A 922,746-nucleotide genomic window follows, 5' to 3' on the forward strand; every position below is an offset into this window, starting at 1 on the left:
AGGTAGGGTCAGGAAGCGTCCAGCTCCCCTTGGAGGAGGTGAGGACCGTGGCAGCCCACGACGACGACATCAACCGCGGCATCCGGCCCGGGCGGGGGTCTGAAGACCCAGCCGGCCAGGTCGCCTATCTCGAGCAGGAAATCGCCGTCCTGCGACGTAAGCTCGCCGACTCTCCGCGCCATACGAGGATTCTCGAAGAGCGGATCGTCGAGTTGCAGACCAACCTCGCAGGCGTCTCAGCACAGAACGAGCGGCTCGCCAACACCCTGCGCGAGGCCCGCGACCAGATCGTCGCCCTCAAGGAGGAGGTCGACCGGCTCGCACAGCCACCGGCCGGCTTCGGAGTCTTCCTGCAGGGCAACGAGGACGGTACCTGCGACATCTTCACCGGGGGCCGCAAGCTCCGGGTGAACGTCAGCCCCAGCGTCGAGCTCGACGACCTCCGGCGTGGCCAGGAAGTCATGCTCAACGAAGCGCTCAACGTGGTCGAGGCCATGGAATTCGAGCGTGCAGGGGACATCGTCACCCTCAAGGAGATCCTCGAGGACGGCGAGCGGGCCCTGGTTCTCGGGCACACCGACGAGGAGCGGGTGGTACGGCTCGCCGAACCGCTTCTCGACATCAACATCCGGCCCGGCGACGCGCTGCTGCTCGAACCCAGGTCCGGGTACGTCTACGAAGTGGTGCCGAAGAGCGAGGTCGAGGAGCTCGTCCTCGAAGAGGTTCCGGACATCGACTACGACAAGATCGGCGGCCTGGGCGACCAGATCGAGCTGATCCGGGACGCGGTCGAGCTCCCCTACCTCCACCCCGACCTCTTCAAGGAGCACGAACTGCGGCCGCCGAAGGGCATCCTGCTCTACGGGCCGCCCGGCTGCGGCAAGACTCTCATTGCCAAGGCCGTCGCCAACTCCCTGGCCAAGAAGGTCGCCGAGGTGACCGGACAGCCTGCCGGCAAGAGCTACTTCCTCAACATCAAGGGTCCTGAGCTTCTCAACAAGTACGTCGGTGAGACCGAGCGGCACATCCGCCTGGTCTTCCAGCGGGCCCGTGAGAAGGCGAGCGAGGGCACCCCCGTCATCGTCTTCTTCGACGAGATGGAATCGCTCTTCCGCACCCGCGGATCCGGCGTCAGCTCGGACGTGGAGAACACCATCGTCCCGCAGCTGCTCGCCGAGATCGACGGCGTGGAGGGGTTGGAGAACGTCATCGTGATCGGCGCCTCCAACCGCGAGGACATGATCGACCCGGCCATCCTGCGCCCCGGCCGCCTCGATGTGAAGATCAAGATCGAGCGTCCGGACGCGGAGGCGGCGAAGGACATCTTCGCGAAGTACCTCACGCCTTCCCTGCCCCTGCACGCGGACGACCTCGCCGAGCACACCGGCTCCAAGGAAGCCGCGGCGCACGCCATGATCCAGTCCGTCGTCGAGCGGATGTACACCGAGTCCGAGGAGAACCGCTTCCTCGAGGTCACGTACGCCAACGGCGACAAGGAAGTCCTGTACTTCAAGGACTTCAACTCCGGCGCGATGATCCAGAACATCGTCGACCGGGCCAAGAAGATGGCCATCAAGGCCTTCCTCGACCAGGGCCAGAAGGGCCTTCGCGTCTCCCATCTCCTCCAGGCATGCGTGGACGAGTTCAAGGAGAACGAGGACCTTCCCAACACCACCAACCCCGACGACTGGGCCAGGATCTCCGGCAAGAAGGGCGAGCGGATCGTCTTCATCCGTACGCTCGTCACCGGAAAACAGGGCGCAGACACGGGTCGCTCCATCGACACAGTGGCAAACACCGGGCAGTACCTGTAGAACGCAGACCGGCTGCGGATGCCCGGCCGGGCATCCGCAGCCGGTTGCTTTCCGGACAGCTCCCACGACACCGGAGCAATGACGTAATTGATCTCCCCACCAGCGCAGAGGCGCTCTAGGCTCTTCCGTACCGCCCAGTCGCGCAGTGCGGGGACGGGCACCGCACACGCACCGGACAAGCAGCGGTACTTGAGCGCCGATCCCGGAAGGGAACGCCGCCGGGCAAGGAGGGCCGCATGACCGTACGGCGAGTAATGGGCATCGAGACGGAGTACGGCATCTCCGTGCCCGGCCACCCCAACGCCAATGCCATGCTCACCTCGTCCCAGATCGTCAACGCCTACGCGGCGGCGATGCACCGGGCGCGACGCGCCCGCTGGGACTTCGAGGAGGAGAACCCGCTGCGAGACGCGCGAGGCTTCGACCTCGCCCGCGAGACCGCCGACTCCAGTCAGCTGACCGACGAGGACATCGGCCTCGCCAACGTCATCCTCACCAACGGGGCACGGCTCTACGTCGACCATGCGCACCCCGAGTACAGCTCGCCGGAGATCACCAACCCGCGGGATGCCGTCCTCTGGGACAAGGCCGGCGAACGCATCATGGCGGAAGCCGCCGAACGCGCGGCCCAGCTGCCCGGCGCCCAGCCGATCCACCTCTACAAGAACAACACCGACAACAAGGGCGCCTCGTACGGCACGCACGAGAACTACCTGATGAAGCGGGAGACCCCGTTCTCCGACATCGTGCGCCACCTGACCCCGTTCTTCGTCTCCCGCCAGGTCGTCACCGGCGCCGGTCGCGTCGGCATCGGCCAGGACGGCCACGAGCACGGCTTCCAGATCAGCCAGCGGGCGGACTACTTCGAGGTCGAGGTCGGCCTGGAGACCACGCTCAAGCGCCCCATCATCAACACCCGCGACGAGCCCCACTCCGACGCCGAGAAGTACCGCCGCCTCCATGTGATCATCGGCGACGCGAACCTGTCGGAGATCTCGACGTATCTCAAGCTCGGCACCACGGCGCTCGTCCTGTCCATGATCGAGGACGGTTTCATCAATGTCGACCTCGCCGTCGACCAGCCGGTGCGCACCCTGCACCACGTCTCCCACGACCCCTCGCTGCAACATCTGATCACGCTCCGTAGCGGTCGGACGCTCACCGCGGTGCAGCTGCAGATGGAGTACTTCGAGCTCGGCCGCAAGTACGTCGAGGAGCGGTACGGGGTGGACGCCGACGAGCAGACCAAGGACGTCCTGATCCGCTGGGAGGACACCCTCAACCGGCTGGAGAACGATCCGATGAGCCTCTCCGGGGAGCTCGACTGGATCGCCAAGCGGGAGCTCATGGAGGGCTACCGCCGGCGCGACAGCCTGGACTGGGACGCGCCCCGGCTGCACCTGGTGGACCTCCAGTACGCCGACGTGAGGGCCGAGAAGGGCCTCTACAACCGCCTGGTGGCCCGCGGCAAGATGAAGCGCCTGCTGGACGAGAGCGAGGTCGAGCAGGCCCGTACGAAGCCCCCGGAGGACACCAGGGCGTACTTCCGTGGCCGCTGCCTGGAACAGTACGCGGACGACGTCGCCGCTGCCTCCTGGGACTCGGTCATCTTCGATCTGCCGGGTCATGACTCGCTGCAGCGGGTGCCCACCCTGGAGCCCCTCCGCGGGACCCGTAATCACGTCAAGGAGCTCCTGGACCGCTGCCGCACGGCGGAAGAGCTGGTCCGGGTGCTGTCCGGCGGCTGAAATGGCCGCGATCAGGGAATCATCGAGATGGCCCCCGTGCGTTGAGACAAGTACCGGGCCAATGTCGGACCCCGTAGGTAGGGTCTGATCAAGTGCTTCGAACCGAGCGGGGTGAGCTACATGGCGACCAAGGACACCGGCGGCGGACAGCAGAAGGCGACACGCTCCACCGAGGAGGTCGAGGAGCAGGCGCAGGACGCGCAGGCTTCGGAGGACCTCAAGGAGCGGCAGGAGAAGCTGAGCGACGATGTCGACTCGGTTCTGGACGAAATCGACGACGTCTTGGAGGAGAACGCCGAGGACTTCGTCCGTTCGTTCGTTCAGAAGGGTGGACAGTAGTCCACTCATGTGAACAAGGGGGAGTGGAGTGGTGCGCGCGGTACGGGCGAAAGGAGCCCGTACCGCGCGGCCGCAACCGGCACTTCGGAGTCCGCAAGCTTCCCCCGCAGTCCATGTGGATCACCGCCACGGGACGGGTAGGGTCCGTGGCGTACTGTGCTTCAACTGCAATTCGGCCATCGGCACGTTGGGAGATGATCCTGACACCTTCCGCAGGGCCATCGCTTACCTGGAGGGAAACGCGTGGAAGCCAACACTCGTAGCACCGGGCGTCTACCAGCTGCCTTCCTGACGCCGGGATCCTCTTCGTTCATGGACTTCCTGTCCGACCAGTCGCCCGAGATGCTCCCGGGCAACCGGCACCTGCCGCCCATGCAGGGGGCCATCGAGGCGCCGCACGGGACGACCATCGTCGCCGCGACGTTCCCGGGTGGCGTGGTGCTCGCCGGTGACCGGCGGGCGACCATGGGCAACATGATCGCGCAGCGCGACATCGAGAAGGTCTTCCCGGCCGACGAGTACTCGGCGGTGGGCATCGCCGGCACGGCCGGTCTCGCGGTGGAGATGGTCAAGCTCTTCCAGCTGGAGCTGGAGCACTTCGAGAAGGTCGAGGGCGCCCAGCTCTCCCTGGAGGGCAAGGCGAACCGGCTCTCCACGATGATCCGCAGCAATCTGGCCATGGCCATGCAGGGCCTCGCCGTGGTCCCGCTCTTCGCCGGCTTCGACATCGACCGCGAGAAGGGCCGGATCTTCTCGTACGACGTCACCGGCGGGCGGTCCGAGGAGCTCGGCTACGCGGCCACCGGCTCCGGGTCGATCTTCGCCCGCGGGTCGATGAAGAAGCTCTACCGCGAGGACCTGACGGAGCAGCAGACGCTCACCCTGGTCGTACAGGCGCTGTACGACGCCGCGGACGACGACTCGGCGACCGGCGGTCCGGACGTGGCCCGGCGGATCTATCCGATCGTCACCGTCATCACCGACGAGGGCTTCAGGAGGCTCACCGAGGCGGAATCCGCCGAGATCGCCCGGGCGATCCTGGAGCGCCGGCTGGAACAGCCCGACGGCCCGCGCGCCGCGCTGCTCTGACCCCGGTTCCGGGGCCTCTTCGATGGACTCGTCACTGACAGAAAGGGACGGATAGCCGGTGTCGACGCCGTTCTATGTCTCACCTCAGCAGGCCATGGCCGACCGGGCGGAATACGCCCGGAAGGGCATCGCCCGTGGTCGCAGCCTGGTTGTGCTGCAGTACGCCGACGGCATTGTGTTCGTCGGCGAGAACCCGTCCCGTGCGCTGCACAAGTTCAGCGAGATCTATGACCGGATCGGTTTCGCCGCCGCCGGTAAGTACAACGAGTACGAGAATCTGCGCATCGGCGGTGTCCGGTACGCAGATCTGCGCGGATACACGTACGACCGTGATGATGTGACGGCCCGCGGACTGGCCAACGTCTATGCGCAGACGCTGGGCACCATTTTCTCCAGTGCGGCCGAGAAGCCGTACGAGGTGGAGCTGGTGGTCGCCGAAGTGGGCGCCAGGCCCGAGGGCGACCAGATCTACCGGCTGCCGCACGACGGCTCGATCGTGGACGAGCACGGCTCCGTCGCGGTCGGCGGCAACGCGGAGCAGATCAGTACGTTTTTGGACCAGCGCCACCGTGACGGGATGACGCTGGCGGAGGCGCTCAAACTGGCCGTGCAGGCGCTGTCCCGTGATCCGAACGGGAGTGAGCGGGAGATCCCCGCCGAGCGTCTCGAGGTGGCGGTCCTGGACCGTACAAGGCCTCAGCAGCGGAAGTTCAAGCGGATCGTCGGGCGGCAGCTGGCGCGGCTGCTGGAGGCGGACGGTGGCTCCGCACCGACGGATGCCCCCTCCGACATCGAGGACGGTGAGGAGTCCGAGTCTTCCGCGACCACGACGGATGTCACCAAGTCCAGCGACTCCGGTGGCGACGTGGAGTCATCCGAGAAGTAGTCCAGCGCTGTGCCTGTGCCCCGGTCCGCCGTTCCCGGTGGGCCGGGGCACAGTCATGACCGGGGCGGCGGGGGCGCGGAGGAGCCGCGCACGACCAGGTGCACGGGCAGGCTCCCGGGTTCGGCCGGGCGGCCGTCCAGGACGGCCAGCAGGGCGGTCATGCCGCGCTCGCCGACCTGTTCCGCGGGGAGCCGCACGGTGGTGAGTTCGGGTTCGACGGCGGTCGCCAGGGCCAGATCGTCGAAGCCGGTGACGGAGACGTCGTCGGGGACCCGGAGCCCGAGCCGGCGGGCCGCCTTGCAGGCGCCCGCGGCGAGGATGTCGTCGTCGCAGATGATCGCGGTCGGCCGGGGGCCGGGGGCGGCCAGCGCTTGCTCCGCGGCCTCCCGGCCGGCCCGCACGTCGAGCGCTGCCGGCACGGTCCGTACGACTGCGCCCGGCACCCCCTGTACGGCGTCGTGGACGGCCCGGGCCCGGACGGCGAAGGTCCAGGAGTCGATGGCCGACGCGAGGTGGATGAAGCGGCGGTGACCGAGGGCGAGCAGATGGTCCGTCACCTGCCGCATGCCGTCGGCGATGTCGAGGTTGACGCGGGCCGCCACGCCCGTGTCCGCGGGATCGCTGTCCAGCATGACCAGCGGCAGGTCGGCGCCGTGCAGGGCGCCGAGTGCGTCGGCGGCCATCGAGGAGGCGATGACTCCGTCGAGTGCGGCGCGGGCGGAGGCGAAGGGGTCCCGGGCCGGCCCCGTGCCGTCGGGGGAGGGGTACAGGACGACCCCGAAGCCGTGCTCGGCTGCGACCGCGGCGGCGCCGGTGTAGACGCGGGCGAAGAACTCGTTCGTGAGGGCGGGGACGACCAGCAGCGCGGTCCTGGTGCGGCCGAGGCGGAGGCTGCGGGCGGCGAGATTCGGCCGGTAGCCGAGGTCCTGGGTGGCGCTGCGAACGCGTTCGGCGGTGGCCTCGGAGACCCTGCCCCGCCATTTGTCGCCCAGCACGAGGGAGACGGTGGCCTGCGAGACGCCTGCGGCCCGCGCGACGTCGCGGCTGGTGGGCCGGGCCGGGGCGGGCTGTGATGCGCTGGTCACTGGGACCTCCGGACGGGTGCGGTGCTGATGCGTGCGGCGAGGTGGACCTGTGGACTGGGCACATGGTACGTATGAACCTCGACGTTATACGTAAAACGTCGGGCGTCGGAAGAGCGTCCGAGAGAGAAGAGGGCGAGACATGGCCGCGGGATATCTGGACATCCTCCGGGCGCGGCATGCCACCCGGCTGCTGGTCGGCACACTGGTGGGCCGGCTGCCCAGCGGCACCGCGCACATCGCGATCGTCCTGTTCACCCGCGCCGAGGGCGGCAGCTACACCCTCGCGGGGGCGCTCGCGGCGGTGTACGGCCTCTCCACGGCGGTCGGGCAGCCGCTGCTGGGCCGGGCCGTGGACATGTACGGTCAGCCGCGCGTCCAGCTCCCCGCGTCCGTGCTGTCCGCGCTGGGCATGGCCCTGCTCGCCCTGGCAGGCCTCGGATCGCTGCCGCTGGCCTATGCGGCCGTGATCGTGGCCGGCGTCTGCACACCGCCGCTGGAGGGCGGTCTGCGGGCCCTGTGGCCGACGGTCCTGGGGCGCGAGGACCGGGTGCACCGCGCGTACGCCATGGACGCGGTGGCCCAGGAGGTCATGTTCACGGTGGGGCCGCTGCTGGTGACGGTGCTCGTCTCGCTCTGGTCGCCTGCTGCCGCGCTGCTCGTCATCAACGTGATCGGGGTGCTCGGGGCGCTCTCCGTGGTGATCTCGGAGCCCTCCCGCACCTGGCGTTCGGCGCCCCGCGAGGCGCACTGGCTGGGCGCTCTGCGGTCACCGGGCCTGCTGGCGCTGCTCGGTTCCTTCTTCTTCGTCGGGCTCGCCCTGGGGTCGATCACGGTGGCGGGGGTCGCGTACGCCGACGACCACGGCCGGGAGTCCGTGTACGGCTGGCTGATGGCCGCGCTCGGACTGGGCGCACTCTTCGGCGGCGTGGCGTACGGGGCGTGGCAGTGGGCCGGGGCGCCGGAGCGCAGGCTGCGGGTCATCGTCGCGCTGCTGGCACTCGGCTATCTGCCGCTGATGCTCACACCCGGGGTGGTGGCGATGACTGTACTGGCCGCGCTCGCCGGGGTGTTCCTGGCGCCCGCGATCGCGTGCTCGTTCATCGTGGTGGACCGGCATGCTCCGCGGGGCACGGTGACGGAGGCGTTCTCCTGGCTCGTGACGACGTTCGGGGTCGGCGCGGCGGCGGGAACGGCCTTGGCAGGCCCGGCCGTAGAGCTGGGCGGGACGGCGCAGGGCTTCGCCGTCGCGGGGGCCGGTGGGGTGGTTGCGCTGTTGGTTCTGCTGGCCACGGGAAGGGTCCTCGCAGTTCCCGGGCGTACGCCGGTTGCTGTACGGGTATCGGAAAATGATCGAAACGGTGCTGTCGAACCCGGTTTCAGCTCGGGCCATCAGGCGTAATGTTCAGTCATGGACCGCCGCATTTTCGGGCTGGAGAACGAGTACGGCGTCACGTGCACGTTCAGGGGACAGCGCCGACTGTCTCCTGACGAAGTGGCGCGCTACCTCTTCCGCCGTGTTGTGTCATGGGGCCGCAGCAGCAATGTCTTTCTGCGGAACGGCGCCCGCCTCTACCTCGACGTGGGATCGCATCCGGAATATGCAACCCCCGAATGCGACAATCTGACCGAGCTGGTCACCCACGACAAGGCAGGCGAGCGCATTCTCGAAGGCCTGCTCGTCGACGCCGAACGCCGCCTGCACGAGGAGGGAATCGCGGGCGACGTCTATCTCTTCAAGAACAACACCGATTCGGCGGGAAACTCCTACGGGTGTCACGAGAACTACCTCGTGGCGCGACACGGAGAATTCTCCCGGCTCGCGGACATCCTCATTCCCTTCCTCGTCACGAGGCAGCTGCTCTGCGGAGCGGGCAAGGTGCTGCAGACCCCGCGCGGCGCGGTCTACTGCGTCAGCCAGCGTGCCGAGCACATCTGGGAGGGCGTCAGTTCCGCGACGACGCGCTCCCGTCCGATCATCAACACGCGCGACGAACCGCACGCCGACGCGGAGCGGTACCGCCGCCTCCATGTCATCGTCGGCGACTCGAACATGTCCGAGACGACGATGCTGCTCAAGGTCGGCGCGACGGACCTGGTGCTCCGGATGATCGAAGCGGGCACGGTGATGCGCGATCTGACACTGGAGAACCCGATCCGGGCGATCCGCGAGGTCAGCCACGACATCACGGGCCAGCGCAAGGTCCGCCTCGCCAGCGGCCGTGAGGCGTCGGCCATCGAGGTGCAGCGCGAGTACTACGAGAAGGCCGCGGACTTCGTCGATCGCCGCGGCATCCGCACCGGCACCGTCGCCCAGGTCCTGGAACTGTGGGGCCGCACGCTCGACGCGATCGAGGCCGAGGACCTCGACCGGATCGACACCGAGATCGACTGGGTGATGAAGTACAGGCTCATCGAGCGGTACCGGGCCAAGCACAACATGACCATGTCGCATCCGCGGGTCGCCCAGATAGATCTCGCGTACCACGACATCCACCGTCGGCGCGGGCTGTACTACCTGCTGGAGCGGAAGGGGCAGGCCGCCCGTATCTGCAACGACCTGAAGATCTTCGAGGGCAAGTCGGTGCCCCCGCAGACCACCCGGGCGCGGCTGCGCGGCGACTTCATCCGAAGGGCGCAGGAGCAGCGGCGGGACTTCACAGTCGACTGGGTCCATCTCAAGCTCAACGACCAGGCGCAGCGCACGGTGTTGTGCAAGGATCCGTTCCGTTCGGTGGACGACCGAGTGGAGAAGCTGATCGCGGGTATGTGAGCCGGCGCAGGACGCGCCTCGGCACTTGTGCGACTCGGGCCCCGTACGTCCTCGTACGGGGCCCTGTGCACGCCCTAGAGTGTCGGGGACTCAACCATCTGTGTCGTCTGAGATCTGAGGAACCAGTGCGCCGACTTGCCGCCCTTCTCGTTGTCCCCCTGCTGCTGTTGACGGCGGCGTGCGGTGGCGACGGCAAGGGCTCCGACTCCGCCTCGAAGAACGGATTCCCCGCGATCACCGCGGGTGCGAAGTTCGGCGAGAAGCCAACCTTGTCCAAGGGACAGGGCGATCCGCCCAAGGAGCTGAAGACGCAGGTCGTCAGTGAGGGCGATGGCGCGAAGCTCAAGAACGGCGACGCGATCCAGGTCAACTACCTCGGACAGGCGTGGGACTCCACCAAGCCGTTCGACAACAGTTTCGACCGCAAGCAGCCCTTCGATCTGACGCTCGGTGCGGGCATGGTCATCAAGGGCTGGGACCAGGGCCTCCTCGGCCAGAAGGTCGGCAGCCGCGTCGAGCTGGTCATTCCGCCGGACCTCGGTTACGGCCCGCAGGGCCAGGGCGACATCAAGCCGAACGCCACCCTCGTCTTCGTCGTGGACATCCTGAAGGCGACGCAGATCCCGACGTCCGCCAAGGGCACCGAGGTCGCCCAGGACAACGTCGACCTGCCGAAGGTGGGCACCAACACCGACGGCAAGGCGCCGTCCGTCAAGATCCCCGAGAAGACCGACCCGCCGAAGAAGCTGGTCTCCAACTACATCCTGGAGTCCAACGGGGACGTCATCAAGGAGACCGACAGCGTCGTCGTGAACTACGTGGGCCTGCTGTGGAAGGACGGGAAGACGTTCGACAGCACCTACGCCCAGGGCAAGACCCAGACCTTCCCGCTGGCCCAGGTCACCCTCAAGGGCCTGAAGAACGGTCTGATCGGCAAGAAGATCGGCAGCCGTGTCCTGCTGGTCATCCCGCCGGACCAGGCGTTCGGCGACAAGGCGCAGCAGTCCATCCCCGCCAATTCCACCCTGGTGTTCGCCGTGGACCTGCTGGCAAAGATGTAAGACTGTCCCGGTTGTCCAGTTCATCATTTGGAGGAGCAGTTCAGTGAGCATCGAGAAGCCCGAGATCGACTTCCCGGGTGGCGAGCCGCCGGCCGGCCTGGAGATCAAGGACATCTGGGAGGGCGACGGCGCGGTCGCCAAGGCCGGCGACATGGTCAAGGTCCACTACGTGGGCGTGGCCTTCTCCACCGGCGAGGAGTTCGACGCTTCCTGGAACCGCGGCACCCCGCTGCAGTTCCAGCTCGGTGTCGGTCAGGTCATCTCCGGCTGGGACCAGGGCGTGCAGGGCATGAAGGTCGGCGGCCGTCGCCAGCTGACCATCCCGGCGCACCTCGCCTACGGTGACCGCGGCGCCGGCGGCCGTATCGCCCCGGGCGAGACGCTGATCTTCGTCTGCGACCTGGTCGCCGTCTGATCCGTCCCCGGACGCATCACGAGGGCCCGTGCTGGACTGCACGGGCCCTCGTTCCGTACGGCGTGGGCCCTCGCTTTTGTCCGGACACCCGGGAGCGGTACGGTCGATCGTCGTAGAGCAAGTAGAAAAGGGGCGTCGATGGCCATTGCCAAGGCCGAGCGGCTGATGAACCTGGCGCTGTGCCTGCTGGGGACCCGGCGCCCGCTCAGCAAGCGCGAGCTGCGCGGGTCCATCGAGGCGTACCTGGAAGCGGGCTCCGACGACGCCTTCAACCGGATGTTCGAGCGCGACAAGGACGATCTGCGCGAGCTCGGTCTGGTCATCGAGACCGTGGAGAACCTGGACGGCGACACCGGCTATCTGGCCCGCCGGGACAGCAACCGGCTGCCGCCGATCACGCTGGACGCCGAGGAGGCCGCGGCGCTCGGTCTGGCCGCGAAGGTCTGGCAGCAGGCCCGGCTCGCCGGCGCGGCCAGTGGTGCGCTGCAGAAGCTGCGGGCCGCGGGGATGCCGGAGGCCGAGGACGCGTACGAGGTGCACAGCGCGCTCGAACCCCGCATTCCGGTGCATGAGACCGCGTTCGAGCCGCTGATGCTGGCGTGCCGCGACCGCCGTACGGTCACCTTCGACTACCGCAAGGCCAACGCCGCCCAGCCCGAGCAGCGCCAGGTCGAGCCCTGGACGCTGGAGTGCTGGCGCGGCCACTGGTATCTGGCGGGCTGGGACCGGGACCGTGGCGCCGAGCGGGTGTTCCGGCTGTCCCGGATCACCGGCCGGGTCCGCTCGCGGGCCGGGGCCTTCACCGCCGAGGTGCCCGACGTGGTGACCGTCCGGGAGACCGTGGAGAGCTGGGCCGGGGAGACGGCGACCCGGACCGCGCTGATCAGGCTGCGGTCGGGTTCGGGCTACCCGCTGCGGTCGCGCGCGATATCCGTGCGGGAACTCGGAGACGGCTGGGACGAGTTGGAGATCCCGTACGGACACGGTCTGGACGCCTGGCTCGTCGAGTTCGGCCCGGACGTCGTCGTGCGGGAACCCGCGGATCTGCGGGCCGATGTGGTGGACCGGCTGCGCGCCGTGGCCAAGGACTGAGGGGGACCGTATTCATGGCGACGAACGCGATCGACCAGACACGCCGGATGCTGTCCCTGGTGACGTATCTGCGGGAGCGCCCCGGCGCCCATGTGCAGGATGTCGCCCGTGCGTTCGGGATCACCGAGGACGAGTTGATCTCGGACCTCGACGTGCTCCCCATGTGCGGGACGAGTTTCCGCGGCGGCGACCTGCTGGACATCGACACCGACGGTGACCGGATCTGGTGGCACAACCCGGACGACGTGGCCGAGCCGCTGCGGCTCGCGGCCGACGAGGCGACGGCTCTTCTGGTCGCCGCGCGCGCCGTGGCCACGCTGCCGGGGCTGCGGGAGAGCGACCGGCAGGCGCTGCTGCGGGCCACCGCCAAGCTGGAGACGGCGGCAGGTGAGACGGCGGCGGCGAGCTCCCGGCTCTCGGTCACCTTCGAGGCGGAGGGCGGCGTCTTCGCCGATGTCGACCGGGCGATCTCCGAGCGGCGCAGGCTGTGGCTGCGGTACTACTCGCCCGCGCGCGACGAGCTCACCGAGCGTGAGGTGGACCCGATCCGGCTGTTCGCCGTGGGGCACACGTACATGGAGGCCTGGTGCCGGCTCTCCGAGGACCGGCGTACGTTCCGGCTCGACCGGGTCGCCGAGATCCGACTGCTGGACGAGCCGTCCGCACCCCCGGAGCTGGAGCTGCGGGATCTCTCCGAGGGGCTGGTGCAGCCGGCGGCCGAGGATCCCGAGGTCGTGATCGAGGTGGGACCCGGTGGCCGCTGGGTCGCCGAGTACTACCCGCACGACAGCGCGGAGGAGCTGGCCGACGGCGGACTGCGGATCACGTTGCGCACCCCCGATCCGGCCTCGCTGCGCAGGCTTGCGCTACGGCTCGGAGGGGAAGGGCGCATCGTCGCCCCGCAGGAGCTGGCGCAGAGCGCGCGGCAGGCGGCACGGGCGGCGCTGGCCGCCTATGACGGCCCGGCCTGAACGGATACCTGAGGAGATATGAGCAATATGTCTGTGGTGTCAGGTGTCCCGACCGTGGTGGTACCCGAGTCCGTACGGTTCAAGGCCGCCTGCCCCGACTGCCGCGGGCGCTTCGAGCTCGCGGCGGGCGCCCTGCGCCTCGCCATCGGCGCCAGCCGCCGTACGACGTTCTACTCCTTCACCTGCCCCGAGTGCGGAGCAGCCGTCCGCAAGCCGGCCGGGGAGCGGATCATTGAGCTCCTGACCGGCGGCGGCGTACGGACGCTCCGCCTCCACGCCGGGCTGTAGTACTCCGGACACCCGGCCCACCTAGATATATCGAGGCTCTGCGCATGTTCTGGCCCATGCTCGCCATCGCCCTGGGGTTCCTCGGCATCGCCGTCCTCGGCGTGCTGGCCGTCAAGGTCTTCGTCGAGGCGCAGCGCCTGGGGCGCCAGGTGACCCACACCACTCAGCGCATCAACCGGGCGGCCGAGGATCTCGAACGGGCCGCCACCGATCTTGCAGCCACCGGTGAATCCCTGCGGTAGGCCAGGTCCTTCGGATCGGGCCGGTCGATCGGCGAGGGGCGCGGCCTCCAGTTTCTCAGGTTCGGAGGGTACGCTGCACTGGCGGCCCTGAGAGCGAGGCGTGGGCCGTAATCGCAAGGATGCATGGGTATTGCCCTGCGTTTACTCCTGCGGGATACGATCGCTGACAGTACGAAGATCGGACGTCTGTCCGACGTTCGATCAGCCCCACCCCTGCTGCCTCGGTGAGAAGGTACACGCATATGTTCGGAAGGCTCGGCGCTCCCGAGATCATCCTGATCCTCGTCGTCATTGTTCTGCTGTTCGGCGCGAAGAAGCTTCCTGACATGGCTCGCTCGCTCGGCAAGTCGGCCCGCATCCTCAAGAGCGAGGCCAAAGCCATGAAGTCGGAGGGCAACCCGTCGGCCACCCCCGCCGACCCGCCGCACGACCCCGCCCAGGACCAGACAGCCCCGCGCACGATCAAGGCCGCGCCCGGCGATGTGACGAGTTCGCGACCGGTCGCCGAGCCGACCGACTCGACCAACCGCTGACAACTGGGCCGACGCAGGCGCCGTGACCGGTGACGGCCTGCTGCACGAGATGAGGACGTGGGTTGCTCAAGTCTGCCCGCAAACAGGAGACGGACCCCGAGGGCCGCATGCCCTTGGTGGAGCACCTGCGTGAGCTGCGCAACCGGCTGGCGAAGGCTCTCCTGGCGATCGTCGTCGTCACGATCGTCGCCGCGTTCTTCTACAAGGGGATCATCGAGTTCTTCACCGACCCGGTGCTGAAGGCGGTCGGTTGCCATTCGAGCTTCGCCGAACTCGCCAAGAAGGAGGACGGCACCTGTGCGCGCATCGTCCTGAACGGTCTGCTGACGCCGTTCACCCTCGCGCTCAAGGTCTCCCTGATGGCAGGCGTCGTCCTTTCGTCGCCGATCTGGCTCTACCAGCTCTGGGCGTTCATCGCCCCGGGACTGCACAGGCACGAGAAGAAGTACTCGCTGGCCTTCGTCGGCGCGGGCTTCCCGCTCTTCCTCGCCGGTGGCTTCTTCGCGTACAAGACGCTGCCCACGATGGCCAAGGTCCTGCTGGAGTTCTCGCCGGCCGGTCTGGACAACCAGCTGCCGCTCGACGACCTGCTGGACCTGATCACGCGCATGGTGGTGGTCTTCGGGCTCTCCTTCGAGCTGCCTCTGCTGCTCGTCATGCTGAACCTCGGCGGCGTCATCACGGGCAAGCGGATGCTCGGCTGGTGGCGCGGCATGATCATGGGCATCACGGTCTTCGCCGCACTGGCCACGCCCAGTACCGACCCGCTGACCATGCTGGCGCTCGCCGGGCCGATCTGGGTCCTGTACTTCTGCGCGACGGCGCTCTCGCTCCTCAACGACCGTCGCAAGGCCCAGCGCGAGGCGGAGGGTCCCGCCGATGACGAGGCGTCGGAGCTGGACCTCACCCCCGAGGACGTCGGTGAGATCGAACCGGTCTCGTCCGTCAGGTCGCTGCCGGCCCAGTCGGGGCCGGACCGTGACCGGGTGAACGGTTACGACGACATCACCTGACCTTGTAAGGTCCCCCGGGTGACCAGCGAGATCACCCTTTTCGTCAATCCCACCGCAGGACGCGGCCGGGGCGCGCACGCCGCGCAGCCGGCCGCTTCCGCATTGCGGGACGCCGGATTCTCCGTACGTACGGTCCTGGGCGAGGACGCCGACGACGCGCTGCGGCGGGCCCGTGAGGCAGTCGACGGCGGGACCGGTGCACTGATAGCCGTGGGCGGGGACGGCATGATGTCCCTCGCCCTCCAGGCCGTGGCGGGGACGATGACGCCGCTCGGCGTGATCGCCGTCGGTACCGGCAACGACTTCGCCCGCGCCCTCGGTCTGCCGATACGGGACCCGGCCGCCGCGGGCCGGCTCGTCGCCGAGGCGCTCAAGGGCGGGGCGATCAGGGACATCGACCTCGGCCGGGTCGGCGACCGGTGGTTCGGGTCCGTGCTGGCCTCCGGCTTCGACTCCCGGGTCAACGACCGGGGCAACCGGATGCGCTGGGTCGGGGGGCGGTTCAAGTACGACCTCGCGATGCTCGCCGAGCTCGCCGCGTTCCGGACGATCCCGTACCGCATCAGGCTCGACGGCGGGCCGGTCCAGGAGATCGAGGCGACGCTCATCGCGGTCGGCAATGGCTCCACCTACGGCGGGGGCATGCGGATCTGTGCGGACGCCGTCATGGACGACGGGCTCTTCGACGTGACCGTCGTCGGCGACTGCAGCCGTACGACGCTGCTCAAGGTGTTCCCCCGGGTCTACAGGGGCACGCACCTCGACCACCCCGCGGTCACCGTGCACCGGGTCTCGTCGATCGAGCTGGCCGCCGCCTCCGTCACCGCCTACGCGGACGGCGAACCGCTCGGTGCGCTGCCGCTCACCGCCACGTGCGTGCCGGGTGCGGTCAGGGTTCTTGCACAGTGAAATAAAGATCGCGCTGACTGTCAGAGGTGACGGGTACGCTCGTAAGCAAGATGACAGAGGACCTCTCACCAGCTGAGCGATACCAGGCATTCCGGATCCGCGCCGCCGAGCAGGCCACGGCTCTTGCGCCCTTTCGCGAGATGTACGAGTTCGATCTGGACCCGTTCCAGATAGAGGCATGCAAGGCCCTGGAAGCGGGTAAGGGGGTGCTGGTCGCCGCCCCGACCGGGTCGGGCAAGACGATCGTCGGCGAATTCGCCGTGCATCTCGCGCTCCGCCAGGGCCGCAAGTGCTTCTACACCACGCCCATCAAGGCCCTGTCGAACCAGAAGTACGCCGATCTGGTCAAGCGCTACGGCGCGGACAAGGTCGGCCTGCTGACCGGCGACAACAGCGTCAACGCCGATGCCCCGGTGGTCGTCATGACCACCGAAGTGCTGCGGAACATGCTGTACGCGGGCTCGCAGGCGCTCCGCGGCCTCGGTCATGTCGTGATGGACGAGGTGCACTACCTCTCCGACCGCTTTCGTGGTGCGGTGTGGGAGGAAGTGATCATTCATCTGCCGGATTCGGTGACGCTGGTGTCGCTGTCGGCGACCGTGTCCAACGCCGAGGAGTTCGGCGACTGGCTGGACACCGTCCGCGGCGACACCGAAGTGATCGTCGCCGAGAGCCGACCCGTGCCGCTCTGGCAGCACGTGCTGGCCGGCCGCCGGATGTACGACCTCTTCGAGGAGGAGACCGACCACGGCGGCCGTGGCGCCGGCCGCCGCGAGGTCAACCCCGACCTCGTCCGGCTCGCCCGCATGGAGAACCAGCGCGGGTACAACCCGCGCGAGCGCCGCCGCGGAAAGATGGTGCGCGAGGCGGACCGCGAGCGCGAGCGGCGCCAGCGCAGCCGGATCTGGACCCCGTCCCGGCCCGAGGTCATCGACCGGCTGGACGCGGAAGGGCTGCTGCCCGCGATCACGTTCATCTTCAGCCGGGCCGGCTGCGAGGCCGCCGTACAGCAGTGTCTGCAGGCCGGTCTGCGGCTCAACGACGAGGACAGGCGCCGGCTGGTGCGGGAGATCGTCGAGGAGCGGACCGCGTCCATCCCCGGGGAGGACCTCCATGTCCTCGGCTACTACGAATGGCTCGAAGGGCTGGAGCGGGGCATCGCCGCGCACCACGCGGGCATGCTGCCGACCTTCAAGGAGGTCGTCGAGGAGCTGTTCGTACGCGGGCTGGTCAAGGCGGTCTTCGCGACGGAAACCCTCGCCCTCGGCATCAACATGCCCGCGCGCTCCGTGGTGTTGGAGAAGCTCGTCAAGTGGAACGGTGAGCAGCACGCGGACATCACCCCCGGCGAGTACACCCAGCTGACCGGTCGTGCCGGGCGGCGCGGGATCGATGTCGAGGGCCATGCGGTGGTGCTGTGGCAGCGCGGCATGGACCCGGGGGCGCTGGCCGGACTCGCGGGTACCCGCACCTATCCGCTGCGGTCCAGCTTCCGGCCCTCGTACAACATGGCCGTCAACCTGGTGCACCAGTTCGGGCGGCACCGGTCGCGCGAGCTGCTGGAGACCTCGTTCGCACAGTTCCAGGCCGACCAGTCGGTCGTCGGGATCTCCCGGCAGGTGCAGAAGAACGAGGAGGGCCTGGCGGGTTACCGCGAGGGCATGACCTGCCACCTCGGTGACTTCGAGGAGTACGCGCGGCTGCGCCGCGACCTCAAGGAGCGGGAGACGGAGCTCGCCAAGCACGGTGCGTCGCAGCGTCGGGCGGCGGCTGCGGCGTCCCTGGAGAAGCTGAAGCCGGGCGACGTCATCCACGTGCCGACCGGGAAGTTCGCCGGACTGGCGCTCGTGCTGGACCCGGGACTGCCTGCCGGGCGGGTCAACGGGTACCGGGGGCTCGAATACTACGACGGGCCGCGGCCGTTGGTGCTGACCTCCGAGCGACAGGTCAAGCGGCTCGCCGCGATCGACTTCCCCGTGCCGGTCGAGGCCGTGGAGCGGATGCGGGTGCCCAAGTCGTTCAACCCGCGGTCGCCGCAGTCGAGGCGCGATCTGGCGTCGGCGCTGCGGACGAAGGCGGGGCACATCGTGCCGGAGCGGCACCGCAGGGGCCGGGCCGAGGCCGCCGACGACCAGCAGATCGCCCGCTACCGGGCCGAGTTGCGGGCCCATCCCTGCCATGGGTGCGCCGAGCGCGAGGACCATGCGCGGTGGGCGGAGCGGTACCACCGGCTGCAGCGGGACACGAAGCAGCTGGAGCGGCGGATCGAGGGGCGGACGAACACGATTGCCCGCACCTTCGACCGGATCGTCGCGCTCCTCACCGAGCTGGACTATCTGCGGGGCAACGAGGTCACCGAGCACGGGCGGCGGCTGGCCCGGCTGTACGGCGAGCTGGACCTGCTGGCCAGCGAGTGCCTGCGGGCCGGGGTCTGGGAAGGGCTGAACCCGGCGGAGCTCGCCGCGTGTGTGTCGGCGCTGGTGTACGAGGCGCGGCAGGCGGACGACGCGGTGGCACCGAAGCTGCCGTCCGGACCGGCGAAGACGGCGATGGCCGAGATGGTCCATATCTGGGGGCGGCTCGATGCCCTGGAGGAGGACTTCAAGATCAACCAGACGGAGGGTGTCGGGCAGCGGGAGCCCGATCTCGGGTTCGCCTGGGCGGTCTACATGTGGGCGTCGGGACGGACGCTGGACGAGGTGCTGCGCGAGGCGGAGATGCCGGCAGGGGACTTCGTGCGGTGGTGCAAGCAGGTGATCGATGTGCTGGGGCAGATCGCTGCTGCGGCGCCGGGAGGCGGGGAGAGCTCAGTGGCTCGCAATGCGCGTAAGGCGATGGATGCGGTGCTGCGAGGGGTTGTGGCCTACAGCTCGGTGGGGTGACGGGCCCTCTGCCCCGGACCCCGGTCCTCAGGCGCCGGACGGGCTGGATCGCGGCCCGGACGGGTTGGGGCCGGGTGGATCGGGTCCGTCCGGGGTCGAGGACCGGGGGGTCAGGGGACGGAGCCCCGGTTACGCAGCGGTCTTACGTGCGGCGTCCCGTTTGGCGACTTCGTCCCGGACGATCGGGATGACATGGCGCCCGAAGTCGATCGCATCGTCGAGCAGGTCGTACCCCCGGGCGGACAGCACTTCGACCCCCAGGTCGTAGTAGTCCAGCAGTGCCTGCGCGACCGTCTCCGGTGTGCCCACCAGCGCCGTCGAGTTGCCGGCGCCACCGGTTTCGGCCGCGGTCGGTGTCCACAGTGCGCGGTCGTGGCGCTCTCCCCGGTCGGCGACGGCGAGCAGCCGTCGGGAGCCCGCGTTCTCCGGGTTCCGGAGCGGGTGGCGGCGGCTGAGCGGAGTGCCCGCCTTGCGGGCCTTGATCCGGTCGAGCGTCCGGTGGGCCTTCTCCCAGGCGAGTTCTTCGGTCGGTGCGATGATCGGGCGGAAGGCGACCTGGATCTTCGGGACGTCGACGCGGCCCGCCGCCTTCGCCGCCGCCCTGACCGCGGCGATCTGCTCCGCAGTCTCGGCGAGGGGCTCGCCCCACAGGCAGTAGATGTCGGCCTCGGCGCCCCCTGCCGCGTAGGCCGCCGGCGAGGAACCGCCGAACGAGACCCGCGGGTGGGGCTGTTGGACGGGGAAGGTATCGCTCACGAAGTCGTTGAAGCGGTAGTGGGTGCCTTCGTGATCGAAGGGCTCGTGCGAGGTCCAGGCCTTCTTGATGATCTGGATGGCCTCGCGGGTACGGGCGTACCGCTCGTCCTTGGTGAGGAAGTCTCCCTCGCGCTGCTGTTCGTGATCGTTGCCGCCGGTGATGAAGTGCACGGCGAGGCGGCCGTCACTGATCCGGTCCAGGGTGGCGAAGGTCTTCGCGGCGAACGTCGGGTACGAGACGTTGGGCCGGTGTGCGACCAGGATCTGCAGGGTGTCGGTGCGCGCTGCGACATAGGCGGCCGCGGGGGACGGGTCGGGAGAGCCCGAGCCGTAGGCGAAGAGCACCCGGTCCCAGCCGTAGTCCTCGTGCGCGCGTGCCAGCTCGAGCGTGTACTCCTTGTCGAAGGATGCTCCGGAGCGGGGCGTCACTTCGGATCCGTCATTGGTTGCTGCGATGCCGAGAAACTCGACGGGCATGGCAAAGCCTCATCTCGTGCTGCGGTGAACCGGTCGGGTCGTGCACAGTGCTGACGCGCTGACGTATGAGCAGTCAGGGACGACACGAGGCCGACCACACTCGACCGAAGTCGATGTGGTCGCGGGTGACCAGCCGCAGCTGAGGACGCATCTGCTCAGTGGAACAGGCGGATCGGTACTGCGTCAACCATGCTCCCGGTCAGCGGTCGAGGTAGCCGCGCCAGCCGCCGTACGCCGTGATGTCCGTTGCGCTGCGCAGGGCGTAGGGCTCGCACAGGAAGCCGGGGGCGGTTGTGCCGTCCGAGAGTTCCACCCGGCCCAGCGTCATGGGGGACGGGAGCTCCGCCGTGAGGCGGCCGAGGCCCTCAGGGGGCAGTTGCCATACCTCCACCTCGATCGCGGCGCCGCCTTCGCCCACCCGTTCCAGGCCGGGCTTGGCCGGGTCGGTGCGCAGGGCGTGCAGGCGGTAGACAGGGGCCGTGGTGGTCGTATGGAGCAAGTGGGCGCCCAGGGAAAGGAGTTGAGGATTCAGGGGCTGGCCCGTCAGATGGGCGCCCGCGACGACGAGCCTGGTGGGCGGGGTCAGCAGCGCGGTGATGAGGGCCAGGCGTTCGTCCGTGTGGGCCGGTCCGATCAGCATCACGCCGAAGGGGTGTCCGGCCACGTCGCCGGCGGGGGCGGCCACCGCGCACAGGTCGAACAGGTTGGTGGAATTGGTGAACCGGCCCAGCCGTGCGTTGACGCCCAGCGGGTCCGCGGCCACCTCCGCGAGTGTGGGGTGACCCGGAGCGGTGGGCAGGAGAAGGGCGTCGGCGTCGGAGAGGGCCGTCATGGCGCCATCGCGCAGAACCGCCAGCCGGTCCCGGTCGGCGAACAGACGGTGTGCCGGGATGTCCCGGGCCGCCGTGATGATGTGGGCGACGGTGGGGTCGAGATCGGCGGCGGGGGCGGTGTCGATGAATGCGCCGACCGCCGTGTAGCGCTCGGCCACGAATGCTCCCTCGTACAGCATGGCGGCGGCTTCCAGGAAGGGGACCAGGTCCACCGGTTGCAGGTGCGCGCCCGCCGCGCGGAGGCGGTCGGCCGCTGCCTCGTACGCCTCCGCCCAGCCGGGGTCCAGCTCGCCCAGCTGTTCGGTCGCCGGGACCGCGATCCGCCAGGGACCCGATGTCCGGGCGGGCGCGGACTGCGGCGCGGTCGTGGCCATCAGGGCGAGCGCCTGCTCGGCCTCGGGGAGCGTACGGGCGAAGACGGTGACACAGTCCAGGCTTGCGCAGGCCGGGACCACACCGTCGGTCGGGACCAGGCCGCGGGTCGGCTTCAGGCCCACGATCCCGTTGAACGCGGCCGGGATCCGGCCGGAGCCCGCGGTGTCGGTGCCGAGCGACAGGTCGGCGATGCCGAGCGCGACGGCGACCGCAGAACCGGAGCTGGAGCCTCCGCTGATCAGGGACGGGTCATGGGCCTGGCGGACCGCTCCGTAGGGGGAGCGGGTGCCGACCAGACCTGTGGCGAACTGGTCGAGGTTGGTCGTGCCGATCACCAGGGCTCCGGCCGCGCGGAGGCGGGCCACGGCCGGCGCGTCGGCCGTCGGTTTGTACGCGTACGACGGACAGCCCGCGGTGGTGGGGAGGCCGGCGACATCGATGTTGCCCTTGACGGCCAGCAAGCGGCCGGCGAGGGGGAGATGTTCCCCCGCGGACACGCGGGCGTCGAGGGTTCGGGCCTCGGCCTCCACCTCGGGCAGCGGGCGCAGGTCGATCCAGATCTCCGGACGGTCGACGGCCTCGATCCGGGCATGGGCGGCGCGGACCCGGGCCAGGACGGGTGTGGGCGTGGTCATGTGTGCTCCTCAGTTCGTGGGGGGCGGGGCCAGGACCAGCAGTGCGGTGCCCGGTTCCACCTGGGCACCCGGCCGGGTGAGGATCTCCACGACGATGCCGTCCGCCGGGGCGTGGATCCGGGACTCCATCTTCATCGCCTCCAGTGCGAGAAGAGGCTGACCCGCCGTCACCGTGTCTCCCGCGGCGACGTTCAGCTGCCAGACCGACGCCGCGAACTCGGCCTCCACCAGCCGGCCGCCCGACGGCACCGTCACCTCGGCGGCCGGTGGCGCCGGTTCCGTGGCGGCCTCCGCCCGCGCGAACTCGCCGGCCGCCTCCCAGGCGTCCCGTTCCGCCGAGAAGGCGGCGCCCTGCCGGGTGCGGAACCCGGCGATCGAGTCGGCGTTGTCGGCCAGGAACTTCTCGTACCGCGCAAGGGAGAACTCGCCCTCCTCGATCCGCGGTACGAACCGGCCGGACGCAATGTCCGCGCGGAGCTCCAGGAGTTCGTCCGCCTCCACCGGGTACCACTTGATCCGGTCGAAGAACCTCAGCAGCCACGGTGAGCCGGGCTCGAAAGCGCCGCGCTGCTGCCACCCCGACCACACCTGGGTGGTGCGCCCGACGAACTGGTACCCGCCCGGCCCCTCCATCCCGTAGATGCAGAGATAGGCGCCACCGATGCCGACCGAGTTCTCCGCCGTCCAGGTGCGGGCCGGGTTGTACTTGGTGGTGACCAGGCGGTGCCGGGGGTCGAGCGGGGTGGCGACCGGTGCGCCCAGATAGACATCGCCGAGGCCCAGCACCAGATACTCGGCGTCGAAGACCGTGCGGTACACGTCGTCGACCGAGCCCAGGCCGTTGACCCGGCGGATGAACTCGATGTTCCACGGGCACCAGGGGGCGTCGTCGCGTACCCCCGCCATATATCGGGCGATGGCCTCGCGGGTCGCCGGATCGTCCCAGGACAGCGGCAGATGCACGGTCCGCGACGGCACGGTCAGAGCGTCCGTGGGCGGGAGCGCCGCCTCGGTGGTGCGGAGGAGTTCCAGGAGCCGGTGCTGGGGGAGGAGCTCCGGATCCGTCTGGATCTGGAGCGAGCGGATGCCGGGCGTGAGGCCGGTGATGCCGGGTACGGCCGCCGCGGTCAGCGCCTCCATCAGGGCGTGCACCCGCATCCGCAGGGCCAGATCCAGCTGCATCGGGCCGTACTCGACCAGCACGTTGTCGTCACCGCTGCGGCGGTACGTGACGTCGTCGCTCCGGTACAGGATGCCGCCGTCGACGATGTCCGGGCGCCGCTCGCCGGTGATCGTGACCGGTGTGAAGCGGACCGTGTCGCCGGGGCGCAGCTGGCCCAGCTTCCACCGCTCGCCCGTCACCACGGTCGCCGGGCAGACGAAGCCGCCCAGCGAAGGCCCGTCGGGGCCGAGCAGCACCGGCATGTCTCCCGTGTAGTCGACGGCGCCCACGGAGTACGGCGTGTCATGGATGTTCGAGGGGTGGAGTCCGGCCTCGCCGCCGTCGGTGCGTGCCCAGCGCGGTTTGGGGCCGACCAGCCGGACACCGGTGCGGGCCGAGTTGAAGTGGACCTTCCAGTCGGCGGCGTAGAAGTCGTGGATGTCCTCCTCGGTGAAGAACTCCGGTGCGGCGTGCGGGCCTTCGGCCGCGCCGATGTGCCAGCTGCCACCGATGTGCGGACGGTCGGCGTCCGGTACGGGGGTGCTCGAGGCACGTACCGCGCCGCCGTGCAGGACGTCGCCCGTGCGCAGGGCCCGGCCGCCGTGTCCGCCGAAGCCGCCGAGGGTGAAGGTCGCCGCGCTGCCCAGGAAGCCGGGTACGTCCAGGCCGCCGCCGGCGAAGAGGACGTACGTACGCAGACCGTGTCCGTCCGGTGCGCCGACCGCGAGGGTGGAGCCCGCCGGGACGGTGAAGGGTTCCCACAGGGCGACCGGTTCGCCGTCGACCGAGACGGGGGCGGGTGCGCCTGTGACACAGACGGTGGTCGGGTGGGTGAACCGCAGGGTCGGTCCCTGGAGCGTGCATTCGAGGCCGGGTGCGCCCGCGTCATTGCCGAGCGCGGTGTTGCCGAGCCGGAACGACAGGTCGTCCATCGGGCCCGACGGTGGGACGCCGACCTGCCAGTAGCCCGTGCGGCCGGGCCAGTCCTGCACCGTGGTGAGGGTGCCGCCGGAGACCACCTCGATGCGCGAGGTCGGGTCGGTGACGGTGGCGAGCGTGGCCGTGGAGTGCGCGGCGGTGCGGACCCGGTCGTCGGCCAGAGCGGCCCGCACCAGCCCGAGGTTGGTCTCGATGCCGTCGATCCGGGTGGCGGCGAGTGCCGTGTCCAGCCGTGCGAGGGCCTCGGCGCGGTCGGTGCCGTACGCGACGACCTTCGCCAGCATCGGGTCGTACGACGTCGTGACCTCCGTCCCCGTCTCGACCCAGGTGTCGACACGGACTCCCTCGGGGAACGCGACCCGGGTCAGCAGGCCCGCCCCGGGGCGGTGGTCGCGGGTCGGGTCCTCGGCGTAGACCCGGGCCTCGACGGCATGGCCGCGCGGCGCGTCCGGTTCGCGTACGACATCCGTGTCGCCCTGGGCGAGGCGCAGCATCCACTCGACGAGGTCGACGCCGTAGATCTCCTCGGTGACCGGGTGTTCGACCTGGAGGCGGGTGTTGACCTCCAGGAAGTACGCCTCCGCGCGCGCCGCGTCGTACACGAACTCCACCGTGCCCGCCGAGCGGTAGCCGACCGCCCCGCACAGATCCTGGGCGGACGCGGTCAGTTGCTTGCGGACGTGCGGCGGGAGCCCCGGGGCGGGGGCCTCCTCCAGGACCTTCTGGTTGCGGCGCTGGAGGGAGCAGTCGCGGTCGCCGAAGGTCACCACCCGGCCCCGGCCGTCGCCGAAGACCTGCACCTCGACATGGCGGGCGTCCTCCACGAGGCGTTCGAGGAAGACACCGGCGGAGGAGAAGGACGCGGCGGCGACCCGCTGCACCCGCTCCCAGGCGTCGGTGAGTTCGTCGACGGATCGACAGGCCGACATGCCGATACCGCCGCCACCGCCGGTCGCCTTGAGCATCACGGGATAGCCGATACGGTCGGCCGCCGCCAGCGCCGACGGCAGATCGGGGAGCAGCCCGGTGCCGGGGGCGAGCGGTACGCCCGCGGCCTCGGCGGCCGCGCGAGCGGTGTGCTTCGCGCCGAACAGCTCCAGCTGCTCGGCGGTCGGGCCGACGAAGACGATCCCCGCGTCCTCGCAGCGCCGGGCGAACCCGGCGTCCTCGGAGAGGAAGCCGTAGCCGGGGTGGATGGCTCCGGCCCCGGTGTCCTTGGCGGCCTTCAGGACCAGGTCGGCGTCGAGGTACGACTCCTTGGCGGGCGCGGGTCCGAGCCGTACCGCCGTGTCGGCGAGGCGGACATGGGGCGCTGAGCGGTCGGGGTCCGAGAAGACCGCGACCGTACGGAGACCGAGCCGGCGGGCGGTGCGGATGATCCGTACCGCGATCTCGCCCCGGTTGGCCACCAGCAGTGTGTCGAAATTCGTCATGCGGTGGCCTCGCCGATGGTGGCTTCGACGGCCGTCGGGTCGAAGCCGTTGCAGGGGTTGTTGATCTGGGGGCAGTTGGAGACCAGGACCAGGACGTCCCGTTCGGCGCGCAGGGTGACCCGCAGACCGGGGGCGGAGATGCCGTCGACGATGCCGAGCGTGCCGTCCTTCTCCACGGGGACGTTCATGTACCAGTTGATGTTGGAGACCAGATCGCGCTTGCCGAGCCCGTGCCGGGCGCCCTCCGCGAGGAAGTTGTCCACACAGGCGTGCTGCGACCAGGTGTGGTGCCCGTAGCGCAGGGTGTTGGACTCTTTGGAGCAGGCGCCGCCGACCGTGTCGTGGCGGCCGCAGGTGTCCTCGGTGACCGTCATCAGCGGGGTGTGCTCGTTGGACAGCAGCACGCTGCCGGTGGTGAGGAAGATGCTGCCCTGTGCGTGGACGGTGTCCGGGGCGCTGTAGCGGACAGTGGTGTCCTGGGCGTCGTACACCAGGAAGTCCACGGCCTGGTTGCCGTGCAGATCGGTCAGCGTGAGCTGTTCGCCGGCGCGGACAACGGCGGACCAGGCGGCCCGCGCGGGGATCACGTCGGAGCTGCGGACGGTGCTGGTGACACTGGTGGCGACGGTCATGCGAGCCCCCTGGCGGTGAGGAAGTCTTGCGTGTTGAGGAAGGCCCGGCGGCCCTCCGGTGCGGCGTCCCAGAGCGGGTCCCCGGGCGCAGTCGGCCGGGCGCGCCAGGCCAGCACCTCCAGCGGGGTGCAGACGTAGTCGGGGCGTGGGTCCAGCGGATGCGGGACGTTGGCGATGAGCACGGTCAGGTCCTGCTCGGCGCGGAGCGTCACCGACGCGCCGGGTCCGGCGGAGCCGGTGAAGTCCAGGGCGCCGTCCTCACGTACCTCGACACCCTGGAAGAAGGAGAGCGACGGCGGCAGATCGCGCGGCCCGAGCCCGTTCTTCGCGGCAGCGAGCTTCAGCAGCTCCCGGCCGGCCGGGGACGGCGACTGCGGGGTGCCGTCCCCGTACCGCGCGGTGTTGCGTACGAGGGTCGACGTGCCGCACAGGGCATCGTGTCGGCCCGAGCTGTCGGCGACCACCGAGGCGAGGACCCGCCCCTGGTCGGAGAGGAGCAGCCGGTCGGCGCCCAGGTAGGCGTTCCACTGGACCTTGACGGTGTCCGCGGAGTTGAGCCGCTCCCAGGGGCGCCCGTCCACGTACAGCAGCAGATGGGCGCAGGCGTCGCCCGCGAGATCGGTGAGCCGGAGCTCGGTGCCGCGGGCGAGTACCCGGTGGGTGTAGTTGCCCCCTGCCACGGTCTCGGCCCAGACCGGTGTGCCGGGGACGGCCGCGGGCCAGTCGCTCGCGGGCACCACCGGCATGGTTCCGGTACGGGTGCCGTGCTGGGCGCGGGCATGGTCCCGGGCTCCGTGTGTCGTCGCTGTCGCCATGGCTGGCCCCTCCGGCTCGACGTGCCTGTGTCGATCGCGCACTGCGGTCGCGCGCCTCTGTGGTGCAATTCCGTCGTGCATTTCTGTCGCGTGACAGAAATTAGGACGCGGGCGAGTCGGGGCCATTGCCCGTCCGTTGCACGGGAGTTACCGAGTGCTCACCAAGATCCGGCCGGGCACGGATGTGCGACGATCGGCCCATGTCCACCACCGGGAGACGGGTCGGCCGGCCGCGCGCCCAGCAGCGCGCGGACAGCGGACTGTCCGCGCGCGAAGAACTGCTGACTGCCGCCGCCGAGCTGTTCACCACCCGCGGATACGCGGCGACCACCACCCGGGCCGTCGCGGAACGGGCCGGCATGCGGCAGGCGACGATGTACCACTACGTCGCGGGCAAGGAGGACCTCCTGGCAGAGCTCCTGGGATCCACGGTCACTCCGTCGTTGGCGCTGGCCGGGAAGCTGCTCGCCGACGATGCGACGGCCGCCGAGGACCGGCTGTGGGAGCTCTGTCGCTCCGACGTGGCGCTGCTGTGCGGCGGGCCGTACAACCTGGGCGCCCTGTACGTACTGCCCGAGGTGCGGGCCGAGCGATTCGACGGCTTCAACAGGGTGCGGGACGAGCTCAAGGAGGCGTACGGGACGCTGCTGGCGGCGACCCGTGCGGGGGCCGCGCTGGACGAGGGGGAACTGGCGCTCCGTACCGATCTGGTCTTCGGGCTCATCGAGGGCGTGATCCTGGTCCGGCGCTCGGGGCCGGAACGACCGGTGGCCGCGTTCGCGGCGGCGACGGCGGATGCGGCGTTGAGAATTGTGGGGACGCGGCCCGACTGACGGGCCCGCCCGCCCGGCCAGGGGGCGTGTGCCTTCGGGGCCGGACCGTGCCTCGGCCGGCATGCGCGGTGCGGACGGGGCGCGCCTGGGCCGGCCCGCTCGGTGCGGACCGGCCCGGGGCTTTCCGTCCTCCGTTCCTCCCGGCGGCGATCCGCCGGGCAGGTGCTAGGTCCGACTGCTCTTCATCGAGGCACCGACGCATACCAGCCCGAGCAGCAGCGCCAGACCGCCGATGACGACGTTGTTGATGATGACGCCCATGTCGGGGCTGCTGCCGACGATCCACGGCGACAGGATCATCCAGATGCCCATGGCGCAGATGGCCCAGCTCAGGCCGTACATCCGGGCCGGCATCACGGTGAACCCGAGTCCCAGCACCGCGATCGCGATCCCCATGATCAGGTTGTGCTGCACGAGTGTGGGCTGGCTCGCGGTGAAGTGGAGCACCCAGGGCGAGATGGCGCAGTAGAGGCCGACGAGGAACACCGGCCCGTCCACGAGTGCCACATCGCGACCGCCGAGCATGCGGGCATAGCGTTCCCGCATTTCGGAAACATCCGGGTGACTGGTTATGTCAGCGCGGGTGTGTGAGACGTTGGACATGAGAGTCGTCTCCTTCGATCCTGCAGGCCCGACCGCGGAGGGTGAAGTGCGGTAGGCGCCTCCTCCGACCATTCTGCGCTTACATGGGCCTTATGTGCATGTTTCGGCCCCTAGGAACTGTGCGAATCCAGGCCACGGGCCAGGGCCGTCAGCTCTGCCGTTCGCAGGACCCGGCCCTCGTACCCCGGCAGCGGGACATGCAGCGGCTCCGTCCAGCGCGACGGGATCGCATCCCTCCCGTGCACCGCCCCGGCCAGGCCGCCGGTGACAGCCGCGACCGTGTCGGTGTCCCCGCCCACGTCGATGGCGGCCGCCAACGCGGCCTGGAAGGTACGTGTCGTACGCAGCGCCCAGACAGCGGTGCCCAGACACGGCCACACCGCCCCGTTGAACTCCGTCGCCAGGCCGGGGTGCCAGTCGGGCGCGAGGACCGTCGCCCAGCGTTCGCGCTGGTCGTCGTGTACGGCGGCGAGGGCGCCCGGGAGGGCGGTGAGCGGGTCGTCGCCGTTCAGTGCCACCCGGATCAGGTCATGGAGGACGGCGGTGCCCTCCCAGGCGGCCCGGTCGCCGTGCGTCAGTGCCGCGATCCGGCGGGCGGCGTCCATTGTCGCCGCCCGCGCCGCCGGCTCCGGGCCGTCGGCGCGGGCGAAGTACACGGCAGAGGTCGCCGCCCGCATGAGCGAACCGTTGCCCGCCGCACGCCCGTCGACCTGGAAGTGGAGTGCGGCGGCCAGGTCCCAGGGATCGCCGCTCGTCAGGACGTACTCGGTCTGCAGGCCGATGTCCTTCGGCTCACCCGCCGCCCACCGCCGGAACCTGCCGAACATGTCGGCGAGGTCGAGCCCGTCCCGCTCCAGCAGGGACTCGCCGACCAGGACAGCCATCTGGGTGTCGTCCGTCGCCTCGCCCGGATCCCAGCCGCCGCCCCCGCACATCGCGCCGACGCCCTCCGGGAACCGGGCCGTGTACACGCCGGCGGGACCGAACTCGAACGGCGCCCCGAGCGCGTCCCCGACCGCCGATCCGACGACGGCGCCCACCGCCCGGCCCTGCCTGCTCCCCTGATCCATGGGGTCAGCGTAGGGAGACCGAGCTGCTCCGGTACACCCGATATGCCGCGCCCACCAGGACCGTCGCGGTCAGGAACAGGACCGTGAACCACTGGAAGTACCAGTGCCCGCCCGCAGGGTCGTACACCGCGGCCCGCGGCCAGGCCAGATTGACGGTCATCACCAGCCCGTACAGCAGCGCGAGCGCGTTGACGGCAATGCCCCACCGGCCCAGCGAGAACAGCGGCCGGCCCGTCTCGTCCACGGCGTCCGTCCGCGCGGCGTACGTACCGCGCAGCCGGCGGACCAGCAGCGGACCCGTCACCAGCGAGTACGCGAGGTACAGCATCACTATGCAGGTGGTGCCGATCGCCAGGAACGCGTCGGGCGAGGCGAAGTTGAGCAGCAGCAGGACCGCCGAGAGCACGCCCACGACGACCGCCGGGGCTGTCGGCATACCGGTACGCGCGTTGACCTTCGCCAGCGGACCGGAGCACGGCAGCCGGCCGTCGCGAGCCATCGAGAACAGCATCCGGCAGGCCGCCGTCTGCACGGCGAGGGTCGCCACGGCGATGGCGATCACCACGTCCACCAGGAGCACCCGGCCGACTCCGTCGCCGAGACTGCTGGTCAGCACGTAACTCATGCCGTCGACCGCGAGATGACCGTCGGTCAGGCTGGGCGCCGCCAACAACCCGCCCAGCACCAGCAGCCCGCCGAGCAGACCGGCCGCGCCCAGGGCGGAGAGGATGGTGCGCGGTGCGGTACGGCGCGGGTCGCGGGTCTCCTCGCTCATCTCGCCCGCGCTGTCGAAGCCGATCATGACGTACGCGGCCGTGAACGAACCCACCAGCAGCGCGCCGAACACGCCCGTCCCGGCGCCACCGGTATGGAAGGTGACGGACGGGGTGCGTTCCGAGTGGGTGAGGAGCAGCACCACGATCAGCACGGCGCCGATGATCTCGGCGGTGACACCGACCCGGTTGATGAGCGACATGACGCGGTTGTCGACGATGTTCACCAGCGTGGTGAGGACCAGCAGGATGGTGCCGAGCAGCGCCGCGTTCATGGCACCCGTCGGGGACAGCGGTGCGGGGTCGCCGCCGATCAGCTGGAACCCCGACCAGATGGGCGGCATCACCATCTGCAGGGCCAGCGCGGCTGCGGCGACCACCACGATCTGGCCGATGACCATGATCCAGCCCGCGAACCAGCCGAAGGTCGGGTTGGACAGCCGCGACGACCACTGATAGATCGCGCCGGATATCGGGTAGCGAGCGGCGAGTTCGGCGAAGCAGGCGGCGACCAGCAGTTGGCCGATCAGCACCGCGGGCCACGCCCAGAAGAAGACCGGGCCGCCGAAGGAGTAGCCGACGGCGAAGAACTGGAACACCGTCGTCAGCACCGAGATGAACGAGAAGCCCGCGGCGAACGAGGCGTAGCGGCCGAGGCTGCGGTGGAGCTCCTGGCGGTAGCCGAACTCCTGCAGGGGAGAGCCGGATTCGGCGGGGACGGGTGGATCGGGAAGTACGTCGGTGGGGGCGGTGACGGACATGGCAGCACCTGCTCTCAGGGCGGGGAGGTGAAGGGAGGGTGTTCAGGAACGAGGGGCGTGGCGTGCTTCCTGGCCGAACGAGGAGAGGGGCAGGGCGCCCGCGGGCAGCGTCGTCTCGCCGTCGGCCAGTCGTCGCCCGAGGTAGCCGAAGGTCTGGACGGTCTGCGCGTAGAGGTGCTCGCCGGCGACGACACCGGGGCGCGCGGGCCTGCCGGGACCGGTGAAGGCGGGCAGCGGGGCGATGGGGGTGTCGTAGTCGACTGTGCAGAACAGCGGGAAGGAGTAGCGCTCCTCGGTGACCTTGCGAACCCGATGGGAGGTGGCGGCGAACTCGCCGTTGGTCCAGAGCTCCAGCAGGTCACCGGTGTTGACGACGAAGCAGTCGTCCAGCGGCGGTGCGTCGATCCACTCGCCGGCGCCGTTCATCACCTCCAGGCCGGGGGCGGTGGGGCGCAGCAGGGTGAAGCATTCGTAGTCGGTGTGGGCGCCGATGCCGGGGCGGTCCTCCGCCGTCGGGTCGTACGGGTAGTGGATCAGCCGGAGCTGGCTGGTGGGTCGGGTGAGATACGGGGCGAACGCGTCCCGGGGCAGACCGAGCGCCTCGGCGAAACCGCCGAACAGGGTGTGGCCCAGGGCGAGGACGGCGTCGTACCAGGCGGTGACCGGCTCACGGAACCCGGACAGTGCCGGCCACTGATTGGGGCCGAGCAACGGACCGGTGGCGTCGGGGAGTTCGAGGGAGAGGTCGAAGGCCTCCTTGCGGTCGGCGGTGGCGCCGGCGAAGACTTCCTCGCCCTCGGGGACGTAACCGCGATGGTTGGACGACTTCCCGATCCAGCAGGCCATCTTCTCCTCGACGGGCCTGGCGAAGAACGCCTTCGCGGCGTCGAGCAGCCGGTCGAAGAGCGCGGGGTCGATGCCGTGCCCCGAGAGGTAGAGGAAGCCGGTGTCACGGGCGGCGCGTCCCAACTCGGCCACGGCGTAGGCGCGTTCTTCGAGGCGACCGGTGCGCAGGGCCGTGATGTCCACGACCGGGAGCTCGGTGAAGGAGGTCGGGGACATCAGCGGAGGCCTTCCGGTGCGGGCGCGGACGCGGCGAGGGCAGTGGTTCCGGTGGAGTGGAGCGCGGCAAGGAGTCCCTCGGCGGCGGTGATCTCGAAGGCCCGGGTGTACGGGGTGCCGTCGGGCCGTGCGTCGTTCACCAGCAGTCCCGCGCAGCCGTCGAGCGCCGGGTCCGGTGCGGCGCCCACACGGTGGGGCAGCGTCGAACGCTCGACGGTCCACCGGCCGTGCTCGATCCGCCCGAGGGAGAGCTCGAAGTCGAGGAGGGCACGCGCCCGGCCGATGTCGGCGGCGCCGCGTACCAGTTCGGGCAGCGAGGCATCGGCGGGCAGCGGTTCGGCGCGATCGCGCACCTGGGCGAACCGGTCGCCGGCCCGGACCAGCAGGCCCGTGCAGCCGGTCTCCGGATCGAACAGCTCGACGGCGGCGGACGGCCCGGCGGTGCGCACCGGGCGCCAGTGTTCGAGGTACGCGACGTGCACGCCCGTCTCGACGAGCACGGCGCCCTCGCGGCGCAGCCGCCCGGCGTCCGGGAGTCCGACGGGGCCGAAGTCGAGGGTGCGGGCCCAGTGGAACACGTCGGAGCGCTGCCGCAGCCGCCCCGCGAAGGCCTCCTGGCGGGTGAGTGCGAGAAGCTCCTCGAAGCGGAGCCCGGACAGGGAGGTGACGCCGGGGTGGCGGGGGTGGTTCGCGGGCTGCCGCAGATCCGCGTACCGGGCAGGGCCCTGCACCCAGGTCACTGCCGTGGTGGTGTCCCGGCGCCCGTCCGCGTCGACGAGCAGCGAACGGTGCCAGACACCGGTCAGTTCGGGGACGGACGGCGGGAGGGGGTGCGGCTTCGCGGACATGGCGGCCCCTTGCGGCGCAGCGGCCGGAGCCGCATTCCTGTCGGATGACAGAAATTAGGGAGAGCCTGTTTCCGCTGAATGACACGGCCGTGTCCGTGCGGCGCCGAAGTGCTCACTGCGGTCGGGCACGGCAGAGACCGGCCGGGGCGGTGACGCAGCCCCGGCCGGTCGGTGGTGACCCTGTGACGCTACTGCGGGGGCATCAGGACGGTGTCGACGATGTACACCGTGGCGTTGGCGGTCGGGACATTGCCGCAGACGACCTTCGAGGTGTCGTTCACCGTGTAGGCCATGTCCGAGCCGGAGGTCGTCAGCTCGCTCTTGGCCAGCGTGGCGAAGGAGCCCTTGTCCAGCTGTCGCGGCGCCAGCTTCTGACCCACCACGTGATACGTCAGGACCTTGGTGAGCTGCTCCTTGTCCGCCAGCAGCTTGTCCAGGTCGGCCTGCGGGATCTTGGCGAACGCGTCATTGGTCGGGGCGAACACGGTGACGTTCTGCGCGTTGTTCAGGGTGTCGACCAGACCGGCCTTCTTGACCGCGGTGACCAGGGTCGAGAGCGCCGGGTTGTGCGAGGCTGCCGTGGCGACCGGGTCCTTCGCCATACCCGCGAAGCTGCCCGCACCGTCCTTGGGCACGGACGAACAGGCCGGTCCGAACGGCTCGTTCATATCCATCGACTCGCTCACAGCGGCCGACGGCGATGTCTTGGCCGCGCTCGCGGTGGAGCCGGACGAGGCGTCCTTGGAGTCGCTGGAGCAGGCTGTCAGGGCCAGCGGCAGAAGCGCGGCGGCGGAGACGGCAACGGCGGCACGGCGAAGGTGCAGAGGGGTCATGTGATTCTCCTGAAGCGAGATGCGCGAGGCGCGCGAGACGGTTGAGAACGAAGGAGCGAATGAAGGTGCGTGTGGGGGGTGTTCGGGTCAGGACACGTCGACCACCACCGAGTGCCAGCCGGTCGCACCGTCCGGGACGGTGCCGACGCGTTCGCCGGTCTGGGTGGCCCCGGTCCCGTCGGTCGCACGGACCTCCAGCGTGTGATGGCCGGAGGTGGCCGGCCACTCCCACACCCACTGGCGCCAGGTGTCCCGGTTGTCCTGTGCCGCGAGCCGGGCCGGATGCCACGCACCGCCGTCGACTCGGACCTCCACCCGGGAGATCCCTCGGTGCTGGGCCCAGGCCACCCCGGCGACGGGCACGATGCCGGGCTTCGGTGAGGCGAACGGACGCGGTGTGTCGATCCGGGACTCCGTCTTGACGGGCGCCTGCCGGGACCAGCCGCGCCTGACCCAGTAGGCGTCGTACGAGGCGAACGTCGTCAGCTCGATGTCTTTGATCCACTTGCAGGCCGAGACGTACCCGTACAGTCCCGGCACCACCATGCGGACCGGGAAGCCGTGCGCGAACGGCAGGGGTTCGCCGTTCATGCCGAGGGCGAGGATCGCGTCGCGTCCGTCCATGACCGTCTCGACCGGTGTGCCGATCGTCATGCCGTCGACGGAACGCGCCACGATCTGGTCGGCGGGACCGCCCCGCGAAGGCGGTTTCACCCCGGCCTCACGCAGCAGATCGGCCAGCCGCACACCGATCCACCGGGCATTGCCCACGTACGGGCCGCCGACCTCGTTGGAGACGCATGCCAGGGTGATGTCGCGCTCGATGATCTCCCGCCCCAGCAGGTCCTGGAAGCTGACCGTGAGAGGGCGGGCGACTCCCTTGCCGTGGATCCGCAGCCGCCACGAACCGGCGTCGACGCGCGGCACGACCAGGGCGGTGTCCACCCGGTAGAAGCTCTTGTTCGGAGTGATGAACGAGCTCAGCCCGCGAATCCGCAGGTCCGCCCCGGGCGGCACGGCGGGGGCCGGGGACTCGGGTACCGGGAGGACGAGGTCATGCCGTGAGGCGGCGGCGCCCGCCTGGACGGAGGACGTCAGCCGCCGCCCCAGGAACCCCGCACCGGCCGAGGCCGCCGCCACAGCGGTCGCCGCGATCACGAAACCGCGCCGGTCGAAGGCGCCGTCCCCCTGCCCGTCCCTCGCTCCAGCCGCGGGAGAGGGACGGAGCACCGGGCCGAGCCGTCCGGCCAGGAGATACAGCACTCCCGCGGCCACCACGGCACCCACCACCGAGGGCAGGGCATCGGCAGGGCTGCCTTCCGGCCGCCCCACCGCCGCCACCGCCCCGACCACACCGAAGACCAGAACGGCCGCCGAGCCGAGCAACCGGTGCCGCGACGCCAGGATCCCGACGGCCACGGCGAATACCGCCAGCAGCGCCAGGATGCCCAGTTGGAGCACCAGTTTGTCGGCGGTGCCGAAGTGCCGTACGGCGAAGTCCTTCACGGCCGGGGGAGTGCGGTCGATGACCGCCCCGCCCACCGCCGCGACCGGACCCGCCTCCGGACGTACGACAGCCGAGGCCAGTTCGGCCACGGCCAGGGCGCAGAACCCGGCGATCAGACCGCTGAGCCCGGCGAAACCGGCACGTGTCCAGCGGGACCGCCGGGAGCCGGTGGCCCCGTGCTCCTGCACATCGTTCTGTTCTTCGCTCACATCTGGGGTTCGTCACCGGACGGCCCGCGGATTGGTCCGTCACCCGATCGGAGGAGAAGCGGTCCTCGACCAATCCCTCACGGCGCCGGCCACGAATCACCTTCGAGGGGCCCTGCGAGAGGGCCCGTTCGGCGCACACCGGGCTCCGCCCGGCAGGGGCCGGCACCCGCCGACCCTGATCAGCGGAGTCTTCCGCCGGCCGCCGTGGGGGCGCTGAGCAGCCGGCCGTCAGCCGAGGCCGCGCGCCCGTTCGAAGCGGGCGCGGGCCTCGGCCAGGTCCACCACCGGATCCGGATATCCGAGCCGCGCCCGGTCCGGACCGGTGAGCTTCCACGGCTCGTGGACCGCAGCGTCCTCCAGGCCTGCCAGCTCCGGCACCCAGCGCCGTACGTACGTGCCCCGCGGATCGAACCGCTTGCCCTGGACCACCGGGTTGAGCACCCGGTTGGGTCGGGTGTCCGTACCGGTGCCCGCCACCCACTGCCAGTTGAGCTGATTGTTCGCCAGATCCCCGTCGACCAGGAGATCCAGGAAGTGACGGGCGCCGACGCGCCAGTCCACGTACAGCGTCTTCGTGAGAAAGCTCGCGACCAGCATCCGGCCCCGATTGTGCATCCAGCCCTCGTGCGCCAGCTGTCGCATCGCCGCGTCGACCAGCGGATAGCCGGTGAGACCGGCACGCCACGCCTCGATCTCGTCGGGATCGGACCGCCACCGGTCGCCCCGCGGACGGTAGTCGGCCCATGCCGCGTCCGGCCGGGCTGCGAGGACCTGGTGGTGGAAGTCCCGCCAGGCCAGCTGCCGTACGAACGCGTCGGCGCCCGGTCCGCCCTTCTCCCGGGCCCGGTTCACCAGTTCGGCCGCGGAGAGGCAGCCGAAGTGCAGATACGGCGACAGCCGGGACGTCGCGTCCCCGCCGAGGTCGTCGTGGCCGGTCGCGTAGTCGGCCACCGGGCCGTGCAGCCAGGAGGCCAGCAGTCTGCGTCCCGCGGTCTCGCCGCCCTCGGCGAGACCCGGTGAGACGCCCGTGACCTCCGCTCGCGCCGGCAGCGGTGCGGACGTCGCGGTGTCCGGCACCCGTACCGTCCGGGGACCGGTCAGTGTGCCCCGTACCCCGGCCGCCTCCCAGCGGCGGAAGTACGGGGTGAACACCGCGAAATGGTCACGTCCCGCGGGGACGACCCGGCCCGGGGCGAGCGCGGTGACCACGGCGTCATGGACGTGCAGGGTGCAGCCGACAGTCCCGAGGGCCGTACGCAGACGGTCCTCGCGTTTCCGCGCGTACCCGCTCACCCCGGCGGCGATGTGCAGACTCCGCGCACCCGTCTCCGCGACCACGGCGCATGCCGCGAGGACCACGTCGCCGCGGCGGACGACGAGCCGGCCGCCGCGGCGGCGCAGCTCCGCGTCGAGACCGACGAGGCAGTCGGCGAGGAACGCCCGCCGGTTCGGCGCGTCGAAACCGGCCCGGCGGATGCCGTCGTCCTCGACGAAGAGGGGGACGACCGCATCCGCCCCGCGCACCGCCGCGGACAGGACGGGGTTGTCGTGCAGCCGTAGATCGGAGGTGAACAGCGCCACCGAGACGGTCATGGCAGGGAGCCCCTCATGCGGTCGGGAAGGTCAGGAGCGCCAGTGGCGCGGACGTCGGCCGCGCGGAGCCGCCGGTCGGCTCGACGGTGACCCCTATCCCCGACGCCCCGTCGACCGGACCGTCCAGCAGCACGGTGTTGCTCGTCGCCGCCCGGTTCATCAGCCCCGCGGACCGCATGGTCCCGCCGTCGTCGAACCACAACTGGTACACCTTGCCGCTGGGGGGCGGCGCCATCCCCGAGGTCACGAACACGGCCCGGTTCTCGCTCTGCGAGACCACGACCGTGCCCTTCGCCCCGCCCTTCAGCGTGCCGGACCTCGTCCTCGCGTCCGGGGCCGCGAGGACCTGCGCCACCTGCTCGTTCTGCTGCTGTGCCCGGTGCGCCTCCTGCTGTGCGTCCTGGGCGACCTGGTTCTGCCACACCGCGATCCCGCCGAACCCGGCAGCGGCGGCCACAGCCGCGGCGAGCGCGAACTTCGGCCAGCGGCGGGCCCGTTGGACGGAGGGGGCCGAGCGGGAGCGCCGGCCGTGCGACGGGGATTCCTGCCGCACGGTCGTGATCTCCCGCAGCACCCGGTCGCGCAGCTCGCGCGATGGGGCCGCGGACGCCGCGAGCCCGAGCCGGGTGGCGGTCTCGGACAGCTCCCGCACCTCCACGGCGCAGGCCTCGCAGTCGCCGAGATGGCGTTCGAACTCTCCGCGCTCCGCGTGCGGCAGCGCGTGCAGGGCGTACGCCCCGGTCAGCGTGTGCAGTTCGGCCCCGCTCCTGCGATCCACCTTGTTCATGCGCTCACCCCGAGGCAGTCGCGCAGCCGGATCAGCCCGTCGCGCAGTCGTGTCTTGATCGTCCCGAGCGGCACGGCGAGGAGTTCCGCCACTTCGCGGTAGGTCAGACCGCGGTAGTAGGCCAGTGTGACGGACTGACGTTGCAGCTCGGTCAGGGTCCGCAGGCAGCGGCGTACCTGCTCGCGCTCCAGTCGGCTCTCGACCTGCTCGGTGACCTCGTCGAACTCCGGCGTACGGTCCAGCAGTGCCGCCCGGTGCTCCCGGGCCGTCGTCGCCTCGACGGAGCGCACCCGGTCCACCGCCCGGTGATGGGCCAGTGTCAGCACCCAGTTCATGGCGCTGCCGCGGGAGGCCTGGAACCGCGGGGCGGTCCGCCACACCTCGACCAGCACTTCCTGCGCCACCTCCTCCGACTGCGCGGGGTCGCGCAGCACACTCCGTACAAGACCGAGGACCGGGCCGCAGACCGCGTCGTACACCCTGGCGAACGCATCCTGGTCGCCTCGGGCCACCAGCTCCAGGAGCTCCTGGAGATCGGGCCCCGCCGATGGTGCTCCGCTGATCTGCACGGCTACTTTCACGCGGGCTTCCTCCCAGGATGCGCATCGGTTCCGTGAGGTGATTCGGAGCCGACGGCAGCGCGGATTGGTCAGTGCGCGGAATCTTTCCACGCCGCCCTCAATTCGCGATACATCGTGGTTGACGTGTCGAGGCACTCGCGATATGTTCGTCTACGAGTATTCGATGGCGGAGTGAAGGGCGGTGGGGGTAGTGGCCAGGCGGCGCAAGCTCAGCAACCCACTGGCGCTGACGGTGATGGTGCTGCTGGCGGAGCGGTCCATGCATCCGTACGAGATCGCCCAGACGCTTCGTCGGCGCGGCAAGGAACACAGCGTCAAGATCAATTTCGGCTCGCTGTACACCGTCGTCCAGAACCTGGAGAAGCACGGTTACGTCGAGGTGGCCGGTGTGCAGCGCCAGGGCAACCGCCCCGAGCGCACGCTCTACGGACTCACCGAGGCGGGGCGCGTCGAAATGGTCGACTGGCTCTCCGATCTGCTGGCTGCGCCGGCCGCCGAGTACCCGGTCTTCGAGACCGCGCTCTCGCTGCTGCCGGTGCTGCCGCCGGAGGACGTGGCGGAGCTGCTGGAGACCCGGGAGGCGGCGCTGGGGCTCCAGTCCGCGGCGCTCCGGGGTGTCCTCGGCCGGCTGACGGGGAAGCTGCCCCGGGTGTTCGTCGTGGAGACCGAGTACCAGCTCCACATGATCGACGCACAGCTGGAGTGGATCAAGAAATTCCGCACGGAGCTCGCCGGCGCCACGATCAGCGGTATCGAGGAGTGGAAGTCCTTCCACGAGACCGGTGAAGTGCCGCAGGACTGGCAGGACCTGGACGAACAGGAGATCGTCCTCGAACCGGAGCGGAAGACGTAGCGCCGACGAGGACCGCAGAAGCAGCAGGAGCACTACCGGAGAAGAAGTACCGGAGACGAAGAAAGACCCTGGCAGGGGCTGTTGGAGCAGCGCCCGCCAGGGTCTCGAACCCCGGACCGGCCACGCCGTGAGGGCGAGCCAGGCGATCGAGGTGCGGCAAGCCCAGGATAGCCCGGCTCCTTTCACGCGGATCGGCTCGGCATGCCCGAACACCCCGCTGACCACAGGAGAGCTCTGTCATGAGCACCCGTGCGCCCGCAGTAGAGGCGCGACAACTGATCAAGACCTATCCCGGCGATGTCACCGCGCTGAACGGCATGGACCTCACCGTCGGCGCCGGCACGGTCTTCGGACTCCTCGGCCCCAACGGCGCCGGGAAGTCCACCACCGTGAAGATCCTCACCACCCTCGCCCGCCCGGACTCCGGAGCCGCGACGGTCGCCGGACACGACGTCCTGCGCCACCCCGACCGGGTCCGGCGCGCGATAGGTGTCGTCGCTCAGAAGTCGGGCGCCGACCCCGTCGCCACCGGCCGGGAGAACCTGGTGCTGCAGGGCAGGCTCTACGGGATGCGGGGCGCCGCGATCCAGCGCCGCGCCGATGAGCTCCTGGACCGCTTCGATCTCGCCGACGCCGCCAAGCGCCAGGTCAAGGGGTACTCCGGCGGCATGCAGCGCCGCCTCGACGTGGCGCTCGGCCTGGTCCACCGGCCCGAGGTTCTCTTCCTCGACGAGCCCACCACCGGACTCGACCCCGAGGCCCGGACGGCCATGTGGGACGAGATCTCCCGGCTGGCCGGCGACGAGGGCCTCACGATCGTGCTCACCACGCACTACCTGGAGGAGGCCGACCGGCTCGCCGAACGCATCGCGATCGTCGACCGCGGCCGGATCGTCGTCGAGGGCACCCCCGACGAGCTCAAGGGCGAACTCCGGGGCGACGCCGTCCACATGGAGCTGCGCGCCGACGGCGACCGTACGGTGATCACCGCCGCCCTCGCCGGAGTGCCCGGGGTGTACGAGGTGCTGGCCGACGGCCGCCGGGTGAGCGTCCGCGCCGAGGACGGCGCCGCCGCCGTCCCCGTACTGCTCACCGCACTGGAGCAGGCCGGTGCGTCGGTCGCCGCCGCCACCGTCGCCCGCCCCTCCCTCGACGACGTCTATCTGCGCTACGCCGGACGCCGCTTCTCCGAGGCCGAGGCCGCAGATGACGGGCAGGCCCCCGCTCCCATCGCCGCAGGAGGCGCCCGATGAGCAGCCAGACCCTCGCCCAGACCTGGTACATGACCCAGCGGCAGCTGATGGCGATCATCAGACAGCCGGTCTTCCTGGCGATCTCCCTGATCCAGCCGGTGATCTGGCTGTTCCTGTTCGGCAATCTCTTCAAGAAGGTCGTCGAGCTCGGCGGCTTCGGGACCACGTCCTATCTGGACTACCTGATCCCGGGCATCGTGGTGATGAGCGCTCTCGGATCGAGCATGTGGGCCGGGATGGGAACCCTGGAGGAGATCGAGCGGGGCACGCTCAACCGTTTCCTGACCACCCCGGTCAGCCGGAACGCGCTGATGAACGCCAACGTCGTGCAGAACGGCATCAGCACCGCTGTGCAGTCGGTGATCATCGTGCTGCTCGGCTGGGCCGCCGGTGCCACCTACCCCGGCGGGGCGGGCGGACTGCTGATCCTCCTCGTCGCGTCGATCCTGCTCGGTACGGTGTTCGGCGCGCTCTCCAACGCCTTGGGGATGCTGGTCCGCCAGCGCGAGTCGATCATCGGCATCAACACGTTTCTCCTGCTGCCGCTGACCTTCCTCTCGTCCTCGTTCATGGCGCCGAGTCAGATGCCGTCGTGGATGCGGCAGATCGCGGACTTCAACCCGGTCAACTGGGCGATGGTGGCGGGCCGTTCGGCGCTGACCGCCGACCCCGACCGGGGCTTGGTGCTCAGCCGCGGGGGAGCGCTGCTGGTGCTCGCGGTGGTGGCGGTCTGGCTGTCGACCCGCACCTTCCGCTCGTACCAGAAGTCCGTCTGACGGTCAGGGGTGCGGCGGGGGTGACGACAGCGCCGTGTCAGGGAGCCGGTCCGGGTGCGTCTGCCCGGGCCGGCTCCGCGGCCTGCGGGCCGCGCGCACAACCAGGAAGACGAGCAGGCCGAACGGCGACAGCAGAATCGTCAGCACCAGCAGGGGACTCATCACCAGGGCGGGGATGCCCAGCCGTCGCCCCTCCAGGAACATCCACTGGCCCAGCAGCAGATCCCAGGCGATGACCTGGGCCCAGAGCGCCCCCGCACCGTTCGCCAGCACGGTCAGGTCGCGGAACGTGTCGATGTCGGGACTGCGTACCGAGGCCCAGAGTTCGGGGAAGACCGGCACGGCCATGACGAGATAGACGACCAGTACGGGCAGCACCGTGAGCGGTGACGCGGTCAGGCGCGCGGTGGGCCGCCAGTGCGGGGCCAGGATCATCAGCAGCCAGAAGGGCGCGGCCAGCCAGAACGAGACTTCGAAGAGCGTGCCGGTCATGCCACGAGCTCCTTCTTGTCGGCATCAGCCTTACGGGACAGGGGAATCGGCCGCAGCGCCGCGTACGCACCGGCGGCGGTGGCGGCCAGGACCGCGGCCGCGGCGCCGAGCGTGGCGCCGTCCGGATGGATCAGTGGCTGCCCCCGCAGTGCCTGCCAGGCGACGAGGGCGACGACCGCCGCGTACGCCCCGGAGGCGACGCGCACCAGACGCAGCCGGACCCGCGGATCACCCAGTCGGGGAAGGCGCGGGGCCAGCGCGGCCAGCGCAAGCAGGAAGAGCGGGAGCAGCTGGAGCGAGTGCATCCCGACGAAGTGCGGAATACGCAGATCGCCGCCGGTCGTCGACCAGCCGGTGAGCGGCATCGAGGGGCCGCCGTCCGGTACACCGACGGAGTGCGCGCCGACCACATCGGCGGTGTCGAGGTTGCCCGCGGCTCGCTGCCCGGGCGTCGGCTGCGTCATCAGGAAGCCGAACCCGGCTCCCACCAGGGCTATGAGCACGCCCGAGCGGATCGCCAGGGCGGCGGCGCGGTCCGGGATACGGGCACGCAGCAACAGGATCGCGATGACCAGGGTTGCGGTCCAGAGGATGACGACGGTGGCGCCCATCACGGTGAACAGCCGCTCGTCGAAGGGGGTGGCGTGGTTGAAGTGGCTGCGCCTGCCCCGGATCACCTGCCCGGTGATGATCGCCATCTCGACCAGGCTGGACAGGGCGACCACGGTCCCGGCCACCCAGCCGGTGCGCCGGCCGCGGGTGAGCAGCGTCAGCATCCAGGCGAGCGCCAGGGCGTACACCACGAACGAGACCGCGAACTTGAAGGGCTTGAACCAGATTGCCGAGCCCGCGAGGACCCGGTTGTCGACCAGCAGTCCCACCCCGGAGACGACGGCCATGAGGGCCATTGCCGCGGCGAAGAGGACTAATACTGCAACCGCATCTTCCGTGACAGGTGCTGGATTGGCTCGTTGTTCCGACTGTGCGATGAATCGTTGACGGTTGAGCAGGTCGAGTCGTGGTCCGAGGGGATAGCCGGGTTCCATGCCCGGTTCGCCCACCGTTTCGGCAGGTCGGAGCCCCGCGAGCGGGCGTCGGACTACCTGAACGGGTTGCTCGCGCCGCTTGAGAAGAAGAACGGGTGGACGCTGTCGGAGCAGGTCGGGCAGTTGCGCCCCGACGGCGTCCAGCGCCTGCTCAACCACTCCGACTGGGACGAGAACGCGGTCCGCGACGATGTCCGGGACTTCGTCGTGGAGACCATCGGCGCCAAGGACGCGGTGCTGATCGGCGACGACACCGGCTTCCTGAAGAAGGGCACCAAGTCCGCCGGCGTCCAGCGGCAGTACACCGGCACAGCTGGCCGCACGGAGAACAGCCAGATCGGAACATTCCTGGCCTACGCCTCCGCCAGGGGGCGGGCGTTGATCGACCGCGAGCTCTACATCCCCGTCTCCTGGACGGATGACCGTGACCGCTGCCGCGCGGCCGGGATCGACGACGAGGTCCCCTTTGCGACCAAGAACGAGCACTTCAAGTGGATGCTGCAGCGCGCCATCGACGCGGGTGTCCCGTTCGCGTGGGTCACCGCTGACGAGGCATACGGGCAGGTCAAGCACCTGCGAGTGTGGCTGGAGGAACGTCGGGTCGCGCACGTGCTGGCCACGAAGGTCAACGACACTGTGATCACCGCGCACGGGGCGGACACGCGGGTGGACCAGTTGGTCGCCGCGCTGTCCCGCCAGCGGTGGAAACGGATCTCCGGCGGGGCCGGCGCGCACGGTGAGCGGATCTACGACTGGGCGCGTGTCGCGATCCGCCCGTCCTGGGAGAACGGCTTCGGGCACTGGGTGCTGGCCCGACGCAGCGTCAGCGACCCGAGCGAGATCGCCTACTACGTCTGCTACGGCCCGGTCGCCTCCCGACTGAAAGACCTGGTCAAAGTGGCTGCCGCGAGGTGGGCGGTGGAGGAGTGCTTCCAGACCGCGAAGGGAGAGTGCGGTCTGGACCACTACCAGGTGCGGCTCTACCGGGCCTGGTACCGCCACATCACCCTGGCCATGGCCGCCCTTGCCTACCTGACCGCCGTCCGCGCCGCAGAAGCCGCAAAAGGGGCACTCTCGACGACGAACGGGACCTCATATCCCTCAGCGTCCCGGAGATCCGCCGGTTGATGGGCCACGTCGTCGTCACGCGCCACTGTCACAGCAACGAGCACCATCTGCACTGGTCACGCTTCCGACGACGCAGCCAGGCCCGAGCCCGCCGCTCCCACTACAAACGCCGAGGCCACATTCTCCAGATGCGGTTGCAGTACTAAGGGACGGTGCCAGGAACGCCATGACGACATGGATGTACCCCCAGTGACGGTGAAAGACCATTATGGATAGCGACACTCTCCGCTATCCGATAGTGGAACTATCTATGATGGAATGCGGAGTTGGCAAGGGCGGAAGGAGTAACGCGCGGTGCGCATCGGCGAGTTGAGTCGCAGGTCCGGGGTTCCGGTTCCGACGATCAAGTTCTATGTACGTGAAGGTCTGCTGCCCGCAGGGCAGTTGACCAGCCCGAATCAGGCGTCGTACGACTCCGGGCACGAGCGCAGGCTGAAGTTGATCCGCGCCCTGCTGGACGTCGGCGGCCTCTCGCTCGCCGCGATCGGGGACGTCCTGCACACGATCGACGACCCCGCGCAGCCGGTGCACAACGTGCTGGGCGTGGCGGCGAAGCGGATCACGGCGCTGGAGGGCAGCGAACCCGGGCCCGAACTGGAGGACGCCCGCGCGGAGGTGGCCGAGCTGCTGCTCCGGCGTGGCTGGCGGGCCGAGGCGCACAGTCCGGCCGGCGAGGCGCTGGCCGGGGTGCTGGTCGCGCTACGGCGGGCGGGTCACGGGGGGTTCGTCGAGCTGCTCGACGACTACGCGGCCGCTGCGGAACCGGTCGCCCGGGCCGACCTGGACTATGTGGGGCGGCGGGTGGCGCGCGAGGACCTGGTCGAGAGTGTGGTCGTCGGCACGGTGCTGGGCGAGGCGATGTTCAGTGCACTGCGCCGGCTCGCACACGTGGACGCGTCGGCAAGGGTGTACGGCGACGACAGACCGAGGGAGCCGCGCGGCGCCGGCTGACCGGGACATACGCGTACCCCGGTCACCGTCCGGGAGCCCGTGACACGCATACGCCCCGGTCGCCGTCCGTCCTGGACGGTGACCGGGGCCTACACGTACCCACAAATGTCGCCCGGGCGCGGTGGCCTACGCCGCGCGCTCCTGCTCGCGCTCCACCTGCTCGTTCCACTCGCGCTTCACCGAGCGCCAGGCGTCGTCGTTCTGGCCGAGGCGCCAGTAGCCGGAGATCGACAGCTGCGACAGCGGGATCTTCCGGTCCAGACGCAGGTGCCGGCGGATCTCCTTCACGAACCCCGCCTCGCCGTGCACGAACGCCTGGACCTCGCCCGCGGGGAAGTCCAGCGACTTCACCGCCGCGGTCACGGCCTCGCCGACCGGGCGCTCGCCGCGGTGCAGCCAGGTGAGCTCCACCCCGTCGGCCGTCTCGATCTTCTGCTCCTCGGACGCGTCCGCCACCTCGATGTACGCGTGCGCCACCGCGCCCGTGGGCATCTGCTCCAGCGCCGCCGCGATCGCCGGCAGAGCGCTCTCGTCACCGGCCAGAAGGTGCCAGTCCGCAGACGCGTTCGGACCGTACCCGCCGCCGGGGCCCAGGAACGTCACCTGATCGCCCGGAGCCGCCCGCAGCGCCCACGGGCCGGCCAGGCCCTCGTCGCCGTGCACCACGAAGTCGATCGCCAGCTCCCGGGTGACCGGGTCCCAGGAGCGGACCGTGTAGGTGCGGGTGGTGGGCCACAGCTCGCGCGGGTACTCCTCGCGGATGCGAGCCATGTCGAACGGGTGCGCATAGTCCGCGCCCTCGGGTGCGAAGCACAGCTTGACGTAGTGGTCGGTGAACCCGGACAGCGCGAAACCGGCCAGGCCGTCACCACCGAGTACCACGCGCACCATGTGCGGGGTGATCCGCTCGGTGCGCAGGACCTGGGCCCCCTGCGCCGTGGGTGCCTGCCGCGCCGGTCGTTCTGCCACGAGGTTCTCCCTGCTCCGAATGCTTAGGCTTGCCTAAGTTAGCACCTCATGCCCGGAGGACGGATAGCAGGCGCTGCAGGGCGCCGCCCAGGCCCCACTGGTCGGCCAGTGCCTCGAGGGCGGCGGGGTCGCGCGGCTCGGTGGGCAGCGCGGGATCGAACTCGGGCAGCGGTACGTCACCGGCGACCCGGACCACCGTCGGCGCGACGGCCACATAGTCCCGCGCCTCGTCGAGCCGCTTGCGCTGCGAAGGTGTCAGCCTGGACGCCGGATCGTCCACCGCGGCCATGATCCCGGCCAGGTCGCCGAAGGTGTCCAGCAGTTTCGCCGCTGTCTTCTCGCCGATACCGGGGACCCCCGGCAGCCCGTCGCTCGGGTCGCCGCGCAGCAGTGCCAGATCGACATAGCCGGAGCCGTCCACCCCGTACTTCTCGCGCAGCCACGCCTCGTCCGTGAGCTGGAGCGACCCGACACCCTTAAGCGGGTAGAGCACCCGCACCCCGCGGGCGTCGTCGACGAGCTGGTAGAGGTCCCGGTCGCCGGTGACGATGTCCACCGGGCCCGTGGCGAGGCCGGTGAGCGTACCGATCACGTCGTCCGCCTCGTATCCCGCGACACCGACCCGGGCGATGCCGAGCGCGTCGAGCACGTCCTCGATGATCGGGACCTGCGGGGCCAGCGTGTCGGGGGTCTCCTCCTCGTCGGGGAGTCCCTCGGCGGTCTCCACGGCGACGCGGTGCGCCTTGTACGACGGGATCAGCTCCACCCGCCAGTGCGGCCGCCAGTCCGCGTCCATGCAGGCCACCAGCTCGTCCGGCCGGTGATCCTGGACGAGCCGCCCGATGAAGTCGAGCAGTCCGCGCACGGCGTTGACCGGCGTGCCGTCCGGCGCGCGCACCGAGTCGGGGACGCCGAAGTAGGCGCGGTAATAGAGGGATGAGGTGTCTAGCAAAAGGCACTTCTTGGGCCTAGTCGTCATGGCATCAGCATGCCCGTAGGACGGCCGAGAACGGGAAACGCCGGCGCATGCAGGGCGGTGGCTTCGGACTCCCGGACGCCGTCCTGGGCGTGCGCGAGCTGGGCATCGAGGATGCGCTCGTCGGGGACCTTGGAGGTTTTGCCCTCGGTGACGGCAGCGCGCATGTCGACTTCGGCCTTGGTGATGGCCTGTTGCCCTTCGAAGGCTTTGCCCTCGGCGGCAGCGATCGCTTCATTCGCGGCGTCCAGGTCGGCGAGGGCCTCGCAGACGTCCGCCGGGAAAACGACGAGGATGACGCCCCCGGGGCATCGCCCCGGAACGCCGCCCCGCTGCCGTCAGTCGGCCGTCAGTTGCGCCAGTGGATATCGACGCGTTCGGGGTCGATGCCACGCCGCCCCCGAACGCCCGGCTTGACCACGATGTGCTGAAGCGCGGACGACAGCAGGTCGCGTCGTCCGTCGGTGTCGCGCTGCTCCCACGCTTCTGCGAAGGTCATACCGAGGCTCACGTAGTCGACCTCAGGTTCGTCAGGCATGGCCAGCAGCTCACGGCGCTTGGCCTTGAGCTTGCGAAGGTCTGACATGAGCTCAGCCTCGCGCTCGTCGTCGTCCACGTCCGCGAGTTCCGCCGTGGTCGACTTGATGGCCGCTTCGATCGCGGCGAGTTCGGCGACCTCGCGCACCGTCTCGTGGGCCTCGACGACTTCGAGTTTGCCCACCGTCGCCAGGAATGTGCGCTCCACGTGCTCCTCGATCCGCTCGGCGACGATGGAGGTTGCCCGTACGCAGCCGGTACCGTCCGAACGGCCGTGGCAGGCGTACCGGGTCACCGGGTTGTGGCCGCCGGTCTTGTTGACGCGCATGGAGCCACCGCACGAAGAGCACCGCAGTAGGCCCGACAGTAGCCGGGCGCGCCGCTTGCGTTGCCCGCCCGGTGTTTTCGTCGGCGCGAGCAGTGCGCGGAGGCGCAGCACGTCCTCTTCGGGGAGTATCGGCTCCCACACCTGGATCGGCTGGCCGTCGGCGTCGGTGACGACCTTCCCCTTGTGCGTCATGTGGCCGAGCGTCGCCGCCTGCGTGAGGACGATGCGCAGCGACGTCATCGACCACGCCTTGGCCTTGCGCGGGACCGAGCCGACTGCGTTGAGCACATTGGTCGCGTAGTAGACAGACTTGCCGTTCAGCACCAGGTCGGCGGCCTTGCGGACGTACGCGGCTTCGACCGGGGCGACTTCAAGGGCCTTTCCGGCGCCGTCGGGGTTGTCGACGATGCGGTATCCGTACGGTGCCGAGCCTCCCGGCCATCGCTGGGCTTTCACCAGTGCGGCGCGGGCGGCAGTGACGCGGTCGCGGATGGTGGCCGCTTCGAACTCGGCGAACACGCCGAGCAACTGGAGCAGCATACGACCGGCTGACGTCGTCATGTCGAACGGTTCCGTAGCGGAAACCAACGACACACCGGCCTTCGCCCACTGCTCGGTGAGTGACGCAAGGTCGGACACGGAGCGCGCCACGCGGTCAATGCGCCAGACCATGACCGTGTCGACGAGATCAGCGGCGACGGCTTCGCGGACCCGGGCAAGGCCGGGGCGGTCGAGGCGGGTCTTGGTGGCCGATACGTCGACGTCCTCGATGATGTCGGCGAGGGCCCATCCTCGCGCGTGACACATAGCCTGGATGACTTCTCGTTGGCGCTCGATGGACGTGCTCTCGTCCGTGGCCTTGGAGATCCGGGCGTACCCGATGACTCGCCTTGGCGCATGTGTTGTCATGCGGGTGATGGTAGTCCGCGGTGAGATGGTATCGAGGAGCATTAGCCCCACACCCCGATCATGCCGCACCCCACTGACACCGGCCCGGAAGTGAACTGGATCACTCTTCTGTTTGGTCCAGGTAAGTGTGGGCAGGCGCGGCACCGGAGCGGATCACGTCGCAATTGCAACTTCAGCGCGTGCCGAGCGGACCGAATCCGCGCCGCTCCACGGTCTGCCGGAGGGGGTGGCAGACCGTTTTCGGTTCAACGCGTGAGGTGTATGTGTCAAGGCTGCAAGCCGAACACTTGTACAAGGTATTCGGCAGACGACCCGATCAAGCCGTGCAGAAGCTCGAGAGCGGCACGGACCGCGACGAGCTGCGCGCCGACGGAACGACCGCAGCGGTGATCGACGCCTCGTTCACCGTCGAACCGGGACAGATCTTCGTCGTGATGGGTCTGTCCGGATCCGGCAAGTCCACGTTGCTGCGGATGCTCAACGGGCTGCTGGATCCCACAGCCGGACGCGTGCTGTTCGACGGCCAGGACCTGACCGCCCTGAGCCCGCGCGAACTGCGCACCGTCCGCTCCTCCAAGATCAGCATGGTCTTCCAGCACTTCGCTCTCTTCCCGCACCGGAGCGTCCTGGAGAACGCCGGGTACGGCCTCGAAGTGCAGGGTGTGCCGCGCGCCGAGCGTGAGAAGCGCGCTGCCGAGGCGCTGGAGCTGACCGGCCTGGCCGGCTGGGAGAAGTCCTGGCCCGACGAGTTGTCCGGCGGCATGCAGCAGCGCGTCGGCCTGGCCCGCGCCCTCGCCACCGACGCCGATCTGCTGCTGATGGACGAGTCCTTCAGCGCGCTCGACCCGCTGATCCGCCGCGACATGCAGGACCAGCTGCTCGAACTCCAGAAGAGGCTCAAGAAGACCATCGTCTTCATCACCCACGACCTCAACGAGGCCATGCGGCTCGGCGACCGGATCGCTGTGATGCGGGACGGAAAGATCGTCCAGCTCGGCACGGCCGAGGACATCCTCGTCACCCCGGCCAACGACTACGTCGCCTCCTTCACCCAGGACGTCGACCGCTCCCGGGTGCTGACCGCGGGCGCCATCATGGCCGAGCCGCACACCGTGCTGGGCACCGAGGCGGACGACGGCACGGAGCTCCGCACACCCGCCGACATCCTCCGGTCGGCGCCGGCCACGGTCTCCGAGTCCACACCGATCATCGAGCTGTTCACGCCCTGCTCGCGCAGCGGAGTCGCGGTTGCCGTGACCGGTGCCGACGGCCGGCTCGTCGGGGTCGTGCCCCGGTCACGGCTGCTCGCCGTCCTCGGCGAGCCGATGAGTCCCATCGAGGTCCCGCAGGACGCCGCCACCACCGCGAAGAAGGTGGCCGCCGATGTTTAGGATCCCGCTCGGTGAATGGGTGGACACTGCGGTCGACTGGCTGCAGACCCACCTGGCCTGGTTGTTCGACGCGATCAGCTCGATCGTCAGCGGCATGTTCGACGGCATAGCCGCCGTACTCTCCGCCCCCGCCCCGCTGCTCTTCGCGGGCATCCTCGCCGTCATCGCCTGGTGGCTGCGCGGACTGCTCCCGGGTGTGCTCGCCTTCGTGGGCTTCGCGCTCATCGACTCCGTCGAGCTGTGGGACGAAGCGATGGACACCCTCACCCTGGTGCTCGTCGCCACCATCGTCACGCTTCTGCTGGCCGTGCCGCTCGGTATCTGGGCGGCCCGCTCGAAGGCCGTGTCCGCGGTGACCCGGCCGGTCCTCGACTTCATGCAGACCATGCCCGCCATGGTTTATCTGATCCCCGGCGTCATCTTCTTCGGCGTCGGCGTGGTGCCCGGCATCATCGCCACGATCATCTTCGCGCTGCCCCCGGGCGTCCGGATGACCGAACTCGGCATCCGTCAGGTCGACGGCGACCTCGTGGAGGCGGCCGAGGCCTTCGGCACCACCTCGCGCAACACCCTGATGCGGGTCCAGTTGCCGCTCGCCCTGCCCACGATCATGGCGGGCATCAACCAGGTCATCATGCTGGGCCTGTCCATGGTGGTCATCGCCGGCATGGTCGGCGGCGGCGGCCTCGGCGGCTCCGTCTACCGCGCCATCGGCAACGTCGACGTCGGCCTCGGCTTCGAGGCGGGTGTCTCCATCGTCATCCTTGCGATGTACCTGGACCGGATGACCGGCGCGCTCGGCCGCGAGGTGTCCCCGCTGGCCCGTCGCGCGCTCGCCAGGGCCCAGTCGGTGGCCGGCGGACTGAAGATCTGGAACCACCGGCCGCAGCCCGCCGTCGCGGTCGTCGGCGTCGTCGTCCTGGCCCTCGTCGCAGGCGGCATGGGCATGTTCGGTACGTCGAAGCCGGAGGGCGGTACCGTCACCGATGCCGCGAACATCGGCAACGGCAAGAAGATCAGCATGGGATACATCCCGTGGGACGAGGGCATCGCCTCCACCTTCCTGTGGAAGGAGCTGCTGGAGCAGCGCGGCTTCGAGGTCGACGTCAAGCAGTACGAGGCCGGCGCGCTCTACACCGGTATGGCGGGCGGCCAGATCGACTTCGAGACCGACTCCTGGCTCCCGGTCACCCACGCCACGTACTGGAAGAAGTACCAGGACCGCCTGGATGACATGGGCTCCTGGTTCGGCCCCACCTCCCTGGAGCTGGCCGTCCCCTCGTACGTGAAGGGCGTCGACTCGCTCGACGACCTCAAGGGCAAGGCGTCCGATTTCAAGGGACGGGTCGTCGGCATCGAGCCGAGCGCCGGTGAGACTGGCCTGCTCAAGGACAAGATCCTGCCGGGCTACGGCCTCGACAAGGAGTACAAGGTCGTCGACGGCTCGACGCCGTCGATGCTCGCCGAGCTGAAGCGCGCGTACGCCAAGAAGGAACCGATCGTCGTCCCGCTGTGGTCGCCGCACTGGGCGTACAACCAGTACGACCTCACCAAGCTCAAGGACCCCAAGAACCTCTGGGGCAAGGGCGACGGCATCCACACCCTGACCCGCAAGGGCTTCGCCGACGACAACCCCGAGGTCGGCAAGTGGCTCAAGAACTTCAAGATGAGCGAGGACCAGCTCACGAGTCTTGAGGCGAAGATCCAGACGACCGGCAAGGGCAAGGAGCAGGACGCCGTCCGCGCCTGGCTGAAGGACAACCCGGACGTCGCCGACAAGTGGACGCCCGTGGCCAAGGCGGCGAAGGGCGCGAACGGCAAGGACGAGCGCGACCGTACCGTCGAGATGGCCTGGTTCCCCTGGGAGGAGGACATCGCCGCCACGTACCTGTGGAAGGCCGTCCTGGAGGACCGCGGCTACAAGATCAACCTGAAGCAGTTCGAGGTCGGTCCGATGTATGCCGCGATGTCCCGCGGCCAGCTCGACGTGCAGTTCGACGGCTGGCTGCCGTACACCCAGAAGAACTACTGGAACAAGTACGGCTCCCGGCTCACCGACCTCGGATCGTGGTACGGGCCGACCTCGCTGGAGATCGCCGTCCCCTCGTACGTCAAGGGCATCGAGTCGTACAAGGACCTCAAGGGCCGCGGTGACGAGTTCAAGAACCGCATCATCGGCATCGAGCCCGGCACCGCCACCATGGCCAACCTGAAGAACAACGTGCTGCCCGCCTACGGCCTGGACAAGGAGTACAAGGTCGTCGACAGCTCGACGCCCTCGATGCTCGCCGAGCTGAAGCGCGCGTACGCCAAGAAGGAGCCGATCGCGGTTCTGCTCTGGACGCCGCACTGGGCGTACAACCAGTACGACCTCACCAAGCTGAAGGACCCCAAGAAGGCCTTCGGCAACGGCGACACCATCCGGACGATCGCGAGCAAGGACTTCCCGAAGAACTACCCGCAGCTGACCAAGTGGTTCAAGGACTTCAAGCTCAGCGAGCAGCAGCTGGCCGGCCTGGAGAACCAGATCCAGAAGCGCGGGACGGGACACGAGGAAGAAGCCGTGAAGGCCTGGATGGACAAGAATCCGGGCATCGCGGACAAGATGGCTCCCCAGTAGGGGGCTGATACAGCCGGAAGGGGTGGGTGCCGCCGATGGGCGGGACCCACCCCTTCCGGCTGTGTGACGTTCCTTTACCGGCCGTCCTTGCGTAACCGTGTGCGTAAGGTGCTGGCAGCCGGAAGGATGACGAGTCGGGAGGGAGCCGGACATGGACGACAAGGAAGCACTCCGCGTGGGCGCGGCGGTCCGCCGACGGCGCAGATCCCTGGGGCTCACACTGGCCGCGGTCGCCACTCGCAGCGGCCTGTCCGTGCCGTTCCTCAGTCAGATCGAGAACGAGCGGGCCAGGCCCAGCGCCCGGTCGCTGGACCGGGTGGCCGACGCACTGGAGACCACGACGGCACGGCTGCGTGCCGCCGCCGACTCGGCGCGAGCCGTCGAGGTGGTCCGGGCGGGCGAGGGCGACGGGGCGCGCAGAGTGGTGCGCGGGCGGCATCAGCTCAGCGCGCTGGAGTTCACCGGAGAAATGGATCTCGGGCGGGAGTTCCAGCACCGCAACGACGAGGTGATGTACGTCGTGGAGGGCGCCGCCGAGGTGGAGGCGGAGGGGCAGGCGTACCGGCTGGAGCGCGGCGACACACTGTTCCTGTCGGGCGGGGTGCGGCACCGCTGGCGGGCCACGATGCCGGAGACCCGGCTGCTGGTCGTCGCGGTCGCGGAACACGTCGACGCCACCAACGACCCGAGGCGCTGAGATCCGGTGCCCGAATCGGTGTCTGTCCCGATGCCTGTCCCGGCGTCGGCGCTCCGTGTCGTCTCGCTCGTCCCCTCGCTCACCGAAGCCGTCGCCGTCACCGCTCCCGGCCTCCTCGTCGGCGTCACCGACTGGTGCACCCATCCGGCCGGTCTGACCGCCGCACGCATCGGCGGAACCAAGAACCCCGATGTGGCCGCGATCGTCACGCTCCGCCCCGATCTCGTCGTCGCCAACGAGGAGGAGAACCGCGCACCCGACCTCGCCGCGCTCCGTGCCGCGGGCATCGAGGTCCTCACCACCGAGGTCCGCAGCCTCGACCAGGCCTTCGCCGAACTGCACCGTGTCCTGGTGACCGGCTGCGGGCTGGCCAGGCCACGCTGGCTCGACGAGGCCGAGGCCGCCTGGGCGGCGCTCCCGCCACCGGACGAGCCGCGCCGCGCGATCGTGCCGATCTGGCGCAGGCCCTGGATGGTGATCGGCCGCGACACGTTCGCGGGCGATCTGCTGGCCCGGCTCGGCGTGCGGAACGTGTACGCCGGTCACGCCGAGCGCTACCCCCGGATCCCGCTCGACGAACTGAACGCGGCGGGCGCCGACCTGGTCGTCCTGCCCGACGAGCCGTACCGCTTCACCGCAAGCGATGGACCCGAGGCCTTCCCCGCACTGCCCGCCGCACTCGTCGACGGGCGGTATCTCACGTGGTACGGGCCGTCGCTGGCCGGGGCGCCTGCGGCGCTGCGAGCAGCGCTCCGCTGAACAGCCCGCGCAGCGTCCGCACCCCGGCCACCGCCCAGGCCGACACCAGCAGCACGTACAGCGCGACGGCCAGCCAGGTGAACGCCGTCAGCCCGGTGTGCCGGGCCAGCCCCGCCGCGCCGGTGACACACGTGCCGACCGGGAAGGTGAAGCCCCACCAGGTCATGCTGAACGTCATGCCGCCCCGTACCGCCCGCACCACCATCGACCCGGCCAGCGCCAGCCACAGCAGCGCGAACCCCATCACCGGCACCCCGTACAGCACGGCGAACGCCCCGAGCGCGGAGGCGTACGGCGCCCCGATCGCACCCGGCGCCACGTCGGCGAGCTGACCGACCGCGGTCGTCGACTGGCCCAGCGGACCGAGGACCAGGAACAACGTGGGGGTCAGGGCGAGCGGCAGCGGACCATGGTGGACCAGTCGCGCGAAGATCAGCGGCAGCATCGTCAACGTCGCCAGCAGGCTCAGCCCGAACATCGCGTAGCAGGCGAGCAGCATCGCCTCCTGCCACTGACCGGCGGGCAGCTCCGGAACCAGCAGCGGGCCGAGCGCCGCGGAGACCATCGGCGCCACCACCGGCAGCAGCCAGACCGGCGACGCGGTCCCGGGTGCCGGACGGTGGCGTACGACCATCAGATACGGGATCGCGACCGCGACGGCCAGGCCGATCGCCGTGCCCGCGCTGTAGAGCACCACGTCCACGGCGAGGGCCGCCCGATGCCCGACGACATCCCGGCCGACCGTCATCGTGGAGCCGCCGACGGCCAGCAGTGCCATCGAGAGGCAGCCGTAGAACGGGGCGACGGCCGGGTCGAGGAGATGGGCGCGGGCTTGGTCGCGGTGGGCGGACCAGTGCCCGGCGCGGGCGGCGAGAACCGCGGCGAGAAGCAGCGCCGCGAGCGCCCACACCACCGTGCAGGCGGCGCGCAGCCCGGGCACGTGCACGGGAAGCGCAGCGCCCGCGCCGGCCACGATGGCGGTGCCCATGACCGACGCGTACCAGTTGGGGCCGATGTACCGCAGAGAAGGAAGCCGCGCGGCGGCGGAGTGCGGGGCGCTCGTCCGGGCGCGGGTCTGCGGAAAGATGGCCATGCCACGATCTTTGTTCCGGGGGCCGTCCCCCACCAGGGAGCTTGTCTCTATGAGGTCATAAGCTGGCTTTATGCCCAGCGACGCGCCTCCACCCGTCCTCCTGTCCCACCGGGTCCCCGACCTCGGAGCGCTGGAGCTGCTGCTCGCCGTCGCCCGGCACGGCAGCCTGGGACGGGCGGCACGGGACGTCGGCATCACCCAGCCCGCCGCCAGCAGCCGCATCCGGTCGATGGAGCGACAGCTCGGCGTGGCCCTCCTCGACCGATCGCCGCGCGGCTCCCGGCTCACCGACGCGGGTGCGCTCGTCACCGACTGGGCGCGCCGGATCGTCGAGGCCGCCGAGGCATTCGATGTGGGCGCGCAGGCGCTGCGCGACCGGCGAGACTCCCGGCTGCGGGTAGCCGCCTCCATGACCATCGCCGAGTATCTGCTGCCCGGCTGGCTGATCGCCCTGCGCGCCGAACGGCCGGACACCGCGGTCTCACTGCTGGCGGGCAACTCGGCGGCGGTCGCGGGGCGCCTGCTCGCCGGGGAGGCCGACCTCGGATTCGTGGAGGGACTGTTCATACCGGAGGGCCTCGACGGCACGGTCATCGCACACGACCGTCTCGTCGTCGTGGTCGCCCCGTCCCATGCGTGGGCCGGCCGCCGCACCCCTCTGACCCCGCAGGAACTGGCTGCGACCCCACTGATCCTGCGCGAGCGCGGCTCCGGCACCCGGCAGGTCCTGGACTCGGCCCTCGCCGTCCACGGCGGACTTGCGCAGCCACTGCTCGAACTGTCGTCCACGACGGCGGTGAAGGGGGCGGCGGAGAGCGGCGCGGGGCCGTGCGTGCTGAGCGAACTCGCGCTGGGGGAGGAGCTGTCCTCGCGGCGGCTGGTGAAGATCCCGGTGGCGGGGGTGCGGCTGAGACGACAGCTGCGGGCGGTCTGGCCCTCGGGACACCGGCCGGCGGGCCCGGCCCGCGACCTGCTGTCCCTGACGGGCCGGTCGAGCCCGCCCGGCGCTTGAGGACACCGGGCCGGCGCCGTGGAGGACATGAACGCGGTAGCCGCCGGTCGGCGAACGGTCAGCCGCGCGCCGCCTCGGCCACCAGCGCCTGCATCACCCGCAGGTCGTCACCCATCTCCGGATGCCACTGCACCCCGAGCGCCCACCGCGCCCCCGGCAGTTCGACCGCCTCCACCGTGCCGTCCGCCGCGTGGGCCGACGCCACCAGGTCCGGTGCGAGGCGGTCCACGGCCTGGTGGTGGTAGGTCGGTACGGGGGACTCCTCGGGCACGATCGATGCGTAGCGGGTCCCCGGCACCGGTGTCACCGGGTGCTCGCCGAGGACCCCGGCCGTACCGTGCGGGCCGGCATGCCCGTCCAAGTGCTGGATGAGGGTGCCGCCGAACGCCACATTCATGAGCTGCATGCCACGGCAGATACCGAGCACCGGTGTGCCGGACTCCAGGGCGGCATCGAGCAGGGCCAGCTCCCAGGCGTCGCGCTCCCGGTTCGGCGGTCCGGTCCTCGGGCCGGGCTCCGCGCCGTACCGCGCGGGCTCGACATCGGCGCCGCCCGCGATGACGAGACCGTCCAGCCGGGCCACGGCGTCCGCCGCCCGGGCCGGGGCGTCCGGCGACAGGAGAGCGGCGAGGCCCCCGGACCGCTGGACCAGCCGCGGGTAGGCGGACGGGAGCAGAGCGGCGGGCAGTTCCCAGACACCCCAGCGGGCGACGGGCTCCAGATAGGTGGTGACGCCGATGAGCGGTACGGACATGGCGGGACCCTCCGGTCGGCCGCCTGCGGGCGGACCCGGTTCAATGGTGCTAGGGAATACCTTTGCGTTTCGATGGGGCGCCGCGCAAGCGGTCAGGCCAGGAATCCGCGCAGCAGCGCCGCCGTGCCCGCGCAGTGTTCGCGCATCACGGCGCGCGCCGCCTCCGCGTCCCCGTCGAGCACCGCCTCGACGAGCGCGGTGTGCTGATGCTGCGAGTGCTCCAGGTTCCGCACGAGCAGCGGTATGCAGTCCAGCAGGTCGTTCACGGTGGCCCGGACGGCCGCGTACTGCGCGGTCAGGGAAGCGGAGCCGGACAGCTCGGCCAGTGTCAGATGCAGAAGGGTGTCGCGCCTGCGGTAGTCGGGCAGAGGTGCATCGTGTGTCGCCGCCAGAGCCGTACGCAGCCGTTCCGCGCCCTCGTCCGTCAGCCCGTGCGTGGCGCACAGTTCGGCCGCGCCGGTCTCCAGCACCTCACGGAAGCGCAGGACGTCCTCGACGTCGACGGCCGCCACCCGGCGGCGCAGCTCGTCCTCGCCGGGGCTGTCGGTGCGGGGGAGTACGAAGGTGCCGCCGTACCTCCCTCGCCTGCTCTCCACCAGCCGCTGGTCCTGAAGCACCTTCAGCACCTCGCGCAGCGTGACCCGGCTGATCCCGAGCAGCTCGGCCAGTTCGCGCTCGGCGGGCAGCCGCTCGCCGCCGGGCACCAGCCCGAGCCTGACCACCTGGAGGATCTGTTCGAGTGCCTCCTCGAAGCCGTTGCCCGCGCGCACGGGCCGCAGCAGGGGTCGCAGTTGCCGCGCGGACCCGTGCCGGCCGGACTCGCTTTCCTGCGCCACGTCCCGTCCTCCCTTCCCAACAATGGTTCTTGCCCATACCTTATGACTTCCGGCTGACCGAAGGAGGATCTTCCCGTGGCAGACCGCACACCCCCGCTCGAGGTCGAGGAACTACGGCTCCTCGTCGAGAGCGGTGAGATCGACACCGTCGTCCTGGCCTTCCCCGACATGCAGGGACGGCTGCAGGGCAAGCGGTTCGCCGCCCGCTTCTTCCTCGACGAGGTGCTGGAACACGGCACGGAGGGCTGCAATTATCTGCTCGCCGTCGACACCGACATGAACACCGTCGACGGCTACGCCATGTCCTCCTGGGCGCGTGGGTACGGCGACTTCGCCATGCACCCCGACCTCACCACCCTGCGCCGTGTCCCATGGAACGACGGCACGGCCATGGTCATCGCCGACCTCGCCTGGGAGGACAGCTCACCCGTCGTCGCCGCGCCCCGCCAGATCCTCCGCCGCCAGCTGGAGCGTCTCGCCGAGCACGGTTTCACCGCGCATGTCGGCACCGAGCTCGAATTCATCGTCTTCAAGGACACGTACGAACAGGCGTGGGACCGCAACTACCGCGACCTGACTCCGGCCAACCAGTACAACATCGACTACTCGGTCCTCGGCACCGGCCGCATCGAACCCTTGCTCCGTCGCATCCGCAACGAGATGGCGGTCGCGGGCCTGACGGTCGAGTCCGCGAAGGGTGAGTGCAACCCCGGACAGCACGAGATCGTCTTCCGGTACGACGAGGCCCTGGTCACCTGCGACCAGCACGCCGTCTACAAGACCGGTGCCAAGGAGATCGCCGCCCAGGAGGGCGTCGCGCTCACCTTCATGGCCAAGTTCAACGAGCGCGAGGGCAACTCCTGCCACATCCATCTCTCCCTCCAGGACGCGGACGGGCGCAACGTCATGGCGGGCGAAGCGGGCGGCATGTCCCCGGTGATGCGCCACTTCCTCGCCGGACAACTCGTCGCACTGCGCGATTTCTCCCTGCTCTACGCGCCGAACATCAACTCGTACAAGCGCTTCCAGCCCGGCTCGTTCGCCCCGACCGCGGTCGCCTGGGGCCACGACAACCGCACCTGTTCGCTCCGCGTCGTCGGCCACGGCCGCTCGACCCGGTTCGAGAACCGGCTGCCCGGCGGTGACGTCAACCCGCACCTCGCCGTCGCCGGTCTGATCGCCGCCGGCCTGCACGGCATCGAGCAGAAGCTCGAACTCCCCGAACCCTGCGAGGGCAACGCCTACACCACCGCGTACGACCACGTCCCCACCACACTCCGCGAAGCCGCCGAACTCTGGGAGCAGAGCGACCTGGCGAAGGCGGCCTTCGGCGACGACGTCGTCGCGCACTACCGCAACATGGCGCGCGTCGAACTCGAGGCATTCGACGCAGCGGTGACCGACTGGGAGCTCCGCCGCTCCTTCGAACGTCTGTGAGGCACTCCGTGACCACCGAGCACCAGGTACTCAACCCGGCGACCGAAGAAGTCGTCGCGATCGTCCCGGCCACCACCGCGGCCGAGGTCGACACCGCTGTGCGCCGGGCAGCGGCCGCCCAGCGGATCTGGGCGGCGATGGCCCCCGCGGACCGCGCGCGCCTGCTGCGCCGTTTCGCCGCGGCCGTCGACGAACACCGCGAGGAGCTGGCCCGGCTGGAGGTCCGTGAGGCCGGCCACACCCTCGCCAACGCCCGGTGGGAAGCGGGCAACGTCCGCGATCTGCTCGAATTCGCCGCCGGGGGAGTCGAGCGGCTCAGCGGCCGGCAGATCCCGGTCCCCGGCGGCATCGACCTCACCCTGCTCGAACCCCTCGGCGTCGTCGGCGTGATCGCGCCGTGGAACTTCCCCATGCCGATCGCCGCCTGGGGCGTCGCCCCCGCCCTCGCCGCAGGCAACGCCGTCCTGCTCAAACCCGCCGAGACCACGCCGCTCACCGCTCTGCGGCTCGCCCGCCTCGCCCTGGACGAGGGCCTTCCCGAGCATCTCTTCCAGGTGCTGCCCGGAGCCGGTGCCGAAACGGGCAACGCCCTCGTCGAGCACCCAGGCGTCGCCAAGATCGTCTTCACCGGCTCCACCCGGGTCGGCAAGCAGATCATGGCCAGGTGCGCCGAGCGTGTGAAGCGGCTGACCCTCGAACTCGGCGGCAAGAGCCCCAACATCGTCTTCGCCGACGCCGACATCGAGGCCGCCGCGGCCGCCGCACCCATGGCCTTCCTCGACAACGCGGGCCAGGACTGCTGCGCCCGCACCCGCATCCTCGTGCAGCGTTCCGTCTACGACCGCTTCCTCGAACTCCTCGCCCCGGCCGTCGCCTCGGTCGTCGTCGGCGACCCGTCCGACGAGAAGACCCGGATGGGGCCGCTGATCTCCCGGGCCCAACTGGAACGCGTACGGTCGTACGTCCCCGAGGGTGCGACCGCGATCCGGGGCGGCGCACCCGAGGGCCCCGGGTTCTGGTTCCCGCCGACGGTGCTGACCGACGCCCGCCCCGACTCGCCCGTGGCCACCGAAGAGGTCTTCGGACCGGTCGCCGTCGTCCTGCCCTTCGAGGACGAAGCCGACGCCGTCCGGCTCGCCAACGCGACCGAGTACGGCCTCGCCGGCTCCATCTGGACCCGAGACGTGGGCCGCGCGCTGCGGGTCTCCCAGGCGGTCCAGGCCGGCAACCTGTCCGTCAACTCCCACTCCAGCGTCCGCTACTGGACCCCGTTCGGCGGCTACAAGCAGTCCGGTCTCGGCCGGGAACTGGGCCCCGACGCCCTCGCCGCCTTCACCGAAACCAAGAACGTCTTCATCAGTACGGAGGCCTGAACCAGCATGACCACCGACACCGAGAACATCTGCCGCCGCCTGGTCGGCCGCACCGCCGTCATCACCGGCGCCGGCAGCGGCATCGGCCTCGCCACCGCCCGCCGCCTGGCATCCGAGGGCGCCCACGTCGTCTGCGCGGACATCGACGAGACCGCGGGCAAGGCCGCGGCCGACGAGGCCGGCGGCCTCTTCGTACGCACCGATGTCACCGACCCCGAACAGGTCGAGGCGCTCTTCAAGGCCGCGTACGACACCTACGGCTCCGTCGACATCGCCTTCAACAACGCGGGCATCTCGCCGCCCGACGACGACTCCATCCTCACCACCGGACTGGAGGCCTGGAAGCGCGTCCAGGACGTCAACCTCACCTCCGTCTACCTCTGCTGCAAGGCCGCCCTCCCCTACATGCGGCGCCAGGGCCGCGGCTCGATCATCAACACCGCGTCGTTCGTGGCCGTCATGGGTGCGGCCACCAGCCAGATCTCGTACACCGCGTCCAAGGGCGGCGTGCTCGCCATGTCCCGCGAGCTCGGTGTCCAGTTCGCCCGCGAGGGCATCCGGGTCAACGCGCTCTGCCCCGGGCCGGTCAACACCCCGCTGCTCCAGGAGCTGTTCGCCAAGGACCCGGAGCGCGCGGCTCGTCGGCTGGTGCACATCCCGGTCGGCCGGTTCGCGGAGGCCACCGAGATCGCGGCGGCGGTCGCGTTCCTCGCGAGCGACGACTCCTCGTTCGTGAACGCCACGGACTTCCTTGTCGACGGTGGAATCTCCGGCGCGTACGTCACGCCCGTCTGACCGGCCCGTCGTCGCGCGCGTGCTCATGGCTGCACGGCCGCCCACGTCAAACCGCCCGCCCCGGGCTCCCGTTGAAGGCGGAACCCTAGAGTGGAGGCATGAGCAACGCGACACCGCCCGGCTGGTACCCGGACTCCGCAGCCCCGGGCACCGACCGGTGGTGGGACGGCACGGCATGGACCGCTCACACCCGGCCGAGCACGCCCGCACCGCAGCAGCCGGTCCCACCCCCGTACGCAAGCGGAGGCAGCGGCGGCGGGGGCGGCATCCGGATCGTGACGACAGCGACGGCGGCCCTGGTCGTCCTCGGCGCGGCCGTCACCGGGGCCGTCCTGCTGGGCCGGGACGACGGCGGTACGGAACCCAAGTCGTCCGGGCCGACCCGCTCCGCACCGCTCCCCACCGCCACCACCACGTCCGGCGGGAACGGTCCGGCGACGGACCCGACACTGCTCGTCGACCAGCTCAACGGCATCACCCTGCCGATCCCCGACGGCTGGGAGAAGCCGGAGAGCACGGTCGACAAGGCGCTCACCATGCGCACGGTCGACTCCTACACCTGCCCCGGCGACTCCTCCGCCTTCTGCTACCACGGCACGGTGACCACCCGTACGGCGAGCGAGACGGACCTCACTTCCGCCGAGGCCCTGGCCGAGCAGGACATCGCCACCGCTGCCGACAAGGCGTACGAGGAGAACGTCGTCGGCGACCGGATCCACGGAGGCATCACCTCCCACGAGCAGCTGAGATCCGCATCGGTCAGCGTGGCGGGCCGCACGGGCTACGAAGTGCGCTGGCGGGTCCACACGGCCGAGGGACCCGGCGGCTATGTGCAGTCGCTCGTCTTCCCGTCGACGGTCGGCAGCGAATCGCCGGTGATCGTGCGCTACGCCTTCGACGCAGGACCCGACGGACCGCCGCTCTCCCTCATGGACACCCTCACCCGGGCCATCCGGCCGATCGACGACAGCGACACCAGCGGAGGCGTCGGCAGCTCCGTGGCTCCCTGACACCCGGTCAGGAAGTCAGGGAGTCAGGAGGTCAGAGGAACGTCTGCCCCTCGCCGCGGTACGTCGGCACGGTCGCCGTCACCCGGTCGCCCTCGATCAGCTGCAGCTCGTCGAAGCGCTCGCACAGCTCACCGGCCTTCGCGTGCCGGAACCACACCTTGTCGCCGATCAGCAGATCGTCGGCCGGGGCGCCGAGCAGCGGTGTCTGCACCTCGCCGGGCCCCTCCTGCGGGTCGTAGCGCAGCCCCTCCGGCAGATACGGAACGGGCAGCCGGTCCGCCCCCGCGGCCCCCGACGCCGGGTAGCCGCCGCCGAGCACCGTCACCACCCCCACGCCGGGCCGCCGCACCACGGGCTGCGCGAACAGCGCCGCCGGGCGGGCCGAGAACGACGTGTAGTTGTCGAACAGCCGCGGTGCGTAGAGCCCCGACCCGGCCGCGATCTCGGTCACCGCCGGCTCCGCCGCCGTGTGCTGCACACTGCCGGTGCCGCCACCGTTCACGAACTCCAGATCCGGCGCCACCGCCCGCACGGCCCGCACCACCTCCGCCCGCCGGGCCGCCAGCTCCTTGCGGGCCGTCGCCTGCATCAGCCGGATCGCCCTGGAACGCAGCGGCCGGCCCGTGAGCGAGTCCCCGACCCCGGCGATATGCCCCTCGTACGCCATCAGACCGACCAGCCGGAAACCGGGCCTGCGCGCCACCGAGCGGGCCAGCTCCGCGAGCTGGGCGGGGGAGCGCAGCGGCGAACGCAGCGCCCCGATCCTGACCCGGCCGCCGAGCAGCCGCAGCGACGTGTCCAGCTCCAGACAGACCCGGATCTCCTCCTGGCCACCGGCCCGCGCCGCGTCGATCAGCTCCAGCTGCGCATGGTCGTCCACCATCACCGTGACCGCGGCGGCCAGCTTCGGGTCCCCGGCCAGCTCGGCGAAGGCGGACCGGTCGGCCGACGGGTAGGCCAGCAGTACGTCGTCGAAACCGGCCCGGGCCAGCCACAGCGACTCGGCGAGCGTGAACGACATCACCCCGGCGAACCCCGGCCGCGCGAGCACCCGCTCCAGCAGCGTCCGGCAGCGCACCGACTTGCTCGCGACCCGGATCGGCTTCCCCGCCGCCCGGCGGACCAGGTCTTCGGCGTTGGCATCGAAGGCATCCAGATCGACCACGGCGATCGGGGCGTCGAGATGTGCGGTGGCCCGCTCGTAGCGGGTCCGGTCAGCGGCACGCGCAGTCATGGCCGCAGCTTGCCAGACGCCTCTACCGCTGGGTAGGGGGACGATCGGGGCAGATCCCCCAGGGGCACGACGCCCGACTCCCGCCGGGCCCGCCGCAGCCCGTAGAGTAACGACACGCGGCGACCAACGGGCCTGCCCGTGAAGGTGATCCGCGAGCGGTACGGAACGTGGACCAGGGGGGCGGATGAGTACCGAGGCGCAGCGCGCTCCCGTGCCGCCCCGCCCGACGGCGCCACCACGCCCGGCCGCACCGCCGGACGCCCACGGGAACCCGGGGCGTACGACCGGGGCGACGCCCCCGCCCGCGACCCAGGGCCCGCAGCCGACGGCCCCGGCCGACCAGGCTCCGGATGCGTCGGCGTCCGGCGCGCCCGCGCCCGCGCCCGGGCCCACCGCACCTGCCGTTCCCACGCAGGACGCGCCGACGCACGCACCGCATGCTCCTCCCGCGGCCCCGACTTCCCCGCACCCGCCGGAGCTGGAGCCGGTGGAGACGACCACTCGGCTCCGCGTCGTGCCCGCGGCCGCTGCCGCCCCCGCCCCCACGGCTCCGCCCCGTCCCGGAACGACGCCGCGCCCGCCGACCCGGCGGCGGCCGGTAGGGGCTGTGGATCTCACCCCGCATCCCGGCGCGACCCCGCCGCATCCCGGCGGCTACTTCCCGCCCGCGCATACGCACTCCCACGCCCTGCCGTACCCCAGGCCCGAGACGCCCGCCGAGACCACCACCCGGCTGCGGCCCGTCCGTACCCGTCGCCCCGCACGGACAGCCGCTGCGGCGGCCTGTGTCGTGCTCGGGCTCGGGCTGATCGGCGGAGCGGTCACCGGCAGCTGGCTCACCAGTGACTCCTCGGCCGACGCCGGTGCGCGCAACCCCTACGCCATTGGACGCACCGTCTGGCACAACGTCCCCGTGGACACCCTGTTCCCCCGCACCCTCAAGGGGGACGGCGCGGGGCCCGGCGGTGCGGACCGGGTCTGGACCCGGATCGCCGTCGCCCCGGACAGTGGCTGCACGACCGGCCTGGACCCGCTGCTGCTCAAGACGATCCGCCCGGTCGGCTGCGAGCGGCTGCTGCGCGCCACCTACGCGGACGCCACCTCCAGCAGCGTCACCACGGTCGGCATGATCTTCACCGAGGGCTCCACCGACGCGATGAGAGCGCTGAGCACCAGGTTCTCCGATCAGCACCTCGACGCGCGCACCGACCTGATGCCCCGTACGTACGCGGTCGAGGACACGGTCGCCGCCGGCTTCGGCGCCCGGCAGCGCGCCAGCTGGACCGTCCATGTGCTGACCGAGGTGCCGGTCGTCGTCTTCGCCGTATCCGGGTTCGCGGACGGACGTACGGTCAGCGATCCGCAGCCGGTCGCGAAGGCGATCGCCGCGGACGCGACCACGGCCGCCGCGCAGGCCGGACTCGGCCATGAGGCCAAGGGCATCGCCGACCGGATCGAGCGCGGGCTGCGCCGGACCGTCACCGACCTCTCGGAGAAGCCGCGATGAACAGCCGCCGCCACCGCCGCGCCCTCGGCGCGCTCTGCGCCGCCACCGCGTTCACGCTGCTCCCCGCCGTCCCCGCCCACGCGGACACCATCCGGCCGCAGCAGTGGGGGCTGCAGGCGCTGCACACGGACCGGGCCTGGCAGACCACCAAGGGCAAGGGCATCACCGTCGCCGTCGTCGACACCGGGGTCGACGACAGCCTCCCCGACCTGGCGGGTCAGGTACTGCCCGGCAAGGACCTGATCGGCTTCGGCGCCGGGCGCGGCGACCGTTCCTGGGCACGGCACGGCACCGCGATGGCCGGGATCATCGCGGGCCGCGGCCACGGCGTCGGCCGCGCCGACGGAGTGCTCGGCATCGCCCCCGAGGCGAAGATCCTCCCGGTCCGGGTGATCCTCGAAGCCTCCGACCCGTCCCGCGACAAGGCCCGCGAGTCCCGCGGTACGGCCCTGGCCGACGGCATCCGCTGGGCCGCCGACCACGGTGCCGACGTCATCAACCTCTCCCTGGGCGACGACAGCGCGTCCGCGCACCCCGAGGGCGGCGAGGACGCCGCGATCCAGTACGCGCTGAAGAAGGGCGCCGTCGTCGTCGCGTCGGCGGGCAACGGGGGCGAGAAGGGTGACCACATCTCGTACCCCGCCGCCTACCCCGGCGTGATCGCGGTCGCCGCCGTCGACCGGTACGGCACCCACGCCGCCTTCTCCACCCGCCGCTGGTACGCCACCGTCAGCGCTCCCGGCGTCGACATAGTGGTCCCGGCCCCCGACCGTCACTACTACATCGAGTGGGGCACATCGGCCGCCTCCGCGTTCGTCTCCGGCGCGGTCGCGCTGGTCCGGGCCGCCCATCCGGGACTCACGCCCGCCCAGGTGAAGGAGCTCCTGACGGACACCGCCCGCAGCTCCCCGGCGGGCGGCCGCGACGACTCCCGGGGCTACGGCATCGTCGACCCGGCCGCCGCGATCAAGGCGGGCGGCAAGCTGCGCAAGGCCGGTCTGCGGGCAGAGGCGGAGTCGGCCGGCTCCGCCGGGTCCACGAAGGCCGGCTACCGCAAGCGGTACTTCGGCCCCGGTCCTACCGCGCAGCACCGGGACGCAGGACCCGCAGGCTGGCTCGCCCCGGCCGCGGGCGGCCTGGGAGCCGTACTGCTGGCGCTGGCCGTGCTGCTGTGGCGCGACAGGAGAACCTCCGCACGCCGCTGAAGCCGTGGCGATCCGATCGTCCGGCCGAGAGGACGCTTACGCCTCACCGCGCCCCGTCGAGCACCCCGACCGCGGCCTTCGCGACCGACTCCACCCGCTCGATCCCCGTCGCCATCGTCTGCTGCCCGGCGGAGAGCACCGCCACCAGGTACGTGTGCCCGTTGCTCTTCACCTGCCCGATGCTGTTGATGTCCCAGAGGCCGGTGGCGCTCCGCGGCATCCAGCCGTTCTTCAGCGCCCAGTCGCTGCCCGCCGCGGACACCCCCCAATGCTGATCGGCCGCCACGTTCCGCATCAGCCCCTGCAGATAGGCACGGGAGTCCTCGGTCAGCTTCGAGTCCGTACCGAACACCGTCCTCAGCAGCACCAGCTGATCTGCCGCCGTGGTCCGGGTCAGCCCCCACGCGGCCGCGGCGGTCGTGCCGGCCAGGCCGAACCGGGTGTTGGCCGCGTCGAGCCCGCCCACCCCGCCGATCGTCCGCATCAGCGCGGTCGCAGCGGCGTTGTCACTGTTCTCGATCATGGTGACGGAACGGCTGCGTTCGTAGCCGGTGAGCTCCCGCCCCTGGTCCTGGGCCCGGAGCAGCAGCGCCGCGAGGATGTCGACCTTGACGATGCTCGCGGTGGCGTACGTCCCGTTCCCGTACACGGCACCGGCCCCGACCGCGGCGTCCAGCACCGCGACCGACACCCTGGAGTCGCCGGCCAGCGGCGCCACCGCCGCGGCCAGCTCCGCGTCCAGATCCACCTCGGGCTCCTCGCTCGTCACCACCGGAGCCGGTGGACCCGGAGCCGGTGAGTCCGCGGCCGACGATACGGAGGCGACGGGGCCGGGTCCCGGATCCGACCACCGGCCCACCAGATACATGCCGCCCGCAACGGAACCGGCCAGCAGGAACACGGTGGTCACGGACGCGGACAGTACGGACGTACGCATCTTCGTACTTGTCTTCGATGTCGGCAGGGTCATGGAACCGGACGCTAGGAAGAGCACCTGGCAACGGGCTGTGGTCCACCTGAGGGCTTCGTGAGAAACCGCACCGACTACGCTCACCCTGTGGCGCAGAAGAACATTCCGGACTCCGGTTACTCCGACGACGATGGCACGGCCGACCCCGCACTGACCGCGGCACTCGCCGCCTGGGCCGAGGACCGTACGGCCATCGGCCCAGTCCTCGAAGCGCTCACGGGCGCCCGCCTCCTGGTCCCCGTCGTCGCCGTCCTCGGGGAAGTGGAGGAGGACGAAACCGGGCTGCGCCGGGAGAAGACCAGTGACATGGCGGTGCCCACCCTCCAGGCCGGGGACCGTCGCGCCCTGCCCGCCTTCACCTCGACCGCCTCGCTGGCGCGCTGGGACCCGCAGGCCCGCCCCGTCGCCGTACCCCTGCACCAGGCGCTGCAGGCCGCCGCACACGAGAAGGCGGACACGGTGGTGCTCGATCTCGCCGGTCCCGTCGCTTTCGAGCTGACCGGCTCCGCGCTGCTCGCGCTCGCCGAGGGCCGCACCAGCGCCGACCCGCTGGACGACCCGGCGGTCACCTCCGCGGTACGCGAGGCGGTCGCCGCCGAGCCCGCGGTGATCCGCGCCCATCTCGTTCCGGGCCGGGCCGGCGGCACCCTCGCCCTGGTCCTGGCGCCCGACGCGGCCCCTGCCGACGCGGCCCACCGGGTCGCGGAGTCCCTGGCCGCCGACGAGGTGCTGCGCGCCCGGCTGGTGCGGGGCCTGGACCTGGCGCTGCTTCCGGCCGACGCGATCACGCCCGGTGAGCCTCTCTTCGCACGCTGATCGCCCGACCGGCCCGCGAACGACGTGAGCCCCCTGCTGCCCGGACGGGCAGGGGGCTCACGGTCGTCGAAGGAAGGAGAGGTGGCGGGGTGGGCTCAGCCGAAGACGGGGCCGGTGTACTTCTCGCCGGGGCCCTGGCCGGGCTCGTCCGGAACGAGCGACGCCTCGCGGAACGCCAGCTGCAGCGACTTCAGACCGTCCCGCAGCGGCGCCGCGTGGAACGAGCTGATCTCGGTGGTGCTCGCGTCCAGCAGGCCGGCCAGCGCGTGGACCAGCTTGCGGGCCTCGTCGAGGTCCTTGTGCTTGTCGCCGTCCTCGGTCAGACCGAGCTTCACGGCGGCGGCGCTCATCAGATTGACGGCGACCGTCACGATCACCTCGACCGCGGGAACCTCCGCGATGTCGCGGGCCATGTCGTCGAAGCCGGGGGTTTCACTGCTGGGGGTCGCGTCACTCATGAGCCATACGATAGGCCCACTCCTGCCCGCACCCGTCCGCGGGAGCTGCGTGAGCGGTTGTCCCCGCACGGTTCGCGCCACCCCCGGGGAGCTGCTAACCTTGTGTAACGACCGGCTGGGTATCTATGTGCCCGGCCCACAAGTGGAGGCTCCGATCTCCCACCTGACCATCCTTCGGGACGGCAGGTCACCGGTCAGGTGGCGCCCATCGTTCCGTACGGACGATGGAGCCGCCCGATGCGCCCCGCGGTTGACCGCGGCGGTGTTCCGGTTTTCCAGGAGCCCCGCCTGTGTCCCGTCCGGGGCATTTTTGATGTGCTGGTGCGGTTGGTCTCAGGAAAACAGACGTTACGTGGCTGTCCGCCAGGCGGCCGCGTGGTGCTACCGAGGAGGATCCATCAGCGCCGAGCCCCGCATCAACGACCGGATTCGCGTTCCCGAGGTGCGACTTGTCGGTCCCAGCGGCGAGCAGGTCGGGATTGTTCCGCTTGCCAAGGCCCTGGAACTCGCACAGGAGTACGACCTCGACCTGGTCGAGGTGGCGGCGACCGCCCGTCCGCCCGTGTGCAAGCTCATGGACTACGGGAAGTTCAAGTACGAGTCGGCCATGAAGGCACGTGAGGCGCGCAAGAACCAGGCGCACACGGTCATCAAGGAGATGAAGCTCCGGCCGAAGATCGACCCGCACGACTATGACACCAAGAAGGGTCACGTCGTTCGGTTCCTCAAGCAGGGCGACAAGGTCAAGATCACGATCATGTTCCGTGGTCGTGAGCAGTCCCGCCCTGAGCTGGGCTTCCGACTGCTTCAGCGTCTCGCTTCGGACGTCGAGGAACTCGGCTTCATCGAGTCGAACCCGAAGCAGGACGGCCGGAACATGATCATGGTTCTGGGCCCGCACAAGAAGAAGACCGAAGCCATGGCCGAGGCCCGTGAGGCCCAGGCCGCCCGCAAGGCGGAGCGTCAGGGCTACACGCCCGACGCCGAGGCTGCGGAAGAGGCTGCCGAGGCTCCGGCCGAGGCGCAGCCCGAGGCTTCGGCCGAGGCGCAGCCCGAGGCTTCGACCGATACACCTTCCGAGGCGTGACCTCAGGGGGCGCCATCCAGGCGGCCCCGGGTCCCCCCGGAATTCCCACCAAGATCTGACGCCCCTGCTGTCCGGTGCCCGCACCGCGAGGGGCGCCACTGACGAGGAGAGAACGGCGCGATGCCGAAGAACAAGACGCACAGCGGTGCCAGCAAGCGCTTCAAGATCACCGGCTCCGGCAAGGTGCTCCGCGAGAAGGCCGGCAAGCGCCACCTGCTCGAGCACAAGTCGTCCAAGAAGACCCGCTCGCTGACCGGCACGGTCGTCGTGGCTCCGGCCGACGCCAAGAAGATCAAGAAGCTTCTCGGCAAGTGAGGCCAGGCCCCCGGTGAATCCGGGGGCACGACCTCTGTCACACCGGGACCAATTCGTTTCCGGGCTGGGTGAGTCGATACCGTGAACACCAGCCCCGCTACAAGGAGTTAACAAGTGGCACGCGTCAAGCGGGCAGTCAACGCCCACAAGAAGCGCCGGGCAATCCTCGAGGCCGCCAGCGGTTACCGCGGTCAGCGCTCGCGCCTGTACCGCAAGGCCAAGGAGCAGGTCACCCACTCCCTGGTCTACAACTACAACGACCGCAAGAAGCGCAAGGGCGACTTCCGTCAGCTGTGGATCCAGCGCATCAACGCCGCTGCCCGCCAGAACGGCATGACGTACAACCGCCTCATCCAGGGTCTGAAGGCCGCCAACATCGAGGTGGACCGCAAGATCCTGGCCGAGCTCGCGGTCAACGACGCCAACGCGTTCGCCGCCCTCGTCGAGGTTGCCCAGAAGGCCCTCCCGAGCGATGTCAACGCCCCGAAGGCCGCCTGATCCAGGGCACACTTCTTGGCTTTGAGCCGGACCCGCAGGCGCTCGTCGCCTGCGGGTCCGGTGCGTTGCACGACGTGTTCCGTACCTTCGCCCGATCCGTACCTCCGCACGCAGAGAGGCCCGCCGCCGACCATGGGCACCCCCGAACTGATCTCCCCGCGATCGCCGCGTGTCGCCGCCGCCCGGCGCCTTGCCAGGCGCAACTTCCGCGGCAAGGAGCGACGGTTCATCGCCGAGGGGCCGCAGGCCGTGCGCGAGGCCGCCGGGCACCGCGCCGGCGACGGTGAGCCGACGCTGCTGGAGCTATTCGCCACCGTCGAGGCGGCCGAGCGGTACACCGACATCGTCGACGCCGCCCACGCGGCCGGCGCCCGGGTGCACCTCGCCGACGGCGACACACTCGCCGAGATGTCGCAGACCGTCACGCCGCAGGGCCTGATCGGTGTCTGCCGCTTCCTCGATTCGCCGTTCGAGTCCATCCTCGCCGCGAAGCCCACCCTGGTCGCCGTCCTCGCCCATGTACGCGACCCCGGGAACGCCGGTACGGTGCTGCGCTGTGCCGACGCCGCGGGCGCCGACGCGGTCGTGCTCACGGACGCCTCCGTGGACCTGTACAACCCCAAGTCCGTGCGGGCGTCGGTCGGTTCGCTCTTCCATCTGCCGGTCGCCGTCGGTGTACCGGTCGAGCAGGCGGTGCAGGGGCTGCGGGACGCGGGCGTACGGATCCTCGCCGCCGACGGCGCGGGCGACGACGACCTCGACGACGAGCTCGACGCGGGCACCATGGGCGGGCCGACCGCCTGGGTCTTCGGCAACGAGGCCTGGGGCCTGCCGGAGGAGACCCGGGCGCTCGCCGACGCCGTCGTGCGGGTGCCGATCCACGGCAAGGCGGAGAGTCTCAATCTCGCCACTGCCGCGGCCGTCTGCCTGTACGCCTCGGCGCGCGCCCAGCGCCCCCGCCGCACCACCGGCTGACCGCCCCGCACCCCCGGCCCGTACCCGGCCGCCCGGCGCAGCGCAGCGGTGCGCTTCCACGGGGTGTCGCTCCGTCACCGACGACTAGTAGGGTGACGGACTCGGGGCCCACTGCACCGGTTCGAGAGGTGGGGTACGGGAATATGGCAGTCGGCATGAGCAGGCCGCGCGAGTCGCGCATCGACCGCGCGGACAGCATCGCGACCGTCACCACTGTCGCGGACGCGGACGGAGCCATCGACCCCGACGACCTCCCCGACGGCCTCGTCGTCGCCGACGAGACGGGCCGGGTCATCTGCTTCAACTCCGCCGCCGCCCGGATCACCGCGGTCCCCCGGGCCGCCGCTCTCGGCCGCCCGCTGGAACACGCACTGCCGCTGGAGGACCTGAAGGGCCGCCGCTGGTGGGCGCTGACCGACCCGTACGGCGGCCTCGCCACCCGGGTCGGACAGCCCGAGCGGAACCTGCTGCTTCCCGGCGGCCGTGAGGTGCTGGTCTCCGCCCGGTACGTACGCGAGTGCCCCACCGGGCCCGTACGCAGGCTGGTGATCAGCCTGCGCGGCACCGAGGCCCGCCGCCGCACCGAGCGCAGCCACGCGGAACTGATCGCGACCGTCGCCCATGAGCTGCGCTCCCCGCTGACCTCGGTCAAGGGCTTCACGGCGACCCTGCTCGCCAAATGGGAGCGGTTCACCGACGACCAGAAGCGGCTGATGCTGGAGACCGTCGACGCCGATGCCAACCGCGTCACCCGGCTCATCGCCGAACTGCTCGACATCTCCCGGATCGACTCGGGGCGCCTGGAGCTGCGCCGCCAGCCGGTCGACCTCTCCGCCGCCGTCGAACGGCACATCCAGGCGCTCACCGCGACCGGTCTGGCGCCCGACCGGTTCCTCGTCCGCACCCGGCAGCCGCTGCCCGCCGTATGGGCCGACCCGGACAAGGTCGACCAGGTGCTGGGGAACCTGCTGGAAAACGCGGTGCGTCACGGCGAGGGAACCGTCACCATTGAGGTCGCACCCGCACCCGCGACCAGAGACGAGAAGGGAACGGCCGTCACCGTGAGCGACGAAGGCCCCGGCATCCCCGAGGAGTCGATGGGCCGTGTCTTCACCCGCTTCTGGCGCGGGAGCAAGCGTGGCGGGACGGGCCTGGGCCTCTACATCGTCAAGGGCATCGTGGAGGCGCACGGCGGCACGATCACGGTCGGCCGAGGGCCCGGCGGCGGTGCCGAGTTCCGATTTATTCTGCCCGTGGGGGCGCCGGCCTACCTGAAATAGGCGAGCTTGCGCAGCAATCAGGCAGGGTGGCGGTGGGCGACGGGAGGGCCTGAGCAGCCTGCGGGCTTCTTCGACCCCTCGTGGCCTTTAGACTCGACCTTTGGCACCTTTGTGTCCTCCAGTCGTCGAGCGAGGCCACGGGGGTCCGGGGGTATCCCCCGGTAAGAGCAGTATCAGCCAATCGGAAGCACGGGAAGAGATGTCGGCACCGAACAAGTCGTACGACCCAGTCGAGGTCGAGGCACTGAAACCGGAAGAGATCGAGCGCATGCGGGACGAGGCGTTCGCCGCCTTCGCCGCCGCGGGTGACCTCGACGCGCTCGCCCAGGCGAAGACCGCGCACACCGGTGGAACCTCGCCCCTGTCGCTCGCCAACCGGGAGATCGGCGCCCTGCCGCCGCAGGCCAAGGCCGAGGCGGGCAAGCGCGTGGGCCAGGCCCGCGGCGCCGTGAGCAAGGCCCTCGCCGGCCGTCAGGCGGAGCTGGAGGCCGAGCGGGACGCCCGTGTGCTGGTCGAGGAGGCGGTGGACGTCACGCTGCCGTACGACCGCACCCCGGCCGGCGCTCGCCACCCGCTGACGACCATCATGGAGCGTGTCGCGGACGTCTTCGTGGCCATGGGCTACGAGGTCGCCGAAGGCCCCGAGGTCGAGGCGGAGTGGTTCAACTTCGACGCGCTGAACTTCGTGCCCGACCACCCGGCCCGGCAGATGCAGGACACCTTCTTCGTCCAGGGCACCACGCCCGACGGGAAGCCGACCACGGGCGACGAGTCCGGCATCGTGCTGCGTACGCACACCTCGCCGGTCCAGGCCCGCACCCTGCTCGACCGTGAGCCGCCCGTCTACGTCGTCTGCCCCGGGCGGGTCTACCGCACCGACGAGCTCGACGCGACGCACACCCCGGTCTTCCACCAGATCGAGCTGCTGGCCGTCGACGAGGGCCTCACCATGGCGGACCTCAAGGGCACCCTCGACCACATGGTCCAGGCGCTCTTCGGCCCGGAGATGAAGACCCGGCTGCGGCCGAACTTCTTCCCGTTCACCGAGCCGTCGGCCGAGATGGACATGGTCTGCTACGTCTGCCGCGGCACGTCCGTCGGCAACCCGGACCGCCCCTGCCGCACCTGCGGCAGCGAGGGCTGGATCGAGCTCGGCGGCTGCGGCATGGTCAACCCCAAGGTGCTCATCGCCTGCGGCGTCGACCCCCAGAAGTACAGCGGATTCGCCTTCGGGTTCGGCATCGAACGGATGCTGATGTTCCGCCACAACGTCGAAGACATGCGAGACATGGTCGAGGGTGACGTCCGGTTCACCCGGCCGTTCGGGATGGAGATCTGATGCGCGTCCCGCTTTCCTGGCTGCGGGAGTACGTCGACCTGCCGGCGACCGAGACCGGCCGTGACGTACAGGCCAAGCTCGTCGCCGTCGGTCTGGAAGTCGAAACCGTCGAGCACATCGGCGCCGGCCTCAAGGGCCCCCTGGTCGTCGGACAGGTACTGACCATCGAGGAGCTGGAGGGCTTCAAGAAGCCCATCCGCTTCTGCACCGTCGACGTCGGCAACGCCAACGGCACCGGCGAGCCGCAGGAGATCGTCTGCGGAGCCCGTAACTTCGCCGTCGGCGACAAGGTCGTCGTGGTCCTCCCGGGCGCCGTGCTGCCCGGCGACTTCGCGATCGCCGCACGCAAGACGTACGGCCGGACCTCGCACGGCATGATCTGTTCCACCGACGAGCTCGGTATGGGCGACGACGGCACGCACGGCATCATCGTGCTGGCGCCGGAGCACGAGGTCGGCACCGACGCGATCGAGCTGCTCCAGCTCGTCGACGAGGTCCTCGACATCGCCGTCACCCCCGACCGCGGCTACTGCCTCTCCATGCGTGGTGTGGCCCGCGAGACCGCCACCGCGTACGGGCTGCCGCTGCGCGACCCGGCGCTCCTCGACGTGCCCGCGCCGAACGCGTTCGGCTACCCGGTGAAGGTGGCCGACCCGATCGGCTGCGACCGGTTCACCGCGCGCACCGTCGTCGGCCTGGATCCCGAGGCGCGTTCCCCGATCTGGATGCAGCGCCGGCTGCAGAAGGCCGGGATGCGCCCGATCTCGCTCACCGTCGACATCACCAACTACGTGATGCTGGAGCTCGGCCAGCCGCTGCACGCCTACGACCGCACCCGTATCGACGGGCCGATCGGGGTGCGCCGCGCCCAGCAGGGCGAGAAGCTCACCACGCTCGACGGGACGGTCCGCGTCCTGGACGCCGAGGACCTGGTCATCACCGACAACCGTGGGCCGATCGGTCTCGCGGGTGTCATGGGCGGCGCCAACACGGAGATCGCCGACGCCCAGAACGGTGAGAACAGCAGCACCGAGGTCGTCATCGAGGCCGCGCACTTCGACGCGATCTCGATCGCCCGGACCGCGCGCCGTCACAAGCTGTCCTCCGAGGCGTCCAAGCGCTTCGAGCGCGGCGCGGACCCGGAGGCCGCGGCCGCCGCCGCGCAGCGCACCGTCGACCTCCTGGTGCTCCTCGCGGGCGGTACCGCCGAGGCCGGTGTCACCGAGGTCACCGCCCCGTCCGCGCCCCGCACCATCGCGATGCCCGCGGACCACCCCGACCGGGTGGCCGGTGTCGGGTACGGCCGCGAGACCGTCGTACGCCGCCTCCAGCAGGTCGGCTGCGACGTCTACGGGCAGGACGAGCTCCTCGTCACGGTGCCGTCCTGGCGGCCCGACCTGAGCGAGCCGAACGACCTCGCCGAAGAGGTCATCCGGCTGGAGGGGTACGAGAACCTTCCGTCGACGCTGCCGAAGCCGCCGTCCGGGCGCGGGCTCACCGACCGCCAGCGGCTGCACCGCAGGGTCGGCCGGGCGCTCGCCGGAGCCGGCTACGTCGAGGCGCTGAACTACCCGTTCATCGGGGACGACGTCCTCGACCAGCTCGGGTTCGACGCCGACGACGCCCGCCGCCGTACGGTCAAGCTGGTCAACCCGCTCTCCGACGAGGAGCCGGCGCTGCGCACCACGCTGCTGCCGGGCCTCCTCGGCGCACTGCGGCGCAACGACGGCCGCGGCAGCCACGACCTGGCACTCTTCGAGACCGGTCTCGTCTTCAGGCCGACGGGCGACGAGACCCGGGCCGTACGCCTGCCCGTCGAACACCGGCCCGGCGACGAGCAGATCGCCGAACTGAACGCCGCGCTGCCGCGGCAGCCGCGCCGTGCCGCGGTCGTCCTCGCGGGCGCCCGCGAGCAGGCCGGCTGGTGGGGCAAGGGCCGCCCGGTGGACTGGGCGGACTCCATCGAGGCCGCTCGTGCCATCGCCCGCGAGGCGGGTGTCGAGCTCATCGTCCGGAACGACCAGCATGCGCCGTGGCACCCCGGCCGCTGCGCAGCACTGTTCGTCACGGCGAACGACGCGGAGGCCCTCGTCGGGCACGCCGGTGAGCTGCACCCGCGCGTCATCAAGGAGCTCCATCTGCCGGAGCGGACCTGCGCCATGGAGATCGACCTCGACCTCCTGGAACAGGCCGTCGACGGTGCGCTCCAGGCGCCGCGGATCTCCACCTTCCCGGTGGCGACCCAGGACGTCGCGCTGATCGTCGCGCAGGACGTGCCCGCCACCACGGTGGAGCAGGCGCTGCGTGCCGGCGCCGGTCAACTCCTCGAATCGCTGCGGCTGTTCGACGTCTTCACCGGTGAGCAGATCGGTGAGGGCAAGAAGTCGCTGGCGTACGCGCTGCGGTTCCGGGCGCCGGACCGCACGCTGACCGTCGACGAGGCCACGGCCGCCCGCGACGCGGCGGTCGCTCTGGCTGCCGAGCGGACCGGTGCGGTGCTGCGCGGAGCGTAGTAAGCGCACGGCCGCCGTCCAGCGGGTGCGCGCGCCCTCCGGGCGCGATCTCTCCATGGCCTTGACGGCATGGGAGCGAACCCTCGGCGGGCTTGAAGGCAGATGGTGAGGAGGGGGCGTATCCGGTGGCCGGATACGCCCCCTCCTCCTGTGCTCGCCGAACGGCGGGGGACCGCACGCGGGCCCCGTCCCGGCCCGGGGGAACCCGGTTCCGGTACGGCCCCGCAGCCACCCTCCGATCAGTGGGCAGTGGGTCGTGCGATCCGGCGCCGCCCGCGCTGCCACGGAGTGTCGGGCAGGTCGGCAGGGCGAACGGCGCGGGTGCGGGTCGTCGACTGTACGAGGGGGAGCAGACGACCCGGCCGCCTCTTGCGAGGCGACTGATTCAACCGATCAGCGCCCAGGCGCAACAGAGTGCGCAGCGGGACGGTTCGGGCATTCCGTTCACACCCCGTGTGAAACGTGCTCCACTGGGGCGACACGCCTCAAGGCGTGTCCGGCGGAGGAGGGGCAATGGAGCCCAACATTCTGCTCGAGGCCCTGATCGACGAGGCGGGCGTCTCCCGGGCGGGCCTCGCCGCGCACGTGAATCGGGCCGGGCGCGCCCGAGGGCTGTCCCTGCGGTACGAACACACCGCCGTGGCACGCTGGTTGAAGGGCCAGCGCCCGCGCGGTCAGGTGCCCGATCTGATCTGTGAGGTGCTCGGCGACCGGCTGCACCGGCCGGTTTCGCTCGACGACATCGGCATGGCGTGCCCCGGCGGCAGTGCACCCGGGCCGGCCTCCACGCTCACCGGGTTCGTCGAGCGGGCCACCGCGCTGTGGCGCTCCGACGAACAGCAGCGCCCGCACATCCTCGCCTCGGCGGCCGTCACCGGCACGACGGCGGTGATGCCGGTCTGGGAGTGGGAGAACCCGCCGGAGGACACCGATGTCTCCCGTGCCGGTACGACCCGGGTCTCCCCGGCCGACATAGCGATGCTGCGTGCGGCCCGTTCCCACTACGAACTGATGTACCGCAGGGCCGGTGGCATCGCGACCCGTTCCCGCATCGTCGGCTTCCTCAACGCCGAGACCGCCCCGCTGCTGCGCGGCGGCTACAGCGATGCGCTGGGCCGTCGGCTGCACCGGGCGACCGGCGGGCTGGTGGCCGTCGCGGGCATCTGCGCCTACGACTCCGACGCGCACGGTCTTGCCCAGCGCTACTTCCACCAGGCGTTGCGGCTGGCCAAGGCGAGCGGGGACCGGGGGCTCGGCGGATATGTGATCGCCCTGCTCGTCAACCAGTCGCTGTTCCTGACGGAGTACCGGCAGTCCGTCGCGTTCGCGGAGGCGGCGCTGCGGGCCGCGGGCCGGGACATCACACCCGCGCTGGCCGCCGATCTGTACGCGATGCAGGCCAAGGCGTACGCCCATCTCGGCGACGGTCACAATGCCCTGGAGTGCATCCGGCGCGCCGAGTCTGAGGCCGGACACATCCGTCCCGGGCACGAGCCCGACGAGACGGGGTACGTCGAGCCGGGCCTGGTCAATGTCCAGGTGGCCGAGGCGCTGCTCCGCCTCGGCGATCTGCCGGGGGCGCGGGAGCATGCGGCCGCGGCGGTACGGACCCCGGCGCACGACCGGGGCCGCGTGCACCGGCTCGCCATACTGACGCATATCGAGCTGCGGCAGGGGGAGGCGGACCGAGCGGCCGGCACGGCGGCCGAAATGGCGGAACGGGTCCGGGGGATGGAGTCGCAGCGGCTGCGGGACCGGCTGCGGGCGGTGCGAGAGGACCTGATCGCGAGCGGGTGCGCCGACGCGGAGCGGGCCGCCGAACTCATCGAAGGAGCGCTGCGCGTACCGCTCTGAACGTTCCCCTCCGGAGCTGTTCCTGCTGCGATGTTGCCACCAACATGTCGGAAGGTGGCAGAACTGTGCAGTGGACGAATCTGAACGAAGAAACGGTGTACGAAAACCGCTGGTTCCGCGTCAACCTGGCGGACGTCGCGCTCCCCGACGGCCGACACCTCGACCACTACCTTGTGCGGCTGCGCCCGGTCGCCGCGGCAACCGTCGTCAACGAGGCCAACGAGGTACTCCTGCTGTGGCGGCACCGGTTCATCACCGACAGCTGGGGGTGGGAACTGGCCGCGGGCGTCGTCGAGGACGGCGAGGACATCGCCGCCGCGGCCGCCCGGGAGATGGAGGAGGAGACCGGCTGGCGCCCCGGCCCGCTGCGGCCGCTGCTGACCGTGGAGGCGTCGAACGGCCTCACCGACGCCCGGCACCACCTCTACTGGGCCCAGGAAGCCAGCTGGACCGGACATCCGCAGGACGACTTCGAGTCGTCGCGGCGCGAGTGGATACCGCTCAAGCTGGTGCCCGACATGATCGCCCGGGGCGAGGTCCCGGCCGCCAACATGGTGGCCGGGCTGATGATGCTCCATCACTTACGGCTGGGGTGAGCCCGGACCACCGCCCGGTCGGGACCCGGGCTCCGTGACAGTCACGCACGCGGGGCCGGCCGGGGCATCCCCGGCCGGCCCCGCGCGGCCCCGATCAGCGGTCAGGAGTACGGGTAGAAGCCCGAGCCCGTCTTGCGGCCGAGCCGGCCCGCGTCCACCATCCGCAGGAGCAGCGGGGGAGCGGCGTACAGCGGCTCCTTGAACTCGGCGTACATCGAGTCGGCGACCGAGGCCACGGTGTCCAGACCGATCAGGTCGGAGAGCTTCAGCGGGCCCATCGGGTGGGCGCAGCCGAGCTCCATGCCGTTGTCGATGTCCTCGCGGCTGGCGATGCCCGACTCGAACATCCGGATCGCGGAGAGCAGATACGGGATCAGCAGCGCGTTGACGACGAAGCCGGAGCGGTCCTGGGCGCGGATCGGGTGCTTGTCGAGCACGTCCTGCACCAGGGCTTCGGCGCGCGTGACCGTCTCGTCGGACGTGGTCAGCGCGGGGATCAGCTCGACGAGCTTCTGCACCGGGGCCGGGTTGAAGAAGTGGATGCCGATGACCTGGTCCGGGCGCGAGGTCGCGACGGCCAGCTTCACCAGCGGGATGGACGAGGTGTTGGAGGCCAAGATCGCGTCCCGCCGGGTCACCACCTGGTCGAGCACCTGGAAGATCTCGGTCTTGACCTGCTCGTTCTCCACGACGGCCTCGATGACGAGATCGCGGTCCGCGAACTCGCCGAGGTCGGTGGTGAAGCTGAGGCGACCGAGTGTCTCGTCGCGCTCCGCCTCCGTGATCTTGCCGCGTTCGGCGGCCTTGGAGAGGGAGTTGTGGAGCCGGGTGCGACCGATCTCCAGCGCCTCGCCGGTGGTCTCGGCCACCTTGACCTCGAGGCCGCTGCGGGCGCACACCTCCGCGATGCCTGCGCCCATCTGGCCACAGCCCACCACTCCGACGCGTGCAATGTCGGCCATAGAGTCCGTCACCTCGTGCCTTTCGCTGATCTCCGTTCGGCGGACACCCGTCTGATTCCGGGCCCTGCCTCGACCCCCCGACGTTACTCCGCGACCTATGGACCATGACGGGCCGGGGCGGGCATGCTCAGCGTTGCGCCCGGATACCAGGGTGATGGATGAGGACACAGAGACGGCAGGTGGCAACGGAATGCGGCAAATCGCCCGAAGGGGCTTTGTGGCGGGTGCGGCCGGAGTGGTCGCGGGGGTAGTTGCAGGGACCGCGGGGGCGGGTGAGGCCGTCGCCGTACCGCAGACCGTTCCGAAGGCCCGGACAGGTGGGTCGTCCGGGCAGGAGCCCCGCTCCCGCTCCGTCGCCCGGCGTGAGCTGCGCGGCATGTGGGTCGCCACCGTCGCGAACATCGACTGGCCGTCGGCGCCCGGACTCACGGCGGCGGAGCAGCAGGCCGAGCTGATCGCCTACCTCGACGAGGCCGTTGACCGGCGGCTGAACGCCGTGATCCTCCAGGTCCGGCCGACCGCCGACGCGTTCTGGCCGTCACCCTACGAGCCGTGGGCCCAGTACCTCACCGGGGTACAGGGCCAGGACCCCGGCTGGGACCCGCTGGGCACGGCCGTGCGCGAGGCGCACCGGCGTGGCCTCGAACTGCACGCCTGGTTCAACCCGTACCGGGTCGCCAATCACACCGACCCCTCCCGGCTGATCCCCACCCACCCCGCACGGCTGCACCCCGACTGGGTCCTGCCGTACGGCGGGAAGCTCTACTACAACCCCGGACTGCCCGAGGTCCGCCGCTTCGTCCAGGACGCAATGCTCGACGCGGTCCGCCGCTACGACATCGACGCCGTCCACTGGGACGACTACTTCTACCCGTACCCGGTCGCCGGACAGGTCTTCGACGACGATGCCACGTATGCGAAATACGGTGCGAATTTCCCGGACAAGGCCGCCTGGCGCCGCGACAACACCGACAAGCTGGTGCGCGAGACGGCCGAGCGGATCAAGAAGATCAAGAAGAACGTCCAGTTCGGGATCAGCCCGTTCGGAGTCTGGCGCAACGCCGCGACCGACCCGCTCGGCTCGGACACCAAGGCGGGTGTGCAGACCTACGACGATCTGCACGCGGACACCCGCGGCTGGGTAAAGAAGGGCTGGATCGACTACATCTGCCCGCAGATCTACTGGAACATCGGCTTCGCCGCCGCCGACTACGCCAAGCTGCTGCCCTGGTGGGACGAGGTCGTACGGGGCACGGGCGTCGATCTCTTCGTCGGCGAGGCGCTCTACAAGGCCGGCGACCCGGCCCAGCCCGCGGCTTGGCAGGACCCGGCCGAACTCTCCCGCCATCTCGACTTCGCCGCCGACTACGACCAGGTCCGCGGCCATGTCTACTTCTCGGGGAAGGACGTCGTGACCGACCGGATCGGCACGATGGCGCAGGTCGTCGCCGACCACTATCGCCGCAGGGTGCGCCCTCCTCGCTGACCCGAGGGGAGCGCACCTTGCTGTGGTGCGGTCGGGGATGGTCCGCCCGGGGGCCCCTAGAGGGTCTCCGGGCCCCGGCGCCGGACCACGGTGTGCTGGACGACGGTGTCAGGACCTGGCGAAACCAGGTGTTCGTGTCCGTCGTCGGCGCGGACGCGGTACGGGGGAGCGCCCCCGTCACCGAGCACTTCGACGATCTCTGCGACCTTGTCAGGCTGGCCCACGGTCCTGCCGTGCGTCAGCAGCCGGTCGCCCGGGTGTGCCTCCATCGGGAGTGACCTCCTCACGGGTGGCGGTCCTTGTCGACAAGTCTATGACCGGACGCCCGTGCGCACCGGACGGACTACCGCCTGGCCCCCGACCGCTGGGTGGCCGCGATGCAGACGAGCACGGCCACCGCCGCCACCGGCGCGGCCGCCGAGACCTCCTCGCCGAGCAGCAGGAACGACCACACCAGGGTCAGCAGCGGCTGCGCGAGCTGAAGCTGACTGGCCCGCGGAACACCGATCGCCGCCATGCCGCGGTACCAGACGTACAGGCCGACGAAGGTCGAACCCACCGCCACCCACACCAGGCCGATGACCCCGTGTGCGGTCAGCCGCACAGGCTCGAAGGAGAGCGCGACCGCCGCGCCCGCCACCATCAGCGGCGCCGCGAGGACCAGCGCCCAGCCGATCACCTGCCACCCCGGCATCACCCCCGCCAGCCTGCCGCCCTCCGTGTACCCCGCCGCGCAGACCAGCAGCGCGCCGAACAGATACAGATCGCCCGCGGACAGTGCGCCGCCGCTCTGCTGCACGGTGAAGACAATGACCACGGCCGCCCCGGCCAGCGCTGCGATCCAGAACGTACGCGGCGGGCGTGTCCCGGTCCGCAGCGACGAGAGCACCGCCGTGGTCAGCGGCAGCAGCCCCACGACGACCGCCGCGTGCGACGAGGTGGAGGTCTGCAGGGCCAGCGTCGTCAGCAGCGGGAAGCCGATCACCACACCGCCCGCGACGACCGCGAGCCCGCTCCAGTGGCGCCGGTCCGGTACCGGGACCCGCCCCGCGAGCAGCACCCCGCCCGCGATCAGCGCGGCGAGCAGGCTGCGCAGGGTCACCAGCGACCAGGGGCCGAAGCTCTCCAGCCCCCAGACGGTGGACGGAAACGTCAGCGAGAAGGCGACCACGCCGAGTCCGGCGAGAAGAGTGCCGCTCCTGCCCGCCTGAGGGGCAACCGCTATCGAGGTGGATCGGGTAGCGCTATCCTGTGCTGTCATGCAAGAGCGTAGCAGTGTCGCCGCATTGGCCACTTCCCTCCGGGATGAACTGAACCGCTACTCACCAGGCGGGAAGCTGCCGTCGAGTCGGGTCCTCGTGGAGCGCTTCCGGGTCAGCCCCGTGACCGTCTCCCGGGCCATCGCGCAGCTCGCCGCCGAGGGGCTCGTCGTCACCCGCCCCGGCTCCGGCGCCTTCCGGGCGCAGCCCCGTACCGACGCGTCCCCGCCCGGCGACACCTCCTGGCAGGAGATCTCCCTCAGCGGCGACGGCGGCCCCGAGGTCGTGCCGCGAACCGTCGACGCGTCCGGTGTCCTGGTCACACTCGTCGCACCGCCGCCCGGCGTCATCGAACTGAACGGCGGCTACCTCCACGCCTCGCTCCAGCCCGAGCGGGCACTCGCCGCCGCCCTCGCCCGGGCCGGCCGCCGCCCCGGCGCCTGGGGCCGTCCGCCCACCGACGGTCTCACCGAACTGCGCGCCTGGTTCGCCCGCGAGATCGGGCCCTCGCTCACCGCCGCCGACGTACTGATCACCGCGGGCGGCCAGAGCGCCCTGGCCACCGCGCTGCGCGCGCTCGCCCCGCCCGGCGCCCCCGTCCTGGTCGAATCGCCCACCTACCCGGGCATGCTGGCGGCCGCCCGCGCCACCGGACTGCGGCCGGTCCCGGTACCGGTCGACGCCGACGGGGTGCGACCCGAACTGCTCGCCGCAGCCTTCCGGGCCACCGGCGCGCGCGTCTTCGTCTGCCAGCCGCTCTTCCAGAACCCGACCGGTGCGGTCCTCGCCCCGGACCGGCGCGGCGAGGTCGTCCGGATCGCCCGCGAGGCGGGGGCCTTCGTCATCGAGGACGACTTCGCCCGCCGGCTCGTCCACGACGACGCGGGTCCCTTGCCGGCGCCGCTGGCCGCCGACGACCCCGACGGCGTCGTCGTGCACGTCTGCTCCCTCACCAAGATCACCTCACCCAGCCTGCGGGTGGGTGCGCTGGCCGCCCGCGGACCGGTACTGGAACGGCTGCGTGCCCTCCAGGTCGTCGACAACTTCTTCGTCCCCCGCCCGCTCCAGGAAGCCGCCCTGGAACTGGTCGGCTCCCCGGCCTGGGGTCACCATCTGCGGTCCGTATCGACGGAGTTGAAGAACCGGCGGACCGCCATGACGGTCGCGCTGCGACTGGAACTGCCCGACTTCTCGCTCCCGTACATCCCCTCGGGCGGCGGCAGTCTCTGGCTGCGGCTGCCGGACGCCGCAACCAGCGCGGACGAAGCGGCGCTCGTCTCGGCCGCGCTGCGCACGGGTGTCGCGATCGCGCCGGGCCGCCCCTACTACTGCGCCGAACCTCCGTCCGCCCAGGTGCGGTTGAGCTTCGCCACGGTCGCCGGAGCGGGCGAGATCGCCGAGGGCGTGCGGCGGCTGCGCGCCGCCTGCGACAAACTCTTCGCCGCCCCCGGCGCGCACCACCTATCCTCCGGACATGACTGACAGCCCCCAGCAGCGTTACGAGATCTCGTCCGATCCGGCCCGGCTGGACCCGGCCCGGATCCACCACTGGCTCTCCACCGACGCCTACTGGGCCCTCGGTCGTACCCGCGAGAAGCAGGACCTGGCCATCGCCGGATCGCTCAACTTCGTTGCGTACGACACCACTTCGGGGGAGCAGGTCGGCTACGCCCGGGTGGTGACGGACCATGCCACCTTCGCCTGGCTCTGTGATGTGTACGTCGAGCGGTCGGCCCGCGGTCACGGTCTCGGCACCCGGCTCGCCGCCGCCGTGCGCGACCACCTCGCCCCGACCGGCATCCGCAGGCTCACGCTCGCCACCGACGACGCCCACGGGGTCTACGAGAAGGTCGGCTTCAAGCCGCTGAGGAACCCCGAGAAGTGGATGTACCTCCGGCTCGACGTCGTCGGATCCGTCTGACAAGGCGCCCCCTTGACCTGGGCGGCGTTCCGCTCCACGATCTCCGCCATGAGTGTTCGAGTCTCGCTCGTCGCCGCGGCGCGCAGCTCCTCACTGCTCGCCGAGCGCTTCGACGACGACCGGCCGCTCGACCAGGCCGGCTGGCACGAGGTGCAGCTCGCCGCGCAGGCCCTGGTGCCTCTGGGCGCCGCCGAACTGCGCTACTGCTCACCGACGGCACGCAGCCGCGCCACCGGCGAGGCGCTCGGCTACGCCCCGATGGCCCAACCGGCCCTGCGCGACTGCGACATGGGCCGCTGGCGCGGCTTGACCCTCTCCGATGTGGCAGCCCGCGAACCGGCCGCGGTCGACGCCTGGCTCGCCGACCCGCGCTCGGCACCGCACGGCGGCGAACCTCTGCTCGCGTTCATCACACGGATAGGGGGCTGGCTGGACACCCGCCCCGCCTGCGAGGGTTCGATCGTCGCCGTCGCGGAGCCGGCCGTCGTCCGGGCCGCCCTCGTCTACGCGCTGGGGGCGCCGCCCTCGACGTACTGGAACGTCGACGTCCGCCCGCTCTCCACCATCACGCTCACCGGACTGCCGGGCCGCTGGAGCCTGCGCCTCGAAGCAGGCCCCCACTGACCCGATGAACCGTCCCCCGGCGGGTGCGCGGCATCTTCCCGCCGGTCCGACCAGTCGGTATGTTGCCCATCGACCCTGCACCACCAGGCATGCCCAGGCGAGGGAGACCACCGTGCCGCAGATTCATGGCCACTGCGACGACCGATTCTCAGGCGTGCGCGCCGCATTCGAAGCGAATTTCCGGGAGCGCGACGAACTCGGCGCGGCCGTCACGGTCCTGGTCGGCGGGGAACCCGTGGCCGACCTCTGGGGCGGCTGGGCCGACGAGGCCCGTACCCGTCCCTGGGAACGGGAGACCCTGGTCAACGTCTGGTCCACCAGCAAGGGCCCGACCGCGCTCTGCGCCCACATCCTCGCCGACCGGGGGCTGCTCGACTTCGACGCCCCCGTCGCCACGTACTGGCCGGAATTCGCCGCGGCCGGCAAGGAAGCCGTGCTCGTACGCCATCTGCTCTCGCACCGCTCGGGTGTGGCCGGGCTGCGCGAACCGCACAGTCTGGCCGAGCTGTACGACTGGGAGGTGACCACCACCCGGCTGGCGGCGACCGAGCCCTGGTGGGAGCCCGGAACCCGATCGGGATACCACGCGCTCTCGTACGGCTTCCTGGTCGGTGAGGTCATCCGCCGGATCACCGGACTGCTGCCGGGCGAGTTTCTCCGGCAGGAGGTCACCGGACCGCTCGGCATCGACTTCACCATCGGCCTTCCCGAGAAGGAGGCGGACCGCGTCGCGGAGCTCGTCGTGCCGAAGTCCGCCGCGGGCGAGCAGGCGGCGCTGTTCGCCCGGATGGCACCGGTGGCCGTCGCTTCGCTGCTCAACCCGCCCACCGGCGCGCCCGCGGCCAACACACCCGAGTGGCGGGCTGCCGAGATCCCCGCGGCCAACGGCCACGGCACCGCCCGCGCCGTCGCCGCGCTGTACGGGATCTTCGCCGGCCGGGGCCGGCTCGGCGACCGGCGGATCCTCTCCGAGGAGGCCGTCGAGCGCGCCCGTGAGGGTCAGGGCAGCTGTCGGGACCTGGTGCTCGGCATCGGCTTCGACCACGACACGGAGATCGCCCTCGGCCTGTGGCTGAGCGGCCCACAGGGTTCGTACGGCCCCAACCCGCGCGCCTTCGGCCACGACGGTGCGGGCGGCTCCTGCGGTCTCGCCGACCCGGAGGCGGGCGTCGCTCTGGGGTACGTCATGAACCGGATGGGCCCGCGCATCGCCGACGACCCGCGCAAGATGGCGCTGATCGAGGCGGTGTACGAGGCGCTGTGACGCGTCGGCCGGGCCGGTTCCCCGGCCCGGCCGCGAGGTCGGTTCACAGGTGTCGGGCACCCGCCCCTCGGCGTCGGCCACAGGGAGACGTGTGCCGCGGCTCCGGTGCGTGTGTCCGTATGTGGTGCGGGGTGCGGTTCAGGCGAGCTGGGTGGGCTCGTCCCGCAGTCCGGCCCCGGTCTGCTCCCGGATCTCCTGGTCGTCCGCGTGACCGTGCACCGACACGGCCAGATCACTGGTGGCGCGGACCACTTCCTCCGGCTCACCGGAGAGGGCAAGGGTGCATTTCGTCTCGCTGGGGTACTCCCGGCAGTCGGTGACCTTCTGCATGAGGCACCTCCTTGCTCCCTTCCACTCTATTGCGACCATTCGTGCCGGGTCAGTCCTCCTGGCGTGCGCGGGCGACGGCGAGCGTGACGGCCTCGGCGATGCCGGTCTCCGCGGTCGCCTTGTCGATGCCCAGTCCGCTCAGCGCGCCCGAGCCGTCCTCGTGCTCCAGCAGGGCGAGGAGGATGTGCTCCGTGCCCACGTAGTTGTGGCCCATCCGCAGGGCCTCCCGGAACGTCAGCTCCAGCACCTTGCGGGCCCCCGCGTCGTACGGGATGAGCTCCGGGAGCTCGTCGGCCGCAGGCGGCAGCGCCTCGGTCGCGGCCTGGCGGACGGAGTCCGGCGCGATGCCCTGTGCCTTGATGAATGCCGCGGCGAGCCCGTCCGGCTCGCTGAGCAGCCCGAGTGCCAGATGCTCGGGCAGGATCTCGTCGTTGCCCGCGGCGCGGGCCTCGTTCTGTGCGGCCATCACGACGTTCCGCGCCCGCGGGGTGAACCGGCTGAACCCCTGACCGGGGTCGAGGTCCGACGGTTCGCCGGGGGCCTTGGCGACGAAGCGCTTCTGGGCCGCCTGCCGGGTCACCCCCATGCTCTTGCCGATCTCCGTCCAGGAGGCTCCGGAGCGCCGGGCCTGGTCGACGAAGTGGCCGATCAGATGGTCGGCCACGTCACCGAGGTGGTCGGCGGCGATGACCGCGTCCGAGAGCTGCTCGAGAGCGTCGGAGTGGACATTCTTGATGGCCTCGATGAGGTCGTCGAGCCGGACCGGGTTCGTCATGCGTACGGGATTCGTCATGCGTCAACCGTAGGTTGACAGCCATGCATTGTCAACCTTCGGTTGACAATGCATGGAAGGGGGCGTGCGCAGACGCGCAGAGCGCGCCGGTCCGGCAGGTGGCCGGTCCGACGCGCTCGGGTGCGGTTCGCGCTAGGGGGCGGTGTCGCGTCCTGAGGGGGCCAGGGGGAGTGGTCCGTCCCGGCCAGGCGCCTCAGGTGCGCCCGCGAGTCCCTCGTACGGTCAGAGAACGCCGCAGTCGGCGATGGTGACCTTCGCCCGGGTCTTGCCGCTCTGCGAGCCGTAGCTCTCGATCTTCTTGACCAGGTCCATGCTCTCCTGGCCGTCGACCTCGCCGAACACGACGTGCTTGCCGTCCAGCCACGACGTCACGATCGTGGTGATGAAGAACTGCGAGCCGTTGCTGTTCGGGCCCGCGTTCGCCATCGAGAGCAGGCCGGGCTTGCTGTGCGTGAGCTTGAAGTTCTCGTCGGCGAACTTCTCGCCGTAGATGCTCTTGCCGCCGCGGCCGTCGCCGCTGGTGAAGTCGCCGCCCTGGAGCATGAAGTCGGGGATGACCCGGTGGAAGGAGGAGCCCTTGTAGCCGAAGCCCTTCTCGCCGGTCGCCAGCGCGCGGAAGTTCTCCGCAGTCTTCGGGACCACGTCGTCGAACAGGTTGAACGTGATCCGCCCGGCGGGCTCGTCATTGATGGTGATGTCGAAAAAAACCTTGGTCGTCATGGTTCCATCCTGACATCCGGGCTGTCGGTCACCACCGCACGGGGTGGTTCGAGGGCCCGATCGCCCGGGGGCGACCAGGTGGACCGGGAGTGGGACCCATGTGGGCGCAGGCGACAGAATGAGCTGACGCTGGATCAGAAAAGGTTGAGCGGCGCCCCTTTGCCCTCGCTCCGGATCACAGTCCACACTGATGTGTCGCGCACGGCCACCGCTCCCCCTCGCGCATCCCACCGCGGACGCGGCCGGCATGTGCACACCCAGCCCCGCGAGACGGTGCCCCACCCCGGCTCCACGTCACCGGTCAAGGACGCCCATGCGACGTTCCACCCTCATCACCCGGGCCCTCGGCAGCACCGCTCTGGTCTGCGCCGGCGTAGCCCTGTCCCTGGTCTTCGTGCGCTACGACGCCCCCGCCCCGCGCTGGGACATGGTCGGCGCACTCGGAGCGGCCGCCGTCACCGCCGGAGCCTGGGCGCTCGCCTGCCGTACGGCGCCGCCGCTCGGCGCCGCGCCGTCCGTCGCGGGAGAGCGGCCGCCGCTGCCGCACCGGCTCCCGCTGCCCGCCCGTGACGTGGGCCGGGCGACCGGAACCGTCCTTCTTGTCCTGACCCCGCTCGTCCTGACCCGGCTGGCCGCCGGTTCGGGTGGGGTGCTCTCAGGTTTGCTGATCATCCTGGTCTTCGTCGTGACGGTGAAAGTCCTCCTCTTCGCTCGCGGCAGGGCCGGCCAGGGCGTGGCGCGCAGCAAGTTCCGCGTACTGGCGGACGACGCCACGCGGGGCGAGCTCCACGCCGTACGTGTCCGGGTCGGCGAACCCGTCCGGATGCGCTACCTCCAGCGTGGCGGCAAGCCGGGCGAACTCGACGTCACCCAGTTCCACTGGCTCGTCCTCCAGGACGGCGAACGTGTGATCAGGCTCGGCGGTGACCCCGAGGAGGTGGGCCGGGCGGCCCTGCGCCTCGGCGGTCAGGAAGGCTGGCTCTGCTGGCCGCAGCGGTGGAAGCTGATCGAGGCGGAGCTGCCCGCGGCATTCGTCTCCGACGGCGGTGAGGTGCTCATGGGGCTCACGGATCCGGACGAGGCGCGCCCGTACCTGACCGGAACCCGCCCCCCGTCGTCCGACCGCGCGGTCCGGCGCCTGCCCCGCACCGCCAAGTTCGCCGCACCTGTGCACACCCGGATACTCGGCGGCGCCCTGCTCGCCGCCCTGCTCATCGCCCCCGTCCTCTACATCGGCCCCGACCGGCTGCCGGCCCTGCTCGACTGGCTCCTGTGCGTCTCGGCGGCGGCGACCCTGGTCGTCCTCGCGCTGCGCGGTATGGGAGAGGCGACCCGGTCGCTGCCCGAAGGTCCGGCCTGGACGGTGGAGGAGGAGTCGGACCCGTCGATCGCGTGACGCCGGTGGGGTGCGACCGAGCGCCGCACCCGACCTGCGCGGCCGAGTGCGGTGCTCGGTTTCCGCAACGCCACACCCCGCAGGTCTTCGGTTCGTCCTCGGCCGGCCGGCGCAGGTGCGGCGGCCTGTGCCTCGGGCCGGCTGACGGCGCCGGGCGGCCCGGCGGGACCGCAGTGCGCCGTCCGCGCCGGAAGGGCCGACTGGCACGCTCGGATTCAGCGGCGCGGCCTGTTCTTCGTTGGAGTCTTTGCATAAAACTGCAGCGATGCGTATAGTCATGCCATCGACGAGGAGGATTTCGATGCCGGTACGTGCAGCGGTAGCAGGAGCAAGCGGATACGCCGGCGGGGAGCTGCTCCGTCTGCTGCTGGTACATCCCGACGTCGAGATCGGTGTCCTCACCGCCAACACCAACGCGGGGCAGAAGCTCGCCGCCCTGCAGCCCCATCTGCGGCCGCTCGCCGACCGGGTGCTGCAGCCGACCACCGCCGAGGTCCTCGCCGGACACGACGTCGTCTTTCTCGCCCTGCCGCACGGGCAGTCCGCCGCCGTCGCGCAGCAGCTCGGTGACGAGGTGCTCGTCGTCGACATGGGCGCCGACTTCCGGCTGACGGACGCCGCCGACTGGGAGAAGTTCTACGGGTCGCCGCACGCGGGGACCTGGCCCTATGGTCTGCCCGAACTGCCCGGTGCCCGCGCCGCGCTGGCCGGGTCCAAGCGGATCGCGGTGCCCGGCTGCTACCCGACGGCCGTCTCCCTCGCGCTCTTCCCGGCGTACGCGGCCCAGCTCGCCGAGCCCGAGGCCGTGATCGTCGCCGCGTCCGGTACCTCCGGAGCGGGCAAGGCGGCCAAGCCGCATCTGCTCGGTTCCGAGGTGATGGGCAACATGTCCCCGTACGGCGTCGGCGGCGTCCACCGGCACACCCCGGAGATGGTCCAGAACCTCAGCACCGCAGCCGGTGAGCCGGTCACGGTCTCCTTCACGCCGACCCTCGCGCCGATGCCCCGCGGCATCCTCGCCACGTGCAGCGCAAAGGCGAAGCCGGGGGTGAGTGCCGAGTCGGTTCGTACCGCGTACGAGAAGGCGTTCGCCGAGGAACCGTTCGTCGATCTGCTCCCCGAGGGGGAGTGGCCCGCCACAGCGTCCGTCTACGGTTCCAACGCTGTACAGATCCAGGTCGCCCACGACGAGGCGGCAGGCCGGATCATCGTCATCAGCGCCATCGACAACCTTGCCAAGGGAACTGCCGGCGGCGCTCTGCAGAGCATGAACATCGCCCTCGGACTTCCCGAGGACACTGGTCTTTCCACGATCGGAGTGGCACCGTGAGCGTCACGGCAGCACAGGGGTTCTCGGCGGCGGGTATCGCCGCGGGGATCAAGGAGAGCGGCAACCCGGATCTGGCCCTCGTGGTCAACAACGGGCCGCGCCGCGCCGCCGCGGGAGTCTTCACCTCCAACCGCGTGAAGGCCGCCCCCGTTCTCTGGTCGGAGCAGGTCCTCAAGGGCGGCGAAGTCACTGCCGTCGTTCTCAACTCCGGTGGCGCCAACGCCTGTACAGGCCCGCAGGGCTTCCAGGACACCCACGCCACCGCCGAGAAGGCGGCCGAGGTCCTGGTCGGCCACAGCGCCGGTGAGATCGCCGTCGCCTCGACCGGGCTGATCGGCACGCTGCTCCCGATGGACAAGCTGCTGCCCGGCATCGAGACCGCCGCCGCGGCGCTGAGCGAGCACGGCGGCGAGAAGGCCGCCATCGCGATCAAGACCACGGACACCGTCCACAAGACCGCCGTCGCGGGCGGCAAGGGCTGGACCGTCGGCGGGATGGCCAAGGGCGCGGGCATGCTCGCGCCGGGACTTGCCACCATGCTGGTCGTCCTCACCACCGACGCCGATGTGGACGCGGCCGGTCTCGACTCCGCGCTCCGCGCCGCCACCCGCACCACCTTCGACCGGGTCGACTCCGACGGCTGCATGTCGACCAACGACACCGTGCTGCTGCTGGCCTCCGGTGCGAGCGGTATCACCCCGGAACAGGGCGAGTTCGCGGAGGCCGTACGGACCGTCTGCGCCGACCTGGCCCGGCAGCTGATCGGTGACGCCGAGGGTGCCTCGAAGGACATCCGGATCGAGGTCATCAACGCCGCGACCGAGGACGACGCCGTCGAGGTGGGCCGCTCCATCGCGCGTAACAACCTCCTCAAGTGCGCCATCCACGGCGAGGACCCCAACTGGGGCCGGGTCCTCTCCGCGATCGGCACGACGAAGGCGGCCTTCGAGCCCGACCAGTTGAATGTCGCCATCAACGGCGTCTGGGTGTGCAAGAACGGCGGCGTCGGCGAGGACCGCGACCTCGTCGACATGCGCTACCGGGAGGTCGAGATCACCGCCGACCTGGCCGCCGGAACCGAGTCCGCAGTCATCTGGGCCAACGACCTCACCGCGGACTACGTCCACGAGAACAGCGCGTACAGCTCATGAGTGCGGCGCGGAAACACACCGCACTCCCGAAGGCGGAGATCCTCATCGAGGCCCTGCCCTGGCTGACCCGGCACAACGGCAAGACCGTCGTCATCAAGTTCGGCGGCAACGCCATGATCGACGAGGAGCTGAAGGCGGCCTTCGCCCAGGACGTCGTCTTCCTGCGGCAGGCCGGCCTCAAGCCCGTTGTCGTGCACGGCGGTGGCCCGCAGATCAGTGCCCAGCTCGACAAGCAGGGCCTGGTCAGCGAGTTCAAGGCCGGGCTGCGCGTCACCACGCCCGAGGCCATGGACGTCGTACGGATGGTGCTGGCCGGACAGGTCCAGCGCGAGCTCGTCGGCCTGCTCAACCAGCACGGCCCGCTCGCCGTCGGCATGACCGGCGAGGACGCCCACACCATCACCGCCACCCGGCACCGCCCCACCATCGACGGTGAACTCGTCGACATCGGCCGGGTCGGCGAGATCACCGCGATCGACACCGGGGCCATCCAGGCGCTGCTCGACGACGGCCGGATCCCGGTCGTCTCCTCCATCGCGCGCTCCGCCGACGACAACCACGTCTACAACGTCAACGCCGACACCGCGGCCGCCGCACTCGCCGCCGCGCTGAACGCCGAGACGCTGATGGTCCTCACCGACGTCGAGGGCCTCTACGAGGACTGGCCCAACAGCGACGACGTGATCAGCAGGCTCACCGCGACCGAGCTGGAGAAGCTGCTGCCGGAGCTGTCCAGCGGCATGGTCCCGAAGATGCAGGGCTGCCTGCACGCCGTACGCAACGGTGTCGAGACCGCCCGTGTCATCGACGGCCGGGTCCAGCACTCGATCCTGCTGGAAATCTTCACCGACGAAGGCATCGGCACGATGGTCGTGCCCGACGCAGCCGACGTACCCGACGCACAGGGGGAAGCATGACCAATGCCGAGCTTTCGCAGCGCTGGCAGGGCTCGCTCATGGACAACTACGGCACCCCGCAGCTCTCCCTGGTCCGCGGCGACGGTGCCCGTGTGTGGGACGCCGACGGCACCGAGTACCTCGACTTCGTCGGCGGCATCGCGGTGAACGCGCTGGGCCACGCCCACCCCGCGGTCGTCGAGGCCGTCTCCACTCAGATCGCCTCGCTGGGCCATGTCTCCAACCTCTTCATCGCCGAACCGCCCGTCGCGCTCGCCGAACGGCTCCTCCAGCTCTTCGGCCGCACCGGCCGCGTCTACTTCTCCAACTCGGGCGCCGAGGCCAACGAGGCGGCCTTCAAGATCGGCCGGCTCACCGGGCGGACCCACATGGTCGCCACCGACGGCGGCTTCCACGGCCGGACGATGGGCGCGCTCGCCCTCACCGGCCAGCCGAAGAAGCGGGACCCCTTCCTTCCGGTGCCCGGTGACGTCACACATGTGCCGTACGGCGATGCCGACGCCCTGCGGGCCGCGGTGACCACCGACACCGCGCTGGTGATCATCGAGCCCATCCAGGGCGAGAACGGTGTGGTCGTCCCGCCCATGGGCTATCTGGAGGCCGCCCGGGAGATCACCCGGGCCACCGGCACCCTGCTCGTCCTCGACGAGGTGCAGACCGGTATCGGCCGGTGCGGCCAGTGGTTCGAGCACCAGGCCCACCAGGGCGTCGAGCCCGACATCGTCACCCTCGCCAAGGGGCTCGGCGGCGGGCTGCCGATCGGCGCCACCGTCGCCTTCGGCGCGACGGCCGACCTGCTCAAGCCCGGCCAGCACGGCACGACGTTCGGCGGCAATCCGATCGCCTGCGCCGCCGGTCTCGCCGTTCTGGACACGCTCGCCGCCGACGGCGCCCTGGACCGGGTGAAGCGGCTCGGCGAGAGGATCCGGGACGGTGTCGAAGCCCTGGGGCACCCATTGGTCTCCCACGTCCGTGGCTCCGGTCTGTTGCTGGGTATCGTGCTCACCGAGCCCCTTGCGCCGCAGGTGCAACAGGCGGCTCAGGGAGCCGGACTCCTGGTGAACGTGCCCGCCCCCGATGTCGTACGGCTCATGCCGCCGCTGATCATCGGGGACGCAGAGGTGGATGCGTTCCTGGCGGCACTGCCCGGCGCTCTCGACGCGGCACACGGGGACGGACAATTCGGAGAGAAGCGCTCCGGAGAATGAGGCGACGACGATGACCGAGGCGCAGGAATCCGAGTTCGGCGGGCCGTCCGTGCCGCAGACCCGCACGGCACGCCACCGCCGGATCGTGGACATCCTGAACCGGCTGCCGGTGCGCTCGCAGAGCCAGCTGGCGAAGCTCCTGGCCGACGACGGACTGAGCGTCACCCAGGCGACGCTCTCCCGCGATCTGGACGAACTGGGCGCGGTGAAGATCCGCAACACCGGCGGCGAGCTGATCTACGCCGTGCCGAGCGAGGGCGGCTTCCGCACCCCGCAGGCACCCCTCGGCGAGTCCGCCAAGGAGGAGCGGATGCGGCGCCTCTCCTCCGAACTGCTCATCTCGGCGGAGGCCTCGGCCAACCTCGTGGTGCTGCGTACGCCTCCGGGCGCGGCCCAGTTCCTGGCCTCGGCCATCGACCAGGCGGAGCTGCACGACGTCCTCGGTACCATCGCGGGCGACGACACGCTGATGCTGATCAGCCGCGACCCGGCGGGCGGTCAGGCGCTCGCCGACCACATGCTGCGGCTGGCGCAGAACGGTCGCTGAGCGACCCGGAGCGACGGGTCAGTAGCGGGTGATCGCGGTCGTACCCGAGTGGGTCCCGATCGCGATGTGCGGACGGCGGTCCGGGTCCGCCCAGGCCAGGATCCGGTCCATCGAGGGCGCCGGTACGGAGACACAGCCGGCGGTCGCGCCGCTCCCGTTCACATGCAGGAAGATCCCCGCACCCCGCCCGCGCACCGGCCGGTCGTAGTTGAACCCGATGACCAGTGCGCGGGCGTACTGCTCCGGGTACGCGACCAGATGCTCGGCCTCGTCGGCCCCGCAGTCCGCGGGCAGCGGCTCCACCCAGCGGTTGTAGGCGCGCGCCGCGTTGTCCTGGCACCACCACGACCGGTCGCCCGCCCTGCGGTACGGATAGTGGGTCCCGGCCGGGGCCGCTTCGACGCCGAAGGCGTACGGCAGGTCGTACAGACCGGTGGGCGTGGTGTTCGTGCCCTGGACCCGCTTGTCCCCCTCGGCCAGCCCCTTCGCCCCGAACCGGGCCGGCGCGGACCCGGCCCGTACCCACTTCCCCGACTGCAGGTCCCACCAGCTGACGGTACCCATGGTGGATCCCGTGCCGGGTGCCTCGGCCGTGATCAGCTGCGAGCCGCCGCCCGTGTCGGCCAGCCGCTCCGGGAGCGGCGCCGTATCGGCGGGGCCGGCTGCCGAAGAACCCACGAGGGCGAGCAGAACCGACCCGGTCACCAGAGATGTGCGCATGGACCGGACGGTAGACCCGACGGCGCCGGCCCACCGCCGCACGTACTCCGTGCGGCCCAGCGGCTCAGTCCGCCGTGGGCATCACGGGCAGCGGGAGCGGCAGTCCGGGCAGCCCGTCGATGCTCGTCGCGATGTGCTCCTTCTTGCCGAAGTACTCGCTGAGCGAGGTGTCGTCCTCGCGCGCGAAGCGCTGGGCGTGCAGCGGCCGGTCCTCCTCGTAGGACATGTACGGCACCGCGAATCCGCAGGTGTCCCGGATCAGCTCGGCCGTCACCACGATGATCGCGCGCAGCCCGTGCGGCTCCGGGTCGACGGGAAAACGGCCGAGCAGCCCCGGGAACCGCGGATCGTCACGGAAGACCGGCTCGCCTCGGCCGTGCACCCGCACGATGTTCGGCGGCCCCTGGAAGGCACACCACATCAGGGTGATGCGACCGTTCTCACGGAGATGAGCCACGGTCTCCGCGTTGCTCCCGGCGAAGTCCAGATAGGCGACGGTCCGCTCGTCGAGGACCACGAAGGAGCCGCTGACACCTTTCGGGGAGAGGTTGACCGTGCCGTCACCGCCCAGTGGGGCGGTCGCGGTGAAGAAGATGTGCTGCTCCTCGATGAAGGTCCTGAGCCGTCCGTCGATACGTGCGTACGTCTTTCCCATGAGGCGATTATCGGCGCCGATGCGGCGTCCGGCAGGGGCATTTCAGCCGGCGGGACGCCGCTGCCGGACCGTCGCGCGGACGTGGGCTCGCAGCAGCCGCTCCGCCGCCACACGCAGCGCACGCGGCCGGTTCGCCCCGGTCCTGACGAGCAGCCACTCGTGCGGTATCCGGTCGGCGTCCGGCAGCAGAGCCTGCGTCACCGCCCGGACGACGGCGGGTGACGGATCGTCGAGGAGGGGCAGCAGCTGTTCGTGCCGCACGGCGTCGAGCGCGCGCAGGCCGGTGACGGCGTGGACGCGGACTGCTGGCACAGGCACAGGGTGCGTCACCAGGGACCACAACGCCGGGGCGTCCTCCCTGGTGCCGCACTCGCCGAGCCCGGCCGGGGCCGCGGGGCAGGCGGCCGGGTCGGCGCACATCGACCGGTAGAGGGGGAGCGGATCGATGCCACCCTGCCGCAGTACGTAGCGGGCACAGGCCCGTACGACCCCGGACCGGTCGGCGAGGAACGCCGCGGCCTCGCCCTGCCGCCCGGCCCGCCGCAGCGCGGTGACACCGGCGGCCCGTACCTGGGACGACCGCGCGGACAGCAGCGAGCCCAGCACCTCGTCGTACGCCCCGTCCCGCACCCCCGCGATCGCAGCCTCCGCACACAGCGTCTGGATGCGCACATCGTCCGAGGCGGCGGCTGCGGTGCGGGCCAGCGTCGCGGGGGCCAGGAGACCGCGATCGACCGCGATGCGGTACACGAACCGGCGTGTGGCCCGGTCCTCGCTGGTGAGCAGCGCCACGACGTCCTCGGCGGGCCCTTCGCGCAACGCACGGTCCAGCCGTTCGCGGGCGAAGTCACCCTGCTCGCGCCTGGACAGCCGCAGCGCCAGCGCGGTCAGCGGCGGCAGCTCCCGGCCGGGAATCTCCGAGAACAGTGCCCGAGCCCGGTCGCGCACCGGGCCGGCCCAGTCCGCGCAGCGCACGACCAGCAGCGGACGCAGAGCCGGCGAGCGGGGGACCCACTCGAGTGCCGCCTTCCGGATCCGGCCGTCCGGATGGCACAGCGCGACGGCGAGCAACGGCTCGTCCGGAGGTGTCCTGGACCAATTCACCGAGGGCAGCGGAGCGTCCCAGCTCCAGCTCAGTCTCCGGCCGCCGGCCCAGTCGTGCGACGGGAGCAGCCCGGGCGCCTCGTACGAGAGGATCCGTACCCCGAGATCGAGGGCCGTCCAGGCTTCGGCCGACGAGGTGTCCAGTGCTTCCCGGAGCGGTATGCCCCGGGCCAGCCGTTCAGCGGACTCGTAGTCGCTGCTCATCATGCGCCCCCACCAGGTATGCAGAGGCCGATCGTAGGGGGCCGCACGGTGTCCGGGCCCGGCATTTATGGTCCGGGCTCGCACGTTCGGGTGAGCCGGTGATCAGTAGCTTTGACAAACCATACGGAGGACTGCATAGTTATACCCAACAGTGATTGCACCGTAAGGAGAAACCCGTGACCGAGCGCGTCGTACTCGCCTACTCGGGCGGCCTGGACACCTCCGTCGCCATCGGCTGGATCGCCGAGGAGACGGGCGCCGAGGTCATCGCCGTTGCCGTGGATGTCGGCCAGGGCGGCGAGGACCTGGACGTCATTCGTAAGCGCGCGCTCGCCTGCGGTGCCGTCGAGGCCGAGGTCGCGGACGCCAAGGACGAGTTCGCCGAGGAGTACTGTCTCCCGGCGATCAAGGCCAACGCCCTCTACATGGACCGCTACCCGCTGGTGTCGGCCCTCTCCCGGCCGACCATCGTCAAGCACCTCGTCGCCGCCGCCAACAAGCACAATGCCGGCATCGTCGCCCACGGCTGCACCGGCAAGGGCAACGACCAGGTCCGCTTCGAGGCCGGCATCTCCGCGCTCGGCCCCGACCTGAAGTGCATCGCCCCGGTCCGTGACTACGCGATGACCCGGGACAAGGCGATCGCCTTCTGCGAGGAGAAGAACCTCCCGATCGCGACCACCAAGAAGTCCCCGTACTCGATCGACCAGAACGTCTTCGGGCGCGCCGTCGAGACGGGCTTCCTGGAGGACATCTGGAACGCCCCGATCGAGGACATCTACGAGTACACCGAGAACCCGGCCACCCCGCGCGAGGCCGACGAGGTCGTCATCTCCTTCAAGGAGGGCGTCCCGGTCGCCATCGACGGCAAGTCCGTCACCGTCCTCCAGGCGATCCAGCAGCTCAACGAGCGGGCCGGCGCCCAGGGCATCGGCCGGATCGACATGGTCGAGGACCGGCTCGTCGGCATCAAGTCCCGCGAGGTGTACGAGGCCCCCGGCGCGATCGCACTGATCACCGCCCACCAGGAGCTGGAGAACGTCACCGTCGAGCGCGAGCTGGCCCGCTACAAGCGGCAGGTCGAGCAGCGCTGGGGCGAGATGGTCTACGACGGCCTGTGGTTCTCCCCGCTCAAGCGCGCCCTGGACGGCTTCATCAACGAGGCCAACCAGCACGTCACCGGTGACATCCGGATGACGCTGCACGCCGGGCGCGCCGTCGTCACCGGCCGGAAGTCCAGCGAGTCGCTGTACGACTTCAACCTCGCCACCTACGACTCGGGCGACACGTTCGACCAGTCCAAGGCGCAGGGCTTCATCGAGATCTTCGGCCTTTCGTCGAAGATCGCCGCCAAGCGTGACCTGGTCTGACGCCACCCCGTTTACGTCACCGCCTCCCCGTTCCTCCGCGGCGGGGAGGCGGTCGCACATCCACCCTCTTGTCTCCTGAGGAGCACGCAGTGAGCATTGGCAACGGCAACAGCGACGTACGCCTCTGGGGCGCCCGCTTCGCCGACGGTCCGGCCGAGGCGCTGGCGAAGCTGTCCGCCTCCGTCCACTTCGACTGGCGGCTCGCGCCGTACGACATCGCCGGCTCCCGCGCCCACGCTCGTGTCCTCAACAAGGCGGGCCTGCTCACCGAGGACGAGCTGACCCGCATGATCGCCGGCCTCGACCAGCTCGAAGCCGATGTCGCCGACGGGTCGTTCACCGGCACCATCGCCGACGAGGACGTCCACACCGCGCTGGAGCGTGGACTGCTGGAGCGCCTGGGCCCGGACCTCGGCGGCAAGCTGCGCGCCGGCCGGTCCCGCAACGACCAGATCGCCACGCTCTTCCGGATGTACCTGCGCGACCACGCTCGGATCATCGGCGGTCTGATCGCCGAGCTCCAGGACGCGCTGGTCGGTCTCGCCGAGGCCCACCCGGACGTCGCCATGCCGGGCCGGACGCACCTGCAGCACGCTCAGCCCGTCCTCTTCGCCCACCACGTCCTGGCCCACGTGCAGTCCCTGTCCCGGGACGCCGAGCGGCTGCGGCAGTGGGACGAGCGGACGGCCGTGTCCCCGTACGGCTCCGGCGCGCTGGCCGGCTCCTCGCTCGGACTCGACCCGGAGGCGGTCGCCGCGGACCTCGGCTTCGAGCACGGTTCCGTCGCCAACTCCATCGACGGCACGGCCTCCCGCGACTTCGTCGCCGAGTTCGCGTTCATCACCGCGATGATCGGCGTCAACCTCTCCCGGATCGCGGAGGAGGTCATCATCTGGAACACGAAGGAGTTCTCCTTCGTCACCCTGCACGACGCCTTCTCCACCGGCTCCTCGATCATGCCGCAGAAGAAGAACCCGGACATCGCCGAGCTGGCCCGCGGCAAGTCCGGGCGTCTGATCGGCAACCTGACGGGGCTGATGGCCACGCTGAAGGCCCTCCCGCTCGCGTACAACCGCGACCTCCAGGAGGACAAGGAGCCGGTCTTCGACTCCTGTGACCAGCTCGAGGTCCTGCTGCCTGCCTTCACCGGCATGATGGCCACGCTGACCGTCAACCGCGAGCGGATGGAGGAGCTGGCCCCGGCGGGCTTCTCGCTCGCCACGGACATCGCCGAGTGGCTGGTCAAGAAGGGCGTCCCGTTCCGCGTCGCGCACGAGGTCGCGGGCGAGTGCGTCAAGGAGTGCGAGCAGCACGGCATCGAGCTCGACGAGCTCACCGACGAGCAGTTCGCGAAGATCTCCGAGCACCTCACCCCCGAGGTCCGCACGGTCCTCGACGTGCCGGGCGCGCTCGCCTCCCGTGACGGACGCGGCGGTACGGCCCCGTCGGCCGTCGCCGTACAGCTCGCCGAGGTCAAGAACGACCTGGCGGCACAGCACGCATGGGCCACCGCCCGTCAGTAGGTCACGGGAACGGCATCGCGGGCTACGTTGGTCGGGACGGAGTTACGGACCCGACCCACGAGGAGCCCGCGATGCCCTTCGCCCGCCTGGCCTCAGCGACGACCCCGACCGCCCATATCGGGCTCGGCCTGGCCGCGGTCGGCAGGCCCGCCTACATCAATCTCCACCGCGACCGGGACCTGCCCGGGACCCGCAGCGTCGAGGCATTGCGCGAGCACACCCATGAGCTTCTCGACGCCGCCTATGCGCAGGGCGTCCGCTACTTCGACGCCGCCCGCTCCTACGGCCGCGCCGAGGAGTTCCTCGGCGACTGGCTGACCACCCGCCCGGATGTGCGCGACGTCGTCATCGGCAGCAAATGGGGCTACACCTACACCGCCGACTGGAGCGTCGACGCCGAGGCGCACGAGGTCAAGGACCACAGCCTCACCACCTTCGAACGCCAGCGTGCCGAGACCGAGGCGCTGTTGGGCGACCGGCTCGACCTCTACCAGATCCACTCCGTGACAGCCGACAGTCCGGCCCTCACCGACAAGGAACTGCACGAGCGGCTCGCCGCCCTCGCCGCAGACGGGGTCACCGTCGGCCTGTCCACCAGCGGTCCCGGCCAGGCGGACGCCATCCGCGCCGCCCTCGCCGTCACCGTCGACGGCGAGCCCCTCTTCCGTACCGTCCAGGCCACCTACAACGCCCTGGAGACGTCGGCCGGACAGGCGCTCGCCGAGGCGCACGACGCCGGGCTGACCGTGATCGTCAAGGAAGCGATGGCCAACGGCCGGCTCGCCGGCACGGACGCTCCCGCCGTTGTCCAGGAGATCGCTGCCGAGGCGGGCCTCGGCAGCGACGCGGTCGCGCTCGCGCTCATCCTGCACCAGCCGTGGGCGGGCGTCGTCCTCTCCGGCGCGGCGACCGTCACCCAGCTCGTCAGCAACCTCCACGCCCCCGTCCTCGACCTCGACGAGCAGCGGCGGGACCGGCTGGACGCGCTGGTGGAGGAGCCCGAGGCGTACTGGCGCCACCGCGCCGGCCTGCCCTGGAGCTGACCGGCGAAGCGTCCCGATCGGGGTCAGCTCCCGCTCGGTCCGCGCCCACTGCGTCGGTGCGTCGAAGTCCGCCCGCTCCAGGCCGATCCACGGGTGGATCCGGCGCAGCGGCGCCTCGCCCTGTCCGCGCCCGGCGACGTCCTCCCGGTCCCGCTCGGTGATCTCGACCCGGGCGAACGGCCGCGTCGTCAGGAGCTCGTGAGGATGACGAGTTGCTGGGTGGCCCGGGTCATGGCGACATAGCGGTCGACCGCTCCTTCGATGCCCTTGCCGAACTCCTCCGGGTCGATGAGGACGACCAGGTCGAACTCGAGCCCCTTCGACAGCTCCGGAGTCAGCGACCGGACGCGGGACGTCGTCCGGAACGTGGGATCGCCGATGACGCAGGCGATCCCGTCGGCGTGTGCGGCGAGCCAGGTGTCGAGGACCGAGCTCAGATCCGAAACAGATCCGTGTACGACGGGGACGCCGCTGCTGCGGATGGAGGCCGGCACGTTGGCGTCCGGGAGTACGGCCCGGATGACCGGCTCGGCTTCCGCCATGACTTCTTCCGGCGTCCGGTAGTTGATGCTCAGGGAGGCCAGGTCGATCCGGTCGAGCCCGATCCGCTCAAGCCGTTCCTGCCACGACTCCGTGAACCCGTGCCTGGCCTGGGCACGGTCCCCGACGATGGTGAAGCTCCGGGACGGGCACCGGACCAGCAGCATCTGCCACTCGGCGTCGGTCAGTTCCTGAGCCTCGTCCACGACGATGTGCGCGAACGGGCCGGCGAGCAGGTCCGGTTCGACGTTGGGCAGTGCGGTCTCGTTGACCAGGGCGTCCTGCAGGTCCTGTCCGCGCAGCATCCCCACCGCGCCTTCGCTCTCGTCGATCAGGATGTTCTGCAGCAGGCCGTCGATGGCGTCGGCCCTGCGCGCGCGTTCGGCGGCGACAGAGGCGTCATGCCGACGCTTGCGTCGCGAGGCCTCCGGGTCGCCGAGCCGCTGCCGTGCGGCGTCCAGGAGCGGCAGGTCGGAGACCGTCCAGGCCTGGGCGTCGTCTCGCTGCAGCTTCTGAACGTCGTCGGGGCCGAGCCAGGGAGCGCACATCCGCAGATAGGCGGGTACCGACCACAGGTCTCCCACGAGGTCAGCCGCTTCCAGCAGCGGCCACGCGCGGTCGAAGGTCGTGAGCAGTTCCCTGTTCTGCCGCAGCGACTTGCGGAGCAGGTCGGCCGAGACGTCGCCGTCGTGCTTGTCCACCAGGATCGTGAGCAGCTCCTCCCAGACCTGGTCGCGGGCCTCGTTGTGCGGAGTACCGGGTTCTGCCGCTTCGAACGCCACGGCCCAGTCGTCGGCGCTCAGCCGGATGTCGGACCAGTGGGTCGTGACCGTCATCCCCTTGGTCGGCGGTTCCTCGTAGAACCTGACGGTCGTCTCGATCGCCTTCACCAGGTTCGCGGACGACTTCAGGGCCGCCACGTCCGGGTCGGCCTCGACCGCTGCTGCGGCTCCCTCGGCGACGAGGTCCCGCAGGGTGCAGGTCTGCACGCCCTCCTCTCCGAGGCTGGGGAGGACGTCGGCGACGTAGGCCAGGTAGGGCCGGTGCGGACCGACGAACAGCACACCGCCCCGACGGTGACCGAGGCGAGGGTCGGAGTGGAGGAGGTAGGCGGAGCGGTGCAGAGCGACGACGGTCTTCCCCGTACCCGGGCCGCCGTCGACCACGAGAGCGCCGCGGGATCCCGCGCGGATGATGGCGTCCTGGTCGGCCTGGATGGTGCCGAGCACATCTCGCATCCGTGCCGACCTGTTGCTGCCCAGACTGGCGATGAAGGCGGACTGGTCGTCGAGCGCGGCGTGCCCGACGAACCCGTCCGAGGCGAAGACCTCGTCCCAGTAGTCGCTGATCCGGCCCCGGGTCCAGCGATACCTGCGGCGGCTCGCCAGACCCATCGGGTTGGCGTGGGTGGCTCCGAAGAACGGCTCAGCCGCCGGGGAGCGCCAGTCGAGCAGCAGCCGGCGACCCGCGCTGTCCGTAAGGCCGAGTCGTCCGACGTACACCGGCTCGGTGTTGTCCGCGCTGACCATGTGTCCGAGGCACAGGTCCAGACCGAAGCGACGCAGTGCGCGCAGGCGAGTGGTCAGCCGGTGGATCTCCATGTCCCGGTCCATCGCCTGCCGGCCCACGCCGCCGGGCGCTCTGCGCTCGGCGTCGAGGCGGTCGGACAGTTCGGTGATCGCCTGCTCAAGGCTCTTTGCGAGGGCCCCGAAGTGCTGCTCGTCACCGGCGATCAGCGTCGGGTCGGCCTTGGGGGAAAGGTGGTCGGGAAGGTCGAACACGCTGGTGGTCAGCGGGTGCACGTCATCGGCTCCGATCTGAGGTCGCTCGCGACCGTTCTTTTGCGCGCAGCAAGGCATCTGGACTTTGGCGTGACGAACCTGGTGGCCATGACGAGCAACGCTCCGCCCGGCGTGGACCCGTGGCCGTTGCCGGTCCAGGTCGCCGGGGTCGGCGGGTTCTCGTGTTCCGGGTCCCGGCTCGGTGATCCCGCGTGGTTCACGCGGACATCGGCGGCCTTTCCCGGCCGATCGCTGCGAGCAGCAGCTTCGCGGCCACCGTCGCCCCGTCGGTGCGGATCGTGCCGGCCACGGCGGTTGCTCGGGCGCGGGACTCAGGTGTCAGGGCCGTCCTGAGCGCGGCGGACAGGGACTCGGTGGTCGGGGTCGGACCGTCGTGTGCCGCGCCGATGCCCAGGTCGGCCACCCGGCCGGCCCAGTACGGCTGGTCCGCCGACTGGGGTACCACCACCTGCGGCGCGCCGGCCCGGGCGGCCGTCGTCGTCGTGCCCGCGCCGCCGTGGTGCACGACGGCGGCCACCCGGCCGAACAGTGCCTGCTGGTTGACCTCGCCGACGACGAAGCAGTCGTCCTGGTCGTCGATCAGGGCCAGGTCGGCCCAGCCGCGGGAGGCGAGTACGCGGCAACCCTGCGCGCGGACGGCCTCGATGGCCACCTGGGCGACGTCCTTCGAGGCGCGCATGGGCATGCTGCCGAAGCCCACGTACACCGGTGGTTCGCCGGCCTGCAGGAACGCTTCCAGGTCGTCCGGGAGCGGGCGTTCGTCCGGCAGGATCCACGCGCCAGTCTGTACGACGTCGAGGTCCGGCGTCTTCTGCCACGGGTCCAGGGTCGGGTCCGTCGCCAGCCACGGCCGGTCGCCGATGACGTAGTCGCGGACGTTGCCCACCGGGGGCAGGCCGATCGACGCCCGGTTGACGTTGAGCGCCTCACCGAACAGTGCATCGATGCTCTCGGCGTCCAGGTCCCACAGCACCCGGTTGTCGGTCACGTCCGGCGGGAACCGCCGGCCCGGGTAGGCCAGCGGCGGGTGGTGCGGCGACGGCAGGGTGAGCTGCTGGAAGGTCACGGACACGGAGCGGATGCCCAGTTTCTCGGCCACCGACCGCGCGCCGGCCGCGGCCGGCATCATGCCGGTCGCCACCAGCGCATCACATTCCTCGGCCGCCGCGGTGACCGCGGCGAACTGACTGGCGATCAACTCGGCCGCGCGCCGGGGCAGGTCCGCCGACGACGGCGCCGCCGTCGTCAGTGCGCGCGCCGACTGGCCGACGGGCACCATCGGCACGCCGACACCGGCCAGCCGCTGCGCGAAGTCCTCGTCCGGCGGCGCGCACACCCGCACCTCCGCGCCGAGTGCCCGCAACTGCACCGCGAGTCCCACCAGCGGCTCGACATCCCCACGCGAGCCATACGTAGACAACAACACACGCACTCCGTGACTCTCCCATTTCCGTCGGGTCCGGCTTCGGCCGCCGATTCTGCGGCATGACCCGGGTCTTGCCGCAAGGCCCCCCATGCGCTATACGTTGAGAGTGGAAAGGAGTGGGTACCCCCCTTTCCCCCCTTCGTCTTTCCCCTTGTCCGTCCGCTGCGGACGGACAACCTCCTCGAGAGGCGACGCCTCGCCGCACAGGGCGCTGTCGGCCCAGGAAGATCTCCCGTCGGCCCACGGATGCAGTCGCGGAACGAGAAGTTCTTCACCCTCCTGACGAGGCACCGGCGACCGGCTGTTCACGAGCCACCGGCGGCCGGCGATCAGTCCGACGCTGTCCGCCCGTCCGGTGGATACCCACGACCCGGGCCATGAAGCGGTCGGCGGTACGCCCCAAGGGCGGTCCCGTAATCCCCGGCGGGCGCTTACGGCACCGCCCTCGGTCGCGCAGACGCGCGACGGTGCGCGAACCGGTGAATCGCGGACTCGCCCGTCACGACGCGCCGGAGACAGCCCTGCGGGAGCCTAGGGTCGCTCGCATGACGACCCTCGACCTGGCAGCCCGCGGCCGACGCATCGAGCTGAAGTCGGCCGTGCCCGTGGTACCTCGGCCGACCCGCAGCACGCCCTTTCCGGCGCCCGGAAGCCGCCCCGACGCCCGATAGGTGCCGGCGAACCAGCGCTTCGCACCGGAGAGCCCGGATAAAGAATGAGACGATGATGTCTCATTTGGGTTATGGTCGTCTCATGACTGTCGACCGTGAGCAGGTGCTGCGCAGCGCCGCCGCTCTGCTGACCCGCAAATCGACCGCCACCATGGACGAGGTCGCCAAGGCCGCGGGCATCGGACGCGCCACCCTGCACAGGCACTTCGCCGGACGGGACGCCCTGGTCAGAGCATTGGAGAACCTGGGGATCCAGGAGTTCGAAGCGGCTCTCGACGCCGCCGCGCTCGACGAGGGCTCCTCGGAGCAGGCGCTGCGCCGGCTGATCGCGGCTGTCGAACCGAGCGCCGGACTGCTGTCCTTCCTCGTCACCGAGAACCAGCTCTTCGAGGGCGACGAGATGAATGAGGGCTGGAACCGGCTGGACGCGCGAGTCTCCGCCTTCTTCCGGCGGGGTCAGGAGCGCGGCGAGTTCCGGATCGACCTGACCCCCGCCTGGCTGACCGAGGCCCTGTACGGGCTCGTCTCCACCGGCGCCTGGGCCGTCCAGGCGGGCCGGGTCGCCGGACAGGACTTCCAGTACATGATCGTCGAGTTGTTGCTCGGCGGAGCACGCCGGAGCGTGGAGCAATGACCAGCATCGAACAGCACGCGGAGACCTCGGACGAGCTGCGCCGCCCCGGACGGTGGATCGCGCTCGCCGTGCTCGTCCTCGCCGTGCTGCTGGTGGCCATCGACGCCACGGTCCTGGGCCTTGCGACGCCGTTCCTCACCGAGGATCTCGAGCCGACCGGCACCCAGCTGCTGTGGATCGGCGACGTCTACTCGTTCGTCATCGCCGGGCTCCTGGTCTCCATGGGCAGCCTCGGTGACCGCATCGGCCGCAAGAAGCTGTTGCTGAGCGGCGCCATCGCGTTCGGCGCGGTCTCCGTGCTCAACGCGTACGCGAACAGCCCCGAGATGATGATCCTGGCGCGGGCGCTGCTCGGCGTCGCGGGCGCCACCTTGATGCCGTCCACCCTCGCCCTGATCCGCAACCTCTTCAACGACCCGCGCGAGCGCTCACTCGCCATCGGCATCTGGGGCGCCATGGCCTCCGCGGGCGCGGCCGTCGGCCCGGTCGTCGGCGGGTTCCTGCTGGAGCACTTCTGGTGGGGGTCGGTCTTCCTGATCAATCTGCCGGTGATGGCGGTCCTCGTGGTCGTCGGCGTCCGGATGATCCCCGAGTCGAAGAACCCGGCCCCGGGCCCCTGGGATCTGATGAGTGTCGCGCTCTCCCTGGTCGGCATGATCGGTGTCGTGTACGCCATCAAGGATCTGGCCGCGCACGGGGCGAGCTGGGAGGTCGCCGTCGCCGGCATCGGCGGTGCGGCCGCGCTCTGCTGGTTCGTACGCAGGCAGCTCAAGCTGCCGGATCCGCTGCTGGACATGCGGCTGTTCCACCACCGGGGTTTCTCGGGCGCGGTCCTCGCCGATCTGCTGACCATCCTCGGCCTGTCCGGGCTGGTCTTCTTCCTCTCCCAGTTCCTGCAACTGGTCCAGGGGCGCGGCCCGCTGGAGGCCGGACTCGCAGAGTTGCCGGCCGCCGTCGGCGCGGTGACCTGCGGTCTGATCGCCGGTCAGGCCGCCCGCCGGTTCACGGTCCGGTTCGTGGTGTCCGCCGGACTCGCGGCAGTCGGCGTCGCGCTCGCCGCCGTCACCTTCGTCCACCAGGAGACCGGCTATCCACTGATCGGCCTTCTGCTGCTGGTCGTCGGCATCGGCGCGGGCTTCGCCTTCACCGTGACCTCCGACGTGATCCTCTCCAGCGTCCCGAAGGAGCACGCGGGCTCCGCGTCCGCGGTCTCCGAGACGGCGTACGAACTCGGCGCGGCCCTCGGCATCGCCCTGCTCGGCTCCATCGTCACCGGCGTCTATCAGGACTTCGTCACCCCGCACGGTGTCCCGGCCGATGCTGCCGCGGCGGCCCATGAATCCCTGGGCGGCGCCGTCGAAGCGGCGCAGGGCATTCCGGCGGATCAGGCGCACGCACTGGTCTCGGCGGCACAGGACTCGTTCGTCGACGGGTTGCACATCGCCGCGGGCATCGGCGCGGCGGTTCTGATCGCGACGGCGGCCGCCGCCTGGTTCCTGCTGCGCGGCCAGGCGCTGGAGGAGGAGATCGAGCATCCGTAGAGCCGTCCGCGCACTGTCGCGCCTTCGGCCGTACGAGTGGTTGTGAGATATGGAAGGGCCCGTACCGCCAAGCGGGGTACGGGCCCTTCGGATGTCCTGCGGATCGGCCGGATCAGGCGGCCTTGGCCTTCGTCGCATACATGTCGACGTACTCCTGGCCGGAGAGCCGCATCACCTCGGCCATCACGGAGTCCGTCACCGCCCGCAGCACGTAGCGGTCGCGGTCCATGCCCTCGTAGCGGGAGAACTCCATCGGCTCACCGAACCGGACCGTCACCTTGCCGGGCCTGGGGAGTCCCGCACCGCCCGGCTGCAGCTTGTCCGTGCCGATCATCGCGAACGGCACCACCGGCGCGCCCGTCATCAGCGTCAGCCGTGCGATGCCCGTACGGCCCCGGTAGAGCCGCCCGTCGGGGGAGCGGGTGCCCTCCGGGTAGATGGCGAACGCCTTGCCCTGCTCCAGCACCCGATGGCCCGTCATCAGCGCAGCGACACCGCCGCGTCCGCCGTCCCGGTCCACCGGGATCATGCCGCAGCCGGTGAAGAACCAGGCCATCATCCGGCCCTTGAGCCCCTTGCCCGTCACGTATTCGTCCTTGCCGATGTAGAACACCGGCCGGTCGCAGCAGATCGGCATGATCATCGAGTCGATGAACGTCAGATGGTTGCCCGCGAGGATCACCGGACCGTCTCCGGGGATGTTCTCCACGCCTTCCACCTGGGGGCGGAACATCAGGCGCAAGAGCGGTCCGAGCACTGCCTTGATGAGTGCGTGTCGGGACAACGGTTCCTCCGGTGTAGTGGCCAGGGCCGGCCGAGGCGCGGGATCGTGACGGTATATGCAGGTGAGGACGATACTCGCGGGTACTCGCTGATCGCACATCGGGTTCATCGAGTGGATACGCAGTGTTGACGTGTGTTTCCGCCATGTTCGTCCACGGGCTGCCGTGCGGATGGTGCAGTTCCCTACGATCGGGCCTCGCTCGACGGTGCCACACATCACATGCGAGGGAGCAGTCATGACAGAGCGTGCGCAGGCGAACCCCGGTCGGCGGACCGTACTGGGAGCGGGAGCGGCCGTACTGGGCTCGGCCGCCCTCGGACTGCCGGGCACGGCGAACGCCGCCGAGAACACGCCCGGGTCCGCCGACGGACGGTCCGGCGGCCACGGTCACCGGCTGGACCTGCCGGTACCGACCGTCATCGGGCACCGCGGTACCAGCGGCTACCGCCCCGAGCACACCCTCGGCTCGTACCAGCTGGCACTCGACATGGGTGCGCACATCATCGAGCAGGACCTGGTGCCCACCAAGGACGGCCACCTTGTCTGCCGTCACGAGAACGACATCACCGCCACCACCGATGTCTCCGCCCACCCCGAGTTCGCGAGCCGCAGAACGACGAAGACTGTCGACGGGGTCTCCCTCACCGGCTGGTTCACCGAGGACTTCACCCTCGCCGAGCTGAAGACGCTCCGCGCCAAGGAGCGCATCCCCGGCAACCGCCAGAAGAACACGCTCTACGACGGCCGCTGGGAGGTCCCCACCTTCGAAGAAGTGCTCCAGTGGGCCGACCGTGAGGGCCGCAGGCGCGGGAAGCAGGTCTGGCTGTACGTCGAGACCAAGCACCCCACATACTTCCGCGGCCTCGGCCTCGGCCTGGAGGAGCCGCTTGCCAAGCTGCTGCGCCGCTACGACCGCCACCGCAAGCAGTCGCCGCTCATACTCCAGTCCTTCGAGCCCACCAGCATCCAGCGGCTGTCGAAGCTCGTCGCCACCCCGCGTGTCGTCCTGCTCTCCGGCGCGGGATCGAAGCCCTGGGACTTCGTGGCGACCGGTGACCCGCGCACCGTCGACGATCTCGTGAAGCCCTCCGGGCTGACGTGGCTGGCGTCGTTCGCGCAGGGCATCGGCCCCACCCTGGACCTGATCATCCCCAAGGACGCGTCGGGCCGGCTCACCACGCCCACCACCCTGGTGAAGGACGCGCACGCGCAGGGCCTGATCCTGCACCCGTACACCATGCGCAACGAGAACACCTTCCTGCCCGCCGACTTCCGGCGCGGTACGGACCCCAACGCGTACGGCGACGCATTCGGAGCGTTCCGGACGTACTTCGCGACAGGCATTGACGGGATCTTCTCCGACAACCCGGACACGGCTCTGCTTGCCGCGGCCGACTTCGCCGCGAACTGACACCGCCGCCCACGTCAGCACCCGGCCGGGCATGCCCCGGTCGGGTGGTGCGTCCCGCGGACGGCAACCGCCCTGCGCCGGTCCACGTCGGGTGGGGTATGACGCTTCTCGCAGACGCCGCCGCCCAGGCACCCGCGGCCGTGGTCCACGCCCTGTACCCCCTCGTCAGCGCCGAGGCGACGGCCGAGGCGAGCGACGCGGCGGCAGGCGCGGCCGTCGAACCCGCCGATCTCGAACAGGCTGTCTGGCTGCGGCTGCTGGAGCTGCTCGCGGATCAGCGGCCGCCGGCGGACCCGGCGCGCTGGGTCCGCGACACCGTACGGGCGGAGGTGCGCCGCGCCCGCCGTACCGCCCGGCGCGAACGTCCGTACGCCGATGAGACCACCGCGGATCCAGCCCGCTGCCCCGAGCGGTCGGCGGTCGGCGCCGACGAACGCAGGGCGCTGCACGCCGCGGTGGGCCGGTTGCCGGGCCGGTGCGCCGGGCTGCTCGCCGCGATGCTCGCTCCGGGCGACCCCACCTACCGGGAGATCGCAGGGAAGTTGGGTATGTCACAAGGCAGTTTGGGTCCGATCCGTTCCCGATGCCTTGGATGTCTGCGCAGAATGCTCGCGACGGAGGTTGTCGTCCCTGAACTGCGGGGATAGGAGCTGTTAGGCAACCGGCGGATCAGGTGAGCGGGAGGCATGCACACATGGGCATGAGTGTGATCATCTCGGCGGCGACGACAGAGGACGCCGAACAGATCTTGAAGCTTCAGTACCTCTGCTTTCAGAGCGAGGCGGAGCTGTACGGGAACTACCGGATCGACCCGCTCGTGCAGACCCTCGAATCGGTCCGCGACGAACTGACCGCGAACCTGGTGTTCGTGGCACGGCTCGGGGACGAAGTCGTCGGCGCGGTACGCGGATCCACCGATCCGGACGGCACCGGACAGATAGCCAAGCTCTGCGTCCACCCCCGGCTCCAGGGGCACGGGCTCGGTGCTCGGCTGCTGCGGGCCGTGGAGTCCGCACTTGCGGACGAGCAGTCGGCCACCCGCTTCCGGTTGCAGACCGGGCACCGCAGCGAGACCAATCTCCGGCTCTACCGGCGGGCGGGTTACGCACCCGTGGGCAACACCACCGGTCAGGACGGCGTCCGGCTCATCCAGCTGGAGAAGGACGTCGCCGCACCGGCCTACGTCGCCAGCGCCTGAGCGGCGACGAAGCGGACGTCACACGTTCTTGGCGCGACGCAGCCAGATCATCCCGGTGACCGGCAGGATCACCGGGATGAACAGGTAGTCCCTGCCCAGATACGACCAGACGGTGGCGTCCGCGAAGGCCGACGGCTCGACCAGAGTCCACGTACCGACGAGCAGCACGCCCGCGAGCTCGGCGGCGCAGCACACCAGCGCCGTCCTGCGCGCCTTCTCGCCGCCGCGGACCAGCGAGTACGTGATGAAGCCGTACACCAGGGCGGCGACGGCCGACAGCACGTAGGCGAGCGGCGCCCTGCCGAAGTCCAGGATCATCTGGACGATCGAGCGGGAGGCGGCCGCGACGGTGAACACCCCGTAGAACCAGACGAGTACGCGGCCGGGGCCCGTCCCCAGCTGGAACCGGGCCTTCTGCCCGGGTGCGGAATCGGGGGTGGTGTCGGTCTCGGTCACGGTCAGCTTCCCCAGATGTCGTAGAGCCGTACTTGCAGGACGGCCAGCACGACCGCGCCCGCCGACACCGTGACCGAACCCCATCGGGTCCGCTCGGTCAGCGACAGGAAACCTGCTGCCGGCACGGCGGCAAACGCCCCGATCAGATAGCAGATGAAGATCGTCATGCCCTGGTCCGGCCGTTCGCCCCGGGCGAGTTGCACGATCCCCACCACCAGCTGAGCCAGCGCCAGCAGCGACACCACGGCCATTCCGATGAAGTGCCAGTCCTTGGTCGGCTGGTCCCGGTAGGCGGCGAAACCGCACCAGGCGGCGAGGGCGAGCGCGGTCACGGAGACCGCGACCGTCAGGGCGTCAAGCATGAGCCGAGGGTATTACGGACCAAAAGGCCCCCTGCGTGCGCCCCCGTACCCGGGCGCTAGGGTCGGCGAACATGAAGATCCACGCCGAGGCCCTGCTGTTCGACAACGACGGAACGCTGCTCTCCTCCATCGAGTCCGTCCAGCGCTGCTGGACCAGGTGGGCACAGGAGTACGGCGTCACGGCGGAGGACTTCTCCGGCGTCGAACTACACGGCCGCACGGCCGTCGAGATCATCGCCGAGCTGCTGCCCGCGGACCGGGTCGACGGGGCCCTCGCCCGTATCGAACAGCTGGAGGTCGAGGACGTGCCCGGTGGCGTCGTGGTGCTCCCCGGCACCAAGGAGCTGCTCGGTTCGCTGCCCGCGCACCGCTGGGCCGTCGTCACCTCCGCCACCCGCCCGCTGGGCGAGGCGCGGCTGCGCGAGGCAGGCATCGACTTCCCGGTGATGATCGCCGCCGAGGACATCACCCGTGGCAAGCCGGACCCCGAGCCGTACCTCCTCGCGGCCCGTCGCCTCGGCGTCGACCCGGCCCGCTGCGTGGTCTTCGAGGACGCCCCCGCCGGGCTGCGGGCCGGACGGGCGGCCGGGATGACGACCGTGGCCTTGGCCACAACCCACGATCGTGCCGAGCTGGTCGCCGACGTTGTCGTTACTGATCTCTCCGCCATATCGGTGCAGGTCACAGCCGCGGGAGTGGAAATCTCCACCGCGGACTGAACCGTGCGGCACGACGGTCCACGGCTGTCCGCTATACGGACAGGCGGGCGGGCCGGAACTGCACGTCTGTTTTACTTGGCCCATGACCACGACGAGCAACCGCACCCTTGCGACCGAGGCGATCACGACGCCCGGTGCTCGTTGTATGTGTCGAATGCGCGCCTTCTGAGGGCCCCCGCCTGAGCCTCGCGCCCCGAAGCGAGACCGAGCCCACGCCGTCCGCACCCAGCGGAACGAGCTGCTCCAGCACGTACCTGCCCCGGCCGAACGCCGCCGCAGCCGTGCCGAGACCCACCGGCCGAACACCCGAGTCCGAACAGTCTCTTCAGACGAATGCCCCGTGCCCGGCGGACACCGCGCCGTGCACTCGACAGTGACGGAAACCCCTGTGATCACCACTACGGGCCTCACGAAGGTCTATCAGTCGCGCGGCCGTGAGGTCACCGCCCTGGACGGCGTCGACCTGTATGTCCGCGAGGGCGAGGTGTACGGCGTCGTCGGACAGAGCGGCGCCGGCAAGTCCTCCCTGATCCGCTGCGTCAACCTGCTGGAACGCCCCACTTCGGGCACCGTGACCGTGGCCGGCCAGGACCTCACCGCCCTCGCGGGCCGGGGCCGCCGGGCCGGCAAGGAGCTCCGCGAGGCGCGCAGCCGTATCGGCATGGTCTTCCAGCACTTCAACCTGCTGGCCTCGCGCAACGTCCAGGACAACATCGAGCTCCCGCTGGAGATCCTCGGCGTCGCCGGTCGCGACCGCACCCGTAAGGCCCTCGAACTCCTCGACCTGGTCGGCCTGGCCGACAAGGCGAAGGCCTACCCCGGCCAGCTCTCCGGCGGCCAGAAGCAGCGCGTCGGCATCGCCCGGGCGCTGGCCGGAGACCCCAAGGTGCTGCTCTCCGACGAGGCGACGTCCGCCCTCGACCCCGAGACCACCCGGTCCATCCTCCAACTGCTGCGCGACCTCAACCGGCAGCTCGGCCTGACCGTCCTGCTCATCACGCACGAGATGGACGTCGTCAAGACGATCTGCGACTCGGCCGCCCTCATGCAGAAGGGCCGCATCGTCGAGTCCGGCACCGTCGGCGAACTGCTCGCCACCCCCGGCTCCGAACTGGCCCACGAGTTGTTCCCGGTCGGCGGTACGGCCTCCGGCCCCGATCGCACGGTCGTCGACGTCACCTTCCACGGCGAGGCCGCGACCCAGCCGGTGATCTCCCAGCTCTCCCGTACGTACAACATCGACATCTCGATCCTGGGCGCCGCGATGGACACCGTCGGCGGCAACCAGGTCGGCCGGATGCGCATCGAGCTGCCCGGCCGCTTCGAGGAGAACGTCGTCCCGATCGGCTTCCTGCGCGAGCAGGGACTGCAGGCCGAGGTCGTGGACACGGCGGGCGCCGACGGCATCCCCGCGCAGACCCCCGCCGCACTCACCCGGACCCCGCTCACCAAGGAGGTGGCGAAGTGACCTGGTCCGAAATGCAGCCGCTGCTGTCCCAGGGAACCGTCGACACCCTCTACATGGTGCTGTGGTCCGCGGCCGTCACCGTCCTCGTCGGACTGCCGCTCGGCGTACTGCTGGTCCTCACCGACAAGGGTGGACTGCTCCAGAACACCGTGGTGAACAAGGTCGTCGGCGTGATCGTGAACATCGGCCGCTCGCTGCCGTTCATCATCCTGCTGATCGCCCTCATCCCCTTCACCACCTGGGTCGTGGGCACCTTCATCGGCCCGACCGCGATGATCGTGCCGCTCGCCGTCGGCGCCATCCCGTTCTTCGCCCGGCTCGTCGAGACGGCGGTCCGCGAGGTCGACCACGGGCTCGTCGAAGCCGTTCAGTCGATGGGCGGATCCATCCCGACGATCGTGCGCAAGGTCCTGCTGCCGCAGGCCCTGCCGTCGCTCGTCTCCGCGGTCACCACCACCGTCATCGTGCTCATCGGATACTCCGCGATGGCCGGCGCGGTCGGCGGCGAAGGGCTCGGGTCCAAGGCCGTCACCTACGGATTCCAGCGCTTCGACAACCAGTTCATGCTCATCACCGTCGCGCTGCTGATCGTCATCGTGACCGTGGTCCAGCTGTTCGGCGACGTGGCCGTACGCCTGCTGGCCCGCCGGGGCCGCACCGCCTCCTGAGACTTTCTCTCCGCTCACAAGCCCGAACTCCTTGTCCGGGCGCACCACCCTCACCATCAGAAAGAGGCACTTTTCGTGCGCAAGAACATCAAGATCACCGCAGCTGCCGCCGCCACCGCCGCCCTCGCCTTCGGCCTCACCGCCTGCGGCACGTCGTCCGACCCGGCCTCCAAGAGCGAGACCGGCGCCAAGGCCGACGCCTCCAAGGCGCTCGTCGTCGCCGCGTCCCCGACGCCGCACGCCGACATCCTGAACTTCGTCAAGAAGAACCTGGCGGCCAAGGCGGGCCTCAAGCTGGAGGTCAAGGAGTTCACGGACTACGTCCTGCCGAACACCGCCACCGAGAACGGCCAGGTCGACGCCAACTTCTTCCAGCACGTGCCGTACCTCGACGACTTCAACAAGAAGAACGACACCCACATCGTCGCGGTCGCCAATGTGCACCTGGAGCCGCTCGGCCTCTACTCCAAGAAGGTCAAGGACCTGAAGGACATCAAGGCCGGCCAGACCATCGCCGTACCGAACGACACCACCAACGAGGGCCGTGCGCTCCAGCTCCTCGCCGCGAACGGTCTGATCACCGTCAAGGACGGCGTCGGCACCAACGCCAAGCTCAGCGACATCACGGACAAGAAGGGTCTGGAGTTCAAGGAGCTGGAGGCCGCAACCGTGCCCCGCGCCCTGAACGATGTGGACGCTGCCGTCATCAACGGCAACTACGCCATCGAGGCCAAGCTCCAGCCCGCCAAGGACGCCCTCGTGCTGGAGAAGGCGGAGGACAACCCGTACGCCAACATCCTCGCCGTGAAGGCGGGCAACGAGAAGGACGCCCGCGTCCAGAAGCTCGTCAAGCTGCTCCACTCCGACGAGGTCAAGAAGTTCATCGAGGACACCTACCAGGGTTCCGTCGTCCCGGCCTTCGGCCCCGTCGCCAAGTCCTGACACCCGTACCGCATCCGCGTGGCCGAGCCCCGCGCACCCCACCGGGGTGTGCGGGGCTCCGCCGTGCCCACCCGGCCATGCACAACGTCCGCCCGATGCTGCATGCTGTGCCTTTACACGGTCTTCGGCATGGAGCTGCGCATGACTTCCACCTTTCCGTCCATCTCCATCAGCACGGATCGGTTGGTGCTGCGCCCGTTCGACATGACGGACGTCCCCGCGTACATCGAGATGATGAACGACGAACTCGTCACCGCCTGGACGGAGGCGCCCCACCCCTACACCCAGGTCGACGCGGAACGCTGGGTCCGGCGGATCGCCCCCGCGCAGCGCACCAGCGGTGACGGAATCGTCTTCGCCGTCACCGAGTTCCTCACCCAGCGCCTCGTCGGCTCGGTGCGGCTCCGGAACACCGACTGGCGCACCCTCGCCACCGAGGCCGCGTACATCACCGCGCCCTGGGCCCGAGGTGAGGGTTACGCCACCGAGTCCCTGCTCGCCGTCGCCCAGTGGCTCTTCCGCGACCAGGGCTTCGAACGCATCGAACTGCGCACCGCCGCCGACAACACCGCCTCACAGCAGGTCGCCCAGAAGCTCGGCTGCATCAGCGAGGGGGTCCTGCGCAACGCCCGGATAGCGAGGACCCAGACCGAGGACGGCGGCTGGACCGACATCAGGACCGATCTGATCGTCTGGGGGCTGCTCCCCGAGGACCTCGAAGGAGTCGCCGAGCAGCTGGCCGACGCAGGCGGCTACGGCACCTACAGCGACTGGAACTGACGCCGGAACCGACGCCGGGGACCGCACCGGTCCGGACCGGTCGGGGACCAGGTACTCTCACCCTGCCCGCCGCTCGTGGGCAGCCCCACCTGCGACAACTCCAGGAGACTGACGAAAGATGGCCGACCGGGTCACGGTGATCGGCTGGGACGGCTCGCCACTGACCGCAGCAGCCGGGGCCGCGCTCTCGGCCGCCACCCTCGTCGCGGGCGCCGCCCACCACCTCGCACTCCCCGAAGTCCCGGCAACCGCCGAACGGATCCGCCTCGGCTCCATCGACCTCGCCGCCCGCAGGATCGCCGGCCACCGCGGCAGCGCCGTGGTCCTCGCCGACGGCGACCCCGGCTTCTTCGGAGTCGTACGCAATCTCCGCGCACCCGAACACGGCCTGGAAGTCGAAGTCGTGCCCGCCGTGTCCGCCGTCGCCACCGCGTTCGCCCGCGCCGGAATGCCCTGGGAGGACGCCCAGATCGTCGTCGCCCACCCCCGCACCCTGCGCCGCGCCGTCAACGTCTGCCGGGCCCACCACAAGGTCGCCGTCCTCACCTCGCCCGGCGCGGGCCCCGCCGAACTCGCCCTGCTCCTCGAAGGCGTGCACCGCACCTTCGTCATCTGCGAGGAACTCGGCACCGTACGCGAACAGGTCACCGTCGTCACCTCCGACAAGGCCGCCGACCACGTCTGGCGCGACCCGAACGTCGTGATCGTCATCGGTGGCGGCCCCGAGCAGCAGTCCACCGGCTCCTGGATCGCCGGCCGCCACCCCCAGGGCGTACGCGGCTGGGCACTGCCCTCGGACGCCTACCCCGGCAGCGCGACGGACCCCGAAGGGGAGTCGGGCGAGGGTGAGTCCCCGGGGCTGCGGGCCGCCCAACTCGCCCGCCTCGGTCCGCGTACCGGCGACCTCGTCTGGGACATCGGCTCCGGCAGCGGAGCTCTTGCCGTGGAGGCTGCAGGGTTCGGTGCGGCGGTGCTGGCCGTCGACAGCGACCCGGACGCCTGCGCCCGGACGGCGGCCGCGGCCCGGGCCTTCGGCGTACAGCTCCAGGTCGTCCAGGGCCGCGCCCCGCACGTGCTGGAGCGGCTGCCGGAGCCCGATGTCGTACGGATCGGTGGCGGCGGAGTCCCCGTCGTCACCGCTGTCGCCGACCGCAGGCCGGAGCGGATCGTCACCCATGCGTCGACCAGGGACGAGGCCGAGGCGCTCGGTGCGGCACTCGCCGAGAACGGCTACACCGTCGAGTGCGCCCTCCTGCAGTCCGTCGAACTCGACACGGCCGCATGGTCGGAGCGCGAACGCTCGGTCGTGTTTCTGCTCTCAGCGCTGCGCTCGGACCTCGCCCCCTGACCCGGTCGGCGTACGGCGCGGGGTAGGCTGGCCGATCGTTGTACCGCACCCGGCCGTTCGTCGCTTCGTTCGTCAATGTCCGGAAAAGGGGACCGTTTTGGACCCCGTTGTGGTACGGCGGACCCGGGGGATGCGCAACGTGGCGCAGTCCACAACAAACCGTGGCGGAACTACCTGCCGCGGCGGCGAACGGCCGCGAGAATGATGTGTGTCCGCGACCGATTCGTGCCGCACGGCGAGCCCGCTCGTTCTTCATGACGAGCGCCGGCGTGCCGTGTTCGGGCGTCCCGGGCGAAGGGCCGAAGGAGCACTGACGATGGGCGAGGGGTACGCATGAGTGACACCGGCCAGATCCCGGGCGAGGGACTGCCGGAGAACGCAGGCATGGTGGAGCAGCCGGGCAACCCCGCCCCGGGTGCGTACACCTTCCTCGCTCCCTCCGAGCATGCGTCCGAGGACGACGATCTTCTGCTGATGCCGAGCCCGCAGGGCGCCTGGAGCGAACCGCAGGTCGCACCGGCTTCCGGTGAGCCGGTGGGCGGCGGCGTCGTACAGGCACCGGCCCCGCCGGAGGGGCAGGCTGCGTACCAGGCGCAGCCGCAGGGCTACGTCGGCGGTGCGCAGGCCATGCAGGCCCAGGGACCCGTGCAGGTCCAGGAGGCACCGGACCCTGCCGTGTACGCCGTGCAGCAGGCCGTGGCCGGAGCGATGACCGAGACCGGGCAGGGCACGCACGAGTCCGGCGGCCGTGACTCGGGCGCCGTCGATCTCAATGGCGTACGCATGCCGGCACCGGTCTCCGTCGCCGCACCGGTTGCGGCCGCCCCCGTGCGCCGGCCGCTGCACCGCGGCCCGGCCTCGGGCGAGTCGACCCCGTCGTACGGCGGGACGCCGACCGGCGGTGTGGTCCGTTCGCTCGCCGACCGCGGACCCGCGGAGGCGCCGCAGACCCCGTTGACCGCACGGCACGCGGGACCGCCCACCACCGGTCCCGAGTACCTCGATCTGCCGGGCCCGCAACTCGGCGAGATCCCGCCGCAGGCCGGCAGCCCGTGGGCGGCCCACGTACCGGAGCAGGTCCCTGCGCCCGTGGCAGTGGAGACGGAAGCCGTGGCCGCAGAAACGGTCGTCCCGGAGCCGGTTGCCGAGCCGATGCAGGTGGCACAGCCGGCCGAGGTCGCCCCGGAGGCCGTACCCGCCGCTGCCGAGGCTTTTGTGGACGGCGCGTCCATGGGCCGGTTCGTGCCCGTGGAGGGATCCGTGCCGACGACTCCGCACCTGGCCCCGACGCCGGTCGTGGAGCAGGTCGTCGTGGAACACGCCGTCGTGGAGCAGGTCGCGCAGCCGGAAGCCGTCGTCGCGCCGGCGCCGGCGCCCGCGCCCGGACCCGTAGCCGTTCCGGAGCCCCAGACCCGGCCGGAGCAGGTCGCGATCGCCATCGAGCCGGTACAGGCCCCGGTTGTCGAGACCCCCGAGCCCGTCGCGGCCGCGCCTGCTGTGGCCGAAGCTCCCGCGCCCGAACCGGTCCCCGCGCCGGAGCCGGTGGTCGCCCCCGAGCCCGTCGTCGTGCCCGAGGCCGTCGTCGTGGCCGAGCCCGACGTCGTACCCGTAGCCGCGCCGGAGCCGGTCGCCGCTCCGGAGGAACCCGTCCTCGCGCCCGCCACCGGGACCGCCCCCGAACCGGTCCTCGTGCCCGAGCCCGAGACCGGCCCCGAGGTCATCGAGACCCCGGACCTCACGCCCACCGACGCCGGCCCGGACGTCGAGGCGCCCGCGCCGGACCAGGAGCCCACGGAGCCGGTCCGGATCCCTGCCGAGGAGGCCCCGGTGGCCGAGGCGCCGCAGCCCGCCGCGGAGACTCCCGACCGCGCCGCCGCCTCCGGGTACGACGACGCCGAGCGCGAAGCCGTGCTCCGCGTCATGCGCGAACGTCGCGACATCCGTAACGGCTTCCGCAGCGACCCCATCCCGCACGAGGTGCTGCTCCGCGTCCTCGAGGCCGCGCACACGGCGCCCAGCGTCGGCCACTCGCAGCCCTGGGACTTCGTCGTCATCCGCTCCGCGGAGACCCGCCGTTCCATGCACGAACTGGCGCAGCGTCAACGCGACGCGTACGCCAAATCGCTGCCCAAGGGCCGGGCCAAGCAGTTCAAGGAACTGAAGATCGAGGCCATCCTCGACACCCCGGTGAACATCGTCGTCACCGCCGACCCCACCCGCGGCGGCCGCCACACCCTCGGCCGGCACACCCAGCCGCAGATGGCCCCGTACTCCTCGGCGCTCGCCGTCGAGAACCTGTGGCTCGCCGCCCGCGCCGAGGGTCTCGGCGTCGGCTGGGTCAGCTTCTTCGACGAGCGGGAGATGGTCCGCGCCCTCGGCCTGCCCGAGCACCTCGAAGTCGTCGCGTACCTCTGTGTCGGTTATGTCGACGAGTTCCCCGAGGAGCCCGAGCTGATGCAGGCGGGCTGGTCCAAGCGGCGCCCGCTGTCCTGGGTCGTCCACGAGGAGACGTACGGTCGCCGCGCGCTGCCCGGCGAGGAGCCGCACGACCTGCTGCAGGAGACCATCTCCAACATCCGTCCGCTGGACGCCAAGGCGCTCGGCGAGGCCTGGGAACGCCAGAAGCGGATGACCAAGCCGGCGGGTGCGCTCGGCATGCTGGAGATCATCTCCGCGCAGCTGTCGGGTCTCTCCCGGATGTGCCCGCCGCCGATCCCGGAGCCTGCGGCTGTCGCCATCTTCGCCGGGGACCACGGGGTGCACGCCCAGGGCGTCACCGCGTGGCCGCAGGAGGTCACCGGCCAGATGGTCGCCAACTTCCTCGGCGGCGGCGCGGTCTGCAACGCATTCGCGGCCCAGGTCGGCGCCGAGGTGTGCGTCGTCGACGTCGGCGTGGCGACGGAGCTGCCCGCGACCCCCGGCCTGCTGCCGCGCAAGGTGCGTGCGGGAACGGCCGACTTCACGACCGGGCCGGCCCTCACCCGTGAAGAGGTCCTCGCGGCCATCGAGGTCGGCATCGAGACCGCCCGGGATCTGGTGGCAGCGGGCAACAAGGGCCTGCTCACCGGTGAGATGGGCATTGCCAACACCACCGCGTCCGCCGCGCTGATCTGCGTGTACACGGGCATGGACCCGGCCGAGGTGACCGGTCGTGGCACCGGGATCAACGACGAGATGCACGCCCGCAAGGTGGACGTGGTCCGCCGTGGCCTCGAACTGCACCAGCCCGCCCCGTCCGATCCGATCGGCGTACTTGCCGCGGTCGGCGGCCTGGAGCACGCCGCAATGGCGGGATTCCTGCTGGGCGGTGCGTCGCTGCGTACGCCCGTCATCCTGGACGGGGTGAGCGCGGGCGCTGCGGCCCTGGTCGCCCGGGCGATCGCCCCCGAGGCCCTCGCCGCATGCATCGCCGGTCACCGCAGCGCGGAGCCCGGCCATGTCGCCGCGCTCAACAAGCTGGGCCTGCGCCCGCTGGTCGACCTCGACCTCCGTCTCGGCGAGGGCACGGGTGCGCTGCTGGCGCTGCCGATCGTGCAGAGTGCGGCGCGGGCGATGCACGAGGTGGCGACGTTCGACTCGGCGGGCGTCACGGAGAAGTAGCGCCCGGCCATGGTGAGCCTCACCGGCGCTTGAGGCGCGGGGGCCGGGGCGGAGCCCCGGTTCCCCGAAAGGGGTGGGTAGGGAAGAGCTCCGCACAGCGGCCCCCACCCGCCCCGGCGGCCCGCCCCGCCGCACCCCGTATCGTGGACCCACACCCCACAAAACCGCACGTCACAGCCGCTCCACCGCCGTAGCGGCCCGCACGCACCCCGTATCGCCCGAGGAGCCCGCACCGCCATGGCCGAGCACGCCGATCACCCCGCGTACCCCGTCGGACTGCGCCTGAGCGGGCGCCACGTCGTCGTTGTCGGCGGCGGTCAGGTCGCGCAGCGCCGCCTCCCCGCACTCATCGCGGCGGGCGCCGACATCACCCTCGTATCGCCGTCCGCGACGCCGTCCGTCGAGGCGATGGCCGACGCCGGTGAGATCCACTGGGAGCGCCGCCGGTACGAGGACGGGGACCTCACCGACACCTGGTACGCGCTGATCGCCTCCGACGACGCCGCCGCGAACGAGGCCGCGTCCGCCGAGGCCGAGCGCACCCGCACCTGGTGCGTGCGCAGCGACAACGCCGATGCAGCCACCGCCTGGACCCCGGCCACCGGCCGCAGCGAGGGTGTGACCGTCGCCGTCCTTTCCACCGACGCGCAGGGCCGCGACCCGCGCCACTCCGCTGCCGTGCGCGACGCCATCGTCGAGGGTCTGCGCGACGGCACGCTCGCCGCCCCGCACCACCGCACCCGCCCCATCCCCGGTGTCTCCCTGGTCGGCGGCGGCCCCGGCGACCCCGACCTGATCACCGTGCGCGGGCGGCGCCTCCTCGCCGAGGCCGATGTCGTCATCGCGGACCGGCTCGGCCCGCGCGACCTGCTCGACGAACTGCCGCCGCACGTCCAGGTGATCGACGCCGCGAAGATCCCGTACGGCCGCTTCATGGCGCAGGAGGCGATCAACCAGGCGCTCATCGAGCACGCCAAGGCCGGCAAGGCCGTCGTCCGGCTCAAGGGCGGCGACCCGTTCGTCTTCGGCCGGGGCATGGAGGAGGCACAGGCGCTCGCCGCCGAAGGCATCCCGTGCACCGTCGTCCCCGGCATCTCCAGCTCGATCTCCGTACCCGGCGCGGCCGGTATCCCCGTCACCCACCGCGGGGTCGCCCACGAGTTCACCGTCGTGAGCGGCCATGTCGCCCCCGACGACGAGCGCTCGCTGGTCGACTGGGCGGCCCTCGCGCAGCTGCGCGGCACCCTCGTGCTGCTGATGGCCGTGGACAAGATCGGCGCCATCGCCAAGGCCCTCATCGCTCACGGCAAGTCGCCCGGGACACCGGTCGCCCTGATCCAGGAGGGCACCACGGCGGCGCAGCGCAGGGTCGACGCGACCCTCGCGACCGTCGGCGAACGGGCCGCGGCCGAAGAGGTCCGCCCCCCGGCCGTGATCGTCATCGGTGACGTCGTCGCGGTCGGTGCGGCCACCCTTCCGAACCCCGCCGAGTAACCAGCGGTAACGGATCTTCTTCCAAGCCGTTGGCACCACACACCGGACAAGGCAGTATCAACCTGTGGCAGATCTCATCACCGTCGACGACCCCGACGACCCGCGCCTGCGCGACTACACGGGCCTGACCGACGTCGAACTCCGGCGCAGGCGAGAGCCCGCCGAGGGCCTCTTCATCGCCGAGGGCGAGAAGGTGATCAGACGCGCCAGGCACGCCGGGTACGAGATGCGGTCCATGCTGCTCTCGGCGAAATGGGTCGACCTGATGCGCGACGTCATCGACGAGGTCCCGGCCCCGGTCTACGCGGTCACCCCGGAGCTCGCCGAGCGCGTCACCGGCTACCACGTGCACCGTGGCGCGCTCGCCTCCATGCAGCGCAAACCACTGCCGGCGGCCGACGAACTGCTGACGACGACCCGCCGGGTCGTCGTCATGGAGTCGGTCAACGACCACACCAACATCGGCGCCATCTTCCGCAGCGCCGCCGCCCTCGGCATGGACGCGGTGCTGCTCTCCCCGGACTGCGCGGACCCGCTGTACCGGCGCTCCGTCAAGGTCTCCATGGGCGCGGTCTTCTCCGTCCCGTACGCGCGTCTCGAGAGCTGGCCCAAGGCCCTGGAGACCGTACGGGAGGCGGGCTTCAAGCTCCTGGCACTCACCCCGGACGACAAGGCCAGCAGTATCGACGAGGCGGCGCCGCACCGGATGGACAAGGTGGCGCTGATGCTCGGGGCCGAGGGCGACGGACTGTCCACACAGGCCCTGGTCGCTGCCGACGAGTGGGTACGCATCCCGATGGCACACGGCGTCGACTCGCTGAACGTGGGCGCGGCCGCCGCCGTCGCGTTCTACGCGGTGGCCACGGGCCGCCCGCAGGACTGACCGGCTGCTTGCCGGCGCCTACTGCCGGGGCAGCAGGTGCTGCCCCTGATGCTGTTCCTGCACTGCTTGCTGTTCCTGCTGTTCCGGGGCCTGTGTGGCGCCCAGCCCACGGGCCGGTCCCTGGCAACCCTGCGCCGCCGCGATCCCCAGCGCCACCAGCAGCGTCACCACGACGAAGACGACAAGACGCTGCCGCAGCAGCCGCGGGTTGGCCGGACGCCGGCCCGTCGAAGTCGTACGCGTCCCGGGCCGGGTCCCCGGACGCCCCTTCGTGCCGTTCGTCCCGTTGGTGGCCTGGGGGCGCTTGCCGGAGCGCGTGGTGTTGCGAGGCGGCTGCGGCCGCGAGCCGCCGGTACGGGGCGACGCGGTGCGCGAGGGCGCCGTCTGCTGTCCTTGCGGACGCGGCGCCGGAGCGCTCGCCGCACGCCGGGTCTGCTGTTCGGTGTACGGGCCGTCGAGCCGCCCGGTCGGCCGGTCCAGCTCCTGCGCCGAGCGCTGCACGGGCGGCCGGCTCTCGTGCAGCCCCTGCGCCTCGCGGGCCGCGATCTCCTTGAGCCGCATGGAGAGTTGAAGCGTGCTCGGCCGCTCCTCCGGATCCTTCGCCAGACAGGCGCTCACCAGCGGGGCCAGCGCGTCGTGCACGTCGTACAACTGCGGTTCCTCGTGCACCACGCGGTACAGCATCACCTCGGAACTGCCGTGCCCGAAAGGCGAGTCGGCCATCGCCGCGTACGCCAGCGTGGCACCGAGCGAGAACACGTCCGTCGCGGGCGTGACCGCCGCGCCCCGCACCTGCTCGGGCGCCAGGAACCCGGGCGAGCCGACGGCCGTACCGACGTGCGTGAGCGTGCTCGCCCCGGTCGCCCAGGCGATCCCGAAATCGATGATCCGGGGGCCCTTGGGGGAGAGGAGGATGTTCGACGGCTTCAGATCACGGTGGACGACACCGGCCTCGTGCACCGCCACCAGCCCCTCGGAGAGCGCCGCCCCGATCGACGCCACCTCGGCCGCCGACAGCGGACCCTCCTCGGCCACCTTGTCGTGCAGTGAGGGGCCGGGGACGTACTGCGTGGCGAACCACGGTCGGTCCGCCTCCAGATCGGCCGCCACCAGACGTGCCGTACAGCCCCCGCGGATCCGCCGCGCCGCCGACACCTCGCGCGCGAAACGCGAACGGAACTCCTGGTCCTCGGCGAGATCCGGGCGGATCACCTTGAGCGCCACCCGCTGGCCGCGCCGGTCCGAACCCAGATAGACGACACCCATGCCGCCCGCTCCGAGTCGTCTGTGCAGCCTGAACGAGCCGACGACACGCGGGTCCTCGCGCCGGAGCCGCATCATCGCCATGTCTGCCCATCCCCGCTGCCTGGTCCGCCTGACGTGGCACAGCTTACGGACCCGTGGCCCGGCGCGCTCAGAGGCCGCGCCCTCGCCCGCACATCGATTGTCAGTGCCGGGTGGGAAACTTGAAGGGTGGTCAGGGGGCCGCGGATCCACGCTCCCCGGCCCGTGCGAGATCTCAAAGGTCCGTCGCAGAAGGGGGATTGGATCAGTGAAGGGCGATCGAGTCGAGATAGTCGTGGACGCCGGGGACACGACGCGTACCTACGAAGTGGTGGCCGGCAGAGCCGGTCGCCGGGTGGAGACGGCCGTCCGCCGAGGGGTGGTCGAAGTGAGTGAAGTCACTCGCAACGGCTCCGTGGTCCGCACCGCCCGCTTCATGGCGGCCAGGGTGCTCGCCCTGGTCGAACAACCGGTCCCCCGGGAGGACGCATCCGAGCGCCCCCTCCGGGAAGACCCCAAGGTCTAGTGCCCGATCTCCACCCAGGGGAGTACGCCGAGCACCGACGGCTCATCCTCCGGGAGGCCCGGCATTCGATACGCGGGCATGACGACCTGCGCCTCGGCCGTCCCTAATGTTGAAGTCGAGCGGCGGGCGTTGCACTCGTCCCCCGAGGTCAGATGCCCGCCGCTCCCACAACAGGTCAGGAGAGGAACCATGGCGGACACGGCAGTACGGACGATGATCCGTACGCAGGGGCGCAGGGCACATGCCGCGTTCGGCAGCCGCCCGTCGTCCGGTACGCGCCACCCGCTGGTGGCGACGGCCATGGTTCTTCCTCTGGCGGCCCTGCTCGTAGTCGTCTTCGGCGGCTGGGACGCAGTGGTCACACAGGCGTCGTCCGTGGGTGTGATGCTGGGGCGCTGAGCGGCGCCCCGGGTCCGGAAGAGCGGTCCGGACCGGGACATCGGGCCAACAGCCCCGTGGGGACGGGGGTGCGGCGGACGGCAGCGTTTGTCCGGTCAGCTGGGGAGCTGACCGGACATCGCGCTTTCCGGGGTCCCTCGCGCCCGGCCGCCGCGCCCCCGGCCGCGGCACTGCCCGGAGGCACTCGGCGCCGCATCACGGCGTGCGCGGCGGCGCGTACGCTCATCGGCGGGCCCGGGCGGAACCGGGCCGCACCTGCTGCCACCGGGGGAGACCGTGACCACCGCAGTCGTCCGTGCGCTGGGCGCCCTCGCTCATGACGCGGCCCACCCGCCCACGGGTGCCGAGGCGCCGTGCACCTGCCCGGCACCGACCGTGCTCGCGGACCGCGCCGACGGCACAGTCGTCCGCAGCGGTCCGGTGGTCGCGAAGGCCCACGCCCCGGACACCGACACCACGGCCCTGGCCGCCCGCCTCGCCCTCGCCGCGTCCCCCGCGCTGACCGGCATCCTCCTGCCACCCGTGCCCCGGCCCACCGGGCCCGCCGGGCCCGACGCCCCCAACGCCACGGTGCACGGCCGCTCCGTGACCCTGTGGCCGCACGGCGAACCCGTCGACCCCGCAGACCCCGACGCCGCCCCCTGGGAAGAGGCAGCCGTCCTCCTGGCCCGGCTCCACCGCACCGCACCACCGACCCCGCCCCGGGCCGTGCGGCGGGCGTTCCCCGCGATGCGCGGCCCCGCGAAGGCCGCCCTCGCCGTGGCCCGGATGTGCCGGGCCAGGCCCGGCGACCCGGCCACCGCCCCCGTACGCGAAGCATGGCGGCGGCTGCCCGCCTGGGCCCGCGACGAGGACGTCGCACCCCCGAACCGCTCGCGCTTCCTCTGCCATGGCGATCTGCATCTCGGCCAGCTCGTCCGCCACCCCGCCCCGCACGGCCCCTGGCTGCTGATCGACGTCGACGACCTGGGCCTCGGTGACCCCGCCTGGGACCTCGCGCGCCCCGCTGCCTGGTACGCGGCCGGGCTGCTGTCTCCCGACGTCTGGCTGCGCTTCCTGGACGCCTACCGGGCGGCCGGCGGGCCGGCCGTACGCGCCGACGGCGACCCCTGGCCCGACCTGGACGTCCCGGCCCGCGCCCTGACGGTGCAGACCGCCGCGCTGGCGTTCGCCAAGTCCGCCGCGGAGGGGAGAACTCCGGATGAAGTGGAACAGATGATGATCGACGCCTGTGCCCGAATTGCGTCCCTCCCGCACGAGTTGGCCGCCGAACACTCGTCGTAGGGTGAACCGATCGTCTCCGGGCATGAATTCCGGGACGGCGAACCGACGGCGAGGAGCTGAGCCGACCATGCAGTGTCCCAAGTGCCACGCGCAGATGCAGACATACAACCGCAATGGCATCCAGATCGAGCAGTGCAGCGGCTGCCGGGGGATATTCCTCGACTACGGCGAGCTGGAGTCCCTGACCCGCATCGAGGCGCAGTGGACGCAGCAGGCGCCGCCCGTGCCGCCGGCCCCTCAGGCCTACCCGGCCGCACCCGCCCCCGCCTGGGGCGCTCCGCAGCACCACGGCGGCCACCACGGCGGTCACCACCGGCACAAGAGCTTCGGCCACATGCTCTTCTCGTCCTGATCGGGCCGACGCCATGCTGCGGGCCCGGACGCACGGTGTCCGGGCCCGCAGCGCGCACGGTCCGGCCCGGCCGTAGTGCATACCGTCGACAAAGTTGTGTCGGACATCTAGGCACCGACATGGTTGATCCTTAAAGTTCCGGCCCATGACCTTCCTCGACAGGTCCCGGACCGTCGCGCCACCCGGCTGGAGCCGCTGGCTAGTCCCGCCCGCCGCTCTCGCGGTGCATCTCTCGATCGGGCAGGCCTATGCCTGGAGCGTGTTCAAGCCCCCGCTCGAGTCGGCTCTCGGCCTTTCCGGTACCGCCAGCGCCCTTCCCTTCCAACTCGCCATCGTCATGCTCGGCCTCTCCGCGGCCTTCGGCGGCACCCTCGTCGAACGCAACGGGCCGCGCTGGGCGATGTTCGTCTCCCTCGTCTGCTTCTCCTCGGGCTTCCTCGTCGCCGCCCTCGGCGTTGCCACCGATCAGTTCTGGCTGGTCGTCCTCGGTTACGGCTTCATCGGCGGTATTGGACTCGGCATCGGCTACATCTCGCCGGTCTCCACGCTCATCAAGTGGTTCCCCGATCGCCCCGGCATGGCCACCGGCATCGCCATCATGGGCTTCGGCGGCGGAGCGCTGATCGCCTCGCCCTGGTCGACCGGGATGCTCGAAGCCTTCGGTACCGACAGCGCGGGAATCGCCACTGCTTTCCTGGTCCACGGTCTCGCCTACGCCGGTTTCATGGCGCTCGGCGTCCTCCTTGTCCGGGTGCCGCCGGACGGCTGGCTCCCGGCCGGCCACCGGTCGGAGGCGGCGCCCCGCCGCCTCGTCACCACGGCTCAGGTGTCCGCCCGCAACGCGCTGCGGACACCGCAGTTCTGGTGTCTGTGGGTGGTGCTCTGCATGAACGTCACCGCGGGCATCGGCATTCTGGAGAAGGCCGCTCCGATGATCTCGGACTTCTTCACGGGCACCTCGGCCCCGGTCACGGTCTCCGCCGCGGCAGGCTTCGTCGCCCTGCTCTCCCTGGCCAACATGACCGGCCGGCTCCTGTGGTCCTCGACCTCGGACCTCATCGGCCGCAAGAACATGTACCGCATCTACCTGGGTGTCGGCGCGCTGATGTACCTCACGATCGTCCAGTTCGGCAGCTCCAAGCCGCTCTTCATCTGCTGCGCGCTGGTGATTCTCTCGTTCTACGGAGGCGGATTCGCCACGATCCCCGCCTATCTGCAGGACCTCTTCGGCACGTATCAGGTCGGCGCCATCCACGGCCGGCTGCTGACTGCCTGGTCCACCGCCGGCGTCCTCGGCCCGCTGATCGTCAACTGGGTGGCGGACGCGGGTGAGCGGGCGGGCCGCAGCGGGTCCGACCTGTACACGACATCACTGACGATCATGATCGGACTGCTGATCGTCGGCTTCGCCGCCAACGAGCTCGTACGCCCCGTCCACCCACGCTTCCACGAGGCAGCGGAGAGGAAGACCCGTGCACACCAGCAGTCGTAGAACACTCACTGCCGTGGTCTGGCTCTGGGTCGCCCTGCCGTTCGCCTACGGGCTGTACGAACTGATCCGTAAGGCCACCCAACTCTTCACCGGCTGACCCCGGTCGGTCGAGCCCACCGCGGAAACGACGAAGCCCCGGTCGTCGAGACGACCGGGGCTTCGGCTGGTGCGCGATACTGGGATTGAACCAGTGACCTCTTCCGTGTCAGGGAAGCGCTCTCCCGCTGAGCTAATCGCGCAGGGTGAACCTGCGTGTACAGCGTGCGCGATACTGGGATTGAACCAGTGACCTCTTCCGTGTCAGGGAAGCGCTCTCCCGCTGAGCTAATCGCGCGGGGATCCTTGCGGACCAGTGGACGATACTGGGATTGAACCAGTGACCTCTTCCGTGTCAGGGAAGCGCTCTCCCGCTGAGCTAATCGTCCTTGGAGGTGGAGACGGGATTTGAACCCGTGTAGACGGCTTTGCAGGCCGTTGCCTCGCCTCTCGGCCACTCCACCAGGAGTGCAGGGGTTCGGGAAAAGATCCCCCACTTCGAGCGGACGACGAGATTCGAACTCGCGACCCTCACCTTGGCAAGGTGATGCTCTACCAACTGAGCCACGTCCGCTTGTCGTTTCCGTTCCACTTGCGTGTCCCGGCGACGTGTTGAACTCTAGCGGATTCCCGGGCCAGTACAAAAACGCGTTTGTGCAGCGTGCTGCGGTGCGTTCGCCCCGGCGCAGGTCACCGCGGGCCGTCCTAGACTCAGCAACGTGCACGACCTCGCCCCAATGGCCCGCTTCGACGGCCTCATCGCGTCCGATCTGCAGGATGTGACCAGTGATCCCGCCGCCCTCGACTCGTCCGGCTTCTGGGCCGTATGCGCCGATTTCGAGGGCGGCCTCGTCTGCGCCCGCTTCGGCACCGTACGGTCCGCGCCGGTGCCCGCGCCCGCGCCCGGAGCCTGGCGCGGCCCCGGAGCCGGCGACTGGGTCTCGTCCCTGGACCGGGCCGCGTACACCGCCGGAGTACGTCGCATCCGGGAGTACATAGCGGCGGGCGAGGTCTACCAGGCCAACCTGTGCCGGGTGATGACCGCGGTGCTGCCGGACCCGGCTGCCGCGGACGTCGACGCCCTCACCGCGCTGCTCGCACTCGGCAACCCCGCCCCCTATGCAGGAACGATCCGGCTGCCCGCGCACGGCGTGGAGGTCGCCACCGCGTCCCCCGAACTCTTCCTGAAGCGGGACGGCCGGACCGTCGAGTCCGGACCGATCAAGGGCACCGGCCGCACCGAAGCCGATCTGCTGGAGAAGGACCACGCCGAGAACGTGATGATCGTCGACCTGGTCCGCAACGACCTGGGCCGGGTCTGCGCCACCGGATCGGTCACCGTCCCCGACCTCTGCGTGGTGGAGAAGCACCCGGGGCTCGTCCATCTCGTCTCCACCGTGCGCGGCCACCTCGCCGACGGCGTCGGCTGGCCCGAACTGCTCGCCGCCGCGTTCCCGCCCGGCTCGGTCACCGGGGCACCCAAGTCCAGCGCCCTCCGGATCATCGAGTCACTGGAGACCGCGCCCCGCGGCCCCTACTGCGGGGGTATCGGCTGGGTCGACGCCGACCGCTCCACCGCCGGCCTCGCCGTCGGTATCCGGACCTTCTGGGTCGACCGCACCGAAGCTGTCCCGGTCCTCCGGTTCGGCACCGGCGCCGGCATCACCTGGGGCTCCGACCCGGAACGTGAATGGGACGAGACCGAGCTGAAGGCGGCCCGGCTGCTCGCTGTAGCGTCGGGCGCTCACCGAGCGACTGAAAGGACCGCGTGATGAAGATCTGGGTCAACGGCGCACTGCGCGACGAGGCCGACGCCAGGGTGTCCGTGTTCGACCACGGACTGACCGTGGGCGACGGCATCTTCGAGACCGTCAAGACCTCCGCCGGCCGGCCCTTCGCCCTCACCCGGCACCTCGACCGGCTGACCCGCTCGGCCCGCGGCCTCGGCCTGCCGGACCCCGACCTCGACGAAGTGCGCCGGGCCTGCGCCGCGGTCATCGACGCCAACCCCATGGAGCTCGGACGGCTGCGCATCACGTACACCGGCGGGCTCTCCCCGCTCGGCTCCGACCGTGGCAACGACGGGGCGGGCCTCGTCGTCGCCCTCGGGGAATCCACCCGACGCCACGACACCACCGCCGTGATCACCGTCCCCTGGACACGCAACGAGCGAGGCGCGCTCGCCGGGCTCAAGACCACCTCGTACGCGGAGAATGTCGTCGCACTCGCCCGCGCCCATGAACGGGGCGCCTCGGAGGCGCTCTTCGCCAACACTGTCGGGCAGCTCTGCGAAGGCACCGGAACCAACGTCTTCGTCGTCCTCGGCGGGCAGCTGCACACCCCGCCGGTCTCCTCCGGCTGCCTCGCCGGGATCACCCGCGCGCTGGTCGTCGAGTGGGCGGGGGCGCACGAGACCGAACTGTCCATGGATGTGCTGGAGCACGCCGAGGAGGTGTTCGTGACCTCGAGCCTGCGGGATGTCCAGGCCGTCCGCCGGATCGACGGCCGGGAACTGCCCGGCACGCCAGGACCCGTGACGGCGAAGGCCATGAGGGTCTTCGACGAGCGCGCCGGGCACGACCTCGATCCGTGAGTGCGACCCGTCCCCCGGCCGGATCCGCGAAATCAGGTGACGGGCCGCGCCTCAGCGGATAGAACACCGGTGATGACCACGACCCTCCGGCCGACCGGGCCGATCCAGCAAGGCGCCGACGGCGCGAGGACCCGCGCGTACGACGTGTGCGACAACGGACGCCCGGTCGGCGTCGTCGAGATCGGCACCGACCCGGGATTCGGAGCGACGGCGGGGGTGCTCCACTCCCTGCGGATCGACGAACCGAATCGAAGGCGCGGCCGCGGCACCATTGCCGCACTCGCCGCCGAGGAAGTGCTGCGCGGCTGGGGTTGCTCCCGGCTGGAGCTCTCGGTGGGAGCGGACAGCACAGCCGGACAGCGGCTCGCTGCTGCGCTCGGCTACACCGAGCGCAGCAAGAACATGATCAAGGATCTGCCGCAGAACCCTCCCGTACTGCCGGACGGCGTCACCGGGCGACCGATGACGCCGGAGGAGTTCGCGCAGTGGGAGAGCACCGCGATCACCGGTTACGCGGAGACCTGGATCGCCCGCGGCGTCCCGGAGGTCGAGGCCATGCGGAAGGCCGAGATCTCCCATCGGACGTATCTGCCGCACGGACTCGCCACGGAGGGCGCGCATCTGCACACCCTGGTCCATGAGGACGACGGGACCGTGGGACATGTCTGGGTGTCACGGTTCGAGATGCACCCGGGGACGGTGGTCGGGTACGTCTTCGACGTCGAGGTGCGGGAGGCTTTCCGCGGCCGGGGGTTCGGCCGGGCGTTGATGCTCGAGGCGGAACGCATCGCGCTGGACGCCGGGCACGAGCGGATCGGTCTGCACGTCCTCTCGTCCAACACGCCGGCGGTCCGGCTGTACGAGTCGCTCGGTTACGAAGTGACCCGGTACAACCTCGTCAAGGCCCTGTAGCCGCGTCGGCAGGACCGCGCCGGCTGGCGGAGAGTGCCGTCAGGCCTGCTCGGCCAGCAGCCGGTCGGCGATCTCCTCGATCCGCTCGCGCAGCCCGTCCTGATTCCTGCTGCCGTCCAGCGTCTCGCCGCCGATCACATACGTGGGGGTGCCGGTCACGCCGATGGCCTTCCCCTCGGCCTGGTCGGCGTCGACCATCAGCATGTGCCGCCCGTCGATCAGGGCGGTGTCGAACTCCTCGGCGTCCAGGCCGAGTTCACGCGCCACCTCGATCAGCAGCGGCTCGCCCGTGCGGCCGAGCTCGTCGGTCCTGGCGAGCACGGCCTCGATGTACGGCCAGTCCTTGCCCTGCTCCGCGGCCTCCTCGGCGGCCTGTGCCGCGGCGTAGGCGTGCTTGTGCTTCTCCAGCGGGAAGTGTCGCAGGCGCACGTCGAGCCGGTCGCCGTACCGGGCGCGAAGGGCGTGCACATCGGTGAGGGCGCGGTGGCAGTCGGGGCACTGGAGCTCGCACCAGACGTCGAGGACGACCGGGGCTGCGGGGGTGGAATCGCTCATGGGGCCAGTCTCCCAGGGCCCGAGTGCGCATCCCAATCGGCATCAGCCCCGGACCCGGTTGACATTCGCCCCGGCCCCGTCAGGTGCCGACCGGGCTCCGGTCGGCACCTGGGGAGGATCCCGGCCCTGAAATGTCCCTGATGTGGTCCTGGATCATGGCCACCCACCGGGTGGGCGGTGCAGGATGGAAGGGACGTTTCCCCGCGCGCCTGGAGGCCCCGATGCTTGCCGAGACCATTTGCTCCGCGGTGTCCGCGGCGGGCTTGGGCATCGCCGCCGTGACCGCGTACCGGAAGCGCTTCCTGGCCGCGACCCGGATCGCCGCCTACTCCCTGGTCCCGATCGCTCTGGTGCTGACGGGGGTCGTCCAGTGGGTCTCCGACATCGCCTTCAAACCCAGCGTCTGGCTCGGCTTCGGACTGCTCGGGCTGGCCTGGCTGCTCTTCATGACCACGCGCGCGATCGAACGCCGCGGTGTCGGCACCCGCAAGGAGCGCAAGGCCGCCGCACAGGCGGCGCAGCGTGACGCCGTCGCGCCCGCCGCGTCGGCGCCCTCCCTCGGGGGCGGCGTACCGGCGCTCCGGCCGCAGGCGAAGGAGAAGCCGAAGCAGCAGGCCACCGCCGCGGGCGAGGACTTCAGCGACATCGAGGCCATTCTGAAGAAGCACGGCATCTGAGATCCGGCCCGCAGGCAGGCCATCTGGGGCGGGGTGACGTATGAATCGGTGGTGAATCGATTCATATGCGATCCTTGGCGCCCTCCCGTGATCCTTGACGCTCTACGGGGATGGGGCTAGCGTCCCGGTCGGATTGAAACAATTCAGGTAGGGCAGGGCAAGTGGCGCGTGTGGCAGGGATCAAGGATGTGGCCCGGCAGGCCGGGGTCTCCGTGGGCACCGTGTCCAATGTGATCAATCGGCCCGAAGCGGTGCTGCCGGAGACCCGGGCCAGGGTGCTGGCCGCGATCGAGGAGCTCGGGTACGTACGCAGCGAGTCCGCGCGCCAGCTCAGGGCCGGCCGCAGCCGGATCATGGCGCTGCTGGTGCTCGACATGGGCAACCCGTTCTTCGTCGACGTGGCCCGGGGCGCCGAACGCGCCGCGCGGCAGGCCGGCCTCGGGGTGATGGTCTGCAACAGCGGCCAGAGCCCGGCGGAGGAGGCCGAGTACCTGGGGCTCTTCGCCGAGCAGCGGGTGTGCGGTGTGCTGGTCACGCCTGCCGATGCGACCGGCCGCAATCTGGAGGCGTTCAGGCGCCACCGCATCCCCTTCGTGCTGGTGGACCGGGTCGCATCCTCCACCGGGACCTGTGCGGTCTCCGTCGACGACGTGCGGGGCGGCGCCCTGGCCGTCGGCCACCTCGTCTCGGCCGGGCACCGCGCGGTGGCGTACGTCAGCGGCCCCGGCGACCTTCACCAGATCAGGGACCGCCGCGAGGGTGCCCTGTCGGCCCTCGCCGGGGCCGGGCTGGGGCCCGAGGCGCTCGTCGAGATCCCCTCCGAGCGCCTGGACGTGGCAGCGGGCCGCGACGCCGGGGCCCGGCTGCTGGGGCTCGTGCCCCGGCCCACCGCCGTGTTCTGCGCCAACGACCTGCTGGCTCTCGGCGTACTGCAGTCGCTGTACGCGGCCGGCGTGCGGGTGCCGCAGGACATCGCCATCGTCGGCTACGACGACATCGAATTCGCCGCCGCTGCTGCCGTACCGCTCACCTCGGTCCGTCAGCCCGCCGTCATGATGGGCCGGCTGGCCGCGGAACTCCTGCTGGAGGAGGCGGACGACGAGGACGGCACGCACGAGCACCGCAGCGTGGTGCTCCAGCCGGAGCTGGTCGTGCGCGCCTCCAGCACAGCGGCGCACTGACCGGGCCGGCGCCCGGTTCCCCGGTCCGCGCCCGGGACCCGCTTTCTCCCGTGTTCCTGTCCGTCCGTCCCTCCTAGCCGTATGTCCGAAACGGAGACGCCGTGCCCCTGTTCGATCTTCCTCTGGATCAACTCCGCGACTACCGCCCGGAGTCCGGTGAACCCGCCGATTTCGACGCCTTCTGGAAGCGCACCCTCGACGAGTCGTCCGCGTTCCCGCTCGACCCCGAATTCGAGCCTTACGACGGGGCGTTGAGCACGGTCGACATACACGACGTGACCTTCTCCGGCTGGGGCGGTCACCGCATACGTGCCTGGCTGAATGTTCCCGCGGGCGCCGAGGGTCCCCTCCCGTGCGTCGTCCATTACCTCGGCTACGGCGGCGGTCGCGGACTGCCGCACGACCACTTGGTCTGGCCCGCGGCCGGCTGGGCCACCCTGCTCGTCGACACCCGCGGCCAGGGCGCCGTCAACAGCCACTCGGCGGGCTCCACGCCCGACCCGCACGGCGGCGCCAACCCGCAGTCGCCCGGCTTCATGACCCGCGGCATCCTCGACCCCGACGCGTACTACTACCGGCGCGTGTTCACCGACGCGGTACGCGCCGTCGAGGTGGCCCGTGCCCACCCCTCCGTCGACCCCGACCGCATCGTCGTGCACGGCGGCAGCCAGGGCGGCGGCATCGCCCAGGCGGTGGCCGGGCTCAGCCCGCACGTGAAGGCGGCGCTGATCGACGTACCGTTCCTGTCCCACTTCCGGCGGGCCGTCGAGATCACCGACAAGGACCCGTACCAGGAGATCGTGCGTTTCCTCGCCACCCAACACGGCCTCGCCGAGCAGGTGTTCCGTACGCTTTCCTACTTCGACGGCATCAGCTTCGCCGCCCGGGCCACCGCCCCGGCGCTCTACTCGGTGGCGCTGATGGACACCATCTGCCCGCCGTCGACGGTCTTCGCCGCCTACAACCACTGGGCGGGCCCGAAGGAGATCGAGGTCTACCCCTGGAACAACCACGAGGGCGGCTCATCGGCCCACCGGGCCGTCCAGCTGCGCATGTTGCGCGATCTCGGCTGAGCGGTACGGGGCGGGGGAGCGGGCCGCGGTCCCGAATATGTGACGGCGAATCGGACGCCGGAGCGAATCCTCCCGATCATGGGGAGAGTGAACTCCCGTCACAAAAAGGCGTGTTGATCGCCAACGGGGTCCGGCCTGCGTCATGATCGTCCCGAGATGGTGGACACCTCCCGGGGCGATGCCCCCGCACCCCCCGACGAAGAGCCGCGTGGCTGCCTCTTCGCGCTGTCCCAGCCCCCTTTGATGATCTTCCTCGCGGTGGTCGGCAGCCTGCTGCTGATGGCCGCGTTGCACGATCTCTTCCTGCTGTGAGCGCGCGGTGAGCGGTCAGCCGGCCGCTTCCCTGCGGCGCGCCCGGTACGCGGCGACATGGAGCCGATTACCGCAGGTGCGGCTGGAGCAGTACCGGCGGGAGCGGTTGCGGGACAGATCCACGAACGCGTCCCGGCAGTCCGGTGCCTCGCAGCGCCGCAGCCGCTCCAGTTCGCCCGCCACGACGATGAAGGCCAGCGCCATGCCGCAGTCGGCCGCGAGATGGTCGGCGATCGATGCGTCCGGTGCGAAGTAATGCACATGCCAGTCGTAGCCGTCGTGGTTGCTGAGTTGCGGCGTGGTGCCCGCGGCGGCCACGAGGTTGTTGACGAGACCGGCGGCGATCCGGGTGTCCTGCGTCGCGAAGATCTCGGCGAAGCGGGTCCGTACGTCCTGTACGGCCCGCAGGTCCTTCTCGCCGAGGTCGCCCACGCCGCTGATGCGGTGCCGCCGGGCGAATTCGTAAAGCGCTTCGACGCCGGCGAGACCGTCGTTCCGCTCGTCCTCGGGCCGGTCGGTCTCCGGTGCGGTGTTCACCAGATCGACCACCGTGTCGAGGGCGATCCGGGTGTCGTGGGGGATCAGCACGCTTTCGCTCCCTGGCCTCCGGCGAGCGGGCGCCCACCGATGCCGGCTGACTCTACTGGCTCGGCGAAGACGCACAGGGGCCCGGAGAGGGCCCGTGGAGCCGCCGAGGAGCGCTTATCGGCTACGGGTGGGCAACCAGGTGCCGGAGGAGGCGTACGGGGGCACTGGGGGCGCGCTGGGCCTGCCAGGCACGGATCGGTGGGCCGGATGTGCGCCGGTGCGCACCGGCGCACATCGCACCGACGCCGTGACCACGGTGGTTTCCGTGGTCACGGCGCCGGTGTCTGCCCTATGTGGTTGTCTGCGCGGCACCGTCGCCCCGAGTCGGACGGCGCCGTGCAGCTCTCGGTCTGGCTCAGCTCTCGGCCAGGATGTGTGAGAGCTCCGTATCGAGGTCGAAGTGACGATGCTCGGTGCCGGGCGGTACCGCGGCGTCGGTCCTCTTCAGGAACGACTCCAGGGCCCTCGCCGGGGCCTCGAGCAGGGCTTCGCCCTCTGGGGAGCTCAGCGCGATGCAGACGACGCCCTGGCCGTGACTTCGAGATGGCCAGACGCGAACGTCTCCGGTGCCGGTGGGCCTGTGCAGCCCCTCGGCTAGGAGGTCGCGGGCGAATACCCATTCGACCGTCTCCTCCGCTCCGGTGTGGAAGGTGGCGTGCACGGCATACGGATCGGCCGTGTCATACCGCAGGCCCGCGGGTACAGGCAGTGAGGACTCGCTCGACACAACGAGGCGCAGGTGCAGCTCGCAGCTGACCGTGGTGTTCATAAGCGCCAGGGCCTTTCGCTCAGTGTGCGCTCGGGGATTCGCACGTCGGCGAAATCGACATGCCACCTACGGTGGCGTTGTAAACCCCTCTGACCTTTTTGTGGCCCTTCAGGTAGCTCGTGCAGCGGTGTGTAACTTTGGGTTATGCGGCCATTCCGGTGACAAAGACCGTTCCGGTAGGTTGGGGCCTATGAATGCGGAGAGTGACGCGCGGGACGAGGCGGCCGCACCGGCGGCCCGGGTGCCCGCTACGGGGGACGTGACGCCGGACGTCACGGAGGGTGTGACGAAGGGTGAACGGGAGCTCGGATCGCGGGCGCCCGGCTTCATCAAGGCGTCCAGGGCGCTCCATGTGAGCTGGCAGGTCGGCGTCTTCGTGGTCGGCCTCGCCGTGGTCGTGGCGGGCGTGATCATGCTGCCGCTGCCAGGGCCCGGCTGGCTGGTGATCTTCGGCGGCATGGCGATCTGGGCGACCGAGTTCGTCTGGGCGCAGCTGGTGCTGCGCTGGACCCGTCGCAAGGTCACCGAGGCGGCGCAGAAGGCACTCGATCCCAAGGTCCGGCGACGGAACATCATCCTCACCGTGGTCGGTTTGGTGATCGTCGCCGTGCTGGTCGGGATCTATGTCTGGAAGTTCGGCATCATGATGCCGTGGAAGATCCACGAGTGACCCGACGGTGGTCGGAGGGCACCGCTGACATGGGGTAATGTTTGCGGTGCGCCCGGGCGATTAGCTCAGTGGGAGAGCGCTTCGTTCACACCGAAGAGGTCACTGGTTCGAAACCAGTATCGCCCACCCGGACAGAGGGCCCGTGAGACTGCAGAGTCTCAGGGGCCTTTTGCGTTTCCCGGACCGAATCCGGTGTCGCCGGCCCCCGTCGCCCCGGACGGGTCGAAGCGCTTCGATCGATTTCGTCTCAGCCGTTGACGTTGCCCCTCGGATCTCCAGCTTCCCCCAGCAAGGCCGTCCGAAACGATTCAATCGACCGTGGTGGCGGGGCCGGCTGCGGCGGTGACGGCGGGGGAGCGGGGGCCGACGGGAAGGTCGAGATCCGCTGCTCCCGGTGGGGCGGCCAGGAGCGGGCCACGCTGATCAGCAAGACCATCGCGTTGTTCGAGAAGAAGCACCCGAACATCAAGGTCAAGACGGACTTCCGGGACTACGAGAATTTCTGGAAGAAGTTCAACACGCAGGCCTCCGCGGGCAATGCCCCCGATGTCTTCCAGAACTCCGTCGCATTTCTGCGCAAGTACGACGACAAGAGTGTGCTGCTCGACCTCAATTCCCAGGTCGAGGCCGGAAATCTCAGCATGGAGAACTTCCGCGCCCAGGCAGCGAGGCCAACTGGGTCCACACCGACGACACCGCGCTGTACGGACTCGCCGCCATCGAGAACCTTGCACTCCTCGGTGACCGGATGCCGGCCTGAGGCAGCCGAAGCACGCCCCGGGCCGGGCCGCCGACCACGACCTACGTCAGCGCATCCGGCCCAGGACGTCCTTCAGCCGCCGCGCATCGCGCAGCCGCTGCTCGTACGTCGCCCCGACCACCAGCAGCAGCAGACCGGCCAGCGCGGGCGGCAGCCAGCGCGGCAGTGCACCCACGACCTGGATCACATACGGCGCCAGTTCGTGCAGCGCATCCATGGCCAGCACCGCGCCACCGAGCAGCAGCAGCGCCTGCAGCCGCAGCCGCGCCCCGGCGAGCGTGATCACCAACGCCGCCACGCCGAGCAGCAGCGGCCGCACCCACGACGGGTCGACCCAGGCCGCGAAGAGACTCGGCAGCAGCGTCGCCGCCAGGCCCGCCCCGTACGCGGTCCACGAGGACGCCGCCGGATCGCGGCGCCGCCGCAGCACACCGACCGCCAGCGCGGGCACCGTCACCGGCAGGGTGTACGCCTCCGGGGCCGACACATCCGACGCCGACAGCCGCACCCAGGTCGCCAGGACGAACAGGACCACCGCCAGATACCCGGCCGCCGGCCGCCGCTCCGCACGCACGGCCGTGCCCGCCGCCAGCACACCGCACAGCGCGAGGACCAGAGCCAGGAACGGCGCATCCGGTACGGCCATCGCGACCGCCACCGCACCGGCGACGGCGCCGGTCAGCTCGACCGGCAACGCCGACGGTGCGCCCCGCAGCCGCGCCCCGAGCAGGACCGTCACGGTGGGGACGATCAGCATGAGCGGCGCGGCCCGGTACGTCGCGAGCTCCAGCGAGGCCCCCAGCGCACCGGCGAGCACCATCGCGCACACCACGGCCGCACACGCCGGCACCGCCCGCATGAGCCGGGTCGCCCGCGCCGCCGTCGCCGCACCGGCACGCATTCCGACCGCCGCCGCCCCGAACAGCACCAGCAGCGCCCCGAACACTCCATAGGTGGCGGGCTCCACGGCCAGCGAAAGCGCCCCCGCACTCACCGCCCCGACCACGGCGCACACCAGCGCGGCCGTCGCCACAGGGCCCGCGCCGCGGCGCACCCCCCGTACCGTCACGGCGAGGAGCGCCGAGACCAGCACCGACTGCACCGCCACCGCCACCGCGTACGGAGCGTCCAGCGCAACCGGCAGCACCAGCAGCCCCGCCCAGCCGAGCACCAGCGCACTCGCACCCGCCGCACCCCGCCGTGCCGCGCCGGGGGAGGCCACCGCCCCGGCCGTTCGCACACACCACGTCCACCAGTGGTACGCCGCCCCCGTCAGACCGGCCACCACCAACAGCATCACCGGGGCCGTGGAGAGCTGTGACCACTCCATCCCCTCCAGCCCCAGTGCACCGCGAGCACGGCCCTCCGGCGCACCCGACCACACCGCCGTCAGCCGCGAAACCGGACCCACCAGCGTCATCGCGACCACAGGCACCGCGGACAGCACCGACCCCGCGGCCACCACCCCCGACGCCCACAGCACGCCCTGCCCTGCCGGTCGCGGCAGCGGAGCCCGTACCGCCGCCGGCAGTACCAGACCGCACAGCAGATACACCGGAACCGACCAGTCCTCGGCCGCCCCCGCACGCAGCACACCGCCCACCCCGGCCACCACGGCGAGCCCGGCCAGCAGCCCACCGGCCACCGCGAACTCCTTCGGCGCCCGCCACACCCCGAACAGCGCGACCGCCGCCCCCGCCAGCAGCAGCGCCCCGGGCGCCACCGCCGCCGCCGGCGCACCGGCCGTCACCGACAGCACCAGAGCCACCAGCAGCCCGGCCGTCCCCGTAAGGCAACCACCGACGGTCGCGGTCACCCGCATCACAACACCCTTGCCCCACAGGGCGATCGCACAGTCCAGCGCCGCCGTCAGCAGCAGCGCCCCACCGAGGACCGACGCCTGCGCACCCACCGCCCAGGCCCACAGCACCAGCGTGAACTGCACGCTCACCACGCCCATCGGCAGCGGCAGACGCAGCTTGCCGAGCGCCAGACCGTAGGCTGTCCACAGAACGGCCAGCACCGCCGAAGCGGCCGAGGCGAAACCGAGACCGCCGGTGTCCGGCGCCGCCACCCGGTGCAGCGCATAGGCATCCAGCACCATCAGCACCAGCGCGAGCGCGCCCAGCGACTCGGCTGTCGACGACAGCCCACGGCGCAGCAGCACAGCGGGCGCGGCCAGCGCCGCGACCGTCACCAGGGCGAGCACCGCCGAGCGGCCGCCGATCCCCATCTGGCCCCAGCTGACCAGGGTGAATGCGATCGCCGCGATCATCAGCAGCAGACCGCCCAGGGTCAGCAGCACATTCTGTGCACTGCGCGGCGGCACGGGGGCCGCCGAGGGGAACGAGGGCGCGAACGGGGCCGGGGCCGGTCGTCCGGGCGGTGCTGCGGGAGGCGTGGCCGGCGGCTGCAGAACACTCAGCAGCCAGGCACGACGGGTCAGCAGTTGCATCCGGCGGGCATCCAGCCGGGCCAGTTCACGGTCGAGGAGCGCCAATTCCTCGGCGGGCGGCGGCACATGTTCCATGAGCGGAGTGTGGCGCGGCCCACAGGTTCGGACATGCGCTCGGATACTCAGCTGTGGGACTGAGTACGCGCAGACTGGGATCCATGGACTGGAGCCGCTACCGTTTTGTGAGCATCTGGGACGTATCCGCCCCGCCCGCTGTCGTGTACGGAGTCCTCGAACGCGCCGAGGAGTACCCCCGATGGTGGCCGCAGATCCGCGAGGTCGCCACCGTCGACGACGCCACCGGAACCATGCGGATCCGCTCCTTCCTCCCGTACGACCTCGTCATGACCGTCCGCGAGAGCCGCCGCGACCCGGCGGCCGGAGTGCTCGAAGTGACACTCGACGGCGACCTCGACGGCTGGGCCCGCTGGACCGTCACCGCACACGGCACCGGCACCCGCGCCACGTACGAGCAGGAGGTCGAGGTGCGCCGGACGATGATGCGGCTGCTCGCGGTGCCGGGACGTGCGGTGTTCCGGGCGAACCACGCCCTGATGATGCGGGCCGGACGCCGAGGACTGGTGGCCCGTCTTGAAGGAGTTTGAACCACACCCGCCGAGCCCTGTATGGTTCAGTGCGTTCCCGGGCGATTAGCTCAGTGGGAGAGCGCTTCGTTCACACCGAAGAGGTCACTGGTTCGAAACCAGTATCGCCCACCCCGGGAGAGGCCGGTCCGTCAGCGTCATCGACGGACCGGCCTCTGCATGTCCGGACCACGGTCACGAGACCGGCTTCCGCAGGCCCGCGATCATGCCGCCGCCGGCAGTTCCGGACGCAGCGGCCAGGCCGGGTCCACCGCCTCCGGCGTACCGCTCTTCGCGAACCACGCCTGCAGCCCGCGGGCCTGCGCCGCGTGCCACACCGCTTGCAGCGCATGCAGCTCCGAGGGGGACAACCGCTCCAGACGCGACGAGAAGCGCCGCCCCACCGCCCGCACAAGCTCCAGCGACGCCGCCGCATCGGCCGCCGCATCGTGGGCGCCGTCCAGCACCACCTCGTACTGCGCACAGAGATCGGTGAGCGTGCGCCGGCCCTTGCGGTACCGGTCCAGATGCTTGTCGAGGACCCGCGGATCCAGCACGCACAGCGGCGTGTTCTCCAGGTACCCGGCCAGCGACGACGCCCGGTGCCGCTTCAGCTCCCGGTCCAGCAGCGTCAGATCGAACGGCGCGTTCATCACGACGAGAGGGCGTCCGGCCGCGCACTGCTCGGCGAGCGCCCGGGCTATCTCCTCCACCACCGGCGCCGGCCACCGGCCGTTGCGCTGAAGGTGATCGTCGGTCAGACCGTGGATCTCGGTGGCCCCCACGGGTACCGGCACCCCCGGATTCACCAGCCAGCGGGTCACGCGCATGCGCCCGCCCGCCGTGTCCTGGACGACCAGGGCCGCCGAAACGATGCGGTCCTCCTCGACGTCCACTCCTGTTGTCTCGGTGTCAAAAGCGGCCAGTGGCCCTTCATACCAGTGAGTCATCCCCGAACTCCTCGTGCCCGACCGGCAGATGGTGTGATTCCCCTGCCCGATTCGGTGATACCCGGGCCCTTTGCCTGATACGCCGTTTGCGGACCGCTCCGTGCGGTGACAACACAGGTGACGGGCGAGGAAGTTGCCCCGAGGACTCACCAACCGAACAAACCGAACGGCACAGCCCGGAAGGCATACGGAGCCATGGCGCTCGCGCAGCCCGAATCAGGGGGCCCCTCCCGTGCCGAAGGCTACGGGGGAGGGCTGTTGCCCCAGCAGATCGCTCCGCTGCGCGGCACACTCGCCACCACCGCCTGCATGGAGACCCTCCAGGTGGGCTACTTGCACGCGGTCGCGGCCGCGGCGGGGTGCTCCCTGTCGCAGCCCTTTCCCGACAACGGCATCGACTGGCATGTCAGCCACGGCGCCCCCGGTCACCTCGTCGACGACGAGGTGACCATAAAGGTGCAGCTGAAATGCACCTACCAGATACCACCGCACCCGTCCGGACCGACGTTCGCCTTCACGCTGGACAACGCCCACCTGGTGAAGCTGGCCCGTACGCCCGTGTCGGTGCACAAGATCCTGGTCGTGATGGTTGTGCCCCGCAGCCAGGACGACTGGCTGCGGGCCGGACACGACCGGCTCGACCTGCGGCACTGCTGCTACTGGACCAACCTGGCCGGCCATGCGGTGACAGGCCGGCACAGGACCACTGTGCGGATCCCGACCACGCGCATATTCGACGACCGCGCGCTCTGCGAGATCATGACGCGGGTCGGGGCGGGAGGGAGACCCTGATGCACCGGCCGATGGACGAGCCCGTCGACGCAGTGATGCCGTCGGGCACACGACCACACCCCAGCGAGACGGTGAGCCACTGGCCCACCGTGCTGCCGCCCGTCGGGGACATCCCCGATCCCGCCCGCGTCGACCCCGCGGTCCTCGGTGCCCTGCTGGACCGGCACGGCTGGCGTCGCCGCGGCGGCTCGGCCGGCCGGTACAGCCGATGGACCCCGCCGGGAACCGTGGCACCCTCCGGCGGCGGTACGAGCCTGCTCGTACCCGAGACCACGGCCTTCCCCGACAGCGAGGACCTCCTCGCCGAGGCACTCACCGCGCTCGCCCGGAGCGCCGCGCCCTCAGCCCGTGACGTCCTGGTCTCCCTGGCCGTGCCCAGCGACGAGATCCGCTGGTGGCGCGATGTCCCCGACGGTGCGGTCGGCGCCGCGGGCGCCGCCGGAGCGGCCAGCTGGAGCGGCGCCGAACAGCTGCGCGCCGCGGCCCGGCAGATCCTCCTCGCCGGGGCGCTCGCCGTGCGGGGACGCACCGGCTTCCACGGCGCACGCCACCGCCGCCGGGCCCTCGCCGCGCTCGAAGGCATCCTCGTCGGACCCGCGCCGGGTGGCCGCGACCTCACCGCGTATCTCCCCGTCGAACCGGGCCGCGCCGTCTCCGTACGGCTCTACCACGCCCTGCACGCCACCCGCGAGGCCATCGACTTCCAGCGCGCCACCGGGGGCATGGAAGCCTTCGACGGCGCTGTCGAGGCCGGTGTCAGCCGGGAACTGACCCAGGCCGTCATCGCCCTGGTCCGCGGCTCGGAAGGGACGAGGATCTCCCTCGCCTGGGCACCCGCCGCGGGAACCCCCGAAGGCTGCCCGGCCCGCCCCGAACCGGTCGAGTTCTCACCCGGCGACCTGCCCGCCCTGCGGCTGGCCGGCGCGCGATACGTCGAGGACGAACCCGCCGTCAACGTACGGATCACCGGAGCCGTCGTCCGGATGCGCCGCTCGGGGCCGCGCGGCGCCGGAGTCGTACGGCTGCGGGTCCTGGCGGGCGCCGAGGTTCCGCACGTACGGCTCGAGCTCGACGAGGAGGCGTACCGGATCGCCGGCCACGCCCATCTCGTCGGGCTGCCGATCCGGGTGGAGGGGAGGCTGGAGAGCCGGGACGGCTTCCGGCGGCTGACCCGGGCCTCGCAGGTGGTACCCGTACAGGTCGACGAGGCGGAACGGGACCGGCTGATGAAGTCGCTCCAGGAGAACCTCGACTTCTTCGAGGAGGCCTGCACGGGCGAGTAGGCGCGCCGAACCGGGCAGGCGGGCGGCCTGAGCCGACCCTTTCGCTAAGGGGGCCATCGGCTCGGTACGATTCGTCTTGCGTGCGCAGTGGAACAGGGCGCGCACCCCCCTTCAGTCAGGAGAGACCGGTGTCAGACGTCCGTGTGATCATCCAACGCGATTCCGAGCGGGAAGAGCGCGTGGTGACGACGGGCACTACGGCTGCCGAGCTCTTCCCCGGCGAGCGCACCGTCGTTGCCGCCCGGGTCGCCGGTGAGCTGAAGGACCTCGCGTACGTCGTCGCCGACGGCGAGGTTGTCGAGCCCGTCGAGATCTCCTCCGAGGACGGCCTGAACATCCTCCGGCACTCCACCGCGCACGTCATGGCGCAGGCCGTGCAGGAGCTCTTCCCCGAGGCCAAGCTCGGCATCGGCCCGCCGGTCAAGGACGGCTTCTACTACGACTTCGACGTCGAGAAGCCGTTCACGCCCGAGGACCTCAAGGCCATCGAGAAGAAGATGCAGGAGATCCAGAAGCGGGGACAGCGGTTCTCCCGCCGGGTCGTCACCGACGAGGCCGCCCGTGAGGAGCTGGCCGACGAGCCGTACAAGCTGGAGCTCATCGGTATCAAGGGTGCCGCCTCCACGGACGACGGCGCGGATGTCGAGGTGGGCGGCGGCGAGCTGACCATCTACGACAACCTGGACGCCAAGACCGGTGACCTGTGCTGGAAGGACCTCTGCCGCGGTCCGCACCTGCCGACCACCCGGAACATCCCGGCGTTCAAGCTGATGCGGAACGCCGCGGCGTACTGGCGGGGCAGCGAGAAGAACCCGATGCTCCAGCGCATCTACGGCACCGCCTGGCCCACCAAGGACGAGCTCAAGGCACACCTGGAGTTCCTGGAGGAGGCCGCCAAGCGCGACCACCGCAAGCTCGGCAACGAGCTGGACCTCTTCTCCTTCCCCGACGAGATCGGCCCCGGCCTCGCCGTCTTCCACCCCAAGGGCGGCATCGTCCGCCGGGCCATGGAGGACTACTCGCGCAAGCGGCACGAGGAGGAGGGCTACGAGTTCGTCTACTCGCCGCACGCCACCAAGGGCAAGCTCTTCGAGAAGTCCGGCCACCTGGACTGGTACGCCGAAGGCATGTACCCGCCCATGCAGCTCGACGACGGGGTGGACTACTACCTCAAGCCGATGAACTGCCCCATGCACAACCTGATCTTCGACGCGCGCGGCCGTTCCTACCGCGAACTGCCGCTGCGTCTCTTCGAGTTCGGCACGGTGTACCGCTACGAGAAGTCGGGTGTGGTGCACGGCCTGACCCGTTCGCGCGGCTTCACGCAGGACGACGCGCACATCTACTGCACCAAGGAGCAGATGGCGGAGGAGCTCGACAAGACGCTCACCTTCGTCCTGAACCTGCTGCGCGACTACGGTCTGACCGACTTCTACCTGGAGCTCTCCACCAAGGACCCGGAGAAGTTCGTCGGCTCGGACGAGATCTGGGACGAGGCCACCGAGACGCTGCGCCAGGTGGCCGAGAAGCAGGGCCTTCCCCTGGTCCCCGACCCGGGCGGCGCCGCTTTCTACGGCCCGAAGATCTCGGTCCAGTGCAAGGACGCCATCGGCCGCACCTGGCAGATGTCGACCGTGCAGCTCGACTTCAACCTGCCGGAGCGCTTCGACCTGGAGTACACCGGCCCCGACGGGACCAAGCAGCGCCCGGTCATGATCCACCGCGCCCTGTTCGGTTCCATCGAGCGGTTCTTCGCCGTGCTGCTGGAGCACTACGCGGGCGCGTTCCCGGTGTGGCTGGCCCCGGTCCAGGCGGTCGGCATCCCGATCGGCGACGCGCACATCCCGTACCTCCAGGAGTTCGCGGCGGCGGCCAGGAAGAAGGGGCTGCGGGTCGAGGTGGACGCCTCGTCCGACCGCATGCAGAAGAAGATCCGCAACCAGCAGAAGGCCAAGGTGCCCTTCATGATCATCGCGGGTGACGAGGACATGGCCAACGGCGCCGTCTCCTTCCGCTACCGCGACGGATCGCAGGAGAACGGCATCCCGGTCGACGAGGCCATCGCCAAGATCCAGAAGGCCGCCGAGGACCGCGTCCAGGTCTGACCGGCAGACAGGGGCTCCAGGGGTCCACGCAGCGCTAGCCGCTCTGCGTGGGCCCCTTCTCGTCCTCCCGGGTGAACACCTGCACCAGCCACGACGAGAACGAACCAGTCACTGCCCCCAGTAGCGCCAGACCGCAGACCATCAGTCCCGCCGCGATGGTCCGGCCGCCCGCGGTGACCGGGACCGCGTCGCCGTACCCCACTGTGGTGAGCGTCTCGCACGCCCACCACACCGAGTCGCCGAAGGTACGGATCGTGGTGCCCGGAGCATCGCGCTCCTGGTGGTACACGGCCAGCGCGGCCGAGAATCCGAGCAGCAGGGCGGTCATTCCGGCGTAGGCGATCACCCGGGCGTACAGACTCAGCCGTGGCTGCTCCCTTCGCCGCTGGAGGGCCGTGTAGAGCCGGATCAGGCGCAGCGGGCGCAGCAGTGGAAGCACCAGCACCACCGTGTCCAGCCAGTGGGTCCGCAGGAACCGCAGGCCCTGGCCGCTGAGCCGGATCCGTACGACGTAGTCCACGGCGAACAACAGCCAGGTGCAACAGACCAGGATCAGGGCGATGCCGCGCCAGGGCTGGGCGTCGTGCGGGGCGAGGACCCGGCCCGCGTACCCGATGAGGAAGACCAGCGACGCGACGAAGAGCGGTACTTCCGTTCGCTGCTCCCAGCGACTGAACCGCAGAGGGGTGGAGTCCGTGGGCTGGTCGCTCATCGCCTCAGCATCGCCGTCCGCCGACCGGTGCGGCCCCGGCGACACGCGCGGCGGGAGTGAAGCAATATGCTGATCGGCATGACGACTGAGCCGGAGCAGCAGATCGGAGTGGGAACGCCCGACGCGTTCCAGCGCCTGTGGACGCCTCACCGGATGGCGTACATCCAGGGTGAGAACAAGCCGACCGGCCCTGAGGCCGGCGACGGCTGTCCGTTCTGTGCGATCCCGGCGAAGTCGGATGAGGACGGACTCGTCGTGGCGCGCGGCGAGAAGGTCTATGCCGTGCTCAACCTGTATCCGTACAACGGCGGCCACCTCATGGTGGTGCCGTACCGGCATGTCGCCGACTACACGGAGCTGGACGGTCCGGAGACGCTTGAGCTGGCCGACTTCACCAAGCGCGCGATGTCGGCGCTGCGGACGGCCTCGGGAGCGCACGGCTTCAACATCGGGATGAACCAGGGAGCGGTGGCGGGCGCGGGAATCGCCGCCCATCTGCATCAGCACCTGGTGCCGCGCTGGGGTGGCGACACGAACTTCATGCCGGTGGTGGGTCATACGAAGGTGCTGCCGCAGCTGCTGGCCGACACCCGGAAGATGCTGGCCGACGCCTGGCCCGCGGCCTGAGTCGAGCGGTACCCGTGTGGGGTGCCCCGGAGTGGTCCGGGGCACCCCACACGTACCCACTGCGTCTCTATGCGTCGTACACGTCTGCCTTTTTCGGCGTCGGATCCTGCACGAATCCGCTGAGAATCATGGAGCGGTTGTCGAAGCGCTCCGTGTTGACGCCGTTCTCGTCGAGGACTCGGAGCGCCGCGGCGTGCACGGCCCGCAGGACGGGGGTGGCGGCGCGGATCGCGTCGTCGGCCATGAAGCGGTGGCGCCAAGGCTTCTCGGCCCAGGCGTGGCGCAGGCCGAACGGCTCCGGGAGGGTGATCTTGCCGCCCAGGTAGTCGAGCAGCGGCGGGTACCAGGTGAAGGGAGCACGCAGGGCCAGGCGGACGACCTCCTTGGGCTCCACCAGCGGGAGCATGACCTTGCGGGTCTCCCAGAACCTGACCGTCTTGTTGACCGTCTTCTCCTTGGCCTTCGGCTTGCTCGTGAAGAGCGAATGGACGGGACCCAGGGCGTGCCCGGTGACCTCGATCCGCAGCGTTTCGTGGAGCACCGTGACAGTGATCATCATGGTGATCACCAGCTGGCCGTCCCAGAGGGTGAACTGGACGCCGAGGTAGTGCCGGTCGCCGCTGCCGAACTGCTGGTGGTTGCAGATCCGCTGTATCTCGTGCGGCTTGATCTGGAAGGTGGCGACGTCCTCGCCCTCCGGGCGGGCGACCTCGTCGGCGTTCTCGCCGACGGGCGAGACGACCCAGTGAGTGACCGACGGCGTGGGGAAGCCGCCGGTGTGCAGCGGGCCGCGTTCCAGCATCTTGAGCTGGTCGTGGATGACGCGAATGAGGTCCCAGCTGCGGAACCGGTGGAATTCCTTGCCGGGATCCTTGGAGACGAGCTCCTCGGCGAGCTGCCAGCTGCCCCAGCGGGTTCCCATGCCGAGGATGCCCTTGGGGCCGGCGTAGAAGACGGAGTTGGACTGCTGTTCGGCCGCCAGCTTCTCCAGGCCCTGGCGGAGCGCCTCGCGGGCGGTCTCGTTCGGGTTCTTCGGTACGGCCTCGGGGATCTTGGCGATGACACCGCCGCCGGAGAGCAGCCCTTCCCAGCGGGCGCGCATGTCCTTGGCGGACGTCTCGGCGATCCGCTTGGCGATCAGCCAGCCGATGACAGGGGCGACGATCATGGCGCGCAGGTACAGCGCGAGGAGTCCGGTGGCCGGCAGTTTGATCAGGAAGAACAGGGCCGCGATGCCGATGACGGGGAGCAGGGCGATGCCGAGGGCGCTGAGGGCCTTGTCCTTGGTGGCGCCCAGGCCGTCGCGGAGGCGGAACGCAAGCACCCACAGGAGCAGTCCGGGCAGGAAGAGGAAGCCGAAGACCACGGTGACCAGGGTCAGTTTGGTGTCCCTGGCCTTGCGGAGCCGGGTCGCGGACAGGCAGTGCTCGACGACGGTCTGCGGGTCGGTGCCGAAGGACTGGATGAGGGCCTTGCGGGCGCCGCCCAGCATGCGTTCCTGCACGGCGCGGGAGAAGGCCTCGCCGAGGTTGGGGGCGAAGTATTTGCTCTTGAAGAGCTTGGAGCGGCCCTCTTCGATCTTGGACTTGTGCCACTCGCTGTTGGCCTTGAGGATGTCGTCCACCGGGCTGTCGCGGTATGCGGCGGAGGCCAGGGCGTTCGTCGCCACCGCCTGTCCGGCCGCCCCCTGGAGCGGAATCTGCGCTCCAGGAGAGAAATCGAATCCGTCGTTGGCCACTGTCGCCCCCACTTGCCGCCAAGGATCTGCTCCTGCGGCTGTTTTCCCAACTGCCGTGCCCGGCACACCTTCTGAGCTGGGACCACAGCGTATCGTCCGGATCAACGCGCTGCCCGCCCTTGTGGACAAGGGCGGGCAGCGGTGCCAACTACGTACCGTTTGAGGTGTTTTCCCGCTCTTCGCGGATGTGGTCCGCGAGCTGCGGGGGCATCGGTTCGTGCCGGGCGTACGACCGGTCGAAGCGGCCGGTGCCGTGTGACAGCGAGCGCAGGTCGATTGCGTACCGGCCGATCTCCAGCTCCGGCACTTCGGCCCGCACGAGGGTGCGTCCCGGCCCCGACTGCTCGGTGCCGACCACCCGCCCGCGCCGCCCCGACAGATCGCTCATCACCGGCCCCACATAGTTGTCGGGGATCAGGACCTGGACCTCGGAGACGGGTTCGAGGAGCTGGATACGGGTGTCCGCGGCGGCCTCCCGCAGCGCCAGTGCGCCCGCCGCCTGGAACGCGGCGTCGGACGAGTCCACCGAGTGCGCCTTCCCGTCCCGCAGGGTGATCCGGACGTCGACCAGGGGATGGCCGGCCGCCACTCCGCGGGCTGCCTGGGCGCGTACCCCCTTCTCCACGGACGGGATGAACTGGCGCGGTACCGCCCCGCCGACCACCTTGTCGACGAATTCGATGCCCGAACCGGGGGGCAGCGGCTCCACGTCGATCTCGCAGATGGCGTACTGGCCGTGGCCGCCGGACTGCTTGACGTGCCGGCCGCGGCCGGTCGACGGTCCGGCGAACGTCTCGCGCAGGGGCACCCGGTGCGGTACGGAGTCGACCTGGACCCCGTACCGGGTGCGCAGCCGGTCCAGGGCCACGTCCTGATGGGCTTCGCCGAGGCACCACAGGACCACCTGATGCGTGTCCTGGTTCTGTTCGAGGCGCATGGTCGGGTCCTCGGCGACCAGCCGTGCGAGCCCCTGGGAGAGCTTGTCCTCGTCCGCCTTGCTGTGTGCCTCGATGGCGAGCGGCAGCAGCGGATCGGGCATGGTCCAGGGCTCCATCAGCAGCGGATCGTCCGGGGCCGAGAGGGTGTCCCCGGTCTCGGCGCTGCCCAGTTTGGCGACGCAGGCCAGATCCCCGGCGATGCAGCTGGTCAGGGCGCGCTGCTGCTTGCCGAACGGGGCGGAGAGCGCGCCGACCCGGACCTCCGCGTCGTGGAAGGGACGGGGTTCGTGGCCGGGGTCGGTGAGGCCGTGGCCGAGGACATGGACGGTTTCGTCGGGGCGCAGGGTGCCGGAGAAGACGCGGACGAGCGAGACGCGTCCGACATACGGGTCGGAGGCCGTCTTGACCACCTCGGCGACCAGCGGCCCTTCGGGGTCGCAGGCCGGGGCGGGGCGCAGGGCGCCCTGCGGTGTGGTGACGGCGGGCAGCGGGCGCTCCAGCGGGGTCGGGAAGCCGCCCGTGATCAGGTCGAGGAGTTCGATGGTGCCGATGCCCTGGCGGGCGCCGTCGGTGGCGGGTGCCGCGGTGAGGACGGGGTGGAAGGTGCCGCGGGCGACGGCGCGCTCCAGGTCGTCGATGAGGGTCTTGATGTCGATGTCCTCGCCGCCGAGGTAGCGGTCCATCAGGGTCTCGTCCTCGCTCTCGGCGATGATCCCTTCGATCAGCCGGCTGCGGGCGTCCTGGAGCGGTGTTTGCTGGTCGTCGGCAGGCGGGGTCGCCTTCCGCTCGCCGCTGGAGTAGTCGAAGATCCGCTGCGAGAGGAGTCCGGTGAGTCCGGTCAGCGGGGCGTGCCCGTCCGGGCCCTCGGCGCCGAGCACCGGGAGATAGAGCGGAAGTACGGCGTCGGGGTCGTCGCCGCCGAAGATCTCTCCGCAGACCCGGGTCATCCCGTCGAAGGAGGTGCGCGCGGTGTCGAGGTGGGTGACGACGATCGCGCGCGGCATGCCGACGGCGGCGCACTCCTCCCACACGGCGCGGGTGGTGCCCACCACGGCGTCGGCCTCCTGGGCCGCCGAGACAACGAAGAGGGCCGCGTCCGCTGCCCGCAGACCGGCCCTGAGTTCCCCGACGAAGTCGGCGTATCCGGGGGTGTCCAACAAATTGATCTTGTACCCGCCCCATTCGACGGGGACCACGGAGAGCTGTACGGAGCGTTGCTGGCGGTGTTCGATCTCGTCGTAGTCGGAGACCGTCCCGCCGTCTTCGACCCGGCCGGCCCGGTTGACCGCTCCGGCGGTCTGTGCGAGGGCCTCGACGAGGGTGGTCTTGCCTGAACCGCTGTGGCCGACCAGCACCACATTCCGTATGGAGGAGGGCCGGTCGGCCGTTGCTGCTCTGCCGGCGGCCCCGGTGTGTGCGTGTGACTTGTCGCCCATGATGTGCCTCCCGGTGGAGTGCGCTGTGCGGGGAGCTTGCCTGGCGCGTTGAGGGGAGATGAGGGGCGCGGGCACGGGGAGCCGCCGCGGCGGCTGCGGCGACGCCCGCGGTAATTCGAGCTTTCCACTCACGTCGGCCTGCGTCCATACGTCGTACGCCGACGCACCTGGACGGGTGCCCGGAGGTTGGACCCCTGCACGGGTGACTACGATGGGCCAGCCGGTGGCCGAAGGGGCCGCACGGCCCACCGACCCCTCGGGAAGGCCATGCTGAACAAGTACGCGCGTGCATTTTTTACGCGTGTCCTCACACCGTTCGCCGCCCTGCTGCTCCGTCTCGGTGTGAGCCCTGACGCGGTCACGCTCATCGGTACGGCCGGAGTGATGGCAGGTGCGCTGGTCTTCTTCCCCATGGGGGAGTTCTTCTGGGGCACGATCGTCATCACGATCTTCGTCTTCTCCGACCTCGTCGACGGGAACATGGCCCGGCAGGCCGGTATCTCCAGCCGCTGGGGCGCGTTCCTGGACTCGACCCTGGACCGGGTCGCCGACGGGGCGATCTTCGGCGGGTTCGCGCTCTGGTACGCGGGCAACGGCGACGACAATGTGCTGTGCGCCGTGGCGATCTTCTGCCTGGCGAGCGGCCAGGTGGTCTCGTACACGAAGGCCCGCGGCGAATCGATCGGCCTGCCGGTCGCGGTCAACGGTCTGGTCGAGCGTGCCGAGCGGCTGGTGATCTCGCTGGTGGCGGCTGGGCTGGCCGGGCTCCACAAGTTCGGTGTGCCGGGGATCGACATCCTGCTGCCGATCGCGCTGTGGATCGTCGCCGTCGGCAGTCTGGTGACGCTCGTGCAGCGGGTGGTGACCGTGCGCCGCGAGTCCGCGGAGGCCGACGCGGCTGCTGCGGCGGCGGACCGGGGGAGCGAGGCCGCACAGTGAGCGGCGCCCGGGGGGAGTCGAAGCCAGGGCTGAAGGACCGGCTGACCGACGGCCTGTACGGGCTCGGCTGGGGCGCGGTCAAGAAGCTTCCCGAACCGGTCGCACAGGCCCTCTTCCGCGCCCTCGCCGACCAGGTGTGGAAGCGGCGCGGCAAGAGTGTGCTGCGGCTGGAGTCGAACCTGGCGAGGGTGGTACCGGACGCGAGCCCGGCCCGCCTCGCCGAGCTCTCCAGGGCCGGGATGCGTTCGTACATGCGCTACTGGATGGAGTCGTTCCGTCTGCCGACGTGGAGCCCGGAGCGGATCAAGGCCGGCATAGACGTGACGGACGCCCACCGGCTGACCGACGGGCTCGATGCCGGACGCGGTGTGATCCTCGCCCTGCCCCACCTGGCCAACTGGGACCTGGCCGGGGCCTGGGTCACCACCGATATGAAGGTGCCGTTCACCACGGTCGCCGAGCGGCTGAAGCCCGAATCGCTGTACGACCGGTTCGTCGCCTACCGCGAGGGGCTCGGCATGGAGGTCCTGCCGCACACCGGCGGGTCCGCCTTCGGCACCCTGGCGCGGCGGCTGCGCGACGGCGGCCTGGTCTGCCTGGTCTCCGACCGCGATCTGTCCGCATCCGGTGTCGAGGTGACGTTCTTCGGCGACACGGCACGGATGCCCGCCGGTCCCGCGCTGCTGGCCCAGCAGACCGGTGCGCTGCTGCTGCCCGTGACCCTCCGGTACGACGGGACTCCGGTGATGAAGGCGCGGATCCATCCGGCCGTCGAGGTGCCCGAGTCAGGTACGCGTACCGAGAAGACGTCTGTGATGACACAGGCGCTGGCCGATGCCTTCGCCACCGGAATCGCGGAGCACCCGGAGGACTGGCACATGCTGCAACGGCTCTGGCTCGCCGACCTCGAACCCAGGGAGGAGCAGCCGTGAAGATCGGCATCGTCTGCCCGTACTCCTGGGACGTACCGGGCGGTGTGCAGTTCCACATCCGCGACCTGGCCGAGCACCTGATCCGCCTCGGCCACCAGGTGTCGGTGCTGGCCCCCGCCGACGACGAGACGCCGCTGCCGCCGTACGTGGTGTCGGCGGGCCGGGCCGTGCCCGTCCCGTACAACGGCTCCGTCGCCCGGCTGAACTTCGGATTCCTCTCCGCTGCGCGGGTGCGCCGCTGGCTGCACGACGGCACCTTCGACGTGATCCACATCCATGAGCCGACCTCGCCGTCGCTGGGGCTGCTCGCCTGCTGGGCCGCGCAGGGGCCGATCGTCGCCACGTTCCACACCTCCAATCCGCGCTCCCGGGCGATGATCGCCGCGTACCCGATCCTGCAGCCCGCGTTGGAGAAGATCAGCGCGCGCATCGCGGTGAGCGAGTATGCGCGCCGGACCCTGGTCGAGCACCTCGGCGGCGACGCGGTGGTCATTCCGAACGGGGTCGATATCGGCTTCTTCGACAAGGCCGAGCCAAAACCCGAGTGGCAGGGCGGGACGATCGGCTTCATCGGGCGCATCGACGAGCCGCGCAAGGGCCTGCCCGTCCTGATGAGGGCACTGCCCGCGATCCTCGCCGCCCGCCCGGACACCAGGCTGCTGGTGGCGGGCCGGGGCGACGAGGAGGAGGCCGTCGCCTCGCTGCCGGAGGAGATGCGCGAGCGCGTCGAATTCCTCGGCATGGTGAGCGACGAGGACAAGGCACGGCTGCTGCGCAGTGTCGATGTGTACGTGGCCCCCAACACGGGCGGCGAGAGCTTCGGGATCATTCTGGTCGAGGCGATGTCGGCGGGCGCACCGGTCCTCGCCAGCGATCTGGATGCGTTCGCCCAGGTGCTGGACCTGGGCGCGGCGGGCGAGCTGTTCGCCAACGAGGACGCGGACGCGCTGGCGGCGGCGGCGATCCGGCTGCTCGGCGATCCCGCGCGGCGCGCGGAGCTGAGTGAACGGGGCAGCGCGCATGTGCGGCGGTTCGACTGGTCGACGGTGGCGGCGGACATCCTCGCGGTGTACGAGACGGTGACGGACGGGGCCGCATCGGTGGCGACGGACGAACGCACCGGGCTGCGGGCCCGGTTCGGCCTGGCCCGCCCCTGAGGCCGGATGCTCCGGCTCCGTGCCGGCCGCACCGGGGCGGTCCGGGCTCCGTGCGGTCCGGCTCGGGGCCGTGCAGCTCAGGGTCCGCCATCTCGGGTCCGTCCGTCCCGGGCCCGACCGGCGCGTTCGATGACCTGGGGCCGGAGCTGCTTCCCGGGCAGGGGCGCGGGCCGGAGGGCCGGGCCGCGCGCGCCCGACGGTAGCCTTGCGGCCCGTGACCGAAACCCTCATCTGGATCGCCGTCGCGCTCGTCGCGATCGGCCTGTACCTCAGCTGGACCGCCGGACGGCTGGACCGGCTGCACACGCGGATCGACGCCGCCCGCGCCGCCCTCGACGCACAACTGCTGCGCCGTGCCTCGGTCACCCAGGAACTGGCCACGTCCGGCGTCCTCGACCCGGCCGCGTCCATCGTGCTGTACGAGGCCGCGCACGCGGCCCGGCAGTCGGAGGAGGAGCACCGCGAGGTCGCGGAGAGCGAGCTCAGCACCGCGCTGCGGGCGGTGTTCGGCGAGCCGGCCCAGGTGGAGGCCGTGAAGGAGATCCCCGGCGGCGAGGAGGCCGCGTCCGAGCTGGCCGCAGCCGTGCGACGGGTCCCGATGGCGCGGCGGTTCCACAACGACGCGGTGCGTGCGGCGCGTGCGCTGCGCAGGCACCGCACGGTGCGCTGGTTCCGGCTGGCCGGACACGCGCCGTTCCCCTTGGCCTTCGAGATGGACGACGAGCCCCCGGTCGCGCTGGCGGACCGGCCGGGCAGCTGACATGTGAACGGCCGTCACCGGGCCCCGTACGCGGCCGCCCAGCCCCCCGTACGGCAGGCCTGTACGTCCCGCACAGGCCTGCCACTCGCGCTGAGCGGGGCCCACGCTCTGCTCCGCCGCAGGGCGCGCCGTTCGTCCCGTACGCGGCCGTACGCCGCCAAAACGATCCACCGGCCTGCCATTGGCCCTTGCTGTGGACTGGTTCCGAGGAGTTTGCTCAGCAGAGCACCATCAGCATCTTTTTCTCCGAGTGAGGTCGATCCGTGTCCACGCTTCCCACCACCCCGCAGTCCACCGACTCCCCGGCGACCGGCACCGCGCGCGTCAAGCGCGGCATGGCCGAGCAGCTCAAGGGCGGCGTGATCATGGACGTCGTCAACGCCGAGCAGGCGAAGATCGCCGAGGACGCGGGCGCCGTGGCCGTCATGGCCCTCGAGCGGGTGCCCGCCGACATCCGCAAGGACGGCGGCGTGGCCCGGATGTCCGACCCGAACATGATCGAAGAGATCATCGAGGCCGTCTCCATCCCGGTGATGGCGAAGTCCCGTATCGGCCACTTCGTCGAGGCCCAGGTCCTCCAGTCCCTCGGCGTCGACTACATCGACGAGTCCGAGGTCCTCACCCCGGCCGACGAGGTCAACCACAGCGACAAGTTCGCCTTCACCACGCCGTTCGTCTGTGGCGCCACCAACCTGGGCGAGGCGCTGCGCCGCATCGCCGAGGGTGCGGCCATGATCCGCTCGAAGGGCGAGGCCGGCACCGGCAACGTCGTCGAGGCGGTCCGCCACCTGCGCCAGATCAAGAACGAGATCGCCCGGCTGCGCGGCTACGACAACAACGAGCTGTACGCCGCAGCCAAGGAGCTCCGCGCCCCGTACGAGCTGGTCAAGGAGGTCGCCGAGCTCGGCAAGCTGCCCGTCGTCCTGTTCTCCGCGGGTGGCGTCGCCACCCCGGCCGACGCCGCGCTGATGCGCCAGCTCGGCGCCGAGGGCGTCTTCGTCGGCTCCGGCATCTTCAAGTCCGGCGACCCGGCCAAGCGCGCCGCCGCCATCGTGAAGGCCACCACCTTCTACGACGACCCGAAGATCATCGCGGATGCCTCCCGCAACCTGGGCGAGGCCATGGTCGGCATCAACTGCGACACGCTGCCCGAGACCGAGCGCTACGCCAACCGCGGCTGGTAGTCACTGATGAGCGACACCCCTGTGATCGGAGTCCTGGCTCTTCAGGGCGACGTACGGGAGCACCTGATCGCCCTGGCCTCGGCTGATGCCCTGGCCAGGCCGATCCGGCGCCCCGAGGAGCTCGCCGAGGTCGACGGTCTCGTCATCCCCGGCGGCGAGTCCACCACCATGTCCAAGCTGGCCGTCCTGTTCGGCATGCTGGAACCGCTGCGCGAGCGGGTACGCGCCGGAATGCCGGTCTACGGCACCTGCGCGGGAATGATCCTGCTGGCGGACAAGATCCTCGACCCGCGTTCGGGCCAGGAGACCGTCGGCGGCATCGACATGATCGTGCGACGTAACGCGTTCGGGCGGCAGAACGAGTCCTTCGAGGCGGCCGTCGAGGTCACCGGAATCGACGGCGGTCCGGTCGAGGGCGTCTTCATACGGGCCCCCTGGGTGGAATCGGTCGGCGCACAGGCCCAGGTCGTGGCCGAGCACGGCGGTCACATCGTCGCCGTACGGCAGGGAAACGCCCTGGCGACGTCATTTCACCCGGAACTGACCGGGGACCACCGAGTTCACGCGCTCTTCGTCGACATGGTGCGCGCAGTCCGATGACTCGATCCCGGTAGGATCTCTCGGGTTCGTTAAGAAATTGGTGACGCGAAGGAGACAGGCAGATGTCCGGCCACTCTAAATGGGCTACGACGAAGCACAAGAAGGCCGTGATTGACGCCAAGCGCGGCAAGCTCTTCGCGAAGCTGATCAAGAACATCGAGGTCGCGGCCCGCACCGGTGGTGTGGACCCCGAGGGCAACCCGACCCTCGTCGACGCGATCCAGAAGGCCAAGAAGAGCTCCGTCCCGAACAAGAACATCGACTCCGCGGTCAAGCGCGGTGGCGGTCTCGAAGCGGGCGGCGTCGACTACCAGACGATCATGTACGAGGGTTACGGCCCGAACGGTGTCGCGGTGCTCATCGAGTGCCTCACCGACAACCGCAACCGTGCCGCCTCCGACGTGCGGGTCGCGATGACCCGCAACGGCGGTTCGATGGCCGACCCGGGTTCGGTCTCGTACCTCTTCAACCGCAAGGGCGTCGTCATCGTCCCCAAGGGCGAGCTGACCGAGGACGAGGTCCTCGGTGCGGTGCTCGACGCGGGCGCCGAGGAGGTCAACGACCTCGGTGAGTCCTACGAGGTCGTCAGCGAGGCCACCGACATGGTCGCGGTCCGTACCGCGCTCCAGCAGGCCGGCATCGACTACGACTCCGCCGAGGCCAACTTCCTGCCCACCATGCAGGTCGAGCTGGACGAAGAAGGCGCACGCAAGATCTTCAAGCTGATCGACGCGCTGGAGGACAGCGACGACGTGCAGAACGTCTTCGCCAACTTCGACGTCTCGGACGAGGTCATGGAGAAGGTCGACGCCTGAGGCGCACTCAGCACAGCCTTCAGCACGGGCCGGCGGGGACACACCCCGTCGGCCCGTCGCATTGTCAGTGCGAGCCGATAGCCTGCGGGAACAGTTGACCGATCGGCAGAGGGGGCGCTTCATGCGGGTACTGGGCGTGGACCCGGGGCTGACCCGGTGCGGCGTCGGCGTCGTCGAAGGCGTCGCGGGCCGCCCCCTGACGATGCTCGGGGTCGGCGTCGTGCGCACCCCGGCCGACGCGGAGCTCGGCCACCGGCTGGTCGCCATCGAGCGAGGCATCGAGGAGTGGCTGGACGAGCACCGTCCCGAATTCGTAGCCGTGGAGCGGGTGTTCAGCCAGCACAACGTCCGTACGGTGATGGGCACCGCCCAGGTCAGTGCGGTCGCCATGCTCTGCGCCTCCCGTCGCGGCATCCCCGTCGCCCTGCACACCCCCAGCGAGGTCAAGGCCGCCGTCACCGGCAGCGGCCGCGCCGACAAGGCACAGGTCGGCGCGATGGTCACCCGGCTGCTGAGGCTCGACGCCCCGCCGAAGCCGGCCGACGCCGCCGACGCGCTGGCCCTCGCCATCTGCCACATATGGCGGGCCCCGGCCGTCAACCGCCTCCAGCAGGCACATGCGGCCGCCGCCGCGGCCCGCACCCCGCGCGTTCCCCGTACCCCCGCAGTTCCCGTCCGGAAGGTCCCCCGATGATCGCCTTCGTCAGCGGCCCCGTCGCCGCACTCGCCCCGACCACGGCCGTGATCGAGGTCGGTGGCATCGGCATGGCCGTCCAGTGCAGCCCGCACACCCTTGCCGACCTGCGGATCGGTCAGGAGGCCAGGCTGGCCACCTCGCTCGTCGTGCGGGAGGACTCGCTGACGCTCTACGGCTTCGCCGACGACGACCAGCGGCAGGTCTTCGAGCTCCTGCAGACCGCCAGCGGCGTCGGCCCGAGGCTCGCCCAGGCGATGCTGGCCGTGCACAGCCCGGACGCCCTGCGCCTCGCCGTCTCCGCCGGCGACGAGAAGGCGCTCACCGCTGTCCCCGGCATCGGCAAGAAGGGCGCGCAGAAACTCCTGCTCGAACTGAAGGACAGGCTCGGCGAGCCCGTCGGCGCCCACATCGGCCGGCAGGGCGTCGGCACCGCCGTCTCCTCCTCCTGGCGCGACCAGCTGCAGGCCGCCCTGATCGGCCTCGGCTACGCGAGCCGTGAGGCCGACGAGGCGGTCTCCGCCGTTGCCCCGCAGGCCGAGGCCGCCCTCGCGGAGGGCGCCCAGCCGCCCGTACCGCAACTGCTGCGCGCCGCACTGCAGACGCTCAACCGCGCACGCTGACCGGACGCGACACCCCGACGCACGGGCATCGCACGGCCCGGCACCGAAACACCCGAGGCGGGACTGACCGAATGAACTGGGACGACACCGGACCCGACACCGACGAGCGCCTCGTCGACGCAGGCGCGGACGGCGAGGACACCGCGGTCGAAGCCGCGCTGCGGCCGAAGGACCTCGACGAGTTCGTCGGCCAGGAGAAGGTGCGCGAACAGCTCGACCTGGTCCTGAAGGCGGCCCTTGCCCGCGGCGCCACCGCCGACCACGTCCTGCTCTCCGGTGCCCCCGGCCTCGGCAAGACCACCCTCTCCATGATCATCGCCGCCGAGATGGGCGCCCCGATCCGGATCACCTCCGGTCCCGCCATCCAGCACGCGGGCGATCTCGCCGCGATCCTCTCCTCCCTCCAGGAAGGCGAGGTCCTCTTCCTCGACGAGATCCACCGCATGTCACGGCCCGCCGAAGAGATGCTCTACATGGCGATGGAGGACTTCCGGGTCGACGTCATCGTCGGCAAGGGCCCCGGCGCCACGGCCATCCCGCTGGAGCTGCCGCCCTTCACCCTGGTCGGCGCCACCACCCGGGCCGGACTCCTGCCGCCCCCGCTGCGCGACCGCTTCGGCTTCACCGGCCACATGGAGTTCTACGCCCCCGCCGAACTGGAACGCGTCATCCACCGCTCGGCCCGCCTCCTCGACGTTGCGATAGACGCCGACGGCGCCGCCGAGATCGCCGGCCGCTCCCGCGGTACGCCCCGTATCGCCAACCGGCTGCTACGCCGCGTCCGCGACTATGCCCAGGTCAAGGGGGACGGCCGGATCGACCGCACCGTCGCCGCCGCGGCACTCAGGGTGTACGAGGTCGACGCCAGGGGCCTGGACCGGCTGGACCGGGCGGTGCTCGGCGCGCTGCTGAAGCTCTTCGGCGGCGGCCCGGTGGGCCTGTCCACCCTCGCAGTGGCCGTGGGGGAGGAGCGCGAGACGGTCGAGGAGGTCGCGGAGCCCTTCCTGGTACGGGAAGGTCTGCTGGCCAGGACGCCGAGGGGCCGGGTCGCCACCCCGGCGGCCTGGGCCCATCTGGGTCTCGTCCCCCCGTCCCACGGTGGAAAAGGACAACAGGGTCTTTTTGGGGCGTGATGCGTCACAGGTTGGCCCAGATCAGGAACCGCGGTGCCATGCTGGGCGTTGTTCCATCGATGCGGACTCGCTTAGACTCCGCCGATGCCGTCCGTACAGGGCGGCGTGCCCACCCCCGTAGATCAGGCCGCATTTCAGCGCGGTCGTGCGAAGGAAACTCGTCCCGTGAATCCCGTGACTCTCCTCCCCTTCATCGTGCTCATCGGGGCCATGTTCCTGATGACCCGGTCCGCCAAGAAGAAGCAGGCTGCCGCCGCGCAGATGCGCAACGACATGCAGCCCGGCACCGGCGTCCGGACGATCGGGGGCATGTACGCCACCGTCAAGGAGCTGCACGACGACACGGTTGTCCTTGAGGTCGCCCCCGGCGTCCACGCCATCTACGCCAAGAACGCCATCGGCGCCGTCCTCGACGACGCGGAGTACAACCGGATCGTCCACGGTGACGGCGACGACATCGACGGCGCGATCGTGCCGGACGACGCCTCCTCGCTGACCGAGGCGACCGGCTCCGACGAGCACGTCGAGGCCGACGCGGACGACGACTCCTCGGACAACGCCAAGATCGACCTGGGCAAGAAGGCCGAGGCCGACGACGTCGAGCCGAAGGCCGAGCCGAAGGACGTGAAGGCCGATGAGAAGGCCGACGGCGAGGCCGACGCGAAGTAGGGCATGACCCGGGGGATGCTGTGAGCCTACCGGCGTCCGGCATCCCCCGGAACGTGCGGTCTTCTGCGGGGGCAGGTCCCCACAACACTTCGTGGCCGCTCGGGCGCGTACCCGGCGCGGGGCGGTTGGACAGGGAGAAACGAGAAGGTGGCAGCACCGAAGAAGGGCCGAGGGCCGTCCGGCGGCCAGGGCAGGCCGGGGCGTGCCCTGGCTCTGATCCTGATCGCCATGGTCGCGCTCACCGGCGGGATGTTCTTGTCCGGTCACACCACGCCTCGGCTGGGTATTGACCTGGCGGGCGGCACGTCGATCACGCTCAAGGCGAAGAGCCAGCCCGGCAAGCCTGACGCGATCAACCCGACCAACATGGACACCGCGGTCAGCATCATCGAACGCCGTGTCAATGGTCTGGGTGTCTCGGAGGCCGAGGTCCAGACCCAGGGCCGGGACAACATCATCGTCAACATCCCCAAGGGGACGAACTCGAAGCAGGCCCGGGAACAGGTCGGTACGACCGCCCAGCTCTACTTCCGGCCCGTGCTCACGGTTACCGCAGGCCAGGCCACGCCCACCGACACGGCCAGCCCCTCGGCATCCGGTTCGGCTAAGCCGAGCGCCTCGCCCAGCGACAAGGAGACGGCGTCCGGTTCGAAGGCCACCCCCTCGGCCGGCGCCACCACCCAGGGCCGCGCGGTCACCGGCGCCCTGACGAAGGACACGTCGCCCAGCCCCAGCGCCAGTGCCTCCGGCACGCCGAAGGCGTCCGCGAGCCCCTCGGCCTCGGTCGACCCGGCCACCGCCGAGCTCCAGAAGCGGTTCGCCGCTCTGGACTGCTCCACCAAGGCCGGCCGTGCGAAGGCCGGTGCCAACGCGAAGCCCACCGACACCACGATCGCGTGCAGCTCCGAGGGTGACGCCAAGTACGTCCTCGGCCCGGCCGAGGTCTCCGGTACGGACGTGGACAGCGCCAAGGCCACGATCGACCAGCAGCGCGGCATGTGGATCGTGCAGATGGACTTCACCGACAAGGGTTCGAAGAAGTTCCAGCAGATCACCTCCAAGCTGTCCCAGCAGCAGTCGCCGATGAACCAGTTCGCCATCGCGCTCGACGGCGAGGTCGTCTCCGCGCCCCAGGTGAACGAGACGCTCAGCGGCAGCGCCGAGATCTCCGGCAGCTTCACCCAGCAGTCCGCCCAGGACCTGGCGAACGTGCTGTCGTACGGTGCGCTCCCGCTGTCCTTCGACGAGGACACGGTCACCACCGTCACCGCCGCGCTCGGCGGTGAGCAGCTCCAGGCGGGCCTGATCGCCGGTGCGATCGGTCTGGCCCTGGTCGTCATCTACCTGGTGGCCTACTACCGCGGCCTTGCGCTCATCGCGCTCCTGAGCCTCCTGGTGTCCGGCGTCCTGACCTACACGCTCATGTCGCTGCTCGGCCCGGCCATCGGCTTCGCGCTGAACCTCCCCGCGGTCTGTGGTGCCATCGTGGCGATCGGTATCACCGCGGACTCGTTCATCGTGTACTTCGAACGCATCCGGGACGAGATCCGCGACGGCCGCACACTGCGTCCGGCCGTCGAGCGCGCCTGGCCGCGCGCCCGGCGCACCATCCTGGTCTCCGACTTCGTGTCGTTCCTCGCCGCCGCGGTGCTCTTCATCGTCACCGTCGGCAAGGTCCAGGGCTTCGCCTTCACGCTGGGTCTCACCACCCTGCTCGACGTGGTCGTGGTGTTCCTCTTCACCAAGCCCGTCATGACGCTGATGGCCCGTACGAAGTTCTTCTCCGGCGGTCATCCGTGGTCCGGCCTGGACCCGAAGCGGCTCGGCGCCAAGCCGCCGCTGCGCCGCACGCGTCGTGTCAACGCCCCCACCGACCCGAAGGAGGCGTGAGATGTCGCGACTCGGCAGTCTCGGCTCCCGGCTCTACCGCGGCGAGGTCGGTTACGACTTCATCGGCAAGCGCAAGATCTGGTACGGCATCTCGATCCTGATCACCATCACGGCTGTCGTGGCCCTGGCGGTCAGCGGCCTCAACATGGGGATCGAGTTCAAGGGCGGCGCGGTCTTCACCACTCCGTCGACCAGTGCCTCGGTCGCCCAGGCGGAGGAGTCCGCGGTCTCCGCCTCCGGCCACCAGGCGATCGTCCAGAAGCTCGGCAACGGCGGTCTGCGTATTCAGATCACCGAAGTCGACCTGGCGAAGTCCGACGCGATCAAGGCGGAGCTCTCCAAGGACCTCAAGGTTCCCGAGGAGAAGATCAACGCCGACCTGGTCGGCCCCAGCTGGGGTGAGCAGATCGCCAACAAGGCCTGGACCGGCCTCGGCATCTTCATGATCCTCGTGGTGATCTACCTCGCCATCGCGTTCGAGTGGCGGATGGCGATCGCGGCCCTGGTCGCGCTGATCCACGACATCACGATCACGGTGGGTATCTACGCCCTGGTCGGCTTCGAGGTCACTCCGGGCACCGTGATCGGTCTGCTGACCATCCTCGGTTACTCCTTGTACGACACGGTCGTCGTCTTCGACAGCCTCAAGGAGGGCACGAAGGGGATCACCAAGCAGACCCGGTGGACGTACAGCGAGATCGCCAACCGCTCGATCAACGGCACGCTGGTCCGTTCCATCAACACCACCGTCGTGGCGCTGCTGCCGGTCGCCGGTCTGCTGTTCATCGGTGGCGGTGTCCTCGGCGCCGGCATGCTGAACGACATCTCGCTGTCGCTCTTCGTCGGCCTCGCCGCCGGTGCGTACTCCTCGATCTTCATCGCCACCCCGCTGGTCGCCGACCTCAAGGAACGCGAGCCGCAGATGAAGGCCCTGAAGAAGCGGATCCTCGCCAAGCGCGCGGCAGCCGCCGCCAAGGGCGAGTCGGCCGAGGACGAGCAGTCGTACGACGACGACGTCCCCGTGGACGCGGCACCCACCGCTGCGGTGGTCGGTCAGCGCCAGCAGCCCAGGGGCCACGGCCGGACCCCGGGGAAGCGCTGATGACCAGCACCACCGAGAGCATCAGGGAACTGCTGCTCAGCCGGATCCGTGATGTGGCGGACTACCCGAAGCCGGGGGTGATGTTCAAGGACATCACCCCGCTGCTCGCGGACCCGGTGGCGTTCACGGCTCTCACCGACTCCCTCGCGGAGCTGTGCGTCCGGCACGGCGCCACGAAGATCGTGGGTCTGGAGGCGCGCGGCTTCATCCTGGCCGCGCCGGTCGCGGTCCGGGCCGGGCTCGGGTTCGTACCCGTCCGCAAGGCCGGGAAGCTGCCCGGAGCCACGCTCAGCCAGGCGTACGAGCTGGAGTACGGCACCGCGGAGATCGAGATCCACGCCGAGGACCTCGCCCCCGACGACCGGATCATGGTGATCGACGACGTCCTCGCCACCGGCGGCACCGCCGAGGCCTCGCTGGAGCTGATCCGTCGGGCCGGTGCCCAGGTCGCGGGCGTCGCGGTCCTCATGGAGCTCGGCTTTCTCGCCGGCCGGGCCCGGCTGGAGCCGGGGCTCGCGGGTGCCCCGCTGGAGGCTCTGATCACGATCTGAGCGTCGCCCGCGGTAGCGGACCGTACGCGGACGGCACAATCGCACACACAGGACGGGCGCCCGGGAACAGCCGGGTGCCCGTCCCGCGTTGTGAAAGGTCTCACCGTCCCCGGGGGAGCTCCGGCCGCAGGGTCGATACGATGGCCTTTCCGGGAGTCCGGATCCGCACGAGGAGCGCTCTTGCCAGACGAGGCCCAGCCAGTCGCCGCCCCGCAGCCCGACAAGCCCGCGGCGGTCCCAGCCACGCCCGAGAAGAAGCAGCCCGTGGCGAAGGAGAAGCCGAAGCCCCCGGCCCCCGAACCCGTGCGCAGCGCGGCGCAGGCGCCCGTCAAGGCGAACGGGTCCGCCGCCGACCGGCCGGCCCCGGCCTCGCCGGCGCCGACAGCGCCGAAGCCCCCGGCCAAGCCCGCCGTCAAGCCCGTGGCTCCGGCCGGCGCCGTGGCTCGTTCCGGCGGTTCCTCCAACCGGGTACGGGCCAGGCTCGCCCGGCTCGGGGTGCAGCGCTCCAGCCCGTACAACCCGGTCCTCGAACCGCTGCTGCGTGCCGTCCGCAGCAACGACCCCAAGATCGAGACGTCCACGCTGCGTCAGATCGAGCGCGCCTACCAGGTCGCCGAGCGCTGGCACCGCGGCCAGAAGCGCAAGAGCGGCGACCCGTACATCACGCACCCGCTCGCCGTCACGACGATCCTCGCCGAACTCGGCATGGACCCGGCGACGCTGATGGCGGGCCTGCTGCACGACACGGTCGAGGACACCGAGTACGGCCTCGACACGCTGCGCCGCGACTTCGGCGACCAGGTGGCGCTGCTCGTCGACGGCGTGACCAAGCTCGACAAGGTCAAGTTCGGCGAGGCGGCGCAGGCCGAGACCGTACGCAAGATGGTCGTCGCCATGGCGAAGGACCCCCGGGTCCTCGTCATCAAGCTCGCCGACCGGCTGCACAACATGCGCACCATGCGCTATCTCAAGCGGGAGAAGCAGGAGAAGAAGGCCCGCGAGACGCTGGAGATCTACGCGCCCCTGGCACACCGGCTGGGCATGAACACCATCAAGTGGGAACTGGAGGACCTCGCCTTCGCGATCCTCTACCCCAAGATGTACGACGAGATCGTCCGTCTCGTCGCCGAGCGGGCGCCCAAGCGCGACGAGTACCTCGCCATAGTGACCGACGAGGTCCAGGCCGACCTGCGCGCAGCCCGGATCAAGGCCACCGTCACCGGACGCCCGAAGCACTACTACAGCGTCTACCAGAAGATGATCGTGCGGGGCCGGGACTTCGCCGAGATCTACGACCTGGTGGGCATCCGCGTCCTCGTCGACACCGTCCGCGACTGTTATGCCGCACTCGGCACCGTGCACGCGCGATGGAATCCGGTCCCCGGCCGGTTCAAGGACTACATCGCGATGCCCAAGTTCAACATGTACCAGTCGCTGCACACCACGGTGATCGGTCCCAGCGGCAAGCCGGTCGAGCTGCAGATCCGCACCTTCGACATGCACCGCCGCGCCGAGTACGGCATCGCCGCCCACTGGAAGTACAAGCAGGAGGCCGTCGCGGGCGCCTCCAAGGTCCGTACCGACGTGCCGAAGAACACCGGCCGCGGCCAGGACACCGTCAACGACATGGCGTGGCTGCGCCAGCTCCTGGACTGGCAGAAGGAGACCGAGGACCCCAGCGAGTTCCTGGACTCGCTGCGCTTCGACCTCTCCCGCAACGAGGTCTTCGTCTTCACGCCCAAGGGCGACGTCATAGCGCTCCCCGCGGGTGCGACACCGGTCGACTTCGCGTACGCCGTGCACACGGAGGTCGGCCACCGGACCATAGGAGCACGGGTCAACGGGCGGCTCGTACCGCTCGAATCGACCCTCGACAACGGCGACCTGGTGGAGGTCTTCACCTCCAAGGCGGCCGGCGCGGGACCGTCCCGGGACTGGCTCGGCTTCGTCAAGTCGCCGCGTGCCCGGAACAAGATCCGCGCATGGTTCTCCAAGGAGCGCCGCGACGAGGCGATCGAGCAGGGCAAGGACGCCATCGCGCGTGCCATGCGCAAGCAGAACCTGCCGATCCAGCGGATCCTGACCGGGGACTCGCTGGTCACGCTCGCCCACGAGATGCGCTACCCCGACATCTCGTCGCTCTATGCGGCGATCGGCGAGGGCCATGTCGCGGCCGCGGGCGTCGTGCAGAAGCTGGTGCAGGCGCTCGGCGGGGAGGACGCCGCCAACGAGGATCTCGCGGAGAGCACGCCGCCGTCCCGCAGCCGCCACAAGCGCCGCTCCAACACCGATCCGGGTGTGGTCGTCAAGGGCGTCGAGGACGTCTGGGTCAAACTGGCCCGCTGCTGTACGCCCGTACCCGGCGACCCGATCATCGGCTTCGTCACCCGCGGCAGCGGCGTCTCCGTGCACCGCGCCGACTGCGTCAACGTCGACTCGCTGTCGCAGCAGCCGGAGCGGATCCTCGAGGTCGAATGGGCACCCACCCAGTCCTCGGTCTTCCTGGTCGCCATCCAGGTCGAGGCACTCGACCGGTCGCGGCTGCTCTCGGACGTCACACGCATCCTGTCCGACCAGCACGTCAACATCCTGTCCGCAGCCGTGCAGACCTCGCGGGACCGGGTGGCCACCTCGCGCTTCACCTTCGAGATGGGCGACCCGAAGCACCTCGGACACGTCCTGAAGGCCGTACGGGGCGTGGAGGGCGTCTACGACGTCTACCGGGTGACCTCGGCCCGCAGGCCGTAAGCGCACCCCGCACACACAAGGAAGGGGCTCCCGTACGTCACGTACGGGAGCCCCTTCCTTGTGTGCGGTGTCCTGCTCAGCCGCCGAACTCCTCCAGGCCCTTCAGCGCCTGGTCCAGCAGTGCCTGGCGGCCCTCCAGCTCACGGGCCAGCTTGTCGGCCCGGGCGTTGTTGCCCGCGGCGCGCGCCGTGTCGATCTGCGTACGCAGCTTGTCCACGGCAGCCTGCAGCTGACCGGTCAGACCCTCGGCGCGCGCACGCGCCTCCGGGTTCGTCCGGCGCCACTCGGACTCCTCGGCCTCCTGGAGCGCCCGCTCCACCGCCTGCATCCGCCCCTCGATCTTCGGGCGGGCGTCACGCGGCACATGGCCGATGGCCTCCCAGCGCTCGTTGATGGCACGGAACGCGGCCCTCGCCGCCTTCAGGTCCTTCACCGGCACCAGCTTCTCGGCCTCGACCGCGAGCTCCTCCTTCAGCTTGAGGTTCTCGCCCTGCTCGGCGTCCCGCTCGGCGAAGACCTCGCTGCGGGCGGCGAAGAAGACGTCCTGCGCACCGCGGAAGCGGTTCCACAGATCGTCCTCCGCCTCGCGCTGGGCGCGGCCCGCCGCCTTCCACTCCGTCATGAGATCGCGGTAGCGCGCGGCCGTGGTCCCCCAGTCGGTGGAACCGGACAGCGCCTCGGCCTCGACGACCAGCTTCTCCTTGGCCTTGCGGGCCTCCTCGCGCTGGGCGTCCAGCGAGGCGAAGTGCGCCTTGCGGCGCTTGGAGAACGCCGAGCGCGCGTGTGAGAAGCGGTGCCACAGCTCGTCGTCCGACTTGCGGTCGAGCCGCGGCAGGCCCTTCCACGTGTCGACGAGCGCCCGCAGCCGCTCGCCCGCGGAGCGCCACTGCTCGCTCTGCGCCAGCTCCTCGGCCTCGACGACCAGCGCCTCCTTGGCGTGCTTCGCCTCGTCGGTCTGCTTCGCCTTCTGGACCTTGCGCTCCTCGCGGCGGGACTCGACCGTCGCGACCAGCGCGTCAAGGCGCTTCCGCAATGCGTCGAGATCACCGACCGCGTGATGCTCGTCGACCTGCTGACGCAGATGCTCGATGGCGGTCGTTGCGTCCTTCGCCGACAGGTCGGTGGTCTTCACCCGCCGTTCGAGGAGGCCGATCTCGACCACGATGCCCTCGTACTTGCGCTCGAAGTAGGCCAGAGCCTCCTCGGGTGAGCCAGCCTGCCACGATCCGACGACCTGCTCGCCATCGGCTGTACGCACGTACACGGTGCCCGTCTCGTCGACGCGGCCCCACGGGTCGCTGCTCACAGCGCCTCCTCCACCTGATGCCTGTGAGAGGGTTCGCCCCCCTGGCATCGTCCACAGTTTCCTGGGGCGGGCTGCGCGCCCGCCCTGCACAACGCCAATCTAGGCGACCGGCCGCCCGGCTGTCCGCACTCAGCGCGGCCGAATTCTTCGGCCCGCACCCCGGCGGCCGGACCGGACTCGCCGGGCCGGCCGCCCCGGTCGGCTCAGGCCTTGTCGACGGCCGCCTTCGAGATGGTGACGGCCTTCTTCGGGGCACCGTCGGCCGCGCCACCGGTGACACCGGCGGTCCCGACCGCCTTCACGGCCTTCAGCGAGGCGGCGTCCATCGTGCCGAACGGCGTGTAGCTCGGCGGCAGTTTGCTGTCCTTGTACACCAGGAAGAACTGGCTGCCGCCGGTGTGCGCCTGACCGGTGTTGGCCATCGCCACCGTGCCCGCCGGGTACGTCACCGTGCCGTCCTTGCCCGCCTTGCCCAGCGCGGTCAGGTTCTCGTCCGGGATCGTGTAGCCCGGGCCGCCCGTGCCGTCGCCCTTGGGGTCACCGCACTGCAGGACGAAAATGCCCTGCGTGGTGAGGCGGTGACACTTCGTACCGTCGAAGAAGCCCTTGTCCGCGAGCGACTTGAACGAGTTCGTCGTGTGCGGGGTCTTCGCCGCATCCATCGTGAACGCGATGTCGCCCTGGCTCGTCTTGAGCGACATCGTGTACTTCGACTTTTTGTCGATCTTCATCGCGGGCTCGGGCGCACTGCTCTGGCTCGCCGAGGGCGAGGGCGAGGGGGACGGGCTGGTGCTCGACGCCGCGTCGTTCTTGTCCTTGTCGTCGCCGCCGAGGGAGACGAACGCGGTGACTCCCACGACCGCCACCACGGCCAGCGCGGACGCGATGACGACGGTGAGTCGCCTGGTCCTGCGGCGGGCCTCCTCCCGGCGCTGCTGCTGCCGCTCGAACTTCTCCCTGGCGAGCTGCCGCCGCCGCTGATCGCTGCTGACCACCGGGTGATCTCCTTGTACGTCGTGTGATCGGGCCTGGGTTGCCCCGTACCGTATATGGGTTAGCTGTGGAATGAGGAGCGCCGGTAGGCTCTGAACTGCCGCGACCTTCTCAGCCGCAGTCGGCCGCACCCCTCCGTCGGACGACCATTAAGGACGATCGTGCTCATTGCCGGGTTCCCCGCCGGGGCCTGGGGGACCAATTGCTATGTGGTCGCCCCCGCCGCCGGTGAGGAGTGCGTGATCATCGACCCGGGCCACCAGGCCACCCAGGGAGTCGAGGACGCGCTGAAGAAGCATCGGCTGAAGCCCGTCGCCGTAGTGCTCACCCACGGGCACATCGACCATGTCGCCTCGGTCGTCCCGGTGTGCGGCGCGCACGATGTCCCCGCCTGGATCCACCCCGAGGACCGGTACATGATGAGCGACCCGGAGAAGGCCCTCGGCCGCTCCATCGGGATGCCGCTCATGGGCGAGCTGACGGTGGGGGAGCCGGACGACGTCAAGGAGCTGACCGACGGTGCCCAGCTGCTGCTGGCCGGTCTGGAGTTCGGTGTCGCGCATGCGCCCGGCCATACCAAGGGGTCGGTGACGTTCAGGATGCCTGAGGCCGCGGATGTTCCGCAGGTCCTCTTCTCGGGCGACCTGCTCTTCGCCGGCTCCGTCGGACGTACCGACCTGCCCGGCGGCGACCACGCCGAGCTGCTCGAGTCGCTGGCCCGTGTGTGCCTGCCGCTCGACGACTCGACCGTGGTGCTGTCCGGCCACGGCCCCCAGACGACCATCGGCCGCGAGCGCGCCTCGAACCCGTATCTGCACGGGCTGGCCGCGCCCCGACGAGGAATGTGACGAGAGTTAGAACCGTGAGCACCTTCAAGGCCCCCAAGGGCACGTACGACCTGACCCCGCCCGACTCCGCGAAGTACCTCGCGGTGCGCGAGGCGCTCTCCGCACCGCTGAAGAACTCCGGCTACGGCTACATCGAGACGCCCGGCTTCGAGGACGTCGCGCTCTTCTCGCGCGGAGTCGGTGAGTCCACCGACATCGTGAGCAAGGAGATGTACACCCTCACCACCAAGGGCGGCTCCGAGCTGGCGCTGCGTCCCGAGGGCACCGCGTCGGTGCTGCGTGCCGCACTGGAGGCCAACCTCCACAAGCTCGGCAACCTGCCGGTCAAGCTCTGGTACTCCGGCTCGTACTACCGCTACGAGCGTCCGCAGAAGGGCCGCTACCGGCACTTCTCGCAGGTCGGTGCCGAGGCGATCGGCGCCGAGGACCCGGCACTGGACGCCGAGCTGATCATCCTGGCCGACCAGGCGTACCGCACGCTGGGGCTGCAGAATTTCCGGATCCTGCTGAACTCGCTGGGCGACAAGGAGTGCCGTCCCGTCTACCGGGACGCGCTCCAGGAGTTCCTGCGCGAGCTCGACCTGGACGACGACACCCGCCGCCGCATCGACCTCAACCCGCTGCGGGTCCTCGACGACAAGCGCCCCGAGGTGCAGAAGCAGCTCGTCGGCGCACCGGTCCTGCGTGACTACCTGTGCGACGCGTGCAAGGCGTACCACGAGGAGGTCCGCGATCTGCTGACCGCGGCGGGTGTGGTGTACGAGGACGACGAGAAGCTCGTCCGCGGCCTCGACTACTACACCCGCACCACCTTCGAGTTCGTCCACGACGGGCTCGGCTCGCAGTCCGCGGTCGGCGGCGGCGGCCGCTACGACGGCCTGTCCGAGATGATCGGCGGCCCGGCGCTCCCGTCGGTCGGCTGGGCGCTCGGCGTGGACCGTACGGTGCTCGCACTGGAGGCCGAGGGCATCGAGCTCGAACTGCCCTCGTCCACCAGCGTCTTCGCGGTGCCGCTCGGCGAGGAGGCCCGCCGGGTGCTGTTCGCCAAGGTGACGGAGTTGCGCCGAGTGGGCGTAGCCGCCGACTTCGCGTTCGGCGGGCGCGGTCTCAAGGGCGCGATGAAGAGCGCCAACCGGTCCGGCGCCCGCTTCACCGTCGTCGCGGGCGAACGTGATCTCGCCGAGGGCGTGGTCCAGCTGAAGGACATGGAGTCGGGCGAGCAGCAGGCGGTCGCGCTCGACGCGCTGGTCGCCGAGATCCAGCAGAAGCTGGCCTGATCCACCGCCTTCGACTGTGCCCGCCCGGTCCGCCGGGCGGGCACAGTGCGTCACCGCCCCTGTGCCGTCAACTCCGCGGGAGCCGGTTCATCCTGGCGGACGAGACCGAACCGGGAAGACGGCGGTCTGCGGGGGGAAGCCGGGGCGGGGCGTCGTCGTGGCTGTCAGCCGTCCGTAATGCCTGGGCAGCCCCCGTACAGCCCCCTGCCGGTTCGGTCGCGGTGAGGAGTGGCTCGCGAAAGCCGCGCGTTCCCTGCCGCCGTGTGTGCGTCTCTCCGCACATCTTTATGTCCATCGAACGGATGGCAGATGAGGTGATGCGGCACAATGACCATGCCCAGCAGGCCACTCACTGATGGAACGGCGATATGACGACTGCAGCGGTTGACCATCCCTCCTCGGACCAGGACGAGGACGGCCGGAAGAGGACCATCGGCGGCAGCCGTGCGTTCGCACTGCTGCTGGTGATCACCGGTGCCGCCGCCCTCCTCGCCGCCTGGGTCATCACGATCGACAAGTTCAAGCTGCTCGAGGACCCCAGCTTCACACCGGGCTGCAGCCTCAACCCCGTGGTCTCGTGCGGCAACATCATGAAGAGCGAGCAGGCGTCCGCCTTCGGGTTCCCGAACCCGATGCTCGGACTCGTCACCTACTCCGTCGTCATCGGCATCGGCCTGGCCCTGCTCGCCGGCGCCCGCTTCCGCAGCTGGTACTGGCTCGGCCTCAACGCGGGCACACTGTTCGGCGTCGGTTTCTGCACCTGGCTGCAGTACCAGTCGCTGTACAACATCAACTCGCTCTGCCTGTGGTGCTGCCTGGCCTGGGTCGCCACGATCTTCATGTTCTGCTACGTCACCACGCACAACATCAAGCACCGGATCCTGCCCGCGCCGAACTGGCTGCGCAACGCACTCACGGAGTTCCACTGGGTGCCGCCGGTCCTCTGGGTCGGCATCATCGGCATGCTGATCCTGACCCGCTGGTGGGACTTCTGGACCAGCTGACCGTCCGAGCCGGGAGCGGGCACCGGCCCGGCCGGGCTGTCAGTGCCGTGACATAGGCTTCAAAACGTGGAGCCCGACCTCTTTACCGCAGCCGCCGAAGACCGCCAGGAGAAGGACCCGTCCAGCAGCCCCCTCGCTGTCCGGATGCGCCCTCGTACCCTCGACGAGGTCGTCGGCCAGCAGCATCTGCTGAAGCCGGGCTCGCCGCTGCGCCGCCTCGTCGGCGAAGGGAGCGGCGGACCTGCCGGCCCGTCGTCGGTGATCCTCTGGGGCCCGCCCGGCATCGGCAAGACGACTCTGGCGTACGTGGTCAGCAAGGCCACCAACAAGCGCTTCGTCGAGCTCTCCGCGATCACCGCGGGGGTCAAGGAAGTACGGGCCGTCATCGAGGGCGCCCGCCGCGCCACCGGTGGCTACGGCAAGGAGACCGTCCTCTTCCTCGACGAGATCCACCGCTTCTCCAAGGCCCAGCAGGACTCACTGCTGCCGGCCGTGGAGAACCGCTGGGTGACGCTCATCGCCGCGACGACCGAGAACCCGTACTTCTCGATCATCTCGCCGCTCCTGTCGCGCTCGCTGCTCCTGACCCTCGAATCACTCACCGACGACGATCTGCGCGCCCTGATGCGCCGCGCCCTGACCGCCGAGCGCGGCCTCGGCGGCGCGGTCACACTGCCCGAGGATGCCGAGGCCCATCTGCTGCGCATCGCGGGCGGTGACGCGCGCCGCGCGCTGACGGCGCTGGAGGCGGCGGCCGGTGCGGCCCTCGCCATGCAGGAGAAGGAGGTCACCCTCCAGACGGTCGAGGCGACCGTCGACCGGGCAGCCGTGAAGTACGACCGGGACGGCGACCAGCACTACGACGTGGCGAGCGCGCTGATCAAGTCGATCCGCGGCTCCGACGTGGACGCGGCGCTGCACTATCTGGCCCGGATGATAGAGGCGGGGGAGGACCCGCGGTTCATCGCCCGGCGGCTGATGATCTCCGCCAGCGAGGACATCGGCCTCGCCGACGCCACGGCGCTGCCCATAGCGGTCGCCGCCGCCCAGGCCGTCGCCATGATCGGATTCCCGGAGGCGGCGCTCACCCTCAGCCATGCCACGATCGCGCTGGCGCTCGCCCCCAAGTCCAATGCGGCGACGCTGGCGATCTCCGCCGCCCAGGCGGATGTGCGCAACGGCCTGGCAGGCCCGGTCCCGGCCCATCTGCGCGACGGCCACTACAAGGGGGCCGCCAAGCTGGGCCATGCACAGGGCTACGTCTATCCGCACGATGTCCCCGGCGGGATCGCAGCCCAGCAGTACGCCCCGGACGCGGTCGCCGACAAACGCTACTACCGGCCCACGCGGTACGGCGCCGAGGCGCGGTACGCGGATGTGGTGGACCGGGTCCGCGACCGGCTGGGCCGCGGCGGCTCCGACGACGTCACAGACGCGTAGAGCTCCTCCTCCGGACGGTGGGGCATCCGTTCAGCGTGCGGCCGCTTCGAACAGTGTGTGCATCGCGTGGCGCAGTTCGGTGACGTCGCGCACCGGCTGGGGGAAATCGAAGCGTGCGTCGAAGCACCGCCCGTCGGCCTCGCAGAAGCGCACCCGCAGCCCGTGCCGGTCGAGCGCGACCGGCACGACCGAGGGCCGGTGGGCCGCGCAGCTGTCGTCCGCCCGCTCGCCCAGCAGCCCGCACAGCAGCGCCACCTGTTCGCCGTGCGCCGCATGCAGATGCTGCAGCAGCTCCGCCTCGTGGGCGACGAGCGGGTCGGCGGCGGCATCCCGGAATTCCTCCGGCTCGACGTCCTGGGCGCCCCACAGATCGTCGACGTACGCCTCGCCGGTCTCCAGCCGCAGCATCATCCGTCCGGGCCCGGCCATCCCCGGTACGGAGGTGAGCCATCCGGAGATCCAGCCGCGGCCACGGATGCGGTGCGGTACGGAGACCGGTGCGACGTCCGTGATCTCCAGCACTGCGGTCAGCTCGTCGTCCTGGGCGCGCGTGGCAGCCCGTACGGCCGGGGAATCTGCGGGGAATTCGAGGAACAGATCGCCCTCGGGGCCTACGCTGCGATCCAGCGGCACCAGCTGGTCGAAACCGGCTGTGGTCAGCCCGGGGATGAGCAGTACCGCCGAACAGGTACTCTGTACGAGAGTTCGTGTGCGCTCGGCTGCTGACGGCATCCGAGTGTTTTCAAGCCCGCTGGGACGCGGCTGACCACGATCTGATCGGTCCTCCGTCGTATCGGCGCCCTCGATGGCGTCGACGCTGTCAGTGCTGTCCGTGACGTGTGTGGTGTTCCCAGGGCGAGACATGCGATCTCCTTGAGTAAGGTGAGCCTAACCTAACCCACAACGGAGGTCTGGAGAACGTGCCTAATCAGTCGCGTCCCAAGGTCAAGAAGTCTCGTGCGCTCGGCATCGCCCTGACGCCGAAGGCCGTCAAGTACTTCGAGGCCCGCCCCTACCCGCCGGGCGAGCACGGCCGTGGCCGCAAGCAGAACTCGGACTACAAGGTCCGTCTGCTCGAGAAGCAGCGTCTGCGCGCCCAGTACGACATCAGCGAGCGCCAGATGGCGCGCGCCTACGACCGGGCCAAGAAGGCCGAGGGCAAGACGGGCGAGGCGCTCGTCGTCGAGCTCGAGCGCCGTCTCGACGCGCTGGTCCTGCGTTCGGGCATCGCCCGCACGATCTACCAGGCCCGCCAGATGGTCGTCCACGGCCACATCGAGGTCGACGGCCGCAAGGTCGACAAGCCGTCCTTCCGCGTCCGTCCCGACAACATCGTGATGGTCCGCGAGCGCAGCCGCGACAAGCACCCCTTCCAGGTGGCCCGCGAGGGTGGTTACGCCCCCGACGGCGAGACCCCGCGCTACCTGCAGGTGAACCTGAAGGCCCTGGCCTTCCGCCTGGACCGGGACCCGAACCGCAAGGAGATCCCGGTGATCTGCGACGAGCAGCTCGTCGTCGAGTACTACGCCCGCTGATCCAGGCGTAGCCGCTCTCACCAGCGCTCAGGCCCGCCCCTCCCCGATGTCGGGGAGGTGGCGGGCTTCCGCGTTCTGCCGTCCGGGGCCGGTACGGGACCACGCCGCTGTCCCTTCACGCCCGGACGGTCCACGGGCAGGCACGCCAGCGCCCGTGCCACCGCCGCGTCCGGATCCAGCTGCGCACCCGCCCGACGACCCGATTCGTACCGTGCGTCGCCCAGCTCACGCCGCGCCAGCCGCTCGCACTCCGCCCGCGGCCTGCCGTAGTACACCGAACCGAACAGCGGCAGCCCCACCGACGGCCAGAACCGCTCGGCGGCCCCCTGCAGCACCGCCGCCTCCGCCGCATCCCCCTCGACCGCCGTGACCAGTGCCAGCAGCTCCATGGCGAGGACGGACCCGAGCAGGTCGTGGAAGGCGTGGCCGATCGCCAGCGACTCCCGGAGCAGCTCCCGGGCGCGCTCCGGCCGCCCCTGCTGCAGCTGTGCGTAGGCCAGCACATAGAGCGCGTACGAGAGTGCCCACCGCTCCCCGTGGTCCTCGCAGACCTCCTTGACCTCCTGGCAGATCTCGGCCGCGGCCTCCAGGTCCCCGCGGAACCCGACCGCCATCGCCAGTTCGATCTGGGCCATCAGCACGTTGCTGTTCATCTCGCCGAGGTCCCGGTAGCGCACCAGCGCGTCCTGCAGCAGCTCCTCGGCGCGGACCATGTCGTCCGTGACGAGGGCCAGACAGCCCGTGCGGTGCACCGCGTAGGCCTGGGCCGTGGCGTCACCGGCCCGGTCCGCCTCCTCCCGGCACTCGTGCAGCGCGGAGACCGCCCCGACCGCGTCCCCCTGCAGCACGGCCACGTACCCCAGCACCCACAGCGCCTTGAGCCGGGAGGGTTCGTACGGCGTCTCCTCCTCCAGTACATGGTTCAGCCAGTGCCGCCCCTCCGAGAGGCGCCCGCAGCCGACCCAGAGGAACCAGAGCGTGCCCGCCAGGTACTGCGCGAGATGGGCCTCGTCCGGGCACTCCAGCGAACACTCCATGGCCCGGCGCAGATTGGGCAACTCGCTCTCGGCCCGGGCCGCGACCTCGCCCTGCCGTGGGCTGAACCAGTCGAGCTCGCACCAGGTGGCGAGCCCCAGGAACCAGTCCCGATGGCGCCGTCGTAACCGGTCCGTGTCGCCGGTGGCGGCCAGCCACTCGGCGCCGTACTCGCGCACGGTGTCCAGCATCCGGTAGCGGGTGCCCACCGCCGAGTCCTCGCGCAGCACCAGGGACTGCGCCAGCAGCCCCGTCAGCACATCGAGCACCGACTCGGCCGGCAGCTCGGGGCTGCTGCAGATGTACTCGACGGCCTCCAGATCGAACTGCCCGGCGAATACCGACAGCCGCGCCCACAGCAGCCGCTGCTCCGGGGCGCACAGCTCATGACTCCAGCCGATGGCCGTACGGAGCGTCTGGTGGCGCGCCTGCGCGCTGCGGCTGGTGCCGGTCAGCAGGCGGAAGCGGTCGTCCAGACGTTGCAGCACCTGTTCCGTGGACAGGGCGCGCAGCCGTCCGGCGGCCAGTTCCAGCGCGAGTGGGATGCCGTCCAGCCGACGGCACAGCTCCCGCGCCGATCCGCGGTTGTCCTCCGTCAGCCGGAACTCCGGGCGCACCGCCGCGGCCCGTTCCGCGAACAGCGTCATGGCGTCCTCGTCGGCCATCGGCGCGAGCGGATAGGTGACCTCGCCGTCCAGCTCCAGGGGCTGCCGTCCGGCGGCCAGCACCCGCAGCTGCGGGGCCCTGCGCAGCAGCGCGCACACCAACTCGGCGCAGGCATCGACAAGATGCTCGAAGCCGTCGATCACCAGGAGGAGCCGGCGTTCGGTGAGATGTTCGAGGAGTGTCGTGCGGGGCGGGCGGCTGGTGTGATCGGTGAGTCCCAGCGCGTCGATCACGGCATGTTCCAGCAGTCCCGGGTCGTGGACGGTGGACAGTTCCACCAGCCGGACCCCGTCGCAGTACCGTTTCTCCAGGAGAGCTGCGGCCCGGGTGGCACAGCGGGTCTTCCCCACGCCACCCACCCCGACCACGGTGACCAGTCTCGATTCCGTCAGCAGACGGCTCAGGTCGGCCAGCTCCTCGTCACGTCCCACGAATCGGTTCAGTTCCGCCGGGAGATTGCCGCGGGCCGTGGTGCCGGGGCTCGGAGCGTCGGGGGAATCGTCGGGGGAGGGGCGCTGGGAGCGTCGCATGAAACACGCAGAGTACTGGCGTGGCAGCTCTCCGTACAATCTCCTTTGTGCAACTCCCGTTCCCCCCATCCGTAATGCGGTAGGGGGCGCACCCCCCGGCGCGATAGGGTCGGGAGACGACGATTCGACAAGCCAGAGAGCGGTGCAACGTGTCCGGTGGAGAGGTGGCCGGGATCCTGGTGGCCGTCTTCTGGGCGATCCTGGTCTCGTTCCTCGCCGTCGTCCTGGTGAGGCTGGCCCAGACGCTCAGGGCAACCACCAAGCTCGTGGCGGAAGTGACCGAGCAGGCCGTTCCGCTGCTTGCCGACGCCTCCGCGACGGTGCGCTCCGCGCAGACCCAGCTCGACAAGGTCGATGCGATCGCGACGGACGTCCAGGAAGTCACCTCCAACGCCTCGGCGCTCTCCACCACCGTCGCATCGACCTTCGGCGGACCACTGGTCAAGGTGGCCGCGTTCGGTTACGGAGTGCGGCAGGCCATCGGCCGCCGGACCTCCCCGGAAGCCGAGCCGGCCCGCCGGGCGGCGTCGCGTCGCACGGTGATCGTCGGCCGTACGGTGCCGTCCGCGAGGGCCAAGAAGCGCGGCGGCAGAAGCTCCCGCGGATCGAAGGACTGACGCAGCGATGTTCCGCCGTACGTTCTGGTTCACCGCCGGCGCAGCCGCCGGCGTCTGGGCCACCACCAAGGTCAACCGGAAGCTCAAGCAGCTGACCCCCGAGAGCCTCGCGGCGCGCGCCGCCGACAAGGCGATCGAGGGAGGTCACAAGCTCAAGGACTTCGCTCTCGACGTCCGCGACGGCATGGTCCGGCGCGAGGCCGAGCTGGGGGAGGCGCTGGGCCTGCAGGCACCGGTCGACCCCGAGCTCCCGGTGCAGCGTCATTTCGCGGTCGAAGCGGCCGAGCCCGCCCCGGCCGCAGACGCCACCGCCCACCGCAAGCTCCCCTACAACTCGTACAACGACAACTCGTACAACCGGAATGAGGACCACTGATGGAGTCGGCTGAAATTCGTCGCCGCTGGCTGAGCTTCTTCGAGGAGCGCGGGCACACCGTCGTGCCTTCGGCGTCGCTCATCGCGGACGACCCGACTCTGCTGCTGGTCCCCGCGGGCATGGTTCCCTTCAAGCCGTACTTCCTCGGCGAGGTCAAGCCGCCCGCCCCGCGCGTCACCAGCGTGCAGAAGTGTGTGCGTACGCCCGACATCGAAGAGGTCGGCAAGACCACCCGGCACGGCACCTTCTTCCAGATGTGCGGGAACTTCTCGTTCGGCGACTACTTCAAGGAAGGCGCCATCAGCTACGCCTGGGAGGCTCTCACCACCTCCGTGGCGGACGGCGGCTTCGGTCTCGACCCCGAGCGACTGTGGATCACGGTCTACCTCGACGACGACGAGGCCGAGCAGATCTGGCGCGACAAGATCGGCGTCCCGGCCGAACGCATCCAGCGTCTGGGCAAGAAGGACAACTTCTGGTCCATGGGTGTCCCCGGCCCGTGCGGACCCTGCTCCGAGATCAACTACGACCGCGGCCCCGAGTTCGGCGTCGAGGGTGGCCCGGCCGTCAACGACGAGCGGTACGTGGAGATCTGGAACCTGGTCTTCATGCAGTACGAGCGGGGCGCCGGCGACGGCAAGGAGGACTTCCCGATCCTCGGTGACCTGCCGTCCAAGAACATCGACACCGGCCTCGGCCTCGAGCGCCTCGCGATGATCCTGCAGGACGTGCAGAACCTGTACGAGATCGACACCTCGATGGCCGTCATCGAGAAGGCCACCGAGCTGACCGGGGTGCGCTACGGCGAGAACCACACCTCCGACGTCTCGCTCCGCGTCGTCACCGACCACATGCGTACGTCCGTCATGCTCATCGGCGACGGTGTCACCCCCGGCAACGAGGGCCGCGGCTACGTCCTGCGCCGCATCATGCGCCGCGCCGTCCGCAACATGCGCCTCCTCGGCGCCACCGGCCCCGTCGTCGCCGAGCTCGTCGACACGGTCATCAAGTCGATGGGCCGGCAGTACCCGGAGCTGATTACCGACCGCAAGCGCATCGAGACCGTCGCCCTGGCCGAAGAGGCCGCCTTCCTGAAGGCCCTCAAGGGCGGCACCAACATCCTCGACACCGCGGTCACCGAGACCAAGGCCGCCGGCGGCAAGGTCCTCGCCGGCGACAAGGCGTTCCTGCTCCACGACACCTGGGGCTTTCCGATCGACCTCACCCTGGAGATGGCCGCCGAACAGGGCCTCGCCGTGGACGAGGACGGCTTCCGCCGCCTGATGAAGGAGCAGCGGGACCGCGCCAAGGCCGACGCCAAGGCCAAGAAGACCGGCCATGCCGACTTGTCCGCCTACCGCGAGGTTGCCGACAAGTCGGGCTCCACCGAGTTCACCGGCTACACCTCCACCGAGGGCGAGTCGACGATCGTCGGCCTCCTCGTCGACGGGATCTCCTCGCCCGCCGCCACCGAGGGCGACGAGGTCGAGGTCGTCCTCGACCGCACGCCGTTCTACGCCGAGGGTGGTGGCCAGCTCGCCGACCAGGGCCGGATCCGGCTCGACACCGGCGCCGTCATCCAGGTGCGCGACGTCCAGCAGCCGGTCCCGGGCGTCTCCGTCCACAAGGGCACGGTCCAGGTCGGCGAGGTGACGGTCGGCGCCATCGCCTACGCCGCCATCGACACCACCCGCCGCCGCGCCATCGCCCGCGCCCACAGCGCCACGCACCTCACCCACCAGGCGCTGCGTGACGCCCTCGGCCCGACGGCCGCCCAGGCCGGTTCGGAGAACTCGCCGGGCCGCTTCCGCTTCGACTTCGGTTCGCCCGCCGCCGTCCCCGGCACGGTCCTCACCGACGTCGAGCAGAAGATCAACGAGGTTCTCTCCCGGGAGCTCGACGTCCAGGCCGAGGTCATGTCGATCGACGAGGCCAAGAAGCAGGGCGCCATCGCCGAATTCGGCGAGAAGTACGGCGAGCGGGTCCGGGTCGTCACCATCGGCGACTTCTCCAAGGAGCTGTGCGGCGGTACGCACGTCCACAACACCGCCCAGCTGGGTCTGGTGAAGCTGCTCGGCGAGTCGTCCATCGGCTCCGGCGTGCGCCGTATCGAGGCCCTCGTCGGCGTCGACGCGTACAACTTCCTGGCCAAGGAGCACACGGTCGTCGCCCAGCTCCAGGAGCTGGTCAAAGGCCGCCCCGAGGAGCTTCCGGAGAAGGTCTCCGCCATGCTCGGCAAGCTGAAGGACGCCGAGAAGGAGATCGAGAAGTTCCGCGCGGAGAAGGTCCTCCAGGCCGCCGGCGGACTCGCCGAGTCCGCCAAGGACGTACGCGGTGTCGCCCTGGTCACCGGACAGGTGCCGGACGGGACGTCCGCCGACGACCTGCGCAGGCTGGTCCTCGACGTCCGGGGCCGTATCCAGGGCGGCCGTCCGGCCGTCGTGGCGCTGTTCACCACGGCCAACGGCCGTCCGCTGACCGTCATTGCCACCAACGAGGCCGCCCGCGAACGCGGCCTCAAGGCCGGCGACCTGGTCCGTACGGCTGCCAAGACCCTCGGCGGCGGTGGCGGCGGCAAGCCGGACGTCGCCCAGGGCGGCGGCCAGAACCCCGGCGCGATCGGCGAGGCCATCGCCGCTGTCGAGCGCCTCGTCACCGAGACGGCGTGACGGCGGGAGTGACGCAGATGCGCCGCGGACGTCGCCTCGCGATCGACGTCGGGGATGCCCGGATCGGGGTCGCCTCGTGCGACCCCGACGGGATCCTCGCCACGCCGGTGGAGACCGTGCCGGGACGCGACGTCCCGGCCGCCCACCGGCGGCTGGGGCAGATCGTCGAGGAGTACGAGCCCATCGAGATCATCATCGGTCTGCCCAGATCCCTGGGTGGCGGTGAAGGGCCCGCCGCGGCCAAGGTCCGGCTCTTCGCCCAGGAGGTCGCCCGCTCGGCCGCACCCATTCCGGTGCGATTGGTGGACGAGAGGATGACCACAGTGACAGCGAGTCAGGGACTGCGAGCCTCGGGTGTGAAGTCCAAGAAGGGCCGGTCTGTCATCGACCAAGCTGCCGCTGTGGTGATCCTCCAGAACGCTCTGGAGTCGGAGCGGGCGTCAGGTAAAGCTCCGGGCGAGGCCGTCGAAGTGGTTGTCTGATCGCGATACGGTAACGTTCCGCGCGATGCGGCGGTGTTCGAACAAATACCGCACAGCAAGAGGCGGAAGTTCGTCTCGCGGCTCTAGGGGATCGATGACTGAGTATGGCCGGGGCCCCGGCTCCGAACCGTGGCATCCCGAGGATCCCCTCTATGGGGACCAGGGATGGGATGGCCAGCAGGCTGCCCACGGCCAGAGCCAGTACGGCGGCCCGCAGCAGTCCTATCCGCAGGACCCCTATGCCCAGCAGCAGCCGCAGCAGACGTACCCCCAGCATCAGCAGTACCAGCAGTACGGAGCGCCGCAGGACCCGTACGGGCAGCACCAGCCGCAGCACCCGCATGACCCGTACGCCCAGGACCCGTATGCGCAGCAGCAGCACCCGCATGACCCGTACGCCCAGCAGGCTCCGCAGCACCAGCAGTACAACGGTGGCTGGGACACCGGTCAGCAGCCTGCGGCGATGCCGCCGTACGACGGCAATCCGCAGGACGCGTACAGGAACCGGCCGGGTGACTACGGCGCTTCGCACGACCCCTACGGCACTCCGGAGGCGTACCCGCCGCCGCAGCCCCCGGGCCGGCGCGAGGCCGAGCCCGAACAGGGCCCACCGCGTAACCCCGACTGGGACCCGGACGAGCCCGAGGAGGAGACGCACCCCTTCTTCACGGGCGTCGACGACGACCGCGATGTCCGGCGCCCCCGTGACGACGATGACGAGTACGACGACGACCCGCGTGAGTCGCGCAGGGGCGGCGGCAGCGAACGCCGCGGCAAGGGCAAGAAGAAGAGCCGCAACGGCTGCGCCTGCCTCGTCGTCTCCCTGGTCCTCGCCGGCGGTCTCGGCGGGGCGGGCTACTTCGGCTACACGTACTGGCAGGAACAATTCGGCGCGGCACCGGACTACACCGGCAAGGGCTCCGGCACGGTCGAGGTCGAGGTCCCGAAGGGCGCCCTCGGCAACGAGATCGGCAACATCCTGAAGGAGAAGGGCGTCGTCAAGAGCGTCGACGCCTTCATCGCGGCGCAGACCGAGAACCCCAAGGGGAAATCGATCCAGGCGGGCGTCTACGTCCTCAACGAGCACATGTCCGCGGCCGAGGCCGTGAAGATGATGATCGACCCGAAGAGCCAGAATCTGCTGATCATTCCTGAGGGCAGGACCACCAGGGATGTCTACAAGATGGTCGACGCGAAGCTCGGTCTCAAGGCCGGCACCACCAAGGACGTCGCCAAGAAGAACGTCGGCGGTCTCGGGCTGCCGGACTGGGCCGACGACGACCCGGCCGTCGACGACCGGCTGGAGGGTTTCCTCTATCCCGCGGCCTACCCGGTCACCAAGGAGATGAAGCCCGAGGCCGTCCTCAAGAAGATGGTCTCCCGGGCCAATCAGGAGTATGGCAAGGTCGACCTCGAGTCGAACGCCAAGAAGCTGGGTCTCAAGAGCCCCTGGCAGCTGATCACGGTCGCCAGCCTCGTTCAGGCCGAGGGCAAGTACAAGCACGACTTCGACAAGGTCGCCCGGGTCGTCTACAACCGGCTCAAGCCCAACAACACCGAGACCTACGGACTGCTCGACTTCGACTCCACCGTGAACTACGCCAAGGCCCAGAGCACCCTGGACACGGGCGCGGTCTCGAACCTGCGGAAGTTCAAGGACCCGTACAACACGTACTACGTCCACGGACTGCCGCCGGGTCCCATCAACAACCCCGGCGAAGCGGCGCTTCACTCGGCGATCAAGCCCACTCCCGGGCCTTGGTACTACTTCGTGTCCGTGACCGCGGACAAGACCGTGTTCGCGGTCACCAACGAAGAGCACGAGCGCAATCGCAAGAAGTACGAACAGGAGAAGTCGGGTCAGTGAGCACCATCCGACGGGCGGCCGTCCTCGGCTCGCCCATCGCCCACTCGCTCTCCCCGGTGCTGCACCGTGCTGCGTACACCGAACTCGGTCTCGCCCACTGGTCGTACGACCGTTTCGACGTGGACGAGGCGGGGCTCCCCGGCTTCATCGAGGGACTCGATGCCTCCTGGGCCGGGCTGTCGCTGACGATGCCGCTGAAGCGCGCGATCATCCCGCTGCTGGACTCGGTCAGCGGGACCGCGTCCTCCGTCGAGGCCGTCAACACCGTGGTCTTCACCGAGGACGGTCGTCGTGTCGGTGACAACACCGACATCCCCGGCATGATCGCCGCGCTGCGTGAGCGCGGCGTCGAGAAGACCGACTCGGCCGCCGTCCTCGGCGCCGGAGCCACCGCGTCCTCCGCGCTCGCCGCACTGTCGGAGATCTGCACAGGTCCGGTCACGGCATACGTACGCAGTCGCGAGCGCGGCGACGAGATGCGCGGCTGGGGCGAGCGGCTCGGGGTCGACGTACGGATCGCCGACTGGGCGGACGCGGAGCAGGCGCTGCGCGCACCCCTGGTGATCGCCACCACGCCGGCCGGCACCACGGACGCGCTCACCGGTGCGGTGCCGACGGCTCCCGGCACGCTGTTCGATGTGCTGTACGAGCCCTGGCCGACCGGACTCGCATCAGCCTGGTCGGCCAGGGGCGGCGCAGTCGTCGGAGGTCTGGATCTTCTGGTGCACCAGGCTGTCCTCCAGGTCGAGCAGATGACGGGTTGCTCACCTGCCCCTCTCGCGGCCATGCGGCAGGCCGGTGTAGCGGCACTCGCCGCCCGCTGACACCCGGCACCGAGGAGCACCGATCCGTCCGTCAGCTGGACCGGCGGACGGGTCGGGGGCCCGAACGTGGGAGGATCGAGGCGGCGGGCCAGGGCCGCGCACCCGGTCGCGCCGTTGCAGTTTCAGGCGCGAGCATGAGGAGCACCGTTGAGCAGGTTGCGCTGGCTGACCGCAGGGGAGTCGCACGGCCCCGCACTGGTGGCGACGCTGGAGGGTCTTCCCGCCGGTGTCCCGATCACCACGGAGATGGTGGCGGACGCACTGGCCCGGCGGCGGCTCGGCTATGGCCGCGGCGCTCGCATGAAGTTCGAGAAGGACGAGGTCACCTTCCTCGGCGGGGTGCGCCACGGGCTCACCATGGGCTCCCCGGTCGCCGTCATGGTGGGCAACACCGAATGGCCCAAGTGGGAGCAGGTCATGTCGGCCGACCCGGTCGACCCCGACGAACTGGCCAAGCTGGCCCGTAACGCCCCGCTGACCCGCCCCCGCCCCGGCCACGCCGACCTCGCGGGCATGCAGAAGTACGGCTTCGACGAGGCCCGGCCGATCCTGGAGCGCGCCAGCGCCCGGGAGACCGCGGCCCGGGTGGCGCTCGGCGCCGTGGCGCGGTCGTACCTCAAGGAGACCGCGGGCATCGAGATCGTCAGCCACGTCGTCGAACTGGCCGCGGCCAAGGCTCCCTACGGTGTCTACCCCACGCCCGCCGACGTCGAGAAGCTCGACGCCGACCCGGTGCGCTGCCTCGACGCCGCCGCGAGCAAGGAAATGGTCGCCGAGATCGACCAGGCCCACAAGGACGGCGACACCCTCGGCGGTGTGGTCGAGGTGCTCGCGTACGGCGTGCCGGTCGGTCTCGGCTCGCACGTGCACTGGGACCGGCGTCTCGACGCCCGCCTCGCCGCCGCCCTCATGGGCATTCAGGCCATCAAGGGTGTCGAGGTCGGCGACGGCTTCGACCTGGCCCGGGTCCCCGGTTCGAAGGCGCACGACGAGATCCTGGTCACCGAGGACGGCATCAAGCGCGCCTCCGGCCGTTCCGGCGGCACCGAGGGCGGTCTGACCACCGGGGAGCTGCTGCGGGTCCGCGCCGCGATGAAGCCCATCGCGACCGTGCCCCGCGCGCTGGCCACCGTCGATGTCGTCACCGGGGAGCCCGCCAAGGCGCACCACCAGCGCTCCGATGTCTGTGCCGTGCCGGCCGCCGGGATCGTCGCCGAGGCGATGGTCGCGCTGGTCCTGGCCGACGCCGTCGCGGAGAAGTTCGGCGGCGACAGCGTCCCCGAGACCCACCGCAACGTCCAGTCGTACCTCGACCACCTCCAGATCCGATGAGCGGCCCGCTGATCGTCCTCGTCGGCCCGATGGGTGTCGGCAAGTCCACGGTCGGTGAGCTCCTCGCCGACCGGCTCGGCACCACCTACCGGGACACCGACGCGGACGTCGTGGCCACGGCGGGCAAGCCGATCTCCGAGATCTTCTACGACGAGGGCGAGGAACACTTCCGCGAGCTGGAGCGAGAGGCGGTGCGCGCCGCGGTTGCCGAGCACACGGGCGTCCTCTCGCTCGGCGGCGGAGCCGTGCTCGACGAGGCGACCCGCACCCTGCTCGTCGACCACGCGGTCGTCTACCTCTCGATGGACGTCGAAGAGGCCGTCAAGCGGGTCGGGCTGAACACTGCGCGCCCGCTGCTCGCCGTCAACCCGCGCCGGCAGTGGCGCGAGCTGATGGACGCCCGCCGCCATCTCTACACCGAGGTGGCCAGGGCGACCGTCGCCACCGACGGGCGCACCCCCGAAGAGGTCGCCCAAGCGGTCCTCGACGCACTGGAACTGCCGGAGCGCGCGGGCGACCCCGCGGCGCCCGGCCGGGAGAACACACACATGACGGACCAGGGACCCACACGCATCCAGATCGCCGGCAGTGCGGGCACCGACCCGTACGAGGTGCTGATCGGCCGGCAGCTGCTCGGCGAGCTGCCGTCGCTCATCGGAGACCGGGCCCAGCGGGTCGCGGTCCTGCACCCCGAGGCGCTCGCCGAGACCGGCGAGGCGGTCCGTCAGGACCTCGCCGACCAGGGGTACGAGGCCATCGCGATCCAGCTGCCGAACGCCGAGGAGGCCAAGACCGTCGAGGTCGCGGCGTACTGCTGGAAGGCGCTCGGCCAGACCGGTTTCACCCGCACCGATGTGATCGTCGGCGTCGGTGGCGGCGCCACCACGGATGTGGCCGGGTTCGTCGCGGCGACCTGGCTGCGCGGGGTGCGCTGGATCGCCGTACCGACGACGGTGCTCGCCATGGTCGACGCGGCCGTCGGCGGCAAGACCGGCATCAACACCGCCGAGGGCAAGAACCTCGTCGGCGCCTTCCACCCGCCGGCCGGGGTGCTCTGCGACCTCGCCTCCCTCGACTCGCTGCCCGTGCACGACTACGTCAGCGGCATGGCCGAGATCATCAAGGCCGGTTTCATCGCCGACCCCGCGATCCTCGACCTGATCGAGTCGGACCCGGAAGGTGCCCGTACGCCCGCCGGACCGCACACCGCCGAGCTGATCGAGCGCTCCATCCGGGTGAAGGCCGAGGTCGTCTCCAGCGACCTCAAGGAGGCCGGTCTGCGCGAGATCCTCAACTACGGCCACACCCTCGGCCACGCCATCGAGAAGAACGAGCGCTACAAGTGGCGCCACGGCGCGGCCGTCTCCATCGGGATGGTCTTCGCCGCCGAGCTCGGCCGGCTGGCCGGACGCCTCGACGACGCCACCGCGGAGCGGCACCGGGCGATCCTGGAGTCCGTCGGACTGCCGCTCACCTACCGCGGTGACCAGTGGCCCAAGCTGCTGGAGAACATGAAGGTCGACAAGAAGTCCCGCGGCGACCTGCTCCGCTTCATCGTCCTCGACGGCCTGGGCAAGCCCACCGTCCTGGAGGGCCCCGACCCGGCCGTGCTGCTCGCCGCGTACGGGGAGGTGTCGGCGTGACCCGCAGGGTCTTCGTGCTCAACGGGCCGAACCTCGGCCGGCTCGGATCCCGCGAGCCCGATGTGTACGGAGCGACGTCGTACGGCGGACTCGTCGAGACCTGCCAGGCACTCGGCAAGGAGCTCGGCTTCGACGTCGACGTCCGGGAGACCAACGACGAGGGCGAGCTGATCCGCTGGCTGCACGAGGCAGCGGACGGTTCAATTCCGGTCGTTCTCAACCCGGGAGCATTCACCCATTACTCGTACGGAATGCGGGACGCGGCCGCGCAGCGCACCGCCCCGCTGATCGAGGTGCACATCTCGAACCCGTACGCACGGGAGGAATTCCGCCACACCTCCGTGGTCGCCCCGGTGGCCACGGGGACCGTGGCCGGATTCGGCATCGGCTCCTACCGGCTCGCGCTCCGCGCCCTCGCGGACGAACTGACGGACTGACAGGTCGCGTACCGGACGGCCGACCGGCCGACGGGCACTCCGTACCGTCCCCGACCGTTGCCTCTGTGGCGGCCGGGGACGGTACGGTTGCCGTTCCACCAGCGCCAGTTGCCTGTACGAGACGGAGTGGCACCGGATGCAGCACGCAGTGGGGGCCCCGCTGCCGCCGCCCCAAGGACCGGGAAACGGACCTGCCGGCTGGACGCACCAGGCCCAGCACCCCGGACACTCCGGTCCGCCGGGGCCGCCGCCACCGCCCGCCCCCCAGGGCCAGGGCTGGACCGGGCCCGCCCCGCACCACGCCCCCGCGCCCGTCTCCCGGGAGACCACCGGGCACATCCAGCTGCCGCCCGGCGGCCCTGTCCCGCTGCCCGCACCACCCGCCGAGCCCGGCACGGGCACGGCGACGCTCGCCGTCCTCCTGATCGGTCCGGCGGGCGCGGGCAAGACCACCGTGGCCAAGCTGTGGGCCAGCCGCCGCCGGGTCCCCACGGCGCACGTCAGCCTCGACGACGTCCGCGAATGGGTCTGCTCCGGCTTCGCCGACCCGCAGGCCGGGTGGAACGACCACTCGGAGGCCCAGTACCGGCTGGCCCGCCGCACCTGCGGCTTCGCCGCCCGCAATTTCCTGGCCAACGGCATCTCCTGCATCCTCGACGACGCGGTCTTCCCCGACCGCCCGGTCGTGGGCCTCGGCGGCTGGAAGCGCCATGTGGGCCCGGGGCTGCTGCCCGTGGTGCTCCTCCCCGGCCTGGAGATCGTGCTGGAGCGCAATGCCGCCCGCAGCGGCAACCGCCGGCTGTCGGACGAGGAGGTCGCCCGGATCCACGGCAGGATGGCGGGCTGGTACGGCTCGGGGCTGCCGATCATCGACAACTCGACCTACGACGTGGAGACCACGGCCCGCGTCCTCGACGACATACTGGCCCGCTCCATAGCCAGCCCGCCCGCATGGTGACGGCCCGGCGGGTCCCGGTTCCGCACACCTGAGCGCGGGCCCCGGCCTGCTGCGGTCCCCGGTCGGATGCGCTGACCGGGCAGCCCGGCGCTCCCGCTCGTAGGCTCGTGGCATGTCAGAGGTGTACACCGTCCGCCGCGCGCTGCTGCGGGACCGGTGCGCCGCCGTCGGATCCGCGGCCGCTCTGGTCTCCCGCCCCGCCAACGTCCGCTACCTCGCGGGCGGGGCGCCCCCGGGTGCCGTGCTGCTGCTCGGCCCCGACGAGGACGTCCTGGTCTGCCCCCGAGCGCCGACCGGCGATCCCGTCCAGGGGCGCACCGACGACGAGCTGCGGCTGGCCCTGCTGCCCGCCACCGACGGCGATCCGGTGGTCGCAGCCGCCGACCTGGCCACCTCCTCCGGCGCGGAATCGCTCGCCGTGGAGGAACACGATCTGACGGTCGCCCGCCACCGGGCCATGCACGCGGTCGCCCCGCGGCTCCGGCTGGCCGACCTCGGCGCCACGGTGGAGCAGTTGCGCGTCGTCAAGGACGAGGAGGAGATCGCCTGCCTGCGGATCGCCGCCGAGATCACCGACCAGGCGCTCGGTGAACTCCTCGAATCGATCCTCGTCGGCCGCACCGAACGGCATCTCGCACTGGAACTGGAGCGGCGGCTGGTGGACCACGGCGCCGACGGGCCCGCCTTCTCGACCTCCGTCGCCACCGGACCCAACTCGGGCCAGGGCCGTCACCGGCCCTCCGACCGGCGGGTCGAGGAGGGAGATTTCCTCTCCGTCTGCCTCGGCGCCAACTATCGCGGCTACCGGTGCGAGATCGGACGTACATTTGTTATCGGGACGGCTCCGGCCGCCTGGCAGATCGACCTCTACGACCTGGTTTTCGCCGCTCAGCGGGCCGGACGCGAGGCCTTGGTGCCCGGCGCCGCGTACCGCGATGTGGACCGCGCGGCCCGTCATCTCCTGGACTCCGCGGGTCACGGTGACGGCCTCGCACCCTCGACCGGGCACGGGGTGGGGCTCGAAATCGACGAGGACCCGCAGCTGGCACCGGCAGCCATGGGTAAACTGGACGCTTGTGTGCCGGTCACCGTCGAACCGGGGGTTCACCTCCCTGGCCGGGGCGGGGTCCGGATCGATGACACGCTCGTCGTACGCCCCGAGGCGGACGGCGGACCCGAGCTACTCACCATTACGACCAAGGAGCTGCTCGCGCTCTAGCGCGCATCCTTGGTTGTCCACCAGCTTCAGTCCAGGAGATTCCGCAACCGTGGCTTCCACGAACGACCTCAAGAACGGCCTGGTGCTCAAGCTCGACGGAGGCCAGCTCTGGTCCGTCGTCGAGTTCCAGCACGTCAAGCCCGGCAAGGGCCCGGCTTTCGTGCGCACCAAGCTCAAGAACGTGCTGTCCGGCAAGGTCGTCGACAAGACGTTCAACGCCGGCGTGAAGGTCGAGACGGCCACCATTGACCGCCGCGACATGCAGTTCTCGTACATGGACGGCGAGTACTTCGTCTTCATGGACATGGACACGTACGACCAGCTCATGGTCGACCGCAAGGCTGTCGGCAACGCCGCCAACTTCCTGATCGAGGGCTTCACCGCCTCCGTCGCCCAGCACGAGGGCGAGGTGCTCTACGTCGAGCTGCCGGCCGCCGTCGAGCTGACCATCCAGCACACCGACCCGGGCGTCCAGGGCGACCGCTCCACCGGCGGCACCAAGCCCGCCACGCTGGAGACCGGTTACGAGATCGGCGTCCCGCTCTTCATCACCACGGGTGAGAAGATCAAGGTCGACACCCGCACGGGCGACTACCTCGGCCGGGTGAACAGCTAACCGTGGCTGCTCGGAACACGGCCCGCAAGCGAGCCTTCCAGATCCTCTTCGAGGCCGACCAGCGCGGTGAGTCCGTGCAGACGGTCCTCGCGGACTGGGTGCGGCACTCGCGGTCCGATACCCGTCAGCCGCCGGTCACCGAGTACACGATGGAGCTCGTCGAGGGGTACGCGCAGTACGCCGACCGGATCGACGACCTCATCATCACCTATGCCGTGGACTGGGAGATCGACCGCATGCCGGTCGTCGACCGGAACATCCTGCGGCTGGGTGCGTACGAGCTGATCTGGGTGGACGGGACGCCGGACGCGGTGGTGATCGATGAGGCGGTCCAGCTCGCCAAGGAGTTCTCCACCGATGACTCCCCGTCCTTCGTGAACGGGCTGCTGGCCCGCTTCAAGGACCTCAAGCCGAACCTTCGCCGGGAGTCGTAGCCTCCGGCGGCGTTCAGCCCACGAAGGGCCCACGGTCGTGCGACCGTGGGCCCTTCGGCGTGCGCTTCCTGGGCGGAGTGCGGTGCCCCGGTCCGGGGTGGGTGTCCTTGTCCTCGATCGCCGGACGGGCTTGATAGGTGCGCTGGTCCCGATACGGGGCGCCTCCGGGGCCGGACCGGCCGCCGCGCGTCTGCCGCGATTCGATCGTCCGGGGGTGAGGCACAAGTGAGGCAGGGGTGGGGCCGTTCAGGGGAGTGGAGTCCCCGCAGGGGGCGGCGAACGTGCCGGCTACGCACTCGAGCCCGTCCGGCGATCGAGGACGGAACCCTCACCCCGGACCCGGGCAGCAAAAAACGCCGGGATGCCGGGGCCCGAATGGGGACCCGGTCAACCCGGCGTTACGTTTCTTCGCGGCTCCAGACCGTTAGTCAGCCCTCGTCGTGGGCGACCGCGCGACGCGCGTCCGCGTCCAGGACACCCCAGCTGATCAGCTGCTCGGTGAGCACGGACGGCGACTGGTCGTAGATCACGGCCAGCGTGCGCAGGTCGTCCTGGCGGATCGAGAGCACCTTGCCGTTGTAGTCACCGCGCTGGCTCTGGATCGTCGCCGCATAGCGCTGCAGCGGTCCGGCCTTCTCCGGCGGGACGTGGGCGAGGCGCTCCAGGTCCAGGACAAGCTTGGGCGGCGGCTCGGCGGCCCCGCCGGGCGTCGTGCCGGGCAGAAGCTCCTGCACCGGGACCCCGTAGAAGTCCGCCAGCTCGGCGAGACGCTGTACGGTCACGGCACGGTCGCCGCGCTCGTACGAACCGACCACGACGGCCTTCCAGCGGCCCTGGGACTTCTCCTCCACGCCATGGAGGGAGAGGCCCTGCTGGGTGCGGATGGCGCGGAGCTTGGCCCCGAGCTGTTTTGCGTATTCGCTGGACATAAGGCTCCCCGGACGAAGTCTGGTAACTCACTGTGAGGTTACGCAGCGTTACTTGGATGCGTCAAGCCGAATGGTCCGCACCGGCACCTCCCGGGGTTGTGACCAAGGCTCCGTGCAAGGCCTGGTAACGTTGATGAAGCAAATTTCGACGTCCTTTAAGGTCCGTCCAGTGAGGCGGAGAAGGAGGTCCGTTTCTTATGGACGCACAGCACGAAGCCACCGGCAATGCGGCACGCCCCGTTCTCGAGGCTCCCGACATCGCCCGAGTTCTGACTCGAATCGCCCACGAAATCGTCGAACGCGCCAAGGGCGCCGACGATGTGGTGCTCCTCGGCATCCCGACACGAGGCGTCTTCCTCGCCCGTCGGCTGGCCGACAAGCTCGAAGAGATCACCGGCCGGAAGGTGCCGGTCGGCTCCCTCGACATCACCATGTACCGCGACGACCTGCGGCTGCGCCCGGCGCGCGCCCTGGCCCGCACCGAGATCCCCGGCGAGGGTATCGAGGGCCGACTGGTCGTCCTGGTCGACGATGTGCTCTTCTCCGGCCGTACGATCCGCGCCGCGCTCGACGCGCTCGGCGACATCGGCCGCCCCCGCGCGGTGCAACTCGCGGTCCTTGTCGACCGTGGCCACCGCGAGCTCCCGATCCGCGCCGATTACGTCGGCAAGAACCTCCCCACGTCGCTGCGGGAGACGGTCAAGGTCCAGCTCGCCGAGGAGGACGGCCGCGACGCCGTGCTGCTCGGTGTCCAGCAGACCGCCCCGGCGGGCGCGCAGTAGCTGCACTCACCCGTACGGCCGACATCCGGTCGTACGACTGCTTCCGCACGCCCGCATGCCTGAACCCTCCAGCCACCCGGAGAACACCCAGATGAAGCGTCACCTCATCTCGGCCGCCGACCTCACCCGCGACGACGCCGTCCTGATCCTCGACACCGCCGAGGAGATGGCCCGCGTCGCCGACCGGCCGATCAAGAAGCTCCCGACCCTGCGCGGCCGCACCGTCGTCAACCTCTTCTTCGAGGACTCGACGCGTACCCGCATCTCCTTCGAGGCCGCCGCCAAGCGCCTCTCCGCCGATGTCATCAACTTCTCCGCGAAGGGCTCGTCCGTCTCCAAGGGCGAGTCGCTCAAGGACACCGCGCTGACCCTGGAGGCGATGGGCGCGGACGCTGTCGTCATCCGGCACGGTGCCTCCGGCGCCCCGTACCGCCTCGCCACCTCCGGCTGGATCGACGGTGCCGTCGTCAACGCCGGTGACGGCACGCACGAGCACCCCACCCAGGCCCTCCTGGACGCCTTCACCATGCGCCGCAGGCTGGTCGGGGCCGATGCCGGGCTCGGCCGGGACCTGGAAGGACGACGGATCACGATCGTCGGCGACATCCTGCACAGCCGGGTCGCCCGCTCCAACGTGCACCTGCTGCACACCCTCGGCGCCCACATCACGCTGGTGGCCCCGCCGACCCTCGTCCCGGTCGGTGTCGAGCAGTGGCCGTGCGATGTCAGCTACAGCCTCGACGACGTGCTGCCGAAGTCCGACGCGGTGATGATGCTGCGGGTGCAGCGTGAACGGATGAACGCCGCGTACTTCCCGACCGAGCGCGAGTACTCACGCCGCTACGGCCTGGACGGCGAGCGCATGGCGAAGATGCCCGGGCACGCCATCGTCATGCACCCCGGCCCGATGGTCCGCGGCATGGAGATCACCGCCGAGGTCGCCGACTCCGACCGGTGCACGGTCGTCGAGCAGGTCGCCAACGGCGTCTCGATCCGCATGGCGGTCCTGTACCTGCTGCTGGGCGGCTCCGAGCCCGCCGCACCCTCCCACCCGTCGCCCGCCGCCACCCTTGATCGAAGCGCTGCGCGCCCTGCCGATTCCGAGGAGAACAAGTAACCATGAGCAAGATCCTTATTCGCGGCGCGAAGGTCCTCGGTGGCGAGCCGCAGGACGTCCTGATCGACGGCGAGACCATCGCGCAGGTCGGTACCGGTATCGATGCCGGTGACGCCGTGGTGGTCGAGGCCGAGGGACAGATTCTGCTCCCCGGTCTGGTCGACCTCCACACCCACCTGCGCGAGCCCGGCCGTGAGGACTCCGAGACCGTCCTCACCGGCACCAAGGCCGCGGCAGTCGGCGGCTTCACCGCCGTGCACGCCATGGCCAACACCTTCCCGGTCGCCGACACCGCCGGCGTCGTCGAGCAGGTCTGGCGACTCGGCAAGGAGTCCGGCTACTGCGACGTGCAGCCGATCGGCGCCGTCACCGTCGGCCTGGACGGCAAGCACCTCGCCGAACTCGGCGCGATGCACGATTCGGCCGCCGGAGTGAAAGTCTTCTCCGACGACGGCAAGTGCGTCGACGACGCCGTGATCATGCGGCGCGCGCTGGAGTACGTGAAGGCGTTCGACGGTGTCGTCGCCCAGCACGCCCAGGAGCCCCGCCTCACCGAGGGCGCCCAGATGAACGAGGGCATCGTCTCGGCCGAGCTCGGCCTCGGTGGCTGGCCTGCCGTCGCCGAGGAGTCGATCATCGCCCGCGATGTCCTCCTCGCCGCCCACGTCGACTCCCGGGTGCACATCTGCCACCTGTCGACCGCCGGCTCCGTCGAGATCGTCCGCTGGGCCAAGTCCAAGGGCTGGAACGTCACCGCCGAGGTCACCCCGCACCACCTGCTCCTCACCGACGAACTCGTACGGTCGTACAACCCCGTCTACAAGGTGAACCCGCCGCTGCGTACCGAGGCCGATGTGATGGCCCTACGCGAGGCGCTCGCCGACGGCACGATCGACTGCGTCGCCACCGACCACGCCCCGCACCCGCACGAGGACAAGGACTGCGAGTGGGCCGCGGCCGCCATGGGCATGGTGGGCCTGGAGACGGCGCTCTCGGTCGTCCAGCAGACGATGGTCGAGACCGGTCTGCTCGACTGGGCGGGTGTCGCGGACCGGATGTCCGTCCGCCCCGCGGCCATCGGCCGCCTGGAAGGACACGGCCGTCCCGTCTCGGCCGGTGAGCCTGCCAACCTCACGCTGGTCGATCCGGCATACCGTGGAGTCGTGGACCCCGCGGGCTTCGCCTCCCGCAGCCGAAACACCCCGTACGAGGGGCGCGAGCTGCCGGGTCGCGTCACCCACACGTTCCTGCGGGGCCGTGCCACGGTCGTCGACGGGAAGCTCGCGTGACATCACTCACCCCCCTGTACCAGCTGGCCGCCGAGCAGAAGTCGGCGGACGTGACCGACCTGTCCGCCCGCATCAGCTGGGTGATCGGACTCGTCGTCTTCATCGCCTTCGTCTACTGGCTGATGCGCCAGGGATGGAAGTGGCGCGGAAGCCTGCAGTCCGACCTGCCGGAGCTGCCCGCCACGCCGGACGGGTACGCGGCACAGCCACCCCTGCTGACGATGACCGGCCGCTACCACGCCTCGACGACCGCCGGGCAGTGGCTCGACCGGATCGTCGCCCACGGCCTCGGCACCCGCAGCCGCGTCGAGCTCACGCTGACCGAACAGGGTCTCGACGTCGTACGCCCCGGGGCGGCCGACTTCTTCGTCCCGGCAGCGCACCTGCGTGACGCCCGGCTCGACAAGGGCATCGCGGGCAAGGTCCTCCCCGAGGGCGGCCTGCTGATCATCACCTGGGCGCTCGGCGACAAGCTGATCGACTCCGGCTTCCGCTCCGACCACTCGGCCGAACACCCGGCCTGGGTCGACGCCATCCACCACCTCACCGACAGCACTACGGAAGGCATCGCGCGATGACGACCTCCACCCGGGGAGCCTCCAGGGTTCCCGCCGTACTCGTCCTGGAGGACGGCCGCGCCTTCCGCGGCCGCGCCTATGGGGCCGTGGGGGAGACCTTCGGCGAGGCGGTGTTCTCCACCGGCATGACGGGCTACCAGGAGACGCTGACCGACCCGTCGTACCACCGCCAGGTCGTCGTGATGACCGCCCCGCACGTCGGCAACACCGGTGTGAACGACGAGGACCCCGAGTCGCAGCGGATCTGGGTCGCCGGATACGTGGTGCGCGACCCCGCGCGGCTGCCCTCCAACTGGCGCTCGCAGCGCTCGCTCGACGAGGAGCTGGAGCGCCAGGGCGTCGTCGGCATCAGCGGCATCGACACCCGCGCCCTCACCCGCCACCTGCGCGAGCGCGGCGCCATGCGCGTCGGCATCTTCTCCGGTGACGCCGTCGCCGACGAGGCCACGCTGCTGGCCCGCGTCAAGGAAGCCCCCGAGATGGTGGGCGCCGACCTCTCCGCCGAGGTCGCGACCAAGGAGACGTACGTCGTCCCCGCGATCGGCACGAAGAAGTTCACCGTGGCCGCGATCGACCTCGGCATCAAGGGCATGACCCCGCACCGGATGGCCGAGCGCGGCATCGAGGTGCACGTCCTGCCCGCCACCGCCACCCTCGACGAGGTGTACGCGGTCGAGCCCGACGGAGTCTTCTTCTCCAACGGCCCCGGCGACCCGGCCACCGCCGACCACCCGGTCTCCGTCATGCAGGGCGTCCTGGAGCGGAAGACGCCGCTCTTCGGCATCTGCTTCGGCAACCAGATCCTGGGCCGCGCCCTCGGCTTCGGCACCTACAAGCTGAAGTACGGCCACCGCGGCATCAACCAGCCGGTGCAGGACCGCACGACCGGCAAGGTCGAGGTCACCGCGCACAACCACGGCTTCGCCGTCGACGCCCCGCTGGACAAGGCGTCCGACACGAAGTTCGGCCGCGCCGAGGTCTCCCACGTCTGCCTGAACGACCAGGTCGTCGAGGGACTGCAACTCCTCGACCAGCCGGCCTTCAGCGTCCAGTACCACCCCGAGGCAGCCGCCGGCCCGCACGACGCCGCGTACCTCTTCGACCGTTTCGTATCCCTGATGGAGGGCCAGCGTGCCTAAGCGCTCCGATATCCAGTCCGTCCTGGTCATCGGCTCCGGCCCGATCGTCATCGGACAGGCCGCCGAGTTCGACTACTCCGGCACCCAGGCCTGCCGCGTCCTCAAGGCCGAGGGCCTGCGCGTCATCCTGGTGAACTCCAACCCGGCAACGATCATGACCGACCCGGAGATCGCCGACGCCACGTACGTCGAGCCGATCACCCCCGAGTTCGTCGAGAAGATCATCGCCAAGGAACGCCCCGACGCGCTGCTCCCGACGCTGGGCGGCCAGACCGCGCTCAACACCGCGATCTCCATGCACGAGAAGGGTGTCCTGGAGAAGTACGGCGTCGAGCTCATCGGCGCCAATGTCGAGGCCATCAACAAGGGCGAGGACCGCGACCTCTTCAAGGGCGTCGTCGAAGCCGTCAACGCCAAGATCGGCCACGGCGAGTCCGCCCGCTCCGTCATCTGCCACTCGATGGACGACGTCCTGGGGGGCGTCGAGACGCTCGGCGGCTACCCCGTCGTCGTCCGCCCCTCCTTCACCATGGGCGGCGCCGGCTCCGGCTTCGCGCACGACGAGGAGGAGCTGCGCCGGATCGCCGGTCAGGGCCTCACGCTCTCCCCGACCACCGAGGTGCTCCTGGAGGAGTCCATCCTCGGCTGGAAGGAGTACGAGCTGGAGCTGATGCGCGACAAGCACGACAACGTCGTGGTCGTCTGCTCCATCGAGAACTTCGACCCGATGGGCGTCCACACGGGTGACTCGATCACCGTGGCCCCGGCCATGACGCTCACGGACCGCGAGTACCAGCGGCTGCGCGACATCGGCATCGCGATCATCCGCGAGGTCGGCGTCGACACCGGCGGCTGCAACATCCAGTTCGCCATCGACCCGGCCGACGGCCGCGTCATCGTGATCGAGATGAACCCGCGCGTCTCCCGCTCCTCGGCGCTGGCGTCGAAGGCCACCGGCTTCCCGATCGCCAAGATCGCCGCCAAGCTGGCCGTCGGCTACACGCTCGACGAGATCCCCAACGACATCACCGAGAAGACCCCGGCCTCCTTCGAGCCGACGCTCGACTACGTCGTGGTCAAGGCCCCGCGGTTCGCCTTCGAGAAGTTCCCGTCCGCCGACTCCACCCTCACCACCACCATGAAGTCGGTGGGCGAGGCCATGGCGATCGGCCGCAACTTCACCGAGGCGCTGCAGAAGGCACTGCGCTCCCTGGAGAAGAAGGGCTCGCAGTTCACCTTCATCGGCGAGACCGGCGACAAGGCCGAGCTGCTCGCCGAGGCGGTCCGGCCGACCGACGGCCGTATCAACACCGTCATGCAGGCGATCCGGGCCGGCGCCACCCAGGAAGAGGTCTTCGACGCCACGAAGATCGACCCCTGGTTCGTCGACCAGCTGTTCCTGATCAAGGAGATCGCCGACGAGCTGGCCGCCGCCGACAAGCTCGACCCCGAGCTGCTCGCCGAGGCCAAGCGGCACGGCTTCTCCGACGCTCAGATCGCCGAGATCCGCGATCTGCGCGAGGACGTCGTCCGCGAGGTGCGGCACGCGCTCGGCATCCGCCCGGTCTACAAGACGGTCGACACCTGCGCCGCCGAGTTCGCCGCGAAGACGCCGTACTTCTACTCCTCGTACGACGAGGAGAGCGAGGTCGCGACCCGCACCAAGCCCGCGGTGATCATCCTCGGCTCGGGCCCCAACCGCATCGGCCAGGGCATCGAGTTCGACTACTCCTGCGTCCACGCCTCCTTCGCGCTGAGCGACGCCGGCTACGAGACCGTGATGGTCAACTGCAACCCGGAGACGGTCTCCACCGACTACGACACCTCCGACCGCCTGTACTTCGAGCCGCTGACGCTCGAGGACGTGCTGGAGATCGTGCACGCCGAGTCCCTCGCGGGCCCGATCGCCGGTGTCATCGTCCAGCTCGGCGGCCAGACCCCGCTGGGCCTGTCGCAGGCGCTCAAGGACAACGGTGTGCCGGTCGTCGGCACCTCGCCGGAGGCGATCCACGCCGCCGAGGACCGCGGCGCCTTCGGCCGCGTCCTGGCCGAGGCCGGACTCCCGGCCCCCAAGCACGGCACCGCCACCACCTTCTCCGAGGCCAAGGCCATCGCCGACGAGATCGGCTACCCGGTCCTCGTACGCCCGTCGTACGTGCTCGGCGGCCGCGGCATGGAGATCGTGTACGACGAGACGCGGCTGTCCTCGTACATCGCCGAGTCCACCGAGATCAGCCCCACCCGGCCGGTCCTGGTGGACCGCTTCCTCGACGACGCCATCGAGATCGACGTCGACGCGCTCTACGACGGCACCGAGCTCTACCTCGGCGGCGTCATGGAGCACATCGAGGAGGCCGGCATCCACTCCGGCGACTCCGCCTGCGCGCTGCCGCCGATCACCCTCGGCGGCTACGACATCAAGCGGCTTCGGGCCTCCACCGAGGGCATTGCCAAGGGCGTCGGGGTCCGCGGACTGATCAACATCCAGTTCGCGCTCTCCGGCGACATCCTGTACGTCCTGGAGGCCAACCCGCGCGCCTCGCGCACCGTCCCCTTCACCTCGAAGGCGACCGCGGTCCCGCTCGCCAAGGCCGCCGCCCGCATCTCGCTGGGCGCGACCATCGCCGAGCTGCGCGAGGAGGGTCTGCTGCCGAAGAACGGCGACGGCGGCACCCTGCCGCTCGACGCGCCGATCTCCGTCAAGGAGGCGGTCATGCCGTGGTCGCGGTTCCGCGACATCCACGGCCGCGGCGTCGACACCGTCCTCGGCCCGGAGATGCGCTCCACCGGCGAGGTCATGGGCATCGACTCGGTCTTCGGCACGGCGTACGCCAAGTCGCAGGCCGGTGCGTACGGCCCGCTGCCCACCAAGGGCCGCGCGTTCATCTCCGTCGCCAACCGCGACAAGCGCTCGATGATCTTCCCGGCGCGCGAGCTGGTCGCCCACGGCTTCGAGCTGCTGGCCACCTCCGGCACCGCCGAGGTGCTCAAGCGCAACGGCATCCACGCCACGGTCGTGCGCAAGCAGTCCGAGGGCGTCGGACCGCAGGGCGAGAGGACCATCGTCCAGCTCATCCACGACGGCGAGGTCGACCTGATCGTCAACACGCCGTACGGAACGGGCGGCCGGCTCGACGGCTACGAGATCCGTACCGCGGCCGTCGCCCGGTCCGTGCCGTGCCTCACGACGGTCCAGGCGCTCGCTGCCGCCGTCCAGGGCATCGACGCACTCAACCACGGAGACGTCGGCGTACGTTCCCTGCAGGAACACGCGGAACATCTGACCGCGGCGCGCGACTAGCAGGCCCAGCAGGGGGACACCGGAAACGGTGTCCCCCTCTCTGTGAGGACACCGAGGACACCCCGATGTACAAGTTCTTCTTCCAGCTGGTCTTCAAGCGGATGGACCCGGAGCAGGCCCACCACCTGGCCTTCCGGTGGATCCGCCTCGCGGCCCGCATCCCCGTGCTGCGTACGTTCGTCGCAGCGGCGCTCGCCCCCCGCTACAAGGAGCTGCGCACCGAGGCCCTCGGCCTGCGCATGCACGGCCCGTTCGGCCTCGCCGCGGGCTTCGACAAGAACGCCGTCGCGATCGACGGCATGTCGATGCTCGGCTTCGACCACATCGAGATCGGTACGGTCACTGGCGAGCCGCAGCCCGGCAACCCCAAGAAGCGGCTCTTCCGCCTCGTGGCGGACCGCGCGCTGATCAACCGTATGGGATTCAACAACGAGGGCTCCGCGGCCGTGGCCGAGCGCCTGGCGACCCGCAGCCCGGTCTTCCGGACCACGGTCGGCGTCAACATCGGCAAGACCAAGGTCGTGCCGGAGGCCGAAGCCGTCGGCGACTACGTGAAGTCGACCGAACGGCTCGCCCGTCACGCCGACTACCTCGTCGTCAACGTCTCCTCGCCCAACACGCCCGGCCTGCGCAACCTCCAGGCCACCGAGGCCCTGCGCCCGCTGCTCACCGCCGTGCGCGAGGCGGCCGACCGGACCGTCACCGACCGCCGGGTCCCGCTCCTCGTCAAGATCGCCCCTGATCTCGCGGACGAGGACGTCGACGCGGTCGCCGACCTCGCGGTCGAGCTGGGCCTGGACGGCATCATCGCCACCAACACCACCATCGCCCGCGACGGCCTCGGGCTGAAGTCCTCGCCGTCGCTGGTCGAGGAGACCGGCGGACTCTCCGGCGCGCCCCTCAAGGCGCGCTCCCTGGAGGTCCTGCAGCGGCTCTACGCTCGCGTGGGCGACGAGATCACCCTCGTGGGCGTCGGCGGCATCGAGACCGCCGAGGACGCCTGGCAGCGCATCCTCGCCGGCGCCACCCTCGTCCAGGGCTACAGCGCCTTCATCTACGAGGGTCCGTTCTACGCCCGCGCGATCCACAAGGGCCTCGCCGCGCGCCTCGCCGCCTCCCCGTACGCCACCCTCGCCGAGGCCGTCGGCGCCGAGACCCGGAAGGTCATGAAGTGACCCCTGAACCCTTCGGCGCGCGACTGCGCCGCGCCATGGACACCCGCGGGCCGCTCTGCGTCGGCATCGACCCGCACGCCTCGCTGCTCACCGCCTGGGGCCTGAACGACGACATCGCGGGCCTGGAGAGGTTCACCCGTACGGTCGTCGAGGCGCTGGCCGACCGGGTCGCCGTCCTCAAGCCGCAGTCCGCGTTCTTCGAGCGGTTCGGATCGCGCGGCATCGCCGTCCTGGAGAAGGCCGTCGAGGAGTCACGGGCGGCCGGGGCGCTCGTCCTGATGGACGCCAAGCGCGGCGACATCGGCTCCACCATGGGCGCCTACGCGGCGACCTACCTGGACGAGGGATCGCCGCTCTTCTCCGACGCGCTCACGGTCTCGCCCTACCTGGGCTTCGGTTCGCTGCGACCGGCGCTCGACGCGGCCGTCCTCTCCGGTTCGGGCGTCTTCGTCCTCGGCCTCACCTCCAACCCGGAGGGCGCCGAGGTGCAGCGCGCCACCGCCCCCGACGGCCGGTCGCTGGCCCAGCTGATGCTCGACCACGTGGCCGCCGAGAACGAGGGCGCCACGCCGCTCGGCTCGGTCGGCGCGGTGATCGGCGCCACACTCGGCGACGCGGGGGTGAACCTGGCGGTCAACGGACCGCTGCTGGCCCCCGGCATCGGTGCGCAGGGCGCCACCCCCGCCGATCTCCCGGGTGTCTTCGGCGCCGCGGTGGGCAATGTGCTGCCGAGCGTGAGCCGGGGCGTGCTGCGCCACGGACCCGACGCGTCCGGGCTGCGCGAAGCCGCCGATCGGCTCACGGACGAGGTCCGCGCGGCCGTCCCGGCAAGCTGACGATGCCACGTAACGGCGTGTTGGCGGAATCCTGACCAAAAATCTCGGTAGTTATGCCTGAAATGTCCTGGTCGGCCAAGGCTGACCAGGACTTTTCGTCTGTTCTCGCTGACTCGGGCGGCCTTGGCCGCTAGTCTCCGTCGAGAGCCAACGTGCACAGGTTGTTCGTTGCTCACCAGGTGTGGGGCGATTAAGTTCCTCACCGGTCCGTATCCGACAGATCGACATCCGAGGTGACGTAGGCGTGGCTCTTCCGCCCCTTACCCCTGAACAGCGCGCAGCCGCGCTCGAAAAGGCCGCCGCGGCTCGCCGGGAGCGGGCCGAGGTCAAGAATCGACTCAAGCACTCCGGCGCTTCCCTCCACGAGGTCATCAAGCAGGGCCAGGAGAATGATGTCATCGGCAAGATGAAGGTCTCCGCCCTTCTCGAGTCCCTGCCCGGCGTGGGCAAGGTCCGCGCCAAGCAGATCATGGAGCGGCTCGGGATCTCCGAGAGCCGCCGGGTCCGGGGTCTCGGCTCCAACCAGATTGCTTCCCTGGAGCGAGAGTTCGGCGGCTCTCCCGTCTGACGTTCTCAGGCACCCCTGAGAACGGGGATAATCGCTCCATGGCTGCAACATCCCGGGGGACGTCCCCCGTACCCCCGGACGTACGTCCGCGGCTGACCGTGCTCTCCGGCCCCTCCGGGGTCGGCAAGAGCACGGTCGTCGCTCATATGCGCAAGGTCCACCCAGAGGTCTGGCTCTCGGTGTCGGCGACGACCCGTCGGCCGCGCCCCGGCGAGCGCAACGGCGTCCACTACTTTTTCGTGGACAACGACGAGTTCGACAAGCTGATCGCCAACGGCGAGCTGCTCGAATGGGCCGAGTTCGCCGGCAACCGCTACGGCACACCGCGCCGGGCCGTGCTCGAACGCCTGGAGGCGGGCGAACCGGTCCTCCTGGAGATCGATCTCCAGGGGGCGCGACTGGTCCGTCAGTCGATGCCCGACGCGCGGCTGGTCTTCCTCGCCCCGCCCGGCTGGGACGAGCTGGTGCGCCGGCTCACCGGCCGCGGGACCGAGGCGCCGGACGTCATCGAGCGACGGCTCGCCGCCGCGAAGGTCGAACTCGCTGCCGAATCCGAGTTCGATACGACGCTGGTCAACACCTCCGTCGAGGACGTGGCACGCGAGCTGCTAGCCTTGATGTTGCAGACTTCCGCCCGCCGTGAGAGCAGCGACTGACGCAGCCGACCCGGATCGCCACCCCGGCGGAACCCGCACTGTCAAAGATCTCTTTGATTTTTACCCCCTTCGGAAGGCAGAGAGTGTCCTCTTCCATCACCACGCCCGAGGGCATCATCAACCCGCCGATTGATGAGCTCCTCGAGGCCACCGACTCGAAGTACAGCCTTGTGATCTACGCCGCCAAGCGCGCGCGCCAGATCAACGCGTACTACTCGCAGCTCGGCGAGGGCCTCCTCGAGTACGTCGGTCCGCTCGTCGACACCCACGTGCATGAGAAGCCGCTGTCGATCGCGCTCCGCGAGATCAACGCGGGCCTGCTGACCTCCGAGGCCATCGAGGGCCCCGCGCAGTAAGCAGGAATTGCACTCACCACAGGCCCGGCGGTCACCACTGCCGGGCCTGTGGTGCGTCCGGGGCTGTGGGAGCCGCTCGGACGCCGTGAGGCAGCATGGGGGTGTACGTGTCCGAGTACGTACCCGAGTGCGGGGAGACGCAGTGGAGAAGCCGAAGGTCGTTCTGGGGGTCAGCGGGGGCATCGCCGCCTACAAGGCGTGTGAGCTGCTGCGACGGCTGACCGAGTCCGGTCATGACGTACGAGTCGTCCCGACCGGGTCGGCGCTGAACTTCGTGGGCGCCGCGACCTGGTCGGCGCTCTCCGGCCACCCCGTGTCGACCGAGGTGTGGAACGACGTCCACGAGGTGCCGCACGTGCGCATCGGCCAGGGCGCCGACCTCGTCGTGGTCGCCCCCGCCACCGCCGACATGCTGGCCAAGGCCGCCCACGGCCTCGCCGACGACCTCCTCACCAACACGCTGCTCACCGCCCGCTGTCCGGTGGTCTTCGCGCCCGCCATGCATACCGAGATGTGGGAGCACCCCGCCACTCAGGAGAACGTCGCCACGCTCCGCCGACGCGGCGCCGTCGTCATCGAGCCCGCCGTCGGCCGACTCACCGGCGTCGACACCGGCAAGGGCCGGCTGCCCGACCCCGGCGAGATCTTCGAGGTCTGCCGCCGGGTGCTGGCCCGCGGGCCCGTCGAACCCGATCTGACGGGCCGCCACGTGGTGATCAGCGCGGGCGGTACCCGGGAGCCGCTCGACCCGGTCCGCTACCTCGGCAACCGCTCCTCCGGCAAGCAGGGGTACGCGCTCGCCCGCACCGCGGTCGCCCGCGGCGCCCGCGTCACCCTCATCGAGGCCAACACCGGGATGCCCGACCCGTCCGGCGCCGATGTCGTGCGGGTCGGCACCGCGGTACAACTGCGCGAAGCCGTGCTGAAGGCCGCGTCCGACGCCGATGTCGTGGTGATGGCGGCCGCGGTCGCCGACTTCCGCCCGGCCGAGTACGCCCAGGGGAAGATCAAGAAGAAGGACGGCCAGGAGCCCGCCCCGATCACGCTCGTACGTAATCCCGACATCCTCGCGGAGGTCTCCGCCGAGCGGGCCGCACCGGGCCAGATCGTCGTCGGTTTCGCCGCCGAGACCGACAACGTCCTCGCCAACGGCCGGGAGAAGCTCCGCCGCAAGGGCTGCGATCTCCTGGTCGTCAATGAGGTGGGGGAACGCAAGACCTTCGGCTCCGAGGAGAACGAAGCGGTGGTGCTCGCGGCCGACGGCGGTGAGACGCCCGTGCCGTACGGTCCCAAGGAAGGGCTCGCCGACACGATCTGGGATCTCGTGTCGGCGCGTTTCGTGTGAATTCCTCGTTTCGCCACCCGGAGAGCCCAAAACCCCCTAAAAATGGGCATAAAGGGCTTCTTTGGGGAGTGATTGTCGTACCGCAGCAAGCAGTGCCGCACGTCACAGAACTTCCAAAAGGCGAGACACGTTGTCCGACAAGCGATAGCGACCGATAAACTGGGTCCCGGACCGTGTCGGGCGCAGCTCCCGGACGTCCGCCAATGATCAGCCAGCAGCCGCTGCAACCCCAGGGAGCGATGTGTCCCGCCGTCTCTTCACCTCGGAATCTGTCACCGAGGGTCACCCCGACAAGATCGCTGACCAGATCAGCGACACCATTCTCGACGCCCTCCTGCGTGAGGACCCGACTTCGCGCGTCGCCGTCGAGACCTTGATCACCACCGGTCTGGTGCATGTCGCGGGTGAGGTCACGACCAAGGCCTACGCCGACATCCCGACGCTGGTGCGCAACAAGATCCTGGAGATCGGTTACGACTCCTCCAAGAAGGGCTTCGACGGCGCCTCCTGTGGCGTCTCGGTGTCCATCGGCGCACAGTCCCCGGACATCGCGCAGGGCGTCGACACGGCGTACGAGAAGCGTGTCGAGGGCGACGAGGACGAGCTCGACAAGCAGGGCGCGGGCGACCAGGGCCTGATGTTCGGCTACGCCTGCGACGAGACCCCGGAGCTCATGCCGCTCCCGATCTACGTGGCGCACCGCCTCTCGCGCCGGCTGTCCGACGTCCGCAAGAACGGGACCATCCCCTACCTGCGCCCCGACGGCAAGACGCAGGTCACCATCGAGTACGACGGCGACAAGGCCGTCCGTCTCGACACGGTCGTCGTCTCCTCGCAGCACGCCAGCGACATCGACCTCGACTCGCTGCTCGCCCCCGACATCCGCGAATTCGTCGTCGAGCACGTCCTCGCGCAGCTGATCGAGGACGGCATCAAGCTGGACACCGACGGTTACCGGCTGCTGGTGAACCCGACCGGCCGCTTCGAGATCGGCGGCCCGATGGGCGACGCCGGTCTGACCGGCCGCAAGATCATCATCGACACGTACGGCGGCATGGCCCGTCACGGCGGCGGTGCCTTCTCGGGCAAGGACCCGTCGAAGGTGGACCGCTCTGCGGCGTACGCGATGCGCTGGGTCGCCAAGAACGTCGTCGCGGCGGGCCTCGCGGCGCGCTGCGAGGTGCAGGTGGCGTACGCGATCGGCAAGGCCGAGCCGGTCGGCCTGTTCGTCGAGACGTTCGGCACCGCCGCGATCGAGACCGAGAAGATCGAGCACGCCATCGGTGAGGTCTTCGACCTCCGCCCGGCCGCGATCATCCGCGACCTCGACCTGCTGCGTCCGATCTACGCCCAGACCGCGGCGTACGGCCACTTCGGCCGCGAGCTTCCCGACTTCACCTGGGAGCGCACCGACCGCGTGGAAGCACTGCGCAAGGCGGCCGGGCTGTAAGCCTGCCGCTCTCGCCCGTACGCCGGGGCCCGGACGCCGCACGCGGTGTCCGGGCCCCGGCGCGTGCGGCCCCGGCCGGCCGGATAGAACGGTCCTGGGCAGGGGCCGCTGTCAGTGGTGTCTGGTAGGAATTTGGCTGTGAGCAGCGACAACGAGCAGTCCGTGGACCCCGAGGGTGGGGCGCCGGAGCAGCTTGCGCTCATTCGGGAGACCGTACGGAAGGCGAACGTGCCGCGGGCCAAGCCGCGGACCTGGCGGGGGGCCGCACTCGCCAAGGAGCTGCCCGTCGCCCGGGTGCTGGTCAACAAGGGCGTGCTCCACCTCGACCAGTACTTCGACTACGCCGTGCCGGAGGAGCTCGACGCCGAGGCGCAGCCCGGTGTGCGGGTGCGGGTGAGGTTCGGGGCCGGGGGGCGCAATGTCCGCGGCGGGCGCCGTGAGGGCGGCGGGCTGATCGACGGGTTCCTCATCGAACGGCGTGCCGAGTCGGACTACCCGGGGGCGCTCGCCGCGCTCGCCTATGTCGTATCGCCCGAGCCGGTGCTCGGACCCGAGCTCCTCGCCCTGTCCCGTGCCGTGGCCGACCGGTACGCAGGCAGTCTCGCCGATGTGCTGCAGCTCGCCGTGCCGCCCAGGAACGGACGGGCCGAGTCCAAGTCGTCGCCGGAACCGCTGCCGCGGCCTCCGGCGCCGTCGGCCGGGAGCTGGGAGCGGTACGAGCAGGGGCCTGCGTTCCTGCGGGCGCTGGCCGAGGGCGGGGCGCCCCGGGCCGTGTGGACCGCGCTGCCGGGCCCGCATTGGCCGCAGGAGATCGCCAGGGCGGTCGCCGCGACCCTCGCCTCCGGGCGGGGTGCGCTCGTCGTCGTACCGGACGGGCGTAGTGCCGGGCGGGTGGACGCCGCGCTCACGGAGGTGCTGGGGGCGGGCCGTCATGCGCTGCTGACCGCCGACTCCGGGCCCGAGAAGCGGTACCGGGAGTGGCTCGCCGTGCGGCGCGGATCCGTGCGCGCGGTGGTCGGGACGCGGGCCGCCATGTTCGCACCGGTCGCGGATCTGGGTCTGGTCGCCGTGTGGGACGACGGCGACTCCAGCCACAGCGACGACAACGCCCCGTTCCCGCATGTCCGGGAGGTCCTGGAGCTGCGGGCGGCGCACGGCCGGTGCGCGTTCCTGCTCGGCGGGACGAACTGCACGGTGGAGGCCGCCCAACTGGTGGAGAGCGGTTGGGCGCTGCCGCTGCGTGCGGACCGGGAACAGCTGCGGATCGCGGCGCCGCTGATCCGTACCGTCGGCGACGGCGAGCTGGCGCGGGACGGGGCGGCCCGGGCGGCGCGGCTGCCCAGCCTCGCCTGGCAGACCGTGCGGGACGGGCTGCGCAGCGGACCGGTGCTGGTGCAGGTGCCGCGTCGTGGGTACGCACCCCGAATGGCCTGCGAGCGCTGCCGCGAGCCGGCCCGGTGCCGTCACTGCGCGGGACCGCTGGAGGCACCGGACCAGCAGGATCTCAACTGCGCCTGGTGCGGCCGGGCCGAAACCGCCTGGCACTGTGTCGCCTGCGGCGCCAACCGGCTGCGGGCCCGGATCGTCGGCGCCCGGCGGACCGCAGAGGAGCTCGGCCGGGCGTTTCCCGCCGTGCCGGTGCGCACATCCGGGCGCGACCACATCCTCGACTCCGTCCCCGATGTGCCCGCGCTGGTGGTCAGCACCCCCGGAGCCGAGCCTGTCGCCGAGGGTGGCTACGCGGCCGCGCTGCTGCTCGACGGCTGGGCGATGGTCGGCCGCCCCGACCTGAGGGCCGGCGAGGAGGCGCTCCGCCGCTGGACCGCCGCGGCCTCACTGGTACGGGGTCAGCAGGAAGGCGGCACGGTGGTGATCGTCGCCGAACCGACGCTGCGGCCGGTCCAGGCACTGGTGCGCTGGGACCCGGTCGGCCACGCCCGCCGCGAGCTGGCGGAACGCGCCGAGCTGGGCTTCCCGCCGGTGTCCCGGATGGCCTCGGTGACCGGCCCGCCGGAGGCTCTCGCCACCTTCCTCGCCGCCGCGGAACTGCCGCCGGAGGCGGAGGTACTCGGCCCGGTCCCGGTGCCGCGCACCGAACCCGGCAGACCGCGCAGACCGTGGGACGCGCCGGTGGGGGAGAGCTGGGAGCGGGCTCTGCTCCGGGTGCCGCCGGGCAGCGGCGCCGCACTCGCCGCCGCTCTGAAGACGGCACAGGCGGCGCGGATGGCCCGGGGGAACGGCGATCCGGTACGGATCAGGGTCGATCCCCCGGACATCGGCTGACCCGACGTGCGCCAAGCCACATACGACTGCCCCTCCGCGCCTCGGGCACGGCGGGGCAAGGGGGTTCGGTCAGCCGTTGCGCGGGCCGGGGAAGGCGCCGGGGCGCAGGTCCTCGCGCAGGGACGGGCGGTCCGCCGAGGGCTGGGGAGGCATCGAGCGGGCCGCGGGTACGACGGGCAGTACCGACGACGTGCCGGACCCGGGCGTCACGGGCAGCGGACGTGTCCCCGCGGTCTCCGCGGCCACCTCCACCGCCCCCGGCTGCGGGTTCCGGCGGGCGCCGTAGCGGCGGTGGACCGCCTGCTTGGTGACTCCGAGTGCGGAGCCCACCGCGTCCCAGGAGAAGCCCAGCGAGCGGTCGAAGTCCACTGCCGCCGTCACCAGGGTTTCGACGCTGTCCCGCAGTTCCTGGGCCAGCCTGACGGTGGGGGCCGGGGCCCTGCCGTAGACGACGAAGCCCGTGGACGGGCCGGAGCGGCGCGGACGGTAGACGTTGCCCAGTTGGGCCGTGAGCGTGCGCAGTGCGTCCACCTGCCGCCGGACCCGCTCGATGTCCCGCACCAACAGATGCAGGCTGGCCCGCGCTTGGGCGTCGTGGGTTGCGTGGTCGGCCATGAAGAAGCCTCTCGAACCGGCGTTGAAAGGGGTCGGACCGCACCTGGCGGCCCGCTTCGGTCAATCTCTCTTGACCAACGCGTCACCCGGGGCTGTGGTCACGCTTCAGGGGCGTACGCGCATATGCGAGGGGCGCACGGTCGTGCGTACGCCCCCGGTCGGTTGCCGCCTAGACTGGTGCGTTGCTCGTCACCGTACGTTTCGGCCTGAGAGGCAGTCAGCCACCCATGAAGCTCGTCTTCGCAGGCACCCCCGAGGTAGCCGTACCCGCCCTGGACGCCCTGATCTCCTCCGGCCGGCACGAAGTGGCCGCCGTCGTCACCCGCCCCGACGCTCCCGCCGGACGCGGCCGTCGACTGGTCGCCAGCCCCGTCGCGGAGCGCGCCGAGGAAGCCGGAATCGAGGTGCTGAAGCCCGCCCGGCCTCGCGACGAGGACTTCCTCGCGCGGCTGCGGGAGATCGCCCCGGACTGCTGCCCGGTCGTCGCCTACGGGGCGCTGCTGCCCAAGACCGCGCTCGACATTCCCGCCCGCGGCTGGGTCAATCTGCACTTCTCGCTGCTCCCGGCCTGGCGCGGCGCGGCCCCCGTGCAGCACGCGGTGATGGCCGGGGACGAGGTCACCGGTGCCTCGACCTTCCTGATCGAGGAGGGACTCGACTCCGGACCGGTGTACGGCGTGCTCACCGAGGAGGTACGGCCCACCGACACCAGTGGCGATCTGCTCACCCGGCTCGCCTTTGCCGGCGCCGGGCTGCTCGCCGCGACGATGGACGGTATCGAGGACGGCACCCTGCACGCCGTGCCGCAGCCGGAGGAGGGCATCACTCTCGCACCGAAGATCACCGTCGAGGACGCCCAGGTGCAGTGGTCGGCGCCCGCGCTGCGGGTCGACCGGGTGGTGCGCGGCTGCACCCCCGCCCCCGGGGCATGGACGCTCTTCCGAGGGGAACGCCTCAAGCTGATCCAGGCCGTTCCCGTCCTGGACCGCGCCGACCTGGCGCCCGGCGAGCTGTCCGCGTCCAAGAACAATGTGTACGTCGGCACCGGATCGCACGCCGTCGAGCTGCTCTGGGTCCAGCCGCAGGGCAAGAAGCCGATGCGGGCCGCGGACTGGGCGCGCGGGGTGCGGATCGCTCCGGGGGAGCTGATCGGGGTCTGAGCCCTGTCCGGCGGGCATGTTCGGCGGGGACGCGGGACAGGACCGTCCGGTGGCCTGTCCTGTCCTCGATCGCCGGACGGGCTTGATCCGACGGCGACGTAGGCTGGGAGGGTTCGCCCCCTCACCATCAGCGGAGCACCTTTCACGTGAACGACCAGCAGCGTCGCCGTCCCGCCAAGCCGCATCGCCGGCCTCAGAAGGACCCGGTCCGGTTCCTCGCCTTCGAAGCGCTCAGGGCTGTCGACGAACGCGATGCGTACGCCAACCTCGTCCTGCCCCCGCTGCTGAAGAAGGCACGCGCCAAGGGTGACTTCGACGCCAGGGACGCGGCGCTGGCGACCGAGCTGGTCTACGGGACGCTGCGGCGCCAGGGCACGTACGACGCGATCGTCGCGTCCTGCATCGACCGGCCGCTGCGCGAGGTCGACCCGCCGGTCCTCGACGTGCTGAACATGGGCGTCCACCAGCTGCTCGGCACGCGTATTCCCACCCACGCCGCGGTCTCCGCCAGTGTGGAGCTGGCCCGGGTGGTGCTCGGCGAGGGACGGGCGAAGTTCGTCAACGCCGTGCTGCGGAAGGTCGCCGCGGACGACCTCGACGGCTGGGTGGCGCGCGTCGCCCCGTCGTACGACGAGGATGCCGAGGACCACCTCGCCGTCGTGCACTCGCACCCGCGGTGGATCGTCTCGGCCCTCTGGGACGCGCTGGGCGGCGGCCGCGCCGGGATCGAGGATCTCCTCGAAGCCGACAACGAACGGCCCGAGGTCACCCTCGTCGCCCGCCCCGGCCGTTCCACCACCGATGAGCTGTTCACGGCCCTCGGTGACGAGAACGGGCTGCCCGGCCGCTGGTCGCCCTATGCCGTACGGATGGCCGAGGGCGGCGAGCCAGGCGCCCTGGCCGCGGTGCAGGAAGGCCGTGCCGGGGTCCAGGACGAGGGCAGCCAGCTGGTGGCCACGGCCCTCGCCAACGCACCGGTGGACGGCAGCGACACCCGGTGGCTCGACGGCTGCGCCGGGCCGGGCGGCAAGGCCGCGCTGCTCGCCGCCCTCGCCGCCGAACGCGGCGCTGCCCTCCTCGCCGCCGAGAAGCAGCCGCACCGGGCCCGGCTCGTCGAGCGCGCGCTGGCCGGCAACCCCGGCCCGTACCAGGTCATCACCGCCGACGGCACCCGCCCGCCGTGGCAGCCCGACAGCTTCGACCGGGTCCTGATGGACGTCCCGTGCTCCGGCCTCGGCGCGCTGCGCCGTCGCCCGGAGTCCCGCTGGCGCCGCCGCCCGGAGGACCTGGAGAGCTTCGCGCCGCTGCAACGGGGCCTGCTGCGGGAGGCATTGAAGGCCGTGCGGGTCGGTGGCGTCGTCGGTTACGCGACCTGCTCGCCGCATCTCGCGGAGACCCGAGTGGTCGTCGAGGACGTGCTGAAGGGGCGCGGCGGCCAGCCGGTCGAGGCGGAGTGGGTGGACGCGCGCCCGCTGATGCCCGGTGTGCCCGCGCTGGGCGACGGACCCGACGTCCAGCTGTGGCCGCACCTGCACGGCACGGACGCGATGTATCTGGCTCTGCTGCGGCGTACCGCGTAGGGGCCGGTACCGCCGGCCTCACGCGGTGCGGTGACCTGTTCCGCGTGCGGCCGGTGGCGGAATGTGCATCCCGAGCGTCCGCAGCCGGTGTCCGGACCCACGCGCAACGAAATTGCGTAACGAAACCCTCGCCCCCGCGGTGTGCGGTGCCGGGAGAAGGCCGCCGCCGCAAGGCCTGTACCGCTGCCGATCGGCCCGACGCGGGCCGAATCGCCCGGATCGGGCAGCCGAAACCCCTGGATTTCGCGAACTGTAATGATCCCGTGAGGCTTTGGCCCGCACTCGGGCGGGGAAGTGCCGCGGAACATGGCAGGCTTGGCACATGGCCCAGATCAACCCGAGCATCCTGTCCGCCGACTTCGCTCGCCTCGCCGAGGAGGCGAAGGCCGTCGAAGGCGCCGACTGGCTGCATGTCGATGTCATGGACAACCACTTTGTGCCCAACCTGACCCTCGGCGTGCCCATCGTGGAATCGCTCAGCCGGGCCACGGACACTCCGCTGGACTGCCATCTGATGATCGACGACCCGGACCGCTGGGCGCCGCAGTACGTCGAGGCGGGCGCCGGCTCGGTCACCTTCCATGCGGAGGCCGCGGCAGCGCCGGTGCGGCTGGCGCGGGAGATCCGGGCCAAGGGCGCCCGCGCCTCCATGGCGCTGAAGCCCGCGACGCCCATCGAGCCGTACGAGGACCTGCTCCCCGAGCTCGACATGCTGTTGATCATGACGGTGGAGCCGGGCTTCGGCGGCCAGGCCTTCCTGGACATCATGCTGCCGAAGATCCGCCGTACCCGTGAGCTGATCTCCAAGCACGGTCTGGAGCTGTGGCTCCAGGTCGACGGCGGGGTCTCGGAGTCCACCATCGAGCGGTGCGCCGAGGCCGGTGCGGACGTCTTTGTCGCCGGTTCCGCGGTGTACGGGGCCCAGGACCCGGCCGAGGCGGTACGCGCCCTGCGTGCCAAGGCGGACGGGACGATCGCTTCGGCGGCCTGGGCGTGCAACCACTGAAGCCGGCGGCGACGTCGGCAGTGACGACGCAGCCCGGTCGGGCCCCGGTTGCCGGTCGGCCCGGCCAAGGGCAGATGAACGCGGTCCGACGGGACCGATCAAGGATCGCCGGATCTGACAGGATGAACGGCGTATCGAGCGTGTGAACAGCAGTGAGGAGATCGCGGTGTCTGCTATGTCGGCGGGACGGTCCGCCCTGCGGATGGGGCCCGCGGAGCTGGTGCAGGCGGCGGCCATGGCCCGCCGCTTCTACCTCGAGGGAAAGTCGAAGATCCAGATCGCCGAGGAGTTCGGCGTCAGCCGCTTCAAGGTGGCCCGGGTCCTGGAGACGGCGCTCGAGCGTGACCTCGTACGGATCGAGATCCGGGTCCCCGCAGAGCTGGACGCGGAGCGTTCCGACGCGCTGCGGGCCCGCTACGGGCTGCGGCACGCGGTCGTCGTCGAGTCTCCCGCGGAGGAGCAGGACGACGCCCCGGACCCGGAGAACCTGGGCGAGGTCGCGGCCGATCTTCTCGGCGAACTGGTGAACGAAGGCGATGTCCTGGGCCTGGCCTGGGGCCGGTCCACCATCCACATGGCGGCGGCCCTCGACCGGCTGCCGCCGTGCACGGTCGTGCAGCTCACCGGGGTGTACGACGCCGGGACCGCCGAGCGCGGTTCGGTCGAGGCGGTCCGGCGGGCCGCCCAGGTGTCCGGTGGCGAGGCCCACCCGATCTATGCGCCGATGCTGCTGCCCGACCCGGCCACGGCCGCCGCGCTGCGCCACCAGACCGGCATCGCCCGCGCCTTCGAGTACTTCGACAAGGTGACGGTCGCCGCGGTCTCCATCGGCTCCTGGGAGCCGGGTATCTCCACCGTCCACGACATGCTGACCGACGAGGAGCGGGAGCACTACGCGTCGCTCGGCGTCGCCGCCGAGATGTCCGCGCACCTGTTCGACACGGAGGGGCGCCGGGTCGGCCGCGACCTGGGCGAGCGGTGCATCACCGTCGAGGCGGACCGGCTGCGGCGGATCCCCGAGGTGGTGGCGATCGCGGGCGGTCAGCGCAAGGCGGCGGCGATCGGGGCGGTCCTGCGGTCCGGTCTGGTCACCAGCCTGGTGACGGACACATCAGCCGCCGAATATCTGCTGACGGAGTCCGCGGCGCCGCGGCGGCCCGCACTGGAGCGGGCCGACCCGGACGGGGTCTGAGCGGGACCGGGCGGCGTTCCGGACGGGCCGCCCGGCGGCCACTGCGCGCCCTGGCCGCCGGACGGGCTCCACGCCCCGTCCGGCGGCCGATGTGATGCGCTACGGGGTCAGTCCTGCCGTAGGCCCAGGACCGTTGGCTCCAGGTACTGCTGCGGCTCCTTGTACTGGCTGACGTCCGCCGGGTTGTAGCGCGGCGTCTGCCGTGACCAGTCCAGATTGCCGCGCATCCAGCTCCGCATGCCGTTCAGGTACGGGACGAGCATCCCGGAAAGCAGCGGGTAGGCCGTCACCAGCTCGGCCTCGGCAGCCAGGAAGCGCTCCGTCTCCCTGGCGGTCTCCGCGCAGACGTGCTCCAGAGCCTGCTGCTTGCCGTATCCGCGATGGTGCCGGACCAGGTGGACGAGGTTGTGGATCTCGCCGAGGACCTGTTCCTTCTCGTACGAGTACACGTCATTGGCCCAGCACACGACATTGCACGAGGCTTCGAGCGCGACGATGAACCGTGGGTCGTTGTGGATCGACTCGGGTGCCTCGATACTGGCCACGATCTCTATCAGGTCCATGCAGACATGTATGGCGCCGGTGTGCCGCCGCTTGGCGATGTACGTCTCCTCGGACGGCACGACACCCTTCGCCCGGTTCCCCGCCTCCCAGGTGGTGGCCGTGGTGAGGTACGTGATCAGGTGCCAGGCGAACCGTCGCAGCCAGTGCGAGGCCGCGTTCGGCGTCGTCCGCTTCCACAGGTCGGCCAGGGCGACCACCGCGGCCGGGAGCTCCTCGTCCGGCAGCGGGCCGGCGCCGGTCCCCTGGACCACTGCGCGCATCAGCGCCACCACGTCGCGAACCCGGTCCGGGCTGCGGCCGAGATGGCCGTCGTCGAGCTGGTCGTCGACGAGAAACAGCCAGACGAACCAGTCGGCGACGAGATCGAGATTCTCGGCGTTCGCGGTCGGATACACCATGCCGACGAACGCGCCGAAGTCGGCTTGCTCGAAGCGTTCCCTGGCTGAATCCCGGTGTACCAGACCGGTGCTGCGCGTCCAGCTGTCGAGGTGCGCACGCGTGTGCGCGACGTGCGGGTTCGTCTGCTGGGGGAACGGGCAGTAAATGTCCGGCAGTTCGTTCTCCACGGGCGGGTCTGGATCCTCTCCGGTCGTACGTATGACGGAAGTTGGGGCCTTTCCGCCTGTTCCTCGGGACTTGGTTGCGACCCGCGGGACCTGCGCGTTTGAAGCTACCTGACCCCTTGTCACCAGGTCCAGGGAAGATGATCGTGAATGGTTGAAAGCTGTTCGGGTAGTGTCTGTGGGTAAGGCAGGTTCCACTTGCCCGGGACTCCCGCACGCGGCCCTTGTAGGAACGTACGAACGCGGGAGCCGTTTGCTGTGTCTTCACGGCAGCGACCTGCGCGGTTTCGTATGAAAAAATGAGCCTTATGCGTTTTCTTGAGCCCGGCACCGGTCGCTACACAGAGTCCCCCTCGGTCCCGTACGACCTCACGTACGACGATGTCTTCATGGTTCCGGGCCGCTCAGCGGTCGGTTCCCGCCAGGGGGTCGACCTCTCCTCGCCGGACGGCACCGGCACCACCATCCCGCTCGTCGTCGCCAACATGACGGCGATCGCGGGCCGCCGGATGGCCGAAACAATGGCCCGCCGCGGCGGGCTGGTCGTCATCCCCCAGGACATCCCGATCGACGTCGTCACCGACGTCATCTCCTGGGTCAAGACGCGCCATCTCGTGCTCGACACGCCGATCGTGCTGACTCCGGGCCAGACCGTCGCCGACGCCCTGTCCCTGCTGCCGAAGCGCGCGCACGGCGCCGGCGTCGTCGTCGACGACGAGCAGCGGCCCGTCGGCGTCGTCACCGACCACGACCTGACCGGTGTCGACCGCTTCACCCAGCTCTCCGAGGTCATGTCCAAGGACCTGGTGCTGCTCGACGCGGACATCGATCCGCGCGACGCGTTCAACAAGCTCGACGGCGCCCACCGCAAGCTCGCCCCCGCGGTCGACGCGGACGGCCGGCTCGTCGGCATCCTCACCCGCAAGGCCGCGCTCCGCGCCACCCTCTACACCCCGGCCACCGACGCCGACGGCAAGCTGCGGATCGCCGCTGCCGTCGGGATCAACGGCGATGTGGCGGGCAAGGCCAAGCAGCTCCTCGACGCGGGCGTCGACACCCTCGTCGTGGACACCGCGCACGGTCACCAGGAGTCCATGATCAGTGCGGTCCGCGCGGTCCGTGCGCTCGACCCGCAGGTGCCGATCGTGGCCGGCAACATCGTCGCCGCCGAGGGCGTGCGCGACCTCGTCGAGGCCGGCGCGGACATCATCAAGGTCGGTGTCGGCCCCGGCGCCATGTGCACCACCCGGATGATGACCGGCGTCGGGCGGCCCCAGTTCTCCGCGGTGCTGGAGTGCGCCGCCGAGGCGAAGAAGTACGGCAAGCACGTCTGGGCGGACGGCGGCGTCCGCCACCCGCGCGATGTCGCCATGGCGCTCGCCGCGGGCGCGTCCAACGTGATGATCGGCTCCTGGTTCGCCGGTACGTACGAGTCGCCCGGCGACCTCCAGCAGTCGGCCGACGGGCGCTACTACAAGGAGTCCTTCGGCATGGCGTCCGCGCGCGCCGTGAAGAACCGCACGTCGGACGAGTCGGCGTACGACCGGGCCCGCAAGGCGCTCTTCGAGGAGGGCATCTCCACCTCGCGGATGTTCCTGGACCCGGCCCGCCCCGGCGTCGAGGACCTGATCGACTCGATCATCGCGGGCGTCCGCTCCTCGTGCACGTACGCAGGTGCGGCGTCCCTGGAGGAGTTCGCCGAGAAGGCGGTCGTCGGTGTGCAGAGCGCCGCCGGTTACGCCGAGGGCCAGGCGCTGCACGCCAGCTGGAGCTAGTCACGCGCTCCCGGCAGCGCCGGGAGGCAACGAGGAGCAAGTCCGGGCCGCCGACGCGGCCCGGACTTATTCCGTCGGTGGGGGAGAACGCCGCTCAGCAGGCCGGCGCGGATACGTACGGCGCGAGCGCCCCCGTGACGGCCGCCGCCAGACGGGCGTGGCCGGCGTCGTGAGGGTGCAGGCCGTCCGCCAGATGTTCCGGCCCGAGGACATCGCGTCCCGGCAGCACGGACAGCCGGGAGTCGCCCGCGCGGACGAGGTCGGCACCGGCCTCCTCCATCGCCGTCCGCAGCTCGCGCAGAGTGGCCCCCAGGGCATTCGGGGTGTCCTCGGCGTCCGGGCACAGGAGCGGTGAGACGAGCAGCAACGGCGTCCCGGGGTGGCCCGCGCGCACCAGTGTGATGAACGCGCGCACCGTCTCGTACAGCAGCGGTGCCGAGAACGGCACTCGTGACCAGCAGTTCGTACCGAACGCCAGCGTCAGTACGTCGGCCGGGAGCGCCGCGATCTGCTCGGCGACGCACAGCTCCCCGCGCGCCGCCCCCGCGTACCCCAGATTGACCGGGTCCAGCCCGAGCGCGCGGCCGGCCACCGCGGGCCATGCGTGGGCGGGGCGCGTGGACCACCAGCCCTCGGTGATCGAGTCACCGTGCACCACCCACCGCGGCTGCTCCGGCGCGGGCAGCAGCGTGCCGCCCACCGCCCGCACGCCGAGGATCAGGGGGGACTGTCCCTGCGGCGGATGGACGGTGAACGGGCCTTCCCCGGGTGGGAGTTCGAGCACGGCGACCGCCTCCTCGGCGGGCTCCGTGAAGATCTCCGCCACACACCGGTCGCCCTGCCAGAGCGCGAACACGTGGGCGAGGTCGTGCAGCGCGTCCGCCGGGTCGGGCACCGCGGCGCGGTAGCGGATCTCCACCGCACGCGCACCCGGTGCCAGGAACTCCAGCCGTACCCCGATGGGCAGCAGCGCCCGCGCCCCGGTGTCCCACGGCAGTCGCGCCAGATCGGCCGGGTCGGCCCGCACCGTACGCACACCGTCCCGCCAGGCCACACCGCGCAGAAAGAGGTCGGGGTCGAGCCAGGTCATCGGGTCTCCGTTCGGTAGGGGTGCACTGCACCCTTACCCCGCTGCGTCGCCCCGACGTCCGTACGGCCCCGTCCGTCACCGCGTGTTCTACTTCGGGTGCGGCACGGTGTGCCGCCGTCCCCGAACACCCATCGCAGAGAAGTGATCCACCTGAAGTGCGACTGAACGATCTCGACGAACGCATCGTCCACGCCCTTGCCGAGGACGCCCGCCGCTCCTACGCCGACATCGGCGCGATCATCGGCCTCTCCGCGCCCGCGGTGAAGCGCCGCGTCGACCGGTTGCGCGCGGAGGGGGCCATCACCGGCTTCACCGTGCGGGTGGACCCGGCGGCGCTCGGCTGGGAGACCGAGGGATTCATCGAGATCTACTGCAGCCGCAACACCTCCCCGGAGGCGATCAAGACCGGTCTGGCGCGCTATCCGGAGATCGCGTCGGCCTCCACGGTCACCGGGGAGGCGGATGCGATCGTCCAGGTCTTCGCCGCAGACATGCGCCACTTCGAGCAGGTGCTGGAGCGGATCGCGGGCGAGCCCTATGTGGAGCGCACCAAGTCGGTGCTGGTGTTGTCGCCGCTGCTGCGGCGGTACTCCTCGGGGACTCCGGGCTGATCACACAGGCGGGCGACGGCTCTCCGGCCCGTCCTGTCGGGGCCGCGGACACGCACCTGGGCAGGTGGTCCTCGACGAGACCGATATCACCCCTCTGACCTGCAACGACACTCCACGCAACGAATCACCGCCGCAGCGGTGGATTGCGCAATGGATCGACGGTCGGCGCGCAACGCTCGCGCCTTGTCCGGCCGGAATCCCGGCCCGTACCGTCTATACGTCCCCGCCAAGCCCGCACCGCCCGAGGTCTGCCATGCCGCCGTTGCGCACCGCCCTGCTCCAGAGCTCCGGACGTCCGGGCTCGGTGGCCGAGAACATCCAGGTGATCGACGAGGCCGCCGGCCGCGCGGCAGCGGCCGGGGCCCGGCTGCTGGTCTGCCCCGAACTGTTCCTCACCGGATACGCCATCGGCGACGACGTGCCCCGGCTGGCCGAGCCCGCCGACGGCACCTCCGCACGGGCCGTCGCCGACATCGCCGTGCGGCACGGGCTCGCGGTCCTGTACGGCTACCCGGAGCGCGCGGACGAGCTGATCTTCAACGCGGCGCAGCTGATCGGTCCGGACGGCACCCGGCTCGCCAACTACCGCAAGACCCACCTGTTCGGCTGCTTCGAGCAGCAGTGGTTCACCCCCGGCGACCAGCCCGTCGTCCAGGCCGAGGTGGACGGCGTACGCATCGGGATCATGATCTGTTACGACGTCGAGTTCCCGGAGAACGTACGGGCGCACGCGCTCGCCGCCACCGACCTGCTGCTGGTGCCGACCGCGCAGATGCACCCCTTCCAGTTCGTCGCGGAGTCCGTCGTACCGGTCCGTGCCTTCGAGAGCCAGATGTATGTCGCGTACGTCAACAGGACAGGTCCGGAAGGCGAGTTCGAGTTCGTCGGGCTGAGCTGCCTGGCCGGACCCGACGGCACCGTCCGCACCCGGGCCGGACGCGGCGAGGAGCTTGTCGTCGGCGATGTGGACCCGGAGTTCCTGAGCGCGTCCCGCGCCGCCAACCCGTATCTGCACGACCGCCGCCCCGGTCTGTACGGCTCCCTCGTCTGAGCCCACGCCCTCCCGCTTCCTCTTTCCCGTGCAAGGAGTCCGTACCCCATGACGTCCACGGTGCCCAACGCCGTCCAGCACACCGACGCGCAGCCGCCGATCACCATGTTCGGGCCGGACTTCCCGTACGCGTACGACGACTTCCTGGCCCACCCCGCGGGGCTCGGCCAGATACCGGCGACCGAGCACGGCACCGAGGTCGCCGTCATCGGCGGCGGGCTCTCCGGCATCGTGGCCGCGTACGAACTCATGAAGATGGGCCTCAAGCCCGTCGTCTACGAGGCGGACCAGATCGGCGGGCGGCTGCGTACCGTCGGTTTCGACGGCTGTGACCCCTCGCTGGCCGCCGAGATGGGCGCGATGCGCTTTCCGCCGTCGTCCACGGCGCTGCAGCACTACATCGACCTGGTGAACCTGCGGACCGAGCCGTTCCCCAACCCGCTGTCCCCCGCCACCCCGTCGACCGTCGTCGACCTCAAGGGCGAGTCGCACTACGCGGAGACCATCGCCGACCTGCCGCAGGTCTACCGCGATGTGATGGACGCCTGGAACGCCTGTCTGGAGGAGGGCGCCGACTTCTCCGACATGAACCGGGCGATGCGCGAGCGCGACGTCCCGCGCATCCGGGAGATCTGGGCGAAGCTCGTCGAGAAGCTCGACAACCAGACCTTCTACGGCTTCCTCTGCGCCTCCGACGCCTTCAAGTCGTTCCGGCACCGCGAGATCTTCGGTCAGGTCGGCTTCGGTACCGGCGGCTGGGACACCGACTTCCCCAACTCCATCCTGGAGATCCTGCGGGTCGTCTACACCGAGGCCGACGACCATCACCGCGGCATCGTCGGCGGCAGCCAGCAGCTCCCGCTGCGGCTCTGGGAGCGCGAGCCGCAGAAGATCGTGCACTGGCCGCTCGGCACGTCGCTGTCCTCGCTGCACGACGGCGAGCCCCGCCCCGCCGTGACCCGGCTGCACCGCACCGCCGGGAACCGGATCACCGTCACCGACGCGACCGGCGACATCCGCACCTTCCGGGCGGCGATCTTCACCGGGCAGTCCTGGCTGCTGCTCTCCAAGATCGACTGCGACGACGCGCTGTTCCCCATCGACCACTGGACGGCGATGGAGCGCACCCACTACATGGAGTCGTCGAAGCTGTTCGTTCCGGTCGACCGGCCGTTCTGGCTGGACAAGGCTGTCGACGACAGGGGGGTTCCCACGGGCCGGGACGTCATGTCGATGACGCTCACCGACCGGATGACCCGGGGTACCTACCTCCTCGACGACGGGCCCGACAAGCCGGCCGTCATCTGCCTCTCGTACACGTGGTGCGACGACAGCCTGAAGTGGCTGCCGCTCTCCCCGAACGAGCGCATGGAGGTCATGCTGAAGTCGCTCGGCGAGATCTACCCGGACGTCGACATCAGGAAGCACATCATCGGCAACCCGGTGACGGTCTCCTGGGAGAACGAGCCCTACTTCATGGGCGCGTTCAAGGCCAATCTGCCGGGCCACTACCGCTATCAGCGGCGGCTGTTCACCCACTTCATGCAGGACCGGCTGCCCGCCGACAAGCGCGGACTCTTCCTCGCGGGCGACGACATCTCCTGGACGGCCGGATGGGCCGAGGGCGCCGTGCAGACCGCGCTCAACGCCGTCTGGGGTGTGATGAACCAGTTCGGCGGCGCCACGGATGCGACGAACCCCGGCCCCGGTGACGTCTTCGACGACATCGCTCCGGTCGAACTCCCGGAGGACTGACCGGCGTTACGCGGGCCGGCAGACGCTGCGCTGCCGGCCCGGGCTCCGGCCCCGGCCCGGGCTCCGGCCCCGGCCCGGGCTCCGGCACCGGGCGACAGATGGCGTACCGGATGCGCCGCCGTCGCGGTGCGGGCGCCTTCGCAGAGGTGTGCGGTCAGCGGCACGGGGTGAGCAGACAGCGCCCCACCAGACCCGCACCCGCGTCCATCCGCTGCCGGAACTCCTCGGCGAGCACCGGGAGATCACGCAGCCGCCACAGCACCCGGGCCGCCGACCACGCCGCCTCGCGGGCCCGGTCCAGACTCCATGTCCCCAGCAGGTGGGTCAGCGGATCCGCGACCTCCAGCAGATCGGGACCCGGCATCAGATCCTCCCGGATCTGCTCCTCCAGCATCGCGAGGAGGTCGCCCACCTGGTCGAACTCCTCCTGCAGGTCCGGCGGTGCGCAGTGGAGCGTGCGGCAGGTGTCCACGACGGCGAGCGCCAGATCGTGGCCGATGTGTGCGTTGATCCCCGCCATCGCGAACTGCAGCGGCCGTACACCGGGATGGTGCCGGTACTGGAACAGCGGGCGCCAGCAGTCGGGCGGCCGGTGCCCTGCCGACGCTGCGTCGACGGCCGCGAGATAGCGCTCCGCGAACTGCACGTCCAGGGCGGCCGCGGCCACCCGGTCGGGGAACGCGCCTTCGGTGATCTGCCGGTCGACGGTCTCGGTGACCGTCAGATAGACCCGGTTGAAGACCGCCACCCCGTCCACCGGCGGCCAGGAGGACTGAAGGTCACGCATCCGCCCGAGCACCGAGGTGACATCGGGCGGCGTGGCGACGGGACCGGCCCGGCCCGCGCACTGCTCCATCTGCTTGAACTGCGACATGGGGGCAGCGTCCCAGCCGCGGGTCCGCCGTGGCGCCGACGGGCCGTGGGTTCATCGGAACGGGGGAACGAGGGCAGAGCCATCGGTGCCCCGGAGGCCCGCCCCGGGTCGTTTCGGACGGGTGAGCGCGGCGGTGCGCGGTCAGGCCGAAGGCGTCGGGTCACCGATTCCCCGGGCCACGAGTTCGGGCACGGTGTGTTCACTTCCTCCCGGAGGGGGCTACTGCGTAGGCGGCTTCGTGTCGTCGTACGTGGACGTGCCCGCGTCCAGCAGCGGCTCCTGCGGCTTCAGATGGGCCGGGGCGAAGGCCCGCAGCACGTGGTAGCCGGTGATCACGACGATGGTGCCGAGCGCGATCCCGCTCAGCTCGAAGTCGTCGGTGATCTTCAGGCTGACCCCGCCGACACCGATGATGATGCCCGCGGCGGCCGGCACCAGATTCAGCGGGTTGCGGAGGTCGACGTTGCCGCTCATCCAGATCTGGGCGCCCAGCAGGCCGATCATCCCGTACAGGATGACGGTGATGCCGCCGAGGACCCCGCCCGGGATCGCGGCGACGACCGCGCCGAACTTGGGACAGAGCCCGAACAGCAGGGCGAAGCAGGCGGCGGCCCAGTACGCGGCGGTGGAGTAGACGCGGGTCGCGGCCATGACGCCGATGTTCTCGGAGTACGTGGTGTTGGGCGGGCCACCCACGGCGGTGGAGAGCATGGAGGCTGCGCCGTCCGCCGCGATGGCGGTGCCGAGCTTGTCGTCGAGCGAGTCACCGGTCATCTCGCCCACGGCCTTGACGTGCCCCGCGTTCTCCGCGATCAGCGCGATCACCACCGGCAGTGCGACCAGGATCGCCGACCATTCGAAGCTCGGGGCGTGGAAGGACGGCAGTCCGATCCAGTCGGCCTTGGAGACGCCCGACAGGTCGAGCCGCCAGTGGTCGACCGCCTCGGCGCCGCCCGTCGGTGAATGGATCTTTCCGAAGACCCGGTCCAGCACCCAGGACAGCGCATAGCCGAAGACCAGACCGAGGAAGATCGCGATGCGCGAGAAGAATCCGCGCAGGCACACCACGGCCATACCGGTGAAGAGCATGACCAGCAGCGCGGTCCACTGGTCCTGCGGCCAGTACGTCGACGCGGTGACCGGCGCCAGGTTGAAGCCGATGAGCATGACGACGGCGCCGGTGACCACGGGCGGCATCGCCGCGTGGATGATCCGGGCCCCGAAGCGCTGCACCGCGAGACCCGCGAGGAAGAGCGCCACGCCGACGACGAAGACCGCCCCGGTGACGACGGCACTGTCCCCGCCGCTCGCCCGGATCGTCGCGGCCACGCCCACGAAGGAGAGCGAACAGCCGAGATAGCTGGGCACCCGGCCGCGCGTGGCGAGCAGGAAGATGGCCGTCGCGACGCCGGACATCATGATCGCGAGGTTCGGGTCCAGCCCCATGAGCACCGGGGCGACGAACGAAGCGCCGAACATCGCAACCACGTGCTGGGCGCCGAGCCCGAACGTACGGGGCCAGGAGAGCCGCTCATCGGGCCGGACCACGGCCCCCGGTGCGGGGGTCTTTCCGTCGCCGTGCAAGGTCCAGCGCACGCCGAGGCCGCCCATGGTCGCTCCCTGTGTGTCCGTGTGTGGGTCCGTGCGGTGCCCGGTGCCGTCTTGGTACGGCCCGGCGCCACCGCGGAGAAGATCAGCGCCATGCTAATGCCGGAGCGGCGGCGACCCGTGTCCGGGTTCCGCTGCGCGAGCCCCGCCCGAGGGTCCCATCCATGAATCGTGCGCGAAGCATTGTCACCCCGAACAGGCGGCTCTACGCTCACACGGTCGTGCTCGTGAACATCATTCATATATCTGATTCATGAGGGGAGTGCTCGATGAGCGAAAGACCTCGTCGGCGTCTCGGAGCCCTGCTCACCACCGTCGTTGCCCTGACCGCCGTCCTGGTGCCGGCCGCCTCCTCCGCAGCCGCCACCGCCCACCGCCCGCCGCCCCGGGTGCCGAGGACCGTGGTCATCGACGGCCACCGCATTCAGCAGACCAAGCTACGGCTCGACCACGGCGACCGGGCTCTGCGCACGGCCGTCGACGCGCTGACCGTGAAGGCGGACAGCTGGCTGGACCAGGGCCCCTGGACGGTCGTCGACAAGCCGAAACCCGCACCGAGCGGGGACCCGCACGACTACCTGAGCCAGGCCCCGTACTGGTGGCCCTCCCAGCCGAAGACCGCGGAGAACCCGTGGGGCTGTCCGTACGTCCAGCGCGACGGCGAACGCAACCCCGAGGTCGACACCGGCACCGACCGCCCCGACATCGGCAAGGTCTTCAACTCGGTCACCACGCTCAGCCTCGCCTGGTACTACACGGGCCGGAAGCAGTACGCCGAGCACGCCTCGGACATCCTGCGCACCTGGTTCCTCGACCCCGCGACCCGGATGAACCCCAACCTGAACCACGGGCAGTTCATCCCCTGCAAGTACGACGGCCGGGCCATCGGCATCATCGACTTCTCCCAGCAGTACACCTCGGTCCTGGACGCCATCGCCCTCCTCGACACGGGTGCGCCCGGCTGGTCGAAGAGCGACCGGACCGGCATGCAGGCCTGGAACGCCTCCTTCCTGGACTGGCTGGTCGACTCGGACTTCGGCAAGCAGGAATCGGCCGCCCAGAACAACCACGGCACCTTCCAGGACATGCAGATCGCCGGACTCGCCCTCGCCACCGGTGACAAGGACCTCGCCCGCAAAGTAGTCCTCGACGCGCGTGCGCTGCGGATCGACCCGCAGATCGCCGCCGACGGCACCCAGCCGCAGGAGCTGGCGCGCACCCGCAGCTGGCACTACTCGACCTTCGACCTGGTCGCCTACACGCGGCTCGCCGCGATCGGCAAGCAGGTCGGTGTGGACCTCTGGGCCTACCAAGGGCCGCAGGGGCAGAGCCTGTTCAAGGCGGTCGACTATCTGCTGCCTGCCGCGTCCGGGGCGGCCCCCTGGCCGCACCCCGAGCTCGAGTTCTACCGGTACGCGGCCAGTGACATCGTGCACGCTGCCGCCGACGCCGGTGACCGGCAGGCGCAGGCCGCCGTACCGCAACTGGAGACGCCGCCCGGCGGCGACCTCTGGGCGCTGCGGCCCGCAGCGGAGCAGCTCGACTCGATCGCCGGCTGAACGTCCGCGGGCGGGGCTCCACCAGGAGCCCCGCCCGCGGAACGAGCCCTCAGGCCCGGGGCTCGGCCGCCGTCTCGGGTGCGCCGACCGCCTTCGCCGCGACCTGGCGGTCACCCGCCCGCAGCACGCCGGCCCCCAGCACCAGACCGAACGCCAACACCGTCACCAGGCCGAACGACACGACCAGCGAGGTCGCCTCGGCCAGCGAACCGATCGCCGACGGGGCGATCAGCCCCGAGGTGTACGTGATCGTGGCGACGCCCGCGATCGCCTGGCTCGGGTTCGGCCCGCTGCGTCCCGCCGCCGCGAACGCGAGCGGGACGACCACGGCGACACCGAGGCCCAGCAGTCCGAAACCGCACATGGCCGGAACCGCGCCCGGCGCGACGACCACCAGCACACCCCCGACGGTTGCCAGCACTCCGCCCACCCGCACGGTCCTGACCGCACCGAACCGGTCGACGACCTTGTCCCCGGCGATCCGGGCCACCGCCATCGTCAGTGCGAACGCCGTCGTGGACGCGGCCGCGAGCCCGGCGGAGCTGTCCATGATGTCCCGGAGGTAGACCGCCGACCAGTCCAGGCTGGCTCCCTCGGCGAACACTGCGCAGAACCCCACCGCGCCGATGACCAGCGCCGACCTGGGTGGCAGGGTGAACCGCGGTGGCGGCTCCTCGTCCGGCTCGCTGCGCAGATCCAGTACGCGCCGGCAGGCGATCAGGCCGAGCACGGTGAGCACGAGAGCGGCGAGGACGTGGTGCAGCCGGGCGTCGGCGCCGATGTGGGCGGCCACGGTGCCCGCCGCCGAACCGATCAGCGCGCCCACGCTCCACATGCCGTGCAGCCCGGACATGATCGACTTGTCGAGACGGTTCTCCACCTCGACGCCGAGGGCGTTCATGGCCACGTCCGACATGCCGGCCGACGCCCCGAACACGAAGAGGGCCGCGCACAGCGTCAGCAGGTTCGGTGCCAGCGAGGGCAGCGTCAGCGCAAGCGTCCACAGCGCCAGCAGTCCGCGCAGTGCGGTTCTGGCGCCGAGGCGATGGCTGATCGCACCGGCCAGCGGCATGGCGAGCGAGGCGCCGATCGCCGGGAAGGCCAGGGCGATGCCCAACTGCCCCGCACTGACCCCGGCGTGGTCCTGGATCCAGGGCACGCGCGTGGCGAAGCTGCCGGTCACCGCGCCGTGCACGGTGAAGACCGCGGCGATCGCGAACCTGGCCCGCCTCACCTGCTCCGTGCCGAAGACCGTCCCTGTGGATTCCGTCGTCATGCCGCCGTGCCCTCCCCTGGGAATTCTCTGTCGCGGTCGACCCCCGCGCCTGTCCTCACGGTGTGGGGAGTAAACTATCAGGAACCCTGCCTGATAAATAGGCCGTCATGGTCCCTCCCCGTGCGGCAGTGATCTGGAAGGATCCCGGCATGCCCGCATCACCGAGCACCGCCCGGGTCATCAACGACCGGCTCGCCCTTCGGCTGCTCCAGGAGGACGGCCCGCTGACGGCCACCCAGCTCAAGACCCTGACCGGACTCTCCCGCCCCACCGTGGCCGATCTGGTGGAGCGGTTGCAGGGGGCCGGTCTGATCCAGGTCGTCGGCGAGAGCGGCGCCGAGCGACGCGGCCCCAACGCCCGGCTGTACGGGATCGTCGCGGACCGCGCCCACCTCGCCGCCCTCGACGTGCGTACCGACAGCGTCGCCGTCGTCGTCGCCGATCTCCTCGGCGTCACGCTCGCCGAGGCCACCCTGCCGATCGGCAGCGACACCGGCACCGAAACCGCCGCGGAACAGGCCGCCGCGCTGCTGGAGGACACCGCGCGCGAGGCAGGCGCCGCACCGCTGCACAGCGTCGGCATCGGCGCCCCCGGCCTGATCGACCCGGTCACCGGCGAGCTCCGCGACACCTCCGGCCTGCCCGCCTGGCACCGTCGCCTCGTCCGGGTGCTCCAGCAGCGGCTGCCCGCGACCGTGCTCGTCGAGAACGAGACCAACCTGGCCGCCGTCGCCGAACACCGTCTTGGCGCGGCCCAGGACCGCGACACCTTCGTCCTGCTCTGGCTCGGCCACGGCATCGGCGCCGCCGTCATGCTGGACGGCAAGCTGCGCCGCGGAGCCTCCGGCGGTGCGGGTGAGATCGGTTTCCTGCCCGTGCCGGGCACGGTGCGGATCCCCTCCGCGGTCAACTGCGACGGCGGGTTCCACTCCCTGGTGGGCGCGGCGCCGGTGTACGAACTGGCCCTGAGGCACGGCATCGACGTGCGTACGCGGATGGGTTCCGGGGAGCAGGAGCCGGCTGCCGCGTTCGCCGTACGGGCCGCCCTGGCCGGAGAAGGGGAGGGCGAGGCGTTCCTCTCGGCCCTCGCCGACCGCCTCGCGGTGGGCGCCGCCGCCGTCGCCTCGGTCATCGACCCCGGCTGTGTGGTCCTCGCCGGCGAGGTCGGTCACGCGGGCGGTGATGCGCTGGCGTCCCGGGTCGAGGAGCGGCTGGCCATGATGTCCCCGCTGCGGACGGAGGTCAGAGCGGGCCTGCTGGGCGGCTCCGCGGTGCTCCGCGGTGCGCTGCTCGCCGCCCGCGATGCGGCTCAGGACGAGCTGTTCACCCCTGGCGGCGTCGGCGGCGCTCCGTGAGGGACTCCTCGAACGTGGCCTTCCCGACGGCCCGTCGGGGAGTCGGATGCCCGCCCCGCCGGTAGCCGGCATACGCCTTTCCGGCCAGCGGTAGGGGCACCAGCGGCCGCCGTTTCCCGGTCACCCGGAGATAGGCCCGGGCCGGCTCCGGCAGCTCCCGGACTTCGGGCCCGCCCATCTCCGGCACCCGCCCCGCCGGACCGGCCACCGCCAACTCGGCCGGCCGGTCCGCGACTTCACCGGTATCGATGGACTGCAGCCGCACCCCGGCCGGCAACGGCATCACGGGCAGCCGGGCCGCTGCGGCGAGGACGCGCAGGACCAGGTCGTGGAACCGGGTGGACCGCAGGATCGTCCAGCCGAGCCCCGAATCCTCGACCATCTGCTCGACCTGCCGCTCGACCCGGTAGTGGCCGAGTGGCACCCGGTCCACGCCGACGATCGAGACATGGACCAGATGGGGGACACCGGCCTGCTTCGCGGCCTCGATGAGATGTCCGGCCGCCGTGTCGTCGCCACCGCGCGGCAGCGTGGCGCAGTGCACGATCGTGTCCACGCCGTCGACCGCCGCGCCCAGACCCGTACCGTCGCGCAGATCGACGGCATACGGCTGTGATCGTCGGCTCAGCACCCGGACTTCGTGCCCGTCGGTGCGCAGCCAGGCGGCCCCCGAACCCGCTCGTGCGCCTGTCGGTGCGTCCGTCCGTGAGCTCGCCGCGAGCCCGCCAGGGGCCCGGCTGTGAGCCACTCCACACCTCTCATCCGTATGGCCCATGAGCAGGCGTGGCACACTGATCCTGTAACAGCAGCAGCGCACTCCGGGGTCGGTGCAATTCCGAACCGGCGGTTATAGTCCGCGACCCGTCCGCATCCAGCGGCCGGTTGACCAGGTGAGATTCCTGGACCGACGGTTAAAGTCCGGATGGGAGGCAGTGCGCGGCGGGCCGTCACAGGTATGCCGCCGTCGGCGGATGCGTTTTCCGGGTTTCCGGAAGCCCGCGTCCGTGTCTTCGGTTTCGGCGTTCCCTGTTGCGTTCCGCTTCATCTGTCGTCATCGACAGGCCCCGGAGTCCGTGCCCGAAGAGGCAGGAGGACCCGGTGGACACCGCAGCCGACAGCACCGCCATGGGCCGAGCGATCACGCTCGCCGCCCGCGGACTCGGCTCCACCAGCCCCAACCCGGTCGTCGGATGCGTGATTCTCGACGCCGAGGGACGTCCGGCCGGTGAAGGCTTCCACCAGCGTGCCGGGGGGCCACACGCCGAGATCCACGCCCTGCGTGCAGCAGGTGAGAAGGCCCGCGGCGGCACCGCGTACGTCACTCTCGAGCCCTGTAACCACACCGGTCGCACCGGCCCCTGCGCCCAGGCGCTGATCGAGGCCGGTGTCAGCCGTGTCGTGTACGCGGTGGCCGACCCGACCCCGCAGGCCACCGGAGGTGCGGACACCCTCCGCGCAGCCGGGATCAAGGCCGAACAGGGGCTTCTCGCCGATGAGGCCGAGGCGGGCAACGCCGCGTGGCTGACCTCGGTGCGGCTCGGCCGTCCGTACGTCCTGTGGAAGTACGCCGCGACGCTCGACGGCCGGATCGCCGCCGCCGACGCCACCAGCCGCTGGATCACCTCTCCCGAGTCGCGCGCCGACGTCCACCGGCTGCGTGCCGAGGCCGACGCCGTCGTGGTCGGCTCCGGCACCGCCCGTACCGACGACCCCCAGCTCGGTGTCCGGGGCATCGACGGCGCCGTGCAGCCGCTGCGCGTCGTCGTCGACACCGGCGCCACGGCGGTGCGCCCCGGCGCCCGTGTCCTCGACGACACGGCACCCACCCTGGTCGCGGTCGCCGAGGACGCCGACACCGGCCATCTCCCCGAGGAGACCGTGCTGCGGCTGCCGCGTGCCGCCACCGGCCCCGGCCTGGACCTGCACGCCCTGCTCGCCGCCCTGCACTCGCGCGGCGTCCGCTCCGTACTTCTCGAAGGCGGCCCGACCCTGGCCGGGGCCTTCGTCGCGGCGGGAACGGTCGACAAGGTCGTCGGCTATCTCGCCCCCGTGCTCCTCGGCGCCGGCCCCGCGGCCCTCGCCGACGCCGGAATCTCCACCATCGCCCAGGCGTTGCGCCTCGACGTGACCGAGACCGTACGCATCGGCCCCGATCTGCGCATCACCGCCGTCCCCGGCCCTGCCCGGAAGGGAAACTGAGTGTTCACCGGAATTGTCGAAGAACTGGGTGAGGTCACCGCCGTCGAGAAGCTCGGCGACGCCTCCCGATTCCGCCTGCGCGGTCCCGTAGTCACCGAAGGCGCCAAGCACGGCGACTCCATCGCCGTCAACGGTGTCTGCCTCACCGTCGTCGACCTCGGCGACGGCGAGTTCACCGCCGATGTGATGGCCGAGACCCTGAACCGGTCCAGTCTCGGCGCACTGGAGACCGGCTCCCGGGTCAACCTGGAGCGCCCGATGGCGGTCGGCGGCAGGCTCGGTGGGCACATCGTCCAGGGCCATGTCGACGGCACGGGCCGCATCGTCGAGCGCAAGATCTCCGAGAACTGGGAGATCGTGAAGATCTCCCTCCCGGCGGAGCTGACCCGGTACGTGGTGGAGAAGGGCTCGATCACCGTCGACGGCGTGAGCCTGACCGTCGTCGACGCGGGACCCGACTACTTCACCATCAGCCTCATCCCCACCACCCTCGCCCTGACCACGCTCGGCATCAAGGAGCCCGGCGACCCGGTCAACCTCGAGGTGGACGTCATCGCGAAGTACGTCGAGCGGCTGCTCGGCGACCGGGACCGGGAGGACACGAAGTGAGCGCCGTCGGCTGGCTCAACTCGGAGGCCTTCGCCCTGTTCGGCCAGCACATCAAGTGGTCCGACATGATCGGCAACACGGTCGGGCTGGTCGCCCTCGCGCTCGGCTGGCGTCGCTCGATATGGACCTGGCCCGCCCAGCTGGTCTCCGGCCTGATCCTGCTGGCCGCCTTCGCCTCCGCCCACCTCTCGGGCAGTGCGGGCAAGCAGCTGGTGGTGATCGTCGTGGCCGCGTGGGGCTGGTGGTCGTGGAACCGCGGCAAGCAGCAGGCCCAGGACGGCTCCATCGCCGTACGGTTCGCCAGCTGGCGCGAGCGGGCCTTCCTGGTCGGCGGCGCCGCCCTCGGCACCCTCGCCGTCGGCGGGCTGTTCACCGCGTTCCCGACGCTGTCGTGGGACCCGTGGCCCGACGCCTACATCTTCGTCGGCACGATCGTCGCGATGTACGCCCAGGCGCGCGGCATGGTCGAGTTCTGGTTCGCCTGGCTGCTGGTCGACCTGGTCGGTGTGCCGCTGAACTTCGCCAACGGCTTCGCCTTCTCCGGCTTCGTCTACGTCATTTACGGCGCCCTCGTCCTGTGGGGCATGCGCGACTGGTGGCTGCGTACGCGGACACCTGCTCTGGAAGGAGCCACGGCATGACTGCCCAGCCCACCTGGTTGCACCCGGAACACGACAGCGTCGTCGAGGACCTCTCCCTCGACCCCGTCGAGCAGGCGATCCGCGACATCGCGGCCGGACGCCCCGTCGTCGTCGTCGACGACGAGGACCGGGAGAACGAGGGCGACCTCGTCATCGCGGCCGAGATGGCCACGCCCGAGATCGTCGCCTTCATGATGAGCGAATGCCGCGGCCTGATCTGCGCGCCGATGGAGAACGACGAACTGGAGCGGCTCGAACTGCCGCAGATGGTCACCCACAACACCGAGTCGATGCGCACGGCGTTCACCGTCTCGGTCGACGCCTCCGCGGCGCACGGCGTGACCACCGGCATCTCCGCCGCCGACCGGGCCACCACGCTCCGGATGCTGGCGGGCGGTCAGACGGGCCCCGCCGACTTCGTGCGCCCGGGTCACATCTTCCCGCTCCGCGCCCGGTCCGGCGGTGTGCTCGTCCGCAACGGCCACACCGAGGCCGCCGTCGACCTGGCCCGGCTCGCCGGGCTGCGGCCCGCCGGTGCGATCGTCGAGATCGCCGGCGAGGACGGGGTGATGCTGCGTCTGCCCGAGCTGGTGCCGTTCGCCCGCAAGCACGGCCTCACGATCATCTCGATCGAGGACCTGATCGCCTACCGCCGCTCCTCCGAGCCGACCGTCCGCCGCGAGGCGGAGGTCCGGCTGCCGACATCGTTCGGCGAGTTCACCGCGTACGGCTACCGCTCCACCGTCGACGGTGTCGAGCATGTCGCGCTCGTCCACGGCGACCTCGGTGACGGCGACGACGTTCTCGTCCGGGTCCACTCCGAGTGCCTGACCGGTGACATCTTCCAGTCCCAGCGCTGCGACTGCGGCCCCCAGCTGCACGCGTCCATGGCGCGCATCACCGACGAGGGCCGAGGTGTCGTCGTCTACCTGCGCGGCCACGAGGGCCGCGGCATCGGCCTGCTCTCCAAGCTGCGGGCGTACGAACTCCAGGAGCACGGTGTCGACACCCTCGACGCCAACCTGGAGCTCGGCCTGCCCGCCGACGCCCGGGACTACGGGGCAGGCGCCCAGATCCTCAAGGACCTCGGCGTCCGCGGCGTCCGGCTGATGACCAACAACCCCGACAAGACCGCCGCGCTCCTGCGGCACGGCCTCGCGATCACCGGCCGCGAGCCGATGCCCGTCCAGGCCGGCGAGCACAACCTGCGGTACCTGCGCACCAAGCGGGACCGCATGGGACACGACCTGCCCTGGCTCGACGCCGCCCCGGTGTCGACCTGCGGCAACCAGTAACGACCACGAAAACAGGCGGTAGGAGAAACATGAGCGGCAAGGGCGCACCCGAACTGTCCGTACGCAACTGCGGTGACCTGCGAGTGGCGGTGATCGCCGCCCAGTGGCACGAGAAGGTCATGGACGGCCTCGTCGACGGCGCACTGCGTGCCCTGCACGACCTCGGCATCGACGAGCCGACGCTGCTCCGGGTCCCCGGCAGCTTCGAGCTCCCGGTCGTCGCCAAGGTGCTGGCCGGCCGCGGCTACGACGCGATCGTCGCCCTCGGCGTAATCATCCGCGGCGGCACGCCCCACTTCGAGTACGTGTCCCACGGCGTCACCAACGGCCTCACCCAGGTCGCCGTCGACACCGGGGTCCCGGTCGGCTTCGGCGTACTGACCTGTGACACCGAGGAGCAGGCGCTCGACCGGGCCGGCCTCGAAGGGTCCAACGAGGACAAGGGGCACGAAGCGGTCACCGCGGCCGTCGCCACCGCTGCCACGCTGCGCACCGTCAGCGAGCCCTGGCGCTGAGCGAGGGTGCGGCACCCCGTAGTCTAAGAACCATCATGGCGAACAAAACCTTCGAAGAGCTCTTCGCCGAGCTGCAGCTCAAGGCCGCCAACGGCGACCCCTCGACCTCCCGCACCGCCGAGCTGGTGGACAAGGGAGTCCATGCCATCGGCAAGAAGGTCGTCGAGGAGGCCGCCGAAGTCTGGATGGCCGCCGAGCACGAGAGCAAGGACGCCGCCGCCGAGGAGATCTCGCAGCTGCTGTACCACGTCCAGGTGATGATGGTCGCCCGCGGAATCTCCCTCGACGACGTCTACGCACACCTCTGAGCACGACCGCCGCACACCCTTACATCCGCACGACCGCACAAGACTCCTCCTCGCAAAGGAAACCTGACCTCATGCTGCGCATCGCCGTCCCCAACAAGGGTTCACTCTCCGGGCCTGCGATGGCGATGCTCCATGAGGCCGGCTACCAGCAGCGCAAGGAGTCGAAGGAACTCGTCCTCGTCGACCCCGAGAACGAGGTCGAGTTCTTCTACCTGCGGCCGCGCGACATCGCGATCTACGTCAGCTCCGGCCGCCTCGACATCGGCATCACCGGCCGCGACCTGCTGCTGGACTCCGGGGCCGATTCCGAGGAGATCCTCCAGCTCGGCTTCGCACGCTCCACCTTCCGTTACGCCACCAAGCCCGGCACGGCCCACGGCCCGCAGGATTTCGACGGCATGACCATCGCCACCTCCTACGAGGGCATCGTCGCCAAGCACCTCGCCGACGTGGGCGTCACCGCCTCCGTCGTCCACCTCGACGGCGCGGTCGAGACCGCCGTCGAGCTCGGGGTCGCCCAGGTCATCGCCGATGTGGTGGAGACCGGCACCAGCCTGCGCAACGCCGGACTCGAAGTGATCGGCGAGCCGATCATGAAGTCGGAGGCCGTCGTCATCCGCCGTACGGGTGCTCCCCAGGACGACCCCAAGGTGCAGCAGTTCCTCCGCCGCCTGCAGGGCGTGCTGGTCGCCCGCAGCTACGTGATGATGGACTACGACTGCCGCGTCGAGCACCTGGAGCGCGCGGTCGCCCTCACCCCGGGCCTGGAGTCGCCGACCATCTCCCCGCTGCACCACGAGGGGTGGGTCGCCGTCCGCTCCATGGTCGCCGCCAAGGAGGCCCAGCGGATCATGGACGACCTGTACGAGCTCGGCGCCCGCGCCATTCTCACGACAGCCATCCACGCCTGCCGCCTCTGACGGCCGGACAGCCAGCGACCACCGGCAGCCAGACCCACCGGAAGACAGAAGAAAACCATGTCCGCCCCCGCGCCCCGGCCCGAACTCCCCACTCTCCCGGTCACCTTCCGGCCGACCCGTACCCGGGTGGTCCTGCTGACCGTGGGAGCGGCGATGTTCGTCGTCATCACCGTCATCGCGATGAGCCTGGAGCAGCTGAGTCCGGGGGAGCGGGTCAGCTTCATCTTCACCGCGCTGCTCTTCTTCGCCGTCCTGGCGCTGCTCAGCCGCCCCAAGGTCGTCGCCGACGACCACGGGGTGACCGTGGTCAATCTCACCCGCACCCGACGGCTGTCCTGGGCGGAGATCCTCCGCGTCAACCTGCGCGCCGGCGACCCGTGGGTCTTCCTCGATCTCAGCGACGGGACCAGCATGCCCGCCCTCGGCATCCAGCCCGGAATCGCCAAGGAACAGGCCATTCGCGACGCCGGTACGCTCCGCGCCCTCGCCGAGAATCACGGCTCGGGTACGGACAACGGCTGAGCCCCCTGCCCCGTTCGGCCACTTCTTGATTACTCTGGAGGGCGGTGGCGCTTTGTGCGCCCCGCCCCGCACAGAGGGCCCCTGAGGCCGGCGGGGCTTTCCTTCGACCCAAGGAGTGACTCCCTCCAGCAATGGACGGATCGTCCGGTAGTACCTGCGCCGCCCCATCCCAGGAGGCGGCGGCATGACCACCCCCTTGCTGCTTCTCAGTGCGGCATTCCTTCTCATCCTCGCCAACGGATTCTTCGTGGCAGCCGAGTTCGGGCTTGTCACGGTGGACCGGCCGGACGCCGAGCGCGCCGCCGCCGCGGGCGACCGGCGGGCCCGTACCGTCGTCGACGCCCTGCGCGAGCTCTCCTTCCAGCTCTCCGGCACCCAGCTCGGCATCACCATCACCTCACTGGTCGTCGGCATGCTGGCCGAGCCGGCCCTCGCCCAGCTGCTGGCCGGACCGCTCACCGCGACCGGACTCCCCGACGGGGCCGTACCCGGCGTCAGTGTGGTGATCGGGATGCTGGTCGCCTCCGCCGTCCAGATGGTGATCGGCGAGCTCGTACCGAAGAACTGGGCAGTCTCCCGGCCGCTCCAGGTCGCCCGGTTCGTCGCCGGCCCCCAGCACCGCTTCGCCAGTGCGCTGCGGCCGGTGATCACCCTGCTGAACACCGTCGCCAACCGGCTGGTGCGGCTGCTCGGCGTCGAACCCACCGACGAGCTGGCCTCCGCCCGCACCCCCGGTGAACTGGTCTCCCTGGCCCGGCACTCCGCCGAGGCCGGCACCCTCGAACAGGACACCGCGGATCTCTTCGTACGGACCCTGTCGCTCGCCGGACTCACCGCACAGCACGTCATGACCCCGCGCGTCAGGGTCAGCGCCCTGCAGTCGACCGCGACCGCGGCGGACGTCCTCAACCTCACCCGCGCCACCGGTCTCTCCCGTTTCCCGGTCTACCGGGACCGGATCGACGAGGTCGTCGGCATGATCCACCTCAAGGACGCGCTCGCCGTACCCGCCCAGGAGCGGCTGCGTACCACGGCAGGGCGGATCGCCGTACCGCCTCTCCTCGTCCCCGAGACGCTCCCCGTCGAACAGCTGCTCCAGCGCCTGCGCAAGGAGCAGCCCATCGCCGTCGTGGTCGACGAGTACGGCGGCACCGCCGGTGTCGTCACGCTCGAGGACATCATCGAGGAACTGGTCGGCGAGGTCAGGGACGAGCACGACGCGGAAGGCGCCGACCGGCCCGAACTGGCCGTCGCCGCCCCGGAGGACGGCCGTCCCGCCTGGGACGCCGAAGGCAGCTGCCGGGTCCTCACCCTGCGCCGGATAGGCCTTGACGTGCCGGAAGGACCGTACGAGACGGTGGCCGGACTGGTTGCCGATCTCCTCGGACGGATCCCCGCCCCCGGCGACCGGGCCGAACTGCCGGGCTGGCGGATCTCCGTCCGTCAGGTCGGTCACTACCGCGCCGAACAGGTCCGCTTCGTACGCATCGCCGATGTGCCGGAAACTGTCGACGCACCGTCGGCGGAACGCGGTGTCCTGGAGGCCGCACGATGAGCGTCGTCCAGTTGCTCTTCGCCGGGCTCCTCGTGCTGGCGAACGGTTTCTTCGTGGGTGCCGAGTTCGCACTCGTCTCCGTACGCCGCAGCCAGATCGAACCCCTCGCGGCGGCCGGATCGAGCAGAGCCCGTCAGGTGCTGTACGGCCTGGAGAACCTGCCGCAGATGATGGCCGCCGCGCAGTTCGGCATCACCCTCTGCTCACTGACCCTCGGCGCCGTCGCCGAACCGACCGTCGCCCACCTGCTGGAGCCGGTCTTCCACGCGGCGCACCTGCCCGAGGGCCTCGTCCACCCGCTCGGCTACGTCCTGGCGCTCGTCTTCGTGGTCTTCCTCCACCTCGTCATCGGCGAGATGGTCCCGAAGAACCTGGCCATGGCCGCCCCGGAGAAGACCTCGATGTGGCTCAGCCCCGGCCTGGTCGGCTTCGCCCGGCTCTGCCGCCCGGTCACCTCGGCACTGGGCGCCTGCGCCCGGCTCGTGCTCCGGCTGTTCCGCGTCGAACCCAAGGACGAGGTCGAGGCCGTCTTCACCAGCGAGCAGCTCAACCGGCTCGTCGAGGACTCCGGACAGGCCGGACTGCTCGAGCCGGAGGCGCAGGAGCGGCTGGAGGACGCGCTGGAGCTGGGCAGCAGGCCGGTCACCGATGTACTGCTCGACCGGGCCTCCCTGGTGACCGTGGACCCCTCGGTCACCCCGCACCGGATCGAGGAACTGACCGTACGGACCGGCTACTCGCGTTTCCCGGTCTGCGCGGAGGGCGGCGGCCCGTTCATGGGCTACCTGCACGTCAAGGACGTCCTCGATCTGGAGGACGGCGAACGGGCCGTTCCGCAACACGTTTGGCGCCCGATGGCGACGCTCCGGGCGGAACTCCCCCTGGACGACGCGCTGACGGTGATGCAGCGCGCGGCCACCCACCTTGCCCAGGTGGCCGACGCGTCGGGCCGGGTGCTGGGGCTCGTCGCGATGGAGGACGTCCTGGAAATGCTGGTGGGCGAGGTGCGCGACCCGGCGCATCGCGTCTCGGTACCCCGCCGGACGGTGGAGGCCGCACCGGCGGGTCCCGGCGTCGACGAACTCCACCCACTGGCGGCACGAACCTGACAACCGGGCCGGCCTCATCGCCGGACGGGAGCCACATCCGAGCCCGTCCGGCGTTCGAGGTCACACCGGTGGCCGGGCGGGCCCGGTGCTTGCAACCTGCCCCGCCGCACCGTCACAGCCCCGGAGGTTCCTGCGGCCCCCGGTCCACCGGCCCCCGGCCGGACAGGACCTCGCCGTACGCCTGCATCAGATCCGGCAGCCGCAGCGTCGCCAGATCGTCGCGCGTGGGTACCGCCGCGTATCCGGACAGCCGCAGATCCCGGTACGCGCAGCTCTTCTCGTACAACGTGCGCAGAAACCGCCCGTTGCCCAGCTCGTCGATCCAGCCCTGGTCGACGACATGGCCGCTGATCGAGCGCAGCTCCTCCAGGGACTCCTCGTCCCACACGTCGTCGTTGTCGGCGGCCAGCACCTCGCCGATCGAGGTGAGTTCCAGCGGCCGGTAGCTGGGGAAGTCCACCCGGGTGGTGAAGCGGGACGAGAGCCCGGGGTTGGTGGCCAGCAGCCGGTCCATGCCCTCGGGGTAGCCCGCGAGGATGACGACGAGATGGTCCCGGTTGTCCTCGGCCCGCTTGAGGAGCACCTGCAGAGCCTCGTCCCCGTACGCGTCACCCTTGCTGTAGCCGGAGTTGGAGAGGCTGTACGCCTCGTCGACGAACAGCACTCCGCCGAGCGCCGAGTCGATCAGCTCGTTGGCCTTGACCGCGGTCTGGCCGAGGAACTCGCCGACCAGATCGGAACGCTGGGCCTCGACGAGGTGGTCCCCGCCGAGCAGCCCCAATGCGTAGAAGACCCGGCCCAGGATCCGGGCCACCGTGGTCTTCCCGGTCCCGGAAGGCCCCGAGAAGATGAAGTGACGCTTGGGGGGCTGGACCAAAAGCCCCTCGCCGGCCCGCAGCCGCGCCATGTTCAGCTGCGCGGACAACGCCTTGACCTGGCGCTTGACGGGTTCGAGGCCGACCATCCGCTCCAGTTCCGCCAGCGCCTCGGCGAGCAGTACCGGATCGCTGGGCCCCGCCGGGAACGGCTGCGGCGACGACTGACCGGGCACCGCCGTCTTCTCCCGTGCCCCCGCCCCGTCGGCGGGAGGCAGTCCGCCGACACCCGGCAGGTTCTGCGGTTCGCCGCCGGGCCGCAGCTCCCGGCCGTCCACCAGATCGGTGCCGAGCAGCGAGTCACCGTCCTGCTGCGCCTCCGCGACCGTGCCGTCCATGCCGATCCCGGTCAGCGAAACGGAGGCGAGCCCCGACGCCTCGTCGGTGCCTTCGAGCCCGTCATAGTCCGCGATGGCGGCGAGCCGCGCCGAGGTGTCCATGAACGCCGGGTCGATCCGGTGCACCGCCCGGTAGAGCGGCAGTGCGGCCGCGCTGCGGCCGGTGCCCTCGTGCGCGCGGGCCAGCCAGTAGCGCAGCTCCTTGCGCTGAGGCTGTTCGCTGCGGCAGCGCATCAGTGCGGTGGAGAGCAGCGGCTCGGCCTGCCCGTACATTTCCAGCCGCACCCGCGCCATCCCGCCGAAGAGCCCTGCCTCGATGCCGAGCAGCGGATCGTCGACCAGCTGCTCGGTGTTGCGTACGAGCTGTTCCCAGTCCTTGACCAGATAGGACCGGCAGGCGTGCAGGAACCGCACCTGCGGGTCCGTGTCCACCGGCGGCAGTCCGGCCAACGCCCGGTCCAGCTCGGCGACATGACGCCCGTCCAGCCAGTGCGACGCGTGCGCGAGCAGCAGGTCGCGTGGGCTCTCCAGCACCGGTTGCACCCACCAGCCGAGCCAGTACCAGGAGTTGAGCGTGCGCCGATGGTGGGTGCGCTGCTCGCCGAACCGGTCGCGATGCCGGTACATCCGCAGCAGCGCGGTCGTTGTGTCGATGCGCAGGGCATGGAGGCCGAGCCAGGCATCCGCCATGCCGGGATCCAGACGCACCGCTGTTCTGAACTCCTCCTCGGCCTGCGGGTATGCGCCCATCGTGTAGGCGTCCACGCCGCGCAGCCAGGCGAGGTCGGCCGGGGCCTGTGCGCCCTGCGTGCCGATGTCCATCAGGTCCCCCACAAGCCGTACCCCAGGATGTCCCGCCGCACGACCGCCCGTCGAGGCGCGCTGAACCACTGTGCCACGGACGGGAATTGACCGCGCCGAAAGGCATCGTACCTGCGCAGGGAGTGCGCGACTAAGAGCGCCGCAGGCGGAACGGAGACCGTGACCGAGGGTAAGCGGAAGGTTGTGCACAGCAGCGCGAAAAGGGGTGCGGGGACAGAACGAAGCCCCCGATCACGGGGGAACAACCGGGGGCTTCGTGTCTGTGGGGGCTCCGAAAAGCCGCACATTGAGAACGTAAGACCTGTACCGCCCCCGGGTCAAGCACAGTTGGGGCACTTCCGGGCCGATTCCCGACTGCTCAGTACGTCGCCGCGGGAGGATCACGGTGGGTGACGGAATGGTTCGCTCCTGCTGTCGCGCGGGGTCCCTCCAGCCACTCGTACCCCACAGGCAACTGGCGTACCAGAGCATCCGCGTAGGGACGCGAGGGATCGGCGGCGAAATGTTCTTCCTCGGCCGCGGTCCACCCGTCCCAGAACGCCGAAAGTGCGGGCCCGTCCCGGCGCCGGCCCCGCTCCCACGACGCCGCGGGGCCGAGCTCCATCCACCACAGTCGTGCGAGATACGGGCGCAGCGCACGGCGACCCGCCCCCACCCCTTCGATCAGCACCACCGGCGCGGGTTCCAGAGTGCGCGGCGGGCCGAGGTGCCGAGCGGTCCAGTCGTACGGCGCATAGCGCGCGCTCTCGCCGCGTGACAGCGGCCCGATCACCTGCTCGCGCAGCCGGTCCACCCAGGAGAACAGCTCCTCGTGCGTGGCCAGATCGTCCAGCCGCAGTACGGGCGCGTCACCGAGCGCGGCCGAGAGGCGGGACGCGAGGGTGCTCTTGCCCGATCCTGCATGGCCGTCGACGCCGATCAGCCGGACCGGTCCGCAGGACGGCGCCAGGGTGCGCAGCCGGGAGGCACGGCGCGAGAGGTCGTTCATGAGGCCCAGCCTACGAGCCGGTCGGGAGCAACCGCAGGTCACGCCAGTGGACCAGACCAATATTGGTTCGGCGGCACACTGCGATTCGCTGGCCCAATCCGGCTGCGACCCGCAATAGTTGGCGCACTGTCGTGCACCCGCAGCCCCATTCCGCTTACGACCGGGGGTTTCGCCCATGAACCGACCGACCTCACGCAGAACTGTGCTGACCGCCGCGCTCGCGGTGGCGTCCGCCGCCGGTACGGCGTCGTCCGCCGGCTCCGCAGCCGCCGCGATCCCGGCCGCTGCCCCGCCCGACGCGGCTGCGGCAGCCGCTTCCCTCGTGGACAACCACTCCTGGAGTACGTACACCGACTGGCGCAGCGGCTGCGGAGCCGGGACCCGTGCCGTCGCGGGACGCAGGCCGGGTCTGGTGATCGACAAGCCCCGGGGGCGTACCGACTACACCGACCCGCACACCGGGAACACCGCCACCTGGGAGTACGCGACCTGGACCTCGCCCAGGCACCGGTCCGCGGTCCCGGCGACCGAGGTCATCGCGTCCTGGAACGCGGACACCCCGGCAGGCACCTGGATCCAGATCGAGCTGAGCGGCCGCTACTCGGACGGCACCGACACTCCCTGGTACGTGATGGGCCGCTGGGCGGCGGGTGACGGCGACATCCGCCGCACCTCCGTCGACGACCAGACCGACGGCAGGAGCTCCATCTGGACCGACACCTTCTCGGTGGACGACGCGGCGAGCGGGCTGCGGCTGGTCTCGTACGAGCTGCGACTCACCCTGTACCGCACCCCGGGCAGCAGCCTCACCCCGACCGTGTGGCGGCTCGGCGCGATGGCCTCGGACATCCCCGACCGCTTCACCGTGGAGCCCAGCGCCCCCGGCCTCGCGCGGGAGCTGCCGGTGCCGCGCTATTCGCAGAGCGTGCACGCGGGCCAGTACCCCGAGTACGACAACGGTGGCGAGGCGTGGTGCAGCCCCACCTCCTCGCAGATGATCATCGAGTACTGGGGTCGCAGGCCCACTGCCGAGGACCTGGCCTGGGTGAAGCCGGGCCTCGCCGACCCGCAGGTCTGCCATGCGGCCCGCTTCACGTACGACTACCAGTACGAGGGCTGCGGCAACTGGCCTTTCAACGCCGCCTATGCCGCCACGTACGACGACATGAGCGCCGTCGTGACGCGGCTGGGTTCGCTGACCGACCTGGAGACGCTGATCCGGGCCGGTATCCCGGCCATAACGTCGCAGTCCTTCCTCAAGGAGGAGCTGACCGGGGCCGGGTACGGGACCTCCGGTCATCTCATGACCGTGATCGGGTTCACGGCGGACGGTGATGTGATCGCCAACGACCCGGCCTCGCCGAGCGACGAGGCCGTCCGCCGGATCTACAAGCGGCACGAGTGGGAGACGATCTGGCTCCGCACCAAGCGCTACAACGCGAGCGGCAAAGTGGTGTCCGGCACAGGCGGCGTCTGCTACCTCTACTTCCCGGCACACCCGACGCCCGCCCAGCAGCGGGCTCTGGCGGCCGTCGGCATCCGCTGACGCGGTCCGGCGCTCCCGGGGCAGTGACCGATGTCATCTACCCCGGGGGCCTGACCGGCTGGCACTCTGGACGGGTCACGGGGGGACGTTCCCTGCCGGACGACCGAGCGAGATGCCATGACCGCGACCACCGCAACCACCGTCACTGCCCGCCGCCGCGCACGGACCGGAGGTCCCGAGGACCGGTCCAAGCTGCTGGAGAACGTCCTGGGCTGGACGCTCGTCGTCCTCATCGCCATGTTCGTCACCCAGGCCGGCCTCATGTGAGAAGCCGGCCGTCCGCGGAACGGGGCGGGAAGCCTCTCGGGCCCCCGCCCCTCGGGATCGCACGGTTGCGGCTAGTCGATCGCCTTGATCAGCTCGCCGTCGGCGGTGTCACCGCTCAACTCCCAGAAGAACGTGCCCCCGAGGCCCTGCTGGTTCTTGTAGTCCATCTTCGTGGCGATGGTGGCCGGGGTGTCGTAGCTCCACCAGTTGGTCCCGCAGTGCGCGTACGCCGTCCCGGCCACGGTGCCGGTCGCCGGGCAGCCGGCCTTGAGAACCTTGTAGTCCTCGATGCCCGCCTCGTACGTACCCGTGGCCGGCCCGGTCGCCGTACCACCCGGCGCGTCCTGCGTCACACCCGTCCAGCCGCGGCCGTAGAAACCGATCCCGAGCAGCAGCTTCGAGGCGGGGACGCCGAGGGCCTTGAGCTTGGTGACGGCGGCGTCGCTGGTGTAGCCCTCCTTGGGAATACCGGTGTACGAGGTCAGCGGGGAGTGCGGAGCCGTCGGGCCCTGCGCGTCCCAGGCGCCGAAGAAGTCGTACGTCATCGGGTTGTACCAGTCGACGTACTGCGCGGCGCCTCCGTAGTCGACGGCGTCGAGCTTGCCGCCGTCCGAGCCGTCGGCGGTGATGGCGGAGGTGACCAGGTTGCCCGTGCCGAACTTGGCGCGCAGCGCCGCCAGCACGTTGCCGTAGGCGTCACGGCCGCTGGTGTCGCAGGTCAGACCGCAGGCGTTGGGGTACTCCCAGTCGATGTCGATGCCGTCGAAGACATCGGCCCAGCGGGGGTCCTCCACCAGGTCGTAGCAGGACTGGGCGAATGCGGCCGGGTTCTTCGCCGCCTCACCGAAGCCGCCGGACCAGGTCCAGCCGCCGAACGACCAGATGACCTTCAGATTCGGGTGCAGCTTCTTCAGCTTGCGGAGCTGGTTGAAGCTGCCGCGCAGCGGCTGGTCCCAGGTGTCGGCGACGCCGTCGACCGACTGGTCGGCGGTGTACGCCTTCTCGTAGTCCGCGTAGCTGTCGCCGACCGCGCACTTGCCGCCGGTGACGTTGCCGAAGGCGTAGTTGATGTGTGTCAGCTCGTCGGCCGAGCCCGAGGTCTCGATGTTCTTGACGTGGTAATTGCGCTGGTAGACACCCCAGTCGGTGAAGTATCCGACCACCTTGCTGCCGGCCGCTGCGGTGGCGGCTTCGGTGGCCGCGCCGGCCGACGCCGGGCCTGCGGCACCGAGGAGGGTGGCGCCGAGGGCGGCGGTACAGACGGCAGCGGCGAGCGCCCGGAACCGGGCGCGGGGACGGTGAAGTCCGATCATCGTGGCTCCTCGTGGGGGAGGGGGCTTGCGAGTGGGGGGACGTACGGCCGACCCCGCGCAGAATTGGCATGAACGCGATAAGGTCGGCCGGGTTGGAACCGTAGATGGACTAGACCAGTTGGGTCAATGGTTCGGACCATTGCGATGGCAACCCGGCCCCGCACGGGCCGCCCGGCCGCCCGCTCCGGCACCCGGTGACGGATACCGTCCGATCGGGCATACTCGACCCGCCACAGCCGCTGGCCAGCAACTCTCGTAATCCGGGAGGGCAGCATCGGCTGGGCAGTAGTGCTTGTCCGGGCCCCGGCCCGGAATTCCCCGGCGGCGCCGCTCACACCCCGCGCGCGCGACCGCCGCAACGCCCGACAGGGAGGAGAGCGCCGTCATGTCCGACCGTGCCCCGCAGTTGGTGGAGCGTCGTCTGCCCACCGAGGAGTCCAGGCAGCTCGTCGCGCTGGTCCGCGACATCGTCCAGCGGGAGATCGCGCCACGGGCGGCGGAGGAGGAGGACGCCGGCCGGTTCCCGCGCGAAGTCTTCACCCTGCTCTCCGAGTCCGGACTCCTCGGTCTGCCGTACGACTCCGCCTACGGCGGCGGAGACCAGCCGTACGAGGTCTACCTCCAGGTCCTCGAAGAACTCGCGGCCGCCCGGCTCACCGTCGGTCTCGGCGTCAGTGTCCACTCGCTCGCCTGTCACGCCCTCGCCGGATACGGCACCAAGGAGCAGCAGGCGGAACATCTGCCGGCGATGCTGGGAGGCGGCCTGCTGGGCGCCTACTGCCTCTCGGAGCCCGCCTCGGGCTCCGATGCCGCCTCACTCCGTACGAAGGCCGTACGGGACGGCGACGACTGGGTCATCACCGGTACCAAGGCGTGGATCACCCATGGCGGGATCGCCGACTTCTACACGGTCCTGGCGCGTAGCGGCGTCGAGGGTGCCCGCGGCATCACCGCCTTCCTGGTCCCCGGCGACGCCGAGGGGCTGAACGCGGCCCTCCCCGAGAAGAAGATGGGCATGAAGGGCTCGCCCACCGCCCAACTGCATTTCGACGGCGTACGGGTGTCCGACGCGCGCCGGATCGGTGAGGAGGGGCAGGGTTTCGCCATCGCCCTGTCGGCGCTCGACTCCGGGCGCCTCGGTATCGCCGCCTGCGCCATCGGTGTTGCGCAGGCGGCCCTGAACGAGGCCGTCGGATACGCCACCGGGCGGCAGCAGTTCGGCCGTCCCATCGCGGACTTCCAGGGACTGCGGTTCATGCTCGCCGACATGGCCACCCAGATCGAGGCGGGCCGTGCGCTCTACCTGGAGGCGGCCAGGCTGCGTGACGCAGGCAGGCCGTTCTCCCGTCAGGCCGCCATGGCCAAGCTGTTCTGCACCGACGCGGCCATGCGGGTCACCGTCGACGCCGTCCAGGTCCTCGGCGGCTACGGCTACACCCTCGACTTCCCCGTCGAGCGGCTGATGCGCGAGGCGAAGGTGCTGCAGATCGTCGAGGGCACCAACCAGATTCAGCGCATGGTCATCGCGCGCCACCTCGCAGGTCCCGAGACGCGCTGAGCCGCAGCGGCCGGTCCGACCACACCGGCGTCGTCATGATCCGGTTCCACTCCTGGTCATGGCGGCCCGGCAGGGTCCGCCCGGTGGACTCCCAATGGCTCAGCATGGCCCGGTAGATGGGCGGATCGGTCGAATGCGGCACGGTGTGCGGCGGAGGGGGTGCGGGCGCAGACTTCGGTGCCGGCTGGGAGCCGGGCCGGGGAACCGATTCTTCGGAGGCCGGAGCGGCGAGACGGCGGCGACCGGGGCCGGCCGTTGAATGCAGCAGCGTCATGTCAGGCCAACGCCGTGGGGCGGGGCCGGGTCACTGCCGGGTGGATTCGAGCGCCCGTTCGCCAGGTTCCCCTGTCTCGCGGGCGTGGCTCGATGCTGCCCGCACCACGCCGGTCCGGCCGTCGTGGTGCAGTGCAGGTGTCTGTCAGGTGCCGCCGGAGGTCTCCGGCGGCAAGGACGGCCTTGTCGGCCGGCGTCGGGCCGTGTCAGGCCGCGTTACGACGCATCTGCGGGATCCGCAGCGGGCGCGAACCGGCACCACCGGCGTGCGAGAAGGGCTGCATCCGCCAGTCGAGCCCCTGAGGGAGCGTCAACAGCAGTGCCGTCTCCTGCTCGTGGAGTTCGAGCGACTCGTCGGCGGGACGCGTCTGCGCGACGCCGCGGCCGGTTCCGGCGCACACCGTGAGCACGAACGGGTTCCACGGGGTCGGGCACAGCGCGTGTTCCGGCAGCACATCCTCGTCGGCCAGCAGCGCGATCGGCTGCGCACAGTCCGGGCAGATCACCCGGTACATCTCAAAGGTGTCGTACGCGTCGGGAGCGGAGTCCTCGACGGGTTCAACAGGCTCCGGTTCGGTACGTCCGGTGAGCTTCAGGCTCTGCATGGAGAATCTCCCCCTCAGGTGGGCCGACAAGGCGCCGCGGCCTCGACCACAGCAAGCACTTCCCGTTGCGCATCGGCCGTAACCACGAGGTCGCCGGCTACCCACCCGTAAACCTGTGGCATTCGTCACATGCCCGGTGCAGGTGCCCTGTTCGGAGCCCCTACGACTGTGCCTGGAGGGACCCGGGGCCATAGGTTGACCGCATGGAGGAGCTGGACCGTCAGATTGTGGAGTTGCTCGTCAAGGACGGGCGGATGAGCTACACCGACCTGGGCAAGGCCACCGGCCTGTCCACCTCGGCCGTTCATCAGCGTGTCCGAAGGCTGGAGCAGCGCGGGGTGATCCGGGGCTATGCCGCGGTCGTCGACCCCGAGGCCGTCGGGCTGCCCCTCACCGCGTTCATCTCGGTGAAACCCTTCGACCCGAGTGCGCCGGACGACATCGCCGAGCGGCTCGCCGGCGTGCCCGAACTGGAGGCGTGCCACAGCGTCGCGGGCGACGAGAACTACATCCTCAAGGTGCGGGTCGCGACCCCGCTGGAGCTGGAGCACCTGCTCACCCGGATCCGTTCGCTCGCCGGAGTCTCCACCCGCACCACCGTGGTCCTCTCCACCCCGTACGAGGCACGGCCCCCGCAGATCTGAGACACGCCCGCCGCGGCACCCGAGGGGGGTGCGGACCGCGCCGCTCCGCGCAGGCGCGAGACTGGTGTCATGACCGAGAGCACCGCCCCCCAGAGCGAACACCGCACCGTGCTGCTGCGCGGTGGAGACGTCCACAGCCCCGCCGACCCCTTCGCCACCGCCATGGTCGTCGAACGCGGCCATGTCGCCTGGGTGGGCTCCGAAGGGGCCGCCGACGCCTTCGCGAGCGGCGTCGACGAAGTGATCGACCTCGAAGGGGCGCTGGTCACTCCGGCGTTCACCGACGCGCACGTCCACACCACATCGACCGGCCTGGCCCTCACCGGTCTGGATCTCTCCGGCGCCCGCACCCTTGCCGAGGCCCTCGACCTCGTTCGTACGCACACGGCCGCGCACCCCGCCGACCGGGTCGTCCTCGGCCACGGCTGGGACGCCACGCGCTGGCCGGAGCAGCGGCCCCCGTCGCGCGGCGAACTCGACGCGGCGGCCGGCGGCCGGCCCGTCTATCTGCCCCGGATCGATGTGCACTCCGCGGTCGTCACCACGGCCCTCCTCGATCTGGTCCCCGGCGTGACCGCACTGGCCGGCTACCACCCCGACGCCCCGCTGACCGGCGCCGCCCACCACGCGGTGCGTTCCGCCGCGCACGACGCCGTCTCGCCGCAGCAGCGCGCCGACGCCCAGCGCGCCGCCCTGGACCGCGCCGCCTCGCTCGGCATCGGCACCGTCCATGAGTGCGGCGGACCCGACATCTCCGACGAGGAGGACTTCACCGGGCTGCTGAAACTCGCCGCCGGGCGGCCGGGTCCGCGGGTCTTCGGCTACTGGGCCGAGCAGGTGGGCGACGAGAAGGACGCCCGCCGGATCCGCGAACTCGGCGCGATCGGCGCCGCCGGGGATCTCTTCGTCGACGGCTCCCTCGGCTCGCACACCGCTTGCCTGCACGAGCCGTACGCCGACGGTCCGGCCGGACGGACCGGTACCGCCCACCTGGACGCGGCGCAGATCGCGGCCCATGTCACCGCCTGCACCGAGGCCGGTCTGCAGGCCGGCTTCCACGCCATCGGCGACGCCGCGGTCTCCGCCGTGGTGGCCGGAGTCAGGGCCGCCTCCGAAACGCTCGGGCTGGCCCGCATCCGGGCCGCCCGGCACCGTGTCGAGCACGCCGAGATGCTCACCCCCGAGACCATCGCCGCCTTCGCGGAGCTGGGTCTGACCGCCTCCGTCCAGCCCGCCTTCGACGCGGCCTGGGGAGGCGAGGACGGCATGTACGCGCAGCGGCTCGGCGCCGAACGGGCCCGCACCCTGAACCCGTACGCGGGCCTCCTGCGGGCCGGCGTCCCCCTCGCCTTCGGCTCGGACAGCCCGGTGACCCCGCTGGACCCGTGGGGGACCGTACGGGCCGCCGCATTCCACCGCTCGCCCGAGCACCGGATCTCCGTGCGGGCGGGATTCACCGCGCACACCAGGGGCGGCTGGCGGGCCGTCGGCCGCGACGACGCGGGCACGCTGGTGCCCGGTGCACCTGCCGACTACGCCGTCTGGCGCACCGAGGAGCTTGTGGTCCAGGCCCCGGACGACCGGGTCGCCCGCTGGTCGACGGACCCGCGGTCCGGGACGCCCGGACTGCCGGACCTCACCCCTGGCGGTGAACTTCCGGTCTGCCTGCGTACCGTGATCTTCGGACAAACTGTCTACGTAAGGCCGAACGGGTGACGTCCGGACATTTCGTACCGCCGATCGAAGGCGCCGTCGCTTCCCCGCGACCTGGGAATCTCCGGTACTGACCAGGCGAGTTCGGTAAACGTTGCAGGTCAGATGGGTATTGACAGAAGGCGCCCACGGGCCGGTAGGTTCGGCCGAGTCCACCACAGGACGTCCGACCGGTTGAACCTCCACGCAGTCGTCGAACGCCGCTGGGTCATGGGGTGGTGTGCCGCACCGGTGCACCACCACTGACAGCCAGGTTCAGCGCCCGCGCCTCGGGGGCGAGGGAAGGTTCGAACCGGACGGCAGGTGCGACCCGGGTGGGGCCCGGACGTTCAGTAGACAACGGCTTTCGGTCGACCCGCAGCCAGCGGGACCCAGGTCGGCCCGAAGGACGCCGGGCCCCGATCCGCAGTTCCGTCCGAGCTTCTGTCCGCACTTCCTTCCTTCTGTCCGGCCCGGCTCCCGATACCTCCCTACCGCGTCGGTCCTCGGTCCCGTATGCGGTCGATATGGTGTGCACCTGCGTACGGACGTGAGGGGCAGTAAGTGAACGACGGCGGTCAGAGGCGATACGGCCCGCTCGGCAGAGCGTTGGTGATCATCCCGACCTACAACGAGGCCGAGAACATCAAGCCGATCGTCACCCGGGTGCGCACCGCAGTACCGGACGCGGCCATCCTGGTCGCCGACGACAACAGCCCCGACGGCACCGGCAAGATCGCCGACGAGCTCGCCGCCGCCGACAGCCAGGTGCAGGTACTGCACCGGCAGGCCAAGGAAGGGCTCGGTGCCGCATACCTGGCGGGCTTCCGCTGGGGTATCGAGCACGGCTACGGCGTCCTTGTCGAGATGGACGCCGACGGCTCCCACCAGCCCGAGGAACTGCCCCGGCTGCTCACCGCGCTCAAGGGCGCCGACCTGGTGCTCGGCTCGCGCTGGGTGCCGGGCGGGCGCGTGGTCAACTGGCCCAAGTCCCGCGAAATGATCTCCCGGGGCGGCAGCACGTACTCCCGGCTGCTGCTCGGGCTGCGGACCCGGGACGTCACCGGCGGCTACCGGGCCTTCCGGGCGGAGACCCTGCAGGGCATCGGCCTCGACGAGGTCGCCTCCCAGGGCTACTGCTTCCAGGTCGACCTGGCCCGTCGCGCCGTCGACGCGGGATACCACGTGGTCGAGGTCCCGATCACCTTCGTGGACCGCGAGGTCGGCGACTCCAAGATGAGCCGCGACATCCTCGTCGAGGCGCTGTGGCGGGTCACGGCGTGGGGCGTCACCGCCCGCACGAACCGGGTTCTGGGCCGCAAGCCCTCCTGATCGCCCTCACACCCCGCTTATCCCGCTCGGACGTGCGTCCAGGCACACTGGGGACCATGACGACCGGCACACCGCCCCCGACCGCCCCGCGGCGCTCGCGCGCCCGTACCTTCATCCCCCTCGCCGTCGCCGCCTGGGCAGTGCTGGAGATCTGGCTGCTGACCGTGGTGGCGGACGTCGTGGGCGGGTTCACCGTGCTGCTGCTCCTGATCGGGGGCGTCGTGCTCGGGGCCGTCGTGATGAAGTCGGCCGGCCGCCGGGCCTTCCGCAACCTCAGCGAGACGCTCCAGCGGATGCCGGGGCAGCCGGGGGCCGCAGACGCGTCGCCCACCGCCCCGTCGGGCAGCAAGGGCAACGGCTTGCTGATGCTCGGCGGGCTGCTGATCATGATCCCGGGGTTGATCTCGGACGTGGCGGGACTGCTGCTGCTGGTGCCGCCGGTGCGGGCGACGCTCGGCAGGCGCGCGGAGAAGTCCCTGGAGCGCCGGATGCGCGCCGCGACACCGGGGAGTCTCTCCGACGCGTTCCAGCAGGCCCGGATCCACCGCCCGGACGGAAAGGTCGTCCAGGGCGAGGTCATCCGCGAGACCGACCGCCACCCGGACGAGAACCCCCGCCCGCCACTGACTCCCTGACCGAGCCGCGCCCCACGGTCTGCGTGGAACTGCTGTCCTCGAGCCCCGGGCGGACTGGTCCGCGCGGGCCTGGCGTTCACGTCCGGAAGTGCGTCGGACGTTCATGCCCGAGCCGGCGTCGGGCGAGAAATTCAAGCCGTCCGGCGCTTGAGGACATCTTCGGTGCCCGCGCGATGTCCGGCGCATCCGGGGGACCGTTCAACGTGCGGGTGCCCCTGGAATCTCGCCCTGCGCCGTGGAGCCCGCCCCAGCCCGTCCGGTGCGTGAGGGCAGGGACTCCCGGCGGCCCCCCGTGCACGACAGACAGAGCCGCGGGCCGTGGCACACACTCGGTGTACCACGGCCCGCGGCTCTGTCTAGGTGCGGTGTTGCGCGGTCAGGCAGACTTCCTGCTGTCCCGCGGATGCACGGCAATGTTCATGGCTCCGGAGCGCAGAACCGCCAGCCTCTCGGCCAGCACCTCCTCCAGCTCCTCGCGTGTGCGCCGCTCCATGAGCATGTCCCAGTGCGTACGCGCAGGCTTGCCCTTCTTCTCCTCGGGGCCATCCCCGTCCACCAGGAGTGCCATGGCGCCGCACGCCTTGCACTCCCACTCCGGCGGAATTTCCGCCTCTACCGAGAACGGCATCTCAAATCGATGTCCGTTCTGGCATGCGTACTCCACCGCCTGGCGCGGGGCCAGATCGATGCCGCGGTCCGTCTCGTAGCTGGTAACCACGAGTCGCGTGCCGCGGAGAGCTCGCTCACTCATGAATCGTGCCTCCCGGGCTTGTCGCCCACAGGACAGGTGTCGCTGTCGTCGTCATCCGGTCAACGTCCGGTCGGCGGTAAAGATTCCCGTTGCCGGTCATGCGTCGCCCGTCGTGCCGCTGCTTTTTCAGGGTTGGGGTACCCACCAATGCCCGGTTTGTCACATCTGGCAGAAGTTGTCACCCAACAGTTTGGCTTCTTCCACTCGCAGTAACGGTCCTCCGGGCAGGCCAAAGGCGTACACTACCGGCCTTTCACTTCAACGTCTAAATCCGTTCCGGAACGGGATTCCCTGCCGCCGCAACGGCCTGCCGTACAGGCACCCTCGCGAGCAGTACCGAACCGATCACGAAGAAGATCACCAACGAGATGATTGCATCCCTATAGCTGCCGGTCAGCTGATACGCGAGACCGAACACCAGTGGCCCCAGCCAGCTCAGTCCGCGGTCGCTCATCTCGTACGCGGAGAAGTACTCGGCCTCCTTGCCGCGCGGCACCAGATGGGAGAACAACGAGCGCGACAGCGCCTGGCTGCCCCCGAGCACCAGGCCGATCGCCGAGGCCAGTACGTAGAAGAAGACCGGGGCGTCCGAGGGCAGGAAGTAGCCGGAGACGAGGATCAGGGTCCAGACGACGAGCGAGGCCAGGATCGTGCGCTTCGCCCCGTACGCCCGTGCCAGCCTCCCCATCCCCAGCGCCCCCGCCACCGCGAGCACCTGCACCAGCAGCACGGCGGTGATCAACGTCGTCTGGTCGAGGCCGAGCTCCTCGGAGCCGAACACCGAAGCCTGCGAGATCACCGTCTGGATGCCGTCGTTGTAGACCAGATAGGCCAGGAGGAAGGAGAGCGTGAGCGGGTGCCGGCGCATGTCGCGCAGAGTGGCGCGCAGCTGTCGCCAGCCGGAGCCGACCGCACCCTCGCCGCCGGGTGCCACCCGCCGGTCGCGCAGCCGTCGCAGCGGCACGAGGGTGAACGCGCCCCACCAGACACCCGCCGAGGCGAGACAGATCCGCACCGCGTCGGACTCGGAGAGGCCGAACGAGTCGTGGCCCGTGTAGAGGACCAGATTGAGGACGAGGACGAGCGCCCCCGACGTGTAGCCGAAGGCCCAGCCGCGTGAGGAGACCGCGTCGCGTTCGTCCGGCCCGGCGATCTGCGGCAGATACGCGTTGTAGAGCACCATCGACACCGAGATCGACGCGTTCGCCACGATCAGCAGGAACGCACCCAGCAGATAGCGGTGGCCGTCCAGGAAGAACATCCCGGTCGTCGCGGCCGCGCCCACATACGCGGCGGCCGCGAGCAGCGGCTTCTTGCGGCCCGTACGGTCGGCGGCGGCGCCCACGATCGGCATCACCACCACCGCGACGACGACGGACACCGAGACCGCGTAGGCAAAGAGCGAACCGGCGCGCACCGGGACGCCGAGCGGGTGCACGAAACCGTCGGCGTCCGCGGCGGCCTTGGCTATCGACGTCAGATAGGGGCCGAGGAACACCGTGAGGACGCTGGTCGAGTAGACCGAACACGCGAAGTCGTAGAAGTACCAGCCGCGTTGTTCGCGTCTGCGGCCCTCGGCGTCGGCACCCTCGGTGGCGCGTTCCGGCGTCGGCTCAGCGGTGTCTGCGGACTCGGCGCTCAACCCGCACCCCCTCGTGTCTCCCCGTGGGACGCCGCCGGGCCGGCGTCAGGCCCAGGCCCCCCGCTCGCTCAGCACCGTACGCAGCGTCTCGATGTGATCGGTCATGATGCCATCCACGCCGAGATCGAGGAGCGCTGCCATCCGCTCCGGTTCGTTCACCGTCCAGACATGGACCTGGAGTCCGCGCGCATGGGCCTCCCGGACGAAGCGCCGGTCGACCACCCTGGCCCCGTTCTGGCTCTCCGGTACCTGCGCGCACACCGCTCCGGCGCGCAGTGCGGCCGGTATGCCGTACGAGCGCAGGCGCAGGCCGAGGACGCCGCGGACACCGTACGAGGTGGCGAGCCGGGGGCCCGCGAGGCGGTGCGCCCTGGCCACCCGGGTCTCCGAGAACGAGCCGACGCACACCCGGTTCCAGGCATCCGTCCGGCGGATCAGATCGATCAGCGGGACCAGGGCCGGCTCGGCCTTGATGTCCACGTTCCAGCGGGCGTCGGGGAACTCCTCCAGCAACTCCTCGAACAGCGGAAGCGGTTCGCGGCCCGCCACCCGGGCCTGCCGCACCTCGCTCCACGGCAGGTCGGCAATCCGGCCCCGGGCGTCCGTCACCCGGTCCAGGGTGGTGTCGTGGAAGGCGACCAGGCGGCCGTCCGACGTCGTGTGCACATCGGTCTCGAAGTACCGGTAGCCGGCGTCGGCGGCCCGGCGGAACGCGGCCGTCGTGTTCTCGATCCCGTCCGCCGCTCCACCGCGGTGGGCGAACGGGATCGTCACGGGATGGTCCAGATACGGGTGGCGTAGGGAGGTCACTGCGGAAGTATGGCCTCCTCCGGTGACGGTGCGGTGACGGCGGTGGTGCCGGACTCCGGCGCGGGAGCGACGGTCCGGTCGGCGGGATCGGCCCCGGGGATGGCGAACACGCGCAGGAAGAGCTGGGCGAGCGGGCCGATGCTGAGCGCGTAGAGGACCGTGCCCACTCCCAGGGAGCCGCCGAGCACGAAGCCGGTCGCCACCACCGCCACCTCGATCGCCGTGCGGACCGTCCGGATGGAGCGGCCGGTGCGCCGGTGCAGTCCGGTCATCAGCCCGTCGCGCGGACCGGGGCCGAACCGCGCCGCTATGTACAGCCCCGTCGCGACACCGTTGAGCACGATCCCCGCGACCATCAACGCGATCCGTCCGGCGAGGCCGTGCACCTCGGGAACGAGGGCGAGCGTGCCGTCCATGGCGAGGCCGATGGCGAAGACGTTGGAGACCGTCCCGAGGCCGGGACGCTGCCTCATCGGGATCCACAGCAGCAGGACCGCCGCGCCGACGATGATCGCGACGACTCCGATGGAGAGCCCGGTGCGCTCGGCGAGCCCCTGGTGCAGCACCCCCCAGGGTTCGAGGCCGAGCCCGGCGCGGACGAGGAGCGCCGAGCTCACTCCGTACAGGGCCAGACCGGCGTACAGCTGAACCAGCCGCCGGGTGAGATGCGCCCCGCGCGGGACGGCGGTGTTGGACAAGATGTGCTCCCTGGTGTGGTGGCAGTGGACCGACGCATGACACTCTGGGGCGAGGTATTGGCTACCAACTATGGCCAATCCGAGGAAGGTGGACTGATTTTCATGGCGCAGTGGACTTCGGCCGTCGGTGCCGCGCAGCTCGCCCGGCAGCTCCAGGCCCAGCAGCAGAAGCCCATGGGCCCCGGCGCGCGCAGGCCGCCCGCCTACCGCGCGCTCGCCGACGGCATCCGGCTGCTCGTCCTCGAGGGCCGGGTGCCGGTCGCCGCCCGGCTCCCCGCCGAGCGTGAACTGGCGCTCGGCCTGTCCGTCAGCCGCACCACCGTCGCCGCCGCCTACGAGGCGCTGCGGGCCGAGGGGTTCCTGGAGTCCCGCCGCGGCGCCGGGAGCTGGACCGCCGTGCCGGCGGGCAATCCGCTGCCCGCCCGCGGTCTCGAACCGCTGCCCCCGGAGTCGCTCGGTTCGATGATCGACCTGGGCTGTGCCTCGCTGCCCGCGCCCGAACCCTGGCTGACCCGCGCCGTCCAGGGCGCCCTGGAAGAACTGCCGCCGTATGCGCACACCCACGGCGACTACCCGGCGGGGCTGCCCGCGCTGCGGCAGATGATCGCCGACCGCTACACCGAGCGCGGCATCGCCACCATGCCGGAACAGATCATGGTCACCACCGGTGCGATGGGCGCGATCGATGCCATCTGCCATCTTTTCGCGGGGCGCGGCGAGCGGATCGCGGTGGAGTCCCCGTCGTACGCCAACATCCTGCAGCTGATGCGGGAGGCCGGCGCCCGGTTGGTGCCGGTGGCGATGGAGGAGGGGATCGGCGGCTGGGACATGAACCGCTGGCGGCACGTGCTGCGGGACGCGGCCCCCCGGCTCGCCTACGTCGTGGCGGACTTCCACAACCCCACCGGCGCGCTCGCGGACGAGAACCAGCGCCGGGCCCTGGTGGACGCGGCCCGCTCCGCCGGGACCGTCCTGGTCGTCGACGAGACCATGAACGAGCTCTACCTGGACGACGATGTGGAGATGCCGCGCCGGGTCTGCGCCTTCGATCCGGCGGGCAGCACCGTGGTCACCGTCGGCTCGGCCAGCAAGGCCTTCTGGGCCGGCATGCGGATCGGCTGGGTGCGGGCCGCGCCCGACGTGATCCGCAGTCTGGTGTCCGCCCGGGCCTACGCGGACATGGGCACTCCCGTACTGGAGCAGCTCGCGATCAACTGGCTGATGCGTACCGGGGGCTGGGAGGAAGCGGTGGAGATCCGCCGCGGCCAGGCACGGGAGAACCGGGACGCGCTGGTCGCAGCGGTGCGCCGGGAACTGCCGGAGTGGGAGTTCGAGGTGCCGCGCGGCGGGCTGACGCTCTGGGTGCGCACGGGCGGACTGTCGGGGTCGCGGCTGGCCGTGGCGGGCGAGCGCGTGGGGGTGCGGGTGCCGTCGGGCCCGCGGTTCGGTGTCGACGGCGCCTTCGAGGGGTACGTCCGGCTGCCGTTCACGGTCGGCGGGCCGGTGGCGGACGAGGCGGCGGCGCGGCTCGCGGCGGCGGCGCAGCTGGTCGGGTCGGGGGCGAGCGCGGGGGCGGAGGCGCCGAGGACATTCGTCGCCTGACCGAGGCGGCCGGATAACCGCCACGGCCCCATCGCTGGGGGCGGGCGGCGCGGACGGGGTGGCGGACCGCATGGTCCGCCACCCGTCCGCGCCGCCCGCCCCTTCGTACTCCTACTCGCTGAGCATCAGCTGCTCGGCTGTCAGGACGTGCCCCGCCGTCAGGGCGGTCTCCGCGGGCAACGGGTCCGGACTCGTGGGTTCCGGCACGGTCGCCTCGACCGCCGTCTGTGGCGCGGGCAGCAGATCGAGCACCGCCTGCCGGTGTGCCTCGCTCGTCGCGTCGTCGTACGGGTCCGGTGTGGCCGGCACCTGGAGCCGCAGCACCGGGCCGGTGCCGAGCCGCGCGTATCCACGGCCGGGTGGGACGTCCGGTGGCGGGGTGGTGTGCGGCTCCAGGCCCAGCACGGACTCGACCTGGTCGCGTGCGCAGGGGCCGAGGACGACCCGGGCCCGGGTGTGGGTCCGTACGGTCTCGCTGAGCGTGTCCAGACTGTCGAACTGGTCGGCCGTCACCACGGTGACGTTGGCCGCCCTGCCGTGCCGCAACGGCACCTGAAGGAGTTCCTGCGGGTCGGGCCGGCCGTCGACGGCCGCGAGATGGCCGAGGACACTGGGCCGGTCCAGCAGGATCCAGAGCGGGCGCTTGGTGTCCTCGGGCGGGGGGTGTCCCGCCTGCCGGGCCCGGTTGGCGGCGATCAGCCGCCGCTCCGTCTCATGGGCCGCCCACTCCAGGGTGGCCAGCGCACCGGCCAGTCCGCACTCGACGGCCAGCACCCCGGTGCGTCCGGTCAGGCAGGCGTACTCGCCGGTTCCGCTGCCTTCGATGATGAGGATGTCGCCGTGCTGGAGCGCCTGCAGGGCGATGGAGCGCATCAGCGTCGAGGTGCCGCTGCCCGGCTGTCCGACGATCAGCAGATGCGGTTCCGTGGAGCGGGCGCCGGTCCGCCAGACGACCGGGGGTGCGTCCCGGGTCTCCTCGCCGTCGGTGACCGGCACCTTCCGCTGCACCGCGTCGTCGTCGGTGAAGCCCAGCACCGTCTCCCCGGGCGTGGTGACGAAGCGCTGGGCGGCGATCGAGGTGGGCAGGGCGTCGAGGACGCTCATCACGAGCTGGTTGGCCTCCTCGTCCCAGGCGAAGTGGTACTCGCGACCGCGGCCCGACTTGGCGTGCAGCAGCTGTTCGATCCGGATGCGGGAGGCGGCCTCGCCGTCGGTGAAGTACGCGGGGTACGCGACCTTGAGCCGGGTGACGCGTCCGTCGCCGTCGAACTCGTAACCGCTGAACGCCTTCCCATAGTCACCGCCGTGAGCGAACAGCGGACTCGGGTCGTCGGCCACGGAGAAGTACGGCACGAGCGCCTCGTACAGGGCCTGCAGCCGCCCGGTCTCGGTCTTGCCGGGGCCGGTCCTCACCGGCGTACGCTCGCGCCCCTTCCATGCGGCGGCGCCCATCACCGCGGCCAGGGCGAGCAGGGGCCCGTACGGGATGAGCGCCACCACGAATACGCAGGCCGCGACGAGGAACAGCGTGGGACCACGCCGCTCCTTGGGTGTCGCGGCCCACTTCCGCCGTCCTGCGCCGGCCAGCAGCCGCAGACCACGAACGATCCTGATCAGCGGATGAAGGACGTCGGTGGCGTTGTCGGCGGCCGTGCGCGCGAGCTCGCGACCGCGAGTGATCGAAGCGCTGCCGCTGTTCAGAATGCGGGGGAGTGGTCGCCGGGCCACGTCGGTCTCCTGAAGGGTGGGAGCGGGTCGCGGGGGGTCAGAACTTGATCCCGCCCAGCAGGCCGGCCAGGCTCGCTCCGCCCGCGGTGATGCTCGGTGCGATGGCGGTGCCGGCCAGATAGAAGCCGAAGAGGGCTGTGACGAGGGCGTGCGAGGCCTTGAGGCCGTCCTTCCTGAAGAACAGGAAGACGATGACGCCGAGGATGACTACGCCTGACATGGAAAGGATCATGAGTGGTTCTCCTGTTTGGGGGGACAGTCACCATGAGTCCTTCCAGGATCACAAAAAGTATCTATAGGATAAAAGGGGCAAATGAGTGAAAGGTCATTATTTTCACTGGAACGGCCGATAGGTAGACGCCGTCGGGCGGAACATCCGGCACGGCGCACCGCCCTGCCCTCACTCGGCGTGATCCAGCCACGGCCGGTCCGGGGCATGTGTGCCGTGGAGCAGTACCCTGTCGATTCACTCGTACGGCCCCCGTGCCGTACGACCCACCCGGTCAGCAGCAACGAGTTCATGGAAGGCGGTCCGTCCGATGAGCGAAGTCCCAGATCCCGAGGTCGTGGAGCTGGCGACCAAGGTCTTCGACCTGGCGCGCCGCGGGGAGACCGAGACGCTCGCCGCGTATGTGGACGCCGGTGTGCCCGCGAACCTGACGAACGACCGGGGTGATTCGCTGCTGATGCTCGCCGCCTATCACGGGCACGCCGAGGCGGTCACCGCCCTCGTCGGTCGCGGTGCCGACCCGGACCGGGCCAACGACCGCGGGCAGACGCCGCTCGCCGGAGCCGTCTTCAAGGGGGAGGACGCGGTGATCGAGGCACTGCTCGCCGCGGGTGCCGACCCGGCGGCCGGAACACCGTCCGCGCTGGACACCGCGCGCATGTTCGGTAAGGCCGACCTGCTGGAACTCTTCGGCTCCCGATGAGCGGGTACGCGGTAAATGTGGTCGCGGTGACGAAATGGCTGGGTCATCATGACGTCGCGGGCCCGATTCGGGCCACCGACGAGAGGTAGAGGAAGATGGTCTACACCAAGCAGAAGACGGCGGTCGGCCGATCATGTTGCTGCGCGGCGTAGTGCCCACCCGGCACTTGGAACTGCACAGTCCCGGTTGCGTCGACAGCTTGATGTGAGGCTTTCCCCATGTTCGATCCGTTCATAGCGCCGAGCGGCACCCTGCTCGGCCTGTTGCAGAGGGGCCGCGGCGACGGCACGCTCCACGCGCTCGCCGCACCACGTGCCGAGGCCCTCGCGGCCCTCAACCACTGCGTCCTGAGCGATCCGCGCCACGACTGGCAGGTCGAGAACCGCTCCCTCTACTACGCACGTCTGTATCTCGACCTCGACGGCGGCATCGAGGAGATCGAGCAGCACCTGAGCGATCCGGACGACCACATCGACACCGACGACTCGCGGACCGGCCTGGCCCTCGCGGTCCTCGGCCACCTCGCCTCGTACGGTCGCTCCGACGCCCTGAACCTGCTGCGGCGGTACGCTGCGACCGGCGCCAACTGGGCGTGGGCCCTCGACGAGCTGGCCCTGCGCGACGACGACGCGGGACTCCGCACGCTCGCGGTACCTGTCCTGGCCCGGTTCCCGGACACCGAGGAGGGCGCCGCCGAGCTCGCGGCCGCCGTACGGGACGCCTTCGAGCCCCGGCCCTGGCGGCTGTGGGCGGACGATCCGCGCGAAGCGGTCGGAGCCAGGGTCAGGGCCGCATCGGAGCAGGGCTCGTTCGACCGCTGGCAGCGACAGATGCGCCCCGGCGGCCCACGCCCCGGCTGGAGCGTCCAGGCCGTCTTCGACTGGGCACAGCAGGGACTGGACCGCGGCACCCCTCTTCACGTCCCGGCCGCCCGCTGCCTCACCGCCGTCGCCGGCCCCGACGACCGGCCGATGATCGTCGAGGCTGCCCGCAGCGGCCCGGAAGGCGCCCGCTGCGCGGCTCTGCACTACCTGTCCGAAGCCAGGGACCCGGCCGTGCTCGACCTGATCGAAGCCGCGGCGGTCAGCCCTTCGCGCACGGTCGCCGACGCGGCAGTCGCCGCCTTCGAGCGGATGTGCGGCGACGCGGCGGTGGACCGGGCCCGGATCTGGGCCCGACGGCCCGACGCGCTCGGCGCCTCCGCCGCCGGTGTGCTCGCCTGCCGGGGCGGCGACCAGGACGCATCACTCGTCCTCGCCGCTCTGCGTGACGCCGTGCGTGGCGAAGGGCCGGACGCACAACGCCTGTGGACCCTCGTCGACGGCACGGGCCGGCTGGGCATCGCCTGCGCCGCACCCGTCCTGCGCCACGTCTACCGGGAGACGTCCTCCTCACATCTGCGCGGCCGGGCGGCGCGCGCACTCGCGGCCACCGACCCCTCCTTCGCCACCGGCTTCGCCGTCGAATGCCTGTGGGACTGCGAGGAGACGACTCGGGAGGTCGCCGCACTCCACGCGGAGACCGGGGACATCAGGGTCGCCGAACGGTTGCGCCGACTGGCCGCCGACCCGGCCGAGGAGGCCGAGGTACAGACCGCGGTACGCAGCAGGATCGGGCCCGACGCCCCGGCTGTCTGACCCGCGGCACGCACAGGAGGGCGCAGCGCTTCGGGGGAGCGCGGCGCACCCTGCCACCGGACGTCGAACGCTCACTGGACGTTCCCCGGGTGGAAAGATCCAAGTCGGCCCCGTCACGTCCGGTGCGACGACAACACGGGTATGCGTGTCGTCATCGTCACCGAATCCTTCCCGCCCGATGTCAACGGCGTGGCCCACTGCACCATGCAGACCGCCCGGCACCTTGCCGCGCGGGGCCATGAACCGCTCGTCATAGCCCCGGCCACGGCCGGTGCGACGGCCACATCCCGTTCCTCCGGCACTCCGTGGAGGCCACCCGCCGCCAGTGACCCTGCGCGGCCGTCGGCTGCCTCGGCCCCGTACCCGGGTGCCTCCGGCATCCCGTGGGAGCCGCCCACCGGCAGTGACCCCGCACGCCCCCCGGCCTCCTCGACCCCGTACCCGGGTGCCCCCGGCACCCCCGACGTCTTCGAATCGGCCGCGCCCTGCCCCGTGGTGCGCGTCCCTTCCCTGCCCCTGCCCGGCTACTCCCAGGTCCGGGTGGCACTTCCGAGCCGTCGGCTGATGGCCGCCCTCATTGCGCACCGGGCCGAACTCGTCCATCTCGCCGGACCGTTCGTGCTCGGCGCACGCGGCATGGCGGCAGCCGCCCGGCTCGGGCTGCCTGCCGTGGCTGTCTACCAGACCGACCTGGCCGGCTATGCCCGTACGTACCTCGGTGCTGGCGAGAACACCGCCTGGCGCCGGATGCGCGCGGTGCACAGCGCCGCCGACCGCACCCTCGCTCCCTCCACCGCCGCCGTCCGCGACCTCACCGAGCACGGAGTGGAGCGGGTGCGGCTGTGGCCGCGCGGCGTCGACACCGTACGGTTCCGGCCGGGACTGCGCGACGAGGCGTTGCGCCACCGCCTCGCGCCCGGCGGCGAGAAGATCATCGGATACGTCGGCCGGCTCGCCGCGGAGAAGCACGTCGAACTCCTTGCCGGTGCCTGCGGGCTGCCCGGGGTGCGGGTCGTGGTCGTCGGGGACGGCCCCAGCGGCGCATCGCTGCGAGCGGCCCTGCCCGGCGCCGTCTTCCTCGGCCGCAGGACCGGGGAGGATCTCGCCCGGCTGTTCGCCTCGCTGGACATGTTCGTGCACACCGGCCCGTACGAGACGTTCTGCCAGACGGTGCAGGAGGCCATGGCCTCCGGTGTGCCCGTCATCGCCCCGGCGGCCGGCGGGCCGCTCGACCTCGTCGACCACGGGAGGACCGGCCTGCTGGTCCCGCCGCACGACGCCGACGCGGTACGGGCAGCCGTCGGCGCACTCGTCGCCGACCCCGCGCGCGCGGCGGCCTACGGGCGGGCCGGGCGGACCATGGTCGAGGGCCGGACGTGGGAAGCCGTCGGCGATCAACTGCTGGACCACTACGACGAGGTGCTGCGGGGCCGGACGGCGGTGGCCGCATGACCGGGCGCGAGCGGGGAAAGACCATTGTCCGCCTGGCGAACTTCGTCACCCCGTCCTCCGGCGGACTGCGCACCGCCCTGGACGAACTCGGCCGCGGCTACCTCGCGGCCGGGCACGAGGCGGTACTCGTCGTGCCCGGCGACAGTGCGAGCGATGTACGCACCGCACAAGGCAGGGTGATCACCCTCCCGGGACCGGCGCTGCCGGGCAGCGGCGGCTATCGCGTACTGGCCGGCCGCCGCACCCTCCGGCACCTCCTCGAAACGCTGCGGCCCGACCGCCTGGAGGTCTCCGACCGCACCACCCTGCGCTGGACGGGCGAATGGGCCCGCCGCGCCCGGGTGCCCGCTGTGATGGTCTCCCACGAGACCGCGGACGGGGTGCTGCGCACCTGGGGCGTCCCGGCCGGCGCGGCAGCGCGGACCGCCGACCGCCTCAACACCCTCAGCGCACACGCCTACACCCGGATCGTGTGCACCACGGAGTGGGCGGAGCGCGAGTTCGTCCGGATCGGCGCACGCAATGTGGTCCGCGCCCCGCTCGGCGTGGACCTGCAGCGCTGCCGCCCGGGCCGGCGCAGCCTGGTCCTGCGTGCCCGGCACGTCCGCGGCCGGTCCGTGCTCCTCCTGATGTGCTCCCGCCTCTCGGTGGAGAAGCGGCCCGGTCGGGCCCTGGACGCGCTCGCCGTCCTCGACGGCCTGGGTGTGCGTGCGACGCTGGTGGTCGCGGGCGACGGGCCGCTGCGCGCGGGGCTGGAGAGCCGGGCGCGGGCGGAGCGGCTGCCGGTCGAGTTCCTGGGGCATGTGCGGGACCGCGAACGGGTGGCGGATCTGCAGGCCGCGGCCGACCTCTGCCTGGCCCCCGGCCCGGCCGAGACGTTCGGACTCTCGGCCCTGGAAGCACTGGCCTGCGGCACCCCGGTGGTGGCGAGCGCGAGCTCCGCGCTGCCGGAGGTGATCGGCGAAGCGGGAGTGGCCGCGGCGGACACGGGTGAAGCATTCGCCGCCGCCGTACGGGAGTTGCTGGCGCGCCCCGAAGCGGGGCGGCGCGCGGCGGCGAGGCAACGCGCCGAACTCTTCGGCTGGGACCGCTCGGTGGCGGCATTCCTGGCCGCCCACGACGTGCCGGACCGGGGCGGGATACCGGGGGTGCGGGCATGACGGGGTCGGGGGTGCGGGCGGCCGGGGCGACGGCCGTGCCGTTGCCAGGGGCGCGGGCGTCCGCGTCGAGCTCTGCGTCGGCTCCGGTGTCGGTGACGGGGGCCCTGCCGGTTTCGCCCGGGCCCGCGCCCGCTTCCGTGCCGGCTCGCGTATCCGTGACAGAGGCCCCGCCTGTACCGCCGGCGTCGCCCGCGCCCGCCTCGTCCTCCGTAGCGGCTTCCCTCCCCGTAACGGCCGCTCCGCCTGTTCCGCCCGAATCACGTGCGCAGACCGCGACCCCCGGTCGCCCGATCCGGTTCGCCGCGCTCGGGGACTCGTTCACCGAGGGTGTCGGTGATCCCGTCCCCGGTGGCCGGCGCGGCTGGGCCGCGTTGTTGGCGGACGGGATCGGGAACAGCCGGCGGGGCGTCGAGTTCCGTAACTTCGCCGTCAGCGGTGCGCTCTCCAGCGACGTCCGTGACCGGCAGGCCCAGGCCGCCGCCGCTTTCCGGCCCGACCTGGCCTCCGTCGTCGTCGGCGTCAACGACACCCTGCGCCGGTCCTTCGACATCCGGCTCCTCGCCCAGCGGCTGGACGAGGTCTGCGCGCTCCTGACCGACGGCGGGGCCGTACTCCTCACGGCCTGTCTGCCCGATCCCGGCGCCGTCCTCGGGCTGCCCGCGCCCCTCGGCCGGCCGCTGGCCCGGCGGCAGAGTGCGGTGAATGCCGTCGTGCATGCGTTGTCCGCCCGCTACGACGCCGTCCATCTGCATGCCTCGGACGGGGAGTGGGTCTCCGACCGTTCGCTGTGGAGCGTCGACCGGCTCCATCCGGCCGAGCGCGGTCATCGCACGGTAGCGGCGGACTTCCATGGGCTCCTCGCCGCCCGTGGTCTGGCCCTCGGCCCCCCGCCGGGGCGCGAGCCGGAGCAGCCGCCGCCGAGCCGCACCGACTCATTGCTCTGGCTGGCCACGGCGGGCACCGGATGGCTGGTCCGCCGGAGCACCGATCTGCTGCCCCAACTGCTGTGCCTGGCAGGAGCGGAGATACGGCACTGGGCGCGCGGCACGAGCGCGCAGCTGAACCGGCGGGCCGACCAGGCACTGCAGGGCGCGCTCGCCACGGTCCCGTCCAGAACTCCGCCCGCCGTGCCGTCCGCCCCGCTGCCGGTGCCGCACGTCAGTATGGAGGGGTGACTGGACGCTGGGAGTTCTGGATCGACCGTGGCGGCACGTTCACCGACGTGGTGGGCCGCGATCCAGAAGGGCGGCTGGTCACCCGCAAGCTCCTCTCGCACGATCCGGACCGCTACCGGGACGCCGCAGTGGCCGGGATCCGTCTGCTGCTGGGCCTCGGCCCCACCGACCCGGTCCCCGCCGACCGGGTCGGCAGCGTGAAGATGGGCACGACCGTCGCCACCAACGCCCTGCTGGAGCGGCGCGGCGAGCCGACCGTCCTGGTGATCACCGAAGGGTTCCGCGACGCCCTGCGCATCGCGTACCAGAACCGGCCGCGCCTCTTCGACCGCCGCATCCTCCTGCCGGAGGCCGTGTACGAGCGGGTGATCGAGGTGCCGGAGCGGATCGACGCGCACGGCCGGACCCTCACACCCCTCGACCCGGCAGCGACGGCCGAGCAGTTGAGAGCCGCGTGGGCCGACGGATTCCGCAGCGCGGCGGTCGTCCTGATGCACGGCTACCGGCACCCCGCCCACGAGACCGCTGTCGCCGCCGCGGCCCGCGAGGCCGGCTTCACCCAGGTCAGCTGCTCCCACGAGGTGAGTCCGCTGATCAAGCTCGTACCGCGCGGTGACACCACCGTCGTCGACGCCTATCTCTCGCCGATCCTGCGGCGGTACGTCGACGAGGTCGCCGGTGAACTGGACGCCGTCCGGCTGATGTTCATGCAGTCCAACGGCGGACTGCGGGAGGCCGCGCACTTCCGCGGCAAGGACGCCGTGCTCTCCGGTCCGGCAGGCGGAGTCGTCGGCATGGCCCGTACGTCCGAACAGGCCGGATTCGACCGGGTCATCGGCTTCGACATGGGCGGTACGTCCACGGATGTGTCGCACTACGCGGGCGAGTTCGAGCGCGAGCTCGGCACCCAGGTCGCCGGGGTACGGATGCGCGCCCCCATGATGAACATCCACACCGTTGCGGCCGGTGGCGGCTCCGTCCTGCACTTCGACGGTCGGCGCTACCGGGTGGGACCCGACTCCGCGGGCGCCGTCCCCGGCCCGGCCTGCTACCGCCGCGGCGGGCCCCTCACGGTCACCGACGCCAATGTCATGCTCGGCCGGGTCCAGCCCGCACACTTCCCCGCCGTCTTCGGACCGGACGGGGACCTTCCACTCGACGCCGATGTGGTGCGCGAGCGCTTCGGTGAGCTCGCGGACGAGGTGGCCCGGGCCACCGGAACGCGGCGTACCGCCGCCGAGGTCGCCGCCGGATTCCTGGAGATCGCCGTGCTCAACATGGCGAACGCGGTCAAGAAGATCTCCGTGGAGCGTGGCCACGACATCACCCGCTACGCCCTCACCTCATTCGGCGGCGCCGGCGGCCAGCACGCCTGCGCCGTCGCCGACGCGCTCGGCGTCGACACGGTCCTCGTACCGCCGCTGGCCGGGGTGCTGTCGGCGTACGGCATCGGTCTCGCGGACGCGACCGCCATACGCGAACAGTCGGTCGAGGCGGAACTGGACGACGAGGGGACCAGGACCCGGCTGGGGGAGCTCCACGACGACCTGGCCGCCCGCACCCGAGCCGAACTGCGCGCCGACGGCCTCCCGGACAGTGCGATCAGCACGCACGCCCGGGTGTTCCTGCGCTACGCGGGTACGGACGCGAGCCTGCCGGTCGGCCTGGACACCGTGCCCGCGATGACGGAGGCGTTCACGGCCGAGCACCGCGCCCGCTACGGCTTCACCATGGACCGGCCGCTGCTCGCCGAGGCGGTATCGGTCGAGGCGACCGGCGCGGCCGGCCGGCACGTACCGCACCCGGTGGACCGGAGGGCCCGTCAGGGCGCGCCGCAGCCACACGCCACGGTAAGGATGTTCGCCGACGGCCGATGGCAGGACACCCCGCTCCACCGGCGCGAGGCCCTGCACCCGTCGGACACCGTCACCGGTCCCGCCGTGATCGCCGAGGCCGACGCCACCACCGTCGTCGATCCCGGCTGGCAGGCGGCCATCGGCGACACCGGCCATCTGCTGCTCACCCGGGTCCGCCCGCGCCCCGGCCGGACCGCGATCGGTACGCGCGTGGACCCCGTCATGCTGGAGGTGTTCAACAATCTCTTCATGTCGATCGCCGAGCAGATGGGCGTACGCCTGGAGAACACCGCCCACTCCGTCAACATCAAGGAGCGGCTCGACTTCTCCTGCGCCCTGTTCGACGCGGACGGCAACCTGATCGCCAACGCCCCGCACATTCCGGTGCACCTCGGCTCGATGGGGGAGTCCATCAAGGAGGTGCTCCGGCGCAACGGCACCACGATCCGCCCCGGCGACGTGTACGCGATCAACGACCCGTACCACGGGGGTACGCATCTGCCCGATGTCACCGTCGTGACACCGGTGTTCGACGGACGCGCGCCATCCGGCGACGGTCGCGCCGGGCTGCGGTTCCTGGTGGCATCGCGCGGCCACCACGCCGAGATCGGCGGCATCACCCCCGGATCCATGCCCGCCTTCAGCCGCACCATCGACGAGGAAGGGGTGCTGTTCGACAACTGGCTGCTGGTGAGGGACGGCAACTTTCGTGAGGCCGAGACCCGCGAGCTGCTCACCGGCGCCGCGTACCCGTCCCGCGATCCCGACACCAACCTCGCCGACCTGCGCGCCCAGATCGCCGCCAACGAGAAGGGCATCGTCGAACTGCGGCGCATGGTGGACCAGTTCGGCGCCGAGGCCGTCGACGCGTACATGGGCCATGTGCAGGACAATGCCGAGGAGTCCGTACGCCGGATCATCACGGAGCTGCACGACGGTGCGTACCGCTACGAGACCGACAACGGCGCCGTGATCGAGGTCGCACTGACCGTGGACCGTAGCGCCCGCAGCGCCGTCGTCGATTTCACCGGCACCTCACCGCAGCAGCCCGGGAACTTCAACGCCCCGAAGTCCGTCGTCATGGCCGCGGTCCTGTACGTCTTCCGGACCCTGGTCGCCGACGACATCCCGCTCAACAGCGGCTGCCTCAAACCCCTGGAGGTCAGGGTCCCGGAGGGCTCGATGCTGGCACCCGTCCACCCGGCGGCCACCGTCGCGGGCAACGTGGAGACCTCCCAGGCCGTCACGGGTGCGCTGTACGCGGCGCTCTCCGTCCAGGCGGAGGGCTCGGGCACCATGAACAACCTGACCTTCGGCAACGACCGTGTCCAGTACTACGAGACGGTGGCCAGCGGCTCGGGCGCGGGCGACGGCTTCGACGGCACCGACGCCGTGCAGACCCACATGACCAACTCGCGCCTCACCGACCCCGAAGTCCTCGAATGGCGCTACCCGGTGCTTCTGGAGAGCTTCCGGGTACGCGACGGCAGCGGGGGAGCGGGCCGGTGGCACGGCGGCTGCGGGGTGGAGCGCAGACTCCGGTTCCTCGAACCCGTGACGGTGGCGCTGCTCTCCGGGCATCGCCGCGTCCCGCCGTACGGCATGGCGGGCGGCGAACCGGGCGCGCTGGGCAGCCAGCACATCGAACATGCCGACGGCGCGAGGACGGTCACCCCGCTGCAGGGCTGCGATACGGCCGATCTGGCGCGCGGGGACGTGCTGGTCCTGCGCACTCCGGGCGGCGGAGGGTACGGAGCCGGGGAGCGCGGGAACCCGTCGGTGCCGGAACCGGAACGACCGCCGCAGCGTGACTGACCGACCGTGTTGTGCGGTCCCGGCCGACGGTGGGGCAACCGGTAGCTTCTGCGCCGTTTCGACCGTTGTCAGTGTGAGGACCTAATCTGTGCAGCGTGACTTCGCCTGCCTACACGGACAACGCTGCGCCCCAGCTCAGCGCGGGGCCGCGGCCCGCCCCGGGCCCGGCCGCCGACGAGGGGCTCTCGCGGCGGCTGCGCGCGCTCGCCTGCACGGCGCCGCTGCACGACCTCGACGTGCGCAAGGCGAATCTGGCCGGTGAGTACACGGTCTACGCGATGGCGGAGGTCGCGCTCGCCGCGATCGACCAGGTCACGCTGCACATGGACTTCGACACGGGCGCCGACCACGAGCAGATAGTGGCCAAACTGCTCCCGCGCGTCGCCGCCCAGGCCCCGCGCCGTCCCGTCGCGGAGCACGAGCGTGTCGCCCGCTGGGTGCTGGAGAACCTGATCAATGTCGGAAGCGTGGACCGCGGCTTCCGCGCGGTGTACGGCACTTTCGGCCCCGACGGGGTGTATGTCCGCAGGGACTACGACTTCAAGCTGATCGAAGAGGTCCCCGGCTACGGCGGCAGCGTCTATCTGAGGGCCACCGACGAAGCGGTCAACGTCCTGGTCGGTGCCCTCGACACGGACGTCACCAGCGCCCAGATCGCCGCCGAGGTGAAACTGGAGGTCCTGATCAGCCGGGGCCGCCTCGCCGATGCGCAGCTCGCCGCCGAACAGGCCCGCTACCGCACCGTGCAGTACGCGGAGACGCTCCGCAGGACGCTGGAGGCGACCCGGCGCAACGTCAGGGCCGTCGACTGGCTCAACGCCGTGCCTGACATGATCGCCGAGGCACTGGACCACGTGGCCGACCGCTACCGCCACGAGAATGCGATCCTCACCAACATCCGCAAGGCCAGGGACGAGGCGGAGGACCCCGAGCACAAGCGCCGCGCCGCCGAACTCGTCGACATAGTCAAGGACTGCATCCGCCGCCACACCCAGCTGCAGTCCCGCCTGCTGGAGGCAGGACCGCTGTTCCGTGCCGAGCAGGACCGGCAGGCGTTCGCCACCCCGACGGCCAGGACCGGCCTCGACCTGTACGGCCAGCTGGTCGCCCCGCTGCTGCCGCTCCCCGTCGAACAGGCCATCCGCGTCACCGACGCGTTCTTCGCCCACGGCACGGGGCTGCGCACGCCCACCTCCGTACGGGTGGCTGACCTGGTCGACTTGCTGCTCACCCCGCCCCTGGAGCGTGAGCATCTGGGCGCCGAGATGCCCGAGCCGGATCTGATCGCCACCCCGGACGACAGCAGGTTCAGCGAGGAGCAGCTGGCGAGCGCCATGAACCTCCTCGATCTGGAGCACGACGCACCTCGCCGGCTCTCCGGCCTCCTCGCCGAGGCCCGGCGGAGCGATCCGGACCTGCCCTATCTGGTCGCCCTGCTTGCGGTCCACGCCGCGTCCCCGCCGGTCGGTACGGCCTACCGCCAGGGCGAGCGGCGGCTGCTGTTCGCCGTGGACGACGGGACCGAGCTCGACGACCCGGAGTTCGGCGGAGCGGATCTGATCGTGGGCATGGCCCTGCTGGACGCGGCCGGCATGGCCGCGGACCGCTCGGAGGCGTCATGAGCGGGTCGCGGCGCCGGGTCCGCCCCGGTCACCGCAGATCCGGTCCCGGTCGCCGCCACCCCTGCTCCGGTCACCGGCTGTCCGGACCTGTTCACCGCCGAGCCGGGGTCGGCGCCCCGTGCGCACGGTCCGGCCCGCACCGTTCCCGACGGACGCCGGCAGAGCCCGCGCCGTCCACCCCGTACCACCGATCTTCCGCACCGAGGAGCGACCGTCGTGAGCGACCACCGCGCAGAGCACACCGACGCGTGGAGCGAGCCGACCGCCGGGTACGCCACCGTCGGGTACGCGCCCGACGGCGAAGCCGCCCACGAGTCCACGGCGCCCGCCGCCGTCACCCCGGCCGACGCGGCCGACGCAGCCCGGCTCGTCGCCTTCGGGCTGCAGCCCAAGCTGCTGCCCGCCCGCGACGCCGAATACGCCGAGCTGCTCCGCCGCTACCGGGAAGAGACCCCCTTCGCCCGGCTCGCCGACGCCGTGGCCACCGGGCTCGGTCTCGTCGTCCTGGAGGTGTCCACCCGGGCGGGCATGGCCGTGACGGCGGGCGAGGACTCGGTCTTCGCCGTCCGCATGGGCGACTACGCCCGACGCGCCTCGTCCGACTCCGCCGACCGCTTCCTGCACGGACTGGCCCACCTCGCCGTCGCCGCCATGGCCTTCCCGCGCCCCGAGGACCTCGCCGACGACGCGTACATCGGCCGGATCACGGTCAACGGCATCGACGCGTTCGTACGCCAGGCCTGCCACCGCCTGGAGGAGCGGGCCGAGGAACACGGCGACAACACCGACCCGGCGACCGACGCCCCCGGACTCGAAGCGGCCTGGCGGATCTACGCCCGGCGCAGCGCCACCGGTGCGACGAAGGACGCCCGGCGGCTGGCCGGCTCCACCACCGGCATCGTCGGCAAGGCCGTCGCCTTCCTCACCGACTCCGGCTTCCTCCAGCGCACCGGCGACGACGCCGGGGGTGCCTTCCGCACCACGGCCCGCTACCAGCTGCAGGTCCGCGACATGGCGGGCACCGCCGCCATGGCCGAACTGCTGGAGCTCGGCGTCGTACCCGTCACCGACGGATCGGCGACGCTGCTGCCGCCGCCCGACGGCGACGACCTGGAGCTGGCGGCCGACGCCGGTCTGCCCTTCCACGCCTGAGCACCCGCACCGCCGCCCCACTCCTGCTTTCCGAACGACGAGAGTCCGCCGCCATGTACGAGCTGTCCCGGGTCCGCCTCTACTCCATCGGGCCTGCCGGTGCGCGCTACGCCGACACCGTGCTTGACCTGCGCGGAGTGGGCGAGCCCGTGCCCCACCCCGCGCCGGCCCAGGCGGAGTTCTTCGAGGAGGAGCCGGTCGGCCCACCGCGCCGCCCCGCCCCCGCCGGTGTGCTGTTCCTGGAGAACGGCGGCGGCAAGTCGGTCCTGCTGAAGCTGATCTTCTCGGTGATGCTGCCCGGCCACCGCAACACCCTGGGCGGTGCCAGCTCCGGCGTACTGCGCAAGTTCCTGCTCGCCGACGACTGCGGCCATGTCGCCCTGGAGTGGCAGCACACCCTCACCGGCGAGTGCGTGGTCGTCGGCAAGGTCAGCGAGTGGCGCGGACGCCAGGTCTCCAACGACCCCCGCAAGTTCGCCGAGGCCTGGTACTCCTTCCGCCCCGGGCCCGGGCTCAGCCTCGACTCGCTGCCGGTCGCCGAGGCCACCGCCGTCGGCCGTCCCGTCGAAGGCGCCTCCGGCGCCCATGGCCGGCGCCGCACCATGAAGGGCTTCCGGGACGCCCTCACGGACGCGGGCAAGTTCTACCAGCACCTCGATGTGCACTGGGAAGAGATCCACGACCGGTGGAACGAGCACCTCGGCGACCTCGGCCTCGACCCCGAACTCTTCCGCTACCAGCGCGAGATGAATGCCGACGAGGGCGAGGCCGCAGGCCTCTTCGCGGTCAAGAAGGACTCCGACTTCACCGACCTGCTGCTCCGCGCCGTCACCGACACCCGCGACACGGACGGCCTCGCCGACCTGGTCAGCGGCTTCGGCAACAAGCTGGGCCGCCGGGCCGAACTCACCGCGGAGCGTGACTTCACCGCAGGCTCGGTCGATCTGCTCGGCCGGATCGTCGAGGCCGCCGACACCCGCTCCCGCACCCGCGACATCCACGCGGGCGCCGAGCGCCGCACCCGCACCCTGGCCCGTCGGCTCTCCGCCCGGGCCGCCGAGGAGCGAGGCCGCGCCGCAGACCTCGCCGAGCAGGTGACGGGCGCCGCCCACACCGTCGGCGCCGCCGAGGAGGCCCGTAGCCGCAGCGGCCTCATCGCCGCCGAACTGGCCTACCGTCATGCGTCCCTGGCGCTGGCCGCAGCCGAGAAGGGCGCCGCCGCCCAGCGCCGAGAACTGGTCGAGGCCCGCACCCTGCACTCCGCCTGGCAGGCAGCCGAAGCCGTCCTCCGTCACCGTGCCGCCGCCGACCGGTCCGCGCGCGTCGCCGTCGCCATCCGCGAGGCCGAGCGCGACGCCGCACCCGCGCTCGCCGCCCGCGCCACGGCCGCCGCCGACCTCGTACGCGCCCTGCACACCGCCGCGGAGGCCGGCGAGCAGGTCGCCAACGAAGAGGAGGAGCGCTCCGACACCCTCCAGGCCGCAGGCGAGACCGCCCACCGGGACGCCACCACTGCCGCCACCGAGGCCCAGCGTGCCCGCAGCGAGGCCGGACATCTGCGCCAGCGTCTTGCCGAGGTCGAGCAGGAGACCGCCGAGGCCGTACGGGCGGGCTGGCTCGACAACACCGCGCCGGACGCCGACCCGGCGCGCGCCGCCCTCGCCGCGAGCGACGCCGAGCAGTCCACCGTCGCCGCCTGGAACAAGGCCAGGGAAGCCGCCGGCGCCGCGGCCGACCGGGCCAGGGAAGCGGCGGCCACCGAGAGCCGCGCCGAGCTCGCCGCGGCGCGCGCCGCCGACGCTGCGCAGGCAGCGGAACAGTCGTACGAGGCCGAGCTGAGGGCCGCCGAGTCGATCGCCGCCGACCACCGCCTCGCCGACCTGCTTAGCCTGCCCCCGGCACCCGGCACCGGAGTACCGCGACCCCGCCGGGGCACCGCCGGAGACGAACCGGGCGCAGCTGCGGACGCCACCGACTCCCATGCGTCCGGAGCCCACTCCGCATCACACGGCCGACCCGGTGACGGTACGGGCACCTCGGCCGCCGGATCCGACCGGCAGACAGCCGTCGCCGATCACGCACTCATCACCGACCACACCGTCAGCAGCGAGCAGCCGCTCACCGCCGAGGAGCTCGACCGCAACGCCGACGAGCTGCGGGACCTCCTCGACCAGGGCATCGCCGCCGCGGAACGGCGCCTCTTCGAACTGCGCACCGCGGCCGCCGACGACTCCCGCATCCTCGGCGCGCTCGGCGACGGCGGACTGCTGCCGCCCGGACCCGACGTCCTCGCCACCGTCGAATATCTCGGCGAGCACGGCATCCCGGCACTGCCCGGCTGGCGCTATCTCGCCCAGGCCGTCGACCCCGCCGACCACGCGGCGGTGCTCGCCGCCCGTCCCGAGCTGGTCGACGGCGTGGTCATCACCGACGCGGATTCGCACGCCCGCGCCCGTGAAGTCCTGGGCAGCGCCGCCCTGCTGCCGCGCTCCGCCGTGGCCGTCGGCACCGCCGCCGCGCTGCTCGCCCCCGTACCGGCCTCCGGTTCCGGCTCCGACGCCGACGGTGTGTTCCTCGTCCCGCCGAACCCGGCCATGCACGACGAGCACGCCGCCGACGAGGAACGTCAGGCGCTCAGGAGCCGGGCCGCCGCCCGGGACGAGGACATCCGCACGCTCGCGGCCCGCCTCACCGGGGACCGGTCGCTCGCCGCCCGCATCGGCTCCTGGCGTGCCGACTGCCCGCCCGGCATGCTTGCCGAGCTCGCCGAAGCCGCCCGCACCGCCCGCACGGCCGCCGAGACGGCCCAGGCCGCGCTCGCCGAGGCCCGCACGGCACGCGCCGAGGCCGACGAAGCCGCCGCCGACACCGCCCGCGTCCGCGACGAGCGACAGGAGGCCGCCCAGCGCGCCCGCCGCGTCGCCGACGTACTCGCAGGCCTGGCCCACCGGCTGCGCGAACGCGCCGGCTGGCAGGCAAAACTGCGTGAACTGGTCGAGGAGGCAGCCGAGTCCGAAGCCCGCGCCACCGTCTGCCTGGAGCGGGCCCGCGCCGCCGACGAGGACCGCAGGGACGCCCAGCGCGCCGCCGACGACGCCCGCCGCACCGCCCGCGCCCTGCGGGCCGAGCGCGCCGAGATCGCCGGCGCCCCCGAGAACATCCCGGAGCCCGAGGGCGACGCATCGCGCCCTGCCCTCCCCGCCCTGCGCGAGGCCTACCGGGCCGCGTCCCAGCTGTACGAGAAGGTCGGCGTCGGCGCCGACCTGCGCGCCGAACAGGCCCGCGCCGAGAGCGACGAGAGCGCCGCCCTCGCCGAGCTGGACCGGCTCACCAACAAGGTCCGCACCCGCGCCGCCCAGCTCCTCGAAGGCACCGACGGCGCCGACGGCCCGTCCCGCCAGGCGGCCGCCGCCCGAGCCGAGTCCCTGGTCCAGCTCCTGGAGACCCGCGCCTCCACGGCGAGCGAGCAGCTCGGCCGACTGCGCGGCGAGGCCGAGCGCCTGGCGCCGGCCGACGGCGAGGACCACCACACCGAGCTTCCCGACGAGCTGGTCCCCGCCGACGCCGAGCAGGCCCAGGCCCTGCTGCGTACCGCCACAGCCGAACTCGGCACCGCAACCGGTGCCCTGGACACCGCCCGCGCCGCCCACGCCGAGCTGCTGCACGCCCACCGCACCTCCGAGGCCTCGGCCGGTGGCTTCGACGAGACCGCGGCCCTCCTGCGCGACCTGCTCAGGGACCACGGCGCGGACGACGACTCCGAGTCCCCCGAGCCGTACCCGGGCAGCCTCGACGAGGCCCGGCAGTCCGCCGCCGAGGCCCGTCGCTCACTGCGCGGCTGCGCCGCCGACCTCTCCGCCGCCGAGAGTGGGGTGCGCGAGGCGAGCGATGTGCTCGTACGGCACGCCAACTCCACCCGCTACGAACAGGTCCGTACCCCGGCGCGCCAGCAGATCCGCGAACTCCCGGCCGCCGCCCTGCCCGAGCACGCCGAGAAGTGGGCCGCCGCCTTCGCGCCCCGCCTCCGTGTCCTCACCGATGAGCTGGCCCAGCTGGAGCGCAACCGCGACTCCATCGTCGACCGGCTCCGCGGACTCGTGGAGTCCGCGCTCACCACCTTGCGGTCCGCCCAGCGGCTCTCCCAGCTGCCGGAGGGGCTGGGGGAGTGGTCCGGCCAGGAGTTCCTCCGGATCCGCTTCGAGGAGCCCGACCAGGCGACGCTCACCGAACGGCTCGGCGAGGTCATCGACGATGCCACTCGCGCCGCGCTCAAGAAGAACTCCGATCTGCGCCGCGACGGCATGTCCCTTCTGCTGCGCGGCGTACAGGCGGCGCTGGAGCCCAAGGGCATCGCCGTGGAGATCCTCAAGCCGGACGCGGTGCTCCGCGCCGAACGCGTCCCGGTCGGTCAGATGGGCGACGTCTTCTCCGGCGGCCAGCTGCTCACCGCCGCCATCGCGCTCTACTGCACGATGGCCGCACTGCGCAGCAACGACCGGGGCCGTGACCGCCACCAGCATCGCCACGCGGGCACGCTCTTCCTGGACAATCCCATCGGCCGGGCCAACGCCACGTATCTGCTGGAGCTCCAGCGAGCGGTGTCGGACGCACTCGGCGTACAACTGCTCTACACCACGGGGCTGTTCGACACGACGGCGCTCGCCGAATTCCCGCTGGTCATTCGGTTGCGCAACGACGCGGACCTGCGGGCGGGCCTGAAGTACATCAGCGTGGAGGAGCATCTGCGCCCCGGTCTGCCGCAGCAGGATCCCAACGGCGAGACGGTGCACGGCGAGATCACCGCCACCCGCATGTTCAAGCGCACACCGACGGCTCCTGATGCGTCAGCCTCGCCTGAGACCCCCCAGGCCCCCTGGGCTCCGGACACCCCGACCGACGACTGACCTCAACTTCTCACCGGGGCGCGTGCTCCAGCTCCTGACAGGCTGCTCGCGCCCCGGCGGCGTATCCGTGCGGCTTCCCGCTCCGCCGCCCGCGCCGCCCGTCGCGCGGCGCGCCGCTCCCGGCGCAGCTGCCGCGCCGAACTGCTCGGCACGGACACCACACCGTGGCGCTGATTCCAGACCTGCCGGGTCACCCACACATCCAGCACCGCCCAGGTCGCGACCACCGTGCTGCCCACACTGCTCAGCATCATGGGGAACGCCAGCCAGGAACCCGTCATCGTGCTCAGCAGAGCCACCATGGCCTGAATGATCGTCAGTGATATGACGAGCACAGCACGCACGGCCGCCGTACGGACCGGATCCGGCATCCGCCGCCGCACCGCGGGCTCCTCCACCCACAACGGCTGCCGCGGGATCCGTGTCCCGCCCGCCGCCGACGCCGCACCTCGACGCTCTTCCGTGTCCAAGGACTCTCAACTCCCCACCGCTGTCCGCCTTAAGGGTTGCTGCCCGGCATGCGCCGTTTCTACGCAGGCGGGCGGAACCATCCTGTCCTACGCGCTCCCCGCAATCCCTCTCCCTCGTACAGACAGACGAGTGACCGGCAGCGAAGATTCCCTCGCCCCCTCGCGGAACGAAGAGTTCCAGCCAACTGCCGGGTGAGGGATTGAGGCGCTGTGCCGGGTCTCTTCTGCCGCTTTCGCGGATTTCATCTCCCGGAATGCCGCGAGAACTCATGATCGACACGCGGTTGTGCGGCCGAAAATAGTCCGGACGTGTCTTCGAGTTGCCTGTGCGGCAGTAGTAGGCTCGCGCCGTTTGTTGACGGAACACCCACCCCCGCCGTGCGGGGCCGAGCTGGGGGAGGCCATGCGCTTTCGCGGAAAGTCCATCCGCAGGAAGATCGTGGCGTTGCTGCTGGTGCCGCTCGTCTCCCTCACCGCACTCTGGGGCTTCGCCACCTTCCTGACCGGCCGTGAGGCCGGTGACCTGATGGGCGCGAGCACCATCGTGGAGAAGGTCGGCCACCCACTCGAGGACACCGTCCGGGTCATTCAGAACGAGCGCCGCCAGACACTGGTCTTCCTTGCGGACCCCCGCGCCTCCGATGCGCTTCCCCTGCTGCGCCGCCAACGGGCCGCCACCGACCGCGTCGTGGCGGACGTCAAGGAGAGCGCCCGGCAGAAGGAGATTCGCGACGCGCTGAGTCCCGATGCCGAAGAGCAGCTCAATTCGGTGCTCAGCGCCGTCGACGGCCTCGGCGCGCTCCGCGACTCCGTCGAGAAGCGCACCATCGACCGCAATCAGGCGCTGCAGTTCTACAACCGTCTCGTCGACCCGTGCTACCGCTTCCTGACCGGCCTCCACACGACGGAGAACGCGTCGATGGACAAGCAGGTACGCGCGCTGATCAACATCTCGCGGGCTCGCGAAATGCTGTCCCGGGAAGACGCTCTGGTGGCCTCGGCGCTCATCGCCGGACGGCTCGACGCCCCCGAACTCCGGCAGATCTCCGATCTCGCCGCCAACCGCAAGCTGCTTTACGAGATCAACAGCGAGGTCCTCCCGTCGGCGGAGCGCCGACGCGTGGAGCAGTACTGGGCGAGCCCGGACAGCGAGCCGCTGCGCACCGCGGAGAACAAGCTAATCGCCGCCGGCCCCACCCGCGCCCCCCGTACGGTCGACGCCGAACGCTGGCAGGAGGTGGCCCTGCCGGTCCTGGACCAACTGGCAGACGACTCGACCGAGATGAACAACCGCTTCCAGGATCGCGGCAGGCCCGTCGGCTACAGCGTCCTGGTCAAGGCCGGGGTCGCGGGAATCCTCGGTTTCCTCGCCCTGCTCGTCTCCGTCTTCGTATCCGTCCGCATCGGTCGCGAACTCGTCCGCGACCTCTCCCGGCTCCGCAAGGACGCCCACGAGGTCTCCGGCGTACGACTGCCGAGCGTGATGCGCCGCCTCGCCGCGGGCGAACACGTCGACGTCGAGACCGAGGCCCCGCATCTCAGTTACGAGCGGGACGAGATCGGCCAGGTCGGCCAGGCCCTCAACACCCTGCAACGCGCCGCCGTCGAAGCCGCGGTCAAGCAGGCCGACATGCGACGCGGCGTCTCCGAGGTCTTCGTCAACCTCGCACGCCGCAACCAGGTGCTCCTGCATCGCCAGTTGACGCTCCTGGACGCCATGGAGCGCCGCACCGAGAACACCGACGAGCTCGCGGACCTCTTCCGCCTCGACCACCTCACCACCCGCATGAGGCGGCACGCCGAAGGCCTCGTGATTCTTTCCGGCGCGGCGCCGTCCCGGCAGTGGCGCAAGCCCATCCAGCTGATGGACGTGGTGCGGGCAGCGGTCGCCGAGGTCGAGGACTACGAGCGGATCGAGGTGCGCCGCCTGCCGCGGATCGGCGTCGGAGGCCCCGCAGTCGCCGACCTCACCCACCTGATCGCCGAACTCCTGGAGAACGCCACGGTGTTCTCGCCCCCGCACACCGCGGTCCACGTGCACGGCGACCGCGTCGCCAACGGCTTCACCCTCGAAATCCACGACCGCGGCCTCGGCATGGCTCCCGAAGTGCTGCTGGACGCGAATCTGCGGCTCGCAGAGACCCCCGAGTTCGAACTCTCCGACACCGACCGCCTCGGCCTTTTCGTGGTGAGCCGGCTGGCCCAGCGGCAGAACGTCCGCGTCTCCTTGCAGACTTCTCCGTACGGAGGAACCACCGCCGTCGTCTTCATCCCGGCGGCCCTGCTCACCGACGCCGCGGAGGCGCACGGCACCGGATTCCGCCTCGACCGCCGCGCCGAGAAGGCGATCGGCAGCGGCAGGCCCAGCAATGAGGGACCGCGCAGCGACAAGAACCGCAGGGACGGCGTGGCGGACCCGTGGACATCCGACGGTACGGGCGAGCCGGGGTCCGCCGGCCTCGCCCCTGTTCCCACCGGCCTTGTGGGTCCGACCGGTCTGGACGGACCGGTCGAGCTCGAAGCCCCGGTCGGAGCGCTCGGCTTGGGGACCGACCCCGTGGTCGACCCTGTACTGGACGTCGTCCTCGACCCGGTACTCGACGGGGTGTCCGACATCGACGACACCGAGAGCGAGCGCGGCGGCATTTTCCGCGCCCGCGACCTGCGCCGTGCAGGGGACCACACCCGCCGGCGCGACGCCGACAACGGCTTCCGGCGCGACGACGACCGCGACCAGCATCAGCAGGCCGCCGACCAGGTCCCCGAGTCCACGGCCGACGTCCGGGCGATGCGCCCGGGCGGTCCGGTACCGCTGCCCCGCCGCAAGCCGCCCACGCTGGTCACCGACCGCGGCCGCCGGGTCGACGAGACCGGCCGCGCGCACCCCACGACCATCGACCCGGAGCCCTCGCGCACCGGGCCCGGCGCCGGGCAGTCCGCCACTGGTCCCTGGCACTCCACCGCCGACACCCGGCAGCCCACCGAACCCCGGCAGCCCACCGGCTTCCGGCCGCCCACCGAACCCCGGCAGCCCACCGGCTTCCGGCCGCCCACCGAGTCCGTCGCATCCGCGTCGGCACCGGCTGCGGCGACGCCATCGGCCGTACCCTCCTCCCGATCCACCGGGCCGTCCTCGAACCCGGGGACCGTGGACGGCCTGCCCCGCCGGATCCGGCAGGCCAGCCTCGTCCCGCAGCTCCGCGAAGGCTCCGGCGGCCGCGCCTCCGAGCCGGCCCGCACGGAACCGGCGGAGGACATCGAGCGGGACGCGGAGGAAGTACGCAACCGTATGGCTTCGATGCAGCGCGGCTGGCAGCGCGGCCGCCGGCAGAACGCCGAGGACGGGACCGGTCTCGGCGAGACAGCACAAGGAACCACTCCGGGAGGGGACGGTCGATGACCGCACCGAACGCCGCAGCACCCGACGTCACATGCCAGGGATCCGGCGAACTCAACTGGCTCCTCGACGAACTCGTCGAGCGCGTCGGCTCCATCCGCAAGGCGCTGGTGCTCTCCAGCGACGGCCTTCCCACCGGCACGTCCAAGGACCTGACCCGAGAGGACAGTGAGCATCTGGCGGCTGTCGCCTCCGGGTTCCACAGCCTCGCCAAGGGAGTCGGACGCCACTTCGACGCGGGTCGCGTCCGCCAGACCGTCGTCGAACTCGACGAGGCGTTCCTCTTCGTCACGGCCGCCGGCGACGGCAGCTGTCTCGCCGTGCTGGCCGACTCCGACTCCGACGTGGGTCAGGTGGCGTACGAGATGACGCTCATGGTCAAGCGCGTGGGGGTCCACCTGGCCAACGCCCCACGGTCGTCCGGTCTGCACGCCGGAGGGTGAGTGGATGGCATGAGCGCTGACTCCTCCCGGGGCGCACCCCCCGGATCCCCGGCCGCTTCCGGCGATCCGCAGTCGTCGCGCTGGTACGACGCCGAGGCGGGGCCGGTGGTCCGTCCGTACGCGATGACCCGGGGCCGTACCAGCAGCGCGTCCCGCCATCGTCTCGACCTGATCGCGATCGTCGTCCCGGAACCCGCGGCCGACGATCCGGGCCGGAATCAGACGCTCTCCCCGGAACACGTGGAGATCATCGAACTCTGCAATGGCATGCCCCAGTCGATCGCCGAGCTGGCGTCCGGTCTGGATCTCCCCGTCGGGGTGGTCCGGGTGCTGGTCGGCGATCTCGTCGAGGACGAACTGGTGCACGTAACCCGTCCCGTTCCGCCGGCCGAGCTGCCGGATGTGAACATTCTTCGCGAGGTGATCAATGGCCTTCGGGCGCTCTAGCCGCAGCACGCGGCCCGTGGAGCCGGTCACCTTGAAAATCCTGGTGGCGGGCGGCTTCGGTGTGGGCAAGACGACGCTGGTGGGCGCGGTCAGCGAGATCAGACCGCTGCGTACGGAGGAGCGGCTGACGGAGGCGGGCCGCCCCGTGGACGACACGGCCGGAGTCGAGGCCAAGACCACCACCACCGTGGCCATGGACTTCGGGCGGATCACGCTCCGCGAGGACCTGGTGCTGTACCTGTTCGGCACACCGGGACAGGACCGGTTCTGGTTCCTCTGGGACGAACTGGCCCAGGGCGCCCTGGGCGCGGTCGTTCTCGCGGACACCCGGCGTCTGGAGGACTGCTTCGCGGCCGTCGACTACTTCGAACGGCGCGAGATCCCGTTCACCGTCGCCGTCAACTGCTTCGAGGGAGCCGACCGGTTCCCGACCCGGACGGTGCAGGCTGCGCTGGACCTCGACCCCGAGGTACCGGTGCTGATGTGCGACGCGCGCGACCGGTCCTCCGTGCGCGATGTGCTGGTCACGGTCGTCGAACACGCGCTGGCCCGAGCGGACCGCCTCCGTGAGCCCGCCACCACCTGAGTACGCGGCGGAACGCGGCCCGCACCCCCACCGACCGGGGTACGGGCCGCGCATCCTGGGGCCGTCCGATGCACGACTGCGTACTGGACGGACGGTTACCGCTCGCCGCCGCCCTCCTCCTGCCAGCCCAGGCTCCGCTCCACCGCCTTGCGCCAGTTGTGGTACTCGCGCTCACGGATCTCCGGCTCCATACGCGGCTGCCACTCCACATCGCGCTGCCAGTGCGTCTTGAGCTCGTCGAGCCCCGACCAGACGCCGGTCGCCAGCCCCGCCGCGTACGCCGCGCCCAGACACGTCGTCTCGGAGATCCTCGGCCGGATCACCGGCACGCCCAGCACGTCCGCCTGGTGCTGCATGAGCAGCCGGTTGGCCGTCATGCCGCCGTCCACCTTCAGCGTCGTGATGGGCACTCCCGAGTCCTGATACATCGCGTCGACGACCTCACGCGTCTGCCAGCTGGTCGCCTCCAGAACGGCGCGTGCCAGATGTGCCTTGGTGACATAGCCGGTCAGTCCGGTGATGACACCCCGGGCGTCCGAGCGCCAGTACGGGGCGAAGAGCCCGGAGAAGGCGGGCACGATGTACGCCCCGCCGTTGTCGTCGACGCTCGCCGCCAGTGTTTCGATCTCCTCGGCGCTCCGGATGATCCCCAGCTGGTCGCGGAACCACTGGACCAGCGCCCCGGTGATGGCGATCGACCCCTCCAGGCAGTAGACGGGCGCCTGGTCGCCGATCTTGTAGCCGAGAGTGGTGATCAGCCCGCTCTTCGACGGCACGGGCCTGTTGCCGGTGTTGAGCAGCAGGAAACTCCCGGTGCCGTAGGTGTTCTTGGCGGTACCCGGGTCGTAGCACGCCTGCCCGAAGACCGCGGCCTGCTGATCGCCGAGTGCGGAGGCCACCGGCACCCCGGCGAGCGCGCCGACCGCGGTCCCGTACACCTCCGACGACGACCGGATCTCCGGAAGCACCGCCTCCGGGACATTCATGGCGGCCAGGATCGACGGATCCCACTCCAGGGTTTCCAGATTCATCAGCATGGTGCGCGAAGCGTTGGTCACATCGGTGACATGGACGCCGCCGTCCGTACCGCCGGTGAGATTCCAGATCAGCCAGGAGTCGATGGTGCCGAAGGCGATCTCGCCCCGCTCGGCCCGGCTCCGCAGCCCCGGTACGTTGTCCAGCAGCCAGGCGGCCTTGGGACCGGAGAAGTAACTGGCCAGCGGAAGCCCGGTGATGTCCCGGAAACGGTCCTGCCCGTCCGCGCCGCCGAGCTCGTGGCAGAGCGTGGACGTACGGGTGTCCTGCCAGACGATGGCGTTGTGCACGGGCTGTCCGGTCGCCCGGTCCCAGAGCACGGTCGTCTCGCGCTGGTTGGTGATGCCGAGTGCGCTGAGCTGTTCCGCCCGCAGTCCGGCGGTGGCGAGCGCACCCTCCACCACGGCCTGCACCTTGGACCAGATCTCGGTGGCGTCGTGTTCCACCCAGCCGGGTTTCGGGAAGATCTGGCGGTGCTCGCGCTGGTCGACGGCGACGATCGCACCGTCCTGATTGAAGATGATGCAGCGGCTGGATGTGGTGCCCTGGTCGATGGCGGCGACAAACCTGTCCGTCATGACGTCCCCTTGTCGCGAGGTCGAGAACTCGAATTGCCGGAGCTTGAATGAGAAGCGCCTGAACAGCCGGTGCCCGAACGGCTAGAAGGCGGCGTTGAAGAGGACCCCCGCGAGCAGTCCGCCCACGAGCGGTCCTACCACTGGGATCCAGGAGTAACTCCAGTCGGAGGTGCCCTTGTTCGGAATCGGCAGCAGTGCGTGCACCAGCCGTGGACCGAGGTCGCGGGCCGGATTGATGGCATATCCGGTGGGTCCGCCGAGTGAGAGTCCGATACCGACCACCAGCAGGGACACCAGCAGTACGGAGATCCCGGAGCCGTAGACGCCGGCTCCGGCGCCGGCCACCGGGCCGATCCCGATTCCGGCGTTCTTCCCGAAGGCCAGGATCGGCAGCACCAGGCCGGCCGTCGCGATGATCTCGGTGACCAGGTTGGCCACCGGACTGCGGATCTCCGGAGCGGTCGAGAAGATCCCCAGCGTCGGCACGGCGGTCTCCTTGTCCGCGTTGGCGCGGAACTGCGCGTAGTACGTGAGCCAGGCCAGCAGCGCGCCGATGACCGCGCCGACCAGCTGTCCCAGGATGTAGAGGGGGACCTTGTCCCACTTCCCGGTGTCGACGGCGATGCCGACCGTGACCGCCGGGTTGAGGTGGCCACCGGAGAGGGGAGCCGCGGTGTACGCGCCGGCCAGGACACCGAAGCCCCATCCGAAGGCGATCACCACCCAACCCGCGGCTCTGGCCTTCGAATGATGGAGGGTGACAGCGGCGCACACACCCGCGCCGAACAGGATGAGGATCGCCGTTCCGATGACTTCCCCGACGAATATGTCTCCATTGCTCATGGCGCTCCTAGGGGTTGTCCGGCGGATCGCGCCGGGCGCTTCCATGGCTTCCGTGACGAGCGTGGTGACCAAGTCGATCTGCCGCAGAGCGGGAGTGGCGGCAGTGACTGAGCAAGGAGTTTTCCTGGGTGCTGATCAGCCGTCAAGAACACTGACAACAAGCCCAGTTCACGGCACACGCATCGGACACTTCGATACGGGTCCAAAGCGCCCGGCCGGTGTCAGCGGACCGCGACGACTGCCGAACCGTGCCCGAAGAGCCCCTGATTCGCGGTGATTCCGGCGCGCGCCCCCGGAATCTGCCGCTCCGCCGCGGTGCCGCGGAGCTGCCAGGTCAGCTCGCAGACCTGCGCGATGGCTTGGGCCGGCACGGCCTCCCCGAAGGAAGCGAGTCCTCCGCTCGGGTTGACCGGGATGCGTCCACCGAGCGCCGTGGCCCCTTCGCGCACGAGCTCGGCACCCTCGCCCGCCGCGCACAGCCCGATGTCCTCGTACCACTCCAGTTCCAGGGCGGTGGAGAGGTCGTAGACCTCGGCGAGGGACAGCTCATCGGGCCCGATGGCCGCCTCCTCGTACGCCGCCCGGGCGATCGACGCGCGAAAGCTCTCCGGTGCGGGCTCCGCCGCGATTGCCGAATCGGTTGCGATGTCCGGAAGATCGAGTACGGCTTTCGGGTAGGTGGGCGTCACGGTGGAGACGGCGCGGATACGGACCGGATCGGCCGCCCCGTGGCGGCGCGCGAACTCCATGCTGGACATGACGACGGCCGCCGCCCCGTCGGACGTCGCGCAGATGTCGAGCAGCCTCAGCGGATCGGCGACCACGGCGGACGCGGCGACCTGCTCGGCGGTCACCGGCGCGCGGTAGCGGGCATTGCGGTTCAGTGCGCCGGCCGCCGCGTTCTTCACCTTGACCAGTGCGAAGTCCTCCGGAGTGTCCCCGTACAGGGCCATGCGGCGGCGGGCGTACAGGGCGAAGTAGGCGGGATTGGTCGCCCCGAGCACCCGGAAGCGCAGCCAGTCGGGATCGTCCGGCCGGTCGCCGCCCGCCGGGGCGAAGAACCCCTTGGGCGCCGCATCCGCACCCACCACGAGCACCACGTCGGCCATGCCCGCCAGGATCTGTGCCCTGGCCGTATTGATGGCCTGGGCGCCCGACGCGCAGGCGGCGTACACACTCGTGACCCGTGCGCCCTGCCAGCCCAGCGCCTGGGCGAATGTCGCACCGGCCACATAACCCGGATAGCCGCCGCGTACGGTGTCCGCGCCGACCACCGACTGCACGTCCTGCCAGCCGATCCCCGCGTCGCTGAGCGCGGCCCGCGCCGCGACCGTTCCGTACTCGACGAAACTGCGCCCCCACTTGCCCCACGGATGCATCCCGGCACCGAGGACGGCCACATCCCCGGTCATGCAGCACCGCCCGGGGCCGCGCCGGCGGCGGGGGGCACGGGCCGCCAGTGCCAGGTGGTCCATACGGTTCCGCCGCCCTGGGGCGCATCCTCCTTCAGGACCCCCGGAACCACCTCGACGGTCATCCCGACCGCCAGCTCCCCGATGCCGACCCCGGGCGCCGCCTGCCCGAGCACCACCATGCGCTCTGCCGCGAGTTCGACGGCGATCAGGACGTACGGCTCCCAGGGCGCGTCCGGGTCGGAGACGTACGGCGCGGGAGGGCGGTAGCGGCCGTCGGTGTACGACCAGATGGTGCCGCGCCGGGAGAGGGGCACCTCGACCAGCTTGCCGCCCGTGCAGCCGGGATTGCGGCAGAACGTGTCCTGACGCGGGAAGAAGACCGACGAGCAGGCGCAGCAGCGTGTGCCCAGCAGCCGGAAGTCCTTCTCGGCGGTGCCCTCGGTGAACCAACCGGCCACCACGGATGTGCGCGTGTGCGACAAAGCCCCTCCCCGGCACGGGATCTGACGGAACGTCAGAAGTGTGCCACGGTCAGCCGTTCTCGGCGAGCCACTTGGCGGCGGTCTCCGCCAGCTCCCTGTCGCGGCCGGCCAGCATCATCCGGATCATCTGCACGTCTCCGCGCAGTGACCATGCGGGATGACCGAAGGTGGCCGGATTGTTCTTCTCGATCAGGAAGTGTGCGGGCCAGGCCGTGCCGTAGCCGATCAGGGGGAGCGCCGCCGCGTACCGCTTGCGGCCCCGGGCCAGGCCGTAAGCGGTGACCGCGAGACCGGTCAGGGTCCCCGTCAGATGGACCCAGCGGGTGGCGGCCCTGGAGTGCATCGCCACGTAGTAGGGCCAGAACTCTTCGTACGAATCGAACGTCTGCTGTGACATATGGGCACCGTAACGGCTGGGAGGGCAACCGGATACGGCCGATCCGCGTCCGAGAGGAAGTGCGGGCGGCCGGAACCCACGGGGGTGGTCCCGGCCGCCCGTCCGCCCGCCCACACCCGCATCGACCGGGTGTGGGCCTCAGTGCCCGGCGACGGACCTCCTGGCCACCGGGAAGTCGAAGTAGGTGTCCGGAAACAGCTCGGGCTTGAAGGTGTAGTGCCACCATTCCTCGGCCAGATTCACGAACCCGGCGTCGGTGAGTGTCGTCTTCAGGAACTGCCGGTTGGCCCGCTGCACGCCCTGGATCCGCGGGTCGTCCGTGTGCGACAGCGTGTCGAAGCAGTCGAACCCGGTGCCCATGTCCACGGAGTTGTCGGGGAAGCGCTCGGTCTGCGGCGCGTAGCAGGGCACCAGCTTCTCGCCCGGGCGGTACGGCCTGGTCGGCACAGCCGGCAGCTTCACCAGCGTCAGGTCCACCGTGCTGCCCCGGCTGTGCCCGGACTTTTCCGCGATGTAACCGTCCGCGAACAGCCGCGTCTTGTCGACCTGGGGGTAGAACTCGCCCTTCATGGCCTCGTCGTCGAGATCCTTCGCCCACCGTACGAAATGATCGACGGCCCGCTGCGGCCGGTAGCAGTCGTACACCTTCAACGAGTACCCCTGGCGCAGCAGCCGCGTCTGCGCCGCGTGGAGCGCCTCAGCCGCGGGCCGGGTCAGGATGCAGACGGGCTGGCGGTACCCGTCGACCGGTTCACCCATGAAGTTGTGCCCGGTGGGGTAGCGCATTTCCTGAATGATCGTGGGGTCCACCGAACGCAGTGCGACGAACTCGTCGGGGGCTTTCGGCTCGGCCTGGGCCTGTGCCGGCGGGGAGGCGACGGTGGCGGCGAGCAGGATGGCGGCAGTGGCTGCCAGAGCGCGGAATGCGGAAGCAATACCTGTCATGAGCGCATCATCCATCAGTGGTGCGGGTGTCGGCACGACGATCGGATACAGTCCGCGCGTGTCCGCGCCCGGAGAGAAAGCCGAGCGAAGGAACGAGCGCAGCAGAACGTGGAGGAAAAGGTGCCGGAACCGATGAAGGACTCCCACTGCAGCAGCTGCGGCACGCCGTACCCCCGGCCCGCGCCGGGATCCACCGGCACCTGGCCCCGCACGTGCACCGCTTGCGGCGACACCGCCTACCGCAACCCGCTGCCGGTCGCCGTCGCCCTGCTCCCCGTCACCGACCGGGACGGCACCTCCCTCGTCGTCATCACCCGCACCATCGAGCCCCGACGCGGCGGCCTCGCCCTGCCCGGCGGCTTCATCGACCACGCAGAGGACTGGCGGCACGCGGTCGTGCGGGAACTGCGCGAGGAGACCGGCATCGAAGCCGACCAGCAGGACGTACGTCTTGCCGACGCCCTCAGCGCACCGGACGGCCACCTTCTCCTCTTCGGTCTGCTCCCGCCACGCCCGGTCGTCGACCTCCCCCCGTCCGTGCCCACCGACGAGACCGCCGGCCACAGTCTGCTCCGCGCCCCCGCCGAACTGGCCTTCCCGCTGCACACCCTGGCTGCCCGCGCATGGTTCGAAGGCCGCTACCACCACCGCTGACGGGCGTCACACCCCACGCACCCGCACCGGGCACGTCACCTCACCACCCTCCAGCTCCACCACGACCTGTCCACCCACCAGCCGCGAGGTATATCGCTCGACCTCCGGCTGCTCCCAGCCGTCGCCCGCGTCACGGACGACCAGACCACCACCGGTACGCCCGGCAGCCGGAGCCCACACCTCCAGTTCCAGCTCCCCGTCCATGCCCCGCACCGGAATCACCGACCCCGCCCGCACCAGCACCGGCACCCGCGACAGCGGCGCATCGACCAGCACCTGCCCCGGCCCCTCGTACGCCTCTCCGGTCGCCGTGTCGTACCACCGTCCCCGCGGCAGCCGCACCGCCCGGCGGTCCGTCCCCCGCTTCAGTACCGGCGCCACCAGCAACGCATCCCCCAGCAAGAACGCGTCCTCGCAATCCCGCAGCGCCCGGTCCCCGGGCGCCCCCCACCACAGCGGCCGCACATACGGCGCACCCGTCAGCCGGGCCAGCTGGGCGAGCGTCACAAAGTACGGATGCAGCCGCTCCCGCTCCACCAGCGCCGCCCTCGCGTGCTCAAGCACCTCGGGCCCGAACTCCCACGGCTCCCGACGCCCGGCGTCCATCGCCGCGTGCGTGCGGAACAACGGCAGCCAGGCACCCAGCTGGAACCAGCGCAGATACAGTTCGGGGGACGGCGACCCGTCGAACCCGCCCACATCGGGACCCGAATACGGCACCCCGCACAGGCCGAGCCCCAGCACCAGCGACAGCGAGGCACGCAACCCGGGCCAGCCCGTCGCCACATCGCCGGACCACGTGCCCCCGTACCGCTGCATCCCCGCCCAGCCGGCGCGCGAGAACAGGAAGGGCCGCTCGTCCGGCCGCAGCCGGCAGAGCCCCTCGTACCCGGCCTTCGCCATCGCCAGCCCGTACACATTGTGGGCCTCCCGGTGATCGCCCCCGCGGCCCTCCAGAGAGTGCCGGGCCGAGCGCGGCAGCGTCAGCTCGCCGAACGCCGAGAACGACACCGGTTCGTTCATGTCGTGCCACACACCGGAGAACCCCTGCGCCAGCCGTTCCTCGTACAGATCTCCCCACCACTCCCGCACTTGCGGATCGGTGAAGTCCGGATACACGCACTCACCGGGCCACACCTCCCCGCGTACCGTCCGCCCCCGTGCGTCCCGGACGAATGCCCCGGCTCCACCGACCGCCGTACCGGCGTCGAACACCGCATTCCCCGGCACCGCCTTCACCGCCGGATCGACGATCGACACAAGTCGCACCCCGTCCTCCCGCAACTCCTTGGCCAGCCGCGGCAGGTCCGGAAACCGGCCCCGGTCGACGGTGAACACCTGATGCCCGTCGTAGTGATCGATGTCCAGATGCAGAACGGACAGTGGCAGACCCCGCTCCCGGTACCCGGCGACGACCCGCCGCACCTCACGCTCGCTGCCGAACCCCCACCGGGCGTGCTGCGGACCCAGCGCCCAGGACGGCGGCAGCGCCGGCGCGCCCGTCAGTGCCGTCCAGCCCTGCAGCACCCGGGCCGGCGTACCCGCCACCACCCAGCAGCGCAGCGGCCCCCCGTCCATCCGCACCTCGCACAGCCCCGGACGGTCATGGCCGGACCCCGCCCCCTCCTCGCCCTCGCGCAGCGTCACCCGCCCCGCCCAGGAGTTGTCGTGGAACGCCAGATGCGTCCCCGCGTCCGAGACCACCAGCTGCACCGGCATCGTCAGATACAGCGGATCGTCACCGGGCACGAAGCGCCCGCCGGGATCGGTGTTCCACAGCTCGTACACGCCGTCGCGCAGCCGCGGCCCCGAGGCCCGCCCGCCGAGCCCGAAGAACCGGGCGTCCGCCGGCACCTCGGACCGCTGTACCCACCGGGCCGGACCACCCGCCACCGGCTCCCACCAGCGTGGCGGCAGCTCCCGCCGGAGCACCACGCCGCCCGGCGTACGCAGCTCCACCGCCCCGTGCCGCGACACCACCAGCGTCAGCCGCTCCGAGACAACCTGCCAGCCGCCGTCCTTGTCCGGCTCCAGCACAGCCCGCGGATCCGGCTCCGGCGCCGGACCCGGCAGCGCGTACGACGGCAGCGGCTCCGCCCCGTCCCACGCCCAGAACACGGCACCGCCCACCGCGACCCGGATGTACAGCTCCGAACGGGCGAATCTCACGACACCGCCACCGGGCCCGGGCTCCGCCCCCACCAGCAGACCCGGCACTCTCGCCCGCTCCGCACCACGGGGCGGCAGCGCCCGCGCATCCGCCCGCTGCCGACGCCAGGCCGAGCGCACCAAGCGCAGCCCCTGCACCGAACCCACCATCTTCACCGAACGCACCAGGTCGCGACCGTTCATGCAGCTCACCCTGCCACCTGACGGAGCGGCAGCGGGCTCCGTTCAACTTCCGTTCACCCGTGGCCGGGCCACATAACCGGACATGCAACCATGGGCGGGGAACCCTGGTGCGGAAGACGATCACATGGCATCGTCCGTGAAGCCGCCTCACGCGCACACCCCAGCACGTGTGCGCGCGAACCACGCCCACCCCGCGTACCCGTACAGCCAGGGAGCCGCCCCATGACCTCAGCAGCGAACGAAGCCCCCCTCTGGCAGCCCGACGCCGAGCGCATCGCCGCTGCGGCGGTCACCCGCTTCCAGAGCTGGGCCGCCGAGCGGTACGGAGCACCGGCCGACGGCGGCTACCCGGCGCTGCACCGCTGGTCCGTCGACGAGCTGGACACCTTCTGGCGGGCCGTCGCCGACTGGTTCGACGTACGGTTCTCCACTCCGTACGAGACCGTCATCGGCGATCGCACCATGCCCGGCGCCCAATGGTTCCCCGGCGCCACCCTCAACTACGCGGAACACGCTTTGCGTGCCGCGGAGGACCCGCTGCGCGCCGGTGCCCCGGCGCTCATCCACGTCGACGAGACCCACACCCAGGCCCTGGTCAGCTGGTCCGAACTCCGCCGCCAGGTCGGCTCCCTCGCCGCCGAACTCCGCGCACTCGGGGTCCGCCCCGGCGATCGCGTCAGCGGTTACCTCCCCAACATCCCGCAGTCGGTCGTCGCGCTCCTCGCCACCGCGGCCGTCGGCGCCGTCTGGACCTCCTGCGCCCCGGACTTCGGCGCCCGCAGCGTCCTCGACCGCTTCCAGCAGGTCGAACCGGTCGTCCTCTTCACCGTCGACGGCTACCGCTACGGCGGCAAGGAACACGACCGCACCGACACGGTCGCCGAACTGCGCCGCGAACTGCCCACCCTGCGCGCCGTCGTCCACATCCCGCTGTTGGGCACCCCCGCCCCCGAAGGCGCCCTCGAATGGTCCGCCCTCACCTCCGCGGACACCGAACCCGTCTTCGAACAGGTCCCCTTCGACCACCCGCTGTGGGTGCTGTACTCCTCAGGCACCACCGGACTCCCCAAGGCGATCGTCCAGTCCCAGGGCGGCATCCTCCTCGAACACTTCAAACAGCTCGGACTGCACTGCGACCTCGGGCCCGACGACCGCTTCTTCTGGTACACCTCCACCGGCTGGATGATGTGGAACTTCCTCGTCTCCGGCCTGCTCACCGGCACCACGGTCGTGCTGTACGACGGAAGCCCCGGCTACCCCGACGTCAGCGCCCAGTGGCGCGTCGCCGAACAGACCGGCGCCACCCTTTACGGCACCTCCGCCGCCTACGTCATGGCGTGCCGCAAGGCCGGCATCCACCCGGGCCGCGACTTCGACCTCTCGCGCATCCAGTGCGTGGCCACCACCGGCTCCCCGCTCCCGCCCGACGGATTCCGCTGGCTCCACGACGAAGTCGCCGACAACCTCTGGATCGCCTCCGTCAGCGGCGGCACGGACGTCTGCAGCTGCTTCGCCGGCGCCGTCCCCACCCTCCCCGTCCACATCGGCGAGCTCCAGGCCCCCTGCCTCGGTACGGACCTCCAGGCCTGGGACCCCGCAGGAAAGCCGCTCATCGGCGAGGTCGGTGAACTCGTCGTCACCAATCCGCTGCCCTCCATGCCGATCCACTTCTGGAACGACCCCGACGGCAGCCGCTACAGCGACAGCTACTTCGAGATGTACCCCGGCGTCTGGCGCCACGGCGACTGGATCACCCTCACCGACCACGGCTCCGTCATCATCCACGGCCGCTCCGACTCCACCCTCAACCGCCAGGGGGTACGGATGGGCTCCGCCGACATCTACGAAGCCGTCGAACGGCTCCCCGAGATCCGCGAATCCCTGGTCATCGGCCTCGAAGAGCCCGACGGCGGCTACTGGATGCCGCTCTTCGTCCACCTCGCCGACGGTGCCGCCCTCGACGACGGCCTGCGCGGCCGCATCAAAGAAACCATCCGCGAGAACCTCTCGCCGCGCCATGTGCCGGACGAGATCATCGAGGTTCCCGGCATCCCGCACACCCTCACCGGCAAGCGCATCGAGGTTCCGGTCAAGCGCCTCCTCCAGGGAACAGCCCTGGCCAAGGCGGTCAATCCCGGCTCGATCGACAACCTCGAACTGCTCCACTTCTACGAGGACCTGGCTCGTACGCGCCGCTGAAGAGGGCACTGTCAGTGCCCGTGATTACTCTGAGTGAGCAATGTTCGACAGCGCACTGGGGGAGTCGTGGCGCACACCAGGAACACCAAGCACACCGCCTATCGGCGGACCGGCACATCGATGCGACGCACGCTGCGCCGCGAAGCACCGAGCACCATCGGCCTCCTGGCCGACGAGCAGGACTTCGCGGCCATGCGGCGCTACCGCACTTTCACGTTCGACGACCACACCGTCTATCTGCAGCAGGTCGAGGGCCTGCTCAAAACGCTCGCGGCCCAGGGCATGCACACCACCGTGGCCCTCTTCGACCCGGAGGAGTACGCGGAGTTCTGTGCCGAATCCGGCCTCGCCGCCGACGCCCCGGCCAGCCGCAGTCGATTCACCGCCGAGATCGCCGCGACCGGAGCCACAGTCGCGTACACCGGACAACCCATCGACACCCTTGTCCCGCTCCTCGTCAGCCGAGCGGTCCGGCAGGCCACATGGGAGTACGCCACGACGCTCCTGGCCGACCTCGGCGAATGCGCCGACTGCGGGCAGGACATCGGCCGCGCCGCCTTCGACCGGGCGTCCCACCTCCTGATGCGCACGTTGGAGACGGCGGGCCCGGGCACGCACCATCTGGTCTGCAGCACGCCCACGGAGAACGAACAGCTCCTCGCCGTCCTCCACACCGAGCGGGGCACGACGGGCCCGGCCCACCTCGATTCGGGCGAAGGCGCAGAGTTCGTCACCGTCCTCGCCGTCGGCATCGCCCTCGAAAGTCACGGCGGACTCGTACTCCGTACAAGCAGCCCCGGGACCCCCGACCGGGTCCACGGCTGGCGACTGAACCGTGGCAGCCTCGTACCGCTCACCGCCGGTGAGGTCTTCAGCGCCTACTGCACCGACGCGGACACCGGTGATCCCGTCTCCCCGGAGTCCGGCGTCGAGTACTGCGCGGGCTTCGACATCGGCGCGGACGAACCGGAGGAACACCGCTGACACACCGAAGGGGCTTCCCGCCGTGTCCGGCGGGAAGCCCCTTCACAACGAACTGCGCGAACTACTCGCCCGACAGCACCGCCTGAGCCGCGAGCCGCGCCTCGTCGGCGGAGTCCGTCGCACGCGCGGCGGCAGCGGCGCGCTCGCACTGCGCGAGCGTGTGCTTCGCCAGCGTGGCGCGGACGTAAGGAATGGACGCGGCGCCCATCGACAGGGAGGTGACACCCAGACCGGTCAGCACACAGGCGAGCAGCGGATCGGCGGCAGCCTCACCACAGACACCGCAGCTCTTGCCCTCGGCCTTGGCAGCGTCAGCCGACAGCGCCACCAGGTCGAGCAGCGCGGGCTGCCACGGATCCTGCAGCCGCGACACCGCACCCACCTGACGGTCGGCGGCGAAGGTGTACTGCGCCAGGTCATTGGTGCCCAGCGACAGGAACTCCACCTCCTGCAGGATCGAGCGGGCCCGAAGAGCAGCGGACGGAATCTCCACCATCGCGCCGAACTTCGCCTGCAGCCCGGCCGCCCGGCACGCGTCGGCGAACGCCTTCGCATCCGTACGGTCCGCCACCATCGGCGCCATGACCTCGAGATGGACCGGCAGCCCCTCGGCCGCCTTCGCCAGCGCGGTCAGCTGGGTCCGCAGCACCTCGGGGTGGTCCAGCAGAGTACGAAGCCCACGCACACCCAGCGCCGGGTTCGGCTCGTCCGTGGGCGTCAGGAAGTCGAGCGGCTTGTCCGCACCGGCGTCCAGCACCCGCACCACGACGCGTCCCTCGGGGAACGCCTCCAGCACCGCACGGTAGGCCTCGACCTGCTTCTCCTCGGACGGCGCCTGCTTGCTGTCGTCCAGGAACAGGAACTCGGTGCGGAAAAGACCCACACCCTCGGCACCGGCCTCGACCGCCGCCGGCACATCGCCGGGCCCGCCCACATTGGCCAGGAGCGGCACCTTGTGACCGTCGGACGTCGCACCCGGACCGGTCGAGGCGGACAGCGCGGCCTTGCGGGCCACGGCGGCGCTCTCCATCTCCGCGCGCTTCGCCTCGCTCGGCTCGACGAAAATCTCGCCGGTGCTGCCGTCCACCGCGATGACCGTACCCTCGGCCAGCTCACCGGCACCGGGGAGAGCCACCACGGCCGGCACACCGAGCGCCCGCGCCAGAATCGCGCTGTGACTGGTCGGTCCGCCCTCCTCGGTGACAAATCCGAGCACCAGAGCGGGGTCGAGCAGCGCTGTATCGGCAGGCGCCAGGTCGCGCGCGATCAGCACGTACGGCTCATCACTGTCCGGCACACCCGGCATCGGCACACCGAGCAGCCGCGCCACGATCCGGTTGCGCACGTCGTCGAGGTCCGCGACCCGTCCCGCCAGATACTCCCCGGCTCCGGCCAGCAGGGCACGGTACGCGGCAAACGCGTCGTACACCGCACGCTCGGCGCTGCTTCCGACGGCGATGCGCCGGTCCACGTCGGCCATGAGCTCGGGGTCCTGGGCCATCAGGGCCTGCGCCTCGAGCACCGCCTGCGCCTCGCCGCCTGCCAGATGGCCCCGGGCATTGAGGTCGGCCGCAACAGCGTCCACGGCCTGGCGAGCACGCCCCTGCTCGCGCTCGGCCTCCTCCGCGGGAATCCGTTTGGCCGGCGGCTCGAGCACAGCCGTACCCATGTGCCGTACCTCGCCGATCGCCACACCGTGGCTCACGCCGACGCCTCGCAGCGTTGTCTCCATTTCACCCGTCTCAGATTGTGCGGCGATCCGTGCCACCGCGGTGGATGTCCAGTCGGCTGTTACTGCGCCGAACGTGTCACTGCCAGTCGAACAGTGTGTCGCCAACCTTGACATCGCCGTCCTCGCGGACGTCGGAGAGGGAGTCGGCCGTGGCCTCCAGCGCGACGATCGGGCAGATGGGCGACTTGCCGGCCTCCTCCACGGCGGCCGGGTTCCATCGCACGATGTTCTGGCCCCGCGTGACCGTGTCACCCTTGTTGACGAGGAGCTCGAAGCCCTCGCCATTGAGCTGAACGGTGTCGATGCCCAGGTGCACCAGCACCCCGCGCCCCTGTCCGTCCACAACGACGAAGGCGTGCGGGTGCAGGGAGACAACTACCCCGTCAACCGGCGAAACTGCCTCGGACGGCTCACGCACGGGATCGATGGCTGTTCCGGGACCGACCATCGCACCGGAGAAGACCGGGTCGGGTACCGCAGCGAGTCCGATGGCACGTCCTTCAAGAGGGGACGTCACAGTGGTCATAGGGAGCCTCCCAGGGTGGAGCTTCAATGGGGCCGCCGCGACCTGCAGGGGACGGCGTACTGTTCAGCAGCGTAAGTCATAAGAAGTCCCGGTTCCGCCCGAGTCCAATGGGTTCGCAGACCTAGGGGGGCACCGGAAACGATTTGCCTCGACTCCGAGCGGCCTGTACTGTCGTACTCCTGCCTGGCCCCAGCACGACATTGCGTCGGGGGCCGGCGGCGACTATTAAGCCCAAACCCTAACTCGGATTCAGCTTCTGCATGCCTGCAGGGCTGGTCAAGGGAGACGGAAAAGGCCTGATAGAGTCGGACTCGCCGGAAAGGGAAACGCGAAAGCGATAACCTGGAAAGCACAGTAGAAATTCTCCTGCTTCGCAGGGGCCCGCTTCGACCGGGAATCGGACACGAAAGAGTCTGATAGAGTCGGAAACGCAAGACCGAAGGGAAAGCCCGGAGGAAAGCCCGAGAGGGTGAGTACGAAGGAAGCGTCCGTTCCTTGAGAACTCAACAGCGTGCCAAAAGTCAACGCCAGATATGTTGATACCCCGGCCTGTTTCGGCAGGTTGGTGGTTCCTTTGAAAGTCCTGCCGGGCCCTTGTGGTTCCGGTAGGCAATTACACAGCGAGGACGCTGTGGACGGTCGGTCTTATTCCGGCTGATCGTCCCGCTCTCGTGATGTGTCTCCCGATTACGGGAAAACATTCACGGAGAGTTTGATCCTGGCTCAGGACGAACGCTGGCGGCGTGCTTAACACATGCAAGTCGAACGATGAAGCCTTTCGGGGTGGATTAGTGGCGAACGGGTGAGTAACACGTGGGCAATCTGCCCTTCACTCTGGGACAAGCCCTGGAAACGGGGTCTAATACCGGATAACACTCTGTCCCGCATGGGACGGGGTTGAAAGCTCCGGCGGTGAAGGATGAGCCCGCGGCCTATCAGCTTGTTGGTGGGGTGATGGCCTACCAAGGCGACGACGGGTAGCCGGCCTGAGAGGGCGACCGGCCACACTGGGACTGAGACACGGCCCAGACTCCTACGGGAGGCAGCAGTGGGGAATATTGCACAATGGGCGAAAGCCTGATGCAGCGACGCCGCGTGAGGGATGACGGCCTTCGGGTTGTAAACCTCTTTCAGCAGGGAAGAAGCGAGAGTGACGGTACCTGCAGAAGAAGCGCCGGCTAACTACGTGCCAGCAGCCGCGGTAATACGTAGGGCGCAAGCGTTGTCCGGAATTATTGGGCGTAAAGAGCTCGTAGGCGGCTTGTTGCGTCGGTTGTGAAAGCCCGGGGCTTAACCCCGGGTCTGCAGTCGATACGGGCAGGCTAGAGTGTGGTAGGGGAGATCGGAATTCCTGGTGTAGCGGTGAAATGCGCAGATATCAGGAGGAACACCGGTGGCGAAGGCGGATCTCTGGGCCATTACTGACGCTGAGGAGCGAAAGCGTGGGGAGCGAACAGGATTAGATACCCTGGTAGTCCACGCCGTAAACGTTGGGAACTAGGTGTTGGCGACATTCCACGTCGTCGGTGCCGCAGCTAACGCATTAAGTTCCCCGCCTGGGGAGTACGGCCGCAAGGCTAAAACTCAAAGGAATTGACGGGGGCCCGCACAAGCAGCGGAGCATGTGGCTTAATTCGACGCAACGCGAAGAACCTTACCAAGGCTTGACATATACCGGAAAGCATCAGAGATGGTGCCCCCCTTGTGGTCGGTATACAGGTGGTGCATGGCTGTCGTCAGCTCGTGTCGTGAGATGTTGGGTTAAGTCCCGCAACGAGCGCAACCCTTGTTCTGTGTTGCCAGCATGCCCTTCGGGGTGATGGGGACTCACAGGAGACTGCCGGGGTCAACTCGGAGGAAGGTGGGGACGACGTCAAGTCATCATGCCCCTTATGTCTTGGGCTGCACACGTGCTACAATGGCCGGTACAATGAGCTGCGATGCCGCGAGGCGGAGCGAATCTCAAAAAGCCGGTCTCAGTTCGGATTGGGGTCTGCAACTCGACCCCATGAAGTCGGAGTTGCTAGTAATCGCAGATCAGCATTGCTGCGGTGAATACGTTCCCGGGCCTTGTACACACCGCCCGTCACGTCACGAAAGTCGGTAACACCCGAAGCCGGTGGCCCAACCCCTTGTGGGAGGGAGCTGTCGAAGGTGGGACTGGCGATTGGGACGAAGTCGTAACAAGGTAGCCGTACCGGAAGGTGCGGCTGGATCACCTCCTTTCTAAGGAGCACTTCTTACCAAGCTTGCTTGGTCAGAGGCCACTACGTCGGCAAATGTTCGACGGTGGTTGCTCATGGGTGGAACGTTGACTATTCGGCACGACAGGTTGTTTTTCACTAGTACTGCTTCGGCGTGGAACGTGAGAGGTGGTCGGTCGTGTCGGGCACGTTGTTGGGTGTCTGAGGGTATGGCCGCAAGGTTGCCTTCAGTTGCCGGCCCCAGTGAACTCGCCCTTAGGGGTGGGGTGATGGGTGGCTGGTCGTTGTTTGAGAACTGCACAGTGGACGCGAGCATCTGTGGCCAAGTTTTTAAGGGCGCACGGTGGATGCCTTGGCACCAGGAACCGATGAAGGACGTGGGAGGCCACGATAGGCCCCGGGGAGCTGTCAACCGAGCTTTGATCCGGGGGTGTCCGAATGGGGAAACCCGGCAGTCGTCATGGGCTGTCACCCGCTGCTGAACACATAGGCAGTGTGGAGGGAACGAGGGGAAGTGAAACATCTCAGTACCCTCAGGAAGAGAAAACAACCGTGATTCCGGGAGTAGTGGCGAGCGAAACTGGATGAGGCCAAACCGTATGCGTGTGATACCCGGCAGGGGTTGCGCATGCGGGGTTGTGGGATCTCTTTTTCACAGTCTGCCGGCTGTGAGGCGAGTCAGAAACCGTTGATGTAGGCGAAGGACATGCGAAAGGTCCGGCGTAGAGGGTAAGACCCCCGTAGCTGAAACATTAACGGCTCGTTTAAGAGACACCCAAGTAGCACGGGGCCCGAGAAATCCCGTGTGAATCTGGCGGGACCACCCGCTAAGCCTAAATATTCCCTGGTGACCGATAGCGGATAGTACCGTGAGGGAATGGTGAAAAGTACCGCGGGAGCGGAGTGAAATAGTACCTGAAACCGTGTGCCTACAAGCCGTGGGAGCGTCGCATGCAAGCTTGCTTGCATGTCGTGACTGCGTGCCTTTTGAAGAATGAGCCTGCGAGTTTGCGGTGTGTTGCGAGGTTAACCCGTGTGGGGAAGCCGTAGCGAAAGCGAGTCCGAATAGGGCGTTTTAGTAGCATGCTCAAGACCCGAAGCGGAGTGATCTAGCCATGGGCAGGTTGAAGCGGAGGTAAGACTTCGTGGAGGACCGAACCCACCAGGGTTGAAAACCTGGGGGATGACCTGTGGTTAGGGGTGAAAGGCCAATCAAACTCCGTGATAGCTGGTTCTCCCCGAAATGCATTTAGGTGCAGCGTCGTGTGTTTCTTGCCGGAGGTAGAGCACTGGATAGGCGATGGGCCCTACCGGGTTACTGACCTTAGCCAAACTCCGAATGCCGGTAAGTGAGAGCACGGCAGTGAGACTGTGGGGGATAAGCTCCATGGTCGAGAGGGAAACAGCCCAGAGCATCGACTAAGGCCCCTAAGCGTACGCTAAGTGGGAAAGGATGTGGAGTCGCAGAGACAACCAGGAGGTTGGCTTAGAAGCAGCCACCCTTGAAAGAGTGCGTAATAGCTCACTGGTCAAGTGATTCCGCGCCGACAATGTAGCGGGGCTCAAGCGTACCGCCGAAGTCGTGTCATTCCAGCATATAGGGCCAACGCCTGCTGGGATGGGTAGGGGAGCGTCGTGTGCCGGGTGAAGCAGCCGCGGAAGCGAGTTGTGGACGGTTCACGAGTGAGAATGCAGGCATGAGTAGCGATACACACGTGAGAAACGTGTGCGCCGATTGACTAAGGGTTCCTGGGTCAAGCTGATCTGCCCAGGGTAAGTCGGGACCTAAGGCGAGGCCGACAGGCGTAGTCGATGGACAACCGGTTGATATTCCGGTACCCGCTTTGAAACGCCCAGTACTGAATCAGGCGATGCTAAGTCCGTGAAGCCGGCCCGATCTCTTCGGAGTTGAGGGTAGTGGTGGAGCCGACGAACCAGACTTGTAGTAGGTAAGCGATGGGGTGACGCAGGAAGGTAGTCCAGCCCGGGCGGTGGTAGTCCCGGGGTAAGGGTGTAGGGCGTGTGATAGGCAAATCCGTCACACATTAAGTCTGAGACCTGATGCCGAGCCGATTGTGGTGAAGTGGATGATCCTATGCTGTCGAGAAAAGCCTCTAGCGAGTTTCATGGCGGCCCGTACCCTAAACCGACTCAGGTGGTCAGGTAGAGAATACCGAGGCGTTCGGGTGAACTATGGTTAAGGAACTCGGCAAAATGCCCCCGTAACTTCGGGAGAAGGGGGCCATCACTGGTGATTGGATTTACTCCATGAGCTGGGGGTGGCCGCAGAGACCAGCGAGAAGCGACTGTTTACTAAAAACACAGGTCCGTGCGAAGCCGTAAGGCGATGTATACGGACTGACGCCTGCCCGGTGCTGGAACGTTAAGGGGACCGGTTAGCTGACTTTCGGGTCGGCGAAGCTGAGAACTTAAGCGCCAGTAAACGGCGGTGGTAACTATAACCATCCTAAGGTAGCGAAATTCCTTGTCGGGTAAGTTCCGACCTGCACGAATGGCGTAACGACTTCTCGACTGTCTCAACCATAGGCCCGGTGAAATTGCACTACGAGTAAAGATGCTCGTTTCGCGCAGCAGGACGGAAAGACCCCGGGACCTTTACTACAGTTTGATATTGGTGTTCGGTTCGGCTTGTGTAGGATAGGTGGGAGACTTTGAAGCAGCCACGCCAGTGGTTGTGGAGTCGCCGTTGAAATACCACTCTGGTCGTGCTGGATGTCTAACCTGGGTCCGTGATCCGGATCAGGGACAGTGTCTGATGGGTAGTTTAACTGGGGCGGTTGCCTCCTAAAGAGTAACGGAGGCGCCCAAAGGTTCCCTCAGCCTGGTTGGCAATCAGGTGTTGAGTGTAAGTGCACAAGGGAGCTTGACTGTGAGACCGACGGGTCGAGCAGGGACGAAAGTCGGGACTAGTGATCCGGCAGTGGCTTGTGGAAGCGCTGTCGCTCAACGGATAAAAGGTACCCCGGGGATAACAGGCTGATCTTCCCCAAGAGTCCATATCGACGGGATGGTTTGGCACCTCGATGTCGGCTCGTCGCATCCTGGGGCTGGAGTCGGTCCCAAGGGTTGGGCTGTTCGCCCATTAAAGCGGTACGCGAGCTGGGTTTAGAACGTCGTGAGACAGTTCGGTCCCTATCCGCTGCGCGCGTAGGAATATTGAGAAGGGCTGTCCCTAGTACGAGAGGACCGGGACGGACGAACCTCTGGTGTGCCAGTTGTCCTGCCAAGGGCATGGCTGGTTGGCTACGTTCGGAAAGGATAACCGCTGAAAGCATCTAAGCGGGAAGCCTGCTTCGAGATGAGTATTCCCACCCCCTTCGAGGGGTTAAGGCTCCCAGTAGACGACTGGGTTGATAGGCCAGATGTGGAAGCCCGGCAACGGGTGGAGCTGACTGGTACTAATAGGCCGAGGGCTTGTCCTCAGTTGCTCGCGTCCACTGTGTTAGTTCTGAAATAACGAACGGCCGTGTTGTTGCCCGGTGTTGGTTAATTTCATAGTGTTTCGGTGGTCATTGCGTTAGGGAAACGCCCGGTTACATTCCGAACCCGGAAGCTAAGCCTTTCAGCGCCGATGGTACTGCAGGGGGGACCCTGTGGGAGAGTAGGACGCCGCCGAACAATTATTCCGGGAAAGCCCCGCACCTCTGGTGCGGGGCTTTTCTGCGTTTACGGGCCGGCCGCTACCCCCGTGCATCTGCCGGCAGTGGCTGCGGGTAGGGTCAGGGGCATCATTGGCACGTTCTTTCACAGGAGGCCCCCGGGTGGAGGTCCAGGAGACTCGGGTTCAGACGGACCGGGTCCTCACCATCCCCAACATCCTCAGCATGGCTCGCCTTGTCGGGGTACCGCTCTTCCTGTGGCTGATTCTTCGCCCCGAGTTCGGCGGACCCAAGAGCGATGGCTGGGCGCTGCTGGTTCTGATGTTCAGCGGGATCAGTGACTACCTCGACGGTAAGCTCGCCCGCCGGTGGAACCAGATCAGTAGCCTCGGGCGCCTCCTGGATCCGGCTGCCGACCGGCTGTACATCCTTTCGACCCTTGTCGGACTGACTTGGCGTGAGATCCTTCCGCTCTGGCTCACCGCGGCGCTCCTGGCACGCGAGCTGATGCTTCTCGTCATGGTAGGAATCCTCCGGCGCCACGGCTATCCGCCGCCCCAGGTGAACTTCCTGGGGAAGGCGGCTACGTTCAACCTGATGTACGCCTTCCCCTTGTTGCTGCTCAGTGACGCAAGTGGTTGGCTTGGATCGCTGGCCGCCATTTTCGGATGGGCGTTCGCCGGATGGGGTACAACGCTCTATTGGTGGGCAGGAATCCTCTACGTGGTTCAGGTCCGCCGGCTCGTCAAGGCGGATGCAGAAGCCGATTGAGCTCGTTGATGCGGTGCCGCGCAGTGTGGCCGGTCCGCGGTGAAGTCTCAGGTGTTGCCCTGACGGGTGAAGTCGGCTAGACCGTCGTCTCTTCAAGGAGGACGTTTCCGACATGAAGGCCGTTGTGATGGCTGGTGGTGAAGGCACCCGCCTTCGCCCCATGACCTCGAGCATGCCCAAGCCTCTCCTGCCTGTCGCCAATCGGCCGATCATGGAGCATGTGCTGCGGCTGCTCAAGCGGCATGGGCTCAATGAGACCGTCGTGACCGTCCAGTTTCTCGCCTCTCTCGTCAAGAACTACTTCGGAGACGGCGAAGAGCTCGGGATGGAGCTCACTTATGCCAACGAGGAGAAACCTCTCGGTACCGCGGGGAGCGTGAAGAACGCCGAAGAGGCGTTGAAGGACGACACCTTCCTCGTCATTTCCGGTGATGCTCTCACCGACTTCGACCTCACCGATCTCATCGCCTTCCACAAGGAAAAGGGCGGGCTCGTCACGGTGTGTCTGACCCGGGTTCCGAATCCGCTGGAATTCGGAATCACGATTGTCGACGAGGGTGGCCAGGTCGAGCGTTTCCTGGAGAAGCCCACCTGGGGTCAGGTCTTCTCGGACACGGTCAACACGGGCATCTACGTGATGGAGCCCGAGGTATTCGACTATGTCGAGGCCGATGTCTCGGTGGACTGGTCCGGTGATGTCTTCCCTCAGCTCATGAAGGAAGGCAAGCCGATCTACGGCTATGTCGCCGAGGGCTACTGGGAGGACGTGGGCACGCACGAGAGCTATGTGAAGGCCCAGGCCGATGTCCTTGAGCGCAAGGTCGACGTCGAGATCGACGGCTTCGAGATCTCGCCCGGGGTATGGGTCGCGGAAGGCGCCGAGGTGCATCCCGACGCGGTGCTGCGGGGGCCCGTGTACATCGGGGACTACGCAAAGATCGAGGCCGGGGCCGAGCTTCGTGAGCACACGGTCGTCGGTTCGAACGTCGTCGTCAAGACGGGTGCGTTCCTGCACCGGGCAGTGATTCACGACAACGTATACATCGGTCAGCACTGCAATCTGCGCGGATGTGTGGTCGGCAAGAACACCGACATCATGCGGGCGGCCCGCATCGAGGACGGTGCGGTCATCGGGGACGAGTGCCTGGTCGGTGAGGAATCGATCATTCAGGGCAATGTCCGGGTCTACCCCTTCAAGACCATCGAGGCCGGCGCCTTTGTCAATACATCGGTGATCTGGGAGTCGCGCGGGCAGGCTCATCTCTTCGGTGCCCGCGGTGTCTCGGGAATCCTGAACGTGGAGATCACACCGGAACTCGCTGTGCGGCTGGCCGGTGCGTACGCCACCACCCTCAAGAAGGGTTCGACCGTCACCACCGCCCGCGACCACTCCCGTGGCGCCCGTGCGCTGAAGCGAGCGGTCATCTCGGCGTTGCAGGCCAGTGCCATCGACGTACGGGACCTGGAGAACGTGCCGCTGCCGGTCGCGCGTCAGCAGACCGCCCGGGGCAGCGCCGGTGGGATCATGATCCGTACCTCGCCCGGAGTGCCCGACTCGGTGGACATCATGTTCTTCGACGAGCGGGGAGCAGACCTGTCCCAGGCGCGCCAGCGGAAGCTGGACCGGGTCTACGCACGTCAGGAGTACCGGCGGGCCTTCCCGGGCGAGATCGGCGATCTGCACTTCCCGTCCAGCGTCTTCGACTCCTACACCGGATCGCTGCTGCGCAATGTGGACACCACCGGGATCGCCGCCGCAGGGCTCAAGGTTGTCGTGGACGCATCCAACGGCAGTGCCGGGCTCGTGCTGCCCAGTCTGCTCGGGCGGCTTGGCGTGGACGCGCTGACGATCAACCCCGGTCTCGACGAATCACGGCCCACCGAGTCCGCCGACACCCGGAGGTCCGGGCTGGTGCGGCTCGGGGAGATCGTCTCCTCGGCGCGGGCGGCGTTCGGCGTGCGTTTCGACCCGGTCGGCGAGCGGCTCTCCCTGGTCGACGAGCGCGGCCGGATCGTGGAGGACGACCGGGCACTGCTGGTGCTGCTCGACCTGGTGGCCGCCGAGCGGCGCAGCGGACGCGTGGCCCTGCCGGTGACGACGACACGAGTCGCCGAACAGGTGGCGGCGTACCACGGCACACAGGTGGAGTGGACGACGACGTCGCCCGACGATCTGACGCGCGTGGGGCGGCAGGAAGGCACCATCTTCGGTGGAGACGGGCGCGGTGGCTTCATCGTTCCCGAATTCAGCAGCGTCTTCGACGGCTCGGCCGCCTTCGTACGGCTCATCGGGCTCGTCGCGAGGACGCAGCTCACGCTCAGCCAGATCGACGCCCGCATCCCCCGTGCGCATGTCCTGCGCCGCGATCTGGCCACGCCGTGGGCCGTCAAGGGGCTGGTCATGCGTCGTGTGGTGGAGGCCGCCGGCAACCGGGACGTCGACACCACCGACGGTGTGCGGGTCGTGGAGGCGGACGGTCGTTGGGTGATGGTGCTTCCGGACCCGGCCGAGGCTGTCACCCATTTGTGGGCGGAGGGCCCCGACGACGCATCGGCGCAGGCGCTGCTCGACGAATGGTCAACGGTCGTGGACAGCGCAGGTCACTGACGTTTTCCTGAGTGCGTCGGGAGGTGCTGTGCCGCGCCTCCCGACGCATCGGTGGGGCCATTCGGCGGTAGCTGCTGCGGCGTGCGACGATGTGCGGCATGTCGCAGCAGCCCCCCGATCGGAGTACGGCCTCACCCTCCGCGCGCCCCGACGCGTCCATGTCGCTGCTGACCAATGTGATGGACCACAGCCTGGACGACGGTTACGCCGAGGCCACCGCGCGCCGCAAGGCCGACGGGAGCGCGGGCATGCCCCGCACGCTGAAGGCGAAGCTGGCCCTTGCGGCGGGTCTTGTGCTGGCTGCTCTGGTGGTCACGCTCGGCGCCGCGGAGGCACGCGTCTCGGCGCCCGTCCTTGCCAAGGAGCGCGAGGAGCTCATCGACCGTATCGATGCCGAGACATCGGCGGCCGACAGTCTCGAGTCCCAGGTGGACAAGTTGCGTGGCGACGTGAGCGAGCGTCAACGTAAAGCGTTGGAAAAGCATGGAGGGGACCAGGGCGAGTTGGTGGCGCTGCTCTCCGGGGCGACCGCGGTGCAGGGGCCCGGTGTGAAGCTCGTCGTCGACGACGCGAAGGACACCGATCAGGGCGGTGGCGGACCGCGCGAGACCAGCGGTTTCGCCGATACGGGGCGGGTGCGCGACCGGGACCTGCAGCGGGTCGTCAACGGCCTGTGGCAGTCCGGGGCGGAAGCGATCGCCATCAACGGCCAGCGGCTGACAGCCCTGTCGGCCATCCGTGCCGCGGGCGACGCCATACTGGTCGACAACAGACCGCTCGTGCCGCCGTACACGGTGCTTGCGGTGGGGGACGGGAAGCGGCTCAGTACCGCGTTCCAGGACAGTGCCGACGGCCAGTATCTGCAGGCGCTGAAGGACACGTTCTCCATCAGGACCAGCATCTCCGTCCAGGAGCAGGTGCGCCTCCCGGCCGCTCCGAGCCTGATCGTACGAACAGCAGAGCCGAAGGCCGCAGACACCGGCAGTGGTGCGGCAGACACAGGGAAGGGCACATCGTGATCGCCGTACTGGGCCTCGTCGTGGGAGTCGTGGTCGGACTGTTGGTCCGGCCCGAGGTGCCGGCGGTGGTCGAGCCCTATCTTCCGATCGCTGTCGTGGCTGCGCTGGACGCGGTCTTCGGCGGTCTGCGGGCCATGCTCGACGGCATCTTCGTCGACAAGGTCTTTGTGGTGTCGTTCCTCTCGAACGTCGTCGTGGCCGCCCTGATCGTGTTCCTGGGCGACAAGCTGGGTGTGGGGGCCCAGCTCTCCACCGGTGTGGTGGTCGTGCTCGGCATCCGGATCTTCTCCAACGCCGCGGCGATCCGTCGCCACGTCTTCCGGGCCTGAAGCCGATGAGCGACGAAGAATTTCCCCGAGACACCGAGCGCACCGGCGAGCCGCCGGCCGGCGGCCCCGAGGAGCTCACCGGGCGCCGACGGCTGATCGCCGCCGTGTGGCCGCCCCGGGTGACCCGGGCTCAACTCATCGTGGCGCTGCTGCTGTTCGTCCTCGGCCTGGGGCTGGCGATCCAGGTGCGGTCGAACAGCGACAACAGCGCACTGCGCGGCGCGCGCCAGGAGGACCTGGTTCGCATTCTCGATGAACTCGACGACCGTACGCAGCGTCTTGAAGACGAGAAGCAGCGTCTGGACGATCAGCGAACGGAGCTCGAGAACAGCTCGGACCAGGCCGAGGAAGCGCGTAAGCAGACAGTGGAAAAGGAGCGGCAACTCGGTATCCTCGCGGGCACCGTGGCGGCACACGGGCCCGGGATCACGCTGACGATCAACGATCCAGGCGGCGCGGTGGAGCCGGACATGCTGCTCGACGCACTCCAGGAGCTGCGTGCGGCCGGTGCCGAGGCGATCGAGGTCAACGGGGTGAGGGTGGTCGCCAATACGTACTTCTCCGGTGACGGCGGTGACATCAAGGTCGACGACCGGCGCATCTCCGCGCCGTACGTCTTCAAGGTCATCGGCAAGCCGCAGGACCTGGAGCCGGCGCTGAACATCCCCGGCGGCGTCGTGCAGACGCTGGAAAAGGAGCAGGCCACCGTGCATGTGGCACAGGCTGACGACATCGTCGTGGATGCCTTGCGACCGGCGAAGCGGCCTGACTACGCTCGGTCGTCCTCCCAGTGAGGCCGCCGGGTACGGGGGTCGAAGGACACAGGCGCGAGGTTGCGGGGGGTCGCCGCATCGTAATGGTGACGCGTGGTGGAAACTGTCGAGTGGCTACGGACGTTGTGAAGATGTCCGGGTCGGCAGGTGTGTTCATTCAGGGTTCGTCCTGCCCCACGGGCGGGTCTATTTCGGTCAAGGGGAATCGCCCGTGAAGTTGTTTGGGAAGTTGTTCGGCAAGAGCGCACGCGATGAAGCTGCCCGCCATCGCGCACCGCGCCATGGCCAGGCCGAGGAGCAGGGTACGGAGCGCCCGCTCTTCCGCGACGAGGTGGCGGGTGCGGGCGGTGACATTTCGGGTGGTTCCGGCGCGTCGTCTGTTGACCCTGCCGGTGCGGGCCGCATAGGTTTCGGGGATCCATCGACCTCAAGTACGGGTGGAGGGTCTGCGTCCATGCCGGTCTGTACGAGGTGCGGTCATCGCAACGCCGAGGCCAGTCGTTTCTGCTCCAACTGTGGTGCGCCGCTGCGGGGTGGTGCTCCGTCCGAGCGCCCCTCGGAGACGACCTCGACCATTTCCATCTCCGGTCTCGAGGCGTACGAGGCGGAGGCTACGGGCCAGACGTCCGTGCCGTCCCTCTCTCCCGAGGCACAGGCCGCCGTCGACGCCCTGCCGCTCGGCTCGGCGCTCCTGGTGGTGCGCCGCGGGCCGAACTCCGGCAGCCGCTTCCTGCTGGACAGCGAGCTGACCACGGCCGGCCGTCACCCGCAGAGCGACATCTTCCTCGACGACGTGACGGTCTCGCGCCGTCATGTGGAGTTCCGCCGGAGCCCCGACGGCAGCTTCACGGTCGAGGACGTCGGCAGTCTCAATGGCACGTACGTCAATCGTGAGCGCATCGACTCCGTCGCGCTGTCCAACGGCGACGAGGTGCAGATCGGGAAGTACCGGCTGGTCTTCTACGCAAGCCAGCGGGGCATCTGACCCGTCAGGGAAGGTCCATGCTGAGAACACCGACGGGCGGTGCCGGTCACGGCACCGCCACCGCCGACGACCGTGCGATGAGTATCGGCGCGGTGCTCCTGCAGCTGCGGGACGAATTTCCCGAAGTCACCATCTCCAAGATTCGCTTTCTGGAGGCCGAGGGGCTCGTCGAGCCGCAGCGGACGCCTTCCGGATACCGGAAGTTCCGGCCCGACGACGTCGAACGGCTGGCACAGGTGCTGCGGATGCAGCGGGACCACTACCTCCCGCTGAAGGTCATCCGGGAGCACCTGGACGCCCTGGCCCGCGGTGAGCAGGCCTCCCTGCCGTCTGCGGGCGGGCAGCGGGACCTGACCGACGGTTCCTGGGACGCCGAGTCCGGGCGGGCGACCGCGGCGCGGATCGGGCGCGCGGAGCTGCTGGCCGCCGCCGAGGTCACCGAGAGCGAGCTGGAGGAGTGGGAGTCGTACGGCCTTGTCGCTCCGACGGCGGAAGGCGGCTACGACGCCGAGACGGTGACCGTGGCCAAACTTGTGGCGGATCTGGGTCGATTCGGTCTCGAACCGCGTCATCTGCGGACCATGCGAGGGGCCGCGGAGCGTGAGGCCGGGCTGATCGAGCAGGTGGTCGCTCCCCTGCGCCGGCACCGGAATCCGCAGACCAGAGCGCATGCGGAGGCCACGGCGAAGGAGCTCGCGGAACTGTCCGTACGGCTCCATTCGGCCTTCGTGCAGACCGCTCTGGGGATCCGGCTCCACTGATCACGGGGGAGCCCGACTACCCAAACCTGCCGAGCACGTCCTAGGGTTGCTGTGTGAACGAGCTCGACGTTGTGGGTGTCCGGGTGGAAATGCCCTCCAACCAACCGATCGTGCTCCTGCGTGAAGTGGGAGGCGACCGGTACCTCCCCATTTGGATCGGTCCTGGTGAGGCGACCGCGATCGCCTTCGCCCAGCAGGGCATGGCTCCGGCCAGGCCGCTGACCCATGATCTCTTCAAGGATGTGCTCGAGGCCCTCGGCCAGGAGCTCACCGAGGTCCGCATCACGGACCTCCGGGAAGGGGTCTTCTACGCGGAGCTGGTCTTCGCCGGCGGGGTCGAGGTGAGCGCGCGTCCGTCCGACGCCATAGCGCTCGCGCTGCGCACCGGCACGCCGATCTACGGCAGTGACGGGGTGCTCGACGACGCGGGTATCGCCATCCCGGACGAGCAGGAGGACGAGGTCGAGAAGTTCCGGGAGTTCCTCGACCAGATCTCACCGGAGGACTTCGGTACCAACAGCCAGTGACCGTCCTGCGGAGGTGTCGTCAGCACATCCGGCAAGCCATTCCCGGGAATGGGACACGGGAAACCACCCTCAGGGTGATTATCACCCGGCGTGCCGAGTGTGGCGATCGTTGACGCACCCCGAGTGACTGCCTACCTTCGAGATGGCAGGTCAAGGACGGAGGTCGGCGTGAGAAACAGCGGCGACGGTACGGCAGCGGGTGGGCCGTATCTGCAGCACGGAAGTACAGCCGGCCACCCCATCAGGCAACCGGTTCAACCGGCGGCGATGGCAGGGGACGGCGCGGCTTCGACCGAGGACATCGGATATCGCGGGCCGACGGCGTGCGCGGCGGCAGGGATCACCTATCGGCAGCTCGACTACTGGGCTCGCACGGGGCTTGTAGAGCCGAGCGTGCGCCCCGCCTACGGATCGGGCACACAGCGCCTCTACAGCTTCAGGGACGTCGTCCTGCTGAAGATCGTGAAGCGCTTCCTGGACACCGGTGTGGCGCTGCAGAACATCCGCACCACGGTCCAGCATCTGCGCGCCCGGGGGTTCCAGGATTTGGAGCGGATGACACTCATGAGCGACGGCGCGACGGTCTACGAGTGCTCTTCGCCCGACGAGGTCGTGGATCTGCTCCAGGGGGGCCAGGGGGTCTTCGGTATCGCCGTCGGCGTGGTGTGGCGGGACGTCGACGCCGCACTGTCGCAGCTGCACGGCGAGCGGGTGGACACGGGTGAGACGTTGGTCGGCAACAACCCCACCGACGAGCTTGCCCGGCGGCGCAACCGCGCTGTCTGACCGCGTGCCGATCCGGGGTGCGGCGATTGTCAGTGCTGTAGGGCAGCATCGACTGATGTGAGAGCCGCGCCCACCATCCTCCATCTCGACATGGATGCCTTCTACGCCTCTGCGGAGCAGGCGGCGAAGCCCAGTCTGCGCGGCAAGCCGGTCGTGGTGGGCGGGCTGGGGCCGCGCGGGGTCGTCGCCACCGCGTCGTACGAGGCCCGGCGGTTCGGGGTGCACTCGGCGATGCCGACGGCCCAGGCCCGGCGCCTGGCACCCAACGCCGCCTACCTGGTGCCACGCTTCCTGCTGTACCGGACGGTGAGCGACCAGGTGATGGAGCTGCTCGGGCGGCTCTCACCCCTGGTGGAGCCGCTCAGCCTGGACGAGGCCTTTGTCGATCTGGAGGCCGGCGGCGTGGCCGACGACTCGGCCTCGGCGCGGGCCGTCGGTGAACAGTTGCGTGACGCCATCAGAGCCGTCACCGGCCTCACCGGCTCGGTGGGCCTGGCGGGCTCGAAGATGCTGGCCAAGATCGCCTCGGAGGAGGCCAAGCCGAACGGGCTGCTGCTCATCGAGCCGGGTACCGAGCGCGAGCTGCTCGCGCCCATGTCCGTGCGGATCCTGCCCGGCGTCGGACCGGCCACCGGGGACCACCTGCGACGCGCCGGGATGACCACGGTCGACGACCTGGCCGAGGCGGGTGAGGCGGAGCTCGTGCGGCTGCTCGGCAAGGCCCACGGCGTCTCACTGCACCGCATGGCCCTCGGGTACGACAACCGCCCCGTCGTCGCGGAGCGCGACGCGAAGTCGGTCTCGGTCGAGGACACCTTCGACATGGACCTGCACGACCGGATCCGGGTCAGGACGGAGGTCGACCGGCTGGCCGACCGATGTGTTCAACGGCTGCGGGCCGCGGAGCGGTCGGGACGGACCGTGGTGCTGAAGGTCCGCAGGTACGACTTCTCGACGCTCACGCGGTCCGAGACGCTACGGGGGCCCACGGACGACCCCGCGGTCGTCAGAGAGGCGGCTGCGCGGCTCCTGGAGGCCGTGGACACCACCGGAGGCGTACGGCTCCTCGGAGTGGGCGTCACGGGGCTCGCCGACTACACCCAGGAAGATCTTTTCGCGCAGGCGGCCGGTGAGCGGGCCGCACCCGACGACCCGGCCGCCGAGGACCTGGGCCCAGGCGAGCACGGGGACGAGTCGGCGGCCGGTGCACCGGAGCAGGAGACCCCCGAGCAGCTCGCGGCCCGGCGGTGGCCCGCCGGGCACGACGTACGCCATGACACCTATGGCCACGGGTGGGTGCAGGGCAGCGGGGTGGGCCGGGTGACGGTGCGGTTCGAGGAACCCGAGTCGCCGCCCGGCCGGGTGCGCACGTTCCGTATCGACGATCCGAATCTGCGGCCCGCGGACCCGCTGCCACTGGTGCGCGACCCCGTGGACTACTCGTCCTGGCCGGCCAGCCTGCCGAAGTCGCGGTCCGGTCCCGGCTCCTCGGGAGGCGAGTCCAGACCGTAGTGGCGGTAGAGCTGAAGCTCCTGTTCCGGCGAGAGATGGCGGCCCACGCCGAAGTCGGGTGCGTCCTTGATCAGCGCGCGGTCGAAGGGGATTCGGAGCGAATCGCCGACGAATTCGCTGGGCTCCAACGGGACGAAGGCGTCCCTGCTGAACAGTCCGGTACGTACGGCGGCCCACTCGGGGACACCGGTCGCGTCGTCGAGATACACCTCGTCGATGGTGCCTATCTTGGTGCCCTTGCGGTCGAACGCCTTGCGGCCGATCAGGCTCCGCGGATCGATGTCGGTCTGCACGGTCCCTCCCATTGGTCGCGGCTACTCCACAGGCACTACGAAAGTGCAGATCCGGGGCTTCGGCCACTCGAGACTTCCGAGGCGAACCCCGCTGGTACGCTGGCTATGGCTGCTGACCCCGTGCGGGAGAGTCCTCCGGAGCAAATCCGGCAGGCGCCGAAGGAGCAAATCCTCCCCGGAATCTCTCAGGCCCCCGTACCGCACGGACGAGGTCACTCTGGAAAGCAGGGCGGGTTTCGTGGCGGCTGACGCCGGGACGGATCCCTTCCTCACCGACGGTGAAAGTCGGTACGCCGCAGGGCGGACCGGTGAAGCTCTCAGGTTGAGATGACAGAGGGGGAGGCCGTCCGGGCACCCGCGCCGCGGTGCCCCTCGCAGGTCGTGACAGACCAGGAGGCCTCCACCATGACCCCCCGTCGCACTCCGCTCTCCCAGCTGGAGCAGGGCATCCCCTTCGAACAGCGCCACATCGGACCCGATGCCGAGGCGCAGGCGAAGATGCTCGCCCAGGTCGGTTACGGCTCGCTCGACGACCTGACCGCGGCCGCAGTGCCCGATGTGATCAAGAGCGCGGAGGCGCTGCAGCTGCCGACGGCCCGCACCGAGGCCGAGGTCCTGGCCGAGCTGCGCTCCCTGGCCGACCGCAACCAGGTCCTCGCCCCGATGATCGGGCTCGGCTACTACGGCACCTTCACCCCGCCGGTGATCCTTCGCAACGTCATGGAGAACCCCGCCTGGTACACGGCCTACACGCCGTACCAGCCGGAGATCTCGCAGGGCCGGCTCGAGGCCCTCCTCAACTTCCAGACGATGGTCGCCGAGCTGACCGGGCTGCCCACCTCGGGCGCCTCGCTGCTCGACGAGGGCACTGCGGCCGCCGAGGCCATGGCGCTCGCACGGCGCGTCGGCAAGGTCAAGAACGGCGTCTTCCTGGTCGACGCAGACACCCTGCCGCAGACCATCGCCGTGATAGAGACCCGCGCCGAGCCGACCGGTGTCGAGGTGGTCGTCGCCGACCTCAGCGAGGGCATCCCCGCCGACATCGCCGAGCGCGGTGTCTTCGGCGTGCTGCTGCAGTACCCGGGAGCCTCCGGCGCCGTCCGGGACATCAAGCCCGTCATCGAGCAGGCCCATGAGCTCGGCGCGGTCGTCACCGTCGCCGCCGACCTGCTGGCCCTGACCCTCCTCACCTCGCCCGGCGACCTCGGCGCGGACATCGCCGTCGGCACCACGCAGCGCTTCGGTGTGCCGATGGGCTTCGGCGGACCGCACGCGGGCTTCATGGCCGTGCGCGAGAAGTTCGCCCGCAGCCTGCCCGGCCGCCTCGTCGGCGTCTCCGTGGACGCGGACGGCAACAAGGCGTACCGCCTCGCCCTGCAGACCCGTGAGCAGCACATCCGCCGCGAGAAGGCCACCAGCAACATCTGTACCGCTCAGGTACTGCTCGCCGTCATGGCCGGGATGTACGCCGTCTACCACGGCCCCGACGGACTGCGGACGATCGCGCGGCGCACGCACCGCTACGCCGCGATCCTGGCCGAGGGCCTGCGGGCTGCCTCCATCGATGTCGAGACCGACTCCTACTTCGACACGCTCACCGTGCGCGTCCCGGGCAGGGCCGCCGAGGTCGTCGCCGACGCCCGTGCGCGCGGCGTCAACCTGCGGTTCGTCGACTCCGACCTGGTCTCCCTCGCCTGCGACGAGACCACCACCCGCAGCCAGATCGCCGCCGTGTGGGCCGCCTTCGGCACCGACGGCGACATCGAGGCGCTGGACGGCGTGGCCGTCGACGCGCTGCCCGAGTCCCTGCTGCGCACCGACGACTTCCTCACCCACCCGGTCTTCCACCAGCACCGCTCCGAGACCGCGATGCTCCGCTACCTGCGCAAGCTCGCCGACCGCGACTACGCGCTGGACCGCGGCATGATTCCGCTCGGCTCCTGCACCATGAAGCTGAACGCGACCGCCGAGATGGAGTCGATCACCTGGCCCGAGTTCGGTGCGCTCCATCCGTTCGCGCCGGCCGAGCAGGCGGAGGGCTTCCTCACGCTCATCCGCGAGCTGGAGGAGCGTCTCGCCGAGGTCACCGGATACGACGCGGTCTCCCTTCAGCCGAACGCCGGCTCGCAGGGCGAGTTCGCGGGTCTGCTGGCCGTGCGCGCATATCACCGGGCCAACGGCGACGACCAGCGGACCGTCTGCCTCATCCCGTCCTCCGCGCACGGCACCAACGCCGCGAGCGCCGTGATGGCGGGCATGAAGGTCGTCGTGGTGAAGACCGCCGACGACGGGGAGATCGACGTCGCGGACCTCCGCGCCAAGATCGATCAGTACCGTGACGAGCTGGCCGTGCTCATGATCACCTACCCGTCGACGCACGGTGTGTTCGAGGAGCACGTCGCCGACATCTGCGCCGAGGTGCACGACGCGGGCGGTCAGGTGTACGTCGACGGCGCCAACCTCAACGCGCTCGTCGGCCTCGCCAAGCCGGGCCGGTTCGGCGGCGACGTCTCGCACCTGAACCTGCACAAGACCTTCTGCATCCCGCACGGCGGCGGCGGCCCGGGTGTCGGCCCGGTCGGCGTCCGCGCGCACCTCGCGCCGTACCTGCCGAACCACCCGCTGCAGCCCGCCGCGGGTCCCGAGACCGGTGTCGGACCGATCTCGGCCGCTCCGTGGGGCTCGGCCGGCATTCTGCCGATCTCGTGGGCGTACGTACGCCTGATGGGCGGGGAGGGCCTCAAGCGTGCGACGCAGGTCGCCGTACTCGCCGCCAACTACATCGCCAAGCGCCTCGAACCGCACTACCCGATCCTGTACACCGGCCCGGCCGGACTGGTCGCGCACGAGTGCATCGTGGATCTGCGGCCGATCTCCAAGGAGACGGGTGTCAGCGTCGACGACATCGCCAAGCGCCTGGTCGACTACGGGTTCCACGCGCCGACCATGTCGTTCCCGGTGGCCGGGACGCTGATGATCGAGCCGACCGAGAGCGAGGACCTCGCCGAGCTCGACCGGTTCTGCGACACGATGATCGCCATTCGCCACGAGGTCGAGAAGGTCGCCTCCGGCGAGTGGAGCGCGGACGACAACCCGCTCACCAACGCCCCGCACACGGCCGCCATGGTCGGCGGGGAGTGGAAGCACGGCTACAGCCGCGAGGAGGCCGTCTTCCCGGCCGGAGTCTCGGCCGCCGACAAGTACTGGCCGCCGGTGCGCCGGATCGACGGTGCGTTCGGTGACCGTAACCTCGTCTGCTCCTGCCCGCCGCTGGACGAGTACGACAACTGACCCACCCGTCGGGTGTGACGCGGACATGCGTCGGGGCCGGTGCGGAGATCTTCTCCGGGCCGGCCCCCGTTCGTACGGGCCGCGGTCAGGCGGCCTTCATCACCTGGCCGGCTTCCAGCGGCCGGTGCGGGGCGATGATCTGCCCGTCCGGGAGCAGCTCACCGGTGTCCTCGAAGAGGAGGACGCCGTTGCACAGCAGGCTCCAACCCTGTTCCGGGTGGTGAGCCATCAGACGGGCGGCCTCCCGGTCGGCTGAGTCGGCGGTCGGGCAGGGTGGCTGGTGCTGGCACATGGGTTTCTTTCGCTGCGTTGTGGTGTGTGTCCTGCGGCTTGATGAGGTGTTCATGGCCGCCCCCCGTATCAATCGGTCCGGTCCCAGTGTTGCCCCACGGGCGTCAATCCGCAGGGATTTCGCGGCAGCACTTCTCCTACTCCCATGACGCATCACCCGGCCGGACGGTTCAACACAACTGCACTGTCCCTTCGGGTGGTTCGGGCTGGCCTGACCGGACTAGTCCGGATGGCCTCCGGGTGCGTCCGAGCAGTAGTGTGCCCCGCCACCGGAAACGGTGACGGGGCAATGTACTGCGGGCCGGAGGCGGGCTGTGGTCAGGCCGGTGAACCGAGCAGGGGACCGGGGCCAGGGGTGATACGCAGTGTCATCACGGGGAGCAGATCGGCGACCCGGTGCGGGCGGTGTGCCGCGATACCCGGTGGGGCGGGAGCCAGCGGTACCAGAAGGTCGGTAGGGGCGAGGGCCCCGCCGGAGGCGTCGGCCTCGATGTCCTCGTGCAGCCACAGTGTCAGCATGTAGAGCTCGGGGATGGAGAGCAGGCGCGGCTGATAGCGCGGTGTCAGCGTCTCAGCCTGGCGCAGGGCGAGTTCGGTCGAGGCGATGTACGGACCCTCGAAGAAGTGCGAGAAGGTCCAGCCGTCCGGGGTGAGCATGGTGTCCGCCGCGGCGACGGCGCGCTCCGAGCTGCGGATGAGGAAGCGCCACGCGGCCAGGCTGGTGCGTGGTGCGAGCCCGCTCGGGCCGATCCGGTCCAGCACATGGACGGGGAGCGGGAGTTCGGGGCTCAGCGGTCCCTGGACGGACCGGAGAGCCGGGGTACGGGCCTCGCGGACTGCGGTGGGTGAACCGAGTGCCGCGAGGACGCTGCGCAGGGCGGGCGCGGGAGCCGGGGGTACGTGCAGCGGCATAGTGGGTCGCCTCTCACTTCGGAGACACGGTGATGCGTGGGCGGGGGCAGACGGCGCTGTCGGCGTGCGGGGCCAGAGGAGGCCGGTGACTGGGCCGGTGCGTCAACTCTCTGCCTCGTCCGCGGAGTTTATACGACAGGTGTTCACACGGTGTTTCCGCTAGCCGCCTCAGGCATTGCCGGCAAGGCGGTATCCGGACTTTATTATGCGGAGAACCTGCTGATTCGGTGCGTGTGGCGCAGTTGCTGCCTGGTGTTTTTTCCCGGCCGCGGTCGGCCGAAACACGTCGACGATTTCACCACCGCCGCACGGTGGGAACTGCGCAGTGCTTCATGCCGTCGGAATGTGCCCCCGGCGGCCGCACTCAGATTAGTGGGTCCGCGCTGTCCGTGGGGGCGTTATCGATCACCTGCCCTGGGCATTATCGACCGTGACGCGAGCGGCCTGGGCCGCGGGCTGCCCACTCGAGGAGGGACGCTTCGATGGGGGAGAAGGTCGTGGCGGGCGCCTTTGACCTGTCCGATCGGCAGAGGTACCGGAGGAAGCTCCACCTGTGCCTGGAGGGGCTGGAGAGGCTCCTGGCGGAGCGGAGGTTCGATCGCCCGCGCAACCTCATGGGCATGGAGATCGAGCTGAATCTGGCAGGTGCGGACGGCCTGCCGAGGATGATGAATGCGCAGGTGCTGGAGCGGATCGCGAGCCGTGATTTCCAGACCGAACTCGGGATGTTCAATTTGGAAGTAAACATAGTCCCGCACCGCCTGGCCGGACGCGTATTCGATCAACTGGCCGAGGAGCTCAGGACCGGCCTCGGATATGCCCACCGGAAGGCGGGAGAGGTCGCCGCCGGCATCATGATGATCGGAATACTGCCGACCCTTGATCATCGGGACCTGGTCTCGGCGAACCTCTCGGACGGAGACCGCTACGCGCTGCTGAACGATCAAATGGTGGCGGCACGCGGCGAGGATTTCGCGCTCGATATCGAAGGCGTCGAACGATTGGTCTGTTCCTCCACCTCGATTACGCCCGAAGCGGCCTGTACCTCGGTCCAGCTGCATCTGCAGGTGACCCCGGCACGGTTCGCGGACGTGTGGAACGCGGCACAGGCCGTCGCCGCCGTTCAGATCGCCCTGGGCGCCAACTCGCCCTTCCTGTTCGGCAGGGAGCTGTGGCGGGAGTCCCGCCCGCCGCTCTTCCAGCAGGCCACCGACACCAGGCCGCCCGAACTGCAGAACCAGGGAGTGCGCCCGCGGACCTGGTTCGGCGAGCGGTGGATCAGTTCCGCGTACGAGCTCTTCGAGGAGAATCTGCGCTATTTCCCGCCGCTGCTGCCGATCTGTGACGAGGAGGACCCGCTGCAGATCCTCGACGAGGGCGGGGTGCCGGCGCTCCAGGAACTCGTGCTGCACAACGGTACGGTCTACCGCTGGAACCGGCCGGTGTACGGGCTGGCCGACGGCGTACCCCATCTCCGCGTCGAGAACCGCGTCCTGCCCGCCGGGCCCACCGTGACCGATGTGATAGCCAACGCCGCGCTGTACTACGGCCTGGTGCGGGCGCTCGCCGAGGAGTCCCGCCCGGTGTGGACCAGGCTGCCCTTCGCCGCCGCGGCCGAGAACTTCGAAACCGCCTGCCGTCGGGGCATCGACGCCGAGCTGATCTGGCCCCGGCCGGGCCGGTCGGGCGGGCTGACCCGGGTGCCGGCCGTCAAGCTCGTACGGGACGAACTGCTGCCGCTCGCCGCGGCGGGGCTCGATGCCTGGAACATCGAGCCCGCGGACCGCGACCACTACCTCGGGGTCATCGAGGAGCGGTGCAAGCGGCGTGTGAACGGGGCTTCCTGGCAGGCGGACACGTACCACCGGGGGCTGGACGCCGGGCTCGCACGGGACGCGGCGCTCAGGGCGACGACGCGCCGGTATGCCGAGCTGATGCACAGCGGCGAGCCGGTGCACACCTGGCCGGTCGGCTTCCCGGACAGCCCTTAGACCGGCGTGGCCCGCCTCTGTGCCCGGTGAGCCCCGGGCCCGGCGGTCGGTGCCGTTCCCGGCCGTGCGCCGGCTGTTCCTGGGCGGCGCGGCCGTTCTGTCCGGCTGTCAACACGGCCTTTCATGAACCGCGGCGCGGCCCGGGTCTCGTCGGTGCTCAGCTTCGTCTCGGGCCGACGCTGTGGGCGAACGCCGCCTGCTCGGAGAGCAGCACCGCCTGGTTGCGCTGCGGATTGCCGCCCTCGGCGCCCGAGTCGTCCTGCGCCGGCGTTTCGAGCACCCTCGGACATCCGCTGCGCGAGCAGATTGGCGGTGACCGCGACGCTGATGTCACCGTCTCCGCCCTGCTTGTCCGACGAAGCGGCGATGCTGGTGAGCGCGAGCAGGCCGGTGGTGCTGCGTGCGGATCGGCCGCGCCGAGGCGCACCTTGTCCGACTCCGTCGCCGAGGCCGTCAACTCGGCCCAGGAATACTTCTTCCTCGGCCGGCCGAGGGCCTTCGCCGCCGGCGGGATCATCATCGGGCAAGCTGTGGCGTCCCATGTCGGTGGTGCCCCTCCTTGAGGATGAACAAGGAAAAGAGGGACCGCTCCATGACCAGTGGTGGTCGCCCCCCCCGGCCGGTCGAGCATGATCTTCGTACCTGCATTCGAGACCCTGGTAGGACGGGGAGCGGGATGAGATGCGAATGCACAACTGAAGGCGGGTGTACAGGTGGAGGAGGGGCGCGTGGCTGATTCTTTCCCTCAAGTGGACGTGTCGCGGCGGATCCTGCGGTCCGAAGCGGTGCTGGTACTGGCTCTGTCGCTGGGTGCCAGCGGGGTGTCTGCCCTGATCAGTTTTGTCGGATCCCTGACGAAACCGGGGGCCTTGAAGGAGCAGGCCGCGACGCTCAACAGCTCGTACGCTCCAGGACGCCCCTGGCTGGATCTCGCCTGGCAACTCTTCGGTATCGCCACGGCGCTGGTCCCCGTCGCGCTGGTGGCGCATCTGCTGATCAGGGAGGGGACGAGCCTGCGCGTCATCGGCTTCGACCGGACCAGGCCCAGGTCGGACCTGGGGCGCGGCGTGTTGATCGCGGCGGCCATCGGTAGCGCCGGCCTCGCCTTCTATCTGCTGGCACGGGCCGCCGGGTTCAACCTCACGGTGGTTCCGGAGTCGCTTCCTGGCGTGTGGTGGAAGTATCCGGTCCTGATCCTCTCCGCGCTGCAGAACTCCGTGGTGGAGGAAGTGATCGTCGTCGGGTATCTGCTGCGCAGACTCGGGCAGTTGGGGTGGACTCCGATGGCCGCCCTGGTGGCGAGTTCGGTGCTGCGCGGCTCGTACCACCTCTACCAGGGGATCGGCGGCTTCGTCGGCAACATGGTGATGGGCATCGTCTTCGTGCTGCTGTACCGGCGATGGGGGCGCGTGGGCCCGCTGGTCGTGGCGCATGCGCTGCTCGACATCGGGGCGTTCGTCGGGTACGCGCTGCTGGCCGGGAAGGTGGGATGGCTGCCTACGCCGTGAGCGGGTGGCGCGGGAGGAGGGGGCGTACGGATCATTGGGTACGCCCCTCTCCCGTCGGTCAGAAGGTGGTCAGCAGTTCTCCGTCGACGACTGTCACCGCGCTGCCCGTCAGCAGTGTGCGGTCGCCGCGCAGCGACGTGCGGACCAGGCCGGAACGGGCGGACGCCTGCAGGCCGGTCAGCTCGTCACGGCCGAACCGGGCAGACCAGAAGGGGGCCAGGGCGGTGTGGGCGCTGCCGGTGACCGGGTCCTCGTCGATACCGACCCGGGGGAAGAAGCCGCGGGAGACGTAGTCGTAGCCACGGGACGGGTCCTCGGCGGCGGCCGTGGCGATGATGCCGCGCCGTGAGCAGGAGGCCAGCCCGGCGAAGTCCGGGGTCAGTCCGCGCACGGACTCCTCGTCGGCCAGTTCGACGAGCAGGTCGCCGATGTGGGCGCCGGTGTCATGGACGGTCAGTGGTTCCGCGCCCAGGGCGACGGCCAGTCCGGCCGGGGCGGAGGCCGGGGTGAGCGGGGCCGTGGGGAAGTCGAGTGTGAGTGAGCCGTCCGGGTGGGCGGTGGCGGTGAGGATGCCACAGCGGGCGGCGAAGCGCACCGTTCCGCCGGCCGTTCCGGTCGTGTGCAGGACGTGGGCTGTGGCGAGGGTGGCGTGCCCGCACATGTCCACCTCGGTGGCAGGGGTGAACCAGCGCAGCGCCCAGTCCGCCTCTCCGCCCGGAGGCAGGGGGTGCGCGAAGGCGGTCTCGGAGAGATTCATCTCCAGGGCGACCTGCTGGAGCCGGTCGGCTTCGGGGAAGGCGTCGGAGTCCAGGAGCAGGACGGCCGCGGGGTTGCCGGTGAAGGGGCGGTCGGTGAAGGCGTCGACGATTCGGATCCTCATGGGATGACCGTAGAGGTCCTGGACGGCGGCGGACCAAGGCCAATTCCAGGCCGGCGGCTCGGGATGCCGAGAGCCACCCAGGGGCGTTACGGCCGGCGTCCCCACGCGGAGACGAGCGGAGCGGTGGCCAGATCGAGGCGTCCGGTGGCGACGTTCTTCAGATGCCGGTCGATCTCCTCGTCGGTGGCGAGACCGGACGTCACGAGTCGGTCGCGGATCTGGCGCACGGTGGCGGCTTCAAGGACGGTGCACGCCGGGGAGGTGATCGGGAAGTACGCGTCGGCCTGCACATCGGCCAGACCCGCCTCGCGCAGCAGCCGGGGCAAGGTCCGGCCGTAGGCGAGGTCTGCACCGCGGGCCGCCATGAGTTCACGGAAGCCTGACCGGAGACGATTGGCGAGGCGCTGTTCGGGGCCCGACTCGTCGGGGCACAACAGCGGCTGCAACCCGGGGTCGGCGTCCTCCAGAAGGAGTACACCACCGGGGCGCAGCGCCTGAATCATGCGGCGCAGCGCCTCGGCACGGTCGGTGACGTGCACCAGGACCAGCCGGGCATGGACGAGGTCGAAGCCTCCGGGAGGCGGGGGATCGACGGCGACATCGTGGTGCAGCACCTCGACGACGTCGTCTGCGGCGCCCTGCGCCCACGACACATCGATGTCCGTCGCGACCACCGCGCCGGTCGGACCGACTCGCGCGGCCAGCCCTGCGGGAACGGAGGGGCCACCGGCTCCGACCTCCCAGCACCGCATGCCTGCGGTGATCCCGAGCCCGTCGACATGCCGGAAGGTCACCGGGTCGAAGAGTTCGGCGAGGGCGCCGAAGCGGATGCCCGCCTCGGACTGCCGGTTGTCGAGCAGGTAGCCGTGGTCCGGGCCGTGCCCGTGCTCCGGGTCAGGTGCAGTCATGTCGCATCGCCTTCGTCCTGTGCCGTCTCGGGGCAAGTATGCAAGGCCCTTTCCAAGCGATTGTCGTACGACCGGTTCCGATATATCGTTGACGCATCGCGACAGATCAACGATGGAAGGAGCGTAGCGATGCGTTCACATGGACACGAGCACGAACATGGGCACGGACATGGGCACTGCGGGCCCGGTCATCAAGGTCGGGGCGACTTCGAGGGGCGCCGCGCCTTCGGGCAGTTCGGTCCGCCCTTCGGTGGAGGTCCGTTCGGCGGCGGCCCCTTCGGTGGGGGGCGCGGACGTGGAGGCGGCCGGGGGAGGGCGCGTCGCGGCGACGTCCGCGCTTCGATCCTGGCGCTGCTGAAGGACCGGCCGATGCACGGTTACGAGATGATCCAGGAGATCGGCGAGCGCAGCGGCGGGGCCTGGCGTCCCAGCCCCGGCTCGGTCTACCCGACCCTTCAGCTGCTGGAGGACGAGGGCCTGATCGTCAGTGCGAGCGAGGGCGGCAAGAAGCTGTTCACGCTCACCGACAGCGGCCGCACCGAGGCGGAGTCCGGGCCCGAGGCGCCCTGGGAGGAGGCCGGGCGCGGGGTCGACTGGGAGAGCGTGAACGAGATCCGGCAGGCCGGCTTCGGTCTGATGGAGGCGTTCGGCCAGGTCTGGAAGACCGGCTCGGCCGACCAACGCCAGAAGGCGCTGTCGGTGATCAATGACGCCCGTAAGAAGCTCTATCTGATCCTTGCCGACGAGCACTGACCCGACGGGTGCGGTGCGAGGGGCCCCGCGGCTCGGCCGCGCGGGCCCCTCGTCCGTCCGGAGGCGGTCAGGCGGCGACGAGCCCGCTCAGCTTGCGGAGCGACTCGGCGAGCGCGGCGGTCGCCGAGTCCTTGAGCTTGCCTGCCATGAGGGAGACCGCGGCGCCGGTGAACTCTCCGTCGATGCGGACCGTGGTGACATCGCCGTCGGGTGTCAGCGAGTAGCGCATGGCCAGATTGACGCCCATGGGGCCCTTGCCCTTGGTGGTCAGCAGCCGGGCGGTCTCCAGCTCCTCCACCGTCCAGGTCACTTCGGCGGGGAAGCCCATGAGCTTCATGTTCTCCTCGTAGGTGGCCGCGAGTTCGAGCGTGGCCGGGCCGCCCTTGGGGAAGCTGGTGTGGGTGGCATTCCACTGGCCGTACGCGGTGAAGTCCGTCAGCTGGGCCCAGACCTTCTCGGCCGGCGCTTCGATCCGCGCTTCGGCACTGACTTCGGCCATGCGACCACCCCTTCTTGTCGGGTTACGGTGTCGCGGAACGTAGCTGCAGTAGCGAGAACATTCAATACTGATGAACCGTCAGATATGTTGGATCCGGCCTGCCCGCCAGATCGGCGCCGAGTCGAAGCGGTCGACCGCGCGCGGGTGCGGGCCGTCGTCATGGCAGTGGAACGCCGCCCAGAACAGGTCGGCGGGCAGGGCGTCGCAGGGTGCGTGGACCCGGTAGACGTACTCCCGGCCGTCGATCGCCGGCAGGGCGACCATCCATGACACTCCGGCACTCCCGTCCGGCCGTCGCAAAAGTGGTGTCGCGTGAGGGACGTGCACGGGGTGGCCCGCGGTTGCTCCGGGAGTGCAAGGCAAGGCGGCGCGCGCCGTCTCCCGGGATCGCATCCATCAATGGCGGGATCTCATCCGTAAGGAGGAGGAACCGCTCTGATGTGCCCAACTTCGGTGGGATACGAAAATGGGCCCCTCCGGGGATGCTCGCGCACCACTGGACTGATGGGGTGAGAGGTGTGCAAAACCGGACGCCGCGGATCCCTCAGCAGCCCGCATCGAACCGTGCTGAGCTCGACGCCATCCTCACTGCGGAGCTGGCCTCGGTGGTGACAGGCGCGCGCAGACGCGCACTGCGTGACGGCGACCGGGAGATCGACACGGCCCATCTGCTGCACTCCCTCATCGAGTCGGACCCGCAGGTCCGTGCGGCCTTCGACGGTGGGCCGCAGCTCGCCAAGGTGCTCGGCTACCTCGTGCAGCGCTCCATCGGTTACGGGCTCCGCTGGCAGGGCGCCGTGGAGGACTCCGGTGCGCTGCCCATGGTTCCGGAGACGGGGGTGGACGGCTGGTCGCCGGCGGCCGTCTCGGCGATGGAAGGTGCGCGCGGGCGGGCGGAACTGCGCGGTGACCCGCGGGCCGGGGGTCTTGATCTGCTCGCCGCGCTGGCGGCGGACCAGGAGTGCCGAGCCGTCGAGGTACTGGAACGCGCCGGTGTCGACGCGGCGCTGCTCGCGGACCGGATCGCGAAGGCCTCCCGGCAGAGCTGACGGCGGGGGCGTGATCCGTATGACGTGCATGACAGTGGTGACCATGGTGACGGTCCTGACGGCAGCTGTCATGATGTCCCGATGCACGCGTCTCAGGGGAGGAGCGCCGGCCTGGGACTAGCCCTGGCCTCGGCGTTCGCATTCGGTGGTTCAGGGGTGGCGGCCAAGCCGCTGATCGAGGCGGGGCTCGACCCGCTGCATGTGGTGTGGCTACGGGTGGCCGGCGCCGCTCTCGTCATGCTGCCCGTGGCCTGGCGCCACCGGGATCTCGTACGCAGTCGGCCGGTGCTGCTGCTGGGCTTCGGACTGCTCGCCGTCGCCGGCGTCCAGGCCTGCTACTTCGCCGCGATCTCCCGTATCCCCGTCGGCGTGGCGCTGCTGGTCGAGTACCTGGCGCCCGCGCTCGTCCTCGGCTGGGTCCGGTTCGTCCAGCGCCGTCCGGTCACCCGGGCCGCCGCGGTCGGCGTCGTCCTCGCGGTCGGGGGCCTCGCCTGTGTGGTCGAGGTGTGGTCCGGGCTGAGCTTCGACGCCGTCGGGCTGCTGCTCGCCCTCGGCGCCGCGTGCTGCCAGGTCGGCTACTTCGTCCTCTCCGACCAGGGGAGTCAGGACAGTGCGGCGGGCGCGGAGCCTCCGCATCCGGTGGGCGTCATCGCCTACGGACTGCTGATCGGCGCGGTCGTCCTCACCGTGATCGCACGGCCCTGGGGCATGGACTGGTCCCTGCTCGGCGGCAGCGCGGTCATGAACGGGACGGATGTGCCCGCGTGGCTGCTGCTCGTCTGGATCGTGCTGCTCGCCACCGTGATCGCCTACGTCACCGGTGTGATCTCGGTGCGGCTGCTCTCCCCGGCAGTGGCCGGTGTCGTCGCCTGTCTGGAGGCGGTCATCGCGACCGTGCTCGCCTGGGTCCTGCTCGGCGAACATCTTTCCGCGCCCCAGCTCATCGGCGGTTCCTTGGTGTTGATAGGGGCGTTCATCGCCCAGTCGTCGACGCCGAAGGCGCCTTCCGGGCCCGTGGCATCGGGGCCGGGTGAGGCGTGGGGCCAAGGGGAGTACGAGGACCGCGGTGTGGCGCGGAGTGGGGGCCGTGCGGCGGCGGCCGAGGAGGAGTTGTCCGCCGAGCGTGCCGCCACGTAATGTGCCGATCATGCACTCGACCGTACTTCCGCCGCCTGTCGCCTAGCGCGGGCGGACACTCCTGACGAAGACCGGGCTCGGGCAGTCCCCGAGCGGATCGTCGCTGCCCGCGTGCGGAGCTGAGCGACCATCGTCCTGTCTTTTTTGTGGAGAAGTCACGTGTCGAATCCTGCTGCCGACCTGCCCGTCGGGCGGAGCCTGTTCTATCTGATCGTTGCCGGAGTGGCCTGGGGTACCGCGGGGGCTGCCGCTTCGCTGATCTTCCGGGTAAGCGATCTCGGCCCTCTCGCCCTCTCGTTCTGGCGTTGCGTAGGCGGCCTGGTGCTGCTCCTTGCCGCGCTCGTCCTGCGGCCCCGGCGCTCCGCCGCCCCCGCCGAGCCACGGCGGCGCCGGCTGCTGCGCATCCTCGGGACCGGTGTCGGCCTCACCGTGTTCCAGAGCGCGTACTTCGCGGCCGTGGAGGCGACCGGCCTCGCGGTCGGGACCGTGGTCACGCTGGGCGCGGGGCCGGTGCTCATCGCGGTCGGTGCGCGGCTGACCATGGGGGAGCGGCTGGGCGGTGGCGGACTTGCCGCAGTGGTGGGCGCGCTCGCCGGGCTCGCCGTGCTGGTGCTCGGCGGTGACGGCGGTACGGTGCGGCCCGCCGGGGTCGCGCTGGCGCTGCTCTCCGCTGCCGGTTACGCCGCCATCACCCTGTTGACCCGGTGGCTCGGCCGCGACGGCGGTGGCTCCGACGCGCTCGCCACCAGTGCCTGGGCGTTCGGGATCGGGGCACTCGGGCTGCTGCCGATGGCGGCAGCCGAAGGGCTCGTGCCGCACACCGCGGACGCCGCCCAGGTGGTGTGGCTGCTGGTGTACGTGGCAGCTGTCCCGACCGCGCTCGCTTACGCGCTCTATTTCGCGGGCGCGGCGGTGGTGCGGGCCGCGACCGTGTCCGTGATCATGCTGCTGGAACCGGTGAGCGCCGCGGTGATCGCCGTTGCCGTGCTCCGTGAGCAGATCACCGCGGCCACGGTCGTCGGCACACTGCTGCTGCTCACAGCGGTGGCGGGGCTCGCCGTTGCCGAGACGCGCAGTGCGTCGAACGCCCGCCGCCGGGCGGCCGTTCCGGTCTGACGCCGACCGCCTGACCGCGGACCCGTCGTCCGGCCGTCCGGCCATCCGGGAGTGCAGGCCCACCCCCTCGTAGCGGGCCCGCACTCCCGGAAGGCGGTCAGAGAACAGTCAGATAGTCGGGCACGGCGATGGCCGGATCGAGATCGTCCGACGGCTGTGGCGCACGGTAGCCGCGGACCAGCGGCACGACGCCCGCCCAGTGCGGCAGTGCCAGATCGTCCGGATCGTCGTTCGGGCCGCCGGTCCGCACCTTCGCGGAGACCTCGTCGAGATCGAGCCTGATCACGGCCGTCGCGGCGAGCTCCTTCTCGTTGGCCGGACGGGAGTCGGCGGTCCTGCCCGGAACGACATGGTCGACGATCGCGTCGAGCGCGGTCCGCCGCTCCTGCGGGTCGGTGACCGTACGGGCGACGCCATGGACCACCACGGAGCGGTAGTTGATCGAGTGGTGGAAGGCGGAGCGGGCCAGCACAAGACCGTCGACATGCGTCACCGTGAGACAGACGGGCAGCCCGGGGTCCGCCTGGTCGGCCGCCCGGAGCGGTCGGGAGCCGGTCGAACCGTGTACGTACAGCCGCTCACCGATCCGGCCGAACAGCGTCGGCAGGACGACCGGTGCGCCGTCGCGGACGAAGCCGAGATGGCAGAGATATGCCTCGTCGAGTATCGAATGGACCAGCTCCCGGTCGTAGGAGGCGCGCTCCCGGGAACGGGTCGGGACGGTCCGCTCGGTCGGTTCGTACGGGGCTGCTGCCTCCGGGCCCGTGGTCTGCGGCGGTGCGGTGTCCGACATTGCGACTCCATTGCACTAGTGCATAATTCTGTTTGTGCTAGAAGAGTATCGGATCGTCGGGCGACGCGCATCGGAAATTGCGGCGAGTGTGGAGCGCGCGGTCGGGTCGGGTGAGCTCGTGACGGGGCAAGCGCTGCCGCCCATGAGGGAGTTGGCGGCCCGTCTGGAGGTCAATCCCAATACGGTGGCGGCCGCGTACCGCACCCTGCGCGAGCGCGGGGTGATCGAGACGGCCGGGCGCAGGGGGAGCCGGGCGCGCCTGCGCCCCGCCAGTACGGTGCGCGGCTCGCTCAGGGTCGAGGCGCCGCCCGGCGTGCGGGATCTGGGGGAGGGGAACCCGGACCCGGCGTTGCTGCCGCCGCTGGACGGGGCGTTCGCAGCGGCCGCGCGCGTGTACGCGAAACGGCCAGGAATGTACGGGGAGGCACCCGTGGATCCGGAATCCGAGGCTCTGGTGCGTGCCGCTTCCGACGCCGACGGTGTGAGGGGCTGCGGAGTGTCCTCGCCGGCCACCGCGGAGCGCTGCTGATCGAGGACGACCACGGGCACGCCATCGTCGATCTGCCGCTGCACCCGCCGGCAGGTGCCACGGACCGGTGGGCATACGTCCGGTCGGTCGCCAAGGCATACGGACCCGATCTGCGGGTTGCGACGCCGACCGGGGACGCGGTCGCGGTCGACCGGGTCCTGGGGCGGCAGCGGCTGGGACCCGGCTGGGTCAGCAGGCCTGATGCCGCGCACTGATGATCCACCAGGGATTACGGGGCAACCCTCAGGAGCGTGGTGCGGGCTTGGGTGTACGGGCCCTGCTCTGGGTGAGGGCGGCTCCTGCCAGGACGATCAGTGCGCCGACCGGGGTGTTCCAGCTCAGCTGCTCGCCGAGCACGGCGACCCCGGCCGCGGTGGCGATGACCGGAATGAAGTACGTGACCATCTGCGCGGTCGTCGGGCCGACCTCCTCGACCAGCCCGTACTGCATCAGCACCGCAAGTCCCGTACCGAGCGCCCCCAGGGCGAGGACGGCGAGCGTCGGCAGCAGTGGGAAGCCGTCGGGCGCCGACGTGAACAGCGGGGTGACCAGCGCGATCTGAACCGTGCCCAGGAAGAGCTGGCTGCCGGTCAGGGCAAGGGTGGACGAGCCGCTGCCCGCCAGTGTCCGGCGGACGTAGATCCAGCCGATCGGATAGCTGAGGGAAGCGAGGAGCGCCATCGCCGTTCCGCTGAAGTCCAGTCCGGAGAAGCCCTGCCAGGCGCCCAGCACGGTCAGCACGCCGAGGAAGCCGAGACCGAGGCCGGCCACGCGGCGACGGGTCGGCCGGTCCTCGGAGAGCGCGACGAGCGACAGCGCCATGCCCCACAGCGGCGAGGTGGCGTTGCAGATGCCGGCCAGCGTCGACGGGATGGTCAGTTCGGAGTAGGCGAACAGCGAGAACGGCAGCGCGTTGAGGAAGAACGCCGCCACGGCGAGATGACCCCAGGTGCGGGCGGTGCGCGGCAGCCGCTCGCGGCGCACCACCATGGCGACGGCGAGCACCGCCGTACCCGAGAGCAGTCGGCCGAGGGTGACCTGGAACGGGGCGTATCCCTCGGTGCCGACCTTGATCAGGAGAAAGCTGAAGCCCCAGATGAGCGAGAGCGCCCCGAAACGGATCCGCCAGTCCAGTGCGGGGCGGCGGGCGGAGCCGGCCGCAGGAGCGGAGACCGCCATGGAGGCCGCAGTGGTGGCTGTCAAGGTCGGGGCGGGTGGCACGGTGGCAGTGCTCGGCGCGGGATCGGGATCGGCGGTCACGGCAGCGGCGGTCATGACAGCAACAATGACGAATTCAACCGCGTAGGACAAGTGAGACTTTGTGCGAGCATTCGCGTAGCATTGCTTACATGTTGAACTTGGAGCGCTTGCGGACCCTGGACGCCCTCGCCCGGTTCGGTTCGGTCAGTGGCGCGGCCGATGACCTGCATGTCACCACGTCAGCGGTCTCCCAGCAGCTGGCGAAGCTGGAACGCGAGGTGGGGCAGCAGCTCCTCGCCAAGAACGGCCGTGGGGTCCGGCTCACCGACGCAGGAAGGCTGCTCGCCGACCATGCCGCGAAGATCCTGTCCCAGGTGGAACTGGCCCAGTCCGACATCGAGGCCCAGCGCGGCGAGGTGGTGGGTGAGGTCCGACTGGCGGCCTTTCCGACCGCGGCACGCGGACTGTTCCCCGCGACGCTTGCCTCACTGCACGCGGACCACCCCGAACTGAGGGTACGTACAGCGGAATTGGAACCCGAGGCCGGAATCCGTGCCGTGCTGCGGGGAGATTTCGACCTGGCGGTGGTGCTCGACTGGAGCAACAAGAGGCTGCCGGTTCCCGGCGGTCTCACCATGGCCGAACTGCTCGACGACGCGCCGGACATAGCGATGCCGGCCGACCACCCGCTCGCGGGCCGGGCGGAGGTCGATCTGGAGGACTTCGCCGACGACGACTGGATCTCCTGGCCGGAAGGCGAGTTCTGCCACGACTGGCTGATGTTCACTCTGCGTTCGAAGGGAATCGAACCGCGCATCGCCCATCTCGCGGGCGAGCACCACACCCAGCTCGCGCTGATCGCCGCCGGGGTGGGTGTCTGTGTGGCGCCCCGGCTGGGCCGGGGGGTGGTGCCGGACGGGGTACGGCTCGTGCCCGTGCGGCAGAAGATGCGGCGACATGTGCACGCCGTGTGGCGGACGGACGCGGACCGCCGCCCGTCGATCAGGGCAGCAGTCATGGCGCTGCGGGCGGCGGGCCGGGATCTGGACGCACCGGTGAACGGCGACGGCGGGGACTGATCCGGGTGGGACGCACCGCGCCCACGTCAGGGAGACGGGGGCGCAGTGACCGGCACCTCAGCTCAGGTCCGCCAGCTTCCGGAAGTCCCACGACGTAACCGTCTGCGGAGTGAGCCGCAGCCACGCGTGTCGTCCGTCGTGCGGCATGACGTCCATTCCGAAGTACTTCGCCGCGAACAACCTCTCCGGCCCCACCAATTCGGGGCAGTCCTCGCCCGTGCGTGGGGCCTCGCCGACGAAGACCGCCTCGCCGGACAGCTCGACGCCGCGCAGCTCGCCGTATTCGGCGCCGTCGTCGACGACCACAGCCATCCTCGGGTCGTGGCGCAGCTGGGAGGAGCGCAGGCTCCGGGTGATCGAGTACAGCCACAGCGACGCACCGTCCCAGACGAACCAGAGTGCGCCGATGTGCGGGCGGCCGTCCGCGGAGACGGTGGCGACCCGGCAGGTGCGCTGCTCCGCGAGATAGGTGTCGCGTTCTGCCTCCGTCATCATGATCCGACGGCCCCGTCGCTGGATGACGGTCATGGGACGCCTCCTTCGGCTGGCTGACCATGTGTCAGAAATCATGGAGCCTCTTCCCTCCTGGCGCAATGGCCGTTAGCCTCGCGCGCCCGGTCCGTCAGGAGAGGTCCGTCACCTCGAATTACCGAGAGGGGCAAAGCCGTGCCGCCCAGGGAACAGCTTGCCGAGCAGCTCGATCCTGCCACCACCGTCCTGCTGACGGTCGAGTGCCAGCAGGGTGTCGTGGGACCGGACAGCGCACTGCCCGAACTCGCCAAGGAAGCCCTGACCTCCGGCGTCCTGCACAACATCGCCCGATTGGTCGCCGCCGCCCACGAGGCCGGAGTCCAGGTGCTGCACGCGGTCGCCGAACGACGCCCCGACGGGCGCGGCGCCAACCGCAACGCCCGCCTCTTCCTGGCCGCCGGCCGACTGCCCGTACAACAGCACTCCGGAACCACGGCGGTCAGGATCGCCGCACCCATCGAGGTGGCGGACGAGGACATCGTCGTACGTCGACTCCACGGCCTGTCACCCATCGCCGGCACGGACGTGGACGCCCTGCTGCGCAATCTCGGCTGCCGCACGCTCGTCGTCGTCGGGGTCTCCGCCAACGTCGCCATCCCCAATGCTGTCTTCGACGCGGTGAATCTCGGCTACACAGCGGTCGTGCCGTCCGATGCCATCACGGGGGTGCCATCCGACTACACCCCCGCGATGATCCGCAACACGCTCGCGCTCGTTGCCACCGTCACCACCACGCGGGAGGTGCTGGGCTGCTGGCAGAGCCCCCGAAGGGCTACGACGCGAGCATGATCGAGTCGCCCTCGACCGTGATCGTCGCGGCGGGCAGTGGCTCGGTGGCGGGGCCGCCCGACACATCGCCCGTCGCCGCGTCGAACTTGCTGCCGTGGCAGGGGCAGTTGATGGTGCCGTCCGAGACGCTCGTCACCGCGCATCCCCTATGGGTGCACTTCGACGAGAACGCCTTGAACTCCCCGGACTTCGGCTGCGTCACCACAACACCCTCGTCGGCGAAGATCTTCCCGCCGCCCTCCGGGATGTCCGCGGTCTTCGCGAGAAGGTTCCCGCCCTTGCCGGTCGGGCCATCGCCGGGCGCACCCTTGGCCGGCTCGACGGTATTCGAGCCGCCCGAGTCCTTCGAGCTTCCGCACGCGGTGAGTACGGCAGCCACCCCGGCTGCACCGACGCCCGCGACAACGGTGCGACGCCCGAGATGGACCTCGTGCTCCTGCGATGCGTTCATGCTGGCTTTCCCTTCCGCGGTGTTCATGACTTCGACCAGGGGTACGCGCCGCCGAGCCCGCATGTTCAATGGCTCAGGGACTTCTTGAGGAAGTCCCGCTCCAGCAGCAACAGGTTGCTCGCCGTCTCCTCCTGCGTGACCAGGTGGCTCGTTCCGGAGAGCGGCAGCACGGTGTGCGGCCGCCCCGCGGCCAGCAGGGCTGCGGAGAACCGCAGCATGTGGGCGACGGCGACATTGTCATCGGCACATCCATGCACCAGCATGAGCGGCCGCGTCAGCCGATGCGCCTCGGAGAGCAGCGAATTGCGCTCGTACGTCTCCGGCTCCACATCCGGATGGCCGAGAAACCGTTCCTCCCAATGGGTGTCGTACAGCCGCCGGTCGGTCGGCGCCGCACCCGCGACGGCCGCGTGGAAGACGTCCGGGTGACGCAGCACGGCCGCGGCTGCGAGATAGCCGCCGAACGACCATCCACGCATCGCCACCCGTCCCAGGTCCAACTGCGGGTACCGTGCCGCCGCCGCGTGCAGCGCGTCGATCTGATCCTCCAGGACAGCCGTCAGCCGGTCGCCCCGCACCGACTTCTCCCAGGCCTCGCCCCGCCCCGGAGTGCCGCGACCGTCCGTCACCAGCACCGCGAACCCCTGCTCGGCGAACCACTGGGCGGCTGCGGTCCACCAGCTGCGCACCGGCAGGACCAGCTGCAGACCGTGGCCCGCGTAGGGGCTGAGCAAGACGGGCAGCGGGCTGTCACCCGGTTGGTGCCACGACGGCAGATACAGGCTGCTGCGGAGCTCCCGCATTCCGAGCTTCAGCGCGAGTGGCCGCGGCGTGACGACGGGAGTATCGGCGAGGACCGCGATCCGTCCCACGCGTGCGCCGTCGCGCAGCACGGTCACCGTCTGTCCCTCCGGGGTGCGGCTGTCCAGCACGACCGTGGGGCCGCCCACCGCGGCCGTGTGCACGCCGGGCACCTCGGTCAGGCGCAGGGGGGTGTTCCCGGGCGCTCCGGCCGCGTACGACCAGACATGGATCTCGGTCGGCTCCTCGCTCGCGGTGAAGAACACCCGTTCGCCGATGGCGCCGACGACCTCACGGACCTCCAGTCCCGGCGGTGTCGTACGGCCGCCGATTTCCAGCCCCTGGGTGTCGCCGCCCGGCTGCGCGGGAACGACGAGCGCCCCGGACGGAAGGCGCAGGGGCGTTCCCGTCCGGAGTGCGACCCATGCGCGGTCATGGGCGCGGTGCAGGGGCAGGGTCTCTCCCGTGGCCGGATCCACCGCCAGGACGTACACCGAACGCTGGTCGCGCGTCTGCACCGAGACCACGGGCCCGCGCATGTCCCAGTCGGCCGTCGCGACGTACTCGAACGCCGGGTCCGTCCACGTCCCCCCGGGGTGGTCCGGTCCGGCCGCCGCGGGCAGCCGGACCGCGACCCGTTCGCCCGACACCCGCACGAGGTGCAGCGACACCTCCGCGTTCGCCGTGCCCGCGGCCGGGTATGCGATCACGCGCGGCGGCCGCTCCGGATCGGCCGGATCACTGAGGTACCTGCGCTGGACCATGGACGTGTCGACGCGCGCCACCAGCAGCGCATCGCCGGACGGCGACCACCAATAGCCGCGCTGTCGTCCGAGCGACTCGGCCGACACGTGGTCGGAGAGCCCGTACGTGACATGCTCCGGCTCCTCCGGGGTGGCCGCCGGGCGGTCGTCCGTGCCGTCGCTCCGTACGAGCCGCAGCGCGCCCCCGCAGACGTACGCGATCAAGGCGCCGTCGGGCGAAGGCCGCGGATCGACCACCGGGCCGGCGGTGGCGATCCGGCGCGGGGCGGTGCCGTCCGTCCGCACCACCCACAACTCACCCTGGAGTGCGAAAGCAGCGATCCGGACGTCAGCGTCCGTCGCGTACGACACCACCCCCGACGACATCTCGCGGGCCCGCTCCCGGCGCGACAGCTCCGCCTGAGGCACCTCGCCGCCGTCCCCGTCCTCGCGCCGCACAGCCGCCGGGTCGGCGAGCATCCGCTCCACGCCGTCCTCGTACAGCCACAACCGGCTCACCGGGTCGGTGCCGCCCGTAGTCCTTATGAACAGCACCCGTTCGCCGTCGGGTGAGACAGTGAACTGCCGGGGCACTCCGAGCGAGAAACGCCTGGTACGGGCGGACTGGAGCGGCAGACCGTCGGAGTTGGTCCCGGCGGCTTCGTTCGTCGTCATTTCGGTTTTCCTCCTGGTGGTGATCGGCTGCTCTCGACAGCTGCTTCGATCGGCTGCGAAATCCATTCAGGCCTGTCCGGTGCACCCCAGTAACCTGGGGCGATGCTCACCGACGTCACAGCGACCCGCTGTGCCACGCCCCTGTCTGAGGGCGGCTCGTTCCCGGGCATCGTCGAAACCGACGAGCTGGTACGTACGTCAAGTGGGTCCCGAGCCCGGGCCGCTGATGGGCCATTCGGTGGCTCATGGGATCCTGACCTGCGGCAGGGCAGGTGTCAGTGCCTGTCAGGGGCCTGGTCGGCCTCAGGCTTCTGGGCGGCCACGCGGGGGCGTTCCGGCGTCGGATCGCTGTCAGGCGCGTGGCGTGTGTCCGGGTGCCGGCCGAGGTCGATGCCGTTTTGGACCGCTACGCCGACCATCTGCCCTTTTCGCTGAATCAGCCCGACACTTTTGCGACAGAGGCGATTTCGAGTTCATGAAATCCAGCGAAAGCAGCGTGATACGGGGAACGAATGTCCCGAAACCGCCGTGAACATCTCTCTGCCTGAGGCCGCTGTCCGCGACGACTCCAGCAGGGAGCCTCAAGTAAGGGGAAACCCCCTGGTGATTCACCCTTGGGGAAATCAATCTGCGGCAGGAAGCGAGCAACAGCGTACTCCGGCGCACAACAAGGGGAATTCGGAACCGATATGACAGTAGCATAAACCACCGATACCCTCAATGCGCTCTGTTGGTACCGGCATCCATCGTATTGAATCGAATTGGGCGAGACGGACCACCCGGATCATTCGACCCGTCAGGACCCCTCGATCCGCCAGTGCTTCCCATCGGATGTCCGACCCTTCGGTAAGGGCCGGCCGGACATCCTCCGTGAGACGCGGACCGTTCCGCCATGCCGTGTCTCACGGCTTCGTGAGGCCTCAATCGCTCGTCACAGCGGTCCCGCTGCGCGCTCGACCGCTGTGACGGCTCACCGGTTCCATCCCCGGCTTCACATCCCGCCGGAGACGCCCGGAACATTCCGTGAAGCCACGGAACCCGTACCACTCACGGTCCGCCGCACCACTCCTGCCACGGCAGTACAACGAGCGCAAGGAGACCCGTCATGCCAACTCTCACCTCGCTGACACCCACTCAGAGCCACAACGGGATCACCCTCACTCTGACCGGCACAAGCCTGTCGGGCACGACCAAGGTCAACTTCGGAACGAAGAAGATCAACCCCGCCTCCGTCAGCGCCACCACCGTCACCGTCGCCATCCCGGCGCAGTGCGGTGGCCAGGTCAACGTCAGCGTTACTGCGGGCACCACGACCAGCAACTCGCTCTCGTTCTTCTACATCGACCCCCCGGCGCCCACTGCTCTCAGTGCCAACACCGGGCCTGCCACCGCCACCTCCCTGAGCGTCCTCGGCAGTGGCTTGCTGACCGCGACCGCGGTGACGTTCGGCGCCGTGGGCGACGGCACCGGGCTGACCGTCGTGTCGGACAGCGAGTTAACCGTCACCTGCCCCGCGCACGACGCCTTCGGCGGTGCCAGCTTCGACACGGTGGACTGCACCGTCACCACTGCCGGCGGTACCAGCATCCCGCTCGGCGCCCCCACCCAGTACACCTACTACGACGTCCCGACCGTCACCGGCCTGGCTCCCACATCAGGACTGGTCGGTGACGACACCACCGTCACCGGCGCAAATCTGGTGGATGTCAGCATCGTGACCTTCACCCCCACGGCCGGCGGTGCCGCGGTTCAGGCCGACTTCTCGAGCTTCGCCGACACCACCCTCGTCGCCACCGTCCCCTCGGGACTCGCGGCAGGCACGTACAACGTTCGGGCAACCACTCCCGGCGGCCAGACCGCGATCGTCGCCGGCGACGTCTACACCGTCGACTAGTTCCCCGGCCCCACCCAGGGCCAACGGGTCGTCAGCACCCGCCGGTTCGCATCGGGGACGACCTGATGAGCGCCGAGGGTGAACCCGCTGCGCCCTGGCCGACTCACGTCAGTCAGGGCGCCGCATCCTGAGGAGACCAGGAAGGAACAGGTCATGGCCCCGCTAGTGACCAGTCTCGATCCCAACAAGGGACCGATCGCGGGAGGCACGGCGGTAACAATCAACGGCAGTGGTTTCACCGGGGTCACCGCCGTCAGGTTCGGAACCGCCCCGGCCTCGTTCACGGTGATCAGCACCACCCAGATCATCGCCACCTCACCGGCGGGCTTCGGGACGGTGAACGTCACGGTCGTCGCGGCAGCGGGCACGAGCAACGGCTTCGCCTACTCCTATGTCGCGATTCCGGCGCTCAGCTCTCTGACGCCCGGCCGGGGACCGACCTCGGGGGGAAACACGGTCACCCTCACCGGTACCAACCTGTCAGCGGCCACTTCGGTGCAGTTCGATACGAGCTCTGCCGTCATCACCGGCAACTCCGCCACCCAGATCATCGTCACCGCGCCGACGGCACCGGCCGCTCCCGCAGACGTCAGCGTCACAACGGCGGGCGGCGTCAGCAATCCATTGCCGTACTTCTACATCCCGGCCCCGACCGTCAGCCTGCTCGGCCCCGGCAAGGGCCCGCTCTCCGGTGGAAACACCGTCACCATCACCGGCACCAACCTGACTCTGACCAGCACGGTCCGCTTCGGGGCCGCTGCGGCCACCGGCGTCACTGTCGACTCCGACAGCCAGGTCTTCGCGAACGCGCCCAGCGGATCGGGCTCGGTGACCGTCACCGTCACCACGCCGGGCGGCACCAGCACGCCCGGGCTGGGCACCGCCTACTACACATACCTCGCGGTTCCGGCCGTCAGCAGCCTCAACCCCTCATCGGGCCCCGCCCTCGGCGGGACCACCGTCACTCTCACCGGCAGCGGGCTGACCTACGCCGACGAAGTGCGCTTCGGGAGTGTTCCGGTGCCGTTCACCGCCGTCTCCGACACGCAGATCATCGCTGTCGCCCCGGGAGGGGCGCCGGGCACAGTGACGGTGGTCGTGCGCACCCCGGCAGGCACGGCCTCGGGCATCCCGTACCAGTACGTCACCTGAAGCACAGCCCGCGGGAGGGGATCAATCCGTACGTCCTGCATGATCATCGAGGCACGGCTCGTGCCAGGTTCGGGTGGAAGGGCGGCTTCGGTCCGCACCCGTGGCTCGTGAAGACCGGATGTCGGGCCCGATAGCCTGGGAAAATGCTCACAGAAGTCACCGCGACCCGCTACGTCACACCCCTACGGGAGGGCGGATCCCTGCCCGGAATCGTCGAAGCCGACGATTTGGGCACCTACGTCATGAAGTTCACCGGCGCAGGGCAGGGCCGCAAGACCCTCGTCGCGGAGGTCATCTGCGGGGAGCTCGGCCGACGACTGGGACTGCGGGTCCCGGAACTCGTCACGATCCAGCTCGACCCGGTCATCGGGCTCGCGGAGCCGGACCAGGAGGTGCAGGAGCTGCTCAAGGCGAGCGGCGGGCTGAATCTCGGAATGGACTATCTGCCCGGTTCGATCGGGTTCGATCCGCTCGCCTACCAGGTGGACCCGGCAGAGGCCGGGAAGATCGTCTGGTTCGATGCGTTGATCAACAATGTCGACCGGTCGTGGCGGAACCCGAACATGCTGGTCTGGCACAGCGATGTCTGGCTCATCGACCATGGCGCCACGATGATCTGGCACCACAACTGGCCGGGTGCACAGGCATCGGCCGCCAAGCCGTACAACGCCTCCGACCATGTTCTCGCGCCCTTCGGCCCGGACATCGCGGCCGCGGCCGCGGAGCTCGCCCCACTCGTCACCGAACAGTTGCTGACCGAGGTGACCGCCGAGGTGCCCGACGAGTGGCTGGTCGACGAGCCCGGCTTCGACACGACCGACGCGCTGCGCCGCGCCTATGCGGAGCCGCTGCTGGCACGCGCCGCCACCATTCATGATCGGATCGCGATGGACGCGCCCACGAAGACCAAGCCGTCCCAGGCGCCGGGGTGGCTCACCGAGCACCTGGCACCGTGGCCGCACCCCACCAAGAAGGATCGGGCCGAGAAGGCCGGGGCCGAGCAGACCGGTTCGGACCTGACCGGTACCGCACAGAGCAGCAAGGACGGCGGCCGGTGAGCGAGCGCGAGGTCTTCGAGTACGCGCTGCTGCGCGTCGTGCCCCGGGTCGAGCGCGGTGAGTGCTTCAACGCGGGTGTGCTGGTGTACTGCCGCGCCAAGTCATTCGTCGCCGCCCGTACGTATCTCGACGAGAACAAGCTGAAGGCCCTGGACCCGCATGCCGACGTGGTCGGCGTGCGGGCGGCGCTGCGGGCCGTCGAGGGCGTCTGCGACGGTGGCGACGCGGCAGGACAGGCTGCCTGTGACGATGCGGGCCGGCGCTTTCGCTGGCTGATCGCCCCGCGCTCCACGGTCGTCCAGCCGAGTGCCGTGCACAGCGGTCTCACCGCGGATCCGGAGGCCGAGGTCGAGCGGCTGCTCGACCTGCTGGTGCGGTGATCCGGCACCTGTCGGCGCCGCCCTTGCCCACCTGGGGCCGCGGCGCCGACGGGTGTGACATGCGCTGCTGTCCTTGTGGGCCGTTGACACCGAGTGCCAGGGCTTCTAGCGTCTCGTCTGCTGAAGGTACTAAGCGGTTGCTCAGTTATCGGGAACTTCCTGACGTCCGCTGAGCCGCGATCCAAGGGCGAGGAGAACCAAGCATGTCCACCACCGAGCAGCGCGTCGCCATCGTGACGGGAGCGGCGCGGGGCATTGGCGCCGCCACCGCGGTACGCCTGGCGGCCGAGGGCCGCGCCGTCGCCGTACTCGACCTCGACGAGGCGGCCTGCAAGGACACCGTCGAGAAGATCACCGCCGCCGGGGGCACCGCCCTCGCCGTCGGCTGCGACGTGTCGGACAGCGCCCAGGTGGAGGCCGCCGTGGCGCGTGTCGCCGCCGAGCTCGGCGCCCCGACGATCCTCGTCAACAACGCGGGCGTGCTCCGCGACAACCTGCTCTTCAAGATGAGCGAGTCCGACTGGGACACCGTGATGAACGTGCACCTCAAGGGGGCGTTCCTGATGGCCAAGGCCGTCCAGAAGCACATGGTGGACGCCAAGTTCGGCCGTATCGTCTCGCTGTCCTCCTCCTCCGCGCTCGGCAACCGCGGCCAGGCCAACTACTCCGCGGTCAAGGCAGGTCTGCAGGGCTTCACCAAGACCCTCGCCAAGGAGCTCGGCAAGTTCGGCATCACGGCCAACGCTGTCGCGCCCGGCTTCATCGTCACCGAGATGACAGCCCAGACCGCGGCCCGGGTCGGCATGGGCTTCGAGGAGTTCCAGGCCGCCGCAGCCACTCAGATCCCCGTGCAGCGCGTCGGCCGCCCCGAGGACATCGCCAACGCCATCGCCTTCTTCACGGGCGAGGAGGCCGGCTTCGTCTCCGGTCAGGTCATGTACGTCGCCGGCGGACCGCTCAACTGACCCGAAGGGCAACGGAGATCATGACTGTGCAGGACAGTGGGAAGGTCGCGCTGATCACGGGCGCGAGCCGGGGGATCGGGTACGGGATAGCCGAGGCGCTCGTCGCCCGCGGCGACCGGGTGTGCATCACCGGGCGCGGCGAGGACGCGCTCAAGGAGGCCGTCGAGAAGCTGGGCTCCGACCGGGTCATCGGCGTCGCCGGCAAGGCGCACGACGAGGCGCACCAGGCGGCGGCTGTCGAGCGCACCATGGAGGCGTTCGGCCGCGTCGACTTCCTGGTCAACAACGCCGGTACGAACCCGGTCTTCGGCCCGATGGCGGAGCTCGACCTGGCTGTCGCCCGCAAGGTCTACGAGACCAATGTGATCTCGGCGCTCGGCTTCGCCCAGCAGACCTGGAAGGCCTGGCAGAAGGAGAACGGCGGGGCGATCGTCAATATCGCCTCGATAGCCGGTGTCTCCGCCTCGCCGTTCATCGGCGCGTACGGCATGAGCAAGGCCGCCATGGTCAATCTGACCCTTCAGCTGGCGCACGAGTTCGCACCGGTCGTGCGGGTCAACGCCATCGCCCCCGCGGTCGTGAAGACCAGGTTCGCCTCGGCGCTGTACGAGGGCCGTGAGGCGGAGGCCGCCGCGGCCTATCCGCTCGGCCGGCTCGGTGTCCCCGAGGACATCGGTGGCGCCGCCGCGTTCCTCACGTCGAACCAGTCCGACTGGATCACGGGACAGACGCTGGTGGTCGACGGAGGTATCTTCCTGAACGCGGGCGTGGGCTGAGCACAGCCTGAGCCGGTTTGGTCCTGATTGCCTCAAGTGCCCCGTCGGGCCTATGGATTGACCCGACGGGGCGCTGCGGTATGGTCTGCCGACCCATGGCTGATCGAGGAGCGTGCACGTGTTCTATCGGGCCAGGCTGCAGGCTGCTGCAGCCCTTGCTTCCCTTTCTCTGCTGGCCGGCTGCGGTCTGTTGTCCGACAGCGGGTCGGAAGCGGATCAGAAGATAGTCGTCGGTACCACGAGTGAGCCCTCCACTCTCGATCCGGCGGCGGCGTGGGACAACTCCTGGGAGCTGATGCGCAATGTCTTCCAGACCCTGGTGAGTTTCCCCACCGGCAGTACGAGCCCCGAGCCCGACGCCGCGGAGTCCTGCACATTCACCGACCGGACCAGCACGGCCTACCGCTGCACCGTCAAGAAGGGGCTGAAGTTCTCCAACGGGGACAAGCTCGACGCCGAGGCGGTGAAGTACTCCATCGACCGGATCCTGACCATCAAGGTCAAGGGCGGCCCGGTCGGCCTGCTCGGCTCGCTCGACCGGGTCGAGACCGTGGGTGACGACAAGGTTGTCTTCCACCTCAACAAGCCGGACGCCACCTTCCCGTTCGTCCTGGCCACCCCCGCGATGTCTCTGGTGGCGCCCAGCGACTATCCGAAGGACCGGGTCCGCACGGACGGCAAGGTCACCGGATCCGGCCCCTACCTCCTGGACACGTACGTGCCGGGGGACAGGGCCGAGCTGGTGAAGAACCAGAACTACAAGGGCTTCGCCAACCGCAAGAACAATGCCGTGACCATCCGGTATTTCAAGGGGTCCGCCCCCATGGTCGACGCGCTGCAGAAGGACGAGCTCGACGCCACGTACCGCGGCCTCACGGCCGAGGAGGTCGTCAAGCTCGAGGACAACAAGGACAAGAACAGCAAGCTGCAGCTCATCGAGACCGTCGGCGCCGATATCCGCTTCCTGGTCTTCAACCCCGAGGACCCGGCCGCCGGGAACCCTGCCGTCCGGCGGGCCATCGCCCAGCTCGTGGACCGGGACGCCTTGGTGGCCAAGGTGTACCAGGGCACTGCCGAGCCGCTGTACTCCATGGTGCCCAAGGGCATCGCGGGCCACACCACCAGCTTCTTCGACAGCTTCGGTGACCCGGACCAGGAGAAGGCCAAGCAGATCCTCGTCAAGGCGGGCATCACCGAGCCGGTCGCGATGACTTTCTGGTTCACCACCGACCGGTACGGCTCCTCGACGGCCCCTGAGTTCGATGAGCTGAAGCGGCAGCTGGAGGCCTCCGGGCTGTTCAGGATCACGCTGAAGAGCGCTCCGTGGAAGACCTTCCAGGCGGGTTTCACCAAGGGCGACTACCCGGTCTTCGGCCGCGGCTGGTTCCCGGACTTCCCGGACCCGGACAACTTCATCGCCCCCTTCGTGGGCAAGGACACCGTGACCGGTATGCCGTACGTGAAGAACGAGATCACCCAGCATCTGCTGCCGCAGAGCCGCCAGGAGAGCGACCGGGGTGCGGTCAGCAAGCAGTTCGAGCGGGCCCAGAAGATCCTGGTCGACGACGTCCGGCTGCTGCCGCTGTGGCAGGGCAAGCTGTACGTGGCGGCGGGCGAGGACATCGGCGGCGGCGAGCGCGCCCTGGACCCGCAGACGGTCATGCAGATGTGGGAGTTGTACCGCAAGGCCAGCTGGTAGGGCTTGCCCGGTCGACTGTCAGTGGCCCCCGGTAGGTTCTTGGTCAAGAACCGATTTGCGTACCGGAGGTTGTTGAAGTGACCGACACCGACCTGCTGCCCGAGTCCTGGCGCGGCGTCCTCGGCGAAGAGCTGCAGAAGCCGTACTTCAAGGAGCTCACCGAGTTCGTCGAGGAGGAGCGGGCGAAGGGGCCGGTCTATCCGCCGCGCGAACAGGTCTTCGCCGCGCTGGAAGCCACTCCGTACGACAAGGTGAAGGTCCTGGTACTCGGCCAGGACCCTTACCACGGCGAGGGGCAGGGGCACGGGCTGTGCTTCTCCGTGCGGCCCGGCGTCAGGACGCCGCCCTCCTTGCGGAACATCTACAAGGAGATGAAGGAGGAGCTCGGTCTGCCGGTCCCGGACAACGGGTATCTGATGCCGTGGGCCGAGCAGGGCGTCCTGCTGCTCAACGCCGTGCTGACGGTCCGCGCCGGCGAGGCCAACTCGCACAAGGGCAAGGGCTGGGAGAAGGTCACGGACGCGGTGATCCGCGCGGTGGCCTCGCGGCCCGATCCGGCGGTCTTCGTCCTCTGGGGCAACTACGCGCAGAAGAAGCTCCCGCTGATCGACGAGGAGCGCCATGTGGTGGTCAAGGGCGCGCACCCGTCGCCGCTGTCCGCGAAGAAGTTCTTCGGCTCCCGTCCGTTCACGCAGATCAACGACGCCGTTGCGGCACAGGGGCACCAGTCCATCGACTGGCGCATCCCCGACCTGGGCTGACCGCAGGCACCTGCCCGACAGCCTCGGGCGCTTTGCCCGAGCCTGAGCGGGTTTGCCCGCATCAGCGGCTAGCGTCGAGCCGACCGGATTCGAACGGACTCCATCGGGCGTGACGCAGCGACCGGACGCTATGCAGCGACCGGATTCGACGCGGCAGCCGGTGCGGTCGGATCCGACCGGGATCGGCTGGGCAGGCGCGAGGGAGACCGCGGTGACGGAGCAGCAGCAGGAGGCGTCGAGGGACGCCGTCATGACCAGGATCGGCCAGGCGATCATGCTGCTGCACGGTGGCGACCGGGAAGAGGCCCGGAATCGATTCGGCGCAATCTGGTCGGAGATCAGCGAGGACGGCGACGCCCTTCACCGCTGCACGCTCGCGCACTACATGGCAGACACCCAGGACGATCCCGGTGATGAACTGGCCTGGGACCTGAGGGCGTTGACCGCCGCAGAGGGGTTGACTGACGAGCGGGCGGCGGAGCACCGGGACGCGCTCGCGGTCCGGGCCTTCTATCCCGCGCTCCATCTCAGCCTTGCGGCGGACTATGTGAAGCTCCAGCGCCCGGAAGCTGCCTGGATCCATCTGAACCGGGCCCGGAAGGCCTCCGACGTGCTCGCGGACGACGGGATGGACGACGGGTACGGGGGTGGGGTCCGAGCAGCGATCGGGCGGCTGGAGCGGCGGCTGTGGGATCAGTGGCCGTAGGTGTCTTCGCAGATCCGGGACTGGGGGCTGCCCGCCGGCCAGCCGCCGTACCCCCGGCCGAGTGCGCAGACGTCCGACCCGGTGGCGGAGGAGGACTGCAGGGCAGGGACCGGTGCAGGCTCCGCGCGCGGCGCGTGACCCGACCAGTGCCCGGTCACGCCTGGATGCTTCCTTTGCTGCGGAGCGCGCGGCGCGCTGCGGCGGGTCTCCGAGGGGGCCCCGGCGACCGGGCCGGATACCGCCTTGGAGGGCTTCGGGTCCGGCAGAGCCTCCAGCGTGTCCCGGACCGGTGGCCGGATGATCTGGGGGGCCAGGTCCTGGACGGGCTTGCTGGTCGCGGGCCGGGGCGCAAGGCCCGGCTGGGGCTCCACGGACACGCAGCCGGACACGGCAGTGACTGCCACCCCGACCAGGAGCTTCACGGCGATTCTGGTTCGTTGCACCTGGGCAACTCTGCTGTGCGGGCAGCACATCGCGGGAGCGGGGGAGTCATGATTGGCCCGCACGAGTGACCCCCGGTCAGCGCAACGCCCGGCTGCCGTTGCTCTTCGCGGCGGGGCGTGGGTCAGGGCGCGGGCCGGGCACGAGTCGGCTCCGGGGCGGGTCCCGGGCCGGATCAGTCGCCGGTCGAGCCGTCGACCCGCTCCCGGACCAGATCGGCGTGGCGCGTCGTCATGCCGGGCATTCTTCACCAGTGATCATGTCCAGGCCAGGCGTTATTGCCCGCGGGTCCCGAGCATTCCGCGCAACAGCTCGCTGAATCCGGTGCGCAGCTCTGCCGCGGTCGGTACGGCGCGGTGGTACGAACCTGCGGCGCAGGAGAACATCAGCCCTTCGCACCAGGCCACCAGGGACAGGGCATGCCGCTCCGGTTCGGCCGAACCGGCCGCCTTCATCAGCGCCACCAGGGGTTCGCGGAACTGGCGGCCCGTCGCGTCGAAGAACTCCCGGAGCTCCGGCCGCCGGGTGGCTTCCAGGGCGAGTTCGTACCGGCAGATCAGCAGCTCGGGGTGGCGGGTCAGATACCGGTGCAGGGCCAGTGCGAGACCGGCGACCAGCGCGTCCGGGCCCTCGGTGGGTTCCCCCTGCACTCGGCCGTCCGGTTCGCCGCCCGGCATCGGGAGTTCGCCCGGGGCGAGCACCTGCGCCTCGCGCTCCGCCAGTCGCCGCACCGTCGCTTCCAGCAGGGCCTGCCGGGTGCGGGCGTAGTTGGACGTCGAGCCCTGTGGGAGCCCGGCGCGCTCGTCGACGGCGCGATGGGTGAGCCCCCGCATTCCACGCTCGGCGAGCAGCGCCAGGGCGGCATCGGTGATCAGGTCTGCCCGGGAGGTGCCGGGGGCGCGTGTGGTGCTTGTGGCCATGGGACCAACCTACCGCCGCGACTACACCTGTAGTACGGTGAGTTCGTCACTACACCTGTAGTTCCGAGGAGGAGTCATGGCCAAGCCCCATGCGGTCGTCATCGGCAGCGGGATCGCCGGTCTGACCGCCGCCGTGGCCCTGCACCGGCGCGGCTGGCAGGTCACCGTCATGGAGCGGGCCGCCTCCCTGGAGCCCGTCGGCGCCGGCATCGGCCTCGCGCCCAACTCCCAGCGCGCCCTGGACGTGATCGGCCTCGGTGACCGGATCAGGGCCCTGGCCGCCTGGCAGGGCGACGGCGGGATGCGCAGACCGGACGGCCGCTGGCTCGCCCGGACCGACAGCGCCGCCGCGACCGAGCGGTTCGGCGGCCCGATCGTCCTGGTGCACCGCGCCACCCTGATCGATGTCCTCGCCGCCGAACTGCCCGCATCCGCTGTCCGTACCGGGGCGGCGGCGGAACTCGTGGACCCGGGCACCGCGGGCGGTGCCCGGGCCGTCGTCGCAACGCCGGCCGGGAACATCGAGGCCGACCTCGTCGTCGGCGCCGACGGCATCAACTCGGCCGTACGCTCCCTGCTCTTCCCAGCGCACCCCGGACCGTCGTACGCCGGCTTCACCACCTGGCGCGTCGTCGTCCCCGCGCCCGGGAAGCCCTTCGCCCCGCACGAGACCTGGGGCCGCGGCGCCCTCTGGGGCACCCAGCCGCTCAAGGACGGCCGGATCTACGCGTACGCGGCCGCGGTCGCACCGGCCGGAGCGCGGGCCGACGACGAGAAGGCCGAGCTGCTGCGCCGGTTCGGCGGCTGGCACGACCCGATCCCCGGAATCATCGCCGCCGTCGAACCCGACCGGATTCTCCGCAACGACGTGCACCATCTGATCGACCCTCTGCCGGCGTTCCACCGGGGCCGCACCGTACTGGTCGGCGACTGCGCGCACGCCATGGCGCCCACGCTCGGCCAGGGCGGCAACCAGGCCATCGAGGACGGCATCGTGCTCGCCCACCACGCGGCGCCCGACGGCGACCTGGCGGCGGCCCTCGCCGCATACAGCGCGGACCGGGTCCCGCGTACCGGTGGCATCGTCCGCAAGGCCGCCCAGGTGACCCGGCTGATGCGCCTGACCAGCCCGCCTGCCGTCGCGCTGCGCGACACCTTGATGTCCGCCGTCTCCCGGTTCGGGCCCGGCCTCGTCCTGCGCACCTTCGACGGCATCGCCGACTGGCGGCCGCCGCAGCACACGTATGCTGCCGGGACGAAGAACACGCCCATGTCGCAGCGGTAGCCACGGGCGGGTCATGGGCGAGAGGGAGACCCCTGTGAAGGTCGGCTGCATCGGGCTCGGCGACATCGCGCAGAAGGCGTATCTGCCGGTGCTCACCACCCTGCCCGGGGTCGAACTGCATCTGCAGACCCGCACCCCCGCCACCCTGGCCGCCGTCGCCGAGACCCACCGGATCCCGCCGGAGCAGTGCCACACCGACCTTGACTCGCTGATCGCCGAGGGCCTGGACGCCGCGTTCGTCCACGCCCCGACCTCCGTACACCCGGAGATCGCCGGCCGGCTGCTCGATGCCGGTGTTCCCATGTACATCGACAAGCCGCTCGCCTACGAACTCGCCGATTCCGAGCGGCTGGTGCACCTCGCCGAGGAGCGCGGTGTCAGCCTGGCCGTCGGCTTCAACCGGCGGCTGGCGCCCGGCTATGCGCAGTGCATCGAGCACCCCCGCGAACTGATCCTGATGCAGAAGAACCGGGTGGGTCTGCCCGAGGAGCCGCGGGCCATGGTGCTCGACGACTTCATCCATGTCGTCGACACCCTGCGTTTCCTGGTGCCGGGCCCGGTCGAGCACACCGTCGTACGGGCCAGGATCCGCGACGGGCTGATGCACCATGTCGTGCTGCAGCTGTCCGGCGACGGGTTCACCGCCATCGGTGCGATGAACCGGCTCAGCGGCTCGACGGAGGAGCGGCTCGAGGTCTCCGGACAGGACTCCAAGCGCGAGGTGGTGAACCTCGCAGAGGTGATCGACCACAAGGGGCAGCCGAGCGTACGGCGACGCGGCGACTGGGTGCCGGTGGCCCGTCAGCGCGGTATCGAGCAGAGCGTGCTGACCTTCCTGGACGCCGTGCGGGCCGGAAAACTGCTGAGCGCCCGGGACGCTCTTGAGACCCACGAGTTGTGCGAGCGCATCCTGCGTGACCTGGACTGTGCCTAGGGGGCCGGCGGATCAGGTCGGAAAACCGTGGCGCACCGCGCCACAGCGGACTGCCCACAGTGGAATCCGCAGGTCAGAAGGGGTTTCGATCCGCTCCGGATGCGTCCCGCTCGGGCCCGGGGCAGGCTGAGGGCAATGGACCGCCGGCCCGTGGAGGTGACCTCGTGAAGCCTCACGACGAGCCACAGGGATGGGGTGCGCTCCAGCCACCGCCCGGCTACTACTCGGCGGACGGGCGGCCCCCCGATGCGACACAGCGCAGCCTGATCCTCGACTGGGCGGTCAATCAGCGGATCGCAACCGGCTGGCGGGTGGAGTCCCGGGCCGAAACACAGGTCGTGATGGTCAGGGGGCAGCCGCTCAACCACGTGCTGCACGCCCTCCTGATGGTGTTCAGCTGTTTCCTGTGGGGCGCCGTGTGGATGGTGCTCGCCGTGAAGAACAAGGTCGAGCGGGTCGCGCTCACCGTCGACGCGCAGGGGCAGATCGTCTCCGTGAACGGCCCATCATAGCGTGAGTGCCTGGTCAGCGACCGGGTACCCCGGCCTTCGGACGCACGGCACCGACCGGTTCCGCCGGGTTGTGCCGCCGCAGTGACCGGACGCCCTCGTAGGCGCAGAATGCCGCCAGCACGGCCAGCGCGCCGTGCACCGGCCAGTCGCCCAGCCGCACATAGAGGGTGCTGCCACTGGCCAGCGGTACGTCGAAGACGGCGGCCCCGCTCGTGTCCGTGCCCAGCGGCGTCCCGACGCGCCCGCCCTGCGGGCCGTACACCGTGCTGACGCCGGTGAGCGTGGCATGCACCATCGGGCGGCCGTTCTCGGCGGCCCGCAGCGCGCCGAGCGAGGCGTGCTGCTCAGGCGCCCAGGTGTGCTGGAACGTAGAGGTGGACGACTGGGCGATCAGCAGCTGTGCCCCGTCTCGGGTCAGCTGCCTGCTCATGTCGGGGAACGCCGACTCGAAGCAGACGAGCGGCCCGATCCGCAGAGTGTGCTCCGGGGCGCGGACCTCGTTGGGGGACCCGGTGGATCGGTCCGTGCGAGGCGGCTCGGGAACGGACATCACCACCTGCCGGGTGCCGCGCAGCCGGTCCTCGCCCGCCGCCTTGCCCACCGACGTCACCCAGCCGAGCACCGAACGGGCCGGGATGTACTCACCGAACGGCACCAGACGCATTTTGTCGTAGCGGTCCCCGGTGGGGCCGTCCGGCCCCACCAGCACCGCGCTCTTGAAGATCCCCGTCCGGCCCGACGTGTCGGTGTGCCGGGCGTCCTCGTTCACCAGCACATCCGCGCCGACCTCGCGCGAGAGTTTCGCGATCCGCGCGGCCAGGTCCGGCCGCCGGGACAGATCCTGGCCGACACTGCTCTCGCCCCACACCACCAGATCGACGTCGCGGCCCGCCAGCGTGCGGGTCAGCTGCTCGCTGCGCGCGAAGCGGAGCGCCACGCTGTTCGGCCCCGAAACGACCCCCGGTTGCACGACGGCGATCCGGGCCACGCCCGACTGCTCCGGCTGCGGCGCCCACGTCCATATCGCGCCCACGGCCAGCGCGCACACCACGATGCCGACCGCTGCGGCCGTCCGTGCGCCGGACGTCAGGAACAGCAGGGTGACCGCGGTGTTCACCGCCACCACCAGAAGACTCACCAGCCACACGGCGCCGACCGATGCCACCCGGAGCGCCGCGGGCACCTGCCACTGGCTCGCGCCGAGGAGCCCCCAAGGACCGCCGAGCGCCTCCCAGGAGCGGGCCAGCTCGATGATCAGCCAGCCGGAAGGCACCACGATCACGGCTGCCGCGGCCGTCGCGACGGACGGGGCGCCGCCGAGCATCCGGGACACCAGCAGGCCCCAGGGCGCCCACAGCAGACCGAGCAGCGCCGCGAGAACGACGATGAACACATGCAGACTGGGCATAAGCCATTGGTGCACGGCGAGCAGGTAGCCCGTCCCGCCGAGCCAGCCGTCGAGCGCCGCCCGGCGCGCGGTACCGGCCGAGCGGATCAGCAGCAGCCAGGGCACCAGCGCGACATAAGCGAACCACCACAGCGACGCGGCGGGGAAGGCGAGCGCGGGCAGTGCCCCGACGAGCAGGGCTCCACCGCCGCGCCACCAGGGTGACCGGAGGAACCGCTCCCGCTGCTCACGCCGACCGACCGGAATCCGCATACCGCGCCTCCTCGACCTGACCGGTGAGCAGTGCTGCCCTTCTCCTTACCCAGTGTGGGGCGAGCGGAACGGGTGCGGCCAGGCCTGGGTGCGGGCCGGGTGCGGACCTGCGCGGCTCAGCTCGGTGCGAGGGAGCCGGAGAGGCTGCGCCACTTCTCGTGGACGGTCACGGTACGGATCCGCCAGCCGACGTCCGTACGCAACATCCCGAAGGCGTACCGGCCGCCGGAGGCGAAGTTCGGCGCGGTGGTGTCGGAGGCTCCGGTGTCACCGCCGTCCAGCGCAGCCTCCAGCCGCATGGGGTTCAGGTAGTCGGCCCGCACATCGGCGCGGTCACCGGGGTAACCGCCCAGGTCCTGGAGGTCGAGCCGGCGGTTGACGATCAGGTGCTGGCGTACAGGGAAGATCCTCAGCGTCTCCGCGAGCCAGTGCGCGACCTCGGCGGCCGGCCCCTCGACACCGCCCGCGCTACGGTAGTCGGCGCGGCCGTCCGGGGTGAACAGGTCCCGGTAGTCCTGCCAGGAGCCGTCGTCCACCGCCACCGCATAGCCGGTGATCACTGCGTCGATGGAGAGCTGGTCCATCACGGTCGCGAGAGCCACGCGCTGCGTCATTCGGCCAGTGTGTGCCCGCCGACCGCAGACGCCAAGGGCTGTGCACGCGCGGCGCCATGTCCGAGCATGATTCGGTCGCCCGGAACCCCGGACCGGGAGCCCGGACAACGAGAACGTCCCGGCCGGAACCCGCACCACCCGTGTCCGTCTCAGCAGGGGACCACGGCCACCGGCCCGAGCGCATGAGTGAGTGTCGTCTGCGCCACCGGGGACAGACCGAATCCAAGCTCTTCGCCGCCCTTGCGCCGCCCGATCACCGTGAGGGCGGCGGTCGCCGACGCCGTGACCAGGGTGTGGGACGCGGACCCGTGGACCGGCTCCTGCACAACTTCGACCTGCGGATACCTCTCAGGCCGCCCGGCGGTGAGCTCCGCGAGGGTCCGCTCGGCCGCGCCTGCCGCCGCATCCCGGTCGAAGACGGGACCGCCGGAGAGCATCGACGAGAACATCGTCCAGCCGTGCACGATCCGCAGGCGCGCTCCGGGCCGGGTCATGGCGGCCTCGAACGCGAAGTCCAGCACCGCCTCACTGCTTTCGTCGGCGGCCACCCCCGCGACGATGTCCGTGAACATCTCCGCCGCCTCCGCCCCCTCCTCGTCCGCCCGGCCACTGCGAACGACGACGACGGGACATTTGGCCATCGAGGCGGTCGTCAGACTGTTCGAGCCGATCAGCAGTGACCGGAACCCGCCCAGCCCGCGCGAGCCCAGTACCAGCAACGACGCGTGCTCGCTCAGCGCGGTCAGCGCCGCCGCCGGGAAGTCCATCGGGGCGAGGGTCGACGTGTGCAGGGTCGGAGCGACCTGCGCCACCCGGCCCACGGACTCCGCGAGCAGTTCGTCGGCCTCGCGCCGCTGCGCCTCCTGGCTGATACGCCGATTGAGCGGCCTGACATGCACGATCGTCAGCGCAAGCCCTCGCCGGACTGCGTCGCACGCGGCCCACTCGAGCGCCTCGTAGCTGCGCCACGAACCGTCGACGGCGGCGATCACAGGAAGCTCGGCGGTGGTCATGGCGTCCTCCAGGGTCCAGCGGTACACGTCCCAGGTTGATACGTGTACGGGGCATTTGGCATGGACTCTTGGCCGTGTCCGCCCCGCGGTCGTGTTCCGTACGCTACGGCCGGTCGGCGTCCGGCGCAGGAGCAGCCGAAGAGCGAACAGCGAAGCGGTGCGAAGCACTGAAGCGCGTCGCGGAAGGGCGCGAGCGGACAGGTTTTCCGATCTCTCCGGACTGTCGACTGCGGGGACTTCTGCGACGCGCTTCAGGATGAGGGCGATCCGGCAACGGTCGCCGCCAGGGCGGAGCGGCGGGCGTATCAGCTGCCTGCGATGTACGCCGTGAGGGTGCCCAGATTCTTGATGAAGTCCGACGTGGTGATTCCCAGCGGACTGGCCTGCGGCGTATAGGGGGATTCCACGGGTGGCTTGAGCGGGTCGTAGGGCGAGGTGTCGTAGAGGTCGCCCACATTGCGGCTCATATAGGCCTTGCCGTCGTACGGTGTCGCGGGTGCCGGACCCCGGTAGGGGTTGGTGATCGAACCGATGGGCGTCAGCCAGTGATCGCGGCCGCCGAGACCCTCGACGACGGCGTCGGCCTGCGCCTGGGTCACGGTCGGCAGCGACAGATCGGCGTGCCGGAACAGGTCGTCGGGACTGAGGTCGCTCATCGAGAAGTAGTCCGGCAGTCCACGCCTGCCGTGGGCCGAGAGGGGCGAGCGGGCCTTGAGGTCGGCGACCTCGGACCGGCTCATCCCCATGAGCTCCTCGTACGTCGCGCGCAGCGCGGCGGTGTCGACCTTGCGGCCGCCGCCGTAGTGGCTCGGGGTGTCCCGGTGGTCGCAGTCGTTGTAATAGGCGCCGTTGCGGATGTTGGAGCCGAAGCGGTGTACGAAGCGGGCGCGGTTGGTGCCCAGTTCGACGAAGGTCGGGTGCGTGCTGGAGGCCAGCAGCGGGTTCTCCGCCTTCTGCTGGTCCGTGAGCCGGCAGCTCTCCAGCCAGGCTATGGCTTCCGGGACGCGGCGCAGGAACTCATGGTCACCGGTGAGCCGGAAGTAGGCGAAGAGCTGCGACACGTTGGTCTGAGTGGTGTGGGTGACCAGTGCCCGAGGCTCGTAGGACCGGGCGCCGGCGGGAGCGCCGGCCGGTCGGCCGTCTGCTGCGCGGGCGAGGTGCTGGAGCCCCCAGCCGGCCTGCGGCCCCGGCTGCTGCATGCGATGGAGACAGGCCATGGCCCGCCTGACGTTTGGGATCAGGTCCCGGCGCCCAAGGGCGGTGATGCACATGAGCAGGAACTTGATGTTCTCGCCGAGCACGTTGTCGTTGAAGGTCACATGTCCGGTGTAGTCGCCGTCCTCCATGCCGTGCCTGACGTCGGACGGCAGCCACGACGGCAGCTCGTCCGGCCAGGGCGTCTGCTTCACGGAGCCGGAGAAGGCCGGGAAACGCTGTGGCCAGCCGCCGTCGGCGACACCGCCGCGGTACTGCGCCGCGACGATGAAGCGGATCGCACGGTCCAGGGAGGCCTCGAACTTGGGATGAGGTCGCTCCAGTTGGAGCCGGAGGATCAGCTGAGCGGCGGTCGAGGTCGCCGCGTCGTCGAACGTGGCGTTGCCGTAGAAGTGCTGGAACTCCTCCAGGCGCCACCCGTTGGTGCCGATGGTCTCGTACCACTTCCGCAGCGAACCCTGGCCCGCCGTGTCATGGATGTAGTTCCAGCCGCCGCACGCCAGTTGGGCGTCGGCAAGGGCCAGCCCGGTGCGCTTGGCCGCCCGGTAGCAGGCCTCCGATCCGGTGGCGTGGTAGGCGTCGAGCAGGCTGTGGCCGACGGACGGTGTGCCGGGCGGCTGTATCCAGCACATGGTGCGCCGGGCTTCCATCTCGCCCCAGGTGGTCGAGAGGTCCGGCAGGTAGCTCCAGACGTAGCCGCCGCCGTAGGAGACGTGCTCGTCCATGAACGTGGTGACGCGGTCGACCGCCGCCGCGATCTCGCCGCGCGTCCGTGCGGAGGCGGAAGCGGGTGCGGTGAGGGGCGTACCACCGGTGGCCGAGGCGCGCCCGGCCGATCCGATCACAAGTGCCGCTGCCGGTGCGACAGCGAGGCGGGAGAAGGTGCGACGGCTCACTGGCAATTGCATCGAACGACTGCCTCCACTCTGGTGGCGAAATGCGAATGAGGGGCCGCGGGGAGGCGGTCCTGGGCATGACGCAGCGTGATCCGAGGATCTTGCTCTTCATGTGAAAGGAGTTCTAGCACCATGCGATGGCGGAGCCAAGAGGTCATACACAACAATGGAGTTCATGTATGTGGAGTCTTGGAGGAGCTAATCGGTCATATCCGACGCATGAGTTCGGGTATCTGGACTTCAGGAGTCGAGTTCAGCGTGCGAGCGGAACCCGCCGGTCGTCACGCAGAGATATGTGCAGCCCTCTTGAGCGACTCGGTGGCCACGGCCTGAGGTCATCCGGAGAGGGGTGATCGCGGTACTCCGGAGGGCGTACGGCGACTGCCTCCGGACGTACGACGACGGCCGCACACCCCCCGAGGGATGCTCCGGACATGGAGAACCAGCCCGCAGCATCCACCAGGACGGAACCGGCCCACAGCAGCACGCCCGACTCACCGCCGACCGCGCCCACAGGGCGGAAGCCGAGCCCGGTGGAGCGGCTCTGTTACGCGACCGGCGCGGCGCTCGTCGTCTCCGGGCTGCTGCACCTGATCGTCTTCGCCGTCGACGGCGGTCCCTGGGACGGCCCGGTCTCCTGGCGCAAGCCCGTCACTTTCGGGCTCTCCTTCGGCCTGACGCTCATCGCGATCTGCTGGGTGGCCTCGTACGTACGCCTACCCGCCCGCACCCGTACCGTGCTGCTTGCGGCGTTCGCCGCCGACTGCGTGCTGGAGGTCGCCGGCATCACACTCCAGGCCTGGCGCGGCGTACCGTCCCACTTCAACATGGAGACGCCCTTCAACACGGCGGTCTCGATGTCGCTGGCCGTCGGTGGGGGAGCGCTGGTCGTCATCCTCACCGCCCTGGCGGTGGCCTCGTTCGTCCGGCGCCCCGAAGGGCCGGCCGGGATGGCGCTCGCGCTGCGGGCCGGCTTCGCGATCCTTGTCGTCGGGCTGCTGGCGGGCGCTGCGATGATCGGCCGCGGCGTCTATCTGACGCGCACCGGACACCAGTTGGCCGGCTACGCCTCCACGGCATCACTCAAACCGCTGCACGGAGTGAGCCTGCACGCGATCCTTGTGCTGCCCGTGCTGGCCAGGGTGCTGGCCGGCACGCCATGGAGCGTCTCCACCCGACGCACCCTCGTCCGCGCCGCCGTGGGGTGCTACGCGGCGGCCGTCGTCGGGGCCCTGATATGGGCGGTCGTCGCGTACTGAGCCGACGCGTACGGAGAGCCGGCTCGATCTTTGATCTCTGCGGTAGCCGTCCGCCGGTCCGTGGTGGTGGACCGATGAGGCCGGCCACCGAAGCCGGACAGCCGCCCGTGGGCGGAATCCGCGTGCAGGCCGGCCGGTCAGCCGGGAGACTTCCGGCATGAACAAGATTCCCACCATGTTCGTCCGCGACTTCACCGCTCGCCCCGCGCGCGTGCTGCCAGAGGTGACGCCCGGCTGCGAGTGGGTGCTCGCCGGGGAAGGGCGCGCGACCCGCAAGTACGACGGCACGTGCGTGATGCTCGACGAAGCAGGCGACTGGTGGGCACGGCGCGAGGTGAAACCCGGCAAGGCATCGCCGCCGGACTACGTGGTCATTTCCACCGACGACACAACCGGCAGGACGGTCGGCTGGGAGCCGATCGGCCAGTCGTCATTCGCGAAGTTCCACGCAGAGGCGGTCCGGAACATCGGACCCTGCGAGGGAATCACCGGGACCTTCGAACTGGTCGGCCCGAAGATCAACGGAAACCCGGAGCGCAGCGACTCCCATCTCCTTGTCGAGCACGCCCTGGCGCGGGACGTCGCCGTGCCGGAGCTGACCTTCGAGGGCATCCGGAGCGCCGCGCTGGCCCTGGCCGCGGCCGACGGGTGCGAGGGCATCGTCTGGCACCACCCCGACGGGCGGATGGCGAAGATCAAGGCGCGCGACTTCACCCCGGACCGGTCATGAGACCGGTGCCGCCCCGGCCCACTCCAGGCGAATGGCCGGGCCCCTCTTCACGATGCGCCAACTTCCGACCGTCGGGCTGTGCTTCGACATCGACGGTCAACGGTGGGCAGGTCCAACGCACCACCCTGAAGATCGAGAACTCTGGAGACTCGAACTCCGTCATGTGCGATGCCGTCCAGGTCGTCCGCCGGCGCGACGGCGCACCTTGCCCGGTGACTGCGGAGCTGCCGAGAACGTGCGCCGAAGGGGGATACGGGCCTGGCCGGCCGCCCCCCCTGAGGGCAGGAACGGTACGGAAGGGCGGGGCGGCAGGCCCGGTGCTGACGGCACGACGTGTCCTGGTGGATACTCCCTGCAGGCCCCGCCGGATGATCCGGATGCCCTGGTGTGCCGCCGGAGTGGTGCAGAGGCGCCGTCGCCGGACACCAGCCGCAGCCTTCTCGGGCTCGGGGCCCTCACAACGACCGCTATGCACAGGAGACTTGATGGCTGACGCTTCACCGCGCCGCGCGGACGACAGCGCCGAGGACATAGGCACGACGGTTGCCCTCGACCGTGTCGAGCCGCCGCGGCCGCAGTACGCGGGCCTGTTCGTCGCGCCCCCCGACCTGCCGGCAGTCGACACTGACTGACGCAGCCCTCTCCCGCTTCGGCGTCACCCAGTAGGCCGGGTCGCTTCGTCTCGCACGAGGCGACCCGGCTCGAGGTGTTCTGGCTCGGGCAGGGGATTCATCCGTCGCAGCGGCAGCTCGCAGACCGGATCCCGTACTCCTGCAGCACGCGACATCAGCGTGGAGCGGGCTACTACGACCTGTCAGCGGTCGCCCTCGACCGCGTGGACTCGCCCGCACAGAGGGCGTCCGACCCGTGGCGGCGCGACCCGCCTCGAACGGGCGGTCGAACCACCGTTCCGGGTGGATCGCCCCGCCCTGATCGGACCCGAAGCCGTACTAGCCCGCCGACTCACCCGCGTGCGGGCTCAGCACACCGGCCCCCACCAGGGCGAACAGCAGCACGCCCAGCAGCACGCGGTAGATGACGAACGGCATGAAGCTCTTGGTCGTGATGAACTTCATGAACCATGCGATGACGGCGTACCCCACGCCGAAGGCGATGAACGTCGCGAAGATCGTCGGACCCCACGACACGTGCCCCTCGCTCGCGTCCTTCAGCTCGAAGACGCCCGAGGCGAGCACCGCCGGAATCGCGAGCAGGAACGAGTAGCGGGCCGCCGCCTCGCGGGTGTAGCCCATCAGCAGACCACCGCTGATCGTGGCGCCCGAGCGGGAGACACCCGGGATCAGGGCCATCGCCTGGCAGAAGCCGAAGATCAGACCGTCCTTGACGCCCAGCTCCTTGAGGGACTTCCGCTCCTTGATGGCCCGGTGCTTGCCGCCGGTCTCGTCCCGGGCTGCGAGTCGGTCGGCGATGCCGAGGACGATGCCCATGACGATCAGGGTGGTGGCGATGAGCCGCAGGTCGCGGAAGGGACCTTCGATCTGGTCCTTGAAGGTCACGCCGAGGACGCCGATCGGGATGGAGCCGACGATGACCAGCCAGCCCATCTGGGCGTCGTGGTTGCTGCGCATCGACCGGTTGGTCAGCGAGCGGAACCAGGCCGAGACGATCCGCGCGATGTCCTTGCGGAAGTAGATGAGGACGGCCGCCTCGGTACCGATCTGGGTGATGGCGGTGAACGCCGCACCCGGATCGTGCCAGCCGGCGAACGCAGCGGTCAGCCGCAGGTGCGCGCTGGAGGAGATCGGCAGGAACTCGGTCAGTCCCTGAACGAGGCCCAGGACGAACGATTCGAACCAGCTCATGGGGCTTTGGCCATCCCGGAAGTCATCGTGCATCGGCCGACGGACAGCAGGGCCGTCGGCAACGTGCGGAGTGCGGTCATGTGAGGGAAGGGCCACGGCGGGCCCGATGATCGTCTGTCGTGCGCGGGCAGCGTATCGCCCTTGGGTGAACGGGGTGACGGCTGCCCCCGGCCATCGACCGGAGCCGGCGCTGTGCCTGCTCCCGTTCAGCGGGCGCACGGTCGGCTCGCCGGCGCCGCCCGCCAGGTCGTTCGGCGTCGAGACGGTTGCGCCGGCGCCGCCCGCCGATCATTCCGTGGCGGAAAGGTGCCTCTTGCCCTGCACGCCGGTCATTTCGCGCCGAGGCGGTGCCGCTTGCGCCAGGCCACGGCGGCCGCGCCGATCCCTGTCAGCACGATGAAGCCCATCGCGGCCAGGAACGCGGGCGACGTCGGCGACGAGGCCTCGCTGCCCGCGACGACGTATGCGGCGGTGTTCGGGACGGAACCGATGCCGGTGGCCATCAGGAACGGCGGATACCCCATCCGCGACACCGCGGCGCAGTAGTTGGCGGCCGCGAACGGCACGCCCGGGAAGAGCCGCAGGGCCAGCATCGAACGGAAGCCGTGCCGGCTCAGCTGGCCGTCCGCCGCCTTCAGCCAGCGCCCGCGCAGCAGCGTACGGAGCGCGTCCTGCCCCAGCACCCTGCCCAGGCCGAACGAGATGCCCGCGCCCAGCACCGTGCCCGCCAGCGCGGCGGCCAGACCGGCCTGGGCACCGAAGAGCGCCCCCGCGGCCAGATTGAGGAGCGGCCGCGGTACGAACGCCACGGTGCACACCCCGTACACGACGCCGAACAGCGCAACCGCAGCGCCGCCGCTGCTCAGCCGGGCCGGCCAGCCGGTGGCCAGCAACCGCTGCGGTTCGAGGAGCAGCATGGTCGCCGCGGCGGCCAGCAGCAGCACCACGAGCAGCGAGAACCGGGGCCAGGGCGAGCGCAGCGCCCTCGAACAGCGCACGGCCAGGCCGGTGGCGGACCGGGTGTCGGGGGCGGGGTCGAGCATTCGGGGAGACTAACCGACACCCTTGTGTGATCGCCGTAATGTGCCCCGTACGGGCCGCCCCGTCGGCGGGACGGGACTTCGCCGACAGTGTCCGGGACCGGCCCTCGCCGCTGCAGGGGCGCGGACACGAAGCAGCTCCGAAGCCGGTCGGCCCGGGGACGAACTCCCGTACCGGGGCTGCCGGAACGCCCGGAGAGAAAACCATTCGACGGGTCCGCGGCCGTCGGCCATGATCGGACCCATGTTCCGGTACGCCTTCCTCGCAGCGCAGTCCGCAGTCGCGGACGCGCCGAAGGCTGCCGTCGTCCCCGCTTTCGATGCTGCCGCCGCGTTCGCCGCTGCCGCAGCAGCAGTTGACGCAGCAGCGTTCGTCGCTGCCGCAGCGCCCTCCGGCGGCGCCCGAAGCTGACCCTCCCCCGACAGTCCGGCGGACCCCGTAAGGGGAGGGTCGGCAGGGCCCTGGGGTCTTCTCTTCAGCTTCGTATCCAGAAGGAATCGAGCCATGCCCAAGACGGCATACGTGCGCACCAAGCCGCACCTCAACATCGGCACCATGGGCCACGTCGACCACGGCAAGACCACCCTGACCGCGGCCATCACCAAGGTCCTCAGCGACCGTGCCGGCAGCAGCACCTCGTACGTCTCGTTCGACCGGATCGACCGGGCGCCCGAGGAGGCGCAGCGCGGCATCACCATCAACATCGCGCACGTCGAGTACGAGACCGACACCCGCCACTACGCGCATGTCGACATGCCCGGCCATGCCGACTACGTCAAGAACATGGTCACCGGCGCCGCGCAGCTCGACGGGGCGATCCTCGTCGTGTCCGCGGTCGACGGGATCATGCCGCAGACCGCCGAGCACGTCCTGCTCGCCCGTCAGGTCGGCGTCGACCACATCGTCGTCGCCCTCAACAAGGCCGACGCGGGCGACCCCGAGCTGACCGACCTGGTCGAGCTGGAGGTCCGCGAGCTGCTCTCCGCGCACGGCTACGGCGGAGACGGTGTCCCCGTCGTCCGGGTGTCGGGTCTGAAGGCACTGGCCGGCGACCCGCGCTGGACCGGGTCCGTCGAGGCGCTGCTGGACGCCGTCGACACGTACGTACCGATGCCGGTGCGCTACACCGACGCGCCGTTCCTGCTGCCCGTGGAGAACGTCCTGACCATCACCGGCCGGGGCACGGTCGTCACCGGGGCCGTCGAGCGCGGCACCGTCCGTGTCGGCGACCGGGTGTCCGTGCTCGGGGCGGACATCGAGACGGTCGTCACCGGTCTGGAGACCTTCGGGAAGCCGATGGAGTCCGCGCAGGCCGGCGACAACGTGGCGCTGCTCGTGCGTGGGGTGGAGCGCGACCGGGTCCGCCGCGGCCATGTGGTGGCGGCGCCGGGCAGCGTGACGCCCAGCCGTCGCTTCACCGCGCAGGTGTACATCCTGTCGGCGCGGGAGGGCGGCCGGACCACACCGGTGGCCACCGGCTACCGGCCGCAGTTCTTCATCCGTACCGCGGACGTGGTCGGCGACATCGACCTCGGCGAAGCGGCAGTGGCGCGCCCCGGCGACACGGTCACCATGACCGTCGAACTGGGCCGTGACACCCCGCTGGAGTCCGGCCTCGGCTTCGCGATCCGGGAGGGCGGCCGCACGGTCGGCGCGGGCACCGTGACCACCCTGCTCTGATCCGTATCCGCTCACGCAACGGACCTGTCCCCCGCGCCCCACGGGCGGCGGGGGACAGGTCCGTTGCCATGCGCAAGACTGACGGCATGGCAGACATTGCACTGGTGCTCGGAGCCGGTGGCGTCACCGGAAGCGCCTGGGAGACCGGGATTCTGTACGGACTCGCCGAGGCGGGTGTGGACCTGTCCACCGCCGGTCTCATCATCGGCAGCTCCGCCGGGGCCGTCGTCGGCGCCCAGCTCGCCTCCGGACTGCTCGGCCTCCCGGAACTGTACGCCCGCCAGCTCGCCGATCCTCAGGGCGAGACCGGCGGCAGGCTCGGCACGGCCACGCTCATGCGTTACGCCCGTGCTGTGCTGACCGCGGGCAGCCCCGAGGCCTACGGGCAGAAGCTGGCCCGAATGGCGCGGGAGGCCCGGACCGGAATCACCGCGGCCGATCGGCGGGCTCTGATCGCGAGCCGGCTCCTGACGCCGGAGTGGCCCGAGCGGCAGCTGCGCATCACCGCCGTCCACGCGGCAACCGGGGAACTCCACACGTTCGACAGGGACAGCGGCGTCCCGCTCGCGGACGCCGTCACCGCCAGCTGCGCCGTTCCCGCGGTCTGGCCGGTTGCCACCATCGACGGTCAGGACTGGATCGACGGTGGGGTGTACTCCCCGGCCAACGCCCATCTCGCCGCCGGATGCGAGCGCGTCGTCGTCATCGCACCGACGGCCAGTGGCAACAAGGTGATCGTCTCGCCCCGGTCCCAGGCCACCGACCTCGAAGCGAGGGGAGCCCGGGTCGCCGTCATCACCCCGGATGCGGCCGCCAGGAAGGCATTCGGCCGCAACCCCCTCGACCCGAGCCGCCGGGCGGCCGCCGCACGAGTCGGACTCGCCCAGTCCGCGGCGCACACCGAGAAGGTCGCCGCGGTTCTGAACGGCTGAACCCGCACCCCACAATGGAAGGGTGAACGAGCCGATACCTGTGATCCGGGACGTGGATCAGGGCACCGCCAGACTGCTTCCCGATGTGGACCGGGACCGGGCCTGGCTGCTCACCGTCGACGGCGCACCCCAGTCGTACGTCGACCTCGACGATCCGGCCCATGTGGAGTTCGAGTACGCGCGACGGCTCGCCCATGTCCTGGACTGCGCCGGGGAGCCGGACACGCCCCTCGACGTACTCCACCTCGGCGGCGGCGCACTCACCCTGCCCCGCTATGTCGCCGCGACCCGGCCGGGCTCCCGGCAGGTCGTCGCCGAGGCCGACCGCGGCCTCCTCGCCCTGGTCACCGAGCAGCTGCCGGTGCCCGACGGCAGCGGGGTCACCGTGCACGCCACGGACGCCCGCGGTCTGCTGGAGGAGACACCGGCCGGGTCCGTGGACGTGCTGATCGCGGATGTCTTCGGCGGCTCCCGTGTGCCCGCGCACCTCACCTCGGTCGAGTACGCGAGGGCGGCCGGGCGGGCGCTGCGGGACGACGGCGTCTATGCCGCCAACCTCGCCGACAGCGCGCCCTTCGGCTTCCTCCGCTCGCAACTCGCCAACTTCGCGGCGGTCTTCGACGAGCTCGCTGTGATCGCCGAACCGGCGGTGCTGCGCGGCAGGCGCTTCGGGAACGTCGTCCTGGTCGCCTCCCGCAGCCCCTTCGACATCGCGACCCTGGCCCGCCGCTGCGCAGCCGACGCCTTTCCGGCCCGGGTCGAGCACGGTGCCGCGCTGGACCGGCTCATCGGCGCGGCCAGGCCGGTCGGGGACGCCGACGCAGTGCCGTCACCCGAGCCGCCCGACGGCGCCTTCAGCATCGGCTGACGACGCCTTCCCGGCTGCGGCGGACGGCCCTGCGGCCACCGGCGCCGTGGCGGCCGTCCGGCGGGTGAGGTTGCGTACGTCGGGTACGAACAGCACGGCCCCCGTGACCAGCACGACCAGCACCGCGCAGCCCCAGAGCGCCTGACCTCGCCCGACCAGGTCCTCCACCGGACCGGCGACCGCGGTGGCCAGGGGCAGCATCGCCACCGATCCGAACCAGTCGTACGCCGAGACACGCGACAGCTTCTCCTCCGGGATCTCCTGGTGCATGGCCGTCATCCAGGAGACCCCGAACACCTCGATGGCGACGCCGCTGACGAACATCACCGCGCTGAGCCCGGCCACCGGCAGCGGTACCGCCAGCGCCGCCGAGGGCAGGGCGAGCGGGAAGACGCAGAGCGTCCCGGCGAGCAGCAGCCGCCGGGGCCTCCAGCGCATCATCAGCAGCGCCCCGCACAGCGTGCCGACCCCGAATGTGGCGAGCGCGAAACCCCAGGGGCGGGCGCCGCCGAGCTCGTCCCTGGCGACCAGCGGCCCGTACACCGACTCTGCGGCCCCGACCACCGCCACCACCACCGAGAACTGCGCCACGATGGACCACAGCCAGGGGCGGCCGATGAACTCCTGCCAGCCTTCGCGCAGATCCGAGAGCAGCCCGCCGCCCGGTCCGCGCGACGGGATGTGAGCGACATCGAGGAAGGCGCGCAGCGCCCCGGCCACCGCGAACGCCGCGGCGTCGACGGCCAGCACCCAGCCCGGGTTCATCGCCGCGATCATGGCGCCGCCGAGCGCCGCACCACCGATGGCGGCGCCGTGCATCGACATCCGGAAGAGAGCGAAGGCGCGGCTGGCCTGTTCGCCGCTGACGCTGGACATCAGCATGCCCTCGGCCGCCGGGTTGAAGAAGGCCTGCCCGGTGCCGCACGCCGCGGTGAGCACCATCATCTGCCACAGCTTCGGATCGCCGGCCAGGACCAGCCAGGCGAAGGCGGCCTGTGAGACGCAGTTGAGGGCGTTCGCCGCGACCATCACGCGGTGGCGCGGCAGCCGGTCGGCGATAGCACCGCCGATGAGCAGGAAGACGACCAGAGGTGCGGTACGGGCAGCGGCGACCAGGCCGACGTCGCCGCCGTCACCGCCGGACTCCAGAACGGCGAACGCCGTCGCGATCAACGCGCCATGGGTCCCCAGGCCCGTGATGATCGCGGCGGCGGTCAGCAGACTGTAGTTGCGCCCGGCCCAGGCAGGGCGGCGCATGCGGGACGGGGGAACGGAAGCGGGAGTCACCAAGGGACTATCCCTGTCCGGACCCCGACCTGCCAAATGCACCGCCCGGGCGGTACGCGGAGCGGATGTGGATCAGGAGCCGATCAGACGTGCATCAGGACTTGGTGACGTCCGTGAGCCGCAAGGTGCTGAGGATCTTCTGGATCGTGGTGTCCGGCAGTTCGCCCTCCACGTCCGCCCCGGCGTAGAGGATCCATGAGGAGTACTCACCGTTCTTGTTCTTGAAGGAGAACGCGATCGACTTGCCGTCGCTGTCGCACTTCTTCTTCTTGGTGACGCCGGGCGCGGTGGCCGTGACGACACTGCCGGTGACACCTGACTTGGTGGTGTACGCCTTGGGCTTGCCGATCTTGATAGTGCCCTTCGGCATGTGCTGCGCGTAGGCGGCCCACACCCAGTTCGCGGCCTCGTTCGTTGCGGCCTCGTCGGTGCTCTTCGCACCCTGGGCGCCCTTGGTGCCGACCCCGGCCAGGCTCATGTCCTCCTTGGTGCCGTCCTTGTCGGCATCGTCGACGCACCACTTGCTCTTGTAGTACGCCGGCGCGGAGAAGCCGACCGCGGGCGACCCGTCCCCCTTCTTGTCGTCCTCGAAGAAGGAGAATATTCCGGGTGCGGCGACCTCCCAGTCACCGGGCACGTCGAACTGGGTGCCCCACTTGGGGTTGGTGACGACCTTCCAGCCGGCGATGAGGGGCTTGGCGTCCCCGTCGGTGCCGCGCGGGTTCGCCTCGGGCGAGGACGCGCCGTCGGACGGCTTCGGGGAGGACGACGACTTCCCGCCACCGGCGACGTCCGTGCCGCCCTTGTCGTCCTTCTTGTTCATCACCACGACACCGGTGACCACGGCGGCCACGACCACGGCGGTGGCCGCGACGATCGCGACGACGGTCGTCGACTTCTTCTTGTTGTCGCCCGGCTGCGGCGTACCGGGCGGACCGGGAACCGCGTACTGCGGCACGGTCGGCTGCTGGTACGGGTTCGGCTGCGGATATCCCGGCTGCCCCTGCTGCGGATAACCCGGCTGCTGCCCCTGCTGCGGGTAACCGGGCTGGCCCTGCTGCTGATATCCCGGCTGCTGATAGGGATTCGGCTGCTGGTACCCCGGCTGCTGGTACGGGTTCTGACTCTGGTCCTGCGGGTTCTGCTCGCCCCCGGGCGGCTGCTGTCCTGGCCACATGGCGAGTAACGATAGAGGGGCGGCGGCCGGTCGGCTACGGCCGCCCCCGTGAGGGAACGGTCAAGGTGGCCGCCACGTGGTCGCCCTGAGGCGGGCGAGGATGGTCAAATGTTCTACTCGTGAGTAACATTCGGCGCATGAGCGCTGAACAGATGACAGTCGGAGACATGCTCGTCGCCACCGTTCCGATGGCCAGGACCCTCAATCTGGAGTTCCTCGAGACGACCGCGGAGCGTGCGGTCGTCCGCATGCCCGACCAGGCGGACTACCACAACCACGTCGGCGGACCGCATGCCGGAGCGATGTTCACGCTCGCCGAGTCGGCGAGCGGCGCGATCGTCATCGCCGCCTTCGGCGACCAGATGTCCCGCGCCGTACCGCTCGCCGTGAAGGCGGAGATCGGCTACAAGAAGCTGGCGATGGGTGTCGTCACCGCGACCGCGACCCTGGGCCGGCCGGTGGCGGACGTCGTCGCCGAACTCGACGAGGGCAAGCGGCCCGAATTCCCCGTCACCATCGAGATCCAGCGCGCGGACGGCGCGGTGACCGGTGAGATGACCGTCGTCTGGACCCTCCGCCCGAACGCCTGAGGGCCGCACCGCCCGACCTGGGCCGTCCCACCCCTGACGAGGGCCCGGGGCGGCCCTTCGCGCTGTCCGGGCAGGTGGTGCGACGGGTAGGCTGCCCGGCGTGCGCCGAGGAGTTGCCCGGCGGGCGACAGCACATCAGTACGGGAGGAATCGGCGTTGCACATCCAGGAGTGGCTGGAGACGGTCCCCGCGGTCAGCGTGTACGTCCTGGTGGGCGTCGTCATCGGTCTGGAGAGCCTGGGCATTCCGCTGCCCGGTGAGATCGTCCTCGTCAGCGCGGCACTGCTGGCCGCCGGGCACAGCGGCATCAACCCGGTGATCCTCGGCGCCTGCGCCTCCGCCGGAGCGATCATCGGGGACTCCATCGGGTACGCGATCGGGCGCAGGGGCGGCCGGCCGCTACTCGCCTGGCTCGGCGGCAAGTTCCCCAAACACTTCGGTGCGGACCAGATCGCCATGGCGGAACGGTCGTTCCAGAAGTGGGGCATGTGGGCGGTGTTCTTCGGCCGCTTCGTCGCACTGCTGCGTATCTTCGCCGGACCGCTGGCCGGCGTCCTGCGGATGCCGTACTGGAAGTTCCTGATCGCCAATGTGCTCGGCGGCATCGTCTGGGCGGGCGGCACCACGGCCGTCATCTACTCGGTGGGGGTCGTCGCCGAGGCCTGGCTGAAGCGTTTCTCCTGGCTCGGACTGGTGGTCGCGCTGCTGATCGGGCTGACCTCGATGCTGGTCCTCAAGAGCCGCGCAAAGAAGGCGGCGGCGCAGTCCGGGGAGCGCACCGCAGCCGAGCCGGAAACGGTGTCGGCGGCGGACTGAGTCGCCGACCCGGCTGCCTCGGGCCGACGGCTCGTACGGCGCTCAGCCCTGGTGTGCCTGGCGGTGCGCCTTGGCCAGCTCGACGTAGCCCACCGCGTTGAACTTGATGCCCTCGAGCTCCTCCTCGGTCAGCTCGCGCTTGACCTTGGCCGGCACGCCCGCGACGAGCGAACCGGGCGGCACCTGCATCCCCTGCGGGACCAGCGCCTGAGCGGCGATCAGCGAACCGGCGCCGATGTGCGCCCCATTGAGAACCGTGGCTCCCATGCCGACCAGGACGTCGTCCTCGACGGTGCAGCCGTGCAGTACCGCGTTGTGGCCGACCGAGACGCGCTCGCCGACCATGACGGGGAACCCGGGGTCGGCATGGACGCTGCAGTTGTCCTGGATGTTGCTGTCGGCACCGATGGTGATGGGAGCGCAGTCGGCCCGCAGCACCGCCTGGTACCACGCGCTGGAGCCCGCGGCCATGGTGACCTCGCCGATCACGACGGACGTCGGTGCGGCGAAGGCCGCCACGTCGATGTCCGGTTCGTGGCCGCCCATGCCCGTGATCAACGCCTGCTCTGCCATCGCCCGTTCCTCCGTGCTCCGGTTCGTTCGGCCGCGTGGTCCGGCCGCCGTTGTTCGATCGCCTTTGCTCGATCGAGCCAGGGGAACGGTATGCGACGGCCGTTCCCGCGCCGCGGAGTGGGGTGAACATCACAGGACACCGCGGTGATCGTTCCGGCCGTGCCGACTACCGTGAGCGAGTGCCGAAGAACAGCAACACGTTCTCATCCCTCACCGCCTGGCGGCGCCGTGTCCTGTCCCGCGCCGTCCACCGCGGTTGGCGTGCGATCCAGGAAGCAGGCGCGATCACCGCGCAGCACCCGGGCGGGCTCCGCTTCGGCCGCATCGGCGAAGGGACTCGACTGGCCTTCCCGCAGGGCACCGTCTTCGGTGAGCCGTGGATCGAGCTCGGCGGCCACTGCATCATCGGCGAGCAGGTCACCCTGACTGCCGGACTGATGCCGGACCTGGACCTCGGCTCCGAGCCCATCCTGACTCTGGGGGACGGCGTGGTGCTCGGCCGCGGCAGCCATGTCGTCGCCGACACCACGGTGACCATCGGCTCGAACACGTACTGCGGGCCGTACGTGTACATCACGTCCACCAACCACAGCTACGACGATCCGCACGAGCCGGTCGGCAGACAGTGGCCACGCATGGAGCCGGTCGCCATCGGGCCGGGCTGCTGGATCGGCACGGGCGCGGTGATCCTGCCGGGGGCCCGGCTCGGCCGCAATGTGGTGGTCGCGGCAGGCGCGGTGGTACGCGGAGAGGTACCCGACCACGCGGTGGTGGCCGGGGCACCGGCACGTGTCGTGCGCAGTTGGGATCCGGTGAAGGGCTGGCAGCCGCCCCTGCGTACGCCCGCCCCGGTGCCGATCCCGGCCGACGTCACGCCCGAACAGCTGCTGGCCGTCGCGGAACTCGAGGAAAGGTAGGGCTGTCCCGTACTCCCCGGCCCGCCAGGGATTACGGGGCAAGCCCCTGCGGCCGGCTTCCTATCCGGTGGCGAGCAGTACGGTCCCCACCAGGGCCAGACCGGCCCCCGCCGCCTGCACCGCGCGCAGCCGTTCGCCCAGGACGCCGCGGGCGGCCAGGGCCGTGACCACCGGATAGAGCGAGGCCAGGACGGCGGCCACGGTGACCGGGCCGTGCTGCGCGGCGATCGAGTAGGTGCCGTTGGCCGCGACATCGGCGAGGCCGACGAAGGCCAGGGCGGGCAGCGTGGCCAGCAGTACGGTCGCCCCGCCCTCCTCGGGCAGCGCGCGCGCCCCGCGCCGTACCGATACGTACAGTGCCGCGCCGCCGACCGCGATGTTGGTGAGGCGCTGCACGAAGAGCGCCAGGAACAGCCCGGTGACCGTCGTGGACGCCTCCGCGATGAGCGACATCACCGCCCCGAAGCCGAATGCGGCCACCAGCGTCAATAGCACCGCCTGCCGCTGCACCGGCGCTCCGCGCAGCTCCGGTCCACCGGCCAGCACGATGCCCGCGATCGCGACGCCGACCCCGGCGAACTGCAGCAGCCCGGGCCGCTCGCCGATGACCAGTCCGACACTCACCGGCACCGCGACACCCAGCGAGCCGAGTGGCGAGACGACCCCCATGGGGCCGAGCGCCAGCGCCTTGTAGAAGCTCAGCATGGCCACCGGGCCGACGGCACCGGCGGCCACGGCGAACCAGAGCTGACCGCCGGCCTCGTTCCAGCCGCCGGTGGCGACCACGATGATGCCCAGTACCACCGCCGCGACGGTCTGCGAGGCGACGACCACGGTGAGCGCGGGCGTACGCCGGGTGAGCAGCCCGCCGCCGAAGTCGGCCAGCCCCCACAGCAGGCTGGTGGCCAGGGCGAACAGTGCTGTCATCGGCATGCCTCGCAGTACAGTGCGGTGAACGGTTGGGTGCACCACACCGTAGTGCAGTATTTTTGACTCTGTCATCCAGAATATTGGACGGAATGTGTCTGACCTCGACCAGCTCACCCAGTCGCTCGCGCGCAACCTCAAGCGCTGGCGCGGTGAACGTGGCTTCACCCTGGATGCCCTCGCCGCGCGCGCGGGGGTCAGCCGCGGCATGATCATCCAGATCGAGCAGGCGCGCACCAATCCGAGTGTCGGCACCACGGTCAAGCTCGCCGACGCCCTGGGCATCAGCATCACCACCCTGCTCGACTACGAACAGGGATCGCATGTCCGACTGGTTCCCGAGAGCCAGGCGGTGCGCATGTGGTCCACCGAATCGGGCAGTTCCACCACCCTCCTCGTCGGTACGGAGGCCAGAGGCCCGATCGAACTCTGGTCGTGGCGCCTGATGCCCGGCGACGGCAGCACCTCCGACCCGCACCCCGAAGGCACCGTCGAACTGCTCCACGTCACGGCGGGCGTGCTCACCCTGGAAGTCGACGGCGAGGCCCATTCCGTACCCGCGGGCACCTCCGCCACCTTCGAGGCGCACCACCCGCACGCCTACCGCAACGAAGGCTCCGAACCGGCCGAGTTCACGATGGCGGTGTCCATCCCGCCCGTACGCTGAGACGCCCGATCGACTGCCGTACGGTCGCTGTTAGCGTGGCGGGTATGCGCGCACCCATCGGCACCTTCGAGAATGCCGCCCCCGCCGTCGACCGCATCGACCTCCTCACCCCTCCGGTCGCCGAGGCCGTGCGCGAGGGGTGGGGCGGTGTTCCCGCGGACCGGATCCTGCATGTCGACACGGACCCGGAGATCGCGGACACGGCGCTCTTCGTCGCCCACCACGGCGCCGATCTGCTCGACCGGTCGGCCAACTGCGTCGTGGTGGCCGGCAAGCGCGGCGGCGAGGTCACCCTGGCAGCCTGCGTCGTCCTCTCCCGCACGCGCGTCGATGTGAACGGGGCGGCCCGCAAGCACCTCGGCGCCCGCAAGGCGTCGTTCGCCTCCATGGACACGGCGGTCGGCGAGACCGGCATGGAGTACGGGGGCATCACCCCGATCGGACTCCCGGCCGGCTGGCCGCTGCTGCTCGACCCCGCAGTGGTGGACGAGGAGTGGGTACTGATCGGCAGCGGCAGCCGCCGGGGCAAGCTGATCGTCCCGGGGAAGGCGCTCGCAGCGCTGCCGGACGCGGTGCTCGTCGAGGGGCTCGGCGTCACGGTGTGAGGCGCCGACGCTGCTGTTCGAAGTCGTCGCGGTGCCGGGGTCCGCGCAACTCGACGGAGGCAGCGGAAAGCACCGGGAACCGAGGGGGCGTTCGGCCCCGTTACGGCCGCGCCGCCCGGTAGGACGGAAGCCGGCGGGTCGCGAAGTCCACCGCGTCGGTGAAGCGGAAGAGCCGTGCGGTCGCCGAGCCCACCGTGCCGGTGCGTACCGCAGTGCCGTCGGCCGTGCGCTCGAACTCCGCCCCCAGCGCGGCGAAGTCGCTGTCGTCCAGCGCGACGTCCTCGTACTCCCACCAGTGGCGCCTGCCTCCGGTGGTCACCACACAGCGGTAGCTGCGGCGGGGCGGGGCGGGGACGCGGTACTCGCCGAGGTGGAACGCGGTGCAGGAGTCGAAGCCGGTGCCCAGCAGCAGCACTTGAGCCCGTACGTCATAGAGGCAGGCCAGCGGCGAGTCCTCGCCGAGATGGCAGTCCGGGCGGTGGTGCGCGACGAGCTTCTCGGCCAGGGGGCCCAGCGCGGTGAACGACGTCTGGGGGTGGCCGCTGCGCGCGGCCCCCGGCGTCTGTCGTACGGCCTCCGAGAGGCGGCCCATCGACGGTGCGGCCGACGTCGCCCGGTCGAAGGGCGGCATGCTCGCCCGCACAGCCTCCCGGGCCGGGGCGCTGAGGCCGCGCACCCGCTCGCGGTAGTGCGGGGACGTATCGGAGTTCTCCGGTGTGAACGACGGGACGACCAGGGTGCCGTCCGCGCCGATCGCGTCCCGAAGTGCGCCTGTCACCGCTCGTACCCCGCCGCTCACCGCTCCCGTCGCGCGCATCGACGCATGCACCATGAGGACACCGCCCCGCGCCACACCGAGTTCGGACAGCTCATCGGCCAGTCGGCTTCGGCGGTGGGGAACGGTCAGGACGGCGGACGCACCGGTAACACTCACAGCGGGACATTCTCCCAGCCGCTCGGCATGTGTGACACCCCGCACATTCGGCCGAGGCGTGGCACCCCGCTCATCCGTCCAGGCGGGGGATCTCGATCGCGGGGCAGTGGTCCATCACCATGTCGACCCCGGCCGCCCGCGTGCGTTCGTACGCAGCTTCGTCGATCACGCCGAGCTGGAACCAGACCGCCTTCGCGCCGAGCGTGACCGCCTCGTCCGCGACGGCGCCCGCCAGTTCGCTGTTTACGAAGACGTCCACCACATCGACCGGGAACGGGATGTCGGCCAGCGACGCATAGCCCTCCTCGCCGTGCACCCGTTCCGCCTTGGGGTGCACCGGGACCACGCGCTTACCGAAGCGCTGGAGGACCGCGGCGACGCGGTAGGCCGCGCGGGACTCGTTGTTGGACAGTCCCACCACGGCCCAGGTGTCGCCCGTGTCCCGGAGAATCCTGCGGATCGTCTCCGTCTCGGTCCCCGCTGCGTCTGCATACATGATTCGGTCAACGGACAGCGGTCGTGGGCCATTCCCGCCTTGCGCATAGGGTGGCCGGATGCAGGAGCAGTACCGGACGGTCGCCCGAGCGGGCGTGCACGAGACCGAGATCAACCGATCGCGCTTCATCTGCGCGCTCGCCCCCGCCGCCACCGAGCAGGAGGCGCAGGACTTCGTCGCACGCATCCGCAGGGAACACCCGACCGCCAGCCACAACTGCTTCGCGTACGTGATCGGCGCCGACGCCTCCGTGCAGAAGGCCAGTGACGACGGCGAGCCCGGCGGCACCGCGGGCGCCCCGATGCTGCAGATGCTGATGCGCCGCGAGATGCGGTACGTCGTCGCCGTCGTCACCCGCTACTACGGCGGTGTGAAACTCGGCGCCGGGGGACTGATCCGGGCTTACGGAGGGGTGGTGGGCGAGGCTCTGGACGAGCTCGGCACGATCACCCGACAGCGGTTCCGGCTCGCCACGATCACCGTCGGCCACCAGCGGGCCGGCAGGTTGGAGAACGATCTGCGCGCCACGGGACTGGCCGTGCGGGAGGTCCGGTACGCGGAGGCGGTGATCATCGAGATCGGACTGCCGGACTCCGACGTCGAGAGCTTCCGGAGCTGGCTGGCCGATGCGACCGCCGGTGAGGCGCTGCTGGAGCTGGGCGGTGAGGCGTACGGGGACGCCTGATCGCGCCTGGCGGGGTGGGCCGGCCGGGCTGCGGGACCTCTGGCAGGCGGAACGGCCGGGCATCGGAACCCAGCTCGATCTCATTCGCCGAACATGTCGGAGGTGGTGCGCGGCGATGGGAGACTGTGGGCTGTGAGGAAGCAGGTTCGTGAGGGATCAGGGGAACAGCGGCGTTAGCGTGGTCGGTGGCGTCCGTGCAGTCCCGCGCCGGTCCGGTGCGGCTCCCGGGCACGGCAGGCGCGGACGCTGGGTGCGAAGGAAGCGAAACATGCAGGTCGGAGCCAGGTCTTGAGGATTTTGCACACATCGGACTGGCACCTGGGGCGGTCGTTCCACCGGGCCTCCCTGCTCGAGGCGCAGGCCGACTGTCTCGATCATCTGGTGGCGACTGTGCGCGAACGCGAGGTCGACGCCGTCGTGGTGGCAGGTGATGTGTACGACAGGGCCGTGCCACCGTTGTCCGCCGTCGAGCTCTTCGACCGGGCGCTGCACCGGCTCGCCGCCGTCGGCGTACCCACGGTGATGATCTCCGGAAACCATGACTCGGCCCGCAGGCTCGGCGTGGGCGCCGGTCTGATGGGCCGGGCCGGCATCCATCTGCGGACCGACCCCGCGCAGTGCGCCACCCCGGTCGTCCTGCGGGACGACCACGGCGACGTCGCGTTCTACGGACTTCCCTACCTCGAACCGGCCCTCGTCAAGGACGTGTTCAAAGCGGAGCGGGCCGGACACGAGGCCGTGCTGACCGCCGCCATGGACCGGGTCCGCGCCGACCTCGCGACACGGCCGGACTCCACCCGGTCCGTGGTGCTCGCCCATGCCTTCGTCGCGGGCGGCGCACCCAGCGACAGCGAGCGCGACATCACCGTCGGCGGAGTGGCCGCCGTCCCCGCCGGAGTCTTCGACGGCGTCGACTACACGGCGCTCGGCCACCTGCACGGCAGTCAGGTCGTCACCGATCGTGTGCGCTACTCCGGCTCGCCCCTCGCCTACTCCTTCTCCGAGGTGGACCACCGCAAGACCATGTGGCTGATCGACCTCGACGCCACGGGAGCGATCGCCGCCGAACGGATCGACTTCCCGGTGCCCCGGCCGCTCGCCCGGCTCCGCGGCCGCCTCGACATGCTTCTCGACGACCCCGCGCTGGCTCGGCACGAGGAGGCGTGGGTGGAAGCCACCCTCACCGACCCCGTCCGTCCGGACGAGCCGATGGCCCGTCTCATGGCGCGGTTCCCGCACACCCTCAGCCTCGTCCTCGAACCCGAGCGGGCCCCCGGGGACCCGCTCGCCTCGTACGCACAGCGCCTCAAGGGGCGCGACGACCAGCAGATCGCGGAGGACTTCGTGGCGCATGTCCGGGGCGGGAACGGGGCGGACGACCGGGAGCGTACGGTGCTGCGCGGTGCCTTCGACCATGTACGCGTGGACGACGGCGTACGCGAGGTGAACCGTTGAGACTCCACGGACTCGCCCTCACCGCCTTCGGCCCGTTCGGCGCCACCCAGGAAGTCGACTTCGACGCGCTCTCGTCTGCCGGACTCTTTCTGCTGCACGGTCCCACCGGGGCCGGGAAGACCTCCGTCCTCGACGCCGTCTGCTACGGGCTGTACGGCGCGGTGCCCGGCGCCCGCCAGAGCCCCGGCACCTCGCTGCGCAGCGACCACGCCCCGGCCGGCCTCCCCACCGAAGTGCGGCTGGAACTGACCGTCGGCGGACGGCGCCTGGAGATCACCCGGCGCCCCGCCCAGCCCCGCCCCAAGAAGAAGGGCGACGGCTTCACCACCGAGAAGGCCCAGAGCTGGCTGCGCGAGTACGACCCCGAGAACGGCTGGCAGGCACTAAGCCGGTCGCATCAGGAGATCGGTGAGGAGATCACCCAGCTCATCGGGATGAGCCGGGACCAGTTCTGCCAGGTGGTCCTTCTGCCGCAGGGCGACTTCGCACGGTTTCTGCGCGCCGACGCCGAAGCACGCGGCAAGCTGCTCGGCAGACTCTTCGACACCCGCCGCTTCGCGGCCGTCGAGGAACGCCTCACCGAACTGCGGCGTACCGCGGAAACCCTGGTCAAGGCCGGCGACGAACAGATTCTCGCGATCGCCCAGCGGATCGCCCAGGCCGCGGGGCCGGCGGCCGGCGAGCTGCCCCTGCCGGACGCCCAGCCCGGCGAACCGGGACTGTCGGGCGGGGTACTGGAATGGTCCGCCGTCGCCCGCAGCGGCGCCCGGGAACGACTCGACATCGCTGAGTCCGTCCTGGCCGCGGCCGAGAGCCGACAGGCGGCAGCCCGCCGCGAACTCGACACCGCGCGCGAACTCGCCAGGCTTCAGCAGCGGTACGAGGAGACGCGGCGCCGTGCCACCGAACTCGAAGCCCGTCGCCCCGACCGCGACAGGCACCACGACCGACTCGAACGTGCCCGCAAAGCAGATCTCGTCGCCCCCGCACTGGAGGTGCGTGACGAAGCGGAGCGGGTCTACCGCGCGGCGAGCGCGGCCCGCGAGCGCGCCCGCGCCCAGCTGCCGGACACCCTTGTCGACGCCGGCGCGGAACAGCTGGCAGCTCTGGAGCGCAGGCTACGGCAGGAGCTCGGCGGCCTCGACGCCGCGCGTCGGGCCGAGCGGCGCAGCGCGGAGATCGACACCGAGCGGACCGAACTGGAGCGGCAGGCCCGGGCCGACGACGAACTGATCCTGGAAGCGGAAGGCTGGCTCACGGGCTGGGAATCCACCCGCCGTGGCGTTCAGGAACGCATCGAAGCGGCGCAGGAGTCCGCGACCCGCGCCGAACAGCTGGCGGGCCGCCTGGAACCGGCTCGCCGACAGCTGGAAGCGGCACGGCGCCGTGATGCGCTCGCGACGGAGACGGCGGCAGCCGCAGACCGGCTGGCCGCGGCCCGGGAGCGCGCGCTCGGCGCCCATGAGAAGTGGCTGGAGCTGCGCGAGCGGCGGCTGCGCGACATCGCCGCCGAGCTCGCGGCGCAGCTGGTCGACGGCGAGGCCTGCAAGGTGTGCGGGTCGGGCGACCACCCGAAGCCGGCCCGGGCCGGTGACGGGCACGTCGACAAGGCGACCGAAGAGGCCGCTCTCGATACATACCGGCGGGCCGAGCAGGTCCGTACGGAGGCGGACCGGGAGCTCGGAGTCGTACGCGAGAAGCACGCTGCGGCGCGGGCTGCGGCCCGGCCTGCGCGGGGCGCGGGTGCGGCAGATGGCAGCGAGGGCCGCATCAGTGGACCGGGCGCCGACGACCTGTCCGGTGACAGTGCCGCCGTTGCCGACGCGGCCCACGTCGTCACGACACCGGACCCTGACCCCACCGTCGCCGAACTCGACACCCTGGTCACCCGGTTGGCGACCGAGCACGCCCAGGCGCACCGCACCGCGGCCGGCACGCACGCCGCACGCGAGGCTCTCGCAGCTGCCGAACGGGAGCAGACCGAGCGGCTCGAAGGGCGCCAGTCGGCCGAGCGGCGCGCCGCTGCCCGGACCTCCCGGCGGGAAGGGCTCGACCGCGAACAGTCCTTCCTGGAAGCCGAGTTGGTGACCGCCCGCGGGGAGTCCGGCAGCGTCTCCGCGCACGCCGCCCTGCTGGAGCGCCGGGTCGCCCTGCTCGCCGACGCCACGGAGGCGGTGCGCGCCGAGGAAGCGGCGGCGCAGCGCAGCAAGGAGGCCGACGGCCGGCTCGCGGACGCCGCGTTCCGGGCCGGTTTCGACACGCCGCAGGCCGCCGCGGCGACCCTGCTCCCGGCCTTCGAGCAGCGCGAACTCCAGCACCTGATCGATGCCTGGCAGGCCGAGGCCGCCGCCGTCGCCGACCGTCTCGCCGAGGTGGAGACCCGCGCCGCCGCCGAACGCCCGCGGGCCGACCCGGACGCAGCGCAGGCCGCGTACGACGCGGCCGAGCGACAGGTGAGGGACGCCGCCGCCACGCTCGCCGCCACCCGGGAGCGCTGCACCGAACTCGACCGGCTGTCGCGCCGCGCGGCGGACGAGGTGCGCAGGCTGGGCCCGCTGCGCGAGGAGTACGAGCGGGTCGCACGGCTCGCCGGCCTCACCGCCGGAACCTCGGCCGACAACGAACGCAAGATGCGACTGGAGTCGTACGTGCTCGCCGCCCGGCTCGAACAGGTCGCGGCCGCAGCCACGGCGCGGCTGCAGCGCATGTCGTCGGGCCGCTACACACTGGTCCACTCCGACGCGCGCACCGGAGGCCGCCGGGCCGGCCTCGGGCTGCATGTCGTCGACGCCTGGACCGGCCGAGAGCGCGACACAGCTACGCTCTCCGGCGGCGAGACGTTCTTCGCCTCGCTCGCCCTGGCGCTCGGCCTCGCCGATGTCGTCACCGACGAGGCGGGCGGGGTCCGGCTGGACACCCTCTTCATCGACGAGGGGTTCGGCAGCCTGGACGACCAGACCCTGGACGAGGTGCTCGACGTACTCGACTCGCTGCGTGAGCGGGACCGCAGCGTCGGCATCGTCAGCCATGTCGCCGATCTGCGCCGCCGTATCCCCGCCCAGCTGGAAGTGGTCAAGGAGCGGCACGGATCGGCGGTGCGGCACCGGTCCGGCGGCGCGGTCAGCGACTGATGGCCCGCCGGGGGAGGGGCGAGGAGTAGACGACGCTGGTGGTGACGGAGCCGAGCGCGCCGATCTTCCCCGAGACCCCTTCCAGATGACTCATCGAGCGGGCGGTGACCTTGAGCACGAAGCAGTCGTCGCCGGTGACATGGTGGGCCTCCACGATCTCGGGCGTGGTGTCGAGGAGATCGTGGAACGGCTTGTAGTTGCCGTTCGGATAGCGCAGCCGTACGAGGGCGAGAATCGGCAACCCGAGCCGCTCCGGGTCCACCACGGCGGCGTAACCACGGATGATGCCCGCCTCCTCCAGCCGGCGCACCCGTTCCGTCACCGCGCTGGGGGACATGGCGACCTCGCGCGCCAGTTCGGCGAAAGTGGCCCGTCCGTCGCGTTGCAGGACGTCGAGGATGCGCCAGTCGGTTACATCCGTGGAATAGTCGGTCATGCCGGTGAGACAACAGGGAATTCCCCGGAGAATCAAGTCTTGTACCGGGGATCTCTTCTTCTCGCAAAGGATCACCGGTCGTAGATTTTTGGTCATGACTTCGCAGCTCACGGCCTCCGCCGGTAACCCCGTCCTCCGAGTCCCGCCGGCCTCCCCGGCGGCGGCCGCCGCCTACTTCGGCGCCTCGCTCGCCTTCCACGCCGATGTCTCCGACGTCGCCGCCGCGCTCGCGGCCGACGCGGACCCCGGCTTCGTCGTCCTCGACTCCCGGTCCACCGCCTCCTGGGACCAGGGGCACATCCCCGGCGCCGTCCACCTGCCCACCGCGCTCATCGCCGAGCAGGCCCGGGAGCTCCTCGACCCGGCCGTGCCCGTGGTCACGTACTGCTGGGGCCCCGGCTGCAACGGCGGCGCCCGCGCCGCGCTGGCCCTCGCCGAACTGGGCTACCAGGTCAAGGAGATGCTCGGCGGATTCGAGTACTGGGCGCGCGAGGGCTTCGAGTTCGAGACCTGGGAAGGGCGCCGGCGGCGCACCGCCGACCCGCTCACCGCACCGGTCGACTCCGACGAGTGCGGCTGCTGAACGGCGCAAGCCGTGCGTACCGAGGGGACCGACGACCATCGCGGCCGACCGCCCCGGCGGAAACTCACCTGGTCGCCGGGAGGAAGCGGGCGCAAGCGGGTGGCCGACGGCGTCCGGGCCCATGGCATTGGACCGGGCCCGGACGCCGTTTCACCGAGTGCGGTCCGGGGTCAGAGCTTCGACAGCTCGTCGACCAGATCGTCGAGACCCAGCGGCCCCTGCGACAGGGCAGCCATGTGCCAGGCCTTGGCGTCGAACGCGTCGCCGTGCGCCTTGCGGGCGTTCTCCCGCCCCAGCAGCCAGGCACGCTCGCCCAGCTTGTAGCCGATGGCCTGCCCCGGCATGGACAGGTAGCGAGTCAGTTCGCTCTCCACGAACTCCGCAGGCCGGCCACTGTGGTTGCCGAAGAACTCCTGGGCCAGCTCGGGCGTCCATCGCTCGCCGGGACGGAAGGGGGAGTCCGCCGGGATCTCCAGCTCCGCGTGCATGCCGATGTCCACGATCACCCGGCAGGCGCGCATCATCTGCGCGTCCAGGTAGCCGAGGCGGCGCTCGGCGTCGGGCAGGAAGCCCAGCTCGTCCATGAGCCGCTCCGCGTACAGGGCCCAGCCCTCGGCGTTGGCGCTGACCATGCCGATCGACGCCTGGTAGCGGGAGAGGCTGTCGGCGACGTGCGTCCACTGCGCGATCTGCAGGTGGTGACCGGGCACGCCCTCGTGGTACCAGGTGGAGACCAGGTCGTACACCGGGAAGCGGGTCTCGCCCATGGTGGGCAGCCAGGTGCGGCCGGGACGCGAGAAGTCCTCGGAGGGGCCCGTGTAGTAGGGAGCCGCGGCGCCGCCGGGCGGTGCGATCCGGGACTCCACCTTCCGTACCCGCTCGGCGAGTTCGAAGTGCGTACCGTCGAGTGCTTCTATGGCCTCGTCCATCAGGCCCTGCAGCCAGGCCTGGACCTCGTCGACACCCTCGATGTGCTTGCCGTGCACGTCGAGGTGGGCCAGCGCCTCCCAGGGACCCGCGCCCGGCAGTACCTTCTCGGCCTCGGTCTTCATCTCGGCGAGCAGCCGGTGGTACTCGGACCAGCCGTACGCGTACGCCTCGTCGAGATCCAGATCGGTGCCGTTGAAATAACGCGACCAGCGGGCGTACCGCTCGCGGCCCACCGTGTCGGGCGCACCCTCGATCTCGGGGGCGTACACATCGCGCATCCAGTCGCGCAGCGCCACCAACGACGTCGTGGCCTGCCGGGCGGCGTCGTCCAGATCGGCACGCAGCGCGTCCGGGCCCGGAGCGACGAAGCTCTGGAAGAACCCCGTCCCGTCGTCGCCGATCCACTCCGTCAGCTGGCCGACAAAGGTGGTGGTGGCCCGCGGGCCGCCGTACAGCTTCCGTTCCAGACCCAGCGCGAGGGAGGTGCGGTACCCCTCCAGGGCCGCGGGAACCGCGCGCAGCCGCTCCACGATCGCGGCCCAGTCCTCGTCGGTCTCGGTCGGCGTCACCGTCAGCACCTCGCGGACGCTGTGCGCCGGGGAGTGCAGATTGGAGACGGCGCGCAAGCTCTCATCGGCCTCATGGACGGCGAGTTCCGCCGTCAGCCGCTCGCGCAGCAGGCGGCCGCAGCGGCGCTCGGCATCGCTGTCCGCGCCCGGCAGCTGCTCGGCCGCGTCGAGCTTCACCAGGGTGGTGCGGGCCAGCTCGGCAAGAGCTTCCTGCCCGGCGGGGGAGAAGTCGGGCAGGCGGCTGGAGCTTGCCTCGACGCCGAGGTAGGTGCCTGCGATCGGGTCGAGTTCGATGAATGCGTCGACGTAGTCGTCGGCGACCTGGCGGGGCAGTGCGCTGTGCGTAGTGTCTGACATGCGAACATCCTCGTACGGCCAGGGGGCCCGCGTCACTAGCAATCAGCCTCGACGGGCTGTCGCACTTGTGACAGTCCCGGTGACCGCACCGGGTCATGCGGACGCGGTGGCCGGACTTGATCGTTCGGCCGCGATGGCCGGTCCCGGCCGTTCGACGAGGTGGCCGGGACCGGTCATTCGGTCTCCGCGGCCCGTCCGGGCGTTGCGGCCGACGGAGGCAGCAGCGGCCCGCACTCCCACTGCTGGAATATCAGCCGGGTCTCCACCCGGGCCACCTCGCGCCGCGAGGTGAACTCGTCCAGCACCAGCCGCTGCAGATCCGCGGTGTCCGCGACTGCCACATGGACCAGGTAGTCGTCGGGGCCGGTCAGATGGAAAAGTGCACGGGACTCCGGCAAGGCCCTGATCCGTTCGACGAAGGGGCCGATGAGCTCCCTGCGGTGCGGGCGGACCTGTACCGAGAGGAGCGCCTCCAGACCGCGGCCGAGCCGGGCCGGGTCGAGACGGAGCTGATGGCCGAGAATCACCCCTGAGCGTCGCAGCCGGGTCACCCGGTCCAGGCAGGTCGACGGAGCGACCCCGACCTCCGTGGCCAGCTCACGGTAGGTGGTCCGGGCATCGTTCTGCAGCAGCCGCAGAATGTGCAGGTCCACCGGGTCCAGAACGACAGATTCGGTCATTCGTCGAACGTAGCACGGCACTTCACCATGCAGGTCCGGCGACTGTTCAGAGTGGTGTCATGGACACCGAAGCCTCGATGCGGCCCTTGACGACACCCCGGTCCAGGGCCCTGGCCACCGAAGCAGTGCACGCTGGACGCGACGACCTCGCTGCACTCGGCCTGCACGCCCCGCCGATCGATCTGTCCACCACCTACCCCTCGTACGACTCCAGGGGAGAGGCGGAACGGATCGACACCTTCGCCACCACCGGCGCCAGGCTCGACGGGCCGCCCGTCTACGCCCGGCTCGACAACCCGACCACGGCCCGATTCGAGACGGCACTCGCCCGACTCGAAGGGACCGCGAGCGCCGTGTCGTTCGCGAGCGGAATGGCGGCGCTCACCGCCGTCCTGCTGGCCCGCGCGAGCATGGGGCTGCGCCATGTGGTCGCCGTCCGTCCGCTCTACGGCTGCAGCGACCATCTCCTCGGCGCCGGACTGCTGGGCACCGAAGTCACCTGGACCGATCCGGCGGGCATCGCGGGAGCCATCCGTCCGGACACAGGTCTGGTGATGGTCGAGACGCCGGCGAATCCGACGCTCGCCGAGGTCGACATCCGCGCGCTCGCGCACTCCTGCGGCTCGGTGCCGCTGCTCGTCGACAACACTTTCGCCACCCCTGTCCTGCAACGGCCCGTCGAGCACGGGGCCAGGATCGTCCTGCACAGTGCCACCAAATACCTGGGCGGGCACGGCGATGTGATGGGCGGGGTCGTCGCCTGCGACGAGGAGTTCGCGGCCCGGCTGCGTCAGGTCCGCTTCGCCACCGGCGGGGTGCTGCATCCCATGGCCGGGTATCTGCTGCTGCGCGGGCTCTCCACCCTGCCGGTACGGGTCCGTGCCGCTTCCGCGAGCGCCGCCGAACTGTCCCGTCGGCTGACCGCCGACCCACGTATTGCCCGGGTCCACTACCCGAAGGTGGGCGGAGCGATGGTCTCGTTCGAGGTGTACGGGGATCCGCACCGGGTGATCTCCGCGGTGCGGCTCATCACGCCGGCGGTCAGCCTCGGCAGTGTCGACAGCCTGATCCAGCATCCGGCCTCCATCAGCCACCGCATTGTGGATGAGGGAGACCGGCAGGCCGCGGGTGTCGGCGACCGGCTGCTGCGCATGTCGGTCGGTCTGGAGGACGTCGAGGACCTGTGGGCCGACCTGTGTCAGGCGCTCAGCGACCCGCCTGCTCGTACGGCGGCAGGGACCGTACCGGAGTCGCTTCCAGCCGGGCGGTGATCACGAGCGTGCCTTCCTCGATCTGGTAGTCGAGAGGCAGCGCGAGGGCCCGCATCGCGGCAACCATGCCGGTGTTGGACGCCTGGGTGACCGCGTAGACGCTCTCGCAGCCGGCCTCGATGGCGAGCGTCACCAGGCGGCCCAGCAGCTCGGAGCCGATGCCGCGGCGCTGCCAGTCGTCCTCGACGAGGAGGGCGACCTCGGTCTCGTCGCCGTCCCAGAGGAGGTGGCCGAGGGCGACGAGCCGGCCGGAGGCCGTCTGAACAGCCAGGGTGCGGCCGAACCGGGGGCTCAGCAGGTGGTCCAGATAGCGGTCGGCGTCATGGATCGGACCGTGGTACCGCAGCCGCAGTGTCTGATCGGAGCAGCGGTCGTGCATGGCGCGGGCGGCTGCCAGGTCGCTCTGGTCCGCGCGGCGCACGGTGATCTCGTTGCCCTCGGGGAGCGTGAGTACATGCTCGCTGCCCGGGACGCGGGGGCCGAGCCGCGCGTCGAGCTCGACCAGGGCACGGGCCCGGGCGAACTCGGTCGGCGTGAACGGCAGATAGGGCCGTTCGATCGTGATCGCACCGCCGGACGGGTCGCGCAGTCGCATCACGGTCTCTTCCAGCACCCCCTCGACCGGCGCGGTCTCGCCGGTGGCGCGGCCACTGAGTGACACGGCGGGGAGCGAGTGGATGGTGCAGCGGCCGAGCAGCTGACGCAGGGCGAGGGGGAGTTCGGCCGCATCCAGGGCCGTGCGTGTGGCGAGGCCCAGAATGCGCGTCGGGGCATCCACCAGATCGTGCGCGTCGGCACGCTCGATCCAGGTGGAGCTGCCGCCCGCGGCGGAAATGGCCCGGCTCAGCTGCTGCGCCTGGAGCGTGGCCGGGGCACGCAGCAGGAACTCGTCGACCGTGCCCTCGGCCAGTGGGTGCGTCTGCAGGGTGAGGATGTCGACCCGGTGCCGGGCGAGCGCGATGCACAGCGCGGCCAGGCTGCCGGGGGTGTCCCGGACAGTGGTACGCATTCGCCACAGCACCGTTTCCCCGGCGGAGAGGGCAGGGCCTGCGGCGGCGGGCGCAGTCACCGGAGCGACGGCGCCGGTACGTGCGGCGGCGGTGAGGCGGTCGGTGGAACGGTCCGGGCCCGAGCTGTCGTGGTCGGCACCCGGGCCGTCGGCGGTCGGCGGGGGCGCGTGACTGTGCCGCCGTGCCCACCATGTGTGGAACGTGGCCGTTGCAGTCAGCGCCACGGCCGAGGCGACCAGCAGGTACGGCCCGTCGGGCTGGTGCCCGATCAGGTTGGCGATCGCGTCGGCCACCGCGACCGCGGTGAACAGGGCGGCCAGTTCGATCAGGTCCCGCCGCCAGTGGTGGGGGCGGCGGGCACTCTTCGCAGATGTCACATCAGTCATGGCTCCACTGTGACGGAGCGGTGTTGCCTGATCACGAACGCCTTGTGACTGATGGGTTAAGTGTGGATCTAGTCCCCTATCGCCGGTTTTTGTCGGGTTAACGTCTTGAGTGATTGCGGCTGTGGCGGTGCGTGCGTGGGTTGCGGCAGCTTGTGAACGGTCCGCAGCGGGTGCGGGCAGCGAGTGGCGTGATGGGGCGGGCCGATCCGGGACCCGCCCGGTTACGGCGATGCGCGCCCGGTTACAGCGAGGCGAATCCTGTTACGGGACGATGTCCACGGCCGTCGCCCCCGCACCTTGCTCCCAGGCAGCCTGCAGCCGCACCGCGTCACCAACTGCGACGATCCGCCGCGCGCGGCCACCGCGGCGAGCCCGGTTGTCGGCCCGGCCCCGTCACCACCACAGCCAATCGGCCCCGGACAGCCGCCCGGGGCCTCGGCCCACGTCGGTCAGCGGCGCAGGCTCACTGTCCGACGCGTCCCGGCTGCAGAACCTTGCTGAACAGCACCGAACCGCCCTGAGCCCGCAGCCGCACCGTCAACTCGCCACTGTCGCCGTCGATGTCGACCTCGCCGAAGAACTGCGGCGACTCCATCGGCGACACATTCGCCCGGTCGGGCGCCCGCACGAAGACCCGGTCGGGACCGAACGTGCTGTCCAGCGCATTGGCGGGGAAACCACCGGCGGCCAGCGGCCCCGACACGAACTCCCAGAACGGTGCGAAGTCCTTGAACGCCGCGCGCTCGGGGGCGTAATGCTGCGCCGATGTGTAGTGCACATCGGCCGTCAGCCAGAGTGTGCCGGTGATCCGGCGGTGCTTGATGAACCGAAGCAGCTCCGCGATCTGCAGCTCACGGCCGAGCGGGGCGCCGGGATCGCCCTGGGCCACCGCCTCGAAGTCCGTCGCACCGTCCGTGACGACAAGTCCCAGCGGCATGTCCGCGGCGATCACCTTCCACACCGCGCGGGACCGCGACAGCTCGCGCTTGAGCCATTCGAGCTGCTCGGCGCCGAGGATGCCCGTGGTGTCGTCGGGCTGCCGGCCGGGGGAGTTCGCGTTGCGGAACGACCGCATGTCGAGGACGAACACGTCGAGCAGCGGGCCGTGCCGCACCACCCGGTGCACGCGGCCGTCGCCGGACGATTCGTGCAGCGTGGACACCGGGAAGTACTCGCGGAACGCCCGCATCGAACGCGCGGCCAGGACATCGACGTTCTTCTCGGTGTACCGGACGTCGTCCAGGATCTGCCCCGGATACCAGTTGTTGCGCACCTCGTGGTCGTCCCACTGGATGATCGACGGCACCTGTGCGTTGAACTTCCTCAGGTTGTCGTCAAGGAGGTTGTAGCGGAAGTTTCCGCGGTACTCGGCGAGCGTCTCGGCGACCTTCGCCTTCTCCTCGGTGGTGACGTTGCGCCAGACCCGGCCGTCGGGCAGCGTCACGCTCGGCTCGATCACCCCGTCCGCGTAGATGTTGTCACCGCTGCAGAGAAAGAAATCCGGGTCGAGACGGCGCATCTCGTCGTACACCCGGTAGCCGCCGATGTCCGGGTTGATGCCCCAGCCCTGTCCCGCGATGTCGCCGGACCACAGGAAGCGGACCCCGTCGCGGCGCCGGGCGGCCGCGGTACGGAACGTCCCGTACACCGGCTCACCGGTCCGGCGCGGATCGTCCGGGTCCGCGAGCGTCACCCGGTAGTGCACCTGCTCGCCGGCGGGCAGCCCGTACAGCGGCGTCGTGCCGGTGAAGTCGGTACCGGAGCCGACCAGAGGCCCGTGCCAGGTGCGCGCCCGCCGGAACGACTCGGTTGCCGACGTCTCCACGATCATCCGCGCCGGACGGTCCGAACGCACCCAGACCAGGGCGGACGATGCGGTGACATCACCCACCTGAACGCCCCAGGCCGCGCGCGGTCGGCCGGACAGGGCGAAGGCGGGGGCTGCCGTCGCTGCCAGTGGGAGCGTGAGCGCGGCCGAAGCGGCCAGTGAACCGCGCAGCACAGTGCGGCGGTCGGGCGAAGGGATGCGCGGACGGTACGACATGGAGGTGCCTCCGGGAGCAGCGGGACAGAGGTACGGGTGGCCGGTCGACGGGCCCCACTTTTGTGCCCGTCGGCGGCGAGCACACCAACCTCAGATGAACAGCGGGCCGCGCCAGACGTCGATGTCCCGTCCGTGGGCCTGGCGTTGGGCGTTCCGCGTCCCGCAGTGCCGCTCGGTGAAGCCGGTCCGGAGGCCTCTGCCCGGTCAGCGACTGGTGTCGAGGATGACGCGTGCCACGAGCGCCGGATCGTCGTTCATGGGCACGTGCCCGCAGCCGGGCAGCCGCACCAGCCGGGCACCGGGGATGGTGTGCTTGGCTCTGATCCCCTGCCGGCGCAGCAGCAGACGGTCGCGACTGCCCCAGGCGACAGTCACCGGCAGCCCCGGCACATCGTCGGTGAACGCGACACTCCGTCCGACGGCGAGCGTCTCGTGGAATCCGGACGCCTCGCGCAGGGCGACGGTCTCCGAGACGACCGCCTCGGGTGAACGGCGGCCGGGTCGCGCGTAGATGGTGCTCGTCAGCGCGGCACGCCCGGCCGCGCTCCGCGAGAGCCCTTCGATCAAGGGCATCGGCATGGCCCGTGCGCCCTGCCGCATGGCCCGCAGCGTTGCGAACGCGTAGCGCCGCTCGCTCTGCGTCCAGAAACCGGCGGGCGACAGCGCCGTCACCGACCGCACGAGCTTCTCGCGGCCCAGCTCCAGTGCCAGCAGTCCACCGAGCGAGTTCCCTGCGACATGCGGCCGGTCCACGCCGAGCGCCTCACAGAACGCGCCGAGCACCGGCACCACGCTCCCCACGTCGTACGGAACACCGTCCGGGAGCGCCGGGGAGACGCCGAAGCCGGGCAGATCCACGGCTATGACATCCCGCTCCGGTGCCAGCACGGGCAGCACCGGATCCCAGGCCTGGTGGTGGTGTCCGATGCCGTGGAGCAGCAACAGCGGCTCTCCGGAACCGGTCCGTTCGTACGCCACGGACACGGTCCGCGGACCTCGGGGTGAGTCGACGCTGAACGAGACCGTGCTGGCCATGCGGCTGCTCCCAGGGTTGGGCCGGGCGTGAGTGCTGGAGTGTCGAGTTCCGTGTGGGGCCGTGCAAGAGGCCGTGTCTGAAAGGATTTAGACGCCCCGTCAACAACAATTACCGTCCAGTAGCCCGCAGTTCAAGGGGGCCGGGTAATTCGTGCTGGACACGGCGCGGCGCGTCGGCTGGGATGGAGCGGTGACCACCGACACCGTGACCGACGTATTCGAAGAACACCGCCCCGTCCTCACCGGGGTCGCCTACCGCATGCTCGGCCGGATCGCCGACGCCGAGGACGTGGTGCAGGAGGCGTGGCTGCGCTGGTCGTCCGCGTCGCGCGAGGACGTACGGGAGCCGCGCGCGTTCCTCGTACGGATCACCACCCGCCTCGCTGTCGACCGGCTGCGGCAGTTGCAGTCGCGGCGCGAGGCGTACGTCGGACCCTGGCTGCCCGAACCGCTCGTCACCGACTTCGGTCCCGCTGTTCCCGACACCGCCGAGCAGGCTGTTCTCGCCGACTCCGTATCGGTCGCCGTGCTCGTCGTCCTCGAATCGCTCTCCCCGCTGGAGCGCGCCGTCTTCGTCCTGCGCGAGGCCTTCGGTTTCCCGTACGGGGAGATCGCCACGACCCTCGACCGGACGGAGGCTGCGGTACGTCAGCTCGCCGGGCGTGCCCGGCGGCATGTGGAGGAGCGCAAGCCGCGTTACGACGTCGACCCGGCCCAGCGCCGTGACCTCACGGAACGGTTTCTCGCCGCGGCGGCGGGCGGCGACATCGAGGAGCTGTTGGTGCTGCTCGCCCCCGATGTGCGGCTGGTCGGCGACAGTGGCGGAAAGTCGAAGGCGCCGCTGCGGATCATCGAGAGCCAGGACAAGGTCGGCCGCTTCCTCATGGCCGTCGCCCACGATCAGGCTCCGGACATGGAGATCCGATTCCTGGAGCTGAACGGCGGTCCGGCCCTGCTGGTGCTTTTCGGTGGAAAGCCCGATACCGTCTTCCAGGTCGACATCAGGGACGGCGTCATCCAGTGCGTATATATCGTCCGCAATCCTGACAAACTCATCGGTCTGGCTGCCGAATAGGCCGCCCGATCCGACGCCCTCCCCCGACACCTGCCTCGACCGAAGCCCCACGGACCCGCCGGCCGTGGGGCTTTGTGCTGCGCGGGCCTCACGGGACCGCGAACGTCCTGTGAACGCTCTGCGGCAGAGGCCCGTTTCGCTGCGTGACGGAATAAGGATTGGTCTTGACCAAGGGGGTGTGCCGTCCTATGGTCTCAACGTTAAGACAGGAACCTTTAATAAATAACGTCGCGGAAAAAGACGCTGGGTGATTGCGGAGGACAGGGTGGGGACCACGCAGCTGGAATCGGTACAGGAGCCGAAGTACTGGCACCTCAAGACCGTGCTCAGTGAGGCACTCGACTCGGACTTTGCGGTGGGAGAGATCCTGCCCAATGAGCGTGAGCTCGCTGCCCGGTTCGGCGTCGCACGGGCCACGCTCCGGCAGGCTCTGGAGCAGCTCGAACTCGAAGGCAGGCTGCAGCGCCGCCGTGGCGTGGGGACCACGGTCGCACCGCCGCGCCTGGGCGTAGCCGTCTCGACCGCGCAGCACGACTGGACGGACGGCGGTGCCGGCGAGGCCTGGCAGGCCGTCGACTGCACGACCGCCGTCGCACCGGCCCCGGTGCTCGCCATGCTCGACGTGGAGAGCGACGAGTCCGTGCACATCGTCCGCCGGATCCGGGTCACCCAGGGACAGGCCGTCGCGGCGGAGCTCCTGTACGTGCCGTCGTCGTCCGTGCCCGAACTGTCGGCGATCGAGAGCCTGTCCGGTCCCACCCGCGCCCGCAGCGTCGTGCGTGAACTGCACCGTCTCGGCCTTGACGGCCAGGACCGTTCGGTGGAGCTCGGTTCGGCCCGTGCGGACGACGCCAAGGAGCTCGACCGCCTCCCCGGCGCACCTGTCCTCGTCGTCACCACCCGCTACCTCGCCGCAGGAGGCACGGCCGCTGTCTCCGTCGCCACCTACCGGGCCGACACCTGCCGGCTCACCTTCGGCGCCTCGGGTGACCTGGAAATCAGTCACCCCGGCCAGGAGCGCAAGGCTTCCTGAGACCGGCCGGCCCCACCGGCTTCGTACATGAACGCGCGGCCCGTCGCACTCAGCGGCGGGCCGTCACCGTGCCCTCCACCGCGAACAGCTGCTCCTCGACATGGTCGAGTGCCAGCCGCAGCGCGCCGGTGGCCACGGCCGCCTCGCCGAGCAGCGACAGCGCGACCCGCGGCGGCCGGAGACAGTAGCGGGCGAGCTCGCCGCGGAGCGGATCAAGGACGCCGTCCAGTCCCGCGGCCCACCCGCCGACGACCACCAGCTCCGGGTCGAGCGCCAGCACCAGCGCCGCCACATCGTGCACCAGACGCTGGATGAACCGCTCGACCGCCGCCATCGCCCGCACGTCACCGTGGCGAGCCTGCGCGAACACCGCGGCGACAGCCTGCTCGTCCAACGGGTCCAGCGGCGTGTCCGTCGTCGACAGCAGCTTCTCCGGAGTGACTTCGCGGCCCAGCAGATGGAGCGCGCCGATCTCGCCCGCTGCCCCACCGAAACCGCGGTGCAGCCGACCGCCGATCAGCGAACCGGCTCCCGGACTCAGCCCCGCAAGGACGAACACGATGTCGTCGGACTCGGTGGCCGCGCCCTTCCAGTGCTCCGCCACGGCTGCTGCATTGGCGTCGTTCTCCACCAGGACCGGACATCGGAAGGAGCGCCGCAGCCGCTCACCGAGCGCGAGACCGGTCCAGTCCGGCAGCGCTGTGCCCAGCCGTACCGTCCCGTCGGCCTCCACGATGCCCGGGCTGCCCACCCCGACCGCACGCAGACTGCTCCGGGCCACTCCGGTACGCCGCAGGAGATCGGCGACCACGGCCCTGACCCGGTCGAGCCGGTCATCCGCGCCGGCGGTCTCCGACACCTCGCGCGAACCGGCACCGATGATCCGGCCGTCCAGCCCGGACAGCAGCGCGGAGACGCGGTGCGGACCGATCTCGATGCCGAGCAGATGCCCTGCCTCCGCGCGGAACCGGAACCGGCGGGCCGGCCTGCCCTGACGCCTGGCTTCACCCTCGTCGGGCGTCGCTTCGACGACCAGCCCGGCCTCGAAAAGCCCCTCGACGACGCCTTCCACGGTGGGCCGGGACAGACCTGTGATCCGAGTCAGGTCCGTGAGCGTGGGGGAGTGGGCACCCCTGAGAGCATGAAGCACCACCGCGGAATTGATCCGTCGCAGCAGCGACGGGTCCCCACCGGTCAGCCGGCCCACGGTGATTCCTTCCAGCTCGTGCGCATGTCAGGCGGATGGTACTCGCTGCCCGGAAGCAGGGCGACCGTGGGCCGCGACGGGTTCCAGTTGGGACCGGCGTCAGCTCGGAGCCACGAAGCCGGACTCGTACGCGGCGATCACTGCCTGGGTCCGATCCCTGGCCCCCAACTTTGCCAGCACGGCGCTGACATGGGTCTTCACCGTCTCGACGCCGACCACGAGCTTGGCGGCGATCTCCGCATTCGAGAGTCCCCGGGCCATCAACCGGAGCACCGCAGCCTCGCGCTCCGTGAGCGAGGCCCGCTTCATGACCGCCTTCGCCTTGCTCGTCCCGTACTCGGCGGCGAGCTGCCGGACCGCGGCCGGGAACAGCAGAGACTCACCCTCGGCGACCAGGCGCACCGCATGCACGATCTCCGCGGGCCGGGCACGCTTGAGCAGAAAGCCGTCCGCCCCGGCGCGCAGCGCCTCGTACACGTACTCGTCGTTCTCGAATGTCGTCACCACCAGGATCTTCGGCGGCTCAGGCACCGTGCGCAGCACCACCCGGGTCGCCTCGATGCCGTCCATCAAGGGCATCCGCACATCCATCGCCACCACATCGGGGCGCAACTTGTGCACCAGCGGGATCACTGCGGCGCCGTCGCCCGCCTCGCCCACCACCTCGATATCGGGCTGAGCCTCAAGGACCGCGCGCAGTCCCGCGCGTACGAGGGGCTCGTCGTCGACCAGAAGAACGGTAACCGGCATCCGGTCAGCCTAGGCGGTCCAGGGGAAGGCTTGCGTGCACCCGCCACTCACCGTCGTACGGACCGGTCTTGGCCTTTCCGCCCAGGAGCGCGGCCCGTTCACGTATGCCCCGCAGCCCGCTTCCGCCCCCGGGCGGGCCTGCCGATTCGGTGAGTGGATTCGTCACTTCCAGCTCGAGCCGGCCGTCCGTCACCGTGATGCGTACCCGTACGGGGACGGTCCCGGAGTGGCGCAACACATTGGTGAGAGCTTCCTGCAGGATCCGATAGCCCTCGCGCGACACCGGCCCCGGCACCAGCTCCACCGGACCGGACATCTCGGCATCGACCTTCGCTCCCGAACCGCGCGCCGACTCCAGCAGTCTGTCCGCCTCGGCAAGCGTCGGCCGCTGACTCACCGGTGCGTCCGATTCGCGCAGCACCCGCAGCACCCGCTCGAGATCGTCCAGCGCATCCCGGCCCGTCTCCTCGATCGCGGCCAGCGCCCGCTCGGTGAATTCAGGGTCCTTCGCCGCCCGCGCCGCGCCCGCCTGGACGACCGCGACGGTCAAGGCATGCCCGATCGAGTCGTGGAGCTCGCGCGCGATGCGATTGCGCTCCAGCAACTGCTCGGTGCGTTCCTCCAGTGCGGTCAGTCGCTCCACCGGCGACTGGCTGAGCAGCCACCGTGCAGCGGCAGTGACCAGCTTGCCGCACACCACAATGACGGCCAGCAGCACCAGCAGCGGCAACGGCACGAACAGGACGTACCACGAGTGCGGCTCCACCCAGCGGAGGAGCCAATCGCCGCTCGGGCCCTCATCGGTCACGGTGAGCCCGAGATCGACCGCCGTCGCGGGCAGCCACATCGTCGCGAACGTCGCCACACCGGAGAGCAACAACCGCACTTCCAGCCAGGCCACGGTCCGCCAGCGATCCGCCCAAGTCACCGCGGACGCGACAGAGATCGATGCGTCCGGACTGCCCCGCTCGTCAGGTGTGAGCAGCAACTGCGCCTGGACGCCCTCGGCGAGCCGCATCGCGGGCAGCAGTCCCATGGGTACGGCGAAGACCATCGGCGCCCAGGGTGTATCGGGGGAAATGAACAGCCACACGCTGACGATCGCGGTCGGAATGAGCAGATGCAGCCAGCGGGTGTAGGTGACGGAGTCGGTCAGCGGACGGAGGAAACGGCGCATGCTGCCATCGTGTCAGTGACCCCGAGCGCGGCGGCTCCCCCGAGCGAGGGAGATGATCCCCTCCGGCGGGGGAGGTCAGGAGCTGGGCGCAGTCGCCAGGCTGAGGACATGACCAGCATCGACGTTCATGAGCTCACCAAGGAATACGGGGCCACCCGCGCGGTGGACCGCCTCACGTTCAGCGTGCTACCCGGCCGGGTCACCGGCTTCCTCGGCCCCAACGGCGCGGGTAAGTCCACCACCATGAGACTTGTCCTCGGCCTGGACCGGCCGACGGGCGGCACGGCGACCATCGGTGGCCGGGCCTACACCACGCTCGACGATCCCCTGCGCCGGGTGGGCGCGCTGCTCGACGCGCAGGCCGCCCACGGCTCGCGGACCGCGCGGAACCATCTGCTGGCTCTCGCCACCAGTAACCGCATAGCTCCCACCAGGGTCGAAGAGGTACTGGAGGAGGCGGGGCTCGGCCGGGTCGGCGGTTATCGGATCAAAACGTTCTCGCTCGGCATGCGACAGCGTCTGGGTATCGCGGCCGCATTGCTCGGCGACCCGGAAGTCGTGATGCTGGACGAGCCGTCGAACGGGCTGGACCCGGAAGGCATCGTCTGGATCCGTGAACTGATGAAGCGGCTGGCCCGCGAGGGCCGCACGGTTCTGGTCTCCAGCCACCTGATGAACGAGACGTCGTCGTTCGCCGATCACCTCGTGGTCCTGGGCCGGGGCAGACTCCTCGTCGACCTGCCGATGCAGGAGTTCCTCGACTCCCGCAGCCGCCCGCGCGTGCGCGTACGCACGACCGAGTCCAGCCGACTCCGTGACGTGCTGACCGGCAAGGGGTACGCCTTGTCGCAGGGCGACGACGGGCGCTGGACCGTCGAAGGGGCCAAGGCGGTGGAGATCGGTCCCATAACCGCCTTCGAAGGCATCCCCATTCTTGAACTCGCCGACGAACAGGTGACCTTGGAGCAGGCGTATCTCGACCTCACCGCCGACGCGACGGAATTCGCGTCCGCGGCCACCTCACCCACCACTTGTCAGGAGGCCTGACCGTGTCGACCATCGCAGTGCTCCGATCCGAGTGGATCAAGATCAGATCGGTACGGTCCGTGGCCGGTTCGCTGGTAGCGGTCTTTCTGGCGACACTCGCTGTCACTGTGCTCGCGTTCGCCACTGTCGGCCAGGCCGAGGCGGACAACTCGGATGCAGATCTGGTCTTCGGCGCCTTCTACGCGCTGAACTTCGGCCAGATCGCGGCCATCAGCTTCGGCGCGACCGCGCTCTCCTCGGAGTACCTGAACGGTGCCCTGCGGATATCGCTCGCCGCAGTGCCGCATCGTGACCTCTTCTACGCAGCCAAAATGACCCTCGTCGGTACACTCGCCCTGGTCATCGGGCTCGTCACCAGCTTCACCGCGTTCCTGGTGGGGCAGTTGTTCATGGGGGAGTACGCGATCGGCCTGGGGGAACCCGGAGCCCTGCGAGCTGCTCTCGGCGGAGGTATATATCTGGCCCTGATGGCCCTGCTCGCGGCCGGCCTGACGGCTTTGCTGCGCAGCGCCGTCGCCGTCCTCAGTCTGCTCATCCCGTTCATCCTGATCGTCTCCTTCGTGGTCGGAGACATCGCGGGCGGCGTCGCGCAATATCTGCCCGACCGGGCAGGGCAGTTGGTGCTGCACCAGAATCCGGAGGGGAGCCTCGGGCCGTGGACCGGGCTTGCAGTCACAGCGGCCTGGGCGGGCGTCGCGCTGGTGACGGGCTGGTGGGCGATGCGGCGCAGGGACGCCTGAGGACCGGACTGCCCACTGCCAGAGTCCTGGTGAGGTGCCGTCCGGCGCGGCGAGGCGACTGAAAATCCCTCAAGGCCCAGGCCAGGTCAGTGATTGTCAGTGCCGGGCGGTTTACTGGCGGTATGACGACCGCACATCACCTCCGCCTCATCGACGGGATGCGCGCCCGGGACTTCCCCGCGGAGCGTATCCAGTCGGGCTCAGGAGTCAGCGGGCCCGGTTACCACATGGTGTCCTTGCACGTGGACGACGAGCATGGGGACGGCGACGAGGCAGGGCGTCTGGAGCACCGGGCACAGTGTCTTGCCGAGCACGACGCGCTGCTGACGCTGCTCACGGGGCGCTGGGGTGAGCCGCAGATGATCAGTCTGTGGAGTGCGCAGGAGCGGATGATGGCAGGCGAGGAGATACCGGAGCCCTGGACCGATCCGGTCGCCGGATGCGAATTCCTGCAACTCTGGCGCATCGAGGACCGGTGGATCGCGATGGGACTCCATCTGGAGGAGGAGGGCCCCGGCTGCGAACTGAGCGTCCTGGTCACGGAGATCGACCCGCCCTGACTGGCGACGGTGCCCATCCCGGTCCGAGCAGTCCGAGCGGTCCCAGAGGTCTGAAGGGTCGGAGCGGTCCGAGTCTCAGCCCGAATGACCGGGACTGGCCGAGTCGACGGTTGCACGGAGGCGCCCGTACTCCTCGGCCATGGTCTGAGCGGTCCAATGGGCGTTCAGGCCGCTGGGGTTGGGCAGGGCCCAGACCCGAGCACCCCCGATCGTCCTGTCCTGCGGGCCGATCTGAGCGCGTCGGGCACCGAAGGCGGTCCGGTAGGCCGTGACGCCCACGACGGCCAGCCACTGCGGTCGCAGCCGCTCGACCTTGGCCGCCAGGATGACACCGCCCTCACGGAACTCCTCGGCCGCCAGTTCGTCGGCGCGCGCCGTGGCGCGGGCCACCACATTGGTGATGCCCAGGCCGTGGTCGAGCAGCTCGTTCTGTTCCGATGGCTTCAACTGGCGGGGGGGTGAAGCCCGACAGGTGGAGCACCGGCCAGAAGCGGTTGCCGGGGCGGGCGAAATGATGTCCCGTGGCGCCGGTCATCAGGCTCGGGTTGATTCCGCAGAACAACACACGCAGGCCGCCCGCGGCCACATCGGGAACGGTGCGGTCGCGGGCGGCCTGGAGCTCTTCGGGTGTCATCCGGTCGTGGTCTCGGCCGTCAGAGGATGGAGCCCGGCGTGTATCCGGCGGCTTCCGGGTGCTGCTTGGTGATCTCCTCGATCCGGGCGACGAGCGTGGTGACCTGGTCGGCCGCCGCTCCCGTGAAGGAGAGCTTGTCGGCCATCAGGGCGTCGAGCTGGGCGCGGTCCAGCGGGATGCGGTCGTCGGCAGCCAGCTTGTCCAGGAGCTCGTTGCGCTCCGTGCCCTGCTCGCGCATGGCCAGGGCGGAGGCGACCGCGTTCTCCTTGATCGCCTCGTGCGCGACCTCGCGGCCGACACCGGCGCGGACGGCACCCATCAGCACCTTGGTGGTGGCGAGGAACGGCAGGTACCGGTCCAGTTCGCGGGCCACGACCGCGGGGAACGCCCCGAACTCGTCGAGCACCGTGAGGAAGGTTTCCAGCAGACCGTCGAACGCGAAGAAGGCGTCCGGGAGTGCCACCCGGCGGACCACGGAGCAGGACACATCGCCCTCGTTCCACTGGTCGCCCGCCAGCTCACCGGTCATCGAGGCGTAGCCGCGGAGGATCACCATCAGGCCGTTGACACGCTCGCAGGAGCGGGTGTTCATCTTGTGCGGCATCGCGGACGAGCCGACCTGACCCGGCTTGAAGCCCTCGGTGACCAGCTCGTGCCCGGCCATCAGCCGGATCGTCTTCGCGACGGACGAAGGCGCGGCGGCCAGCTGCACCAGCGCGGTCACCACGTCGTAGTCGAGCGAGCGGGGGTAGACCTGGCCGACGGAGGTGAAGGCCTGACCGAAACCGAGGTGGCCGGCGATGCGCTGTTCCAGCTCACCGAGCTTCGCGGCGTCGCCGCCCAGCAGGTCGAGCATGTCCTGCGCCGTGCCGACGGGGCCCTTGATACCGCGCAGCGGGTAGCGGCCCAGCAGGTCCTCGAGCCGTCCGTATGCCACGAGCAGCTCGTCCGCCGCGGTGGCGAAGCGCTTTCCGAGGGTGGTCGCCTGGGCGGCGACATTGTGGGAACGACCGGCGATGACCAGCTCGCTGTACTCGCCGGCCAGCCTGCCGAGCCGGGCCAGGACGGCCACGGTGCGGTCACGCATCAGCTCGAGCGACAGCCGGATCTGCAGCTGCTCGACGTTCTCGGTGAGGTCCCGGGACGTCATGCCCTTGTGGACGTGCTCGTGCCCGGCGAGAGCGTTGAACTCTTCGATCCGTGCCTTCACGTCGTGCCGGGTGACCTTCTCACGCTCGGCGATGGACGCCAGGTCGACCTGGTCGAGGACCCGCTCGTAGTCGGCGAGGGCGGCGTCGGGCACCTCGATCCCGAGGTCCTTCTGAGCGCGCAGCACCGCCAGCCACAGCTGGCGCTCCAGCTTCACCTTCTGCTCGGGGGACCAGAGGACAGCCAGCTCGGTGGAGGCATAGCGGCCGGCCAGGACATTGGGGATGCGAGGCTTCGCAGACACAGCAGTCACGTGTCCAGATTCTACTGGCGGTTTCTGCAGGCCAGCGCCGCGGCCCGGTTTGTGGCTTACTACGAACGCTGTCTCCCGTGCGAGGGAAGCCGCCCGGACCCCGGCGTCGGTCATTCGGTATGGCTCAGCATGCTCCGCAGCCCGCGTTCACCCGGGCTGCCGGCCCGTAGGCTTCAGGAACGCGCGGTACGGCCCCTGCGGAGGCCGTAGGCAGCCGCACCGAGCAGCGCCACCGCTGCGCCCGACAGCACCGACGGCACGGGAAGGGTGAGAGCGAGGACCAGGCAGCCGGCCAGACCGAGGACCGGAACCGCGCGCAAGGGGCGGCCCTCGGCCGGTGCGAGGGTGAGGGCGGCCGCGTTGGCGATGGCGTAGTACAGCAGCACGCCGAAGGAGGAGAACCCGATCGCGCCGCGGACATCGCCGGTGGCTGCGACCAGGGCGGCGACCGCGCCCACGGCGACTTCGGCGCGGTGGGGGACGGCGAAACGGGGATGGACGGCGGCCAGGACGTGTGGCAGGTGGCGATCGCGGGCCATCGCCAGCGTCGTGCGGGAGACCCCGAGCAGCAGTGCGAGCAGCGAACCGAGCGCGGCGACCGCCGCCCCCGCACGGACCACCGGCACCAGTCCGGGGGCACCGGCGGCACGGACCGCCTCCGCCAGTGGTGCTGTGGCATCGGCCAGCCGGGCGGGCCCGAGGACCGACAGCACCGCCACGCCGACGGCCGCGTACACGATCAGTGTGATCCCGAGAGCCACGGGGATGGCTCGTGGGATCGTGCGAGCCGGTTCCCGGACCTCCTCGCCCAGCGTCGCGATGCGGGCGTATCCGGCGAAGGCGAAGAACAGCAGCCCAGCGGCCTGCAGCACGCCGTTCACCGTGGCGTCGGAACCCGGCGCCAGTCGGGACGCCTGGACGACGCCGCCGGTGAGGCACGCGGTGACGACGGCGGCGAGGACGGCCAGGACCACGGCCACGATCGCCCTGGTCAGCCATGCGGACTTCTGGACCCCCAGACAGTTCACGGCAGTGAGCGCCACCACCGCGCCGACCGCCACCGCATGGGCCTGTCCCGGCCAGGCGTAGGCGCCGACGGTCAGGGCCATGGCCGCACAGGAAGCCGTCTTCCCGACGACGAAACTCCAGCCTGCCAGGTATCCCCAGAACTCGCCCAGTCGCTCACGCCCGTAGACGTACGTGCCGCCGGAGGCCGGATAGCGGGCCGCGAGCCGCGCTGACGACGTGGCATTGCAGTACGCCACGACCGCGGCCACCGCCAGACCGATCAGGAGCCCCGACCCTGCCGCGTGGGCGGCCGGAGCGAGCGCGGCGAAGACACCTGCTCCGATCATCGAGCCCAGGCCGATGACCACCGCGTCGAAGACCCCCAGGCGGCGCCTCAATCCATTGCCGCCCGTACCGCTGTTCGCACCACCGTCCGCCGCACCGGCCATCGCATCCACCTCGCGCTTGTCCTCCGCCTCACCTGCACCGCTGTACCGGCGTACCGTACAGACCGAAGGTGACGAGACGGTGCCGTCTGCCGCACCGCATGGCCGGAGCCCCTCGGGTCAGGCCGAGGGGCTCCGGTGTCTGTGTCCGGTGCGGGACCGGGGAGTTACGGGGCCAGAGTCAGTCCGATCCGGATCCCGGTGGATGAGCCGAGCGCCGACACCCCGTAGTAGAGGCCGGTGTCCGCCTTGATTCCCGAGGTGCTGGTGTTGTCGATCTGCAGGATCGTGCCGTTGTTGGCGTCCTCACCGTCTGCGCCGATCGCGATGTCCGCCCGGCTGTAGCCGGAGAGGTCGGTGAGGGACACGGACGAGCCGAGGCGGTCGTTGGGTTCGGTGGAGCCGGGGATGCCCGTGGTGTCCTGGCTGTATCCGACGGCCCCGGTGCCGGTGGGGCCGGTGGCGGAGCCGCGGATGAGAAAGACCTGGCCGGCGTTGCTCTCGTTCACGCCGCTGCGGGTGATGTCCTCGCCCGGCGCGCCGGTGAGAATGTCGCCGTACCCGTCGAGGTCGACGTCGCCGACGGAGACGGACGCTCCCATGTCGTCGCCGGTCTCGCCGCCTCCCGGTACACCGGTGGTGTCCTGGTGGATCGTCTTGCGGCCGGTCGAGGTCAGTCCGGTGGCCGAACCGAACACGGCCGTGACCGCGCCGCCCTTGGCGGTGTGTCCGGACTCGGTGGCGGACGGCTGGCCGACCGCCAGGTCGGTGGCGCCGTCGCCGTTGATGTCACCGGCGGCCAGCGAGCGTCCGCCACGGGCGTCGAGGATGCCGACGCGCTGGAGTCCGGTGGTGGATCCCTTCAGCCACAGCAGGCGTCCGATGCCACTCGGGTCGCGGTAGCTGACGGCGGCGTCCGCGTAGCCGTCCTTGTTGAAGTCGCCGCTGACCGCGGCCGCGTAGCCCACGGCAGCGGTGTACGCGGCGGTGTTCAGGTAACCGGACTTGACCGCACCGGTCTTGCCGTCCCAGGCCCACCAGCGGCCGGGCTTGCCCGGTGCGACGGAGAAGATGTCGGCCTTGCCGTCGGCATTGAAGTCGCCCGAGGTGACGGTCGTACCGAGCTTCTCGCCGCCGATCCGGCCCGAGGCGGTGACCGAATAGCTCTTGCCGGTAGTGAGGGCGGGGCCGTACATCACGACGACGGTGCCGTTGTCGGCCTGCGTGATGTCCTCGCCGGGCCCACCGATGACCAGGTCGGCGTACCCGTCGCCGTTCACGTCGCCCCAGGCGTCGGACGAGCCGAACAGGTCGCCCGCCTCGGAGCTGCCGGGCACCCCCGCACTGCTCTGGTTCAGCGTCCGCTTCGCAGTCGAGCTCGGGCCGTCCTCGGTGCCGGGCAGCACGGTGACGCTTCCGCTGCTGCTCGCCGCCTTCGGGAGGCCGACGACCAGGTCGGTGATGCCGTCCCGGTTGAAGTCGGTGGTCGGGATCGCGGCGTTGCGGGTGCCGTTGGTCGCGTACGTCCGGATGGCACCGAGTTTGGCGTACAGGTTCGCACCGGGGCATGCGGTGGCGAAGCCGTCGCGGTGTCCGGCGATGGTGTTGAACGTGACGTCACCGTCGGGCCGGGTGTTGCCGTCGGCGTCGGTGACGAGGCGGGTCAGCGTCACCTTGGCGGTGGGGCCCACGCCGTACTGGCCGAGCTTCCACGCGGCGATGCGCGCCGCGGACTGGAGCGCGGCCGGCGTCGGCTTGCCCGTCTCGAAGTTGCCGAGCAGGGAGATGCCCGTCGAGTACGAGTTGAAGCCGTATGTGTGCGCGCCCTTGACCGGGAGATCGGTGCCGCCGGCGCGGCCCTCGAAGATCTGGCCGCACTTGTCGACCAGGAAGTTGTAGCCGAGGTCGTTCCAGCCTTCGGTCTTCACGTGGTACGTCATGATCGCGCGGACCATCGCGGCCGAGTCGCCACAGCTGTAGTTGTTCGTGTCGACGGTGTGGTGGATGAAGACCGCCTGCACCTTGTCGATGTACTCGGGCGGATCCTCGACCAGCGACTCGTCGGCGCCCCACTGGGCGCGGCTGATGATCGGCGGCCGGTTGACGGTCGACGGCGGCGCGGTGGGTACGGGGGAGGGGGTGACCGTGTCCGTGGGGGTGGCCGTCGCGGTATCCGTCGGGGTGGCCGTGGCCGTCTCCGTCGGGGTGCCGGTGGCGGTCTCCGTGGGTGCGACGGTCTCCGTGGCCGATGGCGTTGCGGGATCGGTCGGCGAGGCGGTGTCCGTGGGAGCGCCGACGGTGTCCGACGCGGTGGGAGTCGGGGTCCCCTCCAGTGCGAACGCCGCGTTCTCCGGACCGCTTGGTGCGAGGGTCGCCTCCGCCGGGTTCCTGGACTCGGCCTTGCTGACACCGGGGTCGACCATGTGCAGCTTCAGGTTCTTCGGCAGCGCCTTGCCCGGCCGGCCCGAACCCACCTTCACCTGCACGGCGTCCGACGCCCCGACCCACATCGGCTCGGTGGCCCGGTTGGCGGCTGCCTGCTCCCGCCCGTCCGGTCCGTCGGCCGACACCTCCAGCTCGCGCCACGGCGACCACTTGCCGGTCCCGGCAGCCCGCGTACGCACTTCGGCGGTGCCGTCGACCTTTGCCGCGCCGTCCCAGCCGATACCGACCATCGAGAACGCTGCGGTGTTCGTGGCCGGCAACTGCCGCTCCGTGGCCGTGCCGCCGTCAATCGCCACCGACCGCAGCTTCGCCGGTCGAACCTCCGGCCCCTTGGGTCCGGCCGGCCCGTCGGACGGATTGGCTATCGCCACCGTCACCACTCCGGCCCCACCGAGAACGACAGCGCCGACAGTCAGCCAGGCGCGGCGTTTCAGGCTCATCGGTCTGTACGCATGCGACGTGCGCGGGCTCAAATGCCCCACCCCTCCGAGAAGTTTGCTCAAGACACACCCGTCACACGGGCGGCCTGGTGTACCCAGCGCACTCCGGGTTTGAAACGTCACACGGGTCGGCGAAGTGTGCTGTGAGTCACATGACTTGTCGGGCTCTTGAGGCTTCCGGACATCGGGTGCGCCCTCCTGGCTGCGGTTCACGTCTGCCCCGGCGGCGACAGGCCCGGTCAGTGCATCCGGCGTTGCGAAACCGCTTGCTGTGACACTTCTGTGCGCCGTCACGCAGAAGTAGTGAGAGGCTCGCGAGCCCGGGGGCATGGGCACCGTGAGCGGTGTCGGGGCGTTGTGCGTCTGACGCAGTCGGTACGAAGAGGAAAGTGTGACCAAGGGCGGGGAACAGCACCGCGGGCACGTGGACGACGCCGAACTCGGCGCTGCAGTGGAGCGGGCCCAGCAGGGGGACGAGGAAGCCTTCGCGGTGGCGTACCGGATGGTCCATCCCGGGCTGCTCGGCTACGTACGGGGTCTGGTCGGCGAGGACGGTGAGGACGTGGCCTCCGACGCCTGGCTGGAGATCTCCCGCGATCTCGGGCGGTTCCGCGGAGACGGGGCCGGGTTCCGCGGCTGGACCGCGACGATCGCCCGGCACCGGGCGCTGGACCATCTGCGCAGACAGAAGCGGCGGCCGCGCACCGCATTCCTGGAGCAGGACGTCCTCGAACTGCCCAGTGGTCACGACACGGCCGCGGCCGCCCTGGAAACGCTCTCCACCGAGCAGGCGCTCGCGCTCATCGGGCAGTTGCCGCGGGAGCAGGCGGAAGCCGTTCTGCTGCGCGTCGTCGTCGGCCTCGACGGCCCCGCGACGGCGCGTGTGCTCGGCAAGCGAGCCGGGGCCGTACGCACCTCCGCCTACCGTGGACTGAAGCGACTGGCCGAGCGCATGACCTCGGCGGGAACGGGCACTGTGACGTCTGCGGCGCGGCGCACGCTGAGAGATGAGACATGAGAGATGAAACGCAGCGGGCGACCGGAATGCCGGTAACCCCCGAAGTGGCCGCCCTGCTGGCAGCTGCGCAGCGCGCCGGGGAAGCCGGCCCCGTTGCCGAGAAGCGGGCGCTCGATGCGTTCCGGGCGGCGCGCGACGAGGGCGCACACGCACCGGTGTCGCCGCTGCGGCGCCGTCCGCGCGACGACTGGCGTCCGGTCGAGCGGTGGCGCGGAGTGCGCTCCGTCCGGGCCGTGCTCGCCGGCCTCACGGCGGCGGTGGCTCTGGGTGGGGTCGCGGTGGCCGCCGGTTCGGGGGCGATGCCGGGACCGTTCGGTGCGGGCGGCCACGACCGGCCGCACCCCGCACCCCCCGCGAACAGTGAGCCCGCCACGCCCGGCGGCAGTCATAGGGGCACGCCGACGCCTCGTGCGGACCGTACGCAGCAAGGGCCCACGGACACTCCGGCCACCGGGCCTGCTTCCAGCCACCCCGGCCAGGCACAGGACGATACGGCGCTCTGCCGTGCGTACCGGCGGGTGCAGGACAGCGGGAAGGCCGCGGACGCGACGGCCTTCGACCGGCTGGCGTCGGCGGCCGGTGGCGCGTCGGCCGTGCCGGCCTACTGCGACGGCCTCCTCGCTGCTCAGCCATCGAAGGGGAACGGGACCGGCAAGAGGGAGAAGGCGGAACCGACCCAGGCGGCCCCGGAAGCGGCTGAGGGAACGGGGAACAACAGCCGGGGCAACTCCGACGCGCGCTGAGCCCGGAACCGTCGGCGCGGACGCAGGACACCGCGGACTCCTGCGTGCCCCGGGCCCAACAGCGGGACACTGCACGCCCTGTGACACTCCGCCCCGACGGGTACGTACGCGGCAACTGATCCGGGACGCGGCACCGGCGAGCCGCCACCGCTCCCGGACGCCCCGTCAATAGGGTCGCCCGGACTCGTACGTCCGGGATTGGTGTTGCCGTGAAGCCGTCCATCTGCCTGTGCATGATCGTCAAGAACGAGGCCCACGTCATCGAGCGCTGCCTCGCCTCCGTTCGCGACCTGATCGACACCTGGGTGATCTCCGATACCGGTTCGAGCGACGGAACACAGCAGCGGATCCGTACCGCACTCGACGGTGTCCCGGGCGAGCTCCACGAGGAGCCGTGGGTGGACTTCGGCCACAACCGGACCCTGAACATCAGGCACGCCCACGCCAAGGCCGACTATCTGCTCCTCCTCGACGCGGATCTGGTGATCCACAGACAGGGGCCGCTGCCACCGCTGACCGCCGACTCGTACCTGCTGAGGCACGAAGGCGCGACCGAGTGCCGCATCAAGCGTCTGGTACGCGGCGACATCGCCTGGCGCTACGAGGGCGTCACCCATGAGTACCTCACCTCCGACCAGCGCGACGACCAGCAGACTCTCGACGCGCTCGTCATCGAGGACCACGCCGACGGGGGAACGCGACATGAAAAGTTCGAGCGGGATGTACGCCTGCTCGGTGCCGAACTCGAGCGCGACCCCGCCAACACCCGGACGGTCTTCTATCTGACGCAGACCATGCGGGATCTCGGCGAGAGGGACAAGGCGATCGCCCTGTACGAGCGCCGCGCGCGGATGGGCGGCTGGGGCGAAGAGGTGTACTACTCGCTGCTGCAGGCCGGGATCCTCAAGGCCGATGCCGACGACTGGCCGGCCGCCATGGACGCGCTCTCGCGTGCCTGGGAGTCGCGGCCGCAACGGCTCGAAGCCTGCTACGAACTCTCCTCGCGGCTGCGCGGCCTCGGCCGCCACCGCGCCGCGCACGCGTTCGTCTGCGCCGGGCTCGACCGGGAACCGCCGGACGACCTGCTGTTCATCCAGCCGTGGGTGTACCGATGGGGGCTGCTCTTCGAGTACTCGATCACCGCCTGCCGGGTCGGCGACATCGACGGTTCGCTCAGGGCCTGCGACCGGCTCCTGTCGATGCCGGACCTCCCTGATGCCCATCGCAGGCAGACGCTCACCAACCGCGAGTTCGCCGAACAGCGTCAGGCCACCCGCAACGCGTCATGGGCGTCACCCCCGGACTGGCGGCGGGGCCCACACCTCAGCGACAACAGCTGCAGCACCTGCCAGGCCCTGACACATCGGCAGTCCGGGGCGACGGATGTCGGGTCCGAGGCGGGTGACCGGTTCGAGAGCTACGGTGGCTGCGCCCAGCAGTCCCGACAGGCCATTCCCTAGCGGGTGCCGTCCACCCGGCGCCAGGTCGCCACCGGGCCCGGGTCCCGGTCGTCCTCGGGGGTGACCCAGAAGGCCTTCCCGAGCTCGGCGCTGAACTGGGCGCCCGTCCGTCCGTCGCCGGACGACCGGCCGGTCAGACGCCGACCGATCCATGGAGCCAGATGACGGCGTGCGAAGCGGAGGTCGTCGACGCGCCGTGTCGTCCACCGCGGAGGTACGGCGGCGGGGAGCGGCGTCTGCCAGTCGTTCTCGGCCGGAAGCCCCAGCGTCTGCCAGACCGCCTCGGCAACTCTGCGGTGTCCTTCGTCGGTCAGATGCAGCCGGTCGACGTCCCACAGCCGGGGATCTCCCAGCGCCGGAGTTCCGTACAGATCGACGACCAGCGCACCGTGGCGGTTCGCCAACTCGTCGACCAGGGTGAACAGCTCCTCCATCCGCGGACGGAACCGTTCCATCACCGGGCCGTTGCGACCGGGGCTGCGCATCAGCACCAGCTTCTTGCACGCCGGCGCGAGGCGCTCCACGGCCTCCTCCAGCTGCCCGCGCACCATGCCCATGTCGCACTTCGGCCGCAGTGTGTCGTTGAGACCGCCGACGAGCGTGACGACATCCGCCTGCATGGCGGCCGCCGCTTCGACCTGCTCGTCGACTATCTGGCGGATCAGCTTTCCGCGCACGGCGAGGTTCGCGTACCGGAACCCGGGGGAGCGGGTGGCGAGCCGGCCGGCGAGGACATCGGCCCAGCCGCGGTACGAACCGTCCGGCAGCAGGTCCGACATGCCCTCGGTGAACGAGTCGCCGACCGCGACAAGACTGGTGTAGGAGGCATTCATTTCCATGGCGATGCGATCGTATCGCGGTGGGGTCCGGCGCCTTTCACGGAGACCGGACCGAGCCCGCCGGGGGGTGCGGGCCGTGGGGGCCAGTGCGTACGCCTGCCTGCCACACGGCCCGCGCCGGCCCCGTCAGCGTCCTTGCGACCGTCCGACGAGCTCGCGCAGGACATCCTCCATCGTGACCAGTCCGGCCAGCTTGTCGTCCTCGTCGAGCACCGCCGCGAGGTGTGTGCGACTCCTTCGCAGCGCCGTCAGCACATCGTCGAGCGGTGTCGCGGCCCGTACCCGGGCGATCGGCCGCATAGCCGTCACCGGGAACGGCACATCGCGCGGTGTGGCGTCCAGGGCGTCCTTCACATGCAGGTAGCCCAGGATCCGCTGCTCGCTGTCCATCACCGGGAAACGCGAGAAACCCGACTCGTACGAGAGTCGTTCCAGCTCCTCGGGCGTCGTCCCGACCCGGGTGTACACCACCTGGTCGACCGGCAGCACCACATCCCGTACCGGGCGACGACCCAGCTCGAGGGCGTGCCGCAGACGCTCGGCCGCGCGGTCGTCGACGAGGCCGGCGTCCCCGGCGTCCTTGACGAGACGGGCAAGTTCGTCGTCGGAGAACGTGGCGGACACCTCGTCCTTCGTCTCCACCCGCAGAAGTTTCAGCAGGGCGTTGGCGAAGGCGTTGACTGTGAAGATCACCGGGCGCAGCGCCCTGGCGAGGGTGACCAGCGGCGGTCCGAGCAGCAGCGCGGTCCGTACCGGCTCCGCCAGCGCGATGTTCTTCGGCACCATCTCGCCGAGCAGCATGTGCAGGTACGTCGCCACGGCCAGCGCGATCACGAACGAGATCGGATGGACCAGTCCGTGCGGCACACCCACCACGTCGAAGACGGGCTCCAGCAGGTGCGCGATGGCCGGTTCGGCGACGATACCGAGGACCAGCGTGCACAGCGTGATGCCCAGCTGCGCCGCCGCGAGCAGCGCCGACACGTGCTCCAGACCCCAGATGACGCTCCGCGCCCGCCGGTTCCCGGCCTCGGCCTCCGGCTCGATCTGGCTCCGGCGTACGGAGATCAGCGCGAACTCGGCGCCGACGAAGAACGCGTTGGCGACCAGGGTCAGCAGACCGATGAAGAGCTGGACGGCAGTCATCGTCCGTCCTCCGCCCCGTCGTCGGAGCCGGGCAGCGGTGCGTGCAGCAGTACCCGCGCCGCGCGGCGCCCCGAAGCGTCCGCCACATCCAGCCGCCAGCCCGCCAGCTCGATAGAGTCGCCCACGGCCGGGATCCGGCCCACCTCCGTGGCGATCAGTCCGGCGAGCGTCTCGTACGGTCCTTCCGGCACCCGGAGTCCGATGGCCCGCAGCTGGTCGGTGCGGGCGGCACCGTCGGCCGACCAGAGGGTGCGCCCGTAGGCGTCCTCACCGGCCGGTGCGAGGTCCGGCGTCTCGTGCGGGTCGTGCTCGTCGCGTACCTCGCCGACCACCTCCTCGACGATGTCCTCCAGCGTGACGACTCCGGCCGTGCCGCCGTACTCGTCGATGACCACGGCCATTGCGAGCTTGCCGGAGAGCCGGTCGAGCAGCCGGTCCACGGTGAGGGTCTCCGGTACGAGCAGGGGCTCGCGCAACATCTCCGACACGCGCGTACGCGGCCTCTCCTCGGCCGGGATCGCCAGCACGTCCTTGATGTGTGCGACGCCGACGACGGTGTCGAGGCTGCCCCGGTAGACGGGGAAGCGGGACAGTCCGGTCGCCCGGGTGGCGTTCGCGACGTCCTCGGCGGTCGCCTGCACCTCCAGCGCGGTGACCTGCACCCGTGGGGTCATCACATTCTCCGCGGTCAGATCTGCGAGATTGAGAGTGCGGACGAAGAGTTCCGCGGTGTCCGCTTCCAGCGCGCCCGCCTTCGCCGAGTGACGGGCCAGCGCCACCAGCTCCTGCGGGCTGCGGGCGGAGGCCAGCTCCTCGGTCGGTTCGAGACCGACGCGGCGCACGATCCGGTTGGCCGTGTTGTTGAGGTGGCTGATGAAGGGCCGGAAGACTGCGGTGAAGGCCCGCTGCGGGGTGGCCACGGCCTTCGCCATGGCGAGCGGCGAAGAGATCGCCCAGTTCTTCGGGACGAGTTCGCCGACGACCATCAGGAACACCGTGGACAGTGCCGTTCCGAGCACCAGCGCCACCGAGGACGCCACACTCGGGGACAGTCCGGTCGCCTCGACCGGACCGCGGATCAGTTTCGCGATCGACGGCTCGGAGATCATGCCGACGACCAGATTGGTGACGGTGATGCCGAGCTGCGCGCCGGAGAGCTGGAAGGTGAGGCTGCGCACCGCCTTCATGGCGCTCGCCGCGCCCCGCTCGCCCCGCGTCACCGCCCTTTCGAGCTGACCGCGCTCGACGGTGGTCAGAGAGAATTCGGCCGCGACGAAGGCACCGCAGGCGAGCGAGAGCAGTACTGCCACGAGCAGCAGGAGCACTTCGGTCATCGGTTCACCTCCGTCCCATGATCGGGCAGGGACAGGAGGATCGCTCGATGTCGGCGATGTCGGCTTCTACTGGGAGGCTCGCCCATGGGCGGACGCTCACACCTTTCGGGAGGACGGGTCGACGGTGTACCTATAGTAAAGGGTCGGCAAAGTCGCTTGCTCTGCGGGTGTTCGCCGACCGGCGTTCGGGCCCGCAGGGGCTTGATCCACAACAGTCCTGCCTGTGCCTACAGCGGTTTCACCCAGCGTCGCCAGTGATCCTCGCGGTGGTATCCAGCGGCAGCCCATGTGTGGTGCGCCCGTTCGTTGGCTTCCAGGACCATGGCGTCGACCCGTCGCCCGCCCAGGTCGACGAACCGTTGTTCCGCTGCTTCCAGCAAGGCGGTGGCGATGCCTTGCCGACGGCAGTCCGGGTGTACGGCCAGCCGGTAGGCGGAGCATCGCCAACCATCGAAACCGGCTATGACGGTTCCCGCGAGAAGACCGTCACGCTCGGCGAGGAGCAGGGCTTCGGGGTCCCTTGAGATGAGTCGGGCCACCCCGTCGTAGTCGTCGCTGATGCTGGTTCCTTCTGCGGCTTCGCTCCAGAACTGCAGCACGGCGTCGATGTCCGAGAGGCCGGCGCAACGGATGTAGAGATCACTCATTGGGTGAGCCAATCAGAACGCCGACCCGCTCGGCGAACGTTTTCCGCACTAACGTTTTCCGTACTGAGGAATCGAGAGCCGCCGCCCGGACCGGGCCTGCGGAGTCATGTTCGTCGTTCGATCATCGAAGGTATGGCCCCGAATCCCGAGCGCGCCCCTTTCGCGCCTCCGTCGATCGCACCGATGCTGGCCGTGCCGGGGCCGCTGCCGGTGCACGATGAGGAGTGGGCGTTCGAGGCCAAATGGGATGGTGCCCGCTCCGTCCTGACCAGCGCAGGCGACGGAACCGTGCAGCTGACTTCGCGGGCGGGCAACGACATCACCGTGACCTATCCCGAGCTGCAGGCGCTCGGCGGGATCCTGCGTGGGCGGGGTGTCGTGCTCGACGGTGAGGTCGTGGTCCTGGACGCCCTGGGACGGCCCGACTTCGGGTTGCTCCAGCGCCGGATGGGTGTGGTGAACGCACGCCACGCCACTCGCCTGGCACAGCAGACACCCGTCCAGCTCGTGGTCTTCGACGTGATGTTCCTGGACGGCCGCTCGCTGCTCGCCTCCTCCTACCGCGAGCGCCGCCAGGTCCTGTCCGGACTGGGGCTGGCCGGTCCGCACTGGTCGACGCCGGGATACGTGCACGGACACGGTGCCCGGACGTGGGAAGCCGTGGTGCGCGAGGGCCTGGAAGGCGTGGTCGCCAAGAGGCTTGCCTCCCCGTACACGCCAGGGGCCCGCTCGCCCAACTGGCGCAAGACCAAGAGGGTCGAGACCCTGGACGTGGTCATCGGCGGCTGGACGCGGAGGCGCGGCGCGGCGGGGGACGTGCCGGGCGCGGTTCTGGTCGGTGTGGATACGCCGGCCGGCCTGCGGTACGCGGGATCGGTGGGGTCGGGGATGTCCGAGCGTGAGCTGGCCGAACTCGCCGCTTACCTGGCGGTCATCGCGCGCCCGACGTCACCGTTCACCGGCCCGGTCCGGGTGACTGACGCGCACTGGGTCGAGCCGCGGCTGGTAGCTGAGGTGACCGCCTCGGAGTGGACCGCCGCCGGCCGCCTGCGTCATCCGGTCTGGCAACGGCTACGGCCGGACCTGACGCGGCTGGACTGAGTACCGGAGGTGACCGATGACGGGGCGATGTCGCGCCGCTGCCAGGACGGAGTCGCGTCGACGGCGGCGGCGAGCTCGGGGATCGTGGGCCTGGCAGCCGGGTCGGGCCGGAGGCAGCTGTCGATGGTCGCGGCGAGATCGCGAGGGTGGCGCCGACGGTACCTGATCGGCGGAGAAGCTTCTTCGAGCTGCGGATACCAATCGTGCTGGCCGCCCGTGCGGTTGCCGTCGTCGGTCCCGTCATTGGTCTCGCCGCTGTCGAACGAACGGCGCGTCGCCGGTGGCGACTTCGTACAGGGTGACGCCGATGCCCCACACGTCGGCCGCGGCCGACAGCGGCCCGCCGCGGGCCCGTTCGGGAGCCAGGGAACAGAAGGTGCCGACGCCCGGAGGGGCAGTCGTGACCGCCCGGCCGCTCTCGCGCGCCGCGAATCAGGCGGCCTTGTACTGATGCGCTTCGGCGCCCTGCCACTGGACCACGGCTCGGTTGTCGAGGATCCGTTTCGGGTCCGCCAGACCGGCGTCGGCAAGGAACACGATGAGGTCGTGATCGCTGTGCGCGAGTCCGAGTCTCTCGTCGCGATTGTTGACGTGCACGGTTACGGGCCGGGCGCCGGACGGGGTGGGTGCGTGGATGGTGATCGGTGGTGTCGCCATGACTCCAGGGTGGCCCCGCGTGAGGGCGGGCGCATCCGGTCGGCCCGGATACCGGGCCCCGGTCCGGCATGAGGATCGGAGCGTGACGATCCGAGTACGTTCGGTGGTCGACGTCGCACTCGGTCCCGCAGGTGCCTCCCACCAGGTCGGTCCCGCCCGACCGTCGAACGCTCACCGTCATGCGGTCAGCTGCCGGCGAGCTCCTGGACGATCGGGCCGAATGCCTCCATGTTCGGCTCCAGCACCGTCAGGTACGAGAAGCCGTACCGCTCCCGGCGCTCCCTCAGCTGCTCGGTGACCGCCCGCACCGTGCCCATCGCGAGCAGCGGCAGGGCAAGGGCCTGGTCCTCGTCGAGGTGCGGTGTCAGCGGCAGCACCTCGCGCACGGCTGCACGACGGTCGTTGGTCGTCCGGACGAACTGGATGAGCAGATTCAGCTCCGCCGGGCTCTCCCGCGCGGCGGCGGCGAACCGCCGGTAGGCGGCGACGCGCTCGTCCAGCTGCTCGGCGGTGAGGGGCACGAGTTTGCCGGTCCGGTCGCTCACCGCCCCGGTGAACGCCACGATCTCCGCGAAGCGGGCCGCCAGACGCAGGACCCGGTTCCCGTTCCCACCGATCAGCAGTGGTGGCCTGGGGTGCTGCGGGGACTTCGGGACGTGGTTGTCGTCGCGCAGCAGCCGGTCCAGCTCCTCGACCGTACGTCGCAGATGGTCCACCCGTCCGCCGGGGGAGAGGAACTCGATACCCGCCCGGTCGTGCTCCTCGCGTACGTATCCGGCCCCGATCCCCAGCTCCAGGCGACCCTCGGTCAGCGCATCCGTACCGGCGGCCTCGCGGGCCAGCAGCGTCGGGTTCCAGAAGGCGGCATTGAGCACGAAGGTGCCGACACGGGGCCGCTCCGTGGCCTCTGCGGCGGCGACCAGTGCCGGGGAGGGGGCCGGCAGGCCCAGGTGGTCGGGGACCAGGATCACGTCGTATCCGAGCTGCTCCGCGCGGCGGCATCGGGTGCGCCAGTCCGTCCCGCCGGCCGGCGTCAGCATGTTCACTCCGAATCGAAACGGCCTTGCCATGGCCTCTCCTCGCGCCGGGTTGATCGATGGACAGGCCACACACTCTGCCAAGGGAGAGCGTTGTCCGTATGACGAACCGTTCCCCTTGCCGGTGCTAGCAATCCCGCGCTAGCTTGTTGATGTGCCCAAGACTCAGCTGAACGTACGAGTGGACGAGGCCACCGCCGAGGCCGCGCGGCAGCGCGCGCTGCAGAGGGGGATGAGCGTGAACCGCTACATAGAGGAGCTCGTCAAACAGGATGCGGGCGAAGTCGGACATACTTTTATCGAAGCCGCTGCCGACTTCATGAAGCAGTACGAGTCGGTCTTCGCCGAGGAGTTCGGCCCGGAGCGCAAAGGCACCCGTTGAACCTCCGGATCGACCTTTCCTGGCTGCTCATGGTCGCCGAGCACAAGACGCCCGGCGATCCACAGGTCGTCGACTGGGGTGCGCTCGTCGCCGCGGTCGCCCGTCATGAGGCGGAGATCTTCGGCAGCCCTGTATACAGCGACCCGCACATCAGGGCCGCCGCACTCCTGCAGTTGCTGCTCCATGTCCCCGCTCTGGAACACTCCAACGCGATGTTCGCCTCCGCCGTCGCCTACGGCTATCTCGTCGCCTCCGGACTGAAGGTCATCACTTCGCCCGAGCAGGTCCGCGACCTGGCCCTGCTGGTGAAGGAGGGCAAGGCCGACGTCCGGGCCATCTCCGACGAGCTCCGCCAATGGAGCCTGTGACTCCTTTTGCGCGGGGTTTCAGGAAGGAGTCCTTCCGCGCTGAACCGTGGCTAATGTCCCGCGCATGACACACATAGGGAACACGCGTGCGCGACGGATGACAGTGGCGGTTGTCGGCGCTGTGGCCGCCTTGGTGCTCGGCGTCGGCGGGGCGATCGCCGTCGGAGCCCCGGACGACGGCTCGGCCGACCCGACTCCCGTCCCCACCGAAACGTCCGACGGCGGCTCCGTCGGAGGCTCGGGCGGCACGGACGGCGGCACCACCGATGGTGGTGGCACGGGCACGGCCGGGGGCAGTACCGATGGTGGTGGCACGGACGGCGGCAGCGTGAGCGGTTCGGGCGGCGTGGATCCCAGCCCCACCCCGACCGATGCCCCGGACCCCACGGACAGCCCTGACCCCACCGATGGACCCACCCCGTCTCCCACCGGCCCGACGAGCATCGACGACCTGACGAAGCGCATCGACGACCTCGAGAAGAAGGTCGACCAGCTGCCCACGAAGAAGGAGCTGGCCGACGCACTGCGGGCGTACGCGGACAAGCTGGAGCAGGAGGACTGACGCGTCAGTCCACCACGGTCGTCCGGCGGGCCACGCCCAGCACGCACGCGGAGGTGGGGAGCCGGATCCCCCTCTCCGGCATCTTGACCTTGCGGTACTCCTCCACCACGAACCCGGCCTCCTCGATCGCGGCGAGCGTGTCCCGCGACGTGTGACACCCACCGCACACCAGCGGCCACACCGTCCGGTCCAGTGCCCGCTGGGTCGCCGCCATGGCGCGGTCGTCGGCCCGTACATGCTCGAAGAAGCGCAGCTCCCCGCCGGGGCGCAGCACCCGGAGGATCTCCGCGAGCGACCGTTCCATATTCCGTACGGTGCACAGCACGAGTGACGCGACGGCCCCGTCGAACGCCTCGCTCTTCACCGGCAGCGCCTCCGCGGCAGCCGGTACGACATCCACCGGCATACCGGCACGCAGCGCGGACCGTAGCGCCAACTGTCGTAGGCGCCACTCGGGTTCGATCGCCACCACTTCGGACACGGCAGGCGGGTAGTGAGCGAAGTTCAGGCCGTTCCCCGCGCCGATCTCGATGACGCGTCCCGACAGACCCGTGAGCAGATCCGCGCGGATCGCCGCCATGCCGGATCTGGTCTCCGCGGCCACGCTCATGCGGGCATAGACCCGGGCGAAGACCGGGTGGTGCACCGCGTCCTTCGGGATCTTCGTGCTCCGCAGGCGCATGACAGACCTCCTCGACAGGACCGGCTCCACCGCGTCGGCTCCACCGGACTGCTCGGCGCGGGCGGGCCGGACCCGCCCGAAACCGACCGGAGGAGCCCGACCGGCACTGTACGGCTACTTGGATTCTCCCCCGTCCCGCGCCGCTCAGCCGCTCAGTCGGCCGGATTCCCGGTCGGCTCCGCCCCGCGGCTCAGCGGGCGGTCCGGATCCCGCCCAGCTCCGCCGTCAGCCAACTCGTGGCCCGGGCACGGAAGTCGACGGGCGCCAGCGCCCCTGCACCGGCGGGCACCACGCCCAGCAGCGGCGCACCCGCCACCACCGGAAGATCGTCGAGATTGCAGCGCGCGGCCAGGTCCGGCTCGGCCGGCATGCTGCCCACCACCACCCCGAGGCACCCGAGCCCCCGCGCCCGCAGGGCCTCCGAGGTGAGCGCGGTCGTGTTGAGTGTGCCGAGCCCGGCAGACGTCACGACCAGAACAGGGGCGGCCAGCAGCCGGGCCGCGTCCGCGAGAGTGGCGCCTTCGTCGTCGAACCGTACGAGCAGCCCGCCCGCACCCTCGACCAGCACCAGATCGTGCTCGGTCGCGAGTTTCTCGGCCGCCTCCGCGATCTGTTCCGGGCGCACGGGCGCCATGCCCGACCGCCGGGCGGCCGTGTCCGGCGCCAACGGTTCGGGGAACCGGCCCAGTTCGAGGCCGGTGACTGCCTCGCCCGCCAGCCGACGCACCTCGAAGACATCGCCCGGTTCTCCCGGCGCGACACCCGTCTGGGCCGGCTTGAGCACGGCCACCGAACGCCCGGCGGCGACCGCCACCGCGGCCACCGCCGCCGTGACGACCGTCTTGCCGATCTCCGTACCCGTGCCGCTCACTACCAGTACCGGCATCTCAGCCCTCCCGCGCTGCGGCGCACACCGCACGGCAGATGCGCGCCAGATCGTCGTCGCCGGTCACATACGGCGGCATCGTGTAGATCAGGTCCCGGAACGGACGCAGCCACACGCCCTCGCGGACCGCGGCCTCGGTGGCCGCAGCCATGCTCACGTCGTGATCGAGCTGTACGACGCCGATGGCGCCCAGGACACGTACATCCCGCACACCCGCGATCGAACCCGCACCGGCAAGACCGGCCCGCAGCCCCGTCTCCAGGCGCTTGACCTCCTGCTGCCAGTCCTGGCCGAGCAGCAGATCGATCGAGGCAAGGGCCACCGCGGCGGCCAGTGGATTGCCCATGAACGTCGGCCCGTGCGCCAGCACCGGCACCTCGCCGCGCGAGATGCCGTCCGCCACCCGTGAGGTGCACAGCGTCGCCGCCATCGTGAGATAGCCGCCGGTCAGCGCCTTGCCGACGCACATGACGTCGGGAGAGATCCCGGCGTGTCCGGCGGCGAACAGCTTCCCCGTACGTCCGAAACCGCTGGCGATCTCGTCGAACACCAGCAGCACGTCATGTGCGTCGCACGCCTCGCGCAGCGCCCGCAGATATGCGGGGGAGTGGAACCGCATCCCGCCCGCACCCTGCACCACCGGCTCCACGATCACCGCGGCCAGCTCATCGGCATGGCGCGCGATCAGGTCCCGCAGATGCTGTACGTACGCCTCGTCCGGCTGCGTGCCGAAACCACCGGGCGGCTCGTCGGCGAAGACCTGCTGGGGCAGCGCGCCCGACCATAGCCCGTGCATGCCGCCCTCGGGGTCGCACACCGACATCGGCTGCCAGGTGTCGCCGTGGTAGCCGCCGCGCCAGGTCAGCAGCCGCTTCTTGGCCGGCCGGCCGGTGGAATGCCAGTACTGCAGGCACATCTTCACCGCGACCTCGACCGACACCGAACCGGAGTCGGCGAGGAAGACATGACGCAGCGGCTCCGGCGTGATCTCGACGAGCCGGGCTGCCAGCCGCACGGCGGGCTCATGGGTGAGGCCGCCGAACATCACATGGCTCATCCGGTCCAGCTGGCCGCGCGCCGCCTCGTTGAGCACCGGATGGTTGTAGCCGTGCACCGCCGACCACCACGACGACATGCCGTCGATCAACTCGTGCTGCCCATGTACGGGTTCGGCGAGACGGAGCCGCACCCCGGACGCGGACTCCACGATCAGCGGCTCCTGCCGGCCCGGCATCGGGCCGTACGGGTGCCAGACGTGGTCCCGGTCCAGGGTCCGCAACTGCGCGGGGGAGAGGGGGTCAGGCATTGGGGGCGAGATCCGTCCCCGCGCCGCGTCGGCGGACCGACACCAGATCCGTGCGCGCGGCCGGAGCCTCGGCGTCGACCGCCGCGGGCTCGTCGGCCACGTCACCACAGGGCCCACAGCCCGCGGAGTGTCCGCCGCAGCCGCCGCCGGTCTCCGGCTCGGCCCCCGCCTCTGCACGGTGCCGGGGCAGCGTCGTCGTACCCGCGCCCTCCACCTCGAAACCGGCGTCCGCGATCATGTCCAGATCCGTCTGTCCCGCCTGGCCCTCGCTGGTCAGATAGTCGCCCAGGAAGATCGAGTTGACCAGGTGCAGGGCGAGCGGCTGCATCGAGCGCAGATGCACCTCGCGGCCGCCCGCGAGCCGTACCTCGACATCCGGGCAGACGAACCGGACCATCGCCAGAATGCGCAGGCAGCGCTGCGGGGTGAGGTTCCACTCCTTGGCGAGCGGCGTGCCCTCGAACGGGATCAGGAAGTTCACCGGAACCGAATCCGGGTCCAGCTCGCGCAGCGAGAAGACGACATCGACCAGATCGGTGTCGCTCTCGCCCATCCCGGCGATCAGCCCGGAGCACGCGGAGAGCCCCGCCGCCTGCGCCTGCTGCACGGTCTCCACCCGGTCCGCATAGGTGTGGGTGGTGGTGATGTCCCCATACGTCCCCTCCGACGTATTGAGGTTGTGGTTGTACGCGTCGGCGCCCGCCGATCGCAGCCGGTCGGCCTGCCCCTCGGAGAGCAGACCGAGGCAGGCGCATACCTCGACGCCCTCGTTCTGCTCCTTGATCGCCTCAATCGTCTGCGACACCCGGTCGACGTCCCGGTCGGTCGGACCGCGGCCGCTCGCCACCAGGCACACACGCTTCGCGCCGCCCGCCACCCCGGCGGCGGCGGCCTTCGACGCCTCGTCCGGCTTCAGCCAGGTGTACTTGAGGATCTCGGCCTTCGAGCCGAGCCGCTGCGAGCAGTACGAGCAGTCCTCGGGGCAGAGCCCGGACTTGAGGTTGACCAGATAGTTCAGTTTCACCCGTCGGCCGAACCACTGGCGGCGTACCTTTCCGGCCGCGGCCACCACTTCGAGCAGATCGTCGTCGGAGGTCGCCAGCACGGCGAGTGCTTCTTCTCGGGTCGGCAGCTCGCGCCGCAGCCCCTTGTCCACCAGCGTGTTCAGGAGGTCCATGGCGATGATCCTTGCCTACTCCACCGCCCTCAGCCAAGGAGGAACCGGACAACAGAGCCCGCAGAGGGTGTGTGTATTGCCACACCATGCCCGGCTGCGCCCCCGGTTAGGGTCTGTGAGCTGCCTACAAAAGGGACCGTCGCCATGCCCCTCGCCCCGTTCGACTGGATCGACGACGAGGCCCGCCGCCGTGCGGACGCCGGACTCGTCCGCACGCTCCGCCCCCGGCCCGCCGAACCGGAACTGCTGGACCTCGCGAGCAACGACTACCTGGGCCTCACCCGGCACCCCGAGGTGACCGCGGCCGCCGCCGAGGCCGCGCACCGGTGGGGTGCGGGCGCCACCGGCTCCCGGCTGGTCACCGGCTCCACCGCACTGCACGCCGAACTCGAACGCGAACTGGCCGCATTCTGCGGCTTCGAAGCGGCCCTGGTCCTCTCCTCCGGCTACGCGGCCAATCTCGCCGCGCTCACCGCCCTCACCGGCCGGGGCTCCCTGATCGTCTCCGACGCGGGCAACCACGCCTCCATCGTCGACGGATGCCGGCTCTCCCGGGCCGAGACCGCCGTCGTACCGCATGCCGACCCCGAGGCCGTCGCGAAGGCGCTGCACGCGCACGGCGGCCGCGCCCTGGCCGTCACCGACTCCGTCTTCTCCGTCGACGGTGACGCCGCACCGCTGCCCGAACTGGCCGACGTCTGCCGTGCGCAGGGGGCCGCGCTGCTCGTCGACGACGCGCACGGTCTGGGCGTGCTCGGGGAAGGCGGACGCGGCGCCCTCGCCGCCGCCGGCCTCGCGGGCGGCGAAGGGATCGTCGCCACCGCCACCCTCTCCAAGTCCCTGGGCAGCCAGGGCGGAGCGGTCCTCGGACCGGCCCGAGTGATCGACCATCTGGTCAACGCGGCCCGTACGTTCATCTTCGACACCGGGCTCGCACCGGCCGCTGCGGGCGCCGCCCTCGCGAGCCTGCGTCTGCTGCGCCGCGAGCCGGAACGGGCGGGCAGAGCCGGCGCGGTCGCCACCGCCCTGTACGAACAACTGACCGCCGCGGGGCTGACCGCGGTGCGCCCCGACGCCGCCGTCGTATCGGTCCGGGCACCTTCGGCGGACGCGGCGGTGCGCTGGGCGGCCGACTGCCGCACGGCCGGGATCGCGGTGGGCTGCTTCCGCCCGCCGTCGGTCCCGGACGGCATCTCGCGGCTGCGGCTCACTGCCCGCGCCGATCTGACAGAAGCGGAGATCGCGAACGCGGTGGAGACCGTCCTGCGGACGGCTCCGGCGGCCTGACCGGACCCGCTGACCGGCCGGTCAGCCGGCCGGCCCGTCGGTCAGGGCGGCGACGAACGACTTCCAGGCCGCCGCCGAGAACCGCAGCGGAGGCCTGGACACGTCCTTGGAGTCCCGCACGGCCAGCTGTTCCGGGCCGAACGGCGCTGCTTCCACGCAGTTGTTCATCCCCGTGCTGCGGCTGCTGCGCCGCCACCGTAACGCGTGCTCTGCGAGGCAATCGGACATCGGGCCCCCTCGGGCAGTCTGAGGTTCCTAGCCGTCGCGGTCGATCGCGGCGATCAGGTCCAACGAGCGCTCCGGCGACAGCGCGTGTGCCTGCATGGTGCAGAAGGCCGAGCTGTACGCCTCAAGGTCTTCTTTCCGTTCCAGGTAGAGGCTACTCGTCAGGTGGTCGAGAACGACCACATCCAGATCAGAAGTGTTCGGAAAAGAGAAGATAACGAACGGCCCGGTGAGACCCATGTACCCACCCACCGAGAAAGGCAGCAACTGCAGTTCGACGTGCGGCAGTTGGGAGACCCGGATCAGATGGCGCAACTGATTGCGCATCACCCGGCGCCCGCCGACCTCGCGCCGCAGCACCGCCTCGTCGAGCACCGCGGTCAGTCGTAGCGGCGGATCGGTCCGCAGCACCCCCTGCCGGGCGAGCCGCACCTCCACCAGCGAGTCCAGCTGACCGGCGGGCAGTCCGTCCAGTGACGCGCGGGTCACCGCACGCGCGTAGTCGGCGGTCTGCAGGAGCCCCGGCACCACGGAGGTCTCCAGCGTGCGGGCGGTTCTGGCCTGGGACTCCAGACTGATGAAGTCCCGGTACTGGGGTGGGATGAGACCGCGGTAGGCGTGCCACCAGCCGGTACCGCCGCCGCCCGCCGAGCCCGCGAGCGCCTCCAGGAGCGTCCGTAACTGCGGGTCGTCCAGACCGTAGGCATCCAGCAGTCGGCTCACATCGGCCGGTTTCACACCGCTGGTACCGGTCTCGATCCGGCTCACCTTCGACTGATGCCAGCCGAGCAGCTGTGCCGCGTCACGACTCGTCAGTCCGGACGTGTGGCGCAGACTCCGCAGCTCCTCCCCGAGTTTGCGGCGGCGCACCGCGGGACCGTGCTGCATTCGCGGCCTCCCTCCCTCTTGTGCCGAGGGGCCATCTTGCCGCCCATGTGCGGTGGTCCGGGCCAGAGTTCACCGCTTCGAGCGACAGATATATGCATATCTTGGTGGATCGCCGTCACGGAGGGCCGTATCAGTGGCAATCTGGCGCGAAGCGCACCCCGGGCCGATCGCGGGTCGGTCCGGGCGGGAAAAGGACGGCTCGCCATGGCAGACCATCAAGAAGCAAGCGTCACTCTGCCGAGCGAGCCGCTCTCGGTCTCCTCGGCCCGGAGATACGTGGCGGGAGTGCTCGCGGACTGGGGTCTCCCCGATGACGCGGAGACCGCCGACACCATCCGGCTCATCGTCTCCGAGCTCACCACCAACGCCGTCCAGCACACCTTCGGCCAGTCGCCGACCTTCACCGTGGACCTGCGGCTGGAGCGGGAGGAGCAGCTGCATCTCGGGGTGACGGACAGCCACCCCCGCTGGCCCCAGCGACTGCCCGCCGCCGTGCGGCAGGACAACGGGCGCGGCATGGTGATCATTCGCTGTCTGGCCAAGGAGTGCGGCGGACGGCTCACGGTCACGCCGACCGCCGAGGGTGGCAAGACCGTCTGGATCGAGCTCCCCTGGACGCTCCCCGTCCAGACTTGACCACCGTCCTCGCTGACCTGGACTCGGGCCCGGCCGGGACGTCGCGTCCCCGGCAGTCGGCCGCCCGTGCCCGGGCCCCTGCTGCCGGCCACCGTCGTCGTGCTGCTCGCGCTGATCTGGTTCCCGGCCGTGGCGCTCCTGGTGGACCGCCCGGGCCGGTGGCTGCGCCGGCCGCGTGCCGCCCGCGCCGTCGAGGGCGGCAGCGGCGCGGCGCTCACCGCGCTGGGGCCGGCGCTGGTCACCGGCCCCCTGCTGCACTGACCGGCGGAGGCGACCGGCAGCCGAAAGGCGGAGCAGGTGGAAGAGGCGGAGGTCAGCGGACCCGTCCGTACCAGACGCCCCTCGTCCAGATCTTCTCCAGCCGCACCACGGCACCGCTCTTCGGCGAGTGCCAGATCCTGCCCTTACCGGCGTAGATCCCCACGTGGTAGACGCTGCGCCCCCAGTGGAAGAAGACCAGATCGCCTCGTCGCCGCTGCGAGGCCAAGATGTGCCGGGTCTTGTTGTACTGCTGCTGGGCCGTGCGGGGGAGCTTCTTGCCCACCTTTTTGAAGACGTACATCGTCAGACCCGAACAGTCGAAGCGGTGGGGGCCCGTGGCCCCGTACCGGTACGGCGATCCCTTCTTCGACGCGGCGATGTTGAGTGCCTTCGCCGAATGAGCCGCGGCCTGGGCTTCGGCTGCAGCGCCGGGGGCGATCACGGAGCCGCCGACGGCGGCGAGCGTCAGAACCGTGGCGGTACCCGCCCGAGTGAGCAGCGACGGGACATGAACCTGCGCAGTCATGCGCAACCCTTCGTCAGCCGCCTGTGAAGGATGACCTGTCGGGTTCGGGCTGGCGAAGTTGCCCGGCCGCACTCGGCGGCTTCACCCCGAGGGTCGACCGGATGTCCGGTCGACCCGTTGTGCTCGGGTCCTCCACTCCTGCCGATCCACTTCTGTCGACCAGGCATCCGGGCGGCGGCAGGACTCGGCGTCCGCCCGGACCGCCCCGCCGCGGTGGCGGGGGCTTGTCGTCCCACGGATCTTGACTCACCGAGTGTCAGATTTCAGAAGATAAGGAGCGATATGGACGATTTGTTACGATTGACCCGTCCGGGTGGGTGCGGTAGTTCTGTGAACGCGGCCGGTCGGCCCCGACCGGTCCCGTACCAGCGGCGGAATGACAGACTCCGTTCACCGGTCACGTCGGAAGCGCAAGTTGAACAATCCCTCGCGCGGGGGATCTCCTACGCCGAACGAGCGAGGAATTTTGATCAGCCCGCCGGGCGTGTCGCGGAGCGGGGTTGATCAACTCGTCTGGGCAGGGGGCACGGTGACCCGTCGGGCCCGCCGCTCCCCGTCCAACACGCGAAGCGCCCGCGCCAAGGTGGCGGCGTGGATCTGTGCTTCACCGCGCTCGTGCATCAACACGAGTGCGTTCCGCAGGGCGACGGCCCGCGAGGCGAGTGCCTGCGCCGCGCGCAGCGCGCCGTAGGTGTCGCTGCCGTGGGCGGGGTTGATCCGGCCCAACTGGTCGAGCACTTCCAGGTAACAGTCGATGAACTCGCCCTCGGCGCGCGTCAGTGCGGGCAGCGGCGGGAACTCCGGTGACTGCATCGGGTGTTCACCTCGCGCTGTTCGGCGGGAGTGACGTCTTGCGGTTCTCCAGAACGTGATCCACCAGGCCGTACGCCTTGGCGCCCGGGGCGTCGAGGATGAGATCGCGCTCGATGTCCGCGGCGATCCGCTCGGCAGTTCGCCCGGTGTGACGGGCCAGCAGGCGGGTGAGCTGTTCGCGGATGCGGACCAGTTCCCGCGCCTCGATCTCCAGATCGGACGGCTGGCCCTGCAGCGGCTCGGGAAGCGCGGGCTGCTGCACGACGACCCTGGCCCCGGGGAGGGCGTGCCGCCGGCCGGGGGCGCCCGCGGCGAGCAGCAGGGCTGCGCTGGAACCGGCCTGTCCGAGGCAGAAGGTCTCCATCTCGCAGGTGAGGTACTCCATCGTGTCGTAGATCGCCGCCATGGCGTCGAACGAGCCGCCGGGGGAGTTGATGTAGAGGGAGATAGGGCGGTCGGGCGCGGCATGTTCCAGGTACATGAACTGCGCGATCAGATCGGTGGCGGCGGTGTCGTCGACCGGGGTGCCGAGGAAGACGATCCGTTCGGCGAGCAGCTTGGAGTACGGGTCGAGGGTGCGGGTCCCGTCGGTCGTGCGCTCGGTGAACTCGGGCAGTACGTAACGGGCGGCAGGGCGGAACATGGTGAAGCCTCTCCTCCGGTGTCTGCGTCTGTGGGGCCTGCACAAGCATCTGTAAAAAATGTACAGGACGTACAGAAGGTTATGATGGGGACTATGGCCTACGAGATTCCGGTGACGCAAGCCCGAGCTGAGCTCGCCGAACTGATCAACCGCGTCGTCTACGGCGGCGAGCGAGTCGTGGTGACCCGGCACGGCAAGCCGCTGGTGGCGCTCGTTTCGGCCGCTGACCTGGAGCGACTCGAGAAGGAAGAAGCGGCTGCCGAGGAGCAGGTGATCAGCTCGGTCTCCTCGATCGGTTCCGCCGCGTCCGCCACGGGCGAACGGCGACGCTTCGGTATCGCGGCGGAACACCGGGGGCAGACCGACCCGGGCAACTGACGGCCTGTGGCCCCGTGGTGAGGTCGCCGGCCACCGTGTACGCCCGGCCCCGGGGCGCTGGGTGCGGGGGCCGTCGCCGCGGGTGTCCGGCGTCGGCCACCGACGAGGACCGCGGTCAGCCCGGCCGCCGCCCACGGGCCGAGTATCAGCACCGCATCGCCTGCCGCACTGCCGTCGAAGAAGGCGACCGACCGCAGCGGCGACCCGCCCGCCCCCGGTGGCAGCAACTGCCCGATGGCGCCGACCGGCCGGGGCAGCAGCTCGGGTGCGCTGGTGATGCCTGAGAACGGGTTGGCCGGCAGAACCACCAGCAGGGCGCCGAGCCCGACCCCGGACGGGCCGATCGGTGCGGCAAGCCCGGCCACGGTCGCGCCGATGGCCGGCACGGTGAGCCCGAGCGACCCGGCCTCGGACCACCAGTCGCCTGTGATCGCTCCGAGCCGGCTGTCCGTGAGAGCCCCGGCGGCGATCCCGACGAGCGCGGCGACGCCGATCAGCGCCCCGGCGGCCCGGCCGCCGCGCAGCCTCAGCATCGTGACGGCGGACCCGACGGCGACACCCGCGATCGCCGGCGGCAGGATGCTCGCGCCGAGCGTGCTGCCGCGCGTATCCCCGGCGGGCGCCGCCACGACATCCGTGACCTGCGGCTGGCTGCCCGCCAGGGCCTGGGTGATGACGGTCTCGCGGAGCAGCTGGGCCACCATCGGGCTCGCTGCCGAGGCGGTCAGCAGCTGCGGTCCCTTCGGTGTGATCACGACCGCGCCGTATACGACTCGGTCCTCGATGGCGGTACGGGCCGCGGCCTCGTCACCGAAACGGTGGATCTCGAAGGCGTCCCCGTGCTGCTCGCTGTAAAAGATCAGTTAACGCGCCGGAAAAACTTCCGCCCTAACGTGCAATACCTCGGAGTGAGACACCGGTTCTGAGTTCAACAGTCTGTTGAGCGCAGTTAATGTCTCGCTGCGCCCAGCACCGTACTGGGCGGAAGACTGTGAGGTGGAAGCGTTGCAACTGACCCCGCACGAGCAAGAACGCCTGCTCATCCATGTGGCCGCCGACGTGGCGGAGAAGCGTCGGGCGCGTGGACTGCGACTCAACCACCCCGAGGCGGTGGCGCTGATCACCGCGCATCTGCTGGAGGGCGCCCGCGACGGCCGTACGGTCTCCGAACTGATGGCGTCCGGGCGCAACGTACTCACCCGCGACGACGTCATGGACGGGATCCCCGAGATGATTCACGATGTGCAGGTCGAGGCCACATTCCCGGACGGCACCAAGCTGGTCACCGTCCATGATCCGATCGTCTGACGGGGCGCAGCCGATGATCCCCGGAGAGATCCTCTACGCGGACGGGCCGGTGCCGCTCAACCCGGGCCGCCCGGTCACCCGACTCACCGTCCTCAACGCCGCCGACCGGCCCGTCCAGGTCGGCTCGCACTACCACTTCGCGGAGGCCAACCCAGGCCTCGAGTTCGACCGTGCGGCCGCCCACGGCCTGCGGCTGAACATCGCCGCCGGGACCGCGGTCCGCTTCGAGCCCGGCATCCCCGTCGACATCGAACTCGTGCCCCTCGCCGGACGGCGCATCGTCCCGGGCCTGCGCGGCGAAACCGGAGGTGCCCTCGATGGCTGAGCTCAACCGCGCCGTGTACGCCGATCTGTTCGGGCCGACCACCGGCGACCGCGTCCGGCTCGCCGACACCGATCTGCTCGTCGAGATCGAGGAGGACCGCTCCGGCGGCCCCGGACTCGCCGGCGACGAAGCGGTGTTCGGCGGTGGAAAGGTGATCCGCGAATCGATGGGCCAGGCGCGCACCACCCGGGCCGAAGGGGCTCCCGACACCGTCATCACGGGCGCCGTCATCATCGACCACTGGGGCATCGTCAAGGCGGACATCGGCATCCGCGACGGCCGGATCACCGGCATCGGCAAGGCGGGCAACCCGGACACGATGGACGGCGTCCACCCCGATCTCGTCATCGGCCCGGAGACCGAAATCATCGCGGGCAACGGCAAGTTCGTGACGGCAGGCGCTGTCGACGCACACGTCCACTTCATCTCGCCGACCATCGTCGACCAGGCGCTCTCCGCCGGTGTCACCACGCTCGTCGGCGGCGGCACCGGACCGGCCGAGGGTACGAAGGCCACCACGATCACCCCGGGCGCCTGGCACCTTGCCCGGATGTTCGAGTCGCTGGAGGCCTACCCCGTCAACATCGGACTGCTCGGCAAGGGCAACACGATGTCCGGCGACGCTCTGTGGGCCCAACTACGCGGCGGAGCACTCGGATTCAAGATTCATGAGGACTGGGGGGCCACCCCGGCCGTCATCGACGCCTGTCTGAACGTGTGCGAGGAGAGCGGCGCTCAGCTCGCCATCCACACGGACACCCTCAACGAGGCGGGCTTCGTCGGCGACACCCTCGCCGCGATCGCCGGGCGCTCCATCCACGCGTACCACACCGAAGGCGCCGGCGGCGGGCACGCGCCGGACATCATCACCGTGGTCTCGGAGCCGTACATTCTGCCCAGCTCCACCAATCCCACCCGGCCGCACACCGTCAACACCATCGAGGAGCACCTCGACATGCTGATGGTCTGCCATCACCTCAACCCGGCCGTCCCGGAGGACCTGGCGTTCGCCGAATCGCGGATCCGGCCGTCCACCATCGCTGCCGAGGACATCCTCCACGACCTCGGAGCGATCTCGATCATCTCCTCCGACTCCCAGGCGATGGGCCGGGTCGGCGAGGTCGTCCTGCGCACCTGGCAGACCGCCCATGTGATGAAGAAGCGCCGAGGCCCTCTGCCCGGCGACGGGCGGGCCGACAACCACCGGGTGCGTCGCTATGTCGCCAAATACACCATCAACCCGGCTGTCGCCCAGGGCCTCGACCAGGAGATCGGTTCCGTCGAGACCGGCAAACTCGCGGACCTGGTGCTGTGGGACCCGGCCTTCTTCGGTGTCAAGCCGCAGACCGTCATCAAGGGCGGACAGATCGCATACGCGCAGATGGGGGATGCCAACGCGTCCATCCCCACCCCGCAGCCGGTGATGCCCCGGCCGATGTTCGGCGCACTCGGCCGGGCGCCCGCCGCCAACTCGTTCAACTTCGTGGCGAGTGCTGCCATCGAGGACGGGCTGCCGGAACGCCTCGGACTCGGCAAACGCTTCGTGCCGATCACCAGCACCCGGGGGGTCACCAAGGCGGACATGCGGGAGAACGACGCGCTGCCGCGGGTCCAGGTCGATCCGGACAGCTTCGCCGTGACCATCGACGGCGAACCGGTCGAACCAGCGCCCGCCGCCGAACTCCCCATGGCCCAGCGTTACTTCCTCTTCTGAGACAGGTCATGTGATGAGCCGCGCAGCACTGCTCGTCCTCGCCGACGGCCGGTTCCCCGCCGGGGGGCACGCCCACTCCGGTGGCGCCGAACCGGCCGTCGAGGCAGGACGCATCCGTAACGCCGAGGACCTCGCCGCCTTCTGCCGGGGCCGCCTGCACACCACCGGACTCACCTCCGCCGCACTCGCCGCGGCGGCTGCCCACGGCCTCGACCCGCTCGCGCTCGACGAGGCCGCCGATGCCCGCACCCCGTCACCCGCACTGCGCGCGGTCGCGCGCAAGCTCGGCCGTCAGCTGATGCGGGCCGCCCGTGCCAGCTGGCCCAGCCCCGAACTCGCCGCACTCGCGGAGGCCCGGCCGCGCGGCGCCCACCAGCCCGTCGTGCTCGGCCTCACCGCACGCGCGGCGGGTCTCGGACCCGAGGACGCGGCACACTGCGTCGCGTACGAAACGGTCAGCGGACCGGCCACCGCGGCGGTCCGGCTGCTGTCCCTCAACCCCTTCGAGGCCACCGCCGTCCTCGCCCGCCTCGCGCCCGAACTCGACCGGGTCGCCGAACAGGCCGCCGCCGCCGTTCACCACGGCATCGACGCGCTGCCCGCAGCCTCCGCGCCTCTGCTCGACATCACCGCCGAAGCGCACGCCGCCTGGCCGGTCCGCCTGTTCGCCTCATAGGACCACCCGCACCACACCCCTCAGGAGCCGCACCCCATGCATCTGGACCACTCCCACGACGGCCCGGCAGCCATCAGTGCCGACGCCGCACGCCCCGACGGCACCCGCCGCGCCCTGCGCATCGGTCTCGGCGGCCCGGTCGGCTCCGGCAAGACGGCGACCGTCGCGGCGCTCTGCCGCACGCTGCGTGACCAGGTGTCCATCGCCGTCGTCACCAATGACATCTACACCCGCGAGGACGCCGCGTTCCTGCTGCGCAACGCCGTGCTGCCGCCCGAGCGCATCCAGGCCGTCGAGACCGGCGCCTGCCCGCACACCGCCATCCGCGACGACATCTCCGCCAACCTGGAAGCCGTCGAGGACCTGGAGGACACCGTCGGGCCTCTCGATCTGATCCTCGTCGAGTCCGGCGGCGACAACCTCACCGCCACCTTCTCCAAAGGTCTGGTCGACGCGCAGATCTTCGTCATCGATGTGGCGGGCGGTGACGACATCCCGCGCAAGGGCGGGCCCGGTGTCACCACCTCGGACCTCCTCGTGATCAACAAGACCGACCTTGCGCCGTACGTCGGCTCCGATCTGGACCGGATGGCCCGGGACGCCGCGGAGCAGCGCGGCACACTCCCCGTCGCCTTCACCTCCCTCACCTCCGGCGAGGGCGTCAAGCCCGTCGCGGACTGGGTACGGGCGCAGCTCGCCGCCTGGACCGCATGAGCGTCCACGCGACCGCCCGGATCACCGCGGTCCCCGACGGCCGTGGCGCCACGGCTCTCCCCGTCCTCGAGAGCGACGGGCCGCTCGCCCTGCGCCGGACCAGGGCCACCGTCGCACCGTGCGCCCGGGTCACCGTCGTGGGCGCGATGAGCGCACCGCTGGGCGGCGACCGGCTCGCCATCGAGGCACGGGTCGAGGCAGGAGCCAGGCTCACCGTGGACTCCGCGGCGGCGACCGTGGCGCTGCCCGGCCCTGGGCCGGGTGTCCAACCCGCCACATACGAGATCGAGTTGAGAGTGGGGGAGGGGGCGCAGCTCAACTGGCTCCCGGATCAGCTCATTTCGGCGTGCGGCAGTGAGCTGCTCATGACCACCAGGGTCGAACTCGCCGAGACCGCGAGGCTGGTGCTGCGCGAGGAGCAGGTCCTCGGCCGCCACGGCGAGACCACCGGCACTCTCACCAGCCGCCTCACCGTCCACCGCGCCGGGCACCCGCTTCTCGATCAGCAAGTGGCGTACGGGCCGGGGGCACCCGGTGGCTGGGACGGTGGCGCCGTGCTCGGCGGGCATCGTGCGGTCGGCCAGCTCCTCGTCGTGGACCCGGCATTCGAGGACAAGCGCCCCGATACGAGGCTGCTGGGGCCGACCGCCGTCCTCACCCGGCTGGTCGGCCCCGCGGTACTGGTGACCGCCGTGGCCCTCGACGCACGACTGCTGCGCACCGTTCTGGACGATGCGCTGGACGAGGTGCTGGCCGGCTGACACGTTGCGCACCGCTCAGCGGGACACGGGTGTCCGGTTATCGATTCGGTAAAGAAGTGCGTGTACGCCCTGTTCTCAGGAACCCCACAGGCGACAGGATCCGCGGGAGGTCTCGATGTGAACTGCGCTGCCAACCGCGGCGCTTCAGACAATGGGGGAGGTTCCACTTGAGACGCACAGCAGTGCTCGGCTCGGCCGGCACTCTGATCGCGGGCACGCTCATAGCGGGCGCGATAGCCGCACCGACGGCCACAGCCGACGGCCGCCACCACAGCGGTTCGGAGGCGCGCGGCGTCCAGATCGCCGCCGCACGGGCGGCCGACACCGGCATCGACTGGAAGGACTGCCCGGCCGACTGGGCCCTGGCCACACCTATCCAGTGCGGCTGGGTGACCGTACCGCTCGACTACGCCAAGCCCGACGGCAAGCAGATCAAGCTCGCGGTCGACCGGCACGTCAGCACCGGTACGAAGGCGGAGCGGCAGGGCGCGCTGCTCTACAACCCGGGCGGCCCCGGTGGTTCCGGGCTGCGGTTCCCCACCCGGATCATCAATAAGAACCCGCTGTGGACGAAGGCAGCGAAGGCGTACGACTTCGTCGGCTTCGACCCCCGCGGTGTCGGTCACTCGGCGCCGATCTCCTGCGTCGACCCGCAGGAGTTCGTGAAGGCCCCGAAGGCCGACCCGGTACCCGACAGCGAGGCGGACAAGCGCGCCCAGCGCAAGCTCGCCGCCGAGTACGCGGACGGCTGCGCCGAGCGCAGCGGCGACATGCTGCCGCACATGACCACGCCGAACACCGCACGCGACCTGGATGTCATCCGCGCCGCGCTCGGTGAGAAGAAGCTCAACTTCCTGGGCGTCTCCTACGGCACCTACCTCGGGGCGGTCTACGGCACACTGTTCCCGGACCACGTCCGGCGCATGGTCGTCGACAGTGTGGTCAACCCGGCGAAGGACAACATCTGGTACGAGGCCAACCTCAACCAGGACATCGCCTTCCAGCAGCGCTGGGAGGACTGGACGGCGTGGGTGGCCAAGAACGACGCGGCCTTCCACATCGGCACCACGCCTGCCCAGGTCGAGCAGGAGTGGCTGAAGCTGCGCGCCTCGGCCAAGAAGAGCCCGATCGGCGGCGTCGTCGGACCCGCCGAACTCATCGGCTTCTTCCAGAACGCGCCGTACTACGACTCCACCTGGGTGCTCGTCGCCCGGACCTGGAGCGACTACCGGGCGGGCGACACCCAGGCGCTGGTCGACGCCGCGGGCCCCGACATGTCGGATCTCGCGGGGAACGCCTCCTCGGAGAACGGCAACGCCGTGTACACGGCTGTGGAGTGCGCGGACGCCAAGTGGCCCACCAGCTGGCAGAAGTGGGACCGCGACAACACCCGGCTGCACAAGGACTACCCGTTCATGACCTGGGCCAACGCCTGGATGAACCTGCCCTGTGCGACCTGGTCGGCCAAGCAGCAGACCCCGCTGGAGGTCAAGACCGGCAAGGGCCTGCCGCCGGTCCTGATCGTGCAGTCCACGCGTGACGCCGCCACTCCGTACGAGGGCGCCGTCGAGCTGCACAAGCGCTTCAAGGGCTCGCGCCTGATCACCGAGAAGGACGCCGGCTCGCACGGCGTCACGGGCCTGGTCAACCCCTGCATCAACGACCGGGTGGACAACTACCTGCTCACCGGGCAGACCGACCGGCAGGACGTGACGTGCGCCCCGCACGCCACCCCGAAGCCGTAGTCGGCTGAGCGAGGGGGACGGGCGGCCGGAGGATCATCACCGGCCGCCCGTCTCCTGTACGGGCCCCGCTCGCCGACCCCGGCCCTACCGCGCCGGCCGTTCCCGGTCGTACCGCTCCAGCCAGGCGTCCTCCGCGTCATAGTCGAACAGGCCCTCGCCGTACGCCCGCAGCATCGCCGGGAAGGCATCCCGCCAGTCCCGGGCGTCGAGCTGCCCGACGAGCCACTCGACGGTCTCCGGCAGCGACTCCACGTAGCCCGTCACCGGCCGGTAGCCGAGCTCCTTCCCGGCAGCCGTCATGTCGTACACGATGGGATGGGCACTGCTCCACGGCGTCTCGCCGACCTCCCCCACCGGCGGTGCCCCGTCCACCAGCACCGTCTCCGTCTCCCGGCCGAGCACGCCGTCGATGGCCGACGCGATCTCCGCGATCGTGGGCGCCTGCGGATCAGCCGCGTTGAGCACCCTCGACCCGGGCTGCCCGGCGGCGAGCCGGATCAGCTCGGCCACGTTGGACACGTGGACCGGATGGAAGCGGCTCGTGCCGTTGTACGCGAGCACCCGTCGTCCGCGCCCGTCCAGCAGCCGCTTCACGAAGTACAGCTCGCGCGGCGAGCGGCAGTGCGGACCATGGATCGCACCGGCCCGCAGTAGCGTCACCGGCAGGGCGTCACCCGCCGCCAGCAGATCCCGCTCCAGCCGGATCTTCCTGGTCCCGTACGTTGCGTTCCCCGGCGCCACCGTGCGCTGTGTCTCCGGGATCGGCACGGGGTACCGCGGGGCCCCGTCGGGCTCGCCCTGGGTGTCGAAGCTGCGGCCGCGATCGTCCTCGTACACCGCACCGCTGGAGATGACGACCGCCGAACCTATCCGGTCGGCGAGCCCGGTCAGCTGCCGGGCGTGCTGCTCGCCGTACGCCACCATGTCGACGAGCACGTCACAGCCGTCGCCCAGCGCAGCGGAGAGCGCCCCCTCCTCGTCCCGGTCGAGGGTTGTCGTCCGTACGCCGTCGGCCCATTGCTCGTCCCGCCCGCCGCCGCGCGAGGCCGCCGTCACCTCCCAGCCGTCCTCGACGAGCGCCCGCACCGCGGCCCGCCCGATCTGTCCCGTCGCTCCAAGAATCCATGCGTGCCCTTTGCCCATGCGAGGAACGCTAGGCGGAGGCGGCCCCGTCGGGCCATGCGCGTTCGCCGATCGCGGATTCGCGGTCAGCGTCGCAGCTTCGGGAACTTCTTCGTCTGTTCCGCCTGCGCGGCCTTCACCTTGGCCGCGTACTCGTCGACGTACTCCTGACCGGAGAGCCCGAGGATCGCGTACATGATCTCGTCGGTGACTGCCCGGATCGCCGCCTTCTGATTCTCCATCCCGGCATAGCGGGAGAAGTCCATCGGCTCACCGAAGCGGATGGTGACCTGCTTGATCCGCGGGACGACCTTGCCGGGAGGCTGGATCTCGAACGTACCGACCATCGCGCACGGCACCACCGGCACCTGCGCCTTGATCGCCATCACCGCGACACCGACCTTGCCCTTGTAGAGCCGGCCGTCGTGCGAACGGGTCCCCTCCGGATAGATCCCGAGCAGCTCGCCCTTGCTCAGCACCCCGAGCCCTTCACGGATCGCGGCCTGTCCCGCATCCTTGCCGGACCGGTCCACCGGGATCTGCCCGGCGCTGTGGAAGAACGCGGCGGTCAGCCGCCCCTTCAGCCCCGGGCCGGTGAAGTACTCCGCCTTGGCGAGGAAGGTGATGCGCCGTTTGATGATCGCGGGCATCAGGAAATGGTCGGAGAACGACAGATGGTTGCCGGCGACGATCGCCGCGCCCTCCTCGGGAATGTGCTCCAGTCCTTCGATCCTGGGCCGGAACAGCAACCGCAGCAACGGCCCCAGAATGACGTATTTGAGCACGTAGTAGAACACGGTGGCTCTCCCATCCCTACAGGATCGGCTCCGGGGCAGCGTTCTGCCAGGTCACGGTATGAATCTACCGAGTGAATCGATTTCCATGCCTGTTCGACTGCCATGAGGGCGACCGGACTCGGGCCGGCTCCGGGCCGGCTCACGTGATGGCCCTTCAGATCAGGCCTCTGCGGCCTGGCGCACACAGACTGCTGAGACGACCGATCGTAGCCCGATCAGTCGTGGAGGGTCTCGCCCGGAACTCAGGCGGCTGGGCGCCCTGTCCGGGCAGCCCTTAGGGTCGGGGAGATGGGAGGGCGGGGATCGTCTGTACGTGAAGTCGGGGGCCGGGATGGGAAATGACGGGGCGGCGGTGTGCCGGCGAGTGCGGGAGGCCGACCTGCCGGCAGGGCTGATGCACACGGAGAGCCGGGAGTTCCTCGTGGCGCAAGGGTTGCCGGAGTCGGCGGCGTTCCTGGACTTCGCGGGGCTGGGGGCCGGCCCGCCGGCGACTCTTGACATCGATGAGGGCGCGGTCGGTGCCGGCCCCCTGTTCGTCCTGGGGGAGACGGAGTACTGCGGCAGCTCGGTGGTACTGGACGGCGTGAGCGGGGAGGTCCACCTCGCCGGGCGGGGCGGCGGTGCGCTGCGACGCGACCTGCTCGCCTCCGATCTGCCCGCCCTGGCCGGGCTGATCCGCGAGACCGAGGCGGTGTCCCTGGCCGCCGAGCAGCGGGACGCGGGTGGCGGGCGCCGCGGTGCCGGGGTCGCCGCCGCCGTGATGGGCATCGCCGAGCGGCGGATGCGCGAGGTCGACCCCGGGTTGTTCCGCGCCGCTGCGGAGAACCCGCCCGCGCACTGGGACACCGCACTGCTGGTCGCCTCGCTGGCCTGGGGCGCGTTGCCCGGCACGGAAGCTGACGGTCTCGCCTACGAGTTCGGGGCCGACCTGGTCGAGAAGCTCGCCGCGCTGACCGACGAGGGGCTGGTACGCCGCTACCGGCCCGAGGAGTTGCCCGCCGCGCTCGTCCACGAGCCGACGAGACGACTGCTGACGGACGTGGGGCTGCCGCTCGGTGGAGAGATGTTCGGGGTCGAGGAGGAGGCTCCCCTGGTCAACATGGCGGAGGCACACCCGGACTGCTTCCAGGATGCCGACGAGGGGGAGGAGGAGCGCGGGTACCAGCGCGACTACCTCGCGATCGGCTGGTGGCCCCACGACCTCGCAGTCGCGCTGGACGGCTCGAGCGGCCGTCTGGAGCTGCCGACCTGGTACGACGAGGGCCTGCCCGCGGCCTACCTCAACCGGGACCTGTCCGCGCTGCTGTACGCGCTCTGGGCGTACGAGCGGCTGCGCGCCGAGTGGCAGCGCTGGGACAACGGGCGCAGGGCCACCGCCTGGGCGGTGTTCGACCCCCATGTACTGCTGCTCAGCGTGGTCGACGGGTTGGTGGAGGCGGTCGACCCGGAGGCGTTCGCGACGCCTGCGCACTCCTGGCGGATGCTTGCCGAGGACGGGCACACCGGCGGTCTGCTGGCCTGAGGCTCCCTCATGCCCAACCGGCGGGCGACGAGAGACGGACGTGCTCGATCTGTTGCGCCGCGCCGGATACCCCCGGGCGGTCGCCGCCTCCCCACTGCCGGAAAACCCGGTGCCCCGCCTGCACGGGGTTCACTACACTCGCCTCGAACCGCGCGCCACAACAACATTCCGGCGCGCGCCGTGACGAGTGAGGGGAGCCCGGCCATGCGTTACCGCATCGCTGTTGTCGTTCCCCCGTCACGGTACGAGGTGATCCTGGTGTCTTCGTGCGCCCGGTTCCAGCTGCGCGGCCGGAACCGGATGTCCGTGACGGACAACTGACCCCTGGTCGAACGATGTTGGGCCGCCTGGCGGCCGACTTCCGGTGCGGTGCACCGCATCAGGGGCTTCTGCGTGGCCTGACTGCAGGCCAGTTCGTCCGGAGATCGCGCCGCCCCGTTCCGGATCACCCCGAAAGGCCATGGGCCGTGCGTACCGACCTGCACCGTCATCTCACCAGTCCGCTGACCGCCGTTCGCAATCTGGGCATCCTCGCCCACGTCGACGCCGGCAAGACCACCCTCACCGAACGGATCCTCTACCTCACCGGCGCCACCCACAAGCGAGGCGAGGTCCATGACGGGACGACCGTCACCGACTTCGATCCCCAGGAACGCGATCGCGGGATCACCATCTTTGCCGCTGCGGTGAGCTGTTCCTGGGACGGCCACCGGATCAATCTGATCGACACCCCCGGCCACGTCGACTTCTCCGACGAGGTGGAGCGTTCGCTACGGGTGCTCGACGGAGCGATCGCGGTGTTCGACGCTGTCGCAGGAGTCGAACCGCAGAGCGAGTCGGTATGGCGGCAGGCCGATCGGCACGGGGTCCCACGGATCGCCTTCGTCAACAAGCTGGACCGTGCCGGTGCCGACCTCGACACGGCGGTTGCGTCGATACGGGAGCGGTTGCACACGGTCCCGCTGGTGGTCCAGCTGCCGATCGGAAAGGAGGACGGGTTCACCGGGGTGGTGGATCTGCTCCGTATGCGGGCGCTGGTCTGGGCCGACGACGGCGGTACGCCCGAGGAGGGCCGGGTGCCGGACGCGCTGCTGGAAGACGCGCACCGACGCCGACGACTGCTGGAGGAGACGGTGGCGGAACTTCATCCGGTCGCGCTGGAGGAGTTCTGTGCGGAGTCGAAGGTCTCCGCACAGACTCTGGCCGCCGCGCTGCGCGACCTGACCCGTACCGGTGAGGGCGTGGTGGTGCTGTGCGGGACGGCCTACCGCAACCGCGGGATCGAGCCACTGCTGGAGGCCGTCGTGGCCTATCTGCCCTCGCCGCTGGATGTGCCGGCAGTACGCGGCACCCTGGACGGTGCGGTGCAGGAGCGGGTCGCCGATCCGGCGGCGCCCTTTGCCGCGCTGGTGTTCAAGGTGAGCTCGACCGCCACGGGGCGGCTGACCTATCTGAGGGTGTATTCGGGAACGATCGGGACGGGAGACACGGTGCTGGACGTGGGCGCCCGGCGTAACGAGCGCGTCGGCCGGATCCTGCGGGTGCAGGCCGGGCGGCACTCGGACGTGGAACGGGCGGTGGCCGGGGACATCGTCGCGGTGGTCGGGCTCAAAGCTGCCCGCGCCGGTGCCACCCTGTGCACACCCGCGGCACCACTGGTTCTCGAACCTCCTTCCGTGGCGGCTCCGGTCGTCTCCGTAGCGGTCGAGGCCCGCAGGAGCATCGATGCCGACCGCTTGGTGTCGGCGCTGGTGCGGCTGGTCGAGGAGGACCCTTCGCTGTCGGTCCGGACCGATCCCGAGACCGGCCAGACGGTGCTGTCAGGAATGGGGGAACTGCATCTGGAGGTCGCGGTGGAGAAGATCCGTCGTGCTCACGGGCTGGACGTCGGTGTCGGCCGGCCGCAGGTGGCCTACCGGGAGACGGTCGCCCGAGGGGTGTCCGGACTGGTGTACCGGCACGTCAAGCAGGACGGGGGCGCCGGCCAGTTCGCTCACGTCGTACTCGACACGGAGCCGTTGGAAGCTTCCGGTGACAACGACACGGGCCGCGCGGTGGACTTCGTCTTCCGATCGACCGTCGTCGGTGGACGTGTGCCGCAGGAGTACGTCCGGGCGGTGGAGGCCGGCTGCAGGGACGCTCTGGCCGAGGGCCCCCTCGGCGGTCACCCGGTGACCGGACTGCGGGTCACGCTGACCGACGGAGCCACCCATTCCAATGACTCCTCGGAGATGGCGTTCCGGACGGCCGGGCGGCTCGCGCTTCGGGAGGCACTGCGCAGCAGCGTGATGGTGCTGCTGGAACCGGTGGTGGAGGTCACGGTCACCGTGCCCGGCGACGCCGTGGGCGGTGTGCTCGGTGACCTGGCGGCACGGCGCGGCCGGGTCTCGGGCTCGACCTCGCGGGCAGGTACGGCGGTGATCACGGCGACCGTGCCGCTGGCCGAGCTGTTCGGCTACGCGACCCGGCTGCGCAGCCGGACCCAGGGCCGGGGAACGTTCACCACCCGCGCCACCGGTTATGCCCCGGCGCCGGGCGCGGTGCTCAACCGGACACCGCCCCGGTAGCCCCCGAGGATGGCCCCTGCCCGCACGCGGGCAGGGGCCATCACCACAGTCCTGAGTTCGGTCCCGGCCGCAGCTGCGCCGGGAGCCCGTCCGGTGTACCCGAAAGGGCGTATCCGTTCAGGTGTCGCGCGTGGCGGCCATCCCCAGGGTGATCAGCCCGAGCACCACCCAGCCGAACCAGAGCCAGCCGTTGCTCCCCAGCGCCACTGTGTAGGCGGTGACCGCCACCAGGGCCCCGACGGTGAGCATCCCCATCGTCTTCGTGGAACCGGACATGCGCGCACCCTCCTTGTCGGCCGCGCGGCCGTGGACCCCATCGTCACCCGGAAGGTGCGTCCACCGCTACTGTCCGCGCGCCTGCAACGAGGCGAGGTAGGCGTTGTACGCCTTCAGCTCCTGGTCGCCGTCCCGGTCGGCGGCGCGGTCCGAGCGCCTCGCCGTCCGCTGTTCGGACCGGTACCACTGGAAGACCAGCGCGATCAGCACCAGCACCGAAGGGATCTCACTGAACGCCCAGGCGATGCCGCCCGCCCAGTTCTGGTCGCTCAGCGCGTCGATACCGAGCGAAGCCGGCGGATGCTTGTAGGTCTCCACCATCGGCGAGGTCGCCATCATCAGCGCGATGCCGAAGAACGCGTGGAACGGCATTCCCGCGAACAGCTCCAGCATCCGCATCACATAGCCGGGCCGGTGCGGCCCCGGGTCGACGCCCATGATCGGCCAGAAGAAGACCAGGCCGACCGCGAGGAAGTGCACCATCATCGCGAGGTGCCCGGTCTTCGAACCCATCAGGAAGTCGAACAGCGGGGTGAAGTAGAGCGCGTACAAGCTGGCGATGAAGAGCGGGATGGTGAACACCGGATGCGTGATGATCTTCATGTACCGGCTGTGCAGCAGCATGAGCAGCAGCTCGCGCGGGCCCTTCCGGCCGCGGCCCGCGACGGGCAGCGCGCGCAGCGCCAGTGTCACCGGGGCGCCCAGCAGCAGCAGGATCGGCGACAGCATGCTGATCACCATGTGCTGCACCATGTGCACGCTGAACATGACCATGCCGTAGTCGTTGAGCCTGGTGCACATGACCAGGGCGATGGTCAGGACGCCGATGACGAAGAAGACCATCCGGCCGACCGGCCAGCTGTCGCCGCGTCTGCGCAGCCGCAGCACCCCGTACCCGTACAGGCAGAGCGCCAGGACGCAGCCGATCAGGAAGAACGGGTCCGCGGAGAATGGGAGCCCACGTCCCAGCGTGAACGGCGGCAGATCCATGTTCATGCCGTGCCCGCTGTGATCCATCTGTTCACTCCCGATGGGGACGTCCCCGTTTCGCGCCGGTTGTCCCGACCAGAGTAGAACTGCCCCCGGCCGCAGCTGCGGCCGGGGGCAGTCGTCAGGATCCGGTGTTGCTCAGAGCACGCACTCGGCCTCGGCGTACCGCTCGGCCGGGACCGTCTTCAGCGTCTCCACGGCCTGGGCCAGCGGCACCATCGTGATGTCCGTGCCGCGCAGCGCCGTCATCATGCCGAACTCGCCGCGGTGCGCCGCCTCGACCGCGTGCCAGCCGAAGCGGGTCGCCAGGACCCTGTCGTACGCGGTCGGGGTGCCGCCGCGCTGCACATGGCCGAGTATCACCGGGCGGGCCTCCTTGCCGAGGCGCTGCTCCAGCTCGATGGAGAGCTGGGTGGCCACCCCTGCGAACCGCTCGTGGCCGTAGATGTCCTTGGTGCCCTGCTCGAACTCCATGGAGCCGGCGCGCGGCTTGGCGCCCTCGGCGACCACGACGATCGCGAACTTCTTGCCCGCCGAGAAACGCTTGCCGACCAGCTCGGTCAGCTCGTCCATGTCGAAGGGGCGCTCCGGCACGACGATGGCGTGCGCACCGGCCGCCATGCCCGAGTGCAGGGCGATCCAGCCGGTGTGGCGGCCCATGACCTCCACGATCAGCACCCGCTGGTGCGATTCGGCGGTGGTCTTCAGCCGGTCGAGGGCCTCGGTGGCGACACCCACCGCGGTGTCGAAGCCGAAGGTCACATCGGTCGACGCGATGTCGTTGTCGATGGTCTTCGGTACGCCGACGATCGGCAGCCCCGCCTCGGAGAGCAGATTGGCCGCCTTCAGCGTGCCCTCGCCACCGATCGGGATGATCGCGTCGAGACCGAGATCGGCGACATGGCCCTTGGCCTGTTCGACGCCGCCCCGCAGATGCGCGGGCTGGACCCGGGAGGAGCCGAGAATCGTACCGCCGCGGGCGAGAATGCCACCGACCGCGTCGAGGTCGAGCTTGCGGTAGTCGCACTCGAGGAGGCCCTTCCACCCGTCGTGGAAGCCGATGACCTCATCGCCGTGGTCGACCACCGCGCGGTGCACGACGGAACGGATGACGGCATTGAGGCCGGGGCAGTCGCCGCCGGAGGTGAGCACACCAATTCGCATTGCCCGGGAAACCTTTGCAACGTGGGCCGACGACCGGACCACGTCGTCCGGTTGGATCCCCGCCACCCTACCGGCGCAGGGTGGCGGGACCGAACCAGGCGTCCGCCTGCTGGACTCCGCTCAGTTGAGCGAATGGCCCGTCATGCGGGCTGGGTCGCCGAGGCGATGCGCTCGGCGCGCAGCGCCTCGTACCAACGGTCGTCCGTCGGCGGCAGCGCGTTGACGTCGAGGGCCAGCTTCAGCAGCAGGTCCGCGATCATCGGGTTACGGGCCATCACGGGCCCGTGCATGTACGTACCGAAGACCGTGTCGTTGTACGCGCCCTCGGTGCCGTCACCCGTGCCGTTGCCCCGGCCGAACTGCACCCGGGCGAACGGCCGAGCCGTCGGGCCCAGATGGGTGATGCCCTGGTGGTTCTCGAAACCGGTCAGCGGCGGCAGGCCCAGCTGCGGGTCGATGTCGGCCAGTACGTCACCGACGCACCGGGCCCCCTCGCCGCGGGTGGAAACCACGTCGAGCAGCCCCAGACCGGGCTCGCGCTCACCGAGGTCGTTGATGAACTCATGGCCGAGGATCTGGTAACCGGCGCAGACCGAGAAGATGATCGCGCCGTTGGACGCGGCCCGGCTGAGACCGCCGTCGCGGCGCAGCCGTTCCGCGGCGAGCCGCTGCGGCCGGTCCTCACCGCCCCCGATCAGATAGATGTCGCCGGACGTCGGGATCGGCTGGTCGCTGCGCACATCGACGCGCTGCACGTCGAGACCGCGCTGCCGGGCCCGGCGCTCCACGACCAGCGCGTTGCCCTGGTCGCCGTAGGTGCTCAGCAGGTCGGGATAGACCCAGACCAGACGCAGACCGTTGTTGCTCATGCTTCGTCCTCTCCGGAGGTGGCCGGGGCCGGGGTCAGTTGCCGACACGGCGGCGCAGGTCCTGGAAGGCGGTGTAGTTGGCGATGACCTCGATACGGCCGGGCGGGGCCTGCTGCACGGCCTCGTCGAGGTTCTCGCAGACCCGGAAGTCGAGGCCGGCCACTTCGAGGCGGACCGCGAGGTCCAGCTTGCGGTCACCGAGCACGAAGATCGGGTGGCCGGCGAGCTGGGTGTAGTCGACGTCCCACAGCCACGAGGTGTCCGTGCCGTCCGCGCCACGGGCGTTGACGGAGAGGATCACCGGCGTGGGCGGCGGGTCGATGAGGGAAAACGTTTCGAGCCAGCCCGCCGGGTTCTTCGCCAGCAGGAGCCGCAGCTCACGGCCGAGGAAGGTGACCACGTCGTAGCGGCCCGCGACGGCCTGCACCTGATACATGCGCTCCAGCGCGACCTGCGGAGGCACCCCGAAGACGGCAGCGACTGCGGCCGAGCTGGTGGCGTTCGCCTTGTTCGCGCGGCCGGGCAGCTGCAGGTGGATCGGCCACGCCGAACCGTGCGGGTCCAGGACGTAGTCGCCGTGCAGCACCCAGCTCGGCGCGGGGCGGCGGAAACCGCACTCGCCGCAGAACCAGTCGTCGCCGGGGCGCTGCATCACACCGCCGCAGGACGGGCAGGACCAGGCGTCGTCCTTCCACGCCTGACCGGCCGCGACCCACACCACGTTGGGGGAGGAGGACGCCGCCCAGACGATCAGCGGGTCGTCGGCGTTGGCGACGATCACGGCCTTCGAGCCGGACAGCCCCTCACGCCACTTCTCGGCCAGCATCCGGGTCTCCGCGGCGCGGTCCAGCTGGTCGCGCGAGAGGTTGAGCAGCGCGATCACCTTGGGTGTCGTGTCCCGTGCGACACCGGCGAGGTACTTCTCGTCGACCTCGATCACGCCGTACTTCGCGTCCGAGCCACCGGCCAGGGCGGAGGTGATGCCCGCGGGCATGTTGGCGCCGAGCGCGTTCGACACAACCGGGCCCGCGGCCCGCAGCGCCTCGGCGATCAGCCGGGTCGTCGTCGTCTTGCCGTTCGTCGCCGACACGAGGATCACGTCCAGGTGCTGCGCCAGTCGCCCCAGCAGGTCGGGGTCGAGCTTGAGCGCCACCCGGCCGCCGATCACCGATCCGCTGCCGCGCCCCGCAGCGCGCGACACCGCCGCAGCGGCCTTGCCCGCCGTCACCGCCAGCTTGGCGCGCGGCGACAACGGCTCCGTGTTGCCTGCCATCGTCCTAGATCCTCCTTGCATCGGTCCGCGCCCAGCCTATCGATGTCCGGCACGGCGACCGCACCGCGGCACCGCCAGGAACGTGGAGGTCACGTGGAACGTACTCTTACGGCCATGCGAAACCGTCCGATCCCCGGCAGTTCCGGACTCGTCCGTGCCATGACCCTGCTCGGCGACCCGGTGCTCCACGGTGCCTGCGAGGAGGTCACCGACTTCGGGCCCTCGCTCGCCCGGCTGGTCGAGGACATGTTCGCCACGATGTACGCGGCGCAGGGGGTCGGGCTCGCCGCCAACCAGATCGGCGTCCCGCTGCGGGTGTTCGTCTACGACTGTCCGGACGACGAAGACGTCCGTCACCTCGGGCATCTCGTCAACCCGAAACTCGTCGAGGTGGACGGCATCACCGTACGCGGACCGGAGGGCTGTCTCTCGCTGCCCGGCCTGGAGGCCGCCACCCCGCGGTTCGACCATGCGGTGGTCGAGGGCGTGAACGTCGAGGGGGAGCCGGTACGGGTCGACGGCACCGGCTGGTTCGCGCGCTGTCTGCAGCACGAATGCGACCACCTCGAAGGCTCCGTCTACACGGACCGGCTGACCGGGCTGCGCCGGGCGAGGGCGCTGCGCGCGGCCCGCCGGGCGCCGTGGGGGCGTGCCGACTGACTGCGACCGCGCACCCGACAGCATCTCGGCCGGCGGACGTCAGAATCCGGGACCGCCCGGCCGGTCGCCCACGGCGGCCAGCCTGCCCCACAGCAGATCGGCCAGGCTGCGCACCAACTGGGCGCGTGAGCAAGGACGTTCACTCAGCCACCAGTCGCCTGCGGCGTGCATCATGCCGACGATGCCGTGGCCCCAGATGCGGGCCATCTCCTGGCTGTCCGGCCCCAGGTCCACCCGCTCGGCGATCACCAGGGCAAGCTCCTCGCCGAGCCGGCGCAGCAGGGGAGCGGAGTGCCGCCCGACGTCGAAGCCCTGCTCGGGGGAGGGCGCCGCGTCGTCGGACGGGTGCATCAGGAAGCGGTAGACCTGCGGGCGGGCCTCGATCGCCGCGAGATACGTGTCGAGCGTCGCCTCGACCCGCTGGCGGCGTTCGGCGGGGGCGTCTAGCGCCGCCCGCAGGGCGCTCAGCAGGGCGTCGGTGTGGCGCTTGGCGAGCGCACGGTAGAGGCCGCCCTTGTCGCCGAAGTGCCGGTACAGAATGGGCTTGGTGATCCCGGCCTCGGCCGCGATGGCGTTCATCGACGCCTTGGGCCCGTCCCTGAGCACCACGCGGTCTGCGGCCTCCAGCAACTCCCTGCGGCGCTGCTCGGCCGCGGTCCGCTGTCGCTCGGCCTGTCGTGTGGTCTCCATGTCGCCTCTCCCCACCCCTGGCCGTGCATATGGCCATGCGAGTCCGTTACGCACGCGCAACGTAACACCCTGCCCAGCGGTGGTGCCGAACGGAGCCTGACCGGTTGACACAGGCTACTAGTCGGTAACAGACTGCCGTTACCGCAAGTAACGACTTGTTTTTACGGTAGTGCATGGAGGGGAACATGGCCGAGTTCACGCTCGAGCTCAACGACGACCAGAAGCAGGTCCGTGACTGGCTTCACGGTTTTGCCGCGGATGTGATCCGCCCGGCCGCTGCGGAGTGGGACGAGCGTGAGGAGACGCCCTGGCCCGTCATCCAGGAGGCGGCCAAGGTCGGCATCTACTCCCTCGACTTCTACGCCCAGCAGTTCTTCGACCCGACGGGGCTCGGCATCCCGATGGCGATGGAGGAGCTGTTCTGGGGCGACGCGGGCATCGCCCTGTCGATCGTCGGTACGGGCCTGGCGGCCGTCGGCGTCCTCGCCAACGGCACCGAGGAACAGATCGGCACCTGGATCCCGCAGATGTACGGCGACGCGAACGATGTGAAGGTCGCCGCCTTCTGTTCGTCCGAGCCGGACGCGGGCTCGGACGTCGGCTCCATGCGGACCCGCGCGGTGTACGACCAGGCCAAGGACGAGTGGGTGCTGAACGGCACCAAGACCTGGGCGACCAACGGCGGCATCGCCAATGTCCATGTCGTCGTCGCCGTGGTCGACGCGGAGCTCGGTTCCAAGGGCCACGCCTCCTTCATCGTGCCGCCGGACACCCCCGGCCTCTCGCAGGGCCAGAAGTTCAAGAAGCACGGCATCCGGGCCTCGCACACTGCGGAGGTCGTTCTGGAGGACGTCCGGGTCCCCGGGGACTGCCTGCTCGGCGGCAAGGAGAAGCTGGACCAGCGCCTGGCGCGGGCGCGTGAGCGCGCGCAGTCCGGCGGCGAGCGTGTGAAGAACGCGGCGATGGCCACGTTCGAGGCGTCCCGCCCGGCGGTCGGGGCGATGGCGGTCGGCACCGCCCGGGCGGCGTACGAGGTCGCGCTCGACTACGCCAAGACCCGTACCCAGTTCGGCCGGCCGATCATCGACAACCAGGGCATCGCGTTCCAGCTCGCGGACATGCGTACGCAGATCGACGCGGCCCGGCTGCTGGTCTGGCGCGCCTCCTGGATGGCGACCACGGGCAAGCCGTTCGAGTCCGCCGAGGGCTCGATGTCCAAGCTCTACGCGAGTGAGACGGCGAAGAAGGTCACCGCGCAGGCGATCCAGATCCTCGGTGGCAACGGCTTCACCCGCGAGTACCCGGTGGAGCGGATGCACCGGGACGCGGCGATCTACACCATCTTCGAGGGCACGAGCGAGATCCAGCGCCTGGTGATCGCGCGCACGCTGTCGGGCATGCCGATTCGCTAACCGGTGCCGCGTGGGTGGGGTGCGGGGACGCCGGGATGGTTGCGGTGCCTCCGCCCCCGCTCTGTCCTAGATCGCCGGACGGGCTCGGTGCTGCGCCGACGGAGTCGAGATCGTGCCGGGCGGGCCGACCATCGGCCCGCCCGGCACCGTGCTGCCCGTCAGGCGGGGAGCAGGGCCTCGATCGCCGTCACGAGCTCCGGGGCCTCCGGCTCCGTGCGGGGGCGGATGCGGGCCACCGGCTCGCCGGTCGGGGAGATCAGGAACTTCTCGAAGTTCCACTGGATGTCGCCCGCTTCGCCGTCCGCGTCCGCGAGCTGCGTCAGTTCCGCGTACAGCGGGTGCCGCCCGTCACCGTTCACGTCGACCTTCGCCAGCAGCGGGAAGCTGATCCCGTACGTCGTCGAGCAGAACGTCTGGATCTCCTCCGCGCTCCCCGGCTCCTGGCCCGCGAACTGGTTGCACGGCACACCGAGCACGGTGAAGCCGCGGTCCCCGTACGTCTTCTGAAGCCGCTCCAGGCCTGCGTACTGCGGGGTGAGCCCGCACCGGGAGGCGACGTTCACCAGCAGGACCGCCTGGCCGCGGTACGCGCCAAGAGTGGTCGGCTCACCGGTCAGCGTGTGGAGGGGAATGTCGTACAGCGTCATGAGGGTCTCCTTGTAAGTGTCTTACTCGGTGCAAGCGGCTTGCCCGGTCATTGTTATGCCGACCGCGTCATCGGCACGAAGTCGGTTGCCCGGCTGTCCCGATCACCTTGTAGTAGATCGTGGTCGGTTTCAGGGCCCCGGCCGGGTCGCCGGCGTAGTCGGGAATGGATCCGCACTCCGTCCAGCCTGCCGAGCGGTAGAGCCGTTCGGCGGGGCTGCCGGTCTCGGTGTCCAGGACCAGCAATGTCAGACCGGCCTCGGCCGCCGCGCCCTCGGCGACGGCGAGCAGCGAGCGTCCGAGCCCCCGGCCCCGCATCGACGGGCGCACCATCACCTTGGTGACTTCGGCGCGATGACGGGCGTTCGGCAACGAGGTCAGGTTCAGGCCGATGGTTCCCGCCACCCGCTCGCCGTCCCGGGCGATCCAGACGCGCTGGTCGCCGGCGTCGACCGCGGCGGCGCGCCCCCGCCACCAGGCAGCGGCCGCACCGCGGTCGAGCGGCGCCAGGAACCCCACCGAGGCGCCGCCGTGCACGGTCTCCACCAGGAGAGCGGCCAGCTCGTCGGCGTACGTGATCAGCTCGGGTCCGGAGACGGAGACGATTTCGATGTGAGGAGTGGATGCGGCGAAGTGAGTGGCTTCGGTCATGACTCGGGTCCTTTTCACGGCAGAACGATCAGCACGGCATAGCGGACCGGGCCCGGGCCCGGGCAGTGGAAGTGCGAAGGGCCGCGCAGCCGGAACCGTAGACAGTCGCCCTCGCGCACGGTGTGCACGGTGTTCTCGACGGTGATCTCCACCGTTCCCTCCAGCACCCAGATGTGCTGTTCCAGACCGGGCACCGGCGCCTGCTCGTACGCGATGCCGGCGCCCGCGTCGAGCGTCCCCTCGACGATCTCGGCACGTAGGCCGGCGTGCGGCGGCGAGACCGAGCGGCGCACGAAGCCGGACGCCTCGTCCCGCCACACCGGCTGCCGCTCGGCGCGCACCAGCTGCGGGGGCTCCGCCTCCACCTCCGTCAGCAGCCGTGACATCGTCCGCTCGTAGACCGTGCACAACCGCCCGAGCTGGGCGGCGGTCGGGCTCAGCTCGCCGCGCTCCAGGCGCGACAGCGTCGAGCGGCTGACACCGCTGTGCCGGGACAGCTCGTCCAGGGACCAGCCGCGCTCGGTGCGGAGCTCACCCAGTCGGGCTGCCAGCCGGGCATCGACGGACGTCGGTTCCACCTCTCCGGACTCTCTCACATCAGAGATTCTATCCCTGATCTGAGACAGCTCGTGGGTGTGATCGGCCGGAATGCCGAGGGAGGGCCGTCGTGCCACGCTGAGACGGGGGATCGCGCCGGTCCGGCCTGCTCGGCCGGCCGGATGGCTCTGCCACACAAGGAGGCCGACATGGCCAGTGACGCCACCAAACCCAAAGCGGGCACCGCCGGACCCGCCCCATGGCATGGGCCCACATCCGGTACCACCGTTCTCGCGGCAGCCCTGATGATCTTCGGTGGGGCGATGGCGATCCTCGAGGGGATCGCGGCCATCGCCAGGGACGACCTGTTCGTCACGACGCGTCATTACGTCTTCCAGTTCAGCCTGTCGGGCTGGGGCTGGGTCCACCTCATTCTGGGCATCGTCATCGTCCTCGCCGGCTGCGCCGTGCTCACCGGAGCCCTGTGGGCGCGCTACTTCGGTGTGGTCGTCGCCGGGCTGGGCGCGATCGCCAACTTCCTGTGGCTGCCGTACTACCCCTTGTGGGCCATGACGCTGGTGGCCGTCAACATCTTCATCGTCTGGGCGCTGTGCACGGGCATGCACCGTGAAGCGGGCCAAGGCTCGACGGCCTGACCCGGACGTGCCCGCCAGGCGGCGACCGTTACGGCAGTCGGCCCTGTCACGGGTGAGGAATCGCGACTCGCCGCCTAGTGTGCGAGTCATGCCGGAGATCGCAACGTCCCAGGGAGGCGCGGCGGGGCGCGAGAGCGAGATGGCCCCGGCGCTCGACCCCCGCCGCTGGCAGGCACTTGCCGTGTGCCTGGTGGCGGGCTTCATGACGCTGTTGGACGTGTCCATCGTCAACGTCGCCCTGCCGTCGATCCGTAACGACCTGCGGAGCCCGGAATCCGATCTGCAGTGGGTCCTGTCCGGCTACTCCCTCGCCTTCGGGCTCCTCCTCATCCCCGCCGGGCGGCTGGGCGACGCCCGGGGGCGCCGTGAGGTGTTCCTCGCGGGGCTGGCCGTGTTCACGCTGGCTTCGGTGGCCTGCGGAGCCGCCCCGTCCAGCTTCTGGCTGGTGGTCGCCCGGGTGGTTCAGGGCCTCGGCGGAGCCTTGATCTCGCCGCAGATCTCCGCGTTGATCCAGCAGATGTTCTCCGGCCAGGAGCGGGGCCGCGCCTTCGGCATGTTCAGCACGGTGGTCGCTATCTCGACCGCCGTCGGCCCCCTGCTGGGCGGGCTGCTGATCCAGGCGGCGGGACGGGAGGGGGGCTGGCGTTGGGTGTTCTTCGTCAACCTGCCGCTCGGCCTCGTCTGCTTCCTGCTCGCCCGGCGCCTCCTCCCGGACACACCGGCAGCGGGCCGCGTACGGCCGAGGGACCTCGATCCCGTCGGCGTACTCCTCCTCGGTGCGGGCGTGCTGGCCCTGCTGCTGCCCTTCATCCAGGCACAGCAGTGGCCCGGCGACGGGAAGTGGCTGCTGGTGGCCGTGGCCGTGGTGCTGCTCGGCGTCTTCGCCTGCTGGGAGGCCCGGTGCGGCGGGCGTGGAACCGTGCCCGTCCTGGACATGTCGCTGTTCCGGATGCACTCCTACTGGCTGGGCTGTCTGCTGAGCCTGCTGTACTTCGCCGGATTCACCTCGATCTTCTTCATCAGCACTCTCTATCTTCAGGCCGGACTGCACTGCACCGCCCTCGAGGCCGGACTGGCCATCACACCGTTCGCTCTGGGGGCGGCGGCCGCCGCCGGACCAGGTGGCCGGATGGTAAGCCGCTACGGGCGGCCGCTGGTCGCCGTGGGGCTGTCCATGGTGGTCGTCGGACTCGGCGCCACCGTGTTCGCCGTGCACTTGGTCCCGGGCAGCGGCGTCGCCTGGGCGATGGCGGCCCCGCTGCTCCTGGCGGGTGTGGGCAGCGGCCTGGTCATCGCCCCGAACCTGACCCTGACCCTGTCCCAGGTGCCGGTGGTCGGAGGCGGGAGCGCCGCGGGCACGCTCCAGACCGGCCAGCGCGTCGGCTCGGCGATCGGGATCGCCGCGGTCGGCTCGGTCTTCTTCGCGCGGCTGCCCTCCGCCGGCTGGAGGAGCGCGTTCGACAGCGGGCTCATCGTCTCCGCCGCCTTCGTGCTGGGCGCTCTCGTCCTGGCGATGACCGATGTGGGGATCTCCCGGCGGAACACGAGACGTGCCCACGGCCTGTCCGGCCCCGGCCCGTCCGACTGGAAGGGAGACCACGATGAGCCCCCCCACCGGCAGTGAGCCGGACGGCAACGCGGCGTACGGACACAAGCCGTTCAAGCGGTCCAGGAGCCACTTCGCCGACCGGATCACTGCCGACGGCCGCGACGGCTGGCCGGTCGAGGCGGGCCGCTACCGGCTGGTCGTCAGCCGTGCCTGCCCCTGGGCGAGCCGGGCACTCGTCTCCCGGCGGCTCCTCGGCCTGGAGGACGCCCTGTCGCTCGCCGTGGCCGACCCGATCCAGGACGACCGCAGCTGGCGCTTCACCCTGGACGAGGGAGGCCGCGACCCGGTGCTCGGTATCGCATATCTCAGCGAGGCGTACGAAGCGCGCGAACCCGGCTACCCCGGCGGTGTCAGCGTGCCCGCGATCGTGGACGTACCCAGCGGGAAGCTCGTCACCAACGACTTCCAGCAGATCACCCTGGATTTCGCGACCGAGTGGACCGCACTGCACCGGCCCGGAGCGCCCGATCTCTACCCCGAACGGCTACGGGACGAGATCGACGAGGTCATGGGGGGCATCTACCGCGACGTGAACAACGGCGTGTACCGGGCCGGATTCGCCAGCGGTCAGGAGGAGTACGAAGCCGCGTACCACGATGTGTTCCGCAGACTCGACCTGGTATCCGAACGCCTCAGGGACCAGCGCTACCTGGTGGGGGACACGCTCACCGAGGCCGACATCCGGCTGTTCACCACACTCGTGCGCTTCGACGCCGTCTACCACGGGCACTTCAAGTGCAACCGCTCGAAACTGACCGAGAACCCCGTGCTCTGGGCCTACGCCAGGGACCTGTTCCAGACCCGCGGATTCGGCGACACCGTCGACTTCGACCACATCAAGCAGCACTACTACCGGGTGCACACGGGCATCAACCCCACCGGCATCGTGCCCCTGGGCCCCGACCTCTCGGGCTGGCGGACGCCGCACCACCGCGAGCAGCTCGGCGGCCGCCCCTTCGGCGACGGCACCCCACCCGCGTAGGGGCCACAGACCGGTCGAACAATGTTCTCCACCGGTACCGGGGTCGTGCCCGGACCCCTCCTACGGCTGAAGAGGGTCGGGACACGAGTCGTCCGACTGCGTCATCGTCCATCCGTCACCGAGCACATGGACGCTCGTGTGCGCGGGGGAGCGTTGCGTATGGACGGTAGGAGCCGCAGTGGCGCCGTCTTGATTCGCGTCCCCGGGCAGCGCGGCGGACGGCATGGTCACGTGAGCCACCGTGCACACCAACTGCCGCATGGCCAGGCGGCTGAGGGGAGGGACATCTTTGGGGAACTGGATGGAGAAGGTCTTGTCGTCGCCGATCGCCACTTTCGGTGTACCCGTCAGAGGGGGCAGCTCCGTGGTGGCCGCCACGGCCTCGCTCGTGGTCGGTCCGTCGAACAGCAGGCGCACGACGGCCCCGAAGTCCCCGGCGTCGCCGATCTTGCGGAGATAAGGTGTCAGATCACCCTTGTGCAGGAAATAGAGGGGGATGACGGCTGGCACCGAGGACTTTGGACTGGGAGAGACCATGCCGCTCGCCGGTTCGCCGGCCTGGATGACGTCGGACGGGGGGACTCCGCACGCCGAGAGCGTGAGCGCGGCCGTGAGCCCGGCCAGCAGTCCCGCCACGCGTGAGCCCCTCACCGGGCACTCCCGGCGGCGTCGTCGGCGGCGGCCGCGGAGTCGCGTTGCAGGGGGAGTTCGACCGTGAACACCGCGCCACCCTCGGGCAGGTTCGCCGCACTGACGCGTCCTCCGTGCAGGTACACGTTCTCCGCCGTGATGGCCAGGCCCAGCCCGCTGCTCTCGCTTCTGGTCCGTGTGGTGCTCGCCTTGTAGAAGCGTTCGAAGATGTGCGGCATGGCTTCCTCGGCAATCCCCGGTCCGTTGTCGGTCACCTCGATGACGGCCCACGCCATGTCCGCCCGCTCCTTCCTCACGCCCATGCCCAGCCGCACCGGCGGCGCCCCGTGCCGCAGCGCGTTGCCGACCAGGTTGGCCATCACCACGTCGAGCCGGCGCGGGTCCACACGTGTCCTCAGCACGCCTGGTGGCGGCAGGTGGGTCTCCACCTGGCCCTGCCACCCCCGAGAGGCGAGGGTGTGCTGGACGAAATCGGCCAAGTCGATCTCGTCCAGGTTGAGTTCCGCCGCGCCCGCGTCGAAGCGGGAGATTTCCATCAGGTCTTGCACCAGCACGCTCAGCCGACTGGTCCCCTCACTGATGAGCTGCAACGCCTCGCCGGTCTCCTGGTCCAAGCGCAGCGCCTTCTCGTCCAGCACGTCGGTGACCGCCGACATCGCCGCCAGCGGCGTGCGCAGTTCATGGGAGACGTCCGCGACGAAGCGGCGCGCCTGGGCCTCCAGGCGCCGCAACTCCGCGACCGACTCCTCCAGTGCGGCAGCCGTGTGGTTGAAGGATCGCGAGAGGCCGGCCAGTTCGTCGGAGCCGTTGACGGCCAGCCGGACATCGAGGTGTCCCTCGGCCATCCGACGCGTCGCCCGGCGCAACGCCCGTACGGGACGGAGGACGCCGCTCGCGGCCAGCAGCGCCAGGACCACGGCGAGGCCCAGCGCCACCAGGGTGGCGTGTTCGATGGCGCTGACCATCGCTTCGACGTAAGCCTGTTCGGTGTTCTGCGGCACCACCAGGTACATCACGAGCCCCGAGAGCTTGGACTCCGTGCCCTCGCCGGAGTTGTACGTGACCGGCATTCCGACGACGAGATAGGGATGCCCGTCGGTGTTCACCCGCTGGAACACCGCGGCACGTGTGGTTCCCACGGACCGGCGCAGTTCAGGGCTCAGCTTGTTGGAGACGTCACCCGGCGTGTAGGCACGGAGGCTGCGGTACGTGGCCATTACCTGCCACCCTTGTGACTGGTTGGCGCGGAGCACCTGGTCCACCGCCACCTGCAAGTCGGACCGGCTCGGCGCCAGGGGAGTGTAGACAGCCACGGCGTCGACGCTGGTCCGGAACTGCCGGATGACGGCGTCCTGGCTCTGCTGCAGCACCCCCGTACGCGCCTCCCGGAAGGCGAGGGCTCCGGTGCTCAGGGCGCTGGCCACAGCCACCAGGGCGAAGGCCGCCACCAGGCGGGAGCGCAGGCCTCGCAGCGCAAGCGGTACCTGCGCCAGGACCGCCCGAAAGAACCCCGTCGGCCTGGATCCCTGCCCGGCTGCGACGGCCTCGCGTTTCCGTACGCCTTCTCGTGTCCGTACGGACCCCTGGCCACTCACTGGATACCGAAGCGGTAACCGAAGCCGCGAACGGTCTGGATGTACCGGGGATCCCCGCCCAGCTCCCCGAGCTTGCCGCGCAGTCGCTTCACACAGGCGTCCACGAGTCGTATGTCGCCGTGGTAGCTGTGTTCCCAGACCGCTTCCAGCAGCTGCTGGCGGCTGAACACCTGTCGGGGCGAGGCCGACAGGGTCAGCAACAGCCGAAGCTCGGAGGGGGCGAGGGCGATGGGTTCACCGCGGTGTGTCACCACGAGTCCGGCCCGGTCGATGACCAGCTCACCGTGCGACTCCGCCCTGGGGCGGACAGCGTCGGAGACCGACGCGTCCTGCCTGCGCAGTACGGCCCGTATTCGCGCGTCGAGCACCCGGGCCTGCACGGGCTTGACCACGTAGTCGTCAGCGCCGGCCTCCAGCCCCACGACCACGTCGATGTCGTCCCCCTTGGCGGTCACCATGATGATCGGCACTTGGTCGCGATCCCTGATCCGTCGACATACGTCGAGGCCGGACATGCCGGGCAGCATGAGGTCGAGTACGACGACGTCCGGATGGAAGGGGCGGAGCTGCTCCAACCCCTCTTCACCCGTTCCGGCGGCGCATACGTCATGCCCCTGATGTCGCAGCGCCAGCTGGACGGCCTTGCGGACATCTGGGTCATCTTCGACAAGTAGGACTCGTGGCACTTTGACAGTATGCACAGATCGTGTTCGGTGACTGTCCTGGAGGAGGGGCCCCTTCGGGAGCTGTTACAGAAAGATCACAACGGAAGGGGATGTGCGGGCGGTTTCAGGTCGGCGTGCCGTCGGGCGGACGACCTCGTCGAACCGGCCGGCCTGCCGGTAGTCCGGTCCGAATCGGCGGGAGTCGCCGGCAAACCGCTCGTTACTCTTTCGTGATCATCCGAACCAATGGCGATCATCTGACATGACCAGTCTCGGCTGCCATGCATTCGGCACGAGAGCGGGAATCCGCACCGCCCACCGGCAGAGCAGTGGCCTCCCACCGCGGTGGCCGTCAGTACCGGTCCGCCCACCGCCGGGGCCGTCCGCGCCGCCGGCGCCGACGCTATCTGGTCGGCATGCTGGCGGCCGCCGGCCTGCTCGGCTCCGCGGTGTTCTTCCTGGACGGCGGACGAAGCGACGCGTCGAGCAGTGCACCGCGCCCGCGGAGCACCGCGCACATCACCCCGACGCCCACGCCGACGCCCACCCCGATGCCGACGCCCACCCCGACGCCGACTCCCGCCAGGATCGACGTCCCCTCGACGGGCACCGGCACGTTCGTCACCGCGCGTGCGAGTGGCGCGAAAGTCGGTCATGGTTCGCATCTGCTCCGCTACGTGGTGCAGGTCGAGACCGGGCTCGACATCTCGCCGGCCCAAGCGGCGAACGAGATCGCCGACATACTTGCCGCCCCCCGGGGCTGGACCCAGAACGGGGTTTCCTCGTTCCAGTTGGTGAGCGCGGGGGAGCCCTACGACCTCAAGGTGAAGATCGCGACACCGGGAACGGCGGACGCCCTGTGCTGGGCAGGCATCCACCAGGACACCCAAGGTGAGTACAACTGCGAGATTCGCAACGGCGTGGTGGTGAACCTCAAGCGCTGGGTCAAGGGCTCGCCCACGTTCAACGGTCCGATCCATGACTACAGGGCGCTGATCATCAACCACGAGATGGGGCACTTCCTCGGCCACACGCACATGACCTGCGCAGGTCCCGGCCAACTGGCCCCTGTGATGATGCAACAGATCAAGGGCCTGCACGGATGCATCGCCAACGCCTGGCCCTACGACAAGAGTGGTCACTTCGTCTCCGGGCCGCACATGTCGTGAACGGGCGGCGACCAGTCGTCTCCCCTGACGTCGCGGGGCCGGCGGGAGATGATCGCGGCTGCTGCGAGCCCCCTCATACGCTCCGTCGGCCGGCAAGCCGCGCCTGGCCCACTGACGGTGCGCACTCGGATCGGGCCGCTTTGCGGCCCGGGTCGGGGCAACACCTGGCGGGCAGCCGGAAAACCGGCATTACAGCTTGGTCATAGTCCGAACCAGCGGCCATCACCTGCGGATTCCAGTCTTGGACTCAGTGACAACGCCCTGGTCGTCAAGGCCGGCGGAAGAGCGGGGTCTGAAGGGCCGAGTCTGCCCGAATCAGCTGTCGCGGCCGCCATGAACCAGCCCCGAGGCGGGAGGCTCGTGCTGTTCCCGGCCCAGCGCCAGCCGTGCCACGCGCGGCCAGTCGGCCGCCGCCCCGCTGATCCGCGGCGCGTGGGGGCGACGGCGCGGCACGCGGACCCGGAGTGCCCCGGGCGCGCTGCGGCACACGACGGGTGACGGCAGAACGACATGTTCTCCGTCGATGCCGACAGGGAGGGTGTCCGTGTCGGCTTCGACGACGACCATGCCGGCGCTCAGCCGGACGAGTCCCCCGGACCGCCGCGGACCGCGCACCATGCGCGCCGCCTGAGCGGTGTTGCCGACCCGCACGCACACGACACCGAGCAGTCCCGAGTCCAGCCGCTCCCTGCGCCCCGGATGGGCCGCGTCGACGGCACGTCCGTAGGGATTGTTGCTCACGAGCAGCGCCTGAAGTGCATCGACGTACGTCCGGTCGGCCCGCGTCCGCAGTCTGGGCGCGTCCTCGCCGGTGAGGAGGCCGGGGAGGGTTCGCAGGGTTGTGCGGGCTTTGGCATCCCGGTACGCGGGGTCGGTGACGACGGACGCGTACGTGCCGAACGAGGCGTTGTTGACGAAGACTCGGTCCGCGGCGTACCCGAGGTCGATGCGGAGTTCGACACCGAGGGTCAGGGCTTCCAGGGCGGCCGCCGGATCGTCACGGTCGAGGCCGAGATCGAGGGCGAAGTGGTTGCGGGTGCCGGCGGGAATCACCACGAACGGCAGGTCGTGGCGCGCCGCGACCTCGGCCACCAGCGCCTGGGTGCCGTCGCCGCCCGCCACCGCCAGCAGATCGGCCCCCTCGGCGACGGCCTGCCGGGCCAGCCCGGCGACATCTTGGCCTGCGTCGAGCAGGGCCACCCGGCAGCCTGCAGCCCGGGCCTTCTCGACCAGGTCGAAACGTCCCACCTTGCCGCCGCCGGAGCGCGGATTCATAAGGACCCAGGGGGCGTGGGGCGCCTCGGCGACAGCCTGTTCGGACGCGGTGTGACCACGTGTCAGGGCCGTCCGTGCCGCCGTGACGGCCAGCAGCCACAGGCCCAGGGACAGCAAGGCCGGCCCCAGCATGCCGAACGTGGCATACAGGGCGAGGACAGCGACCGGCGCGGTCACCGACAGAGCCGCCCCGAGGGCACGGAGCGCACCGGTGTGCGCCAGGGTCCACCACACCCCGACGGCGGCGAGTGCCAGTGCGACTATGCCGGCCAGCGCCCACAGAACGCTCCGCAGCCCGGCGGCGACGAGCGGCACCAGGATGCTGCCCAGCAGGGCGAGCACGGCGAGGCGGGCGCGTCCGGCGTCGCCCTCGCGCGAGGTCGAGGCCCTTGCCTTTCGCCCCCTGCTGATATCCCCGCTCTGTGGCCCCACTTGTCGGCCCTCCGCTTCCGTCTCACGCCTTGTGCGTCGGACGTTCCTCCGACAGGTCGTGGATGTTGCCGCGCTGAGCCACGCTCAGGGCCCAGATGATGAAGCCCGACATCGCGATCATCACGACCGGCCACACCGGCTAGTACGGCAGGGAGAGGAAGTTGGCGATGATCCGTGTGTGCCGGCCGGGTGTGTGTCGAGGTCATCTCGAGCCTCGATCCGTGGTGTGTGAATGGTCAGTGGCCGGAGGCGGAGGTCGGGCCCGCGTGCTCTGCCGGGCTGCCGTGTCCGGTCAGCACCAGTTCCTTCGCCCTGCGGAACTCCTCGTCCGTGATGCCGCCCCGGTCACGGATCTCCGACAGCCTGGCGAGCTCGTCGACGCTGCTGGACCGGCCGTCGGCCGCCGTCTTCCTGATATAGGCGTTGAACTCCTCCCGCTGCGCTCGCGCGTGCGCAGCCTCCCTGTGGCCCATGTTCCTGCCCCGGGCGATCACGTAGACGAACACGCCCAGGAAGGGCAGGACGATGCAGAGCACCAGCCAGCCGGTCTTGACCCAGCCGCTCATCGTGTCGTCGCGGAAGATGTCGGTGAAGATCCGGAAGAGCAGGACGAACCACATGATCCAAAGGAAGATCCAGAGCATGGTCCAGAAGGCGCCCAGCAGGGGGTAGTCGTACGCGAGGTAGGTCTGCGCGCTCATGTCCGTCCTCCGCTCCGGGCGCGGGCCCGGCAGCCGTTCTCTGGCACCTTCAGCGTGCCCACGGTTCCGTCGGCGCGGCCTCACCCGGCGCGGGTGAGGGCGGAGGGCGTCGGCGAGCGAACGGGTTGCCGGTTCGCGGGTCCGCCGGAGTCCGGCGGACCAGAGGACATGGTCGGGGCCATGGCTGCTCCTTCCGCGACCGGTGCGGTCAGGCCGTGGCGGCGGGCGTGCCTGGTGTGTGAGGGCGTGCTCGGCGGAACGCGGCCCGCCAGGCGAGGGCGACCACCGCCTCGGCCAGACCGAGCAGGATCAGCCAGAGGCCGAGCAGCCGGGTCAGGGCCCGGGCCGACTCGGTCGGCAGGGCGAGGACCACGATCCCCGCGACGATGGCGAGCACCGCCGCTCCCAGGACGACGCCGCGGTGCGGCAGGTCCTCGGCCGTGAGGGCCGTGTAGAGGGTGAGGATCCCGGACACGAGCCAGACGACCCCGACGACCAGCGAGAGCGCGGCGATCGTCTGCAGCGGGTTGCGCAGGCAGAGGACCCCGGCCAGGACGTACAGCACCGCCAGCAGGAGCCCGGGCAGCCGTTCGTGCCCCTGACGTGCGAAGACGGCTACGAACCGGAATGCTCCGGTCGCCAGTAGGTACAGGCCGACGAGGACGGCCAGGACGTGCAAGGTCGCCTCTGGCCAGACCATGACCAGGACGCCCGGTACGAGCGTCGCGACAGCCGAGCCCAGGAGCCAGGTCCAGGAACCGCCGAGCCGTGTGAGCGCGTATGCGGTTCCATCCCCCGGACTGGGGACCTCCCCGTCGGGCTGGTGTTCCGGCCCGGTAGGCGATGACGAGTTGCGCGGCATGGTCATGGGTCCTCCTCCCGTGGAACGGCCGGACGCCTTCGCATCCGCCGCCGGGCGGTGTGGGTGGGAATCCAAGCGGTGTGCGGGAACCGCCGCCGGGGCGGTGTGCGTAGGACGCCGGGCGGTGCGCGTGCACGAGAGACGGTGTGCTGTGCGCAGCCCCTCTGGCTTCACTGTCACGCCTGCCACCGGGTGCCGGATCACCCGCCACGGGTGATCTGTCGGCGCATCGCGCGGCCCCACGCCGTGGCCTGAAATCGCGCCGTGCGCCGGGCGGGCCGGGCGGGCCGGGCGGGACTCTGCGACTCGGCCCAGGCCCCCCGGACATACGGGGCGGTGGTGGGCGGAGCCGCCCTGAGGCGAGAGGTCGTGCACGACGGCCCTCATCGCCCGCCACTCTCATTCCGGCACCTGCCGCATCTCCATGACGCGCAGACCCAGCGACTGGCAGCGAGTCAGCAGGCCGTACAGATGAGCCTCGTCCACGACCGTGCCGAAAAGGACGGTCTGGCCGGACATCACCACGTGGTCCAGCTCCGGGAACGCGTTGGCCAGCGTCTCCGAGAGGTGTCCCTCGACTCGGATCTCGTAACGCACGAGCGGTCCTCCCACCGGACTTACCTGGACGCTCTTCACCTACTGGCTCGGGACAGGCGGACGGCGCCCGTCCCTGCGATCCTCCGCCGCTGCGTACCTCACGGACCTCACCCCGTGCAGGTGACTCAATGAGTCAGAAAGATCTTGAAAGAGATGATCAGCAGGCCCAGCAGCAGGTTGACCGACGCGGTGATGGCCACCAGTCGCCGTGAGGCGCCGGCACGGTGGGCCGCGGCGACGGACCAGCCCACCTGCCCTGCGACGGCTACGGACAGTGCCAGCCAGAGGGCACCGCGTACGTCCAGCCCCAGGAGCGGGCTGACGGCCACCGCGGCGGCCGGCGGGACAGCGGCCTTGACGATCGGCCACTCGGCACGGCACACGAGCAGGATCCCCCGACGGTCCGGAGCGTGCCGGGCGAGCCGTGCTCCGAACAGATGGGCATGTACGTGTGCGATCCAGAACACCACGCCGGTGAGCAGCAGCACCAGGACCAGCTCGACGCGGGGGAACGACCCCAGGGAGCCGACACCGATCACCACGGAGGCCGCGAGCATGGAGCCGTAGACGCCACCCGTGTAGTCGGCGCGTGCCCGGTATTCGGCACGGCGCGCCTTCCGGTCCGTCGGCCCGCCCTCGGCTCTCATCCTGTACACCGGTGGCCCCCTACGCTCGGTCCGTGGATCCGTTCGCCCCGGCCGGAGCCGCACCGGAGCCGGGCTCAGGCTGGCGGCCGCTCCGTGCGGTCGGCAGATGCGGTGTGATCAGGAAACTGACGAGAGCGACGCCGCCCGTGGCCAGGATCGCCGCCTTCAGACCGTCGAGCTGCGCCGAGGCATAGGAGTCCGTGACGGCTTCGACTTCGGACGGTGGCAGTCCGGCCCGCTCGGCCGCCGAACGCACCTGGTCGGTGGAGACGAAGGTGATCCCAGCCTCGAGGCGGACACCGACCTGCTCGCGGGTTTCTGCGGACAGCTGCGGTTCGTCCGCGACCTGCGTGGTGAAGGCGTGGGCCAGCGCGCCGACCAGGATCGATCCGATGAGCGCGGTGCCCAGCGCCGAGCCCAGGTTCTGGGCGGTGAACTGGAGTCCTCCCGCCTCGCTGCGTTCCTCCTCGCCGACGCCGGACTGGACGATGTTGCCGAGCTGCGAGGCGAGCAGGCCGATGCCCACACCCAGCAGGGCCATCGCCCCGGCGAACTGCACGTCGTCGATGACCGGGTCGATGGTGGCCAGCAGCCACACGACGGCCGCCGCCAGGATCGCCAGGGCCAGCCTTACCACCCGGCGCGGCCCCATCACCCGCCCCAGCGGGGACGCGCACAGGGAGGTCACCAGCATGGTGGCGGACACCGGGAGCAGGCGCAGGCCCGTCTGGAAGGCGTCGAAACCCTGTACCACCTGCAGGTAAAGCGGGATGGCGAAGAACAGTCCCAGCAGGATGAGGTTCTGGCTCAGCAGGGTCATCAGGCCGGCCCGCAGCACGGGCCTCCTCAGCAGGGACAGGTGCACGAGGGGGTCGGTGCCCCGGTCTTCCCTCCGCCGCTCCCAGTGCCGGAAGACGGCCAGGACGGCCACGCCGGCGCCGACGACGAACAGTGTCGGGGCGAAGCCGAAGACGGTGAAAGGAGGGTTACGGGGCTGCACCCAGCCCCACGTACTGCTCTGCAGCACGCCGAGCACGCCCAGCGCCAGCCCGACCGCGGAGAGCGCCGCGCCGACCCCGTCGAGCCTCGGCCGCGGTCCGGCCTGGGCGGGCGTGGGGATCACCCGGCGGCACAGCAGGACGGCCAGGACGATCACGACCTCGCCGGCGAAGACGAGCCGCCAGGTGAGGTACGTCGTCATCCAGCCGCCCAGCATCGGGCCGACCGCGATCCCGGCGCCGGCGAGACCCCCGATGACCGCATAGGCGACGGCCCGGTCCCGGCCGGGGTACGACTCCGCCACCAGGGCCGCCATGGCCGGCAGCACCATGGCGGCGCCGAGTCCCTCGATGACGGACCAGCCCAGCGTGAGGACCCACAGCGTGGGCGCCACGGCGGTCAGGGCGGATCCCACGCCGTAGACGACCAGCCCCACGAGGAACATGCGGCGCCGCCCCAGGATGTCTCCGAGCCTGCCACCGACGATCATGAATGCCGCCATGACCAGCGCGTACAGGGTGATGACGGCCTGGATGGCGGTGACCTCGGTGTCGAAGTCCTCCACCAGTTGGCTGATGGACACGTTCATGACCGAGGTGTCCAGAACCATCAGGAACTGGGCCGTACCGAGGGCGACCAGGGCCCACCAGTGCTTCACGCTGTCCCACCTCGCCGAATCGGGCCCAGTACGCCGGCGGAGCCGGTCGGCCGGCGACCGGCAGATGTTGCGCGTTCCTGCGATCGCCTCCGACGTACGTTTCTCCATCGCACCCGACGCGGGCACCCCGCGCCTCACCCGTCACGGGGGAGGGCCGCCCCTGGCGCCTGCCTGCGCCGCTGCGCACCGAGGGCTTCCCCGGGTCCGTCACAGAAGTCCGAGGTCGCGTGCCCGGCGCACCGCGTCGTTGCGCCGGTTCACGGCCAGCTTCCGGTACACGCTTTTGAGGTGGGTCTTCACCGTGTTGACCGATACGTAGAGATCGGCGGCGATCTCCTCCGTGGACATCATCCGGGCCAGCCGCTGGAGGACGTCCCGCTCGCGTCCGCTCAGCTCGACCGCGACCAGAGGCGGGGGCCCGGGCTCAGACCGGAGCCGTTCACCGCCCCGGCGCGGCGGGCCGGGGCTGAGCCAGCCCTGTGCCAGCTCGTGCAGCGGAGCCGAGGCCAGCAGAGGCCGGATCCACGCTCCGGCCCGGAGGAACGGGCGCCGCAGCCGATCGCGACGTGCGTCGAGGAGCGCCCGCGCGACGAGCTTGCGGGCAGTGACCGCGTCTCCTGCCTCCGCTGCGGCCCGGGCCTTGACCAGTGCCGCCCCCACGGTCACCGCAGGGCCGGACCTGCCATCGGTGCGGAGGTTGTCGAGCAGGTGCACGGCGGCATCGGTGCGTCCTGCCGCGATCTGGATCGCTGCGGCCTCCACGGCGCATACCGCTTGGTCAGCAAAGACGCCTCGGAGCGCCTCGGCCGCGCTGTCCGGCCGCCCGTCGGCGAGATGAGCGGCGGAGGCGACGACGGCCGCATGACTCGCGGCCCAGGGCGAGGCCACGGCAGCGGGGACCGCCAGTTTCGTCGCCTCGACGGCGGCGCGCGCTTCTCCTCTGTCCAGGAGCAGCCGGGAAGCGGCGATGGCCCGTGCCGCCGCCGGCACCGGATCGCGTGTTCCCGCAGGCGACCGGGCAGTTTCCTCCAGGAGGTCCTCGGCTCTGCCCAGTTCGTGACGGTCCACGGCCACAGCGGCCAGGACCAGCCGGCCGATACCGGAACCGTACGGCTGGGGCAGGCCGCCCCGCTCCCCCTCGGAGACCGCGGCCAAGGCCCTGCGCTCCGCCCGGCCGGGCCAGCCGTTCAGATAGTCGATCAGAGCGAGGTGCCCCATAGCTTCCTCCCGGGGCAGTACGGTGGCGGCCCCACCCGTGGCTGCGGCCGCTTCGGTCAGGGCGGTGCGCGCGTCCTCGTAACGCCCCGCCCACAGACGCGCCGAGCCGAGATGGGTCAGCAGGAGAGCGATCAGTTCGGGGTGCTTGTCCAGCAGACGGGCCGGGATCTCCTGCCGCAGCTCGTCGGCTGCTTCCACGGCCCTCTCGGCCTGCGGCGTACTACCGGTCAGCCGGGCGGCCAGCGCTTCCAGCAACGCACAGCTCAGCCGGATCTCCGCCAGGTTCGGCGCGTCGTCGGCCAGACGCCCCTCGGCGCGGCGCAAGCGGCCCAGACCGTGATCCAGGTCGTGCCGGGACAGGGCGTGGGCCGCCCGGACGAGGTCGGCCGCCGGGCTTCTCGCTTCGGGCCCCATGCGGGCGAACACATGGGCCGGAGCGCCCGAGCGTAGACCCGTGAAGAGCTGGCCGATCGCGAGGTCGTCGACCAGGGCACCGGCGGCGAGGTCCCAGTCGCCGGCGGCGGCGCCGTGGGCGAGTGTCTCGGACAGAAGCCCGGAACGGCGCAGCCACAGCGCGGCCCGCCTGTGCAGGTCCGGTTCCAGGCCGGGCATGCGTTCGCGCAGGTGGGCCCGGAGGATCTCCCGGAATAGCGGATGGAGCCGGTACCAGGAGTGCCCGAGCCGCTCGACGAACGCGTTCTCGCGGTGCAGCCCGGCAAGGACGGGTGCGGCGTCGGTCCGCAGGGTCAGCGCGTCGGCCAGCTCGGGGCGGAAACGCTCCAGGACGCTGACGCGCAGCAGCAGGTCCTGCGTCTCGTCCGTTCTTCCCCGCAGGACCTCGGCCAGCAGGAAATCCGCGACCGCGCCGTGGTCCGCCTCGAACTCCTTCAGATAGAGCTCCGGGTCGGCGCTCTCGCACGCGGCCAGGGCGGACAGGCGCAGTCCGGCGGCCCAGCCCCGCGTGCGCTCCACGAGGGCGCGTACGGCGTCAAGCGGAAGGACCAGACCGTGCAGTTCCAGCAGCGTGACGGCCTCCGCGGGAGTGAAGGCCAGCTCGGCGCCACGGATCTCCGTGAGCTCCCCGGCCGCCCGGTAACGGTGCAAAGGCAGCAGAGGCTCGGTGCGGGTGACGAGGACGAGGCGCAGCCCCTGCCCGGCGTGGTGCAGGACGAACTCCAGCTGCTCAGCGACTTCCGGAGCGGTCATCCGGTCGTACTCGTCGAGCACAAGGACCACGGGCCGCTCACGTGCGTTCAACTCGGCGGCGAGTGCTGTCAGCAGCCTGCGGTCCACCCCGTCGGCATCCGCGGGCGCCCAGGCCACTCCGGACGCCGGAGCGCCGCAGGCCCGCAGGGACTCGACGACGTACGCCCAGAAGACCCCGGGACGCCGGTCTCCCGCTTCGCCGGTGAGCCAGGCGACGGGCTGGCTCAGACCGGCGGCCCAGTCGGCGGCCAGCAGGGTCTTGCCCGCCCCGGCCGCGCCGTTGACCAGCGTCAACGGCGTTCGGAGAGCCTGATCGAGATGGTCGAGAAGCCGCTTGCGCCGCAGGAACGTGTCGGGTCGCGAGGGAAGGGCGAACCGGGTGCGCAGGAACGGATCCCCCAGGGGATCGGGGCAGGAACCGGCTGGAACGATCGACACGTGCACTCCTCGTTCGTCCCGGTCGGTCCCGGCCACGACGCTCATCACCCCTGTCAGCCAGGGTCACGCCACGGGTGGAGTCATCCATCGCCAGCATCCCAGCCTCACGCCCGGCGCGCGCGGTGGCGAAGGTGATGCAACGGCTCGCGAAGTGCGCAGACGGCCGGCCCGCCACTCGCTCACGCTGCCGTACCCGTCAGGGGCCTCAGCGTCGGAGCCCTCAGGCAGGCGCCCGCCCGCGAGCGTTCAGAACGTGATACAACGCGAGGGCGATTCGCCCGGGATGCCGGACCGTAGCCCTGCGGTGAGTACCGCACTTCACCCCCATGGCCCCGGTCCGGCGTACCGATCACCGCCGGTCGCTGTCCGGCCCGGACGCGGAGAGCCGGCCCGCACATAGCGCCTCGACCAGAGCCCGATGGTCCCGCTCGTTCAGATCGGCGTACTCCTCGGCGAACGTATGGAGCGCGCGGTCGAACGCGTCGCCGCGGCCCAGATACGCGGCGATGGCGATGCGGTCGCCGGATCTCGCGTGGGCACGAGCCAGCGTGGTGCCACAGACCTCGCCGAACGTCCTCAGGCCGACCGGCGTCATCAACTCCGGTTCGAGGCCGCCCTTCCAGTCGCGCAACTGGCGTACGTAGAAGTCGCGGCGCCGCCCGTCGATCCCGTCCGCCCGCGTCCAGCCCAGGAAGATGTCGCTCGTGGCCTGCATCACTCGCTGCCCCGCAACCACCCGCTCGCCCTCGCTGCGGTACTCGCCGGCACCGACGTGTGCAGCGAGCACCGATGCGGCGGCCTCCTTGGCCTGCAGGAAGAGCGGGTCCCGGCCGTCCCTGCCGGTCAGTAGGATGATCCAGCATCGGGTGCCGACGCTGCCCACCCCGACCACCTTGCGGGCGGCATCCACGAACCGGAATGTGCCGAGGAGGGAACGCCGGTCCGACTGGAGACTCCGGGCGTAGCCCCTGAGCAGCCCGCGCAGCCGCTCTTCCAGTGCGTCGCGCTCGACCTCGGGAAGCAGATCCGTGAGCGGTACGAGCAGTGGCGGGTCCGCGGCGATCCGGACCTGCCCGTCGACCGTTTCGGTGACCTTGGCGAAGGCCTGCAGGCTGTCCCGGGTACGGGCCTTGTCCATGGCCCGGTCCAGGTTCCTTCGGCCGCCATCGGTCAGCTTTCGGGACGCCATGGCGGCAAGGCGGTCCGCGTCGATCCTCGCGTACCAGACACCGAGGTTGGTCATGCCCGCGAACCGGATCATCGCCTCGCGGTACGACCGCACCGCCGCCGGCACGACGCGGGCGCGCTCCCGGTCCGTGAAGCCGTTCGCCCGTCCCGCGACGGCGAGACTGGCCGCCAGCCGCTTCACGTCCCATTCCCAGGGGCCGGGCAGCGACTCGTCGAAGTCGTTGATGTCGAACATCAGCTGCCGTTCCGGGGAGGCGAGCAGTCCGAAGTTCAAGAGGTGCGCGTCTCCGCACAGTTGGACCCTGATCCCGGAGTCCTGGGTGGTGGCCAGGTCGGCGGCCATGATCGCGGCGGCGCCCCGGTAGAAGCGGAAGGGCGACTCGGCCATCCGGCTGTAGCGGATCGGGACGAGTTCGGGAACCCTGGTCGCGGACTGGGCGTCGAGGATGCCCAACGGGTCCAGCCGGTCCGACGACGGTGCGAACCCGGCGTGGCCGGAACGGGGTGTGCGGCGGCGGGCGGCCTTCCCCCGGGCGGCCCGCTCCGCGGGCGTCGGGGGCGGTGCGGCACCGAGCGTCGACGCACTGTCCCGGCTCATGGAAGACCCTCCTGACCGCTTCTTTCCCCGATCATCGCGGGTCGTGCAGGTTCCGGCATCATCTGACGGGCCCGGCCCCGGGCAACTGCGGAGGGCGCAGGGCCGGAGATCCGCCGCAGATCACTTCCGCCTGTCGTCCCAGGGAGTGCCCAGCCAGCTGTCGAAGCTGCGCAGAAGCGCCACCAGCGCCGCGCCCAGCCGCCAGTCGCACCACTGCGCGTGCAGAAAGACGTGATCGTCCTGGAACTCCAGCGGGGTCTCCTTGCCGGTGCGCCAGAAGATCCGGCGTGGCCCACGGGCGACATCGCCACTACCGCTCACGACGGCGTGCCCGGCGCTGCGGGTCGGCCCACAGGACGAAGGAGCGCGCCCCGCCCTCTCGCGCCTCCAGGTACGCCGGTATGCCGCCCAGCGGCAGTTCGCGCTCCGGATACGCGACGCCCCGGGCCGTACCTCCGGGCGAGTCGGCGCACCGAATGACGTGCCTGACCGGACCGATGCCGTCCCCTTCGATGTCCTTACTTCTTGTCCTGGGGGACCAGCTCCATTGTCAGCGCGCTGCTCACCCGCGAACTCCTCCGCTGTCTGCGTTCGGAAGTCGCAGATTGAAGTGCTCTCCCGGCCTGAGGCGGGGAGATTCCTACCTGCCTTGCGGCGGCGGGTTTGACGCGCTTCGCGCGCCTGACGACTGCCCTCCCGGCAGCCGGGATGAGCGCGAGGCCCATCCGGTACAGGTGCAAGATGTTCCGGGCTGCGTTGAGGTCGGCGTTGCCCGACCAGCCGCAGTCCGGGTTCTTGCACACGAACACGGCCTGGCTCTCCCGGTTGCCGGGCGTGGTGAAGCCGCACGCCGAGCAGCGTTGGGAGGTGCCGGGGGCGGGGACCTTGTGCAGGGTGTCGCCGTACCGGGCGGTCTTGTACGTCAGCATGGTGACCGTCCGGCCCCATGCCTCCCCGCTGATGGAGCGGTTCAGCCCAGACTTCTGGGCAACGTTCCTCCCCGGCACCTCGATGGTTCCCTTGGCCGACTTGACCATGTTCGTGATGGTGAGTGCTTCGACCACGACGGTGCCGTACTGCCTGGCGATGGCGGTGGTCGTCTGGTGCTGCCAGTCCACGGCCCGGCGCTTGGCTTTCGCGCGCACTCCTGCGATCTGGTCGTAGGTGCGGTGCAGCCGGCGGCTGGTGCGCGCGCCGGGCTTGCGGTGCCGCTTACGCTGCGCGGCGCGCTGCTCCAGGTGCAGAAGCCTGGCTTTCTCCTTGCCGGTCAGCCATTCGCCGTGCTCGTACGATTCGCCGTCCGAGAGGGCCAGCGGCACGGTGACACCCACGTCGATGCCGACGTCCGGCCCCCGGTGAGGCTCGGGCCTGACCTCCAAGGTCTGAACACGGAAGGCGATGTGCCAGCCGAGCGCGTCCTTGACCAGTCGTGCCCCGGTGATCCGGTTCTCCGCGCCTACACGCTTGCCGACCGGAAGGTCTTTGGTCCACCGGAAGCGGACCCGGCCCACCTTGGGAATGTTGACCATGCCCCAGCGGCGGTGCACGCGGGTGATGTTCAGGTCCCGGCCCTGCGGGATGTCCACGGACATCACCGTGCGGAAGCGGCCCTTGAAGTTCGGGGCGTCGGCGCGGCCCTCCCAGCAGTTCTTCCACGCCGGGAAGTACGTCTTGAGTACCGCTTGCGCGGCCTGGGCGGGGAGGACGGCCAGGAAGTCGATGTCCTCGCGGGCTTGTCGGATCGCGGCGTCCGCGTTCGCGAGGGTCCGCATTTCCTTCGGCATCATCTGCCACCACGCGTGGAGAAGATTCCACATCGTGCGGGCCGCATGCGCCTGATCATCCGCCATGCGAACCCCGGCAGGAGACAGTGAAAGCCGGGCACGGTGCCCGAACTGCCGCTTTACCAGGGTGCCTTGACTCGCAACCGAGAGCATAGCGTTGGTCTATGTCACCGCGCTGGAAACCCAATCCCGACGTACGCACCGGACGTCACGTCGTCTACAACCTGCACGGTCACTTGGTTTTTCTCACGAAGTACCGACGGAAGGCGTTCACCGACGCCATGCTGACCCGCACCGAAGAGATCATGCGGGAGGTCTGCGCCGACTTCGAGGCCGAGCTGAAACAGTTCAACGGCGAACAGGACCACGTCCACCTGCTCGTGCACTACCCACCCAAGGTCCAGCTCTCCAAGCTGGTCAACTCCCTCAAGGGCGTCAGCTCCCGCAGGCTCCGCCAGGAGTACGACAGCCACGTCCGCCGGTACCTGTGGGGCGGACACTTCTGGTCCGGCTCCTACTTCGCAGGATCATGCGGCGGGGCACCCCTGACCGTCGTCAAGCAGTACATCGAAAACCAGCAGCGTCCCGTCTGACCGTCACCCCGGAGACGCAGAGCACTCCCGCGCTCCGCGCCTCCGGGCCAAGGATGGCCTTCACCCCCGCCCTGAAGGGCGGAGCACTGGCCAAGATCAGAGGTAGATCGGGGACTTGAGAAGATCGATGGGTGGAGTCCTCTGAACCGTTGCCCGGGTCCGACATCGAGCCCCTGCCCGGGGCCGGACGGGCCGCGGGCCGCCGGCTGGTCCGTTGCCGCCTCTGCGGCCGCCCGCTGACCGGTACGGACTCGCGCCGCACCGGTCTGGGCCCTGCCTGCGACGCCAAACTGCACCCCGCCGCACCGGACATCCGCACCCGCCGCCACGAGGTCGAACAGGACCCGCTGCCCGGTACCTGAGTGGCGACGGCGGCTATGTGCCGAGGCGGCGGAACAACCCCTCCTGCACCACGGACACCAGCAGATTGCCGCCGCGGTCATAGATCCGGCCGCGCGCCAGTCCCCGTCCACCCGTCGCGATCGGCGACTCCTGGTCGTACAGGAACCACTCGTCGGCACGGAACGGCCGGTGGAACCACATCGCGTGGTCCAGCGACGCCATGTCGAAGCCGCGCGGCCCCCACAGCGGCTCCACCGGGATGCGGACCGCGTCGAGGAGCGTCATGTCGCTCGCGTACGTCAGCGCGCAGGTGTGCACGAGCGGGTCGTCGCCCAGCGGGCCGACCGCGCGCATCCAGACGGCGCTGCGCGGGTCCGCGTCCTTCGTCTCCTCGTGCGTCCAGCGCAGCCGGTCGACGTACCGGATGTCGAACGGCTGGCGCCGGGCCATCCGCTCCAGCGCGTCCGGCAGCGCCCCGAGGTGCTCGCGGACCTCTTCGGCGACCGTCGGCAGCTGCTCGGGGTCCGGGACGGTCCGGGCGGGCGGCAGTTGGTGCTCGAAGCCCGCCTCCTCCGGCCGGTGGAAGGACGCCGTCAGATTGAAGATCGTCCGGCCCTGCTGGACGGCGGTGACCCGGCGGGTGGTGAACGACAGCCCGTCCCGCACCCGTTCCACCTCGTAGACGATCGGGACCCCGGGCCTGCCCGGCCGCAGGAAGTACGCGTGCAGCGAATGGACCGGCCGGTCCCCGTCGGTGGTGCGGCCGGCCGCCACCAGCGCCTGCCCGGCGACCTGGCCGCCGAAGACCCGCTGCAGGGACTCCTCGGGGCTGCGCCCGCGGAATATGTTGACCTCGATCCGCTCCAGGTCGAGCAGGTCGACCAGGCGCTCGGCGGGGTTCGTCATGCGGTTCGTCTCCACTCTTGCTGCGCTGCCGTGTGTATGGCGAGCGTGGTCACAGCTGGCCGACCGAGGTGACCGTGACGACCGCCCGGCCCTCTTCGTCGGAGGCTGCCAGATCGATCTCCGCGCTGATGCCCCAGTCGTGGTCGCCGTTCGGGTCGGCGAACGTCTGCCGCACCCGCCACAGCCCGTGCGCGGCGTCCTCGTCGATCTTCAGCAGCTTCGGCCCACGGGCGTCCGGACCGGTGCCCAGATCCTCGTACTCGTCCCAGTACGCGTCCATCGCCTCGCCCCACGCGTCCTCGTCCCAGCCCGCGTCGCCGTCCAGGTCGCCGAGCTCGGCGACCTTGTCCAGCGCGGCCAGCTCCACCCGGCGGAACATCGCGTTGCGGACCAGCACCCGGAAGGCGCGGGCGTTGGCGGTGACCGGCTTGACCTCGTCGGCCCGCTCCTGCGCCTCCTCGGCGGTCTCCACCTCCGGGTTGGCGAGCTGCTCCCACTCGTCGAGGAGGCTGGAGTCCACCTGCCGCACCATCTCGCCGAGCCAGGCGATCAGATCCTCCAGGTCCTCGGACTTCAGGTCGTCCGGGATGGTGTGCTCAAGAGCCTTGTACGCGCTCGCCAGGTACCGCAGCACGATGCCCTCGGTACGGGCCAGCTCGTAGTTCGAGGTGAACTCCGTGAACGTCATGGCGCGTTCGTACATGTCCCGGATCACGGACTTCGGCGAGACCGGATGGTCGCCCACCCACGGGTGGCTCTTGCGGTACACGTCGTACGCGTGCCACAGCAACTCGCTCAGCGGCTTCGGGTACGTGACCTCCTGGAGCAGTTCCATCCGCTCCTCGTACTCGACACCGTCAGCCTTCATCTGGCCGACCGCTTCGCCACGCGCCTTGTTCTGCTGGGCGGCCAGGATCTGCCGCGGGTCGTCGAGCGTCGACTCGACGACGGAGACCATGTCCAGCGCGTACGACGGCGACTCGCCGTCCAGCAGGTCGAACGCAGCCAGCGCGAACGTGGACAGCGGCTGGTTCAGCGCGAAGTCCTGCTGGAGATCGACGGTGAGCCGTACGATGCGGCCCTCCGCGTCCGGCTTGTCGAGCTGCTCCACCACGCCGCCGTCCAGCAGCGAGCGGTAGATCGCGATGGCCCGGCGGATGTGGCGCAGCTGCGCCTTGCGCGGCTCGTGGTTGTCCTCCAGCAGATGCCGCATCGCCGCGAAGGCATTGCCGGGACGCGCGATCACGGACAGCAACATCGTGTGCGTGACCCGGAACCGGGAGTTCAGCGGTTCCGGATCGGACTGGATCAGCTTGTCGAATGTGGTCTCCGACCAGGCGACGAAGCCCTCGGGAGCCTTCTTGCGGACCACCTTGCGCTTCTTCTTGGGGTCGTCGCCCGCCTTCTTGACGGCCTTCTCGTTCTCGATGACGTGCTCCGGCGCCTGCGCGACGACGAAGCCCGCCGTGTCGAAGCCGGCCCGGCCCGCGCGGCCGGCGATCTGGTGGAACTCACGGGCGCGCAGCGTACGGACCCGGGTGCCGTCGTACTTGGTGAGCGCCGTGAAGAGCACCGTACGGATCGGGACGTTGACGCCGACGCCGAGGGTGTCCGTACCGCAGATCACCTTCAGTAGACCGGCCTGGGCGAGCTTCTCCACCAGCCGCCGGTACTTCGGGAGCATGCCCGCGTGATGCACCCCGATGCCGTGCCGCACATAGCGTGAGAGGTTCTGGCCGAACTTGGTGGTGAAGCGGAAGTTGCCGATCAGGTCGGCGATCTTCTCCTTCTCCTCCTTGGTGCACATGTTGATGCTCATCAGCGACTGCGCCCGCTCGACGGCCGCGGCCTGCGTGAAGTGCACGATGTACACCGGCGACTGCCGGGTGTCCAGCAGTTCGGTGAGCGTCTCGGTGATCGGGGTCAGCCGGTACTCGTAGCTCAGCGGGACCGGCCGGGTCGCCGAGCGCACCACGGAGGTGGGACGGCCGGTGCGCCGGGTCAGGTCCTGCTCGAACATCTTGACGTCACCGAGCGTGGCCGACATCAGGATGAACTGGGCCTGCGGCAGCTCCAGGAGCGGGATCTGCCAGGCCCAGCCGCGGTCCTGCTCCGCATAGAAGTGGAACTCGTCCATCACGACCTGGCCGATGTCGGCGTGCTTGCCGTCGCGCAGCGCGATGGACGCGAGCACCTCGGCGGTGCAGCAGATCACCGGGGCGTCCGCGTTGACCGAGGCGTCGCCGGTGAGCATCCCGACGTTCTCCGTACCGAACAGTTTGCACAGGTCGAAGAACTTCTCCGAGACCAGCGCCTTGATCGGTGCGGTGTAGAAGGTGACCTTGTCCTGGGCCAGCGCCGTGAAGTGCGCACCCGCCGCGACCAGGCTCTTTCCGGAGCCGGTGGGGGTGGACAGGATCACGTTCGCCCCGGAGACCACCTCGATCAGCGCCTCCTCCTGAGCAGGGTAGAGGGTGATGCCCTGGGTCTCGGTCCATGACGAGAAGGCCTCGAAGAGGGCGTCCGGGTCGTCGGTCGGGGGCAGCTGATCGATAAGGGTCACGCCCCCATCTTGCCTGCCTTCTGCCCGGATGAGGGAACCGGACGACCGGACGAAGATCACGGACGATACGCTGCCCACTCAACTCGGCCGCATCGCACCGGCGATGGCAGCCGGACAACTTTGGGGGCGGGAAGAACCATGATGGGACCGGCACACTCACTGTCCGGGGCGGCGGCCTGGCTGGGGGTGGGTGCGGCGGCGGCTGCCGCGGGCCATACGATGCCGTGGCCCGTCCTGGTCGTCGGTGCACTGATCACCGCGGGCGCCGCGCTCGCCCCGGACCTCGATCACAAGTCCGCGACCATCTCGCGCGCCTTCGGACCGGTCTCCCGCGGACTCTGCGAGATCGTGGACAAACTCTCGCACGCTGTCTACAAGGCGACCCGGGGCCCCGGTGACCCGCGCAGGAACGGCGGCCACCGGACCCTGACGCACACCTGGCTCTGGGCCGTCCTGATCGGTGCCGGGGCCTCCGCCGCGGCGATCGCCGGCGGCCGATGGGCGGTCCTCGCGATCCTCTTCGTCCATCTGGTGCTCGCCGTCGAAGGACTGCTGTGGCGGGCCGCCCGGATGTCCAGCGATGTCCTGGTATGGCTGCTCGGCGCGACCAGCGCCTGGATCCTGGCGGGCGTCCTGGACAAGCCGGGCAACGGCTCGGACTGGCTCTTCAGTGCGCCCGGCCAGGAGTACCTCTGGCTCGGGCTGCCGATCGTCCTCGGCGCCCTCGTCCACGACATCGGCGACGCGCTGACCGTCTCCGGCTGCCCGATCCTGTGGCCGATCCCGCTGGGCCGCAAGCGCTGGTACCCGGTGGGGCCGCCGAAGGCCATACGGTTCCGGGCCGGCAGCTGGGTGGAGCTGAAGGTGCTGATGCCGGCGTTCATGGTGCTCGGGGGAGCGGGGGCGGCGGCCGCCCTCAACTTCATATGACCGCCGTACCGTCCGCGAGTCGATGAGCCCCCACTCGATGACCTGCAGTAGTCGCGGTTTGCGCTGAGTCACCGGGATGAAGCGCCGGTCCGACGCAACCGGCTGCTCTTCGGTCCGGACGATCGCGTCCGGAGCGTTCTTTCGCGGCAGTCGTGAGCGGGACGTTCGGCCGGGGGGCGGCGTCAGCAGCTGAAGCCGTCGGCTGCGCGGGACGGTTCCCAGACCGCGCAGTCGTGCGCGAAGAGCACCCGCCGCGGGTCGAAGTCGGCGAGCCTCTCCAGCCACGGTCGATAGGCGGGCAGCGGTTGTTCCAGGCCTTCGAGCTCGGCGCGGCGGGCCAGATGATCCGCTGCGAAGTGAGAGGCGAAGTCGTGTGCCTGACCGGCGAGGACGACGGTGCCGTCGCTCTGCCGTACCACCAGCGACTGATGGCCGTCGGTGTGGCCAGGAGTGGGGATGATCCATACTCCTGGCCACACCTCGGCTTCTCCGCTGATCTCCTCGTAGGTCGCGTCAGGGAAGTCGACGAGTTCGTCGATGGTGTAGCCGCCCCGGCGCGCGGCGGCCAGCTCCACTTCCTGCACCAGGATCGGCGTGCCGCCCAGCAACCTGTTGCCCCCGCAGTGGTCGAAGTGGAGGTGGCAGTTCACCACCAAGGAGACATCCGAGAGAGAAACTCCGGCGACGGCGAGGGCGCTCTCCAGCCCTCGGCGCCGGGGGCGGTAGTGAGCTTCGGTTCCTGGATCGGCGGCACCGATGCCGGTGTCGAAGAGGATCAGTCCTTCGTCGCGCCGAACCAAGTAGGCGAGTACGGGTTCGACCCGCGGCTGCGGGCCGCCGGTCTCCGACGCCGGTCGGACGAAGTAGCCCAGGTCGAGGCGGTGGATCGCCGTGTTGTTGGCCATCCGGCCATGGTGGCAGGCGGCTGCTCCTCTCCCCTTCATGTTTCGCTGTCCGGAGAAGCCGGGCGATCCGGCGAAGCCGCCGCAGACGCCGATCAGCCGTGCCAGGACCGCCACAGCGCCGCATAGGCGCCGTCCGCCGCCACCAGCTCGTCATGGCTGCCCAATTCGCTGATCCGGCCGTTCTCCACCACCGCGATCACATCCGCGTCGTGCGCGGTGTGCAGCCGGTGCGCGATCGCCACGACCGTACGGCCGTCCAGCACCCGTGCCAGCGAGCGTTCCAGATGCCGCGCCGCCCGCGGGTCCAGCAGCGAGGTCGCCTCGTCCAGCACCAGTGTGTGCGGATCGGCCAGCACCAGCCGGGCCAGCGCGATCTGCTGCGCCTGCGCCGGGGTCAGTGACAGACCGCCCGAACCGACCTCGGTGTCCAGCCCCCCGTCCAGAGCCTTCGCCCAGCCGTCCGCGTCGACCGCGGCGAGCGACGCCCACAGCTCGGCGTCCTCGGCGCCCGTACGGGCCAGCAGCAGATTGTCGCGCAGCGAACCGACGAACACATGGTGTTCCTGGTTGACCAGTGCCACATGCGTACGCACCCGCTCCGCCGTCATCCGGGACAACTCCGCACCGCCCAGCGTGACTTCACCGGTGCGTGGGGCGTAGATCCCGGCCAGCAGCCGACCGAGCGTGGACTTGCCCGCACCGGACGGGCCGACCAGCGCCAGGCGCGTGCCCGGGGCGACGTCCAGCGACACCTTGTGCAGGACGTCGACCCCCTCGCGGTAGCCGAAGTGCACATCACCCGCCCGGACGTCCCGGCCGTCCGGGGCGACCTCGGTGTCGCCCGCGTCCGGCTCGATGTCCCGGACGCCGACCAGCCGGGCCAGTGACACCTGCGCTACCTGCAACTCGTCGTACCAGCGCAGGATCAGACCGATCGGGTCGACCATCATCTGCGCGAGCAGCGCACCGGTCGTCAGCTGTCCGACGGTGAGCCACCCCTCGATGACGAACCAGCCGCCGAGCATCAGGACCGCGCCGAGGATCGTCACGTACGTGACGTTGATGACCGGGAACAGCACCGAACGCAGGAACAGCGTGTACCGCTCCCACGCCGTCCACTCCTTGATCCGCCGGTCCGACAGTGCCACCCGGCGTGCGCCGAGGCGGTGCGCCTCCACCGTCCGCCCCGCGTCCACGGTCTCCGCGAGCATCGCCGCGACCGCCGCGTATCCGGCGGCCTCCGAGCGGTACGCGGACGGCGCCCGGCGAAAGTACCAGCGGCAGCCGAGGACCAGCACCGGCAGCGCCAGCAGCACGGAGAGCGCCAGCGGCGGAGCCGTCACGGTGAGCGCACCGAGCAGCAGACCCGCCCACACCACACCGATCGCCAGCTGCGGCACCGCCTCACGCATCGCGTTGGCCAGCCGGTCGATGTCCGTGGTGATCCGGGACAGCAGATCACCGGTCCCGGCCCGCTCCAGCACACCCGGCGGCAGTCCGACCGACCGGACGAGGAAGTCCTCGCGCAGATCGGCCAGCATCTCCTCGCCGAGCATGGCGCTGCGCAGCCGCATCATCCGTGTGAACACGGTCTGTACCACCAGCGCGATCGCGAACACCGCGGCGGTGCGCTCCAGATGGAGGTCGGCGACCCCGTTCGACAGGTCCTCGACCAGCCCGCCCAGCAGATACGGCCCGACGATCGAGGCGATCACCGCGACTGCGTTGACCGAGATGAGCACGGCGAACGGCTTGCGGTGGCGCCGCATCAGCTCCCGTACATAGGCCCGTACGGTGGCGGGGGTGCCGACCGGAAGGGTCGTCGCCGACTCCGGGGCGGCCGGGTCGTACGCCGGTTGTGCGACGCCGATCATGCCCTCTCCTCGATTTCTTCGATCGATTCGATCTCGTCGATCGCGTCGATCTTGTCCAGTGCGGTCAGGGCCGCGATTTCGTCCTCGGTCTCACGGGTGACCACTGCCCGGTACCGCGGTTCGGTCTGCAGCAGCTCGCGGTGCGCACCGACCGCGACGACTGTGCCGTCGTGCACCAGCACCACCCGGTCCGCGAGGTCGAGCAGCAGAGGCGACGAAGCGAACGCCACCGTCGTACGCCCGGTGCGCAGCGCCTTGATTCCGGCGGCGACCTGGGCCTCGGTGTGCGAGTCGACGGCGGACGTCGGCTCGTCCAGAACCAGCGCCTCAGGGTCGGTGACCAGCGAACGGGCCAGTGCGAGCCGCTGACGCTGGCCGCCGGAGAGCGACCGGCCGCGCTCGGTGATCCTGGTGGTCATCGGGTCGCCGTCGGTGGCGACCGAGGCCTGCGCCAGCGCGTCCAGCACATCACCGCACTGGGCGGCGGACAGCGCGTCCTCGGCGGTCACCAGACCGGACGACGGCACATCGAGCAGCTCCCGCAGTGTCCCGGAGAGCAGCACCGGGTCCTTGTCCTGGACCAGCACCGCGGTCCGGGCGGCCGCCAGCGGAAGCTCGTCCAGCGGCACGCCACCGAGCAGGACGGACGGGGTCTTGTCCGGCGGGCCCTCGGGGGCGTCGTCCGCCGTGTCCGGTTCCGCGCCCACCTCGGCGTGACCGCCGAGCCGTTCGGCCAGCCGGCCCGCCTCGTCCGGATCGCCGCAGACCACCGCGGTGAACAGACCCGACGGTGCCATCAGCCCGGTGACCGGGTCGTACAGGTCACCGGCCGGCACCGCGTCGACGGTCGAGGGCTCGGCGGTGCGGTGCAGCGAAAGCACCCGGACGGCCCGCTGCGCGGACGGCCGCGAGAAGGAGTACGCCATCGCGATCTCCTCGAAGTGCCGCAGCGGGAACAGCATCAGTGTCGCCGCGCTGTACACCGTGACCAGCTGACCGACCTCGATCCGGCCGTCGTGGGCCAGCGTCGCCCCGTACACGACCAGCGAGATCAGCAGCATGCCCGGCAGCAGCACCTGGATCGCCGAGATCAGCGACCACATCTGCGCGCTGCGTACCGCAGCCTTGCGGACCTCTTGCGAGGCGCTCCGGTAGCGGCCGAGAAACAGCTCCTCGCCGCCGATACCGCGCAGCACCCGCAGCCCGGCGACGGTGTCCGACGCCAGCTCGGTGGCCTTGCCGGCCTTCTCACGCTGGAGGTCGGCGCGCCGGGTGGCGCGGGGGAGCAGCGGCAGTACCGCCAGTGCCAGGAGCGGCATGGCGAGCACCACCAGGACGCCCAGCGACGGCAGATAGAGGACGAGCCCGACGCAGATCAGTACGAGAGCGGCGGCTGCGGCGGCGAAGCGGGAGAGCGCCTCGACGAACCAGCCGATCTTCTCGACGTCGCCGGTGGACACTGCGACGACCTCGCCCGCGGCGACCCGGCGGGTCAGCGCGGCGCCGAGCTCCGCCGTCTTACGGGCCAGCAGCTGCTGGACGCGGGCGGCGGCAGTGATCCAGTTGGTGACGGCGGTCCGGTGGAGCATGGTGTCGCCGACCGCGATCAGCACACCGAGGACCGCGATGAGCCCGCCCGCCAGCGCAAGCCGGCTGCCCGAACGGTCGACCACCGCCTGCACGGCGAAGCCGACGGCCAGCGGCAGCCCGGCGATGGAGCACTGGTGCAGCAGGCCCCAGGACATGGACTTGAGCTGGCCACGGATCTGGTTGCGGCCGAGCCAGAGCAGGAAGCGTGGGCCTGACCGGACATCAGGATCGCCAGGATCTGAATACGGAAGATCGCGAATCTGCATGACGTCCCATGGTTCGGAAGGGCGGAGATCTGTCGAAGACCTCGAGGAACGGGTGGGGGGACCAAACCGTGCAAGGTTCGCGTCCTGCCAGGGTCCGAGGCAAACGGTTTTTCGCTCGACGGTAAAGATTCGGCTCGTATTCGCGGCGGGTCACAGGCGGTGAGTCCGGCCGCTCGACCATGGTGCGAATATGGGCGGATGCGAATAACCCGTCCGGTACGAATGGCTGTCGCGGCAGCGGCCTGCGGTCTCATGCTCACTCCTCTGACCGCGTGCGGCAGCTCGCACGCGGGGCAGCAGGACGACACGAAATCCGGCAGCGCGACGAACCGGAAGGCGCCGACCGCCGACCTGAAGCGCATTCCCGACGTGGGCGACCGGCTGTACGCGCAGATACCCGAGAACTCGAGTCAGGTCGTCGCGGTCTACGGCGTGGGCAAGAACTCGGCCGACTCCACCGTCGTGCTGTACACGAAGCACGGCGCCACCTGGGACACCACCGGCAGCTGGAAGGCCCACAACGGCAGGAAGGGCTGGACCACCGACCATCACGAGGACGACAAGCGCAGTCCGGTCGGCGTATTCACACTGACCGACGCGGGCGGTGCCCTGGCCGACCCGGGCGCCCTCCTCCCGTACACACAGTCGGCGTCGATCCAGGCACCGCGCTACTGGTCGAAGCCGTACTGGCACGACTTCGACTACGTCATCGCCATCGACTACAACCGCGTCAAGGGCACTGCGCCCAACGACCCCACGCGCCCGCTGGGACAGTCGAAGGGTGGCAGCATCTGGCTCCACATGGACCACGGCAGCGGTACGTCGGCCTGTGTGAGCCTGCCCAAATCGGCCATGCAGCTGCTGCTGCGCACCCTCGACCCGAAGCAGCACCCGGTCGTGGTGATGGGCGACAAGGCCACGCTCCGGGCGGCCTGATCACGCCACCCCTCTCGCCCGGCCACTCCTGCGAGAGGGTGCGGATCGCCGTGGGCGTGGGCATGTACGCGGTCGTCCGGGGACGCGTCAGGGCCGCGTCGCCCGCTCCAGCTCCATCAGGACCGAGTGGTAGTCGCGCCCCGTGGCCCGGTCCATGCCGATCTCGCACATCCGGTTGGCGGAGAGATACGCGTCGTACTCGCGGGAGTTCACCTCGGCGGCCTCCTTCGCCGTCGCCGACGCCGTCAGCTCCTTGTGCAGCATCCCGCGGTCGCCCGCGAACGCGCAGCACCCGGCGTCGTCCGGGACGACGACCTCCTCCGCGCACGCCTCGGCGACCGTACGCAACTGCTCCACGTCACCCAGGTGCTGCATCGAACACGTCGGATGCAGGACCGCCGAACCGGTCCTGCGCAGGATCGTCAGCTCCGGCAGCAGCTCGTCGGCCGCCCAGACGAGGGAGTCGACGACGGTCAGCTCCCGGTGCAGCTCCCGGTTGTCCTCGGTGAGATACGGCACCACCTCATGGGCGATACCCAGCGTGCACGACGAGGCGTCGACGACCAGCGGAAGCTTGCCGCCCGCCGTCCAGCCCCAGGCGGCCTCGACGATGCGGTTTGCCATCACCGCATTGCCCTCGTCGTACCCCTTGGAGTGCCAGATCGTCGCGCAGCAGGTTCCCGCGACATCCTCCGGGATCCACACCGGCTTTCCGGCACGGGCCGAGACGGAGACGACGGCCTGCGGCAGCGAAGGGCCGCGATGGCCGTCGGGGCCGCCGAAGATCCGGTTCACGCAGGCCGGGTAGTAGACGGCGCTCGCTCCGACCCGCGAGGTGCGGGGCAGTTTGCGAGCGGCGGCGCCGGGGATCTCCGGAAGCCACTCGGGTACCAGATCGGGGCGTACGGCCTTGCGGGCGAGCCCGGTGACGGTCTCCAGCAGCCGGTCGCCGATCCTGTCAGCTGCGGCGACCGCCAGTCGCGCCGAGGCCTCCACCGCCTTGAAGTTCTTCGCCGTGAGCGCCGCGATCCGCTCCTCGCGCGGCGAGTGCCGCTGGTGGCGGAAGTCCTTCATCATGGCGCCGGTGTCGATGCCGACCGGGCAGGCGAGCTTGCAGGTGGAGTCGCCCGCGCAGGTGTCGACGGCGTCGTACCCGTACGCGTCGAGCAGTGCGGTCTCCACCGGCGAATCGTTCGGCTGCCGCATCATCTCCCGGCGCAGCACGATCCGCTGGCGCGGAGTGGTGGTCAAGTCCTCGCTGGGACAGGTCGGTTCGCAGAATCCGCATTCGATGCACGGATCGGCGATCAGCTCGACCTCGGGGATGGTCTTCAGTCCGCGCAGATGCGCCTTCGGGTCGCGGTCGAGGACGATCCGGGGCGCCAGTACCCCGTCGGGGTCGATGACCTGCTTCGTGCGCCACATCAGCTCGGTCGCCTTGGGGCCCCACTCCAGCTCCAGGAACGGAGCGATGTTGCGGCCGGTGGCGTGCTCCGCCTTGAGCGAGCCGTCGAAGCGCTCCACGGTCAGTCGGCAGAAGTCGTCCATGAACGCGGCGTACCGGTCGACGTCGGACTGCTTCGCCGCGTCGAAGGCGAGCAGGAAGTGCAGATTGCCGTGTGCGGCGTGACCCGCGACGGCGGCCTCGAAGCCGTGCTCCGCCTGGAGCCGGAGGAGGGATTCGCAGGCGTCGGCGAGCAACGACGGCGGGACCGCGAAGTCCTCCGTGATCAGCGTCGTACCCGACGGGCGGGAGCCGCCGACTGCGGTGACGAAGGCTTTGCGGGCCTTCCAGTAACCGGAGATGGCCTTGGCCTCGCGGGTGAACTCATTGGTCACCGAGGCGACCGGTGCGACAAGATCCAGCCCCTCGACGGCCGCGGCCGCCGCACGCTCGTACGCCTCCTGCCCCGGCTCGTCCGGAGCCCGGAACTCCACCAGCAGCGCCGCGGTCTCCTTGGGCAGTTCGGCCCAGTCGGCCGGCACGCCCTGGACGCTCACCGAGGCGCGCAGCGTATTGCCGTCCATCAGCTCGACGGCGATCGCCCCCGCCTCATTGAAGCGGGGCACGGCAGCCGCCGCGGCGGTCAGCGAGGGGAAGAAGAGCAGCGCGCTGGAGACCTTCCGGTCCAGCGGCAGGGTGTCGAAGATGACCTCGGAGATGAACCCGAAGGTGCCTTCCGAGCCGACCATCAGCCCGCGCAGGATCTGTACGGGCGTCGAGCCGTCCAGGAAGGCGTCGAGCCGATACCCGTTGGTGTTCTTGATCTCGTACTTGGCGCGGATCCGGGCAGTGAGCTCCGCATCCGCCTCGATCTCCGCCTTGAGGGCCAGCAGCCCCTCGCACAGCCGCGGCTCGGCATGCGCCAGCAGCTCGTCCGCCGCCGGATCGGCTGTGTCGACGACCGTGCCGCTCGGCAGCACAAAGGTGAGCGAGGAAACGGTGCGGTACGAATTACGGGTGGTGCCGGCGGTCATCCCGGAGGCGTTGTTGGCGACGACCCCGCCGATCGTGCACGCGATGGCGCTGGCCGGGTCGGGGCCCAGCAGCCTGCCGTAACGGGCGAGGGTGGCATTGGCGCGCATGACCGTGGTCCCGGGGCGGATACGGGCCTGCGCGCCGTCGTCCAGGACTTCGATGCCCGTCCAGTGATGGCGGACGTCGACAAGGATGTCCTCGCCCTGCGCCTGGCCGTTCAGACTGGTGCCGGCGGCCCGGAAGACGACTTCGCGACCCTTGCCGTGCGCGTACGACAGGATCGCCGAGATGTCGTCGATGTCTTCGGGGACCACGACGACCTGCGGGACGAACCGGTAAGGGCTGGCATCGGAGGCGTACTTCACCAGGTCGGAGATCTTCCACAACACCTTCTCCGGCCCCAGCAGCTCGGTCAGCTCGCCGCGCAGCGGTTCGGGTGTGCCCGCCGCCCGGCCGTCGAGGACCCGATCGTGGGACGCGGAGCGCGCCGCACCGGGACGGAGGGCTTCGGGCTTCGGCTCCAGCAGCGGCATGGCGATGGTCCCCTCGGCGGATCGACGCGGTACTCCCACCTTTCTACCAGCGAAGATCCGCGCCGCTCACGCGCGGTTCATGATCGATGCGACGATCGGTATGGCTCGCAGACATCGGTGGGCCCGCAACCATCGGTGCGGTCAGCAGCGGCGCTCCGGCATTCCGGCGACGAGAGCGGACAGCAGTCCGCCCAGCACCTCGCGCTGATCGGCCGTCAATGGAGCCAGGATCTCCTCTGCGGCGGCCCGGCGCGCGTCGCGCAGCGACCGGAGCGTGGCACGGCCCTCGTCGGTGAGTTCGATCCGGACCACCCGTCGGCTGTCCGGATCAGGGGTGCGGCGCACCCGGCCGCTCGCCTCCAGCGCATCGACCAGGCTCGTGACGGCGCGCGGCACGACATCCAGGCGCTGCGCCAGATCCGCCATCCGGGGCGGTCCGTCGTAGTGGGCGACCGTGCGCAGCAGCCGGAACTGGGCCGGGGTGATGCCTATCGGCTCCAGCTGGCGGCTCTGGATGCGGTGCAGCCGGCGGGTCAGCCGCAGCAGCTGCTCGGCCAGCAGTCCGTCGGAGTCGGGGGAGTCCATGCGGGAACAATATCAGGACTCCGTTCATTGTGAGTATAGGTAACAATGAGCTATGCTCTCAAAAGTTTGACTGCTGCCCGCGGCCGTCTTCCTCTGTCACGCCTGTCGAAGGAGCCCATGAAACCCGACGAACCCACGTGGACGCCCCCGCCCAGGGACGGCACGCAGCCGCCCGCCGAGCTGCGCCGGATCTTCCGCCTCTTCCACCCGTACCGCGGCCGGCTCACGCTGGTCGGACTGCTCGTCGGCGCCTCGTCACTGGTCTCGGTGGCCTCGCCGTTCCTGCTGCGCGAGATTCTCGACACCGCCATCCCCCAAGGGCGTACGGGACTGCTGTCGCTGCTCGCCCTCGGCATGATCCTCACCGCCGTGATGAACAGCGTCTTCGGCGTCCTGCAGACGCTGATCTCGACCACGGTCGGCCAGCGCGTCATGCACGACCTGCGCACGGCGGTATACGCCCAGCTGCAGCGGATGCCCCTCGCCTTCTTCACCAGGACCCGCACGGGCGAGGTGCAGTCCCGCATCGCCAACGACATCGGCGGGATGCAGGCGACCGTCACCTCCACCGCCACCTCGCTGGTCTCCAACCTCACGGCGGTCATCGCCACTGTCGTCGCGATGCTGGCGCTCGACTGGCGGCTCACCCTGGTCTCGCTGGCACTGCTGCCGGTCTTCGTCTGGATCAGCCGCCGGGTCGGCCGGGAGCGCAAGAAGATCACCACCCAGCGCCAGAAGCAGATGGCCGCCATGGCGGCGACGGTCACCGAGTCCCTCTCCGTCAGCGGCATCCTGCTCGGCCGGACCATGGGCCGGGCGGACTCCCTCACCGAGGGCTTCGCCGAGGAGTCCGAGCGCCTGGTCGACCTCGAAGTGCGCTCCAGCATGGCCGGGCGGTGGCGGATGTCGACGATCGGCATCGTCATGGCCGCCATGCCCGCCGTCATCTACTGGGCCGCGGGCCTCGCCCTGCAGTCCGGCGGCCCCGCCGTCTCCATCGGCACGCTCGTCGCCTTCGTCTCGCTCCAGCAGGGCCTCTTCCGGCCCGCCGTGAGCCTGCTCTCCACCGGAGTGCAGATGCAGACATCCCTCGCGCTCTTCCAGCGGATCTTCGAGTACCTCGACCTCGAGGTGGACATCACCGAGCCCGAGAATCCCGTGCGGCTGGAGAAGATCCGCGGCGAGATCCGCTTCGAGGACGTCGACTTCAGCTACGACGAGAAGAGCGGTCCGACCCTCAGTGGTGTCGATGTCGCCGTGCCGGCAGGCGGCAGCCTCGCCGTCGTCGGACCCACCGGCTCCGGCAAGTCCACGCTCAGCTACCTGGTACCGCGGCTCTACGACGTCACCGGCGGCCGGGTCACGCTCGACGGCGTCGATGTACGCGATCTGGACTTCGACACGCTCGCCCGGGCCGTCGGCGTGGTCTCCCAGGAGACGTACCTCTTCCACGCCTCGGTCGCCGAGAACCTGCGCTTCGCCAAGCCGGACGCGACCGACGCCGAGATCGAGGCAGCCGCCCGCGCGGCACAGATCCACGACCACATCGCCTCGCTGCCCGACGGCTACGACACCCTCGTCGGCGAGCGCGGCTACCGTTTCTCGGGCGGCGAGAAACAGCGCCTGGCCATCGCCCGCACGATTCTGCGCGACCCGCCCGTCCTCGTCCTCGACGAGGCGACCAGCGCCCTCGACACCCGCACCGAGTTCGCCGTGCAGGAGGCGATCGACACGCTGTCCGCCGGGCGCACCACCATCACGATCGCGCACCGCCTCTCCACCGTGCGCGACGCGGACCAGATCGTCGTCCTGGACGGCGGCCGGACCGCCGAGCGCGGCAGCCACGAGGAATTGCTCCAGCTGGACGGCCGCTATGCGGCGCTCCTCCGCCGGGACACCCAACTCGCCCCCGCAGCAACCTGATCGCGAGTTCCGGACGCACTCCACCCGGGGGTGCGGCGCCGGTTCTCCGTACGGCATGATCCCCGCGCATGAGAGCTCTGATCGGGATGGAACTCCCCGGATACCGGCCCGTGGACGTCGACACATGGGCGAACGACGACGGCGATGTCCTGTCGGTGCACTTCTTCGAGCTGCCGCCGGATCTGCCGGCCGGGCTCGACGACGGGCCGACGCTACGGCACACCCTCACCCACTACACAGCACAGGCGGGCGGCGGGCTGATCGAGGCATCGGTGAAGCCCCTGGGCGGGCTGCCCGCGCTGCGTCAGATACTCAAGCTGCCGCTGCCCGGCCGGCCGAACGGGCAAGCGTTCATCGGTAGTTTCACCGTGCCGCGCGCCGGGTGCAGCGCCGTGGTGAAGATCCAGGCGGCCGAGCGCGGCATGACGGGAATGCGGGAAGCGGTGGTGCTCGCGAAGGTGGGCGTGGAGCAGTACTTCAGGCCGCACCCCTACGCCCCCGACGTCCAGGGCGGACTGCCGTTCCATGCAGCGGACCACGAACGGTGGGACGCGGAGTTCCCCGACCACCCCCTGACCCGGGTCCGCCGCACCCTCGGCGCGCTCGCGGAAGCGGTCGGTGCGGTACCCGACTTCGCCGCGTTGCCTGCTTTCGTAGGACCGGGGCGCCGGGGCTGACGCCGGGCACACGACGGCGCCGCCGCTCCCGTGGGACGGGGAGCGACGGCGCCGGGTGGAGCAATGGTCAGACGAGCCAACCCACGAAGTGGACGATGCCGGCGAGCAGGTTGGTGATGAGGTTCATTCGGTGTTTCTCCTCGTACATGGTGCATATGTGGGACTGCGCAGTCGCGGTCTGCAGCCCGTCGTTTGCGCTCTGTAATCATCTGATGCGGCAGAGGAGTTGAGCAACGAATGGCCATACGATCACGCGTTCCAGCGAACATCCGATCCCCTGTTCGTGTGTTCTGTCGCGCCGTGCGGGGACCGTGTCGTCCGCGCCGGGGCGTCGGCGCCCGGATACCGTGCCCGCATGGTGAACGAGTCCCCGGACACCCGGCGCCACGACCGGAGCCGGTTGACCCGGCGCGGGCATCCGGTGCTGCTCGCAGGCGTCGTCCTCGTCCTCGGTGTCGCGGCAGCCGCCCTCGTACTGTTACTGACCAGGGAGGGGATGGTCGGCCCGCCGCCACGCACCCTCGTCATCCCCGAGGGCCGGCGAGCCTCCCAGGTGTACGCGGCCGTGGACAGGTCCCTCGGTGTGCCGCCCGGCACGACCGAGAAGGCCGCCGGTGCGGCGGACCTCGCACTGCCGCCCGAGGTGAAGGGCAATCCCGAGGGCTATCTGTTCCCGGCGACGTACCCCCTCACCTCCGGCACCACTCCGACGAGCCTGTTGACGTACATGGTCGACACGGCGAGGCAACGATTCGGCGCGAACCACGTCGCCGCAGGGGCCAGGCGCAATCATGTATCCGTCCACCAGGCCGTGACGATCGCCAGCATCGTGCAGGCCGAGGCGGGCACCACAGCCGACATGGGCAAGGTGTCCCGTGTCATTTACAACCGGCTGTCCAGGGGCATGCCGCTCCAGATGGACTCCATGCTCAACTACGCGCTGAAACGCAGCACTCTGGACACCACCGCCGACGACACCAAGATCGACAGCGCGTACAACAGCTATGAGCACAAGGGCCTGCCGCCCACTCCCATCGGTAACCCGGGGGAGCAGGCGATGGAAGCGGCGATCACGCCGACGCCGGGCCGATGGCTGTACTTCGTGACCGTCGCGCCCGGGGACACCCGGTTCACCGACAGCTATGCCGAGCATCAGCGGAACGTCCAGGAATTCAACCGCAACCGGATTGAGGCAAGCGGCAGTTGAAGGGCGTCCGGCATCCCCGAGGCGGCACGCGGGTCAGTGTCACGCCGGCGTGGCGGCGGGTTCGCCGCCACGCTCCACAACCCTGTCCGCGGGTTCGCCGCCACGCTCCACAACCCTGTCCGCGGCTGTCCTGTCCGCTGTGGTCCTGTCCTCGGGGGCCTTGAGCAGGCGGGTGATCGCGCGTACCGCCGCCCGTCCCGCCCGGTTGGCCCCGATGGTGCTCGCGGAGGGCCCGTACCCGACGAGGTGGATGCGCGCGTCCCGTACGGCCTGTGTGCCCTCGACCCGGATACCGCCGCCGGGCTCGCGCAGCTTCAACGGTGCGAGATGGTCGATGGCGGCCCGGAACCCGGTCGCCCAGAGGATGACATCGGCCTCCGCCGTCCGGCCGTCGTCCCAGGTCACCCCGGTCGGAGTGATCCGGTCGAACATCGGCAACCGGTCGAGCACCCCCTCCGCGCGGGCCCGCCGGACGGCGTCGGTGAGCGGCAGCCCGGTCACGCTCACCACACTCTGCGGCGGCAGCCCCCGTCGTACGCGCTCCTCCACCATGGCCACGGCGGCCCGCCCCTGATCCTCGCCGAACGGCCCCTCCCGGAAGACCGGCGGCCGGCGCGTCACCCAGAAGGTCTCTGCCGCCACCTCGGCGATCTCCATCAGATGCTGCGTGCCGGAGGCCCCGCCGCCGACCACGATCACCCGCTGCCCGGCGAACTCCTGCGGACCCGGGTAGTTCGCGGTGTGCAGCTGGCGGCCCCGGAAGGTCTCCTGGCCCGGGTAGCGCGGCCAGAACGGCCGGTCCCAGGTGCCCGTGGCATTGATCAGGGTGCGGGTGGCGTACGTACCCTCGGATGTCTCGACCGACAATCGCCCGCCCTCGCCCTCGCGCACGGCGCTCACCTCGACCGGCCGGTGAACCCGCAGGCCGAAGGTGCGCTCGTAGGCGTCGAAGTACTCGCCGATCACCTCGGACGACGCCCGGCTGTCATCGGCGCCGGTCAGTTCCATGCCGGGCAGCGCGTGCATCCCGTGCACCTTGCCGTATGTCAGTGACGGCCACCGGAACTGCCATGCGCCGCCCGGCCGGGGTGCGTGGTCGAGCACGACGAAGTCGCGGTCCGGCTCCAGACCGAAGCGCCGTAGATGATAGGCGCCGGACAGGCCTGCCTGTCCGGCGCCGATCACGACCACGTCCACTTCGCGCGCTTCACCGGCCCCAGAGTTGTTCACGCTTCTACCAACTGCGCGGGGGTCCGGGATCTTCCCGGTCAGCGACCCCCGGCGATCAGCAGCGGTGCCCCGCCCGGCGCGGACGCCGGGCGCCCGTTCGCGGCAGGTACCCCCAGCAGCGGCGAAGCCGGAACGGTGGACAGCAGTCCGCGCGCCGCCAGCTCCGGCGTGACCCCCTCACCGAACCAGTACGCCTCCTCCAGGTGCGGGTAGCCGGAGAGCACGAAGTGCTCCACACCCAGCGCGTGATACTCCTCGATCCGGTCCGCGACATCCGCGTGACTGCCGACCAGTGCCGTGCCCGCACCGCCCCGCACCAGACCGACACCCGCCCAGAGGTTCGGCGAGATCTCCAGCTTGTCGCGCGAGCCGCCGTGCAGGGCGAGCATCCGCTGCTGTCCCACCGACTCGCTCCGTCCCAGCGCCTGCTGCGCAGCGGCGATCGTCTCCGGATCGAGATCGCCGAGCAGTCGGTCCGCCGTTGCCCACGCCTCCTTCGCCGAGTCGCGCGAGATGGTGTGCAGCCGGATCCCGAACCGGACATCGCGACCCTGCTCCTCCGCGAGCCCGCGGATCCAGTCGATCTTCTGCTTCACATCCGCCGGCGGCTCGCCCCAGGTCAGATACACATCGGCGTGTGCGGCGGCCACGGGCCCGGCCGCCGCCGACGACCCGCCGAAGAAGATCTCCGGCAGCGGGTCCGGCGGCAGCGCCGTCAGCCCGCCCTCCACCTGATAGTGCTCACCGTCGAAGTCGTACGGCTGCCCGCTCCACACACCGCGGACCACCGAAAGGAACTCGGCGGTCCGCGCGTAACGCCGGTCGTGGTCCAGATGGTCGCCGAACCGCCGCTGCTCGGTCGAGTCGCCGCCCGTCACCACATTGAGCAGCAGCCGGCCCCGGGTGATCCGCTGATACGTCGCGGCCATCTGCGCCGCGAGCACCGGCGAGATCACGCCCGGCCGGAAGGCAACCAGGAACTTCAGCCGCTCGGTGTGCTGGGCCAGCGCCACCGTCGTCAGCCAGGCGTCCTCGCACCAGGTGCCGGTCGGCGTCAGCACCGCCTCGAAGCCCAGTTGCTCGGCCGCCTTGGCGATCTGTGCCAGATACTCGATATCGGGCGCCCGGACCCCGCTCACCGGAGTGATCCGGTCCCGCTTGATCCCGCCGTCGGTGTACGCGTGGCGGTCGACGAGTGTGCGGCCGTCACCGCCGGTGGGCAGGAACCAGTGCAGATGAACGTTCATGACGTGGCCTTTCCGTACGAGCGGGGGGCTGCCGAGGACGCGGGCAGATCGCGGTTGAACCGGGTGTCGACGTAGTCCTTGAAGGTGAACCGGCGAGGAATGAGTTTCAGATCGGCGAAGGTGTCGGCGATCGCCTGCTCGGACGCGATCGCCGCCGGGTCGACGGCAACGGGCACCCGCGTCCCGTAACTGCGCTTCACGGCGTCCAGAGCGACGGCGTACGGCAGCCCGGTCTCCTTCGCCCAGACCTTCGCCCACGCCTCCGGATGCTTGAACACCCAGCTCTGTGCGCGCTCCAGACGGACCAGCAGGTCACCGATCGCCTTGGACTTCTTGGCATCCTTCAGGGCCGCGGGAGAGGCGACCTGGAAGCTCAGGCCGTTGACGACCCCCTCGCCCGTGGTCAGCGCCCGCGCCCGCGCACTGCGCAGGATCTGCGAGGTGTACGGATCCCAGATCGCCCAGGCATCGACCTTGCCCCGGCTGAACGCGGCCAGCGCATCGGCCGGCTGAAGGAAGTTCAGTTTTACGTCCGAGAGGCTCAGCCCCGCCTTCTTCAGCGAGGCGACGAGCTGGAAGTGGGCGGAGCTTCCCTGGGCCACCGCAATGGACTTGCCCTTCAGCTGCGCGGGCGTCTTCAGCCCGGAGCCCTTCGGCACCACGATTGCCTCGCCCGCGGACGATCCATGGGAGGCGCCCACCACCACGATCTTCGAGTCGGAACCCGCGGCAAAAACCGGCGGTGTGTTGCCGACACCGCCGATGTCCACGGCCTTGGCGTTCACCGCCTCCAGAAGTGGCGGCCCGGAGGTGAAGGTCGACCATTTGATCCGGTAGCCGAGGTTGTCGAGCTCTCCCGAGGCCCGCAGGATCGCCTCGTAACCTCCTTTCTGGTCACCGACGTTGAGCGTCACGCCGCCCTGGCCGTCGGTGCTGTCCGTGGTGGATGCGGACGAGGCACCACCGCAGGCGGTGAGCAGCAGGGCGAGCGGCAGAAGCAGAGCGGGCAGGGTACGGCGTCTCATGACATGCCTCTTTCCGAAGGTCGAACGCATAGGGAAGGTGTGCTGGTCAGCGGTCGGCCTGGTCAGGCGGCCTTGGCCGGAGCGGCGTGCTCCGCGACACCCAGCTCGGTCAGCAGCCGGGAGCGCAGCGCGGCGAACTCGGGACTGCTCACGGTGCGCGGCCGGTCCAGATCAACGGGCGTCCCGTATGCGATGGCGCCGTCCCGCATCACCAGCGCACGGTCGGCGAGCAGCAGCGCCTCGTCCACGTCATGTGTGACGAGCAGCACCGCGCAGCCGCGCCGCTGCCAGAGTTCGGCGACCAGTTGCTGCGCCTTGATCCGGGTCAGCGCGTCGAGCGCACCGAACGGCTCGTCGAGCAGCAGCAGATCCGGTTCGCGCACCAGGGCCCGCGCCAGCGAAGCCCGCTGCGCCTCACCACCTGAGAGCGTCTTGGGCCAGGCCCCGGCTCGCTCGCCGAGCCCGACCTCCTCCAACGCCCGCTCGGCCACGGCCCGGTCGGGCTTGTCCGGCAACCCGAGCAGCACATTGCGCCAGACCCGCTTCCACGGCATCAGCCGAGGCGCCTGGAAGGCAACAGCCCGTCGCTTGGGCACCAGCACCGTGCCCGTGATGTCGCGGTCGAGCCCGGCCAGCACCCGCAGCAGAGTCGACTTCCCGCAGCCGCTGCGCCCGAGCAGCGCGGTGAACTCCCCGGCGCGCAGGGTGAGATCGAGCCCGTCGACGACGGCCCGCCCGTCGAAGGAACGGGTCAGTCCCTCCACCCGCACGGCGGTGTCGTAGGGCCGGGCGCTCACTGGCCCGTGAAGGTCGGTCGCCATTGCAGCAGCAGCCTTTCGAGTATCCGGACGATGACATCGGCGGTGAGACCGAGGAATGCGTAGACGACCAGGCACACGACGATGACGTCGGTACGGAAGAACTCCCGGGCCTGGTTCATCAGGAAGCCGATCCCGGCGTCGGCGTTGACGGACTCGCCGAAGACCAGCGCCAGCCAGGCGGTGGCGAGCGAATAGCGCAGCCCCGTCATGGCCCCGCGGAGGGCGCCAGGCAGCACCACATGCCGGATGAGACCCCAACGCCCGAGCCCCAACGACCGCCCCGCTTCGACGAGTTGTTCGTCCACACCCCGGATGCCGGCGTACACATTGAGGTAGAGATGGAAGGCCACACCGAGCGCGATCAGCGCCACCTTCGGGGCCTCACCGATCCCCAGCCAGATGATGAACAACGGGATCAGCCCTACCCAGGGGACGGTCCGCAGCATCTGCACGGTCGCGTCCACAAGATCCTCGCCGAGCCGGGACAGTCCGGACACCAACGCCAGCGCGGTCCCGACGACACCACCGAGGACCAGGCCCACGGCAACCCGCTGGAGCGAGATCCCCATTGCCGACGGCAGGGTCCCGTCGGCGATCAGATCCGATCCGGCCCGGGCGATGGTTCCGGGCGACGCGAGCACATCGGGATGCAGGACACCCGTCGCACTGAGCACCTGCCACAGTGCGAGAAGCAGCACCGGACCGATGGCTCGCCGCAGTGGGCGGGGTACGGACCGCAGCCGTGAGCCGCGGGCGGACTCCGGCACGACGGGCTCGAGTTCGACTGCCGTTTGAGGATCGGGTGTATCGATTTCCTCTGATATATCCGGCGGGGCGAGGGCATGGCCAAGGGTCATGAAAGCTCCACGAGCAGTCCACGGACGGGGAGAACGCACACCTCGACAGCCCGGCACGCCGACGGTGGACCCGCTACGGCACGGGAGCTACGACAGGGGCGGGGTGAGATGGCGTACGACGAGGCGCTTACGGCAACAGAGGGGTGCGCAAGCCAGGTGCGGGCCGAATGAACCCTTGTTCACCTGCGGAATTGTGCTGAAGGAACGTCAGCAACCGCGACAACACGCGGCAGAGGCCACCCGCAGCAGGTCGATGTGACCGCGCGAAGTGAGCAGAGCTGAACGGAACATGTCGCCGAACGTAGCGACGCAGCTCGGAACCGGTCAATGCCGTCTCGGCACGTGGACGCACCATCTCGCGCCAGGAGCGGGAAGATGGGAGCATGCCCGATGCCTTCACCACCAGCGTTCTGCAACTCACGACCGGTGACACCGAGACGGTCACCGACCTGACGAACGACTGCGAACGATTCCTCACCCGCGCTGCCGTCGGCCGGGACGGCCTCCTCAATATCTTCGTGCCCCACGCAACCGCCGGAATCGCCATCCTGGAAACCGGCGCAGGCAGCGACGACGACCTCCTCGCCACCCTCCACACACTGCTGCCCGCGGACGACCGCTACCAACACCGCCACGGCAGCCCCGGCCACGGCCGCGACCACGTACTGCCGGCCCTCATCGCGCCACACGCCACTCTGCCGGTGATCGGCGGACGGCTGGAACTGGGGACGTGGCAGTCGGTGTGCCTGGTCGATACAAACAGGAGCAACACCAACCGCAACGTCCGGTTGAGCTTCTTCGGCTAGCGAGTGGCTTCGGTGGCACTGTAGAGGGGAAGTCCGGCCGCGCCAACTGAGTGGTGGGCACGGTTGCCCGTCGGTCCGCAGGTTACTGAGCTTCGCTCCACCTCGTGCGCAGGGGAAACTCCCTTCCGCGTCGTCCACCTGTTCCCGATGACGTCGCACGTGGAGTGCGTGGCGATTCTTGAGCCCGCAGCAAAGGGCCTCTGACCTGCTGATTTTCTGATTCCCCAGGTTGCGGGCGCGTCGTGCCGACATGCTTCCGTAGGTCCACGACGTGGGGCGTCTCCCTGGCCTGTGAAGGTCATCCGACCTGGCCTTTCCGGGGTCGGCGCCGGATCGACGGGATTGTCTTGCCGCCCCTTTGCCCGGACGACGCAAGCCGTCTCGACGCTCAGATGACGCTCGTTCTGATGAGGCGTCACGGCAGTGGTGAGGGTTGCTGAGGCAGCCCGCCTGGCCCGAGTCGGGGACTACACGTACGCAGCGCACCCGCCCGCCGACAGATGTCTGTTCGCGGTGCTCTCCGTCCATACGATCCACTGCGTGCCGGTAGGTCTTAGGCCCGGGGCACGGTGACGCCACACCAGGAGCGGATGTGCGCCCGCGCACGAGGCGGTTGCGTTGGTGCCGCCGCACCCCGGGTGTCAGGGGCCTGAGAAGGGCTTTGAGGGCTTCGCGGTGGCCCATCGCCCGGTATCCCTCGGGTGTCTGTTCCAAGGTGAGGGTGTGGTCAAAAGCCCTTTCCAGCACGGCGCGAGTGCCGTGGCCGCCGGTGAGGTCGCGGACCTTGGTGATGCCTTGGTCGCCGAGCGGCTTGGCGGACAGCACGGCGAGGAGGCCCACGGCGCCGCCGCCGACAACGGTGACGGAGTCGCCCGGCGTGATCCGGGCCAGGTGGGCGGCGTGGTAGTCGGTGCCGTAGACGTCGGCGGGGGTGAGCAGTGTCCTCGGTGAGCGGGGTCCCGGCCCGCTACCACCGTTTGGCCCCGGGCACGAGCGTCCGAATCGGCTGATGACCGGCGGCGGCGCCTTTCTCGCGGTCCCTTTCCCTACCACCTTTCAGCGGCTCGAACCCCGGGCCATCAGGCCCGGGGGTGGCGGAGTCGGAGCTCGCGGAAGAACGCGATGATGTCGTCGGCGAGCAGGGCGGGTTCCTCGTGGGAGGCGAAGTGTCCGCCGCGGGGCATGCGCGTGTGGCGCGTGAGCCGGTAGGCGCGCTCGGCCCAGCTTCGTGGCGGTCGGGAGAGGTCCGCGGGGAACTGGGCGAGCGCGGTGGGGACCTCCACCCGCCGTACTCGTCGGGTCAGGTGGTGCGCGTACTCGTAGTACGGGCGGAAGGACGTGGAGATGGTGCCGGTGAACCAGTAGAGGGACGCCTGGGTGAGGACGAAGTCGTCGGTGAAGCGGGTGGACAGATCGCCTCCGCAGTCGCTCCATACGCGGTATTTCTCCAGGATCCAGGAGAGCAGTCCGGCGGGTGAGTCGTTCAGGGCGGGGGCGAGGGTGAGAGGGCGGGTGTTCTGCTGGTGCATGTAGCCGCCCTCCTCCGCCTGCCAGGCCGCGGCGGAGGCGAGGTACGTCTGCTCCTCCGAGGACAACGAGGCTGGGTCATGGTCGGCCGGGGCTGCGACGGCGAGCAGGTGGATGCCGACGAGGGCCTCGGGGTGCGCTTCGGCGAGCCGAGAGGTGGTGCCGGCGCCCAGGTCGCCGCCGTGGGCCGCGTAGCGGGGGAAGCCGAGGTGGTCGTGCATCAGCCGGTGCCAGAGGTCGTGGGTCTGCTCGGTGCCGTCGAGGGTGGGCCGCTGGGGGGAGAAGGCGAAGCCTGGCAGTGAGGGGACGATGACGGTGAAGGCGTCCCGGGCGTCGCCTCCGTGGCGGGAGGGGGCGGCCAGGCGTTCGGCGAGGGCGGTGAGTTCCAGGACGGTGCTCGGCCAGCCGTGGGTGAGCACGATCGGCAGGGCGTCGGGGTGCTCGCCGTCGTATCGGAGGTAGTGCACCGGCGTGCCGTCGATGTCGGCGAAGTGAGACGGCAGGGCGTTGACGGCGGCTTCGTGGGCCCGCCAGTCGTAGCCCGAGGCCCAGTACGCGACGAGGCGGCGGAGTTCGGCGGCGGCGGTACCCGCCTCCCAGCCGTCGACGGGCCAGGGCTTGGCCCACCGGGTCGCGCGCAGTCGGGCGCGGAGGTCCTCCAGGTCGGCGTCACTGACGCTGATGACGGGGGTGGCGGTCGGCACGGTGTTCTCCTCGGTGCGTGTGTTCAGGTGGTTGTGGCGGCTGGGGTGTCGGCCGTTTCCCCGCGCGTGGCCCGTGGGGCGGCACGAGCGGCGCCGGCGAGGACGAGCGGGGTGGCCATGACGGCGGCGATCACCAGCAGGGCCGGAGCGAGGCCGGTCCGGTCGGCGAGGGCCCCGATCAGCGGCGGGCCGCAGACGAAGCCGGCGTAGCCAATCGAAGTGATCACCCCGACCCGGGCGGCCGCGTGGGCGGGATCGTCCGAGCCGGCGCTCAGGCTGAGGGGGAAGCCGAGGGCGGCGCCCGCTCCCCACAGCAGTGCGCCGGCGAAGCCTGTCCACAGGCGTGGCCCGGCCGCGAACAGAGTGACACCGAGACAGGCGGCACAGGCAGCCGAACGCAGTGCGCCGGGCCTGCCCACGCGGTCGACGATCAGCGGTCCGAGCCAGCGGCCCAGGGTGACGGCCGTGAGGAAGGCGGCGTAGGCGAGGGTGCCGACGGCTGCCGTGGTGTGGTGGCGGTCGATGACGGCGAGGCTGATCCAGTTGCTCCCCGCTCCTTCCGCCAGTGCGAAGGCGAGGGCGACGAGGCCGAGGCGCACCGTGCCCGGGTGGCGCCAGGCGTGTGCGCCGGGCCCACGCGCCTTGCCTCGCGAAGACGGTGCCGTGGGAGCGGGCCGGGGGAGGAAGTGCCGGACGGCCGCCGGTGTCACCGGGGCGACGAGTAGGGCCACCGCGCCGATGTGCAGGCTCACCGGAACGCTCAGCATCGTCATCAGTGCGCCGAGGCAGGCGCCCGCCACAGTGCCGACGCTGAATCCCGCGAAGAAGCGGGGCATCAGGGCCCGGCCGAGCCGTCGTTCGAGGGCCGCCGCGTGCACGCTCACCGCGACGTCCCAGAAGCCGGTGGCGGTGCCCAGCACGAAGAGTCCGGCCAGGAGCAGGGGCGGCCAGAGCGCGAAACCGGACGCCACCGCCCCGAGGCCGGCACCTACCGCGACGGCCACCGCGGTGACGGCCCGGCGCGGCCCGATCCGAGCGACGAAGGGGCCGGCCAGAGGCAGGGCCACCAGGCCGCCGACCGCAAGGAGCAGGAGCAGAAGACCGACAGAAGCGGCGTCAAGGTTCATGCGCTCCTGGATCTGCGGCAGGCGGGACACCCATGTCGCCCCAGCGAGGCCCAGGAGGGCGAAGACCAGGTGGGTCGACCGGACGGCGTTCGTCGTCTCACGGGCACACGGGCTCGCGGTGCGGGTGTTCACCTGCCCGGGCCGAGCGTCTGCATGATGGCTGCCCTGATCTCCTCACGGGGTTCCCGCTCCGTGGACAGCAGCGTGTGCATGATCATTCCTTCCAGAAGGGCGTCGAGGCGGGCGGCGGCCTCGGGCCCGGTGAAGCGGGCCAGAACCGCCCGGCTGGACCTGGTCCACTCCTGGGTCAGTGCGCGCAGCGCGGGATCGCGCAACGCGGCCAGGTGCAATTCGAAGCCGAGGACCGCGCTGCGGTGCCGGGACGGCCCTCCCCGCACCTGCTCCACCAGGACTTCGATCAGGTCCTCGCGCGAGGTCACCTCGGCGAAGAGCGCCTCGTACTCGGTGCTCCGCTGCTCGACGTACCGGGCGAACGCCCGCGTGCACAGTTCGGTCAGGCTCGCGAAGTGATATGTGACGGAGCCCAGCGGTACGTCCGCCCGGGCGGCCACCTTGCGGTGCGTGATCCCGGCGACCCCGTCCTCGGCGAGCACGTCCAGCGCGGCGTCGAGTACGTGCTCCCTGCGCCGTGGATCGTGGCGGCGGGTGCGTCGCCCCTCGCCGTCCGCTGTCTCCTGCCCTTCTGATGTTTCCTTCTCGCGCATAAGAACAAAAGTACACTGCGTAAGGAACGAATGTTCTTATCGTGTCGCTTGTCCGCGGGCGGACGACGGATCAGGCGGCGGTGAAGCCGCCGTCCGCGGCGAGTACGGCGCCCATGACGAAGGCGGACCGTGGGGAGACCAGGAAGCACAGGACTTCCGCGATCTCGCGGGGCTGCGCCACCCTGCCCAGGGGGTGGACGTCCGCGAAGGATGCGAGATAGGCGCGGCTGTCGGGGCGGAAGGTGTCGAGGAAGTCGGTCTCGACAACGCCTGCGGCGACGAGGTTCGCGCGGATGCCCAGGGGGCCGCCCTCCAGTGCCAGCGCCTTGGTCATGGGCGAGAGCCCCCTTCGATGCGCTGTAGGCGACCCCTTCGGGCAGGCCGACCGTGGACGCGTACGAACCGGTGCTGACGATGGCGCCGCCGCCGGGCTCCTCCATGGCCCGGAAGGCTTCGCGGGCGAAGAGGAAGGCACCGCGGGCGTTGACGTCCATCACGCTGTCCCAGTCCCGTGCGGTGGTGTGCGTGACGGGCTTGTTCAGGCTGTGTCCGGCGTTGTTGACCAGGATGTCCAGTCCGCCGAAGGCGTCGACGGCGGCAACTACCGCGCGGGTGGCGGTTTCTTCCGCGGTGACGTCGCCGGTCACGGTCACGACCCCGGGCAACTCTTCCGACAGCACGGCGAGTTCGGGACGTGTTTCGAGGGCGACGACGTGTGCGCCGCGGGTGTGGAGGAGAGACGCGGTCTCCTTGCCGATACCGCGTGCGGCGCCGGTGACGAGGGCCGCCTTCCCGGCGAACTCGGCGGCTCCGGTGGACGGGGTCGTGGATATCATTCGGGTGTTCCCTGGTGGGGTCGGGTCGGGTGTCCGTGGGCGGTCACGGACGGCTTCGTGGCCGAAAGAGGGGCCGTCGTCAGTGGTCCCGGCTGTCGGGCCGGTGCCGGATGAGGAGCGCGGCGCCCAGGCCGACGAGCAAGGTGGCGACGATGACGCCGGTACCGAGGCCGTAGCCCGCCAGGGGGTCATCCCGGTTCGTCTGCTGTCCGGCTTCGACGACCGCGGTGACGAGGGCGAGGACGACGGCACCGCCGATCTGCATGAAGGTGTTGAGCAGGGCTCCCGCCAGCCCTTGGTCACGGTCCGGCACCCCGGTCACGGCGCTCATGTTCAGCGCGGGGAAGGTTGCCGCGGTACCGATCCCGTTGACGACCATGACGGGCAGGGCCACGGTGAGGAAGGAGCTGTGGGGGCCGATCCGGAAGAACAGCGCGTAGGACAGCGCGAGGAGCAGCATCCCGGCGGCGTGAACACCGACTACTACACCCGGCTGGAGCAGGGCCGCGAGCGCCATCCCTCGCCACAGGTGCTGGACGCGCTCAGCCGTGCCCTCCTGCTCGACAGGGACGCCCGCGACCACCTGCACCGCCTGGCCGGAGTGTCACCGGACGGCCAAGGCTCCCTCCACACCACCGAGCACGTCGGTCCCGCGCTGCGTCAGCTGATGGACGGCTACCCGCACACCCCGGCGTTCGTGATGAGCCGCACCCTCGACCTCCTGGCCGCCAACGCCCTGGCCGACGCGCTCTACGTCCCCTTCACTCCCGCGGACAACCTGGCCCGCATGACCTTCCTCGACCCGGCCGGACGGGAGTTCTACCAAGACTGGGATCGGGCCGCCCAGGCCGCCGTCGCCAACCTGCGCCAGGCGAGCGGCTTCGACCCCGAGCACCCACGTCTGCGAGACCTGGTGGGCACACTGACCGAACACAGTGCCGCATTCCGGTGGCTGTGGGCGCAGCACACCGTGCGCGGAAAGACCCAGGACGCCAAGCAACTTCTCCACCCGGATGTCGGCCCTCTCTCCCTCACCTACCAGTCTTTCGACGTCCGGGACGCCCCGGGCCAGCAACTCGTCATCTATCACGCCGAACCGGGCAGCCCCTCCGCGCAGGCCCTGACCCTTCTCGGCTCCCTTTACGCCGACGGCAGGCGGAACCCGTCCCGTTCCGCCGGACAGTGAGACCCGTGGCGCGCCCCCGAACAGGAGGGTCCGTGCTCGCGGGTGTCTTCGGGCCGGATCAGCCGCTCGGCCGCCCCGCAGACAGCTCAGGCTGATGCGAAACCAGATGTCAGGCAGGCCAACAACTGGCCGGGCGCGTCTTCCTGGAGGAGGTGGCTGGCGTCATCGATCCAGTGCAGTTCGGCGTGCGGAACGCGTTCGTGCAGCCACTCGGAGTGCTCCGGAGGGAGAATGCGGTCCTCGCGGCCCCAGAGGATCCGCACCGGAATCGACACACCGCCCAGCAGGTGCTCGTACGCGGCCGTGTCCGCCTGCCTGATCTGGCTGTATTGACGGTAGAACGCCGGCTTCCCTGCCTCCCCCGCCACGGTGCGAGGAACGCGTCGAGGATTCCCGGCCGGAAGCCCGCGTGCGTGGCGTGCCGCAGGTGACTGGCGACCAGCGCTTCGTGGGCGTAGTCCGGAAGCTTGCGGAAGACTTCCTCGTGCTCCAGGAAGAGCCGGAACAGTCCCCGCTCCCACTCGCCGCCGCTCACCGCATCGAAGAGGGTCAGGTCCCGGTAGTTCCTTTCCTCCAGCAGCAGGGTCCGCAGCGCTACCGCCCCGCCGATGTCGTGAGCCATGACGCTGGGGCGGGACAGTCCCCAGTGGTCGAGGAGCTGAGCGAAGTTCCTTGAGTGAGCCGCGAGGCTCAGGTCCTGGCCCTCGTGCTGCTCGGACTGGCCGAAGCCGAGGTGGTCGAAGAAGTAGACCGTGCGGGTACGGGCGAGCGCGGGAGCGATGTCCCGCCACAGGAAGGAGGAGTACGGCGTGCCGTGCACCAGTACGAGTGGGTCTCCGCTGCCCAAGGTCCCCCACCGCACCACCCCTCCGGGTCACATCGGGGCAGCAGCCAAGTCTTGGGGAGGTCACCCGTCGCGGGCCGGCGGCGGCGCCTTGGTGCTACCGGGCGAGAGGGGCGCTTACGGTCTTGCCGCCGGCCGTCCGGCGGGTCACCGCGGTGGCGCGGGCGAGGCGGTTGACCATGGGCCAACCGAAACCCCCGGTGCCGCCGTCCAGGTCGGGGGTGCGCATGCGCGGGGCCTGCGGGCTGTGGTCACGCACGGACACCTCGATGCTGTCGGTGTGCGCGGTCAGGTCCAGGGTGCAGGTGCCGCCGCCGCGGTGCAGGGCGTTGTGGGTGTCCCGGCTGGAGCGGGGCCGCCGCGTGCCCCAACAGTGATCGAGGTCGACTATCTCTCTGACTAGCGTACGAAAATCTATGTCGGCTGGAGTAGACATTGGGTGGTGGTGTGGTTATGGTTTCTCTCGTAGCCCAGAGAGACCGCGGGGCCTGGTAGACACGAACTGCCGGGCAGCAGTACACGCAGTTGCAGTTTGCAGGACGGTGCGGTGGTGGAGTTTCGAAGCCAGGGTTGTTGCAGGACGGCGACGGGACTGACGACCGGACCGGGTGGCCCGCAGTGATCAGGGGCCGCCGTGAGCAGTACCGCAGTGGCAGTACCCGTAAGTGCAGGTCGAAGTACCCAGCAGTGAAGTCAGTGAGCAGCACCTCGGTGAAGGCGTCGGCTGCGGACGCGCGCACCGGGAGGTTCGGCAGTGGGGTTCTAAGCCAGAGCAGACGCAGGACGGGCGACGGGGCTGGCTGCCGAAGAGTGGCGCTGTCACAGGCCACAGAGCAGTACGCAGGAGAGCAGTACCAGCGGTAGGTAAGTGATTGATCCCAGAGGGAAGAAACGGAGGAGTCGAGCGCCATCAGGATCGCCCGGGTGGAAGTCTTGAGCCCGGGTACCGCAGGACATCGATAGTGAGGTGGTCTCCGGTCAAGCAACCGCGATCCCCGCACTCCCGACAACTTCCAGGTCGGGTCAGCGGACACAGAAGGCCGGCGCAGTATCAGGGTCGGCAGATGGTGTAGCAATTCCTTCGGGGCCCGGGTGCCATACGGCATCCGGGCCCCTCCACGCGTTCGACAGAGAGGTGCAAATGACAGCAGACGACTCGTTCGGCCGTCTCGACGACGACGACTACCCCGCCTACACCATGGGCCGGGCCGCCGAGATGCTCGGCACCACCCAGAGCTTCCTCCGCGCCATCGGCGAAGCCCGCCTCATCACCCCACTCCGATCCGCGGGCGGCCACCGCCGCTACTCCCGCTACCAGCTGCGCATCGCCGCACGCGCCCGGGAACTCGTCGACCAAGGGACCCCCATCGAGGCCGCCTGCCGCATCGTCATCCTCGAAGACCAGCTCGCAGAAGCCCAACGCATCAACGCCGAACACCGCCGCACCGCCGAATCTGAGAACCCGACGACCGCGGGCTGAGGTGGTGCGTGTCCGCCGGTACCGCACACCTGTCGGGAGTGTGGCGCGTCATGTAGTGACAGGCCGTGCGGACGCGTGGCTTCTGTGCCAACTGCCTTGACCAGGAAGTTCCCTTCGCTCACACCTTCGTCGTGGGCCTTCTGCTGTGGCGGAGGGGCCAGGGTGGCCGCCTTCGTCTGCCGCATGTCGTAGGACGCATTCATCGACAGGAGGGCGTGAGGCAACGGCCGCGGGAACTGTGAAGTGGTTTAACGCGCAGAGGGGCTGCGGCTTCATCGCCCGGACAGTGGCGGCTCGGACGTGTTCGCCCACCGTAGGGCGATCAGCCCGCGGGCATACGTGAGTTCCAGGAAGGCCAGGCCGTGACGTTCGACGTCAACCGGGGCCAGAAGAGGCCCCGGGCCGAGACATCGCCCCCTTCAGTCTCAGTCGACGGTGGTGGGATCTGGGGCACTTGTGAGAGCGCCGCGCAGCAGCAGCGCTGCGCAGCGCTGATCTGCGCCGGGGCCGGCGTACGGGCCGACGGGGGTGATGTTGCAGGGCGGTGCCACCCGCAATAATCGCGCCTTCCGAGCCGCAAACAGCGACCGCTCTTTCCGGAAAGCTGCATCTTGGCTGGGCCAATATCTATGACCGCGAGACGAGAGTTTAATGCGCCGCGCAGACAGTGTGTTTGCTGTAACGAACAGAGCGGAATTGTTAACCGTACACAGGTCACTACCGCATGCTACTGTCGCTCCTAGTTGCAGTCGTGGTTCCCAAAAACTTCAACGCTTCCGCCGGACTTTTCGGCCGCGGGAAGCGTTTTGTATTTCCGGTCATTTTCCGGGCGGGGCATCATCGCGGCGACCCGGTATCCGTGGATTGCGGGTCTCGGCGTACTGCCCCACAAGGAGATATGACATGGCGTCTGGCACTGTGAAGTGGTTCAACGCGGCCAAGGGTTTCGGCTTCATCGAGCAGGACGGTGGCGGCGCTGACGTGTTCGCCCACTTCTCGAACATCGCGGCTGAGGGCTTCCGTGAGCTGCTCGAAGGTCAGAAGGTCACCTTCGACATCGCGCCGGGCCAGAAGGGCCCGATGGCTGAGAACATCGTTCCCGCCTGACGCTGACGCGCACTCCGTAGCTGGTGGGGCCCGCATCCCTCGGGGTGCGGGCCGGGCCCCAGCCACGGTCATTCCCCGGGGCTTCCCCTGTGCGGCAACGACGCCTGGGGACCTTTTTCCAAGAATGCGGGCCTCTTTAAAGATGTGCCCGTAGCCGTCCGGGATTTAACGTCCGCATGACGTTACCCGTTTCATTGCCTGCATTTGCGCCGGAGTCACCGCAGGCCAGATGGCTTTCGCATTTCGTTCGGCCCGTTCTTGTGATTCCCCGCGCTGTTCCTGTGCTGCGAGAATTCCTTGATACGTGCCGTATCAAGGAAGGTTCTGAATGAACCCCTCACGTACGAACAACCGCTCCTCCCGCGCCCGCAGCCGGACCGGCGGTCCCGCTGTTGGCTCCGGCGCCGGTTCGCCCCAGGGTAGCCGCTTCGGCTCGCCCGCCCCGCGCCGTTCCGGAGGGCCGAGCCGCATCGGCGGCCAGGGTCAGGGTCGGCGGCCCGCGGCGGCCCAGGGCGAGTTCGCCCTGCCCGAGACGATCACTCCAGCGCTGCCCGCCGTCGAGGCGTTCGCCGACCTCGACATGCCCGAGCGGCTGCTGGCCTCGCTCACCGCACAAGGCATGAGTGTCCCGTTCCCGATCCAGGGTGCGACCCTGCCCAACACCCTCGCGGGCCGCGACGTCCTCGGTCGCGGGCGCACCGGCTCAGGCAAGACTCTCGCCTTCGGCCTGGCCCTGCTGGCCCGCACCGCCGGACAGCGCGCCGAGCCCTGCCAGCCGCTGGCTCTGATCCTCGTGCCGACGCGTGAGCTGGCGCAGCAGGTGACCGACGCGCTCACCCCCTACGCCCGCTCGGTGAGGCTGCGCCTGGCCACCGTCGTCGGCGGAATGCCGATCGGCAGGCAGGTCAACGCACTGCGCGGTGGCGCCGAAGTCGTCGTCGCGACGCCGGGCCGCCTCAAGGACCTCATCGACCGGGGTGACTGCCGGCTGAACCAGGTCGCGATCACCGTCCTCGACGAGGCCGACCAGATGGCCGACATGGGCTTCATGCCCCAGGTCACCGCACTCCTGGACCAGGTCCGCCCCGAGGGCCAGCGGATGCTGTTCTCCGCCACCCTCGACCGCAACGTCGACCTCCTGGTCCGCCGCTACCTCACCGACCCGGTGGTCCACTCCGTCGACCCGTCCGCAGGCGCGGTCACCACGATGGAGCACCACGTCCTGCACGTCCACGGCGCCGACAAGCACCGGACGACGACGGAGATCGCGGCGCGCGAAGGCCGGGTGATCATGTTCCTGGACACCAAGCACGCCGGCTGACCAAGGACCTGCTGAACAGCGGGGTACGGGCCGCCGCCCTGCACGGCGGGAAGTCGCAGCCGCAGCGCACCCGGACCCTGTCCCAGTTCAAGACCGGGCACGTCACCGTGCTCGTCGCGACGAACGTCGCGGCGCGCGGTATCCACGTCGACAACCTCGACCTCGTCGTCAACGTCGACCCGCCGACCGACCACAAGGACTACCTCCACCGCGGCGGCCGCACCGCGCGGGCCGGCGAGTCCGGCAGCGTCGTCACCCTGGTCACCCCGAACCAGCGCCGCGACATGACCCGCCTCATGACGGCCGCCGGCATCGTGCCCCAGACCACCCAGGTCCGCTCCGGGGAAGAGGCACTCAGCCGTATTACCGGCGCCCAGACCCCCTCCGGCAGTCCCGTGACGATCACCGCGCCGGTGGCCGAGCGGCGTCCGCGCAGCCGCAGCGCGGCCTCCCGCGGCCGACGCAGCCCCGCTTCGGCGGCCCGGCGCGTGACCGTACGGCAGTCCTCCTTCGACGCGGCGGCCTAGAACGTTCATGATCAGGAAGCTGACCCACTTCTGCAGGAGGCACATTTTGACGCTGGTTCAGATGCAAGGCCGCCCGGAGGGCGCCACTCCCGTGCACAGGACGGTGGTTGAGGTCATGGACGCGGCCGGGCCGCAGGTTTGTGACGACATGAGCGTCGAGGTGGCGCTGGCCGTCATGGCCGCCGCCGGCACGGCCCGGCTGGTCGTCTGCGACCAGGACGGCCAGTGCACCGGCCTGGTCACCCAGACCGAACTGGCCGCCGTTTGTGACAGCTCCGCTTACACGGACCGTGTCCGCCTGCGCGACATCCTCGGCGACCACGGCGCGTTCACCTCACCCGTGACCACTGTGGCCGAAGCCGAGCACGCGATGCACTACCTCCGTCCCGGTGCCCTGCCGGTGGTCGAGGAGCAAGGCAGCGCCCTGGGCATCCTCGCCCTCTCCCGCTGAACCGCCTCACCCTGGTCGGACCGTTTTCCCCCTTCTCCCTGTGAGGCCACATGCGCTGCGTCATCGCCCGCTTCCCCTTCGAGCTCACCAAGAGCGGCGTGCTGGAATCGATGAAGGGCATCAAGCCCGAACCGGGCACCGGCGAATCCGTGACCATCGGCCGCCGTCACTACCCCGTCAAGCAAGTCGGCCAGGTCGTCACCCGCCAGGACCGCCGTGACTTCAGCGCCGCCGAAGTCCTCCGGGCCATGACTCAGCTCGGCTTCACCTGCCGCACCCTCCCCACGGCCGCACCCGTGCGCATCCTCAGCTCGCTCCAGCGAGCTTCCGCGATGCTCGGCGCCCCCGTATCCGTCTGACCGACGGAACAGGCACGAGCCGACACCTGAACGGCAGTGGGCCCGACCGGCGCGCCGGTCGGGCCCACACTGCGTGCGACGGGTTCCCGCCGCACTGGTTGCTCAGTGGTCGGAATAGCTGAAGTCGCCCACGGTCCAGGCGCTGACGTCCTCGATCGCGACCCGGTACATCCCGCCCGTCTCCGGGATGCCCACCGTGCCCTGCAGGATCCGGGCGACATGGAAGTGCAGATGCGTGGGCGGCCCGTCCTTTTTCGTGGGGGCGTCGAAGATGGAGGAGAACTCTCCCAGGCGGTCGGAGTCCGTCAGCACCTCCGACACCCTCAGCCTCCACACAGCTTCGGGAGCCAGCCGACCGGTGATGACAGCACCACCGGTGACTACGGTCAGGGACATCTGATTGCTCTGCCCGGACTCCACCAGGGCGGCGACGTCAATGAGCAGCTCGTCAGGCTTCGACATGAGGCAGATTATATTCACCGGCCATCCGGCTGCTTGAGCGGTGGCGCTACCAGGCAAGATGCGCGCTCACGGTCTTGCCGCCGGAGGCCCGGCGGGTGACCGCGGTGGCGCGGGCGAGTCGGTTGACCATGGGCCAGCCGAAGCCCCCGGTGCCGCCGTTCAGGTCAGGGTGCGCATGCGCGGCGCATGCCGGCTGGGGTCGTGGACGGCCACCTCGATGGTGTCGGGGTGCGCGGTCAGTTCCAATGTGCAGGTGCCCCCGTCGTGGCGGCAGGGCGTTGGTGACGAGCTCGGACACGACCAGGACCACGGTGTCCGCGGCATCAGGGGCCACGGCCGGCTGCCGCAAGCCTTCGAGGAAGGCCCGAGCCGCATCACGCGCGTCGGCAACGGCTCCCGTGGAACGGGCGCTTGTGGCATTGACGGTCATCATGTTCATCAGGGTCACCCTGGTCCGTGGATCGTCCATGCCCGGCCTTCGCTTACCCGACCCTCGTGCCCCGCCCCTCCACCCGCCAACCCGGCAGAGCCACAGTGCTTGCCGAAGCGGACTGAGGACCACAGTCGACGCTTGGCCGCACGCTGCCGTGCGCCCGTGTCACGATGCCGGCCCACGGCCTGCCCGAGTCGTGGGCTCGCGCCGATTCGAGCAGGCGACCCATCCACGGCGATGCCACCGGCCGGGCGAGCACGAGAGTGACCGCGGGACAGTAAACAGATCCTCGACAAGGCACTGACGCGGCAGCAGGAGCGCCAGTCTGCGGATCGCGGCACCTGCACGCACGCTTCCACGATCTGCTCGATCATCGGGCCGGGATCGTCGAGGGCGGCGCAGTCCTTGTGCCACGCCCGTCAACGGCAGACCGTGGGGTGATACGGCCGGAAACGTCCGTCCCCGGTCGGTGTGTCAGTCACTGCCCAGTGTTGGCCGGTGCCCGCCGACGGTAGCCGCGCGCAGTCGGCGACGTCACGCTCAGCCCGACGTGCTGCGCGGCTGTGGGTCACTCCGGGCGCCGGACTGGGCTTCGGAGCTGCTTGAACCATCCATAGGCCGGTCGACGCGGATTACCTCATCTTCGAGTGCGCGGAAATCTATGCCCGCTGGAGTAGACATTGGGTGGTGGTGTGGTTAGGGTTTCTCTCGTAGCCGAGATCAGCAAGGCCCGGCAGAGACGAACTGGCGGGCAGTGGTCCACGCAGTTGCAGTTCGCAGGACGGTGCGGTGGTGGAGTTCCGAAGCCAGGGCTGTTGGTGACGGGGCTGACGGCCGGACCGGGTGGCCCGAAGTAATCAGGGGCCGCCGTGAGCAGTAGCGCAGTAGTAGTTCAGTAAGTGCAGTTCGCAGTACCAGCAGTGCAGTTGTTGGTAGTTCCTCGGTAAAGGCGTCGGCTGCGGGCGCGCGTGCCGGGAGGTTCGGCAGTGGGGTTCTAAGCCAGAGCAGACGCAGGACGGGCGACGGGGCTGGCTGTCGAAGAGTGGCGCTGTCACAGGCCACAGAGCAGTACGCAAGAGCAGTACCAGCAATAGGTAAGCAGTTGATCCCAGAGGGAAGAACGGAGGAGCCAGGCGCCATCAGGATCGCCCGGGCGGAAGGCTTGAGCCCGGGTACCGCAGGACATCGATAGTGAGGTGGTCTCCGGTCAAGCAACCGCGATCCCCGCACACGCTCCCATCCCCCGTGAGCTGGTGCGGAACAAGAAGGCCGGCGCAGTATCAGGGCTGGCAGATGGTGTAGCAGTTCCTTCGGGGCCCTGGTGCCAATGGCACCAGGGCCCCTCCACGCGTTCCACAGAGAGGTGCAATGACTGCAGACGACTCGTACGGCCGTCTCGACGACGACGACTACCCCGCCTACACCATGGGCCGGGCCGCCGAGATGCTCGGCACCACGCAGGGCTTCCTCCGCGCCATCGGCGAAGCCCGTCTCATCACCCCGCTCCGATCCGCGGGCGGCCACCGCCGCTACTCCCGCTACCAGCTGCGCATCGCCGCACGCGCCCGGGAACTCGTCGACCACGGGACCCCCATCGAGGCCGCCTGTCGCATCGTGATCCTCGAAGACCAGCTCGAAGAAGCCCAGCGCATCAACGCCGAACACCGCCGCACCGCCGAATCAGCGAACCCAACAACCGCGGCCTGAGACGGCTGAGACCTGGGAGCTTCGCGGCTGCCACCCACGCGTGCTGCCCGGGACGCAATGCGTTCCGGGCAACTTCGTCCTCTGCGGTCCCGGGGCCGAGAGTGAGAACCGGGCCTCGATCCCCGCGAGTCCTTGTCGTCGACGACGTGATCGGGCCTGACGCGCGGGCGCTCAGTCAAGGACCGCGAGGTGGTCGGCGGCACCTCCGTGCCACTCGATCATGAAGAGGGTGGCGTCGTCGCTGGTGCGCCCACGCCGTTCCCACTTCAGCGTGTGGGAGAGCCGGCGCAGATCCGCCCGCAGCCCTTGCGGAGGCTCCTCCCCCAGGCGGTTCACGCAGCGGATGAGGCGTTCCTCGCCGAACTGCTCCCCGCCGTTGACGTGTTCCTCGATGATGCCGTCGGTGTAGCACAGCACCCGGTCGCCTTGCTGAAGCGTGTGCTCTCTGATCCGGGGCTCCTCACCACCGAAGCCGACGGGCAGCGTCGTAGCGCTCTCCAGCTGCTGCACGACCCTGCCGTCGCGGATCAGCAGCGGCGCGGGGTGGCCCGCGATGACCAGTGCCATCTCACCGGTGGCGATGTTCACATGCATCAGCTGCGCCGTGACGAAGTGGTCGGGACCGAACTGTCGCGAGATGGCATCGTCCATGGCCGCGTACTTCTCGGCCAGGCTGACAAAAGCCCGCCGGGCATGACGGTAGGCGCCGATGGCCACGGTCGCCATCGTGGCGGCGTCCAGGCCGTGGCCCATCGCGTCGATCACAGCCGCGTGCAGGGTGTTGCCGTTGAGGGCGTAGTCGAAGCTGTCGCCGGCGACGCGGTAGGCGGGCTCCAGGATGCCGGCCACCTCGATCTGCGGCACGGACATCGACGTCGGCGGGGGATGTAGGGTCCGCGATCTCGCGAGCACTGCGTCCTGTGGAAAGGCCGAAATCCGGGCACAGTGAGCAATGATGGCGTTGGTGGATCCCGGTGACGACGCGTCACCATCAGTCTGGAGGCGGCTGGGCCTGGACCGACGGGGCTGGCGGGTGGGCAGGCGGCCACGATGTGGTCGAACTGTACCTGTGGTCGGTACTCATGACAGCCCGTCGACCACCGCCTGGTCATCCTGATCGATAACCATGTCTGTGAGCCCGTACGGCACGAACACCACGGAGGAGTAGGGGCTTCGCGTTGCTGGGCGACTGCCTGGACTGCGCCGGCTGGTGATCAGCCCAGGCTGGGGGGCGGGCCAGTCCGAGGTCGTAGGCGAGGACCACGGCCTGGATCCGGTCCCTGGCGTCGACTTTCGCCAGGACTCGTCCGGCGTGTTTCTTCACCGTGGACTCGGACAACACGAGCCCTTCTGCGATCTCGCTGTTGGTCCAGCCCTTGCCGATGGCGACCAGGATTTCTCGTTCGCGGTGGGTGAGGGAGCCCAGCCGGGAATCCCCGTCGGCTGTCCGGTCGTCCGGGCGCCCGGTCAGTTGGTCTACCAGTCCATGGGGTCGGGCTGCCTACCGAAGTGCCCGCAGATACGCCGCTGCCGCCTGGTCATCCTGGCGACGGTGTGCTCGGCCATCCGATCGTGGTCGTTCGGCCTGATCCACAGTTGGCCGAACCGCAGGATCACCGACTTGCAGACGTTGCCGCCGTTGTTGGGCGCCACGCCTTACCACAGGCTCCAAGGGAAGATCGCCGCGTCGCCTGCCCTGGCCAGCAGTTGCCTGGTGCAGCTGCGCACGACGTCCTGCGGAAACGTCACACGCCATGCTCTGGACCGTACGGAGCAGCCTGGGCATGCGGCCCCGAAAGATCACAAGAGACCGACATCGGCAATTACGGTCCGGAGTCACTGCACAGCCAAGCTCGGATTTGCGCATTCACTGCGTATCAAGCGTCGACAGTGCGCATCGAGCCCCGGATCCTACAGGGGAGGTGTAGGTTCTCGCGACTTGCGGCAGAGAGCATCGCGCTGACCAGTTGTTCTCCGGACCGTCTCACGCGGCGGACGGGTGCTTTTGTCTCAGGATGGTGGCGCTTTCCTAGCCTGGGCAGAGGACTGCGATCCGCATGGCATGTCCGGGCAGATAGGCGACGTAAGTCCTTTCCCGGTCCAGTGGTTGCTCGCCTCCGGCTCGGTCGCCATGGCCGCTGCGGGCCCCGTCATTACCGCGCTCCTCGCCGACCTCACCGATAGCCGCGCCTGATTTCAAGCACCGCTCGGCTCCCCGGCGCTCCGGCCTCGCAACACCGGCGACGCCGCGGCAACAGCGCGTACGGGGTGCCGGGAGTTTGGATTCGGCGCCCCCGTTCCCGCAGTCATGGCTGCGGGAACGGGCATGCCGCGTTCAGGCATGGGGCAGGAGCCCATCCACCCCGGCTTTCAGCCCCACTGCATCCGCCAGAGGCGGGTTCGCGCCGGGGACTGAGCAGGTCAGGGCGGCGACGCGAGCGGCGAAGGAGCAGGCGTCGGTCAGGTCTTCGAGGCTCAGTGCGTCGAGTCGGCCGCCGAGGTGGCCGAGGGCGTTGAGCCGGTGGAGCAGGCCAGCGGTGAAGGAGTCCCCGGCGCCGACGGTGTCGACGACGTCGATGGCCGGGGCCGCGACGGTGACGCGGAGACCGTCGAGGGAGGCGAGGGCGCCCCGTCCGCCCAAGGTGATGACGACGAGGCGCGCGCCGGCGGCGTGCCAGGTGTCGCACGCCTCCTCGGCGCCAGCACCGGGCAGGAGCAGCGCGAGGTCGTCCTCGCTGAGGCGAAGGATGTCGGCGAGGGCGCACCAGTGGGGGAGCCGTTCGCGGTAGGCGGCGGGGGGTACGAGCAGGGGGCGGACGTTGGGGTCGATGGACACGGTGACGTGCTCGCGTGCCTGGGCGAGGTGGTCCTCGATGCGGGTGCCGCCGGGTTGGCGTATGAGTGCCAGGGAGCCCGTGTGCAGGCAGGCCGCGTCGTCCTGCTGGGTGGCGGCGAGTTCGTCGGTGGTCCACTGCCAGTCGGCGGCGCTGTCGGCGTAGAAGGTGTAGGTGGCCTGCAATGCCGGTGAGTTAGCGCGTCTGTGCAGGTCAGGTGGGGTGGTTGGTGACTTTGAGTGTGTAGCGGACGTTACTGGGAGTGCGGGTCTGGTCCCGTTTTCTGACCTCGAAGGTGTTCTTGGACGGCTTCTTGATGCGCTGGCACTGCCGGTTGCGCCGGGGCGGGAGGAGGGCGGCCAAGAGCTCTGTGGTGGCTTCGCGGCGGGCGGCGGCCAGTGTGGTGACGTCGGCTGCGGCCTGGGCGGCGACGGTCAGCCGGGCGAGCTGCACCGTGACGGTGAAGGAGATCCGGTCAGGATCGGTCCCGCCGTGTTCTGCCGCGCGCGTCTGCAGTGCGCATAGTGCCTGGTAGACGGTGAGAAGGGCGTAGATCTCCTGGTAGATCAGCTCGGGCGCCTTGGAGCGCAGGATGAATCCGGCGCCGCGCAGGCGGTTCTTGAGTTCCGCGAATCCGTTTTCGATCTCCCACCGCTGGTGATATGCCCTCGCCAGCTGGTGGGCCGGGGCGAGGCGGTGGTCCAGCAGGCTGGTGACCAGCCGGAACGTCTCGGTGCGGGGTGGGCCGGCCTGTGGGTGGATGGTCACGGTGTACTCGATGATCCGTACCAGGTGTCCCCGGGGCGGCTCGGTCAGGGTGCGTCCGGCCGCGCGGGCCTGACCGTGGCGGATGTTCTCCGCGGGCGTGCGCATGATGGACAGGTAGGACCCGTCGGACAGCACCCGCAGCGGCACGAAGACCAGGTTCTTCTTGATCCGCCAGGCCAGGTGGGCGCCGGTGGCGCGGGCCAGGCCCCACAGCTGGTATCCGGCGAAGTTGCGGTCGGCCAGCAGCAGCATGTCCCCTCGCAGGGAGGCCAGCAGCCGGCGGGCGAGCTTGTGCTCGCTGAACCTGGCCACGGCGTCGAAGGCCGCGTCGACCAGGGCGTGGGTGCCGCATTCGGTCAGGGCCATCAGGCGGACCTGTGGGTGTCCGCTCTGGTTGACACCACCCTTGCCGGTGAAACCGAACTCAGCAGCGTTTGCCGGGGTGTCGGGGACATCCAGCGCGGTGCCGTCCCAGGCGACCAGCCGCAGCCCGAAGGCGAACGCGCCCGGAGTGACGGTCGTGGCCAGCGTGCCGCACCGCCGCTCGAACAGCGCCTGCAGCGGCTTGTCGCCCAGCCGCTGCCGGGCCCGTGTCAGGGCCGAGCTGGTGGGCAAGCGCTGCACACACAGGCCTGGCAGATGCCGCAGCTTCTCCGTCAACGTGCGCAGGACCGACCGGTATCCCGGCGGCCCGGCACTGTCGGAGCTGCTGAACAGGCACAACGCCAGGATGAAGTAGACCACCGCCCGGGCGGGCAACAGCCGGCGGCGACGCTCGCCGCAGCCGGTCGACTCCACGACCTCGTCAACCAGTTCAGGGCTGATCTCCTCGGTCAACACGCCGAGACGGACGTGCTCGCCAAAGCGCCGGTCCGTGGGGGTCACCAGCCTGTTCAACGGGGCCTGGCTGCCCTCGGTGATGGCAGACGGCATGCGGACGATGGCACACTGAGTACCCAACGGAGTTCCCTCGCGGACAGTCGGATCTTGGTCGATCTTCTGTCCTACCGGGAACTCCGTTGCCGTGTCCCGGCCTCCGCCGACACGTCACCAGAAGTGACGGATCACGCAACGTCACCAGGGGATATTTCCAACCAAACCCCGCACCATCAAGTGCCTGACCTGCACCGACGCGCTAACTCACCGGCATTGAGGTGGCCTGGCCGGAGTCGTCGAGGTCGGCGACGGCGAGGGTGCTGGGCTCGGGAGCGGTCACGCTGCCGGTCAGATCGACGCCGGAGGCGCTGAGGCGGGTACGGAAGAGGGTGCCGAAGACGTCGTGGGAGAACCGGCCGAGGAAGCGGGTGGGGGTGCCGAGCCGGGCGAGAGCGACGGCGGTGTTGGCGGGGCCGCCACCGGGCAGGGCCCGCAGTGCGAGTTCATCGGAGCTGGACCGGGCGGGGTCGGTGAAGGCGTCGGCGACGCACTCGCCGAGGACGGTGACACTGACGGGGGCCTGGGGTCGGGCCATGGTGACTGTCTGCCTCTCTCAGGAAGAGCGCGGGTGGCGAAGGGCACCGGGACGGTGGCCTGATGCAGCCCATTGCGCAGGTATTGACATGCCGCTCAAGACGGACGTAACTTCCCTGCCACAAGGAAGTAACACGCGTTATTAAAGCGCGAAACTGGAGGCGGTGTCTCGTCTCCGGCTAGCCGAAAGGGACTGGAAGTGGCCACGAACAGGACGCATCGCGTGACCATGAGCGATGTGGCCCGCCATGCGGGTGTCTCGCGGACCACGGTCTCCTTCGTCCTGAACGACAAGCCCGGTGCCTCCATCCCTGACGAGACCCGTCGGCGGATCCTGGAGGCGATCGACGAGCTCGGCTACCGGCCCAACGCCGGGGCGCGGGCGCTGGCCGCGAACCGCAGCGGGTGGTTCGGGCTGATCACCGAGATCGTGACCGGCCCGTTCGCGGGGGAGGTGATCACGGGTGCGCAGAGCCGCGCCTGGGGTGACCGGAGGTTCCTGCTGATCGCCGCGAGCGAGGGCGATCCCGCCCAGGAGGCCGCCGCGCTCGACCAGATGCTGGAGCACCGGGTGGAAGGGCTGCTGTACGCCACGACCTGGCACCGTGCCGTCACGCTCCCCAAGGCCGCCCGGGAGGTGCCGACGGTGCTCGTCAACTGCTACGACGCGGACGGTGAGCTGCCGTGCATCCTGCCCGACGAGGTGTCGGGCGGATACAAGGCGACCCGCCGGCTCCTGGATGCCGGTCACACCCGCATCGGGTTCATCAACCTCGACCCGGCGATCCCGGCCGCCATCGGCAGGCGCGAAGGGTACGAACGCGCCCTGCGCGAGGCCGGGATCACCCCCGACCCCTCCCTCGTCGTCCCCGGCTGGGCGACCGCCGACAGCGCCTATACCGCCGCCTGCGAACTGCTGGACCGCCCGGCCGGCGACCGGCCGACCGCGCTGTTCTGCGGAAACGACCGGATGGCGATGGGCGCGTACGACGCGATCAAGGAACGTGGAATGCGCATCCCGCACGACGTGGCCGTGGTGGGGTTCGACAACCAGGAACTCATCGCCGCCTATCTGCGGCCGAAGCTGACGACGCTCGCCCTGCCCTTCGAGGCCATGGGCACCAAGGGCATTGACATGCTCGCCGCTCTCGCAGCCGGGCAGCCGCTCGACACCCACCGGGTGACGATCGACTGCCCGCTGCTCGAACGCTCGTCGGTCTGACCGCTAATCAGCCCGCCGAGGAATCCCATCCCAGTCTTCGCCCTGTGTGTTGAAGAGAGGAAAAGAGTCTCCATTATGGCACCTTCCCGCATACCTTCACGGCGGCCCCGGGCCGTCCTGAGAGCGGTCACCGCGACCGCCGCCGCAGCCCTGGTCCTGTCCGCCTGTACGGGTGGCTCGGGCACTGCCGGCGCCGGTGACACCTCCGGCGACCAGCTGCTCACCATCCCACGCGAGGATCTGGCGACGTTCACGCGCAACTTCAACCCGCTCTCCCCGCAGGCCGCCCCTATGACCCTGCAGGCGGTCTACGAGCCGCTGGCGGTGCACAGCATGGCGGATGCCAAGGACACGCCGTGGCTGGCCACCAAGTGGGAGCAGGCCAAGGACGGCAAGTCCCTCACCTTCACATTGCGCGACGGCGTCAAGTGGTCGGACGGCCAGGCTCTCACCGCCGACGACGTCGTCTACACCTTCGAGCTCCAGAAGAAGGTGCTGGGCGGCTTCGACTACCTGGACAAGGTCACCGCGGTCGACGCCCACACGGTGAAGTTCTCCTTCAACAAGGCGTTCTCGACCGCCTTCTTCGAGATCAGCGGCCACTACATCCTGCCGAAGCACATCTGGTCCAAGGTGAAGGACCCGGCGAAGTTCACCAACCCGAACCCGGTCGGCACCGGCCCGTACACCAAGGTCGAGAAGTTCCAGAGTCAGTCGTACGAGCTGCGCAAGAACCCCGACTACTGGCAGCCGGCGAAGCAGCAGATCGCCGGCATCCAGATGCTGGCCTTCTCCGGCAACGACAGCGCCAACATCGCCTTCACCAACGGCGAGGTGGACTGGACGCAGTCGTTCATCCCGGACATCGAGAAGTCCTTCGTCGTCAAGGACAAGAAGCACAACCACTACTGGTTCCCGGCCACCGGTGCCATGATCAACTGGCAGCTGAACACCACCAAGGCCCCCTTCGACGACCCGGCCGTGCGCAAGGCGCTCAGCATGGCGGTAGACCGTGACCAGGTCACCAAGGTTGCGATGAACGGCTACGCCGAACCCGCCGACTGCACGGGTATGGCCCGCACCTACGACAAGTGGCGTGACACGTCGCTGGCCGCCTCCTGCACCTGGACGAAGTACGACACCGACGCGGCGGCCAAGGCCCTGGATGCGGCCGGCTACAAGGAGAGCGGCGGCAAGCGCAAGCTGAAGAACGGCAAGAACTTCACGCTCGACATCTCCGTCGGCTCGGCCTCCTCCGACTGGATCTCGGTCGCCAACATCATCAAGCAGGACCTGGCGAAGGTCGGCATCACCGCCATCGTGAAGACGCCCGACTGGTCGGCGGTCTCGTCGTCGTACAACACCGGCACGTTCGACACCGGCATCGTGTGGAGCAACAACGGCGCCACGCCGTACGAGTACTTCCGCGGCGTGATGTCGACCAAGATGGTGCAGCCGGTCGGCAAGCAGGCCACGGAAAACTACCACCGCTTCGGCGACAAGAAGGCCGACAAGCTCATCGACGCCTTCGCCGCTGCCACGGACGAGAGTGCGCAGCGCGAGCAGATGAACGGTCTGCAGGCGCTGTACAACAAGGACGCGCCCGTCGTCCCGCTGTTCACCGGCCCCGAGTGGGGCGCGTACACGGACGCCCGCTTCACCGGCTGGCCCACCGAAGAGAACCCGTACGCCACCCTCGGCAACCGCAACGGCAGCACGATCCTCGTGCTCACGTCGCTGAAGCCCGTCAAGGGCTGACGCCCGGCGAACCGACGGCCGTCCGCCTCCCCGGACGGCCGCCCCGCCACCGACCTCCCACACCCCCACCGACAGGAGCACGACCCGTGCGTCTCATCCTGCGCAATCTGGGGTTCTATCTGCTCGCCTTCTGGGCCTCCATCACCCTGAACTTCGTTCTCCCGCGCTTCATGCCGGGCGACCCGGTCTCACGGATGTTCGCGCAGGCCCAGGGCACCATGCAGCCCGACCAGATAGCCCAGCTGCGCAAACTCTTCGGCCTCGACAACCGCCCCCTCTGGGAGCAGTACGTCTCCTACGTCAAGAGCGTCTTCACCGGCGACCTCGGCATCTCCATCACCCGCTTCCCCACCCCGGTCACCGACGTGATCGGCTCGCAGATCGGCTGGACCCTGCTCCTCGGTGGCGTCGCGCTCGTCATCGCCGCCGTGCTCGGCAACCTGCTCGGCATCGTCGCCGCCTGGCGGCGCGGCGGCGTCCTCGACTCCGCCTTCCCGCCCCTGCTGATCTTCGTCGGCTCCTTCCCGTACTTCTGGCTGGCGATGGGCGCGCTGTACCTGTTCGGGGTGAGTCTGGGCTGGTTCCCGATGCGGCACGCCTACGACGTCGGCCTGACCCCCGGCTTCAACGGCGAATTCCTCTCCAACGTCGCCACCCACCTGGTGCTGCCTGCATTGACCATCGTGCTGGTCTCCATCGGCGGCTGGATGCTCGGCATGCGCAACACCATGATCGCCACGACGGCCGAGGACTACATCACCATGGCCGAGGCCAAGGGGCTCAGCCCCTCGCGGATCATGTTCCGCTACGCCGCCCGCAACGCCCTGCTCCCCTCCGTTACCAACTTCGGCATGGCACTCGGCTTCGTCGTCGGCGGCGCCCTGCTCACCGAGGTCGTGTTCGCCTACCCCGGCATCGGCTATCAGCTGCTGATGGCCGTCCAGGGCCTGGACTACCCGCTGATGCAGGGCATCTTCCTGACGATCACGGCGGCGGTACTGATCGCGAACTTCCTCGTCGACCTCGTCTACGTCCGCCTCGACCCGCGCGTCCGCGTCCGCTGAAGGGGGCTGCCGACATGACCGCCATCGAAATCGCAACGGCCACCACGCCGACAGTCCCCGCGCGCCCTTCCCGCCGGCGCGGACTGCTACGCCAGCTCACCGACAGCAAGAAGGCGATGACCGGGCTGATGCTGCTCGCTCTCTTCGCTCTCCTTGCTCTGCTCGCTCCCGTCCTCGTCCCGGGTGAACCGTCGCTCATCAACTCCACGGGCAGCCAGTTCCCTTCGGCCGCACACTGGCTCGGTACGACCGCCAAGGGACAGGACGTGCTCGCCCTCACCCTGTGGGGCGCGCGCAGCTCGCTCTTCGTCGGGTTCACCGTGGGGCTGGTGGCGACCGCGGTCGCCATCGTCGTCGGCCTCGCGGCCGCCTACTTCGGCCGCATTGTGGACGACGCGCTGACCCTGGTCACCAACATCTTCCTGCTGCTGCCCGGACTGCCGCTGCTCATCATCCTGGCCGCGTTCCTGCCGCCCGGGACCTCCACCGTGATCCTGGTCCTCGTCGTCACCGGCTGGGCGGGCTCGGCCCGGGTCCTGCGCGCGCAGGCCAAGTCGATCCGGGGCAAGGACTTCGTGGCCGCCGCGGTCGTCACCGGGGAGCGCCCGCTGCGGATCATGTTCCGCGAGATCCTGCCCAACATGGCGTCCGTGGTGATGACCACGCTGCTCGGCTGCGTGATCTTCGGCATCGGCGCCCAGGCCGGCCTGGAATTCCTTGGCCTCGGCGACAGCAGCGTCGTCAGCTGGGGTACCAACCTGTACTGGGCCAGCAACGACGGCGCGTTGATGACCGGCGCCTGGTGGGCCTTCGTCCCCTCCGGACTGTGCATCGCGCTCGTCGCGTTCGCGCTCGCGCTGGTCAACTATGCGGTCGACGAGATCACCAACCCGAGGCTGCGCAACCGCCGTGCCCGCCGCGAGAGGAGGGGCTGAGCCATGGAACCCGTACTTGAACTGAGCGGCCTGCGCGTCGAATACCGCGGCGACGGACGCACCGTGGTCGGCGCCGACGACGTCTCCTTCTCCATCAGCGCCGGAGAGATCTTCGGCCTCGCCGGAGAGTCCGGCTGCGGCAAGTCGACCATCGCCAACGCGGTCATGCGGCTGCTGAAGCCCCCGGCGGAGATCACCGCGGGCAGCATCCGCTTCCAGGGGCGGGACGTCCTCGCCCTGGACGCACGTGAGCTGCGCGCCTTCCGATGGCGGGAGATCGCGATGGTCTTCCAGTCGGCGATGAACTCCCTCAACCCCGTTCTGACCATCGGCGAGCAGATCGTCGACATCTTCACCACCCACGAGAAGCCGAAGAAGCGGGTCGCGCGGGAGCGGGCGGGAGAGCTCCTGGAGCTGGTGGGCATCGACCCGGGGCGGCTGAAGGCGTACCCGCACCAGCTGTCCGGCGGTATGCGCCAGCGCGTGGTCATCGCCATGGCCGTCGCGCTCCGCCCCCGGCTGCTGATCATGGACGAGCCGACGACCGCGCTCGACGTGGTCGTGCAGCAGGAGATCATGGCGCAGATCCGCGACCTCCAGCGGGAGCTGGGCTTCTCCATCCTCTTCATCACTCACGACATGTCCCTGATGGTCGAGCTGTCGGACCGCATGGGCGTGATGTACGGCGGACGGATCGTGGAACTCGCCGCCGCCAAGGACCTGTTCGCCGCGCCGCTCCACCCGTACACCGAGGCGCTGATGAACGCCTTCCCGCCGCTGACCGGCCCGCGCCGCGAACTCACCGGCCTGTTCGACGCCCCGCGCACCGCCGACAGCTGTGGCTTCCACGTCCGCTGTCCCGAGGACCGCTCGGACTGCTCCATGACCATCCCCGACCTGCGCGAGGTCGCGCCCGGCCGTTGGGTGGCCCGCAGTGTGGCCCGCAGTCCGGAAGGAGCCTCCCGATGACCGAACTGACCGAACCCCTGCTCTCCGTACGCGGCCTGACCAAGGACTTCCAGGTCGGCACCGTCTTCTCCCGGCGCCGCGTCCGTGCCGTCAACGACGTGTCCTTCGATCTCCCGGCCGGCCGGATCACCGCCCTGGTCGGCGAGTCCGGCAGCGGCAAGTCCACCATCGCCCGCTGCCTCGCCCGCCTCGAACAGCCCTCGGCCGGACAGGTGCTGCTCGACGGCGAGGACGTCCTGCGCACCGAGCGGCGCCGGGTGTCACGGGCGTACCGCCGCAAGGTCCAGATGGTGTTCCAGGACCCCTTCGGCTCGCTCAACCCGGTCCACCGCATCGAGCACTTCCTCACCCGGGCCCTCGTCGTGCACGGCCGCTCCGCCACCCGCGAGGCGCTGTGCGAGCTGATGGCAACGGTCGGCCTGACAGAGGACATGCTCCAGTCCTACCCGCACGAACTCTCCGGCGGCCAGCGTCAGCGCGTCTCCATCGCTCGCGCGTTGGCAGTGGAGCCGCGCCTGATCCTGGCCGACGAACCGACGTCGATGCTGGATGTCTCCGTGCGCGTCGGCGTGCTCAACCTGATGCGGCGCCTGCGCGACGAGCGGAACATCGCCATGCTCTACATCACGCACGACCTGGGCTCCGCCCGCTACCTCGCGGACACCACGATGGTCATGTTCGCCGGCGAACTCGTTGAGGGCGGAGACGCACTGGCCGTCATGGACGCCCCCGCCCACCCGTACACCCGCCTACTGCTGTCCGCCGTACCCGACCCCGAACGGGCCGGCAGCTACGACCCCGTCGAGCGCGCCAGGCTCCGCGAGGCGATCCTCAACCCCGCGTCCTGCCCCTACGGCGACGACGGCGCGTGCAGCCGCACCGAGCCCGTCCGCCACATCGTCGGCGAAGACGACGGACAGCCCCACTGGGTGCGCTGCCATCTGCGCGCACCCGCCTCCGACATCGCCCGCCGCGTCCTGAAGGCCACCGACCGGCCGGACGGCGAGGCCACCGACGACACCGAGAAAGCGGAGACCATCGCCGCATGACCCACGACCTCACCCTCCCCTCCGGCACTCCCGTCGCCGAGGGGCTGGCCGAACGCGCCCTGCGCGACCCCCACCGCCCCCGCTTCCACTTCACCTCGCCCGGCGGCTGGCTCAACGACCCCAACGGGCTGAGCCACTGGAACGGCGTCTACCACCTCTTCTACCAGTACAACCCGCTCGCCGCCGCCCACCACCGCATCCACTGGGGCCACGCCACCAGTACCGACCTCGTGCACTGGGCCGATGAGCCAGTCGCCCTGGTGCCAGGCTCGGACGGCCCGGACCGCGATGGCTGCTGGTCCGGTGTCCTGGTGGACGACGGGGGAGTGCCGACGCTCGTCTACTCGGGCAGGCACGAAGCCCACGAACTCCCCTGCGTGGCCAGGGGATCGGCCGACCTGCGGTACTGGACGAAAGATCAGGCCAACCCGGTCATCACCGCCCCGCCCGAGGGCGTCGACATCACGGCCTTCCGCGACCACTGCGTCTGGCGGGAGGGCCAGGTGTGGCGCCAGCTGGTGGGCTCGGGCATCCGGGGCGTCGGCGGAACGGCCTTCCTGTACGAATCCGACGACCTGCGCAGCTGGCGCTACGTCGGCCCCCTGCTGACCGGCGACGCCTCGCAGAACCAGGGCGAGCTCGACTGGACCGGCACGATGTGGGAGTGCGTCGACCTCTTCCGGCTCGGCGAGGACGAGGAGGCCGGCAGCACCGACGTGCTGGTCTTCTCCGCCTGGGACGAGGGCACCACCCACCACCCCCTGTACTGGACCGGCAGCTACCAGGGCGACACCTTCACCCCCACCGCCCTCCACCGCCTCGACTACGGCGGACGCTACTTCTACGCCCCCCAGTCCACCCGCGACGAGCACGGCCGACGCATCATGTTCGGCTGGCTCCAGGAGGGCCGGACCGACGAGGCGAACGCACAGGCCGGCTGGTGCGGCGTGATGTCCCTGCCGAGGGTCGACACGCTCGACACGGACGGCAGCCTGCACCAGGCCCCCGCACCTGAACTGACCGTGCTGCGGCGGGAACGCGTGGAGGTGGCGCCGGGCCCGCTGACTGACGCGTACACCCCGCTGCACGCCGTGCGCGGAGATCAGCTGGACATCGAGACGACCCTGCGCCTCGCCCCCGGAGCCACCGCCCGGCTCGTGGTCCGCGAAACACCGGACGGCGCGGAACGCACGGTCGTGGAGGTGAGCAGGGCCCACGACGGAACGAACGGCACCCTCCGTCTGCACCGCGAGAACAGCAGCCTCGACCCGACCGTCGACACCGAACCCAGGTACGGCGACCTGCCGTTGGGCACCGACGGCCGGGTGGACCTGCGCGTCCTCGTCGACCACTCCGCACTGGAGATCTTCGCGAACGGGCGGCCCCTGACCGCCCGCATCTACCCCACCCGCCCCGACGAAGCCGTCGGCGTCGGCATCGGTGCCGACGGCGACGTGACCCTTGAGCGGTTCGACGCCTGGCAGATGGCGCCGGCCTTCACTGACGGACCCCGGCCGCTCTGGCCGTGACGGTCTTCCAGCCGGCTACGGCCCGGGGGGTGGACGTCCCCCCGGGCCGCGGCCCACCCTTCCCTTCTTCCAGGAGCCGCCATGAGCGTGTCCCGCCGTACCCTCCTGCTCGCCGGAGGAACCGCCGCCACCCTGCTGCCTCTCGGAGGCATCCTCCCCGCAGCACAGGCCGCCGCCCCGAGCGTCGCCGGAGCGAGGCCCGCCGCCACCCCGATTCCCGACCCCATCCCCGTCACCGGCACCTGGACCCGCACCTCCGACGGCGGCCAGAAGGCGACCGCCGGCCGTCGCGGGCCCGCCCTCGCCCTGTCCGAGCAGCAACTCGCGGCCAAGGGCACGTACGCGGCCCGCATAACGCCCCAATCCTCTTCCTCCGTAGGTGCGTTGGTGTTCCGGGCCGCCCTCGACGGCTCGACCGGATACGCGGTCGCCCTGGACCCCGGCCGCTCCCGCATACGGCTCTACGACCTGGCCGGCGGCGACACACTCGCCACCGCTCCACTTCCAGGAGCGCGGACCGCAAGACCCCATGACCTCGAAGTGGCAGTCGACGGACCCGAGCTGACGGTACATGTCGACGGCAAGCGGCTCCTCCACACGGAGGACCACCGCCACGACACCGGCTCGGTGGGCCTGCTCGCCCAGGGCGGCAAGGTTACCTTCGGCCCGCCCTCCCTCTCCTCAGTCACCACCAACCTCACCGGCTGGACCACGAGCGGCGGCACCTGGACGGCGAGTCCGCTGGGCTGGCGCGCGGCCCCAACCCAGGGAGCCACCGCCCGCGCCGTCACCACGACCCAGACGTACGACACCGCGCTCCAGGCCGACCTGCTCCTGCACGACGCCTCCGCCATCGCCTCACTGCTGGTGCGCACCGACGCCACGGCCACGCACGGATACGGCGTCCAAGTCGACGCGGACCAGGGCAGGCTGAGGCTCTACCGCATCGACGGCAACATCACCCTCGGCACCTACGCGACCACCATCAAGGCCGACACGGTCTACCGCCTGCGCATCGAAGCCGAACACGACGAACTGCGCGTGCACTGGCAGACCAACTTCCTCTCTCCCGACGGCTACAGCCCCGTCATCACTGCCCAGGACTCCACCCACACCAAGGGCCGACTCGCCGTCACGGCATCGGCCGGCGAGGTGTCCTTCGAGAACATCGCCGCCGCCGACCTCGCCACCGGCCTCCAGGGCTGGACGGCCCGCTCCGGCACCTGGACCCCCGACCTGCGTGGCATCCGCGGCGAGAACGGCCTGCGCACGGCCCCCTCCACCGACGGCGACCTGGTGGCGAGAGCCGACATCACCCCCGGCGACCGCTCCTCCTCGGCCGGCCTCGTCCTGCGCGCGTCCGCGAACGGCTCCGGCGGCTACGAAGCCCGTCTGGAAGCCGGCCGCGACGCCGTCGTCCTGCTGGACCGCTCCTCCAGCGCCCGCCTCGCCTCCGCCTCCGGCCCGGTCCGGCGCATCACGGCCGGAAGCACGTACCGCGTCGAGGCCCGCGCGACGGGCAGAACCATCGAGGTGTACGTGGACGGCGTACGGGCGCTCAAGACTCGCGTGTCCCGCACCAAGGGCGCCACCTTCGGCACCGCCGCCGCGCACGGGACGTCGTACTTCCAGAACGTCGAGGTCCACAGCACCGCCGACTACTTCACCGAGCCGTACCGCCCCACGTACCACTACTCCCAGCTCACCGGCTCCACCAGCGACCCCTGCGGCCTGCTGTACTACGACGGCGAGTACCACCTCTTCCACCAGGACGAGGGCCGCTGGGCGCACGCGGTCAGCACCGACCTGGTCCACTGGCAGCCCCTGCCGATCACCCTGCCCTGGAACGCCTATGGCCACTGCTGGACCGGCTGCGCGGTCGTGGACGCCGACGACACCTCCGGTCTCTTCGACGGCGGCTCGGGCCTGATCGCCTATTACACGAGCTACCACCCGGACAAGCCGGGCGGGAACGCCAGCGTGCGCATCGCGTACAGCAAGGACAACGGCCGCTCCTGGCAGCTGCACGGCGGCTCGACCCCGGCCGTGCAGAACCCGGGCGGCCCCGACGCCGGCTGGACCTTCCGCGACCCGAAGGTCATCCGCGACGAGGCTCACGACCAGTGGCTGATGGTCGTCTCCGGCGGCGACCACATCCGCTTCTTCACCTCCACCGACCTCCTCACCTGGACCCAGGTCAGCTCCTTCGGCTACGGCGACTGGGCCACGCCCGGCGTCTGGGAGTGCCCCGACTTCTTCCCGCTGCCGGTCGACGGCGACAAGGACAAGGTGAAGTGGGTCCTCACCCTGAGCACCGGTGCCGTACGCGCCACGAACGGCTCGGCCGCCCAGTACTTCACGGGTGACTGGAACGGCACCGGTTTCACTCCCGACCAGAAGGCCGGCACGGTCCTGCGCGCCGACTCCGGCCGTGACTACTACGCCGCCATGTCCTTCTACGGCCTGCCCGACGACCGCCGCGTCTGGCTCGGCTGGATGAGCAACTGGGACTACCCCTTCAGCGCCCCGACCGGCGGCTGGAACGGCCAGCTGAGCACCCCCCGCGAACTGACACTCACGAACACCGCCGACGGCGTACGCCTGGTGCAGCGCCCGGTCCGCGAGCTGACCGCCCTGCGCTCCTCTGCCACGACCCGCAAGAACCTCTCCGTCGGCCCCGACTCGGCGAATCCGCTCACACGTGTCACGGGTATCGCCTACGAGATCGAGGCCGAGATCACCCTTGGCACCGCCACGGAGGTCGGCTTCCGGCTCCGGACCGACGACGACCAGCACACGACGGTCGGATACCACGCGGAGGCGCAGGAGCTGTTCGTGGACCGCTCGGCATCGGGCCTGAGTGACTTCACGCAGTACTTCACGGGCCGCACGACCGCGCCGATGAAGACGACCGACGGCCGCGTGACCCTGCGCGTGTACGTTGACTCGTCCTCGGTCGAGGCATTCGGCGGGGACGGACAGGCCGCCGTGACCAGCCTGATCTTCCCCGGCCCGGACGCCGACGGCATGGCCTTCTACGCCAAGGGCGGCACCGCACACATCGAGTCGCTCAAGGTGCACAGGCTGGACAGCACCTTCCGCCTGGTGGATCGGGTGAAGCCGCTGGTGGCTGCCCCGACCGGCGGTGAATTCCGCTCGGACCTCTGCAACTTGACGATCACCCCCGCGGGCCGCTGGTCGACGGACAGCGCGGGCCGCGCGGGAAGCTTCGACAAGGACTCCAACGCGATCTCGTCCCTCACGGCGACGGACTTGGACCTCACCATCCTGGTCCGGCTCGGCGGCCCCGACCCGGACACGGGCGGCGCCCTCTCCCTCCTCTGGCGCGCCTCCTCCGACGGCACCGATGCCTACTGCCTCAACATCGACCCCGACCTACGCGTGATCCGCCTGGTCGCCAAGGCCAACGGCTTCTTCGACGACGGCGCCGCCCTCGCCCGCGTCCCGGCCCTGCTCCGCCGCGGCACGACCTACCCCGTCCGCATCCTCACCGAGGGCGACCGCATCCAGGTGTTCCTCAACGGCGAGCGGATCATCGACGTGACGGACACGACGTACACGAGCGGACACATCGGCCTCAACGTGTTCGGAGGGAGGGCGGCCTACCAGGACACGTACGTGAAGCAGCTGTAACCACCGACCAGGCCGACCTACGGCAATGCCCGAGGCTCCACCCCCCCCGAGTAACGGGGCGGAGCCTCTGCGCGCTGGAAGGACAATCCGCTGTGAGTGGATTCGGAACCCCTTCCCGAATTGGCGAGATCGGCCCTCGGCGACGCCCCGCGGAAGGGCCCACTTGTCTCCGCTCCCGGAAAGCTCACCTCCTTCGCTGGCGGCCCTGCTGAGACCCGGCAGGGCGGAGCTCGGTGCCGTTCTTCAGCAGTGCGAGGCGGACGGTGGCGAGGCTGGCCTCCTCTCGATCGGCGATGGCTTGCAGCGATAGGCGGTCGTGTTCGTACCAGATGCGCCACTGCCCGACGCGGGTGGCGGTGTGCTGGGTGCGCCGAAACCGTGGTGGGCTCCAGTCGACGGGGTGCTTCGACAGCAGGTAGGTGACGTGGGCGGTGGTGGTGGTGTTCAAGGTGTGCGCGAGCTGGGCGATGGAGAAGTCGCCGCCGGGAACGGCCTGGTGGAGCTGGGCGACGCTGATGCTGTCCGTGTCGGGCCCGGGGAGCACGAGGTCGCGCAGTGCGCGGGCGGGGAGCCGCGGTGCCCATTGGACGGGCTCGTCGATGGTGTGCGCCTCGAGGAGGTTCTGTGCGGTGCGGTGGAGCAGTTCGGCCTCGGGGGGCAGGATCCGCCAGCGAAAGCGCTTGTATTGCTGGCGTTGAACGGGGGTGGCGGGCGCGATGTCCGGGTGGGCGAGGTGCGCGGGTGATCCGGTCAGGGTGTGGAATAGCCAGCGTTGTGCGTGTACGGCGTCGAGGCTGGGGTTGGATCGCAGCCGCCGTTGCAGATCCAGCCAGGTCTGCACGTCGATGAAGCGGGAGCGCGCGGCGAACAGCGCACGACGGCGTGCATAGTCGATCGGGGCGCCGTGCACATCGAGGTGGTCGGCGAGCAGGATCAATGTGTGCAGGACATCGGCGCCGTCCTGGTGGCGGGTGAGGCCGGCGAGGAACGTGGACACGTTGTGGCTACTGACGGTGGTGCCGGTCAGGTGGACCGCGGCGCGGATCGAGGTGATGTTGCCAGCCAACAGGTAGGCGACGGTGAGGAGTTCGTCGATGCGTTGAGCAACGGATTTGCCGCTGGGGTGACTTGGGGAAAGCCGCAAGGTCCACTCGGGCCATAGAGCGGTCGGTAGCGCGCAGGCTCTGGAGTCCCGTTTGGCCGGGGGCCGGGTGGAGTCGACGGCCGTACGGTGGCGCAGGCGCGCCACCGGCATCAGCTTGGTCTCCCGGCTGCAGCGCAGGGCGGCTTCGAGCGCGGTCGAGATCGTGCCACCGAGGGTGACGACGTTGGCGGGGTGGAGCGGCCGGCCGGAGGCGACCACACGGTCGGTCAGCCGCTGCGCCGCCCGGGCCGCGCAGCGGATGTTCTCGGCCCGCAGGACACGGAACGCCGCGGTGACTGCCACGGCTGTGGCGGCGGCGTCGCCGGGGGCGAAGTGACTGTGTAGATCAATGCGCCGGGTGCCCGGGGCGCGCTGGGAACTGGTGGGCAGAGGGCTGGCGCGGTAGTGCTCCAGACGGTCCAGGATGTCGAGAGGGGCGAGCGGGCGCAGGTCGCTGGATGTCGCGTGGTTGAGGACCACATCAGCTCGCCCGGTGCGATGGCCAGGACTTCCCCGAACGGGCCGGGCGGACGCGCATGCAGCGAGCGGCGCGTTCTCGCCGAGCCGGTCGTGTGCGTGCCGGCGGCCAACTTGTCGAACAGCCGGTAGGGCGCGCGCTTTGACCGGCCGTCCGCCAGCCCGACAAGCCCGTCGCGCTGATAACGCTGACGTCGCTGCTTGATGCCACTGGCCGTCATCCGATGGCCCGCTGCTATCAGCTCGGCCGCCTTGGCCCGCTCCCGCTCGGCCAGGCAACGCTGCCGAGGGTCGAACTCCGGTCGTGGCACCGCCTCGTGAGGAGCATCCGGCGGCAAGCCGTGCAGTACTTCCAGGATGTGCCCCTCCCACCAACGAGCCTGGTCAGCAGCCTTCTTGGGGAACTCTGCGATCCGGGCCGTCGGCGGAACCCGTCGCCCCTCGTTCGTCATCCGGCACCCCCACCAGCGCGGCGCACGACCGTGCGCGGCCCGAGCAGTTCGACGTCCATCTGCTCGGCCGACAACTCGTGCTCCCGTAAGAGGTGGAACAACACGGGCAGCGTCGCGAGCCGGTCGCCAGCCGCGGCAGCCCCGGCCATCAGCGGCCCCGGCTGCGAGAAGACCTCCATCAGCCGAGCTGCAACCGGCTCCCGTCGGCAGCGGGGGTGGCGGTAGCGCGACAGCCACCGAACATTCGCCAGCAGCACTGCCTCCGGCGCCCCCACCCGCTCGAACCCCCACCCGACTTCCGCACAGGCCCTCCGCGTCAACTCGAACGCTTCGGCATCCCGCGGAGCGATCCAGTCGTCGGCACGCACATCGACGACCACCGCCGAGCCATCCACCCGACGCATGAAGAAGTCCGGGGCATGCCGACGCTCACGCGACCCGTCGTGCCAGTGCAGCCAGAACGGCTGGGACGCCATCGCCACCACAGCAGGATCGAAGTCCATGAGCACCAGCCGGTCCCGCTCCAACCACGACTCGAAACCGACGTGCTGCCCCGTCGTCGCCGCCCAGTACCACCCCGGGAAATGGCGCCCACCCCACGACCACCGAAACGGCCGCACCGGCACCGCGTCCTCGAACCTGGCCGTCGCAAAGTCAGGGTTCGGACGTGACGGTTTCGGTAGCAGCGTCGCCGCCGGCAGCGAATCCCCACAGGTGGTGGGTGCCTTCCTGGTTGAAGCAGCATCCCCACCCCCAGCCCGGGTCGTCGGTGACCGCTCCGTTGAAGGCCGTTCCGGTGGTGGTCCAACCGCTGAGATCGCCGGTTTCGAAGCCGGGGTTGGACAGGGTGGTCTCGCTTGCGCTGGCGGGCTCCGACATCAGGGGTGATGTCAGCCCGAGACATATCGTGAGCGCGAGAAGCAGGCGCACGATGCCACGCCTGGTTGTGGGTTGCGCTGGGGAGCGCGATCGCATCCGAACCTCCGTTGTGGGGGTGGGGTGAGTGGGGCGGGTCGATGGCCCGGACGTCGGCGACGTCCGGGTCAACGAGTGAGGGGGGTGTGGTGGGGCGGGTGGCTTAAGGGCGGCGGACGGGAACGTTGACGTCGTCGACGTTGATGTGGCCCCAGCCTCCGGTGGCGCGGTCCACGATCTCGACGTAGATCCGGTCACCGATGTGGGCGGACAAGTCGAAGACGACACGGCGGTACTGCTCGGCACCGCGGCCGGTGGCCTTGGCCAGCACCTTGCCGTCATCGGCGCGGACGACGGCCGCGTAGAGCCGGTCGGGGTCGTTGCCGCCGGACAGGAGCAGGTCGATCACACCGTCTCCACCAAGGACCACGGCAGCGGAGCGCAGCACGCCGGTGGCGTCGTCTCCGCCCGCGTCCGGGTTGACGCCCCACACGTGGTGGCCGGCCGCGTCCTCGGCGGTTTCAGCCTGGTAGAAGGGGCCGCCCCAGCCCCAGTCGGCGCGCGTGGTCACGTTGGCGTCGCTGAAGGTTGTGCCCGAGACGACGGTCCATCCTGTGAGGTCGCCGGTGGCGAAGTTGTGGTTGGGGAGCGCGTCGACGTCCGCGGGGCGCGGCGGATCGTATGCGGCGGGAGCGACCGAGGTGTCGTAGGAACCGTTCATGCGCCAGACGTCCAGGGACGTCACACGGGCGGATCCGCCCTCACTGGTCAGAGCCAAACCGGTGGCGTCCTCGCGGGTCGGGTAGACACGGCTGGTGAGGCTGTTGCTGACGTTGACGTACGCCTCGAGCATCGAGCGGTCGAGCAGGACCCTCAACGTCAGCCGTCCGCCGTCGAGTTCCACGCTTCCGCCGTGGACGCCCTTGCGTACGTCCGGGTCGAGGCTGGAGCGGCTGCGGTCGATCTGGAAGCGGTGCTCGGCCGTGTCGTAGGAGAGCAGGGTCTCCTCGGTGCCGTCGGCGCACGCACGGACCGCCAAGGTGATCGTCCGCGCGCCGCGCGGCTCGATGACGGCGCTGATGTCCAGCAGGTCGCCGGAGACACCGGCGAGCCGCCGGTTGGCTTCCTCCACCGATGCGTGCCGGATGTGGGCGAGCTTCTTGCCGCGGAGTCCCGCCGCTTCGGCGACCGGTTCGACCCCGAGGGTTCCGTCCGTCCGCAGCGAGACGCTCACAGGCATGCCGGCGTTGTGCGCCCATCCGGACTGGGCGTGCTGCTGTTCGGTGCGGCGGTCCTGGGTGATGCTGAAGAGCACGGATCGGCCGTCGGGGGTGACGAAGCCGGACGGGCCGGTGAAGTGCTCGCCGAAGTCGAACTCGCGGGGCTCTTCGTGTTCGGGTACGAAGCGGTGCCCGCGCTTGTCGAAGGTGCCGATCCAGTAGTAGGTGTGCTTGACGGCGTTCGGGTTGAACCCTTCCCACCAGGGGCAGATCAACAGGATGTGCTTGCCGGTGCGCCGGCCCTGGGGGCCGGGGAGCGGGAGGAGTACCGGCAGCTCCCATACCTCTCCGGGCTCGGGCACCGTGACGAGGTCGTTCCAGTGCAACGGGCCTTGGTACGTCCACGGTCCTTCGGGGCGCCGCGCGGTGTAGAGGAGCGCGGTTCCGCCGTGCTTGTGGGTGATCTGTGTGCCCTCGTAGTCGACGATGCCGCTGCCGACGAGCTGGTACCAGACGCCGTCCTCCTCCCAGACGAACGGGTCGCGGAAGTTCTCCGCCCACGCGGTTCCGGGTCCTGCCGGAAGGTTCGCGGGAGCTTCGGTGACCGGCTTGGATCTCATCGTCCAGGTGGGCAGGTCGGTGTCGCGGTCGGCCTGGTAGGTGGACACGGCAAGCCCGGTGCGCTGCCGGTAGGGCAGCCGGTCGTCGCCCCCGGTGAAGAAGAGCACCGGCCCCCGGTCGCCGTCGACGCAGGCGGAGCCCGACCAGCAGCCGTCCGGGCCGGCCGAGTCCGCAGCCGGGGCCAGGGCGATCGGGAGGTCGCGCCAGTGCACCATGTCGGTGCTGACGGCGTGCCCCCAGTGGATCTGGCCCCAGAACGGGCCGAGTGGATCATGCTGGTAGAAGATGTGGTACTTGCCCTTGAAGTACACGGGTGCGTGCGGCTCGTTCATCCAGTGCCAGGGCGGCAGCATGTGGAACTGGGGGCGGTGCCGGTCGCCGTCGTAACGGGCCCGGTCGGGGTCCAGGTCCGGGTGGGGCACGCGGTGGCCGGGCAGTCCGGCGATCTTTGAGGCGTGCTCCTTGCGCGCCGTCGCGTCGTCCAGGGTGCCCGGGCGGATGACGAGGCTGTCCATCAGGCCCATGTACATGTTGGCGTGGAACTCGCCGTTGAGCAGCGTGGACCGGTTGTGCTTCCCGATGAGAAGGGACTCATCAGGGGCAGGTACGGGCGTTTGGCCGGGGGTGGTGGCGGTTCCGATCAGCAGACCGTCGCGGTAGAGGCGCAGTTGATGGTTGGCAGGGTCGTAGGTGGCTGCGACGTGGGTCCATCTGTTCTTGGTGGCCGGCTGGTCCGGGGCGCCCTTGACCTCGATCAGGTCGGTGCCGAAGCCGAGCTGGAAGACGATCTGCCCGAAGCGGCGCAGGCCGAGCAGGAATCCGGTCCTCGCGTCCGGGTCGTGCTGGTTGACCAGGGCCTGGGGCTTGCCGTCGATGCCGTGCTCGTAGGCGTAGGGAGCGATCCAGACGTCGATGGTCATGCCGCCGGTGACGTCGAGCTTGCCGGGCCCCTCGGCGGTGACGGTGGTGGAGTAGCCGTCGAAGTACAGCGCCCGTCCGAGCACGCCGCGGCGACGTACGGGATCACTGCCGGGCTTGTAGCGGGCATCGTTGAAGACGTAGTCGACGGGGTCCGCGGAGCCGGAGACCGCCTCGCGGGTCACTGCGCCGGTGCGCTCGTCGAAGTCCCAGCGCGCGGAGGGGCCTTGCAGGCCGGCCCGTCCACGGGCTGAGGCGGGAGCGGGGGCGAACGAGAGCGGTACGACGGCGCCGCCGACGGCGGCGGACACGACCCTGAGGGCTGTTCTTCTCCTCATGCATGCTCCTGGAGTGCGCGGCAGTCTGACGGTCTGCCAAATCGTTTTAGGTGATGGGTCGGCATGGTTCGTGCGCCGCCTCCGCTAAAGCAAGAGCTAACGCATACGGATTTCGATTTCGTATCCCCTAGAGGCACCCAAAACGGCACATAAGGTCATCGTTATGCAGGTGAGATGTCCGGGGTGTTGACAGTGCATGACGGGTGGAGCAATCTCGTCACACCTTGCTAATCCGATTTAGCCGAACGGGGCTGATCCTCTGATGTCCGAACGCCGCGTGACCATGGCCGACGTTGCCCGCAAGGCGGGTGTCTCGCCGACGACCGCGTCGTTCGCCCTGTCCGGCCGGACCGACATGCGCATCTCCGACGCCTCCCGCGAACGTGTTCTGGAGGCTGCCCGGGAGCTGGGCTATCGTCCGAACGTCACGGCGCGCAGTCTGCGGACGAAGTCCACCCAGACGATCGGGTTCGTTTCGGACCGGATCACCACGACACCGTTCGCGGGCGATGTGATCCGCGGGGCCATGGAGGCTGCCCGGGAGCGGGACCACCTGTTGTTCATCACAGAGGCGGGCGGCGACCGCGCTGCCGAGTCGTCGCTGGTCCACGCGCTGCTGGACCGGCAGGTCGACGCGGTGGTCTACGCGTCCATGTTCACCCGGTACGTGACCCCGCCCAAGGAGCTGTTCGGGCGCCGGGTGGTCCTGCTGAACTGCCTGGCCCCTGGCTTCGAGGCGCCCTCCGTCGTCCCGGACGAGTTCGAGGCCGGGCGGGATGCGGCCCGGGCTCTGCTCGCGGCCGGTCACAGTGAGGGCATCTGGGCGATCGGCGGCCACCAGGCTGTTCCGGCCACCCCCGAGGGAATCATCGCCGGCAACGAGCGCATGCGCGGCCTGGAGGAGGTCCTTCGGGAGGGCGGGGCTCGCCTGGAAGGCGTCATCGAGTGCGACTGGGACACGCTTGACGGCTACCGCGAGGTATCCGCCCTGCTGGTGGCGGGTCACCGACCCCGCGCGCTGGTGTGTCTGGCCGATCGGGTGTCCTTCGGCGCCTACCAGGCGCTCGGTGAGGCAGGTCTGTCGGTGCCCGGTGATGTGTCGGTCATCTCGTTCGACGACCAGGACATCGCGTCCGTGCTGCGTCCGGCGCTCACCACGCTAAGGCTGCCGCACTACCAACTCGGACACCTCGCGATGGAGTTGATTCTCCGCACGGGTCCGCTTGAAGCAGTCGTGCATCGAGTGCCCATGCCGCTTCAAAGCCGTGCCTCCATCGCCGCTCCCACCAGAGGCTGACACCGGCACCGAAGACAGTCGTCCCGCCGCCCGCACCGATGATTCCGGGGCGGGTGACGGGACGGCCACCAAGAACAGCGACCGTCGCAACCGGTCGCCGAGGGCGGGTCCTGCAAGACCCGTCTCAGTGAGTTGGAGGAACCTCATGCTGTTCAGAACAAGACGCCTCGCTGCTGCCAGTGTAGTCGTCACGGCGGCGACCGCCCTGGTCGCCGGATGCACGTCCGGCGGCGGGAGCACGTCCGGTGCCAGCGGCGACACGCTGACCCTGTGGACGCACAACGCCGGCAACTCGGTGGAACTCGACGTCGTCAAGAAGATCATCAAGGACTTCAACGGCTCCCAGGACAAGTACAAGGTCAAGCTGCAGGCGTTCCCGCAGAGCGACTACAACAATTCGGTCGTGGCGGCTGCCTCCGCCCGAAAGCTGCCCTGCCTGCTCGATGTGGACGGCCCGAACGTGGCGAACTGGGCGTGGGGCGGCTACCTGTCCCCGATCGACGTCTCCGGCAGTGAAGTGCCCTTGTCCGACCAGCTGGCCAGCACCGTCGGAGAGTACAAGGACAAGCTGTACGCGTTCGGCTTCTACGATGTCTCGCTGGCCTTCTTCGCCCGCAAGTCCGTACTGGACGCGAACGGTGTCCGTGTCCCCACCGTGGACAAGCCCTGGACGAAGGGCGAGTTCGACGCGGCGCTCGCCAAGCTGAAGAAGAGCGGCAAGTTCGAGTACCCGCTGGAGATGGGTACCGGCGGCACCGGCGAGTGGTGGTCCTACGCCTACTCCCCGCAGCTCCAGAGCTTCGGCGGGGACCTGGTCGACCGCGGCGACTACAAGACGGCCTCGGGCACCCTCGACGGAGAGAACGCCGTGGAGTGGGCTTCCTGGTTCCACTCGCTGGTGGCCAAGGACTACATGGCAAAGAAGTCCGGAGCCGATCCCAACAAGGACTTCCTGGCCGGCAAGAGCGCGATCCAGTGGGACGGCAGCTGGAACGCGGCCAAGAACGCCGAGAAGCTCGGCGACGACCTGGCGATCATCCCGCCGGTGGACTTCGGCAACGGACCCAAGATCGGCGGCGCCTCCTGGCAGTGGGCGATGAGCTCCACCTGCTCCAACAAGGCCGGTGCGCAGGAGTGGCTGAAGTTCTCCCGCCAGACGAAGTACTTCGTCGACTACGCCAAGGCCACCAGCACCATCCCTGCCACCGACGACGCTGCACAGCAGATCGCGGACTACCAGCCGGGCGGCAAGTTCGACGTGCTCGTCCAGTTCGCGCGTAAGTACGCGATGGTCCGCCCCGCCACCCCGGCCTACCCCTACATCTCCACCGAGTTCGAGAAGGCGTCCAAGGACATCCTGGCCGGCGCCGACCCCGAGGACGCTCTCGGTCAGGCCGCTAAGGGCATCGACAACAACCTGAAGACGAACAACTACTACTCCAACTGACCCGTCCGGTCCGGTTCGGGCGCGATCCCGCCGTCCGAACCGGACCGATCCCCTGGAGATACCGTGCCCACCATGACCGCAGCCCGCGAGCGGCTGCGTCCGGTCCGGCGAACCCGAACGACCAACGCCCGTCGCCGTGAGAGCTTCACCGCTTTCGGCATGGCCACCCCGGCTGTCGTGCTACTGATCGTCTTCCTCGTTGTACCGGTCGCTCTGGCCTTCACCCTGGCGTTCACCGACGCGAAGCTCGTCTCACCCACCCCGGCCCGCTTCGTGGGTCTGAGGAACTTCACCCTGCTCTTCCAGGATCCGACCTTCTACAAGTCCCTGCGCAACACGGCCTACTTCGCCGCCGTCGTCGTCCCGCTGCAGGCCGGACTCGCCCTGGTGCTGGCCCTGCTGGTCAACGCCAAGGTCCGCGGCGTCAACTTCTTCCGTACCGTGTACTTCCTGCCGGTCGTCACCTCGATGGTCGTGGTGTCCCTTCTGTGGACCTTCCTGTACCGGAAGGACGGCCTGGTCAACCACGTCCTCTCCACGCTCACCTTCGGTCATGTCCAGGGACCGGACTGGCTGGGCGACCCGGCCACAGCGATGCCCGCCATCATCCTGATGTCGGTGTGGCAGGGCGTCGGCTTTCACATGATCATCTGGCTGGCCGGGCTGCAGACCATCCCCGCCGAGCTCTACGAGGCCGCAGATCTCGACGGAGCCACCCGCTGGCACCGCTTCCGCCACGTCACCTGGCCGGGACTGCGCGCCACCCGCACGTTCGTGCTCGTCACCATCACGATCGCGGCGCTCAGCCTCTTCACCCAGATCAGGGTGATGACGCAGGGCGGCCCCCTCGACTCCACCACCACCGTCGTCTACCAGGCGGTACACAGCGGCTACGACCAGCAGCAGACCGCCTACGCGGCGGCCGTCTCGCTGATCTTCTTCGTGCTCGTACTGAGCGTGTCCCTCGTCCAGCGCTTCCTGACCCGGGAGAAGGACTGACATGACTTCCTTCCTCAAACACCTCGGCGGCCACACCGGCCGCATCGTCCTCGCCCTGGTCTTCGCACTCCCACTCGTCTTCATGCTCGTCTCGTCGTTCAAGCCGGACGACCAGATCTTCGGCGACCTGGACTCCCTGCGCGCCTTCCTGCCGGTCGGCGCCCTGTCGCTGGACAACTACACAGCTGTGTTCGAGCGAGTCCCGGCAGCACGGTTCCTGCTGAACTCCGTGCTGATCTCCTCGATCACCGTGGTGCTCGGCATCCTCGTCAACAGCATGGCCGCCTTCGCCCTGTCACGGATGCGGTGGCCCGGCCGCAAGCTCGTCCTGACCGCGATCATCGCCACTCTCATCGTGCCGTTCGAGACCTTCGCACTTCCGCTCGTGTGGTGGGTCAACCAACTTCCGCTGCTGAGCGTCAACGGATTCCACCTGGAGTGGAGCACCGGCTGGATGGACACCTACCAGGTACAGATCCTGCCGTTCGTCGCCAACGCCTTCTCGGTCTTCTTCTTCCACCAGTACTTCCAGAGCATCCCCAAGGAGCTGGACGAGGCGGCCATCGTGGACGGCGCCGGCTGGTTCACCATCTACCGCCGCATCGTCATGCCGCTGTCCGGGCCGGCCGTCGCCACCGTGGCGATCCTGACCTTCCTGCCGGCCTGGAACTCCTACCTGTGGCCGCTGATGGTCGTGCAGAGCGAGGAACTGCGGCCGGTGATGGTGGGTATCTCCTACTTCTTCCAGCTGAACGTGGGATGGGGCCAGATCATGGCGTACTCCTCCATGATCACCGTGCCGATCCTGGCGCTCTTCGTGGCTTTCCAGCGCTCCTTCGTCAACAGCATCGCCTCCAGCGGCGTCAAGGGCTGACCCTCACAGCGGCACCAGGCCGTTCACCCTGCTCGTCCTCATGACTCCCGTGTGCTTCGCGCACTCCGAGAAAGGCCCTGTGTGTCCGCGTTGCCTGCCGACCCCCACCTCCCGGCCATACATCTGCGACCGCCCCGCAACTGGATCAACGACCCCAACGGGCTGGTCTTCCACGACGGTCACTACCACGTGTTCTTCCAGTACAACCCGCACGGCCCGCAGCACTCGAACGTGCACTGGGGCCACGTGCGCAGCCCCGACCTGATCAACTGGGAGCCCCTCCCCGTCGCCCTCACCCCCACACCCGACGACTATGACGCCGACGGCTGCTATTCGGGCAACGCCGTCTCCGTCGACGACCGGATGGTGGCCTTCTACTCCGCCCACCGGAACGACCGCTGGTGGCAGCCCATCACCACCGCCGAGTCGCAGGACAACGGCCGCACCTGGGCCAAACGCCCCCAACTGCTCATCCCTGAGCCCCCTGCGGGCACCACGATGTACCGGGACCCCTACGTCTGGCGGCAGGATGAGCGCTGGCGGATGCTGGTCGGCTCGGCCCTCGACGACGGCCATGCCGCGGCACTGCTGTACGAGTCCGACGACCTGGAGAACTGGGCGTACCTCGGCCCCTTCCACACCAGCGACACGGCGACCGGCACCGGCCCGCTCGGCTGGGAGTGCCCCCAGTACGCGACGTTCGGCGACCGGAGCGTTCTAATCGTCAGCGACTGGACTCCGCAGAGCGGCCCCAGCCACACAACCACCCACACCGGCCATGAAGAGAACGGCCGCTTCGTCCCGGACGCCTCACCTGTACCGCTGGACCACGGCCCGGACCTTTACGCTCCGGCCCTGCTGAAGGCCCCCGGGGAAGACCGGTGGCTGTTGTGGGGCTGGGCCTGGGAGGCCCGCGACGACAGCTGGGCGCACGAAGCGGGCTGGGCAGGCGTCCTCACGCTTCCCCGCGAGGTGAGCCTCACCGCCGACGGCGCGGTCGTCCAGCGCCCTGCCCGCGAACTGCTGGCCCTGCGCGGCGCGCGTGTACTGCACCGCACCGGGCACGTCACGCGTCCCGAGCCGGCCGAACTCGGCCAGGTCAGCCGCACCTTCGACCTCACCGCCGCTCTGATCCCCGACCCCACCGGGGCGAGTGGTCTGCGCCTGGTCACCTCGGCCGACGGCTCCGAGTACCTCGACATCAGCCTCGATCCCGCAGCAGGACAGCTCATCGTCGACCGCGGCCACGCATCACTGGACGCGCGTGCACGGGGAGGCTCGTACACCGCCCCGTGTCCGGCGGCGGGCCGTCCGGGCACCCCCGTCGAACTGCGCGTGATCGTGGACCGCTCGATAGCAGAGGTCTATCTGGCCGACGAACAGGTCCTCACTCTGAGGTTCTATCCACTCGCCGACGGGCCCTGGCGGCTGCAGGCCCGCACGACAGGCACCGGACGCAGCGGCTTCGCCGTCGAAGCATGGAACCTGGCCCCCGGCGGTGTCCATCAGGAGCTGGTTCTGGCGGGCCAGGGAAGGGACGCCGAACTCACACGACCCTGACGAGCCGGATGGGTACGTCCTGTTCCGCAGCCTGTCCGCCTGCAACCCCACATCCCGCCGCATGCGTTGCAGGCCAGGCAGCCTTTAACGCATGCGGTCGGTTATCCCCTCGCAGCACGACTCGTCCACCCGGCGCGCGCCTGGGCTGCGCCCACAGCGCGGGGCGAGAGCCCCGCACCCACTCTGAGAGGCAGACCGTCACCATGGCCCGATCCGGGTCCACCGGCAGCATCACCGTTCTCGGCGAGTGCGTCGCCGACATCTTCGAAGACCCCGCCCAGTCCGGTTCCGACGGGCTGTCGTTGCGTGCCCTGCCCGGTGGCGGCCCCGCCAACACCGCCGTCGCACTCGCCCGGCTAGGCACCCACACCCGCTTCCTCGGACGCTTCTCCAACGATGCCTTCGGCACCCTCTTCCGTGCCCGCCTCCACGCCTCCGGCGTCGACCTGACCGCCAGCGTGACCGCCTCAGAGCCCAGCACCCTCGCCGTCGCCGACCTCGACACGACCGGCCAAGCCACCTACACCTTCTACGCCGAGGGCGCCGCCGACTGGCAGTGGACCGACCACGAACTCGCCAAAGCCGGGAACGACGACGCGGTCTGCCTGCACACCGGCTCCCTCGCGCTGATACGCCAGCCCGGCGGCAGCCGAATCGAGGACCATCTCGCCCGGGCAACTGAGCATGCCACCGTCTCCATCGACCCCAATGTCCGCCCCCTGCTCGTACCCCCCTCCGTCTACCGAGAACGGCTGCCCCACTGGTGCGCCACCGCCGACATCCTCCGCCTCAGCGAGGAGGACTGCGCCCTCCTCGCCCCCGACATCGGCTTCGAAGAGGCTTGCGACACCTGGCATGCCGCCGGCACGCGCCTCGTCGTCATCACACTCGGCGGGCGCGGCGCTCTCGCATCACTGGACGGCTCGCGCGTCGCTGTCCCGGCCCCGCCTACCGTGGTCGTTGACACAGTTGGCGCCGGCGACTCCTTCACCGCGGGTCTCCTCCACCGACTCGCTGCCCTCGGACACCTCGGCGGCCGACTCGACGACCTGACGCTCGAAGACCTCACCGATGCCTGCACATTCGCCGCCCAAGTCGCCGCCCTGACGTGCGCGGTCCCCGGTGCGAACCCACCCTGGGCAGACGAACCGGCACCGCGGATCGGCGCTGCACGAAGCCTGCCGCGCCACATGGGTTGAAGGGCATTCAGCCACGGTGACGGCGGTCTCGTGCGAAGCGACCGCAGCGCCCACCAGATGTCCGCAGTGGGCGCTGCCCGAGCAGTAGCCAACCCGGCCCGGCGCGACCAGTACCCCGCATTCGCCCGACTGCTCCTGGTCCACACCGGCGGCGTCGGGATTCGCCTCGCGCGCCGCATCGCCGATCTCCGTAACCTCGCCGCCAACGGCCCACGCGCCGACGCGGGGCGCAGTGTCGGCGCCACACCTCAGCGACTGCACAAGCTTGGGCCTTCCGCCCCGTCTTTCCCTCTCGCTCCTGGGGCCGCCGAACTCGCTGACGCCGGGCTGCGAAACACCAGCGTCGCCGGGTGATCGCTGCCGTCTGCTACCGCGGACAGCAGCGCATACATCTGCGTCAGCCCGGACTGCGTCACGTTGAATCGATCTTGCTCGGCGATCACGCGTAACCGCTCGGCAGGGCGGGAGCCTGCGGATCCAGGCGCTGACAGAGCTACTCGGACTCCTGGGCCTGCCGCGTCTCTAGCACGGTGCGAGAGGGATCCCAGCCGGTGATGATCCGGTTGATCGGTGGGTTGAATTCTCCGCTGCACATGAGCTCGTAGAGCTCCACGAGGTCTTGCTGCGTGACGCAGAGGGAGCCGAGATGCGCAGCTGCTGGAAGGCTGGCCTGGAGCTGCGGCCGGGCCCTCGTCCCGGCCGCATCGACCTCGGACTCGGCCGCGCCACCGCCGCCACCTGGGCGGCCTCGCCCTGAACCGCGACATCATGGCGCGCTTTCGTAAGCCAGGTCTCCCAGCGATGGAGGTCGCTGTCACGCTGCAGCGAGGCCGACGCCGTCTCGACCGTGACGCTCATTTGACGCTCCAGGCCCCGACATGTCGGCCACTGAGCCGAGAAGCAGGTTTTGGCCTGCGGTTTCTGTCTCCTCGCCCCCTGTAACATCTTTTCGATGACCCACCACGTGGAGTGCACGGCGGTCCCGGAGCGGTCCGCGAGGATCAACGACAGCAGCCGCAGGACCAGTGCACAGCCTCCGAAAGCGAGCCCGGCGCCACCCATGCACAAGCGCGCCGTGGTCACCGTTTTCGTAGACCGACTCATTTCTGTAGTCAGGGTCTCCCTTGAGCAACGCGCAGACGAAACACGGCCCGAGACGCGTCCTGGTCTCGTATGCCTCAAGATCGAACGGAGTTCGGTCCACTGACGACATGGAACTCCTTGAGGTCGGGAAGTTCTTCCTGACACTCAGCTGATGAGCCAGCCTTGCTGTGTCCACTTCCCTGTAGTGGACACCGCCTACACTCCGCCGCAGGTGGACGATATCCGCCCGGATTGCGTCCGGCGGGCAGGTGCCTACGCGGTCACTCCGGGGCGCGCATCGATCGGTCCTTGACCCGCCTCCGGGGCCTGGGGTGCACGTTGAAGCACGGGCATTGCCGTAGCGTGATCGCCTGCCGCATGGAATGTCCATGTGTCCGGTCGGCCCGTGCGAGGGATTCCGGTGGCGAGCGATGGGACCGTGATGAGCGAACTGACGAAGCCCAGAATCGTGGTTCCGGAGGGTGTCGCGACCACCGAGTTGACGATCCGGGACCTCGTGGTTGGGGATGGACCCGAGGCGCAGCCGGGCAGGGTCGTCCAGGTTCACTATGTAGGGGTCACGTTCGCGTCCGGAAGGGAGTTCGACTCCTCCTGGGAGCGGGGTCGGCCGTTCAAGTTCGCCGTGGGCGGTGGCAAGGTCATCAAGGGCTGGGACCGGGGGGTAAGGGGAATGAAGGTCGGCGGCCGGCGCGAGATCATTGTTCCCCCGCGTCTCGGTTACGGCAGGCAATCACCCTCTCCTTTGATCCCGGCGGGCTCGACGCTGATCTTCGTCGTGGACCTGCTTGCGGTGGTGGGCGGGCCCGCCGGAGCGAGGCCCGGCTTGACCGGCTCGGCCTGAACCTGGCGCTCCTGAGGGGCCGGGGCCCTGTCGCTCCCACGTAAGGACAGATGCACTCATCGACAGACACCTCCTCAACCCATGGCGCGTGAGGTGACGGCCTGCCAAGGGTGTGCCCGGTCCCGGATTCCGGCACATGGAGACCAGCAGGCGGACTAGCGTTGGCCTGGTCGAGACGCTCGGGCATACGCTCGGCCGGGATGGGGGGATCCCGAGACAATACTGCCAGCAGATGCGTCCGCTCCCGGCGATCAGCCGGCCGACAGTGGCACATGGAGCGTCACCGTCGAAGACCTGGCATCTGGCCACAATCTCCCCGACAAACCGGCTGTCCGCGACGGTCGGATATACCTCAGCGCCATGCGCGGGCTTCGGGCCGAGTTGAAGGAGATCCAGAACAGAGAACCCCCGGGCACCTCTACCTCGGCTCGCGATCCAGATCGAGAATTGCTCTGGCCGCACTTCCACAGTCGGCGCGAACACGCCATCCGTGCACACATCATGGATGACATCGGCGCCCACGCGATCGTCGAAGACGCCCAGCGAGGCTTTCCACGTGAATCAGGAGACCTGACGGTGGACCTGGCCGAGGTGTGGCTGGAGGACACACTCCTTCCGCGCACCAGCGCGCCCTTGGGAGATATCGGCTTTCAGGGCGATGCTGCGTGTTCTCACGGCCTGGTACGAGCGATCTCCCGGCGAGTTCACGGTGGACTGGGAACGGGGCGAGCTGATCGACAACGCGGCGGCTGAAGCCCCTCGGAACAACACCGCTCGGCGCTACAACGCCATGAAGGCGGAATCGGCCGCCGACCGACTCTGCAACGAGTTCAGATCCTTGCGTATCGCTGCCCGGAGGAAATTCCGAAGCGTCGAAGGCAGGTGACGCTGAACGCAGCGCTCCTGGCTTCGGGGGCAGATGTCGCGGAAGGGACCGGGCGGCCCTGTGACCTGGGACGCTGGGCGGATTCGCGCCGCTGACCTGCGCAGATGGCCTTTCGGCTGTTTCGTGCTCGTTGACGCGGCCGGAAGTCCCAGAACGTCCCAGAGGGCTCCTAGCCCGACGCTCTTTTTGGGGAGCATGCGCTGTGTTTCCGGTTCAGCCTCAGTCATGGCTGCGGCAATCGGCGACATCGACCCGTAGCTGGGCACAGGCGAGCAATGTGGATCAGCTCGTGCCAGGACAGGTCGGTGTGGGCTGACGGTTCGGCCCGACGCGAGTGTGCGCTGGTGATCCCTGGTCAGCGGCGGCCGGTGGCCAGGATGACGAGGAACTGGCCGCCGCCCGGCTCGATGTCGGCGGTCACCGGCAGTCCCGGTACCAGTCGGGAGAACCGGTCCACCAGCCAATCCGCCGCCTCTTGGGCGTCCCGCCTGGTCGGACAACGGCCCACCATCTCGCGGCCCCCCTTGCGCTCCAGCCTCCCGGCAACGGTGATCAGCGGCGCGGGTTCGACCACGTACAGGCGATCCGGCCAGGCGATGACCACCTTGACCGCGCCCTTGCGGGTGTTGCATCCGCGGTGCGCGAGCCGCTCGGCGACCTTGGCCTTCCGGTCGGCAGTCCGGCTGTCGACGCTGGGCCCCCGCGGGTCGTTCACCGACTCGTCGGGGTCGACCGCTTCGTCACACACCCAGCACCGCCAGCCGTCGCGCTCGGCCACATCATCAAGGAGACTCATCCGAGCAAACTAGCCTGCCCGGCCGCCACCCCGCGCACCAGGGCCCCGGCAAGGTCTCCACACCGGCCAACAATGCTGCAACGCCTGGCAACCAGCGTCACCGATGCTTTGACCTGGGTGAATGCCGATACGTTGATGGCCCACCAAAGTATCGAGGCGGTGGGCCCGAGGGTCATCAAGGCATCGACGGGGAACTCTGGTGGGCCTGGGCCGTCACCTTGATGACCAGGGGCACCGGAGGGTAGTGACGGCCCGGTGCTGCGTGGAGCGCGCGGCGGATCTGCTGGATGTCGTGGTCGCCGATGAGTGGGTATCGCGGGCCGGGGCGCGGGTGAGGCAGAGCCGTCGGCGGCGCTGGTGGCGTCGGGAGTACGGCAGCCGGTCGAAGTTGTCGACGTACAGGCCGATGTGGCGTCCGGTGGTGGTGGCCTGGTTGCCCGGGCTGGCCGCGCAGCCCAGGCGTTCGGCGGGCCAGCGACCGGTCACATCGGCTGCGGATGTCGTCGAAGGTGTCGAATAACTGAGTGGTGCGCACAGTCGCCCGTCGGTTCGCAGGTCACTGAGCTTTGCTTCACGGGAAACTCCATTCGGCGTTGCCCACCTTTGCTGCTGACGCACTACGTGGAGTGCGTGGCGATCCTTGAACCGGTCGCAAAGGTCTCATACCAATGCATCTCAGTCCTGTACGGGGAGCCCGGGGCCGTGGACATGGAAGGTGAGACCTGTGATCCGTCCTGACTGGATAACAGGGCCGTGCTGAACTCCGCCGCTGATGGCGTTGTGTACGGGTACCGGACGGGCCGCGGACGTGTTGACCAGCTGCTGGAGAGAGGACAGCACGCCATACAGGTCGTCGACTGTGACGGAGTCCGTCTGCAGTAGCCGGTACAGATCGGCGCGCCATCGATCCTCGACCTCGCGGGTGGCTTGCGTGTCGTCAGCGTCCCCGGCTAGCAGTCTGGCTCGGTCGGCGTCCAGGTCCGCGACTGTGGTGCTGCCTGCACCGGTACGTGAGAAGAGCCGTCCGACGAGGGCACGCGCCTGCCCCCAGGAGTCGGTGACCATGAGCGAGACCAATGTGGTAGCTCCCGACGCGGCGAGAACAGCGAACTCGGTTTCCATCGTTCCTCCTTGAGAGTCAGATCCCGGGGGGCGGCCGGGTTGCGCCGGGGTTTCGTTCGCCGGCCCTCCATCCGGGGCGAAGGCTGCCGACGGGTCGAAGCGGCGCACCAGATCGCCAGCCGTCTCATGCTGCTCCTGGTCCCTGATGGCGTCCGCGATCTGCTTGGCCAGCAACCTCCGTTGGGTGTCCCCATCCTCGAGGCTCAGGGCGTTCAGCGCGTCCGCGAGGTGGTCCGCGGCCGTGGGTGCTTGCTCGAAGGCTGCCGCCTGCCATTCCGAGGGCTCCTTTCCGTCCTGTTCCTCACGCGGCTGAGGGATGAGGTCCCGCAACCGTTCGGGAACGTCGGTGTCGTTGGCCGCGGAGGTAAGCCTGGCGAGCATGCCGAGGTCTTCCACGGGCCTCTCCACCTGTTTGTCGTTTGCTGTCGGGAAGCAGTGAGCTGAGCGCACCGCTCAGCTCGTGCTGGACGAGTGAGACCCGACCGGGCTCCCGCTGCTCGGTGACTACTCGGGCACGGTCCAGTACGCATTCGACGGCGAGGCCCGCCGGGTTCAGTAGCCGGCCGGGACGGGAAGCGTCGAGGGCGTACCAGCGAACGGTTGCGGAGATCAAGAAGTCGTAGTCGGCCCATCGACCGGGAAGTGCCACCCGGCTGACGTGGTGCTCCGTGCGCTCGATGGGAGCCGCCGTGAGGTGTTCCTCGAAGGCGACCGGCACGGAGCCGCGGCGGAGCCCGGCGATTTTGAAAGCCACGGCCGGGGCTGCGACGAGGAGCACCGCACCGGCGACCCGGATCAGAGGTCGGACAACGTCGTCGCTAGCGACTGGAACCAGGCGCCGTGGGAAAACGGCTCGGGCGGGCCGACCTCCATGCCGAGTTCGGCGGCCGCCAAGGCGTAGTCCCCCTCGTCCAGGGGGAGGGCGAGCAGCTCGTGGAGTTCGCCCACGAGGCGCGCGACCAGTTGGGGGTCGGTGGTGGCGGCGTAGTCGGCGACGGCGACGTCGTGGTCGGGGAATTCGTCGACGATGTCCTGCGAGAACCAGCCGCCGAGCAGTTGCGCGGTCTCCGGGAAGCGCGCGTGCCACTCCCAGTGCGTCTGGGGGGACGATGGTTCCGGGACGTCGCCCTCCTCGATGCTCTTCTTCAGGTGGTCTGCCAGCACCATCAGCCAGCCGCCGATCTCCGACTGCGGCTTTCCGGTGTCCGGGATCGCGTAGAACTCGCCCAGGTCCTGCCGGATGCGGCCCGGAGGGTTGCGGCTGTACTCACGCAGCTGGCGCTCCGCCTCCGCGATGGCCGAGGGGCGGGTGTGCCAGGTGTGACGGAGGTACGCGTCCAGTGCGCGACTGCGCCGCTCCGGGGTGTCGTCGGCCGGCTGCCCCAGGTACGCGCGCATCACCTGGTCCAGCTCGCCGTACCGGCGGTCGTGTTCGAGGGCCCTCATGGGCATGTGCGTGCGACCCCTACAGGTAGAACGGGACGGTCGTGTGGACGACGAAGCCGTGCGGGCTCGACGGCTCGCGGCGCAGCACCACGCGCGCCGCGCGGACGTCGACGGGCCCGCGCCCGATCAGCAGCTCGGCCTCGAGCTGGACCCGGCCCACGGGCTCCTCGCGGGAGGGCCAGGCGGCCTCGACGGTGAGGCGGGCGCGGGTGTTCTGGGCGAGCCAGCGGTGGATGACCTGCTCGTTGGCAGTCACCACCTGCTGGGTGGCCCACTGGGCGGTCTCCCGGTCGGGATAGGAGGCAGAACGGGTCAGCACGGGGGCATCCTCTCAAATCGCCTGGTCGGTAGCTGCGCTCGTAGGGGGCAGGAAAAAGCGGCTCTCCTGTCGCTTCCGTGGGTCGCTGACCAGGGCTGATACGCAGAACACGCCGTAGCCCGGCTACGTTTCGACTTGCGACAGTACGAAACGGAAGAACCTGGATACGGCGTGCGATCTGCAAGCATATGGACTCGGCTGCTCGGAGTCGAACACACGGTGGTCGCGTCGGTCGAGGCCGAGGAGGGCAACGGCGCGGAGGCGGGCCCCTGGGATGTGGTGATCGTGGCCCATGCCCGCCCGGCGAAGAGGCGGCGGCAGCGGTGCGGGGTCTGCGGTCGCCGGTGCGCCCGGTTCGACAACGGCGAGGGCCGCCGGCGCTGGCGTGCCCTGGACCTGGGGGTGGTCCGGGCGTTCATCGAGGCCGACGCGCCGCGGGTGTCCTGTCCCGAGCACGGTGTGGTCGTCGCCCACGTGCCCTGGGCCCGCCACGGTGCCGGGCACACCCTGGCCTTCGACGACACGGTGGCCTGGCTGGCCACGCACTGCTCGAAGACCACGGTGGTCCAACTGCTGAGGATCGGCTGGCGCACGGTCGGCGGCATCTGCGCCCGCGTGTGGTCGGACGTCGAACAGCGCGTGGACCTGCTCGCGGGCCTTACCCGGATCGGCATCGACGAGATCTCCTACAAGCGGCACCACAAGTACCTGACCGTGGTGGTCGACCACGACAGCGGCCGGCTCGTGTGGGCGGCGGCCGGCCGGGACAAGGAGACACTGCGGTCCTTCTTCGACCTGCTCGGACCTGAACGCTCCGCGAAGATCACCCACGTGTCCGCGGATGCCGCCGACTGGATCGCGAAGGTAGTCGCCGAGCGCTGCCCGCAGGCGGTGCGGGTGATGGACCCGTTCCACGTCGTGCAGTGGGCCACCGACGCCCTGGACACCGTGCGCCGCGAGGTCTGGAACGCCGAGCGCGGCGGCAAGGGCCGCGCCACCCCGGGCTCGAAGTCACTGAAGAAGGCCCGCTGGGCCCTGTGGAAACGCCCTGAGGACCTCACCGAACACCAGCGCGCGCAACTGGAGTTCATCGCGAAAGCCCACCCCGTCCTGCACCGCGCATACCTGCTCAAGGAGGGCCTTCGCCTGGCGTTGAAATCCGGCCCCGACACCCCCGAGGCCCTCCTCGACTGGGTGTCTTGGGCCCGCCGCTCCCGACTGGAGCCCTTCGTCAAGCTGCAACGGGCCATCGTCAAGCACTGGGACGCCATCACGGCGGCAGCCGAGCACTCCATGAGCAACGGGATCGTGGAGAGCATGAACACCAAGATCCGCCTGATCACCCGCATGGCCTTCGGCTTCAAGGACCCCGCAGCGCTCATCGCACTGACCATGCTCAGCCTCGGCGGCCACCGACCCCACCTACCAGGGCGTCAAGCTGCATGAACCTACCCACGGAAGCGACAGGAGAGCCGAAAAAGCGGATCATCAGTCGGAGAAGGTCCAGAACAGGCCGACCTCGGTGTCCGAGACGATGACGAGGCCGCAGTCCTCCGTGAAGACACCCAACGGGCTGTACCCCAGGCTCTCCAGCGTGAAGTCGAGCGTGCCGGGCGCGCTGCCGTGCTTCGTGACGTTGGTGTGATAGGTGGCCTTGTCGCCGTAACGCGCGAGAATCGTGCGCGCCATCGCCCGCAGTTCGTCCGGGGATTCGTCGAAGTATCGGAGATTGGACAGGGTGCAGCCGGACTCCGTGAGGGCCAGGAGCAGGTTCTCGGCGCTGGCCCGGTCGATCTCCTTGAGGCGCGGCGCGACGTACTCCGGAGGGTGGACGGCGAAGGGCCACGTGGGGTTCCCCACGCGCTCCGGGTCTTTTTCCGCGTCGTCGACGCGAGCCCAGCCTCGGGGGTCCGGCACGTTCCGGGTCATCAGGGCGGGGACATCGAGCGTCCAGTCCTCGTGAAAGCGTGGGCCGGTAGTGATGTACGCATACGCGTCCCTGTACAGGTGGCGTACCGCAGCGTCCCAGGACGTCTGGTTGACGGACGGCATGTGGTGGGGGCCTTTCTCAGCGGAGCGCTAGGGCTTGTAGGGCATCGACGTCATGACGGTAAACGGCGGGTTGCGGCTGCTGTCGTACTTGAGGCGCGTCTCGATGCCGTTCACGTCGTACGCCTTGGCGCCGATCCCTCCCTCTTTGTAACCGGACTTCGGGTCGTTCGGGTCCACCGGCTGCTTGAACACGCTGCGGCCGCTGGTCTCGCCGGGCGGCGCGGTCGAACGGAACTTCTCGACATCTCCGTCGGTCAGCTGTGGTGGGCCCTTGATCCACGCTTCGATGGCGGCCTTGTTCTTATTGAGGTTGTGCTCGGTCAGATCCTCCGCCCGTTGGTAGTTCGAGAAGGCCGAAGAGGAACCGGGGTACGGCTTGCCGTGCGGCCATGCCTGTGTCGGTCCGTTCGACTGCTGGTCACGCAGGCGCTGCGCCAGCTGCTCGTCCGTCTTGCCGACGTGCTTGTCCAGCGTGTGGCCGTCCGCCATGTACTCGTTCGCGGCGAGGTTCAGGTCGTACGTGCCGTTCGAGTCGGTCTTCAGCCAGACCTGTGAGCCCTTGAACTCCTCCAGGGCCCGGGCGCCGAATCCGTGTGCCCGGGCGACGCCGGCCTCGAACTTGGGGGCGCTCAGGTATGCCTCGTCCAGCGGCCCCTTCAGCGCCTCCATGCGGACGGTCAGGCCTCCCAGGATGCCAGTGTATTTGTCGACGATCCCGTTCAGCTTGCCCGTGTCGATGTTCAGTACCGTCTTGACGTCGAACGACAGGATCAGGCCCGCGCCCTTGCCGATCACGGAGGTGACGGTGCCGAGCAGGCTCTTGGCATCCTTGGGCTTGGCCAGGTCTTCGAGGATCTCCTTGGCGGCCTTCCACATGGCGCGGTGGAGCTCGTCCGCGACGTCGCGGTTCAGGTCGACGGCTGCTTCCGCGTACTCGCGGAGGATGGTGGCGATGTTGTCTGCCGTGTCCTTCAGTACGGCCAGGACCGGCTCGCTGCCCGTGGGGACGCGGGGCGTGCCCGGACCGGAGTTGGCGGTCTGCCCCCACTGATAGCCATGCCGCTGCTGCCCCCATGCCGTCCCTCCCCACAGGGCGCTGCAGAAGGTCCGCATCGCGGCTTCCCAGTCCGCCTGCTGGTGGTTGGTGATGGCACCGACAGCCTGGGTGAGCTGGTCCGCCCCCATCGTCGCGACGATGGAGACGTTCATCCAGCTATGGCACAGGGAGTTGAGGTAGTGCTGCTGTGGGAAGGGGTGTACGTCCGCCACCCTTCCGATCCGGAACACGTTCTTGCACAGTGGCTGGAGGACGTCTCGGACAATTTCGGGTATGCCCTCCATCAGGCCGCGCAGGATGTCGTCGCCGCCGTCGTCGTCGCCCCACTTGATGTCGGGTACCGAGTCGAAGTTCGGCGCCTTGTCGATGACCGCGGGCCGCGGGCGCTGCTCGGCCGTCTTCCCCGGCTTGGGGTGGGCCGCCGCGTCAGCCCTGGTGTAGGCGTTGGCCGTCTCGGTGAACCCGACCGCCACACCGCCGACGCTGAGCACGGACCGGCCCCAGACCTCCAGCCAGCGATTGCCGATCTTCATGTACGACTGGGCAAACTTCCGAGCCTCGGTGCCGGCGCCCCCTGCGTCGGGGTACTTGCCCAGCTCCCCCAGAAGCTTGTTGGCACCGCGTAACAGGTACTCCTGCTGCACGGCGACCCGGCCGGACACCGACCAGAGATCGCTCGGCTTGACGTCGATGGTGCCGTTGCCGCCCGGCGACTGGGCGGGTGCGGAGGGGCCGGCCATCAGGCGCCGCCTCCCCAGCCTTCGAGTACAGACCTGTTGGCCGCGGCGTAGTTCAGGTGCCCTTTCACCACTACCTCGTGGAGCCAGGCTTGGGTGGCTTTGAGGTCGTCGGCGGAGTGGCTCCACTTGTCCAGCTCGTCGATGAAGGCCTCGCGTGCCTCACCGTCCCAGCTCAGCACGGCCTTGGCGGTCCGCTCGTACAATGTGTCCAGCTTCTCGTTGAGGACGCGGAGGATCGCCTCCAGATCCCCCGAAAGTCGCTGCAGGGTGGCGAAATCGACGGTGATCCGGTCTTCGTCCGGCATGGTATTGATCCCCCTCGGTTCAGACGTCCGCGATGCTGCTCATCGGTTGGGCGGCATCTGTTGCGGGCGCCGTGTCGAGCGTGCCGATCATATGACCGTCCCATCGGTTGCCCGCCCTTGAGGGATAGGGGATAAGGGTGATGGGGGAGGGTGGTGGGTAAGCCGCCGCAAGCGGCCCCATTCAACTGAGGGCCGGCCCCCGTGGTGTGGGATATCGCATGCCTGTGGAGGTGTGTCCGCGTTGCTAGGGTGGCTTGCGACTTGCAACACAAGTTCACATACGGGGGAACCGGCATGGGCGTTGAGCCCAAACTCGCCTATACGTCCTCGCAGTTGAGGAAACTGGCGAGCGATCTGGATGACATGCAGGAGCATCTCGGCGAACAAGTCAAGCGCATGGACGAGATCGTCGACGGCATCGAGACCGGCTGGCGGGGCCCACTGCCACGGCCTATCGATCGCTCCACCGTGGCGCAGCGGAGGATGCAGTCCGCATCGGGCAGAACATCCAATTCTTGGCGGAGGCCATTCGTCTGAGCGAAGGCGGCTTCACGAACCAGGAACTCGAGACCCTCGAACAGTTCCGCAGAGTCCAGGCCGACGTCGATGTCGAAGCGGCCGCCGACGCGCTGTCTACACCGACGACCCAAGCGCCGCGCAGTCGCCTGCAGGACTTCTGACGCACAAAAAGCCCTCGGCTCGACCCTGCCGACGGCCCTCCAGGCTGCCGTCGCTGCCGTCTCGGGACGATCTCGGCCCTGACGGTGAGGTTCAGTGCTCCGGCCGTGGCTTCGGACGTCGCCGTACTGTGCGCGACGGACCCGCCGCCGCGGGCGAGGCTTCGGCTCGGCGTCACGCCGGTGTCGCGTACCGGGGACCAGGGGGGTGCGTACGCCGATGCGGCGTACGCGCGTCACCGCTGGTGGAGGGTGCTGCGCACCGCCACGGTAAGCGTGTTCGTCCAGCGCTTCAGCTCCACTCCGCGTGGCGCACGCCTCGCTCGCCCGCTCGTGCTGAACCGGCTCGACGCCTGGGGCATACCGCACGGCAGCGAGGCATCCGACACCGCCGCCCTGCTCGTCGCGGAGCTCGCCGCCCACGTCGTCACGCACGGCCGCTTCCACGACCGGGACTTCGAGGTCACCGCCGAGATCCGTGGCTGGGCCCTGTCTATCGCGGACTCCGATACTCGGGGCAAACTCCGGCCCCCGCCCCGGGCGTGCCACGCCCCGACTTCACCGGCGAGAGGGACTTCGCGCTGCCTTCCCTTTTCTCGCAGGAGATCGCCGAGTTCGGTGACCCCACCCGTGGCCGGGGTGCCATGGACGACCTCGTCGCCGCGTTCACCGGCCTGAGCGGGCCCAGCCCCAAGGAGCTCGGCGGCGTGCTGCGCCGCCACCGGCTCACCGGCGCCGTCCTGGAGACCCTCGACGGCATCCCCAGGACCCTCGCCGAGATCACCGAGGTGCTTCCCCGCTACGCAATCACGTGGACAGTGCGATCGGGTACCTTGACGGTTGTCTTAACGGAGGTTGGTGGACACGAACAGGGACAATCCCAACCGCCAGGTGCGACTGAGCTTCCTCGGTCTGTGAGTCGCTTAGGTGGGACTGTAGAGGGGAAGTCCGGCCGCACCAACTGAGTGGCGCGCACGACTGCCCTCCGGTCCGCTGGTTACTGAGCTTCGCTCCACTTCGGGCGCAGGGAAGACTTCCTTCACCGTCGTCCACCTGTTCCCCATGACGCATCATGCGGACCGCGTGGCGATCCTTGAATCGGCGGCTAAGGGCTTCTGAACTGCAGTTTTGTGCGTGCCGCTTATGGGCGGGGGAGAGGCAGGTGTCGGAGCGCCAGCCAAGGCGGGCCTCACCCAGGCACGGCCACGGCCGGAAGCTTGCCGTCGCGTAGACGCTCAGCCTCGCACTTGTCCAGGACCTCTGCGTCGTCCATCACCACGACGACCGGCTCATCGGGGGATGCCGACGACAGGGCTTCCTCGAGTTCGTCGTGGTAGCCCGTGACGTCAGGCGGACGGCCGGGCGACCCTGAGCGAGGGGCTGCCCGGCCGGGACAGCCCCTGGGCCCTGAGCGGTCAGGCGGCCAGTCGTGCCACTTCGGAAGCCGCCATCAGAAAGGCGCCGACGCCGAAGTCGGGGTGGATTCGTAGCCGACCGGCTGGCTCGACTCCGGCCGGTCGCCGACGTCCTGAACCCAGCCGAACTTTCCGTCAGGATGCACCGCGTCCCGGACGAGAGCGTTCCAGCCCCGTGCGAGGAGAGGCAGGTAGACGGCCCGGTCGATGATGCCCATTCGGATGGCGAACGCCAGACCGAAGCAGAACATCGCCGTGCCGCTCGACTCCTTGCCGGGTAGGTGCGCGGCGTCGGCCAGGGAAGGGTTCCAGAAACCGTCCGTGCGCTGCGCGGCCAGGAGACTGCGGCTCACGCTCCTGCATGTTCCAACGGTACTCAGGGGCGCGCTTGTCGTCCGCCGGCATGACAGCGAGGACCTTGGCATGAGCCGCGTACGCCCACCCGTTGCCCCGCGACCAGAACACGGGTTTGCCACTGGGCGAGAGATTGCCTGCACCGCCCGGGGACCAGGTGCCGTCGCGGTACCACAACTCGTGCCCGTAGTCGTACAGCCCGCCGGCCTGGACACGCTTGGTGTGGTTGTACATCGCGTACATCTTGACCCAGTAGTTGGTGTCGTTGCGTAGCGCGCCGATGCGGACCATGGGGGGCATCGCCATGTGCAGGGCATCCACCCACCACCAGTCGTCGTGCTTCTGGGGCTGGTATGTGTAGACCATCCTGCGCAGAGACGTCTCGATGGCCGACAACTTCTCCGCGCCGCCGAGTACGTCGTAGAGGTCGAGGTACGTCTGGCCGGCGCAGTGATTGTCGGCGTGGCGGGTCGTGACGCCACCGGCGAGGCCGTACGAGTGCTCCTCCGCCCACGACTGGTGCCCGGTGCTACCGCGGGCGGAGTCCATGTAGGCAAGGCCCGTCCTGCGCTCGGTGTCGCCTATTGCGGGGTCGTCTACTTCACCTGGCACGGGGCCGCACAAGGCGGCACGGACAACGTCACCGTGCTGAGGAACATCGAGGAACGAATGGCGAACGCCGGCCCTGACAGAAAGGCGCTGCGCTGGGCGGTTCTCGGCGAGTACAACATGGAGACACACGGTACCGGCGGGTTGGCCGAGGCGCTCGGACCTGACCTGCCGACGTACCAGCTGCTGCCACCGAACGCCCCGACCCGTCCCGTGACGGGGCGCAGCATCGACTACGCAGTCACCGGGAAGGTCGAGCCGCCCATCCACTCGGGCTATGGGCTCGGCACGGTGATGACGGATTTCGAGCTGTCGGACCACCGTCCTGTCGAGTACGACTTCAGTTACCTCACGGACGACCCGACGTGTGTGCCGGCGGAGCAGCCGAAGCCGAGGAAGACCGTTCCCTCGAAGAGACAGGTCCTCACAAGCGCGGCCACCACTCGGTCCCCCTACCCCACAAGTCTCTCGGCCACCAGCCGCCTCAAGTTCAGGAAAGTGACCCAGCAGAGTCTGGGTGATCACAGTTTCCAGCTCCAAGCGGCTCCTGGCCACCCCGGTCACTACCGCGTGCTGCACAACTCGACCCGCACCTATCTGGGCCAGGAGGGCGGTACCCCCGATGCGCAGGCGATTCTGCTGGGGTACGACGACGGGGACTCGCAGTTGTGGCGTCCGTTGGACATGGGTGACGGCACCTGGGTTCTGATGAACCTGGCCACCGGCCAAGCGTTGACAACTGAGCGTGATGACGGTGAAGAGCTGGTGGGCCGGGACCTCGTCGACGACTTCGATCCCGACCAACGCTGGTTCTTCCAGGATGCCGAGAGCGAGGCGCTGGACGTCGACAGGATCGTCACCGTCGCGGGTTCGGCGGCGACCGTGGAGGGGGCGGACCCGCTGGAAGGAAGCCCCGTGAGGCTCGAACCCGAACGCAGTGACGACTCGACTACGGAAGAGTTCACTGTCATAGCCGTGAACCCGGGCGAGAGCAGGACCGATGGCAACAGCTGCTACTACCTCGTGCACGGCGACCTGTACGTCAACTCGACTGCTACCAACCCCCAGGTCAGTGAGGGCAACCAGCTGACGTTGAACAAGTTCCGGGCCAACGACACCGGCTATCAGTTCTGCACCCGTCTTGCCGACCGGCATGAGACGGTCGCGGCCCCTGTGCTGCAGTACGACAACCGTGCCGGCTTCACCGCGCTCGGGGCTCTGAACGGCGGCTTGCTGGGGTTGGGCTCATCAGCGCTCACGTGGTTCTGGGAAGTGCGCAGGAGCTGATCGCCGCCGGTCCCCGGCGCCGGGAGTCTTCGGCACGGGGTGGCGAGAGGGACCGCTTCCGCGGACGACGGACCATACCGGCTCGCGACAGCTCTTCCCTCGCGGGGCGGGCAGCGTCCAGGGCCGAGCGGGTGCCGATCATGGCTCCACGCCATGGACCGCCCGATGTGCGGTGGCGGGGTACCCAGCCGCCGTCGCGGCCGTCCGGTGGTCTCGTGGGCCCTGTCGCCGTCGACACCGACGAGACCATCTCCAGCCAGGGGACGGTCTCGTCGGGTCGGCTCAGGCGAGCGGTGTGTGCGGTGTCAGCCGGCCGGCGGAGACGAGTAAGGTGCGGCCGGGAGCCCCCGCGCGGGCCGCGAAGGAGCAGCGACGGCGTCACTTGTGTACAGCAGCGCAACTCCAGTCAACTCAGGGTGATGCTCCGATAGGATGCGTGGACGAAGACATTGCGGAGCGGTAGTCTCCGGCGAAGGCGGACATCATGCCCGATATCGCACCGTTGCGGGGGCGACGCGACGAGTTGGCGCAACTGCACTCGCTGGTGGACCGAGCTCGCGTCGGCCGCAGTGGGGCGCTGGTCGTCTCCGGTGAGGCCGGTGTCGGCAAGACGGCGCTCCTGGACCATCTCACGGCACAGGCCGCCCCACACGTCCGCACCGAGCGCATCGTCGCCTCGCAGTCCGAGATGGAGCTCGCCTACGCCGGCCTCCAGCAGCTCTGTGGGAACATGGTGGATTCCGCCGACCGACTGCCGGCCCCGCAACAGGAGGCCATCGAGGTGGCGTTCGGGCTGTGCAGCGCCCCCGCGCCGAGCCCCTTCCTCGTGGGGCTGGCATTGCTGGGAGTGCTCACCGAGGCCGCGGAGGACCGGGGACTGCTGTGCGTCGTCGACGACGCACAGTGGCTCGACCAGGCATCGGCGCGTGCCCTTGCGTTCGCCGCCCGGCGCCTGGAGGCGGAAGGCATTGCCCTGGTGCTGGCCATGCGAGAGGCCGACGAGGTGTTCGCGGGCCTGACACAGATGCGCGTCGAAGGGCTCGGGCACGAGGACGCGTGCGAGCTGCTGCGGCTGGCGGTGCCCGGTGGTCTCGACCGTAGGGTGCGCGACCAGCTGATCGCGGAGAGCCGGGGCAATCCACTCGCCCTGCGGGAGCTGCCCCGGGCCTTTGACCTGTTGTTTCAGCTGTCGGGGTGGCGGGATTTGAACCCACGACCTCTTCGTCCCGAACGAAGATCGGGTCAACCTGCAGGGTGTTCGGCGGCTACCCTGACGGTTGTCTTGACGGAGGTTGGTGGACACGAACAAGGACAACCCCAGCCGTCAGGTTCGGCTGAGCTTCTTGGGCTGATCGAGATCGCTCGCGGAAGTCCTGCCGCCGTTTCTCCGTACTCTGCACGCTCGAACGGAGAGCGACTTGCACGGTACGGACCCGAACGTGACTGAACGACCTTGCGACGGATGCGGCACATGCCTGCTCGGCGTGCGGCGCCTGTCCCGCGTGAAGCCGGCAGGACTGCCCGCGTTTGACCCGTCGGAGTGAAGTTGACCGGCACTCCCGAGCACGCCAGAACTCTCTGGATGAACGGGAGATGAGAGAAATTCACCCGCCATGCCGACGTGTGGTCCCCTTCGGGTCAACTCTTCTCAGAGGATCCTCATCCTGGGTGCCCGGATGCAGTACCGACGGGGCGGCACGCCGCGATTCCTGGCAAAGCCGCTCTGAACGAGGGCCCGGGACATCGTGATTCCGCGCCGGAACGCCCGGCACGGAAGGGACGAACGAACAATGAATCTCACCATCAAGCGCGCCGTTGTCACCGCGGTCGCCGCGATCTCGGTACTCGCGGGATCGGCGACCGTCGCGAGCGCCGCCTCCCCGCACGGCGGCCCGAAGCATCACTGCAAGCACGGGAAGTTCGCCCAGCACGGGAATTCCACCCAGCACGGGAAGTTCAGCCAGCACGGGAAGTTCACCAAGATCCGCCACGACGGCCGGCACCACCACACGATGCACCTGAAGGGCCACCGCCTGCCCGTCAAGATCCTCGTGACGAAGCGGCTTGCGATCAGGTCGCATTGATTCCGGCCCTCACGGCGCCCCTGTGCGAGCCACGCACGGGGGCGCCGCCGTGTCCGATACGGCATGTGGTGACAGCTTTGAAGGGTGTCTGGCATGTCCTCGCCAGGGCCGTGATGGAGGGCGGGAGCCGGCCGGCTCTTGAGGTGTGCGATGCCGTGCTCAACGCGGATACGGCGCGAGGAGTGGGCCTGGCGCCGTGAACTTGCGGTGCGGTGGAGTCATCACACGCCCGGCCGTCCGGGCGCCCAGCCCCTGGTAGCCGCCGGCATCGTCAAGGACTTCGGCCGATCAGGTGCCGATACCGCGATTCTGCGTAATCCCTTCGAGTAATGCGTTACTCGTAAAGGGCGAACCGGAACAATAAGGGACGGGTGACGGAAGGGAGACCGACGGGAGAGTGGTACATGCCCCTGCGGAAACGTAAGGCGCAGCTGAGGACCCGGGCCGGGAAGGCGGCCGTCGGTGGATACGGTGCGATGGATGCGCGCCTGCCCGTCAGCGAGCTCGGCAGACAGTTGCTGCGCAAGGCCTTTCCCGATCACTGGTCCTTTCTCCTCGGCGAGATCGCCCTCTACTCGTTCGTGGTTCTGCTCCTGACCGGCGTGTACCTCACCCTGTTCTTCGACCCGAGCATGATGGAGAACGTCTACACCGGTTCCTATGCGCCCCTTCAGGGCGTGAGGATGACGCAGGCCTACACCACCACCCTCAACATCAGTTTTGACGTGCGCGGAGGCCTGCTGATCCGTCAGATCCACCACTGGGCGGCACTGGTGTTCGTCGCCGCGATCGCCGTCCATTTGCTGCGGATCTTCTTCACCGGCGCCTTCCGTAAGCCGCGGGAGGCCAACTGGGTCGTGGGCGTGACACTGTTCGTACTCGCGCTCCTCGAAGGATTCGCGGGCTACTCGCTGCCCGACGATCTGCTGTCCGGTACGGGTCTGAGGACGGCGGCCACCATTGTGGGGTCGATCCCGGTCGTCGGAACGTACGTGGAGCTGTTCGTCTTCGGAGGACAGTTCCCGGGCAATGACGTGATCCCTCGTCTGTACGCCGTGCACATCCTGCTCGTGCCCGGCCTGATCGTGGCGCTGATCACCGTTCATCTCATGCTGGTGGTCCACCTCAAGCACACCCACTGGGCGGCGCAGGGGAAGACCAACAAGAACGCCGTCGGCTCACCGGCGTTCCCGCAATTCACTGCGAAGACCACAGGTTTCTTCCTCATGGTGTTCGGCGTACTGGCCGTGCTGGGCGGGCTCGCCCAGATCAACCCCGTATGGAACTACGGCCCCTACCGCGCCGACCAGGTTTCCGGTAACGCACAGCCGGACTGGTATGTCGGGTTCCTGGAGGGCGCGCTTCGGCTGATGCCGCCATGGGAGACCGACATCGCGGGTCACACCATCATGTGGAATGTGTTCATTCCGACGCTCGTGCTGCCGGGCGTGGTCTTCATGGTGCTGTTCCTCTATCCCTTCTTCGAGAAGTGGGTGACGGGTGACCGCAGGGAACACCATCTGTGCGACCGGCCGCGCAACCGGCCGACCCGCACCGGGCTCGGCGTGGCGGCCATCGTCTTCTACGCCGTTCTGCTGGTCGCCGGCGGCAACGACGTCGTCGCCTACTCGTTCAGGGTTTCGATCGAGGTCATGACCTGGATCCTCAGGATCGCGCTGATCGCCGCCCCGCTCCTGGCGTTCGCGCTGACCAAACGCCTCTGCCTCGCCCTTCAGATGTGGGACCGCCGCCGGCTGACCGAGGGTGAGGAGACCGGCCAGGTGACCCAATCGGTGAGCGGCGACCTCTCGGAGAGCCACCGCGGCCTGAGCCCGACGGATCGCTACCGCATCCTGATGCGTGATGTCCCGACGCCCCTGGAGCTCCCCGCGGAGGGCCCGGTCTCGCGGCGGCGACGGCTTCGGACCGTGCTGAGCGGGTGGTACTACAGGGACCTCGTGGACCTGCCCGTCACGGACGAGCAACGGTCCCGGATCGCCGAGCGGACGGCGCCGTCGGAGCGGGTTCGCGAGCCCGAGGACTGAGAGCCGCCGTCAGCCCTGCACACGCGCGTACTGGAAGACCATTCCGAACACCCCCGCCAGGACCACGCCCAGGCCGATCAGGAAGAGCCACAGACCGAACACCACACCGAGAGCGAGCAGGGCCATCCCGGCGGCTGTCAGCGACGGCCAGATGCTGTGCGGAGAAAAGAAGTCCACCGGACCGGACCGATCCTGGATCTGCCCCTCCCCGCGGTCCTCGGGGCGCAGCCCCTTCCTCCGGTAGTTGGTGGCGAAGAAGAACGTGACCAGCAGCGCCATGAGGAACGAGATGGTGAGCGCCGCCGTGCCTGTCGGATCCCGGGACCACACGGCGTAGAGAACATCGGTCACGAGAAAGAACCCCGCGACTCCGGCGAAGAGAATGGCCTCGGTCTTCATTCGCCGGACTCCTCATCGGCGCCCGAAACGGAGTGGGACCCGCCTCGGCCGAGGCCCGCCTTCTCCTTCAGGGGGTGGTGCAGGTCGAAGGCCGGTGAGTCGGAACGTACGCGGGGCAATGCCCGGAAATTGTGCCTCGGGGGTGGACAGGAGGTCGCCCACTCCAGGGAACGGCCGAACCCCCACGGGTCGTCCAGTTCGACCTTCGGTGCGTAACGGCTGGTGTGCCACACGTTGTACAGGAACGGCAGTGTCGACAGGCCGAGCACAAAGGAGCCGATGGACGAGACCGTATTGAGCACGGTGAAGCCGTCCGCTGCGAGATAGTCGGCGTAACGGCGAGGCATTCCGGCCTCCCCCAGCCAGTGCTGGACCAGGAAGGTCAGCTGAAAGCCGACGAACAAGGTCCAGAAATGGATACGCCCGATGCGTTCATCCAGCATGCGTCCGGTGAACTTGGGCCACCAGAAGTAGAAACCGCCGAACATCGCGAAGACCACTGTGCCGAAGAGCACGTAATGGAGGTGGGCGACGATGAAGTATGAGTCGGTGAGGTGGAAGTCGAGCGGAGGCGAGGCGATCAGCACCCCGCTGAGGCCGCCGAGGAGAAATGTCACGAGGAAGCCGATCGCCCAGAGCATGGGTGTCTCGAACGTGATACTGCCGTGCCACATGGTGCCGATCCAGTTGAAGAACTTGACACCGGTGGGCACGGCGATGATGAACGACATGGCGGAGAAGAACGGCAGGAGAACGGCTCCCGTGGCGAACATGTGATGGGCCCAGACAACCGCCGAGAGCATGGTGATGCTGATCGTGGCCATGACCATTCCGAAATACCCGAACATCGGCTTCCGGCTGAACGCGGGAATGATTTCGCTCACCACTCCGAAGAAGGGCAACGCGACAATGTAGACCTCGGGATGGCCGAAGAACCAGAACAGGTGCTGCCACAGCAGTGCCCCGCCGTTGGCGGAGTCGAAGACATGCGCCCCGAACTTCCGATCGGCTTCGAGGGCGAGCAGCGTGGCAGCGAGCACCGGAAACGCGAGCAGCGCGAGGATCGAGGTGAACAGAACGTTCCAGGTGAAGATCGGCATCCGGAACATGGTCATACCGGGGGCGCGCAGACAGACGATCGTGGTGATGAAATTGACCGATGCCAGGGTCGTACTGATCCCCGACAGCACCAGGCCCATGGTCCAGAGGTCTCCGCCGGCGCCGGGGGAGAAGACGGCACTGTTCAGCGGGGCGTAGGCGAACCAGCCGAAGTGTGCCGCGCCGCCGGGCACCACGAATCCGGACACCACGATGATTCCGCCGAACAGGAAGAGCCAGTAGGTGAGCGCGTTCAGGCGAGGGAAGGCGACATCGGGCGCGCCGATCTGCAGCGGCATGATGGCGTTCGCGAAGCCGCCGAACATCGGCGTGGCGAACAGCAGCATCATGACGGTGCCGTGGATCGTGAACAGCTGGTTGTACTGTTCCGCGCTGACGATCTGAAGTCCTGGCCGGGCCAGCTCCGCCCGCATGAGCATGGCCAACACTCCGCCCAGCAGGAAGAACCCGAACGCGGTGACCATGTAGAGATTGCCGATGACCTTGTGGTCCGTGGTCGTCAGCCACCCCATGAGTCTCACACCGGCACTGATGCGCTTGTTGACCACCGGCTCGGCCGGCGCGGCTTCCTGCAGGTCCTGCGCCATCGGTTCTCCGTCCCTCCCGGTTGACTCGATGGTGGAGCCTGTAGGCAAGGACAGCCGTACGACTGGCGGTGTCACCCTCGAATTTCACCGGATCACCGGTGAAATTCGAGCGGGTGCCCCGGGGCACCCGCCGGATGCCCGCCGTCGACCGGGCCAGGGCCGATGCGGCACGCGAAACTGATCGGTGGCGGCCTCATTCCGCTCGTCCGGCCCCGCAGGGACTCATTGTCCGGGGGACGCCACATAGACGGCGAGGTCCGTGCCCCCGCGCAGCGGTGGCAGGGATTCGGGGCGCCAGGCGCGGGCGTAGGCGGGTGGCTTGTGCCCGGGAGCCACGATCACCGCGACAGGGGTGCGACGGGCTGCCGCGCGCAGACCGTCGGTGGTGATGCTCCCGTCGTGGCCGCCGACCTGTCGCGACGCGCAGCCGGCGTAGTAGCCGATCGGCACCGCGTCGAAACCGGTGACCACACAGGGTGGGCGCACCCCCAGAAGGTGCAGCCGGTCGGCGATCGCCGTGTACTCCTGCCGCGCCACGCGGCTGCGGGCGACGACGTGGCCGAGTACCCAGTACTGGACGGCGAAGTGACCGGCCAGGGCGTACGCGAGCAACACGGCGACCGACGGCCGCCACCCGGGGCGGACCGAAGTGAACAGGCCGCGCAGGCACTCGGCGACGGGAAGCGCCAGCAGAGCGTAGGTGGGGAGCAGGAACCGGGGGGCAGCGTAGTCGATCATGAACAGGTAGGGCGTCGCCATGGACGCCGCGACCAGGGTCGCGAGGACGGCGGCAGGGCGGCGCGGGCCGGCGGCGACGATGCCGCCCGCTGTGAGCAGCGGCAGCGCGAGCCACCATGCCGCGGTGACCGGGTGCTTCCAGGGCACCTCGCACGGGCGGCACAGAGTCCGCCCGTCCAAGGCTCGAATCTGATCGTCGACGGCCAGATGTCGGCCCAGGCCGCCCTGAATCTCGCTGGCGCGGTGCAACCGGGCGGCCACGCCGCCGTAGTGCAGCTGGGCTTCGATGATCCATGGTGCCAAGCCGAGGAGAAGGGCGGCGACGAGCAGGGCCGGCACGGCCGGGCGCCGCCAGCCCGGGACCGCCAGAGCTGCCACGACCAGAGGCAGGACCAGGTAGCAGGCGTCCGAGGGCCGCATGAGGGCGACCAGAACCACACCGGCGCCGAGGCCGGCGAGCGCCTTGCCGTCGGTCGTTTCCCTGACTGCTCGGAGGAAGCAGCCCACGGCGGCCAGCGACCCCAGGGCGCACCACAGGTTGGGCATCGCCATCGGGCCGTAGTACAGGGTGATCCATAGCCCGGCGAACATCGCGCCCGCCGCGGCGAGAACCGCGGGTGGCAGAAGGCGACGCCAGACCCACAGGGCGACGAAGAGCCCGAATCCGGAGCACAGCGCCAGATACACGTGCAGCGCGGCCGTGGAGGAGGTCAGCGCGGCCAGGGGTGCGACCAGGTACGAAATTCCCCGCGCTCGGGGCGCACTGAAGAACGCGGCCGGAACATCCCGGCTGACCTGGCTGACGTAGACGGTCTCGTCCCAGCCGAGTCCCGAGCCGGGCACCACCAGCACCAGCTGGACGAAAGTGAAGGCGGCGGCGACGGCCGCCAGCCAGGGAAACGGGCGGCCGTACGTGTTGTCGGCACGGGAGAGCCGCATCTGCGCCACTCGCGGGCCGACGGCCAGTCGGTCGGGCATGGATCAGTCCTCCACGGCAACGGACAGCGGGCCGGGCTCTGTGCGCAACTCTGCGAGTGCCGGGCGCAACTGACCATCGTTGATCGGCCATGTGGGGCACGCGCCGTGCCGGGCGTGCGGTGGAGGAGAGGCGAATGGCAGGCGGCTCACCCAGCGATCACGGGGTCAGCCGGCGGGAGACGAGACGGGTCCCGTGCTTTTCAGGGCGGTGAACCTGTTCGACCCGGAGGCGGTCGCCCTGGGCGGGACGTTCCGAGGGCTGATGCCGTGGCGCGGTGCGCCCTCGGACGCCCGGCTCACCGCCCGGGTGGTGCACGAGGACTCGATCGCCGGACGGGCCGGAATCAGGCCCGTCCGGCGATCGAGGACATCGTTTACGGCCGGTGCGCGGCGATCAGCTGCTGATACCAGCGGTAGCTGTCCTTCGGGGTCCGCTCCTGGGTGTCGTAGTCGACCCGGATGATCCCGAACCGCTTCGCATAGCCCAGCGCCCACTCGAAGTTGTCCAGCAGCGACCAGACGTAGTAGCCGCGTACGTCGACACCGGCGTCCATCGCCGCCTTCAGAGCGGTCAGGTGACTCTGCAGGTAGCTCACCCGGTCGGCGTCGTGGACGGCACCGTCCGGGCCGACGGTGTCGAACTCGGCCGAGCCGTTCTCGGTGATGTGCACCGGCGGCAGGGCGTCACCGTACGTCCGCTTCAGCGTGGTCAGCAGATCGGTGAAGGACTCGGGGACGACCGGCCAGCCCATCGCTGTGCGCCGGACGCCCGGGTACTCCGTCTCGGTGTACCGGTTGTCCGTGGCGACGCGCAGCGCCGGGTCGGCCTCGCGGTGAGGGGCGGCGGCGACCACGATGGGCCGGTAGTAGTTGATGCCCAGGAAGTCCAGGGGCTGGGAGATCAGCTCCAGGTCACCCTCACGGCGGAAGTCCTGCGCGGTGATCAGCTCGCCCCAGGTCTCCTCATCGGTCGCCGGGTAGCGGCCCGCGAGGATCGGCTCGGTCCACACCAGGTTGTGCTGGGTGTCGGCGCGGACGACGGCGGCGAGGTCGGCGTCCGATTCGGTGGCCGGGACGTTGCGGTCCAGGTTGAGCGTGATCCCCGCCTCGCGGACACCCGCGGCGCGCAGCGCCTTCATCGCCAGGCCGTGACCGACGAGCAGATGATGCGCGGCGGCCAGCGCCCCGGTGCCCTCCTTGGCACCCGGCGCGTGCCGGCCCACGGAGTAGCCGAGGAAGGCGCTGCACCACGGCTCGTTGAGCGTGATCCAGCGCGGCACCCGGTCGCCGAGGTGCTCGGCGACGATCGACGTGTACTCGCCGAACCGCTCCGCGGTCTCCCGCACCCGCCAGCCGCCTCGGTCCTCCAGGGCCTGGGGCAGGTCCCAGTGGTAGAGGGTGGCGGCCGGTTCGATGCCCGCTTCGAGCAGTGAGTCGACGAGCCGGGAGTAGAAGTCCAGGCCCTTCCGGTTGGCCGGCCCGCTGCCGTCGGGCTGGATCCGCGGCCAGGCGATGGAGAAGCGGTACGACGCCACGCCCAGGTCGCGAAGGAGCGCGATGTCCTCGGGGTAGCGGTGGTAGTGGTCGCAGGCCACGTCACCTGTGTCGCCGCCGTCCGTCTTACCGGGCGTGTGGCTGTAGGTGTCCCAGATGGAGGGGCCGCGGCCGTCCTCCTGCGCGGCGCCCTCGATCTGGTACGAAGCCGTTGCCGCGCCGAAGACGAATCCGGGCGGGAAGGCGGGGAACTCACTCATCACGGACCTTACTTGACGGAGCCACCGGAGATACCGGCAGCGATGTACTTCTGGGCGAGGACGAGCAGGATCGCCGCGGGGATCGCGGACAGCACGGCCGCGGCCATGACCGAACCCCAGTCACCGACGTGCGCGCCTATGTACTGGTAGATGCCCAGAGTGATCGGCTTGACGTCGTCGGTGGTGTTCAGCGTGAGGGCGAACATGAAGTCGCTCCACGCGTACAGGAACGAGAACAGACCGGCGGTGATCAGCGAGTTGCGGCTCATCGGCAGCACGACCTGGACGAAGGTACGGAAGCGTCCCGCACCGTCGACCTCGGCGGCTTCGATGACCTCGCGCGGGATGGCCACCATGAACGAGCGCATCAGCACGATCGCGAACGGGATGCCCAGCGAGGCATCCGCCAGCATCAGGCCGAAGTACGAGTTGACCAGCCCGAGGTCCACGTACGCGCTGTACAGGGCGTTGGCGATGACGATGCCCGGGACCATCTGGGTGATGAGCGTGCCGAAGACGATCACCTTCGTGCCCGGCAGCTTGAACTGGGCAAGCGCGTAGGCGGCGGGCGCGGAGATGGCCAGACAGATGGCGACGGCGCCGAGTGCGACGGCCAGCGAGGTCAGCAGATTGGTGCCCTGCTCGCTGATGGCCGAGCTGAAGCCGGACAGGTCCAGCCTGTGCGGGATCGCGTCCACTTCCAGCAGCCCGGACTCGGGCTGCAGCGCGGTGTTGATCATCCAGTAGAGCGGGAAGAGCATCACGCAGAGGATGACGAGGCCCGCGATCATGGAGCCCCAGCGGCGCTTCGGCCTGTTCCGGTCGGCCTGCGACGGGACAGCGGGGGTGTGGGTGATGGTCGCCATGCCGGTCACTTCCCCTCGTTGCGGTTGGCCCGCAGGTAGAACACCGCGAAGACGGCGGATATAAGGATCAGGATGTTGCCGACCACGGCACCGGCTCCGAAGTCCAGCGAGACGAAGGAGTTCTGGTATGTCAGGGTGCCCAGGGTCTGCGTGGAGTCGGCGGGTCCGCCGTCGGTGAGGGCCAGGATCAGGTCGAGGATCTTGACGGTCGACATGAAGCCGAGCACCAGGACCACGGTGATGACGGGCTTGAGCAGCGGCAGGGTGATGGACCGGAAGGTCCGCCACGCGGAGGCACCGTCGAGCGCGGCAGCCTCGTACAGCTCCTTGGGGACCTCTTGGAGTCCGCCGTAGAGGATCACCATGTTGAACGGGATGCCGATCCAGATGTTCACCAGGACGACGGAGACCAGGGCCATGCTCGTGCTGGTCAGCCACGGGGTGTCACCGACGCCGAAGATGCCGAGGAAGGAGTTGAGGACACCGGTGTCCTGGTCGAGGATGCGCCGCCAGACGATGCCGGAGACGACCATCGGGACCAGCCACGGCAGCAGGATCAGTGAGCGGAGCACGCCGTTGAGCGGGAACCGCTTCGTGAAGAACACCGCCAGCGCCAGGCCGATGCAGAACTGGCCGATCAGCGAACCGATGGTGAAGAGGATGGTCTGCAGGAGAGCCTTGCCGAACAGGTCGTTCTGGAAGACGTTCTTCCAGTTGTCGAACCCGTTGAACGGGGCCTTACCGGTGAAGAAGGTGGACGGCGAGTAGTCCTGGAAGCTCATCACGACGTTGCGGACGAGCGGGTAGCCGAAGAACAGCAGCATGAAGACGACCGCGGGGGCCAGGAAGCCCCATTGGGCGAGCTTCCTGCGGCGCTTGGCCCTCAGCGGGTCAGGAGTCTTCGTGCTCGTGACGATCGGCGCGACGGGCGCGGGAGCAGTGGTGGTCGACATGTTCAGTTACCTCAGTTCCCGCTCTCGACACGCTGCTGTGCGTGCTTGAGGACGCTCTCGCTGGACTGGCCGGTGAGAGCGGCCTGGAAGGCGCTCTGCAGAGCGAGCGACACCGAGGACCAGCCCGCGCCGAGCTCGGCGGTGCGCGACCGGGCGGTGGCCACCTGGTCGGCCAGCGAGCTCAGCTCGGGAACCTTCTTGCGCCAGGTGTCGGCGGCCTTCTGGTTGGCCGGGATCATCCAGCTGTTCAGCGCGTAGGTGATCTCTTCCTGCTCGCTGGTCATGCAGTTGATGATGCGGGCGGAGGTCTTCTCCCGGACGGTGTCACCGATGTCGGGGATGGTCAGCATGCCGCCGCCCAGCGGACCGACCGAGTCGTCGCCGGCCTCGGGGACGGGGATCTGCGCGATGCCCCAGTTGAGCCCCTTCTTGGTGTTGAGGGTCTCGACCTGCCAGGGACCGTTGATCATCATGGCGGCGTTGCCGGCCATGAACTGGTCGTTGACGTCCGCCTGGGTCCAGTTGACCGTGGACTTGGACAGCGAGCCGTCCTTGAGCAGCGCCTTCCAGTAGTCCAGCGCCTCGACGACCTGCTTGCTGCCGAGGTCGGTCTCGCTTCCGCCGTTGGACCACATGAACGGCGTGAACTGGTAGACGCCGTCCTCCGCGCCGCCCGCGCTCAGGGCGACGCCGTACCGGCTGCCCTGGGTGAGCTTCTTCGCGCTCTCCTGCATCTCGGCCCAGGTGGTGGGCACTTCCAGGCCGGCCTTGTTCAGGATGTCCTTGTTGTAGAACAGCGCGAGGGTGTTCACCGTGCGCGCCGCACCGTAATAAGTGCCCTTGTACGAGCCGTAGTCCAAGATGCCCCGGGGTATGTCGTCGGTGGCGACGCCCAGCTTCTTGAGGTCCTTCAGCCCGCCGGTCTCGGCGAACGTCGGCATCTCGGAGCCGTCGAACTGGATGATGTCCGGGAGCGACTTCGAGGAGGCCATCCGCAGCGACTTCGTCATGACCTGAGCGGCCGGAACGCTCTGCTGCTCGATGGTGACGCCGAGCTTCTTGCTGCAGCGCGACAGGGTTGCGGCGTCCCAGCCGTGGTACGAGTCGTCGGTCGAGGAGTTCAGGACGGTGTACACAGTGTCGTCCCGCTGCTGGCCACAACCCGAGAGAGCTGTGCCGGCGACGATCGCGGAGACAACGGTGAGCGGGACGATGACCCGCCGATTGCGACGACGGCGCCGATGGCGCAGGCCGTCCGGAGAAGATGCTGTCACGTGCGTGCCCTTGCATGAGAGGGGTGCCGGCCCGGTGGGACCTCTCTGTCCCGGCCAGGAGATGCATACGCCTCGGTACGGGTCGGCAGGTCCGTACCGGCAAGGCGGGGGTGTCCGGCGGCGGTCCGTCGCCGGACACCCCGTTGGGGTCAGCGGACGCCGAGGAGGTGTTCCATGGCGAGCTGGTCGAGGGCTTCGAAGGCCATCGAGCGTTCGGCGGCGGCCGTGGCGTCGAACTCCTCGTATGCGGAGGTGTCGGCGAGGAGGCTCTTGAGGCCGTCCTCGGCGGTGGGCTGTGCGAGTTCGTGGAGGCGGGAGGCGGTCAGTGCTTCCTGCACGGCGGGGTCGGCGCGGAAGGCGAGGGCGCGCTCCTTGAGGATGAGGTAGTTGCGCATGCAGTTCTTCGCGGACTCCCAGACTCCGTCGATGCCGTCGGTGCGCACCGGCTTGAAGTCGAAGTGGCGCGGGCCGTTGTAGTCGGAGGTCTCGAGGAGGTCGACGAGCCAGAAGGCCTGGCGCAGGTCGCCGGCGCCGAAGCGGAGGTCCTGGTCGTACTTGATGCCGGACTGGCCGTTGAGGTCGATGTGGTAGAGCTTGCCGGCCCACAGGGCCTGGGCGATGCCGTGCGGGAAGTTCAGTCCGGCCATCTGCTCGTGGCCGACCTCGGGGTTGACGCCGTACATCTCGGGGCGCTCGAGGCGCTCGATGAATGCGAGGGCGTGGCCGACGGTGGGCAGCAGGATGTCGCCGCGCGGCTCGTTCGGCTTCGGCTCGATCGCGAACCGCAGGTCGTAGCCCTGTTCGACGACGTACTCGCCGAGCAGGTCGAAGGCCTCCTTCATCCGGTCCAGGGCCACCCGCACGTCCTTGGCGCCACCGGACTCGGCGCCCTCGCGGCCGCCCCAGGCCACGTAGGTCTCGGCGCCGAGCTCGACGGCGAGGTCGATGTTGCGGATGACCTTGCGCAGCGCGTAGCGGCGCACGTCGCGGTCGTTGGAGGTGAAGCCGCCGTCCTTGAACACCGGGTGGGTGAACAGGTTCGTCGTCGCCATCGGGACCTTCAGACCGGTGCGGTCCAGGGCGTCCTTGAAGCGCGTGATGATCGCGGCCCGCTCGCTGTCCGAGGAGCCGAACGGGATCAGGTCGTCGTCGTGGAACGTCACGCCGTGCGCACCGAGCTCCGCCAGTCGCTCGACGGACTCGACCGGGTCGAGCGCGGGACGGGTGGCGTCACCGAAGGGGTCGTTGCCGCGCCAGCCGACGGTCCAGAGACCGAAGGTGAACTTGTCCGCGGAGGTGGGAGTGAAGCGCTTCGACATGGTCTGCCTCTTGTGCAAGGGCTCGGGCGGCTGCTCTGCCGACCGATCGATTTGTTGGCTGGCAGTACTAATACGGCATCTTGGCGTTTGTTGCTAGAGCATCCATGTGACACACACGTCACATACAGACAATCTGACTGCTGCTCGCGAGGGCCCTGTGCTCGATCGGGGCGGGTGGGAGGCGTGTTGACGCGCTGTCGAAGCGCTTCGACAAAAAATTTGTTTTGTGTACGATCAAAATCGGGATTCATAGGAACGAGGTACGTCATGCCGTCGCGACCAGCCACGAAAGCGGCCACCGCACCGGTATCGGCCGTCCTCGGAGTGGACATCTCCGCCCGGTCCACCAAGGCCGCGGTCGTCGACGCGACGACCGGCCGGCTGCTCGCGGTGGGCCGAGCCTCGCACACCGTGACCGGTCGCTACGGCGCCCGCGAGAGCGATCCCGAGACCCGATCGCCCCGGCCATCGCGTGGGGCACCGGCCGGGACCGCAGACTGCCCACCGCACCGTGGGACACGGCCACCTGGCACGGAGTGACCTCCGACCACGACCGCGCCACCCCGTCACTTCTGAACACGCACTCCTGACCGGCTAAGGAAGACCCCCATGAAGTTCACCGACGGCTTCTGGCAGATGCGAGACGGTGTGCACGCCTCGTACGCCACCGAAATCCGCGACCTCCAGCTCGGCGCCGACCGCCTCACCGCCTACGCCGCCGTCAAGCGCGTCGAACGGCGCGGTGACACGCTCAACGCGCCGCTGATCACAGTGGAGGCGTACACGCCCGCCGAAGGCGTCATCGGTGTGCGCGTCACCCACCTCGCGGGCAAGCGGCACCCCGGGCCCGATTTCGCACTGCCGGGCGCGACCGAGACGCCGGCCGCCACCACCACCCGTACGGATGGGCGGGCCGCCGAACTGACCAGCGGCCCCCTCACCCTGCGGCTGCCCACTGAAGGCACCTTCGGCCTGGAATTCCTGGATGCGGACGGCCACCTGCTGACCTCCGCCGGACACAAGGGCACCGCCTTCGCCACCGTCCAGGACGGCGGCCACCACATGTTCGCCCAGCTCGCCCTCGGAGTCGGCGAAACCATCCACGGCCTGGGCGAGCGCTTCACTCCATACGTCAAGAACGGCCAGGTCGTCGACATGTGGCAGGCGGACGGAGGGACCAGCAGTGAGCAGGCGTACAAGAACATCCCGTTCTATCTCTCCTCGCGCGGCTACGGCGTCTTCGTCAACCACCCCGGCAAGGTCTCCTTCGAGGTCGGCTCCGAGGCCGTGGGCCAGGTGCAGTTCAGCGTCGAGGACCAGACGCTGGAGTACTTCGTCGTCGCAGGCCCCAGCCCCAAGGACGTCCTCACCCGCTACACCGCACTCACCGGCCGTCCGGCCCTGCCCCCGGCCTGGTCGTTCGGCCTCTGGCTGACCACCTCGTTCACCACCTCCTACGACGAGGCGACCGTCACCTCCTTCGTGGACGGCATGGCCGAGCGCGGCATCCCGCTGTCGGTGTTCCACTTCGACTGCTTCTGGATGCGCGAGTACCAGTGGTGCGACTTCGAATGGGACCCGGAGACCTTCCCCGACCCGGTCGGCATGCTCGCCCGGCTCAAGGAGAAGGGGCTGAAGATCTGCGTGTGGATCAACCCCTACATCGCGCAGAAGAGCCCCTTGTACGCGGAGGGCGCGGCGAAGGGCTACTTCGTGCACACGCCCGGGGGAGACATCTGGCAGTGGGACCGCTGGCAGGCCGGCATGGCGCTGGTGGACTTCACCAACCCCGAGGCGACCGCCTGGTTCCAGAGCAAGCTGAAGGTCCTCCTCGACCAGGGTGTCGACGGCTTCAAGACCGACTTCGGCGAGCGCATCCCCACCGACGTCGTCTGGCACGACAACTCCGACCCGGAGCGGATGCACAACTACTACACGCACCTCTACAACAAGGCCGTCTTCGAACTCCTGGAGAAGGAACGCGGCCAGGGCGACGCGGTGCTCTTCGCCCGCTCGGCCACCGCCGGCGGCCAGCAGTTCCCCGTCCACTGGGGTGGCGACTGCTGGTCCTCCTTCGGCGCGATGGCCGAGTCCCTGCGCGGCGGACTCTCACTGTCCCTGTCCGGCTTCGGCTTCTGGAGCCACGACATCGGAGGCTTCGAGGGCACCCCCGACCCGGCCGTCTTCAAGCGCTGGCTCGCCTTCGGCCTGCTCTCGTCGCACAGCCGACTGCACGGTTCCTCGTCCTACCGGGTGCCGTGGGAGTTCGGCGACGAGGCGGTCGAGGTCGCCAAGCAGTTCACCGAGCTGAAGCACCGCCTCATGCCGTACCTGTACGGTGCAGCCGTCGAGGCCCATCGCACCGGTGTCCCGACGATGCGCCCCATGCTCCTGGAATTCCCCGACGACCCGGCGACCCGCACTGTGGACCGCCAGTATCTGCTGGGCCCGGACCTCCTGGTGGCCCCGGTCTTCAGCGAGGGCGGCCAGGTCGAGTACTACGTCCCGGAAGGCACCTGGACCCACCTGCTCTCCGGTGAGACCGTCACCGGCCCGGCCTGGCGCCACGAGATCCACGGCTTCGACAGCCTCCCGCTGCTGGTCCGCCCGGGCGCGGTCCTGGCCCTGGGCGCGGACACTTCCCGGCCCGACGGCGACTGGCTGAACAACCTGGAGCTGCGGGTCCACGTCCCCGAGGGGATCGGCGACTTCACCCGCACGGTGACGGTCCCCGATCTCACGGGTGCGCCCGCCGCGACGTACGAGGTGGTCCGCGAGGGCAACACGGTCCGTGTCACGGCGGACACGGACCGACCGTACGAGGTGACGGTCGTGGGCGAGAGCGGCCTGAAGGTGGTGAAGGCCTGACGCCGCCGTCCGACGGTTTGGTCCGGCCCTCAACCGTGCGGGGAGCCGGATCGAACCCGGCGCACCTCCCTCACGGCGGAACGGATCCCGTCGAATGTGGCGACCGGATGCCGTGAGCCGACCGCGGGCAGGACGGCACCGAGGCAGACCGGCTTGAACCGCTGATCGCCGAGCGGAACCCCGACGAAGACGGGTGCCCCGACGCACCCCACGGGAACCGTGCCGTTCCACCACACCCGCCCGTCGTCCGCGCCCCGTACGACGTTCCCGACGACGGCGGCCTGTGGCCGGTCGGTCCGGTCAGGCCCGACGTCGTGCCCCAGGACCTACGCGGGCACCGGCGAGGTCCCGACGGCGGCGACGTCCTCCGCTCTCGCTGCCGGCCCGTCGGTGATCTCGTCGGTCGCCCACTCCCACCGCTTGCGGCGGGCGAGCGCGTGCAGCCCGCCGGTGGGCATCACCGCGACACCGGAGTCACCGAGAGGGGTCCACTCCTGCTCGAACTTGATCATCGCGATGGCGTGGGCGCTCATGGCCGACTCGGACAGCTCGGGCCGCAGCCGCACCTCGGCGATGTCGTACTGCGTCATCGCCCCGGCGGTCGCCAGGTGGGGTGCGTCGGTCCGCGGTTCCTTGGTGCCGGGATGACGTGCGTAGCGTGAGAGGCGCCTCACGCCTCCACTGATCTGCCGACGGGTACGGTGACCGGCGGCGAAGTGGTAGGCGGCGGTTGCCCGTCGACTTCACGTCGGAGGACATCAGCGTGCCGGTGCCCGCCTCCGTACCGTCCTCATCCGGCCCAACACCGCCTGAAACCACCTGAAGGCAGAGAAGATGACCACGCAGACAGACCGTGTCGACGACGAACTGATCCGGGCTGCGGCTCACATCGCCAGCACGCGCTGCCGGGGCGACAACCACACGATGGCGGCTGCGGCCCGCGCCCGAGACGGCCGGATCGTCACCGCAGTGAACGTCTACCACTTCACCGGAGGCCCCTGCGCGGAGCTGGTCCTCATCGGCACGGCTGCCACCCAGGGCGTCTACGACCTGGAAACCATCGTCGCCGTGGGCGACCGCGACCGAGGCGTCGTGCCCCCGTGCGGCCGCTGCCGCCAGGTCCTCGTCGACTACTTCCCAGCCCTCAAGGTCATCGTCGGCACAAGCAACAGCCACAGAACCATCTCCATCACCGACCTGCTTCCCGAAAGCTACATCTGGGCGGACCACCAGCTCGACACCGAGGAAAGCGCACCCCTAAGCACGAACTGACACCCAGGCGGTGACAGGGCAGATATGTACGGACGATCCGAGGGGAACCCGATGCAGGACGAAGCATGGAACCGTGTGGAGCGGCTGCGGACCTGGCTGGACGAGAACGCCGTTCAGGCGTCGGACAGTGATGTGCGGCTGCTGCGCGTACTCAAGATCGGCGAGGAGTTCGGTGAGGTCGCCGAGGCGTTGCACGGCGCGATGGGTGCCAACCCTCGTAAGGGGGCGTCCCATACGTGGGACGACGTCAACAAGGAGCTGTGCGACGTCATCGTGACGGGCATGGTCGCGCTCGCGTCGTGCACGCCGGACGCGCGCAAGCTCCTGGACGAGCGGCTGCAACACCTGGTGGACCGTGTGCTGCCGCCGAGTGGTGGGACCGGGGCCGACGTGGCGTGAGAGGACAAGGCTCACCCCGCTGACTGATCACCGGGTCCGTATCCGGAGCATCGACCTGGGGAGGCCCTGGGGCCACGGCCTCTCCAGGTCGTGACTGAACGCCCTGGATCCGGCGCAATCCGTCAGCTGCTGACAGTCCGGCCCGATCCACCTCCGGGGGAGCGGGGACTGGTCGGTGACGCGCGGGCGATGAGGGCCCGGCGCGTCTCCGAGCCCTCTTCACGCACCTCTGCCGGCGTCAGGCGGCGACGCTCGTGCGCAGGGCGTCGATGGCGAGATGGCGCGCGACGTTGGTGGCGTTGCAGTCGCGGAGACTGTCGAGCATGAGGAAGTCGTGCACCATGCCCTCGACGCGCACTGCGGTGACGTCCACGCCTGCTTCTCGCAGTTTCGCGGCGTAGGCCTCACCCTCGTCGCGCAAGGGGTCCGCCTCGTCGGTGATGACCAGGGTGGGCGGCAGGCCCTTCAACTGATCCAGGCTTGCCTGCAGGGGTGCGGCGTAGGGCTCCTTTCGCTGGTTGGAGTCCGCGTACTGGTCCCAGAACCACATCATGCCGTCGCGTGTGAGGTAGTAGCCGTCGGCGAACTGCAGATAGGACGCCGTGTTGAAGTCGGCGTCCGTGACCGGATACAGAAGCACCTGGCCCTTGACGTCGATCTCTCCGCGGTCCTTGGCCATGAGGGCGAAGACGGCGGCCATGTCACCGCCGACCGAGTCGCCGCTCACAGTCAGGCGTGAGGCGTCCAGGCCATGCTCGGCGCCGTGCTGGACGATCCAGGAGCCCACCGCGTAGTTCTGCTCGATCTGGGTCGGGTACTTCGATTCCGGTGCCCGGTCATAGACCGGGAACACGCAGGCCATATCTGCGCCTGTCGCCAGTTCACGGACCAGGCGGTCGTGCGTGTTCTCGTCTCCGAGCACCCAGCCTGCGCCGTGGATGTAGAGCATGACAGGCAGCGGTTCGGTCGCCCCGGCCGGTTTGATTATGCGAGTACGCACCTGTCCGTACCGGCCGGCGTCGATGGTCACCCATTCTTCGTCGATGTTGGGCTTCTCGACCCCTTCTCCGGTCTGGAGGCCGGCAAGGATGTCACGTCCCTGCTCGGGCGGGACCTCGTAGATGCGCGGGTGGGGGCTGGTCGCGTCGGCCAGTTCTTGGGCAGCCGACTCGAGACGGGGAGGGGGAGGATCAGGCAGGTCAACCATGGAAGTGCCTCCAGGTCGGACTCGCAGAAACGAATCCATTCGCTCGTTGCCTACTCATCCGTGTTCTCACGGAAGGGCCCGGTGTGCAACGGGATCTCCTGGCGAACACATAAGGACAGCAATCGCCACGGCCAGTAGTTGATTCGGCGGCATCACCGTTGGGAGCCCCGGGTTGGCGGATGTACCGCCGGACCGGGGCCGTGCTGCTGGACCGGGCGAGGTGAGCCGAACCCGCGCAGTCAGATCGGAGGATCGCCTGTGTGGACGGCTCCTGGCTTGATGATCGGGGCGCGTACAGGCCGTCACCGGGCCGGGCGCAGCGGTGGTCGGTACCGCACGTCGGTGGGCGTGGTGCGTGGACGCGGTGGTCGGGTCGGCGGGTCGGGACGGCCGTCGGCGCTGCCTCATGTGAGGATCGCCGCACGTCGAACCGGCGACGCGCGGGGTGCGGGATTCACCGACGTCAAGAAAGAAAGACATCCGCATGGATCTGAAACTCGAAGTCATCGTGCTGCCCGTCTCCGACGTCGATCGGGCCAAGAGTTTTTACCAGGCGGCGGGCTTCCGGCTGGACATCGACCTCGTCGCCGGTGAGGACTACCGGGTGGTGCAGTTCACGCCGCCCGGCTCCGAGTGTTCGATCATCCTGGGCAAGGGAGTCACTTCCGCCGCGCCCGGCTCGTTCCAGGGCCTGTACCTCATCGTCTTCGACATCGAGGAGGCCCGCGCGGAGCTCATCGGCCGCGGCGTCGAAGTGGGCGAGGTGTTCCATGATGCCGGAGGGATTTTCCACCACGGTCACGATGCCGGAGAGGTCACCTACGGAGCCGGGGACGAGGGACGGGTGGGCGGCCCGCACCCCGCTCGTGCCGACTACGGCTCCTACGCCACCTTCCGCGACCCGGATGGCAACGGCTGGGTGCTCCAGGAGGTGAAGAAGCGGGGCCCTGGCCGCTGACACCACGTCAGGCACGCAGGGGGCGACGGGCATGGAGTGCAGGCGCTGGGTTGACAGGCAGGCGATCAGCGGCCTGAAGCGCGACCACAGGACCAGAGACTGATACCCGGAGGCACGGATGACGGACAGCAGACCGAACTACGGCTGTGACGTGACGGTCCTCGGCGGCGGTGGTTCGTCATGACTGCCGCACCCAGTGATCCCGGCACCGGACACCGGCCCGACCTCGCCGACCGGACCGTCGTGGTGATCGGCGCCAGCGCAGGTATCGGACTGGAAACCGCCCGTCAGGTACGCGCGCACGGCGGCCAGGTCGTCCTGGTCGGCCGCAACCCCGAACGGCTGCAGCAGGCTGCGCTCGAGCTCCATCCTGTTGGCACAGCAGCCTTCGACGCCACCGACACCGACCGTCTCAAGCAGTTCTTCCAGGATCTGCCCGGCCCGGTCGACCATGTGATGGTCACAGCCGGCAGCCCCTCCTACATGCCCTTGGAGGGCATGGACCTCACTGCCGCCCGCCGCGCCTTCGACGAGCGCCTCGCCATGACACTCGCGGTCGCCCTCTACAGCCGTGACAAGGTCCGAGCCGGAGGTACGCTGCTGTTCGTCGGCGGCACCGGTGGTCGGCGGCCCGGGGTCGGCATGGCCGTCATGTCCGCTGCCACCGCGGCTCTGCCCGCCCTCACCGCGAACCTGGCGCTCGAGCTGGCGCCGATCCGGGTCAATCTCATCGCTGCCGGATTCGTCGACACGCCCCTGTCGGCCTCGCTCCTGGGCGATCAGCTCGAAGCCCGGCGCGAGGAGCTGCGCGCCACGCTTCCCATCCGACGGGTCGTGGTCCCGGCTGACGTGGCCGCTCTGGCCGTACACATCATGTGCAACGACGCACTCACCGGCGGAACGTACGACGTCGACGGCGGCCAGCAGCTCGTCTCCCACTGACTGCAAGGGAGGAGCATCTCCGGGACGGCAGGCGAAATGACCCGTGGACGTGGTGCTCAGATCAGTGCCGGGCGGCCGGCGAGTTGCGGATACAGCGCCTCCGGGCCCAAGGGCAGCACTGCCCGGACCTGCTTGCTGACGTCGTCGGCGAGCACCTCGTACACGCCGGCCTCGACACCGTCGAGGGTCGCGCGGGCCACCATGACGGGATCGGCCTTCGGACCGGTCAGATGCGCGACCATGTCCGTCGCCATGTAGCTGACGTGCAGGGCGGTGACCTGCGTGCCCTGCTCCGCAAGAGCCACTCGCAAGGCGTTGGTCACCGACCATTCGGCGGCCTTGGCCGCGGCATATCCGGCGCTGGCCGGGATCGATATCCAGGACAGCACGGACAGAACATTGACCAGCGCGCCGCCGCCGTTGCGTCCGAGAACGGGGGCGAAGGCCCTACTCATGGCGAGGGTGCCGACAACGTGCGTCTCGAATTCCTTCCGGAACGCGTCCAGGTCGGACTCGAGCACGTCCGCCCGGGTCGTCGAACCCGCATTGTTGACGAGGAGTGTCACGTCCTGGGCCTGCTCGGCTGCCGCGCGCACGGATTCGTGGTCGGTGATGTCGACTGCGACCGGGATGGCCCCGGGCACGGTGACCTTTCCGAGGTCGCGGGATCCCGCGTAGACCTTGGCCGCTCCGGCATCGAAGAGCGCTCGCACGAATTGCTCACCGAGTCCGCGGTTTGCTCCGGTGACGAAAGCGACAGACCCTTGAACCTTCATGGGAGCACCTCCCCGGCGATGGGCTGCAGGGCCGAAGACCGGCCGTGGGGACGGCGCGGCGCCACCCGCTCCGAACGTATATCGCCCGGGTGTCCGTCACCACCCGAACCGCGGGCGGCCCGTGCGGCGGGTTTGACGCGACGGGCGCGCCTGACGCCTCGGCGGGGCCGGTCGGCCGACCGGCCAGGTGTGGACGGGCGCGTCGGAATGCAGGTGCTCGATGTGTCGGCGGGGCATCAGGCGCAGTCCTTCACGGCCGCGTGCGGGAGCCGGGGTGGGTGTGGTGTCGGTCCCGCCCACGCAAGTTGCCCCGCTCAGCGCACCGACGCGGCCGGCGGGCGTTCGCGCAGGGCGCCGTAGGCGAGGAAGTATGCCGGCAGGCGGTTCAGCCACCGCGAGGTCGTGATGAGCTCACTCAGTCGCTGGGCGCGCTTCCGGCTGCCGAACGGCGGGCGGCCCGACAGGACCGGTTCGAGGACGTTCGTGTGGGCGAAGCGCTGCAGGGCCTGCGTCGCGGCGGTGGTCGGCCAGCGGCGGCGCTGGACGCGGCGGACGGTCCGCAGGCCGACCGCGCCCGCGCGCAGCGGTTCGACGAGATACCGGGCGGCGGCCACCGCGTCCTCGACGGCGAGGTTGATGCCGATGCCGAAGACGGGTGACATCGCGTGTGCCGCGTCGCCGATGCACAGCAGTCCCGGGCGGTGCCAGCGCCGTAGCCGGTCGAGCCGTACGTCGAGCAGCTTCACGTCGTCCCACGACCCGAGCGCGTGCACCCGGTCCGCGAGCCAGGGGACGGCAGCCGTGAATTCGCCCATGAACCGGTCGAGACCGGCGGCGCGACGCCGGGTGTCGGTTCCCTTGGGGATCAGTGCGGCGCACTGCCAGTAGTCCCCGCGGTCGATCATGGCGCTGAAGAACCGGTCGCCGACACCTCCCACGAGCCCGTGCGGGTCGTCCTCCCGCCGCGGCAGCCGGAACCACCAGGCGTCCATCGGGCAGGTGAACTTCCGCAGTCCCAGTTCGGGCAACGCCCTGGCCAGGGAGGACCGGCCGTCGCAGGCCACGGTGAGGGTGGCCCGCAGCTCACCGGTACGGCCGTCGGACGTGCGGTACCGGACCCCCGTGACCCTGCCCCGAGCTCTCGGCCTCGCTCGACCAGGGGGGGAGCTCCGTGCGGTCCATGAGGAAGGCGGTGGCCTCGGTGTTCATCCGCACGGTGAAGGACGGCTCCCGCCCGGCCTCGTCCGCGAGGAGGTTGAGCAGATCCCACTGGGGCACCATCGCGATGTAGTTGTACTTGCCCCGCAGCGCGCCGATGTTTCCGACGGTGACCAGCGAACGGTCCGGGCCGAGCGGCAGCTGGACTGTCGTCACCCGCCGCTGCGGCAGCCGGCCGAATTGCCCGGCCAGCCCCAGGTCGTCCAGCAGCGCCAGGGTGGACGGATGAACAGTGTCACCCCGGAAGTCCCGCAGGAAGTCGCCGTGCTTCTCCAGGACCGTGACCGCCACCCCCGCCCGGGCCAGCAGCAGCCCGAGGACCATACCGGCGGGGCCGCCCCCCACCACGCAGCACGTGGTCCGCTCCATCGCCGCTGCTCCCTTCGGTGAAATCCCAGGGTCGGTCATATCGGTAGATATACCCTCAGTTCCGACAAGTCCCCACTAAGGGGTCGCAATGTATCCCTGGAGGCATCATGAGTCAGCAGCCGGTCCCTCTGCCCTACGCCGACCCGGCCTTCGTCGCGGATCCCTTCCCGCTCTTCCGGCAGTTGCGCGAGGAGGGCCCGGTGCGCCGTGCCGTGATCGCGGGCGGCCTGGAGGCCTGGCTGGTCACGCGGTACGACGACGGTCTCGCGGCCCTGGCGGACCCCCGATTGAGCAGCGACGTCCGCGACGCCTCGGATCCACGGCTGCTGCGGCAGCTGCCCGTGACGGAACGCGAGTCGATGATCAGCAACATGCTCCGCTCCGATCCACCCGACCACACCCGCCTGCGCCGTCTGGTCTCCAGGGCGTTCACGGCGCGCAGGGTGGCCGAGATGCGGCCCCGTATCCAGGAGATCAGCGACCGGCTGCTCGACGCGGTCGCGCCGGCCGGCCGGGCCGAACTCGTCGCGGACTTCGCGCTTCCGCTGCCGGTCACCGTGATCAGCGAACTGCTCGGCGTGCCCGTGGAGGACCGGTACGACTTCCAGCGGTGGACGGACGACATGCTCCTGCGAGGGGCGGAACCCCCGGACCCGGCACTCGTGGACGAGTCGTGGCAGCGGATGCACGCGTACCTCACCAAGCTTCTGGAAGCCAAACGGGCCCGGCCCGGGGACGATCTGCTCGGCGCGCTGATCACCGCCAGGGACGAGGAGCAGCAGCTGAACGAGGACGAGCTGATCGCCATGTCGTTCCTGCTGCTGGTGGCGGGATACATCACCACCGTCAACCTGATCGGCGGCGGTATCGCGGCGCTGCTCGCCAACCCCCGTCAGCTCGAGATGCTGCGGGACGACCCGGCGCTGCTGCCGGGCGCGATCGAGGAATTCCTGCGTTACGACGGACCGGTCAACCCCGGCATCGCCCGGTTCGCGCGCGAGGACGTCGAGATCGCGGGCGTGAACATCCCGTGCGGCGCGACCGTGCTGATCGCCTCCGCCATCGCGGACCGCGACCCGGCACGGTTCTCCGATCCGGACCGGCTGGACATCACCCGGCGGGACACCGCCCACCTTGCGTTCGGGCACGGCATCCACTACTGCCTGGGGGCACCGCTGGCCAGACTGGAGGGTCAGATCGCCATCGGAACCGCCCTGCGCCGCCTCCCGGACCTCGCGCTGGCCGTGCCGCCGGGCGAGCTGCGCTGGCGGCCGGGCGGGCTGCGCGGCCCCGAGCGTCTGCCTGTCACCTTCGCCTACGGCGGCGCCGGCTGAGAGCGCCGGAATCCGAGAGCGTCCCGGCGCTCAAGCCCTCCGCCGCTCTCTCGGCACCACCTCAGCAGCGGCATGGTGCGAGCGAGGGCGACCGGAGACGGCCGCCTGTTACTCCTGCGCGGCTGCGAGTTCGCGCACCGTGGCCATGTCGCTGAACGGAATCAGCTGTTCGCCGACGATCTGGTACGGCTCACTGCCCTTCCCCGCAACCAGGACGATGTCATCCGGACCGGCGGCGGACAGGGCGAAGGCGATGGCCCGGCGGCGGTCTGCGAACCTCTCGAACCGGGTGCCGGTGGCCACGAGCCCCGGCGTGATCTGGTCCATGATCTCCTCGGGGTCCTCGTTCCGTGGGTTGTCCGAGGTGAGGACACACAGATCGGAGTGGGTTCCGGCGATTTCGCCCATCTGCGCGCGCTTGGTGGCGTCCCGGTCGCCCCCGCAGCCGAACACGGTGATGACCCGGCCCGGCGCGAAGTCCCGGATGGCGCAGAGCACCTTGTCCAGGGAGTCGGGTGAGTGGGCGTAGTCCACGATCACGGACGAACCGTGGGGGGTCTCGAAGCGTTCGAGCCGCCCGGGGACCGGGGGCATCCGGTCGAGTGCGGCAACCAGACCCGCCAGGTCGTGCCCCAGGAGGTGGCAGGCCGCTACGGCGGCCAGCGCATTGGCCACCGAGAACCGGCCGGGCACCGGGATCGCCGCGGGGTACTTGCTTCCCGCGTGGTGGAGGGTGAAGCGCGTACCGAAGGCGTTCATGCTCAGGTCCGTCGCCCGGTAGTCGGCCTCCGCCTCGATGCCGTACGTGGTGACCGCACCCGGCATGATCCGCCCGATCCCGGCCCCCACGGAGTCGTCGGCGTTGACCACCGCGAGCCGGCAAAGCCCTTGGAAGAGGCGGAGCTTGGCGTCGCGGTAGTTCTCCATGGTGCCGTGGTCGTCCAGGTGGTCCTGCGTGAGGTTGGTGAAGATCCCCACGTCGATGAACGCACGGTCCACCCGGTGGTTCAGCAGGCCCATCGAGGTGGCCTCCAGGACGACGGTGCCCACCTCGTGGTCGCGCATGTGTCCCAACAGGTACTGGAAGTCCGGCGATTCCGGTGTAGTAAGCACCGAGCGCGGCATCGGGATCAGTTCGTCGCCCATGCGGCTGCCCGATGTCCCGATCACGCCCACCTTCGCGCCTTCGGCGATCCTCAGGACGGACTCGACCATGTACGACACCGAGGTCTTCCCGTTGGTGCCGGTCACGGCCACCATGTCCATGTCCTGACCGGGTTCGCCGTAGTAGCGCGAGGTGACGACCGCCGCTGCCACCCGGGTGTCCGGCACCCGGACGACGCATGCGTCGCCTGCCGATGCCCATACTGCCGCGGGGAGATCGGGCGCTGCCCTGTCGACGAGTACCGCCACAGCGCCACGTGCCAGTGCCGAGCCGACGGCCTCGGGCCCCCCTTCCCGATGACCGGGCACGGCGATGAACAGCGAACCCGGTGAAACGCGATGGGCGTCGAAACAGGCTCCTGCGCTGATCCTCGTATCCGGATCGCCCAGGAGGACCTCGTGATCGTGACCGGCCAGCAACTCCCTCAACTTCATACAGGGTCCTCTCGAAAATGCGGCACGCCCCTTCGGCCGTCGCCGAAGGGGATGCCGACGGCACGCCGAGGAGCTGCGCGAGTGTGGGGTGCTGCGGAACGCACAGCTAAGGGGGTGGAGAAGCGCTCCATGGGCGGAGCGGAAGCGTTGGGAGGAGGTGCGGATCAGACGATCGGCACTGAAACCTCGAAGACCGTGAGTGCCTGGCTAGCCGTGACCGTGCAGCGCACGGCAGCGCGCCTCAGGCGCAACAGGGCGCAGCAGGTGAGGGGCCTGTCGCAGGCACTCCCTCACTGCATGTGTGTCGCCCATGGGTGGAGTGTACTTCCCACGGAGCGGCCCGGAATCCGCTCCGCTCGCCTCGACCGGCCGGTCGGTTCGCGTCCGCGGCTGCCTCGCCGCAGCTCGGGCTGATCGCAGACGAGTTGCGCGCCCGACGAAGCGGTGGCACCGCTCAACAGGATGCCGTCGATGCGGGTCTTTCACCGGGCGCCCACTGCGGCGGTGCCGGGCGGAATGGCGAAATCCCGGGCGACGAACGCGGACTCGCGAGAGGCACTGCTCGGTGGTTTCGGCTCGGCCGACCTGGTCTGCCGGGTCTGTCAACTCGTCAGCTGCGCTTTGTGCTTGAGCGCCTCCGGGCAGGTGCTGCACGACTGCCTTCACATTTTCATCACTCTTTCGACACCTCGTCATCACGGATTGTGTATGCTCCAGGCGCTCTATCCGCACCACTGGGGGGATTCCTCATGCGCATACGCCATGCCATATCCACTGTCGCCGCAGCCGGAGCCATCGCGGTCGTTGCCGTCGCTCCGGCACAGGCAGCCGAGTACTCGTCGGCGCTGAAGGTCAAGGGTGTCCAGTACGACGCGCCCGGCTCGGACTCCAACAAGTGCTCCACCGGGAACACCAAGGACGAGTACCTGACGATCAAGAACTACTCGTCGACGGCGACCATCAACCTCAAGGGCTACGTCGTCAAGGACGCCACCGGCAATCGCTTCACCTTCTCGGCCGCCCACTACCTCCAGCCCGGCGACTACGTGAAGCTGCGGGGCGGCCACGGCACCGACTCCGACGCCAAGAACGTCGTCTACCGCCAGAACTGCAACTTCATCTGGAACAACGACAAGGACACCATCTACCTGTACAAGCCGTCAGGAAGCCGGGCGGACGTCCACTCCTACACCAAGACCGGCTCCGACCCCGACCGCAACGGCTACATCACCTACCACGGCTGACGCACTGCTGCTGTCCACCGATGGGAACGGCGGCAGAGGGCGAGAGCGCTGCCGCCGGTTCCCCGGCGGGACGCCCCGCTGTCATCCGGTGCTCCGGTCAGCGGCGCTCTTCTCACATCGTCCACTGCGGATCGAGCGGTGTGCTCAGGTGGCGGCACTGCCGCGTCGAGACGATGCCCGGCACGGTCACCGCGCTTACGGTGGTGAGATGGCAGTGATCAACGGTTGGAGGCGGGAAGCACGAGCCCGGCCCGGCGCGGTGGACGCGCTGGTGTCGGCTGTGCTGTTCGGGCTGTCGGTTGTGGCTTCTGCTGTTGTGCCGGACGAGCACCGGATCTCGTTCCGGTGGCCGGGCGTGGTGCTGGCGGCGGTCGGCTGCGCGGCGTTGATGTGGCGACGTCGCCACCCGTTCGGCGTACTGGCTGTCGCGGTTGGCTGCGGGGTGGCTTTTCAGGTACTCGGGTTCCGGGAGAGTCCGCTGGTGTCCAGTCCGGTCGTGGTGTCCCTCTACACCGTGGCCGTGCGGACCGACCGGCGTACCACCTGGACCACGGCAGCGGCCACGGCTGCCGTCCTGGTGGGCGCGGCTCTGGTGTTCGCCCCGGGATCATGGCTGGAGCCGGAGAAGGCGGTGATGCTGGCATGGACGGCTCTGGCGGCCGCCATCGGCGACGCCGTGCGGTCACGCCACGCCTATGTGGCGGCTGTGGAGGAACGGGCGGAGCACGCGGAACGTACCCGTGAGCAGGAGGCGCAGCAGCGGGTGGCGGCCGAGCGGGTCCGGATCGCGCGCGAGCTGCATGATGTCGTCGCGCACCACATCGCCCTGATCAACGCTCAGGCAGGCGTCGCCGTCCATATTGCGGAGCGGCAGCCGGAGCAGACACTCGCCGCCCTGGAGAACATCCGGGACACCAGCCGGTCGGCGCTGGACGAACTGCGTGCGACCGTGGGCCTGTTGCGGCAGACCGGTGACCCGGCGGCGCCACGCGATCCGATGCCGGGTCTGACACGGCTACCGGACCTGCTCGCGTCGTTCGAAGGTGCCGGACTGGCTGTCCGGCACAGCCAGCGCGGTATCAGCGAACCGCTGGCGCCGGCGGTGGACCTGGCCGCGTACCGCATCGTGCAGGAGGCCCTGACCAATGTGCACAAGCACGCCGGTGCGGACCATGCCCGATTGTTTCTGCATTACCGCCCCGAATGGCTGACGATCACCGTCGAGGACGACGGATGCGTCGGCCCGCACCACCACCGACCCCGCCAGGGGACGGGCCATGGGCTGATCGGGATGCGCGAGCGGGCTGCCATCGTCGGGGGCACGCTGAACGCGGGAGCCCGCCCGCAGGGCGGCTTCGCCGTGACTGCCGATCTGCCCCTGCGAGCCGCCACAGCAACGGGCGGTCCGGCAGCGGACGGACCGCCGAGGAGAGATGGGTATGACGATCCGCGTACTGCTGGCCGATGACCAGGCCCTGCTTCGGGGCACCTTCCGGATGCTGTTCGATTCTGCGGACGACATGGAGACCGTGGGTGAGGCGTCCAACGGCTGCGAGGCAGTGGACCTGGCGCACGCACAGCACCCCGATGTGCTCCTGATGGACATCCGCATGCCCGAGATGGACGGCCTCGCCGCGACGCGGCTGATCAGCGAGTCGGAGGACCTCGCGGGGGTCAAGGTCCTCATCCTGACCACCTTCGAGGACGACGAGTACGTCGCCGAGGCACTGCGTGCGGGTGCGAGCGGTTTTCTCGGGAAGGGCGCGCGGCCCGAGGAGCTTCTCGACGCCGTGCGCACGGTCGCCGGCGGGGAGGCACTGCTGTGCCCGTCGGCCGCCCGAGCGCTGATCACGCGATTTCTGATGCAGCCGGAAGCATGCCCGGCGGCCATGCACGAGCGGCTGGCCTGCCTGACGCCACGGGAACGCGATGTCCTGGCACTTGTCGCAATGGGGCTGTCGAACGACGAGATCGCCGATCGCCTGTTCATCAGCCCGCTGACCGCCAAGACCCACGTCAACCGGGCCATGACCAAGCTGGATGCCCGTGACCGTGCCCAGCTCGTGGTCATCGCCTACCAGTGCGGACTGGTGAGTCCGGCGATGGAGCCGAGCGGTCCGTCGACATCCGTGTAGTCGCCGGTACGGGTACGTGCGGCGTTCTGTCCCAGCCGTAGGCCGATGTACCCGGTACCGCGGACGTGGTACCCGGGAATCGCTGCACGGGGACGATGTGCGAGGGGCCGGTCACGGGCGAGAGTGAGGTGGTGAACGGAGGTTTCGCAATGATCGAAGCCCACTGCCTGACCAAGAGGTACGGCAGCAAGACAGCCGTCGAGGATTTGTCCTTCACGGTCCGCCCCGGCATCGTGACGGGGTTCCTGGGTCCCAACGGGGCCGGCAAATCCACCACCATGCGGCTGATCCTCGGCCTGGACGCCCCCACCGCCGGGCATGTCACCGTCAACGGCCGCCCGTATGCCCTCCACGAAGCTCCCCTGCACCAGGTCGGGGCGATGCTGGAGGCCCGCGCCACCCACAGCGGCCGCACCGCCTACCACCACTTGCTGGCCCTGGCCGCCACGACGGGCATCCCCCGTCGGCGCGTGAACGAGGTCATCGACCTCGTCGGCCTGCGCGAGGTCGCCAACAAAAGGGCCGGCGGTTTCTCCCTGGGCATGGGCCAGCGCCTCGGCATCGCCAGCGCGCTTCTCGGCGACCCCGCCACTGTCATCCTCGACGAGCCGGTCAACGGCCTCGATCCGGAGGGCATCCGGTGGATCCGGAATCTTCTCAAGAGCCTGGCGGGGGAGGGGCGAACGGTGTTCGTCTCGTCGCATCTGATGAGTGAGATGGCGCTCACCGCCGAACACCTTGTCGTCATCGGCCGCGGCCGGCTCATCGCCGACACCTCGGTCGAGGAATTCACCCGCAGCGCGGCCCGCACCGTCGTGCGCGTGCGCTGCCCGGACATCGACCGCTTGAAAGGTCTGCTGGCGGGTCCGGACGTCACCATCACCGCCTGCGCGCCTTACACCTTGGATGTTGTCGGCCTGACGAGTGACCAGATCGGCTGCACCGCCGCCGACCACGGGCTCACCCTTCTCGAACTCGCTCCCCAGCGGATCTCCCTGGAGGAGGCATTCATGGAACTGACCCGGGACGCGGTCGAGTACCGCTCCACCACCGCCGGCGAACCGGTCGCAGCGAGGAGCGCGTCATGACCACGATCCTCACGCGCCCGCTCGGCGCGACAGCGCGCCCCGGCAAGGTGACCCTGCTCCGGGTCCTCAGGTCCGAATGGATCAAGCTGCGCACCGTGCGTTCCACGTCGATCACCCTGCTGACCGCCGTGGCCGCGATGGTCGGGCTGGGCATGCTGGTCACTCACCTGCGGGCAGGCGACCTCAGCGCGCGGGAACTGGCGCACTTCAACGGAGCCGAGGTCAGCCTGAGCATGTACCGGCCCGCGCAGTTGGCCGTCGGTGTCCTCGGCGTCCTGATGTTCACGGGCGAGTACTCCACCGGAATGATCCGCGCCACCCTCACGGCCGTCCCCAGGCGGCTGCCCATGCTGGCGGCCAAGACAGCCGTCTTCACCGGCGCCGTCCTCATCCTGATGACTGCGGCCTCCTTCGCAGCGTTCTTCGGTGGCCAGGCCGTCCTGTCCTCCGCTCACGCTCACCTGTCCACACAGCTCTCCGACCCCGGCGTCACTCGTGTGGTCTTCGGTACCGCCCTCTACCTCACCGTCGTCGGACTGTTCGGCGTCGCCCTGGGCGCCATCATCCGCAGCTCTGCGGGAGCCATTGCCACACTGGTGGGCATCCTGCTCATCCTGCCCGGACTGGGAGCCCTGCTTCCGGCCGACTGGGCTCAGCACGTCAACCCCTACCTGCCCAGCAATGCCGGGCAAGCCATGCTCTCCGTCGTCCCCGATCCCGCGATGGCCCCCTGGACAGGGCTGTCACTGTTCGCCGGATACGCAGCCGCCCTCCTGGGCATCGCCGCCTGGCTCCTCAAGCGACGAGACGCCTGAGCGTCACCGCGGAAGCCGTTGCGGGACCCTGCGGCCTGACCGACCCGCTGCGGACGGAGCCCGCCCACCGCATCCCCGGTCCATGGCCGAACCGCCGGGATCACCATGCTGCTGTTCCTCGCCGGAGCACGAGCCGGTAGCCGAACCCCATCGGGCTCGTGCGCACAGCGAAGGCGACCCTCGCCCCTCAGGAACAGCACCGAGAACAGACAACGTCCGCCGTGGACGTCACCGAGCGATACCAGGATGACGCCCGCGCCTGAACCCCGTGGCCGCGCCGACCGCGCGGACCCTCCCAGCACGGAGAGGAACCATCATGTTCACCTCGCCCCAGGAATGCCGCACCATCCGTGAGCTGCTCGCCGGATACGCACTCAACGCCCTCGCCCCCGAGGAAGCCGCTCGGGTCAGCGCCCACCTGACCACCTGCCCCGCCTGCCGGGACGAGCACGACTGCCTCGCAGCGGTATCCGCACACCTGCCCCTGCTCCGCGACGCTCTGGCCCGGGACATCGGGCGACGGCAGCAGAGGTACGTGCCCGCCCCGGCCGAGAGCTGCGACACCTCACGTCAGCTGCTCCGCCGGCGTCGTCCGGCCCGCGCGATATTGGGTACGCCGCTCACGCTCACCCAGTTGCTGAGCAGGATGCGGGCGTCAGGCGAGCCGGTCGAGCGAGCAGGCAGAAACGCCCCGGGCCCCCGGGCAACGGCAGACGGGGCGGAAGGGCGGGCCACGCCTCAGTCTCTCCGCCCGGTGGTCACACCGTGGCCGGCCGCGTCCGGCTGAGGCAGGGGTGATCGACACCCCCGTCCGGGCCGCGGGGAACAGCCGAGGCGGTGAGTGCCGCGGTGCCGGGTCCGAGCCGGGCCCGGGCGCCAGGCAGCACGAGCACGGCGACGAGCGAGGCCGGGGACGTTCCGTGGGGCCGCAGGAGTGGCCGTCGCCGTCTCCGGCCGGGGAAGTGTTCCGTACGGCCGACCCGTATACATGTTGCCCACCGCTCCCCTCTCTCGACGGGTACGGCGGACTGCCGTTCGGCCGCCTCCCGGTGGCGCGACCGCACAGCCGGCTGCTTGCTGGTCCCAGGGTCCCCCGGGAGAGGAAGCGACCGCTCATGGCGACACAGCGGACGAAGGGGCGGGCGCTGCAGACTCCGCGGGCGGCAGGACTGGCCGGGGTCGTCTTCGCGGTGCTGCTCGCAGCCGCCATCATCCTGGTCCGGCTGGCGATCCCCGAAGGGGCCGACGCGGTCACGGTCCGAGGGTTCGACGACTCCTCACGCCGGAACGCGGTGAAGACGGCGCTCGCGCTCGTCCCCTTCGCCGGCATCTTCTTTCTGTGGTTCGTGGGCGTGCTGCGCGCGCACGTCGGGGAAGCGGAGGACAAGTTCGTCGCCACCGTCTTCCTGGGCAGCGGTCTGATCTTCGTGGCTTCGATGTTCGGGGCGGCCGCGGCCGCGGCGGGCGTGCTGTCCGTCGGGACCCCTTCCGGGAACGACCCGGGGCTGCCGTCCTGGGACTTCGGCCGCCACTTCGCGTACACGCTGCTGACGGACTACGCGATGCGGATGGCCGCGGTGTTCACGCTCACGACGTCGATCTTGGGGTACCGCCTCGGGATCTTCTCCCGGTGGCTCACCCTGCTGGGCCTCCTCGTCGCCCTGACGCTCCTTTTCGTGGCGGCCGCCATCGCCTGGTCCGAGCTGGTCTTCCCGCTCTGGTCACTGATCGTCAGCATCTACATTCTCGTGGTCGGCCGCGCCCCCGGGCCCGATGGAGCGAAGGCGGCCTGACCGCGGCTGCGGCCCCGCAGTTCCGGGCACGCTCACTCCTTCGGCTCGCCCGGGCGAGCGCCGAACCCACCGGTCCTTCGATGCTGGCATGGGGGAGAAGACCCGCCGTCCGGGCGCCGCCGAGAAAGCGCGGACGGTGCCGGACCAGGCTGCCGGAAGGGGCGGAGCGTCGATGAGGCTTGTCGTCGATCTCAATAAATGTCAGGGATACGCGCAATGCGCGTTCCTCGCGCCCGATGTCTTCGCCATGCACGGCGAAGAGGCGCTCACCTACAACCCACGGGTCGACGAGGAGCAGCGCGAGAACGTGGCGCGCGCCGTCGCGGCGTGCCCCGTCCAGGCCATTCTGGCCGACGCGCTGGACGCACCGGGAGAGATGACGGCCGCGCCGGGCGAGGAGGAGTCCCATGGCCGCTGACGCATTCTTGACGTGGCTCAGGCGCGAGGGCCGGATTGTGATCGTGGGCGCCTCGCTGGCCGGCCTGCGGGCGGCCGAGACGCTCCGCGACGAGGGCTTCGAGGGCTCGCTCACCATGATCGGTGACGAGCCGTACGAGCCGTACGACCGGCCGCCGCTCTCCAAGTCGGTGCTGCTGGGCAAGGCGTCGCCGGCCCATACCGAGCTGCCCCGGCGCCGATCGGTGGATGCGAAGTGGCGGCTCGGTGTGGCGGCGACCGGGCTGGACATGGCGGCCAAGCGGGTGCTGCTGGCCGACGGCGACGAGGTGGAGTACGACCGGCTGCTCATCGCGACCGGTGTACGGGCCAGGCCGTGGCCGCGCCAGGCGGAGGCCGAGCTGGACGGCGTCTTCGTCCTGCGGACGCGCGACGACGCGGCCGGGCTGCAGCGGCGGCTGATGGCCTCGCCCCGCAGGGTGTTCGTGATCGGCGCCGGCTTCACCGGCTCGGAGATCGCGTCCGCCTGCCGCACGCGTGATCTCCCGGTCACCGTGGCGGAGCGCGCCGACGCGCCCCTGGTGGGTGCGCTGGGAGGGGTGGTCGGTGCGGTGGCCGCGGAGCTGCACCGCGAGAACGGGGTGGACCTGCGCACCGGCGTCATGGTCACCGGCCTAGAGGGCGACTCGGTGGGGCGGGTGCGCGCCGCTCATCTGTCCGACGGCAGCACCGTCGAGACGGACGTGGTGGTCGTCTCGCTCGGCGCGACCCGCAACACCGAATGGCTGGCCGGATCCGGGCTCGGCGCGGGACCCCGCGGGATCGCCTGCGACGCGGGATGCCGGGCCTTCGACTTCCGGGGCATCGTGACCGACGACGTCTTCGTCGCCGGTGATGTGGCGCGGTCCCCACATCCGCTCTTCGGCTACCAGTTCCTCTCCCTCGAACACTGGGGCAACGCCGTCACACAGGCCGAGGTGGCGGCGCACAACATGATCAGCTCCAGCACGGACCGCCGCCCGCACATGTGGGTACCGGCCTTCTGGTCGTCCCAGTTCGGGGTGAACATCAAGTCGGTCGGTGTCCCGTCCATGGGCGAGGAGATCCTCATTACGCAGGGGTCGCTCGCCGAGCGCCGCTTCACCGGTGCGTACGGCTATCAGGGCCGCGTCATCGGTGCGGTCACCTTCGACAATGCACGGTGGCTGCAGTTCTACCAGGGGCTGATCGAGACGGCCGCGCCGTTCCCGCCGGCGTTCCTGACCGTGGACCGCCGTCCCGAGGGCAGGCAGCCCGTCCCGGCCGACTTCCCGGACCCCTCGCTGCCCACCCACGGGCCGACCGTCACCCTCAGCGGATACTCGCCGGCCGACCGACGGCTGGTCTTCAAGCCGGCCCATCCCTGACCACCGGCGCGGCCCTACAGCCCGCTGCCCGAGGCCGGAACGGCCCCACCTGCTCCCACGCCCCAAGGACCCGCCATGACGCAAGCCCCGCTCCTGCGCCGGATCACCGATTACGCCAACCGCGCCGACCCGTATCCGCTGTACGCGGAACTCCGCAAGACCCCGGTGTTGCAGGAAGAAGACGGCGGCCCATTCGTCATCAGCACGTACTGGGACATCCAGAGTCTGCTCCACGACCCGCGGATCAGCTCCGACGCCTCCAATCTCACCGCGCAGGGCGACGAGTTGACCGAGCGGGAGGAGGAGACGGCTCTGCCGCCCAGCTTCCTGCGGCTCGACCCTCCGGAGCACGACCGGCTGCGTCGGATGACCAACCGTCCGTTCGGCCCGCCGCACAGCCCCCGACGTGTCCACGACATGCGTGGCGAGCTCGCCGGGATCGTCTCCGGCCTGATCGCCGGCTTCGGGGACACGGACCGGATCGATGTGGTCGACCAGTTCTCGTACCCCTTTCCCGTGACCGTGATCTGCCGGCTGCTGGGGGTGCCGCGGGAGGACGAGGCGCGCTTCCACTCGTGGGCGGACACGATCGCCGCCGGCCTGGACCCGGTTCCGGGCGACGACCCCACCCAGCGGAACCGCGTCACGCACGAGGCCAGGATGCAGCTGGGCATGTATCTGGCCGGGCTGGTCGAGGAGCGCCGCAAGACACCCGGTGACGACATGCTCTCCGAGCTGGTGACCAGCCATGGACCGGACGGCCCGATGACGACGATGGAGGTGCTCAGCACCGCTGCCCTGCTGCTGATCGCCGGCCACGAGACGACGGTCAACCTGATCACCAACGGGATGCTCACCCTGCTGCGCCACCCGGAGGTCCTGGAGCGGCTCCGGGACGACCCGCGCCTCGCCGTCAACATTGTCGAGGAACTGCTGCGTTACGAGCCGCCGGTGCAGTTGGTGCCGCAGCGCACGTGCATCGCGGACATCGAGGTCCGTGGGGTGACCATCCCCAAGGGCTCGTCGATCTGGCTCGTCCTGGCAGCCGGAAACCGGGACCCGGAGCGCTTCAAGGACCCCGAGCGGTTCGACCCGGACCGCCCGGACATCCAGCACCTCGGCTTCGGCAGTGGCATCCACAGTTGCTTCGGCGCACCGCTCGCCCGGCTGGAGGCACAGCTCGCCCTGACCGAGCTGGCCCGCAGGCTCGACAACCCCCGTCTGGTGGAGGACCCGCCCCCTTACCGGCAGAACGCGGTCCTGCGCGGCCCCCGCCATCTGAACATCACGTTCGACGGCCTGCGCCCCCAGTAGGGCCGAATCGACGCGTCGACAGCGGTACACGGTGGGTCCTGGGAGTGAGCAGTTCGCACCTACGTGCGCTCCTTTTTGACGGTCCGTCATGAGACGGTACGGAGATGACGTCATCACCGGCACTCGACGGAAGGGCGGCCCTGGTCACCGGCGCCTCCCGGGGAATCGGCCTCGCCGCGGCGCAGGCCCTGGGCGAGGCGGGAGCGATGGTCTGCATCACCGCACGCGACCCCGCGGGAGTGGAGGTGGCCGTGGAACGGCTCGCGGCCACCGGCGTCACGGCGGTCGGCTGCGCCGGTTCGGTCGGGGATCCCGTGCACCTGGCGGCGTGCACGGATCTCGCTGTGCGGGAGTTCGGCCGGCTCGACGTCCTCGTCAACAACGCAGGGACCAATGCCCCGTTCGGCCCGTTGATGGAGGCCGAGCCCGAGGTCTGGCGCGATGCCTTTGCCGTGAACGTGGAGGCGCCGCTGCGCCTGATCCAGCTCGCCTGGCGGGCATGGATGCGCGAGCACGGCGGCGCAGTCGTCAACATCTGCACCGAGGGCACACACGGCGTGGGGCCGCAGGTCGGCGCGTACGGCACGAGCAAGGCGGCCCTGCTGCACCTGACCCGCCAGCTCGCCGGTGAGCTGGCGCCCGGCGTACGGGTCAACGCCGTCTCGCCGGGGCTGGTGCGCACCGAGATGGCGCGATTCGTGTGGGAGCGGGACGAGGAGAGGATCGCCCAGAGCCTGCCGCTGGCCCGGATCGGCGAGCCGGAGGACGTGGCGCGTGCGGTGCTGTGGCTGGTCTCCGACGAGGCGGACTGGGTCACCGGCACGGACCTGCTCGTCGACGGCGGAACGAGGGTGCGAGCGGCCGGCCGGGCCGGCTCCGGCGTGCCCACGGACGCCGTACGCGACGTTCTGGCGCGTACGAACCCGCGGAGCAGCACGTAGCCGCCGACACCGGCCGGCCCGGATGCGGAGTGGTGAAGCGCCGGCCCACGCTGTGCGGCGATGTGGTGGGGCCCGGCCGCAGGCGCGCGGACCGACGGCGGACCTGTCGAGCGACATGCCGGTGGGGCACCCGAAGTCCGGGCACCCCAGCGACTGTTGGAATCCCGGTCAGCCGGGGAAGCCGGCGGTGACGGAGGTGACTGACAGTCGCTCCGGGCGATGAACTCGTAGGTGTTCTCGATGTCGATCGCCTTGAGCCCGTACGCGTCGGGTGCGGGTGCGGGGCGGCGGCGGGGGAAGAGCGTGTCGTGAACACAGGTGACGAAAAGGGCTAGCCGCGCGGCTGTTCGTCCTTGTCGGCCGCGTTCTGCCGGTGGGTCTGCCGGCCGTCCGCGATGCGGGCCTCGGCCCGCTCCCAGGTTCTGCGATCACCCGTGGGTGCATGGCGCCGCAGGTCCTGCGTTTCGCACAGCAGTTGGCGCAGGTCGGACAGGCCACCGGCCACCGCGCCCGCCGTACGGGCCTGCACCAGGACGTTGCCGAGCGCCGCGGCCTCGGCCGGGCCGGCCACCACGGGGAGCCCGCACGCGTCCGCCGTCAGCCGGCACAGCAGGTCGTTGTGGGCGCCGCCGCCGACGATGTGCACGGCCTCGACCGTACGGCCGGAAAGCCGCTGGGCGTCCATGAGCGCGCGGCGGTGGGCCAGGGCCAGGGAGTCCAGCACGCAGCGGGTGGTCTCGGCCTCGTCGCGCGGCACAGGCTGGCCGGTGCGGCGGCAGGCCTCGGCGATCCGCTCCGGCATCCGGCCCGGCGCGATGAACTCCGGATCGCCCGCGTCCACGACCGAGCGAAGGGGAGCGGACTCGGCGGCGCGGCGCAGCAGTTCGCCCAGCTCGTACGTCCGGCCCTGAGACTCCCAGGCCCGCAGGCACTCCTGGAGCAGCCACAGGCCCATGATGTTGCGCAGGTAGCGGACGGTGCCGTCCACGCCCAGCTCGTTGGTGAAGTTGGCGCGGCGGCTGTCCTCGGTGAGGACGGGCGCATCCAGTTCGAGCCCGGCCAGCGACCACGTGCCGGTGGCGATGTACGCGAAGCGGTCGCCGCGCGCGGGCACCCCCGCCACGGCGGACGCGGTGTCGTGCGACCCGACGACGGTCACGGGCACGTGCCCCTCGAACCCCGTCTCGGCCAGCGCCTCGGGCAGCAACTGCCCTGCCCGGTCGCCGGGCCGGCGCAGGGGCGCGAAGAGCGAGAGGTCGATCCCGAGGGTGTCGGCGACGGGCCGGGCCCAGTCGCGGGTGCGCGGGTCGATCAGCTGGGTGGTGGAGGCGTTGGTCAGCTCGGTGCCGACCTCGCCCGTCAGCCAGTACGAGACGAGGTCCGGGATCATCAGCAGCCTGCGGGCCGCGCCCAGGGCAGGTGTGCCCTGGGCGGCGACCAGCTGATAGACGGTGTTGAAGGGGAGGTACTGCAGCCCGGTGGCCGCGTACAGAGCGGTGGGCGGCAGCGCCCCGGCGACCTTCGCGGTGGCGCTCTCCGTACGGCCGTCCCGGTAGTGCACGGGGTTGCCGATGAGTGCGCCGTCCGCGTCGAGAAGGCCGTAGTCCACGGCCCAGGAATCGATCCCCACGCTCGCCGGGGGGCCGCCCGCGAACCGGCCTGCGGCCCGCAGACCTTCCAGCACGCCGCGGTACAGGGCGAGGATGTCCCAGTGCAGGGTGGAGCCGACCCGTACGGGAGTGTTGGGGAAGCGGTGCACTTCCGTCAGGTCGAGCGTTCCGGCTCCCACCCGGCCCACCATCACGCGGCCGCTGGACGCGCCCAGGTCGACGGCGGCGAAGGGGCGAGGATCGGTCGGTGCCACGTCTTGTCAGTCCTTCGTGAGGGTTCGTACGAGCCGGGTTGTGGTGCGGGCATCACGCCTGCCCGCGCCGGCGGAACGACTCTCCACGGACGGCGCCGCAGGGCCGCCCGCATCGCACCGCACGCGCGAGCGCTACCGCAGGAACGCCGCCGCGACCCCCGCGTCAACCGGCACATGGAGCCCCGTCGTATGACTCAGGTCCCCGCCGGTCAGGGCGAACACGGCGTTGGCGACATGCTCAGGAAGCACCTCCCTCTTCAGCAGGGTCCGCTGGGCGTAGAACTCGCCCAGCTTCTCCTCCTCCACGCCGTACACGGCCGCCCGCTTCGCCCCCCAGCCGCCGGCGAAGATGCCGGAACCGCGCACCACCCCATCGGGGTTGATGCCATTGACCCGGATGCCGTGCTCGCCCAGCTCGGCGGCCAGCAGCCGGACCTGGTGGGCCTGGTCGGCCTTGGTCGCTCCGTACGCGATGTTGTTCGGGCCCGCGAACACGCCGTTCTTGGAGGCGATGTAGACGATGTCGCCGCCGATGCCCTGCGCGGTCATCACCCGCGCCGCCTCGCGGGAGACGAGGAAGGACCCGCGGGCCATGATGTCGTGCTGGAGGTCCCAGTCCTTCGCCGTGGTCTCCAGCAGCGGCTTGGAGATGGAGATCCCCGCGTTGTTGACCACCAGGTCGACGCCGCCGAAGGCGAGCGACGCGGCGTCGAAGGCGGCGGCGATCTGCTCCTCGGAAGTGACGTCCACGGTCACCGCGACCGCCTTGTCGGGCCCGCCCAGCTCCTCGGCCACCGCAGCAGCGCTGTCCGCGTCGAGGTCGGCGACCACCACGCACGCGCCCTCGGCGACCAGCCGATGCGCGATGGCCTTGCCGATGCCGGACCCGGCCCCCGTCACCAGCGCGACCCGGGTCGCCAGCGGCTTGGGCGGCGGCATCCGGCGGAGCTTGGCCTCCTCCAGCTCCCAGTACTCGATGCGGAACTTCTCGGACTCCTCGATGGGCGCGTACGAGGAGACGGCCTCGGCCCCGCGCATCACGTTGATCGCATTGACGTAGAACTCGCCCGCCACACGCGCGGTCTGCTTGTCCTTGCCGAAACTGAACATGCCGACGCCCGGGACGAGGACGATGGCCGGGTCCGCGCCGCGCATGGCGGGGGAGTCGGCGTCGGCGTGCCGCTCGTAGTACGCGCGGTAGTCCTCGCGATAGGCGGCGTGCAACTCCTTCAGCCGCGCGACCGCCTCATCCAGCGGGACACCGGCCGGCAGGTCGAGGACCAGTGGACGGACCTTCGTCCGCAGGAAGTGGTCGGGGCAGGAGGTACCGAGCGCGGCGAGCCGCGGGTGTTCGGTGCGCGCCAGGAAGTCCAGTACGACATCGGAGTCGGTGAAGTGGCCCACCTGCGGGCGGTCGGTGGAGGCCAGACCACGGACGACGGGGGCGAGCGCGGCGGAGCGGGCCCGGCGCTCGGCTTCGGCCGGCGCCCCGTACCCGTCGAGTACCGACCCGAAGGGTTCTGCCCTGCCGCGCTCGGCGAGGAACGCCTCCGCGGTGCGGATGATGTGCAGGGAGTTGCTCTCGCACTCCTCGGAGGACGCGCCCCAGGCGGTGATGCCGTGGCCGCCGAGTACGCAGCCGATGGCCTCGGGGCGGGCGGCTTTGACGGCCGCGATGTCCAGGCCGAGCTGGAAGCCGGGGCGGCGCCACGGCACCCACACGACCTGGTTGCCGAAGCACTCCTTGGTCAGCGCCTCGCCGTCGGCGGCGCAGGCGAGCGCGATGCCGGAGTCGGGGTGGAGATGGTCGACGTGGGCGGCCTCGACGAGGCCGTGCATCGCGGTGTCGATGGACGGCGCGGCGCCCCCCTTGCCATGCAGGCAGTAGTCGAAGGCCGCGACCATCTCGTCCTCGCGGTCCACGCCCGGGTACACCCCGGTCAGCGCGCGCAGCCGGTCCAGCCGCAGCGCGGCGAGCCCGTCGGCCCTGAGCGTGCCCAGGTCGCCGCCCGAACCCTTGACCCACATCAGCTCGATGTCGCCGCCGGTCACGGGATCGGTGGCGGTGCCCTTCGCGGAGGTGTTGCCACCCGCGTAGTTGGTGTTGCGGGCATCCGCGCCCAGTCGGTGGGATCGAGCGAGCAGCTCCGCCACGCGCTCGTGAGGTGCGTCTGTCATCACTTGCTTCCTTCGAGTTTCGTCATGGCTTCCTGCCGATGGGGTGCGGCGGGCTCGCATCGCCGGGCTGCGCCGCGCGAGGCGCTACGCCCCCCAGCCCGCCTGGGTGCCGCCGACCCGCTCGGCGACGATCTTCTCCGCCCAGCCGGAACGTCGGTACGCCGCGATCGGGTCCGGGTCGAGGTCCAGCTCCTCGCGCACCTCGGCCAGCAGTGGCCGGACATCCGTGTTGTACGCGTCCATCAGGACGGCGTTCGCAGCCAGCACGTCCCCGGAGCGCTGCGCAGCGCCGAGCGCCTCACCGTCCACGAGCAGCGCCTTCGCCGTCGCCTCCTGGACGTTCATCACGGAGCGGATGATGGCCGGGATCTTCGCCTCGATGTTGTGGCACTGGTCGAGCATGAAGGCCACGTCGGGTGTGAAGCCGCCGCCGCGGATCACCTCGTACATGATGCGGAACAGCTGGAAGGGGTCGGCCGCGCCGACCATCAGGTCGTCGTCCGCGTAGAAGCGGGAGTTGAAGTCGAACGCGCCGAGCCTCCCCTCGCGCAGCAGCAGCGCGACGATGAACTCGATGTTGGTGCCGGGCGCGTGGTGGCCGGTGTCCACCACGACCTGCGCCTTGGGGCCGAGCTTCAGGCAGTGCGCGTACGCGGTGCCCCAGTCGGGGACGTCGGTCGCGTAGAAGGCGGGCTCGAAGAACTTGTACTCCAGCAGCATCCGCTGGTGCTCGCCCAGCCGCTCGTACACCGCGGCCAGGGCCTCGGCCAGCCGGTCCTGACGGGCCCGAATGTCGTCCTGGCCGGGGTAGTTGGTGCCGTCGGAGAACCACAGTTTGAGGTCGCGCGAGCCGGTCGCATCCATGATGTCGACGCACTCCAGCAGGTGCCCCAGGGCCTTGCGGCGGACGGCCGGGTCGGGGTTGGTGACCGAGCCCAGCTTGTAGTCGTCGTCCTGGAAGACGTTGGAGTTGATCGCGCCGAGCCGAAGTCCGAGCCCCTGCGCGTACTTGGCGAGGTCCGCGTAACCATCGGAGCCCTCGACCTTGTCCCAGGGGATGTGCAGGGCGACGGTCGGGGCGACGCCGGTGTGCTGGTGGACGCGCGCCGCGTCGTCCAGCTTCTCCCGCGGGGTGCGCGGCACTCCGGGCTGCGCGAACACCTTGAAGCGCGTGCCGGAATTGCCGTACGCCCATGACGGCGTCTCGATGGCCTGGGTCTTGAGGGCCGCCTTCACAGCGGATACGGCAGTCATGGATCAGCGCTCCCGGGGGCCGAGCAGATGGGTGAATCGTTTCATCGAGGTGAAGCTATGACCACCTAGCGGGCATGTCAAGGGATTGAGTCGGTTCAGAGGTTTCATGGGCTGACCCATTGACGGCGTGGGTGTTGCGCGTCTAGCTTCCGTGAAACTTAGTTGAAACCTTTCACGGCGCCTTCGAGGCGTACCTTCCACGGAGCATCCATGAACCAGCCCGACACGGGCCCGGCCCCCGTCCTGGCCCTGACGGACGTGTCCAAGTCCTTCGGTGCCGTACGGGCCCTGCAGGACGTCTCCCTGCAACTGCTCCCGGGCGAGGTCCACGCGCTCGCGGGGGAGAACGGTGCGGGCAAGTCTACGCTCATCAAGACGCTGGCCGGGGTGCACCGGCCGGACTCCGGCCAGGTGCTGCTCGACGGGAGGCCGGTCGTCTTCAACGGCCCGGCCGACGCCCGCGACGCCGGCATCGCAGTCATCTACCAGGAGCCCACGCTCTTCCCCGACCTGTCGATCGCCGAGAACATCTTCATGGGCCGTCAGCCGCGCGCCTCACTCGGCCGGATCGACCGCAGGGCTGTGCGCGAGGCGACGGCCGCCCTGATGGCCCGGCTCGGCGTCGACCTCGACCCCGAACGGCTCGCCCGTGGGCTGTCCATCGCCGACCAGCAGATCGTCGAGATCGCCAAGGCGCTCTCCTTCGACGCCCGCGTCCTGATCATGGACGAGCCCACCGCCGCCCTCACCGGCGGCGAGACCGCCCGTCTCTTCTCGGTCGTCAAGACGCTGCGCGCCTCCGGCGCCGCCGTTCTGTTCATCTCGCACCGCCTCGAGGAGATTTTCGGGCTCTGCCAGCGCGTGACGACGCTGCGCGACGGCCGCTGGGTCGCCTCCGAGCTCCTGGACGGTCTCACCGAGGACGACCTCGTACGCCGCATGGTCGGCCGCGACCTCGACGAGCTCTACCCCAAGCAGGCCACGACCGTCGGCGAGACCGCCCTGTCGGTGCGGCGGCTCACCCGCGAAGGCGTCTTCCGGGACGTCTCGTTCGAGGTGCGGCGCGGCGAGATCGTGGCGCTCGCCGGGCTGGTCGGCGCGGGCCGCTCCGAGGTCGTACAGGCCGTCTTCGGCGTGGACAAGGCGGACGCGGGCGAGGTGTACGTGAACGGCACGCCGCTGCGGGCGGGTTCACCGACTGCCGCCATGGACGCCGGAGTTGCACTCGTACCGGAGGACCGGCGCCAGCGCGGGCTCGTCATGGAGATGTCCATCGAGCGCAACATCGGCCTCACCGGGCTCGGAAGTCTGGGCAGCGGCGGGATGGTGCGCCGCACCCTGGAGCGCGGGCGGGCCGCCGACTGGGCGGTGAAGCTCCAGCTCAAGTACAACAAGCTCTCCGACACGGTCGGGGTGCTGTCCGGCGGCAACCAGCAGAAGGTCGTCCTCGCCAAGTGGCTGGCCACCGACCCGGCCGTGCTCATCGTCGACGAGCCCACGCGCGGCATCGACGTCGGCACCAAGGCCGAGGTCCACCGGCTGCTGTCCTCGCTCGCCGCCGAAGGCCTCGCCGTGCTGATGGTCTCCTCCGACCTGCCCGAGGTGCTCGGCATGGCCGACCGTGTGCTGGTCATGCACGAGGGCCGACTGGTGGCGGAGATCCCCCGTGAGGAGGCCACCGAGGAGACGGTCATGGCCGCGGCCACGGGTCGCCCCACCGGCAAGGAGAAGGCGGCATGACAGTCGAGCCAGGCCTCAGCGGGCGCCGCCGACATGGCGGCTCGCACGACACACACGAAAGGACAGCGGCGTGACGGCCACCCTCGAATCTCCGCCGGCCGCGCCGGAGGCGGACCGCCGATCCGCGCGCTCGCTCATCGATCTGGTCTTCCGTGCCCGTGAGTTGAGCATAGGCGGCGCGCTCGTCGTGCTGATCCTCGGCACCTGGATAGCCAACCCGTCCTTCCTGGACGACCAGGGCATCAAGGACCTGCTCCTCAACTCCTCGATCCTCGTCCTGCTCGCCGTCGGCCAGTCCGTCGTCGTCATCACCCGCAACATCGACCTGTCCGTCGGCTCCGTGGTCGGGCTCACCGCCTTCGCCTGCGGCAGCTTCGTCTCGGGCACGGACCACAGTGCGCTGACCGTCGTCCTGCTCGGCATCGGACTCGGCGTCCTGTGCGGCCTGGTCAGCGGGCTGCTGGTCAGCTTCGGCCGGGTGCCCGCGCTGGTCGTCACCCTCGGCATGCTCTACGTCATCCAGGGCATCGACCATGCCTGGGCGCACGGCGAACAGATCAACGCCGCCGACGTCCCCGACGACGTGCTCGGCCTCGGCAGCGACAGTGTCCTCGGCATCCCGTATCTGCCGCTGATCTCCGCCGCCGTCCTGGTCGGCACCGCCTACTACCTGCGGACCTACCGCAGCGGCCGGGAGCTGTACGCGATCGGGTCCAACCCCGAGGCCGCCCGCCTGGCCGGTATCCCCATCCGCCGCCGCGTGCTCGCCGCGTACGCCTTCTCCGGCGCCGTCGCCGGCCTTGCCGGTGCGCTGTGGCTCGCCCGCTTCGGCACGGTCGTCGCCGACGCCGCGAACGGCTGGGAACTGACCGTCGTCAGCTCGGTCGTCGTCGGCGGCATCGCCATCACCGGCGGCGTCGGCACGGTCTGGGGCGCGGCGCTCGGCGCGCTGCTGCTCACCACGATGGGCAGCGCCCTCGTCGTCCTGAAGGTGGACTCCTTCTGGCAGCAGGCAATCACCGGTGTGCTGCTGCTCGCGGCCATCACCACGGACCGCATCGTGAACCTGCGCACCACCAGCGCGCTGAGGAAAAGGAGCCGACGATGAACACCCTCGTCAAATACCTGCGCTGGGACACCGTCGTCGGCGTGCTCCTGATCGCCGTCTTCCTCGTCGGATCCGGTACGACGGAGGGCTTCGCGGACACCGCCAACCTTTCCGCCGCCCTCGACGACACCGCCGAAATCGCCCTGATCGCCCTGCCGATGACCCTGCTCGTCGTCGCGGGACAGGTCGACCTCTCCGTGGCCTCCATGCTCGGACTCTCCAGCGCGCTCGCCGGCTCGCTGTGGGAGGCCGGCTGGGCCTTCGAGACGATCGTGCCCCTGTGCCTGCTCGTCGGCGCGCTCGGCGGCCTCCTCAACGGGTGGCTCGTCACCCGTGTCGGGCTGCCCTCGCTCGCCGTCACCATCGGCACGCTCACTCTCTACCGGGGTCTGGCCTCCGTCGTTCTCGGGGACAAGGCGGTCGCCGACTTCCCCGAGACGTACTCCCAGTGGGCCACCTATACGCAGACCGTGCCGGGCACCTTCATTCCGTACCCCGTCGCCCTGTTCGGCGTCCTGGCCGTCATCACCGCCGTCGTCCTGCACTGCACGGCCTTCGGGAGGTCGCTGTACGCGATCGGCGCGCAGGAGGACGCGGCCTACTTCGCGGGCATCCGGGTCAAGCGCATCAAACTGGTGCTGTTCGTCCTCGCGGGCTTCGTGGCCTCCTTCGCCGGGATCGTCTTCACCCTGCGGTACGGCAGTGCCCGCGCCGACAACGGGGTCGGACTCGAACTGGTCGTCATCGCCTCGGTGCTGCTCGGCGGCGTCGACTTCGACGGCGGGCGGGGCACCCTCGGCGGCGCGGTCGCCGGTGTGCTGCTGATCGGCCTGCTGAACAACCTCCTCACCCTCAACGACGTGTCCAACGAGATCCAGGTCATCGTCACCGGCCTGCTGCTCGTGGCCTCCGTCCTCACCCCGCGGGTCGTCGCCGCCGTCTCCGAGCGCCGCCACCGGCGCGCCGCGACCGCCTCCGCCTAGCTCCCCTTCCCTCCCTCAACTCCTGCCCTCCGAAAGGGACGTCACCATGTCTGCGCACTCCCGCACGCGCCGCCGTGCCATGCTCACCACCACCGCTGCGGCCTGTGTCCTCGCCGTCACGCTGGCCGGCTGCTCGGGCACCACCAAGAACGACACCAAGAACGACGCGAAGGAGGCGGCGAGCAGCGCCGAGGCCGACCCGAATGCGCCGCTGAAGAAGGGCCTCAAGCTCGCCTTTCTGCCGAAGCAGATCAACAACCCGTACGAGAAGATCGTCGACGACGCGGGGATCGGCGCGGCCAAGGAGTTCGGCGGCTCGGGCAAGGAGGTCGGACCCTCCGACGCAAAGGCCTCCTCCCAGGTCTCGTACATCAACACCCTCATCCAGCAGCGCCAGGACGCGATCCTCATCGCCGCCAACGACCCCAACGCGGTCTGCGGCCCGCTCAAGCAGGCCATGAAGCAGGACATCAAGGTCGTCGCCTACGACTCCGACACCGCCAAGGACTGCCGCCAGCTGTTCATCAACCAGGCCAGCTCCGAGGAGATCGGCCGCAGCCAGGTCCAGCACCTCGCCAAGCAGCTCGACTACAAGGGCGAGATCGCGATCCTCTCGGCCACCCAGAACGCGACGAACCAGAACACCTGGATCGGGTTCATGAAGGACGAGCTGAAGAAGCCCGAGTACAAGGGCCTGAAGCTGGTCAAGGTCGCCTACGGGGACGACGACGACCAGAAGTCCTTCCAGGAGACCCAGGGTCTGCTCAAGGCCTACCCGAAGCTGAAGGGCATCATCTCGCCCACCACCGTCGGCATCGCCGCCGCCTCGCGCTACATCAGCGACTCCAGCTACAAGGGCAAGGTCGTCATCAACGGTCTGGGCACGCCGAACCAGATGCGCAAGTACGTCAAGGACGGCACGGTCGAGCAGTTCTCCCTGTGGGACCCCAAGAAGCTCGGCTACCTCGGCTCGTACGCGGCCGCCGCTCTCGCCTCGGGCCAGATCACCGGTGCGGAGGGCGAGAAGTTCAAGGCCGGTGACCTCGGCGAGTACACCATCGGCAAGGACGGCGAGGTCATCCTCGGCCCGCCGACCGTCTTCGACAAGAACAACATCGACGACTTCGACTTCTGAGTTCCGGGATCGTTCGATGCAGCGCGTCTGCTTTCTGCTGAAGGTCCGGCAGGAGCGGTTGGGGGAGTACCGCGAGCGTCACGCGGCCGTATGGCCCGAGATGCTCGCGGCGCTCTCCGCCGCCGGCTGGCACAACTACTCGCTCTTTCTCCGGGAGGACGGCCTGCTCGTCGGCTACCTGGAGACCGAGGACTTCGCGGCTGCGCAGGCCGCCATGGCCGCCACGGACGTCAACACCCGCTGGCAGGCCGACATGGCGGGCTTCTTCGAAGCCCTGGACGGCGCCAAGCCGGACGAGGCGATGAAGCCGCTCACCGAAGTCTTCCACCTCGATCGACCGCAATGACCCGGCACAGGAGGGTATCGACCGTGACCGCAAGGACTCCCGCCACCGCACGCAGGCCGAAGATCGGGCTCGTCGCGGGCGGACTCGGCGCCTACTGGCCCCAGTTCCCCGATCTCCTCCCGCAGCTGCGGCGCTCCGCCGACCGCGTCACCGAGCGGATGCGGGAGTTCGACGCGGACGTCGTGGACGTGGGCTTCATCTCCGACGCCCAGGAGGGGGCCGCCGCGGCCGAGAAACTCAGGGCCGAGGGCTGCGACCTGATCGTCGGCTTCCTCACCACCTATATGACCGCCACGATGCTGGTGCCCATTGCCCAGCGCAGCGGCGCCCCCGTACTCCTGATCAACCTCCAGCCCACGGAGGCCATGGACCACGCGTCCTTCGACACGGGCGCCTGGCTCGCCTACTGCGGTGCCTGCCCGCTCCCCGAAATGGCCGGCGCCTTCGAGCGCGCGGGAGTTCCCTTCCGCTCCGTCTCGGGACACCTGGAGGACGAGCGCGCCTGGCAGCGCATCGGGCGGTGGATCCGGGCCGCGGGCGTACGGTCGGTCCTGCGCCATGGACGGCACGGGCTGATGGGTCACCTCTACCCGGGCATGTACGACGTGTCCACCGACCTGACCATGGTCGCCGGCAACCTGGGCGGTCACGTCGAGGTCCTGGAGTTCGACGACCTGCGGGTGCGTGTCGAGAAGGCCGGGGAAGAGGAGGTCGAGGCCAAACTCGCCGAGGTCGGCGAGGTGTTCGAGCTGGCCGAATCCGTTGTCCAGGACGACCTGGTCTGGGCCGCGCGGGTGTCCGTCGGACTCGACCGGCTCGTCGAGGACTTCGACCTGGACTCCCTGGCGTACTACCACCGCGGCCTCGACGGCGAGATCCACGAGCGGCTGGGTGCGGGCATGATCCTCGGCTCCTCCCTGCTGACCGCGCGTGGCGTGCCCACGTGCGGCGAGTACGAACTGCGCACCTCGCTCGCCATGCTGGTCGCGGACCGGCTGGGGGCGGGCGGTTCGTTCACCGAGCTGCAGGCGCTCAACTTCCTTGACGGCGTGGTGGAGATGGGCCATGACGGCCCGGGACACCTCGCCATCAGCGAGCGGAAGCCGCTGTTGCGGGGCCTGGGTGTCTACCACGGCAAGCGCGGCTGGGGCGTCTCGGTCGAGTTCGACGTCAAGCACGGCCCGGTCACCCTCGTCGGGCTCGGCCAGTCCCGCGACGGCCGCTACCGGCTGATCGCCTCCGAGGGCGAGGTCGTCGCAGGTCCGCTGCTCCAGATCGGCAACACCACGTCGAGGGTGGACTTCGGGGCCGACCCGGGGGAGTGGACCGACGCCTGGAGTGCGAGCGGAGTCGGCCACCACTGGGCGCTGGCCACCGGCCGGCTGCTGCCCGAACTCCGGGCGCTGGCGGACCTCGCCGCTCTGGAGCTGGTGGAAGTCAGCGGCCGATGACACCCACGCCAGGAAGGCGCGGAGCACTCCGCTCATAATGGACAAGTACGCGCCGCGGGCGGTGACCGTCACCCCAGGGGCACCATGCCGCTCGCACGATGCCCTCCGAGGCACAGAGGCGGTGGCTGACACATGTGCGCACACGCCCGGCCCGGCGGACAGCCGCCGGGGCCGTCCACAGCGGGCCACTACGGCGAGGCGGTGTTCCGGCCCGAGCAGCCGGGGGAGGACGACCGCATCGACCTCGGCGCGCTCGCCTACGATGACACCACGATGGCCCGGCTGCGGAGCCTGGGGGCCGGGCCGGGCTGGAACTGCCTCGACGTAGGAGCCGGCACCGGAACCGTCGCCCGGCGACTGTTGCACGAGGCGGGTGTCGCGACCGTGCTCGCGGTCGACCGCGACGTACGTTTCCTCACCGCCCACCCCTTCCCCGGGCTCGGTGTCCTGGAGGCGGACATCAGCGCCCCGGGTTTCGACCCCGGCCGATTCCAGCTGGTCCATGCCCGATTCGTCCTGATGCACCTGCCTTCACGGCACCGCCTGATCGCCGCACTGGGTGAACTCCTGGCTCCCGGCGGGGTGCTGGTCCTCAGCGACGCCGTCGACCTGACCACCGCGACTGCGCCCATGACGCCGTACACCCGGGTCGTGCAGGCCATGTGGCAAGGGCTGCGGGACACGATCGGCACCGACGTCTCCTGGGTCCCCGAGTATCCACATCTGCTCCGCGCCGCGGGGCTCGCCTCCGTCGCCGCCGAGATCCAGGTACCGCCTCTGGTCCCCGGGAGCCCCATCAGCCGCTTCTGGGCCCGCAGCTGGGACCGGGCGAGGGAGGAGATCCTGGCCACCGGACTGGTGGACGACGCGACGGTCGACGCGGCGATCCGGTATCTCGACTCGCCCGAATGCGCTGCGCTGTCGCCCGGAATGATCACGACCTGGGGATGGAGACCCCAGGAAGCCATGCCAGGAGCGCCTGACACCCGGCCGCAGAGCTGATCGGTCAGGCTTCCAGATCGTCGGCGAAGTGCCGGAACCCGCGCCGGTCCTGGTGGATGCTCCACAGGGTCTGTGCGAGCGTGGCCGGGTCCTTCCTCGGATGTCCGGGGATGATCGCGCCGGGGATGATGAGCTGCGCGACGTGGATGCCGTCGTCGGCGAGGGCGTCGTGCAGCATCTGGCCGTAGGCTCTTTCGGCGGCGAAGGCGACCGAGGTGCCGGCACGGTCGGGGTGAGGGACCGCGGCGGTGCCGCCGTTGACGAAGAGGATGGTGCCGCGGCCGAGGGCGCGCATGTCGGGCAGCACCTGGTGCACGGCGGCGACGGGGCCGTAGACGGAGAACTCGATCGGGCCCACGAGGTCGGAGGGAGTGGTCTCCAGGACCGGCCGCATGAAGTCCTTGTGCGGGACCGGGCTGTACTGCAGGACCTCGATCGGGCCCAGGGTCGCGGTCGCGGCGTCCAGGGCTGCCGCGAGGGCACTCGGATCGCGTACGTCGGCGGCGAAACCTCGCGCGGTCACGCCCTCGCCGGCCAGGCCGGCGGCGAGGGCGTCGGCCCGGCCCTGGTCGCGGGAGATGAGTGCTGCCTCGAAGCCCTCACGGCCGAACCGCCGTGCGGCGGCCGCTCCGAGGCCGGGTCCTGCTCCGATGATGGCCATGGTGGTCATGACTTCCTCCTTGGCGTGCGCCGATCAGGAACAGCGGCGCCGGGATGATTCCGGGGCGGCCGTACGCAGGAGAGCACGCCGACCGCTCGACGCTCGTGTCCGACGCGGCTGCCGTACTCCTCGCCGATGACGAGGGCGCTCCGTCGGATGCCTTGCCCACGCTGCTGCGTCAGGGGCGAGGCAGAGCCTTGGCGGCGCGGCGCTCGTCCATCGCACGGTAGCCACCGGCCACCTGGTCGAGCGGGAGAGTGAGGTAGAAGACCTTCATGTCGGGCAGGAAGCGGCGCACCGGCGTCGCCCCGCCACACAGAGCGACGTGCGAGCGGAACAGCTGGTCGCCGTCGATCGGCACGCCGTCGGGACGCCGACGAAGCCGAGGTTGCCGGCCGGGCAGGAGGAGCGCAGCGCCCGCTGCATCGACTCGGGGGTGCCGACGCACTCCAGCACGAGCGGTGTCCGGCAATCACAGGACCATCCTCAGAGGCTCAGCACGATCGCGGACGCTATGCCGCCGAGGAACAGAGCGAAGGCGGCTTCGCGCCAGCCGCCCTTCCCCCAGCGGAAGGGGCGGTCCAGGGCGAGCCTCCCGGGCCCGATGGCCGCAATGCCGAGCGCGACGACCGCGATGCACAGGTTGTACTCCATGCCGCCATCCTGGGCCCACAGACCGTGTGCCGCGGTAACGGTCGCCATGGCGTTGATCATCACACCGATCACGGCAGCCGCCGCCAGTGGCGTGAACAGTCCCAGAGCCAGTCCGAGGCCCCCCAGGAACTCGGATCCACCGCCGATGACGGCGTAGACCTTCCCCGGGCGGTAACCCGTCGCGGCGAGCCATGCACCCGTGGCGGTGAGGCCGTCGCCACCGAACAGGCCGAAGAGCTTCTGGGCGCCGTGCCCTGCCATGAGCAGGCCGAACGTCACCCTGATAAGAAGCAGACCGCAGTCGGCGGCGGACACTGCGGGCCGCGCCGAAGCGGAGGCGGGCTCGGGGGAGGCGCGAAGTTGTTCAGCGATGTACTTCACCGGTGGCTCTTCTCTGCTCCGAGGTCCCGCGGCGGTGCCGACTGACCACCGAGGAAACAGCAGGGCGGTTGTCTGGTCACCATGGCGCCCTCAAGGGCATGCCATGCGTGGCGGACCGTGACACAGCCGGAACAGGAAGACAGCAGGACCACCGCCGGCGTTCTCGCATCAGTCCGGTCAGGCCGCCGGTCGTTGTCGTTATGAACTGAGTGACATCGGCTTGTTGTCTTCCATCATTACGCCCTTTCGCCTCCCGTGCCGAGCCGGTTCGGATGCCTGGCCCGGGCGAGGGCGGCGACCAGCACGGGGTAGTCGGCCTGCCCGGTTTCTCCGCTCACATGCATCAGACCCTCGTTGCGCACCCGATTGAGCGGTGAGCCGACGCGCAGCCGTTCACCAGGCCGGGGTCGGGGGGCGTCTCCCGCGGCCGGCGGCTGCTCGCCCGCGTGCCCTCCGCAGATGGTGGCGCAGCCGCAGACCACCGAGACAGGACGCAACTGGTGCGTTCTTCATGCCGATACGGTGGAAGTTTTCCTCACCCCACCCGGCGCGAGGCTTCAGTTCGCGTATAACTCTGGTGATTCCGACGACATGACAGGTGGTTCCGGGCGGCGGTCAGGCGCGAGCCGGCCCCGTCGCGCCAGGCCGTCGCCGGTCCGAATCCGACTGCACGAGAGGACAGTTGATGGATGTGGAGAAGCGCCTGCGGGACGAGAACCCGGGCGATGGCTTCGGTCGTGGGACGGCCGGGGTGAGCAGACGGCGGTTCCTCGGATACGTCGTGGCGGGATCGACGCTCACCGTCGCCGCCCAGCTGGGCGAGGTGGTGCTGGCGCCGTCGCGGGCCGCCGCCGTGGTTCCCTCGGTGCCGGGGCCGTCCGAGGTCTACGACCTCAACGACATGCTGACCCACGCCGCACTGCCCACGTCGAATCTGATCACGATCCGGATCGGTTCCGACGGCACGGCCTCCTTCGCCCTGCCGCGGGCGGAGGTCGGGCAGGGCATCACCACGTCCTCCGCGATGCTGATCGCCGAGGAGCTGGACCTCCCGCTGGAGAAGATATCGGTGACGCTGGCCGACGCCCGGCCGGAGCTGCTGTTCAACCAGCTCACCGGCGGCTCGAACACCACCATCTCCACCTTCACCCCGATCCGGGTGGCCGCGGCCGTGGCACGGGGGCAGTTGCTGAAGGCCGCGGCTCTGGAGCTGGGTGAAGCGATCGGCTCCCTCACGGTAAAGGCCGGCGTCATCACCGCCCCGGCCGGGGCGAGCATCACGTACGGCGAGCTGGCGGTGAAGGCGGCCGTCCTCGCGGACGCCCAGGTCGAGGTCACGCTCAAGGAGCCCTCGCAGTTCAAGGTCATCGGAACGGCGCAGCGGCGCATCGACGCCCTGGCGGCGGTGACGGGCCGCAAGAAGTTCGCGATGGACGTGCAGGTGCCCGGCGCCCTGCCCACGATGGTGTGCAGGCCGCCGACGATCAACGGCACGGTCCGCTCGGTGGAGAACCTGGACGAGGTCCGGGCCATGCCGGGCATCACCGACGTCGCGCGGATCTCCACCGGCGTCGCCGTCCGCGGCCGCACGTTCGGGCAGTGCATCGACGCGGTCCGCGCCCTGAAGGTCACCTGGGCGCCCGGTACCGCCGAGGGAACCTCGGACACGACTGTCCTCAAGGAACTGCGGGCAGCCGAACTTCCCCTTGTCGTACCGCCGCTGCCCCTCCTCACCAAGGCGGTCGACGCACGGTTCACCTTCCACTTCGCCAGCAACGGCGCCCTGGAGACCAACTGCGCAGTCGCGGACGTACGAGCGGACTCCGCCGAGATCTGGGCGAGCCTGAAGTCACCGATCGCCGCACAGGAAGAGATCGCCCTCCAGCTCGGTCTGCCGCCCACCGCCGTCAAGGTCCATGTCACGGAGGGCGGCGGCTCGTTCGGTCGCAAGCTCTTCCACGACGCCGCCCGCGAGGCCGCCGAGATCTCCCGGGCCATGGGCAAGCCGGTGAGGCTGATGTGGCACCGGACCGACGACTTCCGCCAGGGCCGCACGCATCCGATGTCCACCTCGCGGGTGCGGGCCACGTACACGCTCGGGCAGGTCCTGACGTACGAGCAGCGGCACACGTCCGTGGCCACCGACTTCGGCCATGGCCTGGGCGAGATCATCACCTCGGAGGCGGCCCGACTGCCGGTCGGTGATCTGACGTTCTCCGAGACAATTTTCGCTCTGACGCAGCAGAGTCCGTACCACTTCGGGGTCACCACCCAGCTCCTCGCCGAGACCCGCAAGGGCTTCAACACCGGCTCCATGCGGAACATCTACTCGCCCAACGTCCGTTGCGCGCAGGAGCTCGTCGTGGATGAGCTGGCGAAACGGACGGGGAAGGACGCCCACGCGTTCCGGCGTCAGTTCCTCAAGGACGAGCGGGCCAGGGCAGTCCTCGACAAGGTCGCGGAGGTGGGCCGGTGGGGCCGGTCCATGCCTGCCGGCACCGGGCAGGGGATCGCGGTGCACCCCGAGTACCACGGCTTCGTCGCCGCCCTCGCGGAGATCGACTGCCGGCCGGAGACGACCGGGCGGAAGGTCCGTGACGCCTACACGGGCCCTCGTGTCACCAAGGTCGTCTGCGCCGTCGACGTCGGCCTCGCCGTCAACCCGCGCGGCCTGGAGGCGCAGATGATGGGCGGCATCATAGACGGCATCGCCATCACCCTCACCGCGGGCCTCCACCTCCAGAACGGGCATTTCCTGGAGGGGAGTTGGGACAACTACTTCTACACCCGGCAGTGGAACACCCCGCCCGAGCTGGAGATCGTCGTCATGCCACCGACCACCGGCAAGCCCGGTGGTGCGGGGGAGCTGGCGGTGGCCGGCGCGATGGCGGCCGTCGCCTGCGCCTACGGCCGGGCCACCGGCACCATGCCCACCACCTTCCCCATCAACCACGGCGAGCCCCTCGGCTTCGAGCCGCTGCCCACCACCCCGCCGATCCCTGCCTCGCCCACCGACGGCCTCGACCGCACCTTTTAGAAGACCAGGAGTTCCCGTGCCGCAACACACCTTCATCCTCAACGGCAAACCGGTGACCGTGGACATCGAGGACGACGTCCGGCTGCTCTGGGTGCTTCGCGACGTCCTGGGCGTCACCGGACCGAAGTACGGCTGCGGGCTCGGCGTCTGCCAGGCGTGCACCAGCCACATCAACGGCAAGGCGTTCAACCCCTGCAGCGTCCCGGTCAAGGATGTCGGTCCCGACGACGAGGTGACCACGATCGAGGGCCTGCCCGCCACCGTCGGCCGGGACCTGCACCCGATGCAGGAGGCTTGGCTGGAGTACGACGTGGCGCAGTGCGGCTACTGCCAGCCCGGCCAGATCATGACCGCCGTCGCCAAGGTCCGGCGCGCCCGGGAGGAGGGACGCGAGATCGACGAAGCCGACCTCGACGAGATCCGCAACATCTGCCGCTGCGGCACCTACAACCGCATCCGTGAGGCCATCACGGCAGGCGCGGAGAAGTTCTGAACCGATTGCCCTGGTGGCTACTCTCCGGTGCGCCCGTCCAACGACTCCCGGAGGAGGTCGGCATGCCCGTTGTGGCGTGCGTATTCCTCGACCAGATGGACCAGGATCCATCGCAGGCTGGGTGCGCGACCGTCGGGCCAGGTGCGCCGGGCCAGTCGCTCCAGGCCGCCGTCGGCCAGCGCCTGCGTGACCAGGGTGCGGGAGCGGGCCACGGTGTCCTGCCAGAGCGTATGGAGCTGTTCGGGGGTGTCCTCGGCGGCTGAGTGCCAGTCCCAGTCGGGGTCGGCCTTCCAGTCCACCGTGTCCCACGGGGGCTCCGGGTCCCGCCCGTGCAGCCAACGGGAGCACCAGTAGTCCTCGACGAAGGCCAGGTGCTTGAGCATGCCGCCCAGCGTCATCGAGGAGGCACCGACGGTCGCCCCGAGGCCGGCCGTGTCCAGTCCGTCGCACTTCCATGTCAGGGTCGCGCGGTGGAACTCCAGGAAGCCCAGGAGGGTGCTGGTCTCGTCGGCCGCAAGGGGAGGTTCCGGGCGACCCTGTTCGTCCATGTCGGGCATGGGCGGTGAGCCTACCGGCGGGGCCTGCGCCGGGCCAGGGACTTGGGTGGAGCCGGCCGGATCTGCAGTGGCGACGGATGCGACAGCGCCCGGAGGGCGGTGCCCGCACCCGGAACTGCCGGAACCGAGAGGGCGGCCGCAGACGGTCTGAGGTATTCCGGAACTATGAAATCGCAGCGGTTCCTGCGCTCGCTCCACGCTACCCGGCGGCACTCGAAGGCACTGGTGGCAATGCCATTCGCCCTGATCGCCGCCGTCACCGTGGTGGACGTCAGCGCACCGCCGGATGTCCACCTGGGGCCGTTTCTCGTGGCAGCGCCCGCTGTGACCTCGTCGTTCGCCGGCCCCCGTATGACTGCCTTCGTGGGCGCGGTTGCCGTGCTGGCTCAGTCCGTGGTCGCCATCGCACGCACCAGCCTCAACGACCTCAATCACACCTACCAGATCGTGGCCCTCTGCCTGATCTCTGCCTTTGTCACCGTGTTTGCACATCTGAGGGAACGGCACGAGCAGGAGATGACGCAGCTGCGCTCGGTGGCGGAGACGGCACAGCACGTGTTGATGCAGCCCTTGCCCCGTCGCAGCGGCCCCCTGCGCATCGCCTCGGTCTACCTGGCCGCAGAGGCGGAGGCGCAGCTGGGCGGTGATCTCTACGCGCTCGCCCGCACCGCCGACGGCACCCGCGTGATCGTCGGCGATGCTCGCGGCAAGGGACTCGACGCGATCGGTGAAGCCGCCGGCGTGCTGGGTGCCTTCCGGGCTCTCGCGCACAAGGAAGCGCGGCTGCCCGAACTGGTGGGGCACCTGGAGGACGGGGTCACAGTGGACCGCAACGGCACCACGGACGGGGAAGCGGAGGACGACTACAGTGCGGAGGCCTTCGTCACTGCGGCCGTGCTCGACATCCCCGATGCCGGTTCCGAACTTCGCCTGGTCAGCTGCGGTCATCCACCGCCGTTGCTGCTCCATGCGGGCGAGGTGCTGTCCCTCGAAGTGGATGAACCCGCTCCGCCTCTCGGGCTCGCGCAGTTGCTCGCACCCGCATTCACTGCGGAGACGTTCACCTTCGGCATCGGGGACGTCCTGCTCCTGTACACCGATGGCGTCATCGAGTCCCGTGACCGGTCGGGACGCTTCTACCCGCTGTTCGAGCGGGTTGCGTCCCGGTGCGGAGACGGTGCGGAATCCCTGGTGGAGTACGTGCGTGCCGACCTCCTTCGGCACGCGGGCGGGCGCCTCGGAGACGATGCGGCCGTGGTCGCCATCGAACGACTTCCGGATGCCGCGTGGCATCCCGTCGGACGGTCACGTCGGCAGGGAGTGGCCGAAAAGCAGGTCGAAACCCACCGGTAGCTGTAGCAGGACGCGGCGGGTGAGCGCCTCGCCCGCAGCGTCGGCGGTCGCGCTGAGCACGGCGCCGACGTCCCACTTCGCGGTCTCCTCGGTCGCTCCGTCGATCCAGGCCGCGGTGGCGCGCACGAACCGTTCGGGGGAGAGGGGCTCGGCGGCCTGCAGCGGGCTGAGGAGGATGAGGGCATATGTCTCCGGGAGGCGAGCGGCGGGCTCGGCCCGCTCCTCGCCCACCAGATGCGCGCCCAGGAGGGCCGGCACGACGCGGGCTGCCCGTTCCGCTTCCTGCCGGGTGTCGTAGTCGCCGCGTTCCTGGACGCGGTCCAGGAATGCTTCCGTTCGCAGGGTCACTGCAACTGTCCCCTTCTCGGAACGCGGGGGACGGGGCCGAGGGGGAGGGGAGATCCGCCCTGTCCTCCGCTGCCTGTGCGGGCGGGATCCGGCTCAGTCGCCGATCCCCTTGCGCGCTGCATCTCCGTCGATGGTGATCTTGCGGGGCCGGGCGCGCTCGGCGATCGGGATGCGCAGGGTCAGAGCTCCCGTGTCGTAGTCGGCACCGATGTGCTCCGTGTCGGCCAGGACGACTCGACGGCTGAACACGCCCAGCGGGCGCTCGGAGAGCTCCACCTGCACATTGTCGCTCTTGACGGTCGGTCGGTGCTCGGCCTTGACCGCCAGCACGGTCCGCCCGACGTCGATGTCGAGCGCCTCGGGGGTGACAGCGCCGGAGCAGGAGAGCACCGGCCCCGCAGACCGCACCGTCACGGCACGGGCTCAGCCCTGCAGCGTGACCGTGAAGCTGCGGCCGTACGCGTGGCGGGTGTCGACGTCGACACGGGTTCCGCCGTGGACCGGGCTCACGCGTACCCCGTCGTCCGACGACACCTTCCGCAGTGACCTGCCCCGGATCAGGACACTGGCCCTGTCCCGGCCCATCGTCGGGTCGGACACGGCGACGGTGGTCGGACCCCGGTGCCCGCGGCGCTGCATGATCACCGACGCCGGACCGTCCATGCGCAGGCCCGCGACCTCGTGCCGTCCGGGCGTGAACGTATTGGCCGCCCTCAGACCGAGGCCGGTGTGGGACACGGCCTGCAGGTGCGGGGTGTTGGCCAGGACCTGCAGCGGACCGTTCGGGTACGACGCCAACTGCGTCCCGCCTGCATTCGGCACCAACGCGTAGGCCATGCAGAGGGGTTCGGCTCCGGGTGCCTGGTCGACCGTTACGCCGAGGACGGTGCGGGTGACGGCGGTGTCCGGGTTCGAGGTGCGGACGACCCGGCGGCTGCGGGTGACCTCGTCCAGGGCGACCCGGACCTGCGGGGTGTCGAGGAAGACGTAGCCGACTGCGGTGCGTTGTGTGGTGTTTGCGTAGCGCAGCCAGTGCAGGTCACCGGTGCCCGCGCCGGTCCACGGACGGCCGCCGCGGAGCATCCCGGTGAGAGAGACCTGGTCGCCCGGCGAGGCGGTGCGGGCGTCGAGGGTCGTGGTCACGGCCCGCCCGGCAGGGTCACCGACCCCTGCGGCAAGCACCACGATCTCCTCGTCGAGCAGGAACCACGATTTCGTCGCCGTGGCATTGCGGTAGACCACGAAATCGTCCGGCAGCAGGTGCCTGTCGCGGTCGGCGACGTCGCCGGACTGCACCATGCCGACCGCGGCGTACGCCCCGAGAACGGCGCCGCCGGAGCGCTGATCGGTGCCACGAGGGAAGTACACGTACGTGTTCTGCGATTCGGACGACGAGGTGAAGTTCAGCGGGTGGCCGGGGTTGTCGTAGTACGGCTTCCCGTACAGGTCGGGGACGGTGCGTCGCTGCTCGACAGGCGCGGTGACACCGGCGAGGCCGTACGGCGAGACCGTGGTGAAGTAGTCGACGCCGTACGCCTGCGACTGGTCCTGCCCGGAGAGATAGAGGTAGTACGCCCCGTCGCCCTGGAACCACGGCATGAGGTTCTCGCCGTTCATGTACTCGTACTTGCTGATCCGGTCCGAGCTGCGGGCGAGCGCGAAGGCGTAACCGGGCCTGCGATGCACATTCCTGTCCATGGCGTTGAAGGCGACGCTGCGCGAGGCGGCGTTGAGATCCTCGGCAGGTACGGACGGGTCGCCGATGATGTCGGCGTACCGCACGACACTGACCGGGGAGACGAAACGCCCCGGGTCGAGCGTGCCGCGCGAGGTCGACCGGATGTGCTTGACGTAGCTCTTGAGAGCGGCGGCGTCGGCGCCGCTCGCGAGCGAGGCGAGGTCGACCACGGCCTCGACGACCACGGCGACATCGGTGTAGCCGCTGTCCGTCCGTGACACCGCCCGCCCCTTGACGATCTCCATCATCCAGCCCTCGAAGATCAGCGGCGCGAAGCCGTTCTGCACCCAGCTCCGCACCGTCGGTACGAGCTCCTCGCCGTGCGCGAAACCCGTACCGTCGAGGATCTTGAGGGTCTGTACGACGCGGGTCAGGAGGCCCTTTCCGTACGAGCCGGTGTAGGCGACGGAGGCGTGCTGGATGAAGGATCCGTCGGCGTAATACCCGTCCGTGACGCCGTGGTCGAGGTGATAAGGGTCGATGGTGGCGAACACCGTCAGCTGGTCGGTGAGGGCCTTGCGGATGCGGGACTCGTCGCCGAGGAGCGCGCCCTGGAGGATGCGGTCGGTGGTGATGTCGGCGAGGTTGGCACCGGTGTGGAAGCGTGAATCGAGATTCACGTCGCCGTCGATGCCGTTGCGGAGGTAGGCGTCCATCGAGGCGACGTAGGTCTGTGCGAGGTCGGGGCGGTAGGCCCGCACTTCGTCGGCGAGGAGCACAAGGGTCTTGCTGATGTACTGCGCGAAACCGATCTCCCAGTAGAACCAGTTGCCGTAGTACCCCTTGGACTGGTCGCCGTAGTACTGGTCGTGCAGCCGGGCGAGGCCGTCGAGCACGCGCCGCTGCACAACGGTGTTCCCGTACAGGTCCGAGGGGGTGCCGCCCGGGGGTGTGCAGGTGGCGAGAGCGATCTCGTACAGCCGCTGGAAGGCGCTGTTGAGGTTGGCCTCGTTGCTGCCGAGCACCAGCCCGGCGAACAGCTCGCCGGGGCCCGCGGAGTCCATCGCCCTGAGATTCGCCCGCGCCACGTTCTCCACAGCGGCCAGCTTGGCAGCCGTCTCGGGGCGGGAGTTGGACTCGGCGGTCCCGGCGAGGACGGCCACGGTGTTGGCCATCAGGCGTGTGCTGCCCGCGGTGACACCGGCGGCGGTTGCCGGTTGTGCGGGGATCACCGACAGGAGACCGGCGGCTGACAGAGCGGCCAGCAGACGTCTGCGGGTGATCTCCATGTGGCGTCCTCCGCCTGTGAGTTGGCGACCCGGCGGGCGGAGTCAACCAGAACGGTCGAGCGGCGACAAGGGGATGCGCCGGCCAGGAACGCTGTCCCCGAGTTCCGAGCCCAAGTGAACGACCGGGCTGCGGCCATGCCCTTCGGCGGAGTGCTCCCCGCCTATACGCTGCACCCGGAGCTCAAGAACCGGAGGAGTGCCGTTGAGTACCGAGACCGACATCCTCGTCCTGGGGGGTGCCGGCGTGGATACCATTGTGTACGTCCCCCAGCTGCCTCTTCCGTACGCCGACAGCTACATGGTGCCTGCCATCGAAACACGGGCGGGCCAGACCGGCGACTTCGTGGCGCTCGGGGTACACGCTCTGGGGCTGCGCACACATCACATCGACATGATCGGCGATGACGACGCAGGCAACCTGGTCCGCGCGCTGCACCGCGACCGGGGCATCGCGCTCACCGAGGTCCCCCTGCCCGCAGGCACCAAGCGCGCGGTGAATCTCGTCGGCCCCGACGGGCGCCGGCTGTCGTTGTACGACAACAGCCGCTCGCAGGAAGCGGACCGCCTGCCGCCGGAAACGGTGGGTGCCCTCGCCGCGGTCAGCCGCCACGCCCACGTCTCCATCACCTATCCCTGCGCGTTCGCCCTTCCCACGCTGCGCGAGGCAGGGGTGACCATCTCGACCGACCTGCACAACTGGGACGGCGCGCAGACGTACCACGAGGCATTCGCCTACGAGGCCGACCTGGTCTTCCTGTCGACCGCCGCCCTGGTGAACCCGGAGAAGACCATGCGGCAGATCGTGGAACGCGGCCGAGCCCGAGCGGTCGTCGCCACAGCGGGAGCCGAGGGGGCGTATCAACTGTTCGACGGGGAGCTGACCCACATTCCGGCGGTCACACCGCCCGCGCAGGTGGTGGACTCCAACGGCGCCGGCGACGCGTTCGTGGCGGGCTATCTGTTCGGCCGGCTCTCCGGCGAGTCACCACAGCGGTGCGGCCTCTACGGCGCGATCGCCGGAGCCTATGCCTGCACCGTCCCGGCGACAGGGACCGACCTCATCAGCCGGGCCGAACTCCTCTCCCTCGCCGCGGCGGAAGGAGGCCCGGCCGGCTGATGACATGACGTGCAGGACGGCAATTGCAGTTGACGGCCCACACTGCGCGCGGTTTCCTGCTGCGATGACTGATCTCCGCATCGAGCAGGTGGACGGCGATGCCATGCTTCGTGACTGGCAGCATGTCCATAACGCGGTCGTCCCCACGGCCGCCCTGTCTCTCGACGAAGTACGTGAGCGCGTCGAACGCAACCGGTTGGAGGTTGCGTATCTGGGCGACGTCCTTGTCGGCTGCTCGACCGTGCGCCCGCCCACGAGCGAAACATCGGTTGCCACGGTGATCGCCAGAGTGCTCCCGGCTCACCGGCGACAAGGGTTTGGCGGAGCACTCTACGCGCGAGGGCTGGCGCAGGCGCGAAAGCTCGGAGCCGACGTCATCGAGACGGTGGTCCTGGAGTCCAACCCGGACGGGCTCCGGTTCGCGCAGGCACAGGGATTTGTCGAAGTCGAGAGGTACCTGCTGCCGGAGGACAGTGTGCGCTTCATCGACTTGAGGCTGGCCTGACCCGGCGTCGACCGGCACAGGGTCCTCAGGACTCCCTGCCTGACCGGAGCGGATTCCGCGCCGGCTCGCGCGGCTGCAAGACCATCGGCCGATGGCCGGCGTCCACCTCGACAGGTCGCCGGTGCTCGCTGCTCAGCGACTCGGCCACGTCGTCGTCCGGCTCGGCGCCGGTGAGCAGGCATGTGAGGGACGTCGCCGGAAGCTCGCCGAGCGGGCGCGCGGCGGATGCGGCGGCGGGTCGCCCACGATCCGTGCGATCCCCGCATCCCCTGAGCGCGGCGGTCGGTGGTGCGGGGCGGGGTCTACGGACCTTCCGGGGCGGGGACCACGTGCATGGCCGCTTCCTCGGCCGAGGCTGCTGCGCCGTCGATGCCGACGTCGAACGCGATCATGTCCTTCTCGTCGTCCTCGTGAGCGCCCTCGTCGGGTGCGACGAGCCGTCCGGCGCGCAGACCGCCGACCTCGTCGTCACGGACCTCACCGTCGGTGTCCAACACATCTCCGATCTCGTCCTCGTCGGGTACAACGAGATCCGGCTCCTCCTCACTGAGGCGCTGGTCGAGCGTTTCGCCTTCGTGCTGCTCGGCCGCCGTGACACCGTGGTGTTCCACGGCCCACGGCCGCTCGGGGGGCGAATAGCCTGCATCGAGCGGATCCGCACCGGCCCGGTCGTCGAGAGTGTCCTCCACGTCGAGCAGGCCGGCGTCGTCCTGCACCTCCGAGCCGTCCGGCTGGTAGACCTCGTCGCCCATCGTGGTGTCGATGTCCATGTCACCTCCAATGTCGGGAGTGAACCGTCGGGGCGACGTCCCGTTCGCGTCATGCCCTCGTTCTCATCATGTGCGGTGTCGGCCGTCGGGACGAGCGGAAGCGCACCGGCGCCTGTGGTGAATGCGGGGCCAGGACCTTCACCGGTGGCGCGGCGTGAGCAGAACAGCGCGGTGCGTATCGGTCTGCTGCCCGAAGTGCGCACAGCCTCCATGAAGATCTCGCCGAGCGGCCACCGGCTGCCCGTGATACGGAGGGCGAAGGAGGTGACACATGACCGGCCAACCGCTCCGGGACCGGCTCACACTCGTGGCTGCGCTGGTGGGGCCGCTGCTGGTCGCGCTGGCACTCGTGCCGTTCCGTACGGACCTGTCGAGGACCAATGCCGCCCTCGTACTCGTCGTGGTCGTCGTCGCGGTCGCCTCCTTCGGCAGCCGGGTCGCGGGCGCGGTGGCGGCGCTGTCCGCCGCCGTCTGGTTCGACTTCTTCCTCACCCGGCCGTATCAGCGGTTCACCATCAATGGCGGCGACGACATCGAAACGGCCGTGCTGCTCCTGATCGTCGGTCTGATCGTCTCGCAGCTGGCCGCCCGGGTACGGCGGCTCGAGGTGATCGCCGTCACCGATGCGGGCCACCTCACCCGAATCCATGACACCGCCGAACTGGCGCAGGCAACCACCTCCGCCGACGCCGTCGTCGCCCATGTGCGGGATGAACTCGTCGAGCTGCTGCAGCTGCGGGGCTGCCGGTTCGAGTACGGAACCCTGCTGGGGCGGCCACCGCGGCTGGAGCAGGACGGCAGTGTGTGCGTCGGCCGAAGGCGCTGGGACGTCGCGCGTGGCGGCTGGCCGGAGGGCGAGATCGAGTTGCGGGCCAGTGGGCAGGGCCACTACGTCGGCAGGTACATGCTCGATCCCACGCCGGGAACCGTACCGACGCTGCAGGCCCGCCTGGTCGCCGTGACACTGGCCGACCAGGCGGGCGCCGCGCTCGACATGGCAGGCCGGACGGCGGGCGGCTGAGACGGGCCGGGACCGCCGCCGCCGCCGAACGGGGCGGACGGCCGGCCCGGTCAGCCGACGTGGATGCGGGGCCGGCGTGCCGGGTCCGGCTCCGCCCGGCGCAGCACCTCGCGGGTGACCGGTGCGACCTCGCCCTCGCCGAACACGAGGAAGCGCAGCAGCTGGCTGACCGGATGGCCCTCGGTCCAGTTGAAGTAGGCGTGCGGGACCTCTCCGGTGCGGTTACGCAGCTCCAACAGCACCGCGGCGATGGTGTTGGGCACCACCGCGCTCTCCATGCGCAGTCTGCGTACCCCGTGTTTCTCGTCGCCGTGCACGGCCACCGCGGCGGTGAAGTCCGAGGAGTCCTGGATGAAGACTTCCAGGAACAGCACGGGCCGGCCGTCGGGGATATGGGTCTGTTCGCGCTGGCTGTACTCCTTCGCGCGGTACGCGACCGTGCTGTGCTCCTGCGGCTCGTTGGCGATGATCCGCAGCGGTCCGGCCGCCGCCGCCTCGTCGATCAGCCGGACGGCGTCCTCGTCGAAGGTCACCGCCGCCGCGCGGAGCTCGAAGGCGCGGTGGACCCGGGAGGCCGACGACGTCAGCAGGATGGCGATGATGAACAGCGAGGCGATCTTGATGCCGTCGGGCCGTTCGACGACATTGGTGACCAGGGTGTACGCGAAGACTGCGGTGATCGCACCGAACCCGACGGTGCCCCACCGGTGGCCGCGGCGGTGCACGGCGACGGTCGACGCGAAGGACGCCGACAGCATCAGCACCAGTACGCCTGTTGCGTAGGCGCCGCTCTGGTCGTCCACATCGGCGTTGAACCAGACGGTGATGAACAACGCGATCGCCATGAACACCAGCACCAGCGGTCGCACCGCCCGCGTCCACTCGGGGGCCATGCCGTAACGCGGCAGGTAGCGCGGTACGAGGTTGAGCAGCCCGGCCAGCGCCGAGGCACCGGCGAACCACAGGATGGCGATGGTCGAGACGTCGTACACGGTGCCGAAGGCCTCGCCGAGATGCTCGTGCGCGAGGTACGCCAGCGCGCGGCCGTTGGCCGCGCCGCCGCTCCTGAACTCGTCCTGCGGGATCAGGATCGTGGTGGCGAGGCTGGACAGCAGCAGGAAGCAGCTCATGATCACGGCGGCGGTGGTGAGCAGCTTGCGGGTGCCGCGGATCCGGCCGGCGGGCTTCTCGTACGTGTCCGTCGCGTCCCCCCGCACCTGGGGCATCACGGCGACACCGGTCTCGAATCCGGACATGCCCAGCGCGAGTTTCGGGAAGACGAGCAGCGCGACCCCGACCATGGCCAGCGGCGAGGAGTGCTCGAGGGTCATGGCGTCCGTCCAGTCGCCCACCCTGACCGGGTGGGTGAGGATCTCCCAGGCGGAGGTGGCCAGGACGACGACGTTGAGGAACAGGTACGTCGCGACGAGCACCACCGCGATGCCGATCGCCTCACGGAACCCCTTGAGGAAGACCGCAGCGAGGGCGGTGACCAGGACGAGGGTGATCCACACGTTCTCGCCGTGCATCCAACTCGGGGCGAAAGGATTCTCCACGACGTGTGCCGAGGCGTCCGCCGCCGACAGCGTGATGGTGATCATGAAATCGGTGGCCGCGAATCCGAGCAGCACCAGCACGAAGAGCTTCCCCGCCCACCAGGGCAGCAGACGCTCCAGCATGGCGATCGAGCCCTCACCGTGCGGGCTCTCCTTGGCCACCCTGCGGTAGACGGGCAGCGCGCCGAGCAGCGTCAGGGCAATCAGCACCAGCGTCGCCAGCGGCGAGAGCAGCCCGGCCGCCAGTGCGGCGATGCCCGGCTGATAGCCCAGGGTGGAGAAATAGTCCACACCGGTGAGGCACATGACCCGCCACCAGGAGTGCCCCTGGTGCTCGGGACCCGGCGTGCCGTGCGGTCCCGGGTGCCGGGCCGTCTGCTCGCTCAGTCCCTCCAGCAGCCAGGCCCGCCCCCCGGGACGCCGTTGCAGCGTGGCCTGTCCCGGCACGGGCCCGACCGGATCGGGTTCGTGCATGCCAGTCATGTGTGCTCTTCCTGCTGATCGGCCGTACGACGAGGAGCGAGTATCCAGCACAGCGTCACCCGCCCGACGGCCGGGGCGTACGAGACCTGCGGTCCCGAAGGACCGCAGGCGCGTCAGTATCCCGTCAGCGGACCCCCGATGACCGTCAGTATCGCGTTAAGGGATGGCGGACCCTCTGGTCGCCGGGCATAGGTTCGCAGTCATGCCCCGGCCCGTTTCTCCGCACCGGGCCCCACTCGCCCCAGGCTCGTCGAGGAGGATTCCATGGCAGGGCATGCAGCCCGGCCTGCGTACGCGCCCGGGCGAGCGGGAGGCCGTCACGACCGCCGGCTTCACCGTCGACCCGGTCGCCAGGAAAGCCGTCCGCGACGGACGGCTGACCCCGAACGATTGGCATCTGCCGGAGTTCCTGACCGGCAACCCGGGGCCGTTCATCCCCCAACGGCAGCTGCTCCAGGAGATCCGGGGCCTGCCGTACAGCAACACGACCAACTGTCTGCGGGCCTGCGCGGCCCAGTTGAGGCGAAGACTCGACCCGGACCCCTCTCGTCCCCGGTGCCTGATCACGGAGCCGGGATGAGGTACCGCTTCGAGCCCCAGGAATCGGGCGGGACACATGGGACGCGGAAAGCTTCGGATCTACCTCGGCGCCGCTCCGGGCGTGGGCAAGACCTACGCGATGCTCTCGGAGGGCCATCGACGGGTCGAGCGCGGTACGGACTGCGTCGTCGCGTTCGTCGAGCACCACAGCAGGCCGCGCACCGAAGTGATGCTGCACGGGCTGGAGCAGATGCCGCGCAAGGAGGTGGACTACCGCGGCACCGTCTTCACCGAGATGGACGTCGACGCCGTCCTCGCCCGCCGGCCGGCCGTGGCCCTCGTCGACGAGCTGGCCCACACCAACATCCCGGGCTCGCGCAACGCCAAGCGCTGGCAGGACATCGAGGAGCTCCTCCAGGCCGGTATCGACGTCGTCTCGAACGTCAACATCCAGCATCTGGAGTCGCTGGGCGACGTCGTCGAATCGATAACGGGAGTCCGGCAGCGCGAGACCGTCCCCGACGAATTCGTCCGGCACGCGGACCAGATCGAACTTGTCGACATGTCGCCCCAGGCGCTGCGTCGCCGCATGGCGCACGGCAACATCTACAAGGCCGACAAGGTCGACGCGGCACTCTCCAACTACTTCCGCCCCGGGAATCTCACCGCCCTGCGTGAGCTGGCGCTGCTGTGGACCGCGGACCGGGTCGACGAATACCTCCAGGAGTACCGGTCCGAACACCGGGTGTCGAAGATCTGGGGCTCGCGCGAGCGCATCGTCGTCGGCCTCACCGGCGGCCCGGAAGGCCGCACTCTGATCCGCCGCGCGGCCCGGCTGGCGGAGAAGGGCGCGGGCGGCGAACTGATGGCCGTGTACATCGCCCGCAGCGACGGCCTGACCTCCGCGTCGCCGAGGGAACTCGCCGTCCAGCGCACCCTCGTCGAGGACCTGGGCGGCACCTTCCACCACGTCATAGGGGAGAACGTCCCGTCCGCGCTGCTGGAGTTCGCGCGCGGCGTCAACGCGACCCAGATCGTTCTCGGTGTGTCCCGCCGCAAGCCCTGGCAGTACGTGTTCGGGCCCGGCGTCAGCGGTTCGGTCGCCCGGGACTCGGGCCCCGACCTCGATGTACACCTGGTCACCCACGACGCCATGGGCAAGGGCCGCGGACTGCCGATGACCCGGAGCAGCCGGCTCGGCCGCTCCCGGATCATCTGGGGCTGGCTGACCGGGGTGGCCGGACCGGCCCTGCTCACGGTCCTCCTCAGCAGCCTCGCTCCCGAGGTGGGCCTGGCCAACGACATGCTGCTGTTTCTGTCGCTGACGGTCAGCGCCGCGCTGCTCGGCGGGCTCCGGCCCGCGCTCGCCTCCGCGGTCTTCGGCTCCTTCCTGCTCAACTGGTACTTCACCCCGCCCGTCCACACACTGACCGTCGCCGATCCGCAGAACATCGTGGCCATCGCGATCTTTGTCGGCGTGGCCGTCTCCGTCGCCTCCGTCGTGGACCTCGCGGCCCGCCGTACCCAGCAGGCGGCGAGGCTGCGCGCCGAGTCCGAGATCCTCTCCTTCCTGGCGGGCAGCATCCTGCGCGGCGAAACGACGCTGGACGCGCTGCTGGAGCGGGTCAGGGAGACGTTCTCGATGGAGTCCGTGGCACTGCTGGAGCGGGAGAACGAGGTCGCCCCATGGACCTGTGCGGGCAGCGTCGGCCCCAGGCCGGTCGGCCGTCCTGAACAGGCCCATGTGGACATGCCCGTGGGGGACGACATGGCGCTCGCTCTCTACGGCCGGGTGCTGCCCGCCGAGGACCGGAGGGTGCTGGCGGCATTCGCCGCGCAGGCGGCCGTCGTGCTCGACCGCCAACGCCTCCAGGACGAAGCCCAGCGGGCCCGCGGACTGGCCGAGGGCAACCGCATCCGTACCGCCCTGCTCGCCGCTGTCAGCCACGACCTGCGGACACCCCTCGCGGGCATCAAGGCGTCCGTCACCTCGCTCCGCTCCGACGACGTCGAATGGTCGGAGCAGGACCGGTCCGAACTCCTCGAAGGCATCGAAGCGGGCGCCGACCGCCTGGATCACCTCGTCGGCAACCTCCTCGACATGTCGCGGCTGCAGACCGGCACCGTCACCTCGCTGATCCGCGAGGTCGACCTCGACGAAGTGGTGCCGATGGCCCTGGTCGGCGTACCGGAGGGGAGCGCGGTGCTCGACATCCCGGAGGATCTGCCGATGGTCGCCGTCGACAAGGGGCTCCTGGAACGGGCGGTCGCCAACGTCGTGGAGAACGCCGTCAAGTACAGCCCCGTGGGCAGACCGGTGCTGGTGTCGGCCAGCGCCATGGCCGGCCGGGTGGAACTGCGGGTCGTGGATCTCGGCCCCGGGATACCGGACGAGGTGAAGGACCGCGTTTTCGAACCCTTCCAGCGCTACGGTGACGCACCGCGCGGCGCGGGCGTGGGCCTCGGCCTCGCGGTGGCCCGGGGCTTCACCGAGACGATGGGCGGCACGCTGACCGCCGAGGACACGCCGGGGGGTGGGCTCACCATGGTGCTGACGCTGCGCACGGCGTCGGACCGGGTGGGGGAGTGGCCGGACCTTCCGGCCACCGTGACCTCTTAGCCGCGGGGTTCACCAGCCCGAGTTCGCGGTCTGTGCTCTCCGCGCACGCGGACGGGGGTGGTTCTGGTCCGGTGTCGGCCCCGGGGCGGCGAGGTCGAGCACCGTCCGGCCGGGACGAATCCCGCCCTGGAAGGCTGAGCCCGGACGGAGGGACGGCTGAAGCCGCGCGGGATGGACGGCCGCACCACGGCCTTGTGCCACTCCTCCGCGGCCTTCTCGCCCGCCTTGAAGGTGCGGGGGCGTCACGCAGACCCGACTGTAGCGCCCCGCCGTAGAACAGGTCGGGACCGGTGACGAAGTCGACGTCGTGCATCCACTGGGTGTCCCCGGAGGTGACGTACTCGGTGCGTGTCCTGCCCGTCGGCACCCAGCGCGAGGTCTCCCAGGCGACCTCGGCGTAGGGGCGCCAGCTGAAGCGCTGCTCCAGTCAATGTCACGGGACGGCCGTCGCACGCGGGTCTTGAGCCCGAAGCCGGAGTCAACGCCCGGATTGAAGCCTCGCACCGGGTGCTGGACATCGCGGCACTCGGACGGCCCGCGCTCTCAGGGGTGCCGACACTCGACGGCTCGGGAGCGGTCGGCGGCGGTGCGCACGCCGACCACGCGTACCTGGTGATCGACGCCATGGCCGAGCGGACGAACCTCGTCGCGGGCCTGCTGAACGCGATCCAGTACTCGTAGGGGAGGAGTTCACGGACGAACGGTTGTGGGCCCGGCAGTCACTGCCGGGCCCCATGTCATCCGTTCACCTCACGAGGTCCTGGCCGGACCCTCCTCAGGGGAAGGACACCACCGTCGAAGGAACGGTCGAGGTGCCGGACGTGGGCGAACCGGTGCTGTTGATCACGTGCTCGTACTGTCCCTGGCCACCCAGGGACACCACCAGCAGATCGTGGAACTTCACCCCCGGCTTCACCGGGGCCTCGAACCCGTGGTCCTGACGGATCGTCGGATCCACGTTGAAGTAGCAGTAGCTGCCCAGGCCCCAGCCCTCGTGGTGGTTGACCGAGTCCGCGACCTTGTAGGCGGCGTACCCCTTGATGGTGCCGTTCTGGACGGCGGCCTGGTTCGGTGCGTCGTACGCCTTCTCGTTCTGGAAGAAGATCGTCCTGCCGTTCTCGCCGTTCCACTGCACGTCGTACTTGTTGAAGTGCTCGACGAAGAGGCCGGTGGCGAGGACGTCGTCACCGTCGACCCGGAGCCCGTAGTCGGCCCGGTTGGTCTCCCAGCCGACCCCTTCTCCGTGGTCGGCGCGCCAGATCCAGGTGTGGTCGACGATGGTGTCGTCGTTGTTGATGACCATGCTGGTGGTGGCCTTGCCGGCGCCCGCGCCGCCGATCCGGACGAACACGTCCTGCACGGTGGTCGGATTCGCCGAGTGGTCGGCAGAGGCGCCCTCGGGGCCCACCTGGAGCAGTACCGAGGAGTTCTGCGGACCGGCGTCGATCAGGAGACCGGCGAGCTTCACGCCGTCCACGTCGCCGACCTTGATCGCTGTCACGCCGTCGTCCGGGATGATCGTCGCGAGCCCCAGGCCGAGGACGACCGTGTTCGCCCGGTCGATGTCTATGGTCTGGTCCACGTGATAGACACCGGGCGTGAACAGCAGGTGCAGGCCCTGCTGGACCGCGGCGTTGATGGTCTGTGCGGTGGCGCCGGGCCTGACCACGTAGAACTGGCTCAGCGGGATGGACTCGCCCTGCGGCGTACCGTTCCAGGAGACGCCGCGCGCGTTGGTGCGCTTGGCCGGGACGAAGACCTTGTACTCGGAGCCGTCCAGGTAGAGGAACGGCTTCTCACGGGAGACCGGGGTGGTGTCGAGCGTGGTGTACGGAGGGTCGGGGAAGCTCTGCGCGGGTGCGCCCTCGACTCCGGAGAACGTCATGTTCCAGACTCCGTTGGTCCAGCCTCCGACCGAGCTGTCACGGGTGTACCACTGCTGCTGGGAGTACGGGCCGACCTGGCCGTCGATCTTGCTGTCGGCGATGTAGCCGCCGCTGGCCCAGCCGTAGCCGTCGGGCGCCAGATTGAGCCCGCCCTTGACGTGCATCCGCCGGAACGGCGCGGCCTGCGACACAGCCCAACGGTCCGTGCCGTTCACCGGGTTGAGCGCCAGATTCTCCGCCGAGCGCCAGAAGTTCTGTGTGGCGTTCCCGTTGAACCAGCCGGCGTCGACGGTCACGTCACCGTTGAAGGTGGTGTCGTCCGGCTTGAGGCCGAGCCCCGCGATGGAGGTGTAGAAGCCGAGCTGTGCGTTGATGTTGTCGTACGTGCCCGGCTTGAACAGCAGCGCATAGCGGCTGTTCCCGAACTGCGCGGACTCCTGCTGCTTGAAGATCTCGTCGACCTTGGCCTGGATGCCGGACGTCGACGGGTCGAAGACCAGCACATTGGGTCCGAGGTCGCCGCCGCCGGGAATCTGCGGGCCGCCCTGGCCGCCGGTGGTACCGAACACCTGGAACTCCCAGAGCGAGTAGCCGTACGGGGTGGCCCGGGATGTGCCGGTCAGCCGGACGTAGCGGGCGGTGCCGGAGACGTTCAGGGTCTCCGTGCCGCCGGGGCCGCTGGTGGTGGAGTAGGCGGTGTTCCACGTGCTGTTGTCGGTGGAGAACTCGATCCGGTAGCCGTTGGCGTAGGCCGCCTCCCACTTCAGCACGATCTGGGAGACCGAGGCGGAGGCGCCCAGATCGACCTTGATCCACTGCGGGTCGGAGAAGGCGCTCGACCACCGGGTGCCGTCGTTGCCGTCCACGGCGGAGGTGGCGGGGGTGCCGGCGTTCTCCTCGCTGGAGGACGTCACCGTTCTGCCCTGGGAGAGCAGTGAGGGCGCCGCGCTCGCCGGGGTCGCGGGGACGAACGCCAGCAGCGAGATGACGAGACCGACGACGACGGTGAGCACACCGGTACGTCGTCCGTCCGATGAACGGGCAGGTCTGCGGAGCACGGGGGGTGCGTACATGGGGGTTCGTCTCCTGAGTCGTGGTGCGGGTGCACGACGCGCAGCCTGAGAGCGCTCTCAGGCTACGGAGGATACTTCTCTCTTGACTCGGACACGTCAATAGGTGTGCAACGGGCGTCGGATCAGGGCCTGTTGGGAACAAGAGTTGAACGAATGGCGTGCACCGACCACCTCATCGGTCCGCCCTGCCGACGGCGGCGCAGGGAGGCTGACGGAGTGTCGGCTTCAGGGGGTGTCGCCGGACGGCCGTGGCGACAGCCGGACCGTCCGCAGCGGCTCGCGCGGCGGGCGGGCCCGCCACTCGCGCGGGTAGCCGATCGACACCTCCTCGAACCGCACCCCGTCGTGATGGGTCACCCGTGGGATGTGCAGATGCCCGTAGATCACGGCCGCGGCACGGAACCGGCGATGCCAGTCCCGGGTGAGCTCCGTCCCGCACCACTGCGCGAACTCCGGGTGCCGCAGCACGTCCGTCGGTTCACGCACCAGCGGGTAGTGGTTCACCAGGACCGTGCGGTGGTCCTCAGGGATCCCGGCCAGCCGCAGCTCGGTCTCCCGTACCCGCGCCCGGCACCAGTCGTCGCGCGTCGGGTACGGATCGGGGTGGAGGAAGTGCTCGTCGGCGCAGACGATCCCGGCCCCGCGGGCGATGGCGAGGGACTCGTCCCTGGTGGTCGCCCCGGGGGCGCGGAACGTGTAGTCGTACAGCAGGAAGAGGGGGGCGACGGTCACCGGCCCGTCCGCGTCCTCCCACACCGGATAGGGGTCCTCGGGGGTGAGGACGCCCAGGCTTCGGCAGAGGTCGACCAGGTGGAGGTAGCGTGCCTCGCCCCGCAGTCGCACGGGATCGCTCGGGTGGGTCCACAGCTCGTGGTTCCCGGGGGCCCAGACGACTTTCGCGAAGCGCTCGCTGAGCAGCGCCAGTGCCCGCTCGATATCGGCGACCTTCTCGCCGACGTCACCTGCGACGATGAGCCAGTCGGCGTCGGTGCCAGGGCGCAGGGACGAGACGATGTCACGGTTGTCGGCGTACGCGACGTGCAGGTCGCTGACGGCCAGCAGCTGTCCGTTCAGGGCAAGAACTCCTCGCTCCGTGGGCATCGCCCGGCAGCCACTCTATCGACATGCCGCGCGAGGCGGCCGATTGCCTTTCAGGGAAATGGTGTTCGACCGGGGTGGCGGTTCGGGACGGTCGTGTGCTCTGCCGCCCCCCGGCGGCCCATGCGTACCGGCGTAGCATGATCCCCATGGAACAGCGCACACTGGGCAGGACCGGACAGGACGTATCCGTCGTCGGACAGGGCACCTGGCAGCTCGGCGGTGACTGGGGCGAGGTGCGGGAGGCGGACGCATTCGGTGTCCTGGACGCGGCCGTCGAGTCGGGCGTCACCTTCTTCGACACGGCGGACGTGTACGGCGACGGCCGCAGCGAACAGCTCATCGGCCGCTATCTGAAGGACCGCCCGGACGCCGGTGTGTTCGTCGCCACCAAGATGGGGCGGCGCGCCGACCAGGTCCCGGAGAACTACGTCCTCGACAACTTCCGGGCGTGGAACGACCGCTCGCGGGCCAACCTCGGCGTCGACACGCTCGACCTCGTGCAGCTGCACTGCCCGCCCACCGCCGTCTACTCCTCGGACGAGGTCTACGACGCGCTCGACACCCTCGTCGCCGAGCAGCGGATCGCCGCCTACGCGGTGAGTGTCGAAACGTGCGCCGAGGCGCTCACCGCCATCGCCCGCCCCGGCGTCGCGAGCGTCCAGATCATCCTCAACCCGTTCCGTCTCAAGCCGCTCGACGAAGTCCTCCCGGCTGCCCGTGCGGCGGGTGTGGGCATCATCGCGCGGGTCCCGCTCGCCTCCGGACTGCTCTCGGGGAAGTACACCAAGGACACCGTCTTCGCCCCCGAGGACCACCGCTCGTACAACCGTCATGGCGAGGCGTTCGACCAGGGCGAGACCTTCTCCGGCATCGAGTACGGGAACGGGGTGGCCGCGGCTGCCGAGTTCGCCGAACTCGCACCGCAGGGGGCGACACCGGCCCGGACCGCACTGCGCTGGATCATCCAGCAGCCCGGAGTCACCAGCGTCATCCCCGGCGCGCGCTCCGTGGAGCAGGCCCGGGCCAACGCGGCGGCCGCGTCGCTCCCGCCGTTGTCGCAGAGCACACTCGACGCGGTGCGGGACCTCTACGACCGTCGGATCCGCGCGGAGGTCCACCACCGCTGGTAGGCGGAAGTCGCGGCTGACCGGGCCGGCCCGGTCAGCCGGTGAGATCGACCCGTACGGTCAGCAGGTTCGTGCCTACCGCCCGGACCGCGGCGCTGTTGAGGCGCGGCAACGTCCTGAGTCGTGCCCGGGCGTCGTCCTGCGGAACCAGGTGGGCGGTCCCGGCATGCCAGCGTCCCTTGATCCGGACCCTCACCCGCGGGTCGGCCTGGATGTTGCGTACGTAGTGCGACTTCTCGCCGTACTCCGAGACCAGCCAGAACTCGTTCCCGACGCGGCGTCCGCCGACCGGCGTCCGGCGGGGGAGTCCGGAGGTGCGTCCGGTGGTTTCCAGAAGTGTCTGATACGGCAGCTGTCGGACCATCGGATTGCCGATCCGCCGCTGGAACGACGTGACGGCCCGGAACTTCATCTCGTGATACCGCGACATGCGTGACTCTCCCCGTCGGTGCCGGTGACGCTCGCCGGAGGCCAACCTAGTCGAGGGGCCGGGCACGGCACGGGATCCGGCGGCGCCGTGGGATCAGCCCAGAGCGGTGCCGCGCGCGACCAGCAGCGCAACATCGGCCCCGGCCAGGCCGAGCGTGGCCAGGAACGGCAGACGGCTGTCGGGGGAGGTGCCCAGCGGGAGGCACAGGACGACGGCCGGCGCCCCGGTCACCGCGAGGCCCGTCCAGCCCATGGCGTCCGGCGGTCCGGGCGGGCCGAGAACGAGGACGGCCGAGGCCGCCAGCAGCGTGAGTGCCGCGACGGCACGGGACCGGTGCCGGCCCAGGCGCTGGGGCAGGCCCCGGACGCCCGCGGCCAGGTCGGCATCGATGTCGGGGAGGACGTTGATGAAGTGCGCACCCACCCCGAGCAGGGCGCCCGCGACCACCACCCAGGCGGCGGGCCAGGGGCGGCCCGGCAGCGCGAGGGTGAGGAAGGCGGGCAGAAGTCCGAACGCCAGCGCGTAGGGCAGCCACGACCACCGCGTCCGTTTGACGCCGAGGTTGTACGACCATCCGGCGGCCACCCCGATCAGATGCGCGCCGCCCGCCGCCGCGCCGTTCGCGAGGGACAGGGGAGCGCACAGTACGAGCGCAGCACACGCCGCGACCGACACGCTCCGCACCTGCACCTCGCCCGCCACGAGCGGCTTGTCGCGCCGGTGTGCCGCGGCGTCCCGCGCGAGGTCGATGCGGTCATTGCTCCAGCCGACGGAGAGCTGTCCGGTGAGCACGGCCAGGGCGACCAGACAGCTGCCGAACACGTCGCGCCCCGCTGCGACGGCCAGGGCGGTGATCAGGGCGGTCACGGCCAGCGCGGGGGCCGGGTGGGCCGACAGGAGGAGCGCCAAGGCGCCGCGGCCGAGGCCCGGGCCACCCGCACGCGCTGCAGCCTCCGCCGGTGCTGGCGCCGGAGCGGGCGAGACGGCCGACAGGAAGAGCGCCTGAAAAGTCTGATTCATGATGTTCGATCAAAACATCTCTTTCGCGCCTATGGTGACGGAATGACGCGAATCATCGCGGTCCATGGTGTGCTCCCGCCGCACCGGTACGAGCAGTCCGGGATCACCGACGCCTTCGCCGACATGTGCCTGCCTCCGGGCGCCGACCGCGGCGTGCTCGAACGCCTGCACCGGTCCGCCGGTGTACGCGGCCGCCATCTGGCCCTGCCTCTGGAACGGTACGCCGCGCTGAGTGGTTTCGGCGAGGCCAACGACGCGTTCATCGAAGTCGCCCTGGAGCTCGGGGAACAGGCCGTACGCGGCGCCCTGGACCGGTCGGGCCTGGACCCGGGCGACATCGACCTGGTCATCTCCACCTCCGTCACCGGCATCGCCACCCCGTCCCTGGAGGCGCGGCTCGCCGGGCGGATCGGGCTGCGGTCCGATGTGAAACGCGTACCGATCTTCGGGCTCGGCTGCGTGGCCGGGGCCGCCGGCCTCGCCCGGCTCCACGACTACCTCGAGGGCCACCCGGGCCAGACCGCGCTGCTGCTCTCCGTCGAACTCTGTTCGCTGACCCTGCAACGTACCGACACATCCGTGCCGAACCTGGTGGCGGGCGCACTGTTCGGTGACGGCGCCGCTGCGGTCCTCGCGGTCGGCCGGGACCACCCGCAGCGTCAGGAACAGTCGGGGCCCGTGGTGGTCGCGACCCGCAGCAGCCTCTACCCCGGCACCGAACGCACACTGGGCTGGGACATCGGTGACCAGGGCTTCCGGATCGTCCTCGGCGCCGACCTCCCGAACCTGGTACGCGAAACCCTGGGGGACGAGGTGCACTCCTTCCTCTCCGACCACGACCTCAAGACGCAGGACGTGACGGCCTGGGTCTGCCACCCGGGCGGTCCCCAGGTACTCGATGCCGTACGCGAGACGCTGGATCTGCCCGCCCGCGCACTGGAACTGGCCTGGCGTTCGCTGGCCGAGGTCGGCAATCTGTCCTCAGCCTCCGTCCTGCATGTCCTCAGGGACACCCTGACGCTGTGCTCACCACCGCCCGGAACTCCGGGACTCCTCCTCGCGATGGGGCCCGGCTTCTGCACCGAACTCGTCCTGCTCCGCTGGTAGCCGCCCCGTGATTCCCTACACCGTCCTCGTTCTTCTGGTCGCCGTCGAGCGCCTCGCCGAACTCGTCACTGCCCGACGCAATGCCGCCTGGAGCCGGCGCCACGGCGCGGCGGAGTACGGGCAGGGTCACTACCCCGTCATGGTCGCCCTCCACACCGGCTTGCTGGCCGGCTGCCTGGCGGAGACCTGGCTCGGCGACCGCCCCTTCCTGCCCGCACTCGGCTGGCCGATGCTCGTCCTGGCCCTGGGCGCCCAGGGCCTGCGCTGGTGGTGCATCACCACGCTGGGGCCGCGCTGGAACACCCGCGTCATCGTGGTGCCGGACCTGCCGCTCGTCACCGCCGGTCCGTACCGGTGGCTGAGCCACCCCAACTACGTCGCCGTGATCGTCGAGGGCCTCGCACTGCCACTCGTCCACACCAACTGGCTCACCGCGACCGCCTTCACCCTGCTCAACCTGCCGCTCCTCGCGACCCGCGTACGGTGCGAGAACATTGCCCTGGCCGGGGCCGCACCGGCAGCGCCGTGATCGACCTGCTGGTCGTCGGCGGCGGACCCGCCGGCCTCGCCACCGCGATCCACGCCGCCGAGGCCGGGCTCGAAGCGGTGGTCGCCGAACCACGCCCCACCCCGATCGACAAGGCCTGCGGCGAGGGGCTCATGCCGGGCGCCGTGAACGCTCTGGCCGGACTCGGCGTCACCGTCGCCGGACACCCGCTGCGCGGGATCCGCTACCTCGACGACCGCCACCGGGCAGAAGCCCTCTTCGCACCCGGCCCCGGTCGCGGTGTCCGCCGCACCGAACTGCAGACCGCCCTGGCCCGCCGGGCCGCGGAACTCGGCGTGCGGGTGATCCCCGTGCGGTCGGGCAGCGTACGGCAGAGCGCCGACAGCGTGAACGCGGCAGGTGTCACCGCCCGCTACCTGGCCGCCGCCGACGGCCTGCACTCACCGATCAGACGCCAACTCGGCCTGGACCTGCCGGACCCACGCCCCCCGAGGTTCGGGCTGCGCCGCCACTTCGCGATCGAGCCCTGGACGGACTGCGTCGAGGTGCACTGGTCACCATGGGCCGAGGCCTACGTCACGCCGCTGGGCCCACGCCTGGTCGGTGTCGCCGTCCTGACCACGGAACGCGGCCCGTTCGACGGCCACTTGGCCCGCTTCCCCGTCCTGGCCCGGCAGCTGCCGGCGAGCGCCACCACGCCGGTGCGCGGCGCCGGACCGCTGCGCCAGCGGGTCGGCTCCCGTGTGGCAGGGCGGGTCCTGCTGGTGGGGGACGCCGCGGGATACATCGACGCCCTGACCGGTGAAGGAGTCTCGCTGGCCCTCGCCGGGGCCGCTCAACTGGTGCGCTGCGTCCGGGACGACCGGCCGCAGGCCTACGAGCGGGCGTGGCGCAGGGTCTCCCGTCGCCACCGCCTGCTCACCGAATCGCTGCTCCGGGCCCGGCAGCACCCACGACTGGCGCGCCGCATCGTCCCGGCCGCGAGCCGTCTGCCCACCGCCTTCACCAGCCTGGTCAACCAGCTGGCCTGAGCGCGGTCCGGCAGCGTCCACCCGTACCGGACGGCCTGTCGCGACGGGTTACGCCAGGGGCTGTGCGAGAAGCGAGGGCGCAGCCGGCCGGCGCCGCCGCGTCAACCAGCCGACCAACGTACAGACGGCACCCGCGAGGGCAAGCACCACGCCGAGCAACACGCCCAGCCCCAGCAGCACCGGTGCGGTGGCGTCGTCGAGCACCCGGCCGCGCACGGCCGTCACGGGCACGGTCCCGGAGGCCTCGCTCGCGAAGTAGCGCGAGTCGTTGGAGTTCGCACGGTGGTCGCCGAGAAGGAACATCCGCCCGGCCGGTACCTTCACGTCGTACGGTCCGTGCCCGCCGTCGACCTCTCCGTCCTTCAGATAGGGCTCCTTGAGCGGGGCGTCGTTGACGGTCAGGCGTGTGCCGTCGAAGACCACATGGTCGCTCCCCAGACCGATGACGCGCTTCAGCACCGGCTTGCCCTCGAACCGGTCCGGCAGCCCGAAGAGCACCACATCGCCCCGCCGTACCTTCGCGCCGGACGTCTTCGCGATGACAATCCGGTCGCCCGGAGCGTACGTGGGCTCCATCGACCCGCCGGCGAGGATGACTGTCGTGTAGTCGCTGCGGACGGTCCGGAGTGCGCCCGCTGCCAGCACGATCCCCAGCACGGCAAGCACCGCCCCCGTGATCAACAACCCACGCCCAGCGCGCCGCATCCGCCGATCTCCCTTCATGACCACTCACCCCACCCATGTGGCTGCAGCGACACCGTAGAGGGTCCCTCCCGGCGGGACCGCAGGGGGTCCGGGTCGAGAGGCGGCTGGGCCGGGGCGGCTATTCCAGGCCGGAGACCTGAAACACGGTTCGGGCCGTCCGGCGGTCGATACGGTCTCCGAGCTGCCGCAGCGCCGTCGACCCGCGAAGCAGTGTCCCGCGTTCCACGCAGGCGCGGGCGTCCTGGTCCAGCCGGTGCCACAGCGCCGGGTTGGCGACGAACACCCGTGGGTCGACCTCGACCCGGCAGCCGTCGGCGTCGTGCAGCAACAGACGCTGCGAGACGCCGTCGGACCAGCGGACGGAGACCAGCCGGTCCGTACGCACCGTACGGGCGCGCAGCAGGCTGCGTGAGGAGAACCACCCGACGCCCGCGCAGACCCGTGGCGGCGTCAGGACCACGCACAGCGCCGTGGCCAGGACCGTCCACAGCAGAAGGCGCAGCCAGGTGAGCCGGCCGACGGCCGCGTCGACGGCCAGCAGGCCCCCCAGGAGCGAGGCGGCACAGCCGACCGCGAAGCGCACGTCCCCGGCCCAGTCCGCGTCGTACGCCGTCGTGCCCGCAGGAGGCAGGGCGCGGCCGCGGTGGCCGCAGAGGGCATCGGGGACTGCGCGGCTGATGCGTCGTTCCATGGCGCCGAGACTAAGGAGGGTGAGGCGGCCGGTCAGCGCGCCTTGACGAAGCGCTGACGCCATGGCCGAATCTCCTGACGCATGTCTGACGGTCGTCCGGCAGCCCGGAATCAAGAACGCGTGAAGACGCAGCCGGCCGGCGCCAAGAGCTCGCCCGGACCGGGCGCGGCCGGCCAGGGTCGGGCGCAGTCCGAGCGGACCTGGGCAGAGGGAGCCCGTTTCATGTCCGCTCCGACCACCGAGGCCGCGCCGAGCGATGCACGGCCCGGCACCGAGTAACCTCCCTCGGCAGCTGACCGCGACCGCGCCCGACGGCTACCGATCCCCGCCGCGCCCGTTCAGCGCATCTGACGCCGGACCAGCTCGTGGAGCCGGCCGTTGGTGTCCGCGAGAAGTTCGGCGGGCGGACCCTGCTGGACGACACGGCCGTCCGACATGACGATCACCCGGTCGGCGTCCAGGACCGTGGAGAGCCGATGGGCGATCACGATGCGCGTGGCGTTCAGCGAGCGGGTGCTTTCGATCACGATGCGCTGTGTCTCGTTGTCGAGCGCACTGGTGGCCTCGTCGAAGAACAGGATGCGCGGACGCCGCACCAGTGCCTGGGCGATCATCAGGCGCTGGCGCTGGCCACCGGAGATGGAGCCGCCACCGGCGATCATGGTGTGCAGACCCATCGGCATGCGCTTGATGTCCTCGGCCAGACCCGCCATCGCGGCGGCTTCCCACGCCTCTTCCTGGGTGAAGACCTCGGCGCCGCAGATACAGTCCAGGATCGATCCGGTGAAGGGCTGGGCGTTCTGCAGGACGACCCCGCAGCTGCGGCGCACGGCCGCCTGGTCGAGGGAGGCCAGGTCCTGGCCGTCGTAGAGCACACTGCCCGACACCGGCTTGTCGAAGCCGATGAGCAGCCTCAGCAGCGTCGACTTGCCGCAGCCGCTGGGGCCGACGATCGCCACGAACTCGCCGGGGCGCACCTGCAGCGACACGTCGTCGAGGACCAGCGGACCGTCATCGGTGTATCGGAAGGAGAGATTGCGCGCCTCGATCTCCCCGGACAGGGCGCCCGGCTGGGTGCTGGCGCCGCGCACCTCGGGGGCCTCGTCGAGCACCGGCTTGATCTGCTCGAACATGGGCAGAGCCGCCGCAGCGGAGACGAACGCACCCGTGAGCTGGGTGATGGACGTCAGCAGCATGGTCACTGACGTGTTGAAGGTCAAGAACGCGCCGGCCGACATAGACCCGCGAGCCGGACCCGCCAGCAGAACGAACATGACCAGCGAACACAGCGGCAGATACACCGCGTTGAGTACGGTCGTCAGATTCTTGATCCGGCCCGCGCGCTGCTGCAGTTCGCGGCTGCGGGCGAACTCCCGCGCCCACGCCGCGTACGCGAAGCTCTCCGCCGCGGCGACCCGCAGTTTGGGCAGCCCGCGAAGTGTCTGGAACGCCTGGTTGTTGAGCTTGTTGCTGAGCTCGACCAGCCGGCGCTGCCACCGCAGCTCCCACAGCCCCATGGTGAGGAACACCGCGGCTATGACGATCAGCATCGCGATCGCCGTGAACGCCAGCGGGATGCTGAAACAGAACAGGAGGACGAGGTTCATCGCCCCGACCGTGCCCGCCTGCACAGCGACCGGACCAATGCCGGACAGCACCCGGCGGATGGCGCTGATGCCCATCGCCGCGCTCGCCAGCTCACCCGTGGAACGCTCGGTGAAGAACTTGGTCGGCAGACGCAACAACCGGTCCCACACCGCAGGTTGGAGAGTGCTCTCGATGCGGCCCTCCATGCGCAGGATGGTGAGGTTCTGCATCAGCATGAAGACGGCCGAGACGATGCTCGTGACGATGATGGCCAGCGAGACCTGCACGATGAGGCTGTTCTCGGCGTTGGGTACGTAGACGCCGAGGACCTGTCCCGTCGCGATCGGCACCAGCGCGCCGAGCGCGACCGTCACCACTCCCGCCAGCGCCAGGTTGCGCATGTCGGCCCGGGTACCGCGCAGACTGAACCGCAGCAGCTGCCACTTGCCCATCGGCCGCTCCGGCAGCGGACGGTAGAACATGACCGCACGCTGTTCGAACTCTTCCGCATTGGCTGCGTCGACGCGGGTGCGTCGGCCGGTCACCGGGTTCACCGCCTCGTACCCGCCGCGGCGCCACAGCAGGGCGACCGGCGCTCCGCTCGCGGCCCGGTGTCCCACCAGGGGCCCGGTGTCCTCCCGCCACCAGCGGCGGTCGAGCCGGACCGGGCGCGTTCGGATCCGCGAGCCGACCGCAACACGCTCGACCGGATCGATCCGGTCGCTCACCACACCGCTCTTCGACGGCTCCGAGAGCGTGATCCCGGCCGCCTCGGCCACGAGCCGGCACGCGGCGTACGTCGCGTCGTCGCTTGCGCCCGCCGCACGCGAAGAGGCTCTACGGGAACGCCCGATGGAGGAGAGCAGCGTCCGGTCGGCCTCGTCGCGGACGTCTTCGCCCGCCTTGATGCCGGCTGCCGTGCGGTCCTCGTGCGCGAGCTCCAGCCGTTCGATCCAACGGTCCAGCGCGGACAGCAGCCGGTACTGCTGGCTCACCATGGCCTGCCACATCGCGCCGTCGATGAGCAGGTCGCCTGCCGCCTCCGCGCTGTACGCGGCGCCGTACTGCATGCTGCCGGGGGACACCGGCAGCCACAGGATGTCGTCGTCGGCCACCGTCCCGTCGACGGTGGTCCGGCCGTCCAGCGGTGCTTCGAACAGCACTCGCCGACTGCGGCCGACGCCGAGTGCCACAGCGTGCTCCAGCAGGCTCAGAGCCGTGTCCCCGGTGTCGTACCAGCTGCGGTACTGACCCTCGTACGCCGCGGCATCCGCGTACTCCGGCCGGTACAGCTCACGCAGCGGGATGCGGCGCAGTACGCACTCCTGCAGGGGCCTGCCGATCAGCGTGTGCCGCGGTCCCTCGACGGGACCCAGCAGCAGCGTCCCGGGTTCCAGCCGGCCGAGGAAGTGCCAGTGGCCCTGTTCCGCCGCGTCGACCGCGAACAGGTCCAGGGCGCCGCCCACGACGAGCCACAGCACCTGCGGCCCCTCCAGCGAAAGCCTTCGCAGACCGTGGCAGTCGACCTGTTCGCCGAGCCCTCCCAGGGCGCCGATGACCGCGTCGTGCTCTGCGGGGGACGGGTGCGAGCCCGCGCCGCCCGCGAGATGGTGAACGGATGTCACCTCAGTGCTCCTTGACCAGCTCGGCGTACGGACCTCCGGCAGCGACCAGGTCCTCGTGCCGGCCCCGTTCCACGACGGAGCCGTGGTCGAGGACCACGATCTCGTCGCTGTCACGGACCGTGCTCAGCCGGTGCGCGATCACGACACAGGCGCAGCCGCGCCGCCGCAGATTGTCGATGATGATCTGCTCGGTCTCCGCGTCCAAGGCGCTGGTCACCTCGTCGAGAACGAGGATGCTCGGCCGGCGGACGAGCGCCCGGGCGATCTCCAGACGCTGCCGTTGCCCGCCGGAGAAGTTGCGGCCGTCCTGCTCCACCCGGCTGTGAATCCCGCCGGGGCGCCGGGCGACGACCTCGTACAGGGCGGCGTCCTCCAGGGCGGCGACGACGGCGTCGTCCGGGACCGACGGGTCCCACAGCGCCACGTTGTCCCGCACGGTGCCCTCGAAGAGGAAGATGTCCTGGTCGACGAAGGAGACCGAGGCGGCCAGCGCACTGCGGGAAATGTCCTCCAGACGCTGCCCGTCCACCCGGATCGTGCCCTCCCACGGACTGTAGAGCCCCGAGATCAGCCGGGAGACCGTCGACTTGCCGCTACCGGATCCACCGACCAGCGCCACCTGCTGTCCCGGACCGACGGACAGCGAGAAACCGGTGAGCAGCGGTTTGTCCAGGGGGCTGTAGCCGAAGGTGATCTCTTCCAGGGTCACATGGCCCTTGAGCCTGCGCGTGCTCGCAGCCGGTTCGGGGCGCGAGTACAGCGAGTCCACCGGGAAGTTCTCGACGTCCTTGAGGCGGGCCACATCGGCGGCGAAGTCCTGCACCCGGCCCGCCACCGAGTTGAGCCGTGCGACCGGAGCCGTGAAACGGGTCACCAGCGCCTGGAACGCAACGAGCAGACCGATCGAAATGTGGCCGTCGACGGCCCGCAGCCCTCCGATCCAGAGAATCAGGGCGCTGTTGAGGGTCGCGAGCGCGGGGGCGACAACACCCAGCCAGGCGCTCGGCACACCGAGGCGCTGCTGCTCCTCCAGCGTGGTCGCGTGCTGCCCCGCCCAGCGGCGGAAGTACCCGTTCTCGCCGCCGGTGGCCTTCATCGTCTCGATCAGCTGCAGCCCGGTGTACGAGGTGTTGGTCAGCCTGGCGCTGTCGGCCCGCAGCTTCTGGGCACGGGTGGCCCGCAGGCGCACGACGATGCGCATCGCCACCACATTGAGCAGCGCCAGCCCCACGCCGATGACCGTCAACTGCGGGTCGTAGATCCACAGTAGGGCCGCATAGAGCAGCACGACGACTCCGTCCACACCGACGGCCGTGAGGTCGCGGGCCAGGGTCTCGGCCACGACATCGTTGGACTGCAGTCGCTGGACGAGATCGGCGGGGCTGCGCTGGGAGAAGAAGGTGACCGGCAGCCTGAGCAGATGCCGGAAGAACCGGGCACTGCTCAGCGTGGAGGAGATGATGCGACCGCGCAGCAGGTTCGCCTGCTGCAGCCAGGTCAGCACGACGGTGAGCGCCACCATGGTGCCCATGGCCGCGAACAGGACACTCAGCAACGAGGTCTGATCGCCGATCAGGAACATGTCGATGTACGCGCGGCTCAGCGCAGGCAGCGTCGCGCCGACGGCCACCAGCAGCAGGCTCGCGAGCAGCGCGGCCAGCATCGTGCCCGAGGTGCCGCGCAGCCGTGCCGGCAGGGCGCCCATGATCCCGGGCTTCCTGCCTCCGCGGCGGAACCCCTCGCCGGGCTCGAGGACCAGGACGACGCCGGTGAAGCTGGTGTCGAAATCCTCGGCCGTCACGAAACGGCGGCCCTTGTCCGGGTCGTTGATGTGCACGCCACGCCGTCCGAAGCGGCGACCCATGCCGTCGTACACGACGTAGTGATTGAACTCCCAGAAGAGGATGGCCGGTGCCTGCACCTCGGCGAGGGCCGCCGGTTCCATCTGCATGCCCTTGGCCTGCAGCCCGTAACTGCGCGCCGCCTTCAGCACATTGCTGGCCCGCGATCCGTCGCGCGAGACGCCGCAGGCGATGCGCAGCTCCTCCAGCGGCACATGACGGCCGTAGTGACCGAGCACCATGGCCAGTGAGGCGGCACCGCACTCCAGTGCCTCCATCTGGAGAACGGTGGGGCTGCGTACGGTTCTGGCCTTCTTGCCCTTCGGTGCCGGCCGCGGAGCCGAACGGCGCCTGCTGCCCGGTGCGTTGTCCGGCCGGTGCCTGCCGCGGCCGGGAGGCGGGAGCTGTGGAGCGGACGGAGAGGTGTGCGGTGCGGTCACGGGAGCAGCCAATCGATCGGACGCTGGTCGGCCAGGTGGATTGCGCCGGTGGCCAGGGTCATGGAGTCGATCGTGTACGGAGGACCCTGGGCCGACGACCACCGGTAGCCGGACTCCGTGGCGGACGACCGGTCGAGCCGCACCAGGACCGCCACCGGCCTGCCGTGCTGCGAGAACTGCTCGCCCAGCTGGCCGTCGCCGAGAAAGCCGCTGATCTGCCGGGGTGTCTGTGAAGTCCTGCCGACCGCGGCCACACGACCGCGCAGCACACCGTACTTCTGGGCCGGCACCGACTGGGCGGTGAGATCCACGGAGGCGCCCACCGCAATGCCCGGCCCGCTCTCGCCGGGCACATAGAGCATCACCATCAGGGGATCGTCGGCGCCACGGGTCCGCTCCACACTCGCTACGTCCGCACCGGTGGTGACCACCGCTCCGATCGAGGCCGTCAGGGCGGTCACCCGCCCTGCGGCGATCGTGCGGACCAGCCGGTCGCCCTGTGCGGTACGCACCTTGAGCAGCGGTGCGTCGGCGGGCAGGGTCTCGCCTTCCTTGGCGAGTACGGCGGTGACTTGGCCGGCAACCGGGCTCTGCAGGATGTAACTGCCCTGTGCGTGCGTGAAGATGCCGGGCGCCCGGAGCGTGGAGGAGACGGATCCGGTCACCGCCCAGAAGCCCGCGGCGGCCATGACGAGCACGGTGATGCCGAGGGCGAGCCGACCCTGCGGGCGCGCGAAACGTACCGGCAGGTCGAGTTCCTCCGGCGACTGCAGCTTGGAAAGGGCCTGTTGGCGGAACTGCACGGAACTCTTCCCTCGCTGTCAGGTGTGAGCAGTGAGCCCCGGAACCATGAGGTTCCGGGGCTCACGAGCCGTCTCAGAGACCGGCGATGAGACCGGTGGCCAGGCCGCTGACGGCACCGGTGTTCACGCCGGTGGTCGAGGTGGCGAGGCCGGTGACCGAGCCCACGACGCCGGAGACCGGGGCCACGGCGTCGACGGTGCCCGTGACGTTGCCGAGCAGGCCGCCGACGAGGCCGCCGGACACGTTGTCGAGGTCGTTGTCGGAAATCTCGAGGGTCTCGACCTGGGGGGTGTGGTTCATGATGGAGGCTGCCTTTCAGCTTGATAATTCATAGCGGTAACCCCTTGGTGTGGCCACCGCATTGGGCAGGATCAAAGCACGTTGACGCCATGCGCAGCTAATCGGACCGGTGCTGATCAGGGCTTCTTCATGCAATGAATTAGCGCTGCGTGCAGATGTGTTCATGAGTCGGCGGCGGCTTCTTCACAAGCTTCACCATCTGAATTCTCTTTACCTGAAAGTCCATTTACTTCAACTGGGACACTCCAGTTCAAACCCCCCTGCGGCCGGTCCGGACCAGAGAGTCCCGGTGGGCGGGGGTGACCGGTCTGGGCATGAGGTGTGCAGGTTTACGGAAGGTGAGCTGGGAGGCGAAATCAGCAGGTGGGAGCGCTGCTTCGGACACGTCCCGATCGATGCGGGGTGGTACGACCGCATTCGGAGAGCCTTCGGCGGACTCGGGATCCGGGCTTGCCCTTGACGCGCGGGTGAGGGTCTGGTGTCACTGAGCCCTTCGGCCGTCCGGTCCGGCCGGGCCCCGATCGCTCAGGCCCGAGCGGGCCCCGATGGCGAGGAGTTCGCCCATGACTGCCGCGTCACCCATGGCGTCCCTGCGCCGCACGTCGCGAAAAGTCCAGCTGCTCGCTGTTCCGGGCGGTCTTCCGCGGCCGGAGCATTTCCGGGTCGTCCGGACACCTCTGCCCCAGCCGGCCGAGGGCGAAATGCTGGTCCTTAACCGGTATTTCCTGGTGTTTCCCGGACTCCGTACGGTCGTCGGCGGCGGGTTGGAAGGCGCCGCCTTTCCCGGCGCGCAGCCCGGGGACCCGCTGTTCGGGACGGCCGTCGCCGAGGTGGTGGCGGCCGCTTCCGGCGCGGAGGGTCCGCGGGTGGGCGAGCCGGTGCCGCACCGGCTCGGCCGACGGGAGTCTGCGAAGCCGCTGATCAGCCCGTCGGGCCGGCCGCGGCCCGGCCCACCGACTCGACCAGTGGCAGCAGCCGGTGCGGCACCCGCTCGCGCAGGGCGACCTCGGTACGGGTCCTCACCACACCGGGCAGCTGGATCAACTGCTGGATCACATCCTCCAGGTGCCCGTTGTCACGGGCCACGACCCGGGTCAGCAGGTCCCCGCCGCCGGTGGTCGAGAAGGCCTCGACGATCTCCGGGACGGCGGCGAGGGCCTCGCCCACCTCGTCCAGATGCCCCTGGGTGACCTCCAGATGGACGAAGGCGAGCACCGGATGGCCGAGCGCGGCGGGGGAGAGGACCGGACCCGTACCGGTGATCACGCCGTTGCGCTCCAGCCGGTCGATCCGGGCCTGGAGGGTGCCCCGGGCGATGGAGAGGATCCGCGCGTACTCACGCACGCTGGTCCGCGGTTGCTCCATGAGCAGCCGCAGGATGCGGGTGTCCAGTGCGTCCACCGCCATGGTCCGATGGCCCCTTCCCGGTCGGTCGGTACGGGCTCCGACTGTACCCATGGCGCCCCGTCGCACCATCCGGTCGTGCCACTCGCCTCAGAGGCGGTTGTTCTCGGGGAGTGCGTCCTCGGGGAGGGTGACCAGCCAGCGGGTGTCCTTGCGGGGGCGGAGGTAGAACGCCCAGTAGAGGGTGGCTGCCGCCGTGATGCCGCCGGTCCACAGCAGGTACTGGGCCTCCTGCTGGCTGAGGATGTAGACGAGTACGGCGATCAGCGCCACCGGCATCGCCGGCCAGAGCGGCATCCGCCAGGCGGGCAGGTCCTTGTGGGAGGCGCGGCGGGCTGCCAGCGCGGCGACCGCGACCAGCAGGTACATGCCGGTCACGGAGACGCCGGTCACGCCGTACAGGGTGTCGAGGTTGACGAAGCACAGTGCCGCGCCGGGGACTCCCACCACCAGCGTGGCGACCCACGGCGAGCCGAAGCGGCCGAGGCGGGCGAGGGCGTTGTTGACCGGCTCGGGCCACGCCTTGTCGCGGGCCGACGCGAACAGCACCCGGGAGTTCTGGATGACCATGACGATGCCCGCGTTGATGATCGCGAGTGCGACGCACAGGCTGACGAACGTACCGACCGCCGAGTTGCTCCACGTGGTGACCATCCGGCCGATGTCTCCCGAGGTGAGCGCCGCGAGGTCGGGCGCACCCATGGTGATCGCCACCACCGGGACGAGGATGACGGCGGTCGAAATGGCGAGGGTGGCGAGGACGGTACGGGCGACGTTCCGCCGCGGGTCCTCCAGCTCCTCGGAGAGATAGACGGCGGTGGAGAAGCCCTGGGTGATGAAGAGCGCGATGGCCAGACCCGAGACCACCAGCATCGCGGTGACCGGGCGGGACGCCCCGCCGTCGCTCGCGACCACACCGTGCACCAGGCTGCCGGCGCCGCGCTCGGTGTGGGCGAAGCCGAGCACCGCCACCACGGCAGCCGCGATCACTTCGAGCACCAGGAAGACGCCGGTGATCCAGGCGTTGGCACGCAGGTCCAGCAGCCCGGCCAGGGTGGCGAGCACCATCACCCCGGCGCCGGCGGCCTCCGCCGGTACATGGACCAGCGGAGCGAGGTAGTCCGCCGTACCCATGGCGATCACCGGCGGCACGATCATCACGACCAGCAGCGACAGCACGAACACCAGCCAGCCGGCGAGCCGGCCGGTCAGGGTGGTGACCATGGCGTACTCGCCGCCCGCGCTGGGAATCAGCGTGCCCAGCTCCGAGTAGCAGAACGCCACGGCGATGCAGAGCAGCGAGCCGATCGCGATGGTGAGGGCGGTGGCGGTCCCGAGGTCGCCGAACAGGTCGGGCACGACCACGAAGAGCGTGGAGGCGGGCGTCACGCAGGACAGGGTGAGCAGGGTTCCGCCGACGACGCCGATGGAACGCTTGAGGGCGCGCGGGCCGTCCTGGCCGCTGGGATCGATTGCCGCCGGTGCGGCGCCGGAGGTGACGGGCTGGCTGAGCATGTCGGTCATGGAGCGGTTCCGATCGACTGGGTGTGACGGGTGACGGCGGGAGCGCTATCGCCTCCGTGGCTTGCTGCGATGTTGGTTTCGTCTGCTCCCGGCGCGTTATCGAAACCTGTGGGATCCGTCACGTCAACCGTCAATTACCTTCGGAATTCGTTGTGATCTGGCCAACGACTGGCGGTATTCGAAGATTTATGTCTTCTTGACGCCGTATTGACGACTGGCGACATCGGTGTCACTTCATCCACATGACCTTCGAATGCGAGGTAATCTGGTTCAGCTGCCTTTGATCCGTGAGTTCGACGTGAGGCCTGGGGCCGAGATGATCAGCGGTTCGGCCGCGACGGGAATCGCAGAGTGTTACCGGTCACGTTGCGCGGTTTTTGCCTTGGGGGGCGCGCGGGTGTCAGGGCCCGGTTCGACGGCATCGCCCCGGACCGTGGGCGGCAGGTTTGCCGCCGTGACCGGTACGGCTGTCTTCGCGGTCCGCTCGCCACGTCGGTCGCGGCGGGGCGCCCGGCCTGCCGGTGCCGCCCGGCTGCATCGGAGACCACGCCCGGGCGAGCCGTGAGAAGCGGTCCGGTCCCGCATGGTCCATTGGTGTTCCCATGGCACACCGAAAGGGCGGCAGGCTGTGCCAATGGTGCAGAGGAATTGGGTCGACTTGAGCCAGATGGTGTTCGGATGCTGTCATGAACCCAGTCGATGGCGCTGCGGATCCCGCGGCGCCTTTTTCATGCCAGGACATAGTGGGGAGAGCCAAGCGGTGCTGAAGCGGATGTTGGTGGCTCCGGACCCGGGACGGCTGCGGCTGCGCAACGCGTCCCGGGCCGTCGTCGGTATCGGCCTCGCCGTGACTTTCTCGGGCCTCGCCTCGCACTCGCTTCCCGCGGCCGTCGCCGGCGGCCTCGCCGCACTGCTCGCACTCTTCACCGTCACCGACGCCAGGGTCAGGGATCAGGCGCTCACCACCTCGCTGCTGCCCCTCGCCGGCTTTCCGGTGCTGGCGCTGGCGACGGGGCTGCACGACTACCCGCTCGCGCGCGATCTGGCGTTCCTCGCCGTCGTGTGCGCCGGGGTGTACGCGCGCCGCTGGGGGCCGCGCGGCCATGCCCTCGGGATCTTCGCGTTCATGGCGTTCTTCGCGGTGTCAAGTCGGCACTCGGTCGTCAACCCTGTGTAGCGTGTGTTTTTGCTGGTCAAGCCTGGATTCGAGCGGAGGTGTCGATCTGCACGTGCGGGCAGGTGTACTCAACTGAATCAGGGCGTATGCTGACCGCTTGCTGATTTCCCTGACTAATCGTCAGCATCCTCCTGGGCGTGCTCGACCAGCAGCGGCTGCCCCGACACCGGTCCGGCCGGTCTCCTGCGGGCCGAGACCGGCTCGGAGCGCGACTGCGGGGCCTCACCGTGGCCGAAGCCGGGAACGAACTCCTCCTGCGTCGCGACGGCATGGTCCGGACACAGCTCGATGACCGTGCTGAGGAACTACGCCGGGGCCGTGGGGGCCCAATAGCGTGGGCTACCTCGGAAACCGTCGCCCGATCCTAGGTCGCCGTTGATGTGCACCTGCGTGCCTTCCTGCGGGACACCGGCATCACGGCGCTGGGGTACGAGCGGTTGCGGGCCATGTACGAGGAGACCGCCGATTTTCTAGGGCAACGCCGCGGCAGTGTCGAGCATGTGATCACGACAGTCACTCCGTTGCACTCCACTGATCGCCCAGCCTGCTCTCGTGCGACCTGCGACCTGCCGATCATCACCCGCAGAGCCGCCAGGTCAATACGCGCGCCCTCCCCGCCTCCACCGTAACTGCATGTAATCATTTGTGGCACCACGAATATGGCGATGCGGCTACGTGGCGTGCGGATGATGGACCTGTCGTAAACAAGGCTCGATGCTTGCATGCGAGGTACGTACCGGATGAGCAGCGGCGTGACGGTGAACGCTCCGGGGGTTTCAGGGTCGGATGCGCAGGCTCTCGGTCGGGGCGAGCCGGGTAGTCCTGGTGGCGGCGGATTCCAGCTACCGACGGTGAGCCTGCCGAAGGGCGGCGGGGCGATCAGGGGGATCGGCGAGAAGTTCGCCGCGAACCCGGTAACGGGCGCCGGGGGAATGAAGGTGCCGATTGCCGCCAGCCAGGGCCGTAGCGGTTTCGGCCCCCAGATGTCGCTCACCTATGACTCTGGCGGGGGCAACGGCCCGTTCGGGCTGGGTTGGAGCCTTGAGCTCCCCAGGATCACCCGTAAGACTGACAAGGGTCTCCCGCAGTACGACGACGCCTCTGAATCCGATGTCTTCATCCTTTCGGGCGCGGAGGATTTGACGCCGGTCTTGGTCGAGCAGAACGGTCAGTGGGTACGCGAGCAGCTGCCACTTCGCACAGTTGGCGGCGCCCAGTATCGCGTCCAGCGATACCGCCCTCGTGTCGAGGGCCTCTTCGCCCGGATCGAGCGTTGGACGAACGCCACCGATCCGGCCGATGTGTTCTGGCGTTCGTTTTCCCGAGACAACGTCACGACCTGGTACGGCAGGACGGCAGAGTCCCGGGTCACCGATCCGGCCGACACGTCGTGTGTCTTCAGCTGGCTGATCTGCGAGAGCCATGACGACAAGGGCAACGTGATCGCCTACGGCTACAAGGGCGAGAACGACGAGAGCGTCGACCTCGGCAGGGCCTGTGAGCAGAACCGGGAGCGGCGTGCCAACCGCTATCTCAAGCGGATTCGCTACGGCAATCATGCCCCGTACATGCCCACACTCGAGGCCGTGGCCGGCTGGCCCGTGCTGCCCGCCGACGACCAGTGGTACTTCGAGCTCGTCTTCGACTACGGCGAGCACGACGCCACCACTCCGCTGCCGCAGGACGCGCCCGGCTGGCAGGTCCGTCCCGACGCCTTCTCGTCCTATCGCTCCGGCTTCGAATTGCGGACCCACCGTCTCTGCCGACGTGTGTTGATGTTCCACCACTTCCCCGACGAACCGGAGGTCGGCTCGGACTGTCTCGTTCGCTCGACCGACTTCACGTACGCGCATGAGGAGACGCCGGCCGACCCGCATAACCCGATCTACTCGAAGCTCGCGGCGGTGACGCAGCACGGCTACCAGCGCCAGGGCGCTGGTTATCGCGTCCGGTCGTTTCCGCCTGTGGAGTTCGGCTACACCGAGGCGGTCCTCCAGGGCACGCTGCGCGAGCTGCCCCTCGACAGTGCCGAGAACCTGCCGATCGGTCTCGACGGTACCCGGTATCAATGGGTCGATCTCGACGGCGAGGGGCTGTCAGGGGTTCTGACCGAGCAAAGCGGGGCGTGGCTCTACAAGCGCAACCTGAGCCCGCTCAGCCCAACGGGGAAGAATGCCGGTCTCGAAGCCCGGTTCGGCGCGGTTGAGGTGGTGACAGCCGTCCCGGCGCTTTCGTTGGCTGATGGCGCGCAGTTCCTCGACCTGGCGGGTGATGGGCGGCCGGACGTTGTCCGGTTCACTGCGCCAGGTTCCGGGTTCTACCGGCGTGCCGAGGTAGAGGGCTGGGAGCCGTTTACGGCGTTCCGCATGCTGCCCAACCGCGATTGGAGTGACCCGAACCTGCGTTTCGTCGATCTCGACGGCGACGGTCATGCGGACGTCCTGATCACGGAGGATGACGCGCTGGTCTGGCACCCGTCCCTCGCCGAGGAGGGCTTCGGACCGGCGCGGCGCGTGAGCAAGGCCTGGGACGAGGAGCGCGGTCCTGCGCTGGTCTTTGCCGACGGTGAGCAGTCGATCCGTCTCGCCGACATGACGGGCGACGGGCTGGCCGATCTGGTCCGCATCCGCAACGGCGATGTGTGCTACTGGCCGAACCTGGGCTACGGCCGCTTCGGGCCGAAGGTGACGATGGACGACGCGCCGTTCGACCGGCCTGAGCAGTTCGACCAACGTCGGGTACGGCTGGCGGACATCGATGGGTCAGGTACGACCGACATCATTTATCTGCACACTGACGGTGTACGCGTCTACTTCAACCAGTCCGGCAACGGCTGGGGCCCGCCTGTAACACTGGCGATGCTGCCTGCGGTCGACTCCCTGTCCGGCGTCGTAGCGGTTGACCTGCTTGGCAACGGCACGGCGTGTCTGGTGTGGTCGTCGCCGCTGCCCGCCGACGCGCAGCGCCCGCTGCGCTACGTCGATCTGATGGGCGGGCAGAAACCGCACCTGCTGGTCAGGACGACGAACAATCTCGGTGCAGAGACTGAGGTCCAGTACGCGCCCTCGACCAGGTTCTACCTGGAGGACCGACTGGCGGGCACGCCCTGGGCGACGAAGCTGCCGTTTCCAGTGCACGTCGTCGAGCGGGTGACTGTCCGCGACAAGTGGCGTGGCACCAGCTTCTCCAGCACCTACAGCTACCACCACGGCTACTTCGACGGGGGCGAGCGCGAGTTCCGCGGGTTCGGTCGCGTCGAGCGGGTGGACGTCGAGGACTACGGAACCTTCGCCGGCGCGAACGCGGGCAGCCCGTACGTGACCCCGGATCACCGGCTCTACCAGCCGCCGGTCAAGACGGTCACCTGGTATCACACCGGGGCGTGGCTCGACGGGGAACGCGTCCTACACCAGTTGCGCCACGAGTATTTCCCAAGCCGCCTCGAACAGCAGCAACCCGGCGGGAAAGTCCCCGGTACCTTCCGGGAGAACGCGCCACCGGAACCGGACCTCGGCGGGCAGAACCTGACCGCGGACGAACAGCGTGAAGCCCTGCGGGCCTGCCGGAGCCTGCTGCTACGAGAGGAGGTCTACGAGCTTGACGTTTCCGCCTTGGCAGAAGGCAAGCAGATGCCGGTCAGGCTCTTCACGGCGGCTTCGCATGCCTGCCACGTCCGGCTGCTGCAGCCCCAGGGGGGCAACCGTCACGCGGTCTTCCACGTCACCGACAGCGAGGAGATCAGCTTCCACTACGAGCTCGATCTGCTGGCCGAGCCGCTCACACCCGACCCGCGGATCACGCACACGCTGAATCTTCGGACCGACGAGTACGGCAACGTCCTTCAGGCGTTGACCGTCGGATACCCACGCTGGCAGCCGGCCCCACCGAACGATCCGCTGCTGCCAAACGGGGCCGGTGCACTGATCGCCGCCGTGCAGGGCGAACTCCACCTCGCCTACACCGAGCGACGCTTCACCCGCGATCGAACAGATGATCCGGACTGCTACCGGCTGCGCCTGTCATGCGAGACCCAGACCTACGAGCTGACCGGTATCCGGCTCACCGATGCCGGTGACGGGCGCTACGTCACGCTCGACAGGCTACGCGCGTTCAGACTCAGCGATCGCTACCAGTCCAAGGGGACTCCGCTCGGTCTCATCGCGTACCACGAACTGCCTGACCGGACGACGCCACAGAGGCGGCTGGTAGAGCAGACCCGCTCGCTGTTCTTCGACGAGGAACTAACCGGCCCGCTGCCCCTCGGCGACCTGACCGCACAGGCCCTGCCGTATGAGACCTACACGCTGGCCCTGACCGATGCCCTGCTGACGACCGTATTGAGTGACCGGCTCACGCCGGACGTCCAGGCCCTACTGGACCAGCAAACGGCTGGCGGCTACCTCAGCGGCCCGGTCCTGGCCCAGCGGCTCGGCGGGGATACCGCGGGGCAGTACTGGCGTTGCTCGGGAGTCGCGGGCTATCAGGCAGACGCGCCGCTCCACTTCTTCCTGCCCGAGCGCTACACCGACCCGTTCGGAAACGTCACGCTGCTCGACCACGACCCGCACGACCTCTATCTGTCCGCGAGCACAGACGCGCTGGGGAACCGCACCGAGGTGGCCGCGTTCGACTTCCGTGTCCTGGCGCCGCGCCGGATCTGTGACATCAACGGCAACCTGTCAGAAGTACGCTTCGACACGTTGGGTATGCCGACAGCCATGGCGCTGAGCGCCAAGAACGGCGAGGGCGACAACCTCACCGGGTTTGACGGCGCCGTACTCGACCCGGATCTCACTACTCGAACCGGCTTCTTCGTCACCGACGACTACGACCCTGCCCGGGCCGTCGGACTGCTCCGCGGAGCGACCGCCCGGCACCTCTACTACTTCGGTGAGACCGTCGCGGACGACGGCACGATGAACTGGGCACAGCATCCACCGTGTGCCGCGGGGATCGTCCGCGAGCGGCACGCGTCCGAGCAGGCCGACAGCCCGGTGCAGACCGCCTTCGAGTACTCCAACGGCGCCGGGAACCTCCTGGTGACGAAGGTCCAGGCGGAACCGGCCCTGCCCGACGGTCCTCTGCGCTGGGTCGGACGCGGCCGGACAGTCCTGAATAACAAGGGCAAGTCAGTCAAACAGTACGAGCCGTACTTCAGCACGCCGGAGGTCGGCCACCGCTACGAGGAGGCACCGGAAGCCGGCGTCACGCCAGTCTTCTTCTACGACGCGGTCGGACGACAGGTACGCAGCGAAATGCCCGACGGCGCGTTCAGCAGGGACGATTTCTCGCCCTGGCACACCACCAGTCACGACGCGAACGACACCGTGCTGGAACCGGGAAACGCCTGGTACACCCGCATGAGCACATCGGCGAGCGCCGCCGAGAGACGTGCAGCACAGCTCGCTGCCACGCACGCCGACACGCCCGCGCTCACGCTGCTCGACAGCCTCGGACGGTCCGTGGTGACCGTCGCCCACAACCGCACGGCCGGCGCGGAAGCCAAGCACGTCACCTTTGTGCGGCTGGACGCCGAGGGCAAGCCGCTGTGGATCCAGGACGCGCGCGGCAACCGGGTCATGCAGTACATCACTCCGCCGCTCCCCGGTGGCCCGCACCCGTTCGACGACGTCCGCAACCTCCTCCCCCAGGGCTTCGCACCGTGCTACGACATTGCCGGAAGCCCGCTCTTCCAGCACAGCATGGACGCCGGCGAGCGCTGGATGCTCCACGATGCGGCAGACAAACCGTGCTTTGCCTGGAACAGTCGTGGATTCCGCTCGCGCACGACCTACGACGCGCTGCACCGCCCGGTCGCCGTGTTCGTCTCTGCGGGCGGCGACACAACTCTGGCCGGCGCCCCGCGTGATCCGGCCCTCCCGCCCGACCCCGAGGCGCTGGTCGAGCGCAGGGTCTACGGGGAGACACACGTCGACGGCACCGCCAATCTGCGGGGCAGACTCCACCAGGTCTACGACGGGGCGGGCGTAGCGACCAGCGCCAGCTACGACTTCAAGGGCAACCTCGTCGTCGGCAACCGCCGCTTCACCCGCGACTACAAGGCCGTGCCGAACTGGTCGCCGCTCGCCGGCTTGACCAATCTGGGCCAGATCGCCGCCGCCGCCGAGCCACTGCTCGAGACCGCCCCACCGCTGACCACGCGAACGGAGTACGACGCGCTCAACCGCCCGGCGACGGTGACGACCCCCGACGGCAGCGTCCACCACGCGACGTTCAATCCCGCCAACCTGCTGGAACGCGTCGAGGTCCGCCTACACGGCGCGGATGTGACCACGTCGTTCGTCACGAACATCGACTACAACGCCAGGGGCCAGCGCGAACAGATCGACTACGGCAATGGCGCGAGCACCACCTACGCCTATGACCCGTTCACCTTCCGGCTGACCAACCTGCGCACCACTCGTCCTGCCGGCGCCGACACCACCGCCTCCATGCTGTTCAGCAATGCGACTGCGGTGCAGGACCTGTATTACACCTACGACCCGATCGGCAATATCACACGGATCGAGGACGCCGCACTGCGCACGACCGTGCAGGCCGGCGCCGCCTGCGACTACAGCTACGACGCCCTGTACCGGCTCATCGCCGCGAGCGGACGCGAGCACAGCGGCCAGACGAACCTCGCGCTCAAACCGAACGACACCAGCCGCCGCGACTACCCCTTCGTCGGCGCACGCATCCACCCGAACGACCTGCAAGGACTGCGCGACTACGTCGAGCGCTACCGGTACGACGCCGTCGGCAACATCATGCAGCTCACCCACCACGCCGGCAGCGACATCGACCAGCCCGGCCAAACGCTGTGGCAGCGCCACCACCAATACGCACTCGACAGCAACCGCCTGCTCTCGACCAACCTGCCCGGCGACCTCGGCAACCTCCCCGACTATGCAGCCACCGGCGGCTACGCCGCAAAGTACGGCCACGACGCACACGGAAACATCGCGAGCATGCCGCACCTACCGCTGATGCACTGGGATTACAGGGACCAGCTGAGCACCAGCGCACAGCAGGTCGTAAACAACGGCACGCCCGAAACCACCTACTACGTCTACGACGCGGCGGGCCAGCGCGCACGCAAGGTGACCGAAACGCAGAACGGTACACGCAAGAGCGAGCGGCGGTATCTGGGCGACTTCGAGATCTACCGGGCATACAGCGGAAGCAATGTCACGCTGGAACGCGAAACCCTGCACATCCTGGACGACAAGCAGCGGATCGCAACAATCGAGACTGCTACTACTCCGGGTGACGCCCCACGTGTCCGCTACCAGCTCGGCAACCACCTCGGCTCAGCCTGCGTCGAACTCGATCAGGACGGCGGCCTGATCACCTACGAGGACTACCACCCGTACGGCACGACCGCATTCCAGACCGGGCGCAGCTCCGCCGAAGTTGGTCTGAAACGCTACCGCTACACCGGCAAGGAACGCGACGACGAAACCGGTTTCTCTTACCACGGCTCACGCTACTACGCCCCGTGGCTGGGACGGTGGGTGAGCTGTGATCCAGCTGGCACGGTCGACGGTCCAAACCTCTACGCCTACACCCGCGACAACCCCTGCAACGTGATTGACCCAACGGGTCGCGAAGGTCTCTCGACAGAGGGCAAGTATGCCCGCAGGGTGACGTTCAAAGACATGGCCGAATACGCAGCCAGTCCAGCTGGCAGCGACTACGTGGTCAACGAGAACGCCACTGTAACGGCGTCCATCTGGGAGAAGACACCGCCGGCTGCCATTGCCCCGCAGACGCAGGCCCCAACGGCGGCTCCCTTCGCGCCGAAATCCAAGCTTGCAGGGACGGAAAAGCAGGAAGAGAAGGTCCTGAGCGCACACGACCTGACCAATCTCGCTCTCGCGCTCCAGCCTCAGTGCGTCTATCCACAGCCAGTCCGGCAGTTCTTTGGAGGGCTGCAGTTGGCGGGTGGCGTACTCGAGGCCACCGGGGGCGTTTACGCCGCGGTGGTGACCTCGGAGACAGTCGTTGGTGCCGTAGCTGGAGGCGCTGTGGCTGCGCACGGCATCGACAAGGCGTCATCGGGTTGGACACAGATGTGGACAGGCGAGGAGTCGAAGACCTGGACGTTCATGGCAGGTGCAGGCTACGCCAGCATGGTCACCAATGACCGCGAACTACAGACGGCTATCGGATCGAGCACAGAGGTGATTGCGAACACCAGCTCGGCCGCGTTCGGGCTCTACTCACTCAGCATGGCGCCAGGGCCTCAACTCAGTGTGCCGACGCAGGGAGCCGAAGTAGCAAACCCTTTCACAGGCCTGTCCGCAGCAGAGATCGAGGGCTCGCTCGGGACCATGGGTGCTGGGCAGTATTACCGAACTCCAGTCTCGGTGTCAGAGGAAGCTGGCCGCCTCAATCTCGATGACCTTGCGCCGGTATCACGATGGGGCCGACCGGGTCTACGGGAAGGCGATTGGGTCATGCCCGGAGATCCGACACGAATGAACTACCGGTTGTCCTTCAAGTGGGATCCGAACCCGCTGAACAAGGTTGCCAGTCCCCAATCTGGACAGGCATTTCGCGTTCCCGAGTCCCAGATCCGATGGCCGAGTGGGTGGGAGAAATGGAAGGGAATCTTCAACCAGCGCCAGTGGCGTCCAGGAAGATGATGAGTCCAGCGGGCCGACGTCCGTACAGCAGTCCGCCGGGACGGTAGGTGATCGGCAGGCGGGACGGGGGAGAAGTCCGCCCCTGCCACTTCTATGGGCCCCTACTCCAGTTCTCGTGACCAGCCACATCCTGCATCAACCCAACTTTGAGGACGGATCCCTATGCGCGCACTCACTTCGCTTTCGCCGGGTGCCACCGGGGAAACGGTCGCCGACCTGCACCAGGCTCTGGACAAATTGGGCTTCGGCAACCAGGTAACGATGGAGGAGCGCGAGGGGCAGCGCTATGGCGACGGTACCCGGGACTCGGTCGCCAGGCTCCACAACGAGTTCGGCTGGCCCAGCGTCGAGCCGGGCGTCCTGGACCGCGACGGCGCACGTCGTCTTACGGAGGAGTTGATCCGGCGTGGCGTGCTCCATGTGGTGCGCGGGCGGCTCTCAGCCGCCGGCCACTCCCCCCTGCCGGGACGGCTGCTCTTCGCATTTGATGCGGACTTCGTCAACGGCGCACAGCTCGGCGAGGCGACCACGACCGATGACGGCGTCTACCGGATCGCGTACGACCCGCGCTTCTACGCGGAACCGGGTCCGGGGCACGAGCGGGCCAAGGAGGGTCCGCTGGCACTGGTGGTGTGCGCGTATGGACCGGACGGCTGGGAGATCGCACGATCGGAGCCCCGGCAGGATCCGGGCCCGGTCGAGGAGGTCGACCTACGCTCTGCCCAGCGGCCCGGTGAGCCGCACGAGCCAGAACCAGCCGTTGATTTCGTGGTGCACGGTAGGGTCCGTGACCGGGCCGGCCGCCCGACTTCCGGCGTCCTCGTCACCGCATACGACCGGGACTTGGGCAGTGAGCGCGAGCAACTGGGTTCGGCGGTCACCGGTGCCGACGGCGAATTCAGGGTCAGTTACCGTGCGGCGTCGTTTCGGGCGGGTGAAGGCCCGGGAACCGGTGCCGACCTCGTTTTCGAACTGACCACAGGCGGTCAGCCTGTCACCGCGACCGTCTATCGGGTCTTTGGCGGAGTCCAGGCCGCTCTGCCGCTTGATGTCGAGGATCTATTGCTCGGCATCCCGGCTGGGCCGAAAGAGGAGGTCCTCTTTGTCCTCGACGAGCGCCCTGCGCCCGAGGGGTCGGAGTACGTGCGGCTGATGGAGTCGCTGCGTCCGCTGCTCGGCGAGCGCTCCCCCGCCACGCTGGACGAGGCCGCACACCGGGACGTCACTTTTGCCGCCCGGGAGGTTGGTGCGGACTGGGGCCGGATCGCTCTGCTGGTTTCGGCGCACCGGCTGGCCGAGGAGTGCTTCGGTGGGCAGGTTCCGGCCGAGCTGCTGTACGGGCTGAGCCGGTGCGACCAGCACTTGGCCGATCTGCCGAGGCTGACGTTGGCGGGTGCCGAGCAGTTGGATGCGGGGATCCGTCAGGCGATCGAGCGTGTGGTCGTCAGCCCGTGCAGTGACGCGGACATCGCGGCGGCGGTCGACCGCATCGTGGCGGCCGGTCCGGAGCTGGTCCTGGCCGGGGCGGCTGGGCCCGCGTACGGGCCTGTGTTGGAGACCGCGCTGCCCGACCCTGCCGCGCAGCGGGCGTTGTTGCGGGTCGCGGCGGGGCGGCAGGACGACCCGCGCGGGTTCTGGGACGCGCTCAGCGCCGACCCGGCCTTCGCCGAGCCGGGCACGATCGAGCGGGCGCAGTTGGCTCTCCAGCTCGACGCGCTCACCGGGCGGCACCTGCCGCTGATGGCCGCGCTCCAGACGGAGCACGGGATCACCGCGACGGAGGAGCTGCTTGAGGTGAGCCTTGAGGAGCTGACCGCGCTGGTCGCTCGCGTCGGCGTACCGGCTGGGGTGCCTGGTGAGGACGGGCAGTCGGCCGAGGTCTATGCGGCCGGTTTGCTTGGCCAGGTACATCAGGCGTTCCCCACCGCGTCGGTGGCAAGGTCGGTGGCGGCCGCACCGGTGGAATCGTTCGGCGGCGAGCCGGTCAGGGCAGCGGTGGCGACCGTACTGACCCGGGTGGGCGGGGGCGAGTTGCGCGAGCGTACCGGCTTCGACCTCGGCGCCACCCACCTGGACTCCTTCCTCGCCGAGCACGGGCACGAACTGCTCGACGGGGTGTTCGACGAGCTGCGGGACCGGGTCGTGGTCGAGCTCAAGCGCGTCCAGCGGCTCTACCGGGTCAGCACGGGGCCGGCTGCGATGGAGTGGTTGCTGGCCCAGCCGTACCGGTCAGCCTTCGACATTGCCCAACTTCCCCGGCAGACTTTCCTCGACGTGAGTGCCTCCGGGCTGGACAGCGCCGAGGCGATGATGATCCACAGCCGGTCTCAGGCCATCGCGAACTCGATGCTCGCTACCTACATCCACTTGATCGACGGGCGCTACAGCGCTGGCATCCCCGCTTTGAACGGTGGGAAGGACCGGATCGTCGAAGTTGCCGATATCGACGAGGAGGTGGCCAAATACCTGCCCACCTGGCCGGACCTCTTCGGCGACGTCAACTGGTGTGCCTGCAACCACTGTCGTTCGATCTACAGCCCGGCCGCCTATCTGGTCGACCTGCTCCACTTCCTGGACTGTGCGAAGCCCAACGGCGACGGTCAGCGCCCGCTCGACGTGCTGCTCAGCCGTCGACCGGACCTTGCGCAGCTTCCGCTTACCTGTGAGAACACCAACACCGCGATCCCGTACGTGGATCTGGTCACCGAGGTGCTGGAGAGTCTGGTCGGCACCCTCGACACCACGGAGATTCCTGCCTACGACGTCGGCGACGCCACCGCGGCAGAGCTGGCGGCGGTGCCGCAGTACACCGACTGGTCCTCCTACGTCACCCCACCCGCGCCAGCCCGACCGCGTCCGGACAGGGCCGCCTACCCGCACAGCCTCCCCTTCGACGCTGCGTTGAGCGCCGCCCGCGACTATCTCGCGCATCTCGGTGTTCCACGCGCCGCGCTGCTGGAGACGTTCGCCGCGGGTGCGCCCGTTCACGCGCTCGCCGCCGAGCGCCTGGGTCTGACTCCGGCGGCCTTTGAGTTGATCACGGGCGTCGATCTGGCCGGGGACCTGGCGGACCCGGTGTCATTGGACGAGCGGTTCGGCTGGACGGTGTTGCCACCCGCCCCGCTGGCTGTCGGTATGTCCGGCTGGCCGGTGCGGGCCGTTAAGCAGAAACTCAACGCCGCCGGTGCCGCGCTGCTGCTCGGCCCTGACCCGGCCGCGGAGGCGTACGACGCAGCGTTGGAGAGCCAGGCCGCGACCTTCCAGACCGCCCAGGGCTTGCCGTCGACCGGAAAGGTCGACACCGCCACCTGGAACGCCCTCCTCGGTTCTGGCCCCGCACTGGCCGGACTGCTGCTGCCGCACTTGCCGACGTTGCTCGACCGGGCCGGACTCGGCTACGACGAACTGATCGCACTGCTGGAGACCAGATTCCTGAACCCGGCCCGGGACGTGTTCGACACAGTGCACCAGCTCGGCCTGCCCGCAGCCGATCTGTTCGCGTACGTCACCGGCGGTCTTGCCGCCCCGAGCGCCGCGCTGCTGGACGCACTGTCCGAGGCCGGAGTTGGCGAAGCGGACTTCACCTCCTGGGCGCAGACCAACCTGACCGGCGAGGCGTGGCAGCGGGTCCGCCGAACGGTGCTCACCGACGGCCCCGAGGAGCGGGGCTGCGGGCTGGATGCGGTGGTGATCCGTCACTGGGCCGACGACGACCGATGGCTCGCCGAAACCGAATGGCTCCGGCTGGACCGGCTGATCCGGCTGTGGCGGGCCACCGGCTGGAGCATTGACGATCTGGACCTGACCCTGGACGCGCTGGGCGCAACCGAGCTCACCGCTGAGGTGGTCACCAGCATTGCCCAAATCGCGGAGCTTGCCGGCCAGCTCGACCTGACCGTCGCCCAGGTCGTCGCGCTCTGGGCCGACCTGGACCCGACCCGGCCTGGCTCGCTCTACCATCAGCGCTTTCGCAACCGGGCCCTGCTCCGGATCGACCCCGTCTTCGACCCGGACTGGCGGGGCACTGTGCTGGCCGGGGCTCACATCGGCGACCACCTGCCCGCCCTCCAGGCCGCAATGCGCGCAAGCGACTCCGACCTGGCCGCACTCCGCGCCCGGCTAGGCCTCTCCTCGGATACCGCGACGCTGGACCTCGCGGCGGTCAGCGCGATGTACCGCCACGTGACACTGGCCCGGGCACTCGGGCTCAACGTCCGTGACCTGATCACCCTCCTCGACCTCACCGGCTCTACACTCGCCACCCCGCCGGGGCCGGGCCACTGGGCGGTCAGGGACTTCGTCACCGAGGTACGGCGGCTCCAACGCGGCAACCTCAACGCCGCCCAGCTCGCTGACCTCCACGCCGACCTGACCACCCCCACCGCCGACCCGGCCCGAGAAAAGTTGCTGAAGGACCTGGGCGACGGCCTGCGCGCTATCAAGGCCGACCTCGACGCGGCCACCGAACACGGCGGGGCACTGACCCGCAGGGCGCTGACCATGCTGCTGGTGCCCGCACCGCTGGTCGACGCCACCATGCAGATCCTCACCGGCAATGACACGGCCACTGCCGTCCTGCCCGCACCGCCCACCCCCGCCCCGGTCATCCCGTCGTCCTGGGCCGACCGGCTGCTCTACCAGCCGCACGACAAAGCGCTCACGGTCACCGGCGCCATCACTGATGCCGAACGCGACACAGTGAAGGGCTTCTCGACCGACGCTGGGTGGGTAGCAGCAGTGGATGCCTTGCACACCACCCCTCGCACCGCCTTGGCCAAGCTCGCCGCCGTCCTCAGCCCGGAAGGGGTGACGGCACCGGTCGCGGCCACACTGCTCGCAGCGCCGCTCAGCGCCGAACTGGTGCAGCGCGAGGCCGACGTGGCCGCAAGACTGGCGATCGTCCTGGACACGGTGCTGCCGGTGCTGCGCGATCGAGAGCAGCGCACCCTGGTCAAGCAGACCATGCTCACCCTCATCCCGGACGCCCAGACGGTCGCACTACTGCTCGCCGGGAAGCGCACCGGGAAGGGGTGGGTGCTCCCGGCCATCGACCCAGGTCAGTCCCTAGTCGCCGACCTGCTGACGCTCGGCGACGGAGTGAACGACCCGGCGCGACGCGCCTACGAGCTCCTTCAGCGTGTCCAGGTACTCGCTGACGGGTTCGGGTTGCACGGGGCCGACCTGCGGGCCCTGCTGACCAACGTCGTCCCACTGCGCTCCGATCCCATGCGCCTGCTCGGCTACCCCGAGATCCGGGCGGTCGCCGCATACGCCCACAGCAAGAATCGGACCGGGAAGGGTGTCGGGCGGCTGGTGGAACTGTGGTCGGCCCCTGACGACAGCGCAGCACAAACCGTGCTGGCCGAGGTGGCCGGCGTTCCCGGTGAGTTGATCGCCGACCTGATGGCACCGGGCGGACTCGGTCTGACAACGGCCGATCTGCGCGATCCGCTGGAGATCGAGCAGCTGCTCGCGGCTACGGACGTAGTCGCCGCGCTCGGCGTCGCCACACCGATCGCCGTCCGCTGGGCACACCAGCCAGTCGGGCAGATGGCCGCCGATGAGATTCGGCGCGCGGTGAAGGCTCGCTACGACGAGACCGCATGGCTGGAGGTGTCGAAGTCGCTCAACGACGCGCAGCGCGACCACCGGCGGGCCGCGCTCGTCGCCTACCTGGTGCCGCGCCTGGGCACCGGGGACGCCAACGGCCTCTACCAGCGGCTGCTCATCGACGTCGAGATGGGCTCCTGCATGCTCACCTCGCGGATCAAGCAGGCGATCTCCTCGGTCCAACTCTTCATCCAGCGTTGCCTGCTTAACCTGGAATCGCAGGTGCCCTCGGACCGAATCGATCAGGAACAGTGGAGGTGGATGCAGGGGCACCCGCTGTGGATGGCCAACCGCCAGGTGCTCGTCAACCCGGAGAACTGGATCCTTCCGGAGTTGCGCGACGACAAGTCCCCCTTCTTCAAGGATCTGGAAAGCGAACTGCTCAGTGGGGACCTGACCGAGGAAGCAGCCGAACACGCCGTCGCCACGTACCTGTCCAAGCTGGACACGGTGGCGAAGCTCGACGTCACCGCCATGCACGTGCAGCGCGACTTCGAACCGGCGGAGAAGCTCAAAACCGTCGTCCACGTCTTCGGCCACACCGCCAACACCCCGCAGGCCCACTTCTACCGCCGCTACGTCGTCACCTCGCACGGCACCGCGAGCTGGACCCCCTGGGAGCCGGTACCCGTCGACGTCCAAGGCGAGCTGGTCACCACCGTGACCTTCAATCGCCGGCTGTACCTGTTCTGGGCCCAGACCGCCACGAAGGCCAAGGAACCGGCGACCAACGGCAACAAAGGGCAGCCGGCCCAGTACTACCAGGAGGTCAAGCTCTGCTGGTCCGAGTACCGCGACGGCGCCTGGGGGCCCAAGCACGTCACGGACAGCGTCGACATCCTGCTCGACCACTACGAGGCCGCCCTCGGGCAGGACGGCGGCACCAGCGTCCAGGGCACCCGCCGCCCCAAGGGCGCCCTCGAGCGGCTGGAAACCCGGATCAGCGGAAGCGGAGACCAGTTGCGGGTGCTCTGTATCGGCGACCGGGCGATGAACTGGATGGTCGACAACCACAAGCTGGCCAGCCACACCGGCCCCTACTTCGACGAGCACATGAACCCCGTACCGCCCGACGGAATGGGCCACACGCACCCACTCTGCACGTTCGTACTGGACGGCTGCCACGGAGAGCTGCGCCCCGAAACCCCGGTGAACGAAATTTCCCCCCGCGGAGCGGTGCTGCGGGTAGCCGATAAAAAGCTGCAGATCAAACCAGTCTCGCAAGAGCTGAGCCCGTCGAACACCGTCTTGGGCGCGATCGACGACGTCCGGCTCGGTATGGAGAACTGGATCCACGGCCCTAGCGACTACTTCGTCGTCAGCGACACGAGCCGGGCCTACTTCGGCCGGTTGACGCTCCTGGGCTCGCCGCTCTCCGAAGTCCTGGCCAAGCCGCAGCATAGTTACCCGAACGTGCTGGCCGTGGACTACGACATGCCACTGGCAGAGGCGCTCAGTACAGCTCACCTGACCGCGGTCCAGGCGGTTGCGGACGGCTCCGGACACGCCTGGGCCGGGGCAAGCTCCGCGCTGGCGCGTGCTGCGCTGATCACCCCCGACCTGCGTTCCTCTCCCTACCTCCTGGACGGCCACGGCGACGGACCGATGGTCGGTGGCAGGATCGGCGGGCTGATCAAGGATGCGCTGATCTCGGCGAAGGTGGTCGAATGGATCGGCGCGGGTTTCGCCCTGCCCAAGCCGGTCGCAAGCATCACCTTAGAGCCCCTCTATGACCCGTTCGCCTGTACCTACCTCAAGCGGCTCCAGCAATACGGCGTGCCCGGCGTGCTGACCCTCGCCAACCAACAGCTCGCGGTGAGCCCGACCTTCGCCGAGCGTTACCAACCTGACAGCCGGATCGTCCAGACCCCCTACCCGACCGACCTGGTGGACTTCGGTGCAACAGACAAGCCCGGTGTCTACCAGACGAGCGCCTGCGCCAATAGCCACTGGGAACTCTTCTTCCACATCCCAATGCTGATCCAGAGCCGGCTGCGCCAGAACCGCCGCTACGAGGAGGCGCTCCGCTGCGTGCGACGGTATGTCTGGGATTTCACCGATCCGAAAGGCAACTGCTGGAAGGTGGAGCCGCTGCGGACCACGCCCAAGGAGTCCGTCAACCAGTGGCTGAACCGGCTCAGCGCGGGCGATCCCGACCTCAACCGTCAGATCGCGGAGTGGCACGACCATCCCTTCCAGCCGCACCTGCTAGCCCGGATGCGGCTGAGCGCCTACCAGAAGTACGTGGTGATGGAGTGCTTGGACACGCTCCTCGAATGGGCGGACGCGCAGTACCGCCTCGACACCATGGAGTCGATCAACCAGGCCGCCCAGCTCTACGTCCTCGTCGCCGAGATGCTGGGTCCCCGCCCTCAGGCATTGGCCACCTCTGGTGAGCCCGCCCCGCAGACCTTTGCCATGATGCGCGGAAAACTCGACGCGCTCGGCAATATCGCGGCCGAGTTCGAGAACACCTTCCCCACCCTGAGCAGTTCCACCTTGACCTCCCTGCCGGAGTCGGCCGGACTGCTCGGGATCAGCCGGACCCTCTACTTCTGCGTGCCGCCCAACGAGAAGCTGCTCGGCTACTGGGACACCGTCGCCGACCGGCTCTTCAAGATCCGCAATTGCATGAACATCTCCGGCGTGGTCCGGCAGCTCCCCCTCTGGGAGAATCCCATCGACCCGGCCCTGCTGGTCCGGGCAGCCGCGCAGGGGATCGACACCGACAGTGTGCTCGCCAATCTGCACGCACCGCTGCCGCCGTACCGGTTCGACACGATGCTGCGCCGAGCCAACGATGCCTGCGCTCATCTGCGCGGCCTGGGCTCCGCGCTGCTCGCCGCGCTGGAGCGACGCGACAGCGAGGAACTGGCCGCTCTCCAGGCCTCCCAGCAGTCTGTCCTTCTCCGCGCCGCTCTGGAGTCGCGGAAAAAGCAGGAGGAGGAGGCCGACGCTCAGATCGAGGCGCTGAAGGTATCCCGGGACGTGCCGGCCGAGCGGCTGCGCTACTACCGCTGGCTGATGGGTGTCGACGGTAAGACGCCACAGCCAGGCGAGACCGTGGCGATGGCCTCGTACGCGCCGAAACCGCAGACCTCGGGCGGCACCTATCTCATCCTAGAGGAGCTCAACGAGCTCTCCTCCTCACACTTGGCGCGGGACTGGCAGATGCGGGCCACCGCAATGAACGTGCTGGCCAGCCTCTCCCACTACATCCCCAACTCCTCCGTCCACACCCACCAGGAAACGGCCGGTTCCGGCCTGGAATATGAGAGGGACGTGGAGGTCGGGGGCAATCACGTTGGTCCTGCCCTCACTTCCGCTGCTCAGGTACTCGCTGGGCTCGGCGCCGAGGCCCAGTTCGACGCCGCTGACGCGAAAAAGATGGCGGACTACCGGCGCCTCGCGCAGAGCTACGCCATCGGGGCCAACTCCGCCGCCCTCGAACTGCTCACCATCGACAAGCAGGTCACCACCGCCTTGATCAGGAAGGAGATCACCGCGCTGGAGCGCAGACAGCTCGAAGTCCAGATCGAACAGGCAGAACTGGTCGAGGCCCACCACTCCGGCAAGTACACGAAAGCCGAGCTCTACGGCTGGATGCAGGGACGCCTCAGCTCCCTGTATTTCCAGACCTACCAGCACGCCTACGATCTGGCGATGCAGGCCCAGCACTGCTATCGCTTCGAGCACGGTCTCACCGACACCGACAGCAGCATCGTCACGTTCGGCTCCTGGGACAGCCTGCGCAAAGGACTGCTCGCCGGAGAAGAGCTCCAGCTGCAACTTCACCAGCTGGAGCGTGCCTACGCCGACCACAACAGCCGCTGGCTGGAACTGACCAAACACTTCTCCCTGCTGCAGCACGCCCCCATGGCGCTGATCAAGCTCAAGGAGACCGGTCGCTGCGAGGTCGACATCCCGGAGTTTCTCTATGACCTCGACCACCCCGGCCACTACCAGCGGCGAATCAAGTCGGTCAGTGTCACCATCCCTGCCGTGGTGGGTCCCTACGCCTCGGTCAACGCCACCCTCACCATGTTGAGCAACGAGACCCGGATCAAGCCGACCCTCCCCGACGAAAAGTACGAGCGGGACCTGGAGAAGGACGACTTGCGATTCGTCGACAACTTCGCCGCTGTCCAGCAGATCGCCACCAGCGGTGGCCAGAACGACAGCGGACTGTTCGAACTCAACTTCCGTGACGAGCGCTACCTGCCCTTCGAAGGTGCCGGTGCAGCCGGACGATGGCGGTTCGACCTCGACCCCGACTGCAACCCGTTCGACCTCGACACCGTCACCGACGTGGTCCTGCACATCCGCTACACCGCCCGCGACGGCGGCGACCAGCTACGTGCGAAGGCGAAGGACCGGTGGCAGGATCTGCTCAAGGACCAGCAAGGGCTACCGCTCTCCAGGGTGTTCAGTCTCCGGCACGAATTCCCCAACGAGTGGCACCGGCTGAGGACCACCGCCGACGCAAACGCAGAGCACAGTCAGCTCATCGCGCTCACCCGCGACCGCTTTTCGGGCCTTTTCCGCAACAGCGAACTCACGATCGGCGCTCTGGATGTCTTTGGTGTCCCAACGGCCGACGGGACGCCGACGAAACTGCCGAGACTGCGTACGCCCAAGCCCGCTGAGGAAGACGTAAAGCTCAAAGACGCGTCCCCGCTGCCATCACTGGTGCACCAATGGGCTGTGCTCGCGCCGGTTCCGATCAAAGCCAAGCCAGAGCAGGCCCAGTGGAAGCTGACCGTCGCGGCCGGCGATGTGGCGGCGTCGCTCGACCAGCTCGCCGATCTCCTCATCGTCTGCCACTACAGCGCGAAGGCGGCGCCGGCGTAGGACGCTTCTCATTCGACGGGGAGTGTCAAACAAACAAAATCCGGGGTCAGGGCCCGGGGATGACGCGCTGGTCTGCATGGCTCAGACTGTGCCGGGCTGTTCCTGGGCAAGTACCAACCCATGAACGGAGCAATGGTGAAGTGGGCGTACCTGGTGGCCGAGGCGGAGTTGCGTGAGCCGCTTCCTCGTCGATGGGCTCACTCGCAAGGGGTTGCGCAGCGCGCGACTGAAGTGGCGGGGGTCTTGGGCGACGACGCGGGGCTGCTGGCCTCTGCGGCTGTGCTGCATGATGTGGGCTACGCTCCGCGGCTGGCCGTGACCGGTTTTCATCCGCTGGACGGCGCTCGGTTTCTTCGTGATGTCCATGCTGCGGATGAACGGCTGGTTCGTTTGGTGGCGAACCATTCGTTTGCGTTGCTGGAAGCTGAGGAGCGGGGGCTGCGGGATGTGCTGGAGGCCGAGTTCCCCCTGCTCGACGACCAGTTGCTTGTGGACGCCCTGGTTTACTGCGATATGACGACCGCGCCCGATGGCGAGAGCACTTCTGCCGAGGCTCGGCTGGCGGAGATCACCGCCCGCTACGGCGAGGACAATCTGGTGGGGCGGTTCATCCGTCGGGCAACGCCGGACATTTTTGCTGCTGTGGGGCGGGTGGCCTCGGCGTTGGCGGCTCAGCCCAGGTAGGGGTAGGTGCCGGCGAGATAGTCGCCGATCTGCTGGCGCATGCTGGGGTGGATGTCGTACTGATCCAGGTCGGACGGCTGGACGTAGCGGACGCCGTCCGCCTCATCATTGATGGTGGGCGCGCCGCCCACTGGACGGCCGATGTAGGTGTTCTCGTACTGCTGGCGGATTTCGCCGTCTGTGTAGGCGACGATGTGGTTGGGGTTCGTGTAGACACCGAGGAAGCCGGTGATCTCGGCGATGATGCCGGTCTCTTCCAGGCATTCGCGCACCGCGCACTGCGCCGCCGTCTCGCCAATGTCCTGGGCACCGCCAGGCAGAGCCCATTGGCCTGTGTCTCGGCGGCGCTGAAGCAAGATGGCGCCGTCGCCGTCGACGACGAGCAGGTTGTTGGCGGGGATGAGCGTGTTCGCCTTGGGGGCCTTGGGATCGTTGTAGTACTCAGTCCTGCCCATGTGACGGGGGCCCTTCCTGGTCTGGCGTCCAGGGCCGTGCGGTGGCCCAGACAGCTTCGAAACTCTGAGCGTAGTTGTCGAACCATCCTGCAGCGTCAACCCTCTTGAGATGCAGCAGGGGGTTGGCGCTGGCCGGCTGGCCCCAGACATGTGGGTTGACCAGCAGGTCGTCGTCGTAGCGGAACAGGGAGGTGTACAGCGTCGTGTCGTGCAGCCTGACTTCGCAGCCTGCCTCGGACAGTAGTGGCCGGTAGTAGGTCAGGGATGCGCGGATCTTGGCGGCGAGTGTGTCGCCGATGCCTTCTTCGTGGCCGCGGATGGCCGCTGCCTGTCCGTTCGAGTCGCCGAAGCAAAGCCGTACTTGAACGCCGTCTGACGCGCGCTCGGCGAGCATTGTGGCGACGTGGGGGTTGGACTGCGCGAAGAAGGTGCCAGAGAAGACGAGGACGCTGATCTGCTCCTGGGCTCCCTTCAGCAGCGAGAGCCACATGTCACGGGGAACACTGGCCCGGTTCTGATACGTCCCGATGAGCTCCAAGCCTGACCCGGCACTGGGTGGTCCGGAACTTGGCGCTGGGGCCGGCCAGAGGAACAGTTCCTCCACCCGTAAGTGCTGGGCAGCGCGGAATCGGTGGCGCGGGTGGGGAACGCGCCCGCCGAGCCAGCGACCGACGGTCTTGGGGTCTACCTCGCAGACTTCAGCGAGTAACTCTGGCGAGACGCCGCGCTGGGCAAGTACGGAGTGCAGTCGCTCGTTCACAGACGCCATACAAGCCGAGGTGACCAGGAGCGGCAAGGACGGTATGGGACTTTCCTCCGGACGTTGAAGCTTCGACCGGGGTATTTACGCTGGTGGTATGGAGCTCATCGTCCTGTGGGACATCGACCACACCCTCATCGAAAACTCAGGGGTAAGCAAGGAGATCTACGCCGCCGCCTTCGTGGCGCTGGTGGGAACCGCTCCGACCGTACCCGCGCGGACGGAGGGCCGTACGGATCGCCTGATCATGCGCGACATGTTCCAGCGGAACGGTCTGTCCGAGCCGGACTGGGATGCTGTCGAGGCTGCTCTTGCCAGTGCCGGGGAGGAACGCCTCCACGATCTCAGCGTGCGCGGGACGGCCCTGCCGGGCGTGCGTGACGTCTTGAAGGCGGCCTCGGTACACGAGGGCTGGGTGTCCTCAGTTCTCACCGGCAATATCGCGGCCAACGCCCGCGTGAAAGTATCGGCCTTCGGCCTTGACCCCCTACTCGATCTGTCTGTTGGCGCTTATGGGGCTGACGCCGTCCAGCGTCCGGGCTTGGTCGCTGTTGCCCGGGAGCGCGCCCAACGCCTCCGAGGTGTGCGGGATGACGTGCCTGTCGTGCTGGTCGGAGATACCCCGAGGGATGTCGAGGCTGCGCTCACTACGAGTTCTCGGATCATTGCGGTCGCTTCTGGCGTTCATCGTGCTGACGAATTGGCCGCTGCCGGTGCGCAGGTAGTGCTACCGGACCTGACGGACACCGCGCGTGTTCTCGGGATCCTGGAGACCTTCGCGGCGCACTGAAAACGTCCCAGGACGTCCCGGGAGCGTCCGGATACGCGGTGATGCGGTCCGTACTCGTTCCGCCAGCATCAGGTCTCCCACCAGGCAACTGCCGAAGGAGATTCACGTGATCAGGGAAGTCACCGGGATCCGCAGGATCCGGATGCTGTATCTGCAACTGTTGTACCGCTGCAACTTCGAGTGTCTGCACTGCTTCCACGGCAAGAGGCTGCAGCACGCCGATGCCTTCACTGCGGACGAGGCGACCAACCTGCTCACGATCATGCGTGAGCAGTACGGCACCGAGGCTGTTACCCTGCTGGGCGGCGAGCCGTTCGTCTACAAAGACCTCACCCAGGTCGTCCGGTACGCCAAGCAGGAACTGGGCATGCAGGTCGAGATCTGCACCAACGGCTATCGGATCGAACGCCGGCTCACCGAGATCGCCCCCCACCTGGACCTGCTGCGGGTATCGCTGGAGGGCATCGGCTCAACCAACGACCACATCCGCAAGTTCGGGAGCTACCAGAGCGCTCTGAGCGCACTCGACATCGCCCGGGGACTCGGCGTCCGCACCGGAGCGACCATGACGGTCACCTCCCGCAACATCGACGAGGTACTCCCGCTGGCCCGTACCCTGCAGCACTACGGGGCCGAGCAGTTGAAACTCCACTGCCTCCGACCGGTCGGCAACGCAGCGGATCACCCGGAACTCCTGGTCACCGATTCCGCTGGATACATCCGCCTTCGTGACCGGCTCCAGAACGCCGAGCTGACCATCGAAGTGATCGTGGACGAGGACTTGTCGGAACATGGCGCCCCGGAGATCTGTGCTCCTTCGGGTGACCCGACGCAGATCGAACGGATCGAGGCCGATCCGCGCGGCGCACTCACCATGTCCTGCAAGGCCGTCGGCAAGGACTCCCACGCCTTCTGGTACGACAAGCTCACTGACCACATCGCCCACCGGCCATCCGCCACTGACGAACTCACCCTCGCGGTACCGGACGTGGTGTACGGACGTGTCTGACCACCCGCTGTTCGAGAGTCTCGAGGGACTCCGCGGCACGGGCAAGTCGACCATCGCGCCCATGCTGGCAGCGGCACGCGAGGCCGTCCTGGTCCCGACCGTGCCGCCCTCCTACCAGCCGCTGCGGCGCGAGGTGGACAAGCGGGAGAACGTCGATGCCCGGATGTGCTTCTACCTCTCCGCCCTGTTCACCGCAGCCGACGAGATACGGCGCTACCTGTCCGCCGGCATCCCGGTCGTCGTGGAGAGCTACTTCGCCCGCTGCCTGGCCAACCATCGCGCTCTCGGCTCCGGCCTCGGCATCACGCTGCCGCCCGACCTACCGCACCCCGTCACCTACCACCTGGTCTGCGCGGAGGACGAGCGTCGACGTCGCCTCGCCGAGCGGGACAAGCCCGTCTCCCGGTGGGACGCCAGGGCCGAGACCGCTACCGACCGCGTCATCAACGCCTACGCCCCGTTCCCGATGCACCGCGTGGACACCACGAACTTCAGCCCCAGCGAGGTCCTCCAGGCGATCCTCGCCACCGACATGCAAGGAGCGCACGATCGTGCAGACACAGAGCATGTGGGAGCACACCCTAACCTTCTTCCCACAGTTCCTCGCCACACTGAGGGAGCACGCCACTCCTGACTCCACGGTTACGGTCATCGGCGCGAGCGACGGCAAGTTTGTCCTGCCGCTGGCCTCCGCCGGCTACCGCGTCGTCGCCATCGAACGCGATCCAATCGCCCTTCACGGCGGCGAGACCCAACTTCCGGGTGATAGAACCGGCCATGCGATGGGCCTGATCGAGCGACTGGAGCTCGAAGGGCTCAACAACCGCGTGCAGGTCGTAGAGGAGGACTTCCTCGCATCCGAGCCCTTGCGCACACCCTGCGACGCAGTCTGGACGAGCTGCTCATGGCATTACAGTGCCAACCACCATCGACCACTGGGTGAGTTCGTCAACCACATGCAGCGCTCGGTCCGGCCTGGCGGCTTGTTCGGCGCGGAGTTCATGATGCCCATCGAGCAGCGCCATCACACGCTTGAGCACTACACGTCACCCGAGAGGCTACGGCGCTACTTCATCGGCGATTGGGACGTCCTGCTTACCCTGCGGACAAACGAGTTCACCGAGCGGGCCCACGTCGGGCAACTGCAGGACCATACCCACCGCATGGGCCTACTCCTTGCCGCCCGTGCATCCACCCCCTCCTAAAGCCACAGGAAGAAGGACACATGAAGCACGAATATGAGGCGAAGTTCCTCGCCGTCGACATCGCCGCCCTCCAGGCCAAGCTGACTGCCCTCGGCGCCACCCAGGCGTTCCCGCGCACCCTCCTCACCCGCAAAATCTTTGAGAACGACGCCCTTGAAGGTGGTGCCTGGATTCGTCTGAGGGATGAGGGAACGCGGTCCACGCTCACGCTGAAGCAGGTCACCGATGCCACCACCATCGACGGCACCACCGAGATCGAGACCGAAGTTACGGACTTGCACGCCATGGCCGAGATCCTCCGCCACCTCGGCTTGCGCGAGGTCCGCTACCAGGAGAACTACCGCGAGGAATGGCGCCTGGGCGAGGTCGCCTTCGACTTCGATACCTGGCCGGACCTCCCCACGTTCGTCGAGATCGAAGGACCCGACGAGGCCTCGGTCCGACAAGCAGCCGATCTGCTCGACCTTGACTACGCGGAAGCCCGTTTCGGCAGCGTCGACGAGATCTACAAAAGTGAATCCGGCCGCGACATCCTGACCGAGCCCACCCTCCTCTTTGCCGACGCCCACAAGAAGGGGCAGGTCCGGGTAGTTGCCCAAGACGAGTGAACTTGAAGGCCGAGCTGTGCATGTTGAACTGGCCGTAACGCCTCGCTTGATACCTGGGATCGTCGAATTCGCCCGAGGTGGCCTACCAGCAGAGGCAAACACCGACGACGGCAACAGGTGGGTTGACGGATACCCCTGGCCCTACTGCGGCCAGAAATGGACACGTGTTCTGTAGTCGGCCCCGTGAGCGTGGCAGGTGCCCAGTCCGCTATGTACGCCTGCGGCCCCTGCATCCGGGAATCTCAGGACCCGGCCTGGCAATCCGTCCTTCCCCACGATGAGCCGGCTCGGTCGGCGCAGAGCAATGCTCAGGACTTAATAGCAGTGCACGGTGACGGGTGACCCCTACTCAACCCCTGGAGCGGGACTCCTCTCCACAGGCAGAGGGCCCCGTCACCGTGCGTTTGCCGGAGTACGTCGCACATCTCCACGATGACGTCGTGATAGTGACCGAGCTTCTTCCAGAGACCGGGGGCTGTCGGGGAGCTGGGGCTGCGAACTGCTCATCGGATGTCGGGCCATCGAGCCCTCCAATTAGGTCGCGGCGCCGATCCGCCATCGCCGCATGGGACTTCGGGCGGGCGAGCCGTCTCATCTGCGAGCGGGCAAGTCTCCGCCAGGACGACATGGCACAGATGACGGGGCTCAGCCGGGGTTGCCTGTCCATGCTCGAAGCGGGAACCCGCCGACTGAGGAACCTCGACAAGGTCGCGAGGTTCCTCAACGGTAGCGAAACACCCAACGCCTTGCTCCCTCCACCATTTGCACCCCGGTCGGCTGCGGTCGCTCTCCTTGGACGACATCGGAGACCTCCTGGCAGCCTGCGGTGGTGACGGCTCGGTACGCGTGTGGCAAGCACCCACCGGGGAGTTCAGGAGCCGGTTCAGCAGCCCCAGCGGCTGGGCCCGCGCCATTGCCGTGGACAGTCCGGGCAACCGCGTGGCGGTCGGGGTGGGAACCGGCTCATGAGCGACGATGGCCGCCTCGTGTCGGCCGCGGCGGACGGGACGGTACGCGTGTGGTCGCTCGGCGAGCAGCAGCAGATCGCCAAGGTCCGGGTGGATGCCTCACTGCACTGCGCGACCTTCGAACCCACGACGGACGAGGTGCTGGTAGGCAGTGCCGCTGGCGTCATGGCCCTGGGGATCATGGACACGTGAGTGAAATGCGAAGGGCTTGGACACCATGGCAGAGAAGACCTCCCGCGCTTCGGGCGAAGAGGCAGTTCGCGACACCGCCCCAGTTGGTGCTCCGGTCATCCTGAGTAACGAGCCCGGCTCGTTTGCCTGGGGTGTGCTGGCCAAACGACACCCTGCCCTCATCCAGCAGGTACGAGACGCCTTCCCGTACGGCCGCCGACAGCACGAGGCCCTCGACGCCCTGCTGGACGAGATCACCAACGGCGTCGTCGAACCGCTTGCCCCCGCGGAACACGACCACGTGCGCTGGGCGGACTGGGGGCAGGAGCACTTCGGGCGCTCGTGGTACGACGCCCCGTTCCTTTGGGCGGAGAGCTACTTCTACCGCAGGCTGCTCACCGCCATCGAGTACTTCGGCACCGGCCCATGGCAGGGAGTTGATCCGTTCGCGCCGTTCAAGCAGGCCGAACTGCGCGGCGAGGCTGTGGAGGAGGAGCTGCGGGCCCTGGACGCGCTCGCGAGCGCGCCGGCCGACGAGCGGGCCACGGTCCTGCTCCACGCCTCGCTCTGGGGCAACCGCGCGGACCTCGGCTTCCGCGTCTCGGCGGAGGAGCCGGCGATTGGTGACCTCGCTGCCTCCACGCTGGTCTCCGACGACAGCGCCGTGCTGTGGCAGCTCCTGCCCGCCGGAGCGTCCTCCACCGTCGCCGTGGTGGCGGACAACGCGGGACGAGAGCTCATCCCGGATCTGATCCTCATCGACCACCTCCTCGAACAGCGGCACGCCGAACGGGTCGTGCTTCACGTCAAGCCCTACCCCTACTACGTCTCCGATGCGATGACGGCTGACGTCGTCGACTGCCTCCGTCGCCTCATCGAGGCGCCCGGCGAAGCCAGCCGGATCGGCGGCCGACTGTGGAAGGTCATGGCGGCAGGAAGCCTGGAGGTCCGTACCCACCCGTTCTTCTGCGCTCCGCTGCCGTACGAGGGGATGCCCGAGGATCTTCGCGGCGAGTTCGAGAGCGCCACGCTCACCATCCTGAAGGGCGACCTCAACTACCGTCGCCTGGTGGGCGACCAGTTGTGGGACGCCACGGTACCCTTCACCGATCTCACTGCCTACTTCCCGGGGGCCGTCGCGGCGCTCCGGACCCTGAAGTCCGAGGTCATCGTCGGCCTGGATAAGGGAACGCTGGACGCCCTCGAACGGTCCAGGGCTTCCTGGCGTACGAGCGGAACTCACGCGCTGATTCAGGTGCGACCGTAGAACTGGGGCGGAGTGAGCTCCCGCGTATCAGGTCTCATACCTGGAATGGTCGGCCACGTTAGCTCGGCTGCTTCGCGCTGCTGCTTCTGCCATTGCCTGCGTGGTCAGACCATCAGGAGTTGCCGCCGCCAGGGATGCTCTGGAGCTACTGCCTTGATCGCGTCCACCAGCCAGGCGCGTGCCGATGCGTAGAGAACGTGCCGAGGGAGCGGAACGCTGCTTTCGTCGGACACGGCTGCACAGCCCTGATGCTCTCCGTTACGGGCAACGGCAGGGCGGTCGATACACCAGAGGATCTCGCGCGAGCCATCGAATAGCTGCCTCAGCGTGCCGCGCGAATCAGCTGCTCACGGAGCCGCGCCGAGGACTTGTGAGGGCGGGCCGAGTAGCCGGGCGGCCTCACCGAAGGAGCCCGAACGTGACTGCCGCCGCTGCCGCCCCCAGGGCGGCGCCCGCGATCGTCTGGGCCGTCGTGTGGTCGCGTAGAGCAACGCGCGACCAGCCGATGGCGGCCACAGCAAGCACCAAGGGACACAGAACGAGACCGTAGACCTGGATGAGGATGACTACGACACCGCCTGCGACGGCGGTGTGTACGGAGACCTTCCACCAGACCGTGACTGCCATGGTCGCGGCAAGGCCCACGAGCATCGCCGTGACGAGAGCGAAGACCTCGCGGGGAGCGTCGAACACCACGAGCAGGGAGATACCCAGGAGGACCGAGGCCATCGTGGCACTCAGGGGAATTGCACGCTGGCTCCGCACCTTCACGTGCTTGTCGGTCCAGTGACCAAGCTTGACGCCGAGCAGGATGACGGCGAAGGGGATGCCACCACAGAAGAGTGCCGCCAGGAGGCCCCAGCCGAGCCCCGCCCAGTCATTGGTGCTGTGCCAACCGACAACGAGCAAAATGCCCATCACGAGATAGGCCGGGGCCAGGGCGTCGGTTATCACGCGGGCCAGGCGCACGGGCGGATGGGGAGTGCTCATCGGAAGTCCTGACGGTTGGATAGGGCGAAGCCGCGCACGAGGTCGGACCGGTAGGCCGTGGACAGCTGCTTCAGAGCCTGGATTTCGGTGTAAAGGTCTGGCCCGCCGCTGGCGGGTGGGACGACACATCCGGGGGTGGAATGATCGCCTGCGGTGTGGCTGAGTCGCGTGGTGAGCACCCAGCAGGCTTCTGCGGTGACCGCCGCCTGGGCGCCGATGAGCCCCTGCCGTGCGACGTACGCGTGGGCTTCTTCACGGAGACTCGTGGGTGCGTGGGACCCGAGCGTGAGTACCGCATCGCGGATCTCGATTCCCCGGCGATAGAGCCGATCTCGGCTACGCCGGACATCGAGAGCTTCGGGGATGCGGCCTCGTGGAGCTTCGTAGCGAACTGTGGGCGTCACGCTGGTGAGGTCGAACCAGAGAGGCCGCAACAGCACGAGATCGCGATGCGTGGGGTACCAGGCGCCCAGACGGCGCCCGACGGGCAAAGTGCTCCCGGCGATGATGAACAGCAACGCGCCGAAGAGGAGAGCGTTGCTGATCGTGCTGTCTGCCTCGGGGGCGAGTACGTCCACTCCGAAGAACCGAAGGACGAGGGCGAGTACGCGGTGTGCGGCGTAGACCATGCCGATCGTTGTGCCCAAGCCGGTCAGCCGCAGTCCACGCCCCAGCAAACCTGCGTCAGGGTGGCGTCCCCACTGTCGGCAGAGGCGTGTGGCACTGAGCAGAGCTGCCGCCAGGAACGCGGACCAGATGAGGCCGTAGAGCGCGATACGCCAGTCCGTGGCGTACTCGGTCAGAATGTCCTCTGCCTCCTGCGGTTGCGGAGCTGAGAGGAACAGCACGGTGAGGCCGACGGCGGCCGTCACGGGAATGGCGATGTGTTGTCTGGAGCCGACCAGTTCGGGGCTACGTTCGTCGGCCATGTCGTGAACGAACGTGAGGACCGAATGGGCGGCCAGAATGCCGGCCAGATGCTTGCAGAGAATCGCGATGTTGTGAACGCCGAGCGCTTCGTCGAGTGCGGAAGCCACGGCCACCGGTTTGATCGTCATGGCGACTGCGAGAGCGATGAACGCACTACACAGCGGACGCTTACGCTTGTCGCGCATGGCGGCGGGCGCTCGCCACAGGGCGACAGCCCATAGGAGGACCGCCGGAACGAGGAAGATCATGGGAGTTTCTCAGGTATCGCTCAGGGCGTCGTCGAGCCTCTGGAGGACGGACTCTCGGTCGCGGTTCTTCTTCGTGGCCACGTCTGCCTTGGAGGCGATGAGTCCTGCCAGGTATTCGGCACTTCGCTCATCTTCGGTGTTGTAACTGGCCCGCTTCATAAGGCTGGTCACCATGGCCGGCGACAGGTCCGGGAACAGGGCTGCGCTGATCCCCGTTCCGGTGTCGTCCAGAGCGGACTGGTGTCCCAGAAGCATGTGGCCCAACTCGTGCAGGATGATGTGCGTCCGGTGCAGTGGGCTGGTCGACTGTTCGTGAAAGATGTGGTCGGCCTTTTCTGTTGCAAGCCAGGCGCCGCACGGAATGTCTGTACCGGTGACGCCAGGTGTGCTGTGCAGATAGAGAGGACGTCCGCGCTGTTCGGCGATGCTCCTGCACAGGGCCTCCACGTCGAAGGGGGCCTGGATGTCGAGGGACCGAACCAGATCCTCGCAGCGCTCCCGGCTTCGGGGTGCGCGGCCGACGGATTCACGACGACTACGCAAAGACAAGGCGCCTCCGCAGGTTTCTTGTGGCCCGTACTCAGCATGAGTCGGTGCAATAAATGGTGCGTCCCCCGCACTCACAACGTTAACGGATGCAAGGTGCACTCAATCGCGAAACTAGATGAATCTGCAATCAGTTTCATGATCAAGTGACTGTTGGTCAATTAATCATGTGGTCAAATTGGATCAAACGTCTACAAGGGGCAGTCGTTGTGGGCGAACGAGGGTTGCGCATTGAATTGGTGACGAACGTCACCCTGGATTCAAGTGGGTCATTCCCTCGGCTTCCCTGAAGGTTCTTCGTCCTGGCAGGGGTGTCTATTTGCTCTACGGGGAGATGGGATAGGTGAACGCCCAGCGGTGAGTGGGTCGGATGGCAACTCCTGGGGATTCGCTTCCGCCCTTTCGTTCCTGCCTGATCTCAAGGGGCCCTCTTTTGAACCCGCTTGTGCCTTGCGCCTTGTGGCGAGGTGGCGGTCGGCGTTATTGCCGAACGAGCTGGAGGGAATCATGGCCGCGGACGTGCATGACGAAATCAGCCATCGCTATCGGGTACCCGGTCGCCGAGCCACGGCGATCCGCGCGCCGTCGCCTCTCATGGCCTGCGGCCGGCGCTCGTTGGTGCCCCTGTCGTTTCGCGGCGGGCGTTGCGGGCGCGCCCCTGCACGGGTGACCATCGGCGTTGAGGTGGCGGCGTCCAGGCTTCTTGGGTCCCGGGCAGGGTTCCGTCGAGTCCCGCGATCCACGAGCGGATCCTCGAGTGCCTACGTGCGAGGCCGCCAACTGCTCTAACCGCACGTGAGATATCGAGCGCGCTTGCCGGGATGCGGCATGCTGCTCAGTCCTCGTCGCTGAGCCCCTCCAGGGCGCGCGCCCTCTCTACGAAGCCGCGGATCGTTTGAAGGGTCTCCGATGAGAGCCCGGAGGATCTCAGGGCGACGCCCCGAACCTCGGCGTCGCGGAATGCGGTGAGGAGTGCCAGTTCGGACTCGACGCGTTCCGAGTCCTCAGCGGAGAAGAAGTATGAGGGGGGTACGCCGAAGAAGTCCGCGAGGGCTTCCAGGTGGCGCATGGTCGGGTTGTCCTTCTTGCCGGTCCGCAAGCTCCAGATGTAGCTGGCGGAGACGGTGGGACCTCCCCGTTTGGCGATCTCGGTCGCGACCTCTTCGTGCGTGTAAGCGGTTCGGCCGCGAGGGCGCACCGTCTCGAACAGGTAGTCGAGCTTGCTGGCGAGGGTGCGCTTCCCCTCGGGGGTTCCGTCGCTCACCATGCCTCCTGCCCTGTTCGGTGATTCGTTCGTTCGGTGTGACTGATGAGAACGATACCCCAGGGTCGCCATTTTCTCTGGTTGACGGTGATCATATTTGCTGGTCTAGTGTCGTCGCACGGTCATCGACTCATGGAAACGAGGTGGTGGGCAGGGGCAGGCGAGACGGGTGGGTCACCCGCAAGCTCTGCGTCCCAGCAGACAGAGACGAGAAACGGCGCCCAGGAGCTGGTAACTCCCAGGCGCCGTAAGCCCCGAGAGGGGCGGATTCATACATCGGAGAGCGGCCGGGCTTTTGCACGAGAACGGCCACTCACCGTCCAAGCAAGGGAGTATTGCATGCTGCTGTCCGCAGAGGAGTGGGCGAGTGCCCCGCCGGACGTCGCGGATCGCGAGTGGCGCCTGGTGTCCCACGCCATCGTCGATGACGAGGCCGGGGAGACGTTGGAGCTGGGCCGGGCGACCGCTGGAGCCGCAGTCCGCCGGCTTCAGGAGGGACGGCCGGAAACGGACTGGAACCGGTCGTACACCTTCGACCTCGCCGACGCGCCCCTCACCCGTGGCGACCTGATCGCCGCCGGTGGGGGCCGCTGACATGGCGCGGATACGAACCATCAAGCCGGAGGCGTTCGTCTCCGAGTCGCTCGCCGAGGTGAGTGTCGAGGCCGAGCGGACCTTCTTCGGACTGCTCACGCAGGCCGACGACCACGGACGCCATCGTGACAACGCGGCGATCATCGCGGGGCTGCTCTGGCCTCTGCGGGCCGAGCACACCTCGGTTCATGTCGAGGACGACCTCCAGCAGCTCGCCAATGCGGGGCTGGTCTGCCGGTACACCGGCTGCGACGGTCGCCGCTATCTCCACATCGTGACCTGGTCGCAGCACCAGAAGATCGACAAGCCCAGCCAGTCCCGGCTGCCCTCCTGTTCGCAGCACCACGCGGCGGACCGGTGCGGCGCCTGCAAGGGGACCTGCGCTCAGCGAACCGAGGGGTCGCCCACCCCTACCCGAGGGCTCGCCGAGGCTTCGCCGAACGCTCCCCGAGCCCTCGATCTGCCCGCGCAGTCCGTCGCGATGCCTCCCGGCCACGCAAGCGGGGCTCCGACCGCCCAGCAGGACGCTCTCGACGGCATGGCCGGCACCCCTAGCCACGCGGACGCGAAAATTGCAGGTCAAAGCATATTCGCGGAGGACTCTCCGAACCTTCCCCGAAACCTCGGCGAGGGCTCGGCGCCTGGATCTAGGATCTTGGATCCTGGATCTCTTATCCCTACGGGGCACACAGCGCCCGCAGCCCTCGTCTCGGCCAACCAGCTCGTGGGCGAGTACATCGCTGCCTGCGACGAGCGCCCGCCCAGCGATGTGATCGGGCACCTCGGGCGGATCGCCAAGAAGCTCCTGGCCGAAGGTATCGCCCCGGAGCACATCCGGGCCGGGCTGCGGAACTTCGCCGTCAACCCCAAGCACCCGAGCGTGCTGACCAGCATGGTCAACGAGGCCATGAATGCACGTTCCGCCGGCTTGGTGCGGCCGGGGATCCGACCTAACGTGCCCGCTCACCAGGCGTGGACCAACCCGGTCGACGCTGCCGCCGCCTACGCCGAGGAGCTGTGATGCGCACTCGCACCCGCGAACCGCGGACCCTCGGCAGCGAAGGCACCCTGGATCGGATGGCCCGCATCCTGGCTGCCCGCAACATCGACGCGGACGCCGCCGCGGCGCCGGCCGACGAGTCCGAGTCCTTCTCCCCGCTGGATGCCCTGTCGGCCGGGATGCCCCCGCGCTACCAGGGCGCGGTCGCCGACCACCCGCAGGTCCTGTCCTGGGCCCGGGACGTCGCCCAGCAGGCCGTCGCCCCCAGCCCGGGAGCCCGGCGGCAGGTCACCACCGGCCCGAGCCTGCTGATGGCCGGAGTGGTCGGCGCCGGAAAGACCCACCAGGCGTACGGCGCGGTCCGACGACTCGTGCAGGCCGGCGTCGGCGTGCGGTGGCGCGCGACCACCGCCGCCGATCTGTATGCCGACCTGCGCCCCCGGCCCGGCGTCGACAGCGAGCGGGAGCTTACGGCCGTCAGCCGCTGTCCCCTGCTGATCATTGACGACCTCGGTGCGGCCAAGGCGTCCGAGTGGGTCGAGGAGGTGACGTACCGGCTGATCAACCGCCGGTACAACCACATGCTCCCGACTCTGGTCACCACCAACCTGGCGATCAAGGACCTCCGGGCCTACCTCGGCGACCGCGTCACCTCCCGGCTCGCGCAGATGACCACTCGGGTCGAGTTCGAGCCGGTCGACCGCAGACGCCACCGCACCGCCGCCTAATCACCTCAGGCTGCCACGCCGGGCCGTGACCCCAGCGCGCCGCCCACGTACCTCCCGACCCAGCGCACCCCTCCGCCGACGCCCCTGCGCGCGGAGAGCGATCGGAGCAACACGCATGACCTCCACGACGATCAGCCCTGCCCGCCACCGCCTCCTCGGCGACCACACCTGGCAGGACCAGGCCGTCTGCCAGAGCACCGAGTACAACCCGGTGGACCCTGACATCTTCTTCCCCGAGCCCGACGAGACCGCCAAGATCACCGCCGCGAAGTCGCTCTGCGGCCAGTGCCCGGTCCGCCGCACCTGCCTGGACGCCGCCCTCGAAGGCAGCGACACCAACGGCATCCGGGGCGGGATGACCGAGGAGGAGCGCGAGCCCCTGCACGAGAAGCTCGCCAACCGCCTCGACTACAGCCGCGTCAACGCCACCGTCGCCGGGCGCGACGTCCACCTCACCAGGGCCGAGCGACGCGCGGTCGTCCACGCCGCCTACCGCCACGGCCTCACCGAACAGCGCCTGGCCTGGCTCCTGAAGATCAGCGAGGAGCACGCCCAGAAGCTGTACCGCGAGACCCGCCGCGCCATCCGCAACCGAGACCTGGAGCAGACCACGAAGACCACCCTGCCCTCCGAGACCGACGGCGAGCGCCTGGGCCGCGACGACTTCGGGACGGCGGCGTGAGCATCGCGAACGCGCCGAAGGCGGCGCACATCACCGGCTGGGACCGCGCGGCAGTCATCGCCCTCGGCGGTGCGGGATGCGCTCTCTCGTACGACGCCCTGCAGCAGATGGCCGTCGCCATCCACGTCCGCGGTTTCCTGACCTTCCTTTTCCCCCTGGTGATCGACGGGTTCATCGCCTACGGCATCCGGGCCCTGCTGGTGCTCCGCGACGCACCCCTGCGCGCCCGGCTCTACGTGTGGACCCTCTTCGCCACGGCCACCGCCGCCAGCATCTGGGCCAACGCGCTTCACGCGGTCAGGCTCAACGAGGAGAACGCCTCGGCCACCGGATTGCGGCTCGGGGACACGGTGGTCGCCGTACTGTCCACCATCGCCCCGCTCGCCCTGGCCGGAGCGGTCCACCTGTACATCCTCATCGCCCGGGGGCCGGTCAAAGGCAGTGACCGAAGTGACCGTGACGACCTCGGCCCGGCCGGTCACCTCGGTCAGACTGACCGACCGGAGGGCATCGCGGTCACCCGGACTGACCGGGGCGGTCAGCAGCAGCCGCAGGCCGGTCAGGTCAGCGCCGGACAGCCGGTCACTGCCCTGACCGACCGGCCGCGACTGTCCCTGGACAAGCAGCGCCCGAGTCCTCGGTCACTGACCGGGGACAGTGCCCCGGCGGACAGCAGCAACCCGGTCACCGGTCACCACGGTCAGCCGCACGAGGCCGCTGACCTGCCCGGACAGTCGGACACCGCACCGCCGGTCACTGACCGCCCGGCCGGCACCGAGCCGGTCACCGGCCACCAGGACAGCCTCGCGCCGGTCACCGACCGGCCGGTCACTCCGCCGCCGGTCACTGACCGGGACACCCGGACAACCGGTGACCGGCGACCTGACCCGGACACCGAGGAGCTGCTGGAGATCGCCCGGTCAGCGGTCAGGGCCGAGGACAAACTGACCCGCAAGGTGGTCGCCCAGGCGATCCGAGGTCAGCAGATCCCGCTGTCCAGCGACACGCTGACCGCCCTGATGGTCCAGCTCCGCCAGCAGCACGGACAGCGGGCCACCACCTCCCGAAACTGACCGCACACCACATGGGGCGGGTGACCAGCCGGACACCTCGGCCGGTCACCGGCCCCTGGACACGCGCCCCATGACCTCCCGAAGGAACCGGAGAGCACTGCCATGCGTACGAACCCCGCCACACCGGCCGAGGTGGACTGCTGGCTGACCGTCCTGCACCAGCGTGGCCACCTCTATCGCGCCGAATCCGGTCCCGACAACACCTGGACCGTGCAACAAGCCCGACACAGCCGCCCCTGGACCCTGTACCACCCGGTTCTGGCCATGGACTGGATCGACGAACTCGTCCGCGAAATCCGGCAGCAGAATCCGGAGACGAGCCGGTGACCGCCAACGACCCGGTGGGCACCACGTCCGGACAGCAGCGTGACCCCACGACGGCTCCTGGCGGAGCAAGTTGTCGCGTACGACGGTCCTACGGTCCGTCGTACGCACTTGCCCCCGCCCAGGAGGGCGGGGGGAGTCCGGCTGGTCCCCGAGCGAGGGCGCACGGGGACCAGCCGGACTCCCAGCACCAGGGGGCGCCGGTCGCAGGGGGAGAAGCAGACCGCCACGACCACCGCGAGCAGCTGAGCCCGAGCACGCCTGCCTTTCCCGACCGCAAACCGCGCCGCCGCAGCCGCAACCCGAGCGAGCGCACCCGCAAGACGACCACTCGGCTCTCCGACACTGAGAAAGCCGAGATCGTCGCCGCCGCCGCGCAGCGGGGCGTCACCGTCGCCCGATTCCTCGCCGCCGCCTGCCTCGCCGCCGCCCGCGGTTCCACCACCTTGCACACCAACGAACAACTCGACACCGCCATCGACGAGATGGTCGCCCTGCGCACCGCCCTCTCCCGGGTCGGCAACAACATCAACCAGATCGCCTACATCTACAACGCCGGAGGGCAGCCCCGCCCCGGCGAACTCGACCACGCGCTAACGACCCTGACCCGACTCCTGGCCTGCATCGACGACACGGCCGACGCCCTGGTGAAGAAGCGACACTGATGGTGCCCAAGATTCGACGCGGCTCGCGAACCCACGGCCTGCTCGTCTATCTGTACGGCCCCGGCAAACGCGACGAACACATCGACGCCCACCTCGTCGGGAGTTGGGATGGCTTCGCCCCCGACCCCGGGCGCGACACCAGCCCCAACCCCGATCCCAAGGTCACCCTCGCCCGGCTCGCTGCCGCGTTGGACCTGCGTGTCAAGCAGGCTGGCGCCGCGGCACCGGCCGAGCACGTATGGCACTGCTCAGTCCGCACCGACCCCGGCGACCGGACCCTGACCGACGCCGAGTGGAACACTGTCGCGCGCCGCCTGGTCCAAGCCGTCAACCTCGCCCCCGAAGGCGACCCGGACGGATGCCGCTGGGTAGCGGTACGCCACGCGCAGGACCACATCCACATCCTGGCCACCATGGTCCGAGGCGACCTGCGCCGCCCCAGGATGAACTACGACTTCAAGAAGGCCCAGGCCGAATGCCGCCGCATCGAAAAGGAGATGGGCCTGCGCCAACTCAAACCCGGCGACGGCACTGGAGCGAAGGCACCCACCAGCGCCGAACGCTTCAAGGCCGAGCGCACCGGGCGCCCCGAGGCTCCACGCGAGACGCTCCGCGAAGCCGTCCGCCAAGCCCTCGCCGGGGCCGCCACCGAAGAGGAGTTCTTCACCCGGCTGCGCGAGGCGGGTCTGCGCGTGAAGATACGAAAGGCCCCATCCGGCGATGCCATCGGCTACAACGTCGCACTCCCCGGCGACCGCAACCGCGACCGCGAGCCGATCTGGTTCGCGGGCTCCACCCTGGCCCCCGACCTGTCCCTGCCGAAGATCCGCCTTCGCCTGGCAAACGGCACTGCCAACCAGACGAAGCCTTCGGCCGCCACCAGCGGCCGACCGGACTGGTCGCCGCCCGCCCGGGAACGACGCAGCGCCACCGGAATCGCCGAGCGCGCCGCCCTCCTGCTCGACAGCGACGACGACGAAGCCGCAGCTCAACTCGTAGGGGTCGGAGAACTCCTGGACGCGGTCGCCCAGACCTCCCCGGCCGCCACCCGCGCCGAGCTGGGTGCAGCCGCCCGCGCCTTCGAGCGTGCCACCCGCAGCCACGTCCGAGCGGAGCGCGCCGACACCCGGGCGATCCGCTCGGCGGCCCGGGGCATCATCCAGGCCGGCAGCGCCCTCGGCCGTGGCGAGGACGGCGGCACCACCGCCATGCTCCTCTCCACCCTGGTCCTCGTCGCCGTGGCCGCCGCCCGCTGGCACTCCGCCCGTGGTCATGCCCAGCAGGCCCACGCCTCCCGACAGACCGCCGAGCATCTGCGAGCCGCCTACCGCCAGTCTGCCGCCACGCCCATGCAGGCACTGCGCGACCAAGGTCGCGGCCTGCCCGAAGCTGAACGCCGCACCCACCAGGCCACCATCCGCGCAGCCCTGCCGGACGCGGCGCTGCGAGCAGACAGCTCGTCTACGAAGACCGATGCCCTGACCGCCACGCTTGCCCAGGCCGAGCAAGCAGGCCATGACCCCAAGGCCCTTCTCCAGCAGGCCATCGACATGCGCGAACTCGACACCGCCGAGGACGTTAACGACGTCCTGGTCTGGCGGCTGCGCCGTCTCGCCCAGCTCCCCGCTCACCCGGGTGAAGCGACCCGCCGCCCGCAGGCCGGCACCAGCCAGCCCAAGGCCTCGATCAACCGCACCAGCAACGGGACAGTGCCTACGGCAGCAGCTCGCCCCACCGCCTCCGACCCGCGCAACCGCCCACTGCGCCGCTGACGAGAGTCCGGCAGGCCAGTCAACCGGCCTGCCGGACTCCGAGAAACCCCTGGACAACCGGTTCCACCGGCTGTTACGGATGGAAGCAGAAGGACCTTGACCGGGAGATGACGCTCGTGCTCAGAACCACCGACCGCCCCGCAGAGCCGACACCCGTGCTGCCCGTCTTCCCCGCTGGCACCGATCCCCTGTTGCAACTCGAGTACGAGACGCAGCCGCCCAGCGGCCCCGGCGTGACGCGCTGCCTCAGCCACCCGCGCGAGCTGGCCCTGCGCGGGATTCCCGTGATGTGCTCGGCCTGCCGTGCCCGGCGCGACTGGCTGCTCATCAACCACGGCCGCACCGTCTGGATCTGCTGCCGGTGCAGCAACCAGTGGCTCGAACCCGAGATCAGCCGCGCCGACTTCGACACCCTGATCGCCATCCCGGACGGGACTACCTACCCCAGCGTCGAGCAGGGCCTCGCCGCGCTCGGCTTCGATGGGACCTTCGCCGGCACCTACCTGGACTAGTTTTTCAACGTAGAGCGGGCACGGTTGACCTCCGTAGAGATGCGCTCCTGTAGAGGTGTCGGCATGCTCACCGGGACCCCCTCGGCGTCGGCCAGGTAAATGCCGACCAGACCGCGCATCTGTTCTTGGTAAGGGTGGCCGAGGGCTTCGACGACCAGGCGCGCGAGGTCGTTGACCTCCTGGCCAGGGTCGTCCGCGTCCGACTCGTCGAAGAGCATGCGCAGCCCTGGAACGCGAGGGAGTGCGGCGGTGCCGATGGGCCCCGCGTCCCCGACGACGCGCTCGACGACGGCCGAGTGAGGTGGGAAGCGCAAGGTATACGGACCGATCAGGGCCGCCACGGCGGGACAGTTATTCATGGTCAACTCCACTAAGAAGATGCGGAATCGAGCGTACGGTTTACCGAGCAACAGCGTGACTTGTTACACCCGAATGGGCGAGCGGTCACCGTGGTGCCTACGCTCGTCCAGAGCTGCGGTCCACGTGCAAGTGGACTGAACGAGTGCCTTCGGGGCGCTGTCACAACGGGGCAGGGAGTTGCCGTCATGGGGTGGGAATCATTGTTCGTATCCGAGTTCGAGCGACTACAGGTCAGCTCGGACCCCCATCTGCGCGGACGGCAGCTAGAGGATCTACTGGAGCGGCTCTTCCGGAGTGTTCATTTCCGAGTCCAGCGCGACGCCGGAGCCGCCCGCCCGAGGCAGACCGACCTCGTCGTCGGCTACGACGACACCTGGTACGTCGTCGAGGCCAAATGGGAGAAGGCGCCCGTTGGTGTGGACACCTTCGACGGAGTTCGGACGCGCATGGAGCGGGCCGTCCCGGGCTCGATCGGTGTAATCATCAGCGTCGCGGGCTTCACGGACACCGTCCTCCCGCAGGTGGTCGAGTTCCGGGGGAGACAGCCCGTCCTCCTCATCGGCGAGCGGGAGCTGCTGCAGGTTTTCCATGCACCGGAATCGCTCTCCAACCTGTTGAAGACGAAGCGGGACGAACTCATCGTCCATGGCCGTGCCCACTTGGACAAGAACACCACACGCACTGCCGAGCGCCGACCGGTCAACGATCTGCCCGCAGCCAGCCTCACCCTGCTCGGCGGCGACCTGGAGCCGTTGCCGTACATGACGGCCAAGGACGGCTTCGCCGAGCTGGTCTTCGTGCACGAGTTGCCCGACGTCGACTGGGTGATCGCCGGCGGCAATGGGGTCACTGTGGACCTCCCGGTCCGCCGGCTGGACGAGAACGGTCTCGTCGACCTCGTCCACACGCTGAACGCCATGGGCTGGACGACAGCCGAACCGTCCTGGAGCATTCGGCAGGCGACCACCGCCTGGCACGGAACCGGCGCTCGGGAGTTCGTCAACGCGCTGATCGGCAGAAAGAAGCGCTACGACGGGCTGGAGGAGCCCCACCACACCGAACAGGTCACGTACTTCGACACCTGCGCCAGCGGGGGCTTCTACACGCTGACCGCGGACGTCTCCAGCGACCCTTCCCGCATCGTCCTCCGCTGCAACATCTCCTTCCATTTGGTCGGCATTCCGGTCGATATGGCGCCGCTCCGGCACCTCTTCGAGCGATACGACGCCATGGCCACCGGCTTCTTTCGCCCGCTTACAGGCCGCGCCGTGACTCGGGGACACCTGGAGAACCCCGAGCCGCTGGAAGCCGTCGGATACCTCGTCTCCTCTGACGGCATCCCCTCAACCTCCTGGGCCAGCCGCTCCGAGGGCACGTCGGAGGGGGCGGAGATCCCGGAGAAGTGGGTCACCGGCATCGTGGCCCGGAACCCCTACTACAGGCCCGCACGAGGTACGACGCCGGAAGGTTGGCCGGCGGCGGCCGAATCCAGCGAGTTCGTCGTCTGCGCCCTGCGCTCCCATCATCCACTGGGAGAGAAGCCCGAGTGCTACTCGTTGATCTCGTGGGAACTGGCCCGGACCTCGGATGCCCAGGTGTTCCGTCTCGTGGCTGACTGGTAGGCGGACCGGGCGACTGGTGGTGCGGCAGGTTCTGCCAGGGGTTGAGGGTGGGAGTCTTGCCTGTTTCGGGTGTCTGCGGGGGTGGGGTGCTGTCGGCAGGTGCGTTGTCAGGAAGCCGACGATGGCGAAGCAACTCCTGCACCCGGCACGACCGACCCACGGAGCCGCTCCCTAGGTGAGCGATGTACCAAACGCTGAGGCGCGCCACCAACATGTCGGTGGCGCGCCTCGGTCTTGCAGGGTGGTCAGCCGCGGCCGCCGTTCTTCGGCAGCCCACCCCGGAAGTCGCAGCCGGGGCGCTCGTCCTCGCCTTGGATATGACCCTCGTACCAGCCGTGCACGGCCGCATGCAGGATCGCCTCCTCCACCGAGGCTTCGCCGCTGCGGACCGATGCGATGGCATTGCCGACGACCACCCGGAGCACAGCATCGTCGGGCGAAGGGAACGGCGGGGACGGCATCGGCGAGTCGGACGTCACGGCCGCAGCCTACGGGCGGGCACGAGCGCCGGTCAGCCGGACGGAGTGATCTCGTGCTGGGAGGGGGCCGTGCAGGTCGCTCCGGAACCCTCGGCCGACGGGCCGCCAGCCCTGGAAGGTAGCGGGCTTCCAGCGAGGCCGGTCCGGCACGGTGGTGTCGTCGGGCGCGGGCAGGCTGCCCCGGCTCTTTCGGCTGCGGGCGGCGCGGACGCTGATGCCCAGGTGGGCGGCGACCTCCGGATACCCCCAGAGCCGCTGGTCGTCGGCCATCGTGTCCTCCTCGTTCGTCGGGGATGAGCGGCTGGGGAACGCGGTGTAGGCGGGTATCTCGGCGACCTCGGCGTCCGAGGATGAGGTCACCCGTGTCTGGATCTTCCACCGCGTCGGGTAACTGATCTTCTGCCATGCCTGGTTGGGGATGCTGAGGACGACCCGTTTGATGGACGGGTTCATGCCGGTGGTGATGGAGAAGCGGGCGCCGGCCCGGCGGCAGGCTGCGATCACTCCGGCGTTGTAGAACTGGGAGTCCGCGCGCGCGAGCTGTTTCCTGTCTGGCGCTACCACCCCTTCTTCACCGACAACCCCGCCCAGACACTCCAGACCGAACGGGAACACCGCCACCACGCTGTCGTCGAGCAGGTCATCGCGGACAGCAAAGCCGGCGCTCTGGCCCACCTGCCCTCCGGGTACTTCCACGCCAACTCGGCTTGGCTCATCCTGTGGGCGATGGCCTACAACCTGCTGCGGGCCGTCGGAGCACACACCTCGGCCTTCCACGCGGAGGCGACCACCGCCACGATCCGTGCCCACCTGGTCCACGTCCCGGCCCGGATCGCTCGCTCCGCATGGCGCATCATCCTGCACCTGCCCCACAACTGGCCCTGGCTGCAAGCCTGGACGCATATATCGCCATCACCCACGGCCCACCGGGACTGATCTGACACCCCTGTCCAACCCGCCCTCAAGGCCCGACCGGAACCGAACCCGCGGAAAAGCGGCTCTCCTGTCGCTTCCGTGGGTAGGTTCATGCAGCTTGACGCCCTGGTAGGTGGGGTCGGTGGCCGCCGAGGCTGAGCATGGTCAGTGCGATGAGCGCTGCGGGGTCCTTGAAGCCGAAGGCCATGCGGGTGATCAGGCGGATCTTGGTGTTCATGCTCTCCACGATCCCGTTGCTCATGGAGTGCTCGGCTGCCGCCGTGATGGCGTCCCAGTGCTTGACGATGGCCCGTTGCAGCTTGACGAAGGGCTCCAGTCGGGAGCGGCGGGCCCAAGACACCCAGTCGAGGAGGGCCTCGGGGGTGTCGGGGCCGGATTTCAACGCCAGGCGAAGGCCCTCCTTGAGCAGGTATGCGCGGTGCAGGACGGGGTGGGCTTTCGCGATGAACTCCAGTTGCGCGCGCTGGTGTTCGGTGAGGTCCTCAGGGCGTTTCCACAGGGCCCAGCGGGCCTTCTTCAGTGACTTCGAGCCCGGGGTGGCGCGGCCCTTGCCGCCGCGCTCGGCGTTCCAGACCTCGCGGCGCACGGTGTCCAGGGCGTCGGTGGCCCACTGCACGACGTGGAACGGGTCCATCACCCGCACCGCCTGCGGGCAGCGCTCGGCGACTACCTTCGCGATCCAGTCGGCGGCATCCGCGGACACGTGGGTGATCTTCGCGGAGCGTTCAGGTCCGAGCAGGTCGAAGAAGGACCGCAGTGTCTCCTTGTCCCGGCCGGCCGCCGCCCACACGAGCCGGCCGCTGTCGTGGTCGACCACCACGGTCAGGTACTTGTGGTGCCGCTTGTAGGAGATCTCGTCGATGCCGATCCGGGTAAGGCCCGCGAGCAGGTCCACGCGCTGTTCGACGTCCGACCACACGCGGGCGCAGATGCCGCCGACCGTGCGCCAGCCGATCCTCAGCAGTTGGACCACCGTGGTCTTCGAGCAGTGCGTGGCCAGCCAGGCCACCGTGTCGTCGAAGGCCAGGGTGTGCCCGGCACCGTGGCGGGCCCAGGGCACGTGGGCGACGACCACACCGTGCTCGGGACAGGACACCCGCGGCGCGTCGGCCTCGATGAACGCCCGGACCACCCCCAGGTCCAGGGCACGCCAGCGCCGGCGGCCCTCGCCGTTGTCGAACCGGGCGCACCGGCGACCGCAGACCCCGCACCGCTGCCGCCGCCTCTTCGCCGGGCGGGCATGGGCCACGATCACCACATCCCAGGGGCCCGCCTCCGCGCCGTTGCCCTCCTCGGCCTCGACCGACGCGACCACCGTGTGTTCGACTCCGAGCAGCCGAGTCCATATGCTTGCAGATCGCACGCCGTATCCAGGTTCTTCCGTTTCGTACTGTCGCAAGTCGAAACGTAGCCGGGCTACGGCGTGTTCTGCGTATCAGCCCTGGTCAGCGACCCACGGAAGCGACAGGAGAGCCGGAAAAGCTGGATAGACCAGCAGATACCACCTGCCCAAAACCGAGCACCGACCCGGCACCAGCTCAGACCGTCAGAAGATCCTTTTCAATCCAAGGCGGTGGATCCACGCTTAGCAGCTCGGATTCTGCCGCAGTTCCAGGGTCGACCAGGCCCTCGGCGGGCTCGCGCCCCCGGCCTGCATATCCGCAGATCAGCGGCGGCGCGAGCGTTCTGCAGCGACTCCGTCGGCACTGCTCAGGAGTGGCCCCCGAGGCTCACAGGTTGCCGCTACCTTCGTCGTCACCGTTGGCGTTGTAGACGTAGATGCTTACGTCACCCTTCTCGCTCTCCTGCCAGTCGGTGAGGGCGTCGACGATCAGCTCAGCCTCCGAGTCGTGGTCGTACTCCTCCCCCTGGTAGTCCGTGTAGACCTTCACCTCCCACGCCTCCCAGTCGTCCGCGTTCCCGTCGAAGCCCTTCAACTTGGTCACGTGATTCACCACGGCCTTTTGCTGGGCCGTCCCGTGCTTCACCGTGAACGCCTTGAACTGTCGAGCCCACTCCTGCGGCGACCAGTCACCCTTCGGTGCCGGCGCACTGCTTTCGCTCGCGCTCGGCGTCGGTGCAGCGATCGTCTTGGTGACGGTCGGGCCGGGCTTCGGCAACGCCTCTGTACTGGTGGCTGTGCCGACTACCGCGCCAACGGCAAGGCTCGCCACTCCGGTGAGGATGTATCCCGCAACATGGTTCTTGTTCATAGTGGCCCCCCTCTTGATCAACAATGGCCGGAGATTAACAGAATGATCAAGCAAATGCCGAGGGGTCATGACATAGCAGGCTTGGGCGCAAGGGTCTTCCTGAAGGGGCGGCCTGCCGGCCGCCACGGCCGCTTGCCGCTTGCCGCCTTCACGTTGTCCGCCCTCCGGGCGGCATCACTCTTCGCGGCGACTCTTCCGCCGTCGCTTTCCTCGCCGTCGCACTTCGGGCGCCGCCGAAGTCTGACGCAGGTCACAGGCTTTCGTCTTTCCGAAACCAAGATCAACTTGCGACTTTGGGGCGAGTACCTCTCTGCCATACGGCAGTGGGAGGACGTGAGCGGCCGCGCTGCTCCCTCACCTACCGAGGTGGGACGCAAGGGCGGTCCCCGCGTGACTGTCGAGTGGGTTGAGTGGCGCATGGACCTCCCCCTCGGTCACGTCACGGACGTGCCCGGCCTGACGCCCGGGCAACAGCTTCAGATCCTCGCGAACGGCGTAGTCCCGCAGCAGGCTTCGACCGCGTTCGCGGCCCTCCTCGACCTGGAGGTGTAGTGCCCAACTGGGAAGGCTCCGACCGGCGCGAGAGGTTGCCGGCGGATTGGCCGCGCATCCGACTTCGCATCCTGCGACGAGACGGGCATCGCTGCACTCGCCACGATCAGTGCGGCGAGCGCAGAGGAACTCGCTACCGACGTAGACCACATCGTGCCTGGTGATGACCATCGAGAGACCAACCTTCGAGCGCACTGCGGGTTCCATCACCAGGCCAAGTGCTCACGCGAAGGAGCCCTCGCTCTGGCCGCCCAGCGGCGGCGTCACGAGAAGAGGTTCCACCGGGTTGAAGCGCAGCCGGGCAAACTCAGCCCCTGAACTGATCTTTCCATCCAGGTCACTTGCTCATCTATTCACCAGAAACCCTCGCTCTCGTGAGGATGTTGACTCTGTATCAGTTCGGTGTAGTCTCGTGTGTATTGGCACTCGTCACATGGGAGGGGCAATGTCAGAACACGAAGGAACGCCGCGTTCGCTGCGCATCAGCTTTGAGTTCGAGGTGCCGCGCGGCCTGAAGGGGGTCAACATCCCTGGGGCCAGCGTTCAAAAGGCACTGGACACCATGGCCGACCGCATCATCGGCCTTTCCGAGAGCCTGTTCCCTTGGGCTGGGAAGGTCGCCGTCCGCAAGCAGTGGGTCTACCACTGGACGGACTGCGAGGAGACCATCCAGCTCCCGGCCAACGACAAGAACACCCCGAAGTAGATCCGCAGATGAGAAGGCGTGGCCCGTCGTGCATCGACGGGCCACAGCCATATCCTCGCGTCGGAGGGGAGGGACCGATGTCCGGCCCGGTACCTCACCGCGAGGCGGACCTCGCCCGCCCGCGTACGCGGTGTCGGGGGCGTCGTGGTCGCTCACGGGGTTCCTCGCAGCAGGGATGGGGCTCGGTCGAATCGGGTGTGGTGGCCGGGGCGGGCCGGGCGGTCACGGCAGGCCTGGACAGCAGGTAGGGGAGCATCGACGCCGGCCGGGGGGGTGGGGTGAATCGACCTACTGAACCTGTCGCCGCAGGTCAGGACCTGTACGGCGGCCTGCCGGAGGCGTGCCTGGGCGGCAGGCCGCGGGCAGGTCACGAAAACGCCCCGAGTGCCTCTTCACGTCGGCCAGGAGGTAGCCGGTGGGCTCGCCGGGTAGGTGCCGCAGCCGGGTGGAGGCCAACTCCGCGCCGGCGTCGGAGAGGGCCCGGCGGAGGTTGCGGCCGATCACGGCGAGCCGGTCGGAGCGGTCGTCCCAGCAGCCCCAGCGGTCCGCGTCGTCGGCGATCAGAGGGTCAGCGGTCTGGGAGACGGTCAGCGCGTCGGGGTCTTATTCGGCGCGGAAGGCTTTGTGCAGGATGGCGGGCGCCAGAGGCGGAGTGGCATCGGCGCGACTGCGGGCGAGCAGGTCCTGGTACTGCTGCCCCAGCCCGGTCTCAGTGAGGGTGTGGGCGAGGTCCGGCAGCCCGGCGGTGGCGCGTTCGACGCCGAGCTGGGCGGCCTGGGCGTCGGTGACCTCACGGACCTGGTAGCGGACGGGCCGGTTTGGCATGCCAGGCAGGCCCTGGGCGTAGATCAGTCCGGCGTCGTTGACCTGGGTGTGGGTGGCGGCCTGCAACAAGTCGGCGCGGTAGCCCTCGGAGATGGCGCCGCCACCGAGAAGTTCCGTGACATCCACGCGGCGGCAGGCCCCCAGCAGGCGGGCGGACAGCTTGGGGCCGATGGCCTGCCCGAGGTAGTCCCGGGTGCCAAACTGGCTGCCCGCCTCGAACCAGATAGCCTCCTTGCGGCCGAGCAGCAGCCCGCGCACCAGCTTCGCCTTGGCCTCGCAGCTCAGCTGCGGCCACTCGTTGACGAACGCCACGATGGCCGGGTGCTCCTCGCTGACGCGCCACTTGTTGCCCCAGCCGTAGCGGGCACGCTGGCGAGCGCGGGCGACCCAGTTGTCCAAGGTGGTCTCCTTGATCCCCAGGTCCTTGGCGACCTCGCCGATCGTCTTCCCGGTCTCGGTGACGATCCGCACGGCCCCCTCGCGGAACTCCGCGTCGTACCGCTGACGCTGATCTGCCATGACTCCAACTTCCCCTGCAGTCACGGTCTTCACGCTACGTGGGGAACCTCAGTATGCTCCTCATATGCAAGTGAGCAGAGCGCTAGAGCAGCACGTTGCAGTGTTCGGCGAGAGCGGCAGTGGCAAGACCGTCATGCTCTCCTCCTTCTACGGAGCCACGCAGGAGCCTCGGCACCTACAGAAGAGTCTGTTCCATGTCGTGGCGGACGAGATTGGCCAGGGCACTCGGCTGCATCGAAACTACCTTGGCATGAGAGATTCAGCGCGACTGCCCGCGTCCACCCGTTTCTCCGCCACGTCCTACTCTTTCTCAGTCAGGCTGAAGGATGGGTTCGATGCCAAGGCGATAAAGGCCAGACCTTTCGACGCCCTGCGCCTCGTCTGGCACGATTACCCGGGGGAGTGGTTCGAGGAGGACGTGAGCGGGCCAGAGGAGGCCCAACGCAGGGTTGACACGTTCATGTCTTTGCTGGGCTCTGATGTCGCTCTCTTGCTGGTGGACGGTCAGCGGTTGCTGGACAACGTCGGAGAGGAAGAACGGTACCTGAAGTCGTTGCTGACCAATTTCCGCAACGGACTGCTGTCGCTTAAGGGCGATCTGTTGGAGGACGGCAAGCCTCTCGTCGAATTTCCGCGTATCTGGATAATGGCGCTGTCAAAGTCCGATCTGCTGCCGAACCTGGACGTGTTCAAGTTCAGGGATCTCCTCATAGAGAAGGCCGGCGAGGACATAGTCGAATTGCGCGAGGTGCTCGCTGGGCTAGTGGAGGCCAGCGACGCGTTGTCCGTGGGTGAGGACTTCGTGCTGCTTTCGTCAGCGAAGTTCGGCGCAGAAAAGATTGAGGTGACCAAGCGCGTTGGTCTGGAGTTGATCCTGCCACTGGCCGCCATGCTCCCATTCGAGCGGCACGTCCGGTGGGCCCAGTTGAAGCAAATCCCTGTGAAAGTGGCCGAGAGTCTGCTGGGCGGCGCCGGAGCTCTGGCCGCTGCGCTGATCGGACGCAAGGTCAAGCTGCCTGGCTCAGTAGGCCTTCTGCGGAACCTTGTCGGCTTCGTTCTCTCGAAGGAAGTCTTGAACGATGCGGCCAAGCTAGCAGGGGACAAACTCAGGGATATCAACTCCGAAGCGCTGGCCAAACAAGACTACCTAACAGCCACGTTGACCCGCTTCCGGATGGACTTGGACAGGGGCGAAGAGGAGCAGATCCTTCTCAGGAGCTGTAAATGAGCCTCATCTGGGCCACTCGTGGGCGGACCTGGGGTTTCCGGTTTCTCCGTGACGGGGGATACAAGGATCCGCTCCGGGTCTACGACGATGTCTTCTCGGGTGTCGGGGACGAGCCGGAAGTCTGGCGCCGCGTCGCCGAGAAGGGGGCGCTGCGTTTCCCAGATCCTTTGGGACGGCAAGACAGGGCCGGCAGAATCATCCCACACGATTTCGTCGTCTTCGGGCCCTTGGCCGATAAGGTCGACTCGGTTGAGGACGCTCGTCGGCTGGTCTGGCCCCAGGTTGCCGACGTATTCGCTCGGGTCTGGGAGCTGCCCGAGCCACCCTCGTCTAGCAAGTGACTTCAGCGGCATAATCCATCTCGCCAGCACGCTCAGGGCTGCCAATTACTCTAGCCTCGCCGTGTCGCTTGGGTAGGGAGTGTCATGAATCAGGCTCTGACAAGATTTTCGTAGCCGTTGATCGCCCGCCGGGATGATCAGTTGAGCAGGATGCGGTGGCGGAGGAGGCGGAAGCCGGCGCGGCCGTACATCTGTCGCTTGATCAGTTTCGTCTTCGTGTTGACGCCTTCGGTTCCGCCGTTGTGGAAGGGGAGGGTGAGTCCGTTGACGACGGCGTCGTGGTCGCGTTCCAGTCCGCGGGTGAAGGCGTGCAGGTGGGGCAGGTCGTCTTCGCGGACCTGGGAGATCCACTCCTGGAGGTGTCGGGCGTTGTCGGCGGCGGGGGTGAGCAGGGCCGCGAAGGAACGGATGTGCCCGGCCAGGGCGGTCATCTCGGGGCAAGCCCCGGTCAGCGCTCTGAGGAGCTCGCGGTCCTTGTCCTTGAGCTGCTCGGGCTCGGTACACAGCAGGCCCTTGAGGCGGCGAGGTGAGACGGCGGGGCGGTCGGACTGGACGCGGCCCTGGTTGATGTAGCGGTAGAGGAGGTTCGAGCTGCCCTGGTAGCCAAGTTTCTTGATCTCCTCCAGGAGATGCCTGATGCTCACGGCGGGGTCCTCCTCGCGGCGCCGTCGCAGGTGGTCACGGTAGGGGTCGACCAGGGTGGGCCGGTACTGCGGGGCCTTCTTCAGTTGCTCGGGCTCGGGGACTCGGGCATAACGTTTGACGGTGTTCAGCGCCAGTTGCAGGCGGCGGGCGCAGTCCAGCAGGCCGACGCCCTGGTCGAGCAGGGCGTGGACCTGATGCCAGCGTTCCCGGGTAGTTTCCTCGCGGACACGGGCCTGGGAGGGCGGTCCGCATTTCGCCCAGCAGCCGGCGTGCGCGTGGACCTCCTTGAGGACAGCCTCCCCGAGGTTGTGCCACAGGTGCCAGCGGTCGGCGATCTGCGGCACGTACCGGCTGTGCTGCCACGCCGACCCCTGCCCGCAGCCCGGGCAGATCACCGAGACCCCGGCGGCAGTCCGCACCGTGATCCTGACCAGGCCCTCGCCTGCCTCCACCGCCTCGACCAGCACCGAAGCCAGGTGGGGAAGCAGCGCCGTCAACTCGACATCACACGCCACCAGCGTCCCGCACCAAGGCACTTGCCGAGGCCGAAACCGCAAAGTCGATCAACGGCTACGAAAATCTTGTCAGAGCCTGATTCCTGATAGACCCCCTCACGGGACAGTCGCCCGGTCACGCGCAGCAGGTTGTTGGCGGGACCAACGCGTGAGCGGCCGGGGGAATACGACGCGCCCCGAATACCGAACAGCTCGGATGCTGATGCCTAGATGAGCGGCGACCCCCTGATGCCCCCAGAGTTGCTGGTCGTCAGCCATCGTGTCCTCCTCGTTCGTCGGTGATGAGCGTACGCAACGCGCGGATGGGCGTACGGCAAGGCCGCCCCTGCCTGATCGGTGCGGGGCGGCCTTCTGCGGTTTCGGTCAGACCTGGGCGAGGCGGTTCGAGAGGTCGAGGGCGGCGGTCGCGATCGTGAGGGCGGCGCACAGGCCGAGCACCTCGTGGATGGTCGGGCGGATCAGGCGCGGCCAGTCGTCCGGGGCGGCGGGCCAGGAGGCGAGATGCACCTCGGTGGTGGCCAGGCCCAGATGGGCCGTGACGTTCCAGCCCGCGAGGGAGGCGGGCTCCCAGGGCAGGCGACTGCGGCCAAGGGGGAGTCTCGGGGTCTCGACGGCGAGCCACGTGACGTCGAGCGGCCCATCGGGCAGGGCGGAGACGCGCTGGACCAGCGCGCCGCGCACGCCGCTCGGCATGGGCCGTACGGCGAGGCCGTGCAGCGGAAGCACGTGCGAAGTGCGGGATTGCGACGAGATAGGAGCCTCCGGAGGTGTCGGTGGGACTGGTCAGGCCCAGGCGAGGGCGTTGCTGACCTTCACCGGGAGGTAGCCCTCTTGGCCGTCGTCGGCGATGAACGCCTTGCCGTCCCGGACGAAGACCTGGGCCCCCAGGTAGTGGGTGAACGGGAAGTCGGGGTTGATAGCGAGGCGGATCGGCAGCTTGGGGTCGAGGTCCTGGAGTTGGCGGAGCAGGTGGCCGACGGTCAGATAGTGGGGCACGGGAACCTCCGAGAGCAGAACGGGATGGGGAAGCCGGGTTGGTGGTGGGACGTCAGGAACCGTCGAGGCGCAGCAGGTCACGTAGGGCCTTCCGCCCCTCGGTGTGGCTGGCGAGATGCCGATTGCGGCTCTCGTTGTTCGGGGGCGATGGGTGTGCGCGGTCATTCAGCGACATCGCGCTGCCACTGGCGTTGTTCGGTACGGCGGGCGGCACGGCGGCGGACGGTCTTTGCGCGGCGGCCGTACTGACCGGGTAGGTAGTAGCAGGTGCAGCGTCGGGCGTAGGCGCACTTGCGGCGGTAGCCGGGGCGGGTGGCCGAGAGCAGGCGCACGGTCGGAACTCTCTGTCGGTTCGGAGCAGGCGGTGTGGATGCGCGGTCAGCGGTGGGCGACGAGGGCAGTGATGAAGCCGGCGACGGCCTCGGACGGGGTGTGGAGGCCGAACTCCTGGGCCCAGGGCTCGGCATCGGTGGGGTGCACCCGGACCTGCCAGACGATGCCGCGCTGCCAGGCGGCGGGGTCTTCGGGGAGCCAGCCGACGTAGACACGGCCGTCCGGGCTCGTCGCGTGGACGTTGGCCTCCGGGGTGTCGGCGACTGCCCAGTCGAGGGCGTCGAGGGCGTCGAGGAGGTCGATCACAGGACCCGCGCAGTGGTCGGAGGAGAGCCAGTAGCGGTCTTCCACGGTGGGGCGGACGATGGCTGGCAGGAGGGTGGCGGAGGCGTTCACGGTTGGACGATCCCTTCGTTGACCTGCGGTTTTTCCCGACATCCGTACGTTGGCATGCGGTGTACCGAAGTCCGTAGTCCTTTCCCGGGAAGCGGCGTCTGCCATGGGCGAACTGGCTGTCGTCAGCGGAGGGCCCGTGGCCCCGGGAATGGATCGGCGGACGCGGTTGTCGTATCTGGGTTGCGGCAACGGGCTGTACGGGACCGAAGGGGGAGCAGGGATGGCGGAGCAGAGCAGACGCTGGGATGGAGCCGGGCTGGAGCGCAAGGTCCTGGCTGCCGGGCGGCCGTGGACGGTGGGCGACATCGCGATGGTCGCCGATGGCCAGTGGGCTGTTGGTGCGCAGTCCGACGGACGGGGTGACGAGGGTGCGGTGGTGGAGGACCGGATCGCGGATGGGCGTCGAGTCGCGTTGACGCTGGAGGAGCTGGCCCGCGCGGTGGGCTCCCGTATCGGGGATGCCCACCGCTACGAGGACCTCGCCTGACCGGTTAGCGGCGCGGCCCTGGGCTGGCCAGCGAGGGGCCGACAGGGGCCGAAGGAGCGGGCTGGCCGGGCGCCTGGCCCAGGGCGCGTGGAGCGTGCCCGGAGCGGGCGACAGCGGCCTGGGCCAGCCGGACTGCTGGGGCCCGGTCCGCGGTCGCGGCGGCTTCACGTGCTTCGATCACGTGGATGATTGCCTGCAGGGAAGTACGGCTCTCCGCTTGGGCGACGCGAAGGTCCGCCGCTGAGCTGGTGATCCGTTCCAGGTCGTAGAAGGCCGGCACGTGGCCGGGCCGGGTAAGGGCGTGCAGACGACCCTGGTGTACAGCCGCGGCGTTGTCGGTGATGACCAGGGCCGAGCGGATGTGCATGGCCGAGCGCAGGAGCGGGTCATCGCTTGGGCGGAGGACCGCGAGGGATTCCAGAGCGTCGACAGGGCGGCCCCAGGCTTTCTCGATCATGGCCGTGGCCTGGTCGAGTGCGGTGGCGTCGGGCATGGCGGAACTCCCGGCATTCGGAGGTGCTTCGGTTGGCGGTGATGCCCCGGAAGGCCCGGGGCGCGACGGTCAGCGACTGTGGCGTTGGGCCGCCGGCGGCCTGGCCCCGAGAGCGGGCGAGGGATTGCTCGATCGGTTCTGTGCCGCAGTCGCCGTGCGGCTGCGGGCGGCCATGACCCGGAGATCGGCAGCTGTCTGCGGGGTGCGGGCGGCGCGTTGGACGGCCTGGGTGACAGAAGTGCGGCGCACGTCGAGTGGGGTCGGAGCCCGAGGAACCTGGGGGGCGGTCGGGCCGACGGGAGTGAGCGTGACCAGGTTCTCCATCTTACGATCGAGCTGGTGCCGCTCACGGATCACCGGGGCTGGATCGGTCATGGCGGCTGCCGTCGCGGCGATCAAGTGAGACGGGGTGCGGGCTGTGAAGACGGCCTCCGCGCGAGTGCCCCAGCCCGGTGGACCGGCCCAGAGCGTCACGGTTTCGTCGTCCCAGCCGGAGAGACGGTTGTCGATCAGGACGCCAGCTTGTCCGTCAGGGGCGATGATCTCGACGGTGCCGCGCTCGGCCCCGCCGTCGCGGGTCCAGCCGGCATCGGTCAGCGGCCGGACGGCGTCGGCCCAGTACAACGACGGGCTCGCCAGAAAGCGCCCGTTGCCGTCGTAGGCGTCGGCTTCGGCGTAGTCGTGAGCCAGAGCGGTGATGAGACCGGCGACGATCTCGGCCGGGGTGACATGGTTGAAGGTTGCCATCCAGCGGGGCGCGGAGACGGCCTCCTTGGATGCGGTGATCTTCCACAGCTCGAAGTCGTCGCCGAACCAGCCGATACGAACCCTCTGGTCGGGCGAGGTAACAAGGAGCTGGCAGGGCCCCTCGTCGAGATAGTGGTGCGGCCACTGGGCGACAGGGGCGAAGCCGACGTCTCCGGCCCCGTTGGAACCGGCCAAATACCTGGGACTGACCAGTACCTCCTGGTAGGGATCCTGGTCGTAGGGCTGCTGAGTGCTCATAGTCGAGGCTCCGGAGAACGTAGGAGGCGGAGGCGCCCGCGTGCGCAGCGCAACGGGCTGCTCGACCGCACGCGGGCGTCGTGGCAACGGGGAGACGCGGTTGGCTCTCAGTGCCACCCGAATCAGCGGCCCCGAGAGGGGGCCGACCGGGCGGTGACGGCCGTAGGCACCGGCGGTTGCGACTGCGGGGCGTGGCTGAAGAGGGCACTCGGTACGGCGGCGCTCCGGCGCAGGGCCGCCGCGGTCCGGATGCCATCCGATCCCAGCGGGACACCGGGGTGGGTCCGGGTGGCCGCCGTGACAGGAGCCGAGGGCGACGAGTGCCTGCGCGTGGTGACGGGGTTGCTCCACCGTTCGACGGTCGCGTAGACGGGGCCCAACGCGCGCCCGGCGTCGGTCAGGACATACGGGTCGCCGTGGCGCGGGCCGGTACGGGCGACCAGGCCGTCGGTCTGAAGCCGGTTGAGCCGCTGCCTGGTGAAGCCGTTGTCCAGGCCGGCCTCCTCGGCGATGTGGACGAACCGCATGGGGCCACCCGCGTCGAGAACCTGGACCACGGCGGTCGAATGCCGAAGGTACAGACGCCGCACGGCGTCCTCGACGCGTTCGGCACCGGCCACCTCGCCGCCGAGCGACAGATTGGTCCGGGACCAGTCCGACAGCGCACGGTGCACCGCGGACAGCGACTCACCGAATGCACTGAGCTGGTAGGGAGCGCCATTGCAGTCGCCGGCTCGGGTAACCAGCCCATCAGCGTGCATCTGGGCCAGCCGCTTGCCGACGAACTGCTCACTGACGAACGGGAGCCTGGCGGCGACGTCACGCACACGCATGGGACGGCCCTGTTGCGCCAGGGTCTGCGCCGACCAGGTGGTCCACTTCGGTGCTATCAGGGAAAGTGCGTCCTCGACACGCTGGGCATCGACCGAGCCGATGGAGGAAGCGGAGGGCTGTACGGGGGTGGGCATGGCGCGAACTTCCGTTAGGGAAAGGCTTCCGGCTGTGTGGTGAGACCGAGTGGTCAGCGGGCGACGCCCTCCGCCCGGAGCCTCTGGAGCACCGCGCCGAGGCGGTGATTGCTGACGTGGATGCCACGGTCGCGCAGACCCCGGCGCAGTGCCTCACGGTTGAGGCGTCGCAGGCCGACGGCGACCTCGCGAGCGACGGCCAGCAAGTCCTGATTGGCAGAGGCAGAGGCAGAGGCAGAGGCAGAGGCAGGGGCTGCGCGGTGGGCCGAGGGCCGCTGAGCGGAGGGGAGGTCCAGCAGGAGACGGACCTCCAGCAGGTCCCAGACCGCTTCCGCCTCGGCCTGTTCGCGGCGTTCGAGGTCGACGACCTCGGTCGCGTACCGCAGCACGAGATCGTCGAGGAAGCGCTCGCCGGAGCGGCACCGCTGCCGGGCAGCGTCGAGGTTGCGGCGGGCAGACCGGGCATCGGCGTCGGTCTGGGCGAGGCCGCCGAGCCGACGCAGCAGGATGGGCAGGACGGGGTCGTCGGAGCGGCCGGAGGTGTTGCCGCGCTGCAGTTCCTCCAGCGGGCGGCCGTACCGGTGCTCGACCAGGCGGCGGGTGTAGAGCGCGTTGGACATGGGGCGTCCTTTCTGGGGGCAATCAGCGGGAACGGGAAGGCGTGATGGCGGTGCTTGTTGCGGGTGCGAGAGCTGGATCGGCGACGGTGCCGGAGATCGTCGTGGTGTTGTCGTGGCTGAGGGCGGCGGATAGGCGCGGCGTGGCCTTACGTGCGTCTCGAAGTCTTCGAGGGCCGCGCAGTGTCCGGTTCGGGCAGTGGGTGACGGAAGGTGGATATGGGCCGGGTGTGCTGCTCGTAGGCTGCGCGCCGGCGAGCGAGTCGCCGCTCGTTCGTGGGCCGGTGGTCCGCAGGGCGCCGTACCAGCCGCGCATGCTCGCGTGATCGCCCTGGGCAATGGGCGCAAGCAGGTGGATGGCGGACTGGGCGGCGCGGGTTACTGAAGTTTTCAGGGAGAGGTCGGTGGGTTGATAGCCAGGCCCGTGGCGGTGAGGCAGCCGTCGATCAGGTGGGGCCGGGTCTGGATTCTGCGTAACTCGCGGCGAAGTGTGCGGTCGAGGTCGTCGGGTGTGTCGAAGGCGGTGTTGGCCGTGGCTCTGCGCACGAGTGACCAGACGGCCTCGACGGGGTTCAGGTCGGGTGCATAGGGCGGGAGGCGGATGGTGGTGAGCCAGTCGTGCTCGGCCTCGTACCGTTTCAGCCCAGCAGCCAGGTGGGTGTTCAGATTGTCCCAGACCACCACGATCGGCCCGCCGAGCTGGATGTGAGCGCGGACCAGCAGATCGCGGTAGTCCTGCCAGGAGAAGCTCTTGCGTGCGCCCTTGAGCAGGAGATGGTTGCGGGGCCGGTGGACGAGACGGCTTTTCTCGCCGGGTTTGTAGCAGCACAGGGCTGCCACCGAGGTCCGTCTGCGGGATCTGCCTCTCACCCGGATGACGGGGGTGTGTCCGCGCCGGCCCCAGGTGCGGGCGCGGGGCGGCGTCATGGAGAATCCGGCCTCGTCCTCGAAGACGATCCAGCCACCATGGGCCGCCGCGATCCTTTTACCCGCGGCCACACCTCCTTCTTCCACAGCTCGACGGCGTGCTCGTCGCGTTCGAGGGCTCTGCGGGCGGGTGCCTGCCAGGACCAGCCGTGCCGTTTCAGCAGCCGCCACACCGTCGCCACCGACAGACTCAGCCGGAACTGTTGGCGGATCACCGTCTGTACCCTGGCCAGGGTCCATCGCTCATCTTCGAAGCCGTGCGCAGCCGGACCCTTGCCCAATTCCTCTTCCAGCACGGCGAACTGGGCATCGGTGACCGCCGGGGAGTTCGCCGGTCCGGCCGAGCGCAGGGCCTCCATCCCGCCCTCGCGCCAGGCGCGGCGCCAGCGTTCCACCGACCGCACGCTCACCCGCAGATCCTTCGCGATCACCGCGGTCTTCTCACCCGCCGCGAACCGCCCGCCGGCCTGGAGCCGGATCCCCTCACGAAACGCCCGACGCTCAGCGGTCAGGCCCCCACCCTCCGGATAACGCATACCAACGACATACCGCAGGGATCATGAACCGTCACTACCCGACGACAACCCGAAAATCTCAGTAGTTCGCCGTGCAGCTCGTCGACATCGCGAGCGGCCTCGGCGACGACTCGCTCGACCAGGTCTAGCGAGTCGCGCAGTGGGCTGCGGTTGTCGCTCAGTGTCCAGGGGGCCTCATCGACGAACTCCTCGGTGACCTGGTGGGCGCCGGGCCGATTGGTCGGTCGTAGAGGTTCATTCGGCCGTCTCCATCCGGGCGAGCAGCGAACGGACCAGGGTCGGAAGGCTGTCGGGGCCGTCGCCGATCCAGACATGGTCGGTGGCCTCGCCAAGGACGTACTGGGCGTCTTCGCGGAGGCCGCTGGAGATCTCCATGCAGGCGTCGGTGATCCGGGAGGCTGCGAGCAGCGACTCGGAGAGCACCTCGACGTAGTCGCCCGGCACGAGGCCGGCGGCCTCGGCGGCGGTGCGAATCGCCGCCAACTCCAGCGCGCTGACGGCGAAGTCGAACTTACTGTCCTGCCCCACCCCGGCGGGCGCGGCGATGGCCGGGTCAGGTGGGCCCGTGGGGATGCCCACGCGCGTGCAGATCTGGTCGACCGAGGTGGTCAGCTCGGCGAGGGACTCGGTGAGCCATCCCAGCGCGGAGGCGTACGAGGCCAGGGTGAAGAGACCTGCCGGCGTCGCGGGACGCGGCTCGTCGGCCACGAACTCTTCGAGCCGGTCGTTCAGCTCGCAGGCCACCCGGGGGCCTGCGGACAGTGCGCCCAGCACGGGGTGGAGGTAGGAGCGGCTGGCGGCCGTCGGGTGTTCGGCTGTGAGGATCCCGGAGACGCTCTGCGCGGCTTCGGTGAGCAGGCCCGCCAGTTCGGTACGGGCCAGAGGGGCGTGGTCGACGGTCATCGCTGGGGTGCCTTTCGGGAGGCAGCCATCGCGGGCTGGGCTGCTGCTGGGGGAGTTGCCGGGACCGCCATCGGCTGGTCGGCGGCGCGGGGAGAGCGGGACCGTGCGGCCTGCACGCGCGCCTCGGTGGCGGAGGCTGTCTCGGTGTCCAGGTGGGGGCTGGTGCGGAGGTGGGCCGAGTGGTAGACCGCGTAGTCCTTCCGGCTACCGGCGGCGACGAGGTAGATCTCGCGCTTATGATTCGAGGTGGGCGGTGCTGGGCGGAACTGGATGACCATCCGGTAGGAGACGGACGGGTCGACGTAGACCTTGTGGAAGCCCGCGAGGCGGCCTTTCAGCGGCAGGCAGTCGTCGCTCCCATGGACTAGGTTCTGCAGCTCAAGCAGCGCCAAGTCGCGTATCTCGTCGGGAAGTTCCCGCAGGTCCGCGATTGCGTCCGGGTGTGCGGCGAAGGCGAAGCAAGCGCGGCTCACATCGACCTCCGAGGACGCTGTCGCTGGGCGTCGGAAACCGCGTCTGCGGGCCCGAAATCATCAAGAGAGAAATCGAGTTCGTTGCTCATGTCGCCGACCCCGACTGCGCGGGTGCGGGGGTAGCCAGCACGCGATGGTTGGGCCGGTTCGGGCTCGTCGTGCACGCGGCGAAGGGTCCGTCGGGAGCACGGAGATGGACCAACGCCTGGTCCAGGTGGTCGCGGTGCCACGTCGAGGGACCGGACAGGCCGGCCTCGGTATCAGTGAGCTGCTGCCACGCGAGCCAGAGGGCGTGCAGCCGGGCGACGGCCTCGGGGTGTTCGTGCCACCGCGCGCACCACGGGCGAGTCGTGCTGATCTCTCGGCCGTACACCGGCAGGAAGAGGTGGTTTACCCAGGCATTGAGGGCGGCGAGTTCGACGGCGTGCGCCTCGCCACCCAAGGCGAGGATGAACACCGAGGCGGGGCCGTCCGCCGGCTCAGAGCCCGCTGTTCCTGCCGGAGCTTCGTCGGACGGCTGGGGTGCAGCGGGTACGGGGGCGGGCTCGGAGCCGAGGCGGTCGAGGATGACGCCGTGCTGCCTGACCTCGGCCATGGTCTTGGCGAGGGTGCTGGCGAGGTCGTCGAGATCCCCGTCGGGAACGCGGAACGGCTCGGGGCCGGGGGCGCTCTTGCTGGTGTCGGACATGGGGGCGTGCTCCATCTGTGGGAGGGCGACATGGGGAAGAGGATCCGGAGGAAGCGCGATTTGGTCCGGCCGGGAAATCCCGGTAGCGAGGCGCTACGCCGCCGTGCAGCGAGGGCAACGAGGAAAGGGCGGAGTCAACAACTGCACTGCCCAGGTGGCCTGTTGAGGAACGACGCCGTTGCCGAGCGCGGTGAGCTGAGCCGGCCGTCCGAGCCCCGGAGTGGCGGTGACCCAACCGTCATCGAGGCCCTGCATCCACTCCACGAAGTCGGCACGGAGCCGTCCGGCCGCATCGGTGGGCGGCGGTGCGGGACGGGTGAGCATCTCCCATCGGGAGATTGCTGCCGTGTATGCACCCCATCGCCGGTCCGCTCCCCGGCTTCCTGAGCCGGTTCCGTCCAGAGCGGCAGGACCACGGCTGACAAGGGAGGACACCATCCCCTGCCCGGTCGGCGGCCCGGGGCGCCCGTGTCGCCGACCCGTGGTGGAGGCAGCAGCGACACCGCCGCACTCGGCAGGGTCATGTCCCCGTTGCCGTGACGTTGGTTGGGGGAGCCCTTGGTTCCGTCCGACGACTTCGGGGTCGGGAGAAGGAGCCATTCCACCTCGTCGGCGAGGTTCGGGCCGTGGCCCCCGCTCTTCCTCTTGGCGGGGTGCTGCGAGCCGCCGTTCCTGCCGATGTTGCTGGTCGGCGTCTTGAGCAGGGTTTTCGGCGGGCCAGGCGGCGAGGAAGGTCCGCTCGCGGCGGTGAGGGGCGCCGATGTCGGAGGCGCGAAGCACGAGCCACTTCGCGTCGTACCGGAGGTCGGCCAGGGATCCGAGTACGGCACCGAGTGCCCGCAGAGGAGGCTGGCCTGGGGTGTCTCCCAGACACCACGGGCAGAATTCCACATCGCCAGGGGTACCGGCGCGTGAGGTGAGGAGGCCGCGCACATTCTCGATCACAACCAGGCAGGGTCGGAGGGCCTCGACTGCACGGGCGACGTGCAGCCACAGTCCGGAGCGGGTCTGGGAGTTGAGTCCGGCCCGTCGGCCGGCGACCGAGACGTCTTTGACAGGGGAAGCCCGCCGTCAGGACGCACACCCGGGGGACGTTGGACCAGTCGACGGTCGTGATGTCGCCGAGGTTGGGCACCCCGGGCCAGTGCCGGGCCAGGATGCGCGAGGCGTCCGGATTGACCTCTGCGTGCCAGGCCAGCGTGCCGCCGAGGGCGGACTGCACCCCTAGGTCCAGTCCGCCGTACCCCGAGCAGAGCGAGCCGATCAGCGGCTGCCGCGCGATGGTGGTCTGCACGTCACCGGCTCCGCACGATCCGGCCCGGGGAAGCCGCTGCTGCCGGGGCGCCAGCGGGAGGCATAGGCCGGGCAGCGGGAGTTGTGGTCGCGGACCGGCTGCGGGCGGCCCGGAGCCGCACGGACGGAGGCGACACCGTCGCCGATGCGGTGTGAAGGGAGTCGGCCGCTTCGCTTAGGGCCGTGTCCGCCGCACCGGCGCGTCGTCCATTACCCGCACCGCGACCTCCCGAGCATCCCGGGCATCGGACTGATCGCGGAGGTGCTCGGTCTGTTCCAGGAAGGAGAGCTGGTGAGTCACCGCCCCGAGGGCGGATGCCGCCTCGCCGACGGGTCGCACAGCGGAGGCGAAGCTGGTGATGACCCTGGCAGTGTGGACCTCGTGGTCCTGTGCGGCGGCACGGAAGAGGACCTCGTTGCCCAGGTCGGTGATCAGCTCGCCGAGTTCGGAGACCTGCCTGGCGACGGCGACGATGTCGGGCGAGCGGTGGTGGCCCCCGGGTACCGGGAGCTTGCCGCGCTGGGCGTCGAAGGCTGAGGCCGTGGCACGCATGGCACGGATGTCAGAGCTGGGGGTGCTGTTCATGGTGACTTCCAATGGAGAGGACGAGCGGCGGGCTGGGGGAGGCTTCAGCTGTGGCCGCGTGAGGGTGGTCGCGCGGCGGCCGGGGTGGGCGCAGAGCCGGGGCGGGCTGAAGGTGGCGAGACTGGGCGCGGCGCGCTGCGGGCGAGGGCGGCGTGCACCCGCGTAGGGGGTGGCCCGTTCAGCGGAGGCGCAGGCGCAGCGGTCGGCGGAGACGGAGCGGGGTGGTCGTTCGCGGTCTGCCAGCGGGTGCGCACGTCGTCGAGTGAGCCGAGGGCGTGCAGGGCGTGTTTGATGAGGTGCCCTGGGGCCAGGGCCTCGTTCTCCGCCAGGGTCCGGATGACACGCGCGGAGGTGGCTGCGGTGCGGGTGACCGAAGAACGCATGACCTGCTCGCCGAGCCATTCGGCGCTGCCGGAACCCACGCCGTCGCAGATGGCGGTGAGCTGGTCGCCGGACACGGAGCCGTCGGCCAAAAACCCGCGCCGCTGGGCTTCCCAGAGCAAGGTGATCCGATCGATGGGCTCGCCTCGGTGATGCAGCGCGCCGAGGCAGCGGTAGAGCTGTCCGTGGGCCGGGTCGGCGAAGTCACCCGGCCGCAGCCAGCCCACCACCTCGTCCATGGCCCTCGGCCGTTCAGCGAGGACGGCCAGAAGGAACCGCTCGTCCTCGGCGACCCGGCCTGCCTGGACCAGCGGCGGATCGGCGGAGGCGATGGCCAGAGGGGCGGCAGGCGCGACCGGGCGCGGCTCGGTTCCCCACCGCTGTGCGAGATCGCCGAGCACCCCCGTCAGAACGTCCGAGTAGTGCAGGGCGCCCTCCACCTGGCCCTGCAGGGCGTCGGCGCGAGCCGCTTGGTGAAAGCGGATCGCGTGCTGAGTGATGCTGCGATGGATCGCCCCCTCCAGCACCATGCGGCCGTACACCGGGGCATGCGCGGGACGCGGGCAGGACTGGATCAAAGCGTGGGCATAGACCGCGGTCAGCCCCCGTACGTGGAGGCCGGCCTCGTCGACCGCATCGGTCACCCACGACAGCGGTACGACCTTCGCGGTCAACGCGGGGTGGCCGTCGGCTCGGAGCTTGCGCAACGCCGCGAACAGCGCCTGGTGGACCGGTCGGTCGAAGTGATCCGGCGCGAGCCAGCCAAGGTGCGAGAGCTGCCCCGGGTCGAGCAGCACGGAGCCGATCAACGCCTGCTCGGCATGCAGCAGCGGGTTCATCGCTGCCCCCTTGCATCGGAAGCGGGAGGTTCGCTCTCCCGGGCATGGAGGTCGGCGACCGCCTGGTCGGCAGCGGCCATCGACTGGGCGAAGCCGTCCAGCGTGCTGGTGAACGTGGGGTCGGTGGCGAGTATCGAGCCGGCCCCGCTGACCAACCACCATTGGCCGTCGCGCAGAACGACCGGCGAGCGTACGAGCCGGCCGGGACGCGGCGTGGGCGCGCTCATGCCGACAGCCCGAAGTCGTCGCGGCCGTGGGTCTTCGCGATGGCCCGTTCGGTGATGGCCTTCGTCGCGCGGGCGGAGGCCGGGCCGACCACCTTGGCCGAGGGCTCCTTGTACCAGGGTCGGAGGTCGAGCATGGCGACCCGGATGCCGGTGGCCAGGAGCAGTGCCTTGCCCTTGGGGAGGGCGCGGATCGCATCGGGCGGCAGGATCCGCTCGGTGCGCATGCTCACCGAGGTGGACTTGCTGCTGTCGCTGGTCGATACCGAGGTGGTCTGGACGTCGTGGTCACCGACCTGCCTGCTGAGGCGGTCGGCGAAGTCGGCGTCATCGATGCCTGATCCGATGATCTTGACGGTGGCGGCGGACCAGAGGGCGTCCATTCCGGCCTCGCCCCAGCACCGCTGGCCCTGCCGGTAGGACTGCAGGATCGTCATCGGGATGACGCCCCGGCTGCCCAAGTGGCTGTACAAATCCGGGAGGTCCGAGATTTTGCAGACGTTCGCGGCTTCGTCGAGGACGCAGAGTGCGGGCGGGTCGAGCCGTCCGCCGGAACGTTCTGCGACGACCACGGCCGCGCGCATCACGGCGTCGGCCGCCGCTGCGATGATCGCGGACGCGCTACCGCCGCCGTCCTTGCTGAGGAGGTACAGGGTGTCGCGGGATGTGGCGAACGCGAAGGGCTTGAACTCGGGGAGGTCCTTGGCGGGGGTGACCCAGGCGGCGACGTCCGGGTCGAGCAGGCAGCTCGCGTACTGGCGCGCCGTCTCATAGATGCCGTCGCGTGTTTCGGTGGCTCCGGAGACGGTGCCCTGGAGCTGGGCGGCGACCGCGTCGTGGCCGACGTCGGTGAGCAGGTCGACGGGAGTGCGGTCGGCGGGGGAGGCGAGCCAGGCCAGGACGTCGGTGATCGGCCGCCGGTGGCTGGCGGCAGCGAGAAGCAGCGCGCCGAGCGTGTTGCTCGCGGCGGTGGACCAGAAGTCGGAGCCGTTCGACTCGTCCACGCTGGCGGCGACGAAGTGTCCGGCAAGACGTTTCGCCCCGGCCAGGTCGCGGGCGTCGGCCAGGATGTCCCACCACATTTCGCGCGGGTGGTGGGCGATCTGCTGGGGGTCGAGGGTCCAGATCGTGCCGACCTCGGCGCGAGCGTCCACCGTCGCGGTGAAGGCGTCGTTCGCGGCCTTGTTGCTGGTGAGTAGGACCGGGCCGGGGGCCGCGAGAATCGCGGGGATCGCGAGTCCGGAGGTCTTGCCGCTTCGCGGAGCCATGATCGCGACGATCACGTCCTCCCAGGACGCGCGGACATGGGCCCGCCCGGGGGAGAGGGTGCCGAGCAGGATGCCGCGGTCAGCAGGGGCGACCTCTTTTGCACTCCCGGCCGCTCAGGGACGGCCGCAGGCTCCTGGCCTTGGCGGTGATCTGTTTGTCCAGCAGCGGGGCGAGGTCGGCCTTCCGGGCGAGGCTGTTCTTCGGGCCTTCGCGCAGCCGCATCCGCAGCACCAGGCCGAGGATGGTGAGGCAGACGGACAGCAGGCCGGGGATGATCCGTGCGCTGACGAGCAGTGCCGTGGGGCTCAGGTTCGGCCACAGCGCCTCGGGGTGGAGCAGTGCGTCGGTGGCCCTGAACGGAGACCAAGGTCCGCTGCCGAAGAGGGAGTTGGTGAGATTGCCGGTCAGCCAGGCCAGCGAGCCGAAGGCGAGCGCGATGCCGAGTAGGCCGAAGAGGAGGTAGAAGAGCGCGTCCGACCCGGTGGTGGTCGAGGGCGCGCTGGTACGCGGTGCGGGCATGGTGGGTCCTGGGGGTGAGCGCGGGCGAGTGATGGGGGGCGGGGCACGCGGCGCTCTTCTGCTGGTCATCGCGGCAGCTCCTTTTCGAGGCGGGGACGGGTGGCCGGGGCTATCGGCTGCGGGGGCACGGCGCGGCGAGGTGCTCGCCGGCACCTCTGCGGAACTTGCCGGAGACATCGCGCGTCGGGCGGCGGCGTTGCTTGCGCGGCGCAGGAGAACGATCACGGCGTCTACCCCGAAGTGGAACGGCGAACACGAGCCCGGGGCGTCGGACCTGTCGGGGATAGAGGATTCGCAACATCCGCAATTTGGCCCGGCCGGTGAACGCTGGTAGATGCCGCAGGTCACCCCGGGGCGTCGAGGCCGTGGTCGTCAGCGAAGTTCGCGCAGGTTACGCGGGCGAAATACTTATCGTTCTGCAGCAGGGCCCAGCGACTGTCCTTGCGGATGACGGTGGCGACGATGTCGGGTCCGCTGGCTGCCGGACCGGCATCGGCTCGATGCCTGTGCCGGAGGTTGGGTCAGCGGTTGAGGGAGAACGCGATTCGGGGGTCGATCGGCCGGGCCGCAGGAGCGGGGGCAGCGGGCGCGGCATCCGGCGCCTTGTCCGGGAGGCCGGCGCGGGCTGGGCTGGCGACGAGCGCGGCGGCGCTGATGGGGAATTGGGTGGTGAAGCCCTGACTGCGCTCGTGGCGCGCGGTCGTCGCGTGTGCAGGGGGACGGCGCGCTGCTACGTCCTGGGCGAGGAGGGGCTGCACGGCGACCTGGAGATCGGATCGGTGCATCGACAGCGTGGCGTTGGAGACCCTCCCCAGGGCTTCGCCGCGGTCGATGGTGATGGGCAGCGTGTAGATGTCCAGGGCCGGGTTATGGCGCCAGCCGTGTTCCTCCAGGATGAGTCGGCCGCCGAGCGCGGAGGAGTGGTCACTGGTGGCTGCGACGATGCCGAGCTGCGGATGCTCGGCGAACGCGACCTCGGGATCTATGCGCGAAGGCCGGTCACGGGCGGGAGTCGCGCCGGAGGCCAGTGAGGGGTCGAACGCGGCGTCCACGTCGACCTGGTAGCCAGCCCTGCGCAGCAGCGCGACGGCCCGGGAGACGCGGCCCTGTCCGTCACGCTGCTGATCGGCCAGTGCGTACAGCGTCGGCTGGTCCGGGACGGGACGAAAGCCAAAGCCCTCCAACATCCATGTGGTGGCGGCCAGTTGTTTCGGGTTCGCAGCGACGATGCCGTAGTCGGGGTGGCTGCCGATCGCGACGTCGGGAAGCGAATCGTAGTGGGTGGGCATGGCTGATCCATCCGGTGCAAGCTCGGGGGCAGGGGCAGGGGCAGTCGAGGGCCGGGATGGTTCTGCTGGTGCGGGACATGGCGCACTCCGAGGTGGGACGCGGTCAGCGGCCGGGTAGGGACGAGGGACGGGTGGACGGCAGCGCGGGGCTTGCGGCCGAAACCTCTGACAGTTGCGCTGGGGCCGTGCGCTGGGCGGTCGGCGAGAGCGCGAGAGCAGCACTCACTCGCGGCGAGGCAGAGGCCGGCCGTGGAGGCACGCCGAGCTGATCCAGACGCGTGTCGATGGCGGCGAGCAGACTCGGGACACTGCCGCCGTGCCGGGCGTGGGGGGCCGTCAGGCTCCGAGTTGTAGATCACTTCGTGGACTGTGGAGTCGTCAGGATGCCCGCGGGTGACCAGCCAGCTCTCGGGGTATCCGGGTGGGTGGTCGGTTGACGGTTCCTGGGGTGGCGAGATGATCAGCAAGCTGCCGTCGGGGAGCACGGTGTGGACGATGTAGTCGCTGAGGCCGTACTCGACGGTGCACTCCAGGCCGCGCTGTCGGAGGGGGATGGTGAGGTGGCCGTACCCGTGCTCCCGTTCCGAGGCGCCGGCCGAGGCTTGCTGGGGGAAGGGTTTGCCGCCGGAGGCGGATCGAGCGAGAGCCGCCTGAGCGCGTTCGGCTTGCGAGGGTTGATCGGAATCCGCCCGGTTGGCCAAGTGATCGGCAGCTCGAGCAAGTGCCGGGCCCTGGAAGGACAACTCGTCCGCATAGTGCCAGCTTGCGGAGTTGCGGATCTCCTGCGCATGGCTCGCGTAGATCTCCCGTGAGCCGGGGAGCGAGGCGTCCATGAGCGCCATGACCTGGTCCCACTCATGCCGGATCTGGCCTGCTCGTTCCAGGGTGGTGTCGATTCCGCGCAGCCGCCGGAGGTCCTCGCTGATCGGTCCCTCGACGTAGTCGGTACCGCTCGCGGTGGCGCGGACGCCGGCCAGCACCTCGGGGCCGTGGGCGAGGAAGACCTCGACGTGTTTCCACGCTTCGGCGTCGCGTTTCACTTTGCCGTCCGCATAGCCCTTCTCGTCGATGGGCCAGCCGTCGTGGTCGCAGAAGGAGTCCGAGACCGCGTCCCAGGCATCGGACGCCTGCCTGATGCCGGCGGCGGCGGATGCCAGCGCCGGGACGTGCAGCCGCCACGCCAGGTGATCGGCGGTCGCCGGTGGCCAACTCGCTTGGGAAGCGGGGGAGCCGGAAGAAGTGGGCACGTGCGGTCCTCGTTCCTGTGCCAGTGCATACCGCGAACGCGGCAGCGAATGGAGTGTGGGTGGTGGGAGGGAGCGGGAGCGTCGCTTTGCCAGCCGACAGATGTGACCCGGACTGGGATGGGGGACAGGGGCTGCTGCTGCCGCTCGATGCGAGCGGGAGCGGTCTTGTGGCCGACGTTCTCCCCCACGAGATGCAGCTCTTCGCTGAGGTCGCTCGAGCGATCGGCGAGGGTGTCCAGCTCGGAGGCAATCCCTCGGGCTCCGTGGGTGCGGCGCCGCTCCGAGGCGGGTGACGAGCGTCTGGTGCAGCCGGGCCACTGCGCCGAAGTCCTCCGCGATTGCCCCGTGGAACAGTTCGGCGACTCCTCGAGTCGGGCTGCGGCGGCGCCGGGCTGAAGGCCGGAGCAGGGTCTCCCCTGCGGGTTCGGAAGTCTGCTGGCGTACGGTTGATGAAATGACACAAACATGACCAAAGAGGCGCTAGTTGAGCTATGTCGACATGCGGGCGTCGGTATCGAACAGCTCGCGCTCGACCGGGTGCAGGAGGTGCTGGGTTATGAAGCTCCGACCTGCGACTTTCCACAGGCCCCGGCCCTTGGTCAGAGCGGATACGGCCTGGGTCTCGACGCCGGTCAGGCCGAGCAGCGAAGCGGCGGCGGCGAGCTGGTCGGGCTCCTGGCGGTAGATGATGCGGGTGGAGCAGTCGGCCAGGAGGCCCTCGGCCAGCACCCGGCCGCGCGAGCCGGCGTCGCCTGCGCTGAGCAGGTCGCTGAGGCGGTGGATGACCATGAGGTTGGCGATACCGAGCCCGCGGGAGAGCTTCCACTGAGACTGCATGCGCTCCAGCAGGCCGACGTGCCGCATCACCCGCCATGCCTCGTCGTAGATGACCCAGCGTCGGCCGCCGTCCGGGTCGGCGAGCGCGCTCTCCATCCACGCCGAAGCACAGGTCATGGCCAGGACCAACGCGGTGTCGTCGCCGGAGCCACCGAGGCGGGAGAGGTCGATGGACAGCATCGGGGTGGTCGGGTCGAAGGCCACGGTCGAGGGCGCGTCGAACATGCCGCTCAGGTCGCCGTGCACCAGGCGTCGCAGGGCATGCGCGAGATCTTGCGCGGCGGGCCCCATGTGTCCGGCCTGGTCGCAGAGGGCTCGGTCGAGGCGCTCGGGTGAGCCGAGGGTGTGCGCGATCTCGCCGAGCAGCGGCACGGTGCCGCCGGCCTCGGCTTCCGTGACGACCAGGTCCAGCGCGAGGTCAAGGGCCGTGTGTTCCATCGGCTGGAGATCGCGCTTCAGTACGGTTCGAGCGAGGCTGGCCAGGAGCAGGAGGCGGCGTTTGCGGACCTCGGTCGACCAGTCGCTCTCGCTTACCGAGGCGGGCCGGGCCGGAGCGTCCAGGGGGTTCAGCCTGCCCGGGAGCCCCGGTCCCAGGGCGATGCTGTAGCCACCGAGGGCCTGTGCGACAGCCGTCCACTCCCCCTTGGGGTCGCAGGGAACGTAGACCCGGTAGCCGTGAGCGATTGCCCGGGTGGCTATCGACTTGGCCAGCGCGGACTTGCCCATGCCGATGATCCCGGCCAGGACCGCGTTGGGATTGGTGAAGCCCTCGATCCGGCCGCTGCCGTACAGCGAGAACGGGTCGTAACAGAACGCGGCCTCCGCGTGGACATCGCGGCCGATGAAGATGCCCTCCGCGCCCAGTCCGCCTTCCGCCAGGAAGGGATAGGCGCCGCTGACGGTGGCGGTGGTCATCCGGTGGGCAGGCAGGCCGAGCTTGCCGCCGCGTGCCGAGGAGGAGCCGGGGCGTCCGGACGGCGGGTAGGTCGGCCGCAGCTCCGGGTCGAGGGTCTCCTCGTCGCGGCGCTTGGGCGGGGCCCCGGCGAGGCGGGCTTGGCGGCGGGCCTCGGCGAAACCGGTGCGGGCGGCTCGCTGCTCGGCGCGTGATGCCTTGCGGGGGACGAACAGGTGGGAGGCGCTGGCGCGGGTGCGCGGCATGAATGTTTCTCCAGACGGGAGGAGGGTCAGTGGCGGATGAGGCCGGTGAACGGTGCGTGCAGGTCGGCGGGGGTGGTGCGGCGGCGTACGAGGTGCGCGGTTCGCTGGTGGCGCTGGCAGATGGTCAGCTCAGGTGCCCCTTCGGGCAGGCCGGCCTGGCACGCCTCGCGTTCGGGTACCTCGCCGGAGTCCGGCTGAGGTGCCGCGTGGTAGGCGGCGTGGACGTAGTCGGCGGCCTGCCAGATTCGTGTACGGGCGGCGCGGAGCTGGTCGCCTTCGATCGGGACGAGCTGTCCGGTGCGGGCGGCGTGGGCGTCGAGCAGGCCGTGCAGCGAGACGAGGTGGCAGTGCAGGACGTCCAGCTCGGCGCGGGTGGTGACGAGCGGGCCACTGGGGATGTTGAGCGCGCGGTGGAAGTCGAGCGCGGCGGTGGCGAAGGGCACGAAGTCCTGCGCGGTCGGGCTGGCGGTGCGGGACATGGAGGTGCTCTTTCCGACGGAGGGAAGGCCGGCATCAGACGGTGAGGCCGAGCGGCATGGCTGCGGCGGTGAACGCTTCGGCCTGCTGCCAGGTGAGCGGCCGGAGGTCGAGCTGGGCGCCGACGGCCGCGGTCTCCACGACCGCGCAGGCGGAACGAAGCTCCTCCTCGGAGTCGGCCGAGACGGTCAGCAGGCCGGTCAGGGCGACATCCGCGTGGCCCGCGATGAGCTGGCGCTCACGGGACTTGATGTCCTGGTACTCGATCGAGTCCGCCTCGGAGTCGACCTGGCCGCGCCGGGCTCGCTCGGCGGCGTCGGCGATCACGGTGGCCTTCTTGCGCTGGACGTCGCGCAGGGCGGCGTCCAGGCCCTTCGGCTCGTACGACAGCGACAGGGTCCGCCGCACACCGGCCGTGAATAGGAGTTGGTGCAGAAAGCCCGCCGACGTTTCGGTACGGGGCCAGTTCTCCACCCAGTACGTGGAGTGGACGGCCGAGTCGGTCGCGATGTGGTCCGACTTCTCGACGACCACGACCGGGCCGGCAGCGGCGGGCTCGGCCTCCGGACGCCCCGATGAAGACCAGCGGTCCAGCGCGGCGAGGGCATGGGGGTCGTAGGCGGTTCGCACGACGGCCGCGATCTCGCGGGCGGTGAGCCAGCCAGTGGGGTTGAGCCCGGCGGTGCGCGCGGCCTGGTCGAAGGTCGAGGTCAGCTGCGCCAGGACGCTGAAGGCCCCGGTCAGACCGCCTCCGGCCTGGTTGATCAGGCGTCGCGCGGCCCTGGCGTCCAGCGAGATGGCGACGTACGCCTCGTGCGGAGCGGCAGCCGGTCCTGCGCTTTGGAGCAGCTCGCCGTAGATCGCGCCGGCTACCGGGGCGTCGGGTCGGCCGTGCTCCTCCCAGTACCGGCGAAGAGTGTCGCCGGAGTCCGGGACGGTGCGTTCGATCACCTGGACGCGGGCGACCTGCCCGGTGCGGGCCAGCGCGGCAAGCGCGCGTCCCCAGCCGTTGACGGTGGCGTTCTGGGTGCCCGGGTCGAGCAGCGCGTAGGCGTGGGAGGAGACCTTGACGATGGCGGTCAGGGTGCCGGTGTGGGGGTTGTGGACCGCACCGTACCGGCGGTCGGGGGCGGTGACCACGCGCAGGCTGGCGGCGGTGCCGGGCAGGTGGAGGAGTCCTTCGAGGACCGGGCGGCGGGAAGGCCGGGCGAGCCAGACCAGCTGGCCCCGCGCACGGCGGAGCGCGTAGCGGGCGACGACCGGAGCCCAGTCGGCGAGGGCCCGGCCTTGGTGGCGGACGAAGACGAGCAGGGCGACGGCGGCCCACAGCGGGATGAGTTCGAGAGCGCCGACCACGCCACGGCTGAGGATGGCGGCGAGGAGGAGCAGGCCGGTGAGGCTCACGGCGATCAGTTGCGGGGCGGTCAGGCCGAGCAGGATGCCGCGCCTGCTGCGGTGCGGGAATTTCACGGTGGCGGTGGTGGCTTCGGCTTGGGGCTTGGCGGACATGGTGGTTCCAGACGGTGGGAGCGGGTGGAGGGCGAGGGGCGCGGCGCTCTTCTGGAGGTCATGGCAGGGCTCCGTTTCTGGTGATCGATGGTGGTACGGGGTACGGGGGGCGGGCCGTGGGATGCAGCCCGCCCCCCGGCTGTGGTTGGTCAGGACCCCGAAGGCGGCTGGTTGGGGTACGCCCAGCTCGTCGGCGTCGGCGAACCGGTTGCCGACGGCCCCGTGGAAGGCGGCGGCGGTGCGGCAGGGCTGCTCGTTCCCCCGGGTGCGGGGCCGGCCGGCGGCGCGCCATCGACGCGGGTCATGTTGCCCGGAACGGACGCGCCGGCGAGCTGACCAGCACCGCTGGAGGCACCCGGGGCACTCCCTTCGGGGTCCCCTGTTTCGCCTTCGCTGGGCCGGGTGATGAGCGACGGGATGCCGGGGTGCCGGATCAGGGCGCGGCCCTTGTCGCCGGAGGCGTTCGGGTCTTCGCCGTACCGGAAGCTGGTCTGCGCCTTGGGCGGTCCGGCGTCGATCCCTTCCTTGCTGAGGTTGCCGCCGGAGGGGTTGATTCCGGAGGCGACACCGTCGGTGCCTGCGCCGGGGACCTGGCTCGGACCCTGTGGAGCAGGGGTGCCGGTGCCGGCCTGCATCGCCAGGCTGCCCGCGGTCTTCGCGGCCCCTGCGGCGACTGCCATGCCGGCGACGCCGGCGCGGTGCACGTCGTCGTGGCCACCGCCGTCGCTCGCCCAGTGGATGAACTTGTAGGTGGCGTACGGGCACAGCAGGACCAGAACCATCACGACGATGCCTGCCATCGCATCGGACAGGGCGGCCATTCCGTCCGTGGCGTCGGACTTGCCCATCGCCGAGACACCGATCAGGAAGACCACGGTCATCAGCAGTTTCGACACGACGAGGGTGGCGGTGGCCTCGATCCAACCGCGCCGCCATCGCTTGGCGACCTCCCAGCCGCCGCCGGCGCCGGCGAAGACGGCGAGGGCGACCATGATCAGGACGCCGACCTTGCGGGCGACCATCACGCCCCAGTACAGGAACGCGCCGATCGCGCATCCGAGGGCGACCAGGGCTGGGACTCCCCAGCCGAGGCCGTACATCGCCCCCAGTTGGTTGACCTTTACCGCACGGCGGATCGCGTCGTCGACTGAGCTGTTGGCTGCCTGGAAGAGACCGTCGGACAAGGCGTCGACCACGGTGATGGCGACGGAGGTGAAGGCGATGGCGCAGAAGCTGAACAGGACGCCGGTCATGGTGCCGATCGCGGCTTGGGCCAGGGCGCGTTCGTCCCGGCGCCAGGCCGCGGACATCAACTGGATACAGAACGTGCCGACGGTCAGTGCGAGCCCGATGGGCAGCAGCAGTTCGTAGTTGTCCCGGAACCATCCGGCGTTGAGATCGATGGCGGTGGTCGCGTTGACGGCCTTCGCGGCGAGATCCGCCGCGCTGGCGGCCAGTTCGCCCGCCGACTTCGCGATCCATGCCCCGATGCCGTCGGTGACGGCCCCGGCGGGGTTAGTAGCGAAGTCAACAGCACCGCACACCTTGTCCATCAACGGAAAGTCGCAGACTCCCATGGCAATACCTCCCTTCTGGATTGGGGGTCAGGGCGCGACGGACGGCATGACGCCGGCCAAGGCGCAGGGATGGGAGGGGCGGCACTGGACCGCGAGGGTGGTGACGCGGTTCTCCGCGCCGCCGGTGGGTGAGCTGTTCCAGGCGATCGACTGCTTACCGGAGACGGTCACGGCGTAGATGTACGCCTGCGTGATCGTCCCGGGACTCGCCTGAAGGGCCTGGGTGAACGAATCCGGGAAGTGCCCCTCGTTCACGATGGCGGTGGCGAACTGGCCGTTGGCGGCCAGTTCCTTCCACAGCACGGGCGAGGGAACTACCGTGTCGACCGAAGCGGGGTCGGCGTACTTGGTCTCAGTGGTCAGCCACCCGTGCAGGGCAGTCAGCAGCTCTGCCTGGGAGTACGCACGGGTGTCATAGGACCACAGCGCCGCAGCGGCTGCCTTCCCGAACGCGATCGGGTCGTGGGTGTTCGCGGGAGCCGGGAGGGCGCTGGGGCGCGTACTCGGCGAGGGCGACCCGGAGGGCAAAGGGGCAGGGAAGGAAGGGGCGGCCGAACCCGCACGCGGCACAGGTTCCTTGGAAGGGGTCCTACCATCGCGGGTGAGATAGGCGGCCAGGCCAGCGAGGGCGACGAGCACCACCAGGACGGCGGTGCCGAGCAGCGCCCGGCGGCGCACGCGGGATGCGCCGCCGGGGATCGTGGAGCGGGGAGACATCAGTGGACCTGCGTCCCCAGCGTGCTGAAGAACGCGACCACGCCGTTCGCGGCACCCAGCAGGAGGGCCGCGCCGGCGCTGACCAGCACGCCCTTCTTGCCGTTGGCCTCGGCCTGGTGGCCGCCGGAGTGGTGGCCCCAGGCCCACACGCCCGCGCTGACGGCGAGCGCGCCGACTGCGGCGATGATCCCGAAGAGGTTGATGGAGCCCATCACCTGCTTGAGGACGGCGAGGCCCGGCAGCCCGCCCCCATTCGGCGTGATGCCGGGATCGTAGGCGAGCTGAACGACCGCGTCGGCGAGAAACATTGGGAACTCCAGTTCGATTCAGTGCACGCCAAAGCCCGAGAGGGCGGAGCGGCGGGACAAGAAAGAGGGGGGGAAGTGGGAAGCGCCGGTCAGACGACTCGGCGGGCCGCGAGGACCTGCGATTTCCAGGACTTGAGGGGCGCGATGCGCACTACGTCACCGGTATGCGGGGCGTGGATGATCAGGCCCTGGCCGATGAACATGCCGACGTGTTCAGGGACTTCGGCCGTCCCCTCGGTGAAAACAAGGTCACCCGGCCGGAGCGCGTCGGCCGATATCGCCTTGCCGTCCTTGACCTGCGTGTACGTCGTCCGTGTCAGGGTGACCCCGGCGGCCTTGTACGACTGCTGCATCAGTGAGGAGCAGTCACACCGGCCCATGGGGTCGGAACCATATGAGTCGGTACAGGTCCCGCCCCACTGATACGGCGTGTCGAGCTGGCCGAGTGCCCAGCGGATCGCCGTCTGAACCTTCGGTGGAAAGCCGGCCGGGATCTTGTATCCGGCGGGCACCGCACCGGGCGGGATGGATCCGAAGCCGGTTCCGTCCCCGCCGGTCGCACAACCGTCCGCAGTACTGGGCGAAGGGCTGCCGGTGCCGGCCGAGCCGGACGGCGAAGGGCTCGGCGACGCACCGCTGGTCTTCGACAGCAGGGGCTCGATGGCCTGCTGCAAGGCAGTGGCCAGGGGCTCCCACTTGGCGTACGCCTCCGGGAAGCCAGACCTCTGCACCGCCTGGGCGGCCTGGGTGACAGAAAGGGACTGCCAGCCCGAGACCTTCTCCAGCGCCTCGTAGAACTTCGTCGAGGAGTGCACCGGGTCGAGGATCTCGTTCGCGGTGCCCCAGCCCTGCGACGGGCGCTGCTGGAACAAACCCAGCGAGTCACGGTCGCCATAGGTCAGGTTCCGCAGGCCGCTCTCTTGCAGGGCGGTCGACAGAGCCACTATCTGCCCCCGGGCCGGGATGTTCATCGCGACGCCGGTGGCCTGGATGGTCTTGGCGTTGGGCACTTGCTCGGCCGGGCCGTCCAGGCCCGGCACGGAGACCGTCCCCTTGCCGCCGCCCTCCAGGATCGCCGTCACCTGAGCGGCAACGGCCGAGGCATCAACAGCCTGTGTACCGCCGGTCGAGCAGGAGGCCGAAGCACTCCCGGCCCCGATGGCGAGGATCGGGACGGCCAGCAGCAGCGGACCTGAGGCGAAGAAACCGACGACGGCTCCGGTGGTCTTCTTCATCGCCGCCTCCGTTTGCCGGGGCGGACAGCCCGGCCGGGCAACGGGGCTGGGTCAGGGCGTGGGCGTATCAGGGCGTGCTGCATCGCAGCGGCTCCTCGTGGTTCGTAGGAGGCGCGGTGCCGACTTCTCGTGCAAAGCCGCCGGCACCACGCTGATGTGAATCCGCTTCTCAGGGCGGGCCGGGGTTAGGGGAGTTGGTAGCTCCCGGATGTCGGTCGCAGGTCAGGCGCGGCAGCCAGCCGCGCTCGTAATCTCAGGCGGTACACCGGTCCTCCTCGCGGGCTTCGGGAACGGTGGGTCAACGTGCCTGCCGGGCCGGACTCTTGGACGCGGAAACGCGGATCAGCACAGGTCAGCGGGGGTGGAGCCGGGCTCCGTCTCGGTGACACGGCGAGACAGTAGACCGGGATTCCGGCCGCACCAAACGGCCGTCGAACCGGACCCGGAGTACGACACGGGCTCATTAGGTGCGGCCGGAAAACGCGGCTAACGTCCGGCGCAACCCCGTTCCGAACAGCCGCTGTTGAGCGCCGTCCGGAGTGGGCCCAGTCCCGTCGTGCCCTGAAAGAGGCCCTGCACATGAGCTACACGCTGCACCGAGGCGACGCCCTCACCGTGCTGAAGACCCTCCCGGACGAGAGCGTCAACGCCGTCATCACCGACCCGCCGTACAACTCCGGTGGACGCACCAGCTCGGACCGCACCGGCCGCACCGCCCGCGCCAAGTACGTCACCAGCGGATCCGCGCACGACCTGCAGAACTTCCCTGGAGAGAACCGCGACCAGCGCTCGTACCGGAGCTGGCTGACCGCCCTGCTCACCGAGGCGTACCGGGCCGCGACCGAGCACTCCGTCGCCATGGTCTTCTCCGACTGGCGCCAGGAGCCGACCACCAGCGACGCCCTGCAGATGGCGGGCTGGACCTGGAGCGGCACGATCCCCTGGATCAAGCCCGCCAGCCGGCCCCGCAAGGGCGGATTCAAGCAGTCGGCCGAGTTCGTCACCTGGGGCGTCAAGGGCAGCCTGGCGAAGGACCAGGACCTGTACCTGCCCGGCCACTTCATCGCCTCCCAGCCCCGCAAGGACCGGGTGCACATCACCCAGAAGCCGATCGAGATCATGCAGCAGCTCGTGCAGATCTGCCCCGAAGGCGGAACCGTGCTCGACCCGTTCACCGGCAGCGGCTCCACTGGGGTTGCCGCCCTGCGCGAGGGCCGACGGTTCGTGGGAGTCGAGCTGTCATCGCACTACGCCGATGTCGCCGAACGAAGGCTCCGAGCGGAGCTGACCCAGGACGACTTCGACCTGGCCGGACCGGAGGTGTGACCATGAGAGCGACCAGGCCGGGGCCGACGGACCGCAGACGCAAAAGGGCGGCTGGAGCATCGAGAAACCGATGCACCAGCTGCTCTTCCTCTTGCGTCAGGTTGCCTCGAACGTCCGCCGGATCAGCGCTCCCGCCTTTTCGAGGCCGGCCGCCGAGGCGATCCGCACCTCCAGGTCGCCGGTCCCCAGGCGGCCGATGCCGCGCATGTCGCGGGAGAAGCCCTCCTCCAGTTCGACGGTGTCCGGGTCGACTCAGCCTCTGACCAGCACATCGACAAATGGGCGACAGGATCGGACAGGGTGGCCCCGGAGTCCTGCGATTGTACGTTGGGCTCCCCGGTGCGAAGGCGGGCAGATGCGGCCCCGCGAGCCGGGCGCGTTGGGGTGTCGCGGCGCCCCGCTCGTGGGCCGTCGTGCCTGGTCAGCCAGCATGGCGGCTGTCGGCCACGAACGGGCTCGGCTCCCCGCTCCACGTCACCCGCAGTGCCTCGCGTGCCCTGGTGCAGGCGACGAAGAGGAGGCAGCGTTCGCGCAAGAGGTCGGCCTCGTGCTGGAGGGGGTCGGCGTCGGCGGGGGTGATTTCGCGGGCGAAGGGCAGGGCACTTGCAGTGACACCGAGGACGGCGACCGCGCGGAACTCCAGGCCCTTCATGGCGTGCATGGTCGACAGGCGCACACCCTCTTGATCTGCCCGGACCTGACCCTTGACCCGCACCAGCGGGATGCCGGCCGCCCGCAGCTGCTCCTCCGCCTTGTCGAGCATGAGGTTGAAGCGGGCGCAGACGCCGATCTCGGACGGGGAGAGCCCGCCATCGATCCACTCCTGGACCCGTTCCACCAGCGCCTTGACCTCGTCCTGCTGGCTCGTGTAGCCGCGCGCTTCGGGGCGGTTGCCGTGCAGGAGCGAGCGGTAGCCGGCGAGGCTGTCGCTGCCCTCGCCTGCCAGAGCCTCGACGGAGACCGAGGCGAGCAGGTGGGCCGACCAGGCGAGGATCTCCTCCGTCGAGCGGTAGTTGACGCGCAGGCGGAAGCTGCGGCCCGTGGTTGCGATGCCGAGCGAGCCGAGGCTGACTCGGGAGTCGTAGATCCGCTGGTGCGGGTCGCCGGTGAGAAACAGGTCGTCCGGCCCGGGGGAGACCGCCGTCCGCAACGCCCGCCACTGGGCGGGGTGCAGGTCCTGCGCCTCGTCGACGACGACGTGCTGGTGGGTCGGACCGTGCTTGACGAGCAGGTCGGCGGCGCGGGCGCAGACGCCCAGGTGAGTCGTCTCGCCGCGCTCCCGCAGCAGCCGCTCGAAGAGTTCGACGGCGTTCCAGACCAGCTCGCGGCGGGTCGGGCCGATGGCGGTGCCCCGGCCCCGGCGGGTAGCGGCGAGGTAGGCGGCCCGGTCGCGCAAGTCCTGGCCCAGGATGACGTGCCGGTACTCCTGTGCCAGGAACTGCTCGGTGAACGGCAGCTCCAGGTGACGCACCGCTTTCGCCCAGAGTTGGCGCTGCTCGCGGTCCCCGACCGGGTGAGGCGCCCGCGCGTCGTGGTCGCGCACGATACCGCTTGCGAACGCGTCGACGGTGGTGACGTCGACGCGTCCGAGCAGCTTGTCGTCGCCGTCGAGCAGCAGCTCCAGGCTGTTGCGCAACCCGGCGGCGAGGGCGTTGGTGTAGGTGGTGAGGAGGATACGGCTGTCATCTTCGCGGCCGAGGAGGTGCTTGACCCGGTGCAGGGCGGCGACGGTCTTGCCGGTGCCCGGGCCGCCGGTGACCTGGACCGGGCCGCCGTAGGAGGTGCGGTAGGCGACCCGGCGCTGGGACGGGTGGAGGAAGACGCGCCAGGCGGCGAACGGCTTGTCCAGCGCCTCCTGGAGCTCGTCCGGGCCGGTGACCAGACGGATGCGGGCGGGGGTGTTGGCGATGACGGTGGCCAGGTCCTCGACGGGCTCGGCGGGCGCGTCGGCCGGACGGCGCACGGTGACCACGTCGCGGTAGACCTCTTCCGGGCTGAAGCCTTCGGCGAGGTACTGGAGTACCTCGAGCTGGTCCTCGGGGAGCAGCGTGGCGAAGGCCTCCAGCTGCGCCTTGTCGGCGATTGAGCGCACGGCGCGCAGCACTTGGTCGTCGATGCCGAGTTCGCGCAGCGTCCCGTCCGACACCTTCGCGAAGAGTAGCTGTTCAGCGGTGTGGGCGGCGTGCTCGTAGAGCGGGGTGAGCTGGTCGATGGCGACGGCGTCGCGGACCTCAAGTCCGCGCGTGGCCGAGTTCGTCGAGTACAGCCGTTTGGCGGCCCAGCCGTAGGTGTCGTCGTGGGGAAGGACGTTGACCAGCAGGAAGACTTGGCTGTCGTCGTCGGGGGCGAGGACGACGCCGCGCCAGAAGTCGTTGATGCGGATGGTGCGCATGCGCGGGTCCCGGGCGTTCTCGACTGACTCCAGGTGCAGGCCCTTGTCGGCGTGGAGTTCGGCGATGGTCAGTTCCTGGAACTTGGCCATCGCCTTCTTCACGCCCGCTCTGACGGGCTTCTCGACTTTTTCGTAGCCGTCCCAGAAGCTCTGGGCGAAAGCGAGCTGCGGCATGGGTTCCCCTCCCGGTGTGGTGATGGATGTGAGACGCGTCCGCGGTGCGCGTGCGGTGCGCTGTCAGGTGTGGTCGTGCGTCCCGGTCAGCCGGGCGGCCAGAGCGGCGGCGAGGTTGCGGAATGTGCCGAGGAGCGCGTCCGGATCGCGGTCCAGGTCGAGTGCGTGCTGGTGCAGCCGCACTCTGGGATGCCCCGCGCGTGCATTCACCTCGTGGACGCGGCCGTCGGTGCCCCCGGCCGCGTAGATGAGGTGACCGTCGTCGAGGCCGAGGACGGTGCAGTAGGCGAGCATCTGGTAGAGGTCCGCGTTGGGGTAGCCGCCGCGTGTCTTCTCCGTCTTGTACTTCGCGTCGACGACGGCCACTGGGGTACGCCCGCCGATCGCGTAGACAACGAGGTCGGGGCGCATCCGGACGAGGCCGGCTGTATCCAGGTGGCGCGGATCCTGCAGCTGAGCGGTCAGGCCGTGCTCGCGCACCGCCTCCCGCAGCGCGCAGGTCACGAAGTCCTCGAAGAGCTCGTTCATGTCGAACAGAAAGCCGGTCAAGGGGAGTTCGCCGGGGCGGTGCTCGGGCGAGGTGCCCCGCAGGACGGCTTCGGCGAGGCGGAGCGCAGGCTGGTAGCGGACGTTGAGCCGGGACGGCGTCCAGGCGGGCAGTCCCTGCCCCCGCACCAGCGGCGCCGCGTCCGCGAGCCGCAGCCGCTGGTGTGCGAGACGGCGGCGAGCGGGGCCGGGAACGCCGGGCAGACGCAGCAGGGCCTCGACGGCGCCACGCAGGATGCGGTTCTCGGCCGTGTCTGGGGTGTAGGCGTCGTAGGCGATCTCGATGGGCGGGGTGCGGCCGAAGTGTCGCCGGATCTGCTCGGCCTCCCGGATGCGCCCCCGCACCACCAGCGCCGACTCCTCGACGTGTCGGTATCCCTGCAGGATGCCCTGGCGCAGCGCCGTGTCGATCTGCCGCTCGACGGCGTGCGCGAGTGCGGGGACGACGTCGTCGTGGGCACCGGTGTCGACGGTGGAGTCGCGGCCGCCGTGGCGCCAGGCGCGCCCGGGGTCGAGGCTGAAGCCGAGGAGGAAGAAGAGGCGGCGTACGGGGGTCTTGGGGGCGATGCGCAGGGTCGTCCCCGGGCCCGGCCGCCCGGCCACCGGGACGCGCACGGCCCCCACCTTGCTGCCGGCCCGCAGCAGCCAGTGCCCCGGCCGGTGCGGGTCCGGGGTGGCGCTGTCCAGAACGCCGGAGGTGGCCAGCGCCTGCCCGGTGGCCAGGTCGAGGGGGACGGAGACGGCGGGGGCGTATTCGCGCAGGCTGATCTCGGGTGCCAGGGAGGCGTCCGCCCTCATGCGAGGGGCCTCTGTCATGGAAGGGACTTCCGCAGTTCGGCGAGGCCGTAGCGGTCCTCGACGTTGATGCCCTCGCCGTAGTGGTGCTCCTCAAGCAGCGGCAGGATCTTCGTCCGCCAGGTGCGCTCCAGCCCGCCGTCGCGGTAGACGCCGGGCTTCATCAGGTACGACGGGCCGATGGCGAAGTCCGCGTCTCCGATGCGCTCGTTGAGGGCGTCGAGGAGCCGCGAGGGTTCCTGGTCTCTGTCCTGCCGGCTCAGCCACCGGGCCAGCAGGCCGAGGGTGGGCTCTGTGCGCGGGGACAGTTCGACGAAGGCGAACCGGCGGCGCATGGCCCCGTCGACCAGGGCGATCGACCGGTCCGCGGTGTTCATCGTGCCGATGACGAACAGGTTGGGCGGCAGGGTGAAGTCGTCGCCGGAGTAGGTGAGGCGTACAGACCTTTTGCGGTATTCCAGCAGGAAGTACAGCTCGCCGAAGACCTTGGCGAGGTTGGCGCGGTTGATCTCGTCGATGATCAGGAAGTGCGGGATGTGCCGGTTGCCCTCGCGGGAGGCGAGGTCGGCGAGCTCGCGCAGCGGTCCGGCCTTCAGCCGGAACGCCACTTCACCGCTGTCGGGGTCCGCCTCTGGGCGGAAGCCCTCGAAGAAGTCCTCGTAGGCGTAGGAAGGGTGGAACTGCACGAGTTTGACCTGCTCGGGGCCGCCGCCGAAGTGCTCGGCGAGCTTCATTGCCAGGTAGGTCTTGCCGGTGCCGGGCGGGCCGTAGAGCACCAGCTGCTGCTCGTCCCACAGCAGTTCGCGGAACTCCTCCAGCCAGGCGGGATCGTGCACGAGCAGGTCGTCGGCGAGGCCGGGGGTGACGGGCGGGAGGGTCAGCTCGCGCGGTGCGGTCTCGGCCGGCAGGTCGTCTGGCTCGCCGTCGGTTATCGGGACAGGGGCGCCGAGTTGGGCGAGCGCGTCGGCGACGTTCGTCAGGTCGACGACGTCGTGCTGTATGGACAGCCGTTGCTGCAGTTCTTCGGGGAGATCCTCGTAGGCGTGCCCGGTCTGCTGCCACGTCACGGTGCGGCGCAGATTGGACAAGCCGCCGGGCGAGTCGGTCTGCACCGCGTCCCCGGTGATCTCGCCCAGGTAAAGTATCCCGTCCGAGAGCGTCGCCACGGTGTCTCCGACGCGCATCTGCGTCAGAAGCGCGTGCACTTCGTCGACGAGCCCCCGCTTTTGGTGGTACGACGCCGTGCCCTCGTACCCTTCCTGGACGTAGCGCCGCAGCGCGCTTTTGGTCGGGTCCGGCTCGTCGAGCGGTGGCAGTTGAGCGCCGGACAGCGATACGAAACCCTCGGGCAGCCACAGCCGCCGCACCAGGTCCCGCCCGGAGACATTGGAACCGCGGACCAGCCACGACTTGTGCGGGGCGCGCCAGCTGAGGGGAAGGAAGTCGGTGAGGGGGTGCCCGTCGGCGGTACGCCAGGCGGATGGTCCGCTGGCGCTGTACCCGAGTACGACCGCCGCCGCGGACGACGGCGAGTTGCAGTCCACGTCCGCGGCGGCCTCCCACTTCCCCGGCAACTGTGCTGAGTCGACGAGCGTTCCGTCCGCCCGCAACTCCGCGCGTAGACGACGTGCGTAGTCGCCGACGCGGGGCCACTGCTCGGCCGACACCGCAGAGCCCTTGTCCAGCCGGAACATGTACGACCCGTTGTTCCCGATGGCGGTCAGCAGCCGCCCGGTGGCGACGCCGGTTCCGCCGGGCAGATTGAGATGGAACTCGGGGCTGTCGGGGAGCGGCATGTGGGCGGCCTTCCGTGTGGCAGAGCGGCGCAAGTGACTTTACATGTTGACGGTGTCAATGGAAGTTTTGGTGACGGTTAGGGTCGACCGCGACAGCCGACGCCAGCTGTCGCGGTCGGCTGACTACCGCCGCTCGGGAAGCGTTGGCCCCGTGGCCCGCGAGACCGGCGTCCCGGTGGGCGCCCCGGTCCGACGGCTGAGCTCGTTGAGGCGGACGTGAAGGGCGTCCTGGGCGCGGTGATCGCCCCGTTCCGCGGCGGCGTGCAGATCGTCCCGGGCGGCGAGGATGTCCTGTCGGACAGTCTCCGGGAAGCGGTCGAGCTCCGCGTCGTAGATGGTCAGGATGGACGTCCGGACGGCCGCGTCGATGCCGCGCCACAGCCGGAAGACGGTATCCGACGCAGTTCGCATCGCGGGAAGATCCATGCGCTCGCGTGCAGAGTGGACGGCGCTCCGCGCGTCGGCCAGTTCGTCAATGAGCCGATGCGGCAGGAGGCCGTTGCCTTTACGGGCGCCGATATACGCGGTGGCCGCCGCGCTGCGGGCCTCCCGGCAGGTCTCGAAGGTGTCCCGGACGTGCTCTACGAAGCCGTCGAGAGACTGTCCGATGGGCTCGCCGCGGCCGATGGCGGACAACTGCTCCAAGGCCTGGTCGAACGCGGCGCGCTCGGCGGGCTTGAGCTCGTCCGGGAACGTCGCCATGTGGGTGCGGATCTCGGTGAGGAGTCCGGCGGCCTCGCGGCCGAGCTTGTCGGCGATAGGCGTCCGTCGGAGTCTGGCCCCTCGCTCCTCGCCGCCCGAGAGCCGGTAGGCGAGGTGGATGGTCCGGTCGTCGTCCAGCCTCACCCGCAGGGCGAGTTCGGCAGCGCCTTGGACACCGTCGTCGATCCGGTGGGTGAACTGTCCGCAGAACTCGTTGCGCTCGGCGGACCTCAGGTGTGGTCCTTCGACGACACGGAAGGTCACCTCGGCGGCGCCGTCCGGCCTGACCTGCAGCGTCTCGATGCTCCGCCACGGGGTCGGGTATCTCGTCGCGGCCGGGAAGAGGACCGCGACGGTGCCGTCCGTGAGTGCCAGCCCCAGTGCCTGGGCCGTCACCTGCTCGGGCAGGTCCGTGTTGAAGCTGGTCCCGCAGGCGGAACATGCCGTGAGGCCGGTGGCGTTGACCATCGCACACTCGGGACATTTGAGACCGCCCACGTCCAGCGGCTCGTCGCAGTCCTGGCACACGGTTGCCGAGGTGGAGTTCTGGCGGCAATCGCAGTGCGGGCACACGGCCCGGGCCGCGACGGGGGCCTCGGCGCGCAGTCCGGAGAGGTCGTGGGCGCAGACCGGGCACGCCGCGGTCCCTTCCGCCGCGGGGACGTGGCAGCGGGGGCAATCCACCGTCGGCCCTCCGAGCAGCGGCGCGGAGCAGTCGGGGCAGGAGGTCTCGCTCAGTGGGATCTCGGTCTTCAGGCAGCGCTCGGAGGGGCAGCTGAGGTGGCTGAGGAGCCCGCTTTCGACGGCGGCGCCGAGTGCGACCGCAAGCGTCGGGTCGATGTCGCCGGAAACCTTCTCCGGGCCGAACTTCCCGGCGAGGAGCCGGTGGACGAGCGGGATGTGGGTGGAGCCTCCGACGAGGAGCACTCGGTCGATATCCTCGGGCAGGGCGGATGCTTCCCGGAGGACGTCATCGACGATCGCGAGAGTCCGGTCGATGTCTGAGGCGATGAGCTCCTCGAGGTCGGCGCGTTTCACCTGCCCGGACCACGAGCCGCCGTTGTGGCCGAGCGGGGCGAGGACGACCTCCGCGTCGGAGACGGAGGACAGCTCGACCTTCGTCCGCTCGGCAGCGGCCCGGATGCGGGACGCGTCGCCGGGCGCGGAGTGGTCGCGGTCCCCCAGCCGGGTGCTCAGATGCCGGTCGAGGACGGTGTCGAAGTCCGAGCCACCAAGCGACTTGTCCCCGCCGAGACGTACGACGTCGAGATAGCCGGGGCCCGTGGTCAGCAGGGACACATCGAAGGTTCCGCCGCCGAGGTCGTAGACCAGTGCCATGCAGACGGGATTGTCCGGCGAGATGTCCCGCTGCACGCCGAAGGCGTGGGCGGCCGCCGTCGGCTCGGGCAGGACCCGGGTGACTACGAAGCCGGCCAGCCGCCCTGCCTCCCGCACCGCCGCGATCTGCGGCTCCGAGAAATACGCCGGTACAGTGATCACCGCACGCGGGAACGGCTCTCCGGCCGCACTCTCCGCGTCCCGCTTCAGGCGACGCAGCAGGATCGCGGAGACCTGCACGGGCGTGAGGTAGTGCTCGCCAAGCCGGATCTCGACGGAGCCGTCGGCGCCCGCACGGACGGGCGGCGCGTCGACGGGCCGCTTCCTGATCAACGCCTGCACCTCCTCCTCGTCCCAGCGGCGCCCGATCAGGCGCTTCACCTCCGTGTTCACGGAACCGGGCAACTGGCCGCGCGAGTTGAGCGCTTCGCGGCCGACGAGGAGCGTGCCGTGGGCGTCGGCGCCGACGGCGGAGGGGGTCGACAGTTCACCGTGCCTGTTGGGCAGCACGGTCGGGACACCGCCGTGCAGCCAGGCGGTGACGGAGTTGGTGGTGCCGAGGTCGATACCGAGCGTGCGGTACGGCATGTGACGGGGCCTTCGGGTCGGGGTGTGGGTGGAGCCAGATGAGGCAGGCGGCCGGGGTCGGGGCCGGGCGGGTCAGCGGTGGCGGCGGGACCTGCGCTTGCGCGGCAGCGGTGACGTTTTCTTTCCCTGTGCGCGGCGCCGGGCGCGGCTGGTCCGGTGCGGCTGGGCACGGCGGTCCGGTACGGCGCCGTCGGTGGCGGCCGGGTCGCCCGCAGGCTCGGGCGCCGGGCCGGGGGTGGCGAGCACGACCTCGGCCTGGCGCAGGGCCGTCAGGCCGAGGCGGAAGCCGGTGACGGTCTCGCGCAGCACCGTGTCCGCAGGGGCGGTCGGGTGCGGTTCGACGGACAGGACGCGCGCTTCGACCGGGTCGGCGGCCTTGCCGGTGAGTTCCATGGGACGGACGTCGCAGCGGGCCAGCTCGGAGCGGAGCAACCGGTGTGCGGCGTCGACCTGTTCGCGCAGCGCGATGGCGACGGCGACGGCCTGCGGATCCGGGCGTCCCGTTCGGTGCTCGCCGAGTTGTTCGGCTCGCATGGCGGTGTCTGCGAGGAGGTCGTCGAGCGGGAGCAGCGCCGCCAGGAGTTTGCGCAACCGGTCGTCGGCCTCGTCTCGCTTGCGTCCGAGCGCCTCGACGCGGCGCCGCAGCTTGATCAGATCGGCAGCGGCAGCGTCGGGGGCGTCAGGAGGGGGCTGCGTCGTCATGGTCGTCCTTGTTCGTCGGGAGCGGAGGGGTCAGCAGTTCGGCGACGAGGGCATTGACCGGGGTGCGGGCCTCGTCCCGCGCCTGTTTGAGCGCCGCCACTCGATCTCGGTCGTCCTTGGTACCCGAGATCGCGGCAGCCGCATTCTTGACCAGGGCAGGCAGGCGTGTGCCCGGGGGACTGTCCGGGAGGAGCTCGTGCAGAGTGGGGCCGAGCCAGGGCACCGGTGTCGGATCGATCCCGGTGGCCGGTGGCGGGGGAGGGGGTGTCACAGCATCTCCTGGGAGGGTGCGGAGCCGCCGCGGCCTGAGGGCGGGGCGGCCGGCCCGAAGAGAGAGGGCTGCCAGCTCGGCTGGAGGCGGAGCTTGGCCGCGGTCCTCTCGTCGCGGACGGCGCCGCCGATGTCACCAAGCTTCCGGCGGGCCTTGGCGCGGCGCCCGTAGGCGGTGGCGATGAGCTGGTCGAAGTCCGCGCTGTAGCCGGGGCTCACGGGGGCGCTGACGTACAGCTCGATGAGTTCGTCCTCGCGGCCCTCGTCGACCATCTCCGCCGCGAGGGGGAGAACAGCTTCCACCAGCTCCTCCTCGGCGGCGGCTCCGGGCAGATGGTCGAATTTGGCGGCGGCGGAGAACAGGAGCCTCAGGCGACGGGCGTATTCGCGTGGTGGGTGCTGCAGGTCCTGGGCGGCTCGTTCGCGGAGCAGCCGGGCGATTGTGGGGTCGACTTCGTTGGTGGAATGCTGTTCCGTGCGCGGGTCCACGGAGTACAGCCTCTGCATCTTCCGGCGTGCTGAGTCGCGATCCCCCGCGAGCGCGTGGTCCACGACACGATCGATCATGCGGTCGGCGAACCAATGGAGCACGCGGGCACAGCCAGGGTCCGGGGCGTCGGACCCCGCGCGGAGCCGGCGCCGCAACAGCTGCTCGACCTTCGTGACGCCGGGCTTGCGACCGGGCCTTGTCCCTTCGAGAACGTCGACGATGTCGGCGATGAGGAGTGCGTCGAGCTCGTCCCGCGCGTCTCGGTTGTCGGGGCAGAGCTCGAGCGCGCGCTCGAAGCGCTGCTGCCCTTCGTGCCGGTTCAGCCGGACAGCCTCCTTCCCGCGGCGCACGAGCGTCGCGGCCAGCTCACCGGGGAGTACCGGGTCGCAGGGAGCGAGCGCGATGGCGGACTCCAGCCAGTGGATGCGCTGTACGAGGGACGCGTTCTGGTAGCCGTTGCCGTTCTGCCCGGCGCTCAGACCGGCCTGGCGGACGCCTTCGCGATCGCGGTTGTCGAGGTCGATGCCGAGACGGACCGCCGTCGTGAAGTCGGCCAGGGTCCCCTCCCACTCCCGCTTCCCGTTCCGTTCGTGGGCTCTGCGGATCAAGGCCCGCCCGACATACGGGGCATACGCGCGGTGTGCCGCGGACTGTGCGGTCCAGGAATCGGGGTCGGGGTGACGGCGCGTGTAGGCGTCGAGGAGGGCATGGTGGTGGCCGGCCTCCAGGAGGAACCCGGCGGCGGTTCCGGCCGGCACGGGGTGCTCGTGAGGGAGGCCCCGGCGGCCGTGCTCGCCGGCGTGCAGCAGGCCGAGGCAGGGAGGCAGTGAGTCCGGTGACGGCGACTGCCAGGCGTCGGGCGAGCAGTCGCAGTCTCCGCTGGCCCGGCGGCCCTCATCACAGTCGCCATAGCACTCGAGGACTCGCAGGTACGCCTGTTCACCGCGAATAAGCTCCCCGCTGTACTCGTCATGCTCGACCTGCCAGGCGGTCTTCCAGGCGTTCAGCGCGTCGCGGTCTTCTCGTTCGTCGACGGCGCGGAGGGTCGTCCGGATCCGGTACGCCAACTCATCCCGTGCGTCCTGCCAGCACTGGTCGGGGACTGATGCGCCGCGCCGGGCTGTGATCATCGGCCTGAAGCCCAGCGGGTCGTATTCGTCCAGGAGCAAGTGCCACACGGCGATGACGAAAACAGCATGGGCCGAGGTGGCGGCCTTGCCGTCGGCGAGTGCACGCAGCGCCACGAGGGCCAGCGCGTGCACAACGGCGGTGCGCCGGTGGCCGGAGGGATCGGGGACGGCGTCGAGCACCGCTCCCAGCGCGCTGCGCCCGGCGGCCCGCCATACCAGGCCCCACAGGACATGCGTCGGGCAGCACTCGCACGGCATCTCGTCGTACGGCACGGTCGGGCTGTCGAGGACGCCGCGTACGTCGCAGTCGCACCAGTTGTCGCAGGGGTCCTCGCCGTCAAGGCGGTCGGAGGTCCTGATCCAGTCGACCACGGTGAGCGTGTCGATTTCGACGTAGTCAGCGGCCCCGTCCGACCAATGCTCGGTGGGGACGTAGTCCTCGATAACGTCGTCGAAGGCCGCGAGGCGGCAACGGACGGCCTCGGCCCAGTTCCCAGCGCGCTCCGCCAGTAGCCCGCTCAGCGTGTGGTAGCAGGACAGGTCGCCGATCGAGAGACGGTCTGACTGGTCCGACACCTGGTGCAGCAGTCCGATCGCGGTCCCGAACTGGCCGTTGCCGTAGGCTTGTTCCGCCTGTCGAAGCATACGCGCGACATCTGCGCTCTCCACGCCACACCCCCTGACGCCGCCGCGGCAACAGCGACGATACGACTGTGCGTTGGCTACGTCAACAGACGCTGGCGATGGATCAGGCGTCGTCAGCCTTGCGGGAAGCCTGGGAGTGCGTTCGAGGATTTCCGGCGGGCAGGGGCCTTTGGGTCGCGAAGCCGAGGCTTATCTCCGGCGCCTGTGGTCATGGGAGTGTGTGGCGCCTCTGGGTGGCGGCTTCGGGAAAGCTTCTTAATTTCCGTTGACGTTGTAAACAGATTAGTTCTAGCGTGTGGCAAATCAGCGCGGCTCCATTCGGGCGGCATTGACGGCTAGTCTCTGGATGTCGGGAGGGGGTCGGTATGGGCGGGGATCTGGAGGCCGAGGCGGAGCGGCTCGCGATCGCGGCACAACTGTCGTCGGTCATCGCGAGGTTGAAGAGGCGGGCATCCCGTACGGGAGTCGTCAGCCAGATGGCCTTTTCCTCGGAAGCTGCCCGGCTCGGCCTCACGACCGACGAACAGCGGCACGGGCTCCAAAACGGGCTTGCCGCTATGGGAATTCGTGTGAAGCCGCCGCGACAGGGACAGCCGAACCGTCGCCTTGCCCCTCACGTCGAACCCGAGCTGCAGTCCTCGGCCGAGCCGCAGAAGACGGCGGCCGCGTCGAACCCGCCGCAGCGACCGTCAGCGGTGCCCCGACTGCCCTGGGCCTCGGTGACGGGGGCGTCGGCCACGCCTGCTCCAGTACCCACCAGGGCCGGGCGTGCGGGCCGAGTGAAGTTGTCCGTCGACCCGGAATCGCAGCCGACCGCCACCGAGGCGGCGAAGCGCCTCGCCCAGGCCCGACGGATGCTGGCACGTTACGCCGACACCAACGGAGCCGTTAGCAGGCTCGCCCATGACGGCGTCGTACGACTCCACGGGCTCAGCGCCGCCGAAGCACGGGAGCTGACCGCCGACTTCCCGATTACCCGCCCCCTCCCGCCCCACACGCCCGTCAAGGTTGCGGAACGCGGTCAGGCGCGCCCCGCGGTGAACGTATCCGCTCCGGCGGCGAGCACTGCATCCACGAGCACGTCGATCGCCAAGGCACCCTCCCGCGCCGGGGTTTCCTCCAAGGATGCGAGCCTGGCCGACGCCGTCCGCGCAGCTCGGGCCGTACTGGAAGAGGACCGTTGGCGTAGGGACCCGGGCAAGGCGACGCTGAAGGCCGACGAAGAGGTGGGTCTCGCTGCACTCTTCCGGGGCGGCACCGGGCAGCTCGACCGCGACGTTCCGAAGGAGGAGGTCGCGGCGCTGCCCCACGGCAGCGAGCGGCGGCGTGCATACGACTGCCTGGTACTGCACAATCAGCGGCTCGTGTGGAAGAACGCGCTGGGCTACCAAGGGCGCGGACTCGACATCGAGGACTTGGTCCAGCACGGAACCCTCGGACTGCTCCGAGCGGTCCGCAAGTTCGACGCCACCAAGGGCTATAAGTTCTCGACCTACGCGACTACGTGGATCAAGCAGCACATCACCCGGGCCATTGCCGACGAAGGCAGCATGATTCGGCTGCCCGTGCACCTCCACGAAAAAGTCGCCAAGGTTGCCGTGGCCGAACGCAAACTCCTGGGCGAGGGCCGCGCCAGGACCGTCGACAACGTGGCCTACCTCACCGGCTTCACCTTCGCGGAGGTGGACAAGGTGCGCAGGATCAGCCGCCCCACCGACTCCCTGGACCGGATCATCGGCGATGACCTCGTCCTCGGTGACCTGATCATCGGGCCGAGCCGACTGCCCGGGCCCTGCACCGTGTTGATCCGCAAGGAGTTCTTCGAGGAAGTCGGCAACGTCCTCGACTGTTTCCCCGAGCGCGAAGCTCACATCCTGGTACGGCGTATCGGTCTCGACGGTGACGAGCCGGCCACCCTGGATGCGCTCGGCGCAGTCTTCGGCGTCACGCGCGAGCGCATCCGGCAGATCGAGAAGAAAGTCAAGCTGGCTTTCCGCGACAGGCTGATCCAGCTGGGGCTCGTACCTCGACGTTCCTGAACCGCGCGCCCGCTGCCGTCAGTCCTCCGCACCCATCCCTGATCCGAAGGAATCCGCCCATGGACCCGCGCCAGGAACTCGTCGACTACCTCACCCGCCAGCTCGTCGGCCCCGCCGGCGATGAAGACGAGGTACTCGACGCGCCGCCCGACCGGCAGTACCTCATGGGCACGCTGTACCCGCAACAGGCAGACCTCCAGCGGCAACTCGCCCTCGCCGCAGACGACCCCGAGGCGCCCGGCGCCGAGCAGGACGCTCCCGACGTGGACCCGGCGGCCGACCCGGTGCCCGAGACCAACAGCTGGCTTCCCGCATCCCTCGGCGTCAGCTTTTATACCGACGCCGCGCACATCGAGGTGAGTTGCGCCGCCGCCCGCTACGAGACGCTGAAGAGCGAGCCCGGACGTGGACGGCGCTGGCGTCGCATCTCCCTCTCGCCCGAGACCCACACCGTCGGACCAGATCGGGACACCGTGCCGGTCCTCGACGGCCGCGCGGAGATCCGGCTGCGCCGCCGCTCCTACGGCAACGGAACGCTGGTCACTGTAGCCCTGGTCAACACCGCCCGCCACGACGCCGCCGACGGCAAGGCGCCGAGCTGGGACGCCATGCTGTTCCAGTGCGGTCTCACCGCCCGCCCCGCCGACGGCGGAGTGCTGCCTTACCCCAGCGTCCGGCTGGCCAGCCGCGACCCCGAGGAGCGCGAACTTCGCCTGCAGTACCGGTACATCGTCACCCACGCCGTCGGCCACGGATGCGCCGTCCGCGAAGACCGCGGCCAGGACGGGGCCGTCGAACTCCTCGCCTGCGAGAGCCTGCCACGCGCCGAGGTGCCCGCCATCCGGGCCGGCGGCCCCCTCGACGCCCCAGCCCTCACGATCTCCCATCTCGCCGACCCGACCGTCAGCCGCCATCAAGTCCTGGAAGAACTCGCAGATTTTGCGGCCTCGTACCACGCCTGGTACGTGGGCCAGCGGTCCGTCGAGGTCCCGCCCTGGGGCCGGGAGGCCGCCGACCGGATCCTCGACCGGATCGATCAGGCCGTCGCCCGCATCGAATCGGGCGTACGCACCCTGTGCGACCCGAACCGCCCCGAACTTCTCGCCGCCTTCCGCATCGCCCAGAGCGCCATGCTGCTGCAGATGCGGCACTCCGCGCCCGATCAGGCCGGGCAGCGGCGCCACCGCTCGGAGCCCCTGGCCATCGACCCGCCCGTCGACGCCAAGGCCACCTGGCGTCCCTTCCAGCTCGCCTTCTTCCTCCTCGCCCTCGACGGCGTCGCCGACCCTGACCACAGCGACCGCGAGACCACCGACCTGATCTGGTTCCCCACCGGCGGCGGTAAGACCGAGGCATACCTGCTCCTGGCCGCTTTCACCATCGCGCTGCGCCGGATCCGCGGCGAAGGCGCCGGAACAGCTGTCCTCAGCCGCTACACCCTCAGCCTGCTCACCACCCAGCAGTTCCAGCGCGCCGCCACCACGATCTGTGCCCTGGAGCACATCCGCCGCACCGAACCTGGACTCGGTCTCGGCGGTGAACCGATCACCATCGGCCTGTGGGTCGGCGAGACAACCACCCCCAACAGCTTCCAGGCGGCCAAGGACACCTTCGACCAGCAGCGTGAGGCCACCCACCCCGAGGACGTGTTCATCCTGGACCGTTGCCCCTGGTGCGGCACCCGCATTCTGCCTCCGGCCAGGTCCAGCGTCCGCTCCGACTACGGAGTGCGCGCCGGCACCGACGAATTCGCCTTCTTCTGCGCCCGCGACGCGTGCGCCTTCCATGACGTCCTGCCCGTGGCCGTCGTCGACCAGCACCTGTACCAGAACCCGCCCACCTTCGTCCTCGGCACCGTCGACAAGTTCGCACGGCTCGCTTGGGAGCCCGACTCGGGCCACCTCTTCGGCGCCGGCACCGGCAACCCGCCCCCGTCCCTGATCATCCAGGACGAGCTGCACCTGCTCACCGGACCGCTGGGCACCACCGTCGGCCTCTACGAGGCGGCCATCCTCGAGCTGTGCACCGGCCCGAACGGCCGCCCACCGAAGATCGTCGCGGCCACGGCCACCATCCGCCGCTCCGCCGAACAGGTCCGCGCCCTGCACAACCAGAACGTCCAGCTCTTCCCGCCATCCGGACTCGACGCCCGCGACAGCTTCTTCGCCGTCCCCGACACCGGCCGCCCCGGCCGCCTCTACCTCGGCGTCATGGCCCAGGGCCACACCGCCGGCCGCGGCGCCGTCGCCACCACGGCGGCCATGCTCCAGGGCGTCCACCAGCTCCCCGAAGAGCACCGCGACGACTACTGGACCCTTGTCGCCTACCACCACAGCCTGCGTGAGCTCGGCCGTACCGTCACCGCGGCCGGCGACGACATCCCCGCTCAGATCCGCGGCCTCGACGAAGGCGCGGGCGTACGCGCGCTCGGCGACGGCGATGTACAGGAACTGACCAGCAACCTGCCGCGCGCCGAGCAGCCCATCCTCCTCGACCGCCTCGAGAAGCCCTGGACGGACCTGCGGTCGGTCTCCTTCCTACCCTGCACCAACATGCTCTCCGTCGGCGTCGACGTGAAGCGGCTCGCCTACCTCCTCATGCAGGGCCAGCCCAAGACCACCGCCGAATACATCCAGGCCACCAGTCGCGTCGGCCGCCACCACGTGCCCGGACTCGTCGTCACCTACTTCAACGCCACACGCCCGCGCGACCGGTCCCACTACGAGACCTTCATCGACTACCACAGCGCCCTCTACCGCTACGTCGAACCCGCCAGCATCACCCCCTGGTCCCTGCCCGCACGCCGCCGAGCCCTGCACGCCGCGCTCGTCATCCTCGTCCGCCACCGGCTCGGCCTCGCGGGCGAGAACCAGGCCGGACGGATCACCAGCCACCGGTCCGAGGCCGAGCAGCTCGCCGACGGCCTCGCCGAACGCGCCGCGATCGCCGAGAGCGACGCCGTGCGCGCCGACGTCCGCCGGGAACTCGGCTACCACCTCGACGACTGGTGCCGCCAGGCCGAGACAGCCGCAGCAGAGGGCAAGGACCTCTACTACCGCAGCCAGGGCAAGGGCCAGCACAACCTGCTCAAGGCCTTCGAGCAGCGCTACGGCCTGTGGGAAACCCTCAACTCCATGCGCAGCGTCGACCGCGAATGCCAGATCACCGTGACGGGAGCAGGAAAGTGAAGCGCAAACTCCGGGTCCGCCAGGCACAGACGGTGCTGCCGTTCGGCGTCGGGGCCGTCCTCGACATCCAGGGCGAGTCCTTCGTCGCCGCCGGCATCGACGCCTGGCCGCAGCACGGCAGGACCCCCATCCCCTCCGAACGGCTCGCCGCCCGGCTCGGCACCACCGGCTTCTTCGCCGCACCCCACACCCTCAACGACCGCTACGACCAACCCGACCGTCCCGGCGCCCCCTACGTGCGCTTTCCCGGCTGGCTGTTCTGCGGCGCCTGCCGGGCCATGGTCCGTTTCCTGCGCGAGGACGAGAAGCCCGGCGAGCCGCCCGTCTGCACGGCCTGCGCCGCCGCACCCCGCCTCACCCCGATGCGGTTCGTCCGCATCTGCCCGAACGGACATCTCGACGACGTCGACTGGTGGTACTGGGCCCACTCCAACCTCGCGCCCGAACTGCGGGACTCCTGCTCCGAAGAGAAGCAAACCTGGAAGGCACGCCGCCTCAGCTTCCTCGTCGCCGACCGGGCCTCCGGACTCGAAGCGCTCTCGGTGCGCTGCGGCGCGACCCGTGAGAACGGCGCACCCTGCGGCGCCCGGCGCGACCTGCTCGACATCCTCGGTCCCCAGGGCGGACGCTGCTCCGGCCGCAACCCCTGGCAGCGCTGGAACGAGAGCGCCTCATGCGGCCAGCAGGTCCACATCGTGCAGCGCACCGCCGGCAACGTCTACCACCCGGTCGTCTACTCGGCGCTCGACATCCCCGAGTCCACCGACCCTTCGCAACCGGAGCAGGATGTGGCCGAGACCGTCCGAAGCCACGCCTACTGGGCCATCCTGCTCGACGCACTGGGCACGCCTCGCGCCGACCTCTTCCGCAACATGATCAAGGACGACACAGAAGCTGCCGACAGCCTCATCGACCAGCTCATCGCGGAGGCCACCGGCTCACCCGCACCCCTGTCCGCCATCCGGCCCGCCTCCGGGAAGCTCGACCTCAGCCGCGACGAATGGAACGCCTTCGCCGCCGCCCAATTCCCGGAATCTTCCAAGGAGTTCGCGGTCCGTCGCGGCAGCCTCGGCCTCGACGGCGAGACGGAGGAACCCTGGGCCACCCTCGACGCGCACATCGACGGCGTCGTCCTCGTCGACCGCCTCCGCGAGGTGCGTGCGCTGACTGGCTTCCGCCGCCACTCCCCGGGCGGCACCCTCGTCCCCTCCGACACCAGCGGCCGCCTGCGCTGGCTGCCCGCGACCGAGGTCTACGGCGAGGGCATCGTCTTCAGCCTCGGCGAGCAGCGCCTCGCCGACTGGGAACGCGACCCCCGCGTACAGGCCCACGTCCACGGCATCCGTACCGACCTCGACGCGTCGTTCCGCGACGAACAGCTCGCCGAGACCGTCGGCGGCGAGCTCTCCCCCCGCTTCCTCCTCCTGCACACCCTCGCTCATCTGCTGATCCGCCAGCTCTCCTTCGACTCCGGCTACACCACCGCCAGCCTGCGTGAGCGCGTCTACGGCCGCCCCGAGTACGGCCAGCGCGGACTGCTGATCTACACGGCCGCCGGCGACGCCGAAGGCACCCTTGGCGGCCTCGTCCGGCAGGGCGAGGCACCGCACTTCGCTGAGACACTCGTCCGGATGCTGGAGGCGGCTGCCTGGTGCTCGGCCGACCCGCTCTGTGCCGAACACACCGGCCAGGGCCTCGGAAACCTCAACCGAGCTGCCTGCCACGCCTGCACCCTGCTCCCCGAGACGAGCTGCCAGACCGGCAACACCCTCCTCGACCGCGCCCTGGTCGTCGGCGCCGCCGGTGTCCCCGGCTACTTCGCCGACGTTCTCACCACTAGCCGCGAAGCCGCGGCCGCCACCGCCCTGGGATGACCCGGATGACAGCCACGAACGCCCCCGTCCTCCACCCCGACCTCACCCCCGCCCAGCGCCGCTGCCTCGAAGCGCTGCCACTGACCGGCAACCACCTCGTCAGCGGCCCGCCCGGCAGCGGCAAGAGCCTGCTCGCCGCCCACCGCGCCGTCCACCTCGCCCTCACCGGCCGCCCCACCCTGCTGCTTTCCCGCTCTAACCTGCTCCGCCAGCTCCTGCGCGACACCCTCCAGGGCCTCGCGGTCCCCAGCACGCCCGTCGAAGCCGCCACCGTCCACGGCTGGATCCACCGCCGCTTTGGCCGCGACGCACCGCGCACTGAGGACGGCTGGTTCGACTGGACGGCCCTCACGCGCCGAGCAGCCGACACCTTCGGCGAGGACGCGACCACACCCCACCTCGTTATCGACGAAGGACAGGACCTGCCGCCGGGCTTCTACCAGGTGGCCCGCCTCACCGCCGCCTCCGTCACCGTCTTCGCCGACGAGTGCCAGCGCCTCACCGAGACGAACTCCACCCTCACCGAGATCACCAACGCCCTCGGCCGAACCACCAAGCGCGTCGAGGTCGACGGCAACCACCGCAACACCCGCGAGATCGCCTCCCTCGCCGAGCACTTTCGCACCGGTGGCACCCGCCCCGCATTCCCCGCCCGCAGCGGCTCCCTGCCCGTCATCCGCCACTACTCCGGCTCGCTGGACCTCAGCGACGACATAGCCACCATGGCGCGCCGGCAACCGCAGCAGCGCATCGGCGTGATCGTCAACTCCCTGCGCACCGCCGCCGATCTGCAGCGCCGCCTCGAAAGGGAGGGACTCGCCCACGAGCCCCAGCTCTACAGCTCAGCGGCACAGTCAGGCCGCTACCGCGACCTCGACCTCGCCCGCCCCGGCGTCGTCCTCGTCCACCGCGCCAGCGCCAAGGGCCTCGACTTCGACACCGTGGTCATCGCCGACACCGAAACCGACGCCGCCACCGATCCCACCGCCGCCGACCTGCGCATGGCCTACTACGTCATGATCACCCGCGCCCGCCACCGCCTCGTCCTGGGCTGGCAGGGCACCCGGCTGCCGAGCCAACTGGAAGGGCTGCACGGGTGGGCGATGATGAAATGAGGTGAGGGTGGGGAGTGGCTTGACCGGCCGGTTGCCGTCAGGAACGTTATTCGCACCAGGTGCCGAGCAGTTCGGTCTGGGCGAACGGGTGCAGCCCGTCACCGTACTCCCGGAGTCGAGCCCACGTGGTATTCATGGCTGGGGAGTTCCTCCGGACCGGCACGATCACCGACGTCTGCGATGGCGCACCCTGCAAGGCCGAACCCAGGGGCTGACGGGTCTCCCAGGTGTCGCCCTCGATCTGGACACCCCACCGGCAGCGGTGGAGCAGGGCGGCAGGAGATCGTTCAGCGCACCACGACCGGCACATTGTTAGCGGTCATGTACTTCTCGAGATCCCGTACATGTTCTTGGTCGACGGCGAAGGCCAGGAGGCGGCGGGCGCGGGTGGCTGCCACGTAGTAGACGCGCAAGTTCTCGGCCATCTCGTCTGCGATCCCGGCGCGCTGTCCGCTGGTCCAGGTTTCGATCAGAGCGTCCGGGCGGCGACCCGCCTCCTTGCCCGGCCGCCTCGTGGAGGGCAGGAGGACGAGGACGGCGTCGAACTGCTCACCTTTTACCCCGTGGATCGTGTTGCTGTGCAATGAGCGTACTTGGGCATGCTGTTTCCTGCCAGCTCCGGCGAGTTGCAGGGCAGGCTTCGACTTCTTGGCGCTCGTGCACGAGAACGCCCTGTTGACAACAGGTTCCCTGCCCTCTCCCAGGGGGAGGGCCGAGAGGGCTTGGAATGCGCTCCTGCTCCAGTCGCCGGCTGGCTGCTCCAGTGCGGGCAGCGAGTGGAGGAGGATCTGGGACGCCGCCCGAAGTTCCAACGCGGTGAGGCCGTGCCGCTCCAGATGCTCAGTTTCTGGAACGTCCACGCCCCCCAGCCAGTGGTGCCGGATCGCCTCACTGAAGATCTTCTCTGCTCTCTCGCGCTGCTTCCTCTCAACGCCGGGGTTGCGCAGTATCGCGGTCGCCCACACGAGTGCCCCCAACTGTGACGATGGCGGATCCTCCTTCACGCTGGTGAACGCCGACGAGAGAGTTGCGCGACTGTAGGCGAGGACCATGCGCTGTGCGGGATCCCGGATTCCCAGGCGATCGGCCTCTTCCTCGAATTGCCGGAGCGCTTCACCGGTGCCTGAGCGTGAGGTTCCTAGAAGTAGAACGGGGTTGTACTCACCATGGTGATCACCCACGGCGATGTCGGCGGGCGCACTCGACGGACGCAGAGTTCGCGCGAGATCGCAGATGATCTGCGTACTGCGCCAGTTGTGGCTGAGCCGTTGGTCGGCGGGTGGCAAGGGGATGCTTGCCACGGGAACGCCGGCGTTGGCACCTGGCTCACGGAATCCGTAGATGCGCTGGTCAGGATCCCCGACGGTGAGCAAGGGAACGCTTCGGTCGGACAGCAGGCCGAGGATGCTCCGGTCTTCCGACGATAGATCCTGGGACTCATCAACGATGATCTCTGCGAAGCGCGAGGCCAGGAGCGCGGCGATGCGTGGCCCTCGCCTTTTGTCGCTGAGCATGTACAGGGCGATGTCGCGCAGCTGTTCACCTGCGATGAAGCCCTCCGCCCAGAGCCGAGACATCTGATTCCGGGCCCAGTGAAGGAGATTGTTCGTCCTCTCTGGATCGTCGGCCAGCCAGTGGGGGATCTTCTTCCACTTCGGGTTCGCTATCCGGGCCAACTCGCCTGGGGCCAGCGTGAAATGGAAGTCCTCGAGGCTGATGCCTCCTGTGCGTGCCTTGGGGTGGTCGTTCCAGGATTCAAGCCTGCGCCACCGCTGCCCGTCCCGGGACCTGATGTGCGGGCGAACCACATGTGTCCACAGGAAGCGGTCGAACGTGCCGATGAAGTACGGGTATTCGGCAAGTTCGGGGCGGCCTTCTTGGGCACACCGCTGGGCCACTTCGGCGGCTGCTGCTTTGGTGAAGGACACCACGGCTCTGCCCTGACGTGGGCCGATGGGGCGGTTCAGGTGCCGGTCGATGATCGTCCGTGTTTTCCCGGCCCCGGGACAGGCCTCGACTTGGACAATTCGCCCCGGCCCGCAGGGGAGATTTACGAGCATGCGCTGGGCGGCGCGGGCCGCCTCGCGGAGCTGTTCCAGATCGATATTGTCACGGGGGCCACGCGCCACCGGGGTCGAGGCAACGAGTTCAGGAGCGCTCATCGGACACCTCCTCAGTGACCCAGCGCAGCGCGTCGGCCAGATACTCGGGGACAGCGAAGGAGGTGTTGGTGAAGGGCTGCGATGCACCGGCAAGGAAGTCCTGAGCAAGATCGCCCTTGCGGATCTTCTTCGAGTCAAGGAGCTTCGACATGGCCTGGGCCTGTTCGTCGGGGCTGCCCTCGCCGATGGATTTCCAGTCCTCCGCCCAGGCGCCTGGACGCTGCGGCTTCCAGGCGCGGAGCAGCAGGTCCCGGTTGACACCACCGGCTCTCAACAGTTCGGATTCCAGGGTGAACTCGTTGTGGAAGAGGTGGGCAGTGCCGGTGGCCTCGGTGTCCGTGATGAGCTGTCTGATGTCGCTGATCCGCTTTTCAGCGAGAGCCTCACGATGTTCGCGCCCGGCGTCGCCATCGGTGATGACTGCCACGCGGCGCGCAATCCGCTGGCTTGTGTCGGGGTCGGGTATGAGGAGGACTCGCAGGTAGGGGAGGAAGTCCACTCCGTCGATCGGTACCAGGGCCGTGCCGTGGAATCGCTGAAGTCGTGCCGGGTCGTCGGCGAAGAGCGTACGGGCGAAGGCCGGCAGGACGACGGACTCGGCAATGCCCTCGACGAGGAGGACGCGCTGGCCGAAGAGCATCACGTTGCGGGTGGCGTTGAGGTAGTTGCGGATCTTGTTGCGGTCCTCGCCGGGCAGGTCGAATCTGCCTACCGAGACGGCGGTCGTCGTGAATGAGACGTCACGGGGGCGCGGCAGTCCGGCCGTCGCCGCATCGATCCCTTCGGCCGGATCGGTGGGGCTGACGGCCTCGGCAGCTTCGTCGGCCTGGGACTCCTGCAGGGTGACGGCCGGTACGGCGCGGCGCTGCAGCACTACGAGATTGCGTGGATCGACGGCCGTCGCGACGTGCGGAGAGTGCGTAGTGACGATCACCTGGATGCGGCCGAGCCAGCCCTCTTCGTCGGTCTTCCGGAGCTGGCTCGTACGGGACTCCTCGGCCAGGTGGTCCAGGAGGATCGTCTGCAACTGGGGGTGAAGGTGTGCCTCGGGCTCCTCGACGAGGAGCAGCGTCAGATCGGCCTCGGCGGCCTTCTCCAGCTGGGTCAGCACCGTCGCCATGAACATCAGGTTGGCGTAGCCGAGGCCTGACTCGGCCAGGTCGCGAGGGTCGAGCCCCACCTGGGACATGAGGAATCGCAAGTTGCGGGCTATGGAGTTGAGGGTCGCATCGGCGAAGCCGAGATCGGCCACCTGGGGGTGCGCGCCCTCCGTGAGGCGTGTGAGACGACCCTGAACGGCCTCGGCAGCGGCCTGGAAAGGTTTCTGCTCCGCCCTCATTTGCTTGAAAGTCCCGCTGATGTTGACGAGAAACTCCTCGCGGTCGGCGTCTTCGCGGAGCAGCCGTTCGAGGATGTGCTGGATACGAGCGCCGCCAGCAGAGCCGAGCTCACGGCGGGCGTCGCGCAGCGGCGGCAGGTAGATGTGGCGGATGCGGTCACGGGCACCCGGCTCCGGGTCGCGGTCGGCGGTATTGCCCGTGCCCGCGGTCCAGGAGCGCTTGGCCGTCCCGAGGGATGTGGCGGGCGGGTTGATCGTGAGGCGGTAGCTGATTGACTTCGGAGTCTCTCCAGAGGCAGACGACAGTGTCTGCTGCCCGCCCACGTGCCGCTCCTCGTGATCCTCGACGTAGGCCGAACTGTAGAGGTGGAGCTCAGCGGGGTTGTCGGAGAAGTAGCGGACGGTCAGGTCGATGGAGGTGCGGCAGTTCTCGTTGTGCCTTCCCTCGGCGCAGCCGTCGCGGTGGAGGTCTTCGCGGGACGGGTACAGGCTACGCTCGCGCGGATCGAGTGGCTGAGTGAGATGGCGAAGGGCATCCATGACGTTGGACTTGCCAGCGTTGTTCTCACCGACCAGGACGGTGACGCCGGGCTGGAATGAGATCTTCGTGTCTGCGGCGGTTCGGAATCCTTGAAGGTGGAGCTGGGACAGGTACACGGTCTCTCCGGAGGACGTGATTGCTGGAGACGCGCTGAGCCAGGAGCGGGCATGGTCGGGCAGGGCCGGTCGCTGTGCCTGGTGCGGGAAGGGCACGGCACAGCGACCGAATGGTGGCGTATCGGTCAGTCCCCTTCGGGCGCCGGATAGCGGGGGCCGTGGCCCGGGGGAGGGCTGAGGGTGGAGCGGTAGGCGCCGGTCCCTGCCTCGTCCAGCGGGGTTTCGAGGGTGAGGCCGGCGGCGGCCATGCGGTCGTACTCGGCGAGGACCAGGCGCTTGGTGCGGTACTCACCGAACTTGGCGATCTCGTTGTTCTTGAGGCCGCCGGATTCGGACTGGAAGGACTCCAGGATGTAGTCCGTGTCCCTGCGGTCGATGCCGTAGAGGCGGAAGAAGTACGCGTCGAGTTCCGCACGGAGCTGCGCGCGGCGGTCCTCGTCCCAGCGGAAGGGCTTGCCCTCGTCACCGAGGTCGCGGGCGAGGCCCCGCATGTCGTAGGCGGTGTAGGCGAGTTCCAGGACGCGGGGGAGGAGGAAGGGGAGGTGGAGTTCGAGGGCGGTGGGTGTCGGGACGGGGAGCTGCTTCCAGATGAACAGCCCCATGCTGACGCCGCCGATCTTCTGACGGCTGAAGTAGTCGAAGGGCAGCGAGGACTGGGCCGCGACCAGTGCGGCGACCATCGGTGCTTCGACGGAGGGCAACATTAGCGGGAACTTGTGCCCCACCGCCGTGCGCGGCAGGAAGGCGGGGATCGCGGTGCGCTCATTGGTCGAGGAGGTCACGTCACACCAGCCGCAGAGCCATTCGCGGTCCCACTTTTCCTCGGCAAGGCGCTGGGAGACGCCCTTTACCTCGACGTCACGGTTCCTACGTTGAGTCGTGATGGTGCCAGATTCCTTGATCCAGTTTAGGGGGAGCGCCATTCGCGAGGGATCGCCGAGCGCGATGGTGTCCAGGTACTTCGGCTGGTTCTGGCGGGTTACGGCAGTTGCGCTCTTCACGACATCAGCAGCGCGGTGGTTGAAGAAGTCGGCCATCTTCGCTTCGTACAGCGGCATCATTCGCTCGCCGTCCCGCTCGAAGACGTTGCCGCTCAGCTCCCACCCCTCGGCCTCCAGCAACTCGCGGCTGCGGAACAGGTCGGAGTCGTCGGTCATGTGGAAGAAGGTGGCCTTGAAACGGATGCCCCACGGGTTGCCATCGGAGCGGGTCTCGTTCCACAGCACTGGGAGGCGGCGGTGGACGGCGATGGTGAGCTCGGCGTCGCGGCGGGTGCGGAAGACGGGCAGGGTGCCGGTGTTGGGGCTGATGAGGGCGAGGTCCGCAGGACCGAGGGCGAAGACGCGCTCGGGGTCGTCGAGGTCGGTGACATCGCCGAGGAAGAAGCCGAGGCGTGCGGCCGACTCCGTGGCGCCACGGCCCGTGAGGGTGAGAAGGGCGAACTTGTAGCGGGAGTCGACGCTCTCGAACCACTTGCCACCCTTGGGCAGGGTGGGGGACTTGGGACGGCGGTTCTCGAAGTCGTAGAGGGTCGACAGCGTGGAGCGGCGGGTGAAGTCCGAGAAGAGGTGCTGGGCGCCCGCGCCGGTGGCGATGGCGGTGGGGAGGACGAGGCCGAGCCGGCCGTGCGGCGCTGTGATGCCGGTGAAGCGCTCGGCGAAGAGCTGGTCCGTCTGGAGCATGGTGACCCCCTTCACCGTCAGCCCGGCCGCGCACAGCGGGAAGGTGTCCGAGTCACCGGCGAAGTGGAAGGTGCCCTTGACGGTGCGGCGGGCGCGGTCGTAGGTGGCGCCCTGCCCGGGGAATTCCTCACGCCATGCGGCGATCGCCTTGCGGCGGGCCACCCCGGAGATCTCCGCGAGCTCGGGGTTCACGACGGCGAAGTACTTCTTGTCCTCGAAGTCGACCTTGTCCCACGGCGGATTGCCGATCACACAGGAGAAGCCGCCGGCCCAGCCCGTGCGCGGGTCCACATCGGGAGCGTCGGCGGAGTCGGGGACGGTGAAGACGTCCGGAAACGCTAGGTGCCAGTGGAAGAAGGAGTACTGCTGGCGCTGGCTGATGATCTCGTCGTGGGTGGCCCGCGGCACACCGTCGGAGTCGGGGTCCTGGAGGGCCGTGAAGACGTCGTGGGTGATGGCCGGAGGGGCGTCCTTGGACTTGACCCAGGTGAAGGCAGCGCACCAGGCGTCGGCAATGTGCAGCGCCCGCAGGTACGCGGCGGAGGTCTCCCACGCCCGGTAGGCGTCCTCCTTGCGGCGGACGTGGGCGAGGCTGTCGTCGGGCACGGCGGCGATCTTCTGCAGGACAGCGGCGAAGGCGGTGTTGGAGACCTTGGTCTCGGCCGCGTCGACCTCGAACAGGCCCACGTTGCCGGTGCGCTGCATCCCGTGCTCGGTCGCCAGGTGCCTGGCGAACTTCTCGTCGTCGCCCTCGATCGCCTTGAATGCCTTCTCCGGGATGCCGCCGCGCAGCACCCGGGGGGTGGCGCCGATCAGGCCGTTGCCGTGCTTGATGCGTGCGTCGAGGAAGCCGAGCGGCCGCCCCGGCTCCATGGCTTCCAGCCACAGCGAGACCTTGGCGAGTTCGACGGCCATGGGATTGAGGTCGACACCGTAGACGCAGCGGGCCACCACTTCGTGCATGGCGTGGCGGACAGCCTCGGCGGTCGGCTCGGGGTTGCGTTCGCGGACGGACGCGAGGCGCTTGGCGATCCGGCGGGCGGCGGCGACGAGGAAGTGACCAGAACCGCAGGCGGGATCGCAGACGGTCAGGGAGAGGAGTTCGCGCTCGATGTCGGCCGTGGCGTCGGGGCGCCCGGCGGCAGCGGCCGCCTGCTCGCCGCGCTGGAGCGCGTCGTCGATGACCGGGTTGAGCGTCGAGTCGAGCAGCGCCTCGGCGAGCGGGCTCGGGGTGTAGTAACTGCCGGTCTTCTTGCGGTCGTTGCCCGTACGGTCGACGAGTTCGAAGGTGCGGTCGGCGGGGCTGTGGCGCGGTACGAGCTCCAGCAGTGCCTCGTAGACGGAGCCCAGTTCCTCGGCGCCCATACGGAGGTAGTCGACGGGCCGCCAGCGGCTGGAGCCGACGTCGCGCATGCGTGCCAGGCGACGGACCGCCTCGAAGAAGTGAGCGTTGGTGAGGTGCGCCCCGCGCAGTGGTGCGTCGGCGGGGTCGTCGTTGAAGAGACCGCCGAGGCCAGGGAGGCCGAGTTCGGGGCGTCCCTTCTCGTCGCCCAGCGCGTCTGTTAGCACCAGCAGTGCCCGGTACTGGTCGTCGTGGGAGGTGCCCTGGCGGCGCAGGGCGTGACGGCGCAGGCGGGCGGTGGAGAAGTAGCGGGTGAACCGCTCGCGGGTCAGCTCGTCCGCGTCGGGGGCCAGCAGCGCGCCGCGGTCCTCGGCGACGAAGAGGAAGATCATGCGGTAGACGAGCCGGAGCAGAGCGGTCTGGAACGCGCTGACGTCCAGACTCTCGCGGAGCTCGGTGTTGCGCGGGTGGCGCAGGAAGCCCGTGCCGAGGATGGTGAGGGCCTGCTGGACGCCGTCGCGATAGTTGTCCAGGGCCCGGGACCCGGACTCTATGGCGACAGTACGCCACCGTTCCAGCCAGCACGTCGAAGCCACCGTCCCCTCCGGAACCGAGAAGCGCGAGGCGTGCAGGACCGCGTACAGCAGGACGAACTCGGAGAAGAGTTCGCCGTCGAAGATCGCCTCGAGGTCGAACTCGACGTACGCGGCCGTGGCCAGGGCGGAGGAGTCGCGCAGCAGGCGCAGGCGACGGCCGTTGGTGAGGACCGCCCACAGGTGGGCCTCGGTGCGGTTGAGGCACTCCTGGAGCATGGACTGCGCGGGGACCTGTCCGGGAGCCGAGCGCTTGTCGAGCTCCTGGTTCCAGGGGATCTGGTGGACGAGGGCCGGGCCGTGGCGGTGCGAGACCGGAAAACGCTTGGCCGGGTCGGAGTCGGCGGCGATTCCGACCGTGCCGACCTCGGTGAGACGGCCGAAGTCCAGCTTGCGGAAGAGCTGGGCGAGCCAGTCGATGCCGGCGCGGCCGGTCGGGTCGGCAGCGGGTGCACCCGTCGTCGGGTCCGAGGGAAGGGCGGTGCGCAGGTCGCGCCAGAGCGGCTTCAGGTACTCCCAGGCGCGCTCAGCCTCGTCGCGGACGGGGACGGAGGCGGGCAGGTGGTAGTCGGCCGGCTTGGTGCCCGGCAGGTTGGTCGCCTCGGCGATGCGCAGCAGCATGTCCGAGGGGAGCAGGCCGCCGACAGTGGTGACGGCGGTGAAGGCTGGAGCGGTACGGGTGGCGGCGGACATCAGGCGACGGCTCCAGCGGACGAGGCGGCGGACGCGGGCACAGCGGCGGCCGGGTTGGCGGGGAGGTAGACGTAGACGCCGAGGATGTCGGCGGGCTTCTGCGGGACGATCTTCAGGCCGCGGACGATCTCGTCGCCGGCCTTGCGGACCCGGCGGTGCGAGGCGTCAAATTCGGCGGCGAGTCGCTCCCCGTACTCCTCCAGGTGGGCGGTGACTTCGTCCAGGTTGCCGAGGATGCGGCTGATCTGGTTGCGGGCCAGCTGGGGATTGGTGTTGGCCGTCGCGCGGGCACCGAGGAGGTCGGCGGCCGCCTCGTCGCTCATCCAGGGGGCGCGCTGCGGCATGCCTTCGAAGGCGAGCAGGCGGGCGTCCTCCGCGACCAGTTGCTTCTCGCCGTTGCGGGACGGCAGCGTCAGGTGGAAGCGGTAACGAACCAGGAGGAGCGTGGTAAGGGTGGTGATCGCGTTGGTGGTGACGACGCCGCAGCGGCGGGCCGGGCGGGGGCCGGTCGCGTCCTTGCCTGCGGTGGCGTCGAGGGCGGAGTCCAGGACGTAGGAAGCAAGCGCGCCGATGGCCGGATCGGTGCGGACGAGGGCGGCCTCGCCGCGGCCGATCGCCGGGTCGGTGCGGAACGGGATCTCCCGGTCCTCCTCGACGACGCGGTTGCCGAGCGTGGCGGCGAGTGCGTCGCGCAGGCCGTCGGGGGCGCCGCTGACCTGAGCGGTGAAGTCGCCCGAGCCGTCGCGGGGGGTGCGGATGAGGGCGTCGAGGCCGTGCAGGGCGGCGAGGGTGAAGTCGCGGACCTCGTCGGCGCCGCCGAGAGCTGCTCGTACGGCGGCGACCTCGCGGGCGACCTCCTCCGGATGGATGGAGCGCTGTGCGTACTTCGAGCGCGAGGTCTTCTCGCGGTCGGCGGCGGAGTTCCAGTCGCGTTCGACGCGGTCGAAGGACTCCTGGACGCCCGGCATGTCGAACAACGTCTCCTGGCTGCCCTCACGCCCGTATAGCAGCAGCCAGTCGACAAGGGCGTCCGTGACACCGGAGGCCGTCTCGTCGGGGACGGAGACGGAGATGCCGAGGTCCTTCTGGATCTGCCGGTGCTTCTTGAACAGCACCTCCAGGACCTTGCCGTCGATGCCGTTGTCCTCGCCGAACATGGTGACGACCCGGACCTGGTCGCGCTTCTGTCCGTAGCGGTCGACGCGGCCCTCGCGCTGGTCGTGGCGGGTGGGGTTCCAGGCCAGGTCGTAGTGGATCACGGCGTCGAAGTAGTGCTGGAGGTTGACGCCCTCGGAGAGGCAGTCGGTCGCGATTAGCACGCGGCGGGCGGCCGGGTCATCGGCGCCGGCGCCGCCCAGCTCCTCGATGCGCTCCATGCGCTGCTGCGGGGAGAGGGAGCCGGTGACGGCGGCGACGTGGGTCTTCTTGCCGAGCTTGCCGTCGAGCTGCTCCTGCAAGTATTCGGCGGTGGGGATGTAGCGGCAGAAGACGATTGGGTTGTAGCCCTCGGAGATCAGCGACTTGAGGTGCTTGCTGAGCGCCTTGAGCTTGGCGTCTTCCTTCGGTCCGGCGAGCGCTTCGGCGCGTTCGGCGAGCTCGTTCAGGCGGGCGCCCGCGTCCTCGCTCTCGCTCGCGCCCGGGGCGACGTCCAGGCCCTCCAGGGTGTCGCTGTCGGCGGCGTCGCTGTTGAGCGGCGCGCCGAGGACGTCCGCCTCCTGGGCGGTTCGGGCGGCGGCGGAGGCCGAACGCGTCTTCAGGGTCTGGGCGGCGGCGCGTGGCGAGGAGACCATCGAGCGGAGCAGGGCAATTACCGACCACCAGGCGATCCGAGCCTCACGCTTGCCCTGGCTTCCAGCGGTCTGCACCCGGTCGGCGGCATATGCGATGGCGTCGTCGAGCAGCGCGCGGTACTCGGCTGTGAGCTTGTAGGGCTCGTCCCTTGTCCCGCGGTCGGAGGGGAAGGCGGTGCGCTCAGCGAGCGAGTCGTCGGCCAGGCCGTCCTCCGTGGTGAGGTAGCGGCGAACATCGGCGCGCTTGCGGGCGACGAAGTGCTCGGCGAGCCTGGCGCGCCCGGCCGGGGTCTCCAGGTCGAGGGTGGCGAGCTCGGGCTTGACCAGGCCGAGGAGGTTGCGGAACGCGGACTCCTTGCCGGAGTGCGGGGTCGCGGTCAGCAGGAGCAGGTGGCGGTCCTGGTCGGTGGCGACGCGCTGCAACAGCTCGTAACGGAGCTGGTTCGCCCCGGACTTGCCGCCGGTGTGGACGTCGTCGGCGGCGACGCAGGTATGCGCCTCGTCGACGATGACCAGGCTGGGGCAGTGGCGGACGAAGTCCTCGCGGTGCCGGGTGGACTTGATGAAGTCGGTCGAGATGATCGTGAACGGGTGCTTGTCGAACAGCGACTGGCCCAGCTCCAGGCCGCGCTCCAGCCGGGAGACGGTGGAGGCGAGGACCAGTTCGGCGTCGATGCCGAACTTCTCGCGCAGCTCCGCCTGCCACTGCTCGGCCAGCGCGGGCGAGCACAGGACGGCCATGCGGCTCGCCTCACCCTGGGCGAGCAGCTCGGAGGCGATCAGGCCCGCCTCGACGGTCTTGCCGATGCCGACGTCGTCGGAGATCAGCAGGCGCACCGTGCGCTGGCGAAGCGCCATGAGCAGGGGCACCAGCTGGTAGGCGCGCGGCTCGACGGCGATCGAGGCCAGCGAGCGGAAGGGGCCGGCGCCCGAACGGAAGCCGATGCGCAGGGCAGTGCGCAGCAGTCCGGCGGCGCGCTGGTCGCCGAGGTCGTCGGGGCTGGGAGCGGCGAACTCGGCGGGGCGGACGTCCTCGAAGGTGGGGAAGACGGCGGCGATGTCGTCGTCGCTGCCGCCGAGCGGGCGCAGGACGAGCATGTCAGGGGCGCTCTCGGGGAGCACCACCCATTCCCGGCCGCGGGCGGCCACCAGGGAGCCGGCGGAGTACGTGAGGCTCATGCGGTTCGTCAGGTCCTTTGCAGTGTGGCGGGAGCGGGCGGGTCAGCGGGTGGGAAAGTAGGCGGGGTTGGCGTCGACGAGGGCGTCCCAGTCGGCTCCCGCGGGGAAGCGGATCACGTCCCAGCCGGAGCTGAAGAGGCGGTCCTCGGCGCCCTCGTCGCGCGTGGAGTCGTTCGGGACGCCGTCGAGGTCGACGAAGAGGGCGATGTTGGCGTCGGGGAGCCGCAGGGCGAAGTCCGGCCGGGCGCCGGCTTCGCCCAGGAAGGGCGCCGACTCGTCGGGCAGTCGGTAGCCCTTCGCCTTCAGCCAGCCCAGCAGGTCGCCGGCCGTGACCAGCGCAGCCAGGTCGGCCTCCAGCGGGGTGGCGGCCGCGGGCCTGCCCGGACTCTGCGCGGCGAGGCGTCTGAACTGCTCGCTGCGGGACTCGCCTCGGTCTTCCTTCGTCGTGGTCGCGGTCGCCAGGCGCAGCAGCAGCGGGCGGGCGGCATGCCGGCTCAGCTGCTGGTGGTGGCCCTGGTTGCCGTAGGTGAGCAGACACTCGTAGCAGCCGCGGGCGCACTCCTCGCCGTGTTCGGGGCCACCGAGGTCGCTGCCGTCGACGGGGTCGAAGTGGCAGATCGCCAGGGCGGTCCGGGCGGCGCGGGCGAGGGCGTCCTTGTCGTGCTGGATGCGGCGGAGCACACCGGCGCCGCCCTCGGCGGCCTCGGTGAACAGGAAGTAGCAGTGCGGGCCGTCGTCCGGCGGCAGCAGCTCGGCAGTGAGCTCGGAGTCCTCCAGCTCGAAGGCGGCCTCGATGCCGCGCTCCAGCGCGTACATGAACGACAGTGCGACCGGCCCCGGCTGCGGTTCGTCCAGGGTGACGACCAGGATGTTGCGGCGGTCCTCGACGTAGGGCAGGACCCGCTTCTTGCGGCGCTTCTCGTTACCGTCCTGGTCGACAACGGGCATGCCGGTACCCTCGATGGCGTCGGCGGCGGCCTTGTCGCTCAGCCAGCGGCCGTCGCCGAGGTCCAGCCAGTGGCCGTCCGGCTCGCCTGGCTTGTCGCGCATGTGGCCGAGGTTGGTGATGCGGACGGTCGCCGAGTCGCCGTAGTCGAGGTCAAGGACCGGGGTGCCTTCGGCGTCGCTGACGTGCGAGGTGAGGCGGCCCTTGCGGTCGCCGTGGTCCTGGAAGGCGTAGGACGTCTCCAGGCGGAATCCGGCGCGGCGCCGCTCCTCCTCGTCGGAGGAGATCCGCTCACGCGGCGTCGTGTAGACGGTGTGCAGCTGCAGCAGGCTCTTGCGGGAGCTGTCCAGCGGCTCCTTGCACATTCGGCAGAGGTCGACGGAGTCCTCGGTCTTGTGGTGGTAGCCGCAGTTGTCGCAGCGCTTCGACTCGGCCGTCGCCAGGTCGCCGGAGGCGTCCGGCGGGAGTTGGACGCGGGTGACCTGGTAGCGGGCGCCCTCGTGGTAGATCAGCGCGCCCGGTCCGAACTCGCGGATGGCCAGGAAGCGGGGGCGCTGCAGGTAGTCGCCATCGGCGTTGCGGCGGTTGCCGGAGCGCGGGATGTAGGCGGCGAGCGGCAGGCGCGGGAAGCTGTAACCCGGCAGGAAGCCCTCGGAGGCCAGGTAACGGTAGGGGTTGAAGTCGCTCATCACCGACTTGGAGTCGGTAGAGCGGTTCAGCAGCAGCGCCGTCTGGGTTTCTGCCTCCCGACGGCGGGAGCGGGCGCGGATCTGCTCTCCGGGACTGAGCGTGTGGTCGACGACGCGGCGGTTCTGCTCGTACTGGTCGAGGACAGCGGCGCGGAAGAGCTGGCGCCAGCGGTCGAAGGCTGCGTCGAAGGTCTTTGGAGCGGCCGTGACCTGGTCCTCGATCCAGTCGTCGTACCACCACGTGGTCTCCGCGAAGTCCGGGATCAGCGGGGACAGCGCGGTGCGGGCCGCTGCGACGGCGCGGCGCTGGACGTCCTCGTCCAGTGACAGGTCGCGGGTGTCGGGCAGCAGCGGCAGCGGCATGTTCGGGTCGGGGCGCTCCTCGCCTTCCGGGTCGTAGGCGACGTCGATGACGTCCGGGACGGCGCGGCCGAGCTTCATACCCGTCTCCGCCAGCCAGATCCCCTGCAGGTGCGAGCGGACCAGGTCCTCGTTCGCGAGGTCCAGGCGCGGAGGGGCGACCTGCCCGGCCACCATGTCCCGGGAGCGGCGGAAGTAGTACTGGTCGTGGCTGTTGCCCGTCGCGCAGTAGGTGGTGACGAGAGCGGGCTGCCCCGACCGGCCGGCGCGGCCGGAGCGCTGCGCGTAATTGGCGGGCGTCGGCGGCACGTTGCGCATCATGACGGCGTTGAGCGAGGAGATGTCCACGCCCAGCTCCATCGTCGGCGAGCAGTACAGCAGCGGGAGTTCGCCCTCGCGGAACTCCTCCTCGCGCTTTACCCGGTCCTCCGGGGGGACCTGCGCGGTGTGCTCGCGGGCGTACAGGCCAGCCAGTTCGGCGGCGGCGTCCTTGTAGAGGTCGCGGAAGAAGGGGTTGACGCGCGGGCCCTCGCCGCTGGTGTAGGTGCGGGACAGCGGGTCCAACGCGCCGGTCCTCCCGTCACCGGCCCGCCATATCAGGGCGGCCGCCGAGACGCGGTAGCCGGTGCGGGTCTCCGCCTTGCGGCGGCGGTAGGCCGGGCCGGAGGGCTCGGGTCCGGCCTGGACCTCGCGCACCAGCTCGGCGGTCTTCAGGACCGTGAGCAGTTCTTCGATGACGGTCTGAATGTCCTCCTGCCGCGCCCCGCGCAGCGCCGGGATCGCGCGCCGCAGGTACTTGCCGAACTTTCCGCGCGGGGAGAGGAACAACGCCGAGCGCTCCATGCCCGGCTTCGAGCCGTACGGGTAGGCCGTGCCGACGTTCGGCTTGTCGCTGTCGGAGAGGACCCAGGGTTCGACGAGACGTTCCTCGCAGGCCCCCTTGAGGGTGTCGAAGTCGTCGCGGAAGAACTGGACGTCGATGGCGAGGGACCGGCGCATGTAGTCGAGCAGATCGCGGCAGACCTCCGCCCGCAGGGTCGGCTCGGCGTCCCTCAGTGCCTCATGGGTGCCGGCCCAGCGGTCCTGCCGGCCCGCGAGCCAGTCGAGGTCCTCGTAGTCGATCCGCAGCAGCCCGCACTGCTCCAGGTTCGGCATGGTGATCCGCCAGCCGCGTTCCAGATCGCGGTACAGGCGATAGCCGACGACTTCGCGGAAGGTCTTTGTGGCCCGCTTCTCCAGTCCGGGGGACATGTCGGCGTTGCCGGTGTAGTCGCGCGGGGCGAGGCCCATCACCTCGGTGATGGCCTCGGTGAGGTCGTCGTGCGTCAGCCCGTCCTTCCCGGCGTTCACCGCCGCCTGGTAGAGGGCGCTGCGCAACTGTGTGACCTGGGCGAAGTCGTTGAAGTGCCCGGCCTGTAGGGAGGCGTCCTGCCGGTTGTCGACGAAGGTAAGGAGCTTGCGCGCCTTCCTGGAGAGCACGTTCTCGGGGACGGCTCGCAGCGACTTCACGATCGACGCGGAGATGACGGAAGTGGCCGAGGAGCGGCCCTCCTGGTCGAGGGTGGCGAGCTTGGCGAAGTCGCGGCCGCGGGTCTGCTCGTAGGAGATCTGACAGTGCACGCAGAACAGGAACGGCGCCGGGATGAACGCCGCCATCAGACCGTCACCGGACTCCACCCCGAGCGGGTCGACGACGACGCGCTTGGGCACGCGGTCACGGTAGGACTTCTTGACGACGTTCACGCCCTGCGCGTCCGGCTCCAGCCACGACTCCGGGATGCGCCGGTCGTCGACCGCTTTCTGCGGGTCGGCGGGCCACTCGTAGTCCTCACCGGAGACGCCGATGTACAGGTAGCCCTCGCCGTCCCGGCCGCCGGAGGCGGAGGTCTCCCGGCGCGGCTCGTAGCGGAAGGTGCCGCCCTCGTCGGTGCGCCAGACCGTCATGTACTCCTGGCCGCACTCGCGGCAGAAGGCCAGCGGGAAGAGCGGTTTGCCTCCGCTGCCGGGCTGCTCCAGCTGGTAGGTGCGGGTCAGCGGGCGGCTGAGCGGGTCCTCGAGCGTCGTGTAGACGGTGTCGCCCTTGGAGAGGAACTGATGCAGCCGGAACGCGAACAGCGGGCGCTCGGTGACGGGGTGCTTGGCCTGCGAACCCGCCTCCAGGGTGGCCCGGATCGCGGCGGCGACGGTTTCCTCGTCGACGGTGCTCTCCGCGGCGAGTTCGGCGGCAGCCTCCTCGATCTTGCCGGGGGCACAACGGCGCAGTCGGCCCGTGGCCTCCTCGTGCTCCAGACCGAAGCGGGACTCCAGCCAGCGTGCCAGCGGGTCCTTGGTGAGCGCGTCGTAGGCCCGTGGGGCCGCTCCGGAACGCAGCCGTTCGGCGGGGACCGACTGCGGGGCCTGGCCGGTCGCGCGGACGAGGGTCTCGCCGATCACCCGGTGCGGGTGGACGGTCGTGCCGAAGAGCCGGCCCGCGACCTTGGCAACCTCCCGCTGCTGATCCTCCCAGCTGCCCTCGGTCGACATCGTCGCGGAGGTGCCCACACACTGCAGTGTCTTTGCCGCCCGGCAGGCCTCACGGACCCGGCGGATCAGCAGGGCGACGTCGGCGCCCTGGCGGCCGCGGTAGGTGTGCAGCTCGTCGAAGACCAGGAACTCCAGGCCGCTCGCCATCCGGATCAGGCTCGCCCGGTCATCGGGCCGGGTGAGCATCAGCTCCAGCATCACGTAGTTGGTGAGCAGGATGTCCGGCGGGTTCTTCCGCAGCTCGCGGCGGTCCTCGTCGCTTTCCTGGCCGGTGTACCGGGCGAACGTCACCGGCTCGCGACCCTTGCCGAAGCCGCTGCGCAGATACTTCTTGAGTTCCTCCAGTTGCGAGTTGGCCAGCGCGTTCATCGGGTAGACGACGATCGCTCGCACCCGCCCCGGCGCGCCTGGCCCCTCCTGCTCACGCTGCTTCAGCACGCGGTCGACGATCGGGACGATGTACGACAGCGACTTGCCGGAGCCCGTGCCCGTGGTCAGTACGTACGAGTCCCCGGCCTGCGCCGCCTCGATCGCCTCACGCTGGTGGCGGTGGAAGGTGAGCGGCCGGCCGCCCGGCCGTGGTGCGTCCTCCTTCTTGCCCGCCTGGAAGATCTCCGCGCACTTCGGGTGCAGCACGCCGTCCCGCACCAGGTCCGTGACCTCGCCGCCGGACTCGAAGAACGGGTTCAGCGACAGCCACGGGTTGGGCCACTGGGACTTACCCGCCAGGTCGTCCTCGATGAAACCTGCGATCCGGCCGTCCCGGATCGTCGCCGAGCTCCTGGTGAAGCTCTCGTACTCCTTGATCAGATCCCGGTGGATGCCGAAGACGTCCATCGCGTCCGGCACCTGCGGCGCCCGCCGAGGGACCGGTACCGGGGCCGGCGCGGAGGGCTCGGGGATGTCGGCGCGCAGGCGCGCCACCGGGTCCATGGCCGTCCAGTGCGGGGCGAGGAGCGCGGCCGCGGGGTCCGCTTTCAGTGCGAGCGGCACGAGGGCCGCACGGACCTGTGCGGCGTTCTCCGATCGGTTCGCGGGCTCCTTCTCCAACAACCGCGAGACCAGCAGAACCAGCTCCTCGGGCAGGTCCGGGCGGATCACGGTGAGCGACGGGGGCGGGTCCTCCAGGTGCTGCCGGGAGAGGTCGAAGGGAGTGTTCTTGGCGAACGGCGGCTTCCCGATCAGCAGCTCGTAGAGCACGCACCCCAGGGCGTACAGGTCGGCCGCGGCCGTCACCTGCTCGGCGCGGAACTGCTCCGGCGCCATGTAGCGGGCCGTGCCCACTGAGACGCCGGTGCTGGTGAGGCGGGCGCCGTCGGGGTCGTCGACGATCCGGCCCATGCCGAAGTCGAGGATCTTGACGGTGCCGTCGCGGGTGAGCATGAGGTTCGCGGGCTTCAGGTCGCGGTGGACGATGCCCGCGGAGTGCGCGGAGGCGAGCCCGGCGGCGATCTGGGCGCCGATGGCAGCCACCCAGGAGACCGGCAGCTGCGGCTCTTCGTCGATCAGGTCCTTGATCGTGTCCCCGTCCAGCAGCTCCATGGCGAGGTACGGGAGACCGCTGCCGCCGTCCGCCTGCGCGGTGTCGACGCCGCCCGCGACCAGGTGCGTGAGGTTGGGATGCTGGGGGGAGAGCCGCCGCATGATGTCCACCTCGCGGCGGAAGCGCTCGATGGCCTTGTTGTCCTCGGCGGTGTCGATCGCTAGCCCGGTACGGCTGCGCAGGATGGTCTTGAGCGCCACCCGGCGGTCTTCGGAGTCCGGAGCCTTGCTCAGGTCGACGGCCTCGTGAACCTCCCCCATGTTGCCCCGTCCGATCACTCCCGTGATCTGGAACCGTTCGGCCACCGTCTCCGGGCCCACTGGCACTCCCTTGCCTCGTGCGTTTCGGTGGAGGGTCGAACCACCCTGCGCGGCAAGAGTACACCCCGGCCGGAAATCTGATGAATGTTTTCATTTGTTGACGACGCCAACGTGATCTGGGATTGGTTGCTCTGCTCGCATTGCTGGCTAGTGCATTAGCCCGCGATTCGATGCGGTGTCGAGCTGGTGGTGCGCGTGCGAGGTCGGGTTGGCGTGAGTCGAATGGGCATGTAAGTGATGTCAACACACTGTGAAGGTGGTGTGTACGGTCGCCGTTCCGTGTACGGTGGCGAACATGTCGGACACCGTTACCCCCACTCTGGGCCAGCCTGAAGGCGCAGCCCCCCCGCTCGTCACCGGCGCCGAGATCGCCCGCCTCGCAGGGGTGACGCGGGCGGCGGTCTCCAACTGGCGACGCCGCTACCACGACTTCCCGCCCGCCGCAGGAGGCAGCGCCTCCAGCCCGCTCTTCGCCTGGCCTGCCGTCCAGGAATGGCTCGAGCGCCGCCACAAAAGCCAAGAAGTCTCGCTGGAAGTACAGACCTGGCAGGCGCTGCGCACAGCCTACGGGGACGCCATAGGGGCGGGCGTGGCGGCCGCCGCGGACCATCTCGTGGAAGAGTGCGGCTCGGTGGGGCCGAGGGGCGCTGCGGATGCCACCAGTGCCGGGGAAGACGCCGATGCAGTTGCCAAGGCGGGTGCCTGCGCCGATGCGACGGCGCCCGGCTCAGCCGACGCCGCTGGCCTCGTGCCCGGCCCTCTGCCCGGGGCCATCGCCGTCCTCGCCGACCGCCTCGCCGCCGAGTCGACCCCTGCCGAAGCGCTCGAGGCGCTCGTCGAGAGGCTCACCGACTCGGCACGGCGCTCCGGCTCCGACCAGGTCACCGCGCCGCGCATCCTCCGCGCCGTCGCCCACTTCGCGCCCGAGCTGCGCCGCGGCCAGACCGTGTTCGACCCGGCCTGTGGCATCGGTTCGCTTCTCTACTCGATCCAGCCGGAGCGCGGCATCGTCCGCATCGGCCAGGATCTCGACGTGGACTCCACCCGCATCGCCCGTGCCCGCTCTTCCCTCACCCGCCGCCGGGGCACCCGCATCGCCGACGGCGACTCGCTGCGCGCCGACTGTTTCCCCGGACTCGCCGCCGACCTCGTCGTCTGCGACCCGCCCGCCGCCGTCACCGACTGGGGCCGCGACGAGCTGCTCATCGACCCACGCTGGGAATTCGGCACCCCCTCCCGGGCCGAAGGCGAGCTCGCCTGGCTGCAGCATGCCTACGCGCACACCGCACCCGGCGGCCACGTTCTGATGGTCATGCCCGCCTCCGTCGCCTACCGCAAGGCCGGCCGTCGCATCCGCGCCGATCTGGTGCGCCGGGGCGCCGTCCGCAAGATCATCGCGCTGCCCGGTGGGGTTGCCTCCGCACACTCCCTCCCCGTCCACCTCTGGCTGCTGCGCCGCCCTGCCGACGCTGCCGACCGCCCCACCGCCGTCACCCTGATCGACCTCACCGGCAACGCCCCCGACGACCGGCTCGATCCGGCCGAGAGTCAGCTTGCCGAGGTCCCGCTCATCGATCTCCTCGACGACGACGTTGACCTCACCCCGGCCGCACACATGCCCGTCTTCCAGCGCAACCTCGCCGCCGAGTTCGACCGCGCCCGCGCCGAACTCACCGCGGCCTTTGCCGCGCTGGAGACCCTTGTCCCCGATCTGCGTGCCGGCGACGGCGCCGACCTCTGGGACGGCGCCACCGTGAGCGTCGCCGACCTCGTCCGCGCCGGTGTCGTCGACCTCGCCTCTGGCCACCCCGCCACCATTGGCGACCAGCTCGACCCCGACTACCTCGATGGTTTCCTCCACGCCGGCCCCAACATCCGCCGGACCACCTCCCAGAGCGGCACCTACCGAGCCGACCTCAAGGGCGCCCGCATCCCCCAGCGCGACTCGGCCGAGCAGCGCCGCTACGGCGCCGCCTTCCGCGCCCTGCGTGAAGCCGAGGCCCAGGCACTTCGGATGGCGGAGACGGCTCGGCGGATGGCGGAGATCGCCAGGGAAGGGTTGGGGAGCGGGGCGTTGGTGCCGGGGGAGGGGTGACATCTCAGCACGAACAGGCACCGCGCAACACGAACCCTCATGGTCTCGTAATGCGTAGGTCTCGGATTCGAATCCCGAGAGCGGCTCTGTGGAAGCCTCAGGACTTACTCGCCGTGACCTGTGGGGCTTTTGCTTTTTCCCTGCGCCTCGTCTGTGTCGGTCTGGTGCGAGCAATCTCGTTTGTGAGGGGCGCAGCTTGCGGTGACTGTCGGTGAAGCCGGAGAGTCTGAGTAAGTGGGTCTCTCGGTGGCGGGCCAGGTCTGCCGGGGTGAGTGAGGTAGACACTGTTGCGCGGTGTCGCCTCATCGACGCGGAGAAGGCGTCCGAGGGCAACCTTGCAGGTCACAGCGTGACGTTTCTGTGCCGCGTGCGGGGAGTACCCCGCTCCACCTCCTAATCGAACATCGCGTCACGGCCAGCCCGAGCGGTGCGGCACCAGGCCGAGGAACTGCTCGTGAGTGAGATCCGGATGCTGCATGTCGGCTCGTGCGGCGCTTATGGAGCTCCGCGGATCCGCGCTGCTCTGCGGTGTGCCGGCCGGATTGTCAACGAGAAGAGGTTCAAGCGGCTGAGGCTCGTCCATCACGTCACCGGGATCACCCGGCGGCGGCGCCGTGGCCTGACCCGTCAGGCGAGGCGGGCGGTGTTCGCCGCCGATCTCATCGGCCGGACTTCACCGCGCCCCGCGCCGGCTTGGGGCTGGTCGGCGACATGACCGAACTTGTCACCCCTGAGGAAAAGTTGTACCTGGCGACCGGCATCGATCTCGCCACCCGTGAAGTGACCGGCTGGGCGATGGCCGACCACCACCGTGCCGCCCTGCCGGTCGCCGCCCTGCGGATGACCGCAGGACGCTGCGCTCTGGACGAAGGGTGCGTCATGCGCACCGACCGCGGCAGCGAGGGTGGATTCAACTGATCGTCGCAACACCTCGTGGGTGGAAGTGGAGCGATGGGTGTTGGCCCGCGGCAGCGCCAGGTTCGTGAGTCCCGGGGTTAGATGCCGTCGCCGGGGCGGCCGACGGTCGCCTGGCGTGAGGATTGTGTCCGGTTCTGGGCTGCGATCGCTAGAGGAGTCTGGACAGAGGACGCGGCAGCCGAGGCTGGGGTGTCGTCTCATCGTCGATCGCTGATGTGCCGATGTCCGTGACCTGCTGGCGACGCGCTGAATCGGATTCGTAACGTCCTCACGAACGCTTGTTGAGTTTCTTGGCTTCGGTAAGGATGCGGCCTCGATCCATGAATCCGACGCCGCGATCTCTAAGGATCTTGTCGACGTGGTGCTGCTTGCTGCCAGCACGGAGTAGACATGCGGCCTCAGCCACCAGGCCATCCTGTTGGGCCGTGGAGGCCACTGTGGCGCGGTCGTGCGTGATGCGTGGTACACGAGTCCTGCCCGCCGTTGTTGCCGGGCCCGTCCCCGGCCGGCGAACGATCGCCGCCCGGAAGGTCTGGATCGGAAGGGGGATGCGGACGCCGAACCGTGCGGCTATCAGGAACGTGCCGAGCAACCAGCACGCCAGGAGGATGCCGATGAACTTCAGGACGTCCAGGGCGAGCGGGCCGGTGTAGGTCTTCTCGTCTCCGATCGAGCCCAGCGGTGCCATGAGGAGAAAAATCCCCGCGACCACACGCCAGTTCCGCTGCCAGAACGTCTGAACTTCGGCCGTTTCGGGGTTCTGAGCCGCTATGGGCCGGGTGGATGCCGACGAGCGGTGGATGCGGCGTGCCGTGTCGTTGACCGGCGTCATCGCGCCGTCCAGTCGATACCTGAAGAGCGCGATGTTCCACTCCCGGGCGTAGGCCGCGGCGGTGGTCGCGTAGTCGCTGCCGGTGAAGAAGATCAGCTGTGCGGTCGATCCGTAGGGGCGCGCTCCCACGAAACGTTGCAGTTCCGGACGTCCGACCTGAGCGGCTTGGTACTTGACCTGACCCAGTGCGCCGGTAGCGCGGACATCGATGCCGGAGTCCGGGCCTCCGGGGCGTGCGGTGGCATCGGTATAGCCCCAGTGGCTCATCCAGCGAGCTGCGTTGAGCTCGGCCTGCTGCCACGACGAAATCTGCATCGGCTGCGGCGGCACATCCCTTGGCGGCATCTCGGCCACGTTCCCCTCATGTACTCGCTACCGGCTCGGCAGATCACTGCGCAGGGCAGAGCGAAGCGCACACCTGACAGAGGAATAGCATGCCGACGCCGAGCTGCCCCATGGTACGCGGTGTCGTGGTGACCGCAATAGCGGGAAGCGGTGCAGCCAGCAGTGCGCCGATATACGGGGCGCCTCAGTCACCGCTACGTGCCACGATGACGCGGCACATGAGGAAACGGGGGCGACGAAAGCCATGAGGTACGACCAGAACCGGGCGGACAAGCTCGATGAGACGATGCTCGAACTGCTGCTGCCGGAAAGCGCAGTGGAGTCACTGGGGCAGTGGCTAGCCGACCCGGAGCGCGGCCAGCGGTACGCGAACGGAAGCGGCCCTCACGTCATTTCATACGTGCCATCCACGTGGATCGCCGTAGCGCCGTGGCCCACCACCTTCGCCGACCGGGCGGCGGCCAATTCGGCTTCGGTGAGCCGAGCCGAGGTAGTGGCCGCGGTCCGGGCTGCGGGGCAGACCGAGAGCTGGGCACAGGCATTCGTGGCCACGCAGGTGTGGGGCTACGGTGTTACGGGCTACGGCCCGTACCGCACTCGTCAGGTGCTCGCCCAGCCTGGTGCTGAGGCCGTCCTCACCGAGGCGGTGTCCTTGCTCATCGATGAGGGCGCGGTCGCAGCCTACGAGGTGCTGAATACTCTCGATGGCCTCGGGCCGGCGTTCCTCACCAAGTTCCTCTACTTCGCGGGCCTGGCGCTGCCAGAGGTGAAGGGCCCGCGCCCGCTGATCCTCGACAGCGTGCTCGCCGGGGTCCTGCGTCGGCACGCCACGAAGGTTGGACGTGCGGTTGGCTATGAGTGGTCCGAGGCGATCATCAAGCGGATCTGGCGCGACAGTGGCTGGAGTTCCCACCGCTACGACGTCTACCTCCGGTGGATGTATGCCGCCAACGATCGACTCGTGGCCGCGTCGATCGACTGGCCCGCTGCCCCAGACGTGCTCGAGCTGGCCCTCTTTAGCACCGCCTGGGACCCGGAATAACCGTGTTGCCGGGACGTCACCTTCGGGTGCCCCTGGTTCAGGTAGTTGTCCAACGGCCGCAGCCAAGTCCCAAGGCCTCGAACGCCAGCAGACGATGACCGTCCACCTTGCGCTATCACGATAGGACAGCTGCACCAAATCGCTGATTCTCCGGATTCTCAACCTCCTCGCCGGCAGTTATCCGTGCGGCTTCGCCGCGCGGTAGGCGGGAGGACGGAACATCCGCTGCTTCGGCAGCGCTTACCCCGGAGACACGCGATGCGTAACCAGTCCAAGCCTGCCGTCGAGGCTGCCTTCCTGAACGTCCAGGGCGCCGCGAAGTACATAGGTATCTCGGTGAACACCCAGCGACCCCACCGCGGCCCTCCTCATCGTGGCGGCCGGCCCCGGCGAGTACGCGCAGCCGGAGACCGTCGCGGTCATCGGCGTCCACGACCAGGAGCTGCTGCACGAGGGCCTGGCTGGGGCGTACGGCACCCCGGAGCGTGTGGCGGTCCTCGACCGGCTTGATGCGCTCCTGGAGGGTCGCCGCGTCGCCCACGAGACCGACCGGGGCCCGGTCAGCCGGTACCCGTCCGTGCTCATCACGCTCCCTGGCCAGCTCGTCAGCAGCGAGCGCGACGCCCTCCACCCGTGGCTGAGCCGGCACCGCGAGAGCGCCGAGAAGGCCGCCGACTACGTCTCTCGGCTGGCGCGGCGGGCGGCGGTGTCGAACCCGCGGCGCAGGGAGTGGCCAGTCCACTGCCCATCGAAGCCGGCGAGCATGGCAGCGCGGGTGACGATGGCGGCCGCGACGGTAGGGGTGATGCGGCCGGACGGGGCCCCGACGCTCCGGGCGTGATGGGTCATTGGAGGAGTGATGCGGTCGTGCCCATCGATACGGACGAACAGCGGCCCATCGGTGCGCCCCTTGGCGTTCAGCGCGGCGAGCAGCGCGCGGACGGCCCACACAGGGCAGGTGGCGGGGGTGGGGCCATAGGGCACGGCCACTTTGTCGTGCCGCTTGAGCGGGCGCCGGTAGAGGGTCACCAGGAGCCCTGCGTTGGTCTCCACGGCGTCGGCCTGGTCGAGCGAGACCAGCTCGGAGACGTGGGCGGTGCACGCGTAGCCAAGCAGCAGCAGCGCGGCGTCCCGCTTCCCAATGAGCGTGTCCTGGTCGAGGGTGGCGAGCATCTCGCGCAAGGCATCCGGGGTGGAGGGCCCGGCCCTACGGGGGCGGGCGGCCCGGGCCTCGGCCCGGCCTTTGGCGGCGGCCAGGCGTTTACGGTAGCCGGACAGTACCTTGCGGGCGCCCTCTGTCTCAGGGACGGGCACAGCGTCCGCCCTGTGCGCAGCGCGGACGGCGGTCAGGATGCGATTGATGGACCCGGGGGCGAGCGGGCGGCCGGTCTGCGGTGACGGGGTTACGGTCAAGTGCGCCACGTACTCAGTGACAGTCTCCGGGGTAGCAGGCAGCGGCCGCCGACCGACGCTCGCGCACCAGGCAGTGAAGGCGGCCATGTCGGCGGAATACATCAGGCGGGTGGAGTCGGTCAGCTGTCGGTCGGTCTCGGCGGTCCCCACGGCTATGTGCTGAGGGCCAGAGCCTGGGGCGCGGAGGCTTGTCACGCTGCTCATCGTAGGGCGGCCCGACACCCCGCTGGCCCGGACGTCACGGCGGGTGCTCCCACGAGGTGGGCGCAGGCTCAGCCCGTGACACGGCGCCCGTCTACGACAGAGGACCCGCGCCCGCGGTGGCGCGGGTCCTCTTCTGCGTGGCGAGGTGGTCAGCCGGAGGACTCGGTCGCGCGGCCGGACCCCAGGCTGCGTCGCGAGGCCGGAGACGTCGGGCAGATGGCGGTCCACCTCGTCGACCAGACGCGGTCGTCGTGACACGACCGATATCGGACGTTGCGAGGCCACTTCGCGACAACCCTCCGTGAAGGTTGACGGATGCTCAGGCTTCTCTGACGTACCGTCAACCATTCAAGATCATCTTGCACGTGCGTTGCACAAGGTGCTGAAAAACAACAGTGATCAGTGGAGAGCTGTGAAGGTAGGTATCCGCAGGTCAGCTGGCATGTTGAGGTGTCGTGCCCGTTGCCCCAAGAGGCACGACACCGCGCCGGTCAGATGTCGCGGAAGAGACCAGGCGGCCCCGTGACCTGCCACGATGGGTGGCTGCGGGGCACTGACCTGCGCAGATGGTCTTTCGGCTGTTTCACGGACATGCCCGTTGATGCAGCCGGAAGTCCCAGAAAAGTCCCAGGGGGATCCCAGGGGATGGTCACTCTTTCGACTCTATGCGGGGTTCGGGGATGCCGTGTGGGCTGGGGAGCCTGCATGGGTGGTCCGCCTTGACTGAACGGCGGCGCACGCTCCTATAGATCCTTGCGCGCCTATGCCAGCTATTTCCAGGCGGCTCAGCTGTCCAGGGCCGTAGGCTCACGGGGCAGGGCCGGCGAGTTGCGCGGACGTGTAGACGGCGATTGGGAGACCAGGGGGGCGCAGCACGGTGGACTGGGAACGCGGGCTGCTGGGGGTGTACGGCCAGTGGCGCAAGGGGGAGTCGGACGAGGATCTTTCGCAGCTACTCATCGATATCGTGTCCACGCTGCTAGCCCAGTCTGTGTCGTGGGACTCCATACATTTCTATGAGCTTGACGGCGTACCCGCGGTGGCTTACGAGTTCGAGGGCCGGGACTACCTTCTTGTCCTGGCGGGGCATGAAAGGCCGTCTTCTTGGGGGACGGCGATCGTCATGGCCGAGGGACGCTTGGTCCGCGGCGCCCTATGGGCGGTGCTCTACTGGCCGGATGATCAGGCGGACGACGAGCTCGTGCGCCAAGCAACGGGCCTCGGAGCAGTTCTCGACCGGACCCATCTGGATGCAGCCGTCGTGGGGTTGTGTGGACTGACCGAGCTTGTCCGTCGTGCCGTGCGCAGGCAAGAACCTTATCTGCCGCTTGCCGAACTGCTCGGTACGGGTGAGGCGGTGGTAGAGCCTGAGGCGATGGCTTTGCCGGCACACATGACGTCCTCTGTTCCAGTGGAGACGCGGACATGGGCGGGGGCCACGGCTGACGTGCTGCTGGTCGGACGGATGCAACCGGACCGGCCGACTGGCCTGGCGTGTCTGCCCCAGGGGCGCGTCGTCATCACCCGCGACGACGGGCTGCTTGAGGTCGATACGGCCAGTGGCCAGGCCCACTGGTATCTCGCGTTGCCCGGTTGCCATGGCGCTGCGTTGGTGTGCCAGGACGGCGGCGTCCTGGTGTTGTGCGGATCCGCTCTCGTCCGCTGGCGCGAGGGGCGTCTTCAGGCCGTTGCCGGAGGCTTCGACGACGGATCCGTCTTGCTGGCCGGACCGGACGGGGAGCCGTGGGTACTGTCGGGCTCAGGTGTCACGTTCGGTGTCGGCGAAGGGGACCTTGCCCTGGTACGCGCCGGCGACAGGGCCGGAGACCAGATGCGCTATCCGATCCATTTCCCTGGCGCGGTGCGCTCGGCGGTCTGGCTGGAACGGCGCCGGTTTTTCCTCGCCGCCTCGGGACATAGCACGGTCGTGGATCTGGCCCGCACGACCGACGCGGGGCGGCGCGAAGACTGGATCCGGACGCCAGTGCACTTCCCGGCCCATGTTGCGCGCGCTGGTGCCGACAGCGTTCTGAGTGCCTCGGCCGATGGCTCCGGTACCGGGATCGGCGTGCATCGCACCGACATCGTAAGCTGCACGAGCGAGCCGGTGGTCGAGGCCCGGCTCGGCGAACTCTTCGGCTTCGCCCAGGACCCTGTAAGCGGCTCCGCCTATATGCTCGCCTCGCTGCCATCCAACGACCACACGCAGATTCGCCCCGTCCTGCTTCGGATCACCGGACACCGTCCCTCAGTCCCTCGCTCGGCACCCGTACCGGCGGTCTGCAGCTATGACCTGGTCAGCCAGACGGCGCGCGGCGAGCGCGCAGACTACGCGTTGGAGCCCCGGCCCCTGGCCCCGCCCGGGGGGCAGGCGGAAGTCTTCCCGGCCAAGCACAGGGCCTCGGGGACGGTTGTGGCCTTCAAGCGCCGCTCGGGCTGGCGCGAGCGGGGCCAGAGGCGTATGCGCCGTGAGGTAGAAGCAGCCCAGCGGTTCGGCGCCAACCGGCACGTCATGCCCGTCCTCGACTACCACCCGGGCTATAAATGGTTCGTCATGCCGAAGGCCGAGGCCACCCTAGAGGACAAGCGGATCGAACTGCAGCGCCCGGATGAGCTGCGGGCCCTGGTGGAGGCCGTCGCAGCCGGCCTGGCCGACGCGCACAGCCACGACTGGATCCACCGGGACATCAAACCCGCCAACATCCTGCTGCTCGACAGCCGCTGGGTAGTCGCGGACTGGGGCATTGTGCGCCGCCCACGCGGGCAGACCAGCGCCGCTGGCCTCCTGACCACGACCGCCATCGGCACCGAGGGGTTTGCGGCACCGGAGCAGTTCCTCGACGGCCACGATGTGACCCCCGCCAGCGACATCTACAGCCTCGGACAGCTCATCGGTTGGATCTCCACTGGGACCTGGCCGCAGACCAACGTGCCTCTCCTACCCCCGCCGGGCCCGTGGTACGGGGTTGTACGTCAGGCCACGCAGCTCGATCCCGCCCGTCGGCCCCAGGACATGGCAGCCTTCCTCGACTTGGTCGAACGCGAAGCGGGTGCTGGCAGCGAACTGCCCATCGTGCGTGGCCAGCGCCTGCTGGAGGACGCCAACGAGAAGAACGACACTGCCGCGGCAGCCCAGTTGCTCGCCCTCGCTGCTGATAGACCCGGCTCCTATGAGTTGTATCTGGACGTGATCACGAGGGTGAGGGTGATGAGTGCCAGGGAGGCGTTGCTCGATAACGCCGCCCAGACGGCCGTCGTGGTCCAGGCCCTGACCCGGCATGCCGCTGCCGACGACTGGCCCAGTCGGGATGAGGCCGACCGGGCCCTGTGGTGGCTGCTCGACGTCGCCCGACTCGCAGCACGCGACAAGCAGTGGGCTCTGCTCGACACGGCTGTTCAGGGCATGTGCGACTGGGACGGCCGCTTCGACCGGTGGAAACCGCAGGACGACATCAAGGACTGGATGCGCGAGCTCACCGGGCACGCCGCGAGCGTCGTTGCCTCCGCGCTGCGCGCCCAACCAGACGGAGCGCGCCACCTTCATGAACTGGCAGACGAGCGCCGGGTCGACCTGGCCATCCGAAGCGCTGTTCACATGCCCTGAGTGGTCATTGCAGAGGCATTGATCAGCCACATCACGAGCAATTACGTTGTGCGAGTGGAAGATGACGAGGGGGATCGCTTCTCCGACGCGATTCGGCTTCTGCTGCTCATCGCGGCGGTGTCCGATCCGTTGAACGAGGCAGAGCAGCAGGCCGCACCGAAGGATGCGGTGGCTGTGCTGCGCGCTGAGGGCCGACTGCAGAAGCTCGACTTCTGGCTGCGTAACCCGGATTACCTGGCCGATGAGCTTCTCAACGACTACGAGCGCGAGAAGGAGGCCATCAACCTGGAACTGGCCAGCAGCATCCTGGATTCGGATGAGCCGGAGATCTGCGCCATCCCGATGCTGCGCTATCTGTTCGGGGCATTTGAGTACATCGACCAGGCGATGAGCATCTTGGCCGCCCCGCGGCTGGTGGTGGTCGTGCCGCGGCGCACTGCCAAGCGGGTGCTCCAAGACAACTACTACCTCACGGCTAAGGGGCGCGAGGTCGCCGAACGGGCGACGCAGCAGTTCTCGGTCCTGGCCTGGTACACCGAGCGCGCCCGCCTCGTCCGGGCGTTGGCCGAGGCCACGGGGCACTCCGCCCTGGCGCTGCGCAAACGGCAGTATTTGCAGCGTGACTACGCCGAGACCCCGCTGAACGAGGTCATCCCGTCGATTGCCGACCGCGCTCGCGCGCGCCTGGCTCGGCTGCGCATCGAAGCACAGCAGGAGGACGCCGCGTGACCACAGAGTCTTTGCCGGTCCCGTCCGACAGTGAGCTGTACGAGCTGATCGCTGCCCGCGTGCCGTCTGCTGACGTGGAGAAGGTCCGCGACGCCCTATTTGCCCATGGCGTCCAGCTCACCAGCCCATTGCCCGCGCGACGGCAACTGGTTGTGCACCGTCTCTACTGCGAGGGCACCAAGACCGGCACGGACGACAACGACGGCGTATTCACCGTCGACATGACGCTGGGGCCGGGCCCGTGGGCCATCGCCAGCACCATGAACAACGTTGGCAAGTCGAGTCTTCTGTGGGCGCTGAGCTACGCGCTGCGCGGGGACGGCTTCGAAGCCTTCAAACGACCGGAAACAGTGGGCTGGTTCTCCTACGTCCGCGCGGACATCGAGGTTGCCGGTGTCGCCGCCTCCATCCGCCTGACCTTCGACAAGCCCGACCGTCCCAGCTGCCGGCTCCTGTCCGCCGACACCCTCGAGCACCTCATAGCTCTCGACGGCTCCCAGGAGACCGGTCCCGGCGTACGCGTGGCGGCCACCGCGGAACCCGACAGTGTCAAGGAGCTCCTCGTCCGCTTCATGCTCGGCCGCTTGGGGCTGCGACCACTGTCCCTATGGGCGGCCGAGGCTGGCGCTCCGAAGGACGCCGACGGCACCCGCGACAGCGCGGAGCAGGTGCATGGCTGGGCCAGCTACTTCTATGCCATTGCGCTGAACTCGGGTAACTCCAGTGTCCTGCTGGGCTCGACGGCGTACAACCAGCTCCCCGTGAAGCTGATGCAGCTCTTCCTCGATGTCCCCTGCGCGTCCGAGTTGACCCAGATCAGCACGGCGCGCAAGAAGGATACCCAGGAGAGCAACCGCGTTCAGCGCCGGGCGCGAGAGGATGCCCAGGCCCGCGAGCAGCAGACCGAGCCGCTACGGCAGGCACTCAGGGCTGCCGAGGAGAAAGTGGCGGCCCTGGAAGCGGGCCAGCCTGACCTGACGAGCCTGCTCGCCGAGGTCGACGCCGCCGCACGACGGCTCGCGCATGACCAGGCAGCTCTCCAGGAGGCTGAGGAAAGCCACGCCCTGGCACGCAAGGCACGCTTGAAGGATGAGAGAGCCGTCCGCCGGGCCCAGCAAAGCAGCGCAGCCCGGGCTCTGTTGGGGGCGCTTGAGCCGGAATCCTGCCCGCGCTGTGATCATCAGATCGACGATGTCCGACGCACCGCAGAAGAGAGCGAACACCGGTGCTCTGTGTGCGCGAGCCCTCTGCCGGAAGCGCAGGACGACCCAGAGGCGCGGGCCGCACTGCTCAGCAGGCTGGAGGATCGGGTGAACGCCTCCCGCACAGCTGAAGACACAGCCCGGCGGGCTGTCGAGACGACCGCCACCACCTGCGACAACAGTCGTGCTGCGTATGACCTGGCGAACGCCCGCCTTACCTCGGCACGCTCCGGCAGCTGGTACACCCGCCTCGAATCCGCAAGGGAGGCCATCTACCAGCTGCGCGGCGCTCTGGCAGTCGCCACCGGTAACGGGACGGGACTGCCAGAGGTGGTCGGTGACTACGTCACCGCAACGACGAGCCCGTCGGACACTGAGGATGACTCCGACGATGGCGAGGCCATCCTTGAGGTGGCCGCAGAGGTGTTGTCGAAGGTGGTCGCCGACCACAGCAAGGCCCTGTTCGCCGACCTGAACGGCGAGATCGTCAGCATTGCCCACGACCTGGGCGTGGCGAACCTGACCAGCGTCGACCTGGGTCTGAACAGAAACCTCAACGCCCGCAAGACGGGCGCCAAACACCCCTTCAGGGCGTTCAGCCCCACCGACCGCCTGCGCATGCGCATCGCGGCCATCATCGGCATGATCAAAGTCGGCCGCAAACGCGGCATCAGGTCCCACCCCGGCCTGCTGCTCATCGACGCGCCCACGGCCGAAGAGCTCTCCCACGACAACGCGCGCCAGTGCATCAAGGCCCTCTACGACACCGCGGCGGACGACCCCGGCATCCAGATCGTGATCACGTCGATCGACGACGCCGTTTGGGAGTTCTTCCCCGAAGACCGTACCGTGACCGGTCCTGACAAACGCCAGCTCTTCTAGCCCAGGCCACCAGGCGTATCCAGCAGCGACGAGGGAGGCGGAAGGCATCATGCACGTCTTCGACGAACGCCTGGCCCAGTGGGCCGCGCACGCCTCCCGCGCCCAACTGCGCGCCGGCCCGGCCGTGGAGGACCTCGGAGGCATCGACGCTGTCCTCGCCGCCGCAGACCACCTCGCCCAGGGCCCCTTCCTTCACCACCTCATCCAGGCGACCGCACACCACCTCGACACCTTCGGTGCCGAAGCATGCAAGCCGCTGTACGACGCCGTTCTCAACGGCTTACGGACCAACAGCAACCACCTTGCCTTCACCAGCGCCACTGAAGCCCTTGTCGTCCGCCCCGCCCTGGCACGTGAACTCGGCGCTCCCCTGCCCCGCGTGCTGCTCGCCCGTCTCCAACAAGCCCAAGATGCTGGCGACGATCTCGCCGCGGCCCTCATTGGGTTCGAAGCCGCGGACTGTCTCGTCCAGCTCACCCTGGCCGACGTCATCAAGGCCGCGCGTCTCCTTGGTGCCATGGACGAAGTAACCGAGGAACCCGGCGCACTTCCCGAGGCCATGGCCTCCCGCCTGCCTCGCCTCCTAGGCGTCCTCGACGCTCACCATCCCGGCGCCGGCCTCAGCGACGCCCTCGAACGCTGCTTGATGCTCGACCACACCTGCCGGGACGCTGCATTCGAACTCGCTCTTGGCGACCTGCGCCAGGCGCTGGAGCAAGACGAGTACGTGCCCATGGCCGAACAACTCCGCAAGACCCAGGACCGGCTGACGGAGCTGATCACTCTCGACCCTGACCGCCTGGATGCCCAGCTCTACCATGCAGCCATCGAAGCCGTCCTCGGCCTGTCCGCCCCCGACGCCCCCGCACGCGTTCACGCCGCCGCATCAACTCTGCGCGAGGCCCTCCACCGATACCGGGCCTGGCGCTACCGCACCCGCACTCCGGCCTGGGCCCGACCACGACAGAACGACGTCATCGCCTGGTCCGAACTCACTGTCGTGCTAGACGCCGCGGCAGCGCATCTCGCCGACGACGACCCCTGGTACGACGGTGGCCTCGGCATCCTCACCGCACTGCTCCAGGCGTACACCGCGCACAACACGGTCGCCGTACTCACGGACACCCCTGCGAAGGCAGCCGTGGAGATACTCGTGGCGCCCGTCATCGAGGACGCCTTCCTCCAGCATGAGCACCGGCAGCGCTTCCTCCAGCACGCTCTGGCCCACGATGAGGAAATCCGCGACGATCCCGCGGCCCAGCAACTCCACGCCGCCCTCCTCCACCGCACCAAGAGCATCGAGAACTCCACCTATGCGCAGGCGGATGACCAGGGAAAAGCGCGACGCTGGCAGCGGCTGGCACATCAACTCAAGGACGACTTCACCGCGTTCGTTGACCAGACGCCCGAGCACGTCCTCGACCGCCTGGAGCTCGGCCTGCGCACCCACAACGACGTCCTCGCGGCCATCGCCGACCCCAAGTACGGCCGTCTCAAGGCCCGACTCCTCAAGCAGCTGGAAGACTCCCGTGACTGGCTTGCCGGCGTCGCCGAGGAATACACGGCTCTTCTGGAAACCACGATCCGTTTCGCATACCTGTGCTACGACATCGGCCGGAAGATGGGCGGCTCGTACACGGAATACCTCCGCAAGCGCGACAAAGACGGTAAAAAGCAGAAAGTAGACGAATCTCTGTTCCACCAGCACTACCGGGAAGTGCTGCGGTTCTCGGCGCTCTTTGGGGTCATCAACTCAGAAGTCATCGACAAGGCGGGTGGAAGAACTGACATCCTCGTATCTTTCGGTGCCGTGCAATTCAACGTTGAATGTAAGATCGAGGAAGATGACGCTAGTGAAACCACGCTACGCAAATACGTAGCCCAAGCCGCCGAATGCCAAAACACCAACGCTGGTTTCGCCATCCTGCTCGCCCTCGATAAAACCGTCGATGCCGAAGGAGCCGCTAACCTTTTCGACAGTATCTGGATCGAACCCGTCCAGCGCCCCGGCGAATCCGAAGCATGCCTCGTCGTCATCATTCGCATCCCGGGAGGGCGCGAGAACCCCAACCTATTGCGTCCAGCCCCTGCTCCGTAGTTGCATCAGCACCGACTGACCGTGGTGCTTTAGCGCCTTGGGAGCCAGTTTCGGTCGACTGTCCTGAGGCTGCCGCATCCGAGCGCTCGACTCGCACACCCTCCTACCTGTCTTGCCGACTGATGGCGACGGTCGTCGCACCGAACGTCGAAAAGCCCGCTCGCGGCACGGTGGTGAGGGAAGCTGATAGGGGCGGGTGGAACGTTTCGGCTCTGCGACGGGGTCCGGGCAGCGGACATGTCCGGCCTCGCTACAGTCGCCTTATGCCGCCGCACGCCAAGAAGCACCACTTCATCCCCCAGTTCCTGCTCCATCACTTCGCTGGCCCCAAGGGAAAACTCGTCGTCCACCAGGTGATGAGCGAACGGCGATTCGGCTCGGCCGTCCGCGACCTCGGCCACCGCAACTTCGGCCACTCGATTTACCGCCCGGGACATGAACCCGACCACGTGTCGATGGAGGAGGCTATGGGAAACATCGAGGGCGAGGCCGCCACCGTCGTCAGGGAACTGGTACAGGGCAGGGAGCGCGCTGTACCCGCCCACGCCCGCAGTGCCCTGGCCTGGCTCCTGGCCCTCCAGTGGCAGCGCAGCCGCTTCCTGATGCACGTGACGGGCAAGGCGAGCGGGGTTGAGGACAGCGGGGTGTCCGACGAACAGTTCCAGACGAGCATGATGGGGTTCATCTCCATGTACGTGATCGATCCGTGGCGGCTGCGCCACGACGACGACGCGTACTACAAGGACCAGTGGAATCACCTGGTGTCCACTCTGCTGTCCAGCGACATGTACTGGTCCTGCTACCGCCCCCGCGGAGGCGGGCTCCTGGTCGGCGACAACCCGGTCTGTTTCTCCGACGTGGTGGGTACCCCGCCGGAGGACGTGCCGCCCGGCTTCTTCGACCACGGAGTCGGGACCGGATTCCACAACTTTCGGCGCCTGACTCTGCCGCTGGGCAGCAGCCTCGCCGTGATCATCTCCCGGGACCCCCAGGACGCCTCGCGGCTGCGCGTCGCGGACATCAACCGCTACAGCGTCTTCAACAGCCGTGAGTTCGTGGCACACGCTCCGGACTGGCCCAAGGTCCATCCGAACCTCGCTCGCGAGCTTCCTCAGCTGCTGAAGCGGCAGCGCATGGTCGCACCCGCTTTCCTGCAGGGATACGCCCCCGGCAACCGCAACTAACGCCCGGTCCGCTTCCGACGGTGACGCAATGTGTTAGACCCACCGGGTAAGGGGTGTGAGGTGCAGCGTCTGGACCACGGCCCGCAACAGAGCGCTACTCACCACCTGACGGTAGCTATACGAGCGGACCCCCGTGTAGAGGGCGGCATTGGTGCCGGTGTCTTTGACGCCGGCACCAGCGCGCGAGGGTCAAACCACCTGCCGACGGCTGACAAGAGGCAGCCAGTTGGTGGACGGTGGCCAGGTACGGTGCGGCATCCGGCTCCGCAGAGCCAGCGCGTCCGCGGCCCAACCCTCGGCGGCCTCGAGTGCGGGACGCGAGATCTGGTCGCAAGCGGGGGCTACCCAGACCCGGTGGAAGACGGCACGCTTCCACGGCTCGGCCAGGTGTGTTCGGATCCGTCCGGTCACTCCTCGGCCGCCGGCCGCCATGCCGAGCCAGACGATGCGACCCCGAACGTCGACTACGAGGTAGAGGCCCGAGGAGTACGCCTCGATGGCGTCGACATGTGACCAGTAAGGGGCGCTGCTGCTGTAGCCGCCCAGGGCGCGAGCGAGCAGCGGAATGTGCGGCGGCAGCAGAACCGGGCCCGGCGGGGGCGCGGTGTCCTGCGGCGTACGTGTCCCCGGCAGGATCCCGCTCATCCGGCCTGCTCCGTGCCGAAGAGGAACTCGTTGATGCCGCCGGTCGTCGCCTCGGTGACGGTCGGCCGGTACCGCAGCTTCCGCAGGTGCTCACCGGCGCTCTGCGCGATGGACCGCAGTTCCTCCAACTTGTCCCCCCATCCTTCCCGCTCGTCGGCGCTCATGTCCCTGCCAGGACCCACCAGCGGGCACATCGCCTCGAAGTGCTTGTCGAGGGTCGTCAAGCTCTTCTTCGCTTTCTCGATCAGGCCGGTGATGTCCTTGAATTTCGCCTCCCACTCCTCGCTGGGGGAGAGGTCGGACGCCGTTCCCGCTCCGCCGCCCGAGTCCCCGTCCTGCACCGGAGGCCAGTGGGTGGTGAACCACTCCGAGTGGGCCGGCTTGGCCGTGTCGATGGCGACGGCCGCCCCATTGGCGACCCTGCGAAGCCGGCCTTCCACCGCCCCCTGCGGCCGCAGCATGACCTCGCGGCCAGCACGGCGCTGCATCACCTCGGCGAAGGTGTCGATCGCCTCGACGAACAGGGCGATCCCGTCGTCGGTGATGCGGGCCGCGGCGAGCTTGGTGGACACCGCCCGGCGGTCGCCGGTGGAGCCGTAGGGGCCGAGTAGCACCTTGCCGTTGACCAGGCCCGGCACCGCGAGGTGCGCCAACTCGGTACGAGCGGCGTCGCGGTCGGTGCTCGGCTCGGCAGAGGCCGCTGCGGCGATCAGTTCGGCGGCGGACAGCCCCGTGGTGTCAATGCCCTTCCCCACCAAGCTCTTGTGGGGGGTGTCCATGGCGGCGGCCGGGAGGTCCACCCCGCCAACCGCCGCGGTGAGCAGCGCGCTGCGAATCTCGCCGCGGGTCTTTGCGTGTTCGACCCTCAGCTGCGACGGCGACGGTTCGACGAGAAGTTTGGTCGTCCTGCGCAGGCTGGGGGTGTCGCTGGGGAAGACCACCCGATCGACGAGCCGGACGAGCTTGACCACGGCCTCGCGCGGGTCATCGTCCAGGAAGGCGGCCGGGGTAGCGCCGGTGAGGACCGCGTGCTCCAGCTCCGTGATCGCGGTGTCAGCGTAGGCGCCATCGACCAGCTTCCGGCCGGACGCCATGGCCTGGTTCGTGCCGGAGAAGTCGAGCGGGCCTCGCAAGTGGGTACGCAGGTTCGTCGACGCCAGCGCGGCATCGAAGTCCGGGCGGGTGCCGTCTTTCGGTACGTAGCCGATGACGAAGGCCGCATCGGTGATTGCGACCTGCAGCGCGTCGGCCGCCCGTGTTGCCCAGCGGCGCTCCTCCAAGGCCTCCTCGGCCTTCTCCGGGTCATCCAACGGGACCTCGATATCCTCGGGGTCGACACCGCTGTACTTGTTGAGCTGCGCGGTGAAGCGGTCGCGCCAGTCGGCCGGGTTGCGCCAGCGCTGGCCTGCGGGTCCGCCGAGGACCTGCTGGGGCAGGCCGAGCAGGCCGGCCGCGGGCTGGAGACCGAACAGGTCATGACGATGACGGGTGCGGTTCGACCCGGCCGTGGCGGCGGTGGTGTCCCACACCTGGTCACCGACTCGGTAGCGCACGACGTGGTAGGTGGCCCGCTCGTCCTGTCCCGAGACCGCCAGGTCCGCCTTCAGGTCGTAGTTACGGGCATTCTCCGCCGCGGTCAGCCTGCCCTCGATGAAGGTCAGGTGCTCGGTCAGCGCCTTCTCGGACTCGAACTCGACTTCCAGTACCGCCCGCTGACCGCCCTCCGGCGTCGTGACCGGTACGACGCGCGGCGTAGGCACGGCGGCGCTGTGCGCCACGTCGTACGCGAAGCGAATGTTGAACTGGTTGATCGCGCTGGCCAGCCCCGGCTGCTTGACACGCAGTTCGTAGAGGGTGCCGTGCTCGGTGGGCACCTCGTGCACGGTCTTGAAGCCGGTGATGACGATGCCGGTCTTCTTGGTACCGCTCGTGGCGATCAGCGGCTTGAGGTTGATGACCTCGGTGGCCAGGCGCTCCAGAGCGCTTCGGTCGAGGGTGCACCGGGGATCAGCCAGGCCGGCCTCGACGAAGTTGGCACGATATTCAGGCTCATCGAGATAGGAGAAGGGGCCGGACGTGCGCTGGGGACGACGCGGCGACATACCGCACCTCTGCTTTCGTACGCGGGACCGCAGGCTCTTGCCGCGCTCCGAGAAGATAGGGACGCGAAGTGGGTCCGCCTCCCGCGTATGCAGAGGTGGGTGCCGCCGCCGTACCGCCTCCCCGCTGCTGCGGGGCACTGGGCCGTCGCGACCACCTTGGACAGATCACCATCACCCGGCCACCGCTGGCTCCTCACGGGAACCGCAGTACTGGCCACCCCGGACCGGACCGGTCCACTGGGGCTGGTGCGGGTCACCGACATCGGTGCGCTCCATGACTCATGGTAGCTGTATTGATGGTCAGTTGTCTGACCGTCAGCCGAAATGGGACCGACCATCGAGCCGCGCCCGCGCCAGCCCACCCCTCTGGCCGTTCGCTCCCTTCTGCGCGGTTCTGCTTCGATGTACGGAACGACCTGACCTGATGACGTGCCGCCCTCTGGATCAGGAGGAGCCGACGCGGCACCGGAGTTCACCCGGAAGGAGAGCGTGCAGGGGGCGGGTACCGTGTCGGGTTCCGACGCCGCGGTCTTCGCCCTGTTCGTGTCTAGCTACGACGAAGTGGCGCCTGTAGCCGTCTGACTTGGTTCAAAGGGCCGGTTTGCCGCCACGGTGACCACGTATCCACCGCGACCGGCGGCGACTGGAATGGAACAGCCATTAGCGCTACCGGCTGTTCACTGATCCTCGACGCCATATACAGGCATGGTGTTGGCGCCAGTGAGGTCTTCGACCACGGCGAGGTCGAGTTCGGCGGCACGCTCCAACATGTACATCCGTTGCTCAGGGGTCAGGCCCAGAGCATCGTCGGAGGAGATGAGTTGGAGGGTAGCGGCGGCTAGGGCGGGCGCGGCCGCGGCCATGGCCTGACGCATAGCCGCGTCGGCGGCATCGCCTGCGGGCAGGTCGGCGGCGTAGTGCGCGGCCAGGCCGTGGACCTCGACCACACGCGCGATGATCCGCTCCATGGCGGCGTTCGCGCAGGCGTCCCCATGGTCGGCGCGCAGCACAGGGTCCACCCGCTGGTGGCCGCCAGCGGTCGCGGCGGCCGATCGCGACGGTGCGTGCTCGGGACCGGATTCCTGGACGAGCTTGTGGGGGGCGGCTGCCGTGGCCTTCGGTGTGCGGCGGCGCAGCTTGTCCACGCGTTGGCGTACCCAGGCGTTGACGTGTGGGCGGGCGGCGGTGATGCCGCGGGCTGCCGCGGCCCAAGCGGCGTCCATGATGGGGCGCACTACCTCGCGGGCAAGGACGTCAGCGAGGTAGCGGCGGAACTCGTCGTCGTGGGATCGGTGGTCGTAGCCGTCGTGGTAGCCGTCGGCGTACCGGTCGGGGGCGTCAAAGAGTTCGGCCTGGCCAATGAGCGAGTTGTCCCGGTCGTCGCGTACGTTGCCGCGCATCCCGTTGGAGGAGGCGCGGGAGTAGTCGAGGTGGGTGCCGGCGGGGTACACGGCCTCCACCAACCTGCGGTTCAGGGGTCGTTGGCTGTCAGTCATGGAAGGACTGTAGGGGGCGGTACTGACAGCGCGGGGGTGAAGCCCATCGCGTGAGCCTTCACCAGCTTGGTGATCTCGCCAGTCGGGCGCAGCCAGGGCATGACGCCCTCGAACGCCCCAGTCTCCTCTTCTTTCGTCAGTCGCAGGCTCATGGGGCACAGTCTGCCGGTCCGGGCCGACCAGATCGAACCGACGGACTGCACCGCGCGGACCGGCTGGTCTCTGCTATTCCGTCCGTTCCGATATCCGACTCCACCATTACACCTGACCCAGTCGGACCTGGAGAACGTCCTCCAGCACGTGTGGGTCGCCGGCCCCGGCACCACGCATCCCGGCGAACTCCTCACCAGCGACACCACCCCGCTCACCCATCGCCAGCCACGGACGATCCGCGAACGAATCGGCATCCAGGAACCGCGCCACCCGGTTGGTGCCGATCACTGTGCGAGCGATCAGAGCTTCCTTCTCGAAGCGCGCTCGCGTGACCGGGTCCAACTTGTCGGTGCGAATGACCTTCACAGCTACAGGGGAGCCCGCGGGGGAGTACGCGAGATATACCTCGCCCATGCCGCCGGAGCCGAGCTCCCGAGCCACGGTATAGCGTCCAATCTGAGTGGGGCTCCCGGTCATGAGCTCAGTCCACGCCTTTCCACGTCAGCATCTGCTTGGGTCACTTACGCCGCTAGTTTGCCTGGTCTCCGAGCACTCTCGGTAACCAGCCCATCCCAGTGGCCATAAGAAGAGAGAGGTGACCATGATCCGGCCTCTCACGGACTGTGTGACCCCGAGCACTGGACGTTGGCTTGAAATCGGCGTTTTACATGCTCATGCCCAGGAGCTTGATCGGCTTCATGAGATTGGCACCCGGATCCGCCTGCTGCAGCTCTGGAGCCATGCAGGTGGCAGGACAGGCCCGGCTATCCAGATACTTCCGTAGGGCGGTGAGCGGCAGGGGCACAGTCCTTCAGAAGGCTGTCGGCGACGGCTTCCTCGTAGACGGCGAGTTTCTCCCTTGCCATGGTCTCGGCGAGTTTCGGGTCCCACAACGTGTCCTGGGGCTTGCCGTCGAGCGGGACATGGTCGATGTCGGCACGGACGCCGTTGAGATAGTCCGCGCTGCTCATGCGCCATGGCTCGGCGCCGTAGCGGGTACGCAGTGCGTTGGTCATCGCGATGCCGGGCCAGTCGAAGTCGCCGTGGTACCGGAGTAGACCGCCGTTGTCGACGATGAGCCGGGCAAGGCGGTGGAAGGCGGTCGAGGGGCGGCCTTCTGCGCAGATCAGTGGTGGGCTGCTCGCGCCAAGTTCGCCGGCGGCGCGGCGAAGTACGGCGGGGTTCTCGCAGACGTACACCGTTGGCAGGTTCACGCTGATCGGCAGGGTGATGAGCTGGTGGAGGGTGATGTGGAAGGGGGTGCCGTAGCGGGCGGCGTCGGTGAGCCACTGGCCCAGTCCCTGTCCCGTCGCGGGGAGATTGAGGACGAGAGCGCGGCTGGCGAGGTCGTCGACGATGACATCGAAGGCGTCCCACAGCTCGCGTCGTGCCTCGGCTCCTGGTCCGAGTGGGATTCCGCGTGCCATGGCCAGGGCCCGCAGGACCAGGGTCGGCAGCGAGCCGCGGCCGGGGTTGAGGGCTTTGGTGTCTCCTGTGGTGGCGTCGGCCAGTGAGGGCAGCATGACCGGGGGTGATCCGCTGGGTCGGCTGTAGAGGAATTCCAGGACGCGGACAGCCTGGCTGAAGAGGTGAGTGTCCTCCTTGTTGATCAGCCCAGTGATCGTGCCATCGGATGCGAGGCCGGCCAGCCATTGCCGGTACCAGGGGTGCTCGGTGTGCAACGGGCTGGTCTCGCCCTCGACCAGGATCCTCTGCCGGGCTTGTTCAAGTGTGGTCCGCTCATCGGCGCGGAAGCGCAGCTCCGGGCCGATCCGTTCCAGAACATCGCGGAGCGACACGCCCGCGACGTTGCGGACGCTCTCCTCCAGCACCGAGAGGGGGATGGTGATGCGGCGGACGTCGGCCGAGCGGTAGGTACCGGTGATGCCGATGACGGCGTTGCGTTCGGCTGTGGTCGGGTTGGTCAAGCCGATGGAGCCCTCGATCTCGCCGCCGCTGCGTTCGAGCGAGCGCCGGGCAGCGGCCAGGAGGCGGCGAAACTCAGGGCCCCGGTAGCGCTCGTATACCTCTGCTGGCGTGGTCATGCCGATTCTTCGGCGTCGTCGCTCGTAGACTCGTCGTCCGGGATGTCACCGAGCAGTCCTGCCTGCGCGGGGACGTGCCGACGGGGCGTGAAGCCGAGGAGTTCGGCAGCCAGGTCGTCGGATCCGGGATACTCGAGGTCATCGAGGATCTGTTCGCCGTCCCAGACGAGCAGCATGGCGGAGACGGTGTGGGATGCCTCGTCGTGCTTCATGTCGTAGTGCGAGATCTGCGGCACCTCGGGGTAGGTGATCCACAGGTCGTAGCCGGTCATGAAGAGGTCGAGGTCGAACTTGGCGGTGAGGGCGAGAAGGTCGGGGCGGTATTTCTCGTCGATGCCGGCGAATGCCTCGTCCAGCGCGATCAGGCGCGGGCAGGTGGGGTAGGCGGAGCTGTACTGGGCGTGGGCGGCTGCGAAGAGCGGCAGGTGGATCGAGGCGGACTTCTCACCGCCGGACATCACGCTGTGCTTGGCCTTGGTGAGGACCTCTCCCTTCCTCTTCTCCTCCGGGCTCATGCCCTGCCGGAACAGGCGGAGTTCGAACCTGCGCCAGGCGCGGTAATCCAGGACCTCGGCGATCACCTGCTGGTAACTGCGCTTCTTGTCGGCAGCGGCCTTGGCGCGGATCTGGCTGCGCAGGTGGGAGCGGAGTTCGGCCAGCCCGGCGGGGCCCAGGCCGGAGGCGTCCTTGTCGAGCAGTTTGTTGACGGCCTGCTGGGAGTCGGTGAGGGCGTCGGAGACGACCCAGTTGATGCCAACCGTCGCGCCGGAGGACATCGGCTTGGCCCGGGTATCGGCGTCCATGCTCTTGACCAGGTCGCGGGCGGCGATGGTGCGGTCGTGGATCTGCTGGGCCAGTCCGGTCAGGAGCCCGTCCTCCAGGACGGTGCGTTCCTTGTCTTCCAGCAGCACACTCTGGTCGGCGAGCTGTTCGGCCAGACGGCGTCCGAAGTCCGCTACGGGGGCGGGTCCTTCGCTGTCGGTGACCCGGGCCAGGATGATGTCGCCGGCCGGCTCCCACTCGAAGAGGTAGCCCTGGTCGGATTCCAGCAGGGCTGACTCCAGCGTGGTGATGGCGGTGGAGATCTTTGTCGTGACGGTCTTCAGGAGGCTCGCGGTGATCGGGCGACCACGGGTCGCCTCGTCGAGCGCGGTGATCAGTGAGGCGACGGATTCGGGGACGACACGTCGGGCGGCCTCCGTGCCCGTGAGGGAGGTAACGGGCGAGGTGAGGCTGTCCATGAGGGCTTGGACTGCCTGCTCGGGACTCAGCCACATGTCGTGCGGTAGCCAGACGGTGTCGGCGGTTGCTTCGAGCAGGCCGAGAAGGTCGGGCCGGGCGTACGGCTCCAGCGTGAGTGTGGTGCGCACCTGCTCGGCCACGGCCGTGGCCAGTGCTACACGGCCGAACTCCAGGGCGTGGTCAGCCTTCAGAAGCCGGTCTCGCTGCTCTTCCGCATCCTTCTTCGCACGGCCGTATGTCGTCTCTGCCTCCGCGAGCTGTTCCTCGGATTCCGCGATCTGCTGGAGAATCTCCTGGAGTGGGGCTTCGAGCGTTGCCTCCTGAGTCCGTAGACGCTCCTCCTGAACGGCGAACTCGTCCTTGCGCGCCTGCAGCGCCTCGGCCTGCTCTGCGCAGGACTCCGCCTGCTCTTCGATGATCTCCTTGCGGCCGGCGATGTCGCGCTCGGCAGCATCGGCTTGCTCACGGCAGGAGGAGAGCGCTCTGCCGGCGTCGGCGAAATCGTCGACGGCTTGGGCGACGTTGTCCAGTTCCTCTCGGCGCGTGGGCAGTCGCGCGGCCGTGGCGGCATGCCGAAGCTGCCGGTTCTTCTCATGGGCCCGGGCGATCGCCCCGTCGAGTCGCTTGCGTGCCTCGGTGAAGCGGCGGCGGGCTCCGGCGACCTTCTCCGCCACCACCGCCACCTCACGCACCGCATCGGTGATCGCCTTGGTACGGGGGAGCTCATGCCTGGCGCGGTCGAAGTCGTCGAATGCTTCGTGCGCGTACCGCTGCTGTTCCGCGATGCCGGTGAGCTCGGCTTCCAGGACGGCGATGGATTCTTCGAGGCGTTCCAGCCGTTCGCGCCGACGGGCTGCCCGCGCGGTGGCCCCGATGTACTCCGGCTGTGCCTTGGGATGAGCACCGACCTGGACGCCGAGGCAGAAGTGCGACCCCGCGGTCACCGAGGGAGCAGACAGCGCATCGTCCGCTGCCGGGGCGTCGTCCATGACGGCGATGGAGGCCAGGACAGCCTGGACGGCAGCAGAGCTGACATGCTGCTGATCTTCGACGAGCAGGACATCGGCCAGGGTACGTCCGGTGGGTCGCTGAGCAGGGGGCAGCGGGCGCAGATAGGCGTCGGCGACCTTGTCGTGCAGTGCCTGGTCGGTCAGCGCAGCGTCGGGGTGCAGCCAGGCGGTGAGTAGGCCAGCCGCGTACAGGGCGCCTTCCACCGCAGCCGCGTGGCCGTCGGAGATGTGATCGGCGAACCGTACGAGCTGCCACAGCGGAGCGCCCGGCCGCTCATCGCGGCTGGCAGGGCGCATGTCACTAGACGGGGGTGCATCGTCGCCCTCGGCCGCCACGGTGTCGCGCTCAGCCTGCCTGGCTCGCAGAGCGTCCGCAATGTCGCTGTGCTGCCGCTTCAACGCCTCGACGCGGGTCAGTGCTCTGGTGCGGCGTCGGTCGGCGAGGGTATGGAAGACCTCCGGCAGCGGGGCCGCTTCGGGTTCCTCCGCGGCGTCGATGGCCGCGCGCAGCACGTCACCGTCGGCGGCGACCAGTACCGCGGTGTCGTCGCTGCCGCTCCAGCGGCAGATGAAGTCGTCCAGCTCCCGGCCGGCCTCGACGCGGGCGACGGTGAGCTTCTCGGCCGCTGCGGCGGACTGCCGCTCGGTCTCAGCCAGCTCACCGCTCGCCGCGTCACAGCGTTCTTGCTCGCGTTCTTGGCCCTTCGCGGCGTCCTCGAAGCCGCCGAGCAGGTCTTGTACGTCCTGCACTTCGCTGCGCCGCGCGGCAACCCGACCCGCGATATGCGTGTCCAGCTCAGCACCGAGATCCAGCGTGTCGTCGTCGTGGAGGATGCCACAACGGCGCGCCGCGTCCATGAGGCCGTGGGTGTGCCGGGAGGCCGCCTTGCGCAGTTCATCGTGCCGTTGGAGGGCGCGGTCCGCCTCCCGCTTGAGAGTGGCCAAGCTCTCCTGGGCCCGGTTGAGGTGGCGTTCACTGCCGGCGATACCCAGGCGCTCCGTGCGTACACGCTCGCGCAGCTCCTTGAGCCCGTCCTGCTTCTTGATGGCGTCGTGGTTCTTGTACTCGGTCAGGCGGGCATCGATCTCGTTGCACCGGCGTTCGCCGGTATCCCGCTCCTGCTGTGCCGCGGTCAGCTGCTGCTCGGCGGTGCGGCGGGCGACCGCCGCTTCCATGATCGTCTCGCATTGGGTGGCCGTGTCCTGGATGCGCCCGGAGACATGGTCGACGCGGTCACGGGCATGGGCGCGCAGGTAACTGGTGTATTCACGCAGGAAGTTCCGGACTGCGGTATCCGCCCCCATAAGCGCGTTGAGAAGCGCCTGGATCTCGGCCAGGTTCTCAAAGTCGCGGGCAGCTTGGAGGACGAGGGCATCATCGACGGGGCGCAGTCCGGCGGTGAGGGTGTCGGACACCTTGACCGGGTCGAGATCCTTGGCCAGCAGCGGGCGCCGCAGCTGGAGCAGAAGATTGACCAGCTGGTTGTAGCGCTCGCGGCCCAGCCCGAACAGCCGGTCATCGATCGCCTCACGGTATGCCTCCGCCGTGGCGTAGATGGCCCCTTCGCCCAGCAGCTTCTTCAGGGCGTTCTCCCGCAGCGGGCGCGAGGCGGCATCCAGCAGGCCGAAGTCGATACCGACCCTGCCCTCGGTGACGAAGAAGAAGCGGGCCGGCGTGGACATGGGCTTGGTCACCCTCATGCCGATCCCCACGGTGACGGCTTCGAGGACCTCATCATCGGGTCCGGTGCGGGCGAACTCCATCCATACATAGCCGTAAGCGGACTCCTGCTCCTTGTAGAGCAGGTTCGACTTCATGGTCCGCTCCTCACCGCTGAACGGATCAAGACGCCGCGCGTCAAGGACACCGTCCAGTACGAGGGGGAACAGCACTTCGAGGGCCTTGGTCTTGCCGGAGCCGTTGTGCCCGCGCAGGACCAGACGGCCGTCGGCGAAGACGAACTCCTCGTCCGTGTAGTCCCAGAGGCCGATCACCCCGGCGCGCGTGGGCTTGAAACGAACCTCCGGCTGGTCAGCGGTGCGGGAATGAGGGATGAGCGTCATCGAGAAGTTTCCTCAGTGGGGAAGTCGAGAGCGAACTCGCCGTCGAGCGCGGGACGTGGCAAGACGGCGGTGATGTTGCGGTAGCGGCCGGCCGCGGGCCGCACCAGGACCCCGCCGGGGACGATATGGACAAGGCACAGGTCCGCCAGGAGCGCGATCGCCTCTGCCAGCAGCCCGCCGGGATCGGCCTGCCATTTGTTGGTGAAGGAGGAGGGGCCGAACTCTTCATAGAGTTCGTTGATCATCTGCTCGAGCGTGCCGTGTTCCACGAAAGGCAAGCCCGTCTGCCCCTCCTGCTCCGTGGCGTCCGGATCGGCCTCGTCCGCGTGGTGGCCGGTGTCCGCGTGGGGGTCGTGAGCCAGGGCTTCGAGCGTGCCGGCTTGCGGCAGGGCCATATCGATGCGGCTCACCAGGTCCGCGTGTTCCTCCATCGGATCGGCGGGCAGCAGGTACTGGAGACTGCTGGCTCGGTCCGGGTCCTCCCGCAGGTCCGCGATCTTCGCGAGCATCAGCCCAGCGGTACGGTTGACCGCTCCGCCGCGGCCGGGGAACCGCTTGTCGGTGAAGTGCCCTGTGGTGTCGACGAGCATGATCCCCTCGGCCCGGCGCTCGACAGGCAACCCGGTCAGCCGTGCGATGTCCTCGGCCAGGGTGGGCTGGCGCAGCGCTATCGCCGTCTCCGCGTCGGTGTCGCCGAAGTAGACCACCGGGTACTCGATCAGCAGCCGCCGGGCTCGTTGGGCAGCGAGCCGCCGCCGGGGGTCCCGTCCGGTGCCGGCGGTCGGCGCATCCAGCAGGCCAGCAGCGCTGACCAGATGTTGCAGGGGCTTGTTCGGCCGGAACAGAGCCGCGCAGGTGTCGTGGTCGATGTCGAACAGCGCATCCCCACGGTCGTGGTCACGGGCCCAGTCCTCCATGGACCCGTCGGAGATCCGCAGCGCACCGCGGTCGACCAGCCAGTCCACCACGTCAACGACCGCGTCCTTGTGACCCGGTGCGGTCGCATCGAAGCCCAGGTGCTCGATCGAATTGGCAGAGGGCGCGAGGAGTTTGACGAGATCGGCGAGGTTGATCTCGACCCGAGACCGGTGCAGGCACGCCAGGATCAGGCAAAGGTAGGCCAGCCGGCGCCGGTCGAACGGCTTCTTGCTCTTCACCGTGAGGAACGCCTGGCTGGCATCGAAGGCATCCAGGCGCCGCAGCAGCCGGGCGTGACGGGCGCTGGTCTGCAAGGAGTAGCCGAACAGGTCCCGGAAATCCTTGGCCAGTTCGTCGGCCCACTGCAGCACCAGCGCAAGGGCCTTGGCCCGCGGGTAGCTCTCGTTGACGACGCCGTGAAGCAGCATGAGCCGGGCCGCTTGCTGGTACGAGCCAAGGTCCGCAGGCTCCACGGAGACGGCTACGCGATGGGCGGGCATCAGCACGTCTCCGTTCGGCGTCGACGCATCGCACCATGGGGCTTGATCTCCAGAGTGAAGCCGGGCAGGTGCAGCGTGCCGGTCTCGGTCCGCAGCTGGCTGCCGCACTCGCTCGGGACCAGGCGCAGCGTCAGGACATCGCTGCTGCCGGTCCCCGAACGCAGTCGGCCTGCCACGATCGTCCGCGCCTGAAGGGCACGGGTCAACAGCTTGAGCACGGCGCGGGTCTCCGCCGCGTTCAGCACCCGGTCGTGAGGCCCGTGATCAAGAAGATACGTGGCGGCCTCCCGATCCGCGGCCCGATCCGCCAACTGCTGCTCACGCAGCCGGGCACGGGCACCACGGCTCGTACGGACCGGCTGCGGGCCGCCCGGCGCCGGCCGCTTGCCATGCCTGAACAAGCTGATGCTGACCTCCACCCCGGGCGCATCCCACCACGTCGTGCGCGGCGAGATCTGGTCGTCATCGTCGTGAGCGCCCGACAGATGCCGCACCGAGCGCAGGTCGAAAGCAGCGGACACCAGAGCGTTGGCCGCCTGCTCATCCGGCGCCCCGGCCGCCCAGGCGGCGAGATGCCGCAGCTGGGTGGTCCGGCTCACCCCGCCTCGACGCGACTCCGTCACCTGCCGCAGCAAGGCGATGACCCCGGAGATGGCGGTGCGGGTAGCGCCTTGCAACTGGGCGGCCTTGGTCTCCCCAGCACCTTCCGCCAAGAACCACTGGCGCAGCCCCATCCAGCGCCGCCGCCAGTCCTCAAGCCGCGCGGCCGGACGCATCATGGGCCGCTCATCGACAGCCGCGGCCCGCTCCAGCAGGGTCTCCACCCCGCTGTCTTCCACCTCGTACACGGCCTCGGCCAGCCGGGGCGCGTAGCGCTCCAGCTCTGCCGTGAACTCACTCATGTGCGCCAGCAGGGCGTGCTTGTACCGCAGGAACGTCTCCGGGGAGATATCCGTCGTACGCGCCACGTCGTTGAGGGTCAGATAGAAACGCGCCGCCCGCTGCGTCATGTCCTCCAACACGCTGTCGAGCCGGGCGAGCTTGCGGTACACCTCGTCCCGGTCGCCTTCCCGGTTCGCGGCCGCCAGCGCCTTGAAGTCCGCCAGGATGTCGGCGAAGACCAGCCGCGACAGGTTCGCGTCCTGCACCCGGGAGCCGATGACCTCCTCCACCGCGCAGTAGACGCGGTAACCGATCTCCGTGAACTGGTAGACCGACTGCCGGTTTCGGTATGCGGCCAAATTGCCGCACCGCGCCGCGTCCTCCACTCGGTAGAGGACCTGCTCATTGTCCGCGGAGAGGTTGTCGAGCATGGCCCGCAGGTTCAAGTCTGTGGCGGACGGCACCTCGTCATGCGCTATCGCCAGCTCTCTCAGTGCGCTCGCCACATCGTCGGGGTGAACCTGTACCTGATGCACGGCCCGCAGCACGTTCATCGCCCGCAGCACCCACAGATACGCCACGTGATCATCCCGCTGTGCGAAGTTGAACAGCCGCAGCCGGTCACCCACCGTCAATGAGTCAAGATTGAACGACTCGGAGACTCCCGAGTCATCGTGTTCAAGCACCTATCCCGCCCCTCGTCTCGCCACACACCGTGCATACCCTCACAGACACCACTGACAATCGGCCCGTGGCGGGCGGGGGGAGAAGCCGCTTCCACCCCTCTTCAAGCCCTTTCGGCAGTTCCCGCCTGAGCGCGCACGCTCTGTGAAGACGGATCCTCGCTGGCTCGCTCGGGACGCCACCCTCTCGCGGGCGCTGGACAGCGACGGCCCCAGTGCCTGCTCCGTCCACGCTGCCTACGACGAATCGGGCATCCAAGTGCAGGTCCCGGCAACCGTGTTCGCCCCGCAAGGCGGAGCCTCCGCGAATGCCAAGGTGGCCCGGCCGGTCAGCGACGGTCAAGCCCTGATCGACGAGGACGCCCAGCAGCTGCGCGACCAGGAGGCGGGAGAACTGCTTCAAGCCGGATAAGCCCGGACACAGCAGCCGCCGCGCGCCGGGCTCCCGGGGCAAATTCGCCCACGGCAGACGAGAAAGGACCTCAAAGGACTGGAACCCTTTCCGGGGCTATGTCAACGTACAACACCCCCGGAAGCGCAGGGTCAGCAAGAGCCCACCGGGTGACACGATAAGGAGCCTCTTCTGTCGACGCACGCACTTCGGTCTGTGCGGTTGACCGCCCCCACCTTCTTCTCCCTGGGCGCACTCAACGCATGGACCACGCGCACACCCAATCCGACTACGGGGCACACTCCTCAGCCATCTGTTTGTGCGTCTGCGCGGCCGGCCTCTTCAGAGAGGTCCTGGTGCAGCACGGCTACCCCCTTGATCGCCACATTCTCGCCTATGTGGCCAGGAGTCCCGGATCGGTAAGTCGCGTAATCGCAACGCAGGTTGGAAGGGGGAATCGTGTTGCCGCGAGGCTCCAGCACCTCTGCGAGGCACGACTATTGGTCGCCGATCAGGGCGGCACGGGCAACTTGAGGGCCTACCGATTGGCGTCGTGACGGGCAGCGGAGGACGGACTTCAGCGGGACGCGAGCGCAACATAGACCATGATCGCCGGTTAGCCAAACCGGCGATCGTAGTGACCATTGAGGGTGTTCGCATTCGGCTGTGCTTGGTGGTGGAGCCGTAGCGAACGCAGGCCAGCGCCGCGCAGTCGAGAGGAGGCAAGGAGCGGATCTGGCCTGTGGCCTTCTGACATGGGCAGCGCCCCCCGCTGAGATTCGGCGACACCTGCGCGCATTGCGCGTGGTGTCGGTGTTGTCGATTCCGCCCTGTCGCTCCTCGTCTCTGAGCAAGGAAGACCCCTTTCATGCGCCGATCCGCGATGCCGCCTGCCCTTTTCAAGCTCCGGCCAGAAATTTCCCCTGACTGGCTTGCCGACGCCACGCCTCTTCTGGGCGGCGAGGTGGCCTCGTGGCGGTAGCGGTCAGGCAGGGTCAAAAGCTCACGGTGGACGAGGTCTGCTCTGAGCTGCAGATCGTGCGTTCAACTTTCTACGACTGGCGACAGAAGGGGCGCGGACCGCGCTGCATTCGACTGCCTAACGGCTCGCTTCGAATACGGCGCGGCGATTTCGAAAACTGGCTTATGGATTACGAGGACCCTTCCTGATGGACACCAGCTCTTTGGATGTTCGTTTCTACCCGATAGAGACGAACAAGCGGGCCAAGGGCAACAGCTATACCGTCCGTTGGAAGGTATCCCACAAGAAGCACAGCAAGACGTACAAGAAGAGCGCGGTAGCCGACGACGAGCGCTCGAAGCTGCTTGCTGCGCACAGGAAACGCGAGCTGTTCGACATCGAGACGGGGCGGCCGATCTCCTGGACGTCTAAGGTCGCCGAGGTGAACTGGTACGACTTCGCTGTCGAGTACGTCGACTGGAAGTGGCCCCGTGCCTCCGGCAACACCCGTAAGAACATGGCCAAGGCGCTCACGCCCGCGAAAATCGCCTTGCTGCGCACGTCGCCGCCGGCGTACTTCGAGCCGGTGGAGGTTCGCAGGGCGCTGCGCGAGTACGCCTTCAACGTCAACCGGCGCACCGACCCGGACAGGCCAGTGCCGGCCGAGGTGCAGACGATCCTCGATTGGATCCAACGCAACGCTCTCCCGATGAGCACCTGGGAGAAGACCGAGAGGGTGGACAAGGTTGTCACTGCTCTCGGTCTCCTGGACGGGACCGCGGCAGCCGCCAGCTCGGTCACGCGCAATGATCGGATCATGAATCTGGTCATGGGCTACGCGATCAGGCACAACTACCTGAAGTCCAACCCTCTCCCGAAGGGCAAGGGGGAGCGCACGGCGCCGAAGGTGGCGCAGGCCATCGACAAGCGATGCCTGCTGAACCGCGACCTGGTCGCGAAGATGCTGGACTGGATAGGCAGGCGTCCCGATGAAATCCATTGGGACCGGCTCGGAACTGCCCTCCACCTTCCTGAGCCGCCGAGTGAGCCGATCCCGGCTGCGCACCGCCCGTAGCGCTGCTCCGAGCAGCGGCTCGTCCCGCGATTTCCCCCCTGCTTCATCGACAAGGCAACGGGTGGGCGGAGAACTGGTTCTCCGCCCACCCGGGCCTGCTCCCTCCCGTACCTCACAGAGAGACCACCGATGCCTGCCCGATCTACGTTTGCCCCCATCGCTTCCCCTGGCGCCGTAGCGACGGCTTTCCTGACCGTGAAGGACGCCGCCGAGTACCTCGGCCTCTCGCCCCACACTCTCTACGTCTGGCGCCACCGTCGACAGGGACCCCCGAGCTTCCGCATGGGTCCGCGAGGCCGCGTCATGTACCGACTGGAAGCCCTCGATGCCTGGGTCCGCGAGCAGGAGTGGGCCGACTCGCGCTCCAACGCGGCTCTCAACCCGCTGAGCGCTCCTCGTCAGGAGCGGTCCCTCCGCCTCACCGGCGCCTGACGCCCAAGCGCCGTAGACCGCTGTCCCCACCTGCTACACCAAGGAGTTCCTCCTGGCCGGCTACATAGAAGACCGATGGCTCAAGAAGCGCCCCAGCCCGAAGACCGGTAAGCGCGAACGCACGGCCATGTACGGCAAATGCACCCGTTACCGCGTCAAGGGCATCCCCGGCGTCAAGGACCGCTCGTTCGATGCACTCCAGGACGCCAAGACCTGGCTCGCCCAGGCCCAGACCGACGCACGGCGCGGCGAGTTCGTCGATCCGCGCGACGGGGCCATCTCCCTCAAGGACTACATCGAGACGCACTGGTGGCCCACCCAGAGCGGAGACCCGTCCACCATCGAGCGTATCGAGCAGCGTGTGCGTCGGCACATCGTTCCGCATCTCGGTGCCCAGCCGCTAAATGGCATAGGCACGGAGACGCTGCGCAACTGGAAGAAGCGGCTGGAGAAGGACCTTGGTCCAACCTCGATCCGTCTTGTCTGGGCGACGCTGTTCCAGCGTCCTTCAGGCCGCCGTTGAGGACCGCCGCCTCGTACGTAATCCGTGCCGCTCCAGCACGGTCGGTCCGCCGGCTGCCGCACCCGGCAGGGTCGAGGCGTGGCCGCCCGAACGCGTGCTGGCCGTACGTGCGGCGATGCCGGAACGGTATCGCGTCCTCGTCGAGATCGGAGCGGGCCTTGGCCTCCGACAAGGAGAGGCGCTCGGGCTGAGCGCGGAGGACATCGACTTCGCCAAGGAAGTCGTCCATGTCCGGCGCCAGGTCAAGATGGTGCGGACGAAGCTGTGCTTCGCGCTTCCCAAGGGACGCAAGGTCCGAGACGTGCCGCTGCCCAAGAGCGTGGCCCGGACCGTCCAGCGGCACATGGAACTCTTCGCGCCAGTGCCGGTCACGCTGCCCTGGGATGACCCGAGTCCCCCTGAGACGCCTGTGGAAGCCAAACACCGGCGGCCGAGGACGTACAGCCTCTTGGTGACGGGACGCGAGAGGAAGGCGATCAACCGGAACTTCTTCAACTCCTACGTCTGGAAGCCGGCCCTGGCCGGAGCGGGCGTGATCGCTCCGCTGCAAGAGAGCAACCGGAGTGGGTCCCGAGTGTGGGAGCCGTCTCGGGAGCACGGTTTCCACGCCTTGCGCCACTTCTACGCCTCCGAGGAACTGGAGGCCGGCGAATCTGTCGTCTCCCTGGCGCGCTGGCTGGGCCACTCCGACCCCGGGTTCACTCTGCGCAAGTACTCCCATTTCCTGCCCCGCGCAGGCGCACGGGGCACCGCCGCCATCGACGCGATCTTCGCGTAGCCTCGGCCCGGACGGCGTCGGGCCGCCCGGACAACGGCTCGCAGGAGCCCAGCTCAGGCGCAAAGTCCCAGAGAAGTCCCACGGGTGCCGCCGCACCCCCTCCTGACCCGCTTTCGTGCAGGTCAGGCAGGGTGCGGCGGCATCCGTCGATCAAATGTCGCGGATCTCCTCCAACCAGTTGTGCTGGGCCGGGTCCGGCCGGAGGAGCGAGCAAGGAACGCAAGCGTGTTCATGGACACAAGGGCTTGAAAAGGCTCGAGCGCGGGTGCCAATGGAGACCTTGCGCTTCTCGAAGTGCGCGAGGAAGGCGTCCCACTCCTCCTCGGTCGGTGTCCGATACTCATCGCTGGGTCGGGTGGCCCTGCGGCGGGTGATGAAGGCGCGATGGGCCTCGATGGTCTCGGCGGGGTAGATCGCTAATGGTGGAGTCGGGTATTGGGACTGTCCGAATGCCCTGCCCAAGGACACCGCAGACGAGGGTCACAGGTAGTCGAAGAAGCGAGTCCACCACGTCGGGGGATGCTCGGGCAGGTAGTAGGAGACGAGGTCGCTGACGCCGTCGTATCTCGTCCAGAGCAGATGCTCCGAGATGGGGACGTAGCCGAGTCCTTCGAGCTCGTCATCGATGCGGTGACGGTCTGCGTCCTGGAAGAGCTCGCGTTCCTCTTCCTCGTCGTAGCTTCCGGGAATGCCCAGGGTCACGGTGGCGAGGTTTCCGAAGTTGCTGATGGTCACGGTGATGCGTTCCCCGCTGGCCGTAGCGGCGTCCGGGATGACGATCGTCCCGTGGTGGCTGGCGTCCTGGACGCCTCGGTCCACGGTGCAGGTGCACTGGAACCGCTGATCCAGACGCGATGCGAGGTGGTCGAACCGGGACCGGGCAGCCGTGTGGTCATAGCCGCGGGGGAATTCCATGTGGTCCGGATCGTCGAGTGCTCGCAGCAGTGCCCACGCGCGCTGGTCATCGAGAGGCATGTACATTTTTTCCTTGCTGGTGAGCACGATTGGAGCACTGGCTGACGTCGGCGGCGTAGGCGGCCCAGTCGCCGCCGGATGCCTTCTGCCACTGGACGGCGACTTGGATGTGGACGCTGAGCATCCGGGCAAGGATGGCGGCGGGCGGTTCGGCGGCGAGGGTGAACAGGGCGGTGGACCGGTCCTGTTGGGGCCAGATGCCGATTTTGTGTAGCCGTAGGCCGATCTGGCTGTCACTGAGGGGACGGCCCGGCTGTCCGTCGGGGAAGAGCCAGGGGACGTCGTCAGGGTTGCCGATTTTGGCCTTGCCGCGTCGGGTCGCGACGAGCTTGCGGACGGCTTGCGCGGAGTGGCATCAGACATGCCGGGAAGGCTAACTGGCGATCACCTACGGGTGGAGATCGGTGTGGTCGATCCATGTAATGGTGACGACGATGTTCTCGTCGCAGGGGGCTTCAGTGGCTTCGAGCAGCGCCCATTCGCGGGCCGATTCGACCAACTCCGGCCAAGGTCTTTCCCAGTCGAGCTGCCAGTCCAGGTCGGGGCCGGAGATGCCGTATGTGCGATCGCCTTCGATCTTCCAGAACTGGCTGTATAGGACGAGCTGATCATGGTCGGCAAGCTCGTTGACGACCTCGATGTAGTGAGCAGACGGCCAGGCGGGCACACTGAAGCTGGTCATGCTGCACAGTCGGGCCGCCGACAGGGGCACGACTGGAAGGCGGGCCCCGAGTTCCGTGAGCGCAAACCGGAAGCCCACTGGCTCACTCCAGTCCGGCGGCGTCGCCCGCTCCATGCAGGCGCGGTACGCGCGCCACAAGGGCTCAACCGCGTCTCTGATCTCCAGATCCGCGAGGGCCAGTGCCGCCCACTCCCGCACGGTGCTGTTGTCACTGGCCAGCAACTCGATCAGTGCGGGGCCGCAGCGTGGGTCTGCGACCTCCTCGAAGACCTCGATGGCGGTCAGCTGGCCGAAGCTGCCGAGGGATGGCAGGCCGTCGATGATGACGGGGATGGCAGGGCTACCGATGTGGATCAGCTCGGCGCGGGCATCCATGGACTCGTCCGCAGCGCCGTCCATCTGCTGGACGAGGGCTGCGATGCGGGATGCCATGCGGGGTTCCTCTCGGGAGCGGGTGGGCTCAGTCTGCGTCAGGTGAGGTGTCTCGGTGCCAGAAGGTTGGCAGCCACCAGCACAGCACCGAGCGGTCCTCGGGCCATGGGGCTCGCTCCGCTGCGTCCCAGTCCTCGAAGGAGTCGAGGGCCTGATCGATGGGGCGCCACGCCGGATCGAGCGGCTCGTCTGGCGCCGGCTGCCGTACGTACCGCTGGCCATGGTGGTCGCAGGCGCCGAAAGACCGGTAGTTCTGCTGGGCCTCGATGAGGGACACGCGGTTGGCTCCGCCAGCCATTGTGGGCCAACGGAACTGAACGCCGTCGTCTTCCCAGAAGCAGATGGGACAGATCTCGTAGGAGCCGGGCATGTCGTCAAGGACGAGATGTCCGCAGCACGGACACGGGTAAGGGCTACTCATCGGCGCAGTGTGGACGATGGCTCACCCGCCCCACCACCGGGTTTCTGAGCTATCCCGGCCAACGGCGTGCGTGAGCGATGCGTGAGCGGACGGGGAAGCACACGTTGGATCAAACGGCACGCGCGGAAACAGTGCCGTGCTCCTGACCAGGCAAGACAGGACACGGCGTGCGACCACGGCACTACCCGTTACGATCTTGCAGGCCCTCGTAATGCGTAGGTCTCATTACTTGAAGACGTGCGCCGACTGCCCTCCAGGACACGCCCTGATAGCGCTGAAAGCTAAGAATGCCCAGGTCAAGGCCCATCCAGTCAGCACATCGATGATGTTCGCTGGGAGACCGCCGCGCGGACTCCTTTTACTTCACGGACACGTCGTGTCATAGGGCGGAGGGTGCGTGCGGTGGGGTTGCCATCCTTCTACTCGAAATCCTCGGCCACGCCAAAACGTATGTCGGTCGGATCATTCATCTGCCGGTGGCAGAGAACCGGTGGCAGAGAAGCTGTGAGCATTGTGGCGCAATGGCAGATTGGGTGGCTATGCCTGCGGAATTTATGGACGCCAAGACGACGGCGGAGTACCTGAACATGTCGATCTCCTGGGTGTACCGCGACGCCCCCGCCCTGGGGCTCGTTCCGTACAAGTTTGGGCGTGGCCGCAATGCCAAGATCCAGTTCAAGGTTTCCGAGGTAACGGCCTGGGTTCGGCAGCAGAAGCTGCAGTGATCAGGGGGAGTTCTGAGGCGGTGGCTGCCGTTCGCGCGGCGGCATCGCGTGAGGGGTTGGTCCGTTGGCTCTGCTGCGGCCGGGCAAAGTGAAGTGATCCTAGGCCATTGGCCCAAAGGATTGATCCTCAGTTGAACCATCAGCCCTCTAGATGCTGAGATGGGTCTGTCAATGGCGCTGCGGGTCCCCCGGGGATCTCTGCGGCGCCTTTCTCATGTCTGCGCTGGTCTATGTGCGAAAGGGACGGGGCAACTTGCTGAAGAGGGCGTTTATCGCACACGATCCGGGGCGGATCCGGCTGCGGTTCGCGTCCCGGGCTGTGCTCGGCATTGGGCTCGCCGTCGCGCTGTGCGGGGCGGCCGGGTACTCGCTGGCGGCGGCCATTGCTGGTGGCCTGGCCGCGCTGCTCGCGCTGTTCACGGTGACCGATCCGACGGTGCGTGGGCAGGCGATTACGACCGCGTTTCTCCCCGTCGTCGGTCTCCCGGTGCTCACGCTCGCCGCCGTGCTGCACGATGTACCCGTCGCGCGCGACCTGGCGTTCCTCGCCGTCGTGGGGGCGGGGGTGTACGCGCGGCGGTGGGGGCCTCGCGGGCACTCACTGGGCGTGTTCGGCTTCATGGCCTATTTCTCTGCCCAGTTCCTGCACACCGTGCCCGGCCAGCTGCCCGAGCTGTACGTGGCCGTGCTGCTGTCGCTCATTGCGTCGTCGGTGGTGCGGTTCGCGGTGTGGTGCTATGAGCGGAGGCTCGCGGCACCCGTAGCAGTCGCCCTCACTACCGGGGCGCCGGGCCTTGGGCGGATCACGACGCGGCAGGCCGTGCAAGCGACGTTTGGGGCGGGGTTCGCGCTCGCGGTGGGGCAGGTGCTCTCCGATCAGCGTTGGTACTGGGCGGTCGGCGCCACCTGGTGGGTGTTCGTGGCCACAACCTCGCGAGGTGAGACCGTCGTGCGCGGGTTCAGGCGATTCTTGGGGACGGTGCTCGGGATCGGGCTGGGCTTCGCCGTGGCTGTGCCGCTGCACCATGAGCCGGTCGTGGCCGCCGTGGTCGTGGCGATGAGCGTGTTCGGGATCTTCTATACCGCCGCTGTCTCCTATACCTGGATGATGCTGGCCGTGACCGTGATGGCGAGCATGCTGTACGGGCTGCTCGGCGTGCTAGACGCTGGTCTGCTCATACTGCGGGTGGCTGAGACGGCGGCCGGGGCGTTCGGCGCTGTATTGGCGGTGCTGTTCGTGCTGCCGGTAACCACGCACTCCGTGACCGAGGCGTGGGTGGAGCGGGCACTGCGGTGCGTGCAGACGTGCACGGCGGAGGCCGCCGCCCGGCTAGCCGGGAGCGAGGACGCTGCCCCAGCCCAGCGCGTTGTCGAACTGGAGGCGATCCTCGGCCGGGTGCGCTTGTCACTTGCGCCGCTGGTGCATCCGCTCAACCCGATGAAGGCGCGCAAGCGACGGGCGCGGCATGTGCTCGCGCTGCTCGATGACTGCGCACGCGAGGTGCGCGGCCTGGCCTCCGTAGCTGCCGACCCGGAGGCCTCGCACGACATCCGACTCGCCGCAGCCTGCTGGCGGGTGGAGGCCGCCGTCGAGGCCCTCACTGACGCGCCGACCGTCGGGCGGCCCCTCCGACTCGGCAACGCGACGGCCACGGAGCCGACGGGCGCCGAACCAGTGCTCGCCCACCTCCATGCGCTGGAGCGGGCCCTGCTCGAACTTGCCGTGCCCCTGCGGAGGGCCAGCCAAATTCCGGCCGGCGCCTGAGCGCCTGCGCGCGCGATGAGGTTGTCGAGCATCACCCCGACCCAGCGCTCCTCCTCGGCCTCCGACATCCGGGTCAGGATGAGCATGATGGTGCGATCGCTCGCGCGGTACGGAGACCGTTCTGCTGCGCCGTGCCTGAGGACTTGGACCGCGCCGTATACGACGTTGTCGCACGCGCGACACTCCTCGCCACCCGGCTCCTGGGCGGCAGTGCAGCGCGTAGATCAGATACCCGTGTCGAGCAGCTTCGCGGCCCTGCCGATGGAGGACGGCATGAGATGGCGGTAGCTGCGATACGTCACCTCGATGGACTTGTGGCCCATCCACTCCGCAACATCTGTGATCGGAATACCCATGGCCAGGCAATTGGAAGCGAAGAAGTGGCGCAGGCTGTACATGGTGTAGCCCGCAGTTATGCCAGCGGCGCGCAAAACCTTTTGCCATTTGTGGCGGAACGCATTTCCGCTGTAGTACGGGCTGCCGCCGACACCAGCCCCGCCACGACCGCCATTAGTCAGTAGGTACCCCTGTGAATCCGCAGGGTGTGTTTCCGTAAATTGCATCAAGTACGCGCGTGTCTTCGCGGGCATCGGCGTCTCGCGGAACTCGCCCCAGTTCCGGTGTTTGAGTGGCACCGGTACACGTTGGCGCCCATGGATCTGGTCGTTGATCCGGTAAACGTCCTGCGAGACGAGCCCGTTGACGTTCGTGGCGTGTGCCTCGCCATTCCGTAGACCGCAGCCCGACATCATCTCCATGACAAGGCGCAGGTCTTCGTCGTGTGCGTGGTGCCGGATGAGGTTGAGCTCCTCCAGCGTCGGGATCACGATGTCCTTGCGCTGATGGTCCGGTGGCGTAGCGTCCATGAACGGGTCCAGCGTCAGGGCGCCTCGACGTCGCGCAGAGTTGATGACCAGCCGCAGGACCTTGTACGCGTTCACCTGCGCCGCGCTGCCGATGTCGTCGAGCATCATGTCGCCGACGAAGTTGTCCACGGTGCTCGCGGTAAAGGTGCCGATCTTGCGCGAGCCCAGGCGGGGCGCGATGTGTACCGTAAGCGCCCGCTCGTAGCTCTCGACGCTGTTGTCCTTGAGCCCACGAGCTCGGTGGCTGATCCAATTGGAGGCGAAGTCCTCAAGGCTCTGGGCGGCGATCTTCTCGCCGTCGGAAGGGCCGGCCTTCTGCGCTCCCTTCTTCGACTGATACAGCTCCGTGAGCCTGGCTGTCGCCTTGTCCTGTGTCCCGTAGCCCGACTCCTCACGCTGCTTGCCGGCCGCGTCCCTGTAGCGGATCTTGTATGGGTGCGGGCACCGGGTCGGTGCCTTGCAGGTGCACTCCTTGAAGAACGTGCCCATGCCGCGTGCGAGGGTCCTGGCTGCCATGTACTGACTCCGTACTCGTGCTGACGTTTTGCTGACCCCGGGGGCGTCAGTATGGCGCTGACCTGCGGCCGCGCCTAACGAACAGCATTCATGGCGTTCTTCATGGCGCAGTTCCTGCACGCCGTTCCGGGCCAGCTGCCCGAGCTGTACGCCGCCGTCGCGCTCTCCCTCGTCACCTCATCGACCGTCCGCTTCGGTCTCTGGTGCTACGAACGGCGACTGCCGGTGCCTGTCGTGCCGGCACTTCACGGCGGCAGCGGTCTGGCCCGCACGACCACGCGTCAGGCGATCCAGGCGACCGCTGCCGCTGCCTTCGCACTGGGCGTGGGGCAGCTTCTCTCCGCGGACCGCTGGTACTGGGCCGTCGGCACCGTCTGGTGGATTTTCGTGAACACCGCCTCGCGGGGCGAGACGCTGGTCCGCGGCTTCCGCCGGGTCCTCGGCACGGTGGTCGGCATCGTCGTCGGGCTGCTGGTCGCCGTCCCGCTGCACGGAGACACGGCTCTCACCGCCGTCCTCGTCGCCCTCTGCGTCTTCGGGATCTTCTACACCGCCGCTGTCTCCTACAGCTGGATGGTCTTCTTCGTGACCGTGATGGCCGGACTGCTCTACGGGCTGCTCGGTGTACTGAACCCGGGACTCCTCGTCCTGCGGCTCACGGAGACCGGGGCCGGAGCTCTCGGGGCGGCGCTCGCCGTCGTCCTCGTGCTGCCCGTCAGCCTCCACGCGACCACCGATGCCTGGATCCAGCGGGCGCTGCGCTGTGTGCACGCGTGTACCGCCGAGGCCGCCGCGCGCCTCGCCGGCTCCCCGACCGCCGACCCCGCCCCGCGCGTGACCGAACTGGAGGCGCTGCTCGGCCGGGTCCGGCTCTCGCTCGCCCCGCTGGTGCACCCCCTCAACCCGCTACGGGCCCGCAAGGCGCGCGCCCGGCAGGTGCTCGTACTGCTCGACCTCTGCGCACGCGAGGTGCGCGGCCTCGCCGCGGTGGCCGCCGACCCGGACGCCTCGCACGACGCCAGGCTCGACGCCGCCTGCCGTCGGGTCGAGGCCGCGGTGCTGGCTCTGGCGCAGCCCCGTCCGGTCCGTACGGAACTGCTTGCCGCGCCCGCGCAGGCGCCGCACCACCACCCCGGCGCGGAGGCCGCGCTCACGCATCTGCACGCCCTGGAGGGGGCCCTCACAGAGCTGGCCGCACCCCTGCACACCTCGCCGCGGTCCCCGCTCGTCCCCGCCTGACCTGCGGCTCCGCGGAGGAGGCCGACGACGTCGCGGCCCTGGTCTAGACCGCAGAGGGTGCACTGCTACCGTCGCCCCGGGAGATCGCGACGGCCCGGACCGTGGCGATCAGTCGGCGGAGAGGGGCAGCAGCGGTGAGCAGCAACGGTGCCGGACGGGCATTCATCGGGTCGTTCACGTCGGCGGGCGGGCGGGGAGTCACCGTCGCCGCAGTGGACGGGGAGACCGGGGCGCTGACCGTCCTCGGTGCGACGGACGCCGTCCCCGATCCCTCGTATCTGGTCCTGGGGCCCGGCCCCGGATCCGGCTTCACCGCCCTCTACGCGGTCAGTGAGACGGAGAGCGGCGCGGCCGCCGCGCTCGACATCACCGGCGATGTGCCGCAGCCCCTCGGTGAGATACGGCCGGTGGAGGGCGACGGCCCCACACATCTGGCAATCGCCGGCGGCCATCTGATCACCGCCAACTACGGCTCCGGCAGCGTCACCGCCCTCCCGGTGCGCGCGGACGGATCGCTGGGCGTCGCCGCTTCCGTGCTCCAGCACGAGGGCAGCGGTCCGCGTACCGACCGCCAGCACGCCCCGCACGCCCACCAGGTGCAGCCCGACCCGTCGGGGAACTGGGTGCTGAGCGTGGACCTCGGGACCGACTCGATACGGATCTGCGCCCTCGACCCGAGCAGCGGGACGCTGCGCCTGCACGGCGAGACCGCGCTGCGGCCGGGCACCGGACCGCGGCATCTGGCCTTCCACCCCGCGGGCGCGCACGCCTACGTCCTGAACGAGCTCGAACCGACCGTCACCGTCTGCCGCTGGGACCCGGCCACCGGAGTCCTCGAACCGGTCGCCGAGACAGCCGTCGTGCCCGAGGACGTGGTCGCCGACCCCGAGGCCGTCGTCTACCCGTCCGCGGTGGTCGTCTCGTACGACGGACGGTTCCTCTGGGCCGCGAACAGGGGGCACGACAGCATCGCCGTCCTCGCTCTCGACGCATCGGGCGAGAAGGCGTCCCTGGTCACGAACGTGGGCTGCGGTGGCCACTGGCCGCGCGACCTGGCCCTCGACCCCACCGGCCAGCGGCTCTACGCGGCCAATGAGCGGGCCGGGAACGTCAGCTGGTTCGCCGTCGACGCGACGACCGGCATCCCGTGCCACAGGGGCTCCCTGACGGCTCCAGCGGCCTCCTGCGTCGTCTTCGGCTGACGCGGACCGACCGCACGACCGAGCAGCGCGCAGCACACATCACAGAGCACGCGTCCACACAGCACACAGCGGGGCCCGCACCGGTCGAATCCTCCGGTACGGGCCCCGCTGCTCTGTGCCTGCCAGGTCAGAAGGCCTGGGCCCCCTGCGGCGTTCCAGGGGCGATGCCCAGCGCCGTCATGTACATCGACAGCACGAGCTTGCCGATCGCCGGGTACGCACCGAGCGGCTCGGCCGTCGCGCAGCCCGCCTCCTTCGCGGCGGCGTCCAGCAGCCCCTCCGCGATCTCGGGACCCACCAGGTACGGCGCCAGGGCCAGCTGCACCGAACCGGAGCCCGTCAGCTGCTCGGCGATCGACGCGACCGAACCCTCGACGTCGAGGGCCGCGGCCATCACCGGCACCGCGAGCCGGGCAGCCAGCAGCATGCCGGTGATCCCGGCGGCCTGCACGGCCTCCTCGCCACCCACGGTGGCCAGCACGATGCCGTCGGCGGCCGTGGCCACGGTGAACAGCCTGGCGCGGTCGGCGCGGGCCAGACCGGCCTCGGAGAGGCGTACGTGCAGCGCCTCGGCGAGCAGCGGGTGCGGACCGAGCACATCGGTCAGCTCGACCTGCGCGCGGCTGTCCATGACGGCTTGGCGTATCCGCCGGATCAGGGCGCTGTCCGGTCCGGCGAGCAGCGGCACCACGACGGCGGCCGGCCCCTCGGGCTCGGCGACCTCACGGCCTGCGGCCTTCGCCTGCTCGTAGCGCGCGATGCGCTCGGCGGCAGCGTGCGCGAGCACGGAGGCGAGCGTGGGGTATTCGGCGTCGTCGCCGTCGAGATAACCGATCCGTGCGTTGAGACCGGGCAGCTCGGACCGGGCAATGCTGATGACCTCTTCGGCCAGGCTGCGGGTGGCCGCCGAGGGGGTACCGGGAACGGCAAGAACGAGCGCGGCAGCGCCCTCAGGTGCGACCACGGGCTCCGGGCGGCGGTGCCGTCCGGACTGGCGAGGTCGCGGCATTCGTACAGGCAGGCCGGAAGCGGGCCCAGTGGGGGTGCTCATGGCGCCGCATGCTACTGGTTTTGGGTGCCCCTCTGTTCGGGGAGGGCCCAGTCGGGCGTTATCTGTCCGCTTTTATCCGATGAATGGCTTACCTGCCAACTGCCCTGCTCTGTCGGTCCTTACCGGCCCTCCTGTCCAGGCCCGTAGGCGGGTACGAACAGCATCGTCGGGTGCAGCGGCAACCGCAGATCACCGGTGGCCAGCGCCTCGGCGATGCGTAGCGAACCGGTCAGCGGATCACCCGAACCGGGGACCGTCCGCGCCTGCGGCAGTTGCCGGGCGAGCTCTTCGCGCAACGGTACGAGGAGCGGGTCGCCCATCCTGAACAAGCCACCGGTCAGGGCCACTTCGCACGGCTCGTCGTCCGCCCCGAGCTGCGGGCACACCGCCGCGGCCGCCTCCGCGATATGTCCGGCGGCGTCCCGCAGGATGCCCGCGGCGACCGGATCGTCCCCGGCGCACGCGGCGACCTCGGGGGCGAACGAGGCCAGCAGCGCGGGCCGGTCGGTGCGCGGATAGAGCACGCCGGGCATATCCGCCGCCGGACCGAACACCGCTTCCAGGCGGGCCAGCAGCGCGGCCGATCCGCCGCGCCGCCCGTCATGTGCGCGCATGGCGGCATCGAGGCCGGCCCGGCCGATCCAGGCGCCGCCGCCGCTGTCGCCCAGCAGGTGACCCCAGCCGTCGGCCCGGCGCCAGCTCGTCAGATCCGTGCCCAGCGCGATCATGCCCGTGCCGCCGGCGACGACCGCCCCCGGCCGTTGTCCGACCGCTCCGGCGTACGCGGTCACCGCATCGGCGGCCAGCGCCAGCAGCCGTACCCCGAGCGCGCTCTCCAGGGCCCCTGGAAGCTCGGCGCGCAGCTGGTCCCCCAGCGTCGCCATGCCGGCGGCGCCGATCGCCACGGCGGCGATGGTGGCGCCTTCGGCGGCCCGGTCCTGCTCTCCTGCCTGGGCGCGCAGCTCCCGGGTGGCGGGAAGCAGCTGTTCCAGCAGGTGTCCGGCATCGATCCCGGCCGGTCCGGTACGCACCGGTGCGGCGCAGACCACGGTGGCCACCGGCTTCGCGGCCCCGACCACGCCGAGCGCCACCCGCAATCCCGAACCGCCCGAGTCCACCCCGAGGACGTACGGTCCCGCGGCGGCGGTCACGGCAGCCGCCAGTCGACCGGTTGCGCTCCCTGGCGCTCCAGCAGTTCATCGGCCCGGCTGAACGGCCGCGAGCCGAAGAACCCGCGGTCCGCGGACATGGGGGAGGGATGCGAGGACTCGATCGCCGGGAAGTCGCCCAGCAACGGCCTCAGATTCCGGGCGTCACGCCCCCACAGGATCGACACCAGCGGTGTGCCCCGCGCCACCAGCGCCCGGATCGCCTGCTCGGTCACTTCCTCCCAGCCCTTGCCGCGGTGCGCCGCGGGCCGACGGGGCGCCGTGGTCAGTGCCCTGTTGAGCAGCAGCACCCCCTGCCGGGTCCAGGGCGTCAGGTCGCCGTTGGACGGTCGGGGCAGTCCCAGATCCGTGTGCAGCTCCCGGTAGATGTTCTCCAGGCTGCCCGGCAGCGGCCGCACATCGGGCGCCACCGAGAAGCTCAGTCCCACCGCATGTCCCGGCGTCGGATACGGGTCCTGACCGACGATCAGGACTCGCACCTCGTCGAAGGGCTGCTGAAACGCCCGCAGCACATTCGGCCCCGCGGGCAGGTAGGTACGCCCCGCGGCGATCTCCGCGCGCAGGAAGTCGCCCATCGCGGCGATGCGTTCGGCCACGGGGTCCAGGGCCTGAGCCCAGCCCGGTTCGATGATCTCTTTCAACGGTCTTGCTGCCACGGGCCGCACTCTACTGCTCATACGACCGGACCGATCAACCGCCGATGGCCGTCGCCCGAACGCAGAGAACGTCCGGCAGATGCGAGGCGAGCTGCTCCCAGCTGTCCCCGTCGTCCCTGCTCGCGTACACCTCGCCGTTGCGATTGCCGAAGTAGACCCCGGCCGGGTCGGCGTTGTCCGTACAGAGCGCGTCACGCAGCACCGTGCCGTAATGCGTCTCCTCGGGCAGTCCGGCGGACAGCGGCTCCCAGCTGTTGCCGGCGTCGCTCGTTCGGAACACCCGGCAGCGGTGCTCGGCCGGGACGCGGTCGGCGTCGGCGTTGATCGGGAAGATGTACGCCGTCTGCGCCCGGTGCGGGTGGGCCGCAGCGGCGAAGCCGAAGTCGGACGGCAGCCCCTCGCCGATGTCCGTCCAGCTGTCCCCGGAGTCGTCGCTGCGGAACACACCCCAGTGGTTCTGCAGATAGAGCCGGTCCGGATCGACCGCGTCCCGGGCGACCTTGTGGACGCACTGACCGAACTCCGGGTTCGGATCCGGCAGGAAGACCGCCGACACCCCCTTGTTCGACGGGGCCCAGCTCGCGCCGCCGTCCTTGGTGCGGAACACCCCGGCCGTGGAGACCGCGACGGTCACGTCCCGCGCATCCCTCGGATCGGTCAGGATCGTGTGGAGCCCCTCACCGCCCCCGCCCGGCACCCACTTCGAACGCGTCGGATGCTCCCACAGCGGGCGGACCAGCTCGAACGACTCCCCGCGGTCCTCCGAGCGGAAGAGCGCCGCCGGCTCCGTCCCCGCGTACACGACGTCGGGCGCCTCGTCCCCCGCCGGGTGCAGCTGCCAGACACGCTCCAGCGAGGCGCCGGTGAACGACGGGAATTTCACCGCCGGTTGCTGCGGCTCGACCCATGTCGCGCCCAGGTCGTCGGAGTGGAACACCGACGGCCCCCAGTGCGCACTGTCCCCTCCGACCAGCAGCCGGGGCGCCGGACCGCGGGTGTCGATGGCGATCGAGTAGATCGCCTGCGCATTGAAGTGCGGAGCGCCGAACTCCCAGGCGCCACCACGCCTTCGGCCGATGAAAAGTCCTTTACGGGTTCCCACAGTGAGCAGTACGTCGGTCATGACCGACCCCTTCCGAAACGCCTTTGTCGCGGACACGGGCCAGTCTGCACCCGACCACTGACAGTGGTGTGCAGAGACGATGTCTGTGCAGGTCGGACGGGGGTGGCGGGCGAAGGGCGAGCCTCTGGCAGGGGAGCTGCGACCGCATCCGCACGGGCCGTCTTGACCACCGTCCGGAGCGGGCCGTAGCGTGCGGCAGAAAGCGCTTGCCCCGTCGTCGATCCGGACCCAGGAGCACCCGTGGTGACCTTCGAAGGACTGCCCGGCGCCGTGGCCGTCTCCCACCTCAGGGTCTACGACTGGCCCACCGAGGACGGACTGCGCGGGGGTACGCCCCACCTCCACCTCACCTGTTCCGAGGGGTATGTGGTGGTCGGCGGAGCCGGCTCCGTGCAGACCCTCACCACGTCCGGCTTCCGGCAGACGCCCCTGACCGCCGGGTCCCTGGTGTGGTTCACCCCCGGCACGATCCACCGCCTCGTGAACGACGACGCCCTGCGCATCGTCGTCCTCATGCAGAACAGCGGACTGCCCGAAGCCGGGGACGCCGTTCTCACCCTGCCGCCCCGGTACCTGACGGACACCGACACCTACCGCGCGGCGGCCGCACTCCCCGCCGACGCGGCAGAGCCGGAACAGGAACGCGCCGCCCGCGTCCGCCGCGATCTCGCCGTCGAGGGCTTTCTCGCGCTGCGCCGCGCCACCGAGGCCGGCGACCCCGAGCCGCTCGCCGCCTTCCACCGCGCGGCCGCCGCGCTCGTGAAGCACCGGACGGACGACTGGCGGGGGCGCTGGGAACAGGGCGCCGCGGCCGCGTCCCGGGCAACCGGTGAACAGCTGGACTCCCTGGCGCAGGGGGACAGTGGCCATCTCGCCCGTGCCTGTGTGCACGCCGAACAGCCGTCGGCGTACCGAAAGTTCGGGATGTGCGGCCGTCTCGATGTCTACGGCGGCTGATTCCACGGCGGGCGGCGGCGCAGGCCGTGCTCACCGGGTGCGACCGCAGCTGGTGGGCGCGTCCGTCGTGCTCCATGGCCTCCGTTGCTCCTGGTGGTGCGCTCAGAGCCCCAAGGCGTCGTCGGCCCAGTCGAATGCCGGCGCTCCACCCGCGCCCGGCGTCTGTTCGGACCAGATGACCTTGCCCATGTCGGTGTACCGGGTGCCCCACCGGTCGGCGAACTGGGCGACGAGATACAGGCCGCGGCCGCCCTCGTCCGTCGTCGACGCATACCGCAGATGCGGTGCGGTGCTCCCGGAGTCGGACACTTCGCAGATCAGCGAGCGGTTGTGCAGCATCCGGACGCGGATCGGGGCGCCGCCGTGGCGGATGGCGTTGGTGACCAGCTCACTGAGGATCAGCTCGGTGGCGAAGAGCTCTTCCTCCAGCCCCCGGTCGGTGAGCCACTGGGACACTTCCTTGCGGACCCCGGCGACGGCCGACGGGTCGGGCTCGATGTCCCATTCGCCGATACGGGAGGGGGCGAAGATGCGCGTAGCGGCCACCAGGACGGCGGCGTCGTCACCCGGAGGGGTGGGCAGGAGCGCAGTGATCAGGTCGTCGCAGGTCTCCTCCGGAGTCCGGTGCCGTCCGGCCAGCGTGTTGCGCAGCGTGTCGAGCCCGGCATCGAAATCCCGCTCGCGCGACTGGACGAGACCGTCGGTGTAGAGCACCAGACGCGTCCCCTCCGGCAGAGGCAACTCCACTGCCTCGAAAGGCAGTCCGCCGATGCCCAGAGGCAGGCTTGCCGGGACGTCGGGGAACCGCACCGTGCCGTCGGGCAGCACCAGGACGGGACCGGGATGGCCGGCCCGGGCAGCGGAGCAGGTGCCGGCCACCGGGTCGTAGACGGCGTACAGGCAGGTTGCCCCCGTGACGTCCGCGCGGTCGCCGTCGGCGTGTTCCTCCTGGTCGATGCGCGCCACCAGTTCGTCGACGCGCGCGAGGAGTTCGTCGGCCGGCAGGTCCAGCGTGGAAAATTGTGGACTGCGGTGCGCAGGCGGCCCATCGTCGCGGCGGCGTGCAGACCGTGTCCGACGACGTCACCGACGACCAGTGCGACGCGGGCACCGGGCAGCGGAATGACATCGAACCAGTCGCCGCCCACCCCCTCCTGAGCCGGCAGATAGCGGTATGCGACGTCGAGAGCGTCCTGCTCGGGCAGGCCGCGGGGCAGCAGGCTGCGCTGCAGCGTCACCGCCATCTCGTGCTCGCGGGTGTAGCGGCGGGCGTTGTCGATACAAACGGCTGCCCGGGCGACCAGTTCCTCGGCGAACGTCAGATCGTCCTCGTCGAAGGGCTCCGGATTCCCCGCGCGCCAGAAATTCGCCATGCCCAGGACCGCACCGCGGGCGTGCAGCGGAACGGAGAGCAGGGAGTGGACACCGTACGCGAGGATTTTCGCCGCCTGTTCGGGGTCGGGCCCCTGCCAGCGCGGCTCGGCGGACAGGTCCGGCACCAGCATCGTGTGCCCACTGATCAGGCCCAGGGCCGGCGGGCTGGTGGGAACGAACCCGATGATCCTTCCGATCGGATAGAAGGGGTGGTCGCCGCGCACGCCTGCCACAGCCGTACGCCGCATGTCCAGCACGGTGCCGAGCGGCACCGACGGCTCCTCACCGTGCAGCACGGACTCGGCGAGGTCGACCGAGGCGAAGTCGGCGAAACGGGGGACCACCACTTCCGCCAACTCCTCCGCGGTCCGGGTCACATCCAGGGTCGTCCCGATGCGCGCACCGGCCGCGTGCAACAGCAGGAGCCGCCCCCGCACCTCTGCGGCCCGGCCGGCAAGGGCGGCCAGTTCTGTCGTGTCCCGCAGGGTCGCGACGGTCCCGGCAGGTCCGCCGTGTTCGTCGGTGGGCCGCAGATTGACGGCCAGCAGCCGGTCGCCGGCCATGCTCACCTTGTCGGAGGCGACACGGCCGGAGGCGAGCAGTTCCGCGAGGGGAGGGGGCAGGCCGACATCTGTCACCGGGTGCCCCTCGGCGTCCGCAGGCAGGCGCAGCAGCCGCCGGGCCTCGTCGTTGGCCAACACCAGCCGTCCGTCGCCGTCGATGATGAGCACACCTTCGCGTACGGAGTGCAGCACCGCGGCGTGATGGTCGTACAGTCGCGTCATCTCGGCGGGGCCGAGCCCGCGCGTCTGCCGCCGCAGGCGTCGGCTGACCAGCGCCGCTCCGCCGGAGGTGAGCGTAAGTGCGACCACCGCGGAGCCGGCCAGCACCGGCAGTTCGCGGTCGGCCATCTTGTTCACGTTCGTGACCTTGATGCCCACGGACACCAGGCCGGCGGTCGAGCCGTCGGCCCGCGGTACGGGCACCACCGAGTTCACGGCCGGCCCCCGGCTCCCCGGGAACGTTCGGGTGAAGCCGTGCCCGAGAACCGCCTCCTTGTACGGGCCGAGGATGTGCTTGCCGATCAGCGCGCGATCGGGGTGGGTGTAGCGGATACCGCGTGTGCTGGACACGACGACGTACTCGACGTGTGTGCTCTTCCGGACTTCTTCAGCGAGCGGCTCCAGCACGGCGGTGGGATCCGGGCCGTCCAGCGCCGTCACGATGCCCGGGGAGTGAGCGAACGTGGCGGCGACGGCGTTCGAACGGCTTCGGGCTTCCTGAACGGCGGCGTGCCGGCCCTGCCACACGAGCGAGAACGCGGCCGCGGCGACGATCAGCACCACGAGCGCCAGCTCCAGAAGCAGCACCTGCCCGGCCACGGAGCGCACGCCGAGCAAGGTGTGGGAGCGTCCAGGGCGCGATGGTCGGAGCCTTGCCATACATCTGCCAAAGCCGCCCATAGCTCCTTTTTACCAGCTATGTTCATACAAGAATTCGAAGAGGATCGCTTGCATGGGCAACGGGTGCGGTACCCCGGGGCGGGGCCGTCACAGCGCCCCTCCGGCAGACGGTGGCCTCTGCCGGCCCCTGTCCTCGTCGGAGGCGCCGGTCCCATGGCTGCCGCCCGCGGCCGCGCCGGTGGCCTGGTCGGCGGGCGCCCCGCCGCCACCGAGACCGTCGTCCGCACCGCCCGCGACCTGCCGGCCCCCGGGCGAACGATCACCTCTGTCGTGAAACCGCTGGGGGCCCGGCCGCAGGTCGGACGAGACGTCAGCGGCGCGGGGCCGCCGTGCTGCTGCGCACCACCAGGTTGGTCGCGAGGTCGACCCGAGTGGTCGCGGGCTGCTGGCCCCGGCTGAGATCGAGGACCAGCCGGGCCGCGGTCTCAGCCATCTCGATGAGCGGCTGGCGCACCGTGGTGAGCGGCGGCCCGATCCACCGGGTGAGGGGCAGATCGTCGAAGCCGACGACGCTGAGATCCTCCGGAATGCGCAGGCCCAGCTCGCGAGCGGCCTCGTAGACGCCGAGTGCCTGCAGGTCGTTTCCGGCGAAGATGGCGGTGGGCGGCTCGGGCAGCCGCAGGAGTTCCAGCCCCGCGGTGTAGCCGTCCTCGTGCGAGAACTCGCCCTCCCGGACCAGATCGGGATCGATGGGCAGCCCCGCGGTCTCCATGGCGGCCCGGTAGCCGTCGACCCGGGCTCGGCTGCACATCATCCGGGACGGGCCGCTGATGACACCGATCCGCCGGTGCCCGAGACCGGTCAGATGACGCGTGGCGGCCAGCCCGCCCTGCCAGTTCGTCGTTCCGACCGACGGCACGTCGTCACCCGGGTCACCCGCCGGATCGACCACCGCGAAGGGGATGTTGCGGCTGGTCAGCTGGGCGCGCTGGGCCGCGGTCAGATCCGAAAGCACCAGGATCACACCCACCGGCCGGCGGGCCAGCACGCCGTCCACCCAGGTCTGGCCCGGTGTCAGCCGGCCCGCGCTCTCGGAGAGCACCAGGCTCAGCCCCTCCTCCCGGGCGACGTTCTCGACGCCCCGGACGACCTCCATGGCCCAGCCGCTGTCGAGCTCGTGGAAAACCAGATCGATCAGCTGCGACTGCGCCGTGGAACCCCGCCTGCGCCGATAGCCGTGGAGCAGCAGCAACTCCTCCACCCTGGTGCGCGTACCGGGGGCGACGTCGGCTCGGCCGTTCAGCACTTTCGAAACTGTCGGTGCCGAGACTCCGGCCGCGCGAGCGATCTCCGCCAGCGTGGCGGTGCTCTGCGACGGCACGTCGGCAGACGCCTTCTCCTGTGGTGACTGGACCTTTGCAGGGCTCATGCAGGAATCGTAGCTTCATGTCGCTCGGATCGGGGAAGGGGTCAGGGTTCGGAAAATCCTTCCGGGAACCTCTTGACGTGCCCGAAACACGACCGTACGGTTCCGGCAACATTCGAAAGACATCCCGAAACATTCGACAGAGGTGCGGTCATGCGGTCGGGCATTTTCACTCAGGGCACGCGTACGGCGAGATGGACCGCAGCGGGTGCGGCCATGGTAATGGCCGGTCTGCTGGCGGGTTGCGGTACGAGCGGGGGCAGCGGTAGCGACGGCGGAACCATCACCGCATACGTCTACGGCGATGACGCGGTCAAGGTTCAGCAGGCCGCAGTCACGAAGTTCAACAAGACCTCCAAGGTCAAGGTCAAGCTGGTGTCGGTCCCCGGCACCGATTACGTCAACAAGCTCCGCAGCGCAATGGGCTCGCCCAGCGCGCCCGACGTGTTCTTCAACTGGGGTGGCGGCTCGATCAAGCCGTACGTCGACGCGAAGCAGCTCGTCGACCTCACCTCCACCGTGAAGAACGACGCCACGCTCAAGGACGGATTCCTTCCGTCGATCATGACGGCGGGCAGTCTCGACGGGAAGATCTACGGCGTGCCGATGCGCGGCATGCAGCCCGTGATGCTCTTCTACAACAAGTCGCTCTTCGCCGAGAACAAGCTTGAGGCCCCCAAGACCTGGGAGGACCTGCAGAACGCCATCACCACCTTCAAGGCCAAGGGCATCACGCCCTTCGCTCTCGGCGGCGCCGACAAGTGGCCCGAGCTGATGTGGATGGAGTACCTGCTCGACCGGATCGGCGGACCCGAGGTCTTCCAGAAGATCCAGAACGGCGACACCTCCGGCTGGGGCGACCCGGCGGTGCTGAAGGCGGCCCAGACCGTCAAGGAGCTCGTCGACCAGGGTGCCTTCGGCAAGAACTTCAACTCCGTCGACTACGGCAACGGTGGCGCGCCCACGCTCCTCAACAAGGGCAAGGCCGCCATGCACCTCATGGGCTCGTGGGAGTACTCGACCCAGCTGGGCAAGGCGCCTGAGTTCGCCAAGAAGGACCTCGGCTGGACCGCCTTCCCGACCGTGGCCGGCGGCGTCGGTGACGCGGCGGACGTGGTGGGCAACCCGACCAACTACTGGTCGATCAACGCGCGCACCAAGCACAAGGACGCCGCGATCGCCTTCCTGAAGACGATGGCCTCGCAGGAGTACGCCAAGGCCCTGGTCGACAACGGGGACATCCCCACCACGTCCAACGCGGCCTCGATGCTCAGCACGTCGCCCAACCCGCAGTTCGCCAACGACCAGTACAGCCTGGTCCAGAAGGCGCCTAGCTTCACGCTCTCGTGGGACCAGGCACTGGAGTCCCAGTACGCCACCCCGCTGCTCACCGAGCTCAGCAAGCTGTTCGCCGGCAAGTCCACCCCTGAGCAGTTCGTCGCAGCGATGAAGGCCGTCAAGTAAGCATGTCCCACCACACTCCGCACGTGAAGACGCGTGGGGGCAGGAAGACGGCCGTCGGCAACGTCGGCCGTCCTCCGGTCAGCTGGGCTCTGCCCGGCATCCTCTTCTTCGCCGTCTTCGCGATCGTCCCGCTGGCGATCGCCGTCTACCTCTCCTTCTGCCAGTGGGACGGGCTGAACTCCCCGACCCCGACGGGCCTGGACAACTGGACCCGGCTGTTCAAGGACCCGGAATTCCGCCAGGCCGCCTGGCTGAGCCTTCTGCTGACCACCATCAGCTGGGCCTTCCAGACCCCTGTGGCACTGCTCCTCGGTGTCTGGGCAGCGGGCCGGCAGCGCAGCAGGGCCGTGCTCTCCGCGGTCTTCTTCATCCCGCTGCTGCTCTCGACCACCGCCATCGCCATGCTCTTCCACGCCCTGCTGGACCCCAACTTCGGCGTGATCACGGAGATAGGGCCCTGGTTCGGGATCGACCCGAACATCATGGGATCCTCCACCGGCGCCCTGCTCACCGTGGCGTTCGTCGGCGGCTGGCAGTTCATGCCGTTCCACACCCTGATCTACCAGGGCGGCGCCCGGCAGGTACCCGAGGTGCTGTACCAGGCGGCCGAAATGGATGGCGCCGGCATGTTCCGGCAGTTCTTCCACATCACGCTGCCGCAGCTGCGCCACACCATCACGACCTCCTCGGTTCTGATGATCGTCGGCTCGCTGACGTACTTCGACACCGTGCTGATCATGACCAAGGGCGGTCCCGGCACGGACACCACGGTCCTGCCGTATCTGATGTACCGGACCGGCTTCCAGACCTATGACCTCGGCTATGCCGCGGCGATCGCCACGGCCCTGGTCGTGGTGGCCACCGCCCTGTCGCTGATCCTGGTCCGCTTCAGCGGCTTCGGGAACATGCGGTCCACCCGGGAAGGTATGTGACGAGATGTCAATCGACACCCGCCCCGAGGCGCCGGCGATTTCGCCCGCGATCCGACGTCATGGGGCCGCCGCCCGCCGCAGCAAGCGCTGGGGCAACCCGCTGGCCGGTCTGGGCTCGCTGGTCTGGCTCATCATCGTGGTCGTACCGATCTACACGCTGATCTCCTCGTCGCTGATGCACCAGGACGAGGCGCTCAACGGGGACCCGCTGGCCTTCCCCACCCACCCGACGCTCGACAACTACAACACCGTGCTGCACAGCGGCTTCTCCACGATGCTCGTCAACACGGCGATCGTCGCCGCGTCCACGGTGGCCATCGTGCTGCTGCTCGCGGTGCCCGTCGCCTACGTGGCGGTGCGCACCCGCAGCCGGCTCTCCTCGCTCGCCTTCCGGACGTTCCTGCTCGGCGTGGCGATCCCGGCGCAGGCGGTGATCGTGCCGCTGTATCTGCTCATCGGCAAGATGGGGCTCTACGACACCCTGCCCGCGATCATCCTGCCGACCGCCGCGTTCGCGATGCCGGTGGCGGTACTGGTGCTCAGCGGCACCATGCGCGATGTCTCCGAGGAGATGTACGAGGCGATGGCGCTCGACGGCGCCTCGCCCCTGCGGATGCTGTGGCAGCTGGCGATCCCGATGTCCAAGGCCGGCATCAGCACGGTGGCGATCTACACGGCGCTCCAGGCGTGGAACGGCTTCCTCTTCCCGCTGATCCTGACGCAGTCGGAGGAGAACCGGGTACTGACCCTCGGTCTCTTCAACTTCATGACCCAGTTCGGAGTCAACATCCCCGCCGTCCTGGCCGCGATCGTCCTCTCCGTCGTACCCATCTTCGCCGTCTACCTCGTGGCACGGAAGGCGCTGATCAACGGACTGATGGGGGTGGGCGGCAAGTAACGCACCCACGCCGCCCCGCACTACCGCACTCATGAGAGGAACCCCTGCCGCCATGGCAATCCCCCCTGCCCCGCATGCCCACCAGGCCTCCAGGCCCACCGCCGTCGACGGCCCGTGGCGCGACCCTTCACTCACCCCCGAGACACGGGTGGCCGACCTCGTCGCCCGGATGACGCTCGAGGAGAAGGCCGCGCAGCTGTACGGAGTCTGGGTGGGCGCCGACGCGGACGGTGACGGGGTCGCACCGCACCAGAACGACATGGTCGACCCGGTCGACTGGGACGAGCTCACCACCCGCGGCCTCGGCCAGCTGACCAGGCCGTTCGGTACCGCCCCGGTGGACCCCGGCGTCGGCGCCGTCTCCCTGGCCCGGGCCCAGGAGCGGATCGTGGAGGCCGGACGGTTCGGTATCCCGGCGCTCGCCCACGAGGAGTGCCTCGCGGGCTTCACCGCCTGGGGTGCCACCGCGTACCCCGTCCCGCTGTCCTGGGGAGCCGCCTGGAACCCGGAGCTGGTCACCGAGATGGCCCACCGCATCGGCCGCGACATGCGGTCGGTGGGCATCCACCAGGGGCTGGCACCCGTTCTCGACGTGGTGCGCGACCTGCGCTGGGGCCGAGTGGAGGAGACCATCGGCGAGGACCCGTACCTGGTCGCCACCATCGGCACCGCGTACGTCCGCGGCCTGGAATCCGCCGGGATCGTCGCCACTCTCAAGCACTTCGCCGGATACGCCGCCTCGGCGGGCGCCCGCAACCTGGCTCCGGTCCGGGCCGGTGTGCGCGAGATGGCCGACGTCGTCCTCCCGCCCTTCGAGATGGCGCTGCGGGAAGGGGGCGCCCGCTCGGTGATGCACTCGTACGCCGAGATCGACGGCGTGCCCGCGGCGGCCGACCCGGCGCTGCTCACCGAGCTGCTCAGGGACACCTGGGGGTTCGACGGCACCGTCGTCGCCGACTACTTCGGCATCGGCTTCCTGGAGACACTGCACAAGGTCGCCGCGGACCGCGGCGACGCCGCCCGCCTCGCGCTGAACGCCGGGGTCGACGTGGAACTGCCCACCGTCCGCAGTTACGGCGATGCGCTCGTCGCCGCCGTGCGCGACGGCTCCGTGGCCGAGGAGCTGGTCGACCGGGCGCTGAACCGGGTCCTGCTGCAGAAGTGCGAACTCGGACTGCTCGACCCGGAATGGTCGCCGCTGCCGGCCGTGCTGATCGGGGCGGACCCCGAGCAGGCACGTGCCACGGTGGACCTCGACCCGCCGGAGAACCGGGCACTCGCCCGGCAGCTGGCCGAGCAGGCCGTCGTGCTGCTCGCCAACCCCGGCGATGCGCTGCCGTTGCGCGGCGACGGCCGGATCGCGGTCGTCGGCCCGCGCGCCGACGACGCCCTGGCCATGCTCGGCTGCTACTCCTTCCCCAGCCACGTGGGGGTCTCCCACCCCGAGGTGCCGATGGGAATCGACATTCCGACCGTCCTCGAAGCGTTGCGGGGGGAGTTCCCCGGCGCGGACATCGGCTCGGCGGCCGGCTGCGACGTGGACGGCACGGACACCTCCGGCATCGAGGCGGCGGCCGAACTCGCCCGCCACAGCGATGTGTGCCTCGCCGTGCTCGGCGACCGGGCCGGACTGTTCGGCCGCGGCACCTCCGGTGAGGGCTGCGACGCCGCCGACCTCGCCCTGCCCGGTGTCCAGGGTGAGCTGCTCGACGCACTGCTGGCCACCGGAACCCCGGTGATCCTGGTGCTGCTGACGGGCCGTCCGTATGCGCTGGGCCGCTGGGCGGACCGGACGGCTGCCACCGTGCAGGCGTTCTTCCCCGGCGAGGAGGGCGGTCCGGCACTGGCCGGTGTGCTCTCCGGCCGGGTGAACCCCTCCGGCCGGCTGCCGGTCGGCGTTCCGCACGGCCCGGGCGGCCAGCCGTGGACGTATCTGCAACCGCCGCTGGGGCTGGCGAGCGGGGTCAGCAACCTGGACCCGACGCCGCTCTACCCCTTCGGACACGGCCTGTCGTACACCTCGTTCGAGTGGGAGGCCGGCGCCGCTGCCCCGGCCGAGCTCCCCACCGACGGCTCCACCGACATCGAACTCACCGTCCGCAACAGCGGGGACCGCGAAGGCGCCGAGGTGGTGCAGCTCTACGTGCACGACCCGGTCGCCCAGACCACCCGCCCGGAGTCGCGGCTGATCGGGTACGCCCGGGTGCAGCTCGCCGCCGGGCAGACCCGACGCGTGCGGTTCCACTTCCATGCCGACCTGGTGTCCTTCACCGGTATCGGCGGCCGACGGATCGTCGAACCCGGCGATCTCGCACTGCGGCTCGCGACATCCAGCGCGGCCGACGACGTCAAGCAGACCGTGAAGCTGCGGCTCACCGGTCCCGAGCGCACGGTCGATCACCGGCGCCGCCTCGTCTGCGACACGTCGATCGAACTGATCTGAATCCGCCCTTACTTGAGGGCCCGGGCCTCCCCGCTCCAGCTGCGGGGAGGATCCCGAAACTTTCGACTCGGTACTTTCCATCGAAGGGACATGTCATGCGCAAGGCAACTCAGGCTGCCGTCGTCGGCACCGCCGCCGCAGCTCTGCTGGTCTCCACGTTCACTGTCGCCGCCAGCGCCAGCCCGGACAACGCCGCCCAGCACACCACGCCGAAGAGCGACGCCGCGGCCAAGACTCTCGGCGCCCTCGGCAAGCGCGCCGACCTGCGGATCGGCACGGCGGTCGACATGTCGGCGCTCGCCTCCGACGCGCCCTACCGGGCCAAGGCCGCGAGGGAGTTCTCCTCGGTCACCCCGGAGAACGTCATGAAGTGGGAGGCCGTCGAGCCGCAGCGCGGCACGTACGACTGGTCCGCCGCGGACAAGCTGGTGGACTTCGCCAAGGAGAACGGCCAGCTGGTCCGGGGCCACACCCTGGTCTGGCACAGCCAGCTGCCCGCCTGGCTGAACAACGGTGACTTCACGGCCGACGAGCTGCGGGAGATCCTGCACAAGCACATCACCGACGAGGTGACCCACTTCAAGGGCAAGATCTGGCAGTGGGACGTCGTCAACGAGGCTTTCAACGACGACGGCACCATGCGCAACAGCATCTGGCTGCAGAAGCTCGGCCCCGGCTACATCGCCGACGCCTTCCGCTGGGCGCACCAGGCCGACCCCAAGGCCACGCTCTTCATCAACGACTACAACATCGAGGGCGTCAACGCGAAGAGCACCGCCCTCTACAACCTCGTCGTACAGCTCCGTAAGGAGCACGTGCCGGTTCACGGCGTCGGCATCCAGGGCCACCTGGACGTTCAGTACAGCGCCCCGCACGACATCGCCACCAACATGAAGCGCTTCGACGACCTCGGTCTGGAGACCGCGATCACCGAGGCCGACGTCCGCATCCCGATGCCTGCCGACAACACCGAGCTGGAGGCGCAGGCGGAGGCCTACGACGTACTGCTGCGGGGCTGCCTGCTGACCGAGCACTGCACCGACTTCACGGTGTGGGGCTTCACCGACAAGTACTCCTGGGTTCCCGGCGTCTTCACGGGCGAGGGCGCGGCGAACATCCTCGACGAGAACTACAAGGCCAAGGCCGCGTACAACGCGATGAGCGAGGATCTCACGCTGGCCGCAGGCAGGGACTGAAAGCGCACATGATCAACAGCACGCAGGAGGCGGCACAGTGATGGACGGCCTCCGGATCCATGCAGTGAAGATCACCCCGGTCGCCTTCCGCGACCCCGCGCTGCTCAACGCGGTCGGCGTGCACGAACCGTACGCACTGCGTGCGATCGTCGAGGTCGACACCGGCGAAGGCCTTGTCGGCCTCGGCGAGACCTACGCCGACGAAGGGCATCTGCGCCGGCTGCGGGCGGCCGCGGACGCCGTCGTCGGATTGGACGTGTACGCGCTCGGCGCCATGCACCGCAAGGTCGCCGAAGTCCTCTCCGGGGACAGCGGAGCCGGTGGCTCCGGGCTGACCGGGATGATCACCACCAGCAGCGCAACGGACCGGGTGTTCTCCCCGTTCGAGGTCGCCTGCCTGGACATCCAGGGCAAGGTTGCCGGCCGCCCGGTCAGTGACCTGCTCGGGGGGGCGGTACGGGACTCCGTACCGTTCAGCGCCTACCTCTTCTACAAGTGGGCCGCGCATCCGGGGCAGGAGCCTGACGACTGGGGTCCGGCGCTGGATCCGGAGGCCGTCGTCGCCCAGGCGCGCCGCATGATCTCCGAGTACGGTTTCACCGCGATCAAGCTCAAGGGCGGTGTCCGGCCGCCCGAGGAGGAGGCCGAGGCGGTCCTGGCCCTGCGTGATGCCTTCCCCGGGGTGCCGCTGCGGCTCGACCCCAACGCCGCATGGAGCGTGGAGACATCGGTCGAGGTGGCCCGCCGCCTGGAAGGTGTCCTCGAGTACCTGGAGGACCCGACGCCCGATCTGGACGGCATGGCGCAGGTGGCCAGGCAGACGCCGATCCCGCTGGCCACCAACATGTGCGTCGTCGCGTTCGAGCATCTGGCGCCCGCGGTCGAGCAGGGGTCGGTCCAGGTGGTGCTCTCCGACCACCACTACTGGGGCGGCCTGCACCGCTCCAAGCTGCTCTCCGGCATCTGCGACAACTTCGCCATGGGGTTGTCCATGCACTCCAACTCGCATCTGGGGATCAGCCTGGCCGCGATGACCCATCTGGCGGCCGCCACGCCGAACCTCACCTACGCCTGTGACACCCACTGGCCGTGGAAGACCGAGGAAGTCGTGGAACCGGGCGCGCTGACGTTCACCGACGGGGCCGTGCGGGTTCCGAAGGGGCCGGGGCTCGGCGTCGAACTCGACCGCGACGCACTCGCCCGCCTGCACGAGCAGTACCTCGACTGCGGTCTGCGCAACCGGGACGACACCGGTTACATGCAGCGGATCGACCCGGACTACGAGAAGAAGACCCCGCGCTGGTGAGTCGCGGCGGCCGACGGCTGCCGCACTCCTGCCGCGCATCAAGGCATTTCAAGGAGCATTCATGGCTTGGCTCGACTGGGCCGCCCTCGGCGGCTACTTCCTGGTGATGCTGCTCATCGGCCTCTGGTCGCACCGACGTGTCGGCGATGTGAGCGACTACTTCACCGGTGGCGGCCGGATGCCCTGGTGGCTGTCCGGCATCTCCCACCACATGTCCGGCTACAGCGCCGCCGTGTTCGTCGCCTACGCGGCCATCGCGTACAGCGTCGGCATCACCGTCTATGTCTGGGCGTTCCTGCCGCTCGCGCTGGCCACCGGTGTGGGTGCCTGGCTGTTCGCGCCGCGCTGGAACCGGCTGAGGCAGCGGTACGCGGTCGCCTCGCCGCTCGAATATCTCGCCAAGCGCTACAACGTGCCCACCCAGCAGGCGCTCGCCTGGAGCGGCGCCCTGCTCAAGGTGTTCGACGTGGCCGCCAAGTGGGCGTCCGTCGCCGTGCTGCTCAATGTGTTCACCGGCATGTCGATGACAGCCGGGATCCTGATCACCGGCGTCGTCACCCTGCTCTACTGCACCGTGGGCGGGCTCTGGGCCGATGCGCTCACCGACTTCGGGCAGTTCGTCATCCAGGGCGTCGCGGCGCTCGCCATGGTGTGGGTGGTGCTGGACCGTCTGGGCGACGGCATATCCGGTCTGGGCACGATCTGGCACAAGCTGCCCGAGGGACACGGCCACCCGCTGGTCGACCCCTACACCGCCACCTTCCTCGGTGCGTACGTCGTCGTGAAGCTCTTCGAGTACAACGGCGGCATGTGGAACCTGGCCCAGCGTTACATGGCCACGGACACCCCGAAGGCCGCCCGCCGTTCGGCCGGGCTCTCCGCGCTGCTGTACGTGATCTGGCCGGCGGTCCTGCTGTTCCCGCCCGTCGCCGCGGCCGTTCTGCTGCCGGACATCACCGAACCGCAGAAGGTCTACGCGCTGATGGCGGAGTCGTACCTGCCGGCCGGACTGGTGGGGCTGACGCTCGCCGGGATGTTCTCGCACACCATGGCCATGGCCTCGTCGGACGCCAACGCCGTCTCCGCGGTCGTCACCCGGGACATCATCCCGGCGGTCGTGCGCCGAGCCAAGGAACTGCCGCCGGCGACCGGACTGCTCATCGCCCGCGTGTGCACGGTCGTCTTCATCACCGTGAGCATGCTCGTCGCCATCGAGGCGGATCACTTCGGCGGGGTGCTGGGCATCATCGTCGGTCTGGTCGCGGCCGTGATGGGGCCGATCTCCATCCCCATGCTGCTGGGGCTGCTGCCCCTCTTCCGCAAGTGCGGGCCGCGCGCCGCCCTGTCCTCCTGGGCGCTGGGGCTGCTGGGCTACGGGCTGGTGAAGTTCGTGCTGGAGAGCACGGACCAGACCGTCATCATCGTGACCCCGCTGGTGACCTCGCTGGTGGTGTACGTGGTGGTGGGCCTGCTCAGCCCGGAGCCCGACGCGACGGCCGACGCGATCGTGGCCGCGGTGTCGCCCGCCCCCGACGGTGACAGCGAGCCGGTGGCTGCCGCGGTGCCGCAGGCCGCCGTGCCCGGCGCCTCCGACTGACGCGGCTCCGAACCCCGTACCCCCTACCCGACAACTCGTCAAGGTGCACACCCGTCCAATTTGTCATGGGTGTGAACAAAACTGGGAGAGCAGTATGGACAAGCACTTCCCGCAACATGCGAGCCGCAGATCGATTCTGGGGCTCGGACTGGGGCTCACCGCCCTGACAGCAACGCCTCTCGGCTCGCTGCTCGGTCTCTCGTCGGAGGCCCTGGCCGCCGCACCGGGCCCGGCCGGACTGCCGACCGATCCCGGCGCGTACATCTCCTTCACGCCCCGCTCGGGCAGCTTCCCGCTCTTCAGGGCGAGTGCAGCGGCCCCGATCCTGGTCAGCGACCGGGACTACGCGGGCGTCGTCCGGGTGGCCGGCGATCTCCAGGCCGACATCGAGCGCGTCACCGGTGTCCGCCCCGTTCTCTCACGGGGTGCGACACCGAAGGGCCGCGAGATCGTCATCGTCGGAACCATCGGCCGCAGCCCGCTGATCGACGGACTGATCGCCGCGGGCAAGCTCAACGTCTCCGGCATCAAGGGCAAGTGGGAGACCAGCCTCCAGACCGTCGTCGAGAAGCCGCTGCCCGGTGTGGACCGTGCCTTCGTGATCGCGGGCAGCGACCAGCGCGGCACGATCTACGGTACGTACGACGTCTCCCGGGGGATCGGTGTGTCGCCCTGGTACTGGTGGGACGACGTCACCCCCGTACACCGGGACGGCCTGTACGTCCTGCCCGGCCACCACACCCAGGGCACCCCGGTCGTGAAGTACCGCGGGTTCTTCATCAACGACGAGAACCCGGCGCTCGGCACGTGGGCACCGGCGTTCTTCGGCCCCGGCAAGGCCCCCGGTTTCGAGGGCGGCTTCAACGCCGACTTCTACGCCAAGATCTTCGAAGTGATGCTGCGCCTCAAGGCCAACTACCTCTGGCCGGCTGTCTGGGGCCGAGCGTTCGCCGAGGACGACCCGAAGAACCACGCCACCGCGAAGGCGTACGGCGTCGTCATGGGCACCTCGCACGAGGCGCCCATGATGCGCGGTATCGAGGAGTGGAACCGGCACGCCGTAGCCGCCGTCCGGGACAGCGCGGGCAACATCACCACCCCCGGTCACGACCCCTACGGCGGCACCGGCGAGTGGTCGTTCCGCCGCAACGCCGAGGCGATCAAGGCGTACTGGGCCGACGGCATCCGCCGGATGAAGGACGAGGACTTCGAGGGCATCGTCACCCTCGGCATGCGCGGCAACGGCGATGTCAGCCTGCCGGACGGCGACGGCATCGAGCTGATGACCGAGATCATCGCCACACAGCGGCAGATCCTGGCCGAGGTCTCCGGCAAGGACGTCACCACGATTCCGCAGGTGTGGACCCTCTACAAGGAGGTCCAGCGTTACTGGGACCGCGGCTTGCGGGTGCCCGACGACGTCACCGTCGTCCTCACCGACGACAACTGGGCCAACATCCGTAAGCTCCCCGACCTCAAGAACGATGCGCGCGACGGTGGTTACGGCCTCTACTACCACTTCGACTACGTCGGGGTGGGTCGCAACTACAAGTGGGTGGACACCACTTCGCTGCCGAACATGTGGGACCAGCTCCACCAGTCCGCCGCCTACGGGAACCACGGCCTCTGGGTCACCAATGTCGGCGACCTCAAGGGCAACGAACTGCCCACGCAGTTCTTCCTGGAGTACGCCTGGAACCCCGACCGCTGGACCCTCGACCGGCTGCCGGAGTGGGAGGAGCAGTACGCCCGGCAGAACTTCGGCGAGCAGCAGGCCGAGGACATCGCCGAGGTGCTCCGCAGCTATGCGCAGCTGCAGTCCCGGCGCAAGCCCGAGCTGCTCAACCGCAAGATCACCCTCGACCCGGCCAAGGACCCCGCCAAGGACGCGTCGGCGATCGTCTACGACGACCAGGCCACCCCGTTCAGCCTCACCGACTACCGCGAGCTGGAGCGTGTCACCGAGGAGTGGCAGCAGCTCGGAGCCGACGCCGAACGGATCGGCCGCAAGCTCCCCGCCTCCGTCCAGGACGCCTGGTACGAGCTGGTCGGCTACGAGGTGCAGGCCACCGCCAACCTCTACGCCCTGCGTGAGGCCGAGTTCAAGAACCTGCACTACGCGGCGCAGGGCCGGGCCCTCACCAACGATCTGGCGGCCGCCGCCGAGGCCCGACTCGCCGACGACCTGGCGCTGGCGGACCGCTTCAACACGAAGGTCGCCGACGGGAAGTGGCAGGGGTTCCAGACCCAGCCGCACATCGACTACGGCGATGTGGCCCGCTACGGGCCGAACGCCCCCTGGCAGCAGCCCGAGCTCAACAACGTCGCCATCAAGGACGTACTGTTCCCCGCGGTCAAGCGCATCGACCTCCCGGCCGGCGCCGAGATGGGCGTGGCCGTCGACGGCTCGGACAAGTGGTGGCCCGAGGAGAGCTCCCCGGCCGTGCTGCCGGCCTTCAGCCCGTACCAGAGCCAGGCCGCACAGCACATCGAGGTGTTCAACCGGGGCGCCGCCCCGTTCGACTACCGGATCCGGACAGGGGCCTCCTGGCTCGTCGCCGACCGCGTCAGGGGCCGGGTCGACAAGCAGGACCGGATCACCTTCCGCGTCGACTGGTCGCGGGCGCCCAAGGGTGTCACGGAGGTGCCGATCACGGTCAGCGGTCCGGACGGCCGCGAGGTCGGCGTCCAGGCCGTGATCGACCACCCCAAGGAGCGGCGCTCGCAGCTCGAAGGGTTCGTCGAGGCCAACGGATACGTCTCCATCGAGGCGGACCACTACTCCCGTTCCGTCGGCGCCAGCGGGATCACCTGGCAGCGCATCCCCGGAATCGGACGGACCGGCGCCGGTATGGAGCCCTTCCCGGTCACCGCCGCCCGCCAGACTCCGGGCGGCGGCAGTCCGCGGCTGGAGTACCGGGTCAGCCTGTTCACCACCGGGCCGGTCACGGTGCACGCGTACCTGTCGCCCCGGAACAACGCGCTGGCGTCCGACGGCCTCACGTACGCCGTCTCCTTCGACGACGACGCGCCGCAGAGGGTGAACGTCACGGCGGTGACGGGATCCGACGACGGCACCATGAACGTCCAGTGGGCGCGCAACACCTCCGACAACGTCAACCGCACCAGTACGGTGCACCACATCGGCCGGGCCGGTGTGCATGTGCTGAAATTCTGGATGGTCGACCCGACGGTGGTGCTGCAGAACCTGGTGGTCGACACCGGCGGCCTCAAGCCCAGCTACCTGGGCCCGCAGGAGAGTCTCCGGCTGAAGTGAGCCATGGGACGGGCAAGGGGAACTGAGCGATGAAGAGTGAGATCGAGGACGCCGACGGACACGGTGCGATCCTGGGCGTGACCCCCGTTGGGGCGGGGGTCGAGGTCCGGGTATCGGGTCCGGCGGGGGAGCTCTCACTGATCTGCACCCCTGCCCGGTCCCGGGAACTGGCTGCGGCTCTCGCCCGTGCGGCGGACGAGGTGGAGAGCGCGCAGTCGGCTGAGCCCGTCACCGTCACGGCGCAGGAGCTGCGCCGCGGTGACGTACGGGACGGCGACCGGGCCATGACGGTGGAAGCCGTCAGGGTCGACGGGGCCACCGCCTACGTCACCTGGAAGTCGGGCGCCGGGCGCAGCTGGACCCAGGGCTACGACGCGGACGTGGAGATCACGCTGCGGCGCCGCGCCTGAGTCGTGAACGGCTCGCAGACGAGGCCCTTCCCGGATTCAGGGAGGGCCTCGCCTGCGTTGTCGCGTTGTACGAGAACCTTCGTAATTTGACGGACGTCGTAGTACGGGAGGTATCGTACTAGCGGTCCTGTCGTCCCGGCGAAACGGAGTCCGCCGTGAGTGTCCTGTTCGAGCCCTGCACCTTGAGGTCGCTTGTCGTACCCAACCGGGTGTGGATGGCGCCCATGTGTCAGTACAGCGCGGAAGCGGTGGGGCCGAATGCAGGCGTCGCGACCGACTGGCACTTCGCCCACCTCGCGGCACGCGCCGCCGGCGGGACCGGTCTCATCCTCACCGAGGCGACGGCCGTCAGCCCCGAAGGCCGGATCAGCCCCGCCGACCTCGGTATCTGGAACGACACCCAGGTGGCCGCCCTCCGGCGGATCACCTCCTTCATCAAGGGTCAGGGCTCCATCGCCGGCATCCAGCTCGCCCACGCCGGCCGCAAGGCGTCGACCGCTGCCCCCTGGCAGGGTGGAGGGCCCGTGGGACCGGACGAGCACGGCTGGCAGCCCGTCGCCCCCAGCCCGCTCCCGTTCGACGAGGGCCATCCCATACCGCACGAGCTGACCGTGGACGAGATCCACGGCGTCATCGACCAGTTCCGCGAAGCCGCTCGCCGGGCCCTCGACGCGGGCTTCGAGGTCGCCGAGGTGCACGGAGCCCACGGGTACCTCGTAGGACAGTTCCTCTCCCCGTACAGCAACCGGCGCACGGACGAGTACGGGGGCAGCTTCGACAACCGCGTCCGGTTCGCCCTGCAGGTCGTCGACGCCGTGCGCGAGGTATGGCCGGAGGACCTGCCCGTCTTCTTTCGGATCTCGGCCACGGACTGGCTCACCGAGAACGACGAGGACGACCGTGAGGGCTGGACCGTCGACGAGACGGTACGGCTGGCCAAGGAGTTGCAGGCCCACGGCGTCGACCTGCTGGACGTCTCCAGCGGCGGCAACGCTCCGAACGCCCGCATCACGACGGGCCCCGGATACCAGGTCCCCTTCGCCGCGCGGGTGCGCGAGGAGACCTCGCTGCCCGTCGCGGCCGTGGGACTGATCACCGAGCCGCAGCAGGCGGAGAAGATCGTGGCCGACGGGCAGGCGGACGCCGTGCTCCTCGGGCGGGAGCTGCTGCGGAGCCCGTCATGGGCACAGCACGCGGCGCGCGAACTGGGCGGCGAGGTCCACAGGCCCGCCCAGTACCTTCGAGCCGTCTGACACCGACGAGCCCTCGCCGGACACCCGGCGGGGGCTCGGTGCGTAGCGAGCCCCCGCGCCAGGCTCTGCGTCAGCCCCGCCGCGCGCGGAACAGGTCGCGGATCAGAGCGATCTCGGCACCGTGGTGCAGCAGTTCCTGATTGACCCACCAGACCGTTTCGATGAACGGATCCTCCGGGTCGCTGCCGTGCGGGTACGTGCTGTGTCCCACGGTGTCGAGCGCCGTGTCGTCGGCGCCGAGCAGCGCCTCCCGCCAAGCGGTGGCGGCGGCTTCGAAGGCGGCGATCGCCCCGGCGGCGTCCCCGGCGACCACGTAGTCGTCCCGCGTCAGGGTGTGGCTGCCGATCGTGTGGTCGGCGCGGAGCGCGAGCAACTCGCTCAGGTGACTCAGCCGCCACGCCAGGGTGGTGAACGGCGGCGGCGTGGGGTGCGGCGGAGGCGTCGCGTCGCGGCCCCAGTCACCCGCGCCGACGAGAACGGTTGCTCCGGGCCCGGGCCCCGCCGCGCGCCGCCGGACCGACCAGCAGCCCGGCACCGGCTCCCAGAGGTACTCTTCGTCGGTCATCGACGCGACCTCGACGTCCGTGCCGTTGCCGCTGTCCATGACGGGGCCGTTCAAACGGTCGGCGAGGCGCCCCCGTGCGAAGTCGAACTGCTGCAGCAGAGGGATCAGGCGTGGTGGTGTCGCCATCGGACGCTCCTGGAGTGGCTGGTCGGACTGTGCGGAACCCTCTCGGGGGCACACCCCTCGTCCGGACCCTGTCACAGCCGGTTCGACACCGCGCTCCATTTTTTGACGATGGCGGCTCTCCTCGGTGGTACGGGTTCGCTGCCGATCCTCGGTACGGCGACGGTCGCGGGGGTGGCTCACTGCCGAGAGCGAAAGCATCGTCGTGGTCGCCCGCGGTACGGCGTTCCCCCATGCTGCCGTAGATGTCCGCCTCCACCGCCCGGACGGTACAACTCCGGCCACTGGGGGCGTAGATGGGAATCGGTCGGCGATACGGCCGCCCACCGCCGTCGTTCATCGCTCGTTCACCGGGCACACCGTTCGGCGCATTCCCTGACACGCCGCCGGCATCTACGCTCGGCCGCGCACCGATCAACGTCGTCCCGGCCGGACCCCGGCTGTCGACAACGTTGTCCAACTTCGCGGAAGGTAAAGCGACATGGCCCTCAGACCGTTGCCCGTGGCGAGGCGTTTCGGCGCGCGAACGGCCGCCGTGATCCTCACCGGCGCGCTCGCTGCGGCGTTCATGCCTCCGGCCGCCGAGGCGGCCACCGGCCTGGTCCCGCACCCCGCCGCCTACGTCGATCCGCTGATCGGCACCGCGAACGGCGGCAACACCTACCCGGGCGCCACGCTCCCGTACGGGATGATCGGCTGGTCGCCGACAAGCACCAGAGGGGATCAGACCAGCACCGGCGCGGCCAATGGATACGACTACGGCACCACCCGGCTGCGCGGGCTGAGCCTGACCCATGTGAACGGCGCCGGCTGCAACCCGGGCGCCGCCGGTGACGTACCGATCATGCCGTTCGTCGGGGACGTCACCTCCTCGCCGTCCGCCGACACCAAGGACGCCGTCTACGCCGCGAACTTCTCGCACGACAACGAGCGTGCCGTGCCGGGCCGTTACACCCTCGGGCTGGACAACGGCGCGACCGCCGACCTGGCGGTCAGCAGCCGCTCAGGCGTGGCCGACTTCAGCTTCCCGGCCGGAAAGCCCGCCAACCTGCTCTTCCGGGTCTCCAACTCGCTCAACGGCAGCGAGGACGCGGAGGTCGCCATCGATCCCGTACACCACAAGGTGACCGGCTCGGTGCTCACCGGCGCGTTCTGCGGGCGGCGCGCCAACGGCGGTACCAACAACCGCAAGAGCTACTACCGGCTCTACTTCAGCGCCTCCTTCGACCGTGGCTTCTCCTCGACCGGTACCTGGAGGGACGGCACGCTCGCCCCGGGCGCGACCACGGGCAGCGGCGGCGAGGGCTACGCCACCGGCGCCGACCGGGCCGGCCGGGGCTCCGGCGGCTGGGTCGGGTTCGACACCGGTGCCGACAACGACGTCCACATGCGGATCGGCATCTCGTACGTCAGCCTGGCGGGGGCCGAGGCCAACCTCAAGGAGGAAGTGGCCCCGCACGCCGGGGTCGACGACGTGGCGGCCGACGCGCGCCGCACCTGGGACCGGGAGCTGCGCTCCGTACGCATCGGCGGCGGCAGCACCGCGCAGCGCACGACCTTCTACACCGCGCTGTACCACTCCCTCATGCAGCCCAACCTGATCAGCGACACAGACGGCCGCTACCCGGGTATGGACGGCGCGTCGCACCGGGTGAAGCGCGGACAGGGAGCGCAGTACAGCAACTTCTCCGGGTGGGACCAGTACCGCGCCCAGATCCAGCTGCTGGCACTGCTCAAGCCCGAGATCGCCGGCGACTTCGCCCAGTCGCTGTACAACTTCGCGCAGCAGAACGGCGGGGTGTGGGACCGCTGGGTGCACATCAACGGTGCCACGCATGTGATGACCGGAGACCCGACGGCGGCCACCCTGGCCACCTTCTACGCGATGGGCGTGCGGAACTTCGACTACGAAGGCGCCTTCGAGTCCCTCGCACGCCAGGCGACCGTCCCCGTCGACGACGGTCTCTCCGATGCGGGATGCCCCGGCCAGTGCACCGGGCAGCGGCCCAATCTGGCGCAGTACCTGACGTCGCACTACGCACCCCAGGACGAGTGCCACTGCTGGGGCGGCGCGGCGGAGACGCTGGAGGACTCGGTGGCCGACGCGGCTCTCGGCCGCTGGGCCGAACTGCTCGGACGTGATGAGCAGGCCACGTACTTCAAGGAGCGCGGCGGCTGGTGGCGCAATGTGTTCAACTCCACGGCTACCGACGGCACCGGGACCACCGGTTACATCCAGGCGCGCAACGTCGACGGTTCGTGGGTGACCCCGTTCAACCCCGGGAGCGACCTCGGTTTCGCGCAGGGCACCAGCGCCACGTACACCTGGATGGTTCCGCAGGACGTCCAGGGGCTGGCCGAGGCCATGGGCGGCCGGGACCGGGCCGCTCAGCGGCTCGACGCCTTCTTCCACAAGGCCGACGGATCCTGGTCGGTGAAGGGCGGCGACGCCCTGCGCTACGACCCGACCAACGAGCCCGGCATCCACGCCCCTTGGCTCTACAACGCCCTGGGACAGCCGTGGAAGACGCAGGCGACGGTGCGTCAGATCCTCGACACCGTCTACGGTACGGGCCCCGCCGGCCTGCCCGGCAATGACGATCTGGGGACCATGTCCGCGTGGTATGTCTTCTCGGCGCTCGGGCTGTACCCGCAGACGCCGGGCAGCGCCACGATGTTGCTGGGCACCCCGCTCTTTCCGGACGCGTTGATCGACCGCGCACACGGCAGGGACATCACGATCGTTGCCCCGGACGCCGACGCCGGCCATTCGTACGTCGACGCGGTTCGGGTCAACGGGCGTACCAGCGACCGGTCCTGGACGGACGCGAGCCTGGTCACCCGTGGCGGCACCCTCGCCTTCCGGTTGGCCGAAGCGCCCAACTCCAGCTGGGGCACGACAACTTCCGGACTGCCGCGGTAGGGGACATACCGATCGGTTCCGGATCCCGGCGAGCGGGTCGTACGGCCTGCTCGCCGGAGTGCCGGTCACCATTTTCTATCGTTGAAAATTCTCTGTGCACGACCGTTGTTATGCGTTTGGTGTTGTGGCTCAATGTTCGATTGTGTGCGTGCCTCGTTGTGTGCGAGGCACTTCAGCTCTCGACGAGGACGACGCCTTGAGACGACAACTGCCCCGCCCCAGAGTCCTGTTCAGATCGATGGCCTGTACGGCCGCGCTGCTGATTCCCCTCGGGGCCACTCTGGTTCCTGCCGCTGCCGCCGCCCCTGCTGCAGGCGTCCCCGCGAGCGCCGCATCGACCGCCGCCGCGAAGGCCTTCACCGACGACGACCCGACCGCCGATGTGCACGGGCTGAAGGGCGAGTACTTCCGGATGTCCGCGCCGGGCGCACGCGACTTCGCCGAGCTCGGCGGAGTCGCACTCGACCCGGAGATCAACTTTCCCGGTCTGACCGGGGCGTTCGAGTCCACTACGGGCAGGACGGAGAACACCACAGCCCGCTGGACCGGCAGCATCACAGCCCCCGAGACGGGTGACTACACCTTCGCCGCCAGCGGCGACAACGGCTTCAGGCTCTCCATCGACGGAAACGTCGTCATCGACCACTGGCTGCCGGACTGGGACAACGAGCAGACCAGCAAGCCGGTTGCCCTCACCGCGGGCGAGCCGCACCAGTTCCGTCTGGAGATGTTCCAGGACACCGGCGGCGCCAACATGTTCCTGCGCTGGTCCAGTGCGAAGCTCAAGAAGCAGATCGTTCCCGAGTCCGCCTTCACGCCGCCGGCCGACTTCGAGGTCTACCCGGTCGCGCTGAGCGTTGCGGAGGACGGACGGCGCCTGCAGGCGACCTTCGAGGACGAGGTCAAGAACCTCGCCTCCGTGCAGGACCACCTTGCCATCGAGGCCGACACCTCGCCCATGCCGGTGAAGTCCGTCGCCAAGGCGTCCAACAACTCCCACGCCGTGATCGTCGACCTGAGCTCGCCCGTCCAGAAGGGCCAGCAGGTCCGGGTGGCGTACGACGGGAAGGGCGGGCTCCAGGCCGGCGGCGAGACGGTTCCCCAGATCAGCCGCACGGCGAAGAACCTCTCCACGCACCGGCTGACCACGACCTGGGGCGACAAGCTCGACCGCAACCACCCGCTGCCCGAGTACCCCCGCCCGCAGCAGGTGCGTGACCGGTGGAAGAACCTCAACGGCCCGTGGGAGTTCGCCGGTGCCACCGCCGACGAGCAGCCGGTCTTCGGCAAGAAGCTCGGTGAGCGCATCACCGTACCGTTCCCGGTCGAGTCGCAGCTCTCCGGACTCGAACGCCATGAAGACCACATGTTCTACCGCAAGCTCGTGACCGTTCCCAAGAGCTGGTCCGTCGGCAAGGGCAAGGACGGCAAGCGGCTGAAGCTCAACTTCGGCGCCGTCGACTACCGGTCGGTGGTCTGGGTCAACGGCACGAAGGTCGCCGAACACACCGGTGGCTACACCTCCTTCAGCGCCGACATCACCGACGCGATCAAGGGCGGCGCCCCGCAGGAGATCGTCGTCGCCGTCACCGACACCACCGGCCCCGACCAGCCCAAGGGGAAGCAGTCCAGCAACCCGGGTGGCATCGTCTACACCGCATCCTCCGGAATCTGGCAGACGGTGTGGATGGAGCCGGTCGCCGTGGCCTCCGTGGACTCGCTGACCACGACGCCGGACATCGACAAGAGCACCCTCGCCCTGACCGTCAACTCCGCCGCCGCTTCGTCCGGCGCCCGCGTCACGGCGGTCGCCCGCGACACGAAGGGCCGGGTCGTCGGCACGGTCAGCGGCCGGGCCAACACCCCGCTGAGCCTGCCCGTCAGCAAGCAGCACCTCTGGACCCCCGACGACCCGTACCTCTACGACCTCGACGTCACCCTGACGGACGGCCGTTCCAAGGACACCGTCGACAGCTACTTCGGGATGCGCTCCATCGGGATCGCGAAGGTGGGCGGCTACCAGAAGCTCGTTCTCAACGGGAAGCCGTTCTACTCGCTCGCCATGCTGGACCAGGGATTCTGGCCCGACGGTCTCTACACGCAGCCCAGCGACGCCGCGCTCACCTTCGACCTCAAGGCACAGAAGGACCTCGGCTTCAATGCCGTGCGCAAGCACATCAAGGTGGAGTCCGCCCGCTGGTACTACCACGCCGATCAGCTCGGCCTGCTGGTCTGGCAGGACTTCGTCTCCAGCGACATCACCGGTGAGAAGGGCCGGCAGGCCTTCCTCTCCCAGGGCAAGGAGATGATGCAGCAGCTCCACAACTCGCCGTCGATCGGTGGCTGGATCGTCTTCAACGAGGGCTGGGGCGAGTGGGACCGCACCGAGACCGGGAAGATCGCCGAGTCGGTCAAGGCGGCCGACCCGTCCCGTGTCGTCAACGCCCACAGCGGTGTCAACTGCTGCTCCTCGAAGGGTGACTCGGGCAAGGGCGACATCATCGACCACCACGACTACCTCAACCGCGAGGCGCCGTTCCCGGACGACCGTGCCGCGATGGACGGTGAGCACGGCGGCTTCACGCTCCGTACCCCTGGACACATGTGGCCGGGGGCGCCGGCCGCGATCTACAGCGGTGTGGCGGACAAGGACGCCCTGACGGCCAAGTACGTCGACAACACCCGCACGTACTACCTGGCGGCGGCCGACGCCGAGCTGTCCGGCTCGGTCTACACCCAGGTCAGCGACCTGGAGAACGAGCTGAACGGACTCTGGACCTACGACCGGCGCGAGATCAAGGTCGACCCCGAGAAGGTGCGGGAGATCAACCAGCAGGTCATCGCCGCCGGTGCGACCGCCGGACACCGCGACGAGGTGAAGGGCGGCGCCAGCTGGCCGCTCGATGAGGGCAAGGGCACGACCTCCGCCGACCTCGGCCCCAACCACAGCAGCCTCACGCTGAGCGAGGGCACCTCCTGGACACCTGGTGTGCACGGTTCCGCGCTGAAGTTCAACGGTCAGGGACAGTACGCCCAGACCGGTGGTCCAGCCGTCGACACCACCGGGAACTACACGGTCTCGGCATGGGTGTCGCTGGACTCGCTCCCGGGCAACTACGCGACCGCCGTGAGCCAGGACGGCAGGCGGACCGAGAATCCGTTCTACCTCCAGTACGGGCAGGGCGCCTTCGCGTTCAGCACGCCGGGCGGCAACCGGGCGCGACTGGAGATGAAGCCGGAACTCGGCACCTGGTACCACCTCGTGGGTGTGCGCGACGGTGACGAGGTCAAGCTCTACCTCGACGGGAAGCTCGTGTCGACCACCGCGGCCGGTCCCGCCGATGTGAGCACCGGACCGCTCACCGTGGGCCGCGCCCAGTACGCCGGCCAGAAGGGCGACTTCTGGAACGGTTCCATCGACCAGGTGAGCGTGTTCGACAGGGCTCTCACCGCCGACGAGGTGAGCGCACTCCACGACAGCGAGCAGCCGTAGCACGACAGAGGCCGGCCCGGCAGCGACGTAACACCGTCGGTGCCGAGCCGGCCGTTGTCAGCGGTCCGTCAGGTCACGGAGCCAGCAGTTGCCAGAGGTGGTCGTCGGTGCCGTTGTCGCCGAACTGGACGACGTGGGCGCTGTCGGCGGTGGACATGTTGTCGACGCCCAGGACCTTGCCGGAGTGGCGGTTGCGGATGCGGTACCAGCCGTCGCCGTTGGGGACGAGTTGCCAGAGGTGGTCGTCGGTGCCGTTGTCGTCGAACTGGACGACGTGGGCGCTGTCGGCGGTGGACATGTTGTCGACGCCCAGGACCTTGCCGGAGTGGCGGTTGCGGATGCGGTACCAGCCGTCGCCGTTGGGGACGAGTTGCCAGAGGTGGTCGTCGGTGCCGTTGTCGTCGAACTGGACGACGTGGGTGCTGTCGGCGGTGGACATGTTGTCGACGCCCAGGACCTTGCCCGAGTGCAGATTGCGGATCCGGTACCAGCCGTCGGACAGCCACCGGGGGGCGTCGGGTTCAGCCGTCGGGAACGCCGTGATGCGCAGCCGCGCCGCCCCCATGGGGACGAGCGTGACCTCTTCCACCGGTTCGGTGCTCAGCGCGGGGCTGTCCTGGAGCGGTGCCACGACATGCTCGCTGTCCGCCGTCCATTCGGGGATGCGGCGCGCGCGTGCGGTCATGGTCAGCGGCGTGCCTTCGAGGGTGAAGGGGTTGTCGCCGGGCGGGCGGCCGGTGGAGCGGTGCCGCAATGATGCGGCCGGCTGCTGCCTGTCCAGTACGAGGCCGTAGTTCCAGGCGCCGGTGGCGTGCACCTCGTACCCCGGGAACTGTTCGGTGCCGCCGATGCGCCGGTACTCCTCCCCGATCCGGAGGGAGTACGTGAGCGGTCCGCGGTCGACGCTCACCGCGCCGTGGTTGTCCGTCCAGGTGCGCACGGTGGTGCGCTGGGGGAATCGCAGGGTGACCTTGTCCCCGTCGGACCAGTTCCGCTCGATACGGGTGAAGGCCGGGCCCGCCGGTGCGCCGACGCGACGCCCGTTGACCCTGATCTCGGGTTCGGAGCACCAGGCGGGAACCCTCAGCACCAGCGGGAACCGCAGGTGCTTCGGCGTCCTCACGGTCAGCGAGACCGTGTCCGTGAACGGATAGCCGGTCTCCTCGGTGACGGTGACCTCCGTGCCGTCGGCGACCTTCGCCGTGACCTCGCACGCGGCGTACATGGCGGCGGCCAGGCCCCCGTCCGGGGTGGCGAGCCAGAGCTCCTCGACAAAGTAGGGCCAGCCCATGCCGTAGTTGTGCGGGCAGCAGCGGTACTGGTCGACGCCCGGAAGATACGCCTGCATGGCGAAGCCGTTCTGGAACTGCCGCCCGCTCTTGGGGACGTTGTCCAGATCGACGCTGTTCGCGCTGGTGATGTAGTGGATCGCCCGGCCCGACGGATCCAGTGACGCGGGCAGCGAGTTGAAGGCCAGCTCCTCGCAGCGGTCGGCCCAGAGCGGGTCGCCCGTGATCCGGGTCAGCAGCTGATGGCTGGCCATGAACTCGACGATGCCGCACGTCTCGAAGCCCTGACGTGGATCGCGGTGGCCCGGGCGCGCGTTCTCGTCACCGGCGAAGCCGCCGCCGGGGAACTGCCCGTACTGGTCCATGACCTTGCCGTACGTCCCGTACGTGGCCCGGGTGTCGTCGGCCGAGCCGCTGCGCAGCGCGTACTGGGCGGGCTCGCGGAAGCCCTGCGCGATGTTGACGTTGTGCAGATTGACCAGATTGTCGGCCCAGTTCGCCCCGTTGGCATGGATCTTGTCGGCCAGGTCGAGCAGGAACGAGTCCCCGGTGCGGTTGAAGAGCCAGAACACACTGTCCAGGCCGTCGCCCCAACGTAATGCGATCCAGCTCGTGTTGAAGGCACCCGGCCCCTGGGCGTTCATGTAGCGGAAGAACCTGCTGAGGAACGGGATGATACGGCTGTCGCCGCTGTACTCCTGCCACGAGCGGAGCGCCTGGACGAGCGGGAGGAACGGCCAGAAGTCCGGGCCGCCGTTCAGCGAGGTACGCAGCGCCGTGGGGCCGAAGAAGCCGTCGGGCTGCTGCGTGGTGAGGATCCCGTCGAACCAGCGGCGTACCGACGCCAGGGCCTTGGCATCCCCGGTGACGATCGCGAGATCGGTGTACCCGCGCAGCCAGTACGGGACCTCCTCCCAGCCACCCAGCTCGGGGCGGACCCAGCCGGTGGCGGTGAAGTCGAGGAAGTGCGAGAACTCCTCGTAGTGACCGCACAGACCGTCGAGCTGGAGGCGGAGTTGTCCGGCCAGCCAGCCGCGTGCGGTGATCCGGCCCGGCGGGAGCTTCAGGAATGCGGTCGGGTGCAGAGGTGCGGCGTTGGGGGAGTAGTGGCCGCCGTGGGCGGCTGCCACCCGGTTCCCGGCGGCGGTCGCGGTCGTGGCCCAGCGGCCGGTCGCGGTCGTGGCGGCCGCGGTGGCCAATGCGCTGGTCATGAGCTGTCTGCGGTTCAGGGGCATAGGGGGGAGCTCCTGTTCTGCCGGCTTGAGGGGGCAAGGGGAACGCGTGGTGCGGCCGTGACGGGCCGGTCCGGGACCGGTCGCCGTTTTCGCGCACGGCAAGAACTGCCGTCGCGCCGGGTATGGCCCGGACGTCAACTGCATTGCAACGTTGGAAACTTGGCGTTCGGCCGTATGACAACACGGCGTTCGGATGCTGTCCAGAGGTGTCGCGGCATCGATTCGCCCTCCACGGGCCGGTCTTGGGGAGTCGTCGGCGTGCTGCGCCGACACATTTTGGAAACGCATCGACAACGCTCTTGCCGCCTGTGCCGCACCGCCTATATAACGTTGTAAACCGAGCCGCCGACAGGCCGCGCAGGCTCTCACGACCGCAGCTGGAAGCAGCGTCCGTGCAGCTCGAAGCGGGGCCGTGAGGAATGCAGTGACATCAGCCGCCGAGTGGCTGATGCATCGTCCAGCCATGCCCGACCGCACGCCCGCAGGTGTGCCGTCATCCCGCCAAGGAGCGTCCCCGCGCATGATGATCCAGCGTCGAACCCGTACCCTCGCCGCGGCCTGCCTGCTCGCCGCCACCGCCACGCTGGCCGCTTCCGGCTGCTCCAAGTCGGAGACCTCGAACAACGCCGGCGGCGACAGCAGCCAGGAGGCCCAGGCCGCCAAGACCCCCGAGGCCACTTCGGGTTCCGGCTGCTCGCTGCAGACCTATGGCGCGCCGAAGCTGGACCTGAAGAACGCGGTGGTCGGCTTCTCCCAGTCGGAGAAGGAGGCCAACCCGTTCCGTATCGCCGAGACCCAGTCCATCAAGGACGAGGCCGCCAAGATCGGCGTGAAGAAGCTGCTCACGACCAACGCGCAGTCGCAGCTCTCCAAGCAGATCAGCGACATCCAGGACATGCTTTCCCAGGGCGCCCAGTTCCTCATCGTCGCGCCGCTGAACTCCGACGGCCTGGAACCGGCCCTCAAGGCGGCCGCGGCGAAGAAGGTCCCCGTCCTCACCATCGACCGCAAGGTCAACTCCACCGCCTGCAAGGACTACGTGGCCTTCCTCGGCTCCGACTTCGTGGAGCAGGGCAAGCGCGCCGCGGACGCGATGATCAAGACGACCGGCGGCAAGGGCAAGATCGCCATCCTCCTCGGAGCGTCGGGCAACAACGTCACCACCGACCGCACCAAGGGCTTCGTCGACCAGATCAAGGCGAAGGCACCCGGCATGGAGATCGTCGCCCAGCAGACCGGTGAGTTCGCCCGCGACAAGGGGCAGCAGGTCATGGAGCAGCTCATCCAGTCCAAGCCCGACATCACCGCCGTCTATGCGGAGAACGACGAGATGGGACTCGGCGCCGTCACGGCGCTGAAGGCCGCCGGGAAGAAGCCCGGCAAGGACGTCAAGATCGTCTCCGTCGACGGCACCCGCAACGCCGTTCAGGCACTGGTCAACGGCGAGTACAACGCCGTCATCGAGTCGAACCCGCGCTTCGGTCCGCTGGCCTTCGCCACCGCCCAGAAGTTCTACGGCGGCGAGGAGATCCCGGAGAACGTGATCATCTCCGACCGCGCGTACGACGAGAGTAACGCCAAGGCCTCGCTCGGCGGAGCGTACTGAGCCGTACCCACTCCCGTACCGACTCCTCAGGTTCACCGCCGCCGTGGCGCTCCCACCCGCCACGGCGGCTTCGGGCCCACACCTTGGAACAGCGGAAGGCCAAGACCCATGGCACCACCCGAAGCAGTACCTCGGGCACCGGAGGCTACCGCCCCGCCCGCGGCCGACACCGTCCTCGAAGCCCGCTCGGTGAGCAAGAGGTTCCCGGGCGTCGTCGCTCTCGACGACGTGACTTTCTCCCTGCGGGCGGGGGAGACCCACGCGCTGGTGGGTGAGAACGGCGCCGGCAAGTCCACCCTGATCAAGGTACTGACCGGCGTGTACCGGCCCGACGAGGGCGAACTGCGGATGTCCGGCCAACAAGTCAGGTTCGCCCGGCCGTTCGAGGCCCAGCAGGCCGGTATCTCCACGATCTACCAGGAGGTGAACCTCGTCCCGCTGATGAGCGTGGCGCGCAACATCTTCCTGGGCCGCGAGCCCAAGAACCGCCTCGGCCTCATCGACTTCGGCCGTATGCACCGCGAAGCGGCCGACCTGCTGGACGGCTTCGGCGTACGTGTCGATCCCCGACGGCCCCTGCACACCCTGGGCATCGGCACCCAGCAGATGGTCGCGCTGGCCCGCGCCGTCTCCGTCAACGCCCGGGTCGTCGTCATGGACGAACCGACCTCCTCGCTCGAACCGCGCGAGGTCGAGACGCTCTTCCGGGTCATCGAGAACCTGCGTGGCCAGGGCATCGCCGTCCTCTACGTCAGCCACCGCATGGACGAGCTCTACCGGATCTGCGACCGCGTCACCGTGCTCCGCGACGGCCGCCACATCCACACCGGCGACCTCGCCGGCCTCGACCGCATGCAACTCGTCTCGATGATGCTCGGCCGCGACCTGGCCGAGGTCCGCCGCAACGGCACGACCGGCTTCGCCGCCGAGGGACACGACGCGGCACGCACCCCCGTACTCACCGCGAACGGGCTCTCCCGCGACCGCCAGCTCCACGACATATCGCTGTCGCTGTACGCCGGTGAAGTACTTGGACTCGGCGGCCTCCTCGGCTCGGGCCGCAGCGAGACGGCGAAGGCCCTGGCCGGAGCCCTGAGCCTGGACGCGGGCGAACTCACCGTCGGCGGCCGCAGGCTGCGCCGGCTCACCTCGGCGGGCGCCATCCGCGCGGGCATCAGTCTGCTGCCCGAGGACCGCAAGGCCGAGGGGATCGTCCCCGGTCTCTCCGTGCGCGAGAACATCGTGCTGGCCGCCATGCCCCGACTGTCCCGCGCCGGTGTGGTCTCCCGCGCCAAGCAGGCCCGCATCGTCGACATCTTCATGAAGCGACTGCGGATCAAGGCGGCGAGCCCCGAGCAGAAGGTCGGTGAACTCTCCGGCGGCAACCAGCAGAAGGTCCTCCTCGCCCGCTGGCTCTGCCTGGAGCCCAAGGTCCTCCTGCTCGACGAGCCGACACGCGGCATCGACGTCGGTGCCAAGGCCGAGGTCCAGAGCCTCATCGACGACCTCGCCGGCGAGGGGCTGGCCGTCCTGCTCATCTCCTCCGACATCGAGGAACTCATCGAGGGCGCCGACCGCATCGTCGTCCTGCGCGGCGGATCCGTCGCGGGCGAACTGACGGGCGACGACGTCGGCGAGAGCCAACTGCTCGAAGTGCTCGCCGACCACTCACCGGTGCCCCGCCCCGACGTGGAGCCGGCACCGGCGCCCACCGGGAAGGCCTCGGCAGCTCAGGAGGACCCGCGATGACCACCCAGGCGACAGTCGCCTCACCCGCCCGTCCGTTCGCGTGGCTGCGGAACCCCGCCTGGTACCAGGAGTACGGCGTGTACGCGGCCGTGGCCGTGCTGCTGGTCTTCAACGCCGTGTTCACCGAGCACTTCATGACCGCCGACAATCTCCGCACCCAGCTGGTCCAGGTCGCCCCCATCGTCATCGTCGCCCTGGGCATGGCCCTGGTCATCGGCACCGAGGGCGTCGACCTGTCCGTCGGCTCGACCATGGCGCTGGCCGCCGCCCTCCTCCCCCTCTACCTCGGATACGGGCTCGTGCCGGCGCTCGCCGTCGCGCTGCTCGCCGGAGCGGTCGTCGGAGCGGTCAACGGCGCCCTGGTCTCGCTGATCGGGCTGCAGCCGATCGTCGCCACGCTCGCCCTGTTCGTCGGCGGACGGGGACTGGCCCTGGTCATGGCCGACGGTCAGCTCAAGCAGATCGTCAACCCCGACCTGCTCTCGCTCGGCACCGGGTCCTTCCTCGGCATCCCGCTGGTCGTGGTGATCGCCGCAGTGCTCGCCGTCGCCGTCGCGTTCCTCGTGCAGCGCACCACCTTCGGCCGTCAGATCGTCGCCGTCGGGGGCAACCGGCCCGCTGCCGCCCTCGCCGGGCTGCCCGTCCGTCGCGTCCTGATCGGTGTGTACGTGCTCTGCGGGGTGCTCGCCGCCCTGGCCGGCATCCTCGCCACCGCCAGGCTCACCGCCAGCGACCCCTCCTCGCTCGGCACCCTCATGGAACTCTCCGCCATCACGGCCGTCGTCGTCGGCGGCACCCCGCTGAACGGCGGCTCCATCCGGGTGCTCGGCACCGTCGCCGGAGCCCTGCTGATGCAGCTGCTCCGGGCCACCCTCGTCAAGCACGACCTGCCCGACTCCACCGCACAGATCGCCCAGGCGGCGATCATCATCGCCGCCGTCTACGTCGCCCGGGAGCGTCGGTCCCGATGAACGAAACCACACCCGCCCCCGCCCCCGCGGCCCAGGCGCGCGCGCCGCAGAAGACGCCCGCCTCCGCCGGCCGCAGCGTGCCCCGCCCGCCGTCCAGCGGCACCGAGCCGACCCTCGCACAGCGGCTCGCCGAACTCGTGCAGCGCCAGGGCGTGCTCGCCGTACTGCTCACGGTCGTGCTCGTCGCCTCGTTCGTGTACCCGACGTTCGCCACCCTGGACAACGCCCGCGGCGTGACCGTGCAGGCGTCCTTCCTCGCCGTCGTCGCCCTCGGCATGACGATGGTCATCATCACGGGCGGCATCGACCTGTCCGTCGGATCCGTCTTCGCCCTGGGCGGAGTGCTCGCCGCCTGGGCCTCGCAGTGGGGTCTGCTGCCCGCCCTGCTCGTACCGCTCCTGGTGTGCGCGGCGATCGGCCTGCTCAACGGGTTCCTGATCGCCCGCGCCGGGATGGCACCGTTCATCGTCACGCTCGCCACCCTGCTCGCCGCCCGCGGCATCCTCCTCGCCTTCACCGACGAGGGCGCGACGACGTACCTGGTGCCGAAGGGCTCCGCCTTCGCCGAGCTCGGGCAGGGCAGCATCTGGGGCTTCGGCTATCCGATCCTGATCGCCCTGGTGCTGTTCGGCGGCGGCGGGCTGCTCCTGCAGCGCACCTCGTTCGGACAGACGCTCTTCGCCGTCGGCGGCAGCAGCGACGCGGCCACCCTGATGGGCCTCCCCGTTGCCCGTACGAAGATCCTGGTCTACACGCTCAGCGGTCTGCTGGCCGGACTCGCCGGAGCGCTCAACGCGGCCAGACTGTCCTCCGGCGTCACCATCATCGGCGTGGGTATGGAACTGGACGCGATCTCCGCGGTCGTCATCGGCGGCACCCTCCTCATCGGCGGCGCCGGATCGATCAGCGGCACGCTCTGGGGTGTCCTGCTGCTCGCCGTCATCCAGAATCTGATCAACCAGATCGGCTCGCTGAACTCCTCCTACCAGTCGGTGGTCAGCGGTGGGTTCCTTATCGTTGTCGTCGTGGCCCAGCGCTATCTGGCGCGCAGCCGCAGAACCACCTGAACCGTACCGGGCCCGGGTCCGCCGGTCCCGGGCCGGAGCAAGCGATCCAAGCGCGACACCGCGCGCCGAGTCGAGTCAGGGAGTGCCGTGGGCGTCAGCCTCAAGGACGTTGCGCAACGGGCGGGCGTGTCGATCAAGACCGTGTCGAACGTGGTGAACAACTATCAGCACGTCACACCCAAGATGCGCGCCAAGGTGCAGCAGGCCATCGACGAACTCGGCTACCGTCCGAACCTCACCGCACGCCATCTGCGCAAGGGCCGCACCGGCATCATCGCCCTCGCCGTGCCCGAATTCGGCAACCCGTACTTCGCGGAGCTGGCCGGCGCGGTCGTCGACGCGGCGGCCCGGCACGACTACACCGTGCTGGTCGACCACACCGGCGGCCTCCGGGAGAAAGAACTCCTGGTCAGCCAGGGCTTCCGGTCCCATGTCATCGACGGCCTGATCCTCAGCCCCATCCATCTGGAGACCGAGGACCTGATGGCGCGCACCGAGACCGCGCCACTGGTGCTGCTCGGCGAGCGTGAGTACGAGGCCCCCTACGACCACATCGCGATCGACAATGTGGCGGCCTCCCGCGACGCCGTACGGCACCTCATCGACCTGGGGCACCGCCGGATCGCGTTCCTCGGCTCACGCACGGGACGCGAGCGCCAGCCCGCCCACCTGCGGCTGCGGGGCTGGCGCGAGGAGCTCGCCGCCGCGGGCATCGAGGCCGACGAGTCCCTGGTCGTCGTCACCGACGGATACGGACGCGAGGACGGGGCCGTCGCCATGGCGGCCCTCCTCGACCGCGGCGAACGGCCCGACGCCGTCTTCGCGTACAACGACCTCATCGCCATCGGCGCCATGCGCACCCTCTCCGAGCGAGGGCTGAGGATTCCCGACGACGTCGCCGTCGTCGGCTTCGACAACATCGAGGAGAGCCTGTACGGAGCCACCACGCTCACCACCATCGCACCGGACAAGGAAGCCATCGCCCGGCTCGCCGTCGACAGTCTCGTCGAACGGCTCTCCGGCAGTCCGGTACCCGAACCTCGAAGGCCCCGCCCCGGTTACCGGCTCATCGTCCGCGAATCGACCGTGATGCGGCCGCCCGCCGAGCAGTCCGGACCCTGAGGGGGTAGTGTCCGGCCGATCAAGCCGGGCCCGCCGGCCGGACACCCCCGCGGGCCGTCCGGGGCCTGTCCCTGAAATCGCCTGGTCCGCCGCCCGTCACCAGGTTCTCCGAAGAAGGATCTCCGATGCCTCGCCCCACCGTGCACCACCAACCGTTCGGCGCCGCCCACGGCCGCTCCGACGTCGATGTCTGGACACTCGACTCCGGTACGGGAGTCCAGGCCGAGATCCTCACCTACGGCGGCATCCTGCACAGCCTCACCGTGCCCGACACCGACGGAGCCGCCGCTTCGGTCGTCCGGTCGCTGGCCACGCTCGACGACTACATGGGGAAGAACCCCTTCTTCGGCGCTCTCATCGGCCGCTTCGCCAACCGCATCGCCCACGGCCGCTTCACCCTCGACGGGACCACCCACGAGATCCCCGCCAACGACCGCGGCCACGCACTGCACGGCGGTCCCGAGGGCTTCCACACCAGAATGTGGCAGGCCACCGGTCACACCGGCGACGACACCGCGGTCGTGCGGCTGACCCTGCACAGCCCCGACGGCGACATGGGGTTCCCCGGAGCGCTCGACGTCACCGTGACGTACACCCTCGACACCGCGGGCACACTCGCCCTCGACTACACGGCGACCACCGACCGCCCCACCGTCGTCAACTTCACCAACCATGCCTACTTCGCCTTGACCGCGGAGGGTGACATCCTCGACCACGCGCTGCAGGTGGACGCCGACACCTATCTGCCCGTCGACGCTGACGGCATCCCGCAGGGCCCCGCAGCCGACGTGCGCGGCACGCCGTTCGACCTCACCGCCCCGCAGACCATCGGGGAGCGGATCGCGCTGCCGGACGAACAACTGCGCATGGCGGGCGGCTTCGACCACTGCTGGATCGTCCGCGCGCCCGGGGCCCCGGAAACCCTGCGGCGTGCCGCCCGGCTCACCGCCCCCGCGACGGACCGGATCCTGGAAGTCTGGACCACCGAACCCGGCATCCAGGTCTACACCGCCAACCAGCTCGACGGTTCGCTCGCCGGCACCGCAGGCCGGCGCCACGAGCGGCACGGTGCGCTCTGCCTGGAGACCCAGCACCTGCCCGACTCACCCAACCGCTCCGCGTACCCCAGCACCGTGCTGCGGCCCGGCGACGTCGCGCGCAGCCGCACCGAGTTCCGGTTCCCGCACCTCGACGCGTCGGCGCGCTGAGCCACCGCCGCCGGTGACGGGCGTGCCCGGAGCACGCCCGTCACCCCTGTCGGTGTCCACATCTACCTCAGATCGGGACCGTCGGCCCCGATCTTGCCCGGCGCCGCGTTCCTGCCGCCGAGGTCGAGTACGTACACCCGCAGATTGCCCTTGCCCGGTGCCGGGACGGCGAGGGTGCCGCCCGTCACCACCTGGGTGTCCCCGGTGACCGCGTCCTTGTAGGTGCCGTTGGGGATTCCGGCGTACGTGGCCGCTCCGGTGACGGTCACCAGGGCGAAGCTGTCGACGCCGCTCGCGGTGTCGGTGTAGCGACGCTTGTAGGCCATCGAGCCGGTGATGCCGTCGGTGGAGTACTGGCCCATCTGCAGGGCGGGCACCGACCACCGGACCTCGTTCAGCCGTTGCAGATGCTTGACCAGCGGCTTGCCGAGCGCGTTGGCCGTCGCCGTGTTGTCCGAGGCAGCGGCCGGGACGGAGGGGGCGGGACCGTCCGGGTGCGGTACCGCTGCGAGGAGCCCCAGAAGCCCGGCGGCCACCACGGCTGCCGCGAGGGGGCGTCTCGGCAGGCGGTGGGCGGAGCGTCTCATACGTATCTCCAGGGGGAGGGCAGCGGCCGTCCGGCCGCGGCAGCCAAGAGCGCGGCTGCTCATCGGGCAACCGCGGTCCCGCCGGAGAACCCTGACGCGCCTCGGGGTTCGGGCGAGCAGTGCATCCCGTCAGCAAGAGCTGTCAGAGTTTTGCTGCAATCTTTTGCGGTCAGGAAGTTACCCGTGCATGACAGGTACGTAAAGAGTCGCGGCACGGTCGGTCGCGACCGACCGTGCCACGCTCGGTCGCGACCGGTCGGCATCACGGCACAGCGGCGGTCACTGTCCGGGAAGCGTCCGCCCTGCGAGGGCCTCCGCGGCCGCCTGCCCGCAGACGCGCGCCGCGCCGTGGGTGTCGATGCGGACGGCGCCGCCCGGGCCGGAGTGCGGGACGCCGAGTTCCACCGTGATCGCGTCGGGGCGGCGGCCGAGCAGCACGCGCAGCCAGTCCTGCACGGCGGGCCGGCGGTGGGCGTCGCGGACAGCGAGGACAAGCGGCCGGCCGGCGGCCTCGGCGAGGATCCGGTCGGCATGCGCCGGGTCGAACGGGGCGAGGGCGGGCAATGTGGTGCGGACGGTCCCGGGCATCAGCGCGGTGAGGGCGGCACCCAGACCCCACGGCACTGCGTCGCCCTGGACCACGGTGCCGGGGACGCCGAACTCGACCAGGACGGCGGCGGTTTGCAGCGGCAGTGCGGTGGGGTCCTCGGCGCTGATGCGCAGCGCGCGGCGGGCGGCGGTCAGGCCGAGCGCCCGATCGGGTGACGGCGCGGGAACGGACCCGGCCAGGGCCCGCTGCCAGGCGGCGAACTCGGCGGTACGGGCCGCGGCCTCGGCGAGCCGCTCCTCGCGGAGTTCGCCGCGGACCACCGCGTCCGCGACGGCGGCACGCAGGTCGGCGAACTCGGTGTCGCCGGACCGGTCACCGAGGCAGATGAGGTCCACCCCGGCGGACAGCGCGCGGACGGCCGCGCCGGCCAGTCCGTAGCGGGCGCGGACCGCCTGCATCTCGATGGCATCGCTGACGACGAGCCCGTCGAACCCGAGCTCCTCGCGGAGCAGTTGGGTGATCACGCGTGGGCTGACGGTGGCCGGGCGGTCCGCGTCGTAGGCGGGGATGAGCAGGTGGGCGGTCATCACCGCGCGGGCCCCGGCGGCGAGGGCGGCGCGGAACGGCGGCAGGGCCAGCTCCGCGATGCGGTCGGCGTCCATGGTGACGGTGGGCAGGTCGAGGTGGGAGTCCGTGTCGGTGTCGCCGTGGCCGGGGAAGTGCTTGGCGCAGGCGGCGACCCCCGCGTCGTGCAGCCCGCGTACCCAGGCGGCGGTGTGCCGGGCGACCAGCGCGGGGTCGGCGCCGAAGGAGCGGACGCCGATGACAGGGTTGTCGGGGTTGGAGTTGACGTCGGCGTCGGGGGCGTAGTCGAGGCCGATGCCGACGGCGCGCAGTTCGCCGCCGATGGAGGCGGCGACAGCGGCGGTGAGCTCGGGATCGTCGACCGTACCGAGGGCGAGGTTGCCCGGATAGGAGGATCCGGTCGCGGTCTCCAGCCGGGTGATGTCGCCGCCCTCCTCGTCGACGGCGATCAGTACATCGGGGTTCTCGGCGCGCAGGGCGGCGGTGAGCGCGGCGGTCTGCGCGCGGTCTCGGATGTTGGGGCCGAAGAGGAGGACCGAGCCGAGTCCGCCGGCCAGCCGGCGGCGGATCCAGTCGGGGGCGGTGGTACCACGGAAGCCGGGCTGCAGCACCCGGTCGGCTAGGGCGAGGAGTTCACCGTCGGCCCGGGTGGGACGGGGGGAGTCGGTGGGCGGCATGGCGGTTCCTCTCGGGCTGGGCGGTCGGTTGCTCGGGACGGCCCGGGGCGGTCGGGGCCACCGAGAGGTCAGACGTCCTTGCTGTACGTCCAGAAGACCCGGCCGAGTTGTGCGTCGACGGCGCGGGCGTAGAAGTGGATGGGGGCGGTCCAGCCGATCTCCGCCTCGTCGAGTCCGGAGGCGCGCTGGTCTGCGAGGCAGCGGCGGAGCAGTACGGTGCCGACGCCGAGGCCGCGTTCCGAGGATTCGGTGCCCATCGGGCCGAACCAGGATCGGCGGTTGACGCCGTGGCAGGCGAAGCCGACGTAGATCGGGCCCTCGGCACCTTCTCGGACGGCGACATGGCCGCGCGGAGGTGAGTAGGTCAGGGCGCGAGCCGCTTCGCCGTCCCAGGAGCCGCCCCACTGGTTCATCCAGGCGAGGAACGGCTTCTCGTCCGCGGGCGTGAGGCGGCGGACCCGCACCCCGGCAGCGGCCAGTCGCGCCTCGTCCTCGGCGGTGCCGAGCGGGGCGGTGTGCAGGTCGACGCTCAGGTTGAGGCCCTCGGGACCCCGGGCGTAGCCACTGGATTCGGCCAGGCAGACGGCGCGGGTGTAGCGGATGTCGATGCCGGGCCAGGCGTAGTAGGGAGGCCTGCCGCGGATCATCAGCCGGCCGGCCCCGGCGGCGACGAGGAGCTCCTCCGCGCGGGTGAGCAGAGCGCGGCCGATTCCGCGGCTCTGTGCCCAGGGGAGTACGGCGAGGAGGTCGATGTGCCCCGTGGCGGGGGCACTCTCGGTGGCGGGGCGGAGTGCGGCGAGGGCGACGCCTACCGGCTCGCCCTCGTCCTCGGCGAGGATCCGCAGCTGCGGGAGGTCCGCAGTCTGCCCCCACAGCAGATCGAACACGTCCTCGGCGTCGCTGTCGTGAACAAGGGCTGCGCGGGTGAGGGTTCGCAGGGCGGGCAGGTCGTGCTCGGTCGCGGTGCGTGCCGCCGGAAGGTTCGTCATGCCTGCTCCACCTCTAGGTAGCTCCGGGGACACCGGATTGTAAGTGAATGACATCGGGGCTCGGTATTGCGGTGGAAATTTACCAGCGAGATGATCGGGATGTCAGCCCCCGTACCCCACCGGAAAGCAGGCCGTGATGAACGTCCGCGAAGATCCCGCAAGTCTCCCCGATCCAGCAGACCTCGTCAGGAACGCGGTGGAGCAGGGTGTCGTGCCCGGAGCCGTCCTGATCAGCGGTCGCGGTGCGCACGGCCCTGTCCGTACGGCCGCGTTCGGCACCACCGCCGACGGTCCGTCGGGGCGCCCGGTCACTGCGGACACGGTCTTCGACCTGGCATCCCTCACCAAGGTGGTGGCCACCACGCCCGCCGTGCTGCGGCTCGCCGACACCGGTGCGCTGCGACTGGACGACCCGGTGCGCCGCCACCTGCCCGGCTTCGCCGGTGCCGGCAAGAGCGAGGTGACGATCCGTCACCTGCTGTCGCACTCCTCGGGACTGCCTCCGCACCGGGACTACTGGCAGCTTCCCGGCGGCCCCGCCGACCGGCTCGCCGCCGTCCTCGCAGAGCCTCTCGACCACCTTCCCGGCACCGTCGTCAACTACTCCGACCTGGGGTTCATCCTGCTCGGCGAGATCGTCGCCACGGTGGCCGGAGAGCCGCTCGACACCGCCGTACGGGAGCTGGTGCTCGACCCGCTGGGCCTGACCACCACCCGCTACCTGCCGCCCGCGGACTGGCGGGCGGTCACCGCCGCCACCGAGGCACCACCCGGCGGAGAGCCCAAGCGGGGCGTGGTGCACGACGAGAACGCCGAGAGCCTGGGCGGTGTGGCCGGCCATGCCGGGCTGTTCGGGACTGCGCCGGACCTCGCGCACTACCTTCGCGCCTGCTGGCTGGCCGACGAGTCGCCGCTGTCGGCCCGCACTCGCTCCGAGGCGCTCAGCCTGCAGACCGTGGGGCTGGACGGTGCACGGGGGCTGGGCTGGACGTTGCCCGGCGACACCTGGGACCACATGTCCCCGCACTGGCCCACGACCGGCGCCGGGCACACCGGCTTCACCGGTACCAGCCTGGCGCTCGACCCGGTCACCGGGATCTGGGTGGTGCTGCTGACCAACGCCGTGCACTACGGACGCGGGGCGCGGGCTAAGGAGTTGCGACGTGCAGTGCACGCTGCCGTGGCGGCCCGCGCCGAGCCCGTACGCGGCTGAGCGCCAAGTGGTGCATCGAGGCCCCGAATCGTACATATCCCGGATACCCAGCGACGCGTACCCCAACGAACCCGTAGGATTCCCACATGGCTGCCCCACGTGACCGACAGCGCGGAGGCGGCGACGCCCCCCGGCGCTCCGCAGCACCCACCGCAGAGCGCGCGACGCCGCCACAGACGGTGCTGGTGCAGATCCGGGCCCTGCTGCCTTCTCTGCCACCCTCCGAGCGGCGGGTCGCCGAAGCCGCGATCGCCGATCCGGTCGGGGTCGCAGGGAAGACCATCAGCGAACTCGCCGCGGAATGCAGCACCTCCGAGACCACCGTCGTCCGGTTCTGCCGGGCCGTGGGCCTCAAGGGCTACCCCGACCTGCGGATCAAACTGGCCTCGGCGGCCGGCAGCGAGGACAGCGGCCCCGCCTGGTCCAGCGCCGGCAGCGACATCGGGCCCGGCGACTCGCTGGCCGACGTGGTCGGCAAACTGGGCTTCGCCGACGCCCGCGCGGTCGAGGACACCATTGCCCAGCTCGACCTCAACGTCCTGCAGCGGGCGATCGACGAAGTGGTCGGGGCGAGTGCGGTGGATCTGTACGGCGTCGGCGCGAGCGCGCTGATCGCGCTCGACTTCCAGCAGAAGCTGCACCGCATCGGGCGCCGGGCGTCCGCCTGGCCGGACCCCGACGGCGCGCTCACCTCCGCGGCGCTGCTCGGCCGGGGGGACCTGGCGATCGGCATCTCGCACACCGGCGCCACCACCGACACCGTGGCAGCGCTGGGCGAGGCATGGGACAACGGTGCCACGACCATCGCCATCACCAACTTCCCGCGCTCGCCGATCGCCGAGGTGGCCGACCACGTGCTGACCACCGCCGGGCGTGAGACCACCTTCCGGTCCGGCGCGATGTCCAGCCGGATCGCCGCGCTGACGCTGGTGGACTGCCTGTTCGTCGGGGTGGCCCAGCGCAACTACAGCCGCACGACACGCGCGTTGGAGCGCACGTACACGGCGGTGCACCGGCGGCGATCCCCGCAGTGACCGGTCTCCGGTGACAAGGATGCCCCGCGACCCGGTGGGTCACGGGGCATCCTTGTCAGCCCTCAGACGAGGGTGCGCAGGGCAGCGCGGACGCTCCCGCCGGCGGCCTCCAGCGCCTCGCGCGCCTGCTGCGGGGAGCAGTCGGCGAGCAGGCCGACCAGAGCCGTCTTCAACTCCCCTCCCGAGGCGGCAAGGGCAGCGCCGCAGCGGTCCTCGTCGAGCCCGGTCGCCTCCACCACGATGTTGAGGACCCGGCCGCGCAACTTGTCGTTGCTGGCGGCCACATCGACCATGAGGTTCGAGTACGTACGACCCTGCGCCACCATCACTGCCGTGGACAGGTTGTTGAGCACCATCTTGTGCGCGGTGGCGGCCTTCAGACGGGTGGAGCCCGCGATCGCCTCCGGGCCGGTGTCCACCCCCAGGTGGATGTCCACCTGATCCGCCAGCTCGGCCCCGGGGTTGGCGCTGACCAGCGCGGTGAAGGCGCCCGCCGCCCGAGCGGCGCGCAGGGCTCCGCCGACGTAGGGAGTGCGGCCGCTGGCGGCAATGCCGACAGCGATGTCACCCGGCCCCACCTCGGCAGCGTCGGCCGCCCCGGCGGACTCCTGGTCCTCGACGCCCTCCACCGGTTCGACCAGTGCGCGCAGTCCGCCCGCGTGATGGGCGACCACGATGCCGGGCGGGAGGCTGAAGGTCGGGATCAGCTCGGCGGCGTCCATCACGGCGAGGCGGCCCGATGTGCCCGCGCCGAAGTAGTGCAGCCGGCCACCCGCCCGGATCCGGCGCGCCGTCTCGTCCACCAGCCGGGCCATGTCGGGCAGCACTGCGGCGACGGCCTCGGCCGGGATCCGGTCCTCGGCGTTGAGCAGGCGTAGCACCTCCAGGGTGGGCACGTCGTCGATGTCGCGGGTGCGGGGGTTACGGCGTTCGGTGGGGGCGTCGATTCGTACCGGAAGCTGCGGGTGCATCGCGGTTTCCTCTCGGTGGGAGGGCGGGGCGGACGAGCGCGCGTAACTTTGCCACATGGATTGACGGTTGAGCGTAAGTTTCCGCCCGAGTGCGCGGTGTCGTTGTCGACCTCTCCCCGCGATTCGGGCGATCTCGGGCCTCACGTGTGGCGGTAAATTACGAACTGGATTCAGCCAACGCAACTCATTGACATACCCATGGCGCCGCTCCTACGGTCTGCACACCCCCCAGACCTTGTCCCACACACTTCACTTCTGCCTGCCGATCGGAGACCACGCGCTATGGTCCGGTTCAAGCACTTCGTCGCAGCGTCCGCCGCCCTCGCGACCCTCGGTACCCTCGCCGCGTGCGCACCGGATTCCGGTGCGAAGAACGGCGCCAACGGCGGTGGCGTCTTCACCACGGTCGACGCGAACAACCCGATCACCCCGGGCGCGCCGATGAACCCGTACAGCCCGAACGGAAACACGTTCCTCAGCTACAACTCGATGCGCCTCGGGTTCGAGAAGAAGAACCCGATGGATGCGAACGACGCCTTCCCGGGCCTCGCCAAGAGCTGGGAGATCAAGGGCGACACGCTGGTCGCGCACATGCAGCCCGACGCCAAGTGGTCCGACGGCAAGCCGGTCACCGTCGAGGACATCAAGATGTCCATGGCCATCGCGCTCACCCAGGGCACCGCGTCGGTCGGCTCGGGCCAGCTGAGTGAGGGCCTCAACGTCGCCTCCGTGACCTCCGTCGGCAAGCACGACATCGAGTTCAAGCAGGCCGCCGGAACCAACAACGCGAACTTCGCGAAGCAGATCCTGGGCCAGTCCATCGTCCCCAAGTCGGTCTACGGCCACCTCGTGCCGGCCGACATCTGGGACACCATCGCCGCAAGCCAGCAGGTGGACGCGGCCCAGGCGAAAGCCGCCCAGGCCGCCGTCGACAAGCTCAACGAGACCGGCAAGGCCATCGCGGCCTTCGCGCCGAAGAAGGACGTCTCGGCCGGCCCGTTCGTGGTCAAGCGTGTCAACCCCGGCTCGGCCATCCTCGTCCGCAACAAGTACTTCTACGACCTCGACAAGATCGCTCCGAGCCAGGTGGTCATCCGCCACTACTCCGGCAACGAGCAGATCTGGGGCTTCATGAAGAACGGTGACCTGGACGCCGCACCCTTCACCGCCATCCCCACGAACGTTCTGAACCAGATCCTGGCCAAGGGCTACAAGCGCGCCGACGGCACCTCCTACGTCAACGCCTCCATCGCCTTCAACCAGAGCAAGGCACCGTACGACAAGAAGGAGGTGCGCCAGGCCCTGGCGTACATCCTCGACCGCGAGGCCATCACCAAGGTGGGCCAGCCGGTCGGCGGCATGGCCTCCACCGCTCCCGCCGGCATGATCCGCAAGTCGACCGAGCAGTGGCTGGGCGCCGACGCGGTCGGCAAGCTCAACCCGTACGCCCACGACGAGGCGAAGGCCACCGAGCTGCTGAAGGGCGCAGGCCTGAAGCAGAAGGGCGGCAAGTGGTGCCTGGCGAACGGCAAGCAGTGGAAGATCACGCTGCAGACCGTCAACGGCTTCAGTGACTGGATCGCCGCCTCCACCGTCGTCGCCAACGAGCTCACCGCCTTCGGCATCGAGACCAAGCCGTCCCTCTCCGCCGACTTCGGCGCCTACCAGACGGACATGGCCGCCGAGAAGTTCGACGTCGGCTGGTGGCTGACCGCCGTCGGCGCCGACCCGCGCCAGAACTTCCAGCGCCTGTACGGCGAGAGCGACGGCTTCGTCGCCAACGGCGACAAGGTCACCCACACCGAGAAGAAGGGTGACGGCAACTGGATGCACGGCGACGAGACCTTCACCGTCGACGGGCAGTCCATCAACCCGGGTCAGCTCACGGCCAGCCTCGCCGGCCTCGACACCGAGGCCAAGAAGCCGGTCATCACACAGCTGGTCAAGGCCACCAACCAGGAAGTTCCCGTCATCCCGATGTGGGACTACACCAACGTGAAGTTCACCTACGACAAGAACTTCACCAACTGGCCGAAGAACGGGCAGGACGAGATCCTCGCCAACCAGCCCGGCGTGTGGATGATGCAGGGCTACATCCAGGCCAAGGGCAAGTGATCCAGGCCGGGTAACCACACCGAGCAACTACCGCACGGCGCACCACCGCGGGGCGGCAGCCGCACCAGGCCGTCGCCCCGCTCGCGCGCTGATCTACAACTACCCCCTACGACAAGGAAGGAGGTGCAGGAACGTGAAGGGACTGGCGCGCACCGTCGCGATCCGACTGGTCGGCGGCGCGGTTATGGTCTGGATCGTAGCCACGTTTACGTTCTTCCTCGTCCACGCCCTGCCCGGCAAACCGGGCGACGTGGCGTACGAGAAGTACGTCGCCATGGGAATGAACTCCCAGGAGGCCAAGGCCAAGGCATCGATCATCTACGGGTACACCTCGCAGGACCCGCTGTTCACGCAGTACACGCACTACATCAGCGACCTGCTCCACGGTCACCTCGGGATCTCGATCTCCTACAGCGGAGTGCCGGTCGCGGATGTCATCGGCGACGCCCTGCCGTGGACCGTCATCCCCATCCTGAGCGGCCTGCTGATCAGCTTCTGCATCGGTGTCAGCAGTGGTGTGGTCGCGGCGGTGAAGCGGTCGTCCCGTCTGGGCAGCGGGCTGAGCCTGGCCGCCTCGATGATCGCCGGCATCCCGTCGTTCGTGATCGCGATCCTGCTCATCACCGTCTTCTACACCAACCTGGGTGCCTTGCCGTACGGCGGCACCGTCTCCGAGACGCTCCTGGTGGACCCCGGATGGAACGTCGAGTACGTGTCGTCGGTCGCGTACCACGCGATCCTCCCGGTCGCCACGTACGTCCTCATCTCCTACGGCGGCTGGATGCTCAGCATGCGCTCCAGCGTGGTCTCCGTCCTCGGTGACGACTTCATCCTCGCTTCCGAGCTGCGCGGCATCACCCCCAGCACGCGGATGCGTTACATCGGCCGCAACGCGATCCTGCCGCTGTTCACCACCCTCGCCCTCTCGTTCGGCACCTTGTTCGGCGGAGCGATCCTGATCGAGGCCACCTTCAACTACCCCGGCGTCGGGCAACTGCTGCTGAACAGCATCGGCAAGCGCGACTACCCCCTGATGACCGGTGCCTTCCTGCTGATCACCACCGCGGTGGTGCTTGCGAACATCGTCGCGGACCTCCTCTACTCCGTGATCGACCCCCGAGTGAGGCGCTGACCATGACCACCGCGACGCTCACCAAGCCGCCCCGTCCGGCTGATGCCCCCTCCGCGAGGCGTTCCCGCTGGACCGGCATCCGGCGCGTCCTCACGCGCAAGCCCGGCCGGATCATCGGCCTGTCCATCCTGGTGTTCTTCGTCCTGATGGGCACCTTCGGCCCGATGGTCTACGGCGATCAGCTCGCCATCGACCCGGACGCGATCTATCAGTCGCCGAGCGCAGAGCACTGGCTCGGAACCGACTTCGCCGGTTCCGACGTGCTCCAGGCCACGGTCGTCGGCAGCCGCTATGTACTGCTCACCTGCTCCCTCGCCGCCCTGTTCGCCTCGACGATCGGCACCACCGTCGGGCTCCTGGCCGGCTTCCACCGCGGTTTGTCCGACTCCGCGCTGATGCGCGTCACCGACTTCGTGCTCACGGTCCCCGGCCTGCCGCTGCTCGTCGTGCTCACCACCATGTGGAAGTTCGACAGCCCGCTGGAGATGGGCTTCGTGCTCGGCGTCGTCGGCTGGGGCGGCATCGCCCGTGCCGTCCGCTCCCAGGCGCTGAGCCTGCGCGAGCGCGGCTTCCTGGAGGCCGCACGCGGCCTCGGGCTGCCCAGCCGGCACATCATCGTGCGCGAACTCCTGCCGAACATCGCCCCGTACGTGGCGATGCACCTGCTCCTGTCGGTCATCGGCTTCGTCGAGGCCCAGGTCGGGCTGTTCTTCCTCGGCATCGTGCCGTTCACCAGCACCAACTGGGGCGTGATGATCAACCAGGCGGTGTTCTCCGGAGGAGCGCTGCAGAGCCCCGAGGCGATCTTCTACCTGCTGGCCCCGCTCACCTGCATCCTGCTCCTGATCATGGGCGTGGTGCTGTTCCTGGACGCGATCGACGAGCTCTTCAACCCGCGACTGAGGGAGCGCTGATGACCACGCCGACGAAGAACGCCGCGCCCGAGGCCAGGGAGGCCGAGGTCCGTGTACGCGACCTCAGTGTCCACTACCGCATCAACGGCACGGAGTACCCGGCTGTCGCGAACGCCTCCCTCGACCTGCGCCGCGGTGAGATCACCGGTCTGGTGGGGGAGTCCGGTTCAGGCAAGTCGACCCTGGCCCTGTCCCTGATGAACGCCGTGCCCGAACCGGGCCGGATCGCAGGCGGCGCCATCCACGTCGACGGTATCGGTGACGTGACGGCGCTCAGCGCCAAGGCGATGCGGACGGTACGTGGCTCGGCGCTCGGCTACGTCTTCCAGGCGTCGCAGAACTCCATGAACCCGCTGAAGACCATCGGCAAGCAGATCCTGGACCTGGGCCGCTCGCACGACGTCGAGGACCTTCCGGGCCTGCTCTCCCGCGCCAAGCAGCTCGCCGAGCGGATGGGCCTGGACGGCAACCGCGTTCTGGACTCCTATCAGCACGAGCTGTCCGGCGGCATGCGCCAGCGCCTGGGCATCGTCTTCGCTCTCGTTCTGAACGCCAAGGTCCTCATCCTGGACGAGCCGACCACGGCTCTGGACGTACTGTCCCAGTCCGCGGTGCTGAAGATCATTCGCCAGGTGCACGAGGAGAACAACCTCAGCACCCTCATCGTCACCCACGACATGGGAGTGGTCTCGGAGCTCGCCGACAACCTGGCCGTGATGTACGGCGGCCGGATCGTCGAGCACGGCCCGATGCTGGATCTCCTCCGCAACCCCACCCACCCCTACACCAAGGCTCTGATCGGCGCCACGGCACGCATCGTCGGCGACCCGGCCGCAGCCCGCGCCCTGCCGGGCCGCCCGCCGGACCTCACCACCATCCCGAAGACGGGTTGCGTGTTCCGCGACCGCTGCGCCTTCAAGATGGACATCTGCGCCGAGGACGAGCCGCAGCTCGCGGAGCACTCGGTCGGCCACCAGCGGGCGTGCCACGCGGACGCCGCCGTGGTCAGCCCCACCACCTCGAAGGGAGACGCGTCGTGATCGAGGCGCGCGGCATCACCCGCACCTACCACTCCCGCGGGGCCTTCACCGGCGAGCGCACGGTCTACGCCCTGCGCGGCGTCGACTTCACGCTCCCCAAGGGCGGTGCCGTCGCCTTCATCGGCGAATCGGGCTGCGGCAAGACGACGCTGGGCAAGATCCTCACGGGGATCGAGACCTTCGACGGGGGCGAGCTCGTGGTCGACGGCGTGGAGCTCTCCAAGCTCTCGCCGCGCAAGCGTGCCCCGTACTTCCGCCGCATCCAGATGATCCACCAGGACCCGTACTCTGCCCTGAACCCCACCCGCACGATCGAGCAGATCCTCGGCGACCCGCTGCGGATGCGCGCGAAGGAGACGGGCGGCGCCGCTTCGGCATCCGGTGTACGGGCACGGGCCTCGGAACTCCTGGAACTGGTGGGTCTGGAGCCGGACGGGGTCCTCCCCAAGTACCCGCACCAGCTCTCGGGCGGTCAGCGCCAGCGTGTGGTCATCGCCCGCGCGCTCACCGTCGACCCCGAGGTGCTCATCGCCGACGAGGCCGTTTCGATGATCGACGTCTCGATGCGCCTGGGCATCCTCGCCCTCCTCCACGACCTGCGCGAACGCCTGGGTATCTCGCTGGTCTTCATCACCCACGACGTGGCGACGGCACGGTACGTCGGCGAGGGCGCCGAGCTGCACGTCATCTACCGCGGTCAGGTCATCGAAAGTGGCCTCACCGACGACGTCATCCAAGGGCCCGTCCACCCCTACACGCAGTGCCTGCTGTCGGCGATCCCGATCATGCGGGGTCTGGAGGAGCCCGGCCCCGACCGGCTCGCGCCACTGGCCCCGCTGGACGAGAAGGTGGCTACGGACGGCTGCCTGTTCGCACCCCGCTGCCCGTTCGCCACCGAGCGCTGCACGGCCGAACGGCCCGTCCTCGAAGCGGTGGGGGAGTCCGGGCAGCACCACGCCTGCTTCCACCCCACGGTGCGGCACGTGGTCGGTGTGGAGATCGAGCCGGCCGCCGTCTGACCTCTCGCCCCCCGGCATCGGGCGGGCCCGCTCCTTCCCTGGGTGCGGGCCCGCCCGCACCCATGTTCAGAAAGGAACCCTGTGAGAGTCCTGGGACTCAGCTCCGGCACCTCGCACGACGCGATCGACGCGGCCGTCGTCGAATTCCGCCTCGACGGCGACACCTTGCACGGCACCCTCGTCCACGCGGCTGCACACCCCTACCCGGCCGATCTGCGCGCCGAGATCCTGGACGCGCTGCCTCCGAGGGATGTGACGCTGGCCGCGGTGTGCCGCCTGGACACCCGCATCGGGCAGTCCTTCGCCGACACCGCGGCGGCGACAGCGGCCGCGGCAGGGCCGGTCGACCTGGTGTGCTCGCACGGCCAGACCCTCTACCACTGGGTGGACGACGGGACCGTGCGGGGCACCCTGCAACTCGGCCAGCCCGCCTGGATCGCCGAGCGCCTGGGCGTGCCGGTGGTGTCCGACGTACGCACCGCGGACGTGGCGGCGGGCGGCCAGGGCGCGCCCCTGGTGTCGCTCCTGGACACGCTGCTGCTCAGTGGACTGCCAGGTCCGGCGGGGGCGCTGAACCTCGGTGGGATCGCCAATCTGACATCAGTCGGCCACGGCGCGCCGGTCGCCTTCGACACCGGTCCCGCAAACGCCCTGATGGACGCGGCCGCGCTGGCCGGGACCGGCCGGCCGTACGACGAGGACGGCCGGCTCGCCGCCGCCGGACGGGTGGACCCGGCGCTGCTCGCCGCTCTGCTCGCCGAACCGTACTACCGGCGCGAGCCGCCGAAGAGCACCGGCAAGGAGCTCTTCCACGCCGACTACCTGGCCGGGCACCTGGCCGGACGTCGCCCGCTCCCGGTCGAGGACCTCCTGGCCACCCTGGCCGAGCTGACCGCACGCACGGTTGCGGACGCGGTACGGGAGCGAGGCCTGCGGACCCTCGTGATGTCCGGCGGCGGCGCGGACAACCCGGTGCTGACCGAGCGGATCGGGGCACTGCTGCCGGGGGTCGAGCTGCTGCGCTCCGACGCGCTGGGACTGCCCTCGGCCGCCAAGGAGGCGGTGGCTTTCGCGTTGCTCGGCTGGTTCACCGCGCACGGCCTGCCGGGGACGCTCCCCAGCTGCACCGGGGCGACGGGCGGACGGCTGCTGGGCCGGATCACCCCGGGCCACGGGCCGCTGCGGCTGCCGGAGCCGTTGACCGGGGCTCCGGCGGCCGCCCGCTTCAGCTGCTGACTTCGCCTTCGTGCCTGCCGGGCCCGGAGAGCGAACGACCCGTCCGGGTGGCCGAACCGCGACGCTCCTGCGGGCACGGGAGGCTGCTCAGCCCTGCGCCCCCGGCGCTGCGCCGCTGGTGTCCGAGAGGTCGACATGGATGCGCATCGCATGCCCGTACAGCTCCGCCTCGGCGCGCAGTGAGGCGCTCACGCTGGACGCCTGGCGGAAGCCGTGTCCCTCGCCCTCGAAGAGCAAGTAGCGGTGCCACAGCCCGCGTCGGGCCACTGCGTCGACGATGCGTTCGGCCTGGTCGGGACGGCAGATGAAGTCGTCCGCTCCCTGCAGCATCACCAGCGGGCTGGTGATCTGCCCGGCCTTGCGGATCGGCGACACCCGGTCGAACCGCTCCTGGTCCTCGGGCAACTTCCCGACCAGATACTCCATATAGCGGGACTCGAAGTCATGGGTCTGTCCGTAGATCCAGGTCTCCGGGTCACTGATGGGGTAGTACACCGCACCGCAGCAGAAGGTGTCGGTCGACGTCAGCGCCGCGAGTGTCGTCCAGCCACCCGCCGAGCCGCCACGGATCGCGGTGCGCGAAGGGTCCGCGAGCCCGGCGGAGGCCAGTTCCGAGGCCACCGTCACCGAGTCCTCGACGTCGGTGACACCCCAGGTGTGCCGCAGCCGGTCCCGGTAGGCGCGGCCGTAGCCGGTGGAGCCGCCGTAGTCGACGGCGGCGACGGCGAAGCCCCGGCTGCAGAAGAGCGAGAACTCCGCATCGGGGGCCGCGCCGTTGGAGTTGGTGGGCCCGCCGTGGATGTGGATCAGCAGCGGCGGCGCCTCGCCTGCCGGGCCGGTGCAGTCCGGGCTGGTGGGCGGATAGTAGACGTACTGCACCTCGCCGCCGTCCGCGGCCTTGGCGACCCGCCGCTCCGGCACCGCCCGCCAGGCGTCGTACGTGGTGTCCCGCTCACCGTTGCAGCGCACCGGAGCGCTGCCGTCGAACGGCACCCGCAGCACGGCGTGGCCGAGCGTGGGGGAGGCCGCCAGCAGTACGGCGGCATGGTCGTCGGCCCACAGGTCGGAGCCGAACTCCGTCCACTCGGGCGCCAGATCGCGCAGCGTGCCGTCGGCGGGATCCCACAGCGCGAGCCGCTGTTCACCGACGCCGTGCCGCAGCACAACTCCGGCCGAGGTGGCCGCGAACCAGCTCGCGCCGACCCGCCACAGGGCACCCGCGCACTCCCGCTCCATGGGCCGTACGCACTCGGCGTGCCAGCTCCCGTCGGACGCCCGGGTGATCCGGAAGAGGTTCGCCCAGCCGTCCGGGTCCGCCATCGCGTACAGGGTGCCGTCGGGCGCCCAAGCGGCCTGCGGTACGGACACCGCACCGCCGCCCAGCACCCGCACCGGCTCGCCCGCGACGCCGTCCACCAGCGGCGCGACCATCAACTCGGTGGTCTCCCACGGCATCTGCGGGTGGTCCCAGCCGAGCCACGCCAGGTGCCGTCCGTCCGGGCTGATCCGCGGGGTGGACAGGAAGTGGTGGGAGCGACCGACCACCCGCAGCCGGTCCGGCGCGGTGGCGGCCGAGCCGTCGAGCGGCACGGCGACGATGTCACGACGGGTGCGCGGGGCCGGATCCTCGCCCGGTTCCCGGGCTGCCTGCGTGACCTCCCGGACCAGCCAGACCTCGGTGCCACCCGGCGCGAACACCGGGTCCGCCCAGCAGGTTTCGTACTCGGGCGGATCGGCAGGAGTCAGCGGGACCGGGGTGCTCGCAACGCCCGCTCCCAGCAGGGCGGTCCCGGCCGCGTACAGCCGCTGGTCGCGATGGTCGGTGAAGACCAGCAGATGCGCGCCGCCGTCCGAGCCGGGCCGGACCGCGTACGGGCGCCCGCCGTAGCCCAGCGAACGGTTGCGCACACTGACACCCGCCGGCAGTACCGGCTCGGGGGCGTGCCCGGGGCGGGTGCGCAGCAGCCGGACGGTGGCCGTGGCCGGATCGTTGGCGCACCACCAGGTCTCCTCGCCGACGCCGGACGGCCAGCTCGTGGCCCCGGAGCCGGCCGCGGCCGAATCGGCGGTCAGCGGTGAGGGCCACTCGCCGTAGGGGAGGACACGGCGCTCGGTCATCGAAGGTCTCCTGAGAGGTCTATGCCGGCGCCGGCGCCGTCGCGGAGCAAGAGGTCGGCGGGGGTCTCGCGACGCACCATGAGGCGCGCCTGCCCGTCGCGTACGGCGACGACGGCGGGGCGCGGCTGGAAGTTGTAGTTGCTGGCCATGACGTGGTGGTAGGCGCCGGTCGCGGGCACAGCCAGCAGATCGCCGACGGCCAGGTCGGCCGGGAGCGCGATGTCGGGTACGACGATGTCGCCGCTCTCGCAGTGCCGGCCGACGACGAGGGAGTGCACGGGGCGGCCGGTGAGCCTGCGGTTGGCGGTCCAGGCGGTGTATGAGGCCTGGTAGAGGGCGGGGCGCAGAGCGTCGCTCATGCCGCCGTCGACGGAGACGAAGCGTCGCTCGAGGCCCTGCTTGACCACTCCGACTTCGTAAAGCGTGACACCGGCGGTGCCGATCAGGGAGCGGCCCGGCTCCACCGCGAGCCGAACGGAGGCAGGGTCCATCTCCTCGGCGACCCCGGCCCGCAGCGCGGCCACGAACTCGGCGGGCGCCAGCCGTTGCTGGCCGGGCACATAGGCGATTCCGGCGCCGCCGCCGAGGTCCAGTTCTTCGATGCGGATGCTGTGCCGCTCGGCGAGCATGCGGACGAATGCGGCCACCCGCGAGGCGGCCCGCCGGATGCCGGACGGGTCGAGGATCTGCGAGCCCAGGTGGGAGTGGATGCCCGTCAGACGCAACGAGGGGATGCCACTGACGGTGAGGACCGCCCGTTCGGCGAATCCACCGTTGACCGGGAAGCCGAACTTCACGTCGTCGCTGCCGGTGGCCATGTAGTCGTGGGTGTCGGCGGCGACGCCCGGCGCGATGCGCAGATACACGTCCTGGACCCGGCCGGCGTCGGCCGCGTAGCCGGCGAGCCGGTCGATCTCCTCGGCGCAGTCGACGACGATCACCCCGACGCCGTACGCCACGGCCGAGCGGAGTTCGGCGGGGAGCTTGTTGTTGCCGTGCAGCACGATGTGGGCGGGGTCGAAGCCCGCGGCGACGGCGAGTTCGAGCTCGCCGACGCTGCACACGTCCAGGTGCAGACGCTCCTCACCCACCCAGCGGACCATCTCCGGGCAGAGGAAGGCCTTGGACGCGTAGTGCACGCGGTCCGCGCCGGACTCCCGCCACTGGCGGGCCCGCTCGCGGAAGTCCGCCTCGTCCACGACGTAGAGCGGAGTGCCGCAGGCCTGGGCGAGGCCCGTCATCGGCACGGAGCCCACATGCAGTTCGCCGTCCATGTCCTTGGCGGTGAGCGGCCAGACGTCCGGTGCTTCGTCCGGGCCCGCGGCGCGGGTGGGGGCGGCGTCGGGCGCGTTGTCGGCGGATGGAACCACCTGCGTCACTCCTTCGTGAGGACGACGAGCAGGAGCAAGTCGTCGCTGGTCTGCGTGATCTGATGTTCTTCGGATGCGGCGAAGTGGCAGGCGTCGGCCGGATTCAGCACGCGCGCGGTGTCCGAGACGCGGAGCCGGCACTGTCCGGCCAGCACCACCACGAGTTCCTCTCCGGCGTGCCGGATCGGTCGGGCGTGATCGCCCGGTTCACCCCTTATCAGGCGTGAATGGAGCGCGGTTGCGTTATGGGCCGTCATGTTCCAGATTCCTTGACTGTCCGACATCGCGGTCAATCCGGGAAGCGTGGTGAAACGGGGCGGGAACGGGCTGTTGTCGGACGCGTCACCACGTTCGGCGCCGAGCAGCTCGTGCAGTTCGAGGCCCAGCACTCCGGCGAGTTGCGCCAGGCTGCGGACGGTCGGATTCGCAGAGCCGGATTCGATCTGCGAGACATATGCGGGCGAGAGACCCGACCCGGCCGCGGTGGCGGCCAGTGTCAGTCCTGCCGTCCTGCGCGCCGAGGCAACGACCTTGGCCAGTTGGGCGGTTGCCCGATCGGCTGCGGACGCCTCGACCGATGAGTCGACGGTCGTCGCGGCGGCGGCTGGAACATCCCTTGACTCAGACATGCGGTGACAGTAATACTCGCGCCACCTTAGATCAATGTATCCGCCAGCAAGTGATACTCAGGGAAGAAATCCCTGGTCGCAGCGGTGGAGTTCACGGCATGGAGGGAGGTTTTGATGTCTGTCCTGACGCCCGATCCTGTGCTCCGCCTGTTGGAGCGTGCTGCGGCCCAATGCGGTCCCGGGGCCGCTCGCCTGCACGCCGTACTCGCTGCGGACTTCCCCGCCGCACTGTCCCGGCGCCCCGCCCAGCTCCTGCGGGTCGCCGACGCGAACGCCGAGGATCTCGACCAGCTGCTCGCCATGGCGGGCTTCGCCGACACCGAGGACCTGCGTGCCTGTGCCGCCCGTGAGACGGGCCGCCGGCTGCCCGTTCCCGACCAGCGCATCGCCGACCGTGAGGGCGAGCCCGGTGACCGGACCGCGCTGCGCCGCATCCTCGCCCGGGAGCAGGAGAACCTGGCCGGCACCCTCGACGCGCTGCACGCCAACGGCGCCCTGGAACTCGCCGCCCGGGCCGTGGTCGCAGGCCGCCGCCGCTGGGTGTTCGGCGACATGAAGTCCATCGGGTACGCGGCTCTGGTTGCCGCCGATCTCTCCGCCGCGCTCCGCGACGTCACGCTCGTCCAGCCGGGAGTGGGAGCGGCCGTCACCGCGCTCGCCGACGCCGGCGACCAGGATGTACTGATCACCTTCAGCTTTCGCAGCTACAGCCGACACACCGTGCGCTTCGCCCGTGAGTTCCACGCGCTGGGCGGCACGGTCGTAGCGATCACCGACGGCTACGACAGCCCGGTGTGCGCGTACGCCACCCACGTCCTCGCGGTGAACACCCGAAGCGAGTCGCGCACCCACTCGCCGACCGCCGTCACCGCCACCGGCCATCTGCTCGCCTCACTTGCCGCGGCCGGCGCGAAGGGTGCGGCCCGTCGCGCACAGCGCCGGTACGCACTCACCTGGGCCCTGAGCGACGGCGAGAGCGCCACCCCCGCCGGCCCGCCTGAAAGGACTGCTCCGTGATCCAGGAGCCCACCGACCCCTCCGCAGAACAGTTCGCCCACCACGAGGCACTGGCCACCGACACGGTCGACCACTGCTCGCGGCTGATCCGCTTCGACACCAGCAACTACGGCGGCGGTGAGTCGCGCGGCGAGCGGGAAGCCGCCGAGTGGGTGGCCGAAGTCCTCACCGACGCCGGATACGCGCCGCAGGTCCTGGAGTCGGAGCCGCGCCGAGCCTCCACCGTGGTCCGGATCCCGGGCGCCGACCCGCTGGCCCCCGCACTGCTGGTCCACGGCCATCTGGATGTCGTGCCCGCCGAGCCCTCCGACTGGTCCTTCGATCCGTTCAGCGGCGAGATCACCGACGGCGCAGTACGCGGCCGCGGCGCCCTGGACATGAAGGACATGGACGCGATGATGCTGGCCTGCGCCACCGGATTCGCCCGCACCGGCACCCGCCCGCCGCGCGACATCGTGATGGCTTTCGTCGCCGACGAGGAGGACACCGGCGCGTACGGAGCGGGGTTCCTCGTCGACAGGCACCCCGGACTCTTCGAGGGCGTCACCGCCGCCATCAGTGAGTCCGGCGGCTACAGCGTCCATCTGCCCAACGGCCGCCGCCTCTACCCGGTCGCCACCGGCGAGCGCGGCAGCGCCTGGATGACCCTCAGCGCGCACGGCACCGCGGGCCACGGCTCCCGTCGCAACCCCGACAACGCCGTGGCCACTCTGGTACGCACCGTGGCCGAACTGGTCTCGTACACCTGGCCGGTTCATCTGATCCCGCCGGTCCGGGCGCTGCTCGACGGGCTCGGGTCGGAGCTCGGCATCACGATCGACCCGGCCGACCCGGCGAGCATCGCCCAACTCGGCGAGGCCGCCCGGCTGGTGGAGTCGACCATGTCGAACTCCCTCAACCCGACCCGACTGAACGCCGGATACAAGCACAACGTCATCCCCAGCGAAGCCACCGCCGGCATCGACGGACGGGTCCTGCCCGGCGCCGAGAAGGAGTTCTTCGCTGCCGTCGACGCGGTGCTCGGTACCAAGGTGACCCGCGAGTTCGCCAGCTGGACCGAGCCGGTCGCCGCCGACCACAACTCGCCCGAGTTCGCGGCCATGGCGGATGCCCTGCGCGCCCACGACCCGCAGGCCCTGGTCCTGCCGTTCTGCATGTCCGGCGGCACCGACGCCAAAGCCTTCGCCCGGCTGGGCATCGCCGGCTACGGCTTCGCCCCCGGCACCACCCCGCCCGGCTTCAACAGCTGGGACTACGTACACGGCGTCGACGAGCACGTCCTCACCGAAAGCCTCGCCTTCGGTGTCCGGGTCCTGGACACCTTCCTCCGGGCGGATCCCTCCGGCCCCGCAGCGGGCTGACTCAACGGCCGTCACCGGCCGCACGACAGGCGAGCCGCGCAGTATTGCCCCGGCTCGCCACAGCAAGGCAGCACACAGCACGTTCACCGGCACGACGCGGACCCCCGTGGTCCGCGCCGTACCCACGCTCCTGGAGTGGCACGAAATGACACACACAATGGTCCGCAGCGCGATACGCCGACGTGCTAGCGCACTGGCCGCCGCAGCCCTCACCGGCACTCTCGCCCTCGGCTCGGTCGCCCTGGCCCCCGGGGCCGCCGCCGACACCAAGGGCACCACTCTGCGCGCCGCGATGACCGGCAACGGCATCGACTCGCTGAACCCGTTCCTGGCGTACTTCGCCGGCTCGCTGGATGTCTTCAGCGCCGTCTACCCCTCCCTGAACTCCCTGAACACCGACGGCACCCCCGCGCCGTACCTGGCGACCAAGTGGACGCCTTCGGCCGACAAGCTCACCTGGACCTTCACCCTCCGCAAGGGACTGAAGTGGTCGGACGGCAAGCCGATCACCGCCGAGGACGCCGCCTGGACCCTCAACCTGATCCGTACGAACGAGGTGGCAGGCACTGCCAACGGCTCGCTCGTCGAGAACTTCGCCTCGGTCACCGCGCCCGACGCCACGACGCTGGTCATCAAGACCAAGAAGCCCCAGGCGAACACCCCGTTCGTGTCCATCCCCTACAGCGGTGTGCCGATCGTCCCCAAGCACGTCTGGGAAAAGCACGTCACGGACCTCAAGAACTTCAAGAACGACTCCGGCGACATCGTCGGCTACGGTCCCTGGACGCTCACGGCCTACAAGGCCGAGCAGTACGTCAAGTACGACGCCAACAAGGACTTCGTCCTCGGCGCCCCCAAGTTCGACCACCTGGTCCAGCAGCGCTACAAGGCCGTCGACGGCGCTGTCGCCGCACTGCGCAGCGGCCAGCTCGACTACGTCTCCGATCTGAATTCCACCCAGTTCAAGGCGCTGCAGAGCGACAAGCGGACCACTGCCTTCCAGAACGCCGGCCGCCGCTGGATGAGCGTGGCCCTCAACTCCGGTGCCCGTACCCGCTCCGGGAAGAAGATCGGCACCGGGAACCCGGCTCTCGCCGACGCCGCCGTGCGCCGCGCCATCGCGCTGGCGACCGACAAGCAGACTCTCGTCGACAAGGTGCTCGACGGCCTGGGCCAGGTCGGCGCGGGCTACATCCCGCCCACCTGGAAGCAGTGGGCGTGGAAGCCCGCCCCGGGCGACGAGCAGTCGTACGACATCGCTAAGGCCAACTCCCTCCTGGATGAGGCCGGTTACGCCAAGGGCAAGGACGGTATCCGTGTCTCGCCCAAGACGAAGAAGCCGCTGAAGCTGCGCCTGGGCACCCACTCCGACGCCGCCACCGACACCCAGATCGCCACCTACCTCACCGGGTGGATGAAGCAGATCGGCGTCGAGCTGACCGCCGAGCCGCTGAGCTCCACCAAGCTCAACGACGATCTCGCCAAGGGTGACTGGGACCTGCTGATGGACGGCTGGGGCACCGGCCCCGACCCGACGTACCTGCTCTCCATCCAGAACTGCGACGCGCTGCCGCTGGACGACGGCACGAGTGGCTCCACGGACTCCTTCCACTGCAACAAGGAGTTCGACAAGCTCTTCAAGCAGCAGGTCACCGAGTTCGACCCGGCGCAGCGCGCGGCGACCGTCGGCAAGATGCAGGACATCCTCTACAAGGCCGACAACAACGTCATCCTCTACTACGCCACGGGCCTGAGTGCGACGAACGCCCGCACCGTGAAGAACCTCGCGGTCGGCAAGGCGGACTCCGCGGGCGTCTACCCGATGCAGTACACCTTCGGCCAGTTCCGCAGCGCCACCCCGGTCGCCGCCGTGAAGGAAGCCTCGTCGGGTTCCACCACCCTGTGGGCCGGTATCGGAATCGGCGTGCTCGTCGTGGCGGGCCTCGCCTTCGGCATCAAGCGCCGCTCGTCGGCCGACGAGCGGGAGTAACCACCTCGCCCGCCCCGCGCGCCCGGTCGCAGCACCGGGTGCGCGGGGTCCACCAGACCGAGCAGATCGAGAACTCATGACCATTACGTCCGATACGTCCGACAGCGCGAGCGCCGTCGGCCCCGTGCCCGGGAGCGACGCGGCCGACGCCGCCTCCCGCCCGGGCTCGGGGCGGGCAGACTTCCTCCGCTTCCTGGGCACCAAGCTCGCCGCAGCCGCCGTGAGCTTCGTCATCGTCCTGGGCATCGGCTTCGTGATCTTCCAGCTGATGCCCTCGGACCCGGTCCAGACAATGACCCGCGGCCGGCCCACCAGCGATGCGCAGATGGCTCATCTGCGCCAGACACTGGGCCTGGACCAGCCGGTGTGGGAGCGCTTCCTGCACTTCGTGAACGACATCGTCCACCTGGATCTGGGCCGTTCCTGGCAGTACCAGCAGTCCGTCTCCTCGCTCATCGGCGAACGCGTCGGCCCCACTCTGCTCCTGATGGGCACGGCCACCGCGATATCCGTGGTGGTCGGCCTGTGGCTGGGGGTACGCAGCGGGTGGCGGCACGGCAGCCTCTTCGACAAGATCACCTCCTCGGCGGCGCTCACCTTCTGGTCGGTGCCCACCTATTGGCTGGGCATGATCCTGCTGATCTGGCTCAGCGTCGGCCTCGATCTGTTCCCCTCCGGCGGCATGTCCGACCCGTCGCTCGGTGCCACCGGCTTCGGTCACGTTCTCGACGTGGCCCGCCACATGGTGCTGCCGTGTCTGACGATGGTGCTTGTGGTCTTCGCCCAGTACGTGTCGATCATGCGCTCGTCGATCATCGATGAGCTGGGCAGTCCCTATCTGCTGACCGCCCGGGCCAAGGGACTTGTCGACGACGCCGTACGCCGCAAGCACGCCGTGCCCAACGCGCTGCTTCCCTCCGTCACCGTGATCTTTCTTCACCTGGGCACGATGGTCGGCGGTGCGATCACGGTCGAGACCGTCTTCAGCTGGCCGGGTCTCGGCTCGCTGACCATCGAGGCACTCAAGGTGCCCGACATCCCCGTACTGCAGGGCACGTTCATCATCTTCAGCGCCAGTGTGATCCTGATGAACCTCCTCGCCGACGTGCTCTACCGCTTCCTCGACCCCCGGGTGCGTGTGCGATGACGACTTCTGACACCACTGACATCACCGCCGCGGCCACCCCGGCCGGTTCGCCTCCCCGGCTGGCCTCCGTCGGCCGCTTCGCGCGCGCCTATGCCAAGCGCCCGTCCGGTCTCGTCGGCCTGGGCATCCTGCTCGTCGCCACGATCCTCGCGCTCTGCGCCCCGCTCTTCATAGGTCCCGAGCAGCTCGACGTCACCAAGGTCGACGGCCCGCTGCTCTCCGCGCCCGGCTCCGGCTACCTCCTCGGCACCGACCAGGCCGGCCGCTCCGTGGTGGACCTGCTGATCTGGGGTTCGCGCTCCTCGCTGTCCATCGGCGTCATCGCCACCGTGCTCACCATGGTGCTCGGCTCCACGATCGGACTGCTCGCAGGCCACTACCCGGGCAAGCTCGGCAAGGCCCTGATGCATGTCACCGACTGGTTCATCGCGCTGCCCAGCCTGCCGTTGGCCATCTCCCTCGCCGCGGTCCTGGGGCAGGGCACGGCGTCCATCACCATCGCCATCGCAGTGACCTCCTGGACATCCACCGCCCGCCTGGTTCGCGCCCAGACCCTCGCCGTGGAGGCCCGCCCGTTCATCGAGCGCGCCAAGGTCCTCGGTGCGGGCAACCGTCAGGTGATGGTCCGTCATGTACTGCCGAACGTGGCCCCGTTGATCCTGGTCTCCGCCACCCTCACCGTCGCCTCGGCGATCCTCTCCGAGGCCACCCTGACCTTCCTCGGTCTCGGCGACCCGACCGGAGTCTCCTGGGGTTCCATGCTCAATGCCGCCTTCTACCAGGGCGCCATGACCTCTGGTGCCTGGTGGTACGTCGGCACGCCCGGCATCGCGATCCTTCTCGTCGTCCTCGGCTTCACCCTCACCGGGCGCGCCGTGGAACACGTCCTCAACCCGCGGATGGTGGGCTGACCATGACCCTGCTCGACGTACGCGACCTCTCCGTCACCTACCGCGACGGCGACAGCCTCATCCCCGCCGTGCGCGGTGTCAGCTTCACCCTGGACCGGGGCGAGACCCTCGGCGTGGCCGGCGAGTCCGGCTCCGGCAAGTCCACCATGGTGCTCAGCCTGCTACGGCTGCTGCCCAAGAGCGCCAAGGTCACCGGACAGGTGTTGTACGAAGGCGAGGACCTGCTCACCGCCAAGTGGTCCGCACTGCGCACCGTGCGCTGGAACGGCGCATCCGTGGTCTTCCAGGGCGCCATGAGCGCCCTCAACCCGGTGCGCCCCATCGGCGAGCAGATCTGCGAGCCGATCCTGCTCCACGAGAAGGTGTCCCCGCGCACCGCCCGCGAACGCGCCGCCGAACTGCTCGACAGCGTCGGCATATCGCGGCAGCGCATGGGCAGTTACCCGCACGAGTTCTCCGGCGGCCAGCGTCAGCGCATCATGATCGCCATGGCGCTCGCCTGCCGCCCTGACCTGATCATCGCCGACGAGCCCACCACCGCCCTCGATGTGATGGTCCAGGCGCAGATCATGGAGCTCTTCACCGAGCTGGTACGGAACTCCGGGGTCGGCGTCATCATGATCAGCCACGACCTCTCGGTGCTCTCCGAGATGTGCGGACGGCTCGCCGTGATGTACGCCGGCGAGATCGTCGAGACCGGCCCCTCGCAGCAGGTCATCGAAGATCCCCGGCACCCGTACACCGACGCACTGGCCAGGGCGTTCCCCACCATCGGCGACCCCGCGTCCCGCTTCGCGCCCTCCGGACTGCCAGGCGACCCGCCGGACGTCTCGGCGCTCGGCGCGGGCTGCGCCTTCGTCCCGCGCTGTGTGCACGCCGTCGACGTCTGCCGTACGAAGGCCGTCGAGCTGTGGCCCGCGGGCGATCGGCGCAGCGCCGCCTGTCTGCGCGTTCTGGACGCCCACACCCCCGTAACCGAAGGGAGCCAGGCATGAGCACCGCCGCCCCGGCCCTGGAGGTCAGCGACCTCCGCATCACCTACCCGGCGCGCGCAGGCCGTGGGCCCGCCCGCGCCGTGGACGGCGCCAACCTGACCGTCGGCCAGGGCGAGATCGTCGCCCTGATCGGCGAGTCGGGCTGCGGCAAGTCCACCCTCGCCCGCGCGCTCGTCGGCCTCATCAGGCCCACCAGCGGCGAGATCCGCTACCAGGGCAAGCCCCTCACCTACTCGGCCCGGGCGCTCAAGGAGTACCGCCGCCATGCCCAGCTGGTACTCCAGGACCCGGGCGGCGCCCTCAACCCGCGGCAGAACGTGTACGACGCCGTCGCCGAGGGACCCCGGCTGCACGGCACCACGGAGGAGCTCAACGCCCGTGTGAACACGGCTCTTTCGCGTGCCGGGCTGCGTCCTCCGGAGCGGTTCCTGCACCGCTTCCCGCACGAGATGTCCGGTGGTCAGCAGCAGCGCGTCGTCATCGCGGGCGCCCTGGCCCTGAACCCCTCGGTGATCGTCGCCGACGAGCCGGTCGCATCCCTGGACGCCTCGGTGCGCGGCGAGATCCTCAAGCTGATTCTCGAACTCCGTGACAGCCTCGGCCTGTCCGCCCTCGTCGTCAGCCACGACCTGGGCCTGGCCTGGAACATCGCCGACCGGGTCGCCGTGATGTATCTCGGCCGGATCGTCGAGGTCGGCACCGTCGAGGAAGTGCTGCTGCACCCCAAGCACCCGTACACCAAGGCCCTGCTCTCGGTGCTGCCCGAGGCCGGACGCGACCAGCGGCCGACCGTACTGACCGGCGAGCCCCCGGACCCGACCCGTATCCCGTCCGGCTGCCGCTTCCACCCGCGTTGCCCGCTCTGGCCGGAACTGGAGGGTGCCGAGCGGGCCGCCGCCGGCTGCGACACACGCGAGCTGCCCGTACTGACCGCCGACCCGGCGCCCGCCCAGGCGGCCTGCCATCTCGCCCATGGCCGCTGACCCCGCGCTTGTCGTACGCGACGTCGAAGGTTCTGCCGCCATGGCGGCGTGCATCGGCCTGTACACCGAGGTGATGGGGCTGCGGCCGTCGGACGGGGGCCTCAACCCCCGCCTGCTGACCGCGCTCCAGTCCAACGGGGGCATCGTCGTCGCCGCCTACGAGAGCGACGGCGACCTGGCGCGGCCGGTCGGATTCGCATACAGCTTCCTCGCCCGCGAGGGGGGCGGCGAGCTGTTCCAGTTCTCGCAGCTCGCCGTGGTCGCCCGCCACCTCCAGGGGCAGGGGGTGGGCCGGCTCCTCAAGCACGCCCAGCGCGAGCGGACCCTGGCCATGGGGCTGACCCGTATCCGCTGGTCCTACGACCCCCTGAAGACCCGTAACGCGCACTTCAATCTGGATGTGCTCGGCGGGCGGGTCCGCGTACTCAAACCGTCGATGTACGGCGGCGAGGGCTTCGGCGACGACGCGGGCGAGCCCACCGACCGGTTCCTCCTCGACTGGGACCTGACGCGACCGGCCATGGTCCAGCCCGGACTCCCCGACCGAGCTTGGCAACCCGGCGAGTGTCTGGCCCAGGGCGACGACCTGCTGATCGCCGTACCCGCCCGCTGGGATCTGCACCGCACCGCCGTAGGAGCGCCCGCCGCCGCCGCACTGCGCACCTCGCTCAGGGAAACTTTCACCGAGGCCCTGGCCACCCATGTCGGGGTCTCCTGCCTGCGTGTGACCGACGACCTCGCGGTATACCGGTTCGTCCCGCGCGGCACCGACCAGGAGGGCGCCTCATGACGATCACCATCACCGAGATCGAACTCTCCCTTGTGCGGCTGGACTTGATCCATGAGTTCGAGACCAGCTCCCACCGCAAGTCGCACCTCGACCACATCGTGGTCAGGGCGACCGCATCCGACGGCACGGTCGGCTGGGGCGAGTGTGCCTCGCCCAGCGACCCGTACTACTGCAGCGAATCCACCGAGAGCTGCTGGTACGTACTGAGCGAGCACCTCGCTCCCATGGTCGTGGGCCGCCCGTGGGAGCACCCCGACGACGCGGCGGGCCTCACCACTCGCCTCTCGGGCAACCACTTCGCCCGCGCCGGGCTCGACATGGCCTGCTGGGACCTGTACGGGCAGGCCCGCGGCGAGACCCTCTCCACCCTCGTCGGCGGCACGGCCGAGAGGATCAGCGCGGGTGTCAGTCTCGGCATCGAGCCGACCGTCGACGCTCTCCTGGACCAGGTCGCCCGGCATGTCGGCGACGGCTACCGCCGCATCAAGCTAAAGTGCCGCCCGGGCTGGGACCTCGAGCCGGTACGGGCGGTACGGGCGGCCTTCCCCGGTATCGCCCTCCAGGTCGACGCCAACACCGGCTACCGGGCCGACTCCGCAGAGCACCTGGCCGCCCTCACCGCCCTCGACGACCAGGGCCTGCTGATGATCGAGCAGCCCTTCGCCGAGGACGACCTGCTCGGCCATGCCGGCCTCGCCGCCCGGCTCGACACGCCCGTCTGTCTCGACGAGTCGATCACCTCACCCGCCGTACTGGCCACCGCACTGCACCTGGGCGCCGCCGACATCGTCAACATCAAGGTGTCCCGGCTCGGCGGAATCGGACCGTCCGTCGCGGTGCACGACGTGTGCCGCGAGGCCGGAATCCCGGTGTGGTGCGGGGGAATGCACGAGTTCGGCATCGGGCGCGCGGCCAACCTCGCCGTCGCCTCGCTGCCGGGCTTCACGCTGCCCTCGGACGTCTCCGGCTCCGACAAGTACTACCGCCAGGACATCGTCACCCCGCCGATCCGCGCCACCGAGGGCCTGGTCCCGGTGCCCGACGCCCGCCCGGGCCTCGGTGTCCATGTCGACGAGTCCCTGATCCGGGCGAACCGGTTGCGGCACGCCGTACTGAAGGAAGGCTGAGCCGATGCGCTTCGACGCCGAGCAACTGCGAGAGCGGGCACTCGCCCGCCTGGAGACCCTGGTCATGGCCGAGAGCCCATCCGGTGAACCCGAACTCCTCCGGATCGTCAACGCCGATCTGGAGCAGGCATATCGGGCTCTCGGAGCCCGGGTCACCCGCGAGAGCGGACCGCACGGCGACCACCTGGTCTGCGAGTGGCCGGGCACCCTCGATGACGCACACATACTCCTCATCGGCCACAGCGACACCGTCCTTCCCGTCGGCACCACCGTCGAGCGCCCCTTCACGCTCCACGAGGACGGCGACACCGTCACCGGCCCCGGCGTGTACGACATGAAGGGCTCCCTCGTCGCCATCGAGCTGGCCTTCGCTCTCCTTCGCGAACAGGGCCTCTCCCCGTCCCGCCCGGTGCGCCTGGTCGTCGTCAACGACGAGGAGATCGGGTCCCCGGACGGCCGCCGTATCATCGCCGCCCACGCCGAGGGCGCCATCGCAGCCCTCGGCTTCGAACCGCCGCTGCCCGGCGGCACACTGAAGACCGGCAGGCGGGGAGTGGCCCGGGTGCGCATCGAGGTCCAGGGCGTGGAGGCACACGCCGGGCTCGACGCCTCGCTCGGCACCTCCGCGATCGACGAGCTCATCGACCAGATCGCCGCTGTACGGGGGGCCGTCCCGGCGCCACCCGCCGCCGAGTTCAACATCGGCACCATCAGCGGCGGCACCCGCGCCAACGTCGTCGCGGGTACGGCTTCGGCCGAGGTCGGCCTGCGCTTCGCCACGCCTGCCGCCGAGGCTGCCGTACTCGGCGCCCTCGACGCCCTCACTCCGGTCCGCCCCGGCGCAAAGGTGACCGTCACCCGGCTGTCGTACCGCCCCGCCTGGGAGCGCGATCCGGAAAACCCCCTCGCCGCGCGACTTGCCTCGCTCGCCGCCGAGCGGGGCACCGATCTGCTCACCGGCACCTCGGGCGGCGCCGGTGACACCAATCTCACCGGTTCGCTCGGCATCCCCACCGCCGACGGCCTCGGCCCGGACGGTGCGGGCGCCCACTCCATGTCCGAACGCGCCTCGGTCGCCTCACTGCTGGACCGCGCCGCTCTGCTCGCCGCCTACCTCATCGCACCCGAGGAGTCCGCATGACCTCCCCCGAAAACACCGGCCTGCTCCGCCCGCCCGCTCTCGGAGCAGGTGACCGGGTCGCCGTCACCGCCGCCTCGGGCGCGCCGCGCGCCGAGGACCTGGAGAAGGGCGTCGCGGCCCTGGAGAGTCTCGGCCTGATCGTCGACGTGCTGCCCTCGGCGCGCGCCGCCGGCGTCCCTCTCGACTATCTCGCGGGCGACGACGCCACCCGCGCCGCCGACCTCACCACCGCTCTCACCGACCCCCGCTACCGTGCCGTCTTCATGGCCCGCGGCGGATACGGCGCCCAACGCACCCTGGAGGGTGTCGACTTCGCTTCCCTGGGCACCCCCACGCCGCGTGTGCTCGTCGGCTACTCGGACGTCACCGCGCTCATCGAGGCGGTCTCGGTGCACCTGGGCTGGGTGTCGCTGTTCGGCCCGATGCCCGTCTCGGACGACTTCACCCCTGGTTCGTACGCCTTCGACTCCTTGGCCAGGACCCTCTTCACCCCCTCCGAGGCCACCCTTCTCACCTTCCCTGCGGCCCGCACCCTGGTGGGCGGCACGGCCGAGGGCATCACGCTCGGCGGCACCGCGAGCCTGCTCTGCTCCTCGCTCGCGACCCCCACCTCGCGCCCGGCACGCGGCGGCATCCTCCTCCTGGAGGACGTCGACGAGGAGCCGTACCGGCTGGACCGCATCCTCACCCAGCTGCGCAGGTCCGGCTACCTCGACGGGGTCGCGGGCATCGTCTGCGGCACCTTCACCGGCTGTGGTGACCCGGCCGAGATCGACGCCCTGCTCATCGACCGGCTCGGCGATCTCGGCGCCCCCGTCCTGGCCGGCGCCGACATCGGCCACGGCGTCCCGATGCAGACCTTCCCGGTCGGCGTCCGGGCCCGCCTCGACGCCGACGGGGGCACGCTCACCTTCGACGGACCGGTGCTCGCCTGAACGGACCGACGGCGGTCAAGGTGCCCTTCGGGCGGTGACCGGGAACATCGGACGGAGAAGTGCAGAGGCGGCGGGGAGAAGAGTTCCTCGCCGCTTCGGCATGTCCTGACCAGGTCTGATCATTCGTCGGCGACCGCTGCACCGGACGCGATACGGACCACCGCTCATTCAGTTGAAGTTCTTCACTCTGAAGGGTTGTTTTCAATCTAGTGAAGCTCTTCAATATGACCAAGCCCGGGTCGCCGAGCCCGCACATGCTCCGCCGAAGCGCTTGTCGTTCCACGGCGAAGCTCCTTCCGTCCCCACGCCACTGAGGCAGGTCGAAGCTGTGAGTGACGCAACCTACGTACCCCAGGACGGTCAGCCGGATCTGGACGCGCTCGTCGCCACAGTGGGAATCCAGATCAAGGCACTGCGCAAGCAGGCCGGTTACACCCTCGACGACCTCAGCCGAGGATCCGGTGTGAGTACCGGCCTCATCAGCCAGATCGAACGAGGCAAGGGCAATCCGTCCTTTGCCACCCTGGTCCAGATCGCGCACGGGCTGGACATCCCCATCGGCAGGCTCTTCCACCTGACCGAACAGATCAGCCCCGTGGTGCGGCGTGCCGAACGGCGCACTCTCGATTTCCACGGCACCGATGGACCCGACGACGCCAGCTACGAGCTGCTCACCCCTACGCTGAACGGCGCGCTCGAGGTCCTCTGGGTCGAGACCCAGCCGGGGCATGACACCAGCAGCACCCCCTTCCGCCACAACGGCGAAGAGTTCGGGATCGTTCTCTCCGGCGTCAAGGACGTCTATCTCGACGGCGTCCGGCACCGGCTCGAGGCCGGTGACTCGATCACGTACTCGTCGAGCGTCCCTCACTGGTACGCCAACCCCGGCGACGAGCCGTCCACTTCCGTCTGGGTCATCACCCCGCCCAGCTGGTAGGCCGCGGCCTCCGCCGTACTCCGCTCCCTCAACGCCCCGGCCGTCGGCCCGGGCGCAGGTCCCGCACGGCCTGAGCCGTGCGCCTTTCACCGCGAGGTGCCCCCGCTATGGCATCGCTCCACGAAAGATCAGCTACCGCAGTCCGTACTCCCCTCTCCCAGCGGCGCGCACTGCTGGCCCTCGGCGGCGGCAACGCCGTCGAGTGGTACGACTGGATGGTCTACGGCCTGCTCGCGTCCTCCATAGGACCGCAGTTCTTCCCCTCCACCGACGACCTGTCATCCACCATGTCCGCCCTGGCCGTCTTCGCGGTGGGGTTCGCCGCCCGGCCACTGGGCGCCATCGTGTTCGGCACCCTGGCCGACCGGCTGGGCAGGCGGCTGGTCATGCTGCTGTCCATCGGATCGATGGTCCTCACCACCACCGTCATCGCAGTGCTGCCCACCCACGCGGTCATCGGCGTGTGGGCAGGCGTGATCCTCCTCGCCTGCCGGATCCTGCAAGGGCTGTCCACCGGCATCGAGGCACCGCTCAACTCCGCCTACATCGTGGAGATGGCGCCGGAGGGCCGCACCGCCCGCTTCGGCAGCATCATCAGCATCTACGTCCAGGTCGGCATCGTTGCGGCATCACTGGTCTGCTTCCTCACCAGCGAGGCCGTCGGCCCCGAGGCCATGGGTGACTGGGGCTGGCGCATCCCGTTCGTGATCGGCGCGTTGGGCGGCCTCTTCTTCCTCTGGCTGCGCCGCTCCCTGCCGGAGACCCTGCACACCGCGGCCGAGGCCGCGGACCCCGACACCACCGGGAAGCCCCGGAAGACGAGGGAGGTGTGGGCAGAGGTCGCCCACCACAAGCTGGCGCTGCTCACCATCATCTTCGTCGTCGCGGCAGCCCAGGCGATCAACTACACCTGGACCACCGGGCTGCCCAACCTGGCCCGCTCCGCATACGCGGAGGACCCCAGCACCGTGTTCGCGGTCACCACCCTGTCGGGTGTGGTCGTCGGCGCGCTCTACCCTCTGGTCGGCCGGCTCGCCGACCGGAAGCGGATCTCGCGGACGTTCATCGTCACTCGCCTCGCGGTCGTCCCCCTGGTGTTCGTCGTCCTCGCCTACCAGGGGAAGGGGATGACCACCTTCGCCCTCGTGATGCTGGCGGGCGCCCCGGTACTGGCCTTCACGATGGGCCTCTACAACACGGTGTCCGCCACCTTGATGCCGACGAGCTGTCGCGTCACCGGCGTCGGTCTCGGCTACGCAGTCGGCGTCGCCGGCTTCGGCGGCACCGCCCCGTACGTCCTGCTGTGGCTGCAGGACGCCGGCGCCGGATGGGCCTTCCCCGTCTACGTCGCCGTGCTGTGCCTGCTCAGCGTTCTGCTCTACATGCTCGCCTTCCGCCGCGGTTCCGTTCGCGCCGGAAGCTGAAAGGAGTCCCACCATGTCCACAACAGCCGCGCCGTCCGGCGCACTTGTCCCCGGACAGTCCGTCACACTTGACGCCGTCGAGGCGCCGGTCGTCCGGCGTTCGGACGTGGTCGTGGTCGGCGGAGGCCCCGCCGGTGTGAGCGCCGCGGTCTCCGCCGCCCGCAGCGGGGCGAGCGTGACACTGCTGGAACGCTACTCGGCGCTCGGCGGACTCGCCTCCGGCGGCATGGTCCTCGTCCTGGACGACATGGTCAACGGCAACGAGATCACGGTCACCGGCATCGTCGACGAGTACGTCGAGCGGATGGCCAAGCTGGGACTCGCGGTCTACCCGCCGGCCGAGGAGCGCGTCTCCTCCCAGGAGATGTGGAACAAGTGGGGCCGCTGGGGGGCATTCGACTTCCACTCCCACACCAGCCCCAAGCCGATCTGCTACGCGGTCGCCTTCGACCCCGACGGCTGGAAGCGCGTGTCCAACGACCTCGTCCGCGAGAGCGGGGTCGACCTCCGACTGCACAGCTGGTTCTCGCGGCCGATCGTCCAGGACGGGGCGGTCAAGGGCGTCGTCTGCGAGACCAAGTCCGGTCCGCAGGCAGTCATGGGCGATGTCGTCATCGACACCACCGGTGACATCGACGTGGCCTCCCGCGCCGGCGCCACGTACGACAAGGACAACTACCTCGTCACCCTGGTCTTCCGGCTCGGCGGCGTGGACACCGCGGCCGCGGAGCGATTCGAGCAGGAGAACCCGCGGGAGGCCCGCGCGATCAACCGCAAGATCAAGCGGCTGCTCGGCGGCGCCTGGGAGCTGTGGTGGCTCAAGACGCCCGTACCCGGCGTGGTGTGGTGCAACGCGCCGCACATGACCGGCTTCGACGGCACCGACCCGGAGTCGCTCACCGAGGCCGAGTTCGAGGCGCGGGGCCGTATCGGCAACGTGCTCGACCACATCAGGTCGGACCTGCCGGGCTTCGAGAGTGCGTATCTGCTCGATGTCGCCGAGCAGATGGGTGTCCGCCAGACCCGTCTGCTGCAGGGCGAGTACGTCGTCACCAAGGACGACGTCACGTCCCGTCGCCACTTCGCCGACAGCGTCTCGCGCGGCCGTGACTACTACACGCCGTACCGCTCGCTCCTGCCGCGCGGCGTCGACCAGTTGCTGGTCGCCGGCCGGCACTACTCGGCCACTCCCGAGGCACAGCGCATCTCGCGCGAGATTCCGCCCTGCATGGCCATGGGCCAGGCCGCCGGTATCGCCGCGGCGACCGCGGTCGAGCACGGCGTGCTGGTACGGGACGTCGACCCGGCCGTGATCCAGAGCCGGATGCGCGACCAGGGCGCCGACCCGGGCGACATCCCCGCCGAGAACGCGACCGTCGACGCAACCATGGAGGCCCGCGCATGAGCACCGTACAGCCGCTGAGCGGCATCACCGTCGTCGATTTCACCCAGGTCTTCATGGGCCCGTCGTGCACGCAGTTGCTCGGCGACTACGGCGCAGATGTGATCAAGGTGGAGCGGCCCGGTACGGGCGACATCGCCCGTACCTCGATCCCGGATCCGGCGGGCCTGGACAATCCCATCTTCCTGTCGATCAACCGCAACAAGCGGAGCATCAGCATCGACACCCGTACCGAGGAGGGCCTCAAGGCCGTCCAGGAGCTGGTGCGCGGCGCCGATGTCGTGGTCAGCAACTTCCGGGCCGGTGTGATGGAGCGTCTCGGCCTCGGTTACGAGGCGCTCCGGGAACTGAGTCCGCGGATCATCTGGGCATCCGGAACCGGCTTCGGCACCTCGGGGCCTTACGCGCACAAGGGCGGCCAGGACGCCATCGCCCAGGCGTACAGCGGTGTGATGTGGCGCCGGGTCGCCGACGACGACCCCGTGACGCTCTACCCGACGACGCTGTGCGACTACACCACCGGCATGCACCTGCTCCAGGGCATCCTGCTCGCCCTGCTGCATCGGGACCGGACGGGGGAGGGGCAGAAGGTCGAGGTGTCGATGTACGACTCCATGCTCCACATGCAGATGCAGGAGGCGTGCCAGCAGCTCAACCGCGGATCCGAGATCAACTGGGCCGCCATGCCGCTCACCGCCGTGCTTCCCACCAGCGACGGTGCACTGATCATGGTCGGCGGCTTCAAGGCCAACCCGCTGCACCACATCAGCCGCGCCCTGGAACTTGACGAGGACCTGGGCGAGCGCCCCGAGTTCGACACCCTCGAGAAGCAGTTCGCCCACAGGCCCGAGCTGCAGCGCATCTTCGCCGAGGCGGTCACAGGCAAATCCACCGACTACTGGGTCAAGCGCCTGGAGGAGGAGGACATCCTCTGCGCCCCGGTGCGGAGTCTGGAGCAGACGCTGGACGACGAACAGACCGCGGTCAACAACATGATCGTCGAGATGGATCACCCGGTCGCGGGCCGCATCCGCGCGCTCAACGCGCCGATCCACCTGTCCGAGGGCGCGGCCACCGTCCGCCGGGTGCCGCCGCAGCTGGGCGAGCACGGCGAGGAGATCCTCGGCGAACTCGGCTACGACATGCAGCAGATAGCCATACTGCGCGAGAAGGGCATCCTGCGATGAGCGACGCGTACACCGACGAGGTGCGCTACGAGCGCGACGGGCACGTCGCCCGGGTCACCATCAGCCGCCCCAAGGTGCTCAACGCCGTCGACGCCAAGACACTGGCCCGGCTGAACGAGATCTGGGCCGAGATCGAGGCCGACCGAGAGGTCCGCGTCGTCGTGGTCACCGGGGACGGCGACCGGGCGTTCTGCGTCGGCGCCGACATGTCCGCCGACGCGGTCGACAAGACCGGCCTGCAGTACTGGGCCGACCTCGACCCCAACGGCTTCGGCGGCCTGAGCCTGCGTACCAGCCTCGATGTCCCGGTCATCGCCCGGGTCAACGGCTACGCGCTCGGCGGCGGCATGGAGATGGTGCTCGGCTGCGACATCGTCGTGGCCGCCGAGAGTGCCAGGTTCGGCCTCACCGAACCGCGGGTCGGCCGGATTCCGCTCGACGGCGGCGTCTTCCGGCTCGTCCGCCGGCTGCAGCACACTCAGGCCATGGGACTGCTGCTCACCGGCCGCAAGGTGCCCGCGGCGGAACTGCACCGCATGGGGCTGGTCAACGAGGTCGTACCGGCCGGGGAGCTGGACGAGGCCGTCGACCGCTGGGTCGCCGACATCCTTGCCTGTGCCCCCACGTCGTTGCGCGCCATCAAGCAGATGGTGCAGCGCACCGAGCACCTGTCGGCGCGGGAGGCGCACGCGATGCGGCTGCCCGCCCTCACCGAGGCGCTGGACAGCGAGGACGGCAAGGAGGGCGTGCTCGCCTTCCAGGAGAAGCGCCCGCCCGTCTGGCCGGGCCGGTAAAGGAGAGCAACTCATGGTCGACAATTTGTCCCCCGGCGTCTGGGGAGTGGTCGCCACACCGTTCCTCGGCTCCGCCCTCGAGGTCGACGAGACCAGCCTGTCCCGGCTGGTGAAGCACTACGAGGGGATCGGTGTCACCGGCCTCACCGTGCTCGGCGTCTTCGGCGAGGCCGCCCGGCTGTCCGCCGAGGAGCGCCGCACGGTGCTCGAGGTGGTTGCCTCATCCGTGGAACTGCCGCTCGTAGTCGGCGTCACCGGACTCGCCACGGCTCCGGTGATCGAGGAGGCCCGGATGGTACGCGAGATGGTTGGGGACCGCCTCGCCGGGCTCATGGTCCAGGTCAACTCCCCGGCCCCGCGCGTCGTCGCCGCACACCTGAACGCCGTGCACGACGCCACCGGCGCGGGCATCGTGGTCCAGGACTACCCGGAGGCCAGCAAGATCGCCATCCGTACGGCCGACCTGGTCCGCGCCGTACAGGCAGTCCCCTCGGCGGTCGGCGTGAAGGCCGAGGCACCGCCGACACCGGCGGCCGTCGCGGTCCTGACCGCCGAACTCGACGTACCCGTCTTCGGCGGCCTCGGCGGGCTGGGTCTGCTGGACGAGCTGGCGGCCGGGGCCGCCGGCGCGATGACCGGCTTCTCCTGCCCGGAGGGCCTGGTCGCCTGCGTCGACGCCTGGCGCAGCGGCGGTTACGACGCCGCCCGCGAGGCGTACCTGCCGTATCTGCCGCTGGTCAATTTCGAGGCCCAGGCGGGAATCGGACTGGCCGTCCGCAAGGAGGCGATCCGGCGCCGCGGGCTGGTCATGGAGTCCGGCGTCAGGCCGCCGGCCGCTGCCATGCCGGAGTCGCTCGTCCCGCAGCTGGAGCGGCATCTGGGGCCGGCCCTGGCCGCGGTGCAGAAGGAGGTGCGGTGATGGATCTCGGAATCCGTGGCCGTACCGCTGTGGTCGCCGCCTCCACCGGTGGTCTCGGCCGCGCGGTGGCCGAGGCGCTCGCGGCCGAAGGAGCCGCCGTCGTCGTCGCCGGACGGCGCGGTGACCTGGCCGAGAAGATCGCCGCCGGGCTGCCCGAGGCCGTGGGCTTCCAGGCCGACCTCACGGCACCGGACGGGCCGCGTGAACTGATCGAGGCCGCCCGCGAGGCGTACGGCGACCCGGACATCCTGGTGGTCAACGGCCCGGGCCCGAAGCCCGGCCGCGCCGTCGACCTCGACGGCGCCGGCACGGACCTCGGATCGGCCGTGGACTCGCTCCTGCTGGCCCAACAACGTCTGGTGGCACAGGTGCTGCCCGCCATGCGGCAGCGCGGCTGGGGACGGATCCTCGCCATCGGCTCCAGCGGTGTCGCCGAGCCACTGGCCGGTCTGGTGCTGTCCAACGCCGGCCGGGCCGCCCTCGCGGCCTACCTCAAGACCCTCGCCGCCGAGGTCGCCCGCGACGGAGTCACCGTCAACCTGCTGCTGCCGGGCCGGATCGCCACCGACCGGGTCGCCCAGCTCGACGCCGCGCGCGCCGAGCGGGAGCAGCGTCCGGTCGCGGACGTCGCGGCAGACTCCCGGGCCGCCATCCCCGCCGGGCGGTACGGCACCCCGGAGGAGTTCGCCGCGGCGGCGGCCTTCCTTTGCGGCGCGCCCGCCTCGTACGTCACCGGAACGGCACTCCGGTGCGACGGCGGCCTCGTCCGCAGCCTGTGACCGGCCGGAACCCACCCGATGAAGGACCACAATTCATGAGCACAGTGCATCGGATCAGTAACCTGATCGGTGGCAAGGACTTCCCCGGCGACGGTTACGAGCGTCGCAATCCCGCGGACCCGTCCGACCTGGTGTCCGTCTCGCCGGCCTCCGGCGTGGATGCCGTGGACGCTGCGGTCACGGCGGCCTGCGACGCCCAGCCGGGCTGGGCGGCACTGCCCGCACCCGCGCGCGGCGCCATTCTGATGGACGCGGCGGAGATTCTGCGCGGCCGTCACGAGGAGATCGCCCGTGACCTGGTGCGGGAGGAAGGCAAGACGCTGGCCGAGGCCCGGGGTGAAGTCCGCCGGGCGATCGATGTGTTCCGCTTCTTCGGTTCCGAGGGCTGGCGGCTCGGCGGCCCGACGCTGCCGAGCTCGCAGCCCGACACCCTGGTGCACACCCGCCGCGAGGCGCTGGGCGTGGTCGGACTGATCACCCCGTGGAACTTCCCGATCGCCATCCCGGCCTGGAAGATGGCGCCGGCACTGATCACGGGCAACGCGGTGGTCCTCAAGCCCGCCGAGCTCACCCCGGTGTCGACCCGTCACCTCGCCGACGCGCTGGTGCAGGCGGGCCTGCCGGCCGGCGTGCTGAATGTGGTGCACGGCGCCGGACCGGTCGTCGGTGAAGCGCTGGTGACCGACCCCCGGGTGTCAGCGGTGTCGTTCACCGGGTCCACGACGGTCGGCATGCACATCGAGCGCACCGTCCACGAGCGACGCGGCCGGGTGCAGGTCGAGATGGGCGGCAAGAACGCCTTGGTGGTGCTCGACGACGCGGACGTCGAGCAGGCCGCACAGGTCGCCGCGGCCGGCGGCTTCGCCCTCACCGGACAGGCCTGCACCGCCTCCTCCCGGGTCATCTGCACCCCAGGCGTGTACGTGGCCTTCGTCGCGGCGCTCACCAAGCAGGCAGAGCGCTACCGTCCGGGCAACGGTCTGGACGGGGACACCCTGATGGGCCCGGTGGTCAGCGAGCAACAGCTCGCCGGTATCGAGGCGGCGATCGAGCGAGCCAGGGACGAGGGCGTGACCGTCGCGGCCGGCGGTGTCGCCCCCCAGGGCCTGATGCTGGCACCCACCGTGCTCACCGGTGTCGGCCGGGACAGCGCCGTCGCGCGTGACGAGATCTTCGGCCCTGTGGTGGCCGTACTTGTCGCCGAGGATCTCGACGACGCGATCGAGCTGGTCAACGACTCGCGGTACGGGCTGGCCGCAGGCGTGTGCACCCGAAGCCTCGCCCGTGCCCAGCGGTTCGCCGCGCGGGTCCGGGCCGGCGTGATCAAGGTCAACCGCCCGACGACCGGGCTGGACCTGAACGTGCCCTTCGGAGGCGTGAAGGATTCGTCCAGCAATACCTACCGCGAGCAGGGAACCGTGGCCACCGAGTTCTACTCCTGGTCCAAGTCCGTCTACCTGGGCTGGGACGACTGAGCCACTGACCAGCCGCACCATCCCGCGGACCGCTGCGGTTGCCGGGCCCCTTCAGGCCCGGCAACCGCAGCGGTTCAGTCGTGGGCCGGAGCACCGAAGCCGTGACGCCCTCGGTGCCGACCCGGGGGACTACTCGCGGTCGCCCGCGCCGGCCTTGCGGCGGCGGACCGCCAGCCCGCCGACGACGCCGAGCACCGCCACAGCACCGACACCGGCGGCCACGGTTCCGGTGGACATGGAGGAGTCGGCGCTCTTGGCGGCCGGGGCGGCCTTGGCGTAGTTCCAGAAGTTCAGCTGGGTGGGCATCACGCCTGCCGTGTCCGCCTTGCCGGAGACAAGGCCCTTCACGGTGTCCGTGCGGGCCGCGTACAGGCCGTTGTCGTAGTACAGGATCATGTCCTGGTTGTGCCGGTACAGGATGTCCTGCATCTGACCGACGATCCGAGCGCGCTCGGCCGGATCGAAGGCCTTGATCTGCTCCTGGAAGAGCTTGTCGTACTCCTTGTCGCAGTGGAATGCGTCGGTGGAGCCGCTGGTGCCGTCGTCCTGCGGGCGGGTGTCGCAGGTCTGGATGCCGAGCATGTAGCTCGGGTCGGGGCCGGTGCCCCAGCTGTCCATCAGCATGTCCCAGTCGCCCTTGGCGAGGTTGTCGTTCAGCTTGGTCATGCCGAACGGCTGGATGGTGACCTCGATGCCGATGTCCTTGAGCCAGCCCTTGACGTACGACGAGATCTGCGCGTCGCCGGTGCTGTCGGAGTGGATACCCAGGCGCAGATTCAGTTTCTTGCCGGACTTCGGCGCCGTTCGTATGCCGTCCTTGCCCTTCTTGTAACCGGCCTCGTCGAGCAGCGCGTTGGCCTTGGCCGGGTCGAAGTCCGTCGCCTCACCGGGCTCGGGAGTCCACGCCCACTGGCTCCAGGCGGGCGGCAGGTAACCCACACCAGGCGCGCCCAGGTTGTTGAGGACCTTCTTGACCAGCGTCTTCTTGTCCGTCGCGTAGGCGATGGCGGTGCGCACGGCCTGGTCGGCGAGCACGGGGTTCGCCGTGCCGATCGCCTTCTCGTTACGGGTCTTCGCCCCGGCGTTGATCTCGATGGCGCTCCAGTGGTGGCCGGGCGTCTGGAAGGCCTTGACGTTCTTCTCGCTCTGCAGGGCCTTGAACTGGGTGGAGTTCATCTTGGTGACATAGTCGAGCTGCCCGCTGCGCAGCGCGGCCACCGCGGCGTCGGTGGTCTTGTACTGCTGCTCGAGCAGGTGGTCGTACTTGGGGGCGCCGAGGAAGAAGTCCTTGTTGGCGTCGAGCTTGGCGTACTGCTCGGTCTTGTAGGTGGCGAGCTTCCAGGGGCCGTAACCGACCAGCGGGAAGCTGTTGTTCTTGAAGCTCTTCAGGTCGCCGGTGTGCTTCTCCCAGATGTGCTTGGGCACGATCGGGATGCTGCTGGGGGTGGAGACGTACAGCATGTTCGACTGCGGGGCCTTGGTGGTGATCACCAGGGTGTTCGCGTCGGTGGCCTCGACCTTGGCGAAGTTTCGGACCAGTGAGCCGTTGGCCGTGGCGGCGGTCTCGTTCGTCATGATCAGGTTCAGCGTCCAGGCGGCGTCCTCGGCCGTGATCGGCCGGCCGTCGGACCATTTCAGACCCTTGTGGATCTTGAAGGTCCAGCTGAGCTTGTCGGCGGAGGTGGTCCAGGAGTCGGCGAGGTAGGGCGCCGCGCTGCCGTCCGGGCGGAGCGAGTTGAGCGACGGGTAGACCTGGCCGAAAATGTCCAGGGCGCCGTCGAAGTACGCGAGGAACGGATTGAGGGTGTCCACTCCGGACGTGTCCATCGTCACGCGGAGGGTGGTACCGGCGCCGTCGGCTTGGGCGGCGGTCGCGGGAAGCGCGAGGATCGGCAGGGCGAGAGTGGCGAGAGCGGCGGCGGCTCTGCGCGGTATGCGCACGTTCACAGGGGGCAACTCCCTTGGGCGGGGACGGGAATGCAGCGGAGGCGCATTGGCTGGAATGCATCCTCGTAAGTAACCTGCGCCAAAGTCCATAGCGACGGCAAGAATTTACAGAGATCTACTGGCGAAAGCGGCGGCCGGCCCCGTCGCGCGGAGCCGGCCGCCTGAGCTGAGTCGAGCTGAGCGTCAGCCGGCGAGGTGGTAGTAACCGAGCAGGTCGCTGTGCGAAGCGATGGTGTCGTCGCGCACGTACGAGGCCGTCTGCGGGGCGTTGACCATCATCGCCACCCCGTTCACGGTGCCGGTGTAGACCCCGACGTGGTGCACGGTCGACGCCGAGCCGCCGAAGAAGACCAGGTCACCGGGGATCGCGGTGGCAGCGGTGACCTTGGTGAAGCGCGGGTTGACCACCTGGTCCTTGGTGGTCTGGCCGATGTCGCCGGCGCCCGCCCGCCAATACAGCCAGCGGGCGAATCCCGAGCAGTCCAGGCCCACCTCCTTGTCGGCCGGGCACGGTGTGATCGAGCCGCCGTAGCCGTCGCAGATGCCGATCGACGGGCCGAAGTCCGTCTCGTGGCCGCCGCCCCAGACGTACTGGATGTTCTGGCCGGTGGCCTGCTCGCCGAAATTGACGACCGCCGCGTAGCGGCCCGAGCCGAGGTCGGCCGGCTGCTGAGGCGCCGGGTCGCCGTACAGCTTCGCCTTGGTGGCGGGGTCCACCACACCGGTGGCCGCCAGCCCCACCGAGGACTGGTAGGTGCGTACCGCGTTGGTGGTGCCGGAGCCGAGGACATGGTCCACGGTCAGCGAGGCGCCATGGGCGTTGAGCTTGATCTGCAGCTCGGTGACGCAGCCGTCGTTCTCGTTGGGCTCCAGGTCCACCGGGCAGCGCAGGCTGCGCAGGTCGATGGCGACCGTGGGGTCCTCGTAGTACAGCGCGGACTTGGTGGCCGGGCCGACCAGACCGTCCGAGGTGAGGCCCTTGGAGGTCTGGTAGGACTGGACGGCCGCAGTCGTCGCCGGGCCGAAGTCGCCGTCCACCGTCAGCGAGGCACCGCCGAAGTTGAGCAGTGTCTGAAGCTCGGTCACGCAGCCGCTCAGCTGGCCCTGCTTGACGGTGCTCGGGCAGTCGGAGGAGAGCAGATTTGTCCGTGCGGGAATAGTCGCGGCCGCCGCGGGCATCGCGGTGCTCAGTGCGAGCAGTCCCGCTGCCGCCGCGACCGCGAATCCGCGGCCGGCCCGGCGGAGTTTTCCGTATGCAGGCATGGTTCTCCCAGGAGTCTGAATCGCCATGGATCGGGGGTTACTTGCCGGCTTGCAGGGCGGACCAGGTCAGATTGCCGACGATCCCGTCCGAGGTCAGGCCCTGGGCGGTCTGGTACGCCTTGACCGCGGTGGTGGTCGCCGGGCCGAAGTCGCCGTCGATGGTGAGCGTCTGACCGCGGGCCGCGATCAGCGCGCGCTGCAGACGCTTGACGTCGGTGCCGGTGGAGCCGGACTGGAGGGTCGGCCTGGTGCCCGCGGACAGCAGGGCGGTCCAGGTGTGGGAGTCGACGGTGCCGGTGACCGGCAGCGACTTGGCGCTCTGGAAGGACTGGACGGCGCTCGTGGTACCCGAGCCGAAGGCCCCGTCCACGGTGCCGGTGAAGTACCCCTGGCGCATCAGCAGGCACTGGGCGGCGCTGACCAGGCCGCCGGAGGAACCCGCGGAAATCGATCCGTACGCCGAGAAGTCGAGGCTCGCGGTGCAGGAACCGGCGAACGGCCCCACGCCGACGTCCAGGTAGTCGCGGTCGATGTTGATCGTCACGCCGCCCCAGGTCTCGTCGGTGTCCCCGCTGAGCTGGTGGATGCGCTGGTGGTCGGCCCAGTACTCGTCGGGAACGTAGGGCGTGGCGTCGTTGTCGGCCTTGCCGTTCCAGCGGGCGAACCAGATGTGGTCCGGCATCGTGTAGGTGCCGGTGGTGTACTCGCCGGCCAGGTCGGCCATGGAGGTCGCGGAGGTGTAGACGCCGGAGAGGTAGCCGCTGCTGTGCAGTTCCTCGGTCCAGGCGCTGAGGAAGGTCATCACCGCGTTACTGCATGCCGTGTTGGTCTGGTCGTACGCCTCCATGTCGTCGTAGAGCACACTGCCCTGCGGCAGCCCGAGTGCGGCAGCGGCGGCGACGGCTTCCTGTGCCTCGCTGTGCCCCTGGCTCGCGGCGGTGGCAAGGGTGGACGACACCTTGTGGCTGAAGGTGTTGCACGGCGCCTGCAGTCCCACATGGATGGGGATGATGTGCCAGCCCGCCGAGGTCTGCGTCTGGATCCACGGCGCGGTCAGGTTGGGCTGGTCGCAGGCGGCGCTGATGCCGCTGATGTACACCCCGATGGCCCGGAACGGCGAGGCGGACCAGGCGGACATCTGCGCGTTGGACGGTGCGGCGCACGGGTCGAAGCCGAGACCGGCGTACGTGCCGGGCTGTGCAGCGACGGCGGACGCGGACATGGCCTCGGCCCGGCCCGCCGGAGCTGCGGACAGGGTCACCGCCTCGGCGCCGGCGTCCAGGTCCGCGCTGTCCAGGATGGTCTGCGCGGCGGCAGCGTCCGCACCCACCGAGGCGGTGACCAGCACTCCGGCTGCCGGTACCGCCTGGCGTATCCGCCCGGACGGCGCACCGCCGGTCCGCGGTGCCGAGGCCCTGGCGGCGCCCTTGGGTGCGATGCGGGTGGAGCCGTCCACCGACTTCCGGCCGGTCGCGTCCAGCGGTTCGATCACCAGCGCTTCGGTGCCGCCGACCAGCCCGGCCGGGCAGGTGGCCTGACCGGCATCGGTGACGTGGCCGAGGTAGACCGCGTGGCGATCGAAGCGCACACAGGTATCGGGGTGCTCGGCCAGGTCGATGACCGGCCAACTGCTGGGCACACGTACGTGATAGCCCCGGTAGGAGACATCCTTGGCGCCGTCGGCGGCGCCGGCCGGTGCTGCGGCGGTGGCCAGGGCGGCGGTGCTCAGCGCGGCCAGCGCGGTGAGCACGGTGGTTGCGGCGCGCAGATGCGCTCGTGGTGGTCTGGGCAGTCTCATGGCACTCCAGGTCGGCCTCTGGGATGGACAGGACATGCGCCTTTCACCCGGATCACGGGGCCGGCTCGCATCGTCGTGCGGCGCCGCCGTGAGCAAGGCAGGCGAAAGGTAGCGCGTCATTGAGTTGCGTTGCACTACCTATTGCCGAAAATTTCTTACCAAGCTGCTGAGCCGTGTCGCGCCAACAGAACTGGCCGGTCCGGCAGTTCGATGTGAGAACTCATCAGCGCGGTTGCGAGTACGCCGGTTTCGGGAGTCCCGGCACGGGGAATGACGGCCTGCGCAGCGATGTTGTGATGTCCATGACCTTCTTTGTTGACGTGACGGTGCGCGGCTACGAGCTCGATACGCAGGGACATCTGAACCAGGCGGTCTATCTGCAGTACGCGGAGCACGCCCGGTGGGAGCTGCTGCGAGCCGCCGGCCTGCCGCAGGAGAAGCTGCTGGCCGGCGGCGTGGGTCCGGTCGCGCTCGAAGTGACGGTGAAGTTCCTGCGGGAGCTGCGGGGCGGTGAACGGGTGCGGGTGACCTGTCAGTTCGTCTACGGCAGCGGAAAGACCTTCCAGGTGGTGCAGAAGATCATCAAGGAGGACGGCACGGTCGCGGCGGAGATCACGGGCGTGGCGGGCATGCTCGACCTGACCGCCCGCAGGCTCATCGCCGATCCGGCCGGCCATCTCGCCTCGCTCGCCGGAAACCCGGACCTGCTCAGCGGCTGATCGCAGGTGGCCGGGCCGTGCGGGAGGCGGTGCGCATGACGGCCGCCGCCTCGTGCGTGGCGTCGGCGCGGCTCCCGCTCTCGTTCACGGGGTGGGATCCGTCCGGTCCGCCCCATGCCCGTGGTGCGATGCGGAGCAAAGTACGATGGGTCTCGTACCATGGAGCGTCCGGACGAAGCGACGACAGGAGCCGACGTGACCGCGACCAGCGCCACTGCCGCGAGTGGCACCGCCGCCCCGGGCGCCGGTGCCCGCGTGCTGGCCCACCCGGCACGTGAGGAGATGCGCATCGAGGCGGTGCTCCACGCGCTCTCCGACCCGATGCGGTTGCGGGTGGTCCGCGAGCTGGCCGCAGCCGAGGGCGAGCTCACCTGCTCCCGTATCGAACTGCCGGTGTCCAAGTCCACATCCACGCACCACTTCCGGGTGCTGCGTGAGAGCGGCATCATCAGTCAGACCTACCGGGGCACCGCCAAGATGAACGGGCTGCGCCGCGACGACCTGGAAGTACTCTTCCCCGGCCTGCTCGACAGCGTTCTCGCCGCCGCGACCCGGCAGGCGGACCGGCTCGGCGAAGGCTGACAGCGCACCGCGGATCCGTCCGCGGTCCTCGATTCAGCGCCGGTCGCTGTGTGCCGCCTCCAGCAGTCCCGCCCAGTCCGGGATCTTCACCGGCCCACGGCCGAGCGACCGCCCCAGCGCCGCTTCCGCCCGCTCGATCGACTGCCAGCCGCCCCACTCCACCGGCTGCAGTCCCCACGCCCGCAGCGCGGCCACCGGATCGGGGGCCGCCGGCCGTCCTGCGAGCAGTGGTGCGTCGTCCAGCAGCGACGCGACCGTCTCCTTTGCACACGACCGGTTCGAGCCGATCACTCCGGTCGGCCCCCGCTTGATCCACCCCGCGACGTACTCGCCGGGCGACGGCACCCCGTCGCGCAGCACCCGCCCCGCCAGATGGGGCACGGTGCCGCGGGCCGGATCGAACGGCAGACCGGGCAGCGGCAGCCCGCGGTAGCCGACGGCCCGCAGAACGAGCTGGGCGTCGATCTCCTCGTACGCACCGGTGTCCTTTATTCCGCCGCCGCCGTCCGGTGCGGTACGCGCGAACCGCACCCCGGCGACCCGCCCGTTTCGTTCGAGGAGCTCGACCGGGCGCAGAAAGAACCGCAGGTGGATCGTGCGCACCGGGGCCGGCCCGGCAGCAGGGGCATCGGCTTCCGCCCACCCGCGCAGTACCTCGATATTGCGCCGCGCCACCGCCGGCAGCTGCACCGGTGAATCCGACGGCGCCCCGGCGGAGACGTACGCCGGATCGCGGGCCAGCTCCGCCCTGTCCACCACGACCCGCGCCCCCGGCAGCCCGCCCAGCTCACGCAGCTCCTTGGTGGTGAACCTGGCCTGGGACGGTCCGCGCCTGCCCGCCATGTGCACCTCGCGCACCCGGCTGCCGGCCAGCGCACCGAGCGCCGGGTGCGGGACATCGGTGGGCCGCAGCTCCTCGGCGCTGCGCGCGAGGATCCGCGCCACGTCGACCGCCACATTGCCGACCCCGATCACCACGACCGAACGGGCCTGCAGAGCAAAGTTGTCGGCAGCCGAATCGGGGTGCGCGCTGTACCACGAGACGAACTCGGTCGCCGAGTGACTGCCGGGCAGATCCTCGCCGGGAACGCCGAGACCGCGGTCGGTCGCCGCACCGACGCAGTAGACCACCGCATGGTAGAGCTCGCTCAGCCGATCGGGTGGCAACCCGTCCCCACCCACCTGCACGTTGCCGAGAAAGGTGATCCGCTCGTGCTCCAGGACGGTTCGTAGATTGTTCTGCAGCGACTTGATCTTCTCGTGGTCGGGGGCGACGCCGTAACGCACGAGGCCGTACGGGCAGGGCAGCCTGTCCAGTACGTCCACCCGGACATCGGGCACCCGGGACTGCTGGACCAGACACTGCGCGGTGTAGACCCCGCTGGGTCCGGAGCCGACGACGGCGACACGAAGCACGGTGCACCTCTTCCCGGAGTGTGCCTCCAGCATTGCACCGGTCGGCGGGGCAGGGGAGAGGCGCGGCCGCACGGCGCGTCAGGAGGACAGCGCGCGCATCCGGTCGATCTCGACCGTCTGCTGGGCGACGACGTCGTCCGCCATCTCCTCGACCTGAACGTTGTTCCCCTCCGAAAGGGCCTCGGTCGCCATCGTGATCGCTCCCTGGTGGTGGGTGATCATCAGCTTCAGGAAGAGTTCGTCGAAGGCCTTGCCCTCGGCCGCGCGCAACTGCTTCAGCTGCGCCTGCGTCGCCATGCCGGGCATCCCGGCGTGGTCGTGGCCGCCCGTGTGCTTCTCGCCGCCATTGTGTTTGAGCCATCCTTCCATGGCACCGATCTCCGGCTTCTGGGCCGCGGAGATGCGCTCGGCGAGCCGCTTGACCGGGATGGACGAGGAGCGGGACGGCACCAGGGCCGTCAATTCCAATGCCTGGGCGTGGTGCTGGATCATCAGTTGTACGTAGCGGAAGTCGGCCGAGTTGGGAGTGTCGTCCACGGCGGCCTTCGCCGCTTCCTCGGCGGACAGCGTCTGTGCGGGCTCCCCGGGTTTGCCAGGTGCAACGACCGAAGGGCCCCCGCCCGCCCGCGCGTTCGCGTCATGGTCTCCGCCGCCCGCATCGCACGCGCCGAGGGAGAGCGCGGCGGCCGCGACGGCGGCGACGACCAGGGATCTGCGCACCTGCACAACCTGATGGCGTATCAACAAGGCTGCCTCCATTGGCATATGGGATGTTTGTAAATCGTTCGGCACAGTTGCGCGATCTCAAGTGTCGGAAACTTTCATTACGTTCCTGTTGCCATCTGTTGGGATACCCATGGGAGGGACGATACTGCCGGGGTCAGTCAACCGTTCAACCACGTATTGGTACAGGGGAGGACGCAGTGACTTCGTTGCACACCACCCGAGTGCGGCGCAGACGTCTGGGTGTGGCGGCAGCCGCCGCCGGGCTCTTCGCCACTCTGCTGACGGCCGGACCAGCGGTGGCGACACCCGACCCCGGTGATCACCCGGCCATCGGTACCGGTCTCTCCGCGAGCCAGGAGGCCGTTGCCGCGGCCGCCATCGAGGACGGCGAGATACCGGGCGTGGACGAGATCGTCCACAGCGACAACATCACCCCGCTGGCGAACATCCCGAAGGACGCGCTCAAGGGCCTCAACACGGACCTGGCGTTCCAGGGGAAGTACGCCTTCGCCGGGAACTACGACGGCTTCCGGATCTTCGACATCAGCAACCCGAGGTCCCCGAAGACCGTCGCCCAGGTGCTCTGCCCCGGATCGCAGAACGACGTCTCGGTCTCCGGGAACCTGCTGTTCCTGTCCACCGACTCCTCGCGCAGCGACAACTCGTGCGCCAGCACCACCCAGCCCGCCACGGAGAAGTCCTCCTGGGAGGGCATGAAGATCTTCGACATCAGTGACAAGCGCAACCCGAAGTACGTCGCCGCCGTCGAGACCGCGTGCGGCTCGCACACCCACACGCTGGTTCCGGAGCGCAGCAGCGTGTACGTGTACGTGTCCTCGTACTCGCCCAACGAGACGTTCCCCGACTGCCAGCCGCCGCACGACGGGATCTCCGTCATCAAGGTGGAGCGCAAGGCGCCCGAGAAGGCCGCGATCGTGAACTTCCCGGTGCTCTTCCCGGACGGCGGCAACCCGGGCGCGCCCACCAACCCGGGAGTCTCCAAGACGACCGGCTGTCACGACATCACGGTGCTGCCGTCGAAGGACCTGGCCGCCGGTGCCTGCATGGGTGACGGCCTGCTGTTCTCCATCAAGGACCCGGAGAACCCGAAGATCATCGACCGGGTCCAGGACAATGTGAACTTCGCGTTCTGGCACTCGGCGACGTTCAACCAGAAGGCGGACAAGGTCGTCTTCACCGATGAGCTCGGCGGCGGTGGCGCCGCCACCTGCAACGAGGAGATCGGGCCGAAGCGCGGCGCCGACGGCATCTACGACATCGTCGGCAGGGGAGACCACCGCAAGCTGGTCTTCCGCAGCTATTTCAAGATCGACCGCCCGCAGGCCGCCACCGAGGTCTGCGTCGCCCACAACGGTTCGATCATCCCGGTCAAGGGCCGCGACCTGATGGTCCAGGCCTGGTACCAGGGCGGAGTCTCGGTATGGGACTTCACCGACTCCTCGGCGCCGAAGGAGATCGCGTACTTCGAGCGCGGTCCCGTCAGTCTGGACGCCGTCACGACGGCCGGCCCCTGGTCGGCGTACTACTACAACGGCTACATCTACTCCAACGACATCGCCAAGGGCTTCGACGTCCTGAAGCTCGACGACCGGCGGACCGACCCCGCGAAGCGGGTACGGATGCCGGAGCTCAATGTGCAGACGCAGCCGGACTACTTCGACCACTGATCCGGCCGCTCAGACATCGCCGAACCGTACGCTCATACCGAGTGCCGCCGGGCGGATCCTCGCCCGGCGGCACTCGGCCGGCAACCGCGGTGCGACGCCTCGTTGACCCACGTCCGGCGCGCGCGCATGCTGTACCTCTGCGTTGACCGGCTCATGCCGTCCGTCATCAGCGCGGCCCCCGACGGATCCGGTCGACCGGGGTGGCTGCCTGATTCCGGCGACGCAGGGGATCGCCGGAATCGGCCGTTCCCTACGCGGCTTCGTACCGGTGGGCCCGCCCGCCCCGCCACTCGACCCATTCGGGACTGTCGAGGATGTGCTCGGGATCGTCGAGCCCCGCGCCCTCCAGAAAGACGATCACATCGTGATCGGAGTGGGCCAGCCCCAGGATCTGGAACCGCCCGTCACGCTGAACGGTGACGCGGCGCCCGCCGGAGGGGGACGGGCGGAAAATCACGATCGGGGGAGAAGTCATGCCTACAGGGTGCGACGCGCCGAAGGCGGCTGCACAGCGAATGGCCCAGCCGGTCGGGTCCTCACGCGGCGGACCTCGCACTCCCGCCCGTCACCGCGGCCCACTCCACCAGCAGTCGCTGGTACTCCTCCTCGTCGTCCGGTGAGAGGCATCCGCCGGAGCGCTGCCACAGGTCACGAATCTCTTCATTCACCACTGCGGCGGAACGCATGGAATTGGCGGAGTGCGGAGAACGGGACATGGCTACAGGCTAAGGCCCCGATGTGACAATCCGACCCATTGGGCGTCAGGGACATCTCTCACATGTCTCCTGGTCCGGATCATGGAACCAACCCGAGCGCCCTTAGCCCGTACGGCCGTTCCTCCACAGGCAGATGGTCCACGAAGCGCACCTCGCACCCCAGCACCGCCGCTCCACCGTCCGCGTGTCGGTTGTCGCCGACCATCACCACATCCGTGGGATCCTGTCCGACAAGCGTGCAGGCAATGTGAAAAAGTTGTGGGTCCGGCTTCTGGATGCCGTGCTCGTACGACAGCACATAGGCGTCGACGAGGGCGTCCAGACCGTGGGCGCGGAAGACCGGTCGAAGGTCCCAGCCGATGTTGCTGACCACGCCGACCCGGGCCCCGCTCGTGCGCAGCGCCCCCAGCACCTCGGCCGCATCCGGGTACGGGCGCCACGCCGCCGGTGACTTGTGCCGGTCGTACAGCGCGTCGTACAGCCCCGGATCCGGCAGGCCGACCTGGCGGGCCAGCCCGGTGTACGCCGCCCGGTGCCGTTCCGCGCTCTCGTCACGGGTGGCCCACACCTCGGCCAGCCGGTCGGGAATGCGTTCCGGGTCCGGGCCGCCCGGCAGTGCCCCGGCAGTCGTCAGCCCCTCCACGTACCGGTCGAAGTCCTCATCGGTCACGGTCGCCTCCCGCTCGGCGAGGACCGCGCCCAGCCAGGACCGGACCGATTCGACACGGAAGAGGGTCCCGGAGAAGTCGAAGAGCGCACCCTTGAACACCATGGGTCCGATCCTTGCCGTTTCAGGGACGATGCGGCAAGGCCGCCCCGCCTGCGCCGCCCGGCCCACGCCCCTCGTACCGTGCGAACCCGGCGATCGAGAATGCGACCACCGCCGCCCCGAGCAGCCAGCCGCCGAGCACATCGGTCAGCCAGTGAACCCCCAGATAGAGCCGGGTGAGCCCCACCCCGATCCCGGAGACCCACGCCACCGTGAGCGCCGCCCACCACACCCGCCGCCCTGCGCCGTGCCGGCGCAGCAGCCACAGCAGCAGGCCGCAGCTCACCACGGCCGTCATCGCGTGTCCGGAAGGGAATGCCGCGTAATGGGCGGAGTCCACCGGGTCCGGCCATCGCGGCCGCTCCCGGCCCACGGCGGACTTCAGCCCCTGCTGCAGCAGGGTGGCGAACAGGCTCGTCGCCGCCACCCATCCCGCGAGCATCCGGGCGCCGCGCAACCACAGCCCCACCACGGCGACGGCGATCAGGGCACGCATCGTCCAGGGATCCCACACCCAGTCCGTCAGGATCCGGTTGGCGTGGACGAGTCCGGGCTCGGTCACCGCCCGCCGGTGCAGCGCGTCGGCGACCGTACGGTCCAGCGACATCAACGGGGACCAGCCCGCGGTGACCAGGATCAACAGCACCAGGGCGAGGGATCCGCAGACGATGCCCGTCCCGAGGGCCGGCACGGTGGCGGGCGTGCGGTCCGGCGGGGAAGGGGATGGTGAGGGGGAGCGCATGGGGCGATCTTCGCGGACGGACCGCCGCACCGGCTATCCCAGCGCGCTGAGTCCCGGCACGAAGGCCACCAGCAGCGGCACCACCGGAACCAGGGCGGCTGCCGCGGTCAGCCGCAGCCGGCGTCCGGCGGTGAGCCGCTCCACCGGGGACAGCAGCCGGTTCACCCGCAGCGGCAGTTGCGCGTCCGGCGTCGGGCAGGGGCCGAACACGCCCCGGTCCTCGTTCAGTTCGACCAGGGCCAGAGCGATCGTCAGCCGTCCGAAGCGCCGCGACGCCACGTCGTCGGCGGCCAGTTCGACGAGCCGGTGCATCTCGTCGCGGAACGCGGCGAACACCGGGACCTGCGGGAACCCCGTCGCCAGCGCCGCCGAACAGTGCAGCAGCCAGTCATGCCGTGCCTGGGCGTGCCCCTGCTCATGAGCCAGCACCGCATCCAGCTGGCGGCCTTTCAGCCGGCCAAGTGCCGCGGTGGTGATGACCAGTTGGGGCGCATTCCCCGGCAGCCACCAGGCATCCGGGCGTTCGCCCTCCAGCACCACGAGCCGGCCGCTGCCGGCCTCCTCGCCGGGCATCAACGGGGAACGGACCAGCAGTTCGGCCCGGCGCTGCCTGCGCCGCAGCCGTGCCTGGCGGATCTCCCGGGTCAGCATCGCACCGGTCCAGACGCCGCCGAGCGCCAGCAGCACGGCGATGACGGCGGACCACGGCCCGTACGCGGCCAGCGCGTATGCCTCCACCACGGCATGGGGTGCGGGCGCGAACACCTGCCCGCGTACCGCCTGCCAGGCGGCGGCCGCGCTGAACGTCATGGAGAGCCCGAAGGACAGCAGCACCCCCGCCACCACGCACTGCCACACCCACAGCGCCACGACGGGCTCCCGCTCCGGCCATTCGGCCCGCGCCATCAGCCGCGGGGTCACGACGGCGGCCAGTGCACCGAGCAGCAGCAGCGCGAGGGAGACCAACATGGCGTCAGCCTATGAGCGGCGCACTACCCACGGGTATGGCTGCGCTCGGCAAGTGACGTACGCCACGCATTGCCGTGCCTCCTGTCTCACAACGTGAGCAGCATCGCGAACATGGCGATCCCCATCGTCAGCCTGCAGGCCAGCGCAAGCTCGGGCCGTGCGCCCCAGGCGCCCCCGGTCGGCCCGCCGCCCGCGCCCGCCGTGGCGGCGATCGGTATCAGCCGTGCCCCGGACCGCAGCACATAGGCCGCGTAGTAGACCAGCAGCACCCCGGTCAGCAGCGGCAACCCCCCGGCGACCTGTGCCATCTGATGCCCGCCGTGCCCGGTGTGACCCCCGTGCGCCGCCGCGCCGCTGCCGGGCGCCGCCATCACCACCGCCATGTAGACCATCGCCAGCGAGCCGACCAGATGGTGCAGATGGTGCCCTTTGTGCCGAGCGAACCACAGGGCGCGCAACGCGGCCCCGCCGAACAGCACCACGTACACCGCCCATCCCCACACGGGCGGCGTGATCACCGCGGCGGGCACCGCCATGGCCGCCATGCCGAAGCCCATCAGGGCCTCCGCACGCGCCGTTCTGCGCTCCTCCTGCGTCCCGTTACGCATCCGCAGCAGGCAGTACGCGCCCGTCACCCCGCACAACGCCATCAGCAGCCAACTGGACATCGTCGGTCCGTGCACAGTGCACCTCCCCAGGACGTACGACGTCGGTGTCGACTAGTCGATGCCCCGACCGGGCAGGTCGTACGCGGCGCACTGATGTACGAGGGGAGCGCGTTGCAGGAACTGGCCGGAAGGAAACACCACTTCCGCGCCGTCGAGGGATCAGGGCCGGGAGCGCAACGGGTGGTCCGCCGGCACCTCGACGACCGCGATCCGGACCCCGTCCGGATCGGAGATCCACATCTCCACGAGCCCCCACGGCTCGCGCACCGGTGGCCGCTCCACGTCGACGCCGCGGGCTGACAGCTCCTCGTACGCCACCTGGACATCCGCGACCTGGAGCCACAGCCGCAGCGCGGGCGAGGGCGGCGCTGCGGAGCGCCCGGAGACCTCCAGGAAGCCACCGCCGAGAAAGTAGACCGTGCCCCGCTCGGGACCGGTGCCGAACTCCCGGTACAACGGGAGCCCGAGGGACTCTCCGTAGAACACCCGTGACCGCTCGGGATCCGTCGGGCTCAACAGGACCCTGCTGCTCAGCACATGCACCATGGGCCAGACCCTAGGCACAGAGCTCCGGGTTACGCTGCTGCGGCACGGCCCAGCAGAGAAACGGAGAGCCTCACCATGGACACCGCCCCGCCCCGTGACTCGGGACAGCTGACCTTCCGCGACGCGACCGACGCCGATGTGCCCGCACTCGTGACGCTGATCGAGTCGGCGTACCGAGGGGACTCCAGCCGGGCAGGGTGGACCACCGAGGCGGACATCCTGGACGGGCAGCGGACCGACCCCGACGGGGTCCGTCAGGTCGTCGAGGCTCCCGGCAGCCGGCTGCTCGTGGTGGAACGGGACGGGGAGCCGATCGCCTGCTGCCAGCTCGAACACCGCGGTGAGGCAGCCTACTTCGGGATGTTCGCGGTCCGTCCCGAGCTGCAGGGCGGCGGGCTCGGCAAGGTCATCATCGCCGAGGCCGAGCGCACCGTAAGGGAGAGCTGGGGCGCGACCGAGATGCACATGACCGTGATCTCGGTGCGCGAGGAGCTGATCGCCTGGTACGAACGCCGCGGCTATCGCCGTACGGGAAAGCTGACCCCGTTCCCGTACGGCGACGAACGCTTCGGCATTCCGCAGCGCGACGATCTCGCCTTCGAACTGCTGATCAAGGATCTGCAGGACGACTAGCAGTACCCGGTACGACTGGTCGTACGCAGCACACAAGGGCAAGCAGCGGTACCGCGCACTGCGACTACGCGGTGAAGCGGCCGGCGCGGCGGATCTCCGGGAAGTCGGTGGTCGCGCCGTCCAGCCCCAGGCCGCGAGCCAGGCGCAGATGATCCTGGGTGTTCACCACCCAGCCGATGACCTTCAGACCTTCGGCGTGCGCCTGCTCGACGACCTCCAGGGTGAGGCGGCGGATGTTCAGTACGAGCGTCGCCGCGCCCACCGCTTTGGCCCGGTCCACCACGTCGCTCTTCCACCGGCTGGCGACGAGCGCGGTCCGCACCCCCGGCACGAGTTGGGCGATCTCGGCGATCGCCTCGTCGTGGAACGACAACACCTCGACCCGGTCGACGAGATCGCGCCGCCGCATCACATCGGCCAGCGCCCGGGCGGCCGCCACATCCTTGATCTCCGCCTGCACGGGGGAGCGCACGGCGTCGAGTACCTCCTCGAAGACGGGCACCCGCTCGCCCTGCCCGGCATCGAGTTCACGCAGCTCGGCGAGGGTCTTCTCGGCGATCAGGCCCGTGCCGTCGGTCGTACGGTCCACGTCGGCGTCGTGCATGACGGCGAGCGCGCCGTCCTTGCTCAGATGAAGGTCCAGCTCGATGGCGTCCATTCCGGCCCGTTCGGCGTGGACGAACGACCGCAGAGTGTTCTCCGGCTCGACACCCATCACCCCGCGATGACCGATGGTGAGAAAAGTCAAGGCAATCTCGCTTCCGTCGACGGCGGCTCCCCGCGTGCTGCTCCTACCCACGCGGCAGTACGGCACTACAGCCTTGCGGCAATTCGGCACTCGGCAGCCTAGCGACCCGGCGCGAAGAGGTGAGCGGTCCCGCGCGGGGGAGCGGCGCCGTGACCCTGGATCTCGGCGGCGCCGAGCAGGAAACCCGTGATGACGGCTGCGACCAGGACGGCACGGATGCTCACGCGGAAAATCTCCCGTTGGCTGGGTGCTGCGACAGAGAGGGCGGGACGGCAGGCGGGGGGGCTGTGGGGTGGATGCCGTCCGTCCTACCGCCGGCGGCAGGTGCGCCGCGAGCCGTGTCACTCGTGCGTGGGCGCGCCGTGCGCGGCCTGAACGAACGGGTGTACGAGTCGAGGTCGCCGTACCTCCCGCCCGGCCGACGGAAGCGGTCGCAGGGGCGGGGTATGACAGGAAAAATAGCGGTGACCATGGGGGGCCGGCAGGATAATTTTCTGGGGCCCACTTGTCTCGAGGAACCGCACACGGATACGGTTGCTTAACGCGAGGTTCTCCCGTGGAGGAAGTGTGATGACGGAAATTCTTGTGCACGATGCCGCCCCCGGCGCGATAACTGCTGCCCGACGGGTGGTTGAGCAGCCGGCCTGGCCTGCGCTCAAGAATGCCGTGGAGGAGATCCGCCCCTGGCAGTCGAAGGACGGCTCGATCGACTTCGACGCCGACGGCGCGCCTTCCCCGGCAACCGTCCGGGCGACGCTGGACCGGGTGACCGCCGCGATCGAGGAGCTTGCCCCGCTGCTCCCGCACGACGCCGCGTACCACCGCGCCCTTGTCATGGACCTGCGTCGCTGGGCGGACGACGGCTTCGGCGTGCCGGACTTCCTGGACTCGCTGCTCGCCTTCCAGCCCGCCAAGGACCGCGCCGACGGCCTGCAGCACCTGGTCGTCTTCGCGATGTACACGCAGAACGGCAACCCGGACCGCAACCTCGAAGCGGTCGTGCTGCGGATGGTCTGGCCGGAGTGGCTCGCCGAGCTCGAGGCCACCCGTTATGACAACCCGCTGTTCTGCGGCATCACCTTCGAGGACTTCACCTCCGGCTACGACACCAACTCCGCGGTGCTCTTCCCGGAGACGATCGCCGTGCGCGAGGCGCCCGAGCGCTTCAGCTGGGGCGGCATCTTCTGTGACCGCGAGGCCGCTCGCTTCCGCCGTGTCACCGAGGCCTCCGTCGAACTGCTCGGGGTCGAGCTGCCCGCGGACATCCGCGACATGGTCGGCGACCAGCAGCGCTGCGAGCAGGCTTTCGTGCTCTGGGACATGGTCCACGACCGCACCCACAGCCACGGCGACCTGCCGTTCGACCCGTTCATGATCAAGCAGCGCCAGCCGTTCTGGATGTACGGCCTGGAGGAGCTGCGCTGTGACCTCACCGCCTTCAAGGAGGCCGTGAAGCTGGAGGCCGACGGCTTCCCGCAGGGTCGCGATGTGCAGTACGCCGTGCTGTTCGACCGGATGTTCCGCTTCCCGGTCACCGGCGAGCGCGTCCGCAACTACGACGGTCTCGGCGGCCAGCTGCTCTTCGCGTACCTCCACAAGCACGACGTGGTCCGCTGGACCGACAACACCCTGAAGATCGACTGGGACCGCGCCCCGCAGGTCACCAACCAGCTCTGCGGCGAGATCGAGAAGCTCTACCGCGACGGCATCGACCGCCCGAAGCTGGTCCACTGGTTCGCCGCGTACGACCTGGTCTCGACCTACCTCGCCCCGCACCCCGGCTCCCGCTGGGCCAAGGGTCCGGACGCCCTGGACCTGACGCAGCCGCCGCGCAAGCTCGTGGACGACGTGCTTCCGGACGAGTTTCCCCTGAGCATGTTCTATGAGGCGCTCGCCAAGAAGCTGAAGCACGTGATCGCCTCCACCAAGGGGATCACCGCGGCGGCCGACGCCGAGCAGGCAGCCGCGTGAGCGCCCGTACCGAGGAGGCGATGGCCATGAACGCAAACGGCACGGGCAACGGCATGCTCGAAGGCGCTGTCATCGCGGTCGCAGGAGCCGCAGGACCGGCGGGCCGTGCGACGCTGCTCAGGCTCGCGGAGGCCGGCGCGATCGTCGTCGCCTCGGACGCGGACCCCACCCGGCTGGCGGAGGCCGTCGACGCCGCGCGATACGCCCACGGCGGCGCCACCGTCACCGGCGACACGGTCGATCTGCTCGACCTCGCCGCCACCCGCGAATGGGCGGCCAAGACCGAGAAGGAATTCGGCCGGATCGACGGCGTGGTCCACCTCGTCGGCGGCTGGCGCGGCAGCGCCACCTTCGCCGAGACCGACCTCGCCGACTGGGATCTGCTGGAGAAGCTGCTGATCCGTACCGTGCAGCACACCTCGCTGGCCTTCCACGATGGCCTGCTGCGCAGCGACCGCGGCCGTTTCCTGCTGATCAGCGCGGCCGGGGCGAGCCAGCCCACCGCGGGCAACGCCGCCTACGCCGCGTCGAAGGCCGCCGCCGAGGCCTGGACCCTCGCGCTCGCCGATGCCTTCCGTAAGGCGGGGGGCGACGAAGGGCCGAAGACGGCGGCTGCGATCCTGATCGTCAAGGCACTGGTGCACGACGCGATGCGCGCCGAGCGCCCGAATGCGAAGTTCGCGGGCTTCACCGACGTCAAGGAGCTGGCCGATGCCATCGCCGGCGTCTGGGAGCGGCCCGCCCCGGAAGTGAACGGAAAGCGTCTGTGGCTGACCCCGCAACCATAAGGACCGACGCGCGACGTCACCACGATCCGCAGGTGCGCGGTTTCGCCAGTGACAACTACGCGGGCGCCCACCCGGAAGTTCTCGCGGCCATCGCCCTGGCCAACGGCGGCCATCAGATCGCCTACGGCGAGGACGACTACACCGAGCACCTCCAGCGGGTCATGCACAGCCACTTCGGCCCTACTGCGGAGGCGTTCCCGGTCTTCAACGGAACGGGCGCGAATGTCGTCTCCCTCCAGGCGATGACCGACCGCTGGGGCGCGGTGATCTGCGCTGAGTCCGCGCACATCAACGTGGACGAGGGCGGTGCCCCGGAGCGTGTCGGCGGCCTGAAGCTGCTGACCGTCCCGACGCCGGACGGCAAGCTCACCCCTGAGCTCATCGACCGGCAGGCGTACGGCTGGGACGACGAGCACCGGGCGATGCCCCAGGTCGTGTCCATCACGCAGAACACCGAACTCGGCACGGTCTACACGCCCGACGAGATCCGCGCCATCTGCGAGCACTCCCACGAGCGGGGCATGAAGGTCCACCTCGACGGGGCGCGGATAGCCAACGCCGCGGCGTCGCTGGACGTACCGATGCGCACATTCACCAACGCGGTCGGGGTCGATGTCCTCTCCTTCGGCGGCACTAAGAACGGGGCGCTGTTCGGCGAGGCCGTCGTCGTCCTCAACCCGGACGCCGTACGGGCCATGAAGCACCTGCGCAAGCTGTCCATGCAGCTCGCCTCGAAGATGCGCTTCGTGTCGGTGCAGCTGGAGGCGCTGCTCGCCCGCGACCTGTGGCTCCGCAACGCCCGGCACGCCAACGCCATGGCCCAGCGGCTCGCCGAGGGCGTCCGCGCGGTCGACGGCGTGGAGATCCTCCACCCGGTGCAGGCCAACGCCGTCTTCGCACGGCTGCCCCACGAGGTGAGCGAGCGACTCCAGAAGCGCTTCCGCTTCTACTTCTGGGACGAAACCGCCGGTGATGTGCGCTGGATGTGCGCGTTCGACACCACGGAGGACGATGTCGACGCGTTCGTTCTCGCGCTGAAGGAAGAGATGGCCAAGTAGCGCGAATTATCGTATGGATATGCGGTCGATCGGAAAGTCATTGCCTTCCGGTCGACCGCTTCCGTATGCTCTGCGCGCATGGAGCTGACACAGCAAGTCCCTGAGATTTCTGCCTATCTCGCTGCTGACGAGGCCATCGATCACGAGCATCCGCTTGTGAGGGAGACTGTCGACCGCCTCCGCTCTGAGACTGTCGACGCATACTCATACGCGGTTGCGGCCTATGAGTGCGTACGCGACACCATTGAACACTCCGTCGACTCGGGTGATCTGCGGGTCACCTGGCGGGCCTCCGACGTCCTGGCCACCCGCAACGGCATCTGTCACTCCAAGTCCCACGCACTGGCCGCCCTGCTGCGTGCGGCGGGCATCCCGGCCGCACTCTGCTACCAGGGTTTCACCGACGACAACGGGGATCCGGGGGTCCTGCACGGCCTGATCGCCGTGCGCCTGCCGGGACGGGACCGGTGGGACCGCCAGGACCCGCGCGGCAACAAGCCCGGTATCGACGCCCAGTTCTCGCTCGACGAGGAGCGGTTGGCCTGGGCGACCGGACCGGGGTCCAATGGAGTGGACTATCCAGTACTCTATGCAGTACCCCACCCTGCGGTTCTGCGCGCAATGCAGTGCGCCGAGGACCGTACGCAGCTGTGGCGCACTCTCCCGACCGCGCTCTGAACCGTCCCGAGGCAAGGCAGCCGATGACTCCGACGCTCACCGTTTCCGACGACGTACGCACGCTCGCCCCCGGCTTCACCTACCTCGCCGTCGAGGCGCGCGGCCTGGTCAACGGGGAGAGCAACGAAGACAGTTCGGCCCTGCTCGACGATGCCACCCGACGGCTCGTCGCGCGGCTCGACGGCAGGGCGCCGCACGAGGACCCTCATGTCGCCGCCTGGCGGGACACCTACACCGCCTTCGGCGCCAAGCCGTCCCGTACCCGCAACTCGGCCGAGGCTCTCGCCAGGCGGGCCCTCACGGGCGCCGGTCTGCCGCGGATCAACCTGCTGGTCGACCTCTACAACGCGATCAGCGTCGCCCATCTGATCCCGGTCGGCGGCGAGGACACCGACCGCATCAAGGGCGCCATGCGGCTGGTGCGCTCCACCGGCCAGGAGCCGTTCCGCACCGTCGCGGGTGGCGAGGAGACCGTGGAGCACCCCGAGCCCGGCGAAGTCGTCTGGTGCGACGACGAGGGCGTCACCTGCCGGCGGTGGAACTGGCGGCAGGGCGTACGCACCCGGCTCACCGAGGAGTCCGTCAACGCGTTGTTCCTGCTGGAGAGCCTCGCCCCCATGACGATCGGCGAGCTCGAAGCCGCGGGCACCGAACTCGCCGAGTCACTGGAGAAGCTCAGCCCCGGAGCGCGGATCACCGTCCGCACCCCGGAGTGACGTTTCAGCCGTGGCCGTGACCCGGTCGGGTCAGCTCGTCTCGCGCACCTCGGCGGCCGTCGGAGCCGTACCGCCGAGATGCGTGGGCACCCACCAGGTGTCGCCCGCGTCCTTCGGCCGTACCGGGTACGCGCGCTGGGCAGCTTCGAGAAGCTCCTGCACCCGCTCGCGGAGCCGCCGGGTGATCGCACCCGCGTACTGGTCGGTGGGGGCTTCGACCGGCTCACCGACCCGGATCGTCACCGGGATGTGGCTGCGCTTGAAGTTGCGCGGCCGGCCCTTGGTCCAGATCCGCTGGGTCCCCCACAGCGCCATCGGGATCAGCGGTACGCCGGCCTCCTGGGCCAGTCGTGCGGCGCCCGACTTGAAGCTCTTCAGGGTGAACGACTGGGAGATGGTCGCCTCGGGGAAGACACCGATGATCTCGCCGGACCGGAGCGAGGCGAGGGCGTGTGCATACGCATCCTCGCCCTGCTTCCGGTCGACCGGAATGTGCTTCATGCCGCGCATCAGCGGACCGGAGACCTTGTGCCGGAAAACCGATTCCTTCGCCATGAAGCGGACCAGCCGCTTCTGCGGCAGAGCGGTCAGCCCGGAGAAGATGAAGTCGAGATAGCTGATGTGGTTGCTGACCAGTACGGCACCGCCGGTCTTCGGGATGTGCTCCGAACCCTGAGTGTCGATCTTCAGGTCCAGCGCCTTGAACATGGTGCGAGCGGCGCCGATGACCGGCCGATAGACGAGTTCTGCCATCTGGAGAAGACCCTTCTTCTGCGCCTGAGGAGGGTTCTCCCGGCGGAAGTTACGCAGCCGTAGGTTTTCGGCATTGCGCCGATCGTGCCCCATGTGCGTCGCGCTGGCCAGTCTCCGCGGCCACGGGGCGCGAGATTCTCGTCACGTGGAACTACCGGGAATGCCTCTGCGTCCCGTGGTGCTGACCCTTTGCGAAGAGCTCTGGCAGGAGGCCGAAGGTGGACGGGCAGACACATGCGAGAAGGCTGGATGCCGCCCAACTCGGCGCGGAATTGGGGGACCGGGCCACCCTTGTGCAGTTCTCCAGCGCCTTCTGCCAGCCCTGCCGGGCCACCCGCCGGACCCTCGACGAGGTGGCGCGCATGGTCGACGGCGTCGCCCACGTCGAGATCGACGCCGAGGCGCATCTCACTCTCGTACGCGAACTCGACATCAGCCGCACCCCGACGGTTCTGGTGCTCGACGCGACCGGCCGGATCGTCCGGCGGGCGGTCGGGCAGCCACGCACTGTAGATGTCGTCGCAGCACTGGGGCACGCGATGTGACGGACCGTGATGCATCTCCCACATTGCGGAACCTACTTGACTGCACCCACCACGCATCGTCAGTCTGACGCTATGCCGCCGGAACTCCTTCTCTTCGGCCGGGCCCACGTGGACCTGGCCCGCAACGCGAGTGCGCGCTGTCCGGGTGCCTGAGCACCCACGGCCCCGCACGCCTCCCTCGCAGAAGGACACCTCCATGACGGCTTCGCCCGAGCTCGGCACCGCCCGCACGGCATCCCCCGACCTCCTCCGCTCCGTCTTCCGGCAGCACGCCGCCGGTGTCGCCGTGATCACCGCCGCCGGTGACCGGCCGGTCGGCTTCACCGCCACCTCCCTGAACTCCGTCGCCGCCGAGCCGCCGCTGATCTCCTTCGGCGTGGGGACCTCGTCGTCCAGCTGGCCGGTCGTGGCGGAGGCCGAGCACGTCGGCGTACACATACTCGGCGAGCACCAGCAGGAACTGGCCGCCACATTCGCGCGCAGCGGCGCCGACCGGTTCGGCCCGTCCACCTATTGGCGCAATGGGCCGGAAGGAGTGCCGGTGCTCGACGGAGTGCTGGCGTGGCTGGTCTGCCGCGTGGTGGCACGTATCCCGGCGGGCGACCACCGGATCGTGATCGCGGAGGCCGTTGTCGGTGATCCGGCCGGAGCCGGCCGTCCGCTCCTCTACCATCAGGGCCGTTTCACGGCGCTGCGGGACTGAGACATCCCAGGCGGCGCTTGGGCGCCGAGCGTCGGCTAGGTCACAGTCAAAGCGCTTGCTTATGGGTGACGCACTGGGTGTACTGACGAGTAATATTTCGCTCGGAGCGTCGGTCGCCCCGACCGGAATCCGCCCCATCAGGCGCCTATGCTGCGTGCATCAAGGCAGCCCAGAAATGACGATGCAGTAGGAGAGCCGGCGTGAGCTTGAGGATCGTTGTCTGTGTGAAGTACGTGCCCGACGCCACTGGTGACCGGCATTTCGCCGATGATCTGACGCTGGACCGTGAGGATGTCGACGGTCTGTTGTCGGAGTTGGATGAGTATGCGGTGGAGCAGGCGCTGCAGATCGCGGACGAGGCGGATGATGCGGAGATCACCGTGTTGACGGTGGGTCCGGAGGATGCCAAGGACGCGTTGCGCAAGGCGTTGTCGATGGGTGCGGACAAGGCGGTTCATGTCGAGGACGACGATCTGCACGGTACGGATGTGATCGGTACGTCGCTGGTGCTGGCGAAGGCGATCGAGAAGACGGGTTACGACCTGGTCGTGTGTGGGATGGCGTCGACGGACGGGACGATGGGTGTGCTGCCGGCGGTGCTGGCGGAGCGTCTGGGTGTTCCGCAGGTGACGTTGTTGTCGGAGGTGAAGGTCGAGGGTGGCACGGTGACCGGGCGTCGTGACGGTGACAGTGCGTCGGAGCAGTTGCAGGCGTCGTTGCCGGCGGTGGTGTCGGTGACGGACCAGTCGGGTGAGGCGCGTTACCCGTCGTTCAAGGGGATCATGGCGGCGAAGAAGAAGCCGGTCGAGTCCCTGGATCTGGAGGGTCTGGAGATCGACGCGGACGAGGTCGGTCTGGCGGGTGCGTGGACCGCGGTGGACTCCGCGGCGCAGCGTCCGGCTCGTACGGCGGGCACGATCGTCAAGGACGAGGGCGAGGGCGGCAAGCAGCTGGCCGAGTTCCTCGCGGGCCAGAAGTTCATCTAGAGCCGGCTGTTTCGTCCGTCCCTCGTTCCTTCGTTACTTGCAGGAGATTGAAGTCCCATGGCTGAAGTTCTCGTCTATGTCGACCACGTGGACGGTGCCGTCCGCAAGCCCACTCTGGAGCTGTTGACGCTGGCGCGTCGGGTCGGTGAGCCGGTCGCTGTCGCGCTGGGCGCGGGTGCGGCCGAGACCGTGTCGGTGCTGGCTGAGCACGGTGCGGTGAAGGTCCTCACCGCGGACGCCCCCGAGTTCGCCGATTATCTGGTCGTGCCGAAGGTGGATGCGCTGCAGGCCGCGGTCGAGGCGGTGTCCCCGGTCGCGGTGCTGGTTCCGTCCTCCGCCGAGGGCAAGGAGATCGCTGCCCGTCTCGCGGTCCGGATCGGTTCCGGGATCATTACCGACGCGGTGGATCTGGAGGCCGGTGAGCAGGGTCCGGTGGCCACGCAGTCCGCGTTCGCGGCGTCGTTCACCACGAAGTCCCGTGTGTCCAGGGGTATCCCGGTCATCACGGTGAAGCCGAACTCGGCGCCGGTCGAGGTGGCCCCGGCCGCGGGTGCGGTCGAGACCCTGCCGGTCGGTTTCTCGGCGCAGGCCACCGGCACGAAGGTGCTGTCGCGTACTCCGCGTGAGTCGACGGGGCGTCCGGAGCTGACCGAGGCCGCGATCGTGGTCTCCGGTGGCCGTGGTGTCAACGGTGCGGAGAACTTCGCGATCATCGAGGCGCTCGCCGACTCGCTCGGCGCGGCGGTGGGTGCCTCGCGTGCCGCGGTCGACGCCGGCTGGTACCCGCACTCCAACCAGGTCGGCCAGACCGGCAAGTCGGTGTCCCCGCAGCTGTACATCGCGTCCGGTATCTCCGGCGCGATCCAGCACCGGGCGGGCATGCAGACCTCGAAGACGATCGTCGCGATCAACAAGGACTCCGAGGCCCCGATCTTCGACCTCGTCGACTACGGCGTCGTCGGCGACCTCTTCCAGGTCGTCCCCCAGCTCACCGACGAGGTCAACACCCGCAAGGGCTGATCCTCCGGGGAGCTGTACCTGTTCTCGACGGTCCGGGGCCGCGTGGTGTGTTCTCACCGCGCGGCCCCGGACCGTTTCTGATCACCATTGACGCAGGTCCGACAGCCTTATAACTTCACTATACGGATTACTGATTCCGGGAAGCGGAAACAGTGAGAGTGTGGAGGGTGCCGAAAATGGGTCAGCAGGAGAAGGTGGCAACGAGCCTCGCCGGTGCGGTCAGCGAGGAGATCAGCGCCTCGCTCACGGCAGTGGACGCCGAGCTCGCCCGCCGCTACCCAGGAGACCCCGGAACCCGCCAGCCCGTCCACACGGTCTACGTCCCCGGCGACACCTTCACCGCCGGCACCATCCGTTCCTGGGGCGACCAGGCACTCAAGGCCCTCGACGAGCATGCCCCCGACGCGGCCTCGTTCGCAGCCGTCCTCGGCATCCCGGAGGAGCTCGCCGCGCCCGTCCACGACCGCGTACGCGCCAAGCTGAGCCGCGAGCCCGTCGAGGACCTGCGCATCGACTTCGAGGACGGCTACGGACCCCGGCCCGATGCCGAGGAGGACAAGGCGGCAGCCCGAGCCGCCCGGCTGATCTCGGAGGCGTACCGGAACGGCACGGCGGCCCCGTACATGGGTATCCGGATGAAGTGCATGGAGGCCGCGGTACGCGACCGGGGCATCCGCACCACGGACATCTTCCTCACCGGGCTCATGCGGGCGGGCGGCCTCCCCGACGGCCTGGTCCTCACCCTTCCCAAGGTGACGTACCCCGAACAGGTCACCGCCTTCGTCCGGCTCCTAGAAGCCTTCGAAGAGGCCCACGGTCTGCCGTCGGGCCGGCTCGGCTTCGAGATCCAGATCGAGACCAGCCAGTCGATCCTGGCCGCCGACGGGACCGCCGCCGTGGCCCGCATGATCGACGCCGCGCGGGGGCGCGCGACCGGCCTGCACTACGGCACTTTCGACTACAGCGCCTGTGTCGGCGTCAGCGCCGCCTACCAGGCGAGCGATCATCCGGCCGCGGACCACGCCAAGGCCGTCATGCAGGTGGCCGCCGCGGGCACCGGCGTGCGCGTCTCCGACGGCTCGACCAACGTCCTCCCTGTCGGCCCCACCCACCAGGTCCACGAGGCCTGGCGACTCCACTACGGCCTCACCCGCCGCGCCCTGGCCCGCGCCTACTACCAGGGCTGGGACATGCACCCGGGCCACCTGCCGACCCGTTACGCGGCTGTCTACACCTTCTACCGCGAGGGCCTGGAACAGGCCGCGGCCCGCCTCGCCGCATATGTGGCCAAGGACGGCGGCGATGTGATGGACGAGCCCGCCACCGCAAAGGCCCTCAGTGGCTATCTGCTGCGCGGCATCGACTGCGGCGCCCTGGACACCGCCGAGGTCGCCCGCCTGACGGGGCTGACCCGGGCGGACCTCGACGCCTTCGCCTCGCCGCGGCGCGGGGGACTGACAGTGACGGCGCCGTAGCGAGCGTGGTTCAGGCCCGTACCGTCGCCCCCTCAGGAAGGCACGGGCTTCGACCCGTGCCGTCAGCCCCGCAGGAAGGTCTCGACGGTCCCGCTGAAGCGGAAGGGATCGTCGAGCCACGGGAAGTGGCCGGCGCCCAGCTGGACGGCGAGTTCGGCCTTGGGGAACAACCCTGCGACGGTGGCCGCGTCGCGAGGAAGCGGACCACCGTCCAGCTCGCCCGCAAGGATCAGGACCCGGGCATCCAGCGCGGTGATGGCGTCGCGGGCCGCGGCAGGGTCGAAGGCGCCGTCGGACGCGTAGACGTCCGCGGCCTCGTAGTTGCTCTGCTCGACGTCGGCTGCGGCGTGGGCCTGGGCGGCCGTGTCCCAACGCCCGTAGAAGAACGGGGCGATGGCATCCCAGTCGGCGTCGGTGGCGGAGCCTGCCCAGACGGCCTCGTACGCGTCCCGCGCGGTCGTGAACCACGGCTCGGCCGTGCGCAGGGCGGCGGCTTCGCGACGATGCTCCTCGGTGAAGTCGACACCGAGGGCACGCGCACGGGCGGTGATCAGTGTCAGGGTCCGGATGCGCCGGGGATGCCGGGCCGCGTGGAGGATCGCGAGATCGCCGCCCGCGGAGTGCGCCAGCACGTCCACGCGGTCCAGACCGAGGTGTTCGCGGAGGGCCTCCACATCGGCCACCTGACGGTCGACGCGGTAGGTGGCCGGGTCGGCGGGGATGCCTGAGCCGCCGGTGCCCCGCAGGTCGAGCATGACCAGTTGGCGCCGGCTCGACAGCCCACCCAGATCGCCGAGGTAGGCGGAGGCGCGCATGGGACCACCGGGCAGAACGAGCAGTGGCTCGCCCTCACCCACGAGGTGATAGGCGAGTTCGGTTCCGTCGGGAGCGGTGAAAGCAGGCATGGCGCAATCCTGGTGACCGTACGACAGTGACGACAAGCGGTTTACGCAGAGCTCCTCAGCCGTGCCGGTCGCCCTCGTGAGGACCGGGTGGCACGGGAGCGGAAAACGGTGAGGATAGGGGGACCGACTCGCGAGGAGACGCCATGACCGATGCAGCCAGCCGCTCCGCCGACCTCCGTGGATCCGCCGCCGCGCTCCTGCCCGAACTGGTCGCGCTGCGCCGCGCACTGCACCGGGAGCCCGAAATCGGCCTGGAACTGCCGCTGACCCAGGCGAAGGTACTGGCAGCGCTGGACGGGCTGCCCCTGGAGATCACCCTGGGCAAACAGCTCGCCTCGGTCACGGCCGTGCTGCGTGGCGCGCTGCCCGGTCCGGTGGTGCTGCTCCGCGGCGACATGGACGCGCTGCCGGTGCAGGAGACCAGCGGGCTGCCGTACGCATCCGAGATCCCCGGCGTGATGCACGCCCGCGGCCACGACCTGCACACCGCCGGACTGGTCGGCGCGGTACGGCTGCTCTGCGAGCGGCGCGATGCACTGGCCGGAACCGTGGTGTTCATGTTCCAGCCCGGCGAGGAAGGCGACGCCGGGGCCCGGGTCATGATCGACGAAGGTGTGCTCGAAGCTGCGGGCACCAGGCCGGTGGCCGCATACGCCCTCCATGTCGCGTCCGCGCTGCTGCCGCACGGTTTCGTCAGCACCCGCCCCGGACCGATCCTGGCCGCCGCCGATGTCCTCGACGTGACGGTGCGCGGGCGCGGTGGGCACGGGTCCAGTCCGCACAGCGCCCTGGACCCGATCCCGGCCGCCTGCGAAGCCGTAACAGCTCTGCAGACCATGGTGACCCGCCGCTTCGACGCCTTCGACCCGGTTGTCGTGACCGTCGGCAGCTTCCACGCGGGCACCACCCACAACGTCATTCCCGACGAGGCCGTGTTCTCCGCGAGTATCCGGTCCTTCTCCGCGGAGGCGCGGGCCCGTGTACACGAGGAGGCGCCACGGGTCGTACGCGGCATCGGGGAGTCGCACGGGATGATCGTGGAAGCAGTCGTCGACGAGGGCTACCCGGTCACCGTCAACGACCCCGCCGAGGCGGCGTACGCGGCCGACACGGTGGGCCGACTGTTCGGAGCCGACCGCTACTTCGAGCTGCCGAACCCGATCGCCGGGGCCGAGGACTTCGCCTTCATCGGTCAGCACATCCCTTCCGCCTACCTGATGCTCGGCGCCTGCCCCGCCGATCTCGACCCCGCCACAGCCCCCTACAACCACTCCCCGGAAGCCGTCTTCGACGACTCCGTGCTGGGTGACGCGGCGGCGCTCCTGGCGGAGCTGGCGCTCGGACGGCTCAGCAGGGGCTGAGGACCAGGCTCACCGGCCTCTCAGGCCGCCAGTTCGTGCTCCATCCGGCGTGTGATCCGGCCGGCGAGGGCGAGGGGCGCGAGCGAGCAGAGGACACCACCGAGCAGCGCCGTCCACCAGAGGACGGCCGGGCCGGTACCTGTATAGAGGGCGACGCCCACGGTGAGGGCGGCGAACCGGGAGACCCCCCAGGCCCACTGGAACGCTCCCTGGTAGCGGCCGCGTGCGTGCGCCGGGGCGAGGTTGGCGACGATCGCGGAGGCGATCCCGGACACGCACGCCTCGCCGACCGACCAGACGACCACCGACAGCGTGTAGCCCACGACGCTGTCCGCGACACCCGTGAGCGCCACACCCCCGGCGATCAGTACGCTGCCCGCCGCGTGGACCGGAATCTGCGGGAACCGGGCGAGCCGGGCTGTCGCGAACGGCTGCAGGACCACCACCAGCACCGCGTTGACCGCCGCCATCGCCCCGTAGACCGCGGGGGAGAGCGCACTGTCATGGATGGCCAGTGGCAGCGCGACCTCGGTCAGCGAGTAGACGAAGAGCTGGACCCCGAACAGCGGGAGCAGCGCGAGCATCAGCCGGTCCCGGAGGACGACGCTGTATCCGACGCCGTCGCGCGCCCCGGTCCGGTCCTTCGCCGCCCGGGTCTCGGTCACCCGGGTGGCGACGACGACCGTGTACGCCAGCATCGTCCCGGCGTCGACCGCGAAGAGCAGCCAGTAGCCGTGCGCGGCGAGGAAGCCACCGAGGACGCCTGCCGCCGCCGTGCCGATGTTGATGCCCCAGCCGAACAGGGCGTACGCGCGCCGTCGGCGCTCCGCGTCCACGGAGTCGGCCATCAGCGCGTACACGGCAGGGCTGATCATCGCTCCGGTCGCACTGAGCAGCAGTGCGGCGCAGGCCATCGTCAGCACACCCGGTGCCACGAAGAGCGCCCCCTGCGCCGCGGATGCGCCGAGGAGACCGATGAGCATCGTCGACCGGCGGCCGATCCGATCGGCGAGCAGCCCGCCGATCGCCGGTCCGAGCAGGTTGCCCGCGCCCAGGGCGCCGAGGACGTACGAGGTCTGCGTACCGGTGATGCCGCGTGCTGCGAGGAAGAACACCAGGAAGGGCGTGACCAGATAGCCGAGCCGGTTGATGATCGTGCCGGCGAAGAGGGTCCAGACCGTGGGCGGCAGGCCGCGAAAGGTGGAGAACATGCGAGGAGCGTGCAGCCCGATCGCTGTGCCGGACCATTGATTAAGCTGAGACCGAATCCAATGAGCGGTCGGCTCGGGAACTCCGGACAGGTGGGGGCACATGGAGTCGGAACTCAGTTTCTCCACCGCGGACTTGGCGCAGACCCGCTTCGCCATCTCCCCGATGTGGGAGGTCGTCACCAGCTTCCGGCTGCTGCGGGCCGAGGCCGAGCCGCCGCTGCACCGGCGGTGGGCCGCACAGGTGCGGCCCCGGCTGGTGGAGGCGGGGCTCGACCGCGGGTGGCTCGCTGAGCTGATCCCCGCGGGCGGCTACCTCGCGGATTTCCTCAATCCGACTCCCCCCGCCCCGTTCCCCGAACTCGCCGGTGAGCTGGAGGCGATCCGGCAGACCTCTCCCGAGCGGGTACGGACCGATCTCGGCAGACTCGGCGTCGAGCGGGATCTCGGCCAGTCCGCGCGGCTCAGGCTGCTGGGCGAGGCACCGGAAACGGCGCTGGAGAAGGTCGCCGCGGAGATCGAGATCTACTGGGAGCTGGCGCTCGCACCCTACTGGGCCCGGATCCGCCGCCTGCTCGAAGCCGATGTCTTCCGCCGGGCGCGGCAGGTGGCCGAGCTCGGTGCCGCACAGGTCCTGAACGAGCTGCACGAGTCGGTACGTTGGGACGAGAACAGCCTGCGCCTGGTCCGCCGACACTGCGCCCTGACCCGCGCCGACACGGGCGCGGGGCTGCTGCTGGTGCCCTCCGTATTCGCCTGGCCGCGGGTGCTGACGCGCTCAGTGGCACCGGACCCGCCACAACTCGCCTATCCGGCACGGGGTATCGGCACCCTCTGGGAGCCGCGGACCCCTGTCGCCGGTGAGGCGGTCGCCGCCGTCCTGGGCCGCTCCCGCACCCTGCTCCTCACCGAGCTCGACACCCCGGCCTCCACCACTGTGCTCGCCCAGCGCTCGGGGCTGTCCGCGGCCGGGGTCTCCCAGCACCTCACGGCCCTGCGGAATGCGGGCCTGGTCACCGCCCACCGGGCCGGACGCTCGGTCCTCTACGCACGTACGTCGGTCGCTGACGCGCTGCTGACGCCCGCCGGAGGCTGATCGAGCCCGCTGCCGACGCCCCGGCTCAGGCAGGCGGCAGTTCGCCGGAGCCGCGGGCGATGAGTGACGTCGGCAGCTCCACCCGCGCCGGGGCGTCGTCCGCGCCGTCCAGCCGGCGGAAGAGGTGCTCGGCCGCCGTCCGGCCGACGGCCGCGGCGTCCTGGGAGATGACCGTGATGCCCAGCAGGTCGGCGAGTTCGATGTCGTCGAAACCGACCAGGGCGACCGGGCGCTCCCGGTCCGCCAGCACACGTACCGCCGTGACCGTCACACGGTTGTTGCCGGCGAACAGGGCGGTGACGGGTTCGGGGCCGGAGAGCATCGCCTCGGCCGCCGCCCGGACCCGCGCGGGGTCGGTGGAGCCGAGGGAGACCCAGGAGTCCTGGACCGTGATCCCGGCGTCCACCATCGCGGCGTGATAACCGCGCAACCGCTCGGTGGCGGTGTGGATACGGGGCTGGTCACCGATGAATCCGATCCTGCGGTGGCCGTGCGCGATCAGATGGGCGACACCCTCGCGGGCGCCGCCGAAGCTGTCGGAAAGGACGATGTCGGCGTCGATCCGGCCGGCCGGGCGGTCCACGAAGACGGTCGCGATGCCCGCCTTTATCTCCGGTTCCAGATAGCGGTGGTCGTCACCGGCCGGAATCACGATCAGTCCGTCCACCCGGCGGGCGCACAGCGCGAGCACGAGCTCCTGCTCGCGCTCCGGGTCCTCCGCGCTCGACCCGTTGATGAGCAGGGCGCCGTGGGCGCGGGCCACTTCTTCCACGGCGCGGCTCAGCGGCCCGTAGAAGGGGTCGGCGAGATCCTCGAGGACCAGGCCGATGGAGGCGGTGCGGCCCTTGCGGAGTACTCGCGCGCTGTCGTTCCGGCGGAAACCGAGCGCCTCGATCGCTTCCTGCACCCGGCGCTCTGTGTCGGGTGTCACTCCGGGCTCGCTGTTGACCACGCGGGAGACCGTCTTGAGGCCCACTCCGGCGCGGGCGGCGACATCCTTCATGGTCGGCCGGTTGCCGTAACGGGGCTCGTGATGACGGGCGGTCTCTGCCACGGTGCGCTGTCCTGTCGTCGGGTGCGGGGCTGTCCGGCGGGCCTGCAGTCGGTCCTGCGGAGCGGGCTGGAGGCTGTGGCGTCGAGCATAGGCCCTGGACAACGTTGTCAGCTGACTGGAGACTATGCAGACTATTTACTGAAGATGCAGGTCCACCCCCTCACATCCGGAGCCCACACCGATGCATACCGACCTCGTCGCCACGCTCGACATCGGCGGCACCAAGATCGCCGGCGCTCTGGTGGACGGCACCGGTGCGCTTCTCGTACGGGCGCAGCGGCCGACGCCCGCCCGGGAGAGCGGCGAGACGGTGATGGGTGCGGTGACGGATGTGCTGGCCGAGCTGACCGCCTCGCCGCTGTGGGGGCGGGCGACCGCCGTGGGTATCGGCAGCGCGGGCCCGGTGGATGCGTCGGCGGGTACGGTCAGCCCCGTCAACGTTCCCGGCTGGCGCGACTTCCCGCTGGTGGAGCGGGTACGGAAGGCCGCCGGCGGGCTGCCCGTCGAGCTGGTCGGCGACGGGGTCGCGATGACCGCTGCCGAGCACTGGCTGGGTGCGGCCCGCGGTTATGACAACGCGCTGTGCCTGGTCGTGTCGACCGGGGTGGGCGGCGGGCTGGTCCTCGGCGGCAAGCTTCACCCGGGCCCCACCGGCAATGCCGGTCACATCGGTCACATCAGTGTGGATCTGGACGGCGACCTTTGCCCGTGCGGTTCGCGCGGCTGCGTCGAGCGGATCGCCAGTGGACCGAACATCGCGCGACGCGCCCTGCAGGGTGGCTGGCAGCCCGGCCCGGACGGCGACGCCACGGCCGCCGCCGTGGCCGCCGCCGCCCGGGCCGGACATCCGGTCGCCATCGCGTCGTTCGAGCGCGCCGCCCAGGCGCTGGCCGCCGGAATCGCCGCCACCGCCACGCTCGTCGAAATCGACATCGCCGTGATCGGCGGGGGAGTGGCGGGCGCGGGCGACGTCCTCTTCGCCCCGCTGCGCCGCGCCCTGCGCAGCTACGCCACGCTCTCCTTCGTGCAGCAGCTCACGGTGGCCCCTGCGGTGATGGGCACGGACGCCGGCCTGGTGGGCGCAGCGGCCGCCGCAACGTCGGTCAGGCCCGGCGGGACGGCAGCCACGGCGGCGCTCAGCGGCTGAACGCAGGCCGGCTGTCGGGCAGGTCCGGCTTCCGAATCGCGCGGTGATCGATGGGGTCCGGCAGCCGAGCCCGCCCGGTGGTCGCGCCCATGTCCGGAACCGGTCCGGAGGCGGCACCATGTCCGTACGCCTGGCCCGCCCGGCCCCCGTACCGAGCCCGGCACCCGTACCGGACGAGGCCCCCGTACCCGACCTGGCACCCGCGCCGGACTCGGCACCAGGTCCGGACGGGGCCGGGCCCGGCACCGGTCCGGGCTCAGCTGCCGATCCGACTCAGCACCCCATCCGCAGGTCCGCCCAGTCCGCGTGGTCGGAGTCGACCCCGTCCCCGCCGTCGGTGACCACCAGACGTACCACCTGCGCACCGCTCACATCCGCAGTGATCGGCTGCGCGGCCATCGCATTGGTCAGCACCCCGGTCGACGCCACCTTCGTGCCGTCCGCCCAGATCTCGAACGCCACGGTGCCCTTGGCGCCCTTCTCGTCGTCGACGCCGACCTGCGCGGTCACGGCGCTGCACGCGCCGCCCGCGTAGAACTCGACGGCGCTCTGCGCGTGCACCCCGAGCCCCTTGGCGAAGACCGTGCCGCCGATGGTCAGCGGATTGCCGTCGCCCGCATTGCTCTCACCGTTGCTGGTGTCCTTCTCGACCGGCCCCCAGCCGCTGGACGCGGAGAGCTGCGGCAGATCGCTGAGATAGCTGCTGCCCGCCGGTGGCGCCACCACCACATGAGCCTGGAACGGGACCGAGGACCGGACACGCGTCCCGGCCGGTGAGCGGTAGTGGGCGGAGAGCGTCAGATCGTACGTGCTGGTGGCGGCGCCCGCGGGTGGCGTCACCTGCCAGCGCGTGGTCAGTGCCTTGCCGGTCGGCACGGTCGCGGATCCGGTCGGCGACAGCGGCTTGATCTGCCAGCCCGACGGGCCGGTGAGCGCCGCGGAGACCTTCTTGGCAGGCGTACGGCCCAGATCGGTGACGGTCGTCGTCAGCAGCGTGGTGCGACCCGCCTCCACCAACGGGCTGCCGTTCAGGCCGAGTTCCACGGCGGGCGGGTGCGCGGCCCACTTGCGGTCGGCGGCGACGCGCAGCAGGACCGTGCCGTGTGCCGGGACGGTAGCCGAGATTGTGCCTGCCGTGTTGTACGTCGCGTGGTCCCACAGGTCGCGCATCGTGTACGCGGCGGCCTGCGGGAGCCCCGCCGCCTCGGCGGTCGTCGAGATGCGCTGAGCGCTCCCGGACTCGTTGAAGAGCGCCACGACCCGGCTGCCGTCCTTCATCTCCTTGGCGACGACCCACCGTCCGTCGGTGGAGGAGAGCACGGTGCCCTGCTTGCCCAGTGGGTCCTGATCGACGGCGATGACCTCTCGGTTGGAGAGGATCTCGAAGGTCTCCGGCGTCGCCTTGCGCAGATCGGAGCCGATCAGCAGCGGCGCCGCCATCACGGACCACATGGAGAAGTGGGTGCGGTACTCGGTGTCCGTCATTCCGCCGTTGCCGACTTCGAGCATGTCGGGGTCGTTCCAGTGCCCCGGGCCCGCGGCGGAGGCGAGCGGCAGGTTCTGCTTCATGATCGACAGCATGCTGCCCCAGCTGTCGCTGATGTCGCCCGTCGTGCGCCAGAGATTGCCGACGTCGGCGGCCCACTCCCAGGGCTTGTTCTCGCCCCACTCGCAGATGCTGTAGACGATGGGACGGCCGGTGGCCTCCAGCGCGTCACGCATGGTCGTGTAGCGCAGCTTCGCATCGACGCCCTGGTTGTTGCAGTTGTCGTACTTGAGATAGTCGACGCCCCAGTCCGCGAACTGCTGCGCATCGCTGTACTCATGGCCCAGCGCACCCGGCAGGCCGACGCTGTCGCACGTCTTCGTGCCGGCGCTGGTGTAGATGCCGAGCTTGAGCCCCTTGGAGTGGACGTAGTCCGCGACGGCCTTGATGCCGTTCGGGAAGCGCGCCGGGTCGGCCTCCAGCTTGCCGTCCGCATCGCGCTGCGGCTTCGCCCAGCAGTCGTCGAGGTTGACGTACTGGTAGCCGGCGTCCTTGAGGCCCTTCTCGACGAAGATGTCGGCGATGCCCTTGACCATCGACTCGTTGAACTCGGCCCGGCAGTGGGTCGAGTTCCAGTTGTTGAACCCCATCGGCGGGGTGAGCGCGAGACCGTTGCCGGACAGCGGGGCGGCTGCCGTCGCAGCGGCCGGAGCCGGTGAGTCGGCCACGGCGGGAGCGGTTGCCCCTGCCGCACAGAGCAGCCCGGCCGTCAGCGCTCCGATGACTCTTCTGTGGCTTGTGCGGGTTGTACGGGTTGGAAGATGACGCATCGTTACGTTCCTCCATACTCGTGCCGGATCGGATGGCGTCATGTGCACGCCGGTGACGCGCGATTACGTTAGGGCGTGTTGAAGTCTGTTGGAAGGGGAGCGGTAACGGTTGTTCGGTATCTCGTCAAAACCCTTGACGGCACCCTGACTTGGGGGTGAGATCCAATCGCACGTTCGGTTGTGTTGGGTTGGCATCCCGGAGGAGGGGGTCATGGCGCACTCTTCGTACGACAGTTCAGGCGTGCCGGGCAGTGTGGCAGGACATCGGATGTCCCGACGAAATCTGTTGCGTGGTGCAGCAGTTGGTGCGGGCGCGATCGCGCTGCCCTCGCTGCTCACCGCATGCGGCAGTGGCCCCGGTGGTGACGGCAAGACGATCCACATGGGGTCGAATTCGTCCGACCCCATTCCGAAGAAGGCGTTCGCCGAGGCGTTCAAGGCGTACGAGGCGCAGTCCGGTGGCCGCAAGATCGCGGTGAACACCGTTGACCACAACACCTTCCAGGAGAACATCAACAAGTACCTGCAGGGCAATCCGGACGACGTCTTCATGTGGTTCGCCGGCTACCGGATGCAGTTCTTCGCCAAGAAGGGCCTGCTGTACGACATCAGTGACAACTGGGAGCACTACGAGGGCTTCTCGGACGCGCTGAAGGCCCAGTCCACCGGTGAGGACGGGAAGCAGTACCTCACGCCGTACTACTACTACCCGTGGGCCGTCTTCCACCGTAAGAGCCTCTTCGCCGACCGCGGCTACCAGGCGCCCAAGACGCTCGACGAGTACGTGGCGCTCGCCAAGCAGATGAAGAAGGACAAGCTCGATCCCATCGCGTTCTGCGACAAGGACGGCTGGCCCGCGATGGGCACCTTCGACTACATCAACATGCGGACCAACGGCTACGAGTTCCACAAGAGCCTGATGGCCGGCGAGGCAGCCTGGACGGACAAGCGGGTCAAGGAAGTATTCGACACCTGGCGCCGTCTTCTCCCGTACTGCCAGCAGGGTGCCAACGGCCGCACCTGGCAGGAGGCCGCGACCAGCCTGCAGAAGAAGGAAGCCGGCATGGCGGTCTTCGGACTGCCGCACCCCGGTGCCCAGTTCCCGAAGGGCGAGCAGGAGGACATCGACTTCTTCCCGTTCCCGGTCATCAACCCGGAGCACGGTCAGGACGCGGTCGAGGCCCCCATCGACGGCTTCCTGCTGGCGAAGAAGTCCAAGAACCTCAAGAACAAGAAGAGCGTGGAGAGCGCCAAGGACCTCCTGAAGTGGCTGGCCACCGGGAAGGCCGAGGACATCTACCTCAAGAGTGACCCCAACAACATCGCGGTCAACGACCAGGCGGACATCTCCCAGTACTCGGCGCTGCAGAAGAAGGCCGTGGAGCTCGTCTCCGGAGCGAAGCAGATCTCGCAGTTCCTGGACCGCGACACCCGGCCGGACTTCGCCTCGACCGTCATGATCCCGGCCATCCAGAAGTTCATCAGCAACCCGAACGATGTGGACGGTCTGGTAAACGACATCGAGCGGCAGAAGAAGACCATCTTCGCCTCCGACTGAACCTGGAGTACCGACCGTGTCGTTCCTCTCGGGGCGGCGCACCGAACGACGGGGCCCGCGGCGATTCTCCGGCCGCGACCTCGTCGTCATCGGTCTGCTGCTCGGTATACCGGTCCTGCTCGACATCGCCGTCGTGTGGGGCCCGACCCTCGCCTCCGTCGTGCTCTCCTTCACCAGCTGGGACGGCATCGGCGACATCAAGTGGGTCGGTACGCAGAATTACGCGAACCTCTTCACCAACTACCCGCAGTTCTGGCCCGCCGCCCGGCACAATCTGCTCTGGCTGGCCTTCCTCGGCCTCGTCGCCGCGCCGTTCGGACTGCTCCTCGCCGTCCTCATCGACCGGGGCGTGCGGTTCAGCCGCTTCTACCAGTCGACGCTGTACATGCCGGTCGTGCTGTCGCTCGCCGTGGTCGGCTTCATCGCGCAGCTCGTCTTCTCCCGCGACCAGGGAGCCCTCAACGCGATCATCGGGGACACCGAGTCGCCGACCGACTGGCTCGGCGACCCGGACCTCAACATCTGGATGGTCCTGCTCGCCGCGGCCTGGCGGCACACCGGCTATGTGATGATCCTCTACCTCGCCGGGCTCAAGGCCGTCGACCCCTCTCTGAAGGAAGCTGCCGCCATCGACGGGGCGAACGAGGCCCAGACCTTCTTCCGCGTCGTCTTTCCGACACTGCGGCCGGTCAACGTCATCGTCGGCGTCATCACCGTCATCGAGTCCCTGCGCGCCTTCGACATCGTGTACGCCGTCAACCACGGCCGCAATGGACTCGAACTGCTCTCGGTGCTCGTCACCGACAACATCATCGGCGAGGCCAGCCGGGTCGGCTTCGGCTCCGCCATCGCCGTCGTGCTGCTGACCGTCTCCCTCGGATTCGTCGTGACGTACCTGGTCCAGGAGCTCCGAGGGGAGAAGAACCGATGACCGTCGACACCGCATCCGCCCGCCCCGCCGCGCAGCCCGCGCCTTCGGCACCTGCGGTCGGGCGCCGCAGAATCCGCCCCGGCCGGCTCGGGGTGCACGCCTTCCTGATGGCGGTCTCGCTCGCGTTCCTCGCCCCGCTGCTGCTCGCGGTGTACGCCTCGCTGCGGCCGTACGACGAAACCTCCGAGTACGGCTACTTCTCGCTGCCGAAGCACCTCTCGTTCGACTACTACCGGCAGGCGTTCACCGACTCGGGGATGACGAAGTACTTCGTCAACACGATGATCATCGCCGTCCCCGGGGTACTCGTCACCCTCTTCCTCGCCTCGTTCGTGGCCTTCGCGCTGGCCCGGCTGAAAATGCGCGGCGGGATCGTCCTGCTGATGCTCTTCACGGCCGGGAACCTGCTGCCGCAGCAGGTGATCGTGACACCGCTGTACGTGGTGTTCAACCGCATCCCGCTGCCGTACTGGATGTCCGACTCGATGACGATGTACGACTCCTACTGGGCCGTCGTCGTCGTGCAGATCGGCTTCCAGATCGGCTTCTGCGTCTTCGTCCTCGCCAACTTCATGCGCACACTGCCGCAGGAGATCCTGGAGGCCGCCATCGTCGACGGCGCGGGCGTCTGGACGCAGTACTGGCGGATCACCCTGCCGCTGTGCCGCCCGGCTCTCGCCGCGCTCGGCACACTTCAGTTCACCTGGATGTACAACGACTTCCTCTGGGCACTTGTCTTCGTCTCCGACGGCGACAAGCTCCCCATCACCTCGGCCCTCAACAACCTTCGCGGGCAGTTCTTCACGGACTACAACCTCCTGGCCGCGGGCTCGGTGATCGTCGCCCTGCCCACGCTCGTGGTCTTCCTGCTGCTCCAGCGCCACTTCATCGCGGGGCTGACGCTGGGGTCGAGCAAGGGGTAGAGCTCCCAGGCGCGAGGTGCAGGGGGACGGTGATGTACTCGACCTCGGCCGACCGCACGTGAGGTCCTGTCATTTTCTGACGTAATGTCACAAGTGACTGCCAGCACTGCTGTTGGGCCATGGCCCACTATGATCGCCTGTCCATGGACGTGAACGCGGAGAACGAGATGATTGCCGTCCCGCCGGGGCGCGTGACGTTGTCGGACCGGCGAACGCAGCGGAGCTGGTCGGCCGATCTTGCGCCCTATCGGCTGGCTGCTTTCCCGACCACTCAGGCGCAGTTTGCACAGCTCACCGGCCGACGGCCGAGCAGTGGGCACGGCGACCGGTGGCCCGTCGAGGGCGTTTCGTGGTGGGACGCGGTCCGGTTCTGCAACGCCCTGTCCCGACGCGAGGGGCTGACGCCCGTCTATCGCCTCGATGCCGACGCCGAGGGCATCGAGTGGGACACATCTGCTGACGGATACCGGCTGCCGACCGAAGCCGAGTGGGAGCACGCGTGTCGTGCCGGGACGGCCGACGCGCGGTACGGGCGGCTCGACGAGATCGCTTGGTATCGCGGCAACTCCTGCGAGCGGATTCACGACGTGGGCGGCAAGCAGCCCAACGCGTGGGGCCTGTACGACATGCTGGGCAACGTCTGGGAGTGGTGCTGGGACATCTACGATGCCGAGGTCTACGGCACCTATCGGGTGTTGCGCGGCGGTGGGTGGTTCGACGAGCACTGGAGCTGCCGGGCCTCGGTGCGGCGCCGAAGCCACCCGACCTTCCAGGTCGACGACGTGGGATTCCGCGTCGCGCGTTCCGTCTTCTCCGAACTTTGAGAGCTGCGACGTGGACTGCGGTTGCCCGCTGCGCACCGACCGCCGGGCGTTCCCCGCGGCATCCGACCGAGCCCGCTGACTCGGCAACTCCCACGAGCCGGATCAATGCCCCCGGTCCGCCGACTGCTGCGGTACGACCACCAGGAACGCGTCCTCCTCCAGGTCCATCACGACCTCGGCCGCCATGCCCTCGCCACGGCGTGCTGCCGCGAACTCCTCCGCAGGCCAGCTGCCCCGCGGACCGCCCGCCGGGAACCGCTCCAGTACTGTGCGCCGCACGGTGTACCCCCTTGCCCTCGACGGCTCCAACGACCTCCCGCCGCCGTCGTTACGGCCGGGCGGACGTCCGGACTCGTACAGTGGGACGCCCGTCGACGGCTTCCGGTGGCCCCGTTCGTGCAACAGGATCGCCACGGTCGGGTTTTCGCGGCAGGGTGTTGCGGGCAAGCCACAGGGGGCTACGGAAGAGGGGGAACCGTGATCGTCTGGGTCAACGGTGCGTTCAGCGCGGGCAAGACGAGCGCCGCGCGCGAACTGATCGATCTGATCCCGAACAGCACCTTCTACGACCCCGAACTGATCGGCGGGGCGCTGCGGTACCTGCTGCCCCAGAAGAGACTGGCCGAGGTGACCGACTACCAGGATCTGCCGATCTGGCGGCGGATGGTGGTGGACACCGCAGCGGCTCTGCTCGCTGAACTGCCCGGGGTGCTCGTGGTGCCGATGACGCTGCTGCGCCAGGAGTACCGCGACGAGATATTCGGAGGGCTCGCCTCCAGGCGCATTCCGGTGCGTCATGTGCTGCTCTCACCTGAGGAAACGATCCTGCGGCAGCGGATCGCCGGTCGTGAGGAAGTACCGGACGATCCGGAAGCGAGCGAACGCGTACGTCAGTGGGCCTACGAGCACATCGAGCCCTACCGGGCGGCCCTCGGCTGGATCACCGCGGACGCCCACACCATCGACACCAGCACACTGACCCCGCAGGAAACGGCCGAGCGCATCGCCGAGGCCGTCCGCACCGGTGCGGACGGCGCGTGCGAGATAGTGCAGACGCCCGAGCCGACCGCCGAGACCCTCGCCGCCGGGGTGCTGCTCTTCGACGAACACGACCGGGTCCTGCTCGTCGACCCCACGTACAAGCCCGGCTGGGAATTCCCCGGCGGAGTGGTGGAGCCGGGCGAGGCACCGGCCCAGGCCGGGATACGGGAAGTGGCCGAGGAGATAGGGATACGGCTGGACCGGATACCGAAACTGCTGGTCGTCGACTGGGAGCCGCCGAAACCGCCCGGGTACGGAGGACTGCGGCTGCTCTTCGACGGCGGCCTGCTGCGCCGCGAGGAAGCGGACCGGCTGCGGCTGCCCGGCTCCGAACTGCGCGGCTGGCGGTTCGTCACCGAGGCGGAGGCGGCGACGATGCTGCCGCCCATCCGGTACGAACGGCTCCGCTGGGCCCTGCGGGCCCGCGAGCGGTCGACCGTGCTCAACCTGGAAGCCGGAGTCCCGGTCGGCTGACGCCCGCAGCACCGACGCCGCGTCGACGGTGAGCGGATCGCCGTGCCCGAAGCAGACGGTCGACGGTGCCGCCCCGGCCGCCGGAACGAGGCCAAGGCCTCGTTCCGGTCGGTGTTGAACACACCCGGCATTGCCCGGCCCACCCCCGGCCGCACAGCCGCCCGTGAACAGCACACCGTGTGCGGAGACGGACTGCGAGGGAGCCGCGAGGGAGCCGGGGGAGTGGGCCACGCGGGCCCCGCCGCCGAGGGCGAGCGCGTCGCCCTCGGCCACCTCGCGGTCGAGCCATGTCCGGCGGGGCTGCGGGGACGGTCACCGCATGCTCGTACAGGGGCTGCCCAGTCGACACCGGAGCGGGCAAGGAGGGATCAGGCCCGCCTGGACTCCGCGTAGTTCTGCAGGAACAGCGCCTCGGCGACCGACAGTCGCTCCAGCTCCTCGGGCGACACGCTCTCGTTCACCGCGTGGATCTGCGCCTCCGGCTCGCTCAGGCCGATCAGCAGGATTTCCGCCTCCGGGTAGAGCGTCGCGAGAGTGTTGCAGAGCGGGATCGAGCCGCCCATGCCGGACGACTGCATCTTCTCGCCGGGGTAGGCGGTCTCCATGGCCTGCGCCATCGAGGTGTACGCCGGGCTGGAGATGTCCGCGCGGAACGCCTGGCCCTGGCCCACCTGCTCGACGGCCACCCGTGCACCCCACGGGGCATGCGCCTTCAGATGGGCGGTCAGCAGCTGCGTCGCCTCGGCGGCGTCCTGGCCCGGCGGCACCCGCAGGCTGATCTGCGCCCGCGCCGTCGCCTGCAGCGACGGCGTCGCGCCGACCACGGGCGGGCAGTCGATGCCGATGACGGTGACGGCCGGCCGGGCCCAGATGCGGTCGGCGACCGTACCCGTGCCGATCAGCTGCACACCGTCGAGCACCTTCGCGTCCGCGCGGAACTCGGCCTCCGGGTACTGCAGTCCCTGCCAGTCGGCGTCCGTGGCGAGCCCGTCGACGGTCGTGGTGCCGTCCTCGGAGCGCAGCGACGCCAGCAGCTGGATCATCGCGGCCAGCGCGTCGGGCGCGGCGCCGCCGAACTGTCCGGAGTGCAGGTTGCCTTCGAGGGTGTCGAGCGTGACCCGGAGCATCGTCATCCCGCGCAGCGTCGCGGTGACCGTCGGCAGACCGACCCGGAAGTTGCCCGTGTCGCCGATGACGATGGTGTCGGCGGCCAGTAGATCGGGGTGCGCCTCCGCGTACCGCTCCAGACCGCCGGTGCCCTGCTCCTCCGAGCCTTCGGCGATCACCTTGACGGAGACCGGGACGCCGCCGTTCGCCTTGAGCGCGCGCAGGGCGAGGAGGTGCATGATGAAGCCGCCCTTGCAGTCCGCCGCGCCGCGGCCGAACCAGCGGCCGTCGCGCTCCGTCAGCTCGAACGGCGGGGAGAGCCAGGCGGACTCGTCGAGCGGCGGCTGCACGTCGTAGTGCGCGTAGAGCAGCACGGTCGGGGCGCCGGCCGGACCGGGCAGGAAGCCGTAGACCGACTGGGTGCCGTCGGGGGTGTCGAGCAGGGCGACGTCCTGGAAGTCCTCGGCGCGCAGTGCGTCGGCGACCCAGTCGGCGGCCGCCTCGCATTCGCTCTTCGGGAACTGCGCGGGATCCGCCACCGACTGGAAGGCCACCAGCTCGGCCAGCTCCGCCTTGGCGCGGGGCATCAGCGAGGCGACAGTCTCGGAAATCGGATGGGCGGTCATGGGCACGCTCCTCGTGGGTGCGACGTTATGTGTACGAATCCGTCTGCAGGAACGCCGTGGGTGCGGCGTTGCATGTATGGCGAACGCACGGTCGATCCTCCCACAGCGGGGGACGGCCGCAACGCGCCGTAGGATGCCGTGAGCAGTGTGGGCCACTGGTCGGGATCGGGAGCAGAAGCACATCGTGAGCAGCGAGAACGCAGACGCCGGACGTGAGCTGGAAGAGTTGTCCGTATGGGACGTCGTCGTAGTCGGCGCCGGACCGGCCGGAGCCTCCGCGGCATACGCGGCGGCGGTTGCCGGCCGACGGGTATTGCTGCTGGAGAAGGCGGAACTGCCTCGGTACAAGACCTGCGGCGGTGGCATCATCGGGTATTCGCGTGACGCGCTGCCGCCCGGGTTCGAACTGCCGTTGCAGGACCGGATCCACGCGGTGACGTTCTCGCTCAACGGCAGGCTGGCGCGGACGCGCCGTTCCAAGCGGATGCTCTTCGGGCTCATCAACCGGCCCGAGTTCGACGCGGGCCTGGTCGAGGAGGCGCAGAAGGCGGGCGCCGAACTCCGGACCGGAGTGACGGTGACACGGGTCGAGCAGCACGGCGCCGCGGTCCCGGACCGGCGCACGGTCGCCGTGGTGCTGTCCGGCGGCGAGACCGTCCTCGCCCGTGCGGTCGTCGGCGCCGACGGCAGCGCGGGACGCATAGGGGCCCATGTCGGGGTGAAGCTCGACCAGGTTGACCTCGGCCTGGAGTCGGAGATCCCGGTACCGGCCACGGTCGCGGAGGACTGGGCAGGGCGGGTACTGATCGACTGGGGCCCGATGCCCGGTAGTTACGGCTGGGTGTTCCCGAAGGGCGACACCCTGACCGTCGGTGTGATCTCGGCGCGCGGTGATGGCGCGGGGACCAAGCGGTATCTGGAGGACTTCATCGCCCGGCTCGGTCTCGCCGGGTTCGAGCCGAAGATCTCCTCCGGTCATCTCACGCGCTGCCGCAGCGACGATTCGCCGCTGTCGCGCGGGCGGGTGCTCGTCTGCGGCGACGCGGCGGGCCTGCTGGAGCCGTGGACCCGTGAAGGCATCTCGTTCGCGCTGCGTTCAGGGCGGCTCGCCGGTGAATGGGCGGTCCGGATCGCCGAGTCGCACGACGCGGTGGACGCCCGCCGCCAGGCGCTCAATTACGCGTTCGCCATCAAGGCCGGACTGGGCGTCGAGATGGGCGTCGGCAGGCGCATGCTGAAGCTCTTCGAGCGCCGCCCGGGCATACTGCACGCGGTGCTGACCGGATTCCGCCCGGCCTGGAAGGCGTTCGCCGGGATCACCCGGGGGACGACTTCGCTGGCCGAGCTGGTCCGTTCGCATCCGCTGGCACAGCGCGCCCTTTCGGCGATGGACCGCTGACGGACCAGGGGAAGGGTCCGCATCGGCGGACTGGCGGACCGACGGGCCGGAGGAGTCCGGCGGCCGGATGGTTCGGAAGGGCGGACCGGAAGGTACGTGGCGGTCGGGACGGGCCGGAAGGTACTGAGCGGAAGGCCGGAAGGGCGGGGCAGGGCGGCCGGCACGGCCCGGCCCGGGCCGGTTGCAGGTACGCCGGTCCGTCAGGCCTCGATCGTGACCCGGAAGATCGGGTGGTCAGGGGCGATGCGGCGCAGCTCCTCGACGGACGAGTCCGGGCCGACACCGCCGAAGAAGACGCCGACCTCCGCCTTCCACCGCTTGAGGTAGGCGCGCAGCAACTCGGGCTTCTCGTCGTCGGGAACCTCGGTGGCGGTGAAGACGTCGACCTTCTTGCCGAGGTGGAGCTCGCCGCCACCGGCCGCGCGCATGTTGTGCGTCCACTGGACGTGGCCACGGGGCGCGACGAGGTACTGCCGGCCGTCCACGGTCAGGAGGTTCACCGGGGTGCGGCGCCACTCGCCGCTCTTGCGGCCGCGGACCGCCAGGACCCGCGAGCCCCAGACGCTGATGCCGCGCCGGGTGATCCAGGCGACGGTGCGGTTGAAGACGTTGACGGTGAACCAGCCGGGCTTTTGAACGTGCACGGACATCGAGATTCCCCTTCGGAAAGTGCGAGCACTGCTCTCGCTTGAGATCAGTGTGCACGTGCATGGTGCTCAAATGCAAGAGCGCTGCTCTCGTTATTGGTCGGTGCTCCAGGCTCATGGCAGACTGATCGCCATGAGCACCATCCGAGGAGCCAGGGAACGGGCCCGTATCGAAGTCACCGCCGCCATCAAGGACGAGGCGAGGAAGCAGCT

Annotated in this window: 786 protein-coding genes, 7 tRNA genes, 3 rRNA genes, 33 pseudogenes and 3 riboswitches (1 of these 832 running past the window's edge); of the genes and pseudogenes, 471 read left to right on the forward strand and 358 right to left on the reverse strand. The window is 69.7% G+C overall.

All coding sequences use genetic code 11. The annotated features are described in order from the left end of the window. Positions 1-47 precede the first annotated feature (47 nt). The 6 genes and pseudogenes from arc (at position 48) to prcA (ending at position 5,876) form a co-directional block, all read left to right on the forward strand. Positions 48-1,814: a proteasome ATPase gene (arc, locus tag OHA03_RS25300; RefSeq protein ID WP_030918430.1), complete on the forward strand. Its 1,767-nt coding sequence runs from the start codon at positions 48-50 to the stop codon at positions 1,812-1,814. A 236-nt stretch (positions 1,815-2,050) separates the two neighbouring features. Further along, positions 2,051-3,562 carry a depupylase/deamidase Dop gene (gene dop, locus OHA03_RS25305; protein WP_354006156.1) on the forward strand — a complete coding sequence of 504 codons (1,512 nt, stop codon included), beginning with the start codon at positions 2,051-2,053 and terminating at the stop codon, positions 3,560-3,562. Between the two features lie 120 nt (positions 3,563-3,682). Further along, positions 3,683-3,901, forward strand: coding sequence for a ubiquitin-like protein Pup (locus OHA03_RS25310; protein ID WP_016325855.1), 219 nt, complete (start codon positions 3,683-3,685; stop codon positions 3,899-3,901). Between the two features lie 100 nt (positions 3,902-4,001). Further along, positions 4,002-4,193: pseudogene (locus OHA03_RS25315) on the forward strand (endonuclease VII domain-containing protein); the annotation flags it as partial. Beyond that, on the forward strand, positions 4,145-4,990 hold the full coding sequence (gene prcB, locus OHA03_RS25320) for a proteasome subunit beta (RefSeq protein ID WP_267006063.1): 846 nt from the start codon (positions 4,145-4,147) through the stop codon (positions 4,988-4,990). The pseudogene OHA03_RS25315 and the gene prcB, both read left to right, overlap by 49 nt. A 58-nt stretch (positions 4,991-5,048) precedes the next feature. Beyond that, positions 5,049-5,876 (forward strand): proteasome subunit alpha, encoded by an 828-nt coding sequence (prcA, locus tag OHA03_RS25325; protein ID WP_267006064.1) that lies wholly within the window; start codon positions 5,049-5,051, stop codon positions 5,874-5,876. A gap of 53 nt (positions 5,877-5,929) precedes the next feature. On the opposite strand, the gene OHA03_RS25330 is transcribed toward prcA, so the two are convergent. Further along, on the reverse strand, positions 5,930-6,961 hold the full coding sequence (locus OHA03_RS25330) for a LacI family DNA-binding transcriptional regulator (protein WP_267006065.1): 1,032 nt from the start codon (positions 6,959-6,961) through the stop codon (positions 5,930-5,932). A gap of 139 nt (positions 6,962-7,100) precedes the next feature. Between OHA03_RS25330 and OHA03_RS25335 the strand changes: the two genes are divergently transcribed. The 12 genes from OHA03_RS25335 to OHA03_RS25390 all read left to right on the forward strand — a co-directional run bounded on the left by OHA03_RS25335 (position 7,101) and on the right by OHA03_RS25390 (position 19,137). Next, the gene (locus OHA03_RS25335; RefSeq protein ID WP_267006066.1) at positions 7,101-8,360 is read left to right on the forward strand and encodes an MFS transporter; all 1,260 of its coding nucleotides are present in this window, start codon (positions 7,101-7,103) and stop codon (positions 8,358-8,360) included. A 9-nt stretch (positions 8,361-8,369) separates the two neighbouring features. Continuing rightward, positions 8,370-9,731, forward strand: coding sequence for a Pup--protein ligase (pafA, locus tag OHA03_RS25340; RefSeq protein WP_267006067.1), 1,362 nt, complete (start codon positions 8,370-8,372; stop codon positions 9,729-9,731). A 125-nt stretch (positions 9,732-9,856) separates the two neighbouring features. Further along, positions 9,857-10,792 (forward strand): FKBP-type peptidyl-prolyl cis-trans isomerase, encoded by a 936-nt coding sequence (locus OHA03_RS25345; RefSeq protein ID WP_267006068.1) that lies wholly within the window; start codon positions 9,857-9,859, stop codon positions 10,790-10,792. A 43-nt stretch (positions 10,793-10,835) separates the two neighbouring features. Next, positions 10,836-11,207 (forward strand): FKBP-type peptidyl-prolyl cis-trans isomerase, encoded by a 372-nt coding sequence (locus OHA03_RS25350; RefSeq protein WP_267006069.1) that lies wholly within the window; start codon positions 10,836-10,838, stop codon positions 11,205-11,207. A 138-nt stretch (positions 11,208-11,345) separates the two neighbouring features. Then, entirely contained in the window at positions 11,346-12,299 is a 954-nt protein-coding gene (locus OHA03_RS25355; RefSeq protein WP_267006070.1) for a YafY family protein, read from the forward strand. Positions 12,300-12,313: 14 nt separating this feature from the next. Beyond that, the gene (locus tag OHA03_RS25360) at positions 12,314-13,270 is read left to right on the forward strand and encodes a YafY family protein (RefSeq protein WP_267006071.1); all 957 of its coding nucleotides are present in this window, start codon (positions 12,314-12,316) and stop codon (positions 13,268-13,270) included. An 18-nt stretch (positions 13,271-13,288) separates the two neighbouring features. After that, positions 13,289-13,558, forward strand: coding sequence for a hypothetical protein (locus OHA03_RS25365; RefSeq protein ID WP_267006072.1), 270 nt, complete (start codon positions 13,289-13,291; stop codon positions 13,556-13,558). A gap of 44 nt (positions 13,559-13,602) precedes the next feature. Then, on the forward strand, positions 13,603-13,800 hold the full coding sequence (locus OHA03_RS25370; RefSeq protein WP_267006073.1) for a hypothetical protein: 198 nt from the start codon (positions 13,603-13,605) through the stop codon (positions 13,798-13,800). Between the two features lie 242 nt (positions 13,801-14,042). After that, a complete protein-coding gene (gene tatA, locus OHA03_RS25375; protein WP_267006074.1) occupies positions 14,043-14,333 on the forward strand; it encodes a Sec-independent protein translocase subunit TatA in 291 nt (96 codons plus the stop codon). Between the two features lie 62 nt (positions 14,334-14,395). After that, the gene (gene tatC, locus OHA03_RS25380) at positions 14,396-15,346 is read left to right on the forward strand and encodes a twin-arginine translocase subunit TatC (protein ID WP_267006075.1); all 951 of its coding nucleotides are present in this window, start codon (positions 14,396-14,398) and stop codon (positions 15,344-15,346) included. An 18-nt stretch (positions 15,347-15,364) separates the two neighbouring features. Continuing rightward, on the forward strand, positions 15,365-16,255 hold the full coding sequence (locus OHA03_RS25385) for a diacylglycerol kinase (RefSeq protein ID WP_267006076.1): 891 nt from the start codon (positions 15,365-15,367) through the stop codon (positions 16,253-16,255). A 50-nt stretch (positions 16,256-16,305) separates the two neighbouring features. Next, positions 16,306-19,137 carry an RNA helicase gene (locus OHA03_RS25390; RefSeq protein ID WP_267006077.1) on the forward strand — a complete coding sequence of 944 codons (2,832 nt, stop codon included), beginning with the start codon at positions 16,306-16,308 and terminating at the stop codon, positions 19,135-19,137. A gap of 129 nt (positions 19,138-19,266) precedes the next feature. Here the strand turns inward: OHA03_RS25390 and OHA03_RS25395 are convergent, their stop codons facing one another. From OHA03_RS25395 to OHA03_RS25415, 5 genes are all read right to left on the reverse strand, one after another. Continuing rightward, a complete protein-coding gene (locus OHA03_RS25395; protein WP_267006078.1) occupies positions 19,267-20,370 on the reverse strand; it encodes an LLM class flavin-dependent oxidoreductase in 1,104 nt (367 codons plus the stop codon). A gap of 199 nt (positions 20,371-20,569) precedes the next feature. After that, the gene (atzF, locus tag OHA03_RS25400; RefSeq protein WP_267006079.1) at positions 20,570-22,213 is read right to left on the reverse strand and encodes an allophanate hydrolase; all 1,644 of its coding nucleotides are present in this window, start codon (positions 22,211-22,213) and stop codon (positions 20,570-20,572) included. Positions 22,214-22,222: 9 nt separating this feature from the next. Further along, entirely contained in the window at positions 22,223-25,747 is a 3,525-nt protein-coding gene (locus OHA03_RS25405) for a 5-oxoprolinase/urea amidolyase family protein (protein ID WP_267006080.1), read from the reverse strand. Beyond that, entirely contained in the window at positions 25,744-26,379 is a 636-nt protein-coding gene (locus OHA03_RS25410) for an urea amidolyase associated protein UAAP2 (protein ID WP_267006081.1), read from the reverse strand. The genes OHA03_RS25405 and OHA03_RS25410 overlap by 4 nt, the downstream gene beginning before the upstream one ends. Beyond that, positions 26,376-27,194, reverse strand: a complete 819-nt coding sequence (locus OHA03_RS25415; RefSeq protein ID WP_267006082.1) for an urea amidolyase associated protein UAAP1 — start codon at positions 27,192-27,194, stop codon at positions 26,376-26,378. The genes OHA03_RS25410 and OHA03_RS25415 overlap by 4 nt, the downstream gene beginning before the upstream one ends. A gap of 200 nt (positions 27,195-27,394) precedes the next feature. Between OHA03_RS25415 and OHA03_RS25420 the strand changes: the two genes are divergently transcribed. After that, positions 27,395-28,027, forward strand: coding sequence for a TetR/AcrR family transcriptional regulator (locus OHA03_RS25420; protein ID WP_267006083.1), 633 nt, complete (start codon positions 27,395-27,397; stop codon positions 28,025-28,027). 165 nt (positions 28,028-28,192) lie between these two features. Here OHA03_RS25420 and OHA03_RS25425 read toward each other — a convergent pair whose 3' ends face one another. The 10 genes from OHA03_RS25425 to OHA03_RS25470 form a co-directional block, all read right to left on the reverse strand. Continuing rightward, positions 28,193-28,630, reverse strand: a complete 438-nt coding sequence (locus OHA03_RS25425) for an SPW repeat protein (protein ID WP_267006084.1) — start codon at positions 28,628-28,630, stop codon at positions 28,193-28,195. Positions 28,631-28,740: 110 nt separating this feature from the next. After that, a complete protein-coding gene (locus OHA03_RS25430) occupies positions 28,741-29,700 on the reverse strand; it encodes an ADP-ribosylglycohydrolase family protein (protein WP_267006085.1) in 960 nt (319 codons plus the stop codon). A gap of 4 nt (positions 29,701-29,704) precedes the next feature. Then, complete coding sequence (locus tag OHA03_RS25435; RefSeq protein WP_267006086.1) at positions 29,705-31,234, reverse strand: amino acid permease; 1,530 nt, start codon at positions 31,232-31,234, stop codon at positions 29,705-29,707. A gap of 42 nt (positions 31,235-31,276) precedes the next feature. Beyond that, on the reverse strand, positions 31,277-32,296 hold the full coding sequence (locus OHA03_RS25440; protein ID WP_267006087.1) for an isopenicillin N synthase family oxygenase: 1,020 nt from the start codon (positions 32,294-32,296) through the stop codon (positions 31,277-31,279). Further along, entirely contained in the window at positions 32,296-33,144 is an 849-nt protein-coding gene (locus OHA03_RS25445) for a hypothetical protein (RefSeq protein WP_267006088.1), read from the reverse strand. The genes OHA03_RS25440 and OHA03_RS25445 overlap by 1 nt, the downstream gene beginning before the upstream one ends. Positions 33,145-33,332: 188 nt before the next feature. Beyond that, positions 33,333-33,977 (reverse strand): fasciclin domain-containing protein, encoded by a 645-nt coding sequence (locus OHA03_RS25450; RefSeq protein ID WP_267006089.1) that lies wholly within the window; start codon positions 33,975-33,977, stop codon positions 33,333-33,335. Between the two features lie 87 nt (positions 33,978-34,064). Next, positions 34,065-35,600: a molybdopterin-dependent oxidoreductase gene (locus OHA03_RS25455; protein WP_267008154.1), complete on the reverse strand. Its 1,536-nt coding sequence runs from the start codon at positions 35,598-35,600 to the stop codon at positions 34,065-34,067. A gap of 321 nt (positions 35,601-35,921) precedes the next feature. Next, the gene (locus OHA03_RS25460; RefSeq protein WP_267006090.1) at positions 35,922-37,286 is read right to left on the reverse strand and encodes a deoxyribodipyrimidine photo-lyase; all 1,365 of its coding nucleotides are present in this window, start codon (positions 37,284-37,286) and stop codon (positions 35,922-35,924) included. 13 nt (positions 37,287-37,299) lie between these two features. Continuing rightward, entirely contained in the window at positions 37,300-38,073 is a 774-nt protein-coding gene (locus OHA03_RS25465; protein WP_267006091.1) for an anti-sigma factor, read from the reverse strand. Further along, on the reverse strand, positions 38,070-38,654 hold the full coding sequence (locus OHA03_RS25470) for a sigma-70 family RNA polymerase sigma factor (protein WP_267006092.1): 585 nt from the start codon (positions 38,652-38,654) through the stop codon (positions 38,070-38,072). Before OHA03_RS25470 ends, OHA03_RS25465 begins: the two co-directional genes overlap by 4 nt. Positions 38,655-38,844: 190 nt before the next feature. Here OHA03_RS25470 and OHA03_RS25475 point away from each other — a divergent pair, with 190 nt between their 5' ends. From OHA03_RS25475 to OHA03_RS25485, 3 genes are all read left to right on the forward strand, one after another. Next, entirely contained in the window at positions 38,845-39,507 is a 663-nt protein-coding gene (locus OHA03_RS25475) for a PadR family transcriptional regulator (protein ID WP_267006093.1), read from the forward strand. A gap of 239 nt (positions 39,508-39,746) precedes the next feature. Further along, on the forward strand, positions 39,747-40,760 hold the full coding sequence (locus OHA03_RS25480; protein WP_267006094.1) for an ATP-binding cassette domain-containing protein: 1,014 nt from the start codon (positions 39,747-39,749) through the stop codon (positions 40,758-40,760). Further along, positions 40,757-41,536 (forward strand): ABC transporter permease, encoded by a 780-nt coding sequence (locus tag OHA03_RS25485; RefSeq protein WP_267006095.1) that lies wholly within the window; start codon positions 40,757-40,759, stop codon positions 41,534-41,536. Before OHA03_RS25480 ends, OHA03_RS25485 begins: the two co-directional genes overlap by 4 nt. Before the next feature lie 3 nt (positions 41,537-41,539). Here OHA03_RS25485 and OHA03_RS25490 read toward each other — a convergent pair whose 3' ends face one another. Beyond that, on the reverse strand, positions 41,540-42,028 hold the full coding sequence (locus OHA03_RS25490) for an ABA4-like family protein (protein WP_267006096.1): 489 nt from the start codon (positions 42,026-42,028) through the stop codon (positions 41,540-41,542). After that, positions 42,025-42,936 carry a hypothetical protein gene (locus OHA03_RS25495; RefSeq protein WP_267006097.1) on the reverse strand — a complete coding sequence of 304 codons (912 nt, stop codon included), beginning with the start codon at positions 42,934-42,936 and terminating at the stop codon, positions 42,025-42,027. The genes OHA03_RS25490 and OHA03_RS25495 overlap by 4 nt, the downstream gene beginning before the upstream one ends. Before the next feature lie 123 nt (positions 42,937-43,059). On the opposite strand from OHA03_RS25495, the gene OHA03_RS25500 reads away from it, so the two are divergent. Both OHA03_RS25500 and OHA03_RS25505 read left to right on the forward strand, forming a co-directional pair. Next, positions 43,060-44,202, forward strand: coding sequence for an IS701 family transposase (locus tag OHA03_RS25500; RefSeq protein ID WP_267008155.1), 1,143 nt, complete (start codon positions 43,060-43,062; stop codon positions 44,200-44,202). 294 nt (positions 44,203-44,496) lie between these two features. Continuing rightward, the gene (locus OHA03_RS25505) at positions 44,497-45,153 is read left to right on the forward strand and encodes a MerR family transcriptional regulator (RefSeq protein ID WP_267006098.1); all 657 of its coding nucleotides are present in this window, start codon (positions 44,497-44,499) and stop codon (positions 45,151-45,153) included. Between the two features lie 126 nt (positions 45,154-45,279). On the opposite strand, the gene OHA03_RS25510 is transcribed toward OHA03_RS25505, so the two are convergent. The 4 genes from OHA03_RS25510 to OHA03_RS25525 form a co-directional block, all read right to left on the reverse strand. Then, positions 45,280-46,122 (reverse strand): siderophore-interacting protein, encoded by an 843-nt coding sequence (locus tag OHA03_RS25510; RefSeq protein ID WP_267006099.1) that lies wholly within the window; start codon positions 46,120-46,122, stop codon positions 45,280-45,282. A 46-nt stretch (positions 46,123-46,168) separates the two neighbouring features. Beyond that, the gene (locus OHA03_RS25515; RefSeq protein ID WP_267006100.1) at positions 46,169-47,101 is read right to left on the reverse strand and encodes a 5'-3' exonuclease; all 933 of its coding nucleotides are present in this window, start codon (positions 47,099-47,101) and stop codon (positions 46,169-46,171) included. Then, positions 47,098-47,265 carry a hypothetical protein gene (locus tag OHA03_RS25520; RefSeq protein ID WP_267006101.1) on the reverse strand — a complete coding sequence of 56 codons (168 nt, stop codon included), beginning with the start codon at positions 47,263-47,265 and terminating at the stop codon, positions 47,098-47,100. Before OHA03_RS25520 ends, OHA03_RS25515 begins: the two co-directional genes overlap by 4 nt. Positions 47,266-47,447: 182 nt before the next feature. Then, positions 47,448-48,872: a recombinase family protein gene (locus OHA03_RS25525; RefSeq protein WP_267006102.1), complete on the reverse strand. Its 1,425-nt coding sequence runs from the start codon at positions 48,870-48,872 to the stop codon at positions 47,448-47,450. Positions 48,873-49,195: 323 nt separating this feature from the next. Here OHA03_RS25525 and OHA03_RS25530 point away from each other — a divergent pair, with 323 nt between their 5' ends. The 4 genes from OHA03_RS25530 to OHA03_RS25545 all read left to right on the forward strand — a co-directional run bounded on the left by OHA03_RS25530 (position 49,196) and on the right by OHA03_RS25545 (position 54,339). Beyond that, positions 49,196-50,263 carry a glycine betaine/L-proline ABC transporter ATP-binding protein gene (locus tag OHA03_RS25530; protein ID WP_323181248.1) on the forward strand — a complete coding sequence of 356 codons (1,068 nt, stop codon included), beginning with the start codon at positions 49,196-49,198 and terminating at the stop codon, positions 50,261-50,263. Further along, entirely contained in the window at positions 50,256-52,883 is a 2,628-nt protein-coding gene (locus OHA03_RS25535) for an ABC transporter permease/substrate binding protein (protein WP_267006104.1), read from the forward strand. Before OHA03_RS25530 ends, OHA03_RS25535 begins: the two co-directional genes overlap by 8 nt. A 151-nt stretch (positions 52,884-53,034) precedes the next feature. Next, positions 53,035-53,580, forward strand: a complete 546-nt coding sequence (locus OHA03_RS25540; protein WP_267006105.1) for a helix-turn-helix domain-containing protein — start codon at positions 53,035-53,037, stop codon at positions 53,578-53,580. A 30-nt stretch (positions 53,581-53,610) separates the two neighbouring features. Further along, complete coding sequence (locus OHA03_RS25545) at positions 53,611-54,339, forward strand: helical backbone metal receptor (RefSeq protein WP_267006106.1); 729 nt, start codon at positions 53,611-53,613, stop codon at positions 54,337-54,339. Here the strand turns inward: OHA03_RS25545 and OHA03_RS25550 are convergent. Continuing rightward, positions 54,278-55,432 carry a TDT family transporter gene (locus tag OHA03_RS25550; protein WP_267006107.1) on the reverse strand — a complete coding sequence of 385 codons (1,155 nt, stop codon included), beginning with the start codon at positions 55,430-55,432 and terminating at the stop codon, positions 54,278-54,280. The two genes, OHA03_RS25545 and OHA03_RS25550, sit on opposite strands and share 62 nt — an antisense overlap. 70 nt (positions 55,433-55,502) lie before the next feature. Here OHA03_RS25550 and OHA03_RS25555 point away from each other — a divergent pair, with 70 nt between their 5' ends. After that, positions 55,503-56,444, forward strand: a complete 942-nt coding sequence (locus tag OHA03_RS25555) for a LysR family transcriptional regulator (RefSeq protein ID WP_267006108.1) — start codon at positions 55,503-55,505, stop codon at positions 56,442-56,444. A 58-nt stretch (positions 56,445-56,502) separates the two neighbouring features. Here the strand turns inward: OHA03_RS25555 and OHA03_RS25560 are convergent, their stop codons facing one another. Beyond that, positions 56,503-57,198, reverse strand: a complete 696-nt coding sequence (locus OHA03_RS25560) for a gamma-glutamyl-gamma-aminobutyrate hydrolase family protein (RefSeq protein ID WP_267006109.1) — start codon at positions 57,196-57,198, stop codon at positions 56,503-56,505. Between the two features lie 92 nt (positions 57,199-57,290). Beyond that, the gene (locus OHA03_RS25565) at positions 57,291-58,034 is read right to left on the reverse strand and encodes a FadR/GntR family transcriptional regulator (RefSeq protein ID WP_267006110.1); all 744 of its coding nucleotides are present in this window, start codon (positions 58,032-58,034) and stop codon (positions 57,291-57,293) included. Positions 58,035-58,109: 75 nt separating this feature from the next. Between OHA03_RS25565 and OHA03_RS25570 the strand changes: the two genes are divergently transcribed. The 4 genes from OHA03_RS25570 to OHA03_RS25585 all read left to right on the forward strand — a co-directional run bounded on the left by OHA03_RS25570 (position 58,110) and on the right by OHA03_RS25585 (position 62,649). Beyond that, positions 58,110-59,471 carry a glutamine synthetase family protein gene (locus tag OHA03_RS25570; RefSeq protein ID WP_267006111.1) on the forward strand — a complete coding sequence of 454 codons (1,362 nt, stop codon included), beginning with the start codon at positions 58,110-58,112 and terminating at the stop codon, positions 59,469-59,471. Positions 59,472-59,479: 8 nt separating this feature from the next. Beyond that, entirely contained in the window at positions 59,480-60,844 is a 1,365-nt protein-coding gene (locus OHA03_RS25575; RefSeq protein ID WP_267006112.1) for an aldehyde dehydrogenase, read from the forward strand. A gap of 6 nt (positions 60,845-60,850) precedes the next feature. Then, positions 60,851-61,639 (forward strand): 3-oxoacyl-ACP reductase, encoded by a 789-nt coding sequence (locus OHA03_RS25580; RefSeq protein ID WP_267006113.1) that lies wholly within the window; start codon positions 60,851-60,853, stop codon positions 61,637-61,639. Positions 61,640-61,737: 98 nt separating this feature from the next. Beyond that, on the forward strand, positions 61,738-62,649 hold the full coding sequence (locus tag OHA03_RS25585) for a DUF2510 domain-containing protein (RefSeq protein ID WP_267006114.1): 912 nt from the start codon (positions 61,738-61,740) through the stop codon (positions 62,647-62,649). Positions 62,650-62,680: 31 nt separating this feature from the next. Here the strand turns inward: OHA03_RS25585 and OHA03_RS25590 are convergent, their stop codons facing one another. Next, entirely contained in the window at positions 62,681-63,883 is a 1,203-nt protein-coding gene (locus tag OHA03_RS25590; RefSeq protein WP_267006115.1) for an amino acid deaminase/aldolase, read from the reverse strand. Positions 63,884-64,490: 607 nt separating this feature from the next. On the opposite strand from OHA03_RS25590, the gene OHA03_RS25595 reads away from it, so the two are divergent. Further along, the gene (locus OHA03_RS25595; protein WP_267008156.1) at positions 64,491-65,390 is read left to right on the forward strand and encodes a hypothetical protein; all 900 of its coding nucleotides are present in this window, start codon (positions 64,491-64,493) and stop codon (positions 65,388-65,390) included. Next, positions 65,387-66,595 (forward strand): type VII secretion-associated serine protease mycosin, encoded by a 1,209-nt coding sequence (mycP, locus tag OHA03_RS25600; protein WP_267006116.1) that lies wholly within the window; start codon positions 65,387-65,389, stop codon positions 66,593-66,595. The genes OHA03_RS25595 and mycP overlap by 4 nt, the downstream gene beginning before the upstream one ends. Before the next feature lie 43 nt (positions 66,596-66,638). On the opposite strand, the gene OHA03_RS25605 is transcribed toward mycP, so the two are convergent. Beyond that, positions 66,639-67,565, reverse strand: coding sequence for a serine hydrolase (locus tag OHA03_RS25605; RefSeq protein ID WP_267006117.1), 927 nt, complete (start codon positions 67,563-67,565; stop codon positions 66,639-66,641). A gap of 87 nt (positions 67,566-67,652) precedes the next feature. Between OHA03_RS25605 and OHA03_RS25610 the strand changes: the two genes are divergently transcribed. Next, positions 67,653-68,381 (forward strand): SseB family protein, encoded by a 729-nt coding sequence (locus OHA03_RS25610; RefSeq protein ID WP_267006118.1) that lies wholly within the window; start codon positions 67,653-67,655, stop codon positions 68,379-68,381. A gap of 95 nt (positions 68,382-68,476) precedes the next feature. Here OHA03_RS25610 and OHA03_RS25615 read toward each other — a convergent pair whose 3' ends face one another. Then, positions 68,477-68,839 carry a DUF1844 domain-containing protein gene (locus OHA03_RS25615; protein WP_030968584.1) on the reverse strand — a complete coding sequence of 121 codons (363 nt, stop codon included), beginning with the start codon at positions 68,837-68,839 and terminating at the stop codon, positions 68,477-68,479. Positions 68,840-69,152: 313 nt separating this feature from the next. Here OHA03_RS25615 and infC point away from each other — a divergent pair, with 313 nt between their 5' ends. From infC to OHA03_RS25660, 9 genes are all read left to right on the forward strand, one after another. After that, on the forward strand, positions 69,153-69,926 hold the full coding sequence (gene infC / locus OHA03_RS25620; protein WP_267006119.1) for a translation initiation factor IF-3: 774 nt from the start codon (positions 69,153-69,155) through the stop codon (positions 69,924-69,926). A gap of 120 nt (positions 69,927-70,046) precedes the next feature. Continuing rightward, on the forward strand, positions 70,047-70,241 hold the full coding sequence (gene rpmI, locus OHA03_RS25625) for a 50S ribosomal protein L35 (protein WP_030918579.1): 195 nt from the start codon (positions 70,047-70,049) through the stop codon (positions 70,239-70,241). A 114-nt stretch (positions 70,242-70,355) separates the two neighbouring features. Beyond that, entirely contained in the window at positions 70,356-70,739 is a 384-nt protein-coding gene (gene rplT / locus OHA03_RS25630; RefSeq protein ID WP_003970214.1) for a 50S ribosomal protein L20, read from the forward strand. 132 nt (positions 70,740-70,871) lie between these two features. Then, a complete protein-coding gene (locus OHA03_RS25635) occupies positions 70,872-71,714 on the forward strand; it encodes an RNA methyltransferase (RefSeq protein ID WP_267006120.1) in 843 nt (280 codons plus the stop codon). A 143-nt stretch (positions 71,715-71,857) separates the two neighbouring features. Continuing rightward, positions 71,858-72,994, forward strand: coding sequence for an ATP-binding protein (locus tag OHA03_RS25640; protein WP_267006121.1), 1,137 nt, complete (start codon positions 71,858-71,860; stop codon positions 72,992-72,994). Positions 72,995-73,193: 199 nt separating this feature from the next. Further along, positions 73,194-74,333 carry a phenylalanine--tRNA ligase subunit alpha gene (pheS, locus tag OHA03_RS25645; protein ID WP_267006122.1) on the forward strand — a complete coding sequence of 380 codons (1,140 nt, stop codon included), beginning with the start codon at positions 73,194-73,196 and terminating at the stop codon, positions 74,331-74,333. Further along, complete coding sequence (gene pheT / locus OHA03_RS25650; RefSeq protein WP_267006123.1) at positions 74,333-76,846, forward strand: phenylalanine--tRNA ligase subunit beta; 2,514 nt, start codon at positions 74,333-74,335, stop codon at positions 76,844-76,846. Before pheS ends, pheT begins: the two co-directional genes overlap by 1 nt. 513 nt (positions 76,847-77,359) lie before the next feature. Continuing rightward, on the forward strand, positions 77,360-78,700 hold the full coding sequence (locus OHA03_RS25655; protein ID WP_267006124.1) for a transcriptional regulator: 1,341 nt from the start codon (positions 77,360-77,362) through the stop codon (positions 78,698-78,700). Positions 78,701-78,765: 65 nt separating this feature from the next. Continuing rightward, positions 78,766-79,296 carry an NUDIX domain-containing protein gene (locus OHA03_RS25660; RefSeq protein ID WP_267006125.1) on the forward strand — a complete coding sequence of 177 codons (531 nt, stop codon included), beginning with the start codon at positions 78,766-78,768 and terminating at the stop codon, positions 79,294-79,296. Positions 79,297-79,397: 101 nt separating this feature from the next. On the opposite strand, the gene OHA03_RS25665 is transcribed toward OHA03_RS25660, so the two are convergent. Continuing rightward, positions 79,398-80,258 carry a 3-hydroxybutyryl-CoA dehydrogenase gene (locus tag OHA03_RS25665; RefSeq protein WP_267006126.1) on the reverse strand — a complete coding sequence of 287 codons (861 nt, stop codon included), beginning with the start codon at positions 80,256-80,258 and terminating at the stop codon, positions 79,398-79,400. A gap of 190 nt (positions 80,259-80,448) precedes the next feature. On the opposite strand from OHA03_RS25665, the gene OHA03_RS25670 reads away from it, so the two are divergent. After that, complete coding sequence (locus tag OHA03_RS25670; protein ID WP_267006127.1) at positions 80,449-81,744, forward strand: glycoside hydrolase family 10 protein; 1,296 nt, start codon at positions 80,449-80,451, stop codon at positions 81,742-81,744. Positions 81,745-81,800: 56 nt separating this feature from the next. On the opposite strand, the gene OHA03_RS25675 is transcribed toward OHA03_RS25670, so the two are convergent. Together OHA03_RS25675 and OHA03_RS25680 are read right to left on the reverse strand one after the other, a co-directional pair. Continuing rightward, the gene (locus OHA03_RS25675) at positions 81,801-82,013 is read right to left on the reverse strand and encodes a DUF1918 domain-containing protein (RefSeq protein WP_267006128.1); all 213 of its coding nucleotides are present in this window, start codon (positions 82,011-82,013) and stop codon (positions 81,801-81,803) included. Positions 82,014-82,087: 74 nt separating this feature from the next. Then, entirely contained in the window at positions 82,088-83,005 is a 918-nt protein-coding gene (locus OHA03_RS25680) for a DMT family transporter (protein WP_267006129.1), read from the reverse strand. On the opposite strand from OHA03_RS25680, the gene OHA03_RS25685 reads away from it, so the two are divergent. The 4 genes from OHA03_RS25685 (at position 83,004) to OHA03_RS25700 (ending at position 86,812) form a co-directional block, all read left to right on the forward strand. Next, a complete protein-coding gene (locus OHA03_RS25685) occupies positions 83,004-84,485 on the forward strand; it encodes a PLP-dependent aminotransferase family protein (protein ID WP_267006130.1) in 1,482 nt (493 codons plus the stop codon). The two genes, OHA03_RS25680 and OHA03_RS25685, sit on opposite strands and share 2 nt — an antisense overlap. Then, the gene (locus OHA03_RS25690) at positions 84,478-84,924 is read left to right on the forward strand and encodes a GNAT family N-acetyltransferase (protein WP_267006131.1); all 447 of its coding nucleotides are present in this window, start codon (positions 84,478-84,480) and stop codon (positions 84,922-84,924) included. Before OHA03_RS25685 ends, OHA03_RS25690 begins: the two co-directional genes overlap by 8 nt. Positions 84,925-84,972: 48 nt before the next feature. Then, positions 84,973-85,548 (forward strand): histidine phosphatase family protein, encoded by a 576-nt coding sequence (locus OHA03_RS25695; protein ID WP_267006132.1) that lies wholly within the window; start codon positions 84,973-84,975, stop codon positions 85,546-85,548. Between the two features lie 112 nt (positions 85,549-85,660). Beyond that, positions 85,661-86,812: a serine hydrolase gene (locus tag OHA03_RS25700; RefSeq protein ID WP_267006133.1), complete on the forward strand. Its 1,152-nt coding sequence runs from the start codon at positions 85,661-85,663 to the stop codon at positions 86,810-86,812. Between the two features lie 138 nt (positions 86,813-86,950). Here OHA03_RS25700 and OHA03_RS25705 read toward each other — a convergent pair whose 3' ends face one another. The 3 genes from OHA03_RS25705 to OHA03_RS25715 form a co-directional block, all read right to left on the reverse strand. Further along, positions 86,951-87,142, reverse strand: a complete 192-nt coding sequence (locus tag OHA03_RS25705) for a DUF1059 domain-containing protein (protein ID WP_267006134.1) — start codon at positions 87,140-87,142, stop codon at positions 86,951-86,953. 49 nt (positions 87,143-87,191) lie between these two features. Further along, the gene (locus OHA03_RS25710; RefSeq protein ID WP_267006135.1) at positions 87,192-87,935 is read right to left on the reverse strand and encodes a Clp protease N-terminal domain-containing protein; all 744 of its coding nucleotides are present in this window, start codon (positions 87,933-87,935) and stop codon (positions 87,192-87,194) included. A 222-nt stretch (positions 87,936-88,157) separates the two neighbouring features. After that, positions 88,158-88,655, reverse strand: coding sequence for a peptidylprolyl isomerase (locus tag OHA03_RS25715; RefSeq protein ID WP_267006136.1), 498 nt, complete (start codon positions 88,653-88,655; stop codon positions 88,158-88,160). 313 nt (positions 88,656-88,968) lie between these two features. Between OHA03_RS25715 and OHA03_RS25720 the strand changes: the two genes are divergently transcribed. The 6 genes from OHA03_RS25720 (at position 88,969) to OHA03_RS25745 (ending at position 95,204) form a co-directional block, all read left to right on the forward strand. Beyond that, positions 88,969-90,051, forward strand: a complete 1,083-nt coding sequence (locus OHA03_RS25720) for a hypothetical protein (protein WP_267006137.1) — start codon at positions 88,969-88,971, stop codon at positions 90,049-90,051. A 301-nt stretch (positions 90,052-90,352) separates the two neighbouring features. Continuing rightward, positions 90,353-91,381, forward strand: coding sequence for an N-acetyl-gamma-glutamyl-phosphate reductase (gene argC, locus OHA03_RS25725; protein WP_267006138.1), 1,029 nt, complete (start codon positions 90,353-90,355; stop codon positions 91,379-91,381). Further along, on the forward strand, positions 91,378-92,532 hold the full coding sequence (gene argJ, locus OHA03_RS25730; protein ID WP_267006139.1) for a bifunctional glutamate N-acetyltransferase/amino-acid acetyltransferase ArgJ: 1,155 nt from the start codon (positions 91,378-91,380) through the stop codon (positions 92,530-92,532). Before argC ends, argJ begins: the two co-directional genes overlap by 4 nt. Continuing rightward, entirely contained in the window at positions 92,529-93,449 is a 921-nt protein-coding gene (gene argB / locus OHA03_RS25735; RefSeq protein ID WP_030968605.1) for an acetylglutamate kinase, read from the forward strand. Before argJ ends, argB begins: the two co-directional genes overlap by 4 nt. Further along, on the forward strand, positions 93,446-94,657 hold the full coding sequence (locus tag OHA03_RS25740; RefSeq protein ID WP_267006140.1) for an acetylornithine transaminase: 1,212 nt from the start codon (positions 93,446-93,448) through the stop codon (positions 94,655-94,657). Before argB ends, OHA03_RS25740 begins: the two co-directional genes overlap by 4 nt. A 10-nt stretch (positions 94,658-94,667) precedes the next feature. Beyond that, the gene (locus OHA03_RS25745; protein WP_267006141.1) at positions 94,668-95,204 is read left to right on the forward strand and encodes an arginine repressor; all 537 of its coding nucleotides are present in this window, start codon (positions 94,668-94,670) and stop codon (positions 95,202-95,204) included. Between the two features lie 18 nt (positions 95,205-95,222). Here OHA03_RS25745 and OHA03_RS25750 read toward each other — a convergent pair whose 3' ends face one another. The 3 genes from OHA03_RS25750 to OHA03_RS25760 form a co-directional block, all read right to left on the reverse strand. Then, a complete protein-coding gene (locus OHA03_RS25750; RefSeq protein WP_267006142.1) occupies positions 95,223-95,924 on the reverse strand; it encodes a L,D-transpeptidase in 702 nt (233 codons plus the stop codon). 64 nt (positions 95,925-95,988) lie between these two features. Beyond that, on the reverse strand, positions 95,989-96,579 hold the full coding sequence (locus tag OHA03_RS25755; RefSeq protein ID WP_267006143.1) for a pyridoxamine 5'-phosphate oxidase family protein: 591 nt from the start codon (positions 96,577-96,579) through the stop codon (positions 95,989-95,991). 42 nt (positions 96,580-96,621) lie between these two features. Beyond that, on the reverse strand, positions 96,622-97,890 hold the full coding sequence (locus OHA03_RS25760) for a hypothetical protein (protein ID WP_323181249.1): 1,269 nt from the start codon (positions 97,888-97,890) through the stop codon (positions 96,622-96,624). Positions 97,891-98,063: 173 nt separating this feature from the next. On the opposite strand from OHA03_RS25760, the gene OHA03_RS25765 reads away from it, so the two are divergent. From OHA03_RS25765 to OHA03_RS25775, 3 genes are all read left to right on the forward strand, one after another. Continuing rightward, positions 98,064-99,257 carry an argininosuccinate synthase gene (locus OHA03_RS25765; protein WP_267006144.1) on the forward strand — a complete coding sequence of 398 codons (1,194 nt, stop codon included), beginning with the start codon at positions 98,064-98,066 and terminating at the stop codon, positions 99,255-99,257. A gap of 95 nt (positions 99,258-99,352) precedes the next feature. Continuing rightward, positions 99,353-100,780 carry an argininosuccinate lyase gene (gene argH / locus OHA03_RS25770; RefSeq protein WP_267008158.1) on the forward strand — a complete coding sequence of 476 codons (1,428 nt, stop codon included), beginning with the start codon at positions 99,353-99,355 and terminating at the stop codon, positions 100,778-100,780. A gap of 71 nt (positions 100,781-100,851) precedes the next feature. Continuing rightward, on the forward strand, positions 100,852-101,823 hold the full coding sequence (locus tag OHA03_RS25775; RefSeq protein WP_267006145.1) for an aldo/keto reductase: 972 nt from the start codon (positions 100,852-100,854) through the stop codon (positions 101,821-101,823). 188 nt (positions 101,824-102,011) lie between these two features. Here OHA03_RS25775 and helR read toward each other — a convergent pair whose 3' ends face one another. Beyond that, positions 102,012-104,165, reverse strand: a complete 2,154-nt coding sequence (gene helR / locus OHA03_RS25780; RefSeq protein ID WP_267006146.1) for an RNA polymerase recycling motor ATPase HelR — start codon at positions 104,163-104,165, stop codon at positions 102,012-102,014. A gap of 196 nt (positions 104,166-104,361) precedes the next feature. Continuing rightward, on the reverse strand, positions 104,362-105,597 hold the full coding sequence (locus OHA03_RS25785; protein ID WP_267006147.1) for a glycosyltransferase: 1,236 nt from the start codon (positions 105,595-105,597) through the stop codon (positions 104,362-104,364). A gap of 747 nt (positions 105,598-106,344) precedes the next feature. Here OHA03_RS25785 and OHA03_RS25790 point away from each other — a divergent pair. Then, positions 106,345-106,896, forward strand: a complete 552-nt coding sequence (locus OHA03_RS25790) for a TetR/AcrR family transcriptional regulator (protein ID WP_267006148.1) — start codon at positions 106,345-106,347, stop codon at positions 106,894-106,896. Then, positions 106,893-108,437, forward strand: coding sequence for an MFS transporter (locus OHA03_RS25795; RefSeq protein WP_267006149.1), 1,545 nt, complete (start codon positions 106,893-106,895; stop codon positions 108,435-108,437). Before OHA03_RS25790 ends, OHA03_RS25795 begins: the two co-directional genes overlap by 4 nt. A 112-nt stretch (positions 108,438-108,549) precedes the next feature. On the opposite strand, the gene OHA03_RS25800 is transcribed toward OHA03_RS25795, so the two are convergent. Further along, positions 108,550-109,221: a 1-acyl-sn-glycerol-3-phosphate acyltransferase gene (locus OHA03_RS25800; protein WP_267006150.1), complete on the reverse strand. Its 672-nt coding sequence runs from the start codon at positions 109,219-109,221 to the stop codon at positions 108,550-108,552. A 235-nt stretch (positions 109,222-109,456) separates the two neighbouring features. Here OHA03_RS25800 and OHA03_RS25805 point away from each other — a divergent pair, with 235 nt between their 5' ends. The 3 genes from OHA03_RS25805 to OHA03_RS25815 all read left to right on the forward strand — a co-directional run bounded on the left by OHA03_RS25805 (position 109,457) and on the right by OHA03_RS25815 (position 111,830). Then, entirely contained in the window at positions 109,457-110,632 is a 1,176-nt protein-coding gene (locus OHA03_RS25805; RefSeq protein WP_267006151.1) for a glycerophosphodiester phosphodiesterase, read from the forward strand. Between the two features lie 98 nt (positions 110,633-110,730). Next, the gene (locus OHA03_RS25810) at positions 110,731-111,279 is read left to right on the forward strand and encodes a sigma-70 family RNA polymerase sigma factor (RefSeq protein ID WP_267006152.1); all 549 of its coding nucleotides are present in this window, start codon (positions 110,731-110,733) and stop codon (positions 111,277-111,279) included. Positions 111,280-111,326: 47 nt separating this feature from the next. After that, the gene (locus OHA03_RS25815) at positions 111,327-111,830 is read left to right on the forward strand and encodes a GNAT family N-acetyltransferase (RefSeq protein WP_267006153.1); all 504 of its coding nucleotides are present in this window, start codon (positions 111,327-111,329) and stop codon (positions 111,828-111,830) included. Positions 111,831-111,848: 18 nt separating this feature from the next. Here OHA03_RS25815 and OHA03_RS25820 read toward each other — a convergent pair whose 3' ends face one another. Both OHA03_RS25820 and OHA03_RS25825 read right to left on the reverse strand, forming a co-directional pair. Continuing rightward, on the reverse strand, positions 111,849-112,286 hold the full coding sequence (locus tag OHA03_RS25820; protein ID WP_267006154.1) for a hypothetical protein: 438 nt from the start codon (positions 112,284-112,286) through the stop codon (positions 111,849-111,851). 2 nt (positions 112,287-112,288) lie between these two features. Continuing rightward, positions 112,289-112,648, reverse strand: coding sequence for a hypothetical protein (locus tag OHA03_RS25825; protein WP_267006155.1), 360 nt, complete (start codon positions 112,646-112,648; stop codon positions 112,289-112,291). Between the two features lie 71 nt (positions 112,649-112,719). Here OHA03_RS25825 and OHA03_RS25830 point away from each other — a divergent pair, with 71 nt between their 5' ends. The 9 genes from OHA03_RS25830 to OHA03_RS25870 all read left to right on the forward strand — a co-directional run bounded on the left by OHA03_RS25830 (position 112,720) and on the right by OHA03_RS25870 (position 124,550). Next, positions 112,720-113,367, forward strand: coding sequence for an HAD family hydrolase (locus OHA03_RS25830; protein WP_267006156.1), 648 nt, complete (start codon positions 112,720-112,722; stop codon positions 113,365-113,367). A 388-nt stretch (positions 113,368-113,755) separates the two neighbouring features. Then, complete coding sequence (locus OHA03_RS25835) at positions 113,756-114,835, forward strand: methionine ABC transporter ATP-binding protein (protein ID WP_267006157.1); 1,080 nt, start codon at positions 113,756-113,758, stop codon at positions 114,833-114,835. After that, positions 114,832-115,503 (forward strand): methionine ABC transporter permease, encoded by a 672-nt coding sequence (locus OHA03_RS25840; RefSeq protein WP_267006158.1) that lies wholly within the window; start codon positions 114,832-114,834, stop codon positions 115,501-115,503. The genes OHA03_RS25835 and OHA03_RS25840 overlap by 4 nt, the downstream gene beginning before the upstream one ends. Before the next feature lie 75 nt (positions 115,504-115,578). Then, positions 115,579-116,445 (forward strand): MetQ/NlpA family ABC transporter substrate-binding protein, encoded by an 867-nt coding sequence (locus OHA03_RS25845; RefSeq protein WP_267006159.1) that lies wholly within the window; start codon positions 115,579-115,581, stop codon positions 116,443-116,445. Between the two features lie 102 nt (positions 116,446-116,547). Next, positions 116,548-117,225, forward strand: a complete 678-nt coding sequence (locus tag OHA03_RS25850) for a GNAT family N-acetyltransferase (protein WP_267006160.1) — start codon at positions 116,548-116,550, stop codon at positions 117,223-117,225. 118 nt (positions 117,226-117,343) lie between these two features. Then, positions 117,344-118,573 carry a precorrin-6y C5,15-methyltransferase (decarboxylating) subunit CbiE gene (cbiE, locus tag OHA03_RS25855; RefSeq protein WP_267006161.1) on the forward strand — a complete coding sequence of 410 codons (1,230 nt, stop codon included), beginning with the start codon at positions 117,344-117,346 and terminating at the stop codon, positions 118,571-118,573. Between the two features lie 333 nt (positions 118,574-118,906). Next, positions 118,907-122,173, forward strand: a complete 3,267-nt coding sequence (gene cobT / locus OHA03_RS25860) for a nicotinate-nucleotide--dimethylbenzimidazole phosphoribosyltransferase (RefSeq protein ID WP_267006162.1) — start codon at positions 118,907-118,909, stop codon at positions 122,171-122,173. A gap of 237 nt (positions 122,174-122,410) precedes the next feature. Further along, positions 122,411-123,667 carry a uroporphyrinogen-III C-methyltransferase gene (gene cobA / locus OHA03_RS25865; protein WP_267006163.1) on the forward strand — a complete coding sequence of 419 codons (1,257 nt, stop codon included), beginning with the start codon at positions 122,411-122,413 and terminating at the stop codon, positions 123,665-123,667. A 64-nt stretch (positions 123,668-123,731) separates the two neighbouring features. Next, positions 123,732-124,550, forward strand: a complete 819-nt coding sequence (locus tag OHA03_RS25870) for an RNA methyltransferase (RefSeq protein WP_267006164.1) — start codon at positions 123,732-123,734, stop codon at positions 124,548-124,550. 18 nt (positions 124,551-124,568) lie between these two features. On the opposite strand, the gene OHA03_RS25875 is transcribed toward OHA03_RS25870, so the two are convergent. Further along, on the reverse strand, positions 124,569-125,897 hold the full coding sequence (locus OHA03_RS25875) for a protein kinase (protein ID WP_267006165.1): 1,329 nt from the start codon (positions 125,895-125,897) through the stop codon (positions 124,569-124,571). A 205-nt stretch (positions 125,898-126,102) separates the two neighbouring features. On the opposite strand from OHA03_RS25875, the gene OHA03_RS25880 reads away from it, so the two are divergent. The 5 genes from OHA03_RS25880 to OHA03_RS25900 all read left to right on the forward strand — a co-directional run bounded on the left by OHA03_RS25880 (position 126,103) and on the right by OHA03_RS25900 (position 129,887). Further along, on the forward strand, positions 126,103-126,360 hold the full coding sequence (locus OHA03_RS25880) for a hypothetical protein (RefSeq protein WP_030918716.1): 258 nt from the start codon (positions 126,103-126,105) through the stop codon (positions 126,358-126,360). A 189-nt stretch (positions 126,361-126,549) separates the two neighbouring features. Further along, on the forward strand, positions 126,550-126,759 hold the full coding sequence (locus OHA03_RS25885; RefSeq protein WP_267006166.1) for a hypothetical protein: 210 nt from the start codon (positions 126,550-126,552) through the stop codon (positions 126,757-126,759). 276 nt (positions 126,760-127,035) lie between these two features. Beyond that, a complete protein-coding gene (locus tag OHA03_RS25890; protein WP_267006167.1) occupies positions 127,036-128,043 on the forward strand; it encodes a phosphotransferase family protein in 1,008 nt (335 codons plus the stop codon). A gap of 67 nt (positions 128,044-128,110) precedes the next feature. Beyond that, on the forward strand, positions 128,111-128,395 hold the full coding sequence (locus OHA03_RS25895) for a zf-TFIIB domain-containing protein (protein ID WP_267006168.1): 285 nt from the start codon (positions 128,111-128,113) through the stop codon (positions 128,393-128,395). A 145-nt stretch (positions 128,396-128,540) separates the two neighbouring features. Beyond that, positions 128,541-129,887, forward strand: a complete 1,347-nt coding sequence (locus OHA03_RS25900; protein ID WP_267006169.1) for an OFA family MFS transporter — start codon at positions 128,541-128,543, stop codon at positions 129,885-129,887. 164 nt (positions 129,888-130,051) lie between these two features. On the opposite strand, the gene OHA03_RS25905 is transcribed toward OHA03_RS25900, so the two are convergent. From OHA03_RS25905 to OHA03_RS25925, 5 genes are all read right to left on the reverse strand, one after another. Next, positions 130,052-130,126 (reverse strand) — tRNA-Val (locus OHA03_RS25905). Positions 130,127-130,149: 23 nt separating this feature from the next. Next, positions 130,150-130,221 (reverse strand) — tRNA-Val (locus tag OHA03_RS25910). A gap of 19 nt (positions 130,222-130,240) precedes the next feature. Then, positions 130,241-130,312 (reverse strand) — tRNA-Val (locus tag OHA03_RS25915). Between the two features lies 1 nt (position 130,313). Next, a tRNA-Cys gene (locus OHA03_RS25920) sits at positions 130,314-130,387 on the reverse strand. A 37-nt stretch (positions 130,388-130,424) separates the two neighbouring features. After that, a tRNA-Gly gene (locus OHA03_RS25925) sits at positions 130,425-130,497 on the reverse strand. A 163-nt stretch (positions 130,498-130,660) separates the two neighbouring features. On the opposite strand from OHA03_RS25925, the gene OHA03_RS25930 reads away from it, so the two are divergent. The 3 genes from OHA03_RS25930 (at position 130,661) to OHA03_RS25940 (ending at position 133,428) form a co-directional block, all read left to right on the forward strand. Next, the gene (locus OHA03_RS25930) at positions 130,661-131,695 is read left to right on the forward strand and encodes a chorismate-binding protein (protein ID WP_267008159.1); all 1,035 of its coding nucleotides are present in this window, start codon (positions 130,661-130,663) and stop codon (positions 131,693-131,695) included. Beyond that, a complete protein-coding gene (locus OHA03_RS25935; RefSeq protein WP_267006170.1) occupies positions 131,695-132,516 on the forward strand; it encodes an aminotransferase class IV in 822 nt (273 codons plus the stop codon). Before OHA03_RS25930 ends, OHA03_RS25935 begins: the two co-directional genes overlap by 1 nt. A gap of 72 nt (positions 132,517-132,588) precedes the next feature. After that, on the forward strand, positions 132,589-133,428 hold the full coding sequence (locus OHA03_RS25940) for a GNAT family N-acetyltransferase (protein ID WP_267006171.1): 840 nt from the start codon (positions 132,589-132,591) through the stop codon (positions 133,426-133,428). Positions 133,429-133,467: 39 nt separating this feature from the next. On the opposite strand, the gene OHA03_RS25945 is transcribed toward OHA03_RS25940, so the two are convergent. Beyond that, complete coding sequence (locus tag OHA03_RS25945) at positions 133,468-133,983, reverse strand: DsbA family protein (RefSeq protein ID WP_267006172.1); 516 nt, start codon at positions 133,981-133,983, stop codon at positions 133,468-133,470. A gap of 221 nt (positions 133,984-134,204) precedes the next feature. Here OHA03_RS25945 and OHA03_RS25950 point away from each other — a divergent pair, with 221 nt between their 5' ends. The 4 genes from OHA03_RS25950 (at position 134,205) to OHA03_RS25965 (ending at position 137,226) form a co-directional block, all read left to right on the forward strand. Beyond that, positions 134,205-134,660, forward strand: a complete 456-nt coding sequence (locus tag OHA03_RS25950; protein WP_267008160.1) for a hypothetical protein — start codon at positions 134,205-134,207, stop codon at positions 134,658-134,660. 161 nt (positions 134,661-134,821) lie between these two features. Then, the gene (locus OHA03_RS25955; protein ID WP_267006173.1) at positions 134,822-135,841 is read left to right on the forward strand and encodes a LacI family DNA-binding transcriptional regulator; all 1,020 of its coding nucleotides are present in this window, start codon (positions 134,822-134,824) and stop codon (positions 135,839-135,841) included. 101 nt (positions 135,842-135,942) lie between these two features. Further along, positions 135,943-136,914, forward strand: coding sequence for an acetylxylan esterase (locus OHA03_RS25960; protein WP_267006174.1), 972 nt, complete (start codon positions 135,943-135,945; stop codon positions 136,912-136,914). Positions 136,915-137,070: 156 nt separating this feature from the next. Next, positions 137,071-137,226 (forward strand): hypothetical protein, encoded by a 156-nt coding sequence (locus OHA03_RS25965; protein ID WP_176902249.1) that lies wholly within the window; start codon positions 137,071-137,073, stop codon positions 137,224-137,226. 15 nt (positions 137,227-137,241) lie between these two features. Here OHA03_RS25965 and OHA03_RS25970 read toward each other — a convergent pair whose 3' ends face one another. Together OHA03_RS25970 and OHA03_RS25975 are read right to left on the reverse strand one after the other, a co-directional pair. Then, positions 137,242-137,814, reverse strand: a complete 573-nt coding sequence (locus tag OHA03_RS25970) for a CGNR zinc finger domain-containing protein (protein ID WP_267006175.1) — start codon at positions 137,812-137,814, stop codon at positions 137,242-137,244. Between the two features lie 355 nt (positions 137,815-138,169). Further along, the gene (locus OHA03_RS25975; protein ID WP_003959770.1) at positions 138,170-138,583 is read right to left on the reverse strand and encodes an SsgA family sporulation/cell division regulator; all 414 of its coding nucleotides are present in this window, start codon (positions 138,581-138,583) and stop codon (positions 138,170-138,172) included. A 190-nt stretch (positions 138,584-138,773) separates the two neighbouring features. On the opposite strand from OHA03_RS25975, the gene OHA03_RS25980 reads away from it, so the two are divergent. The 3 genes and pseudogenes from OHA03_RS25980 to OHA03_RS25990 all read left to right on the forward strand — a co-directional run. Further along, positions 138,774-139,253: a TIGR02611 family protein gene (locus OHA03_RS25980; RefSeq protein WP_267006176.1), complete on the forward strand. Its 480-nt coding sequence runs from the start codon at positions 138,774-138,776 to the stop codon at positions 139,251-139,253. A 54-nt stretch (positions 139,254-139,307) separates the two neighbouring features. After that, positions 139,308-139,379 (forward strand) — tRNA-Val (locus OHA03_RS25985). Positions 139,380-139,564: 185 nt separating this feature from the next. Then, positions 139,565-139,912 (forward strand): annotated as a pseudogene (locus OHA03_RS25990) (extracellular solute-binding protein); the annotation flags it as partial. A gap of 147 nt (positions 139,913-140,059) precedes the next feature. Here OHA03_RS25990 and OHA03_RS25995 read toward each other — a convergent pair. Continuing rightward, entirely contained in the window at positions 140,060-142,543 is a 2,484-nt protein-coding gene (locus tag OHA03_RS25995; protein WP_267006177.1) for an SCO7613 C-terminal domain-containing membrane protein, read from the reverse strand. An 83-nt stretch (positions 142,544-142,626) separates the two neighbouring features. On the opposite strand from OHA03_RS25995, the gene OHA03_RS26000 reads away from it, so the two are divergent. Further along, complete coding sequence (locus OHA03_RS26000) at positions 142,627-143,073, forward strand: SRPBCC family protein (RefSeq protein WP_267006178.1); 447 nt, start codon at positions 142,627-142,629, stop codon at positions 143,071-143,073. Positions 143,074-143,112: 39 nt separating this feature from the next. Further along, positions 143,113-143,184 (forward strand) — tRNA-Val (locus OHA03_RS26005). Between the two features lie 92 nt (positions 143,185-143,276). On the opposite strand, the gene OHA03_RS26010 is transcribed toward OHA03_RS26005, so the two are convergent. Next, positions 143,277-144,002: a 3'-5' exonuclease gene (locus OHA03_RS26010; protein ID WP_030968691.1), complete on the reverse strand. Its 726-nt coding sequence runs from the start codon at positions 144,000-144,002 to the stop codon at positions 143,277-143,279. 195 nt (positions 144,003-144,197) lie between these two features. Here OHA03_RS26010 and OHA03_RS26015 point away from each other — a divergent pair, with 195 nt between their 5' ends. The 3 genes from OHA03_RS26015 (at position 144,198) to thrS (ending at position 148,182) form a co-directional block, all read left to right on the forward strand. Next, complete coding sequence (locus OHA03_RS26015) at positions 144,198-144,794, forward strand: DUF4365 domain-containing protein (protein ID WP_030918773.1); 597 nt, start codon at positions 144,198-144,200, stop codon at positions 144,792-144,794. Next, complete coding sequence (locus OHA03_RS26020; protein WP_267006179.1) at positions 144,794-146,077, forward strand: hypothetical protein; 1,284 nt, start codon at positions 144,794-144,796, stop codon at positions 146,075-146,077. The genes OHA03_RS26015 and OHA03_RS26020 overlap by 1 nt, the downstream gene beginning before the upstream one ends. Positions 146,078-146,205: 128 nt before the next feature. Further along, entirely contained in the window at positions 146,206-148,182 is a 1,977-nt protein-coding gene (thrS, locus tag OHA03_RS26025) for a threonine--tRNA ligase (RefSeq protein WP_267006180.1), read from the forward strand. Between the two features lie 34 nt (positions 148,183-148,216). Here the strand turns inward: thrS and OHA03_RS26030 are convergent, their stop codons facing one another. Continuing rightward, positions 148,217-148,894 carry a potassium channel family protein gene (locus OHA03_RS26030; RefSeq protein WP_267006181.1) on the reverse strand — a complete coding sequence of 226 codons (678 nt, stop codon included), beginning with the start codon at positions 148,892-148,894 and terminating at the stop codon, positions 148,217-148,219. 66 nt (positions 148,895-148,960) lie between these two features. Between OHA03_RS26030 and OHA03_RS26035 the strand changes: the two genes are divergently transcribed. Continuing rightward, entirely contained in the window at positions 148,961-149,521 is a 561-nt protein-coding gene (locus OHA03_RS26035; protein WP_267006182.1) for an HIT domain-containing protein, read from the forward strand. Between the two features lie 67 nt (positions 149,522-149,588). Here OHA03_RS26035 and OHA03_RS26040 read toward each other — a convergent pair whose 3' ends face one another. Both OHA03_RS26040 and OHA03_RS26045 read right to left on the reverse strand, forming a co-directional pair. After that, complete coding sequence (locus tag OHA03_RS26040; RefSeq protein WP_267008161.1) at positions 149,589-151,259, reverse strand: hypothetical protein; 1,671 nt, start codon at positions 151,257-151,259, stop codon at positions 149,589-149,591. 148 nt (positions 151,260-151,407) lie between these two features. After that, positions 151,408-153,633, reverse strand: a complete 2,226-nt coding sequence (locus tag OHA03_RS26045) for an elongation factor G-like protein EF-G2 (RefSeq protein WP_267006183.1) — start codon at positions 153,631-153,633, stop codon at positions 151,408-151,410. 267 nt (positions 153,634-153,900) lie between these two features. Here OHA03_RS26045 and pgsA point away from each other — a divergent pair, with 267 nt between their 5' ends. The 15 genes from pgsA (at position 153,901) to OHA03_RS26120 (ending at position 169,430) form a co-directional block, all read left to right on the forward strand. Beyond that, the gene (pgsA, locus tag OHA03_RS26050) at positions 153,901-154,572 is read left to right on the forward strand and encodes a phosphatidylinositol phosphate synthase (protein WP_267006184.1); all 672 of its coding nucleotides are present in this window, start codon (positions 153,901-153,903) and stop codon (positions 154,570-154,572) included. Beyond that, complete coding sequence (locus OHA03_RS26055; protein WP_267006185.1) at positions 154,569-155,504, forward strand: phosphatidylinositol mannoside acyltransferase; 936 nt, start codon at positions 154,569-154,571, stop codon at positions 155,502-155,504. Before pgsA ends, OHA03_RS26055 begins: the two co-directional genes overlap by 4 nt. After that, on the forward strand, positions 155,501-156,661 hold the full coding sequence (locus OHA03_RS26060) for a glycosyltransferase family 4 protein (RefSeq protein WP_267006186.1): 1,161 nt from the start codon (positions 155,501-155,503) through the stop codon (positions 156,659-156,661). Before OHA03_RS26055 ends, OHA03_RS26060 begins: the two co-directional genes overlap by 4 nt. A gap of 214 nt (positions 156,662-156,875) precedes the next feature. Continuing rightward, positions 156,876-157,421 (forward strand): hypothetical protein, encoded by a 546-nt coding sequence (locus OHA03_RS26065; protein ID WP_267006187.1) that lies wholly within the window; start codon positions 156,876-156,878, stop codon positions 157,419-157,421. A gap of 263 nt (positions 157,422-157,684) precedes the next feature. Then, entirely contained in the window at positions 157,685-158,605 is a 921-nt protein-coding gene (pdxS, locus tag OHA03_RS26070) for a pyridoxal 5'-phosphate synthase lyase subunit PdxS (protein ID WP_030968722.1), read from the forward strand. Positions 158,606-158,611: 6 nt separating this feature from the next. Further along, on the forward strand, positions 158,612-159,205 hold the full coding sequence (pdxT, locus tag OHA03_RS26075; RefSeq protein ID WP_030918809.1) for a pyridoxal 5'-phosphate synthase glutaminase subunit PdxT: 594 nt from the start codon (positions 158,612-158,614) through the stop codon (positions 159,203-159,205). Positions 159,206-159,267: 62 nt separating this feature from the next. Then, positions 159,268-160,020: a YebC/PmpR family DNA-binding transcriptional regulator gene (locus OHA03_RS26080; RefSeq protein WP_267006188.1), complete on the forward strand. Its 753-nt coding sequence runs from the start codon at positions 159,268-159,270 to the stop codon at positions 160,018-160,020. Positions 160,021-160,141: 121 nt separating this feature from the next. Beyond that, positions 160,142-160,714 carry a crossover junction endodeoxyribonuclease RuvC gene (gene ruvC / locus OHA03_RS26085; RefSeq protein ID WP_267006189.1) on the forward strand — a complete coding sequence of 191 codons (573 nt, stop codon included), beginning with the start codon at positions 160,142-160,144 and terminating at the stop codon, positions 160,712-160,714. Then, entirely contained in the window at positions 160,711-161,337 is a 627-nt protein-coding gene (ruvA, locus tag OHA03_RS26090; protein ID WP_267006190.1) for a Holliday junction branch migration protein RuvA, read from the forward strand. Before ruvC ends, ruvA begins: the two co-directional genes overlap by 4 nt. Before the next feature lie 71 nt (positions 161,338-161,408). Beyond that, positions 161,409-162,470: a Holliday junction branch migration DNA helicase RuvB gene (gene ruvB / locus OHA03_RS26095; protein ID WP_267006191.1), complete on the forward strand. Its 1,062-nt coding sequence runs from the start codon at positions 161,409-161,411 to the stop codon at positions 162,468-162,470. A 165-nt stretch (positions 162,471-162,635) separates the two neighbouring features. Beyond that, entirely contained in the window at positions 162,636-163,139 is a 504-nt protein-coding gene (gene yajC, locus OHA03_RS26100; RefSeq protein ID WP_267006192.1) for a preprotein translocase subunit YajC, read from the forward strand. A gap of 147 nt (positions 163,140-163,286) precedes the next feature. Then, positions 163,287-165,029: a protein translocase subunit SecD gene (secD, locus tag OHA03_RS26105; RefSeq protein ID WP_267006193.1), complete on the forward strand. Its 1,743-nt coding sequence runs from the start codon at positions 163,287-163,289 to the stop codon at positions 165,027-165,029. Position 165,030: 1 nt separating this feature from the next. After that, on the forward strand, positions 165,031-166,131 hold the full coding sequence (gene secF, locus OHA03_RS26110) for a protein translocase subunit SecF (RefSeq protein ID WP_267006194.1): 1,101 nt from the start codon (positions 165,031-165,033) through the stop codon (positions 166,129-166,131). Beyond that, positions 166,131-166,682, forward strand: a complete 552-nt coding sequence (locus tag OHA03_RS26115) for an adenine phosphoribosyltransferase (protein WP_267006195.1) — start codon at positions 166,131-166,133, stop codon at positions 166,680-166,682. The genes secF and OHA03_RS26115 overlap by 1 nt, the downstream gene beginning before the upstream one ends. 180 nt (positions 166,683-166,862) lie before the next feature. Next, positions 166,863-169,430 (forward strand): bifunctional (p)ppGpp synthetase/guanosine-3',5'-bis(diphosphate) 3'-pyrophosphohydrolase, encoded by a 2,568-nt coding sequence (locus OHA03_RS26120; RefSeq protein ID WP_267006196.1) that lies wholly within the window; start codon positions 166,863-166,865, stop codon positions 169,428-169,430. 76 nt (positions 169,431-169,506) lie between these two features. Here the strand turns inward: OHA03_RS26120 and OHA03_RS26125 are convergent, their stop codons facing one another. Together OHA03_RS26125 and OHA03_RS26130 are read right to left on the reverse strand one after the other, a co-directional pair. Next, positions 169,507-170,736, reverse strand: coding sequence for a DUF349 domain-containing protein (locus OHA03_RS26125; protein WP_267006197.1), 1,230 nt, complete (start codon positions 170,734-170,736; stop codon positions 169,507-169,509). A 203-nt stretch (positions 170,737-170,939) separates the two neighbouring features. Further along, complete coding sequence (locus tag OHA03_RS26130; protein WP_267006198.1) at positions 170,940-171,731, reverse strand: peptidylprolyl isomerase; 792 nt, start codon at positions 171,729-171,731, stop codon at positions 170,940-170,942. Positions 171,732-171,890: 159 nt separating this feature from the next. On the opposite strand from OHA03_RS26130, the gene OHA03_RS26135 reads away from it, so the two are divergent. The 4 genes from OHA03_RS26135 to OHA03_RS26150 all read left to right on the forward strand — a co-directional run bounded on the left by OHA03_RS26135 (position 171,891) and on the right by OHA03_RS26150 (position 176,298). After that, positions 171,891-172,577 (forward strand): MBL fold metallo-hydrolase, encoded by a 687-nt coding sequence (locus tag OHA03_RS26135; protein WP_267006199.1) that lies wholly within the window; start codon positions 171,891-171,893, stop codon positions 172,575-172,577. Positions 172,578-172,591: 14 nt separating this feature from the next. Further along, positions 172,592-173,854, forward strand: a complete 1,263-nt coding sequence (hisS, locus tag OHA03_RS26140; protein WP_267006200.1) for a histidine--tRNA ligase — start codon at positions 172,592-172,594, stop codon at positions 173,852-173,854. Between the two features lie 368 nt (positions 173,855-174,222). Continuing rightward, positions 174,223-174,858 (forward strand): vitamin K epoxide reductase family protein, encoded by a 636-nt coding sequence (locus OHA03_RS26145; protein WP_267006201.1) that lies wholly within the window; start codon positions 174,223-174,225, stop codon positions 174,856-174,858. Between the two features lie 66 nt (positions 174,859-174,924). Next, entirely contained in the window at positions 174,925-176,298 is a 1,374-nt protein-coding gene (locus tag OHA03_RS26150; RefSeq protein ID WP_267006202.1) for a replication-associated recombination protein A, read from the forward strand. 30 nt (positions 176,299-176,328) lie between these two features. Here OHA03_RS26150 and OHA03_RS26155 read toward each other — a convergent pair whose 3' ends face one another. Beyond that, positions 176,329-177,030: a DUF2470 domain-containing protein gene (locus OHA03_RS26155; protein ID WP_267006203.1), complete on the reverse strand. Its 702-nt coding sequence runs from the start codon at positions 177,028-177,030 to the stop codon at positions 176,329-176,331. Between the two features lie 188 nt (positions 177,031-177,218). Between OHA03_RS26155 and rpsD the strand changes: the two genes are divergently transcribed. Next, positions 177,219-177,833 carry a 30S ribosomal protein S4 gene (gene rpsD, locus OHA03_RS26160; protein WP_030918857.1) on the forward strand — a complete coding sequence of 205 codons (615 nt, stop codon included), beginning with the start codon at positions 177,219-177,221 and terminating at the stop codon, positions 177,831-177,833. A 17-nt stretch (positions 177,834-177,850) separates the two neighbouring features. Here rpsD and OHA03_RS26165 read toward each other — a convergent pair whose 3' ends face one another. Further along, positions 177,851-180,064, reverse strand: coding sequence for an AAA family ATPase (locus OHA03_RS26165; protein ID WP_267006204.1), 2,214 nt, complete (start codon positions 180,062-180,064; stop codon positions 177,851-177,853). A gap of 164 nt (positions 180,065-180,228) precedes the next feature. Here OHA03_RS26165 and OHA03_RS26170 point away from each other — a divergent pair, with 164 nt between their 5' ends. The 13 genes from OHA03_RS26170 to nusB all read left to right on the forward strand — a co-directional run bounded on the left by OHA03_RS26170 (position 180,229) and on the right by nusB (position 193,538). Then, on the forward strand, positions 180,229-180,681 hold the full coding sequence (locus OHA03_RS26170; protein ID WP_267008162.1) for a DUF948 domain-containing protein: 453 nt from the start codon (positions 180,229-180,231) through the stop codon (positions 180,679-180,681). Between the two features lie 7 nt (positions 180,682-180,688). Next, positions 180,689-181,057, forward strand: a complete 369-nt coding sequence (locus tag OHA03_RS26175) for a DUF6167 family protein (protein ID WP_267006205.1) — start codon at positions 180,689-180,691, stop codon at positions 181,055-181,057. Further along, positions 181,057-183,726, forward strand: a complete 2,670-nt coding sequence (alaS, locus tag OHA03_RS26180) for an alanine--tRNA ligase (RefSeq protein ID WP_267006206.1) — start codon at positions 181,057-181,059, stop codon at positions 183,724-183,726. Before OHA03_RS26175 ends, alaS begins: the two co-directional genes overlap by 1 nt. Then, positions 183,723-184,208, forward strand: a complete 486-nt coding sequence (gene ruvX / locus OHA03_RS26185) for a Holliday junction resolvase RuvX (protein WP_267006207.1) — start codon at positions 183,723-183,725, stop codon at positions 184,206-184,208. The genes alaS and ruvX overlap by 4 nt, the downstream gene beginning before the upstream one ends. 94 nt (positions 184,209-184,302) lie before the next feature. Then, the gene (gene mltG / locus OHA03_RS26190; protein WP_267006208.1) at positions 184,303-186,075 is read left to right on the forward strand and encodes an endolytic transglycosylase MltG; all 1,773 of its coding nucleotides are present in this window, start codon (positions 184,303-184,305) and stop codon (positions 186,073-186,075) included. Further along, entirely contained in the window at positions 186,072-186,899 is an 828-nt protein-coding gene (locus OHA03_RS26195) for a shikimate dehydrogenase (RefSeq protein WP_267006209.1), read from the forward strand. Before mltG (OHA03_RS26190) ends, OHA03_RS26195 begins: the two co-directional genes overlap by 4 nt. A 147-nt stretch (positions 186,900-187,046) precedes the next feature. After that, a complete protein-coding gene (aroC, locus tag OHA03_RS26200; protein ID WP_030968769.1) occupies positions 187,047-188,231 on the forward strand; it encodes a chorismate synthase in 1,185 nt (394 codons plus the stop codon). Beyond that, positions 188,228-189,874: a 3-dehydroquinate synthase gene (gene aroB, locus OHA03_RS26205; RefSeq protein ID WP_267006210.1), complete on the forward strand. Its 1,647-nt coding sequence runs from the start codon at positions 188,228-188,230 to the stop codon at positions 189,872-189,874. Before aroC ends, aroB begins: the two co-directional genes overlap by 4 nt. Continuing rightward, positions 189,871-190,311 (forward strand): type II 3-dehydroquinate dehydratase, encoded by a 441-nt coding sequence (gene aroQ / locus OHA03_RS26210; RefSeq protein ID WP_267006211.1) that lies wholly within the window; start codon positions 189,871-189,873, stop codon positions 190,309-190,311. Before aroB ends, aroQ begins: the two co-directional genes overlap by 4 nt. A 136-nt stretch (positions 190,312-190,447) precedes the next feature. Next, a complete protein-coding gene (locus OHA03_RS26215) occupies positions 190,448-191,269 on the forward strand; it encodes a Pro-rich N-terminal domain-containing protein (protein WP_267006212.1) in 822 nt (273 codons plus the stop codon). Between the two features lie 112 nt (positions 191,270-191,381). Continuing rightward, a complete protein-coding gene (locus OHA03_RS26220) occupies positions 191,382-192,488 on the forward strand; it encodes an aminopeptidase P family protein (RefSeq protein ID WP_267006213.1) in 1,107 nt (368 codons plus the stop codon). Positions 192,489-192,537: 49 nt separating this feature from the next. Further along, the gene (gene efp / locus OHA03_RS26225; protein ID WP_114243496.1) at positions 192,538-193,104 is read left to right on the forward strand and encodes an elongation factor P; all 567 of its coding nucleotides are present in this window, start codon (positions 192,538-192,540) and stop codon (positions 193,102-193,104) included. A 2-nt stretch (positions 193,105-193,106) separates the two neighbouring features. Further along, positions 193,107-193,538: a transcription antitermination factor NusB gene (gene nusB, locus OHA03_RS26230; RefSeq protein WP_267006214.1), complete on the forward strand. Its 432-nt coding sequence runs from the start codon at positions 193,107-193,109 to the stop codon at positions 193,536-193,538. A 428-nt stretch (positions 193,539-193,966) separates the two neighbouring features. Here nusB and bldD read toward each other — a convergent pair whose 3' ends face one another. Next, positions 193,967-194,467: a transcriptional regulator BldD gene (gene bldD / locus OHA03_RS26235; RefSeq protein ID WP_014157378.1), complete on the reverse strand. Its 501-nt coding sequence runs from the start codon at positions 194,465-194,467 to the stop codon at positions 193,967-193,969. Positions 194,468-194,664: 197 nt separating this feature from the next. On the opposite strand from bldD, the gene pyrR reads away from it, so the two are divergent. The 14 genes from pyrR to OHA03_RS26305 all read left to right on the forward strand — a co-directional run bounded on the left by pyrR (position 194,665) and on the right by OHA03_RS26305 (position 211,342). Continuing rightward, positions 194,665-195,249 carry a bifunctional pyr operon transcriptional regulator/uracil phosphoribosyltransferase PyrR gene (pyrR, locus tag OHA03_RS26240; RefSeq protein ID WP_267006215.1) on the forward strand — a complete coding sequence of 195 codons (585 nt, stop codon included), beginning with the start codon at positions 194,665-194,667 and terminating at the stop codon, positions 195,247-195,249. Between the two features lie 91 nt (positions 195,250-195,340). Then, positions 195,341-196,366, forward strand: coding sequence for an aspartate carbamoyltransferase catalytic subunit (locus OHA03_RS26245; protein WP_267008163.1), 1,026 nt, complete (start codon positions 195,341-195,343; stop codon positions 196,364-196,366). A gap of 2 nt (positions 196,367-196,368) precedes the next feature. After that, a complete protein-coding gene (locus tag OHA03_RS26250; RefSeq protein ID WP_267006216.1) occupies positions 196,369-197,655 on the forward strand; it encodes a dihydroorotase in 1,287 nt (428 codons plus the stop codon). Beyond that, positions 197,652-198,233 (forward strand): hypothetical protein, encoded by a 582-nt coding sequence (locus OHA03_RS26255; protein WP_267006217.1) that lies wholly within the window; start codon positions 197,652-197,654, stop codon positions 198,231-198,233. Before OHA03_RS26250 ends, OHA03_RS26255 begins: the two co-directional genes overlap by 4 nt. Beyond that, complete coding sequence (carA, locus tag OHA03_RS26260) at positions 198,230-199,372, forward strand: glutamine-hydrolyzing carbamoyl-phosphate synthase small subunit (RefSeq protein ID WP_267006218.1); 1,143 nt, start codon at positions 198,230-198,232, stop codon at positions 199,370-199,372. Before OHA03_RS26255 ends, carA begins: the two co-directional genes overlap by 4 nt. Next, positions 199,365-202,673 carry a carbamoyl-phosphate synthase large subunit gene (gene carB, locus OHA03_RS26265; RefSeq protein WP_267006219.1) on the forward strand — a complete coding sequence of 1,103 codons (3,309 nt, stop codon included), beginning with the start codon at positions 199,365-199,367 and terminating at the stop codon, positions 202,671-202,673. Before carA ends, carB begins: the two co-directional genes overlap by 8 nt. 65 nt (positions 202,674-202,738) lie before the next feature. Next, positions 202,739-203,848, forward strand: coding sequence for a quinone-dependent dihydroorotate dehydrogenase (locus tag OHA03_RS26270; protein WP_267006220.1), 1,110 nt, complete (start codon positions 202,739-202,741; stop codon positions 203,846-203,848). After that, on the forward strand, positions 203,845-204,684 hold the full coding sequence (pyrF, locus tag OHA03_RS26275) for an orotidine-5'-phosphate decarboxylase (protein ID WP_267006221.1): 840 nt from the start codon (positions 203,845-203,847) through the stop codon (positions 204,682-204,684). The genes OHA03_RS26270 and pyrF overlap by 4 nt, the downstream gene beginning before the upstream one ends. A 244-nt stretch (positions 204,685-204,928) precedes the next feature. Beyond that, positions 204,929-205,252 (forward strand): integration host factor, encoded by a 324-nt coding sequence (locus OHA03_RS26280; RefSeq protein WP_267006222.1) that lies wholly within the window; start codon positions 204,929-204,931, stop codon positions 205,250-205,252. 38 nt (positions 205,253-205,290) lie between these two features. Beyond that, positions 205,291-205,908: a guanylate kinase gene (gmk, locus tag OHA03_RS26285; RefSeq protein ID WP_267006223.1), complete on the forward strand. Its 618-nt coding sequence runs from the start codon at positions 205,291-205,293 to the stop codon at positions 205,906-205,908. Positions 205,909-205,991: 83 nt separating this feature from the next. Next, positions 205,992-206,264, forward strand: coding sequence for a DNA-directed RNA polymerase subunit omega (rpoZ, locus tag OHA03_RS26290; protein ID WP_003970369.1), 273 nt, complete (start codon positions 205,992-205,994; stop codon positions 206,262-206,264). 142 nt (positions 206,265-206,406) lie between these two features. Beyond that, a complete protein-coding gene (coaBC, locus tag OHA03_RS26295; RefSeq protein WP_267006224.1) occupies positions 206,407-207,609 on the forward strand; it encodes a bifunctional phosphopantothenoylcysteine decarboxylase/phosphopantothenate--cysteine ligase CoaBC in 1,203 nt (400 codons plus the stop codon). Positions 207,610-207,850: 241 nt separating this feature from the next. Then, positions 207,851-209,059 (forward strand): methionine adenosyltransferase, encoded by a 1,209-nt coding sequence (metK, locus tag OHA03_RS26300; RefSeq protein WP_267006225.1) that lies wholly within the window; start codon positions 207,851-207,853, stop codon positions 209,057-209,059. A gap of 138 nt (positions 209,060-209,197) precedes the next feature. Then, positions 209,198-211,342, forward strand: a complete 2,145-nt coding sequence (locus tag OHA03_RS26305) for a primosomal protein N' (protein WP_267006226.1) — start codon at positions 209,198-209,200, stop codon at positions 211,340-211,342. Between the two features lie 69 nt (positions 211,343-211,411). On the opposite strand, the gene OHA03_RS26310 is transcribed toward OHA03_RS26305, so the two are convergent. After that, a complete protein-coding gene (locus OHA03_RS26310) occupies positions 211,412-211,957 on the reverse strand; it encodes a hypothetical protein (protein WP_267006227.1) in 546 nt (181 codons plus the stop codon). Between the two features lie 227 nt (positions 211,958-212,184). On the opposite strand from OHA03_RS26310, the gene fmt reads away from it, so the two are divergent. The 4 genes from fmt (at position 212,185) to OHA03_RS26330 (ending at position 216,895) form a co-directional block, all read left to right on the forward strand. Continuing rightward, positions 212,185-213,117, forward strand: coding sequence for a methionyl-tRNA formyltransferase (fmt, locus tag OHA03_RS26315; protein WP_267006228.1), 933 nt, complete (start codon positions 212,185-212,187; stop codon positions 213,115-213,117). Between the two features lie 146 nt (positions 213,118-213,263). Then, positions 213,264-214,697, forward strand: a complete 1,434-nt coding sequence (locus OHA03_RS26320) for an RsmB/NOP family class I SAM-dependent RNA methyltransferase (protein WP_267006229.1) — start codon at positions 213,264-213,266, stop codon at positions 214,695-214,697. 322 nt (positions 214,698-215,019) lie between these two features. After that, on the forward strand, positions 215,020-215,703 hold the full coding sequence (gene rpe / locus OHA03_RS26325) for a ribulose-phosphate 3-epimerase (protein WP_030918954.1): 684 nt from the start codon (positions 215,020-215,022) through the stop codon (positions 215,701-215,703). A gap of 175 nt (positions 215,704-215,878) precedes the next feature. Continuing rightward, positions 215,879-216,895 carry a sugar-binding transcriptional regulator gene (locus OHA03_RS26330; protein WP_267008164.1) on the forward strand — a complete coding sequence of 339 codons (1,017 nt, stop codon included), beginning with the start codon at positions 215,879-215,881 and terminating at the stop codon, positions 216,893-216,895. A 107-nt stretch (positions 216,896-217,002) separates the two neighbouring features. On the opposite strand, the gene OHA03_RS26335 is transcribed toward OHA03_RS26330, so the two are convergent. Further along, positions 217,003-218,025 carry a terpene cyclase gene (locus OHA03_RS26335; protein WP_267006230.1) on the reverse strand — a complete coding sequence of 341 codons (1,023 nt, stop codon included), beginning with the start codon at positions 218,023-218,025 and terminating at the stop codon, positions 217,003-217,005. A 305-nt stretch (positions 218,026-218,330) separates the two neighbouring features. On the opposite strand from OHA03_RS26335, the gene OHA03_RS26340 reads away from it, so the two are divergent. Beyond that, complete coding sequence (locus OHA03_RS26340; protein WP_267006231.1) at positions 218,331-219,797, forward strand: GuaB1 family IMP dehydrogenase-related protein; 1,467 nt, start codon at positions 218,331-218,333, stop codon at positions 219,795-219,797. Positions 219,798-219,891: 94 nt separating this feature from the next. On the opposite strand, the gene OHA03_RS26345 is transcribed toward OHA03_RS26340, so the two are convergent. Further along, positions 219,892-220,887, reverse strand: a complete 996-nt coding sequence (locus tag OHA03_RS26345; protein ID WP_267006232.1) for a GDSL-type esterase/lipase family protein — start codon at positions 220,885-220,887, stop codon at positions 219,892-219,894. Positions 220,888-221,042: 155 nt separating this feature from the next. On the opposite strand from OHA03_RS26345, the gene OHA03_RS26350 reads away from it, so the two are divergent. The 3 genes from OHA03_RS26350 to OHA03_RS26360 all read left to right on the forward strand — a co-directional run bounded on the left by OHA03_RS26350 (position 221,043) and on the right by OHA03_RS26360 (position 224,304). Then, on the forward strand, positions 221,043-221,498 hold the full coding sequence (locus OHA03_RS26350) for an Lrp/AsnC family transcriptional regulator (protein WP_267006233.1): 456 nt from the start codon (positions 221,043-221,045) through the stop codon (positions 221,496-221,498). A gap of 253 nt (positions 221,499-221,751) precedes the next feature. Beyond that, positions 221,752-222,549 (forward strand): carbon-nitrogen hydrolase family protein, encoded by a 798-nt coding sequence (locus tag OHA03_RS26355; RefSeq protein WP_267006234.1) that lies wholly within the window; start codon positions 221,752-221,754, stop codon positions 222,547-222,549. A 48-nt stretch (positions 222,550-222,597) separates the two neighbouring features. Then, positions 222,598-224,304, forward strand: coding sequence for an NAD(P)/FAD-dependent oxidoreductase (locus OHA03_RS26360; protein ID WP_267006235.1), 1,707 nt, complete (start codon positions 222,598-222,600; stop codon positions 224,302-224,304). 154 nt (positions 224,305-224,458) lie between these two features. Here OHA03_RS26360 and OHA03_RS26365 read toward each other — a convergent pair whose 3' ends face one another. Together OHA03_RS26365 and OHA03_RS26370 are read right to left on the reverse strand one after the other, a co-directional pair. Beyond that, entirely contained in the window at positions 224,459-225,160 is a 702-nt protein-coding gene (locus OHA03_RS26365; protein WP_267008165.1) for a DUF5995 family protein, read from the reverse strand. A 237-nt stretch (positions 225,161-225,397) separates the two neighbouring features. Then, on the reverse strand, positions 225,398-226,789 hold the full coding sequence (locus tag OHA03_RS26370; protein WP_267006236.1) for a uracil-xanthine permease family protein: 1,392 nt from the start codon (positions 226,787-226,789) through the stop codon (positions 225,398-225,400). Positions 226,790-227,055: 266 nt separating this feature from the next. On the opposite strand from OHA03_RS26370, the gene OHA03_RS26375 reads away from it, so the two are divergent. Next, complete coding sequence (locus tag OHA03_RS26375) at positions 227,056-228,345, forward strand: alginate lyase family protein (protein WP_267006237.1); 1,290 nt, start codon at positions 227,056-227,058, stop codon at positions 228,343-228,345. 49 nt (positions 228,346-228,394) lie between these two features. Here the strand turns inward: OHA03_RS26375 and OHA03_RS26380 are convergent, their stop codons facing one another. Then, positions 228,395-229,621 carry an MFS transporter gene (locus tag OHA03_RS26380; protein WP_267006238.1) on the reverse strand — a complete coding sequence of 409 codons (1,227 nt, stop codon included), beginning with the start codon at positions 229,619-229,621 and terminating at the stop codon, positions 228,395-228,397. 149 nt (positions 229,622-229,770) lie between these two features. On the opposite strand from OHA03_RS26380, the gene OHA03_RS26385 reads away from it, so the two are divergent. After that, positions 229,771-230,976 (forward strand): ROK family transcriptional regulator, encoded by a 1,206-nt coding sequence (locus OHA03_RS26385; protein WP_267006239.1) that lies wholly within the window; start codon positions 229,771-229,773, stop codon positions 230,974-230,976. Here the strand turns inward: OHA03_RS26385 and OHA03_RS26390 are convergent. Next, complete coding sequence (locus OHA03_RS26390; protein ID WP_267008166.1) at positions 230,945-231,634, reverse strand: SDR family oxidoreductase; 690 nt, start codon at positions 231,632-231,634, stop codon at positions 230,945-230,947. The genes OHA03_RS26385 and OHA03_RS26390 overlap by 32 nt on opposite strands. Positions 231,635-231,785: 151 nt before the next feature. Beyond that, positions 231,786-231,916: riboswitch (FMN riboswitch) on the forward strand. Positions 231,917-232,074: 158 nt separating this feature from the next. Here OHA03_RS26390 and ribD point away from each other — a divergent pair. From ribD to OHA03_RS26440, 10 genes are all read left to right on the forward strand, one after another. Further along, positions 232,075-233,175 carry a bifunctional diaminohydroxyphosphoribosylaminopyrimidine deaminase/5-amino-6-(5-phosphoribosylamino)uracil reductase RibD gene (gene ribD / locus OHA03_RS26395; protein ID WP_267006240.1) on the forward strand — a complete coding sequence of 367 codons (1,101 nt, stop codon included), beginning with the start codon at positions 232,075-232,077 and terminating at the stop codon, positions 233,173-233,175. Then, positions 233,176-233,784: a riboflavin synthase gene (locus OHA03_RS26400; RefSeq protein WP_267006241.1), complete on the forward strand. Its 609-nt coding sequence runs from the start codon at positions 233,176-233,178 to the stop codon at positions 233,782-233,784. After that, positions 233,781-234,425 (forward strand): nicotinamide mononucleotide transporter family protein, encoded by a 645-nt coding sequence (locus OHA03_RS26405; protein WP_267006242.1) that lies wholly within the window; start codon positions 233,781-233,783, stop codon positions 234,423-234,425. The genes OHA03_RS26400 and OHA03_RS26405 overlap by 4 nt, the downstream gene beginning before the upstream one ends. Continuing rightward, entirely contained in the window at positions 234,422-235,720 is a 1,299-nt protein-coding gene (locus OHA03_RS26410; RefSeq protein WP_267006243.1) for a bifunctional 3,4-dihydroxy-2-butanone-4-phosphate synthase/GTP cyclohydrolase II, read from the forward strand. Before OHA03_RS26405 ends, OHA03_RS26410 begins: the two co-directional genes overlap by 4 nt. 29 nt (positions 235,721-235,749) lie before the next feature. Further along, entirely contained in the window at positions 235,750-236,235 is a 486-nt protein-coding gene (ribH, locus tag OHA03_RS26415; protein ID WP_030919009.1) for a 6,7-dimethyl-8-ribityllumazine synthase, read from the forward strand. Positions 236,236-236,270: 35 nt separating this feature from the next. Continuing rightward, complete coding sequence (locus OHA03_RS26420) at positions 236,271-236,543, forward strand: phosphoribosyl-ATP diphosphatase (protein ID WP_018524273.1); 273 nt, start codon at positions 236,271-236,273, stop codon at positions 236,541-236,543. 71 nt (positions 236,544-236,614) lie between these two features. Beyond that, positions 236,615-237,463: an ATP phosphoribosyltransferase gene (hisG, locus tag OHA03_RS26425; protein ID WP_267006244.1), complete on the forward strand. Its 849-nt coding sequence runs from the start codon at positions 236,615-236,617 to the stop codon at positions 237,461-237,463. Positions 237,464-237,520: 57 nt separating this feature from the next. Next, positions 237,521-237,985: a PH domain-containing protein gene (locus tag OHA03_RS26430; RefSeq protein ID WP_267006245.1), complete on the forward strand. Its 465-nt coding sequence runs from the start codon at positions 237,521-237,523 to the stop codon at positions 237,983-237,985. Between the two features lie 184 nt (positions 237,986-238,169). Then, on the forward strand, positions 238,170-239,540 hold the full coding sequence (locus OHA03_RS26435; protein ID WP_267006246.1) for a hemolysin family protein: 1,371 nt from the start codon (positions 238,170-238,172) through the stop codon (positions 239,538-239,540). Further along, positions 239,537-240,649, forward strand: a complete 1,113-nt coding sequence (locus OHA03_RS26440; protein WP_267006247.1) for a hemolysin family protein — start codon at positions 239,537-239,539, stop codon at positions 240,647-240,649. Before OHA03_RS26435 ends, OHA03_RS26440 begins: the two co-directional genes overlap by 4 nt. 112 nt (positions 240,650-240,761) lie before the next feature. On the opposite strand, the gene OHA03_RS26445 is transcribed toward OHA03_RS26440, so the two are convergent. Both OHA03_RS26445 and OHA03_RS26450 read right to left on the reverse strand, forming a co-directional pair. Next, positions 240,762-242,684: an AAA family ATPase gene (locus tag OHA03_RS26445; RefSeq protein ID WP_267006248.1), complete on the reverse strand. Its 1,923-nt coding sequence runs from the start codon at positions 242,682-242,684 to the stop codon at positions 240,762-240,764. A gap of 358 nt (positions 242,685-243,042) precedes the next feature. Then, complete coding sequence (locus OHA03_RS26450) at positions 243,043-243,672, reverse strand: uridine kinase (protein WP_267006249.1); 630 nt, start codon at positions 243,670-243,672, stop codon at positions 243,043-243,045. 175 nt (positions 243,673-243,847) lie between these two features. On the opposite strand from OHA03_RS26450, the gene OHA03_RS26455 reads away from it, so the two are divergent. Both OHA03_RS26455 and OHA03_RS26460 read left to right on the forward strand, forming a co-directional pair. Further along, positions 243,848-245,218 carry a peptidase C39 family protein gene (locus OHA03_RS26455; protein WP_267006250.1) on the forward strand — a complete coding sequence of 457 codons (1,371 nt, stop codon included), beginning with the start codon at positions 243,848-243,850 and terminating at the stop codon, positions 245,216-245,218. 117 nt (positions 245,219-245,335) lie between these two features. Beyond that, positions 245,336-245,485 carry an SCO1431 family membrane protein gene (locus tag OHA03_RS26460; protein WP_267006251.1) on the forward strand — a complete coding sequence of 50 codons (150 nt, stop codon included), beginning with the start codon at positions 245,336-245,338 and terminating at the stop codon, positions 245,483-245,485. 71 nt (positions 245,486-245,556) lie between these two features. Here OHA03_RS26460 and OHA03_RS26465 read toward each other — a convergent pair whose 3' ends face one another. Then, positions 245,557-246,798 (reverse strand): glycoside hydrolase family 18 protein, encoded by a 1,242-nt coding sequence (locus OHA03_RS26465; protein WP_267006252.1) that lies wholly within the window; start codon positions 246,796-246,798, stop codon positions 245,557-245,559. A 385-nt stretch (positions 246,799-247,183) separates the two neighbouring features. Here OHA03_RS26465 and OHA03_RS26470 point away from each other — a divergent pair, with 385 nt between their 5' ends. Beyond that, positions 247,184-248,356, forward strand: coding sequence for an acyl-CoA dehydrogenase family protein (locus tag OHA03_RS26470; RefSeq protein ID WP_267006253.1), 1,173 nt, complete (start codon positions 247,184-247,186; stop codon positions 248,354-248,356). Between the two features lie 479 nt (positions 248,357-248,835). On the opposite strand, the gene OHA03_RS26475 is transcribed toward OHA03_RS26470, so the two are convergent. Continuing rightward, positions 248,836-249,234 (reverse strand): hypothetical protein, encoded by a 399-nt coding sequence (locus OHA03_RS26475; protein ID WP_267006254.1) that lies wholly within the window; start codon positions 249,232-249,234, stop codon positions 248,836-248,838. Positions 249,235-249,437: 203 nt separating this feature from the next. On the opposite strand from OHA03_RS26475, the gene OHA03_RS26480 reads away from it, so the two are divergent. The 4 genes from OHA03_RS26480 to fxsA all read left to right on the forward strand — a co-directional run bounded on the left by OHA03_RS26480 (position 249,438) and on the right by fxsA (position 253,537). Further along, on the forward strand, positions 249,438-249,878 hold the full coding sequence (locus OHA03_RS26480) for an Lrp/AsnC family transcriptional regulator (RefSeq protein WP_024493538.1): 441 nt from the start codon (positions 249,438-249,440) through the stop codon (positions 249,876-249,878). A 69-nt stretch (positions 249,879-249,947) separates the two neighbouring features. Continuing rightward, on the forward strand, positions 249,948-251,594 hold the full coding sequence (locus OHA03_RS26485; RefSeq protein WP_267006255.1) for an amidohydrolase: 1,647 nt from the start codon (positions 249,948-249,950) through the stop codon (positions 251,592-251,594). A gap of 540 nt (positions 251,595-252,134) precedes the next feature. Next, on the forward strand, positions 252,135-252,902 hold the full coding sequence (locus OHA03_RS26490; protein ID WP_267006256.1) for a polyprenol monophosphomannose synthase: 768 nt from the start codon (positions 252,135-252,137) through the stop codon (positions 252,900-252,902). A gap of 56 nt (positions 252,903-252,958) precedes the next feature. After that, positions 252,959-253,537, forward strand: a complete 579-nt coding sequence (gene fxsA / locus OHA03_RS26495; RefSeq protein WP_267006257.1) for an FxsA family membrane protein — start codon at positions 252,959-252,961, stop codon at positions 253,535-253,537. A gap of 376 nt (positions 253,538-253,913) precedes the next feature. Here fxsA and OHA03_RS26500 read toward each other — a convergent pair whose 3' ends face one another. The 4 genes from OHA03_RS26500 to OHA03_RS26515 all read right to left on the reverse strand — a co-directional run bounded on the left by OHA03_RS26500 (position 253,914) and on the right by OHA03_RS26515 (position 257,438). Continuing rightward, positions 253,914-254,288: an RNA polymerase-binding protein RbpA gene (locus OHA03_RS26500; RefSeq protein WP_007262928.1), complete on the reverse strand. Its 375-nt coding sequence runs from the start codon at positions 254,286-254,288 to the stop codon at positions 253,914-253,916. A 265-nt stretch (positions 254,289-254,553) separates the two neighbouring features. Beyond that, entirely contained in the window at positions 254,554-255,930 is a 1,377-nt protein-coding gene (locus OHA03_RS26505) for an MFS transporter (protein ID WP_267006258.1), read from the reverse strand. A 45-nt stretch (positions 255,931-255,975) separates the two neighbouring features. Next, a complete protein-coding gene (locus OHA03_RS26510; protein WP_267006259.1) occupies positions 255,976-256,740 on the reverse strand; it encodes a glycerophosphodiester phosphodiesterase in 765 nt (254 codons plus the stop codon). Then, positions 256,737-257,438, reverse strand: coding sequence for a YitT family protein (locus OHA03_RS26515; RefSeq protein WP_267006260.1), 702 nt, complete (start codon positions 257,436-257,438; stop codon positions 256,737-256,739). Before OHA03_RS26515 ends, OHA03_RS26510 begins: the two co-directional genes overlap by 4 nt. A gap of 102 nt (positions 257,439-257,540) precedes the next feature. Between OHA03_RS26515 and OHA03_RS26520 the strand changes: the two genes are divergently transcribed. After that, complete coding sequence (locus tag OHA03_RS26520; RefSeq protein ID WP_267006261.1) at positions 257,541-259,040, forward strand: PLP-dependent aminotransferase family protein; 1,500 nt, start codon at positions 257,541-257,543, stop codon at positions 259,038-259,040. A gap of 111 nt (positions 259,041-259,151) precedes the next feature. On the opposite strand, the gene OHA03_RS26525 is transcribed toward OHA03_RS26520, so the two are convergent. Together OHA03_RS26525 and OHA03_RS26530 are read right to left on the reverse strand one after the other, a co-directional pair. Then, entirely contained in the window at positions 259,152-260,768 is a 1,617-nt protein-coding gene (locus OHA03_RS26525) for an ATP-binding protein (RefSeq protein ID WP_267006262.1), read from the reverse strand. Positions 260,769-260,805: 37 nt separating this feature from the next. Next, positions 260,806-261,000: a hypothetical protein gene (locus tag OHA03_RS26530; protein WP_030968886.1), complete on the reverse strand. Its 195-nt coding sequence runs from the start codon at positions 260,998-261,000 to the stop codon at positions 260,806-260,808. A 307-nt stretch (positions 261,001-261,307) separates the two neighbouring features. On the opposite strand from OHA03_RS26530, the gene OHA03_RS26535 reads away from it, so the two are divergent. The 9 genes from OHA03_RS26535 (at position 261,308) to OHA03_RS26575 (ending at position 278,473) form a co-directional block, all read left to right on the forward strand. Beyond that, complete coding sequence (locus tag OHA03_RS26535; RefSeq protein ID WP_267006263.1) at positions 261,308-261,700, forward strand: ankyrin repeat domain-containing protein; 393 nt, start codon at positions 261,308-261,310, stop codon at positions 261,698-261,700. A gap of 218 nt (positions 261,701-261,918) precedes the next feature. Further along, positions 261,919-263,337 carry a HEAT repeat domain-containing protein gene (locus OHA03_RS26540; RefSeq protein WP_267006264.1) on the forward strand — a complete coding sequence of 473 codons (1,419 nt, stop codon included), beginning with the start codon at positions 261,919-261,921 and terminating at the stop codon, positions 263,335-263,337. Between the two features lie 141 nt (positions 263,338-263,478). After that, positions 263,479-264,789 carry a glycosyltransferase family 1 protein gene (locus tag OHA03_RS26545; protein WP_267006265.1) on the forward strand — a complete coding sequence of 437 codons (1,311 nt, stop codon included), beginning with the start codon at positions 263,479-263,481 and terminating at the stop codon, positions 264,787-264,789. Continuing rightward, positions 264,786-265,949: a glycosyltransferase gene (locus tag OHA03_RS26550; protein ID WP_267006266.1), complete on the forward strand. Its 1,164-nt coding sequence runs from the start codon at positions 264,786-264,788 to the stop codon at positions 265,947-265,949. The genes OHA03_RS26545 and OHA03_RS26550 overlap by 4 nt, the downstream gene beginning before the upstream one ends. A 290-nt stretch (positions 265,950-266,239) precedes the next feature. Next, positions 266,240-267,124 carry an SGNH/GDSL hydrolase family protein gene (locus OHA03_RS26555; RefSeq protein ID WP_267008167.1) on the forward strand — a complete coding sequence of 295 codons (885 nt, stop codon included), beginning with the start codon at positions 266,240-266,242 and terminating at the stop codon, positions 267,122-267,124. Continuing rightward, positions 267,121-270,795 carry a hydantoinase B/oxoprolinase family protein gene (locus OHA03_RS26560; protein WP_267006267.1) on the forward strand — a complete coding sequence of 1,225 codons (3,675 nt, stop codon included), beginning with the start codon at positions 267,121-267,123 and terminating at the stop codon, positions 270,793-270,795. The genes OHA03_RS26555 and OHA03_RS26560 overlap by 4 nt, the downstream gene beginning before the upstream one ends. 95 nt (positions 270,796-270,890) lie before the next feature. Next, positions 270,891-272,417 (forward strand): hypothetical protein, encoded by a 1,527-nt coding sequence (locus OHA03_RS26565; RefSeq protein WP_267006268.1) that lies wholly within the window; start codon positions 270,891-270,893, stop codon positions 272,415-272,417. A 216-nt stretch (positions 272,418-272,633) separates the two neighbouring features. Then, a complete protein-coding gene (locus tag OHA03_RS26570) occupies positions 272,634-273,569 on the forward strand; it encodes a hypothetical protein (protein ID WP_267006269.1) in 936 nt (311 codons plus the stop codon). A gap of 53 nt (positions 273,570-273,622) precedes the next feature. Continuing rightward, a complete protein-coding gene (locus OHA03_RS26575; protein WP_267006270.1) occupies positions 273,623-278,473 on the forward strand; it encodes a hypothetical protein in 4,851 nt (1,616 codons plus the stop codon). A gap of 2 nt (positions 278,474-278,475) precedes the next feature. On the opposite strand, the gene OHA03_RS26580 is transcribed toward OHA03_RS26575, so the two are convergent. Then, the gene (locus OHA03_RS26580; protein ID WP_267006271.1) at positions 278,476-278,943 is read right to left on the reverse strand and encodes a hypothetical protein; all 468 of its coding nucleotides are present in this window, start codon (positions 278,941-278,943) and stop codon (positions 278,476-278,478) included. 403 nt (positions 278,944-279,346) lie between these two features. On the opposite strand from OHA03_RS26580, the gene OHA03_RS26585 reads away from it, so the two are divergent. From OHA03_RS26585 to OHA03_RS26600, 4 genes are read left to right on the forward strand one after another with little or no spacing between them, the layout of a single operon-like run. Further along, complete coding sequence (locus OHA03_RS26585) at positions 279,347-282,343, forward strand: nitrate- and nitrite sensing domain-containing protein (protein ID WP_267006272.1); 2,997 nt, start codon at positions 279,347-279,349, stop codon at positions 282,341-282,343. After that, the gene (locus OHA03_RS26590; RefSeq protein WP_267006273.1) at positions 282,340-282,783 is read left to right on the forward strand and encodes a roadblock/LC7 domain-containing protein; all 444 of its coding nucleotides are present in this window, start codon (positions 282,340-282,342) and stop codon (positions 282,781-282,783) included. The genes OHA03_RS26585 and OHA03_RS26590 overlap by 4 nt, the downstream gene beginning before the upstream one ends. Before the next feature lie 9 nt (positions 282,784-282,792). Continuing rightward, on the forward strand, positions 282,793-283,230 hold the full coding sequence (locus OHA03_RS26595; RefSeq protein ID WP_267006274.1) for a DUF742 domain-containing protein: 438 nt from the start codon (positions 282,793-282,795) through the stop codon (positions 283,228-283,230). Next, positions 283,211-283,816, forward strand: coding sequence for an ATP/GTP-binding protein (locus OHA03_RS26600; RefSeq protein ID WP_093775451.1), 606 nt, complete (start codon positions 283,211-283,213; stop codon positions 283,814-283,816). Before OHA03_RS26595 ends, OHA03_RS26600 begins: the two co-directional genes overlap by 20 nt. Before the next feature lie 95 nt (positions 283,817-283,911). Here OHA03_RS26600 and glpK read toward each other — a convergent pair whose 3' ends face one another. From glpK to OHA03_RS26630, 6 genes are all read right to left on the reverse strand, one after another. Then, on the reverse strand, positions 283,912-285,429 hold the full coding sequence (gene glpK, locus OHA03_RS26605; RefSeq protein WP_267006275.1) for a glycerol kinase GlpK: 1,518 nt from the start codon (positions 285,427-285,429) through the stop codon (positions 283,912-283,914). Positions 285,430-285,510: 81 nt separating this feature from the next. Next, positions 285,511-286,272 (reverse strand): MIP/aquaporin family protein, encoded by a 762-nt coding sequence (locus OHA03_RS26610; protein ID WP_267006276.1) that lies wholly within the window; start codon positions 286,270-286,272, stop codon positions 285,511-285,513. 221 nt (positions 286,273-286,493) lie between these two features. Then, the gene (locus OHA03_RS26615; protein ID WP_267006277.1) at positions 286,494-287,684 is read right to left on the reverse strand and encodes a lipid-transfer protein; all 1,191 of its coding nucleotides are present in this window, start codon (positions 287,682-287,684) and stop codon (positions 286,494-286,496) included. Beyond that, the gene (locus tag OHA03_RS26620) at positions 287,681-288,169 is read right to left on the reverse strand and encodes a Zn-ribbon domain-containing OB-fold protein (protein ID WP_267006278.1); all 489 of its coding nucleotides are present in this window, start codon (positions 288,167-288,169) and stop codon (positions 287,681-287,683) included. The genes OHA03_RS26615 and OHA03_RS26620 overlap by 4 nt, the downstream gene beginning before the upstream one ends. Before the next feature lie 49 nt (positions 288,170-288,218). Further along, positions 288,219-288,566: a DUF962 domain-containing protein gene (locus OHA03_RS26625; protein ID WP_030968923.1), complete on the reverse strand. Its 348-nt coding sequence runs from the start codon at positions 288,564-288,566 to the stop codon at positions 288,219-288,221. Positions 288,567-288,704: 138 nt separating this feature from the next. Next, complete coding sequence (locus OHA03_RS26630) at positions 288,705-289,511, reverse strand: M15 family metallopeptidase (RefSeq protein WP_267006279.1); 807 nt, start codon at positions 289,509-289,511, stop codon at positions 288,705-288,707. Positions 289,512-289,643: 132 nt separating this feature from the next. On the opposite strand from OHA03_RS26630, the gene OHA03_RS26635 reads away from it, so the two are divergent. Beyond that, a complete protein-coding gene (locus tag OHA03_RS26635) occupies positions 289,644-290,165 on the forward strand; it encodes an NUDIX domain-containing protein (RefSeq protein WP_267006280.1) in 522 nt (173 codons plus the stop codon). Between the two features lie 6 nt (positions 290,166-290,171). Here the strand turns inward: OHA03_RS26635 and OHA03_RS26640 are convergent, their stop codons facing one another. After that, positions 290,172-292,517 carry a glycoside hydrolase family 31 protein gene (locus OHA03_RS26640; protein WP_267006281.1) on the reverse strand — a complete coding sequence of 782 codons (2,346 nt, stop codon included), beginning with the start codon at positions 292,515-292,517 and terminating at the stop codon, positions 290,172-290,174. 222 nt (positions 292,518-292,739) lie between these two features. On the opposite strand from OHA03_RS26640, the gene OHA03_RS26645 reads away from it, so the two are divergent. Together OHA03_RS26645 and OHA03_RS26650 are read left to right on the forward strand one after the other, a co-directional pair. Further along, complete coding sequence (locus OHA03_RS26645) at positions 292,740-294,716, forward strand: acetoacetate--CoA ligase (RefSeq protein ID WP_267006282.1); 1,977 nt, start codon at positions 292,740-292,742, stop codon at positions 294,714-294,716. Positions 294,717-294,836: 120 nt separating this feature from the next. Then, positions 294,837-295,700, forward strand: a complete 864-nt coding sequence (locus OHA03_RS26650; protein WP_267008168.1) for a hypothetical protein — start codon at positions 294,837-294,839, stop codon at positions 295,698-295,700. A gap of 61 nt (positions 295,701-295,761) precedes the next feature. Here the strand turns inward: OHA03_RS26650 and ptsP are convergent, their stop codons facing one another. Together ptsP and OHA03_RS26660 are read right to left on the reverse strand one after the other, a co-directional pair. Beyond that, complete coding sequence (ptsP, locus tag OHA03_RS26655; RefSeq protein ID WP_267006283.1) at positions 295,762-297,432, reverse strand: phosphoenolpyruvate--protein phosphotransferase; 1,671 nt, start codon at positions 297,430-297,432, stop codon at positions 295,762-295,764. A gap of 76 nt (positions 297,433-297,508) precedes the next feature. Then, entirely contained in the window at positions 297,509-297,958 is a 450-nt protein-coding gene (locus OHA03_RS26660) for a PTS glucose transporter subunit IIA (RefSeq protein WP_267006284.1), read from the reverse strand. Positions 297,959-298,658: 700 nt separating this feature from the next. On the opposite strand from OHA03_RS26660, the gene OHA03_RS26665 reads away from it, so the two are divergent. From OHA03_RS26665 to OHA03_RS26725, 13 genes are all read left to right on the forward strand, one after another. Next, positions 298,659-300,184, forward strand: a 16S ribosomal RNA gene (locus OHA03_RS26665). Between the two features lie 298 nt (positions 300,185-300,482). Next, positions 300,483-303,605, forward strand: a 23S ribosomal RNA gene (locus OHA03_RS26670). Between the two features lie 79 nt (positions 303,606-303,684). Beyond that, a 5S ribosomal RNA gene (rrf, locus tag OHA03_RS26675) occupies positions 303,685-303,801 on the forward strand. Together the 16S, 23S and 5S rRNA genes form the textbook arrangement of a ribosomal RNA operon. Positions 303,802-303,944: 143 nt before the next feature. Then, positions 303,945-304,553, forward strand: a complete 609-nt coding sequence (locus OHA03_RS26680) for a CDP-alcohol phosphatidyltransferase family protein (RefSeq protein ID WP_267006285.1) — start codon at positions 303,945-303,947, stop codon at positions 304,551-304,553. A 112-nt stretch (positions 304,554-304,665) separates the two neighbouring features. Further along, positions 304,666-307,161 (forward strand): mannose-1-phosphate guanyltransferase, encoded by a 2,496-nt coding sequence (locus tag OHA03_RS26685; RefSeq protein ID WP_267006286.1) that lies wholly within the window; start codon positions 304,666-304,668, stop codon positions 307,159-307,161. Between the two features lie 98 nt (positions 307,162-307,259). Then, positions 307,260-308,180: a DUF881 domain-containing protein gene (locus tag OHA03_RS26690; protein ID WP_267006287.1), complete on the forward strand. Its 921-nt coding sequence runs from the start codon at positions 307,260-307,262 to the stop codon at positions 308,178-308,180. After that, positions 308,177-308,509, forward strand: a complete 333-nt coding sequence (locus OHA03_RS26695) for a small basic family protein (RefSeq protein ID WP_003970459.1) — start codon at positions 308,177-308,179, stop codon at positions 308,507-308,509. The genes OHA03_RS26690 and OHA03_RS26695 overlap by 4 nt, the downstream gene beginning before the upstream one ends. A gap of 5 nt (positions 308,510-308,514) precedes the next feature. After that, positions 308,515-309,303 carry a DUF881 domain-containing protein gene (locus OHA03_RS26700; protein ID WP_267006288.1) on the forward strand — a complete coding sequence of 263 codons (789 nt, stop codon included), beginning with the start codon at positions 308,515-308,517 and terminating at the stop codon, positions 309,301-309,303. Between the two features lie 190 nt (positions 309,304-309,493). Beyond that, entirely contained in the window at positions 309,494-310,267 is a 774-nt protein-coding gene (locus OHA03_RS26705) for an FHA domain-containing protein (protein WP_267006289.1), read from the forward strand. A gap of 17 nt (positions 310,268-310,284) precedes the next feature. After that, complete coding sequence (locus tag OHA03_RS26710) at positions 310,285-311,028, forward strand: MerR family transcriptional regulator (RefSeq protein WP_267006290.1); 744 nt, start codon at positions 310,285-310,287, stop codon at positions 311,026-311,028. 53 nt (positions 311,029-311,081) lie between these two features. Continuing rightward, the gene (locus OHA03_RS26715) at positions 311,082-311,555 is read left to right on the forward strand and encodes a bifunctional nuclease family protein (RefSeq protein ID WP_030921587.1); all 474 of its coding nucleotides are present in this window, start codon (positions 311,082-311,084) and stop codon (positions 311,553-311,555) included. Between the two features lie 168 nt (positions 311,556-311,723). Then, complete coding sequence (locus tag OHA03_RS26720) at positions 311,724-312,341, forward strand: MerR family transcriptional regulator (RefSeq protein WP_267006291.1); 618 nt, start codon at positions 311,724-311,726, stop codon at positions 312,339-312,341. A gap of 57 nt (positions 312,342-312,398) precedes the next feature. Further along, positions 312,399-313,853 carry a DNA polymerase IV gene (locus OHA03_RS26725; RefSeq protein WP_267006292.1) on the forward strand — a complete coding sequence of 485 codons (1,455 nt, stop codon included), beginning with the start codon at positions 312,399-312,401 and terminating at the stop codon, positions 313,851-313,853. Here OHA03_RS26725 and OHA03_RS26730 read toward each other — a convergent pair. Beyond that, positions 313,778-314,158 (reverse strand): PRC-barrel domain-containing protein, encoded by a 381-nt coding sequence (locus OHA03_RS26730; RefSeq protein WP_267006293.1) that lies wholly within the window; start codon positions 314,156-314,158, stop codon positions 313,778-313,780. The genes OHA03_RS26725 and OHA03_RS26730 overlap by 76 nt on opposite strands. Positions 314,159-314,259: 101 nt before the next feature. Beyond that, a riboswitch (glycine riboswitch) is annotated at positions 314,260-314,357 on the forward strand. A 194-nt stretch (positions 314,358-314,551) separates the two neighbouring features. Here OHA03_RS26730 and gcvP point away from each other — a divergent pair. After that, positions 314,552-317,437, forward strand: a complete 2,886-nt coding sequence (gene gcvP, locus OHA03_RS26735; protein WP_267006294.1) for an aminomethyl-transferring glycine dehydrogenase — start codon at positions 314,552-314,554, stop codon at positions 317,435-317,437. 85 nt (positions 317,438-317,522) lie between these two features. Here the strand turns inward: gcvP and OHA03_RS26740 are convergent, their stop codons facing one another. Continuing rightward, the gene (locus OHA03_RS26740; RefSeq protein ID WP_323181251.1) at positions 317,523-317,729 is read right to left on the reverse strand and encodes a DUF5999 family protein; all 207 of its coding nucleotides are present in this window, start codon (positions 317,727-317,729) and stop codon (positions 317,523-317,525) included. Between the two features lie 317 nt (positions 317,730-318,046). Beyond that, positions 318,047-318,640: a hypothetical protein gene (locus OHA03_RS26745; protein WP_267006296.1), complete on the reverse strand. Its 594-nt coding sequence runs from the start codon at positions 318,638-318,640 to the stop codon at positions 318,047-318,049. A gap of 482 nt (positions 318,641-319,122) precedes the next feature. Here OHA03_RS26745 and OHA03_RS26750 point away from each other — a divergent pair, with 482 nt between their 5' ends. Then, a complete protein-coding gene (locus OHA03_RS26750) occupies positions 319,123-320,631 on the forward strand; it encodes a glutamate-cysteine ligase family protein (RefSeq protein ID WP_267006297.1) in 1,509 nt (502 codons plus the stop codon). 178 nt (positions 320,632-320,809) lie between these two features. Here OHA03_RS26750 and OHA03_RS26755 read toward each other — a convergent pair. Then, positions 320,810-321,148 (reverse strand): annotated as a pseudogene (locus tag OHA03_RS26755) (hypothetical protein); the annotation flags it as partial. Between the two features lie 211 nt (positions 321,149-321,359). Here OHA03_RS26755 and OHA03_RS26760 point away from each other — a divergent pair. Then, positions 321,360-322,139 (forward strand): CPBP family intramembrane glutamic endopeptidase, encoded by a 780-nt coding sequence (locus OHA03_RS26760; RefSeq protein ID WP_267006298.1) that lies wholly within the window; start codon positions 321,360-321,362, stop codon positions 322,137-322,139. Positions 322,140-322,197: 58 nt separating this feature from the next. Here the strand turns inward: OHA03_RS26760 and OHA03_RS26765 are convergent, their stop codons facing one another. Both OHA03_RS26765 and OHA03_RS26770 read right to left on the reverse strand, forming a co-directional pair. Next, positions 322,198-323,019 carry a PhzF family phenazine biosynthesis protein gene (locus OHA03_RS26765; RefSeq protein WP_267006299.1) on the reverse strand — a complete coding sequence of 274 codons (822 nt, stop codon included), beginning with the start codon at positions 323,017-323,019 and terminating at the stop codon, positions 322,198-322,200. An 86-nt stretch (positions 323,020-323,105) separates the two neighbouring features. Then, a complete protein-coding gene (locus OHA03_RS26770) occupies positions 323,106-323,927 on the reverse strand; it encodes a class I SAM-dependent methyltransferase (protein WP_267006300.1) in 822 nt (273 codons plus the stop codon). A gap of 129 nt (positions 323,928-324,056) precedes the next feature. Here OHA03_RS26770 and OHA03_RS26775 point away from each other — a divergent pair, with 129 nt between their 5' ends. Continuing rightward, positions 324,057-324,680: a PadR family transcriptional regulator gene (locus tag OHA03_RS26775; protein ID WP_267006301.1), complete on the forward strand. Its 624-nt coding sequence runs from the start codon at positions 324,057-324,059 to the stop codon at positions 324,678-324,680. A gap of 67 nt (positions 324,681-324,747) precedes the next feature. Here OHA03_RS26775 and OHA03_RS26780 read toward each other — a convergent pair whose 3' ends face one another. Further along, entirely contained in the window at positions 324,748-325,179 is a 432-nt protein-coding gene (locus tag OHA03_RS26780; protein WP_267006302.1) for an SRPBCC family protein, read from the reverse strand. 78 nt (positions 325,180-325,257) lie between these two features. Beyond that, complete coding sequence (locus OHA03_RS26785; RefSeq protein WP_267006303.1) at positions 325,258-325,452, reverse strand: hypothetical protein; 195 nt, start codon at positions 325,450-325,452, stop codon at positions 325,258-325,260. A gap of 245 nt (positions 325,453-325,697) precedes the next feature. Between OHA03_RS26785 and OHA03_RS26790 the strand changes: the two genes are divergently transcribed. From OHA03_RS26790 to OHA03_RS26800, 3 genes are all read left to right on the forward strand, one after another. Continuing rightward, complete coding sequence (locus OHA03_RS26790) at positions 325,698-326,228, forward strand: Clp protease N-terminal domain-containing protein (protein ID WP_267008169.1); 531 nt, start codon at positions 325,698-325,700, stop codon at positions 326,226-326,228. Positions 326,229-326,309: 81 nt separating this feature from the next. Then, positions 326,310-327,365 (forward strand): DMT family transporter, encoded by a 1,056-nt coding sequence (locus OHA03_RS26795; protein WP_267006304.1) that lies wholly within the window; start codon positions 326,310-326,312, stop codon positions 327,363-327,365. 159 nt (positions 327,366-327,524) lie between these two features. Further along, complete coding sequence (locus OHA03_RS26800) at positions 327,525-328,481, forward strand: DMT family transporter (protein ID WP_267006305.1); 957 nt, start codon at positions 327,525-327,527, stop codon at positions 328,479-328,481. Between the two features lie 97 nt (positions 328,482-328,578). Here the strand turns inward: OHA03_RS26800 and OHA03_RS26805 are convergent, their stop codons facing one another. Continuing rightward, entirely contained in the window at positions 328,579-329,274 is a 696-nt protein-coding gene (locus OHA03_RS26805; RefSeq protein WP_267006306.1) for a pyridoxamine 5'-phosphate oxidase family protein, read from the reverse strand. Positions 329,275-329,308: 34 nt separating this feature from the next. Here OHA03_RS26805 and OHA03_RS26810 point away from each other — a divergent pair. Continuing rightward, a pseudogene (locus OHA03_RS26810) lies at positions 329,309-330,000 on the forward strand (GntR family transcriptional regulator); the annotation flags it as partial. Positions 330,001-330,046: 46 nt separating this feature from the next. Here OHA03_RS26810 and OHA03_RS26815 read toward each other — a convergent pair. After that, positions 330,047-330,982 carry a DMT family transporter gene (locus OHA03_RS26815; protein ID WP_267008170.1) on the reverse strand — a complete coding sequence of 312 codons (936 nt, stop codon included), beginning with the start codon at positions 330,980-330,982 and terminating at the stop codon, positions 330,047-330,049. 170 nt (positions 330,983-331,152) lie between these two features. On the opposite strand from OHA03_RS26815, the gene OHA03_RS26820 reads away from it, so the two are divergent. Then, positions 331,153-332,082, forward strand: a complete 930-nt coding sequence (locus tag OHA03_RS26820; RefSeq protein ID WP_267006307.1) for a LysR family transcriptional regulator — start codon at positions 331,153-331,155, stop codon at positions 332,080-332,082. A 57-nt stretch (positions 332,083-332,139) separates the two neighbouring features. Here the strand turns inward: OHA03_RS26820 and OHA03_RS26825 are convergent, their stop codons facing one another. Further along, the gene (locus OHA03_RS26825) at positions 332,140-332,610 is read right to left on the reverse strand and encodes a pyridoxamine 5'-phosphate oxidase family protein (RefSeq protein ID WP_267006308.1); all 471 of its coding nucleotides are present in this window, start codon (positions 332,608-332,610) and stop codon (positions 332,140-332,142) included. A gap of 138 nt (positions 332,611-332,748) precedes the next feature. Between OHA03_RS26825 and OHA03_RS26830 the strand changes: the two genes are divergently transcribed. Further along, positions 332,749-333,402: a cysteine hydrolase gene (locus OHA03_RS26830; protein ID WP_267006309.1), complete on the forward strand. Its 654-nt coding sequence runs from the start codon at positions 332,749-332,751 to the stop codon at positions 333,400-333,402. On the opposite strand, the gene OHA03_RS26835 is transcribed toward OHA03_RS26830, so the two are convergent. After that, positions 333,386-333,853: a Rieske (2Fe-2S) protein gene (locus tag OHA03_RS26835; RefSeq protein WP_267006310.1), complete on the reverse strand. Its 468-nt coding sequence runs from the start codon at positions 333,851-333,853 to the stop codon at positions 333,386-333,388. The genes OHA03_RS26830 and OHA03_RS26835 overlap by 17 nt on opposite strands. Before the next feature lie 65 nt (positions 333,854-333,918). Then, entirely contained in the window at positions 333,919-336,072 is a 2,154-nt protein-coding gene (locus tag OHA03_RS26840; RefSeq protein WP_267006311.1) for an alpha/beta fold hydrolase, read from the reverse strand. Positions 336,073-337,177: 1,105 nt separating this feature from the next. On the opposite strand from OHA03_RS26840, the gene OHA03_RS26845 reads away from it, so the two are divergent. The 9 genes from OHA03_RS26845 to OHA03_RS26885 all read left to right on the forward strand — a co-directional run bounded on the left by OHA03_RS26845 (position 337,178) and on the right by OHA03_RS26885 (position 345,463). Next, positions 337,178-337,966 (forward strand): IPT/TIG domain-containing protein, encoded by a 789-nt coding sequence (locus tag OHA03_RS26845; RefSeq protein ID WP_267006312.1) that lies wholly within the window; start codon positions 337,178-337,180, stop codon positions 337,964-337,966. Between the two features lie 153 nt (positions 337,967-338,119). Further along, positions 338,120-339,118, forward strand: coding sequence for an IPT/TIG domain-containing protein (locus tag OHA03_RS26850; protein WP_267006313.1), 999 nt, complete (start codon positions 338,120-338,122; stop codon positions 339,116-339,118). Between the two features lie 143 nt (positions 339,119-339,261). After that, positions 339,262-340,176, forward strand: coding sequence for a HipA family kinase (locus tag OHA03_RS26855; protein WP_267006314.1), 915 nt, complete (start codon positions 339,262-339,264; stop codon positions 340,174-340,176). Beyond that, positions 340,173-340,556 (forward strand): DUF3037 domain-containing protein, encoded by a 384-nt coding sequence (locus tag OHA03_RS26860; protein ID WP_267006315.1) that lies wholly within the window; start codon positions 340,173-340,175, stop codon positions 340,554-340,556. Before OHA03_RS26855 ends, OHA03_RS26860 begins: the two co-directional genes overlap by 4 nt. Positions 340,557-340,759: 203 nt before the next feature. Next, entirely contained in the window at positions 340,760-341,521 is a 762-nt protein-coding gene (fabG, locus tag OHA03_RS26865; RefSeq protein WP_267006316.1) for a 3-oxoacyl-ACP reductase FabG, read from the forward strand. Positions 341,522-341,541: 20 nt separating this feature from the next. Continuing rightward, positions 341,542-342,297, forward strand: a complete 756-nt coding sequence (locus OHA03_RS26870) for an SDR family oxidoreductase (RefSeq protein ID WP_267006317.1) — start codon at positions 341,542-341,544, stop codon at positions 342,295-342,297. Between the two features lie 118 nt (positions 342,298-342,415). After that, on the forward strand, positions 342,416-343,996 hold the full coding sequence (locus OHA03_RS26875; protein WP_267006318.1) for an ABC transporter substrate-binding protein: 1,581 nt from the start codon (positions 342,416-342,418) through the stop codon (positions 343,994-343,996). 77 nt (positions 343,997-344,073) lie between these two features. Further along, positions 344,074-344,757, forward strand: a complete 684-nt coding sequence (locus OHA03_RS26880; RefSeq protein WP_267006319.1) for a uracil-DNA glycosylase — start codon at positions 344,074-344,076, stop codon at positions 344,755-344,757. A gap of 250 nt (positions 344,758-345,007) precedes the next feature. Further along, the gene (locus OHA03_RS26885) at positions 345,008-345,463 is read left to right on the forward strand and encodes a hypothetical protein (RefSeq protein WP_267008171.1); all 456 of its coding nucleotides are present in this window, start codon (positions 345,008-345,010) and stop codon (positions 345,461-345,463) included. Here the strand turns inward: OHA03_RS26885 and OHA03_RS26890 are convergent. Both OHA03_RS26890 and OHA03_RS26895 read right to left on the reverse strand, forming a co-directional pair. Beyond that, entirely contained in the window at positions 345,451-345,906 is a 456-nt protein-coding gene (locus OHA03_RS26890; protein WP_267006320.1) for a hypothetical protein, read from the reverse strand. The two genes, OHA03_RS26885 and OHA03_RS26890, sit on opposite strands and share 13 nt — an antisense overlap. 273 nt (positions 345,907-346,179) lie before the next feature. Continuing rightward, positions 346,180-346,824, reverse strand: a complete 645-nt coding sequence (locus OHA03_RS26895) for a TetR/AcrR family transcriptional regulator (RefSeq protein ID WP_267006321.1) — start codon at positions 346,822-346,824, stop codon at positions 346,180-346,182. A 76-nt stretch (positions 346,825-346,900) separates the two neighbouring features. Here OHA03_RS26895 and OHA03_RS26900 point away from each other — a divergent pair, with 76 nt between their 5' ends. From OHA03_RS26900 to OHA03_RS26910, 3 genes are all read left to right on the forward strand, one after another. Continuing rightward, complete coding sequence (locus tag OHA03_RS26900) at positions 346,901-348,109, forward strand: FAD-dependent monooxygenase (RefSeq protein WP_267006322.1); 1,209 nt, start codon at positions 346,901-346,903, stop codon at positions 348,107-348,109. Positions 348,110-348,143: 34 nt separating this feature from the next. Next, a complete protein-coding gene (locus OHA03_RS26905) occupies positions 348,144-349,043 on the forward strand; it encodes a Gfo/Idh/MocA family protein (protein WP_267008172.1) in 900 nt (299 codons plus the stop codon). Positions 349,044-349,207: 164 nt separating this feature from the next. After that, a complete protein-coding gene (locus OHA03_RS26910; protein WP_267006323.1) occupies positions 349,208-349,555 on the forward strand; it encodes a hypothetical protein in 348 nt (115 codons plus the stop codon). A gap of 13 nt (positions 349,556-349,568) precedes the next feature. Here OHA03_RS26910 and lnt read toward each other — a convergent pair whose 3' ends face one another. The 4 genes from lnt to OHA03_RS26930 form a co-directional block, all read right to left on the reverse strand. Beyond that, positions 349,569-351,215 (reverse strand): apolipoprotein N-acyltransferase, encoded by a 1,647-nt coding sequence (lnt, locus tag OHA03_RS26915; RefSeq protein WP_267006324.1) that lies wholly within the window; start codon positions 351,213-351,215, stop codon positions 349,569-349,571. A 116-nt stretch (positions 351,216-351,331) separates the two neighbouring features. Beyond that, entirely contained in the window at positions 351,332-351,829 is a 498-nt protein-coding gene (locus tag OHA03_RS26920) for a nuclear transport factor 2 family protein (RefSeq protein WP_267006325.1), read from the reverse strand. A 149-nt stretch (positions 351,830-351,978) separates the two neighbouring features. After that, complete coding sequence (locus tag OHA03_RS26925; protein ID WP_267008173.1) at positions 351,979-352,842, reverse strand: universal stress protein; 864 nt, start codon at positions 352,840-352,842, stop codon at positions 351,979-351,981. A gap of 305 nt (positions 352,843-353,147) precedes the next feature. Further along, complete coding sequence (locus OHA03_RS26930; RefSeq protein ID WP_267006326.1) at positions 353,148-354,965, reverse strand: pectate lyase; 1,818 nt, start codon at positions 354,963-354,965, stop codon at positions 353,148-353,150. Positions 354,966-355,387: 422 nt separating this feature from the next. On the opposite strand from OHA03_RS26930, the gene OHA03_RS26935 reads away from it, so the two are divergent. The 3 genes from OHA03_RS26935 (at position 355,388) to OHA03_RS26945 (ending at position 357,574) form a co-directional block, all read left to right on the forward strand. Further along, positions 355,388-356,212 (forward strand): hypothetical protein, encoded by an 825-nt coding sequence (locus OHA03_RS26935; protein ID WP_267006327.1) that lies wholly within the window; start codon positions 355,388-355,390, stop codon positions 356,210-356,212. Positions 356,213-356,369: 157 nt separating this feature from the next. Further along, positions 356,370-356,942, forward strand: a complete 573-nt coding sequence (locus OHA03_RS26940) for a DUF5565 family protein (protein ID WP_267006328.1) — start codon at positions 356,370-356,372, stop codon at positions 356,940-356,942. A gap of 485 nt (positions 356,943-357,427) precedes the next feature. After that, the gene (locus tag OHA03_RS26945; RefSeq protein ID WP_267006329.1) at positions 357,428-357,574 is read left to right on the forward strand and encodes a hypothetical protein; all 147 of its coding nucleotides are present in this window, start codon (positions 357,428-357,430) and stop codon (positions 357,572-357,574) included. A 318-nt stretch (positions 357,575-357,892) separates the two neighbouring features. Here OHA03_RS26945 and OHA03_RS26950 read toward each other — a convergent pair whose 3' ends face one another. Further along, a complete protein-coding gene (locus OHA03_RS26950; protein WP_267006330.1) occupies positions 357,893-358,765 on the reverse strand; it encodes an undecaprenyl-diphosphate phosphatase in 873 nt (290 codons plus the stop codon). Between the two features lie 329 nt (positions 358,766-359,094). Continuing rightward, on the reverse strand, positions 359,095-359,808 hold the full coding sequence (locus OHA03_RS26955) for a TVP38/TMEM64 family protein (protein ID WP_267006331.1): 714 nt from the start codon (positions 359,806-359,808) through the stop codon (positions 359,095-359,097). Between the two features lie 241 nt (positions 359,809-360,049). Between OHA03_RS26955 and OHA03_RS26960 the strand changes: the two genes are divergently transcribed. From OHA03_RS26960 to OHA03_RS26975, 4 genes are all read left to right on the forward strand, one after another. After that, entirely contained in the window at positions 360,050-360,217 is a 168-nt protein-coding gene (locus OHA03_RS26960) for a hypothetical protein (protein ID WP_267006332.1), read from the forward strand. A gap of 93 nt (positions 360,218-360,310) precedes the next feature. Next, entirely contained in the window at positions 360,311-361,486 is a 1,176-nt protein-coding gene (gene tuf, locus OHA03_RS26965) for an elongation factor Tu (protein WP_267006333.1), read from the forward strand. Between the two features lie 86 nt (positions 361,487-361,572). After that, positions 361,573-362,418, forward strand: coding sequence for a patatin-like phospholipase family protein (locus tag OHA03_RS26970; protein WP_267006334.1), 846 nt, complete (start codon positions 361,573-361,575; stop codon positions 362,416-362,418). A 22-nt stretch (positions 362,419-362,440) separates the two neighbouring features. Then, positions 362,441-363,286 carry a spermidine synthase gene (locus OHA03_RS26975; protein WP_267006335.1) on the forward strand — a complete coding sequence of 282 codons (846 nt, stop codon included), beginning with the start codon at positions 362,441-362,443 and terminating at the stop codon, positions 363,284-363,286. Here OHA03_RS26975 and OHA03_RS26980 read toward each other — a convergent pair. Further along, the gene (locus tag OHA03_RS26980; RefSeq protein ID WP_267006336.1) at positions 363,248-364,543 is read right to left on the reverse strand and encodes an MFS transporter; all 1,296 of its coding nucleotides are present in this window, start codon (positions 364,541-364,543) and stop codon (positions 363,248-363,250) included. The two genes, OHA03_RS26975 and OHA03_RS26980, sit on opposite strands and share 39 nt — an antisense overlap. 124 nt (positions 364,544-364,667) lie before the next feature. Continuing rightward, positions 364,668-365,750 (reverse strand): hypothetical protein, encoded by a 1,083-nt coding sequence (locus OHA03_RS26985; RefSeq protein ID WP_267006337.1) that lies wholly within the window; start codon positions 365,748-365,750, stop codon positions 364,668-364,670. A 152-nt stretch (positions 365,751-365,902) separates the two neighbouring features. On the opposite strand from OHA03_RS26985, the gene OHA03_RS26990 reads away from it, so the two are divergent. Together OHA03_RS26990 and OHA03_RS26995 are read left to right on the forward strand one after the other, a co-directional pair. Then, positions 365,903-366,340, forward strand: a complete 438-nt coding sequence (locus tag OHA03_RS26990; protein ID WP_030976335.1) for a DUF4442 domain-containing protein — start codon at positions 365,903-365,905, stop codon at positions 366,338-366,340. Positions 366,341-366,496: 156 nt separating this feature from the next. Continuing rightward, on the forward strand, positions 366,497-367,156 hold the full coding sequence (locus OHA03_RS26995; protein WP_267006338.1) for a DedA family protein: 660 nt from the start codon (positions 366,497-366,499) through the stop codon (positions 367,154-367,156). Positions 367,157-367,198: 42 nt separating this feature from the next. Here the strand turns inward: OHA03_RS26995 and OHA03_RS27000 are convergent, their stop codons facing one another. Next, on the reverse strand, positions 367,199-367,729 hold the full coding sequence (locus tag OHA03_RS27000; RefSeq protein ID WP_267006339.1) for a gamma carbonic anhydrase family protein: 531 nt from the start codon (positions 367,727-367,729) through the stop codon (positions 367,199-367,201). 179 nt (positions 367,730-367,908) lie between these two features. Between OHA03_RS27000 and OHA03_RS27005 the strand changes: the two genes are divergently transcribed. Next, entirely contained in the window at positions 367,909-368,646 is a 738-nt protein-coding gene (locus tag OHA03_RS27005; RefSeq protein ID WP_267006340.1) for an acyltransferase, read from the forward strand. Between the two features lie 60 nt (positions 368,647-368,706). On the opposite strand, the gene OHA03_RS27010 is transcribed toward OHA03_RS27005, so the two are convergent. Then, positions 368,707-369,573 carry a DMT family transporter gene (locus OHA03_RS27010; RefSeq protein ID WP_267008174.1) on the reverse strand — a complete coding sequence of 289 codons (867 nt, stop codon included), beginning with the start codon at positions 369,571-369,573 and terminating at the stop codon, positions 368,707-368,709. A 94-nt stretch (positions 369,574-369,667) separates the two neighbouring features. On the opposite strand from OHA03_RS27010, the gene OHA03_RS27015 reads away from it, so the two are divergent. Continuing rightward, positions 369,668-370,240 (forward strand): helix-turn-helix domain-containing protein, encoded by a 573-nt coding sequence (locus OHA03_RS27015; RefSeq protein ID WP_267006341.1) that lies wholly within the window; start codon positions 369,668-369,670, stop codon positions 370,238-370,240. 44 nt (positions 370,241-370,284) lie between these two features. Next, entirely contained in the window at positions 370,285-370,845 is a 561-nt protein-coding gene (locus OHA03_RS27020; RefSeq protein ID WP_267006342.1) for a YbaK/EbsC family protein, read from the forward strand. 100 nt (positions 370,846-370,945) lie between these two features. Here the strand turns inward: OHA03_RS27020 and OHA03_RS27025 are convergent, their stop codons facing one another. Beyond that, positions 370,946-371,752 (reverse strand): aminoglycoside N(3)-acetyltransferase, encoded by an 807-nt coding sequence (locus OHA03_RS27025; RefSeq protein ID WP_267008175.1) that lies wholly within the window; start codon positions 371,750-371,752, stop codon positions 370,946-370,948. A 97-nt stretch (positions 371,753-371,849) separates the two neighbouring features. Beyond that, positions 371,850-372,275 carry a CoA-binding protein gene (locus tag OHA03_RS27030; RefSeq protein ID WP_267006343.1) on the reverse strand — a complete coding sequence of 142 codons (426 nt, stop codon included), beginning with the start codon at positions 372,273-372,275 and terminating at the stop codon, positions 371,850-371,852. Between the two features lie 58 nt (positions 372,276-372,333). Between OHA03_RS27030 and OHA03_RS27035 the strand changes: the two genes are divergently transcribed. From OHA03_RS27035 to OHA03_RS27045, 3 genes are all read left to right on the forward strand, one after another. Beyond that, complete coding sequence (locus tag OHA03_RS27035; RefSeq protein ID WP_267006344.1) at positions 372,334-372,960, forward strand: YigZ family protein; 627 nt, start codon at positions 372,334-372,336, stop codon at positions 372,958-372,960. Between the two features lie 288 nt (positions 372,961-373,248). Then, entirely contained in the window at positions 373,249-374,415 is a 1,167-nt protein-coding gene (locus OHA03_RS27040; protein ID WP_267006345.1) for an exonuclease SbcCD subunit D, read from the forward strand. Beyond that, a complete protein-coding gene (locus OHA03_RS27045; RefSeq protein WP_267006346.1) occupies positions 374,412-377,546 on the forward strand; it encodes an SMC family ATPase in 3,135 nt (1,044 codons plus the stop codon). The genes OHA03_RS27040 and OHA03_RS27045 overlap by 4 nt, the downstream gene beginning before the upstream one ends. Here the strand turns inward: OHA03_RS27045 and OHA03_RS27050 are convergent. After that, the gene (locus tag OHA03_RS27050; RefSeq protein WP_267006347.1) at positions 377,536-377,982 is read right to left on the reverse strand and encodes an Lrp/AsnC family transcriptional regulator; all 447 of its coding nucleotides are present in this window, start codon (positions 377,980-377,982) and stop codon (positions 377,536-377,538) included. The genes OHA03_RS27045 and OHA03_RS27050 overlap by 11 nt on opposite strands. A 94-nt stretch (positions 377,983-378,076) precedes the next feature. Between OHA03_RS27050 and OHA03_RS27055 the strand changes: the two genes are divergently transcribed. Continuing rightward, positions 378,077-378,565 carry a rhodanese-like domain-containing protein gene (locus OHA03_RS27055; RefSeq protein WP_267006348.1) on the forward strand — a complete coding sequence of 163 codons (489 nt, stop codon included), beginning with the start codon at positions 378,077-378,079 and terminating at the stop codon, positions 378,563-378,565. Positions 378,566-378,735: 170 nt separating this feature from the next. Here the strand turns inward: OHA03_RS27055 and OHA03_RS27060 are convergent, their stop codons facing one another. Then, a complete protein-coding gene (locus OHA03_RS27060) occupies positions 378,736-380,421 on the reverse strand; it encodes a DUF885 domain-containing protein (RefSeq protein WP_267006349.1) in 1,686 nt (561 codons plus the stop codon). A gap of 173 nt (positions 380,422-380,594) precedes the next feature. Next, on the reverse strand, positions 380,595-381,101 hold the full coding sequence (locus OHA03_RS27065; RefSeq protein WP_267006350.1) for an Lrp/AsnC family transcriptional regulator: 507 nt from the start codon (positions 381,099-381,101) through the stop codon (positions 380,595-380,597). A gap of 59 nt (positions 381,102-381,160) precedes the next feature. Here OHA03_RS27065 and OHA03_RS27070 point away from each other — a divergent pair, with 59 nt between their 5' ends. After that, entirely contained in the window at positions 381,161-382,372 is a 1,212-nt protein-coding gene (locus OHA03_RS27070; protein WP_267006351.1) for a PLP-dependent aspartate aminotransferase family protein, read from the forward strand. Here OHA03_RS27070 and OHA03_RS27075 read toward each other — a convergent pair. The 3 genes from OHA03_RS27075 to OHA03_RS27085 all read right to left on the reverse strand — a co-directional run bounded on the left by OHA03_RS27075 (position 382,308) and on the right by OHA03_RS27085 (position 386,847). After that, positions 382,308-383,759, reverse strand: coding sequence for a GNAT family N-acetyltransferase (locus OHA03_RS27075; RefSeq protein WP_267008176.1), 1,452 nt, complete (start codon positions 383,757-383,759; stop codon positions 382,308-382,310). The two genes, OHA03_RS27070 and OHA03_RS27075, sit on opposite strands and share 65 nt — an antisense overlap. 472 nt (positions 383,760-384,231) lie before the next feature. Then, positions 384,232-385,812, reverse strand: a complete 1,581-nt coding sequence (locus OHA03_RS27080) for an alkaline phosphatase (protein ID WP_267006352.1) — start codon at positions 385,810-385,812, stop codon at positions 384,232-384,234. A gap of 204 nt (positions 385,813-386,016) precedes the next feature. Next, complete coding sequence (locus OHA03_RS27085) at positions 386,017-386,847, reverse strand: alpha/beta fold hydrolase (protein ID WP_267006353.1); 831 nt, start codon at positions 386,845-386,847, stop codon at positions 386,017-386,019. Positions 386,848-387,037: 190 nt separating this feature from the next. Here OHA03_RS27085 and OHA03_RS27090 point away from each other — a divergent pair, with 190 nt between their 5' ends. Both OHA03_RS27090 and OHA03_RS27095 read left to right on the forward strand, forming a co-directional pair. Further along, the gene (locus OHA03_RS27090; RefSeq protein WP_267006354.1) at positions 387,038-387,922 is read left to right on the forward strand and encodes an RNA polymerase sigma-70 factor; all 885 of its coding nucleotides are present in this window, start codon (positions 387,038-387,040) and stop codon (positions 387,920-387,922) included. Between the two features lie 265 nt (positions 387,923-388,187). Next, a complete protein-coding gene (locus OHA03_RS27095; RefSeq protein WP_267006355.1) occupies positions 388,188-388,955 on the forward strand; it encodes a GntR family transcriptional regulator in 768 nt (255 codons plus the stop codon). 49 nt (positions 388,956-389,004) lie between these two features. On the opposite strand, the gene OHA03_RS27100 is transcribed toward OHA03_RS27095, so the two are convergent. From OHA03_RS27100 to OHA03_RS27110, 3 genes are all read right to left on the reverse strand, one after another. Continuing rightward, complete coding sequence (locus OHA03_RS27100; protein WP_267006356.1) at positions 389,005-390,162, reverse strand: ROK family transcriptional regulator; 1,158 nt, start codon at positions 390,160-390,162, stop codon at positions 389,005-389,007. 99 nt (positions 390,163-390,261) lie between these two features. Beyond that, positions 390,262-390,912 carry a response regulator transcription factor gene (locus tag OHA03_RS27105; RefSeq protein ID WP_267006357.1) on the reverse strand — a complete coding sequence of 217 codons (651 nt, stop codon included), beginning with the start codon at positions 390,910-390,912 and terminating at the stop codon, positions 390,262-390,264. 4 nt (positions 390,913-390,916) lie between these two features. Then, positions 390,917-392,089 carry a sensor histidine kinase gene (locus tag OHA03_RS27110; protein ID WP_267006358.1) on the reverse strand — a complete coding sequence of 391 codons (1,173 nt, stop codon included), beginning with the start codon at positions 392,087-392,089 and terminating at the stop codon, positions 390,917-390,919. Between the two features lie 108 nt (positions 392,090-392,197). On the opposite strand from OHA03_RS27110, the gene OHA03_RS27115 reads away from it, so the two are divergent. From OHA03_RS27115 to OHA03_RS27125, 3 genes are all read left to right on the forward strand, one after another. Beyond that, entirely contained in the window at positions 392,198-393,136 is a 939-nt protein-coding gene (locus OHA03_RS27115; protein WP_267006359.1) for an ABC transporter ATP-binding protein, read from the forward strand. Beyond that, complete coding sequence (locus OHA03_RS27120; RefSeq protein WP_267008177.1) at positions 393,133-393,876, forward strand: ABC transporter permease; 744 nt, start codon at positions 393,133-393,135, stop codon at positions 393,874-393,876. The genes OHA03_RS27115 and OHA03_RS27120 overlap by 4 nt, the downstream gene beginning before the upstream one ends. A gap of 122 nt (positions 393,877-393,998) precedes the next feature. Then, complete coding sequence (locus tag OHA03_RS27125) at positions 393,999-394,436, forward strand: hypothetical protein (protein WP_267006360.1); 438 nt, start codon at positions 393,999-394,001, stop codon at positions 394,434-394,436. 75 nt (positions 394,437-394,511) lie between these two features. Here the strand turns inward: OHA03_RS27125 and mug are convergent. The 4 genes and pseudogenes from mug to OHA03_RS27145 all read right to left on the reverse strand — a co-directional run bounded on the left by mug (position 394,512) and on the right by OHA03_RS27145 (position 400,871). Next, positions 394,512-395,070, reverse strand: a pseudogene (mug, locus tag OHA03_RS27130) (G/U mismatch-specific DNA glycosylase). A 19-nt stretch (positions 395,071-395,089) separates the two neighbouring features. Beyond that, positions 395,090-396,532, reverse strand: a complete 1,443-nt coding sequence (gene purB / locus OHA03_RS27135) for an adenylosuccinate lyase (protein WP_267006361.1) — start codon at positions 396,530-396,532, stop codon at positions 395,090-395,092. A 173-nt stretch (positions 396,533-396,705) separates the two neighbouring features. Continuing rightward, positions 396,706-397,989, reverse strand: a complete 1,284-nt coding sequence (locus tag OHA03_RS27140) for an APC family permease (RefSeq protein ID WP_267006362.1) — start codon at positions 397,987-397,989, stop codon at positions 396,706-396,708. A gap of 164 nt (positions 397,990-398,153) precedes the next feature. Continuing rightward, a complete protein-coding gene (locus tag OHA03_RS27145) occupies positions 398,154-400,871 on the reverse strand; it encodes an FG-GAP-like repeat-containing protein (RefSeq protein ID WP_267006363.1) in 2,718 nt (905 codons plus the stop codon). A gap of 391 nt (positions 400,872-401,262) precedes the next feature. On the opposite strand from OHA03_RS27145, the gene OHA03_RS27150 reads away from it, so the two are divergent. From OHA03_RS27150 to OHA03_RS27160, 3 genes are all read left to right on the forward strand, one after another. Next, positions 401,263-401,889, forward strand: coding sequence for an RNA polymerase sigma factor (locus OHA03_RS27150; protein WP_267006364.1), 627 nt, complete (start codon positions 401,263-401,265; stop codon positions 401,887-401,889). Then, positions 401,886-402,632 carry a hypothetical protein gene (locus OHA03_RS27155; RefSeq protein WP_267006365.1) on the forward strand — a complete coding sequence of 249 codons (747 nt, stop codon included), beginning with the start codon at positions 401,886-401,888 and terminating at the stop codon, positions 402,630-402,632. Before OHA03_RS27150 ends, OHA03_RS27155 begins: the two co-directional genes overlap by 4 nt. Positions 402,633-402,841: 209 nt before the next feature. Continuing rightward, the gene (locus tag OHA03_RS27160) at positions 402,842-404,092 is read left to right on the forward strand and encodes a glycosyltransferase (protein ID WP_267006366.1); all 1,251 of its coding nucleotides are present in this window, start codon (positions 402,842-402,844) and stop codon (positions 404,090-404,092) included. Here the strand turns inward: OHA03_RS27160 and OHA03_RS27165 are convergent. From OHA03_RS27165 to OHA03_RS27180, 4 genes are all read right to left on the reverse strand, one after another. Beyond that, entirely contained in the window at positions 404,089-404,931 is an 843-nt protein-coding gene (locus tag OHA03_RS27165; RefSeq protein ID WP_267006367.1) for an SGNH/GDSL hydrolase family protein, read from the reverse strand. The two genes, OHA03_RS27160 and OHA03_RS27165, sit on opposite strands and share 4 nt — an antisense overlap. A 126-nt stretch (positions 404,932-405,057) precedes the next feature. Then, positions 405,058-406,077 (reverse strand): hemolysin family protein, encoded by a 1,020-nt coding sequence (locus OHA03_RS27170; RefSeq protein ID WP_267006368.1) that lies wholly within the window; start codon positions 406,075-406,077, stop codon positions 405,058-405,060. Continuing rightward, a complete protein-coding gene (locus OHA03_RS27175) occupies positions 406,074-407,411 on the reverse strand; it encodes a hemolysin family protein (RefSeq protein ID WP_267006369.1) in 1,338 nt (445 codons plus the stop codon). Before OHA03_RS27175 ends, OHA03_RS27170 begins: the two co-directional genes overlap by 4 nt. Positions 407,412-407,638: 227 nt before the next feature. Continuing rightward, the gene (locus OHA03_RS27180; protein WP_267006370.1) at positions 407,639-408,058 is read right to left on the reverse strand and encodes a GNAT family N-acetyltransferase; all 420 of its coding nucleotides are present in this window, start codon (positions 408,056-408,058) and stop codon (positions 407,639-407,641) included. Positions 408,059-408,190: 132 nt separating this feature from the next. Here OHA03_RS27180 and ligD point away from each other — a divergent pair, with 132 nt between their 5' ends. Further along, positions 408,191-409,159: a non-homologous end-joining DNA ligase gene (gene ligD, locus OHA03_RS27185; RefSeq protein ID WP_267006371.1), complete on the forward strand. Its 969-nt coding sequence runs from the start codon at positions 408,191-408,193 to the stop codon at positions 409,157-409,159. Positions 409,160-409,399: 240 nt separating this feature from the next. On the opposite strand, the gene OHA03_RS27190 is transcribed toward ligD, so the two are convergent. From OHA03_RS27190 to OHA03_RS27200, 3 genes are all read right to left on the reverse strand, one after another. After that, on the reverse strand, positions 409,400-409,477 hold the full coding sequence (locus OHA03_RS27190; RefSeq protein WP_267008178.1) for a hypothetical protein: 78 nt from the start codon (positions 409,475-409,477) through the stop codon (positions 409,400-409,402). 114 nt (positions 409,478-409,591) lie between these two features. After that, a complete protein-coding gene (locus tag OHA03_RS27195) occupies positions 409,592-409,816 on the reverse strand; it encodes a hypothetical protein (RefSeq protein WP_267006372.1) in 225 nt (74 codons plus the stop codon). Positions 409,817-410,001: 185 nt separating this feature from the next. Then, positions 410,002-410,886, reverse strand: coding sequence for a TIGR03621 family F420-dependent LLM class oxidoreductase (locus OHA03_RS27200; protein WP_267006373.1), 885 nt, complete (start codon positions 410,884-410,886; stop codon positions 410,002-410,004). Positions 410,887-411,007: 121 nt separating this feature from the next. Between OHA03_RS27200 and OHA03_RS27205 the strand changes: the two genes are divergently transcribed. The 3 genes from OHA03_RS27205 (at position 411,008) to OHA03_RS27215 (ending at position 412,165) form a co-directional block, all read left to right on the forward strand. Next, positions 411,008-411,235, forward strand: a complete 228-nt coding sequence (locus tag OHA03_RS27205) for an antitoxin (RefSeq protein WP_267006374.1) — start codon at positions 411,008-411,010, stop codon at positions 411,233-411,235. Beyond that, on the forward strand, positions 411,232-411,603 hold the full coding sequence (locus OHA03_RS27210; RefSeq protein WP_267006375.1) for a fic family toxin-antitoxin system, toxin component: 372 nt from the start codon (positions 411,232-411,234) through the stop codon (positions 411,601-411,603). Before OHA03_RS27205 ends, OHA03_RS27210 begins: the two co-directional genes overlap by 4 nt. Positions 411,604-411,667: 64 nt before the next feature. Further along, entirely contained in the window at positions 411,668-412,165 is a 498-nt protein-coding gene (locus OHA03_RS27215) for a hypothetical protein (protein ID WP_267006376.1), read from the forward strand. Between the two features lie 4 nt (positions 412,166-412,169). On the opposite strand, the gene OHA03_RS27220 is transcribed toward OHA03_RS27215, so the two are convergent. The 4 genes from OHA03_RS27220 to bioB form a co-directional block, all read right to left on the reverse strand. Continuing rightward, entirely contained in the window at positions 412,170-412,847 is a 678-nt protein-coding gene (locus tag OHA03_RS27220; RefSeq protein ID WP_267006377.1) for a class I SAM-dependent methyltransferase, read from the reverse strand. Between the two features lie 190 nt (positions 412,848-413,037). Beyond that, entirely contained in the window at positions 413,038-413,733 is a 696-nt protein-coding gene (bioD, locus tag OHA03_RS27225) for a dethiobiotin synthase (RefSeq protein ID WP_267006378.1), read from the reverse strand. A gap of 1 nt (position 413,734) precedes the next feature. After that, positions 413,735-415,039: an adenosylmethionine--8-amino-7-oxononanoate transaminase gene (locus OHA03_RS27230; RefSeq protein ID WP_267006379.1), complete on the reverse strand. Its 1,305-nt coding sequence runs from the start codon at positions 415,037-415,039 to the stop codon at positions 413,735-413,737. Beyond that, positions 415,032-416,216, reverse strand: coding sequence for a biotin synthase BioB (gene bioB / locus OHA03_RS27235; protein ID WP_267006380.1), 1,185 nt, complete (start codon positions 416,214-416,216; stop codon positions 415,032-415,034). The genes OHA03_RS27230 and bioB overlap by 8 nt, the downstream gene beginning before the upstream one ends. Positions 416,217-416,360: 144 nt before the next feature. Here bioB and OHA03_RS27240 point away from each other — a divergent pair, with 144 nt between their 5' ends. Next, positions 416,361-417,503 (forward strand): 8-amino-7-oxononanoate synthase, encoded by a 1,143-nt coding sequence (locus OHA03_RS27240; RefSeq protein ID WP_267006381.1) that lies wholly within the window; start codon positions 416,361-416,363, stop codon positions 417,501-417,503. Between the two features lie 21 nt (positions 417,504-417,524). On the opposite strand, the gene OHA03_RS27245 is transcribed toward OHA03_RS27240, so the two are convergent. Both OHA03_RS27245 and OHA03_RS27250 read right to left on the reverse strand, forming a co-directional pair. After that, complete coding sequence (locus OHA03_RS27245) at positions 417,525-417,731, reverse strand: DUF397 domain-containing protein (protein WP_267006382.1); 207 nt, start codon at positions 417,729-417,731, stop codon at positions 417,525-417,527. Between the two features lie 27 nt (positions 417,732-417,758). Then, positions 417,759-418,616: a helix-turn-helix transcriptional regulator gene (locus tag OHA03_RS27250; RefSeq protein ID WP_267006383.1), complete on the reverse strand. Its 858-nt coding sequence runs from the start codon at positions 418,614-418,616 to the stop codon at positions 417,759-417,761. Between the two features lie 204 nt (positions 418,617-418,820). Here OHA03_RS27250 and OHA03_RS27255 point away from each other — a divergent pair, with 204 nt between their 5' ends. Both OHA03_RS27255 and OHA03_RS27260 read left to right on the forward strand, forming a co-directional pair. Then, entirely contained in the window at positions 418,821-419,252 is a 432-nt protein-coding gene (locus OHA03_RS27255; protein ID WP_267006384.1) for an ATP-binding protein, read from the forward strand. A gap of 33 nt (positions 419,253-419,285) precedes the next feature. Further along, positions 419,286-419,513, forward strand: a pseudogene (locus tag OHA03_RS27260) (LysE family translocator); the annotation flags it as partial. Between the two features lie 52 nt (positions 419,514-419,565). Here the strand turns inward: OHA03_RS27260 and OHA03_RS27265 are convergent. From OHA03_RS27265 to OHA03_RS27275, 3 genes are all read right to left on the reverse strand, one after another. After that, entirely contained in the window at positions 419,566-420,039 is a 474-nt protein-coding gene (locus OHA03_RS27265; RefSeq protein WP_267006385.1) for a C40 family peptidase, read from the reverse strand. A gap of 3 nt (positions 420,040-420,042) precedes the next feature. Further along, a riboswitch (cyclic di-AMP (ydaO/yuaA leader) is annotated at positions 420,043-420,223 on the reverse strand. Between the two features lie 320 nt (positions 420,224-420,543). Continuing rightward, positions 420,544-420,852, reverse strand: a complete 309-nt coding sequence (locus tag OHA03_RS27270) for a hypothetical protein (protein WP_267006386.1) — start codon at positions 420,850-420,852, stop codon at positions 420,544-420,546. A gap of 7 nt (positions 420,853-420,859) precedes the next feature. Next, positions 420,860-421,495: an ATP-dependent Clp protease proteolytic subunit gene (locus tag OHA03_RS27275; protein ID WP_267006387.1), complete on the reverse strand. Its 636-nt coding sequence runs from the start codon at positions 421,493-421,495 to the stop codon at positions 420,860-420,862. Between the two features lie 93 nt (positions 421,496-421,588). On the opposite strand from OHA03_RS27275, the gene OHA03_RS27280 reads away from it, so the two are divergent. Continuing rightward, the gene (locus OHA03_RS27280; protein ID WP_267006388.1) at positions 421,589-421,873 is read left to right on the forward strand and encodes a type II toxin-antitoxin system Phd/YefM family antitoxin; all 285 of its coding nucleotides are present in this window, start codon (positions 421,589-421,591) and stop codon (positions 421,871-421,873) included. Between the two features lie 80 nt (positions 421,874-421,953). Here OHA03_RS27280 and OHA03_RS27285 read toward each other — a convergent pair. Continuing rightward, positions 421,954-422,706 (reverse strand): annotated as a pseudogene (locus OHA03_RS27285) (ABC transporter permease); the annotation flags it as partial. 172 nt (positions 422,707-422,878) lie between these two features. On the opposite strand from OHA03_RS27285, the gene OHA03_RS27290 reads away from it, so the two are divergent. From OHA03_RS27290 to OHA03_RS27320, 7 genes are all read left to right on the forward strand, one after another. Beyond that, entirely contained in the window at positions 422,879-423,181 is a 303-nt protein-coding gene (locus OHA03_RS27290) for an urease subunit gamma (RefSeq protein WP_267006389.1), read from the forward strand. Between the two features lie 13 nt (positions 423,182-423,194). Beyond that, positions 423,195-423,506 carry an urease subunit beta gene (locus OHA03_RS27295; protein WP_267008179.1) on the forward strand — a complete coding sequence of 104 codons (312 nt, stop codon included), beginning with the start codon at positions 423,195-423,197 and terminating at the stop codon, positions 423,504-423,506. Further along, a complete protein-coding gene (locus OHA03_RS27300; protein ID WP_267006390.1) occupies positions 423,499-425,220 on the forward strand; it encodes an urease subunit alpha in 1,722 nt (573 codons plus the stop codon). The genes OHA03_RS27295 and OHA03_RS27300 overlap by 8 nt, the downstream gene beginning before the upstream one ends. Before the next feature lie 13 nt (positions 425,221-425,233). Continuing rightward, entirely contained in the window at positions 425,234-425,896 is a 663-nt protein-coding gene (locus OHA03_RS27305) for an urease accessory protein UreF (protein WP_267006391.1), read from the forward strand. Between the two features lie 36 nt (positions 425,897-425,932). Then, the gene (gene ureG, locus OHA03_RS27310) at positions 425,933-426,610 is read left to right on the forward strand and encodes an urease accessory protein UreG (protein WP_267006392.1); all 678 of its coding nucleotides are present in this window, start codon (positions 425,933-425,935) and stop codon (positions 426,608-426,610) included. Further along, complete coding sequence (locus tag OHA03_RS27315; protein WP_267006393.1) at positions 426,607-427,371, forward strand: urease accessory protein UreD; 765 nt, start codon at positions 426,607-426,609, stop codon at positions 427,369-427,371. The genes ureG and OHA03_RS27315 overlap by 4 nt, the downstream gene beginning before the upstream one ends. Positions 427,372-427,538: 167 nt before the next feature. After that, positions 427,539-429,116 carry an alpha/beta hydrolase gene (locus OHA03_RS27320; RefSeq protein ID WP_267006394.1) on the forward strand — a complete coding sequence of 526 codons (1,578 nt, stop codon included), beginning with the start codon at positions 427,539-427,541 and terminating at the stop codon, positions 429,114-429,116. A gap of 84 nt (positions 429,117-429,200) precedes the next feature. Here the strand turns inward: OHA03_RS27320 and OHA03_RS27325 are convergent, their stop codons facing one another. After that, on the reverse strand, positions 429,201-430,259 hold the full coding sequence (locus tag OHA03_RS27325) for an NAD(P)-dependent oxidoreductase (protein ID WP_267006395.1): 1,059 nt from the start codon (positions 430,257-430,259) through the stop codon (positions 429,201-429,203). A gap of 65 nt (positions 430,260-430,324) precedes the next feature. Then, entirely contained in the window at positions 430,325-431,035 is a 711-nt protein-coding gene (locus OHA03_RS27330) for a 1-acyl-sn-glycerol-3-phosphate acyltransferase (protein ID WP_267006396.1), read from the reverse strand. 331 nt (positions 431,036-431,366) lie between these two features. On the opposite strand from OHA03_RS27330, the gene OHA03_RS27335 reads away from it, so the two are divergent. Both OHA03_RS27335 and fusA read left to right on the forward strand, forming a co-directional pair. After that, positions 431,367-432,557: an SUKH-4 family immunity protein gene (locus OHA03_RS27335; protein ID WP_267006397.1), complete on the forward strand. Its 1,191-nt coding sequence runs from the start codon at positions 431,367-431,369 to the stop codon at positions 432,555-432,557. 467 nt (positions 432,558-433,024) lie between these two features. Continuing rightward, positions 433,025-435,124, forward strand: coding sequence for an elongation factor G (gene fusA, locus OHA03_RS27340; protein ID WP_267006398.1), 2,100 nt, complete (start codon positions 433,025-433,027; stop codon positions 435,122-435,124). A 117-nt stretch (positions 435,125-435,241) separates the two neighbouring features. Here fusA and OHA03_RS27345 read toward each other — a convergent pair whose 3' ends face one another. From OHA03_RS27345 to OHA03_RS27365, 5 genes are all read right to left on the reverse strand, one after another. After that, entirely contained in the window at positions 435,242-435,400 is a 159-nt protein-coding gene (locus OHA03_RS27345) for a hypothetical protein (RefSeq protein ID WP_037822362.1), read from the reverse strand. A 66-nt stretch (positions 435,401-435,466) separates the two neighbouring features. Then, positions 435,467-436,417: a cytochrome c oxidase assembly protein gene (locus tag OHA03_RS27350; RefSeq protein WP_267006399.1), complete on the reverse strand. Its 951-nt coding sequence runs from the start codon at positions 436,415-436,417 to the stop codon at positions 435,467-435,469. 111 nt (positions 436,418-436,528) lie between these two features. Further along, the gene (locus OHA03_RS27355) at positions 436,529-437,554 is read right to left on the reverse strand and encodes a 6-phosphofructokinase (RefSeq protein ID WP_030921961.1); all 1,026 of its coding nucleotides are present in this window, start codon (positions 437,552-437,554) and stop codon (positions 436,529-436,531) included. A gap of 140 nt (positions 437,555-437,694) precedes the next feature. After that, positions 437,695-438,423 (reverse strand): type 1 glutamine amidotransferase, encoded by a 729-nt coding sequence (locus tag OHA03_RS27360; RefSeq protein ID WP_267006400.1) that lies wholly within the window; start codon positions 438,421-438,423, stop codon positions 437,695-437,697. A gap of 34 nt (positions 438,424-438,457) precedes the next feature. Continuing rightward, entirely contained in the window at positions 438,458-439,696 is a 1,239-nt protein-coding gene (locus OHA03_RS27365; protein WP_267006401.1) for a MurT ligase domain-containing protein, read from the reverse strand. A 114-nt stretch (positions 439,697-439,810) separates the two neighbouring features. On the opposite strand from OHA03_RS27365, the gene def reads away from it, so the two are divergent. Continuing rightward, positions 439,811-440,356, forward strand: coding sequence for a peptide deformylase (gene def / locus OHA03_RS27370; protein WP_267006402.1), 546 nt, complete (start codon positions 439,811-439,813; stop codon positions 440,354-440,356). Between the two features lie 39 nt (positions 440,357-440,395). Here def and OHA03_RS27375 read toward each other — a convergent pair whose 3' ends face one another. Further along, positions 440,396-441,046: a TetR family transcriptional regulator gene (locus tag OHA03_RS27375; RefSeq protein WP_030976491.1), complete on the reverse strand. Its 651-nt coding sequence runs from the start codon at positions 441,044-441,046 to the stop codon at positions 440,396-440,398. Between the two features lie 185 nt (positions 441,047-441,231). Between OHA03_RS27375 and OHA03_RS27380 the strand changes: the two genes are divergently transcribed. Then, positions 441,232-442,458: an acyl-CoA dehydrogenase family protein gene (locus OHA03_RS27380; RefSeq protein ID WP_267006403.1), complete on the forward strand. Its 1,227-nt coding sequence runs from the start codon at positions 441,232-441,234 to the stop codon at positions 442,456-442,458. Between the two features lie 158 nt (positions 442,459-442,616). Here the strand turns inward: OHA03_RS27380 and OHA03_RS27385 are convergent, their stop codons facing one another. The 3 genes from OHA03_RS27385 to OHA03_RS27395 all read right to left on the reverse strand — a co-directional run bounded on the left by OHA03_RS27385 (position 442,617) and on the right by OHA03_RS27395 (position 444,350). After that, positions 442,617-443,105 carry a glutathione peroxidase gene (locus tag OHA03_RS27385; RefSeq protein WP_267006404.1) on the reverse strand — a complete coding sequence of 163 codons (489 nt, stop codon included), beginning with the start codon at positions 443,103-443,105 and terminating at the stop codon, positions 442,617-442,619. A gap of 67 nt (positions 443,106-443,172) precedes the next feature. Then, a complete protein-coding gene (locus tag OHA03_RS27390; protein WP_267006405.1) occupies positions 443,173-443,754 on the reverse strand; it encodes a GNAT family N-acetyltransferase in 582 nt (193 codons plus the stop codon). A 14-nt stretch (positions 443,755-443,768) separates the two neighbouring features. Continuing rightward, positions 443,769-444,350, reverse strand: a complete 582-nt coding sequence (locus OHA03_RS27395) for a helix-turn-helix domain-containing protein (protein WP_267006406.1) — start codon at positions 444,348-444,350, stop codon at positions 443,769-443,771. Between the two features lie 150 nt (positions 444,351-444,500). On the opposite strand from OHA03_RS27395, the gene OHA03_RS27400 reads away from it, so the two are divergent. The 3 genes from OHA03_RS27400 (at position 444,501) to OHA03_RS27410 (ending at position 447,538) form a co-directional block, all read left to right on the forward strand. Further along, the gene (locus OHA03_RS27400; RefSeq protein ID WP_267006407.1) at positions 444,501-444,947 is read left to right on the forward strand and encodes a hypothetical protein; all 447 of its coding nucleotides are present in this window, start codon (positions 444,501-444,503) and stop codon (positions 444,945-444,947) included. Between the two features lie 139 nt (positions 444,948-445,086). Further along, a complete protein-coding gene (locus OHA03_RS27405) occupies positions 445,087-446,571 on the forward strand; it encodes an MFS transporter (RefSeq protein ID WP_267008180.1) in 1,485 nt (494 codons plus the stop codon). After that, a complete protein-coding gene (locus OHA03_RS27410) occupies positions 446,549-447,538 on the forward strand; it encodes a glutathione S-transferase family protein (protein ID WP_267006408.1) in 990 nt (329 codons plus the stop codon). The genes OHA03_RS27405 and OHA03_RS27410 overlap by 23 nt, the downstream gene beginning before the upstream one ends. A 60-nt stretch (positions 447,539-447,598) precedes the next feature. On the opposite strand, the gene OHA03_RS27415 is transcribed toward OHA03_RS27410, so the two are convergent. The 3 genes from OHA03_RS27415 to OHA03_RS27425 form a co-directional block, all read right to left on the reverse strand. After that, complete coding sequence (locus OHA03_RS27415) at positions 447,599-448,189, reverse strand: hypothetical protein (protein WP_267006409.1); 591 nt, start codon at positions 448,187-448,189, stop codon at positions 447,599-447,601. After that, positions 448,186-449,637: a HAMP domain-containing sensor histidine kinase gene (locus OHA03_RS27420; protein ID WP_323181252.1), complete on the reverse strand. Its 1,452-nt coding sequence runs from the start codon at positions 449,635-449,637 to the stop codon at positions 448,186-448,188. The genes OHA03_RS27415 and OHA03_RS27420 overlap by 4 nt, the downstream gene beginning before the upstream one ends. 143 nt (positions 449,638-449,780) lie before the next feature. Beyond that, positions 449,781-450,470 carry a response regulator transcription factor gene (locus OHA03_RS27425; protein ID WP_267006410.1) on the reverse strand — a complete coding sequence of 230 codons (690 nt, stop codon included), beginning with the start codon at positions 450,468-450,470 and terminating at the stop codon, positions 449,781-449,783. A 260-nt stretch (positions 450,471-450,730) separates the two neighbouring features. Between OHA03_RS27425 and OHA03_RS27430 the strand changes: the two genes are divergently transcribed. Further along, complete coding sequence (locus OHA03_RS27430; RefSeq protein WP_267006411.1) at positions 450,731-451,618, forward strand: DUF3152 domain-containing protein; 888 nt, start codon at positions 450,731-450,733, stop codon at positions 451,616-451,618. 315 nt (positions 451,619-451,933) lie between these two features. Here OHA03_RS27430 and OHA03_RS27435 read toward each other — a convergent pair whose 3' ends face one another. The 10 genes from OHA03_RS27435 to OHA03_RS27480 form a co-directional block, all read right to left on the reverse strand. Continuing rightward, positions 451,934-453,304, reverse strand: a complete 1,371-nt coding sequence (locus OHA03_RS27435; protein ID WP_267008182.1) for a diacylglycerol kinase family protein — start codon at positions 453,302-453,304, stop codon at positions 451,934-451,936. Between the two features lie 257 nt (positions 453,305-453,561). Then, the gene (locus OHA03_RS27440) at positions 453,562-454,026 is read right to left on the reverse strand and encodes an SHOCT domain-containing protein (RefSeq protein ID WP_267006412.1); all 465 of its coding nucleotides are present in this window, start codon (positions 454,024-454,026) and stop codon (positions 453,562-453,564) included. Positions 454,027-454,234: 208 nt separating this feature from the next. Further along, the gene (locus OHA03_RS27445) at positions 454,235-454,894 is read right to left on the reverse strand and encodes an HdeD family acid-resistance protein (RefSeq protein WP_267006413.1); all 660 of its coding nucleotides are present in this window, start codon (positions 454,892-454,894) and stop codon (positions 454,235-454,237) included. 393 nt (positions 454,895-455,287) lie between these two features. After that, the gene (locus OHA03_RS27450; RefSeq protein ID WP_030980061.1) at positions 455,288-455,485 is read right to left on the reverse strand and encodes a hypothetical protein; all 198 of its coding nucleotides are present in this window, start codon (positions 455,483-455,485) and stop codon (positions 455,288-455,290) included. Positions 455,486-455,610: 125 nt separating this feature from the next. Beyond that, the gene (locus OHA03_RS27455) at positions 455,611-456,132 is read right to left on the reverse strand and encodes a hypothetical protein (RefSeq protein ID WP_267008183.1); all 522 of its coding nucleotides are present in this window, start codon (positions 456,130-456,132) and stop codon (positions 455,611-455,613) included. Between the two features lie 19 nt (positions 456,133-456,151). After that, entirely contained in the window at positions 456,152-457,789 is a 1,638-nt protein-coding gene (locus OHA03_RS27460) for an MFS transporter (protein ID WP_267006414.1), read from the reverse strand. Between the two features lie 207 nt (positions 457,790-457,996). Continuing rightward, positions 457,997-460,696 carry a LuxR C-terminal-related transcriptional regulator gene (locus OHA03_RS27465; RefSeq protein ID WP_267006415.1) on the reverse strand — a complete coding sequence of 900 codons (2,700 nt, stop codon included), beginning with the start codon at positions 460,694-460,696 and terminating at the stop codon, positions 457,997-457,999. Positions 460,697-461,000: 304 nt separating this feature from the next. After that, on the reverse strand, positions 461,001-462,437 hold the full coding sequence (locus OHA03_RS27470) for a DUF2252 domain-containing protein (protein WP_267006416.1): 1,437 nt from the start codon (positions 462,435-462,437) through the stop codon (positions 461,001-461,003). A gap of 120 nt (positions 462,438-462,557) precedes the next feature. Then, positions 462,558-462,758, reverse strand: coding sequence for a hypothetical protein (locus OHA03_RS27475; protein WP_267006417.1), 201 nt, complete (start codon positions 462,756-462,758; stop codon positions 462,558-462,560). Between the two features lie 197 nt (positions 462,759-462,955). After that, on the reverse strand, positions 462,956-464,374 hold the full coding sequence (locus OHA03_RS27480) for a transposase (protein WP_267006418.1): 1,419 nt from the start codon (positions 464,372-464,374) through the stop codon (positions 462,956-462,958). A gap of 11 nt (positions 464,375-464,385) precedes the next feature. Between OHA03_RS27480 and tnpA the strand changes: the two genes are divergently transcribed. Both tnpA and OHA03_RS27490 read left to right on the forward strand, forming a co-directional pair. Beyond that, positions 464,386-464,814, forward strand: a complete 429-nt coding sequence (gene tnpA, locus OHA03_RS27485) for an IS200/IS605 family transposase (protein WP_267006419.1) — start codon at positions 464,386-464,388, stop codon at positions 464,812-464,814. Positions 464,815-464,963: 149 nt separating this feature from the next. Continuing rightward, a complete protein-coding gene (locus tag OHA03_RS27490) occupies positions 464,964-465,176 on the forward strand; it encodes a DUF6011 domain-containing protein (RefSeq protein ID WP_267008184.1) in 213 nt (70 codons plus the stop codon). Between the two features lie 13 nt (positions 465,177-465,189). Here the strand turns inward: OHA03_RS27490 and OHA03_RS27495 are convergent, their stop codons facing one another. Continuing rightward, entirely contained in the window at positions 465,190-466,062 is an 873-nt protein-coding gene (locus OHA03_RS27495; protein ID WP_267006420.1) for an acyl-CoA thioesterase II, read from the reverse strand. Between the two features lie 49 nt (positions 466,063-466,111). Then, positions 466,112-468,625 (reverse strand): RNA helicase, encoded by a 2,514-nt coding sequence (locus OHA03_RS27500; RefSeq protein ID WP_267006421.1) that lies wholly within the window; start codon positions 468,623-468,625, stop codon positions 466,112-466,114. 138 nt (positions 468,626-468,763) lie between these two features. Between OHA03_RS27500 and OHA03_RS27505 the strand changes: the two genes are divergently transcribed. Continuing rightward, the gene (locus OHA03_RS27505; RefSeq protein ID WP_267006422.1) at positions 468,764-469,555 is read left to right on the forward strand and encodes a metal-dependent hydrolase; all 792 of its coding nucleotides are present in this window, start codon (positions 468,764-468,766) and stop codon (positions 469,553-469,555) included. Between the two features lie 182 nt (positions 469,556-469,737). On the opposite strand, the gene OHA03_RS27510 is transcribed toward OHA03_RS27505, so the two are convergent. The 3 genes from OHA03_RS27510 to OHA03_RS27520 form a co-directional block, all read right to left on the reverse strand. Continuing rightward, a complete protein-coding gene (locus OHA03_RS27510) occupies positions 469,738-470,460 on the reverse strand; it encodes an N-acyl homoserine lactonase family protein (protein ID WP_267006423.1) in 723 nt (240 codons plus the stop codon). A gap of 92 nt (positions 470,461-470,552) precedes the next feature. After that, complete coding sequence (locus OHA03_RS27515) at positions 470,553-472,334, reverse strand: ABC transporter ATP-binding protein (protein ID WP_267006424.1); 1,782 nt, start codon at positions 472,332-472,334, stop codon at positions 470,553-470,555. Beyond that, positions 472,331-474,190: an ABC transporter ATP-binding protein gene (locus tag OHA03_RS27520; RefSeq protein WP_267006425.1), complete on the reverse strand. Its 1,860-nt coding sequence runs from the start codon at positions 474,188-474,190 to the stop codon at positions 472,331-472,333. Before OHA03_RS27520 ends, OHA03_RS27515 begins: the two co-directional genes overlap by 4 nt. Before the next feature lie 222 nt (positions 474,191-474,412). Between OHA03_RS27520 and OHA03_RS27525 the strand changes: the two genes are divergently transcribed. Next, entirely contained in the window at positions 474,413-475,126 is a 714-nt protein-coding gene (locus tag OHA03_RS27525) for a hypothetical protein (RefSeq protein ID WP_267008185.1), read from the forward strand. An 87-nt stretch (positions 475,127-475,213) separates the two neighbouring features. Here OHA03_RS27525 and OHA03_RS27530 read toward each other — a convergent pair whose 3' ends face one another. Further along, on the reverse strand, positions 475,214-478,138 hold the full coding sequence (locus OHA03_RS27530) for an FAD-binding and (Fe-S)-binding domain-containing protein (RefSeq protein WP_267006426.1): 2,925 nt from the start codon (positions 478,136-478,138) through the stop codon (positions 475,214-475,216). Positions 478,139-478,279: 141 nt separating this feature from the next. Next, entirely contained in the window at positions 478,280-478,723 is a 444-nt protein-coding gene (locus OHA03_RS27535) for a MarR family winged helix-turn-helix transcriptional regulator (protein WP_030980048.1), read from the reverse strand. Positions 478,724-478,840: 117 nt separating this feature from the next. Here OHA03_RS27535 and OHA03_RS27540 point away from each other — a divergent pair, with 117 nt between their 5' ends. From OHA03_RS27540 to mltG (OHA03_RS27550), 3 genes are all read left to right on the forward strand, one after another. Beyond that, positions 478,841-480,646: an ABC transporter ATP-binding protein gene (locus OHA03_RS27540; RefSeq protein WP_267006427.1), complete on the forward strand. Its 1,806-nt coding sequence runs from the start codon at positions 478,841-478,843 to the stop codon at positions 480,644-480,646. Between the two features lie 68 nt (positions 480,647-480,714). Then, a complete protein-coding gene (locus tag OHA03_RS27545; protein ID WP_267006428.1) occupies positions 480,715-481,323 on the forward strand; it encodes a hypothetical protein in 609 nt (202 codons plus the stop codon). Positions 481,324-481,678: 355 nt separating this feature from the next. Beyond that, a complete protein-coding gene (gene mltG, locus OHA03_RS27550; RefSeq protein WP_267006429.1) occupies positions 481,679-482,530 on the forward strand; it encodes an endolytic transglycosylase MltG in 852 nt (283 codons plus the stop codon). A gap of 39 nt (positions 482,531-482,569) precedes the next feature. Here mltG (OHA03_RS27550) and OHA03_RS27555 read toward each other — a convergent pair whose 3' ends face one another. From OHA03_RS27555 to OHA03_RS48020, 6 genes are all read right to left on the reverse strand, one after another. Then, a complete protein-coding gene (locus tag OHA03_RS27555) occupies positions 482,570-483,760 on the reverse strand; it encodes an NAD(P)-binding domain-containing protein (RefSeq protein ID WP_267006430.1) in 1,191 nt (396 codons plus the stop codon). Between the two features lie 38 nt (positions 483,761-483,798). Beyond that, positions 483,799-485,007 (reverse strand): LLM class flavin-dependent oxidoreductase, encoded by a 1,209-nt coding sequence (locus OHA03_RS27560; RefSeq protein WP_267006431.1) that lies wholly within the window; start codon positions 485,005-485,007, stop codon positions 483,799-483,801. Continuing rightward, complete coding sequence (locus OHA03_RS27565) at positions 485,004-486,032, reverse strand: ABC transporter substrate-binding protein (protein WP_267006432.1); 1,029 nt, start codon at positions 486,030-486,032, stop codon at positions 485,004-485,006. The genes OHA03_RS27560 and OHA03_RS27565 overlap by 4 nt, the downstream gene beginning before the upstream one ends. Positions 486,033-486,094: 62 nt before the next feature. Next, on the reverse strand, positions 486,095-486,853 hold the full coding sequence (locus OHA03_RS27570) for an ABC transporter ATP-binding protein (RefSeq protein ID WP_267006433.1): 759 nt from the start codon (positions 486,851-486,853) through the stop codon (positions 486,095-486,097). Continuing rightward, entirely contained in the window at positions 486,826-487,710 is an 885-nt protein-coding gene (locus OHA03_RS27575) for an ABC transporter permease (RefSeq protein ID WP_267006434.1), read from the reverse strand. The genes OHA03_RS27570 and OHA03_RS27575 overlap by 28 nt, the downstream gene beginning before the upstream one ends. A gap of 207 nt (positions 487,711-487,917) precedes the next feature. Continuing rightward, a complete protein-coding gene (locus OHA03_RS48020) occupies positions 487,918-488,001 on the reverse strand; it encodes a putative leader peptide (RefSeq protein ID WP_311307964.1) in 84 nt (27 codons plus the stop codon). 92 nt (positions 488,002-488,093) lie between these two features. Here OHA03_RS48020 and OHA03_RS27580 point away from each other — a divergent pair, with 92 nt between their 5' ends. Next, entirely contained in the window at positions 488,094-488,516 is a 423-nt protein-coding gene (locus OHA03_RS27580; RefSeq protein ID WP_267006435.1) for a secondary thiamine-phosphate synthase enzyme YjbQ, read from the forward strand. Between the two features lie 723 nt (positions 488,517-489,239). After that, entirely contained in the window at positions 489,240-489,467 is a 228-nt protein-coding gene (locus tag OHA03_RS27585) for a hypothetical protein (protein WP_267006436.1), read from the forward strand. A 128-nt stretch (positions 489,468-489,595) separates the two neighbouring features. On the opposite strand, the gene OHA03_RS27590 is transcribed toward OHA03_RS27585, so the two are convergent. From OHA03_RS27590 to OHA03_RS27610, 5 genes and pseudogenes are all read right to left on the reverse strand, one after another. Beyond that, positions 489,596-490,747 (reverse strand): epoxide hydrolase family protein, encoded by a 1,152-nt coding sequence (locus OHA03_RS27590; RefSeq protein WP_267006437.1) that lies wholly within the window; start codon positions 490,745-490,747, stop codon positions 489,596-489,598. A gap of 23 nt (positions 490,748-490,770) precedes the next feature. Then, positions 490,771-492,006 carry an MFS transporter gene (locus tag OHA03_RS27595; protein ID WP_267006438.1) on the reverse strand — a complete coding sequence of 412 codons (1,236 nt, stop codon included), beginning with the start codon at positions 492,004-492,006 and terminating at the stop codon, positions 490,771-490,773. Next, positions 492,003-492,599: a TetR/AcrR family transcriptional regulator gene (locus OHA03_RS27600; protein ID WP_267006439.1), complete on the reverse strand. Its 597-nt coding sequence runs from the start codon at positions 492,597-492,599 to the stop codon at positions 492,003-492,005. Before OHA03_RS27600 ends, OHA03_RS27595 begins: the two co-directional genes overlap by 4 nt. A 70-nt stretch (positions 492,600-492,669) precedes the next feature. Beyond that, a pseudogene (locus tag OHA03_RS27605) lies at positions 492,670-493,435 on the reverse strand (SDR family NAD(P)-dependent oxidoreductase). A 79-nt stretch (positions 493,436-493,514) separates the two neighbouring features. Beyond that, positions 493,515-493,895: a hypothetical protein gene (locus tag OHA03_RS27610; protein WP_267006440.1), complete on the reverse strand. Its 381-nt coding sequence runs from the start codon at positions 493,893-493,895 to the stop codon at positions 493,515-493,517. On the opposite strand from OHA03_RS27610, the gene OHA03_RS27615 reads away from it, so the two are divergent. Next, positions 493,845-494,621 carry a helix-turn-helix transcriptional regulator gene (locus OHA03_RS27615; protein ID WP_267006441.1) on the forward strand — a complete coding sequence of 259 codons (777 nt, stop codon included), beginning with the start codon at positions 493,845-493,847 and terminating at the stop codon, positions 494,619-494,621. The genes OHA03_RS27610 and OHA03_RS27615 overlap by 51 nt on opposite strands. 109 nt (positions 494,622-494,730) lie before the next feature. Here the strand turns inward: OHA03_RS27615 and OHA03_RS27620 are convergent, their stop codons facing one another. Together OHA03_RS27620 and OHA03_RS27625 are read right to left on the reverse strand one after the other, a co-directional pair. Further along, complete coding sequence (locus OHA03_RS27620) at positions 494,731-495,468, reverse strand: alpha/beta fold hydrolase (RefSeq protein ID WP_323181253.1); 738 nt, start codon at positions 495,466-495,468, stop codon at positions 494,731-494,733. A gap of 94 nt (positions 495,469-495,562) precedes the next feature. After that, positions 495,563-495,901, reverse strand: coding sequence for an ATP-binding protein (locus OHA03_RS27625; protein ID WP_267006442.1), 339 nt, complete (start codon positions 495,899-495,901; stop codon positions 495,563-495,565). A 705-nt stretch (positions 495,902-496,606) separates the two neighbouring features. Between OHA03_RS27625 and OHA03_RS27630 the strand changes: the two genes are divergently transcribed. From OHA03_RS27630 to OHA03_RS27655, 6 genes and pseudogenes are all read left to right on the forward strand, one after another. Further along, the gene (locus tag OHA03_RS27630; protein WP_267006443.1) at positions 496,607-496,945 is read left to right on the forward strand and encodes a MerR family transcriptional regulator; all 339 of its coding nucleotides are present in this window, start codon (positions 496,607-496,609) and stop codon (positions 496,943-496,945) included. A gap of 238 nt (positions 496,946-497,183) precedes the next feature. Further along, positions 497,184-497,367, forward strand: a pseudogene (locus tag OHA03_RS27635) (cold-shock protein); the annotation flags it as partial. A 481-nt stretch (positions 497,368-497,848) separates the two neighbouring features. Next, complete coding sequence (locus tag OHA03_RS27640) at positions 497,849-498,052, forward strand: cold-shock protein (protein ID WP_267006444.1); 204 nt, start codon at positions 497,849-497,851, stop codon at positions 498,050-498,052. 328 nt (positions 498,053-498,380) lie between these two features. Beyond that, a pseudogene (locus OHA03_RS27645) lies at positions 498,381-499,900 on the forward strand (DEAD/DEAH box helicase). A 46-nt stretch (positions 499,901-499,946) separates the two neighbouring features. After that, positions 499,947-500,351, forward strand: coding sequence for a CBS domain-containing protein (locus tag OHA03_RS27650; protein ID WP_267006445.1), 405 nt, complete (start codon positions 499,947-499,949; stop codon positions 500,349-500,351). 50 nt (positions 500,352-500,401) lie between these two features. Next, positions 500,402-500,710, forward strand: coding sequence for an SCO5918 family protein (locus tag OHA03_RS27655; RefSeq protein ID WP_267006446.1), 309 nt, complete (start codon positions 500,402-500,404; stop codon positions 500,708-500,710). A gap of 102 nt (positions 500,711-500,812) precedes the next feature. Here the strand turns inward: OHA03_RS27655 and OHA03_RS27660 are convergent, their stop codons facing one another. Both OHA03_RS27660 and OHA03_RS27665 read right to left on the reverse strand, forming a co-directional pair. After that, a complete protein-coding gene (locus OHA03_RS27660) occupies positions 500,813-501,172 on the reverse strand; it encodes a hypothetical protein (RefSeq protein WP_266980624.1) in 360 nt (119 codons plus the stop codon). A 46-nt stretch (positions 501,173-501,218) separates the two neighbouring features. Beyond that, positions 501,219-501,611, reverse strand: a pseudogene (locus OHA03_RS27665) (ATP-binding protein). A 1,362-nt stretch (positions 501,612-502,973) separates the two neighbouring features. Between OHA03_RS27665 and OHA03_RS27670 the strand changes: the two are divergent. After that, entirely contained in the window at positions 502,974-503,312 is a 339-nt protein-coding gene (locus OHA03_RS27670; RefSeq protein WP_267006447.1) for a MerR family transcriptional regulator, read from the forward strand. A 171-nt stretch (positions 503,313-503,483) separates the two neighbouring features. On the opposite strand, the pseudogene OHA03_RS27675 reads toward OHA03_RS27670, so the two are convergent. The 3 genes and pseudogenes from OHA03_RS27675 to OHA03_RS27685 all read right to left on the reverse strand — a co-directional run. Then, positions 503,484-504,194 (reverse strand): annotated as a pseudogene (locus tag OHA03_RS27675) (PP2C family protein-serine/threonine phosphatase); the annotation flags it as partial. Positions 504,195-504,534: 340 nt separating this feature from the next. Continuing rightward, positions 504,535-504,747: pseudogene (locus OHA03_RS27680) on the reverse strand (response regulator transcription factor); the annotation flags it as partial. Between the two features lie 41 nt (positions 504,748-504,788). Continuing rightward, complete coding sequence (locus tag OHA03_RS27685; protein ID WP_267006448.1) at positions 504,789-504,965, reverse strand: hypothetical protein; 177 nt, start codon at positions 504,963-504,965, stop codon at positions 504,789-504,791. A gap of 409 nt (positions 504,966-505,374) precedes the next feature. On the opposite strand from OHA03_RS27685, the gene OHA03_RS27690 reads away from it, so the two are divergent. Then, positions 505,375-505,506, forward strand: coding sequence for a hypothetical protein (locus OHA03_RS27690; RefSeq protein WP_267006449.1), 132 nt, complete (start codon positions 505,375-505,377; stop codon positions 505,504-505,506). A 141-nt stretch (positions 505,507-505,647) separates the two neighbouring features. Here the strand turns inward: OHA03_RS27690 and OHA03_RS27695 are convergent. From OHA03_RS27695 to OHA03_RS27705, 3 genes and pseudogenes are all read right to left on the reverse strand, one after another. Next, positions 505,648-506,328, reverse strand: a pseudogene (locus OHA03_RS27695) (PfkB family carbohydrate kinase); the annotation flags it as partial. A 31-nt stretch (positions 506,329-506,359) separates the two neighbouring features. After that, complete coding sequence (locus tag OHA03_RS27700) at positions 506,360-507,847, reverse strand: IS4 family transposase (RefSeq protein ID WP_267006450.1); 1,488 nt, start codon at positions 507,845-507,847, stop codon at positions 506,360-506,362. A gap of 223 nt (positions 507,848-508,070) precedes the next feature. Further along, positions 508,071-508,385 (reverse strand): annotated as a pseudogene (locus OHA03_RS27705) (PfkB family carbohydrate kinase); the annotation flags it as partial. Between the two features lie 228 nt (positions 508,386-508,613). On the opposite strand from OHA03_RS27705, the gene OHA03_RS27710 reads away from it, so the two are divergent. The 8 genes from OHA03_RS27710 (at position 508,614) to OHA03_RS27745 (ending at position 520,564) form a co-directional block, all read left to right on the forward strand. Further along, positions 508,614-509,606, forward strand: coding sequence for a LacI family DNA-binding transcriptional regulator (locus OHA03_RS27710; protein WP_267008186.1), 993 nt, complete (start codon positions 508,614-508,616; stop codon positions 509,604-509,606). Between the two features lie 75 nt (positions 509,607-509,681). After that, on the forward strand, positions 509,682-511,364 hold the full coding sequence (locus OHA03_RS27715) for an ABC transporter substrate-binding protein (protein WP_267006451.1): 1,683 nt from the start codon (positions 509,682-509,684) through the stop codon (positions 511,362-511,364). Between the two features lie 86 nt (positions 511,365-511,450). Beyond that, positions 511,451-512,428 carry an ABC transporter permease gene (locus OHA03_RS27720; protein WP_267006452.1) on the forward strand — a complete coding sequence of 326 codons (978 nt, stop codon included), beginning with the start codon at positions 511,451-511,453 and terminating at the stop codon, positions 512,426-512,428. A gap of 14 nt (positions 512,429-512,442) precedes the next feature. Continuing rightward, complete coding sequence (locus OHA03_RS27725) at positions 512,443-513,363, forward strand: ABC transporter permease (RefSeq protein ID WP_267006453.1); 921 nt, start codon at positions 512,443-512,445, stop codon at positions 513,361-513,363. A gap of 3 nt (positions 513,364-513,366) precedes the next feature. After that, positions 513,367-514,332, forward strand: coding sequence for an ABC transporter ATP-binding protein (locus OHA03_RS27730; RefSeq protein ID WP_267006454.1), 966 nt, complete (start codon positions 513,367-513,369; stop codon positions 514,330-514,332). Continuing rightward, positions 514,329-515,381: an ATP-binding cassette domain-containing protein gene (locus tag OHA03_RS27735; protein ID WP_267006455.1), complete on the forward strand. Its 1,053-nt coding sequence runs from the start codon at positions 514,329-514,331 to the stop codon at positions 515,379-515,381. Before OHA03_RS27730 ends, OHA03_RS27735 begins: the two co-directional genes overlap by 4 nt. Continuing rightward, complete coding sequence (locus tag OHA03_RS27740) at positions 515,378-516,910, forward strand: glycoside hydrolase family 32 protein (RefSeq protein WP_267006456.1); 1,533 nt, start codon at positions 515,378-515,380, stop codon at positions 516,908-516,910. The genes OHA03_RS27735 and OHA03_RS27740 overlap by 4 nt, the downstream gene beginning before the upstream one ends. Before the next feature lie 81 nt (positions 516,911-516,991). Then, on the forward strand, positions 516,992-520,564 hold the full coding sequence (locus OHA03_RS27745; protein WP_267006457.1) for a glycoside hydrolase family 32 protein: 3,573 nt from the start codon (positions 516,992-516,994) through the stop codon (positions 520,562-520,564). A gap of 184 nt (positions 520,565-520,748) precedes the next feature. On the opposite strand, the gene OHA03_RS27750 is transcribed toward OHA03_RS27745, so the two are convergent. From OHA03_RS27750 to OHA03_RS27765, 4 genes are all read right to left on the reverse strand, one after another. Further along, entirely contained in the window at positions 520,749-522,188 is a 1,440-nt protein-coding gene (locus OHA03_RS27750) for a hypothetical protein (protein ID WP_267006458.1), read from the reverse strand. Between the two features lie 445 nt (positions 522,189-522,633). Continuing rightward, positions 522,634-523,323 carry a TnsA-like heteromeric transposase endonuclease subunit gene (locus OHA03_RS27755; protein ID WP_267008187.1) on the reverse strand — a complete coding sequence of 230 codons (690 nt, stop codon included), beginning with the start codon at positions 523,321-523,323 and terminating at the stop codon, positions 522,634-522,636. Next, on the reverse strand, positions 523,292-523,567 hold the full coding sequence (locus OHA03_RS27760) for a hypothetical protein (RefSeq protein ID WP_267006459.1): 276 nt from the start codon (positions 523,565-523,567) through the stop codon (positions 523,292-523,294). The genes OHA03_RS27755 and OHA03_RS27760 overlap by 32 nt, the downstream gene beginning before the upstream one ends. Before the next feature lie 148 nt (positions 523,568-523,715). Then, on the reverse strand, positions 523,716-526,649 hold the full coding sequence (locus tag OHA03_RS27765; RefSeq protein ID WP_267006460.1) for a GH32 C-terminal domain-containing protein: 2,934 nt from the start codon (positions 526,647-526,649) through the stop codon (positions 523,716-523,718). A 262-nt stretch (positions 526,650-526,911) separates the two neighbouring features. Here OHA03_RS27765 and OHA03_RS27770 point away from each other — a divergent pair, with 262 nt between their 5' ends. From OHA03_RS27770 to OHA03_RS27805, 8 genes are all read left to right on the forward strand, one after another. Beyond that, entirely contained in the window at positions 526,912-527,946 is a 1,035-nt protein-coding gene (locus OHA03_RS27770) for a LacI family DNA-binding transcriptional regulator (protein ID WP_267006461.1), read from the forward strand. Positions 527,947-528,091: 145 nt separating this feature from the next. Beyond that, positions 528,092-529,393: an extracellular solute-binding protein gene (locus OHA03_RS27775; RefSeq protein WP_267006462.1), complete on the forward strand. Its 1,302-nt coding sequence runs from the start codon at positions 528,092-528,094 to the stop codon at positions 529,391-529,393. Positions 529,394-529,465: 72 nt separating this feature from the next. Then, positions 529,466-530,392 carry a carbohydrate ABC transporter permease gene (locus tag OHA03_RS27780; protein ID WP_267006463.1) on the forward strand — a complete coding sequence of 309 codons (927 nt, stop codon included), beginning with the start codon at positions 529,466-529,468 and terminating at the stop codon, positions 530,390-530,392. A gap of 1 nt (position 530,393) precedes the next feature. After that, positions 530,394-531,266: a carbohydrate ABC transporter permease gene (locus OHA03_RS27785; RefSeq protein ID WP_267006464.1), complete on the forward strand. Its 873-nt coding sequence runs from the start codon at positions 530,394-530,396 to the stop codon at positions 531,264-531,266. An 81-nt stretch (positions 531,267-531,347) separates the two neighbouring features. Then, positions 531,348-532,826: a glycoside hydrolase family 32 protein gene (locus OHA03_RS27790; protein ID WP_267006465.1), complete on the forward strand. Its 1,479-nt coding sequence runs from the start codon at positions 531,348-531,350 to the stop codon at positions 532,824-532,826. Positions 532,827-533,029: 203 nt separating this feature from the next. Then, the gene (locus OHA03_RS27795; protein WP_267006466.1) at positions 533,030-534,025 is read left to right on the forward strand and encodes a carbohydrate kinase; all 996 of its coding nucleotides are present in this window, start codon (positions 533,030-533,032) and stop codon (positions 534,023-534,025) included. 30 nt (positions 534,026-534,055) lie between these two features. Beyond that, positions 534,056-534,379 carry a hypothetical protein gene (locus tag OHA03_RS27800; RefSeq protein WP_267006467.1) on the forward strand — a complete coding sequence of 108 codons (324 nt, stop codon included), beginning with the start codon at positions 534,056-534,058 and terminating at the stop codon, positions 534,377-534,379. 1,171 nt (positions 534,380-535,550) lie between these two features. Continuing rightward, positions 535,551-535,970, forward strand: coding sequence for an FKBP-type peptidyl-prolyl cis-trans isomerase (locus tag OHA03_RS27805; protein ID WP_323181254.1), 420 nt, complete (start codon positions 535,551-535,553; stop codon positions 535,968-535,970). Positions 535,971-537,211: 1,241 nt separating this feature from the next. Here the strand turns inward: OHA03_RS27805 and OHA03_RS27810 are convergent. From OHA03_RS27810 to OHA03_RS27830, 5 genes are all read right to left on the reverse strand, one after another. Then, entirely contained in the window at positions 537,212-537,652 is a 441-nt protein-coding gene (locus OHA03_RS27810) for a hypothetical protein (RefSeq protein WP_267006468.1), read from the reverse strand. Between the two features lie 213 nt (positions 537,653-537,865). Next, complete coding sequence (locus OHA03_RS27815; protein WP_267006469.1) at positions 537,866-538,138, reverse strand: hypothetical protein; 273 nt, start codon at positions 538,136-538,138, stop codon at positions 537,866-537,868. 189 nt (positions 538,139-538,327) lie between these two features. Further along, positions 538,328-539,170, reverse strand: coding sequence for a hypothetical protein (locus OHA03_RS27820; protein WP_267006470.1), 843 nt, complete (start codon positions 539,168-539,170; stop codon positions 538,328-538,330). A 399-nt stretch (positions 539,171-539,569) separates the two neighbouring features. Further along, positions 539,570-540,226: a contact-dependent growth inhibition system immunity protein gene (locus OHA03_RS27825; protein WP_267006471.1), complete on the reverse strand. Its 657-nt coding sequence runs from the start codon at positions 540,224-540,226 to the stop codon at positions 539,570-539,572. A 13-nt stretch (positions 540,227-540,239) separates the two neighbouring features. Next, on the reverse strand, positions 540,240-540,539 hold the full coding sequence (locus tag OHA03_RS27830; protein ID WP_267006472.1) for an RNase A-like domain-containing protein: 300 nt from the start codon (positions 540,537-540,539) through the stop codon (positions 540,240-540,242). 171 nt (positions 540,540-540,710) lie between these two features. Here OHA03_RS27830 and OHA03_RS27835 point away from each other — a divergent pair, with 171 nt between their 5' ends. Next, positions 540,711-541,985, forward strand: coding sequence for an ISL3 family transposase (locus OHA03_RS27835; RefSeq protein WP_267005943.1), 1,275 nt, complete (start codon positions 540,711-540,713; stop codon positions 541,983-541,985). A 42-nt stretch (positions 541,986-542,027) separates the two neighbouring features. On the opposite strand, the gene OHA03_RS27840 is transcribed toward OHA03_RS27835, so the two are convergent. Genes OHA03_RS27840 through OHA03_RS27850 form a run of 3 tightly spaced genes read right to left on the reverse strand, consistent with a single transcriptional unit; the run spans position 542,028 to position 544,693 of the window. Further along, the gene (locus tag OHA03_RS27840) at positions 542,028-542,591 is read right to left on the reverse strand and encodes a hypothetical protein (RefSeq protein ID WP_267006473.1); all 564 of its coding nucleotides are present in this window, start codon (positions 542,589-542,591) and stop codon (positions 542,028-542,030) included. Between the two features lie 27 nt (positions 542,592-542,618). Further along, entirely contained in the window at positions 542,619-544,388 is a 1,770-nt protein-coding gene (locus OHA03_RS27845; RefSeq protein ID WP_267006474.1) for an RNase A-like domain-containing protein, read from the reverse strand. Next, positions 544,388-544,693 carry a WXG100 family type VII secretion target gene (locus OHA03_RS27850; protein ID WP_267006475.1) on the reverse strand — a complete coding sequence of 102 codons (306 nt, stop codon included), beginning with the start codon at positions 544,691-544,693 and terminating at the stop codon, positions 544,388-544,390. The genes OHA03_RS27845 and OHA03_RS27850 overlap by 1 nt, the downstream gene beginning before the upstream one ends. A gap of 294 nt (positions 544,694-544,987) precedes the next feature. Here OHA03_RS27850 and OHA03_RS47850 point away from each other — a divergent pair, with 294 nt between their 5' ends. The 4 genes and pseudogenes from OHA03_RS47850 (at position 544,988) to OHA03_RS27865 (ending at position 546,335) form a co-directional block, all read left to right on the forward strand. Then, the gene (locus OHA03_RS47850; RefSeq protein ID WP_323181255.1) at positions 544,988-545,230 is read left to right on the forward strand and encodes a hypothetical protein; all 243 of its coding nucleotides are present in this window, start codon (positions 544,988-544,990) and stop codon (positions 545,228-545,230) included. Beyond that, positions 545,209-545,373 (forward strand): hypothetical protein, encoded by a 165-nt coding sequence (locus tag OHA03_RS47855; protein WP_323181257.1) that lies wholly within the window; start codon positions 545,209-545,211, stop codon positions 545,371-545,373. Before OHA03_RS47850 ends, OHA03_RS47855 begins: the two co-directional genes overlap by 22 nt. 273 nt (positions 545,374-545,646) lie before the next feature. After that, positions 545,647-545,904 (forward strand): annotated as a pseudogene (locus OHA03_RS27860) (ATP-binding protein); the annotation flags it as partial. 8 nt (positions 545,905-545,912) lie between these two features. Further along, a complete protein-coding gene (locus OHA03_RS27865; RefSeq protein WP_267008284.1) occupies positions 545,913-546,335 on the forward strand; it encodes a hypothetical protein in 423 nt (140 codons plus the stop codon). 485 nt (positions 546,336-546,820) lie between these two features. On the opposite strand, the gene OHA03_RS27870 is transcribed toward OHA03_RS27865, so the two are convergent. Further along, positions 546,821-547,138 carry a glycoside hydrolase family 88 protein gene (locus OHA03_RS27870; protein ID WP_267006476.1) on the reverse strand — a complete coding sequence of 106 codons (318 nt, stop codon included), beginning with the start codon at positions 547,136-547,138 and terminating at the stop codon, positions 546,821-546,823. Between the two features lie 76 nt (positions 547,139-547,214). Next, positions 547,215-547,688, reverse strand: a pseudogene (locus tag OHA03_RS48025) (glycoside hydrolase family 88 protein); the annotation flags it as partial. Between OHA03_RS48025 and OHA03_RS27875 the strand changes: the two are divergent. From OHA03_RS27875 to OHA03_RS27890, 4 genes are all read left to right on the forward strand, one after another. Further along, positions 547,602-549,035 carry an RICIN domain-containing protein gene (locus OHA03_RS27875; protein WP_267006477.1) on the forward strand — a complete coding sequence of 478 codons (1,434 nt, stop codon included), beginning with the start codon at positions 547,602-547,604 and terminating at the stop codon, positions 549,033-549,035. The pseudogene OHA03_RS48025 and the gene OHA03_RS27875 overlap by 87 nt on opposite strands. Positions 549,036-549,519: 484 nt before the next feature. Next, positions 549,520-550,482: an AAA family ATPase gene (locus OHA03_RS27880; protein WP_267006478.1), complete on the forward strand. Its 963-nt coding sequence runs from the start codon at positions 549,520-549,522 to the stop codon at positions 550,480-550,482. 343 nt (positions 550,483-550,825) lie between these two features. Then, positions 550,826-551,119, forward strand: a complete 294-nt coding sequence (locus OHA03_RS27885; protein ID WP_267006479.1) for a hypothetical protein — start codon at positions 550,826-550,828, stop codon at positions 551,117-551,119. A 404-nt stretch (positions 551,120-551,523) separates the two neighbouring features. Beyond that, positions 551,524-553,164, forward strand: coding sequence for a cytochrome bc complex cytochrome b subunit (locus OHA03_RS27890; RefSeq protein ID WP_267006480.1), 1,641 nt, complete (start codon positions 551,524-551,526; stop codon positions 553,162-553,164). A 9-nt stretch (positions 553,165-553,173) separates the two neighbouring features. Here OHA03_RS27890 and OHA03_RS27895 read toward each other — a convergent pair whose 3' ends face one another. From OHA03_RS27895 to OHA03_RS27905, 3 genes are all read right to left on the reverse strand, one after another. Continuing rightward, complete coding sequence (locus tag OHA03_RS27895) at positions 553,174-553,563, reverse strand: cytochrome c oxidase subunit 4 (RefSeq protein ID WP_267006481.1); 390 nt, start codon at positions 553,561-553,563, stop codon at positions 553,174-553,176. Then, on the reverse strand, positions 553,560-555,194 hold the full coding sequence (ctaD, locus tag OHA03_RS27900; protein ID WP_267008189.1) for a cytochrome c oxidase subunit I: 1,635 nt from the start codon (positions 555,192-555,194) through the stop codon (positions 553,560-553,562). Before ctaD ends, OHA03_RS27895 begins: the two co-directional genes overlap by 4 nt. A gap of 297 nt (positions 555,195-555,491) precedes the next feature. Then, entirely contained in the window at positions 555,492-556,985 is a 1,494-nt protein-coding gene (locus OHA03_RS27905) for a hypothetical protein (RefSeq protein WP_267006482.1), read from the reverse strand. A gap of 187 nt (positions 556,986-557,172) precedes the next feature. On the opposite strand from OHA03_RS27905, the pseudogene OHA03_RS27910 reads away from it, so the two are divergent. Continuing rightward, positions 557,173-557,298: pseudogene (locus OHA03_RS27910) on the forward strand (transcriptional regulator); the annotation flags it as partial. A 61-nt stretch (positions 557,299-557,359) separates the two neighbouring features. On the opposite strand, the gene OHA03_RS27915 reads toward OHA03_RS27910, so the two are convergent. The 5 genes from OHA03_RS27915 to xylA all read right to left on the reverse strand — a co-directional run bounded on the left by OHA03_RS27915 (position 557,360) and on the right by xylA (position 563,151). Continuing rightward, positions 557,360-558,739 carry a GH1 family beta-glucosidase gene (locus tag OHA03_RS27915; RefSeq protein WP_267006483.1) on the reverse strand — a complete coding sequence of 460 codons (1,380 nt, stop codon included), beginning with the start codon at positions 558,737-558,739 and terminating at the stop codon, positions 557,360-557,362. A gap of 8 nt (positions 558,740-558,747) precedes the next feature. Beyond that, positions 558,748-559,605, reverse strand: coding sequence for a carbohydrate ABC transporter permease (locus OHA03_RS27920; RefSeq protein ID WP_267006484.1), 858 nt, complete (start codon positions 559,603-559,605; stop codon positions 558,748-558,750). 5 nt (positions 559,606-559,610) lie between these two features. Continuing rightward, positions 559,611-560,558 (reverse strand): carbohydrate ABC transporter permease, encoded by a 948-nt coding sequence (locus OHA03_RS27925; RefSeq protein ID WP_267006485.1) that lies wholly within the window; start codon positions 560,556-560,558, stop codon positions 559,611-559,613. A gap of 11 nt (positions 560,559-560,569) precedes the next feature. Further along, a complete protein-coding gene (locus OHA03_RS27930) occupies positions 560,570-561,832 on the reverse strand; it encodes a sugar ABC transporter substrate-binding protein (RefSeq protein ID WP_267006486.1) in 1,263 nt (420 codons plus the stop codon). A 149-nt stretch (positions 561,833-561,981) separates the two neighbouring features. Further along, the gene (xylA, locus tag OHA03_RS27935) at positions 561,982-563,151 is read right to left on the reverse strand and encodes a xylose isomerase (RefSeq protein ID WP_267006487.1); all 1,170 of its coding nucleotides are present in this window, start codon (positions 563,149-563,151) and stop codon (positions 561,982-561,984) included. Between the two features lie 267 nt (positions 563,152-563,418). On the opposite strand from xylA, the gene OHA03_RS27940 reads away from it, so the two are divergent. Continuing rightward, positions 563,419-563,691 carry a hypothetical protein gene (locus OHA03_RS27940; protein ID WP_267006488.1) on the forward strand — a complete coding sequence of 91 codons (273 nt, stop codon included), beginning with the start codon at positions 563,419-563,421 and terminating at the stop codon, positions 563,689-563,691. 69 nt (positions 563,692-563,760) lie between these two features. Then, positions 563,761-566,019, forward strand: a complete 2,259-nt coding sequence (gene yicI, locus OHA03_RS27945; protein ID WP_267006489.1) for an alpha-xylosidase — start codon at positions 563,761-563,763, stop codon at positions 566,017-566,019. A 326-nt stretch (positions 566,020-566,345) separates the two neighbouring features. Here yicI and OHA03_RS27950 read toward each other — a convergent pair whose 3' ends face one another. Beyond that, the gene (locus tag OHA03_RS27950) at positions 566,346-566,693 is read right to left on the reverse strand and encodes a hypothetical protein (RefSeq protein WP_267006490.1); all 348 of its coding nucleotides are present in this window, start codon (positions 566,691-566,693) and stop codon (positions 566,346-566,348) included. 160 nt (positions 566,694-566,853) lie between these two features. Here OHA03_RS27950 and OHA03_RS27955 point away from each other — a divergent pair, with 160 nt between their 5' ends. Continuing rightward, positions 566,854-567,291, forward strand: coding sequence for a cytidine deaminase (locus OHA03_RS27955; RefSeq protein ID WP_267006491.1), 438 nt, complete (start codon positions 566,854-566,856; stop codon positions 567,289-567,291). 51 nt (positions 567,292-567,342) lie between these two features. After that, a complete protein-coding gene (locus tag OHA03_RS27960; RefSeq protein ID WP_267006492.1) occupies positions 567,343-567,690 on the forward strand; it encodes a MazG-like family protein in 348 nt (115 codons plus the stop codon). Positions 567,691-567,928: 238 nt separating this feature from the next. Here the strand turns inward: OHA03_RS27960 and OHA03_RS27965 are convergent, their stop codons facing one another. Then, on the reverse strand, positions 567,929-568,897 hold the full coding sequence (locus tag OHA03_RS27965; protein ID WP_267006493.1) for an alpha/beta hydrolase: 969 nt from the start codon (positions 568,895-568,897) through the stop codon (positions 567,929-567,931). Positions 568,898-569,381: 484 nt separating this feature from the next. Here OHA03_RS27965 and OHA03_RS27970 point away from each other — a divergent pair, with 484 nt between their 5' ends. Both OHA03_RS27970 and OHA03_RS27975 read left to right on the forward strand, forming a co-directional pair. Next, complete coding sequence (locus OHA03_RS27970; RefSeq protein ID WP_267006494.1) at positions 569,382-569,855, forward strand: VOC family protein; 474 nt, start codon at positions 569,382-569,384, stop codon at positions 569,853-569,855. Between the two features lie 180 nt (positions 569,856-570,035). Continuing rightward, complete coding sequence (locus OHA03_RS27975) at positions 570,036-570,797, forward strand: SDR family oxidoreductase (protein WP_267006495.1); 762 nt, start codon at positions 570,036-570,038, stop codon at positions 570,795-570,797. A gap of 56 nt (positions 570,798-570,853) precedes the next feature. On the opposite strand, the gene OHA03_RS27980 is transcribed toward OHA03_RS27975, so the two are convergent. From OHA03_RS27980 to OHA03_RS27990, 3 genes are all read right to left on the reverse strand, one after another. Then, the gene (locus OHA03_RS27980) at positions 570,854-571,573 is read right to left on the reverse strand and encodes an SDR family oxidoreductase (RefSeq protein ID WP_267006496.1); all 720 of its coding nucleotides are present in this window, start codon (positions 571,571-571,573) and stop codon (positions 570,854-570,856) included. A 314-nt stretch (positions 571,574-571,887) separates the two neighbouring features. Continuing rightward, on the reverse strand, positions 571,888-572,655 hold the full coding sequence (locus tag OHA03_RS27985) for an FAD-dependent monooxygenase (protein WP_267008190.1): 768 nt from the start codon (positions 572,653-572,655) through the stop codon (positions 571,888-571,890). 1 nt (position 572,656) lies between these two features. Further along, complete coding sequence (locus OHA03_RS27990) at positions 572,657-573,160, reverse strand: FAD-dependent monooxygenase (RefSeq protein WP_267006497.1); 504 nt, start codon at positions 573,158-573,160, stop codon at positions 572,657-572,659. A 107-nt stretch (positions 573,161-573,267) separates the two neighbouring features. Here OHA03_RS27990 and OHA03_RS27995 point away from each other — a divergent pair, with 107 nt between their 5' ends. Beyond that, a complete protein-coding gene (locus OHA03_RS27995) occupies positions 573,268-574,494 on the forward strand; it encodes a cytochrome P450 (RefSeq protein WP_267006498.1) in 1,227 nt (408 codons plus the stop codon). Between the two features lie 108 nt (positions 574,495-574,602). On the opposite strand, the gene OHA03_RS28000 is transcribed toward OHA03_RS27995, so the two are convergent. Then, a complete protein-coding gene (locus OHA03_RS28000) occupies positions 574,603-576,093 on the reverse strand; it encodes a UDP-N-acetylmuramoyl-L-alanyl-D-glutamate--2,6-diaminopimelate ligase (RefSeq protein WP_267006499.1) in 1,491 nt (496 codons plus the stop codon). 749 nt (positions 576,094-576,842) lie between these two features. Here OHA03_RS28000 and OHA03_RS28005 point away from each other — a divergent pair. The 11 genes from OHA03_RS28005 to OHA03_RS28055 all read left to right on the forward strand — a co-directional run bounded on the left by OHA03_RS28005 (position 576,843) and on the right by OHA03_RS28055 (position 587,225). Continuing rightward, entirely contained in the window at positions 576,843-577,337 is a 495-nt protein-coding gene (locus tag OHA03_RS28005; RefSeq protein ID WP_267006500.1) for a lamin tail domain-containing protein, read from the forward strand. A 208-nt stretch (positions 577,338-577,545) separates the two neighbouring features. Next, positions 577,546-578,805, forward strand: a complete 1,260-nt coding sequence (locus OHA03_RS28010) for a sensor histidine kinase (RefSeq protein ID WP_267006501.1) — start codon at positions 577,546-577,548, stop codon at positions 578,803-578,805. Beyond that, the gene (locus OHA03_RS28015; protein WP_267006502.1) at positions 578,777-579,472 is read left to right on the forward strand and encodes a response regulator transcription factor; all 696 of its coding nucleotides are present in this window, start codon (positions 578,777-578,779) and stop codon (positions 579,470-579,472) included. The genes OHA03_RS28010 and OHA03_RS28015 overlap by 29 nt, the downstream gene beginning before the upstream one ends. A gap of 149 nt (positions 579,473-579,621) precedes the next feature. Continuing rightward, positions 579,622-580,560 carry an ATP-binding cassette domain-containing protein gene (locus OHA03_RS28020; protein WP_267006503.1) on the forward strand — a complete coding sequence of 313 codons (939 nt, stop codon included), beginning with the start codon at positions 579,622-579,624 and terminating at the stop codon, positions 580,558-580,560. Next, complete coding sequence (locus tag OHA03_RS28025) at positions 580,557-581,375, forward strand: ABC transporter permease (protein WP_267006504.1); 819 nt, start codon at positions 580,557-580,559, stop codon at positions 581,373-581,375. The genes OHA03_RS28020 and OHA03_RS28025 overlap by 4 nt, the downstream gene beginning before the upstream one ends. Positions 581,376-581,691: 316 nt before the next feature. After that, on the forward strand, positions 581,692-582,162 hold the full coding sequence (locus OHA03_RS28030; RefSeq protein WP_267006505.1) for a zf-HC2 domain-containing protein: 471 nt from the start codon (positions 581,692-581,694) through the stop codon (positions 582,160-582,162). 328 nt (positions 582,163-582,490) lie between these two features. Continuing rightward, entirely contained in the window at positions 582,491-583,168 is a 678-nt protein-coding gene (locus tag OHA03_RS28035) for a hypothetical protein (protein WP_267006506.1), read from the forward strand. Positions 583,169-583,340: 172 nt separating this feature from the next. Then, positions 583,341-583,586, forward strand: a complete 246-nt coding sequence (locus OHA03_RS28040; RefSeq protein ID WP_267008191.1) for a ferredoxin — start codon at positions 583,341-583,343, stop codon at positions 583,584-583,586. Continuing rightward, positions 583,576-584,970, forward strand: coding sequence for an NAD(P)/FAD-dependent oxidoreductase (locus tag OHA03_RS28045; RefSeq protein ID WP_267006507.1), 1,395 nt, complete (start codon positions 583,576-583,578; stop codon positions 584,968-584,970). The genes OHA03_RS28040 and OHA03_RS28045 overlap by 11 nt, the downstream gene beginning before the upstream one ends. 75 nt (positions 584,971-585,045) lie before the next feature. Next, positions 585,046-586,284, forward strand: coding sequence for a cytochrome P450 (locus OHA03_RS28050; protein ID WP_267006508.1), 1,239 nt, complete (start codon positions 585,046-585,048; stop codon positions 586,282-586,284). Positions 586,285-586,388: 104 nt separating this feature from the next. Next, positions 586,389-587,225: an SDR family oxidoreductase gene (locus OHA03_RS28055; protein ID WP_267006509.1), complete on the forward strand. Its 837-nt coding sequence runs from the start codon at positions 586,389-586,391 to the stop codon at positions 587,223-587,225. A gap of 331 nt (positions 587,226-587,556) precedes the next feature. Here OHA03_RS28055 and OHA03_RS28060 read toward each other — a convergent pair whose 3' ends face one another. From OHA03_RS28060 to rhaI, 3 genes are all read right to left on the reverse strand, one after another. Further along, positions 587,557-589,089, reverse strand: a complete 1,533-nt coding sequence (locus OHA03_RS28060; protein ID WP_267006510.1) for a rhamnulokinase family protein — start codon at positions 589,087-589,089, stop codon at positions 587,557-587,559. 132 nt (positions 589,090-589,221) lie between these two features. Continuing rightward, the gene (locus OHA03_RS28065; protein WP_267006511.1) at positions 589,222-591,267 is read right to left on the reverse strand and encodes a bifunctional aldolase/short-chain dehydrogenase; all 2,046 of its coding nucleotides are present in this window, start codon (positions 591,265-591,267) and stop codon (positions 589,222-589,224) included. An 84-nt stretch (positions 591,268-591,351) separates the two neighbouring features. Further along, a complete protein-coding gene (gene rhaI / locus OHA03_RS28070; RefSeq protein ID WP_267006512.1) occupies positions 591,352-592,521 on the reverse strand; it encodes an L-rhamnose isomerase in 1,170 nt (389 codons plus the stop codon). Positions 592,522-592,731: 210 nt separating this feature from the next. Here rhaI and OHA03_RS28075 point away from each other — a divergent pair, with 210 nt between their 5' ends. The 7 genes from OHA03_RS28075 (at position 592,732) to OHA03_RS28105 (ending at position 600,286) form a co-directional block, all read left to right on the forward strand. After that, the gene (locus tag OHA03_RS28075) at positions 592,732-594,261 is read left to right on the forward strand and encodes a sugar ABC transporter ATP-binding protein (RefSeq protein WP_267006513.1); all 1,530 of its coding nucleotides are present in this window, start codon (positions 592,732-592,734) and stop codon (positions 594,259-594,261) included. A gap of 70 nt (positions 594,262-594,331) precedes the next feature. Beyond that, positions 594,332-595,369 carry an ABC transporter permease gene (locus tag OHA03_RS28080; RefSeq protein WP_267006514.1) on the forward strand — a complete coding sequence of 346 codons (1,038 nt, stop codon included), beginning with the start codon at positions 594,332-594,334 and terminating at the stop codon, positions 595,367-595,369. Continuing rightward, positions 595,366-596,352 (forward strand): ABC transporter permease, encoded by a 987-nt coding sequence (locus tag OHA03_RS28085; protein WP_267006515.1) that lies wholly within the window; start codon positions 595,366-595,368, stop codon positions 596,350-596,352. The genes OHA03_RS28080 and OHA03_RS28085 overlap by 4 nt, the downstream gene beginning before the upstream one ends. Before the next feature lie 46 nt (positions 596,353-596,398). Next, positions 596,399-597,487: a rhamnose ABC transporter substrate-binding protein gene (rhaS, locus tag OHA03_RS28090; RefSeq protein ID WP_267006516.1), complete on the forward strand. Its 1,089-nt coding sequence runs from the start codon at positions 596,399-596,401 to the stop codon at positions 597,485-597,487. 16 nt (positions 597,488-597,503) lie between these two features. Then, positions 597,504-597,833: an L-rhamnose mutarotase gene (locus tag OHA03_RS28095; RefSeq protein ID WP_267006517.1), complete on the forward strand. Its 330-nt coding sequence runs from the start codon at positions 597,504-597,506 to the stop codon at positions 597,831-597,833. Next, positions 597,830-599,284 (forward strand): L-fucose/L-arabinose isomerase family protein, encoded by a 1,455-nt coding sequence (locus OHA03_RS28100; RefSeq protein WP_267006518.1) that lies wholly within the window; start codon positions 597,830-597,832, stop codon positions 599,282-599,284. The genes OHA03_RS28095 and OHA03_RS28100 overlap by 4 nt, the downstream gene beginning before the upstream one ends. A gap of 132 nt (positions 599,285-599,416) precedes the next feature. Then, complete coding sequence (locus OHA03_RS28105) at positions 599,417-600,286, forward strand: trans-aconitate 2-methyltransferase (RefSeq protein ID WP_267006519.1); 870 nt, start codon at positions 599,417-599,419, stop codon at positions 600,284-600,286. 4 nt (positions 600,287-600,290) lie between these two features. Here OHA03_RS28105 and OHA03_RS28110 read toward each other — a convergent pair whose 3' ends face one another. From OHA03_RS28110 to OHA03_RS28120, 3 genes and pseudogenes are all read right to left on the reverse strand, one after another. Next, a complete protein-coding gene (locus tag OHA03_RS28110; RefSeq protein ID WP_267006520.1) occupies positions 600,291-600,956 on the reverse strand; it encodes an SDR family NAD(P)-dependent oxidoreductase in 666 nt (221 codons plus the stop codon). 169 nt (positions 600,957-601,125) lie between these two features. Beyond that, a pseudogene (locus tag OHA03_RS28115) lies at positions 601,126-601,403 on the reverse strand (IMP dehydrogenase); the annotation flags it as partial. A gap of 30 nt (positions 601,404-601,433) precedes the next feature. Further along, positions 601,434-601,973 carry a DoxX family protein gene (locus OHA03_RS28120; RefSeq protein WP_267008192.1) on the reverse strand — a complete coding sequence of 180 codons (540 nt, stop codon included), beginning with the start codon at positions 601,971-601,973 and terminating at the stop codon, positions 601,434-601,436. Between the two features lie 694 nt (positions 601,974-602,667). Between OHA03_RS28120 and OHA03_RS28125 the strand changes: the two genes are divergently transcribed. Beyond that, positions 602,668-605,019 carry a molybdopterin cofactor-binding domain-containing protein gene (locus OHA03_RS28125; RefSeq protein WP_267006521.1) on the forward strand — a complete coding sequence of 784 codons (2,352 nt, stop codon included), beginning with the start codon at positions 602,668-602,670 and terminating at the stop codon, positions 605,017-605,019. A 16-nt stretch (positions 605,020-605,035) separates the two neighbouring features. Further along, positions 605,036-605,512, forward strand: a complete 477-nt coding sequence (locus OHA03_RS28130) for a (2Fe-2S)-binding protein (protein ID WP_267006522.1) — start codon at positions 605,036-605,038, stop codon at positions 605,510-605,512. Positions 605,513-605,529: 17 nt separating this feature from the next. Here the strand turns inward: OHA03_RS28130 and OHA03_RS28135 are convergent, their stop codons facing one another. Then, positions 605,530-606,069, reverse strand: coding sequence for a DinB family protein (locus tag OHA03_RS28135; RefSeq protein ID WP_267006523.1), 540 nt, complete (start codon positions 606,067-606,069; stop codon positions 605,530-605,532). Between the two features lie 231 nt (positions 606,070-606,300). Between OHA03_RS28135 and OHA03_RS28140 the strand changes: the two genes are divergently transcribed. Beyond that, positions 606,301-607,422, forward strand: coding sequence for a PP2C family protein-serine/threonine phosphatase (locus OHA03_RS28140; protein WP_267006524.1), 1,122 nt, complete (start codon positions 606,301-606,303; stop codon positions 607,420-607,422). Here OHA03_RS28140 and OHA03_RS28145 read toward each other — a convergent pair. From OHA03_RS28145 to OHA03_RS28155, 3 genes and pseudogenes are all read right to left on the reverse strand, one after another. Continuing rightward, positions 607,375-607,770 (reverse strand): DUF2267 domain-containing protein, encoded by a 396-nt coding sequence (locus tag OHA03_RS28145; protein ID WP_267006525.1) that lies wholly within the window; start codon positions 607,768-607,770, stop codon positions 607,375-607,377. The genes OHA03_RS28140 and OHA03_RS28145 overlap by 48 nt on opposite strands. A 93-nt stretch (positions 607,771-607,863) precedes the next feature. Beyond that, a pseudogene (locus tag OHA03_RS28150) lies at positions 607,864-608,139 on the reverse strand (Hsp20/alpha crystallin family protein); the annotation flags it as partial. A gap of 54 nt (positions 608,140-608,193) precedes the next feature. Then, entirely contained in the window at positions 608,194-610,737 is a 2,544-nt protein-coding gene (locus OHA03_RS28155) for a polysaccharide lyase family 8 super-sandwich domain-containing protein (RefSeq protein ID WP_267006526.1), read from the reverse strand. A gap of 202 nt (positions 610,738-610,939) precedes the next feature. Here OHA03_RS28155 and OHA03_RS28160 point away from each other — a divergent pair, with 202 nt between their 5' ends. Both OHA03_RS28160 and OHA03_RS28165 read left to right on the forward strand, forming a co-directional pair. Further along, positions 610,940-611,854, forward strand: coding sequence for an adenosine kinase (locus OHA03_RS28160; protein ID WP_267006527.1), 915 nt, complete (start codon positions 610,940-610,942; stop codon positions 611,852-611,854). Positions 611,855-611,918: 64 nt separating this feature from the next. Beyond that, positions 611,919-612,359 carry a GNAT family N-acetyltransferase gene (locus tag OHA03_RS28165; protein WP_267006528.1) on the forward strand — a complete coding sequence of 147 codons (441 nt, stop codon included), beginning with the start codon at positions 611,919-611,921 and terminating at the stop codon, positions 612,357-612,359. Positions 612,360-612,661: 302 nt separating this feature from the next. On the opposite strand, the gene OHA03_RS28170 is transcribed toward OHA03_RS28165, so the two are convergent. Continuing rightward, complete coding sequence (locus tag OHA03_RS28170; protein WP_267006529.1) at positions 612,662-613,129, reverse strand: DUF5709 domain-containing protein; 468 nt, start codon at positions 613,127-613,129, stop codon at positions 612,662-612,664. Positions 613,130-613,400: 271 nt separating this feature from the next. Between OHA03_RS28170 and OHA03_RS28175 the strand changes: the two genes are divergently transcribed. Beyond that, complete coding sequence (locus OHA03_RS28175; RefSeq protein WP_267006530.1) at positions 613,401-614,150, forward strand: DUF4118 domain-containing protein; 750 nt, start codon at positions 613,401-613,403, stop codon at positions 614,148-614,150. Positions 614,151-614,200: 50 nt separating this feature from the next. On the opposite strand, the gene OHA03_RS28180 is transcribed toward OHA03_RS28175, so the two are convergent. Continuing rightward, the gene (locus OHA03_RS28180; protein ID WP_267006531.1) at positions 614,201-616,189 is read right to left on the reverse strand and encodes an amino acid transporter; all 1,989 of its coding nucleotides are present in this window, start codon (positions 616,187-616,189) and stop codon (positions 614,201-614,203) included. 274 nt (positions 616,190-616,463) lie between these two features. On the opposite strand from OHA03_RS28180, the gene OHA03_RS28185 reads away from it, so the two are divergent. The 3 genes and pseudogenes from OHA03_RS28185 to OHA03_RS28195 form a co-directional block, all read left to right on the forward strand. After that, positions 616,464-616,769 carry a winged helix-turn-helix domain-containing protein gene (locus tag OHA03_RS28185; protein WP_267006532.1) on the forward strand — a complete coding sequence of 102 codons (306 nt, stop codon included), beginning with the start codon at positions 616,464-616,466 and terminating at the stop codon, positions 616,767-616,769. A gap of 36 nt (positions 616,770-616,805) precedes the next feature. After that, positions 616,806-619,349: a sensor histidine kinase KdpD gene (locus OHA03_RS28190; RefSeq protein WP_267006533.1), complete on the forward strand. Its 2,544-nt coding sequence runs from the start codon at positions 616,806-616,808 to the stop codon at positions 619,347-619,349. Positions 619,350-619,775: 426 nt separating this feature from the next. After that, positions 619,776-620,030 (forward strand): annotated as a pseudogene (locus OHA03_RS28195) (M20 family peptidase); the annotation flags it as partial. 94 nt (positions 620,031-620,124) lie between these two features. Here the strand turns inward: OHA03_RS28195 and OHA03_RS28200 are convergent. Next, on the reverse strand, positions 620,125-622,308 hold the full coding sequence (locus tag OHA03_RS28200) for a discoidin domain-containing protein (RefSeq protein ID WP_267006534.1): 2,184 nt from the start codon (positions 622,306-622,308) through the stop codon (positions 620,125-620,127). A 225-nt stretch (positions 622,309-622,533) separates the two neighbouring features. Next, the gene (locus OHA03_RS28205; protein ID WP_267006535.1) at positions 622,534-623,409 is read right to left on the reverse strand and encodes a metallophosphoesterase; all 876 of its coding nucleotides are present in this window, start codon (positions 623,407-623,409) and stop codon (positions 622,534-622,536) included. Between the two features lie 137 nt (positions 623,410-623,546). Between OHA03_RS28205 and OHA03_RS28210 the strand changes: the two genes are divergently transcribed. After that, positions 623,547-624,539 (forward strand): aldo/keto reductase, encoded by a 993-nt coding sequence (locus tag OHA03_RS28210; RefSeq protein ID WP_267006536.1) that lies wholly within the window; start codon positions 623,547-623,549, stop codon positions 624,537-624,539. 31 nt (positions 624,540-624,570) lie between these two features. Here OHA03_RS28210 and OHA03_RS28215 read toward each other — a convergent pair whose 3' ends face one another. After that, a complete protein-coding gene (locus OHA03_RS28215; protein ID WP_267006537.1) occupies positions 624,571-624,966 on the reverse strand; it encodes a nitroreductase family deazaflavin-dependent oxidoreductase in 396 nt (131 codons plus the stop codon). Positions 624,967-625,059: 93 nt separating this feature from the next. After that, positions 625,060-625,986 (reverse strand): UbiA family prenyltransferase, encoded by a 927-nt coding sequence (locus OHA03_RS28220; RefSeq protein ID WP_267006538.1) that lies wholly within the window; start codon positions 625,984-625,986, stop codon positions 625,060-625,062. Between the two features lie 42 nt (positions 625,987-626,028). On the opposite strand from OHA03_RS28220, the gene OHA03_RS28225 reads away from it, so the two are divergent. Genes OHA03_RS28225 through OHA03_RS28235 form a run of 3 tightly spaced genes read left to right on the forward strand, consistent with a single transcriptional unit; the run spans position 626,029 to position 628,632 of the window. Continuing rightward, positions 626,029-627,093, forward strand: a complete 1,065-nt coding sequence (locus OHA03_RS28225) for a type III polyketide synthase (RefSeq protein ID WP_267006539.1) — start codon at positions 626,029-626,031, stop codon at positions 627,091-627,093. A 7-nt stretch (positions 627,094-627,100) separates the two neighbouring features. After that, positions 627,101-627,622 (forward strand): isoprenylcysteine carboxyl methyltransferase family protein, encoded by a 522-nt coding sequence (locus tag OHA03_RS28230; RefSeq protein WP_267006540.1) that lies wholly within the window; start codon positions 627,101-627,103, stop codon positions 627,620-627,622. Next, a complete protein-coding gene (locus tag OHA03_RS28235) occupies positions 627,619-628,632 on the forward strand; it encodes an NAD(P)/FAD-dependent oxidoreductase (RefSeq protein ID WP_267006541.1) in 1,014 nt (337 codons plus the stop codon). The genes OHA03_RS28230 and OHA03_RS28235 overlap by 4 nt, the downstream gene beginning before the upstream one ends. Positions 628,633-628,680: 48 nt before the next feature. Here the strand turns inward: OHA03_RS28235 and lepB are convergent, their stop codons facing one another. From lepB to OHA03_RS28265, 6 genes are all read right to left on the reverse strand, one after another. After that, positions 628,681-629,337 carry a signal peptidase I gene (lepB, locus tag OHA03_RS28240; RefSeq protein ID WP_267006542.1) on the reverse strand — a complete coding sequence of 219 codons (657 nt, stop codon included), beginning with the start codon at positions 629,335-629,337 and terminating at the stop codon, positions 628,681-628,683. Between the two features lie 118 nt (positions 629,338-629,455). Next, entirely contained in the window at positions 629,456-630,091 is a 636-nt protein-coding gene (locus OHA03_RS28245; RefSeq protein ID WP_323181258.1) for a hypothetical protein, read from the reverse strand. 275 nt (positions 630,092-630,366) lie between these two features. Continuing rightward, entirely contained in the window at positions 630,367-633,240 is a 2,874-nt protein-coding gene (locus OHA03_RS28250; RefSeq protein WP_267006543.1) for an NHLP bacteriocin export ABC transporter permease/ATPase subunit, read from the reverse strand. 1 nt (position 633,241) lies between these two features. Continuing rightward, the gene (locus OHA03_RS28255; RefSeq protein WP_267006544.1) at positions 633,242-635,521 is read right to left on the reverse strand and encodes an NHLP family bacteriocin export ABC transporter peptidase/permease/ATPase subunit; all 2,280 of its coding nucleotides are present in this window, start codon (positions 635,519-635,521) and stop codon (positions 633,242-633,244) included. Next, on the reverse strand, positions 635,518-636,324 hold the full coding sequence (locus tag OHA03_RS28260) for an HlyD family efflux transporter periplasmic adaptor subunit (protein WP_267006545.1): 807 nt from the start codon (positions 636,322-636,324) through the stop codon (positions 635,518-635,520). The genes OHA03_RS28255 and OHA03_RS28260 overlap by 4 nt, the downstream gene beginning before the upstream one ends. Positions 636,325-636,397: 73 nt before the next feature. Beyond that, positions 636,398-636,625 carry a type A2 lantipeptide gene (locus tag OHA03_RS28265; protein WP_267006546.1) on the reverse strand — a complete coding sequence of 76 codons (228 nt, stop codon included), beginning with the start codon at positions 636,623-636,625 and terminating at the stop codon, positions 636,398-636,400. Between the two features lie 581 nt (positions 636,626-637,206). Between OHA03_RS28265 and OHA03_RS28270 the strand changes: the two are divergent. Further along, positions 637,207-637,518 (forward strand): annotated as a pseudogene (locus OHA03_RS28270) (NADP-dependent oxidoreductase); the annotation flags it as partial. A gap of 28 nt (positions 637,519-637,546) precedes the next feature. Here OHA03_RS28270 and OHA03_RS28275 read toward each other — a convergent pair. Then, positions 637,547-638,032 (reverse strand): Lrp/AsnC family transcriptional regulator, encoded by a 486-nt coding sequence (locus OHA03_RS28275; RefSeq protein ID WP_267006547.1) that lies wholly within the window; start codon positions 638,030-638,032, stop codon positions 637,547-637,549. 87 nt (positions 638,033-638,119) lie between these two features. After that, a complete protein-coding gene (locus OHA03_RS28280) occupies positions 638,120-639,553 on the reverse strand; it encodes an APC family permease (RefSeq protein WP_267006548.1) in 1,434 nt (477 codons plus the stop codon). Positions 639,554-640,313: 760 nt separating this feature from the next. Between OHA03_RS28280 and OHA03_RS28285 the strand changes: the two are divergent. The 4 genes and pseudogenes from OHA03_RS28285 to OHA03_RS28300 form a co-directional block, all read left to right on the forward strand. After that, positions 640,314-640,694 (forward strand): annotated as a pseudogene (locus tag OHA03_RS28285) (FUSC family protein); the annotation flags it as partial. Between the two features lie 887 nt (positions 640,695-641,581). Next, on the forward strand, positions 641,582-649,381 hold the full coding sequence (locus OHA03_RS28290; RefSeq protein ID WP_267006549.1) for a SpvB/TcaC N-terminal domain-containing protein: 7,800 nt from the start codon (positions 641,582-641,584) through the stop codon (positions 649,379-649,381). A 162-nt stretch (positions 649,382-649,543) separates the two neighbouring features. Next, positions 649,544-659,842, forward strand: coding sequence for a neuraminidase-like domain-containing protein (locus OHA03_RS28295; protein ID WP_267006550.1), 10,299 nt, complete (start codon positions 649,544-649,546; stop codon positions 659,840-659,842). A 120-nt stretch (positions 659,843-659,962) separates the two neighbouring features. After that, the gene (locus tag OHA03_RS28300) at positions 659,963-660,526 is read left to right on the forward strand and encodes an HD domain-containing protein (RefSeq protein ID WP_267006551.1); all 564 of its coding nucleotides are present in this window, start codon (positions 659,963-659,965) and stop codon (positions 660,524-660,526) included. On the opposite strand, the gene OHA03_RS28305 is transcribed toward OHA03_RS28300, so the two are convergent. Together OHA03_RS28305 and OHA03_RS28310 are read right to left on the reverse strand one after the other, a co-directional pair. Continuing rightward, complete coding sequence (locus OHA03_RS28305) at positions 660,514-660,981, reverse strand: NUDIX hydrolase (protein WP_267006552.1); 468 nt, start codon at positions 660,979-660,981, stop codon at positions 660,514-660,516. The two genes, OHA03_RS28300 and OHA03_RS28305, sit on opposite strands and share 13 nt — an antisense overlap. Continuing rightward, on the reverse strand, positions 660,968-661,741 hold the full coding sequence (locus OHA03_RS28310; protein ID WP_267006553.1) for an XRE family transcriptional regulator: 774 nt from the start codon (positions 661,739-661,741) through the stop codon (positions 660,968-660,970). Before OHA03_RS28310 ends, OHA03_RS28305 begins: the two co-directional genes overlap by 14 nt. 97 nt (positions 661,742-661,838) lie before the next feature. Here OHA03_RS28310 and OHA03_RS28315 point away from each other — a divergent pair, with 97 nt between their 5' ends. The 7 genes from OHA03_RS28315 to OHA03_RS28345 all read left to right on the forward strand — a co-directional run bounded on the left by OHA03_RS28315 (position 661,839) and on the right by OHA03_RS28345 (position 667,759). Further along, complete coding sequence (locus tag OHA03_RS28315; protein WP_267006554.1) at positions 661,839-662,531, forward strand: haloacid dehalogenase-like hydrolase; 693 nt, start codon at positions 661,839-661,841, stop codon at positions 662,529-662,531. Between the two features lie 106 nt (positions 662,532-662,637). Further along, positions 662,638-663,540: a radical SAM protein gene (locus tag OHA03_RS28320; RefSeq protein WP_267006555.1), complete on the forward strand. Its 903-nt coding sequence runs from the start codon at positions 662,638-662,640 to the stop codon at positions 663,538-663,540. Continuing rightward, positions 663,533-664,174, forward strand: coding sequence for a hypothetical protein (locus tag OHA03_RS28325; RefSeq protein WP_267006556.1), 642 nt, complete (start codon positions 663,533-663,535; stop codon positions 664,172-664,174). Before OHA03_RS28320 ends, OHA03_RS28325 begins: the two co-directional genes overlap by 8 nt. Further along, positions 664,092-664,745 carry a bifunctional 2-polyprenyl-6-hydroxyphenol methylase/3-demethylubiquinol 3-O-methyltransferase UbiG gene (locus OHA03_RS28330; protein ID WP_267006557.1) on the forward strand — a complete coding sequence of 218 codons (654 nt, stop codon included), beginning with the start codon at positions 664,092-664,094 and terminating at the stop codon, positions 664,743-664,745. Before OHA03_RS28325 ends, OHA03_RS28330 begins: the two co-directional genes overlap by 83 nt. 20 nt (positions 664,746-664,765) lie before the next feature. Then, positions 664,766-665,353: a class IV adenylate cyclase gene (locus OHA03_RS28335; protein WP_267006558.1), complete on the forward strand. Its 588-nt coding sequence runs from the start codon at positions 664,766-664,768 to the stop codon at positions 665,351-665,353. Positions 665,354-666,318: 965 nt separating this feature from the next. Further along, positions 666,319-666,513: a hypothetical protein gene (locus OHA03_RS28340; RefSeq protein WP_267006559.1), complete on the forward strand. Its 195-nt coding sequence runs from the start codon at positions 666,319-666,321 to the stop codon at positions 666,511-666,513. Between the two features lie 25 nt (positions 666,514-666,538). Then, positions 666,539-667,759 (forward strand): damage-control phosphatase ARMT1 family protein, encoded by a 1,221-nt coding sequence (locus OHA03_RS28345; RefSeq protein ID WP_267006560.1) that lies wholly within the window; start codon positions 666,539-666,541, stop codon positions 667,757-667,759. A 399-nt stretch (positions 667,760-668,158) separates the two neighbouring features. Here OHA03_RS28345 and OHA03_RS28350 read toward each other — a convergent pair whose 3' ends face one another. The 4 genes from OHA03_RS28350 to OHA03_RS28365 form a co-directional block, all read right to left on the reverse strand. Then, positions 668,159-668,749: a hypothetical protein gene (locus OHA03_RS28350; protein WP_267006561.1), complete on the reverse strand. Its 591-nt coding sequence runs from the start codon at positions 668,747-668,749 to the stop codon at positions 668,159-668,161. Then, positions 668,746-669,927 carry an MAB_1171c family putative transporter gene (locus OHA03_RS28355; protein WP_267006562.1) on the reverse strand — a complete coding sequence of 394 codons (1,182 nt, stop codon included), beginning with the start codon at positions 669,925-669,927 and terminating at the stop codon, positions 668,746-668,748. Before OHA03_RS28355 ends, OHA03_RS28350 begins: the two co-directional genes overlap by 4 nt. Before the next feature lie 9 nt (positions 669,928-669,936). Next, the gene (locus OHA03_RS28360) at positions 669,937-670,374 is read right to left on the reverse strand and encodes a hypothetical protein (protein ID WP_267006563.1); all 438 of its coding nucleotides are present in this window, start codon (positions 670,372-670,374) and stop codon (positions 669,937-669,939) included. Between the two features lie 934 nt (positions 670,375-671,308). Beyond that, on the reverse strand, positions 671,309-671,740 hold the full coding sequence (locus tag OHA03_RS28365) for a helix-turn-helix domain-containing protein (RefSeq protein WP_267006564.1): 432 nt from the start codon (positions 671,738-671,740) through the stop codon (positions 671,309-671,311). Between the two features lie 336 nt (positions 671,741-672,076). On the opposite strand from OHA03_RS28365, the gene OHA03_RS28370 reads away from it, so the two are divergent. The 9 genes from OHA03_RS28370 to OHA03_RS28410 all read left to right on the forward strand — a co-directional run bounded on the left by OHA03_RS28370 (position 672,077) and on the right by OHA03_RS28410 (position 679,087). Beyond that, the gene (locus OHA03_RS28370) at positions 672,077-672,331 is read left to right on the forward strand and encodes a hypothetical protein (RefSeq protein WP_267006565.1); all 255 of its coding nucleotides are present in this window, start codon (positions 672,077-672,079) and stop codon (positions 672,329-672,331) included. Position 672,332: 1 nt separating this feature from the next. Next, on the forward strand, positions 672,333-673,352 hold the full coding sequence (locus OHA03_RS28375) for a hypothetical protein (protein ID WP_267006566.1): 1,020 nt from the start codon (positions 672,333-672,335) through the stop codon (positions 673,350-673,352). Beyond that, entirely contained in the window at positions 673,352-674,059 is a 708-nt protein-coding gene (locus tag OHA03_RS28380) for an ATP-binding protein (protein ID WP_267006567.1), read from the forward strand. Before OHA03_RS28375 ends, OHA03_RS28380 begins: the two co-directional genes overlap by 1 nt. A 115-nt stretch (positions 674,060-674,174) precedes the next feature. After that, positions 674,175-674,741 (forward strand): WhiB family transcriptional regulator, encoded by a 567-nt coding sequence (locus OHA03_RS28385; RefSeq protein ID WP_267006568.1) that lies wholly within the window; start codon positions 674,175-674,177, stop codon positions 674,739-674,741. Further along, positions 674,738-675,814 (forward strand): DUF2637 domain-containing protein, encoded by a 1,077-nt coding sequence (locus OHA03_RS28390; protein ID WP_267006569.1) that lies wholly within the window; start codon positions 674,738-674,740, stop codon positions 675,812-675,814. Before OHA03_RS28385 ends, OHA03_RS28390 begins: the two co-directional genes overlap by 4 nt. Before the next feature lie 102 nt (positions 675,815-675,916). Next, positions 675,917-676,141: a hypothetical protein gene (locus tag OHA03_RS28395; protein ID WP_267006570.1), complete on the forward strand. Its 225-nt coding sequence runs from the start codon at positions 675,917-675,919 to the stop codon at positions 676,139-676,141. Further along, entirely contained in the window at positions 676,138-676,803 is a 666-nt protein-coding gene (locus OHA03_RS28400; RefSeq protein WP_267006571.1) for a hypothetical protein, read from the forward strand. The genes OHA03_RS28395 and OHA03_RS28400 overlap by 4 nt, the downstream gene beginning before the upstream one ends. Beyond that, a complete protein-coding gene (locus OHA03_RS28405; protein ID WP_267006572.1) occupies positions 676,803-678,575 on the forward strand; it encodes a mobilization protein in 1,773 nt (590 codons plus the stop codon). The genes OHA03_RS28400 and OHA03_RS28405 overlap by 1 nt, the downstream gene beginning before the upstream one ends. Positions 678,576-678,682: 107 nt before the next feature. Next, complete coding sequence (locus tag OHA03_RS28410) at positions 678,683-679,087, forward strand: hypothetical protein (protein WP_267006573.1); 405 nt, start codon at positions 678,683-678,685, stop codon at positions 679,085-679,087. Here OHA03_RS28410 and OHA03_RS28415 read toward each other — a convergent pair. Beyond that, complete coding sequence (locus OHA03_RS28415) at positions 679,084-679,446, reverse strand: hypothetical protein (RefSeq protein ID WP_267006574.1); 363 nt, start codon at positions 679,444-679,446, stop codon at positions 679,084-679,086. The two genes, OHA03_RS28410 and OHA03_RS28415, sit on opposite strands and share 4 nt — an antisense overlap. 186 nt (positions 679,447-679,632) lie before the next feature. Here OHA03_RS28415 and OHA03_RS28420 point away from each other — a divergent pair, with 186 nt between their 5' ends. Then, a complete protein-coding gene (locus OHA03_RS28420; RefSeq protein ID WP_267006575.1) occupies positions 679,633-681,069 on the forward strand; it encodes a restriction endonuclease in 1,437 nt (478 codons plus the stop codon). A 245-nt stretch (positions 681,070-681,314) separates the two neighbouring features. Here the strand turns inward: OHA03_RS28420 and OHA03_RS28425 are convergent, their stop codons facing one another. Together OHA03_RS28425 and OHA03_RS28430 are read right to left on the reverse strand one after the other, a co-directional pair. Beyond that, entirely contained in the window at positions 681,315-681,548 is a 234-nt protein-coding gene (locus OHA03_RS28425) for a hypothetical protein (RefSeq protein ID WP_267006576.1), read from the reverse strand. Positions 681,549-681,557: 9 nt separating this feature from the next. Beyond that, the gene (locus OHA03_RS28430) at positions 681,558-682,223 is read right to left on the reverse strand and encodes a hypothetical protein (protein ID WP_267006577.1); all 666 of its coding nucleotides are present in this window, start codon (positions 682,221-682,223) and stop codon (positions 681,558-681,560) included. On the opposite strand from OHA03_RS28430, the gene OHA03_RS28435 reads away from it, so the two are divergent. Continuing rightward, positions 682,191-682,484, forward strand: coding sequence for a transposase (locus tag OHA03_RS28435; RefSeq protein WP_267008194.1), 294 nt, complete (start codon positions 682,191-682,193; stop codon positions 682,482-682,484). The two genes, OHA03_RS28430 and OHA03_RS28435, sit on opposite strands and share 33 nt — an antisense overlap. A gap of 88 nt (positions 682,485-682,572) precedes the next feature. Here OHA03_RS28435 and OHA03_RS28440 read toward each other — a convergent pair whose 3' ends face one another. Together OHA03_RS28440 and OHA03_RS28445 are read right to left on the reverse strand one after the other, a co-directional pair. Then, positions 682,573-683,847, reverse strand: a complete 1,275-nt coding sequence (locus OHA03_RS28440) for an ISL3 family transposase (protein ID WP_267005943.1) — start codon at positions 683,845-683,847, stop codon at positions 682,573-682,575. Positions 683,848-684,214: 367 nt separating this feature from the next. Beyond that, complete coding sequence (locus OHA03_RS28445) at positions 684,215-684,697, reverse strand: hypothetical protein (RefSeq protein ID WP_267006578.1); 483 nt, start codon at positions 684,695-684,697, stop codon at positions 684,215-684,217. A gap of 417 nt (positions 684,698-685,114) precedes the next feature. On the opposite strand from OHA03_RS28445, the gene OHA03_RS28450 reads away from it, so the two are divergent. Then, positions 685,115-685,249, forward strand: coding sequence for a hypothetical protein (locus OHA03_RS28450; RefSeq protein WP_267006579.1), 135 nt, complete (start codon positions 685,115-685,117; stop codon positions 685,247-685,249). 445 nt (positions 685,250-685,694) lie between these two features. Beyond that, on the forward strand, positions 685,695-685,955 hold the full coding sequence (locus tag OHA03_RS28455) for a hypothetical protein (protein WP_267006580.1): 261 nt from the start codon (positions 685,695-685,697) through the stop codon (positions 685,953-685,955). 603 nt (positions 685,956-686,558) lie between these two features. On the opposite strand, the gene OHA03_RS28460 is transcribed toward OHA03_RS28455, so the two are convergent. After that, positions 686,559-687,299: a transposase gene (locus tag OHA03_RS28460; protein ID WP_267006581.1), complete on the reverse strand. Its 741-nt coding sequence runs from the start codon at positions 687,297-687,299 to the stop codon at positions 686,559-686,561. Between the two features lie 64 nt (positions 687,300-687,363). Between OHA03_RS28460 and OHA03_RS28465 the strand changes: the two genes are divergently transcribed. After that, positions 687,364-688,527, forward strand: a complete 1,164-nt coding sequence (locus OHA03_RS28465; RefSeq protein WP_267006582.1) for a hypothetical protein — start codon at positions 687,364-687,366, stop codon at positions 688,525-688,527. 478 nt (positions 688,528-689,005) lie between these two features. Here OHA03_RS28465 and OHA03_RS28470 read toward each other — a convergent pair. The 5 genes and pseudogenes from OHA03_RS28470 to OHA03_RS28490 form a co-directional block, all read right to left on the reverse strand. Continuing rightward, positions 689,006-689,851 (reverse strand): annotated as a pseudogene (locus OHA03_RS28470) (transposase); the annotation flags it as partial. Between the two features lie 540 nt (positions 689,852-690,391). After that, positions 690,392-690,721 (reverse strand): esterase, encoded by a 330-nt coding sequence (locus OHA03_RS28475; protein ID WP_267008195.1) that lies wholly within the window; start codon positions 690,719-690,721, stop codon positions 690,392-690,394. Positions 690,722-690,811: 90 nt separating this feature from the next. Then, entirely contained in the window at positions 690,812-691,024 is a 213-nt protein-coding gene (locus OHA03_RS28480; RefSeq protein ID WP_267006583.1) for a hypothetical protein, read from the reverse strand. Between the two features lie 161 nt (positions 691,025-691,185). Continuing rightward, positions 691,186-691,356 (reverse strand): hypothetical protein, encoded by a 171-nt coding sequence (locus OHA03_RS28485; protein WP_267006584.1) that lies wholly within the window; start codon positions 691,354-691,356, stop codon positions 691,186-691,188. A gap of 46 nt (positions 691,357-691,402) precedes the next feature. Next, a complete protein-coding gene (locus OHA03_RS28490) occupies positions 691,403-691,753 on the reverse strand; it encodes a DUF317 domain-containing protein (RefSeq protein ID WP_267006585.1) in 351 nt (116 codons plus the stop codon). Positions 691,754-691,973: 220 nt separating this feature from the next. Between OHA03_RS28490 and OHA03_RS28495 the strand changes: the two genes are divergently transcribed. Continuing rightward, positions 691,974-692,240 carry a hypothetical protein gene (locus OHA03_RS28495; RefSeq protein WP_267006586.1) on the forward strand — a complete coding sequence of 89 codons (267 nt, stop codon included), beginning with the start codon at positions 691,974-691,976 and terminating at the stop codon, positions 692,238-692,240. Between the two features lie 4 nt (positions 692,241-692,244). On the opposite strand, the gene OHA03_RS28500 is transcribed toward OHA03_RS28495, so the two are convergent. The 24 genes and pseudogenes from OHA03_RS28500 to OHA03_RS28610 all read right to left on the reverse strand — a co-directional run bounded on the left by OHA03_RS28500 (position 692,245) and on the right by OHA03_RS28610 (position 714,315). Beyond that, a complete protein-coding gene (locus tag OHA03_RS28500; RefSeq protein WP_267006587.1) occupies positions 692,245-692,733 on the reverse strand; it encodes a hypothetical protein in 489 nt (162 codons plus the stop codon). Positions 692,734-692,802: 69 nt separating this feature from the next. Then, complete coding sequence (locus OHA03_RS28505; RefSeq protein WP_267006588.1) at positions 692,803-693,738, reverse strand: DUF317 domain-containing protein; 936 nt, start codon at positions 693,736-693,738, stop codon at positions 692,803-692,805. Between the two features lie 122 nt (positions 693,739-693,860). Beyond that, a complete protein-coding gene (locus OHA03_RS28510; RefSeq protein WP_267006589.1) occupies positions 693,861-694,706 on the reverse strand; it encodes a helix-turn-helix domain-containing protein in 846 nt (281 codons plus the stop codon). Positions 694,707-694,759: 53 nt separating this feature from the next. Next, positions 694,760-695,326 carry a hypothetical protein gene (locus OHA03_RS28515; protein ID WP_267006590.1) on the reverse strand — a complete coding sequence of 189 codons (567 nt, stop codon included), beginning with the start codon at positions 695,324-695,326 and terminating at the stop codon, positions 694,760-694,762. A 387-nt stretch (positions 695,327-695,713) separates the two neighbouring features. Beyond that, positions 695,714-696,337 (reverse strand): transposase, encoded by a 624-nt coding sequence (locus OHA03_RS28520; protein ID WP_267006591.1) that lies wholly within the window; start codon positions 696,335-696,337, stop codon positions 695,714-695,716. Next, on the reverse strand, positions 696,247-696,786 hold the full coding sequence (locus OHA03_RS28525) for a winged helix-turn-helix domain-containing protein (RefSeq protein WP_267006592.1): 540 nt from the start codon (positions 696,784-696,786) through the stop codon (positions 696,247-696,249). Before OHA03_RS28525 ends, OHA03_RS28520 begins: the two co-directional genes overlap by 91 nt. 234 nt (positions 696,787-697,020) lie before the next feature. Next, positions 697,021-697,689 (reverse strand): hypothetical protein, encoded by a 669-nt coding sequence (locus tag OHA03_RS28530; RefSeq protein ID WP_267006593.1) that lies wholly within the window; start codon positions 697,687-697,689, stop codon positions 697,021-697,023. Then, complete coding sequence (locus tag OHA03_RS28535; RefSeq protein WP_267006594.1) at positions 697,686-698,162, reverse strand: hypothetical protein; 477 nt, start codon at positions 698,160-698,162, stop codon at positions 697,686-697,688. Before OHA03_RS28535 ends, OHA03_RS28530 begins: the two co-directional genes overlap by 4 nt. Before the next feature lie 85 nt (positions 698,163-698,247). Continuing rightward, positions 698,248-698,850, reverse strand: coding sequence for a DUF4913 domain-containing protein (locus OHA03_RS28540; RefSeq protein WP_267006595.1), 603 nt, complete (start codon positions 698,848-698,850; stop codon positions 698,248-698,250). A gap of 93 nt (positions 698,851-698,943) precedes the next feature. Then, a complete protein-coding gene (locus OHA03_RS48030) occupies positions 698,944-699,846 on the reverse strand; it encodes a DNA cytosine methyltransferase (RefSeq protein WP_354006167.1) in 903 nt (300 codons plus the stop codon). A gap of 115 nt (positions 699,847-699,961) precedes the next feature. Continuing rightward, positions 699,962-700,144 (reverse strand): annotated as a pseudogene (locus tag OHA03_RS48035) (DNA cytosine methyltransferase); the annotation flags it as partial. Between the two features lie 174 nt (positions 700,145-700,318). Next, complete coding sequence (locus tag OHA03_RS28550) at positions 700,319-700,729, reverse strand: hypothetical protein (RefSeq protein ID WP_267006596.1); 411 nt, start codon at positions 700,727-700,729, stop codon at positions 700,319-700,321. A gap of 44 nt (positions 700,730-700,773) precedes the next feature. Then, entirely contained in the window at positions 700,774-701,949 is a 1,176-nt protein-coding gene (locus OHA03_RS28555; protein WP_267006597.1) for a DnaB-like helicase N-terminal domain-containing protein, read from the reverse strand. Next, the gene (locus tag OHA03_RS28560) at positions 701,946-702,176 is read right to left on the reverse strand and encodes a hypothetical protein (RefSeq protein WP_267006598.1); all 231 of its coding nucleotides are present in this window, start codon (positions 702,174-702,176) and stop codon (positions 701,946-701,948) included. Before OHA03_RS28560 ends, OHA03_RS28555 begins: the two co-directional genes overlap by 4 nt. Further along, a pseudogene (locus OHA03_RS28565) lies at positions 702,173-703,961 on the reverse strand (type IV secretory system conjugative DNA transfer family protein). The gene OHA03_RS28560 and the pseudogene OHA03_RS28565 overlap by 4 nt, the downstream one beginning before the upstream one ends. Positions 703,962-704,482: 521 nt before the next feature. Continuing rightward, positions 704,483-705,250, reverse strand: coding sequence for a hypothetical protein (locus OHA03_RS28570; RefSeq protein WP_267006599.1), 768 nt, complete (start codon positions 705,248-705,250; stop codon positions 704,483-704,485). A 626-nt stretch (positions 705,251-705,876) separates the two neighbouring features. Continuing rightward, positions 705,877-706,434, reverse strand: a pseudogene (locus tag OHA03_RS28575) (hypothetical protein); the annotation flags it as partial. Positions 706,435-706,986: 552 nt separating this feature from the next. Beyond that, complete coding sequence (locus OHA03_RS28580) at positions 706,987-708,492, reverse strand: ATP-binding protein (protein ID WP_267006600.1); 1,506 nt, start codon at positions 708,490-708,492, stop codon at positions 706,987-706,989. 26 nt (positions 708,493-708,518) lie between these two features. Next, the gene (locus OHA03_RS28585) at positions 708,519-708,971 is read right to left on the reverse strand and encodes a DUF6238 family protein (protein ID WP_267006601.1); all 453 of its coding nucleotides are present in this window, start codon (positions 708,969-708,971) and stop codon (positions 708,519-708,521) included. Between the two features lie 34 nt (positions 708,972-709,005). After that, a complete protein-coding gene (locus OHA03_RS28590; RefSeq protein WP_267006602.1) occupies positions 709,006-710,478 on the reverse strand; it encodes an SCO6880 family protein in 1,473 nt (490 codons plus the stop codon). A 149-nt stretch (positions 710,479-710,627) separates the two neighbouring features. Continuing rightward, positions 710,628-712,055, reverse strand: a complete 1,428-nt coding sequence (locus tag OHA03_RS28595) for an ATP-binding protein (protein ID WP_267006603.1) — start codon at positions 712,053-712,055, stop codon at positions 710,628-710,630. A 27-nt stretch (positions 712,056-712,082) separates the two neighbouring features. Beyond that, on the reverse strand, positions 712,083-712,772 hold the full coding sequence (locus OHA03_RS28600) for a hypothetical protein (protein WP_267006604.1): 690 nt from the start codon (positions 712,770-712,772) through the stop codon (positions 712,083-712,085). Continuing rightward, positions 712,772-713,080, reverse strand: coding sequence for a DUF6112 family protein (locus OHA03_RS28605; protein ID WP_267006605.1), 309 nt, complete (start codon positions 713,078-713,080; stop codon positions 712,772-712,774). The genes OHA03_RS28600 and OHA03_RS28605 overlap by 1 nt, the downstream gene beginning before the upstream one ends. Before the next feature lie 89 nt (positions 713,081-713,169). Beyond that, positions 713,170-714,315 carry a C40 family peptidase gene (locus OHA03_RS28610; protein WP_267006606.1) on the reverse strand — a complete coding sequence of 382 codons (1,146 nt, stop codon included), beginning with the start codon at positions 714,313-714,315 and terminating at the stop codon, positions 713,170-713,172. Between the two features lie 579 nt (positions 714,316-714,894). On the opposite strand from OHA03_RS28610, the gene OHA03_RS28615 reads away from it, so the two are divergent. Continuing rightward, positions 714,895-715,641 carry a site-specific DNA-methyltransferase gene (locus OHA03_RS28615; protein WP_267006607.1) on the forward strand — a complete coding sequence of 249 codons (747 nt, stop codon included), beginning with the start codon at positions 714,895-714,897 and terminating at the stop codon, positions 715,639-715,641. A gap of 96 nt (positions 715,642-715,737) precedes the next feature. On the opposite strand, the pseudogene OHA03_RS28620 reads toward OHA03_RS28615, so the two are convergent. From OHA03_RS28620 to OHA03_RS28660, 9 genes and pseudogenes are all read right to left on the reverse strand, one after another. Beyond that, positions 715,738-715,917 (reverse strand): annotated as a pseudogene (locus tag OHA03_RS28620) (hypothetical protein); the annotation flags it as partial. Positions 715,918-716,062: 145 nt separating this feature from the next. Further along, entirely contained in the window at positions 716,063-718,207 is a 2,145-nt protein-coding gene (locus OHA03_RS28625; RefSeq protein ID WP_267006608.1) for a UvrD-helicase domain-containing protein, read from the reverse strand. A gap of 63 nt (positions 718,208-718,270) precedes the next feature. Beyond that, on the reverse strand, positions 718,271-719,569 hold the full coding sequence (locus OHA03_RS28630; RefSeq protein ID WP_267006609.1) for an McrC family protein: 1,299 nt from the start codon (positions 719,567-719,569) through the stop codon (positions 718,271-718,273). Further along, positions 719,566-721,344, reverse strand: coding sequence for a DUF4357 domain-containing protein (locus OHA03_RS28635; RefSeq protein ID WP_267006610.1), 1,779 nt, complete (start codon positions 721,342-721,344; stop codon positions 719,566-719,568). Before OHA03_RS28635 ends, OHA03_RS28630 begins: the two co-directional genes overlap by 4 nt. 123 nt (positions 721,345-721,467) lie before the next feature. Further along, on the reverse strand, positions 721,468-723,972 hold the full coding sequence (locus OHA03_RS28640; RefSeq protein WP_267006611.1) for an Hsp70 family protein: 2,505 nt from the start codon (positions 723,970-723,972) through the stop codon (positions 721,468-721,470). A 72-nt stretch (positions 723,973-724,044) separates the two neighbouring features. Then, positions 724,045-724,674: a nucleotide exchange factor GrpE gene (gene grpE / locus OHA03_RS28645; RefSeq protein WP_267006612.1), complete on the reverse strand. Its 630-nt coding sequence runs from the start codon at positions 724,672-724,674 to the stop codon at positions 724,045-724,047. Further along, entirely contained in the window at positions 724,652-724,945 is a 294-nt protein-coding gene (locus tag OHA03_RS28650) for a hypothetical protein (protein ID WP_267006613.1), read from the reverse strand. The genes grpE and OHA03_RS28650 overlap by 23 nt, the downstream gene beginning before the upstream one ends. Next, the gene (locus OHA03_RS28655; RefSeq protein ID WP_267006614.1) at positions 724,942-727,209 is read right to left on the reverse strand and encodes a hypothetical protein; all 2,268 of its coding nucleotides are present in this window, start codon (positions 727,207-727,209) and stop codon (positions 724,942-724,944) included. Before OHA03_RS28655 ends, OHA03_RS28650 begins: the two co-directional genes overlap by 4 nt. A 613-nt stretch (positions 727,210-727,822) precedes the next feature. Then, positions 727,823-727,948, reverse strand: coding sequence for a hypothetical protein (locus OHA03_RS28660; RefSeq protein WP_267006615.1), 126 nt, complete (start codon positions 727,946-727,948; stop codon positions 727,823-727,825). A gap of 40 nt (positions 727,949-727,988) precedes the next feature. Here OHA03_RS28660 and OHA03_RS28665 point away from each other — a divergent pair, with 40 nt between their 5' ends. From OHA03_RS28665 to OHA03_RS28680, 4 genes are read left to right on the forward strand one after another with little or no spacing between them, the layout of a single operon-like run. Beyond that, on the forward strand, positions 727,989-729,248 hold the full coding sequence (locus tag OHA03_RS28665) for an RNA polymerase sigma factor RpoD/SigA (RefSeq protein WP_267006616.1): 1,260 nt from the start codon (positions 727,989-727,991) through the stop codon (positions 729,246-729,248). A 59-nt stretch (positions 729,249-729,307) separates the two neighbouring features. After that, a complete protein-coding gene (locus OHA03_RS28670; RefSeq protein ID WP_267006617.1) occupies positions 729,308-732,436 on the forward strand; it encodes a helicase-related protein in 3,129 nt (1,042 codons plus the stop codon). Then, positions 732,433-734,310 (forward strand): DUF1998 domain-containing protein, encoded by a 1,878-nt coding sequence (gene drmB / locus OHA03_RS28675; RefSeq protein WP_267006618.1) that lies wholly within the window; start codon positions 732,433-732,435, stop codon positions 734,308-734,310. The genes OHA03_RS28670 and drmB overlap by 4 nt, the downstream gene beginning before the upstream one ends. Before the next feature lie 5 nt (positions 734,311-734,315). Continuing rightward, the gene (locus tag OHA03_RS28680) at positions 734,316-735,425 is read left to right on the forward strand and encodes an AAA family ATPase (protein ID WP_267006619.1); all 1,110 of its coding nucleotides are present in this window, start codon (positions 734,316-734,318) and stop codon (positions 735,423-735,425) included. Between the two features lie 287 nt (positions 735,426-735,712). Here OHA03_RS28680 and OHA03_RS28685 read toward each other — a convergent pair whose 3' ends face one another. From OHA03_RS28685 to OHA03_RS28705, 5 genes are all read right to left on the reverse strand, one after another. Next, the gene (locus OHA03_RS28685) at positions 735,713-737,587 is read right to left on the reverse strand and encodes a UvrD-helicase domain-containing protein (RefSeq protein ID WP_267006620.1); all 1,875 of its coding nucleotides are present in this window, start codon (positions 737,585-737,587) and stop codon (positions 735,713-735,715) included. Then, on the reverse strand, positions 737,574-739,583 hold the full coding sequence (locus tag OHA03_RS28690) for an ATP-dependent endonuclease (RefSeq protein ID WP_267006621.1): 2,010 nt from the start codon (positions 739,581-739,583) through the stop codon (positions 737,574-737,576). The genes OHA03_RS28685 and OHA03_RS28690 overlap by 14 nt, the downstream gene beginning before the upstream one ends. A gap of 125 nt (positions 739,584-739,708) precedes the next feature. Next, positions 739,709-743,893: a DNA methyltransferase gene (locus OHA03_RS28695; RefSeq protein WP_267006622.1), complete on the reverse strand. Its 4,185-nt coding sequence runs from the start codon at positions 743,891-743,893 to the stop codon at positions 739,709-739,711. Continuing rightward, a complete protein-coding gene (locus OHA03_RS28700; protein ID WP_267006623.1) occupies positions 743,893-746,862 on the reverse strand; it encodes a DEAD/DEAH box helicase in 2,970 nt (989 codons plus the stop codon). The genes OHA03_RS28695 and OHA03_RS28700 overlap by 1 nt, the downstream gene beginning before the upstream one ends. A gap of 42 nt (positions 746,863-746,904) precedes the next feature. Beyond that, positions 746,905-753,243, reverse strand: coding sequence for a protein kinase (locus OHA03_RS28705; protein ID WP_267006624.1), 6,339 nt, complete (start codon positions 753,241-753,243; stop codon positions 746,905-746,907). Positions 753,244-753,538: 295 nt separating this feature from the next. Here OHA03_RS28705 and OHA03_RS28710 point away from each other — a divergent pair, with 295 nt between their 5' ends. From OHA03_RS28710 to OHA03_RS47860, 3 genes and pseudogenes are all read left to right on the forward strand, one after another. Then, the gene (locus tag OHA03_RS28710) at positions 753,539-755,338 is read left to right on the forward strand and encodes an N-6 DNA methylase (RefSeq protein ID WP_267006625.1); all 1,800 of its coding nucleotides are present in this window, start codon (positions 753,539-753,541) and stop codon (positions 755,336-755,338) included. 454 nt (positions 755,339-755,792) lie between these two features. Then, entirely contained in the window at positions 755,793-756,053 is a 261-nt protein-coding gene (locus tag OHA03_RS48040; RefSeq protein WP_354006157.1) for an IS3 family transposase, read from the forward strand. After that, a pseudogene (locus OHA03_RS47860) lies at positions 756,008-756,256 on the forward strand (DDE-type integrase/transposase/recombinase); the annotation flags it as partial. The gene OHA03_RS48040 and the pseudogene OHA03_RS47860, both read left to right, overlap by 46 nt. 268 nt (positions 756,257-756,524) lie before the next feature. Here the strand turns inward: OHA03_RS47860 and OHA03_RS28720 are convergent. Next, positions 756,525-757,433 carry a restriction endonuclease gene (locus OHA03_RS28720; protein ID WP_267008197.1) on the reverse strand — a complete coding sequence of 303 codons (909 nt, stop codon included), beginning with the start codon at positions 757,431-757,433 and terminating at the stop codon, positions 756,525-756,527. Between the two features lie 244 nt (positions 757,434-757,677). On the opposite strand from OHA03_RS28720, the gene OHA03_RS28725 reads away from it, so the two are divergent. Next, positions 757,678-758,475, forward strand: coding sequence for a hypothetical protein (locus OHA03_RS28725; RefSeq protein WP_267006626.1), 798 nt, complete (start codon positions 757,678-757,680; stop codon positions 758,473-758,475). Between the two features lie 675 nt (positions 758,476-759,150). Here the strand turns inward: OHA03_RS28725 and OHA03_RS28730 are convergent. After that, complete coding sequence (locus tag OHA03_RS28730) at positions 759,151-760,083, reverse strand: integrase (RefSeq protein ID WP_267006627.1); 933 nt, start codon at positions 760,081-760,083, stop codon at positions 759,151-759,153. A gap of 886 nt (positions 760,084-760,969) precedes the next feature. Here OHA03_RS28730 and OHA03_RS28735 point away from each other — a divergent pair. The 5 genes from OHA03_RS28735 (at position 760,970) to OHA03_RS28755 (ending at position 769,791) form a co-directional block, all read left to right on the forward strand. After that, a complete protein-coding gene (locus tag OHA03_RS28735; protein ID WP_267006628.1) occupies positions 760,970-763,696 on the forward strand; it encodes a serine/threonine-protein kinase in 2,727 nt (908 codons plus the stop codon). Between the two features lie 54 nt (positions 763,697-763,750). Further along, positions 763,751-764,425: a hypothetical protein gene (locus OHA03_RS28740; RefSeq protein WP_267006629.1), complete on the forward strand. Its 675-nt coding sequence runs from the start codon at positions 763,751-763,753 to the stop codon at positions 764,423-764,425. An 11-nt stretch (positions 764,426-764,436) separates the two neighbouring features. Next, positions 764,437-766,509 carry a hypothetical protein gene (locus OHA03_RS28745; protein WP_267006630.1) on the forward strand — a complete coding sequence of 691 codons (2,073 nt, stop codon included), beginning with the start codon at positions 764,437-764,439 and terminating at the stop codon, positions 766,507-766,509. Positions 766,510-766,558: 49 nt separating this feature from the next. Beyond that, positions 766,559-768,607: a hypothetical protein gene (locus tag OHA03_RS28750; RefSeq protein ID WP_267006631.1), complete on the forward strand. Its 2,049-nt coding sequence runs from the start codon at positions 766,559-766,561 to the stop codon at positions 768,605-768,607. Between the two features lie 263 nt (positions 768,608-768,870). Beyond that, a complete protein-coding gene (locus tag OHA03_RS28755; protein ID WP_267006632.1) occupies positions 768,871-769,791 on the forward strand; it encodes a DUF4238 domain-containing protein in 921 nt (306 codons plus the stop codon). Between the two features lie 189 nt (positions 769,792-769,980). Here the strand turns inward: OHA03_RS28755 and OHA03_RS28760 are convergent, their stop codons facing one another. From OHA03_RS28760 to OHA03_RS28800, 9 genes are all read right to left on the reverse strand, one after another. Next, positions 769,981-770,436: a hypothetical protein gene (locus tag OHA03_RS28760; protein WP_267006633.1), complete on the reverse strand. Its 456-nt coding sequence runs from the start codon at positions 770,434-770,436 to the stop codon at positions 769,981-769,983. Then, positions 770,433-772,538, reverse strand: coding sequence for a hypothetical protein (locus OHA03_RS28765; RefSeq protein WP_267006634.1), 2,106 nt, complete (start codon positions 772,536-772,538; stop codon positions 770,433-770,435). Before OHA03_RS28765 ends, OHA03_RS28760 begins: the two co-directional genes overlap by 4 nt. Before the next feature lie 677 nt (positions 772,539-773,215). Then, positions 773,216-774,034 carry a hypothetical protein gene (locus OHA03_RS28770; protein WP_267006635.1) on the reverse strand — a complete coding sequence of 273 codons (819 nt, stop codon included), beginning with the start codon at positions 774,032-774,034 and terminating at the stop codon, positions 773,216-773,218. Next, the gene (locus OHA03_RS28775; RefSeq protein ID WP_267006636.1) at positions 774,031-774,186 is read right to left on the reverse strand and encodes a hypothetical protein; all 156 of its coding nucleotides are present in this window, start codon (positions 774,184-774,186) and stop codon (positions 774,031-774,033) included. The genes OHA03_RS28770 and OHA03_RS28775 overlap by 4 nt, the downstream gene beginning before the upstream one ends. A 106-nt stretch (positions 774,187-774,292) precedes the next feature. Further along, positions 774,293-774,628, reverse strand: a complete 336-nt coding sequence (locus OHA03_RS28780; protein ID WP_267006637.1) for a hypothetical protein — start codon at positions 774,626-774,628, stop codon at positions 774,293-774,295. A 323-nt stretch (positions 774,629-774,951) separates the two neighbouring features. Beyond that, complete coding sequence (locus OHA03_RS28785; RefSeq protein ID WP_267006638.1) at positions 774,952-776,232, reverse strand: TIGR02679 family protein; 1,281 nt, start codon at positions 776,230-776,232, stop codon at positions 774,952-774,954. Continuing rightward, positions 776,229-780,548, reverse strand: coding sequence for an SbcC/MukB-like Walker B domain-containing protein (locus OHA03_RS28790; protein WP_267006639.1), 4,320 nt, complete (start codon positions 780,546-780,548; stop codon positions 776,229-776,231). Before OHA03_RS28790 ends, OHA03_RS28785 begins: the two co-directional genes overlap by 4 nt. Further along, positions 780,545-781,966: a DUF2398 family protein gene (locus OHA03_RS28795; RefSeq protein WP_267006640.1), complete on the reverse strand. Its 1,422-nt coding sequence runs from the start codon at positions 781,964-781,966 to the stop codon at positions 780,545-780,547. The genes OHA03_RS28790 and OHA03_RS28795 overlap by 4 nt, the downstream gene beginning before the upstream one ends. Beyond that, positions 781,966-783,534, reverse strand: coding sequence for a TIGR02677 family protein (locus tag OHA03_RS28800; protein ID WP_267006641.1), 1,569 nt, complete (start codon positions 783,532-783,534; stop codon positions 781,966-781,968). Before OHA03_RS28800 ends, OHA03_RS28795 begins: the two co-directional genes overlap by 1 nt. Before the next feature lie 142 nt (positions 783,535-783,676). On the opposite strand from OHA03_RS28800, the gene OHA03_RS28805 reads away from it, so the two are divergent. The 6 genes from OHA03_RS28805 to OHA03_RS28830 all read left to right on the forward strand — a co-directional run bounded on the left by OHA03_RS28805 (position 783,677) and on the right by OHA03_RS28830 (position 787,691). After that, the gene (locus OHA03_RS28805) at positions 783,677-783,943 is read left to right on the forward strand and encodes a hypothetical protein (protein ID WP_267006642.1); all 267 of its coding nucleotides are present in this window, start codon (positions 783,677-783,679) and stop codon (positions 783,941-783,943) included. 987 nt (positions 783,944-784,930) lie between these two features. After that, positions 784,931-785,092 carry a helix-turn-helix domain-containing protein gene (locus OHA03_RS28810; RefSeq protein WP_323181337.1) on the forward strand — a complete coding sequence of 54 codons (162 nt, stop codon included), beginning with the start codon at positions 784,931-784,933 and terminating at the stop codon, positions 785,090-785,092. Beyond that, positions 785,092-785,958, forward strand: a complete 867-nt coding sequence (locus OHA03_RS28815; RefSeq protein WP_267006644.1) for a hypothetical protein — start codon at positions 785,092-785,094, stop codon at positions 785,956-785,958. The genes OHA03_RS28810 and OHA03_RS28815 overlap by 1 nt, the downstream gene beginning before the upstream one ends. 129 nt (positions 785,959-786,087) lie before the next feature. Continuing rightward, positions 786,088-786,390, forward strand: a complete 303-nt coding sequence (locus OHA03_RS28820) for an AlpA family transcriptional regulator (RefSeq protein ID WP_267006645.1) — start codon at positions 786,088-786,090, stop codon at positions 786,388-786,390. Positions 786,391-786,517: 127 nt separating this feature from the next. Further along, on the forward strand, positions 786,518-786,913 hold the full coding sequence (locus tag OHA03_RS28825; RefSeq protein ID WP_267006646.1) for a hypothetical protein: 396 nt from the start codon (positions 786,518-786,520) through the stop codon (positions 786,911-786,913). Positions 786,914-787,028: 115 nt separating this feature from the next. Continuing rightward, positions 787,029-787,691 carry a site-specific integrase gene (locus tag OHA03_RS28830; protein ID WP_267006647.1) on the forward strand — a complete coding sequence of 221 codons (663 nt, stop codon included), beginning with the start codon at positions 787,029-787,031 and terminating at the stop codon, positions 787,689-787,691. A gap of 480 nt (positions 787,692-788,171) precedes the next feature. Here OHA03_RS28830 and OHA03_RS28835 read toward each other — a convergent pair whose 3' ends face one another. From OHA03_RS28835 to OHA03_RS28845, 3 genes are all read right to left on the reverse strand, one after another. Next, positions 788,172-788,666 (reverse strand): hypothetical protein, encoded by a 495-nt coding sequence (locus OHA03_RS28835; RefSeq protein ID WP_267006648.1) that lies wholly within the window; start codon positions 788,664-788,666, stop codon positions 788,172-788,174. A 388-nt stretch (positions 788,667-789,054) separates the two neighbouring features. Further along, complete coding sequence (locus OHA03_RS28840) at positions 789,055-789,780, reverse strand: HEAT repeat domain-containing protein (RefSeq protein ID WP_267006649.1); 726 nt, start codon at positions 789,778-789,780, stop codon at positions 789,055-789,057. Between the two features lie 28 nt (positions 789,781-789,808). Continuing rightward, the gene (locus OHA03_RS28845) at positions 789,809-790,201 is read right to left on the reverse strand and encodes a CPCC family cysteine-rich protein (protein ID WP_267006650.1); all 393 of its coding nucleotides are present in this window, start codon (positions 790,199-790,201) and stop codon (positions 789,809-789,811) included. A gap of 539 nt (positions 790,202-790,740) precedes the next feature. Here OHA03_RS28845 and OHA03_RS28850 point away from each other — a divergent pair. Both OHA03_RS28850 and OHA03_RS28855 read left to right on the forward strand, forming a co-directional pair. Beyond that, a complete protein-coding gene (locus OHA03_RS28850; protein WP_158711215.1) occupies positions 790,741-790,926 on the forward strand; it encodes an AlpA family transcriptional regulator in 186 nt (61 codons plus the stop codon). Positions 790,927-791,140: 214 nt separating this feature from the next. After that, positions 791,141-792,691: an FUSC family protein gene (locus OHA03_RS28855; protein WP_267006651.1), complete on the forward strand. Its 1,551-nt coding sequence runs from the start codon at positions 791,141-791,143 to the stop codon at positions 792,689-792,691. 8 nt (positions 792,692-792,699) lie between these two features. Here the strand turns inward: OHA03_RS28855 and OHA03_RS28860 are convergent. Both OHA03_RS28860 and OHA03_RS28865 read right to left on the reverse strand, forming a co-directional pair. Further along, a pseudogene (locus OHA03_RS28860) lies at positions 792,700-792,807 on the reverse strand (metal-dependent hydrolase); the annotation flags it as partial. 108 nt (positions 792,808-792,915) lie between these two features. Beyond that, positions 792,916-794,073: a site-specific integrase gene (locus tag OHA03_RS28865; protein ID WP_267006652.1), complete on the reverse strand. Its 1,158-nt coding sequence runs from the start codon at positions 794,071-794,073 to the stop codon at positions 792,916-792,918. Positions 794,074-794,157: 84 nt separating this feature from the next. On the opposite strand from OHA03_RS28865, the pseudogene OHA03_RS28870 reads away from it, so the two are divergent. Together OHA03_RS28870 and OHA03_RS28875 are read left to right on the forward strand one after the other, a co-directional pair. Next, positions 794,158-795,312 (forward strand): annotated as a pseudogene (locus OHA03_RS28870) (FUSC family protein); the annotation flags it as partial. Between the two features lie 134 nt (positions 795,313-795,446). Continuing rightward, positions 795,447-796,514, forward strand: a complete 1,068-nt coding sequence (locus tag OHA03_RS28875; RefSeq protein ID WP_267006653.1) for a lactonase family protein — start codon at positions 795,447-795,449, stop codon at positions 796,512-796,514. A 127-nt stretch (positions 796,515-796,641) separates the two neighbouring features. On the opposite strand, the gene OHA03_RS28880 is transcribed toward OHA03_RS28875, so the two are convergent. From OHA03_RS28880 to OHA03_RS28895, 4 genes are all read right to left on the reverse strand, one after another. Then, on the reverse strand, positions 796,642-797,565 hold the full coding sequence (locus tag OHA03_RS28880; RefSeq protein WP_267006654.1) for a sirohydrochlorin chelatase: 924 nt from the start codon (positions 797,563-797,565) through the stop codon (positions 796,642-796,644). 119 nt (positions 797,566-797,684) lie between these two features. Beyond that, on the reverse strand, positions 797,685-798,716 hold the full coding sequence (locus OHA03_RS28885; protein WP_267006655.1) for an N-acetylglucosamine kinase: 1,032 nt from the start codon (positions 798,714-798,716) through the stop codon (positions 797,685-797,687). After that, complete coding sequence (locus OHA03_RS28890; RefSeq protein ID WP_267006656.1) at positions 798,713-799,390, reverse strand: uracil-DNA glycosylase; 678 nt, start codon at positions 799,388-799,390, stop codon at positions 798,713-798,715. The genes OHA03_RS28885 and OHA03_RS28890 overlap by 4 nt, the downstream gene beginning before the upstream one ends. A gap of 34 nt (positions 799,391-799,424) precedes the next feature. Beyond that, on the reverse strand, positions 799,425-800,513 hold the full coding sequence (locus OHA03_RS28895) for a sialidase family protein (protein WP_267006657.1): 1,089 nt from the start codon (positions 800,511-800,513) through the stop codon (positions 799,425-799,427). A 240-nt stretch (positions 800,514-800,753) separates the two neighbouring features. On the opposite strand from OHA03_RS28895, the gene OHA03_RS28900 reads away from it, so the two are divergent. Beyond that, positions 800,754-801,470 carry a cupin domain-containing protein gene (locus OHA03_RS28900; protein WP_267006658.1) on the forward strand — a complete coding sequence of 239 codons (717 nt, stop codon included), beginning with the start codon at positions 800,754-800,756 and terminating at the stop codon, positions 801,468-801,470. A gap of 102 nt (positions 801,471-801,572) precedes the next feature. On the opposite strand, the gene OHA03_RS48045 is transcribed toward OHA03_RS28900, so the two are convergent. The 3 genes and pseudogenes from OHA03_RS48045 to OHA03_RS28910 all read right to left on the reverse strand — a co-directional run bounded on the left by OHA03_RS48045 (position 801,573) and on the right by OHA03_RS28910 (position 805,676). Continuing rightward, complete coding sequence (locus tag OHA03_RS48045; protein WP_354006168.1) at positions 801,573-802,016, reverse strand: ATP-binding protein; 444 nt, start codon at positions 802,014-802,016, stop codon at positions 801,573-801,575. A gap of 48 nt (positions 802,017-802,064) precedes the next feature. Next, positions 802,065-804,307, reverse strand: a pseudogene (locus OHA03_RS28905) (SpoIIE family protein phosphatase); the annotation flags it as partial. 310 nt (positions 804,308-804,617) lie between these two features. Continuing rightward, on the reverse strand, positions 804,618-805,676 hold the full coding sequence (locus tag OHA03_RS28910; protein WP_267006659.1) for a LacI family DNA-binding transcriptional regulator: 1,059 nt from the start codon (positions 805,674-805,676) through the stop codon (positions 804,618-804,620). 213 nt (positions 805,677-805,889) lie between these two features. Here OHA03_RS28910 and OHA03_RS28915 point away from each other — a divergent pair, with 213 nt between their 5' ends. The 10 genes from OHA03_RS28915 (at position 805,890) to OHA03_RS28960 (ending at position 820,449) form a co-directional block, all read left to right on the forward strand. Further along, the gene (locus OHA03_RS28915; protein ID WP_267008198.1) at positions 805,890-807,137 is read left to right on the forward strand and encodes an extracellular solute-binding protein; all 1,248 of its coding nucleotides are present in this window, start codon (positions 805,890-805,892) and stop codon (positions 807,135-807,137) included. Positions 807,138-807,139: 2 nt separating this feature from the next. Further along, positions 807,140-808,069, forward strand: coding sequence for a carbohydrate ABC transporter permease (locus OHA03_RS28920; RefSeq protein WP_267006660.1), 930 nt, complete (start codon positions 807,140-807,142; stop codon positions 808,067-808,069). A 4-nt stretch (positions 808,070-808,073) separates the two neighbouring features. Then, complete coding sequence (locus tag OHA03_RS28925) at positions 808,074-808,967, forward strand: carbohydrate ABC transporter permease (protein ID WP_267006661.1); 894 nt, start codon at positions 808,074-808,076, stop codon at positions 808,965-808,967. A gap of 52 nt (positions 808,968-809,019) precedes the next feature. Further along, a complete protein-coding gene (locus OHA03_RS28930) occupies positions 809,020-811,410 on the forward strand; it encodes a glycoside hydrolase family 3 N-terminal domain-containing protein (RefSeq protein WP_267006662.1) in 2,391 nt (796 codons plus the stop codon). 95 nt (positions 811,411-811,505) lie between these two features. Next, positions 811,506-812,606: an endo-1,4-beta-xylanase gene (locus OHA03_RS28935; RefSeq protein WP_267006663.1), complete on the forward strand. Its 1,101-nt coding sequence runs from the start codon at positions 811,506-811,508 to the stop codon at positions 812,604-812,606. 40 nt (positions 812,607-812,646) lie between these two features. After that, on the forward strand, positions 812,647-813,912 hold the full coding sequence (locus OHA03_RS28940) for a glucarate dehydratase family protein (protein ID WP_267006664.1): 1,266 nt from the start codon (positions 812,647-812,649) through the stop codon (positions 813,910-813,912). Positions 813,913-813,973: 61 nt separating this feature from the next. Then, a complete protein-coding gene (locus OHA03_RS28945; RefSeq protein WP_267006665.1) occupies positions 813,974-815,509 on the forward strand; it encodes a sodium:solute symporter family protein in 1,536 nt (511 codons plus the stop codon). Between the two features lie 94 nt (positions 815,510-815,603). After that, positions 815,604-818,786 carry a glycosyl hydrolase 115 family protein gene (locus tag OHA03_RS28950; RefSeq protein WP_267006666.1) on the forward strand — a complete coding sequence of 1,061 codons (3,183 nt, stop codon included), beginning with the start codon at positions 815,604-815,606 and terminating at the stop codon, positions 818,784-818,786. A gap of 29 nt (positions 818,787-818,815) precedes the next feature. Beyond that, positions 818,816-819,196, forward strand: coding sequence for a hypothetical protein (locus OHA03_RS28955; protein WP_267006667.1), 381 nt, complete (start codon positions 818,816-818,818; stop codon positions 819,194-819,196). A gap of 155 nt (positions 819,197-819,351) precedes the next feature. Further along, positions 819,352-820,449, forward strand: coding sequence for an NADH:flavin oxidoreductase/NADH oxidase (locus tag OHA03_RS28960; RefSeq protein WP_267006668.1), 1,098 nt, complete (start codon positions 819,352-819,354; stop codon positions 820,447-820,449). Between the two features lie 70 nt (positions 820,450-820,519). On the opposite strand, the gene OHA03_RS28965 is transcribed toward OHA03_RS28960, so the two are convergent. Then, positions 820,520-821,140 carry a DinB family protein gene (locus tag OHA03_RS28965; protein WP_267006669.1) on the reverse strand — a complete coding sequence of 207 codons (621 nt, stop codon included), beginning with the start codon at positions 821,138-821,140 and terminating at the stop codon, positions 820,520-820,522. Positions 821,141-821,618: 478 nt separating this feature from the next. On the opposite strand from OHA03_RS28965, the gene OHA03_RS28970 reads away from it, so the two are divergent. After that, complete coding sequence (locus tag OHA03_RS28970) at positions 821,619-824,060, forward strand: GH92 family glycosyl hydrolase (protein ID WP_267006670.1); 2,442 nt, start codon at positions 821,619-821,621, stop codon at positions 824,058-824,060. Between the two features lie 238 nt (positions 824,061-824,298). Continuing rightward, positions 824,299-827,553, forward strand: a complete 3,255-nt coding sequence (locus OHA03_RS28975; protein WP_267006671.1) for a LamG-like jellyroll fold domain-containing protein — start codon at positions 824,299-824,301, stop codon at positions 827,551-827,553. Positions 827,554-827,626: 73 nt separating this feature from the next. Here OHA03_RS28975 and OHA03_RS28980 read toward each other — a convergent pair whose 3' ends face one another. Next, positions 827,627-830,077 carry an RICIN domain-containing protein gene (locus OHA03_RS28980; protein WP_267006672.1) on the reverse strand — a complete coding sequence of 817 codons (2,451 nt, stop codon included), beginning with the start codon at positions 830,075-830,077 and terminating at the stop codon, positions 827,627-827,629. Positions 830,078-830,597: 520 nt separating this feature from the next. On the opposite strand from OHA03_RS28980, the gene OHA03_RS28985 reads away from it, so the two are divergent. The 6 genes from OHA03_RS28985 (at position 830,598) to OHA03_RS29010 (ending at position 837,800) form a co-directional block, all read left to right on the forward strand. Next, entirely contained in the window at positions 830,598-831,683 is a 1,086-nt protein-coding gene (locus OHA03_RS28985) for an ABC transporter substrate-binding protein (RefSeq protein ID WP_267006673.1), read from the forward strand. A 108-nt stretch (positions 831,684-831,791) separates the two neighbouring features. Next, positions 831,792-833,432, forward strand: coding sequence for a sugar ABC transporter ATP-binding protein (locus OHA03_RS28990; RefSeq protein ID WP_267006674.1), 1,641 nt, complete (start codon positions 831,792-831,794; stop codon positions 833,430-833,432). Then, positions 833,429-834,403, forward strand: a complete 975-nt coding sequence (locus tag OHA03_RS28995) for an ABC transporter permease (RefSeq protein ID WP_267006675.1) — start codon at positions 833,429-833,431, stop codon at positions 834,401-834,403. Before OHA03_RS28990 ends, OHA03_RS28995 begins: the two co-directional genes overlap by 4 nt. After that, positions 834,400-835,470 carry an ABC transporter permease gene (locus tag OHA03_RS29000; protein WP_267006676.1) on the forward strand — a complete coding sequence of 357 codons (1,071 nt, stop codon included), beginning with the start codon at positions 834,400-834,402 and terminating at the stop codon, positions 835,468-835,470. Before OHA03_RS28995 ends, OHA03_RS29000 begins: the two co-directional genes overlap by 4 nt. 87 nt (positions 835,471-835,557) lie before the next feature. After that, the gene (locus tag OHA03_RS29005; RefSeq protein WP_267006677.1) at positions 835,558-836,592 is read left to right on the forward strand and encodes a LacI family DNA-binding transcriptional regulator; all 1,035 of its coding nucleotides are present in this window, start codon (positions 835,558-835,560) and stop codon (positions 836,590-836,592) included. 125 nt (positions 836,593-836,717) lie between these two features. Beyond that, on the forward strand, positions 836,718-837,800 hold the full coding sequence (locus OHA03_RS29010; RefSeq protein ID WP_267006678.1) for an aldose epimerase family protein: 1,083 nt from the start codon (positions 836,718-836,720) through the stop codon (positions 837,798-837,800). A gap of 62 nt (positions 837,801-837,862) precedes the next feature. Here the strand turns inward: OHA03_RS29010 and OHA03_RS29015 are convergent. The 3 genes and pseudogenes from OHA03_RS29015 to OHA03_RS29025 form a co-directional block, all read right to left on the reverse strand. Further along, positions 837,863-838,231, reverse strand: a pseudogene (locus OHA03_RS29015) (alpha-amylase); the annotation flags it as partial. A 435-nt stretch (positions 838,232-838,666) separates the two neighbouring features. Continuing rightward, positions 838,667-840,199: a glycoside hydrolase family 3 protein gene (locus OHA03_RS29020; RefSeq protein ID WP_267006679.1), complete on the reverse strand. Its 1,533-nt coding sequence runs from the start codon at positions 840,197-840,199 to the stop codon at positions 838,667-838,669. A 68-nt stretch (positions 840,200-840,267) separates the two neighbouring features. Next, complete coding sequence (locus OHA03_RS29025; RefSeq protein ID WP_267006680.1) at positions 840,268-841,188, reverse strand: GNAT family N-acetyltransferase; 921 nt, start codon at positions 841,186-841,188, stop codon at positions 840,268-840,270. A 136-nt stretch (positions 841,189-841,324) separates the two neighbouring features. On the opposite strand from OHA03_RS29025, the gene OHA03_RS29030 reads away from it, so the two are divergent. Then, on the forward strand, positions 841,325-842,401 hold the full coding sequence (locus OHA03_RS29030; RefSeq protein ID WP_267006681.1) for a serine hydrolase: 1,077 nt from the start codon (positions 841,325-841,327) through the stop codon (positions 842,399-842,401). Between the two features lie 86 nt (positions 842,402-842,487). After that, on the forward strand, positions 842,488-843,435 hold the full coding sequence (locus tag OHA03_RS29035; protein WP_267006682.1) for a MurR/RpiR family transcriptional regulator: 948 nt from the start codon (positions 842,488-842,490) through the stop codon (positions 843,433-843,435). Between the two features lie 62 nt (positions 843,436-843,497). On the opposite strand, the gene murQ is transcribed toward OHA03_RS29035, so the two are convergent. Further along, positions 843,498-844,406, reverse strand: a complete 909-nt coding sequence (gene murQ / locus OHA03_RS29040; RefSeq protein WP_267006683.1) for an N-acetylmuramic acid 6-phosphate etherase — start codon at positions 844,404-844,406, stop codon at positions 843,498-843,500. A 282-nt stretch (positions 844,407-844,688) separates the two neighbouring features. Here murQ and OHA03_RS29045 point away from each other — a divergent pair, with 282 nt between their 5' ends. The 6 genes from OHA03_RS29045 to OHA03_RS29070 all read left to right on the forward strand — a co-directional run bounded on the left by OHA03_RS29045 (position 844,689) and on the right by OHA03_RS29070 (position 851,862). Further along, positions 844,689-846,521, forward strand: coding sequence for an ABC transporter substrate-binding protein (locus OHA03_RS29045; protein ID WP_267006684.1), 1,833 nt, complete (start codon positions 844,689-844,691; stop codon positions 846,519-846,521). A 133-nt stretch (positions 846,522-846,654) separates the two neighbouring features. Continuing rightward, positions 846,655-847,653, forward strand: coding sequence for an ABC transporter permease (locus OHA03_RS29050; RefSeq protein ID WP_267006685.1), 999 nt, complete (start codon positions 846,655-846,657; stop codon positions 847,651-847,653). A 2-nt stretch (positions 847,654-847,655) separates the two neighbouring features. Beyond that, positions 847,656-848,567, forward strand: coding sequence for an ABC transporter permease (locus OHA03_RS29055; protein ID WP_267006686.1), 912 nt, complete (start codon positions 847,656-847,658; stop codon positions 848,565-848,567). Further along, entirely contained in the window at positions 848,567-849,607 is a 1,041-nt protein-coding gene (locus OHA03_RS29060; RefSeq protein ID WP_267006687.1) for an ABC transporter ATP-binding protein, read from the forward strand. The genes OHA03_RS29055 and OHA03_RS29060 overlap by 1 nt, the downstream gene beginning before the upstream one ends. After that, positions 849,604-850,626 carry an ABC transporter ATP-binding protein gene (locus OHA03_RS29065; protein WP_267006688.1) on the forward strand — a complete coding sequence of 341 codons (1,023 nt, stop codon included), beginning with the start codon at positions 849,604-849,606 and terminating at the stop codon, positions 850,624-850,626. Before OHA03_RS29060 ends, OHA03_RS29065 begins: the two co-directional genes overlap by 4 nt. Before the next feature lie 81 nt (positions 850,627-850,707). After that, positions 850,708-851,862: an anhydro-N-acetylmuramic acid kinase gene (locus tag OHA03_RS29070; protein WP_267006689.1), complete on the forward strand. Its 1,155-nt coding sequence runs from the start codon at positions 850,708-850,710 to the stop codon at positions 851,860-851,862. Between the two features lie 87 nt (positions 851,863-851,949). Here the strand turns inward: OHA03_RS29070 and OHA03_RS29075 are convergent, their stop codons facing one another. The 3 genes from OHA03_RS29075 to OHA03_RS29085 are packed head-to-tail and all read right to left on the reverse strand — an operon-like array spanning position 851,950 to position 855,979. Then, positions 851,950-853,980, reverse strand: a complete 2,031-nt coding sequence (locus OHA03_RS29075; RefSeq protein ID WP_267006690.1) for a prolyl oligopeptidase family serine peptidase — start codon at positions 853,978-853,980, stop codon at positions 851,950-851,952. Continuing rightward, positions 853,977-855,350 (reverse strand): diaminopimelate decarboxylase, encoded by a 1,374-nt coding sequence (gene lysA / locus OHA03_RS29080; RefSeq protein WP_267006691.1) that lies wholly within the window; start codon positions 855,348-855,350, stop codon positions 853,977-853,979. Before lysA ends, OHA03_RS29075 begins: the two co-directional genes overlap by 4 nt. Before the next feature lie 5 nt (positions 855,351-855,355). After that, positions 855,356-855,979: a helix-turn-helix domain-containing protein gene (locus OHA03_RS29085; RefSeq protein WP_267006692.1), complete on the reverse strand. Its 624-nt coding sequence runs from the start codon at positions 855,977-855,979 to the stop codon at positions 855,356-855,358. Positions 855,980-856,093: 114 nt separating this feature from the next. Between OHA03_RS29085 and OHA03_RS29090 the strand changes: the two genes are divergently transcribed. The 19 genes from OHA03_RS29090 to OHA03_RS29180 all read left to right on the forward strand — a co-directional run bounded on the left by OHA03_RS29090 (position 856,094) and on the right by OHA03_RS29180 (position 877,293). After that, positions 856,094-856,996, forward strand: coding sequence for a MurR/RpiR family transcriptional regulator (locus OHA03_RS29090; protein ID WP_267006693.1), 903 nt, complete (start codon positions 856,094-856,096; stop codon positions 856,994-856,996). Then, on the forward strand, positions 856,993-858,357 hold the full coding sequence (locus OHA03_RS29095; protein ID WP_267006694.1) for a M20/M25/M40 family metallo-hydrolase: 1,365 nt from the start codon (positions 856,993-856,995) through the stop codon (positions 858,355-858,357). The genes OHA03_RS29090 and OHA03_RS29095 overlap by 4 nt, the downstream gene beginning before the upstream one ends. Positions 858,358-858,502: 145 nt before the next feature. After that, entirely contained in the window at positions 858,503-860,347 is a 1,845-nt protein-coding gene (locus OHA03_RS29100; RefSeq protein ID WP_267006695.1) for an ABC transporter substrate-binding protein, read from the forward strand. A gap of 76 nt (positions 860,348-860,423) precedes the next feature. After that, complete coding sequence (locus OHA03_RS29105) at positions 860,424-861,494, forward strand: ABC transporter permease (protein WP_267006696.1); 1,071 nt, start codon at positions 860,424-860,426, stop codon at positions 861,492-861,494. After that, positions 861,491-862,405, forward strand: coding sequence for an ABC transporter permease (locus OHA03_RS29110; protein ID WP_267006697.1), 915 nt, complete (start codon positions 861,491-861,493; stop codon positions 862,403-862,405). The genes OHA03_RS29105 and OHA03_RS29110 overlap by 4 nt, the downstream gene beginning before the upstream one ends. A gap of 2 nt (positions 862,406-862,407) precedes the next feature. Further along, positions 862,408-863,400 (forward strand): ABC transporter ATP-binding protein, encoded by a 993-nt coding sequence (locus OHA03_RS29115; RefSeq protein ID WP_267006698.1) that lies wholly within the window; start codon positions 862,408-862,410, stop codon positions 863,398-863,400. After that, entirely contained in the window at positions 863,397-864,383 is a 987-nt protein-coding gene (locus OHA03_RS29120; protein ID WP_267006699.1) for an ABC transporter ATP-binding protein, read from the forward strand. Before OHA03_RS29115 ends, OHA03_RS29120 begins: the two co-directional genes overlap by 4 nt. Continuing rightward, complete coding sequence (locus tag OHA03_RS29125) at positions 864,373-865,173, forward strand: hypothetical protein (protein ID WP_267006700.1); 801 nt, start codon at positions 864,373-864,375, stop codon at positions 865,171-865,173. Before OHA03_RS29120 ends, OHA03_RS29125 begins: the two co-directional genes overlap by 11 nt. Continuing rightward, a complete protein-coding gene (gene menC, locus OHA03_RS29130; RefSeq protein ID WP_267006701.1) occupies positions 865,170-866,300 on the forward strand; it encodes an o-succinylbenzoate synthase in 1,131 nt (376 codons plus the stop codon). Before OHA03_RS29125 ends, menC begins: the two co-directional genes overlap by 4 nt. Before the next feature lie 4 nt (positions 866,301-866,304). After that, on the forward strand, positions 866,305-867,441 hold the full coding sequence (locus OHA03_RS29135) for a M20/M25/M40 family metallo-hydrolase (RefSeq protein WP_267006702.1): 1,137 nt from the start codon (positions 866,305-866,307) through the stop codon (positions 867,439-867,441). After that, entirely contained in the window at positions 867,438-868,376 is a 939-nt protein-coding gene (locus tag OHA03_RS29140; protein WP_267006703.1) for an LD-carboxypeptidase, read from the forward strand. The genes OHA03_RS29135 and OHA03_RS29140 overlap by 4 nt, the downstream gene beginning before the upstream one ends. 328 nt (positions 868,377-868,704) lie before the next feature. Next, positions 868,705-869,313, forward strand: coding sequence for a helix-turn-helix domain-containing protein (locus OHA03_RS29145; protein WP_052189904.1), 609 nt, complete (start codon positions 868,705-868,707; stop codon positions 869,311-869,313). Between the two features lie 107 nt (positions 869,314-869,420). Then, positions 869,421-870,737, forward strand: coding sequence for an MFS transporter (locus OHA03_RS29150; RefSeq protein WP_267006704.1), 1,317 nt, complete (start codon positions 869,421-869,423; stop codon positions 870,735-870,737). A gap of 13 nt (positions 870,738-870,750) precedes the next feature. Further along, a complete protein-coding gene (locus OHA03_RS29155; RefSeq protein ID WP_323181264.1) occupies positions 870,751-872,142 on the forward strand; it encodes an FAD-dependent oxidoreductase in 1,392 nt (463 codons plus the stop codon). Beyond that, positions 872,139-873,326 carry a CaiB/BaiF CoA-transferase family protein gene (locus tag OHA03_RS29160; RefSeq protein ID WP_267006705.1) on the forward strand — a complete coding sequence of 396 codons (1,188 nt, stop codon included), beginning with the start codon at positions 872,139-872,141 and terminating at the stop codon, positions 873,324-873,326. The genes OHA03_RS29155 and OHA03_RS29160 overlap by 4 nt, the downstream gene beginning before the upstream one ends. Next, positions 873,323-874,120, forward strand: coding sequence for an enoyl-CoA hydratase-related protein (locus OHA03_RS29165; RefSeq protein WP_267006706.1), 798 nt, complete (start codon positions 873,323-873,325; stop codon positions 874,118-874,120). The genes OHA03_RS29160 and OHA03_RS29165 overlap by 4 nt, the downstream gene beginning before the upstream one ends. A 13-nt stretch (positions 874,121-874,133) precedes the next feature. Then, positions 874,134-875,039, forward strand: a complete 906-nt coding sequence (locus tag OHA03_RS29170) for a dihydrodipicolinate synthase family protein (protein ID WP_267006707.1) — start codon at positions 874,134-874,136, stop codon at positions 875,037-875,039. Then, positions 875,039-875,818 (forward strand): SDR family oxidoreductase, encoded by a 780-nt coding sequence (locus OHA03_RS29175; RefSeq protein ID WP_267006708.1) that lies wholly within the window; start codon positions 875,039-875,041, stop codon positions 875,816-875,818. The genes OHA03_RS29170 and OHA03_RS29175 overlap by 1 nt, the downstream gene beginning before the upstream one ends. 35 nt (positions 875,819-875,853) lie before the next feature. Beyond that, on the forward strand, positions 875,854-877,293 hold the full coding sequence (locus OHA03_RS29180; RefSeq protein ID WP_267006709.1) for an aldehyde dehydrogenase family protein: 1,440 nt from the start codon (positions 875,854-875,856) through the stop codon (positions 877,291-877,293). Between the two features lie 129 nt (positions 877,294-877,422). Here OHA03_RS29180 and OHA03_RS29185 read toward each other — a convergent pair whose 3' ends face one another. The 3 genes from OHA03_RS29185 to OHA03_RS29195 all read right to left on the reverse strand — a co-directional run bounded on the left by OHA03_RS29185 (position 877,423) and on the right by OHA03_RS29195 (position 882,301). After that, the gene (locus OHA03_RS29185; RefSeq protein WP_267006710.1) at positions 877,423-879,240 is read right to left on the reverse strand and encodes a peptide ABC transporter substrate-binding protein; all 1,818 of its coding nucleotides are present in this window, start codon (positions 879,238-879,240) and stop codon (positions 877,423-877,425) included. 183 nt (positions 879,241-879,423) lie between these two features. Continuing rightward, a complete protein-coding gene (locus OHA03_RS29190) occupies positions 879,424-880,503 on the reverse strand; it encodes a peptidoglycan-binding protein (RefSeq protein ID WP_267006711.1) in 1,080 nt (359 codons plus the stop codon). A 37-nt stretch (positions 880,504-880,540) separates the two neighbouring features. Then, the gene (locus OHA03_RS29195) at positions 880,541-882,301 is read right to left on the reverse strand and encodes a glycoside hydrolase domain-containing protein (protein WP_267006712.1); all 1,761 of its coding nucleotides are present in this window, start codon (positions 882,299-882,301) and stop codon (positions 880,541-880,543) included. 302 nt (positions 882,302-882,603) lie between these two features. Here OHA03_RS29195 and OHA03_RS29200 point away from each other — a divergent pair, with 302 nt between their 5' ends. Together OHA03_RS29200 and OHA03_RS29205 are read left to right on the forward strand one after the other, a co-directional pair. Next, a complete protein-coding gene (locus tag OHA03_RS29200) occupies positions 882,604-883,020 on the forward strand; it encodes a thioesterase family protein (protein WP_267006713.1) in 417 nt (138 codons plus the stop codon). 282 nt (positions 883,021-883,302) lie between these two features. Next, the gene (locus tag OHA03_RS29205) at positions 883,303-883,602 is read left to right on the forward strand and encodes a helix-turn-helix transcriptional regulator (protein ID WP_267008199.1); all 300 of its coding nucleotides are present in this window, start codon (positions 883,303-883,305) and stop codon (positions 883,600-883,602) included. A gap of 33 nt (positions 883,603-883,635) precedes the next feature. Here the strand turns inward: OHA03_RS29205 and OHA03_RS29210 are convergent, their stop codons facing one another. Continuing rightward, on the reverse strand, positions 883,636-885,018 hold the full coding sequence (locus OHA03_RS29210) for an FAD-dependent oxidoreductase (RefSeq protein WP_267006714.1): 1,383 nt from the start codon (positions 885,016-885,018) through the stop codon (positions 883,636-883,638). Between the two features lie 78 nt (positions 885,019-885,096). Further along, entirely contained in the window at positions 885,097-885,783 is a 687-nt protein-coding gene (locus OHA03_RS29215; RefSeq protein ID WP_267006715.1) for a DUF305 domain-containing protein, read from the reverse strand. A gap of 158 nt (positions 885,784-885,941) precedes the next feature. Between OHA03_RS29215 and OHA03_RS29220 the strand changes: the two genes are divergently transcribed. Continuing rightward, a complete protein-coding gene (locus OHA03_RS29220) occupies positions 885,942-887,432 on the forward strand; it encodes an LVIVD repeat-containing protein (protein WP_267006716.1) in 1,491 nt (496 codons plus the stop codon). 250 nt (positions 887,433-887,682) lie between these two features. On the opposite strand, the gene OHA03_RS29225 is transcribed toward OHA03_RS29220, so the two are convergent. The 7 genes from OHA03_RS29225 to OHA03_RS29255 all read right to left on the reverse strand — a co-directional run bounded on the left by OHA03_RS29225 (position 887,683) and on the right by OHA03_RS29255 (position 891,842). Further along, complete coding sequence (locus OHA03_RS29225; protein WP_267006717.1) at positions 887,683-887,907, reverse strand: hypothetical protein; 225 nt, start codon at positions 887,905-887,907, stop codon at positions 887,683-887,685. Between the two features lie 61 nt (positions 887,908-887,968). Continuing rightward, a complete protein-coding gene (locus tag OHA03_RS29230) occupies positions 887,969-888,148 on the reverse strand; it encodes a hypothetical protein (protein ID WP_267006718.1) in 180 nt (59 codons plus the stop codon). A 79-nt stretch (positions 888,149-888,227) separates the two neighbouring features. Next, a complete protein-coding gene (locus tag OHA03_RS29235; protein ID WP_267006719.1) occupies positions 888,228-888,920 on the reverse strand; it encodes an HAD family hydrolase in 693 nt (230 codons plus the stop codon). Between the two features lie 19 nt (positions 888,921-888,939). Then, positions 888,940-889,659, reverse strand: a complete 720-nt coding sequence (locus OHA03_RS29240; RefSeq protein WP_267006720.1) for a phosphatase PAP2 family protein — start codon at positions 889,657-889,659, stop codon at positions 888,940-888,942. 33 nt (positions 889,660-889,692) lie between these two features. Then, on the reverse strand, positions 889,693-890,628 hold the full coding sequence (locus tag OHA03_RS29245; RefSeq protein WP_267006721.1) for a M56 family metallopeptidase: 936 nt from the start codon (positions 890,626-890,628) through the stop codon (positions 889,693-889,695). 86 nt (positions 890,629-890,714) lie between these two features. Beyond that, the gene (locus OHA03_RS29250; protein ID WP_267006722.1) at positions 890,715-891,311 is read right to left on the reverse strand and encodes a DUF5134 domain-containing protein; all 597 of its coding nucleotides are present in this window, start codon (positions 891,309-891,311) and stop codon (positions 890,715-890,717) included. 144 nt (positions 891,312-891,455) lie between these two features. Continuing rightward, positions 891,456-891,842 carry a VOC family protein gene (locus tag OHA03_RS29255; protein WP_267006723.1) on the reverse strand — a complete coding sequence of 129 codons (387 nt, stop codon included), beginning with the start codon at positions 891,840-891,842 and terminating at the stop codon, positions 891,456-891,458. A 75-nt stretch (positions 891,843-891,917) separates the two neighbouring features. On the opposite strand from OHA03_RS29255, the gene OHA03_RS29260 reads away from it, so the two are divergent. Beyond that, positions 891,918-892,475: a GNAT family N-acetyltransferase gene (locus OHA03_RS29260; RefSeq protein WP_267006724.1), complete on the forward strand. Its 558-nt coding sequence runs from the start codon at positions 891,918-891,920 to the stop codon at positions 892,473-892,475. A 64-nt stretch (positions 892,476-892,539) separates the two neighbouring features. Here OHA03_RS29260 and OHA03_RS29265 read toward each other — a convergent pair whose 3' ends face one another. Together OHA03_RS29265 and OHA03_RS29270 are read right to left on the reverse strand one after the other, a co-directional pair. Further along, on the reverse strand, positions 892,540-893,223 hold the full coding sequence (locus OHA03_RS29265) for a glycerophosphodiester phosphodiesterase family protein (RefSeq protein ID WP_267006725.1): 684 nt from the start codon (positions 893,221-893,223) through the stop codon (positions 892,540-892,542). A gap of 98 nt (positions 893,224-893,321) precedes the next feature. Continuing rightward, positions 893,322-893,447: a hypothetical protein gene (locus OHA03_RS29270; RefSeq protein ID WP_267006726.1), complete on the reverse strand. Its 126-nt coding sequence runs from the start codon at positions 893,445-893,447 to the stop codon at positions 893,322-893,324. A 346-nt stretch (positions 893,448-893,793) separates the two neighbouring features. Here OHA03_RS29270 and OHA03_RS29275 point away from each other — a divergent pair, with 346 nt between their 5' ends. The 5 genes from OHA03_RS29275 to OHA03_RS29295 all read left to right on the forward strand — a co-directional run bounded on the left by OHA03_RS29275 (position 893,794) and on the right by OHA03_RS29295 (position 898,434). Continuing rightward, on the forward strand, positions 893,794-895,194 hold the full coding sequence (locus OHA03_RS29275; RefSeq protein WP_267006727.1) for a DUF6421 family protein: 1,401 nt from the start codon (positions 893,794-893,796) through the stop codon (positions 895,192-895,194). A 26-nt stretch (positions 895,195-895,220) separates the two neighbouring features. Further along, positions 895,221-895,982, forward strand: a complete 762-nt coding sequence (locus tag OHA03_RS29280; RefSeq protein ID WP_267008200.1) for an SDR family NAD(P)-dependent oxidoreductase — start codon at positions 895,221-895,223, stop codon at positions 895,980-895,982. Further along, positions 895,979-897,040 carry a low specificity L-threonine aldolase gene (locus OHA03_RS29285; protein WP_267008201.1) on the forward strand — a complete coding sequence of 354 codons (1,062 nt, stop codon included), beginning with the start codon at positions 895,979-895,981 and terminating at the stop codon, positions 897,038-897,040. Before OHA03_RS29280 ends, OHA03_RS29285 begins: the two co-directional genes overlap by 4 nt. Before the next feature lie 78 nt (positions 897,041-897,118). Beyond that, a complete protein-coding gene (locus OHA03_RS29290) occupies positions 897,119-897,718 on the forward strand; it encodes a transglutaminase family protein (RefSeq protein WP_267006728.1) in 600 nt (199 codons plus the stop codon). A 23-nt stretch (positions 897,719-897,741) separates the two neighbouring features. Continuing rightward, positions 897,742-898,434: a B3/4 domain-containing protein gene (locus tag OHA03_RS29295; protein ID WP_267006729.1), complete on the forward strand. Its 693-nt coding sequence runs from the start codon at positions 897,742-897,744 to the stop codon at positions 898,432-898,434. 30 nt (positions 898,435-898,464) lie between these two features. Here OHA03_RS29295 and OHA03_RS29300 read toward each other — a convergent pair whose 3' ends face one another. Then, positions 898,465-899,187, reverse strand: coding sequence for a 1-acyl-sn-glycerol-3-phosphate acyltransferase (locus OHA03_RS29300; protein ID WP_267006730.1), 723 nt, complete (start codon positions 899,185-899,187; stop codon positions 898,465-898,467). A 218-nt stretch (positions 899,188-899,405) separates the two neighbouring features. Here OHA03_RS29300 and OHA03_RS29305 point away from each other — a divergent pair, with 218 nt between their 5' ends. The 5 genes from OHA03_RS29305 to OHA03_RS29325 all read left to right on the forward strand — a co-directional run bounded on the left by OHA03_RS29305 (position 899,406) and on the right by OHA03_RS29325 (position 903,916). Next, positions 899,406-899,732: a thioredoxin family protein gene (locus tag OHA03_RS29305; protein WP_267006731.1), complete on the forward strand. Its 327-nt coding sequence runs from the start codon at positions 899,406-899,408 to the stop codon at positions 899,730-899,732. Between the two features lie 196 nt (positions 899,733-899,928). Next, positions 899,929-900,435, forward strand: a complete 507-nt coding sequence (locus OHA03_RS29310; RefSeq protein WP_267006732.1) for a flavin reductase family protein — start codon at positions 899,929-899,931, stop codon at positions 900,433-900,435. Between the two features lie 200 nt (positions 900,436-900,635). Further along, positions 900,636-901,421: an electron transfer flavoprotein subunit beta/FixA family protein gene (locus OHA03_RS29315; protein WP_267006733.1), complete on the forward strand. Its 786-nt coding sequence runs from the start codon at positions 900,636-900,638 to the stop codon at positions 901,419-901,421. A gap of 57 nt (positions 901,422-901,478) precedes the next feature. Further along, complete coding sequence (locus OHA03_RS29320; protein WP_267006734.1) at positions 901,479-902,441, forward strand: electron transfer flavoprotein subunit alpha/FixB family protein; 963 nt, start codon at positions 901,479-901,481, stop codon at positions 902,439-902,441. A 176-nt stretch (positions 902,442-902,617) separates the two neighbouring features. After that, the gene (locus tag OHA03_RS29325; protein ID WP_267006735.1) at positions 902,618-903,916 is read left to right on the forward strand and encodes an aldolase/citrate lyase family protein; all 1,299 of its coding nucleotides are present in this window, start codon (positions 902,618-902,620) and stop codon (positions 903,914-903,916) included. Between the two features lie 62 nt (positions 903,917-903,978). Here OHA03_RS29325 and OHA03_RS29330 read toward each other — a convergent pair whose 3' ends face one another. Further along, the gene (locus OHA03_RS29330) at positions 903,979-904,821 is read right to left on the reverse strand and encodes an alpha/beta fold hydrolase (RefSeq protein ID WP_267006736.1); all 843 of its coding nucleotides are present in this window, start codon (positions 904,819-904,821) and stop codon (positions 903,979-903,981) included. 143 nt (positions 904,822-904,964) lie between these two features. Here OHA03_RS29330 and OHA03_RS29335 point away from each other — a divergent pair, with 143 nt between their 5' ends. Continuing rightward, positions 904,965-906,182 carry a M20 family metallopeptidase gene (locus tag OHA03_RS29335; RefSeq protein ID WP_267006737.1) on the forward strand — a complete coding sequence of 406 codons (1,218 nt, stop codon included), beginning with the start codon at positions 904,965-904,967 and terminating at the stop codon, positions 906,180-906,182. Positions 906,183-906,202: 20 nt separating this feature from the next. On the opposite strand, the gene OHA03_RS29340 is transcribed toward OHA03_RS29335, so the two are convergent. Beyond that, entirely contained in the window at positions 906,203-907,393 is a 1,191-nt protein-coding gene (locus OHA03_RS29340) for an MFS transporter (RefSeq protein ID WP_267006738.1), read from the reverse strand. A 100-nt stretch (positions 907,394-907,493) separates the two neighbouring features. Between OHA03_RS29340 and OHA03_RS29345 the strand changes: the two genes are divergently transcribed. Beyond that, positions 907,494-908,486 (forward strand): DUF5937 family protein, encoded by a 993-nt coding sequence (locus OHA03_RS29345; protein WP_267006739.1) that lies wholly within the window; start codon positions 907,494-907,496, stop codon positions 908,484-908,486. Positions 908,487-908,511: 25 nt separating this feature from the next. Here OHA03_RS29345 and OHA03_RS29350 read toward each other — a convergent pair whose 3' ends face one another. Next, the gene (locus tag OHA03_RS29350; RefSeq protein WP_030975253.1) at positions 908,512-909,540 is read right to left on the reverse strand and encodes a LacI family DNA-binding transcriptional regulator; all 1,029 of its coding nucleotides are present in this window, start codon (positions 909,538-909,540) and stop codon (positions 908,512-908,514) included. A 181-nt stretch (positions 909,541-909,721) separates the two neighbouring features. On the opposite strand from OHA03_RS29350, the gene OHA03_RS29355 reads away from it, so the two are divergent. Continuing rightward, positions 909,722-910,687, forward strand: a complete 966-nt coding sequence (locus OHA03_RS29355) for an ROK family protein (RefSeq protein ID WP_267006740.1) — start codon at positions 909,722-909,724, stop codon at positions 910,685-910,687. Positions 910,688-910,960: 273 nt separating this feature from the next. Here the strand turns inward: OHA03_RS29355 and OHA03_RS29360 are convergent, their stop codons facing one another. After that, positions 910,961-913,003 (reverse strand): NPCBM/NEW2 domain-containing protein, encoded by a 2,043-nt coding sequence (locus OHA03_RS29360; RefSeq protein WP_267006741.1) that lies wholly within the window; start codon positions 913,001-913,003, stop codon positions 910,961-910,963. Positions 913,004-913,271: 268 nt separating this feature from the next. Here OHA03_RS29360 and OHA03_RS29365 point away from each other — a divergent pair, with 268 nt between their 5' ends. The 4 genes from OHA03_RS29365 (at position 913,272) to OHA03_RS29380 (ending at position 917,239) form a co-directional block, all read left to right on the forward strand. Beyond that, a complete protein-coding gene (locus tag OHA03_RS29365; protein ID WP_267006742.1) occupies positions 913,272-914,561 on the forward strand; it encodes an ABC transporter substrate-binding protein in 1,290 nt (429 codons plus the stop codon). A gap of 16 nt (positions 914,562-914,577) precedes the next feature. Beyond that, positions 914,578-915,492, forward strand: a complete 915-nt coding sequence (locus OHA03_RS29370; protein WP_267006743.1) for a carbohydrate ABC transporter permease — start codon at positions 914,578-914,580, stop codon at positions 915,490-915,492. Beyond that, entirely contained in the window at positions 915,489-916,415 is a 927-nt protein-coding gene (locus OHA03_RS29375) for a carbohydrate ABC transporter permease (protein WP_267006744.1), read from the forward strand. The genes OHA03_RS29370 and OHA03_RS29375 overlap by 4 nt, the downstream gene beginning before the upstream one ends. Before the next feature lie 143 nt (positions 916,416-916,558). After that, positions 916,559-917,239: an SUMF1/EgtB/PvdO family nonheme iron enzyme gene (locus OHA03_RS29380; protein WP_267006745.1), complete on the forward strand. Its 681-nt coding sequence runs from the start codon at positions 916,559-916,561 to the stop codon at positions 917,237-917,239. Between the two features lie 102 nt (positions 917,240-917,341). Here the strand turns inward: OHA03_RS29380 and OHA03_RS29385 are convergent, their stop codons facing one another. Next, positions 917,342-917,518, reverse strand: a complete 177-nt coding sequence (locus OHA03_RS29385; RefSeq protein ID WP_267006746.1) for a hypothetical protein — start codon at positions 917,516-917,518, stop codon at positions 917,342-917,344. A 198-nt stretch (positions 917,519-917,716) separates the two neighbouring features. Here OHA03_RS29385 and OHA03_RS29390 point away from each other — a divergent pair, with 198 nt between their 5' ends. Continuing rightward, on the forward strand, positions 917,717-918,754 hold the full coding sequence (locus tag OHA03_RS29390; protein WP_267006747.1) for an NUDIX hydrolase: 1,038 nt from the start codon (positions 917,717-917,719) through the stop codon (positions 918,752-918,754). Between the two features lie 368 nt (positions 918,755-919,122). Here the strand turns inward: OHA03_RS29390 and OHA03_RS29395 are convergent, their stop codons facing one another. Continuing rightward, positions 919,123-920,487: a dipeptidase gene (locus OHA03_RS29395; RefSeq protein ID WP_267006748.1), complete on the reverse strand. Its 1,365-nt coding sequence runs from the start codon at positions 920,485-920,487 to the stop codon at positions 919,123-919,125. A gap of 184 nt (positions 920,488-920,671) precedes the next feature. Between OHA03_RS29395 and OHA03_RS29400 the strand changes: the two genes are divergently transcribed. Next, entirely contained in the window at positions 920,672-921,886 is a 1,215-nt protein-coding gene (locus tag OHA03_RS29400) for a geranylgeranyl reductase family protein (RefSeq protein WP_267006749.1), read from the forward strand. Positions 921,887-922,086: 200 nt separating this feature from the next. Here OHA03_RS29400 and OHA03_RS29405 read toward each other — a convergent pair whose 3' ends face one another. Next, a complete protein-coding gene (locus OHA03_RS29405) occupies positions 922,087-922,536 on the reverse strand; it encodes a nitroreductase family deazaflavin-dependent oxidoreductase (RefSeq protein WP_267006750.1) in 450 nt (149 codons plus the stop codon). 130 nt (positions 922,537-922,666) lie between these two features. Between OHA03_RS29405 and OHA03_RS29410 the strand changes: the two genes are divergently transcribed. Next, positions 922,667-922,746, forward strand: the 5' end (the start) of a protein-coding gene (locus tag OHA03_RS29410) for a TetR/AcrR family transcriptional regulator (protein WP_267006751.1). Its footprint extends 652 nt past the window's final position; only the first 80 of its 732 coding nucleotides appear in the window; the start codon lies at positions 922,667-922,669; the stop codon falls past the right edge of the window.

It is taken from the genome of Streptomyces sp. NBC_00154, assembly GCF_026342835.1.
GTDB lineage: Bacteria > Actinomycetota > Actinomycetes > Streptomycetales > Streptomycetaceae > Streptomyces.

Coding starts and splice junctions, on each gene's coding strand:
- dop (WP_354006156.1), top strand. CDS start 2,051: ATGACCGTACGGCGAGTAATGGGCATCGAGACGGAGTACGGCATCTCC.
- OHA03_RS25310 (WP_016325855.1), top strand. CDS start 3,683: ATGGCGACCAAGGACACCGGCGGCGGACAGCAGAAGGCGACACGCTCC.
- OHA03_RS25335 (WP_267006066.1), top strand. CDS start 7,101: ATGGCCGCGGGATATCTGGACATCCTCCGGGCGCGGCATGCCACCCGG.
- pafA (WP_267006067.1), top strand. CDS start 8,370: ATGGACCGCCGCATTTTCGGGCTGGAGAACGAGTACGGCGTCACGTGC.
- OHA03_RS25355 (WP_267006070.1), top strand. CDS start 11,346: ATGGCCATTGCCAAGGCCGAGCGGCTGATGAACCTGGCGCTGTGCCTG.
- OHA03_RS25360 (WP_267006071.1), top strand. CDS start 12,314: ATGGCGACGAACGCGATCGACCAGACACGCCGGATGCTGTCCCTGGTG.
- OHA03_RS25365 (WP_267006072.1), top strand. CDS start 13,289: ATGAGCAATATGTCTGTGGTGTCAGGTGTCCCGACCGTGGTGGTACCC.
- OHA03_RS25370 (WP_267006073.1), top strand. CDS start 13,603: ATGTTCTGGCCCATGCTCGCCATCGCCCTGGGGTTCCTCGGCATCGCC.
- tatA (WP_267006074.1), top strand. CDS start 14,043: ATGTTCGGAAGGCTCGGCGCTCCCGAGATCATCCTGATCCTCGTCGTC.
- OHA03_RS25390 (WP_267006077.1), top strand. CDS start 16,306: ATGACAGAGGACCTCTCACCAGCTGAGCGATACCAGGCATTCCGGATC.
- OHA03_RS25395 (WP_267006078.1), bottom strand. CDS start 20,370: ATGCCCGTCGAGTTTCTCGGCATCGCAGCAACCAATGACGGATCCGAA.
- atzF (WP_267006079.1), bottom strand. CDS start 22,213: ATGACCACGCCCACACCCGTCCTGGCCCGGGTCCGCGCCGCCCATGCC.
- OHA03_RS25405 (WP_267006080.1), bottom strand. CDS start 25,747: ATGACGAATTTCGACACACTGCTGGTGGCCAACCGGGGCGAGATCGCG.
- OHA03_RS25410 (WP_267006081.1), bottom strand. CDS start 26,379: ATGACCGTCGCCACCAGTGTCACCAGCACCGTCCGCAGCTCCGACGTG.
- OHA03_RS25415 (WP_267006082.1), bottom strand. CDS start 27,194: ATGGCGACAGCGACGACACACGGAGCCCGGGACCATGCCCGCGCCCAG.
- OHA03_RS25420 (WP_267006083.1), top strand. CDS start 27,395: ATGTCCACCACCGGGAGACGGGTCGGCCGGCCGCGCGCCCAGCAGCGC.
- OHA03_RS25425 (WP_267006084.1), bottom strand. CDS start 28,630: ATGTCCAACGTCTCACACACCCGCGCTGACATAACCAGTCACCCGGAT.
- OHA03_RS25430 (WP_267006085.1), bottom strand. CDS start 29,700: ATGGATCAGGGGAGCAGGCAGGGCCGGGCGGTGGGCGCCGTCGTCGGA.
- OHA03_RS25435 (WP_267006086.1), bottom strand. CDS start 31,234: ATGTCCGTCACCGCCCCCACCGACGTACTTCCCGATCCACCCGTCCCC.
- OHA03_RS25440 (WP_267006087.1), bottom strand. CDS start 32,296: ATGTCCCCGACCTCCTTCACCGAGCTCCCGGTCGTGGACATCACGGCC.
- OHA03_RS25445 (WP_267006088.1), bottom strand. CDS start 33,144: ATGTCCGCGAAGCCGCACCCCCTCCCGCCGTCCGTCCCCGAACTGACC.
- OHA03_RS25450 (WP_267006089.1), bottom strand. CDS start 33,977: ATGACCCCTCTGCACCTTCGCCGTGCCGCCGTTGCCGTCTCCGCCGCC.
- OHA03_RS25460 (WP_267006090.1), bottom strand. CDS start 37,286: ATGACCGTCTCGGTGGCGCTGTTCACCTCCGATCTACGGCTGCACGAC.
- OHA03_RS25465 (WP_267006091.1), bottom strand. CDS start 38,073: ATGAACAAGGTGGATCGCAGGAGCGGGGCCGAACTGCACACGCTGACC.
- OHA03_RS25480 (WP_267006094.1), top strand. CDS start 39,747: ATGAGCACCCGTGCGCCCGCAGTAGAGGCGCGACAACTGATCAAGACC.
- OHA03_RS25485 (WP_267006095.1), top strand. CDS start 40,757: ATGAGCAGCCAGACCCTCGCCCAGACCTGGTACATGACCCAGCGGCAG.
- OHA03_RS25490 (WP_267006096.1), bottom strand. CDS start 42,028: ATGACCGGCACGCTCTTCGAAGTCTCGTTCTGGCTGGCCGCGCCCTTC.
- OHA03_RS25495 (WP_267006097.1), bottom strand. CDS start 42,936: ATGGCCCTCATGGCCGTCGTCTCCGGGGTGGGACTGCTGGTCGACAAC.
- OHA03_RS25515 (WP_267006100.1), bottom strand. CDS start 47,101: ATGACGACTAGGCCCAAGAAGTGCCTTTTGCTAGACACCTCATCCCTC.
- OHA03_RS25520 (WP_267006101.1), bottom strand. CDS start 47,265: ATGCGCGCTGCCGTCACCGAGGGCAAAACCTCCAAGGTCCCCGACGAG.
- OHA03_RS25525 (WP_267006102.1), bottom strand. CDS start 48,872: ATGACAACACATGCGCCAAGGCGAGTCATCGGGTACGCCCGGATCTCC.
- OHA03_RS25535 (WP_267006104.1), top strand. CDS start 50,256: ATGTTTAGGATCCCGCTCGGTGAATGGGTGGACACTGCGGTCGACTGG.
- OHA03_RS25540 (WP_267006105.1), top strand. CDS start 53,035: ATGGACGACAAGGAAGCACTCCGCGTGGGCGCGGCGGTCCGCCGACGG.
- OHA03_RS25545 (WP_267006106.1), top strand. CDS start 53,611: ATGCCTGTCCCGGCGTCGGCGCTCCGTGTCGTCTCGCTCGTCCCCTCG.
- OHA03_RS25550 (WP_267006107.1), bottom strand. CDS start 55,432: ATGGCCATCTTTCCGCAGACCCGCGCCCGGACGAGCGCCCCGCACTCC.
- OHA03_RS25555 (WP_267006108.1), top strand. CDS start 55,503: ATGCCCAGCGACGCGCCTCCACCCGTCCTCCTGTCCCACCGGGTCCCC.
- OHA03_RS25560 (WP_267006109.1), bottom strand. CDS start 57,198: ATGTCCGTACCGCTCATCGGCGTCACCACCTATCTGGAGCCCGTCGCC.
- OHA03_RS25580 (WP_267006113.1), top strand. CDS start 60,851: ATGACCACCGACACCGAGAACATCTGCCGCCGCCTGGTCGGCCGCACC.
- OHA03_RS25585 (WP_267006114.1), top strand. CDS start 61,738: ATGAGCAACGCGACACCGCCCGGCTGGTACCCGGACTCCGCAGCCCCG.
- OHA03_RS25590 (WP_267006115.1), bottom strand. CDS start 63,883: ATGACTGCGCGTGCCGCTGACCGGACCCGCTACGAGCGGGCCACCGCA.
- mycP (WP_267006116.1), top strand. CDS start 65,387: ATGAACAGCCGCCGCCACCGCCGCGCCCTCGGCGCGCTCTGCGCCGCC.
- OHA03_RS25605 (WP_267006117.1), bottom strand. CDS start 67,565: ATGACCCTGCCGACATCGAAGACAAGTACGAAGATGCGTACGTCCGTA.
- OHA03_RS25615 (WP_030968584.1), bottom strand. CDS start 68,839: ATGAGTGACGCGACCCCCAGCAGTGAAACCCCCGGCTTCGACGACATG.
- infC (WP_267006119.1), top strand. CDS start 69,153: ATGTGCTGGTGCGGTTGGTCTCAGGAAAACAGACGTTACGTGGCTGTC.
- rpmI (WP_030918579.1), top strand. CDS start 70,047: ATGCCGAAGAACAAGACGCACAGCGGTGCCAGCAAGCGCTTCAAGATC.
- OHA03_RS25635 (WP_267006120.1), top strand. CDS start 70,872: ATGGGCACCCCCGAACTGATCTCCCCGCGATCGCCGCGTGTCGCCGCC.
- OHA03_RS25640 (WP_267006121.1), top strand. CDS start 71,858: ATGGCAGTCGGCATGAGCAGGCCGCGCGAGTCGCGCATCGACCGCGCG.
- pheS (WP_267006122.1), top strand. CDS start 73,194: ATGTCGGCACCGAACAAGTCGTACGACCCAGTCGAGGTCGAGGCACTG.
- pheT (WP_267006123.1), top strand. CDS start 74,333: ATGCGCGTCCCGCTTTCCTGGCTGCGGGAGTACGTCGACCTGCCGGCG.
- OHA03_RS25655 (WP_267006124.1), top strand. CDS start 77,360: ATGGAGCCCAACATTCTGCTCGAGGCCCTGATCGACGAGGCGGGCGTC.
- OHA03_RS25665 (WP_267006126.1), bottom strand. CDS start 80,258: ATGGCCGACATTGCACGCGTCGGAGTGGTGGGCTGTGGCCAGATGGGC.
- OHA03_RS25670 (WP_267006127.1), top strand. CDS start 80,449: ATGCGGCAAATCGCCCGAAGGGGCTTTGTGGCGGGTGCGGCCGGAGTG.
- OHA03_RS25675 (WP_267006128.1), bottom strand. CDS start 82,013: ATGGAGGCACACCCGGGCGACCGGCTGCTGACGCACGGCAGGACCGTG.
- OHA03_RS25685 (WP_267006130.1), top strand. CDS start 83,004: ATGCAAGAGCGTAGCAGTGTCGCCGCATTGGCCACTTCCCTCCGGGAT.
- OHA03_RS25680 (WP_267006129.1), bottom strand. CDS start 83,005: ATGACAGCACAGGATAGCGCTACCCGATCCACCTCGATAGCGGTTGCC.
- OHA03_RS25690 (WP_267006131.1), top strand. CDS start 84,478: ATGACTGACAGCCCCCAGCAGCGTTACGAGATCTCGTCCGATCCGGCC.
- OHA03_RS25695 (WP_267006132.1), top strand. CDS start 84,973: ATGAGTGTTCGAGTCTCGCTCGTCGCCGCGGCGCGCAGCTCCTCACTG.
- OHA03_RS25705 (WP_267006134.1), bottom strand. CDS start 87,142: ATGCAGAAGGTCACCGACTGCCGGGAGTACCCCAGCGAGACGAAATGC.
- OHA03_RS25710 (WP_267006135.1), bottom strand. CDS start 87,935: ATGACGAATCCCGTACGCATGACGAACCCGGTCCGGCTCGACGACCTC.
- OHA03_RS25715 (WP_267006136.1), bottom strand. CDS start 88,655: ATGACGACCAAGGTTTTTTTCGACATCACCATCAATGACGAGCCCGCC.
- OHA03_RS25720 (WP_267006137.1), top strand. CDS start 88,969: ATGCGACGTTCCACCCTCATCACCCGGGCCCTCGGCAGCACCGCTCTG.
- argC (WP_267006138.1), top strand. CDS start 90,353: ATGCCGGTACGTGCAGCGGTAGCAGGAGCAAGCGGATACGCCGGCGGG.
- argB (WP_030968605.1), top strand. CDS start 92,529: ATGAGTGCGGCGCGGAAACACACCGCACTCCCGAAGGCGGAGATCCTC.
- OHA03_RS25740 (WP_267006140.1), top strand. CDS start 93,446: ATGACCAATGCCGAGCTTTCGCAGCGCTGGCAGGGCTCGCTCATGGAC.
- OHA03_RS25745 (WP_267006141.1), top strand. CDS start 94,668: ATGACCGAGGCGCAGGAATCCGAGTTCGGCGGGCCGTCCGTGCCGCAG.
- OHA03_RS25750 (WP_267006142.1), bottom strand. CDS start 95,924: ATGCGCACATCTCTGGTGACCGGGTCGGTTCTGCTCGCCCTCGTGGGT.
- OHA03_RS25755 (WP_267006143.1), bottom strand. CDS start 96,579: ATGGGAAAGACGTACGCACGTATCGACGGACGGCTCAGGACCTTCATC.
- OHA03_RS25760 (WP_323181249.1), bottom strand. CDS start 97,890: ATGATGAGCAGCGACTACGAGTCCGCTGAACGGCTGGCCCGGGGCATA.
- OHA03_RS25775 (WP_267006145.1), top strand. CDS start 100,852: ATGCCCTTCGCCCGCCTGGCCTCAGCGACGACCCCGACCGCCCATATC.
- OHA03_RS25790 (WP_267006148.1), top strand. CDS start 106,345: ATGACTGTCGACCGTGAGCAGGTGCTGCGCAGCGCCGCCGCTCTGCTG.
- OHA03_RS25795 (WP_267006149.1), top strand. CDS start 106,893: ATGACCAGCATCGAACAGCACGCGGAGACCTCGGACGAGCTGCGCCGC.
- OHA03_RS25805 (WP_267006151.1), top strand. CDS start 109,457: ATGACAGAGCGTGCGCAGGCGAACCCCGGTCGGCGGACCGTACTGGGA.
- OHA03_RS25810 (WP_267006152.1), top strand. CDS start 110,731: ATGACGCTTCTCGCAGACGCCGCCGCCCAGGCACCCGCGGCCGTGGTC.
- OHA03_RS25815 (WP_267006153.1), top strand. CDS start 111,327: ATGGGCATGAGTGTGATCATCTCGGCGGCGACGACAGAGGACGCCGAA.
- OHA03_RS25825 (WP_267006155.1), bottom strand. CDS start 112,648: ATGCTTGACGCCCTGACGGTCGCGGTCTCCGTGACCGCGCTCGCCCTC.
- OHA03_RS25830 (WP_267006156.1), top strand. CDS start 112,720: ATGAAGATCCACGCCGAGGCCCTGCTGTTCGACAACGACGGAACGCTG.
- OHA03_RS25850 (WP_267006160.1), top strand. CDS start 116,548: ATGCTGTGCCTTTACACGGTCTTCGGCATGGAGCTGCGCATGACTTCC.
- cbiE (WP_267006161.1), top strand. CDS start 117,344: ATGGCCGACCGGGTCACGGTGATCGGCTGGGACGGCTCGCCACTGACC.
- cobT (WP_267006162.1), top strand. CDS start 118,907: ATGAGTGACACCGGCCAGATCCCGGGCGAGGGACTGCCGGAGAACGCA.
- cobA (WP_267006163.1), top strand. CDS start 122,411: ATGGCCGAGCACGCCGATCACCCCGCGTACCCCGTCGGACTGCGCCTG.
- OHA03_RS25875 (WP_267006165.1), bottom strand. CDS start 125,897: ATGGCGATGATGCGGCTCCGGCGCGAGGACCCGCGTGTCGTCGGCTCG.
- OHA03_RS25885 (WP_267006166.1), top strand. CDS start 126,550: ATGGCGGACACGGCAGTACGGACGATGATCCGTACGCAGGGGCGCAGG.
- OHA03_RS25895 (WP_267006168.1), top strand. CDS start 128,111: ATGCAGTGTCCCAAGTGCCACGCGCAGATGCAGACATACAACCGCAAT.
- OHA03_RS25900 (WP_267006169.1), top strand. CDS start 128,541: ATGACCTTCCTCGACAGGTCCCGGACCGTCGCGCCACCCGGCTGGAGC.
- OHA03_RS25930 (WP_267008159.1), top strand. CDS start 130,661: ATGGCCCGCTTCGACGGCCTCATCGCGTCCGATCTGCAGGATGTGACC.
- OHA03_RS25935 (WP_267006170.1), top strand. CDS start 131,695: ATGAAGATCTGGGTCAACGGCGCACTGCGCGACGAGGCCGACGCCAGG.
- OHA03_RS25940 (WP_267006171.1), top strand. CDS start 132,589: ATGACCACGACCCTCCGGCCGACCGGGCCGATCCAGCAAGGCGCCGAC.
- OHA03_RS25945 (WP_267006172.1), bottom strand. CDS start 133,983: ATGAGCGATTCCACCCCCGCAGCCCCGGTCGTCCTCGACGTCTGGTGC.
- OHA03_RS25950 (WP_267008160.1), top strand. CDS start 134,205: ATGCTTGCCGAGACCATTTGCTCCGCGGTGTCCGCGGCGGGCTTGGGC.
- OHA03_RS25965 (WP_176902249.1), top strand. CDS start 137,071: ATGGTGGACACCTCCCGGGGCGATGCCCCCGCACCCCCCGACGAAGAG.
- OHA03_RS25975 (WP_003959770.1), bottom strand. CDS start 138,583: ATGAACACCACGGTCAGCTGCGAGCTGCACCTGCGCCTCGTTGTGTCG.
- OHA03_RS25980 (WP_267006176.1), top strand. CDS start 138,774: ATGAATGCGGAGAGTGACGCGCGGGACGAGGCGGCCGCACCGGCGGCC.
- OHA03_RS25995 (WP_267006177.1), bottom strand. CDS start 142,543: ATGGAACATGTGCCGCCGCCCGCCGAGGAATTGGCGCTCCTCGACCGT.
- OHA03_RS26000 (WP_267006178.1), top strand. CDS start 142,627: ATGGACTGGAGCCGCTACCGTTTTGTGAGCATCTGGGACGTATCCGCC.
- OHA03_RS26010 (WP_030968691.1), bottom strand. CDS start 144,002: ATGACTCACTGGTATGAAGGGCCACTGGCCGCTTTTGACACCGAGACA.
- OHA03_RS26015 (WP_030918773.1), top strand. CDS start 144,198: ATGGCGCTCGCGCAGCCCGAATCAGGGGGCCCCTCCCGTGCCGAAGGC.
- OHA03_RS26020 (WP_267006179.1), top strand. CDS start 144,794: ATGCACCGGCCGATGGACGAGCCCGTCGACGCAGTGATGCCGTCGGGC.
- OHA03_RS26030 (WP_267006181.1), bottom strand. CDS start 148,894: ATGAGCGACCAGCCCACGGACTCCACCCCTCTGCGGTTCAGTCGCTGG.
- OHA03_RS26035 (WP_267006182.1), top strand. CDS start 148,961: ATGCTGATCGGCATGACGACTGAGCCGGAGCAGCAGATCGGAGTGGGA.
- OHA03_RS26045 (WP_267006183.1), bottom strand. CDS start 153,633: ATGGGCGACAAGTCACACGCACACACCGGGGCCGCCGGCAGAGCAGCA.
- pgsA (WP_267006184.1), top strand. CDS start 153,901: ATGCTGAACAAGTACGCGCGTGCATTTTTTACGCGTGTCCTCACACCG.
- pdxT (WP_030918809.1), top strand. CDS start 158,612: ATGAGCGACACCCCTGTGATCGGAGTCCTGGCTCTTCAGGGCGACGTA.
- OHA03_RS26080 (WP_267006188.1), top strand. CDS start 159,268: ATGTCCGGCCACTCTAAATGGGCTACGACGAAGCACAAGAAGGCCGTG.
- ruvC (WP_267006189.1), top strand. CDS start 160,142: ATGCGGGTACTGGGCGTGGACCCGGGGCTGACCCGGTGCGGCGTCGGC.
- ruvA (WP_267006190.1), top strand. CDS start 160,711: ATGATCGCCTTCGTCAGCGGCCCCGTCGCCGCACTCGCCCCGACCACG.
- ruvB (WP_267006191.1), top strand. CDS start 161,409: ATGAACTGGGACGACACCGGACCCGACACCGACGAGCGCCTCGTCGAC.
- secF (WP_267006194.1), top strand. CDS start 165,031: ATGTCGCGACTCGGCAGTCTCGGCTCCCGGCTCTACCGCGGCGAGGTC.
- OHA03_RS26115 (WP_267006195.1), top strand. CDS start 166,131: ATGACCAGCACCACCGAGAGCATCAGGGAACTGCTGCTCAGCCGGATC.
- OHA03_RS26145 (WP_267006201.1), top strand. CDS start 174,223: ATGACGACTGCAGCGGTTGACCATCCCTCCTCGGACCAGGACGAGGAC.
- OHA03_RS26155 (WP_267006203.1), bottom strand. CDS start 177,030: ATGCCGTCAGCAGCCGAGCGCACACGAACTCTCGTACAGAGTACCTGT.
- OHA03_RS26165 (WP_267006204.1), bottom strand. CDS start 180,064: ATGCGACGCTCCCAGCGCCCCTCCCCCGACGATTCCCCCGACGCTCCG.
- OHA03_RS26175 (WP_267006205.1), top strand. CDS start 180,689: ATGTTCCGCCGTACGTTCTGGTTCACCGCCGGCGCAGCCGCCGGCGTC.
- alaS (WP_267006206.1), top strand. CDS start 181,057: ATGGAGTCGGCTGAAATTCGTCGCCGCTGGCTGAGCTTCTTCGAGGAG.
- mltG (WP_267006208.1), top strand. CDS start 184,303: ATGACTGAGTATGGCCGGGGCCCCGGCTCCGAACCGTGGCATCCCGAG.
- aroB (WP_267006210.1), top strand. CDS start 188,228: ATGAGCGGCCCGCTGATCGTCCTCGTCGGCCCGATGGGTGTCGGCAAG.
- OHA03_RS26215 (WP_267006212.1), top strand. CDS start 190,448: ATGCAGCACGCAGTGGGGGCCCCGCTGCCGCCGCCCCAAGGACCGGGA.
- OHA03_RS26220 (WP_267006213.1), top strand. CDS start 191,382: ATGTCAGAGGTGTACACCGTCCGCCGCGCGCTGCTGCGGGACCGGTGC.
- bldD (WP_014157378.1), bottom strand. CDS start 194,467: ATGTCCAGCGAATACGCAAAACAGCTCGGGGCCAAGCTCCGCGCCATC.
- pyrR (WP_267006215.1), top strand. CDS start 194,665: ATGGACGCACAGCACGAAGCCACCGGCAATGCGGCACGCCCCGTTCTC.
- OHA03_RS26245 (WP_267008163.1), top strand. CDS start 195,341: ATGAAGCGTCACCTCATCTCGGCCGCCGACCTCACCCGCGACGACGCC.
- OHA03_RS26250 (WP_267006216.1), top strand. CDS start 196,369: ATGAGCAAGATCCTTATTCGCGGCGCGAAGGTCCTCGGTGGCGAGCCG.
- carA (WP_267006218.1), top strand. CDS start 198,230: ATGACGACCTCCACCCGGGGAGCCTCCAGGGTTCCCGCCGTACTCGTC.
- OHA03_RS26270 (WP_267006220.1), top strand. CDS start 202,739: ATGTACAAGTTCTTCTTCCAGCTGGTCTTCAAGCGGATGGACCCGGAG.
- gmk (WP_267006223.1), top strand. CDS start 205,291: ATGGCTGCAACATCCCGGGGGACGTCCCCCGTACCCCCGGACGTACGT.
- OHA03_RS26310 (WP_267006227.1), bottom strand. CDS start 211,957: ATGGCCGACCACGCAACCCACGACGCCCAAGCGCGGGCCAGCCTGCAT.
- fmt (WP_267006228.1), top strand. CDS start 212,185: ATGAAGCTCGTCTTCGCAGGCACCCCCGAGGTAGCCGTACCCGCCCTG.
- rpe (WP_030918954.1), top strand. CDS start 215,020: ATGGCCCAGATCAACCCGAGCATCCTGTCCGCCGACTTCGCTCGCCTC.
- OHA03_RS26330 (WP_267008164.1), top strand. CDS start 215,879: ATGTCGGCGGGACGGTCCGCCCTGCGGATGGGGCCCGCGGAGCTGGTG.
- OHA03_RS26340 (WP_267006231.1), top strand. CDS start 218,331: ATGCGTTTTCTTGAGCCCGGCACCGGTCGCTACACAGAGTCCCCCTCG.
- OHA03_RS26345 (WP_267006232.1), bottom strand. CDS start 220,887: ATGACCTGGCTCGACCCCGACCTCTTTCTGCGCGGTGTGGCCTGGCGG.
- OHA03_RS26355 (WP_267006234.1), top strand. CDS start 221,752: ATGCCGCCGTTGCGCACCGCCCTGCTCCAGAGCTCCGGACGTCCGGGC.
- OHA03_RS26360 (WP_267006235.1), top strand. CDS start 222,598: ATGACGTCCACGGTGCCCAACGCCGTCCAGCACACCGACGCGCAGCCG.
- OHA03_RS26365 (WP_267008165.1), bottom strand. CDS start 225,160: ATGGAGCAGTGCGCGGGCCGGGCCGGTCCCGTCGCCACGCCGCCCGAT.
- OHA03_RS26370 (WP_267006236.1), bottom strand. CDS start 226,789: ATGGGCGGCCTCGGCGTGCGCTGGACCTTGCACGGCGACGGAAAGACC.
- OHA03_RS26375 (WP_267006237.1), top strand. CDS start 227,056: ATGAGCGAAAGACCTCGTCGGCGTCTCGGAGCCCTGCTCACCACCGTC.
- OHA03_RS26380 (WP_267006238.1), bottom strand. CDS start 229,621: ATGACGACGGAATCCACAGGGACGGTCTTCGGCACGGAGCAGGTGAGG.
- OHA03_RS26385 (WP_267006239.1), top strand. CDS start 229,771: ATGCCCGCATCACCGAGCACCGCCCGGGTCATCAACGACCGGCTCGCC.
- OHA03_RS26410 (WP_267006243.1), top strand. CDS start 234,422: ATGACTGCCCAGCCCACCTGGTTGCACCCGGAACACGACAGCGTCGTC.
- ribH (WP_030919009.1), top strand. CDS start 235,750: ATGAGCGGCAAGGGCGCACCCGAACTGTCCGTACGCAACTGCGGTGAC.
- OHA03_RS26420 (WP_018524273.1), top strand. CDS start 236,271: ATGGCGAACAAAACCTTCGAAGAGCTCTTCGCCGAGCTGCAGCTCAAG.
- hisG (WP_267006244.1), top strand. CDS start 236,615: ATGCTGCGCATCGCCGTCCCCAACAAGGGTTCACTCTCCGGGCCTGCG.
- OHA03_RS26430 (WP_267006245.1), top strand. CDS start 237,521: ATGTCCGCCCCCGCGCCCCGGCCCGAACTCCCCACTCTCCCGGTCACC.
- OHA03_RS26435 (WP_267006246.1), top strand. CDS start 238,170: ATGACCACCCCCTTGCTGCTTCTCAGTGCGGCATTCCTTCTCATCCTC.
- OHA03_RS26440 (WP_267006247.1), top strand. CDS start 239,537: ATGAGCGTCGTCCAGTTGCTCTTCGCCGGGCTCCTCGTGCTGGCGAAC.
- OHA03_RS26445 (WP_267006248.1), bottom strand. CDS start 242,684: ATGGACATCGGCACGCAGGGCGCACAGGCCCCGGCCGACCTCGCCTGG.
- OHA03_RS26450 (WP_267006249.1), bottom strand. CDS start 243,672: ATGAACGACCTCTCGCGCCGTGCCTCCCGGCTGCGCACCCTGGCGCCG.
- OHA03_RS26455 (WP_267006250.1), top strand. CDS start 243,848: ATGAACCGACCGACCTCACGCAGAACTGTGCTGACCGCCGCGCTCGCG.
- OHA03_RS26460 (WP_267006251.1), top strand. CDS start 245,336: ATGACCGCGACCACCGCAACCACCGTCACTGCCCGCCGCCGCGCACGG.
- OHA03_RS26465 (WP_267006252.1), bottom strand. CDS start 246,798: ATGATCGGACTTCACCGTCCCCGCGCCCGGTTCCGGGCGCTCGCCGCT.
- OHA03_RS26470 (WP_267006253.1), top strand. CDS start 247,184: ATGTCCGACCGTGCCCCGCAGTTGGTGGAGCGTCGTCTGCCCACCGAG.
- OHA03_RS26475 (WP_267006254.1), bottom strand. CDS start 249,234: ATGCAGAGCCTGAAGCTCACCGGACGTACCGAACCGGAGCCTGTTGAA.
- OHA03_RS26480 (WP_024493538.1), top strand. CDS start 249,438: ATGGAGGAGCTGGACCGTCAGATTGTGGAGTTGCTCGTCAAGGACGGG.
- OHA03_RS26485 (WP_267006255.1), top strand. CDS start 249,948: ATGACCGAGAGCACCGCCCCCCAGAGCGAACACCGCACCGTGCTGCTG.
- fxsA (WP_267006257.1), top strand. CDS start 252,959: ATGACGACCGGCACACCGCCCCCGACCGCCCCGCGGCGCTCGCGCGCC.
- OHA03_RS26500 (WP_007262928.1), bottom strand. CDS start 254,288: ATGAGTGAGCGAGCTCTCCGCGGCACGCGACTCGTGGTTACCAGCTAC.
- OHA03_RS26520 (WP_267006261.1), top strand. CDS start 257,541: ATGGCGCAGTGGACTTCGGCCGTCGGTGCCGCGCAGCTCGCCCGGCAG.
- OHA03_RS26530 (WP_030968886.1), bottom strand. CDS start 261,000: ATGATCCTTTCCATGTCAGGCGTAGTCATCCTCGGCGTCATCGTCTTC.
- OHA03_RS26535 (WP_267006263.1), top strand. CDS start 261,308: ATGAGCGAAGTCCCAGATCCCGAGGTCGTGGAGCTGGCGACCAAGGTC.
- OHA03_RS26540 (WP_267006264.1), top strand. CDS start 261,919: ATGTTCGATCCGTTCATAGCGCCGAGCGGCACCCTGCTCGGCCTGTTG.
- OHA03_RS26545 (WP_267006265.1), top strand. CDS start 263,479: ATGCGTGTCGTCATCGTCACCGAATCCTTCCCGCCCGATGTCAACGGC.
- OHA03_RS26550 (WP_267006266.1), top strand. CDS start 264,786: ATGACCGGGCGCGAGCGGGGAAAGACCATTGTCCGCCTGGCGAACTTC.
- OHA03_RS26575 (WP_267006270.1), top strand. CDS start 273,623: ATGTACGAGCTGTCCCGGGTCCGCCTCTACTCCATCGGGCCTGCCGGT.
- OHA03_RS26585 (WP_267006272.1), top strand. CDS start 279,347: ATGCGCTTTCGCGGAAAGTCCATCCGCAGGAAGATCGTGGCGTTGCTG.
- OHA03_RS26590 (WP_267006273.1), top strand. CDS start 282,340: ATGACCGCACCGAACGCCGCAGCACCCGACGTCACATGCCAGGGATCC.
- OHA03_RS26595 (WP_267006274.1), top strand. CDS start 282,793: ATGAGCGCTGACTCCTCCCGGGGCGCACCCCCCGGATCCCCGGCCGCT.
- OHA03_RS26600 (WP_093775451.1), top strand. CDS start 283,211: ATGGCCTTCGGGCGCTCTAGCCGCAGCACGCGGCCCGTGGAGCCGGTC.
- glpK (WP_267006275.1), bottom strand. CDS start 285,429: ATGACGGACAGGTTTGTCGCCGCCATCGACCAGGGCACCACATCCAGC.
- OHA03_RS26610 (WP_267006276.1), bottom strand. CDS start 286,272: ATGAGCAATGGAGACATATTCGTCGGGGAAGTCATCGGAACGGCGATC.
- OHA03_RS26615 (WP_267006277.1), bottom strand. CDS start 287,684: ATGACCGGGGATGTGGCCGTCCTCGGTGCCGGGATGCATCCGTGGGGC.
- OHA03_RS26625 (WP_030968923.1), bottom strand. CDS start 288,566: ATGTCACAGCAGACGTTCGATTCGTACGAAGAGTTCTGGCCCTACTAC.
- OHA03_RS26630 (WP_267006279.1), bottom strand. CDS start 289,511: ATGACAGGTATTGCTTCCGCATTCCGCGCTCTGGCAGCCACTGCCGCC.
- OHA03_RS26635 (WP_267006280.1), top strand. CDS start 289,644: ATGAAGGACTCCCACTGCAGCAGCTGCGGCACGCCGTACCCCCGGCCC.
- OHA03_RS26640 (WP_267006281.1), bottom strand. CDS start 292,517: ATGAACGGTCGCGACCTGGTGCGTTCGGTGAAGATGGTGGGTTCGGTG.
- OHA03_RS26645 (WP_267006282.1), top strand. CDS start 292,740: ATGACCTCAGCAGCGAACGAAGCCCCCCTCTGGCAGCCCGACGCCGAG.
- OHA03_RS26650 (WP_267008168.1), top strand. CDS start 294,837: ATGCGACGCACGCTGCGCCGCGAAGCACCGAGCACCATCGGCCTCCTG.
- ptsP (WP_267006283.1), bottom strand. CDS start 297,432: ATGGAGACAACGCTGCGAGGCGTCGGCGTGAGCCACGGTGTGGCGATC.
- OHA03_RS26660 (WP_267006284.1), bottom strand. CDS start 297,958: ATGACCACTGTGACGTCCCCTCTTGAAGGACGTGCCATCGGACTCGCT.
- OHA03_RS26685 (WP_267006286.1), top strand. CDS start 304,666: ATGAAGGCCGTTGTGATGGCTGGTGGTGAAGGCACCCGCCTTCGCCCC.
- OHA03_RS26690 (WP_267006287.1), top strand. CDS start 307,260: ATGTCGCAGCAGCCCCCCGATCGGAGTACGGCCTCACCCTCCGCGCGC.
- OHA03_RS26700 (WP_267006288.1), top strand. CDS start 308,515: ATGAGCGACGAAGAATTTCCCCGAGACACCGAGCGCACCGGCGAGCCG.
- OHA03_RS26710 (WP_267006290.1), top strand. CDS start 310,285: ATGCTGAGAACACCGACGGGCGGTGCCGGTCACGGCACCGCCACCGCC.
- OHA03_RS26730 (WP_267006293.1), bottom strand. CDS start 314,158: ATGGGAGGGACCGTGCAGACCGACATCGATCCGCGGAGCCTGATCGGC.
- gcvP (WP_267006294.1), top strand. CDS start 314,552: ATGACCCCCCGTCGCACTCCGCTCTCCCAGCTGGAGCAGGGCATCCCC.
- OHA03_RS26740 (WP_323181251.1), bottom strand. CDS start 317,729: ATGTGCCAGCACCAGCCACCCTGCCCGACCGCCGACTCAGCCGACCGG.
- OHA03_RS26745 (WP_267006296.1), bottom strand. CDS start 318,640: ATGCCGCTGCACGTACCCCCGGCTCCCGCGCCCGCCCTGCGCAGCGTC.
- OHA03_RS26750 (WP_267006297.1), top strand. CDS start 319,123: ATGGGGGAGAAGGTCGTGGCGGGCGCCTTTGACCTGTCCGATCGGCAG.
- OHA03_RS26765 (WP_267006299.1), bottom strand. CDS start 323,019: ATGAGGATCCGAATCGTCGACGCCTTCACCGACCGCCCCTTCACCGGC.
- OHA03_RS26770 (WP_267006300.1), bottom strand. CDS start 323,927: ATGACTGCACCTGACCCGGAGCACGGGCACGGCCCGGACCACGGCTAC.
- OHA03_RS26775 (WP_267006301.1), top strand. CDS start 324,057: ATGCGTTCACATGGACACGAGCACGAACATGGGCACGGACATGGGCAC.
- OHA03_RS26780 (WP_267006302.1), bottom strand. CDS start 325,179: ATGGCCGAAGTCAGTGCCGAAGCGCGGATCGAAGCGCCGGCCGAGAAG.
- OHA03_RS26795 (WP_267006304.1), top strand. CDS start 326,310: ATGCACGCGTCTCAGGGGAGGAGCGCCGGCCTGGGACTAGCCCTGGCC.
- OHA03_RS26805 (WP_267006306.1), bottom strand. CDS start 329,274: ATGTCGGACACCGCACCGCCGCAGACCACGGGCCCGGAGGCAGCAGCC.
- OHA03_RS26815 (WP_267008170.1), bottom strand. CDS start 330,982: ATGGCGGTCTCCGCTCCTGCGGCCGGCTCCGCCCGCCGCCCCGCACTG.
- OHA03_RS26820 (WP_267006307.1), top strand. CDS start 331,153: ATGTTGAACTTGGAGCGCTTGCGGACCCTGGACGCCCTCGCCCGGTTC.
- OHA03_RS26825 (WP_267006308.1), bottom strand. CDS start 332,610: ATGACCGTCATCCAGCGACGGGGCCGTCGGATCATGATGACGGAGGCA.
- OHA03_RS26835 (WP_267006310.1), bottom strand. CDS start 333,853: ATGAACGCATCGCAGGAGCACGAGGTCCATCTCGGGCGTCGCACCGTT.
- OHA03_RS26840 (WP_267006311.1), bottom strand. CDS start 336,072: ATGACGACGAACGAAGCCGCCGGGACCAACTCCGACGGTCTGCCGCTC.
- OHA03_RS26845 (WP_267006312.1), top strand. CDS start 337,178: ATGCCAACTCTCACCTCGCTGACACCCACTCAGAGCCACAACGGGATC.
- OHA03_RS26850 (WP_267006313.1), top strand. CDS start 338,120: ATGGCCCCGCTAGTGACCAGTCTCGATCCCAACAAGGGACCGATCGCG.
- OHA03_RS26855 (WP_267006314.1), top strand. CDS start 339,262: ATGCTCACAGAAGTCACCGCGACCCGCTACGTCACACCCCTACGGGAG.
- fabG (WP_267006316.1), top strand. CDS start 340,760: ATGTCCACCACCGAGCAGCGCGTCGCCATCGTGACGGGAGCGGCGCGG.
- OHA03_RS26870 (WP_267006317.1), top strand. CDS start 341,542: ATGACTGTGCAGGACAGTGGGAAGGTCGCGCTGATCACGGGCGCGAGC.
- OHA03_RS26885 (WP_267008171.1), top strand. CDS start 345,008: ATGACCAGGATCGGCCAGGCGATCATGCTGCTGCACGGTGGCGACCGG.
- OHA03_RS26895 (WP_267006321.1), bottom strand. CDS start 346,824: ATGGCCACAAGCACCACACGCGCCCCCGGCACCTCCCGGGCAGACCTG.
- OHA03_RS26900 (WP_267006322.1), top strand. CDS start 346,901: ATGGCCAAGCCCCATGCGGTCGTCATCGGCAGCGGGATCGCCGGTCTG.
- lnt (WP_267006324.1), bottom strand. CDS start 351,215: ATGCGGATTCCGGTCGGTCGGCGTGAGCAGCGGGAGCGGTTCCTCCGG.
- OHA03_RS26920 (WP_267006325.1), bottom strand. CDS start 351,829: ATGACGCAGCGCGTGGCTCTCGCGACCGTGATGGACCAGCTCTCCATC.
- OHA03_RS26925 (WP_267008173.1), bottom strand. CDS start 352,842: ATGACCACCGCCGAGCTTCCTGTGATCGCCGCCGTCGACGGTTCGTGG.
- OHA03_RS26930 (WP_267006326.1), bottom strand. CDS start 354,965: ATGCAATTGCCAGTGAGCCGTCGCACCTTCTCCCGCCTCGCTGTCGCA.
- OHA03_RS26935 (WP_267006327.1), top strand. CDS start 355,388: ATGGAGAACCAGCCCGCAGCATCCACCAGGACGGAACCGGCCCACAGC.
- OHA03_RS26940 (WP_267006328.1), top strand. CDS start 356,370: ATGAACAAGATTCCCACCATGTTCGTCCGCGACTTCACCGCTCGCCCC.
- OHA03_RS26945 (WP_267006329.1), top strand. CDS start 357,428: ATGGCTGACGCTTCACCGCGCCGCGCGGACGACAGCGCCGAGGACATA.
- OHA03_RS26950 (WP_267006330.1), bottom strand. CDS start 358,765: ATGAGCTGGTTCGAATCGTTCGTCCTGGGCCTCGTTCAGGGACTGACC.
- OHA03_RS26955 (WP_267006331.1), bottom strand. CDS start 359,808: ATGCTCGACCCCGCCCCCGACACCCGGTCCGCCACCGGCCTGGCCGTG.
- OHA03_RS26960 (WP_267006332.1), top strand. CDS start 360,050: ATGTTCCGGTACGCCTTCCTCGCAGCGCAGTCCGCAGTCGCGGACGCG.
- tuf (WP_267006333.1), top strand. CDS start 360,311: ATGCCCAAGACGGCATACGTGCGCACCAAGCCGCACCTCAACATCGGC.
- OHA03_RS26970 (WP_267006334.1), top strand. CDS start 361,573: ATGGCAGACATTGCACTGGTGCTCGGAGCCGGTGGCGTCACCGGAAGC.
- OHA03_RS26980 (WP_267006336.1), bottom strand. CDS start 364,543: ATGCGCCGCCCTGCCTGGGCCGGGCGCAACTACAGTCTGCTGACCGCC.
- OHA03_RS26985 (WP_267006337.1), bottom strand. CDS start 365,750: ATGTGGCCAGGACAGCAGCCGCCCGGGGGCGAGCAGAACCCGCAGGAC.
- OHA03_RS26990 (WP_030976335.1), top strand. CDS start 365,903: ATGACAGTCGGAGACATGCTCGTCGCCACCGTTCCGATGGCCAGGACC.
- OHA03_RS27000 (WP_267006339.1), bottom strand. CDS start 367,729: ATGGCAGAGCAGGCGTTGATCACGGGCATGGGCGGCCACGAACCGGAC.
- OHA03_RS27010 (WP_267008174.1), bottom strand. CDS start 369,573: ATGACAGCACTGTTCGCCCTGGCCACCAGCCTGCTGTGGGGGCTGGCC.
- OHA03_RS27020 (WP_267006342.1), top strand. CDS start 370,285: ATGCGCGCACCCATCGGCACCTTCGAGAATGCCGCCCCCGCCGTCGAC.
- OHA03_RS27030 (WP_267006343.1), bottom strand. CDS start 372,275: ATGTATGCAGACGCAGCGGGGACCGAGACGGAGACGATCCGCAGGATT.
- OHA03_RS27035 (WP_267006344.1), top strand. CDS start 372,334: ATGCAGGAGCAGTACCGGACGGTCGCCCGAGCGGGCGTGCACGAGACC.
- OHA03_RS27050 (WP_267006347.1), bottom strand. CDS start 377,982: ATGACCGACTATTCCACGGATGTAACCGACTGGCGCATCCTCGACGTC.
- OHA03_RS27055 (WP_267006348.1), top strand. CDS start 378,077: ATGACTTCGCAGCTCACGGCCTCCGCCGGTAACCCCGTCCTCCGAGTC.
- OHA03_RS27060 (WP_267006349.1), bottom strand. CDS start 380,421: ATGTCAGACACTACGCACAGCGCACTGCCCCGCCAGGTCGCCGACGAC.
- OHA03_RS27065 (WP_267006350.1), bottom strand. CDS start 381,101: ATGACCGAATCTGTCGTTCTGGACCCGGTGGACCTGCACATTCTGCGG.
- OHA03_RS27070 (WP_267006351.1), top strand. CDS start 381,161: ATGGACACCGAAGCCTCGATGCGGCCCTTGACGACACCCCGGTCCAGG.
- OHA03_RS27080 (WP_267006352.1), bottom strand. CDS start 385,812: ATGTCGTACCGTCCGCGCATCCCTTCGCCCGACCGCCGCACTGTGCTG.
- OHA03_RS27085 (WP_267006353.1), bottom strand. CDS start 386,847: ATGGCCAGCACGGTCTCGTTCAGCGTCGACTCACCCCGAGGTCCGCGG.
- OHA03_RS27105 (WP_267006357.1), bottom strand. CDS start 390,912: ATGCCGGTTACCGTTCTTCTGGTCGACGACGAGCCCCTCGTACGCGCG.
- OHA03_RS27110 (WP_267006358.1), bottom strand. CDS start 392,089: ATGCGCCGTTTCCTCCGTCCGCTGACCGACTCCGTCACCTACACCCGC.
- OHA03_RS27115 (WP_267006359.1), top strand. CDS start 392,198: ATGACCAGCATCGACGTTCATGAGCTCACCAAGGAATACGGGGCCACC.
- OHA03_RS27125 (WP_267006360.1), top strand. CDS start 393,999: ATGACGACCGCACATCACCTCCGCCTCATCGACGGGATGCGCGCCCGG.
- OHA03_RS27140 (WP_267006362.1), bottom strand. CDS start 397,989: ATGGCCGGTGCGGCGGACGGTGGTGCGAACAGCGGTACGGGCGGCAAT.
- OHA03_RS27145 (WP_267006363.1), bottom strand. CDS start 400,871: ATGAGCCTGAAACGCCGCGCCTGGCTGACTGTCGGCGCTGTCGTTCTC.
- OHA03_RS27155 (WP_267006365.1), top strand. CDS start 401,886: ATGAGAGATGAAACGCAGCGGGCGACCGGAATGCCGGTAACCCCCGAA.
- OHA03_RS27165 (WP_267006367.1), bottom strand. CDS start 404,931: ATGGAAATGAATGCCTCCTACACCAGTCTTGTCGCGGTCGGCGACTCG.
- OHA03_RS27170 (WP_267006368.1), bottom strand. CDS start 406,077: ATGACTGCCGTCCAGCTCTTCATCGGTCTGCTGACCCTGGTCGCCAAC.
- OHA03_RS27175 (WP_267006369.1), bottom strand. CDS start 407,411: ATGACCGAAGTGCTCCTGCTGCTCGTGGCAGTACTGCTCTCGCTCGCC.
- OHA03_RS27180 (WP_267006370.1), bottom strand. CDS start 408,058: ATGAGTGATCTCTACATCCGTTGCGCCGGCCTCTCGGACATCGACGCC.
- ligD (WP_267006371.1), top strand. CDS start 408,191: ATGGCCCCGAATCCCGAGCGCGCCCCTTTCGCGCCTCCGTCGATCGCA.
- OHA03_RS27195 (WP_267006372.1), bottom strand. CDS start 409,816: ATGGCGACACCACCGATCACCATCCACGCACCCACCCCGTCCGGCGCC.
- OHA03_RS27200 (WP_267006373.1), bottom strand. CDS start 410,886: ATGGCAAGGCCGTTTCGATTCGGAGTGAACATGCTGACGCCGGCCGGC.
- OHA03_RS27215 (WP_267006376.1), top strand. CDS start 411,668: ATGACACACATAGGGAACACGCGTGCGCGACGGATGACAGTGGCGGTT.
- OHA03_RS27220 (WP_267006377.1), bottom strand. CDS start 412,847: ATGCGCCTGCGGAGCACGAAGATCCCGAAGGACGCGGTGCACCACCCG.
- bioD (WP_267006378.1), bottom strand. CDS start 413,733: ATGCCGGTACTGGTAGTGAGCGGCACGGGTACGGAGATCGGCAAGACG.
- OHA03_RS27230 (WP_267006379.1), bottom strand. CDS start 415,039: ATGCCTGACCCCCTCTCCCCCGCGCAGTTGCGGACCCTGGACCGGGAC.
- bioB (WP_267006380.1), bottom strand. CDS start 416,216: ATGGACCTCCTGAACACGCTGGTGGACAAGGGGCTGCGGCGCGAGCTG.
- OHA03_RS27240 (WP_267006381.1), top strand. CDS start 416,361: ATGCCCCTCGCCCCGTTCGACTGGATCGACGACGAGGCCCGCCGCCGT.
- OHA03_RS27245 (WP_267006382.1), bottom strand. CDS start 417,731: ATGTCCGATTGCCTCGCAGAGCACGCGTTACGGTGGCGGCGCAGCAGC.
- OHA03_RS27250 (WP_267006383.1), bottom strand. CDS start 418,616: ATGCAGCACGGTCCCGCGGTGCGCCGCCGCAAACTCGGGGAGGAGCTG.
- OHA03_RS27255 (WP_267006384.1), top strand. CDS start 418,821: ATGGCAGACCATCAAGAAGCAAGCGTCACTCTGCCGAGCGAGCCGCTC.
- OHA03_RS27265 (WP_267006385.1), bottom strand. CDS start 420,039: ATGACTGCGCAGGTTCATGTCCCGTCGCTGCTCACTCGGGCGGGTACC.
- OHA03_RS27270 (WP_267006386.1), bottom strand. CDS start 420,852: ATGCAGTCACCGGAGTTCCCGCCGCTGCCCGCACTGACGCGCGCCGAG.
- OHA03_RS27275 (WP_267006387.1), bottom strand. CDS start 421,495: ATGTTCCGCCCTGCCGCCCGTTACGTACTGCCCGAGTTCACCGAGCGC.
- OHA03_RS27280 (WP_267006388.1), top strand. CDS start 421,589: ATGGCCTACGAGATTCCGGTGACGCAAGCCCGAGCTGAGCTCGCCGAA.
- OHA03_RS27295 (WP_267008179.1), top strand. CDS start 423,195: ATGATCCCCGGAGAGATCCTCTACGCGGACGGGCCGGTGCCGCTCAAC.
- OHA03_RS27300 (WP_267006390.1), top strand. CDS start 423,499: ATGGCTGAGCTCAACCGCGCCGTGTACGCCGATCTGTTCGGGCCGACC.
- OHA03_RS27305 (WP_267006391.1), top strand. CDS start 425,234: ATGAGCCGCGCAGCACTGCTCGTCCTCGCCGACGGCCGGTTCCCCGCC.
- ureG (WP_267006392.1), top strand. CDS start 425,933: ATGCATCTGGACCACTCCCACGACGGCCCGGCAGCCATCAGTGCCGAC.
- OHA03_RS27315 (WP_267006393.1), top strand. CDS start 426,607: ATGAGCGTCCACGCGACCGCCCGGATCACCGCGGTCCCCGACGGCCGT.
- OHA03_RS27325 (WP_267006395.1), bottom strand. CDS start 430,259: ATGGGCAAAGGGCACGCATGGATTCTTGGAGCGACGGGACAGATCGGG.
- OHA03_RS27335 (WP_267006397.1), top strand. CDS start 431,367: ATGGGAAATGACGGGGCGGCGGTGTGCCGGCGAGTGCGGGAGGCCGAC.
- OHA03_RS27345 (WP_037822362.1), bottom strand. CDS start 435,400: ATGTCCGGTTCCACGAAGACGATGGGGATGCTCACCGTCGGGGCCCTG.
- OHA03_RS27350 (WP_267006399.1), bottom strand. CDS start 436,417: ATGGATCACAGCGGGCACGGCATGAACATGGATCTGCCGCCGTTCACG.
- OHA03_RS27355 (WP_030921961.1), bottom strand. CDS start 437,554: ATGCGAATTGGTGTGCTCACCTCCGGCGGCGACTGCCCCGGCCTCAAT.
- OHA03_RS27360 (WP_267006400.1), bottom strand. CDS start 438,423: ATGAGCAACAACGGTCTGCGTCTGGTCTGGGTCTATCCCGACCTGCTG.
- OHA03_RS27365 (WP_267006401.1), bottom strand. CDS start 439,696: ATGGCAGGCAACACGGAGCCGTTGTCGCCGCGCGCCAAGCTGGCGGTG.
- def (WP_267006402.1), top strand. CDS start 439,811: ATGCGAAACCGTCCGATCCCCGGCAGTTCCGGACTCGTCCGTGCCATG.
- OHA03_RS27375 (WP_030976491.1), bottom strand. CDS start 441,046: ATGGAGACCACACGACAGGCCGAGCGACAGCGGACCGCGGCCGAGCAG.
- OHA03_RS27380 (WP_267006403.1), top strand. CDS start 441,232: ATGGCCGAGTTCACGCTCGAGCTCAACGACGACCAGAAGCAGGTCCGT.
- OHA03_RS27385 (WP_267006404.1), bottom strand. CDS start 443,105: ATGACGCTGTACGACATTCCCCTCCACACGCTGACCGGTGAGCCGACC.
- OHA03_RS27390 (WP_267006405.1), bottom strand. CDS start 443,754: ATGACCGAAGCCACTCACTTCGCCGCATCCACTCCTCACATCGAAATC.
- OHA03_RS27400 (WP_267006407.1), top strand. CDS start 444,501: ATGGCCAGTGACGCCACCAAACCCAAAGCGGGCACCGCCGGACCCGCC.
- OHA03_RS27405 (WP_267008180.1), top strand. CDS start 445,087: ATGGCCCCGGCGCTCGACCCCCGCCGCTGGCAGGCACTTGCCGTGTGC.
- OHA03_RS27410 (WP_267006408.1), top strand. CDS start 446,549: ATGAGCCCCCCCACCGGCAGTGAGCCGGACGGCAACGCGGCGTACGGA.
- OHA03_RS27430 (WP_267006411.1), top strand. CDS start 450,731: ATGCATTCGGCACGAGAGCGGGAATCCGCACCGCCCACCGGCAGAGCA.
- OHA03_RS27440 (WP_267006412.1), bottom strand. CDS start 454,026: ATGAGCGCGCAGACCTACCTCGCGTACGACTACCCCCTGCTGGGCGCC.
- OHA03_RS27445 (WP_267006413.1), bottom strand. CDS start 454,894: ATGACCATGCCGCGCAACTCGTCATCGCCTACCGGGCCGGAACACCAG.
- OHA03_RS27455 (WP_267008183.1), bottom strand. CDS start 456,132: ATGAGAGCCGAGGGCGGGCCGACGGACCGGAAGGCGCGCCGTGCCGAA.
- OHA03_RS27465 (WP_267006415.1), bottom strand. CDS start 460,696: ATGAGCGTCGTGGCCGGGACCGACCGGGACGAACGAGGAGTGCACGTG.
- OHA03_RS27470 (WP_267006416.1), bottom strand. CDS start 462,437: ATGAGCCGGGACAGTGCGTCGACGCTCGGTGCCGCACCGCCCCCGACG.
- OHA03_RS27480 (WP_267006418.1), bottom strand. CDS start 464,374: ATGCTCTCGGTTGCGAGTCAAGGCACCCTGGTAAAGCGGCAGTTCGGG.
- tnpA (WP_267006419.1), top strand. CDS start 464,386: ATGTCACCGCGCTGGAAACCCAATCCCGACGTACGCACCGGACGTCAC.
- OHA03_RS27495 (WP_267006420.1), bottom strand. CDS start 466,062: ATGACGAACCCCGCCGAGCGCCTGGTCGACCTGCTCGACCTGGAGCGG.
- OHA03_RS27505 (WP_267006422.1), top strand. CDS start 468,764: ATGATGGGACCGGCACACTCACTGTCCGGGGCGGCGGCCTGGCTGGGG.
- OHA03_RS27510 (WP_267006423.1), bottom strand. CDS start 470,460: ATGGCCAACAACACGGCGATCCACCGCCTCGACCTGGGCTACTTCGTC.
- OHA03_RS27515 (WP_267006424.1), bottom strand. CDS start 472,334: ATGATCGGCGTCGCACAACCGGCGTACGACCCGGCCGCCCCGGAGTCG.
- OHA03_RS27520 (WP_267006425.1), bottom strand. CDS start 474,190: ATGCAGATTCGCGATCTTCCGTATTCAGATCCTGGCGATCCTGATGTC.
- OHA03_RS27525 (WP_267008185.1), top strand. CDS start 474,413: ATGGCTGTCGCGGCAGCGGCCTGCGGTCTCATGCTCACTCCTCTGACC.
- OHA03_RS27530 (WP_267006426.1), bottom strand. CDS start 478,138: ATGCCGCTGCTGGAGCCGAAGCCCGAAGCCCTCCGTCCCGGTGCGGCG.
- OHA03_RS27535 (WP_030980048.1), bottom strand. CDS start 478,723: ATGGACTCCCCCGACTCCGACGGACTGCTGGCCGAGCAGCTGCTGCGG.
- OHA03_RS27540 (WP_267006427.1), top strand. CDS start 478,841: ATGAAACCCGACGAACCCACGTGGACGCCCCCGCCCAGGGACGGCACG.
- OHA03_RS27545 (WP_267006428.1), top strand. CDS start 480,715: ATGAGAGCTCTGATCGGGATGGAACTCCCCGGATACCGGCCCGTGGAC.
- mltG (WP_267006429.1), top strand. CDS start 481,679: ATGGTGAACGAGTCCCCGGACACCCGGCGCCACGACCGGAGCCGGTTG.
- OHA03_RS27560 (WP_267006431.1), bottom strand. CDS start 485,007: ATGAACGTTCATCTGCACTGGTTCCTGCCCACCGGCGGTGACGGCCGC.
- OHA03_RS27565 (WP_267006432.1), bottom strand. CDS start 486,032: ATGAGACGCCGTACCCTGCCCGCTCTGCTTCTGCCGCTCGCCCTGCTG.
- OHA03_RS27570 (WP_267006433.1), bottom strand. CDS start 486,853: ATGGCGACCGACCTTCACGGGCCAGTGAGCGCCCGGCCCTACGACACC.
- OHA03_RS27575 (WP_267006434.1), bottom strand. CDS start 487,710: ATGACCCTTGGCCATGCCCTCGCCCCGCCGGATATATCAGAGGAAATC.
- OHA03_RS48020 (WP_311307964.1), bottom strand. CDS start 488,001: ATGTTCCGTTCAGCTCTGCTCACTTCGCGCGGTCACATCGACCTGCTG.
- OHA03_RS27580 (WP_267006435.1), top strand. CDS start 488,094: ATGCCCGATGCCTTCACCACCAGCGTTCTGCAACTCACGACCGGTGAC.
- OHA03_RS27600 (WP_267006439.1), bottom strand. CDS start 492,599: ATGCGCGAGAAGGAAACATCAGAAGGGCAGGAGACAGCGGACGGCGAG.
- OHA03_RS27610 (WP_267006440.1), bottom strand. CDS start 493,895: ATGCTGCTCCTCGCGCTGTCCTACGCGCTGTTCTTCCGGATCGGCCCC.
- OHA03_RS27625 (WP_267006442.1), bottom strand. CDS start 495,901: ATGTCTACTCCAGCCGACATAGATTTTCGTACGCTAGTCAGAGAGATA.
- OHA03_RS27630 (WP_267006443.1), top strand. CDS start 496,607: ATGACAGCAGACGACTCGTTCGGCCGTCTCGACGACGACGACTACCCC.
- OHA03_RS27640 (WP_267006444.1), top strand. CDS start 497,849: ATGGCGTCTGGCACTGTGAAGTGGTTCAACGCGGCCAAGGGTTTCGGC.
- OHA03_RS27655 (WP_267006446.1), top strand. CDS start 500,402: ATGCGCTGCGTCATCGCCCGCTTCCCCTTCGAGCTCACCAAGAGCGGC.
- OHA03_RS27660 (WP_266980624.1), bottom strand. CDS start 501,172: ATGTCGAAGCCTGACGAGCTGCTCATTGACGTCGCCGCCCTGGTGGAG.
- OHA03_RS27670 (WP_267006447.1), top strand. CDS start 502,974: ATGACTGCAGACGACTCGTACGGCCGTCTCGACGACGACGACTACCCC.
- OHA03_RS27690 (WP_267006449.1), top strand. CDS start 505,375: ATGTCCGGGCAGATAGGCGACGTAAGTCCTTTCCCGGTCCAGTGGTTG.
- OHA03_RS27700 (WP_267006450.1), bottom strand. CDS start 507,847: ATGCCGTCTGCCATCACCGAGGGCAGCCAGGCCCCGTTGAACAGGCTG.
- OHA03_RS27710 (WP_267008186.1), top strand. CDS start 508,614: ATGAGCGATGTGGCCCGCCATGCGGGTGTCTCGCGGACCACGGTCTCC.
- OHA03_RS27715 (WP_267006451.1), top strand. CDS start 509,682: ATGGCACCTTCCCGCATACCTTCACGGCGGCCCCGGGCCGTCCTGAGA.
- OHA03_RS27725 (WP_267006453.1), top strand. CDS start 512,443: ATGACCGCCATCGAAATCGCAACGGCCACCACGCCGACAGTCCCCGCG.
- OHA03_RS27730 (WP_267006454.1), top strand. CDS start 513,367: ATGGAACCCGTACTTGAACTGAGCGGCCTGCGCGTCGAATACCGCGGC.
- OHA03_RS27735 (WP_267006455.1), top strand. CDS start 514,329: ATGACCGAACTGACCGAACCCCTGCTCTCCGTACGCGGCCTGACCAAG.
- OHA03_RS27740 (WP_267006456.1), top strand. CDS start 515,378: ATGACCCACGACCTCACCCTCCCCTCCGGCACTCCCGTCGCCGAGGGG.
- OHA03_RS27745 (WP_267006457.1), top strand. CDS start 516,992: ATGAGCGTGTCCCGCCGTACCCTCCTGCTCGCCGGAGGAACCGCCGCC.
- OHA03_RS27765 (WP_267006460.1), bottom strand. CDS start 526,649: ATGAGGAGAAGAACAGCCCTCAGGGTCGTGTCCGCCGCCGTCGGCGGC.
- OHA03_RS27770 (WP_267006461.1), top strand. CDS start 526,912: ATGTCCGAACGCCGCGTGACCATGGCCGACGTTGCCCGCAAGGCGGGT.
- OHA03_RS27775 (WP_267006462.1), top strand. CDS start 528,092: ATGCTGTTCAGAACAAGACGCCTCGCTGCTGCCAGTGTAGTCGTCACG.
- OHA03_RS27780 (WP_267006463.1), top strand. CDS start 529,466: ATGACCGCAGCCCGCGAGCGGCTGCGTCCGGTCCGGCGAACCCGAACG.
- OHA03_RS27785 (WP_267006464.1), top strand. CDS start 530,394: ATGACTTCCTTCCTCAAACACCTCGGCGGCCACACCGGCCGCATCGTC.
- OHA03_RS27795 (WP_267006466.1), top strand. CDS start 533,030: ATGGCCCGATCCGGGTCCACCGGCAGCATCACCGTTCTCGGCGAGTGC.
- OHA03_RS27805 (WP_323181254.1), top strand. CDS start 535,551: ATGAGCGAACTGACGAAGCCCAGAATCGTGGTTCCGGAGGGTGTCGCG.
- OHA03_RS27810 (WP_267006468.1), bottom strand. CDS start 537,652: ATGAGTCTCCTTGATGATGTGGCCGAGCGCGACGGCTGGCGGTGCTGG.
- OHA03_RS27825 (WP_267006471.1), bottom strand. CDS start 540,226: ATGCCCATGAGGGCCCTCGAACACGACCGCCGGTACGGCGAGCTGGAC.
- OHA03_RS27840 (WP_267006473.1), bottom strand. CDS start 542,591: ATGCCGTCCGTCAACCAGACGTCCTGGGACGCTGCGGTACGCCACCTG.
- OHA03_RS27845 (WP_267006474.1), bottom strand. CDS start 544,388: ATGGCCGGCCCCTCCGCACCCGCCCAGTCGCCGGGCGGCAACGGCACC.
- OHA03_RS27850 (WP_267006475.1), bottom strand. CDS start 544,693: ATGCCGGACGAAGACCGGATCACCGTCGATTTCGCCACCCTGCAGCGA.
- OHA03_RS47850 (WP_323181255.1), top strand. CDS start 544,988: ATGGGCGTTGAGCCCAAACTCGCCTATACGTCCTCGCAGTTGAGGAAA.
- OHA03_RS27880 (WP_267006478.1), top strand. CDS start 549,520: ATGCCCGATATCGCACCGTTGCGGGGGCGACGCGACGAGTTGGCGCAA.
- OHA03_RS27885 (WP_267006479.1), top strand. CDS start 550,826: ATGAATCTCACCATCAAGCGCGCCGTTGTCACCGCGGTCGCCGCGATC.
- OHA03_RS27890 (WP_267006480.1), top strand. CDS start 551,524: ATGCCCCTGCGGAAACGTAAGGCGCAGCTGAGGACCCGGGCCGGGAAG.
- OHA03_RS27895 (WP_267006481.1), bottom strand. CDS start 553,563: ATGAAGACCGAGGCCATTCTCTTCGCCGGAGTCGCGGGGTTCTTTCTC.
- ctaD (WP_267008189.1), bottom strand. CDS start 555,194: ATGGGGTGGCTGACGACCACGGACCACAAGGTCATCGGCAATCTCTAC.
- OHA03_RS27905 (WP_267006482.1), bottom strand. CDS start 556,985: ATGCCCGACCGACTGGCCGTCGGCCCGCGAGTGGCGCAGATGCGGCTC.
- OHA03_RS27915 (WP_267006483.1), bottom strand. CDS start 558,739: ATGAGTGAGTTCCCCGCCTTCCCGCCCGGATTCGTCTTCGGCGCGGCA.
- OHA03_RS27920 (WP_267006484.1), bottom strand. CDS start 559,605: ATGGCGACCATCACCCACACCCCCGCTGTCCCGTCGCAGGCCGACCGG.
- OHA03_RS27925 (WP_267006485.1), bottom strand. CDS start 560,558: ATGTCGACCACCACTGCTCCCGCGCCCGTCGCGCCGATCGTCACGAGC.
- xylA (WP_267006487.1), bottom strand. CDS start 563,151: ATGTCGAAGCGCTTCACTCCCACCTCCGCGGACAAGTTCACCTTCGGT.
- OHA03_RS27940 (WP_267006488.1), top strand. CDS start 563,419: ATGCCGTCGCGACCAGCCACGAAAGCGGCCACCGCACCGGTATCGGCC.
- yicI (WP_267006489.1), top strand. CDS start 563,761: ATGAAGTTCACCGACGGCTTCTGGCAGATGCGAGACGGTGTGCACGCC.
- OHA03_RS27955 (WP_267006491.1), top strand. CDS start 566,854: ATGACCACGCAGACAGACCGTGTCGACGACGAACTGATCCGGGCTGCG.
- OHA03_RS27960 (WP_267006492.1), top strand. CDS start 567,343: ATGCAGGACGAAGCATGGAACCGTGTGGAGCGGCTGCGGACCTGGCTG.
- OHA03_RS27965 (WP_267006493.1), bottom strand. CDS start 568,897: ATGGTTGACCTGCCTGATCCTCCCCCTCCCCGTCTCGAGTCGGCTGCC.
- OHA03_RS27970 (WP_267006494.1), top strand. CDS start 569,382: ATGGATCTGAAACTCGAAGTCATCGTGCTGCCCGTCTCCGACGTCGAT.
- OHA03_RS27975 (WP_267006495.1), top strand. CDS start 570,036: ATGACTGCCGCACCCAGTGATCCCGGCACCGGACACCGGCCCGACCTC.
- OHA03_RS27980 (WP_267006496.1), bottom strand. CDS start 571,573: ATGAAGGTTCAAGGGTCTGTCGCTTTCGTCACCGGAGCAAACCGCGGA.
- OHA03_RS27990 (WP_267006497.1), bottom strand. CDS start 573,160: ATGGAGCGGACCACGTGCTGCGTGGTGGGGGGCGGCCCCGCCGGTATG.
- OHA03_RS27995 (WP_267006498.1), top strand. CDS start 573,268: ATGAGTCAGCAGCCGGTCCCTCTGCCCTACGCCGACCCGGCCTTCGTC.
- OHA03_RS28000 (WP_267006499.1), bottom strand. CDS start 576,093: ATGAAGTTGAGGGAGTTGCTGGCCGGTCACGATCACGAGGTCCTCCTG.
- OHA03_RS28005 (WP_267006500.1), top strand. CDS start 576,843: ATGCGCATACGCCATGCCATATCCACTGTCGCCGCAGCCGGAGCCATC.
- OHA03_RS28010 (WP_267006501.1), top strand. CDS start 577,546: ATGGCAGTGATCAACGGTTGGAGGCGGGAAGCACGAGCCCGGCCCGGC.
- OHA03_RS28015 (WP_267006502.1), top strand. CDS start 578,777: ATGACGATCCGCGTACTGCTGGCCGATGACCAGGCCCTGCTTCGGGGC.
- OHA03_RS28020 (WP_267006503.1), top strand. CDS start 579,622: ATGATCGAAGCCCACTGCCTGACCAAGAGGTACGGCAGCAAGACAGCC.
- OHA03_RS28025 (WP_267006504.1), top strand. CDS start 580,557: ATGACCACGATCCTCACGCGCCCGCTCGGCGCGACAGCGCGCCCCGGC.
- OHA03_RS28030 (WP_267006505.1), top strand. CDS start 581,692: ATGTTCACCTCGCCCCAGGAATGCCGCACCATCCGTGAGCTGCTCGCC.
- OHA03_RS28035 (WP_267006506.1), top strand. CDS start 582,491: ATGGCGACACAGCGGACGAAGGGGCGGGCGCTGCAGACTCCGCGGGCG.
- OHA03_RS28040 (WP_267008191.1), top strand. CDS start 583,341: ATGAGGCTTGTCGTCGATCTCAATAAATGTCAGGGATACGCGCAATGC.
- OHA03_RS28045 (WP_267006507.1), top strand. CDS start 583,576: ATGGCCGCTGACGCATTCTTGACGTGGCTCAGGCGCGAGGGCCGGATT.
- OHA03_RS28050 (WP_267006508.1), top strand. CDS start 585,046: ATGACGCAAGCCCCGCTCCTGCGCCGGATCACCGATTACGCCAACCGC.
- OHA03_RS28055 (WP_267006509.1), top strand. CDS start 586,389: ATGACGTCATCACCGGCACTCGACGGAAGGGCGGCCCTGGTCACCGGC.
- OHA03_RS28065 (WP_267006511.1), bottom strand. CDS start 591,267: ATGACAGACGCACCTCACGAGCGCGTGGCGGAGCTGCTCGCTCGATCC.
- rhaI (WP_267006512.1), bottom strand. CDS start 592,521: ATGACTGCCGTATCCGCTGTGAAGGCGGCCCTCAAGACCCAGGCCATC.
- OHA03_RS28075 (WP_267006513.1), top strand. CDS start 592,732: ATGAACCAGCCCGACACGGGCCCGGCCCCCGTCCTGGCCCTGACGGAC.
- OHA03_RS28085 (WP_267006515.1), top strand. CDS start 595,366: ATGAACACCCTCGTCAAATACCTGCGCTGGGACACCGTCGTCGGCGTG.
- rhaS (WP_267006516.1), top strand. CDS start 596,399: ATGTCTGCGCACTCCCGCACGCGCCGCCGTGCCATGCTCACCACCACC.
- OHA03_RS28095 (WP_267006517.1), top strand. CDS start 597,504: ATGCAGCGCGTCTGCTTTCTGCTGAAGGTCCGGCAGGAGCGGTTGGGG.
- OHA03_RS28100 (WP_267006518.1), top strand. CDS start 597,830: ATGACCCGGCACAGGAGGGTATCGACCGTGACCGCAAGGACTCCCGCC.
- OHA03_RS28105 (WP_267006519.1), top strand. CDS start 599,417: ATGTGCGCACACGCCCGGCCCGGCGGACAGCCGCCGGGGCCGTCCACA.
- OHA03_RS28110 (WP_267006520.1), bottom strand. CDS start 600,956: ATGACCACCATGGCCATCATCGGAGCAGGACCCGGCCTCGGAGCGGCC.
- OHA03_RS28125 (WP_267006521.1), top strand. CDS start 602,668: ATGGATGTGGAGAAGCGCCTGCGGGACGAGAACCCGGGCGATGGCTTC.
- OHA03_RS28135 (WP_267006523.1), bottom strand. CDS start 606,069: ATGCCCGACATGGACGAACAGGGTCGCCCGGAACCTCCCCTTGCGGCC.
- OHA03_RS28140 (WP_267006524.1), top strand. CDS start 606,301: ATGCCATTCGCCCTGATCGCCGCCGTCACCGTGGTGGACGTCAGCGCA.
- OHA03_RS28155 (WP_267006526.1), bottom strand. CDS start 610,737: ATGGAGATCACCCGCAGACGTCTGCTGGCCGCTCTGTCAGCCGCCGGT.
- OHA03_RS28165 (WP_267006528.1), top strand. CDS start 611,919: ATGACTGATCTCCGCATCGAGCAGGTGGACGGCGATGCCATGCTTCGT.
- OHA03_RS28170 (WP_267006529.1), bottom strand. CDS start 613,129: ATGGACATCGACACCACGATGGGCGACGAGGTCTACCAGCCGGACGGC.
- OHA03_RS28175 (WP_267006530.1), top strand. CDS start 613,401: ATGACCGGCCAACCGCTCCGGGACCGGCTCACACTCGTGGCTGCGCTG.
- OHA03_RS28180 (WP_267006531.1), bottom strand. CDS start 616,189: ATGACTGGCATGCACGAACCCGATCCGGTCGGGCCCGTGCCGGGACAG.
- OHA03_RS28185 (WP_267006532.1), top strand. CDS start 616,464: ATGCAGCCCGGCCTGCGTACGCGCCCGGGCGAGCGGGAGGCCGTCACG.
- OHA03_RS28190 (WP_267006533.1), top strand. CDS start 616,806: ATGGGACGCGGAAAGCTTCGGATCTACCTCGGCGCCGCTCCGGGCGTG.
- OHA03_RS28200 (WP_267006534.1), bottom strand. CDS start 622,308: ATGTACGCACCCCCCGTGCTCCGCAGACCTGCCCGTTCATCGGACGGA.
- OHA03_RS28205 (WP_267006535.1), bottom strand. CDS start 623,409: ATGCCCACGGAGCGAGGAGTTCTTGCCCTGAACGGACAGCTGCTGGCC.
- OHA03_RS28210 (WP_267006536.1), top strand. CDS start 623,547: ATGATCCCCATGGAACAGCGCACACTGGGCAGGACCGGACAGGACGTA.
- OHA03_RS28215 (WP_267006537.1), bottom strand. CDS start 624,966: ATGTCGCGGTATCACGAGATGAAGTTCCGGGCCGTCACGTCGTTCCAG.
- OHA03_RS28220 (WP_267006538.1), bottom strand. CDS start 625,986: ATGAATCAGACTTTTCAGGCGCTCTTCCTGTCGGCCGTCTCGCCCGCT.
- OHA03_RS28225 (WP_267006539.1), top strand. CDS start 626,029: ATGACGCGAATCATCGCGGTCCATGGTGTGCTCCCGCCGCACCGGTAC.
- lepB (WP_267006542.1), bottom strand. CDS start 629,337: ATGCGGCGCGCTGGGCGTGGGTTGTTGATCACGGGGGCGGTGCTTGCC.
- OHA03_RS28245 (WP_323181258.1), bottom strand. CDS start 630,091: ATGGCGTCAGCGCTTCGTCAAGGCGCGCTGACCGGCCGCCTCACCCTC.
- OHA03_RS28265 (WP_267006546.1), bottom strand. CDS start 636,625: ATGAACCACACCCCCCAGGTCGAGACCCTCGAGATTTCCGACAACGAC.
- OHA03_RS28275 (WP_267006547.1), bottom strand. CDS start 638,032: ATGGCGGTGGACGCACTGGACACCCGCATCCTGCGGCTGCTCATGGAG.
- OHA03_RS28280 (WP_267006548.1), bottom strand. CDS start 639,553: ATGACCGACATGCTCAGCCAGCCCGTCACCTCCGGCGCCGCACCGGCG.
- OHA03_RS28295 (WP_267006550.1), top strand. CDS start 649,544: ATGCGCGCACTCACTTCGCTTTCGCCGGGTGCCACCGGGGAAACGGTC.
- OHA03_RS28300 (WP_267006551.1), top strand. CDS start 659,963: ATGAACGGAGCAATGGTGAAGTGGGCGTACCTGGTGGCCGAGGCGGAG.
- OHA03_RS28305 (WP_267006552.1), bottom strand. CDS start 660,981: ATGGGCAGGACTGAGTACTACAACGATCCCAAGGCCCCCAAGGCGAAC.
- OHA03_RS28315 (WP_267006554.1), top strand. CDS start 661,839: ATGGAGCTCATCGTCCTGTGGGACATCGACCACACCCTCATCGAAAAC.
- OHA03_RS28335 (WP_267006558.1), top strand. CDS start 664,766: ATGAAGCACGAATATGAGGCGAAGTTCCTCGCCGTCGACATCGCCGCC.
- OHA03_RS28340 (WP_267006559.1), top strand. CDS start 666,319: ATGAGCGACGATGGCCGCCTCGTGTCGGCCGCGGCGGACGGGACGGTA.
- OHA03_RS28345 (WP_267006560.1), top strand. CDS start 666,539: ATGGCAGAGAAGACCTCCCGCGCTTCGGGCGAAGAGGCAGTTCGCGAC.
- OHA03_RS28350 (WP_267006561.1), bottom strand. CDS start 668,749: ATGAGCACTCCCCATCCGCCCGTGCGCCTGGCCCGCGTGATAACCGAC.
- OHA03_RS28355 (WP_267006562.1), bottom strand. CDS start 669,927: ATGATCTTCCTCGTTCCGGCGGTCCTCCTATGGGCTGTCGCCCTGTGG.
- OHA03_RS28365 (WP_267006564.1), bottom strand. CDS start 671,740: ATGGTGAGCGACGGAACCCCCGAGGGGAAGCGCACCCTCGCCAGCAAG.
- OHA03_RS28370 (WP_267006565.1), top strand. CDS start 672,077: ATGCTGCTGTCCGCAGAGGAGTGGGCGAGTGCCCCGCCGGACGTCGCG.
- OHA03_RS28375 (WP_267006566.1), top strand. CDS start 672,333: ATGGCGCGGATACGAACCATCAAGCCGGAGGCGTTCGTCTCCGAGTCG.
- OHA03_RS28380 (WP_267006567.1), top strand. CDS start 673,352: ATGCGCACTCGCACCCGCGAACCGCGGACCCTCGGCAGCGAAGGCACC.
- OHA03_RS28385 (WP_267006568.1), top strand. CDS start 674,175: ATGACCTCCACGACGATCAGCCCTGCCCGCCACCGCCTCCTCGGCGAC.
- OHA03_RS28395 (WP_267006570.1), top strand. CDS start 675,917: ATGCGTACGAACCCCGCCACACCGGCCGAGGTGGACTGCTGGCTGACC.
- OHA03_RS28405 (WP_267006572.1), top strand. CDS start 676,803: ATGGTGCCCAAGATTCGACGCGGCTCGCGAACCCACGGCCTGCTCGTC.
- OHA03_RS28410 (WP_267006573.1), top strand. CDS start 678,683: ATGACGCTCGTGCTCAGAACCACCGACCGCCCCGCAGAGCCGACACCC.
- OHA03_RS28415 (WP_267006574.1), bottom strand. CDS start 679,446: ATGAATAACTGTCCCGCCGTGGCGGCCCTGATCGGTCCGTATACCTTG.
- OHA03_RS28420 (WP_267006575.1), top strand. CDS start 679,633: ATGGGGTGGGAATCATTGTTCGTATCCGAGTTCGAGCGACTACAGGTC.
- OHA03_RS28445 (WP_267006578.1), bottom strand. CDS start 684,697: ATGAACAAGAACCATGTTGCGGGATACATCCTCACCGGAGTGGCGAGC.
- OHA03_RS28450 (WP_267006579.1), top strand. CDS start 685,115: ATGGACCTCCCCCTCGGTCACGTCACGGACGTGCCCGGCCTGACGCCC.
- OHA03_RS28455 (WP_267006580.1), top strand. CDS start 685,695: ATGTCAGAACACGAAGGAACGCCGCGTTCGCTGCGCATCAGCTTTGAG.
- OHA03_RS28460 (WP_267006581.1), bottom strand. CDS start 687,299: ATGGCAGATCAGCGTCAGCGGTACGACGCGGAGTTCCGCGAGGGGGCC.
- OHA03_RS28465 (WP_267006582.1), top strand. CDS start 687,364: ATGCAAGTGAGCAGAGCGCTAGAGCAGCACGTTGCAGTGTTCGGCGAG.
- OHA03_RS28475 (WP_267008195.1), bottom strand. CDS start 690,721: ATGCCGAGCGGCGTGCGCGGCGCGCTGGTCCAGCGCGTCTCCGCCCTG.
- OHA03_RS28495 (WP_267006586.1), top strand. CDS start 691,974: ATGGCGGAGCAGAGCAGACGCTGGGATGGAGCCGGGCTGGAGCGCAAG.
- OHA03_RS28500 (WP_267006587.1), bottom strand. CDS start 692,733: ATGCCCGACGCCACCGCACTCGACCAGGCCACGGCCATGATCGAGAAA.
- OHA03_RS28505 (WP_267006588.1), bottom strand. CDS start 693,738: ATGAGCACTCAGCAGCCCTACGACCAGGATCCCTACCAGGAGGTACTG.
- OHA03_RS28510 (WP_267006589.1), bottom strand. CDS start 694,706: ATGCCCACCCCCGTACAGCCCTCCGCTTCCTCCATCGGCTCGGTCGAT.
- OHA03_RS28515 (WP_267006590.1), bottom strand. CDS start 695,326: ATGTCCAACGCGCTCTACACCCGCCGCCTGGTCGAGCACCGGTACGGC.
- OHA03_RS28525 (WP_267006592.1), bottom strand. CDS start 696,786: ATGCGTTATCCGGAGGGTGGGGGCCTGACCGCTGAGCGTCGGGCGTTT.
- OHA03_RS28530 (WP_267006593.1), bottom strand. CDS start 697,689: ATGACCGTCGACCACGCCCCTCTGGCCCGTACCGAACTGGCGGGCCTG.
- OHA03_RS28540 (WP_267006595.1), bottom strand. CDS start 698,850: ATGTCCGACACCAGCAAGAGCGCCCCCGGCCCCGAGCCGTTCCGCGTT.
- OHA03_RS28550 (WP_267006596.1), bottom strand. CDS start 700,729: ATGAACAGCACCCCCAGCTCTGACATCCGTGCCATGCGTGCCACGGCC.
- OHA03_RS28555 (WP_267006597.1), bottom strand. CDS start 701,949: ATGAACCCGCTGCTGCATGCCGAGCAGGCGTTGATCGGCTCCGTGCTG.
- OHA03_RS28560 (WP_267006598.1), bottom strand. CDS start 702,176: ATGAGCGCGCCCACGCCGCGTCCCGGCCGGCTCGTACGCTCGCCGGTC.
- OHA03_RS28570 (WP_267006599.1), bottom strand. CDS start 705,250: ATGCCCACCCACTACGATTCGCTTCCCGACGTCGCGATCGGCAGCCAC.
- OHA03_RS28580 (WP_267006600.1), bottom strand. CDS start 708,492: ATGCCGCGCACCCGCGCCAGCGCCTCCCACCTGTTCGTCCCCCGCAAG.
- OHA03_RS28585 (WP_267006601.1), bottom strand. CDS start 708,971: ATGTCCCGCACCGCCAGCCCGACCGCGCAGGACTTCGTGCCCTTCGCC.
- OHA03_RS28590 (WP_267006602.1), bottom strand. CDS start 710,478: ATGTCCGCCAAGCCCCAAGCCGAAGCCACCACCGCCACCGTGAAATTC.
- OHA03_RS28595 (WP_267006603.1), bottom strand. CDS start 712,055: ATGGGAGTCTGCGACTTTCCGTTGATGGACAAGGTGTGCGGTGCTGTT.
- OHA03_RS28600 (WP_267006604.1), bottom strand. CDS start 712,772: ATGTCTCCCCGCTCCACGATCCCCGGCGGCGCATCCCGCGTGCGCCGC.
- OHA03_RS28605 (WP_267006605.1), bottom strand. CDS start 713,080: ATGTTTCTCGCCGACGCGGTCGTTCAGCTCGCCTACGATCCCGGCATC.
- OHA03_RS28610 (WP_267006606.1), bottom strand. CDS start 714,315: ATGAAGAAGACCACCGGAGCCGTCGTCGGTTTCTTCGCCTCAGGTCCG.
- OHA03_RS28615 (WP_267006607.1), top strand. CDS start 714,895: ATGAGCTACACGCTGCACCGAGGCGACGCCCTCACCGTGCTGAAGACC.
- OHA03_RS28625 (WP_267006608.1), bottom strand. CDS start 718,207: ATGCCGCAGCTCGCTTTCGCCCAGAGCTTCTGGGACGGCTACGAAAAA.
- OHA03_RS28630 (WP_267006609.1), bottom strand. CDS start 719,569: ATGACAGAGGCCCCTCGCATGAGGGCGGACGCCTCCCTGGCACCCGAG.
- OHA03_RS28635 (WP_267006610.1), bottom strand. CDS start 721,344: ATGCCGCTCCCCGACAGCCCCGAGTTCCATCTCAATCTGCCCGGCGGA.
- OHA03_RS28640 (WP_267006611.1), bottom strand. CDS start 723,972: ATGCCGTACCGCACGCTCGGTATCGACCTCGGCACCACCAACTCCGTC.
- grpE (WP_267006612.1), bottom strand. CDS start 724,674: ATGACGACGCAGCCCCCTCCTGACGCCCCCGACGCTGCCGCTGCCGAT.
- OHA03_RS28655 (WP_267006614.1), bottom strand. CDS start 727,209: ATGCTTCGACAGGCGGAACAAGCCTACGGCAACGGCCAGTTCGGGACC.
- OHA03_RS28670 (WP_267006617.1), top strand. CDS start 729,308: ATGGACCCGCGCCAGGAACTCGTCGACTACCTCACCCGCCAGCTCGTC.
- OHA03_RS28680 (WP_267006619.1), top strand. CDS start 734,316: ATGACAGCCACGAACGCCCCCGTCCTCCACCCCGACCTCACCCCCGCC.
- OHA03_RS28685 (WP_267006620.1), bottom strand. CDS start 737,587: ATGAGCGCTCCTGAACTCGTTGCCTCGACCCCGGTGGCGCGTGGCCCC.
- OHA03_RS28695 (WP_267006622.1), bottom strand. CDS start 743,893: ATGTCCGCCGCCACCCGTACCGCTCCAGCCTTCACCGCCGTCACCACT.
- OHA03_RS28700 (WP_267006623.1), bottom strand. CDS start 746,862: ATGAGCCTCACGTACTCCGCCGGCTCCCTGGTGGCCGCCCGCGGCCGG.
- OHA03_RS28710 (WP_267006625.1), top strand. CDS start 753,539: ATGTCGGACACCGTTACCCCCACTCTGGGCCAGCCTGAAGGCGCAGCC.
- OHA03_RS28720 (WP_267008197.1), bottom strand. CDS start 757,433: ATGCCGCCAAGGGATGTGCCGCCGCAGCCGATGCAGATTTCGTCGTGG.
- OHA03_RS28725 (WP_267006626.1), top strand. CDS start 757,678: ATGAGGTACGACCAGAACCGGGCGGACAAGCTCGATGAGACGATGCTC.
- OHA03_RS28750 (WP_267006631.1), top strand. CDS start 766,559: ATGCACGTCTTCGACGAACGCCTGGCCCAGTGGGCCGCGCACGCCTCC.
- OHA03_RS28755 (WP_267006632.1), top strand. CDS start 768,871: ATGCCGCCGCACGCCAAGAAGCACCACTTCATCCCCCAGTTCCTGCTC.
- OHA03_RS28760 (WP_267006633.1), bottom strand. CDS start 770,436: ATGAGCGGGATCCTGCCGGGGACACGTACGCCGCAGGACACCGCGCCC.
- OHA03_RS28765 (WP_267006634.1), bottom strand. CDS start 772,538: ATGTCGCCGCGTCGTCCCCAGCGCACGTCCGGCCCCTTCTCCTATCTC.
- OHA03_RS28770 (WP_267006635.1), bottom strand. CDS start 774,034: ATGACTGACAGCCAACGACCCCTGAACCGCAGGTTGGTGGAGGCCGTG.
- OHA03_RS28775 (WP_267006636.1), bottom strand. CDS start 774,186: ATGAGCCTGCGACTGACGAAAGAAGAGGAGACTGGGGCGTTCGAGGGC.
- OHA03_RS28785 (WP_267006638.1), bottom strand. CDS start 776,232: ATGACCACGCCAGCAGAGGTATACGAGCGCTACCGGGGCCCTGAGTTT.
- OHA03_RS28790 (WP_267006639.1), bottom strand. CDS start 780,548: ATGACGCTCATCCCTCATTCCCGCACCGCTGACCAGCCGGAGGTTCGT.
- OHA03_RS28795 (WP_267006640.1), bottom strand. CDS start 781,966: ATGCCCGCCCATCGCGTAGCCGTCTCCGTGGAGCCTGCGGACCTTGGC.
- OHA03_RS28815 (WP_267006644.1), top strand. CDS start 785,092: ATGGACACCAGCTCTTTGGATGTTCGTTTCTACCCGATAGAGACGAAC.
- OHA03_RS28820 (WP_267006645.1), top strand. CDS start 786,088: ATGCCTGCCCGATCTACGTTTGCCCCCATCGCTTCCCCTGGCGCCGTA.
- OHA03_RS28825 (WP_267006646.1), top strand. CDS start 786,518: ATGTACGGCAAATGCACCCGTTACCGCGTCAAGGGCATCCCCGGCGTC.
- OHA03_RS28830 (WP_267006647.1), top strand. CDS start 787,029: ATGCCGGAACGGTATCGCGTCCTCGTCGAGATCGGAGCGGGCCTTGGC.
- OHA03_RS28835 (WP_267006648.1), bottom strand. CDS start 788,666: ATGCCTCTCGATGACCAGCGCGCGTGGGCACTGCTGCGAGCACTCGAC.
- OHA03_RS28840 (WP_267006649.1), bottom strand. CDS start 789,780: ATGGCATCCCGCATCGCAGCCCTCGTCCAGCAGATGGACGGCGCTGCG.
- OHA03_RS28845 (WP_267006650.1), bottom strand. CDS start 790,201: ATGAGTAGCCCTTACCCGTGTCCGTGCTGCGGACATCTCGTCCTTGAC.
- OHA03_RS28850 (WP_158711215.1), top strand. CDS start 790,741: ATGCCTGCGGAATTTATGGACGCCAAGACGACGGCGGAGTACCTGAAC.
- OHA03_RS28855 (WP_267006651.1), top strand. CDS start 791,141: ATGTCTGCGCTGGTCTATGTGCGAAAGGGACGGGGCAACTTGCTGAAG.
- OHA03_RS28865 (WP_267006652.1), bottom strand. CDS start 794,073: ATGGCAGCCAGGACCCTCGCACGCGGCATGGGCACGTTCTTCAAGGAG.
- OHA03_RS28880 (WP_267006654.1), bottom strand. CDS start 797,565: ATGAGCACCCCCACTGGGCCCGCTTCCGGCCTGCCTGTACGAATGCCG.
- OHA03_RS28895 (WP_267006657.1), bottom strand. CDS start 800,513: ATGACCGACGTACTGCTCACTGTGGGAACCCGTAAAGGACTTTTCATC.
- OHA03_RS28910 (WP_267006659.1), bottom strand. CDS start 805,676: ATGAGCCCTGCAAAGGTCCAGTCACCACAGGAGAAGGCGTCTGCCGAC.
- OHA03_RS28915 (WP_267008198.1), top strand. CDS start 805,890: ATGGTAATGGCCGGTCTGCTGGCGGGTTGCGGTACGAGCGGGGGCAGC.
- OHA03_RS28920 (WP_267006660.1), top strand. CDS start 807,140: ATGTCCCACCACACTCCGCACGTGAAGACGCGTGGGGGCAGGAAGACG.
- OHA03_RS28925 (WP_267006661.1), top strand. CDS start 808,074: ATGTCAATCGACACCCGCCCCGAGGCGCCGGCGATTTCGCCCGCGATC.
- OHA03_RS28930 (WP_267006662.1), top strand. CDS start 809,020: ATGGCAATCCCCCCTGCCCCGCATGCCCACCAGGCCTCCAGGCCCACC.
- OHA03_RS28935 (WP_267006663.1), top strand. CDS start 811,506: ATGCGCAAGGCAACTCAGGCTGCCGTCGTCGGCACCGCCGCCGCAGCT.
- OHA03_RS28940 (WP_267006664.1), top strand. CDS start 812,647: ATGGACGGCCTCCGGATCCATGCAGTGAAGATCACCCCGGTCGCCTTC.
- OHA03_RS28945 (WP_267006665.1), top strand. CDS start 813,974: ATGGCTTGGCTCGACTGGGCCGCCCTCGGCGGCTACTTCCTGGTGATG.
- OHA03_RS28950 (WP_267006666.1), top strand. CDS start 815,604: ATGGACAAGCACTTCCCGCAACATGCGAGCCGCAGATCGATTCTGGGG.
- OHA03_RS28955 (WP_267006667.1), top strand. CDS start 818,816: ATGAAGAGTGAGATCGAGGACGCCGACGGACACGGTGCGATCCTGGGC.
- OHA03_RS28965 (WP_267006669.1), bottom strand. CDS start 821,140: ATGGCGACACCACCACGCCTGATCCCTCTGCTGCAGCAGTTCGACTTC.
- OHA03_RS28970 (WP_267006670.1), top strand. CDS start 821,619: ATGGCCCTCAGACCGTTGCCCGTGGCGAGGCGTTTCGGCGCGCGAACG.
- OHA03_RS28975 (WP_267006671.1), top strand. CDS start 824,299: ATGGCCTGTACGGCCGCGCTGCTGATTCCCCTCGGGGCCACTCTGGTT.
- OHA03_RS28980 (WP_267006672.1), bottom strand. CDS start 830,077: ATGCCCCTGAACCGCAGACAGCTCATGACCAGCGCATTGGCCACCGCG.
- OHA03_RS28985 (WP_267006673.1), top strand. CDS start 830,598: ATGATGATCCAGCGTCGAACCCGTACCCTCGCCGCGGCCTGCCTGCTC.
- OHA03_RS28990 (WP_267006674.1), top strand. CDS start 831,792: ATGGCACCACCCGAAGCAGTACCTCGGGCACCGGAGGCTACCGCCCCG.
- OHA03_RS28995 (WP_267006675.1), top strand. CDS start 833,429: ATGACCACCCAGGCGACAGTCGCCTCACCCGCCCGTCCGTTCGCGTGG.
- OHA03_RS29000 (WP_267006676.1), top strand. CDS start 834,400: ATGAACGAAACCACACCCGCCCCCGCCCCCGCGGCCCAGGCGCGCGCG.
- OHA03_RS29010 (WP_267006678.1), top strand. CDS start 836,718: ATGCCTCGCCCCACCGTGCACCACCAACCGTTCGGCGCCGCCCACGGC.
- OHA03_RS29020 (WP_267006679.1), bottom strand. CDS start 840,199: ATGCCGCCCACCGACTCCCCCCGTCCCACCCGGGCCGACGGTGAACTC.
- OHA03_RS29025 (WP_267006680.1), bottom strand. CDS start 841,188: ATGACGAACCTTCCGGCGGCACGCACCGCGACCGAGCACGACCTGCCC.
- OHA03_RS29030 (WP_267006681.1), top strand. CDS start 841,325: ATGAACGTCCGCGAAGATCCCGCAAGTCTCCCCGATCCAGCAGACCTC.
- OHA03_RS29035 (WP_267006682.1), top strand. CDS start 842,488: ATGGCTGCCCCACGTGACCGACAGCGCGGAGGCGGCGACGCCCCCCGG.
- murQ (WP_267006683.1), bottom strand. CDS start 844,406: ATGCACCCGCAGCTTCCGGTACGAATCGACGCCCCCACCGAACGCCGT.
- OHA03_RS29045 (WP_267006684.1), top strand. CDS start 844,689: ATGGTCCGGTTCAAGCACTTCGTCGCAGCGTCCGCCGCCCTCGCGACC.
- OHA03_RS29055 (WP_267006686.1), top strand. CDS start 847,656: ATGACCACCGCGACGCTCACCAAGCCGCCCCGTCCGGCTGATGCCCCC.
- OHA03_RS29060 (WP_267006687.1), top strand. CDS start 848,567: ATGACCACGCCGACGAAGAACGCCGCGCCCGAGGCCAGGGAGGCCGAG.
- OHA03_RS29075 (WP_267006690.1), bottom strand. CDS start 853,980: ATGACCGAGCGCCGTGTCCTCCCCTACGGCGAGTGGCCCTCACCGCTG.
- OHA03_RS29085 (WP_267006692.1), bottom strand. CDS start 855,979: ATGTCTGAGTCAAGGGATGTTCCAGCCGCCGCCGCGACGACCGTCGAC.
- OHA03_RS29090 (WP_267006693.1), top strand. CDS start 856,094: ATGTCTGTCCTGACGCCCGATCCTGTGCTCCGCCTGTTGGAGCGTGCT.
- OHA03_RS29100 (WP_267006695.1), top strand. CDS start 858,503: ATGACACACACAATGGTCCGCAGCGCGATACGCCGACGTGCTAGCGCA.
- OHA03_RS29105 (WP_267006696.1), top strand. CDS start 860,424: ATGACCATTACGTCCGATACGTCCGACAGCGCGAGCGCCGTCGGCCCC.
- OHA03_RS29110 (WP_267006697.1), top strand. CDS start 861,491: ATGACGACTTCTGACACCACTGACATCACCGCCGCGGCCACCCCGGCC.
- OHA03_RS29115 (WP_267006698.1), top strand. CDS start 862,408: ATGACCCTGCTCGACGTACGCGACCTCTCCGTCACCTACCGCGACGGC.
- OHA03_RS29120 (WP_267006699.1), top strand. CDS start 863,397: ATGAGCACCGCCGCCCCGGCCCTGGAGGTCAGCGACCTCCGCATCACC.
- OHA03_RS29125 (WP_267006700.1), top strand. CDS start 864,373: ATGGCCGCTGACCCCGCGCTTGTCGTACGCGACGTCGAAGGTTCTGCC.
- menC (WP_267006701.1), top strand. CDS start 865,170: ATGACGATCACCATCACCGAGATCGAACTCTCCCTTGTGCGGCTGGAC.
- OHA03_RS29135 (WP_267006702.1), top strand. CDS start 866,305: ATGCGCTTCGACGCCGAGCAACTGCGAGAGCGGGCACTCGCCCGCCTG.
- OHA03_RS29140 (WP_267006703.1), top strand. CDS start 867,438: ATGACCTCCCCCGAAAACACCGGCCTGCTCCGCCCGCCCGCTCTCGGA.
- OHA03_RS29150 (WP_267006704.1), top strand. CDS start 869,421: ATGGCATCGCTCCACGAAAGATCAGCTACCGCAGTCCGTACTCCCCTC.
- OHA03_RS29155 (WP_323181264.1), top strand. CDS start 870,751: ATGTCCACAACAGCCGCGCCGTCCGGCGCACTTGTCCCCGGACAGTCC.
- OHA03_RS29160 (WP_267006705.1), top strand. CDS start 872,139: ATGAGCACCGTACAGCCGCTGAGCGGCATCACCGTCGTCGATTTCACC.
- OHA03_RS29165 (WP_267006706.1), top strand. CDS start 873,323: ATGAGCGACGCGTACACCGACGAGGTGCGCTACGAGCGCGACGGGCAC.
- OHA03_RS29170 (WP_267006707.1), top strand. CDS start 874,134: ATGGTCGACAATTTGTCCCCCGGCGTCTGGGGAGTGGTCGCCACACCG.
- OHA03_RS29175 (WP_267006708.1), top strand. CDS start 875,039: ATGGATCTCGGAATCCGTGGCCGTACCGCTGTGGTCGCCGCCTCCACC.
- OHA03_RS29180 (WP_267006709.1), top strand. CDS start 875,854: ATGAGCACAGTGCATCGGATCAGTAACCTGATCGGTGGCAAGGACTTC.
- OHA03_RS29190 (WP_267006711.1), bottom strand. CDS start 880,503: ATGCCTGCATACGGAAAACTCCGCCGGGCCGGCCGCGGATTCGCGGTC.
- OHA03_RS29195 (WP_267006712.1), bottom strand. CDS start 882,301: ATGAGACTGCCCAGACCACCACGAGCGCATCTGCGCGCCGCAACCACC.
- OHA03_RS29200 (WP_267006713.1), top strand. CDS start 882,604: ATGACCTTCTTTGTTGACGTGACGGTGCGCGGCTACGAGCTCGATACG.
- OHA03_RS29205 (WP_267008199.1), top strand. CDS start 883,303: ATGCGCATCGAGGCGGTGCTCCACGCGCTCTCCGACCCGATGCGGTTG.
- OHA03_RS29215 (WP_267006715.1), bottom strand. CDS start 885,783: ATGCCAATGGAGGCAGCCTTGTTGATACGCCATCAGGTTGTGCAGGTG.
- OHA03_RS29225 (WP_267006717.1), bottom strand. CDS start 887,907: ATGACTTCTCCCCCGATCGTGATTTTCCGCCCGTCCCCCTCCGGCGGG.
- OHA03_RS29230 (WP_267006718.1), bottom strand. CDS start 888,148: ATGTCCCGTTCTCCGCACTCCGCCAATTCCATGCGTTCCGCCGCAGTG.
- OHA03_RS29235 (WP_267006719.1), bottom strand. CDS start 888,920: ATGGTGTTCAAGGGTGCGCTCTTCGACTTCTCCGGGACCCTCTTCCGT.
- OHA03_RS29240 (WP_267006720.1), bottom strand. CDS start 889,659: ATGCGCTCCCCCTCACCATCCCCTTCCCCGCCGGACCGCACGCCCGCC.
- OHA03_RS29245 (WP_267006721.1), bottom strand. CDS start 890,628: ATGTTGGTCTCCCTCGCGCTGCTGCTGCTCGGTGCACTGGCCGCCGTC.
- OHA03_RS29255 (WP_267006723.1), bottom strand. CDS start 891,842: ATGGTGCATGTGCTGAGCAGCAGGGTCCTGTTGAGCCCGACGGATCCC.
- OHA03_RS29260 (WP_267006724.1), top strand. CDS start 891,918: ATGGACACCGCCCCGCCCCGTGACTCGGGACAGCTGACCTTCCGCGAC.
- OHA03_RS29275 (WP_267006727.1), top strand. CDS start 893,794: ATGACGGAAATTCTTGTGCACGATGCCGCCCCCGGCGCGATAACTGCT.
- OHA03_RS29280 (WP_267008200.1), top strand. CDS start 895,221: ATGAACGCAAACGGCACGGGCAACGGCATGCTCGAAGGCGCTGTCATC.
- OHA03_RS29290 (WP_267006728.1), top strand. CDS start 897,119: ATGGAGCTGACACAGCAAGTCCCTGAGATTTCTGCCTATCTCGCTGCT.
- OHA03_RS29295 (WP_267006729.1), top strand. CDS start 897,742: ATGACTCCGACGCTCACCGTTTCCGACGACGTACGCACGCTCGCCCCC.
- OHA03_RS29300 (WP_267006730.1), bottom strand. CDS start 899,187: ATGGCAGAACTCGTCTATCGGCCGGTCATCGGCGCCGCTCGCACCATG.
- OHA03_RS29310 (WP_267006732.1), top strand. CDS start 899,929: ATGACGGCTTCGCCCGAGCTCGGCACCGCCCGCACGGCATCCCCCGAC.
- OHA03_RS29320 (WP_267006734.1), top strand. CDS start 901,479: ATGGCTGAAGTTCTCGTCTATGTCGACCACGTGGACGGTGCCGTCCGC.
- OHA03_RS29325 (WP_267006735.1), top strand. CDS start 902,618: ATGGGTCAGCAGGAGAAGGTGGCAACGAGCCTCGCCGGTGCGGTCAGC.
- OHA03_RS29330 (WP_267006736.1), bottom strand. CDS start 904,821: ATGCCTGCTTTCACCGCTCCCGACGGAACCGAACTCGCCTATCACCTC.
- OHA03_RS29335 (WP_267006737.1), top strand. CDS start 904,965: ATGACCGATGCAGCCAGCCGCTCCGCCGACCTCCGTGGATCCGCCGCC.
- OHA03_RS29340 (WP_267006738.1), bottom strand. CDS start 907,393: ATGTTCTCCACCTTTCGCGGCCTGCCGCCCACGGTCTGGACCCTCTTC.
- OHA03_RS29345 (WP_267006739.1), top strand. CDS start 907,494: ATGGAGTCGGAACTCAGTTTCTCCACCGCGGACTTGGCGCAGACCCGC.
- OHA03_RS29355 (WP_267006740.1), top strand. CDS start 909,722: ATGCATACCGACCTCGTCGCCACGCTCGACATCGGCGGCACCAAGATC.
- OHA03_RS29360 (WP_267006741.1), bottom strand. CDS start 913,003: ATGCGTCATCTTCCAACCCGTACAACCCGCACAAGCCACAGAAGAGTC.
- OHA03_RS29365 (WP_267006742.1), top strand. CDS start 913,272: ATGTCCCGACGAAATCTGTTGCGTGGTGCAGCAGTTGGTGCGGGCGCG.
- OHA03_RS29375 (WP_267006744.1), top strand. CDS start 915,489: ATGACCGTCGACACCGCATCCGCCCGCCCCGCCGCGCAGCCCGCGCCT.
- OHA03_RS29380 (WP_267006745.1), top strand. CDS start 916,559: ATGGACGTGAACGCGGAGAACGAGATGATTGCCGTCCCGCCGGGGCGC.
- OHA03_RS29395 (WP_267006748.1), bottom strand. CDS start 920,487: ATGACCGCCCATCCGATTTCCGAGACTGTCGCCTCGCTGATGCCCCGC.
- OHA03_RS29405 (WP_267006750.1), bottom strand. CDS start 922,536: ATGTCCGTGCACGTTCAAAAGCCCGGCTGGTTCACCGTCAACGTCTTC.